Source organism: Acinetobacter sp. KB005 (genome assembly GCF_049949095.1).
GTDB lineage: Bacteria > Pseudomonadota > Gammaproteobacteria > Pseudomonadales > Moraxellaceae > Acinetobacter > Acinetobacter calcoaceticus.
Genome location: NZ_CP188191.1, coordinates 1,556,342 through 2,479,087, shown reverse-complemented (window position 1 = coordinate 2,479,087; position 922,746 = coordinate 1,556,342). Strand labels below are relative to the sequence as shown.

Below are 922,746 nucleotides of genomic sequence, written 5' to 3'. Positions count from 1 at the left end.
TGGTATCGATCAGTTCCTTGATATGGGTCGTACTGCAACAAACGTAGTAGGCAACAGTATTGCTACTGCCGTAGTTGCCAAACTTGAAGGTGATAAAGTAGCTGACACTGAAGAACTACCAGAGCCTGTATTAATTAAATCAACTCAAGAACAAACGACCGCTTAAGTTTCTCTTTTCTCCCACTCTCCCAACTTAAGAGCAATTTTATATGACCTTATAAAATTGCTCTTCTTTTTATTCTAAAATTAAATAATAAAAATTTATCTGTATTTTCATATTAAATAATGAACCAAATAACAGCTTTTAACTCCTATTAAATTTTCTTAAAGTAAACCTTAAAAAGAGAATAAAAATCACCCAAACAGAATTTATATTCTTAGAAATAAACATCAAGTGATTAAATTTTAATTCATTTTATTACAACTTAATTATATTAAACTATTGTAATAATTATTTAGCTTCTCTACTAAAAAAATTATATAATTTTATTTACAAATAATATTTTTTATAATCAACACCATATAAATACCAGATGGTAAATAAAAACCCCATCACACCCATTATTTTTTAATTTTATAAAGATAGAAAAATCATTTGTTTTCTTTATATTAAAAAGTAAACAAATCGAGATAAATTAGAAAAACTTAATAGATTTTTTATTTTATTCATGATATTTATTAACGCTGAATAAAAGCAATGACTAAGTAATTGTTGGTGAAACAAAATGCTATTCAGGGATGCTTCTTATTCAGCAAGTTACGAATATGTTTTACATGGTATGTATTTTGCTTAGGAAAAGCAGACATATTCGACAAACTTTTTTTACTTTCGTCACTTCATAAGGATATTTTCGATGTTGACTAAAACTGTTAAATCTTTAGGTTTAGCGATGGGCTTATTGGCCTGCTCTCTCCCACTTTACGCAAAAAACAATGTAGTTGTTGTTGCCACTGGCGGTACTATCGCAGGTGCTGGTGCAAGTTCAGCAAACAGTGCAACTTACACTGCTGCGAAAGTCCCAGTTGATGCCTTAATTAATGCAGTTCCACAAATCAAAGATTTGGCGAATGTAACTGGTATTCAGGCATTACAGGTCGCTTCTGAAAGTATTACTGACAAGGAATTATTACAAATTGCTCGTCAAGTAAATGAGCTGGTAAAAAAACCATCTGTTAATGGTGTTGTGATTACTCACGGTACAGATACTTTAGAAGAAACAGCATTTTTCTTAAATCTGGTTGTTCACACTGATAAGCCGATTGTTATTGTTGGTTCAATGCGCCCTTCAACTGCTCTTTCAGCAGATGGCCCACTTAACCTTTATAGTGCAGTTGCTTTAGCAGCTTCTGATGATGCAAAAAATAAAGGCGTTATGGTTCTCATGAACGACTCTATTTTTGCTGCGCGTGATGTAACTAAAGGCATTAACATTCACACAAATGCTTTTGTTAGCCAATGGGGTGCTTTAGGTACATTAGTTGAAGGCAAGCCATACTGGTTCAGACAGTCTGTAAAACGTTTTACAAATGCTTCAGAATTTAATATTGAAAATATTAAAGGTGATGCACTTCCAATGGTACAGATCGTTTATGGCTCAGACTCTATGCTTCCAGATGCTTATGAAGCATATGCAAAAGCTGGCGCTAAAGCGATTATCCATGCAGGTACTGGTAATGGTTCAGTTGCGAATTATATCGTACCAACTTTACAAAATCTTCACGACAAGAACGGTATTCAAATTATTCGCTCATCACGTGTTCAACAAGGTTTTGTAGTTCGTGATGCAGAACAACCTGACTCTAAATATGGCTGGGTAGCAGCACATGATTTAAATCCTCAGAAAGCACGTCTTCTTGCAGCATTAGCTCTTACCAAGACTACCGATGCTAAAGAAATTCAACGCATGTTCTGGCAGTACTAAGTTTTTCAACCAGCTCAAACCTAGAAGTTTGGGCTGGTCATATTTTATAAAAATAATGTCTTTTATATTAAATCTGTACAATAGATGTTCAACTCATTCTTCTTAAATAATAAAATCCTTAACAGTTTGCCAAAATATTAACCATTTCCTTTTAACTTTGCGTGTTAAACTATGCTGCGGTCGCATTAAGGATTGGTTTATGCAGTTTGTTCATCTAGGTATTTATACAGAATTTTCGATTACAGAGTCGATAGTTCGCATACCTGACTTGGTCAATGCTGCGGTTAAAGACCAAATGCCTGCATTGGCATTAACTGATCTCTCTAACCTCCATGCGGCGGTAAAGTTTTATAATTCTTGTTTGAAAAAAGGAATTAAGCCGCTTTTAGGTAGCACAATTCGCCTTGATGATGCTCAACATCGTGTCACCTTACTTGCAATGAGTGATATTGGGTGGAAAAGTCTGACCGAAATCGTTTCACGCGGTTTTATTGAAGGACAACAGCTCAGTATTCCATGTGTACAAAAAGAATGGGTACTTGAACAGCATCAAGACATTATCGTTTTACTTGGCCAGCATAGTGATGTTGGTCAGATGCTTTGCTCATCTAACCCTCAAAAAGCTGCTCCCCTTTTAGAAGCATGGCTCGAAAAGTTTGGTAACCGTGTTTATCTTGCTTTAACACGTACTGACCGTCCCGGTGAAGAAGACTTTATTCAAGAAGCAGCTAAGCTTGCTGCTCAATATAATGTTGGTGTAGTTGCACATAATGATGTGCACTTTGTAGAAAAAGAAGATTTCGAGGCACACGAAGCACGTGTTTGTATCGCTGATGGTTATGTATTAGCAGATAATCGCCGTCCACGGACGTATAGCCCAGAGCAGCACTTTAAAACCTCAGATGAAATGATCGAGTTGTTTTCCGATATTCCTAGTGCTATCGAGAACACCTATCATATTGCCAAACGCTGCAACGTTAAACTACAACTCGGTACTTACTTTTTACCTGACTATCCAATTCCAGATGGTTTTACCATCGACACTTATTTTGAACATTTATCAAAAGTAGGTTTGGAAGAGCGCTTAAATTATCTTTACCCTGTTGAAAAACGTGGTGAAGATTGGCCAGAGATTCGTAAGCCTTACGATGAACGAATTGATTATGAAGTCGGTATTATCCTGAAAATGGGTTTCCCAGGATACTTCCTCATCGTCATGGACTTCATTCAATGGGCAAAAAATAATGGTGTTCCTGTAGGGCCAGGTCGTGGTTCAGGCGCGGGTTCTTTAGTCGCATATAGCTTAAAAATTACTGACCTTGATCCACTTCGTTACGATCTACTCTTCGAACGTTTCTTAAACCCAGAACGTGTATCGATGCCTGACTTTGACGTCGATTTCTGTATTGCCGGACGTGACCGCGTCATTGACTATGTATCGCGTACTTATGGTCGCGAAGCCGTTTCACAAATTGCAACTTTCGGAACCATGGCAGCAAAAGGTGCAATCCGTGACGTTGCGCGTGTATTAGGTAAATCTTACGGTTTAGCTGACCGTATTTCAAAAATGGTGCCTACCAAACCGCTCGGTGTGGACTTAGCCACCGCTATTGATATGGAACCTCAGCTTAAAGATATTGTGACCAACCCATCTAACCCAGATAACGACGATGCAAGCGAAATCTGGGAAATGGCATTAAAGTTAGAAGGTGTAACCCGAAATACTGGTAAACATGCCGGTGGTGTAGTCATTGCACCAGGTAAAATTACCGATTTCTCGGCTGTACTTTGTGATGCAGATGGAACAAACCGTGTTGCTCAATATGATAAAGACGATGTAGAAGCAGCAGGTCTGGTCAAGTTCGACTTCTTGGGTTTACGTAACTTAACCGTTATCGAAGACGCGATCCAAAATATTAATAAAAACCGCGACAGTAATGATCAGCTGAATATCTTGCATGTTCCTCTAGACGACGCTAAAGCATATTCTGTCTTTGCCGATGCAAATACGACAGCGGTATTCCAGTTTGAATCCGTCGGCATGAAACGGATGCTTAAAGAAGCACGTCCAAGTAAATTCGAAGAAATTATTGCGTTCGTATCATTGTATCGTCCAGGTCCAATGGACCTTATTCCTGACTTTATTCACCGTATGCATGGTGGAGATTTTGAATATCTCCATCCCCTTCTTGAAGGTGTATTAGAGCCAACATACGGGATTATGGTTTATCAAGAACAGGTGATGCAGGCTGCACAGATCTGTGCAGGTTACACGTTAGGCGGCGCAGACTTATTACGCCGTGCAATGGGTAAAAAGAAACCTGAGGAAATGGTTAAGCAACGCCAAATTTTCCTAGAAGGTGCTGCTGAAAAAGGTATTGACGAAAGCACAGCCAACCATATCTTTGACTATATGGAAAAGTTTGCAGGATATGGTTTTAACAAATCTCACGCCGCTGCTTATGCACTCGTTGCCTACCATACAGCATGGTTGAAAGCTCATTACCCTGCTGAGTTTATGGCAGCCGTCATGACATCGGAAATGCAAAACACCGACAGTGTTGTATTCTTGATTGATGACTGTCGAAATAATAATCTTGATGTCTTACCACCATCGGTCAACATGTCGACTTATCACTTCCATGCGAGTAATGATAAAACGATTGTTTACGGCTTAGGTGCAATTAAAGGCGTCGGCGAACAAGCAATGCAGTCAGTTATTGACTCTCGTCGACAATATGGCCCTTATACAGATCTATTCGATTTTTGCCATCGTATTGATTTAAAGAAAATCAATAAACGTACTCTTGAAGCTTTAATTCGTGCGGGTGCACTCGATTGCTTAGGTATTGAACGTGCAAGCTTAATGGCTCAATTGCCTGAAGCTGTTCAAGCTGCTGAACAAGCTCGAAGTAACCGTGAAAGCGGTATTATGGATTTATTTGGTGAAGTTGAAGAAGTTCAGCGTAAGCCAGCTAAACCTGTAAAACCGTGGAGCGATGAAGTTCGTTTAAAAGGCGAAAAAGATACGCTTGGTTTATATCTAACAGGCCATCCAATTGACGTTTACCGACAAGAACTCAAAGCATTTATTCCTGTAAAACTAAATGAAATTACAGCTACGCGTCGTGGCGTTACTACGGTTTATGCAGGTTTGGTCATTGATGTCGCAAACTTCCCGAACCGAGTTGTTATTGTACTAGATGATGGTACGGCACGTATTGAAGTCAGCTGTAACCATGAGCGCTTCCAACGTTTTAAAGATATCGTTCAAGTGGAACGTGTTGTAGTTTTCGAAGGCGAAATCTATGAGCGAGAAGGCTTTGATCGTCCAATGGGACGTTTAACCAAAGCTTTCACCTTAAATGAAATAAGACAAAAACGTGCTAACAGTATTCAAATCAAATTAACAGAAGAGTTCATGCAACCAACATTGGCAAAAGATTTGCAAAACATGATCTTGCCATTTTGCAATGTAGATATGCATCAACATATCGCTCTACAGTTACAGATTGATCAACCCTATGCTCAAGCCGAGCTTCTGTTTGGTCCGCAATGGAAAGTCGCTCCTCTAGATGAATTACTTGCTAAGCTCAGAGATTATTTTGGTAAAGATAATATTTATATTGAATATCAAGTAAAGTCGAAAGCGGCTAAAGCAGCAGACCCTGTTCGTCCACATGCTGTTGCCTCTCCTCCTGCGGGTATGTCTATGGACGATGCATTGGATTTATACCAAAGCGAAGTTTCTCAATATTCGTAATTTCTGGAAATCTTATGAGTTCGTTTGACCACACCACCGTGTCAAAACAATTAGCACAAGTGCGTATTGTCATGGTAAATACAACTTTGCCTGCTAATATTGGCAGTGCTTTACGTGCCATGAAGACAATGGGACTAATTAAATTAGTTCTCGTAGCACCCAAAACATATCCTCATCCAGATATACAAGCACTTGCTGCTGGTGCCCAAGATTTATTTGAGCACCTTGAGATTGTAGATACCCTAGAAGATGCAATTAAAGATTGCCATTTGGTTTTTGGAACAAGTGCACGTAGTCGCACCATTCCTTGGCCTTTACTGGATGTGCGACCTGCAGCTAAAGAAGCCATTAAAGCAACCGCTCAAGGACAACAAATTGCAATTGTTTTTGGTCGTGAAGACCGTGGTTTAACTAATGAAGAATTAGCACTGGCAAATTACCATTTAACGATTCCTGTAAATCCGGACTATGGTGTACTAAATGTTGCGCAAGCGATTCAAGTCGTATGTTATGAGCTTCGCATGTCTGCTCTGGAACAAGACCAAGTCGACCAGAATGTAGATGAAATGCCATTAGTGCAAGGCCAAAGCATGCAATGGGATGAACCTTTGGTTACTCAGCAACAAATGGAAGAGTTTTATCCTCATCTAGAAAAAATGCTGACTGAAATTGAATTTTTAGATCCAGAGAATCCACGTTTATTGCCTTTGCGCTTGCGTCGTTTGTTTGGTCGTATACAATTAGATCGTATGGAATATCATTTACTTCGCGGTATTTTTAGTCGTGTACAAGCTCTAACCAGTGGTAAATGGAAAAAAGCATTATCTGACAAGGAGGATCAACCCAATGCTTAAACAGCTTAAAGAAGATATAAAGGCTGTATTTGCGCGTGATCCTGCTGCCCGCAATACACTCGAAGTTCTTACGACTTATCCTGGCATTCATGCAATTATGATGCATCGTGTTGCACATGAATTATGGCAAAAAGATTGTAAAGGTGCAGCTCGCCTACTTTCGTCATTTAGCCGTTTTGCCACAGGAATCGAAATTCATCCGGGTGCTAAAATCGGTAAGCGTTTTTTTATTGATCATGGCATGGGTGTTGTGATTGGTGAAACTGCTGAAATTGGCGACGATGTTACGCTTTATCATGGTGTTACCTTAGGTGGTACAACATGGAAGACTGGCAAGCGCCATCCAACTTTAGAAGACGGTGTGGTTGTTGGTGCTGGTGCAAAAATTTTGGGCCCATTCACGGTAGGTAAAGGCGCTAAAGTCGGTTCAAATGCTGTAGTGACTAAAGCTGTTCCTGCTGGTGTGACTGCTGTAGGAAACCCTGCTCGCTATATCTATAAAGATACCGACAAGAACCAAGATAAAGATGAAGAACGTCGCCGTGATTATGCACAAAGTATTGGTTTTGCCCCATATGCGACAACTGCTGATCAGTCAGATCCTATTTTAGAAGGTATGCGCGTTTTGCTTGATCGTATTCAGCACAATGAAACGCGTATGAATAATTTATGCCAGCGTTTATCAGAGCTAGACCCTAGCTTCAAAAAAGAAAGCCAAGATGAACAGCCTTTTAGTGATGAAGAGCTAAAAATACTTGAAGAAGTTCGTCGTGAATGTGGCGCACAAAACAAGATATCAAAAACGTAATATTCTTGATTCATAATGTAACACGCTTACCCTTGCATGTCGGTTTAGCTTTTCCTAGACTTACCAGTACCAAATCTGACTTTACTAAAATGAACGGAAGATCCTATGAATTTTAAGCCTTTGGCATATATCATCCTTGCGACCTCAAGTTTAACAGCTTGTACAATGGCACCCGTAAAAGAACAAAAAATTGAGCCTTTTGTTTTCAAGGAACCAGAGCTTACTCCTCCTTTTTATGCACTAAATCCTTTTAACTATGATCAACCGCCAGCATTTGAAGTTGCGTTAAAAGAAGCTGCTGCACAGCCGGTAACGAAAATGGTGGTTAACCGTCAAGATGATCCAACCAAACAGCTTACTCTCGACACCAATAAACTGATTGTTCCGACTGTAAATAACACACAGCGTTCAATGAAATATGCAGTTTTAGCTGGCGAGAATGAAATTGACGTTACAAGTATTGATGACTTCTTACAGTTAGTGGAAGGCAAAGCACGTCACTACCCACCTCGCTTTACTGACCGCCAAGAACGTAAAGGCTTCGAAAGTAAACTTAAAGAAGTAACACAGCAACTTGATACACTTGCTGCAAATGAAAATGCATCATTTGATATTTTACTTCGCGCGTTTAAAGCAAGTGTTCTTGCACGTAACCTTGATTTAGGTACTGTTCATACCACTAAATCTTTAGAATATGCTCAAAGACTTTTAAAAATTAATCCAGATGATGCGGAAGCAAACTTCTGGTTCGGTTTTGGCTTATCTGAAGGTGGTGGTCAACGTGAAGCCATTCCATATTTAGATAAAGCAATTAAAGGTAATGTTCAAGAAGCATATCTAGCTGCTGCAAATAACTATATTGCAATGGAGCAGAAGAAAAATGCGATCCAAACGCTTAAAAACTATAAAGTTAAATATCCAGATGAAGCGGAAATTGCTGATCGTTTAATTCAAGAAATTGAAAAACAAGGCCGTTGGAACGTATGGCAAGTTTTAACGAACCCTGCAATGTCTGCAACTACTCCTAGTACAACACCAAAAAAATAAGCTTAATTTTATAAAAAAGGGCTGTTTTGACAGCCCTTTTTTTATTTGATCATTTGAAAAATATTTTAAAATTTGTATGATCTACCTACCATTGAGCCACTAAATTTTGACCATAATGTTTTCAATAAAAAGAAGCAAAACAGTATTGACGGTCATACTACTCGGTTCAATTCTGAGTGGTTGTCAGGTCGTTAATGTTAAACAGCAAGCTTTGAATGTAACTATTGCAAATGAACGTAATAGTATTCTTACGCAAGATAAACTCAGCGAAGCAAGTCTGAATGTTTTATCAATGTCTGGTCAGGAAGCTAAGGTTTGTACTGACACACCTGATAACTGTGTAAATCAACTCAAAAAATTACCTCAAATTTTAGATGAACAGTTCTTATCAGCTGCAAGTGAAATGTATTTGGCAAAAGCAATGGCTTTGTCAGATTCATCTAATTGTAAGGTTAGTAGATTTACTAAACATAAGTCTGAAGAAGAACAAACCAATATTCAGAACAAATATGATGATTGTTTAGACCAGCAATTAAATTTACTGGATAAAAGTATTCGTTATAGTTACGCCTATTTGTTTTCAACGAAGCGTCAGCCTACTGACCGTATTTTTGATAATAGACAAGTTCAGATTCGTGACTTCTATAATCAGGCAATTGCCAAAATGGTCGGTGTTTATGATTTGAGACACCCTCAAAAAAATGGTGTTGAACCCCAAATTCATATTGGTAAAAGTGTCTATTCGATTGATTTTGAATTTCATAGACAGTTAACGGGTCAAAAATTAGAAAAATTAATTTCAAGTTATAACTTAAATTTTTCGGGCTTAAGAACCATTAACCGCCGTGATGGTTTTGGATCTGAATTTGTAGCGGTTTTTCCGAGTTCAGGAAAAGAAGATATTAATGAGTATATTTTAGACCCACTTAAATACAATTATAAAAATGGCGTTAACCCAAATATTCATCATGCACGTTATTTGGCTGCAACGATTGTAGCTGAACCAAAACATGCGACCACCGTTGAAGAAATTATTAATAATCCTGAATTCGTGATTCGGGTTTACGATCCATACCGGACCGACAATATTAGTGTAGCAGGAAAACAATATCCTCTAGCAGCCAACTTTTCCGCGCCTTACGGCTTATGGTTAGCTGAAAATAATTTAGGTGTCGCGGCTTATTTAAGCCTGATTGATCGTGATCAGCACTTGACCATGCCACACCTATATATGCTTGAACCATACAATCCAAATAAAAAAATTATTGTATTAGTCCATGGGCTCGCAAGTAGTCCTGAGGCATGGATTGCTTTGACTAATGATGTTATGGGTGATACGGTTTTAAGAGATAATTATCAAGTTTGGCAAGTTTTCTATTCGACTAATATGCCGATTCTGGAAAGCCGTTTCCAAACTTATGCCCTTCTTAAGCAAGCTTTTGGTTCTTTAAACCCTAATGATCATGCTGCACATGATGCCGTACTGGTTGGACATAGTATGGGAGGTATTATTAGCCGTTTACTGGTAAGTGATGGCGATATTACCAAGCCTGCTTTAGAGCTAATGACGACACGTCAGCAAAACCGCTTTAAGAAACATCCAATGGTTACTGAACGATTGCAAATGCATTCAATCAATAATTTTGATCGTGCAATTTTCTTGGCTTCTCCTCATCGAGGTACAGATTATGCAGATCGCTGGTTTACATTAGCAGCGCGTAAAATTATTCGTCTACCTGGTGCTTTTTTATCAGCTGTAGCAACTTCACTCACAACCGAAAATTTAGATGTTAAAGATTTCTTGAGTAATATTGATAGTGGTTTGATTCAAAATGGTCCAAGCGATTTGAGCCATCAGTCCAAATTTATGGAACTCACAGAAAATATTAATCCTCATAAGGGCTTGGTTTTCCACTCAATTATGGGCAATATCACCAAGAGCGATGATCCAAACGTAATTACAGATGGTATTGTTCCGTATAAAAGTGCTCACTTAGAAGGTGCCAAATCTGAGAAGGTTCTTCCAGGTGGACATTCAATTCAGTTAACGCCGCAAGCCGTTTTAGAACTGCGTCGTATTTTACGAGAGCATTTAGTCGAACATGGTTTATATAAACCATAAAAATAAAAAGAGCCAAAGGATAACCTTTGGCTCTTTTGTTTCTGGATCTAAATTTTATTGTCCAGAACGGATGATGTAATCAAATGCAGAGAGTGATGCTTTAGCGCCTTCACCTGTAGCAATAATAATTTGCTTGTACGGAACCGTAGTACAGTCACCCGCAGCAAACACACCTTTCACATTGGTTTCGTTGCGATCATTTACAATGATCTCGCCACGGTTGGTTAACTCAAGCTCACTGTCTTTCAAGAAGTCAGTGTTTGGCAATAAACCAATTTGTACAAAGATTCCTGCAAGCTCAACCACATGCTCTTCATCAGTCGCACGGTCTTTATATTTAAGTCCAGTCACTTGTGATCCATCGCCTAACACTTCAGTACTTAAGGCATTCATAATCACAGTGGTGTTTGGCAAGCTATGCAGTTTGTTTTGCAAGACTTGGTCAGCACGAAGTTTGGTGTCGAACTCAACTAAAGTCACATGTTCAACAATCCCTGCAAGGTCAATTGCAGCTTCTACACCCGAGTTACCACCACCAATCACGGCAACACGTTTGCCTTTGAACAATGGACCATCACAGTGTGGGCAGTACGCGACACCACGAGTACGGTATTCAGCTTCACCCGGTACATTCATTTCTCTCCAACGTGCACCTGTTGAAAGGATTACTGTTTTAGATTCAAGCTTTGCACCGTTTTCGAGTTCAACCTCAACCAGACCATTTGCTGTTTGATCTGCACCAACGATTTTGCTGACACGTTGCAGGTTCATGATATCAACATCATATTCACGAACATGTGCTTCCATTTCAGCAGCAAACTTAGGACCTTGAGTTTTTTGAACAGACGTGAAGTTTTCAATGTCCATGGTATCCATGACCTGACCACCAAAGCGTTCAGCCACGATACCTGTGTTAATGCCTTTACGTGCTGCATAGATGGCAGCTGTTGCACCCGCAGGTCCACCACCAATCACTAACACATCAAACGCATCTTTGGCATTAAGCGCTGCTGCATCTTTTTCAGCTGAGTTAGTGTCAAGTTTTGCCACAATCTCTTCAAGGGTCATACGACCTTGACCAATGTGCTCATTGTCTTGGAACACCATTGGAACAGCCATGATTTTGCGTTGTTCAACTTCGTCTTGGAAGAATGAACCATCGATCATGGTTGCAGTTGTGTTCGGGTTATAAATCGCAATCAGGTTAAGCGCCTGTACCACGTCCGGACAGTTATGACAGCTTAGTGATACAAACACATCAAAGTCAGCTTTAAGGTTTAAACCTTTTATCTGGTTGAGCACTTCATCAGACACTTTAGGAGCATAACCAGACACCTGTAACAGCGCCAAGATCAAAGATGTAAACTCATGGCCCATCGGTAAGCCAGCAAAGAACACACGAGGTTGTTCACCTGCTTTAGCGACACCAAAGCTTGGACGACGTGTATTGTTACCATCAAAACGGGCAGTGACCTTGTCAGAAAGTTCAGCAATTTCGGTAACCAGCTCTTTAATTTGAGCAGCTTTATCTGATTCATCCAAAGCAGCAACTAATTCGATTGGACTTTCTAAACGTTCTAAGTAAGCTTTTAATTGAGTTTTAATGTTTTGATCTAACATCTGTTTTTACTCCAATGCATCCAAATTCTTTCAATAGATGCATAGTACGTTAAAACACAGAATAGGTAAAACAGTATGTTTTTATAGATTTGATCGGTTTTTTAGATTTAATTATTATTCACTTCAATCAAAAAAAGCCAACCTGAACTCATCCAGCGCAGGCCGGCAAACTGGTTAAACTAGAGTAACACCACGCCAAATACAGCCCCAGCAATCAAGACATGTAAGGGATGAACCTTTTTAATTAAAGATAATAAAGTTGCAACGACGACCATAATGACAAGTAAAGTATTTATTGCAGCCGCCTCAGAAATAATCCACGCACTGGCAAGCACAGTTCCCACAGTGACGGGTTGTAAAGCAAGCTGTAAAACACGTCGCCATTTCTTATCTTTAAATTTTGACCAACCTCTCATTACAAATACAGTAATAATAGATGAAGGTAGAAATTTGGCGGTTGATGTCACAAGTAAACCCGATAGCCCTGCTACATGCCATCCCACCAACGGGACAATCATCATGTTTGGACCAGGGGCAGCTTGGGCCATGGCAAATAATGCACTAAATTCTTGTGCCGTCATCCAGTGATGAATATCGACCACTTGGCGTTGCATTTCAGGCAAAATTGTATTGCCGCCACCAAATGCAATAAGAGACAATTGAGTAAAAATGATGGCTAAAGTAAGTAGAACTGCACCCATTACACACGTCTCCAAATAATAGTTGAATAAAGTGCCAACAAAATCAGCATGGTCAAAAGCAAGGAGATTTTTAGAAAAGCAATGCTAACAATTGCTGCCACGACAACACACATCGCTATTGGGTTACGTAATAATGGTTTCAACATTTTTAAGCCGGTTGCCACCAGAAGCCCTGCTGCTGCTGCTCCCAGCCCTTCAAAAAGATGCTTAACCATTAAATTGTCTTGGAACTGCTCATAGACATAATGTAAAAGTACAACAATTATCGTAGGCGCAAGGATCAAGCCAATCAGTGAACTTACCGCTCCACGGACACCGCGAAACTCCATGCCAATCGCAACAGATAAATTAATGATATTGCCGCCCGGTAAAAATTGACACAGACCCAGTAATTCAGTGAATTTTTCAGGACTTAGCCACTGTCTCTGCTCTACAACGACTTTTCGTGCTAAAGGCAATACGCCACCAAATCCGATTAAACCTAATGTTAAAAAACCTAAAAATAGTTCTGTGCAGCTCGGTACACTCTCCTTCTGCACGGCAATTTCAACATGGTTCATTTTCGTTACTTTTCACTTTATCTGACCAAGATAGAATGATACTTTTATGACATATCTACAAATGCTTTTATTTTCTTTAACCATACCCTAAAGGTATTTCTATGCTAGATTTGCACAAGCTTCATGCCTTTGTTGTGGTTGTTGAAGAAAGAAACATTACCCACGCGGCAAACCGATTATTTATTCAACAGCCGCCATTAACACGTTTACTCAAAAAACTGGAAGAAGAGCTCGGAACACAATTGCTTGTTCGGCAACCACGTGGGATTGAACCAACTGAAGCAGGTTTAGCACTATTTAAAGAAGCACAAATTTTATTAGAGCATGCCAAACATATTCCTAAATTAGTTCAAGATGTCAGCCAAGGTAAAACAGGACAACTCAATATTGGTTTTACAAGTTCTGCAGGCTTACATCCACTGATTTCATTAGTATTGCGCTCCTATCGGGAAATATATCCAGGGGTACAAACCAAACTTGAAGAAGCAGGTAGCCAAAAGCAATTAGATCGGTTAATCTCGGAAAAACTTGATATCGCCTTTTTAAGAGCCCCGATTAGTCGTGATATTGGGTTAAAACATCTTCATATATTAGATGAGCCAATGATGGTGGCATTGCCTATAGGACATCCACTTACGCAAAAAGAAAAAATTAGTTCAAGTGACTTATCAGATGAAAATTTTGTTTTATACCGTCGTTCTTCAGGACAAGGTTTATATGACAACATTTTATATAGCTGCTACCAAGCGGGTTTTAGCCCACGTATTATTCAGGAAGCGCCTCGACCTACCGCAACATTAAATTTAGTCGCTGCTGGAATTGGTATAACTATTGTACCGGCCTCAATGCATAACTTCTGGGACCATGAAATTGTTTATCGCGAATTTGATAGTTCAATAAAACTTAATGCTCCTCTTTACTTGATTACAAGAGAAAATGAAAATTCAGCCAAAGTTTCAAACTTTATTAATTTATTACAAAAATTATTACCAACAATTACGTAACCAAAAAATTACTCAATAAAAAATGCCCCTATCGGAGCACTTTTTATTGAGTAAAACAGTCTATTTTTGATTGACTCGTTTAGATAACTCTTCTGCCGATTCTTTACGTTCCGAATAGCGATCTGTCAGATATTGTTTTTGTCCGCGTGTTAATAAAGTGAACTTATAGAGTTCCTCCATTACGTCGACAATTCGGTCATAGTAAGAGGATGGTTTCATACTTCCATCTTCTTCAAACTCTAAAAAAGCTTTAGCAACCGAAGACTGATTCGGGATCGTAATCATACGCATCCAGCGCCCTAAAATGCGCATTTGATTCACAGCATTGAAAGATTGAGAACCTCCACTAACCTGCATAACGGCTAAGGTTTTACCCTGAGTTGCACGAATTGCTCCGCCAGCTAAGGGAATCCAATCAATCTGAGCTTTTAAAATCGAACTCATTGCACCATGACGTTCTGGTGAACACCACACCATCCCTTCTGCCCAAGCCAGAAGCTCATGTAATTCTTGAACTTTTGGATGATCTGTTTCTGCATCTTCTGGTAAAGGTAAACCTTTAGGATGAAAGATTTTGACCTCGGCGCCTAAATATTCAAGAATTCGTCCAGCCGTCAACACAGCAAAACGACTATAAGAACGCTCACGATTAGAACCATATAGCAATAAAATGCGTGGTGGATGTTCAAGTTGCTGTACTTGCACTTGTTCAAAGGTAGGCTTATCTAAAAGATTTAACGCTACATTTGATAAATCATTGTTAAGACTGTTCATGGGAGAAATACTTTTTCTTGAGCCAAAGAGAAACTGAAACGAGTGAAATTAAAACCGGAACTTCAACCAATGGTCCTATCACAGTGGTAAATGCTACAGGTGATGCTAAACCAAATGTTGCAATCGCAACTGCTAAAGCAAGCTCAAAGTTGTTACCCGCAGCGGTAAATGAAATGGCAGTGGTACGTGGGTAGTTATTTCCCATACGTTTACTCATAAAGAAGCTAATGAAGAACATCACCACAAAGTAAATCATCAGTGGAATCGCAATTCGCAGCACATCTAAAGGTAAGCTCACCACATCACCACCTTTAAGACTAAACATAGCCACAATGGTAAAAAGTAATGCAAGCAAACTAATCGGACTGATTTTTGGTAAGAATTTAGTTTGATACCAATCTAATCCTTTTGCTTTCACTAAAATGAGTCGCGTGAGGAAACCCATTAAAAATGGAATACCTAAATACACCAATACAGCATGGGTAATGGTCCAGAAATTCACATCAATGACTTGACCAGCCACACCAAAATACGGCGGCAAGAAAGTTAAGAAAAGCCATGCATAAGTACTAAAGAATAAAATTTGGAAAATACTGTTAAAGGCAACTAAAGCAGCAACATATTGGTTATCCCCACAGGCCAAACCGTTCCAGACCAATACCATTGCAATGCAACGTGCCAAGCCTATCAAGATTAGACCTGTCATATATTCCGGATAGTTATGCAGAAAAATAATCGCTAAAGCAAACATCAAAACTGGAGCAATTAACCAGTTTTGTACTAAAGACAAAGCCAACGTTTTTTTATCTTTAAATACTTCCGGTAAAGTTGCGTAATCTACCTTTGCCAAAGGTGGATACATCATTAAAATTAAACCAATTGCAATCGGAATATTGACGTTATCTACACTAAGTTGATTCAAAGAAACCGAGGCTTGAGGAAAGAAAACACCTATTGCCACCCCTAAACCCATGGCAATAAAAATCCATAGCGTCAGATTCCGGTCTAAAAAAGAAAGCTTTTGCTTAGTCATGTTCTGCTCTCTTACTCAATATGAGAGATTTTATTAATCTCAGTAATCAAATGTGAACGATTTAAATGAGCAACATCGAGCGCGAACAACACATCTAAACGACGGTTGATATGATCTACTGTCTCTTGGAAAGCTTTTAATTTTTCTTCTTTTGGCAAGTCCAAATGAGATGGATCACTTAAGCCCCAGTGTGCTTTGATTGCACCGCCTAAATAAAGTGGGCATGCTTCTTGTGCAGCAGAATCACAGACTGTAATCACAACATCTGGTTGATACTGCTCGCAGTCATCAATGGTTTTGCTCCATAGCCCATCTGTTGAAAGACCTAAGTTTTCAAGTGTTTCAATGGTTAATGGATGCACCTGCCCTGATGGTTTACTTCCTGCGCTATACGCTTTCCAATTTTCTGGTGCACGACTATTAAATAAAACTTCTGACAAAATGCTACGGCAACTGTTTCCAGTACATAAAAATAAGAATTTCATGGTGTTACTCACAATAGGTAGAAATAGAAGAAAACTGTGAAGATGATTGATTCACGAAACTTTCATCTTGGTTTCCTATAATTTTCAAAACTTCAACGGCCCAACTTGGTAAATCTGGGTTAACGCTGTAATACACCCATTGCCCTTGTCTTGAGTCAAGTAAAATGCCATGAGTACGTAATAGCGCTAAATGTCGGGAAATTTTCGGTTGGCTTAAGTCAAGTTGCTCGGTCAGTTCACAAACACATATGTTTTGTTTTCTTAAAACTAATTTAAGAATGCTTAACCGAGTAAGGTCCGAAAGACATTTAAAAAAATCGACTTGAGTGATCATGTCAGTAACAATTCATATTCGTTATTGCAAATATACGTATATCCATATATAAATGCAATATCTTAATTCGGCGATAAATTTGTCATGACTGAGCTAGTGAAGATTTACCATAACCCTGCTTGTGGCACCTCACGTAATACGCTTGCACTTATTCGTCACGCTGGGATTGAACCCATTGTTATTGAATATTTACAGACACCTCCTAGTAAAGATGAGCTTACTCAACTCATTTCACAAGCTAGATTAACCGTTCGTGATGCAATTCGTAAAAATGTTGATCCATATAAAGATTTAGATTTAGAACAAGACAGCTGGACAGATGAACAGTTAATTGATTTTATGATTCAGTACCCAATTTTAATCAATCGTCCGTTTGTGGTGACTTCAAAAGGTACACGTCTGTGCCGTCCTTCTGAAATTGTTTTGGACATTTTAGATTCAGAAAACTTAGGCTATTTTGCAAAAGAAGATGGTGAAGTGATCATTAATGAACAAGGTCAACGAATAAAATAATCTAAGATTCTCATAGATAAAAAGCTAAACGGCGCAATGCCATTTAGCTTTTTTGTTAAATGAAAACGGTTAAAAATAGGACTTAATAAAAGGAAGAAGTTGTTCTCCTATCACCATGCCTAATAAACCAACTAATGCAACAAGAGGTGGAGCTGGCGACTTCACATTTAAAACATAATATAAGACACCAACGAGCAACCCTACAGCCAAAGATAATAAGTACATTTTCATGGTACATACCTTAGAGAACCAAGCCATTTAAAGCGGCAGGTTCCCATACTGTTTTATTTAAAATGCAAAACACGAACAACCCAGTGCGCCCCAGAAAGATTTTTTATCTTTATCATTTACAGGAACATCAAGCATCCATGAGTGGCTATGTCCATGCATACCGCAACTGCTAGCACATGCACACAGCGCGCTTTCTGACTGTAAAGACTGATTTGAAGGTGCATTACGGTTTTCAGATAACCGCCATTGCCCACCAAAACGTTTTACTGGTGACCATGTTGGTGATGCTGGTGGTAATGGAGGATCATCTTGCTTAAACTCTGCACCTGCATATACCACTTTTCCGCCTAAAACAGTGAGCACAGACTCAATCCACTGAATATCATCTGCTTCAACTTTGAAGTAGTCATCAGACAATACAACTAAATCAGCAAGTTCCCCTGCTGTTAATGAGCCTTTGACATCTTTTTCACCTGAAAACCAAGCCGAACCTTTGGTCCAGAGCATAAGCGCTGTTTGGCGATCTAATAGATTTTTTTCATCATACAAAGGTAAACCACCCACTGTTTTACCTGTGCTCAACCAATATAAGCAAACCCAAGGGTTATAAGACGCAACACGTGTTGCATCTGTTCCCGCACCTACAGGAACACCTAGCTCTAACATTTTCTTAACTGGTGGCGTTGCTTGAGCAGCTTCTGCACCATAGCGTTTTACGAAAATCTCACCTTGATATGCCATACGGTGTTGAATGGCAATACCGCCACCCAATGCACCAATACGCTCAATATTACGTTCAGATACGGTTTCGGCATGGTCAATAATAAATCGGGTTGCAAATGGCTGTTTTGAATTTACTTTTTCAAATACATTGAGCAAACGATTAATACTTTCATCATAGGTTGCATGAATACGGAATGGCCATTTCTTTTCAGATAAATGCTCTACAATGGCTTCGAGTTCACCTTCCATTTTTTCTGGTAAATCCGGACGTGGCTCATAGAAATCTTCAAAGTCGCCCGCCGACCAAGTCAGGTTCTCACCCGCTCCATTCATTCTAAATAGTTCATCACCATCGCCCGGAAATGTCATTTCTGTCCAGCGACGATAATCATCAAGTTCTTGACCAGCTTTTTGAGCAAATAAGTTGTATGCAATTCGCACTGTCATTTGGTTTTGGTCATGCAATTGCTTAATCACATCATAATCTTCAGGATAATTTTGCCCACCGCCACCCGCATCGATTGCAGAAGTAATACCTAATCGATTTAGTTCACGCATGAAATGACGAGTTGAATTGACTTGATCTTCAACTGGCAATTTCGGTGCTTTACCTAAGGTCGAATATAAAATCATAGCCGATGGAGTTGCGAGCAACAGACCCGTTGGCTCACCCTTTTCATCTCGTACAATCTTGCCGCCAGGCGGGTCTGGCGTGTCTTTATTAAAGCCCAATACATCAAGCGCAGCTCGGTTCAACAAGGCGCTAGCATATAAATGTAAAACAAATACTGGAGTATCAGGAGCGGCTTTATTAATTTCTTCTAAAGTCGGTAAACGCTTTTCGGCAAACTGGAATTCAGTCCAACCACCAACCACACGTACCCATTGAGGAGCTGGTGTATTATCGGCTTGTTCTTTGAGTAAGCGTAGTGCATCCGCTACAGATGGCACACCTTCCCAACGCAGTTCCATATTGTAGTTCAGGCCACCACGAATAATATGTAGATGACTGTCATTTAGACCCGGTATAACGCGACGACCATTTAAATCTACAACTTTGCTCGTCGCTGATGCCAGCTTCATGATCTCATCATTTGTGCCGGTGCGTACGACTTTACCATCTGCTATGGCAATTGCTTGTACTTCTGGATTTTTAGGATCTAGTGTGGTGATTTTACCGTTTTTAAGTATGAGGTTTATTTCGGTCATTCTGAACTCCATTCTTGTGAATTATCGTTCTAAAAAATAAAGGCATATCCGTATTAATATCACTTCAATATTGAATACTAGATATGCCTTTACCTAAATAAGTACTATTTTATTTTGCAGGAACTGGTGCAAGTACTTCGTGTTTTGATGTGGTACGTTCAGGTGCCTTATGTACCATCGTATAAGCATAATCAACGCCCATACCATAAGCACCAGAATGCTCACGTACAATTGCCATAACTGCATCATAGGTATCACGGTGTGCCCAATCACGTTGCCATTCAAGTAATACTTGTTGCCAAGTTACTGGAACAACACCTGCTTGAATCATACGTTGCATGGCATAGTCATGTGCTTCTTTCGATGTACCACCAGAAGCATCCGCAACCATATAAATTTCATAATCACCTTCAAGCATGGCACCAAAAGCAAAAGTGTTATTGCACACTTCAGTCCACAAACCCGAAACAATCACTTTCTTACGGTTATTTTTTGCAAGTGAATCACGTACTTTTTGATCATCCCATGAATTCATTGAAGTACGTTCTAATAATGGAGCATCAGGAAATACATCTAAAAGCTCAGGATATGTATGACCAGAGAAGCTTTCAGTTTCAACCGTAGTAATAGTGACAGGAATATTGAACGTTTTAGCTGCTTTTGCTAACCCTACAGTATTATTTTTTAATACTTGGCGGTCTATTGACTGCACACCAAAAGCCATTTGTGGCTGGTGATCAATAAAAATAACCTGACAATTCGTTGGTGAAAGTTGTTCTAAAAGTGACTTATTCATGGGTAAACTCCATTATTCCTTATGAGTAATGCATTAAAATTGCTTACTGGTCATTATCAAAACAGATAAAAATGTAAAAGCATAGACAGCAAATCAGCACGAATCTGTATCCTGCATGAATACAATAAAAACAATGATTGCTTTTTAATTTTTATAGTTTAATCATTGATATATATTTTTTTTAACTTTCGCTTATCCATGGATCGATTAGACTGTATTTCCACTTTTGTAAGTGTCGTAGAACATGGTAATTTTAGTAGTGCAGCCAGAGCACTCGATATCTCTCGTGACTTGGTTGCTAAACGCGTTTGCTACCTCGAAAATGACCTAAAAACTACACTATTAACCAGAACCACAAGACAGATGAACCTCACTTCTTGTGGAGAAAAGTTTTATCAACATAGCAAAGTCATTTTAAGTGAGTTTGAATGGGCTGCCTATGAAATTAACTACAATCAGCAGTACCCTGAAGGTGAACTCAAGCTCAATACCCCCATGTCTTTTAGTAATATTTTTCTTCAAAATATAATTTCAGACTTTATTGAAAAATACCCTAGTATCAAAATTGATTTGTTCATGACCGATCAGTTATTAGACATGAATAATAATAAATTTGATTTAACAATTCGTGTAGATGGCTCTCCTCCAAATTTGGCAAATAGTAAAATATTAAATACCTATCAACGATATTTATATGCAACGCCTGAGTATTTTAATCAGCATGGATTACCCGCCTCTTTAGAGGAACTCAAAGATCATAAATTTTTAATTTATTATCAAGATAGCCGTCATAAGAAGTTGATTTTCCAAAAAGATCAAAAAGAAGTGTCCTTTAATTGTTTCCCTGTGATGACCTGTAATAATGGTGAATTATTATTAGATATGTGCCTAAAAGATCACGGTATTGTCTTTCTTCCAGAGTTTATTGCAGAGCCTTACTACAAGGAAGGTAAATTACAGAAATGTTTGGAGGACTACACCAGTCAGCCACTTCATTTATATGTGACATGGCCAAACCGTAAAATTTTATCGAAGAAAGTAAAACTATTTATTGATTTTTTAACCCATCAAATCGCTCCTATAAAATAAGTGGTCTGGGCCTTTTCCATAAGAATTGGCCCACTTTTTTAGTTGGTTTGAGTAGCTTCAATCTTCTTATTTTTAAATAAATTTAATAAATTTTGCTCTGCTGTTACTACGCTGTTTTCTTCAATAAATGTCGTCGCGTAGTGTTCTAAATGCTCTTCCATCAGTTGTGTGGCTCGTTTTTCATCGCCTTGCTCAATAGCATCTAAAATTGCACGATGTTCATCTGCCGAACAATTATTATGTTTTGGAATTTCATACAAACCAATTAACAATGATGTTCTCGCAATAAGTGTCTGCAAATAGCTGGTCATAATAGTATTTTGATTAGCTTCAACAAGCTTTAGATGAAATTTACCTGATAGCTTAATCCACTCAGCCCAATTACCAGCTAATCGCTCTTGCGACTCTTGATCGACTAAGGCGCGAAGCTCACTAAAATCTAAGTGATGAGACTTTTGAGCTAACTTTTTTACAGTGACAATTTCAAGCATGCTGCGTGCTTCAAAGACCTCTTTTGTTTCATCAAGGCTATGTTCTGCTATGAGTGCCCCACGATTTGGCTGTATTTCGATGACCTTATCGTGCGCAAGTTTAACAAAAACGCGTCTTAAGACTCCCCGTGTCACACCAAATGCTTCACATAATGGCGCTTCAACCAAGCGTGCTCTAGGTGTAAGTTGCCTATTTAAAATGGCATCTACAATAGCGTTATATATATGGTCATCAATTTCATCATTGCTCATTTCTACGGCTCTTTTTGGTGCATTCGATGGCATTGATTTCTCCATTTTTATTAACGCCCTCTCTTTTTTAAAACATTATTTAATTTGAACAGTGTATGTCCAACTTAACCATTTGGAAATATTTCTCTCATAAGAACAATATCTATGCTGGAAGATCTATTCAAGATTTAACATTATAAGATTGTTCCATTCCTTTAAATTTACTCATTTTTTTATAACAGATTAAGCAAACCAACTTTCATTCATTTACCTCTAAATACACAAACTATTAGTTGAACGGAAAACTCACAAGCTTTGATTTCAGAATTTGGCATAACTTTTGCTCAATTAAGATTGTGCACAATTTAAATATAATATTGTGCACAATCTTAATTTCATTCTTTTAGACAGAAATCCAAAGCTGCTGAAAGTACCCACTATCTTAGGGAAGTGAGCGTTCAAGATGAATAATAGCGAAGCAATAATTAAACCTTCTTATGATGCAAAACTGACAAATCAAGACTTAGCCCCTTTAAAAAAGCAAACATGGGGTGCTTATAATATTTTTGCCTTCTGGATGTCTGACGTTCATAGTGTCGGTGGTTATGTTATGGCCGGAAGCCTTTTTGCACTTGGGCTGAATAGCTGGCAGGTACTTTTATCTTTACTCATCGGTATTGCAATTGTTCAGTTTTTTACAAATCTGATTGCCAAGTCTAGCCAACAAACTGGTACTCCCTATCCTGTTATATGTCGTGCAACTTTCGGTGTGCTTGGTGCAAATATTCCTGCTGTTATTCGTGGTCTGATTGCGGTCGCATGGTATGGCATTCAAACCTATTTGGCCTCAAGTGCATTCTTATTGGTCATTTTAAAGTTCTTTCCGGAATGGTCAGTCTATGCAGATGTTTCAAATTATGGATTTCTTGGACTGTCCTTTTTAGGATGGATCGGCTTCATGCTGCTTTGGCTACTACAAGCTATTGTTTTTTGGTCTGGCATGGACAGCATTCGTAAGTTCATCGACTGGGCTGGCCCCGCGGTCTACGTTGTGATGTTTGCCATGGCAGTATGGCTCATCTGGAAAGCTGGATGGCAAAATATTGATTTAAACTTGAGCGGTGTTCAATACGACGGATTTGCGGTTGTACCTGTCATGATTGGTGCTATTGCTCTTGTTGTTTCATATTTTTCAGGACCTATGCTGAACTTTGGCGACTTCGCTCGTTACGGCAAAAGTTTTAGTGCCATTAAAATGGGTAACTTTCTTGGTTTACCCATTAACTTTCTAGGCTTTTCTTTACTTACCGTGGTTTGTATTGCAGCGACACTTCCGGTGTACGGCAAACTCATTACCGACCCTGTCGAGATGGTTGGTAAATTGGATAACACTTTTGTAGTCATTTTAGGCAGCTTGACCTTAATGATTGCGACCATCGGGATTAATATTGTCGCTAACTTTGTTTCGCCTGCCTTTGATTTTTCGAATGTTTCACCGAGTAAAATTAGCTGGCGTATGGGTGGAATGATTGCAGCAGTAGGTTCAATTTTCATCACCCCATGGAATCTGTTTAATAATCCTCAAGTGATTCACTACACCATTGATATTTTAGGCGCGTTTATCGGCCCACTTTTTGGCGTATTGCTAGCTGATTTTTACCTCGTGAAAAAACAAAAAATCTTAGTAGATGACTTATATACCTTAGACGCTAAGGGTTTGTATTGGTATAAAAATGGTTATAACCGTTCTGCTTTTTATGCCTTAATTCCAGCTTCATTAATTCCTGTTTTGTGCATGCTTTTACCGCAATTATCCGCGCTTGCTAATTTCACTTGGTTTATTGGCATGGGGCTTGGTTTTGTGATTTACCGATTTCTTAACCAACCGCTTACTCATGCAAAATCTGTAATGACTAAGGTATAAGTACAATGAAAATTAAAATTATTAACCCCAATACCACTCAAAGCATGACAGACAAAATTGCTGCTTCTGCAAAGATAGTCGCAGGGACTGATACTCAAATTATTGCAGTCAGTCCTCAAATGGGCCCTGCAACGATTGAAAGTTATTATGATGAAGCATTAAGTGCAGTAGGTGTGCTGGAGGAAATCCGACAAGGTGAACAGCTAAATGTAGATGCCTATATTATTGCCTGTTTTGGTGACCCTGCGCTTTATGCTGCCCGTGAAATCACTTCGGCACCTGTGATTGGGATTGCTGAAGCAGCTATGCGTACCGCAAGTTATGTAAGTACTGGGTTTAGTGTAATCACAACATTACAGCGGACAGTGAATATGAGTTGGCATCTGGCTAATCGCTATGGGGCTCAGCCCTTTTGTAAAAATGTTCGAGCTTGTCACATCGCAGTTGAAGAGTTGGAGCTTCCTGACTCAGATGCTTATCGAACCATACGAGATGAATGCGCAAAAGCACTCGCTGAAGATAAAAGCGATGCGATTATTTTAGGCTGTGCAGGTATGAGTGATTTATGTCTAAAGCTAAAAAATGAGTTAGGTGTAATAGTTATTGACGGTGTTACAGCGGCAGTTAAACAAGCAGAAATGTTGGTTCAGTTAAATTTAAAGACCAGCAAAGTTGGTGATTGGGCCCCACCTCCTGCAAAGAACTACACAGGCATATTGTCAGGTTTTGGAATGCGCTAAAGAGTTATTGTTTCAATTCCAACTCAAAACACTGTGTTGGAATTGAAACAAAGAATAATTAAAAGAATCAAACCTCGACTAACTCTGGCTGTTGTTCTTTTTTATAAAATGGCACATCACCATTAATGGTTGCACGGTGCATAATGCGATGTGCATCGCCATAATCAAATAATGCTTTATGTTGCGTGCAACGGTTATCCCAAATCGCTACGTCACCATCTTGCCATTTCCAACGCAAATGAAACTGCTCTTGGGTCGCATGTTCAAACAAGAAATTAAGCAACTGCTCGCTTTCTTGCTCGGGTAACTCATTAATTCGAGTGGTAAAGCCTTCACTTACAAACAACAGAGGTTCACCTGTGACCGGATGGGTACGCACCACTGGGTGAACCACTGGTGGGTTACGTTTAAATGTTTGCAAAAGCTTTTCACGGTCTTCTTCGTTATGGGCAAAACGCTCAAGTGGAAAAGACTTACGAATATCGTGTGTTGCAGTTAAGCCACGTAATTTCTGCTGTAGTTCGAGCGGAAGCCCTTTAAAAGCTGCTGTATTACTTGACCATAACGTATCGCCACCTACAGGTGGAATTTTAATGGCTTGCAACACGCACCCTAATGGTGGATTTTTGCTAAAAGTCACGTCTGTATGCCAGAGTTCATTGTCACGCAAATCTTGTTTCCAACTGTCGAGCACCATCACTTCAGGTACATCTTCAATTGAAGGATAAATCGGGTGTACATGTAAGCTACCAAAACTACGTGCCAAGTCTGCTTGTGCTTGCGGTGCTAATTGTTGCTTTCGAAAAAAAATAACCTGATGATCAAGCAAAGCCTGCTGGATTTGTTGCGTTGTCTGTTCATTTAACGCATTCAAATCAATATCGTGAATAATTGCGCCAATGGTAGGCTTGATCACTTCAATATTTAAGTTTGCTACTACTGTATTCATCTTCTTTACTACAACTGCTGACCATACCAAGGAGAAAACTGTTTTTGTAACCAACGTAAAAACAGCTCAAAACTAACTGCGACAATCGCAATCACAATAATGCCCAAAATCACCGTATCGGTAATTAAGAACTGCGCGGCCGACTGCACCATAAAACCAATACCGCGGTCCGCTGCAACCAACTCTGCTGCAACTAATGTTGACCAACCTACCCCGAGACCAATACGGATACCGGTAATAATATGAGGTAAAGCTGTTGGCAAAATGACATGCCAAAAGACTTGTGACTGACTTGCTCCTAGCGACAAGGCAGCTCGTTCACGATTCAATTGATGGCTTAACACGCCATGCGCACTACTAATAATGACAGGCGCCAAAATCGAGAAGAAAATCAAAAGTACTTTTGTGGTTTCGCCAATACCAAACCAAATTACAAGTAACGGCAAATAAGCTAACGGTGGAATTGGACGTAATAATTCAACCAAAGGATCTAAAACTGCACGTACCCATTTGTTCAGACCCATCCATAAACCCAGCGGAACACCAATCACCACAGCAGCAATCAAAGCCAAAAACACACGAGAGATACTGGCTGCTAAGTGTTGCCACAAAGTAGCCTTCATAAAGCCTTCTTGGCTTACCGATATAAATTTTTGCCATACTGCCTGTGGGCTAGGTAAAAACAGTTCAGGTACGATATGCAAAGCAGTAATGAGAAACCAGAGCGCAACCACACTTCCCACACTGATTATGCTTACCGCCAGAGTTCGATGTTTCTCAAAAAATGACGATAAAAATGAAGGATTTTCTGTTTGCACATCTGGCTTAAGTTTTAGCCCTGCTTTGTCATATTCATAGACGTTATCTTTAGTGCTCATGTTGTTAACGCCTCCTTACCGCTTTGTTTTTGTGCCCTTAAACTTTCAAATAGCTGTTCTCTAAGCTGAATAAATTGAGGGTCCGATTTAATTGAGCGAATAGACTCACCCTGACGATATCGTTTAGCAAAATCAAGATGTAAAGTTTCTACAATTTTGCCTGGATGCGCTGTCATCAGAACTAACTGATTGCTCAGCAACAATGCTTCTTCAATGTCATGAGTAATTAAAAAGAAGCTTTTATTTTGCTGAATCCATAAATCAAGCACTAACTGCTGCATGTTTTCACGGGTAAAAGCATCGAGTGCTGCAAAAGGTTCATCTAATAAAATAAACGGCGCATGACTAATCAAAGCTCTGGCGATACCAACACGTTGTTTCATACCACCGGAAAGTTCCCAAATATTGGCTTTTTCAACGTGACTTAAACCTACAATTTTTAAAATTGCTTTCACTTGCACTTCGATATCCGCACGCTTTAAACCTTTTAACTGCAAAGCGAAGCCAACATTATCTGCAACATTCAACCAAGGAAGTAATGCATGATCCTGAAACACCACAGCGCGGGTTACATCTGGTCCATTTACGACTTCATGATTTACAAGCACATCACCGGAACTTGGCTTTTGAAAACCAGCCAAGATATTAAGCAAAGTTGTTTTGCCACATCCCGACTCACCTAAAATGACAGTTAAAGAACCTTCTTCAATCGTTAGGTTAATGTCTTGTAAAACTGGCTTTTGCTGTTTAGGAAAAGTCAGATGAATATGTTTGGCTTCTAATACACTCATGACAACTCCTTAAGGCTGCAAAAATGAAGAGTTCACATTGCCTTTATAATCGGCTTTAAGTTGGTCGACTTTGCCCTGACCTTTTAAGAATTTCGCTGTATCAAAAATATTTTGCGCAAATTCACCATCTAAAGTTTGTTTTTGATGAGCATGATCTAGGTAAATATTTCCACTTAATAAAAGCGGGATATCTTTTGGATCAGAACCTGTTAACTGAGCAATTTTCTCAACGTTATCGGCATTTTTAACGTAAGTAGCTGGTTCTTGGTTATATTTTTCTAATTGCTCAAGTGTGGTTTTAACAAAAGTTTTTAGGAAATCAGGATTTTTCTCTGCAAAATCTTTACGTACCACCCATAAGTCGTAGGTTGGAGCACCCCATTCACCCACTTGTTTTGAGTCGGTTAAAACCGTGCCAGATGCTTTAGCTTTACTTAATGCAGGTTCCCATACATAGGCAGCATCAATATCACCACGTTCCCAAGCAGCTGAAATTTCAGGTGGACGCAAGTTAATAATTTTTACTTTGTCTTCTGGAATGTTCCAATGTTTAAGCGCAGACAATAGGCTGTAATGTGTGGTTGACACAAACGGTACAGCAATAGTTTTGCCAATTAAATCTTGAGGGCTTTTAATGCCTGATTTATTACTTACCACCAATGCTTCAGATGCACCAAGTTTTGACGTAATTAAAAATACTTCTATCGGTAAATCACGGCTTGCCGCAGCTGCAAGTGGGCTTGATCCAATATTGCCAAGCACAACATCGCCTGAAGCCAGAGCGTTTACAACGTCTGAGCCGGCATCAAATTTTTTCCATTGAATGGTACGTTGACTATGCTTTTCATATTCCCCATTTGCTTGCGCCACTTTGCTTGGGTCAACCCCTGTTTGATAAGCAATGATTACGGGTTTGCTGTCACCAACTGAAGCACTTGTATTATTGTCTTTCTTATTTTGCCATACGATAAATGCAACAATTGCTACAACCACAATTGCCGTGATAATCAACGGTTTGGTCTTTGTGCTCATAATTTCATGATCTTTCAATAATATAAGCCCATGGTATGCAGCCGCCTTTATAATGAAAAATAAAAAAATATGAGTTGCTTATCAGGTTTTTATAAATAACTTTTCCTTATAAGTTTTTATCTTTTAGTAAAAAGCAAACATCAAACAAACTTACAACTTAGAGGTAAAATTAAAATACTTATATATCAATAATTAAAAACGATATTCAAAAAATACATGATGATGAACACCTGACATACATCCTCTAATTATTTTATCATTTTTGTTTTTGCTTATCGCAACCAGAGTTTTGTATCTAATTAATTTTCATTCTTTTATATAAAGTACAGATTTTATTATCTTTTTATCTTTAATCTTCTGCAAATATTGAGATTTGGACAAATCTTTTTCTGGTTTATACATGAGGCAAATTTAATTTTTATTTTTTAAGAGGAGAAAGAATCTTTTGTTTAAACATTCTAAAACTTTCAAAAAAATATTCATCGCAACGACTTTAATTACATTCAGCCTTTCAAGTCATGCAGCCCTTACCTTTGGTAATGCTGAAGAAGGCCAACTTAAAGTGAGTGGTACTGTTCGGGCTAAATATGTTTATGATTTTGACTCTGAACCTTCTACGAGCAAATTTTCCTTTAACGACGCAGTATTATGGTTAGACTACAACTCCCCGAAATGGATTGGTCGTTTAGATTATCGGGTCTATGAATATTACGGGCGTTTAGGCGATGCCAATTGGCTTACCGATGCGTGGTTGGGTTATAAAATTAATGACAACAGTAAAATTATTGCTGGCTTAAACCCCGTTCCTTTTGGCTTGGGTCGCTTTTGGGGAAATACTTATTATTTAGGGATTGCCAATAGTGCAGGTTGGGAAGATGTACACAACCTAGGGGTGAAATATGACTTCAATGATGGAATCAATGAAGCACAACTCGCCTTTTACCCTACCGACGGTGGTACCTATAGAGGTAAAAGCAAAGACTCAAGTCGATTTAGTATCAACCCTGTCAATGCGGATGACTCAGTACCACAAGGCACCAATACCAAAGAAAAGAACTCCATTGTTGTTCGAGGCGCTCACACCTTTAAAAATGTTCTAGGGCAAGAAAATTTCTCTACCCAACTTGGTGCCTCTGCATGGTATTCCACCATTGAAAACAAACGTTCAGGACAAGATGGCGACCGCCAAGTCTATTCAGTTTTTAGCAATACCAATTATAACCAATGGAATTTACAGCTTTTGGCTGGTTATCAAGACATTGATAATGCCGACACCCAATATAAAGATCATCTAACTTTGGGTGGTTTCGATTATTCATTTAACTCAGCAACCAAAGGTCAGATTTATTCAGCCGAACTGAGCTATTTATTTCCTCAGCAGTTTGGCCCGATTACCTCTGTTCGTCCGTACCTAAACTATAGTTCTTATCGAAAAGAACAAGATGGCTTTAAAGACTCCACCCGTTTTATTCCCGGCATTGCGTTTAACTATCAAAAATTGACGGTACAAGCCGAGTTGTTGATTGGCAAACATGATCCATATTTAGGCGATAGCGAAGGTCTTGCAGCTGGTGGAACTAACGATAAATGGAATAAAAAAGCGTTTGTGATTTTTGCTTATTATTTCTAACCCACAAAATAAAGGCCAACAGATGTTGGCCTTTATTTTATTTAGAGATTTATTTTTACTCTAGTCTATTACTGGTGAATTATTGAGAGGAAGTTCTGTTTTATCTTCATCGATAACATCGACATCTTGAGCGGTAGGCTCAAACTTAATCAGTAGTCCAATCACAATTAAAGGAATAAACGCAAAGATAGAAATAATCAGATAAACATCGGTTTTATAACCCGCCATCCAGATTGGTAAAACAAACAAAGCAATTGCTTGAGCAACACCAGTTATGGCACGGTTAAACCCGACACCAACACCACGAATCGAAGCAGGATAAGCCATAGTTGGATAAACCATCATTTGCGCACCTGGCCCAAAACCTTCAGCAAAGAGCCACAAACCTAGCATTCCAATAGCGGTGTAGAGTAAAAAGCTATTACTGGGTTCACCAATTAATGCCAATGCAATGAGGGCAATAAACTGAAGTAAAAAACCTGTGAGTAGCACATGACGAGATTTAAATCTGCTGGCGACGAACACACCTAATAGTCCACCCGTAAATGCAAACAATAAATTGAGTCCAAGTGTGGTGGTAATGGTCGTCAAAACATCTGTATGAAAGAACCGTGTCAAAATCGAAGGTAAAAAGAAGGCAATAGTGGTGTACTGAAATGCCACCGAAATGTGAATCACAATCGCTACTATGGTTCTTGGCAAATAAGTTTTATTGAATAAAACCGCAAAACCCTCACGCTTTTTCTTTTCAGCCGTTCTTTCTACTTTTTCGACTGTTGCAACGGCATTAATTGCATAAGACTCTTGTAGAACTTTAGCTGCCCCTTTTAAATCACCTTGGTTGGCAAGCCAGATTGGTGACTCGGTTAAATATTTACCACGAATAAAAATAATGAGTAGCGCAGGTACCGCTCCAAAAATTAAAGATGCTCGCCATAACCAGTTGCTATGTTCAGGCGGTAAAAGAAAATAAAGCACTAAAACCAGACCAAAGCAGACAGAAGAAGCCGCATACCACATTGGGCACCATGCCGCTAAACGGGCAGCTTTATTGCTACTGCCGTTAAACTTGGAAAATTCAGATAAGTAGGACATTGCCACAGGCAGATCAATCCCCACACTAATTCCCATAATAAATCTGGCTAAAATTAAAACCCAAACATTTGGTGCAAAGCCTGCGACAATTGCCGCAATGACAAATAGCACCATGTCAGCCATAAACACTCGATAACGGCCGATTTTATCCGTTAGCCAACCGCCAATTAAATTACCTACAATGGTTCCACAGACAATTGCTGAAGCCACCACACCAGTCATAACGGGACTTAAAGAAAACTCTGAGATGACTTGCTCAATACCGAAAGAGAGTGTTGTTAAATCATAGGCATCAATAAACACACCAATCAGTGCCAACCAAATGACTTTATTAGACTTACCCTTCCCTGCAAATTTGGAAATTAATTGTGAAACATCATCGGGAGATTTAATTTCATAACGGTGGTTATGATCGAGTTCTTGTGTGCTCACTTAATAATTCCTGAATTTTAATAACAGAAACAAAATAATGATTATTCACATAATACAAAAACAAATTAATCTGATGTTTTAATCTGAATTATAGAATTATTTTTTCATTATTAACTCAGCAATAAAACCGATATAAAAAGACAAAATAAAAGCTGGTATTTAACCAGCTATTTATTTAAAGGCTTTCAAAAAAATTAACTCGCCTCAGCAAGTTTTAATTCTTTTAGATTGCGATATTTAGCACCGCGGTGATTTTCAGGTAAATAAGGACCTGCACCAAATAATTTTTCTCTTAATGTCCCTTGTGCGTACGAAGTTTGATATACCCCTCGTTTTTGTAACTCTGGAACAATAAACTCAACTACATCGGCAAAGGTTTGATGAGCCAAAATATAGGCTAGATTAAAGCCATCAACATCGGTATCTTCAACCCACTGCTGTAGGGCATCGGAAACTGTTTCTGCCGAACCCACCAATACTGGGCCATTACCACCTAAGCTGTTCCAGTTTGCAATTTCCTCAATCGTCCATACACGCTCTGGATCTGCATTTACATAAGAGTCTAATAAAGATTGAATAGCATTGGTTTGAATATATTCAACTTTGTCAGTTGGTTGGTATTGTGAGAAGTCCACACCAGACCAGCCAGACAGCAACGTTAAAGCTCCATCATAGCTTCCATAGCTTTGATATTCTTTAAACTTAGCCTGAGCTTTTGCATCGGTTTCGTCGGTTACAATAGACAAGAGCGCATAAATTTTAACTGAGTACGGGTCGCGGCCTTCTTGAGCCAGTTTTTGGCGAATGCCTTGCACGACTTTTTTAGTAGCAATTTTAGACGGTGCTGCAATGAATACGCATTCGGCATTTTGGCTGGCAAACTTCTGCCCGCGTGAGGAAGCACCTGCTTGATAAAGTACAGGCGTCCGCTGTGGTGATGGCTCACAAATATGGATGCCCGGTACAGTAAAGTATTTACCTTCATGCTGAATTGGATGCACTTTTTTATGGTCAGCAAAGATACCGCTTTCACGGTCACGAAGTACCGAACCTTCTTCCCAAGAACCTTCCCAAAGTTTATAAAGCACTTCTAAATACTCATCAGCAATATCATAACGATTGTCATGATTGACCTGAGTTTTTAGGCCTAAGTTTTTTGAACCACTTTCTAAATAAGAAGTCACGATATTCCATCCAACCCGTCCTTTGGTTAAATGGTCTAGGGTACTAATACGTCTAGCAAAAGGATAAGGATGCTCAAAGGAAATAGAAGTCGTGACGCCAAAGCCCAAGTGCTTTGTGACTGCCGCCATGGCAGGTACTATCTGTAATGGATCATTGACCGGAACTTGTACTGCGCCTGTTAAGGCATGTTCAGCACTCTGATGGTAAACATCATAAATCCCCAACACATCTGCAATAAAAATACCGTCAAAAAAACCGCGTTCCAAAATTTGTGCTAAATCTGTCCAATATTCTAAATCTTTATATTCAACAGAGCGATCTTGGGGATGTCGCCATAATCCAGGAGATTGATGTGCAATACAATTCATTTCAAAAGCATTAAAACTAATCTTCTTAGTCATAAAATATCAACCAGCATTTTAATTACTTTTATACTAAAACAATTTTTATCTATTCTTTATAATATAAATCCCAAACAAAATATGATTTTATTCTAATAGGTTTTTATAAATTATTTTAAAAACAAAAATAATATTAAGCCGCTAAAACTAGCAGCTTAATATCTAAAATTTTAAATTATTGTTTAGCAACGTTACCAATTCGCCACTGATAAGGCGGTAATGTTCCATTCACACTAAAATCACCTACTATTCGATTTTTAAACACTCTTGGGTTGTGTGAAGATAAGGTTCGTACATTTCGCCAGTATCGATCTAGACCTAAATCTTTGTCTGTTGCTGAAGCACCTAATGCATCAAATAGAATTGTAGATGCGTTTAAGATTAAATCGGTAATAACTGTTTGAGACTGTGCACTTTCAAGCTCGGCAAGTGCATTTTGCTCTTCTTCAAGCTGCTCATTATTTTGAAATGCTGCCAAGTAAGCGCGCTGTAAGCTGCGTGCAACTTTTTCAACAATCGCTCCTGCACTATAAGCAGCGCCACGAATTTGTCCCACTACTTGTAAAATTTGCGGGTCCTGTTTTACAAATTGGGCATTCGCATGCGTGTAGTTTCGGGTACGTTTAGCAACAGCTTGTGAAACCTCATATGTCGCAGCTCGTCCTAAACCAGTAATGATTGCCAGTTGCACAAGTTGATAATAGGCAGCCGAATATTTAAAACGATCATCATCAGGTAAGATTTCGGTTTCATTAACCAATACGTCATGGAAATATGCCGTACCACTTGCAGTGAGTTGCTGACCAAAGCCATTCCAGTCATCTACAATTTCAACGCCTTCATCTTCACGGCGCACAACGACTGAGCCAGATTCCCCATTTAAATCTGTTACACCAACATCAACCCAGTCCGCATATAGGCTACCTGTGGTGTAGTATTTTTGACCTTTAACTCGAATTTTTCCGTCAGCATCTCGATACAAATGAGTTTCGAATTGATCGATTGACTCTTTCCCACCCTCGGACCATGCACTGCCAACCGTTTCCCCTTGTGCAATTCGGCTGAGCCAACGCTGTTGAAACGCTTTATTTTTGCTGACTAACACATCTTCAGTAAAACCGAAGTGCACACGCAACGCTTGCGGTAAATTTGAGTCTGCTTCTGCAAGTTCAATTAACAATGCAAATAGTTCAGGAATAGTTGCCTCAAAGCCACCATGTGCTTTAGGAAGTCGTAACCGTGTAAAACCAATATCTTTGAGCCACTGAAGTTGTTCATACGGCAAAATATGCTGTTGCTCACGGATTAAAGCCCCTTCTTTAATGCGAGCAAAAGTCGGTCTGAAATTTTTTGCCAATTCATCATAACGTTCAGAAGGCCCTTCACCCCATACCCGAGAAATGATTGAGGCCTGACTAAGTGCAGCGTGAGTTAGTGAACCGAGATGATGCTCAAAATTTAGATTTGTCATGTAAGTAAAACCAATATTGCTTTGCTTTTACCATAAAATATTTATTTCACATGAAAACGATTATTTTTTTATAACAGTATTCATTCTTCATATAACGCCAGAAAATGCCTACCAACATTAAGCGATCTCTTTCTTTTTAAGACTATGCTGACTTTGCAATAAGGTTTGCATATATTCTGAATAGACAGATAACTTCTCAAAAATATGTTCCGAATAAAACATATCATCAATTAAATGGGTCATTTGAGAGGCGGTGAAAGTATCGCATAAGCCTACAAGCTGTGCATTTAGCTGGGCAAATTGGGCACACAATTTCACATAGGTTTCATCTTTATTTTTAAATAATAATTGACGCATATCTAAATCATTTAGATCGTTTAAATCAGTATCTTGTTGAGGATTAATCCAATAAATTTTGACTTTTAAAAACAACGCAAGCTCTTCTAAATGCTCTAGGTCTATATCTAAATTCGTAATTAAAAAAATGGTGGAGATATCACTTCGGCACAGCGCTTTGATTAAGCTTAAATAAATAAACCCAACTTCACTCAACTCTGATAATTCTAAATCTAGATATATTTTTAAACTTTCAAGAACTTCATCTACTTTAAAAAAAACTTTCTTTTCGGCTTGATAATATTTATTGAGAATAGCAAGAACGGGCTTTGTCGCTGGTGTTGTATAAATAGCAGGCTTATTGAGGTTAGCAAAAACAAAAGGTGAAAATAGATAAGCCAGACTGCTTTGCTGTGGATGAATATGTGATTGAATTAAATAAACAGTTTGAGATTTAGAAAAGTCTCTTAAGACTTTTGCTCTTAATAAGGTTGCTTCAAGATTAACATAGGCCTGCTCTAATTGAGCCATTATAGGTGATGGAATAGCCTGATTTTTAATAATTTTATTTAGGATATTGAGTTGAGAAGTAATAAACATTTTTTAACATCCAAGCTATTTTAGAAGAGCTACACTTAAACCAAGGTCTTTAATAACCTACGTAACAACCAGACCTCATACAAAACAACAAGGGAATAGACAAGAAGAAATTTATCCTGTGCTCATATGTAAACCCAAAGTCGCATTCATAGTATTTTTGAAGATTGATTTTGGTCAGCCATAAATCTTGTTCATTTTTATTTTGGACTTTAGATGAATGGATATATAGCTACAGATAATTGAAAAAAAACTATAGCACCCATAATAATGACTTCGGACTGTTATAGTTTTATAAAAAATTTCTGTATCTACATATACAAAATGAGTGAGTGCATGATTAAGAAAACTTCTTAAGGTAGGTAGTTTTCATGAAACGATCTATGGTTCATCGTCAGATATTTCATCAATGTTTCAATGCAACATGCATTTTTACAAATGCAACATCAAGCATGAGCTTTGTTAACAGATTGAGAACAATCAATCGGTCTATTCTATTGAAATATCAAGCAATTATATTACTTCGCCCTTCTGGCATTTTACTTGCTAAGAACATTTATCACAGAAGTAAGTTCAATCGTCAGAATACTTTATTGCCTGAAAATAAGTATTTAACACAATCAATCATCATCAGCTAGTTCACAGGGGGAATGTATATGAGCCTCGGTCTAACCGCTTTAGAATTAGCACGAATACAATTTGCTTTCACAGTATCCTTTCATATTATTTTTCCAGCCACCTCCATTGGTCTTGCCTGCTTTTTAGCAGTTTTAGAGTGGAAGTGGTTAAGAACCCAAAACCCGATTTATAAAGATCTATTTAAATACTGGATCAAGATCTTTGCCGTTGCCTTTGGTATGGGTGTGGTCTCGGGCGTGGTCATGAGTTATCAGTTCGGTACCAACTGGAGTGAGTTTTCTCGTATTGCAGGAAGTATTACCGGTCCTTTACTTACCTATGAAGTCTTGAGTGCCTTCTTTTTAGAAGCTGGTTTCTTAGGCATTATGTTGTTTGGTTGGGGACGTGTCGGTCCCAGAGCCCATTTCTTTGCCACACTTATGGTTGCGATTGGTACCTGTATTTCCATGTTCTGGATTTTATCGTCCAATAGCTGGATGCAGACCCCTCAAGGCTTCGCTATAGAAAATGGCATTATTGTGCCAAAAGACTGGTTCGCTATTGTTTTTAACCCATCCTTCCCTTACCGCTTTGCCCATATGGGTGCAGCAGCCTTTTTAGTTTCTTCTTTATTAGTCGTAGGAACTTCTGCATGGCACTTAGTGAAAGGCCGTCGTGATGAATTGGTAAAAAAATCGTTCTCGATGGGTCTATGGATGGTGCTTGTAACTTCATGTTTGCAAGTCGTAATTGGTGATAATCATGGTTTAAATACTCGTGAGCATCAACCAGCCAAACTAGCAGCGATGGAAGGTCATTGGGAAACGAATCACAATGAACCTATGCCACTGTTACTATTTGCAATTCCAGATATGAAAGAAGAACGAAACCATTTTGAAGTGGGTGTTCCATATTTAGGTAGTTTAATTTTAACTCACAGTTTAGATGGCCAAGTTACAGGTTTAAAAGACTTCGCACCTGAAGATCGACCAAACTCAACCATCGTTTTCTGGAGCTTCCGTGTGATGGTCGGGCTTGGCGTACTCATGGTCACGCTGTCTTTAATTGCTCTTTGGTTACGTAAGCGTGGAAAACTTTATGAAACTTCATGGTTCCATAAGTTTGCTTTAGTGATGGGGCCATCTGGTTATATCGCCATGCTTGCAGGCTGGGTGACTACTGAAGTCGGCCGTCAACCATGGGTGGTATATGGCATCCTACGAACTAAAGATGGTTTATCTCATACTGTATCGGCAGAACAAGTCGGCATTAGCCTCTTTATTTTTGTAGTGGTATATACCATCGTTTTTGGTAGTGGTATCTACTACACATTAAAACTGATTAATAAGGGCCCTGTATTTATCGATACGCCAAATATGGAAGCAGGCGGTGTTGGACACTTTAAAACACCAATGCGCCCACTCAGTGCTGTCGATGAAAACATTGACAGTAAACAAAATTCTGGGGAGAACCGTCATGATTGATCTTTCTTTAATATGGGTCGGTATTATCGGTTTAGGTGTCATGATTTATGTCGTCATGGATGGCTTTGACTTAGGAATCGGGATCATGTTCCCTTTCATTAAGAACAGCCAAGAACGTGACGTGATGATGAATACCGTAGCCCCTGTCTGGGATGGCAACGAAACATGGATGGTACTCGGTGGAGCTGGTCTCTATGCTGCATTTCCACTAGTTTACTCAACGGTTTTATCGGCACTGTATTTACCTATTATTTTTATGGTAATTGCCTTAATTTTCCGTGGAGTCGCATTTGAATTCCGCTTTAAAGCTCATCGCACCAAATACCTTTGGGACTTAGCTTTTATTTGGGGTTCAGTATTAACTAGCTTCCTTCAAGGCATCATCTTGGGTGCCTATATTCAAGGCATTAAAACCACCAATGGTATTTTTTCTGGCGGATCACTTGATTGGTTGACACCATTTACCTTCTTTACTGGTATTGGTGTAGTTGCCATGTATGCCACTTTAGGATGTGGATGGCTTATTTTAAAAACCGAAAAAGGCTTGCAGCAACGTATGTATGAGCTTATGCCAAAGCTGATTATTGCACTGCTCATTATTTTTGGTGGAGTGAGTCTATATACACCATTAACTCATCCTGAAATTGCAGATCGCTGGTTCTCTTTACCGAATCTGTTCTATTTTAGTCCTGTACCTATTTTGGTCTTATTGTTTGTTGGGCTGATTTTATCAGCGTGTAAAAAGCAGCAACATGACCTCAAACCTTTTATATATACGCTAGCCCTAGTTTTCCTTGCATTTACAGGTTTTGTGATTAGTTTGTGGCCTTATATTATTCCGCCATCAGTCACCATCTGGCAAGCCGCAGCTCCACATTCAAGCCAACTGTTTGCTTTAGTCGGTGCGCTCATTCTGATTCCAATCATTATTGCTTACACTATTGTGTCTTACTGGGTATTCCGTGACAAAGTACGTGTAGGTGATGAAGGCTATCATTAAAGTTAGGAGGGTTTTATGAAAAATTTATCTTCTAAACTGTCTCAAACCCAATGGTTTATTTTGCTATGGCTAGGTGGTTTTTTAGCATTAGCTGTTATTGCTGGTTTGTTTAAAGTGATATTGATTTATGCAGCCCCTTACCTAAAGTAAACTTATTTTTATAAGCAAATGCCGTTTGTAGATTCTACAAACGGCATTTATTATTGATTAAGTGCATCTTTCATTTTGTCATTTCGTGCAGCCAATACATGTATAAATCAGAACAACTTGCCCATAGCATTCGCCAACTCATTGAGAGCGGCACTTTAAATGCACACGAGAAGTTACCTTCTTTAAGAGATCAGGTGCAACGCTCTGGTTTTAGTTTAATGACGGTAATGAATGCTTACCAAGAGCTTGAATCACAAGGTTTGATCTATTCCAAAGAAAAATCGGGATACTTCGTTGCCGAGCAAATTGCACTAAAGCCACTCGAACAATATTCAGTTGTTTCACTCAATTCTAAAATCGAAATTAACTCTTTGGTTTTTAAATATCTTAAATCGATTCAACATGAGTCTGTCATCCCTTTTGGTTCGGCCTTTCCCGATAGTCAGCTTTTATATGCACCAAAACTCATTCAAATTATGGGGCAACTTGCCCGCCAGAAACAAAGTTATGACCAGACTACGAGCCTACCTCCGGGTAATTTAGCTTTACGAAAACTCATTGCTCAACGCTACTGTATGCAAGGGATTCAAACCGACCCAGATGACATTGTCATTACATCTGGAGGATTGGATGCGCTCAATCTTTCTTTACAAGCAGTTGCCCAACCAGGCGACTATATTTTATTACAGCAAAACGTATTTTATGGAGCTTGGCAAGCAGCAGAACGTTTAGGGCTAAAAGTTATTACCATTCCTGAACATCCTCAACATGGTTTTGATCTAGAAGCTTTTGAACAGGTCATTAACAATTATCCAATTAAAGTATGTTGGCTCATGCTCAATAGCCATAATCCAATTGGGTTTACAGTCAGCGATGAGATTAAATATAAAATTGCCAAATTGCTTCATGAGCACCAGATTTATTTGATTGAAGATGATGTCTACGAAGAGCTGTTTTATGGCGGACAAAAACCTTTTTCAATGAAGTATTTTGATCAGCAAAATCTAGTGCTCCACTGCTCGTCTTTTTCTAAAACGTTAGGTGCAGGTTTTCGAGTAGGTTGGGTCTATGCGGGGAAGTTTTCAGACCATATTCAACACTTACAACTTATGAGTACCATTTCAGTGAATGCACTCATTCAAAATGCATTAGTCGAGTTTTTGTCTCATCATCACTATGAAAAGCACTTACGTGCTCTCAGGCTTTCACTTGAGCGTTATAAAAAGCAGTTTTATCATTATTTAAAGCAAAATCTACCACCATCTTGCGAAGTGTATTATTACCCAAGTGGTTATTTTCTTTGGGTTAAGCTGCCGAATAGTTTAGATAGTATGCAAATTTATGAAGAGTTAATTCAACAAAACATTGGGGTAGCTCCAAGCCCATTGTTTAGTGTTTTACCCGCGCAGCAGCATTATTTAAGAATCAACTGTTCTTTTGAATCGACACCTAAAATTCAAAGTGCATTAGAACAAATCATTAAGACAATTCAACAAAGAGTTGAAGCTGTTTCTTAAATAAAGTACTTCGACCTAAGCACAATTTTATAGTGATGGTTTTGTGGTAACTTTATAGCTTAAATCTATATTTTTAAAGGAAACAGGTTCAAGGGATTAATATGGAAATTGATGAAGAACTCACCCTTAAAAAGATACAGATTTTTTTAGCATTTATGCGCTGTGGCAATTTATCTAAAACAGCGACAGAAATGGAGCTTAGCAATGTTAGTGTTCACAAAGCATTGCACTCTTTAGAAAGTGCTTTACGTTGCCCGCTTTTTAAAAATGAAGGACGTAATCTAATCCCTTTAAAAAGTGCCTATGTATTTGAAGAACGGGCGCAAAAAATCGTACAGGACATTTTTATAACCGTAAATAAGACTAGAGAAGCTGCTGGCTTTGCGGCAAAAGTTTTACATTTAGGTTCTCTGTATTCTTTGACTGTCAAAACAATTCCAAATGTGATTAGTGGTCTTAAGCTCAGACGTAGTGAACTAGATATACAACTATTACTGAGCTCAAATCAGGACTTAGTTAAAAAGCTTAAAGCAACGGAGCTGGATGCGATTATTGTGGCACTCAATGAAACCACTCAAGATGATGACTTTGAAATTTTGCCGATGTTTTCAGATGATATTTTTCTGGCGGTAAACAAAGATTCTAAATATGCAGAGTTTAAAGACATTGATTTAAGTTTATTAAAAGAAGAGACCTTCCTCACTTTAACCAAAGGCTTCGCAACCCATAACGATAGCGATATTATTTTTAAAAAAGCAGGTTTTTCTCCTAAAGTTGCTTTGCAAGTGAACGATATTTTTACCTTAATTAGTATGGTCAGTTCTGGCGTTGGTTTTGCCCTTTTACCGGGTCGTATTTCTGCGGTTTATGAAAGCTCTGTTAAGCTTATTCCCCTAAAACAGCAATATCATATGCAACAAGAAATTGGTTTGGTCTTTCTAAAAAGTAAAGAACGAGATCCAAACTTACTCGCACTGATTGCTGAGTGTCGTATGTTTGCTTCTAATTTTAAAAGATAAAAATAAGGGCCGTTGTTTTGTATAACAACAGCCCTTTTTATTTAAGCCGTGGACGCTTAGCCACCTACCAATGCCTTAACCGCAAAGAATAAAACTGTTGGTCCCATTAAACAGCCAAGTCCCGTATGGAACGTTGCTGTCAGTGCACCATAAGGTACTAAACGGCGATCTGTCGCGGCCAAGCCTGCTGATACACCACTGACAGTTCCAGCCAAGCCACCAAAAATCATGGCAGAGCGTGGATTATCGAGTCCCATAAATTTAGCAGTGAGCGGTGTTGAGACCATCACACAAATTGCTTTAACTAAACCTGTTGCAATCGACAATGCCATTACTTCTGAACTTGCTCCAATTGCAGCGCCTGTAACTGGTCCCACAATATAAGTCACAGCACCTGCACCGATTGTGGTAATACTCACGGCATCTCGATAACCAAAAATCCAAGCAAACATACAACCAACAATAAATGGCAGAATAGTTCCAAGGAATAAAGAGAATGCGCCAATAAACCCAGCTTTTTTCGCTTCAGTGGCTTGTACCTCAAATGCCGTTGCTACAATTGTAAAGTCACGTAGCATTGCACCGCCCATGAGCCCTACACCGGTAAAGAGTGCAAGATCAGTTATGCCTTTTTCACCACCCGTCATTTTTCCGCCAAACCACGCCAAGATTAAGCCAATCACAATCGCAATTGCTGAAGCATGCACTCGTCCATTGGTTAAATATTTAGATAACTTGGTCGACAACCACATAATTAAAGCGATTAAGGCGAAAGCTGTAATTAAACCTAAATGGGTTAAGTCTTTTAATAATAGATCAACCATGAACTTTGCCTCCAATGCGGTTTAATGTGGTGTCTTCTTCCTTCGGTAAAGGGGTTGCTTTGTTATAACGACTTAAACCCGCAATCGTGAGCGTACAAACGATAACTGAAACCACAGCGGCAAAGAGTGCCATATGTCCACTAGATAAAGCTGAAACGACATTTTGTTGTGCTGCCATAGCAACAACAACAGGGATATACATGGTGCCCCAGAATGAAACGCCTTTTTCGGTTTCAACTGTCATAACACCACGTTTTTCCATCCATAACCGTATGCAAATGAGTAAAATCATGGCGATACCCACGCCACCAACGTTAGACTTTACGCCCAATAAAATGCCCAACAGATCACCGACAATCACACCCACCAAGGTGCAAAGTGCGAGTAAACCAACTCCATATATAATCATGACAATCCCTCATATCCTTGGATCATTTATGCTTTTGTAAAATCAGATTCAAAAAGAAAAACTATTGTCCTGTTCTTTTTGCATTGCCATCTGAATGCTGTCTATGCGTGTTCCTTGAAAAGACAACACGGTTCCTTCTTTAAATGTTCGACGTGCAAGTGTAGTAAGCACCGTTCCCGGCAACGCTTCGATCTGCAACCTCACACCTCGCTCCCATGCAGCTTGGATGGTACTTTCCCAATCTACAGTTCGACTCATATTAAAAGCTAAGTCATCACCAATCTGTTCTGGTCTGCTAAGCGTACGAGCCGTTGTACCACTTAAATAACGTATTTTAGGCTGCTTTAAAGTCACTCCCTCCATAGACGCTGCAAGTTGCTTTGCTTGCTGACTTAATAATTCACAGTGCGATGGCACCGATACATCTAATTTTTTTGCCACCACGCCTTGTTGCTTTGCCAAAACAGCAACTTGGTTCATGGCTTCAAAACTTCCTGAAATAACGATTTGGTTATGTGCATTAATATTGGCGACATACACCGCTGGCGTTATTTGATAAATTTGTTTGACCCATGTTTCGACAGCTGTACGGTCTGTACCAATTAGCGCAGTCATGCCATATCCAATTGGGTAGGCGGTTTGCATGAGTTCCCCTCGATAGGCAACCAAGCGAATGGCATCTTCATAGGCTAAAACCCCTGCCACAACCGCTGCCGACCATGCGCCAATCGATAGACCCGCGACATAATCAGGTTTTAAGTTTTCAGCAGCTAATAATGCTGAACTCACCACGCCTGAAATGAGCAAACAAAGTTGTACGGCTCGCGTCGATTGCAATGCAGCCGAACTGTCTAGCATCAAGACATCTTCCTTGAGTGCATCCGATGCACGCTCAAGGTATTCTTTAACCAGAGCGCTTTGAGGTAAGTCGTGCAACATATTGCTTCGTTGCACACCTTGTCCCGGATATACCCAAATCGAAGCCATGATATCTATTCCCTAATTCCATGGGTTTTCTACTAAGACCGCACCATCTGCACGTTTTAATAGAACTTTTCCGCTATTCCTAGCCCATTCTTTTAACGCCAGACCACCCTGTGGCAGTTGTAGCTGTATATCCACATTCAGCCCCGCTTGCTGAAAATTTTCGAGTAGCTCGACTGCTTGCTTTTTGGCAAAAGGCTGTTCAGCTCGAATCAACAAATCTATGTCACTTTGTTGGGTGACTGTTTCAATACCAGTTGCCAACTCAAACCCAAAACTTCCTGTATAGCCCCAACATCCTGAAAAACTTTTCATGATGTTAGAAATACTCTGCAAACGTTCTGCCAAATGCTCAAACTGCTGTGTATTAAAGTGAGTCAGTGCTTCTGGCTTAAGTTGTCTGCTAATAGCAGATCTTGGCATTTGCGTGGCATATCGTTGATGACGGAATTGTCCTCTTACACCCACAGCAACCTGATCTACGGGAGTGATTGCCCGCCGAACCACAACAGGATCGCCGCGATGTAACACCTCTTTCACCCAAAGCGGAGCACCATCAGCCAAGCAGTCGGCTGTCATGCCCCACAGCAAATCATGGGCTTCGAGATCAAGTTTCATGACCATTGCTCACGCAATAATTCACGAACCTTTTTAGACATCTGACGGTTTTCGCCGTGAAGTCTTTGTTCCAGTCCTCTAGATTGATCAGCATTAATTTCTTTAAATGCTTGAGCAATTGCTTGCTTCACTAACAACAGATCATCATTTGTTGGTTGTTCAGGATTTTCAACCGATAAAAGTTCCGACAACAAACCAAGCGTGGCATAGCTCTCGATGTCATAAGCCATTGGAGGAATGCTTGCAGCTAATTGTTCTAACTCATCAACCGACCGTTGGGTAACGCGTGCAGCAGATTCTTTACCCATCGCATGCACCATAACACCAGAATCTTTTAAGGCAATAATACGATTGGCTTGGTAACCATGCGCTAAGAAAGCACCTGACATCGACTTACCAACCAATAAACTGACAATAGGATGACCTGCTAATCTAGCTCTAGCGTAGCTGTCTACTGCACCCGCTAAAGCTTGATGAATACCCAATAATTCTTCACGGCGACCATAGGCCTGACTAGGTACATCAACCAAACATAAAATGCCGCGTTTAGTCTCGGCATGCGCATCAGCTTGAATCACCTCATCAACCGCTTTTGCCAAGCTCCAACCTTCCAAAAGGCCAACTTCACCTTGTCTCGCTCGCGGGAACAAATTATTGCTGTCTTGAACAACGGCAATCACGCGTACTGCTTGCAGATCAATCTGACCATCAGCCACCCAAACAGAAGCTGGAAAACCGTCCACTGTCTTAAAACCCTGCGTGAGTGCTTTAAACCAGTGTGCACCTCGCGTAGATGCTTTTAATGTATCAACTGCGATATTCATACTTGTTCTCCTTGATACAAAGTCTGAACCTGTGCTGGAGTAATCTGCTCGGTAGTATCAACGTGTTGTAACTGCGCTAAATAGAATGAGTAATTTGAACTACGATGCTGATTGGGTACGCCTTGGGCTAAATAGTCGATCACTTGTTGGCGAACTTTCTGGCGATCATCGTCAACATAGGCATCTGCTAAGCCACTGGCAAAACGCTGATTTCCTCCAGTTATGCTCCAAATAAATGGACGATCTTTGGCGTTATATTCTTGTACACCAGCTTCTTGTTCAATCACTTGCGGGCCATTTAAGCCTAAACGTCCTTCTTGTGTCATTACAATATAGCTACATAGTCCAGCAGCAATCGACATGCCACCAAAGCACCCTACACTGCCTGCAACCACAGCAATCACGGGTTGATACTGCCGTAAGTTCACAATTGCAGCCTGAATTTCAGCAATTGCAGCCAAACCTAAATTTGCTTCTTGTAAGCGAACGCCACCCGTTTCCAACAGTAAAATTGCAGCTGTTGGAATGCCTTTCAGATTATCTTCAACCGCAAGTTCTAAGGCACCTGCAATTTTAGCTCCACCCACCTCGCCTAAACTTCCACCTTGAAATAACCCTTCAATTGAAATTAAAACCACTGGGCGTTCTTCAATAGTTCCTTTTGCAATCACCACGCCATCATCTGCTTGCGGCACAATATTTTGCTTAAGCAACCAAGGCGACATGACGCGTGCAAATGGATCGAGTAACTCGCGAAAAGTCTCTTCATCTAATAATGCTTTGGCACGTTCTCTTGCACTCAGTTCAATAAAATCTTGTTTATTTAATAAACTTTGGATATCAGTCATGCGCAATCTCCTCCAATGCTTGTTCTAGACGTAAGCGAACAACGCCAGGAGTTGCACCAAAGTCATGAATATCAATATTGACCGCTGGCGGTATTTGAGCAGTAAAAATTCGTTCAAAAAGATTGTGCCAACGTGCTGCACTGCCATCTACCGAAGTCACTACCTGAATAGAGGTTTTTCCTTTTTCACCGGGTTCCATCAAAATTTCTAAATCGCCAGAGCCGACACATCCAACTAATGCCTTTTTTACAGGTGGCTCTGTCGCCAAAAACTCAAAATGAAGTGTTTCCATAATCAAAATCCCTCTTTGTTTTTTGAAGATGACTGCTCAACACGATCTATAAACAATGTTGCTGCCAACAAATCTGCTGCTCCGCCAGCGGATGCCTTCATCCTAAGTAGGTCAATCTCTAACAAATGCAAAGCACGTCGGCCTTCAAGGCTTGAACTACCGCCCAAATCGAGCACTTGCTGAGCACCTTGTTGCATACGCTTTAGGCCGTGAGTTCCAGAGCGATAGAGCACACAGGTATCTGTCAAATCAGTCATGATGGCAAGCAAAGCATCTAAGCGAGCAAACTCTTCTTTCATGGGTTTACTGCGACTTTGATAAAGCTGCTTTAAACCAAAATTCACAATAGTTGGGAAGCCTTGTTGTGCCTGCTCTTTTGCACCTAAGACAGCTATTTTTTTCTGTACTTGCTGACCATGACTCAAAGCCTGTTTGGGAATAAACCGATCTTCTAGCTGGGCAATCTGACCTGCCAGCTGACACAACTCAACAGCCGATAAATATTGTTGATTTGTGCGTGCCAATGCTGCTGCCGTGACCATTAAACCCAAGGCCCAAATTGCACCGCGGTGTGTATTAACCCCATCTGTTGCCAACATCATGACCTTTTCACCTTGGCGACCAATTTCACCAATGTCTTCACGCAAGGCCTGACACACTGTTCTGTGCTGGATTGCCGCTTGCGCCATCGCATCAAACATTGGGCCTAGACTTTTCGCAGAACGCTCCATTAATTCCAAAGTCAGATCATCATGTGCGCCACTGCCACGACGGTCGACCAAGGCGGGCTTTGGTGTCAGATTCACTTCATCAATTAAAGCCTCGACCGCCATGTCTGCTAAAAGCTGACTATGGCTGAGTGTTTGATATTGAATTTGAGCCATCATTACCAACTCCTGAATTTTGCAGGTGGTTGATATAAACCATCTGACCATGTCACCAAGTCGGCAATATTTTTTGCAGCTAAAAGTTCACGTGTAGCATCGGTACGGCGAATGCCTAAATCTTCAGGGAATACCACTAAACCTTCACGTCTTAGACGTGCTGTTGTTTTAGGGTCTTGGCTTAAACCAATACTGGTTACCCCTGCCACTGCGGCAATCATGGCTTGACGCTCTTCTTGGCTACTTGCTTTATATAAATAAGCAATGCCTTCTTCGGTGAGTAAATGGGTGACATCATCGCCATAAATCATGATCGGTGCTAAAGGCAGACCTGCCGTTTTTGCAACATCAATCGCATCAAGACGTTCCACAAAAGTCGGCTTACCACCTTCTTGAAAGGTTTCCACCATTTGCACAACTAGTTTTTTACCGCGGGCCAAATAGGTTTCTGTTTCATTAGCACCTTGCAAACGCATATCTAACCATGCTGGCGTATCATGGCGGCGTCCGCGTGGGTCATGCCCCATGTTTGGTGCACCACCAAAACCCGCTAAACGACCCTTGGTGACAGTCGAAGAATGCCCCATGCCATCAACTTGCAAGGTTGCACCAATAAATAGATCAACGGCGTACTGACCTGCAAGCTGACACATCATGCGGTTAGAACGTAAGGCGCCATCGCGACCTGTAAAGAAGACATCGGGACGTGCCGCAACATATTTTTCCATACCGAGTTCGGTACCAAAACAATGCACGCTTTCAACCCAACCTGTCTCAATGGCAGGAATTAAGGTTGGATGTGGGTTAAGAGTCCAGTTTCGGCAAATTTTTCCTTTTAAACCTAAAGACTCACCATAGGTCGGTAAAATCAGTTCAATTGCCGCAGTGTTAAAACCAATCCCATGATTTAACGATTGCACATTATGCTTTTCATAAATTCCGCGAATTGCCATCATGGCCATAAGCACATGAACAGGTTTGATATGTTTCGGGTCGCGAGTAAATAAAGGCTCAATATAAAAAGGCTGGTCTGCCACAACCACAAAATCAACCCAAGAAGCAGGAATATCGACACGTGGTAAATCAGTTACGTCATCGACCAATTCATTAACCTGAACAATCACAATACCATCACTAAAAGCCGCCGGTTCAATAAGTGCAGGAGAATCTTCAGTACTTGGGCCTGTATAGATATTGCCTTGGCGGTCTGCCATAAAACCGGCTGAAAGCACCACATTTGGAATAAGATCGACTACAAGGCGTGAATACAATTCAATATAGGTATGGATAGCACCAATTTCTAATAATCCATCTTCAATCAACTGGCTAATACGCAAACTTTGCGGACCAGCAAACGAGAAATCGAGCTTGCGTGCGATACCTTTTTCAAACAGATCCAGATGCTCTGAGCGTCCAACGCTTGGCATGATCATATGTAAATCATGCAAAACATCTGGATTGGTTTGTGCCAAAGATCGAGATAAGAAATCTGCTTGCTTTTGGTTGTTTCCTTCGAGTACGACTCTGTCACCCGGTGTAATCAAGGTTTCTAAGACTTTAATAATATCTTGAGTTGGAATGACAACTCCGTCGGTATATTGGCTTGCCATCTCCAGTTTTAGTTGTTTGGCATGACGCCGCTTTGTCCATAACCGTTCTTTATTTTGAACTGATCCTTCCATGTGCTTACCTATATAGATCGCAGTTTTGTTCTGAATCTATAAAAGCGCTTTATGGAATTTTGATCAATCAACCTACATCAGCAGTCATTAACCTCAGGTTAATGATTTATTGTAAGGTGGTTAAAAAGGAATTTGAGAGAATCAACGCACCAAACGTCCGCTATAAACTTGCTTATTTATAAAAACTGGTGCTTCAACTGTTTTGTATCAAACTATCAGATGATAGAATATTAAGTCTAATTATTCAGCTGCAATTACTTGATAAAAAATAGTTTATGCTAAAGAAATATACATATACCTGCTGCCAAAAACGCCTCAACATTTTCAAACTGGACTGTTGATACTTTCCTATATAAAAACCGAAAACATCCAGACTCATCGATTAATACTTATAATTAAAGGCTCTTTATGCTTCAGAATACCATGCATCGCCAAGTTCTAATTTTGGCGAGCTCCCAGTCACTTTTTCAAACCATATCAGTGATCGTCATGACCATTGGTGGTTTGGCTGGGGCTAATATTGCAAATACTCCTACGCTTGCAACTTTACCCATTGCATCTATGTTTTTGGGTACGGCTTTAATGATGTTTCCTGCCTCAATGCTCATGGCGCATGTAGGACGACGTAACGGTTTTTTATTCGGCGCTTCTTTAGGCGTGCTTGGCGGCATTATTGCCTCAATTGGCATCTTTTATAGCTCACTACTGCTTCTTGCATTAGGCACGCTATGTGTTGGAGCATATCAATCTTTTGCTCAGTTTTATCGTTTTGCTGCCAGTGAAGTTGCAAATGACGCGTTTCGTTCACGTGCTATTTCTTGGGTTATGGCAGGTGGTATTGTTGCTGCACTCATTGGTCCAACTTTGGCACGTTTTGGTGGTCCTTTATTCCAACATTTAGAATATATCGGTTCATTTTTAATTATCAGCATCATCTCGCTCGTGGCAATGGGTATTTTATCCAGCTTAAATATTGCTCCGACAGTTGAACAAAAATCTAACTTTACTGCTGGTCGACCATGGCAAGAGATTGTATTTAAACCTACCTATTTAGTTGCTTTGTTTGGGGCGGTAACAGGCTATGGCATCATGATTTTAGGTATGACTGCCACACCGATCGCCATGCGACACTCACATCATGAACTTGGATCGATTACGACAGTCATTCAACTGCATGTACTCGGTATGTTCCTGCCTTCATTCTTTACTGGAAATTTAATCGCCCGATTTGGTGTGCTTAAAATCATGTTTGCAGGTCTTGTGTTATTTGCTTGCTACATTGGTTTTGCCCTCTCTGGTATTCAGTTCGAATCTTTTGCTATATCTCTAATTTTATTAGGCGTGGGATGGAACTTTTTATTTATTGGCAGTACTTCTTTACTAACAGGAACGTATATGTCAGTTGAAAAAGCCAAGGCCCAAGCCATTAACGACATGACTGTTTTTATTGTCGGCTTAATCTGTTCTTTTAGCGCAGGTGCGTTACTCGACTTAGTTGGCTGGAAAGTAATGAATATGGCTTTAATACCGTGGTTAGTCATTGCAGCAATTTCTCTTTTCTGGCTCAGCCCTAAAAGAGAAAAGCAGCTTGTTTAAATGATTTCTAACGCGGTTTGCTTAACAACCATTCCAAGTTTTGACGAACCGCAGGCCATTCATGTTTTAAAATGCTATAAACATGGGTGTCCCGCAAAATATCATCTTTTACAATTTGAAATTAATTGCCCTTAGAACCTTACCTTTTCATTCATGATTTAGAACTAAATAATAATTTCATACCCAATCCAACAAAACCTAAAGCAAAACTGCGCCTAAGCCACTTTAATACAACAGGTTTGCCTACTACATGTTGACGCATCATTGCCGCAAAAGTGCCATAAAACATAAAAACCACTAGCGTAATGAACATAAAGATTGCACCCAATAGCAACATATCCCATGTAGGTGTTGTCGTATCAGTTCTAACAAACTGAGGTAAAAAGGCCAAGAAAAACAATGGTAATTTGGGGTTAAATAAATTTATAAATACAGCATAATTTATAATTTCGAAGGCTGAATGTTCTTTATTTTCTTGTTCAAAATGAAATGTTCCCTTCTCCTTAAGTGATGACCAAGCCATATACAATAAATAGGAAACTCCTAGAAATTTTAAAATAGTAAATAGATATGGACTAGTGACAAACACTAAAGCAAGACCGGCAATCGCCAGCACCATGTGTGGAATAATACCAAGAGTACAACCCACCGCCGCAAACAGACTGGCTTTTCCCCCTCGGGTTAAACCTGTGGCAATGGTATAAATTGCGCCTGAACCCGGCGAGATAACCACAATAAGTGATGTAACTAAAAATTCGATACTAATCTGCATAAGTCACTCCAAACATGGATTTTGGCTAAGTATTACAGAGATACAAAATAGTGGTCTTGAACAAAATTGCAGAAGTTTTTCTAAGATAAAATAGCTTTTTGATAACGACTCGGAGTAATGCCTAACTGGCGGACAAACGCTCTTGTCATATGGCTTTGATCAGCAAAACCTGCTCGCAAGGCTGCTTCAATTAGAGTATCTCCCTCTAACAGATAACGGCGTGCATGGCATACTCGTCGTTGTAGTAAATAGGCATGTGGTGTAATACCGATCTCACGAGAAAAGCTTCGCAATAACTGAAACCGGCTCAGATCACATAAACTAGCCAACTCACCGAGTGTAACCGCGTGCTCCGACATATCATCAAGATATTCTTTGGCACGTTGAGCAGAAGAACAACGGGCGTGTTGATAACGTTCAGATAGCATGTGATAACGACTTACATGCATCAAGCTAAATAAAAACATTTCTTCCAATGCTGTATTTTCAGCAACGGGCAATGACATTTCATTAAATAATCGCAATAAGCACTGACCTAAAAGCCTATCACGTACCAAAGGCTGCAATAAGGCATCAGCACTACGCCCTTCAGCAGCCAATTCTTGTTTTAATATTTCTGGCTGAATATAAACCATTTGCCACGCACGAGGACCATCAAGCGGTATACCATCATGAATTTCACCAGGGTTTACAATAATGACATCACCCTGTCCTGCCTCAACATGACCAACCAAACTCCATGAACGTTGTGCACCGCTGGTGATGATTCCAATACCGAGATGATCATGTGAGTGACGTGGAAAACTATGCTCGGTCAATAATGATAGAGCCTCAGTTCCAACAATTTGGGAACACAGTGGATCAACCTGATGGACTGGTCTAGACAATGGACTCATCCTGTAATAATAGTTATTTATTCTAATGCTTTTTCAAGAGCCGTAGAAATTGTGATCAAAGCATTAATTTTGCATGATTCATCTCATTCAGCAATCCTCTCTCAGGTAGAGAGGATACTTTTAGAAGAAATGAATTGTTAAATCATTTTACTCTTGGCTTACATAGTAACCATTCCAAGTTTTGACGAACCGCAGGCCATTCATGTTTTAAAATGCTATAAACATGGGTGTCCCGCAAAATATTATCTTTTACAATTTGATGGCTCCTGAGTACGCCATCGAGCTTTGCACCTAAACGTACAATTGCAGCTTGGCTCTGCACATTTAAAGAAGATGTCCGCAACTCAACCGCAATGCAGTCTAAAGACTCAAATGCATGAGCCAACAATAGTTTTTTACACTCAGTGTTCACAGGCGTGCGCTGTGCAGATTTACGATACCAAGTCGAACCAATCTCTGCACGGCGATGTGCAGCTTCAATATGCATTAAGGTCGTCATACCCACCGCTTGCCCTGTTTTTCGGTCTTCAATATAAAATGGCAACATGCTTCCAGATTGTTGCAAACCAAGACGTCTTTCAATTTCAGCAGTCATCTGTTCAGGTCTTGGAACACGGGTATACCAAAGATTGTAGAGCTCACCATCGCAAACTGCTTCTGCGAGAGATTCAGCTTGAGTTACATCTAGCGGCTTTAAAATAACGTGTTCGCCTACCAACTCAACAGGTGTAGTCCAAGACATGTTTTTCTCCTTAATGAATACTAAAATTTTATATTTTCAAAACTATTTGTTTAACTCAGCCACACTGTACATAGCATCCGCTATAGTTTTATGACCAGATTTCGCTAGACCATCTGCCGCACCTAAAATATCTCGACGATCTTTGTTTTGCCCAAGTTTTGATTTTCCTTGAAGCTTGGTAATTTCAATTTCTATACCGACAATAGCTTTTAGCATGGGTTCTAGATAATCTTTTGGTGCATCAGACATTTTCCATGGTTCAGGTTGAGATGCTTCATGTGTACGGGTTAAACGAGCCACAACACCTCGAACATAACGCTCATCATCTCGGATCGTCACTTTACCGTAAGCATGTACAACTCTATAGTTCCATGTTGGCACTTGTTTGTGCTGTTCATGTTTGGATGGATACCAGTTTGGAGAAATATAAGCATCACCCGCCTGAAACACGACGAGTACCTCATCTCCATTTTTAACGTCCTGCCAGACAGGATTAATTCTAGATACATGCGCATGCAACACCCCTAAGTTACCTTCATTTGTCTGTAACTCAAAAGGGAGATGATTTGCATCTAAACCATTGCTTCCATGACTAAAAAGCACACCAAACGGATGCTCCAAAATAAGAGAATGCAATACGTCCAAACGGTTTTCTGCAAAATCATCAGGGATATACATGGCTAAGAACCTCGTTGTAAATATCAGGGTTATTTATATTTTGTGTTGTAAATTTTCTGGTTTATGTGGTTTATTAAAAAGAACCACTTTGTATTTTTTTAAGTAGACCAGAATTATGGCAAGAATGGCAAAAGTTGTTGAACTTCCGTCTATTGCAAAGATTGATAAAAGCCAAGGAAAGATTAGTGCTCAACTGACCCAAGCTTTACGTGAAGCTGTACAAAGTGGCGATTTGCAGCCAGGAGACCCTTTACCATCTTCCCGTGAACTGGCTCAAACCCTTGAGGTCGCTCGCGGAACCATCATTGAAGCTTACGACCAGCTTTTAGCTGAAGGTGTTTTTGATTCTCAAGCAAGAACTGGAACTTATGTATCTCATGCGTTGGTTAAAACACCTACGCCGCAACATATTCAAAAAGAATCGATTAAACCAAGTTCAATACCTTTGACCAAATCTGCTCTTTCTTATGCCCAAGTGCTGAAGGAATTTAAACCACTTCCCCATGTTCCATTTGCTGTATCTGTACCCATTGGTCGCACTCAACCGAGTGATATTTGGCGTAAGTTTGGTAATAAATTTAGATCGCGAGGCGCAGGTGCACCTTCGGGATATGGCGAGCCTCAAGGTGTATTATCACTCAGAGTTGCTATAGCAGACTACGTGCGTCGCTCACGCTCTGTACACTGTGAGCCTAAACAAATCGTGATTACGCCCGGCATTCAACAAGCGCTTTATATTTGCAGCCAGATTTTATTTGAAGCCAAAGATGAGGTCTGGATTGAAGATCCAGCTTATCGTGGGACCACGGCCATTTTTGAGCATGCTGTACAAAACATTGGTATGGTCCGTGTTGCGGTTGATGAAGAAGGTATTCAGGTTGAAGCTGGAATTAAACTGTCTCCGAATGCCCGCGCAGCTTTTGTAACCCCTTCTCATCAATATCCACTTGGCATGCCTATGAGCTTGGCAAGACGTACTGCATTATTGGCTTGGGCAAAGCAGCAAAATGCATGGATCATTGAAGATGACTATGACAGTGAACTCCGTTATAACGGTCAACCCTTTCCATCTTTACAAGGTATGGCACCCGACCAAGTGATTTATCTCGGTACTTTCAGCAAAGTATTATTTCCGTCACTTAGACTTGGCTATGCAGTGTTACCTAAGGAACTGGTGGCACCTTTTTGTGGACTGAGGGTATTAATAGATAGACACCCGCCTACTGCCGACCAACATGTTTTGGCTGCTTTTATTCAAGAAGGCTATTTGGAGCGGCATATTCGACGTATTCGGAATGTTTACTCAGAAGTTCGAGAACACATTATTGGTTTGATTGAAAAATACATACCTCAAGAGCTGGCTTGGTTACAACCGGGCGATCAAGGCATGCATATGGTGTTATGGCTTGCTCAACATATTAATGACGTTGAAGTCGCAAGCACAGCAGTCAATGCAGGCATTGCCATTAAAGCAATTTCACCGACATTTTCAAAAGAACAGCAACGTTCGGGTTTAATTGTTGGCTTGGGTGACTTTGAGCCCGAACTTATGGAACAAGCCATAAAAAAACTATCAAAAATCATTCAACAACATGACAAGCCAACGTAGACAAAACCTACAACAGCAACCATAGATGAATGGCAAACGGGCCAATCAGCACCATTAAGATACCTGCAATGACCATAGTTAAACTTGCGATTACGCCCTCTTCACTATTGCGCTGCTGAGCTCGGACTGTACCAAAACCATGGGCTGCGTTCCCAAAGGCGGCTCCATTTGCCACATTAGAACGAATTTTAGTAATCGCTAAAATTGCATCGCCACAAATCATTCCAACCAAACCGGTAATGACGGTGAATAATGAAACCAAAGCCGCCGAACCATGAATATCTTCAGCTAAAATCATGGCAAATGGTGTTGAAATCGAACGTGCCATCAAACTACTGGTGACTTCAGGACTAAAATGGAACCACTGTGCCATTTCATAGGCAGACATCACACCCACACTCATTCCCACAATAATCGCAATCGATAAAACACTGAGATTTTTACGGATTGTTTCCCGATAACGATAAATCGGTACAGCAAAAGCGACCGTAGCTGGACCTAATAAATTAACAATCCACTGCGTATCTTCAGCATAAGTTTGATATGAAATTCCAAAAATCGTCATCAAAATGATGGTGAGTACAGGCACACTAATCGCGGGAGACAACCAAAGTTTTGGATGCTTTTGATAGATTTTCTTTGCCACGACATAAGCTACCAAAGTCCAGATGAGGCAAAGAATTGACCAAATATTCATGTCATTTTCTCTTAGATATGCCTATGTTGAAGACGTTTTCGAGCCTGTAAATAAGCCTTCAAACGATTGTAATAATGAATGGTCAAACACGTACTGAGCATGACTGAAATAGTCCCAACTGCAATGCTCAAAACAATTTGCCAACCTTCAGTCATAAACAAGGTTTTATACTGAACTACGGCAACCACAACAGGCACAAAAAACAGTAACAGCTCACCTAAAACAACGGTTGCTCCCATTGCCACCTGATCTATTTTGATAATTTTAAAGAACAGGCATAAAAGCAATAAAAACATACCTAAAATGCCTGCCGAAACAGGTACGCCAAGTTTTTGATGTAAAAGATATCCCACCCACCAAAATCCAGCCAAAATTAGAATTTGTTTAACTAAAGATAAAAGTGAAGGTCGTGAGGGTGTTCCAGAAGCAGATTCAGTACTCATTTTACGAAATTAAATGGTTAACTACACCATTATGCTATCTTGATTAAAACCGCTAAATATGAATTATTCATGTTAATATTATTCAAAAATGGAATAATCTAGTCTTCGTTATGCTCTCTTTAAAATCATTACAGTGTTTCGTTACCTTGGTAAAAACAAAAAGCTTTACCCGTACCGCTGAAGAGTTGTATTTGACTCAACCGACGATTAGTAAAATCTTACAACAGCTTGAAGAGCAGCTTCAGGTACAACTTCTAGTTAAACCTGATCACGGCCGTAAAAGACAAATTGAATTAACTGAAATTGGAGAACGTATTTATCAGCATGCGATTGAACTTCTTCAGGCAGAACAAAACATCTTTCTTGAAATTGAAAATTACCAACAATTAAAAACAGGTACTTTAAAACTTGGCGTACCGCCTTTAGGTTCGCAGCTCCTAACAACTGCTCTGTTTGATTATCACCAACAGTGGCCAGATATTGAATTGGCTTTTATGGAAGTGGGCTCACGCGGCATTGAACAAGCATTGCTCAACAACGAACTAGACGTTGGCGTTTTATTACAGCCCTTTGATGAACAAATTTTTAATAGCATTGAATTATGCAATTACCCTTTAATGGTTCTTTTACGTCGCGATGCGACTTGGGCAACACGCAAAAAAATAAATCTAGAAGAGCTACAACATCAGTCGTTTTTAATGTTTCCAGAAAACTTCTCTTTAAATAGTATTATTCTCGATGCCTGTAAACAGCATGGGTTTTATCCCTCTATCGCTTGTCGTACCAGTCAATGGCACCTCTTGGCAGATATGGTTTTACAACGTATGGGAATTGCGCTTCTCCCTCAATACTATACCGATATGCTCGACCCTACTTTATTTGCAGCAGTACCGCTTGAAAAACCAAATATTCAATGGCACTTAGTCATGGCTTGGAAAAAAAATCTTCCTGTCTCACCAGCGGTACAAGCGTGGCTGAGCATTGTTCGTCAGCATTTTCAGCACATTAAACCCTAATGAACAATGAAATTGCTTAATTCAGAAATCGATAAAGCTTTTCCACAAAAAAGCTACCCAATCTTGGAACAGCTCACTTAGACTAGATGCCATCCGTTTTATGACATGGACAATAACAATGAATAATGAACATTTTAAGCTGTACACAGATTCACAATTTCTAAGCCCCTACGCATTTACAGTTTTTGTCGGGCTACATGAAAAACAAATTCCATTTGAAATAGCGACCATCAACTTAGGCCAACAAGACCAGTTTGAGAAATCTTATCTAGAAAAGTCATTAACAGCCAAAGTCCCTGTACTTGAGCATAATGATTTTGCCTTATCAGAATCTTCTGCCATTTTAGAATATCTAGAAGAACTCTATTCAAACACACCAATTTATCCAACAGATATTCAGGCTCGGGCAAGAGCAAGACAACTTCAAGCATGGCTCAGATCAGACTTGGTGGCATTAAGAACTGAACGCCCAACTGAAGTCATTTTTATTCAACCCAACTCCACTCCGCTTTCCGACGAAGGCCAAAAAGCGGCTGAGAAACTTTTCTTTGTTGCAGAAAAACTTCTAGCGCCTGATGCCGAATTTCTGTTTGATTCATGGAGCATTGTGGATGCTGAACTCGCACTGATGTTACAACGCCTCATCCAAAATGGTGATGCTGTACCAGAACGACTAAAAAATTATGCACTGCAACAATGGCAACGCCCGAGCGTTCAAAAATGGCTTGCCTTGCGACATAACTAAATCCTATATTTCAACCAAACATGAGATAAAAAAATGAGTGATTCAAACTATATTCCTCCACAAGTTTGGCAATGGACTGGAGAAAAAACCGATTTAAACCAGCCTACTTCAGGCGCTCGATACGAACACACACTCCCTGTCGGAAAACACCCGCTCCAACTCTATTCTTTAGCAACACCTAATGGTCAGAAAGTCACTATTTTGCTTGAAGAGCTTTTAGCATTAGGTCATCAAGATGCTGAATATGATGCTTGGCTCATTAAAATTGGTGAAGGCCAGCAATTTGGCAGTGGCTTTGTAGAAGTTAACCCTAACTCTAAAATTCCAGCATTGGTTGACCATAGCCAAAATCCACCATTAAGAGTTTTCGAGTCTGGCTCAATTTTGCTTTATTTAGCTGAAAAGTTTAAAGCTTTCATTCCGACCGATATTGCTGCGCGTACTGAATGTCTCAATTGGTTATTCTGGCAAATGGGCAGCGCGCCATATTTAGGTGGTGGTTTTGGACATTTTTATGCCTATGCGCCCGTTAAAATTGAATATGCGGTTAACCGCTTTGCTATGGAAACAAAACGCTTGCTTGATGTGTTAGATCAGCATTTAGCAAAGCATGAATATTTAGCTGGTTCTGAATATACCATCGCCGACATTGCCGCATTCCCTTGGTATGGTGGACTTGTTAAAAACTGGGTCTATAACGGCGCGGAGTTTTTAAGTGTTGATGAATATAAACACGTAAAACGCTGGGCAGATGCGATTTTGGCACGCCCTGCTGTTCAACGTGGACGGATGGTTAATCGTACTTTTGGTGATTTAGAAACACAGTTACATGAACGTCATGACGCCAGTGATTTCGAGACTAAAACGCAAGATAAACTTTAATCGTTATTTTTACAATAAAACCCACTTTTGCTTAAACAGTGGGTTTTATTAGTCTTCAATATTAAAAATTATTTAATCTATTGATGTAATGAAAGTCCCTTAATTGCCTTATCAACTGCTTTTTTAGGTCCTCTTAACGCTACCCCGACCAAATTTAATTGATTTGCATCGTCGGCCAAAAAAGCCGCTCGATTATCCTCATCATTGCCTGTAGAAAACATGGCATGTACATATGGAATAATCGTTAGATCTTGCTCAATTGCTTTACGATGCGCTTTTTGTAGTCCTGATAAATCACCCTCAAATACCAACATTGGCTGCCCTAGCATGTTGCCATATTCATAACCATTTGCATCGATATAAGGTTTACCCAACATTTCAGGTACAGCCGAGGCAATTCCTGTTGCCAAAAAAGCCACAACATTTAGCCTTTGCCAAGTTGCAAGATCATTACGGACAATCAACGCAATTTTTGTGTCAAACATAAACCTCTATCCTGAATCATTTATCTCAAGTCAGTCATCATGCCTAATCCCGATTTTTCTCGTCTTGTACGTTTGTGCAAGCGCAATCACAAACGTACAAGACCCTAAATTTACGAGTCAGTATGCTGGGTTGTTTTTGATTCAGTAGATGCGTTATGGAAATCTTTCTTTATACCTTAAGTGTGATGTATAGCCCCGGCCCAGTAAATTTCATGGGTTTGAATGCGGGACTTACAGGACAGTTTAAAAAAACGATTTATTTTTTTATGGGTGTCGGCTGTGCGATGCTGATGTTATTCATGATTTTTGGATATGCAGGTGCGGCTATCATTCCACAAAATGCCCTGCACTATATTGCCTTGCTCGGCGCATGTTATACATTTTATCTTGCGTTTCAGATGTTAAAGGCGGATATCGATATTAATGATGAAGCCACTGAAATTCAGACACTTTCTTTCTGGAATGGCTTTTGGATACAAACTTTAAATCCAAAAGGGATTTTGGTTATTTTGCCTGTTACAACGATTATGTACCCAACAGCACACATTACCGGCATTCAAATCTTCTTAGTATCGTTGCTCATTTCGATTGGTGCAGCAGGCGCACCCTGTCTTTATTCGTGGGCTGGCGCAGTGTTAGGCAAAAAAATTAAAAATAAAATTTGGTTTAATCGCTTAAATAAAACCATGGCAATGATGCTAATCATTTCTGGCATATTTATGCTTTACGATTTCTTAAAAGGTATAAATCTAATTTAAGATAAAGTTTATGTCAGTCTAAACAGGCTGACTTTTAAATAACCTGTTTAGGAAGATAACTTGTTGATCATCCGCCATCTGGCTGGAGTCAATCCAAATGCTTTTAGAAAATGACGAGTCATGTGGCTCTGATCAAAAAATCCTGCAATTAAGGAAGCTTGAGTCAATGACTCTCCATACATTAGACAAGACTTCACAACCTCCAACCTACGCATGGTCATATATCGATGTGGACTTGTACCAAATAGCAATCGAAAGTCGCGTGAAAGACTCCAACGGTCACGCCCAATATTTTTTTCAATATCATCTAAAGAAATATTCTCAAATAAAGATGCATGTATAAACTCTCTGGCACGTTCCGCTGCGACATAGTCATAAGAATGAGAAGTTCGCTGTTTTTTATCAGAAATTTCGTAAAGTGTAGTGGCTAAATCATATAAAGCATCTTGCTTTTCTAAAGGGTCGATATGCTGGTCTATCCCTTGTAATAGAACATCTGTTGCCTTAAATAATCGGATATCTTGGCTTAGTCCATTCTCAAAAAATGGTAAAGGCTTACCCTTCATAATTTCCTGTAGGGTTGCAGGTTCTACGTACACCATCCGATATCTAAAACCATCTCGAGTACCTGACTCTCCATCATGTTTTTCATCAGGATGTAACACCATGGTCATTCCTGGCAAGCTATGTTTCATCTCTCCCCGATAATGAAAACTTTGAACACCAGTTAATGTCCGACCAATTGCAAATGTATCATGGCGATGCGACTCATAAGCATGATCATTAAAAAATGCTTCGATTCGTTCCAGACTATTTGGATCAGAATTTCTAACAATCCAATCATTTGCATTGGGCAGTTCAATCACATAGCCACCAAAATCTTATATTTCTAGACAACATTGAGTATACAAGTTATGGCTTAGACGCTAAGCATTTATTTTACGAAGCAACCAGTTATTCGCTTTAGCAGTGAATTCTCTGATTGTTAAATATGAGGTGACATTAAACAACGAGTTTATTTAATTTTTATACTTATCTAATTTTAATAATAGTTAATAAGATTAATTAATAATATTTCTAAAAAATCCCCACATGCTCTATTTATAAAAAAATATATATAAATAGATATTCGTTATTTCTGCTTATATTCAAATCAGCGTAAATTCAACAATAACAATCTAGATAGAAGATAAAGGATATTTTTAATGAATGCCAAATTAAATACAGAAAACCGTTCTGGTTTTATTTCATCGGGTTCAAATACATCCTTGTCAAATGAAGAGATTCTTTCTAAAGCAAAACAATATGCCCAAGACCATGAGCTTAATTTTAGTGGAAGTTTATCACCCACTGATGCATGGCATCTCGTACAACAAGGACAGGCAGTTTTAGTTGATGTACGCACTAACGAAGAGCGCAAATTTGTAGGATATGTTCCTGAAAGTATTCATGTTGCATGGGCAACAGGCACCTCTTTCAATCGTAATCCACGTTTTTTAAAAGAACTCGAAACCAAGACGGGTAAAGATAAAACCATTCTTTTGTTATGTCGTAGCGGAAACCGTTCAGCATTAGCAGCCGAAGCCGCATTTAATGCGGGTTTTGAGCACATTTATAACGTTCTTGAAGGCTTCGAAGGTGACTTAGATGATCAACAGCAGCGTAATCAAAAAAACGGCTGGCGTATTCATCAACTCCCTTGGCAACAAGACTAAAACTTCAACACATTTTCAGTGAATCAAGGAAAGCTTGTGACTCAATGGAACATTAATGCTGTTGTACAGGGTTTACAACAAGCAAGGCATGACTGGCGTCAGCAACAGCACAGAATCAAAGAATTTGGGGGCCGTGAACTTCCATCTAAAGAAGCTTTGAAAGCTATTTTAGATGATCTCTGCGGGATTCTATTTCCAATGCGCTTAGGCCCTGCCGACTTACGTCAGGAAACTGAAGATTCTTATATTGCCTATACTTTAAATCGGGTACTCACAGCCTTACATGCTCAAGTACAACTGGCTTTAAATTATGAGGCAAAGCGTCATTTGGGTCATTCAAGCACAGCCCAACAGCCGCAAGAGCTTGCCCAAAATATTGTTCAGGATTTTGCTAATACCTTGCCTTCTATACGTCGTCTTTTAGATGGCGATGTGCGTGCGGCCTACGAAGGCGATCCGGCGGCACATAGTGTGGATGAGGTACTACTCTGCTATCCGGGCATATTTGCGATTATTTATCACCGAATTGCGCATCAGTTATATGCCCAAGTTCCTCTACTGTCTCGCATTATTTCTGAGTTAGCCCACTCTGCAACGGGAATTGATATTCATCCGGGCGCACAAATCGGTAAAGGATTTTTTATCGATCATGGGACTGGCGTAGTGATTGGTGAAACCAGTGTCATTGGGGAACGTGTCCGTATTTATCAGGCAGTAACGCTTGGAGCAAAACGCTTTGAAACCAATGATGATGGTGCTTTGAAAAAAGATTATACACGCCATCCAATTGTTGAAGATGACGTTGTGATCTATGCAGGTGCCACTATTTTAGGCCGTATTACCATTGGTCGAGGGTCCATTATTGGGGGAAATGTCTGGCTGACACATAGTATTGCCGCAGGTAGCCAGATTTTACAGTCACCAAATGAGTCTTATCAAAAAAATCATATTCCCGGTTAAAAACTATAGATGTGAAATAAATAGATAAGGAGACAAATAAATAGTAAGAGCTAAATTAAATTAATTTAATGCTTATTTCTCATTTAAATATATTTTTATTTTAAAGATAGATTTTTAATTAATAAGCCACCTATTCAAAGTTTATAAAACCTTTTTATTTTTTTAAAACCAGAACTAATTCTAGTTTATAGCAATACTAGAGTTTTTAATTTTTTGATTTTACCAAGCCACTGTAATAAGGAAAAATGATTCATGGCGAAAAATACTGATAAAGCCCAACTTGCGCTTGGGGACCATGCAGCCCGCCAACTGGCCAATGCAACCAAGACAGCTCCTCAACTTTCTACGATTACTCCCCGATGGCTGACTCACTTACTTCAATGGCTTCCTGTTGAAGCAGGTATTTATCGCCTAAACCGTGTAAATAATACCGATGACATTCAGGTGGCTTGCACACAACGTGATGAAGCAACTTTACCTCAAACTTTTGTTGATTATGACCCAGAGCCACGCGAATACTTTTTAAATGGTGTATCTACTGTTCTGGATGTACATACACGTGTTGCTGACCTTTACAGCAGCCCCCACGATCAAATTAAAGAACAGCTTCGTTTAACGATTGAAACCATTAAAGAACGTCAAGAAAGTGAGCTCATCAATAACCCTGAATATGGCTTATTGGCGAGTGTGACAGATGACCAACGTATCTCAACTTTAAATGGCCCACCAACTCCAGATGATCTTGATGATTTGCTACGTAAAGTCTGGAAAGAACCGGGATTTTTCCTAGCGCACCCTGATGCGATTGCAGCATTTGGACGTGAATGTACACGCCGTGGTGTACCACCTCCAACAGTGAGTTTATTCGGTTCGCAATTTATTACATGGCGCGGGATTCCACTCATTCCATCTAATAAAATTCCAGTAGAAGATGGCAAAACTAAAATCTTGCTGCTTCGTGTCGGTGAAAAACGTCAAGGTATTGTCGGCTTATTCCAACCGGGGCTTGCCGGTGAACAGTCACCGGGGCTTTCAGTACGTTTTATGGGAATCAACCGTAACGCGATTGCATCTTACCTAATCTCTTTATATTGCTCGCTTGCAGTATTGACTGATGATGCTTTAGCAGTATTAGATGATGTGGAGGTGGACAAATATCATGACTACCCAGTTAACTACAAGTAATCTGCAAGGTAGTCCAACGGGGCCTGAAGTGACTGGTGTTAACCCACCAGCCAACTTCCCTGATGAGTCCACCATTGCTCGACTTGCTAATGAGTTTTTTTCAGCATTGCCAAGCTCAAGCAGTTCAGCTTCTCCATCAGGCCTTAACTTGGACTTACCTTTCGGAGCGCCACCGCATCCACCGCAACCGGGTGAACCATTTTCTGCACTGAGTGGTCGTGCGCCCAATATCGCCTTTCAGAAAAGTCTCAATCCAGAATATCCTGAGCATATTCCAAATTTGCCAGACTACCCTGAACGTCGAATTGTAGCGTCTGCGCCTGTGGTTGGTGGAGCTAATTTGCCACGCCCACCATTTGAACCACATTTGCCACAAGCTGCTCATAGTGAACCAAACGTGCCACGCATTGAACCAAACTTACCAACGGGTGCTGGTGAATCACCTTATTATTTTTTAAATGATTTTTCTGCTCCAAATGCAGCAGAACCGTCTGTTACTGGTGTTGAAGATAATTATTCGGTTGCGCAGTCTTTTCAGTTACCACATGGCGACCAGCTAAAGTCTTTGCTCGTTGAAGATCGTTTTGCAGCTGATACACCAGCAAAAACCTCACCAAGCTCTGGATTTTATTTCTTAGACTTACCACAAAGCGGGCAAAGTTATAGTCACTATCAACCATCTCAACCTACCTTTGTAGCAAGCAGTGCTCAGCCCTTAGATGTGCATGCCATTCGTCGTGATTTTCCAATTTTGCAGGAACGCGTCAATGGTCGCCCGCTAGTCTGGCTTGACAATGCTGCTACTACGCAAAAACCACAGCGTGTGATTGATCGAATTGCTTATTTTTATCAGCATGAAAACTCGAACATTCACCGTGCTGCACATGAGTTAGCAGCTCGTGCGACCGACGCCTATGAACATGCGCGAAATGTAGTTGCCCGTTTTATCGGTGCACCTTCTTCCAAAGAAATTATTTTTGTTCGAGGAACCACCGAAGGCATTAACCTAATTGCAAAAACGTGGGGCGAACAAAATATTGGTGAAGGTGATGAAATTATTATTTCTCACTTAGAACACCATGCCAATATTGTGCCTTGGTATCAACTCACTAAAAAAACTGGAGCAAAATTACGAGTCATTCCTGTTGATGACACGGGGCAAATTATTTTAGAAGAGTTGCCAAAACTGATTAATGAACGCACTAAACTGCTGTCTATTACTCAAGTGTCTAATGCTTTGGGAACAGTTACCCCTGTTGCTGAAGTGATTAAAATTGCTCATGCCAAAGGTGTACGTGTATTGGTTGACGGCGCTCAATCTGTTTCGCATATACCAACCGATGTTCAAGCCCTCGATGCAGACTTTTTTGTGTTTTCTGGACATAAAGTGTTTGGTCCAACAGGCATTGGTGCAGTCTATGCGAAACCAGAACTGCTAGAAACAATGCCGGTTTGGGAAGGTGGCGGCAACATGATTCAGGACGTCACCTTCGAACAGGTGGTTTACCAACCTGCACCAAACAAGTTTGAAGCTGGAACTGGGAACATTGCCGATGCAGTCGGTTTAGGTGCGGCTCTTGAATATGTCGAAAGTTTAGGTATTCATAACATCGCGCGCTATGAACATGATTTGCTTGAATATGGTCAAAATGCGCTTAGCAGTGTGTCTGGTTTACGTTTGATTGGAACTGCACATCACAAAGCCAGTGTCATGTCATTTACCCTACAAGGTTATTCAACTGAACAGGTAGGTAAGGCTTTAAACCAACATGGTATTGCCGTACGTTCTGGTCACCATTGTGCACAGCCAATTTTACGTCGTTTTGGTGTGGAACAAACCGTGCGTCCGTCTTTGGCTTTTTATAACACAACTGAAGAAATTGATTTATTGGTGTCAGTGTTACATCAACTTACGCGTAATAAGCGTACTGTTTAAATCTATTTTTTGAGAAAAGACTGCTTACGGGCGGTCTTTTTTATGGATTATTTCTTAAAACTACTTTAGCTCAACTTCATATATACGAACAAGTCAAAGTAGCTATCACAGAGGAGTCTTATTATTTTAAATTCAATTTCTGAATTAGCCTTCGGCTAGACTTACTTTGGTTTCGCCCAAAGTAAGCAAAAGCATTTTCATCTGCAAAACCTGTCCTCTTCTTATATCTAATCGATATATCGCAGAAACATAAACTGTTTAATACCACGCAGGTTGCAGATGATTTTAGCTCGAATTAAGAGTCATCAATAGTTCGGACAACGCAAAGCGGTTATCACGGCGGAGTCTTGTTATTTTAATTTTGATTCCTAGATTAACCTTCGGCTCGTGCTAAGAGTCATCTACAGCCTGCCCATAATTTATAAAAATAATGTTTTCGCAACATTTCCTGATAGATGAAAACAGTTAACAGGTTCTGTAGATGACAAAGTTTTTTGGTTAATTTTTCCAAAAAAAGTAACAGAATTAGCTACTTTCTATTGGTGTATAAACGATAAGACTCCGCCTTGAACACTATAAGCAATCTAAAATCGTACTTCTGCAACCCCACTAAATACTCTCGGCAATTAAACAAACAATCCCCAAATCAATCTCAATGCAATTCCAATTAACAACAACCCCATCACCCTCTCAAAATAAACCCCAAACTCCAAAAACCGTTTACGTACTATTGGATGAGCAAACATTACACTCACGACCATAAACCAGATCGCATTAACCATACACATCCATACTCCATAAAAGATCTGAACTTTCATGGGGGTTGTTACACTCACAATCGTAGTGAAAATTGCCAGAAAAAAGATGGTAGCTTTTGGATTCAATGCATTGGTGAGAAAACCCATCGTAAAGGCTTTAAATAAACTCGGAGTATCTGTATCTGCTTGGTCATTAATCTCAATATTAGTATTCGGCTGACTACGCAAACATTGCCATCCTAAATAAAGCAAATAAGCTGCTCCCGCTGTTCTGATGAGTGACATGAGCCATTCGCTTTGTTGAATCAAAAAGCCAATGCCAACAAGCGTATAAAACACATGGACCGAAATGCCAACACCAATACCAATCGCAGTCAGACATCCAATTAAGTAGCCATAACGTACACTTTGTCTTACCGTAACCACAAAATCTGGTCCCGGTAAAATGACTGCCAAAAAGTGAATGAGTGCCAGTGTTAAAAACTCATGCCCATACAACTGCCACATTTATTCAGCCTCCTTGGCAACGCTATAGCTGACACTGAGCTTTCCTTTCTTAATCTGATAGGACTGAATTTCTATAAAACCAATATCCCCTAATGCTGCAACATGAGTCCCGCCACAGGGAAATGCAGAAAACTCACCAAAACCGATTTCACGAAAACCATCTGCATGTTGCTGAAGATTAGCTGGTAAATTAGCCTGAATATATTGTAAACAATGCTGTTCAAGCATTTGAGCATCTAACTGCTGAGCTGTATCCAAAGCAATGAACTGAACTCGTGCATCATGTGGCCAGTGTTGTGCTTTTACAGCTTGCCAGCCAAATAGATGCATTACATGTCCAAGCAAATGCCCTGCTGAATGTAAGCGGCTATGATAATGACGTACTGCTTCATCCACTTGTGCAAAAGCCACTCCCAACTCAACAGGTTGTGTGCAGTAATGAATAATTTCCCCTTGTTCAATCGCTACATGCACTACATCAACTTCTGCGATTTTGCCCGTATCACTCGGTTGACCGCCACCTTGAGGATGAAATGGGGTTGCCGATAAATGCACGGCAAAACGCCCATCTTCACAAGAATTACACGCTAGAACTTCAACCTCAGCGGCAAGAGCACCTGTTAAATACAATGCTTGCGTCATACTTTTCTACATACACGTTAAGATGAAAAAGATTGTATTGCGATTTCTTAAACGCGATAATCCACTCTAAATCCAAATAACTTTTGCCTCATGAGCACAAATCAAAGTTTAGTTCTTTTAAATGAAATGGCGACTTTCGTTAAAGTGGTCGAGTCAGGGAGTTTTTCTGAAACGGCTCGACAACTCGGTACTACACCATCTGCGATAAGCCGTGCGATTGCTCGCTTAGAACGTGCTTTAGGAACCCGCTTACTTTATCGAACCACACGAAAGCTTCGTTTGAGTGAAAGTGGTCAACAGGTCTATCAACGTTGTTTAGATATGGTCAATGCGGCACAGGCAGTGATGGAAAGTTCGGGCCAATTTCATGTTGAACCGCAAGGAATCATTCGTCTTAGTGTTCCAAAAGCCGTTGGACATTTTATGATTCATCCACATTTACCAGAGTTTTTAGAACGTTATCCAAAAATTGATATTCAAATGCTTTTAGAAGACCGTTACGTTGACTTAATTGATGATGAAGTCGATTTAGCGCTTCGAATTACAGAGCAACCTTCTGGCGGCCTGATGGGACGAAAACTCATTGATATCGATCACTTGATTTGTGCTACTCCTGAATATTTAGAAAAACATGGCATACCAACCCATCCTCATGACTTAAAGCAGCATGACTGTATTTATTTGGGTGAACAAATCAGTGATTCAAAATGGAAATTTCAACAAGGGAATAAGTCGATTAGTGTTACTGTGCGGGGGCGTTATGCTGCAAATCATACAGGTGTTCGTTTAAGTGCAGCCCTACAGCATTTAGGAGTAGCCAGCTTACCCTACTTTGTTGCGCGCCATGCTTTACAACAACAGACTTTGGTTCAAGTTTTACCCGACTGGGATTTTAAGACCTATTACAGTGGTGGGCTGTGGCTACTCTATCCGCCAACACGCCATGTACCACCGAAATTAAGTGTGTTTATTCAATATTTGGCAGATAAATTGGCAGCCGAGCCGACTTTATTTAAGTTCAAATAATATAGAATCGAGGAATTAACACGATAGAATCCTACCTTTCTATCTCTAAAGCAATCAGCTAATTCTGTTACTTTTTTTGGAAAAAGTAACCAAAAAACTTCTTTATCTACAGAACCTGACCACTGTTTCCATCTATAAAAAATATTGCAAAACCATTATCTTTATAAATTATGGGCAGGCTGTAGATGAATACTAGCTCAAGCAAATACTATCTAGAGTCCTCTTTATTAGAATTATTCAACCAATAAATCTTTTGGATTAATCGTATCGCCATAGACTGGTTTTAAAGTTTTTTCATAAGCTTGATGAATTACACCTTCTTTTGCCAATTTTTCTAAATCTTGGTTCAACCAGTCCAATAGCTCTTTATCACCCTTTTTCACTGCTGGCGCAATTAAGTCCTGCTCACCTAAATTGGTAATACCGACGGTGTAATTTGGATTTTCTTTAGCCCAAGCTAAAACCAGCAAGTTGTCATGTGCTAAAGCAGCACCACGGCCATCTTTTAAAGCATCAAAGGTTTCTGTGTTTTGCTCATACTTTTGCAGTTTAATTTCAGGATGAGTCTTGGTGAAGAATGAATCAGCCGTAGTACCTTTATTCACCAACAAAGTTTTATCTTTGAGTTGAGCAATATCTGTAATTGGATGAGTTTTAGGAGACACAACACCCAAAGCAACTTTTAAATAAGGTTTAGCAAAATCGACTACTTCTTTACGTTCTGGTGTAACCGTAAAGTTGGCAAAAATAATATCCACTTTATTGGCTTTTAAATATTCGACACGATTTGCAGCTTCAGTTAAAACAAACTCTACCTTGTTTTCATCACCCAATAAGTCTTTAGCAACATGTTTGGCAATCTCTACATCGAAGCCCTGATTTTTACCTTGAGCATCTAAATATCCAAACGGCGGTTTATCGCTAAATACACCAATACGCACGACTCCATTCTTTTTAATCTGCTCAATACTCGACACAGTTTGAGTGCTGTCAGCTGTTTTTTCATTAGATTGCGTGCCTTTATCACATGCAACCAAACCTAAACTCAGCAAAGATGCAGCGAGGACATGCTTTATATTTTGTAAAGTTAGTGTTGTCATTATTTCACCCTATCGTTCTTGTAAAAGTCTTATTTAAAATCACAGTGCCTACTTTTAGACACTGCTCCAGCGATATCGAAAATTATTGGTCTACATCTAAAAACACATTAGGATTAACCGATTCACCATAAATTGGTTTTAAGGTTTCATCATAAATTTTCTTAATTTCACCGCTTGTTCTTAGCTGCTTAATTTCAGTATTGAGCCAATTCAATAATTGGGTATTGCCCTTTTTAACTGCTGGTGCAATAAACTCTTGATCACCAATAGACTGGATACCCGCCACATAACTTGGGTTCTTCGCGGCCCATGCCAAAGCATAAGTACTATCTTGTGAAATTGCGTCGCCACGACCGTCGGTTAAGGCTTTGAAGGCATCCGAGTTTCTTTCAAACTTCAGTAAATTCACTTTCGGATAGTGCTTAGTAAAATAGGTATCCGAACTGGTGCCTTTATTTACAATTAACGTTTTACCTTCCAATTGAGCAATATCAGTAATCGGCTTGGCTTTAGGAGAGACGATCCCGAAAGCACCTTTTAAATAAGGCTCGGCAAAATCTACAACTTCTTTACGTTCAGGCGTTACTGTAAATGTCGCAAATACAACATCAGCACGGTTTGATTTTAAAAACTCCACCCGATTTGAAGCCTCAGTCACAATAAATTCAACTTTCTTTTCATCGCCGAGCAGATCTTTAGTGACTCGTTTTGCTAAGGCCACATCAAAGCCCTGATTATTGCCAGCACTGTCTACATAACCAAAAGGCGGATCGTCAGCAAAAACGGCAACTCGCAACACCCCATTCTTTTTGACTTGCTCTAAAGACTGGTCTTCTTGAGTATTACTTGCTTGCTCAGTTGATGGCGTTTTACTACATGCCGTTAATAACACCCCAGCAACAGCAATACTGCTTAATATTTTTATTGAATTACGTTTAAACATTCACTTCCTCATGATTCAAATAATAAAAAACTTAATACGACAAGATATTTAAAAAGGTTTTAGCCCGCTCTGTTTTCGGCTGTTCAAAAAACTCTTCAGGTGGCGCCTGTTCAATAATTTTGCCTTTATCCATAAAAATAATGCGGTCGGCAACCTTACGGGCAAAGGACATTTCATGAGTCACAATCAACATGGTCATTCCCTCATTGGCTAGTTTCAAAACTACATCAAGCACTTCCCTGACCATTTCTGGGTCAAGCGCAGCTGTAATTTCATCGAGCAAAATGACTTTAGGTTGCATGACCAGTGATCTAACAATGGCGATACGCTGTTTTTGTCCACCGGAAAGTTGTCGCGGATAATCGAGTTTTCGTTCAAAGAGTCCTACTCGCTTTAACAACTCATCTGCAACTTGTTCAGCTTCATCACGTCGGCGTTTTTGCACTTTGAGTGGTCCAAGCAAAATATTGTCAATGACATTCATATGCCCAAATAGCTCATAGTTTTGAAAAACCATGCCAATTTTTTGACGAGCATTAGTCCAGTCAACATCTTTACCCAACACACCCGAACCTATTAATCGAATCTCACCACCTTGAATTGGTTCTAATCCATTAATACAGCGCAGTAAGGTACTTTTACCGCAGCCCGATGGGCCTAAAATAACAACCACCTCTCCTTGTTCTACATCTAGATCAATGCCCTGTAAAATATGACTTTGTGCAAATGATTTCTGTAATTGTTGTATCGATAACAAAGGCATAATTACTCCCAGACCTTTTCTAGATGTGCCGCCAAACGAGATAAGGGATAGCAAATCAGAAAATACAAAATAAAAATAAAGCCATAAATCCAAAGCGAGGCGCTCGGCACAGTCAGCAGCGAATTTTCAATAATTTGCTGGCCCACTTTAATGACCTCAACCACCCCAATCAGAACTGCCAAAGAGCTTGTTTTCACCATTCGGGTAAATAAATTAATCGCGCCTGGTGTTACTCGTTTTAGACTTTGCGGAAAAATAACGTAGACCAATGCTTGAACATGAGTCAGTCCAAGCGCATAGGCCGAATCTCGTTGATGCTGATCGATCGAGGTAATTGCCGCGCGAACCAAATCGCCCATTTCAGCCGTACCCCATAAAACAAACACCACAACACACACCCACATCGCAGAAAACTGCCAGTTAAACCATGTCGCAAAGCCGAAATAAAAAACAAAAAGCAAAACTAAAATTGGAATGATTCGAATCGCTTCTAAATACAAGCGGCACAACGCTTTAACCGCTATGTTTTTAGAAGTCATAATGACACCTAAAACCGTGCCTAAAATTGCAGAAAAAAATACCGAAATAAACGCAATTTTTGTGGTTGCCCAGAGTCCCCACATTAAACGTTCGAGATGACTCGCCTGAAATAAATAATCAAGTTCCATGGCTCACCTTCCGGCTTCTGTGTTCCAAATAACTGGTTAAAATAGACACGGGCAATAAAATAATCAGATAAGCCATGATTAATAAGAACAGAGCTTCTGTTGTTTTATAATCCATGCCAATTAAGTCTTTGGTGACAAAAAGCAGCTCAACGACAGCAATCGCACTCACCACAGAACTTTCTTTAATGAGAAATAGACAATTTGCTCCAATTGCTGGAATCGAAATAGCAAGCGCTTGAGGAAAAATGACATATCTAAAAATTTGAATCGGTTGCAGACCAATACTTTTTGCAGAATCAATCTGGCCTTTTGCAACAGATTGCAAACCTGCTCGAAAAGCTTCTGCCATATAGCTTCCGCCTAAAAATGTCAGTCCAATCACACCACAAGCAAAACCATCGATTTTGATACCAAGTTTTGGCAAACCGTAATACAGAAAGAATAGTTGAATTAATAAAGGGGTATTTCGAGATAACTCAATATAGAACTGGGCAATTCTATTTAGTACCCGCACGCGATATGTGATTAAAATGCTGCAAATCAGCCCTACAATAATGGCCAGAATAATGCTGATAATTGAAATTTTCAGCGTGGTCAAAGTTGCAGAGAAAAATTGCGGCAACACACTATGGATATACTGCCAGTTCAAGGAAAATTCCAAAAATAATATTAAAACGTTATAAATATTTAGCTTTAATCAGCGATCAAATATTTGTGTACCGAGTTTATTTTTTTCCTAATTGGTCTAAAACCATTTTTATTAGATAAGCTTTTCTATAAGTTTGATAAATTCGATTTGGCAATCGAAAGCATTCAAATCAGTTAAATACAACCGCTTAAAACATGTTCATTACAGTCCATATATAATAAAAACCAATAAAAAAATCGGACACCAACGCCCGATTTTCATGAAAAAAAATTCAGTGTATTGCTTATTTTCTGAGGACATCACCAATGCTTGGATCTTTATCAAATACCGATTTTGCATATGGACAAAGCGGAATCACTTTCACTTCTTTTTCGCGAACAAAAGCAACTAAAGCATCCAGTAATTGGCGACCTACGCCCTGTCCCCGATAATTTTCATTCACATCTGTGGCATCAATAATCAGCATGCCTTCGCCTGCCCATGTATAAGTCATTTCACCGGCAACGGTTTCACCATCAAGTAAACTAAAACTACCGTGTTTTGTATCATCTTTTTGTTGAATATTCACAATAAATTCCTCTTCTTACGACTCATATTTATTTAAAAATGACTTTGTATATCTTGAACTATAAGAACAAATCTAAGTGTAAAAAAATAGCCTGTTTTTAGCAGCGAGTCTGTATGCTTTTTAAAGACAATTCATGCATAAAACTCATAATTCTATTCGTAATTCTAGGCCTAATCCTTTCAAACCCTTGCTGATAAGCTCTGCAACCAGATTTGTTCGTTTCTTTTATGAACATTTAACGGTTTTAAAGTCGGAACTTTTATGTCTTCTTTTCATCAAATTGAGCAAGATACACATGAGAATAGCACACCAGCATGGGGTGCTGTATTTGTAATGTCACTATGCTGTGCAGTATTAATTGCCTCAGAATTCATGCCCGTAAGTTTACTCACACCAATCTCTTCAGATTTAAATATGAGTGAAGGCCAAGTCGGCCAAGCGATCGCAATTTCAGGCATTTTTGCTGTGGTAACCAGCTTAACTATTAGCCGTGTATTTAAGACATGGGATCGCCGTCATATCATGCTGTTACTTACCCTACTCATGATCGTTTCTGGCATGCTGATTACATTTGCTCACTCTGCTGCTTTATTCATGGTGGGCCGTGCAATTTTAGGTGTAGTGATTGGTGGTTTTTGGGCCATGTCGACTTCGATTGTGATGAGACTTGTTCCACCTCTGTCAATACCTAAAGCACTCGGTCTGTTAAATGGTGGCAATGCTCTAGCAACCACAATTGCAGCACCTTTAGGAAGTTTTCTAGGTTCAATCATTGGCTGGCGTGGCGCTTTTTTCTGTATCGTTCCTATCGCGATTATTGCGCTTGTATGGCAATTTAAAAGTATGCCCGCTCTTCCAGCAGTTATGTCTGCTGAAAAGTCAAAAAATCCCTTTGGACTACTGAAACGTCCGATTGTGTTTTATGGCATGACAGGGATTTTATTGTTATTTATGGGACAATTTGCGCTATTTACCTACTTACGCCCATTTCTAGAAACCGTCAGTCATGTCGATGCGGCCATGTTATCCATTTTATTACTCATATTAGGTATCGCGGGTTTAGCTGGCACATTCGTGATTAGTTTTATTCTTCATCAACATGTCTATCGCTACCTCATCCTTATTCCTTTAATAATGGCAAGCATTGCTTATGCCTTCGTGCTTGGTGGTCATCATTTGTGGTTGGTCGCAATATTGATGGGTTTATGGGGCTTTATTGGAACTTCGGCACCTGTCGCATGGAACACATGGCTTGCACAGACGTTGCATCAAGATACTGAGGTTGGTGGCGGTTTGATGGTTGCGATTATCCAATTTGCAATTACTTTAGGTGCAACTTTAGGCGGCTTGCTATATGACTCACAAGGCTATAGTGCTACGTTTTATATGAGCGCTATAGTGTTGTTATTCGGTGCTATTACTGCTTTTATTACTTGGCGAAGTGCTACTCGCGCAACACATCAATAACTAACCTTAATGCAGGCGAAAGTTGTCTACGATGTGGATAGTACAGGTGGTATCCGGGAAACTGAATACTGTAATCTTCCAATACTTGCACAAGTTTGCCTTGATTGAGATCTTGTTGGATCAGCTCTTGCGGAATGTAAGCCAATCCAAATCCAGCTCTAACCGCCTCGACAATATCGTAGCTTTCATTAAATATCCATTGTCCTTGAATTTTGATTTTTGTTTCTTGCCCATCCTTCAAAAACTCCCATGCATACACACTGCCTTGGGTTGTTAAACGAAAGCCAATACATTGATGATTGATTAAATCTTTGGGGGTTGCAGGAATTCCATATTTCTCAAAATATTGTGGCGTTGCAATCACCGCCATTTTGACATCTTCGCTAATACGTACCGCAATCATGCCATCTGCTACACGACTTCCAAAGCGAACTCCTGCATCAAATCGCTCTGCAACAATATCCACCATGCCGCTATTCGCCGCTAGCTCAACTTGCACATCAGGATAATCACCAGCAATCTTTTCAAGTTTTGGAATAAGCACTTCCCGTATCGCATGACTACTGGCATTAATACGAACCGTACCAGCGGGTTGATCCCGAAATGATGTTAAAAGCGATAATTCATTATCAATCTGGTCAAAGCTGGCGCTAATGGTTTGCTTTAATCTTTCACCCGCAGCTGTCGGTGAAACGCTTCGTGTGGTTCGGGTCAGTAGCAACATGCCTAAGCGCTCTTCTAAACCGCGAATGGTATGGCTTAGCGCAGACTGCGAAATTCCCATTTTTCCTGCGGCCTTCGTAAAACTCCCTTCTCGAGCCACCATTAAAAAAGCATAAAGATCATTATAGTTTTCTTTGTTTATCATCTGCTTTTGTCTCTTTTCACGGTTTAATTTAATTATAAATGATAAAACTATTTATGAATATTGCTCATAAGTCCATGTTTGTTTTTTAGGCTAATTATTATAAAGAAGATTCATTAAACTCTATATCAAGCAGTGAGTATCAAGATTTAGATGAGCTCAAGCATAAAAAGTGCCTGATTTTATTATTATCAAAAATTAATAAATTCAGCTCATACCTTTACGCTAGAAATTGAATAACTTCACTGTATTTAAGTGCATTCTCTTAAAGAAATGAGGTTCTTCGATATGGCTAATCAGAAGTTTTTTCTCGCTTTACTCAGCATCTTTTTCTCGTTTTCAGCCATATCTATCTCTTATGCAACAAGGCCTACGGGCAACAATCAACAAAGGTTATCGATGATGAAAATCCGTATTGATATTGAGGGGTCAAAGCAACCACTATTTGCAACATTACCCATAACACCGACTGTTCAAGATTTTGCCAAGCAGCTTCCGTTGACATTAAACCTTAAAGATTATGACTCTACTGAAAAAATAGCCGACCTACCCACCAAGCTAACTACACAGAATGCACCCAATGGCTATGCAGGAAAAGCTGGTGATCTTACCTATTACGCCCCTTGGGGCAATCTGGCTTTTTTCTATAAAGACTCAACTGTTGGGTACTCAAATGGTCTTATTTTGCTTGGGAAACTTTATGCTATTCCCCAAGAGTTCAAGCAAAAACAACCCATCAAAATTTCAATTTCCCAAATGAAATAAGCATGAGCAAATTCACCCATTCAAATTATTTAAATTGAGGTATCCATGACTACATCTCCCTTCTTTAAAAAGCTTAAAACCCATACGGCGGCTGCAATTTGTGCAGCAACTATTGGATTATTTTCTTCAACTTCAGCTATGGCGGCCGATATGTCTAATGGCGCAAATAACTTTTATCAAAGTCAGCAAGTGACTATTCAGAAAGTCACTTTTAAAAATCAATACAACATGAATATAGTCGGTAATCTGGTTATCCCCAAGAACTTAAATAAAAAACTAAAAGCCCCCGCTATTGTAATTGGTCACCCAATGGGAGCCGTGAAAGAACAAAGCTCTATGCTTTATGCACAGAAACTGGCTGAACAAGGTTTTGTAACCTTGGCAATTGATCAATCATTTTGGGGTGAAAGCGCGGGCCAACCCAGAAATGTAGTTGCACCTGACATTTACGCAGAAGCATTTAGTGCGGTTGTAGATTATTTAGGAACACAATCCTTTATTAACCGTGAACGTATTGGGGTACTCGGCATTTGCGGAAGTGGAAGTTTTGTCATTAGCGCAGCAAAAATTGACCCTCGTATGAAGGCCATTGCTACTGTCAGCATGTATGATATGGGCGCAGCTAACCGCAATGGCTTACGTCACTCACAAACCCTAGAGCAAAGAAAGCAAATTATTGCTGAAGCCGCTGAACAACGTTATGTTGAATTTAAAGGTGGTGAAACCAAATATACTAGCGGGACTACGCATGAGTTAACGGCAGATACACATCCGATCCAACGTGAATTTTATGACTTTTATCGTACCCCACGCGGAGAATATACGCCGAAAAGTTCATCAAAAGACCTTACAACGCATCCAACACTGACAAGTAATGTCAAATTTTTAAACTTCTATCCATTTAACGATATCGAAACCATCTCACCACGCCCAATGCTGTTTATTACAGGTGATCAGGCTCATTCAAAAGAGTTTAGTGAAGAAGCTTATAAACTCGCAGGCCAACCTAAAGAACTTTACTATGTTAAAGGTGCGGGACATGTTGATTTATACGATCGAGTCAATCTTATTCCATTTAATAAATTAACCAGTTTCTTTAAACAAAACTTGAAGTAATACAGATGGTAGAGGCTCAACACGGGCCTCTATATCTATTTAATGAAACTCTTGCACCAGACTATTAATATGCGCCACTGCCGCGGTTCGATTTTCAACACAAAGCTTTTCAAAAACATGTTCTAAATGTTTGTTTACCGTCCGCGGGCTCAACTCCAAAATTTCCGCAATATCTTTATTGGTTTTCCCTAACAATAACCAGTGCATGACTTCTGCTTCACGCTGAGTCAACTGTGGGCAATATTTTAAAATGTCAGCGACGTCTAATGCAGGCGTAGAGGTCTTGATCTGTATCAGATAATTTTTCGCCACACTTGTATCGGATTGCCACGGCGTGAGTAATAAAAGTTGTAATTGCTGAGATGGTGTTGAATAAGAACAGCTGGTTAATTTTTTTGGGTCTTTTTCATGTTCTAAGTCTGAAAACCAAGCTTTTAAACCTGCCTCAAAACCATCAATTTCAGGCAAATATTGATTTAGTAGATCACTGGCTTTTTGGGTTTTCCAAACAATTTTACCTTGAACATCTAGTGCAAGAATTGCTGTTTCTGTTGCATCAATGACCTGTTTTTGTTGCTGCAATAGTTTGGCATGTGCCAAATGTGTTTTTACTCTTGCTAATACTTCTTCAATATTCAAAGGCTTGGTTACATAGTCCACCCCACCGACCTGAAAACCACGCACAATATGCTCTGTCTCAGATAAACCTGTCATAAAAATAACGGGAATAAACTGCGTAATTGGACTCGCTTTAAGCTGTATGCAACTTTCAAAACCATCCATATGTGGCATATTGCCATCGAGTAAAATCATATCTGGTAAGCATCGGTGTGCAATCTCAATTGCACTTAATCCATCTGTCGTAACAAGTACACGATACCCTGCCTGATCCAGACTTTCATGCAACAAGCCCAAATTTTCCGGTACATCATCCACAATCAGAATAACAGCCTGCTCAGTTGTTGAAGCTTGCTGAAAAGAAACATGTTGCGTACTCATTGCTTATCCTGAATTAATCGTTGGGCGTGTTTTAAATCAAACTTTTGAATAGCCAGTTCAAGCTGTTCCCATAACTCTTCATGCTCCGGAAAATCTTGACGACAATGCGTTAAAGCATGTTGAATGCCTCGAATATAGCCTTGTCCAATCAAGTCATCTAGTTGCTGCAAGGCTTGAGTTAAATCTTGTGGTCCATTGTTTTCTGGTTGTTTTGTTGGTGTATAAACAGTGACTTTTTCTTGCTTATACGTCTTTACATGAAGTGCTTGAACCACATTATTTTCTTCGGTTAATGTTGACTTAGAATCAGCCCACACCAGCCCCAACTTATCTCCAATTTTACTCAGCAACAAATTGAGGTCGATTGGTTTTAGCATAAAGTCTTCACTTAACACCGCATCTTGTGGATTGACCTCACGTTCACCTGCATTGGCCGAAATAATTAAGATCGGCACATTGGTAATATTATTTTGACGTAATAACCGCGCAGTTTCCCACCCGCCCATCAAGGGCATATTCAAATCCATTAAAATCAGGTTAGGCTGAAAAATAGGAACACGTCTTAAACAATCAATGCCCGACTCGGCTTCTTCAATAATGAAACCCAAAGGTTTTAGAAAATTAGCAACTAAACCGCGGTCAACCGCTTCATTATCGACAACCAAAATTCGTTTTCGCTCGCCTTGATAGCCCGTAATCTGGTTAGAATAAACATTAGAAATTGGATGAACCACCTCTTTTGAAGGCAAATAAAACTTAATTTTAAACTGTGAACCCTCATTGAGCTGGCTACTCACAGATAGCTGCCCGCCAAGTAAATCGACCAATAATTTTACAATAGGCAGACCTAGCCCTGTTCCAGTAAATCCGCCTTGAACCACATTACTGCCTCGTTCAAACGGATTAAATATTCGCTCTAAATCCGCTTCTGCAATGCCACAACCTGTATCTCTAATTTCAAAATAGGCCGTTTGAAAGCGGTAATCGACTTTTAAAGTAATTGTGCCACTCGTCGTAAATTTTAAAGCATTGCCCAGTAAATTAATGAGTACCTGCTCTAAGCGCTTTTTGTCGGTACGGACATAGTGCGGCAGGTTATCTCCAATTTCATAAATAAACTGTAAATTCTTCTGTTCAAACTGTGGCTGAAACATTTGAATAATCTGTTCTATAAAATTTGGGAAGTGAACATCCACCACATTTAAAGAAATTTTGCCTGTCTCAATTCGTGCTAAATCCAGTAAACCGTCAATAAGTGAAGTTAAATGCTGCCCGCTACGGCTAATTACCCCAAGCGCCATTTTCCCCTGTTCCGAAAGCTGCTCTTGTTTTTGAAGCAATTGGCTATAGCCCAAAATACTATTTAGAGGTGTTCTTAGCTCGTGACTAATTCCAATGACATAACGACTTTTTGCGTCATTTGCACGCTCTGCTGCTATTCTGGCATCTTGCAGGTCTTTTGAAGTGACTTCATGCGCAGCAATTTCATCAATCAATAACGCTGTTTGTTGGTGTGTCTCAATTTCAGCATTACGGCGGCTTTCATCGTTTAGGACTAACCACCATGCTGCAACGCTCATTAATAAAAATAAGATGGTGTAAATTTTGACAAACAGCGTAAATAACTGAGGAACTCCTTCAGCATTAATCGTTTCCAGATATGCTTTTTCTTGGATATAAACCAGACTTAAACTCACCGCCAACACAATAGAAAGTCCTAAAGTCAGTAATAAATATAAACTGACCCGACTATTTAAACGACTAGCCCAACGTTCTGGTAAATAATGCCAGATAGCTTTTTTAAGTTGCACCGACCAACGTCCATCGGGTTTACACAAATCGTGACAGCGTGCTTCGAGTGAACAGCATAGAGAACAAATCGCACCGTTATAGGCTGGGCAACCCGCCATATCAGCGAGTTCATAGTCCCTTTCACATACAACACAGTTTGCAACCGAAGTTGCCTGAAATTTTTCAGGCTGGCGCGCAATGTAATATTTGCCTTTAGTTAGGTAAGCAATGATAGGAACACATAACATCGCACTTCCCAGCGCAATAAAACTCGCCAAGCCTTTCGCTATTAATCCGAAAAAGCCCAAATAACTAAGCATCGATAACACTGAAGCAATCAGTAAAGCACCCACACCTACGGGGTTGATGTCATATAAATAAGCACGACGAAATTCAATTCCCTTCGGGCTTAAACCTAAAGGCTTACATATAATTAAATCGGCAACAACGGCGCCAATCCATGCCAAAGCGATATTGCTATATAGTCCCAAAATGCGTTCAACTGCATGGCTAATTCCCATTTCCATCAAAACAATGGCAATAAAAACGTTAAAAAGAAGCCAGACAATTCGCCCTGGATGGCTATGAGTTAAACGGGCAAAAAAGTTTGACCATGCCAATGAGCCAGCATAAGCATTAGTCATATTAATTTTAATTTGCGCCAAACAGACCAGTGCTAGAGTCAATATTAACGCTAGCTGAGGATTTGGAATAAATTGTTGATAGGCGACCCAATACAAATAAGTCGGATTATCTAGTTCAGAGACAGGAATAAACAACTGAAAAGCCAACACCATCAGCAGCATGCCCATCAAAACTTTTAAAAATCCAAAAATAATCCAAGATGGGCCACCTAGAAAAACGGCAAAACGCCATGCGGTTCTGTTCTTTTCTTTTTGCGGTAAGAAACGTAAATAGTCAGCTTGCTCACCAATTTGGATCACAAATGAAAAAATAAGAGTGCACGCCGCACCAAAGTAATACAAATTGAAATCGGTCGAGTTTGAAACCGCACCAACAAAATGCAGGCTACTACTTAAAATTTGTGGTTGTTTCCAAAGTACAAAAAACCACGGTAACAACAGCAACAAGAGCCAGATTGGCTGAGTGATTGCCTGAACTTTATTAATAAAACCAATACCTTTGACCACTAAAGGCAAAATCACCAATGCAGAAATTAAGTAACCAATAACTTGCGGGATACCTAAGGCAAGCTCAAGTGCCATTGCCATAATGGCGGCTTCAAAGGCAAGCAGAATAAAGGTAAAGCTGGCATAAATTAGAGACGTAATGGTCGAGCCAATGTAGCCGAAACCTGCACCACGGGTAAGCAGATCAACATCTACATTATATTTTGCGGCGTAGTAACTAATCGGCCAACTAGTCAAAAATATGATGGTACATACGACAATTGCTGCCCATACTGCATTGCTAAAGCCATACTGCCAAAGCATGGTCGCCCCAATGGCTTCCATAGCCAAAAAGCTAACTGTAGAAATTGCGGTGTTGGTAACTGTCCAAGGTGACCACTTACGTACCGAGATGGGGGCATAGCGGAGCGCATAATCTTCGATACTTTCATCTGCCACCCAAATATTATATTCACGGCGTGTTTTGATCACACGTTGTGGGGCTTGTTGGGGGCGTGAAGAATCTGGCATAACACTCATGTTTGGCTTGTGGCTGCATTAAACCCAGCAATCCTTATGCCAAAAGTCAATTATCATCGCGATTTTCTCGAATACGCACATATACGCAAAATAACGTATTTTCAATTTTCATCAAAAATCACACACTCAAATTCATCAAAAAACAATGATCAATATTTGTGTTGATTGACCGAAAATGATTGGGAGATTGATGTTATGAGTGTATCTGAACATCCAAATCTGGACACTGTGCAAGGTACAGATTCACAAAAAGCAGTGAATGAAACCTTAGAAGATTATACTTTACGTTATGCTCCACATAGCTTTCGGCGCTGGAGCCCCAAAGTTGTTGCTATTACTGCACTTGGTGGTATTGCCTATCTTGCTGACTTTTCTATTGGCGCCAGTATTGGTATGTCTTATGGAACAACCAATGCGGTTTTCTCCATTTTATTTGCAGCAATTATTATCTTTTTAACTGGTATTCCTCTTGCCTACTATGCAGCACGTTATAACATCGACCTCGACTTGATTACCCGCGGCGCAGGTTTCGGTTACATCGGATCAGTCCTCACCAGTATCATTTTCGCCAGTTTCACATTTATTTTCTTTGCCCTTGAAGGTTCAATCATGGCGCAAGGATTATTACTCGGTTTAGGTATTCCGCTTTGGGCAGGCTACCTCATCTCGACCGTTATGGTGATTCCGCTGGTGATTTACGGCATGAAAGCCTTGAGTAAATTACAAGTATGGACAACTCCGCTTTGGCTCATTCTGATGATTGGTCCTGTGGCCTACCTGATTTACCAAGAACCAACCTTAGTCAGCCAGTTTGCTACTTTTACAGGTAAAGAGGGTTTTGCGACTGTAGATATGGCCGCGATCATGTTAGGTGCTGGTATATGCCTATCTTTGATTATGCAAATTGGTGAGCAAATTGACTACTTGCGCTTCATGCCCGCTAAAACAAAAGAAAATAGCAAAGCATGGTGGGCAGCCGTAATTTCAGCAGGTCCGGGTTGGGTAATTTTAGGGGCAATCAAACAAATTATTGGGGCATTTTTAGGTTTCTACTTATTAACAAAATTACCGGGTGTAAACAGTACTGAACCTGTTCAACAATTTAATGCAGCGTTTCATGACATGCTTCCGGGCTGGGCTGCTCTAACACTTGCGGTTATTTTGGTGGTCATTTCTCAAATTAAAATTAACGTGACCAATGCTTACTCTGGTTCCCTTGCTTGGACAAGCGCCTACACTCGTATTAGCAAGCATTATCCGGGTCGTATTGTCTTTGTAATGGTGAACTTGGCAATTGCCCTTGCCTTAATGGAAGGCAACATGTTTGCAGTACTCGGTAAAATCTTAGGGTTCTATTCAAACTTTGCGATTGCGTGGGTTGTGGTCGTTGCAACAGATATTTCAATTAATAAATATGTTTTAAAGCTTTCACCAAAAGAACCAGAATATCGTCGTGACATGCTATACAACGTAAATCCTGTCGGTATGGTTGCATTCCTTGTGTCAGCAGGCTTATCGATTGCCGCATTCTTCGGATTACTTGGTAGCTTCTTGGCTCCTTACTCACCGCTTATCGCGCTTGTACTTGCCTTTGTATTAACACCAATCATGGGTTTATTAACCAAAGGAAAATACTACATCAAGTCACATGATGACGGCATTAAAGAACCACGTTTTGACGCTGAAGGTACACCAGTTGCAACAGTTTACCACTGCCGTGTATGTGAAGAAGGTTACGAGCGTCCAGATATTATGTTCTCTCATAAACATAACGGCACCATCTGTTCTTTGTGTAAAACACTAGATACCTAAATATCCTTAAGACTAAAAAAGAAGCTTTTTAAAGCTTCTTTTTTTATCCCTAAAGATTTTAGCCAATCGGAAATAAACGTTCAGGCACGACATCTTTCATCACAATGGTTGAGATGAGCCGCTGTACACTCGGAATAGCCGATAACTTTTCATCGTACAAACGCTGAAAAGCTGGTAAATCTTTAGCCACCACATGCAGTAAATAATCTGGCTCACCAAATAAGCGCTGGGCCTGAATGATTTGCGGAATATCAATCACGGCATTTTCAAACTTCTCGACTGCCTGCTTATCACCTTCTTTAAGCGTAATAAAAACAATCGCTGAAAACTCAAATCCCACTAAATTCGGGTCGAGTTCTGCCCGATAGCCTTTGATGGCTCCTGACTCCTCTAAAGCCTTCACTCGTCGATGACATGGTGAAATGCTTAAGCCTACTTTTTCTGCCAATTCAGTAATAGATAATCGGCCATTTAACTGCAATTCAGCAAGAATCTTTTTATCTGTGCGATCCATTTAGAAAAATTTACCCCAAATGAGTGTGATATGAGCAAACATTTAAAAGCACATTCTAAATACATGAGCATATTATTTTCAACAAGTTCGAATGAATAGGAATTTTTTCTAAACCACGAACGAAACCTTTGAAAAATAGTTTGCCGAGATAAGCATATGGCTTTTAACATTTTTATCGCATTTTGGAGTGTCTCCATTCTTTTTATTATTACTCCAGGGGCAGACTGGGCCTATGCCATCTCAGCAGGAATTAAAGGCAAAGTCGTCGTACCTGCCGTTGCAGGTATGCTATTTGGGCACTTTATTACGATTTTATTGGTAGCGGCTGGTGTTGGTCTGCTTGTAGCAAATAACCCGAAGGCTCTGATGATTCTTACTGTTGCGGGTTCTGCTTATTTATTATGGATGGGAATAAATTTATTACTTACCCCTCCTACTCCAAATCAGTCTGAGTCTGAAAAAGCGCAATCATGGTTGAGCTGGGCAACAAAAGGCGTTTATGTGAGTGGCTTAAACCCGAAAGTTTTTCTACTCTTTTTAGCCTTGCTTCCTCAATTTATTGACACCACTGCATCATGGACGGTGACTACGCAAATTGTTGCTTTCGGTGTTGTCCACATGATTAGCTGCGCGATTATTTACTTAATGGTAGGTTACGGTTCACAAGCTATTCTAAAAAGCAGACCACAGGCAGCACGCTTAGTAGGACGGTTTTCAGGTGGTCTTATGGTAATCATCGCCACATGTTTATTGATTGGGCAAATTTAAAAAATTACTTAGCTTAGAGTTACTGGTCCCTATTTCGGATCAGTAACTAAAACCATAAAATATGAAAGCAACGCCTTATCTCATTCGTTTAAGGTTATAAGTCACGACTCCCCAAATGACCAGTTCTTGCCCCTCTTCAATATAAATATTTTGATAATCAGAGTTTTCTGCTTTTAGCCAAATTTTAGGTGGGTGGTAATTATTATCGATCATTAAGCGTTTAACGGTAAAATCATTGTCAATGAGCGCAATTACAATATCACCAGATTTAGCGGGAAGACTACGGTCCACAATAAGCGGATCGTCAATATCAATTCCAGCGTCTAACATTGATAAAGAATTTGCTTTGACAATAAACGTGGCATTTTCATTTCTAATTAAATATTCATTTAAATCGAGTGCTTGCTCAATATCATCTTGCGCTGGCGACGGAAAACCCGCAGCAACACGTTCAGTAGCTAAAGGAATATGGTAAATTTTATCGTTATTTGCATGGACCTGTTGAACCTTCAATTTTGAGCTAAAATCTGTCCGGTTGTCGGTTTTGACATTATTCAGTAACCAATTTTTGATAAAGTTCACTTGAGATTCTGGAACACGAATCACTTTTGTGGGTTCATTGAACTGTGCTTTACGACCAGCATTTTCACGGGCACCGCCATGCTCAAACTCGTTTTTCTTTGACATCTCGCCTCCATTTCACCGTTCAAATCCTACACAGACAATGTAACTTGAAAAAGTTACATTTTCAAGTTGACGAAATATTTTTTTTGCATAACAATAAATCCCATGATCAGATTTTAATCCATTTTGCTTTTAACAGGGATGTTTAAATCAAAATGGCAATTTGAAGAAAATCAAAACCTATTATGGGATAGTCCTGATTACTGACTGTTTTATGATTTTTATCAAATGAGATTCTGAACATTTAACATTCTGGTTAAATTCAGTTTTTTGGTATGGAGACATGCGAAATGAAAAATCAACGTGATGCAGTTTTAGGTTATGCAAATGAGCAACATGCTTACTATATCCGCCTCATTGAAAATGATGCGGTATTAGGCGAAAGCTATGGAATTTTCTGTGAAAATCCGGAAAGTGAAGCAGCAGAAAGTATTATGACCACCCTATTTTTAAAAAAATCTTTTTGGTTAAATGGCTCTGAATATCTTGATATTGTAAAAGGGCTACAACCACTCCCACAGTAAAGTAAATAAATTTAAAAACAAAGGAGGCAAAAGCCTCCTTTGTTTTTAAAGCACTATGCTTAAGACGTAAACCGTCCAGAGGCATCGCGTTTCTGATTTCGTGAATTTTGTCTTCGACCATCATAATCATCGTCATCACGACTGCGATCACGACCTCGGCCACTTGAACGGCCACGATCGTCATCATCATCGTCATCACGACTGCGACCTCGGCCTCGACCACTTGGACGGCCACGATCATCATCATCGTCGTCATCTCGGCTGCGGCTACGACCTCGGCCACTTGAACGGCCGCGATCGTCATCATCGTCATCTCGGCTGCGACCACGTCCTCGGCCACTTGAACGGCCGCGATCGTCATCATCATCGTCATCACGACTGCGGCCATGACCTCGACCACCTGAGCGGCCTCCGCGATCATCATCGTCGTCATCTCGGCTGCGGCCACGTCCTCGACCACCTGAACGGCCACGATCGTCATCATCGTCGTCATCACGGCTACGACCTCGGCCACCTGAGCGGCCACGATCATCATCATCGTCGTCATCTCGGCTGCGGCTACGACCTCGGCCACTTGAACGGCTGCGATCGTCACCATCATCGTCATCACGGCTGCGGCCACGACCTCGGCCACTTGAACGGCCGCGATCATCGTCATCATCATCGTCATCTCGGCTGTGGCTACGACCTCGGCCACCTGAGCGGCCACGATCATCATCGTCGTCATCATCACGACTGCGACCTCGGCCTCGACCACTTGAACGGCCGCGATCATCGTCATCATCATCGTCATCACGGCTGCGGCTACGACCTCGGCCACCTGAGCGGCCACGATCATCATCGTCGTCATCATCACGGTTGCGGCCTCGACCACTTGAACGGCCGCGATCATCATCGTCATCGTCGTCATCATCACGGCTGCGGCCACGTCCTCGACCACCTGAACGGCCACGATCGTCATCATCGTCGTCATCACGACTGCGGCCTCGACCTCGACCACTTGAACGGCCGCGATCATCGTCATCGTCGTCATCATCACGGCTGCGACCTCGACCTCGACCACTTGAACGGCCGCGATCATCGTCATCGTCGTCATCATCACGACTGCGGCTTCGACCGTTACGGTCACTATTTTTATGACTTAAAGCACCAGCTTCACGAGCCTCTTCAGAGGTAAATTCGTGAGCATTTCCACTTGCATGTGCTGCTCGGCCAGCTTCACGAGCTTCTTCAGAGGTAAATTCATGCGCATTACCGCTTGCATGCGCAGCTCGTCCACCTTTACTGGCTATTTCTCTAACTCTTTCAGGATCCATACTTGCAAATCCACGATTTGAAGTACCTGTGCTGTTATTATCTTGATCTTCATATCTTGTATTAGCCATAGTTACATCTTCCTATATTTAATTATAGTCACTACCGCTTTTATTTAACGGACTAAATAAAGATAAAAGATCTATAATATTTTCCTATCTATGCTATGTATCAATCTTTTTAAATGTATATAAAATAAAATAGTTAAAAACCTTATAAATTTATTACTTACACAAAAATTTAAAGATTTTAATTTTTATTATTTTTACTTTTTAAATAATCAGCATACTTATTATTACTCAAACAAACACTACAATATATTTTTACAAATATATATTATATATCCCTCTAGATAACAAAAACTTTCAATATAAACAAAATCGTAAAAAACCAAAACAATGGGTTAATTAAATAAACAGTTGTAAAACATTTAATTTTAATAAAAAACAATAACATATATTATTACATTTCAAAAAAATATTTACTTGTACAATAATCTTTCATGTTTAAAAATTAATTTAAGATATTTGATGATGAGAAGAAATCATGCCATTCAAAAATCAAAAGCCAACTCCCCAATACATTCATATTTCAATTCCTGAAATTCTACTAGGCCATATTAATATTGATAACACATGGCAGAGCTTTGATCAGGAATGGAGTTATAGAATAGAACCGCCTTACGCAAGCCATCCCTTTCAAAGAGATGTATATGTAATTAAATCAAAAAAGATTAAAGAAGAAGAAAAATTAATGAGTGACAACTACTTAAATAAAGAAAATAAAAATTTAGAAGCGATAGAATCAGCAAAAATAATTATAAAGAAAATATTAGATTTATCTAAAAATTTACCTATAGAGAACTGGTTAAATGATACAGGTCATAGATCTATTATTGAAAGTATGGTTGATAAAAACAAAGTTAAAATATTAGAGATTACCTAATATTTAGATAATAAATATTTTTTTACATCTCTATATATAAAATAACAAAGGCAACCTTTTAAAAAAGACAACTTACTCATATTCACGTGGGAATTAAGCATTATAGGAATAGTAAAACTAGATTTTAAACAGAGGTATTTGAAACATGGGAAATTCAACAAATCAGTATCCAACCTCCGCCCCTGCACAAGTCCAATCTCATCAACCTGGTGATCAGGAAAAAATGCATCCAGAACCAGAAGTCATAAAAGCATCACATAAAGGTAGCGATAAGTTACAAGGTAAAGTTGCCGTAATCAGCGGTGGTGATAGCGGTATTGGTCGGTCCGTGGCTGTATTATTTGCTCGAGAAGGTGCGGATATTGCCATACTTTATCTTGAAGAAGAACAAGATGCCCAAATCACTAAAGAACTTATTGAAAAAGAAGGCCAACGTTGTCTTTTACTGAAAGGCGATATTTCAGATCCAGACATTGCAAAACAAGAAATTGATGAGGTGTTAAAACATTTTGGCAAGATTAATATTTTGGTCAATAATGCAGGTGTTCAATATCAGCAAAAAGATATTGTAGACATTAGCAATGAACAATTAGAAAAAACATTTAAAACCAATATTTTCGCAATGTTTTACTTAACAAAAGAAGCTATTCCTTATATGCAAGAGGGAGATAGCATTATTAATACAACCAGTATTACTAGCTATCAAGGGCATGATGAACTCATTGATTATGCAAGTACTAAAGGCGCGATTACTTCTTTTACACGTAGCCTATCAAACAATTTAATGAAACAGAAAAAGGGTATTCGCGTAAATGGGGTTGCACCGGGTCCAATCTGGACACCTTTAATTCCAAGTAGTTTTGATGCTGAAACTGTCGAGAAGTTTGGTAAAGACACACCGATGGGAAGAATGGGTCAACCAAGTGAAGTCGCCCCTGCCTATCTTTTCCTTGCTTCAGATGATGCAAGCTACATTACAGGTCAGGTTATTCATGTAAACGGCGGTCAAATTGTGAATGGTTAAAAGATAGAAAATATTTGCATAAAAAAGCCCTGAAAGTTAACAACCTTCAGGGCTTTTACTTTAAGCCGGAACGTGCTGAGCTATTTTCTCTCGCGACCAAACGCGATGAGCTTTAAGCAAGTTTTTAAGTTTCTCTGAAATATGCTTAAATTCACCTTCTATTAGTGTTCCTTCATCTGCAACCAAATTAAGTGGTTCAAGTAGGTCAGATTTATTACCTAAAAAGACGACTGGTTTTAAATGTTTATAGGCTTCTAATACGTAATGACGAGTTACACCATCTTGTATCACCGCATTTAAATTATCGCCATCAGGAATGATGACTGCATCATAAGCAATTGATGGTTCTGCCATTTGCATGCCATCAGCTGCAATAATTTTGTCTTGATGATCTTTAACTGGTGCTAGACTCGGTGCTAATAAATGAACAACAGCCCCTTCCTTAATTGCCCAGTTTTTAATGGTTTCTAATGCATCAGACTTCACCAGATTATGGATAAGTACGGCTATTTTTCGGCCTTGAATATCGGTTGGCGGGAAAGCAAGCATGGATAACTTAGCCGATTTTTCAACGGATTGAGGTTTAAAATCGAGGCTAAGATCAGGTACTTCTATTCCTAGATTTGCTCCCACTTGACGGGCTAAATCAAGGTCGATATTCGCCAAAATTTGTTGGACCTGACGTTCACGAATATGTTTTCTTTTTACCTTACTGAGCTCAAAGGTATACGCATCGACCACATGTTTTTGCTCATGAGGTGCAAGGCTCTTGTAGTAAAGACGCGGCTGAGAAAAATGATCGGAAAAAGATTCACTTCTTTCACGAATCTTTTGACCACTCACTCTCTCATAGTAACTTTCAAATCCACCATTTTCTGCCGCTGGAGGTGTTTCAACCGGCCAGTTCCCATCAATTGAATTTGGTTGATAAGAAGCTTGCCCTTTATGAATAGTATGCTGATGAATACCATCGCGTTGATTATTATGGAATGGGCATACAGGTTTATTAATTGGTATTTGATGGAAATTCGGTCCGCCTAAACGACTTAACTGTGTATCCGTATATGAAAATAGTCGTGCCTGTAATAAGGGATCATTTGTAAAATCAATACCCGGTACAATATGCCCCGGACAGAAAGCAACCTGCTCTGTTTCAGCAAAGAAATTATCAACATTTCGATTTAAAACAAAACGACCAATAGGTGTGACAGGAACTAATTCTTCAGGAATAATTTTTGTTGGGTCAAGTAAGTCGAAATCGAACTTCATTTCATCTTCTTCTGCAACAATTTGCACCCCTAATTCCCATTCAGGATACACGCCTTTCTCAATGGCTTCGTAAAGATCTCGACGATGGAAATCAGGATCTTTACCTGCAAGTTTTTGTGCCTCATCCCAAACCAGAGCGCTTAAGCCTTGTTTAGGGGTCCAGTGAAACTTAACAAAATGAGCTTTACCTTCAGCATTAATTAAACGGAAGGTATGCACACCAAAGCCTTGAATTGAACGTAAATTACGAGGAATAGCCCGATCAGACATCGCCCAAATCACGGCATGCGCGGACTCTGGTACTAAAGACACAAAGTCCCAAAATGTATCATGCGCACTCGCTCCAGTAGGCATTTCAGTATCTGGTTCAGGTTTTACCGCATGTACAAAGTCAGGGAACTTAATACCATCTTGCACAAAGAAAACCGGAGCATTATTGCCGACCAAATCGAAGTTGCCTTCTTGTGTATAAAACTTAATAGCAAATCCACGAATATCACGGACGGTGTCAGCTGAACCACGTGGCCCTTGTACAGTCGAGAAACGTACAAAAATTGGAGTTTGAATAGATGGATCCGTCAAAAAACCCGCTTTCGTTAGACGCTCATTACCTTCATAAGCCTGAAAATAACCATGAGCTCCTACGCCACGAGCATGCACAATACGCTCTGGAATTCGTTCATGGTCAAAATGGGTAATCTTTTCTCGTAAGATAAAATCTTCTAATAATGTTGATCCGCGCGTTCCTGCTTTTAAACTATTTTGGTTATCAGCAATTTTAACCCCCTGATTGGTGGTTAAAGCCTGATTTGTAGCATCATCTCTTACTGTATCTAACTGTTCAGTTTTTTGAGTGGTATTGGCTTTGTTTGCCTCATCAGCACCAGCCATTTCACTTGTTTTATTTGTTAATTTAACGTTATCAGTCATGTTTATTACCTATGTTTTAAAATTAAACCTTGGGAATTAAAGAACTAGTTTTTGTTAAAAGAATTTAAATATGGGAAAAGGAGTTCAACATATTTACGTGTGCTCCAAAGTCCAATACTTTTATGATGTGAATCTGGCCCCAGAAACGGAGTCAGCTTGCATATTTTTATGGCAAGATCATGTGATTTCTGCACACGCTCTTGCAATGCATCAAGCTCGCCATCAGAGATATAGCTAAATAAATAATCTTGAATACGCTGGCTAGTATTTAATGCTCTGCTATATGCCAAGAAATTAGAAGAATGATCATTGCCCGCAATCCAGTCATGAATGATCTGACGCTCTACAGGGTTAAATACCCCATACATTTTTCCATTCTCATCATTAATTAATCTCCAGAAAACACTCTGTTCAGGGTCAGCATTAAATTTAATCCACTTATTTTCAATTAAATGAGATACCAGCCCCTCAACATCGTCTGGGTTAGATAACCATTGATTAATCGTTTTGCACCCGAAATCTCTAGTTTCGTTATGAATTAACTGCCCAACCAATGCCTTTCTCTTTAAAATTTTAAGAACAAAATCTTCAAGATTTAAATTTTTTATAATACTAGAAGAGCCTACGCCATGATTGTTTAGTGCAAAACCACGTTTTAATTTACTCAGAAAAAGTTCTTTATCTCTATATTTATCATAAATATTTTCTATAACTTTAATCGCTTTATTTGCATGTCCATTATCAATGTTATCAATGGTAATGTGCAGATTGAAGTACTTAGAATCGATGCCAAGCTCTGCAAGCTCATAATTGCTAATAAGTAGATGAAGTGGCAGTTGCTCATAGCCTAAATTAAAGCCCACAATCTCTGGAATAAACTCAGGTGGAGCATAACCAAGCGCCAACTGAATCACAGCATTATGGTAATATTCATCTGCTAAAAGCAGCTCAAAGCTATCGAGTCCCAAACTACGTAGCAAGTCGTCATAAATACATACATGATTTGCCTTAGGCTCACCTAACCCAAGCTCTTCCAAATAGGTAATAATAAGATCATGGAAAACTGGGTCATTCCAATAGTGAACACAACTATATAGCCATGCACCATCTACTTTTTTGGTTGGAGAAACTTTAATTAAAAATTCAAACGCCTGACCGACATTATTAAAGTACTCTCTCTCACCTCCGCTTTGTCTGCGGTTTAAATAAGACTGAAATACCTCACAATTTTCTTTATTATTGTTCTCACACCATGCTTTAACCATATTTATATGTGAAGGGAAATCAATTTCATTTTGATCTATTTTATCTATTTCTTTAGTTAGAAAATCTCTTGCTTTCTTTTCTTTTTCAAAACTAGAAATATCAGGATCAAGGAAAAAAACAAATAATTCGTAATAGTTCTGTTGATTATCTTGCAATAGGTCTAATAATCTTTCTTTCACTACAACAGGCATTTCCATTCTCCTTTTGTGAGATATAAACTACCATACTTTAATCAAATTATAATCCCAGTATCGCTTTGTTATATTGCGTTATTAAAAATAATTGTTTTTCTATAAATCTTTAAAATTCAAAAACATAACTTCTCACACAAAATTACATTCTCATCTTTAGAATAATTTAACTCCCTGTTTCTATAAAAAATATATAAATTTTAAATTTTTATTACATTAAGTTACCTTTAAAATTATAAAGATTAAAAAATTAACATAAAGTAATTAAAAATAATTTTATAACTAATTTAAAAACAATTGAAAGGAGAAAAAAATGTTTAATTCATGCTGTAAATTATTAGCACAAGAAAAAGTTAAAATTGCATTTTTTGAGAGTGCTTCTGCGGGCTATTTAGCTTACCGCTTTTCTTTAAGCCCCTATTCCGGCGACATACTTATTGGAAGCTTAGTCAGCTATGACTTACGGGTTAAAGAAAATACCCTTCATATTTCTTCGCAACTTATTGAAAAATATACACCTGAATCCATGCAAGTCACTGTAGAGATGATCAAAAAAGGTAAAGACCTTATAAAGGCAGATCTTTATGTGGCTTGCACGGGATTATTAAAAAAAGGTGGATCAGAAACAAAAGAAAAACCGGTAGGTACCTTCTTTTATTCTATTTTTATAAAAATAATTTTTATAATTTCCGTCGTATATTTAAGGGTTTTCCTTATTTTAAACTTAGACAACTTGTTTATTACATTACTCAAGATATAGAATTCACAATATTAGATAATAAAAAATAGAACCTCACTAATAAAAAATAACAAATACATATTTAGAAATGATCATTGTGTTTCTTTAACACCAATGTACTTAAATGTAATTTTATCCATCTTCATATTAATTATGTTTATCAATAAAATCCTCATTATATAAAAAACAAGGTTTTAGTTAGTTTCCAAAGTTACAGTTAAATATAGGGTAACACCCTTAGGCTACACATTTAAAATTTTCATGTTTAAATGAACCTATCTGAAGCTCTCAGATAAAACACACATTATAAATGATATGAGGTAATTAAAGATGAGCACTACTAATAATCAAAGCAATCAACCTAATAATCAGCAACAACAGCAACAGCAACAGCAACAGCAACAGCCAAATGGCAATCAACAGCAAAAAGATCAACAGCAACAACAGCAAAATGACAACCGCCGCCCACAACCAGGCTCTAATCAAAAAGATCCAAGTCAACAAAACTCAAATAACAATAATCAGCAACGTTAATTCATTGCCGATTTAATTGTCATTTGATGCGGTCATTCATTTTATTTAGGAAGGTGCCTTCACCTTCCTAAATTCAATATAAGCATAAAATTTAATAATAGATGAGGAAAAACTGATGACAGATCAAAATAGCGATCACGCACGACTGCCAGCCGGCGACCATAACTATTCTGATACCTATTGGCGCGAAAGTTACGTTACTCGTCCTTATTATCAAGAAGCTCAACTTACTACTCCAGATCTAGATTATGATCGAGATTTCTCGACAGCCTATGAATTAGGTCATCGTGCCCGTACCGAATCTAAAGAAGGTGCTCAATTTGAAGATGTCGAAGGTAGCCTTCAAAAAAAATGGGAAGAGCTGAAAGCTGAATCCCGCTTAAAATGGGAACATGCTAAACAGGCAATTAAAGACGCATGGAACGATAGATAGTATTTGTAATGTAGTATCTTCTATTTATTAATTTAAAAATATGAGCTTATTTCCTATTGGCCCTTGGAAATAAGCTCTTTTTATAGCATCTTATTTAATTATCTTTTTTCTTAAAATATTCAATAATTTCTTCCCCGTTATTTACTGGATGTTGCACTGAACGATAATTTTCTTCGTAATCATATGAAGATAAAGTAACCTTAGCTCGGATTGGCGGTAATTTTTCTTGTCCGCCAGTGGTAATCCGCTCAATAAAACTCGCAAGCCACAATACAAATTCTTGGGTATTCTTACTCTGCGGAATAATACTTAAATCCAATTTAATTTTAGATTCCTGTAGAGGTTTAATCAGTAATTCAGCAAAATCAATATAATTATATAAAAGCTTAAGCTTTGTCCCCTTCAGCTCATGTCTGAGTTCAATCATCAAATTGTTAAGATCTTCCATATGATCATCTGTAAAGCCTTTTTTTTCTTTAACATTTTGATATATTTTCTCAGCTATTCTTAAGTACTGGGGCATATCCTTACCTTTATAAAACTGTCATGACTACAATGAATTTAGGATGAATATAAGTAATTTATTGTGTTTATTTTATTAATTTTTTGAAACTATAACTCGTTATAGAAACACTTCAGTAACAACAAATTCGTAGAAAGATAATAACTTACTAATTTATTGATTAATTTTATATTTTCATATAATTATCTTTTTTATTATGTTACATATTTTATAGAAAATAACGATAAGAAAACTCACCTAAAAATGAGTTTTCTTAGAAAAAATAGTTATGAGTTTTTATCCATTTGGTGAGGGGTCGTGGGGTCATTAACGCCATGAGTTCCGTCATCTCTTGAATTTCTATCTTGGCAAGCGCTCATACCCATTGCAATTGCAACGACCATGCTAACTGCACAAAAAATTCTTAACATTGAAGTCACCCTTATTAATTTTAAGATGTCGGCTTATGAATAACATTATCTTCTGTTGGCCTGCCACTGTGGTTCTCTTAACTTTTGTAGATTATGCAAGCTTTTGTAAAAATCTAAATTAAATAAATGATTAAAAAATACCATTCTTGCAATTGATATTTTAATTAAATTTTGGCATTAGCTAATTATTTAAGATTGCCATATTCATAAAACTAAAATTGCTCATCCTTTATGAGTTTGTGTCTTATTAAGCCAATGATTGCAAACAATATATAAATAAACAATTAATAAATCTTTGATATATAAACATTAAAACTCAATTATAGAAATTAGCTTTAATAATTATTCAATTGTTTAAATTCTAAATAACTTATTATTTTATTAATGAAAATTTAAAAATATTAATATTTGTTTATATAAACCAATCTTTTATTTTTGCAATTGACCCGCTTTAATGCTCAGCTTATGATGCTCCGGCTGACCTATTTTGTCAGTCGGTTTTAGCAGATCGTCTACCTAAGTGCACTAAAAACAAGTTTTTTGGTGTGGAGCCCCTCGTGCCTTTGACGGAGGAACGGGAGTGGGACACCTTCGGGTGTGCTGGTTTCTTAGGTATCAGTCTGCTAACCCCCTTTCGTTTCACCACCATAATTAATAGCAGTGATTGGGCACAACTTCTTTTATCAAGGAGTCTCTAATGACTATTATTTTATATCATTTTATTTTTATTACTCTTCATTATCTTATTGTTCAGCTTAAAACACGTTTAAAGAATTCTTCCCATCTTTTTACCTATCCCTACTTTTATCTTTTTAGGGAAAAGATCTCACTATTTAACGCCAGTTAAAGATGAACGCATTTATAAGCATAACTTAACGATAACAACAACCAACGAAGAGCAATAATGATGTTTTTTTCATATCGTATTGTTTTAGTGTGCACTCTATTAATAATTTCTATAAGTTTATTAGGGTGCAGACCTATCAGTAAAAACGAATTCAATACACATTGTGTGTGGTCAGGCCATGCGCTCTCACAATGCAATTGTATTTATAACGCTTTAGAAGAACATTATTCGCCACAATTTGTAGAAGATCTAGAAAAAGTAAGCTTACAAAATATTGATGCGAACATGAACTTTGTGGAAACAATGAATGAAACAATTCACCAGTGTCAGTTAAGTGCAAGAAAAGACCCAATTAACTGATATTTGCATGTTCCACCAAGAAATCTAGAAAGACTCTTACACGTTTAGGAACGTATTTATCATGCCCGATCCAGACAGCATGAAATTCTTCAGAAGCATTAACATTCCAGTCTTCAAGAATTTTAACTAACTGCTTTTGTTCTAGCGCTTTTCGAACTTGAAACTCATTGAGTTGTGCAATGCCTGCATCGGCAAGTGCTAACTGCAAAATCGCTTCCCCATGATTTACTCTTAAAACCTGAGTAGGTACGAGCGTGATTTCTTGATTCTCTTTTTTAAATAACCATGTCTTATTCTGGCGTTGATAGCTGACGTCTAAAAGCTGATGTTCAGATAGTTCATCTGGATGCTGTGGACAACCACACTGTGTAATATATGCAGGTGAGCAGACATAATGTTTACGAGTGCTCCCCAATGAGCGAGCCACCAAATTTGAGCTTTTTAAAGGTCCAGTTCGAATCGCGACATCAATTCTTTGTTCAACTAAATTAATGACTTCATCACTTAAATGAGCCTCTAATTCAATTTGTGGATAGCGTTGATTAAATAAAGAAATGCACGGCAACAAAAAATGGGTCCAATATGAAAGACTGGTATGTATTCTGATTCGGCCTTTAGGTGTGTGATTTGCAGTAACAGATTGTTCCAGTTCATCTAGCTCACTGAGTATTTGAAGACCTTGCTCATAGAACTGGCAGCCTTCACTTGTGAGCTGAAACTGGCGTGTTGAACGATTCAGTAACCGGACTCCTAGTCGTTTTTCGAGCCGAGCAATTAATTTACTGACAGCAGACGGCGTCATGTCGCATGCTCTCGCTACTGCTGAAAAACTTCCTAATTCGACCACCCGAATAAAAATTGCCAGCTCGCCAGATCGATTAATATCAAAATATGACATAACTAAATCTATTTATGAATCTAATTCACAAATCTTATTCCGCTTAGACCGCTATAACAAGCCACTAATTTGTTTCAAGATGACTCTAATTCGTTTTAAGGATTCATGAGATGAAACTTTATAAATCTACCCTTTTCTCTCTAGTTTTATTGTCTACCGTAACGCAAGCAGAAGTACAAAAAAACCAATGGATTACCAGTTGGTCAGCCAGCCCACAAAAGGTTTGGAATAAGGATTTTGTTTTCCCAACCCATATTCCCGAACAAATATCCAATCAAACGATCAGACAAGTTAGTCAAATTAGTTTGGGTGGTGAAGCAGTTCGACTCGTTTTCACCAATCAATATGGCGAACAGCCGCTTTACATTGATAAAACCACCGTAGGCTTAGTTACCCCAAAAAGTCTTAAATCAAAGAGTGCTTACCCTGTTTACTTCTCGGGTAAGCTCAAAGCACAAATTTTACCGGGTAAACAATTGATTAGTGACCCAATTCATCTCTCTGTTCCTAATCATGCACAGTTAATGGTAAATAGTTTTATTCAAAAACCAACGACATTTAAAACTTTTCATTGGGATGCTAAACAAACCAGTTGGCTGATTACGGGTAACCAGACCGCAAATTTAAATGCTCCTAGCAATGCCAAAACAACCACTGCAAGATTATTACTCTCTGCGATAGAGGTAAAACCAAAGCATAAAGCCCATGTTGTTGCGGTCATTGGAGACTCAATTACCGATGGAGCAACTGCAACTCTAGATGCAAACACGAGATGGACCGACTTTTTAGCTAAGCGTTTATCGCCACATCAAGTAGCGGTGATTAATAGCGGAATCTCAGGAAATCGACTACTTACAGACGGTATGGGCGACAGTGCTTTAGAGCGCTTAAAAAAAGAAGTGTTTCAATATTCTGGGGTGAAAACGTTAATTGTTCTGGTGGGCATTAATGATATTTCATGGCCGGGTACAGCTTTTGCTCCTAAACAAGAAATACCGTCTTTTGAAGCATTAACTCAAGGTTATAAACGTGTCGTAGATGAAGCACATAAACAAGGCATTCAAGTGATTGGGGCAACCTTACCTCCATTTTCGGGTGCTTTACCCAATACCCTTTTAGATAACTACTACCAACCGAACAAAGATCAATTACGGAAAAAAATTAATGATTGGATAAGAACCAGTCAGACATTTGATGGAGTACTTGATCTTGATCAAGGTTTAAAAGATTCAAAACATCCCGAACGATTAAACTCGATTTATGACTCAGGTGATCATTTACATCCCAATGATCGCGGTAATCAACAAATGGCAAATCTGGTTCATTTAAACCAGTTACTCAAAAAATAAATGTGGGTACAGGTAGGAATTTTTCCCCTACCTGTATCAATATTGATTAGTTACCTTCTAATTCAGCGGTAAGTTTCGGTGCAATCGGCTGTTTTTCAACTGCAGGTCGTCGAAGCATCATGACTGCTAAAAAAGCAAGAATTGCAGGAATTGCGATCATTACGAAATTCATTTTATGAGGTAATTCCAAGCCTAATAACATGCCGGTTAAGATTGGCCCAACAATTGCTCCAATTCGACCAACACCGGAAGCACAGCCAATTCCAGTAGAACGCACACTTAATGGATAATATTGAGCAACGTAGCTATAAAGAAGAATTGAGGTACCAATGGTTGCTGCTCCTGCCACAGTCACCAAACCATATAAAACATAGGCTGGTGAGTTAAAGCCTAAACCGACTAATGCTAGAACACCCGCCAGCAGCATTGCCATAATTACAGGTTTTAAATGGAATTTATCAGAAAGAATCCCGCCACCGATTGAACCGATCATTGCGCCGACATTTAAGGCAAACAAGAATAAAATACTCTTTCCGAGTGAATACCCTGCTGCCAGCATGAGTTTTGGTAACCAGCTGCTTAAGGCATACACCATAAGTAAGCACATAAAGAATACTAACCAGAACATGAGTGTATTGAATGCGCGGCCTTGTTGAAATAACCCCTTTACAGAGCTACCTGTTGGAACATTATCGTCATTAAGCACTAACTGCGTATTGATCGTTAGGTTTTGTTCAGGTGAAATTTTTTGAATAATGCGCTGTGCTTGCTCAGTTTTACCAGTCTTAACTAAAAAGGTTAAAGACTCCGGTAAAAACTTCCATATAACAGGCAACAAAAATAAAGGGATACCTGCTATCAGGAACATAATTTGCCACCCCTGACTTTCAACCAAATAACTGCCAATTAATGCTGAAAGAATCCCCCCAATCGCATATCCACTAAACATGGTACCCACTAAGGTACTGCGTATACGTTTGGGTGCATATTCTGATGTGAGTGCAACTAAATTTGGCATTACCCCACCAATACCTAATCCCGCTAAGAATCGAAGCACCCCAAACTCAAGTGGACTTGATGCAAAAGCACCTAAAAAAGTAAAACCACTAAAAAGAGCGACACAAATTAAAATCACATTTTTACGGCCTATTTTGTCTGCCAAAGTTCCAAAGAACATTGCCCCAAACATCATTCCGCATAGAGCCGTACTTGCTAACATTCCCGCCTGTACAGCCGTCAATGACCACTCTTGCATTAGCAAAGGTAGTACAACGCCATAAATCACCAGATCATAACCATCAAAAACAATAATTAATAAACACCAAAGCAAAATGCTCCAGTGATAAGGTCTAAATTTGGCCTGATCAATAATTTCATTTACATTTAATTTAGATGTTGTCATTTACCCACCTCCTCTGTGAGATAAATTCATATTCAATTTTTTAAAACGACATACTGCACCCTAAAGAAAAAACAGATTATTCAAGGTTTTATTGAATTAATTAAAAATCGTAACTCGCCATCATGTTGAAGCGGTTATCGGTCCCGTTACGCCCATCAAAAGTTTCTCGTTCGCCATAAACATATTCGACACCCAAAGTAATTGGTTTGTAAGGGTTATAAAGTGCATTCACCCAGCCCTGCCAAAGTTCTTTGTTTTGAGTTGTACTAGTGCGTTGTAATTCAGCAAAACGGTTATCATCTTTGGCTTTCATATAGCCATAACCCAAGGTTGAACGAATTTGTGGCGTAAACTGATGGGTTATACCTAATGAAACTGTGTCAAATTCATTGCTATGCATATTGTTTTGATCATCTATTGCATAGCCGCTGTTACTCCATAGTAGGAAACGTCCATCTCCCTTGACATGGTAATAATCAGCTTTGAGTAATGTATCTGGCGTAATCTGATATTTCCCCCCTAGGCCTACACCCCAAGCCACTTCTTCATCATTGTTGGTTCTCTTTTCAGCCACAAAACTACGACCTGATAGCATCGAGCCATTTGTAAATTTATGGTTTAAGCGCCCTACCAAAGCTGGTAAACGCATTTTGTTATCAGGGTCTGATGTAGCGGTATATTTCGGGTCTTCAACCGATATTGCAAAGCTTGTATTTGCACTTAAGTTGTCGCTATAGCGAACCAGCGGTGATCTTAATAATGCTCCACCTACAAATGTGCCTGCATCAATCGTTTCTGGGTAATATTCTGGTGCAATAAATGTCGACCACGTTTGTCCAATGAGCCATTTATCAAAAGTTAAATAAGCATGGCGTATACGGAACTGATCACGAGTGGCTGCCCCAAAGAAGTCCATTTCTAACTTTCCACCCACATCACCCACGGCTGTTGGGGTTTTAAAATTCAACCCAAAGCGTGTCACATTAACTGTGCTGTGCAACTGATCTTTTTGTGCGCCCTCTTCAGGAGTATTTTCGAGTGGAACCCCACTAATATTGTTATACATGGTAGAAGCCCCCTTCATTTGATAAGAAGCATCTGCCCGTATATATCCATAGAGGTTAAATTCTGCACCCGACTTAGTTAACCCTTGCTGTATTGGCTGTGCAGCTTGAGGAGTTGCAGAAGTTGCTAGTTCCACTCGTCCTTGCGATAAAGATTTTTGAGCTTGTATATTTGCTTGTAGCATAGCTCGTAGTTCTTTCACTTCTTGGCGAAGTTGTTCTATTTCAGGATCTGTTTTGCCTGCAAAAGCAGAAGACACAAACAGGGCCACAGAAACCGCCAATAGGCTTTTTTGAACCGTTGTATTTAAAGCATTTATCATAAAACTTTCCTTTTTTGATCTTTAAATAGACTTAAAGATCTCGACATCCTTTTTGTTATATGCCTATCTAAAACAGGCCCTTAAAAAACTGACTTTCTTTCTCAAGAAAGACCTTCCATCATATTTTTTAGACAAAACCTCCCTAAAGCGGCATTAGGGCCACTTTTTAATTTGTTTTAAGTAAAGCTAAATCTTTTAATTTTTTTCAGTTTTCATATTCTCTTCCTCATTGAGAATATTTAGGTGTTAAGACAACATTCCTATGTCTCTACTGGCATTATTTTTTTTGCAATAAAACCCTGATAAGTCAGAACCTGTGCATAGGACTGCACGCTTTCAAAGCCAGTCTTTTGCAAAAGTTTTATATAACCTTCTGTGGTTAGGCTAAAAAAGTCTTGAGCCATACGCTCTAACATTTTCTGGCATTGCTCCTCAGTTAAGCCTTGTGCCAAACATAAATAACGTAAAGCTTGAAGCTGCTGAGGGTTTATACACGTCATTAAATCGTAGGTGAGCAAGACAGCATTTTCATTTAAGCGATCATAAATATCTTTAAAGAACGCAGGTTTTATATCATCAGCAATAAAATGCGCCACAAGAATAGACAGTGCAGCATCAAAGCAATTTTCCAGAGGCAAAGCCGAAGTTTCCCCATGTACGAAAGTCACTTGTGAAGATTTACCTAAAAGTTCAACCTGTTCTTGGGCTTTTTGAAGCATCGTTAAAGATGGATCAACTGCTGTAAATTTCCAGTTCGGATGTCTTTTAAGTAAATATTCGAGTTCATAACCCGTGCCACATCCTACAATTAATATGTGAGAGTTCGGTTTCAACACTGATTGCAAAATGGCATCCACCTGTTGATGGATCACTTCATAACCCGGAATTAATTTACGGATATGTTCGTCATATCCTTCGACTACTTTTGGGCTATTAAAGTCTTTTGCCATTTTGTTTTATCCTCTTTTCAAACTGTCTTTCAATTTATAGTTTGCTGCACTTTGACTGGGCTTTTGACTTTATTTAGTCAAAGACATTTCCTGTTAAATTAAGCTCAGCACGCATAATTTCTTGTAACTTAAACTTTTGGGCTTTGCCTGAAGCAGTCATTGGAAATTCATTAAAGAATCGGACATAGCGCGGCACTTTATTATGAGAAATGTGCTCTTTGCAGAATTGGCGAATACTATTTTCATCAATTTGATGATGTTCATGCAAAATAATACAAGCACAGAGTTCCTCACCATATCTCGCATCTGGCAAGCCTATTACCTGTACATCGCTCACATCGGGATGAGTATATAGAAAGTCTTCAATTTCTTTAGGAAAGAGATTTTCCCCACCACGAATCACGACGTCTTTAATACGACCTTTAATTTTAATAAAGCCGTCTTGGTCCATTTCTGCAATATCACCCGTATGCATCCAGCCAGCTGCATCAATCACTTCACGGGTCTTTTCTTCTTCGCCCCAATAACCAGCCATGACTGAATAACCACGAACACATAGCTCGCCTAAAGTCCCTTGCGGAACAATCTGACCTTCTAAATCGACAATTTTAATTTCAACATGCGGATGAACATGGCCAACTGTACTTACTCGTTTATCAATTGAATCGTTTACCGAACTTTGTACACTGACTGGCGAGGTTTCAGTCATACCATAACAAATCGTGATTTCAGACATATGCATTCGGTCTATGACACGCTGCATAATTTCACGTGGACATGGGCTACCAGCCATAATGCCCGTTCTTAAGCTCGACAGATCAAACTCATTAAATTGTTCATGTTCTAAAGTTGCAATAAACATGGTTGGTACGCCATATGCTGCCGTACAAAGTTCTTGATGAATGGCTTTTAACGTTTCTAAAGGATTAAATACCGCCGATGGATAGACCATCGTTGCCCCATGTGTAACACATGCTAAATTCCCCATCACCATGCCAAAACAATGAAATAACGGCACAGAAATACAGACTTTATCTTGAGGCGTTAAACGAATACCTTCACCAACAAAGTAACCATTATTTAAAATATTATGGTGGGTCAACATGGTCCCTTTTGGGTTACCCGTTGTACCAGAAGTAAATTGAATATTAATGGTTTCATCAAACTGATGTTGCTTGGTTAACTGTTTTAATTGTTCAAGCTGCTCGGAGTTTGGTGTTGTAACTAAATCACTAAAACGATGAATACCCGTATGTTGCTGGTCATCAATTTTAATCACAAATTTTAAATATGGCAGTCGTTCTGAACTGAGCACTTTATCTGAACTGTTGGTTAACTCAGGGGCAATTTTTGTGAGTAATTCTTGGTAATCAGTCGTTTTGAATTGAGAAGCAATAATCAATCCTTTGCATGAGACTTTATTCAACACATATTCAAGTTCATGGCTTTTATAAGCTGTATTTAGATTGACTAAAATAATCCCTGCTTTAAAAGCTGCAAATTGGGTTACCGTCCATTCCACACAGTTTGGTGACCAGATGGCTAACCGGTCGCCTTTTTTTAATCCCAATTTCAACAAGCTACAAGCAAAAGCATTTACTTCATCCTGTAAAGCTTTATAGGTTAATCGTCTGTTTTGATGAAAACTGACGATTGCTTCCTTTTCTGCATATTGCCGACAGGCCTGATCAAATTGTTCACCAATGGTCATACCCAATAAGGGTTGCGTGCTTGGTCCCGAGGCGTAGCTTAACCGTTCTTGTTGCATTGAATCATTCTCCTTGATTCTTTGTAATTCTCTTCGTACCTGATCTAATTGTTGTTACTGCAACTACTTTTCCAAACCGCCTACTTTGTAATGTTTATCCTTTATATGCCCTATTTCTTCTGCACAGCATCCACACAAAAGTCAGCAATCTGTTTTGAAAAATAGTCTCTGTGTGCTTGATCAAACTTTGTATTTTGAGCTGGATCTAGGGGTTCAACGACCACATAGGTCATGGCACCAACAACACAAAGTGCTGCTGTATTTAAATCATCCAAGACAAACTCACCACTTGCATTTCCATCCGCAAGTATTTTTTTCATACTTTGTTTAATCAATTGCTTCACACGAAAACGCTCATGTTCAACCGTTGAATCGACGGGTTCAAACATGAGTGAATATGCAAGCTGGGGACTATTGAGTGCCCGTTTTACAAAAGTTGCCACAGCCTTATGTAATTTCTGTTTTGCCGATAAGTCACTTTCGGTAATCGAATCAATCACCAATAGTTCTGTGTTAATGGCCTCAGACAAAACCTCAATGAGCACTTGGCTTTTATTATCGAAGTAGCGATAAACCAGACCACTTGATACACCCGCTTGCTCTGCAATTGTTTGTATTTGTGCGTCTTTAAACCCTCCCTCTGAAATTAATTTTCTGGCTGAACTCAAAATCGACTTACGATTTTGCTCCATCCGCTCTTGCATTAAAGATGATCGTTTATAGCTCATAATTTATTCTCTAACAAATAAAATGAATTGTAAATCATTTTATGAATCTGTATTCACTTTTTTAAAAAATCATTGTATGGTACATATCAAATACCCACAAAATATTTTATGGACAACAAATATAACCAATAGGATGAAAATATCATGAACCTCCGCAGCTTGAATTTCGGTCTAGATGAAACTTTAATTGCGCTTCAAGATTCAGTGGCCGCATTTTGTGCAAAGGAAATTGCACCAATTGCCCAACAAGTTGATCAAGACAACAAATTCCCTGCACATCTCTGGAAAAAATTCGGAGATATGGGCCTTTTAGGCATGACCGTCTCTGAAGAATATGGTGGTGCCAATATGGGTTATTTAGCTCATATTATTGCCATGCAAGAAATTTCTCGTGCTTCGGCAGCCATTGGCCTCTCTTACGGTGCTCATTCTAATTTATGTGTAAACCAAATTAATCGAAACGGTAACGAGCAACAAAAGCAGAAATATTTACCAAAACTGATTTCTGGCGAATATGTAGGTGCCCTTGCCATGTCTGAACCAAATGCTGGTTCTGATGTGGTTAGCATGAAATTACGTGCCGAGCAAAAAGGTGATCATTTCGTTTTAAATGGTTCAAAAATGTGGATCACCAACGGCGGTGATGCAGATGTACTTGTCGTTTATGCAAAAACTGACCCTAAAGCTGGTGCGAAAGGCATGACTGCTTTTTTAGTTGAAAAAGGCATGAAAGGCTTTAGTCATGGTAATCATTTAGACAAACTCGGTATGCGTGGCTCTAACACTTACCCACTATTTTTTGACAATGTGGAAGTGCCTGCTGAAAACGTACTGGGTGGTGTCGGTAACGGTACAAAAGTATTGATGAGTGGTTTGGACTATGAACGTGCAGTTTTAAGTGCTGGACCTTTAGGAATTATGGATGCCTGTTTAGATGTGGTGATTCCGTACTTACATCAACGCGAACAGTTTGGTCAGGCTTTAGGTGAATTCCAGCTCATGCAGGGCAAACTTGCCGATATGTATTCAACATGGTTGGCATGTAAAGCATTAGTTTATGCCGTTGGTGCTGCTTGTGACAAAGCCGACCATGACCGCAGCCTACGTAAAGATGCTGCAAGTGCCATTTTATATTCTGCTGAAAAAGCCACATGGATGGCTGGTGAAGCAATTCAAACTCTAGGCGGTAATGGTTACATCAATGAATTCCCTGCTGGGCGTTTATGGCGCGATGCAAAACTTTATGAAATTGGTGCCGGAACTTCTGAAATTCGCCGTATGTTGATTGGCCGCGAACTCTTCAATGAAACCAAATAATAATTATAAATAAGGACGCATCTTATGAACCAATTACAAAGCAAGATTAATGTTCGAAGTGAAGACTTCAAAACAAACCAGCAAGCCATGCAAACATTGGTCACAGATCTAAAACAAGTGGCCCAACGTATTGCGTTAGGCGGCGGTGAAAATGCCCGTCAAAAACATTTGGCTAGAGGGAAACTTTTACCCCGTGAACGTATTGATCAACTGATTGATGTCGGAACGGCATTTTTAGAAATTGGTCAATTGGCAGCGTACAACGTTTATGAAGATGATGTTCCTGCTGCGGGTGTGATTGCAGGTATTGGTCAAGTTAACGGCATCACTTGCATGATCGTTGCCAACGATGCAACGGTTAAAGGTGGAACGTATTACCCACTTACGGTCAAAAAGCATTTACGTGCACAAGAAATTGCCGAACAAAATCACTTGCCTTGTATTTATTTGGTGGACTCAGGTGGTGCCTATTTACCAATGCAAGATGAGGTTTTCCCTGACCGCGATCACTTCGGGCGCATTTTCTATAATCAGGCACGCATGTCGAGTCTGGGTATTGCCCAAATTGCTGTCGTAATGGGTAGCTGTACCGCAGGTGGTGCTTATGTACCAGCCATGTCTGATGAAACCATTATTGTACGTAATCAAGGTACGATTTTCTTAGGCGGTCCTCCTCTTGTAAAAGCTGCAACTGGCGAAGTAGTGAGCAGTGAAGATTTAGGTGGTGGTGATGTACACACACGTCTTTCTGGTGTGGCTGACCATTTAGCTGAAAATGATGAACATGCAATTGCGATTGCCCGTAACATTGTCGCTAACTTGAATAAGAAGCCAAATGATTTAAATAAGCAAGTTGATGAACCACTGTTTGATGCATCGGAACTCTATGGTGTGGTGCCAAGTGATGCACGTAAGCCTTTTGATATTCGTGAAGTGATTGCACGCATTGTAGATGGTTCTCGTTTTGATGAGTTTAAAACACGTTTTGGCTCAACCCTCATTACTGGTTTTGCTTCGCTTTATGGTATGCCAGTCGGCATTATTGCCAATAACGGGATTTTATTTTCAGAGTCTGCACAAAAAGGTGCCCACTTTATTGAACTGTGTACCCAGCGCAATATTCCATTGTTATTTTTGCAAAACATTACGGGCTTTATGGTCGGTCGCCAGTATGAAAACGAAGGGATTGCAAAAAATGGCGCTAAACTGGTCATGGCAGTTGCAACCGCAAATGTACCAAAACTCACCCTGATTATTGGTGGTTCGTTTGGTGCAGGTAACTACGGTATGTGTGGCCGCGCTTATTCACCACGCTTTTTATGGACATGGCCGAACTCTCGTATTTCAGTGATGGGCGGCGAACAAGCAGCCAGCGTACTTTCAACCTTAAAGCGCGATCAAATTGAGCAAAAAGGTGCCGAGTGGTCAGCACAACAAGAAGATGAGTTTAAACAACCCATTCGTGAACAATACGAACGCCAAGGCCATCCATATTATGCTTCTGCCCGCCTTTGGGATGACGGTGTAATTGACCCAGCTCAAACCCGTCAAGTACTGGGTTTAAGCCTTGCTGCTGCAATGAATGCCCCTATCCAGCCAACCAAATTTGGCGTGTTCCGCATGTAAGAGGTGTATATGAGCTATCAATTTTTACAACTCGAACAACAAGGTCAAGTTGCCTATGTTTGGCTGAATCGCCCTGAACTACACAATGCCTTCAATACAACAGTGATTGAAGAATTGCATGCTTGCTTTAAGCAAATTAATACACGTGATGATATTCGTGTTGTGGTTTTAGCTGGTCGTGGCAAAAGTTTTTCGGCAGGTGCTGACCTGAATTGGATGAAACAAGCAGGTCAAGCATCTTCAGCAGAAAATGAAGCAGATGCTCTAAAACTCGCGCAAATGTTAGATGCACTTGCAACACTGAGACAACCGACTATTGCCCGCGTTCATGGCATTGCCTTTGGTGGCGGCATGGGCTTGGCATCGGCTTGTGATATTTGCATTGCCAGCACAGATGCCAAGTTTGCAACCTCTGAAGTACGTTTAGGTCTTGCGCCATCTACCATTAGCCCATATGTGATTCGTGCAATTGGTGCAAGACAAGCCTCTCGTTACTTCTTAACTGCTGAGCGTATTTCAGCACGTGACGCCAAACAAATTGGCTTGGCACATGAAGTCGCAGATGCGGAAGACTTAGACAGAAAAGTTCAAGAAATTATTGATGCTCTATTACTTGGTGGGCCACAAGCTCAAGCTGCATCAAAACAACTCATTCAAATGGTGAGCAACCAGACCATGAGCACTGACTTGCTACAACAGACGGCGCATCATATTGCTCAAGTTCGTCAAGGTAGCGAGGCAAAAGAAGGTCTGAGTGCCTTTTTAAATAAACAACAGCCAGCGTGGACTACCACCTCAAATAACAACAATTAAGGACGATCATCATGTTTGAAAAGATTTTAATTGCGAACCGTGGTGAAATTGCCTGCCGCGTAATTCGTACTGCCAAAAAATTAGGTATCGCAACAGTTGCTGTTTACTCTGATGCAGATGCAAATGCACAACATGTCAAACTTGCAGATGAAGCCATCTATATTGGCCAGTCGCCTGCGACTCAAAGTTATTTACAAGCTGACCGCATTATTCAAGCTGCCATTGACACCGGTAGCCAAGCGATCCATCCGGGCTACGGCTTTTTATCCGAAAATGACCAGTTTGCACTTGCTTGCCAGCAACACAATATTTGCTTTATTGGCCCACCAGTCGATGCCATTTTAGCTATGGGTTTAAAAGCAACCTCTAAAGCTTTAATGGAAAAAGCAGGCGTCCCTTTAACACCGGGTTATCACGGAACCAACCAAGATGCTGACTTTTTAAAACAACAGGCAGACCGAATTGGTTATCCAGTTTTAATTAAAGCCAGTGCGGGCGGCGGTGGTAAAGGCATGAGCTTGGTTGAGCGCAGTGAAGATTTTCTGCATGCATTAGCTTCTTGTAAGCGCGAAGCTAAATCGAGCTTTGGTAATGATGATGTCTTGATTGAACGCTATGTGATTCAACCACGTCACATCGAAGTTCAAGTGTTTGGCGATACACATGGCAACTATGTACATTTGTTTGAACGTGATTGTTCCGTACAACGTCGCCATCAAAAAGTGCTAGAAGAAGCCCCTGCTCCACAAATGCCAAGCGAAAAGCTCGATGCAATGCGCCAAGCAGCAATTGATGCTGCACGTGCAGTAGATTATGTAGGTGCAGGTACGGTCGAGTTTATTGTGGAACAAGACGGTACGGCGTATTTCATGGAAATGAATACCCGCTTACAAGTCGAGCACCCAGTGACAGAAATGATTACCGGTGAAGACTTGGTTGAATGGCAACTTCGTGTAGCTTATGGCGAACCTTTACCAAAACTACAAAACGAATTACAAATTCTCGGGCATGCGCTCGAAGCACGAATCTATGCCGAAGAACCTGAAAAAGGCTTTTTACCTGCGATTGGTAAAATTGACTATTTGCACTACCCAACTCAAAACCAATATGTGCGTGTAGATAGCGGTATTGTTGAAGGCGATGAAATCACGACGTATTACGACCCAATGATTGCCAAACTGATCGTATGGGGTAAAAACCGTGAAGCTGCACTCATTCAAATGCAGCATGCTTTGAGCCAATTCCATGTGGATGGCTTAGGCAACAACATTGCTTTTCTTGAAAAAATTGTACGCAGTGAGTCTTTTAAACAAGCCAAGCTTGATACCAACCTGATTCAACGTGAACAAAACTTCTTGTTTAGCCCTGAAGATATCAAACCAGAACTTGTAGTGGCAGCAGCATTTATTGAGTTTTTAAGTAAACTCGAAAACAATCGCTCAAGCCAAAAACAGCTTTGGCAGGCTCAACCACTTTGGCGCTTAAATATTGCCTATCAGCACAGCATTAAACTGAATTATTTAAACCAAAATATTCAAATCAAATTTGCCTCACATGAGGATGGCTTCACCGCAGAATATAACGGACAAAGCTACCCGATTTCAGGTCAATTAATTGATGCGCATACTGCCTCTGTTCAAATTGCTGGTACTCAGCAAAAGCTATCTTTTAATCAAAGTCAGCAAGGCATTACCTTATTCCAAAATGGGCAAAGCTATAAGTTTGCTTATATTCGTCAAGATTTTAATCAAGCAGATAGTCAAGCCGATGAAGGTCACCTGAAAGCCCCAATGCCGGGTGTAGTCACGCAAGTGCTGGTGAGTGCAAATCATAGCGTTAAGAAAGACGATATTTTAATGACGCTTGAAGCAATGAAAATGGAATACACCATCCGTGCCCCTAAAGACGGCGTGATTGTGGACTCCTATTTCCAAGTGGGCGATCAAGTCAAAGCTGGCGATGAGCTTGTGGAATTTCAGCCCGCTCAGGAGGAAGTTGCATGAGTGAGTTTGTCAAAATTGTGGAGGTCGGTCCGAGAGACGGCCTTCAAAACGAAAAGCAGGCTTTAACCGTCGACCAACGCTTAAACTTTATTAATGACCTGATAAATGCAGGCCTAAAATCTATTGAAGTGGGTTCATGCGTTTCGGCAAAATGGGTGCCGCAAATGGCTCAAAGTGACGAGCTATTTAAGCTGTTACCACAGACCACAGATGTGCAATTTAGCCTGCTCACCCCCAATATCAAAGGTTTTGAAACTGCTCAAGCAGTAGGATGCAAAGAAGTTGCGGTTTTTACCGCAGCTTCTGAAAGCTTTACACGTAAAAATATTAACTGCTCTATTGATGAAAGCTTTGAAAAATTTAGCGATGTCATGAGCGCAGCGAAAGCACAAAACATACGTGTGCGTGGTTATGTCTCTTGTATTGTCGATTGCCCTTATGAAGGCGCGATTGCACCTGAGCAAGTGGTGAAAGTCGTTAAACGGCTCTATGACATGGGCTGCTATGAAGTGTCTTTAGGTGAAACCATTGGCACCGCAACACCAGATCGAGTTCAAAAGGTGTGGCAAGCCTGCCTCGCTGAACTAGACAGCAAGGTTTTAGCTGGGCATTTCCACAATACCTATGGCATGGCAATTGCCAATATTTATCAGTCTTTACAGCAAGGCATTCGTGTTTTTGATTCGTCTCTTGCAGGACTTGGTGGTTGCCCTTATGCCAAAGGTGCCTCTGGCAATGTATCGACCGAAGATCTGTTTTATTTGCTGTCCCATATGGGGTTTGAAACCGGGATTGATTTAGAAAAGTTAATGCAAGCCAGCCAAAATATTAGCAATGTATTAAACCGAAAAAGCTTGTCGAATTATGCAAATGCCTATTGGCAGACGAAGTGTGCTTAGCAATAAATTAAAATAACTCAACTTCTGGTATAAGGCTGAATAGATTAGGCTAAGTACCAGATCATCCTATCTCATCTTTATCTCATTTCATTCAGGAATTGGGACTAAATCCCTCATGCAATTTATTTAAAATCTATCATACATCTCTGTATTAAATGCCCCTCTCAACAGAAGCATTCTCTACCCTATTTTTATTCTAATCCGTATTATTGTTCATCCTTTTCTATCTTAATCCTTAAAAAATTTATCTCATTATTTATAAAAATAAGATGCATCCATTTCAATTCTTGGCGAAATATATTCTTCCACCCAATCCAACCATGCACGCGTTTTGGCATCAATAAAATGACGTGAAGGCAATAAGGTATAAACCCCAATATCGGGCGAACGCCACTCAGGCAAGATATGGCATAATCTTCCATTTTGAACTGCCTCTAAAGCCGAAAACATCGGCAATAACGCCACGCCCATATCCTGCTGTACAACATCTAATAATAATTCTGGGTTATCTGCAATGAGTTGCCCACCAATATCAATTTGGTAAGACTCACCATTTGCATTTAACAAGTGCCAATCTGCTGTAATCGATGGATTAACTAATCGTAAACAAGCATGGTTTTTTAAATCTTCGGGCGACTTAGGAACACCATGTTTTTCTAAATACGCAGGTGATGCACATAAAACAGAAAAAATAGTGCCAATTCTGCGGGCAACAAAGCGGGAATCTGTTAAAGATTCAGTGAGATAGAGACTCACGTCTACCCCTTTCGCCAACAGGTCCGGAACGTACTGTGATGTCGTATATTCCACCGTTAACTCGGGATAATTTTTGCAAAACTCGGCCATGACTGGAAAAACATAGTGATGCCCAAAGCTTCCCATGCTTAATACACGTAAACGCCCTTTCGGTTTAGATGCCGTTCCTGTTACTTCTGATTCTGCTTCATCCACTATTGAAATGACTTGGCGACAGCGCTCTGCATAAGTTGCACCAATATCGGTCAGAGCCTGCTGGCGCGTTGAGCGTTGTATTAATTTTGTACCTAAGCGTGTTTCTAGCTCGCTGATAAGGCGTGAAACCTGTGCTGTGGTCAGATCCATCTGCTCAGCTGCTGCTGTGAAACTCCCGCTATCAATCACTTTCAGGAATGCATGCATTGCATGCAATAGTCCACCATCGAGATTTTTGCGCATAACGTAAATATGTTTTCCTAAATTACGGATTGTTGCACCAGTTTAGATCAACCACAATGACTAAATGTACATACATTGGCACTAATTCTTTTTAAGAAGAGGAACCGATCTTTTTTTATTTCGTATGTCACTTGCTCCAAATATTCAACTGGATGTTGAAAAAAGAAAGTAGTCCGAGCTACTAAAAATTCTAAGGAGATATAAATGAACATAGCTACAAAAGTCACTCCAAATATTATTGCAACAAAGGATGTGTCACTTGAAGATAAATATATAAGTGATAACGGTACAGCATATATGACCGGCATTCAGGCACTTGTACGGTTGCCTCTTGCTCAGACTCGCCGTGACGCGATTAATGGTTATCATACTGCTGGTTTTATTTCTGGTTATCGCGGTTCTCCTGTTGGTAACTATGATAGTTTCCTTTGGCAAGTTCAAGGATTACTTAAATCCCATAATGTTGTATTTCAACCTGGTGTAAACGAAGACTTGGCTGCTACCGCAATCTGGGGCACCCAACAAGTTAATCTTTCAGGCCAAGGCAAATATGATGGAGTGTCTTCATGGTGGTATGGTAAAGGCCCGGGTGTTGACCGTTCAGGCGATGTACTCCGCCATGCTAACTTAGCTGGTACCTCTGAACGTGGTGGTGTCGTTGCTTTATTTGGTGATGACCACTCTTGTAAATCTTCTACAATCCCTCACCAGTCTGAACATGTCATGATTGGTTGTGGTATTCCAATTTTCTACCCAACATCCGTTCAACAAATTTTAGACTTTGGCGTACACGCCATTGCTGTTTCACGTTTTTCTGGCCTATGGTCTTCAATGAAGCTGGTGAGTGAAATTGTAGAAACTTCTGCTTCAGTTCATGTTGATCTAGACCGAGTTAATCCAGTTATACCAGAAGATGTCAATTTCCCTGCCGACGGCGTTAATATCCGTTGGCCAGATCATGGCATTCAGCAAGAAGAACGTCTTTATAAATATCGCTTACCTGCTGTTTTGGCTTATGCCCGTGCCAACAAAATCAACACCGTAACATGGCCTTGTGAAAATGCCCGTATTGGTATTGCCGCAAGTGGTAAAGGCTATTTAGATACGATTGAAGCCTTACGCATTTTAGGTATTGAAGATGAAACTGCCCAACAGCTTGGGCTACGTGTTTATCAGGTTGGTCTAATTTGGCCTTTAGAACCTCAAGGCGTTCGTGAATTTGCTGAAGGTTTACAAGAACTGATCGTTATTGAAGAAAAACGTCCAATTATTGAAGCACAAATTAAGGATGAGCTGTATTCACTTCCTGATGGCAAACGCCCACATGTGATTGGTAAAGCAACTGATGGTAAAGGTGAATGGAGTACCTCTATTGAGGAAGCACCACTCATTGGTCACTATGAGTACCAGCCTGAACCTATTGCAAAAATGCTGGCTGCTCGCTTCTTAAAACTAGATATTCCAGAAAGCCTAAAAGTACTAATCCAAAGCAGAATCGACTTACTGCTAAAAGCAGAGCAAGAATCAAAACGTGTTATTGATCTTGCTGAGCGTAAACCATATTTCTGTAGTGGTTGCCCACATAACTCTTCAACAGTAGTTCCTGAAGGTAGCCGTGCGCTAGGTGGTATTGGTTGCCACTATATTGCTGTTTCACTTGACCGTGGTACCGAAACGTTCTCTCAAATGGGTGGTGAAGGTGTAAGCTGGGTCGGTGCATCGCCATTTACCAATGAAAAACACATTTTTGCTAACCTTGGTGACGGAACTTACTTCCACTCAGGTTACTTAGCAATTCGTCAGTCCATCGCTGCAAAAACTAATATTACCTACAAAATCCTCTACAACGATGCGGTCGCTATGACAGGTGGTCAGCATGTAGATGGGCATTTGAGCGTTGCGCAGTTAACTCGTCAGCTTGCTGCCGAAGGTATCAAAAAACAAGTTATTGTCACTGATGAAGTTAAACTATTAAACGAAGAAGACGGTATTGCACCGGGTGTAGAAATTCGCCATCGTAATGAACTTGACGCTGTTCAACGTGAATTGCGTGAAGTTTCAGGTGTGACCGCTTTAATTTATGTACAAACCTGTGCCAGTGAAAAACGCCGTCGCCGTAAACGTGATGCATATCCTGACCCAGCTGAGCGTTTATACATTAACAGTGATATTTGCGAAGGCTGTGGCGACTGTTCGAAAAAATCAAACTGTTTATCTATTGAGCCAGTAGAGACAGCTTTAGGTACTAAGCGTCAAATTAACCAAAGTAGCTGTAATAAAGACTTCACTTGTGCTGAAGGGTTCTGCCCAAGTTTTGTGACTGTTCATACACGTGATATGAAACGTCCTGCTAAATTTGAAGGAATTGGCGCAGGCTGGCCGACATCACCAATCATTCCTCAGTTATATGATGTTCCAAGTCGTATTATGATCGGTGGTATTGGCGGTACAGGTGTTGTGACTATTGGTGCACTCCTTGGTATGGCGGCTCACCTAGAAGGCAAAGCGACACGTGTTATGGACATGGCTGGACTTGCACAAAAAGGTGGTACGGTTTATTCATACGTACAACTTGCAGCAAGTGATGAACAAATTTCTTCTACCAAAATTCCAGCAGGACAATGTGAATTACTGATTGGTGCCGATGCGGTAGTGGCTGGTGGTAGTGCTGCTCTATCTCGCTTAAGAGATGATGCTTTAGTTATTGTGAATGAAGACAGCACGCCGACTTCTGAGTTTATTAAATCTCGTGACTGGTATGCCCCTATTACCGATTTAATTGATCGTCTTCGTGGTCGTGTTCGTCAAGGTCAATTGGTTTCATTACCAGCAGCTCGCATTGCAACACAACTATTAGGCGATGCAATCTATACCAACCAGTTATTACTCGGTATGGCATGGCAATCTGGTCGTATTCCGCTATTACGTGAAAGCATTGAAAAAGCAATTCGCTTAAATGGTACTGCTGTTGAAAAGAACATCGAAGCTTTCCGCGTGGGTTGTCATCTTGCAAGTGATCCAACTTTAGCTGCACGTTTACTTGCGGCAATGCCAAAAACCAAAACGCCGCAAACGTTGGCTGAACTTGTTGAAGACCGCTCTGCTCGTCTGACAGACTATTGGAATGACGCTTATGCAACTAAATACCGTACGCTGGTAGAACTGGCTGCTAAAAAGTTACCAGAAGAATTAACTGGTACGATTGCAACCCAGCTTTATAGAGTCATGGCTTATAAAGATGAATATGAAGTTGCACGTCTGTTAACAGGTAAAAGCTTCAAAGAATCGATTGAAACACAATTCGGTAAAGGCCTACGTTTAACTTACCATCTTGCTCCACCAGCATTACTCGGCGGTCTGCAAAATGTTCGTAAACGTGCGTTTGGTTACTGGATGCGCTTCCCAATGATGATGCTTGCTCGCTTACAATGGCTTCGCGAAACTTTCCTTGACCCATTTGCACGTCAAGAAGAGCGTCAACACGAACAAGCATGGCGTGACCGTTACATTGCATTTGTTGAAGCACTTGTTGAAGCTCCAGAAAATCATAACTTGGCTGTTGCTGAACAAATTGCAAAATTACCAGCAGAAGTTCGTGGTTATGGACATATCAAAATGAAAGCAATGGATGCTGCAAAAGCGCGTTGGGATGAACTTACACCAACACTGATTAAAGTTCGTAGCTAAGAAATTGCTTAAAAATTAAATCTCGAAATAAAAAAGTCATCCTCAGGGATGACTTTTTTATTGGCTCAAAAATTTATTTAGCCATCTTACGTAAAGTTAAAATCTGCTCGCTTCTTCCAAATGGGCCATAGAGATCATGTAAAACTGCGCTTGTTAAGCCAATCCCATCCGATCCATATTGCTGAACAGTTTCCAAACCTAACCATTTACCTTGCGGATAACGGTGCATGTGGATTTGCAAATCAAGATTTGGAAACCCCCACGTAAATTCACCTTCTTGTCTTGGTACAATTCCGTTTGCGGTATCCACCATACCAATCAAATGTGCAAAATCTGTGGTCAGCTGCCCTTCAACCATTTCTTTATCATTATTTAGCCAAACGATACCTTTACCTGCGCGATGCTGATCATCAATTTTTGTCACTAATGTTTGAATAAAACCACCCGGCCATCTTTTCATACCCTTCCACTCTGTAAAAGAGTCTGGATGATGAACTGGCTGATCTTCAAGCCCAGCAATATCGGAACTGTCTTGAGTACACATTCGCCATGCTCTGGCAACAATACAGGTTTTACCTTGTGCTTGCATTTCAGCTTCTATTAGCTCAATTGTTTTTCCGGCACGAATCACTTGGGTCTTAATTGTAAATTCACCAAATGCAATAAGACCAAAAATATCAAAACTAATTCGACCAATTCGCATGCCTTGTCGTGGTGAAAACTGCTCTAACTCCGCTGCTATTAAGCCACTTGCTGGTGCCATATGCTGTTCATGAGGGTTCCAAGTGCCTTGTGCATGAACAGTTGAGCAATAATGAGCAATAACTTCACCTTGAGGACCAATTGATCTATTCAGTAATTGATAATAAGCATTCATGATTTTCTTTCCTTAGTCCTTATCGAACATCAATATTTAATGAAAGTTCACGTTTTAATGCTTATATTAATGGTCTATTCCCTTGGCTAAATTGGTTTTTCCTACCAAAAACTCATGAGTCTAAAGTTACAAATTTAATCAATGGGTAAAATTCCACATAAAAATTTCACCCATTGATTCTCAAAAAACTACTATTTACTAGAATGCAAAAGCCTCTTGATCAAGCTCCATGACAGATTCAGCTCCTGACTCAATTGCGGCAGCATGACTTTGTGTACGATGCAAAAGTTTTTGATAGAAAAACTTAGCTGTGCTTAGCTTCGCTTTATAAAAAGCTTCCTCTTGTGTACCTAATGCCAATTTTTCATGGGCAACTTGAGCCATTCGAGCCCAAAGATAGGCAAACACGACGTAACTAGAAAAATAAAGATAATCTAAAAATACAAATGCCATCTCGCCATTTTTAAGCAATAGTAATAGCGCGATCATAATGAAAAGTAGAAATGACAAAAATATAAACTTACGCCCCCACTCTTACTATAGTTAAAAGAGCAATAGATAAGAACAAAAGTGGCGGAACATAATCAAACCATGAAGCTCTCTGTATAATAGATTTTAATTTTCGAGCCATTACACCAACGGTCATATTGACACAAATACCTCCAAAATTAAAAATTAGCCCATATAAGAGAAAATACATCCAAGCAGGATGAGAATTTGAAGGTACAAATTGTGGTAACAAGCTAACAAAAAAGAGGCCAATCTTTGGGTTAGACAAATTAATCAACATTCCTTTACTAAATGTATGGCGGGCGGATTCTGTAGAATTTTGAGAAATAATATTTGGGCTTTCTATTGATTTACGTTTGGGCCAACACAGATATGCTAAATAAATTAAATACAAAGCACCAATAAATTGAATAACTTTGTATAGCATAGGAGTTTCTTGAAAGATAACCATTAACCCAAATGCCGTTAATAAAACATAGAAGAAGACACCAAACTCTACTCCTGCTGCTGCCTTTAATCCTGCTTTTATTCCATATTTTAATGATTGATTCATTACATAAACCATAGCAGGTCCAGGTGATAGATTAATAATCAACACTGTTATAATAAAAGATAAAAAACTATAATTCATTAGCTACTCTTTCCATTAAGTATTTCTAAAAAATAATACTTTAAGATTGGCCTCTTTAATTAAGTCAAAATTAGTATTTTCCAGCCCAATACTTTCCAGACACTCCCAATTGTTAATAATTACTTACATAAATTCTTATGATTAATTTTATAATCCAATTACATCATTTAGCAAAAAAATTTATTTCCAGATCTTCACCAGATGTATTAACTCATATAAAATTAAGACCTTATAAAAAATTATCTATTAACTAAAATCTACATTGCAGAATTAAAATATAATAATAAATGAAAACCTACATTCATTTCTATAATTATTAAAAATATATTTTACACTAGATCTTTTAACCCACTCCATATAATCAATAAAACCAACACAATAGAACATCTTATTAAATTTATATTAAAATTAGACCTTAACTCAATCAATATTACAGCTAATGAATTAGCTTAAAGAGGAAAATCAGAACCACCAATTAAATTACTTCTTAAAAATAAATTTCATAACGCCAACTCTTAATATTTAAAAATTATTTATTCTAGCTAACTAATAATTTATTATTCAAAAATATCATGGCTACTTCTAGTATGACCACATCTCTTAAACTAACTTATCCCATCCAATTTCTTTTATAAAAAAAGAGCATTTCCATGCCCTTTTTATTTTTTATCTAGCCTTTAGCTTGCATGCTTAAAACTATCAATTTGCTTAATCTCATAAGGCAAACCGACATAGTTTTCAGCCAATGTTGTTCTACCTGCAATCGAGCCAAGCACATAACTTAGCTCGGCTTGTTTAATCTTATGATCAAACTCACTTTCAGTTTCAAAGCGATGCAATAAATGAGTCATCCACCAAGAAAAACGCTCTGCTTTCCATACACGTTGTAGGCATTTCTCTGAGTATTCATCAATACCCTGTTCTGAACCTTCAACATAGTATTCAATAAGTGCGCTTGATAAGTAAGCAATATCAGAAGCCGCGAGATTGAGTCCTTTTGCTCCTGTCGGTGGAACAATATGCGCAGCATCGCCTGCTAAAAATAGTTTTCCAAAGCGCATTGGCTCAGTCACAAAGCTACGTAACGGCGCGATACTTTTTTCAATAGAGGTTCCAGTCACTAGCTTTTCACGGCTTTCAGGATCTAGGCGGTTTTTCAACTCATCCCAAAACTTTTCATCCGACCAGTCTTCTACATGATCTGTTAAAGGCACTTGTAAATAATAACGGCTACGCGTTTCAGAACGCATACTGCATAAAGCAAATCCACGTTCTGACTGTACGTAAATCAATTCATCGGCCACAGGTGGAACATCTGCCAACACACCTAACCAGCCAAACGGATAAACTTTTTCAAAAGTCTTAATCTTATCTTCAGGTACGCTGGCACGGCAGACACCATGGTAGCCATCACAACCTGCTATAAAGTCACACTCAATTTGAAAGGCTTTACCTTGGTATTCAAACTCAACTTTTGGTGCAGTGTAAAAATCTTTCACTTGTACATTTTGAGCTTCATAAAATGAAGTCAGCTGCTCTGCTTCACGCGCAGTCATTAAATCTTTAGTCACTTCGGTTTGACCATATACGGTCACTTGTTTACCACCTGTTAGTGCGGCCAAATCAACCCGATGTTTTACTCCATTGGTCAAGATTTCAATGCCTGAATGCGGTAATCCTTTGTCTTTTAAATTTTGGTCAACGCCTGCTTGTTTAAGTAAATCGACTGAAACTTGCTCTAAAATTCCTGCACGAATCCGTGAAGCCACATATTCAGCACTACGTTGCTCAACAATAATATGATCGATTCCAGCTTTATATAGAAGTTGCCCAAGCAATAACCCTGCTGGTCCAGAACCAATAATTGCAACCTGTGTCTTTAAAATATCCATAACTTCATCCTTGTTTCATCCTGACTTTTAAATTACTGGCTTTAAGTTTTGTGCACTATGTATCCAAGACGAAAATAACCGTTTATCATTTAGTTTGTCCGAATAGCGGACAGAAACAACCAAAATAACAGGAATGAAAGGATGCCTTCTCTCGATGCTTTTTTAGAGCACCCAAACTCGCATGAGAAAATTCGTCAAGAAGACTACATTGCAGGGTTAGCAAAAGGCTTAGCTTTACTGGAAGCTTTTGGAACAGATCGGCAACGGCTCAATGTGACTCAAGTGGCTGAACGAACAGGTATTAGTCGTACAGCGGCAAGGCGTTATCTGAAAACGTTAAAATACTTAGGCTATTTAGAAACAGATGAACATTACTTTTGGCTCACCCATCGCGTGCTGCGCTTTTCGAGTTCTTATTTAAGCTCTGCCCATCTGCCTAAAGTTGCTCAATCATTTTTAAATCTTTTGTGTGCGCAGACTTCTCTCACTTTTTCGATTGTAGTTCTGGACGATAATGAAGTCGTACCGATTGCCCGTAGTTATTTACCGCAGCAAGATAATTTACGCGTAAGCCCTTACGGCATGCATTTAGGAAACCGACTGCCTGCCCATGCAACTTCTACGGGTAAAGTATTGGTAGCCGCCCTACCTGAAGAAGCTCAGCACGCATGGGTAAAAACTTACGGTTTAAAACGCTTAACCCCATTTACCGTTGTAGATGAGTCAAAGTTTTTTGAAGTGCTTAAGGACATTTCATTATCGGATTATTGTCTTTCTAAAGAAGAACATGAGCTTGGCGTGATTGCGATTGCGGTGCCTGTATTTAATGCACAAGGTCAAGCCATAGCAGCGCTTAACTGCATGTCTCAAACTAACCGTGTACAAGAAGATTATTTGGTTCAACAAATTTTGCCATTGCTACGTAACACGGCAAATGAACTCAGAAATGTGATTTAAATAGACATAGAAACTCTTGTCATCAATTAGAGGTACAAGAGTTTCAGCTCATGATTTTAAATGGCGAATTCTTTTACTCGCTGGTTTGCGAGAACTCATGAAAGAACGAATACGAGCCAATTGAGCAGCTAAACAATATTGAAAAAATTACTTATAGCAATTTTAGGCATTGATTCAGTGATGAAGATTTTGTTCTATAGACATGGCTTTTTGCCAGCTTTCTAAGCTTTCTAGACTTTTTACATATTGTTCAATATTAAGATATTTTGATCGAATATTTAAAGAATTAATTAGACCATAGACTACGAAACCAATCATAAAATCTGCACCCGTTAAGCAATTGTCTACTAAGAATTTTTTGCCTACTAATTGTTGATCTAAATATGAAAATACTTTATCCAACTCAGCATGCGCATATTGATCCAAGAACTTTAATTGAGTGCCATTTTTTAACTCAGCCGAATTAAAAATATTTAATAAATATGGAACCATAGCCGAACTTTCTGAAAAATGAATCCATTGTAAATAATCAAGATAACTGTCTGAATCTTTCGCGGGCATAAGTTGAGAAGCAAACTTTTCAATCAAAATTTCTACAATGGCACCTGATTCAGCAATTACTTTTCCATCGAGCTCAATCACAGGTGATTTTCCTAAAGGATGAATGTTTTTTAATTCTTGAGGTGCAAGATTTGTAGTTTTATCTCGAAAATAACTTTTTAATTCATAAGGTTGATTAATTTCTTCAAGTAACCACAGAATGCGAAATGAACGTGAAGCATTTAAATGATGAAGAATAATAGACATTAATTTTCTCTTTTAAACTAGAAGGCCAACAAAGTGAGGCCTCACTATATAGACTGATAGACGACCGGTCTAATATTTTTTGTTATCAACTCAACATTTGTCTGATTAAGTAATAAAGTAAATGTGTTAAAAAATATAAAAAACCACATCCGTAGATATGGTGACAAATTGGCTTTTAAATTTATCAATTGTCTAGCGCATTCTGAGGCCTCAAATTACATTAACTACCTAAACTATGCAAAAAACAATCCAGTACCTTTTCCCGATCATCTGCCCCATCTAAGCTTAAAAGCTGAATAATTGCCCCTTCAATCATATATAAAAATAGCTTTGCATCCTGAAAAGTCGCATCGGTTTTAAGTGCTCTAAGTTGGCTATAGATTTCATTGATTAGCCAAGTTCTATATTTAATTGCGACTTGATACGCTTTTGGATAGGTCAGTTTTGTTTCAAAAATGGCTTTAAATAACAAATAATACAGCCCTTCTAAATGGGTGTGTAAAAGATAAAGTTTCTTGAGTTTTTCCTTCACGCTTAAGTCTTGATCATACTCAGCAATTAAAACCACTTTTTCTTTTAGACGCTCTTTTTGTACGATTAAACAGATTTCAACAAACCGCTCTTTCGAGTGAAAATAGTTATAAAAAGTCGCTTTTGGAATTCCGCACTCTTTCACGATTCTGTCGACCCCAACCGTATGAAACCCAAAATGGTGAAATAAATAAATCGACGTATTAATGACTTGTATGGCACGTGTAGGGAGAACTAACTTTGGCATAGTTTTACCGTTATAAATTCTTGTTGCTTCTAAATGAGATACTTTTTTGGGAGAAAAAAAGGCACAGCAAAGCCTATAAAGACTGTGCTTGGCACATCTCAAGTTTTATTGTTGATTAAGTTTTTTTGAGCCGTAATGACTTAAAGCCTGAAAACCTTGGGGCGATCAAGCTGCTTTAAATTTTTAAGCTGTGTCGTTATAGCTTTTGGCATCGAGAGCCAAGAAATAATGGATGTGCAAAGCCAACTCCTTTTTATTGGGAGTTCTGCCAGACATTAATAGGAATTATGGTGGCAGAACGAGAAAGGGTTCGCGGACTGGGTAAGACTCCAGCACACCCGAAGGTGTCCCTCTCCCGTCCTGAACTGCACCCCATAAGTTAGACTTTTTAAACTTATAAGGTGTGACCTATGCCAGTTCCAAAGCATTCAAAAGAGTTAAAACTCAAAGTAATTCAGGCTTATTTAGATGGTAGTAAAGGCTATAAAATTCTTTCCAAAGAGTTTAATGTAGATCTCCAAACCATTCGGTTATGGATTGAAAACTATAAGGCACATGGTACTGATGGGCTTAATATTAAAATTCAAAAAACTTATTATTCTTCAGAATTTAAAATCAATGCAATACAAATGCTTCTTGATAAGATACCCGTAAGAGAAGTAAGAAGACGGTTAAATCTGAGCGGGACGTCAATTTTAAGAAGATGGCTAGCTCTGTATCATAAAGAAGGGATTGCTGGGTTTAATACTAAACGGACTTATACCAATATGACTAAGCAAGATAAAACTAAAACAGTGAAACCAACAAGAGATGATAAAGACAAGTCTCAGCAAGAGCTCATTGATGAGCTTACAGCTTTACGCGCAGAGGTCGCTTTTTTAAAAAAGCTAAAAGCCTTAAAACTGAAGCAACGTACTTAAATTCAATTTGTACTGCAGACAGTGTTCAAATTATTTCAGAATTAAGGCAAATTTATCCATTAAAGCTCTTACTCAGTATTGCCAAGATAGCCCGTAGTACTTATTTCTACCACATGAAAGCTGTACGTACTAATGATAAATATACTGAGTTAAAACAGCAGATTAAGTCCATATACCATAAGCATAAGGGATGCTATGGCTATCGTAGAATTACTCTTGCTCTGAAAAGTACAGGAATAATGATTAACCATAAATGTGTATATCGACTCATGAAAACTATGGGACTTAAATCACGTATCAGAGCACTAAAATATCGCTCATATAAAAGTGGTTGTGTCGGGATAGTGGCTGATAACGTTTTAAAACGGCAATTTAAAGCAAATCGACCAAATCAGAAATGGGCAACTGATGTAACGGAATTTAATGTGAACGGTGAAAAACTTTACCTATCCCCGATTATCGATTTATTTAATGGGGAAATTATTACATTCCGAATCCAACGCAAACTCAATTATGAGTTAGTAAAAGATATGCTCATTCATGCTTTGGCTAAACTTAAACGACATGAAAAACCAATTCTCCATTCCGATCAAGGATGGCAATATCAAATGGCTCATTACCAACAGCAACTAAAACAACATGGTTTAATTCAAAGTATGTCTCGTAAGGGAAATTGTTTGGATAATGCTGTAATAGAAAGCTTCTTTGGAATATTAAAATCGGAATGCTTTCATGGTGAAAAATTTCAATCAATTGATGAATTAGAGAAAGCTATACAAGAGTACATTCATTATTATAATCATGAGAGAATCAAAGTGAAGCTACAAGGTTTATCCCCTGTACAATATAGAAATCAGTTTTTAAAAACTGCTTAATTAACTGTCCAACTTTATGGGGTCAGATCATCCTACCGCAACGGGAGGAGACGAGGAGTTTACACATAAGAGTATCCCTCAGAAAGGAATAAATCTGATGTGTTCTTACAAGCGGTCCGCGACGACCGACTGGCAATGTAGGCCAGCAGGCAAAGAATAGTGCCCAACCCTTTTGCAGTCAAGCATGCAAAATGACATTTGATTTAAATTAAATCATTAGAAAAGTAAGGCTAAATAATGAAGGAGTTATTGTTAAGTGGGAGTGATAGAGGTGGGAAAATAGATATTTTTAAAATGAAAATTCTATATAGACAATAATCAAATTTCTAGAATATAAGTAGTCAATCCTGTTGTTAACAGTAAGAAAAATAATTTATCATCTATAAAATTAATTTTTAAAAATAAATTCTTTTTTTATCTGCACTTATTAAATACAAAGGTAGTTCGAAATGTATAACTTAATTTCATCAGGTCAGGAATTATATAGTCTAGAAAAACATTTCGGAATAATTTGTAATCGGCATCCACATTTAAAATTACTAGAATCACAATGGCGCTTCGACCAAGAACTTATTAGCAAAGCTCTGCAAAATGTAAGTTCTATTTTTCCGCATTATAGTCGCCATGATGTATCCCATTCACGACAAATCATTGTAAATATTGAAAGATTACTGGGAGATAAAATTAAATTCTTGAGTGCAACTGACACATGGCTAATTTTAGAAGCAGCATATAATCATGATATCGGGATGGTCATTACTCAAAAACAAATCGAAGATATGAACACTCCTGAATTTGAAGAATTTGTACATTCTTTAAAAGCTAGTAGTGATGATAAGTTAAAAGGATTTGCTAAAAAATGGATTAAAAATAAAGCCTTGTTACCTCAAAAAGCTGCAGCTCATGACTTTTTTCATCAATACATTCAGCTTTTAGCCGAATGGTACAGACAAAAACATCCTACAAATTCTGCAAAAATAGTAAGGAATCCAGTTGAAGAAATTGGTTTGAATTCATCAAGAAATGAATTATTACCTAAACGACTATTTGATGTTCTTGCTGATATCTGTAAATCTCATGGTGATAGTTTTGAAGATCTAAAAAGATCTTTACCGAAAGCTGAAGCAGGAATGGCTGCTGAAGATTGTCATCCTCTATATGTTGCTTGTTTATTAAGAATGGGGGACTTATTAGATATAGATGATAATCGTTTTTGTCCAGTAATGATGTCAATGTGTGGGCATAACTTACCAAATTTAAGTAAAGCGCATTATGATAAGCATCATTCAATTAAGCATTTTAGACTCGATTCAGAACGAATAGAAATAAAATGTTTATGCCCTACCCCTGAATCTTATGAAGCTGCTTATGATTGGTTTAACTGGTTACAGCAAGAATATCATCAACAAACTCAACACTGGGATCAAATAGTACCTTCTAAAGAATTGGGACGCTTACCGACATTAATGACACCTGTGGTTAATATAGATGAACCGTACTTAATATTAAATCAAGGACGAAAGCCAAGCTTTAAGATTAATGAAGAAGCTATTTTAAAATTAGTAAGAGGAACGGGATTATATTCTTCAAAATTTGATTGCATCCGTGAAATTTTACAGAATGCTGTTGATTCAACATTACATAGAATATGGATTGAACATAAAGATGAAATTAAAAATTTAATTCCAACTGATTCTAAATTAAAAGAAATTTACGACAATTATAAAATGACTATAACTTTCGAACCGAAAGAAGAAAACTCAAATCAATGGATACTAAAGGTGAAGGATCAAGGAACTGGTATAAGCTTTAATGATTTACAATATATGTTAGAAATAGGCAGTTCTTCTCAAAATAAAGATAAACAAAGAAGAATTCGAGAAATGCCAAAATGGTTTAGACCCTCAGGAGCATTCGGTATTGGTTTACAAAGCGCATTTTTAATTTCCAACAAATTTACAATGACTACCTATTCTATTTTAGATAATAAAAAACTAAAAATTAGTTTTAATAGTAAAAGTAAAAGTGTAGTTGTTGAAAAAATAAATAAAAATATTGATTTTGGTACTGAGTTTATAATTGAGATTGATATTGATAGTTTACCAATCAACATATCTTATTCATCCAGTGAAAAATTTTTAATTAGCAAAAAGCTAAGAGAATTCGATTTTATGGATGAAGACTCAAATCTATCCTTTATTGAAACAATTAAAATACATAATAGTATTAATAGTTTTCTATTAAAGTCTCCTATTTCCTCTAATTTAAATGAAAACACGAGTGATGAGAAATTATACTTCGATATAGAAACGTCTATTTTGTTTAAAAACATTGAGTTTAATGATTCTAGCTCTCATAATTATTTTAAAAACTACTTCAGAGGTCAGGAGTTTAAAGACTTACACGCATACTTCGAATGTGTTGATTATATTGCGGATTTCTATCACACCAAATCAGAAAAATTCTTAACTTATAATAGAGAAAAAATTTTACCAGATGCTCACGAAAAAGCTTTAAGTTTATTAAAAAAAGGATTATGCAATTATATTGAAAAATATTTCAATGAGTTAGATGAAGAACAAAAACCTTTTGCAGCATTTAGCTATATAGTTCATCTTACAGATAAAAAATATTATGATATTGATGTTAAATATTTAGATTATTTAAATGAATTCCCCATAATTTTAGATGATAAAACGATTTTATTAAAAGATTTAATAGCTAAAATAAAAAATGAAGAAATTAAAAAAATTTCTACTTGTAATGGATTTAGCACTAATCACCTTGAAAATAAAATACCCCCAAACTTCATTTCCAATGAATCACGTGAAGGCCTATTTCAAATTATAAAATACTTAATTACCAAAGATGACTTTTATTATTATGAAGAATACAATACATATGAATTAGAAATTATATGTTTTCACAAAAGAGATATACAACCTATTTCAAATTCACTATTTAAAGATCTTATTGTCGATAAAATTAATGGGAAGAGATCTCCTATAGGATGTAGAATTATATTTCCAGCTTGGGGATGTTTTAGAAATCTATCAATTAAGAAAAAAATTAATTGGGCTGATATTTACCATTACTCTTCTTACAAAGAAGATTCATTAATCTTACCTTTAAATTTCAAATATAACCTAACAGATCAAAATTTTTATGAAGAATCAGATAACTTTGTTAATTGGATATTTAAACATAGAAAATATGAAGAAACTAAAATTGAAGACATTAAAAGATTAAATAAGGAATTAATTGAACATATTCGCAACATTCTTAAAGATAGCAACCTTAAAAAAATAGAAAATAAATTTGATATATAGAGGTTTTTAAATAAGGTTTATAAAGTATCTAGCCAATTTTACTTATTAATAAAAAGCCTCTGCTTTCACAGGGGCTTTTTTCAAAACCTACCCCATATCACGGCGCCAGTCTGTAACACGTAGATGTAAACAAAGCGACTTTGTTATTTAAACCATCTGTTATCAACACTTCATAATGCGCGAATTTTTTACTACTTCCGACCTTGGTTGCCGTTGCAAATAACACTTTATCTTTCGCACCACTCATATAGCGAATATCCGCTTGTAAGCCTGTATATGGCGCATCCCCTGCATTACAAGCCATCGCAAAAGCAATATCGGCTAAAGAAAATATAACACCACCATGTACGCCACCCAATGCATTCATGTGTTCGTCTTTCACATTAAGCTGGCAACGCGCTTCATCAAAACTGCGATGCAGCACTTGTACACCCAATAGCTCTGCGAATTGATCAACCGCAGTGGTTTCCATTTTTTGCACAAACGTCTCCCTACTCGTGCGAGTATTCCCTAACTGTTATAAACCTATATGTATTGAGATCGACTGATTAAAAGCCGTTAAACACTATCTTGTTTAATCTGATAGTTTGAAGAACGAAAGTCCTTATAGGTCAGGCGCTCATCCAACTCTGAGCTTAAAGGCTGAACTTCTTGCATTGAATTTAAGCATCGCTGTGCAAGCTCAATGTACTCTTGCGTGCCTCTAGTTTTCCACTTTTTTTCTTGTTCTGATAAATCACGTGCAACCTTGGCAGGACTGCCCATTGCCAGTACATTTGCCGGAATTATATCTTTGGTTTTGACTAAACTATTTGCACCAATAATGGTGTTTTCACCAATTTCTGCGTAGTCCAAAATTACGCTGTTCATGCCGACCAAAACATTTTTACCAATGCGGCAGCCATGCAAAATTGCCCCATGCCCAATGTGCCCCATTTCCTCAACTAAAGTCACGCTTTGTGGAAAGCCATGTACGGTGCAGTTATCTTGTATATTGGCATTTTGCTTAATATGAATACGACCAAAATCTGCACGCAACGAGGCAAATGGCCCCACATATACACCCGCTTCAATAATCACATCACCAATTAAAACAGCGGTTGGGTGTACAAAAGCCTCTGGGCTAACGACTGGAATAACACCGTCAATACTATAACAAGGCATGATTTAACCTCTCATTTGTCGCAACCAAACCTCCGAAACGGCGCCAATAGTGTGCTGTGGCATTTGGCATTGGTCCTTCTGCTGTTGCGGCAACAGACAAGAAGTATTCATCCGCAGGTTCAAATACTTTTTTATAAATATTCATTGATAAAGTTCGTGCACTAATCGCAGGCCAGTCAGTTGGCAACAATTCAAGCGGCAATGCAGGGTCTTTCAATAAAATCCGTCGATAATAATGAATCAGCAAAGTTCGAATCTGAAAGGCCTGAACAGGTTCGAGTTGTTCGTTTTCCTGCATCAGCAACACGCCAATTTCTCTAAAAATATCGAGAAACTGTAGATACCTTTGACGTAATTCATCGATTGGCCAATTAGTTCTGAGCATACGACCAATGGTATCGACCGAATTATTAAAGAGCTGCAATGTTTCGGCTTTAAACACCACCACTTGCTCACTCATATTTAAGTCAACCAACAACCGTTGCAGCTCAATACGGTTACAACCCGGATAAGCCATTAAGTTTGTCGAAATATTGGCAAACCCTAACCATTCGAGTTCTTTCTTCAGCAACGCTTTATTTTCAGTGTCGAGACTAGACATCAGAATAAGATCCCAATAATGGTCCCACTCTTTCATCTGGTCGTTATAAATACGTTGCTCGGCTTGCAAATAAGTCGAACGGCTCGAATCGGTAATGCGATAAAAACTGGTTCTGCCGATTTTGTCTGAACATAACCAATCATTTTTAACTAAACGAAAAACAGAGGTTCTTACAGCGCGGTCATTAAAACCAAATAGCTCTAATAACTGAATCAGGCTTGCAAGACTAATGTTTCCACCCCGATGAAGTACTGAATCTCCAAAAATTGTCGAAATAAGCGAAGTTCCACTTAAGGTTTCATTCTTTACAACAGAATCAATTATTTGCTGTATTTTTGCACTCATACTCATGTCTTGGCGTTTAGTTTCAGGGTATAGATTCTATACCCTGAATGATCTTGATGTTAAGCAATCTGACGCATATCGATTACCCGCTTTGCCTTACCTTCCGAACGAGGTAAGGTCGCTTCTGTAACAACTTCTACAGTAACGCTAATCCCAATCATGGTTTTAATACGTTTCATCAACTCCTGAGCAAGTTGATTGGCCTGTATAGTACAGTTATGACACATCTCTGTACGAATATGCAAAGTATCCATATGGCCTTTTTTAGTCACCAAAATTTCATAATTTGGAACTAAATGCGGAACTTGCAAAATTTGCTCTTCGATCTGGGTCGGGAAAACGTTCACGCCGCGAATAATAAGCATGTCGTCACTTCGGCCCACAATTTTATCCATCTTACGCATCGCCAGATTTTCTCCAGCGAGTAAACGGGTTAAATCACGGGTACGGTAACGAATAATCGGTAAGCCTTCTTTGGTAATGGTCGTAAAGACTAACTCGCCAAGTTCGCCATCTTTACAGACTTCACCTGTTTCAGGGTTAATAATTTCTGGGTAGAAATGATCTTCCCAAATGGTTAGCCCTTCGCCCTCACCTAGACATTGCATGGCAACACCCGGACCCATCACCTCAGACAAACCATAAATATCGAGTGCTTTAATATTGAGGCGTTCTTCAATTTCACGGCGAAGTTCATTGGTCCATGGTTCAGCACCAAAAATACCGACTTTTAAAGACGTATTACGTGCAGTACCAAATTGTTGTTCCAGCTTTTCAATAATGCTCACGCAATACGATGGCGTAACCATAATTGCAGTAGGTTTAAAGTCTTGAATGAGCTGAACTTGCTTTTCAGTTTGGCCGCCAGACATTGGAATAACCGTTGCACCTAAGCGCTCGGCGCCATAATGTGCGCCTAGACCACCTGTAAAGAGTCCATAGCCATAAGCAACCTGAATCATATCTTTGGCAGTTAAACCTGCCATGCGTAAGCAACGCGCAACGATGTCCGACCACGTATTAATATCTTTTTGGGTATAACCTACCACGGTCGGTTTACCCGTTGTGCCTGATGATGCATGTAAACGCACAATTTGCTCTTGCGGTACGGCAAACATCCCAAACGGATAGTTATCTCTTAAATCCTGTTTGGTGGTAAATGGAAACTTCGCCAGATCGTCTAAAGTTACGAAGTCATCAGGATGTACACCTGCGTCATCGAACTTTTTCTTATAGACCGGACTATTTTCATATACAAAAGTCAGGGTTTGTTTTAACCGTTTAGTTTGCAGCTCTCTAAGCTCTGCAAGTGTTAATTGTTCAACATTATCCGTTGTAAGGCTGTCCATCGCCTCTCTCCTCATTATGTAATTTTTAAAACCGTCTGAATTAATTTAAATTTTCCAAAATCAGTGCGACACCTTGTCCAACACCTACACACATTGTGCAAAGTGCATAGCGTCCACCTCGTTTTTTTAGCTCACGTGTTGCCGTAATGACTAAACGTGTACCACTCATACCGAGTGGATGCCCTAACGCAATCGCACCACCATTTGGGTTAACGCGTTCATCGTCATCTTTTAAACCAAGTTCACGCATACAAGCCAAAGATTGGGCTGCGAATGCTTCATTCAGCTCAATCACATCCATCTGATCTAGCGTCAAACCTGTCTGCTTTAAAATTTTCTGCACAGCCGGAACAGGACCTATACCCATATATTTGGGTTCAACCCCTGCACTTGCAATGCCAATTACTCGTGCTAAAGGTTTTAAACCATGTGTATCTGCAAATTCACGGTTGGTAATTAACACACACGCAGCGCCATCATTTACACCAGAGGCATTTCCGGCAGTCACCGAACCACCTTCTTTTTTAAACGGTGCTTTTAGCTTAGCAAGTGCTTCAAGTGTAGTTTCACGCGGATGTTCGTCTCGATTAACAACGTTCACGTTTTTCTTACGGTCTACAATCTCGACTGGCAAAATTTCGTCGTTGAAGAAACCGTTTTGTTGGGCAGCAGCCGTTTTTTGCTGGCTACGCAATGCAAAAGCATCTTGGTCTTCACGGCTAATTTGATATTTTTCAGCTACATTTTCAGCGGTTTCCGGCATGCTGTCGGTGCCGTATTGTGCTTTAAGTTGCTTATTTACAAAGCGCCAGCCAATGGTTGTATCATAAATTTCAGGAGTTCGGCTAAACGCTTCTGTTGGTTTAGCTTGTACAAATGGCGCACGGCTCATCGACTCAACACCACCTGCCAAAACGAACTGTGCTTCACCTGCTTTAATTGAGCGTGCTGCAAGTCCTACCGCATCTAAGCCCGATGCACATAAGCGATTGATAGTCATGGCTGGCACTGTATCAGGTAAGCCTGCCAAGAGTGTTGCCATACGTGCAACGTTACGGTTGTCTTCACCTGCTTGGTTAGCGCATCCTAAAAATACTTCGTCTACCGTATTCCACGGCAGGTTCGGGTGTTTATCTTTTAAATATTTAATGGGCAATGCAGCTAAATCATCTGCACGTACAACACTTAAGGCACCTGCATATCGTCCAATTGGGGTACGAATAAAATCGCAAATTAAAACGTCTTCCATGTTGACTCCTGATTATGCAAATTCGGTCATATCACGTGAATATTGAGTAGCAATGTTTTGAGTTTTCGCTACATATTGCTTGAGGTAGATACTCGCGCGATATTTTTCCTCTCCATATAGTGCATATAAATTATTTAAAGTTTGGAGCACATAAGTGCCGCCCATTTGTGTCAACCACTGGTAAGGACCCTTAGGATAATTCACTCCATATTTCATGGCATTATCAATATCTTCCAGACTCGCAACACCATGTAAACTTGCTTCGCATGCTTCATTAATGAGTAAAGCGATGGTGCGTAAGGTTAACAGTGCTGGATGGTCTTTAATCCACATCACGCTCATACCAAACTGCGCAAAGTAAGCTTCAACTTTTGCCAGATCACTCGTGTCACAAAGCTCGTTATGGCTGAGTACTAAAGCCTCTGCCTGCGCAAAATCATGATGCCAATCCATTAAAACCACTTTACGGCTTAAGTAATGAATATTGGCTGACTCACCTTGGCTTAAACGTAAATCGATATCATCAATTTGAAGCATATTGTCATCGCTTGCAGATCCACTTTTTAAACCTAAACGCGTTAGAAAAGCAGGTAGCTGAGACCAAGCACCTTTTAACTGAATATGAGCATCAACTGGCTTGGTAGCCAAAGCTTTAGGTTGAAATGTCTCGTACTGATTTTTTTCGTTATAGCGATAAAAGCCCTGTTTTGACTTACGGCCCCAAGCTCCTGCATCGACTAATTCTTTTTGAATTAGGCTCGGACGATAGCGTGGTTCGTAAAAAAACTCTTGGTAAACGCTTTGGGTCACCGAAAAGTTAACATCTTGCCCAATGAGGTCGGTGAGTTCACACGGCCCCATCGCAAAACCGCCACATTGCTTTAACGCATAGTCTAGCTGGTCGTAGCTAGTGACTTGTTCTTGCAGTGCTCTAAAGCCTTCTGCATAAAACGGACGTGCAATTCGGTTAACAATAAACCCAGGAGTCGACTTGGTTAATACTGGAATTTTTTTCCAGCCGAGCATTAAGTTTTTTAAAGCCAAACATAAGCTGTTTGGTGTCTTTAAGCCTTGCACAATTTCAACCAGTTTCATCACTGGCGCAGGGTTAAAAAAGTGTAAACCGACCACACGCTCAGGGTGAGCAATGCCAGCCGAAATTGCAGTCACTGAAATTGAAGATGTATTGCTTGCAAAAATGGTTTGCGCACTACAAATTTCAGCAAGTTGTTTAAATAAAGACTGTTTAACTTCTTTTTTCTCAACGACTGCTTCAATAACCAAGTCAGCATCACGTAGCGCTTCAACTTGATTCACCACAGTTAAACGCGCTAAGGCTTCATCAGCTTGCTGCTGTGTGAGCTTGCTCTTTTCAACCAGCTTTTTAAACGTCTGCCCCAAGCCCTCAACGGCTTGTTGCGCTTTTTGAGCATCTAAATCATATAAAATGGTCGAGTGCCCATTGATGATGGCTAACTGGGCAATGCCGATGCCCATGGTGCCAGAACCAATGACGGCAATTCGGGCACGAGATAAGTCTAAATCTGCCATGCTTAGCGCCCTTTAAAATTTGGTTCACGTTTATTCATAAAGGCTTGTACACCTTCACGATAATCTTCTGAACGACCCGCAATACGTTGTAAGTCACGCTCTAATAGCACTTGCTCATCAAAGGTGTTGTTGCTTGATTGATGAATTGCTTTTTTAATAAGAGATAGACCAAAAGTAGGCTGTTTCGCTAAACGTTCTGCGAGTTCCGTGACTTTTGTTTTAAGCTCAGCGTCCTCAACAACATCCCAAATCATGCCCCATTCTTTTGCGGTTTCTGCTGGGAGCTTGTCACCTAACAAGGTCAAACCCATCGCACGCGCATGACCTACAGCCCGTGGTAAAAACCATGTACCAGCCGAGTCTGGAACCAAACCTAAGCGACAAAATGCTTGTACAAAGTTTGCCGATTTGGCTGCAATCACCAAGTCACACGCCAACGCAATATTTGCCCCTGCACCTGCTGCCACACCATTTACGGCGCAAATAACAGGCTTTGGCATATTTACAATCGTTTTAATGAGCGGGTTATAGTAAGTTTCAATGGAATATCCTAAATCTGGAGCTTCAGCATTTGGGTCTACTACACGATCACCTAAATCTTGCCCGGCACAGAAGCCACGGCCTTCACCACTAATCACAACACAGCGAACATCTGGATTTTTGGTCCACTGGTTTAAAACCTCAGCCACTTCACGGTGCATATCAACGTTAAAGCTATTCAGTGCTTTTGGGCGGTTAAATGTCAGGTAGCCAACACCATTTTTTTCTTCAGCAATAATATTTTGATAGTCCATCACTCACCTCTAAACACTGGCTTTCTTTTCTCAAAGAAAGCATTAATCCCTTCGTTTCGATCTTTTGTAGCCGCCAGCCAGACAAAGTTTTGACGTTCAAACTTGAGTCCCTGACTTAAAGTCGTTTCATGAATACTTTTAATTGATTGTTTAATCACGCGAATCGCTAAGGGCGCTTGCTTCGCAATTTTGGCTGCAAGTTGAACCGCATATTCAACGGTTAATTCAGTCGGCACCACTTGACTGCAAATGCCATGTTGCTCTGCTTGTTTTGCCGAAATCATTTCACCTGTCATGGCCCAGCGCATGGTGAGTTGTTGCCCAACCAAGCGTGCTAAACGTTGTGTCCCGCCTGCACCCGGTAACATACCAAGACCAATTTCAGGTAAAGCAAAACGGGCATTTTCACCGCAAATCACCATATCTGAATGCAAAACCAGCTCAAATCCAGCGCCTAAGGCATAGCCATTGACGGCGGTAATGAGCGGCTTACTAAACGCATCAATTTTTTGCCAAAGCTTCGGGCGAATATCGAGTTGCAAAGACACGGCGTCCATAGCAGCCAACTCTGTAAGATCCGCCCCAGCCGCAAAACATTGAGCGTTACCCGTTAAAACCACTGCTTTAACTTGAGCGTTATGTTCAGCTTCTTCGAGCAACTCGCATAAACATTGCAATGTTGCATTGTTTAAAGCATTTCTTTTCTCTGGACGGTTTAGTGTTAATAACAAAACACCGTCAGCAGCTGTGCTGGCTTTGATTAACTCTTGCATGACAGCGCCTCTACTCATCAAAACTCAAACGTACATTTGGGCCTTTTGGTAAGGTTTGACAGCTAAGCACATAGCCCTTTTCAACTTCATCTTTTTCAAGGCTATAGTTAAGGAACATATCGACTTCACCAGAAACAACTTTACAACGGCAAGTCGCACACACCCCACCTTTACAGGCATACGGCAAGTCAGCACCCGCACGTAAAGCCGCATCAAGAATACTTTCATCGTCTTGAGCCACAGACACAATCAGTTCACGACCATCTAAAATAATGTTTACTTTTTCTTCTTTACGGTTCGCATCAGCTTCAGCGCTACGTTTACGAGCCTGCCCTGTATGGAAACGTTCGGTGTGAATTTTTTCTTTTGCAATACCATAGTTTGGCAACGTGCTTTCTACGGCATTCATCATTTCGTCTGGACCACAGGCAAAAACATGGTCAAAACTTGTTTCAAGTACATCAAAATCAAAAAGCTGTTTTAGCTTTTCTGCATCAATGCGACCATTCATTAGTTCACTGTCGTTGAACTCACGAGAAAAAATATTGATGAGTTGAAAACGCTCTTTAAACTGATCTTTCAAATCCATAATTTGCTCGGCAAACATGGTTTGTTTCCATGAGCGATTGCCATAGAGCAAGGTAAATTTAGCTTCAGGTTGTTCAAACAATACTTGCTTAACAATTGATAAAATTGGAGTAATACCACTGCCCGCAGCAACGCCTAAAAAGTTTTGTCCGCCAACCTTGGCTGCTTTTTGAAAAAACACGCCTTGTGGTGGCATTACTTCTAGCACATCGCCTACTTTCAAATGGTCATTTGCCCAGTTTGAAAATTGACCCTGATCAATTTTTTTAACAGCAATACTGATGTCTTCTTTTGCAGCATAGCTACAAATTGAATAACAACGGCGGATTTCACCAGCTTCGGTTAAATGGCGAATTGTTAAATGTTGACCCGGTTGAAATTGAAATTGTTCTTGTTGTTCTGGTACAACGTCAAATGCAATACAAATTGCCTGATCGGTTTGAGGCGTAATACTTTTTACTTTTAATGGTACAAATTGGCTCATGGCTGATTTCCTTATCTAAAGACTTAAATACATTTGAAGTAATCAAAAGGCTCAAGACAGTCCTGACATTTATAAAGTGCTTTACAGGCGGTAGAACTAAACTCTGTTAACAATCGGGTATGTCGGCTTTTACAACGTGGACACTCGACACCATCTTTTAAGTGAACGTGAGTACCACATTGATGCGCCAACCCTTCAGGTGGTGCAATGCCATAGACTTGCAGTTTCTTTTTACCCGCTTCAGACATCCAGTCCGTGGTCCATGCTTCTGACAAATCGACCATTACTTTGACCGGTGTCAAAGCTTCTGCGGTAAAGGCTTCAGCAATTTGTGCTTTCAACATATCTGTTGCTGGACAACCGCTATATGTTGGCGTTAGACGAACTACAATTTCTTGTTGATCGTTAATGTCTACGCCTCGAATCATGCCTAAATCCACAACTGATAAAACCGGAATTTCAGGATCACTTACCGTTTGTAGAACATCCCAACATTGGTCGATGCAATGACGAATCATATGCATGGCTCACCTCCTTGTCTTACCAGGTCATGCCCGGATAAGTTCTTTGAATACTTTGCATTTCAGCCAACAAATAACCTAAATGCTCAGTATGCAATCCTTGTTTTGCACCACGGCGATAAGCACCGTTAACAGCAACATTTAATTCAAAACGCTTAAGCTCATCTGCAATGGTTTGGTTCCATTGTTCTTTTTCATTTGAAAAATCTGGAATCACACCTTGTGCGACTAATGCTTGTTCGTCTGCATTAAGTTCAAATAACTCAGCGGTAAAGCGCCATAAATTATTTAATCCGTCTTGTACACGTTGATGCGCTTCATCTGTGCTTAAACTTAGACGCTCCATCCAGCTTGTCGAAAAACGGATGTGATACTTCACTTCTTTTAAAGATTTCACAGCAAGCGCACTTAATTCAGGAAGTGAGCTTTGGGTTAAAGCAGTAAATAAATGAAGATGGTAATGGTCCATCAACCACTGGCGTACAATCGTTTGTGCAAAATCACCGTTCGGTTGTTCGCACAACAATAGGTTTAGAAACTCGCGTTCTGTACGGAAATACGCAAGCTGATCTTCATCACGCTGAGCTTCATCATATTGACCTGCCAATGTCAGAAAGTTTCTTGCCTGACCTAACAAGTCCAAACCGATGTTTGCTAAAGCGATATCAACTTCAAGCTCAGGTGCATGTCCACACCATTCAGCCAAACGCTGAGACAAAACCAGTTGACTATCGCCAATATGCAATAAGAATTTAGATAAAACTGAATGATTCATTTTCCAACCCCTTACATATGCTCAATGCCATCTGGAATATGGTAAAAAGTCGGATGACGATAAACCTTATCTAGAGCAGGATCGAAAAACTCAGCTTTTTCATCAGGCTGTGAAGACTTAATGAGTTCAGAACGAATTACCCAAATGCTAATTCCTTCATTACGACGAGTGTAAACATCACGAGCATGTTGAAGTGCGATTTCATCATCTGGTGCTCTTAAGCTACCCACATGACGGTGGCTTAAGCCTTGTTTACTACGGACAAATACTTCGTAGAGTGACCAGTTGTTTTTATCTTCCATTTTGATTTCCTCAAATTTTTCCATAAATCTTGTTAAGCCACTTTGTTCGCTTCTAGCTGTTGTTTTTTAGCGTAGACCACGGCTGCATCACGAACCCATTTGCCGTTTTCCCATGCTTTACGGCGCGCTTCGATACGCTCGTGATTACATGGTCCACGTCCAGCAATCACTTCATTAAATTCGTGCCAGTCGATCTCGCCAAACTCATAGTGGCCTGTTTCTTCATTAAACTTTAAATCTGGATCTGGTACTTCCAAGCCAAGTTGCAACACTTGCGGTACGGTGTTATCGACAAACTTTTGACGCAATTCATCATTACCAAAGCGTTTGACTTTCCACGCCAGACTTTGTGCGCTATTTGGAGAATGCTCATCACTTGGGCCAAACATCATGAGCGCTGGCCACCAGTAGCGATTTACCGCATCTTGTGCCATTTGTTTTTGTTCTGGTGTACCGTTTGCCAAAGCCATCATCGCTTCAAAACCTTGACGTTGGTGGAAACTTTCTTCTTTACAAATACGTACCATTGCACGTGCATATGGCCCATACGAAGTACGGCAAAGTGCAACCTGATTTACAATCGCTGCCCCATCGACAAGCCAGCCAATCGCAGCGACATCTGCCCAAGTCAAAGTTGGATAGTTAAAGATTGATGAGTACTTCATTTTCCCATTAATCAATTTTTCCATCATATCATCACGGTCAGCACCCAAAGTTTCTGCCGCGCTGTACAGATATAAACCATGCCCAGCTTCATCTTGTACTTTCGCCAACAAAACCGCTTTACGTTTTAAAGTTGGCGCACGAGTAATCCAGTTCCCTTCAGGCAACATACCTACAATTTCAGAATGGCCATGTTGCCCGATTTGACGAATCAATGTTTTGCGATAGGCATCGGGCATTTCATCCTTAGCCTCGATCGTAATGTCATTGGCAATATTTTGTTCAAATTTCTGGTAGTTGTTTTCCATTCTTTCATTCCCTGTAGGTATCACCCTTAAATCTATTTTTCGATACACCAAAAACAAAGTCAACCTATTTTTTAGTATCAAATTAAATCCACCCACCAAAATCAACCTAAATGATTGAAATCAATAAATATTAATCAATTGTAAAAAACTTTTTTACTTTTAAAAATCAAAATAAAGTTGACTTTTAGACAAATTAATCTGAAATTATGAATCATATTTTTGCAATTTTTATAATTGATGTATCACATAAAAAGGAGTTTGGTCATGCTTGAACAAGCACACCTAGAAGGAACCACAACTGACACAGATTTTCAGCAGTCTGAGCATCAACTACCTCACCTTGCTTCTTATGCCTATGGAACATGGCATTCGACCAGTGAAGAACTACGCCCTGTTTATCACGCCATTACAGGTGAAGCTATTTATGCCGTAAGTAGTCATGGCATTGATATGAAACGTCTTGTTCAATATGCCAAACAAAATGGTTCAGAATTGGCAAACTGGACGTTTCACCAACGTGCTAATGCTTTAAAACAAATTGCCCAATATTTACTTGAACGCAAGGAAGAGTTCTACAAACTTGCTTATGCAACAGGTGCAACTCGTAAAGATGCATGGATTGATATTGAAGGCGGTATCCAGACATTATTTGCTTATTCAAGTCTGGTTCGTCGTGAACTCAATGACGAAAAAATTATTACTGAAGATAGCTGGATTCAATTATCTAAAAATGGAACTTTCGGCGCTAAACACATTTTAAGCCCTAAAGCAGGTGTTGCCGTTCACATCAACGCATTTAACTTCCCAATTTGGGGAATGCTTGAAAAGATTGCACCGACTTTACTTGCAGGTGTGCCATGTATTGTTAAACCTGCAACCGATGGTTCTCAATTAACTCAAGCTGTTGTAAAAGCGATTGAAGAAGCACATGTATTACCAAAAGGCTCGCTACAACTCATTTGTGGTCAGACTTATGACCTATTAGAGTATTTAGGTCCACAAGACTGTGTGACCTTTACAGGTTCTGCTTATACAGGTCAAAAACTACGTAACCACCCTCACCTTAATAAATATTCAATTCCATTTAGCATGGAAGCCGACTCGGTAAACAGTGCTATTTTAAGCCCTGAAGCAAATGAAGAAACTGTCGATTTATTTGTGCGTGAAGTCTTCCGTGAAATGACCACAAAAGCAGGTCAAAAATGTACTGCAATTCGTCGTGCTTTCGTTCCTGAAAATTTGTTAGCAACTGTGCAAGAAAAGCTAACTGCCAAACTTGCTAAAGTTGTGGTGGGTGACCCGCAAAAAGAAGAAACTACCATGGGCGCTTTAGCAAGCATTAAACAAAAACATGACGTCGCAGAAAAAGTTGCTGAACTCAGCAAAGATGCAAAAATTGTTTTTGGTGACAGCACTAGCTTTACATTTAATGCAGATCATCCTGAAAAAGGTGCTTTTTTCGCTCCAACTTTATTGTTATGCGAACAACCTTTGCAAGCGACACATGTTCATACGACAGAAGCTTTCGGTCCAGTATGTACACTCATGCCATATCAAAACATTGAAGAATTGGCCGACCTTGTTTCACGTGGCGAAGGTAGCTTAGTGGCTTCAGTCGTTAAAAATAATGATGAAAATATCGAACAGATTATTCAAAAAATTGCGCCTTGGCATGGACGTGTGCATGTACTCGATGCAGAGTCAGCAAAAGAAAGTACAGGACATGGTTCTCCACTTCCTCATCTCGTACACGGCGGGCCTGGTCGTGCAGGTGGCGGTGAAGAGTTAGGTGGTATTCGTGCCGTTAAACACTATATGCAGCGCACAGCAATTCAGGGTTCTCCAAATAGTCTGACGCAAATTACCCACTCGTGGACTGCTGGCTCAAAAGTCAACGAAGACCGTGTACATCCATTTAAAAAGTCTTTTGATGAGTTAGTGATTGGTGAACGTTTATTAACAGCGCGTCGCACTGTCAGCGAAGCAGATATTGTTAACTTTGCTGGTTTAAGTGGTGACTATTTCTATGCACATACCGACAAAATTGCAGCGGCCGAGTCTTTCTTTGGTGAACGCGTTGCGCACGGCTACTTTATTGTGTCTGCCGCAGCAGGTTTGTTTGTAGATGCAGCACAAGGTCCAGTTATTGCCAATTACGGTATGGACAACTTACGCTTTGTTGAACCAGTTAAAATTGGTGACTCGATTCAGGTTGAATTAACCTGTAAGCAAAAAACGCCTAAGCCACAAAAAGATCCATCTCAGCCTGCTCATGGGGTTGTGGTGTGGGATATTAAAGTCAAAAACCAACGCGGTGAACTTGTCGCAACCTACGACATTTTAACTTTAGTTGCTCGCCAGGCTTAATCTTTAAAATGAGATGGGGCACCACGTCCCCATCTCATTTTTTTAGCACTCAATTGCGTTAACAGCGAGGCCACCTTTTGAAGTCTCTTTATATTTCTCAGACATATCTCTGCCAGTTTCCTTCATTGTCTGAATAACTTTATCGAGCGTCACAAAATGCTCCCCTTCATCATGAAGTGCCATTTGTGCTGCATTAATGGCTTTTACAGCCGCAATTGCATTTCGCTCAATGCAAGGAACCTGAACCAAACCACCAATCGGGTCACACGTTAAACCCAAGTTATGTTCAAGCCCGATTTCAGCCGCATGTTCTACTTGTTCAGGTGATGCACCTAAAATCTCGGCTAAACCAGCCGAAGCCATCGCACAAGCTGAGCCTACTTCGCCCTGACATCCTACTTCTGCACCAGAAATAGACGCATTGAGCTTACATAAAATACCGACTGCTGCTGCACTCAAAAAGAAACGAACAACTTTGTCTTCGGAAAAATCTTTAGAAAAAGTCACGTAATAATATAAAACTGCCGGAATGATCCCTGCTGCACCATTTGTGGGAGCTGTCACTACTCGACCACCAGCAGCATTTTCTTCATTTACGGCTAACGCAAATAAATTGACCCATTCCATGGCATGAAAAGTAGTCACAATCAGGTTTGAATTTTTCTTATTTAATAACTTATCGTGAATTTTTTTAGCCCGACGTTTTACATTTAATCCACCCGGTAATATTCCTTCATTAATTAATCCGTTGTGAATGCATTGCTGCATCACTTTCCAGATGTCCATAATTTTGCTGCGAATCTCATTTTCACTACGCCAGCTTTTTTCGTTTTCAAGCATCAATTCACTGATTGATAAACGATGAGTTTTACATAAGCTTAAAAGTTCAGCTGCACTGTGAAATGGATATGGAACTTTAACGTCACTGGTTTCAGATTGGGTATGTGTTAATTGTCTTTGACTAACAATAAAACCCCCGCCAATCGAGTAATACGTTTCTTTATATAAGATTTCTTTCGCCTCGTTATAAGCAATCAGTTCCATTGCATTTGGGTGATGAGGCAAAGATTCATCTAAAAAAAGCAAATCATGCTTATAGTCAAAAGAAATACTCTTTTGCTGATCGAGCTGGATGGCTTTATTTTCAAGAACATCTTCAATCAAACTTGTACTTACTTGAGTATCGATATGTTCAGGATCAAAACCCATTAATCCTAAAAGAATAGCTTTATCTGTCGCATGACCAACACCAGTTGCTGCAAGCGAACCATATAACTTAATCTGAACTCGAAACGTCGTTTGGAGATCATTTTGCTTAACTAAATCATCCACAAAACTACAAGCTGCTCGCATTGGCCCAACCGTATGGGAGCTAGATGGGCCTACACCAATTTTAAAAAGATCAAATACACTTATAAACACGGGGGTCCTACCTTCAATTCATTATTATTCGTTTATTCGTCGTTATTGTGTCCTTTCGGATAACTCTAAAACTATCATTAAGCCGAGTACAAATCACGAATAACTATTGGCTAGCAGTGCAAAAAGACAACGGTTGAACAATCAACATCAATCGGTTTAATCAAAAATATAAATTGTGGAGCTTTTATCCCCCTAATAGATGTTCCAGAAATAGTCTTTAAATAAGTACGCCAATTTGTATAAATAAAAAACCACAAATATTAGCCATTAGTCGCACCTCTCTATTTTTATTCATTTTTGCTGGTAAAGTGTTTTACATGGTTTGATACAACCTACTTAGCTCAGATGCATAATTCACCTGTTCTTGCATCTGATGTTTTTCAGCCTCTAGTCCGCTAGAGGCTTTTTTTATTATTGATATAAAGCCTGATATATTAAATTGATAGAAATAATGAAAGAGAAGAAAAATGAATCACATATTAAAATTGAGTGTTTTAAGTTTTCCGGTTTTATTCTTAAGTGGATGTATTGGCTGTTATAACCCAACAGGTTGTAACCGTGATGATTCGCCTTATTTCTATACAACTCAAATAACTCAAGCAAAAGGCGTAACTGTTCCGGTTGGAACAAAACTGGTTTATAAATCTCAAAAGTCAAAACAGAAAAATGAACAAACTGCTCCACTTAAAGAAGAAAATATAACCTCGATAAAACTACCAAAAGATACTGCTATTCTTTGGGGAGGAATGCCCACAAATCATCTGCTTCAATTTGCCAATTCTGAAATGCAAGGATTTACCGCCTACCGAGCCCAAGAAGTTCCTGCTACATATTCCAATCAATTTTTAAAACTCTGGAAAGAATGTGATAGTGATTTAGATATCTCGATCAAAAATAAAAATGACTGGAGTTTTAACCCTGCAAATATGAAAATTATTGGATGCGGAATTAACTATCAAGAAAGAGCTTCGTACAACACCAACAATTCAAGCCAAGATAAAGTTGATATTTTTCTAATCAACATTAACAAGGCTTTACAACAACTACCTCAACAAAAAGAATATCCCGTAATTCATTCTTCTAAAAATTAAAGTCGCAAAAAAGCCCGCATTTCAGCAGGCTTTTTTATTTCAAAATTCGGTCTATTAGCTTTTAATTAAAAGTTAGCCACATGTTGCGTTCGTAATTTTTTTAGAAGCTGGATCGATAGTGACTGTAACTCGGTTTGTACGATAATCCATGGTCATTGGTTGACCCGGAGCAACTTTACGCACAATTTCTGATTGAGTCTTTTGTTTAATTTGATCATCAGTAAGGCCAGATTGTCCCACTAATTTTTGAGCTTCTTCTGCTACACAGTTGGCTTGATTGTCACGGAATAATTTCCATTCTTCAACTACTTGTCCATTTGGTAAATGACAATAGCCCACCTGACCATTTGCTTCATTTCTAATTTCTAATTTTCCACCTTGTTCAACACAATATTGACTAGCTGGATTTGGTGAACCAATTTTTGGTGGAGTCGGATCTTTATGTTGTACAGACGAGCAAGCCGTTAATGAAACAAGTGCCAAGCCAAGAAAGAGAATTTTTTTCATAATTTTTTGCTTCTTACTAAAAAAACTAAAGATATCAAAAAATTTCATATTCCATGTCACTTCTTTACAATAAAAAACTCACTTGAATGATCTAGCAAAATAAATTTAATTTATTGGAAATTAAGATATTCCCAATTAAAAGCTATTGTTGAAATATTCTATTCAGGTCTTTCTAAAATTCGTGGCCCCGATCCATCTTGTCCTAAAATATCTTCAGGATTTCTTAATGGGCATTGCTCTAATGATAAACAGCCACAGCCAATGCACCAGTCCATTTCATCTCTTAAACGAGTTAATTTTTGAATTCGATCATCCAGATTTTCTCGCCAATGACTTGATAGATCTTTCCATTGCTTGGCTGTTAATTTACTACCCACAGGATACTGACTTAAAGCCTCTTTAATTTCATTTAAAGGAATACCCACTCTTTGAGCGACTTTAATAATCGCAATATATCTTAAAATAATTAATGGATACCGACGTTGATTACCATTTGTTCTTATACTTTTTATAAGCCCTTTCGCTTCATAAAAATGTAAGGTCGAAACAGGAACTCCACTCCTTTTTGCAACTTCACCCACAGTCAAAACTCGACTAGAGTCAGCTTTTTTATTTTCACTCATCATGATTGACCTAAACTTTACTTGAGGTTTATAAGAGAGCGCTTTTATTTTGTCAAATAAATAACAGAGATTTTCTTATACGCTATGAGCCACTCTCCCCAAGGTATAGGTCTTATCTGTATAAACTGATGACAAAATGCATCTGATAATTAATTCAATCTATAAAATAACTTGTTGTCATTTAAATTTAAGAAATTAGTTTTGTAGAGTAACCGGACATCCACAAATCCAAAACATGTTGTAAACGAAAGGCATGGGTGCGCCTAATGGATAGACTTTTATCTGCTCAATCTTATAAGTTTTTTTACGTGACTCAATGTGTAATATATTATCGTAACGGGCAACCACAACTCCCTTCTTATATAATTTTTTCCTTTCATTCTTTGCGTCAAATTTATATACCAAAAAGTAAACTTTTTCTCCTACACCGATCTTTGAATGATTAACCATAATGTAACCATTACAATACTTACATTGCCAATCTTCCATATCTCAAATTATCACACGCTTAAATTAAAAAAACACACTGAATTTTATAGTATAGATTTATTAAAGATATAAATCTAAATAAATATTTTAATTGAAAAAATAAGGTTTATTTGTGACACATATCACAATAAAAAATTCAAATTATATTCAGATACATCAATCACTTATAAAAAATATTTAAGGTTTATTATTTTTGAATATATAAAACCCATCTACAATTTATTTAATCATATAGTATATTTAGCAATAACTTTAAATTTAATTATAAATCTAGCCTCAATATATAACATGACATTTATTTAATTATTTACATTTAACTTAACCTTCAATATAAAAATAGATTTCTTTAAAATATTAAATTAATTTCACAGTAAAATTGAAAATAATTCATTTCACATTATACAAATAATAAATATATAATTAATGGCATTACAATTTAATTTTTTTATTATGTCAACTCAACGTTTAAAATTAGAACTCCCTTCTGGACACGATCAATTATTACTTCACTCTTGTTGCGCTCCTTGTTCAGGAGAAGTTATGGAAGCATTAATCGACTCAGAAATTAAATTTTCAATATTTTTTTATAATCCTAATATTCATCCAGTAAAAGAATATTTAATCCGCAAAGAAGAAAATATTCGTTTTGCAGAAAAGCATAATATTCCATTTATCGATGCAGACTATGACACTGACAACTGGTTTGCCCGAGCAAAAGGGATGGAAGATGAACCTGAACGTGGCATTCGTTGTACCATGTGTTTTGATATGAGATTTGAACGAACTGCCCTTTACGCACATGAACACGGCTTTAGTCTCATCAGTAGTTCACTAGGAATTTCTCGTTGGAAAAATATGGCGCAAATCAATGACTGCGGAATTCGCGCTGCTGCTCACTATCCTGAAATTCAGTACTGGGACTATAACTGGCGTAAAAATGGTGGCTCAAGCCGTATGATTGAAATCAGTAAACGAGAAGAATTTTATCAGCAAGAATATTGTGGCTGTGTATATTCTTTACGAGATACTAACCGCTGGCGTATGGGTAATGGGCGTGATCGCATTAAACTGGGTGTTAAGTTTTATAGTAATGCCATGGAAGAAGATTAATTTTTATTTCTCTTTAAGAATTAATTAAGTTATTCCGAACTATATTTGTTTTTGATAAAAAACGGCCACATCTGGAGAATGTGGCCAAAAGGTGTACTAAATAAGCTTTGATGTAGTTAGATTAATTGTGCTAGCTTAAAATAATATTAATTAAAATTAATTTTTAAAATTTTAATAAAATTTCTAGTTTCATATAACCAATTGATCACAATAAAAATTTGCATTTAAGTATTTGAATAATGATTAAATTTATGTAAACAGCATAACTTAGGCTATTATTTAGCTTTTAAATATTGTGCAATTTTTTTAATGTTTTCAATAATTTCATTAGGTGTGTGGGCTGCATAGCCAATAAGTACAGCGGCCTTCTTGTTTGGCATCTGACAATATCTTGATAACGGCTGAACAGCTAAGTTTAGAGCTGAGCACTGATCAATAAATTCTTGCTCTGTCCACGCACCTTTTAACCAGCACACTGCATGGATACCTGAATCGGTTGGTTGAACATCGAGCACATCTGAAAGATGCTCATTAATCGCTTTAAACAATGCTTGTTGGCGCTCATAGCATACTTTTCTAACTTTACGCACGTGCCGAGCATAGTGGCCTTTTTGTATAAATAGAGACAAAGCAACCTGCTCTAAATAAGAACTTCGAACATCCGTGTAATATTTGGCCGCACTAAAGGTTTCAATCAATGCTTCAGGCACAACCATGAATCCTAACCGAAACTCAGGAAACATCATTTTGGTAAAAGTACCAGAATAAATAACTCTTTGCTGCTGATCTAAACCCTGTAAAGCTTGAATAGGATGTGTGCCATAGCGAAACTCACTATTATAATCATCTTCAAAAATCCATTTCCCTTGTTGGGATGCCCAATCGAGTAACGCAAAACGGCGAGCTAGACTTAAAGTTCCACCTACAGGAAACTGATGTGAGGGTGCGGTATAAACAAGTTTGCTTTTTGAATAATGATCTGTAATGTCAGAGATTCGCATTCCCTCCTCATCACTCTCGATCAAATTTACCTGAGCGCCAAAACTTCGAAAAATATTAAAAGCTGCGTCGTAGCCTGGTTCATCTAGGCACACCTCATCATTTGCTTGAAGTAAAGCGTAGCCAGCTAAATGAATTGCCTGCTGCGTCCCATTTACAATAATGATTTGCTGTTCATTGCAGTTCAGGCCTCGGGTGGAACGGACATACTCACAGATTGCCTGACGTAGAGGTAGATAGCCACGCGGGTCGTGAAATTGGCCCAGTTGATAATAAGATTGCCGCCAAGCTTGACTTAATAACTTTCCCCAAAGCTGATGAGGAAATAAATCAATACAGCCCACTCCCACATGAAACATTTTTTTCTTTGGAGTCGACCATGACTGTTCTCGCCATGAAGTTAATAAACCTTCAAAATTCGGATTAATATTTAAGAAATGGTGATTGGTTAGCGTAGTTTTTTTTGAATTTTCTTGGATATGTATTAACTGATCTGGCACATCCTCAGCAACATAGGTACCAGAACTTGGTTTGGTAAATAAGTATTCCTCATCGAGTAACCGCTCAAGCGCAGCTAACACAGAGTTTCGTGAAATCGACATCATCTCTGCTAGGGCACGACTTGAGGGTAATTTTGTTCCAGCACTAAGTCTTCCATCTAAAATAGCATCACGCAAAGCAGAATATAGTCCATCTTTAATCTGGCCCTTTGGCAAAATCAAATGTGGAAAAGATGCAGAAATCGAAGTTGCCATAACAAACTGGTACTGTAGAAAATATCAAAAGTGTATCTTATAAAAATACCACTATCAAAACTACACTCTTGTTTTCGATTTTCTAGAACTTTAAAACAGAGTGTAATTATTATGCAAAATCAAGATATTCAGATTGTTCCTGTTCAGCAGCAGGACTATTCACAATGGAAGAAATATTGGCTTGCTTATCAAAATTTCTATCAGGTAAATTTACCCATTCATGTTACTAAAGTGACTTGGGGGCGATTTTTCGATGAAAATGAACCCGTTTATTGTGCTGTTGCCAAACAAGGTGAGCAAGTTTTGGGAATTGTGCATTATGTTATTCATCGTTCAACGTGGGCAGAGAATAATTATTGTTATTTAGAAGACCTTTTTGTTTCACCTGAAGTCCGTGGGCAACACATTGGTAAGCAACTCATTGAATATGTACAAAAGCAGGCAATCGAGCATAACTGTGACCGTTTATATTGGCACACTCAAGAAACCAATCACACGGCTCAAAAACTCTATGACTGGATTGCACAAAAACCAGGAATAATTGAATATCGTATGCCTTTAATGTAAACCAATTGCAAACACCAAAAGCTTTAATTCTTTTGGTGTTTTATCTTAAACATACTTTATTTAAGACCAACATAGTTCCCTGCTTACACCTTAGCGAATGAGCTTTATGACTTTGTCATTAATGATGGTGCATTGATTAAACTCTGCAAAACGCTTGATCTCTTGCTCTAATTCAAAAAAGAAAAGCTCTTTATCTTTGATTGTTTTTTCGAGATGTATACTAATGACTTCTAACTCTTTTACTGTCCGATGTGCTTTGCAATCTATGCGGCCCACTAGCCCATCTTGATAAAGAATAGGTAAGCAAAAATAACCAAATACCCGTTTGGCCGCTGGCACATAGCATTCGATCCGATAATCAAATTCAAATAAAGAGGTTAAGCGGTCACGATGAATCAGCGAGTTATCAAAAGGCGAAAGTATTTTTAATCCAAAATCAGTATTCACTTTTTGTTCTATTGCAGCTACATCGACATATAGAGTTTGCCCATCGTCAAGTTTAATCGCTGACACTACACCTGCGTCAATTTGTTCCTTCAGCACAACACGCATAGTTTCTTTTAAATCTTTTCCCTTTAAGTGAACCAATTGCTTCCAAGTGAATGCGCCATGTGCTCGAAGCGTTGTATTAAATAAATACTGCGCATATTCATGAAGCGTAGGCAGACTTAAATCAATATTTTCAGGTAAGCAACGTTCGGTCAAATCATAGACTTTTTCCATTCCGTTACGCTCACAGATCATCAGGTCACCCTGCATATATAACTGCTCAAAAGCACGGCGACCTGGGCCTGTATTCCACCAACCACCCAAATTCTTTTTATTATTCTTATCAATATCTCGTAATCGAATTCTACCTTCTGCACGAACGCGGGCTAAAATTTCATTCATGAGATGTTGATCACCTCTATTGAAATAACGGCTTTCCCCTTTTCTGACCGACATCATGGTAGGCAGTGCATAACGGTAGTCTTTCATTGGCAGATAAGACGCCGCGTGATACCAATATTCAAAAATCTGACGCTCTCGAACCAAATTATTTAAATGACTTAAATCATAATCAGGCACTCGATTCCATAGTATATGGTGATGAGCGCGCTCAACGACCGATATGGTATCAATCTGCACATAACCCAAATGCTCAATAGCCTGTAAAGTTCCATCCACACCTTTTGCAAATGGACTAATCTTGCCTAAGCCTTGATTAAATAGAGTCAAACGTTTAAAAGATGAAGTCATAGAAAGCTCAATTGGCTAATCACTGAATCGATTTTAATGTCCTGTATTTTAGGTTCTGTAAACATATTTTTCTCTTTTTAACTTATATCATTCAAGCTTTCGGCAATGAGTTTTTCTGCCATTTCTTGAGTTTTTCTTAATCCCGGCATACGGAATTCAGTATGTCCATAATCTTGGATAGATTTCCAACGTCCGCCCCACGTGAGACCAACCGATTCAGCAACTTGTCCATATAAACGATAACCTTGCATAGCCCACGGGTCTCTTTCAGAAATAACCACTTTTCCATTTCGTTTAAAGGCTACATCTGCCGCCAAACCAAATTGATGGTAACTCTGATACCCTTTTGCTCTGGTCGTATTCGGATTACCTGCCAGCATATTCTGACGAGTAGGACTACGATAACCTTCTAATAAAACCAACTCATAACCATACTGTTCTTTCATGATTTTAAAGACCATGAGTAAACGCTGCTTATAACGTGGGTTCATTTTGCTCCATTTACGATCTACTAGACTGGTATCTAAAATAGCTCGCCCATCGAAACTCGCATTATCAATAGGTGAAGAATTAATAGCGCCACTACTTTGAGAGGAATATTGTTGCTCTAATTGGGTGGCCTCTACAATCGCAGCTTCAATTAGACTTTCATCCACTTCTGGCGGTGGCGATAATATTTCACCATTCAAAAGTGCATAAATTTGAGGATCTGTTTTTTTCAGATATTCAGCCTCAATTCGAGTTGAACTAATAGGTCGAGTAAAAGCAAACACTAAAATACTGGCAAACAAGAAAAAGCCTGCAATGACAATCCACCACTGCTGTAAATGCCAATGGGATTGTAGCTTTTCAGGCGCAGCTGCCTGATTCATTGTTTGAGCAAATTGTCTAACTTGATTAAGCTGCTTACGGCCTTGTGGCAGTAATGACAAAACAAAATCTTTGCTTCTACTCCTTAGCTCATAAGACATTAAAAACGCTAAACCAATTGCCAAGCATGTAAAGCAAAAGAAAATGAGAAAAATCATCATCAGTTCATTAATTCACGGCAAAAGGACTTCGTGTAATTTTAATATCTACCGATGCCTTAGGTGGTTCAACCTCAGCTTCTGGCTCGGCTGGAGCTTTATTCTCAACAATTGGTTTAGCCTGTGCCGCTTGTTGTTGCTGCGGTTTACTCACTGGCTTTTGCTGAGCTGGCTGTACCTTCGGTTGAGCCGTTTTAGCTGCACCCGTCTGTAGTTGAGGCACAACCTGAACTTTCTTTTCACCCGTGAGCTGTTCGTCAAATGGAGAAACTCGCTGTTGATTGACAGTAGCAGGCTTATGCTGAGCAGGTTTAAAGATATTACTTAATTCATTATCTTTAGGTTGTTCAAAGCCATCACGGCTCATTGAATCTGTTTCGTTGTCTTGACTGACAGCAACCTGATTTTGTTCATCAGAAGAATGAGCAGTTTCTTGATTTAAAATCTGTTCTTCTGTTGATTTACTCTCAATTGCTGCTGATTCTGAAGAATACGGTTGAGACAAGAACAGGAATAGCGAGATGCTGACAAACACCCCGGCAATAACACCAATAATAATATAAAGTATTGGTGATTTCGGCTTTTTTTTATTCGACTGTAACACTCGAATAGAAGTTGGTTTTTCCTGAGCCATTTCGTACCATCATCAAGGTAAATAAATTGTAATATGTGCTTGCTCTTGAGGAGCAGAAATCACATTTTGATAATTAGATAATGCTTTATCATTTTGATTATTCAGCATAAATCTTAGTCCTGCAAAGGTAAGTAATGCAAAAATCAATAAAAAGATCAAAATCCAGAAGAATGGTACTTCGCGATGAATAATATTTCGGATCTGATCGGGAATGGCCGAGAACGGTGAAAATGCGAGCTTTTTCCCTTTCAAATAGTCAATTTCATCACCCACTCGTGATACTAAATGGTTGAGACTTTCCGTTGACTCAATTCGGTACTTGCCCTGAAAACCTAACAAAAGGCAGTAATGAAATACTTCTAAAGCAGCTAGACGTTCTTTTCCACGGCTACGTAATTGCTCCAATATTTCAAAGAAGCGATAACCAGCTAATTGAGAACCAAACAAGCTCAATTGCAATGGACTAATTAACCAAGCATTTTGCAAATTAAAATAACTCGCGTCTTGTTGCGTTACGATCGTTTCATCAATCAAAGCACAAAATGCATATTTAGCATCATGAATATCATCAGCTGAAAATTGCAACTTTTTGGCTTGTTGCTCAAATTGATTAAGTAAATTTAAGATTTTTTCACGAAACCGCTGCGCATCTGCTGGTACATACTGATTTCGAATCAAAAAAACCAAATAAAACCCATCATGCAATAAATCAATAAGATTGATTGCCTGTAGTTTTGCTTGAGACTGGCTATTATTGCTCCCACCTGTTCCAATTTGCCCATCATCAAATAAAGAAGGAGCACCTGTGGATTGTGACATTTTTCTCTCCTTTATCGTTAAGCGTTCATGACCGCAATCAGTTCAATACTGATATCTTGGAAACCAGCCGGAACATAAATACAAATCGTCTCGGAATCTAACATGCGTTGGTATAGCTCATGATGCGGTTCAATTTCAAAATAGCTCACACCAGAACGTACCGGTATCGCAGTTGGAACTTGAATTAAGTGATGCAATGGAATTGCAGGCAATGCTGCAACCACGCGTTGCTCTACATCTAAAGTACTACCGATCTTGAATCGTAAAGGTACGATCTGGATCAACTCATGTGTCTGCATTGCGCTACTTGATACTGCAATATAAAGTCGAGTGTCTCGAGTAATCTTATCGGTCTCAAGACTTCCCACCCAATATGAAGGACGGATTTCTTTAAGTGCAATACTGATGTAACGACTCGAAATAATCGTATCGAGTAAATCACGCAAAATCGTATCTAACTGCGAAAAACTTTCTTGTAAATTATGGTGTTTATAGGCAGGTAATTGATCGACATCATATGCCGTCGAGAAAGTTAATAATGAACCTGCTAAACGCAATAATTCAAAGAACAAACGCTCTGGATGGATTTGTGGATATTGCACAAAATGATTTAGACCAGCATGAGCTGTATTTAACGCATTCACTAACCAGAACGAAACAATATCACCAGAACGGAATTCAATTAACTTCTGTTCATTTTCTCTGTTATTGGTTTGAATTGTCTTAATTTTTGCCTTAATAACGTTCAGTGTTCTTTTTAAATTTGAAATGAGTGTTTCAGATGCATCCACATGCAAAATTGGTGGAATAAATTTTCGATCAATTTCGAAAGCACCTGAGCTTTGACGCTTAATCTTTCCAATAGGTAAATATAAGAAACCATCTAAATTATGGTCAGGATTACTATGTACATCTAATAGTTTAAAAACAGCACGACGGCGTAACAAACTAATATCTGCTTCGGTAGCATTCGTAAAAAGATCATGTGTTTCAACAAGGTGAGATTGATATCTACCCTTTTGCGCTTGGTTCTGATCAATGAGATTTTGCTTATTTGCTTGTAAGAGTGGCAATGCTAAATAGATTAGCATCTCACCACGTAAATTAAGATCATCCAATAAAATTGGCTCAGGCAATAAATCATAAGCAGGTGCCTGATAAATTTCTCCGTCTTGCCAGATCATCTCTACAGACTCTAGAGCAAGAATATGTGTGCTCAATTGAGCCTCATCGAAATTTAATTTCTGAATACCATATGAAAAAGGTACAACCGCTCGAACCGTATGATTCAACCGTTGTTCATGATAGGTATCTTGAATTTGGAAATGTTGAGGTCTTAAAAATAAACCTTCGCCCCACAGGACTTTTTCAGCTTTAAACATATGTCTTTACCAATCTTTATTCGTATTCATTTTTAGGCTGCACACCTAACATTTCCTGAACCATTTGTAATGGATGCTCATCTTTAATGACTTGTGCTAACCATTCATGTAACGGCATTTGACTCCATTTAATGGTTTTTTGAAGCATATAACTCACAGGGCTATGAGGCTCATTTGCTTGAAAGTAATCCGCGATTTCTTGCAATACTTTCATTGCTTGCTCACGATTAGCCAAGTGAGTTTGTGCTTGAGGCTGAAAAACGGGCTGATCTGAAACAACTTGTACAGGCACTTGATTTTCCATAGATGAGCTTGTAATAACAGCAGCCTGTTCTTGGATTGGCGCAAGCCCAGTACCAAAAGCTTCTGCTTTATAAATCTTGCGTAATGTGCTGTGAATGGTTTCAAATGCTGAATCGATTGCACCAAAACTCGGCGAGTCTAGTCCCATTAAATGGTCAAGGGCTTGCTTTAAAACATCCCATTCAGTTAAGACTGAACTAAAATCTTGATAATTAGAATATTGAAAAGTTTTAGAAGTATTGAAAATGGCTTGATCGAATTGCTCTAACTCCGATGGTCCCGACTGACTATCGTAATCTTCAGTTTGCTTACGACGAACATTTTCGTGATATAGAAAATTATCATAATCAAGCAAATTATAATAAGGAGCTGTATTGGTTAAAGAAACCTTCTTTAACAACATCGGAAGTTGATTAATTAAACCCTGTAATAACCCAATGCGCTGATCTAAGTCATCATCTTCAATAACAGGATGAATTTCCTGCCAGTATTGATTAAGCATGGTATGGCTTAAAGTTAAACCTTTCGCCATGCCCTCAAAACCATAAAGATGACTCCAAGCTTCTATGAGCCAAGTTAATAGACGAATATCTTTAGTATTCTCTTTTAGCAAAACACTCGTTTTATTTGATACAAAGTCCCAGTCGGCCTGTTTGCGTTCAGCAACCCAATCGCCTTGATCTAGCAATAGATCATCTTGTGTTTTCGCCTTTTTGATTTCATGAAATTCATTAGAAAATGAAAAGTCATCACCACAAGGTAAGCTATCGCTAATGGGTTCAAGGAGTTCAGAAATATCAATATTCATCTAATTTTAGCTCTATTCAATTTTAAACTTCTGACTTCAACTTTTTACTCGTCCTTTTTTTAGCAGCTTTTGCAACAGGATCTAGTAAATATTGAATTTCGTCATCTTTAGCATCAATCATGATAATTTTTGGCAACTTTTGCTCTGCTAAAGCCACTAAAATTTCTGTAGCCAATGCAGGTAACACCGTAGAATTTAAAATATTATCAACATTACGTGCACCACTATCCACTTCTGTACAGCGGCTTAAAAGTAGCTCTACCAAATCTTCAGAATATTGGACTTGTGTCCCGTATTGTTTCTCAATTCTTGCTGTGATCTTGCCTAGCTTATGTTTAATAATTCGTACGAGTAAATCATCATGCAATGGGAAATATGGCACCACTCTCATTCGACCTAAAAATGCAGGCTTGAATTGCTTATATAAACTTGGTTTTAAATGGTCAATCAACTCTTCAGCTGTAGGCCATTCATCTACAGGCGTATTTAAGCAAGCCTGCATAATCGCGCTTGAGCCCGCATTTGAAGTCAACAAAATAGTGGTGTTCTTAAAGTCGATTACTCGTCCTTCACCATCTTCTAAAGTACCTTTATCAAATACTTGATAGAACAGTTCTTGAACATCACTATGTGCTTTTTCAATTTCATCAAGCAACACAACACTGTAAGGATTGCGACGAACAGCTTCTGTTAAAACCCCACCTTGACCATATCCCACATATCCAGGAGGTGCTCCTTTAAGCGAAGATACAGTATGGGCTTCCTGATATTCAGACATATTGATGGTAATTAAATGCTGCTCACCACCATATAATTCATTTGCCAAAGTTAGTGCAGTTTCAGTTTTACCTACACCACTTGGGCCCACCAAAAGAAATACACCTTGTGGCTTATTCGGATCTTCAAGTCTTGCTTTTGAAGTTTTAATACCCTGAACTAATTGTGTGAGTGCATAATCTTGCCCCATTACACGTTCGCCCAATTTATCTTCGAGTGTTAATATCTGTTTAATTTCATCATTAACCATTTTTCCAACTGGAATTCCGGTCCAATCAGAAATAATTTCATTAATGATTTGAGAGTTTACTCTTTCAAATACTAATGGTTGTTGGCCTTGAATATCAGCAAGATCCTTACGCAATAGATTGATCTGATCATAAGCCTCAGATTCATTCGTATGATTCTGTGCTTCTAATTCCTGAATTTTATGAACAAGTTCTAATTCTTTTTGCCACTGCTCTTGGGTTTCTTGAATCTCTTTTTGCAAAGACTCCAAATGGCTTTTTAAATTTTCCAATCGTTCATGATGAATTGGAATCTGACGATGTTCATTTTCTAAAATTTGCTGTTCAAGCTTTAAGTTATGCTCTTGAGCATTTAACTGATCAAGCTTTACAGGTTGGGCATTTTGGGTCAACGCAACACGTGCTGCTGCTGTATCAAGCACACTCACTGCTTTATCCGGAAGTTGACGACCACTAATATATCGATGTGAAGAGTGAACCGCTGTAACGATCGCCTCATCATCAATTTGTAATTTAAAATGCTGTTGCATGACTGGAATCATTGCCCGCAACATATCGACCGCAACGTCTTCTGTTGGCTCTTCTACTTTTACAACCTGAAAACGTCGGCTTAATGCAGCATCTTTTTCAAAATATTGTTTGTATTCTGCCCATGTTGTTGCAGCAATCGTGCGTAATTCACCACGTGCAAGAGCTGGTTTTAAGAGATTTGCAGCATCATTTTGCCCTGCTTGCCCACCTGCACCAATTAAGGTATGCGCTTCATCAATAAATAAGATAATAGGATGAGCAGAAGCTTGAACTTCCTGAATAACCTGTTTTAAACGATTTTCAAACTCGCCTTTAACACTTGCACCAGCCTGTAACAGCCCCATATCCAGCACATGTAAATGGACATTTTTTAGGGCGTTAGGCACTAAACCTTGAGCAATTTTTAAGGCTAAACCTTCGACCACCGCTGTTTTACCAACCCCCGGTTCTCCCGTTAAGATCGGGTTATTTTGGCGTCTACGCATTAAAATATCGAGCATTAACCGAATTTCATATTCACGCCCAATAACCGGATCTATACCGCCTTGTTTCGCTTTTTCAGTTAGATTAATCGTATATTGATCAAGTGCTGGTGTTTTAGCAGTTTTGGTATTCGCTACAGTCGTTTCTGTTGCTTCAGCTTCACCAGAAGGTGTTTTTGTTTCATCTTGTTGTTCAACACTCTTCTCACAAATTTCAAGAAACTTATGTTTCATTGAATCAATTGGTAAGAGATCAAATAAACTCGAAGCACGAGTCGCAATTTGATATAAATCAGATGCAGTTAATAACGCAACTAATAAATGACCACTACGCATGACTGGATTTTGCTCAGCCGAAGCCAATAACCATGCTTGTTCAAACAAACGAACAATAGATTTAGCAAAAATAGGAGTACGATTATTACCTTTCGGTAATTGAGATATTGTTTCTTTTAAATCATCAGCTAAAGCTTCAGGTGAAATTTTATATTTCTTTAATAAAATTTTTAAATCATTCTCTAAAGATTGATTAAGTAATTCTAAAAATAAATGTTCAATTTCAATTTCGTAATTTTGTTGAATAACACAAGCATTAGCCGATTTTTCTAAAGCAGTACGCGCAACTGTAGAAAGTTTTGTAATTAAAATTTTTAAATTACTCATCATTACTCTCAATATTTTTAAATAATTTAATGCTTAAAATCATAATGTCTGTATATTAACAAAATTCAGCTTTATCAGACAAACTACTCATCATTTCAAGCGTTAATATGTTTTAGTAGATATTTATATCTATATAAAAATATCTCTACCCTTATCCTTGATTAACTAAACTCTGTTTTGGTAATAATTTACAACCGCATGATAATGAATCATTTACGCGCGCTCCTGATTTTCCCATAACAAGCATATTCGGATCACCCGATACAATCGTAGAAACCGTTTTGTGTAACGGACAAGTTGCCTTGTCTCCTACACACGCAATTGCAATTCCATCAATTAAAAACGTACTATTACCAGAAATGACTTGCCCTCCACCTGTTGTTGGGCATCCAATCGTAATGTAAGGGCTAGCCATGTTCTTCTCCTTATATTTATAGAACGGTAAACTCAATTCGACGGTTTTTCTTTCTTCCTTCTGGAGAAGTATTATCTGCGACTGGTTTAGAAGAACCTAAACCTTCCGCAGATAAATGGTCTGCCGGAATACTCTTACTAATTAAATAGTTTTTTACTGCCAATGCTCGATCTTGGCTAAGTTTTAAGTTTTTAGTCGCATCGCCGGAACTATCTGTATGTCCTACGATTTTGACTTTTTTACCGCCTACTTTATTTAAAGCAACAGCCATCTCATCTAGAATTTTTTGACCGGCATCAGTTAACACTGCACTGCCAGATTCAAACTCAATAATTCGATTTTTAAGTGCATCATCAATAATTTTCTGTTCAGCCTGATTGACTGATAACTGTGAATACAGTTGGTACGGAGGCTGAACTAACCCTTGAAAAGACTGAATGGTAGGTTGAATATCTGCTGGATTCAGCATTTTTCCACTCAACTCAAATCGAGTACCGTTTACGCTTAACTTACCTTGCGAGACTTTTTTAAGATCAGGTGTAATGACTCGTGTAACAGAATCACTCCATCCATTTGGAGCAGCTACCGGTCTAACTTGTATTTTATCTACAACCTGATCTGCACCGTAAACAGACTGCATTTTTAATAAGATAGCCTGTTTACTAGCCTCGTTAGGAACTACACCTTCTACAACAATAGGCTGAGCCAAAGCATAATTAGCAACGGCATAGATAAAACAGCCTTTTATGAGCTGTGAAAGTTTAGTTTGATATCGTTGATTCATTATTATTCACCCAAAAAAGTCTGTCTAAATAGTTTTAAGCCTTGATTTAAACTTAATTGGCGTTGGCATAATGATTGTTCTAGCGTCGCTAAACCAGCATTCTGCTCCAAATAAGTATCAATCCACTGAGCTTCTATTAAAGAAACCCAGTGTTTACTATCCATATTCTGAGTAAAAATATCGCTAAGGGCTAAAATATCAGCACCCTGAAAACCGAAGAATAATACGGGCTGTTCTCGATGTAACAAGCCTATCAACACCTCAGTATTATGCTCCTTTAAAAAGCGACAAATAATACTGACCCAAAAAGCAGCTATTTCATAACTATAAGCAGGATTATTAATAGGCAAAATCAGGACTTTATTTAACCGACTAGTTCCATTTTGTAAAATTGGCTGTAGTAATAATCCCAGCCCAATCATACTTTGCGCTAGCTCATAAATACTTAACTTCATTAACTGAGCAAATGAGTGCATTGTATGATTTTCATAAAAGCCTACACATTCTCGTTCAGTTAAAACCTGAATTTGATTTTGTAAGTGACCTAATTTTCCAAGTAACAAATCTGAATCTTTAATGCCTTTTAAAGCACGATTGTTTTGAAATAAATCAACAAGTACATGTTTATAGCTATATGGTGCATATAACAAATTATCATACGGCAAATCAATTTCTAATAAATGGCTCAGCACCATTGGAAAAGATCGACCTGAACTATCTTCACTCGCGAGTAGGTTCGCCACTAAAAACATATTTTCTTTCGGATTTGCAATAAAGAAATCCAGTGAAGGCAACGTACTATAAGCTTCTTTAAAACTGCCCGATTGCATCGCATATTCCAATGCTTCAGTAATCCACTGATCAAGCAACTGTATTAAAGCATTCTGACCTTTTGTTTTTAAAAAGTCGCCTCGTGCAGGACTTTTGCCGTAATACAAAGGAGTTGTTTTTAATGTTTGCATGATTGCTCCTCCTTTCGCATAGAGGTTATTTTCCATGTCATGGTTTAACTCCTGCAGAAGGCTGGGCGAGTGCTGCAACAGGATTTTCAGTTCTTGCTGGAGCGGCAGCTTGAGCTGGCGCTTGCTGAGCAGACACCACTCGAGCGGCTTTATCGGCAGTGACTTTATCAACCAGTTGCATACCAGAATAACCACGGCTTGAACCAATGCTGCCTGAATTACTGCTGATTAGACGGAAATTCATTTTCACAACTAATGATGGGTCCGTCTTACTACGCCAAAGCATTTCAAATCCGCCATTTTGTTCTTTACGTTGAGCACTATCAATTAAACGGTTAATACCATATTCACCTGGCTCATCAAAAATCGTGTGCGTTTGACCTTGTAAATCCACAGCAGTAATACGAGCACCCGGAATGCTTCCTTGGTTTGGCCAAATGAAGTTAACCCACTGTTGAACACCGTTTTCATAAGTCATACGCTGACCATCAATATCAACGGTATATGAAAGTAACTGTGGATTTGGAATTGGGTAGAACTGGAAGTTCGATTGGTTGGTTGCTGGTGCCGCTGGAGCTTGAGCATTCAACTCACCTGTTGCCATACCATTCGCTGGAGTAACATATCTTTGGAAATTCATGACGAATTGAGGATTTAAACTAATTCCTAAATCTTTCCATGTCTTAGACGTTAACGTATAACCACGACGGATCACAAATGGATCAAGACTTTCTTTTACAAAGCGTGAAATACTACCGTTCTCGCCCAAGATTTGACCAATTTCACTGCTTGTAGCTTGCAAAGAAGCTGATGAGTTAAATGGATATTTCTTAGCAAGATTTGCTGTAAATGGTTGATAAGCTTGCATTACCCACAATTTATTAATTTCATCTTGCGTCGGTGTAATTAAACTCTCGAAAGCCTGCGTAAGTGGACTAACCACCAATTTTTGTAATAATCGCTGATCAATTTCATTGAAACCAACCGCCATTTTTTCATCTACAATTTTTTGCGTCTGGTTAAATACAGAAGTTTGCTCATTCAGGGTTTGCTTGACTAATGTCATCGCATTAGGCCCAACTTCACCGGCATTCTTAAGCTCATTAAACTTGCTACGAACTAGAGCTAAATTTGTCATATATTCATCAAGTAATGATTTACCTTGTTGATCATCGCGTTTGCGAACCAACTGATAGAACATTTGATATTCTTGAGAAATAGCGCCCTGAGCATTAGTTGCCACTTGATTGGCAACCTTATCATCATGATTTAAAACTTTACGTTTAAACCACGCAACAAATCCTTTTTGTGGAGCTGCGAGCTCTGCTTGCACAACAGGATTATCCCAGTTTGTTTCGATTGCTACTCTTTCAATTAAGGTACGAATTGGAGAGTTCTGTGGCTCACCTAAAACATCAATATTTTTTACTTGCTGAGCAAATTGGCCAGCTTTAGCATAATGAATACCACTTAAGAATTTTCTCCATTCCGCAATATATTCTTGCTTATAGAGTGCTGTCAGTTGCTTTCTAATTTGCTCAGGGCTGCCTGAGAAAGTTAAATCATCAGATTGACGGCTATTTAGCACCCAGTCTTTACTATCTGTTGGCTTATCTGCCGCTTCTTCAATCGCCTTTTCTACATAGTCATTCCATGCTTTTTGGGTAAATACACCAGGCAATGCATAACTACCCAATACAACATTTTTATTTGCCTCACCCACAATTTGACTGACAGTCAGCGCAGGGAAACGTACCGCAGCACGCATTTTTATTTCATTATAAACACGATCACGCGCAGGCATTCCTCTGACAACAGAGAGCAATACTTGACGTGTTTGATCAACAATTTGCGAATCTGCATCTAAAATTGGAAATTGTTTGTCATTTGCTAAAGTCATTGCATATGACAATATCTGTTCAGCTTCCTGAATCATATCTGCACGTGGCATTTGGCCCTTATTGGCATCTAACCAAGAACGCCAGAAACGCGTAACCTGATCACTTAAATGACTTGCATCCATATACTGTGGATTACTCATCATTAAATATGCTTTTAATGCATTGTAAGCATCTTGAGGATTTGTGTCTGAAGGTTCTAAATATTGTTGAGACTGAGCAGTTTGTTTAATCTCAACATTCGTATGATTGGCTTTTAATGTTGCTTCATTATTTTTTACGCGTTGCAAATATTGAGCAATATTTTGCTGTGTTGGTGTTAAGACAATTTGCTTAACGCCTTTTAAATATTCCGCTTTTAGTTTTTCACGAAGCTCATTGCCCTGATATAAACCAAAACTAAACTTAAGTGGTCTATTTTCATCAAACTCATCTAACTGCTGTAGACGTCTTTGAAGAATAAGTAAAGCTTCTAATTGGGTTGATAATTGCTGGCCTGAAGATTTTTCTAATTGAACAACCTTATTTAAATCTGCTTGAACTTCAGCAATTAATTGCTGGTTATTGCGATATGACCAAACCCAGACACCAAGAATAATTGAAACACCTGCTAAAGCACCAATAAATGCAATGTAACGCTGACGTTTTCTGCCAGCATTTACATGCTGTTTAACAAGATCTTTATCTTTTAAAATAACATCGGAAAATAGGCCATTTAAGAAATAACCATGGTTAGGGGTAATTTTTGAATGATCTTTTAAATCACTTTGAGCAATTTGAGTAAGCTGGAATTCTTGTGCAATTTGCTCCGTCATTGGACTTTCAATGACACCTTCCTGCAAAGCACTAGTGAAGTAGAACCCACGGAAAACAGGTTGAAATTGATATGGATTATCTTCAAAAAGTGTCGCAATAAAGCTCTTTAAAGCTGGTTTTAATGTTTTAAATTCTAATGGGAAAGTCATTACACTTGGAGAGATATTCTGCGAATGGCGGCGACTTAAATGAGTCGAACTTACCCCTTTTAAACCATCGTAAAGAATATTGTAATGTTTCTCGAATAAATCTACGGCATTGTGCGAAGAACTCTGTTCATAAGGAAGAGTCGCACCCCAAGCTTGGTTATATTCCTGAGCCTCATAAAATTCAAAAAACTCTGTAAAACCTGCAATCAAATCCATCTTTGAAAAGACTAAATAGACAGGCACCACCACTTCTAAACGCTCAGTTAAATCTTGAATACGAGCACGTAAATTTTTAGCAAGTTTTAACGAGTTTTCAGGACTTTGACTAATCAGCTCAGCAATACTGACAATTAAAATCAAACCATTGACCGGAGCTTTAGAACGGTTCTTTTTTAGAATATTTAAGAAACCTAACCACTCAGAATGATCTTCGCTATAAACAGAATAACGACCAGCTGTATCGAGTAAAATACCTTCTGTAGAGAAAAACCAGTCACAATTTCGAGTACCGCTTAACCCAGCAGATACCATTTTCTGATGCGTTTCTTCAAAAGGAAACTTTAAACCAGAGTTATAAATAGCTGAACTTTTACCTGCAGCGGGGTTACCAATAACCATATACCAAGGAAGCTCATAGAGTGCAGCATTCCCTTTTTTATCACCCAACTTAGATTTACGAATAAGTTGAATTGATTCTTTCATTTGTTGATTAACAAGCTGAAGCTCTTCTTTATCTTTATTTTTTCCGTACTCAGCTTGATTATCTTTTTCAATCGCTTCAGCTAACTCTTCACCTTGAGCAGCATGTTTTCTTCGTTGAATAAGCCAATAGATACCATAAACAATAAGACCCAAAGCATAGGCAGTCGCTAAAGCCCAGAATATATGACGGGGAATTGAAGTATATGAAGACATCAATGCCACGAACAATGACAAGGCGATAATTGCTTTAGGATTCGTGATGTACTGCCACAAGTAGCCTAAAATTGTATGCATTCTATTCTCGTTCTAAGTCCAAAGTTTAAATTAGTTATTCAACACCATCACATCATCTTCTGAATTTTCGGTGACATGCTTCACAAACGTATGTGCTGACACCGTATTTTCACCAAAGACAAAAGGAATGATATGTTCAGGGAAATGCATACTCAGCATAAAGCCATAAATATCAGCTAAATGTTGGGTATGCCCTAATGAAGATTTCACATAAATATAGTGATGCGGTTCTACAGGTGTTTTAAGAAAGTGTTGCTGCAATTTCTTCGAAACTCTTATATCCGTCTGATCTGACAATATCAGCACATAAGGTTCCTCTCCCTCATGCTGAGGTAAATCATTAAATTCAAAGTTATTAAAAAGCTTCGCTGTATCTTGTTGGCCCACAACCACTTTCAGTGCTTTAGTAGGCTCTAATTCTTGAATTTTTACTAAAGGATCTGCGAGTAAACAGCTTGCTGCAAATTCAGCAGGAATATAATCTTTAATCATCCAAGATTTCTCATCGACTAGATCTTGATCAATTTCTGAATCAGCGACGACTAAAAAGAACATCTCATGCTCTCTTTTATGAATACCTTTTAATAGGTGTATCAACTCTTGGTAAGCCAATTGCTCTCCAAAAAAATGATATTCAATATGAACCTTGTGCGGAGCAATACCAATCTCAGCAAAGAACTCTAAAATTAATTCATTACTTTGATCATCATTCCAGATATGTAGTAAATCCTCCGAAAGAAGGATGTGTAAATTTAAACGATTTAAACGGTAAACTTCGACTACAGACATTTGAGCATCGTCATATTCAGACTCGGGATCAACCCATGCCGGATGCATATGATATTCACGTGCTTGCTGCGACTCATAAAATAAAGTTGAACGCTTTAAATGCTCTGCAAGAAGATATAAGTTTTCTATATTTTGTTCTAATTGTTGTTGTATTAATGACATCATACGAACTTGTCGTGAAGATGAGTAATCACTCTCCTCATGATTGTCTTCATCCAAGTCTTTAATACGATAAGATAAAAGAGGCAATCCGTAAGAATTTAACAGTTGATCATCTAACTCTGGGCTTTTGAAGTTTTGTAGTTGCTCAATAATTGATTCATTCTCACCTAATGCATGTACGGCAAAAGCAGAGTAAATATTAAAATCTAACTGTTCGAGTGGTGCGTCAATTACAGTGGTTTGTTTTTGATTAGCATCATCTTTATTTTGATTTATAGATTGTTCTTTCTTGTCTTTATAAGCTCTATAGGTACTATAAATTAACCATGGCGATAAGATCACCAAGGTAATAATTGCTGGTAACAATAAGAAATAAAGAAAAAAATCACCTTTATCAGGGTTATATTGAACGTCACGCCAGTAGAAAATAATAAATCCACTAACCACTGTAAAAATAGCAATAAATGAGAGTAATATTTTTTTAATCACATTCTCTCTCCAATAAGGCTATAGCAAGTTTCATGACTATGTACTTTTGGTTGTCGTGATATGAGAAAAGAACCCTGCCCTAAACCGTTCTGGTTATTCTTAGTTAAGCAAATAGGTTGTATTTCTGACTCATCTAATACGAGCCGCAGATCTATCGATAAAGTTGGACTACACCACGTTTCTACAATTTTTTTTAGTTTTAAACTCAACTCTTGATTTGGGAGGAAATTTAAATATTGCTGACGCTTTAGTGGTCCAATCTGAATTTCAATTTTTCCATCAATTTGCTGAATGGTTTCCCCACAAAACGTATTAATGCCAAGTAAGCTCGGCTGACTTCCACCTAAAGTCGTTAATTGATCACTCGCTAACTTAAAAGATTCTTGTATAAACTCTTTAATCGTAATTTCATGCTTAAAAATACAGGACAGCATCGTTTTTAATGCATGAACTGTATTATTCTGGCCCTGCATTAATCCAGAAAACTCTGCAAAATAGTCATCAAGCTCTGTTTGCTGATGTTGGGAGCGCACATAGCCATTCAATGCATGCAGAATATCTAAATAATCGTTTTTATACTCAGTCTCATATCGAATCGGTAAATTATATGTAATGCTGGACTCTACATATTGAGCAGTAAGCTTATGGTTAAATAAGCTCAGAAACTCTTTAGTTTCAGCTCTTTGCTGACGTGGGGCCTGTTTAATCTTATTCGTATATGTATAAGGTAAAGCACCTTGTATGCCAGTAAGACCAACTATTAAATTCGTGATATAAATCCGCTCGTCCGTTAATTCTAAATTTTCAATTTCTGTAGCAGGAAAATTTAAATTAAAGGATGTCTCAAACTTGAAATGATCACTCCAAGATGAACCAACCGCACGACTTGAATCGTGCCTTAATAGACGTGTTGCTTGAATAAATTCAAAAGACTTTGGCTTGGTAAACAGCTCAGCTGTTATAGAAGAGTCTTGCCACCAACGTTCTGACTGCATTGGTATAACTCCTGCTGAGATGAATAATCCTTGACAACCAAATCAACAAAACTATTAATTTGGACCTTTAAATTAAAAACACGACTTAATAATTGGCTAAAAATGTATAGGCTATGCCCTCTGAATACAGACGAATCAATTTGCAATTCGGCCTTCACTCCCCTTACAAACATTGGGAATGGTTTACCATCTACCAGTTTGTGGGTAAGTGAAAATTCAAGATGTTTAATTGATTCAATAATTAGATAATTTTCTTTCGATAACGGTAAGTTATATAAAGCAAGTAACTCTTTAATATGAGATACGGCATCACCTTTCATTAAAGCTAAACTATTTAATGAAAGGTGTGAAATGACACGCCACTGCTCAGTCTGGCTTTGTCCAAATTGATAAGGTTTAGTCGGTCTTTTTAAAACAATGGCACGTCTGGCCAGACTACTATCATTTAAGTTCAATATATTATTAGACTGCCCCAATGCTTCATGTGGCAAGTCACGATTTGAACATAACAATTTTGTACTAATAAAATCTGAACGTGTTGAAGAAGGATTTAAATTTTTAGAAATAATTGAATATCCCATTTCAACAAAATTTGGTTGTAGTTTTTGATAGTTTACCGAATAGAAAAAGCGGGCCTTGTCCGCATGGTAGTGGCTCATCGCAAAAAAAGGCAGCACAGGAACATAGCTTTCTTCGTGACTAGTTTTTTCACGCACCATATTCATTTCAGTAATTGAATAGACTTGATAAAACTCAGGATGATGCGCATCTGTAATTAATGGATATTCTAATTGCTTGTGTACGATTTTTTGAGGTTCAGCATATTTTTCAAATAAATTAATGACTGGTGTGGTAAATAATTTAAAATTAGCAACATTCAACTCAGAATAATTTCGAACTACGGCTTGATCATTTAAATTTAATTTAAAATGTATAAGCAGTTCAAAATCACTCTCTTCTAGAGATAGAAGCTTTAAAAAACTTAAATCAAGTTTTAGATAATTAAATTTTTCAGGAAAACAAAAATACTCCATCAGCAACCGATAAGCATGGTGAGTATGTTGATCGAGTGGCAATAGACTTTCTTGCTCTGAAAAACCAGTTAACTCAAATGGATTTTTATCCAACGCTACAACTTTCTGCCCTATTCTGATGGCAAAAGTTGTTTCCTTCTTAAAAATACTGTCTAGTACTTGAAGCGGAAAATTAGAAATTGCATCTAAATAAATAGGAAGCTTTTCATTTATTAAACATAAATGAGCATGATTAAAAATTTCAAACTTAAAATTTAAAGTCGCATTTTGACTTAAATGCATATGTGCACTAGGTGTACTTTTGAACTCTAGCACTTGCAAACTTATCGGGAGTAATTTGATTTCTTGCGTGGTATTAAACTCACACTGAACACCTTTAAAACTGCGAGACTTTAAGACGGTGTGTGCAGGAACAATATGCGCTTCTGTGAGTTGCTTTATCTTATTTATATCTTCGAAACTTACCACCGAACAAGCAGGAAAGTGACGTAAGTATTGAGGAAACATCACCTCAAATAAAGAACGTGTAAATACGTCATAACTATCAGCAAGTTTTTTATCAATGCGAGCAGCAATTAATGAAAACGCCTGTATTAGACGCTCAATATGCGGATCATCAATCTGCTCTTGATTTAACGATAAACGCTGAGCAATTTTCGGATATTTTTGGGCAAATTCTCGAGATTGCTGACCAAATTCTTGTAGTTGTTTTTCGTAAAACGGTAAAAGCTCTTCTATCACAACACACCCACTACGCTTAGGTTCTCGCCGAAATTACATATTGTTGCGTTGTCGGTTTTAGCAATGCATCAAAAACGACAGGTTCATACAGTGGATGAATATTTAGATAAGCCTGAATGCTTAAACACAATGCCCCCATATTATGCCCATCCAACAACATCTCTACCCGTATTTGTCTTAATCTGGGCTCATGAGCTGCAATTGATTGTTCAATTGATTGGCAAATCTTGTCTCGATCTAGCGGATTAGCTGTAGAAAGCCCCACAAAATCAATAATCCCAAACTGAAGTATAGATTTTTTAACTAGCGGATAATCATCGACCACGTGGTCCAATTTAGCGACCCGACTATTTAGCAAGTCTTCTAAATCTTTCGCTACCGATTCTCTTAATTGCTGAATAGAAAGACCTTTTGCATAATCTTCACTTTCAGGAATTAAACGATCAAACAGAGTTGAACGAAATCCGTATGGATAAAGCCGATCTAAATTCATTCGAGTTCACAACAAGCATGCTTAAAGACAGCAGAGGCTAACTTTATGTCAGCCTCCACCAAATATTCACTTAAATAATTATGCTGCGTAAGAAGCAGTATTATTAGAAAGTGACCATTTCTTAGTAACAGCACCTTTAGCAGTACCGTTAATATCTTGTTGGTTATATGTCCACTCAACAGCTGCGTATTTCAAACCAAACGCTTCAGTTGGAACACCTTCTTCGTTAACTGTTGGAGTTACACTAGAAACAAGAACATGCTTCAATTTAATTTGTAAGTACTTAATGCGTTTGTCGCCATTCGCACGATAAAAATCAATTTGTACTTCATCAAATGTATAACCAGCTGAACATGCTTCCCATAATTTCGGGCTAGTTGCATCTAGGTCTTTAATAAAAAGCATATCTGAATGTTCAACACGTTCAGCAGTATGACCACCAACACTACTTGAAGTAGCAGATTTAGGTTGACGAATGTTGTGAGACCAAGAGTTAACTTCTAACCAGCCTTTGTGCTCAGAATCACGAGACTCGCCATCAACTTTATATTTACCGCGAAACTCAACGTATATATCTTTCATTTAGAACTTTCCTATTTTTAATTTAAAGTTATTCTTTCGCTGACCTTTATTAATTTGAGGACTGAGGTAACTCAGTGACAAGTCGCAAAGAAACTGACAACTCGTCCAGCTGGAAGTGTGGTCGCAAGAAAACCACAGATTTGTAGTGACCTGGTTGAGCAGGATCTTCTACAACTTTTACAGACGCTTCACGTAAAGGGTATTGAGCTTTTGCTTCTTGTGAAGCACCGTCATCTAGTAATACATACTGTGACAACCACTCATTTAAGAATGCTTCAACATTTCCAGCAGAAGCAAAGCTACCCACTTTATCTCTCATCATCGCTTTTAAATAATGAGCAATACGTGAAACGGCCATGATGTACTGAATTTGACTTGATAAAGCAGAGTTTGCATTTGCTGTATCATTGTCATATTTTTTAGGTTTTTGAGTTGATTGCGCGCCAAAGAAAGCAGCGTAATCGGTATTTTTACAATGTACTAAAGGAATAAAGCCCAAATCGCTTAGTTCTTTTTCGCGGCGGTCAGTAATAGCAATTTCAGTTGGGCACTTAAATACCACTTCGCCATCTTGTGTTTTAAAAGTATGAACTGGTAAGCCTTCTACTAAACCACCACCTTCAACACCGCGAATTGCAGCACACCAACCATGCATATCAAATGCATTTGTTAAACGAGTACCGAAAGCATAAGCAGCATTCATCCACAAATATTCGTTGTGGTTTGCACCTGAAACATCTTCAGCAAAGTTAAACCCTTCTGTAGCTGTTCCTTCTTTTGGATGGTAAGGAAGACGACCAAGCACATGCGGCAATGTTAATGCGACATAACGAGAGTCTTCACTGTCACGGAATGAACGCCATTGAACATATTCAGCCGTTTCGAAGATTTTTGAAACATCTCTAGGGCGATCAATATCGGTAAATGACTCAAGACCCAAAATGCTTGGGCTAGCCGCTGAAACAAATGGTGCGTGAGCTGCTGCTGCTACATGAGAGATTTGCTCAAGCAAATACATATCAGAAGGCGTACGGTCAAACTCAAAATCACCAATGAGTGCTGAATATGGCGCACCACCAAAAGACCCATACTCTTCTTCATAGATTTTTTTGAATAAAGTGCTTTGATCAAAGTCTGTAGCACCTTGAAAATCTTTTACCAACTCTTTTTTAGTCGTATTTAACATACGAATTTTAATGAGCGGATTAGATGGTGTTTCTTGACAGAAGTAGTAAAGACCACGCCAAGTTGACTCAATCTTTTGAAATTGCTCATTGTGCATGATCTGACTTAATTGATTTGAAATCAGTGCATCAATTTCGGCAATACGCTTATCAATTGATAAAGTCATATTTTCAGAAACTGTAATTGTTCCTGCCATTACTTCTTTAGCAAGTTCACCAATTAAGCTTTTTGCACGCGAATGTTCTTCTTCATTTCGGGCAATACGGCTTTCTTCAACAATCGAGTCTAAAAGATTAACTTGTTCATTTTCAACAAGTGACATTGCTGCAGATTGAGTATTATTCATGATCAGCCTCCGCACTTAATTTACGGATCTGATCAGTACTCTTAAGCACTTCATCAAGTAAGTCTTCTAGACGCTCACTGTTCGAAATCTTATTTCTCAAATCAGTTAAACGCTCGCGTGCTTCAACCAGTTTCTTTAATGGGTCAACCTGTTGAACAACATTTTCTGGGCGAAAATCTTCCATTGACTTAAATGTTAAATCAACTGCAATTCGCCCACCCTCTTCAGTCAGCGTATTATCTACCTGAAAAGCTGCTCTTGGAGACAATGACTCCATAACTTCATCAATATTATCTAAATCGACATTGATGAATTTTTTATCTTTTAATTTTGTACGTTCAAGCTCAGATGCTGCCGAAAAATCACCCATCACACCAACAACAAATGGTAGTTCCTTCGCTTCTTTTGCATCACCAATTTCAACATCATATGTAAGCTGAACACGTGGCGGTCGAATTCGCTGAAGCTTCTTTTGTACGCTTTCTCTCTTAGCCATAAGATTCTATTCCTGATTATTTAATTAAAGGGTCAAAAGGCGAACTTTTTGATTTATTAACATTGGCTACAGGGGCAGTTTTTTGTTTAACCGCAGTTGCTTTTGCTGGAGTTGCTACTCGTTTAGTTGCTGTTCTGGAACTAGTAACTCTGTTACGTGTTACAGTTTGTTTTTTATAACTTCTTCGTTCGTTATCAACTGAGCCACCTTCTGTAGCAGCCTTAACATTTGAAGTATCAGGCGCAGGCATTGAAGTATGAATATTTTCAATTAACTGTTTAGCGGGTGGGTACGTTACATCGTTGCTTAAATAACGCATTTCCTGACTTCGCATTTGCTGCAAAGAAGTATTGGCAATGCTTACACCAGATAAAAATAAAACATCTGTTATTAATGAACCGCGTATATTTTGACTTTGCAATTGACTTGCTAAATTCAACGCTTTAACTGGTTGATTGGTTTGATAAAACCGCATGGCTGCTTTAGCTAATAAATCATTTTTTTGAGTCGTATTATCACTATCACAAACTTGCTTAAAAATATTCAATAGCTCAGGATCATTTTGGCCTTCTGCTAACGGATTCTTTTTAATACAACTTTTTTTAAGTTTTACAGGCTCTAGTTCTGCTGCTTGAGCACCTGATAGACCGATAATGTTTCCAGTCAGAAAAAGTATCAAAATACTTCGTTTCAACACAACTTTCATTCCTCTGTTTTCTTATTTATTCAAGGCTTTACTGAAAAGTTAATATTGAGAAAACATTAAAAAATCAGACTATAAACCTTATATTCAAAAAATTTATGCGCAGTTTATCATATAAACAAACATATTTTATATAAAAATCATATCAACTTAAACTAAAAGTAAATAGTTAAGATGGTTATAAAATATAGCTTAATAAAGTTATTCTTATAAAAATATAATATTGTTATTTTTTGTAATTAAAAATAAGTAATTGATTTTAATCAAATAAATAAAAATAAAAACTGAATAAAAATTTATTTAAATATCATTCATTTAGTTTTTTTGAAACATTTGCTTAACAATATTTAAGTTTATATTAACTACAAGGTGCTTCTATTTGGTTACGAACAAACCATCAAAACTCAAAGTAAAAAAGTGCGCTACAAAAAACCATAAAACTTGTCAATACTAATCTGTCTATCTATTATACTTTTTAAATAAATTTAGTTTCCATGATAAAGGTTAAAAAGTACCACTCATACCCCTAAGCATGCTTTTTCAATATATTTTCATCAAAAATCTAGAAGCAAAAAAATTAAGTTTGTTTTTGTAAGCATAAGATAAAGAATTATAAAATATCTTAGTTCATTTTAGTTTTTCATAAATCAAAATGTTTATTTACTTAGCTGAATAACAAAACCGCTATTTATATCTTCCACCTCTCTTACTAAAATAGTTTCATCAATATTCAACCTAATGATTTACAACAAAATGATGAAACGGAATATAGCTGTTGTTTTATTTTCAAGTCTTGCTTTAAGTGCTTGTGCTAAATCTACTGAGACAAATCATAAACCATCAAAACCTTCACCAAAACTTCAGCAAAAAATTCAACAATTGGTTGAGAAAACCAAAAAGAATATGATCTTTGTTGAAGGCGGTAGCTATCTGATGGGTGATTTTGGACTAGTAACACCAGAATTAGAAAAAATGGTTCCGAATAGCATGGCGGTGAAAAACCCCAAAGGCAATACTGAAAAACCTAATAACCACCCTCTCCCTCTCTTCTCAGGAGAGATAATAAAACCCTGCATAAAGTTTCCCTTAGCAGCTTTAATATGAGTGCTTATAAGACTACTCTAGAAGACTATAATATTTTTACAGAAACCACTGGACAACCTGAAAGTTATTATAATCAACTCTATGCACCAGAAATCATTCAGGAAGTTGCTACAGGAATGGATTGGCAACAAGCCAAAGACTACTGTCAATGGCTAGGGCAACAAGTGGGTACCCCCATGGACTTACCTACTGAAGCGCAATGGGAGTATGTTGCTCGAAATAAAGGTCAATATGTTGTTTTTGCGACAGGTACAGATAAAGTAGAACCCAAAAAGAATCTATGGAAATTAAACCAGTACGATACTTACAGGCACACTAACAATCCTGACTCAGTACTTGATATTCCAGTACTTGGTAAAACCCCTCCAAATCTATTGGGTTTTTATGATCTTGTCACCAATAATTATGAATGGATGAATGACTGGTACGATAAAGATTATTATAAACATTCACCTATTGATAACCCAACAGGACCTAAGTCAGGAACTCAAAAAGTTTTGCGTAGCACAACTGCAATGAGTGCAGATGATTTAATGATGGCTGATGGACTCAATATAGCAAGAGCACAAGCCCAACCTAAATCAAATGAAGAGAATAAAATGACTTACCGTATGTATGGAGTACGTTGTGTCGCCAATATCCAACAACCTATAAAATAGCTTTAGACCATATATGGATCATCTGAGTTCTGCTCATAATTTGCTGCAATATTGAGACCCTGTTGAGAGCTAAAACTTTTTTCTTACATATCTGGCGCAATATGTTTATTTCTACCTACATTACGAGCAAGATTTAAAAGTGCGCCCAATAGTAACAAGTTATAAATTTTTAATAATTTATATAATAACTCATTAAAAAAGGCATGTTTATACTTAATACTAACATGCCTTAAAAAATTCTTATGCCAATCTCAATTACAGCTTAGACTTCCAATAATTAGCTTTCTCAGGATTATATTTAGGATTTCTATCATTTGAATAAATATCAACCAATAATTGTATAGCAGCTTTATTCTGCGCATTCGCTGCTTTTTCCGCATACTCAATTGATTTTGAAAAATTTTGCTCTACACCATTACCATCAAAATACTTAAGAGCAAGATTATATTGCCCTAATACAAAACCATTATTAGCTGCTTTTTCAAACCATTTTTTAGCAAGCACTGGGTCTTTTGCAACCCCATCTCCATTTTCATAAGCTAAACCAATATTGTTTTGCGACTCAACATCCCCCTGATTCGCGGCCTTTAATGCCCACTCAAAAGCCTTTTTGTGGTCTTTAGTTACACCTTCACCGTTGTATAAAAGACCCGCAACTATTACCTGTGATTGTAATAAGCCCAATTCTGCAGATTGACTAAAATACTTAAAAGCTTTCGCTTTATCTTCTGTTATACCTAATCCTTTATAATATGAAACGCCTAGATTATGTATGGCTGAAGGATTACCTTTCTTAGCCCCCTGTTCAAACCACTTTAAGGCTTTTAAATCATCTTTTTTTATTAAATCATTACCATTCCGATAAATTAATCCTAATTGCAACATGGCATTAGAAGAACCGAGTTTTGCAGATTTTTCAAATAATTCGAATGCCTTCTTCTGGCTAAATTCAACACCTTCACCTGTCGCATACATAGAACCTAATACAAACAATGCTTCAGGATCATTCGCCTTCGCCGCTTTCTCTAAATCTTCCTTCGACTTATAATCGGAAACTTTTCTGTAGTCTTTGGTTAGGGTCCCTTGTGTACTATTTTGACTACCTTCACTACATGCAGAGGTTAAAATAACACTTAAAATCAATAAAAAACGAAATTTCATCACATTATTCCACAAACCTAAAGTTAATCACTTGAAAGTATATGTTCTTCATACATTCCGACACCATATTGCTCCTGTAACTCTTTATGATATTGCTGCTTCTCTTCTGGTGTCATAGTTGTCATATCCATAATTAACCCTTCCGCAACATCACCACCTGTTTTGTCGCCTGCATACCATAAGACCCCAAAACAACTCAATCCTGCAACTGCTAACCCTATTGGCCTTTTCGATCCTTTAACCATTTTAGGGCAAACTTTTCCAGCTATTCCAACTGCCACACCACTACCATACATGGATCCACCTATACTTGCGACTTTAGCAGTCCCTTCTGCAGGTTTATTCTGCTCAAAATAAATTGCCGCTTCAGCAATATCCATTCCAGTACCCCAAGTGCCAACAGCCTTACCTACATGACCAATTGCTTCTCCAACATCAACAACTTTAATATTTGAAATTCCTCCTCCTTGATATTGACGAGAAGTTGTATTAGGCTCGGGTGGATGATACATTTTCGATTGATTACCTATAGCTTGTTTTAATCCCGCCCCTGTGCTACCTAATTTTTGTTTTGCTTTTTGAATTTGTATGCTTACTAAATTCTGAGGATCAATAGCAGGCTTACTACGATTAAATTTTTTATCAAATTCTGCCTGACCTTTAGCAAAATCTTTCTTTAAAATCTCATAATCAAAAACTCTTACCTTGGAGTCTTCAATTACTGCTAAAGAATTCATTAATAAATCAGCAGCTTTCTGACCACTTTGCATTTCTGTTAATAAATCACCTTTCTTTTCATAGTCTTCTTGCTTCTGTTTATCTTGTTCTTTTTTATACTCCTTAACACTTATTTGAGTTTTATTAACTGCGTTTTTATACTTATTAAGGATACTTTCTTTGATACTTTTTTGTTCCTCTTGACTCATCTTTACAGGACCAAGAATATAGAGAGGATTCTTTTTAGGATTATGAAGTGTATCTTTTAGAATATTATTTTTCGATCTTTCAAAGGTATTTTCAGGCTTTAAAAGATAAATTGGCACACCTTTCTTACTATTTTCTTGTTTACCATTAGCCATTTTTCCATTCCTCTCTATTAATATAATTTGGTAATTTAATATAAGCTCCTTCGACCAATTTAGTGTTTACATCAATATTTTCCATTCCAGTGTTTAAGGAAATTATTTCATCTGTAGTAATAGAATACTTATCAGCAATGGTTTTTAGGCTTTCACCGTCTTTCACTATATAGCCTGCTCTTAAATACTCCCCTTTCTGTCCTTCCTCCAATAAAGCTAAATTAGTCTTCACTTTAGGACTAATAAATATATATTCTCTGCAGTTATGATGATTTACATAACATATAGGCTTGATGGTATTATCATCGAATTTCATTACCCCCATAATTGGCAAGTATTCATCTGTATATACAAATTCCACCTCACCATTTCCATCTGTAACTTCTTTCTTAATTACATTTAAAGAATTATCTAAAAGATAACATTCCATTCCAACTATAGGCTTACCTATATAATCTAAAAATTTAAAATAGAATGGATCATCTTTAGTACCACCAATATTCTTAATAAAATAATTCCAAACATCACCACCGACTAATACTTCTACTTCTTTTGGCTCAGCATCTAAAATTCTCGGGCTTCTTCCATATTTATCAATTTTATGTTCTTCAACAACCCCATCACTTCCCTTTACAGACATAGTTAAATCTGTAAATTTATTTGTTGGGAAAACTTCATAAACATCTAATTTATTGCTATATTTTTTTGTTATATTTAATTCTTTTAGTTTAGGCACTTTAACATCTACTTTTCCGCCCCCCATAAACAAATGCTGACCAGCTTTCACCTCAAGCTTACCACCCGTGACAGGGAAAATACCCGAACCATTCAGCTTAACTTGAGATCCATTTGCAGTCAGATTAATTTCAGTTGGGCTAGTAATAAAAACTGTGTCTTCGGTTGAAGTAATTTGCACGCCCTTTCGAGCAATGACATCTAAGCCATCACCTTGTGCCTGAATTTCTACTTTACCTTGACCAGCAAAAAGGCGAGCGCCTTCTTGGGCTGCAAATAGACTAATTTTTTGACTTGCATGAGCCACTATATTCTTTTGTGTACTGATATTAATGCTATCACCTGCACTTTGAGTAAGCTGACCATCTGCACTAACATAAATGTCCTCATTACTACTTACAGCAATACTTTTTGGAGATGCCAACACCATCACCGCTGATTGGAACTCAGCAGCCTTTTTTGGGTCTTCTTGTTTAAGAATTTCTAAGAAAGTCTGAATATTCTCAAGCATATCTAACGGGTCAGTTTGCTGATTTTTAGCCACTTCACTGAGTGCTTTGGCATTGTTAAGGCTGCCTTCGATTTGTTGCTTAGCTTCATTTGCGTCTAGATGTACACCTTGAGCTTGATCCTGTTTGTGGGTACTAATGAGTAAGCCACTTCCCGCTCTGAGTGCACCCCACTGATCAGTTCTGAGTTCGAAGCCTTCACCACGACCATCGCTTGTCGCGCTGTCTTTTGGATGGCTTAAGTTACCCAAGTTTAGTTGGCTTATCGCATGACTACTTTGTAGCTGGGCGCTGATTTGGCCTGTGGTGTCATCAAACCGTAGCTGGTTAAAACCTTTACCATCGACTTCTTCGGAGCGGATGCCACTGAGCTTTTTAGTGTCGGGTAGCTGACCTTTCTGATCGAGCTGAGTTGGGTGGCGTTCGGCTTCGTGAATACGCCCCACCACAAACGGACGGTCAATATTGCCGTCAAAGAAGTCGATGACTACGATCTCACCAACACGTGGCAAGAAGCGTGATCCATAACCTGCGCCCGCCCATGGAGTCAGCACATCGACCCAAGCTGAGTCAGTATCATTATCGTTACTTCCTGCACCACCATCATGATTATGGTCATCAGCTCGAGTAAACAGGAAGCGCACTTTAATACGTCCCCACTGGTCTACATGGATACTTTCGCCCTCTAATCCCACCACTCTAGCACGCTGTGGATAAGCTGCTGGTCGGTGCTCGAGCGGGTTATACTCAGGAACAGTTTTAATATTTCTGCGGGACAAAATGAGTTCATTACCTTGACGCTCAGTCTGGTCGTTTAGCCCCGATTGATTGTTTTGCAATTGGCTTTGACTAAAAAGTTGATTGATTTGTTGTTGCAAATCTTTAGGCAAATTATTTTGCAAATAGAATCTTTTACCAATAATCAGAAATTCTTTGTCTGATCCGCTATGCGTATCTATTTCTGGATGTTCATTCAATTCAAACCAATAACCGACTTGCGCATCACGTACCGTGGTTTGTGCATGGAAATATTTTGATTGAAATGCATAATAATCAGATAGATTTTGATTGAGTTTTTCTAGCTGCTGGTGACCCGATGCAGTGGCTTGGTCTTCCCCATTTAAGTCTTGCATCCAAGCAGGACTGACATGCCATGCCTGCTCCAGACTTAAACTCGCATTATCCTGATTAGCACTATGACTATGCTTTGACTGAACACTCCCCATGCCTTCTTCTTGACTTAAAGCATCAGCCTGCCAGCGTTGTACATGCACGGCTGTAGATGGCAAGCTTCGAGTTGGCACAAGGCTTGTCATACTGTCTTGTTGTTCAACAGCGCTACTGCGGTGATAACGGATATTTCTTCGGTCTAATGCTAAATATGATTCATTATTATCAATTAAACTTAATTTTTGCGGTTGAATTTCATCCGAGCTATCAGTGGCAAACAACTGAGCTTCATCAATTAACCAGTTAATGCCTTCACTACGCCAAAGTCGGGTTAAAAAATCATAATCCGTTTCGTTACTTTGCATGACAAAAGGTCTAACATCGTAGTCTTGGCTTAGGTTTTTTAAATCCAAAGTTAAGCTAGATGCGAACAATGGGCTTTTGTTCTGCCATTCTATAAATAGAATTTCAGTGATATCCCGTACACTTTTATTCATAAACACACGGCTATTACGGCGTTTATGCCATAGCATGGTCGGATCTTGTAGTTTCAATTTATACAGCGTTAATGAACCATCACTCTGCCCCTGACTGGCTTCGGTAATAATTCCTGTAGTTCTGAATAATTGCCCCTGATCAGTTACCTGATCGACTGCAACCTGACAACCAATAAATTGTTTTAATGAAATATGCGCATTAGTAGAGAGACAAAATAGATCGGCAGCCAGACCTTCATTTAACTGATGTTGCCCTTCAATACTTTGCAAAAAGACTTGAGTATTCAACGATGGATTAGAAAACTGAACATGAAGTACGCGTTTTTGCGAGCTAATACCCAAATCTTCTAGAATTCTATGTATATGAGATAACATCTTTTTTATGAAAACTTTGTCAGGATTGGCATTATTTTATAAAATACAGAAACATCTGTCTATTTTGTAAAGAAAAACTTAACCATATGAATACAAGAGTGGATGAAGATGATGAAAGTAATAAAGATATAAAACGGATTAAAAACTTACACTATTAATTCACTTTTAAAAGTTGTTAAAATTTTAGTATTCTAAGAAATTCATTTTTAATTTAAATTTATTAATAGTATCTACAATTTTTTCACTTACTAGGTAGATATAAAGTTTATCCATATCTCTAGCAATAAAAAAGTCATCTATTGCAAGATCTTTTTTTATAAAGTCATCTTCATCTAATAAATTGTTTTTTCTCTTAATATACATAGCATAAATATCTACCTCTTCATTCCTCACATAGCACTTATAGAAATCACATTCATCTTCAAGGACTTCCTTCATTTCATTAAAAAATCTTTTTGAAAACAACAAAATTCCAGAAGATGAATAATAAAAATCAGTCTCTAATATGTGACTTAATTGATCAGAAAAAATATTATCATAATCTAAATTTATTCTAGGATTTTTTAAAAATTGATTACTTAAGTCAAATTTAAAATAATCAACGATAATTTCTTGCTTCCCTTTCAAATCAAAAGAAAAATCTCTATCAATATACTCAGACGGATAAATTGTATAAAAGCTCATAAAACCAAAAAATTAGTTAAAATATTTATAAATATTTTTCAATTATACATTAATTAACAGTCAAAACTTTTAGAGTATTTGACTGTTAATTTTTTAATTACTTACAATTGAATAAAGTTTTTTTCATAAAAAATATTATTAAAAAAGCTATTAACTGAATCCCCAATTTTGCAAAAATAGTCATCATAACCACCATAAAACTTAAATGATGGATCAATAAAATATGTTAAATGCTCACTATAGCCCAATCCAATTGGTAAAAGGTCACTTCCTGCCTTTAACGAATACTCCTCAAATATCCAGACAGGATCTATACCTTCTGTTGCTTTAATAGAATTGAAATACGAAAAATCTTTTTCTTTTCCTCTATATGCCTCATGAGCTATATTTAATCCATTAAAACTTTGGACAAAAACTATAGCAGAATAAAAATTTTATATTTATCCGCTTTCCATGCTTCTATGATGTGTTCACTATCTATTTTTCTTCCTGTATACCAACCACATTTGATTAAATATTCTCCAATATTGGCATTCAAATCAAAATTGGATTCTTGCATCCATTTCTTTCCTGTTAATGCTTTGTATATTAAAGAGGTGTTCACAAACCCCAAATTAGTAACGTGTTCACTACCTAAAGATTATTAGATATAATATTTGATATATTTTCCTTTAAACTTTTTATATCCCCACACTCTTTTTCAATTATAGGTGAGTCCCAATTCATATCTTTTATCAATACAATTTTAAAAAAACCATCTACCTCTAGATCTGGATACCACCCGACATCCAACATTTTATTGTTATTAAAAGAAATTTGTAATAAATCTTCAGACAAGTCAAAAACTGTATCTTCATTTATTTCAAAATTATCATCAATCCAAGAAATGGAGTCATGACTAACAACTCCATCTTTAATATCAATATTCCACCAAATATTCATTTTCCACTATTAAGCCTAATATTTATGTAATTACTTAAACTGAAGCTTTACTTTATGTCTTTTCCAAATAATTACTTAAAAATACTCTATGATATCTAATTAATAATTTAAATTAATCATTAGATATCATAATTACATTCTTTTAAATTTACTTTCCGGCCTCCCAGAAATCTATATTCTCCAATGCTCTTTCAATATCAGACATATCATCCACACCTAGATCATTATTAAATTTACGAGATAAAACTTTTCTAACATTAGCTAACCTATCACACACATTATTATTATCTATAAAATTAGTGGTTTCTTTTGCATATTCTTCATAAGAATTAGGCAGAGTTTCAGCATAATAGGACCCAATTTTATGTAATGAAATTAATATAAACTCTATCTCTTGTAAAACACTCAAGACTTCATCACCTGTATATACCAATTTTTTGTTAGCTTCTAACATTACCTTCTCCTATTAACAACTAAATTACACGGATTAATTACATCACCTTTAATGGTAAGTTCTTCTCTATGGTAACGTGGATTCTTAACCCATTCAGTTCTACTTTCTAAAACATCAAACTCAACATAATCTCTTCCTTTACCTTGTTTAATCTGATACTTGTCTTCAGCTTCAATTTGAGATAAAGGTTTTTTATTCGCTGGCTCAACATATACTCTATTATTATCTACAGCAAGTATTTTCTGTGTAAGTTCAATTGCATTCGAACCCTTTCTATTCGTGTAGTGTCTTACACGAATCATCTTACCAATTGTACAGGTAGTATTATTATTTTCTTTTTGACTATTCCCTTTTTTAGGTGATAGACCAAAAGGATCAACCCAGCCTACTGGATTCGGTACATAAGAATACACATTAAATCCACCCAATAATCCAATCGGGTCTTTACTAATAAACCGTCCTACATATGGTGAATAATAACGATAACGGTTGTAATGAAGTCCTGTTTCCCCATCATAATACTGACCTTGGAAACGAATGTTATTACTAATAATTTCTGAATTTTCAAAGAAATCTGACTTAGCCTGTTCTACCTTACACTCACCCCAAGCTTTATATTGAGCTTTCCAGACAATGGCGCCTGTTTGGTTACTCATTTCTTGCGGTGTGCCTAAATGGTCGCAGTGATAGAACCATACATCATCAAAACCTTGGCTTTGTTTTACCGTATTCCACAATGGATCTTTATAAATACTATATGTTTTTTCTGTCCAATCTTGGGTTTGATGTAGCTCAATTGAGTGATGATACGCTGCTTGCAACAAAGGCACGAAACTATCTTTTTCGTAGAAATAGTGTTTAGTGATATCAGCACTAGATTCATACGCTAAAGTATCACCATCCCAACCATAAATAATGTTCCGCTCTTGCCCTGTATGGTGATGCTTACTTCTTTTTTGAATGCGTCGACCTAAGGCATCGTAACGATACTCTGCCGTGTATTGATTGTTTCGGCTACGAATAAGACGTCCCAATACATCCCACTCAAGATTTAAATCACCTTGTGATGATTTTTGTCGAATCAACTGTCCAAAAACATCATATTGATATTGTTGGTCAAGATATTCCTGCACGATGTTATTAACTAAGCGGTTATAACCAAGACCCTTTTCAGTGGCAGTGGGTTGTGAGGATTGCTCTTTAGTACTGTTATATCGATCTAGAATATTACTTGCCGGGTCAAAATTAAATGTCTCTTTTCCAAGCTTACTGGTTGCCTCTAATAAGCGCCCGACAGGATCATATTTATAGTGAATGGTTCCACGACGTGTATCTTTAATGAGCGTTAACTCACCTGTTTTATCGTAGTGATATAAGCGCTCAATCAATTGGTTGGTATGCTGGATAGCATTATTTTGAGTTTGGACCTGATAGCCTTTGTCATGCCCATTCAACGTTAATTGCTGAGTTAAACGTCCAACTTCATCATAACGTTGTTGTTGGCTAAGACCATTTGCATAGTGTCGCAACGTCTCTCTATGTAAATCGTCACGTTCAAAACTAACAACATCTTCACCATTTAAAGCCACGCCATAGACATGCCCACTCCCGTAAGTCAGCCAATCTACTTTCTGTCCATCTGGTCGGATGGTTGTAGTTCGATTATTTAATTCATCATAGACATGTTTCCACACCGCAGTTTTCTGAGTCACAACATCTTGATGATGTTCTTTAACTAAATTGCCTGCTGCATCATAAAACCATTGCAAGTTAGTTTCGGCATTTTTAGCCTGAACTAGATTACCTAAGCCATCATAAGCAAATTCTTCTGTTTGCTTTTCTTCAAGCTCTTGTCCTTGGTAGCCATATCCTGCTGTACGTTGTTCTAAACGTCCCATGCTGTCAAAAATAAATTGCTGAATACGGTCTTTAGGCGCAGCACGATCTTTGAAATCTTGACCATAGGCAGAAGCGACCTCAATGCTACTAGTTAAACGACCATTATATTCATCATACGTATAAGCAGTTTCTTTGCCATCAAAATCAATTTCTTTTACTAATCGACCCGCAACATCATAAATAAATTCATAACTTGCGCCATTTTCATTAATTAAACGTTTTAAACGACTTAAACGGTCCCATTGATATTTTAAAGTTTGATTTAATGGGTCAATACGCTTAGTAATTAAACCAGCTGCATCATATTCATAACGTGTCTGCTGCCCTTTTGGGTCAATGTGAACTAATAAACGACCTTCTGCATCATGAATAAAATGCTCTTCAGCCCCATCAGCATGTTTGATTTTTTCAAGTTGTCCAAAAGCATTCAGTGGTAAACCTTTTGCTAGAGGCAGCCTTGGTTCAGCAGTTAATTCTGTATAGAAATATTCAACTTTTTGCTTTAAAGCATTTTCAATAAATTTGACGCGCCCGCGATCATCATAGTGCCAGTGAGTTTCTTTACCAGAACAATCCGTATACGTAACCAAGTTGCCTTTATCATCATATTTAAGTGTCTTCTTACCGCCTTTAGCATCTTTAATGGAAGTTACCAATCCCATCGCATTATAGGTATAGGCTGTTTCATGCTTCAGCGGATCAATTTCTTTAATTATATTTCCTGAAGCATCGTATTCTTTAAACCAACGCCCCTGTTCAGCGTCAACAAAACCGGTCAGATTATCTTTTTCGTCATATTCATAATAGAAGGTTGAGCCATCGGCCTGAACCAGACTTAAGACATTACCGCGTTCGTCATAGGTATATGATGTTTCAGTTCCATCTGTGGCAATATGCGATGTTATATTTTTTGCTTGGTCTCTAAAGAACCATTCTTGCAAATTATCTGGATAAATAATTCGATAGGTATAACCCGTAATACCATAATAGTATTCAGTCACATTACCATCGATATCCATGACTGAAGTTACTCGAACGTTTTCATCCCAATCTAATTTAGTAGCGGAACTATAGTCATCAGCCCATTCTTCAATCGCTTTTGAGCTAGGTAAAACGCCATCCCACTTTAAGTTCATTCCTCTTTGAGTAAGATCAGTATAACGAGTCAATAAGTGAGCTTGGTATTGATATTCATAAGAAGCAGCAAACTCATTGGTCGCCTTAATTAAATCGCCTTGCTCGTTATATTGATATGCTGATAGTTGTCTAATGAGTTGACTATCTTCAACCAACCAAGCTGCAACAACTTTCTGCACATCATTAATTTGTAATGCAACATGCGCCAGTGTTTGTTGTTGCTGTTTAAATATAATGTCGGATAAATAGCTATCACCATTTTCTAATTCATGGTCATAACGCAGCCCAATACTAAATCCATTTTGACGTTCAATGGAGACTAAACGAAACTCATTTTTATATTTTTGATAGAAGTGAGTTTCTGAAGCTCCATATGAAATAGATCTAATTTCAGATGAGACAACTGTATAAGTAAAAGTTTCAACTTCGTCATAGTAACTCTGTCCAACTTTTAGATCTGGTAAGCGAACTGGACGACCATCACCCCCAATATACTCCCAGCCCTCTTGTTCAATCGGTTCTTTGGGTTCATGAACGTTGTAACTAGAACAATGAACAATTTTGGTTGTAAAAGGTGTAATCCACCTCGCTCCGAAAATCGATTGATCATACTGATATAAGTTTGATACATACGTTCTCGAAAATTGCTCTATCAATAATGGATGAATTTGTGCATCGGTATGGTTTAAAAATTCAGTACCCATGGCAAAGGTAATCGATCGTTTAGTCGCACCCCCTTTACAGTTTTTACATGCATTCGCATTATGAGTCGCTGCATGTTCAGTATTCGCCTTTTCTAATTTATTATTTTTCTTGTCATGTCTGACTTGTGTAGTCTGAGTTGGCTTAACTTGGCCTGAGGCTTTTTTTCTAAATCTAGCATTACTTAAACGTAATATTTCAAATAGCCACCCAATTGTTTGTGGCTGTGCTGTATTTCCCAAGCCTTTAATTTTAGTATTGGCAGTAATACCAATTTTATTAATCGTTGCACCTACATTTAATATCGGCTGCTTTAGATGTGCAGGAACTAAAGAAGTAACAACTTTAGCATTGGAGTTTGCTCCTGTTTTAATCAGAGCTTTTCCCAAGTTTTCGGTCATGTAAACCAAGTTTTTTCCAGCTCGTGTTAAGTCACCACTTTTTATTCCTTTAATAACACCAGCAGCTTGCTGTTGAGCTCGGTTTGCATTTGACCCCGCATTTGTAAATACTTGGCCTTTTGTTACAACTCGAACAATACCACCATTAATTTGTGTTGTGGCATTTTGAACGGTTCCACCACAAGTGGCTAAAATTGAATTTAACTGTTGTAGGCCTGTTTTACAGAATTTATCAATTTGTCCAGCAACCTGATCATTTAAATGGTTGGAGATCACTACGATAACTGCTTCTCCTAAAGCAGCTTTACCCACACGTTTAACTTCTTGACGGACTAGAAACAGGGCTGGACGAGCAGACATACGAATTGCTGTTGTTCCTGGTACAGGTGCAATCCCAATAAGGTCAATACCCATTGTGGACCAATCCATAATATCGGCATTTTGAAAACCTTTATCGTAGATATAGCAAATGTCGGAAACCACATCGATAGCAGCCATCACATTTCCAATAATTGGAACTGTCCCCATTACACTGGCTAGCAAGTCTAATGTCACAATTTTATGCGTATGACTTTTTAACCAATCATCTATTTTTTGTTTTGAATGACTAACATCTTTAATAGCAACTTCTGTTAATGGCTTAACAACTTCTGTTTTTCCAGACATTTTCTTTCTCTATGAATTCTTTTTAAAAGGACTTTGCAAATATTGAGGAAGCGGGTTAGCCAGCAAACTACCGCTATCAACAGAACTTAATTTGCTGAAGTCATTTATTTTCTGAATTGATGCAAGATCAATATTGTTCCCTATTTTTTTACCTACTTCTGAAATAGGTAAAAAGCTTTTCACTTGATCAGTCACTAATCCCTGCGCTTCTGTTTTTAATAACGGCATTAAAGCCTTTGCTCCTTCAGATTTTATGCTTTGTGCAGTTTGAATATTTTTCATAATATTCGCAGGATTGGTTAATTGTTTAGATAATTCACCAAGTTTGGACTGGGCTGTTTTACTCATTTGTGCAATTAAGGAATCTGATTGCTCATTATCCGCATCATTCTTATTTGGCCACTCAACTGGACGTTTAAAGTCACTTGCTGCATCCCAAGGATCACGGTGATCTGGTTCAAAGAAGACTTTTACTGCACCTGTTGCTAAGCCAGAAACTCTTGCGAATCCTTTATCATCCAACTTGCCAGTGACTTCTTTTCCTAAGTTGTCGACAACTGTATAACTTCCACCTTTAACAAACTCACCATGCGCATAATCATGGATGAGCTCTAAAGTTCCTGGGCTACGTTTTGGCGGAGGCGGTAGTGAAGAACTGAAATTCGCACTTCCTCCCCCCATAAATAAATGCTGCCCAGCCTTCACCTCAAACTTACCACCAGTAACAGGGAAAATTCCCGAGCCATTAATCTTGAGTTGAGATCCGCCCGCCGTGATAACAATTTCTTTAGAAGCACTAATTTCAATTTTATCTTCTGTAGAAATAATCTGAACCGCTTTACGGGCAATTAAATCTGCTCCATCGCCCTGCGCTTGTATCTCGACCTTGCCTTTGCCTGCGTATAGTCTTGCCCCTTCTTGAGCTGCAAAAAGACTGATCTTGTTTTGGGCATGTGCAATCAGGTTCTTTTGGGTGGTTAGGTTAATGCTGTCTCCAGCAGTTTGGCTTAACTGAGCATCTGCGCTTAAGTGAATGTCTTCGTTACTGGCTATGGCAATACTGTTAGGTGCAGTTAATATCATCAAGGCTTGCTTAAAAGCAGCAGCTTTGTCTTGATCCTTTTCTTCAATTTGCTCTATGAAGGTTTTTAAGTTCTCAAGCACTTCCAATGGATCAGTTTGCTGATTTTTAGCAACTTCACTGAGGGCCTTGGCATTGTTAAGGCCACCGTCTATTTGTTTTTTAGCGTCGGTTGCGTCTAGATGTACGCCTTGGGCTTGGTCCTGTTTATGGGTACTAACTAGTAAGCCACTGCCAGCTCGCACCGCTCCCCACTGGTCTGTTCTAAGTTCGAAACCTTCACCACGACCGTCACTTTCGGCTTTGTCTTTTGGATGGCTTAAGTTACCCAAGTTGAGTTGGCTTGCCGCATGACTGCTTTGCAGCTGAGCACTGATTTGCCCTGTGGTGTCATCAAAGCGTAGCTGGTTAAAGCCCTTACCATCAACTTCTTCGGAGCGAATACCGCTGAGTTTTTTGGTATCAGGTAGCTGGCCTTTCTGGTCAAACTGAGTTGGGTGACGTTCAGCTTCGTGAATACGGCCCACCACAAATGGTCGATCAATGTTACCGTCAAAGAAATCGATGACAACGATCTCACCGACACGTGGCAAGAAACGGGCACCATAACCCGCACCTGCCCACGGGGTGAGTACATCGACCCAAGCGGAGTCGGTGTCATTATCGTTACTTCCTGCTCCACCATCATGGCTATGGTCATCAGCTCGGGTAAAAAGGAAGCGGACTTTAATGCGTCCCCACTGGTCTACATGAATGCTTTCGCCTTCCAGTCCCACCACTCTAGCTCGCTGCGGGTAAGCGGCTGGTCGGTGTTCTAGCGGGTGATATTCAGGCACAGCTTTAATATTGCGTCGAACGACATTCAGCTCAGCAAAGTGGCGCTGCTCAGGATTTTGCGTGTCGAGTTGGGCTGCCTTGAGCTTGTCTTTTGGTAATAGTCGCTCAAGTTGCTGCTGTAATTCTTTCGGTAAATTATTTTGGTTATAGTAGTGCTTGCTTAAGATTAAAAATTCTTTATCAGCACTGTCGTGTCGTTCAAGTTCAGGGTGGTCATTCAGCTCAAACCAGTAACCCACTTGTGCATCGCGGACGTTGCCTGAAACGGTAAACTGTTTAGAACTCAGGTGATGGTAAGCATTAATGTGCTGGTTCAGCTGTTCAATCTGACTATTACCAGAAGCTGTGGCTTGATCTTCACCTTTTAAGTCCTGCATCCACGCGGGGCTAACATGCCATGCATCTTCAAGGTTTAGGCTCGCATTATCATAGTGTTCACTATGTTGCTGCGTGCCCTGTACGCTGCCACTGCCTTCTTCTTGTTGTAAGGCGTCGGCTTGCCAACGTTGCACATGAACAGACGTTGGCTGTAAACGACGCTCAGCTTTGACTTGGGTAATAGTATCGAACTGTTCTGTGGCACTGCTGCGTTGGTAACGTAGGCTACGGCGCTCAAGAGCCTGATAATTTTGGTTATCGTCAATTAAACGCAGTACTTGTGGCTGAATGGACGCATTCGGGTCGGCTACTAAAAGCTGTGATTCATCAACCAACCAGTTAATGCCTTCGCTACGCCACAAACGGGTTAAAAAGTCATAGTCGCTTTCGTTTGACTGCATCACAAATGGACGCACATCGTAGTCTTTAGTTAACCCAGCCGTATCGAGCGTTAAGCTTGAGGCAAATAGCGGGCTTTTACCCTGCCATTCTTTAAACAGAATTTCGCTAATATCACGAACGCTTTTATTCATAAACACGCGGCTATTACGACGTTTATGCCAAAGTGCAGTTGGGTCTTTTAAGGTGAGGTTATAAATGGTCAGTGAGCCGTCGCTTTGACCTTGGCTCGCTTCAGTAATAATGCCTGTTGTTCTAAAGAACTGGCCCATGTCAGTGACCTGATCGACAGCAATCTGACAGCCAATAAATTGTTTTAATGCGATGTGTGCGTTCGTCGACAGACACAGTAGCTCAGCAACGCTGCCCTGATTAAGCGTATGTTCGCCTTCAATGCGTTGCAAGAAGACTTGATTGTTTAATGATGGGTTGGAAAATTGCACATGAAGTACACGATTCTGTGCAACCAAACCTAAACTATCTAAAATTTGAAATATTTTATTGGACATCGTTATTATAAAACTGAGTCATAATCAGCGCTATTTTATAAAAAACAGACAGAATTGTCTATTTATATAAAATAACTTATCGTCCATAACTTACATACTTTTTAGTTTATCTAAAAGAAAGACGGGCCACCAAAAAGTCTATAAATGCTCGAGTTTTGGCCGGTAAATTAGAAGTATTAGGATAAAGTAATTGAATATTTTGTAACGGTAATGAGAAGTCAGGAAATAACCGAATTAACCGGTTTTGTTGAATATCTTCATCAACTAACCATGCTGGGCAAATCGCAATACCTAATGATGACAGCGCCATTTGATGAATTGCGGTTACTGAATTTGATTCATACTGACTTCGAATAAAAGGTAATGAATATTGCTCCCCTAAACTATTTTGCAAAATATATTGTGAATCTTGCCAATTTAATAAGGTGTGTCCAATCCAAGGAACATCTGCCAAATCGGATATATTTTCTACAGGATGTTTTTGTATAAATTGCGGTGTAGCAACAATGTAAATTGGATATTCCCCAATTTTTCGAGTTTTTAGAGATGAGTTTTTTAAATTTCCTAGCCGTATAACAAGATCTAATTTTTCAGTGACTAAATCATCGAGAGATGAATTAAACGAATATTGTAAGCGTAAATGTGGGTAAAGCCGACAAAACTCAGGAAGTAAAGGCAAAATAAAGCGTTGACCAAATTCATTGGTTGATGAAAAACGTAAAGTGCCTGTAATGCTTGCGCCTAAATGTTGGCTTCGCTCAAATGCGTCATCAATCTGAAGTTGGATTTGTTTGAAGTCCTCATAAAAATGCTGGCCTATTTCAGTTAATGCAATATTACGAGTGTTTCGAATTAAGAGACTTGTATTTAACTGCTTTTCTAATTGTTTTATATCAATACTGACCATTGATCGGCTCAGTCCCAAAATTTCGGCAGCCTTAGTAAAAGATCCGGAATCGACAACTTGTAAAAAACTAGTAATTTGCTTGAGATTTTTTTGCACAATTCAGCCGATTGTTTGAAATTATTAAACAATGATTTTACTTCTCCTGCATCGACAATAAAAGAGCCGAATCTTACCCTGCCTGCACGGAGGTAGGTATGTCTTATCGATATAAAATAGCAACGGTGTTTTTACTTGGGTTCTTTATTGATTGCATTAACATTTTTATGTCAGCAATTGCTTTACCTAATATTGCATCATCATTTTCAGTCAGCCAATCCATGGTCGCTTGGGTAACAAATGCCTATATTCTCGGCCTCATTTTAATCATGCCGATGAGTTTATGGTTAGCCACCAAGTTAGGGAACCAAAAGTTATTGTGTTATTCGATGCTGTTATTTTCTATAAGCATTTGCTTTATTGGATTTAGCGAATCGATTTATAGCTTAATCTTTTGGCGATTTATTCAAGGTATCGCTGGAGGTTTATTAATTCCAGTCGGCCAAGCACTCGTATATGCCTTATTCCCCAATCAAGAACGCCAACGCATTTCTACAATGATTATGGCAATTGCACTGATTGCACCAGCTTTTTCACCTGCCCTTGGTGGTGTAATTATTGATTCATTGAATTGGCGATGGGTATTTTTTTCTAATCTTCCATTTTCTTTGCTTGCCTCATTTTTAGCATGGCTATGGGTTAAAAAAACAGAGAATGTGTCGAGTGAAAAACCAGACATAAAAGGCTTGGTTATTTTTAATATAAGCCTGTTATGTTTGTTACTCTCATTTTCATTCTATGGGGATTATCACAATCTCACGTTGGCTGTAAGCAGTTTGCTAATTTCGGTGGGAATGCTGATTTTTTACATTCAACATTCGAAAAAAATCGATCATCCTATTCTCAATCTACAGTTATTAAAAAATAAAAATTTACGCAATGCATTTATTATTTATTACGCTGTTCCTGGTATTTTTACAGGTGTTAATTTACTCAATATTTTTAATTTACAGGTTAACCTTGGCTTTAACGCAAAACAAACTGGCTCATTCATGTTGCTCTATGCAGCAGGTGCGCTAGTGGCAATGATCAGCGGTGGCCTACTCTATCAACGGTTAGGAAAGAAATATTTACTTATTATTGGCGTTACCCTTCATAGCCTTGGTATCTTTTTCTTATTTTTTATTTCAAACACTAGTCCAATCAGCTTGTTAGTATTCGCCTATTTAGTGATGGGTATGGGAGGCGGCTTAAGCGCCAATATTGCCCAAATTAGTTCGTTAATTGATTTTACGGGTCAAGATTTACTACAAGGCAGTGTACTCTGGAACATCAATCGACAAGTTTCATTTAGTGTCGGTACTGTTGTTCTCATTTCGATTTATAACCTTATGTCTGGCTCAACTGATCTCATTCGTTATCAACATACTTTTTTAATTGCAGCAGTCCTCTGCTTACTTTCACTCATTCCCATTTTAAAGGAGAAAGCACATGTCTAACCAAATGGATCAGGCCATTCAAAGCGTGATTGACCTACACGTTTTGATCGAAAATGTATTTACAGGAAAAAATGCACAGCAAAGTCTGAGCCCGCTTTTAGATAGCTTTGATCAAAATTTTAAGATGGTAACGGTTCAAGGTCACTCCATTGGTTTCGCCGAAGTGAATAGTTTATTTAGTCAAAATATTGGAAAAAAGCCTTCTTTAAAAATCGACATTATTAAGAGTACAGCTTTATACGAATTTGAAAATTATTGTTGGGTGCAATATCAAGAACATCAACAAACGAGTGAAACCGAAACAGTACGTACGTCCACTGCCTGCATTAAAGTAGAAGACGAAAAATGTTATTGGGTGTATTTACATGAAACTTTAGTTCCCTCGTCTTAATTCATCTAGAGCACCTTAAAGATGGCACCTATTTTGCTTAACAGTATTACGTTTTATGAAAATCGTAATACTGATCAAAATGGGGAGCTCTCGATATGGGTTATGTTGCAAAGGAATTTACGCGAAAGAACAAGCTGATTCTCAGTATTTGTTCTTTCGTTATTCCAATATGTCTTTGGTGCGCAATCAGTTACTTACCTTTTGTTTGGCATCCTCAAGTACAAATCACGAGTTCGGGAAGTGTTTCTTACTTACAAGTAGGAAGTCACATTGATAAAAATGTGTTCTATCTCGAAGCACAGAATGCAGTCAATCGAAATTCTGCACCACCACAAGGTATTTTAGTTAATCCGATTTATTTACCCGCTCCTCATGAAGTAGCTCAAGCTTTGGTGACTGCATTTACTACGCCACCCGAACAACCTGATTCGCCGTGGTTTCATCAAAGTTTATGGCACAGTATTAAACTGGTATTTTCAGCTTTTTTCATATCTTCGCTTATTGGAATTCCATTAGGTATTTTATGTGGTTTTTCTAAGCGCATATCACTGTTAACAGAGCCGTTTGTGGAGTTTTTCCGTTACTTGCCTGCTCCAGCGTTTGGTGCACTTGCAGTGGCAATTTTAGGTATTAATGATGCGCCTAAAATCGCAATTATTGTGATTGGTACACTTTTTCAGCAAATTCTCATTATTGCCAATACCACCCGAATGGTAGATCGAAGCTTAATTGAAGCTGGCTATACCCTTGGCACCAATAAGCTCAAAAGTTTATTCCATGTAGTGATTCCTGCTGCCTTACCTGATATTTATCGTGACTTACGTGTGCTATTGGGCTGGGCTTGGACCTATTTAATTGTTTCAGAGTTGATTGGTACAACCTCTGGTATTACTTGGTTTATTACCCAACAGGCACGCTATCAAAACTTTGACAATGTCTATGCAGCCATTCTGATTATTGGGGTAATTGGTCTGGTATGTGATTGGGTATTAATGAAGTTAGGTGAGCGGATGTTCACTTGGAAAGTAGGAGCAAAATAATGAATGATTCAACATTTAACACGCATGAATACTTTCAAAAAATTTATGAACGTCCTGTTATTTTAGAAGCTAAACAGCTCAGCCAAGTCTTTAAACATGGTCAAACCGAACGTACGGTTTTAAATAAACTCGATTTAAAAATTCACAAAAGAGAATTTATTTGTGTGATTGGTCCTTCTGGTTGTGGTAAATCGACGCTGAGCCGTGTCATTGCGGGTTTAGACCCATATCATAGTGGCGAAGTTTTAGTAGACGGCGAATGCATTACGGGCCCATGCCCTGAACGCGGCATGGTGTTTCAGGGTTATACCCTTTTCCCTTGGAAAACAGTAAAAGAAAACGTGATGTTTGGCCCGCAAATGCGCGGCGCCAGTCAAATGACAGCAGAAGCTCAAGCCCGTGAATGGATCAATATTATTGGTTTAGAAAAATATGAGAATCAGTATCCACATCAACTTTCTGGTGGCATGAAACAGCGCGTTGCAATTGCGAGAGCCTTGGTCAATCAACCTAAAATTTTACTTATGGATGAACCTTTTGGTGCGCTCGACCCTCACACTCGCCAAAAAATGCAAAAACACTTAATGGATTTATGGCAGAACATTGATATCACCATTATTTTTGTGACCCATGACATGGATGAAGCCATTTTACTGGCAGACCGAATTGTGGCACTCAAAGCCAACCCAGGTGAAATTAAGGAAATTATTGAAGTTAATTTACCGCGCCCACGTTCACTGGAATTAATGACTACCCCTGAGTTTAAACAGCTCCGTTCACGAGTTGATTATCTGGTACACGCCGAAGAGGACGAGCTTGACCCAGCTTTACAAGATTTACCAAAAATACCGCGTATGACTCAGGTCAGTACAGAGAAATAAGTAAGACATTAAAAAGCCCAAGCTGAACTTGGGCTTTTTAATTTATTGGGCTTATTTAAGTTGTTCTATCAGTGTTGGATAAATCAGCCCATCTACATTTTGTTCAGTTTTATAAATACCGTTTTCAACGTTAAATTTATTGACGTGATAGGTCGAGCCATAAATCGAGTCAAAGCCTTGAGATTTAGCAAATACCTTTTTATTGGCATTGATATCTAATAGATGCGTTCCGCTGACCATCGACTCATATTGTTTTGGATCAACCCCTGAACGGTTTGCCATGATTTTAACCGCATCGGCATGGGTTGCAGGGTCATTAATATATTTAACTGTTTTGTCCCACACTTGAATGATTTTTTTCCATTCTTCTTGATGGACCGTTAAATGGCTCATATTGACGGTCAAGGTGTCATAAATTAAACCTGGCTTGTCTTTAGAGGTATAGATAATTTTAGAACCTGCCACTGCTTTTAATGCCTGACCCGCAACAGGTTGCCAAACAGCAATCGCAGAAATATCTGGACTATTAAACACTTGAGGTAATTGGTTGGTTGCTGAATTTACTAGCTTCACCTCACTCGCTTTAATGTTATGGTCGGTCAAAGCAGTTGCTAGCAAAAGATGGTCAACCAAGCCTTTTTCGACACCAATTGATTTTCCTTTTAAGTCTTGAATGGTATTAATGCCCTCTTTGGCAATAATGACATCATTACCCGCAGAATAATCTGTTGCCAAAATCATCATGCCTTGCGTACCGCCCGAAGCGGTTACCAAGTTATCGCCATTGGTGACCAAAACGGCATCAAGCTGATTTGCTGAAAAGGCCGAAAGAGAAGCCGAATAATCAAACCATTTAAATTCTACATTTAACCCTGCTTCTTTTAACCAACCTTTTTCAATAGCCACTTGCCAAGCCACCCAGCCCGGCCAATCACTATAGCCAATGGTAATTGGTTTTGTATTTGTGGCTGCCTGAGCATCTTGTTTAGCCTCGGGCACTTTAGCTGTATTGTCACACCCACCCAATACAACTGCCGATAAAATAGATACGGATAAAAACGCTTTTTTAATCATATAGAAACTTCCCCAACATTTTTACTAACAACACTTTGAGCGGTTTGATTGAGTGACTGTATATAGGCTCGCCAGCCTCCAAAATGGCTAATATCGGTTGCATTTTGAATGGCATAAGCTTCGCAAATAAAGCCTTTGACCCATGTTCCATCTTTTAATTTAAGGTTCCCAATACCAAGCGGTGCAGGCACTTCAGCCACAATGGCTCCAAAATTTGCTAATGGAACATCCCAAACTTCAACTTCAATAGAAGTACCTGTCGCATCACATTGCAGCCCCGGTTTTGGTGGCGTGGTATTTTTTAGGGCAAAGAGTTTATAGGCTTCTGCTGTCTGGGTTTTCTTGAGTAAAGTGGCATTGCGGCTAGTCAGCTGAAAATTAAGCGGCATGCCTGTTAAGTGCGCTCCAACGACAGCAAGCTGCACTGAATGATTCGACTGGATGGTTATACCTTTTTGATAATGTTGAGTTGATTTACCCAAACTCAGCGGTGTTTCGGTTTGCCAGAGCTGTGCAAAATTTGCCAGTGCCTGATCGTGCCAAGCTGGTGCAATAAAGGTTACGCCACTTGGTAAACCATCCTCACGCAGTACATTTGGTAAGGCCAGTGCAGAAAGATCTGCAAAATTGACAAAGTTGGTATAGGCCCCCATGTGCGCGTTTTTAGTCAACGGGTCGGCTTCAACTTCGACAATGGTATAAATGGTTGGTGCTGTTGGGACCATCAATGCATCAAAAGGCTGTAACGCCAAATTAATTTTTCGCGCCAGTACAGCGCGGTTATATTCAGCTTGAAGTGCATCTGTTGCTTTGAATTTATCTGCCTGAGAAATAATCTGGGCAATAACCGGATGGGCTTTGTCACGTGTTGTTATGCGTTCAACGGCGACCGTTCTTTCCGCTACCCATGCATCGTTATACAATGCAGCAGCAAGCTCATTAAACGCGCTGAAATCTATACTCTCAACTTCATAACCGAGTTTTTTAATGCGCTCAATTGCAACTAAAAAGGCTTTTTCAGATTCAAAATCACCATAAAACTCAAGCTGGGCAGGAATAGCTATTTTTCGTTTAGAAAACTGAGTTGGTACATTGGCTGGATGTGCTCGTGAATATTCGTCCGTTTCATCATAGCCTTGCATTAAATTGGCAACGGCCCAAGCGTCATCAATATGCAGTGCAAAAATAGAAATGACATCAATGGTCCGACAGGCAGGAATTAAACCTGTGGTAGAGAACCAGCCTTTCGTCGGTTTAAGGCCCACAATATTGTTATGACCAGCAGGTACACGGCCTGAACCTGCGGTATCTGTTCCCAAACTAAAAGGCACAATACCGTTAGCAACTACTACCGATGAACCGGAGCTTGAACCGCCGCTAATATATTCGGGCTTAAAACTATTTTTTACTGCACCATAGGGAGAACGAACCCCGACCAGTCCAGTCGCAAACTGATCGAGGTTGGTTTTGCCCACCACAATCGCACCTGCTTTTTTCAACTTGGCAACTACAGTGGCATCTTGCTTAGCTAAATATTGAACCTCTTTACAGGCAGCAGTCGTGTGAAAGCCAGCGACATCAATATTGTCTTTAACTGCAAATGGCACACCGTACAGCGGTAAATCAGCAATATTCTGGTCTTTTAAAACATCAATTTGCGATTGAATTTGCTCGTTCGATGCAATTTCAATCCATGCATGGTCATCATTTTTAATTTCTGCAACATAAGCAATCAGACTTTCAATATGGATTTGTCCAGTTTGATATGCTGTTTTCCAGTCTTGGATGGTCCATAAATTTTTCAACACGCTACTCCTCATTTAGTCATTTTGCTGTATAGGCGGCATGACGGCATCCATCAGTTCTAAATGCCCTTTAATCACCCCTTTCAGCACAATAAATTGCTGGCTAATTTGTCTGAGTTCAGAGCTCGCACCCTGCATTAACATGACTTGCAATATCTTTTGTTGGTCAAGCTGGATATGAAGTGAGCTAATCACCTGTGCTAAAAACTGCTGTTGTAAATCAACCAATTGATTGCGTAGGGTCATTTGGCTAGCGTCATAAAGCAGCGTTAATGTGCCCACCATGACTTCATTGGCCTGTGCTTGCTCCGCAATCAGGTGTTTATTAATCATGTCGACAATGGCTTGCGAGCGACTTTCATAGCTCTGCTCGACAATTTTCTGATCGAGTGCGTTGAGTGTCGTTTCAGGCACGGTAATACTGATTCGAGCTAACTTTTGTTTTGCCACAGTCTTATCCTTTTGTTTTAGGCGGCTGATTGTTTTGTTTGATATATACGCCTGCACGTACGCTGAACAATTCGACTAAAAAGGCTTTTACAGTTTGCTTTGGTTGAACCACGGGTTTTACATCGTTCATATCGCACCTCTAGTTTGGTATTACCAAATTCAGTTTTTGTATTACTGATAAGAGATGCAGAAAATGTGCCAGTTTTTAAGCATGGTTTTGATGGATTTGAGGGGCATTTATGAGTGTTTTTTGGGCAGTTTCTTTAAAATTGTGCAAAATCAGGGCAACTATGAGTTTTGTTACACTAAACAGAAAGTTGAACCAAAAACGCTAGTCTGATTGAGTAAATAAGTTTTAAATTAAAATTATTTTGTAATATCATAACATTAATGATTAAAATTTTATTTAAATATGAATGATAAATTATATTACTGGGCTGAGAGAATCGATAGTTATACTTCTGATAATAGAGAGGACTACGATAAGATTCTTGAAGTAAAAAGATTAAATTTTTTTATTGGTAAAAATAATGCAGGCAAAAGTCGCTTCCTAAGATCTCTTTTTACATCTAGTTTGAATATCAAGGATAATAATTTTTATGATTTCACTACCGAAATAAAAAATTTAGAAAAATTATTAGAAAATTTTAATGGAGATATTCTGATGAATAACAATTTTAGTTATTCTTACAGAACTGATCTTTCTAAATTAATTTCACATCTTATTAAAACTCCTAAATTTCCGCAGAATGTATATAAAAAACAATTTTTAGAAAATTTTTCTCACATTAGAAAATATAGTTTTGGAGGCTCAAAATCTTTTACCAATTCAATTACTGAGATCGATTTAATTCTTGAAAAAAATGAAAATATCCTTACAACCAATTCAGATATTGATAAAAAATATATTCCTATTTTACGTGGAATGCGCCCTGTAACAGATATGGAAAATAAGCATCCATATATTGAGCGTGCTCAAAAAGATTATTTTTCAAATTCTCAAAAATATAATTCTTCCAACATCATTACTGGTGAATGCTTATACTCTGATTTAAAAACTCATTTATTAGGTGAACCAGAAGAACGTGATTTAATTAAAAGTTATGAAGAAAAGCTTAGCCAATACTTCTTTGATAATGAACCAGTCTCACTTATTCCAAAGCATAATCAAGATGTTGTTAATATTAAAATAGGAAAAGATAAGCAATTCCCTATTTCACAATTGGGTGATGGTTTACAACAAGCTATTATTTTGACTTATGAAGCTTTCACCAAAAAAGATGAAATCTACTCTTTTTTTATAGAAGAACCTGAGTTGCATATGCACGCCGGCATGGTTCGCCAACTCATGAATTTTTATTTAAATGAAACTAATCACTATTATTTTTTTACTACACACTCGAATCATCTTTTAGATATGGCAGATGAATCGGACCAAGTTATTATTCAAAAATTTGTTAAACAGCCTAAATCTGAAGATCCAAAAGAATTTGAATTTAAAATTTACCGTTGTGATAGAGATCGGGACTTACTCGCTTCATTAGGCGTAAAACCCTCATCAGTCTATTTAGCCAACTGTACAATTTGGGTTGAAGGCATAACTGATCGTCTTTATATTACAAAATATATGGAAAAATATTTAAGTGAATTAGAAAATTTGGATCTTGAGCAATATAAGAAATATCGACGCTTCATGCCCAATTACCACTACACATTTGTAGAATACGCAGGAAGTAACTTAACACATTGGTCTTTTAGTGATGATTATGCGGATCATTTAGAAGATAAAGGCTTAAGTGCAAAAGCTGTTGCAAGTGAAATGCTATTAATCGCAGATGGCGATATTCAAGGAAAAGCTGATCGTGTGAAAATCTTAAGATCCGAACTAAACAAAGATAATTATTATATTTTAGAATGTAAAGAAACGGAAAATACTTTGCCTAAAGCATCAATAGTTCGAGTAGCAAAAGTCCGTTTTCCTCGTATGAAACCTGAGACTAAAAAGAGCTATGATATTTCACTTATTGACGGTATTACTGAGGAAAATTACTTTGATCATGCAAATTATGGAATCGGAAAATTAATTGATTCAAAAATAAAGAAACCGTCTTCTGCTACAAAAAAAACTGCATTTGCAGATGGTACTGGTGTAGGAACTATTAAATATAAGTTAGATTTTTGCCGCGAAATAATTAAGGATTTCGATGAAAATCCTGACTGGCAGCTTACACCTAAGGCAAAGATGCTTTGTGAAAGAATTTTTAGACATATAGAAAAATGTAATCAATAAATTAATTTAATAGTTCCTAATCACGTTTTCAAAAATTAAGGTATTGTTAGGAACTATCAATTTAATAATAGCCTAACCCTATGAGGCCTGACTAATCATCGTATGTGCCCATAACGATAAAGACTCTAAAACAGGTTTAAAAGATTGGCCTAATTCAGTCATTTCATACACCACTTTAATCGGTGCTTTTTCACCATAAACGGTTCTAGAGATTAAGCCACTTTGCTCTAATTGCTTGAGTTGAAGGCTTAATGTCATTTCTGTGATGGTTGGCATTAATTGATTGATTTCATTAAAACGTTTTGGCCCATCTTTTAGATAATACAAAATAACGCCTTTCCATTTTCCACCCACCAAATCCATAGCCATACTGATATGGCATGGATAAGTTTTTCCATTCATGATGATTTCACATTTATTTTCAGTATTTGCCATTTTTAACGCCACCTATCAACTTTGATAGTTATTGTACACCCATACTATAAAAATTATAGTGACTATGATTTTTATAGTTTAAAGGCACTCTCATGGCTTTACTTATTTTGGCTCATCCCTACTACGCTCAATCAATTGCAAATAAAGCAATTGTAGAGGAGCTTGTTAAAACCTATCCGGACCTCGAAGTTCGAGATATTTTCCAGCTCTATCCAGACTATAAAATTGATGTAAGTACTGAACAAGAAGCCTTGTTACGCCACGACACGATCATTCTGCAATATCCCATGTTCTGGTTTAATATGCCGGCAATTTTGAAATTATGGTTTGATGAGGTTTTTACTTACCAGTTTGCCTATGGCTCTCAGGGCGATAAATTAAAAGATAAAAAAGTCATTATTAGTATGACGGTCGGGCAAAAAGAAGCCGATATGGTGAATGATCGAGAAAACTTAATCGATAGCTTTTTAAAAGCAGTTCAATATTCAATTCAATATACGCAAATGCAGTTAAGCGCCACCTACTTGCTTTATGACGTTTCGCCTTTATCAGGTAATCCAGAGTCGAAAATTAAATTAGAAGCGATTGAACATGGTCTTAAAGTATTAAAGCATTTGACCGAAGCATAAAATTTAAAGAGAGCATCGATATTGATGCTCTCTTTTTAGGTTTAAGCGACAGGCGCCAAGGTAAATAGCACTTGTCCTGTTTTTACGGTTTGCCCTTTTTCAATGGTAATGGTTTCTACCTTCATGCGTTCGGGTGCAATAATTGGAATTTCAATTTTCATTGCCTCAATCACCGCAAGGGTTGCACCTTCTTCAACAATATCTCCCGATGCACATTCAATTTTCCAGATTGACCCCGGCATATGCGACTCAACTGCACAGCCCCCTTCAGGAATAACTACGGTTTCACCTTCATCAACAGCATCTAGACTTTCAGAGATATATTCTTGCAAACCTGCTTCATGCCAACGGCGGCGTTCAGCTTCGAAATTGGCTTGCTGAGTGTCTTTAAAGGCTTGAATGCTGTCTTGATGTGTTTTTAAAAACTCGTTGTATTCTTTTAAGTTGAGTACGCCATCTTCAATGCGAAGTTGTAGACGGCCTGCCTTAAAGTCTTCACGCATTTGCAGAAGTTCTGTTTCAGAGACTTCATAAAACTTAACTTGGTCAAAAAAACGCAGTAGCCATGGTTTGCCATCTTCGAAGTCGGCATTTTTACGGTAACGGCTCCACATTTGGGTGGTACGGCCAACAAACTGGTAGCCACCCGGCCCTTCCATACCATATACACACATATAAGCCCCGCCAATGCCGACGGCATTTTCAGGTGTCCAAGTTCGTGCTGGATTATATTTTGTAGTGACTAAACGTTGGCGTGGGTCGAGGGGTGTCGCAACCGGTGCGCCTAAGTACACATCGCCTAAACCCATCACTAAATAATTCGCACTGTAAACCACATCTTTAACCGCTTGCTTTGAAGCTAAACCATTAATTCGGCGAATAAACTCAATGTTATCTGGGCACCACGGTGCATCTGGACGAACAATTTGCGTATAACGTTCAGTGGCAAGTTGAGTTTGCGAATCTTCCCAAGCTAAAGGCAAATAGACAGTGCGTGAAGGCACCTGCATATTTTGAATGTCGGGTAACTCGGCTTCTGCTTGTTGAAGTTTTTGTAGAAGCTCCAGTTGATCGAGGTGGATTGAATCAAAATGAATTTGTAGTGAACGGATGCCTGGTGTTAGGTCGATAATGCCCTGAATGTTTTGATCTTTGACCCATTGCATGAGCGCATGGATACGGAAGCGTAAATTTAGATCAAGTACTAACTCACCATATTCCACCAACAAATAGCTATTTCCAGCTGGTCGATAGGTCACGCTTGGTAAGTCAGCTTCACCTTCTAAAGTTGCCAAAACAGCATCTTTTAAAGTGTCGGGTTCTGCTTGAATGGTTGGGTTGAAATCAATGCGAGTTGTATCAGTCGCGCTCAAACTTTGATGATATTTTTGATCGAGTGCTTTTGCTTGCGCGTAACTCACAGGCACAAATTTGACTTTATCGCCTGCTTTTAATTGCCCGATTTTCCAAAGCTCAGAATGAATCACCACCGCTGGGCAGACAAAGCCACCTAAGCTCGGACCATCTGGACCCAAAATAATTGGCATATCACCCGTAAAATCAATTGCACCAATGGCATAAGCGTTATCGTGAATATTAGAAGGATGTAAGCCTGCCTCGCCGCCATCTTCACGTGCCCACTCAGGTTTGGGACCAATTAAACGAATGCCTGTACGGCTTGAGTTATAGTGAATTTCGAACTCGTTGGCAAAGAAGGTATCAATATCTTGTTTGGTGAAAAAATCTGGCGAGCCATGTGGCCCATACATCACTGCAATTTCCCAGTTTTGGGTAAAGCTAGGAATTTGCGCTTGAGCCAATGCAGTGGTCGATTGAGCTGAATATTCAGTAATCGGCAGCATATCGCCAATTAATAAATTACGTCCCGCGTGTCCACCAAACTGCCCCAAAGTAAAAGTCGCCTGCGACCCCAAATATTCAGGAACATCGAAACCACCTTTAACGCCAATATAGCTACGGCAACCTGAACGAATGATGCCGCACTTTAAAATCTGGCCTTTTTTCACATTGATGGTTTGCCACATCGGCACCAATTCACCATCAAGTTTTGACAGCATATCACCGCCCGTAATCACAATTTGGCTGTCACAGTGAAACTTTAAAGTTGGTCCTTGCAAGGTGCATTCAAGCCCTGCCGTATTTGGGTCATTGGCCAAAAGCTGGTTTGCCACAGTTAAACTGAGTGGGTCGATCGCACCCGATGGCGGCACACCGACATCCCAATAACCTAATCGACCTGTTACGTCTTGAATAGCGGTTTGAATACCAGACTGCAACACCTCAATTTTTTGAGTTTTCCATTCAAATGTATTTAAAAAACGGGTGGTTTGAGTACCTAAAGCAAACACATCGCAAGCAATAATGTTTTGCAAATACTCCAAATTGGTTTCAATACCAGCCACTTGTGTATTTGCAAGACTAGCACTCATTGTCTGTATGGCTTGGTCCCGTGTTGCAGCAGTCACAATGATTTTGGCAATCATTGGGTCATAAAAAGACGACACCGTTGAACCGGTTTCTACCCATGTTTCGACCCGTGCTTGTGGGTCAAATTTAACATGCGTGAGTAAGCCCGCACTCGGCTGGAACTGTTTAATCGGGTCTTCGGCATAAAGACGAACTTGAATCGAATGTCCTATTGGCTCTAACTGTTCAATCGGCGCAGACCAATCACCACTTGCTAAAGTGACCATCCACTCAACTAAATCAACACCGAACACTTGCTCGGTCACGCCGTGTTCAACTTGCAAACGCGTGTTGACCTCTAAGAAATAAAACTCTTGGGTTTCGGTGTCCATGACAAACTCAACCGTGCCTGCCGAGCGATAGTTCACCGATTGCATGAGTTGAATCGCAACTTTTTGAAGGTAGTCGCGTTGCTGTTCATTTAAGTGTGGCGCGGGTGTTTCTTCAATGACCTTCTGATTACGGCGTTGCACCGAACAATCTCGCTCACCCAACGCTAAAACTTGCCCGTTCCCATCACCAAAAATCTGAACTTCGATATGGCGTGCATGTTGTACAAATTTCTCTAAATACAAACCTGCATCTTTAAAATTGACCTGCGCTAAATAAGACACGGTTTGATAGGCATCTTTTAACTCTGTTTCATTCCAGACCAAACGCATACCAATACCACCGCCGCCCGCGGTACTTTTAAGCATGACCGGATAACCAATACGGGCTGCTTCGGTCAAAGCTTCTGCTTCGTCTGCAAGGAGTGAACTGCCCGGAAGTAAAGGCACGTTGCTTTTAATAGCGAGTTCACGTGCAGTATGTTTTAAACCAAAATCAAGCATTTGGCTTGAAGTTGGCCCAATAAACGCAATACCTTGGCTTTCACACAAATCACAAAACTCGGCATTTTCAGACAAAAAACCATAACCGGGGTGAATGGCTTCTGCCCCCGACTGTTTTGCAACCTCAAGGATTTTTTCAATATTTAAATAGCTTTGATGAGCAGGCGCAGGCCCTATCAGGAAAGCTTCATCGGCCAAAGTCACATGTAACGAATCACGATCGGCTTCGGAGTAAACAGCAACTGAAGCAATACCGAGTTTTTTTAGGGTGCGAATTACACGACAGGCAATTGCACCACGGTTGGCAATTAGAACTTTTTTAAACATGCTTACACCCCTTCCGCTTCACGGACAACCAGTTGAATTTTGGTTGGGTTATAGGCATTACATGGGTTGTTCAGCTGCGGACAATTTGAAATTAAAACAATTAAATCCATTTCTGCCCGAACTTCAACATATTTACCCGGGCCTGAAATTCCATCATCAAATTTAAGCTGCCCGTCTGGAGTTACTGGCACATTCATAAAAAAGTTAATGTTGGGTCCGATATGACGAACATTTAATCCATGCTTTTTTGCAATTGGGTGTTTTGCCAAGGCATACATAAAATTATTACGGCAACTATGCATAGGATAAGTTTCATGTGCATAGCGAACCGTATTACTTTCACATGAACAAGCACCACCAATCGTGTCATGGCGACCACAGTTATCATCATGAATAACCGCAATTGGGCGCCCCAAGTTACTGTAGAGCTTCGTACCCTTTTCTAAATAAATGTGTTGGTTGATCGCCAAAGTATCCATTGCGCTATAACGCTCAGTTGGATTTTCGGCACTCATAAACAAAGTATCGACCGCTTGGTTTCCCTCAAGATCAATAATTCGAAAATATTGGCCCTTTTTAACCTCGCACATCCACGCTTCACCCGCAGGACAAACCTCATTTAAAACTGCTTTTTCAAATGATTGTAAAACTGTCATGATGCTTCTCCTGATTTAAATATTGCTAAGTGCGTAGTAGCGGGCTGTGTTTTGAAACGCACGCTGATTTTGCGAACATGCATGACGACAAATATCGCTGTCTGTTAAAGGATTGGCTTTAAATAAACTGAGTTGAATATCGGCAGGTTGATAGCTTGAACTGGTGTCTAAACCATGCGGCGCGGCAGATAAAAATAGCAGGCAGTCCATTTCAAAACGCAGCTCAATGCTTTGATCCGTGTTGTCAGAACTGACATATGACAAAGCACCGCTTTCATCTGCCGCAACTTTAGAAAATAGATTAACGGCGGCACTGAGGTCTTGGCTTGCAAGTCCGTATTTACACATCTCAATGAGTAAACTGTCTAAGCCATTTTGGTACATATCATTGCGGGCATCTTGAAATGTACGCGTTCCAAATTGCTTTTCAATTTGTTCTGGTCGGCTTGGGCCACAGAGTGCATCGTTCCAACCATGCTCATCATGAACAATTGAAGCCATGACACGACCAAGGTCTGAATAGAGCACATTGGATGCTTTTAAATAGGCTGTGTGTTGCCCTTTTAAACTGTCAGGCATGTTAAAACGTTCAAGCACATCGGCAGCATTTACACAAAACAAAGAAACGTTTGCTTGCGCGCCAAGCGATGTAAATCTAAGAATAGTTCCCTTTTGAATACGGCCCGACCAGTGATGTCCTCCGGGTAAAAGTTCGGTCCAAATCGCCTGATTGTTATGATAATTTGCAGTGTTCATAGCTACTCCTGTCGGATAGTTTTAGACTTCCTCCCGGGCTTTTATCCCTCCGTGTAGTTCGCTAGGAACCGTGAACTCTCGGTCCAGACATACATGAAGTATCGGAACCCTAGATCACTTTTGATTGTTTATGACTATGCAAAGGACATGCCAGCTTAGTATTACGTTTTTGATTAAAAGTAATACTAAATTTGAGCAATTTGGGTGCGGTTTAAAATAAAAAGTAAAAAATCTGCACTAAAAATTGTGCATTTCATAACATCAGTACCGCATCGACACCGCAGTAATTATCTCAATAGAGATTTGAGTAACAATTAATGAATGCACAGCAATTTTAATTAGGAATGTTTTTCTTATTGATCTAACAAAAAGCCAATCATCTCTACAGTAAAATGATTGGCTCTATTATGAAGACTGGTCTTAATCTAACTTGAGCTGCTGTCTGAGCTTTAAGATATCCACCAATCCTTTATCTCTGGTTTGGTATAAATCGATATCTTCATATTGTGTTAACAGCTGGTTGGTTTGTGTTTCTAATAAGTCTGTTGTCTCGTCTGAATGTTGAAATGCTTGCATATCGTTCCACCATTCTGTCATTGGTGGGCCTAAATGATGAATCGCCTCTTTAAAGCCCTTTTGGTTTGCAAGCTGCATATTAATGTAGGGACCAAATAGCGCCCATCTTAATCCCGGCCCACTGGTAATCGCGATGTCAACATCTTCGGCAGAGCACACGCCTTGTTCAACCAGTGAAAAGGCTTCTCGCCATAGCGCAGCCTGCAAACGGTTTGCGACATGCCCTTTGACTTCTTTATTTAATACGATTGGGTTCTTACCTAATTGTTTATAGAACTCGGAAGCCTGCTTCAAAACTTGTGAAGACGTCAAATTACCACCAACAATCTCAACCAAAGGTAAAAGATGAGGCGGATTAAAAGGATGGCCTAGTAAAATACGTTCAGGATGTCGGGCCTCTTTTTGAAAATCAGACACTTTTAAGCCTGAAGAGCTTGAAGCAATAATGGTATGTTCAGGGCAATATGAAGTGATTTCTTGATATAGTTTTTGTTTTAAATCCAGACGTTCAGGTGCATTTTCTTGAATAAAATCTACATCTGAAACTGCATCTTTTAAGTGATTAGAAATTTCCAGATTAAGTAATACATCTTGTAGAGAATGGCTATGCTCAGAGTTTCCATCCAAAGCTAATAAATCGTTTAGATTTGCATATATTCTTTTTTTAAAGACCGCTTCATCTATAGGATACGGGTCATAAACCTTAACTTTAAATCCTTTATGTAAAAATAAGGCGGTCCAACTTGCTCCAATTACACCTGCACCTACCACACCAACCGTTTTAATAACTTCCATATTTTCCTCGTAATAATGTTGTTTTACTCGAAATTTCTTTACCCAATTGAATGCTTAAATAAACATAGCAGATTCAACCAATCAATAAATTTAATTGTTTATATTTTATATAATTTGTCCTATATTCCCTATCTTGAAAATTTATTCCTTTCGCCAGCACAGCTTAATCTTTTACCATTTTCTAACCGTTATTTACTGAACTTTATGTCAAAAAATCTAGCAACATTGATTGGTTTAAGCGCCATTCTCATGTGGGCATCTATGGTCGGTCTGATGAAACAAGTCAGTGCCGCCATTGGACCTGAGCTAGGTGTTACGCTTATTTATTCTTTAAGTGCGCTACTGTTGCTTGCCATTTTCAAAGTTCCAGACTTTAAGCAGATTTCTAAAAAATATTTAATATTGGGTACAGTCCTGTTCGTTGCTTACGAGCTGTGTTTTTCATTTGCGATTGCTTATTCTCAAAGCCCTCAACAAGCAATTGAAGTTAGCATTGTTAACTATCTGTGGCCGAGTTTAACGGTTTTGGCTTTTGTTATTTTTAAGGAATTAAAGTTTAATTTTCTTATTATTCTCGGCTTACTTATTTCAATTTCAGGAATTATTTTTATTCAAACTGGAAGCGGTGATTTTAGTCTAAGTAGCATTGTCGATAATTTTCATAACAACCCTCTGAGCTATATTTTGGCATTTGTAGGTGCCATTATTTGGGCTTTTTACTGTGTACTCACCAAAAAAATGAGTAATGGGCAAAACCCGATCTCTATTTTCTTTGTTTGTGTCGCACTCACACTATGGCTCAAGCTGCTTCTCTCTGGGCAATTCGCCATTCCTTCAATGAATATTCCAACTGTAATCACCCTTTTAATTGCATCCGCTGCAATTGGCTTTGGCTATGCGGCATGGAACATTGGTATCATTCATGGAAACATTACCATGCTTGTGGTTGCCTCTTATTTCACCCCTATTATTTCGTCTATTTTGGCGATGTTTGTTTTACAAACTCAATTGTCCTTAAGCTTTTGGCAAGGAACAGCCATGGTTACGGCTGGTTCATTTATTTGTTGGATTTCAACCAACTGGTCTGTGATTCAACCTTTCTTTAAAAAATTAAGAAATAAAAAACCGTAACGAGCAGAATTAAAACGAGTCACAATTACTCGTTATTTCACCGTAGTGCTGTAAAAGCTATCAATGGCATCAACCATTTGAGATAAACCCGGTTGCTCTAATGGATAATGCCCTGCATTTTCCAATATTACGCTTTTTACAGGTACCTTCTGAATACGGCTAAGAAATGGTGTACTTAAATCAAGTGGAGTCCAACGGTCTTTTTCTGGTTGAGTTAACAAGACTGGGCACACATCAAACTCTTCAGGCGTCACTTCAGGTTTGTAATGTATATATGAGTCTAAAAATGTGAGTGAAACCGAGTTACCAGCCGAGGTTTTATCTTTCATAAAAGCCTTTAAAGCCTCTTTATTGTTCACCAAAGTACTCATTTTACTTGCCCAGCTCATTGGAATCCGCATCGAGGCCAGAGGTGTTTTGGCAGTTAAATGCGCAATTGGTGTCCCTACTCGACTCATAAATAAGTTACTTGCTACAGTGTCTGTAACCTTCTGGCTACTTGTGTCAAGAAAGGTCATTCCTACAATTGCTTTCACTTTTTTATTCTTTGCCGCAACGTGATATGTCAGCATTCCACCTGCGCTTAAACCATAAAGTACAATTGGACGACTATCTTTTGCTAATTCAATATCAATTAAATCACTACCAGCTTGTACCCAATCGTTATAGCTAATAACCTTGCCTTTACTAACTTGAGTGACACCATAGCCCGGCATATCGACTGCAATTGTTTCATATCCCCGATCAGCCAATGGTTTACCTAAAATCATCGACATTTGTCGGCCATTCGTACCTACACCATGAAATAAAATCACTTTAATTTTTGCATTTGGATTTCGATAAGTATCCAAATGGATGTTATTACCATTCCAAGCCCACCATTCTTCTTTTGGTAACTGGTCTTTAGGAATATGAAATTCGTGAGGAAGAAATTGTTCAATTTGTTGCCAAGCAGCTTGATTTTGATAACCCATTGCCGAATCTCCTGATTTTATTTCTTTAGCGGCAGATGCACTTGTGACACAGACTACGAGGCCTATTACACTCAGTTTACTTATGAAATACCCGATAACACCTGCGGGCTTTGTTGGTTGAACAGCATTCATTTTTGTTGTACTCGTTCTTATCCCAAGCATAGATATTAGGCGTTTAAATTTTAATTAACCATGTTAGGTTAAAGCAGATGTTTTAGTATTTAGGTCAATTGATAAATTCAGGGTCTGAGTGCTGAAGTCTTAAAACTCCGACGGATTAGAATTCCCCCATTGCCCAAAGCGTGCTAATATCCAAATTCTGACAATCACCAATGTCAAAATTATTTTCAGAGGGAACAAGATGTTAAAAACTCAAAAAATCAACATCGTACAAGAATTTGATGCACCCGTAGACAAGGTCTTTGCAGTCTTGAGTGAACATGAAAACCTAAGCAAACTTTTCGCTCCTGCTAAAGTGACTCGCATTAGCAACGGAAAAGACGCTCGTAATGGTGTGGGTTCTGCTCGTAAAATGTCTATACCATTTACACCTTCATTTGTAGAAACAAATTTAGTCTACAAAGAAAATGAACTGATCGAATATGCAATCACAAGCGGTATTAGCCCAATTAAAGGTCACCATGGTGTAATGAAGTTTATTGATTTGGGAAACAACCGTACTCGTTTGGATTACACCATTAGCTTTAAAGGTCGAGTGCCTTTTCTTGGCCCCATCATTAAAGCAGCTTTACAAAATGGCGTAAGTCGCGGACTTAAAAAACTTAAGTTTTAATCGCTAACTTAAAAAGTAAAAGGCCCTATCTAGGGCTTTTTATTTGTCCACAAAAACAAAAGCCGACTCGTTAAAGTCAGCTTAATACCACAGTGTGAGAAAATTGCTTAAGTAGTTATTGTTCGTGGCAATCTTCTATCTATTTTCTTTTTCTAACATTAATTTACACCTTGGTTATGACTGTTTGATTAAAAAGAAATCAAAAGTACCAAATAAAATGCAAATTAATTCACTCTTAATAAAATAAATGCAATTCAATTAACACTTGTTAAAAATGATGTATATCAACTACATCTTTAGAAATTTTCTAAAGTTTAGTATGCTGAAAATAACTTACTAATTAATAGAAAATAAGCAATACAATGGAACATCAGAGTTTGTTAAAGGAATTAAATTCGCTTATTGAATATTATTCCAAAAGAACAGATTGTCCACCTACCAGAATTCGTATAGGTTACAGAGCCTATGCCAAACTCATGCAGAATCCAAAATTTGCTGATGAAGTAACAAACTCTGCTTTAGATCCAAATAAACGTAAATATAAAAAGATGAAAATCAAAGTCACGAAAGATGACGATCAACTAGAGCTCGAATAAATAAAAAGCCCAATGATGGGCGTTTTACTTTTAGAAAGTGTGTGGATTTCTCTCTAAGACAGCATTATTAAAAAATAATCTAATAACTTGTCTCGCTCATCTACACTGTTTTTACTTAAAAGTTGAACCATTGCCCCATCAATCACAAACAAGAACATGTGGGCGTCTTGCATTGAAGCCGTAGTTTTGACGGTTAAAAGCAGTTTATAAATTTCGTTGATTAGCCAAGTTCTATATTCAATCACCACGCGATAGGCTTTTGGGTAGAGCTTTTCAATTTCAAAAATTGCTTTAAAGGGTAAATGATAAAAGCCATTTAAGTCGGCATGTAAAAGGTAAATCTGCTTGAGTTTATCAAGCACCATTTGCTCTTTGTATGAATTAAGAATGGAAAATACTTTTACTTTGAGCGCATCTTTTTGAAAAGTCAGACACATCTCGATCAGTCGTTCTTTTGAATGAAAGTCATTATAGAAAGTAGCTTTGGGAATTTTGGCTTCCGCAATAATTCGGTCAACGCCGACTTTATGAAAGCCATCTTGATTAAATAAATCTTTTGCTGCGTGAAGCACGCGCAGTGCTCTAAATGAAGATTCTAAATTTTTCATGTATACCGCTTAAAATAATTTTTTGTTGTATCTAAAAGAGATAGAAGTGCCGTCACTCTTAAAATGAGTACTAAAAACAGGCATGGATAAGCAGCACAAAAATGTGCCCTAAGCTATCTCAGGTTTTATTGTTGCTATGATTTTTTAGTCGTAACGATCTAAGGTCGTAGAAAACCTAGAGTCGGTTAAACCGTTTTAAAGACTGTTCAAGCGGTATGAATAGAGAGAGTTTGGCAAAGGCCAAAAATTGAGAAGAATTAGTACGCATAGCGGACTCCTTTGGCTATAAAAGAAGTTTCACCGCATTACTGCTAAATAATGGTGGTGAAACGAAAGAGGGTTAGCAGACTGGAGCCAAAGAATCCAGCACACCCGAGGGTGTCCCCCTCCGTTCCTGAACTGCACCCCATAAGTTAGACTTTTTAAACTTATAAGGTGTGACCTATGCCAGTTCCAAAGCATTCAAAAGAGTTAAAACTCAAAGTAATTCAGGCTTATTTAGATGGTAGTAAAGGCTATAAAATTCTTTCCAAAGAGTTTAATGTAGATCTCCAAACCATTCGGTTATGGATTGAAAACTATAAGGCACATGGTACTGATGGGCTTAATATTAAAATTCAAAAAACTTATTATTCTTCAGAATTTAAAATCAATGCAATACAAATGCTTCTTGATAAGATACCCGTAAGAGAAGTAAGAAGACGGTTAAATCTGAGCGGGACGTCAATTTTAAGAAGATGGCTAGCTCTGTATCATAAAGAAGGGATTGCTGGGTTTAATACTAAACGGACTTATACCAATATGACTAAGCAAGATAAAACTAAAACAGTGAAACCAACAAGAGATGATAAAGACAAGTCTCAGCAAGAGCTCATTGATGAGCTTACAGCTTTACGCGCAGAGGTCGCTTTTTTAAAAAAGCTAAAAGCCTTAAAACTGAAGCAACGTACTTAAATTCAATTTGTACTGCAGACAGTGTTCAAATTATTTCAGAATTAAGGCAAATTTATCCATTAAAGCTCTTACTCAGTATTGCCAAGATAGCCCGTAGTACTTATTTCTACCACATGAAAGCTGTACGTACTAATGATAAATATACTGAGTTAAAACAGCAGATTAAGTCCATATACCATAAGCATAAGGGATGCTATGGCTATCGTAGAATTACTCTTGCTCTGAAAAGTACAGGAATAATGATTAACCATAAATGTGTATATCGACTCATGAAAACTATGGGACTTAAATCACGTATCAGAGCACTAAAATATCGCTCATATAAAAGTGGTTGTGTCGGGATAGTGGCTGATAACGTTTTAAAACGGCAATTTAAAGCAAATCGACCAAATCAGAAATGGGCAACTGATGTAACGGAATTTAATGTGAACGGTGAAAAACTTTACCTATCCCCGATTATCGATTTATTTAATGGGGAAATTATTACATTCCGAATCCAACGCAAACTCAATTATGAGTTAGTAAAAGATATGCTCATTCATGCTTTGGCTAAACTTAAACGACATGAAAAACCAATTCTCCATTCCGATCAAGGATGGCAATATCAAATGGCTCATTACCAACAGCAACTAAAACAACATGGTTTAATTCAAAGTATGTCTCGTAAGGGAAATTGTTTGGATAATGCTGTAATAGAAAGCTTCTTTGGAATATTAAAATCGGAATGCTTTCATGGTGAAAAATTTCAATCAATTGATGAATTAGAGAAAGCTATACAAGAGTACATTCATTATTATAATCATGAGAGAATCAAAGTGAAGCTACAAGGTTTATCCCCTGTACAATATAGAAATCAGTTTTTAAAAACTGCTTAATTAACTGTCCAACTTTATGGGGTCAGATCATTCCACCGTAAAAGGGGCACACAGGGATTTCCACAAAAAAGTTAGACTTTTTCGTGTACTTTGGCTGATGGTCTGCTAAAACCAACTGGCAATGTAGGCCAGCACGCAAAGGATAGTATTCGCACTTGTTGTCGTCAAGCGTGTGAAATGACAATCGTATTAAAGTAGAGCGGTTGGGGAAATTAAAAAGCCATTTACTAGGTTTAGGTTATGGTCTAGTTCATTATGAAATTTATAATACATTTTTGTATGATATAATTTTATGCCAAAATGATTAGAGTTAATTAATGACATTAAAATCTTTATATATAGAGTTTTATTATGGAGAATATTCGGCATATGAAAAAACAAAAAATATTAATAAATATATTGAAGAAAATGAAGATTTTCAAATAGATTATTTTACCGAATTACTACTACCATTTAATGATTATAATTCTTTATTACTTCGAACAATAAATATAACAGATCCTAGTTTCTCATATAATTGTATTGAAGCAGAAATATTAGCAGCTAAATTTTTTTTAGATATTTTAAATAATTATCAAGAAAACAATCTAAGCCCAGTTCAACTATGTACTATTTTCAATAATTTAGAAACAGGTTTTATGGGCGCTCCAAGAAATCTTCCAGATAATATAATTTATTACCCTACTTGGCTCGAATCTTTCTACGATGCTTGCGATTGGTGTGATGAAACATGGACTTTAGAGAATTCTCCTCACCTAATTGAAGCCACAAAACAGCAAATCCATGTCATAGAAAAATGGCTATTCTTCAAATAGTGATAAGGCATCTTTATTGCCATTTTCTGCTGCTTTTCTTAGCCACTTTTCGGCTAATTCATTGTTTTGTTGTACGCCTTCACCTTTAAAGTACATCATGCCCACAGTAAATTGTGCTTCATCGTTTTCCTGTTGAGCAGCTTTACTATACCATTCGAACGCTTTCTTATAATCTTGATTTACGCCTTGCCCAAGCGCATAACACGCCCCTAAGTTATTTTGTGCTATTGAGTTTCCTTGCTCAGCCGCTTTGCTATATAACTCAAAGGCTTTTTTATTATTTAGTTCTACGCCCTTACCTTGTGCATAAAGTGCTGCAAGATTATTTTGTGCATCTGCATAATTTTGTGCAGCAGCTTTGCTATACCAGTCAAATGCTTTTTTATAATCTTGGATTACCCCATAACCTTCTTCATAAAGTATGCCCAAATAGTATTTAGCTTCAGCATTATCTTGTGCAGCAGATTTGCTAAACCACTCAAAGGCTTTCTTATAGTTTTTAACTCCACCATCACCATTTGCATAATATGCACCTAAATTACTCTGTGCTTTTACTTCCCCTTGTTCAGCAGCTTTACTATACCATTCAAATGCTTTTTTATAATTTTGCTCTATCCCTTGCCCCAAAGCATACATTGCTCCCAAATTATTCTGTGCCTCTGCATTTCCTTGATTAGCAGCTTTGCTATACCATTCAAATGCCTTTTTATAATCTTGAGGAACAACTTTCCCCTCTACATATAGTTCACCAAGTTTTGCTTGAGCTCCTGCATCACCTCTTTCTGCTAACCGAGAAATATCTTTAAAATCTGGCTGATGACTACAAGCTAATAAGTTGATTGCTAAGAAAACGATACCAATTTTTTGAAGTTTTTTTCTTAAAATTAAAAACATAATTAATATTAAATTGCATTTGGTGATAAATATATTTAATGGATTTTAGCATAAAATCTCAAACACAAATAAATGGGTAGAGAATCCCAAAAAATGAGCTGATTGGGCTAAAACCCAATCAAACCCTACCTATAAAACACTCACTAATCCATCAACTTTTTACGGCGATAATATTCTATAGTTTTAAGAATCATGTACATCTTCATTTTTTGATAATTTGTCTGGCTGCCCGCAATGAGAGCATTGTTTTCTGAAGATAAAACTTAGCCCATTAACAAAAGAACCTAAATCATTCATGAAAAAACCACATTTACACCAAGGGCATATATCGTTAGCTAGCAGCTTAAACATCAAAAATAATATGATAGGAATCATGGTTATCGGAAAATAAATAGATAAGTACTTTTCATCTACTCTTGCTAGCATCAATACAACAATAACAACTGATGGAAATACTAATACTGAGAATACAAAGTTTCTACGTAAACGCATTAATCGCAAGTATTTCTGCATTTTCTCATCGACAAATTGCTTTTCCATTTATATTCCCAATTCTTTTTTACTTCTAGGGTCATTAGGAGCAAATTGGCAGGTATCTTTTTGATGATCCCATGCCCCTCCAGAGTCAGCACATGCATCCTTCTTGGCAGCATTATCAAAGAATTTATTTGCGATAAACTCGATTACACCGAGCAAGAGAACAAACATTAGAAATAGGACAATAAGCCATTTAAGTATTTTTAATATTTTTTTCATTTCAATCGCCAGATACAGGTAGAATAATCTAAATTCAACTACTTAAAACTTATTTTTTTACTACTTAACCTAAGCAGAAAAAGACCTACCAGAACTCCAATAAAATAGGAGTTATAAAAATACACCCAATTTTCGTCAGAGATAACCCAAGAAAAGACATTGCCCCATAGCGCGAATAGGAAAACAGAAACTATTGCACAAAGCATCGAAACAATTGAAAGAAAAGGATTAGTTAGAAGGCCTTTAAGGAGTATATAAACTTTATCATATAAAAATGCAAAGACTGCTCTATAATAGCGCCCAAAAATAGCACCTGAAAAAGCACCTAACAAAACGATCATGGGAAGGGACTCAATCATTTTACTACTCCAAATGAGAGAAGACTTAGCTCTTTAATACAAATATTAGATTGTCTAAGATTTTTTAATCTAAACAATTTAAATGACATCATGTCGAATAGCCCATGCAACCAAAACTAAAATAAACGTAATAACTGAACTTAAAGATGAAGATATTAATAAAGAAAGAAGTGCTAAGTGATTAGGACCATCTATAGTAAAAAATTGTGCATTGCTCCAATCTTTAGGAAACAAAATTGCTAAAACAAATAGAGTGATAATAAAAAACGATAAAAACCATATTGGCGCTAAATAGCGAAGCTTCCATCCTGCTTTAACTACAAAATAGCCTATACCATATAAGAATATAAAAAAATAGCGAAACCCAATATAGACATAGTACTTTCTTTTAAATAATAACTTACTTATCACAACGTTAATTTAGAAAACCTTATTACGAATACTCCACACTACAATAACTAGTAGCAATGTTAATAAAGTTGAAGACATACCTGCCACAAAAAATAAATCTACTGCTCGCCAATTTAATGATATCCTTCCATCCACAAAAAATTGGACATATCTTCCTTTAAAATAAAGTAGTAATAAAAATCCCAACCAAACAATTATAAATGTTGAAATAAAAGATAAGGCAGCCAAATGCCGAATCTTCCATCCAGTTTTAGCTATAAAATATCCAATGATATGTGAAATTATAAAAAAAATAGCGAAACCCAATATAGACATAGCACCCTCTTTAAGATTATTTTTTATATCAACCACTTATCTATCATTTAAAACTATTATTCTTCGGATGAAATCCAAAAAATCTTGCTCCAACCATCCATCCAGATAGATATACAAGCTTACCCAGCTCTGTTATCCCACCACTAAGAATGTGCCACAACATCAATCCTCCTGTTAAATATAGAGCGAATAAAATAAATATTAAAAAAATTGAAAGTAAAAGAACTAAATATTTATTTAAAAATTTATAAGCAATATTTACAAAAATAAGCAATGGTTTTTCAATTAAAAATATAGTGTATCGTCCAATAAGTACACCCACAAAAAACGTAAGTATTAGAATAAATATTGACACAGTTTAAGTTATTCCCTTTTTAATATTAAAATAATTTTCTATTTCTCATTATAGTTCCCAACAAGAGATAGAACTTCATTTCTTTTCATTTGCTTATCAGTTTTTATTAAGCATTTAATATGCCAATTTTTATCATTATTATTAAAAAAGAAAATTTAATAGGAGTTAAGCAACCTAAAACCACTCAACTCCTTAAAAAGGCTTCACTAATCCATCAACTTTTTACGGCGATACAACCCACAATTTCCAGAAAATAGCGCTGCCAACAAACAAGTAATAATCGCATAAGTTGCAACATTCATTCCAAATAGCTCAACCGCTAAAATAATAGAGGTTAACGGCGCCTTACTCGCTCCTGAAAACAGACTCACCAAGCCTAAGCCTGCAAGCAATGAAATTGGCAAGTTTAAAACCGCCCCTAAAGCATTACCTAATGTCGCCCCCACATAAAACAATGGCGTAATTTCACCACCTTTAAAACCAGAACCTAAGGTAATGGCAGTAAAAATGGTCTTGTTAAAAAAGTCGTAAAACTCAATCGGTACATAAAAAGATGCAATGATTTTATCTGTACCCAAACCATTGTATTGCTGATGCGCAGTGAACAAAGTAAGTAGCATAATGACAATACCGCCCACCATCGTTCTTAATGGCAAATAGCGAATGTATTTGTAAAAGATGTCACTGGCAAAATGAATTGCGGCAATAAAGAAACGTGCAATCAAACCAAAGATCAGTCCTGCCACAATTAAGTTCATGAGCGTGCTGAAATGAATAGGCGGAAACTCACTAATCACATAAAAAATGTGTGGGTGAACAATATCGAATAGTTCAGGAATGGTCGATGCAACAAGAGCAGACACAAAACATGGGAAAATGGCTGAATATCTTAAATTACCTAAAGCAGTAATTTCCAAGCCATAAATTGCGCCCGCCAAAGGCAAACCAAATACCCCAGCAAAGCCCGCTCCAATACTGGCAATTAAACAAATTTTTCGGTTATCTTCCGAGACTTTTAATATATGGCTCAAGTGATCAATTAAAGCACCTGAAAGCTGAACGGCTGGTGCTTCACGCCCTGCCGAACCACCAAACAACTGCGTTAAAATTGAGGTGATAAAAATGATGGGGCTCATTCGTTTTGGAATGAACGATTTAGGTTGGTGAATTTCATCAATGAGTAAATGCGTTCCCCGCTCAATGGGTGATCCATATTTTTTAATGAGATAACCAATACCAAAACCCACAAAAGGCAAGAAATAGATGAGCCAGTGATGCAGACTTCTGACTTTATTTGAAATATCAAAGGCCACAAAAATTAAAGTCGAAGCCAACCCCGCGACGACTCCAATCACAATTGATATGGCGAGCCAATAGACACTGTATTTTAGAATTTGATCATATTCAGATGAAGGTAGAATTTTCATTCGCGTTCTTCAATTAGCCTTTAAAATGGATGATAAATTCTCAATTTTTTTATGCAGCCAGTTCATTAAGTGAGAAATGCTTAAACTGGGCTAAAAATTAAAGCTCGCATAAGGCGAGCTTTCAATACAGTGATTAATCTTGATATCACCAAAGTGCGGGAAATATCTCATAACCCATTCTGGCTTTCAAGTTGAAAATAGTTAACGAGTACTGTGAACATAGCTAACTGAGTTAATAAATAAGCATTCGATTTGACCCGATCAAACAAGAAACACAATCAGGCCAAATCACATGTTCAAATCTTAATTAATGCGACCAATAATGGTTTCTGCATGGCAGGTCGCTCCCTTCTCTGCCTCAATCTGAATCACCCCGCTGCGATGCGCCAGTACCTGAACTTCCATTTTCATAGCTTCCATAATGGCAACGACTTGGCCTTCTGTGACTTGCTCACCATTTTCGACTTTCCAAGCGCTAATCACACCATTAATTGGGGCAAGTAAATGCTCAGCACTCACTTCCGGCTCGTTAGTTTGTGCTTGAGTTGCCGTTGCTGGACCTTGTGCAAACATGCCCGCTGGTAAACCTAAACGGTGTAACTTGCCATCAATTTCAATGTAGCTCAGCAACATCGGTTGTTGATGGTTTGGAATGCCGCGTTTGGTTGGCTTTAACTCTTGTTTAAAGTCATTTTCTATCCAACGGGTGTGTACATTAAACTCATCTGTAAAGTCAGGTTCATTGAGTACCGCACGGTGAAAGTCTAAAACCGAAGCTACACCTTCAATTTTAAATTGCTTTAAAGCACGTTTAGCGCGAGCAATTGCAACTTCACGGGTTGGACCAGTCACAATTAGTTTTGCCATGAGTGAGTCAAAGTGACTCGATACTAATGAGCCAGTTCGAACGCCTGTATCCACTCGTACACCATGACCAAACGGCGCTTCAAACAAACTCAACACACCAAACGCCGGAATAAACCCGCGAGCTGGGTCTTCGGCATTAATACGAAACTCAATCGCATGGCCTTGGGCTTTTGGTGTTTCTTTAATGGAAAGCGCGTGGCCCTGCGCAACACGAATTTGCTCTACCACCAAATCAACTTTTGATGTTTCTTCGGTAACTGGGTGCTCAACTTGCAAACGAGTGTTTACTTCTAAGAATGAAAGTTTTCCATCACGGCTAAGTAAGTATTCAACTGTACCTGCACCAACGTAATTTGCAGCCTGACAAATGTCTTTTGCCGAGGTTAAAATTTGTTGGTAAATCTCGTCGCTAATAAATGGTGCTGGCGCTTCTTCGACTAACTTTTGATTACGACGTTGCAACGAACAATCACGTGTACCAAGTACCACAATGTTGCCATGCTGATCGGCAATCACTTGAGCTTCTACATGGCGTGGTTTATCTAGATATTGCTCGACAAAACATTCACCACGGCCAAAGGCAGCTTTGGCCTCTCGTACTGCCGACTCATAAAGCTCTTTCACTTCTTCGAGTTTCCACGCGACTTTTAAGCCACGGCCACCGCCACCAAACGCAGCTTTAATGGCGATCGGCAAACCAAATTGTTTGGCAAACTCTAAAGCCTCATCTGCATTGTTAAGTGGGTCTTGCGTACCCTGAACTAACGGTGCACCGACAGAAGCAGCAATTTTACGTGCTTCGATTTTATCACCTAGTTTTTCAATCGCACTTGGAGATGGCCCAACCCATTTTAAGCCGGCATCGATCACGGCTTGAGCAAATTCAGCACGTTCAGATAAAAAGCCATAACCGGGATGAACCATGGTCGCTTTCGATTTTTTGGCAACTTCGATAATGGCAGGAATATTTAAATAGGTTTCGCTTGCGGTAGCACCAGCCAAGCCCCATGCTTCATCTGCAAGTTCGACATGCATGCTGCCAATATCGTCATCTGCATATAACGCGACCGATGCAATTCCCATGTCACAGCAAGCATGGATAATACGAACGGCAATTTCACCACGGTTAGCAATCAATAATTTTTCTGTATTCATCATTCATTCTCAAAATCTGTAAATTCGGCAATTTTTTTAAATTTGATATGGCAACCTGCTGGTATCTGCGCCACCAAATCCCAATGGTGTTTAGCAACAGCGCCAATGACCGGATATCCGCCCGTTAAAGGGTGATCATTCATAAACAAAACCGGCTGACCACTCGGTGGAATCTGCAAAGCACCAATGCATGTGCCTTCACTTTCCAGTTCATGTGTAATTTTGCGAGTTAAAGGCTCTGCACCTGAAAGTCTTAACCCAACACGGTTGCTTTCATTGGTCACAAGCCACTCTTGCTGACAGAGCAGTTCAATACTGTCTGGTTTGAACCAATCTGTGCGTGGCCCCATCACAATATCTAGCTCAACCACATCACCAGCTTTTGGCAAATCGAACTTGCCCACTTCATTTACACTAATGTTGGCTGCCTTCACCTGTCCTTGATAAATGGTATCTCCAAGCTTTAAAGGCTCTGGCCCTAACACCGCTAAGCTGTCAAATGAGGCACTATTGAGTACAGGTTCAACGTCTATGCCACCACGAATAGCCAAATAATTTCGAAGCCCTGCTGTTGGTGGCTGAATTTGAAATTCATCACCTTCATCCAGATCAATCGGCTGATAGCTTGCAAAGTCTGCGATTTGACCATCGGCAAATTTCACACGAATGGTTGAGATTGCACCTGCAACTGCAATAACACCAGCATGCTGCATTTTGGCTTTTAAGCCACCATTTAAAAGTTCAATTACGGGCGTGTCGGTTGGGTTGCCCACAATACGGTTAGCACTATGCATGGCAGATAAGTCCATTGCACCAGCCACGCCAACTCCAATATTGGTCTGGTTTAAACGCCCTTCGTCTTGAATGAGCATCTGTAAACTTGGTGCAGTGATCGTAAACAACGGTACAGATTGTTTCGGCTCAACCGTACGGATAATTTGCTGCGGTACATTTACGGTTGTTGGGCTATGCGTAACATCTTCAAAATGTACGGTCATGCCCGGTAACAGCAATGCAGGATTTTTACGCTCTAAATCCCACATTTTTTCCGATGTTGTACCAATAAGCTGCCAGCCACCCGGACTGTCTTTTGGGTAAATACCAGAGTATTTTCCAGCCAAGCCTAAAGAACCTGACGGTATTTTTTTACGCGGAACTGTTAAGCGTGGAATATCGGTAAAAGGCCGATCGGGACTGCTCATATAAGCAAAACCCGGCGCAAAACCAATAAAAGCGACATTCCACACGCTTTGGTGATGTTTTCTAATCACATCAGCCACAGACAAACCTTGTAACTCTGCAACTTGAGCAAGGTCTTCACCATCGTAACGAATCGGTACAATTACTTCTTGTCCGCTACGCTCAAATCCAGAATCAATCTTGAGGCTCTGAATTGAGGCAACCAGCATTTTAAAGTTGCTTTCGATCTCGTTGAAAAAAACTAAAATTGTTTTTGCAGCCGGGACTAAGTCTTTAATTCCATTCAATTGCGTATTTTGCAATTTATTGTACAACGCCAAAGTTTCTTCTAGGCTTGCAAGCTCTATCAGAAAACAATCGGCGTTTACCGATAAAAAACGCATTTGCTTATCCTTTTAATTCTTCTTTAGTCCAGTTAGCCAATCCAAGCACGGTCAGGAATGTCGGTAATAAACATGTGACCCGGTGCATGACTAATCGCAAAAGGAATTTTCGAGTTCATGACTGCCGCTTGAGGCGTTACACCGCAAGCCCAAAACACTGGAATTTCACCCGCTTCTATGCGAGAAGCATCACCAAAGTCAGGCTTATTTACGTCCAAAATCCCTAAGCTTTCAGGATGTCCAATATGTACAGGCGCACCATGGACACTTGGCATACGCGCGGTAATTTTTACAGCTTCACTAATTTGATGAGATGGAATTGGTCGCATTGAAACCACCATATTTCCAGAAATACACCCTGCTGGCTGGCACTGAATATTGCTCAGATACATCGGCACATTGGTGTCATCATGGATATGACGAACTTCAATACCCGCTTCTTGCAAAGCTGTTTCAAACGAAAAACTACAACCAATTAAGAAAGTCACCAAATCAGGATGGGCATTATAAATCTCGCTTGCATCGGTCACTTCATCAACCATTTCTCCATCTTTCCAAACGCGATAACGCGGAAAATCGGTACGGATGTCTGAGTCTGCGGCAAGCTTAGTTGCATAGATGCCTTCTTCGAGCACATCAAGCACTGGGCAGCTTTGCGGATTGCGATGTGCGTAAAGAAGGAAATCGTAAGCCCACTCTTTTGGCACCGAAATCATGTTCACCTGCGTCATGCCCGCAGCCATACCTGCTGTTGGTTTATCAAAACCTGCACGGATTTTTAAACGCGCATCTAAAGCGGCTTCAAGCTGAGCTGGGTCGACTTTAATATCCTTATACACTGTGCTCATCCTTATGCTTTGTTTACAAACGGGCGGATTTCAATATTGTTTTTTACAAGCTCGGCTTTAATGGCTGCTGACATTTCTAGTGCACCGTCAGTGTCGCCATGTAGGCAAATGGTGTCGGCTTGAATTGGGGTAAATACACCGTCAATTGACTCAACTCCACCATTTTTAAGCATTGAAACCACACGGCTGGCAACAAATGCCGAGTCATGTAAAACCGCACCTTCTAGGCGGCGAGATACCAATGAACCATCGCTGTTATACGCACGGTCAGCAAATGCTTCAGACACAACTTTTAAACCAGCCGCGCGTGCTTGTTCCACTAAGTTTGATCCAGCCAAAGCCACTAAAACCAATTCAGGGTTATACATTTTAATTGCATCAATCACTGCGGCTGCCTGAGCTTGGTCATGTGCAATGGTGTTGTAGAGCGCACCATGCGGTTTAACATATTGCACTTTTGAGCCTGCTACCTTTGCCAAACCATCGAGTGCAGAAATTTGGTAAAGTACATCGGCAATCAATTCGTCACGTGACAAATCCATATTACGGCGGCCAAAACCAACAAGGTCTGGGTAAGACACGTGAGCGCCAACAGTCACACCAAGCTCCACTGCTTTACGAACCGTTTTTAAAATGCCGAGCGGGTCGCCAGCATGAAAGCCACATGCAATATTGGCACTGGTCACGACAGGTAAAATCTGATCATCATTGCCCATTTTCCATGAGCCAAAGCTCTCACCCAAATCACTATTTAAATCTACAAACATGGCATTATTCCTTTATTACTTCACATCATCTGGCTTAAAGCTTGGTCAAATAGTTAAACACTGTCGTAAACGACATATAGCCCATCCACCACGTCAACAGACATGTTAATCCACCCAAAATAAGTAACCATTTTGGATAGTTATAATTACCCATTAAATCTTTACGGCACGCGGCAACATACACAAAAATTGTAAGGCCAATTGGCAACACCAAACCGTTAAAACCACCCACAAAAATGAGTAGACCTGCTGGAGTTGCGCCTAATAACACATAGAGCAATAAAGCCAATGCGATAAAAGTAATGGTCGTATAGTTGTTTTGTTTTGGTGTTAAGTTCTTTTTAAACACGTTAAAGAACGACACTGAAGTATATGCTGCACCAATAGTGCTACTAATGCCGGCTGCCCAGAAAATTAAACCAAATAATTTAAAACCAAATGTACCTGCTGCATATTGGAATGCTTGAGCTGCTGGGTTGGCATCATGGCTGGCTAAATCAATATTTGCACCACTCACCACTACACCTAAGAATGCTAAAAACAGCACATAGCGCATGATGCCGACAACAATAATGCCCTTGGTTGCAGCTTTAGCGACTTCATCAATATTTTCAGGACCAACCGCACCTTTATCGAGTAAACGGTGTGCGCCTGCATAGCAGATATAACCACCAACCGTACCGCCGACAATGGTGGTAATAATGGCAAAGTCAATCTGATCTGGAGCAAAGGTTTGATGTACAGCTTGACCCACAGGAGGCATCACAATCACGGCAACAATAATGATCAGGAGGATTTTAAGCAATCCCAACACGATCATGCTTTTATCCATGGCAAGCGTTGCTTTTCTTGAGGCAAAAATCAAAATGGCTAACGCACCACTTAAAATACCGCCCCACTTTGTGTCGAGGCCAAAAAGTGCATTTAGACCTAGGGCAGCACCTGCAATGTTACCGATACTAAAGAAAAAACCACCTAGAATGACCAGAAAAGCCAGTAAGTAACCACTGCCGGGAATTGCTTTATTGGCAATATCCGATGCACGCATTTGAGTGAGTGTGACCACTCGCCAAATATTTTGTTGAACCACATAATCAATCAGAATGGAAACTAAAATGGCAAAGCCAAATGCCGCCCCTAACTTCACTGTAAATACAGCAGTTTGGGTTAAAAAGCCGGGCCCCATTGCAGAGGTCGCCATCATAAAGATTGAGGCAACAATGGCCCATTGGCGATCTGATAAAAAAGAAGATTTCAGTAAAGACATATTAATGCGTTCCTCATCCATTTGAGCTTAACAACGCTATTTGCAAGTTGAACCAAGAACACCATTTCTTTCCCAAACGATATTCTTTAATCCTTTTAAATGACAAAGATTCCCTGTTCCCCAATCAACACAATCGGTGATCAAATCTTGTATCTAAAATAAAAACATAGCTAATACCTACGGACAATAAGACTTTTTACATAAAATAAAAAAATCAAATATTTGATTTTAAATGATTTAATGTTTATTAAAAAATCTGGATAAGTTTTACTTATCAAACTTCATAAGCTGCTTTTATGACTTTGCATGCAAGCAGCCTATTTAAAATAAGAAAAAATATTTTATAAAAATAATAACAGCGCTTATTTTTGGATTTTTTCATTGAGGCTTTTCATGGCACTTTCCGAGACTTTAACGGCAACCTCTGTCAATTTTTCTTTCAAGGCAACGTCATTTCCTTGAATGTAGATCGAGGTGAAATGAAAGGTCTTTAACTGAATGGGTGTATTTAATATTTCTAGTCGGCCATCAGTAATTTCTTTTAAAGCGGTTAAGGTCGGCACGACAGCAATACCTAAGCCTTGCTCAGCTAAACGCAATAAAGTTGCCAATGAATAACTGGTAATTGAAAGTGGTTCATCAATCCCTTGTTCTTTCATTCTGGCTTTCAATTCTTTATAGGGATAGGTAATTTTTGGATAAGTTAAAATGGTATGAGACATGAGAGTTTTAAAAGACATTTGAGCTACACAGCCCTTAAATGACGGTGAAGCCAAAAAGCTCAGCTCAAAGTCACACAATGCCTGTTCAATACATTCAAAAGCCAAAGTTGGTCCAAGTAAAAAGGCCATGTCCAAATCACCTGTACGCACACCTTCTTGTAGGTTAGGTGTTAGATCAACCACAATTTCTACTGAAATTTTTGGAAACTCTTGTTGAACCTTTTCGATATATTCGACTAGCCATGTATAGACAATCGTTTCAGAAACGCCTAAACGAATGGTGCCAGTCAAGTGCTGGTTTTCAGTCAGTTCAGCCACCAGATCTGTTTCTAGTCGCATAAATTTTTCGGCGTACTTAAATAAAGTTAAGCCTTTGTGCGTAGGTTTAAACTGCCGATAGTTTCGATCTAAGACTTTAAAGCCTAATTCATTTTCAAGAGATGTGATTTTTTGAGATACCGCAGGCTGGGTGGTTTGTAATTTAGTCGCAGCCTTATTGAAGCTATTTAAAGTCACAACCCAATAAAAAGCTTCCAGATTCTTTAAATTCACGTTTCATCCTGTCTTAAAAAACTCCTCTACTTTTATAGTATGGAATTTCTTAGCGTGATTAGGCTAGTAATAAATAAATTTTTAAATAAAGTTAGCCATCAAAACTTTTAAATGCTTTAGAAAGCTGACTAATTGTTTTGATCTGTTTTGAATAACGGCGGCATGACTGGCAGGCCAATAAATGCAGCTGTAAACCACTTTTCTCACGTAATAACAACGGCCTATCTTGCTTTTCAGACAACAGTTGAGTGGCTTGTCGACATGTCAACATGAACAATCCTCCTTCAATAACCATTTATTTTCTAAACATTCACGTAGTCGGGTACGACTTCGATACATCAACACATTAAAGTTTGAGATAGACAATTCCAACTTGCTACAAATTTCGTTGGAGCTCAGCTCTATTACTTCTCTCATCATAAAAACTTGAGCATATTTGGCTGGTAAATGATCTAAACAAGCTTCAAAAATTATCCAGAAATCTGACTGCTCTATCATTTCTTCAGGGCTTTGCCATGCTTGAGGCGCTTCATATTTATGCCAGTGCCCTGACGCATCGAACAACTCGTCGACACTGAGTTCGCTTTCCCCATCTTTAAATAATTCAGTCATTGCGACCAAACGTGACTTTTGCCGAATCACATCAATAATTTTATTTTTTAAAATGGCAAACACCCATGTTTTAAACGCAGCCCGTCCTTTAAATGAATCTAAATTTTGAAAAGCGCTCGTTAATGCCTCTTGCACTACATCCTCAGCTTGAGGAAGTGAGGAAAGCTGTAAAAAAGCAAATTTTATCATTTGCTGTCTTAAGTCTTGTAAAAAGGCTGGATTATGCAGTTGATCCCCTAGGTCGTCATGAGGTGATGCCGCGGCTGAAGTCATCCCTGTACCTCTTTAAAATCATGGGGAAGTTGAATTAATCGCAGTCGGATTAACAGTTCTTTTAATTCTTGAATTTGCAGATAAATATCATGTTCAGATAAATCAGTAAGTACAGATTGAATAAATGTATTAATATCTTGATCAGTTAGCTTTACATTTTGAGTCAACTGTTCAATCACCATAGCAAACAAAGGCGAAAGCTGTTCAATACATACATTGTCTTGTTCATCTCGCCAGACCATAATCGCTCCCGGTATAGGCTCAGCATGTTCTGGAGTCATTAAAGTTGTCCACGTATAAACGGGATATTGATAAACCAATACCCATACCTTCGTGGTTAACTGCCAATCACAGTTTTTCTGCAAGACTATTTTTTCAATTTCAACAGTATCTAAATACAACTCAAGCCATTCAAACTGCAACAACTCAGCCAACCAAGGATATTCTTGCAATATTGGGTGCTGCTGATCTGTCAAATACTCTCTAAACTCCAGAGAAATATCATTATACAAAGGTGAGCGACACTGGGCTTTTTGAAAAAATTCTGAGAGTAATTGTTGCCACTTTAATTCTGGCAACATCGCACGAGCTACGGGATAAACTAACTCAATAAATGAGCTGACATTATTAAAAAGCAAGTCTCGATAAATATGCATTCGTTCGGCAGGAAGAGCTTGAGGTAATTCCAAATCAGGATCTCTAATCCAGTCACAAAACTGTTGTTGCATGGTTTGGAAGGATATTTGATTTTCCTTCATAGCCACTCTCCTGTTGTTGAATTATTTTAATTTTGGCTAGTTCCTCTTCTAGCTCTCGCCATGATGGAATATTAAAGTCGCGCTCAAGTAAAGTTGCTTTCACACCACATACTTGATAGGTATATCTCAATAGTTCCCATACGCGATCACAAACCTCTGCACCATGCGTATCAATTAATAAATTTTTCTGAACTTGTTCATGTCCAGCAATATGTAAATAACGGATTCTCTCTTTTGGCATCTCCCGAATAAATCCAAATGCATCACTGCCATGATTAATGCTGTTGACATAGACATTATTTACATCCAGAAGCAAATCACAGTCTGCATATTGAAGAACTTCACAGATAAATTCCGCTTCACTCATTTCAGCATTGGGCATTAAATAAGTAGAAACATTCTCTATGACTAATCGTCTTCCTAAAATATCTTGAACACGTAAAATACGTTCAGCCACATATTTAACAGCCGCTTCGGTCATGGGGATTGGCAACAAATCATATAAGTAGCCCCCATCATTTGTATAACTTAAATGTTCAGAATAAATAGAGACATCATATTGTTCTAAAAAGCTTTTTATTTTGCTGATAAATTCAAGATTCAGTGGATGAGGACCGCCAATAGACAATGACAAGCCATGACAAATTAATGGGGCTTTTTCAACACACTGCGCGAGTAATTTTGCATGTCGTCCACCAAAACCTAGCCAGTTTTCAGGAGCAACTTCGATAAAATCGGGACATGTTTTTGCATCTAAAAACGAATCTATAAAATCACGCCTTAAACCCAGCCCTACGCCTGACAAATCCATCATGGTGATTTCTCCTTTTGGAAACGATGCCGACACTTACCAGAAGGCCGACATCATCCATGATCAGATTGTTTACTTAGCGCCGCACTTGCCGTCCGCTGCTTTTTTGGTTGCTCCACATTTTCCATCAGCTGCTTTTTTATCTGCACCACATTTTGCTTCGGCAGACTTTTCGTGGTTTTTCATTTTGCTAGCACCGCATTTTGCTTCACCGCATTTTCCATCTGCTGCTTTGGTTGCATGTGCTTCGGTTGTTGTATGGGTTGCTGCTACCGCCACTTGTGTAGCGCCAGCAACTGATAGTGCTAATAATGCCGCCACTGAAGTCATTGAGTTGAGTTTATTCATTTTAGTATTCCTTTAAAGATAAATTCTCGGTTTGTACATTTGTACGTATAGTTAGACGGACCAAATCCTTTTTTATTACACCGTAAATAAAAAAAAATTTTATGTAAGAAATACAGTCTTTATCCGACTAATTAATATTCAATCGCATCGGATGTGAAATTATCATGAAGAATTTTATTTATGGTTTATCTCAATATTATCAAAAACTGGGTAAAACTCTACAACATGCAGATGGCATCGCAGCTCTGGCTCTTCGATTGTATCTAGTGCCTATATTTTGGATGGCAGGCACAAATAAATTAATGCACTTCAATGATATTGTAGAATGGTTTGGCAACTCAGATGGAGGTTTAGGACTTCCCTTTCCATATCTAATGGCCCTGCTTGCAACAACAACTGAACTCGCGGGCGCAATACTATTAACATTAGGTTTATTTACCCGTTTAATCAGTATTCCACTTATTATTACGATGTTAGTTGCTATATTTACGGTACACCTCCCAAATGGTTGGCAAGCAATTGCTGACCCAAATGCACCCTTTGCAAACATGCAGGTGTTGGCTTCAGCTGAAAAGTTAGAGAAGGCTCGTGAAATACTACAAACCTACGGCAATTATGACTGGCTCACGTCTAGTGGTTCGTTTGTAATTTTAAACAATGGAATTGAGTTTGCCGCTACGTATTTAGTCATGCTTCTCGCACTGCTTGTTCTTGGAGGCGGCCGTTATTTTAGTTTAGATTATTGGATTAAAAAGAAACTGCCTAATTAATCATTACGTCAACAATCCTACATGCAGCAACATAGAGCATCTTTTTGCTTATTGTGTGCCATGTTTAGCTCATGACACACAATCAATAGTGAGGCAATTTGGTCAAACCAGAAGCTTGTATGAAATTATCTAACTCTCACAAAAATAATATCTAGGTCTTTTTTGGGTACAAACTTGGTTTTGGTCATCTGAAATTGAGTTGGACTAATCTTTTTAACTTGTCCATCCCAGCAAAAAGAAACCAGTTCATCTTTATCACGCTCAATGGTTAGCTTAAAGTTTTCAATCGGCTTTGCCCAATTTGCGCCCGTTGTCAAAATATAACCCAAAGCACTAAATGGTGAATTTTCTGCACTGGCTTTTTTTAAGCCCTGCTTAAATTGATTATCCATACAAAATTGTCGGCTATCTTCCTCGGGATATAAGGCAACAGAACCACCTACCAAAGGTTTATATTCATGGTAAATTTTAGTCAAACTATTGGCTTTAAAGGTTTGCTTCCAGCTATAGATCACTTGAGATGACCACGGGATTACATCATCTTTTTTAAAATTAGCTAAAATTTTCTGTATTTGTGGTTTATTACATTGTTTTAGCTTATCTACATAATACTCATAATCATAGTTATTACGCAGCCACGGGTTGAGCATATCTTTTTCACTAAAACCGCATTGCTTAAATTCGTCTGTTGCATCAATCAGAGGCGATTTTTCATCTTTTTGAATAAACGTTCTGACATGCATTTCCGGTTTTATATTTTTCCCATCAACCACAATCTTAAAACTTTTTAGAAGTTCTTCGGTATGGGCAAAATCAGACTCAAAGAAATTATCAATGCGTGGTAGCGGAAATAAGATTGTTTCAGTGACCTCTTTATTGCTTAGGTTTTTATAGAGGTAATCGACCTTAATCAGTTTTTTACTAATAAATAGATCTTCGCTTTGCATGGCAATCTGCGAATTTTTGAGATATTGAATTCCACCTGTACCAACATAGCCCGTAGAATCATTGGCTACGCTATAGGTCGATAGTTGAATCAATACAGTAAAAGTCATTACAAGCTTTTTCATTTTAAAGTGCTCTATGTCATTTTCTAATTATGGAATGTCAATCTGTGGTAAATCATATTATATATTTCACCCACAAAAAACCGTCTAAAGACGGTTCGTTCATACATTTAAAATCTAATTCCTTTTAATGATAATTTAGTTTTTGCCTCATCATCTTTTTTTGCACACTAATTTTTCCGATAAAATTGGTTAGCCATAAAATGCATTCATCCCGATGTTCAAAATGTGGAATCAAACTTAGATCAACTTTTATATCTCTATCTGCCAAAGGCAAACTCAAGCAATATTCAAAGTCGATAGAGTTGTACTTTAACTTTAGATCTTTTTCTTCGGCCTGCTTTTTGATTTCAGCCATAATTCGATTGAGGTTAACAATCAAGTTATTTGAAACTTGGTTATTTTCATAAATACGTTCATATACATTTTCAGCAACGTCTATGTATTTTACTAACTCGGCATTTTCGTTCATATTATTTATATTCCCCTTTTTTAAAGATTATGAACAGCTAAATGTTTAATTGCGTTACTTGACACATTGCTTATGTGAAAACCGTATATTTTTCTTTATTAACAAATATCACTAAGATATTGTTATTTATTATAATTCAATAGATATTTGCACATTTGTATACATTTAATATTTTCTAAAATCTAAATTTAGACAATATTAAATGTTATTAGGATGAGATTAAGACAAAAAAAACCGCCCCAGAAGGCGGTCGCTGAAGTTAAACCAGCAGTATATAGAAGTGTGGTGGATAGTCACTTCTACATTCTTTTTATGAGGGAGTTTTATTGGTTTTACTAAAATCTTCAGATTTAAAATAATTGATAATCATGTCTGCATGCTCTTCTTTTTGAGGAGCTACAGATACAGGAAATGCATCTTTCGACATATTAAAACCTGGTGGAAGAAATTGCGAAATTGGTGGCAATTTAGGTTTTCCACCTTCCGTAATTCGTTCAATAAAACCAGCTAACCATAGAAGATACTCTCCTTCATTTGCAAATTTTGGCATGACACTCAAGTCAATTTGAACTTTGCATTCACTTAAAGGTTTGGTTAAGTTCTCTTCAAAATCTATATAGTTGAACTTGAGCTTAAAGTCAGTTCCCTTGATCGCTTTTCGAATCTGACTAATTAAACAGTTAAGATTCTGAGTAATGTCATCAGTGAATAAGCTATCTTTTTTAATATTTTTATAAACCTTTTCGGCTACAGCTAAATACTTTGGCATTAACCTCTCTCCGTACTATTGTTATAAAGTGCTGATCTAAAAATCTTTTATGACTTTGATTATGCTCAAAGAAGTGTAAACAAAGGTAATCTTATAGGTGCGGTTTGTAAGTAATTAGCATCTTGTGTAAAGACAGCCTAAAAAACACCTAAAAAAATTATGGTTTTGATAACTCATCCACAAAATGAATGGTTGAATAGAGATAATTAGAAACATTTACTTTCATATTATTTTATACCAATTGGTAAAATTAATATATTTTCATCTGTTTATCACGTCGCATCAAACCCAAAACAGATCTACGCACTCTTATTTCTTCTTCAGAAAAGGGCAAGTGTTCTGTGAGTTCGTGAATTGATAGTGAATTATTTTCTATCAAGAAACAGTCTTGCTCTGTTGTCCAATTAGTCGTAGCCGATTCAGTTTGTTGTAAATAGCGTTTCATATTTCCTAGCAGACTAGTTTGCAATCTCAAGATGCCTGTCTTTCAGACGAGCTTATCCCTTAGATTTTGTGGTGATCTTAAGGCTCAATGTGATTATAGCAGTCTGTAGATGAGATGTTCAGCTCATAGCCTCTAATATAAAAAAGCCCACATACTGTGGGCTTCCTACTCATTATTTTGCGGCATTCACCCCAACAATAAACTGACTACAATTAGAACCTTCAGATGCGTTACCTAATTGCTTTTCAGAGAATTTGAATTTGGATGCAACTGACTCATAATCTTTTTTAAGGCTTTGCCCTGTTAGCTCACCAAGCTCTTTCACTTGTTCTGGTTTCAAGATGTCATGTTCAACAGCTTGGTTTACCATGACACATGCTGTCGTCATTGCGTCATAACGCGCAGCAGTTTTAGAGTAACCTAGAGCGCCGATTACTCCACCAACAATTAAGCCAATAATTACCGCTAAAGTTACGTGCATTTTATTCATTTTTTAAATACCTAAAAATCTAACCATAAAGAGGAGCACTTCAAAAGGTTGTGCTCAAGTCTAATTAAGATAAATGTATTTATCTGATATCAAAAGTTAGAATCTGTCAGATTTTTTGATAGATAAAGAGATTTCTAAATCATCAAGGTAAAAAAGCATTTGTTAGGAATACAAATCCGACAGAGAAAAATGCATTATCGTGATGAGAAATTTCATTGCCATAACTTGCATCTAACTGAACAAAGTCTTTATAGACCATGTATCGAAAACCTGTTTGGTAAAAGGAGTCGTTTCGGTCATTACCATATACTTCGGCAGTGAGCGTTAATGGATGAGTAAGTTGTGTTTCGGTTCCAATTCCCCACGTGGTCTGGTTTTTATGCGTGGTATTTTCGCGTAACCAGCCAAGGTTGGCATGGATTAAAAATTTATCATCAAAAGTAGAAATACTTAATGGAACATTGACCGTCCAATCTTTCTTTGAAGAGTCTTTAGTATTCATTTGAGTGCCAAAAGAAAAACCAACTCCCCAATCATTGGTTTCTAAAGGCTTTAATAAAGTTTTACCTTGTAAGGTTACATAGCTGACGTGCTCAGTATCATCGTTTAATCTTCCCAGCCCTACAGCAAATTCAAAATTGCCACCAAAATTACAGGCTGGCATTGCCCAATATTCTTTGTTGTCAGGATTATGCTGCATCCAAGATTCTAGTTGGCAGGTTTTTGGTGAAACAAGAGCAGCATCGTCAATAACCATAGGTCGTCCACTATGGCTAGTGTTAGATAAAGCCAATAAACAGAAACCTGAAATAAGTGAGCGTTTCTTTAAAGTAAATACCACTGGCATCACTCCCATAAGTTATGGAGCATATGCGAATACTGCAACCCGTCATGATTAAATCATGGGTTCATAATAGAAATGAAAAGATGAAAATAAAAAACCTCTTCTTGCATCCACAAAAAGAGGTCTGTTAGGACTTCAGTGGATACTTAGACTATTACCGATCGACTATTGTCACTCGAACAAGTACTCACAATGAAGCTCCTAAAAATTTGTTGGGCGGATTCTAAAATTACCTTTGTTAAATATCAAGTTAAAATTTAGTGACAACATGGTCTAACTCCGCAAGCAGATCGCAGGTATCTTTACTTTTTATATCAATGACTTTAATCATTATTGATTTCATCATTACTCCTTTTTTTACTTATCATTCAGATCCATCTAGTCTAGCCTGACGAGTTTCTGTTAATTCTGCATGTAGTTTATTATATTCTTCACGAGTGATATGACCTGTCACTAATAACGTGCGTAATGTGCCATAAAGAAAGCCAATATCATAACCCAAAGCATAATCACTAACTTTATCTTCTTTAGATGAATTTCTAATGCCTTCAATACCTTGATTTAACCAATCTAATGCATCTTGTGTAGAGTATTCCATAATTCATAGATCTATATTAACAGCCCAAATATTAATAATGATCTATCTAATAAAGCAAATATAAATATTAAAAAATCTCTATTTATACTATTAGATGATCGCCCCGTATGAATACGCTTTGGACCAAGTTCCCTCACCCAAACCCCAACAAAAAATATTCAAGCAACCGCTTTCTTTCATCTGGTTTATTGGGGTCTAAAAGAGTTTCTCTTAGCCAATCCTCTCTTTCTCAGCATCTTGCAAAAATGCGTGAGGAAGGACTAGTTGCGTATCGTCGTGAATCACAAACGCTGTATTACCGTATAGAAAATCCTGATATCGCAAAAATCATAGCGCTGCTTAAAAGTATTTTTCAGTCTTAAAGAAAGCCATATGGAAATATACGACTTTTGTTATGAATAAGTATGGGACTAAAACACTCTACTTATTCTTATTTAAAATTCTTTTACTTCGCTTTTGTTTTTTGCTTGGCACAGACATAGGGATAGCCACCTTACCTGTACCTAACCCGCGGAAAAAATAATTAATGATATATAGAAATAAAAGACCAAAATAAAAAATAGGAAATATACTAAATACAGTTATGATGATTTCCCATATCATCACCCCCACTCTGTAATTATACCCAAGTACTATAAGTCCACCTCTACGTCTGGGTCTCTGCTGAGTAATATCATCCTCAATAAAGTGAAAAATTCCGATAATAAAACATAGGGCAAATAAACTTGAGACTAATGTCTTTTTGATTAAAGGTTTCTCTAACCAAGGGTATTTTTTTGAAGATTCAAATTCGGCTTTAAAAAATATTTTATAAATTTCCTCTTGATAAGCTTTATTAACCCCATATTTTTTAATAAAAAAATAGCAGATAACACAACCAACAAAGAACATGACTATGGTTATGTAAATGCTATAAAGAATCGTAAAAAACGGTAATGGGCCTTTCGTACCAACAGTCACATGCATAGTTTGTGTGATGTATTGATATAGCTCATACTGCCATTCGTTTTTAGGATAGGCAGGAAATACAAATAAAGGAATAATAAAAAGAATGGAACATATAGCTATACTTCCTTTGTTCTCCTTACTTTTCAGTGCAATAGTAGACAGAAAGTTTTTAGAGGCCATAACTATATTTTACTATTATTGATGTTTCACCTTTTAATACCTCATTTGATAGTATCATTTCATCACTCACGTTCTAATCTTGAAACCAAATAAGTTGCTAATTTAACTAACATTATCTCTAATCTCAATATTAAACTCTCTTGACTATTGATATACTTTTATCTAGCTTAATATCTGTCTTAGCACCGATTTCTGATCGCAATAAATACATAACATTACTTATGCCCTTATTTAAATCTTCAGTAAACTCTTTAATAATTCCAGTTATTTTATTATTTTTTTCTTCAAATTCTTCTTCTTTATCAATAATCGGTTGCATAAGTTTTCCTGCATCCTCAATTTTAAATTCTATCAACTTAAATATATTTTCTTCTCGCTCATCTTGAAGATTATTAATACGCAACTCATCCAGTTTATGATATAAAATATTTAAATTATCCAAGCTATCACTATGTCTCTTTACTAAGTTTTCTAGTTCTTGAGATAAATCGAATTACCCCGTAAGCTCAAACATTAAAAACTCAATTCTTGGCAATATTAAATTAACAAAATCAACAACTTCCTTCTTTGTTCTTGTATCACATACAAATATAACTTTATCAAGATTTGTAGAAAAAGCCATTATTCTTTTCCACAACTCACTTTGGAAAGAATGCTTTTCAATTTGCAATACTTGCAAACCTGATAATAATAAAGAATATGATTCTGCAAACTCTAAATATACATTTTTCCTAGTTTCTGCTAATCGAGATACTTTTTGCAAATGTAATGCTGTATACCAAGAAAGTAAAATACCAACTACAATACCGATAGCTCCAATACATGAAGCAATTAATGTGTAATTAGCCTGAATTTGTGCACCTTTTAAAGTAGAAATTGCTGAAAATAACTCTTCACTCATACAAAAATTTAAACAGAAGTTAGTAGATAACTTCTAATCATTACACAGAGTTTATGATCAATAAACTTATAATAGTTCCCTCACCCAAACCCCAACAAAAAATACTCAAGCAACCGCTCTCTTTCATCTGGTTTTGTGGGGTCTAAAAGCTGAACCATTGCTCCATCAATCACAAACAAAAACATGTGTGCATCTTGTTTTGAAGCATTTTCATTCGTTGTTAAAAGCAACTTATAGATTTCATTAATGAACCAGTTCCGATATTCAACTACGGTCTGATAGGCCTTTGGATGTGTTTTCGCAATTTCAAAAATGGCTTTAAACGGCAAATGGTAAAGCCCTTCTAAGTCGGCATGTAAAAAGTAAAGCTTGTGCAATTTTTCAATTAGAGTTAATTCTTTTTGAGCGTTGATAATCGAAATCACTTCTTGTTTAAGGCCATCTGTTTGAAAGGTTAAGCTCATTTCAATGAGACGTTCTTTTGAATGAAAGTAGTTATAAAAAGTCGCTTTGGGCACTTTTGCCGACTCGATAATTCGGTCTACTCCGACGTTATGAAAGCCGTATTTATTAAAGAGAAATCTTGAAGTGTGAAGCACGCTTAAAGCACGAAATGGAAGATCTGAATGTGGCATAGTTTTACCGTTATAGAAAATTCTTGTTGTATATAAATGAGATATAAAATTAGCCATCCTTTTTTGGGAGAAAAAAAGGCATAGCAAAGCCATAAAGACTGTGCTTGGCACATCTCATGTTTTATTGTTGATTAAGTTTTTAGACGAAATAATTTAAAGCCTGAAAACCTTACGGCGATCAAACTGCTTTAAAAGTTTAAGTTGTGTCGTTATAGCTTTTGGTAAAGGCTGCCAAGAAATAATGGATGTGCAAAGCCAACTCCTTTTTATTTGGAGTTCTGCCAGACATTAAAATTATGGTGGCAGAACGGAAGTGGGTTCGCAGACTGGTCACACAACCAGCACACCCGAGGGTGTCCCACTCCCGTCCTACCGCAACGGGAGGGAACGAGATGGCCGCACAAAATTATTCCTCAGAGAAATAATCCTGATACGGGTGTGAATCGGTCTGCGACAACCGACTGGCAATGTAGGCCAGCAGGCAAAGAATAGTATTCAACCCTCTTTCAGTCAAGCACACGAAATGACAATCGTATTAAAATAGATCATTAAAAAGTAAGGATAAATAATTAAAATTTATTGTTAAATTGGGGTTTATAAAATGCCTATCAATCAAAGTTCTATCGGTATTTTAAAAGATCCAACTTGCAAAAAACCATCTACAATAATATTTTAGAGTAATTACTCTAAATTGAGATTTACTAATGAAAACTATAAGAATTGGTTCATATAACTGGATGCAAACTACAAATGGTCAGCTCAATTTCAAAGAGAAAATTAAGTTAATTCAAAAAATTATGCTGCCAACTATTATGGCCTCTATAAAAATAAATTACTTTCGATTCAGAACTTCCCATGATTTTGATATCGATCAGATCGTAATACCAGATACTCAAATGGTTAAAGTCGCGCTTGATGAACTAGAGGCTAAAGCAAATATATCTATCTACAATCATTCATGGCGGACCTATTTCTGGGGAGCTGCCTTAGGCAATATACAAAAACAGCAATTTGACCATGAATCACTTTTAATAGCCTCACTTTTTCATGATATTGGCTTAACTGAGCAACATATTCATAGTAAAGGTTGTAATTGTTTTACCTATGAGAGTGCTAAACAATTTGAGCTAAAGGCTAAAGAACATAGCTTTGATGAAAAGAAAAGTGAAGTTATTAGAGATGCTATCTGCTTACATATGAACGGCTATATTGATCATTCTGACCCAGCAGAAATTACGCTATTACAGCAAGGTGCATCCTGTGATGTGATTAGTGATGGTCTATATAGACTCCCCCTATCTTTTAGAAATGAAATTTTAGAAAAATACCCTCGAAAACAATTTAATAAAGAATTTATTGAGCTTATCGATTTAGAGAGAAAAAGTGTTCCAAATTCACGGACAGGTTTATTATCTGAACTTGGTTTACCACTCATGATTAAGTCAAATTTATATGAAGAGTAATTTTCTATTAGAACTATTAATCGTAAAAAATCTCAAAAGACTTAGCTTGAAATTTCAATTCACTAAACACTCACAACATATTGCTCTAGATTTTTTAATGCAAAATTAATCACTTGAGAAAGCTCTTCTTGCGAATATCCATCTCTTGCTTGAACAGATAATCCATGCAGAACAAGCGCGTAATATTGCCCTAAAGTTTTAGGGTCTGCATCTGCGACCAATTGACCATCTGATTTTGCTTGAACAAATCGTTCGACTAGACTTTGGCCCCGTGCAATACGCTGTGCTTTCATCCAGTCTAAAACAGCTTGATTTTCTTCGCCTAGCACACTCGCTGCCGACACAACCATGCAGCCATAGGAATGGTTGGCTTGCGTGTAAAGTGCTAGCGCATCTTGAAATAATTGGCTGATGGCATCTTTAATATTTTTTTGCTTTAAAGCATTTAAGGCGAAATTTCCTTCATTTTTTTCGTAGTGATTTACAGCCTCTCTAAACAAAGCCTCTTTTGAGCCAAATGCTTTATAAATTCGAGCTGAGGCAATCCCCAAAACTTCAACTAAATCTGACATTGATGTGCCTTCATAGCCGTGAAGCCAGAAAAAATCTCTCGCTTTTACGAGGGCTTCTTCTCGATCAAACTCTCTTGGTCTGCCAGCCATAATGACCCTTCATCAAATTCAGTACGTGTTTTCATTATTATTCGAAAAAAATATTTTCACAAATAAATCAATGAGATTTATTCAAAATAGTCCCGTTTTGTTTTGATTTTAAAATAAAAAGTTGTTTTTATCCAAAATTCAGCCTATTGTTTGTCGACCGACAACTAATTAGGTTTTATTATGAAAACCATCAAAGGCCCTAGTATTCATCTTGCTCAATTTAGTGATGATGTTTTCCCTTTTAACCGTCTAGAAGATATTGCTGCTTGGGTAGCAAACCAAGGCTTTGAAGCGGTACAACTTCCTGCTTGGGATAAGCGTTTATTTGATGTCAATTTGGCAGCAGAAAGCCAAGATTATTGCGATGAAATATTAGGTACTTTAAACAATCATGGCTTAAAAATTAGTGAGTTAACGACTCATATTTTTGGGCAGTTAATGGCTGTGCACCCTGCTTATGACTCAATGTGCGATAACTTTGCCCCCTCTCATTTGCATGGCAATTCAGCAGCTAGAACCGAGTGGGCAAAACAACAAATGCTCGCTTCAATTCAAGCTTCTGCCCGCTTAGGTCTTAAAGACATGGGGACATTTTCAGGTTCTTTGGCATGGCCTTATGTATTTCCATTTCCTCAAAGACCGTCAGGACTCATCGAAACGGCGTTTGATGAATTAGCGCGTCGCTGGCTTCCTATTTTGAATGCTTGTGATGAACAAGACGTCAACCTTTGCTATGAAATTCACCCCGGTGAAGATTTGCATGACGGTATTACATTTGAAATGTTTTTAGAGCGAACTCATAACCACCCACGTTGCCATATTCTTTTTGACCCAAGCCATTTTGTTTTGCAGCAACTGAACTATGTGGAATATATCGATATCTATAAAGATTTCATTCGCATGTTTCATGTTAAAGATGCCGAATTTAATCCAACAGGTCGTCAAGGAATGTATAGCGGCTATCAAAGCTGGGGAAATCGAGCGGGTCGATTCCGTTCTACGGGTGATGGTCAAGTTGACTTTAAAGCGATTTTTTCCAAGTTAGCGCATTACGACTACGAAGGCTGGGCAACATTAGAGTGGGAATGCTGCCTCAAAAATAAAGACGATGGCGCACGCGAAGGTGCCGAGTTTATTAAGCACAATATTATTCATGTCACCGATAAAGTGTTTGATGACTTTGCTGCTGCCCCTGTGAATCAGACTCAAATTAATCAGTTATTAGGGATTTAAGGAACCGTAAGAGATCAACATGAAAACTCAATTATTCAATGAAAACTCACATAACGAATTCCAACATCATTACATTCACATCGAAAGTAAAAAATTACACTACGTCACCTTAGGGGAAGGTCCAGTTGTATTACTGATTCCGGGTTGGCCACAAACATGGTACGCGTGGCACAAAGTCATGGTTGAACTGGCGAAACAGGGTTATCGAGCAATCGCTGTTGATTTACCCGGAACCGGAAATTCAGCTCCACTTGAGGGAAGTTACGATACGGGGCGTATCGCTAAAATTTTATCAATGCTCATGACTGAACTTGAATATCCAACTTATTCGGTTGTGGGTCATGATATTGGGATGTGGGTTGCCTATGCGCTTGCATCTGACTTTCCTGATTCTGTAACTCGTCTTGCGGTAACAGAAGCAGTGATTCCTGGTTTAGCGCCCGCACCTCCTATTTTTGTTGAGCCAAGTGAAAATATTTTTCTTTGGCATTTCATGTTTAACCAAACCCTAGATTTACCCGAAGCTTTAATCACAGGCCGTGAAGATACTTATTTAAATTATATGTTTGATAAATGGTCGTGGCACAAAGACAAAGTGGCTATTGAAACTTATATTGAAGCCTATAAAATTCCGGGTCGATTAACGGCGGGTTTTAATTATTACCGTTCTATTCCAGAGACCATACGTCAAAATAAAATCAGAGAAACTAAAAGCTTAGACATGCCAGTTTTAGCCATAGGCGCTGAACATGCCACAGACAATGCACCTTATGAAACCATGAAAAAGGTTTCACCGCATTTAACCAGTGCGATTGTAAAAGACTGCGGTCATTTCATTATGGAAGAACAGTCAGAAACATTTAGCTCTCTCATTTTAGATTTTTTACAGCAGGAAAAAAGCCATGCCTCTACTTGCTGAAATTGAAAACTGGCTTAAGTCCAAACCAACCGCACAAGCCGTAAACTCGTTGCAAGAGCTAAGGGAGCAAGTAAACAAAGACATTATTGATCAGCAAGGCATTCATAATGATGCAAGCTATCAACAAAGTTTTTATGTTGCTGTTTCAGATGATATGGAAATTGAGGTTCGTGTTTATGTTCCCCATTCCCTAGAAAACACTGAGCAACGACCCGCTTTAGTTTTTGCTCATGGTGGAGGCTGGTGTCTGGGAAGTTTAGATGCATGGGACCGCTCGTGTCGGTTATTAGCAGAATCCACTCAACTGGTTGTGTTTTCTGTGGACTATCGATTGGCTCCAGAGTTTAAGTTCCCAACACCTTTAAATGATTTTTTTACGGCCTTCCGTTATATCAGCGAAAATGCTTCACTATTTGGAATTGATCCAAACCATATTGCTGTAGGTGGAGATAGTGCCGGCGCAAACATAGCTGCGGCCACATGTCTCATGGCAAAACAACACCCAGAAATTAAGGTGAGCCATCAACTTCTTTTCTATCCTGCCTTAGATGCCACGATGAGTAGTAATTCTTATAGCCAATACGCCGAAGGTTATGGTTTGGACTCATCCACAATGGTTTATTGCTGGGATCAATATGTGCCGCATGAAAGTGAAAAACAGAATGAACTTGTAAGCCCGTTACTCGCTCAGTCTTTAGAAGGACTACCGGATGCGACCATTTTTATTTGTGAATATGATCCCGTTCGCGATGACGGTGAAAGATATGCTCAAAAACTGTGGGATGCTGGTATTCAGGTGAATTTTCATTTGTTAGACGGAATGATTCATGGCGCGATTCACATGCTGGCAATCAGTCCCGAGAATGTAAAATCTATCTATAGCAAAATTCGTATGTAGATATATTTTTCCATTATTCAAACATGTTGCTTAGTCGGGCCACTCTTCAAAATTGTTTAATTACACTTCTGGAGTGGCCCAATTAAATTTTAACTATGGATGTCGATTATCTCAGTTAAGCTTATGACACCGTGAACTTAACGCTATTATTTTGATAGATTGGCGTAATATCCTTGCCATTCAGTGTCACTTTTTTATAGGCGCCTTGAACTTTTTTAGCTGATAACACCGTATACGTTCCTGCCGCTAAATTGTCTTTTGTGACGAGCTGCAATGTTCCATTTAAGGTAAGCGTATTTGCCACCTGAACTGCTGGAAGTGCATTTGACTTGAAAGTGATGTTGAATGTGGTCCCTGCAAGCTGAGTTAAATTACCCGCAATATTAACTGTTTTTGCTGAGTTGGTTTTTAATAGGCTATTTTCATGCATATAAATATCGCCTTGACCAGCACCATGCTCAGACAATATTTCTAAACCACCCTGCTTTAAATCAATACCGCCCGTAAATGAATTATTTCCTGTCAGTGCTAAAGTTCCTGTACCTAATTTGGTGAGTTTACCTGCACCCGTAATATCATTACTCCATTGGTCATATTGGCTAAAGCCACCTAAACTTGCATCCATGGTCAGATTTACGTCGCCATCAAAACTGCCATAACCTGCGCCTGCTCTAAACAGGTTTAAGCGACCGTATCCTTCTACGTCATCCATGACAGGATAACCCGAAGCAAGCGCAGTCGATTTTAGAACTACACGGCGCTGATCGGCAGTTAAATAAGGAAGTCGAGTTTCTAATAAAACTTCAGCCCCTTTAGGCACTGTTGCTATTTTTGTTTTATCGCCAATTTGGTTAAAACCATAGGTCATCCAGTGATTCACCTGCTGTTTTAATTTTTCAATATCGGCAAAACGGTCATTCGCGTCATAAGGTGTTTTAGACAAACCATAAAATGATTCAAACGTTGAGCTTTTGGTCTCTTTCATAAGCTGTGTTTGAGCTTGTAGATAAGCTTCTTTTCGTTGCTCAACAGTCATGGCATTTAAGTTTGCAACATCTGCGGCAATCGATTGAAGACGTCCGCCAATCACGTCCATGGCTGAATGCATTCCCGCAATAATACGTGAATCACCCAAATCTAAACCACGAGCGATTAGTTCCTGATAGCGTTGAGGCACTAAATAAGCCATTGCAATTGCATTTCGGCCAGCTTCAGCCGTGTGTCCGCTTGGGAATCCACCGTCAGTTGCAGGCGTACTACTTTTTGCAGACTCTAAACTAGGCACTACAATAACTTCAGAACTCCAACGCCATGGGCGAGCATATTTATAAAAACGTTTTGCAGACTCCGTCGAAGAGTTATTTCCCATCGCTTGAACAAATTCAACGACTTTTCCAAAGTTGGCGTTTCCATCAGCCGTGGTTAGTCCACTATTATTTCCTTTGTCATCATATTTTACTTGTGCGGCATCGGCTGGTACTGAATTGATTGTGGTGGTCTGCCCAGTAAGCTTTCTCCATGGATCAGTCAATGCTCCCATCCCTGTCGTTACGCTATAACTTTTTCCACGTCTATCATCTAAATAGGCACGAATAGCTTCTTCTTCTGTACGCTTATGCGTGGTCTGAATTGAATAATTAATGTTGTAGTTCAATACATCCGCATTCTTTTTTGTACCGTCCGTACTGTCGCCTGGTAAACCTGTCCAGTTTGATTCGACTACCGCCGGAAAGCCGTCTTTTGCCTCCGCAGACTGTCCTGCATCTACAAACAAACTTGATGGTGTCCATACATCTAAAAAGCCACTCAGCACACGTACCCCAGCATTTGTTTCAACCGTTGCATACCGCGCATCGCCACGTTGATTGGTCACCCATGAATCTACAATGGTGGTGATATTTGATGGGACTGGAGCAGTATCCTCAAAACCTACACCCTTTGGCGCTGCGGGTATTTCTTGATTTGCTGTCGAATTATCATCAGAAGAATTGCTGTCATTACACCCTGTAAAAAAGACCGAACAAGAGATAAGAGAAAGTAAAAGTGTATTTATTTTAAAGCTTGACATGATGTGACCCGTTTAATAAATATCCGTATCTTTCATCATTAATGTTTAGTTGTTATTACATATCACCAGTTAATTTAAATTTATTCTAAATAATATCTTTTCAGTTTTATAGGTCGGAACTGCCCATAAGCAAATGGATAAGGAAATTCTTTAAAGACAAGAATATCTAGATTCAGAGGGTGCAATTGTGAAACATTCTTGGTGATACTATACTCATACTCAGGAACACCATGTTTGGTATGGGCTGATTCGGCTATCGATATAGAATTATAAGAGTACAACCACTCTAATTAGAACTATCAAAAATGATTAAAGGTGCTCTCTATCACACTATCAACAATATACATATAAGGTGTATTTCATATGAATAACTTACAATATTTTGAGCTAAAAAGTGCCAGATCAATTTTATTATTACTTGCACGCATACTGCTAGTTGCTCTTTTTCTCATCTCAGGTATACCAAAATTGATGGGGTTTGAGGGCACTGTGGGTTACATGCAATCATTACATACCCCTCTTCCTGTTGTTGCAGCCGCTATTGCTGTAGCAATGGAAGTAGGCGGATCTCTTCTTATTGTGCTTGGCTTCTTTACCCGTCCAGTTGCTTTAATTTTTGCTTTATACACATTAGGAACTGCAATCATCGGCCATGCTTATTGGAATATGACAGGTGATGCCGTTCATCCTAATATGATTAATTTTTACAAAAATATAAGCATTATTGGGGGATTCATTTTATTAGCGTTCACTGGTCCTGGAACTATCTCTTTGGATAAAAAGTAAGATCCTTAAATTATCAGCTAATTTAAAAAGCATTGAGCTAAACGAAATAAACTAATATAAGTCAATTAAGAAAAAAGAGAGCTTGAGCTCTCTTTTTTTATTTTAAAAACTCATAAAAAAATAAGAAGAAAATCCAATTAAATCAAAAACTAATCAGAACTATTCAGATGTGGTACTTGTTCAAGAAAATCTTTTAAAGGCATCGGGCACCCCCATAAATAACCTTGAAACTCAGTACATCCATTGTTTTTAAAAGCGCTAAACTGTTCAGCAGTTTCAATTCCCTCTACTAACACTTGCAGATTCAAATCTAGTCCAATTTTAATAATGCCAGTGACTAATTTATTACTACGTTTATCATCCAAAGCTGCTTGTACAAAGCTACGATCAATCTTGATTTGCCTAATCGGCATCTTTTGTAAATAGCTTAAAGATGAATATCCTGTACCAAAATCATCAAGAGAAAGCTGAATTCCTTGTTTAGATAAGATATGCATTTTTTCAATCATGCTGACACAATTCGTTAAAGCAATATTTTCAGTGATTTCTAATATGAGTCGAGATGGATTTATCTCATACTGCTGAATCAGCCCGATCACACTCTGCTCAAAGTTTGGTTGCATGAAGTGATCAGCACTAATATTGATTGAAAGCGTAAGATCTTTGGTCTCGTCTTTTTTACTCCAATCTTTTAAAACTTTGCAGGCCTGAGCCAATACCCACTCCCCAATCTCTGGCATTAATCCAAAAGTTTCAGCCGCGGGAATAAAATCTTTTGTAGGAACATAACCTAAAACAGGATGTTGCCATCGTAATAAAGCTTCTGCGCCAATTAGTGTTTCAGAAGCATTGATTTGCGGTTGATAAAAAAGCTCAAATTGTTCTTTAGCCAGTGCTAAGCGTAAGTCTTGCACCATGGTGTTTTCTGTCTGTATCTCTAATTGCATGGTGTAAATTGAAATACAAATCATGAGGGTAGCGACACAAGTTGCAATCCAACCACCATGGTTACGAATATCTTCGGGCAAAGGTATAGCGCTCTCAAGATTAAAAGAGCTACCACTAAAAAATATAAAGCACCCAATCGACAATAGAATTAAAACGATTTGTAAAAAGCTTGGATTTCTACGGTAATTTAAATACCCCAATATCGCCCCAGCAGGTAAAAACAATTGAGCCACCTGCGGGCGGTCACTTGTAGCTACATCAAAAAATAAGCAAAAAATGACTGGAAAAACAAGCAAAACGACTTGAGATAAAAGAATGCCCGCTGAAACACGGTTGATATAAATGAGAAAAAGGCTAAATATGGAGATCAGTGTAAAAAAGATGTCCATACCAACAATCAACCACATTTGAGCAAATGCAAAATATATGGTCCAAAATAAACAAAAAATAATGCAAATAAAGATATTCGCTTTTGCTGCGATTGTAAGCTGCTGATCCTTTACGGCGCGGTAATTTTTCTGACGTTTTTTAAAGTAAGACGAAGCTATCATAAATAAATCAACCGTAAAATATTTCTTCATAGACCCCCATCTTGATCATTGATTTTCCTTTTCAATATTCACCAATAAAACTTCATGTTTTATTCCCTTGTTCTTTATATGATTCTTCTTGAGATCGGTGTTGTTTTAATTGTGGTGGTACAGCCCGGTTGTTTAATTGAATGATATTGCTTTTTCAATCACCCTATAATTTTAAAGTATTATTCCCTAACGATACATCCCTCAGCGCCCAAGGTACAGGCTTTAAATAGTGAAAAATTAGAACATTACCATTTTTAGAATATATCGTTTCAATGATTGATATTAATAATAATTATCATTACTATTTAAGAATATCTTAAATGTTTGTTTAATTGTGCTACTCATTACCAATTTGTGGGCTCCTCTGCTATGAACCTGAATGTAGATAAACAAGTATGGTTTAGCCAAATTTACCGTTCTCAGCAAACCACGCTCTTGTCATGGTTTAAACATAAACTTCAGCATCATCATCAATCTGAAGACCTGAGTCAGGAAGTGTTTTATCGTGCTTTAAAAAGTGAATATAGTTTTAAACAAATTAAAGAGCCGCAAGCATGGCTAATGGGGATCGCCAAGCATGTCATTATTGACCATTGGCGTCGTCAACATATTGAAAATCTCTATCTCGATGCCCTACAACATCTTCCAGAAGAATATTACCCCTCTGCCGAACATGAAGTTTATATTCAAGAAACCTTGTATCAGGTTCATTTAATTTTAGAAAAACTCCCTACCCGAACAGCTCAAGTGTTTTTGATGTCTCAACTAGACGGCATGACTTACCGAGAAATTAGTGAAAAAATCAATATTTCTGAGGCCACTGTAAAAAGAGATATGAAACAAGCTTTTTTAGCATGTATAGACCTCTATAATTAAACCCGTTAAACGCGCTTAAATTGCTACTCTATGTCAGATATTACGAAAATCCCTCACCATGTTTTAGATGCAGCCGCAGATTGGTTGGTAATTTTGCATTCAGGGGAAATGACAGCGTTACAGCAGCAACAGTTTGAGCAATGGAAAGCTGAAAAAAAAGAACATCAATTAGCACTCCTGCAAATGGAAAAATTTAGCCATGGTTTAACAAACCTTGCAGGTAACTTCCCTTCCGAAGCGTTAGTCCAGGCCAATCAAAAATTTAACCTCGCTGCTAAACGCAATATGCTGTTAAGTCTTTCGGGTTTAGTCGTCGTTAGCTTATCGGTATATTTCATCCCTTGGGAAAAATGGCAGTCCGACTATCACACCAAAGTGGGTGAGATTAAAAAAGTATCGTTAAAAGATGGTTCTCAACTCATTATGGCAAGTAATTGCTATATCGATATAAATTTCACACAAGAAACACGACAAATAAAATTAATAGATGGCGAAATTTATATTGAAACAGCAAAAGATGCTCAGCATCGACCATTTATTGTCGAAACAAAGAATGGTTCGGTAGAAGCTTTAGGTACTCAATTTTCAGTGAGACAAGAAAATAGCGAACAAACAAAAGTCAAAGTTTATAAACATGCAGTAGCCATTGAGCCAGAGAACTCATCTAAACGGCAGATATTAAAACAAGGTCAGCGTGCTTTTTTTGATGAAAAATATATTTCAAAATCACTTCCACTCGATAATGATCAGCCTTACTGGACGCAACAACTTTTAGTCGTAGATCAATGGCCACTCCAAAAAGTATTGGATGAATTATTCCGCTATAAAAAGGGAACCTATAGCATTGATCCGGAATTGAAAGATATTAAGATTTCTGGCGTGTTTTCTCTAAAAAATCCAGAGCAAAGCTTAGAAACTTTGGCCTATAGCCATCAACTTGAACTGACCTATTACAGTCCTTATCTGTTAAATATTAAAAAAAGATAAAAAAATGTGACCCTTTTTTTGATCTGGTTCGACTTATAGAGAAATACACTCTCTGTCGAGAAGACCACATGAAGGATTATCAAGCAAAAAGTAAACTGGCTTTGGCTATACGTGCAGTGCTGTGGAGTACGCCATTGGTGGTCACGGCGCTTACCACAACTTCTGCTTACGCTGCGCAAACTTATCGTATTTCAATTAATCAAAGCACCCTTGATCAGGCCATTAAGCAACTTGCGATTCAAACGGGTACGACCATTAGCTACGATAATACGAGCCTTTCAAAAACAAAAAGCAAAGCGCTTAAAGGGAATTACGCTGTTGATGATGCCTTAAACCTTTTATTGCAAAGTCACCCATTTGAAGCCGTTAAAGTCAACAATGGCGGCTATAGCATCCGAGTGAAGTCTTCTCCCGCTCCGCTTGAACCCAAAGTCTTTCAGTTGGAAACGATTAAAACCAAAGCAAATAACAATAATGAATTTGATACGGCGGGTGGTGAAGCAGGTACAGCCCATTTAGCAACGATTCATGTTAATGCTGATCATGGCGAAAACCTAACAACCGAAGGTTCTGGTCTATATACTGCAAAAGCCACCACTGCTTCTACTGGCCTAGCTTTAAGTTTGAAAGAAACGCCTCAACTGGTCAGTGTAATCACCAATCAACAAATGAAAGATCAGAACCTGACACAACTAACCGATGTTGTAAGTCAGGCAGCAGGCCTCTCAATTAAACAAGGCGGAAATATTGGTAGTGATAATTCCCCTATTTACGCTCGCGGTAAAGAAGTGGATAGTTATTTACTCGATGGCGTGAAGCTCATGAGTTCATATTCAAGTATTTTCCAAAGTCAGGACATGGCTTTATTTGACCGTGTAGAGGTTGTGCGAGGTGCAAATGGGTTAATGACAGGCGCTGGAAGTGCAAGCGCAAGTATTAATCTAGTCCGCAAAAAACCATTACAGGACTTTAAAGCTTCGGTGAGTGCTGATATTGGTTCTTGGGATTCTTACCGTACCGATATTGATGTTTCCACACCACTTAATGAATCAGGAAGTATTCGTGGTCGTACTCTTTTTGCCTACCAAAAATCAGACTCCTATATCGACCGCTACAACGAAGAACGTAAAGTGGCTTATGCCGTAGTAGAAGCTGATTTAACCGACCGAACCAAAGGTAGTTTAGGTGCTAGCTATCAACAAATTGACATGACTGGCGTTGCTAGAGGTGGCTTACCTAGCTTTTATACCGATGGGACATTAATCGACTGGTCTCGCTCAGATTCAGCAGCAGCAAGTTGGACGGGTTCTGACCGTTCTACTACATCTTACTTTGCCGATATTGAACACCAGTTGAATGACCGCTGGAAATTAAAAGGTGTGGTGTCTAGAACAATTACCGATTCGGATGAAATTGTAGGCTATACCTACTCAAGTAAAGGAATCGATAAGGCCACAGGTAGCGGGGCGATGTTGTATGCAACCCGTTGGGATTATCGCCCTACTCAAGATTTATTTAATTTAACTTTAAATGGTTCATTTGATTTGTTTAATCAAACTCATGATGTAGTACTCGGCACAACCTACACAAAAAGTAAAAATAAACGTCCTACCTATTCTGGCTGGAATAACTCAGTTGGCGGCAAAATGACATGGGATGGCACTCTAAAAAATATTTTTGCGTGGGATGGCAGTACACCTAACCGCCCCGAAACAAAAATAGATGGTTGGTACAGCGGAGATGACCGTAGCCAATCTATTTTTGGTGCTGTTCGTCTTAAAGCAACCGATAATCTTGCAGTTATTTTAGGCACTCGAATTGAAGACTGGGAACGCGTAACTGGCAACCATTCAGATGCTAACAATAAGACCACCTACACAACACAAGAAGAAAGTGGCAAGGTGATTCCATATGTCGGTGTTACCTATGATTTCACTGACAACTGGACTGCGTATGCAAGCTACACCAATATTTTTTCACCACAAGATAAGAAAGCTGTTACAGGCGAATACATAGACCCATTAATAGGCAATAGTACCGAGCTGGGTATTAAGGGTGAGTTTTTTGATAATCAGTTAAATGTTGGCGCTGCTATTTATCAAACTAAAGAGGACAATACAGCGATTGCATTAACCAATGTATTTGCCCCAGATGGTTCTCAAGCCTATCGAACGGAATCTGGCACAAAAAGCCGCGGCTTTGAAATTGAAGCGACAGGTAAGTTGACTGATTTATGGCAAGTTTCCACAAGCTTTAGCCGTAACTTATCAAAAGATAGCCAAGACAACCGATTAAATACTGGTGTGCCAAATAACACAGCTAAACTGTTCACCACCTATACCCTACCTTATCTTGATGAAGCGCTTACCATTGGAGGCGGCATTCGTTGGCAAAGCGAAATTTATGATAAAAATGCAGTCTCTGCAACGGGTAGATTCACTCAAGAAAGTTACGCTTTAGTCGACTTAATGGCACGTTATAAGGTGAACAATAATCTTATGCTCAACTTTAATGTTAATAACTTATTTAATGAGAAATACCATTTAGCCACTACAAATAGCTATTACGGTGCTCCAACTAATTTCCGAGTGGGCATGAAATATGAGTGGTAAATAGATTAGTCGACTTTTAAAGACCTTACTTCAGAGGCAAATAATGTTCTTCTGAAGTAAGGTTAAATCTACTTAATAAGCTGGACTAGAATATTTTCGACTAAGCTCAGGCTATAATATTAGACATGCTCTATTATTTTATTTAATTCTCATATGAAGAATACGTTTTCTAACAGCAATCAAATTAGACAAGTGTCTAGCTTCCCTGAACTTATAAATACAAAGTTTCAAGGAGAGGCAAATGCGATGTGTTGGCACAGAAATTTGGTTGGTGATTTTAAAGAAATTGTGAATAAACTTCATTTAAAAGAAAATATTACAGAAGTTTCTATTGAAGACCTTTTAGCACTACAGCTCTCAGAACAAGGCAATCTGGCAAGAAAAACTATTTTAGAAGATATCGAGCAGTTAACTGAATTTGGTGCATCACCTGTACTTAATTTGCTTAAACATTATGAACGCGATGAAGAGCTAGATTTCATTTCAACAGACGTATATTCATTTCATGTTGATCGCTCCCCCATTGAAACCGATACTTTTTTATGTACCTATCACGGCGCCGCGAGCGATATTGTGTCCAATGATCAGGTTGAACAAAAAGTTTTGATTCCAGAAATTAGAGAAAAGCTCAAAGAATTACATGATGGCCCAGATGCTGAATTTGAAGCCTTCTTGGCAGAGTATTTTTTTGATTTGCATTATCAGCCTAAATCTAATGCCCAACCTGTAAATTTAGGCACAGGACATTTGTGGCGTCTGGCGGTAGACCATCCTACACAACAGGTTTTACCGTGTGTTCATCGAGCACCTGTTGAAAAGGATGGCGAGTATCGGTTGCTGTTGATTTGTTAAATGTTCCAGTGGTTAATTCGTTTTTTATGGATTAAATGTGCTGCCACTACATGACTGGAATGGCTTGAAGTCACTTTATATCAACAATACTGGTTTAAAGATTCATCACCTGTCACCAAAAAGAGTAATCCCTAGACCTATCAACATGACCACTGTTCCAGCCAGTTTAATCATGGAAACTGGTCGTTCAGTCGCCCCTAATAATCCGAAATGATCAATCAACAATGCCGAGATAATCTGTCCAGCAATTGCCAGCCCCAGCAAAGCAGATAACCCGATTCTAGGAGCAAGGACGACATAACTCAGCAGTGCGCACGAACCTAGTACTCCGCCCATTAGACTCCACCATGGCTGGGCAGGAATAGCGATCAGCGAAGGAGCGATTCCACCTCGCACCAGAGAGTAAATCCCAAGGCATACCGCACCAGCAGTAAACGAGAATAACGCCGCAGCAACAGAATCCCCGCCTATGCCTTTAGCCAGTTGGCCATTCAACGTGGTCTGTAGAGTAATCCCTAGCCCCGCGGCAAAGGCCATGAGGTAATAGATAACATTCATCGTGTTTGACCCACCCCTTCTATCCAATTTACTCAAGAGGCAGAAATGTCTCGGCAAAAATATCAGGAGCATAACCAGCCGCGGCAAAAAGATACTGGCGAGATTCATCAATCGCTGCACGAAGTCGCTCACTGTCCACACCCAACACTTTACCGTCACGTTTAACGATTCGTCCGCCAATCATCACTGTATCAATATTGCTGCGCTCAGTTGCATGAACTACCGTGCCAAAAGCATTGCCAGACGGATAAAGGTTAATGTCGTCTGTTCGAATCAATATCAAGTCAGCCTGTTTACCAAGTGTCAGGCTACCGATTTTTTCTTGCAGACCTGCGCAAGCAGCACCATCAGCCGTTGCAGCTTTTAGAAGGTTTTGAGTTTGAAGGGTCACTGGCGAATGTGCTGAGCCACAACATTTGTTCTGATGCATTCCCATTACACGCTGTAAGTAAAACGCTACGCGCATTTCCATAAACATATCGCCACTGTAAGAGGTTTCATTATCTACACTCAAACCGGGTCTAATGCCGTGACGTAAAGCCGATTGCATGGCAAACATACCGTCTTCGATGCCATAATGGGCATCTGATCGTGGGCATACGTTTACTCGTACTCCAGCCTCGCGCAAAATTTCCCATCCAGCGTCTGGCAGTGAGGTACAGTGGTTAAAGATATTATCTGGTCCTAGCAGACCTTGCTGATGCAGACCCTCTAGTGCAGCAGCCATTTCACCACCAAAAAATTCAGTAATGATTGGCAGCCCCAATCTGCGTGCCTCAGCCCATAGTTCAGGTTCTAGCTGAGCCATGGCAGCCAGTGATACCAAACTGTTTTCGCTGTTTTTAAAATATTTTTCTTGTAGGCGTTCGAGATTGCTAGGCCAGTTCGCTCTATCCCAGTCTCCTGATACTGGCGCACCAGAAGCATGTACAGCACGAATACCAGCATCTAGTAAAGCTTCAACAGCCGCATCAGAGTGAGCGGCACTACGACTATTGTGCGAGTTATCAATCACTGTTGTGATACCCGCATCTATACAGCCTAGCGCTGTAAGCAAATTACCGATGTACATATCTGCTGGGCGATAGTATTTGGCAAAAGAATAGTGCGTCGCGTTGCAATAGTCTTCTAACGTTTCAGCATTCGGATTAATCCGTCGCAGTTGCCCTTCCCATGAATGTCGATGAGTATCGACCATACCTGGCATCGCGATCATATTGGATGCATCAATAATAGCTGCACCTTCGGCTTCTAAATTTTCACCCACGGCAGTAATCATGCCGCTCTCGATAAGAATATCTCCGCGAACCATGTTCCCAATCACGCTATCCATGCTTAGGATCGTCGCCCCGCGAATCAGCGTTCTATTTGGTGAAGACTCAGTCAGCTGCACTATGTTTCTGTTGTAATCAGTCATCATTATTCCAACTTCTCAAATGTATGCTGAAAATCTATCTGAAGTGATAATGCTGAAAAAGCTGGTTAAACTGTTTTTATTATTCAGCGAAAGCGAATAATCTAAGAGTGTGAGTACAGTATTGGGACAAAGGTATGAGATTGGATCGTATTCAGGCAATGCAGATTTTTGTTCGGGTGGCAGAAGCTGAAAGCTTTATCCATGCAGCAGAGGCACTTTCCCTACCTGCCTCAACAGTCACTAGTACAATTAAAAATCTTGAAAAGTATTTACAAGTGCGTCTGTTAAACAGAACAACAAGACGCGTTAGCCTGACGCCAGACGGAGCAGAGTATCTGACCCAGTGCCGAGAAATACTCAACCTGATTGAACATACCGAATCTAACCTGACCAATGCCATCAAACAGCCACAGGGTCGATTACGAGTTGATATGCCTGCGGGCATCGCTCATTCAGTGATTATGCCAAACCTACAAGAGTTTCAACGGCGTTATCCAGATATCTACCTTATGATAGGCGTCAGCGATCGACAAGTAGACCTTATTAAGGAAGGTGTGGACTGTGTAATCCGCATGGGAAATTTAGAAAACTCCACGTTGGTTGCCCGCCCACTTGGTGAATTCCGCTGGGTAACATGCGCTTCGGCAGCATATTTAAAAGAAAATGGAATTCCGCAAACTCCCGATGATTTAGCACATCACCGAGCTATTCATTATTTTTCAGGGAACAACAGACATGCGGGTGAAATGCGCTTTGTACGAAATGGAGAGAAAAAAACTGTACAAATGAATGGTACTGTCGCCGTTAATGAAACTGAGCTTTACATAAAAATGTGCCTTGAAGGATACGGCCTCGCTCAACTTGCTGAAAGACTTGTGACGGAATACTTAAAAGAAAAAAGACTCATCCCCGTGTTACAAGACTGGTGCCCATCGTCTGTTCCAGTGACTTTACTGTATCCGCATCAGCGTTTTCTTTCACCAGCGGTACGCGTATTTTCAGACTGGATGGCCGAGCTAATAAGTGATCGACAATCTGATTCAAGTTAAAGGCTTATTCAATACTTTGTATTAGAAAATAAATCTCTTGTCAGATTTATATAAGTCTGGACAGCATTGCACGACGTTTCGGTGTTTCTATTATTAATATATGACATTCACACGAACCCAATCTTCATACTTGGTTGCCTGAACATTGGTACTCGATGTAATTGCCCCATGAATAGGAATAGTTTCTTTCATTCCTGTAGCGACGCCTGAACGTATTTTACTTCCCGACCCTCCCCAAATTTGGGTATGACCAGCATCTTGATACAGTACATATGCAACAGATGCTGTGCTTGAAGCAGATTTAAGTTCAAAGTTATTGTCTGAAGTTACAGCTAATTGATACGGTGTATTTTGACTACATTGGACAGATACATCCGTTCTTGCACCAGCAACTGGCTGAGAGCGAACAACTGAACCAAAATCTAAATTTCCTTGTGTAGAAACTTCACACGTTTCTACAATGGTTAAACTGACCTTCAATGCTGTAGATGTATTTCCAGCATCTGCACTATTTATTATCAGCATTCCCATAAGAGAAAATAAGGCGTACTTAATGACTTTCATTTCTTCTCCTTATATTTTCGTTCTAATATCTATTCGTCTTTATATTGTTATTTCTCTGTTCTTACTAAAGAAACAGTTTCAGGATCGTTTAGTTATAAGACTTAATATTAGGCAATGTCAATCAATACTAAACACATGATTTCCATCTTATTTTTATAAATTGTGATGAATTACACGCAATCCCACTAATTTAAAAAGTAGTTGATGTTTTTTATTTCTTTTAAGCACATATTTTGTCAATATTGATCACAATGTATACCAGTCTACGCGCCCTACTTCTAAAGATTATTAATAATCTGATCATCGGCTTTTAAGGCCATATTTAATAATTATGTCCATTATCGCAATTGCATAAAAGAAACGATCAAAATAATATTACAGGAAATAGATTATAACTTTACATATTATTTATCTTATTGATTCAATATAAAGAAGATTGTGAAGTTAAATTTAAAATGAATCATTCTGGCGATTAAAGCCACCTGTTTTTAATTAGAGAAACTATTGATATGAAAAAATATTTATTATTACTTTTACTCAGCTTTTATTCGATTCATTCATTTGCTTCAGACAAATTACATGGCAGTGTTTGGAAAACAATTGATGATGCAACCAATGAACCCAGAGCACTGGTAAGATTTAGCGAAGATAAAAATGGTAACCTCTCTGCTAACATCGAAAAAATACTCGTTCCGAGTGAAGCCAATAAATGTACGATGTGTGAAGGTACCTACAAAAACAAATCTTTAATTGGTTTAACCATCGTCAAAAATTTAAAAAGTGTAGGTCAAAATAAATATGACAAAGGATCTATCCTCGATCCACAGTCTGATAAGACATATCGTTTTAGTGCAACAATGTCACCAGATGGGAGCAAACTTATCGCACGTGGATACATTGGTATCTCTGCAATTGGTCGGAACCAAACATGGTATCGAATTAAATAAGCTTCTAGGTCTTTAAAAGACTTTATTTATAAATTGCATGGTTTTTTGACTTAATCATTTATCTCAAGAGCCATGCAATTTTCTAAAGAAATTTCTTTCTAATCTTTTGAATATACTTAGTCTAGTTAATCATTTAAAGGTGGCATAAGGCCTATCATTTAAATTCTTCCCTTACGTCCATTCAACCCCGCCAAAAAACAATCCAACACCCTTTCCCGATCAATTGCCCCATCCGAACTTAAAAGCTGAATAATTGCCCCTTCAATCATATATAAAAATAGCTTTGCATCCTGAAAAGTCGCATCGGTTTTTAGTTTTATAAGCTGACTATAGATTTCATTGATTAGCCAAGTTCTATATTTAATTGCGACTTGATAGGCTTTTGAATAGGTCAGTTTCGTTTCAAAAATTGCTTTAAATAATAGATAGTACAGCCCTTCTAAATCGGTGTGTAAGAAATAGAGCTTCTTAAGCTTATCAACCACATTGGTGTTACAGTCATACTCAGCAATTGAAACCACTTTTCCTTTCAAACGTTCTTTTTGCACAATCAAACAGATTTCAATAAAACGCTCTTTAGAGTGAAAATAATTATAAAAAGTCGCTTTGGGAATTTGAGACTCTTGCACGATTCGGTCGATTCCAACAACATGAAATCCGCGATGATGAAATAAATCAATCGACTTATTGATGACTTGTATAGCACGTGTTGGAAGAACTAACTTTGGCATAGTTTTACCGTTATAAAAATTCTTGTTGTTTCTAAATGAGATACTTTTTTGGGAGAAAAAAGACACAGCAAAGCCTATAAAGACTGTGCTTGGCACATCTCAAGTTTTATTGTTGAGGCAAGTTTTTTTGAGCCGTAATGACTTAAAGCCTGAAAACCCTAAAGGTCGTCAAGCTGCTTTATTTTTTAAGCTGTGTCGTTATAGCTTTTGGCAAAGGTTGCCAAGAAATAATGGATGTGCAAAGCCAACTCCTTTTTATTGGGAGTTCTGCCAAAACATTAAAATTATGGTGGCAGAACGAAAGAGGGTTGACGGACTGGTCATAGAGCCAGCACACCCGAAGGTGTCCCCCTCCCGTTCTGAACTGCACCCCATAAGTTAGACTTTTTAAACTTATAAGGTGTGACCTATGCCAGTTCCAAAGCATTCAAAAGAGTTAAAACTCAAAGTAATTCAGGCTTATTTAGATGGTAGTAAAGGCTATAAAATTCTTTCCAAAGAGTTTAATGTAGATCTCCAAACCATTCGGTTATGGATTGAAAACTATAAGGCACATGGTACTGATGGGCTTAATATTAAAATTCAAAAAACTTATTATTCTTCAGAATTTAAAATCAATGCAATACAAATGCTTCTTGATAAGATACCCGTAAGAGAAGTAAGAAGACGGTTAAATCTGAGCGGGACGTCAATTTTAAGAAGATGGCTAGCTCTGTATCATAAAGAAGGGATTGCTGGGTTTAATACTAAACGGACTTATACCAATATGACTAAGCAAGATAAAACTAAAACAGTGAAACCAACAAGAGATGATAAAGACAAGTCTCAGCAAGAGCTCATTGATGAGCTTACAGCTTTACGCGCAGAGGTCGCTTTTTTAAAAAAGCTAAAAGCCTTAAAACTGAAGCAACGTACTTAAATTCAATTTGTACTGCAGACAGTGTTCAAATTATTTCAGAATTAAGGCAAATTTATCCATTAAAGCTCTTACTCAGTATTGCCAAGATAGCCCGTAGTACTTATTTCTACCACATGAAAGCTGTACGTACTAATGATAAATATACTGAGTTAAAACAGCAGATTAAGTCCATATACCATAAGCATAAGGGATGCTATGGCTATCGTAGAATTACTCTTGCTCTGAAAAGTACAGGAATAATGATTAACCATAAATGTGTATATCGACTCATGAAAACTATGGGACTTAAATCACGTATCAGAGCACTAAAATATCGCTCATATAAAAGTGGTTGTGTCGGGATAGTGGCTGATAACGTTTTAAAACGGCAATTTAAAGCAAATCGACCAAATCAGAAATGGGCAACTGATGTAACGGAATTTAATGTGAACGGTGAAAAACTTTACCTATCCCCGATTATCGATTTATTTAATGGGGAAATTATTACATTCCGAATCCAACGCAAACTCAATTATGAGTTAGTAAAAGATATGCTCATTCATGCTTTGGCTAAACTTAAACGACATGAAAAACCAATTCTCCATTCCGATCAAGGATGGCAATATCAAATGGCTCATTACCAACAGCAACTAAAACAACATGGTTTAATTCAAAGTATGTCTCGTAAGGGAAATTGTTTGGATAATGCTGTAATAGAAAGCTTCTTTGGAATATTAAAATCGGAATGCTTTCATGGTGAAAAATTTCAATCAATTGATGAATTAGAGAAAGCTATACAAGAGTACATTCATTATTATAATCATGAGAGAATCAAAGTGAAGCTACAAGGTTTATCCCCTGTACAATATAGAAATCAGTTTTTAAAAACTGCTTAATTAACTGTCCAACTTTATGGGGTCAGATCATTCCACCGTAGAGGGGGCACGAGGGGCTAGGCACTAAAAGTAAAACCTTTAATGCTTCTATGATACGGTCCGTCAAAACCGACTGGCGATGTGGCCAGCAGGCAAAGGATAGTGTCCAACCCTTTTGCAGTCAAGCACACAAAATGACATTTGTTTTAAATTAGATCATTAAAAAGTAAGGATAAATAATGAGTGAGTTATTGTTAAATTAGGGTTTATAACGCAGGCATAAAATAAAACAGCCTAGAGGAGATAAGTCTTGAGCTGAATATACACAGATGTTGTGTATGTTGCCGATTTGAACCAAGAAAATAATTTACTCTTAAATTTATTTTTTCATAGGTAGTAGTAAAACTGGGTCTTCAACATCATAACCAGTTTCTTCTGGAACCCCCAGATATTTAACGACAACTAACCTCTTATTTTGTTTAGGCACTCTATAATTTTGGGAAATTTTTATTGCTTTGGTGTAATGAACCGCAATATGGGTCTTACTTTGTAAAGACGGCGATTTTACAACATATTCTGTTTTATATTGTGTCATCTTTTCTGAAGGATCAGACCAAGCTGATATTTGATTCTGATGACTTTTTAATCTTTGAATTTTTACAGTCTTACTATTACTTACGATCAAAGGGGTTAAATTCTTTTTAATTTTTTTTATAGCCTTATTAAATCCACTACTATCTTGATCATAATCAATCTTATGGGTTTTTGGATTGATATATAGAGATCGAACTTCAATAAGTTTATCGGGTGATTTACTATTTAACAGATAATAATATAATTGTGGTAGACGTCCTCGACCATCTTCATAATGTCTTAATACATAAAGTTTCTTGTCTTTTTCCTGATAACCCAATACTTCAATTTTTTGTCCACCACCCACTGTCGCATAAGTATGTGCGGATAAAGTAAAAATAGCACTAAAACTTAGAATTTTTAGAAACTTCATTAGCTGATATCCTTGTGATTTTTTAGACTGGAAAATTAATTAACGAACATAGAGTGGATCTTCTTCAACAAAAAATACTTCACCCGATGAAGGTAGAATCCATTGATAGGTTCCGTCTATTTTCTTCATTTTTTCTTTAAAAATATTATATACAGCTACAAGATCATGTTTTTCATCATATTCCCCTACATAGCCAAGCGCTTTTTCATCATGAAACTCTTTAAACATTTTATGCATTTTGACAGCTCTAAGTTCCATATCTTTTCTCCTTTTTATTATCACTACAATAATTATGATCTCTTTTTATTTTCAATACTAAAAAAAATGTACCAAAATATATCTTATAAAAGATCAATCAAATATTTATTGGATTTTAATATTTATCAAACCTAAACTTTTCCATATCGTATGGTATGTCTAACTTCACGCTCCACTGGCTTAATTCTTCACTCATTATAACGGCATCAACTTCAAAAGCATCTCGCTCACTAAAACCTTTTGTTTTTAAAAAATTAACAAAACTAGAGGAGTTTATTTTATTAAGATATCCGACTCTTAAAGTATCTATATATACTGCGATTTTATTTGTTTCTTTTTCGAGGCAGATTACAGCATTTTTAAAGACCTTCACGCTACCACCATTTTGGTTACCGACTAAAGTTATCAATTCTTCTTGATATAAAATTACAATTATTTCATGTTCAAAAAAGTTTTTGTTCTCTGTAAATATTTTCCCAGCTATTTTTAGGGTGCTTTCGGGGAGCTCTAGATTAACTGTAGAAAAAACCTTAAATAAAATATAAGCAAAAATAAATAAGATAAAAAGTATTATTATAAAATACATATTAAAATATTCCTCTTAATTTTATAAATTGGCAAAAAGAATAGTTATTCTTTCTACCAACCAATATTTTTAAGAAAAAATATAAATTTCTATATTATGATTTTTTCTCATTTTTATCATTTTGATTGACTTTTTCTACGTCATTTTGCTCAGGAGTTTTAGGTTCAAACTCTTTACCATCTTGTTGTTGCTGTTGTTGCTCTTTTGATTTGTCTTGATCGCTTTTAACTTGGTCCTGAGACATTAGAGTCTCTCCTATTTAATGGTGTGCAGATGATTATCTAGCACTTAGTTAACATAGTCTCTTTACCTTTATATAGATACAACGCAAGTGTATCTGAATGTGATACTGTTGTTTATTGTCACAATATATATTTTAATCACCACACAGAATAAATACTTTAACCCCTATATTTTTATTATTTTAAGCCTTATTAACTTTATGCTCACACCCCAAGTACGAATTTAACCCACAAAAACAATATCATAAAGTTTCTATATTTTTAGCTACAAATGCGAATATGATATTTTTTTTGCAAACCATATAAATAAAATAGATTTTAAATATCTATTAATTCGCATCCTTTATTTAGATTTTATTATTTAAATCAATATATAATATATTTTTTAAAAAATAATATCGATATTAAAGTATATAAAGGAACATATCTCTACATACCACTCCCATAACTACCGTAATGTAACTCAGTGAAAGGTATACTATCAAACTTCACTACTCTTATTAAGAAGCTTAAAATGTCTGATTTTAAAGACTTTTCAAAAAAAGCAACTCAGAACCAAAATGACTCCGATCCAAAACCAAATGAGGATAAAGTTGAAAAACCAGCCCAGCCATCTGAATCAGAAGATTCTTCACCAATTAAAAATAATGAAGAAAAAAATAAATAAAAAGATAATACTTTAATTAATATGAAAGAAGTCCATTTTGGGGCTTCTTTCATATTAATTTCTTATAAAGAACATTCCAACTAGATTCCTTGAAAACTCAAAATCCAATTAATTTTTAAATTTACTTAAATCTTTTGAATTAAAATCTGGATCGACATGTGTTTGTATTAATAAAATGAGTTCTTCATTTACTTGTCGAATTAGCTGTGCTTGTAATCGGTTATCTTCAAGCTCATCAATTAACCGAATAATGATATTCCTCAACCATTCACATTCTATTTCTTTCTCTGCATTTTTTTGGGCAAGATAATTTAAAAGTTTATCTTTTTCAATCAATTTATCTCCCATATAGACACCTACAATCCAAACTAAATTATTTTCTTTAGATTACAGGATAAAAGAATAGATTCATGAATAATTATGTATTTATAAATTTCAAAAATTAAATCTATAAAATATTTAAATTTTATTTTAATGAAGAGGATAGCTTCAGAAATCCACCCTCTTTGATAATAAATTATTTATTTTAATTTAGGTAACTAAAAGTTTCGTATTCAGTATTAATTCAGCTCTTTTTTGTGCTTCATAGAAGTCAAGTTCTTCACTTATCCAAAACGAATGAAGTTGCCCATCTAAATGAAAATACTCTTTATTATATTGAGAACCATGATCAGAATAATGGTTGTCTACTTTGAAATGAGTTTGATCATTCTTTCTTTTTTGACCATCAAGTATGCCGCCAATACAGATATCCATTTTAATGCCAATTATTAATCGAAATTGACTATAACACACATAGATCGGTTGCTCTAAAAAGAGTTGTTATCCGTAATTTTTCTACCATTTATCAATGTATTATGGCTTTAGTGTATCTGCTTAAATTTACAGGTAATAAAAAAGTAATTTGTATGTCTAGGATATTTAAATATGCAATATCAGTCTTTAATTTTCCAAATTTCATATTAGTGAAAATAACCCTTCTTTGATTAGATAAATCTCTATATGCTGCAATGAACCACTTACAGAAAACTATTCGAATGGCCGAACAGACCCTACTACAAGAGCTTAACTCGCGAATCGAATATTATTCTTCAAGAACAGACTATCCGCTACGTAGAATTTTAATAGGCTACCGTGCATACGCAAAATTAATGTTATGCGCCTCTTTCTCAGATGAGGTCATAAATTCTGCAATTGATCCCAATAAACGCAAATATAAAAAGTTAAAAATTAAAATTACGAAAGACGATAATCAACTTGATCTTGAATAAATCAATGAAATTGGCTCATTTATGAGTGTTTTATAGATAACTGATTTAATGAGATAAAAAAGTACAATCTATTTAAAAAATAAAAAACTTTTAAATCTGGAAATGCTTAGAAAAAAGAACAAATAAAAGAGGCCGAAACCTCTTTATTCTTATTACTATAAAAATCAGTCATCAATCATGGCGAACTCTTGCTCAGGAGTACCTTTAACCAAATGGTGACGGCTATATAAGAGATAATAAAGTATAAATCCGACATAAATCAGCGCGGCTAATAACCAAACTTTCGGATTCACCATTAACCCTGCAACTACTGCAACGGCGGCAAGAATCAAGGCAATACAAGACGTCCAAACTCCTCCAGGCGTTTTATAAGGACGTGGTAATTCAGGACGAGATACGCGTAATTTGATATGGGAAAGCATCATCAAAACATAAGAAATTGTTGCACCGAATACTGCCATTAAAATGAGTAAGTCACCTTCACCTGTTAAAGAGAGTAAAAACCCAATAATGCCCGGAATAATAATTGCCCAATATGGCGCTTTATTTTCATTGGTAAGTGATAAGTTCTTTGGCAAATATCCCGCCCGTGACAGTGCAAAAATCTGGCGTGAATATGCATAAATAATTGAAAAGAAACTTGCGACAAGTCCAGCAAGACCGACAAAGTTAACAAAGCTTGCCAACCATGTGTGCTGACCATACACCGCAATGAGCGCATCAACCAAAGGAGCTCCTGAATTTTTTAAAGCATTTGAACCCGCAGCGCCTGCTCCCAAAAATAAAATTAAAAGCGCAAACGATGCCAATATCAACATTGAACCAATCAAACCTCGTGGCAATGAACGTACTGGATCTTTTGCTTCTTCGGCAGCAAGTGGTACCCCTTCAACTGCAAGAAAGAACCAGATGGCATAAGGTACTGCTGCCCATATTCCCATATAGCCAAACGGTAAAAAGCTACTCGCACCTGCATGAGAACTGACTGGAATATCAAACAAACGTGCGCTGTCAAAATGTGGAAGCATCGCCACGATAAATACGACAAGTGCAATACAAGCAACCGCGGTAATTCCAAACATGATTTTAAGCGCTTCACCTGCACCTTTCAGATGAATGCCCATAAAAACTAAATAACAAATTAAATAAACAGCCCAGCCGCCAACTCCAAATAATGATTCGCAATATGAACCGATAAATACGGCAATCGCGGCAGGTGCAATTGCATATTCAATTAAAATCGCAGTCCCTGTGAGATATCCTCCAAAAGGACCAAATGCAACGCGGGCAAAACTATAGCCACCGCCAGCAGTGGGTAACATCGTTGACATCTCAGACATCACAAAGCTCATGCAGAGATACATAAACGCGACGATGACTGTTGCAATAAAGAGTCCGCCCCATCCACCTTGTGCCAGCCCAAAATTCCAACCCGCAAAGTCACCCGAAATGACGTAAGAGACACCTAGCCCCACTAAAAGTAACCAACCTACTGCCCCCTTTTTTAACTGACGTTTTGCAAAATACTCTGCGTCCTGTTGTAGAGCGCCAACATCTACGCTTAATTCAGACTCTTTCATTGTCGTATTGCCTTATCGACTAAATTTACACCATCAATAGTTGCGCAAAAGATATTCATAAAACTTGACAGCAAAACATCTCCCCGACCACTTGAAGTCAAGTTGATTCATTTTTTCTTTTATAAGATCGACGACATCTCAACACAGAACGTGTTTAAAAATTAAATTGAGGAGTTGGGTTATGTCTGTAGAACAAAATGAATTTTTAAGCCAAGTTCAATTACAAATACTGGCAGAACAAGCAATTAAGCAATATCCATCAGACTATCAAGGAAAGGTCAAACTACTGTGTCAGTCTGAAAATGCAACGTTTCAGATTTCGACCAGATCTGCCCGATATGCACTTCGAATTCACCGTCCGAACTATCACAGCAAATTAGATATACAAAGTGAGCTTGAATGGTTAGATGCCTTAAATGCGAGTGGTATTCAAGTTCCCGTTGCGATTGCAGATCAATCTGGTGAACGCGTAATCACCTTGAAATTATCGAATGATATTTATCGTTATGCAGTCCTTTTCAACTGGGTTGATGGCGATATGCCGACTGTTGAAGTTGACCCCACTGCATTTGAGCAACTAGGACAAATTACTGCAAAGTTGCACATTCATAGCAAAACATGGCAAGCGCCTGAAAACTTTCAACGTATTGTGTGGAATCATGAAACCATGATTGGTGCAGATGGACACTGGGGAAACTGGAAAAATGCACCTCACTTGAGACCACAAGACCACGGCGTTATCGAAGAAGCCATTGTACAAATCGCGAAAGATTTAAATTCTTTTGGCAAAACACAGGAGCGTTATGGCCTGATTCATGCCGATTTGCGTTTAACCAATCTATTACTACAACAAGAACGTATTGGCGTGATCGATTTTGATGACTGCGGCATGAGTTGGTTTATGCATGACCTCGCCGCTGCGATTAGCTTCAATGAACATTATGCAAATGCGCCTCAATGGGTTGATCACTGGTTAAAAGGCTACGAACGTGTAGGTCATATTCAGTCAGAAGAATATGAAATGATCCCAACTTTTATCATGCAACGCCGCATTCAAATGATGGCTTGGAATGGTTCTCACGCACAAACAGAAATGGCTCAAAGCCTTGGCGATCAATGGTCCAATGAAACTGTGCGTCTCTGTAAAAAATATTTAACCGGACAAATGCCTGTAGGAATTTGAAAAGTGATTTAGATCGCTTTTCCCTCATTTCCAATTTTTAGTTTTTAAATTTTATAGAATTTAAAGGAAGGGTTTATGCAAGCTACCCATCAACTGAGCCGAGTTGCCAAAGCACTATTACTCACCAGTAGTCTGGCAAGTATGATTGCGCTAAGCGCATGTAACTACAACCCTTTGCAAAGCGCATCTCCCCCAGTCGCTATTCAAAAAAAGGAATATATCCAAAAAGGTCAATGGGACACTTTTAACTTTGACCAGCTCAATCAATTGATTGCTACATATGGAAAAGACAGCCCTAACTATAATTCTGACAAACGTCCGTATATCGTCACTGACTTTGACAATACCTCAGTATTTTTAGACATCGAAGAAGCAACTTTAATTTATCAGCTTGAACACTTAGCGTTTAATGTCACGCCAGAGCAGCTAAATCAGATTATTCGTAAAGGAATTAGCTCGCAAAATTTTGAAGCCGCCTACAATAACCAGCAAGGCCAAGCAGTCAATATTGATAAAATCGCCCCAGATATTATTGCCAGCTACACATGGCTTTATTACCACTATAGCGGTCTAAAAGGTAAGCAAAGTCTGGATCAAATTAAACAAGATCCGCATTATCTCGATTTCATTACTAAAATGAGATATCTATATGCGGCGATTGGAGACACGTTTGATCATGAAGTTGCATATCCGTGGGTCACTTATTTGTTTACTGGGCTTACCGAACAACAAGTCCGTAATTTGGTAAAAGCAACCGTTGCTTGGCAAATGCAGCAACCGATTGGCCCTGTGACATGGACCTCTCCCGCAGCGCTTTCGGGCCAAGCAGGCGTTGTTAAAACCACTTGGGAAAATGGTTTAAGACCATACCGTGAAATGCAAAATCTATTTAAGGCCTTTCAGAACAATGGCATTGATGTCTATGTCTGCTCGGCATCTTTTATTGATGTGATTAAGGAAATTATTTCTAATCCAGACATCGGCTATAACATTAATGAAAAAAATGCCTACGCCATGGAGTTAGAACGAGATGCACAAAATCGAATTTTGCCCGAGTTTCGTCATGGCTATGCTCAAACTCAAGGTAAAGGCAAAACCGCAACCATCCAGCGCTTTTTAGTCTCTAAATATGGTTACGGGCCAATTTTTATCGCAGGTGACAGTGAAGGCGATCAAAATATGATGCAAGATTTTGCGGCGACTCAGAAGGTTCTGATTATTAACCGATTGCGCAGCCCAAGTTCTGATATCGGCAAGTTTTCTCAGCAGGCTGTGCAAGGCTATGGTCAAGCCAATACTAAGTTCTTACTACAGGGCCGCGATGCCAATACAGGTCAATTTAGACCCTCAATGGCCAGTTTAAGTTATGGTGCGCAAACGGCGAAAAATACAAAAAATTAGTATTTCACTTATTTTCTCATGCCTACAATACATGTTGTATGCATGAGAAGCCGCTTAATTTCTTGTTTTAGTTCTGCCCTTTTTGCCTATCTCTAATGCATTTTCTGCCTTCTTTTAGTTCGCTACCCAACCTAAAATACAACTCTTGATCTCTTCTTAAAGAATCAAGCCTGAAACTGAAAACAGCAACACATAAGTCATTATTTTATAAAAAACTTTTAATAACACAAAATCATGGATGTAAGTAAAAACTGGTATGGCTTTTGCTTAATATAAGAATAGTTAGGAATAAATATCATGAGACTTGACATGTTACATCTCAACCCAGCTCATCTTGTCGATTCAAATATGTGTAATCAAGGTGTATTGTCTGCAGCTGCCTCTGGATTAAGCGAGTTTATTCGTCAAAAAGGTGCAGATGTTGATCGTGTTTTAGGAATTAGTGGTATTAATCCTGAACTTTTAATTAGCCCAACATTGAGCTTACAACTCCCCAATTATTGCAAGGTGCTAGAACAGGCAGCACTGGTTTCAGGTTGTGATAATTTTGGCCTGCATTATGGTCAACAGTTTCAACCGAAATCATTAGGGCTCATTGGGTACATTGGTCTTTGTTCAAACACATTAGAGTCTGCACTCATGAACATGACCAATAACTTTTATTTGCATCAGAAAGATACACTCAATCGAATGGTCGATTTGGGAGATAGCTGGCGCATAGATTATCAAGTTCAACACGGCGCGATTTTAACTCGCCGCCAAGATGCAGAACTGACCATGGGCATGTTTATGAACGTGATTCGTGAAGTAATGGGCCCTCATTATTCACCACGCGCGATTCACTTTGAGCATACTCGACCTGAATTCTGGCAAGAACACAGCAAATTATTTAATGCGCCTGTTTATTTTGACCAACCTTTTAACTCTATCATCATTTCAAAAAAAGACGTCCAGCATACTATGCCGGGGCGTGATTCTATTTTGTTAACAGTGATTCTAGATACATTGCACCTACTCAATCGCGCTTCACCAAGTCAATGTCTTGCAGATCAAGTTCGCTCTCACATCCAGCTTGAACTGAGTGAAGGTGAACCAAACCTTGAAAAAATTGCTCATGATATTGGTTTAACGAGTTGCACCCTTACCCGCCGTTTAAAAAATGAAGGACTGACCTTTACCCATTTAGTTGATCAGGTTCGTTGTGACTTGGCCGAACATTATATTAAACAGAAAAATATTCCAATTTCAGAAATGGCATTCTTATTAGGTTATTCAGAAGTAAGTGCTCTATCACGTGCATTTAAACGCTGGTTTGGTGTTACACCACGTCAATTAAGACACTAAAACATCGCAAATACAGGCCTTGAATAAAGGCCTTTTTATTATTTAAGTAATTCGAGATATCTTCTAAAGACACATAAGATAATTACACAACAAAATACCCCTCAAATTAGATTTAACATCCAACTTGAAGGGTATTTTTTATATTTAAAGTGACTTACTTTAATTTTGTTAAGGCTTGATCCAAAGCACCGACTAACCAATCGATATCTTTTGTTTGGAAAGCCAAAGGTGGGCGCAGTTTTAATACGTTGCCATAAGGACCTGCAACTGAGGTTAAAACTCGATGAGTATTTCTGAGTTCCTCAATAAGGTTCAAAGCCAATGCTTTATTCGGCTCTTTTGTCGCTCTATCTTTAACCAGTTCAAATCCTATAAATAGACCAGCGCCACGGACATCACCCACCATCTCATGTTTGTCCATAAGTTTAGTGAGTTCTTTTAGAAGTAGCCCTCCCACATATTTACTATGGGTTTGTAATTCTTCTTCCTGAATGACTTTAAGTACAGCCTGTGCCGCTGCCATAGAAACAGGATTACCGCCAAAGGTATTAAAATATGGAATTTTATCGCTAAAAGCAGCGAGGACTTCACTCTTGGCTAAAAGCCCTGACACAGGAACTCCGTTACCCATTGGTTTACCTGTGGTAATGATATCAGGCACAACATTGTGGCGACCAAAGCCCCAGAAAGAATCGCCAGTGCGCGCGAAACCCGGTTGTACTTCATCAGCAATAAAGATACCGCCATTGGCATGCACGACATCAACCGCTTTTTGTAAGAACCCAACAGGATTAGGCATTACACCGTCAGAAGAAAATATTGAGTCCGCTAAAAAACCTGCAAACTTAATTCCTTTTGCATTCATATCATCAATTTGTTGCTGGATCTGCTGTGCGAACCATGTGCCTAAATCATCAGTTTGTATCCGATAATAATCAGGTGCTGGAACTAGGCGAGTTGTATCATCTAAAGGCTGCTCAGTTCCAAGTGCTGGAGAGCACCCTGACGTTAAGCTACTGGTGCCATGATACGACTCTTGAGACACAATAATTCCTGTACCGCCGCTATATTCACGTGCAATACGAATCGCTAAATCATTCGCTTCCGAACCTGTACACATATACATTGCACGGTCAATTTCATCAGGAGTAGTCTGTAAGAGTTCTTCGGTATAATCCAAAATATTTTCATGTAAATAACGGGTATGTGTATTGAGCATTTTCATTTGCTCATTTACTGCTTCAATCACCGCTGGATGACAATGTCCGATACTGGCAACATTGTTGTAGACATCTAGATATTGATGACCTGCTGCATCCCATAAATATTGCCCCTGACCTTTCACCAGATGCACGGGATTACGATAAAACAAGCGATAGGATTCACCTAAAATTTTATTTCTTTTATCGGTCAGTTTGCGGGTAGCATGATCCAGCTCAGCAGCATGTTCTGGACGAAAGCTATTGGTATCCATAATGGTTGAACGCGTACCCATGAATGACTCCTCTATTTATATTCAGCATACTTTTGCGCGAGACGATGACTCACATAGGCAACTCATACGCTGATTCGAAATATTTCAGTATTTGATTGAAGTTACGCAAACCATATTGCTTAAGTATCTTTAAAAAAACTTGACCTCAGACCACTTAAGCCACGATTTGAAGTCAACTCATTGGTCTTATATTCCTTGATATAATTCTTCCAATAAATAAATATTTGACCTTCAAGATTTATGTACCAGAACGTATAAAGATAATTTCACGAAAATGTAGTCTTCAAGTCAGTAATGAGCCAAAGGCCAGAATCTTTTTAGTCATCATCCTTTTAATGGATCGAAAAATAACAACTTTAGAGTTACGTTGGATCAAAACGTTTAGCCAGTTTCTTTTGCAGAATAATAACGAGAATTGGGAATCCTGCTGCGGAAATTGCACATATCATCAGTAACTTGTTTGCATTCTTTGGTGTCATATCATGATCAGGTAATAGAAAAGCAGACAGAAAAAATGCGATGGTTGTAACCAGATACATGATTGAGGTCTGTAATGAAGAAAATCCAGCTCGTTGCCTATCATCAGGAAACTGAATCGAAACCACCGAAGATGACACCAAACGACTGTAAGATGCGCCTAGAAATAAAGTAATAAATAACGTTGCATACTGATAGCCTAGAATTGGTATCAGCAAACTCAATATAAAGACGATGGTAGAACCTGTAGCCAGTATCAAAGCAGAAAAACGGGAGGTTAACGCCCCTGTGATTTTTGTAGACAGATAACCTATAACGCCCCCGCTGAAGAAGAGCCAAGGCAGTAGATCTTGCGAAGCGCCCAACTGCAGTATCATTAATGGCGCCAGAATAGGAATGACCAGCATAGGACTAAACTGTACAAGCGCATTACTCGAAGCGAACAGTAAAGTATCCATATCGAGAGGCAGCGCACGAAGCGTATCTAAAGAGACGGAGTCTTGGGGTATGATGGATACAATCAATGGCAATGCCAACACACACAATGCACTTATTAGCCACAAAGCTACATGCCAACCATAATGGGTACACAGAAATAATATCGTGGGCATTCCCACAATGCTTACTATCGAAAATGACGCAATCACCGTCGCCAACATTTTTCCCCGTAAATTAGGCGGTGCGTTGTTTATTAATATACTTATACCCACACCCATGGTCGTACCGCCAACCAGCCCTGCACAAAATCGAAGTGCAAGTAGAAGACTAAAACTGGATGTGAATGTAGTCAAAAGTGTTAGTAGGCCTAACAGCGCCATATTGATAATTAAAAAACGCTTTTTATTGAAATGATCAATCCAGTAGAAAGCAATAATTCCAGAAAGAACGGCGCCAAGTGTGTACATACCCGACACATAACCTGAGAACGATACAGGCACTGCGAAATCTGTTGCCATAAAAACAAAAACAGGATTGAACACCATATATTCCAGTGCATTCGTGAACTGAACAAAAGCAATTACAATGGCTATCCGCATGAGAGATTTATGATTAAATGTCTGCGTGACCGGAGGCATAGCAAGCAACCTATGGATGAAAGATATCCAAGTTTAACTACTATCAATGGTGTTTATTATATGGTAAAAATGACGCTTATTATTATCAAATATGGGATAATTGATGCGTCCAGCTCTGGATTTTAATACCCTGAAAGTGTTCATTGCGGTGGTTGAAAGAGAAAGTTTTGTTGGGGCATCGAAAATCCTTGAAATGCCGACATCAAATGTTAGTCGCTGTATTTCTCAGTTAGAAGAAAAACTGGATCTTCAGCTCATTGAGCGTAGCACTCGACATATGAAACTCACTCAGGCGGGGCAGCTACTCTATACCCGAGCAAAGCCATTACTGGAGGTGCTTGAGCAAACTGAGACAGAGTTAACGTTGCGGCAAATGCAACTCAAGGGTCCATTACGTATCTGTATTCCCAATGAAATAGGTCCTGCATTGCTGGGTTCTGTTATTGCCAATTTCGCCTTTCAGTACCCAGACCTAGAGATCAGCTGTATCACAAATTTGTCAGGTTTCGAATCTCTGCGTGATGATCTGGATTTAGCTATCATTATTACCCGCGGTCAGATGGATAACAGTGACTACATCGCCCGTCATTTGGTGACTATCCCTTGCACCATTGTTGCAGCCCCCTCCGTCATTCAGCGTTATGGTACCCCGACTCATATCCAGCAATTTGAAGAATTACCCTGTATTACAACGGTAAGTGCACTCAAAGGTGCTCCCTGGCAATTTGTGAATAAAAAGGGGGAATTCGAGACCATCAAGGTTAAAGGGCATTATCGAGTAAACAGCGGAGAGATGGCAGGACAAGCTGCGATATCAGGTGTCGGTTTTGCAATTCTATCCAAACAAGCCTGCCAACCCTACATTAGCGATGGACGGTTAATCGAGGTTGAGTTTGAACAATCGGCAGCGCCATTGCAATTGTTCGCACTTTATTCAAATCGCCGTTACTTACCCGCTAAAACAAGAGCACTTATTGATTTCATACAGCAGAAATTGAGTGATAGTTTGAGCTGATAAGGCCACTTTCTTTTTGCTGTTTATTTCCTCGCTCATTTTAGGAATCCTTTTTGTCAATTAGTCTCAATTTGTTAAGATAGCAACCGTGAAAAATTAAGTTAAGTTCTCACACACTGTTAACTCAATATTGACACTAAAAAAGGTACACTACAAAGGTATACTTTTTTCTTAGATTAAGTCAGATTTACACAGAAGTTGTTAGAATTGGTTCGACAACCAAACTTTCAAAGTTAACTTATTTATTATTGATTTTTTAAGGGTTTAATACGCATGAATAGCGCTGAAATCATGGCTGACTTATCTTCTCATACACCTATGATGCAGCAATATCTCAAAGTCAAAACGGACTATCAACATGCGTTGCTGTTTTATCGTATGGGTGACTTTTATGAACTCTTCTTTGAAGATGCTCATTTAGCAGCCAAACTTTTAGGCATCACCTTAACCCATCGTGGTAAAGCGAGTGGGCGACCTATTCCAATGGCGGGTGTTCCCTATCATGCGGCAGAAGGTTATCTTGCACGTCTTGTCAAAGCTGGGCGCACTGTAGCCATTTGCGAACAAGTTGGAGAAGTGACAGGTAAAGGTCCGGTTGATCGTAAAGTTGTTCGTATTCTTACTCCGGGTACGTTAACTGATGATGCATTACTCAGCAGTTATCAATCATCCAATCTAGTTTCATTATGCATCCATCAAAATCAGATTGGTTTTGCTTTACTCGACTTAAGTGCAGGCATTTTTAAAGTTCAACAACAAGATTACAAGCCAGAACAATTGCCTATCGAACTTGCGCGTTTAATGCCAAGTGAAATCTTGATTGATGAAGACTTGGTCGACACGAATATTATCGAACAAATTAAAAAGCACTTAGATTGTCCCGTTACCAAACGCCCGAATGTAGACTTCAATCAAAATAATGCACAAAAAACCTTATGTGACCAGTTTACGGTATCAACGCTTTCAGGCTTTGGTTTAGACCCATTGCCTTTAGCCAAAGCTGCCGCCGCTGCACTCATTCACTATGCAAAAGAAACACAAAAAACTGCATTACCACATATTCGTTCAATTCAACTTGAACAAAGCACAGACTTTATTGCGCTTGACCCAATCACACGTCGTAACTTAGAAATTATTGAACCATTATTTGAACATGGAACATCATTATTCCAACTGGTAAATGATTGCCAAACTGCAATGGGCGGACGCTTATTAAGCCGTACACTCATGCAACCTGTTCGTGATACCGCATTACTCGATGCTCGTTTAGATGCCATTGAGCAACTCATTCAAGGATATCATGAAAGCCCAGTTCGTTTAGTCCTTAAAGAAATTGGTGATATTGAGCGTGTGCTTAGTCGTGTTGCACTGGGCAGTGCGCGACCACGCGATTTAGTGCAACTTCGTCATGCATGTGCACAAATTCCAGCGTTAAGAACGGCATTAACTCCAGTCATTCAAGCGAAAAAATCCAAACTATTAGTTCAACTTGATCAAGAACTTGGTGATTTTAAAGCGCTTCATCAACATTTGATGGCTGCCATTGTTGAAAACCCACCTGTATTACTTCGTGATGGCAATGTAATTGCAGAAGGCTACGATGCGGATCTCGATGAATTACGCCAAATTCGCGATCATGCAGGTCAATTCCTCATTGATTTAGAAATTAAAGAGCGTGAACGTACAGGCATTAACACACTTAAAATCGGTTATAACCGTGTAAGTGGTTACTACATCGAACTGACTCGTGCCCAAGCAGAACAAGCTCCAGCCGACTATATCCGTCGCCAAACTTTAAAAAATGCTGAACGCTACATTACCCCTGAGTTAAAAAGTTTTGAAGATAAAGTTCTGTCGAGTGAGTCGCGTGCATTAGCACGTGAAAAAGCATTATTCGAAGCTTTACTTGAAAACCTTCGCGAAAATATTGCTCATCTCCAAATGATGAGTTCAGCAATTGCTCAAATTGATGTGGTTGCTAACTTTGCTCATCAAGCACGCTTAAACAATTGGGCGCGTCCTGAATTTACCCCAGAAACGGGCATTAAAATTCAGGCAGGCCGTCACCCTGTAGTTGAAGCATTAAACAAAGCACCATTTACACCAAATGATACTTTTCTTGATAGCCAACATCGCATGGCAATCATTACTGGCCCAAACATGGGCGGTAAATCAACATTCATGCGTCAAACGGCATTAATTAGTTTATTGGCTTACTGCGGCAGTTATATTCCAGCCAGAGCAGCCAAACTCGGTCCAATCGATCGTATTTTCACTCGTATTGGTTCAGCCGACGATTTATCTACAGGCAAATCGACCTTTATGGTTGAAATGACAGAAACCTCTCAAATTCTGCATCATGCAACTAATCAATCTCTTGTTTTGATGGATGAAGTTGGCCGCGGAACCAGTACCTATGATGGCTTGTCTTTAGCATGGGCATGCGTGGTTGATTTAACGAAGCGCGTAAAATGTTTATGTCTATTTGCCACGCATTATTTCGAGTTGACTGAACTTGGTGGTGAAGCAGGAATTGATAACTACCATGTCACGGCGCAAGAGCTTAACGGCAACCTGATTTTATTACATAAGGTTCAGCAAGGCCCTGCAAGTCAAAGTCATGGTTTACAGGTCGCAAAATTAGCTGGTATTCCTGCCAATGTGATTAAAGAAGCTCAAAAACGTTTACGTATTTTAGAGAAACAGCAGCAGCAACATCTACAAACAAGCTTTCAAAATGATTTGTTTGCGCCACCAGATGCGAACGCTGGTTCACAAGTCATAGAGAAAGTTGTCGAAATAGAGGTTTCATCCCCTGCTCTAGATTTACTTAAACAAATTGAAGTCGATAACTTATCACCTCGTCAGGCGCTTGAGCAGCTCTACGAGTTAAAAGCTGCACTAAAATCCTAATAAATCACGTCTGAATAAGCAGGCTTAGGTCTGCTTATTCATCTCGGAGAATAATATTTATATGATCTTAAGATCTTTGCAATATTCAGAAATCGATCTTATTTGGCAGCAAATTAGCCGCCGTGAGCTAATTACTCAAAACTACATACAAAAACAGCAACATCTAGAATTAGTTGATTGTTTTTTTGATGTACAACATTGGGACTCATATCATTTAGAAAATGACCCACCTAAACTGAAACAGCTCTTTGAACAAGGTTCAATATTTGTCGGCGCATTTGATGCTTCTGAAAAACTGGTTGGTGTGAGCGTAGTCTCAAATCAACTTATAGCGGATTACCCTCACGCGAAATTACTCCACTACTTCTATGTCGATGCAGATCATCAAGGTAAAGGCATTGGTGCCAAACTTATGCAAGCTGCAAAAGAGTCCGCCAAACAACTCGGTGCAAATCAACTGTATATTTCAGCAACCCCAAGTCGACGCACTGTAGATTTCTATATTAAGCATAGCGCACAACCATTAAGTGTCCCAGATCAACGACTTTGGCAATTAGAACCTGAAGATATCCATTTGCTCTGTACCCTTTAGTTCTACAGATTTAAGTGATTTTCAACAAAAAAAGCAGAAAATCAAAATTTGTAAAAGAAAAATGAGAAATTAAGACATTTAATAAAATTGATGGCTTGACTTAAATGACATCTGAATATTTAAAGGAAATATTTTTTAAGTAATTGTTTTATAAAATATATTATTATTTTGATTTTATAAACTAACACATCTTAAGGATGGAAGATCCGTTTGATTATCAACGTATTAACTTATCTTCATATGCATGAATAAAGAATATCAATAAAAGCAATTGTTTGTTTACCCCTTTTTTGCCTAAAATAAGCTATTCGAAATGAAACCATATTTTTTAGGTAGCTGTCGCCATGACCTTTGTTGTCACTGAAAATTGTATTAAATGTAAATACCAAGATTGCGTAGAAGTTTGTCCTGTAGACTGTTTTTACGAAGGTCCGAATTTCCTAGTGATCAATCCGGATGAATGTATTGACTGTGCATTATGTGAACCAGAGTGCCCGGCAAATGCAATTTTCTCTGAAGATGAGTTACCAGAAGGTCAAGAAGTGTTTATTGAGCTCAATGCTGACCTTTCTCAAAAATGGCCTAACATTACTCAAATTGGTGATCAACCGGCTGACCGTGAAGAATGGAACGGCAAACCTGATAAATTACAATATCTTGAAAAGTAATTTCAAAAAAGATCAGCAACCGCTGATCTTTTTTTATATCCTATTCAAACATTTCATTGCAAATTCCTCGTAATTTGTGCACTGTTTTGCATTAAAATAGCCGCAATATTTATAAGTGCTTAATTTTTCTTATGCGGAAGTTTTTGCAGAGTATGGTGCCCTTATGCATAATCCCAGCGGTTATGGTAGGTTGTGTCAGCTCTCCCCAACACACAACAACAGGCAAAACCTCTCCAAGTGGTAAACGAATCTTTATTCCACAAGAGCGCGTTATTATCGAGCGCCCGATTCCCCCTAAAGTTGAGCCTACATCTTATCGAAGCTGGTTAGGTTCGGGTGAAAATTACGAACGTGTTCGTGAATACGAAAAATTCTTAACCCGAAATAATGTCGCGGGCATTGTGCCAAGTTTTGAGTTATTACGTTCAGCACGCGATTGGCAAAAATGTGGGCGTTCAGAATATGCTGTGCCTAATCGCGAACTTTGGGGAAATTCTTTATCGACCCTACGCGTATTTAAATATTTAGTTGCGTCAAAAGTTCTAACCGATTTTGAGGTAACCTCGGTTTATCGAGATTTACCTTTAAATGAATGTGCTGGTGGCGCAAGCTCTTCTAAGCATTTATTTAACTCTGCAATTGATTTCCGTATTGGTCCTGAGTTCCCTCAAGCTCAAGATTATGCATTTATTGAAAATACCAAATTTAAACTCTGTCAATTCTGGGCTCAGCATGGTCAAAGCTTAAATATGGGTATTGGTTTATATAGCTCCGGACAAATTCATATTGATACTCAAGGCTATCGTACTTGGGGACCTGATTTAACTCGAAGCAGTTCGATGTGTAATTTTTAAATTAAAAAACTCCTTTCAATCGAAAGGAGTTTTCACTTAACCCCATTACAAACGTTTGGCTAAAGAGATGAGTTTTGAGCGGTTTTTAAAGCCGTGCTTTTTATAAAAATCTTCGGAAATAGATGCTCTTAACGTGTGCAGAACAATGGTTTCTATATTATTTTCTCTACACTTTCCTTCTATATACTTTAAAAGCTTAGAGCCAACTCCTTTTCCCTGATATTGGGGATGAATAAAAAAATCATCTAGATAATAACGAAGTCCTTGTATAGTTGGATGAATATGCCCCATTCCCACACCAATTAATTGGTTTCCCCATTTTGCACAAAAGCCAAAAGAAGATGAATATTGAAAATATCTCTCAAAATATTTTCTAATTGGTTCTAAATCATCAAACTTCTCATTCCATGGCTCATTACTAAAAGCTGAACAATAAACCTCAATCCCCTCTTCAAAATCTACACTTGTGAAAGCGCACAACGTAATTCTCATTTATACATCCCTAACTACACATTGATAAAAATAAGCAAGAAATGAACCTTTTTATACTCCTTGTTTAATTTGAGTTGGTAACTCAGAAAAAGTAATTTGCTCATTCACTAATCAACCAAAATTTCTTCAAACGAAGATTTTTGCACTCTAGGCATAAACGTTTAAAATACCCCTATCAACATATAGGTAAATTTGATTATGCAGCAGATGTGGACAGACATTGACGAATATATCGATTCACATTTAATTCCCGAAGACCCGCGACTCGAATATGCATTAAAAAATACCGACGAACACGGCTTCTCAAATCATCTTGCAGTGGCTCCTAACCAAGGAATGTTCTTGCAGATGCTTATTCAAATGAATAAATGTAAACGAGTTTTAGAAATTGGAACCTTTGCTGCATACAGTACAATTTGGTTAGGCCGTGCGTTACCTGAAGATGGTTATTTACTCACAATAGAAGGCCGTGACACTCACGCAGAAATGGCACAAAAAAACATCGACCATGCAAATCTTCCTGTAAAAGTTGAACTTAAAACTGGCCGTGCAGCAGATATTCTTTCTGAGATTGATCCTCAATCTATCGAGCCTTTTGATTTTATTTTCATTGATGCAGATAAACAGGGCTACCCAGAATATTTAGAATTGAGCCTGAAATTTTCCAGATCAGGTACAATTATTGTGCTTGATAATGTGATTCGCGCAGGTGATATTTTAAATCCAGACAATAAAAAACCAAGTATTGAAGGCATCCGTGAAATGTTTAAAGCCCTCGAAAACCATCCACAAATCTTGTCGTGTACAGCATTACAAACAGTTGGCTCAAAAGGCCATGATGGCTTCGCAATTGCAATTGTGAAATAATGGTTAAAAAATCGTCTTTTTTATTTTATTATTTATAATCAATAAATTACTTTTATTACAGTTGCTTTTCCATATAGTTATCCACAAGATTTGCGGATAACTATATGCAAATCTTATTATTTAGCTACCAACAATGGCACAGTCGCGTTTCGAAATATGGTTGTAGCAATACTACCCAAGAAGAACTGATGAATTTTGCTATGACTAAATGCACCTAGCACAATGATTTGAATACCATGTTCTTGTTGGTACTCTAAAATATTTTGTGCAACATCACCATAGCGATATACGGTCACTACATCTATACCCGCTTGTTTAAGGTAATGCTCAGGTTCATTGAGTACTTCTGGATGATCGCCAACATAAACCAAATGACATTGCAGTGTTCGTAATAAATCACTTTGAGCAATGCGGCGCATCATTTTTTGACAAGTTGGTGAATATTCATAGGCGAAAATAAATCGTGTCGGTATTTTAAAGTTTTCACCAATGGTCAAAACAGTACAGTTGGCTCCACGAATAAAGTTTTCAACATTACTACCAATTGGTTTCTGTTTTTCGGCAGCTCTTTCCCCAACTCGACCTAAAATTACGATGTCATTTTCATGCAAGAGATTAAAACTTTGCTCTAAAAAATCACCTTTTTCTTGAATTTTTGAACATGTAATATCGTGTTTTTCTTTAATAAGATCAGAAATATGACGGAGTAAATTATTGCTATAGTCTAAAGCGAGTTCACTTTGTTTTTGTTCCAACTCAGCTAACTCTTTTAGCAGCATTGCATTGCTTTCAAAGCCAATTACGCCACTAATTTCACCAAGATGATAACTTGCAGGGTAATAGTCTAGAATTTGTAATAATACAAGTTCTCGTCCGGTTGCTTTAGCAACCCATGCTGCTGCATCGGCAATAGCATTAATACACGGTGATGAGTCAATACACGCAATAACACGGTTCATGTCAGCCTCTCTTCTTCAGGTCTTTTGCCTTGGAGATTATTCTTAAAACTTAGCTTTAACTTAACATAGATAAAAATTGGTATGTTAAGGTTTATGTATAAAAATCAACTTTTTTGTTTAAAGATCAAACATCTTATTACATTCTTGAGACTGAATTATTCCCTTAAACGAAGAAATTTTGCGGGATTGCCACCTACAATATGGTACGGTTCCACATCTTTGGTCACCATGCTATTCATGCCGACCACAGCATGCTTACCTATTTTAATACCATCTTTAATACCCACATGTGCACCCAACCAAACGTCCTGCTCAATTTCAATTCCTTTAGAGGTGACAGGTTGCTGGTAAAGTGGACGATCTAACTGCATACCATGATCAAATGCATATAAGTGGCAATATGCAGCAATACGGACCTGATCATGCAACTTTATGCCGGCTCGCCCCCCATCTAAAATACAATGATGATTTATCGCGACCTCATTACCTATTTCAAGGGGTCCATGCAAACTGCAATCTGCTGCAATAAAACAATTATCACCAATAATAATTTTTCGTCCCGGTTCAGCAAAAATGTGAGCTAAGGGCGAGATAAAACAGTTTTTACCAATCTCAACTGTTTCCATCTCCATCAAATAAGCCTGATATTCTTGTTGCCACTCTTCGGCCCAAACACGATTTTTAGGTTTTAAAGTCCAATATAGCCATGGCATATAATTTAAACGGTGCTTATGTTGTTCCCGATATTTGAGTAAGGAATCAGTCATCAGTCAATTCCTCTTCAATTTTTAACTCTTCACGGCCACGCGTTACATCTCTGAGTTTTAAGGCAAGTGGCTCAATTTGATGTATTTGTAGTCTTGCTTCGATATCTACACCCGTTGCAGTATAGGTTTCCTGATATTCAATTTGTTGTTGAGTAAGCTCATATTGAAATATGGCCCATTCATTAAAGTGACAAGAAAAGTAAATCGTTTTCTTTGCAATAAGTTCAATACGCTCAGCCAATAGCAAACATTGCCCAGCACAACCACCATATGCTCTTACAAGACCGCCTGTACCTAGCTTTATTCCACCATACCAGCGGTTAACCATCACAATGATATTCGTCAGGTCATTCCCTTCAATGGTTGCCAAGATTGGACGACCTGCTGTTCCTGAGGGTTCGCCATCATCGTTAAAGCGAACATTATGCCCAATTTTCCATGCCCAGCATTGATGAGTTGTCGAGATATCTTTGTTTTGTTCTAAAAATTCTTTAACTTGCTGTTCATTTTCTACTGGTGCAGCGATAGCTTGAAATCTACTTTTTTTAATTTCTTCTTCAAACGTAATGGGTGATGCAATCGTAAAAGCCATAAATTAAATAAAGCATAATAAAAATCAAATTATAACGTGAATTTAATAGAATCAAACCCATAAAAAAAGCCCCGAATCTCGGGGCTTTTTTATTATCTTTCTCGTAACGCTTCTTTGGCTTTATTGAATGGTTTAAGTAAGTAATCCAGTACCGTCTTTTCACCCGTACGAATATCTACCGTTGCCACCATACCCGGTGTAATTCCGAAAGCTTTACCTTCTTTATTATAAAGCTTGTCTGAATCGGTTCGGATATAAACACGATAATAGAATTGATCTTGTTTAACTTCATCACGAATTGTGTCTGGGGAAATAACCGTAACCTTACCTTTTAACCCCCCATAAATTGAGTAGTCATAGGCAGTAATCTTAACCAGTGCTTCTTGTCCCGGTCGAATAAACGCAATGTCACGCGGTAAAATACGCGCTTCAATAAGTAGCTGTTCATCTATCGGCACAATGGTCATCAACTTGCCGTTTTGCGGAATAACACCGCCATGGGTGGTAACTGCAATTTCTTTCACAACACCACGTACAGGTGCTTTAAACACTGCGCGATCCAAGCTGTCACTACGACCCAGTACGACTTGTTGTTGCGTTTCAATATCAGTATTGGCTTTAGATAACTCTTCACGAGCCTTAACATAATACTGGTTCTGCGCATCATTCATTTTGTTTCTAAGGTCATTTGCTTCGCGACGTAAACGTAAAACTTCAACCTCACTGGCCGCGCCTTTAGCAACTAACGGTTCGGTCATTGCCAGTTCTTGTTGTACCAATTGCAAAGCTTGCTTTAAACCCGAGAGTGTTTGCTCAAGATCAGCCCGACGTGAGCGATATAATGCAGTTTCTTCATGTACAAGTTTTGGTTGTTTCAGCACCATTTCTGGAAAAACCAAAGGTGTGCCGTTTACCTCTGCACGTAAGCGTGCTGAAGTTGCCTGAGCGGAGATCAGTAAAGATCTTGACTCACCAACATTCGATGCAAAACGGGTTGGATCTAATTGCGCAAGAATTTCGCCTTTTTGAACAATGTCGCCTTCTTGTACATTTAGCTTGGTTAAAATACCACCTTCTAAGGACTGGATGACCTGCTCTTTAGACGATGGAACCACTTTACCTGTGCCGGTAGAGACTTCTTCAAGTTTAAATACCCATGCCCAGATAAAGAAAATAACTAAGCCAATCCCCACAATCCAGATCACTAAGCTGGCACGTGGTAATGGTGGTTCAGTATAAGAGACATTCATTGAACGGGTGAGTTCTTGTTCTTGTTTTGGCTCGCTCATGAATTACCTCCTTGCACTTGTTTTTGTTGGGCTGTTGATTGATTAAGGACCTGATCTCTTGGACCATCCATCACGATTTTGCCGTCGTTAACGACAATGATACGGTCCACCAGTTCTAAAACAGCGCGGCGGTGAGTCGCAACCACTAAGGTTCGATGGGCCAGCCATCCTTTTAAATGATCAATCAGTTGCTTCTCTGCCACATCATCAATCGCAGCTGTTGGTTCATCGAGTAATAAAATATTAGGTTGACGAATCAATAGACGAGCCAATAACAACGCTTGTTTTTGACCACCAGAGAAACCAACCCCACCTTCTAAAATTAGGTGATCGAGTCCTTCTTTTTTCTCTTGGACAAAAGGTAATGCACCCGTTACCACCAAAGCTCGAAGAATCTCTTCATCGGTTGCAAGCGGTGCACCCAAAGTGAGGTTTTCACGAATCGTACCGTAGAAAAGATACGCGTTCTGGTTGAGTAAACCCATATCACGACGTACATCAGATGGGTCAATTAAAGACAGATCTAAGCCATCTAAATGCACTGAACCTTGAGTTGGAACTTGCATGCCAGATAGAAGCTGAAGCAGGGTCGATTTACCTGCCCCATTACGCCCCAGAATTGCAATTTTTTCACCAGCGCGAATTTTTAAATGACGGATTGCCAAACTCGGTCTCGGGTCGTCTTCTCCATATTGGAACAAGGCATTTTTTAATTCGTAGTCGCCATTTAAAGCAGCTTTGTGCACTAGATGTGAACGGTCAGCCTGATCAATCGGACGTTGCATAAGCTCATCTAAGCTTTGTTTTGCAACTTTCGCCTGCTGTAAACGTCCTAGAACGCCTGTAATCTGTGCAATCGGACCTAGCATTCGTGAAGATAAAATTGAACAGGCCACTAACGCACCCGTAGTCATTTCACCATCCATCACCGCAAAACATCCCACCAAAACCACAATCGCATAGGTCAGACCCTGAAGCATTTGAGTCCATGCCATTAAGGTACCGACAATTTTACGTTGTCTCATACCGATATCGGCTGAAACTTCATTCATGTGGTTCCACTGGTTCTGGAAACGCGATTCAGCACGCAACAACTTGATATCTTCGATACCCTGCACCGCTTCAACAAGAATGGCATTACGAATTGATGATTCTCTCATACCCTCTTGTGCGAGTTGCGCTAGCTTTTTCTGTGCCAGAATACCCGGCAAAAGCATAAGTGGCACAACCAGCAACATCACCCAAAACAGTTTCCCGCCAATAATCGCAAAGATGGTCAGGAACAGGAAAAAGAATGGAAAATCGGCAATCGCACTAATGGTGGTAGAGGTTACCAGTTCACGAACACCTTCGAGCTCACGAATCTGCGAAATAAAACTACCGGTAGACTTTGAACGATCTTTATTCTTGATTCTTAAGGCATGACCAAATACGCGGTCAGAAACCCTTAAGTCGGCACGTTTACCGATAATATCGGATAAATATACCCGCGATATACGTAAGGTAAATTCGAAAAGTGCTGCGATGAGTACACCACCAGCCAGCACCCATAAGGTTGGAACAGACTGTGAAGGCACAACGCGGTCATAGACTTGCATTGAGAAAATAATAGTTGCCAGTGCCAAAATATTGGCAATGAGTGAGGCAAACATAATATCAACGTAACGTTTCCAGTCTCTTAGAACAATTGACCAGAACCAGCTTGCTTCATAGGGTTTGATATATTCATCAATACGCGCATCGGGAATAGAGCTTTCAGGACGCAGGATATAGACATTCTTAATGGTATTTTTTAAGACATCTAGGCTTAAATTTTGAGAAAGTCCATGGTCTCCACTAAACTGGATACTGACATTTCCTTGGGTATCGGCTTTATCAATAATACCAACCTGTCCGTCATAAAACTCGACCATAACAGGTAGCCGCCACGGATTCAGCAGCTCTAAAGAAAACGGTACTTTACGCAGATTTAGTCCAACCTGACGTGTAATGAGCTGTAAAACATCATCAAGGTTTTGATTCTGGTTCCAGTCAAGTTGTAAACGGATTCTTTCTTCTGAAGGCTCAATTCGGTAATGTTTAGCAATCGTTAAGACCGCCTGTAACCAGGGCTGGTAGTTTATTTTTGTCATCATGGTTGTACTTCGAACCCCTGAATTGAAATATTATTTAAGTCATAAGCTTGGCGGGAACGTCCTGTTGCCGAGATGTATTGCACAATACTGTTATAGATGTCATAACGTGCGGTTTCGAGTTCTGAATTGGCACTATGAATAGCCTGTTCTGCATTTAATAAATCGACCAATGAACGTGTACCAAGTTTGTACTGCTCTTGATAAAGTTCACGTGTACGAACAGTCGTGGCCTGACGATTGGTCAGTACCTGCATTTGGCGTTGTTTATTTTCAATTTGTTCACGGCTGGTTCTAATCTGATCGAGAACATCCATATAAACTGAATTGACTTTAGACTTTGCAGCTTCTTCTGCATAACTTGCCATTTTGACCTGAGAAGAAACGGCTCCACCTTGATAAAACTGGCTGGTTGCTTCAAGCATGACAGAACTGTACAGACCATCATCTTTATCATTGTTTGGGTTTCTGCCATTAATGGCCTGACTTAAGGAACCTTTGACGGACAAGGTTGGATAACGTGTTAAACGAGTCTGTTCCTTTTGTGCCTTGGCAACTTCAACACTCGCTTGCGCTGCAATCATTTTTGGAATGGTATTGAATTCAGGTTCGCCATATAAATCGGATACTTTCACCAGATCATCTGAAATAATCCAACCTGTTCGCGAGACATCTGCACCCAATAATGTTCTTAAATGTTGTTGGTACTGGCGTAATAATGATTGCTGTGCAATCAAACCAGACTGAGCAGCTTGTAAATAAGACTGAGCTTGAATCGGGTCAGCTTGGCTACTAATACCAGCATTTGCACGTAAATTGGCAATTTCCTGAATACGCTGGATACCCGCAATTTGCTGCTCGGCAATTTTATTTAATTGAAGATAGCGCTGAATATTGATAATCGACTGCGCCACGTCAAGTGCAATATCATCAATGCTGACCAGCACATTGGCCTGTTCAACCTGAACCTTGGCCTGCTCAACATCTACACCTGATTTAACTTTACCAAAATCATAGAGCATTTGAGTCGCATTTAGGGACAATAACTGTCGACCACGCTCACCACTACTCAAATCACCTGTGGTAATACCACCCGAAAGCTGTGGATAATAACCGGCCTTGGCATAATCAATACCCGCATTTTGGCCAGCTAAAGTGGAGATGGCTTGAGAAATATCTGGGTTCCGCTGGATTGCGACTTTCACCGCTTCCTGCAAAGTCATTTTCCTTGATGGCAAATTTGAATAAGATGCAGCTGATCTATCATTGAGTTGAACAGTCGGAAACTCCTGAACTCTAGAATGATCTAACTTAAAATTACTCAACTCTTGCATCTTGGCAACTTTAAATTCATCACTACTTTTAGGGGCAAAAAGTTGTGATAAGTTGTCTTTTAGGGTGTGATATTGCTCACTGGGTTTAGCAGCATATATCACTACAGGTACATGCAACGAAGTTAAAAGCATCAACCCTTTCAGGAAAGCCGGCTTTTTACATGTCCTTTCTACTTTTCTTTGGTTATATCCAATCATGCTTGTCTTGTTGATCTTGTTTGTTATCGTTTAAAAGCTTTTACATTCTACATAGTTTTTTGCACAAAGAAGCATAATTACTTGAATAATTTACACATTACTTTTTCATCAAATAAATATATTAAGTTATTGTTTTTAATAAACAAATATAAAAAACTAAAAAGAGGCATTGACCTCTTTTTAGACAAATAGATTAACTGTTTTATTTAAACTGTAAAATCGTCACCTAAGTAGACTTTACGGACTTGCTCGTTATCCAGAATTTCTTGTGGTGTACCTTCTGCAATGACGGCCCCTTCACTGACAATATATGCACGTTCACAAATTGCCAGAGTTTCACGTACGTTATGGTCAGTAATGAGTACACCGATACCACGATCTTTCAAAGTCTGAATGATATCTTTAATATCTCCAACCGAGATTGGGTCAACGCCGGCAAATGGCTCATCAAGTAACATAAATTTAGGATCAGCAGCCAATGCACGTGCAATTTCAGCACGGCGGCGTTCACCACCAGATACACTCATTCCCAATGAATCTTTAATATGACTGATTTTAAAGTCATTTAATAATTCGGTAAGACGTTGCTGGCGCTGTTGCTTATTTAAATCTTTGCGTGTTTCTAAAATGGACATAATATTTTCAGCAATGGTCAGCTTTCTAAAAATAGAAGCCTCTTGCGGAAGATATCCAATTCCCTTACGTGCCCGTTCATGCATTGCCAAATCGGACATATCAAGATCATCAAGGTGAATTTCACCTTTATCCATACGTACTAGCCCTACAACCATATAGAAGCTTGTTGTTTTTCCTGCACCGTTAGGGCCAAGTAAACCAACAATCTGTCCACTTTGCATACTAAAAGATACGTCTTTGACGACCCAACGCTTACTATAGTTTTTTCCTAAGTGTTTAATACACAAAGTTTGGGGTTGTTGAAGAGCTTGTTGCATTAGTCACGCGCTCCTGGAAAGCTTTTTGAACTTGATGGCGGAATAATAATTTGAACACGATTTGATGATGAGCCTTGAGCTTCAACATCACCTTTATTCATACTATATTTCAATGAGTTACCACGAATGCTTGAACCATCTTGATATAAATATGCACCACCATTCAATGTAATAATGCCCGTATCTGCATTATAAACAATGGTCTGTCCTTCACCACGTGCCACGCCTTTATCAGCACTTATTTGTTGCTGAAATTTAGACGGTCTACCTTTGGCAGTAATCGTTTGGATTTCACGTTTAGAGTTTAGCGTAGCAACAATCGAATCGGCTTGAAGCTTCATCGTACCTTGCTCAATCACGACATTGCCGGTGTAAGTCGTCAAACCAGTTTTTTCGTTATAAGTTGCACGGTCTGCCACGAGTGAAATTTGTTGATTACGGTCAGACGGCAATGCAAAAGTCGAAGCTGATGTTAAAGCAACGAATGTAATAACCGCAGCTTGTTTTAGGAAAGCTGAAGAACGTTTTAAATTAAGACTTTGGTGCATACTTTCCTCGAACATTAAAAAATTCGTACTGACCATTATTCAAATTAGCTTTTAATCCTTTGCTGACAAAGTCGGCTTGTGGAGACTGTACAATCACTTGATGATCAGTCTCAATCTCTCTGGTTTTTGGATAACCAGTTAACTCATCGGTTTTGAATTCAATTTTCCCTTGTGGAGCAAGTTTAGTTGCTACCACATCACCCGATAATATAACTTTACGGTTATCATCATAGCCATTTGCCTGTTTCGCAAAGAACGTTGCATCAACCTTGCCATCTTTATACATAGACGCATTAAGTTGATCCAACTTTGATGTTTTTTGTTGCATATCCTGTTCAAGCTGACGAACTTCAGCACGAATATACAAATTGCCTTGATCATCAGTTTGAGTCAAATGGACGCCCTGCGCCGAATATGTCATATTCTTCGCAGAACCAATGTCTAGTTTTTTTGCTTTGCCACTATAGTAGTAATAACCACCACTTATAGCAGCAATCACTACAGCAACAATAGATAAAACTCTGGTATCCATGAGCAGGAATAGCCTACCTTTTTAAGTAATCTTATTATTAATGCGGTACTGCAAGATATTTTTCAAGAAGTTCTTGGTAAATGCCTTTTGCGATCAGCAACATATCACAGACTTCTCGTACAGCACCGCGTCCACCCATCGACTGTGTCACTAAATGCGCACGACGACGCACTTCTTCATGCCCATTTGGCACAGTGACACTCATTCCTGCGATTGCGAAAGCAGATAAATCAGGCCAGTCATCGCCCATATATAAGCAATCAGAAGGCAGAATATTAAACTGTGCACAAGCTTCACGTAGCGCAGAACCTTTGTCTTCACGCCCTTGAAAAACGAGATCTACACCTAAATCAGACATACGTTTTTCAACGATATTACTTTTTCGGCCTGTAATAATGATGATTTTCATGCCCGCTTGCTGCGCAAGTTTCATACCTAAACCATCACGAATATCAAACGATTTAATCTCATCACCACTATTCGTTAAAGTTACAAAACCATCACTCAAAATACCATCAACATCCAGAACCAATGCCTGTAAATGACGTGCTTGTTCTAACAATGCATAAGATGCCATTGATTAATTTACCCCTGCCTGAATAAGGTCATGCATACTAATTACACCAATCACTTTATTTTGGTCATCAACCACAACAAATTGACTGATTTTTTTCAGGTTAAGCTGTTGTAGAGCTTCTACTGCACGTGCTTCTTGAGAAATAGTTGACGGTTTTTTTGTCATTACTTCAGAAACAGGTAAATTCACATCGAAACCTTGCTGTTTATCAATTAAACGACGCAAGTCACCATCGGTGAAAATACCAAGCAAATGTTCCTCATCATCAACAATCGTGGTCAAGCCTAAACGCTTATTAGAAATTTCGTAAAGCACTTGATTCATTGGTGTGTCTGGTGAAACTTTTGGCAATTCATCGCCTGTATGCATCAGATGCTTTACATGTAAAAGTAAACGCTTACCCAATGCTCCTGCGGGATGCGAACGCGCAAAATCATCTGCAGTAAAACCACGTGCTTCAAGTAAAGCAACAGCCAGTGCATCACCCAATACTAAAGTCGCTGTTGTGCTCGATGTCGGAGCTAATCCGAGTGGGCATGCTTCATCAGACTCGCCTAAGGTTAAAGCGATGTCGGCATTTTGAGGCATTGGCCCTTTATCAGTACGGCTAATCGTAATAAGAGGTACACCAAGATGTTTGATGAGTGGCATCAACATCATGATTTCATCACTTTTTCCAGAATTGGAAATCGCAATTAAAACGTCACCGCGAACCAGCATACCCAAATCACCATGCCCAGCTTCGCCCGGATGCATAAAGAAAGAAGGTGTACCAGTTGAAGCAAAAGTCGCAGCCATTTTACGGCCAATATGCCCTGACTTACCCATGCCAGTAATCACAACACGGCCTTTACACTGTAACAATATTTCACAAGCCTGACTAAAACTGTCATTAATTTGTGTTGCTAGCACGTCTAAGGCTTGCTGCTCAATACGCAATGTTGCTAATGCGCTGCTTTGAAAATCTGTAGGATTGGGCATACGAGTTTGACTCAAAATAATTGATCTGATCTCTTGTGAAGATCGGTGATTTTAATCAAAAGATTTGGGGGCATTCTAACATAACTCAATCATTTACACGTTTTTAAATGTATAAGATTTCACAAGCTTATAAAATTCTTGTATAAAACTTTGTGAAAAATGATGCATCAGTTATGATGTAACACTGTTTTTGTTGAGTGTTTGAAAACCCTTATGCAACCGTTTGTTTTATATAACTCTGAGCAACGAAAAAAAGTTGAATTTGTACCTCGCAAAGAAGGTCACATCGATATGTACGTCTGCGGTATGACCGTTTACGATTACTGTCATATCGGGCATGCTCGAGTTATGGTTGCATTTGACTACATTATACGTTTCTTACGTAGTCAAGGCTGGAGTGTTCGCTATATTCGCAACATTACCGACATTGACGACAAAATCATTAAACGTGCGAATGAAAATGGTGAAACCATTCAACAGCTCACCACTCGTTTCATTGATGCAATGAATGAAGATGCGGCAAATCTAGGCTGTGCCGCACCCGATGAAGCACCTAAAGCGACCGAATATATTGATCAGATGCAAAACATGATTGGCAATCTGGTCAATAAAGGTTCTGCTTACCCTGCTTCAAACGGCGATGTTTATTTTGAAGTCACTAAATTTGAAAAATATGGTCGCCTCTCTGGTCGTAAGCTTGATGATATGCAAGCTGGTGCGAGTGAGCGTGTTGACGTAGAAGTTGAAAAGAAACATCCGTTTGACTTTGTACTTTGGAAACATGCCAAAGAAAATGAACCATCGTGGGCGTCACCTTGGGGTAATGGTCGTCCGGGCTGGCACATTGAATGTTCTGCGATGTCGACTTGCTGCTTAGGTAATCACTTTGATATTCATGGTGGTGGTTCAGATTTAATGTTCCCACATCATGAAAATGAAATTGCTCAAAGTGAAGCGTCAACTGGTGAACAATATGTGAACTACTGGATGCATGTTGGCTTCATTAACGTTGATGGTGAAAAGATGTCTAAGTCTTTAGGCAACTTCTTTACTATTCGTGATGTGATGGAGAAATTCCACCCTGAAGTGATTCGCTACTTTATTGTGTCTTCGCACTATCGTAGTCCTGTGAACTTCTCTGATGTGGCATTGAAAGAAGCAAAAACTTCTTTAACTCGCTTCTATCATTCATTTAAAGCTTATCAACAAGTGTATGGTCAAACGACAACTGAAACGCTTGATCAAAGCTTTATTGAGCGTTTTAACAATGCAATGTGTGATGACTTCAACACTGCCGAAGCTATGGCTGTATTGTTTGAACTCAACAAAGAGTTAAACCGTGCTGTAAAAGAAGAGCAAGCTGACCAAGCGACTGTGCTTTATTCAACATTACGTCACCTCACCAACATTTTAGGTTTGGTACAACACAATGTAGATGCTTTCTTAAAATCAGATATTGGACAAGAAGCGCTTGCTTTGTCTGATGCTGAAATTGAAGATTTTATTCAACAACGTGTTGATGCGAAAAAAGCAAAAGACTTTGCTAAAGCAGATGGTATTCGCCAGTCTTTGCTCGACCAAGGTGTTGTATTAGAGGATACGCGTCAAGGTACAGTTTGGCGTCGTGCTGATTAAATGTTCAATTAAATCACAAGAGTGTTGACACTTCAGTGAAACACTCTATAATGTGCTCACATTGCGGGAATAGCTCAGTTGGTAGAGCATAACCTTGCCAAGGTTGGGGTCGCGAGTTCGAGTCTCGTTTCCCGCTCCAAAATTTAAAGACCACTTAATTCGAAAGAATTAGGTGGTCTTTTTATTGTCTATTAGTTCGCTAAAAAAGTTAGATTGCTCCCACCTCTTCTAATAATTATCTTTAATCAAATTTGACGGGCTGCATTCTTTCAACAAAGGACAAGACGGAAGAATTAAGACGGAGGTACACTTCCCTAACAAATTAATTGTTTGGGGATGATCCCCCTCGATTAATATCAAAGTGTATTTAACTCACATATAGGTGTGAACTTGGATATTTATAAAAAAATGATTTGTTCCGCTATTAATATACTTTTGGTCGCTTGTCAGCCACAAGAATCGAGGGTCGGAAATAGCCATGTGGAAATACCTAGTTATCAATCTAATGGCGTTTTCGCCTCTGCACGATTAAGAGGGCCGTTACAGCTAAAACAAGAATGTCTATATGTAAATGATATTCTAATTATTTTCCCTGAAGGATATGCAGAATGGGATGCTAAAAATCAAACTTTAACTTATAAAGATAAGAAAATTGCTTTAGGTGAAGAATTAGATTTAACTGGGGGTTTTGGTCGGTTTGAGCGAGATAGTCAGCGAATTAAAAATTTAAGCCCTTTATGTGATCATACGACTATTTGGATTGCTGGATAACATAGGGATTTATTAAAAGTGCATTTCATAAATTGGAATGCACTTTTTCTTTTATGTGGTAATTGTCAAACTAATTACTCTTCAAATTGCCAAATAACTCAGCTTTAATTGTAAAAGTTTATTCGACACCATTCAAACATAACCTATTGTTATTTAATATTTATTAGAACCTTACTACGGTTGGGGTCGCGAGTTCGAGTCTCGTTTCCCGCTCCAAAATTTAAAAACCACTTAATTCAAAAGAATTAGGTGGTTTTTTTATGTCTATTGGTTAGGTTTGACTAGTCGAAATTATATAAAAGAAACTCTTTCTTTATATTCTGCGGCAACACCACCCTCTTTGTTGTCTAAATCTCATATATCAATTTCAGTATGAGATTAGTTATATATAGTTCATTGGTAGAGATAATAAATTATAAAGTCACTAGTTTTGAGACAATGCCTTTTTACACCCCATATATAATATTTAGCCCCTCAGCATGCTAAAGATTTTTTGACTAAATTAACGTATCTCCAGTGAAAAAAAGAAAATTTATTTAAAAGTCCCTTTTTAATCCACATAATAGTAATATTTTTGATAGAAAAATTTTATACAAACAATTTATCTTCTATCGATATAAAAAATCATTAAATGTTTCAATATGATGCATTATAGATAATTTCTTGACTTGACCTAATCCGGGAAAATGTTGTCTATGATTTAAATCACGGAACCCAGCAATTCCATTACTCTCAATAAAACTAAATTGTTTACTATTTACTTCATTAATTAAAATATTTAATGCATGCCTGAACTTATCTGGACCTTTCTTAGATGTTTTATCGTCAAATGATAAATAATGCCTTATATATTTTTCATGATAACGTTTTTCATCAATGTACGATAAATGGATTGCAACAACATAGGCGGGTCCACCACTTTCAGTGAATTCAGAGCCTGTAATCGTATAATCTCCAAAACCAATAACATTGGGCGATTTTTTATAATATGTATGAATTCCTGTAAATTTTGACTCAGATGGATAATTAGCATTTTTATCTTGAGATTGAAAAAAATCATCAAACAAAATGACATTTTTCATTTCTTCAAGTATGACTGGTGATACATCTGCTTTAATTATAGTTTTCTCTGCAGTATGAGAAGCCTGAACTAATTCCTGAGATGCTCCATTTGATATAATAGAATATCTGGATAATCCTTTAATGATATCCGCAGCTCTAGGATCTTGATAATTAATACATGGTAAGAATGAAAGATCACCTTTTTCATTTTGAATATTTTTATAACTAAGTATGGGATTACTTTTTTTGAAGTCTCCTTTATCTGGATTGACTATAACTACAGGTTCTATGCCTTTTTTATTTAATTCTTCAATAGCTTTAATTAAAGAAGAAAAATTATTTTTAACAGGTTCAATAATCGGCGTATAGTTACCTAATACATTAGCTTCAACTAACTCCCGTAAAGCTAAAAGTTCATTTTGTTTTCCTCTGAGGATTGGATAGTACATTTTATTGACCCCATATCATTAAAATATTTAATTAAGGTTTGTAATTCTTGCTTACTAAACTTATAACTTATTGCGGCATTAGTTAAACTATTTGGTAAGTGTTCAATAAACATACCATTATTTTTTCTGCTTTTCTTTAAAATTTTAATATATTTTTTATTTAACTCCTCTTCATCTTTATATGTATGAATGATTGAAGCACACTTTTCAAACATTAACATATTCGGTAAAGAAATTTTTTCACCAATTATCTCTTCTGCTAATAATTTATACTCATTTTGTCGCATAGAGCCAATCAACAAATCTCTATTTAATGATTTTTCCCTTTGAGATGCTTTACGTAATATTTTTAGTGTATTTCTCGAAGTCAAGGTTATTACCCCAACATTTTGTGGAAACTCATTTAAAATAGTATTTTCATATTTTTTAGCGCAAACAATATAAATTTCATCAAATAACTGTTGATAAGAGTTTAGCTGATCCTCAAGCCTTACCAATGAGTCATAATCAGTTTTTATTTCATAACAAATTGATTTTCCATTTAAAATTACGCAATCGGCTTTATTCATCCCAACATGAAACTCCGATAACATCGTCGCCGTATTTAAAGAATGTTTTCCTAGAAATATTTTATTGGCAATGAAATTTTTAAATACATACTCATTTGGGTATTGTTTACTAAGAATCTGAAACGATAAATCATAGATTTCTCTTAATGATAATTCATTCTCTTGAGATGGGAAGAAATTTTCTGCTATTTCCTGAATATATGAAAAATCCCCCTTAGTAATATCATTTAAGATATTACTATTAAAGACTTTCGATAATTTTTTATATTCTAGAATCATAGCTATCGAAATACCCCCCTATTTATAATTACAAAAAAGCACCCCGACCTTCGAACTTCTGGGTGCTTTGCATAACAGCGATATAAGTATGAGTCAAAACCCTCTTCTTAGTCAAACCACAAGACACCTATACCAAATCAATTTTTAAAGAGAATTGTCCTTTTCACTTATCACTTCTTAAAGCCAAGTAGCCTAGAAGTTAGCTATTCTGCCCTAACCCTCTCAAATATTTTTAGCTAAATCTTTTGCCAAACATTGTTCATGCCACGTGGTTTGGAAGTTCTCGACAGCTTTTGATTTAATGAGAGGGTCTTCAAATAATTTTGAAGAATATGCAGATTTGATAAGCTCTTGATAAATTTGTTTGGCTTGTTCCTCTTCAAGATGATTCGCTATGTCATGCAACTCTTTAGCTGGCACCTCATGTTGTCTAGCATCCATCACGCCACTTGCTGCTTTTTTTACAGTTTCGCAGTAATGAAGCTGCATTGCTTCTGATGCTGCATAACATGGAATAGAAATTGCGCTGATAAAGAGGAATATAAATCTCATAGTCTCACCTTAATTTGACGCGCAAGGGTACCAACTAATCTGCCCAAATTTAAGTTAAAAAAGGTTATTTTTGTTTTCTCTTCTTTTATTTCACCTTTTGCACTTGAGTATTAGAAGCTCTCAGCACTGTTCCATCTGCCGCGACTGGCGCCATAAATGGAATTTTCTGGCCTGTATTTTTATCAATTAAAAGAGAATGACGCTCACCACTTTCAAATAAGTTGTGCTCACCCCATTGTCGTAGAGCCACAACCACTGGAAACAAACTCTCCCCTTTAGCGGTCAACACATACTCTTGATAAGCCGTACCATCCGAAGCATCTTGCATTTCAAGAACGTCTGCATCAACTAACTTTTTCAGTCGATCAGAAAGAATATTTCGCGCAACTCCCAGACTCCGCTGGAAGTCTCCAAAACGGCGCATTCCATCAAAAGCATCACGCACAATAAGCAGTGACCAACGGTCTCCAATCAGATTGACACAGCGTGCAACAGGACAAGGTTCTTCTTTTAAAGCTGTAGAGTTCGCCATCAGATTTCCTTAAAAATAATCAGGAATAAAATATCTAGTTGCATTTTAAAACTAGTCAATCTAACATTCAACTAGTTTCATTTTAAAACCAGATTGAATGGATTTAGGATTATGAAAGCCTCTCTTGCATCTTCAACTTCACCCACAGAAAACAATAGACCGCTTTCGAGCATGCCTCGTGGCGTCATATTGCTGTTTGCTATTACAAGTGGTGCAAGCGTAGCAAATGTCTATTATGCACAGCCCTTACTCGACATATTGGCTACGGACTTTAACATTAGCCATGCCGCCATCGGTGGTGTAGTTACAGCCACGCAAATTGGTTGTGCACTGGCCCTCGTGTTTCTGGTGCCGTTGGGCGATCTTGTAAATCGACGTCGATTAATGGCTATACAGTTACTGGCTCTAGTATCTGCATTGCTAGTTGTTGCATTTGCTCATTCTGTTGTTGTTCTTTTGGCAGGAATGCTTGTAGTGGGTTTACTGGGTACAGCCATGACACAAGGGCTTATCGCTTATGCTGCGAGTGCTGCTCTCCCACATGAGCAAGGACATGTAGTTGGCACTGCACAAAGTGGTGTGTTCATTGGTTTACTGCTTGCCCGAGTATTTTCAGGAGGAATCAGTGATGTAGCGGGTTGGCGTGGCGTGTACTTTTGTGCAGCTGTAATCATGCTCATGATTGCTTTACCCCTCTGGAGACGACTTCCTCATTTAAAAGTTCAGCCCGTTTCAATGCGCTACCCACAGCTTCTGGCTTCTATGTTAAAACTGCTGCACCAAGAAAAAGTACTTCAAGTGCGCTGTGTCTTAGCTTTACTCATGTTCGCGGCATTCAATATTTTTTGGAGCGCACTAGTATTGCCATTGAGTGAGCCACCTTATAATTTTTCACATACGATTATTGGATCTTTTGGTCTTGTCGGAGTTGTTGGTGCTCTGGCTGCTGCACGTGCTGGACAGTGGGCCGACCGCGGATATGCCCAACGTACAAGCTTGGCGGCACTCGTAATATTACTGCTTGCTTGGGGTCCACTTTCACTCATGGCGTACTCGCTCTGGGCATTGGTGATTGGCATAGTATTGCTAGACTTGGGCGGACAAGCTTTACATGTGACCAATCAGAGTATGATTTTTCGTACTCGCCCAGAAGCTCATAGCCGCCTTGTTGGTCTATACATGCTGTTTTATGCAATTGGTAGTGGACTGGGTGCGATCAGTACAACCGCTACTTACGCCTATGCTGGATGGCTTGGAGTGTGTGCACTCGGTGCAGGTGTGAGTCTGTTGGCGCTATTATTTTGGTGGATGACACGTCATATCTTGCCCAAAAACACAGACGAAAAAGATAACAATATATGAATTAGTAAAATATAATAAGATGAAATCTTCTCTAACAACCTAAATGTTGATATGCAACGTTAGTCCATTACTATCAAAAATATATGGAAGTCCCTAAAGGAATAAAATTGGGTATTAATAATAAATTGATTTGCACAGTTCTGTTGGTACTCCTTACGGGATGTCAGCGGCAAGAAGCGAACGAAAATACAAGTGCTGTAAAACTCCCTGTTTATCAGTTTAATGGCGTTTCTGCATCAGCACGCTTAAAAGGAATATTGCAGTTAAAACAAGAGTGTCTTTATGTGAACGATATACTCATTATCTTTCCAGAACATACGGCTCATTGGGATTCTGAAAAAGAATCTTTGAGTTATAAAGGCAAGCATATCGCTCTAGGCAGCAAATTAGATATTGCTGGAGGCATTGGTGACTTTGAGCAAGATAACCTACGCATTAAACATTTAAGCCCAATGTGTGATCATCAGAACATTTGGTTTGCTGGATAATCTACAGTGAAGGATTCGAGTTCAATATTGAAAGAAAGCCCCCATATGGGAGCTTTTCCAAAGTAGTTTAAGACCTGTTATCTAGAGATAAAGACTTAACTTGGATTAATCTCTGACGTTAATCTTTGTAAATCATGCCCCGAAGGCGCTTGGTAAACACGTAAACCAAATTCAGGAAGAATCGCAATTAAATGATCAAAAATGTCTGATTGAATTGCTTCATAGGAAACCCATGCAGTTGTATTGCTAAATGCATAAATTTCTAACGGCAAACCTTGGCTGGTCGGCTGTAATTGGCGAACCATAATCGTTTGATTTTGAGCAATCCCCTTATGTTGGCGCAAATAAAATTCAACATAGGCTCTAAATGTACCGATATTGGTTAAACGGCGTTTGTTATAACGAGATTGATTGCTTAAATGTTTATTGAATTCTTCAATTTCAGAATTCTTTGCATCAAGATATTGATCTAATAATAAAAATTCTTTGAGCTTTTGTTGCTCTTCATCAGTCATAAAATGAACACTACTTTGATCAAGAAAGAGTGAACGCTTCATACGACGGCAACCCGCATTGCTCATGCCACGCCAGTTTTTAAAAGTATCTGTAACGAGCTTATTGGTTGGAATGGTGGTGTAGGTTTTATCAAAATTTTGAACAGTCACTGTATGTAGTGAAATATCGATCACATCACCATCCGCATTCAATGAGGGCATCTCAATCCAATCTCCAATTCGCACCATGTCATAAGAGGCAATTTGTACACTCGCCACTAAAGACAAAATGGTGTTTTGGAAAACCAGCATTAATACTGCTGCCATCGCACCAAAACCTGCAAGTAAAGTGAACACATCCTTTTTAAGGAATGTGCCCAAAATCATAAGGCCACACACAACGAATAAAATTAATTTAACAAGTTGTAAGTAACCTTTAATCGGCTTGTTTCTAGATTTTGGATTACGTTGATAAATGAGGTTAAAGATATTTAACAGCTCGCTGACTGTAAGCGCGAGTGTAAGAAAAATAAATGCTTGCGCCCCCATTTCGACAAAAGTAATAAACTTCGGCGTTAGATGAGGAACTGTTGCAATACCGTTCATAATCACAACAGCTGGAACAATATTTGCAAATTTCTTTATGACACTATGTTGGGCAAAAATAGATTGATTGGGTGATTTGAACTTTGTGACTAAGTGACGAACGCCCCGAACAATAATGCGTTTAGCAATAAAATTTGCTATTGCTGCAAATAAAATCAAAATCGTGAGTGAAACAAACATCTCAAGCCAAGGATAGTGGCTTAGCTCAACCCGAATATCACGAAAAAAATTTAAAAAATCCAAACTCATACCCCTTAAAACTTTATTTTCTAGAATTTTAAGGGTTAAAGCATTTGATAATAAGACTTGTTTACATATGTAGTCATAAATACAACAACTAAGTTATATACCCAGCCCAAATTTAATTACGAATCTCATGATTTTTGACGCTTAACTATGATGTCTTAGCTACTTATGTTTTAGATCGTTTATATAACGTAGATCGAATGAATCGGTTCATTTAGAATAATGTGTTAAACGAATAATTTTGGTTCTAGTGAGTGAAATTTTCTGACTTTTTGACTTTTATTGGATTAATCTGGTTCACCTTATTCTTTATCTATATTGCTTGGACCTTTTTTCTTAAAAGTCTGGTTCATAAATTTTTAATTTATAAACGAGGAATCATTACCTCTGCCGAAGTTGTGTATTTTCAAGATTCTCTCGTCAAAGTTCAATATCGCCCTTTATGTCACATAAAATTAAAATTCCAAGCTGAGCAAGGTCAAATTATGACTGAAAATCTAAAGGTGCTTATTGCTAAACAAAATCACGATCAATATAAAGTCGGTAGCATAATAAAAATTAAATATGATCCACAAAATTTAAAGAATATTTCGATATTAGGAGAAGTTATGTTTTGAGTCATTTGTGGTTATTTAAAAAGTCACCTCCTATCAATCACATAAATATTCGCGACACAATAAAATACCACAATATTAACTAAAAACAAATACTTATAAAAATAAACTAACCTCACCTAAAGACTTCTGCTTAAATAAACACATTAATTGTAATAAAAAGATAATTATTATTAGTTTTATATCTAATTATTTCATTGTTACTCAAATATATTCATTAAGTGAGTTTATAAACCGATCCTGTAAGGTTTATTAAAAATTCAACATTTAGCTCATTATTTAAAGTAATTTAGTTTCTACCGTTTTTCTATTTTCAAAGAAGAGGTCTAAAATGAATACTTTAAATATTACTGACATTCAAAAACACGCAGATGTTATTGCTTCTTGTGGTACTAAAGTAGGAACAGTCGACCATCTCGATGGTGAAAATCAATTAAAGCTTACTCGAGACGAAAGTGGTCAACATCATCTCATTCCTACTGCGTGGATTGGGGAAGTAAAAGAAAACCAAGTCATACTCAATAAAAATTCAGAAGAAGTTAAAGATCAATGGCAAGCAATCTAGGCTTTTAAGCACGGCGAGTTACTTACCGTAAGCTTTATAATAAAAAGTTTTAGCTTATAAAAAATGAATAGGCTTAAAGAATTTAAAGCCTAGATTATAAAAATGAAGGCTCCTTTTAATAAAGGAGCCTTTTTTATTGACCGAACCTCTTACTTAGACCTTTTTTATCTCTATAAGCCTTTTGTAAGATGTTTTTGTCCCTTAAGCACATGGTGATCGATTTTACTTAATGCTAAAAATTGTGCATTCGCATTAAATGAATAATTATGAATAGGGTGACGTATATGATCACAGGGAATCATCAGCTTAAAGCTCGAAAAGTATATTTTGATTTCGCGGAGTCATCTGTCTGCTGGATGCCGAATGATCCGTTATGCTCACATGTAGCAAATGGTATCAATATGCTTTTACCGGCTGGCGAGTTCTGGTTCTGTCGAGTGTTTAATAAAACCCTTCCCTACATTACCGATGAAACATTGAAACAAGAAGTAGTAGGCTTTGTCCGCCAAGAAGCAGCGCATGCACGTGCCCATGAAAAAGCTCAAGACTTTTTACGTGAAAATGGCTATGACATTCAAGATCCACTCAACCGTGCGCATTTTGTTTTTAATATTTTATTGGGCGATAAACCCTTTGGTCTGCCGCTTGTAAAAGGCAAAAAACTTGAAGAATATTGGTTACTTTTCCGAGTAGGTGTTATTGCTGCAATTGAGCACTTTACCGGAACTATTGGTCAGTGGACACTTGATAGCAAGTCTTGGGATAGCGCTGACCCTGCAATGGCAGATTTATTCCGTTGGCACCTTGCCGAAGAAGTTGAACACCGCTGTGTTGCTTACGATTTATTTCAGCACCTTTTAACAAACAAGTTGGGTTTTTATGTGTCGCGCCAAGTCATTATGGCGGCTATTTTCCCACTGTTTATTTACTTCCTTGCTGATTTTGCACGTAGTCTAGGTAAGCAAGATTTAGAGCACGAAGACATTCAAAAATTGATGCGTCGTGGCTTCTTTAATTTCATTCGTGAATTTGAAAAAACGGCTACTCGCTCAGACAACCTACCGACCATTAAATATTTATGGAAAGCAACATTAAGATGGGTTTCTCCAAAATTTAACCCAATTCATGAAGGTGACACTGAACAAGCTTTGGCTTATATGGCTCGTTCACCTGCGGTTCAATATTTTGAACAAATGACCCATTCTACAAAACCTGCGACATTAAACTAAGCGCTTATTTCTTTCAAAGAAAAAGCCTCCTTGTTTGGAGGCTTTTTGTTATTTAACTTTCATTTAGTTAGGCAAAGTTTAAAAAGAAATAATCCAACAGCCGTGCGCTTTCATCTACCCCATTTTCGCCTAAAAGCTGGACCATTGCTCCATCAATCATAAATAAAAACATGTAAGCATCTTGGAGTGAAGCAGTAGATTTTAAGGTTAAAAGCAACTTATGAATTTCACCAACAAACCAGTTTCTATAATCAACTACGACTTTATAGGCAACCGGATAGAGCTTTTCAATTTCAAAAATTGCTTTAAAGGGCAAATGATAAAAGCCATTTAAGTCGGCATGTAGAAAATAAATCTCCTTAAGTTTATCGAGCACCATTTGTTCACGGTAAGAATTAGAAATTGAAAATACCTTGTCTTTTAGCGCGTCTTTTTGAAAAGTGAGACACATCTCGATGAGCCGTGCTTTTGAGTGAAAGTCGTTGTAAAAAGTAGCTTTGGCAACTTTGGCTTCTGCAATAATTTGGTCGACCCCGACCTTATGAAAGCCAAATTGATTAAATAAGTCTTTTGCGGTGTAAAGCACTCTGAGTGCTCTAAATGAAGATTCTAAATTTGGCATAGAAATACCGTTTAAATAATTTTTTGTTGTATCTAAAAGAGATAGAAATGCCGTCACTCTTAAAATGAGTGCTAAAAACAGGCATGAATAAGCAGCACAAAAATGTGCCTAAGCTATCTCAGGTTTTATTGTTGCTATGATTTTTGAGTCGTAACGATTCTTAAGGCGTAGAAAACCTAGAGTCGACTAAACCGTTTTAAAGACCATTTAGGCGGTATTGCTAGAGAGATTTTGGCAAAAGCCAATAAAGAAGAAATAGTACTCATGAGCGACTCCTTTTGATTTAGAAGAGTCTTACCAATTACTGTCAAATAATGGTGGCAAGACTAGAAGGGTTGACAGACTGGTACAAAAGGAAACCAGCGCACGCAAGCGTGCCCCTCCTAGCCTCACCATAAAGGCGTGACTTAAGAGAACGCACAAAACGAAACGTTGTTGTGCGCCTTTTGTACCAACTCTGTCAAAAGCTGACTGGCGATGTAGGCCAGCACGCAAAGCATAATCGGAGGGGTTTTAGGTGTCAATGTGATATTGGATAGAAATAAAGCTTTAAAATAATTTTAGTAAAAGGGTTTATTAATCCAATACAGAAGATTTAGTTTTTTTGAAACTTTTAAATATGAGTAAAACTTAAAAATGTACTCGACTATATTAATTCGTTAAGACTTTGAATACCGAGTTTTACACCATAACTTCCTTCACTATTGTCATCAAGCCAGCCACCATTAATTAAAGCTGGTACCGTCTGATTTATCACTTTACCAGCTAATAATTTAGCATCATCCCTACTTAAATAACCAACTGTTAAACCATTAATTTCAATTTTTACAGCGTTCTTATCATAAGCATTAAAAGGTTCAGAAACTACTCTAGCCATCACTTCTACATATTTTGATCTTTCTTGTTTAGGTCCAGCAATCTTTCTTAAATTAGCTTGATAAGACTGTTCTCCAACAATATCAAACAAATACTCTATTGGCCTTTCTGTTATAACAGTTTGTTTTTTATGTCTTTTAGCCAGTATTATCCATAAAACCAATAAACCAAATACCCCAAGTATCATTTCCATCTTTTGCCTCTTATTATTCAAAGAAGATTAGAATATTTAAAAGAGCAAACCGCAAAAACAGCTTACTCTTTTATAAATTTACTTAATGACAGTGATGGTCTCCAGTTTTACTATTCGTATGACATCCTTTAGAGTTTGTCCCCCCAGAATGAGCATTAACCTGTGTCACTGCCAAACCGATTAGACAAATGAATAAAAGTTTTTTCATGAGTTTATTTCCTTCAAGTTGGAATTATAATTGAGTATTTATTGTACAAAATAAATTATTAAGCTTTCATAAAAACAGATGAGTAACTTATGAACTTTAGTCTAGTTTCTATTTATAAAATTTCTACTCAAGCACTATTCAAAAAAGATAAACCATGAAAATTTGTATTGTAGGCCCTTCTGGTGCTGGTAAAACAACTATCGCCAAGAAATTAGCTGAAGAATTAAAGATATCTACTCATGCATTTGATGAGATCTACTGGGATTTAAGTGGAACTGAATTTGTAAAGAATTCCGAAGAAACTATCTCATTTGGTATTAAACAAATCATCTTACAAGATAGTTGGATTGTAGAGGGAGCTTACGATAAACGTTTACTTCCGCTACTTCTTGAATGCTCTTTAATTTTAAAGATGGAAGTACCTTTTTATTTAAGAACAATAAGGCTCCTGCAACGTTATCTAAAGTCTGTAGTTACAGGTAAAAGACCCAAAGAAACTCTAAAAAATACAATCGAGCTGATTCAGTTTTCACATCGTTTTGATAAACGCTTAGAAAAATTTTTGAGTAGTAATACTCAACTCTCTAGAAAGGTTATTTCTGTTCGTGACCTTTCATCAGCTATAAATGTAGTTCAAACAAATTTAAAATAATTTATCTCATCCTCTATGCCCAACGCGGTTAATTGATCCGTTTCTCGTTCGATGAGTTTGTCTTTATTATCTCAACGACAGATCCGAACTAAAGATGATCATTGATAGATCCAGAATTAGATGAGTTTTTATATTAGACTGCTTATTAGAGTGTGTTTTCTGGTTCAACTGGTAAATTTTATGTCGTGATACACCGATAAAATGAATAATTAAATCCATTTTATCGGCCTGCTAGAAGAGGTTTTTTAAAACCTTATTTTATTTTTTAATATAGTTTGGAAACTCTTTTAAAACCGTACCACATAAGTGGCCTTTCATATCTCCTCTCTTGCGTGCTTCAAATTGGTCCATACCTAATCTCATGACTTCTTTACCGTATTTATCACCTAGCTCATGCTTAGTACATTTTTCGGCTTCATGAATTAATTCTTGTGAAGAATAGTGATAATTACAATCAAGTTGAGCACGGCTTAAAAAACCATGTAGTTCAACTGTTTTCTCGCAGTGTGTTTGCCCTACAAGGCTTTGAGGTTCTTGAGCAGCATAGATTGATGTTCCTACTAATAAAGTAAAAACTGTTACTAAAAAATTACGCATTATTTCCCCGACAAAGTTATTAAAAGTATTAGTGGTAATGTTGCGGGCGTATTAAATAATAATTATTTATAAGTGTCTATTAATAAAAAGGAAATTAAATAAATCCCCTTCTCTTTTGAATACTTAATCTCCTTATAAAAATTGTGTGATTAAGTTTTATCAAATAAATGATATTAGATTTGTTTTATACCTATTTTTAATATAATCCAAGCTATTCAAGAAAAGAGTTTTAGTGATATTTCATTCATTTCTTATCGACTAAAACTCTTACTCAGTACACCACTTTAAAACCCTAATTTCTTAAAGACAAAATAACCCACATGGCTTTCAAAGCTACCGTCATTTTGAATTTTGAAATACTTCTTAACAAGGTCAGATGAACCTTCCTGCAAATAGCGTAAAGTTTTAATTTGATCTTCAGGGGTTTTCATACGCTTTACCCAACTATCAAAGTCCAATGAAAGCGTTTGTTTATCTAAGCCCACTAAATCAAAGCCCGCATCTTCGATAAAATAGACCCATTCTTTCACACTATAGTTTCGTACATGACTCGGGTCTCGAATAGTTTCGATCGTCTGTAAAAACGTGTCTAATATCGGCGAGCTAGAACTAATAATGTCTACAAAAATAACAATGCCATCGGGCTTAAGAACGCGGTTGACCTCTTTCATTGCACTAGGAACATGCTGCCAGTGATGAGCTGAATATCGGCTAATGACTACATCAAACTGATGGTCACTAAAAGGCATGTCTTCAGCAATGCCCTGCTGCACAAAGATGTTTTTTAATTTGCGTTGGCTGGCAGTCTTAGACACAGTGTCTAACATTTCATGAGATAAATCGTAAGCAAAAACAAGGTCTGCATGCGGAGCAACATTATAAGAGACATGGCCTCCACCACAGCCTAAATCAAGAACAACAGCATTTTCAATTTTATGAATTTCATTAATAAATTTATTAAATTCAATTCCTTCAGAATGAGCTTGGCTATTCAAATAGTCGAGGGACTTATTTTGATATTGTTTTTGATTTATATCGTGCTGGGTGATCATAACCTTGCTTCCTACTTTGCAATGAAATCACCATAAAGGAAAAGTTAGATAAAAAATAATGATTAGTTTTTCTTCAATTGATAAATAAAAGTTATTATTTAATTTGTTTTAATACACAGTAATCACAAAATTTTAAAATCCTTAAATTCAATAGACAGCTATACTGGCTTTATCTAAAAATTTTATAAAAGCAGAAAATGCAAAAAGCTATTTTATTTGATTTAGATCAAACTCTACTTGACAGAAATACCTCATTAATAAAATTTATCGAATGGCAAGTAAACTTTTTTCAACTAGTGCCACAACAGAATAAGCAAGATTTTATCGCCAGATTTATTGAATTAGATAACAATGGAAGTGTTTGGAAAGACTTGGTTTATTCCCAATTACTAGAAGATTTTAATATCAAATCTTTTAACGTCGAGACATTACTTGAATCCTACGTTAATGACTTTAATAAGTTTTCCTCTTCATTTGAAAGAGTTCCTGAAACAATTCAAAATCTTTACAACAAAGGATATAAATTAGGCTTAGTTTCTAATGGCAAATCCCCGTTTCAAGAAAATAACTTTTATGCACTGGGTATCAACGAGTTTTTTTCTACAATTATCGTTTCAGAGGCCATAGGCATACGGAAACCAGATAGACGAATATTTGAGTATGCGTGTAAAGAGCTTGGCTACATTCCTAATGAATGCATTTTTGTAGGTGATAACCCTAAAGCCGATATTGAAGGTGCTCACAAAGCTGGAATGAAAACTATCTTTTTCCACCCAGATCCTTCTATCTACTCTCCTTTAGCAGATAAAAAAATTAACCATTATGATCAGCTAGAAACAGCAATTAATAAATTAGAGAATTTTATTCTTTAAAAATAGATTTAAAATTTATAAGAAATCCGCAAAGAGCACTGTTTAGTCACCCTTACTGAAACAGTGCTCTTTGCTCCATCACAACCCCTATCCAGAAAGGTTCAATGCATAGAAATAGTGTATGTACCTTTAGCTCAAAATGTTTCCTGTATTTTTTGCTTTTTTTAAATGATGGCAGCATAAAAATAAAGTATATTTAATTTTATCAGAAGATTCTTCTTTGGTTTATATTTTGAACAGAACAGAATACACACTAGATCGCATAGATCGGAAAATTTTATCTGCTTTACGCGGGAATGGCCGTTTAACCGTTGCTCAATTAGCTGAAGAAGTGGGTCTTTCATCTTCTCCATGCTGGACACGACTAAAACGTCTGGAAACTTTAAAAATTATTGAAGGATATACGGTAAACGTAAACCCTAAAGCGATCGGCATTCATGAGGTATTTTTTATAGAAATTACTTTAGAGCGCCATGATGATGAAATGTTAGAGAATTTCAGCGAAGCATTAGCAGATATACCTGAAGTTGTAGAAGCTCATCTGGTTACAGGTGACTATGATTATTTGGTCAAAGTAGCCGTAAAAGATGCGGAGCATTACGAACGTTTTTTACGAAAAAAACTCTATTCAATTAAAGGCATTCGACACACACGCTCAACCTTTGCCCTACGCCCTCTTAAATCTGCCAATACAGCCGATTTAATGTTAATTGAATAAAAGATGTAGCGCCTATAGCACATCGACTTAAAATATTGATTCTAAAATTTTTATTAAGTTAAGCGGTTTAGACCATAACAGATTTAGACTCTGTTATATTTTTTTTAAAAAATTCTGTATCTATGATTACAGCCTCCTCATCTCCATAATAAAATTAATCTGAATTAGAGGCATCGCCATGAACATTTTGAAGAAAAAAAATAAGGCCAGTTTTGTATTCTTTATTATTACTCTCTACTCTTTTATTGGGTTTGGCTTAGGTTTCATTATTTGGGAATACCTTTTAAAGGCCTAGTTTGTTAAATACGAGTTAACCAACCTCAGAAATAATTTCTGAAGTAATTTCTTTGCTACGATGATATGCGGCTTTCATGGCTAAACGTATATCATCAGATACATTGCCTAAATCGAACATGCGTAAAGCAGATTCGGTAATTCCGTTGGCTAAAGTGACCTTTCCACATAAATCCGCAGGTGGGACATTAGTTTTACGGATCATTTCAACTGCACCAGCAGCGGCTTGAAGTGCTAAATCTAAGGCAAACTGTTTGTCGAGCCCTAATGAAACGCCCGTCTTAATCATGCTATCTAAAATATAAAAAAAGTAAGCCGGCCCTGAACCAGATAATGCAATAATTGCATCAGTTTGTGTTTCCGAAGCTGCCCAGAAAGTCTGCCCCGTTGCAGAGTACAGCATTTCGATGACATCTTTATCGAGCTGGTCCATTTGCTCAGAAGCAATGAGTACGTGAGTACCCGTATGCGTAAGCACAGGTGGATTTGAAATTACACGAACAATTTTTTTTGAGCCAGTAATCGTTGATAATTTTGCAATATCAACCCCTGCCATCATAGAAATAATAACTTTACGTGCTAAATACTTTTTAAATGGTTCAAGCGTTTCTTTTAAGTTTTTAGGTTCCAATAATAAAATAACAATATCTGCTTTTTTTAAACCATTTTCCTTTTCCTTTTGCTTTAACATATTTTCATCGTTATTTTTTTTCTCTTCAATAAGATGGATCTTTTCTTTTTTGAACCCTTTTAAAACTAAGCCTCCTATTAATGCTAACGCCAAATTACTACTACCAACAAAACAAATATGAGGTTGTACTTCATTTAACATTTAAAATATTTTCCTTTCTTAGGGGTATTATAGTAATTAATATTATCTATAATTTAATTATAAGTATTGAGTTAATGAAAGGCTATCTTAATAAAGAACCCACTCAAATAAACTATATTAAAGTGGGTTTCGTTTTATTTGCGCAATAAATAAAACAACTTTAGCTTAAGCCTAATGTATAACTATTTATAGCAAATTCCACACAGAAATTGTTAAAGTCTGTAATTATCATTATAAAATTGTACACTATTTTAATAGCTTATAAAGAGTATGAAATTGTTAGGTTTTCTAAACAAAAAAATGATGAATGAAAGACTCTACCCTTCCATGAAACAATTGCTAATGCTTTTATCAATCAACAATATTCACAACTCATATTTATTAATTAAAAAAGCAGCTAATTAGTTTCTTTTTTATTCTTTAAAATTCTCTCAGCTTTGCTCATGGCTTGGGTTAAATCAACATCTTCACAAACCCAAAAAGTAAAAATTTGTCCAAACAAGTGGAAGTGCTGTTTAATATATTTAGAACTATTGTCTGAATAATGCTCTTCAACCTTAAAGAAATCATTATTGTTTTCTATTTTTTGACCGTCAAAAATACCGCCGATACAAATATCCATTTTAATACCATACACCTAATTAGTTATGTTATAACATAAAATTTTTAAAACCTTTTATAAGAGTATTTTTATACTTCTTTTTTTAAATATAAGTTGAATCAAAACTTATAAAAAACCCACAAAATATAAAGTGGGCTTTTTTAACTCTAACAAAACGCTTTAAACTCAAATATATTTTATTTAAATAATATATTTAAATCAATTAAATGCTCTATTTATTTATGAGTTTTGAAGAATCACAATATTTGAAGCTTGTGGGCCTTTTTTACCCTGCACTACAGTAAACTCAACACGTTGACCTTCCAGGAGAACTTTAAAACCAGGTGTTTGAATATCGGTAAAATGAGCAAAAATATCTTTACCTTCATCAGTCACAATAAAACCAAAGCCTTTAGTTTCATTGAACCATTTTACTGTACCAGTAGTAGTAGACATATGTTATATCCTAAATCTTAAAATATTATAACTTATTATTGGGGAAACCAATTTAACTAAAAAATAGACGTCGAAACTTAAATATCTGAAAAAACCGAAGGATTATAAATAAAACTGCGCAAATAGAAATTTATGATGACAAGAATATTTTGTTAGTTATGCTCGATAATACACGCTTCAGAAGCATTTGCAATCGATATTCAAAATAATTAAAGCAAGAAAAATTCTATACCTCTTCCCTCTCATCTTTCATATTGATTTAATTAAAATTCCTTTCAATTAAAAGTCAAATTTTGTTTCATTTTAATCGAAAGGAGTACCTTTGTTATTTCCCCATAAGACCATCAATAAAATTTCTTTTCACCCGCAGGGCGTGTCTTAAAACGTCGATGGAACCACATGTATTGCGTTGGTGCGATGCGAATTTGATTCTCAATAATTTTATTTACTCTTTCAGCATCACTAACTTCACATCCACTTGGAAAATTCTCTAATTTGGGTTCAACGAGAACATGATATTGAGGATTTCTAATATTGCCACTTCTGTAAAAGTATAAAGGCACTGCTGCTGCTTTTGAGATATCCATAAGCCTGCGGTGGGCTGTGACAGTAGCTGCCTGCACCCCGAAAAATGATGCCATTACACCTTGCTTTAAGCCAAAATCCTGATCTGGGCTATACCATATCGCATGACCATGTTTAAGGTTTTGGATAAGTCCACGCATGTTATCTCGAGCAATCTGGTTTTTATACACTCTTGCGCGGCTACGATGAATCAGAAAATCTAAAAAGGGATTGTTTTGAGGTCGGTAAACCACGTCCATATTAAAAAATAAGGTACACGCGGCTCCGCCTGCATCTAAAAGGGTGCTATGAGTGCCTAGTAAAAGTACGCCATTTTCCTGATTGTTGGTTAAATTCTCTAATCCATCTATGTGAACACGGTTTTTAAACCAGTTTGGACTATACCAAGCATTTAAAGCCTCAAATACACCCGTTAAAGTATCAACAAAAACCTGTTTGGCTTTCACTTCAATTTGCATAGGTGTTTTTTCAGGAAAGCATGCTTCTAAATTACGTAGTGTTGTTTTTCTTCTTGAACCTAAAGATTTCCATGCTATTTTTGAAAGAAAATCGGCGAGACGCCATTGAATAGCCCAAGGTAACATCGCAAATAACATCAGAATAAAAGCTAAAACCCATAGACCCCAATATTTAAACGATAAAAAGGAAAATCGAAATTCGCCAGATTTAAACTGCCGTTCTTTTTTCGTCATACTGTATATTTCTTGAGGTATAGACTTAGCATACTAACACGCCTACTTGTCGGGGTTGTATGTTTATGTTGCAATAACGGCTATGCTTTTAAATACCTTATCTATTTATATAAATGCATATTTTATTTCGAAACTCTCAAATTTTAATATTTAATTTATTTATTTTAAATATACATAACCTTCTGTATACATAAATTATTTTCTCATTTAAAGTAATCGCATAATTTTGTCTCAATTGATAAATAGGATATATCAGCGTGAGCGGTCTTTTAGTTTTTATAACAATTGCATTTCTTACCCTATTAAGCCCCGGCCCCGGTGTTTTATTTACTGTCACAAATTCAATCAATTATGGTGTTAAAACCGCTTTATTCGGTATTAGCGGCTTAATTATTGGTATGTTTGTAATTGCTGTAATTTCCGCCAGTGGTGTAGGTCTTATTATTACGAGTAACCCTACTATTTTTACGGTTTTAAAATTTATTGGTGCATTTTATTTAATGTATCTCGGATATAAAAACTTTAGCAAAAAAATTCCATCGCAAGATTTAATCACAGATCAGCAAAGCGATAAAAATGTCAGTAAATCTAAACTATTTTATCAGGGTCTACTCGCATCTTTGCTTAACCCTAAAACAATCGTATTTTTTATTGCTCTTTTCCCTCAATTTATCGATATAAAGAAAGAAATTTTAAATCAGTTTTTAATTCTATCTTTAACCTTTTGTTTGATTGGTTTTTTAATTCATCTAGTCTATGCAAATTTCTCTTCAATTTTTAAAGAAAAGATGTTGGCTGGAAATAATTTTTCTATACTCAATAAAATCAGTGGGGCTATTTTCTTTCTTCTTGCAATTTTACTCATCGCACAATAAATCATTGCTTTAAGAATTATGCTTTAAAAGCCTTAACTCATGTTTAGACTTTTAAAGCATTTCGATGATTCAGCATATTTTTATCTAATTACAATTTTTACAACGATACCCTGTTTAAGATCCAACCATAAAAGAAGTCTTCATAATTTGGGTTCTGCTCTGTAATTTGGATATAGTGCTGCCCTTGCATAATATTTAAAACACGTACTAATACTGTTTCTCCTTCTTTATTACGCCTGTTCAAATAACTCCTAAGAGCTTGGAAAGTGAGAGGCCCATACTGGCCATCTAAAGCAAGATCTGACCAGCCTTCTTTTCCCTGCTTATTCAGCAAATTTAAAGCACGCTGCAACAAGGGTTTTGCAAAATTGACACCACAATTGACACCTGTATCAAATAACTCTTCTGCAATAGCTGGGTTAATCTCATTGATCTGGTCAAATTGGGGTTCAAACCAATATTGTTTCTTATAAATAGATTTGGCCACAGCTAATGGTAAATCTTGCATATTGCCTTGATAGCCTTGTGATCGAGCCACTGCTTCTGTAATACCAAATTTAGTGGCATGTCCATGATCTGATGGATGGTTAACATACCCACCTTCTCTGTTTATGATTGCTTCTAAGTATTGGTCGATATTCATTTTATTTTACCTATATCATTGAAACTGTTTTTAGCTATTTTGCAGATCATCTTTTGCTTTTTTTAAGTCTTTCATAACTTCCACAATCGTTTTACCTTCTTGTTTATTGATGAAGTTAAATATCCATCTCACAATAGCCCAACCAGGCAAACCGCAAATGAAGAAGAATCCACAAAGTGTGATCATTCCCCAAATATCCAACACCCATTCTTGTAAATTCCATTTCATGATAATAAATGAGCCACCTGTTAAGCTTGAAACTACTGTGCAGATCAGCCCAACAATCCATTCTTGCGGTGAGCGAGGGAAACGCATCATTAACACGACTGCGACAACTAAGCTGACTGCTAAAGCCACCATAATTGCAATGCTGTAAAAATTTAAAAATGTGGCTAATCCATTTATTGGAACTGTTTTCATCATCTTGTCCTGCTTTAAAGGGTAAAACTTGAAAATCCATCACCATGACCAGCTTGTTGTTTTTCAGGTTTTATAAATACCCTTAGTTTTCTTTATTACAGTCAATAAAAAACACTAACGCTTTAATGCGGCGCTAAATTGCAAGACGAACTTACCTTGACCCGCTTAATCTCAAGGCCCAAGAAAGAATGTTTGTGTGCTAAAGCTGGTTAGTGTGCACTGTTTAAGGCTTGTTCAATCAACTCAATCACGGTGATTGCACCTATCGCTTTTTGCATCGAGACTTGATCGTCGAATTCGAATGCTTCATCTTCAAGCTCACTTGCAATTTGCTTCGCCTCTTCAAGTGCCCTTTTTATTTTTTGTACCTTAAATTTGTTTACGTCTTTTGCAATTGTTGGGACATACCCTCCACGTTTTGCATTTTTAAGTTGTTTAGCTCTGTTCTGCATTGCTGTAGTCATTCACTATCTCCAACTCAACTTACTCGTTAATAAGGCATCTTTATCGTTTGTTATTCTTGAAGTTTTGACGCATTCTTTGAGCAATATAGCTAAGCTATGACTACAAATGTATGTTCGAAACGTTTCAACTGGTACAACAAACATATAGAACCAAACAATATGCGTTTAAAGCATTAATTTAAAAATAAATATTTCCTTTTCTGAAATTGTAAAAAAGTATTAAAGCTCTTAAGTTTAAGCCTTTTTCAGACTTTAATTTTTTGACCAAAAAGTTCAAATAAGGCTTTGCCGTATATCGGAAACTTTTGTTACGACTCACAATCTTTGTTAAATTCTTCATGTTCTTGATACCCTTTATCGACGAACATTAAGCCTGATCCACGGAATCGGGCTTTTTTTTATTCCAATTTTTGTTTTGATAGCCTATCTGCACATCATAATTGGGCTATCTCTCTTTTATTTTGCCTCCTATAAAAACAAAATAAATTTAGCTTTCATCTCAACACGTTGATAAACCTATAAATAGTGGTTCAAATACGATTTAAACTTTATCTATTCATCTTAAGATATAACTGATATTATAACTATAGTTATTATTAGTCAATAACTATAGTTGTTTTACTCGATATAACTTAAGTTATATATTTGTTATAAGTTTGCTGGTGTGACCGTTATGGCTCTTAAAGACCGTTTAAAAGATTCTAGGCTTAAAGCGAAAAAAACTCAGGCTGAAGTAGCAGAAGCAGTCAAGATGTCTCAGCCTGCCTATCAAGCTTTAGAGTCAGGGAAAAATTTGAAATCAGCGTTTCTTCCATTAATTGCCCAATTTTTAGGTGTAGATGGTTATTGGCTAACCACTGGAAATACTGAAGATTCTTTTAGAGAAAGTGATGTATTTAGCCCTACTGTTGTGAGTGCTGAATCCACCGATCAATATGTCTGGATTGAAGTTGTAGAAGCTAGCTTTTCTTGTGGTACGGGTGAATCTATCGAGTTTCACTTCGATGCAATTAATGGAAAAATTCCTTTTCCAGCCTCATTTTTTAAAGAAAAGCGGGTTGCTCAAGAGTGCATGCGTATTATCAAAGCTAAAGGCGATAGCATGACCGATTACATTAAAGATGGAGATTTAGTCGGTATTGATATCTCTCAAACTGAAGTGATTGATGGCGAGATTTATGCGGTTTACTTTGCTGGGGAAGGAATGATTAAGCAGATTTTTAAAGAAGCAGATGGCTCTTTAATTTTGCATAGTTTAAATGAAAAATTTAGAGACCGACGTGTAACCGAAGAAAATGGAAAAAACTTTAAAGTCATGGGCCGTCAATTCTGGCGAGCAGGTTAATTTAGTTATAAATATAATTAAAAGAATAATTCTATCGATTTTATATATTTCTGTTTTTTATAACTTTAATTATTTATAAATCGTATAGATATAAAAAAACCTATCTCCATTAAAAGAGATAGGTTTTTAGCTTGAGAGCTAAACATTTTATTAGCAATACGTACTTAAACGATAAAGCTGGTTAAATGCAGCATAAAAGCTTTTACCATCTTGGTTCAACTCGATTTCTTCACCAGTTTGAAGTTGAACTTTCTTACCAACTTCGACCCAACGATAACCATCTTGAGAGTTTTGCTTACGCACGTGAGGAACCACTCTCACATTAATTTCATTGCCATTTACGGCTGTGGCAATTTGCCACTCATTTACTATATTCACAATCATTCACTCATCACTGAGCTCATGTGATTTAACGGTATTTAATTAGAACGCTAGATTTAAGGTATGGACAGTCAGTCTAGAATTTAATATTTAGCTTGATATAGGGTTATTTATAAGCTAATGCTTTTCATAATTTTTGCATTATGAAAAGTGGTACATCACAGAGCATAATATTTTGGTTGCGGGGGTCGGATTTGAACCAACGACCTTCGGGTTATGAGCCCGACGAGCTACCAGACTGCTCCACCCCGCAATTGGAAGTAAGCTTTATACGCTTATATATTTTATAAAGCAAACTTTATTTTTTAATCTGTTGTAATTCATCAGTTTTATCTTTTTTAATTAATTTTATCTTTTGAATTAACTAGTAATGAACAACCTAAATTTAAATTTAATCTTTTGAATTGTTGTAATTATTTTAAACAGAACCCTAAATTCACAGACAGCAATTGCCTTGGTTGGATGGCTTTTATACTATCTAAGTTGGTCCTTTAATGTTTAGTTCGTATGTCTGAACCTCAGTTTTCCCTTAGTGAATATCTCGGCACAGTTCAGGAAGTCATACGTTTGGCTTTTGATGAACCAGTTTGGGTAAAAGCAGAGATTCGAAATTTAAATATTAAAGGCGGTCATTACTATTTAGAGCTTGCAGAAAAAGATGCCGAGACTGATAAAGTCATTGCAAGTTGTAAGGCCACAATCTGGAAATTTTCGGCAAGTAAAATTGTTCTAAAGTTTGAGCGTGAAACTGGTATTGAGATTTCAAGTGACTTAAATGTTCTCATAAAAATTCGCGCACGTTTTGATCCTCAATATGGATTTTCAGTCAATATTGAAGAGATTGACTCAAGTTTTACCTTAGGTGAAATTGCTAAACGTTATCAGCAAATTATTGAACGGCTCACTCAAGAAGCTTTAATTCATAAAAACAAACTACTCCCTACTCCTTTTGATATTCAAAATGTTTTAGTGATTGCGCCTCAAAATGCTGCGGGCTTAGGTGACTTTAAAAAAGATGCCGATGCGCTAGAGAGAAATAGTGTTTGCCATTTTGTGTATCACACCGCTACTTTTCAAGGGAACACTGCAGCAACTAGCTTGATTGAGTCTTTAGGTTCAGGTTTACGGCAATGGGCCAGCACATTTACATTTCCGCCAGACTTGATTGTGATTATTCGTGGCGGTGGATCGGTGAATGATTTAGCTTATTTGAATGATTATGAACTTGCCGCTCTGCTCTGCAAACGTACTGTACCCATTTGGGTCGGCATTGGTCATGAAAAAGATCGTACCATTCTTGATGAAATCGCTAATCGTTCATTCGACACGCCAAGTAAAGTGATTGCTGGTATTCGTAACCATATTGTTGAACGCGTACAAGAAGCAGTAGATAGTCTGCAAACCATTAAGCTGCTTTCACAGCATCAGATCACAACGTATCAAAGCAAGAATGACCAACTGCTTCACCACATTAAATCTTCAACACAGAGTCAACTTAACTCGGCTCATCACCTGCTTGACCAGATGAAAGAACGCATTCAGTTTAGTTCACAGCAACAAGTTAAATTTTCATTAGCCCAAATCGAATCGTTAATAAAAGAAGTCCTTCTACAAAACCCGAAACAAGTTCAAGCCAAAGGGTATGCAATTGTTAGATCAGAAGGAAAAGCAATTCGTTCTATACATCAAATTTCAAACCCTGCCATTGCCATTGAAATGCAAGATGGTGTGATCGAAGCCAACATTACACAGGTAATTCCAAATGAAGAATAAAGAGTTAACATTTAAGGATGGCCATGACATTTTGAAGAAAAATGCCGAACTACTTGAGTCTCAAGAAAGCCCAGATATTGATAATTTAATGAAGATTGTTGAAGAATCGATTACTGCTTATAAAGCGTGTAAATCACGTATAGAAGCAGTTCAACAAGCCTTAGATGAAACATTTAAAGAATAATATGCAATAAAAAAAGCCCATTCCTACTTCTCATTGAAGGAATGGGCTTAGTGAAAACCACTTAGTCCTGAAATGCAAAAGTGTGGATTAGGTCACACTTTTACAAAAAGCATGGTCCCACAACAATTCCTGATATTCAATATTTTAATTGTATTCAATGGTTAATTTTGCTCGTATTTTCATCAGATTCTAGCTAAAAACTTTCTTACTAAAATCGTGATGAAATACAAATGTGTTCTAGATGTTATTTTCAAAAGTGAGTCTAAAAATTATTCCTCGTTGAATGGCCCAATCAATTGATAAATTTTTCCGTCTTTAGGATTTTCATAGAGTAGATCCATATTGGGTAAAATAATGTCATCATCAATTTCAATATGTTCAACACTTTTATGAAGTTCAAGGGCGTGGTCGTTCATGGGTCTAACTTTCGCTAAAGCAATCGTTTCTTGGTTAAACTGGTCCTTAATAATTACTTTTACTCTTTTCATAAAAATCTCCTGAAAATTAAATTTTTTAATATAAATAATGGGTTAAGTTTAAAATGAGCTAATCGCTGAATAGCCGATTGGCATAGCAAAAAAAGTTAAAATAAATGCAGCCGTACGTTGTAAATTACATTGGTTTAACCAAGTTACTTTGTTTGAAATTAATACGGTTCCAAAAGCAATCCATAAAAATGCAATGGGTGTAATTAATGATAAAAAAATAGCAATATGCACAAAATAAACGTGAAGCACTTCCCATGCTGCATGTGGAAAAATAGCAGAAGCAAAGAGTAAAGCTTTAGGATTTAAAAGTGTTGCGACAAATAAAGCCTTAGGCGTAATAAGTGGGTTGTCTAATTTGATGTCATTTGTTGATGTTACCCAAAGTTTAAATGCAATGTAGAGAATGAAAGTGGCACTTATTAACTTTAATAAGGCAGGAAGCCAAGGGATTAAATGTGAAACTGACTCAAGCAAAACACCCCATGAAGTAATTGCAATGAGATAACCCATCACTTCAGCAGGAATAAGTTTAAGAGACTGCTTCACCCCTGCCTGTATTCCAGCCGAGGCTAACAATGTGTTTGTGGGGCCTGGAGTCAACAAAATGGTGACCACTAGTCCAATAAACAGAAATGACACCATAGGCAACGAACTCTTTAATTATGCTAGGCGAAATATGTCAAAAATGAGCATCTATTGTCGACAAAATGGTTGTAACAAGAAATATTAAAATTAAATTAATTAATGTTAAAACAAATAATTAACTCAAACCGACTGTAAATTCACTTACGATTTAAATAATTTTAAATGTGCAAAATCGATCACATAAATAGAGAATAATGAGCTATTATTACAAGCCTCTACCACATTAACTTGAGAATTTTTTACTCAAAAAATCTGCTGTTTTTTAATATTTTGAACTTTATATAACTGAGTAAATAGCAGCTTTTTGCCTCACTTGAAATTTTAAAATTGAACAATATATAAACAATTAGAAATCGTGATTTTACTGAATATGATGTCTCACTCCCCATCAATTCATTGATTGTCGCTTTCATCAAATAAATCAAATGATGGAGGATGCATGATGAATGCTTATGTTCGCCCTCATCCAGATGGTTTTAAATCTTACTTAGGAAAGAATCTAAAAACTGGCCTCTATGCCGTGCGGCTGGGTTGGACGGTTTATGAAACGAATGGCAATGGTTCTGTGCTGTACATTGTCAAGAATGAAGATAAGATTCCATTGGATGTAGACAAGTTTAAAACTGATCGTCCCAAAATCTATACTGCGCTTTTAAGTGAGGTGCAGTTTCAACGTAAAAAACAGTTAGCTATTGATCTGCAAAAATCCAATATTCCGTCTTATGACCGCCAAGCCTACAAAAAGCGTCGTGGGTTTGTAGGGTCTTCATAAACTCTTTCATTCAACCCGTTGTTAGATTCAAATATAGAAAAAGCACCCTCGGGTGCTTTTTCTTTTAACGACCAGTTGTAATTAATACGAACATACTCAGTATTAATGTGCTTAATGATCGTTTGCAATGGATGTGGACTTCATGCTCAGCTCCGTGAGCGTATTGATTAACGTTTTCCATTTCGTGTCCTTCAAAGTTCACATTCCTAATTTGCCTAATATTCACACAATAATAAATTAGCCAAAAGTATTATATGCAATTAAATTTAACACAATCCTTAAATTTTATTGACACTTTTTATCATCAAGAAATAAGCGCTTTTAAGCTAAAAACTGGATGTAACATTCTACTACGAGGTTAATTATGTATTGGGTATTTGTACCCCTTTCATCTCAAATACCCATTGTTTAAAAAATGATCTATAAAATGGAAAAACATAACAATATTCCATTTTTTAATAAAGACTTTTGGAATAGGAGAATTCATATGCAAACCAATCAAGAAGCAAATAATTCATTATTTTGCCAAGCCTCTAGCTCAATTCAAGCCTGTGTAGAATGTATGATTGCTTGTAAGACCTGTGCAGCCGCCTGTTTGCAAGAAGAACATATGATGCGTGAGTGCATTAAACACTGTCTGACTTGTGTAGAAATCTGTCAGTTATGTACTTCTTTAGAGTTAAGGCATTCTGAGTTAGCTGAACAAGCGATGCCATTATGTGCCCATGCATGTCAACTTTGTGCAGCAGAATGCGGCAAACACAAGCATGAACACTGCCAAATTTGTGCTAAAGCATGCCTAGCTTGTGCTCAAGCGTGTCAAGCCTATCGTGCCTAGTCGCGTAACGCATAAGAAAGTTTGTATAGCTGATTTATAGTCAGGCTATATATGGTAGGAAAATTTCTAAAAAACTTAATGACTTAAGATATTAAAAACTAATAATTTATCTTTTTTATTTAAGTGAGGTTAATAATAACTTTTCTTTAGGCATAAAAAAAACCCGCATCTTGGGGAAGAATGCAGGCTCTTAGATCTCCCACAACGACCATGAGTCCATTATTAAACTTGAACTTTAAACCGTTAAGTAAATGTACCTATAAATAAATTAAATTGCAATACAGAATAGTCTGTATGTTTAAAATATTTTATTATTTCTTCAGAGTTTTATTTGCTGAAGAAGAAACAGACAAAAGTAGATTCATAAAAACTTTATTTATGGCGTGATAATCCAATAAATAGCTTTTTTATAGGCATTAAAAAAGCCCGTTTCACGGGCTTTTCTGCAACGGTGAGCAATCTAAGATTTGTGTCTATCCATCTCTTACATGCTCTTTGCTAGCTATATGTAAGGCCTTATCGTATCTTTTGCCCTGTCCCAAGTTTCCCTGTGGATCGAGGAGATATTACGATTACCTTAAGTACAGTTATAGCACATTATTTATTCATGGCTAGTCTTGTTCACGTTTTTTTACAAACAAGCCCTACCCGATTAAATGACTATTTTTGGACGCCATCTGTTGCTTGTAAATATTGTTGAGCATGATCACCAATGATATGCCAAGAGGCCTTTGAAGTGACATAGGCATGAGAGCTAACTTGGGTAGATATTTCTTCATTAATGAGCCCCACCCTTAAACGCACTACATCGGGTTTATCTAAACGTTCACTCCAGACAGGTGAACCACAAGTTTTACAGAACACTCTCTTTTTATTGGGAGACGCAAAATAAGCCTGTAACAGGTTTTCTCCCTGCACAATATTCAAATCACTTTTCTGTACTTGCGTAATGGCAGCAAAAGCAGCGCCTTGTGCCTTTTGGCATTGCGTACAATGACAAACCATGATGGGTGCTAATTCGGCATTAATGCGCAGTTGAATCCCATTACAAAGACAAGAAGCTGTATAAGCCATGATTTTTCCTTTTTTTATTTTAATAAGATTTAGCTTACACCTACACCTTTTTCAATGTGATCTAAAATGGCACAAGAAGCTTGCTGGTTACCACAGCAATCATCGGCTGATGCCTGCAAAATATTAACCATTTCTTGTAAATGCGCAATTTTCTGTTTTAATTCAGCAATATGTTTTACGGTTAAGGCTTTCACCTCTGCACTATGCCGATCGGTATTTTTCCAAAGCGAAATCAGCTCTTTCATTTGTTCGGATGAAAAACCTAACTCTCTGGCATGTTTTAAGAAGTTTAAAGTCTTTAGGTCTGTTTCTGAGTAAATACGATAGCCTGAAGCAGAGCGCTGAGCGGCTTCAAGTAAACCGATTTCTTCATAGTAGCGAATCATTTTCGCCGAAATGCCCGAATGTTTGGATGCCTGACCGATATTCATCTCACACCTCAAATATTAAATTTGGTTTAAGACCTGCTGTCATGATCTTAAACCAAAAGTTGATTTTCAGCACCCTTACTGTACTTGCGCATGAAAACGTTTTAAGCGTAATGCATTGCCTAAAACAAAGACCGAAGAAAGTGCCATCGCTCCTGCTGCAAACATAGGTGAAAGTAGCACGCCAAATGCTGGATATAATGCGCCTGCCGCAATTGGAATAAGTGCAACGTTATATACAAATGCCCAGAACAAGTTTTGGCGAATGTTGCGCATAGTTGCTTTACTTAACGCAATTGCGTTCGGTACGCCTTTTAAACTACCTGACATCAACACAACATCGGCAGCTTCAATAGCGACATCTGTTCCGGTACCAATGGCTAAACCTACATCTGCTTGTGCCAAGGCTGGTGCATCATTAATACCATCCCCTACAAAGGCTAAGCGACCATATTGTTTTTGCAATTGGCGAACTGTGTCCACTTTGCCTTCGGGTAAAACCTCTGCCACAACTTCATCAATGTTCAGTTTTTTAGCAATCGCTTGCGCCGTATGACGGTTGTCTCCTGTAATCATGGCAACTTTTAGACCTAATTGATGTAAGGCCTCAATCGCAGCATAGGTTGTTTCTTTAATTGGGTCTGCCACGGCAATAATTGCAGCTAGTTGCTTGTCAATGGCGACATAAAGTGGCGTTTTTCCCTCTTCACCCAACTGTGCAGCAATCGCTTGGAATGCACCAGTGTCTAAACCAAGTTGGTGCATATAACGGTCTGCGCCAATTTGTACTTTTTGACCTGACACTTCAGCTTCAATACCTGAACCTGTAATCGAGTTAAATGCTGTTACGGGTAATAAGTTTAGGCCTTCGCTTTCTGCTGCTTGAACAATCGCGAGGGCAATTGGGTGTTCAGACTTGGCTTCGACCGAAGCAACTAAGGTCAGCACTTGCTCACGCTCAAAACCTGATTGCACATTAAAGTCTGTCAGTGTCGGTTTACCCTCGGTGAGCGTGCCCGTTTTATCAACTGCCACCACTTGTGCTTCTTGTAAAAGCTGCAAAGCTTCACCTTTACGGAACAAGACACCTAACTCAGCACCACGTCCAGTACCGACCATAATAGAAGTTGGCGTTGCAAGTCCCATCGCACAAGGGCAAGCAATAATTAGTACTGCAACGGCGTTGACCAAACCAAAAGTGAGCGCAGGCTCTGGCCCAAAAATAAACCAGACCATGAAAGTAATTGCAGCAATGAGCATTACCGCTGGCACAAACCACATGGTGACTTTATCGACTAAACCCTGAATCGGAAGTTTAGAACCTTGGGCTTGTTCAACCATGCGAATAATTTGTGAAAGTACAGACGAAGCTCCCACTGCGGTTGCTCGAATGTTTAGGGTACCATTCTGATTGACCGTACCACCAACCACTTGCTGCCCTACGATTTTTTCAACAGGAACGGGTTCACCCGTAATCATAGATTCATCAATGTAGCTGTGCCCTTCAACTACTTCACCATCGACTGGCACACGCTCACCCGGACGAATTTCTACAATAGTTCCACTAACCACTTCGGCAACTGTAACTTCAACCACTTGACCATCACGCTGAATGCGAGCAGTTTTTGGCTGCATTCCAACTAAATGTTGAATCGCTTGTGAAGTACGCCCTTTAGCTTTGGCTTCAAAATATCGCCCAAGTAAAATTAAACTAACAATTACAGCCGCTGCTTCAAAGTAAACATTGACCGTACCTTGTGGTAACACATGCGGCATAAAGGTTGCTACGACTGAGAAACTGTAGGCTGCCAAAGTTCCAACAGCCACTAGCGAGTTCATATCTGGTGCTAAACGCCATAGGGCTGGAATTCCTTTTTGGTAAAAACGGCGGCCAGGGAAAATGAGTACTAATGTCGTCAAAACAAATTGTAAAAGCCAGCTATTGTATTGACCAATCGTGTGCATGACCCACATGTGAAAAGCTGGAATGAGATGTGAACCCATTTCCAAAATAAACACAGGTAAAGCCAACACAATCGAAATGATTAAATCTTTTTTAAGCTGATCTAACTCTGACGCTTTTTTGTCGAGTTGCTCATTTTGATTTTTTTCAGATGCTTTCGCGTCATAACCTGCTTTTTTAACAGCGCGAATTAAGTCTTCAACATTGACTGATGCATCTGCCTGCACCCAAGCCTGCTCTGTTGCTAAGTTGACTGTGGCTTCTTGAACGCCGTCTACTTTTTTAAGGGCTTTTTCAACTCGTGCCACACAAGATGCACAGGTCATGCCCTCAATAGACAACTCTACTGGTGCGGCTTTTGGAACATCATAACCTGCTCGTTCAACTGCTTTAACCAGTGCTTCGCGCTGAATCGGTTGATTTGAATAAACAATAGCTTTTTCTGTTGCCAAATTAACGTTGGCAATCTCTACATTTTCAACTTTCTTAAGTGCTTTTTCGACACGACCTACACACGAGGCACAGGTCATACCTTCGATTGGAAGTGTTTCACTATATGCTGGCAATTTTGTGTTTTTTGAGTCCATCAAACACCTCTGCAAATCTGCAAAATTTAATATTCTGTATTGAGCATACAGATTCCCATCATGGGAAGGTCAAGCATATTTTTTAAAAAATTGGTCTTGACCTTACAATCATGACAAGGTTTAGACTCAGTGTTATCCAAACAAACATCTCATTCTTGATGGAGTATGAACATGAAACTACTTATTGAAAATATGACTTGCGGTGGCTGCGCTCGTGGCGTGACAGCAACGATTCAAGATGTCGACCCAAATGCAAAAGTAGATGTAGACCTAGCGACCAAAATAGTGACTGTCGAAACCAGTGAAAGTGTCGAAAAAATTACCGAAGCGCTGGATGAAGATGGTTTTCCAGCTCAAGTACAATAATGAATAAGGCCTAACATTTAAAGTTAGGCCTTTATTTTTGATCTTGTTGATATTTGCTCAAAGCTGAAATTTTTTAATTCGATAATCCAGTGCTGCCCGAGTTATTCCCAATAAACGTGCCGCTTCAGACACATTATGATTTGCCTTTTTTAGAGCCATTAAAATTAACTGTTTCTCGTGTTCTTCTAAATTAAAATCTGCCTTTAATAATTGCTCAAAGTCAGTTTCAATAGCTACAGCCTGCTCTGGGTCATGCTTGATCTGTGGGAAAATGGCATTTAACTTAATCAGCTGCTGATCATCCGTTAATAAAACGGCCCTTTCTAATAAGTTTTCCAACTCGCGAATATTGCCCGGCCATTCATATTGCTGCATAAAAACTTTGGTCTTTTCACTTACACCCTGAATAGTTTTACCGTACATTTTTTCAAAACGATGAAGAAAGTGTTCAACCAATAAAGGAATATCTTCACGGCGCTCCCGCAAAGGCGGAATCTGCACTGGGAAAATATTTAACCGATAATACAAATCTGCCCGAAATCGTCCTGTTTTCACAGCTTGCTCAAGATCTTCATTGGTTGCTGTAATTACACGGACATCTAAAATACGAGTTTGTGAATCTCCGACTCGCTCAAATTCACCTTCTTGCAAAATGCGTAATAGTGCTGCTTGTGCACGAGGTGAAAGCTCAATCACTTCATCTAAAAAAATAGTTCCGCCATTGGCTCGTTCAAACTTACCCAAGCGGGATTGATGCGCTCCTGTATAGGCACCTTTTTCTACGCCGAATAATTCAGACTCAATTAACTCTGGTGGAATCGCTGCACAGTTTACCGCAATAAAAGGTTGGTCTTTTCTTTGGCTATTTTCATGAACTCCTCGTGCAAAAGCTTCTTTACCAACCCCTGTTTCGCCTTGTAGTAAAATGGAAACTTTCGAACCCGCAGCTTTTGTTAGTAATGCACAGACCTGTTTATAAGATGCTGACTTACCCACTGAACTAAATAATTGGTAATCGGCTTCGCTGTCGCTATAAATTGATTTTTTTAATTCAAACAGTTCAGCCTGCAACGCAATGAGTTCTTTTTCCATGGGTTCGGGTGACATGAACTGAATCAGCTCATCAGCATTTTCCCACTCTTCTAAAGGCTTACCGATAATACGGCAATGCTCATCGCCACAGGCCTTACACTCTATTTCTTGATAAATAATGGTCATGCCCGTCGCAAAACTGCTGTATCCGCAAGCATAACCAAGAAGCATCCAGCACGCAGGTTCGGCACTTGGGCCAAAATGCTCTAAATGTACATCGGCTTCAAAAGAATTAAGCCAATTTAAATCGGCATAAAACTGTTTTTTATCGTGGCTTAAATTGAGCTGGTTGGCCTGTACTTGAACCATTCCACGAATCGCATGCATTTGTGGACCCGCCATAAAAGCATCGTGTTCATTTAAATCGGGGCGCATTTTTGTTGTAACTTCTGCATCCTTTAACCCAGCTTGATACCCTAAACGAATAAAGAAACGCTTAGTCCGCTCAAGCCCAATCATGTTCGCTAAATCTTTACGCAAATATCCCATAATGCTGGTGTGTAAAAGCAGCATCCGATATTCATCAAACCAGATTTGGCCGTGGGCAGTATCAAAGTGCAGTTTAGACAGCAAATCGTGAATTTCTTGCGGATGATCTGCGTATCGTCCCGTTGTATCGTATTTTACTCGAGCCATGAGTGATCTGTTTTAATCCATTAAACACATTTGGGTGTTATCTCATCTTATAGAAGAACAAGATAAATGTCCTAGTACCTTAAAGACATAACTTCATACTAAAAAAGTATTTCTAAATTTCTCCTTTTAAAGCCTCAAACATTCTAAAAATAAATTTTTACAACCCTCTTCATCAAATCATGAATATCTCTATTTCATCATTCAAAAATATTCATGAAATAGTGAATTTTTAAAACGCCTCACTTTTCATAAAAATCTTAATTAATTGTTTTTAATAAAAAAATAAAGTTGGCATAGCTTTTGTAAAGCTAATAGTGAGAGCAAGGAGCATTCATCAATTTCAAGACTATGTCTTGATGGAGTACAGCATGACGCAACCTCAAGTCGAAGCATTAACCAAATATATTCGGGTCACTGGCGACTTAAACGCAGAGTTTATCGAATTCGATTTTGCCATTCACGACCCAAGTCTATTTGTGGAACTGGTTTTGCCTAAACATGCATTTAATGATTTTTGTAAAACCAATCAAGTGGTTGAAATGACCCAAGAGCAGCAAGCTTTTAACGATGCTCAGGAAGAAAAATGGCGCTATGGCAATGAAGCAACCCTAGTCGGCACGCAACGTAATAGCAAAGATCACGATGATCAAATGTAAAAATATAAGGAGATAAAACTATGACTTTAGAAATCAAAACTTCAAATGTCGAACCCATCCGCCAGAACTACGCCTATATCGAAAGACGATTTGGCAGTAAGCCAGCAACTCGATATCAAGAAGTCAGTTTTGATGTACAGGCAGAGACTAACTTTCACTATCGTCCGTTGTGGAAGCCTGAAAAGACCTTAAATGACAAAACCCATACTGCCCTGCAAATGCAAGATTGGTATGTATTTAAAGATCCACGTCAATTCTATTATGGAACTTATGTTCAGCACCGTGCACGTTTGCAGGACACAGCCGAAAGTAATTTTGCTTTTTTTGAAAAACGTCAGCTTGCAGAACATTTGTCTGATGAAGTCAAAGCCAAGGTCATTGAATGCCTATTACCATTTCGCCACGTTGAACAAACTGCAAACTTACACATGATGTCTGGCAGTGCCTATGGTTATGGCACTGTGCTTACCCAAGCCTGTATTTATGCTGCGATGGATCATTTAGGGATAGCGCAATACATCTCACGGATTGGCTTAGCTTTAGATGGTAATAGTGGCGATTCATTACAACAGGCAAAACAGGCTTGGATGCAACATCCTGCATGGCAAGGCTTACGCCGTCTGTGTGAAGAAAGCCTCACCGAGCAAGACTACTTCAAACTCTTCTTATTACAAAATCTTGTGATTGACGGCTTTGTGACAGAGCTTGTCTATCAACAGTTCGATCAGTGGTTAGTGAATCAAAATGCTCGAGACTTAGCCATGTTGACTGAGTTTATGAAAGACACTTTAGGTGATTTACGTAAGTGGTCAGACAGTGTCATTAAAACTGCCGCAGCAGAGTCAGATCACAACAAACAGCTATTAAACAAATGGTTCACTCAGTCTTTGGCTCAAGTAAAAGCAGCTTTTACACCGTGGGCAATAGCCGCCTTAACCACAGATTCGGTCGATCAAGCAGAACAAGTTGTGATTGAACGTGCAAAAAAACTCGGCCTACAACCAGAACTTGCAAATGCTTAAGGAGAAGCAACATGTCTAAAGTCTATCTCGCGTTACAAGACAACGATACTTCACGCTACATCCTCGAAGCGATTGAAGAAGATAACCCTGAAGCTTCAATTCAGTATTTGCCCGCCATGATCCGAATTGAAAGTGAAACCGACTTAGTGATTAAAGCCGAAACCGTTTCTGAAAAACTAGGCCAAGATTGGGACATCCAGTCGTTACAACTCAACATGATTACGCTGGGCGGCAACGTCGAAGAAGATGACGATACTTTCCGTCTTCATTGGAATTAATCACAACATAGATGTTGTTTAACAAAGATTTAAGGATGATCAATCATGACAACTCAAACTAAAGAAACCAGCAAAAAATTAAATGCTAAAGATCGTTACCGTACATTAACTCGTGATCTGGACTGGGACTTTTCCTATGCTGACCGTAAAGAAGCCTTCCCTTATGAAGAGTTTGAAGGCATCAAAATTACTGACTGGTCTAAATGGGAAGATCCGTTCCGTTTGACCATGGATTCATACTGGAAATATCAGGCAGAAAAAGAGAAAAAACTTTATGCCATTTTTGATGCCTTTGCTCAAAACAATGGTCAGATGAATGTCAGCAATGAACGCTACCTCAATGCCATCAAACTCTTTTTAACGGCAGTTACCCCACTTGAATATCAGGCTTATCAAGGCTATGCCCATGTAGGTCGCCAGTTTAGTGGTATTGGAGCACGTATTGCTTCTCAGATGCAGTCGATTGATGAGCTGCGTCATGTACAGACCCAAATTCATGCCATGAGCCATTACAACAAGTTCTTTGATGGTTTTCAGGACTGGGCGCATATGCATGACCGCGTTTGGTATTTATCTGTGCCTAAATCATTTTTTGAAGATGCCCGTTCTGCTGGCCCTTTCGAATTTTTATTAGCGATTAGTTTTGCTTTTGAATATGTACTTACCAATTTGCTATTTGTTCCGTTTATGTCGGGTGCAGCTTATAACGGCGATATGGCAACCGTAACCTTTGGTTTTAGTGCGCAGTCAGATGAAGCGCGCCACATGACGCTCGGTCTTGAAATCGTGAAATTCTTGCTCGAACAACATGAAGACAACGTGCCGATTGTTCAGGAATGGATTGATAAATGGTTCTGGCGTGGGACTCGTTTGCTTTCAATTGTGGGCATGATGATGGATTACATGCTGCCAAATAAAGTGATGTCTTGGAAAGAAGCTTGGGAAGTTTACTTTGAACAGGCAGGCGGCGCGCTATTTAAAGATTTAAGCCGTTATGGCATTCGTATGCCGAAATATAGCGATGTGATTGTGAAAGAAAAAGAGCATGTCTCACATCAGGCATGGTGGATTTTCTATAACTTCGGTCATGCTGCTGGTTTCCATACATGGATTCCAACCGACGAAGAAATGGATTGGTTATCGGCTAAATATCCAGACACTTTCGATAAATACTACCGTCCAAAATGGGAACTGGCTCGCAAAATGGAAGCCGAAGGTAAACGCTTCTATAGCGCGGGCTTACCACAGCTTTGTCAGGTTTGTCAGATTCCAATGACCTTTACCGAAATGGGCGATGACCCAACTCAGTTTAGTTATCGCCATAGCATCTACCAAGGCGAACGCTACCACACCTGTTCAGATGGCTGTCATGACATTTTCGAGCGCGAGCCTGAGAAATATATACAAGCATGGCTACCTGTAAATCAAATTTTGCAAGGCAACTGTGGTGGCGGTGACCTCGAAACCATGCTCCGCGATTATTACCGCATGAATGTCGGTGCTGACAATCTGGATATTGAAGGTTCACCAGACCAACAGCGCTGGAAAAAATGGAAAGGCAACGCAGCTTAAGCACAAGGAATTGTTCAGGCAGTCATCAAACTGGCTGATAGGAAATAAGGAGATTGAACATGACTGTTCACGCGATACACAACAACTATCAATTTGAACCACTTGATCTGCAAAAAAACTATGGCGATCTATTCTTACTTTACGTGGGTTGGGATCATCACACACTTTTTTGCTCGGCACATGCCATGCTTGCCTCGCCTCAACAAACTTTTGGACAGTTGATTGAGCAACAAATTGCAGGTGGTTTTGCCCAACATCCAGATTTTGCCAAAATTGATTGGTCAAAAGTGCAATATACCTTAGATGGTCAAACAATAAATCCAGAGGGTACACAAAGCTTGGCAGAGCTTGGTTTTGGTCATAAGTCATTACTTCGTTTCGTTACGCCAGAATTAAATGGCTATAACGACAGCTATGTTTAATTCGGAGGTGTGTCATGAGTTATCAAGTCACCATTGAACCGATCGGAACAACGATTGAAGTAGAAGAAGACCAAACCATCTTAGATGCCGCTTTACGTCAAGGCGTTTGGTTGCCCTTTGCCTGTGGTCATGGCACTTGCGGGACATGTAAGGTTCAAGTCACCGATGGTTTTTATGATGTCGGTGAAGCCTCGCCATTTGCGCTCATGGATATTGAACGTGATGAAAATAAGGTGCTTGCCTGCTGCTGCAAACCACAATCCGACATGGTTATTGAAGCCGATGTCGATGAAGATCCAGATTTCTTAGGCCATTTGGTTCAAGACTATCAAGCGACCGTAATTGACATAAAAGACCTGTCGCCAACCATTAAAGGAATCCGACTACAACTAGATCGCTCAATCGAGTTCCAAGCGGGCCAATATATCAATGTCCAATTTCCAAACATTGAAGGAACTCGTGCATTTTCAATTGCCAACTCACCAAGTGAAGTCGGCATTGTTGAGCTGCATATTCGTAAAGTTGAAGGCGGTGCAGCGACGACTTATGTACATGAACAACTTGCCACGGGCGATCAGCTCGATATTTCAGGCCCTTATGGTCAATTTTTCGTACGCAAGTCAGATGATCAAAATGCCATTTTCATTGCAGGTGGTTCAGGTCTTTCAAGTCCACAATCAATGATTTTAGATTTACTTGAGTCTGGAGATAGTCGCACGATTTATCTCTTCCAAGGAGCACGAGACTTGGCAGAGCTATACAACCGAGAATTGTTTGAACAACTCGTGAAAGACTATCCGAACTTCCGTTATATCCCTGCCCTCAATGCACCAAAAGCAGAAGACCAATGGACGGGATTTACTGGATTCGTGCATGAAGCTGTTGCCGATTACTTTGAAAATCGATGTGGTGGACACAAAGCGTATTTGTGCGGCCCACCAATCATGATCGACTCGGCAATTTCAACACTCATGCAAAGTCGCTTATTCGAAAGGGACATTCACACTGAACGTTTCTTAAGTGCAGCCGATGGTGCTGCTGGACAGTCACGTTCGGCTTTATTCAAACATATTTAAAGATAAATCATTCAACAATCCACTTTTTCAAATGAGCTTTGTATTTGTAATTTAGAAAGAAAATACAAAGCTCACAGGAGTTCTGCATCCCAAATTTACAGGTTAAACAGACTTAAGTTTTTAAAGACCGTTAAGGAATAACGTTTTTTTAGTGACAAGCGAAACAACACAGAATAGGACATTCTATGAATAACAAAATTGCTGCAATCATATGTGGTGTAATCAGCGCCCTTTACCTTCCTTCTGCATTTGCAACAGAAAATGGCTCAGACTCTTTTGCATTAGGAGCCGAAGGTATGATGGCAGGTGCCCTACCACCTGCTGGTGTCTATTTACTCAGTTATTATCAAAATTATCATGCATCAGAGTTTCAAAATGGTCCCGACCAGTTCCATGTTGATGTCAACGCTGTGGTTCCTCGTTTGGTCTGGATGACTGATCAGAAAATTATGGATGGACAACTCGGGTTTTATGCAGCCCAGCCATTGGTTGATCTACGGCTTAAAGTAAATGGAATGGCTGACTCAAACCAAGGGCTTGGAGACTTGATTTTGGGTGGTATGCTCGGCTGGCATCAAGGAAATCATCACTGGATTGCAGCCCTAGAAACTGTGCTGGGAACAGGTGAATATGACACTCCAAGTACGACACATCCAGTTGAAGCCAATCTCGGGAAAAACTATCACACCATTCGACCTATTCTTGCCTATAGTTATGCCAACGCGGCAGGTTTAGATCTTTCAACTAAACTGTCTTATAGCTGGAATACGCGTAACGATGCAACCGACTACAAGTCTGGACAATACATTGCGAGTGACTATAGCTTAGGTTACCGCATTAAACCCAAACTCAAAGTTGCAGTTGAAGGCTATGCTTTTAAACAAACTACAGATGACAAAGTAAACGGAAGTGACATTGGGTTTAAAGGACAGGCTTTTGCAATTGGGCCAGGTATTCAATATGCCGATAAAAACTGGTCTATTGAAGCCAAATTTTTAAAAGAAACCGAAGTCGAATATCGTCCCGAAGGCCATACCAGCTGGCTAAAACTGATTTGGGCTTTCTAAAACACATCAACGCATAGCTTCAGCTTTTGAGGCTATGCCCTGCTTTATTTAAAAATCTATGCCGTTTGAATCATCTATCGGGTTCTGATCGAGTGTAAAAACAGTCCGTTGATAAGGTATCCCTTCTAAATCGTAGACCTGATAAATACAATCAAATAAGAGTTGTAAGTCCTCACTTCTGTCCATTGCGCGTGCAGTAATAAAAATCGGACTGACCGCACCGTTATCTAAAATTGGAATGTAATTTAAATGAGGAAAGCGAATGGTATCGGCACTGGCAGGAATAATACATAAACCTTCACCCGCTGCGACCAAACCTAAAGCCAACTGAATTTCGCGTATTTCATGCATATTTTTCGGAACCAAACTATGTTCGGCAAAAATATTCAAAAGCTGGGTCGAAAAATTGGGTTTCGGCGAAGTGGGATACATAAACATCTTTTCATCAATCAGATCAGCCAGATATACCCCTTCTGTACGCTGTGCAATCGGATGACTCGTATGTGCAGCAACCACCAAGCGTTCTTTACGTAGCAGAATACGTCTCACCGCAGGGTCACTAATTCTTAAACGTCCAAATCCGACATCAATACGGCCTTCTTTTAATGCCTGTAGTTGCTCAGTCGTACTTAACTCCATCAGTTGAATATTCAAATGAGGTTGTTGTTGCCGAAATAAATAAATGATTCGCGGCAGTAAACCATAGAGTAAAGACCCAACAAAACCAATGGTCACGCTTCTTTCAATCAGACCAATCCGCTTGGTCATACTTTTTATTTCTTCAGCATTCGACAAAAGTTTAAGAGCATGTTGATAAAAGAAATGTCCGGCTGGCGTTGTTTGTAAAGGACGGCTTCCACGCTCAAACAGTTGAATTCCAAGCTCACTTTCCAAATTTTGGATCTGTCGACTCAAAGGTGGTTGAGCAATAAATAGTTTTTCGGCTGCCTTTGTGAAGCTCTGCTCTTCAACAACAGCCACAAAATACCGTAAATGTCTTAGTTCCATAAGGCTTCCATACCTTTAAGATATAAAAAAATGCAAATTCAGTCTTAGACACAGTTTAACCATTCTTTTAAGGTATATACAAGCAACAAACCGATGGAGTGATGAATTGCTTTGTGAAAAGCCTTCTTGCCAATATTTAAGTGATTCATCTTCATCAATTCACGGTTAAACACCCAGCGCGCTCATGCGCTTCATTGACAATATTAGGATATCAAGACCTTGTAGATCGTAACTAAGGCCTTGGTGACTTCCACACTTTTGGAAAGTCGGAGAACGGACATGCCACGTATTCCTGTAATCAATACTAGCCATCTTGACCGTATTGATGAATTACTTGTCGATAACATCGATACAGGTGAATTTAAACTTCATCGCTCAGTGTTTACTGACGAAGCCCTATTTGACCTTGAAATGAAATACATCTTCGAAGGTAATTGGGTTTACTTAGCACACGAAAGCCAAATTCCAAATAATAATGACTACTACACCACTCACATTGGTCGTCAGCCCGTCATCATTGCCCGCAACCGTAACGGCGAATTGAATGCCATGATCAATGCGTGTTCACACCGCGGAGCACAACTTTGCCGTCACAAGCGTGGTAACAAAGCAACATATACCTGCCCTTTCCATGGCTGGACTTTTAACAACTCAGGCAAACTTCTAAAAGTTAAAGATCCAAGCGAAGCTGGTTACTCTGACTGTTTTAATCAAGACGGCTCACACGACCTTAAAAAAGTAGCTCGCTTTGAGAACTACAAAGGCTTCTTGTTTGGTAGCTTAAATCCAGATGTTCCTTCACTTGAAGAGTTCTTGGGTGAAACCACCAAAATCATCGACATGATTGTTGATCAATCTGAACATGGTCTGGAAGTTTTACGTGGTTCATCTACTTATACCTATGAAGGCAACTGGAAACTCACTGCTGAAAATGGTGCGGATGGTTACCACGTTTCTGCTGTTCACTGGAACTATGCAGCAACGACTCAACACCGTAAAGAAACTCAAGCTGCTGATAACATTCGCGCGATGAGCGCTGGTTCTTGGGGTAAACAAGGTGGTGGCTCGTATGGTTTTGAAAATGGCCATATGTTGCTTTGGACACAATGGGCAAACCCAGAAGACCGTCCAAACTTCCCGAACGCAGACGAATACACCGAAAAATACGGTGAAGCAATGTCGAAATGGATGATTGAGCGCTCACGTAACCTGTGCCTCTATCCAAACGTTTATTTGATGGATCAGTTCGGTTCGCAAATTCGTGTACTTCGCCCACTTTCTGTCAATAGAACCGAAGTCACCATTTACTGTATCGCACCTAAAGGCGAAGCACCTGAAGCTCGCGCGCGTCGTATCCGTCAATATGAAGATTTCTTTAATGCCTCAGGCATGGCAACACCAGACGATTTAGAAGAATTCCGTGCTTGTCAGGCAGGCTACGCAGGTATTGCACTTGAATGGAATGACATGTGCCGTGGTTCAAAACATTGGATTTATGGGCCAGACGATGCAGCAAACGAAATTGGTTTAAAACCAATGTTAAGTGGTATCAAAACTGAAGATGAAGGTCTTTATCTTGCCCAACATCAATATTGGTTACACACCATGAAACATGCGATTGCATCAGAGAAAGAAATTGCTGATCAGGGAGAAACAGCATGAGCACTCAAGACAAAGCAACTTTAGAAAATATTGCTCAGTTTCTCTATCGCGAAGCTCGCTTTTTAGATGATGAACAATGGGATGACTGGCTTGCATGCTACGCACCGGAAGCTTCTTTCTGGATGCCAGCTTGGGACGACGACGATAGATTAACTGAAGACCCTCAATCGGAAATTTCACTCATTTATTACCCAGACCGTCAAGGTTTAGAAGATCGTGTATTCCGTATTAAAACTGAGCGTTCATCTGCAACCATGCCGGACACACGCACAAGCCACAATATTGCCAACGTTGAAGTCGTAGAACGCGATGGAGATAAAGTTACTGTTCGCTTTAACTGGAATACCTTGAGTTTCCGTTACAAGACAAATTACAGCTATTTCGGTATGTCACGTTATGTGATCGATTTTTCAGGTGATCAACCAAAAATCTTGAGCAAGTATGTCGTTTTGAAAAATGACTACATCAATCAAGTGATTGATATCTACCACCTTTAAGACATACCCCCTCAGTTAAACGGACTGTTGGCTGAGGGTAAAAGTTTCAAATATTTTGTAGGATACAGCCATGTCAAACCACAATGTTGCACTTCAATTTGAAGATGGTGTTACACGTTTCATTAACGTAGCTCAAGGCGAAACCTTATCTGACGCAGCCTATCGCCAAAAAATTAATATTCCTTTGGATTGCCGTGATGGTGCATGTGGAACTTGCCGCGCATTTTGCGAGTCAGGTCATTATGACATGCCAGAAGAAACCTATATTGAAGATGCATTAACTCCAGAAGAAGCTGAGCAAGGCTATATTCTTGCTTGCCAATGTCGCCCAACCTCAGATGCTGTATTTCAAATTCAAGCATCATCAGATGTTTGCAAAACCGCAATTCATAGTTTCCAAGGTACATTAGCTAGCGTTGAAAATTTATCAGATTCAACCATCACTTTTGATATTCAACTTGATGAAGGCCAACCGGATATTCATTTCCTTGCAGGTCAGTATGTGAATGTTGCAATTCCTGAAACTGGCGAAACCCGTTCATATTCATTTAGCTCAAAACCGGGTAACCGTTTAACTGGCTTTGTGGTCCGTAACGTACCGAATGGCAAAATGAGTGAATTCTTGAGTAAGAATGCTCAAGCTGGTGACAAAATGACATTTACCGGTCCATTCGGTAGCTTCTATTTGCGTAATGTAGCGCGTCCTGTGCTTATGCTAGCAGGCGGTACTGGCATTGCCCCATTTATGTCGATGTTACAAGTGCTTGAAGAAAAAGGTTCAGAACAACCTGTTCGTTTAGTCTTTGGCGTAACCAATGACTTTGATTTGGTTGCTCTAGAAAAACTCAATGAGTTGCAGGCGAAATTCCCATGGTTTGAATATCGAACTGTGGTCGCAAGCCCTGAAAGTAACCATGAACGCAAAGGCTATGTCACTGGTCATATTGAAAGTGAATGGTTAAACGGTGGCGATGTTGATGTTTATCTATGTGGTCCAGTGCCAATGGTAGAGGCTGTACGTGGCTGGTTAGAAGCTGAAAATATCAAACCTGCTAGTTTCTTGTTTGAAAAATTCTCTGCAAACTAACTTAAGGTGGGGAAGTTATCTATGTCAAATCATCAAAGATTTACCGATAAAGTCGTGATTGTTACAGGTAGTGCTCAAGGTATTGGCCGTGGCGTGGCCCTGCAAGTTGCAGCTGAAGGCGGCCAAGTCATCATGGCTGACCGCTCTGAATATGTTGAAGAAGTTCTCAAAGAAATTCAGAGTGCAGGTGGCGATGCTGTCACGATTAATGCTGACCTTGAAACCTATGCAGGTGCGCAAGCGGTTGTTGCAAAAGCCATTGAACATTATGGTCGGGTAGATATCCTGATTAATAATGTAGGTGGCGCGATCTGGATGAAACCTTTTGAAGAGTTTTCCGAAGAAGAGATCATTAAGGAAGTGAATCGCTCATTGTTTCCAACATTATGGTGCTGCCGCGCTGTGTTGCCCGCCATGATTAAGCAACAATCGGGTGTTATTGTAAATTTATCTTCAATTGCAACCCGTGGTATTAACCGTATTCCCTACTCGGCATCTAAAGGTGGTGTAAATGCTTTAACAGCATCTCTTGCTTTTGAACATGCCAAAGACGGAATTCGAGTCAATGCCGTTGCGACGGGTGGAACCGAAGCACCGCCTCGCAAAGTACCGCGTAACGCCAACCCATTAAGTCAAAATGAAAAAGACTGGATGCAGCAAGTGGTTGATCAAACAATAGATCGAACATTTATGGGCCGTTATGGCACAATTCAAGAACAAGTGAATGCAATTTTATTTCTTGCATCAGACGAAGCATCGTATATGACTGGATCGGTTATTTCGGTCGGAGGTGGAGATCAGGGTTAACCCTGATCTTTTTATATGATTGGGTAAATAACATGATTTGCATGGAGGCAATCACACATGGCAACCCTGTTAAAGACATTAAAAAATGACTGGTCTATATCAGCAACAGTTGCTGGCTTTCTTGCGGTTTTAATTTCTTACTCAGGCCCACTGATTATTTTCTTTCAAGCTGCTCAGCGTGCTCATGTATCCACCGATATGATGGTGTCATGGATTTGGGGAATTTCAATTGGTGCTGCTGTTTCAGGTATTTATCTTTCGATTAAATATAAAACGCCTGTCATAACCGCATGGTCTGCACCGGGTACTGCCCTGTTAGTGACGCTATTTCCAAACGTCTCGTTGAATGAAGCAGTAGCCGCCTATATTACTTCTGCCATCGTTATTTTTTTAATTGGCGTTACAGGTTACTTCGACAAGTTACTGAAGTGGATTCCCCAAGATGTCGCTGCGGGCATGATGGCGGGTATTCTTTTTCAATTCGGTATTGGCCTATTTACCGCATCTGATAGCATGCCCTTTATTGTTTTTAGCATGCTCATTGTCTTTTTAATTGCCAAGCGTTTAATGCCACGCTACACCATGATTTGGGTATTAGCTGCTGGGGTTTTATTAAGCCTCATTTTAGGAAAAATGAATCCAGTTGATGTGAGTTTTAGTTTGGCTATCCCGCAGTGGATTAGCCCAGAGTGGACATGGAACTCAACTCTTAACCTTGCTCTTCCTCTCATTTTAGTCAGCTTAACTGGTCAATTTTTACCGGGTATGGCGATCATGAAACTCAGCGGTTACGACACGCCAGCCAAACCGATTATTAGCGTTACCAGTATTGCCTCTTTAGCTGTTGCCTGCGTCGGCGGTATTACCATTGTGCTTGCCTCAATTACCGCTGCTTTATGTATGGGCAAAGATGCACATGAACTTAAAGAAAAACGATATATTGCGGGTATCGCTAATGGAATTTTTTATATTTTAGGGGGCTTATTTGCTGGCAGTATTGTCATGCTATTTAGCTTACTTCCGAAAGAGCTGGTTGCAGCACTGGCAGGTTTAGCCTTGCTTGGAGCGATTGCCACAAATATTTCTGTCGCTATGAGAAATGATAGTCAACGTGATGCTGCACTTATTACCTTTTTAGCGACAGCATCAGGCATGCATTTTCTTGGATTAAGCTCAGTTTTTTGGGGTATTTGCATTGGTGTAATCGCCCATTTCATTCTCACACCACGATCAACTCCAGCCACAAATTAAGTTTTTTATCTAAACACTCCAACCAAAATAAAGCCTCAATCGCCAAATCAGGATGCAAATAATTTGCTAACCCTGATTTGGCGATTTTTTATTGAATATAGATTAAATTTCATTTTTAAGATGAATTTCTAAAATAATTAAATAATAGACTTTAATCTCCTGTCTTAATATTTTCACTCCAATTCATAATATAAATTTAGCTCTATTTTTATCAGTGATTCTTAGCAAGAAAATCAAGAATAAAACACCAATAAAAACATTAAAATTCTCACCATACAATATTTACCATCATTTAATACAGATAATAAAACCCACTTCAATACTCAAAATAAATTCATATTTTTCAAATAATTAAATTAATAAAAACACAATACCTTAAAGACATAAAGATATATCAATTAGGTTTTTGACTCTAACTCAATAACAAAATAGTTTATTAAAAAATAACACGACACTTCACAAATTGGAGGTGAAGAAAATGGATACGAGCAAGGTTAATATTAATGAGCTAATTGATAAGGCCAGTTTTACTTCTTTTCATTGGAAAGTTTTAATCTGGTGCTTACTTATTATTATTTTTGATGGATATGATTTAGTCATTTATGGAGTAGCACTCCCTTTATTAATGCAACAATGGTCATTAACTGCGGTAGAAGCAGGTTTGCTGGCAAGCGCGGCTCTATTCGGGATGATGTTTGGTGCCATGATTTTCGGCACACTTTCAGACAAACTGGGACGTAAAAAAACCATCCTGATTTGTGTCACCTTATTTAGCGGATTTACCTTTATTGGTGCTTTTGCCAAAGGGCCAACTGAGTTTGCTATTTTACGCTTTATTGCAGGCCTAGGGATTGGTGGCGTGATGCCAAACGTGGTCGCACTCATGACCGAATACGCACCAAAAAAAATCCGCAGTACATTAGTGGCAATCATGTTTAGTGGCTATGCAATTGGGGGTATGACATCTGCTCTACTCGGCGCATGGCTCGTGAAAGACATGGGCTGGCAAATCATGTTTTTAATTGCGGGTATTCCCCTGTTATTGCTCCCACTGATCTGGAAATTTCTGCCTGAGTCTCTCACCTTTTTAGTGAAATCTAATCAGAGTGAACAGGCAAAAAGTATTGTCAGCAAAATTGCGCCTCAAACTCAGGTAAATGCCAATACACAACTGGTGTTAAACGAAAGCACAACAACTGAAGCACCTGTCCGTGCGCTTTTCCAACAAGGCCGTACCTTCAGCACATTTATGTTCTGGATTGCTTTCTTTATGTGCTTACTCATGGTGTATGCCTTAGGAAGCTGGTTACCTAAACTTATGTTGCAAGCGGGCTATTCACTAGGTGCGAGCATGTTGTTCCTGTTTGCACTCAACATCGGTGGCATGGTTGGTGCAATTGGTGGCGGTGCTTTAGCAGATAGATTCCATTTAAAACCCGTCATTACCATCATGTTTATTGTTGGGTCAGCAGCTTTAATTTTACTTGGCATCAATAGTCCACAATTTATTTTATATAGCCTGATTGCTATTGCTGGTGCTGCCACAATTGGTTCGCAAATCTTACTCTACACTTTCGTTGCACAGTTCTATCCGACAGCACTTCGTTCAACTGGCATGGGCTGGGCATCTGGAATTGGCCGTATCGGTGCAATTATCGGTCCAGTTTTAACTGGAGCCCTACTCACACTTGAGCTTCCTCACCAAATGAATTTCTTAGCGATTGCAATTCCGGGTGTGATTGCTGCTCTTGCAATATTTATGGTCAATCTAAAAGCCTCTGTTGCTGCACAGACTCCATCAACATTTAACACTCAAAACACGCTTACCCAGCAGTAAAAATACATGCGCCGAGGATTGGCGCATCTTTTTGGAAATGGATTATGGAATTATTACACCGCTTTAAGCCATGTGCTTTAACTTTCGCAACCTTAGTGTTGATGTGTGGCAATTCATTCGCTGCAAATCCAAATCAGCAGCCCGAAGATGAATGGAAATTCACTTTAAAGAATGCCTACATCAACCGTAATTTTGATAATGATGCACTCAAAGATACTGGTAGCTGGTCTCAGGCAGCATCTTTATTTTATAAATCGAAAATGCATGACACCCCGCTGCAAATTGCAGACAAACCTATTACGATTGGTGCAGATGCTTCTGTTCAATACGCCGTGCGCTTAAGTTCAGACAAGCATGTTGCAGACACAGTTTTGCCTTTTAATAAAGAAACTCAGTCACAAGCATCAGACTTTTTAAAATACGGCGCGACCTTAAAACTGGGTTATGACAAAACGCTTTTGAGTGTGGGTGAGCTTTGGCTAGACTTGCCTGTAACCGCTGTCGATGCCAGCCGACAATTGCTCGCTTCTTATTGGGGAACCAATTTAAAGTCGCAACTTTCAGATCAACTCTATGCTGAAATTGGTCGGGTTGAAAAAGTATCCCCACGAAATGAAGAAGACTTTAAAAAGTTTTCATTCACGGCAAATGGAATTACCAAAGAATCTGATGGCTTAAATTATATAGATCTGCGCTATCAATTTACACCGTCACTCAAGGGCGAGTACTACTTTGGAAATTTAGAAGATCTGTATAACAAGCATTATGTGGGACTTGAGCATACATGGAAGCAGCCAACTTTTGCCCTAACTTCCAAGTTTAAATACTTCAATGCAAAAGATGATGGCAACACTTTTGATATCGATGCACAAAACATTGGAGTACTAGAAACGCTCAAAGTAAAAAACCATACCTTTGGTTTAGGATACCAACAAATCATGGGTGAGTCAGCTTATCCACTACCGGATGGTTTCTTGCCGGAAACCTATTTCATTAACTGGAATGCTACTGGTTTCTTTAAAGAAGATGAAAAGTCTTACCATGTCATGTATGGCTATGACTTTAAAAACTATGTACCTGGTTTAAACGCAATGGTGAAATATGTGTATGGCCATGACTTTAAAGCAGCCAATGGTGAGAAAAACCACGAAACTGAGTCGAACGTGATTTTAAACTATGCGTTTCAACAGCCGTACTTAAAGGGCGTTGCCCTGCAATACATTCGCATTGATTACAACGTAAAACATGGCAATGATTTTGGTGAAGACCGCCTGTTTGTCAATTACACTAAAAAGTTTTAATAACTTTTGATTTAATTTAAGCGGGCTAATTTTAGTCCGCTTTATTATTTTTGAGCCATAAAAAAACGCCCTTACGAGCGTTTTAATCAAACCAGCAACTTAAGCAACGTGCTTTTGTACAACAATCGAACCTACTGAATAACCAGCACCAAAAGATGAAATCACGCCATACTCGCCATCATTCACTTCATGGCCTGTACGGTGTAAAGCAATAATCACACCTGCTGAAGAGGTATTGGCAAATTCATCTAAAATAATTGGTGCGCGGCTTAGATCTGCCTCTTTACCAGCAACATACTTCAAGATTAGTTCATTCATGTTGGCATTGGCTTGGTGTAACCAGAAACGCTTAATATCGTTTGCAGTTAACTGCATTTTTTCCAACTGCGCATTAATGATTTTTGCCACCAATGGACAAACATCTTTAAATACTTTGCGGCCATCTTGACGGAATAATTTGTCGTCAACTACAGCATCTTCGCTACGGTTTAAGAAACCGAAGTTATTACGAATGTTGTTTGAAAATTGAGTAAATAGATGAATATCTAAGATTTCAAAACCAGTTTTAGTCGTAGTCTCTTCAATAATAGAAGCAGTTGCAACATCACCAAAAATGAAGTGACAATCACGGTTACGGTAATCTAGGTGACCAGAGGTAATCTCAACATTCACCAATAAAACACGGCGAGCGCCTGAACGAATTGCATCTGCCGCTTGTTTCAAACCAAAAGTAGCAGCTGAACATGCAACATTCATGTCATATGCATAACCTTCAATACCTAGCGCCGACTGGATTTCAATCGCTACAGCCGGATAAGCACGCTGCATATTTGAACATGCCAAAATTACGACATCAATATCTTCAGCAGTAACCCCTGCATTTTCCATTGCTTGTTTAGCTGCAATAACGCCCCATTCGGCCTGAAGAGACAGCTCATCATTTGAACGCTCAGACAAACGAGGACGTAAACGAGTCGGATCGAGAATTCCTGATTTTTCGATTACGTAACGGCTTTTAATACCAGAAGCTTTTTCAATAAATTCAGCACTTGAACCACGTAACTCTTCAAGTTCACCAGATGCAATTTTCTCTGCATTGTCTTGGTTATATTGTTCCACATAAGCATTTAAACTGACGGCCAGTTCTTCATTAGAAATGGTTTCTGTTGGATGAAATAGCCCAGTACCTGTAATACGAATGCCCATGTAAAACTCCTAAAAAAATGAAAAGGGTCTGTTAATCTTTCATTTATAAATTGCGTTGTTCGCTAAAAACAACATAAACAGACCCATATCTATTTTAACTGATTCCCAAACGATCCCATAACTTTTGCAGTCGAGTTGGTGAAATAGGCATCTTGGTTTTCATCGGTTGAGAAAATAAAGAAATGCGAAACTCTTCCAACATCAAATACAATTCTTTGATTTTAGGATCATTTTTTAATTTAAACACCTTGTCCATCCATGGATCGACATCGTCAATTGCTGCATGATCTCGCTGTAGATTATTGGGCAATCGGTCTAAACGCAATAGCAGCGCTTTCAAATAACGCGGGTATTCCTGCCAAAGATCGACAGACTGGCAATAAACAAAATTGCCAAGTGACATTAAATCTAACTGATCTTCGATATCATCAATACTTCTCCCAAATATCTCTGGATCAAGCACCAAAAGCTGACGGCGAATTTGCTGCCATTGAATATAAATCTCGCTCAATTGCTCAAGAGCCTGCTGACCATAACTCAAAAATTGCTTTTTGACCTGTTCTAGCAGTTTATTAAATTCATCTGCATTAATTGGCAGAGTCGTAATTGCCATTTGCAAGGTTGCATAGACCAACATCTGCTCAAGTTTAGCTTTATCGCCCAAAGGTGAGTAAGCTAAAGCAAGCGGTTTTGAAATCTGCTTTTTCAATTGACGAACCAAGTCACCAAGTTGCATGTGTACCAGACGGATAATGCCTTCACGATGCTGTTTAATGGCTTCAGCCTGATCATTAAAAGTCTGGATGACAATACCAGAGTCATCTTTAGCATCAGTTTCAGCAAAAGCTTTGGTCGGCACTAAAGCCTGATATTGTTTCACAACAACACCTGTGACCTTGTGTGAAGCCTCAAAAGTAAAGTTGTCAGGGAAGTTTTTAAACTCACCTTTTTGCTGTTTTACTGGACGATGCGTTTCCACACGACAACGTGCTTTTAGCTCTGGCAGATCACGACCTTTGGCAATCAACTTACCTTTTTCATCAATGACTTTAATGAACGGCACTAAATATGGATCAATGCGTTCAAACGAGAAATCTTTGTCTGTAATTTGCTCGCCACGTAAGGCAAAAGCTAAATAACTAAAAATATGTTCACGTAAATGTACTGCATCAATACCCTGCATGAGCTTACGAGCTGTATCAGGAATAGGCACCACATTACGACGCTTGTCTTTAGGTAACGCTTTGAGTAAAGCCTCAATTAAGTCTTGGCGCCAGCCCGGAATTCCCCATGACCAAATATTTTCATCAACCTGAGGTAGTGCCTGAACAGGAATCTGAACAGTTGCACCATCTTCGTCATGGCTTGGGTCAAAATGATATGTTGTGGCTAAACGTAGCTGCCCATTATGCAGATGATCTGGAAATTGCTGCGTAGTTGGTCGATCATTGAGCCAAAGCGCATCATCCTCAACGAATAAATAACGCGGATGATTTGCTTCTACCGTCGCTCGCCAGTCTTCAAAACTACGACGGCTTGCAATTTCTTCGGGAATTTTAGAGGCATAGAACTGATAAATTGTTTCTTCATCAACCACCAAATCACGGCGACGCAATTTATCTTCAACTCGCTCCACTTCTTCAAGTTTAAGTAAGTTGTGTTTTAAAAATGGTGGAACCGTACCCAAATTACCTGTGGTTAATGCATCACGTAAGAAAATCTCATGTGCAGCAGGCTGGTCAACTTTTTCAAAATTAATTAACCGTTTTGGTTCAATAATTAAACCAAACAAAGAAATTTGCGCGTAGGCATTTACGATCCCCGCTTTCTTAGACCAATGCGGTTCAAAATAGTGATATTTCAACAAGTCACGTGCAGCGAGCAAAATCCATTCAGGATCAATTTTGGCCAAAGTACGTAAATATACCTGCGACGTTTCGACCATTTCGAAAGCCATCACCCAAGAGGTATTGGTTTTGTGCAAAGTACTTGCTGGAAAAACTTTTGCCTTTTGCTGACGCACTGCCATAAAGGTGTTGCGTTCATCTGTTTTATTGGCAATGAAAGAAAGTAACCCTGTCAGCAACGCACGATGCAAGTTTTCATAATTTGCATCTTTTTCATTAAAGCTGAGTTTTAAACCTTCTGCTAATTCAACCAATTGCTGATGCGTTTGTTTCCACTCACGTAAACGCAACCAACTTAAAAAATTCTCCTTAGCAAACTGACGTCGTTTATTTTCAGACATACTTGCCTCACCTTTAGGATTTAAAGTATCCCAAAGTTTCAAATAAAACAGAAAATCTGAATCTGCTTCTTTGAACAATGCATGCTTTTGGTCAGCCTGCATCTGTTTATCGGCAGGACGCTCACGCGGATCTTGAACGGCTAAAGCACTCACCACAATCAAGATTTCTTTGAGTACACCAAAATGTGCACCACCAATAATCATACGCGCTAAACGTGGGTCAATCGGCATACGTGCCATCATTTGCCCGACTTTAGTCAGCTCATTTTTCTTCTCATTCATTGCCCCTAACTCAATCAAGAGCTTTCGACCATCGTTTACAAGACGGAAATCTGGCGGTTCAATAAAATCGAAGTTTTCTAACTCACCTAAGCCCAAACTTTGCATTTGCAAAATAACGGAAGCTAAATTGGTTCGTTTAATTTCAGGTTCGGTAAATTCTGGACGGCTTAAAAAGTCTTCTTCGCTGTATAAACGAATACAGACACCGGCAGCAATACGACCGCAACGCCCTTTACGCTGATTGGCAGCAGCTTGGGAAATGGCTTCAATCGGTAAGCGTTGTACACGTGATCGATAGTTATAACGAGAAATACGGGCAAAACCGCTATCAATCACATAGCGAATATTTGGAACAGTAAGCGCAGTTTCGGCTACGTTGGTCGCAATAATAATACGACGGCCTTTACCACCTGGACTGAAAATCTTTTGTTGTTCAGAAACAGCTAAGCGCGCATACAACGGTAAAATTTCGGTATGTCTTGGCCCATACTTTTGCAAGGTTTCCTGTAATTCACGAATTTCTTGCTCTGTGCTTGAGAAAATCAGAATATCGGCATGTTCTGGGTGACCTTTTGCTTCAGCATCGGCAAAACATTCTTCAACAGCTTGTACCACTGCACGCGGTAGATTTTCTTCAAAATCATCAAATTCATCGTCGTCACTTCCGCCAATATTCATCTCTGAAATTGGGCGATAAAGCACTTCAACTGGATAACTACGCCCTTCCACTTCAAAAATAGGCGCATCATTAAAGTAATTACTAAAACGATTTACATCTAAAGTTGCCGAAGTCACAATCACTTTTAGGTCTGGGCGTTTTGGCAGTAACTGCTTTAAATAACCCATAATAAAATCGATATTGAGTGAGCGTTCATGAGCTTCATCAATAATGATCGTGTCATATTTAGATAAGAAACGGTCATTGCCTAACTCGGCAAGTAAAATACCGTCGGTCATTAACCGGACAATCGAATCTTGCGAACCTTGTTCATTAAATCGGATTTTAAAACCAATCGATTCGCCAAGCTTTTCGCCGACTTCTTCTGCAATACGCTGTGACACACTACGTGCTGCTAAACGGCGTGGCTGTGTATGACCAATCATACCTGTTAAGCCACGACCTGCTAACATTGCAATTTGGGGAAGCTGAGTGGTTTTACCGGAACCTGTTTCACCTGCCACAATAATGACCTGATGCTTTTGAATTGCATCAATTAGACGGTCAGCATATTGAGAAACCGGTAGTTCCTGATTTAGTTTAATTTCAGGTAAACGTGCAAAGCGCTGTCTTACTTTGGCATTAGATTGTTCAAATAATTTTTCAATCTCTGCTGTATTGGCTTTTTTATCTTTACGTAAACGATTTAAACGGTGACGATCTCTTGCCATCACCCACTGATCTATATTTAAACCATTCTGCACAAACAAACTTTCCTGAAAATACAACAATCCGCTATTTTACGCTTTAATGTGCATAAGGTAAAACAATTGGTTTTTGATATATTTTTAATTTTTTTACATTTTACCCTTGAATTCTCACTAACGAGACTTCATGTTGTTAGGCAAGTTTCTTTTACTATAACTGTCATTTGATTTACATGTTTTTGCAGTCAAATCGAGTACAGTATTTGGGGACTTAAAAATCGCAAATTTATCACTTATTCAATTTTCCGATTTTAGTCATGTAAAAATACTATTTCCCCAATAAAGAATTTTTATTTATTCTACATCTCGTAAACAAGTTTAAATATAAACCTCAATCATGGAGACAATGATGAGCTTGATTAATACTGAAGTTAAACCATTCCAAGCAACTGCTTACCACAACGGCCAATTTGTTGAAGTTAACGAAACTAACCTTAAAGGTAAGTGGTCTGTTGTATTCTTCTATCCAGCTGACTTCACTTTCGTTTGTCCAACTGAACTTGGTGACTTAGCAGACAACTACGCTGAATTCCAAAAACTTGGTGTTGAAATTTATGCTGTATCTACTGATACACACTTCACGCACAAAGCTTGGCACGACACTTCTGAAGAAATCAAAAAAATCCAATATCCATTAGTTGGTGACCCAACTTGGACTCTTTCTAAAAACTTCGACGTTCTTATCGAATCTGAAGGCTTAGCTGACCGCGGTACTTTCGTTATCGATCCAGAAGGTAAAATCCAAATCGTTGAACTTAACGCTGGTGGTATCGGCCGTGATGCGTCTGAACTTCTTCGTAAAGTTAAAGCTGCTCAATACGTTCACGCTCACCCAGGTGAAGTTTGCCCAGCTAAATGGAAAGAAGGCGAAGCAACTCTTGCTCCATCTATCGACTTAGTTGGTAAAATCTAATTTTTTAGATTAGACCAATACGTCTGAAACCACCCTTTTTAGGGTGGTTTTTTTATTGATTATTTTTATAAATCTAAGCCCTACTCCACACCGAAATTTTATAGCTAATTTTTTACAATTCTTATACTTATAAATTTATAGCAACATTCATTTATGAATTGTCAGTCTGCTTAACTTAGAGTACTGTCAAATGATGAAACAAAAGAGTTTTATATATGTATTAAAAGATCAAACAAAAGTAGGAGTAGTTATATGGAAAAATCTGTTGTTGTAACCTCTTGGAAATATGATGTTTCTTCACGCTATTTAAAAATTTTCTATAGCAATGGCTCAGGTGAGCTCTATCATCCCGTTCCAGAGTTTATCTACAATAATTTGTTACGTACCAATGATAAAACTGCATTTGTTCACAAATATCTTGAGTTTGATCTGCATTTTAACAGACTCCGTATTTCTGCTTAATTATAAAAAATCAGCCCGCTGGGGCTGATCTATTTTATATCTTTTGGCTATTAAGCCGCGTTATTTTGCTCAATATATTTCTTTAGCATTTTATCCTTCACATCAACATGCATATTGATTTTACTGAGGTTGCCCTTATAGTGCTCGACAACACGATCATCCATAATTTTTGACCACCAAGATGGAATAAATGCAGGCAAAATCATTGCACCATAACCTGCTGGTAATTGCGGCGCATCTTCAAAGTGACGTAAGGTCTGAAAGCTGCGAGTTGGATTGGCATGATGATCTGAATGGCGTTGTAATTGATACAAGAACAAATTGGTCACCACATTATTATTGTTCCAGCTGTGCTCTGGCAAAGTACGTTCATATTGGCCATTTTCTTTCTTTGCACGTTTTAAACCATAATGTTCAATATAATTCACCGATTCAAACAAAGTTACTGCATAAACGGCTTGAGTGACTTGAAATGGAATCGAACGCGTACCAAATTTCGTCAACATGGCTGCATGGTACACAGCAGACATCGCCCAGCCATGAATCAGCTCATTTTCCTTACAGAAGAAAGGCAATTTCTTACGTTCTAAACGATTCTTTTCAATTTCGATCGCCGACTTAAAGCTACCGATCACGGTACGTGGTAAAAATTTCCAAAAGGTTTCACCAAATTGTGAAGATGCTGGGTCTTCAGGTGTCGCAACGCGACGGTGGTGTCCATAAGGATGTTCAATTCGGAAATGGTTATAACCCGATGGCGCTAAAGCTAAATGCGATAAATAATGTTCAAGCTGTCCATTCTTGTGGCTAAGTTCATGGGCAGTATTAATAGCAATCCCATTGACCATTCCCACCAAAGTTCCCAGTAAAACCTGATCAGCAAGAGATGTATTTTTACGACTGGCTAAATATGCCCCATAGATATTGGTCGCATATTGCAAAGGAATAAAAAGTTTAACTATACGAGCGTAATACGGATCAGCTTCTAAATCCGCGATTGCATCTAATGGCGGATTTTCTGTGTCTTCACCAATCAATTTATCCAATGCTGGAATAACACCATGAAGAAATAATGGGCCAAATGAAGCGAAAAACTTTTTAGTTTTTTTAGGACCAAATTGATAGCCCGCTAGGCCACCCATGGCAATGGTCGGTACAGCCAAACCCAATAGCCATAAATGACGTTTTTTGTCCTTAAATGTTGTTGTCGCTTGCTCGACATCCAGTTGAGTATGCATATTCATTAGAAACTCCAATCAAACACAAAATGCTTTGCTTGAATTGATTGTGTTCCTTCATAGCTTCTCTATATTATCATTTCAAGACTTGCTATTATCATTTTAAGACTTTACTGAGTTTTTCTTGTGCAGAAGCAACAGATTCCTGTTATTCCATCACGTTATTATTTACGGCTGATTGAAATTTTAATCAGCACGCATCAATACAATAATGATTTGTTGGTGACGTTGCAGCAAGAACTGGCAAAAACAGAGTTATTATCGATTCAACAAATTGAACAATTCATTAAGATTGGTTTGAGTCTGCCCAATACTCAAGACTTGGCCTTTGAATTGGGTAAAAATATAAAACTCAGCTCACATAGTCTAGTGGGCTATGCGCTAATGACTAGTCCTAATTTGGAACATGCACTTAGACTGATTGCCCAATATTTTAGACTGATTATGCCGAGCTTTAAGCTCAGTATTGGATTTCCGACCAATCAGCAAAAGGTTGAACTATTATTCGAACCAATTTTGCAGATGAATAAGCAATGTTTGGCCTTTCATATTGAAGCGATTGCCGTGGCGTTTTACTACAGCTTGTTAGAATTGGCAGGTCAGCAATTACAACGCTACCAAGTGTATTTGAGTGTTCCAGAGCCTAGCTATCAAGAACGTTACGTATCCTTAGTGAAAGCCAATTTCCACTTTAACTATACGTGGCTTTCAGGTATACGCGTAGTAATTGATCAGCAACAATTGGCACTGCCCTTGCCTTTAGCTGATGCGCATAGTTTAAAAATAGTTGAGCAACGCTGTCAGGAACAAATCCAGAAGATCTATCATCAAGGTGAAATTGTTGAATGGGTCAGCATGATGTTACGGCAAGCCAATCAAGTCCCAACCCTAATGGAATGTGCCAAAGTATTAAACATTTCTACCAAAACCCTACAACGCTATTTGCAGCAACAAGGTGTTGAGTTTCAAGCTTTAAAGCAGCGGATCAGCACTGAACGTGCCATTGATTTATTAGAGAATTCTGCCTTTACCATTACCCATATTGCCTATGAGCTGGGGTATTCCAATCCTGCCAATTTCACCCGTGCATTTAATAAAGTACAGGGCTGTAGTCCGCAAGCTTATCGGCAAGAATATCTAAAGAAAGTGAACCTACTTCAGAACCACCATACATAAACCAGCACCTACCGGCAAAATACTGCTCATAAAGTTTTGATCATTTTTGATCAACTCCAGAAATGACTTTACTTCAGCGGCATGTGAAATGACGTTATCAATAATGAGTACGCCACCTTTTGGCTTGATCAAACGTTTTAAATCTGGCCAATAATTCTCATAAGCATGACGCTCGGCATCTAACAAAATAAAATCAAACGTTTCCTGCGCTTCTTTTAAATAATCAGCTGCATCGCCTACCCAAAATTGAACGATTTCACTAAGCTCTAACTCAGCAACATGGCGTTTCGCCTCAGCACTTCGCTTTGCATCAATTTCAACTGTAGTCACCTGCCCACCAGTTGCCTGAGCGGCTTCAGCTAACCATAAAGTTGAGTAACCCGTTGAAGTACCAATTTCTAAAATTGACTTGGCTTGCTGCATGCGAATAAATTGCGACAATAGTTTTGCAGACTCAGCCTCAATATTGCGATAACGCAGCAAGCGATCTGCCTGCTGGGCATCATGCCGTTTAAAGGTGTCATATAAATCTGCAACTCTTTGTAAGAAAAAAGTATTTGGCATATATTCACCCTTTAAACTCGTTATTTTATATGACAGCCGTTTGAGTTAGGTGCTTTGAATTAACTTAAACCGCGGTACGATACTCCCATCAGCCAATTGAACCGTTTCAGTAAACATATCTAGTGGACGCACCCAAGTTGAATAGTCACCATAAAGACACTGATAAACGACTAACTCCTCTTCAGTCTCACTGTGTTTTGCCACAGAAAAAACTTGATAGAGATTACCTTTATAATGCTGATAAATGCCGCGTTGCAATGACATGAAAGTACCTTTTAATGTTATGACATAAAATCTTTACAGCCATATAACATATATAAATTTTAAAATACTTTCACTTTAAAAGATAAAAAAGAGTAATAAAGGACACTTAAAGACAAATTACCGCTTTAAATTATTGATATTGTTTATGAGTACCACACTACATTTAAAAAACCGATCAAATCTATAAAAACATACTGTTTTACCTATTTTGTGTTTTAACGTACTATGCATCTATTGAAAGAATTTGGATGTATTGGAGTAAAAACAGATGTTAGATCAAAACATTAAAACTCAATTAAAAGCTTACCTAGAACGTTTAGAAAGTCCAATCGAATTAGTTGCTGCTTTAGATGAATCAGATAAAGCTGCTCAAATTAAAGAGCTGGTTACCGAAATTGCTGAACTTTCTGACAAGGTCACTGCCCGTTTTGATGGCAACAATACACGTCGTCCAAGCTTTGGTGTGGCTAAAGCCGGTGAACAACCTCGTGTGTTCTTTGCCGGCTTACCGATGGGCCATGAGTTTACATCTTTGATCTTGGCACTGTTACAAGTGTCTGGCTATGCTCCTAAAGTGTCTGATGAAGTGCTCAACCAGATTAAAGGCTTAAACCTCAAAGCTGACTTTGATGTGTTTGTATCGCTAAGCTGTCATAACTGTCCAGACGTGGTACAGGCGCTTAACCTGATTGCGATTTATAACCCGAACACAACTGCAACCATGATTGATGGTTCATTCTTCCAAGACGAAGTAGAACAACGCAAAATCATGGCGGTTCCAATGGTGTTCCAAAATAATGAGCACATTGGTCAAGGTCGTATGACACTTGAAGAGATTGTGGCAAAACTCGACACCAACTCAGCTGAAAAAGATGCAGCGGCATTGAATGCCAAAGATGCGTTTGATGTGTTAGTGATTGGTGGTGGTCCTGCGGGTGCAACAGCTGCCATCTATGCAGCACGTAAAGGCATTAACACAGGTATCGTGGCTGAACGCTTTGGTGGTCAGGTCATGGATACCATGGACATTGAAAACTTCACTTCTGTGCAGAAAACTCAAGGTCCTAAGTTTGCTGCCGAAATGGAAGCACATGTTCGTGAATACGATGTTGATATCATGAACCTGCAACGTGTAAGCAAAATCGTTGGTGCAGATCAAACAGCAAATGGTCTGGTTGAAGTTGAACTCGAAAATGGTGCAAAGCTTGAATCGAAAACAGTGATCCTTTCAACAGGTGCACGTTGGAGAGAAATGAATGTACCGGGTGAGCAAGAATACCGTACCCGTGGTGTCGCGTACTGCCCACACTGTGATGGCCCTTTGTTCAAAGGCAAACGTGTTGCCGTGATTGGTGGTGGTAACTCGGGTGTAGAAGCTGCGATTGACCTTGCAGGGATTGTTGAGCATGTGACTTTGGTTGAGTTCGATACTAAACTCCGTGCTGATCAAGTCTTGCAAAACAAACTGCATAGCTTGCCAAACACAACTGTGATCATGAATGCCTTAAGTACAGAAGTGTTAGGTGATGGTTCACAAGTAACTGGTCTTAAATATAAAGATCGTGCCACTGATCAAGAGCATGTAGTTGAGCTTGCTGGAATCTTTGTACAGATTGGTTTATTACCAAACACTGACTTCTTAAAAGACAGTGAAGTTGAGTTAACCAACCGCGGTGAGATCATTGTGAATGACCGCAACGAAACCAATGTGAAAGGTGTGTTTGCTGCGGGTGACTGTACTACAGTTCCGTACAAACAAATCATTATTGCCACAGGTGAAGGCGCGAAAGCATCACTCTCTGCTTTTGATTACATCATTCGTTCGGGGCAATAAAATTTAGTCAAACCAGTACGATTTAACCCAAGCCTAGCATTACAAAATGCTAGGCTTTTTTAATATTAGAGTTACAACTCTTTAACAATTTTCGATCTTTATTAATCAGTTAGTTTATGTTTATATTTTAGACATCCATAATTTTGGATGCCATAAATTAGAAGGAAAAACACAATGAATAAATTACTTGTTGCTTTAGGTCTTGCTGCGACCGTTGCTCTTGTTGGATGTAATAAAGATAAAGCTCCAGAAACAGGTGCGACAACGGGTGAACACTTAGAAAATGCTGCTCAACAAGCAACTGCAGATATCAAATCTGCTGGTGACAAAGCTGCAAGCGATATTGCCACTGCAACTGATAATGCTACTGCAAAAATTGATGCTGCAACTGACCATGCTGCTGATGCTACCGCTGAAGCTGCTGCAAAAACTGAAGCGACTGCTCGTAAAGCAACTGCTGATACAGCTCAAGCTGTTGAAAATACCGCTGCTGAAGTAAAAAAAGATGCTCAACACTAATTGTCTTTAACAAAAAAAGCCCCTATTTATTAGGGGCTTTTTTTGGCTTTTAAAATCTTTTATGAAATTAGACCTTCATCACGCATGGCAATTTGTACAGATTGACGTTCTGCTACTTTATTACGTAGTGCAATAATATGTTTATATGGCGTTAAATCATGCTCAATTGAATTTGACCAGTTTGTTAAAACAAATAGATAAGCATCTGCTGGGCCAAAATTATCATTTACTAAATAATCATAATCAGATTCAGCCAAATAATTATCGATATATTTTAAAAGACGATCAATTTCTGCATAAGCTTTGGTTTTTTCATCAGTTGTTAAAGGCGCCCCAAAGAAAACTGCATAAGCATCATGTAATTCAGAGTTTAAATACCCCAACCACTCCAATACTTTCGCACGGCCCATCCCAGATGGAGGAATTAAATCCTGCTTAGGGTCATGTTGAGCAAGAAACGGTAAAATCGCAACATTTTCAGTTAGCATTAAACCCGGGTTAATTTCTAAAGCAGGTACATATCCTTTTGGATTAATCTCGTAATAATCTGCGCCTTTTTCTGTTTTATGAGTTTTTAAATTTACCCGTTCTAAGTCAAAATCAACATTAATTTCATTTAAAATAATATGTGCAGCTAAAGAACATGCGCCTGGCGAATAATATAATTTCATATCTGATCCTTGTTATCTCATATTAACGTTTTAAATTGCTTCTAGAAAACCTGCAAGGTTTGCACAATTCTTTAATTGTAAAAAAGCGTAAACTTATAAAATACTTACACCATCTAATATTCTTGAAAAAGTCATTCGTTGCAAGTTGTCTTGCGTGACGATTGTTTAAAATATGATAAAACACATTTGCGTCACGCAATTTTTCCGTTAATTACGCTTAAAAAGCTGGCTAAGCCAGTTCATTAATTCAGATAAGAAATCAAAAATACCATTTTTCTTATCATCGTTAGGATGGCTTGAGTCTTTTCCATTTAAATCGAGGTCTACAATTACTGGGTCGTGGTCCGAAGAACGATAAGCATCTTCACCATAGAATAATGCCTTTTGCTCATCGGTTTTATATTCTTCGTTGTAATCTAGAACTGTTGGCTCATCTGCATTGATATGCCATGCAAAGGTTCTCACAACTTTTGGATATAAAGCTGCATCAGCAATTGCATGGTCTAAGTTACCTGCTCCACCATTACCGTTGGCATCGCTCGCAACCCCATATACATAACTATATGCTTGAGTACCCTGACCGATTTTAGCGTCGTTAAGTAAAACTTTATAGTTCGCTTTTTCAAACGACAAAATAGGTTCTTCTTTTGCGTAGCTGTTCATATCCCCGACAAGTAAAGCATTTTGCTTAGGCACTTGAGTTGGATTTTTCGCTAACCACTGCACAATTTGATCAACTGCTTTTACACGAGTCGGGTTCCAGCAACCTTGACCATCTTTCTGGTCTACATCACTTGAGTTAGCATCAACTCCGCTACAACTTTTTGATTTCAAGTGGTTTGGAATAACAGTAAACGTTTTATTACCACGAACCGCTTGGAAACTTTGAGCCAGTGTTGTTCGGTTCTTGTCGCCCAAATCAAGCACAACAGGCTTATTTAAAGGCTTAACACGCTTACTGTTATAAATAATAGCAACCGCAATTGCATCACCACCTAAACGGTCTAAATTTTCAGGAACAACGTATTTCCAATCGCTACCTAAAGCTTTGGTCAAATTAGCAATAGCACTGTCTGGGCCATAACCATTGTTGGCAATTTCCATCAAACCGTATACATCGGCATCAATCGCTTTGAGTGCACTCACAATTTTACGATGCTGTTTGTCAAACTCAGCTTGCGTTGTCGCACCACGCTCTGTTGGAAAACCTGTTGCGCCATTGTCATAGTTCAAAACGTTAAATGAAGCTACACGAATGTGATTAGCATTTTTAGTAAGGACACTTTGACGAGGGTTTGGTTGAGTAAGAACCTCAGGTTGATTGCGCCCAAGCACAGGTTGCACACGCCAACCATTAAAACGGTACTCTAAAATACCTTCAGCATTTTTAAGTTGATAACCCGAACGTAGCGTATTGGCAGCACTAAAATTGCTTGGTAACCAGGGTGTACGGTTTTGATTGTTATAACCATCATCAAAAATAATTTTTGATAATAAGTTTTTCTGAGCTAGAGCCTTAGCTTCAGGAGATAGCGCAGGATATAAGTTGGTTGGAATATATAAGCGGCCTAAACTTAGCGAAAGTTCACCATAGCGACCATAATTGTAGTTCTCACTCACCGTTAAAGTCTGAGGTAATTTGACCAACATCCCTTGATAACGCTGCGGTGAATTAATTGAGCCACCCGTTAAACTAGCAAACGGAAGTTCAAGGCTAATCGGCTGAACCTGATTTGCCATATTGCTATTACAGGTTTGAATATCTTGTTGTAATTGATCTATCTGTAGCTGATTTTGATAGCTCGTTAAACGGCCACGTAAAATAACCTCATCGCCAACTTGCCCACCTTTTACCGCACTACTATTTGGAATATAAACAAAAATAGCATTGCTGACATTTGCACGTGCTTTTGTGTCTGGGGTCTGAACATAAAAACCAGAGAATCCATTGGCATAACGATAGTCAGCTGTAATCACACCACGCACAGTATAAGTCTGGTCTTGAGTTGCTGCCGCCAAGTCAGCAATAGATGTATCTGAGCTCGAACAACTTACTGTTTCAACAGGAGGCTGAGTAGTAGATCCTGATAAATTTGAAAAGTCATTTCGGTTTGTCCAAGCCGACCATGAATGATCCAAATCAAATGCTGCGGTTGCATCAACACTTAAAGCTGGGTTCTCTGTTTCAATACGCTTAAAACTATTTCCCAAGCTTGAAACTGCCGTCCCCCATCCCGCTGCTGGACGTTCACCAATCCGGCCAAAACGATCTACAGGTGTACCTTTGTAAACGAGTACGACTGCATCATCACCATTAAAAGACAGTGCTGCCACCTGATTAACTTTACTTCCAAGCTCTGTTTGCAACTCAGAGCGACCCACCAAAAACTTTTGCTTACTGGTTAATGATCCTTCTAAACGGAAAGTTGCCGTCTTTGCTGTACCACCATTATTAAATTGTTGAATCTCATAATCGGCTAAATTAACTGTAGCGCCATCTGGATTATAAATTTCCAAGCCTTTTTTATTGCTGCTGCCATCAACATATTGACTAAACATCAGCTGTGCTTGAGCAACTGAGCTATATGAAAATGCACCTAATGCACTTAAAAAGACCGAAAGTGTTCTTAATTGAAAAGTTTTCATGAGTAAAAGTGTTCATATGAGTTTTAATTAGTCTCTTAGAGTAAATATTGATCATGACATCTACATGAAGAAAAACACCGAAACATTTGACTTGATCCCATGAAGACTTAAAATACCGCATTTGAATTTCAATATTGCCAAGGTTATGTCGATCGATCAGTTAGAAACGCAAATTGCAGACTTAGACAATTTGCCTGAACACCGTGAAATTGTGACGTTTATGCGTCGTTCAGCACCACTTAATACGTCTCAACGCACGGCATTAGAACAACATCGCGATTTAATTTTGGAATATCCTGTTGGCGACTTACGTCAACACTTCGAACACCCAGAGCGTCCATTAACTGTTGAAATCGGTTTTGGTATGGGTCGTTCGTTAGTACTTATGGCAAAAGCAAATCCTGAACGTAACTATGTGGGTATTGAAGTGCATGTACCTGGTATTGCTCAATGCTTGTATGAAGCAGGTATAGCAGAAGTTAAAAACTTACGTGTACTTGATGCAGATGCAATTCAGGTTTTACGTGAAATGCCAGACAACAGCATTAACTGCGTACAACTTTACTTCCCAGACCCTTGGCAAAAGAAACGTCATTTCAAACGTCGTTTTGTTGCCCATGAGCGTATGCCATTGGTTGAACAAAAGCTTGAGCTTGGCGGTACATTCCATGCTGCAACAGATTGGGAACCGTATGCTGAATGGATGTTAGATGTATTAGACAACCGTCCAGACCTTGAAAACTTGGCAGGTAAAGGTAATAGCTACCCTCGTCCAGATTGGCGCCCAGTCACTAAGTTCGAACGTCGTGGTATTGAGTCAGGTCATAAGATTAATGACTTTATCTTTAAAAAGATTAAGTAAAATTTAACTATTAGAGACAAAAATGAAGGCATTAAATATTAGTATATAATGCCTTTTTAAATTAGCGTAAATCATATACCTCAATATATTTTTAAATTACATATATATTAATAATTTAAGTTAATTATCAACATATTCATTTTCTAGTATTTTTTGACTTAACTTCTAAAAGGAGCCACGTTCCAGACATCCAATAAGCGCCAAATTGCATTATCAATCTCTTGCCACTCTTCCCAATTATTTAAATTTGTTTCCCATTGAACCCATATTCCCCCATATTTATTAGGTTCATAACTATTTCCATAAATTTGAATAAAATGATTATCACTAGTATTTTCCGATGCTAATACATCTAAAAAAACCCCAGTAACATCTTTATTTTTTGAATATCCATAACAAAAAAAAGCTTTATCAGATATATTTCTTTTATAACAATCCAAACCATTTTTTTTAAACTTTGATTTAAGATTTACATATTTAGAATTAAAGTTATTTAGCATTATTTTATGAGTATCTAATTTCTGCTCTCGCATATCTATAGTTAGACCTTCAATCTTAACTCGCACTTGATCTTTATGATCCGGTATATACCCATCTGTAGCCTCAAAACTTGAGTTTCTTAAAACTAGATTAAATTGCAATTGCCGATTTGAATCAGGCATTGGTAAACTATCTATCTCTTTTTGAGTGATTGAAGCAAATTTTTCAGGTATATAACTTATTGGAAACTGGCCTAAATAATGTTCTCTTTCTGGGCGATAAAACTCTGAATCAAATTGATCAGAAATATGTATTCTACGTTCTCCTAATTTTGCTTTAACAACTAAATTATTATTTTGTTTCCATATAACAACATCCCCCTCTTGAGGTATATTGGCTTTTTCTTTATTCATACATCCTCCTAAAAATAAAAAGTACATAAACAATAAATTTTTCTTTAGATATGACATTAGTTAATCTCTAAAATTATCAAAACTTCTAAATAGTATTAAAATTATAAAATAGCAAAAATCTAATTAATATAATTTATTTCTTTTTCTTAATGAGATATCTTCACCACTTTGAGTTTCACTAGAGTTAAATACTTGCTCTTCTTCTGAAATAGTGCCACATGCAGTTACCAATATTCTCCTCACAAATGGATATATATCTTTTCTTAGAGAAGCCACACTCATACGTACCCCATATCTTTGGATTTGTTCTGGCTCATTAAGTGCTAAATTTTCATATAACTTCATAATATAAACAGCATCAATATCTTCACCGCTAATTTGATCTAAATTTAGTTGGGGTTCTTTGGTGCTATATAATTTTTCACCTTCTTTCATTCTTTTCATATTCCCTACTATTTTTAAATCTGTTGCTTTAATCGCTTTAAGAATTTCTTTATTATCACAACAAAGCTTGTTAAATGAATATGCTTCTACACTATAATTTCTATTACTTATTTTCTTCAAACTTGAAAGTGGATAAATCACTCCACCTAAAATTATTATAGAATAATTCATTGGCAAACTTTTCAAATAACCAATATCCACACTATTATCTTTTGTCCACAAACTTTTTAAATTATTCTTATTTTCGCTTAAATCTTTGCATTTTCTTTTATATTTTTTACAATTTTTATTATTATAATAATCCTGCATTGTTGCTACTGCTACAACATCCATATTCTCTTCAAATGTTTTATCTATTTTTGCAGTACTTATCACTTTAATAATTTCCTCTTTATCATTAAAATTAAATTTAGAAACATACATTACATGATCATCCACATTAAATCCTTCACGACCATCTCTAATCCAATGTTCCATTTCTATAGCCAAAAAATCTGCTTTTAAATTTATTAACTTTTCTTCATCAGTAAGATATTTATTCTCACTTGTACAAAATCCTTTTTCTTTATTTTTATTCATTACATATTCGTGATATTTATTATTAATAAAATCAAATATTACGAAAAACATCAATATAGCAAAAAAAATATTTTATATTTCTTCATTTTAATCCCCATTCAAACTCAAGTAGATAGTTTGACTTTTAAATAAGCCAAAAAGCTAATTAAAACACTATACGAAATCATATAATTCAAGCCAAAACAACCTTCACCTTTCACAATTAATCAAAACTTTAAAACTAATATAAAGACAATAATTCATATTTTTAATATAAACAATATCACATATTATTATTTAGCCTAATCCAACTTCAATTAACACTCAATCTTTCTACAGGAAGGTAAACATTAAAATAAACCCTTCCACATTCATCAATAGGATGTGCCTGAGATTCAATATAAACTTCTTTAGGTGGCATATATTTCATGTCCTTAATAAATGTATTAATTTTATATCTATAATAAGAAACAATTAAATAATAGTTAGTTATTTTTTGCTTAGAAAGATGCTTAACCTCCTTATTATTAATTAAATTATCATAATTAATAATACTACAGCAGTTATATGGATAAAAGTTTTGCAGATTGGCATCACCACCTGACGAAAGTGTTAATAAAAAACTATTTTTATTATTAAGTTGCTGATAAAGATTTTTATTATTTACATCAATATTGTCTCGTATTTTTGAAAATCCTGTTAAAACTACAACACTACCATGAGAAATACCATCTAATACCAAATCCTCATCAAGTATTTTATTTCCTCTTTTTCCTACAGTAACTTTAGAATTAATTGTATTATATGGATTTTCAATTTGACTTTTAAAAGCATTTTGCAAATCATCAAGATTACGAATATTTTTTTTAAAACAAATAGATTATAAGTAGCATTATCACTTTTTTCATTATCATCTACTTTATCTTTCGATTTTTTAAAAATGATATCATCCTTATAACTCTGAAAATAACTTGTCATCGCTCTTTCATACAATTGATTTGTATTAAAACTTTTCGCTTGCAAACAAAAATTTTTCTCTATTTTTCTTTGTTCATAATTTTTTACAATAAAATAGCCACCCCAAATTAAAAGTAAAATTAAGGATAGTCCTAGAAAAATATACTTTGTATAGATATTCTTAACCACAAGAAGAAGAAATTTAAAAATTAACCATAAGATTAAAAAAAATCCAAAAAAAATTGAAAGCCCCATTAATAATAAATTAAACATATAAAATATTTTTCTCTATCTAATACTATTTTAAATTCTCATACAAAACAGTGTAATTTAAGTTGGAGAAAATGACTCGCCGACTTGGCATGCTTGGATTACGCCATTCCCAATGATCTTCTCTTGATCAATAACCGTAAAATTAAGATACATTCAGAATTTATATTTTCATTTTCAATACATTATTTTAACACCAACTATACAAAACTGTCTGTACATTTTCCATCTTAACAGAATAGATAATATGAAAAAATTAAGCTTCTATAGCCATTATATTTCTCTGATCTTTTTTATTATTAAATCTTAAATAACTAAAGAATTTGTATTACATTCAATTTACTTAATCTCACGAAAAGTCAGAAAACAACATGTTAAAAATTTTAGGGCGTGATAACTCAATTAATGTTCGTAAAGTCTTATGGCTCTGTGAAGAATTAAATCTTGAATATGAAAGAGAAGATTGGGGAAGAGGCGTTCGTTCTGCCCAATCTCCTGAATTTTTAGAATTAAACCCAAATGGGCAAATTCCTGTTGTTTTAGATGGCGATTTAGTCCTTTGGCAATCCAATAGTATTATCCGTTATCTAGCAAATGCTTATGATAAAGAGCACCTGATTTACCCTACTCAAGCAAAAGAAAGATTTTTTGTAGACCAGTGGCTTGATTGGCAAGCGATCGAATTGAATAACAGTTGGACTTATACCATTATGTCTCTGCTGAGACATTCACCAGATCATCAAGACCCAAACTTATTACAACAAGGAATTGATAACTGGAATCGTCATATGCAGATTCTTGATCAACAACTTGCAAAAACTCAAGCCTATGTTGCAGGTTCACAATTTAGCTTAGCCGATATTCCAATTGGCCTGTCTGTACAACGCTGGAAGGCCACTCCTTTTGTCCATCCAACACTTAAGCACGTCGACCAATATTTTGAACGTTTAAATCAACGTGCGGGCTTCTTAAAATGGGGAAATAACGGTGAACCTTGATTTTTAAACAAACATTAAGCCGAGTGATGGCGTTTTAAGATGCCATCACTTAAAAGTTGATATATGTCTTTTAAATCATCTCGTTCTGCTTGAGCTAATAGGTTTTGATGCATTGCTAAGATATTTTGATCCCCTCGCATTGCAGGCCCTGTTTGCATTTGCATTGGATCATTTTCAGTGGCTTTTTTTGCTGTTTCCACAATTAATGGATAAAGCAAACTAAAGTCCACCTGCTCTGCATCCACTATCTGCTTTGCCATATCAAAACAATAATTACTAAAATTACAGGCAAATACGGCTGCTAGATGTAAAGTTAGACGCTGCTTTGAGGTATATTGATATACTCGTTTGCTTAGGCTATTTGCCAAATCTAAAAGTAGTTTCTGATCGACATCTGCTACTGCTTCAACAAACAACGGCGTTACAGTCCAGTCAACATCTCTTTCAAGGCTAAATGTTTGTAATGGATAAAACACCCCTGCTTTATCATGCACATGACTGATGACTTCAATATCTGTACTACCCGAGGTGTGAACCATAAGAGTTTCAGGAAATAATTCATGAACCTGTTTTACAAGCTCTGCAATTGCACTATCCGAAACTGCCAGAATAATTAAATCAACTGGCTGAAATTGCTGTAAAGACTGACATGCTTTAGCTTGAATTTTCTCTGCAAATTTTTGGGTTTTATCAAAATCACGTGCATAGACTTGTACGATGTTATGACCTTGAGCCAATAAAGCCTGTGCCAAATGAAAGGCAACTCGTCCACTTCCTATCAAACTGATTTTCATATTAACCCAACAATATTTATCTCTATAAAAAAAGCTTCTCAAAATGAGAAGCTTTTTTCAAATCAAAATGAATAAAATCAATAATTTTTCATAAATTATTTCATTATTGAGCTACTGAGAACTCGATGCGACGGTTTTTGAAACGTCCTTCATCAGTTGTATTTTCAGCAACTGGTTGATCAGAACCATGGCCTTGTGCAACTAATTTAGAAGCATCTACACCTTTAGATGTTAAATAGTCTACTACAGCTTGAGCACGGCGTTGAGACAAAGCTTTATTTGAAGCTGCATTACCAGTTGAGTCTGTATGGCCGCCAACATTTAATTTCACTCCAGACACTTTATTTAAAAGTGTTACAGCTTGATCAAGAATAGCTTTGTTATCCGCAGGGATTTCACTTGAACCACTCGCAAAATTAATAATTTGCAAATTGAGTGCTTTCACCAAAGCGTTGACATCGACATTGTTCGGGTCAATTGAGCCTAGAGCAGTTTGCGAAGCACTTAAGCTATTGCTCACAGATTGTTCAGCTGTTACTGGCGCTGCGGCTACAACCTCAGTATGTGGTACCAATGCTTTTACTTTTGCAGTTAAAGCTTCTAATGCTGCTGCATCAGCTGCTTTCAAAGTAATTTTATCACCCACCCACTCTAAAGATGCATTTGGTACGCCTTTTAATGCACCAAGCACACCAGCAAGTGCATCTTTGTCTGTAAATGAAGCTGCATAAGTTTGGCTTGTATCCACATTACAATCTTGAGTTGTCGAAAAAACCTTTTTAACGTTTGTTTGTAGAGTTGCCAAGAAGCCTTGGTCGCCAATCCCAGCCTGACACTGACTCACTGCTCCTTTATCATCTGTACTTAAAGTTAAACTAGCTGGTGCAGCAGCGGCTTCAACACCACTTGCAGCCGATGGTTCTGGTGCTGGTACAGCTTCTTTATGCTGACAAGAACGCCATAACCACGCAATGATAAGACCGAGAATAATTAGAGCAATAATGGGCAAAAATCCACGAGACTTACCTGTTTTTTCACTGGCTGCAGCTAATGGTGGAGCTGTTGAAGTTGAGTGTGGAACCGAAGATAAACCTGCTCCAATACCTAAAGGCGCCAATAGACCCACTGCCCATGCTGGTAAATATGAACGAATAGTATCTGCATGCTGGCGCAAGTAATTCACAATACTTTGCTGGTCATTTCCAGCAACATCTGAAATTGCAGTAAGACTCGGTTTAATTGCACTGTTAAGTGTGCTTTCAATTTCATTATTTGGTGCTGTGCCGCTTAAATGAGTAAGCACAGTATTCTTGATTTGATCATTATGAGAAAAAAGATCGGATAACGATGGAGCCAGACTATTTTTCAATTGTCCAATAAGATCAGGTTTAGCAGCTAATAATGAAAGTAAAATTGGATAAAACTTAGATAAAGCATTCGATTTTTCGCCTAGGTATCCATCCTGTTCATCTAATAATATTGAAGATACTTTTTCTTTAAGCAATTCTATAGGGTTTATCGACATTGGTTATTCTCCCGAATTTATACGTCGTAACCAGCAACTTTTGATTATTCAAATAGTTCTTCTTTGCTGATAGTTTTTTATTCTAATCTGCCTAGAATCTTTTATTGTTTTTTATATAATTTATATACAATTTTCCATCTAGTATTTACAAAACAGGTAGATCTTATTGATCTACCTGTTTATATTTTAAATTTACTTTAACTAAGTACTTTATCAGTTAGCAAAAGTTTCAAGCACTTTACCCGTTAGGTTTTGACCCAGTAATGGGGTATTTTTCCCTTGCGATAAAATTGTGTCTTTGCTTACTGTCCAACTAAAAGCAGGATCTATCAATACCCATCCTGCTTCATTTTCCCAACGCGCGGTCATATTCGCAACCTGCGCTGGCACGCTGGTTACTTTAGCAACCCATTCTAGAGGTTCGAATAAACCTTCATTAATCAGTTGAATCCCTAACGACACATAGGTATCAAAAGCTGTAATGCCCGGCTGAGTTTCAGCAAATGGCGCCATTTTTGCCGAACTGCTTAAAGGCTCATGGTGCGTACAAATTGCATCAATTACGCCCTCTTTTAAGCCTTGACGTAAAATTTCTTTATCTTGCTCAGAACGCAATGGTGGGCGAACGTGTGCAAGTGAATTGAAACCGTCTGTTAAATGTTCAGTTAAATGTAACTGGTGCATTGCAACATCGGCAGTCACAGGTAAGCCTTTTGCTTTTGCTGCACGAATTAGCTCAACCGATGCACCACAAGACAACAAACCAAAGTGAGCTTTTACGCCAGTTGCTTCAATCATAAGCAAATATTTTGCAATCGCTACAGTTTCAGCAAGTGCCGGAATCATCGGCAGACCTTGGCGAGAAGCAATAAAGCCTTCGTGTGTACATCCATCTTTAGCAATCTGTGGTTCTTCAGCATAGAACACAACCGTTAAGCCAAGACCCGCTGCATATTCCAAAGTACGAATAACCACATCATCATTTTCAAAAGCGGCGTTGGCATTTGAAACAGCAGTACAACCACCCTTTTTAAGACCGGCCATATTTGCAGGTTGTTTACCATTTAGACCTTGGGTTTGAGCACCGATAATATGCATGTGAATGCCGCCATCAAGCCATGCCTTTTCAATCAAGCCATGAATAAGCGCGCCGTTGTCTTGTACAATCGGTTTTGAATCTGGCGGAGTAATCACATGCAAAATACCATTAGCACGTGCCGCCTTCCCTTCAGATTTAAGTGTCCCATGTTGCTGTTGACCAGGCTCACGTAAACGCGCGCACAAATCAACCATGGTTGGCATTAACCATTTGCCTTGACCATCAATGGTTTGTTCAACTTGCTCTACTGGAGCAACCAGCTTGCCATTTTGAATATATACAGTTTGTACGTTGTCTGTTTTCTGGATTGGGTCTAACACACGTACATTTTCAATTTTTACAATACTCATGTGATCCATTCCTTACAACGTAATCGCTTCAATTAAGCCTTGTTCTTGGAGTTGGCCTTGCATTGACAACGCCAACACAGCCATACGAACTGCAATACCGTTGGTTACTTGTTTCAGAATAACCGACTGGTCTCCATCCGCCACACTTGAGTCAATTTCTACACCACGATTCATTGGCCCCGGATGCATCACGATGCAATCAGGTTTAGCCAAACCAAGACGCTCTTTGTTTAAGCCATACATTCTGTAAAATTCAGACTGTGAAGATAATGCTGGAGAGTCAATACGCTCATTTTGAATACGTAGAGCAATAATCACATCACAGTCTGCGATCCCAGCATCCATGTTATTAAACAAGCGGACATGCTCGCCATATTCTGAAAAGCCCACTGGTAATAATGTATTCGGTGCAATCACACGAATATCTTTACATCCTAGTGTTTGTAATGCTGCAACATCCGAACGTGCTACACGAGAGTGTTTAATGTCACCAATAATGGCAACACTCAACTCTTCAAACGGTTTCTTTGTTTCACGGCGAATGGTAAGCATATCGAGCATCGCTTGCGTTGGATGGGCATGACGTCCATCTCCTGCATTAATAATTGCGACCTTTGGACACACATCTTTAGCAATGAAATGTGCAGCGCCCGAAGATGAATGGCGTACAACAAAAATATCAGCAGCCATTGCTTCAAGGTTCCAGAGCGTATCTCGTAGCGTTTCACCTTTTGATGTACTTGAACGTGCAATATCAATATTCAGTACATTTGCAGACAAACGTTTTGCTGCTGCTTCAAAAGTAGTGCGAGTACGGGTGGAATTTTCAAAGAAAAGATTCATAACCGTCAATCCCTCTAAGAGCGGACGGTTAATTAAATTATTATTATCATCTAAAAAGCTTTGTGCGGTATCTAAAATCTTAGTGAGGTTTTCTTTTGAAAGTCCCTCAATCGTTAAAAAATGTTTTAAATTTCCGTCTTGATTGAGCTGAACCTGGCTCGGTTGATGCAACGCTGCAATATGCATAATGGATTCCTATGGGTCGAATCGCGAAAACGTGCATAGTGTAGCTGAATTCCGCTCTTTTCGCAGAAGAACTTTACAGAATAAGGCCCTAAATTGACCAGAAAATTTAGGACCGTGATCTGGACTATCTCAATGCACCTATATAATGATGTGGAACTTGTGCCCGATAAATGTCTTCGGCGGTGATTTCTGAATCTTCATCGACTTTAACATCAGCAAGTTTTTCTTTTTGAGAAGGCTCTGGCAGTGTGTCAACCAACGATCTTAATCGCTCAACGCATCGTTTTAATTCGTCATCCTCTGTTTCTAACGCTACCGTAATTACATATTTTGCATAATCTTTATTTTGAATCACGTACATTGCATCTATTACCCGCCCAGTCACCCTACGCATACGTACATATATTTGTGTAGCCACAGAGAAAGCATCTGCATTAGTGGTAAAACCATTCCCGATCATGTCTTTCATTTATAACGTCCCCATCCATTAAAATTATAAAAATGGTTAAAAACCGACTATGTCTGTTAAATAAATAACCATCGATAGTATTGATCTAGCAAAATACATACCAATTTCAAGGTATTACTCATTAAAAATCAGTTTATTGGTTGCAAAATGATAGGTTGCAATAATTTAAAAACCTTTAGACATCAAAATACGTTAAACTTTGCATCGTTAATATTTATATGTTTTGGTCAATCGAGTTTATGAATACCTCTTTACGTTTAAACCACTATTGGATTACTTGTGCTGATGGTTTAGAACCCCTCTTACAAGAAGAAATAGAACAACTTGGCACCAAAGTGACAGAACGTAAAGCAGGACGTTTAATCATTGAAGGGACGCTTGAACAAGCTTACCGCATCTGTATGTGGTCTCGTCTCGCTTCTCGTGTTTTACTTCCTATTCATACTTATGAACTTGAATTTACGCATGATGCACGTGATGTAGCAGAAGAGCTCTATGAAGGCGCGATGAGCTTTGATTGGTCACTTATTTTTGCACCACAAAGTACTTTCGCAATCCGCTTACATGCCGAACGTGAAATCATGGTCAATTCGCAATTTGCCACACTGCGTGTAAAAGATGGCGTTGTTGATTCCTTTATGGAAGCTGTAGGTCGTCGCCCTAGCATTGACACCAAACAACCAGAAATTACGATATATGCTTTGGCAGGTAAAACTGAACATACCTACTGTCTAGATTTATCAGGTGATTCGCTCCATAAACGTGGCTACCGTCGTTTTATGACGGATGCACCAATTAAAGAAAACCTTGCTGCGGCAATTTTACAAAAAGCTCAGCTCAAACAGCGTAATCCAGAGATTGTGCTTGACCCAATGTGTGGTTCAGGCACATTCATCATTGAAGCTTTAATGATTTTAACTGACCGTGCACCAGGACTTGTTCGCCGTTTTGGATTTAATGGCTGGCATGGTCATGATCGCGACCTTTGGCTTTCACTTAAAGCAGAGGCAGCAGAACGCCACGAAAAAGCACTTGAATTACCTTTACCTAAATTTTATGCCTACGATGCAGACTGGGAAGCAATTAAAGCAACCCGTGAAAATATTATTGCGGCAGGCTTTGAAAATTTATTAGGTCAGATTCAAATCGAAGAGCGTACTTTAGCTGACTGGCCAGATTTTGCTGCTGAAGGTAAAACTGCATTTATTGTGACTAACCCACCTTATGGTGAACGTTTAGGTGAAAAAGCTTCAAACCGTTCTCTATATCTAGGTTTATCAGCACTTTTACAAAAACATTTCCCAAATCAATATGCAGCAATTATTGCAGCTCAAATTGAACAATCCGATGTTTTAGCATTTGAAGCACCTGAAACTTTACGTTTAATGAATGGTAAGTTGCCAATTTATATTCGTTTCGGTGTAATCAAACCAGAAAAAGTGAGTCAGCCATTTTTAGCGACTTGGCAAGCCCAACCTATTGAAATGGAAGAAGCACAAGACTTCGCTAACCGTTTGCAAAAAAATATGACAGCCCTGAAAAAATGGGCAACTAAAGAAAATATTTATTGCTTACGTTTATATGATGCCGACTTACCTGACTTTAATGTCGCTGTTGACTTATATGGTGACCGTTTACACGTTCAGGAATACGCTCCACCAAAAACAATCGATCCAGAAAAAGCTAAAAAACGTTTTAATTTAGCGCTTGCTGCAATTCGTGCTGTTACTGGTTTAAACCGCGATGCCATCTTTATTAAGACACGTGCACGCCAAACTGGTACAACTCAATATACGAAACAAAGTACAGCTTCAAAACGTTTTATCGTGCAAGAAGGTAAAGCTAAAATTTTGGTTAACCTGACTGATTACCTTGATACAGGTTTATTCCTTGACCACCGTCAAATGCGTTTACGTATTGCTCAAGAAGCACGTGGTAAACACTTCTTGAACTTATATAGTTATACGTCTACTGCAAGCTTACATGCTGCACTTGGCGGTGCTGCAAGTACGACAAGTGTAGATTTATCTAACACTTACTTAAACTGGTCAAAAGAAAACTTCGTTTTAAATGGCTTAACTGTAGATCATGCAGATGAACAACACATGTTCTTTGCCAGCGACTGTTTTGAGTGGTTGAAAGAAGGTCATGAACAATACGATCTTATTTTTATTGACCCACCAACATTCTCAAACTCAAAAAAATTCTATGGGACATTCGATGTACAACGTGACCATATCTCACTGATCAAACGTGCAATGAACCGTTTGCACAGTGAAGGCACGCTCTATTTCTCGAATAACTATCGTGGTTTTGAAATGGACGAAGAAATTGAAGCTATTTTTCAGGTTGAAGAAATCACTTCTGAAACAATTGGCCTTGATTTTAAACGTAATCAAAAAATCCACCGTGCGTGGAAAATTCAGCACCCTGCTCTAGATCAATATTAATGAAACTAGAGGTTATTATTACTTCACGGTAATAATAACCTCGCCATGAACATTTTTTGACTCAAAATCATATTTGGTAAATCGGTCTGCTCTTTCCGGTAGCGCAATCATTTCTAACCTCTTCTTTTCTTTACTATCAACAACACGATTTTGTTTTTGTTCTTGATAAGGGGAAAGTACGCTAGTTCTAAGCGCACCCCATCGAACTTGCTGTAAATAGTTATCTCCTAACGCCTGACGTACTTGTTGTTGTTCTATCGCAGGTTTTTTTGCATCGTCCTGAGCTTTTGCAATAATGACGGGTAAAGACGTAGTTATCGCTCCTGTTTGGGTTGCAAGCGCACTTTCTGACATTGGTTGAGCTGCCCATGTATTTGATAATAATACAGATACACCGCTCAAAATTCCCAGCATATACCCTTGTTTATTGTTCATTTCATTCATCCTAAAATTGTTATTGTTTGTTATATCGAACAAAATTAACAATTTTTTAAGCATGTCGCAATGTTATAAACAAACTTCCCGACAATTAACATTGATCATTTTAAAACCTGAATTTTTTCACGAGTATTTTGTGAATATTCCAGTAGTTTTATAGATTGTTATCTCAGACTTGAACCACATCCTTAAATCACTTACTGTGATTTTATAATTTATCTGTAAATTGATTTTATTTATAAATAAACACCATTCGAGGTGAAATAATGCTTCAGCACTGCTGCCAAATATTAGAAACTCGTCAACTCAAAATTGCCTTTATTGAGAGTGCCAGTTCGGGTTATTTAACTAGCCAATTTTCCATTCATAAAAATAGCGGTGCAGACATTTTACTTGGTGGTTTAGTGAGTTATGACCCTAGCATTAAAGTTAGTATTTTAAATATCGACTCAAAGTTAATAGAAACCTACACAGCAGAGTCACCACAAGTTACTGAGGAAATGTGCAAACTGGGTCAACAGTTATTTCCACAAGCCGATCTTATTGTAAGTTGTACTGGTCTATTAAAATCTGGAGGAAGTGAAACCGCAGAAAAACCTGTAGGTACTTTTTTCATTTGCATTTCTTATCAAGAGCGTATTTATCATTACCACTATTTTTTATCTGGCCACCCTGAACAAAAATTAAAAACATTAACTCAGAAAGTTTCAGATGCCTTAGTTGCTTTACTCACATCAACAACATAAACAGCTTCACCATAAAAAAAGAGAATATGTTTCCATATTCTCTTTTCGGTTTTAGCAGAAAAAGCTTAGCTGAGTTTCATTTTATCGAAGACTAAGTGCCCATTTTCACCTTTAACTAAAATGGTATCACCTGCGACAAAATCACCCGACAAGATTTTTTGAGCTAATGTGTTTTCAATCTGTTGTTGAATCGCACGTTTTAATGGGCGCGCGCCATATACAGGGTCGAAACCAGCATCAATCAATAAATCAAAAGCAGTATCATCTACCGTTAAACTCATATCACGATCAACAAGTCGTGAACGTAATCGATCCAACTGAATATCGGCAATGCCTCGAATTTGTGCTTTCTTGAGTGAATGGAAAATCACAAGCTCATCAATCCGGTTAATAAATTCCGGACGGAAATGCTGACTTACCGCATTCATTACAATGGTACGCACTTCATCGTCAGTTGCCCCCTCACCTAGCTCACGTACATCTTGTGAACCCAAGTTCGATGTCATGACAATAACCGTGTTTTTAAAGTCGACTACTCGGCCTTGTGAGTCTGTTAAGCGTCCGTCATCCAACACTTGTAGCAGGATATTGAATACATCAGGATGGGCTTTTTCAACCTCATCAAACAACACCACACTATATGGTTTACGGCGAACAGCTTCAGTTAAAACACCGCCTTCTTCATAACCCACATAACCCGGAGGTGCACCCACCAAACGGCTAACCGAATGTTTCTCCATGAATTCACTCATGTCGATACGAATCATGGCGTCATCACTGTCAAACAAGAAGTTCGCCAGTGCTTTTGTTAACTCGGTTTTACCAACACCTGTTGGACCCAAGAATAAGAATGAACCACTTGGACGATTCGGATCAGATAACCCTGCGCGTGAACGACGAACTGCATTCGAAACGGCTACAACGGCTTCATCTTGCCCTACAACGCGGTCATGTAAAAAACCTTCCATATTGAGTAGTTTTTCACGCTCGCCTTGCAGCATTTTAGCAACTGGAATTCCTGTTGCTGCACTCACGACTTCAGCAATTTCATTTTCAGTTACTTTAGTACGAATAAGTTTTGGCTCTTCGTTCTCTTCTGCAACTTCATCTTGCTCAAGTTGTTTTTGAAGCTCTGGAATTACACCATACTGTAACCGCGCTGCTTCAGCCAAATCACCCTCACGCTGAGCCTTTTCAAAAGCAATACGCGCTTTATCAAGTTCAACCTGAGCTTGTTTAGTGCCTTCTACAAGAGTCTTCTCAGATTTCCAGATTTCTTCAAGATCGTTGTATTCTTTCTCGACTTCAGCAATCTGTTTTTCAAGGTGAGCGACTTCGGCTTTACTGCCTACATCTTCATCTTTTTTTACAGCTTCCAATTGCATTTTCAACTGGATTAAACGACGGTCGAGCTTATCAAGTGCTTCTGGTTTAGAGTCAATTTCCATCTTAATACGAGAAGCAGCTTCATCAATCAAGTCAATTGCTTTGTCTGGTAATTGACGATCTGTAATATAGCGATGAGACATTTTTGCCGCTGCAATAATCGCCGAGTCTAAAATTTGCACACCATGGTGAGTGGCATATTTCTCTTTTAGACCACGCAAAATCGCAATGGTATCTTCAACACTTGGCTCATCAACCAATACTTTTTGGAAGCGACGTTCTAAAGCTGCATCTTTTTCAATATATTGGCGATACTCATCTAAGGTTGTTGCACCCACACAGCGCAACTCACCGCGCGCCAATGCAGGTTTTAACATGTTCCCTGCATCCATTGCGCCATCACCCTTACCTGCGCCTACAAGCGTATGTAGTTCGTCAATAAACAGGATGATTTCGCCTTCGTGTTTAGCCAAATCTTTTAAAACAGCTTTTAAACGTTCTTCAAACTCGCCACGATATTTAGCACCAGCCAGTAATGAACCTAAATCTAATGATAAAACTCGTTTGCTTTTTAAACCTTCTGGTACTTCACCATTTACAATACGCTGCGCCAAACCTTCAACAATAGCGGTTTTACCAACACCCGGCTCACCAATGAGTACAGGGTTGTTTTTTGTACGACGTGATAAGACCTGAATAGTACGGCGGATTTCATCATCACGCCCAATAACCGGATCAAGTTTTCCCGCTAAAGCACGCTCAGTTAAATCAATCGTATATTTATTAAGTGAGTCACGTTGATCTTCGTGATTATTACTCATGACTTTGTCACTACCTCGAATATGTTCAATAACTTTACGTAAGCTGTCGGGAGTTACACCTACGGCACTTAAAATATTTTTAGTTTCGCCTGTCTCTGCTAGGCCTAATAGGACCCAGTCAGTTGACAAAAATTCATCGCCTGCTTTTTGCGCATATCTATCTGCCAGATTAAGCGCTTTAACGGCTTCAGGGTTTAAATTGACATCTCCAGTCGGATTAGCAATGGTCGGAGCATCTTTTATAGCTTGCTCAAGCTTTTGTTTAAGTTCAGGTAACCGTGCACCTGCTTGTTGCAACAAACTAATATTTGATGGCTCTTCTAATAGGGTAGACAAAATATGAATACCTGCGATCGCGGTATGGTCTTTACCCATCGCTAAAGATTGAGCATCCGAAAGGGCTTGCTGCAAGCGGTTTGTAAATTTTTCAAAACGCATTCTTGTTATTCCTCACAACAAATTTGTACTTGTCTAATAAATGGGAACACTTTTTCGGATTTCAAATAAATTTTTATATATTTTTCATAATGTTATTAAAACAACAATGAGTAAAACTCCATTATAATATGGGTTTATGAATGATCTATTTCAAGTATATTTTGTATAATTTTTAAGAGAGAACGAAAAAACGATATTTTCATCTGAATTTTTATAACAAGTAGCAATTTTAAAGCTGCACTATGTTTAATAGTTATCACTGTTAAATTTTAAAATATTAAAGGGAGCCCTTCGTCTGAAAGACTACCTTATTTCAAAATAACTAATTAATTATGCTATTGATGGAATGGACATTTAGCTTGCTCTGTTTTTTCTTTTGGAATATCTGGCGTAGAGATTGGACGACGCTGATGCTGTTCCTGAATGATTGGGAAAACAGATGTAAAGAAGTTTGACCAACCACCAGTACGTACTCGTAACAAATTATACTGCTCAGGTGATGTTACAGCTTCACTAAATGTTTCTGGGTTAGCCACAGTTATTGTTAAAATATTAGATGAACTACCTTGGCTGAACTGTTTTAAAATACCAATCAAATCTTTAACACCAAAGTCTTCACGAATATTAAAATCTGTAGGTGCTCCATCAGCCATTAAGTCTGTGCCAATACCATCAAAGCCTTGTAAAGCACGGCTAAACTCAACTTTTTGATGATCAATTGCCAAATCTGCAGGACTTGGTGATGGACTTAGATCAGAAGCTACTGTCGTACCTAAACGGCGACCATCAGCACTCGCACCATTCCATGCCCCCATCTCCACATGATTTTCAAAAGTTCCCACACCCGGTTGAATCTGTATACCAAACGGATGCTCTTTTGAACCATAGCGTTCAGCCAAATTTTTAAGGCTTTGTGCGAATTGTGGCCATGGATGAGTAAATGTCTTGACTGATATCTCAGCAATCATTTTAACAATCTCATCGCCTAGTTCATCAACTTCAGAGTTTCCTCGTCCATAACGTGGTTGTGCCAAAGCAATTTCACGTAAACGCTTATAACGATCAGCTTGCGCAGCAATACGAGCATGACCAGCTAAATTACTAATAAATGGCTCAGTCATTTTATATCCCCAGTCACAGCACAGACACTCTAATAGTTCAGGTAATGTAGTAACTGCGGTTAACGGGTCAAAAACCATCGCCTTAATGGCATACAACGAGTTAATTGTATTACTGAGCGAGATATAACATGGTCCATAAATATTATATTTAGCACCACCACTATAAAAATCTTGCCCTTTAGCCAAGCAGTCATCCATCAAGACATTTAGAATTGGAGATGGGCAAATATCCGTATTGGCACCGTAGCCTAGAATTTGCCCATTAAATGCCTTGCGATTAAGCAATTCAAAATGTTGCTTGTATAACTCTAATAATTCTTCAAAACTATCAATCTGATCAGCAGGTTTCGTATTTAATGAAACAGTTTGCCCAAACAGATAACTTTGTCCCGCACTTGAAATTGTTTTACCCTGATTTAGTGCACACTCCAAAGGCTGTAATGTCGAGAATCCACCTAAAGAAAACCAGTTTTCGCCAGGGAACTGAGGTTCATAACAACCATCACAAGCATAATTTTGAGCTGAACGAATATCGACTTTAGAATTCCAATTTGGCAAATTAGTGAGTGTATCTCCCCCTACACCATTTCCACTTTTATGAAGACTAGGAATGAGTTTTTCATCATTTAATAAAATTGGATGAGCACCGCCAGATAAAATTGCATGTGCAGCCACTTCTAAAATTTCTTCAGGAATATCCTTGCGAGTGCGTAGAGACAAACACGGTGCATTTAACGGTAACCGGCCTGATGCACGAATAAATAATTTTGTGACCTCATTGTAAGCTGGTTTGGTTTTAGAAAAGTCTTCTTCACCATCAGCGACTGTACCACCAACTGTAATCTGTTGAATCCATTGTCCCAAAGATGCACCTTGAGGATAAGGCCCTGAACTGCCACCCATCGCGAGATTACCAAAAGGCTGATGGTCTTCCATGAAAATACGGTTTTGTTGTACTTTTTCATCTAGCTTGATATAGAAAGCATCAATAATTTCTTGTGCTTGTTCAGGCGTAGCTGAATGGTTGTCCAAGAAAGGTTGTAACAGTTGATCCATGCGTCCAAATGCTGTTGGTTCACCATTTAAATGCAAACAGCTATGCAATGTAAAAATAAATTGAACTGCTTCAATAAATGTCTCTGGTTTATCTTTCGACAACTTTTCCATTCGATGACCAATCGCATTTAAGTTCTGTTTTTCAAATTGTTGCCCGTCTTGCATTTGCCCTGCGACTTTAAATGCGAGCTTTGAGTAATTTAAAAAATATTCAGAAATACCGGTTAGCGCCAATCTAGAAGCTTCATAAAAATCTTTTTTCTCTGGAGTCTGTGCATTGCTTGCATGTTTAGCAATTTCTAGTTGTAGACCAGCCAAACCTAAATCTAGTGCTTTTTTATAATTCGGAATAACATGTCCAACACCCGATGCTTCACTTAAGTTACGCAAAAAGCCCTGAATACGTTCTTCCTCAGATAAATACTTCATGACATAGCGACCTTCACCCAAGGTCAGGTTTGGCATGGCTCCTACAATAATTTCATCAGGCATGATGCGATAGGTATCTGATCCATAAATGACCTGACCATCACATTCACGTCTATTCGAATATGGAATCATTTCACCATTTTTTAATACAATTTTCCTTCCACGGAAACCATAATTTTCTGATGAAAATAACTGTAAGCTTAATCGAATAGCCCAACCTTTACGCAACATAATAGATAAACCCATAATATTTTCAGGCTTATCACTGATGTTAAACTCATCAATGTAATAATCTATCCCGTGCTCAATCTCTTCTTGTTTACGGTTGAAATACCAGTTGTCTTGCCACAAAGAAAATGTATTCTCAAGTAGACTTAAAATACGATTAGAAGGTGGCTGAAAAAAATCACTATGATGATTTAGCCGAGTCGCCATATTAAAGAGATAATTACTATGGTTGTAATACATCAAACCATTATCAGAACTGTTCGTATAATGTCGATCAAAACGCGTCCAGTCCATACCTGGGAATAAATTCCAGTCCATGTCTTTGTCTTTGTCTTTGTCTTTGTCTTTGTCTTTGTCTTTGTCTTTGTCTTTGTCTTTGTCTTTGTCTTTGTCTTTGTCTTTGTCTTTGTCTTTCAGATAATTGAAATTATTTAGATATTCTGGAGCATTATCTAATAGCAAGTCTTTTAAACTCGGAATATAGAAAATACCTCCTAAGTCCGAGTGAAGATTATTGAATAGACGGTCATTCATGAAGCCTTTGAGGACAGCTTGCTTGGAATCTTGCTCGGAATCTTGCTCGGAATCTTCCCTAGAATCTTTTCTTGGTCCAATCTGGCTTGCCATCACTTCTTCTAAAATGGCAGCAGTTTTTGCAAAACCAGCAAAATAAATTCCTTCTTCATCTGCTTTAGTTACCGATTTTGGCACTCTAAAACTTGAATTTGACTTAGCACGACCAAACGGCAAACCTAAACGCAGAACTGGTGTAGTATTTCCATTTTCATCTTGCACACGAGAAGCTTTAATGTGCGAACGGCTATCACGGTCTGGAATAATTGTGTCGTCAGTTTTACGTCCAATCAAATCTTCAATTTGGTCTTCTGACATCATGTTGATTTGATCCCAGTTAATCAGAAACCTTTGGGATAAAACGTATGAGCCACCAAAGTGCTCAATATCTTCTGCACCAATTAAAGTATGCTTTGCCAGTGAAATTGGATCAGACGGGTTATTTAAGTTCTCAGAAAAACGACAACCTAGAACCTTACCATTACGACCAGTTTTAGATTGTGAAGCAGTATACTGTTCATTTATTCCTTTGATATCTGAACCTAAAAATTTCTTAATATATTCCTGTAATACTGTACATGCATTAGCATCATCACTTTTCACATGCAGCCAAATATCACCATTCGAGTTTTTAAAACTTTCATTAGAATCAGTAAAAACTTTTGAGATATTTGGATTTTTTTCTTCTGGATAATGTAATTGCATTCCTTTTGGTCGTGATAAACCATCTTTTTTACAAATTGCATCCCAGTTATCAAAAGATACACCAATCGACAAAGTTGTATTTTTACTGGAAAGTGCCGGATTATTATGGACCTCTTGACGCACAGCTATCATTAATTGCTTGATTTTTTCACGTGTAATTTCTGTGTTAAGCCAAACCGTACTAAAAGTTGCATGAGGGGCAGGATAAACCAACCCACGTTGCATATATTTCCATATTTCAGTAAAACGATCTTCATAAGATATATTTAACATTATATTAAAGTCCTTTAAAATATTTATATAATAATTAAAATTTTGATTATAAATTTAACCAAAAAATCATTATTGACAATAAAAATTAAAATAACAAGATATTTAAAATCAAAGAAAAACAGTAAGAATTAATAAATAATAAAAATAAAAAGTTAAGTTTAGAAAATTTAAAATATAAGATAAATAAAATCACAAAAACAAGGATAAACAAACAATCAATTATTAAAATAAAGTAATAAATAAAATTAGAATTCAATTGTTAAAAAAATTAAAATAACTCTTAATTAAAACTTACTGATATAATCTCGAATATTCTCTTATAAAATTATTGTTGCTATGTTAATAAAAAAACTCATTTCTACTTTGCTTTTTACATCAATACCTTTTTACTGCTTTGCCGAGCTCCCTCAAGACTCTCGAAGAGCTGGCGGAATCGCAGTTATTCCCTTAACTAGTGATATTACTCGGGTCACCTTTCAACAAAAGCCAGTTTTAATCAGTCAGGAAGGTCATCAGCGTTATGCTGTACTTGGTATTCCATTATCTACTCCACTCGGCAGTGTTCAGCTCGATACCAATAAAGCCCCTATTCAAATAGAAATTAAATCCTATCCTTATGCTGAGCAACGGATTAAAGTTACTAACCAAGACTATGTGAACCCCAACCAAAGTCAGTTAGACCGTTACGCTCAAGAAGCGAAAGAACAAAATGATGTGTATAGCTCATTTACACAGAGCACATGGCAAGCCTTGCCAAAATTTATACGCCCCACTTCGGGGAAATTCAGTAACTCTTTTGGGCGAAAACGCTTCTTTAATGGCGAAGAGCGCGCGCCCCACTCAGGTTTAGATATCCCTGCACCAGTGGGACAAAAAGTAGTTGCTCCAGCAGATGGTGTTGTAATTCAAACCGGATCTTATTTTTTTAATGGTCAAACTGTATTGATTGATCACGGGCAAGGCTTAATCAGTATGTTTTGCCATTTAAGTGCAATTAAAGTAGAGAAAGGCCAACATATTCGCCAAGGAGAAACTTTAGGTTTAGTCGGTAAAACTGGACGTGTTACGGGCCCCCATTTACATTGGGGTATGAGTCTCAATAATGCACGAGTAGATCCGCAATTGTTTTTAGGTACTGCCCGCTAATTTAAAGCTTTCCGAAAATATTTTGGCGCATCGACATACCCTTCTCGTAAGTAAAATTGATGCGCCAATGTCCGTTGTTCGCCTGAATGCAGTTCCATTCGATCACAACCACGTTGTCTTGCCAATTGCTCAGCCTGCTGCAAAAGTAAATGTCCAACACCTTTACTTCGTATATTTTCATCAACACATAAATAGCACACTTTGGCAAAGTCACCTTTTAAGGCGATTTGTGGAATAAAATAAAGGGATAAAAAGCCACAAATTTTATTCTCTTCTTCAGCAATCAAAATTTGTGATTTAGGATCGCTATGTAATATTTCAAATTTTTCTTGGATAAGAGCGAGTGGTTGTGGGTACCCCATCTGTTTAAGTAAATTACAAATTGCCTGAGTATCTTCCCATTTAGCAGCACGAATATTCACTTTCATTTCTCCTCTTATTTTTTAGTTATTTTTGACAATAAAAAAGCCAACTCTAATGTCAGCTTCTTTTTTCTACCTATCAAAAAAACACCTTATTCAGCTTCAATAATTTCGAAGTCATGGGTAATTTCAACACCACCATCTGAAAGCATTTTACTCGCTGAACAATATTTTTCGGCAGATAATTCAACCGCTTTTGCAACCTGTTTTTCTTTTACAGCTTTACCTGTTACCACGAAGTGTAAGTGGATTTTAGTAAAAACAGCCGGAATTGCGTCAGCGCGCTCAGCTTTTAAATTACACACAACATTCGTCACATCTTGACGAGATTTCTTTAAAATGGTCACAATATCAAACGAAGCACACCCACCAAGTCCCATTAATAGCAACTCCATAGGACGTGGACCACGGTTTTCACCACCATACTCAGGTGAGCCGTCCATGATGACACTATGCCCACTATCTGATTTCGCTTCAAAAGCAACATTCTCTAGCCAATGTACACTTGTTTGCATTGCAACTACCTAAAAAAAATTATAAATTTAAGCAGGGTCTGTTGACATTTCATCTATGGATTGCTTTAGAGCTAAAAATTAATCCAAATAAGATGCAAAACCCAGACAATGGCTATCCTTTGTCCAGTTTTGTTATGATAGTTTGTGAAATTTCAGCCATAATCTGAGCTGCAATTTAAGCAGTGCAGGCATAGTGCAAGACCATGTTATTTTGTACGTTCCATTGTTAAGATCTATTTATTTAGAATGGCTAAATTTCATAGCTCTTGCTTGGTAACGTCTAAAAGAATTGTCTTATGTCGCAACCATCTGTGAAATGTCAACAGACCCTTGTTTTGTACACTAACATAAAATGAGTTGATAAGGAATTTCATCTCTTCTGTGTAATAGCTCATCTCGGGCTTGTGTGAATTGTTTACCCTATTCGGAACATATTAAGCATGACTTCAAATTTTTCACAACTCAGCACAGATGCTTTATCCCCGGGGCAACTACCTGAATCCGTTAAAGCATTGTTAAAACGTGCTCACATCAACAGATATCCAAAACGAACCACAATTGTTGATGCCGGAACAGAGTCGAAATCTTTATATTTAATTTTAAAAGGCTCAGTTTCAATTATTTTACGTGAAGATGATGAACGTGAAATTGTTGTTGCATATTTGAATCCGGGCGACTTCTTTGGGGAAATGGGGCTTTTCGAACCGAACCCTCAACGTACAGCTGAAGTTCGTACTCGTGATGTCTGTGAAATTGCAGAAATTTCTTATGACAACTTCCACGAACTTAGCAAACAATATCCAGACTTAAGTTATGCTGTTTTTGCACAGCTCGTTCGCCGTCTAAAAAATACGACCCGTAAAATGACAGATCTTGCATTTATCGATGTGTCTGGCCGTATTGCACGTTGTTTAATCGACTTATCTTCACAGCCAGAAGCAATGATTTTGCCAAATGGTCGTCAAATTCGTATTACTCGTCAAGAAATTGGTCGTATTGTGGGTTGTTCACGTGAAATGGTTGGTCGTGTACTTAAAACCTTAGAAGATCAAGGCATGATCCAAACAGATGGTAAAGCTATTCTTATTTTTGATGTTTCATTAGAAGATGCACCTGTTTCTGATGACGACTATGATGATGACGAATAATATTTATTAAATTTTTAATCAAAAGCAAACTTCGGTTTGCTTTTTTTATATGCAACAATGAGTTAATACACAAAACTTACAAACTATTCTAATTTTATGATTTAAGTTGAATACATATTCTCCGTTAGGCTAACTCAAAATTTCCAAGGATTCCGCTGTATGCAATTTAACCCACTTAGTCGCACAGGCCTCAAGCTTCCAGAAATTTGTTTAGGCACCATGACATTTGGTGAGCAAAACTCCCAGCAAGAAGCATTTCAACAACTCAATTATGCTTTGGCACACGGTTTATATTTTTGGGATACGGCAGAGATGTATTCGGTTCCGCCAAAACCTGAAACTTACGGTGCAACAGAAACGATCATTGGCAATTGGTTTGCCCAAAATGGTCAACGTGACAAAGTCTTTCTCGCTTCTAAAATTGCCGGACCTGGCTTTGGTGGAACACACATCCGAGAAGGCCATACGCGCTTCAACAGCGATCATATTGCGAAAGCCCTAGATGGTTCACTCAAACGTCTCCAAACCGACTATATCGACCTCTATCAACTCCATTGGCCCGAACGTCATACCAACTTTTTTGGTACGCTAGCTTATGGCAACCAACAAGCTCAAAATGATTACGACACGACACCTCTAGAAGAAACATTACTCGCCCTACAAGAAGAAATTAACCGCGGGCGCATTCGCTATATTGGTTTATCGAATGAAACGCCGTGGAGCACTATGAAATTTTTACATTTGGCTGAAAAGCTAGGTGTTAGCAAATTTGTAAGCGTTCAAAACCCATATAGTCTACTCAACCGTACTTATGAACTAGGTATGTCTGAAATTGCTAAATATGAAGATGTTGGCTTACTTGCATACTCTCCTCTTGCGTTTGGCTATCTTTCTGGCAAGTTTAGAAATGGCGCACGTCCAGCTAATGCCCGTGTCACATTATTTCCTCGTTTTAGCCGCTACAGTAACCCTCAAAGCGAATGGGCAACTGAACAATATGCACAGCTAGCAGAGAAACATGGACTCAGCTTAACCCAAATGGCATTAGCATTTATCAAACAACAATTCTTTGTGACCAGCACAATTATTGGTGCCACTAATCTAGATCAACTTAAAGAAAATATTCAAGCATTTGAAATTGAATTATCTACTGAAGTTATACAAGGCATTGAAGCCATTCACACTCAACAGCCCAACCCCGCGCCTTAAACAAAAAACGGATGCTTAAGCATCCGTTTTCTTTATCTATAAAAAATTTCTATCTTATTTACGGCTATTATAAACTGCCATTGCTGCAGGCAAGTTTTTACGCATTTCACCAATACGCTGAGAGTTAGATGGGTGAGTAGACAAGAAAGATGAACCACCACCACCTTCAAGCTTGTTCATTTTCTCCCACAGTGTAATCGCAGCATTTGGGTTATAACCTGCACGCGCCATTAGCATTAAACCACCTTGGTCAGCACGACTCTCCAAACTGCGAGAATATGGTAAGCCCACACCTACTTGTGTACCTAATTGAGCAGCAGCAGTTCCAAGCTGACCGACATTATTACCGGCATAGCTTAAACCAATACCTAATGCTAAATCAGTCAAAGCCTGAGCACCGATTTTACTTTTTGCATGCTCTTCTAAAGCGTGAGTCATTTCATGCCCCATAACTGCTGCAATTTCAGCATCAGTCAGGTTCAACTTATTTACAATACCTGTATAGAACACGACTTTACCACCTGGTGCTACGTAGGCATTAATCGTGTCAGACTTCAACACTGCCAACTGCCAGCTAAAAGGCTGACCAGTCTGGTTCATCTGATTTGCATAAGGTTTTAAACGGTTAAAAACAGCATTAATACGACTATAAGTACTGGAACTTGTATCTAATGTTCCCTTACCACGCGCTTCCTGCACCATTTTACTAAAACCTTGAGCAGATTGAGCATTTAACGTTGCCGTATCTGCACCTGCCATGTCAGCTACTGTTGTACAACCAGAAATGGTTACAACACTCGCAGCACATAAGCTTAAAAAAAGTTTTTTATTCATCAATTGGATCACCTAAATCGTTAAAAAGCTATTTATTCTTTTGCACTTATTATAAGAAATCCCGCTTATGCTTTGAATGTCTCATTTCTTCATGATCATAGTATTTATGTAACGATCAAGTAGATAAAGTCATCAAATAAATCCAGAAAATCAAACATATTACATTTAAGCCAAGATAGATATGACTTAAGGTCTTAACCTTCTCTTCCAGATTAGGACTTTCTCTTTTCCAGAGTAAATAACTATTTTGTATGAATACCACAGGAATTAACACGCATGCGAACAATACTGACAAGCTCATAAAAGCAGTCATGAAGAAATCTTCATGATATGTTTGTCCATAAATGACCAACATCGCTAATGTTGGAGAGCCACCAATAGCAAATAAAAAAGAATAAAAAATTGTTTTTGAAATAGTTGGTTGCAGCTTCATCCTGAGCCCATCATTCCTTATCGATATATAACGTTTTAATCTGAATCGAATCAAACAAAAACTGCACTTTAGTCGGGTATAAAAAAGCCCCCTTTCAGGAGGCTTTTTTAATCTTTGCTAATTAAGCAGAGAATGGATGACGTAAAACAATTGTTTCTGCGCGGTCTGGACCAGTTGAAACGATATCAATCGGACATTCGATTAACTGTTCAATACGCTTCACATAAGCCAAAGCATTTGCTGGTAATTGGTCGATACTAGTTAAACCCACAGTCGACTCGCTCCAACCAGGCATAGTTTCGTAGATTGGTTTCAAGCATTCAAAAGAAACCGCATCAGAAGAACCTACACAGCCTGAATCTGTATTTTCATAGCCCACACAGATTTTCACTTCTTCTAAACCATCTAAAACGTCAAGTTTAGTTAAGCAAATACCAGAAAGTGAGTTTACATCTACAGAACGGCGAAGGATTTCAGCATCAAACCAACCACAACGACGTTGACGACCAGTAGAAGCACCAAACTCATGACCTACTGTACCCAAGTGTTTACCAACTGGATCACCAGCATCAGCTGCTGCATCATAAACCAACTCAGTTGGGAATGGGCCAGCACCTACACGAGTTGTATAAGCCTTAGTAATACCTAATACATAATCAAGATGTAAAGGTCCCATACCTGAACCAGAGCTTACGCCACCAGCAGTTGTATTTGAACTTGTAACATATGGATAAGTACCGTGGTCAATATCTAGAAGTGAGCCTTGCGCTCCTTCAAACATTACAGCCTTACCCTCTTTGCGATAGTCATGCAACACTTTAGTCACATCAACCACTAATGGAGCAAGAACTTCACGCCATTGGTTGCAAAGAGCCAATACATCTTCAAATTTAACAGCTTCTACACCGTAGAACTGAGTCAACTGGAAGTTATGTAACTCAAGCATTTCAGACAGTTTTTCTTCTAATGCTGCACCACCACGAACAAGGTCAGCAACACGCACTGCACGGCGAGCGACTTTATCTTCGTATGCAGGACCAATACCACGACCTGTAGTACCGATTTTAGCATTACCACGTTTCTTTTCACGTGCCTGATCAAGTGCAATGTGGTTAGGCAAAATGAGTGGACAGTTTGGAGAAATACGTAGGCGTTCTTTAACAGGAACTCCTTCTGCTTCCAAAATTCCCATTTCTTCAATTAACGCGGCTGGTGAAAGTACCACACCATTACCAATTAAGCACAATACGTTTTCACGTAAAATACCTGATGGAATGAGGTGCAATACAGTTTTTTTACCACCTACGACAAGAGTATGACCTGCGTTATGTCCGCCTTGATAACGTACTACCGCAGCCGCCTGATCTGTGAGCAGGTCGACGATTTTACCTTTACCTTCGTCGCCCCATTGGGTACCAAGTACCACAACATTTTTGCCCATAATAGCCTCATTACATCATGCTGTTAAAATTGGAAACCACCAGTAAAAACTTACCGTTGGCGATTAAATCTTTTCAATATTCCATTGACCATTTTGCGACACGAGTTGATGGGTCGCATATGGAATAGAACTTAAATCATCATTACCTAACAATTGAACGACACGTAAACCTTGAGCACGTGCATTAGAAATTGCTTTGAGTAAATCCTGTTCTGTACCTTTTGGAGCAACAACAGTTTCGATCTCTGCGAACTGATTTGCGCCTAAGGCATATAAATCACAACTAAAGCCAGTAGCAGGACGTGCGCGACCAAAATGCTCACCAATACCATCGTAACGGCCACCCTGCGCTAACGGCGCAGCACGGTTCGGCGCATATACTGCGTACATTAAACCAGTGTGATAGTGATAACTACGTAGCTCTACGACATCGATACCGATATTGAGATTTGGCCAGCACCCTTTAATTTGCTCAAGCGTCGTCTTAAGCGCATCTAATGCTGACTTAAACTCTGCATCTTGCAAGATATTGGCACTTAAATTCGACTGCAATGCTTCTAGATCACTAGAATAACGGCCAAGCGCATAGAAATCAGAACCCATATTCAGGCTTTGAGTAAATTCTGCTAACTCTGGCAATGCTTTTCTTTGATAAAGATCAGACAGTTCATGTTCTTCATTTTTTGACAGTCCAGCATACTTGACTAGACTACGGAACAACCCTACATGGCCCAAATCTAAATGTGCGCCTTGCAAAGTATAGATGTTCTCAATCAACCCCAGCATAACACCGACCATTTCGACATCAGCTTCGATACTATCGTGGCCATATAATTCGGCACCTAATTGTAAAGGCGCACGAGTGGCATTGAAATTTTGTGGTTTAGTATGTAATACAGTCCCTGAATAACAGTAACGTGCAACGCCTTCAACTGGTCTTACATGTGCATCAATACGTGCAACTTGTGGCGTCATATCAGCACGAACACCGAGTAAACGGCCTGAGAGCTGATCAATAACCTTAAAAGTTACTAAATCTAAGTCTTGATTTGATTCTGATAATGAAGACAACGATTCGATGTATTCGATAAATGGTGTATATACCAATTGATAACCTCGTACCGCGAGAAAATCTAAAGCTTCACGGCGAAGTTTTTCAATGACTTGTGCCTGTTCCGGCAATACATCGGCTACCCCGTCAGGCAGCAACCATGTCTCTGAAATGGTCATATTTCAAGCCTAAAATCTGATCAACGTGGAACGACCCCACATAAAAAAATCGGGAACACACCCGATTTCTCTTAGTGTAGCATGATACTTTCTGCCATGCACCTGACAATTTGCATAAATCTTTCTGAATAAACTCTAAAGTCAAAAAGAAGTTTTTATGAATTAGCAAGTGGATTCAATATCTTACTATCACTCACTTAAATTATAATCAAAAGTTCTTCGACCAAAGAAAGGGCCAATAACTGAACTATCACCTTGTTTCCAATTCACCAAATTTAACTTTTGAATAGCTTTCTTAAATTATTTCAATTGACGTTTAGAAAGAATCACACAAATCTAATAATCGATTTGCATAGCCCCATTCATTATCGTACCAAGCAAATACTTTAGCTTGATGCCCCACCACCATGGTCTGGGTTAAATCAACAATCAGTGAATAAGGTGAATGGTTGAAATCACTTGAAACTAATGGTTCATCAGTAACAGCCATAATTTCTGCATAATCTGTTTGAGAAGCTTTAATCAATACTTCATTAATATGATGCACAGTAATTGGCGATTGAGCGATAAAAGTTAAGTCAATTGCAGCCACATTAATAGTCGGCACCCGAATTGAATAACCATCTATACGGTCTTCCATTTTTGGCATAACGCGCTTTAATGCACCTAATGCACTAGACGTTGTTGGTATAATATTTTGTCCAGAAGCTCTGGCACGACGCAAATCACGATGCGCGTGATCAAGTACAGACTGGTCTGCTGTAACAGCATGAATTTCTGTCATGAGCGCTGTTTCAATTCCAAACGCATCATCAATGATTTTAACTAAGGGTACTAATGCCTGCGTAGTACATGACACACTTGATATGATTTGATCAGTCGCTTTCACATCTGCATGGTTAACGCCATAGACAATTGCTGCATCTACATGATCAAAAGGTGCTGCACCAATAATTACCCTTTTTGCTCCAGCTTGTAGGTGGCGGGTTGCATCAGCATGGGAACGGAACAGTCCGGTACACTCAAGTACGACATCAACATCTAAACTAGACCATGGCAAAAGCTCAGGTTGTTCCTGTTTTAAAACTTCAACTTTTAGTGTTCTTTGATTTGATTGAATGTTCAAAAAAACTTTTTCATTTTCAATAAATATTTCCACATTTCCATTAAAACGGCCATGTGTGGAATCATATTTAAATAAGTGCACTAATGTTTGTACATCTGCTATATCGTTAATCGCCACGATTTCAAATTGAAATTGTTTTGAGCTCTCGAACCAAGCACGTAAAACATTACGTCCAATCCGCCCAAACCCATTAATGGCGATACGTTGCATGACCTATCCTTATCTACAAAACTAAAGGCTAAAGAAGGCATATAGTAAAGCACGTCACGCCCAATTGAATATAGATTTTTAGCCAAATCACAGTTTTGTAAGATATTCCTTTTAAAATCGTTGGTTCGGTGGGGTTTTTCCGCTACAATTTAGCGTTTTTAAAAAATAAGCCCCGTATCAAATGCTCAGGTTTGACATAAAACAAACAGGCATTGGTACATTTAGCCAAATTCGAAAATATGGAGTGACTTGGTTGTGAGTACTCGTTTAATGACATCTGCTGAAATTCGTGAAGCATTTTTGCGCTACTTTGAGACGCAAGGGCATACACGTGTCGCGTCGAGTTCTCTTGTTCCTGCCAACGACCCAACTTTATTATTTACAAATGCTGGGATGAACCAGTTTAAAGACTGCTTCTTAGGTCTTGAAAAACGTGACTATGTACGTGCAACTACATCACAAAAATGTGTACGTGCTGGTGGTAAACACAATGACTTAGACAACGTTGGTTACACTGCTCGTCACCATACATTCTTTGAAATGTTAGGCAATTTCTCATTTGGTGATTATTTCAAACGTGATGCTCTTAAATTTGCTTGGGAATTTTTGACTAGCGATGAGTGGCTAGCACTTCCTAAAGATCGTTTATATGCGACCGTTTATCACACAGATGATGAAGCTTATGACATCTGGAATAAAGAAATTGGTTTAGCGCCTGAACGTATTATCCGTATTGGTGATAATAAAGGCGAAAAATACGCATCTGATAACTTCTGGGCAATGGGTGACACAGGTCCATGTGGTCCTTGTTCTGAAATTTTCTTTGACCACGGCGATCATATTTGGGGCGGTTTACCAGGCACACCTGAAGAAGATGGTGACCGTTTCATTGAAATCTGGAACAACGTTTTCATGCAGTTCAACCGAACTGCTGATGGCGTACTTCACCCTCTCCCTGCTCCATCTGTTGATACAGGTATGGGCTTGGAGCGTATCTCTGCTGTATTGCAACATGTTAATTCAAACTATGATATTGACTTGTTCCAACACTTATTAAAAGCTGCTGCAAACATTATTGGTATTGAAGACGAAGGTCAGCCTTCTTTACGTGTAGTTGCAGACCATGCGCGCTCATGCTGTTTCTTAATTGCTGATGGTGTAAACCCAAGCAACGAAGGCCGCGGTTATGTATTACGCCGTATTATCCGCCGCGCTGTGCGTCACGGTAATAAGCTTGGTGCAACTGGTACATTCTTCTACAAAATGTTGCAACCTTTAATCGAAGTTATGGGTGAGGCTTATCCTGAGCTCGCAGCGCGCAAAGATGTGATTGAAGCAACTTTAGTTCGTGAAGAAGAACAGTTTGCTAAAACACTTGAGCAAGGTTTAAAACTACTTGAAGGTGAACTTGCTCAATTAAAAGACAAGACTATTCCTGGTGCGACAGTCTTCAAACTTTACGACACTTACGGCTTCCCAACAGACTTAACTGCTGATATTGCACGTGAACGTGACTTTATTATTGACGAAGCTGGTTTTGAAGTAGAAATGGCTGCTCAGCGTCAACGTGCTCGTGATGCTGGTAAATTCGCTATTGACTACAACAGCATTGTACAAGTTGAAGGCGAAACTCAGTTTGACGGTTACATCAACACTACTGGTCAAGGCCAAATTGTAGCGATCTACAAAGATGGCGTACAAGTTGATGAAGTTTCTGAAGGCGACGAAGCACTTATCGTTTTAAACCAGACTCCTTTCTATGCAGAAAGTGGTGGTCAGATTGGTGACACAGGTATCTTCAAAAATGAAACTGGTATTTTTGAAGTTCAAGATACGAAAAAATCAGGCGGTGCCTTTGTTCATCAAGGTATTGTGACCGTTGGTAATCTTAAAGCCAATCAAAACGTTGAAGCGATTGTTAAAGCAGACATTCGTGATGCAACAGCTCGCAACCACTCGGCAACTCACCTATTACATGCTGCCCTTCGTCAAATCTTAGGTTCACACGTACAACAAAAAGGTTCTTTAGTTGCAAGTGATATCTTACGTTTTGACTTTGCTAATGACCAACCGGTAACTTTTGAACAGTTACAACAGGTTGAGCGTTTGGTAAATGCAGAAATTATTGCAAATACCGCAGTAACCACTGAACTACTTGATATCGAAGCGGCAAAAGCCAAAGGCGCAATGATGTTGTTCGGCGAAAAATACGGTAACGAAGTTCGTGTTCTTGCTATGGGTTCAGTAATTGATGAGAAAAACTTCTCAATCGAACTTTGTGGTGGTATTCACGTTAAGCGTACAGGCGATATTGGTTTATTTAAGATCACTTCTGAAGGTGGTGTGGCTGCTGGTGTACGCCGTATTGAAGCAGTTACAGGTACTAAAGCGTTAGATGTGGTACAAAAAACCGATTCAGATATCCAGCACATTAATGGCTTATTAAAAGCACAGAAAGACCAAACTGTTGAGCGTGTACAAGCCAATGTTGAATTGGTTTCTGCATTACAAAAGCAGATTGAACAGCTCAATCAGAAATTGGCAAACTTCCAAGCGTCAGAATTGATTGATCAGGTACAAACGATTGCTGGTCGTCAAACGCTTATTACCACTGTTCAAGGTGTAGATGCGAAATCACTTCGCAACTTGCACGACAGTGTTAAATCAAAATTAGAGAACGCAGTCATTGTATTAGCTGGCGTAGAGGGTGACAAAGTTAGCCTGCTTGCTTCAGTTGCATCACAATACACTGCAAATCTAAAAGCAGGTGACATCATCAAGCATCTAGCAACCGAGTTAGGTGGTAAAGGTGGTGGTAAACCTGACTTAGCACAAGGTGGCGCGCCACTTAACGAGAAGTTTGGACAAGTTATTGCTGCATTACCTGCATGGCTTGAACAAAAATAAGACTTCACTTTTTGTGTAACTGACCCTGAAAAGCCTCTCAGGGTCATGGCTTATATGGAAAAACTATGGCATTAATCGTTCAAAAATATGGCGGTACTTCTATGGGTACCCCCGAGCGCATTTTAAATGTTGCTCGTCGTGTTAAGCGTTGGCATGATCACGGTCACAAGGTTGTTGTGGTCGTATCTGCAATGAGTGGTGAAACAAACCGCTTACTTGCTCTCGCTAAAGCCATTACCGAAACACCTGACCCACGCGAGTTAGACCAAATGGTTTCAACCGGTGAACAGGTGACGATTTCCATGTTAGCTATGGCACTTAATTCGATTGGTGTGGAAGCTAAATCCTATACCGGACGTCAAGTCGGTATTAAAACTGACAGTGCATTTACCAAGGCGCGTATTGAGTCTATTGATACAGATGTCATGACCAATGATCTTGATGCAGGACGTGTTATTGTTGTTGCTGGTTTCCAAGGCTTTGATGCTCATGGAAATATCACAACGTTAGGCCGTGGCGGTTCAGATACTTCTGGTGTTGCTCTTGCTGCTGCTCTAAAAGCAGATGAATGCCAAATTTACACTGATGTAGATGGCGTTTACACCACTGACCCTCGTGTTGCTCCTAAAGCCAAAAAAATCGACCGTATTTCTTTTGAAGAAATGCTAGAAATGGCTTCATTAGGTTCAAAAGTTTTACAAATTCGCTCAGTAGAATTTGCCGGAAAATATCAAGTTCCTTTGCGTGTATTATCAAGTTTTGATAATGATAACGACGGCGTGTTTGACGATGAATTTAAAGAAAATGTAGGTACACTCATTACGACTGAGGCGGAAGATAATATGGAACAGCCAATTATTGCAGGTATTGCTTTTAACCGTGACGAAGCAAAATTAACGATTTTAGGTGTACCTGATGAACCAGGTATTGCTTCTAAAATTTTATCACCAGTAAGTGATGCCAATATCGAAGTCGATATGATAGTGCAAAATGTTGAAGAAGACGGCACAACAGATTTCACTTTCACTGTAAACCGTGTTGATTTAGCTAAAGCTGAAAAAATCTTAAACGAAACTGCCAAAAATATTGGTGCACGTGAAGTTTCAACACGTGATGACATCGTTAAAGTGTCTATCGTAGGTGTAGGTATGCGTTCACATGCAGGCGTAGCGAGCAAGATGTTCACTGCCCTTGCTGATGAAGGCATTAATATCCTTATGATTTCAACATCTGAAATTAAAGTTTCTGTCATTATTGATGAGAAATACTTAGAACTTGCTGTTCGTTGTCTACACACCGCTTTTGGTTTAGATCGTGAACATGGTGAAAGCAGCGCCCGCGCTTAATTTTACCAAACGGTCAATTATTCATTAAAAAATGTTTACTTGTCCGACAATAATTAAAGAAAACACAGAGCCGCTATAGTTTTTTTTATAGCGGCTCTGTTATATTAAACGGAAAGTTTTTTGGCAGTGATTATCAAAATATGACTTTGTTCTCATATTTCTGTTAGAATCTGACTGAAAACTGAGGTTGAGCTTTTATTTGGGTACCAATATTGCAGTTTTAAGCGTTTAGCAAGGAGATAAACATGCTGATTCTGACCCGCCGTGTCGGGGAAACATTAATGATTGGGGATCAAGTCAGTGTTACTGTGCTTGGCGTCAAAGGAAATCAGGTTCGTATTGGTGTGAATGCACCAAAAGAGGTTTCTGTTCATCGCGAAGAAATTTATCAACGTATTCAACATGAACGTGCAATGCATGAACACCTTCAACATCTTGATCAAGATTATCAAGTTTCTTTTGAAGATGATAATTTTGCACAGAAAAACTTCAATCGTTAACATGAAGTTATTCTCTCCCTAATTAAAGCGACTTTATAGTCGCTTTAAATTTTTTAGGAAGTTGTATTTATAGGCCTAGAGCACGTTTAACAGGTGCGTAACTACGGCGGTGCTGATCAATTACACCATGCGCTGCAATCGCTTCAAAATGCGCTTTAGTTGGATATCCTTTATGTTTGGCAAAACCAAATAATGGATATTGTTGATCTAATTCCTGCATTTGTCGATCACGCGTAACTTTTGCCAGAATACTCGCTGCACTAATCTCCGCATGACTCGCATCTCCCCCAACAATCGCTTCACAAGGAATAATGATTCCTTTTGGAATTTGATTACCATCTACAATCACTTTTTGTGGCTGAGTTTTCAAACCATCAACTGCACGTTGCATAGCCAAAAAAGTCGCTTGTAAAATATTTAATTCATCAATTTCACTGTGCGTTGCTTCTGCAATTGACCAAGCTAAGGCTTTTTCTTGTATTTCAATAAACAACTTTTCACGTTTCTTTTCAGTTAATTTTTTAGAATCATTTAATCCCACAATTGGATTATTCGGATCTAAAATAACAGCCGCTGCCACAACAGAACCCACCAAAGGTCCTCGTCCCGCCTCATCTACACCAGCAATAAACATCAACTCTCTACCTTTAAACAAAAGAGGCTGATCAATAGTAATCAGCCTTCTTTAATACAAAAATCATTAATTACTTTTGTAAAGCTTCTGCCACACACTCATTTACAGTTTTTGAAACCACTTGGTTTACAATTGTAGCACGTGCATTTACATCAAATGCAGCCGCAGCCAATTCTACTGCTGTCACACTATTTGGTGCCTTTTCGCTCACACAACCACAAACATTGGTTTGAATGCTGTCACGTTGCTCAGCAGTCATAAGCTTTGTTGCTGTTTTCCAAGCTGAAACATTATTAATTTCTGTAATACATTTTGCATTTACAGCAACTTTTAATGCAGCAACACCCAACTGTTGAGTTGTAGTTTGTGCAGAAGTAGCGCCTGTACCCGTACCTGTAGTCGTTGCACACGCTGTTAAAGCTAAAACAACTGGCGCTAGAGCGAGCATCAATTTTTTCATCATTTTTTCCTTTGATTGAACCTTGGCAGCGCGTATTGTGCCTAAACTCAACTTTATAAGAAACAAATAATTTGATGCATTTATGCAAACTATTTTCCCCTGCAAAACTCAGCTCATCAAATGCATTTTTTCTTAAACGTTCTGTTTTTAGCACGCTCTGTTACATTTAAAACATTTCTCAAAATCAGCGCTTTCCCATAAAATTAAAAATCAAAACGACAAAAAAATAGGGTCTTTTATGCCTGCTGTTTCATCTCAGTATTACACCCGTACCGCACAAGTCCTGCATTGGGTGATGGCAATCATTTTCATCGCAGCATGGGCTATCGGCTTCTATAGTGGAAATTTTTTAAGTTATGACGTTGATGGCAGCTTTAAAGGTGATGTCATTACGTTGCACAAAAATATTGCGACAACCATTATCTTTTTGGTGATTATCCGGATTTTATGGCGCTATACACATCCAGCTCCAAAATTACCAGATACGATGTCACCAACCATGAAAACACTGGCACATGTTGGTCATCTATTCCTTTATGTGATTTTGGTGGCGTTACCTGTCACTGGTTGTTTATTTAGCTGGAGTGCTGGTCACCCTGCCCCTGTTTTATATTTATTTGAAATTCCGCGGTTAGTGCAAGATAACCCAGAGCTTTTAGCTGTTGTTAAACCATTACATATTTATATTTCTTGGTTTGCAGGCTTTCTTATTATTGGACATGTACTTGCCGCTTTAAAACATCACTTTGTTGATAAAGACAATATTTTAAATAGTATGACCAAACAACCAAAGTAATTGTATGTATAAAAAAACCGCCTGAGATAGGCGGTTTTTTTATTTAGATTTTTTTGATTTCTGCAATCCACTTTTGTTTCTCTTCATCTGAGATGAAAGAGGCTTCAAAAGAGTTGATTGCGAGTTTTTTCAACTCATCATTTGTTAGGTCTAAAGCTTGCTGAATTGCAAAGAAGTTATCATTCATATATCCACCGAAATATGATGGATCATCTGAGTTTACAGTCACGTGTACGTCTTTTTGTAGCAAACGACGGATATTATGATCTTTCATATCCTTTACAACACAGAGCTTTAAATTACTTAAAGGACAAACCGTCAAAGGCATTTTTTCGTTAATTAAACGTGCCATTAACTGTTCATCTTCTTCAGAACGTACACCATGGTCAATACGGTTCACTTTGAGCAAGTCTAAAGCTTCCCATACATATTCAGGTGGACCTTCTTCACCAGCGTGAGCAACGATTAAGAAGCCCTCTTCACGCGCTTTAGCGAAAACACGTTCAAATTTAGCTGGCGGATGCCCCACTTCACTTGAATCAAGCCCTACAGCAATAATATCTTGCTTAAATGGCAAAGCCTGCTCTAAGGTCTCAAAAGCTGCTTCTTCGCTTAAATGGCGTAAGAAACACATAATCAGTTGAGAACTAATACCAAACTTAGCTTTGGCATCAGCACAAGCACGTTTTAAACCGTTAATCACTGTTGAGAAAGCAACGCCACGATCAGTGTGAGTTTGCGGGTCGAAGAACATTTCTGTATGAACCACACGATCTTCTGCACATTTCTCAAAATAAGCCCATGCTAAATCATAAAAGTCTTGTTCATGTACAAGAACATTCGCACCAGCATAGTAAATATCTAAAAATGATTGAAGGTTATGAAAGTTATAAGCTTGCTTTACTTCTTCAACAGATTTGTAAGGAATCTGAATCTGATTGCGCTGGGCAATTGCAAACATTAATTCAGGTTCAAATGTCCCTTCAATATGTACATGCAATTCGGCTTTTGGTAAGGCGCGAATCAGCTCGACTTGATTCATATTAACTCCACGTCTAAAGAAAAAAGGGTGTGGTAAAAATCACACCCTTCTATAATTTTCTTCTTATTAAAAACTATGACTAAGACAGCTCAAGAAGAAAATTATAAAAAATCATATTAACCGCCAAACGCGATAAATTTAAATACCCAAAGTGCAGCAATAATCCATACCATGTACGGTACAGTTTTTGCCTTACCTGTGAATAATTTAACTAATGCATAGCTGATAAAGCCCATTGCAATACCATCAGCAATTGAATAGGTAAATGGCATAAATACAATAGTCAAAAATGCAGGAACAGCTTCTGTAATATCATCCCAGTCAATGTGAGTGATCCCTTGAATCATCAACACACCAATGAACAATAAAGCTGGCGCTGTTGCAAAACCTGGTACAGATTGAGCAAGAGGTGCTAAAAATAAACAGCAAATAAATAAGACCGCAACCACAACAGCAGTTAAACCAGTACGTCCACCTGCTGCCACACCTGAAGCTGACTCAATATATGGCGTAGTTGAAGATGTACCTAATGCGGCACCAGCCACAATTGCAGTAGAGTCAGCAAATAATGCTTTTTTCAAACGAGGTAATTTACCATCTTGCAAAAGACCAGCACGGTGTGAAACACCAACCAAAGTACCCGTACTATCAAACAAGTCGACAATAAAGAATACGAAGATTACGCCAACCATACTTGCAGTAAATAGACCTTTAAAGTCCATTTGCATAAAGGTTGGTGCAATTGAAGGAATTTGACCCACTACGCCCTTAAATTCATTTAGACCTAAGGCAGTCGCAATTGCTGTAACAACTAAAATACTAATAATGATTGCGCCACGGATTTTTAACTGGTGTAGAACCACAATCATTAAAAATCCAAATAACGCTAATAATACTGTAGGTTGTTTGATATCACCCAAGCCAACTAATGTCGCTTGATTATCAACAATGATGCCAGCATTTTTTAAAGCAATAAGTGCGAGGAATAAGCCAATACCACCACCAATCGCAAACTTCAGCGACATTGGAATGGCATTTACAATCGCTTCACGAATTTTAAAGAAGCTAATTGCAAGGAAGACAAGACCTGAAACAAAAACAGCAGCTAAAGCTGTTTGCCATGGCACGCCCATACCCATACAAACTGAATAGGTAAAATAAGCATTTAGACCCATACCAGGGGCCAGTGCGATTGGATAATTAGCAATGATCCCCATCACTAAACAGCCGATTGCTGCTGCCAAACAGGTCGCAACAAATACGGCGCCATGATCCATGCCGGTTTCAGATAAAATGAGTGGATTGACAATAATGATGTAACACATCGTTAGAAATGTAGTTACACCAGCAAGAACTTCAGTCCGGAAAGTGGTTTTATTGTCGCTTAACTTAAATAAACGCTCTAACCAGCCTGCCGAAGAATTGGGCGCCGCCATAAGTAGCCTCTATGCAAAATCTGAACTGTGGAATATTTACTTCTATGTAGGTCGCTGAACAATATTGTTTTTCTGTTCAGGCCTATAAACAAGAATCTCAAATTTAAGAAGCAACAAATATGCCACTCATTTGGTTTCTAGTTCATACATAGGAAATAACCACAGCCCCTCTTGAAACACAAAAAAGCTGCATAACCCCTATGCAGCTTTTTTACTATACGTTAAATAAGTTTAACAGATTCAACCGAAACATGATCAAAATTTATGAAAAGATATGACCAATGACGATGCAAAAAATCAGAAATTTAAAGCGCGATATTATTAGAAAATAATTTTTTTCTCGCTTATATAGCCTTGCAAATTATAAGAAGCCAAATTGCTGTGATGAGCATGATTAGGATTGCGTTCGATACTTTGTAAATTTTGTTCTGCTTCTTGAATGATTCGCATCAATTCCTGATGTCTTTTATTTTGGGTATCTAAATAAGCCCAATACCCTAATACAAAGACGATACTCACACACAACACGATTAATACTTTATTGATCATTATTATTATCTCTATGTTTTTAATGTTAATGATCTTAACAAAAAAAAATAGCTTTGTGAATGTTTTCACATTTATTTACAATAACACACATTCATCCAAATAATTGATAAAAAAGGTGATTTTAAATTTCTCACTACAATGATTGATAAATACGAAACATTTCCATTGAAAAGTAACTTTATTTTAAAACAGTTTGTGTTTAATTATTTTTAATATTAGCTTTTTATTCATTTCCATTATTAAGTTCATTTAAATATGCAGTGTAGACAAATGTGTATATCGCATGAAAAATCTCTAAATTTTCTATGTACTGAATAAGATAAAAAGATCGATTTTTCTTTCAATTGTTATATTTAAAATTGTTTGGTTAGCTAGCCATTTCCCTTTTTCATCTTTAGCTTTAAAAGTAAAATTCCAATTTTAACTAAAAGAGCCCTTTTTTTATTTGAGAAATAGCTTTTCATTTTATCGTTCTATAAATCGTACCAAGCTTTCCATTTTTAGAGCTTTATTACAATAATCGCTACGATAAACTGCACTCAGAGAAAAAATTAAATTAGGAGAGTAGATCATGTTTGATATGCGTTTATCTCATGAACGTGGTGCAGCACATCACGGCTGGTTACAATCAAAACATAGCTTTTCATTTGCTAACTATTGGGACCCAAAACAAGTCGGTTTTTCAGATCTACTTGTAATTAATGATGATAATGTTGCTCCGTCTAAAGGCTTTGGTACTCACCCCCACCGTAATATGGAAATTATTTCCTATGTACTTGAAGGTGCATTAGAGCATAAAGACTCGATGGGTACAGGTTCTGTGATTGTGCCTGGCGACATTCAGTTAATGAGTGCAGGTCGTGGAGTGGCTCATAGTGAATTTAACCATTCTGCTCAAGAAGGCGTACATTTTTTACAAATTTGGGTCGTTCCAAATGAAGTAAATACAGATCCAGGTTATCAACAAATTCATATTGATGAAGAAGACAAACGCGGTAAATTGCATTTGATTATTTCACCAAAAGGCGGTGAAAAAACTTTATCCATCAAACAAGACATTAATATTTACTCAGGTCTTTTTGATGGTGAAGAAACTGCCGAATTTACGATTCCTGATGGTCGATATGTGTACCTACATATTGCCAAAGGTCGCGTTGACGTCAATGGTAAAACCTTTAACACAGGTGATGCTGCACGTATCCGTGATGGTGGAAACTTATCGTTTACCAATGGTGATCATGCTGAAATTCTGATTTTTGATATGCGTCCGGAAGAAGTTCCAACCATGCCATAATGAAGCTAAGCCCTTACATAAAACTTTATGTGAGGGCTTTTTTAGCGTTTATACAAATTGAAAAAGTCTAACTGTGATTAATGCTCTTCTGAACGCGACATCTCTGCATTGATATAACTCATGATCATAGTGGTTAACCCCTGCACCATTTCATCAAAACTAATGTAAGGATTTGGCAAAATAAGATGTCGTGCCACATTAAAAATCCCACTATTAATGCAGATGTATGTAATCACAGCTACGTTGTTAATTTTTAAATACTTAGGATTATGCATCATATATTTCATGATGACTTCCACTAAAGCCTGCTCAATTTTTGGAATGTATTTATCGTACTGTAACTCGCCTGCATAACGTAAAACAGTTAAATAACGATCATTATTTTTCTTTAATAAATCACTAAAAGTATAAAAAATCATTTCAATGACTGGTTCTAATTCCAGCTGTAAAATAGTTGGCGTAAGCTCCGTAATCATGTCCAAAATTTCTCGAACAAAATAGTGATTCATCGCATCGTAAATTTCTTCTTTATTTTTAAAATATTCATATAAAGATCCGACACTCACCCCTGCAATTTCTGCAATATGGCGTGTGGTGGTGCCACTTGGTCCATGAAGCGCCACTGCAATAAAACCCGCTTCAATAATAGTATCGACAGTAACTTTGGCTCGAGTTTGACGAGGTTTACGCGTGGTCATACGATCTAATCAATAATCCGAACATAAAGTCAGATTAGCATGTAATCAGACTCGGTAGAAATAAAAAAACAAAATCCGAATAGTTGTCAAACTTGATCAAAAAAAGCCATAGAAATAGATGCAATTAAGGATATCGAAACACTCTTATATTTACTCTAATGACCCCAATCAAAATAAATTATTTATTATTTTTCAAAAATATATACAAATTTTTATTAAAGTTTTTCTTATGCAACAAATTGATAGATTACTTTTATATATTTAAGAATTTACCCGAATTGAATCCGAACATAAAGTCAGATTAATATGAAAAAATTAAAGAAGAGTCACTGAGAAATTCTGTGTGTCTCAACTCTTCTTTCCGTTATTCAGCCAAATAATCAAACAAATAACGGAGCAACAACACCGTAGTCAATCCAGAGAACTCTCTGCTTTGAAAATGGAATTTACAGTGCCTTGTTGAACATTAAGTTCATTGATTTTCATCAAAATGCACTACTACTGATTTGTCTCAAGGTGTCGCTATGATCTCGACCACAGTAAAAAAATCATTTAACAAACTTAAATTTCAACGTGAAATTGAGTTGCCGGATTTTGCTAGTAAAAGCACTATTCCAATCCGTCATTTAAATATTGGTTTTGATGGTAAGGAAATTGATGTCAGATTCTATATGGACAATCAATTTGCAACCTTGTTTTTTGCCACACTTTCAGTTTTTTTAACCTATGGTGAAGATCTGGTGATCGAAACTGCTCGTCATCACCGTGACTTTATTAAAGATCCAATCTTAAAACAGCGAGTGACTTCGCTCATTGGCCAAGAAGCAATTCACTCAAAATTGCACAATGAATATAACGATGCACTTCAAGATGCTGAATATCCTGTTGCACTCTATCGTTTCCTTGGCTCGAACTTCTTTAAATATGTGTTTTTAAAGTTTCCGCAGCCACTCAAATTATCAATGATGGCGGGTATTGAGCATTTTACCGCAGTACTTGCTGAATATATGATGAAGCATGAAAAGAACTTCTATTATTCAGATGATGCGAAGAGCCGTGCTTTGTGGATGTGGCATATGCTTGAAGAATCTGAGCATAAAGATATTGCCTATGATGTTTATCAACTCTTAAATGGCAGCTACCCATTACGAGCTTCTGGTTTCGCCCTTGCTCTCATTACCATTTTAGGGCTTATTCCTGCAACGACCTTATTTGTTCCTGTTTTAAGAAAACCGCAAGAGATGTTTACCTTAAAATTCTGGAAAGATGCCCGTCGTGGTGTAGGTTTAATCTTTGGCCCGAAAGATGGCGTTTTCGGAAGTACAATTGGTCAAATTCTTGACTATTTACGTCCAGATTTTCACCCAAATGACCATGATACGACTGAATATCTTGAGTACTACAAAAAGAAATTGCTGAACGAAGGCGGTGCAATTGCTCCTTACTTTGTTAAAGAATTTACCCCACCAGTACGCATGTCTTAATCGTCCTGCATTTCCAGCTATCAAACAGATAGCTGGCATCTCTTCAAGTTATTTATGGATGAATCATGATTTTATTTGGCAAAAAGAAAGTTAAACCAAGCCAAAAAGCTTATGCCGTGGTGACAGGTGCAGGCAGTGGGATTGGTCGAAGTTTTGCAATTGAACTGGCAAAACGTGGTGGCAGTGTAGTTTGTGCAGACATTAATCTCGAAGCTGCTGAAGAAACCGTAAAAATTCTTGAACAACAAGGCGCGAAAGCTTTCGCTATACGTTGCGATGTCGGTAACTCTGAACAGGTTACAGATCTAGCAGAAAGTGCTGAGATCTTACTTGGGCACCCTGTCACCCTTGTCATTAATAATGCAGGTGTAGGTTTGGGCGGAAAATTCGATGAAATGACACTCGAAGACTGGAATTGGGTCATGAATATCAACCTTTGGGGTGTTATTCACGGTTGTCATGCTTTCGTACCAAAATTTAAAAAGTTGGGTTATGGTGCGATTATTAATGTGGCTTCCGCTGCCTCTTATACAGCTGCACCAGAAATGACCGCCTATAACGTGACTAAAGCGGGTGTACGCGCGCTTTCAGAAACGCTTTCTGCCGAGCTGCATAAGTTCAATATTAAAGTGAATGTGCTCTGCCCTACTTTGGTTCCAACCAATATCATCAAAAATGGTCGGATTCCGGGACGCTATTCAAAGCTTGCAGACCATGCACTCATGAATTATGCCCTCACCACAAGTGATAGTGTAGCCAAATTAACACTGAACCGCCTTGATCAGAATGAGCTTTACACCATTCCTCAAATCGATGCGAAGTTATTCTGGCTCATGAAACGTGCATCACCAAGCTTGTATACCAAGTTCCTTGGCACGTCTTACAAATTATTTAAATAAGAAATTTATAGGTAGTACGCATATGACTGCTCAAATGAAAACAAATGCATCGGCAAAAAAAGCTGTCAATTCACCCAACCACATTTTCGACACCTTTATTGTAGGTGCCGGCATTTCAGGTATAGCTACTGCCATTCGCCTAGATCAAGTTGGCTATACCAATTATAAAATTATTGAAAAAGCTGGCCGTGTTGGTGGAACATGGCGTGAAAACACCTATCCAGGCTGTGGCTGTGATGTACCATCTGCGCTTTATTCTTACTCGTTTGCACCAAGTGCAAAGTGGAGCCATTTATTTGCTCGACAACCAGAAATTTTAAGTTATCTGGAAGATGTGAGTAATGAGTTTAATGTCGCATCTAAAATCGAATTTAACAACGAATTGCTGAACGCCGCATGGGATGAGTCACGCCATCTGTGGGTACTTGATACCACTACTGGTCAGTATTTATCTAAAACTGTTATTTTCGCTACAGGTCCAATTACCGAAGCACAAATTCCACGTCTTGAAGGTTTAGATACGTTTAAAGGTGAGATGTTCCATTCAGCTAAATGGAACCATGATTATGATTTGACAGGTAAACGCATTGCTGTAATTGGTACTGGCGCATCAGCCATTCAGTTTGTGCCCCAAATTCAACCAAAAGCGAAAGAGCTTTTTGTGTTCCAACGTACAGCACCTTGGGTACTACCAAAGCCTGATACGGACTTGGGCGAATTTAGTAAATCAGTGATTGCTAAATATCCATCTATTCAAGCAAGCTGGCGTAAAAGTGTAGCGCTAACGCTGAATGCGATTAACTTTGGTTTACGTAACCCGCTTGCACTTAAACCAGTAAATGTACTGGGTAAGCAATTACTTAAATTGCAGATTAATGACCCTGTGCTACGTAAAAATGTAACGCCAAACTTTGATATTGGTTGTAAACGTATTTTGTTTGCTAACAATTACTACCCTGCATTACAAGCACCAAATACGACCCTTATTCCTCATGGCTTGGTTAAAGTTGAAGGCAATACTGTTGTTGCTGCCAACGGTGAACGCCATGAAGTTGACGTAATTATTTGGGGCACTGGTTTTGAGGTATCTCATCCGCCAATTGGTAAACGTGTTCATAATGAAAAAGGTCAATGTTTACAAGATTTATGGAAAGATAGTTCACCTGAGGCTTATTTAGGTACCAACATTGAAAAAGTGCCGAATGCATTTTTAATTTTAGGCCCGAATGTCTTGGTTTATGACTCTTTTATTGGCTTAGCTGAGGCTCAGCTAGACTATATTGTAGATGGCTTATTGAAAATTAAGAACAAGGGTATTAGCAAGCTCAACGTTAAGCCCGAGGTTATTAAAAAGCATAATGATCTGGTGCAAAAACACTTAAAAACAACTGTATTTAATAGTGGTGGTTGTAAGAGTTACTACCTTGATGCCAACGGCCGTAACTTTGCTGCATGGCCATGGTCATTGAAAAAGCTGAAACAACGTTTGAAAAACGTCGATTTGAAAGATTATGAAGTGACATATCAAACGACAAAGACTCATTAATTTGTAATTTTGATCAAATCTGTTGTAAGAAATAGGCAGTGTATTTTAGGTTTTCATGAAATACACTGCCTTCTTCGTTGAATATCTTCAAGAAATAAAAAAACAGGATAAAGATGAAAGAAGGTCAATCAAGTCGTACCGCCGAAGCCGCCGCTGCATTACGTGCAAATCACTTTAAAAATACGGTCAGCCCTGTATTTTCAGACCCTTATGCTTTTGAGCTGACCAGTAGAAGCTGGAAAAAACTTCTATCAAGCCCACTTCTTGTTAAATTAATGAATTCTGCGGTTTTAAATCGCACTTTAGGTTTACTCACTGGGCAAGTCGTCGGACGCTCTCGTTATGCCGAAGATTTACTTGATCAGGCAGTTCAACAAAACACTCAACAATATGTTTTAGTTGGTGCCGGCCTAGATTCTTTTGCACTACGTGAGTCTCACCATTACCCAACTTTAAAAATCTTTGAAGTTGATCATCCCGATACTCAAGCTGCAAAACAAGCCAAGCTAAAAAAACTAGGCGAAATTCCTGCCACAGTTGAGTTTGTCGCAATTAATTTTGAAAAAGAGTCTATTTCGGAAGCCTTAGCCAGAAGTCTCTATGAGCGATCCGCTCCTGCATTTTTCTCATGGCTTGGAACGACACATTATTTAAACCCGCAAACGACGTTGCAGACCTTAAAAAGTATTGCTGCATTTGCAGCAAACGCTAGTGAAGTGGTACTCGACTATTCGACCGATTTTCAGGAATTAACTGGTATCGAACGCATTGGTAGCATGGGTGTTGCCCAGTTTACCCATTTGCTGAAAGAACCATTATTAGGTCAATTTAAACCGACTGATTTACATCATGCCGTGGAGCAGATGGGGTTTGAGGTCGTTGAAGATTTGTCAGGTGAAGCCATTACTGAACGTTATTTTAGTGCACGAGTAGATGAGATTCGCCATACCTCGGCGACACGCTTATTGCATTTGCGCTTGAATAAATAAACTCAGCTTGATGATTTACCACTTAACCGCACTGCATGCGGTGTCTTACCATGCCATCTTTTATATGCATGAATAAAACTGGCAGGTTCGGCATATCCCAACCATTCGGCAATTTGCTCAATAGAGGCTTTCGGTAAAGTCAGATATTGTTCTGCTAAAACTTGTCTGACTTCTTCACGAATTTGAATAAAGGTCATGCCTTCTTGAGCCAAATGACGGCGTAAGGTACGTGCATTTAAGTGCAAACGATCGGCAACCATATCCATAGATGGCATTTCCCCTCGTACCTTCATTAACTGCTGCTGCACTAAATTAATAAATTTCTTTTGTGTTTGGCGCCTATCTAAAATTTGCCGACATTGTTCTTCAGCCGTATGTAAAATCAGGTCATTGGCCATTTGTAGTTTTTGATCTACTTTGTGCGGATCGAGTAAAACAAAGTTCTTAGCCGCGCCAAACTCCGGCAGAATTCCAAACAAATCGATATAGGGTTGCACCTCAGCTTTAGGCTGGAAAGTGAAAGCCATATATTGACAAAAATTATCTTGTACCAAGTCCCGTTGCACCGTAATGAGCGCCGCGGCGTCCCGTTCAAGAATAAACTGGCGAACTGAAGGTGGTACGCCCTCATCTTCAATCTCAATCCGAATACCTTCATCTGTATCTGAAACTAGAAATCGGGTAAAAGCAAAAGTAAGTGAAAAATAGGTTAGAGCTAAATCAAGTGCTTCACGAATGCTGGCACTGCTCATGAGGGCCATCCCCAGAGGCCCAAATGTTGTAAAGTGATAGCGTGTACCTACATCTAAGCCTAATGTCGGCCTGTCTCCAAGCTGCTCAACCAAGTTATGAATAACCTGCAATTCTTGCTGACCTGTCACCACCATATTAGGGTCAAGCAATTGCTGTTGGCTAATTCCCGTCTCTTCTAAAATGGTCTGATAAGAAATGCCTGATTCCACCGCAAAATCAGCCATTAATCGAACACTATGTACACTGCGTTCAAAAGCCCATGCATACTTCACTGTATTGCTCAGAATGTCCTCGAATCACAATATTTTGTCCTCATCCATCCTCTAAATCAAGCAAATAAACGACTATTCTGCATACAGGAAATTGCGATTCTTTCGCCCACTGTTTTTAAGGATTTTAGAGCAGCCTATGTTTAATTCGTCAGCTAATTCAAATAAAAATGTACGTATCGCCATTATTGGCACTGGCTTTGGTGGTCTAGGACTTGCCATTCGCCTCAAACAAGCAGGTTTTGAACAATTTACTCTCTTTGAAAAAGCTGCCGATGTCGGTGGTGTCTGGCGCGACAACACGTATCCGGGCGCTGCATGCGATGTGCCATCACATCTTTATTCTTTTTCTTTTGAACAAGAGCTGGGTTGGAAAAATCGCTACGGAACCTCTCAAGAAATTTATCAATATTTACGCCACTGTGCCGATAAATATGACCTTCGCCCACATGTTCAATTTAATACTGAAATAGCTAGTGCAGAATTTGATGCTTTGCAAGGTGTATGGCACATTCAAAGTACTTCTGGTGAACAGTTCGAAGCTGAATTCTTAGTGGGCGCGGTAGGCCAACTCAACCGCCCTGCCTATCCAAAACTTAAAGGCATTGAAAACTTTAAAGGTAAGGCATTTCACTCAGCACGTTGGGACCATGACTATGACTTAACTGGCAAACGTGTTGCTGTAATTGGTACAGGTGCAAGTGCCATTCAGTTTGTTCCTGAAATTGCTAAACAGGTTGCTCATCTTGATGTTTATCAACGTTCGGCACCTTACGTCATTCCAAAGCCAGATCGGGTTTATCAACCTTTAGAGAAAAAAGCATTCCGCAAATTACCGATTTTGCAAAGTCTAGATCGTGCCTTGCAATATGGACATCACGAAATTCGTCTGCTGGCTTTCACCACTTCGCTGAATGAAATGCCTTTGGTGGAGTATCTATTCCAGCGCCATATTCGTAAGGTAGTTAAAGACTCCAAATTACGTCACCGTTTAATGCCGGACTACCCAATTGGCTGTAAGCGTATTTTAATTTCCAACCATTGGTATGAAACGCTCACTCAACCCCATGTAGATGTTATTCATACGGGCATTCAAGAAATTACTGAAAATGGAGTTTTAGATACGGAAGGAAATCTGCGTGAAATCGATACTATTATTTATGGTACTGGTTTTGCTGCAACGGAATTTATGGCGCCAATGCAGATCACAGGTCTTGATGGTCGTACCTTAAAAGATACATGGAAAGATGGTGCAGAAGCTTATCTCGGTTTAACTGTTAGCGGCTTTCCAAACTTCTTTATGCTTTATGGTCCAAATACCAATCTTGGGCACAACTCAATTGTCTATATGATTGAAAGTCAGGTGAATTACATTTTAGATGCCATTCAAACACTGATAAAAAATAAGTTGTTATTCACCAATGTTCGTGCAGAAGTTCAACACGAGTTCAACCAAAACATTCAAGAAAAAATGAAGAAAACCGTATGGGCACAAGGTTGTACCAGTTGGTATCAAACTGCTGATGGCAAGAATACCAATAACTGGCCAGGTTTTACCCTTGAGTATCGTCAACGCACTCGCCGCTTTGATATTGAAAACTACACTCAGGTTTCGGCTATTTCTTAAACAAGCTTCACCATAGGAAATGAGAAAAATAAACGGAGAATTTTATGAAAACATTTAAGAACAAAGTCGCTGCTGTGACAGGTGCGGGTTCTGGTATTGGACAAGCAATTGCAATTGCACTCGCGAAACAAGGCTGCCATCTGGCACTTTCCGATATCAGTGAAGCGGGCTTAGCCAAAACTGTCGAGCAGTTATCAGCCTACCCAGTTAAAGTGACCACTCAAAAGGTTGATGTGGCTAAGCGTACTGAAATTGCAGATTGGGCAAAAGCTGTTGTAAATGAGCATGGCCAAGTTAATTTGATTTTTAATAATGCTGGTGTCGCAATAGGTAGCACGGCTGAAGGTGTGAGCTATGAAGATCTTGAATGGCTTATTGGTATTAATTTTTGGGGCGTGGTTTATGGCACCAAAGAGTTTTTGCCTTACTTAAAGCAAAGTGGTGATGGGCATATTATTAATATTTCCAGCATGTTTGGCTTAACAGCTCAACCGACCCAAAGTGCTTATAACGCCAGTAAATTTGCCGTTCGTGGCTTTACAGAGTCTCTACGTCAAGAACTCGATCTACAAAATGCTGGAGTAAGTGCGACCTGTGTTCATCCGGGTGGTATTCGTACCAATATTGCCAAAGCTGCCCGTATGAATAACAGCGTCCAGTCTTTAGGAATGGACCCTGTTAAAAGCCAAGATGCTTTCGATAAATTACTACGCACCCCTGCTGACGAGGCTGCTCAACAAATTTTAGAGGCTGTTCGTAAAAACCGTCGCCGTTTACTGATTGGAGCCGATGCAAAAGTCGTTGATGTAATTCAGCGTATTCTTCCACAGGGTTACCAAAAGATTTTTGCAACAGCAACCGCGTTGCAAACTCGCCTACTCAACAAATCAGCAAAATAAAAATAGTGGTCAGCATACTCTTACTTTTAAGAGATGCTGACCGACATTAAATGCTTAGTATGAGTCCTTATTATGAAGCAGCTTCTTGCATGGACTATCCGGACTACACTACGTCCAGCTTTATCCCCAAAAACACCACTAAAACTACAACGTTTTTGTAGCGATGCAGCCAGTGCTATTGTGCTTGGGCCACGTGGTTATAAAACAAAAAAACAAATAATTGCTCAAGTGCCAACAGTTCATATTCAGCCCAAAACGACTAAGTCAGGGCTGGGTATCTTGTATTTACATGGCGGTGGCTATGTGGTTGGTAGTTCAAAAAGTCATACCAAGCTTGCCGCTCAAATCGGACATGCAGCTCAAGCTCAAGTCTGGTTACCTGAATATCGCCTCGCTCCTGAGCACTCAAGCCCCGCGGCTATTAAAGATGTAGTTGCAGTCTATCAAGCTCTACTTGCCCAAGGACAAGACCCGAAAAAACTCGTGTTTGTCGGAGATTCTGCGGGTGGCGGACTCAGTTTAAGCACCGCAATTGCTATTCGAGATGCAAAGTTACCGCTACCAGCAGCATTGGTTTTACTTTCGCCGTGGGTTGATTTAAGCCTCTCTGGAAGCACTATGAAAACCCACGCAGCTCAAGATGCAATGCTGTCTGAAGACTGGTTAGCGTGGTGTGCAAAAAACTATTGCGCGCAAAAATTAGTAATCGATCCAACCTGTTCCCCACTCTATGCTGACTTAACTGGACTACCGCCTATTTTGATTCATGTCGGTACCGAAGAAGTTTTATTAGATGATGCAAAACGCCTTGCTGAACAAGCTCAAAAATACGGCATTCCGACGAACTTTAGGATTTATGACCAAGTCGGACATGTTTTTCAGTTCCACGCAGGTATACTAAAAGAATCTAATGACTCGATTGAGCGCATTGGGCAATTCATTGATAAACATACACAGTCAATATAAAAAATAATCGCCAGAGAGGAGCCTCGGCATGACAACAAACAATTATGACTATGATTATCTCATTATTGGTTCAGGCTTTGGTGGTAGTGTTTCTGCTTGCCGTCTAACTGAAAAAGGCTATTCTGTGGCCGTAATGGAAATGGGGCGTCGTTGGAAAGCCGAGGATTTTGCGAAAAATAACTGGAATTCCCGCCGCTGGATTTGGCGTCCGGGCATGAAGCTTTTCGGCTATTTCAATATGCGCTTTTTTCGCCATGTCACCATTATTTGCGGGAATGCGGTAGGTGGAGGCTCAATTACCTATGCCAATACCCTACTCGTTCCACCTGAACATATTTGGGACGAAGGCACATGGGCAGATGCTGCGGACTGGAAAAATGAAATGCCACAGCACTATGCTGAAGCAGAACGTATGCTCGGGGTGACGGATAATAAAATTTTTGGTCCAGCTGACCATATGCTTAAACAAATGGGCGAAGCAGTCGGCGTGGGTCACACATTTAAACCGACACGTGTTGCGACGTTTTTTCCACCCGAAGGTGAACAAGGCGGCAAAACCTACCCCGACCCATATTTTAACGGTGAAGGTCCAGACCGTGCGACGTGTACGGCATGTGGCGGGTGCATGACGGGTTGTAAACACAACGCAAAAAATACTTTAGATAAAAACTATTTGTACTTTGCCGAAAAAAATGGCGCCAAGGTTTACGAAGAAACTAAAGTTGTTGATGTTAAACCACTCAATGGCAAAGCAGATGGCAGTGATGGCTATGAAGTAACCACTGAATGCTCAACCTCATGGTTTAATAAACAGCGTCGTACATGGCGAGTACGCAACGTGATTTTCTCGGCATCTTCTTTGGGCACCCAAGAGATGTTGTTCCGCTTAAAGCAGTCTGGTTCTCTGCCAAATATTTCTGATGACTTGGGCAATCGAGTTCGTACCAATGCCGAATCTATTTTAGGGGTTCGCTTCTTCGGTAAAGATGTCGACATGAGCAAAGGCGTTGCCATTGGTTCAAGTATTTACATCGACAATGACACTCATATTGAAGCAACTCGTTACCAAAGTGGTTCTGATGCAATGGGTCTTATGTGTACCTACATGGCAAAAGGTAAACCGGGTTGGACACGTATTTTTTATTGGTTATGGGTATTAATTTCCCATCCATTTATCTTTCTTCGCATGAGCAATCCAGTTGGTTTTGCACGTCAGACTTTAATTTTCTTGGTGATGCAAACTGCCGATGCTTCAATTAACATGCGCCTGAAACGCAACTGGTTTTGGCCTTTTGGCAAGGTTTTATCAAGTGAAGGTAAAAAGCTACCGGTTTACATTCCACAGGCCAATGTCTTTACCGAAAAAGTTGCCAAAATGTTTAATGGACACCCCATCACGACCATTACCGAGATTTTGTTTAATGTACCTTTTACCGCACACTGTATGGGTGGCTGTGCCATTGCTTCAAGCCCAGAACAAGGTGTAGTCGATGGAAAAAATCACGTTTTTAACTATAAAAACTTATATGTTGTAGATGGTTCAATGTTAGGTGCCAATTTGGGCGTTAACCCAAGTCTAACCATTACAGCTCTAGCAGAGCGTGCAATGTCGTATATTCCGGCTAAACACACTTTGGGCGAACATCAGGATGATATAGCAGATGCAGAAACCGTAGAGATCATCAAAGCTTCTGCTTAAACTAGAAATTTGTTTTATAAAAAAAGCCTATTTAAAAATAGGCTTTTTTTATTTAGCTTTTTAAATTACGAAGCTACTGTTTTAGCGCGAGCTGCATGCAATTTTTTATAGCTATCGATCAGACGTAAATGTCGATCAAGCCCTTCTAGTTTCATGCTTGTTGGTGTTAAACCGTAGAAACGAACGCTACCCTCTACAGAACCTAATACTGCCTCCATTCGTGTGTCACCAAACATACGGCGGAAGTTAGTCAGGTAGTCTTCAAGCTCTAGTTCTTCATCCAACATCACTTCAAGCACAACGTTCATGCACTGATAGAACAAGCCACGCTCAACAGTGTTGGTGTTATATTGCAAGTAAGTTTCGACTAACTCTTTTGCCTCTTCAAATTGCTGCAAAGCAACGTAAATCAACAATTTCAACTCTAAAATCGTAAGCTGTCCCCAAACTGTATTGTCATCAAATTCAATGCCAATGAGTGTGGTGATTTCGGTGTAATCGTCTAACTCACACTCTTCTAAGCGTTCAACCAACGCCTCAAGTTGTTCATCATCCAAACGATGCAGATTTAAAATATCTTCACGGAATGAAAGTGCCTTATTGGTATTGTCCCAAATCAAATCTTCAACGAGATAAATTTCTGAATAATCCGGTACTAAAATACGGCAAGCGGTCGCACCTAGGTGCTCATATACTGCCATATAAACTTCTTTACCCATCTCTTCGAGAATACCGAACAATGTTGCAGCTTCATCTGCATTCGACTCTTCGCCTTCTCCAGAAAAATCCCACTCAACAAAGTCATAGTCAGATTTAGAACTAAAGAAACGCCAAGATACCAAACCGCTTGAGTCAATAAAGTGCTCAACAAAGTTATTTGGCTCAGTCACCGCATTACTTTGGAAAGTCGGCTGTGGTAAATCATTTAAGCCTTCAAAACTACGACCTTGAAGTAATTCAGTCAGACTACGCTCTAAAGCAACTTCAAAACTTGGATGTGCACCAAACGATGCAAAAACACCACCCGTACGCGGGTTCATTAAAGTCACACACATCACAGGGAACTGGCCACCTAACGATGCATCTTTAACTAGAACAGGAAAACCTTGCTCTTCTAAACCTTTAATACCAGCAACGATACTTGGGTATTTTGCTAATACTTCTTCAGGAACATCTGGAAGTGCAATTTCACCTTCTAAAATTTCACGTTTTACAGCGCGTTCAAAAATTTCTGACAAGCATTGAACTTGAGCTTCCGCCAAAGTATTACCTGCACTCATACCATTACTTAAGTACAAGTTTTCAATTAAATTTGATGGGAAATAGACAACTTCATCGTCAGACTGGCGCACAAAAGGTAGCGAACAAATACCACGCTCTACGTTGCCTGAATTGGTGTCATATAAATGCGTACCGAGTAATTCATCATCTGGGTTATAAATCTCAAGACAGTATTCATCTAAGATTTCTTGAGGTAATTCACCATTTGGACCCGGTTTAAACCATTTTTCATCTGGATAATGCACAAATTCAGCATTGGCAATCTCTTCACCCCAGAACTGGTCGTTATAGAAGAAGTTACAGTTTAAACGCTCAATAAACTCGCCTAATGCAGATGCCAAAGCACTTTCTTTAGTTGCACCTTTACCATTGGTAAAACACATCGGAGACTGTGCATCGCGGATATGTAAAGACCACACATTCGGAACAATATTACGCCAAGATGCGATTTCAATCTTCATGCCCAAATTCGCCAAAATGGCAGACATATTGGCAATGGTTTCTTCTAATGGCAGGTCTTTACCCTGAATATAGGTATGGCTTTCTGAAGTTAAGCTTGGCAATAACAATGCTTGCGCATCTGCATCAATACTTTCAACTTCTTCAATAATAAACTCAGGACCAGTTTGAATGACTTTTTTAACAGTACAACGGTCGATTGAACGTAAAATCCCTTGGCGATCTTTCTCTGAAATATCAGCTGGTAATTCAATCTGAATTTTAAACGTTTGCTTGTAGCGGTTTTCAGGATCAACAATATTATTTTGTGATAAACGAATATTATCAGTTGGGATATCTCGAGCTGCACAATACACTTTTACAAAGTAGGCTGCACACAATGCGGAAGATGCTAAAAAATAGTCAAATGGGCCCGGTGCCGAACCGTCACCCTTGTAGCGAATTGGTTGATCGGCAATTACCGTAAAGTCATCGAACTTAGCTTCCTGTCGAAGATTGTCGAGATAATTAACCTTGATTTCCATGCTGGCACCTAAATATTTTTATGTGTCAGCACAGACACATAAAATTCTAAATATTGAAATATAAGCCGAATCGCAGCGAAGAAATTGACTTAAAAAAATGAGAGATTAAAGCCATGTGTTTAATGAACGACTCAATTGGCTTTAATAAGATTGACGGTATTATAGAGTGATTTTGTGAAGTTGATAACTAAAGTTAAAACATTGCTGCTCACAATGTTTTAACTTGTCTTTAATTTACTTAAATATTGAGCATTAAAATTTAAAGGTGTAATCAACATTCAACCGTGTTTCATTTGCCGAGTGAAATGTCATATTGCTTGGCATATCGTTACGATAGTGAGAAAAACGAGCTCGCATGCCTAGGCCTTTTAACTTTCCTTCAGGAATTTTATAGCCCAAATCAAACTCCATCGACTCTTCTTTAAAACGCTGATCGCCATATTGCAGCAAATCAATATCTTCACCTTTTGCATAGCGGGTCATAAAGCGCAGTCCATTTAATGGAACATCCCCTAATCGTGCATTTTTAAAATCATATTCGTAACGAATCGAATAGACTTTTTCATCTTTATTTGAGTAGTCAGAACTCATAAAATCAAGCACGACTGGACTTTCGGTTCCCGACAAAAACGGCAAACCAGTCGAGCCAAACGACTGCATATAGCCCAAAGAAACCGTATGGTTTTGATAGTTCAAACCAAATAAACCACTCATATGGCGGTTATCGACCTCTCCTATTTTTTTGCTTCCAGTTTCTTCACTATTAAAAAAACGCACGTCACTTAAAAAATTAAGCTCGTCATTTAAAGGCTGTTTTCCGTTAAAACCCAAAAATTGTTGCTGGTAAATGTCTTTGAGTTCGGCATGGTAGGCACGGAGACGATAGTCTTTTAACTGATAACTTCCTCCCAGCGTGTAAAAAGAATCAGTGGTTGCTGCCTTGTCAAAACGACGGTTGATATTGTCCGTTCCAACATCTGTAAAGCGAATTGAATCGCGCTGCCGCACTTCGTCGACATAAAACCCTTCGAGTTGAAGATTTGGAATTTCATTTGAAACAAAGCGAATACCGCGATAAGTCTGGGGGAACAAACGGGCTGGCGATGAAAATATGGTCGGTAATTGCGGAACCAGATCACCCACAAAAAGCTCATTTTTTCTAAATTTAGCCTTCCCTGTAATACCAATTTTTCCATAATAATCGTCACGCGAGTTATCGGTATTTACTGGTAATAAGCCACTACGTGCATAGTCATCAGCCCGACTTCCCATTAGGTTAAAGCCTGCCATTGCCAGCACATCAACACCGAACCCAACTGTCCCTTCGGTATAACCAGACTGCCCTTTAAAAATTAGACCCTGCGCCCAATCTCTGGCTGCGGTATAGGGATATGGGTCTTTTTTATAGTCTCGGTCAAAGTAAAAATTACGAAGTGTCAGCTCAGCTTTACTGTCTGAAATAAACTCGGCATGCACAACTTGACTAAATAACGGGCACAAGCATACCCCCACCCACAATGGTGTCTTTTTCATTTTTTATCTCAACTATTTAATTTATAATGGATTAAGGTGCTGTTTTAAGAGAGTAGTTTTGCTCTTTTTTACTTCGGTAAAAAGCGCTGCCCAGACTTAAAATCAGGAAAATAGCTAAAATAAAGACCACACCGTAATAGACATAAAGCGTTGCGGGCGCAATACCTTTATCCAGAAAAATACCTGCAATCGTTGGCGATAAAATTGCCCCAATACGGCCAAAACCAATGGCATAACCCACGCCACGACTACGGATTTCAGCGTCATAAATTGTTGGAGAAATAGAATATAGACCGGCCACACAGCCATTAATAAGTGTGCCGAGTAATAACCCCACCATGAGTGCGACACTCACTTGAGACGAGACTGCGACAAATAGAAAAACGCAAGCAGACGTTAGCCCTAAAAATAGGCTTAAGGCATAGAAAATTTTTATGCGTGATGCGAGTAAACCAATAATGGCCGCACCGAAAATACCGCCAATACTAATTAAAATACCGGTACTTACCCCTTGCTCTGGTGACATTCCCATTGAAATAAGAATTTTTGGTGTCCAGCTCATGACAAAGTAAAAGCCAAACATCACCAAAAAGAATGCAAACCACAGACAAAGTGTTTGAAATCCCAGTTGCCCTGCAAATAATTTGCTGAGTTCACTGCCATTTTGCGTGCTCATTTTTTCATAGCGCGGCATAACTGATAGTTCGTTAAGCCCCATGCGGTTTACAGTTGCATTGATTCGTTCCAATGCCTGTTTTGGTCGTTTCGCGAGTAAGTAATCTAAAGATTCAGGCAATAACCATGCGCTGATCAGCAACATTGCAATGGTGGTAACCCCACCTGCTAAAAAGATTGAACGCCAGCCTAAATGTTCAATCAATGCCAATGATAGTACTCCGCCAAGTGTCGCGCCAATTCCATAACCTGTCGACATTAAGCTCACTGCGAGACTGCGCCAGCGAGCATTGGCATATTCACTTGCTAACACATTACTACTGGCAAGAATCCCACCCACCCCAATTCCGGTAATAAACCGAAGTGCTGCTAACATGCCGTGGCTTTGTACAAAAGCACAGCCCAACATGCTAAGACCTGCGATCACAAGACAAACCAAGATGAGTAAACGGCGACCGATTTTATCAGCTAACGGTGCGAGAAAAATTGAACCAGCAGCCATTCCAAAAAGACCAGCACTTAACAACAAGCCAATTTGTGCGCCTGAAAGTGACCATTCTGCTGACACGGACGGTGCGGTAAATGCCATCACCATCACGTCAAAGCCATCAATAATATTAAGACAAATACAGATCAAAATGACGAACCATTGGTAGCGGCTCATATTATTTTGATTGATCTCACTCAGCACGTCTCTTTCCATTTGTGTATCTCCCTTGGATAAGACATACACACGACATTGCTGATATGAGCGATTGGGTGGTTATGCACATCCGTATCCATAATGACCTAGAGGAATATTTGTTTTTGAGCATCCTGCTCTTTTTCTATACTGAATATTTGGATCCAAAAAATCAACTAAAATTATAAATGGATTATTAAAAAGTATATAAACACATAAATTATATAACTATAAAATTATTAAAAACATAAAATTAGAAAGCTTAAATATTTTTATGGATCCATACAAAAAAATCTATTATGATCGATTCCAGAGCATTTTTTAGCCAAAAAAAGCTCAGTTTATTTTCAGGAAATGCAAGATGCATTTATGAGACATCAAAGGATTGTTGTTATGAAACTCAAAAGAGTAAGCCAGCTTACATTGGGACTTTTTTTTGCCAGCCAATTGTTTTACACAACGCAAGCAGCACCTCCAAAAAATCAACAACCACCCAACATCATGATTATTTTGGCCGATGATCTTGGATTTTCAGATATTGGCGCTTATGGCGGCGAAATTAAAACCCCTCATATTGATAGCCTATTAAAGCAAGGAAAAATGCTTTTTAATTTTCATGCTTCATCAATGTGTTCACCTACTCGTGCACAGCTTATGACAGGTGCAGATAACCACTTGGTAGGTTTAGGTGCCATGTATGAAACTTCAAAACGACAAGAAAAATTGGTTGGAGCAGATAGCCCGCGTGCACTCCTCAAAATTGATGGCTATTCAGGTCATTTAACGCAAAATGCTTATACACTCGCAGAGATTTTAAAGACAAAAGATTATTACACCTTCATGGTTGGTAAATGGCACTTAGGCTATGCTCCCGAACAAAACCCTAAAGCCCGTGGTTTTGATCAATCTTTTGCTCTGCTCGATGGCTTCGATTTACATTTTAAAGACCAACCCAAAAACTATCCGCGCAACACTCAATATACTGAAAATGGTCAAAAGACCACTTTGCCTGACAACTACTACTCGACCGACTTTTTTACACAAAAAGCTTTTGAATATTTAGACAAAAATAAAGCGCAAAAACCATTTTTTGCTTACCTAGCCTACACCGCTCCACATTGGCCAATACAGGCGCCTGCTCACTATAGAGACTTATACAAAGGTAAATACGATCAAGGCTACGATGCAATTCGCAAGCAACGCTTTGAGAGACAAAAGCAATTAGGATTAATTCCTGCAAATGCAGAATACCCAGTCGAGCGTGGCAATCAAGCTTTAGGCACAAAAAGCTGGAATGAACTTACCCCACAAGAGCGCAAATACGAAGCGCGTAAAATGGAAGTTTATGCGGGCATGGTTACCCAGTTAGACGACCGCGTGGGTGATGTCATTCAATATCTTAAAAAGCATCATTTATATGACAATACTTTGATTGTGTTTATGTCAGATAACGGCGCTGAAGGTGGTGATCATAATTTCCCAATGGGTGATGCCGACAATCGCTATGAAAATATAGGTAACGCCAGCTCATATGTTTACATGGGACCACGCTGGGCCGAAGTGAGCAGCACACCATTTACTTACTGGAAATCAGCCGCATCAGAAGGCGGAGTTCGAGTTCCATTTATTGTTAAATCACCAACTCAGGTTTCCAAACAACATGGAATCAACAATAACTTTGCGACAGTCAGAGATATATTTCCAACTGTTATGGAGCTAGCAGGCATTCAAAATAGTCAAGTTTATCCAGCAACTAGCACCAAAATTAAACCGTCGGGCTTTAGCCTAATTCCTGCTTTTAAAGATAATACTGCTCGTATTCGACCTGTTAATTATTATGACTTCAAAGAATTACATGGCAGCCGCTACGCTAAAACTGACCAATGGAAACTTGTTGAAAACTCACCTTCTAAATTTAAGAGTCATGGCTGGGAACTCTACAATTTAAAAACAGATTTTAATGAGCAACATAATGTTTACGCAAAACATCCTGAGATAGTAAAAGTCTTAAATGATAAATATTTAAGATATGCCAATGAAAATGGTGTTGTGGATTTTGAGCAATACAACAAAAAGTAGAGAAAACCAGATGAAACAGATCATGATGCTTTCATCTTTCCTCTTACTTTGTGCATGCCAAAAAACCACGCCTCAACTAGAACAGACCACCTTGCCCGACTTAGGCAGCAAAGCTAAATGTAATTCTTATTCGGGCCTTCCTTCGGGTTGGCCTAAAAATAAAGAAGCAGGCATGGTCAAGCTTCCGCAAGGAAAAATTGTTTTAGGCACCACACAAGGTTATGAAGATGAACGCCCATTAAACTTACAGACAACTTCAGTTCCCGCTTTTTTAATTGATGCGACTGAAGTCACCAATGCTCAATTTCAAGAGTTTGTTAAACAAACGGACTATGTCACCGATGCAGAGAAGCAAGGCGGCGCAGCTATGTTTGTACAACCAGATCATCCAGTTGAAGAATTACAATGGTGGCGATTTGAAAAAGGTGCCAATTGGAAACATCCATGGGGCTTAAATAACCCTAAACAACCCGCACCTCACGAACCTGTTCGCATGGTGACATGGAATGATGCCTACGCTTATGCAAACTGGCTGGGTCATGACTTACCGACTGAGCTTGAGTGGGAATATGCAGCCAAAGGTTTTCAACAAAATTCCGATATTGGCCCCACCCACGAAGGCCATATTGTAGCCAATTTCTGGCAAGGTGAATTTCCTTATAAAAACATTCAGGAAGATGGTTTTAAGGATGTTGCGCCTGTTGGTTGTTTTAGTAAAAACCCATTTGGTTTGTATGACTTGATTGGCAATGTATGGGAATGGACCCAAACACCCTATACAGGCCCACGAGATCACCACATGGGAGATCCATCGAAATATCGGCAAAGTCATGAACAGATTTTGCAATACACGATTAAAGGTGGGTCTTATTTATGCGCAACCAATTATTGCGCGCGTTATCGTGCTGCCGCAAGGCATCCACAGGAACTCGACCTTGCAACTAGCCATGTCGGATTTAGAACAGTAAAACGCTTTTAAACGGATTTAAAAATGAAGCATATTTTTATTTATGGGATTTTATTCTCAGAGACAACCCTTGCCTGCTGTTTAGCTCACAGTGCAGTAGATGTTAATTTTCAAAATACACTCACACTAAAAACATTCAACTTCGACAGACAATATGAAAATGGTACTAGCCCCGATACTCATAGCTTGAGTCAAGGCTTGATTTATCGTGGTGACTGGACAACCAAGCTTAATGATGTACAACTACACCTCAATCCAAGCATTCAATATGCATATCGCCTAAGTAACGACCAACACACCAATGATATGGTCATACCCTTTGAACCCAACACCAAGAAACAAGCACAAGATCAAGTTAAATATGGTTTAGGTGCTGGAGTTGAATATCAAAACTTTCGCATAAATATAGGTGACATCACTCCCGACTCACCACTTACGCCACAAGTGGATACACATCAATTACGTGTGAACTATAAAGGCTTGGAATTAAAATATAAGACACCACAACAAAATTTCGAGCTGGGTTTGATTAACCGTTATTCGCCAAAAAATGAGGAGGACTACCATAAACTCGCCATTTCAAAACATGAATCTGACGGGCTTTACTTTTTCCAGTGGGATGGGAAAACGCCTCAATATAATTGGAAATTTTATAATGGTTACTTAACAGATCTCATCAATCAAAGTTACTTTGCTTTTGATTATCAATGGACAAAGCAGCACACCACAAAATTACGTGTGTTTCGCCACGACGATGTCGGTAAATCAAATCTTGGTGAATATGACAATACATCCGTAGGGGCTATGCATTTTATCAAACATGGCAATTTTACAACTGGAATTGGCTACCAAGAAAACTTTGGCAAAGATGGTATTCCAAAACTCGACAATATGCCCATCCCGCATATGGTTAACTGGACCTTAGGCGCGTTTACCAAAGCTGATGAAAAGTCTTATCATTTCCTTGCTTCGTATGACTTTAAAGAATATATCAAAGGTCTAAAAATCACCTATAAATATATTTATGGAGATTCATTTCAGACCATGAATCAAAATGATTTTGAGCAAGAAAGTGATGTGTTGATTCAATATGACCTAAATGCTTGGATTAAAAATCTTAAATTTCTTTTCTTAAATATTAACTACGACACTAAACATGGCAAAAGTCTGGATGAACAGCGCATGATGCTTCATTACACCGTTAATTTCTAAATCTCAACACCCCCATAATGGCTTAACCACAGCCATTATGGATCCAAATTAAAACCACAAAATATTTCGCCTCTAAAATTCAAAAGAAATGCAAAATCCTTTAATAGCAATTAAAAATATACAAAATAACCAAATCAAAAGATCAATATTTTTTAAAAAATATACTGCTTATCAATTGACCAATATTTTTATTTACTATAAATTGGATCCAATAAGTGATAAGGAGTCGTCACAATGTTTATTAAAAATGCATGGTATGTAGCATGCCGCCCAGAAGAAATCCAAGACAAACCGCTAGGTCGCACCATCTGTGGTGAAAAAATCGTTTTTTACCGTGGTAAAGAAAATCAAGTTGCAGCCGTTGAAGATTTTTGTCCGCATCGTGGTGCCCCACTTTCACTGGGTTATGTCGAAGATGGAAACCTCGTATGTGGTTATCATGGTTTAGTCATGGGCTGTGATGGAAAAACCGTTTCAATGCCAGCCCAACGCGTAAATGGTTTCCCTTGCAACAAAGCATATGCAGTTGTTGAAAAGTTTGGTTTTATTTGGATATGGCCAGGCGAAAAAGCTTTAGCAGATGAAGCAAAACTCCCAACTTTAGAATGGGCAGATCATCCTGAATGGAGCTATGGCGGAGGCCTGTTTCACATTCAATGTGACTATCGCCTCATGGTCGATAATCTTATGGATTTAACCCACGAAACCTATGTTCACTCAAGCAGCATCGGACAAAAAGAAATTGATGAATCATTACCAATCACTAAAGTTGATGGTGACCATGTCATTACTGAACGTTACATGGAAAATGTGATCGCACCTCCATTTTGGCAAATGGCCCTTCGTGGCAACCACTTGGCAGATGATGTCCCTGTTGACCGTTGGCAACGTTGCCACTTCTTTGCTCCAAGTAATGTGCATATTGAAGTCGGTGTGGCACATGCTGGACATGGCGGTTATGACGCACCAAAAGACAAAAAAGTTTCGTCAATTGTCGTGGACTTTATTACTCCAGAAACTGAAACCTCACATTGGTATTTCTGGGGAATGGCACGCAACTTCCAGCCAGACAACGCAGAACTCACCGATCAAATTCGTGAAGGCCAAGGCAAAATCTTTACTGAAGATTTAGAAATGCTGGAGCAACAGCAGCAAAATATTTTAAACAATCCACATCGCAAGTTACTGATGCTCAATATTGACGCAGGCGGTGTACAGTCTCGTAAGGTGATTGAGCGACTACTTGCTGAAGAAAATAAAACGCCTTCTGAAACATCCGCACAAAAGTTTCCAAACATTCGGATTATTTAAAGGAGCATGAACATGGACGTTATTATTCAGAAAATTCACCAGCTTACCCCGACCATTCGTGCTTTTGAATTGGTTGCGGCAAATGGCACAGCGCTACCGAATTTTGAGGCAGGTGCACATATTGATGTGCATCTTAAAAACGGTCTAACCCGCCAATATTCACTTTCAAATTGTTGCAGTGAAAAGCATCGTTATGTAATTGGTGTTTTACATGATGCTAACTCACGCGGTGGTTCACGCTGTATCCATACTGAATATCGTGAAGGTGATCATTTAAAGATTGGTGAACCACGTAATTTATTTGAGATTCATTCTCAAACAAAGCAGGCGGTTTTATTTGCTGGCGGTATTGGTATTACCCCCATTTTATCGATGGCGTATCGACTTAAGTCAGTCAATATTCCTTTCGAATTGCGCTACTTTGTCCGTAGTCATGAAATGATTGCCTTCTATGGCAATTTAACTGAGCACTTCGGTGATCAAGTCTATTTTCACATTCAAGATCAGCCAGATACCGAATGTAATATGGCAGAGGTTTTAGGTCAGAGTTCACCAGATAAACACTTATATGTGTGTGGGCCTACAGGGTTTATGCAGTTTGTAATGAGCTCAGCTGAACAAGCTGGCTGGCACAGCGAGCAATTACATCAAGAGCACTTTGTCGCTCAAAAAGTAGATACGTCTAATGATGAAGCTTTTACTATTGAAGTTAAAGATACGGGCCGCCGAATTGAAGTATTACCAGAGCAAACTGCTACTGAAGCATTAATTGCAAATGGTTTTGATATTCCTGTTTCGTGTGAACAAGGCATTTGTGGAACGTGTATTACTCGCGTTGTAGAGGGTACGCCTGATCATCGGGATCTATTTATGACCGATGAGGAACATGCACTAAATGACCAGTTTACGCCCTGCTGTTCTCGTGCAAAAACTAAAAATCTTGTGATTGAGCTTTAATAGCTAAGTTCCTTTATTGAAAAATAAAGGAACTTATTTCATCTTAAGCGTTTAAAACATTTCTTAGCGTTTCACCTAAAATCACTACACTACTGTGCTCACGCATTAAAGTTTCAGCACGTCCTGCCTGACGATGTGTCAACGCATCGAAAATCGAACAATGCTGTAAATGTGCATAGTGCAAACGGCGATATTCCGACAAAGCTTGCTTCTCATCATAGGTAATGGCTTGGGCAGAAGCCATCGGCAATTGATTGTTTTTTGCTAGAGCTTGTATGAGCGCCACATTTTGCGCGCCCTCAATAATCGTGTCATGAAAAATGACATTAAAATGATGGTAACGTTCCAGTTCGGTATCGCCAAACTCGTCTTTTTCATTAAAGAGTTTTTCGGTTTCTTGAATGCAATGTTGCAGTGTCTTTTTCTGCTCTTCGCTTAAACCTTGTTCTGCCAAAGTTTTTGCAGCCAATCCTTCAAGCACACCCCGCACTTCAAGCGCATCATGAACCAGTTGTTCTGAAATTTCACGGACGGTGTAGCCACGGGTTGGGTTCTTGATGAGAAGACCTTCTTGTTCGAGCAGCCGAAATGCAATACGAACAGGTTGTCTCGAAACCCCAAGTAACTCGGCAGTGGGAATCTCAGCAATTCTGGCACCACCTTCAAGTTCCCCTGAAATAATCATTTTTCTTAATTTAAGTAAAACTTGTTGCCCTGAAGACATTTGCTGCCACACATTGTCAAAAACGTCACTTCGATGCTAACAACTTCATTTGCAAAATGAAATAAATTTTCTGTGTGAATCGGTGCTTAGGTATTTAGCTCAACCTAAACAAGCTCATTTATTTAAAGGCTTTTAAGATTATTCACCATGATATCGAGGTTATTACGAATTAAATAAGCCAGATTGATATCAATGCCTTCAAGCATCTTTTCTTCAACTTTTAATACAACTTCATTGCATTTATTGAGTTTTTCAACACCACTTTCGGTGAGTGTAATTAAAATACGGCGACCATGCGTAGGGTCAGGTTTCTTTTCAATCCAGCCATTGACCAGCAAATCTTGCAGAATTTTATTGGCAGATTGCGGCTTAATAAAAGAACGTTCAGCAAGTTTTGCATTGGATACATTACTTTTTGAAGCTAAAACAGAAAGTGCCGTAAATTGTGGCAAGGTAATTTCAAGCTCTTTTAAATGCTCTGTTAAATGTTTACTAATAATTCGGTCAACACGAGCAATCATGTAACTTAACTTAGGCTCATCTTCTACTTTTTTTTGAACTAAATTTGAACGTACCATAACCTTTCATTCATCATAAGAAAATCTGTAGTGAAAGTATGAGGTAGTCACCCCATACTTTCGTTAAAACTTAGCGAGCACCTGAGCTTTGTACTAAATGTACAGGCTGTTTAGGTTTTTTGACAAGAAGTAATGCAGAGATCGCTGCAATTAAAATCACTGGAATGCTTGAACCAATCACAATGGTCGAGCTTTGTCCAAGTGAAAGTAAAAAACCTGCCATTAAAGGTCCGGCAAAAGAACCAATACGGCCAATTGCAACCGCCGCACCAACTCCAGTTCCACGCATTTCGGTTGGATAATACATTGCTGCCAGACCGTACAATGCCGATTGTCCGCCCACAATGAATAAACCACAGCCCACTGCCGAAAGTGCCAGTAATGCAACGGTTGGAGAAATTGCCAAGCAACAAAGTGAGAATAAAATGCCTAGATAAATCAGCTTAATCACAAAACTCATGCGTAATTTATCAAGCAATACACCCATTAAGATTGAACCTAAAATTCCACCAACGTTGTACCCCATCTGTACATAGTTTGCTTGTAGCTTCGATAAGCCTTGCGCACCCATCAGTAACGGCAACCAGTTTAACAAAAAGTACAGCACCACTAAGGTACAGAAGAAACTCACCCAAAGCTGAATGGTCGACATGCGGCGTTCTTTAGCAAATAAAACTTCAAAGAATGGGGTCGTTTTTTGCGCTTGAACTTTACGTTGCAGGTAATCATTTGACTCAGGTAAAAAGCGCATGATGAGTGGAATTAACAAAATAGGCGCAATACCACCAATATAGAAAATATGACGCCACTCTGCATCACCCGCCAACGACATGGCAACCACAGAAGTCAGTAATCCACCAAAAGGAATGCCGCTATACATGATACTTACCGCTTTGCCCTTGTGCTGGTCAGGCACAGCTTCAGAGGCAAGTGTAATCATCATCGGGAGTGCGCCGCCCATTCCTAAACCGGTACAAAAGCGAATGAGCAATAACAAACTAAAGTTGGCAGCATAGGCGGTCAGCAAAGACATAATTCCAAAAAGCAGAATACTAAAAATCAGAATTTTCTTGCGCCCTACAATATCTGCAAATCTGCCACCTAATATGGCACCCGGTAGTGTTCCTAAAATTGCAGCACTAAATGCCCATGCCATCTGGCCATTATCCAACATAAACTCAGCCCGCATTCGTGGAGCGGCTACCCCCATTGATTGAAGATCAAAACCTTCAAAAATTGCGATTGCAAAGCAAAGCAGTAACGTAATCTTTGCTCTTGCAGACTGTCCTAATATCTTTTCCATTGTGTTGTCCTTTATTGACTAGTCGTTCCATTTAGCCCTTTGTGTATTGTTGTTTAAACACACCAAAAATATCAGTTAAACTTACTAAAAAATCAACATATTTTTATATAAAATTATTTATTAAATTAATTTTTATTTAAAATACATGCAATTATAAAATAATTATTAAATTTTAGAAAAAAGACTTGAATGTAAGTTTAACTGATATTAAATTAAATCTCAGAACATCACAAAATCATTCAAGGAGTATGAAGATGACTTATGAAAATCGCTGGGAAACCGTAGATGTTAAAGTTGAAGATGGAATTGCTTGGGTCACACTAAATCGCCCAGAAAAGAAAAATGCCATGAGTCCTACACTCAATCGTGAAATGATTGATGTGCTTGAAGCGATAGAACTTGATCAAAATGCACGTGTTTTAGTATTAACTGGTGCGGGTGACTCTTGGACAGCTGGCATGGACTTGAAAGAATATTTCCGCGAAGTCGACACTCAGCCTGAAATTTATCAAGAACGTATTCGTCGTGACTCATGTCGTTGGCAGTGGCAACTTCTTCGTATGTATTCAAAACCAACCATTGCAATGGTTAACGGCTGGTGTTTCGGAGGCGGTTTCTCACCATTAGTGGCGTGTGATCTTGCGATTGCAGCAGATGAAGCAACTTTCGGTTTATCTGAAATTAACTGGGGTATCCCACCGGGTAACCTTGTAAGTAAAGCAATGGCCGATACCGTAGGTCACCGTGCATCTTTGTACTACATCATGACGGGTAAAACCTTTAGTGGTAAAGAAGCCGAAACGATGGGTCTTGTGAATAAAAGCGTACCACTTGAACAGCTAAAAGCAGAAGTCACTGAACTTGCAAATTGTTTACTTGAGAAAAACCCAGTGGTTCTTCGTACAGCTAAAAATGGCTTTAAACGTTGCCGTGAACTAACATGGGACCAAAACGAAGACTACTTATATGCCAAGCTAGATCAATGTATCCATCGTGATACGGAAAATGGTCGCCAAGAAGGTTTGAAACAATTTTTAGATGAAAAATCAATTAAACCGGGTTTACAGAGCTATAAACGTACTGGTTAACTTTTGATTCTTTAATGGCAATGTAAGGACACAACCCATGCAAAATGTACAGTTACTTATTCACGGTCAATCTGTTGATGCATCAAATCAGGCAACTTTTGAGCGTATTAGCCCCATTGATGGATCAGTGGCAAGCAAAGCCGCTGCTGCAACTTTGGAAGATGTTGATCGTGCAATCGAATCGGCACAACAAGCTTTTAAAGTATGGTCGAAGCTCTCGCCTACCGAACGCCGTTTACGTTTATTAAAAGCAGCCGATTTAATGGACCAAAAGACCGAGCAATTCATTGAAACTGGAATGCAAGAGACAGGTTCAACTGCCACATGGTATGGGTTTAACGTTCACCTTGCTGCCAACATGTTACGTGAAGCAGCAGCAATGACCACGCAAATTGACGGAAGCCTGATTCCGTCAGATGTGCCGGGTAATCTTGCGATGGGCGTACGGTTTCCTTGCGGTGTGATTGTAGGGATCGCACCTTGGAATGCACCTGTCATTTTGGCAACACGTGCGCTTGCCATGCCTTTGGCTTGTGGCAACACGGTAGTGTTAAAAGCCTCGGAAGCCTGCCCAGCAACACATCGTCTCATTGGTGAAGTGTTACATGAAGCGGGTCTAGGTGAAGGTGTGGTAAATGTGATTACTCATGCCGCCGAAGATGCACCACAAATCGTGGAGCGCTTAGTGTCTCATCCAGCCGTTAAACGCATTAATTTTACGGGTTCAACCAAAGTCGGAAAAATTATTGCCGAGACTGCGGCTAAATATTTAAAACCTGTTTTACTCGAACTCGGTGGTAAAGCTCCTGTTGTGGTTTTAAACGAGGCCGACATTAATGAAGCAGTAAATGCTGTGACTTTTGGGGCGTTCTTTAATCAGGGACAAATTTGTATGTCGACCGAACGTGTTTTGGTTCAAGACAAAATTGCCGACCAGTTTATTGAAAAGCTGATTGAAAAAACCCGTTCTATTCGGGCAGGTAATCCTACTTCAAAAGAAAATGCACTCGGTGTTTTAGAAAGTCGCCGTGCCGCAAACCGTATTCAGCATTTACTTGAAGATGCCCAAAACAAAGGTGCCGACTTACCTTTAGGCATTCATATTGAAGACACCACCATGCAACCGACGCTGGTACTCAATATTAAACCTGACATGCTGCTTTACCGCGAAGAATCGTTTGGGCCTGTCTGCACAGTTCAACGTTTTGCAACCGTTGAAGAAGGTGTAGCACTGGCAAATGACAGCGAGTTCGGTCTTTCTTCGGCAGTGTTTAGCCAGAATATTTCGCAGGCATTGGAAGTGGCTAAACAGATTGATTCTGGTATTTGTCATATTAACGGCGCAACCGTGCATGACGAAGCTCAAATGCCATTTGGCGGAACAAAATCGAGTGGTTACGGACGATTTGGTAGTAAAGCCTCTATTGGTGAATTTACCGAACTACGCTGGATTACCATTCAGACCCAATCACGCCATTACCCGATTTAGTCGGATTAATGCGAACAACGACATATTAAATAAAAATTGCATGATGCAAAAAATAAAGCGCAGTGATGCGCTTTCCATGGAGTGAAAGAAATGCAAATGAATGCCACTCAATCACAAGACCGCGAACGGTTCGTAAAATTAGGGCAACATGATATTCATTATCACCATAAAGATGACACGCTCTATATCAGCCCAAAAGAGCAATTAAAACCGTATCCACAAAAACTGACAGATCGGTTAATTCATTTTGCACAAACCAAACCAGACCATATTTTTGCAGCAAAACGCAATGCTCAAGGTGAGTGGGTCAAACTAAGTTATGCAGAAGTTTTACAACGCGCATGGCATATTGCTCAGGCTTTACATGAACGTAACTTAAGCCAAGAAAGACCTTTAGTCATTTTAAGTGGTAATGATCTTGAACATTTAACACTCTCTATGGGTGCTATGCTGGCGGGTGTGCCTTTCTCTGCTATTTCCCCTGCCTACTCTCTTATTTCTCAAGACTTTGGCAAACTCAAACATGTGTTTGAAGTGCTCACACCTGGCTTGGTCTATGCCAGCGATGGACAAGCCTTTGCCAAAGCCATTCAAGCCTGTATTACACCTGACATTGAAGTAGTGACCAATAAAGGGATTGTAGGCGATCAGATCTGCACATCTTTTCAGTCGCTGTTAGATACGCCCGTTTCAAATGTTCAAGAGTTTTACCAAACCCTTGATGAAAACCAGATTGCTAAATTTCTGTTTACATCAGGTTCAACCAAGCTTCCTAAAGCTGTACCGACCACGCATTTAATGTTGTGCGTCAATCAGCAAATGCTATTGCAGACTTTCCCTGAGTTTGAAGAAACACCACCTGTCCTACTCGACTGGCTGTCTTGGCACCACACATTTGGTGGCAGTCACAATGTCGGCATCGCACTCTATAACGGCGGTACCATTTACATTGATGATGGCAAACCCGTTGTAGGAAAATTTGACGAAACCATTCGTAACCTCAAAGAAATTTCTCCAACAGTTTATTTAAATGTGCCAAAAGGTTGGGAAGAACTGACCGAAGCTTTAGAAAAAGATGAGGAATTAAGAGAGCGCTTTTTTGCTAAAGTTAAAATTTTATTCTTTGCAGGTGCTGCGCTTTCAGAAGCAGGTTGGAACAGACTCGATAAAATTGCTCAGCAACATTGTGGAGAAAAAATTCGCATTATGAGCGGATTGGGCATGACTGAAACTGCTCCCTCTTGTGCTTTTACAACTGGCCCACGTGTGATGGCTGGCTTTATTGGTTACCCTGCTCCGGGATGTGAAATCAAGTTGGTTCCATGTGGTGACAAACTTGAGTTTTGCGTTCGTGGCAAACATGTCATGAAAGGCTATTGGCGCTTAAAGGCGGACCAGCAAAGCACAGTTTTTGATGATGAAGGCTTTTTCCATACTGGCGATGCAGTTCGTTTGGTCGATGTAAATGATCCAACCAAAGGCCTCATGTACGACGGACGCATTGCCGAAGACTTTAAACTCAATACCGGCACTTTCGTCAATGTCGGCACGATTCGCAACAAAGTGCTCATTCAAGGTAATTTACTGGTTCAAGATGTCTGTATTACTGGGTCAAACCTCAATGCCGTGGGTTTTCTGATTTTTCCAAAATTAGAAACTTGTGCTCAACATGCCGGCCTTAAGCTTGGCGAGCATTCTGCAACAGAGATATTACAGCATCCTAAAGTTCAGCAATGGTTCCGCCAATTTTTAACGACATTTAATAAAGATGCGACTGGCAGTTCAAATACAGTCTCAATGCTTTATTTAATGACCGAACCACCTCAGCTCGATGCAGGCGAAGTCACCGATAAAGGCAATCTCAATCAAAGCAATATTACGAAACGTCGTGCCGCTTTAATTGATGAGCTTTATCAAAAGCAGGCCGAAAACCCACTCATTATTCGAGTACCCACCTTAAAGCAATAAGCTATTGAAATAAAAAAGGAAGCTCAAACTTCGGTTTGGGCAATAGCCCCACTTTTGCCTAAAAAAAGGTTCAACATGCTACACGATACAGAATTTGAACTATTTCGAGACAGTTACCGCAGGTTCTTAAAAGAACAGGTCGCTCCGTATTACGAACAGTGGGAACACGATGGCCTGATCCCACGTGATCTATGGCTTCGTCTTGGGGAAAATGGCTTTTTGTGCGTAGATGTGCCTGAGGAATATGGCGGTTACGGCGCTCCTGTTCATTATTCTCTCATGCTAGTTCAGGAAACTGCTCAAGCTGGCTTTGCATCTTTGGCGGTTGCAATTGGTGGGCAAAATGAGCTGGTTTCTCCTTACTTGCAAAATATTGGAACTGAAGAGCAAAAACGCTATTGGTTACCGAAAATGGTGACAGGTGAAGTTGTCACCGCAATTGCCATGACCGAAGCCAATGCAGGCTCAGACTTACAAGCTATACGCACTCAAGCCATTTTAGAAAATGACCACTACCGTATTAATGGTTCAAAAACGTTTATCTCAAATGGTTTACATGCCGACCTGATCGTTCTGGTAGCGAAAACTGACCCTCAAGCCAAAGCAAAAGGCATTTCAATTTTTCTAGTTGATGCTGCTTTAGACGGCGTTAAAAAAGGCCGCTCTTTACAAAAAATCGGACTACACGCTCAAGATACAGCCGAACTGTTTTTTGATGATGTGTATGTTCCAGCAACCCAGCGTTTAGGCGAAGAAGGACAAGGCTTTACCTATTTAATGCAAGAGTTGCCGCGTGAACGTTTAAGTATTTCCATGATGGCTTTGGGGTCAATTTTAGGAGCCATCGAACTGACCAAAGACTATGTTTTGGAGCGTAAAGCTTTCGGGCAACCCTTAAGTCAAATGCAAAACACGCGGTTTGTGCTCGCAAATGCCCAAATCAAGGCAAAAGCTGCCCAAGCTTTTGTAGACCAATGTGCAGCGTTGTACCAACAAGACCTGTTAAGCGTCACTCAAGTTGCAGCATTGAAATGCTTTATTACCGATGCTCAATGTGCAGTGATTGATCAGTTACTTCAACTTTTTGGTGGCTACGGTTACATGCAGGAATACCCGATTTCACGCTTTTTCGTGGATGCACGGGTACAAAAAATTTATGGGGGAACCAATGAAATTATGAAAGAAATCGTCGCCCGAAAACTGCTCGGCAAATAATTCGATTTAAAAACCAGACAAGGCAGACAGAACAATCATGCCTTGTTGAAAACAAAAATGATATTTCAGGAAGAAATGCTATGTCGAAATTATGGATGTACTCTACCCTTATGCTCTCTGGTTCAGTGTGGGCTGGCAATTTTATTGATAACAGTTCTGTAGAACTCACCACGCGAAATTTCTATTTTGACCGCGACTACCAAGAGCAATCTGCTTACCCTGCCGCCAAGGACTGGACACAAGGGTTTATTCTTAAAGCCAATTCAGGTTATACCGAAGGGACTGTCGGTTTTGGGCTGGATGTGCTTGCAACGGCAGGCTTTAAACTCGATGCCGATGCCGAGCATGGAGGTACAGGAAACTTACCCAGAGACACTCGCACCAATGAACCTGCTGACTCTTATGGCGAAATTGGTGTCACAGCAAAAGTAAAAAGGAGCCAGACCGAACTGCGCATAGGTACCCTAATGCCGATGAACCCTGTTTTAGTAGCTTCGCCTGCTCGCTTGTTACCTCAAACTTATCGAGGAATTTCACTGACCAGCAAAGATATTAAAGACTTTGACTTACAAGCAGCCTACCTCGATAAAGTGAATCATCGGGATTCAACAAACTATGAAAAAATTAAAATTTCAGGAGTGAATGGACGGTTTAAAAGTGCCGAAACTGATGGACTCTATTATTTAGGTGGGAACTATCAGCTTGATCCAGCAATCAAACTCACAGCGTTCTATATGGATGTTGATGATCTTTATAACCAGACCATGGTCGGCGCCTTACATCAACACAAAATTAATGACACCACTAATCTAAGCTCGCAGTTACGCTACTACCGCAGCCGTGATGACGGACAAGCAAAAGCAGGTTTAGTCGATAATGATCTGTATCATGCGCATTTCGAACTTAAACATCAAAACCATAAGTTTATTTTTGGAACCTTCCAACATCACGGCGACACCGCATTTCCGTATTTGACTGGAGGTGAAACTGGCCTACTCATTGATACATGGCCAGGCGAGTTTTTAAACCCAAAAGAAAAAGCCTATAGCTTCCGCTATGAATATGACTTTAAAGATTATGTTCCAGGTTTACGTTTCATGACCCGTTACACCACAGGTCACAATATTTATGCACCCAACTTAGGTGGCACCAATCTAAAAGAACGCGAAACCGACTTTGATTTAGGCTACACCGTTCAAAGTGGCTGGTTAAAAAATCTCGGGCTACGCGCGCGCTATGCAATGTATGACAACAACATGCTCTCCACTGCCAACATCAAGCCTGTAAATGAAACCCGTATCAACATTGATTACACATGGAAATTTAAATAATTCAAAACAAGAGGTTCAGTTACACATAGAACCTCTTTTTATTTCGAGAAATTCATCATGAAGAAAGTTGTAACGCTACTCTGTGGAATGAGTCTGATTGCCCTGACTCATGCCGAAACTCAATATAGCCCACCGCCCATTCAGCTAGAGCCTTTAGCAAAATTTAGTGTGGATTTAAATGCGCCTGTTTGGGAATTAGGCACAACCAGTGATGCTGGAAAACGCCGAATTATTCCTATTACAGGTGGAACATTTGAAGGGAAATCGCTTAAAGGCCGCATTTTAAATAATGGCGCAGATTGGCAAATAGTCGATAGTAAAGGACTGGCAATTATTGATACGCGATATTTGTTAGAAACCGATGACGGCGCACTCATTTATCTTCAAACCAAAGGTTACCGACATGGCTCGGCAGAAACACTAAAACAGCTTGCACAAGGCAAAGATGTCAACCCGAAAAATTACTATTTCAAAATTACCATGCAGTTTGAAACCAGCTCACCTAAATATTCATGGCTTAATCAGACTGTTGCAGTAGGTAGTGCAATGCGCTTGGGCAAAGCGGTTATTTATGATGCCTATACCCTGAAATAATAATTTTTATAATACTTACAAAAGGATGGACCCTTCATTATGGATCAAAAAACTTTAGAACACTTACCGCCCATCCACCACCATTTGGGTGGACATAATATCCATTGGAATGACAAAAACACTGAACTCACTATCCACTACACGGCACTAGAAAGCTTTACCAACCCACGCGGCACCGTCGAAGGCGGCATGATCTGCGCCATGCTTGATGACGTGATGGGACTTTTTACATATCTCGCCAATGACCGTAAACCAGCCACCACCATCAACTTAACGATGGATTTTTTAAGACCCTGCGCTATGGGCGAAGTCATTACAAAATGCCGTTTCATTAAACAAGGCAAAACTGTACTGAATCTCGAAAGTGAAGCTTGGCAAAACAACAAAATGATTGCACGAAGCACAGCTAATTTTCTGGTTTTAGATTAATTACAAACATTCATTCAATAAGGATATGAATAAATGAATTACACCAACAATAAACGAATTTTGACCCACTCCGCTTTAGTACTTGCCATGCTTGGTTCTTTGGCAGGCTGTGGAAGTGACAGTGATGACACAACTACGCCCTCAACAACGAAACCACCTCAGTTGTCTCCTGCTGTGGGCGTAAAAATGACAGGAAGCTGTTCAGACTTACTCGGATTTCAATACAACAATACCGTCATTAGCTCAGCCACGCTTCAAGAGGCAGGTACATTGACGGTAGCCAACAAACCAATTGGTGCTCATTGTTTGATCAAAGGTTATATGGACCAACGTATAAGCTCTGTCGATGGACAAACCTATCAAATTGGTTTTGAAATGCGCTTACCTGTTGATTGGAACGGCCGTTTTCTCTATCAAGGCAATGGTGGAACCGATGGTAATTTAATTCCTGCAACGGGTCAGGTCGGCAGCGGTGGTCCACTTACCAATGCCCTACATGATGGTTTCGCTGTTATTTCTTCCGATGCAGGACATAATGCCTCACAAAATCCAATGTTTGGTTTAGACCCTCAAGCCAGAATAAACTACGGTTATGGTGCGATTACCAAACTCACGCCTATGGCAAAAAATCTAATTAAAACAGCGTATGGTAAATTGCCAGACCGCTCCTATGCAGGCGGCACTTCAAATGGCGGACGCCACGCCATGATTGCGGCAACCCGTTTAGGCGACCAATATGATGGAATTTTAGCAAGTACACCCGGTTTTCATTTGCCTCGTGCAGCCGCAGCACAACTCTATACAGCACAACAGCTTCGTCGAGTTGCAACAGACGAAAATGACTTAAGTACAGCCCTCACTCTTTCAGAGCGTAAAGTATTAGCAAAAGCGATTTTAGATCAATGCGATGCGTTAGACGGTGTTGCAGATGGACTGGTTCAAGATGTTGAGGCTTGCCGTACTGCATTTGATATTCACAAAGATGTACCTGTTTGCTCAAGCACAAGAGATGGCACATGCCTAAGCACCGAACAAATTGATGTATTAGCCAACATTTACCGCGGTCCTGTAAATTCGGCTGGACAAGCCCTCTATGCAACCCAGCCTTTCGACCCCGGTTTAGTGGGAAGCAACTGGGCAAGCTGGAAATTCGAATCTTCGGTGGGAACAGCGCGTGACCCTGTTGCAGTCGGTATTCTTTTTCAGGTTCCACCAGACCCAACTGTAGTTCAAAATTCTAGACAATTTGCCTTTAACTATAATTTTGATACTGATTATCTAAAACTATCGGCGACCAATGATGTATACGCCGAAAGTTCTATGTCTTTCATGATGCCACCCGATGAACTCAATCTGGATAAACTCCGTAATCACGGTGGAAAAATGATTGTGGTACAAGGCACAGCAGACGGCGTTTTCTCTGTAGATGATACCCAAAATTGGTACGATCAACTGCTACAACACTATAAAAATGATGCAAAAGGTACAGCGCCTGAATTTGCACGTTTCTTTAGAGTTCCGGGCATGAACCATACCCGTGATGGCATTGCGACCGACCAATTTGACGCATTGACTGCTTTAGTCAACTGGGTGGAATATGGGCAAGCGCCTGACAAAATCATTGCGACTGCACGCGGCGCAGGTAATCCAAGTGGTCAAGTGAATACTGAACTTCCGCAAGACTGGGCACCAGACCGTACCCGTCCACTTTGCCCTTACCCACTGATTGCTCGTTACAATGGTCAGGGTGATAGCGAAAAAGCTGAAAACTTTAGCTGTAAATAACACCCTATAAGATAAAAAGAGAGCTTACATAGGCTCTCTTTTTTATTTTGCTAAGTATCACTATTCAATCATTATTAAATGATATTTCATCCAATGCCTGCATCGCTGCTAAGATAACACCGAAAACCAAAAACTCATTTCGATATGCAAAATCAGACTGCTTCAACCAAACCCTCAACTCAACTTGGAAAAGCACTGCTTTGTCTCATGACATCGGCATTATTATTTTCCATTATGGGAGTATGCATTCGTTTTGCTTCACAAACAGTGGACAATGCCACCGTCGTATTTTTTAGAAATGCAGTGGGTTTATTTATTTTTATTCCTATGCTCTTTAAGCAAGGGCTGGACTTTGTTAAGACCGATAAGCTTTGGATGCACACTTGGCGAAGTGTCGTAGGGCTCGCTGCAATGTATGGTTTTTTCTATGCAATTGCTAACTTAAAACTATCGAATGCGATGGTTTTTAGCTACTCATCTCCAATCTTTATTCCACTCATTGCATGGCTTTTCTTAAAGGAAAAAATCACAAAATCGATGATTTTTGCCGCCGTTATTGGGTTAATTGGAGTTTTATTTGTTGCTAAACCCGATCAAGGCCTACTCAATGCATTGTCCTTTATTGGTTTAGGTGCATGTTTTTTATCAGCGATGGCTTTTGTAACTGTAAGAGCTTTAACCAGTACAGAACCACCTGAGCGTATTGTTTTTTACTTCTGTATTTTCGGTAGTTTAATTTCCTCTATTCCAATGTTCTGGCATTGGCGTATTTTCACTTGGCATGAACTCGCATTGCTGATTGCCGCAGGACTTTTAGCAAACATTAGTCAGCTTTTTATGTCTTATGCTTATAGCTTAGCACCAGCAGGACAAATTGGCCCAATGAACTACATTGCCATTATTTTTGCAGGAATTTGGGGATTTGTTTTTTGGCATGAATTACCGGATCTGTTTACTCTGATCGGCATATTTATTATTTTATTTGCTATTTTGCTCTGTAATCCATTTTTGCAAAAAAAGTTATTCTCTTGCTTTAAGTAGCAGGCAAATCTTATTCTAATTTTGATACTGTAATCGATACTCATTCGGTGAAATGCCTGTCCAGTGCCGATAGGCTTTTCTAAAATTAGAAGTATCTGAAAAGCCAATTCTTTCAGCAATTTCATCTATAGATAAGGTCGTCTCTCGCAAATATTCATCCGCAAGACGGCGCCGAGTTTCATCTAACAATTCTTGATAAGTCAGACTAAAACCCGCTAATCGCCGATGTAAGGTACGCTTTGAAATATGCAACCGCTCAGCCATTTCTTGAGCCGATGGGAAAAGTCCTGTTCCATCTAACAAGATCAAACGAATCGTTTTCACCAACTCAGGCTCTTCAAGTTCAGCTGTACCTAACATCCGCTCACAAAAAGACTTACACATATCCGCGGTAATCGGGTTGGCATTTGGACAAGGTACATCAAGCCACTTTAAATCAAAGTGCCATTGCATGACGCCAGCATCAAACTGAACAGGACAATGAAACACTTTTTCGTACTCTTCTGCATAGTCAGGTGCTGGATAAGGCAATAAAAGCTTCTTTGCTTGAAATGGCCCTTCAAGCACACGTTCAATTAAGGTTTGCATTGAGCTAAACCAAAACTCGCACACCAAAGGCAGAAGCTTACCAAGTGCAATAATGTCTTGCCCTTCAAAAACAGCAGCATCCTCTCGAATATGAAAAGACTTCTTTAAAATAGGCCCAGCAAGTTTAATATGTCGAATGCCAAGTTCTACCGCTTGTCTAAAATTACGCGAAGAATAGAGTGCGTAACTATATACCCCAAAATCTGACAGCCGCTGCTTTTGTCCTGCACGCAATCCAATTAACGGATCATGAGATAAACGTTGAATATTTTGAAATAACTGGATTTTTTGAAGTTGAGAAATATATAAAGAGGGTTGATTCATCGCATCTGGTGAAATATTGGTACCAGATAAAACATCTGACATTGAATGGCCTTGCAAGCCCATTTCATCAAATAAACTGGTCAACCCCAGCAAATATGTATTCGAACCGAAAGATGTATTATCATAATTTCCTTCGATAACAAGATTTGTATTTTTATAAATATTATTAGCCATTTAACTCACACCATCCCTAGAGTGACGTGCATAATGGCACTAAACTACCTCTTGTTGTCTCAATTTAACATCGACCATACAACGCTTCAAGCATAAAGTATGATAAGTAAAAGTATGGGAAGGAATAAAAATGGAAAGCTCCACTTTAAAAGAATATAGCGGCTCTGCCACCGAACATATGGAACTTATTTTTTCCAAACAACGTGCTAATTTTGAGGCAGATCCATATCCAAGTCTTGAGGCACGTCGAACAAAACTGCATCAACTTAAAAAACAAATTATTCGTTATCAAGATGCTTTAGCTACTGCGATTAATGCTGACTTTAGTTCAAGATCACTGGATGAATCTAAACTATTAGATTTACTTGGCTCTGTGTTAGAGGCTGATCATGCAATTCATCACTTACGCCGCTGGATGCGCCCAAGTAAACGCCGTACCGAGCTTTTATTTTTATCAAATCGTTTAAGTGTGCAATACCAACCTAAAGGTGTGGTTGGTGTGATTGTGCCTTGGAACTTCCCCGTTTATTTAGCACTTGGGCCACTGATTGCCGCTTTGGCTGCGGGCAACCGAGTCATGATTAAATTGTCTGAAATTACACCAAATACTAATGCAATAGTAAGACGTATGCTCGCCGAAGTCTTTAATGAAGATGAAGTCGCAGTTTTTGGTGAAGAAATTACCGACCCCGCTAGATTTACCTCTTTGCCTTTTAACCATATTGTCTTTACTGGCTCTCCAGCCATTGGCAAAGTGGTAATGAGAGCAGCGGCTGAAAACTTAACACCAGTCACACTCGAGTTAGGTGGTAAATCACCAGCAATTGTGAGCCGTAACTACCCAATTGCCGATGCCGCAAAACGTATTACGCATGGTAAAGCAACAAACAGTGGTCAGATCTGTGTAGCACCTGACTACGCTTTGGTTCCCAAAGAAAGTATTGATGAATTTGTAGATGCTGCAAAATCAAGCTTTATAAAAATGTTTGGTCAAAACATCACAAACAATGAGAATTACACATCCATTGTCAATGACCGTCATTTAAAACGTATTCAAGATATTTTGACCGATGCACAAGAAAAAGGTGCGCGGATTATTCCTTGCGACACTTATAGCTTTGACCAACAAGGCCGCAGAATGCCTGTACAGATTGTGCTTAACTGCACTACCGACATGCGCATTATGAAAGAAGAGCTCTTTGGCCCTATTTTACCCGTGGTGGCATATGATTCTTTAGATGATGCGATTACCTATGTGAAATCGGATGAACGACCTTTAGCACTTTATTGCTTTACACATAGTTCGGTAGAACGTGATCGTATTTTACGTGAAACTCATTCGGGTGGTGTAACTATCAATGATTGGGGCTGGCATGTAGTTAACCATGATGCTCCTTTCGGAGGTATCGGAAACTCAGGCATGGGGTCATATCATGGTGAAGAAGGTTTCCGTGAACTTTCTCATGCAAAAACGGTATTTACACGCCATCGGTTTTTCCCGACTCAGCTTTTCCACCCGCCTTACGGAACATTCCTACAAAAATTAGCGATCCGCTTTTTCTTGAAAAAAGGTGATCCTAATATTAAATAAAGATTATAAAAAAGCCTCGTAACGAGGCTTTTTTATAATCTTTATTTAATATAAACAAAATTTTAAGTCTGAATATTTTTTTGCACCATTTAAATAATAAAATTGATCAGGAAGTTTTTTTCTAATAATTTGACTTTGAGAAGAACTATAAAAACCAACAATTTCTTTATTTTTATTATATATATATATAAAATCTTTATTTGTAATGGGATCTAAAAATAAATTTCTAAGATATCTGACATCTTTAGTATATCTTGGGTCTTTTAATAAAAAATTTATTTCAGCTGGATAAGTCAATACACCATCAGGTGGATTTGTATAGAACATATTGATTGCTTTACAATAAGCTATAGCTATTCGGAAAAGTTCTTGTTCTGCTTCAGTTTTTTTTATCTTTGAATAAACTAAAATATTATTAGAAATAAAAATAGAAATAAAAACAAGTAAAATTAAAAACCATATATAGCTATATCCATTTTCTCTTCTATTTTTATATAAGAATATTGACATATTTCACCAAGCTGAATAAATTTGACCATTCTGAGAAACCTCTAAACTAGAAGAACTAACATCATAAATACCTAAGTTTGGGTTATCTTCATAGTACGTTATCTTCCAATTTTTATTTTGAGTAATTGGATCTATTGGAACATTTCTAATATATTTTTCTTTAACAAGAATATCTAAGGTGACTGGATAGACACCTTGATCAGCATAATAATGATCAATAGCAACTCTTAAAGAATTTAAATTATTTTTTAATATAGTTTCTTTACCTTTATCTAAACTAGTTAAATATTGAGGTAAAACAACTGACAACATTAAAGCTAATAAAGTTATTACAACTAGCAATTCAACTAAAGTAAAACCAATATTTTTTTTTAACACAAACTCACCATTGACTATATTTTAATCCGTTTGAGCCCACTAACTTAGACATTGAATAAACATCATATACATCTTGCTTATATTCTGGAAAGTTATTATCTGTAGAATAACTCCGAAGTCCCCAGGGATTGCTATTTTCTTGTGACTTATAGAATGGATCTTCAGGAATTCTACGTAAAAATCTCATTACTTTTCCATCTCTAGTGGATTCTACTCCCAACAAAATATGAAGATTAGGCGGATAACCACTTTCAGTTTTATAAATATTAGGAATTAAATTATTATCACTAGCTGCTTTATAACGATCAATTGCGTCTCTAATTTCTATTAAAGATAATTTTAATTGCTTTTCCTTTTCATATTGTGCTAATAGCTTAGTTATCGGAAAAATAGAAGCAGCCAACATCCCTATTAAGCTCAAAGTTATTAGTATTTCTATATAAGAAAAGCCTTTTATATTATTCAAAAGTAATATCCTTTTCTAAATTTAAATTAATCTCTTCCTCATCCACAATAGCTTTTTCAATTATAAATTTTTCTTTACTACCAGGCTTAGGAACTAAAGGTTTTAATTTAACAATAGCTAAATTAGTGCCAGTCCCATTATTTGATTCAAAACTTAAGATTTTTTTACTATCTTTCATTTCTTCTCCGATAAATTTTAAGCCATCCAATTCATTTATATTAGAAATTTGCAAATTATCAGACAAGGAGGTAATTAAAGAGATTTTTTTGAAATTTAAAGGAGTATGCTGAATAGATAAAACTGCTTCATCTTTTTTAATATTTGTATTTGCACCAATTAAAAACATCTTAAATGGTAATTTGTTTTTTTCATTCACGTAAACATTAGAATTTGTTTTTTCTATATCTGAAGAAAGAATAGATTTATTAAGCAAAGAGGTCTGTTCAGATACACGAAGTGGAGTTACAGAAATATCATTATTAGTCCCAGAATAAAATGAAAGTACATCACTTTCAGGAGAATTAAATGGTTTAACAACATATGGGGTGATTAATAAAACAATTTCATTTTTAGTAGAATTATCTAAAGTATTAGAAAATAATCTACCTAAGATAGGAAAACGTCCAATCCCAGGAATATGTGAGGCTGAGGTTTTACTATCATCTCTTATTAACCCCGCAAGCATCTGGGTTTCGCCATTTAATAGTTGAAGTTTTGTAGAAGTGTTACGTGTTCCAATTTGATAAGCAAGAAGACCATTTTTAGATTTGATTTCTTTAATAATATTACTGACTTCGAGCTTTATATCCACATCTATTTGATTGTTTTTATTAATATTTGGTAAGATCTCTAATTTCAATCCCACATCTAAATAACTAACAGATTCAGATAAAAAATTAGCAGATTCACCAGTTGTTGTTGTAATAACTGGAACTTTGTCACCAATTAAGAAACTAGCAAGCTCTTTACTTTTAACACGTATACGAGGATTAGCCAATAGGTTACTTTTAGTACTTGTTTGTTTCAAATTTAATGAAGCAATTGTATCATTTGTAAGTAAGCGGATACTATTAGATGAAAAATTCTTTATATCATTAATAGAAAATATACCTGAACCTCCAATTGAATTTAATAGCTTCATATCAATCTTATCTGGTACTTCCAAACCCAATCCCAATAAAGAATCTTTTGATATTTCTAAAATTTCTATATTAAAAAGCACTTCTGGAGTATCAATATCTACACTAGAAAGTAATTTTTCAATACCATCAATCACTCCTTTTTTATCTCTTACAACTAAAAAATTTAATTTATTATCAGAGAATATAGACTTAGGATTATATAGCTTTTCAACCATATCTTTTGCTTTATCAACTGGAATTGAATTAAGATAGAATGTTTGAGTATAAAATTCATCATATATATTATTTTTATTTTCATTATTAGCATAAATTAAAAATGTTTGATTATTTAATTTTTTTAAATTCAACCCATTTGTTCTAATAATTAAATTCAAAACCTCAGATACAGTTGTATTTTTAGCAAAAATTGTTACAGACATATTTGAAATATCCGTATCTTTATCAATCACAAAATTTAAACCAGAATATTGTGATACCAAATCTAAAACACCAATTAAAGGAGCTTTTTTGAATTCCAAAGAAATCGTTTTATCCAAACCAGTTCCATTATTTATTTTATTATTTTTTAAATCAAAATAGTAAAGATCACTTTTTAAATTAAGAGCATCAATATTATTAGGATCTAAAACCAATATTTTATTAATTATTTCTTTTGCTTGTAAATTTTTTTGTTTTAAAACAAGCTCCTTAGCTTGATTGATTAATTCATTAATAATCAATTGTGATTGTATTTTTCTTCTCAAAAATAAAGCTTGTTTATTAGTGCTATCTATTTTTAATACCTCATTGATCTTTAGCTCTGCTTCATCATATTTTTTTTGATCAATAGAATTTGAAATAGAATTCAAATTTAAATTTACTTTATTCTGAAATTCAATCACATCTGCTGGTTTTATATTTTTACCCTGCTGAATCCTTTTCAATGGATTAGGTTCTTTTTGAGAAAAAAATTGGCAACCAGAAATACTAATAGTTAAACAACTAGAGATAATCAAAAATCTAATTTTCATAAACTTACTTACTTACCAAATACTCTTTATTATTTAAAATATCAATTAAAACAATATTACTATTGCCAACTGAAATTAGCTTAATATTATTATATATATCATTTATCTTAAGATATACATAATTATTATCAATTTCAAAAAAAAATGATAATTCTCCATCAGAATTAGCCAATCCCATATATGAAATATTATGATTTGTATAATTTTCATTAGATAAATTTTGATATACTGGTATAGTGCCTTTAACCTCTGGTAAAACTAAAGTTTTCTTTTTTAACTTATCTTTTTTAACCACTATATCAATATTTTTCTTCAATTCATCCTTTAATACTACAACTGGAGGTTCACCATTTGAAAAAGACCAAGTGGATGATAAACTTATTTTTTTATCTAGAATATTATTATTTTTAAAAGGTAAATCCTCTTTAGATCGCATGCTAATCGTACTAATATTTAATTCCCTAGAAAAATATCCAAATTGAATTAAAATAGTTAAAATCAAGAATAAAGAAATATAAGATATATATCTATTTATCATAAGACTGTATCTCCAAAACAAGTCCCGTTTTATTGGTCTCTTCAAAAGATAAATCTACTTTACTTATATTAAACTTATTCTCACTGCTTAAACTATTAATATCAAAAAGAAAATTTTTAATTTCATTTTCTGAACCGAGTAACGAAAAAACAAAGCTTTTTTTATTCATTACATATGATTTAATCTCAATACTATTTTTTTCAGTTGAACTCACAACTAAACTATATAAATCAATTTTTTTAGCTTTAAAAAAAGATTGATCTTTTATTTCTATTGTTTTGCTATCAATTAAATTTTCATACCCACTAATAATATCAATATACTTTTCCTTTATATAAAAATTACTAAGTATCACCCAAAAAACTACAAAAAAAAGCATCACAAAAAAATAAAATTTACTATTTATTAGAAAATCCATATACCAAAATATACGAAGCTTTAGATTATTCATATTTTCTTTCCAATTCAAAAGAATATAAACTATTTTGCTTATTAACTTTTTTTAATATATATTTATTACTTATATTATTTTTAAAGATATTAATATAGTCCATATTGGTTGACTTTCCATAAATTAGTATTATCTTATTTGTTAAAGATATTTTTTCTATAGAAATACCAACTTCTTTTTTCAGCATTATTTGATCTATTTCTTGGTAAAAATCTAAAGATTTATTATAAGAAGAAAAATCTTTATTTATTTCTTCATTATCAATTAATTGAGAATAATCTAATTTCAGTTTATTTATCTTATCTTTATATTGAAATAAAAAATAAAAATTAACCATTAAAACAACACATAAAGATAAAATTAGAAATAATGAAATATCTTTTTTTACTAATATTGGCTTTACTTTATACATAGTAAACTCATAATTTTAGGAAAAACAACTTTATCATCATTGTTTAAAAAATCAATATTAAACTCAAAACTACATATCTCAATATTTCGTAGAGCTTTATTGCTATGAAAAATATTTATATCAATTAACTTTTTTTCATAAAACTCATAATGATAATAACTCCCATTAAAGTTAAATATTTTTGAGTCAATTGATTTCATCTTATTTAATATTTCAATCACATCAAAATAAAATTCAAAACGACCCAAATTTAAATTACAGAAAAAGTTGTAAATATTTTTATCTAAAGCAATAAGAATAATTGGGTCTCCAAATGATTGCTTACTACAAAAAAATTGATATTCATTTTCATCAAAATTTAAATATTTCTTTAAAAAAATAGAGTTAGATATATTTTTTAAATTATCAATAGATAAATAATCATTAATATAAGGTAATACCGAAACTTTATAGAAATAAGTACACATATTTATTTTAAAATAAATAAAATGTAAACTTTTTACGTTTAAAACATCAATAAAGTATACTTTTAAATTTTCTAAACCATTCTTTAAATCATATATTCCTTTTTTTTCAACTCTTTTATTAACAACATAAATCCAAAATAAAGAGTCATTATCTATATAGATATGAATGGTTTTAAAAAAATTCAGCATGAGTAACTCTATTAACCTCTTCCATAGTGGTTTCTTTATTATTTACTGCTTCAATTGCCTCTTCTCTAAGAGTCCTCATCCCATTTTTTTTCAAATAACTTCTTATAGTTTTTATACTTTCATTTTCCAAGATCATTTCTCTTAGATGATCGTCAACCACCATAATTTCCATAATTGCTTTGCGACCTTTAAATCCAGTAAAATGACACTCTTCACATCCAATTTTTTCTGTTATTTGTGCCATACAATATTTACATTTTGTTCTTATTAAACGTTGCGCAATTACACCATTTAAACAACTTAAAAATCCATACATATCAATATTCATATGTTTAAAACGACCAATAACATCTAAAGCATTATTAGCATGTACAGATGTATAAACTAAATGACCTGTAAGTGAAGCTTGAATAGCTATTTCAGCTGTTTCTTTGTCTCGAATTTCACCAATTAAAATTGTATCAGGATCATGACGTAAAATAGATCGTAAACCCTTAGCAAAAGTTAAACCTTTTTTTTCATTTACTGGTATCTGTAAAGCATTTTCAATCTGATATTCAATTGGATCTTCAACTGTAATAATTTTACTATACCCATTATTATTTTCATTTAATAAAGCATATAAGGAAGTCGTCTTACCAGAACCTGTTGGACCAGTAAAAAGAATCATTCCATATGGTGATTTTGCTAGTTTTTTTACAATGTCAAGATTATTATCTTTAAAACCTAAATTTTCTAAGCTGATAGTTTCACTGATTGTATTTATTAAATTACTCTTATCTAAAATTCTAAGTACAGCATCTTCACCATGCAACCCTGGCATAATAGATATTCGTAAATCTAATTCCTTGGTATCTATGAAGGTAGATAAACGACCATCTTGAGGAATTCGCTGTTCGGCAATATCTAAATTAGCTAATACCTTTAATCTTGAAATAAGTTGTTCACCAAATTTTTTATTTTCAATTGTTTTTAGCGTAATTAATACTCCATCTAATCGTACCTTAATTATTATTGATTTTAACTTATTCTCAAAATGAATATCACTTGCTCCAAGACCAAAACTTTCTTTCAGAACATCTGAAAGAAAAGATTCTGTATTATTTACACTTTGCTTTATGTCTTGTTGACTATAATCAGCACTTTTATTTGAAAATTTATCTTTAATAGTTTCATAAAAAATATCTGGATTATGCAGTATACCTACTAAAAAATCAGTATCATCAAAATTTGATATCCAATTAATTAATTTTACTGTTGGTTTATCTTTAAATAAATAAAATTTAACTTCATTTTTATAAACACAACATACTTCTTTCTCTAAAATTAATTTTTCACTAATAATAGATGTATCTAATTCTATGTTCGATAAGTGTTCATTATCAAATATTAGATCAACAAAAATATTATCGTAATTCATTGTTGCACACTATTAGCTAAATCAAAAATTGGCATATATAATAAAACAATTATACCACCTATAAAAAAACCTATAATAATCATTAGTATTGGTTCAATAATTTGACTAGCACGTTCAATAAAATTTTCTATCTCCATATCATAAAATTCTGATGATTGTTTTAGCATATTTATAATTTCACCATTTTTATCACCAGCACTTAATAATCTTGATGAAATTGGTGTAGTGAGTTTTGAGCTTATTAATGAGGAGCTTAGGCTTTTTCCTTCAAGTATCATTGATCTAGCTTGTTGTATTTTTAGTTTATGCCTTTTAGTTAATGTTCCTTCCATTAGCGAAAATGCTTCTATAACAGATGAACCTGATTCTAATAGTAAAGCGAAACCTCTGTAAAATCTTGACAATAAAAATTTTTCGCATATTTCTGCAGTAAATTTATTTAATTGAATAATTTTTAATGCTAAAACCTGTATCCCCACTTTATAAAAATAAATTCCAATTAATATCAATAAAAATATAATACCAACCAGAAAGATCATTTTATATTCATAAACAATACTACCAAATGATAAAAGGCTTCTTGATAAAAATGGCAATTCAACACTAACATCTTGATATATAATTGAAAACTTTGGAACAAGATAAACTAGCAAAAACAATACTATCAAAAAAGACACTATAATAAGTACCATGGGATAAATAGAGGCGCTAATAACTTTACTTTTAATTTTATTTACATTTGATTCATAATTTATATAATTTTCTAAAGCATTTATTAATGTACCATTTTTCTCACTTGCAGCAATAGTTGCAATTAATAGACTAGGAAAATCATAATCACTTACATTCATTGCATTAGAAAAACTTTGGCCATCGTGCAGCCCTTCAAACAATTGCCTTACCATATCACTATAGTTTGTGTTATTTTCTTTTAAAATACTTAATGCTTCTGCTATTGAAATACCTGATTTTAGTAACGTCCTTATCTCATAAGCAAAAATGACATAGTTAATCTTAGTAGTCTTTAGTTGTTTAATTTCTTTATATTCAACTAATATTCCTTCTTTTTCTAATGAAATAATTTGCTTTAGTTCATGACTATTTCTAGAAGAAAAATTCTCACTAATCATTTTATTAGATTTAGAAATATATTTAACTGAAAACTCAGCCATTTTACCAATTACCTATATCTAAATTTTCGCCCTCACCGCCTATTTTTTTATCTTTACCAGTTGAGAAAACGTCATAATTTAAATTGAATTCACTGGGAACTCTATATTGGTAAGGCATACCCCAAGGGTCAAGTGGAATTTTCTTTATGTATGGACCCTTCCAATTTTCACTATTTTCTCCTGCCTGTACAAGTACCTTTAATCCCTCATTACTGTTAGGAAATTCACCTACGTCTAAACGATATTGATCAATGGCTTTTGTAAATGCATCAACTTGGGCCTTTACTACAGTTGTTTCCGATTTATCTAAATTCTTAAATAAATTAGGCCCAATAATTCCTGCCAATAGCCCAACGATCACTAAAACAATCATTAATTCCAGCAAAGTAAAACCATTTTTCTTATGAGCAATAAACAAACTAACCTCTAAATAAAACTTAATTATTTTAATCCACATTAAATAAAATTTATTACATATCGTCAAGTGTTTTGTTTAATTTTCATATACTTTTGTTTCCGTTCTTACGAGAATTCAAAGATACAATTTAAATTAAATTTCTTTCAACATTTGTTTTCAATTATAAGCAATTTTTTAATTAGACATTAAACTATTTTAGTTATTAATTTGGAGCCAGATCAATCTCAATATACTTTTATATGTTTTTAATTATTAAAATTTAAATGATCATTTTTTATTCTCTACATTTATATCTTGATCTTAGAAAATATTTATAAAGTTTTTCTCTAAAAATAAAAAGGCTAGGTCTCCCTAGCCTTAATAAAAATTATATATGATGAGTTGTCATCATTAATAGATCATCATATATAATTCTAGTTACTTTGTTTTTTTCTCTAGCTTTGGCTGTACTTTCTGTTGAGGCATCTTCAGATTAGTATACCCACCTAATTCTGCACTGATCGCTCCTCCAATCGATACTCCGGTCTTAAAATGCTGATCCTTTTTAAATATATCTAAATTGATAGTAGGCCCTGTAGCCTCAAACTTCCCCCCTCCTTCTTTTTGCACAAAGCCATTACCACTTATTGCATTTACCCCCACTAAACTTACCCCTACATTACCAACACCTATTGCAATATCCCCTTTAGCTGAAGTACGTCCAATAGGTCCATAACCCGTAGGCTTAGTATGAATTGATGGCCCACCAGCTGTATCAAGACTCAGTCCAGCCCCCACACCAACGCCTAGGCGAGCTATAGCTTCTAAACTTCCATTATTGAAACTAATTTCAGCTCCTCCACCCCAGCCCACATATAAACTACCACTCACAGCCCATAAACCTTTCGGATCAACTTTATTTACCGGATCATTCATTGCATAGGCATACGGATTCCAGCCTCCCTCCAATCCAATCGGATCTGCCTCCATATAACGCCCCAATAATGGGTTGTAATAGCGGTTTAAGTTGTAATGTAAGCCCGTCGCTTTATCATAAACTTGCCCTGGAAAACGAAGGTTCATCTCAACCGTTTCTACTGTCGGTTTAGCTACTCCAAATGCATCTGAATTCCTCACCCAAACCTTATTGTTCGTCGCTGAATCAATACCTCGGTACGGTGTGTTTTTCTCATCTGTTAGTAAATAGACAATCTTGTCACCATAAATCGCTGATACCGGCTTATCTCCCAACCAAATATATTCGACTAAAGCCTGCCCATTGCCATCATATTCACCTAAAAGATGATCTGCTTCATCATAGACATACTGGCGGGTCGATCCGTTGCGTGCCGTTAGTATCCTTTGGTTCTTATGATTATAGTCAATCTCATGGCTTGTATATTTCCCATCAGGAGTAGCACCCTCTGTGGCACGACGCCCCTGATAGTCATAAATTGCCGTTCCTAAAATATTCGGAAGATTCAACTCTCCTGTCGCATTATAACTAAAACTCTGGGCAGCATTATTATGGGTCATCGTCGCATATTTATTACCAGAGGTACTATACGTATAACTCGCACTTGTAATCGGATAAGGACTGCCTGTTCCACTAGAGCTAAATGTTTTTCTATTCCCATTGTCATCATAACTAAATGTATGGGTATAACCTCCCGTCAATAACTCCTGAAGCAACTGCCCTTTCTTATCATACTTATACGTTCGCGTTTGACTACCTATCTTCTTCGTTTGTAATAAACCATTCTTATAATAGCTATTTACAATCGAATCATAGTCCGCATTATTGACCTTGTTAGTAATATTGGTAATATTCTTCACTGAATCATATACATAATCCGTGGTATTTCCATTACCCCATTTCATACTTGAAACCAGGTTGATGTCGTTATAACCCAACGTTAAAATACTCTGATCACCTAAACTAACCCCTTGCAGCCTTGGATCTCCATATAATTTTCTTCCAGCAAAATCATTTTCCATTGTAAAGTAATCATATACATAGCTAACTTTTTTCCCCGATGGATAAGTGATTTCTTTTATACGATCACCTTGGGTATAACCATAACTCACCGTCAGCTTTTTATCCGCAGCCTGTAATCTTCCGGCACGCTGCTGTTTAGCAATTACACGGTCTAAACCATCATAGCTATATTCTGTATTCCCTCCCCAATATCTTTGACCATCCGTAAACCCGGTCTTATTCTGCGATTCAATCTTGTCTAAACGCCCAAAACGACTAGTATGATAGTTATATTTATAGTTGACATCCTTACTCGAAGCTGTCTGGTTTACATGCTGACAATTTGATTGTTTATAATGATCTAAAACATCATAAGACAAATAGTTACAGTAGCGGGTCGAGGCATGTTTGGATGTTAATAAATTCGATACACCATCATAGGTATATTCTTTTACCCCATAATCACTATTCGTTTCCTTCGCTAAATCTTTACCACTTGTATAGCTATTGGTAGAGTTCGAACCATTTGAAGCTTTCTTTAAAGTCGCATTATCAAAACTATCATAGTTATAACTATATATTTTACCCAATGGGTCCGTATAAGTCTTTTTTCTATTCAAGCCATCATAAGTAAAACTTTCTACACTTTCGGTACCCTCTGCATTCGGCTTTATTATTTTTAATACATTACCGTTCGCATCATATTCTTTCTTCTGCCAGTTTGCTGTACCATCTGAACCATATTTGCTTTCTGTCAGGTTCCCTAAACGGTCATAAACATAACTAGCTTTGTCTCTTTTTTCTCCCATATATAACTCCTGCATACCGGGTACAGGCATATATATATAATATAGTTCTTTCTCAGAGATCAGCTGTCCATTAGAGTTATAATTGTATACTTGTGCCAAGTACTTTTCTTGTTCATATAACGTTTCTATTAAGTCTTTATTCCCATTAAGATAGGTATATCTTTTTAAGTTAGTTTCAAGATCATCTTGTACGATTAAATTATTAAAAAAATATTCATAGAAATTAGTTTGGGTAAAATCACTTGCAGGATCAGTTCTTTTCTTAAACCTAGGCAAATTTGACCCGTCATATCCAATTGTTTCCACCACTCCACTCGGTTCTATAATCTTGCCCGGTGCTCCAGCTGAATTATAGTTACTATACTCGGTAACTGATGATAATCCATCCTTGGTGATGGTTTCCTTTTTTTTGTTTACGCCAATATCTTCATATTCAAGAGTTTTAATACTTCCGTCCGGATCCGTTTGCGTTTTCAATAAGTCATTCACATACTGATACGTAGATTTCTTACTCTTCGTCACTCCTCCATTGGTATTGGTAACCGTTGAACTGGTCACACGACCTTTACTATCTAAGGTATTTACAATAGTTTCATCTTTTCTTTCTATCTTTAATGGGGTCTGGAATCTTTTTACATCAGGGGAGTAAGTATAAGTAGTAGTTCTTTTTAAAGCTTCATCACGCTCTGCTTCAATTAAAGTGGATAAACGACCAAAATCATCATACTGAAATGATGTCGCATTACCATTTCTATCTATGACATATTTTAAATCAGAGGTGAGTACATCAAAACCGGCCCGCTGTATAGGGGTATTATTATAGGTGACACAAGGATATCCCCCGAAATCGATATACATATCCCTTTCACGGTGATCTCCATCAATATAAATTGTCATCGGATCAAAATCTTTATCTGCAGTATTATCCGTAGAGATAAAGTTCATTGTCCGTAAGCTGTAAAAAGTTTGATAAGCCTTTTCGCTCCCTCTTGTTTTAACGACACTCGCACGCTTTATGCCAGCTTTAGAGGAACTAAACGGATAAGAAAACCATAAAGGAGAATTTTCTTTTTTGTAATCAAAGTTTGCTATATCTACTGTATAAGGGCTTCCAAAATCCCGATACATGTGATGATAGGCTCTAGTTAATGCCGGTACAAAAAATTCTGAACCCGATGGAAATGGGTCACCTACGTTTCTAGTTATATTTATATTCCCTACCCTAGTATAGGTGTATCTTTCATTTGGATTATTTGTAGAGTTTACATTTGAAATTGCATAGATTTTTTCTTTATTTCCATTTAAATGATTTGTCCAGTCAAACTCCTCATAAAAATAGTCTGCTTGCTGTACCTTACCTGATTCTAATTCAGTTTCAGTAGGGGTTCTATTTAAGTATTCATCAATTGTATTGGATTTGCTCGAATACTTGCCAGCTATGACTTTAGTCGGGTAACTGATAGGTGCATAAGCCGTATCCGGATCTTTTTTATTACGCTCAATCGTCAGGAAGTTTCCATACTGGTCAACCACCTTAACTAATCCCGCATCACTCGCGTTATATTTAAACTTTAAATTCTGACCTGTTGACAATTCCGCTGCCGTAATCTTGTAAATGGCATCACTACCAAAGGTACTAATATGGCTGAGGGTATATTTATTACCATCCTTATAAAGGGTAAAGGATAAGTTCTTGACGTTATTAACACTCTTGCCATCACTAAATACACCTGAAGGCTGATTGAGTACTAAGCCCTTATCCCGGTGATTTTCACTATGATAACCGATGCGGTCTGCATCTTCTCGCTGCCCATTTCCGGTCGCTGCAAGGTATCCTTCATAATATAATGGCATGGATGAGAATATACGGGAGATTTTACCTAACTTTTTATCTGCCCCTAATCCCCCAATATAAAATGTTTCATCATGCTCATTCAGGAACCTGAGGCGCAGCAGAATCCTTAAATCACCTGAACTGGTATTTCCTTCATCGAATAGGATTAAATAATGGTTAAAGTTATCTTGCCAGCCGCCTATGGTTTTTAAGCCATCGGTTATTTCGCGGTTACGATTAAGATTTTCAGATAAGGCTGTTTGATAATTACGGGTATAAGGAATAGGACCTGAAATATCATTGACACTATAGTCGAATTCATTACCCAATAAGTCCCGGTAAGGCGTACAATTTTCTAAACCTGGTTGTTTGACTGCACTATGGATCATTTCAAATCGTCCTGCATGACTATTTGAATACATAATGGTTAATATCATTGTGACTAGATATTTTTTATGGTTCAGCATTCGTGCTCCATTCAATTATTTCGTTATTTTTTATGATTTAAAGTATAAAAATCGCCCAATAATTACATAAACAAAACTAAATATATATATTTTTTTTAATTATTAAAATTTAAATGATCATTTTTTATTCTCTACATTTATATCTTGATCTTAGAAAATATTTATAAAGTTTTTCTCTAAAAATAAAAAGGCTAGGTCTCCCTAGCCTTAATAAAAATTATATATATGATGAGTTGTCATCATTAATAGATCATCATATATAATTCTAGTTACTTTGTTTTTTTCTCTAGCTTTGGCTGTACTTTCTGTTGAGGCATCTTCAGATTAGTATACCCACCTAATTCTGCACTGATCGCTCCTCCAATCGATACTCCGGTCTTAAAATGCTGATCCTTTTTAAATATATCTAAATTGATAGTAGGCCCTGTAGCCTCAAACTTCCCCCCTCCTTCTTTTTGCACAAAGCCATTACCACTTATTGCATTTACCCCCACTAAACTTACCCCTACATTACCAACACCTATTGCAATATCCCCTTTAGCTGAAGTACGTCCAATAGGTCCATAACCCGTAGGCTTAGTATGAATTGATGGCCCACCAGCTGTATCAAGACTCAGTCCAGCCCCCACACCAACGCCTAGGCGAGCTATAGCTTCTAAACTTCCATTATTGAAACTAATTTCAGCTCCTCCACCCCAGCCCACATATAAACTACCACTCACAGCCCATAAACCTTTCGGATCAACTTTATTTACCGGATCATTCATTGCATAGGCATACGGATTCCAGCCTCCCTCCAATCCAATCGGATCTGCCTCCATATAACGCCCCAATAATGGGTTGTAATAGCGGTTTAAGTTGTAATGTAAGCCCGTCGCTTTATCATAAACTTGCCCTGGAAAACGAAGGTTCATCTCAACCGTTTCTACTGTCGGTTTAGCTACTCCAAATGCATCTGAATTCCTCACCCAAACCTTATTGTTCGTCGCTGAATCAATACCTCGGTACGGTGTGTTTTTCTCATCTGTTAGTAAATAGACAATCTTGTCACCATAAATCGCTGATACCGGCTTATCTCCCAACCAAATATATTCGACTAAAGCCTGCCCATTGCCATCATATTCACCTAAAAGATGATCTGCTTCATCATAGACATACTGGCGGGTCGATCCGTTGCGTGCCGTTAGTATCCTTTGGTTCTTATGATTATAGTCAATCTCATGGCTTGTATATTTCCCATCAGGAGTAGCACCCTCTGTGGCACGACGCCCCTGATAGTCATAAATTGCCGTTCCTAAAATATTCGGAAGATTCAACTCTCCTGTCGCATTATAACTAAAACTCTGGGCAGCATTATTATGGGTCATCGTCGCATATTTATTACCAGAGGTACTATACGTATAACTCGCACTTGTAATCGGATAAGGACTGCCTATTCCACTAGAGCTAAATGTTTTTCTATTCCCATTGTCATCATAACTAAATGTATGGGTATAACCTCCCGTCAATAACTCCTGAAGCAACTGCCCTTTCTTATCATACTTATACGTTCGCGTTTGACTACCTATCTTCTTCGTTTGTAATAAACCATTCTTATAATAGCTATTTACAATCGAATCATAGTCCGCATTATTGACCTTGTTAGTAATATTGGTAATATTCTTCACTGAATCATATACATAATCCGTGGTATTTCCATTACCCCATTTCATACTTGAAACCAGGTTGATGTCGTTATAACCCAACGTTAAAATACTCTGATCACCTAAACTAACCCCTTGAAGCCTTGGATCTCCAACAATTATATTTGAGATTTCAGTGTAAGCATAATTATAATTGACTTTTTTCCCCGATGGATAAGTGATTTCTTTTATACGATCGCCTTGGGTATAACCATAACTCACCGTCAGCTTTTTATCCGCAGCCTGTAATCTTCCGGCACGCTGCTGTTTAGCAATTACACGGTCTAAACCATCATAGCTATATTCTGTATTCCCTCCCCAATATCTTTGACCATCCGTAAACCCGGTCTTATTCTGCGATTCAATCTTGTCTAAACGCCCAAAACGACTAGTATGATAGTTATATTTATAATTGACATCCTTACTCGAAGCTGTCTGGTTTACATGCTGACAATTTGATTGTTTATAATGATCTAAAACATCATAAGACAAATAGTTACAGTAGCGGGTCGAGGCATGTTTGGATGTTAATAAATTCGATACACCATCATAGGTATATTCTTTTACCCCATAATCACTATTCGTTTCCTTCGCTAAATCTTTACCACTTGTATAGCTATTGGTAGAGTTCGAACCATTTGAAGCTTTCTTTAAAGTCGCATTATCAAAACTATCATAGTTATAACTATATATTTTACCCAATGGGTCCGTATAAGTCTTTTTTCTATTCAAGCCATCATAAGTAAAACTTTCTACACTTTCGGTACCCTCTGCATTCGGCTTTATTATTTTTAATACATTACCGTTCGCATCATATTCTTTCTTCTGCCAGTTTGCTGTACCATCTGAACCATATTTGCTTTCTGTCAGGTTCCCTAAACGATCATAAACATAACTGGCCTTATCTCTTAATTCACCAACAGTATCAGGAAGAAGAGGATGATTATAATTAATATATTGTTCAGTTTCAGAAATTAACTGCCCATTAGCATTATATGTATAATTATTTTTTAGAAACTGATCCCTCTCTACAAATGAACTTAACAAGCCATCATCCAGAGAATATCTATATTGTTTTATTAAACCATCACCTTTATTTTCTGTTATAACATCATGATTAAAATTATATTCATAATTATTAGCTTGAACTAATCCACTAGCAGGATCAGTCCGTGCTTTAACTGTAGGTAAATTCGATTGATTATAAGAAATGTCTTGTATCACCCCACTTGGCTCTATAATCTTACGCGGTGCTCCAGCTGAATTATAGTTACTATACTCGGTAACTGATGATAATCCATCCTTGGTGATGGTTTCCTTTTTTTTGTTTACGCCAATATCTTCATATTCAAGGGTTTTAATACTTCCGTCCGGATCCGTTTGGCTTTTCAACAAGTCATTTTCATACTGATACGTAGATTTCTTACTCTTCGTCACTCCTCCATTGGTATTGGTAACCGTTGAACTGGTCACACGACCTTTACTATCTAAGGTATTTACAATAGTTTCATCTTTTCTTTCTATCTTTAATGGGGTCTGGAATCTTTTTACATCAGGGGAGTAAGTATAAGTAGTAGTTCTTTTTAAAGCTTCATCACGCTCTGCTTCAATTAAAGTAGATAAACGACCAAAATCATCATATTGAAATGCTGTCGCATTACCATTTCTATCTATGACATATTTTAGGTCAGAGGTTAGCACATCAAAACCGGCCCGCTGTATAGGGGTATTATTATAGGTGACACAAGGATATCCCCCGAAATCGATATACATATCCCTTTCGCGGTGATCTCCCCGAATATCGATATACATAGGATCAAAATCTTTATCTGCGGTATTATCTTTAGAGATAAAGTTTAATCTTCTTGTTGAATTATACCCTTGATAAGCCTTTTCAGTCCCTCCGGTTTTAACGACACTCGCCCGCTTTATGCCAGCTTTAGAGGAACTAAACGGATAAGAAAACCATAAACGAGAATCTTCTTGTTTATAGTCAAAATTAGCTATATCAACTTCAAAATCCGCACCATATTCCCTAAATTCTCTATGATAAGCTCTGGTTAGTACCGGAACAAAAAATTCTGGCCCGGAAGGAGCAGGCTCATTCAGACTTTTGATTTGGTTTACATTTCCTACTTTTGTATAAGTATATCTTTCATTAGGATTATTTGTAGAGTTTACAGCTGAAATTGCATAGATTTTTTCTTTATTTCCATTTAAATGATTTGCCCAGTCAAACTCTTCATAAAAATAGTCTGCTTGCTGTACCTTACCATCAGCTAATTCAGTTTCAGTAGGGGTTCTATTTAAGTAGTCATCAATTGTATTAGACTTGGTCGCATACTTCCCAGCTATGACTTTAGTTGGGTAACTAAGAGCTGCATAAGCCGTATCCGGATCTTTTTTATTACGCTCAATCGTCAGGAAGTTTCCATACTGGTCAACCACCTTAACTAATCCCGCATCACTCGCGTTATATTTAAATTTTAAATTCTGGCCTGTTGACAATTCCGCTGCCGTAATCTTGTAAATGGCATCACTACCGAAGGTACTAATATGGCTTAAGGTATATTTATTACCATCCTTATAAAGGGTAAATGATAGGTTCTTGACGTTATTAACACTCTTGCCATCACTAAATACACCTGAAGGCTGATTGAGTACCAGACCCTTATCGCGGTGATTTTCACTATGAAAACCGATGCGGTCCGCATCTTCTCGCTGTCCATTTCCCGTCGCTGCAAGGTAAGCTTCATAATATAATGGCATGGATGAGAATATACGGGAGATTTTACCTAACTTTTTATCTGCCCCTAATCCCCCAATATAAAATGTTTCATCATGCTCATTCAGGAACCTGAGGCGCAGCAGAATCCTTAAATCACCTGAACTGGTATTTCCTTCATCGAATAGGATTAAATAATGGTTAAAGTTATCTTGCCAGCCGCCTATGGTTTTTAAGCCATCGGTTATTTCGCGGTTACGATTAAGATTTTGAGATAAAGCTGTTTGATAAGTACGGGTATAAGGAATAGGACCTGAAATATCGTTGACACTATAGTCGAATTCATTACCCAATAAGTCCCGGTAAGGCGTACAATTTTCTAAACCTGGTTGTTTGACTGCACTATGGATCATTTCAAATCGCCCTGCATGGCTATTTGAATACATAATGGTTAATATCATTGTGACTAGATATTTTTTATGGTTCAGCATTCGTGCTCCATTCAATTATTTCGTTATTTTTTATGATTTAAAGTATAAAAATCGCCCAATAATTACATAAACAAAACTAAATATATATATTTTTTTTAATTATTAAAATTTAAATGATCATTTTTTATTCTCTACATTTATATTTTAATTATGACGTTATAAAAACATCTTTTGAAAAAAAAAGCTAGACTTCTGCCTAGCTTTTTATATCTAAGAAAAAATTAAATTAAAAATAATGACCACGTATTCTAAAATCTATTTAATAAATTCTATGGTATATCCATCAATCTTTTTCTTTTCATCTTCATGTAATTTTAACTTAATCATTCCGTCAGTAATACCACCTTTAACAGAATACGTATAGTAGTAATAGCTTTGCTCATCATCACCTCCAACGCCTCCACCAAAGTACTTCCCAGACTTACGCAAATTATACTCTTCTATATCACCATATTTTTTATGTAACTCCTCATCTTGCTTAAAGACCTTATCAATATATAATTAATTCCTTTTAGAAAGTCTATTTGCTATATAATTCAATGCGAATATAAATGGTATCAAAAGAAATATTATTACTAGTACTTTTTTTCATATTTAACTTCATTTTTATCCTTCATAAATATTTTAAATTACATATATGATAACCATAATGATTTTTCATATTTAAAAAATCATTATGATAAGACTATTATTTCGCCATCTTTTTCTCTAACTTTGGCTGTACTTTCTGTTGAGGCATCTTCAGATTAGTATACCCACCTAATTCTGCACTGATCGCTCCTCCAATCGATACTCCGGTCTTAAAATGCTGATCCTTTTTAAATATATCTAAATTGATAGTAGGCCCTGTAGCCTCAAACTTCCCCCCTCCTTCTTTTTGCACAAAGCCATTACCACTTATTGCATTTACCCCCACTAAACTTACCCCTACATTACCAACACCTATTGCAATATCCCCTTTAGCTGAAGTACGTCCAATAGGTCCATAACCCGTAGGCTTAGTATGAATTGATGGCCCACCAGCTGTATCAAGACTCAGTCCAGCCCCCACACCAACGCCTAGGCGAGCTATAGCTTCTAAACTTCCATTATTGAAACTAATTTCAGCTCCTCCACCCCAGCCCACATATAAACTACCACTCACAGCCCATAAACCTTTCGGATCAACTTTATTTACCGGATCATTCATTGCATAGGCATACGGATTCCAGCCTCCCTCCAATCCAATCGGATCTGCCTCCATATAACGCCCCAATAATGGGTTGTAATAGCGGTTTAAGTTGTAATGTAAGCCCGTCGCTTTATCATAAACTTGCCCTGGAAAACGAAGGTTCATCTCAACCGTTTCTACTGTCGGTTTAGCTACTCCAAATGCATCTGAATTCCTCACCCAAACCTTATTGTTCGTCGCTGAATCAATACCTCGGTACGGTGTGTTTTTCTCATCTGTTAGTAAATAGACAATCTTGTCACCATAAATCGCTGATACCGGCTTATCTCCCAACCAAATATATTCGACTAAAGCCTGCCCATTGCCATCATATTCACCTAAAAGATGATCTGCTTCATCATAGACATACTGGCGGGTCGATCCGTTGCGTGCCGTTAGTATCCTTTGGTTCTTATGATTATAGTCAATCTCATGGCTTGTATATTTCCCATCAGGAGTAGCACCCTCTGTGGCACGACGCCCCTGATAGTCATAAATTGCCGTTCCTAAAATATTCGGAAGATTCAACTCTCCTGTCGCATTATAACTAAAACTCTGGGCAGCATTATTATGGGTCATCGTCGCATATTTATTACCAGAGGTACTATACGTATAACTCGCACTTGTAATCGGATAAGGACTGCCTGTTCCACTAGAGCTAAATGTTTTTCTATTCCCATTGTCATCATAACTAAATGTATGGGTATAACCTCCCGTCAATAACTCCTGAAGCAACTGCCCTTTCTTATCATACTTATACGTTCGCGTTTGACTACCTATCTTCTTCGTTTGTAATAAACCATTCTTATAATAGCTATTTACAATCGAATCATAGTCCGCATTATTGACCTTGTTAGTAATATTGGTAATATTCTTCACTGAATCATATACATAATCCGTGGTATTTCCATTACCCCATTTCATACTTGAAACCAGGTTGATGTCGTTATAACCCAACGTTAAAATACTCTGATCACCTAAACTAACCCCTTGCAGCCTTGTATCCCCTACAATCCCACCCAATGGATAAGGCAATTCATAGTAAGTATAATTATAATTGACTTTTTTCCCCGATGGATAAGTGATTTCTTTTATACGATCGCCTTTGGTATAACCATAACTCACCGTCAGCTTTTTATCCGCAGCCTGTAATCTTCCGGCACGCTGCTGTTTAGCAATTACACGGTCTAAACCATCATAGCTATATTCTGTATTCCCTCCCCAATATCTTTGACCATCCGTAAACCCGGTCTTATTCTGCGATTCAATCTTGTCTAAACGCCCAAAACGACTAGTATGATAGTTATATTTATAGTTGACATCCTTACTCGAAGCTGTCTGGTTTACATGCTGACAATTTGATTGTTTATAATGATCTAAAACATCATAAGACAAATAGTTACAGTAGCGGGTCGAGGCATGTTTGGATGTTAATAAATTCGATACACCATCATAGGTATATTCTTTTACCCCATAATCACTATTCGTTTCCTTCGCTAAATCTTTACCACTTGTATAGCTATTGGTAGAGTTCGAACCATTTGAAGCTTTCTTTAAAGTCGCATTATCAAAACTATCATAGTTATAACTATATATTTTACCCAATGGGTCCGTATAAGTCTTTTTTCTATTCAAGCCATCATAAGTAAAACTTTCTACACTTTCGGTACCCTCTGCATTCGGCTTTATTATTTTTAATACATTGCCGTTCGCATCATATTCTTTCTTCTGCCAGTTTGCTGTACCATCTGAACCATATTTGCTTTCTGTCAGGTTCCCTAAACGATCATAAACATAACTAGCTTTATCTCTTAATTCGCCAACATTATCAGGCATAGACTCAAGAACATATTCTCCATATTGTTCTTTTTCAGAAATAATTTGACCATTAGAATTGTAAGAATAGTTTGTTTTTAAATACTTATCTTTTTCAATTACCCCTTGTAATAAATTAGTCACACTATTATATCTATAATTTTTTATTTTTCCTTCTGGCTGAATCTCTCTTATAACATCATTCTTAAAATCATAACTATAATTATTAGCTTGAATTAATCCACTAGCAGAATCAGTCCGTGCTTTAACTGTAGGTAAATTAGATTGATTATACGAAATGTCTTGTATCACCCCATTCGGCTCTATAATCTTACCTGGTGCCCCAGCAGAATTATAATTACTAAACTCGGTAACTGACGACAACCCATCCTTGGTGATGGTTTCCTTTTTTTTGTTTACGCCAATATCTTCATATTCAAGGGTTTTAATACTTCCGTCCGGATCTGTTTGGCTTTTCAATAAGTCATTCACATACTGATACGTAGATTTCTTACTCTTCGTCACTCCTCCATTGGTATTGGTAACCGTTGAACTGGTCACACGACCTTTACTATCTAAGGTATTTACAATAGTTTCATCTTTTCTTTCTATCTTTAATGGGGTCTGGAATCTTTTTACATCAGGGGAGTAAGTATAAGTAGTAGTTCTTTTTAAAGCTTCATCACGCTCTGCTTCAATTAAAGTAGATAAACGACCAAAATCATCATATTGAAATGCTGTCGCATTACCATTTCTATCTATGACATATTTTAGGTCAGAGGTTAGCACATCAAAACCGGCCCGCTGTATAGGGGTATTATTATAGGTGACACAAGGATACCCCCCGAAATCGATATACATATTCCTTTCACGGTGATCCCCATCAATATAAATCGTCATCGGATCAAAATCTTTATCTGCAGTATTATCCGTAGAGATAAAGTTCATCGTCCGTAAGCTGTAAAAAGTTTGATAAGCATTTTCACTCCCTCTAGTTTTAACGACACTCGCCCGCTTTATGCCAGCCTTAGAGGAACTAAATGGATAAGAAAACCATAAATTATTATCTTTTTTATAATCAAAATTTGCTATATCTGCTGTTAAATCTCCACCAGAATCACGATATTTACTATGATAGGCTCTGGTTAGCGCCGGTACAAAAAATTCTGGTCCATCAGGAAATGGATCTCTAGGCCCTCTGGTTAAGTTTATGTTCCCTACCTTAGTATAGTTGTATTTTTCAGTGGGATTATTTGTAGAGTTTACAGCTGAAATTGCATAGATCTTTTCTTTATTTCCATTTAAATGATTTGTCCAGTCAAACTCTTCATAAGAATAGTCTGCTTGCTGTACCTTACCTGATTCTAATTCAGTTTCAGTAGGGGTTCTATTTAAGTATTCATCAATTGTATTGGATTTGCTCGAATACTTGCCAGCTATGACTTTAGTCGGGTAACTGATAGGTGCATAAGCCGTATCCGGATCTTTTTTATTACGCTCAATCGTCAGGAAGTTTCCATACTGGTCAACCACCTTAACTAATCCCGCATCACTCGCGTTATATTTAAACTTTAAATTCTGACCTGTTGACAATTCCGCTGCCGTAATCTTGTAAATGGCATCACTACCGAAGGTACTAATATGGCTTAAGGTATATTTATTACCATCCTTATAAAGGGTAAAGGATAAGTTCTTGACGTTATTAACACTCTTGCCATCACTAAATACACCTGAAGGCTGATTGAGTACTAAGCCCTTATCCCGGTGATTTTCACTATGATAACCGATGCGGTCTGCATCTTCTCGCTGCCCATTTCCGGTCGCTGCAAGGTATCCTTCATAATATAATGGCATGGATGAGAATATACGGGAGATTTTACCTAACTTTTTATCTGCCCCTAATCCCCCAATATAAAATGTTTCATCATGCTCATTCAGGAACCTGAGGCGCAGCAGAATCCTTAAATCACCTGAACTGGTATTTCCTTCATCGAATAGGATTAAATAATGGTTAAAGTTATCTTGCCAGCCGCCTATGGTTTTTAAGCCATCGGTTATTTCGCGGTTACGATTAAGATTTTCAGATAAGGCTGTTTGATAATTACGGGTATAAGGAATAGGACCTGAAATATCATTGACACTATAGTCGAATTCATTACCCAATAAGTCCCGGTAAGGCGTACAATTTTCTAAACCTGGTTGTTTGACTGCACTATGGATCATTTCAAATCGCCCTGCATGGCTATTTGAATACATAATGGTTAATATCATTGTGACTAGATATTTTTTATGGTTCAGCATTCGTGCTCCATTCAATTATTTCGTTATTTCTTATGATTTAAAGTATAAAAATCGCCCAATAATTACATAAACAAAACTAAATATATATATTTTTTTTAATTATTAAAATTTAAATGATCATTTTTTATTCTTTAAATTTATATTTTAATTATGACACCACAATAAATATCTTATATAAAATTTATTCAAAACAAAAAAGCTAGGCTTCTGCCTAGCTTTAAAAAAATTCATTATGTAGCTTAAATATAATCAACCTTTTGAGCTTTTAAAATATCAAGCTGCAACATCTTTTTCTTTTTATATCTATAGGCAACAAACAAACCAATAAACCAGATTGGTGAACACTCAAGTGCAATTAAAGTGTCATGATCTAAAGCTAAAATTACAATAGTGAAAACTAAAAACAGCATCGTAAACCATGCCATAAATAATCCACCCGGCATTTTATATTGAGATTGAATATGTAATTCAGGGAATTTTTTACGATAGGAAATATAAGAAAGCACAATCAACATGAATGTAAAAATACATAAAATTGAAGTGAGCGCTGAAATAATTGTAAACGCAGTCATGACATTTGGAACAATAAATAAAATAGAAGTTCCCATCGTCACACAAGCCATCGAAAATACGAGTCCTCTAATTGGAACCTTACTTTTAGATAACTTACTAAAGCTTTTAGGAGCATCATTGTCTAATGCTAAACCGTATAACATACGACTGGTCGCAAAAATTCCGCTATTGGCAGAAGATAGCGCCGAAGTCGCAACAACAAAATTGATTAAACCTGCTGCAATTGGTAACCCGACCAATGTAAACATTTCTACAAATGGGCTTTTTTCTGGTGAAACTTTTGCCCAAGATGTGACCGCAATAATACAAACCAATGCACCTACGTAGAACAATAAAATACGTAAAGGAATAGAGTTAATCGCTTTTGGAAGTGATTTATGCGGGTCTTTGGTTTCAGCAGCAGTCGTACCAACCAGCTCAATACCCACAAATGCAAAGATGGCAATTTGGAAGCCTGCCAAGAAACCTGTTACGCCATATGGAAACATCGACTCTGTTTCAAACAAATGGCTAACCGATGCCTTAACACCATTTGGAGAAGTAAATCCGGTACTAATTAAGTAAATACCCGCAAGAATGAACAGAATAATTGCTGTAATTTTGATGAGGGAAAACCAAAATTCGAGTTCACCAAATAGCCGAACGGCCACAAAATTGAGTATGGTTAAGACTGCCAATGAAGTAAATGCAGGAATCCAGACGGGTAAATCGGGATACCAAAACTGCATGTACCCTCCGATCACAATCACGTCTGCAATAGCAGTAATAATCCAGTTACACCAATAGGACCAGCCCAGAAAAAACCCTGCCCATGGACCGAGATAAGCCGTTGCAAAATCTGCGAATGTTTTAAAATTAGTATTCGCCAGCAGCAGCTCACCCATTGCTCGCATTACGAAGAAAAAGAAGAAACCAATAATTAAATAGGTTAAAACAATTGAAGTTCCTGAAATGCTTAATGTTTTACCAGAACCCATAAATAATCCAGTCCCGATTGCACCGCCAATCGCAATCATCTGAATATGACGATTGGTTAATGAGCGCTGCAATTTCTCTTCTTCTTGCTCAGTCATATGTTGACTACCAAGAAGATCTCCTTCCAGGAATTGTTTTCCGTTATTCTTACTCATGTAATATTTACTCCAATTTATAGCAATCGTTGTAAATGTTTTAATAATAAATAAATTATATGATTATCAATTTAGTCCATTAAATCATGTTAAAAATATTATTAAATCATTTAAAACCTTATAAATTCCTTTTTAAAAGCTATTACCTATAACAATAAAAATTAATCATAAATCCTTTCCTTCATTATTATATTAGCCTGACATCTATAAATATAATTTCGATAGAGAATTAAAATATATAAATTAATTAAATATTTTAATTGTCTGTCTTTTATAGAATAGCGGCAGGCTAATGAATTCCAGCTCAGCGAACAAGATTGTGTTTATCCATGTACCAATCTTGCGTTAGCGATAATATAGTATTCCTTCTTAAATTTGGTGAAATGTATAGTATTCCTGCTTAATTAACAGCCATTCGCAAATGATCAGTCTCTTTGAGTTTGTTTACCGCTTTTGGATTGGAAACGTGTTTACCTTGAACACTTAGCACACGAATTAAACAACCATTTTCGGCATTCAATTGTTTTGCTTGTTCTTGTGTTAATTGCAATATTTTCTGATGAGGTTTGCTATACACAAGAATGGCTCGATAATTTTCATAGTCATCATTGGCCACAATGTAAGGTTCATCCCCTACCGCAATATTTTCAGGTTGTTCAATTTGGACCACTACAGATTGACTTTCTTTAATCGCTCGTAAGTTTTCAATATCTGCCTGCAATGTCGCCCCACCATCAAAAATATCGACATATCCTTTATAGCGCAGCCCTTCTTCTAGCAAGAGATTATAGGCTGGTCGAGTATTTGGATGAACAATACCAATCGCTGCTTTAGCATCGTCAGGTAACATATCGACATAGAGTGGATGTCTTGGCATCAGCTCTGCAATAAATGCTTTTTGCCCTACTCCACTTAAATAATCAGCTTTGGTAAATTCAATATCAAAAAACTTATGACCTACCGCATTCCAAAATGGTGACTGCCCATTTGCATCGGAATAGCCACGCATTTCTGCCACAATGGTTTCTTCAAAATATTGGCGAAATGCCGACAGAAACAAGAAACGAACTTTAGATAAAAATTTGCCATTTTTATTTAAGCGATAGTCTGGGTCTAAAAACAAAGTGCAAAGCTCACTACAATTGGTGTGGTCATTACTCAAATATAGTGTTGGTAAAGCTTTATAAACACTTAGCGGTTCCGAGGCATGAACTTGCGTCCCTACATGAAAGTTGTACCAAGGCTCTTTTAAACCAAGTGCGACTTCAATGCCACAGACCCCTACTACTTTGTTGAGTTCAGTGTCTTCAAGAACAAATAAATAAACCTGATCTGCCTTTGGTAATTCGCCTGCGACTGTTTTACACGCCCGTTCAATACGAGCAGCAAGCTTTTCCATATTTGGCTGTAAAGATGTCAAGCCAAAACCTGCTTTTTGAGCCAACAGGTAAAGGTCATCAACGTCTTTAGGTTCAATGTAGCGAATAATCATCATGCCGCTTGTTCATCCTTTTGAATTGCTACGAAGCGAGCAAGTGCACGGTCAAATCTTTTTAAACCTTCATCAATATCAGCCAAAGGAATAATCAGAGATGGTGTAAAGCGCACAACATTTGGACCAGCAATAAGACTAAGTAATCCCTCTTCACCCGCAAGGTTATTAATATCTTTTGCTTTGCCAGCGAACTCTGATTTTAAGACACAGCCAATCAGTAAACCTTGACCCCGAATTGTTTCAAAGATTTCATATTTTTCATTTAATTTATTTAAAGCTTTTTTATAGTAATCATGGCGTGCTTTAACCCCGTTAAGCACTTCAGGCGTATTAATAAACTCAAATACTGCGCCCGCAACCGCACTTGCTAACGGGTTACCGCCATAAGTCGTACCGTGTGTACCCACTGAAAAATGCGGTGCAAACTTATCGGTTGTTAACATTGCACCGACTGGGAAACCACCACCTAGTGCTTTTGCAGTTGTAAGAACATCTGGAATAACACCAGTGTTCATGTAGGCATAAAGTGAACCTGTACGGCCTACACCTGTTTGTACTTCATCAAAAATAAGTAAGGCACCAAACTCATCACATAGTGCGCGTAAGCCTTTTAAAAATTCGATGTCAGCCGGAATAACGCCGCCTTCACCTTGTATCGGCTCAACAATAACCGCACATGTTTGCTCATTCATTACCGCTTTTGCTGCGTCTAAATCATTAAAGGCAACATGGTTGATACCATTTGGAAGCGGTGCAAAGTCTTGTGAATATTTAGGCTGACCGCCTGCTGAAACAGTAAATAAAGTACGGCCATGAAAAGCATTTTTAAATGCCACAATGCCACTTTTACCAACAACGCCGCTGTCTAAACCCACTTTACGCGCTAGTTTTAATGCCGCTTCGTTAGCTTCAGCACCTGAGTTACAAAAGAAAACCTTGTCTGCAAATGTATTTTCAGTGAGTTGTTTTGCAAGGCGTAGAACAGGTTCATTTGTATAACCATTGCCCACATGCCAAAGTTTTTTTGCTTGTTCTGTTAAAGCATTTACTGCCACTGGATGCGCATGACCTAATGCGTTTACTGCAATCCCGCCTGCAAAATCGATATATTCTTTATTTTCTTGATCCCAGATACGTGAACCTTCACCACGTACAGGAATGAAATTTGCCGGTGCAAAAACTGGAACCATCCACTCGTTAAAGTCACTACGAGAAACTGCAAAATTATTCATCTTATCTAGTCCATTAAATTGAATTATTAGGCTTAACTGATGACCCTATTATTCAAAATCAAATTGATTCACAAAATTTGTAATTCAGTCAAAAATGAATTATTTTTTACCAATCTGATAATTGACAATTACAATATGGATAACATTGATCAAATTATTTTAGGTTTGCTTAAAGATAACGCACGGATGTCTGTTACCGAGTTAGCCGAAAAAGTTCACGTTTCAAGAGCAACGGTAAAAAAGAGAATCGAGTATTTAGAGTCGTCAGGCATCATTACCGGATACACAGTACGGTTTAAACCCAATGCAGAACGAAATGTCATCCGCGCATGGATGAGCATTATGGTCGAAGGGACCAAAGCGCAGTCTGTGATTAAAGAATTACGCCTAGAAAGTGCCGTTGAATGTTTGCATAAAACTAACGGTAAATGGGACATTTTGGTTGAGCTACGCTGTGATACTTTAGAAAACTTCGATAAAGTTTTAGAAAGAATCAGGAATATTTCAGGTATTTATAACAGTGAAACCAGCATTCTGCTTGCGAGTCATAAAACCTGATGATTCACTTTAATTTCAAATAATAAGAAAGAAAAATTGATGAGCTAAGCATAAGGTTTGGCTCATCAAGCTGCTCTCGATTATAAAAATTCTTCTATTGTCTTTCGTCAAATCAACAAAACTATTACGACGTTGAACCTATTCTAAAAATCTTCAATAAATTTTTTAACTTTTTTTAAACAATAAAATCAAAAACTTAAAATCCAATTTGATTTGAATTCTAACTTTTTTCATTCACTCCCCCCGTCAAAGCATTTGACAGAAAATTTAAAACATAATACATATAGCATTATATGTTATATGTTAAAACCTAAGGACAAGGTATAAAAAATGGCTAAAACTCAACTAAAACACTTTATTAACGGCGAATATGTTGCTAGCAAAGGAAATGATTATTTCGACTTGGTAAGTCCGGTGACTGGCGAAGTTTATGGTCAATCGCCTAATGCAACCGAGGCAGAAGTTGATGCTGCTTACGCTGCTGCAAAAGAAGCTTTTAAAATTTGGGGACGCAGTACACCTTCAACTCGTCAAAAAGCATTATTGAATTTGGCAGATGCTATTGAAGCAAATGCGGAGCGTTTAATTGAAGCGCAAAGTCGTAATACGGGTCAGTTAAAACACTTAATTGCATCTGAAGAAGTGGGTGCATCAGCAGATCAGGTTCGTTTCTTTGCAGGTGCTGCTCGCCTACTGAATGGCACAGCTTCAGGTGAATATTTAGAAGGTTTAACCTCTTCTATTCGCCGCGAACCAGTCGGTGTAGTTGGCCAAGTTACACCTTGGAACTATCCACTCATGATGGCTGTTTGGAAAATTGCTCCTGCTTTAGCAGCTGGTAATACTGTGGTACTTAAACCAAGTGACACAACACCAGAAAGTACACTTTTGCTTGCAGAAATTGCTGCCCCATTTTTCCCTAAAGGCGCATTTAATGTGGTGCTAGGCCAAGCTCAGGTGGGTTCAAAAGTTGTATCACATAAAACACCTGCGCTCGTTTCTATTACAGGTTCGGTTCGTGCAGGCTTACAAGTTGCAGCTTCTGCGGCAGCAAATTTAGCGAAAGCCCACCTTGAGCTTGGTGGGAAAGCACCTGTCGTCGTTTTTGAAGATGCCGACATCGATAAAGCTGTTGAAATGATTGCTTTAACGGGTTACTTCAATGCAGGACAAGACTGTACTGCTGCAACACGCGTGATTGTTGCTGAAGCAGTTCACGATGAATTTTTAGGTAAATTAATTGAAGCGGCAAAAAATACACGCTTTGGTGAACCAGATGATCAAGACGCACTTTATGGTCCACTCAACAACGCTAATCAATTAAAGAATGTTAAAACCTTTATTGACAACTTACCTGCTCACGCCAAAGTTGAAACGGGTGGCAAGCAAGCAGATCGTCCAGGATTCTATTTTGAACCGACTGTAATTAGTGGTTTAAAACAACACGACGAAGCAATTCAAAATGAAATTTTTGGACCAGTCATTACTGTTCAAAAATTTACAGATGAAAATGATGCCATTGAAAAAGCCAACGATATTGAATATGGCTTAGCTTCAAGTGTCTGGACTAAAGATCATGCACGCGCAACTCGCCTGTCTCGTGAACTTGATTTCGGAACCGTTTGGATTAACACCCATATTCCTCTAACCGCAGAAATGCCACACGGCGGCTTCAAAAAATCGGGTTATGGTAAAGATTTATCAGGCTATGGTTTTGAAGAATATACACGCATTAAACATGTAATGAGTTCAAATGAATAATAAAAATCAGATTTGAAAGGAGATCAAAATGAATAAACAAGAAATGAAAGACTTTGTGAGTAAGGCGCACCACGAGTTATTTAATTTACATGACACCACTGCTCTAGACCGCTATTTTTCGGAAGACTTTATTGAGCACTCTCCACTGGTTGCCAACGGTATTTCAGGATTGCGTCAACTGGTAGAAGACTGCCCCGACATGCAACATGAAGCTGTGCGTGTATTGGCAGATGGAGACTTGGTTGCGATTCATGGGCGCTTTCAAGGATTAGATGAAAACCCGTTAGTTGGCTTTGATATCTACCGCGTTAAAGATGGAAAAATTGTAGAGCATTGGGATGGTCTCGTAGCAGAAGCAGCTCCGAATGTGAGTGGCAGAACACAATTAGATGGTCCAACCGAAATCGTAACTCACCATGACCCAGAGGAAAATCGTGAAATTGTGACCTCTTTCTTTAAGAAGTCATTAATTGATGGCAATTACGAAGCATTTAAAGAATACACCCACGGCGATCAGTTCATTCAACATAGCCCAGATATTGGTGATGGCGTTAAGGCAGTGATTGATTTTTTGAACAATATCCGTAATGAAGGGCAAGGTTTGGTATACTCCAAAACTCATCGCTCCATTGCTGATGGTCAATTTGTCTTGACACATTCTGAAGGAAATATTGCTGGAAATCGACATGCTTATTTTGAATTGTGGCGTGTAGATAATGGCAAAATTGTTGAACTTTGGGATGCAATACCAGCTGTGCCTGAAGATGAACAGGCAGTCCATCAATATGGCGTGTTTTAATCATTTATCCGTTTCATTAAGCTAAGTCACTGACTTAGCTTTTAGAGAATTCGCCATGTCAGCATATACGATAATTTTTGCACCTATCGCTCAGGCAACTCGCTCGGAACAAGTTGTTGAACGCTTGGAAAATGCAATTATCTCTGGATTGCTCAAAAGCAATGAACAACTTCCTAACGAGGCGGATTTAGCTCGCTTAATGGGAGTGTCACCGATTACCGTTCGTGAAGCGTTAAATACTTTACGGGTAAAAGGTCTGATTGATACACGACGCGGACGAAACGGCGGAAGTTTTGTTTGTGAGTTACCTTCCGACTTACTCTTAAACAAACATCCTTTGCGTCAAGCTTCAAATGAATATCTTGCTGATCTAGGTGAATTTCATAGTGCAATTTTAAGCCATGGTGCTTATTTAGCAGCACAAAGAACCACTGAATATGAACTGGGCAAAATCAAAGAATTGATTGAGCAATTTGAACAAGCCGTTGAAGCAGACACTCGTGCCCAGCTTGATTTACGTTGCTTGCTGACGCTCACCTCTTTTGCCCAATCAGCTCGACTGGCAAATCAAGAGTTAACTATACAAGCCGAATGGGCTCCGCTCATCGCAGTGCTTTACCAAGATGATCATTTTCATCAATTGGTCGTCGCGCAATACCACCAACTTTTATCATCTTTTGTTCAAGCCAATGAAGATGATGCTGTTATTCAAGCACGAAAAATTATTTCGATGCTAACAGACCAAATGCTTCGATATAAGTTATCTATCGAATAAAAATAATAAAACAGAGCGCTTATCAAATATCGAGTGAGAAATACGGAATTTTAGGAGTTATAGGAATGACCCAACATTTAGATATAGAAGAGCTTCAAAATTTGTTAAAGACGGTGGTTGAGGAAACGACAGCCATTACAGAAAAACTGGCGGCTAAAGCGAGCAAAATTCTCTCAAAACATGAACCTGAAAAAACAAAAGACGTTAAGCTTTCAGGTTCAGAACGTTCAGCTTTGCAAAAAGAAATTAAAAAGGCATTACAGGAAAGCCATTACAGTCAAGGTATTGGCTTTGCAAGTTATAGTCCTGCAACGCAAGAAGAACAAGATTATTGGACACTCGAATGGTGGTATAAAAAAGAAGATCAGTTACAACAAGCCAAACTTGAAAACTATCAAAATGCTCAGCGATTTTTAGATTTTCGCTCTTTTGAGTGGTTCCATAAACCTGCTCAAAATAAAAGTCCGTGCATCCATGGGCCATATGTCGATTATATTTGTAATGGTGCATACACCATCACCCTTGCCCACCCAGTCATGATTCGTGATCAATTTATCGGTGTAATTGCCACCGACATTTTAGTTTCCGCACTCGAAAAACTTCTCATGCCGAAGCTGAAAAACATCAAACAAAAAGCAATCGTGATCAACGATTCTTCTCGAGTCATTACTTCAAATGACGTCACCATCAGGACAGGCACATTATTTAGAGGACAAAGCCCCGAGCAGGTTCTCTCACGACCGTGTCAATCTTTTCAATTGGTCGTTATCTAGAGTGAAGTCAAAGATATAAATATTTGACCTTGCTTTAGGGCATCACCAAATCGAAACAGCACCTGAAGCCTCTGGCTTTTGTTCAAACTTTCTTCAATCAGACTTGCTCATTCAGGTCTTGGGGAAGTTTTGGCTCAAAAATAGCATCGCTTTTCCGGATGAAAAGCAAAACAACGAAATTTGAGGTTGAAATGACATGGAAAATAAAACGTCTTCCTTAAAAAAACTGTCTCTTTGGCAAGTCACGATTATTGGTATTGCCTACATGACGCCAATGACAGTGTTTGATACTTTCGGCATTGTCTCTGGAATTACCAATGGTCACGTGCCACTTGCATATTTACTCGCACTTGGTGCCATGTTACTCACCGCTTGGAGCTATGCAAGATTCAGTAAAACTTCAGAAAAGTCAGGCTCGGCATATAGCTATACTGCTGAAAGCCTAGGCCCTAAAAGTGGCTTTTTTGTCGGTTGGTGCTCCCTACTCGACTATCTGTTATTACCACTCATTAATGTTTTGCTTGCCGCAATTTATCTCACTGCCCTCATTCCAAGTCTGCCTTACTGGTTTTGGGTGCTTGTGTCGGCGAGCCTTGTCACCTTAGTGAACTGTTTCCGTATTCGCTTACTGGCCAATTTAAGCCTGTTGTTTGTGTTTGCACCCATCATACTCATGGTTATCTTTGTCTATTTAGTGATTCAGGGTATTGGCTCGAGTCAAGGTTATGAGCATGTGCTTACCTTGGCTCCCCTCTGGCATGAGCACCAATCTTTACTACCACTCGTTGCGGGTGCCTCAGTTTTGTGCTTTTCATTTTTAGGTTTTGATGCGGTTACTACGCTTTCAAATGAAACCAAACAACCCACCAAAAATATTCCACGAGCAGTCATGTTAACAACACTTGCTGGTGGATTCATTTTCTTTACCGCCGCCTGGTTTATTCAGCTTTATTTTCCAAATAATCTTCGCTTCCAGCACCCTACTGAAGCGCTTCCTGAAATTGTGCTTTATGTCGGCGGGGCTTTTTTCCAGTCCATATTCTTATGCGGGCAAATTATGAACACCGTTGCCTCTGGCCTAGCCTCACATGCCAGTGCTTCACGTTTACTGTATATAATGGGCACTGACAATATTTTTCCTAAAAAGTATTTTGGGACAATTCATATCTCCTTAGGTACACCATTTTTCTCGGTTTTATTTGTTGGTCTTATTTCGATGTCCGCGGTTTTTCTAGATTTAGCACAAGTCGTAAGCCTTATCAGCTTTGGTGCTCTAGTCGCTTTTACAGCCGTAAACTTCTCGGTTTTTATGAAATTTTATATTAAAGATAAACAGCGCTCAGGGTTTAAAAATAAATTTCTAAACCTATTTTTGCCGCTTATATCAGTCATCAGCATTATTTGTCTCTGGCTTAACCTTGACTCATCTTCACTGACTTTCGGATGTTTCTGGTTATCTTTAGGCATTCTTTTATTTATCTATAAAACGATTAAAAAACAAAGTATTGCTATTAGTAATGCTTATTAATTTTACAGGAACTTCATCATGAATATTATTTCTAAACCCCAGTTTTTAAAAGACGTGGAATATAAACCAAGTAAATCTCTACAAGTGGGCAAAGAATGGAGCTGGTTAAATCCGAAACATGCAAAATTTGACACAACCACTGTAGAAGGCCCATCGGTAGATAATCCAGCGAACTACTATGAAAGCTCACTTTCTGATTGGCATACATTTGACAGTTTAAAGGTCGATTTAGAATGTGATGTGGTGGTTATTGGTGGCGGTTTATTAGGTTCATCGACAGCCTTACATTTAGCTGAACAAGGCGTAGATACCGTTTTATTAGAAAAAAATCGTATTGGTAGTGCAGCCTCTGGCAGAAATGGCGGACAACTCACCCCCGGTTTGGCACGCTGGGAAGCTCAAGAAATGGCCGATCGATTAGGTTATGAAGATGCAAAAAAACTGTGGCATTTTACCTCTACGGAAGCCATGCAACTCATTGATGACATTTCGGAAAAATACCAGCTCAACTTTGACCGAAAACGTGGCCACATTACTGCCGCCGTTCATGAAGGACATTTGGTTGGTTTAACACAAGGCGCCGATGCACGAAAGTATTTAGGTGAAGACCATACCCGCATTGTGGGTAAACACGAACTCATGGACTATATTAAGTCTGACTACTATACGGGTGGTTTAATTGATGAGTTGGGTGGACAAATTCATCCTTTAGCTTTAAACCGCGGCTTAATTTATGGTTTTTGCCAAAACGGCGGTACTGTTTATGAGCAAACAGAAGTCATTTCAATAGAAGAAAAACCAGATGGTATTTATGTTCAAACAGCAAATGCCGTCGTAAAAGCTAAAAAGTCTGTAGTTTTGGCAGTTCACCATGCCTCATTTAAACTTTTATCAGAGCAAAACAATACCACTATTCCCTTTTATACCTATGTTGCGACTACTGCTCCGCTAGAGCTTGATACAAAAGAGCTTCTGCCATTTGGGCATCCGGTTTATGACACTCAGTTCCAGATTGATTACTACCGCCCCGTGTTTAACAACCGCTTACTGTTTGGTGGTCAAGGCACGGGAACGTGTTGGGGTCCAGAGAAAACTTTAAATTATCTAGAGCACCGAATTCATACGGTATTCCCTCAAATTAAAAATCTAGAGATGGATTTTGTTTGGAGTGGAACGACTGATTTAACGGTAAATGGTGCAGTTGATAGCCGTAAGTTTGGCAATAAATTCCCGATTTATGCTGTTCATGGCTGGAGCGGTCATGGTGTGGCGCAGACTGTTCGTATTGGTAAAGCCATTGCAAATGACTTTGTTGGGCAATCTAATGACTTCGAAATGTTATCTAAAATTGACCATCAAAATATTATGTTTGGTCGTACCCTTGCTCCCGTTGTCATTCCGCTCGCAAAAAGTATGTATGGCATCGGCGCAATGATTAACCCAGGCAAAATGGTGTCTTTCTAATTTAGAAAAACATCATTTTTCTAAAAAAGGATTCGTGCAGTTTTGTGTGAATCCTTTTTATTTAACTGAGTAAAATCCCTTTCAAACTAGGTTATCCCTAGCCAATCTATTACAATAGCGCCAGCTTTTTAATTCAGCGCATATATTTTGAGCAACTCATCTTCCCAATTAAAACGTGGACTTAAAAATCGTCACATCCAGTTAATCGCTATGGGTGGTGCTGTCGGGACAGGTTTATTTTTAGGCTCTGCACAAGTCATCCAGTCCGCTGGTCCTTCTATTATTTTAGGTTATGCCATCGTTGGTTTGGTTGCATTTTTAATTATGCGCCAAATGGGTGAAATGATCGTAGAAGAACCTGTGGTCGGCTCTTTTAGTTACTTTGCACAAAAATATTGGGGAAGATTCCCCGGTTTTTTATCGGGCTGGAACTATTGGGTTGTCTATATTCTAGTCGCTATGACCGAACTAACAGCGGTCGCTAAATATGTACATTACTGGTGGCCCCATATTCCTGCTTGGATATCAGCTTTATTTTTCTTTGTTCTAGTCACATGTTTGAACTTGGGCAATGTTAAATTTTATGGTGAATCTGAGTTTTGGTTAGCCATTATTAAAGTCGCTGCTGTCATTGCAATGATTGTCTTTGGTCTATATTTATTGCTTACAGCGGGTAGCGACTCATTAGCTAGCTTTTCAAACCTATGGCAGCATGGCGGATTTTTCCCACATGGGTTCTCGGGCCTGTTTTATATGCTCGCCTTCTTAATGTTTGCTTTTGGCGGTATTGAACTGATTGGGATGACTGCTGCTGAAGCTGAAAATCCAGAAAAAAGTATTCCACAAGCAATCAATCAAGTGATTTTCCGCATCTTGATTTTTTATGTGGCTTCGCTTGCCATCATTATGTCACTTATTCCGTGGAATCAGCTTGACCTTGGTCGTTTAGATAAAAGCCCATTTGTCATGATTTTTAGCCAGCTTGGCATTGGTTGGGCTGCACATTTACTCAACTTTATTATTTTGACTGCTGCACTGTCGGTTTATAACAGCGGCATGTATGCCAACAGCCGTATGTTATATGGGCTTGCAGTACAGGGCCATGCTCCAAAAGTTTTTGCACAAGTGAGCAAACAAGGTGTTCCTAAAGCTGCTGTTATCTTCTCTTCTATTCTGATTTTTGGTTGTGTATTACTTAACTATTTCGTACCAGAAGAAGCTTTAAGCTATCTCATGTACATGGCCGTAGCCGCTTTAGTTTTAAACTGGGCAATTATTAGCTTTACCCATTTGAAGTTTAAACGTGCGATGAAACTTGAAGGTAAAGCTGTCAAATTTCCTGCGCTATTTTCGCCTTTGAGTAACTATATTGTTTTAATTTTTATTGGCATGATTTTATATATTATGTGGACTCAAGGATTTGAAAAATCGGTGATTTTACTTCCGATCTGGATCACGTTCATGTTTGGGCTATATAAATTTTTAAGTTGGAAAAAAGCACTCTAATATTCAAAGAAGGCTTATTCAAACAGGATAAGCCTTTTACCATTTAACAGCTCATCACCCTAAGTAACTCCAGAAAATCTACTCAAAAAATCATTCACATTCTATCCATCATTGTTGAATGGTTCTCTGCTAGGCACATTGATATGTAACCCTTAGTCATTCTAAACATTGGTATTTAATGGGATAATTATTAAAGTACAAGTGTTTACATGATGTATAAATATTTGCGCTCATGTTCAGCTAAAATCAAAGCAGACCAGTTTATTGTTGCAATCACTCAATAGGCAAAAGACACTTCATCGAAAGACGTTCTTTACCCACTTTACTGATTTAGCGCCGTCAACTGTGTCACTCAATGATGAAAGACAGGAAATTTTATGGAAAAAGCTCTGCAATGTCCTAAGTGTGGTTCTACAGAAATTGAAGCACGTGACCATGACAAATTACTTAGAACAACTGGCGGTGTTTTACTGACAGCTGCTGGCACAACGGCAGGTACTGTAGGTGGTGCGGCAACTGGCGCTTCTGTTGGAGCAGCCATTGGTACGATTGCTGGTCCTTTAGGTGTGATTGTTGGCGGAACTGTAGGAACTTTTGTCGGTGCAATTAGTGCAGGAATCACTGGCGGTGTGGTGGGTAATATTTTTGGTAAAAAAGCGGGTGTGATGATCGATAAGAACATTTTTCAGGATTACCGCTGCCTAAAATGCAAATATCGCTTTAAGCAAAAGAAGTAAAACGAATTAAGTAGGAGAACTAGTTGCTCTAGCTCTCCTGCTATCATAAATACCACAGGATTCTACAAATATAAGTCTTAATTTTTTCAAGGATGAGAAAGTTTTTAGACTGTTATCTGACTCTTATCGACCCAACTAGCTGCTTTTAAGCCCTGCTGGACTTGTTGATATTGATCAAAAAGCTGTTCTTGCTTAACCTCTTGACTACCTACAGCTTTATCTTCAGCAACTTTATATTACCTGTACCATCAAAAAAGACAGAAATATGAACTACATCTGAACAATCTTGTTTTGCCGCAGGTGAAGTGTTTGGAACCTCACTATTAGTTCTATAGTTGGTTTGATAATTGTTTTTTAAACATTATTTAGCCCCATTCTTTCTTGCCACCTTAAACCCTTTTCGGTTGGATTTGGCCAATTAAGAGATGTAGTAATTTCTACTGTATTATTAGGGTATAAATATGCAGATAAATATTCATATCCCTGAATTCCCTCCCATCATTTAAATTTGCCCATACATCCAATTACAACCAGTTAAAATTACTGGTATACCTAGTAAAATAAATAGTATTCTATATTTCATTATTTCTCTCCATTTAGAACTCTTATTAATTTATTTCAATAAAAGTATATTAGCCCTGATTAAAAAATTAATTATCCAGCTTCAGACATTAAGCTATTCATAATCTGATCCATTGTTAGCTTTTTATCTTTAAATTTTTCAATAACCGCTGTAAATTATTATCTAAGTCAAATTGAGTGCCATACATCAATCATTTCTTTAAACTAAAGGGTTCGCCTCCCCTTAGTTTATCTATACTTCGGTTGAATATTATTTTCCTTAATAATTTTGACTATAGAATAAAGTACAGAACGCTTAACCTGTGTATTGTTATAACTACCTTGATGATCAAAACCTGTCATTTTGAATACTTGTTTAACTCCAGACTGCTTTAGTGGAGCACAACCAGACTGGTACGGCACGGTACCATCTCCAGGTGCGTTTTGATTGGAGATTGAAAAGACACCCAGATTACCACTTACTAACGAGATATAGCGGATGCCATTATTCTCAAGCGCTAAGTCACGATTGTTAGCATCTGTACCTTTGCCTTTTTTAATTTTTTCCATTTGTTCTTGAACAATTTTTTGACGATGTGCACCTATTTGCTTTGCTGTTGCTCTTGGTAACCTTTTCATTTGCTCGGCCGTTAAACCTCTCAATGGTTGATCTAATGTCCATGTCAGTGTGCCAAAACTTGAATGCTTAGGGTCATGTCCATAATTAACATAAGTACATGAGTGATATTTATTCATAATTTTTGAATGGAAATCCTTAACACCATTAATTTTTTGCTTATAGATATCTTTGACATTCTTATCCGGATTATTTTTTTCAACCATTTTAGCAGGATCAATTAGTTCTTCCTTGACCATTTCCCACCAAACGCCGTCAGCTTTATAAATTTCTTCATAAGGGTCACTTTTAGGCAGAGAAACAACATTTGTTTGTAAGTCTTTTCCACCCATTAATCCTGAACCATTCAAGAATAACCATGGTCTTCCATTGTTATAAGCTTTACTTGGTAATAGTTCTAAACCACCTGGAGCATTTGCAAGCACAGCAGTTACATGTTCAGTATTTTTACCAATAACATTAGCCGCAACCGCACTTACCAGCCCACCCTCTGATGAACCTGCAACAAGTCGCCTATAAGCAGCAGCAGCACCTTCTGCTGGCATAACACCGTGGACTACACCAGCAATATCTCCTCCACGTAATTGAACTAGTCTACGCGTTAGAAGCCCTCCCATAGAATGAGTGACAATAATAAATTTATGGAACCGTGCACCATATTCTTGTTTTATCTTATCTATTTTTTGGGCAACAATTGCTGCTCCATTTTCACTAGATTGTAGCCAGTTATAACCCATAGCATAAACAGGGAAATGAAATTTTTTTAAATGCTCTATTTCTTTTTGATTAATTGATATAAATGACTCTTGAGGAGTCCATTTATTTGATTCTCCCTGATTAAGTAAACTTTTCCACTCATAAATTGCTTCTTGCTGTTTCATTTGATGAATTGCAGCATAGCCTCCTCCAACTCCACCTCCATAAATCGGTTTTTCATTTAAATCGACGTTATTCAGTACCATTTGTAAATAAGTTAAAATTCCGCCATAACTATCCCAATGCACTGTACCCCAATAGCGTTCTCTTAAGGTCTTTTCGGTTAATTTAAGTCGACTATCAACTTTTATATCGCCACTTGTATCAACTCTAGTATTTAAAGGGTCCAACTCACTCTGTAGCACGGCAGGGCTTTTTTGCATTTGTGAATAAATAGTACCTACCATGCCGCCGCCATTACCCAATTTCCATACAGGCTTCTTCAAAGCAGTATTAAAAATATTTGACCCCATAATTCCCGGCACAAAAATAATTGGAATTGTATCTTGCAAAGGTACTTCTACATAAGTCCCAGCCTTATTTGTGGTAGGACTAGTTGCCGAACCCGATTGAGCAATAGACTTATTTACCATCTTATTGTTCCTTTTTATTATTTGGTGCAATTTGGATGCTGTTTAAAATAAAGTCATGTAATTGAAAAACTTTCTTTTGGCTAATAGTAGACTGAAGTGGCTCATCATCATGGACAAGCTCAGCACTTTCTAAACCGTAATGAATATATGGATCATTATTATTTTGCAATGAACCCAAATATTGCCACGCTGCTGATTCAAAACCACGCTCAGAGAAGCCTCGACGATGGGCATGACCAAATATCTCTTCACCAGCTAAACCGTTAATCTCTTTTTTTTGCTCTCTTAGATTTTCTGTGCTCATCATGGCCTTAAAAATAGCAGGAGCATTTTTTTCATTTTCCTTAACCATTTCAATTAATGGACGGTCAGACTCTAATCGCGCTCGATGTTCAATATCTACTCGAACTCTTGGATAACTTGGAAAAGTTAAATGTAAATGCCCACCCGTAAATGGAATATTTTTACTCATATCATCTAAAATAAAAAACTCTTTCCAACATAAACCAGCTTGACCTTCTCCCTTAGATGATCTGAGTTTGATGCTTTTTAAGTTATGCTGTATTCGTTCAATTGAGCGATCAAGATACTCATTACTTGCACCACTTTTTAAAGTGAGAAGTTTATTGGGACTAAGATATAAATACCCGTCAATATTGTAGATTTCCTTATCATACTTATTCTCCCTGTATACGATAATATGGCTAACTGAATGCCCAGCTTGGTTTACAGGACCTTGCATTTCTCGTTTTAATAAAACACCCTCTGTTTCATGAGGTTCATTCTTGAGATTCTGAATTTTGTCTTTAATTAGTTTTTGATATGCTTCGTATATTTTTACACTTTCATCAACCTCAATATCACTACCATTATAGTTGAATTTACTGTATTCAATTTCTGACTCTTTCGGTACCGTTAATTCAATTCGGCCAAAACATACTTTCTTAGGGTTACTATAATCAATCACTTTAATTCCTTCTTGTTCTTTCTCAACATTTGAACATGCACTAAAAGAAACTGCTGTTAATAAGCAAAGTGTTAAGCGCTTTAACAAATTCATTCTCAACCTTCCTAGTGCTTTATTCTGGAGAAAAAACTTCTATATTTAATGCTGTCATTGCATCTTTGGTAAAAACTGTAGTTTTTCCATCTTCGCCAGATACACCTTCAAAAACTTGACCATCTTCAGCCGTAATTCGGTATTTAAGATTTTTTGCGGGTTCACCATCTGGATAATGCAAAATAAAATGCTCGTCATATTGTGATTTCAATTCCGGCATTGCTGGTAATTGGCTTGAAAGAGAAGCACCACTTTTTGTCTGGATCTGGCCAGCTTTAAGCTCTATTAAACCGGGGCATGCAATTTCTATATTTCCATCCTGAATTTTGATATATCCACCACCCGCAGTAATCAAAATTCCTTTTCCACTTTCAATTCGGACAAAATCATTAAGTGAGTAAACATGCATTTGTTGTTTGGAAGATAAAGTCATTTTTCCTTTTTGTGCTGCTACCTCTACATCCCCTTCACCCGATTTAATTTTGATTCCTGCATGTTTGGCAAAAATACTAATTTTATCCAGTGCCTTTGCAATCCAACTTTTACCAGTGAAAAATTGCAGATTTTTCGGTGTACTGAAATCGATATTTTGTTTAGCGGCAAGTTGCAAACTCTCTTTGCTATCTAAAATCATTGCTGATTCACTATGCAAAGCCACTAAAGCATCTGAACTTTCATTCCATTTATCAAATTTTTCTTTAAGTGAATCTTGTGAACCTAAATCTGGTTCATCTACTTCATGGGCTGAAGCAAGTTCTTTAAAGTATTTATTACTTTCGGTATGAAAATTAATATTCTCTTTTATGTTCGACCTTGTCAGTTGTTCGCCTTGTGCCTGTTCTGATGATTCGGACGTTAAAAGTATTCCTTTAGCGGCACGAACAGCTCCCCACTCATCTGTTCTTAATTCAAAGCCTTGTCCACGTCCTTCACTTTCCGCTTTATCTTTCGGATGACTCAAATTCCCCAAATTAAGCTGAGAGGAACCGTGACTGCTATGTAACTGAGCACTAATCTGCCCTGTCGTATCATCAAAACGGAGTTGGTTATACCCACTGCCGTCAACCTCTTTTGAACGAATACCACTCAGTTTTTTTGTGTCAGGTAATTGCCCTTTAATATCGAACTTCGTTGGAGAACGCTGCGCCTCATGGATGCGTCCCGTTACAAATGGTCGATCAATGTTGCCATCAAAGAAATCAATCACTACGATTTCATCTTTACGAGGTAAAAAACGTGCTCCGTAACCTTCACCAGCCCAAGGAGTAAGGACATCTATCCAAGCCGAATCTGTATCACTATTATTGGCCCCCGCACCACCATCATGGGCATGGTCATCTGTACGCGTAAATAGGAATCTGACTTTTATTCGTCCCCATTCATCCACATGAATTTCTTCACCATCACTGACCACTTTGGCGCGTTGTACATGAGCTATAGGACGATGCTTCAAAGGGTCATATTCAGGTACAACATTGATATTTCTACGAACGACTACAAATTCATTAGCCTGACGCTCTTGTTCACTGTCTTTGGTGGTTTGCCAGTGACTTAAGGTCAATAACTTTTCAACTTGGTCTTGTATATCTTTTGGCAGGTTATTTTGATTATAAAAGTGCTTATTAAGGATTAAAAACTCCTTATCATGCTGACTATGATTTTTTTCTAATTCTGGGTAGTCAAGCAATTGGAACCAATAACCGACTTGGGTATCACGTACACTGCTATGCGCTGTAAAATACTTGGCTTGTAATGACTGATATTGGTTTAAATGTATATTCAGTTTTTCTAACTGAGAGTTACTTGAAGCAGTGGCTTGATCCTCCCCTTTAAGATCACTTATCCAAGCAGGAGATATATTCAATGCCTGTTCTAGACTTAAGCTTTCATTGTCTCGCTGAGAACTATGTTTATGCAAACTAATGACTGATCCACTGGCATCTTCTTGACTTAGACTATCAGCTTGCCAACGTTGTACATGAATAGCTGTTGGTTGTAACTGTCGCTGAGCAATAAAACTAGTGATGCTGTCATATTGTTCAGTTGCGTTAGAACGATGGTAACGAATGGTTCTGCGTTCAAGCGATTGAAACTGATTATTATCATCAATTAAACGTAGTTTCTGTGCCTCAATACTTTGACTATTAGTTGTTACAATATAACTAGACTCATCCACAACCCAATTAATTGATTCTTCACGCATTATTCTAGTTAAATATGCGTAATCACTTTCATTAGACTGCATAGAGAATGGGCGTACATCATACGTTTTTGTTAAACCACTCGTCTCTAACTGTAAACTTGATGCAAATAAAGGACTTTTACTTTGCCATTCCTTAAAAATGACCTCAATAATATCCACAACACTTTTATTCATAAACACACGGCTATTACGTCGTTTATGCCATAAGCTAGTAGCATCCTGCATAGTCAAGCGATATAGACTAAAAGCACCATCGCTTTGCCCTTGACTGGCACCAGTTACAATACCCGTAGTTCTAAAAAGTTGACCGGAATCTGTCACTTGATCAACCGCAACCTGACATCCAATAAACTGTTTTAATTCAATATATGGGTTTGTAGATAAACAAATAAGTTCTGCTGATAGCCCATCATTAATCCCATGATACCCATCTATACGTTGCAACATAATCTGAGAATTAAGCTCTGCATTTGAAAACTGGATACTAATCGCCCGTTTCTGAACGCCAAATCCCATTTTTTCCAAGATACCAAAGATATTATTCAACATTATGAAACACGCTTTATTATTAACCCAATAAGTTTATCAGAATGACCTGTCTGTCTCAATTTAAGGTATTTCATATTTTGTTTATATTGGTATCTTTCCTTATCCTCATCATCTTCTTCTAATTTGCTTTATATAAATCTACAAACTGAACTTAAATTTTAATAACAAAAATATTTACGACCAATTTTAGTGAAGTGAAGCAATCAAAATCAGTAACTTACTTTACGCTGCTAAGAAGATATGAAAGAATTACGATCCAATATAACTTCTGAAAGTTAAAATGAAAAAAATATTATTTTTTAGTTTATTGAGCATTCTCAGCTCATATAGTTTTGCAGCAGATAATAGTTCAGTGTATCGAGGACTTGGTACTGGTCATCATGATTTTTTAAATTTCAAAATACTTAAACAACAAGGCCTTATAGCAAAAAAAGCCAATATTTCAAGAGCAGATTATAATGATGTATACAAATTAAAAAAGTCTTACCAATTTATGGGGCAAAACGTTGTACTAATCTCAGATGAATATATGTCTGAATATGTGGGATGTTGTGTTAGCGAAGGTTGGGGAGCTGTTTTTAAACAAACAGCTAATTTGAAATTGATTCAACAATTTGCAAAAACTAATCAATGTAATATCAACCCTATCGAGTCAGATAGTAATTACTATGGATTTAAAATCAGTTCCTTACCTAAAGGTAAATACTATGAACTATCATGTCGTGAACGTGACCTAAATGAGTCTGAATAAATAGAAGTTAAACTCTGGAAATAAAAAGCCAAACGATCTGTTTGGCTCAAAAAAAGCAAAAAGCCTGATCAAAATAATCTATAAGCTCTGTCATTTAAGTTATTCATTTGCACTAAATAAACTGCATTAAAAAATAATCTAAAAGCCTTTCTCTTTCATCTGGCTTGTTTGGATCTAAAAGCTGAACCATTGCCCCATCAATCACAAACAAGAACATGTGAGCATCAGGTTTTGAAACATTTGCATCGGTTGTTAAAAGCAAATTATAGATTTCATTAATGAACCAGTTTCGATAGTCAATCACGACCTGATATGCCTTGGGATGTGTTTTTGAAATCTCAAAAATAGCTTTAAAAAGCAAATGATAAAGTCCGTCTAAATCGGCATGTAAAAAGTAAATTTTGCGAAGCTTTTCAAGCAGAGCTAAGCCTTTTTGAACATAAATGATTGAAAGTACTTCTTGTTTAAGACCATCTTTTTGAAAGGTTAAACTCATTTGAATTAGCCTTTCTTTTGAATGAAAGTAATTATAAAAAGTGGCTTTGGGAACTTTTGCTGACTCAATAATTCGGTCGACCCCGACATTATGAAAGCCATAGTTGTTAAACAGATATCGGGAAGTGTGAAGCACACTTAAAGCACGAAATGGGAGATCTGAATGTGGCATAGTTTTACCGTTATAAAAAATTCTTGTTGTATATAAATGAGATAAAATGCCTTCACTCTTTTTTAAGCAAATAAAAGGCATAGCAAAGCCGTAAAGACTGTGCTTGGCACATCTCAAGTTTTATTGTTGATTAAGTTTTAAGTGATGAAGATTTAAAGTCCGAAAAGCCTAGTGACTTTCAAACTGCTTTAAATGTTTAAGTTGTGTCGTTATAGCTTTTGGCAAAGGCTGCCAAGAAATAATGAATGTGCAAAGCCAACTCCTTTTTATTGGGAGTTCTGCCAAAACATTAAAATTATGGTGGCAGAACGAAAGGGGGTTCGCAGACTGGAAACAAAGGAACCAGCACACCCGAAGGTGTCCCCCTTCCGCCCTACCGTAGAGAAAAAGGGGGCGAACGAGTTCCCGACACACAAAACAAGAGTTTTGCATATCGACTTTGTTTTCCCGGTCTGCGACAACCGACTGGCAATGTGGCCAGCAGGCAAAGGATAGTGCTCTACCCTTTGGCAGTCAAGCACACTAAACGATATTTGCTTTAAAATAGATCATTAAAAAGTAAGGATAAATAATTAAAATTTATTGTTAAATTGGGATTTATAAAGTCACAGAAGTTAAGAACAGTTTAGTGATTTATAGGTTTTTCGATTTGGGTTTATCCGAGTATTTCGTATAGGGCTACTATGTTAATTGAAGAAAATTTATAATATTAATAATAATCTCTAAGGCTAAAAAATTTAATGCTAACGAACACTCATCAAGACTATATAAACAAGATAACTAAAATACTTGAAAATTTGGAAGAAAAAGGAGAAATAATGATTCTTTCACAATCTTCAGAAATAGTATCAAAACTCATAATCCACTCAATTGCAGAAGAAACAATAGAAAAGAGATTAGAAAGTGATTTTATTATTGAATGTGACATTCCTTATTTACTAGAAACTATATCATCTCAGTTAGGCTCAATATTTAAAGAAGATAAAGAAAACTCAGATCGAATTGTGAATCAGTTTTATCATAATTTATTAGATAGATTGAATATGCAGCAAGTTGCAGAGCTTTTACACCATGAAGGAGCTTTTGAAATAGCCTTACGATCATACTATTCCATAAAATTGGGGAATGAAGATTATTTAGATTTGAACTATCTTGATTGGCGAAAACAATATTATTCTCAACTAAAATAATAAGAGGCTTTATATAAAATAAAAGGTGTTTTCTCCCGTTCCGCCGCAGAGGGAGACGAGTGGTATTGTTGTTTGCTTTTCATTCTATTCCTTTCAATTTATAAAAAATATATAATATTCTCAATAGTTTTCTAATTATCTATTACTTTCAATCAAGATCATTTAGTTTCAATAAAGAGAATAAAATGCAAGAACAAGCTTTACCCTCATCTCCTCAAGATTTGAATGAGGATCAAAATATTACGTCACCACCAATTTCACAATCAGGAATTTATCATTTTAAGTTTCATGGTAAAGCCTCGGAATATTTTGGAATCTGGATCGTTAATATTCTTTTGACTATTATTACTTTAAGCTTATATGCACCTTGGGCTAAAGTTCGTCGCTTACGCTATTTCTATGGCAATACAGAATTTTTTGAACGTCGCTTTGATTTTACAGGCATTCCAACCAAGATTTTGATTGGACGTTTAATTGCATTAGGAATTTACGCCGTATTTGCAATTTCATCACAGTATTCAATGATTGCGACTGTGGTTGGACTAGTTGCACTATATACAGCAGTACCTTGGCTAATTCGCGCTACTTTGCGTTTTACGGCAAGAAATAGTAAGTTCGGCAACGCACGTTTTTATTTTGGTGGAACGATAAAAGAATCTTATAAAGTCTTTCTTTTGAGTATATTGGTATATATTTTCACATTAGGAATCTTTACACCTGTAGCTATTTGGCTATATAAAAAATATTATCTTAACAATTTATATGCTGGACAATTAAATTTTAAATTAAACGCGAAATGGTCTGCATATATGGCTGCAGTTTATATCCCAGTTTTTGTTGCAATTGGTATAATTGCTATTTTTTCAATCATTTACTTTGCACTTGTCGGAACAATTTCTGGGTTCTCACCGAACGCTGTAGTCTTCGGAATGTTTATGGTATATGCATTTATTGGATTATTTATTTATCCATTAATTGCTGCACGTCTTTTTATTACGACATGGAACAATACTACAGTTGGAAACAGTCAATTTAAAACAGACTGTAATCAATGGCGTTTTGCATGGATTGTAGCTTCAAACTGGATTGTAAAAATCTTAACCATAGGCTTAATGTCTGCTTGGGCTGCGGTTCGTATTCACAAATATCAGATTGAATCGATGAGTTTAATTTTATTAGATAATCCAGATCAAATGATGAATCTAGCTCAGCAAGAACAAAGTGCTTTAGCTGAAGAAATCAGTGATATTTTTGATATTGACATCTCTCTATAATAATCTGAGTTTAATAATTTATGTCCCAAGCAGTAGATATCATTTTCTATGATGGCATAGTGTCTAAACCTCACCGTGCTCAGATTTCAGCTCAATCTAAATCTGAAGTTCTCATTCGGTATGGTGATCAATTAGAACAACAGCGTCATTATCAATATACTGATATGAAATTGATTGGTGCACTGGGACAGTTACACCCAGTGATTGAATTATCTGATGATGCACGGATTGAATTTCATAGAGCATTACCTGAATGGTTTAATTACACAACTAAAAAGGTTCAACATTCGATCTGGAAATTTGAACGCTCTCCAGCTCTTATTCTTTTTAGTGTAATTTTTGTGATTACTTTTGCGATCAGTCTAGTGAAATGGGGTGTTCCAGCTACATCCCATTATCTTGCTTTTCAATTACCTGAGAATACTTTAAAGAAACTAGGCGATGAAGCCGAGAATTATGTATTAAATAATTGGACTGCACCCAGCCAATTAGCACAAACTCAAAAAGACCAAATTACTAAACAATATTTGAATACTATTGCTGAAAACAGACCAGCCAAATTAGTCTTCCGTAAAGGCGATCATTTAGGAGCAAATGCTGTAGCGCTACCCAATAATACGATTATTATCACAGATGAACTGATCAAATTGGCACATACTAATCAGGAAATCTTAGGTGTATTAGCCCATGAACAAGGCCATTTAGTTTATCGCCATAGTTTACAACAAGGGTTAACTAGTTTAGGCCTAAGTATATTATACATTGCAATGACAGGAGATAGTTCAGACTTATTTACGTCATTACCGGCTGCTATGATTGGTGCAAATTACTCACGTAAATTTGAGTCCGAAGCCGATCTATATGCTTTACAGCTAATGGATAGGAAACATATCGAAGTCTCGCACTTCGCAAATTTCTTACAGCGTTTAAGCGATACAACAGAAGAAGGTATCGATAAAAAAAATCAGTCCAACCCGCCAACTTCTCAAGAAGAATCTTCAGCTAATAAACTATCTACAGCTGTTCTTGATACTTTATCTTCTCATCCTGCAACTGAAGAGCGTATTCGAATGGTTCATGATTTTGAGAAAAAACAGATGCTAAAGATTAAATAGCAGAAAACGAAGATTCATTCCCAAGACACTATTAAATATAAAATTAAGCTGAAAACTAAATCTGCCCAACTCAATCCAAATTTCCATATGAGTTGCTAAGGACTAAAACTTTTTTAAAGGCACACAAAATAATTTATAGGCTCACAGAGTCTATCTAGAAAATTTATGGTCTTTAGGAAGTGGAGCATCACATGGTTGATCCGTCTTTACATTGACCATTTTCACAGGCCCATCATTGTAGATTGTTACCTTACAGCCTTTTACGACATATTCCTGTTGAATGCCACCATACATTTCATCCTCAGAAACAGCAGATGCAACATCACAAGCCTCGTCAGCACGGCATGCAGCCTCTTCTTCACCAACCTTTACAGCTTCTGCCCCAGCAGCTTCCATTGCGTCTACAGCACTCTCCTGTACTTCAGCATCTACAGCCTGTATCTTTGCTGCATATGTATTTGAAAGATTCATCATAAGAAAAATTGCAAGAAATAACTTACTACAGTGATTTATTAAATTCATGAACTATCCATATTTATTAATTTAAATTCAGCGTATACCGAGATCGATTTTACTTTGCAAGTTAGGGATGCAAAGAGGTTTGTATTATAAGGAGCTATTCTACCCATAATTATACATATAGCAGCAATAGTTGACCCGAAAGAATTCTTCAAACAATTACAAAATATTGACCATTATGAGGATGCAATTAACTACAAAATATAAAATTAAACTGAAATTTAACTCTGCCCAACTCAATCCAAATTTTTATATGGGTTACTAAGTACTAAAAAATATTCACATAAAAAAGCCCCTGCTTTTAACAGGGGCTTTTCGAATTTGGCGGGTGAGATCCTAATTTAAACTAAGTATTGATAACATGGCTTTGTGCAATTCATTGTCCGCCGACTCAATGTTGTTGCTTTGCCAAGCAATATAGCCATCTGGTCTGATCATTATGCAAGCATTTTCATCATTAGTCCAAGAGCGAGAAAGTTCTCCATAAGAGTCTTCAACCTCTCTTTTTGGACCTACCTGTATAACTTTAATATCTAAATTGAGCTGGCTATTAATGTTATCTACTGCAAACTTCCATTTGTCACCTTGTAACCAACAGAAAAGCGTAAACTTTCCATTTCCGATTAAGTCTAAGGTTGATATTTTTTTATGATTTTTGACTAACCATGTATGAGGGAGTTTATGACCAGGAGTAAATGAGGGATAATAATGAAGATCTTCATCTCTACTAGAATCTACTTTATTTTCAATAGCAGACTCTGCTCCAATAATTGCAGATGAATGATACCGTACGTTAGTTTCTACTCCTAAGGCAGCAAATTCATAAGCTTTATATTCAATTGCAGATCTTAAATCACGGCGTTTAACAGCACCTTTTTCATTTCCTTCGCTTAAGGCGTTTATACTTCCTTGCATCGTCTCTGTACTGTACTTTCCATCTAACTCTAAAGCAGAAAAGATTGTAGAGAACTCTCTAACACTTTGATTTGCTCGCTTAACAATTCGCTCACCAACAGGTGCTCTTTCTTCATTAAAACTGTTTAATAAACCACTACCCGCTTTACCATTTAATACAAATGCTAATTTCCAACATAGGTTATAAGCATCTTGTATAGATGAGTTTGAACCTAATCCATTCGAAGGTGGATGACGATGGACAGCATCACCAATGCAGAAAACTCGACCTTTCGAGTATTGTTCTGCATACATTTCATTTACTGTCCATAACGACTTACTACTTATGCTTATTTCAATGTCGTTATCGCCAATAAGCTGTTTGCAAATTGCAATTGCTTCATCATCGGTAAGAGATGGCTCTTCTTTTTCAATGTCATACCCCCAAACAATCTGCCATTCATTCCAAGGTCTGACCATACGTAACAATCCTAGGCCAATCCCGCCAATGTTTGCTCCAGGTTGTATAATCCACCAGAGGTAACCAGGGCGATGCGAAACGTATTTTGTTAAATCGGCTTTAAAAATAATACTGATACTGCCACTTTTTCCCATTTTACCTGCCATAGGTAAATCTAAATCTTTTACGACTTGGCTGCTTGCACCATCAGCTCCGATTAAATACTTACAACGGATTAAGTATGTTTGTTTAGTTAATCTATCTAAAACAGTGACTGTTACGCCGTTCTCATCTTGTACATGAGATAAATATTCTGTATCAAATCTTGGGTGGCTCCCTCGTGATGCTGCATTTGAAAGTAAAATAGGTTCAAATAGGTGTTGAGGAAGATCACACTGTTCACAGGGGCTCGCTTTAGCATATTCTGATGTTCTTTCTGGATGATTCATTCCATAAGGAAAGCGTCCAATTTCATCACCCGTTAAAGATGTGCAATAAACAACATCTCCCATAACTTCCTTGGGTGCTGCTTTTGCTATTACTTCATCAGATATTCCTAAATCTCGAACAATTTCCATAGTTCTTTGACTTATATAATGAGCACGAGGGCTGTTTGCCAGCCATCTATATTTAGTTATTATGATATTTCTAATTCCATAACTACTTAACATAAGTGCAGCAGAAGAACCAGCTGGACCACTCCCAACAATTAAAACATCAGTTTCTAACATTTTTATCCTATTACTTACATATTCTTGGTAGCTAAATCACTATTGCATAAAATTAATGAAATAACCATTTTAGATATAATATTGCTTCAAAAAACTCTTTTTGATCATGCAGGTAAAACTTAACAACATTAAGTATTAAATAAGTCTATAAAAGTTATAAAGCAGATTTTTAATCAAGATTTCTTATAACAACATAGTTCAGTCTTTTAATAAATATGGCAAAGTTTTATGAGTTTGACTTAATTTAGTTAACATAATGTATTTCCTTCACTTGTTCGTTTAAAATTTTTAATGTAGTTAGACAAATATCTAAATATTGATTATCTGTAATTTTTTTAGGATAGGTATTAGCATCAATATTAATAATTACCTCATTCCACGTAAAAAGCTTTCTAAATGTATTTGATTTACATGCCACATCACTACTCAAAAAATCAGCTTTACGATTATAATATTGTGGTGAATACATAAAAACTCGAAACCCACCTTCCACCACAATATCACCTTCCCACTTTTTCCCTATTAGTTTATCTATATCTATAACTCTAATAGTAAAACCATTAGCACCATAATACTCTCTTGGTATTAACCAAAAACGACCACTACGCTTTATTAAAAAATATTTACGAGAGTCAAATTTTGGTAGTCGTGCGAAGTCTTCTTGTGTATAAGAGTCAAACTCTTCAGCTAACCTAATCCTTTCCCGTTCCATATTTGAATGAATAAGAGCATCTTGATCTTTCTCTGTTAAAGGAACACATTTATATACAAGCCATGCTATAAAAATAATTAAAAGCAAAGCCCATACAAAACCTTTAGTTGGTGTGTAGTTTTTTATTTTCATTTTTCCACCTTTAATAAACTAAGAATTAATGCACCTAGATTTTGATGTGGGGTATTTTGAGGGGTAAAAGCATAGATAAAAAAAGCCCCTGCTATTAACAGGGGCTTTTCGAATTTGGCGGAAGCGGTGAGATTCGAACTCACGGAGGACTCACACCCTCGTCGGTTTTCAAGACCGGTGCATTAAACCGCTCTGCCACGCTTCCATGTGCGTAAGAATACAAAGCTTATTCATTTTATTCAAGAAAAATATCATCACTTTGTGTTCAAGTGCATATTGTTTCATCAATTTTACAATCGAGCAGCTAATTCTGCTCCTTCTTTGATCGCACGCTTCGCATCTAGCTCCGCTGCGAGCTTTGCACCACCAATAATGTAGTAGTTCGCTATAGTCGACTCACCTTCTTTTGGCATCAAGTCTTTTACCGACTCTTGACCTGCACACACCACAATCGTATCGACACGTAAAAGCTGGTCTTGACCATTGTGCTCAATCCAAAGCCCTTCATCAGTGACCGCTTTATATTGCACACCACGGAGCATACGCACGCCATGCTTTTTAAGCTGTGCGCGATGTACCCAACCTGAAGTTTTACCAAGGCCAATACCTAGAGGTGTTGTCTTACGTTGCAGTAAATAAATCTGGCGAACAGGAAGTTCAACTACTGGTGGTTGCATACCACCTTCAGAAATATAGTTAGGATCTGGGTCTACGCCCCATTCACGTTGCCACTCGGCTAAAGGTTGAGGCTGGGGTTGATGTGGCGGTTTAAGTAAAAACTCTGACACATCAAAACCAATACCGCCCGCACCAATCACTGCAACTTTTTGCCCAACTTCTGCACCTTTTAAAACTTGAGCATAAGAAAGAACTTGTGGTGCATCGCTTCCTTCAATTTTTAATGCACGAGGGATTACACCAGTTGCAACAATGACTTCATCAAAACCTTCACGTTCAAGCTGCTCACGGTTCACGCGAGTATTTAAACGTACATCCACCCCAGTTTTTTCGAGTTGGACTTTAAAGTAGCGAATCGTTTCGTGAAACTCTTCTTTACCCGGCACCACCTTAGCAAAGTTGAACTGACCACCCACATCTGAAGTCGCTTCAAATAAAGTGACCGCATGACCACGGCTTGCCGCAACGGTTGCTGCTGACATACCCGCAACCCCGCCACCGACAACAGCAATACGTTTAGGCTGCTTGGTTTTTAAATACACCAGTTCTGTTTCATGGCCTGCACGTGGGTTCACTAAACAAGACACGCGCTTATTTTTAAAAGCATGGTCTAAACACGCTTGGTTACAAGCAATACAGGTATTAATTTCATCAACGCGGTTAGTCGCTGTTTTATTTACCCAAAAAGCATCGGCCAATAAAGGACGTGCCATTTGAACCATATCTGCTTTACCTGTTGCCAAAATTTCTTCGGCAGTTTCAGGCATGTTAATACGATTCGACGCAATAATCGGAATAGAAATATGTTGTTTTACATGAGCCGTATAATCGACAAAAGCTGCGCGAGGCACAGACGTTACAATGGTCGGAACACGGGCTTCATGCCAACCAATGCCTGTATTTAATAACGTTACACCTGCCTTTTCTAAAGCTTTGGCAACAATCACGACTTCTTGCATAGTGTTACCGTCATGAACTAAATCGAGTAAAGACAAGCGGAAACAAATAATAAATTTCTCGCCGACTTTGGCACGAATCGCTTTAACAATCTCGACCGGAAAACGCATACGGTTTTCAATGTCACCGCCCCAACGGTCAGTACGCTGATTCACGTGACTACTTAGAAACTGGTTAATTAAATAACCTTCCGAGCCCATAATTTCGACACCGTCATAGCCAGCTTTTTTGGCAATGTCAGCACACTGAGCGTAATCTTCAATTGTGCTGAGAATATTTTTTTCAGAAAGCTGACGTGGTTTAAATGGCGAAATTGGAGATTTAATGGCTGTTGAAGACACAACAAACGGTTGGTAACCATATCTGCCCGCATGCAAGATTTGCATTAAGATTTTAGAGCCATGTTTATGAACAGCATGAGTTACCAGACGGTGCTGAGGAACATCAAATAGACTGTTCATGGTTCCACCAGCAGGTGCTAACCACCCTTGACGGTTCGGTGAAATACCGCCAGTAACAATCAGGCCAACCCCACCTTTGGCACGCTCTTCAAAATAAGCAGCCAGTTTTGGGTAATTATAGAAACGGTCTTCTAAGCCCGTATGCATGGATCCCATCACCACACGGTTTTTAATAGTGGTAAAGCCTAAATGTAATGGTTTTAATAGATTGGCGTAACTTGTCATGCTGCGTCCCAATAGTTTTTTGCAACTTGTTGCATAGTACTTTAATACTTTTTTAGTAATTTTGGATGACCCAGTAAAGAAATTTATCGGAGCTTATGGTCAATCCATCAAAACCACTCCTATTACTTTTATTTAATGACACTAAGGAAATCTGGCTCTTTTTCCCATTTATATAATAAGCACAGCATAATCACACCAAGAATGGTAACACTTCATATTCATCCTATTTTCTTTTTAAGTCATTAAAAGTCTTTTCTTATTTGGAATAACAATACTTCATTCCCCCTTCCCATTCTATAAATACGCTTAGATTTTTTATGAAATTAAAACTTCAAATCAGAACAAGTGAATTAATGCTTTTTTTGCCAAAAAAAGCACCATGAATAGTGCTACAATAGCCGCCATTCAGAATTCTCGAGACCACCTACACGGGGTCTTTTTTATAAATGTTAGGATTAGCAATGACTGATAATGCAACTATCTTGCAGCATGTACCAGTAGGCAAAAAAGTTGGGATTGCCTTCTCCGGAGGCCTAGACACTTCAGCTGCTCTATTGTGGATGAAACAAAAAGGCGCAGAGCCTTATGCATACACTGCAAACTTAGGCCAGCCTGATGAAGATGACTACGATGCAATTCCAAAGAAAGCAGAACAATACGGCGCTGTAAAAGCTCGCTTAATTGACTGCCGCTTACAACTTGCGCTCGAAGGTATTGCTGCAATTCAGTGTGGTGCATTCCATATCAGTACAGGTGGTGTTCCTTATTTCAATACGACTCCACTCGGTCGTGCAGTAACAGGTACAATGTTAGTTACTGCAATGAAAGAAGATGACGTAAACATCTGGGGGGACGGCTCAACTTATAAAGGTAACGATATTGAACGTTTCTATCGTTATGGTTTGTTGACCAACCCGAATCTTAAAATTTACAAGCCTTGGTTAGATCAAAACTTCATCGATGAACTCGGTGGCCGTGCAGAAATGTCACAGTTCCTGATCGACAACGGTTTTGACTATAAAATGTCAAAAGAAAAAGCGTATTCAACTGACTCAAACATGTTGGGTGCAACTCACGAAGCAAAAGATCTTGAATACTTAAATGCTGGTATCAAAATCGTTGACCCAATTATGGGCGTTGCTTTCTGGAAAGATGAAGTTGAAATCAAACCAGAAGAAGTGACTGTACGCTTTGAAGAAGGTGTACCTGTTGCATTGAACGGTCAAACTTTTGACAATCCGGTTGAGCTTATTCTTGAAGCAAACCGTATTGGTGGTCGTCATGGTCTAGGTATGTCTGACCAAATCGAAAACCGTATTATCGAAGCAAAATCTCGTGGTATCTATGAAGCACCGGGTATGGCCCTTCTTCATATTGCTTACGAGCGTTTGGTTACTGGTATTCACAACGAAGATACGATCGAACAATACCGCATTAACGGTTTACGTTTAGGTCGTTTACTTTACCAAGGTCGTTGGTTCGACTCTCAAGCGCTTATGTTGCGTGAAACTGCACAGCGTTGGGTTGCTAAAGCTGTTACCGGTGAAGTTACGCTTGAACTTCGTCGTGGTAATGACTACACCATCATGAACACTGAATCTCCAAACTTAACGTACGAAGCTGAACGTTTAACAATGGAAAAAGGCGATTCAATGTTCTCGCCTATGGACCGTATTGGTCAGTTGACTATGCGTAACCTCGACATTACCGATACACGTGCAAAACTTGGTATCTATACAGATGCTGGTTTACTTTCAATCGGTCAAGGTTCTGCTATTCCTCAATTAGACAGTAAGAAAAAATAATTTTCTTAGCTCATAAAAAGGCCACCTATTAAGGTGGCCTTTTTATTTTTTAAAATTCATTCAGGCAATTTCGGCGACTTGTAAAGGCTGATAATAAATCTGGTTACGTCCAAGTTCCTTAGCCCGATATAAAGCTTGATCGGCAGCATGAATTAAATTTTCCTGAGTTACTCTTAAGCCTTCTGTGTAAACAGTAAAACCCAAACTAATGGTGACATGCTTAGAAACTAATGATGCAGCATGAGGAATCGCTTGACGTTCTATAGCTTTATAAATATTGGCAGCCACTGCATAGGCACCTTGAGCCGGTGTTTTCGGCAAAAGAACGACAAACTCTTCTCCGCCATAACGAGCAACAAAATCAACATGACGAATAGAATTTTTAATTGCAGAGGCAATAGACGAGATGACCTTGTCTCCCATCTGGTGTCCATAACAATCGTTATAGTTTTTAAAAAAATCGATATCAATAAATAAAACTGCCAATGGGCGTTGTTCTTGCTTTGCCCGATAGTAAAAAAAGTCGAACATCTCATCGAAAGTACGTCGATTAGAAATTTTAGTGAGCGCATCCTGCTGACTTAAATGAAGCAACTCAGATGCCTCAATACGTAAAATCTGTTCGTTAAGCTCAGCAAGCTGATTATTTAAAAAAAGGCTTCTTTCTCTAGACGTGAGCATCGTACTAATTGAAAAACCTAAAATACAGCTACCAAATAGTGCTCTTCCCAAAGCAATATAGTCACAATCCGCTTGAAATAAAATCAATAGAGAAAAAACACAAATGGCTGCGATCAAACCGACATAAAGCATATGCAAAGGCTTTATACCGCTCAAAATAAAGCCGAGCATATATAAAAAAGAAAGTAGTAACATCGACTGATTTTTAAGAGCGATATTTCCGACACTAAGAAGCAACATTGCATTGACAATAATGGTAAAAAAAACAATTCCGCATGCAGCAATATAAAAATATTCAGAGAGTTTCTTAAACTTGGCAAATACCCAAAATAACAGTAGCGCACCAGCAATATTAATTGCACTTAATATGCAGAAAATAAAATCCCAAGTTATGTAAGGTACACCTATCACTAAATAGTCTGTAGGTAGCACTAGCAAAATAAAAATAAGGTAGGTTAGGACACCACTTGCTAAAAATTTTGAGATATTTTGTTTTGTTCGCTCAAGATTTAAGCACCAGAATTTTTTTTCTAATTGATGGGGCAACGGTGTATTGGCATAACGATGGGTATGTAAAGTTACCAGATATTCTATTTCTTCTTTTGCTTTGAGTAATTCATGTACATTTCCCCTATTTACCACTAGCCGTTTCCTGCCTCTTACACATTAACAAAATATAACATTATTTTTTAACGCCTCTTGCGCTTTATTTTGCCATTTGTCCGTAATTCTCGTTACCATTTTCACACTTTATCGATTATCATTTGTTTTATTTCGAAGTTTGAACTGCCTTGAACTCTATTACCCTGCTCCAGCCAGATGATTGGCATGCACATTTACGTGATGGTTTAGCATTAAAACGTACCGTACCTGATTTGGCTAAACAGTTTGCTCGTGCGATCTGTATGCCAAACCTTGTTCCGCCAGTAAAAACTGTGGAAGAAGCATTAGCTTACCGTGAACGTATTCTTGCTCATGTTCCAGAGGGTCTCAATTTTGACCCACGTATGGTGCTTTATTTTACTGACTTCACTTCACCAGACGAAGTTCGTAAAATTAAAGAATCTGGGCATGTAAATGCAATTAAACTTTACCCAGCTGGTGCGACCACCAACTCTGATAACGGTGTAAGTGACATTCGTAAGGTTTATGCAGTTATTGAGCAATTAGAAGAGCATCAAGTTCCGTTATTACTTCATGGTGAAGTAACTCATAACCACGTCGATATTTTTGACCGTGAAAAACGTTTCCTTGATGAAGTACTCAACCCGCTTTTAAAACAGTTTCCAAAACTTAAAGTGGTGCTTGAGCACATCACCACAAGCGATGCGGCTCATTTTGTTTTAGAACATGACCGTAATGTTGCTGCAACAATCACGCCTCAGCATTTATTATTTAACCGTAATGACATGCTGGTTGGTGGTATTAAACCGCATTTCTATTGTTTACCAATTTTAAAGCGCCAAACACACCAAACAACTTTGCTTGAAGTTGCAACGAGTGGTAATCCTAAATTTTTCTTAGGTACAGACAGTGCGCCGCACTCGCAAGATGCAAAAGAAAATGCGTGTGGCTGTGCGGGCTGTTATAGTGCACCTAATGCAATTGAGCTTTATGCCCAAGCATTTGACCAAGTGGGTAAATTAGAACGCCTAGAAGGCTTTGCAAGCCATTTTGGCGCAGACTTCTACGGTCTACCACGTAATACTTCTACTATTACCTTGGTAAAAGAAGATAATCTTGTACCAGAATCTTTTGATTATTTAGATGATCAAAAAATTATCCCGCTGCATGCCGGGAAAACGCTGCAATGGAGAAAAGTGTGACACAAGAAACCTCTGTCCCGGTCATTGGCCAACGTTTTCGTGGCTTCTTACCTGTTGTTGTTGACGTTGAAACGGCAGGTTTTAATGCCCAGACAGATGCATTGCTAGAAATTGCGTGCATTCCAATTGTGTATGATGCTCAGGGGCAATTTGTCCCTGGTCCAGCATTTCATGCGCATATTAACCCGTTCGAAGGGGCTAACCTCGACCGCCGTTCGCTAGACTTTATTGGTATTGATCCATTCAATCCAATGCGTATGGCAATGGCTGAAGATGAACGAACTGCATTACGCCGTATTTTTAAATCAGTAAATGAAGTTCGTAAACAACAACATTGTACCCATGCAGTATTGGTTGGTCATAACGCCCATTTTGATCTTGGTTTTGTTCAAGCAGCGATTGCACGTACAAGCACAAAAAACCAGAACCCATTTCATAGCTTTTCAGTGATGGATACGGTTACTTTAAGTGCTGTTATGTTTGGACAAACTGTCCTTGCCAAAGCCTGTATTCAAGCTGGAATTGAGTTCGATGGTAAAGAAGCACACTCTGCTTTATACGATACTCAGAAAACTGCTGAACTGTTTTGCTATATTTTGAACAAACTGTCTCCTTACCTACTTGACAGTTTGGTGGCGGCTTCTTAAGATACCGCCATCCTCAACGTCCCTATCGTCTAGAGGCCTAGGACATCGCCCTTTCACGGCGGTAACCGGGGTTCGAATCCCCGTAGGGACGCCATTATTCTATTCTTATAAAATTTCTTTTTATTTTCTTAACATTCTATTTATTTTTTAACCCCTCTTATTTTTAAATAAAATACATTTGTATTTAAATATCACTGATCCGGTATTTTCTTTACATAGTTTTACAATATAATAATTCTTATTTTTATACTGATATTTATTATCAAATAGGTTTTAAATGGATCTTAAGCTTCGCCTCCTCTCCCTGAGCATTGCTCAATTCTGCTGTTTATCAACTGCTTTTGCAGAAACAGATAGTTCTTCAACGACTCTTGCGACGATTAAAATTAAAGCCCAACAGGCATCTGACCAAACTTATAAAGTCGATAGCTCAAGTAGCGCAACACGTAGTGAAATCGCATTAAAGGACACACCGCAATCGGTCAGTGTTGTAACCCAAAAAGTAATTGAAGATATCGGTGCAACGCGTCTTATTGAAGCTCTTGATTTAGCAGGTGGCATTGGACGAGCGAATAATTTTGGCGGTCAAGGCTTAACTGGTTTTAACCTTCGTGGCTTCACCAGTGGCGAATTTTATCGTAACGGATTCCCAATTAACCGTGGTTATCCAAATGCACCAGATAGCAACACAATTGAACGTATAGACGTTTTACGTGGCCCCTCTTCCAGCTTATATGGTCGTGGTGACCCAGGTGGTACGTTTAACTTAATTTCTAAAACACCGAAGTCTGAGCAACAAACCACTCTAGGTGCTCAGCTTAACAGTGAAGGTTTATACCGTACCACTGTAGACACCACAGGCACTATTCCAAATGCAGACAATATTGGTTATCGCCTAAATGTGATTGCAGAAGGTGGTGATAGTTATCGTGACAATGTCGAATCTAAACGATACGGAATTGCACCAGTCATTCAATGGCAAGCTTCTGACGCCACGAAAGTCACTTTTGAGGCCGATATTTTACGGAATCAACATCCACTTGACCGTGGGCATACGCGTTATCCTGCACAAAAGTCTTTTAATAGTTCACCAGAAACATATTTGTGGGAAACAGGTAAATATAACAACCGAATCTACAATGATAACAATATGACCCAATTACGAGTCGAACATGACCTTGGAAATGACTGGAAGCTCAATGCGGGCGTGCAATATTTAAATGGCAAATTATATGGCTACGCAGTAGAAGCAAATGGCATTCAAGCTGATGGAGAAACGCTCGAAAGAAATTACAACTATCGCGAATTAAAATGGCAAGACACTGATGCACAAATTAACCTAACAGGTAATTTCCAACTTTTAGGTTTAGCACATACCTTGGTGACTGGACTCGAATACGAAAACTACGATTATAAATCATACATTATTCGTTCAGATCCAAAGTCAAATAACTACCCAATCAATATTAATGATCCTGTTTTAGGCCAACCTCTACCCGAGCTTAAAAACGTTACCACCCATGATCGTGAAAATTTAAAAACAACAGCCGTTTTTGTACAAGATCAAATCGATTTAAATGAACGTTTAAGTGCTTTATTGGGTTTACGCTTTGAGCACTATGAGCATGACTATAAAAACCTATTACCAAATACTGCAAACTGGAATACTAGTCACGATGCCTTTATTCCCCGTTTAGGGTTAGTTTTTAAAGCCCGTGATGATCTTTCAATCTATAGTAATGCAGCAAAATCTTTTAAACCAAACACTGGCGCTAGTCGCAATGGAGAAGGTTTTGACCCTGAAGAAGGCATCGCTTACGAGTTAGGGTTTAAATGGCAAGTGCTAGACAATATGTTGTCGGTTGACTCTGCTATTTTTTATGCTAAAAAAGAAAATGTATTAACTATCGATCCTATTGATTCAGCCTATAAGGTTTCTGCTGGTGAAGTTCGTAGTCGTGGTATTGAATTAAATATTGCAGGGCAAATTACACCTGCTTGGAAAATTATTGGTGGATACGCATATACAGATGCGGAAGTGACTAAAGACAACAATTTGCAAAAAGGAACGTCTTTAGCCAATATTCCAAAGAACAGTTTTAATCTTTTAAATATTTATGAATTTCAGGGTGGAACTTTACAAGGTTTAGGTCTAGGGGTTAATCAAAAATATATTGATAAGCGCGCAGGACAAACCGCCAATAGTCCCTACACCATGAAAGGCTATGCGGTTACAGATTTGGTTTCTTATTATCAAGCAACACCAAAACTTCGTCTTAACTTAGATTTGAAGAATATTTTTGATAAAGTTTATGATGAAAGTGCCTTTAATTTATATGCTTATCCGGGCGAACCACGTACCGTTCAGTTTGGTATGAGCTATACGTTCTAACTTGAAAATATAAAAAATCCTTTCACGGCGATAACCCAAGTTCTAATCCCATAAGGATGTCAAACTCTAAAAAACCACTGCATTTTTAATGCAGTGGTTTTTTATTGATCTTCTCTCATAAAAATATAATCTTTTGATTTATAAATACTTTATTATACTTAAGTTATCTTCTGTCCTATACTAAGAGTAGATCAAAACTATAATTTGAACATGACATGCAAATTCGATTATTTCATCTACAAAATTCACGCTCTCAACGCATTATTTGGTTTTTAGAAGAATTAGGACTCAATTATGAGCTCATTATTAAATACCATTCAGATGTAGACGAAAATAAAAACTCACCCCACCAATTATCAAAATTTCCTACTATCGAAATCATTGAACAAGGAGAGTTTTCAATCTTAGCTGAAACCTCAGCAATCTTAGATTACTTATCTCATTTACATCCCCAATTGGGACAGAACAATTTATTAAGCCAGCACCTCCAAAATTTTTATTATTGGAAAAATTATTGTGAGGCGACATTCATTCCCGATTTGGTACTCAAACAAATCTTTCACCAAATTGTACAACGTACACCTTTTCCAATCCGTTTCATTTCTAAACTTTTAAAATATGGATTTGATCAAGGCTATCTTAATCAATCATTACAACGACAAATGAGCATGATTGATAAACATTTAGAGGATCACTTATGGTTTGCTGGAGATCAGTTTACTATTGCTGATATTTTGATGTGGTTCCCATTACTGGCTTGCTCACAAAATTACAGCCAGTTTAAACATATACAGCGTTATCTTATCCAAATAGAAAACAGACCTGCCTTTAAGAATGCTTTAATTAAAGGTCAATGGTCTGCTTCTACATTTAACGCTTACTGGACTATTGCATGGTAATTAATTTACGCAGATTTACGTGAATTTACGCGACCTTTTACCACAGCTTTAATATTGCCTTTGGCATAATTAAAAAAGACGACTAGTGGTGAAAGTTTTGGATTTGGCTTTTTGCCTTTACCAATTGTCTTAAATTGAGCGGCATACCAAATAATTTCCATGATTGCCATTTTATCGACAAAAGGTAGGCCTGTTTTAATTGGTTTTACAGCGTAGCGTACGTCCTGCCCTGCAATTAAACGGTCTGTTAAATCAGTCTCAACCGCAAGCGGACGCGCAATACCAATAAAATCACAAGCCCCACTTGCGAGTGCTGCATTCATCCCTTCTACAGTACGGAATCCACCTGTCACCATGAGTTTACATTTAACATGTTGGCGGATCTTTTCAGCAAAATCTAAGAAATAAGCTTCACGCGCAATTGTACTTGTCTTGCGCTTGTCAGCTTTAGCCCCAGCCATGGCAGGTGCTTCATAGGTGCCGCCTGAAATCTCAATCAAATCAATGCCAGCTTCATCTATCGCTTTAAATACTGAAATCACATCTTCTTCAGTAATTCCACCACGTTGGAAATCAGCAGAGTTCAGTTTGACTGAAATGATAAAATTCTCGGAAGTTGCTTCACGTACAGCTTTATAAACTTCTAATAAAAAGCGTGTACGGTTTTCAACTGAACCACCCCACTGGTCTGTGCGCTTATTCGTTAAAGGCGATAAGAACTGACTAATCAAATATCCATGCGCACCGTGTAATTGCACCCCTTCAAAACCTGCTTTTTCACAAATACGTGCAGCGGTTGCAAATCGATTAATGATATCTAGAATTTCATCATGAGTCAGTTCACGTGGCGTTCCAAACATAGTCGCTAAAGCTGGGCTAAATGGTACTGCTGACGGTGCGACAGTCTCTTTATTTAATCCTTTTGGACACTGACGTCCTGGGTGGGACAATTGAATCAACTGCACCATTCCATATTTCTTACCTAATGCCGCCCACTCTTTTAAGCGCTCTAAATCCCGTTCGGTTTCAATAACAACAACACCGGGTTCATTTTTTGCGCCCACATTGACCATGACGTTTCCTGTGATTGCACAGCCAAGCCCACCTTTTGCCCATGCCCCATATAAACCTAAATGTAAGTCATTTGGTTGACCTTCATGATTTGCAAGCGCCTCACTCATTGCACCTTTAATAATTCGGTTTTTGAATGTGGTATTGCGAATTGTGATGGGTTGAGCAATCTGGTTCATGGTTAACCTCTTTTTTAGTTTTTAGAGCAATTACTCTAATTTAGACGAGTTATAGGGCATGTCAAGTCATAATCGATAACTGACAATAGCATATGTCAATTTTAAAGAATATAAAAATATGCAACTTTTTGCATAAAATTAAAAAATAAACTATTCCATTTAAAAACAATTATTTAATATTTTATTTTAAAAGTTTGCTTTAATTAATTGTCTTGTATATTCAGTTTTAGGCTTAGAAAACAACAGTTCGGTTTTCTGATATTCAACAACTTGTGCATGGCGCAATACCATGACTTTATGGCACAACGATTTGACTATATTTAGATCATGGCTAATAAAGATATAGCTCAAATGTTCAGTTTTCTGTAATTGTCGTAAAAGCTTAATGATGGCTTTTTGTGTAGTTCGGTCTAATGCAGAAGTCGGTTCATCCAAAATTAAAAGTTTAGGCTGAACCACTAAAGCTCTTGCCAAAGCAACCCGTTGACGTTGTCCACCTGAAAGTTCGTGTGGATAACGGTGCTGAAAATCTTCAGGCAGTTCAACCTTATTAAGCACAGATTTAATTTGATCTTGAATTTGAGTGTTCAATACTTCTTTTACTTTTAAACCTTCAGCGATAATCTGCCCAACCGTCATTCGAGGGTTCAAACTACCAAACGGATCTTGGAATACAAGTTGAAAATCAGATCTCGCCAAACGTAAAGCTTTGGGAGCCAACTGATTCAAATCTTGTCCTAAAAAATTAATCCGCCCTTCACTTTTAATGAGCCGTATTAAAGCCAGAGCCAAAGATGACTTTCCAGCACCACTCTCCCCAACGATCCCAAGTGATTCACCTTGAGCAAGATCAAAGCTCAAACCTTCTATTGCAGTCACATAGCCCTGAACGCGATTGAAAATACCTTTTCTAATTGGAAATTGCACGCTAAGCTGTTGAACTGACAATATATTCTTTTCAATCTCAAGAGGTTCTGCATTTCCAAAATCATGTTCTAATAATTGCTGTGTATAAGCGGTTTTAGGATTTTCAAAAATCTGGCTAAGCTCACCTTGCTCTACAACACGCCCACTTTGCAATACAACCAGTTCATCGGCATATTGACGTATCAAATTTAGGTCATGGCTAATTAAAATAAGTGCCATTCCATATTTTGATTGTAAAGATTTTAATAGTTCTAAAATCTGGATCTGTAAAATTACATCAAGTGCTGTAGTCGGCTCATCAGCAATCAAAATTTTGGGTTGCAGTGCCAATGTCATGGCAATCATGACACGTTGTCGTTGACCGCCAGAAAGCTCATGTGGATACCGTTTTAAAATCTGTTCTGGCTCACTAATTCCGACATCTGTGAGTAACTCAATGACTTGTTGTCGAATATCCTTTTTACTCAAACCTAATAAAATAAGGTTTTCACCCACAATCTTTTCAACCCGATGTAGCGGATTTAACGCAGTAGCAGGCTCTTGAAAAATCATTGCAATTTGTCGACCACGCACATTGGATTGAGCTCTGTCATCTAGCTCAAGAATATTTTGGGAACCAATCCAAACGTGACCTGTTATTTCTAATTTCTCTTGTAGTAACCCCATGATTGCTAAACAGCTAATCGATTTACCTGAACCACTCTCGCCCACAATAGCCAGTGTTTCCCCTTCATTAAGCTGCACATTAAGGTCTTCTAACAAAATCTTTTGATCTAGCGTTTGAATCGAAAGATGTTCAACCTTCAACAATGCAGGAGTAACATTTGTATTATTTTCTTGGGTCAAAAGCATCACGAGCAGCCTCCCCAATATAAATTAAAAGTGAAAGAACAATAGCCAGACTAAAAAAACCTGAAATCGCTAGCCATGGTGCATCTAAATTATTTTTACCTTGGAGCAATAACTCCCCTAACGATGCTGCATCAGGCGGCAGTCCATACCCTAAAAAATCAAGAGCAGTTAAGGCACTAATATTAGTTGTTAAAATGAATGGTAATTGGGACAAGCTCGAACTGATTGCATTCGGCAAAATATGTTTAAAAATAATAACGCGATCAGCCACTCCTAACACTTGAGCGGCACGAACATAATCAAGCTGGCGAGCTTTTAAAAATTCTGCCCTGACAATCCCCACTAAAACTGTCCAGCCAAAAAATAACATAATGAAAAATAGCCAATATACATTGGGTACAAACATGCTGACCAAAATCATGACCATAAAAAGCATGGGTAAGCCATTCCAGACCTCAACCAAACGTTGTCCTAATAAATCTACCCAACCGCCATAGTAACCTTGAATGGCACCTACCGTAATTCCAAACAAAGCAGAACAAAAGGTTAAGGCCAAACCAAAAAGTAAAGATACTCTTAAACCATAAAGAATACGGGCAAAAACATCCCTTCCCTGATCATCAGTTCCTAACCAATTCTGCTTGGAGGGTGGTGATGGTACAGGAACTGCTAAATCTAAATTGGGAGTTTGATATGAAAATTTAATAAGTGGCCAGACTGCCCATCCTTGAGCATTAATAAGTTCTTGCACAGCCGGATCTTTATAATCTGCTTCTGTTTCAAACACGCCACCAAACGTCGTTTCTGGATATGTCTTAAACACAGGCAAATAGTAAGAATCCTCATACTTCACCAGTAATGGCTTATCGTTAGCAATCAACTCCGCAGCTAATGACAAAATCAAAATTAGACTAAATAAAATAAAGCTAGCCCAACCTAATTTATGTTGTCTAAAACGTTGTAATCGTGTCCGCACAATCAAAGACATTATTTGCCTCCTTGTGCGTCAAAGTGAATCCGAGGATCAATCCATTGGTACAACACATCACAAATGAGACGTAAGATTAGACTAAATAAAGTAAAGAAAAATAAGACGCCAAAAATAACAGGATAGTCCCGCTGGACAATGGCTTCAAAGCCTAATAAACCCACACCATCTAAATGAAAAATAATTTCTACAAATAGGTTACCCACAAAGAAAATACCCGCTAACACTTCTGGCAACCCTGCGAGCACGACTAAAATAGCATTACGAAATACATGCTTATATAAGACTTGCTGGCTATTCAATCCTTTTGCATAAGCAGCTAAAACATAGGGTTTATTGAGTTCTTCTAAAAATGAGTATTTAGTTAAATACGTTAAACTGGCAAAACCACCTAATACCATCGTAATAAGTGGCAAAGTCATATGCCATAAATAGTCGGTAACTTTGCCCCAAAGACTGAGTTGATGAAAATTATCTGACACAAGATTTTGTAATGGAAACCATTGAAAATAAGAGCCACCTGCAAAAAAAACCACAAGCAAAATAGCGAATACAAAACTTGGTACAGCATACCCCACCACAAGTACTAATGAGGTGGAGCGATCAAACCATGAACCTTGCTGTCTAGCCTTCTTAATACCAAGCGGAATAGAAATTAAATAAATCAGAAAAGTACTTACCAGCCCAAGCGAAATAGAAACAGGCATTTTGTCCCACAGCAATTGCACGACTGGTTTATCTTTAAAAAAACTCTGTCCAAAATCTAAAGTTAAATAGCCTTTTAACATTAGAAAAAAGCGTTCAGGAGCAGAATGATCAAAGCCATACTGCGCCTTAATTTGTTCAACCATTTCAGGGCTTAAACCTTGAGCACCTTGATAATAAGTGTCTGCACTTAATGCATGTCCAATTCCCAAATCACCTTCAGCTTGATGTATTGCTTGCTCAACTGGCCCACCTGGTGCAATTTGCACAACCACAAAGTTAATCAATAAAATGACAAACAATGTGGGAATCATTAAAAGAAGTCGCTTGAGAATATATGAACCCATATAACAGGATTTCCTTTATGGCAGGTGCTTTTTATTGTTGATGTAAATATTTGGCAACTTTTTTAGCTTTATTTGCATCACTCCACCAATAATCTATTCCAGACGAAAGTGCTGGTTTAATTTTAGGTTGTTGATACATATTCCAATAAGCATACCAGTTTTCACCTTTACCATAGGTCGGAATTTGATAATAACCAGCCCTCAGTAATCGATCGAGAATACGAGTATAAATAATCTGTTGGTCACGGCTCTTACTCGCAACAAGTTTTGAAATCACTTGATCAATTACGGGGGTGCGAATTCCCGCATAATTATAATTTCCATCCTGAGCTGCCGCGATGCTCCCCCAAAACTGAGTCTGCTCATTGCCCGGATTGAGAGATTGGGGCAAATTCATGGTGGTCATATCAAAGTCATAACGGCGGGTGCGCTCTAAATATTGCGGAGCGTCGACTTGACGTAAATTGACCTGAACACCGAGTTTTTTAAGATTACGGACAAAAGGCATTAATGTTCGTTGTTTGCCATCTTGTTGAATTAAAAACTCAAGCTGAACTTTTTTCCCTTCAGGCGTAAATAGCTGCCCCTCTTTAACCTTATAACCAGCCTGTATAAGCAGCTGCCGCGCAGTTAATAAATTTTGACGGTTAAATCCACTCGCATCCGACACTGGGTATTTCCAATCTACTAAGACACCCTTTTGCATGAGTGGAGGTAACTTAGGCAGCAATGGTTTCAATATTGCTAATTCAGTTTTCGAAGGCTGACCCGTTGCAGCCAATTCGCTATTTTCAAAATAACTTTGAAGGCGTTGATATTGACCATAAAACAAAGCTTTATTCTGCCATTCAAAGTCATAGGCATAGGTTAAGGCTTGTCTAAAACAAATATCATTTAAGGGTTTTCGTCGTGTGTTAAAGACATAACTTTCAGTGGCGATGGGGTTATGGTGACGGAACTTATATTGAGTAACTAACCCTGCTTTTACGGCTGGAAAGCGATAATCGGTTACCCATTTTTTTGGGTTAGTTTCTTCATGCAAAGTGTATTGCCCAGATTTAAACCCTTCAAAAGCAATATCCCAATTTCGATAATAAACATATTTTAAACGATCAAAATTATAGCGCCCCTTATTAATAGGCAAGTCTTTTGCCCAGTAATTCGGATTTCTTTTATAACTAATGCTTCTACCTGCATCAACTCGTTCAACCACATAAGGTCCCGAGCCAACAATTGGTTGTAGAGTAATTCGGGAAAAATCTTTTTTTTGCCAATCTGTTTTTGAATAAATCGGCAAGGTTGCCAAAATGAAAGGCATTTTAGGATTATGTGTAGACTTAAAACTAAACTTTACTTGATGGGCATTTATTACTTCTGTTTTTGCCAAATCAGCAAGGTACATCTGCAAACCTAAATTGGACTTAGTCTGATATGCATCAAAGCTAAATTTAACATCTGCCGCAGTGACTGGCTGTCCATTACTAAAACGTGCCTTAGGATTTAAATAGAAAGTAACAGACTGCGTTTTTTCTGGATCATAAGTAACTTTCTCTGCCAAAAGAGGATATAAAACCCCGACCTCATCTAGCGATTGGGTCATTAAAGTATCAAAAAGATAATTAACGCCTTCTGTAGCATTCCCCTTACCATTCATACTATTGAGGTTATCAAAAGTTCCTTGAGCAGCCTGACTTAACAAGCCACCTTTAGGTGCATTAGGATTTGCATATGGCATAGCCATCATTCCCAAATATTTAGGCTTGGAATGAATCGCTATATATGAAGTGGTTTGCTGTGCAGAAAAAACAGCATGAGAAACGACACTGAGCCCGACTAGCAGGCTCAGTTGAAAATATGATTTATGCATAAGTTGCTAATTATTTTATAAATTAGGCACTTTAATGACATCGCCAATGCGAAGCTGAGTAGAAGGTGTCAAATCATTCAGCTCAGCCAAGAAATTGGTTTCTAAACCATACTTGCTGGCAAGGCCAATTAATGTATCGCCACGCTTCACTTTGTATTCCACAACAGTTTTTGGAATCACAATATTTTGACCACGCTGTAAATTAGCACTCGCTTTTAATGCATTCATTTCAGCCAGTTCACGCACTGAAATACCTGCACGGCTCGCAATACTATTTAAAGACTCACCAGATTTAACAGTATATCTTTCAGTGTTTTTACCAGCCGCAACTGTTTTAGTTGAAGACTTGGTATCAACTTTAGCTGTTTCTACTGTAGACACATCACCTGTTAGCTTTAAACGTTGCCCTACACGAACACTACTGTTACGTGAAAGACCATTCAATGCAGCAAGATAATCCAACTGTAAGTGGTAACGGTTAGCAATATTACCTAAGCTATCACCAGATTTAACTGTGTAGTTCTCAGGTGTTTCTTCTTTAGTATTTTTAGAAGGCTTACTTGGTGCCTCTTCAACATTACCTGTGAGTTTTAAACGTTGACCAGCACGAAGTCCTGATGTACGCGACAAACCATTTAAGTCAGCTAAATAGCTTGTTTGCAAGTTATATTTACCAGCAATAGCATTTAAGCTATCACCCGACTGTACAACATATTGTTCAGGCACACTTAGACCAGCAGGTACTTTTAAAGTTTGACCAAGCTGTACATGACTACTCGCTTTTAAGTTATTTAATTCAGCTAACTCAGCTAGGCTAATTTTTGATTTAGTTGCAATACTCGATAAAGTATCACCGCGCTGTACTTTATAGCCTTCAGTTTTATAAGAAACACTTAGCGTCGCTTTCTCAGATTTACTAGAAGTTTTAGTTTCAGCGACTTCATCTACCGAAATATCTTGTGTAGGCACATTAATTTTTTGGCCAACCATCAAGTTACTGCCCGCAGTTAAACCTGGCGTTAATTCAGCAAGTTCCTGATTAGAGAGCGCATAACGATCTGCAATCAACTTAAGGTATTCACCGCGTTTAACGGTATAGCTCTTAGTTGCAATACGTCGTGTATTTGCCTGAACTACTTTTGGTTCTGCTTTAGCAGTTGAGCGACTATTCTTCGGCTCTTTTAACTGTAGTTTTTGTCCAACAAATAAACCATCAGTTACTGATAAATCGTTATATTCGGCTAATTGCTTTACTGACAAATTAAACTGGTTAGCAACACCGCTTAAGCTATCGTTAGCCTGAACTACATACACATCTGGTTTAGCCGTACTTTTCGAAGTACTTTGAGTTTCTTGTGGTTTCGCATCATAAAGATAAAGACTAGTTCCTACAAACAAAGTCTTTTCTGGATCAATCTGGTTCCACTTAGCAACATCACGCCAGTTCACACCATTCTTCATGGCAATAACTGCTAAAGTATCACCTGGCTGAATTGTATAAGTACTACGCTTACCTTTAGGCTGTACAACTACAACATCAGTATCAGTTTTGATATAAGGCTTATCTTTATTACGTTGTCCATCTTCAGAGTTAGCTACAGTCGCGTCTTCAGCTAAAGTTTTTGGATAAGCAAAACCTCTACTTACCTCTTTACCTTGTTGCTCTGCAACTGACTGGCTCGTCTGAATTGCGGTTAACCTAATTTTGCCATCATAAGGATCGACAATTTCAGTTCCTTGCGGCGCAATTGCTTTTAATTCAGCAACGACTTGATCTTTTTCAGCTTGAGTTGCTTGCGGTTGTAAAGCTTGATCTACAGTCTCTTTTGCACCTTCAGCACGAACTGCCGCTAAAATCTTTTCACGTTCAGAAGCCGAAATTGGTGGCTCCATTTTAACAGGCTGCTTAATATTAGCTGCATTGGTCACAGCTACAGGAATACGCGGCGCACTTGGTACATCTGCCGATGCAGCAAAGGCAGCTAACGCATCAGAACCACGTGGTGTAGATTTTGAAATCGTTGAAGTATTCTTCACCGGTGAAGAAGGTTTAACCGGCTGAACTTGCGTTGTAGGAGTTGTTCTTGTTGTCACCGTAGTAGTAGGACTAACAGTTGTCGGTGTAGACGGTGAAGTTACATTTGCCCACCAACCTGAGCCACCACCCGATTTTGTTCCTCTTAATTTATTATCAATTGAAGGACTTAAATCTGCTGGAATCAAAATACGCATTGGACTTGCAGGGTCTACTGCTTCACCACGATATCCCGGGTTCAATGCATAAAGTTCTGCACGGCTTAATCCTGCTGTAGAAGCAATTTCATTTAACGTTAAAGGTGCTGATAAAGTCACTTCACGGAAATGGGGTCTATTTGCAATAGGTGGTAGTTCTACACCATAAGCCTTTGGATTTTTAATAATTTGAGCAACAGCTAAGAAACGTGGAACATAGTTCATTGTTTCTTGAGGGAGTTTTAAAGACCAATAATCAGTTGGTAAACCAGCAGCTTGGTTGCGGTTAATCGCCTGCTGAATACGTCCAGGGCCAGCATTATAGGCTGCTAATGCAAGTTCCCAAGAACCAAATTGGTTATAGAGACTTCCTAAAAACTCATAAGCTGCGCGAGTCGACTCAACCACATCTCGGCGCCCATCATACATACCTGTTTGCTTTAAACCATAAATACGACCAGTGCTTGGAATGAACTGCCATAGCCCTGCTGCTGCTGCACTACTTGTTGCAGCTGGGTCATAAGAGCTTTCAATTACCGGTAATAATGCGAGTTCTGTCGGTAATCCACGGCGTTCCGCTTCTTTCACAGTATGATACAAATAACGGCTGGCACGAGCACTTAAACGATCAAGGTAAGGCTGACGAGAAATAAACCAACTACGCTGAGCTTCAATACGTGAATCCCAGTGATTCAAGTCCATTTTGAAACCAACGGACATACGCTTCCAGACATCACCATGCTTCAAAATAAGCAGACGATCACCTTCTACAGCGCGCATATCGGTTGCTGAAAGTAAGTCTTCCAAAGAGTCAAGACTACTCGCATCTAGATAACCTGCACCACTGACCTGTTTCGATTTAGAGGTTTTTGCAGATTGCGGAGTCGATGAACAGCCTGTTGTAATACCCAACGCAGCTAAAGCAGAGCTAAGTACGGTAATTTTGAACAATGATGCCGCAGATGGCTGCCACACAAATGTGGTTGGTTTATACATAAAAACTTCCAAACAACTCGCGTAATATTTTTTGGGGTTTGGCCACAAACCCTAGGTCTTCGATGCCATTGTATTAAAGCGTGCAAGATAGACAAGGCAATAATTTGATGTCATTTGCATGGAAATGTTACAAGAAATTAAAAAAACCTTGCTTTGTTACGATGGAACCGAACTTTTTGCGTATACAATACACCATATTCAGTTCTTTTTCTTTTAGTTTAGGTTTCGATTTATGTCTCAAACAATCACACTGTATGTTGATGGTGCATGTCGTGGCAATCCGGGTTTAGGTGGTTGGGGCGCATATGTCATTACCGAGCAGGGTGAACATAAATTATTTGGCGGTGAACCGGATACAACCAATAATCGCATGGAGCTCACTGCTGCGATTGAAGGCGTTTCATTTTGCCCAACCGATGCTCATTTAATTATCTGGACAGATTCAAATTATGTGAAGCAAGGGATTACTGAATGGATTCATGGCTGGAAAAAGAAAAACTGGAAGGATGTAAAAAATCCTGACCTTTGGCAAAAATTAGATGCCGTCTGTGCTGGTCGAAATATTGAATGGCATTGGATTAAAGGCCATGCTGGACATGCAGGCAACGAAATGGCCGATGAGCTTGCAAATATCGGAGCTGATCAAACTGCCCTGCAAAAAAAAACAGTTCAAGCGACTGCCCTGCAAGATATAAAAAAGCCTGAAAAGGATTGGTTGCTTGATGACCCTTTTGGGTTTGATATGGCAGAAGTAACCGAAGAAGATAATATTGATCTTGAACAGCCCGAAGAAGTTGAGATGATTATTGTGGAAGAAGAAGTTATTGAAGTTGAAGCTGCTGAGCCAGAAAGTAAGCAACCAATTAATAACATTCACCCTCAAGTTGTTGTAACCGAAGCCAAATTACAATTACAAGGGCCTCGACAACTGATTCTTGATACAGAAACTACTGGTTTCTATTTCCAAGATGGTGATCGCATTATTGAAGTGGGCGCTATTGAAATGATTAACCGGAAACTCACCGGTAGCTCAATTCATATTTATATTAACCCACAAAAACCAGTGGGCGATTCAGAAAATATCCATGGTATCAGTGATAATTTCTTAAAAGATAAACCGCTCTATGCAGAGATTGCTGACACGCTCTTTGATTATCTAAAAGGCGCAGAGATTATTGCCCATAACGCAACCTTCGATATGAACTTCCTTGATATGGAGTTTAGACGCGCAGGCCTTCCTGCGCTTTCCGAAGTATGTGAGGTAACAGATACTTTAGCTTTAGCGAAAAGCAAACATCCCGGACAAAAAAACTCGCTTGACGCCCTTGTAAGACGTTATGAAATTCCAGCACGTGACCGTACTTTCCACGGTGCATTACTCGATGCTGAAATTCTTTCAGATGTTTACCTAGCAATGACAGGTGGGCAAGTTTCTTTTGATATAGATGCCTTATCTCAAAGTGAAAATAGCCTGAACACAGCAAATAAAACCAGAGTTCAAATTGAACTACCAGTTATTCTTCCTTCCGAAGAAGAGCTAAATAGACATGAGACTTGGGTCAAAGAATTTGAGAAAAAGCATGGAGAACCTTGCCTTTTTGCAAAATAAATTTTTGATTCTTTAGCGTTTTTAGCTTTTCCCCTTTGTAAGTTAAGTTATATTAGTCACATAGATTTTTAGCTCAAATTACTGAGCACTACGAATATAACAATTGATTTTTTTGCAAAGGGGAACGTTTATGTCTGAGCATACTTCGATTCATTTCGATCCAACAGCTTTACTCATCATTAAACATGAAATTGATCGTTCAATAAAACTGGTTGAAGGCGCAGTAAGTACTTTAATTGAAGAACAAACACTCCCTTTCGGTATTGATGATGCATTAGAACAATTTAAGCAATGCACTCAAGTCCTCCGTTTAATTGATATCCCCTATCTTGCAAAAATCACTCAATATTCAACTGAGCTGATGCAAAAAATTATTGCGAAGCCAACACAAATTAACACCAATGATGTGGTTGCACTGAGTGAAGGCACGACCATGGTAAAACGGTATATTGAGTTTATCTGTTTGCGTGAATTACAAGTACCTCAGTTTCTTCTTAATACATTAAACAATTTAGAATTAGCTTTAAATAAACCACTGACATCTTCTGGACAAGCGATTGCTCCTTTACTTGCAAATACTGCACTTGAACTCCCATTACCAGAAGTATTGATTAATGAAACAACTCAGTTTATTCATCAACTCTATAAGCTATCTCTACATCAATTTTTAAACAAGACAGAAGCTAATCATAATTTTCAAGCTTTTAAACTTATTGGTACCTATTTGGTCAGCATGGCAAACCATCAGCCAAGCCAACAATATTGGCAACTCGTAAATTATGCTTTCGGCCATATTGATAACCTGCTTTTAAATGATTCACGCCTACGTGTACTCATTAATATTGAAAGTTATATTGGTCAGTTTTTAACAAGTCCTGAAACTTTTAAGCCTGATTTGGCTGCACTTGCAGATATTTTAAGTATAGTTATCGCTCAAGAAGATGAGGTTGCTCACCATATTCGCAACCAACTCCATATCGGTGAAGAAATACCTACAGACACTCAATTGCTCGTTTTAAGCCGTCATCTTTATGGGCCTGACTTCGACACCATGCACACAGTCAGCCAATTAATATTGAGCGAAATGAACAAAGTGCGTAACGATATTGAATATAACTATCAAAATATGTCGACTGAAAAAGCACAACAATTACAAACGAGCCTTTTGCAATTAGCCTATACATTTAAACTGCTTAATCTTGATGAAGCTGCATCTGAACTATCTCAACAGGCAAATAGTTTAAGTCAGCTCAATATATTAAGTAATGAAAACTATGCTCAGCAGCTTATGGACAGCATTTTGTCTGCCATGAACTCAATTGGTATTTTGGTACGCCAATATACGTCTAGTCGTTTACAGCTTAATGTGAACAATACAAATATTTCTTTAGATCGCCTTGATGAGGCACATCAAGCCTTACTCACCGAGACAAAAAATTTAATTGATTTTATTTGTCAGAGCCTTACCTTGTATGCAAATGATCAGACACAAAATATTGAAGCAATTGCAGGTTCATTAAAAGAGCTAGCAGGTGCGGCCGAATTTCTAGGAAGCACAATTCAACAAGAGGCTTTACTCCAAACTGCTCAATTTGTTCAACAACAACTTGAACAAAACCAGCCGTTTAATACAGACCAAATTCACTGTATTTTTAACGTATTAGCAGGCCTTGACATGTTGGTTGACAATTTAAAAAATAAACAGCCTGTTCTACAATCCATGTTTAATGTAGCATTGTCGAGTAGTCAACAACTTCAAAAAAAGGCAGCTTAATGTCTGAATTATCACTTGCTTATATTTTCCATCATCAACAATTACTGGTTGATCAAAACCTTCAACTACCCAAAGTCGAAAAGTTAGCAAGTGATTTACTTTTCACTCATGATGAGCAGGTCATTGCACGTGACTTGCTTGCTGAGGAAGCTATACCAGAAGGCTTACAATTGGTTCCAATTCGCCAACTCATTACAAGTTGGTCGAAAGAACAGTTTTTGCAAGCGAGCCGTGCTGTACAGTTACTTGAATGGCGACGCAATCATAAGTTTTGTAGTCACTGCGGACACCCGACAGAAGTTCATCCAACTGAATATGCAATGGTGTGCCCATCTTGTCGCTATCATCAATATCCTCGCGTAAACCCGTGCATTATTACCGTCATTACTCGAGGTGATAATGAAATCTTACTGGCGAAGTCAGTCCACAATAAAACCAATATGTATGGTTTGATTGCAGGTTTTGTTGAAGTTGGTGAAACTCTTGAAGAAGCGGTACAACGTGAAGCTTTTGAGGAAGTAGGCCTAAGACTCAAAAATGTTCAATATATGTCAAGTCAGCCTTGGCCTTTCCCGAGTAACCTTATGGTTGCGTTTAGAGCAGAATATGAGTCTGGTGAAATTAAGCTGCAAGAAGAAGAAATTGCAGATGCACAATTCTTCAAAATTGATCAATTACCTGAAATTCCATTTAAAGGTAGTATTGCTCATTCAATGATTATGCAGATTACCCAAGCTGGGTAATCTGTTGTGTTTTAAACGATATTCTCGTTTAAAACACTTCTTCAAGAAAATGTAAGATCGTTCTTTTAGTCCTGAAATAATGACTAATAAAACTAGAAAGGCTGGCCAAAATTGTAATATGTCCAGTTTTAGGAATCACGGCGATATGGCTGTGATTACCCTTCTCTCTAAGCGCTTGATCCATATCTAAAGTATTGTGTTTTTTTACAATCTGATCATTTTCAGCCATCAAAAGGTAATGTTTAATATTATTTTGATTAACGAAATAATATGGCATGACTTCTTTATAAGAGGTGCTTTGATCAAAAGCATCTTCGGCCAGTGGATCACCTTTATAGTCAAAATGATATGGGCCAGCTAAACCGATTATTGCCTTAATTTTCCCTAAACATTCAATTTTAGTTGAATCAGGGTGATAAACAGCAGACATCACATTAAATGCCCCTGCCGAATGCCCCATAAGTACAATATTTTCTGTAGAAATTTCCAGTTTTCCCTGATTTTGATGTAAATAATTCAATGCTTGAGTTAAGTCATCAACAAAGCTTGGGAAAATATTTTTAGGCGCTAACTGGTAGTTAATAACAGCAACGTCATAACCTTCTTTGGCAAATGTCTCACCAATAAAAAGATAATCTCGTTTATTACCATGCTGCCAAGCCCCACCATGCACAAAAACAATGAGAGGCTGATGAGTTAGCTTTTTAACAGACCGGTAAACATCCAAACGGTGGCGAGGCTTTAGGCCATAACGAACATTTGGAATCTGTTCAAAACCATCTTTTGGCGTAAAACGGTTTAAAGCAAAACTCCCCAAATCATACAGGCGGAACTCTTTATAAAGAGTTCGCGCCTGTTCAATTTTGCTTTGTAGTTGTTCAATCAGATTCATATATTACTGTGCAGTCGAAGCAGGATCTGTTTGGTCAGGATCAATTGCAACAGGTGTTTGAACTGTTGGTTGAGCAATGACGTTATTAATAATCGGTGTAGTTGTTGCACTACCCGTACTTGCAGCTGGTGCAGGTGCCAAATCAACATTATCAATTAAAGTGACAATTTTGGTAACGTTACCAACATTTTGTAAGACGTTATTTAAATCATTAATTTCAGCTGTATTTAAACGTCCCATTACATAAAGTACGCCATCTTCGGTATGTACCAGAACCTTACTATCAGAAACCACAGGTGCTTTCATTAAAAGAGCACGCGTATTTGCTGTTACACCTGCATCTTGCATGATGGTGTTGTAGCTGACCTTGTTACCCACCGTAATATAGTTATGTACAGCTTTCACATCACTCATGGCTTTAAGATTGTCTTCTGCCAATTGTTTCAAGTACGGGTCAGGCACTTGGCCAGTTAATAAAACTGTACTATGGAAGCTTTCAATATTAATACGTGACTGCTTGAAACGTTGATCAAGTTTATAAATGTTGATATTAGCTGTACGTTTAATTGAAGAGTCAATGAATACTTGGCCCAGACTGCGGACACCGCTATCTGTGCCCACTGGAGCTGTGCCTGTTCCACCAGAAATAAAACTTGCGCAACCTGATAAACTTGCGACACAAAGCATTGTTACAGCAATACGTTTTAACACTCCACCAGACTCCTATCAATTTCTTGGCTTGATCATAAAGCATCAGACTTAAATTTGCTCAAAAGAGTAATGAACTCTTAATCCAAAGTAAATGCATTTTCGATCCATTGCAGATCATAATGGAATTTTGAAAAGTCATGCTGTACTGTTTTTGCAATTTTCTGTGGAAAATCAAAACAAATCACATCAAAACGACAATAAAAATCCTGATAAGATGGATAGCGCTGTAAAAAACGCATCGCAGTTTTGATAATTTTCTTCTGTTTTGTCCACGTTACCATTTCACAAGCTTGTCCATAATTTCCTATAGTGCGTGCTTTTACTTCAACAAAAACTAGCTCTTGCCCTCTTTTGACGATTAAATCAACTTCGCCACGGCGTGAATGGTAATTACTTGTGACCCACACATAGTTTTGTGCTTGCAAAAGGTTTAACGCAGTTTGCTCTGCCCATTTCCCCAACTGCTGAGCTAATAACATTTTTATTCCCCCAAATTAAAAAATAGCTCTACATGTTTTTATGCGTAAGTTATTTTCTTAAATTCATCTGCCATATCAGATCTGAATTGAACAAATGAAAATCAGATCATTTTCAAAAAGCTCAAGCTAGCAGACATTGTTCACGCCCAAATCATAATTTCGGGTAAACTACCCCATTAAAATTGTTTATCTGTACGGAGTAAAACCAAATGAGTGCTCAGTTATTTGTTGTAGCCACCCCAATCGGGCACTTAGATGATATGACTTTCCGTGCAATTGATATTTTAAAATCAGTTTCTATTGTAGCTGCCGAAGATACTCGCCAATCAGCACAATTATTTAAACACTATAATATATCGACTCAACTTACTGCATGTCATGACCACAATGAAAGCAATAAAATTGAGCAGTTGGTTCAAAAACTACTTGCTGGCGATAGCGTTGCTTTAATTAGTGATGCAGGTACACCGCTCATTAGTGATCCAGGGTTTAAATTAGTTCGTGCTGCTCAAGAGCATGGTATTAGAGTCGTTCCTGTGCCGGGTGCGTGTGCTGCGATTGCTGCTTTAAGTGCTGTAGGTTTACCGAGTGATCGTTTTAGCTTTGAAGGTTTCCTTCCATCTCGAGCTTCACAACGTATTTCTCAATTAGAAAAACTAAAAAACGAAACCCAGACCTTAATTTTTTATGAAGCACCTCATCGTATCTTAGAGTCTATTAAAGATATGGCTCAAGTATTTGGTGAAGACCGTCCTGTAGGGTTTGCACGTGAAATTACTAAAACCTTTGAAACCATCAAAAAAATGACCTTAAAAGATTTAGTCAGCTTCATTGAAAATGACCATAACCAAGAAAAAGGTGAAATTGTAGTTGTTGTAGGTGGTGCAGCTGCAAAAACAGATCTAGAGCAAGAAAAACTAGACGAGCTTTTAAAGCGCTTACTCCAAGACTTATCTGTTAAAGCAGCGTCTCAACTTGCAGCCGATTTAACAGGAATTAAGAAGAAAATCGCTTATCAACGTGCGTTAGAGTTAACACAATCGTAATTTTTTAATTAAGCATGGTGATGACAAATAGTCTGTGTCATCACCATGACTAAATTTTGCATAATAGTATTAAAGATAAAAATAACTTCAAAATCAGAACAAACTTTATGGCTTTTAAAAGTACCTAAATTCTATCTCAATATGTATTTTGCTGACTCCACAATAGTCTCCGTCAGTGCATCCAACTGTTTAGACTGCCTTTTCCAATGATGCCAATACAACGGGATGTCGAGCTCAGCTTCGGGTATAACATCCACTAAAGTTCCATTGATTAGTAAAGATTGAACCTGAAGCTCGGGTACCATGCCATATCCCAAACCTAATTGAATCGCTTTCACAAAGGCATCTGTAGCTGGAATAAAACTGTAAGGATAGCTCTGCAAAGGCAACCCATAATATTTCAGTAATACCTCTGAATGCATAAGATCTTTATGGTTAAAAATGACAGCTGGTGCATTTCTTAAAGTTTCTCGGTTTACGCCATGTTTAAACCAATCAGCAGCAAATTCAGCCGAAGCCAACATTTTATAACGCATTTTTCCGAGTGGTTGAGCTAAACAACCTGACATGACCTGCTCTTCTGCCGAGATACAGGCATTGACCTGTCCTGTTTCTAATAAAGTATGTGTATGCGATTGGTCATCAATTTTTAGTTCTAATACTATTTTTTCTTTAAAAAGGATTTGCTGAATACTCGGTAAAAGCCAAGTAGCTAACGAATCTGCATTGGAAGCTAGAGCAATTTTGTAGAACTCTGATTCAGATGATTTACCCATCAAACCTTGTAATAAGTTTTGCTCCATTAATCGTGTATGACGTAAATGTTGTAATAAAGTTTGCCCTGCTTGTGTGAGTACACATGGGCGCCCACGGATAATTAAAATTTGGCCTAAATACTTTTCTAAAGCCTGCACGCGTAAGGATACTGCCGAGGGAGTAATATATAAATGCTCACCTGCCGCATCAAAACTTCCCGCTTCTGCCACTGCAAGAAAGGCTTCACATTGTTTGCTATCTAACATATCAAACCTAAATTTTTCTTAGCCAAACCTAAATATTCTTAATTTTACTTATTTCTTAATAAAAAGTCAGATAATTCCCACATCTGATTTTTCACCTTACTGTTATGTTCTCTCTTAGTATATTTTTTAAAGGTTTCGGTATTGGTAGTGGTCTAATTGTAGCAATTGGCGCTCAAAATGCTTTTGTTTTAAAACAAGGCCTTAAACAGCAATATGTGTTTTGGCTATGTTTAATCTGTGCGCTGTCCGACTCGATTCTAATCGCTTTTGGTGTATTAGGTTTTGCCGAAATCATGACAGCATCACCGATCTTAATTACAGTTGCTAAATATTTAGGAGCAACGTTTTTATTCGTCTACGGCGCGAAAGCATTCTATGCGGCATTTAAGACCACCCAGAGTATGGAACTTGATAGCAGCCAGAAACAGACTTTAACCCAAGCCCTAGTGACCTGTCTTGCCTTTACTTGGCTCAACCCACATGTCTATTTAGATACCATCGTTCTGATTGGTTCAGTTGCAACCCAACTAGAAGACAAAGTTAGTTTTGCTTTGGGCAGCATTGTTGCCTCTTGGATTTTCTTTTTCAGTTTGGGCTATGGCGCAAGATTATTAAAACCATTATTTACCAATCCAAAAGCTTGGAAAATTTTAGACTTTATTATTGGTTGCGTTATGTGGAGTATCGCAATATCACTACTCATCTAGTTCATTTAAAACAGCAAAAAGTACCATGTTTAAATGGTACTTTTATGCGCTTAAAATTATGCTTGAGAACCCAACACCAGCTTTGACTGTTTTCTTTCTTGCTGTGATTGCTTTATAACAGCATAACCAGAAGATACACCTAAGTAAGCAATTACAAAGGCAACAAATAAATCGGGAAATACGCTGCCTGTTCCAAATACCCCAACCGCCGCTAAAATTACAGCAACATTGGCAATAGAATCATTTCTGCTGCACAACCAAACAGAACGCATATTGGCATCTCCATCACGAAACGCATAAAGCATCAGAGCGACTGAAACATTCGCAATTAAAGCCATCACGCCAATTGCGCCCATGACCATAGGTTCAGGTGGAACACCATGAAAATATGACCACACCACTTTTCCAATGACAAAAACGCCAAAAGCTGTCATCGTTATTCCTTTCATTAATGCCGCTGTTGCACGCCAATATAAGCTCATCGAAAGGACAACTAACGATAACGCATAGTTTGCTGCATCTCCGGCAAAATCTAATGCATCTGCCCATAGTGAAACTGATTGGGCTTTGTAACCACCCAAAATTTCTACCACAAACATCAATGCATTAACGATAAGTGCAATCCATAACGCTTTTCTAAACCGTGGACTCACTTTCTTTGAAGGAGAACATGTTGAAGCACAACCACATCCAGCCATTTTATTTCCTCTAAAACTCTTTTATAGTCATTAAAAACCCTTGAGTAGCTCCAGAGTCAAGCCTTATGAGTCTTTCTATTGGCCAATTATCAAAAAAAGCGGATGTTCCCATTGATACGATCCGTTATTACGAAAAAGTAGGTGTACTTGATCGTATCCAACGTTCAGAAAATAATTATCGTATTTATACTGAACAAACACTTGGCGACCTATTGTTTATTAAGCATTGCCGTGAATTAGATATTTCACTCAGTGATATTAAAACGTTAAAAGAAATGAAAACTCAGCCTAAACAGGCATGTACGAAAATTGATAATTTAGTAGATAAATACTTAAATGAAGTATCAGAAAAAATTGAACGATTATTGCTTCTAAAAGAATCTTTAATTGATTTAAAACAGCACTGCTCTACCAATCGAACAGTAGATGAATGTGGGATTTTAAAAGAACTGCAAAGCTCTCCTTAAACCTGTTTTGGTAAATTCATACAAATAAAAAAGCACCACTCATGTGATGCTTTTTTAAGATTAATGGTCGCTATGTTCATCAGGAGGAACTTCGGTAATTCTCCCACCCCGAGCTAAAAATGCAGCGATTTCATCTTCCAGCGCTTGGCGCTGTTTCTGTTTAGCAGTGACAGTCAGCGTTTCTGCCTCAGCAAGATCAGTATCACTCATACTGCCTGCTTCTTCATCAGCTGCACCGCTTTCTGCTGCCTTCGCTTCATCTTCATCTACAGCAGAATCTTCTGCATCTTCATAATCATTGATATCTGACATTTCACACTCCCCAGAATGATTTTATTGCATCATTGCTATGGTCCCAAGACCTCAGAAATTTAGCAACCTCTTTGCATTTAGCAAAGAGCTAATTTGGTCAATTCCGTATCTTTTATGACCAAATTGGTAATGATATATAAATGATTGTTCAAAAAATATCTACTGGCATTTAATTCGCTTAGTAGAGTATAGGCCCAGTAAATATTTTAATGCCTATAGCGGGTACTTTGTAAAGCCCCTAAACCATTTGCTTGTTGCATAAATTTATCTTTTAGAACCGGAATCTGCTCAACTTGCTTAAGGCCCATATTACGAGCCCAAACTATTGGGAATAATTCACTACTTTCAAGCCAACCAATTGCCGACATGCTATGCATCATTGCATCATTCTGACCTTTACGGCGATGCTCATAACGCATTAAAGTTTGTTCATGCGCCCATACACCACGGCTTAAATCGTGAAGCAACACGTCACACAGTACTGCTGCATCAAGACAGCCAATATTTACCCCTTGTCCAGCAAGCGGATGAATCACATGTGCAGCATCACCAATCAAAGCTAAGCCTGCTTTTACGTATTGTTTTGCAGCTCGAGCTTTCAGCGGGAATTGTGCTCTGGAACGAACCTCTAACACCTCACCCAACATGTGTTGGCTTTCTTGAGTTAAAAGCTGCATAAACGCAGTATCGTTTAAAGCTGAATATTCATCGGCATAATCATCTGGTAGTGTCCAGACAATTGATTGCCAATATCCATTTTCAGCTTCTTCAAGACTTGCCATTGGTAAATATGCCAAAGGTCCTGTAGGTAAGAAAATTTGACGGGCAACATAATGATGGGGTTTTGCAGTTTTAATGGCACAGCTAATGGCTGCTTGTTTGTAATCCAGTACATCGAGGTCAATAAAAGCCTGTTCACGTACAAATGAATTAGCGCCATCTGCACCAATAAGCAGTTTAGTTTTAAGCGTAGTACCATCTGCCAATTGAATATGCCAACATTCAACACCCTGCTCAATACGAGTAACACGAACTTGGGTACGGTAATCTGTTAATTGCTCCAACATTTTTTGTTGAATGGCAACATTTAATACACTCGGTTCAACCATAGAACCTAACGCTTGCTCTGGCATCGGTCTTTGTATGGACTCATGGCCAAAATTAATTTCACCATAACCATTAAGATTCCAGACCTGCATGCCCGTATAAGGCATTTGACGCGCAAGATCATCCCAAACATTTACCGTTTTAAGCAAATGAATGGTCGCTTGGCTAAGCGCTAAAACACGCGGGTTCATCACACTTAATGTTTTCTCAACATCAAGTACAGGAGCCGCATCAAGCACTGTGGGTTGTACGCCACCTTGCGCAAGTAATAAAGCAGTTAAACCACCAACCAATCCACCACCAACAATGACGACATCCAACACTTCACTCATGCTTTTAACCCCATTGCATAGTTAGCCACCAATGGTTTTACACCTGGAATGACATCAAATGCAATTAATCCCGTATTACGAATTAATTTTAATAATGGATTTTGGTTACTAAAACCACGGACTACAGTGTCACAGAACTTAATTACTCGCTGCTGATCTGATAAACGAGCTTTTTCATAGGCAAGTAAATTATCAGGATTACCCAAATCATCAGAAGTGGTTAACTGGTTCACTAAATAACGCACCAAAACATCTGCATCACGTAGGCATAAATTAAAACCTTGTCCTGCAACAGGATGAATTGTATGCGCTGCATTACCCATTAAAATAACGCGGCCAACAGCTTGTTTATGTGCAAGCACTTGTGAAAGTGGATAGCTAAAACGTTTACCCGTTTTTTCAAACTTACCCGCTCGGTCACCATAGGTTTGTTGCAAGGCACTTAAGAAGTGTTGGTCATTTTCATCACCCAGCCATTCATTTTCGGTGCCTTTTTTTACAGGCCATACAACCGAACGGCGATATTCACCCGGTAAAGGCAATAAAGCTAAAGGCCCTAATGCACTGAAACGCTCAAAACCAACATGCTCATGCGGTTTCGATGTCTGAACCGTGGTGACAATTGCAACCTGATCATAATCATGGACATCCACACCGACGCCAATTGCCTGACGACAAAAAGAATCACGTCCATCAGCCGCAATTAATAATTTTGACTCAAGCTTTAAGATTTCATCACCACGCTGAGCTTCAATATGTACTTGTTCAGCATCTTGAGTTAAAGCTGTAACTTGTACGCTATCAATTAGCTCAATCAAAGGTTGCTGACGCACTTGAGTTAACAGCACACGACCAAGCCAAGCATTCTCAATCACTTGTCCAAAACTTTCGACTTTTTCTTGTTCTGCGATTAAACGTGCTTTACCAAAACTGCCTTGCTCAGTAATGTGGACTTGTAAAATTGGAGTAGCATGTTGCTGTAATGCATCCCACAACCCTAGCTTTTGATAAATTTGCACACTACGACGTGATAAAGCCGTATTACGTGCATCAAAACTCGAATGGTAAGGGGCAACATTTTGATCATCATAGTTTGGGTATTTCACAGCTTCTAATAGCTTTACCGCAATATTGGCCTTCGCGAGCATGAGTGAAAGGCTCAAACCCACCATTCCCCCACCTACAATAATCACTTGTTGTTGCATCGAGTTTTGCTCCTTTGGCGAATACGTTTAATTATGCTTTAGCTTGCGCCATTAAATGTTCAATATCTGCAATATCTTTAACTACATTGGCAGTTAAAACTCGTGGCCCTTTCGACGTTGCCACCACATCATCTTCAATACGAATACCGATACCACGCCATTTTTCATCTACAGTTTCATCATCTGGCGCAATGTATAAACCAGGTTCAACTGTAACAACCATACCCTCTTCATATTGACGCCAGTCTTCACCTTTTTTGTAAGATCCAACATCATGTACATCCATACCTAACCAATGACCTGTGCCATGCATATAAAACTGACGGTATGCTTCGGTTTTGATGAGTTCGTTAACATCACCTTTGAGCAAACCTAAATTAACTAAGCCTTCAGTTAAAATTTTGACTGCAACTTCATGAGGTTCACGATAAGAATTGCCAATACGAACTGCGTCAATGGCTGCATATTGAGAAGCCAATACAACTTCATATAAGGCTTTTTGTTCAGCACTAAATTTGCCATTTACAGGGAAAGTACGGGTAATATCCGATGCATAAAACTCATATTCACAAGCTGCATCAATCAAGACTAAATCACCATCTTTTAATGGCTTATTATTTTCAACATAGTGCAAAATACAAGCATTAGCACCACCACCAACAATACTGTTATAAGAAGGCACACAACCGTTTTGCCCAAATATATAATTCAGCTCAGCTTCAAGAGCATATTCCATCATGCCCGGACGTACCATTTGCATCGCACGCGTATGCGCTTCAGCACTAATATTTGCAGCAATTTGCATCAGCTCAAGTTCTTGTGGTGACTTGACTAAACGCATTTCATCAACAATACGGTCGAGCTGTGCCAGTTGAGCGGGAGCGCTCTCATGTCGGTGCTCGGCATCTGCTTGTTTAATCCACTGGCTCACCCGTGCATCAAACGCAGCATTGTGCCCAATCCGATAATAAAGACGCTCTTTATTTAATAACTTTTCAATAATCTCTTCATCAAGCAAATCAATTGCGTATGCTTCATCTGCGTCATAGTCTTCAATTGCACCATCAATTCCTGCACGGTAACCATTCCAGATTTCCATCTCGCGATTACGTTCACGGCAAAAAAGACTATAGCTATAGTCATCGTCCTCGAAGGTTTCAATGACAGCAACTGCCTCAGGCTCATCAAAGCCAGTCAAATAGAAAAAACTACTATCGGCACGGAATTTATAATCCGCATCACGATTACGGTACATTTCCTCACGCGTTGCAATAATTGCAATACTGTTTGGACCCATTTTTTCTGCCAGACGGTCTCTACGATGTCGAAAATCAGCTTGAGGCAATTTCATAATGATCTACTTGATTTAGAATTTTAAAGCCAAAAAATAAAATACAACCAATAACACATCGCCTCAATTAGCTTGGGCGATGTGGAGTAAACATTTCTACAATAGTTTGCTCTGTGTCTATAGGAGCAGATTTAATTTTTGCATGAAAGTTTTTCAATAAAGAACTGTCAGCTACAGTGATTTTTTTTCTACCAATAGACAAGCTTACAGGTATTAAGCGTACAAATTCATACAATTCTTCGTAGCTACTTTCACCTTCCTCATCATTATCAGAGTCTTCAAATTCGACCGCTGCAATATCTTGAAGGTTCTCAATCAACTCACGTTCATCATCACGAATATGACCCGATGCCAACCCAAAACCTAATACAACACCCGCACACCAATCTGATAATGCTTGTACACGCTCTTGAAGCGTATGTTCATCATCAGGAAGCATTGGTAAATAATCTAATTCATCATCAGATATAGCGTGAACGACATCTTCTGCTTCATCAGTTAAAAGTGCTAAAGCATCTTCACTTAACTCTGGCACATTAAGGGTTGTTAAAATTTGTGACCATTCTTCACGCGTTGGCGCTTCTGTCACACAAACAATACCTGTTAACAGACCATGTAACTCACTAGGGCTTGAAATTTCTTCAATTCCTTCAAAATGAGCGTTCCAATCTGTCCAGCCTGAAATATCGTCTTGCATTCGTTTATCCAATCTCTATACTTTGTATATATTACCTTTGATTGCAATTCTGTGCGACCTCGTTATGTTAGAACAATTACAGCGGCTACAAGCGCATATTAGCGTATTAAAAACACGCTTACATCATTTAGAGAGTGAACATGCGGCACTCTCAGAAGCTAATGAAATGGCTGAAACAGAGCATCACGCACAAGTTGTGCAAAAAAATAGTATTATCACTAAAAAACAAGAGGAAATTGAGTCGGTAACTGAGCAATTATCTCAGTTAAAAGGTCAATTTCAACAATTGAATCAGGATGCTAACACACTTGCTGAACGTTATAGCCGATTAGAAAAAAGTACGACTGATTTAAAAAATCGTTTTCAAGAAATTCTTGCTGAACGAAATGAATTACGTGTTGCCAAAGAAAAGTTACAAGCCCACCAGCGTCAAACTCAACAAGAGCTTCATGATTTACAACAAGATCGTGATCGTTTGTTACAAAAAAATGAGCTTGCCAAATCAAAAGTTGAAGCCATTATTCAACGTTTAGGAATTTTAGGTACTGCCCAAGATCAGCATGCTCAAGAAATTCAGCAGCTTGCCCATCCTAATGCTGAAACTGGTGAGGAGACCCAATCATGAGTGAACAAGTCATGGTAGAGCTTAGGCTGATTGAGCAGACCTTTAGACTCGCGACTACTTTAGATAAAAAAGATGAACTTGAACGTGCAGCAGAACTTCTCAATGAAAAATTTAATGAGATGCGTCGTAGTGCTCCACGTGTTGAACACAATAAACTGGTCATTATGGTTGCTCTACAACTGACTCAAGAAGTACTGAGCCTTAATAAGTCTTTGCAAGAATACACTCACTGTGAACGTTTACTGCAAACGATCTTGGATGATGTTGAACAAATTGTTTAATAAACTATCCATATAAAAATGCCTTGCTCTATGAATAATAGATGCAAGGCGTTTTTTATTTAGACTATTAGGACAATTGAAAAATATTTTATGCTTGTTAGTGTACAAAGCTTCATCAAACGCAAACTAAGTTTACAGTTCCAGAGGTTTAGGTGATTGCCAACATGGTCAGATCGGTTATACTTAAACTGTCTCTGGGATGTTCGCCAGCGGGTCTATTCCCCTGCCGATACTTAAACTTATGGATGTGTTCTGTATATTTAGAGTGTATGCCTACCTTCGTGTAGGAAACCCAGCAAGTATACGTCGCCTCCACCTTGAACTCATCGGGTTCAGGGTAACGACACATGCAGCGGCATCTTCGGAGCATTTAGTTTTAACTTTAAGAAAAATTCAAAATATTTATTTTAATTTAGTCTTTCATACAGACCTGTCAGTCTAAAATTCCTTTTTAACATTAAATTATCCTCTTACGTTATTAATTTACCCTACACTTCTACCATATTATTTTTCATTTCTATTAAGACACTCTTCATACCAAGCTGTTTGAAAATCTTCTATTGCTTTTCTTTTAAAGAAACTGGTTTTGAATACTTTGGCAGAGTAAGCCGAATTAATTAAATCCTGATAAAGTTGTTTTGCTTTAGGATCTTCTAGACCATTCGCTATGTGTTGCAAGTCTTGAGATGGAACTTTTTGTTGACGTGCCTCCATGACTGTATGAGCAACTTTTTTCACTACATTACAAATCTCAGGATCACTTACGTTTTCGTCTGCATGACAACTTAAAGCCAAAAAACCAAGAAGAAATAATCTAAACTTCATGTCCCTACCCTATTTTTATAGTTTAAAACGAATGACAGAATTTAATTATTAAAAAAAAGAAATAGAAAATTTCTTACTATTTCTTTTTAAAAGATCACGCAGGATTAATCACGTAAAAATAAATAATCAGACCCACTAAAACGGTTGAAGCAATTGTTAAGTATGTACCGACCGTATTAAAACTCTGTAAGAATTTCAAGATTTCCATATCTAGAACCCCCTAGACTATCACCGATAAAAGACAAAATGAAATTTATCACAACTCAATAATGCCAATCAATTCACACTTATCGGATTTTTTGAGATTTTAAACATAAATTAATTTATTGGTTACACCTAATCGCCAAGGCATCCTTGTAGTAGTCAGTTGCACTTTTCAAATCTAACAACAATTTTTCTTCGGTATAAGGTTTTGGTGAAATTTTTATTAATGCGGGCATATATTGAGTCTTGTAAACCTCAGGATAGTCATGGCACAAGATTTTGACTTTAACCTCTTGTGGTGTATTCGGATTATCCAATTGATCTAAAAACTCTCCAATTTTACGGTCAGACTCTTCAAATTGAGCTTTATAGTCAACTTCAGCCGCTTCAGGTTCTGTTTGTTTTGTGCACCCACCAAGCATCAATGCGGCGCTTATTGTAATGGTTAAATTTTTTAACTTCATAGGCTTAACAATTTCACATTTCTCTTTTTAAATATTCTTATCTCATTAAATGTAAATAAATACTGGTAATACGTAAAGAAATAGAGTTTTTATCGCTAAAGAAGATACCTCACATCACTTTATGACAATTAACTAACCAAATAAATTTAAAGTTATTTTCTAATTACTCTTCTATTTTCATAAAGCTATAAAAAATAGGTATAATTTTTCTCGACTGATCTCAAATCTTTGTTAGATTTACACATGAATGAACTTAGTTTTATTAGAAAAAATTTAAGATCTAAAAGACGCTCTTTAACCCCATTGGAGCAAAAACAAGCTCAGCTTAATGTTCTCCATCATCTAAATACCCTTGCTATTTTTCATTCATCAAAAAAAATTGGTTTATATTTACATGCCTTTGGAGAGGTTCATACAGACCTTCTCATAAAGTTATGTTTTAAAAAGAATAAGCAAGTTTACTTACCTATGATTTGTTCTATGAATCAAAATTTAGTTTGGGTAAAAATATCTAAAAACCAATATTTAAATCGACGTTTTTCTCATCATCCATTGGGTATGAAAGAACCTATGGCAACAAGAGGAAAACATGTATCTAAACTTGATTTACTGTTAATGCCACTTTTAGCGTGTGATCAATACGGTACGCGTATTGGTATGGGAGGTGGCTATTATGACCGTACATTGGCAACTGCAAAACACAAGCCTTATCGGTTGGGTGTAGCCCATCAATTTCAATTTATTGAGCATACTTTAAAACGTCAAAGTTGGGATCAACCCTTAGATGCTTTACTTACCCCTCAACATATTTATTATTTTAAAAGATAATCTTTATATAAAAAAATTTAAATTCAACAACTTAAAATAAAACTTTACTTTTCACGCCTCTAAAATCATAAAAGTAACCACCCTAAGGATGGTTACTTTTAAGTGACAGACCGCTTTACCAATTTATATTAACACGCCTACTTAGTGTTCAATATCGAATAAGTTTTACATTATTGTTAACAATACATTGCTTATAAATGGCACAAGAAACTGATTACTTTCCACCCAAACGGATTTTTTATTATATGAATATTTCATAATTATTAAGCTAAATTACTTATCCTTGCTACAAAATTTTATTCTTCTTAAGAATTAATTCATTGATTCATAATATTTTTAAAAAAAGTTGACTAAATTAGTCATTTTTTCCACATTTTCTATTGAAAGGCCCTTGTAATTTTCAAAATACACATCACTATAAAAACATGGCAACCTCGTTGTCACTCATTAGGAGTGCCCATGTCTGAACTTATTATGAATGAAAAAACTGACTTAGAGCCTCAGGTTCCAAGTGTATTACCACTTTTAGCGTTACGTGATGTAGTGGTCTATCCACACATGCAAATTGCGTTATTCGTGGGTCGTGAAAAATCGATCAATGCAGTTGATGTGGCTCGTAACAGTGACAATTTAGTATTTGTAGTTGCGCAAAAAGATTCGCTTACAGAAGATATTGATCACGATAACCTTTATCAGTACGGAACTGTCGCTAAGATTGTTCAGGTTGTAAATCATGAGAATGATGAAAACTGCATCAAAGTACTGATTGAAGGGTTACAGCGCTCTAAGCTTGAAAAAATTATCGATGAAGATAGCCATTTGACTGCTGAGCATAGCTTAAGTCCAATGACAATTAACGTAGATAAAGCTACTCAAGAAACTCGTTTACAAGAGTTACGTACTTTATTTGCTCAATACGCTGAAGCAAAATTACGTAATGCACGTGAACTGGTTGCAGCTGCTAATAAAATTGAAGACTTGCTACAGCTTATGTTCTTCGTGGCAACACGTGTGCCTCTAAATATTGAAATTAAACAGAAGTTTTTAGAGCACGATGAGTTTGAAGCACATTTGCAAGAGCTTATGAGCTACTTGGTGAATCAATCTGCAGAACAGCAAATTGAACAAACTTTGCATGACAGCGTAAAACGCCAAATGGAAAAAAACCAACGTGAATACTTTCTAAATGAAAAAATGAAAGTCATTCAACGTGAACTTTCTGACATGAATGGCGGCGCTGAAGATGACGTTGCTGAAATAGAAAAACGTCTTGCTGAAGCTGATTTACCTGAACACGTACGTAAAAAAGCTGAAGCTGAGTTCCGTAAGCTTAAAGCAATGCAACCAGCATCTAGTGAAGCGGCTGTTGTACGTAACTATCTAGAAGTAATTTTAGATACGCCGTGGAATAAAGCGAGCAAAGTGAGTATTAACCTTGCGAAAGCTCAAGAGATTCTTGATACAGATCACTACGGCTTAGATGACGTTAAAGATCGTATTGTTGAATACTTGGCTGTTCAGTCTCGTGTTAAAAAACTCAAAGGTCCGATTCTATGTTTAGTAGGCCCTCCTGGTGTCGGTAAAACTTCACTTGGTGAGTCAGTTGCAAAAGCAACAGGTCGTGAATTTGTTCGTATGGCGCTTGGTGGCGTACGTGACGAAGCAGAGATTCGTGGTCACCGTCGTACTTATATTGGCGCGATGCCAGGTAAAATCGTGCAGTCTTTAACAAAAGTTGGCGTGAAGAACCCATTGTTCTTACTCGACGAAATTGACAAGATGGCGCAAGACTACCGTGGTGATCCAGCTTCTGCATTACTTGAAGTATTAGATCCATCACAAAACAGTAAGTTCAACGATCACTATTTAGATCTTGATCTTGACCTGTCTGAAGTGATGTTTATCTGTACTGCAAACAGTATGAATATTCCTGAAGCATTGCTTGACCGTATGGAAGTTATTCGTCTACCGGGTTATACCGAAGATGAAAAAGTGAACATTGCTGAACGTTACCTTGTTCCAAAAGCGATTAAGAACAATGGTCTGCGTGCAAAAGAGTTAACAATTCATGAAGAAGCGATTCGTGATATTGTTCAGCGCTATACACGTGAAGCTGGTGTACGTAGTTTAGAACGTGAAGTGTCTAAAATTGCGCGTAAAGTGGTAAAAGAAGCCGTAAGTAAAAAGTCTAAAAACTTACAGCTTGATATTACCTCTGCCAATCTTCCAGAATACTTAGGTCCACACAAGTTTGACTTTGGTATTGCAGAAGATGAAGCGCAAGTAGGCCGCGTAAATGGTCTAGCTTGGACATCTGTAGGTGGTGAGTTGCTTACCATTGAAGTTGCAGCTGTCAAAGGTAAAGGTAAATTCATTACCACTGGTTCTCTCGGTGATGTCATGAAAGAGTCTATTACCACAGCAATGACTTTAGTACGTACGCGTGCCGATGAGCTAGGTATTGAGGCTTCTCGTTTTGAAGAAACTGATGTACACGTTCACTTACCAGAAGGTGCGACACCAAAAGATGGTCCATCTGCTGGTTTAGCGTTAACCACTGCCCTTGTATCAGCATTTACAGGTATTGCGATTCGTCCAGATATTGCAATGACTGGTGAAACAAGTTTAGGTGGTCGTGCAATGCGTATTGGTGGCTTAAAAGAAAAACTTCTTGCAGCACACCGCGGTGGGATCAAACTTGTATTTATTCCACAAGACAATGTTCGTGATTTGGCAGAAATTCCAGCCAATGTTAAAGAAGGTTTAGAAATCAAAGCTGTAAAAAGTATTGATGACATCTTACCTTTAGCATTAGTCTCAATGCCAAAGCCTTTACCTAAAACACCGATTGTAAAACCGGTGGAAGGTTCAAAAGCAGCACGTCACTAATTGAAATGTGAAAAAAGAGAGCTTCGGCTCTCTTTTTTTTGTTACACAATTTGATTGAAAAATATCCAACCATCCTCATAATAGGTATTAAGAGTATTTAATTAAATTAAGTATTCTTCGTTATCTGTTGTTTTATAGATAGCCTTGTTTTTATTCTCTATGATCATCTGAACTCCAGACAGATGATCATTTGATCGCAGTCCAACACCGTTTTTTGGACTGCGTTTTTTATGCCTATTTTACTACCACGAACTTATCTCTTCCTCAGGTATAATGCGCAAGCTGCTTTGAATGAATAGATAACATGAAAATTCGTATTCTGACCATTGGTCAAAAAATGCCTGCTTGGGTTCTCACTGGGTTTGAAGATTATTTCAAACGCATCCAGCCTTTTGTGCAAACTCAAGTCATTGAACTTCCTATGGCCAAACGTGGTAAGAATGATTCAGAAGCAGATATTTTAAAGTATTGCCAAATTGAAGGCGAAAGTATTCTAAATGCATTAAAACCAAATGAAACTTTAATTGCCCTAGAAGTCGGTGGTCGAGAACTCAGTACAGAAAAATTAGCTGACACCATGAAACAGTGGATGCTTGAAGGTAATGATGTAGTACTTGCGATTGGTGGCCCAGATGGTTTATCGGATCAGGTACGCAAAGCTGCGGCATGGCATTGGTCACTCTCAAAACTAACAATGCCACATCCTTTGGTACGGGTTTTATTAATTGAACAACTATATCGAGCGATGACTATTAATCATAATCATCCCTATCACCGTGCATAAAAACAACAACCGTTTCATTTTAGGAACAATCCGTTGAAATCAGGATACTTTTATCATGTCCTGATTTTGGCATAATGACTATTATTCTGCTTTTCAACTCAGGTGTAATGCAATGGAACTACAAACCCTTCCCGGACTGTTTATTTCACATGGTTCACCCATGCTTGCACTTGACCCGGAACAAGTAGGACCAGCTCTACACCGCTTAGGTACAAATCTTCCTACACCAAAGGCAATCATTGTGATGTCTGCGCATTGGGAAAGTAAAGCACTTGAAGTTTGTATTGCGACACGTCCTGAAACATGGCATGACTTCCGCGGCTTTCCTAAAGAGCTATATGAAATTCGCTACAGCGCACCTGGGCAGCCAGCGCTCGCCGAAGAAATCTTAAAACTACTGGCAGATGCTCATTTTGTTGCTCATGCCAATAGCACCCGTCCTCGTGACCATGGTGTATGGATGCCTCTATTGCATATGTACCCTGACGCCGATATTCCTGTAGTCGAAATTTCTTTGCCAACCAATTTAAGTGCACAAGAAATTTATCGTATAGGACAAACTCTCGCACCTTTACGTGACAAACAAGTTTTACTCATTGGTTCAGGCAGCATTACCCATAATCTTGCAGAGTTATCTTGGCAAGGAGACAACTCTAAAGTTCCTGAATGGGCTTCAACTTTTAGAAATGCTGTCGTTAATAAACTTACCCATCAAGATTATGATGGTGTACTGGAATGGCAATCATTGCCTTATGTCAAACGTAATCATCCTACCCTTGAACATTTTGCGCCTTTGTTCTTTGCTATGGGCACAGGCAATCGCTTTACGATTGTTCACAGCAGCTTCACAATGGGCTCACTAGGCATGGATATCTATCGTTTTGATTAATTATTAGCAAATACCCCGTTTTTCGGGGTATACCATTATTTTTGTTGAAAATTAGAATAACTTACAAACTTATACATTTTAAAAACCGAAACAATCAAATGTTTACATTTTCTTTTTTTAAGAATGTTTTAAGCTTATTGCTGTTGTTTTTTTACTTGAAGTTTTTAAATGAAAATTAAATATTTAATTCTTGCGTTATTACCTTTTTCTTTGATGGCGTGTCAAACAGTTACAAATACTCCAGCTCCGATTGTATCTGAGCAACAACAAAACCTTGCAGTCACTTTAGGTGAATATGCTTGGACATATCAAAATGTAAAAGCTTCTAAACCACTTATCCTTAACTTTAATACAGATAGCAAATTAGCAATCAATACAGGTTGTAATGGCCAAGGCGGTACGTGGAAAGTTGAAGGTAACCAACTTATTACTTCTAACCTTGTTTCAACTAGAATGGCTTGCCAAGATGACTTGATGAAACAAGAACAACTTTCTAATAGCATCTTTAATGAAGCAAAATTACCAATCGAAATTAGCAACAATAATGGTCAGGTGATTTTAAGCGTGACAGATAAAACTGGTCAAAAGCACATTTTCCAAGGTCAAAAAGCAGTTAATACTCAAGCTTTAACAGATTATTCTTGGTCTTATCAGCCTGAAAATACAAAAAAACCAATCGTTCTTAACTTTAGCAATGACCGTTTATCTATCGCAACAGGTTGTAACCGCCAAGGAACAACTTGGAAAGTTGAGAACAATACGATTGTAACGGCTGACGTAATGTCAACGATGATGGCGTGTGAACCTGCTTTAATGAAACAGGAACAATTTTCTAGCAGCCTCTTCCAAAAGCGTGCAATTCCATTTGAGCTTAATACAACAAATGTTGATCAACCAACATTAACGGTAACTGATGCGCAAGGTCAAAAATATACCTTTACTGGTAAAATGACACCTGAAGCAAAATATCAATCTGAAGGGAAAACTATTTTCCTAGAAGTTGCTCCACAAACTAAATCATGTACTGGTGTAGCACCACAAACATGTATGCAAGTTCGTGAAATTAAATATGATGACAAAGGTGTTAAAACTTACGCTGACAAAAACTGGTCATTATATTATGGTCAAATTGAAGGTTTCGAACATAATCCAGACCAACGCGTAATTTTACGTGTAAAACGTTTTGAAGTGAAAAATCCAGCAGCAGACCAATCTAGCCTAGCAGATGTGTTAGATATGGTTGTAGAGCAAGAGTTAGTTAAAAAACCTAAAAAATAAGTTTTTAGATTAAAAAAATCCGATGCTCAGGCATCGGATTTTTTTATTTCTATTCTTAGAAAATACCTTGAGCAAGCATTGCATCAGCTACTTTTACAAAGCCTGCAATATTGGCGCCATCAACATAGTTAACAGTACCGTCTTCTTTTGTACCGTATCTTACACAATTGGCATGAATGTCTTTCATAATTGCATGTAGACGCTCATCGACCTCGGCATGGGTCCAGCTTAAACGAATTGCATTTTGAGACATTTCTAAACCAGACGTTGCGACACCACCTGCATTAGATGCTTTTCCTGGCGCATACAAAATTTTGGCTTTGATAAAGTGTTCAACTGCCTCAAGTGTAGATGGCATATTAGCGCCTTCAGCCACGCACATTACACCATTTGCGATCAACGTTTTAGCATCATCACCTGTTAATTCATTTTGCGTCGCACATGGCAAAGCAATGTCTACAGGAATATGCCAAGGGGTTTTCCCTTCAAAATACTCAAAACCATGTTTAGAAGCAAACTCGGAAATGCGGCCACGCTTAACGTTTTTAAGATTCATCACTTCATCAAGTAATTCATCTGTAAAACCATTTTTTACATAAACAGTTCCGTTAGAGTCAGATAAAGTAACAACTTTTGCTCCTAAGAACATGGTCTTCTCTGCCGCGTATTGCGCAACATTACCCGAACCAGAAACAGAGACTGTTTTGCCAACGAAAGACTGCCCACGCGCTTTTAGCATTTCTTCTGCAAAATAAACCGTACCATAACCAGTAGCTTCAGGACGCATTAAGCTACCACCAAATGAAATTCCCTTACCGGTAAAAACACAAGCAGTGTCGTTACTCAGCTTTTTCATCATGCCTGCCATGTAACCGACTTCACGCGCGCCCACGCCAATATCTCCCGCAGGAATATCAGTATTCGGACCCAAATGACGGTACAGCTCAATCATTAATGCCTGACAGAATCTCATAATTTCAGCATCAGATTTACCTTTAGGATCGAAATCTGAACCACCTTTGCCCCCACCCATTGGTAAGGTTGTAAGTGAATTTTTAAAAGTCTGCTCAAAACCTAAAAATTTTAAAATTGATAGATTGACCGATGGATGGAAACGCATTCCGCCTTTGAATGGACCAATTGCTGAATTGTATTGAACACGGAAAGCTCGGTTAACTTGAGTCTGACCTTGATCATTCATCCATGAAACACGAAATTGAATCACACGCTCTGGTTCAACAAGGCGTTCTAACAATCCCTGCTCTGCATACTCTGGATTTTTTTCAATAAATGGCCACAAACTCGTCATGACTTCTTCAACAGCTTGCAAAAATTCAGGTTGATGCGGATCACGCGCTTGCACGTAATTCAGGAATTCATTTAGATTGTTGTATTTCAATGCAAGGTCCTCAGCATAGTCATGAATTAAATTGGTGCAATACATTATTAAATGCATCATTTAGCAGCAAAATATTAAATCCCTTTCCATCAATTTTAACAATAGTTATTTTAAATTATTTTATTCATCTTAATTATCAAAAACTTATTTTTAGAAAAACTACTCAAAGATAAGAAATAGTAATTTAACTCTTCACTTCTATTGATCTATTATTGTGCAATATTAGCTACATTTTAGGTCAATTAAAAACCCGATAAATTCGTTAAAATCCATTGACCTTACTTAGGTTTTTCTTCATTATCGCATCGTTTTAACCAAGCTATTTGCCCACTATGAATTCATCTATTTCTCTCATACGCGAGATTGATGCGTTATTACCACAAACACAATGTGGTCTATGTGGACATCGTGATGGATGTCTACCCTACGCAAAGTCGATTGCTGAAGGTGAAGAAGCAAATAAATGTGTTCCAGGTGGACAACCTGTTGCTGATGCATTGGCAAATCTACTCAATCGCTCTCCATTAACCGCTGAAAGTAGCGTATGGCCTGTACAAACAGATGGTCGCCCACAGCGAATGAAAGCGATTATTCGTGAAGATGAATGTATTGGCTGCACCAAATGTATTAGTGCTTGTCCTGTAGATGCTATCATTGGCAGTGGTAAGCTCATGCATACCATCTTGACCGACTTATGTACGGGTTGTGAGTTATGTATTCCACCTTGTCCAGTAGATTGCATTGATCTGGTTGAGGACACACAAGCCTTACCCAATGAACAACAGCGTGCCGCAGAACAAAATGATTTAAGGCAACGCTACTACTCACATATTCAACGTGAAGAAAAGCGTCGCAGTCACCGTAAAGGTCCTGTGGTACGTGCTGAAATTGACACTCAACTGTTTGCTCAGTTCTCTCAGGTACTTGATGAACTACCGTCAATTGAGCTCACAGAGAAACCTAAAGAAGCTGTGTTAACTGATGCAAAAACTACAATTGAGTTAGCCAAAATCCGTACCCAAATTAAGAAACTGGAAAAACAGCTAGGTGTGCGTGAAGATGCTAAAAAGCGTCTTCAACTCGAAGAATTACAACAGCAACTCATGCAACTACAGGAGGTCTGAATGGCTGTCAAAAATATGACGAAAAAGCAGATTCAAATTTTCTTTGAACGCCTTCGCGAACAACGGCCGTCACCTCAAACCGAGTTAAAATATTCATCTTCTTTTGAGTTACTCATTGCTGTTATGTTGTCAGCTCAAGCCACCGACGTAAGTGTGAATAAGGCAACTGATAAACTTTACCCTGTGGCGAACACAGCCGAGAAAATCTACAAATTGGGTGTAGATGGGTTAAAGGAATATATTAAAACAATTGGTCTTTACAACGCCAAAGCCGAAAATGTCATTAAAACCTGTAAGATTTTAATGGAGCAATTTAACGGTGAAGTTCCAAGCAACAGAAAAGACTTGGAAGCTTTACCAGGCGTCGGACGTAAAACCGCAAATGTTGTTTTAAATACAGCTTTTGGACAACCGACTATGGCCGTCGATACACATATTTTCCGAGTGGGAAATCGAACTGGCTTAGCCGTAGGTAAAAATGTACTTGAAGTTGAGCACCGCTTAATTAAGGTCATTCCTAAAGAATTTATTTTAGATTCACATCACTGGCTCATATTACACGGCCGTTATTGTTGTATCGCCCGTAAACCTAAATGTGCCGAATGTGTGGTTGCAGATGTTTGCAACTGGCCCGACCGTTTCGAATTTGGTGCTACAAAAACAATTCCAACAAAAAACCTCAGTTAATCCTGAGGTTTTTTAAACTGCTGTAATTTAGGATGTAGTTGACGTTCTCGACCATTTTGTTTATTTTCCAAAGCCTGTTGTTTCTGCACATGACGCAGCATTTTTTGACTTTGATACAATAGAAATAATAGTAAAGCTAAACTTAAAATTACCACTACAATCAAAATAATTTTCAGCAAAGAAATATCCTCAATCCACTCAAACGTTTCGATTTGCATGCCATAACAAAATCTTTAACATCTATTATGTCAGATTTTGTTGACTTGCATACCATGCATGAATATCTCGCTTCTCAATTGCAGTTGCCATTAGTTCGGGAAATTGATCAGGTGTACAGGCAAACGTTGGAATCCCCATATCAGCAAAGATCTGTGCATGCTGAGTATCGTACCAAGGCGCACCATCATCAGACAATGCCAATAGCGTAATTACTTGCACCCCACTATCCAGCATTTCAGCAACTTGTTTTAGCATTTGCTTAGCATCTCCGCCTTCACACAAATCACTGATGAGGATAAAAATTGTATCTTCTGGACGGGTAATTTTACTACGACAATATTTAATCGCTTTGGCAATATCAGTTCCTCCACCCAATTGCGTCCCAAAGAGCACATCGACAGGGTCTTCAAGTAACGGCGTTAAATCCGCTAACTCGGTATCAAATACAACCATTTGCGTAGTGACCGCACGAATACTTGCCATGACTGCCGCAAAAACACTGGAATAAATCACAGAGGGAGCCATCGAACCACTTTGATCGACACATAGTACAATGTCTTTTAAAGCCGTTTGTTGGCGTGGATGTCCATGTAATTCATGTGGAATAATCGTTTTAAATTCTTCTTGCCAATGCTTCAAATTGGCTTGAATGGTGCGTTTCCAGTTAATATCTTGCATACGTTTAGGACGGCGTGTATGCGCTGAACGATTAATACTACCCCGAATCGCTTGTTGCAATGGTTGTTTTAGACGGTTTTCAAGCTGCTCTACTAACTGACGTACCACAATACGCGCGGTTTCTTTGGTTTTTTCAGGCATTAAATGATTGAGTGAAATCAAGGTGGAAACCAAATGAATATCGACTTCCACACTCGCCAACAATTCAGGTTCTAACAACATTTGTTGTAAATTCAAACGCTCTAAAGCATCTTTTTGGATGACTTTCACTACAGAAGATGGGAAATACTGTCGAATATCGCCTAACCATTGCGCTACGCGAGGACTAGAATGTCCTAAGCCACCACGGCGATTAGGCTGTTCCTCCTGATAAAGTTCATTCAAGCATTCTTGCATCTTGCTATCTTGTACCGACCAATTGGGTAAATGTGTAGTCGAATTGGGGACTTGCCCTAAAATTAAGCGCCAACGTCGTTCTTGTTCGGCAAGGGCTGGTTGTTCTAAAGTGATCAGCTCTTCATTCATATCCATCACTTAACCCTCGACGGTAACAGGTTGTAAATACGCGTAAATTTCATCTAATACCATTTGAGCACGTGCAATATCTAAAGCACCGACCTCTTGTTTAACTGTGGTCGATTTTTGCGTCACTTTCTGAATTAATTGCTGTGCTTCAGCAGGGCTAAAACTTGAAGCAGTTCTGGCCAAAATTGGTAATAATTCAATAAATTGCTGCTCTTGTAATTGATTAACCCATTGACTCACAGCATCCCAAAGACTTTGCTCATGAATCAATAATAAGGCTTGATGCGTGAGAAAACCTTCAAACCAAGCTGCACTGTAGTCTGCCGTCTGCCCGATTGATAAAGCTCGAGACAGGAACCCTTGTGTCTGCTCAACATCAATCAACTGTTGTTCTCGCGCTAAACGTACACAACAACCATGCAAATAACCTTGCATCTGTTCAAGGTACAATAGTTGTTGCAAGGTATCTTGCCAGAGTTGTTGCAATTCATCTTTTTGTAATTGTTCTAAAAGTTCATATAAAGCTTGTAGTTGTTGGGCAAACTGCTGTGCCATTTCAGCATTCAGTTGTACACAATAATTTGGCAAACTCAACATCAATCGAATCGCTAAATGTTCTACCAACTGATGCAAATGTTGCATTGAAAACTGACGCACACTACCATAACGAATTGCCGTAATTAGCGGCTTTAAGGTAGCTAAAATAATACTTGGATCTTGATGCTGAGTAGTGAGCTCATTTAACTTATCTAAAGCAAGATTTAAACTTTGATCCAATCCCGAAAGCAAAATATTTTCAATCAGTTGAGCGATTTGTGCCACATCTTCACATTGCTTGATCTGATTTTCTAGATAACTTTGTGTAGCAAGCTGAATACTATTGCCCCACAATGACATTTCATTTAGATACAAGCTACTTTCAGGCTGCCAAGACAACTGCCAAATTTCTTTAAAATTCCCTTGCTTTGCACCTGTACCTGTTAATTCTGCCCAAGCAAGACCGAGTAATTTCACACAATGTAAAAATTGGCTTTTTGCCAAGTCGAATGCTTCACGTAAATCAAGAGTAATGTCACGATGTGGTGCTTCGAGTTTTAAGCGAAAATGCTTCACTTGCTGCAAAAAGTCTTTTTGAATTGGCAACTCAATCAATTCATCAGGTACTTGCCCTAATTGTTCATCTTCAAGCAATTTATCTAAAACAGGTTGTGGAAGATCTAAGCCATGATTCAATACCGAACGGATAACCTCAAATAAATCTTCGAGATCAGGAATACGACGCCCCCGTAATTGCAATAATGCCTGAATTAGTTGTACTGCATCTATAATCTGAGCACTAGAAGCATCGTGACCAGCCTGCCGTAAAGCATGAGCAAATTGACTTAACCAATCAATTGTAATTTTCTCACCATCGACATCTGTATCTAGTGCATGCTGATAATGTTTCCATAAATGTGTATACCAACCAACAGCATTCACACCTGCACCATAACCACTGTCTCTACTCAAACGCCCGTGTGTCCATGCAATCCATGCAGCATCAACTTTCACTTTAGGCAAGCCTTTGAGCAAAGCAGTATCAGCTTTATTTTGGGCTTTTAGATCCGCCAATATAGGTGCATGCCATGCCCCACAAATCACCACAATATTTTGATAGCCTTGCTTTTCTGCTTGCTTGATCACTTTGCGCATATAAGCTTCGCGATATTGCTCAAGTAATTGATCTTCGCTGGTGTAGTTTTCAGGTTGTTGACTTAGCAAATGATCACGTAAAGCTGCCATCGCATCGCTAATAGCAGTAAACATTTGTCCAGCATGTGGTTGCTGTTCGACTAGATGCTCCCAAAAACGCTCACTATCTTGATAACCTGCCTGTTCAGCCAATAATTGAATTGGATCTCGGCGAATAGAAAGATAATGCTGTTCCAGATTGTGTTCTGGCTCAATATCATCTTGCTGATTCAGCTCAACCTCTTGCTCATCTGCTAAAACTTGCTCTTGCTGTAACCGTTGCTCTGCCCATTGTTTTTCCAGCGCAAAACGATGTTGCAAAGGTAAATCCATAAACTCTACCGCGACTTGCGTACGCAGCGCATATTGCAGAGCTTGCCACTCAGGTGAAAACTCAGCAAAAGGATAGAATACCGCCTGTGAGCGCACTTCTTTTTGTACAGGAGTATTCAACAACAATGCCACAGGTGGCTTAAAATCAGCATGTTGCAATTGGGCTATGATTATATTGGCATCAGGGGGTCCTTCAATCAAAATACAATCAGGTTGAATCGAAGCCAAAGCATTACACACACTACGTGCGGAACCAGGTCCATGATGACGAATACCGAGAATATGCAGCATTTTTTATCCTTTATTCCGATCAAATCTTCTCCTTTCCAAGAAGAAGATTAAGATCAGGTCTTCATTATTTGGTTTTATTCTAAGTCACGACAAGCACGATACAGGTCTTGCCAACCCTCACGTTGTTTAATCACGGTTTCAAGATATTCTTTCCAAGGCACAACATCTTGGACAGGATCTTTTAATACAGCACCTTGTAGACCTGCTGCTAATTCATGGTCAGTCAAATTGCCTGAACCAAAATGTCCGGCCATTACCCAACCATGACTCATCACAGAAATAGCTTCAGCTGTTGATAATGTACCCGTAGTGGTTTTTAGCTTTTGCTTTCCATCCAAAGTTTGCCCATGACGTAATTCTCTAAAAATTGTAACTAGTTTTTGAATTTGAGCGTCTAAAGGCTGAATCTCAGGAAGTTGTAAACTTTTACCTAATGACTGAACACGCTTTTGTACGATCTCGACTTCTTCTGCGATTGTGGCAGGCGGCGGTAAAATTACGGTATTAAAACGACGTTTTAATGCAGAAGAAAGTTCATTTACTCCCTTATCACGGTTATTCGCGGTAGCAATTACACTAAAACCTTGTACCGCTTGATACTCAATACCCAACTCAGGCACAGGTAAATTTTTCTCAGAAAGCAAAGTGATCAAAGTATCTTGAACATCTGCAGGAATACGAGTGAGTTCCTCCACACGGGCGATCTTACCTTCTTGCATCGCACGCAACATCGGGCTTTTGACTAAAGCATCTTCACTTGGGCCTTTAGATAAAAGCTGGGCATAGTTCCAGCTGTAACGTAAAGTATCTTCGCTAGTTCCGGCTGTACCTTGAATCAATAAAGCGCTATTCCCCGAAATAGCAGTTGCCAAATGTTCTGACACCCAAGATTTTGCGGTGCCCGGCACTCCTAATAATAATAATGCCCGGTCAGTTGCCAAAGTTGCGACTGCGATTTCCATTAAACGGCGATTACCAATATATTTAGGTGAAATCACAGTGCCATCAGCCAAAGTGGTCCCCAATAAATAGTCCACGACAGCTTTCGGTGAAAGTTGCCATTGTGGTGGTTTCACTAAATTGTCATGTGCCTTTAATGCATCCAACTCATGAGAAAACTGTTGTTCTGCACGTGCACGTAAAACTTGTTGAGACATGTGGATTATCCTGATTTATGATTTATTGATAATTAAGCAATAATTTTTTGTTTGTACTGATTAAACTGAATAAGTTGTTTCCATTCAGAAATAGAAAAAAGAGGTTGTAAGCAACTGAAATCAATTGGATAAGCTTCCAAAATCAGACATTGTGCCTGCTCTTTTAGTAATACAAATTTATTTTGATCCTGCTGCAAGTCTAAAGTCTCATATGCATGTTGTATTAATACGGCTGCCATCTCTGAGATATTTTGATCTTGATGCAAGACTTGGGCTCTTTGAAATACAAACCAAAAATGTTCTAAATCCTGTTTTTGATAATGGGACTCGAGTTGTTTTATTAATAACTCTGTTGCTAGCTCTTGATCAAGCAGACTAAATATCCACTCACGTTCAAGCCTATTCCCAGTTGATATTGTCACAGCTTCACACCATTTGGTTTGATGTTGATAAAACCATAAAGCTAAATCACGGCGCTGCTCTTGATAACAACGAATAACAAAAGCATTCCAGATATGCTCTTTTTGTTGTGGATGTAATAAAAATAAATGATCCCAAGTACCAAATAATTCTAACCAATATGCGAGTGGCAATTGGATTAAAATTCTTTTGAGGTAAAGTACTCCCTGCGAACTTTCACAAAATGCCTGATAAGCTTGTTCGACTTGAGAGCTTTGATAAGCCGTTTTTAAACTTTTACGACTTTCAAGCAAATTTGCTTCTCGATCAAAAAAACCATAATCATTCAATGCGTCATCTTGATCTAAGTTAATATGAAATTTAACTTTTTTAGCTTGAGCATCGTAGCTCAAACATGCACGCAGTAACGCCATAATCTCGTTATAAAGTGCATTATCTTGATAATATAAATAGAAACCTAATGCAGCATTATTGCGTACTGTCGCTGCATTCTGTGGTTCCAGTGTTTTCACATGCTGGTATAAAGCCTCAAATTGGTTTACTGGCATGTTATATGTCACTAGACTTTCAGCATGACTTTGCAAATGATTTTTTTGAATGGATTGCGACCAAAACTCTGCAATATGTTCATGAATAAAGTTCGGCAATTGATCGCATAATTGGCTTATCAACAATGACCATTCGCTATTTTTTGATTTCAACAACTGGCGGATCAATGGTGCTGCATCGTGTTGTTTCACATATTTCCATACCCTTTTCGTATCATCCACACGTGTTGTAACATCTCCTTGAAATACAAATTCAGGTAGAATAGCTGCCAATAACACTGGGTTTCGACATAGTGGTAGAAGTTTCAACACCAAATAACGAGGAATCACTTGTTGCTGCTGTTGAGCAAGTTTAAAAATTTGATTAACCCAATTCTGATATAAAAATGGCGACTCTTGCGCAACAACCCATTTCAAAATTTGCACGAGTTGATTATCTAGTTGCTTTTCATTTTCTATCTGATCAATCTCGGCGATATTCTTTTGGAATGTTTCTGGCACACCTTGCGCTTGATAACCTGCTTGTTGCATCAGCACCCAATATTGGTTCAAGACTAATAAATCTTGAGCTGAATCAATTTGTTTAGGTACATAGATTTGCAATTCATCAGGGACTTTTACAGTCTGTTTAAATTGTTGCCCCAGAGTCAGTTTGAGTAACAACTGCTGATTGAACTCACGGTATGATGTGGTTAAAGACATTCAAAATGCCCTCCTTGCCAAATACTTATAAGTTTAAGTCTCAACCCATCCCACTCTACGCCAGCACTGAATGACTCAGCCCCCACTAAAAACCACAACTCAACAAATTGCTTAATTTCAATTTCACACATCTTTTGATCCTGATCGACCAAATAAATTGTTTTACCAAGCTTTACTAGACGTAATTGCTCTAGCCAGAAAAAGCGTACTAATTGCAAAGGATATTGTTTTAAGCCATTTGCATATTGAGTAAATGCTTTGTCAAAATTTTTAAAGCCTTTCGGCTCAACAAGCGTTGGGCTCAGATCATTAAATGATATTAAATTATCTTCCAGACGTAAGCGTTGTTGACTTATCACAGGATAAAGTTTGACATTTATAGGCAATTGTTTTTGATAAGGTAGGGTCAATCCAAAGTTTGAATGAGGTGGTATTTCAAAATCTAGTATTAAGTAATCTCGCAGATTCTGACTATCCCATAACCATTGACGACGATAACGTCCCCGACTGTTGACCAACTCGCGTGTCACTTGTCCTAGTGCGTAAAGATCAAGTTTATGAACTGATATGTTATCCCACATATCAGCTGGTAAATTAATACCAAATAACTGTTTCACCTCTTCATAAAGCTCAGGTTTAAGATGCTGACGGTTCTGCCATAAATGAATAGCCGTTTGTAATTTAGCCAACCAGAATGAACTCTCCATTTGCCAGTTGGTTTGATACAATGCACTAGAAAATTCATCTAAATAAATCACCAAACCTGCAACTTGAGCATCTACTAACCGACTTTGAATATCTCTGAATTTCTCGTGTTGTTGTTGGCGTAAACGCCCTAATCCTATAGCCACTACATCATTTAACCATGTTTGTAATGCATCAATCCCAGCATCCATTTTTTTCTCGCGCGCCAATTGGCGTTTGAGTCGAGCTTCTTCATCAATCGGTTTATCAATCTTGTTTTCTTTTTTCTCAAGAGTTTTGTTTTTTTTATCACGCCATTTTTGTACACGATCAGGTATGTTTTGTTCATCTGATTGCACAACAAATTTATCTTGATATTCTGTATAGACAAATAATAATGCTAAAGCATGTTTACAAGGTCGTTTAAAACTTGGACAACTACATTCACACTTCAGTTCAGGTAAAAAAATTGCACTTTGATAAATTGAACTACCTTGAATTTCTCCCCAAATCCATTGGTCAACTGAACCTGAAATATTATTCCACGCTTCAAATTTTGCTAGTTTCTTAGCTGATTTTGCTGAACTTGCATCTGGAATAATCTGTTCCACCTGATCAGGCTGAATTGTCAGCAACATATTTAACCCTTTAAAATAATTTTTTAATATCAATGTTTTGGTTTATACAATTAAACATACTATAAATGTTTTAAATCTACTTTTACATACTACTTTCACATGGTGCGACACATTATGTCGCCAATTATTATTGATATAAAAAAACTGCCCAATGAAACCATCAGGCAGTTTTAATAAAAAATAAATTATTTATCTAAAATATTAAACAAGTCTGTTTGTACATCTTCAATTGTACGTAAACCATTAAGCTTGTCATAAGTCGGCGCATTCTCACCAGATGCAGCACGGCTTTGATAGAAGCCAACCAATTGCTCAGTTTCTGTATGATAAGAAGCTAAACGTTTACGGATCGTTTCTTCTTGGTCATCTGGACGTTGAACAAGATCTTCACCAGTTTCATCATCTTTACCTTCCACTTTAGGTGGGTTGTAAACTGTATGATAAACACGACCAGAAGCTGGATGCTGACGACGACCAGAAAGACGTTGTACGATTTCTTCATCAGGAACATCAATTTCAATCACGTGATCAATGCTAATCCCTTCTTTTTCCAAAGCTTCAGCTTGTGGAATAGTACGTGGGAAACCATCGAAAATGCAGCCATTTGCACAGTCAGGTTGAGCAATACGTTCTTTTACTAAACCGATAATAAGTTCATCTGAAACCAAACCACCAGATTCCATTACACTTTTAGCTTTTAGACCTAATTCAGTACCTTCACGAATTGCAGCACGGAGCATATCACCGGTTGAAATTTGTGGGACATTGTAGCGCTTACAGATCAACTGAGCCTGAGTCCCTTTGCCTGCCCCAGGTGGTCCGAGTAAGATAATGCGCATAAAAAACATCCTCATTTAAAACAATGAATGTGAAGCCTGGCAGAACAAGTCTCTTTAATCTTCAATAGATCCTGCCCGACGTCGAATTATAAGAAAGCCACAAACAAATGTATTGTACCAGCAATAAATCCGGTTACCCCACCTAATACAATAAGAATCCATTCATCCTCCTGAAATGCAGGACGCAATAAATTCTGAAACTCTTTGGGTGTCAGTTCGCGAATACGCTCTTTAAACATTTGAAAAATCTTCTGTGCCCGGCTTGCGTTCAGCGCTGGGTCACATACGGGTCCCATCGTAATTTCAATTGAACGATCAATCAAGTCCGTCTTTAACCTTGCGTACTCTCTTGGCCCTAAAGAAAGCTGTAAAGATGTACGAACTAACGGTGTTTCCATAATTTCGTTAATATGACGCTTCACAATGCGGCGGGTTTTATCTTTACGCGGCCCGTACATCATTTCAGTCATAATTGATTTTAACGTAATCAGATCTTCAGTTACTACGCTTGAAAACACATCAGAAACTTCTTCTTGACGCTTCATAAAAGCACCTTGGACATTATAAGTCCCAATTCGAAGAACTGGTACAATCCAAGGGAACTTACGATCTTTTGTTAACCTAAAAATCTGTGGGTAACGAATATAATGTGGCTCAAGAGGGTTAAACACCATCCAAATTGCAATCCAGTTCGTTAAAAAGCCCCAAATCGCAGCCCAAAACGGGACTGTCCAGTGCCAAGGTACGACAAACCAAACAATCATTTGGAAAATACCAAAGAACATTCCAATTAAAGCGCTAATATGCCAAATAAAGTTGATTTCTTTTTGACCAACTTTTAAGAACATGCGTACCATCAAACGGCGATCGCCTTCCATTTGGCTAACGACCATTTCACGCATATTAACCAGTGACTCGACGTTCATGGTCAGCTCAGTCACTAATTCTCTTAACACGCCTGGTAATTGTTTATGCGCCTGAGCATAAATACGGCGTTTAATTGAATAAGGTAAGTTTTCCCAAAGTACAGCATTACGATCGATCATGACTTCATCAATAAGATGTTCAAGCTCAAACCCAACTTGTTCACCAATAATACGTGCCATGTCTTCAGGATCCATTGCTTCTAAAAATTCACGCAATGAACCTAATTTAGATAAAGTATTATCAGTAATAATACCTGAGATACGTCCAGCCTTACGTGGCACAATACCTTGCCAACCTACTGGTAGTGGACCTAAGTGGAAACCCCAAAATTTGATTGGGTAAAACACCATTTTTAAAGCCATCCACACGTGTGCCCATGTAACAAAGGCAGTGACGGGAATAATACTTAAAACGGCCCAAAAATCAGGTCTGTGTAAAAAGGTCTGCCACAATCCGCTGACGTACTCTAACATGTAAGACTCTCGTATTTATTTGTGCTCTGCTTATGGCGAGTTAACAATAAACTGCTTTTTTATAAACCAAAACTTAGAGAATAAGAAAATTGAATTTGTGGTTTAGTATCCGCGGCAACATTTCCATTTTGGTCAGTTAATTTTTCCGCCGCACCAATACCCACACTAAAAGTACTAATTCTTTCTGAATTCAACAATACATAGGCCAAATCGACACCAGCGCCTAAACGGGATTTATAATCACCATCGACCTCTTTACTATCGAGATGCCCAGCATAAAAACCGATATAGTAACCATTTTTATCTGTGCCAGTAAGATAATAAGGATAGCGAAACCCGACTTGGCCACCAGCAGTTTTGTCACCATTCAAAAAAGCGCCAACTTTTGCATAGGCAATACCATAAGGGTTTACCCATTCGCCGTTTAGATGTAATAATTTTTGTGTAAAACCTGCACCCACATTCCACGTAGATGCCGTATGTCCTGCTAATTTTGCTTCTGGAAGAAACGAATAGTCTTGAGCATGAGCCCAACTACTTACCGTCAAAACTGCAAGTAAGGGATAAATTTTTCTCATTATTTTCTCCATTTTCCCTAATCGTATGATGAGAACAACCCTATTCTATTGAATGAGAGACTTTAACAGAATTATTTTGCTTCTTATATACAAGTATCTACAATTTTGTTGTCTGCAAAGTCAAAACGTATCGTATTAAAAGGCAATGAAACTTTGAAAATTATGCAATATTTTAAGCTCTCTTGCGTTAGAATAAGCAGCTATTTTTCTACCCTATGTCATTAAGTCGATCCTTATGAAGCAGCACTTTCCTTTAAAAGATATCCAGCAAGAAAAGCGCATTTATCGAGGACGAATCTTTTTTGCCGTAGGTCTGGTTATCATTTGCTTATTAGTATTAATTAGCCGATACGCTTATCTACAAATTTTCCACTACGACGAATTCTCTACTGCATCTGACAAAAACCGAATTCGCTTGCAGCCACTTCCACCTGCTCGTGGTTATATCTATGACCGAAATGGTGTATTGCTGGCAGACAACTATCCTGTTTTTACAGCAACTTTAAGTAAAACAGATGTAGAAGATGCCGACCATGTTGTTGAACAGCTACAGCCTATTTTAGATCTAACACAAGAAGATATTGACCGTTTCAAAAGTCGTATAAAAACTGCTCGAAAAACTGAACGTGTCGCGATTAAACTTAATCTTACCGAAGCCAATATTGCCAAGTTCAGCGAAGCTAAATATAAATTTCCCGGCGTAAGAATCGAAACACAAATGACCCGTTATTACCCACATGGTGAGTTATTTGCTCATGTGATTGGTTATGTAGGGCGTATTAACGATAAAGAATTAAAAAGTATTGATAAAGATTTATATGCTGGAACCAACCTGATTGGAAAGATTGGGGTTGAGAAAAGCTATGAAGATTTGCTACACGGCACACCAGGGTATGAATCTGTTGAAGCAGATGCTCACAGTAACATATTGCGCCATTTAGGCCGTAAAGATCCTACTCGCGGGAATGACCTCTATTTATCTTTAGATTATGGTTTACAAGTCGTTGCGTCTCAACAGCTCGCAGGCCGTCGTGGTGCCATTGTAGCGATCGACCCTCGTACTGGCGAAATTCTGGCTTTAGTATCTAGCCCAAGTTTCAACCCTAATTTATTTGTGACTGGCATTAACCATAAGGATTATAGCTCTTTACGTGATAGTTTAGATCAACCGCTTTATAACCGTGCTGTACAAGGTGCATATCCACCAGGTTCCACAATTAAACCAATGGAAGCGATGGGTGGCTTACATTACGGTATTGTAGACTGGGCAACAGCAATTTCTGACCCAGGTTATTTCCATTTACCAGGCGATTCACATAAATTCCGTGACTGGAAAAAAACTGGTCATGGCATCGTAAACATGCATAAAGCCATCATTATGTCATGTGATACCTATTTCTATACTTTGGCGAGCCAAATGGGCATTGATAATATGAATCAATGGATGCGCCAATTTGGATTTGGTCAAAAAACTGGTGTCGACTTACCAAGTGAAAGTGAAGGTCTATATCCAAATCCTGAATGGAAAATGCGTACTCGCAAAGCGAAATGGATGAAGGGTGAAACTATTTCTGTGAGTATTGGTCAAGGTGCGTTTACAGCTACCCCATTACAGCTTGCTATGGCTACTGCAATTACAGCCAATCATGGTTCTCATGTCACCCCTCACGTTTTACGTGCTACTCATGGTGCAAAACCATTTACCGTACGTAATGCACCTGATGGAAAAATCAACTTCAACGGAACAGATGAAGACTGGGTAAAAATGCGAGATGCCATGATTGATGTAATTCAATCAGGTACTGGTCGAGGTATTCGTACTCCGTTGTACCAAATTGCAGGAAAGACAGGAACTGCACAGGTTAAAAGTATTGCACAGGGTAAACGCTACAATGAGTCAGCTCTGAGCGAACGCCAACTTGACCATGGTTTATTCGTTGGGTTTGCACCAGCTGACAAACCAGAAATTGCGATTGCCGTGATTTGGGAAAATGGTCGTCATGGTGGTTCTGCTGCCCAACTTGCAAAACCTATTTTTGATTATTGGTTATTAACTCGTAAGAAAAACCCAGTCCGACCAGCAAACCATCAAGTTAATGGCGGATTGATGACAGCTGGCATTAAGCCAGGTGAACTCTCTAGCGGCGGTGAAAGCTCTAGTCCAGCACTGGCTACTCCGACTAAACCAGCAGCATCAACACCACAAGCTACACCAACTCGTCCTGCAACCAATGAGGTCGACGAATAATGAAAAATCAATTACGTATTATTGGCGGCAAATGGAAAAGACGAGTACTACCTTTTGCTAGCATTGATGGCTTACGCCCCACTCCAGACAGAGTACGTGAAACTTTGTTTAACTGGTTAATGTGGGATATTCAAAATGCACATGTCCTTGATGTGTGCACAGGCTCTGGTGCATTAGGTTTTGAAGCATTGTCACGTGGTGCTGCTTCAGTTTATATGATTGAACCAGACAAGACTCAGGCACGATTTTTAAAAGATAATGTTGAGCTATTAAAAGCTCAAAACTGTCATCTAATCAATGCAACTGCTCAACAAGCTCTACCCCGTTTGAAAGAACAGTTCGATGTGGTGTTTTTAGATCCACCTTATAGTCTAGATTTATGGCAAGAACTCTCGAACTTGGCAGAGCCGCATATTAAAAAGAATGGATATATTTACATTGAAGCTGACCGAGATTTATCTCAGCTTCACCTTCCTTCAACATGGCAACAAGTTAAAACAACGAAAGCTGGTACAGTACACGCAGGGCTTTATCAGAAAATTTAATCATGTAGCATTTTTATGATGAATTAATTTACTGGATCTATTTATTTGAATTAGATTATTCTCATTTTGTATTTCAAAATAAATAGATCGTAAAAAATCGTATGAGTTGACCTCGATCATAAGGAAAACTCGAAATATATTCATAACCAATTTTCAGTCTTGGATTAACACTATAATTAACTCCATATCCAACTGAAATGTATAAGTCTTGAATATTAATATGATTCGTTAAACCATTGATGTTTTTGTTCTGAATTTGTCCCGTATCATAGGCTGTATAATTATAAATCACCCAACGCTCATTTGAATAAAATTCATTTTTGAGCACATTATAGTTATTAACTTCATCATCATGCTCAATGGCTAACCGCCTTTGTTCCAAGTTTAAATCTGATTGATCTAACAACTGGTCTGAATCTAGTAAAGTAGAATCACTTTCTGGTTGAAAAAAATCATAGGCCTGAACATACCCACTATAAAAGATAATAATTGCTGTAAAAACAGTATAAATATTTTTATGCACACACATTTTATTTTGCAAATCAAAAAAGGTAGCTTAAAGCTACCTTTTTTTGCAAGGTTTTAATTAACTTAAACCAATCACTGCAACAACTGCCGCACAGGTACCAACAATTTTTTTGCCATAAGGCACATATCGTGTAAGTGCAGCACCTAATGCCAATCCACCACAATAAATTAAAGCCATAGCCGCAACCATACCTGTCACCAATGCAACGACATGTCCTGCATGTGCTAATTCAACCCCATGCGCTATGCCATGAAAGCTTGCAAGTAATGCCGCAGCAATTGGTAAAATCCGATTTGATTTTGTCCATAGTGCAATTGCTGTAACAACCAAAGAAGCAACAATCCCATATTCAGCAACATTTGCAGGTACTAAACCTTGAGCACCAATTAAAAAACCTACAATTAGAGTAACACTCAAAGTAATTACACCTGCAACTTTCCATTGCTTAGCTGCTGACCAGAGTAAAACACCAAAAGCTAAGGCCATCACTAAATGATCTAAACCAGTAAATGGATGAATAAAACCTGCTATAAAACCCGAATGTTCATGGTCATGTCCCGGGTGTGCCATTACCAGTGTCGGTAGCAATGCAAGGAGCCCTATGCCCCATTTTTTAATGAAGTTCATAATCCCTCCTTAAGCTTTAAACAGCCCTTGTTTCTCAATAAATTGAATGATTTCTTCAAGACCATCTTGTGTTTTCATATTTGAAAATAAGAATGGTTTTTCGCCGCGCATGCGTTTTGCATCTTGATCCATAACATCAAGATTTGCACCGACCATTGGCGCAAGGTCAGTTTTATTAATAATGAGTAAGTCTGATTTGGTAATGCCCGGCCCACCTTTACGTGGAATTTTTTCGCCACCGGCTACATCAATTACATATAACGTTAAATCAGAAAGTTCTGGGCTAAATGTTGCTGCTAAATTATCACCACCGCTTTCAATAATAATGAGTTCTAAGCCTTCAAACTTTTCACATAAATCATCAATGGCAGCCAAATTAATTGAAGCATCTTCACGGATGGCTGTGTGTGGGCAACCGCCTGTTTCTACACCCACAATCCGATCTGGCGACATCGCTTCGTTACGGGTTAAAAAGTTTGAATCTTCTTTGGTATAAATATCATTCGTTACTACAGCCATGTTGTATTTATTACGCAAGGCTAAACATAAATTAAGAGTAAGCGCAGTTTTGCCCGAACCCACCGGTCCGCCAATTCCAACTCGTAATGGACTACGTTCTGTCATGATTTTTATCCTTTTTTCCTAAACTTAAGATCTGAATAACCGTGAATATTGTGTTTCGTGTTTCATGCTCAGCATGGCATAACGAGGTAAAGCGCTGCTCAATTGCTCATCATTAAGTTTTAAGGCTTTTTCTATCGCCTGTGGTACTAAACCATGTAAATGCCATAAAATTCTTTGTCCAGCCATTTGCCCTAAAGGTACGGTTTTTACCGCAGCCAGAACCTGATTTTCTAGAACAGTAAAAGTGTAGGCTGTGAGCACATCAACATCTTTAAGCCCAAGTCGACCACAGAGCTGTGCATAGACAGGCACAAAACCAAACTGCTTTTTAACCTCAACAGTTTTTTTTAAAACATCTCTAATCCATGCATTTAAAGAAAATGCCAGCTGCTGAGATTCTGCTAAAAGCTCTTTGCTTTCTCGGCTTGCTCTATATAAATTTGCCCAAACCAGAAACTGATCTTGGTCATCATGATGTTGCATGAGGCGTTTCAGTACTGGCAGCTCAAACCGTACTAACAGCATTTCCAGCACTTCTTCGAAATAAGCAATTGCTGAGGTTTCATCGTGTATTAAGCCAATATCAATGGCTGTTTCTACACCTTGTGAATAACAATATGCTCCGACTGGCAATGCCGTAGAAGACAATGTCAGTAATTGAAGTAATTGCACCGCGTTATGAATGGACATGGTGCAAAGCTTTGATTGGGCTTAAGCGGTGGTCATGGCTATGCTGTGCATAGGCACCGCTTTCAGGTTCAAACGGATGATCAGTTTCTGAGACTGTAAGCCCCAGCCCCTCTACCATTTCTGCAAGCACATGATCAGGTTCAAAATATAAAGCTGTAGGGGTCAACATTAATGGCACATGTCTATTACCTAAGTGATAAGCTGCTTTAAGCAAATCAAAATCGCTTGCTGCGCTGACTTGCATTAAACGTTCAGGTTTAGCATCAACACGTAGCACATCACCTTGTTGAGTTGCAATATATGAACCACTGCGCAAAATTCCAGTACGAGGTAAATCAGCGCCAATATCTACACCACTCGCTAAAGTCGCCCGAAAGCGGGATTTTTGGCGGGTATCAAAAGTCAGTTCAACCGTTTCAAATGCTTGATCAGGAGAAATATGTTCAAGACGTTGGGTATAGATTTTCATTTAGCTTCTCTCTCCTTACTTATTTCTTTCATATATAAAGTAATGAGGTAAATCACCTCTATAAAACTCATCAAAACAAGAAGTAACGCTGAGCCATGGGTAACACATCAGCAGGTTCACATGTTAATAATTCACCATCAGCTCTCACCTCGTAAGTCTCGGGGTGTACATGCATGACAGGACAATATGTGTTGTGTTTCATGTCAGTTTTGCTAATTTCGCGTGTGTTTTTACATGAACTAATTAACTTTTTAAGGTTTAATTTTTCAGCAACTTTTTCATCAATCGCCGCTTGAGATAAAAATGTAATGCAAGTGTTGTGCACACCACGTGGATAGGCACCAAACATTGGACGGTAATGCACTGGTTGAGGTGTCGGAATTGAAGCATTAATGTCACCCATCGGTGCTGCTGCAATCATGCCACCTTTAATAATCATAGATGGCTTCACCCCAAAAAATGCAGGTTTCCACAACACCAAATCAGCAAGTTTTCCGACTTCAACCGAACCAACTTCATGACTTAAACCATGTGTAATTGCTGGGTTAATCGTATATTTAGCAATGTAACGTTTAACCCGATTATTATCATGAAACTCATTATCACCCTCTAAAGGACCGCGTTGAATTTTCATTTTGTGGGCAGTTTGCCAAGTACGTAAAATCACTTCCCCTACACGTCCCATTGCCTGAGAGTCCGATGACATCATGGCAATTGCGCCTAAGTCTTGCAGAATATCTTCGGCTGCAATCGTTTCACGGCGAATACGACTTTCTGCAAAAGCGATATCTTCAGCAATTGCTGGGTCTAAATGGTGGCATACCATGAGCATATCTAAATGCTCATCAATGGTATTAATCGTATAAGGTCGTGTGGGATTAGTAGAAGACGGCAAAACATTAGTTTGTCCAATCGCTTTTAAAATATCAGGCGCATGTCCACCACCTGCACCTTCGGTATGGTAGGTATGAATCGTACGATTTTTAAATGCAGCTAGAGTCTCTTCTAAAAAACCACTTTCATTCAAGGTATCTGTATGAATCGCGACCTGCACATCAAACTCATCTGCCACGCTCAAGCAGTTATCAATGGCTGCAGGTGTTGAACCCCAATCTTCATGCAGCTTTAAGCCAATCACCCCAGCTTTAATTTGCTCTCGAATGGGGTCTGGTAAACTTAAATTACCTTTGCCTAATAGGCCAATATTCATCGGCAAATCATCAATAGCCTGTAACATGGTAGCAATGTGCCAAGGTCCCGGAGTCACTGTTGTTGCAGAGGTTCCTGCTGCCGGTCCTGTACCACCTCCGACCATTGTTGTTGTACCAGACATAAGCGCAGTTTCAACTTGTTGAGGACAAATCCAGTGAATGTGAGTATCAATACCACCTGCTGTTAAAATTTGTCCCTCACCCGCAATCACTTCTGTTGCAGCCCCTAAAGGAATCGTAATGTCCGGTTGAATATCAGGGTTTCCAGCTTTTCCTATTTTCCAGATTCGGCCATTTTTCAAGCCCACGTCAGCTTTAACAATTCCCCACCAATCCACAATTAAAGCATTGGTAATGACCGTGTCAGCAACTTCATCAGCTAAAAGCTGTGACTGCCCCATCCCATCACGAATGACTTTTCCGCCACCAAATTTAACTTCTTCACCGTATGTCGTTAAATCTTGCTCAACTTCAATAAAGAGCTCTGTATCAGCCAAGCGAATACGATCACCCACTGTTGGACCAAACATCTCAGCATATGCACGACGTGACATTTTCATAACTTAATACTCATCTCTTTCATTATCATTGTTATGTCTAATCCAACTTGCCCATGACGCGGCCTGCGAAACCATAAACTTCTCGCTTACCAACCAAAGCAACAAGCTCCACTTCTCGAGTTTGTCCCGGTTCAAAGCGAATTGCTGTACCAGCTGCAATATTCAATCGAAAACCTTTGGCCATTTCACGATCGAACTGTAATGCATCATTTGCTTCATAAAAATGAAAATGAGAACCCACCTGAATAGGCCGATCGCCAATGTTAGCAACTACAACTTTTAAAGTTTGCCGTCCAACATTCAGTTCAATATCAGCATCTGGAGTAATAATTTCGCCGGGGATCATAAGCGTTCCTTTTATACGATTGGCTGATGAACTGTGACTAATTTTGAGCCATCTGGAAAAGTTGCCTCGACCTGAACCTCAGCAATCATTTCTGGCACACCATCCATTACATCTTCGCGCTTTAATAAGGTTGTACCGTAGTGCATTAAATCACTGACCGTCATACCGTCCCGTGCACCTTCAAGTAAAGCTGCTGAAATAAAAGCAATAGCTTCAGGATAATTCAGTTTCAAGCCACGCGCTTTACGGCGTTCAGCAACAAGTCCTGCTGTAAAAATCAGTAATTTATCTTTTTCTGTTGGATTGAGTTCCATATCTCTTTCCTAAATTTCATTTATATTCTTTAAGCAAAATACGTGCTCAAAAACAGCATACTTGTTTTAACTGTTTTTTAAATACGCAATTTAACGTAATTTATGTTTTCCATATTCTTGGAAATTCTTCTTCTAAATCAAACCAATATCGACGAAATTTAGCCCGTATAGCTGCAAAAGCATCATGACAATGACGGACATCATTTCCCAAAAAACGGGCCGAAACCACATCATCCAATAAGGTTAATGTGACAGGTGCTTGCATACGCATCATCAATTCACGAATGAGCTCTAACTGTTGTTCTAAGTAAAATGATGAACGATATTTCTCGGGAGCGGCTGCCCAAAAGCTTCCCATCACAGCTTGATTGTTCATACCTAAACATGAACTAAGCCAACGGTCTTCTCCTTCAAAATACAATGTATCTGCAACCAACAATTTATGTTCGCGCCACAATTTAAACTGGTTGTAATAACTCCCTTGAACAAAGCGCTCAGCACGTGCCTGTCGCCCAAGTACCAACATATCCCATCCAATAAAACTCGCAGCATTATCAAGATGAATATGAGTTTCTGAATGTGCTAAGGCTCCATCAAAAAGCATCGTTTCTTGTGGAACCCACTCTAAAATAGACTGATCTTTCACATGCAAATGAATATGCTGAAAAGCTTGTTTTCCATTGGTTTTGTACCATTTCCCCGCTCCGGGAGTAGTCACTACCGCATAGGCTTGATCTTTGGTTTCAATTTCAAACGTCAGATGATCTCCTCCTGCAATTCCTGCTGGTGGATGTACAATAATCGCATGACACACACCTGTTCTTTCAGGCCAGAGCATTTTTTGCACCCTAACAGGGCCATGATGTTTTCGATGACTCATTATGGTGCGTAAATTTTCAAAACAAAAACCGAGCTCGAGTTGTGCATACCAAAATGGTGCTGAAGAGTTTTTTGAAAACGTTTGTACCTGATTCATTCTGGTTCATATGTTCAAAATAAGTGCTTAAACTTATAAGCAAAATACGCACCAAATATAAAAAAAAGCCAACTGATAAAATTAGATACAATTTTTCGATTTTAATGAGTTAAAAAATCATCAATGTCTAACATAAAACCACAGTAACTTATGGAATTGTTTATACAATAGCGCCCACCGTTGCTTCCATACTTGCTCTCCATGAAACTTTTGTTCGTGTTAACCCCCCTTGTCTTTTTAACTGGGTGTATTTTTGGTCAATCTAGTGAGGTCAAACGTGCAGAAAAAATCCTGCACAATTTCGAATGTAAAAATGTTGAGACAAGCCAGCTTGCAACAAGCTCGATTAATTCTTACTACCAGCAATCTTTAGCGGTAAGTAAAGAAAAAGCAACTTCATACGTAGAGAGCTACAAAAATGGTGAAGAATTATTCGATATGCCGCTAGATGAGGTTTTAAAGCAACAATACCAACTCTATAAATCAGCATGCGACTCTCTAGGTGGGGTTTCAGCGCAACCGTAATTTATAAGGTATTCATTAAATCGTTTTAGTGAATACCTCCTTTTTATTTTTGTTTTAATAATTATTCAAAATTTACTCACTTTACCTTTTGTTAAAATTAAATTACATACTTAAACTTTTATTAAGCTCTCATATTTCATAGCCTGTTTATTGCTTTTTTATTTATTTTCCGAGGTTTAGATCATCATGAAAAAAACATTATTATCAGTTGCACTTGTAAGTGCCCTTCTTGTTGCTTGTAGCAAAAATGAAAATAAAGCTGACACAACAGCACAAGCCTCTGCTCCTGCACAAACTACTGAATCAAATAACAATGCAGTAGATACCGCTCATACGGCTGAAAACTCTCTAGATTGGGACGGTACATATAAAGGCACTCTTCCATGTGCAGACTGTGAAGGTATTAAAACTGAGTTAGAATTAAAAGATGATAAAACTTATGAATTGACTGAAACTTATCTTGGCAAAGGTGATAAAAATCCATTTGAAACACACGGTACGTTTACTTTTGACAAAGATAATACTTCTGTAATTACCTTAGATGACAAAGGACAAAATCGTAAATTCTTCATTGGTGAAAATACTGCAACTGCTTTAGATATGGAAGGTAAGAAAGTTGAAGGTTCTTTAGCTGAACACTATGTATTGAAAAAATAATTATTTATTAATGATAAAAAAACCCGCTCATCTGAGCGGGTTTTTTTTGAAATCAATTCTTAGTGTGCAGCGAATTGGTTCATTGTATTTTTAGCATCATCATGTGCTTTAAGCGCATTGTCACCAGAGAAGATTTCTTTGTGATCATCACCGATGTCAGAACCAGCCATTGCTTGGTGTTTCACACAAGCGATACCACCACGGATTTCTTTACGTTGTACGCCAGCAACATAAGCCAACATACCTTCAGAACCGAAGTAACCTTGTGCAAGCTCATGTGTAGAAAGAGCAGCAGTGTGGTAAGTCGGAAGTGTGATCAAGTGATGGAACACACCCGCTTCACGAGAAGCATCTGCTTGGAATGTACGGATCTTAGCATCTGCATCAGCAGCTAATTCAGTAGCATCATACTCAGCGCTCATTAATTTAGCACGGTCGTAAGCAGAAACGTCTTTACCTTCAGCAACCCAACGATCGTAAGCTTGTTGACGGAAGTTTAAAGTCCAGTTGAATGATGGGCTGTTGTTATAAACAAGCTTCGCATTTGGAACAACTTCTTTAACACGGTTAACCATGTGAGCGATTTCTTCTACGTTTGGAGTCGCAGTTTCGATCCAAAGAAGGTCAGCACCATTTTGAAGGCTAGATACACAGTCAAGTACAACACGGTCAATTTGTGTGTCAGCACGGAACTGATATAAACCAGAAGGTAAACGCTTAGGACGGTGTAATTTACCATCACGTTTGATCAAGATTTCGTCTTCTTGAGCATCAGCAATGTCAATTTCAACAGTGTCTAAGAAACCGATGTATTGAGAAGCAATGTCACCTGGCTCTTTAACCACTGGGATTTTTTGAGTCAAGTCAGCGCCTTCAGAGTCAGTACGCGCAACGATGATACCGTCATCAAGACCCATTTCTAAGAATGCATAACGTAATGCATGGATTTTAGAGATGAAATCTTCATGTGGAACAGTTACTTTACCAGCTTGGTGACCACATTGTTTAGCATCAGATACTTGGTTTTCGATTTGAAGCGCACAAGCACCAGCTTCAATCATTTTACGAGCAAGTAAGTAAGTCGCTTCTTCGTTACCAAAACCAGCATCGATGTCAGCAATAATTGGCACAATGTGAGTTTGGAAACCGTCGATTTGAGCAGTGATTTCAGCAGCTTTAGCAGTATCACCAGCTTCGTTTGCTTTTTTAAGCGCACGGAATAAATCGTTTAATTCTTTTGCGTCAGCTTGACGTAAGAAAGTGTAGATTTCTTCGATCAATGCAGGTACTGAAGTTTTTTCGTGCATAGATTGGTCAGGAAGTGGACCAAATTCTGAACGAAGAGCAGCAACCATCCAACCAGAAAGGTAGATATAGCGACGCTCAGTAGTACCGAAGTATTTTTTGTTCGCAATCATTTTTTGTTGTGCGATAAAACCGTGCCAGCAACCTAATGATTGAGTGTATTTGCTAGAGTCAGCATCATAAGCAGCCATATCACGACGCATAATCGCAGCTGTATATTTAGCAATGTCTAAACCAGTTTTGAATTGGTTTTGCATTTGCATACGTGCAGCATCTTCTGGGCTAATATCGCGCCAAGTGCTACCGAATTTTGCTTTTAGTTCGCGGATTGCATCAATCGCTGTTTGATATGTAGTCATGATATTGTCCTGTATTCATTTTAGGATTTCATCGATTGAAGCCTAGAGTCATGTACTTAAACTTCTTATGACACCAGCTGCTTCTTCATGAACACAGCTTAGACTTAGCCAATCAATTAATCCAATATCCTTTATTAATCTTCAGTATTTATTTAAAAAATGTACCGATAAACCGATATTATAGATAAAACCAAAAACACTAACACTTTGTTTATAAAAATAAAATTATTCTAAAGGAGTATAGAGTTTTATTCTAAAAACTTAGTAAGTCTTATTTTTATACAATTTTTGAAGTTTTTCCACCCATTTTTAACCTTAAAAGTCAATTGTAAATTAGGCTATTTTTGCCAATGTAAAAAGTCAATTTCCATGCTAGAAAGTAATAAGTTATATATAAATATATTCTATTTGTCACCTTCATACTTAAAAATGTAGCAAAGACAATAAAATCGAGCCTTTGAAGCACTTTTCACCCCTACTTAATTCCTACAAAAAATGTCGTTTTTCTCATCATTTTTTCACACAATAGTTATTAGATATGGCATAATTTGAAACAATTTCAGGGTTTTATTTTCGGTATTTTTTTTATGAATCTGGAGCGAGTAGATCTTAATCTATTAATATATCTTGATGTACTTCTTCGTGAAAAAAATGTTACGCGCGCGGCCGAACAGCTTGGGGTAACTCAGCCTGCAATGAGTAATATTTTACGTCGCTTACGTAATTTATTTAATGACCCTCTTCTTATCCGCTCTTCTGAAGGGATGACTCCAACAGAACGTGCTCTCGAATTACAACCTCGTATTCGCGATGCACTTGCTGATCTCTCCATGATTTTGGAACCCCGTACCGAATTCCGCCCTTATACAAGTAATCGTGTTTTCCGCATTATGACATCGGACTATGCCGAGGCAACTTTAGTTCCTCGTCTTGTTAAAGCGCTCCGCTCTGAAGCTCCAAACGTTGTTCTTGATTTTCTTACACCAAGTGATGTGTCTTATAGAGACATGGAACAAGGTAAAGTTGATCTTGCAATTAATAGATTTAATGAAATACCGCAAAGTTTCCATCAGGTTTTAGTTTGGCGTGATAGTTTCAGTTGTATTCTTAACGATAAACACCCTGCTGTAACTCATTTAAATTTAAAAAGCTATTTAGATGCACAACATATCTGGGTTTCTAAAACAGGTATGGGTGTCGGTTTTGGCGTAAACCCTGATAAACAAGGTGGTTTAGGCTGGATTGATCAGGCATTAGAACGTATTGGTCAACGTCGTAAAATTTCTGTATTTACTCGCCACTACCAAATGCCAGCTTTACTTGCTCAAAACGTAGACCTTATTGCCACATTACCAACACGGATGGCACGTCTACAAACACAGAACCCTAAACTGGTTATAAAGGATCCTCCTTTTTATATTCCAGAGTTCGAACTTAAAATGGCTTGGTGCCCGTTGTTACATCATCACCCTGCTCATCGCTGGTTGCGCCAACTTATCTTATTTGTTGCTCGTCAAATGATTGAAGAGGAAAACCGTGAATTTCTAACCAATAATTCACAATTTTCTCACTATTAAATAAATTTTAATTTAATTGTCGATTTCAGGCGCTGAGCAATCAATCTGATTACCTCAGCGCTTTTTTATGTTAAAACATAGTCATAATAATGATGAATCTCAGGTGATTTGTGAGTCTCTTTCAAAATATCATTATCATCGTACTGCTCATTATCGGAGCGGGCTTTTTATCTTTAACTGAAATTGCACTCGCTGGTGCCAGAAAAGTTAAGCTAAAAATTCTAGCCGAAGCGGGTGAAGAACGCGCCCAACAAGTACTAGATTTACAAGAACAATCTGCTGACTTTTTTGCAGCCTCTCAAATTGGCCTAAATGCAGTTGCGATTTTAGGCGGTATTTTAGGTGAAGCTGCTTTTCGTCCCTATTTCGTGACTTTAGTTGACCGTTTCTACGCAGGTCCTTGGACACAAACGATTGGTTTTGCCCTATCCTTTACTTTAGTGACATCACTCTTTATTTTATTTGCCGATCTTATGCCAAAACGTTTGGCTATGATTGCACCCGAAAAAATTGCAATTAGTGTTATTAATCCAATTCAGGTTTTTATTAAGGTTTGTAAACCTTTAGCTTGGGGAATTAATGCAATTGCCAACCTGCTATTCCGTTTATTTAAAGTGAATACAACACGAGAAGACAACATTACTTTTGATGATATTTCAGCAGTAATGGATGCAGGTGCTCAAGCAGGCGTACTGCAAAAACAAGAACATCACTTTATCGAGAATGTTTTTGAATTAGAAGAACGCAACGTACCTTCCAGCATGACAACACGTGAAAATGTTGTTTATTTCACCTTAAACGAACATGAAGATAGCATTCGTCAAAAATTAGCAGAGTATCCTTATTCAAAATTTTTGGTATGTAATGAAAATATTGATCAGGTCATTGGTTACGTCGACGCCAAAGACTTTCTTGTTCGTATTTTAAATAATCAATCTCCAACACAATTGAATGAAACAACCATTCGTACTGTCCTGATGATTCCGGACACCTTAACCCTATCAGAATTACTTGATCGCTTCCGCTCTACCAAAGAAAAGTTTGCGGTTGTTATAAATGAATATGCGCTTGTTGTAGGGGTTATTACCTTAAGCGATATTATGATTACGGTTATGGGCGACTGGGTAACTCCAATTGAAGAAGATCAACAAATCATTAAACGTGATAATAACTCGTGGTTAATTGATGGCAGCACACCAATTGATGACCTAAGACACGCACTTGAAATTGATGAAATGCCTGATGAAGAAAATTATGAAACATTAGCAGGCTTCATGATGTACCGCCTACGCAAAATTCCACGTCCAGCAGATTTTGTAGAATTCGGTGGCTACAAGTTTGAAGTAGTCGATGTTGATCATTTTAAAATTGACCAACTTCTTGTAACTCGAATTTTAGAACAAAGCGAAGTACATTCATCAATTGATGAAAACTGATTTATATTAATTAAAATACCTCACAATTTTATGTGGGGTATTTTTTTAATCTAAATAAATTTTTCAAATATATGTAATAATCATTTTAGATCCATAAATTCAATTTGCTCTTTTAATCTAAAAATAATATTATTTAAATTATCACTTACATTAAATCTTAAATACTGAAAAATAATAGAATAATCTACATATCTCAATTAACATGATGCGATTAAGCCCCCATTTACATTGCAAACAAACTTATGTAACTTAGCTCAAAGCAAGCCTTTAAATGGTTCTTCTTCTCATTTCACCCATCAAACCACATATAATTTAAAAAAATATCATATAATTTTTATTTTTATAAAACCTTTATAATCCATTATAATGAATTACATTTATTATATGCTTATTATAACCCTAATATATATGTTCAGTATTTCGCCCAAATATACCCCTCCAACTGAATATATATTAACCAAATAAACTAAATATATTATTTGTCTTTTTAATAAAAATTAATAAGAATAACCAAGGTCAGAGTTTTGAATAAACTTGTTCAGTAAAACTATAGGCAAAGGATTGATTGTATGCTGACATTACTTGGTGTTGGCATGATTTTGTGCTTCATGTACTTAATCATGTCCAAACGTTTAAGCCCTATTATTGCTTTAATTCTCATCCCATTTATTTTTTCTCTTATTGCTTGGGGCCTAGGTCACTACTTTGAAAGTTTGAGTCACATTGAACTCAAAGGTCTCAGTGAGATGATGCTAGAAGGCATCAAAAAATTAGCGCCAACTGGCGTAATGCTTTTATTCGCAATTTTATATTTTGCCTTAATGATCGATGCAGGTCTTTTCGATCCACCAGTTAAATGGATTTTAAAAAAGGTTAAAGGCGATCCTTTAAAAATCACAATGGGAACCGTGTTCTTAACCACAATGGTTTCTTTAGATGGTGATGGCTCAACAACATATATGATTTGTGTGGCTGCAATGTTGCCACTTTATCAACGCTTAGGAATGAATACGCTCATCATGACTGCACTTATGCTGTTATGTAGCGGTGTAATGAACCTAACACCATGGGGTGGCCCTACAGCTCGTGCTGCAAGCGCCCTGCAAATTGACCCAAGCCACATTTTCGTACCAATGATTATCCCTATGGTCATTAGTATTGGTTGGTTATTTTTCTTGGCGTACTTATATGGTCGTTACGAGCAAAAACGTTTAGGCGTTATTGAGCTTGAAACTCACCATGGCGACAATATTACTGTATCGAAAGATCCTGAAGCGACCCGCCCACATTTACGCAAAGTAAATATGGTGCTTACCATCCTTCTTATGATTGCTTTGATCAAAGGCATTTTGCCTATGTCTGTGTTGTTTATGATAGCGTTCTGTATCGCAATGCTCATTAACTACCCTGATGTTGATATGCAGAAAAAGCGCATTGCAATGCATGCAGATAGTGTCTTAGCTGTTGTGGGCTTAATTTTTGCAGCAGGTATTTTCACAGGAATTTTATCTGGTACAGGTATGGTTGAGGCGATGTCTAAAGAGTTCGTCGCAATGATTCCTCCAAGCATGGGTCCATATCTTGCACCGATCACAGCTTTAGTGAGTATGCCTTTGACATTCTTTATGTCAAATGATGCTTTCTTCTATGGCGTTTTACCTATTCTTGCTGAAGCCGCTTCACATTATGGTATTAGTGCAGAAGCGATTGCTCGCGCTTCGATTGTAGGTCAACCTGTACACTTACTATCACCTCTTGTTCCATCAACCTATTTGTTATGTGGTCTTGCTAAAGTCGATTTTGCCGACCATCAAAAGTTCACTTTAAAGTGGGCATTCATAACGTGTATGGTATTAATGGGTACTGCTTTAGTGATTGGTGTTTTCCCACTCTTTAGCACGCTTTAATTATTCATATGCAATAAAAAAGCCCCAATCGGGGCTTTTTTTATTTCTGTACATATTCAATTAAGTGATCTAACACAATGTTAAAATGCAATGTAATGTCTTCTTCTAAAATTTTATAAGCATTATCAAACTGAACCATTGGCCAACCTTCTTTCCAAAATGGAAAAATATTGTGTAGACCTTCAGTCACGATCGCGTCTTCACGACTAATCGCTTGAGCAACTTGAGCTAAAACCTGAGCGGTTTCTGCACCATCAATAGCTAAATAATCAATACCACGTGCTTTAAAAATACGGATACGGTCTTTTTTATAACGAATCTTTTTCGCCTGACCTGAATTCAAGCCTAATGCCAGCGTAGCAGCTTCTACAAACTTTTCTTCAAAGTTTGCATTCAATGCAACTAAAGCCTGTTTATGTGCTTCTTGACGCCCAGCTTTCCCCCCATTACGGATAATCTCATTTGCTTCCGTATCTAGCTTATCTTTTTTCATAGACTGTAAAATGTCTAAAATTTCGATATCGCTTAAAGATTCAGGAGATTGCTCAAACATAGGAGTCCTTATACATACAACTAAAGGCATATTCTCTCATAAAAGCACTACTAAAGCAGAGTAAAATTTTAAATAGCCTATTATCTTGACTATTTTTATAGTCCTAACTTCATAGACTACACTCATAAAATCAAATAATTCTTTGGTTATAATTTTAATTATTTGCCAAATTAATTTTACCCTGATAATATTATTTTACCCAGATAAAAATATGCAGCTAAAATGAATACTAAAATTACCTATACTGCTTTCACTGGAAGTACGCTTATTGCGAGTGACTCCCTAGTTGAACTTGCAAAAACACTTAAGGATCTTCCGAAACCAACGGAAAATATTCTGATTTTTAACGATCAAACAGGTCAACAAATTGATCTTGATCTTTCTGGTTCAGAACAAGAATTTCAACAACGTTATGCTGAACCGGAAGAAATTAAAAAAGTTGGACGACCTAAACTCGGAGTAATTTCTCGTGAAATCACTTTACAGAAAAAACATTGGGATTGGTTAGATCAACAAAGTGCGAGTGCATCAGCAGTAATTCGTAAGTTAATTGATAAAGAGTTAAATAACCCAAATTCTGAAGGTAATATTATGCTCGCTAAACAAGCCATCGACCGTTTTATGTCTGCCATGTTGGGTAATATGCCAAATTACGAAGAAGCAACACGCGCCTTATATCAAGGCGATCGAGATATATTTTTAAAGATGATTCAGAGCTATCCTAAAGATTTAAGAGAATATTTAACTTTAAAAACTCAAAGTATTTTCTAAACCCAATAAAAAAAACCCGCTTACGCGGGTTTTTTCAAAATCAATTCAGCCTATTAAAGACGGACTAATGCAATAATTTGTTCAACCAACTCATCTACATTTTCAGTAGTAATGCTAGTATCAGTACCTTCAGCTACAGTAGTCAAAACAGTTACGCCAGTTTGACGGAGCAAAGCAACTTGTTCTTCCGTTAAATCAACTTTAGCAATAGCAACTACGCCTTGCTGAATTAACGAACTTTCAATGACTTGAGCTTGCTCGAGTGCTTTTGCAGAAACTTGAACTGCTGCTGGCTTTTGGCCTAAACGTGCAGCACGGTCTTCAGCAGTAACAGGATTACTATGCGCAGTCCACTCTACCGCAGACTCAACCATACCAGCACCAACCGTTACATTGCTTAAACGGTCAATGAAAATAAATGAACCTGTGTATCGTGAATCTTGATACTGGTCAAATACGACTGGCGCATCAAACTCAACAACAACGTCCGCAATTGCATTTAACTCAAGCTCTTCAACCTGAGTATGCTCAAGCGTATTCACATTCACACGATAGTGAATGTTAGTCACTTTGGCAGGAACAGTCTGTGTACCAATTTTAACGTTGTACAACTTACCCTTCACGAGCGGATGTTCATTCATCCATACCACTGAAGCACGAACACTGCGTGAAATTAATGGCTGTTCGCCAGCACGTACCAAAACGTTACCACGGCTAATATCAATTTCATCATTCAACGTTAATGTAACAGCTTGACCCGCAACAGCTTGATCTAGATTTCCATCAAAAGTAACGATTTCTTTAACTGTTGAACGCTTACCTGATGGTAATGCAACAATCTCATCACCAACATTGATTTCACCCAAAGCAACAGTACCAGCAAAACCACGGAAATCGAGGTTTGGACGGTTCACATATTGAACAGGGAAACGGAATTCGTGTTTGTTTGATTCGCGACTAATTTCCACAGATTCAAGAATGCTCATCAAGGTTTGACCCTTGTACCAAGCTGTATGCTCAGAAGCATTTACTACGTTATCGCCATTTAAAGCAGAAATTGGAACAAACTGGATGTTGGCTGGACGACGATCACCCAATTGGCTTACGAAAGCATCATATTCAATCTGAATTTCAGTAAAGCGTTCAGGAGAGTACTCAACCAAGTCCATTTTATTAATAGCAACAACGATATTTTTAATACCAAGTAAACTAGCAATAAACGTATGACGACGAGTTTGAGTTTGTACACCATAACGCGCATCAATCAAGATAATTGCAAGATCAGCTGTCGATGCGCCTGTTGCCATGTTACGGGTATATTGCTCATGCCCAGGTGTGTCAGCAATAATAAACTTACGCTTTTCTGTCGAGAAATAGCGGTAAGCCACATCAATGGTAATACCCTGCTCACGCTCAGCTTGTAAGCCATCTACAAGTAATGCCAAGTCTGGTGCATCACCTGTAGTTCCTACTTTTTTACTATCACGTGTTACAGCTTGCAATTGATCTTCATAAATCAATTTTGAGTCGTAGAGTAAACGTCCAATTAAAGTACTTTTACCATCATCCACGTTACCGCAAGTCAAAAAGCGCAGAAGGTCTTTTTGTTCATGTTGCTTCAAATAGGCCAAGATATCTTGACTGATTAATTCTGATTGATGAGACATTGCTCAAACTCCACAAATTTAGAAATTGTCTTAGAAATAGCCTTCTTGCTTTTTCTTTTCCATTGAGCCCGCTTCATCATGGTCAATCATACGACCTTGACGCTCAGAACTCGTGGCTAAAAGCATCTCTTGGATAATTTCAGGTAACGTATCTGCTTCAGACTCAACTGCACCAGTTAATGGATAACAGCCAAGCGTACGGAAACGTACAGACTTCATCTGTGGAACTTCACCTTCTTTTAAGCGCATACGTTCATCATCAACCATGATTAACGTACCACTACGCTCTACTACTGGACGAACAGCAGAGAAATAAAGAGGAACGATTTGAATATTTTCTAAATAGATATATTGCCAGATATCTAACTCAGTCCAGTTAGATAAAGGGAATACACGAATACTTTCACCTTTGTTCACTTTACCATTGTAAAGATTCCAAAGTTCAGGACGCTGGTTTTTCGGATCCCAACGATGCTTACTATCACGGAATGAGTAAACACGTTCTTTCGCACGTGATTTTTCTTCATCACGGCGTGCACCACCAAAAGCAGCATCAAATTGATATTTATCCAAAGCCTGTTTCAAAGCTTGGGTTTTCATAATATCAGTGTATTTTGAACTGCCATGATCAAATGGATTGATTCCAGCTTCGCGACCTTCTTTGTTCTGATGAACGATTAAATCAAAGCCATGCGTTTTTGCCATGTTATCGCGAAATGAAATCATCTCTTTAAATTTCCACCCAGTATCTACATGCAATAATGGGAATGGAAGTTTAGCTGGATAAAACGCTTTTAACGCAAGATGAAGCATTACCGCAGAGTCTTTACCAATTGAGTAAAGCATTACCGGATTTTCAAATTCAGCAGCAACTTCACGGATAATATGAATGCTTTCAGCTTCAAGTTGCTTGAGATGTGTGAGTCTTGATTCAGTCATGAACACGTCCTTCTCTATCCATTTTGCCCATAAAATCTAGAAGTGGTATTAAACCACCACGTAGAAGACCATGTGGAGGAACGAGTGCCATAACAACTCCAATTTTTCGTGATAAATAATCCAACCACAAGCCTTTATATGGCTTATAGCATTAGTTATGCATTATAGTGATTTAAAACCGATTCCTTTTGCTTGTTTTTTCATATTGATATTCGATTTCATCATATACATATAATATGCTGATTCACTTGCACAACTTTGCAATCGTAGCTTGTGCAGCCAACTTAAGCAAATCATGTTCTACTCTTTAGATTTCTCTAAAAACCATAAAAAAAGAGAAGCTTTGATAGCTTCTCTTTTCTAAAACATCATCTAATCTTAGAAACCGAACATTTTACGTTCTAATGGAATTTCAATACCAATAGATGCGCCCGCGTCATTACCTTCTAGATCAGAATCACTTACCCAGCCATTAATTTTTAATGGAAGATCAGGTTTGATGTAATGCGTCCAAGTTAGATCAAGGGCTTTAATTTCATCATCTTTAGGGAATGCTTTATTGATGGCCAAGTTAGATTGGTTGACTTTAACCACCATAGCACGACCACTTAAACGGTTCATGACATCAAAGCGGATATCACCACCCACTGAATACATTTGTCCATCACCCCCCATCGCGTGGCCTAATGGGTAACCATGTTGGTAATAACCATCTTTATAAGTTGAATGCGCATAAGAGATACCTCTTACATCACCATTCGTACGTGTGTCTGCCCATTCTGCATAAAGTTGATAAGGCAAGTTATTGTAGCTAGATGAATAGTCCACACCTGCTAAGTACATTTTCTTAGAAGGTAAACCGCCCGCCTCATCTTCACCTACATATTGTCCATATATACTAACTGGAACTTGGAATAGCGGTTGTAATAATAAACGCCCGTCGAAGCCAGCAATTTGGTTTGATGGATCTGCTTCACCAGTTCCGCCATTGTCTTTATTGCCGACAAATGCATCCCACAAAGAACTAAAACTTTCAGGACGTCCATCACCACCCCATTGAATAGCACGCGATGCGCCTAACTCAATATATGGCAATGGTTGTGCAGTTACGCGCAAGCCAATTAACTTAGCGTCTGGAACTGATTTATAGTCATCTAATTGACCAGCAAAAGCTTGATATTGCCAAGGTCCAATCCAAGATAACCATTTTGTATCAAAAGCATTTTGTACAGCACGTTGTGCTGTTACACCATAAACTGGGCGGCTAGCATCACCACGAATTAAGCTACCATCATGCCCAGGACCCCACCATGTTGGAATTTGACCCGCAACTACCCACTGATTCCAAAGTTTACCAGCGACATATGAGCCTTCAACATTCACATCTTGCCCATTATCAATTTGTGGGTCTTTTTCTGCATTTACTCGGATTTTTGCATCCCAGTTTTCACCACCTGCATTAAACTCTAAAGAACCTTGATATTGAGCTTTTTGGTTATCACCAAATGCTTGTGGAATATTTTTGCTATCAGTTTCAGCAAAAGCGCCCACTTTAACCGTATTGTTATCTGCTTTTAATGCATCAAGAACTGAATTAATAACTTTTTGTTGAGCTGGATGCGTCACTTGTGCTTGAGAAAGTGCTCTCTGGATTTCATCACCACTTAACGGCCAAGTTGAGGTGCTAATCTTGATAACACCTTGTTGATTCAACCAATTTAAGTCTGTACGTAAGTCCTCATTATTTAGCACCAAACCTTGTGCAAAAATAGCGGATGAAGCAGTTGCCAATATTGCAATCGAAAGTGTTTTTCTTAGAAACATGCCAGCCAATTCTCAAAGTTATTTATGAGCAACACCTTAAATTTTTTATCACAACTTTGCAATTGTTAAACTGTGCAATTACATTTTTTAACGCTATCTTAAGGTTAGTGTAGATAGGTAAGTTTTTGAGATATAAAAGTAATAAAAAAGGCAGTATAAATACTGCCTTTTTTTGCCTTTAGAAGATTAACCTTCTTTACGGCGCATGTGTGGGAATAAAATTACATCACGAATACTCGGCGCATCGGCAAATAACATAACCAAACGGTCAATACCGATACCCTCACCCGCTGTAGGTGGCAAACCATACTCAAGTGCTTCAACGAACTCTGCATCGTAATGCATTGCTTCATCATCACCAGCATCTTTCTCTGCAACTTGGGCTTGGAAACGCTCAGCCTGATCAATTGGATCGTTTAACTCGCTGAAACCATTTGCCAATTCACGACCACCGATGAAAAACTCAAAACGATCAGTAACATGTGGATTGTCATCATTACGGCGAGCAAGTGGAGATGTTTCAGCTGGGTATTCAGTAATAAATGTTGGCTGACGAAGTTTAGTTTCAACTGTTTCTTCAAATACGATAGTTTGAAGCTTACCTAAACCAAAACCTGGCTTAACTTGTTCTTTTAATTCTTCACGAATAAATTGAGCAAGAAACTCACGGTCACCAACATTTTCAGGTGTAAACTGTGGGTTATTCTCTAAAATCGCATCAAACATAGAGATTTTTTTGTATGGCCCTTTGAAGCTAAACACTTCACCTTGGTAAGGCACATCAGTTGTACCTAAAATATCCAAGGCCAACTTTTCAATCATATTTTCAGTTAATGCCATCAAGTCTTTATAGTCAGCGTAAGCTTGATAAAACTCGATCATCGTAAATTCAGGGTTATGACGTGTTGAAACACCTTCGTTACGGAAGTTACGGTTAATTTCAAACACACGCTCAAAACCACCAACAACCAAACGTTTTAAGTAAAGCTCAGGTGCAATACGCAAGAATAATGGCATATCCAAAGCATTATGATGTGTTTCAAACGGACGTGCAGACGCACCGCCCGGAATCACATGCATCATTGGCGTTTCAACTTCCATGAAACGTTCATTGTTTAAAAATGCTCGAATTCCAGCAACGACTTTGGCGCGGATTTCAAAAGTTTTACGTGTTTCTTCATTCACAATTAAATCAAGATAACGTTTACGATACTTAACTTCTGTGTCATTTAAACCGTGAAATTTATCTGGTAACGGGCGAAGCGATTTCGTTAAAAGCTCAAAACCTTCAAGGTGAACATATAAGTCACCTTTTCCTGAACGTCCGATATAACCTTCAGCAGCAATAATGTCGCCAAGATCTAAACCTTTAATGGTCTCGAGGATATCTTTTGGTAAACCTTTACGGTCAACATATAACTGAATACGGCCTGTCATATCTTGAATAACCATGAAAGATCCACGGTTTAACATGACACGACCAGCAATTTTTACATAGACATGCTCAGCACTTTCAATTTGTTCTTTCGACTGATCTTTAAATTGTTCTTGTAGGTCAGCAGCGTAGTGTTCACGCTTAAAAGTATTCGGCCAAGGACTCTTTCCAGTTTCCTTCGCAACATCTTGGATTTGCTTTAATTTGGCATGACGCTGTGCAATTAAATCGTTTTCGGAAATAGTTGGTTCAGAAGTCGATTGAGCGTTTTGTTGCGTCATCTCTGCCTCGATTAAGTAAAAATTAAGTGCTATATCTTAACAGATTGCAGGAGTTTTTCGAATGATTTCAATCAAACAAAAATGAAAAAAGACAATTTTATAGAACCAAACACTACTTTTTAAAGGCAAAATGACTTAGACCAATCGCTAAGATCATTTTTTAAAGCATTTAGTAAAATATAAAAAAATCCAAATAACCTCGATATTCAAAAGGCCCTATTTGCCTTTTATTTTATCAATGAGATTGTGTAGCAAATAATGAAAATTCTATTTTTACATGGCTTGGATTCTTCTCGTGAGTCGACAAAGTTCCATGCCATTTTACATCCTGAAAAATTTTGTATTGACGTCGATTATCGTAACTTAAGTTATGCATCTGTTGAGTACTTTTACCATCAGGTTATTCAGACGATCAAACCAGATTTATTGGTGGGTCATAGCATTGGAGGCTATTGGGCGCTAAAAACTGCTGCTCAACATAAATTAGCTGTTATTGTGGCGAATCCAAGTCTTACACCTAACTTTCGGACTGACTATCCTCAACTTTCTGAAGATGAACTCACTCTCTCTAACCCTAAAATGGCTTATTTAGAGTTAGGAGATGAGCAACTTGATATGTATCAGGTTCAAGAAAAACTTGCCCCCTACATGAACATCGAAACTTTTGAAGGTGGACATCATCGCTTGGCCTATCCTTCACGACTTAATGATCTCATTATGAAAATTTATAAAAAATATTTGGCTTAGATTTATATAGTTTGATTTTTGAAAAAACGGTTTTATGCGTAAATAAACGAAGCTCTATTTTGCTTCTGCCATTTTTTTAACCACCTCAAAACCTTGAACAAAGCCACTTTTCAACATGCCCATATATTCAGGTAAGGTGGCCAATTCAACTTTTAGAGTGGTTATATTATCTTTTTGGGTTAGAAAATATTTTTCTAAGGAACCACTCCACCCTTTAACCTCTTCACTTTCTAAATCTTCCTTACCCTCCTTAATCATTCCTAAATGTTTAAAAATTAATATTTCCGGTTTTTGCATTTGTTCAATCGTAGAAACCATGCCATTTCCTTCACCGTCAAGAAAATAAGTTTTACCACCTATTTGCCAGTCGGTACGCATCGATGAATCCGGCGCAAAGAATTTCGTCCACGCATTATATGTCTCGCTATTCCAAAGTATGTCCCATACTTTTTCTATAGACGCCGCAATTTCCACTTCATATACTAAATTTTCCATATTTCACTTCCCTGATTTATACCGTCTTAATGACAGCAAATTTTAATTTGGGGTTTTAATAATGACATTCTATCGCATCATAGTTTGTTGTTATTTAGCTTTCGTATGAGATGAATCTTTTAAATTATGAGGTGCTCTTTATTTCAAGATATTTTCATCAATAAAATTAATTTTAAGAATGCATTAGTTTATGGCGAAGTTTTGCCTAAATAACCACTTATTTGTCCTAACCTGCCATTCATCTTTGCTTACGAATGATTAAACTCCGTTATTTACTTTACTTTGAATGTAGAACTGCGTAAAAATTTGATATCCGATCAAAGGCACATTGGTTATTATTGACCGGATCGTAGTTACATTATTAATAGATGGAATAGTTTTACTGAAAGGCAGCTTTGAGCAAACTTATCAGTGCGGAGAGTCTCATGAAAAAATATCAATGTATCGTTTGTGGATGGATTTATGACGAAGCGGAAGGTTGGCCACAAGACGGCATTGCAGCTGGAACAAAATGGGAAGATATTCCAGATGACTGGACTTGCCCTGATTGCGGCGTTTCAAAAGCTGACTTCGAAATGATCGAAATCTAAGAACGTAAAGTAAAAGGCCATGATCGACATGGTCTTTTTTACGAATATTACTAATCACCGTATTAAATAAATAATTCTAACTCTGGAGAAAAAAATGCATCCTATCGTCATTATCGGATCAGGCATGGCGGGTTATACCTTAGCACGTGAGTTCCGTAAGCTTAACCCAGAGCAAGAACTTGTGATGATTTGTGCGGATGATGCAGTGAACTATGCAAAGCCAACATTATCAAATGCATTTGCAGGTAAAAAAGCACCTGAACAAATTCCTTTAGGCGATGCGACAAAAATGGGTACTCAACTCAATATGCGTATTGAGCCTTTTACCTTTGTGAAAGAAATTTTAGCTGAACGCCATGAGCTTGTTCTTGAAAAAGATGGTGTAACTTCTCAGCAACCCTATTCAAAATTGATTTTAGCCGTGGGTGCTAACCCAATTCGCCTTGCAATTGCAGGTGATGGTAGCGATGACATTCATGTTGTGAACTCACTCATTGATTACCGCGCTTTTCGTGAAAATCTAGCTCAGCGTAAAGACAAACGTGTTGTTATTTTAGGTGCAGGTTTAATTGGTTGTGAATTTGCCAACGACTTACTTCATAGTGAATATGACATCACTGTCATTGATTTAGCACCGCAACCATTAGGTCGTTTACTTCCATCACATATTGCTTCTGCTTTCCAGCAAAATCTTGAGGAAGCTGGAGTAAAATTTGCACTCGGAACCACTGTTGAAAAAGTTAGTAAAATTAATAATGGCGAAGATTATGCGATAACACTCGCAAACGGACAAACATTGGTTGCGGACCTTGTTCTTTCTGCGATTGGTTTACAGCCAAATATTTCACTTGCTCAAAGTGCAGATATTCAAACGAGCCGTGGAATTATTACCAATGGTTTACTGGAAACAAATCAAGCAGACATCTATGCAATTGGGGATTGCGCAGAGGTCAATGGTACTTTACTTCCATATGTTATGCCGATTATGCAACAAGCTCGTGCCCTCGCGAAAACACTCAGTGGACAACAAACTACCGTTCATTACCCTGCAATGCCAGTTGCAGTAAAAACGCCAGCTGCACCACTTACAGTTTTGCCTGCTCCAGTTGATGTAGAAGTGAACTGGGAAACAGAAGAATTCGACGATGGTATGCTTGCCAAAGCAATTGACAATGAAGGAACATTGCGTGGTTTTGTATTGCTAGGTGCAACCGCAGGTAAACAACGCTTAGCTTTGACAAAGCTTGTTCCAGATCTTATTCCAGCCCAAGCATAAGGTTTGTATCAGGAATACTCACTTAGAGAGTATTCTTTTAAGGAATGAATAACATGAATAGCGCCTTACAGTTTAACATTTCACCGTACACATCCTTCATGCAAGAAACCAAAGTCAACTTAGGCAATGGAATTGAGTTACATGTAGAAGTAGGTGGAAAACCAGAACATCCAACCATTTTGCTGATTATGGGTCTTGGTGCCCAAATGCTTTTTTGGCCAGATTTCTTCTGTAAATCGCTTATTGATCAAGGATTTCGTGTTATTCGTTTTGATAACCGTGATATTGGCCTTTCTTCAAAAGTACGTCATGAAGGTAAACGGTTAAATACTGTTAAATTGATGGGCCGCTTTGCACTGGGGCTAACTAATCAGGGTGCGCCCTATACTCTGCATGATATGGCAGACGATGTATCTATGCTTATTGATCGTTTAGGCGTGAACAAAGCGCATGTGATTGGTGCATCAATGGGTGGGATGATTGCTCAAATTCTTGCAGCAAAATATCCAGAAAAGGTTGAGAAATTAGGGCTCATGTTTACAAGCAATAACCAGCCTTTTTTACCACCACCTTTTCCAAAACAACTTTTGAGTTTAATTGGCAAGCCCGAGTCACGTGATGAAGAAGGGATTGTGAATCATAGTTTAAAACTATTTCAATTGATTGGTTCACCTGGTTATATCAACCAGATTGAAGCAATACAAACTGCGCGTAAGCTTTATCAACGTAGCTACTATCCTGCTGGTGTACTTCAGCAGTTTTTAGCAATATTATGTACAGGCTCCTTACTACAACTGGACCGTGAAATTAAGCAACCCGCTTTAGTCTTACATGGCTCTCGCGATCGCTTACTTCCCCCTAGCCACGGTAAGGCTGTAGCAAAAGCAATTTCCGGTGCTAAGTTTGAATTAATTGATGGAATGGGGCATGATATCCCTGCACATTTTATTCCACAGCTTAGCGGTTTATTTGCGCATCATTTTAAATCATCAGACTAGGACACTATGGCTGCATTACCCTCACTAAGACAGCTATCATATTTAGTTACGTTGTCGGAAACTTTGCATTTTACTGAAGCAGCACGCCGCTCTTTTGTCACTCAATCGACGTTATCAGGCGGCATCATGGAGCTTGAACGGTTATTAGGTGGCGTTCTGGTAGAACGTGATCGTCAGAATGTGCGTTTAACACCTTTAGGTGAACAAGTCGTTGCTCGTGCCCGTGTACTACTAGCAGATGCTCAAGATTTAATGCGTTTGAGCCGTGAAATGAGTGAGCCGTTAACGGGTGATTTGCATTTGGGTGTTATTCCAACCATTGCACCTTTTATCCTGACACGCTTACTTAATGAAGTGCATCAGCAGCTACCTAAAATTCAGCTACATTTGCATGAAGCACAAAGTGAAAAAATTGTAGAGCGTCTAGAACACGGTAATCTAGATATGATCGTTCTTGCTCTACCATTTGACACTAGAGGTCTAAAAGTCGCTGAAATTTCGAAAGAAAATTTGTACCTTGTATGTAGTAAACAAGATACGAATGCTCTTCAAGCAAACTCTCTAGATGATCTTGATTTATCAAGACTAATCTTGCTTGAGGAAGGCCACTGTTTACGTGACCACGTTTTGAGTGCGTGCCCTATCGGTGAGCGTAAAAACGACAACCGTTTAAAAGCAAGCTCTTTACCAACGTTAGTGGAAATGGTTTCTTCTGATTTAGGCTTTACGCTTTTACCAGAAATTGCAATTGAAAATAGTATGATCAAGTTTAATGATCAGATTACTGCAAAACCAATTGAAGATGCACCGAGCCGCACTTTAGCGCTAGTAACTCGTAAAAGTACACCATTACAAAGTGAGTTCGATGTATTACTGCAAATTATGCAGAAAATTACAACCAACTTGCACGCATAAAACATGTATAAAAAAAGGAGTCTTCGGACTCCTTTTTATTTTACTGTGGTGTTAAAGATGCCCACTTAAACACCCAAGCAGATGGCAGATTCAAACTATTATCAGCAATAATTTTCTCTCTAATAATTTGTGCTATAGCATAGTCATTTGCAGGGTCCACCATAACTCGTATTCCTTTAGTCGTTGCACTGGTTACAACCTTGTACCCTTTCGCTTCTAACTGCGACTGAACTGCACTTGCCTTATTTTGATTAGCTGCCAATGCAACTTGTACCATCCATTTCTTTTCACCATTTTCCAAAATTTCTTTAGCGATCGCTGCATCAAGTTGCTTTTTACTGTCAAAATTTTTCTTTTCTTCTACTTTTTTTGTGTGGACATCTTCAATTTTCTTTTGGGCTAATAACTCATCTTGTTTTGGTTTTCTTTTTTGGATGACTATTGTTTTATTTTTTTCCCCACTTTTTTTCGCTTTATCATTAGAAGGATTTACAAAATAAGGATATATTGCTTGATCATCAAATCTTTGAAATACGATGATATCCCCATAACACTTCTGATCTGCATAGGCGGTCACTGGCATTATCCCCAAAAGTATTTTAATAAGTAAACTTCTAATAAAGCATTGCATCTTATTCATTTACCAAAGTTAAGTATATTTAATGCGCCGTATTAAAGTAGATTTTTTGTGATTTGTATATTTTTAAAATTCAATGTTTTATGTAAAAAATCACATATTTTAAAAACATATTGCAGTGCTTCAAATTATTGTCGTTTATCCAGCAACCATTTAGAAAAACTAACTAAATTACTTTGAATTTCAGTTAATTAAAAAAGCCGACAAAATGTCGGCTTTTATTTAATCTTGAGAGTTCATTATTTAATGATTTCCAATAATGCCCTTTGAGCATTATGCAACTTTTCACCCTCAGCTGGCTCAGCACGGATCCAAGTACCGTCACCTTGTAACAGCCATGCTTGTTGATTATCTTGTAAGTAGTTCACCAAACCTTGTTGATAAATACGTTTTTTCAACGCAGGGTCTTCAACAGGGAAACACGCTTCAACACGATTAAATAAATTACGGTCCATCCAGTCTGCACTTGAACAGTAAATACGTGCATCACCATTATTACTAAAGTAATAAACGCGCGTATGCTCAAGGAAACGTCCTACAATTGAACGCACTCGAATATTCTCTGATAAGTTAGGCAAACCCGGACGTAAACAACAAATCGAACGGATAATCAGGTCAATCTGAACACCCGCCTGAGAAGCTTCGTACAATTTATTGATTAACTGAACTTCGGTTAACGCATTTACTTTAACAATGATTTGAGCTTTACGTCCTGCTTTAGCATTTGCAATTTCTTCATCAATAAAGTTAATAAGCTGAGCATGTAAGGTAAATGGCGCATGTAATAGCTTTTTCAATTTCGCCATTTTGCCCATGCCAGTCAGTTCTTGGAATATACGGTGTACGTCTTCACACAGATCTTTATCTGTGGTCATGAGACCATAATCTGTATAAATTCGAGCATTCATCGCATGGTAGTTACCTGTTCCTAAATGAACGTAACGCACCAGTTTATTATTTTCACGGCGTACCACCATGATCATTTTGGCGTGGGTTTTATAACCGACTATGCCATAAACAACGACTGCCCCAGCCTCTTGTAAAACGTTCGCTACTTCAATGTTGGATTCTTCATCAAAGCGAGCACGCAACTCAATGACTGCAATAACCTCTTTTCCATTACGAGCGGCTTCAGCCAAAATTTGCACAATTTCAGAATTAGCACCACTACGATATAGCGTCTGTTTGATTGCTAAGACTTGCGGATCACGTGCAGATTCGCGTAGCAATTGAATAACTGGCGCAAAAGACTCAAACGGATGATGAAGTAAAATATCCTGTTTTTGCATTGCCGAGAAAATACTCTCAGTCTTTTTAAACACTTTAGGCACAACTGGCGTATGCGAGTCATAACGTAAATGAGGGCGTTTAAAATTTGAAACCAGACGAGCTAAGTTTACAGGACCATCAACTTTGTATAATTGCTCATCGGTTAAATCAAACTCTTCCAGTAAGTACTCATAAATATGCTGTGGGCAATTATGGGTTACTTCCAAGCGAACGGCACGACCAAAACGGCGTGAACTTAATTCACCTTTTAATGCTTTAGCTAAGTCTTCAACATCTTCATTCAATGCCAAGTCTGCATTACGTGTAACGCGAAATTGGTAACATCCAGTTGCTGTCATTCCCGGGAATAAATCAGACACATGCTCATGAATAATTGCCGATAACATCACATGATGTTCTTTACCACCCGTTAATTCATCTGGTAGTCGTACAACGCGAGGTAATGAACGTGGCGCAGGCACAACAGCCAAATCAATTTGACGACCAAAAGCATCTTTACCTTCAAGAGTGATAATGAAGTTCAGGCTTTTATTCACAAGTCGTGGGAATGGATGTGCTGGATCTAAGCTAATTGGTGTTAAAACAGGCGCAACTTGTTCCTGAAAATATTTTTTTACCCAAGCAGACTGGGCTGGAGTTAACTCACCACGACGTAAGAAGCAAATATCTTCTTCACGTAGCTTAGGTAAGATTTCCTCATTTAAAATACGATATTGACGCTCAATCGCAGCATGAGCAGTTTCAGAGATTTTTTGTAAGACCTGTCTTGGCGTAAGACCATCTGGGCTACGACTCTCATTGCCTAGAGAAAATTGCTCCATCACTCCGGCAACACGAATTTCAAAGAACTCATCGAGATTACGTGAAAAAATGAGTAAGAAATTCATTCGCTCAAGTAAGGGATGTAAAGGGTCTACCGCTTGTTCCAATACACGCAAATGGAAATCAAGAATAGACAATTCACGATTTATATAACGGTCATTATAACTATATTCTATTGGGGTCGTTGTTGGTGTAATCGCTGTATTCATGTCTAACTCAATTCTCTATCCAGCCAAAATCTCTATAAACCAGTATGCTGCAAAAATATGACAATTTGGTAAAAACTAAAAAATTAACACATCTTTAAAACAGCATTATTCAGGAATCTGGGTGCTATTCATATAACGTAAAATAACGCGTTTTCTATATTGTAGTTTATGATCGTTACGGTGATCTTGATAATATTTCGGATCAGGCAATAATGCGGCTAAGAAAGCAGCTTGTTCACGCGTTAGGCTTTTAGCACTTTTACCATAATAATGTTGAGCAGCTGCTTCAATACCATACAGATTTTTGCCGAATTCAACCGAGTTCATATACACCTCAAGAATTCGGCGTTTTGACCACATGCGTTCCATCATCCAAGTCGCGACTGTTTCTTGACCTTTACGAATAAACGAACGCTTATTGTATAAAAAAAGATTCTTTGCAAGTTGTTGAGATACGGTAGAACCACCCGCAACCACTTCCCCCTCTTCATTATTTCGTTCAAGGGCAAAACGAATACCCTGCCAGTCAAAACCATGATGATGGATAAATTTTGCATCTTCACCCGCTAAAATCGCATGTTTGAAATTGTCGCTAATATCATCATAATCAAGCCACTGATGGACAATTGGCTCTGATGTATCAGACCAATAATCAATTCGCATGAACATGGTGGTATCCACTTCATGTGTCCGCCACCAGACCAAACTCGAAAAAATCCAAAGTTGAATAAGGAGAATCGCCCCAATAAAAATTAACAACACGCGAACAATAAAAGCTTTCATGTTCGTCCTGATCTCCTGTATTCAACTTTTTTCATGTTAAGCTGTAAAGCATGTTCATATATAACAAAAGCATAGCATGACTCAATATCAGCCTCCGCACATTAATCGTAAACTCAATGTACAAAATTGGTGGCTGACCGCCCTACTCATCGCAATCAATGTAGGTTTGTTTGTCTGGCAAATTGTCTCTGGCGTCGATATTAGTGACCCAGCCATGAAAGATGCCATTCATTGGGGAGCTGATTTTACACCACTTACTTTTTCTGGGCAGCCCGAACGTTTATTTACCAGCATGTTTTTTCATTTTGGTTTAGTTCATCTCATGCTTAACATGTGGGCCCTCTATATTTTCGGTAATGTTGCTGAGTCACTATTTGGTCGCTTCTATTTTATCGGGATGTACTTACTCGCTGGCTTATTTGGTAGCCTTTTAAGTAGTTATATGACGATTCAAAATGGACATGAATTGCTGCAACATTTTGACCAGAGCTTGCTTCCTCATGTCAGTGCAGGTGCTTCGGGTGCTGTGATGGGATTAGGTGCTGCGTTAACAGTGCTTTCTTTATTTCCACCGCTACCTCATCAAGCCTACATACTCGATAAAAAAGCATTATTAATGATTATGGCAATCAACCTTATTTTTGGTTTTGTCGCAACGGGAATTAATAATGCCGCACATATTGGCGGCATTATTATTGGGGCATTTCTTGCGCTGATGTGGTACTTAAGTTATGTCAGCAAATTTAAAAATACGCTCAAACTTGTAGGCTTATTAGGAGCAGTTGTAATTACAGGTGGTTTTTATATGTACTGTGTACAACTCAACTCACCTTTACTTCCTTTATGGCATGAAATCATCATCCAGAACCCCGGCATTATTCCTTAAGCTACAGCTGATTTAGTTCTCTTAAGCTTTGTAAAGGTGGTAAGTTGCAAAGATAGCCTAGTCGATAACGACCTATCAGGGCACAAACCAGCATCATGCCAACTGGTAAAATCAACCATATTTCAATATGCCACTGTAGTGCCATATTCATTTTATAGCTTGCAATAGCACTAATCACTTCTGCAAAACAGCAGGCAACTATGCCTGCTAATAATCCTAAAAATCCAACTTCAAGACTGAGCATCTGTTTCATTTTATTTTTAGACAATCCAAATGAACGTAACAAAGCAACTTCACGGCGTCGCTCATCCATTAATAAGTTTAAGCATGCAATCAGTACTAAAACCCCAGAGAAACCCACTAAAGCCGCCAGCACAGTCACAATTTTCACTAAAACATTCATTAAACGCTTTACTTCATCTAAAATTCGATCGACGTCAATAAATACCGTATTCGAAAATTGCTGAATGATATTGATCATTTTGGGTTGGTCTTGCTTTGGTACATAAAAGCTACCTAAATAACTTCCAGCGTTTTCATCTAAAGTTTTTGGTGAAAAAATAAAGAAAAAGTTAGGACTAAAACTCTCCCATTCTACACTTCGAAAATTAACAACTTTGGCCTGTAAATTGCCTTCCGGTAAACTAAAGGTAAGCTTATCTCCAATTTGAATACCAAGGCTTTCAGCCGTTTTGTTTTCAACAGAAACTTGCCCTACACCACTAAACTGAGCTTGACCATTTGTAATGGCATTGTCATTCGGTAAGTGATTAGACTGAGTTAAATTTAACTCACGACGTAAAGAATTATTTTGTTTTATGGCTTCTTCAGAAAAAGGTACCTCATTTTTTGCTAGCAATCGGCCTCGGATATTTGGATATAAAGGTGTGCTCTGCCAACCATTTTGTTTCAACTGTTGTTCAAAATCTTTTAAATCAAATGGAGGCAAACCATAAACAAATTGATTAGGCGTTCCTTCTGGCAATTGTTGCTGCCAACGCTCTAATAAATCAGTTCTTAATACACTTAACACTGTAATAAGGCTTAATCCTAAAGCTAGAGCAGTAATCTGTAATGCACTTTGGGAAGGAGAACGAATATAAAAAGACAAACGATTTTTCATCCTTTTTAGGCTACCAAGCAATAACCAGACAGCGGTGTAAAGCAAAATACAAAGAACGATAATCGCAGCCAAAACCATAATGCTGAGCATCAAGTTTTCACTCAACACCAAACTAAAAACAATGAGGCTACTAATGCCTGCAAAAAACATAAAAAATAATGATTTTCGAGATTTTGCTTGTTCACGAATAACTCGAATTGGTGGGGTATTTAAAAGCTCCCAAATGCTTGGCAAGATAAACCCAAGCAAAACAATCACGCTCGTAAAAATGGCGATTGGTAAAGGCCCAAGCAAAAGTGGTATTACCGAAAAACTTAATTCCAATTGAGGAATCAATTGCAACATGAGTTGAAGCAGACCATAGCCCAATATCAGCCCCAATAGGCTTCCTATAACAATCGAAATCGCACTAACAACACAAAGTAATCCAATATATGCCAATAAAATTTGGAATTTACTTCCCCCTAAACACCGGATGAGCGCAATGTGATCTTGGTTTTGTTGAACATATCGTTGGCTCGTTAAAGCGATGGCAATACCACACAATAAAATCGTTAAAATATTAGCCAATTGCAAAAAGGTATCAAGGTTTTCAAGTGGACGTAATAATCTGCTATTCGACTCACTTGCATCGCGTAACCGTAAACCCGCTGTTTCGTCTAAATCTTTAGTGGTTTGATGTTGTTGTTTAAACTGCTTAGCAAAAGTCTGTACCTGTTCTGGTTTACCCGCCATTAATAAACGATAGTCAATTCTACTGCCTGTCTGAATTGCATGAGTTTTAGCAATATCAGATTGATGGATAATAACCGTGGGAGAAAAGCCTGAGAAACCTAACTCTTGATTTGAATCACGTACAATCACACCACTAAAACGAAATGTACCATCCGCAATAGAAACAGCATCACCCAGTTTTACTTTTAATAAATCTGCCGCCCTTTGGCTTAACCACACCTCACCAGACCTAATTCCTTGCGTAGTTGGTTCAATTTCAAGCTGTCCTCTTAACGGAAATAAAGGCTCTATCGCTTTCACGTTGACCATGACAAACTGATCTTGTGTATGGGCCATAGAACTAAACATAGTGACATTGGTTTGCTTAAAACCAAGCTGCTCTGCTCTTTTTTTCCATGACTGTTCTATCGGTTCGTTATTCAATAGAACTAAATCAGCACCCAACATTTGCGAGGCTTGTAAACTGACAGCATTTTTAACTTGGTCATTGCTAAACTTCAGAGCGGTTGTGGCACTAATCGCAAGTGAAAGAGCAATAATGAGTAGATATAGACCACCCGTGCGGAAACTTTGAAGTAAAAGTGGTTTGAGAAGATTACGCATCATTTAACCACCCTGTACTGTCTTTAATCGGCCATCATCTAACTCAACATGGCGCTGACAAAGGCTTGCTAAGTTACGGTCGTGTGTAACCAAAATAAGGGTTGTACCTAACTCTCGATTTAAATCAAAAAGCAGATTTTCAATTTCTTGAGCTGTTTGACCATCTAAATTTCCGGTCGGTTCATCTGCAAAAATAATTTGTGGTTCTGCAATGAGCGCCCTCGCAATTGCCACACGTTGCTGTTCTCCTCCAGATAGGACTTTAGGAGTTTGCTCTACCTGACGACCAAGCCCCACTCGATGCAACCAATCTAACGCTTTTTTCTCTGCGGTTTTATAATCGAAATCTTTACGTAACCGTAAAGGTAACATCACATTTTCAAGCGCACTCAACTGAGGTAAAAGCTGAAAAGACTGAAATACGAAACCAATATGCTGCATTCTAATTTGAGCGCGTTGTTCTTCTGTTAACTCATGTACTGCTTGACCACATAGCCACACTTCTCCTTCAGACGGTTGATCTAAAGTCGCTAGAATTCCGAGTAAGGTTGATTTACCTGAGCCAGAACGTCCTGTAATTGCTACCTGTTCCCCTTCAAATATCTCTAAATCGATATCTTTTAAAATCGTAAACTGATTTTGGTTGATCTGAATAGTTTGTGTAACTTGATGGGCAGCAATGATGGGTTGTGGCATGATGTGAAAAGTCCTATGTATTCAGAATCAGGGTCGAAGTACAAATGTATAAATCTTTTTTGATTGGTTCTAAAAGCATCATGCTCATCTCATTAAGTATGCTGCCCATGCTTGTATCGGCGAAAACTATTTTAATTTTAGGAGATAGTATTAGTGCCGGTTACGGAATTGATCCCAAACAAGGTTGGGTACAACTACTGCAAAAACGTTTAGACCAACAGTATCCCAAACAACACAAAGTGGTCAATGCAAGTGTTAGTGGAGAAACAACAAGCGGAGCTTTGGCACGATTACCTAAATTATTGCAGACCTATAAGCCAAATGTAGTCGTGATTGAATTAGGCGGAAATGACGGCTTGCGTGGGCAACCACCTCAAATGATTCAAAAAAATCTGGATCAGCTCATTCAATTAAGCCAAAAACAAAAAGCCAAAGTTATTCTTTTTGGTATGAAAATTCCGCCAAATTATGGGGCTGCATATAGCAAAGCTTTTGAAAATAATTATAAAGTTGTAAGCCAAAAATATCAGGTGAAATTACTTCCGTTTTTTCTAGATGGCGTTGCTGGTCAAAAACAGCTTATGCAAAATGATTTGATTCATCCAAATGCACAAGCACAATCAAAACTACTTAATTTAGCTTTTCCATACATAAAAGGTGCCCTATAGGCACCTTTTAGTTTTAAATATTTTTATTATGATCAGAAATCAAAAAAAGTAACTTCACCAGTTTCTAGTGAATACTCTGCACCAACAACGATCAACTCACCTTTTGCGATCAAGCTTTCAAGTACACTTGAACCATGACGTAATTGATTTACTGAAGCAAAAACGTTTGAACGTACTGCATGACATGATAATTTTTTCAAATCATTTTTTAAGTCAGTTTGCATTAAAATTTCAACTGATGGACGAACACGGTTCACAATCGACATTAAGTTAGATGATGGCGGTTGATCAGGGTTCATTAAGGTATCAATTGTCGCTTGAATCGCGCCACAATGGCTGTGTCCTAATACAACTACAACCGGACAGTCATAGCGTTCTGCTGCGAACTCAACACTACCGACTTGTGAAGGTGCCACAACATTACCAGCAACACGAATTACGAATAAGTCACCAAGACCTTGGTCAAATACCATTTCTGCTGGAACACGAGAATCTGAGCAACCTAATACAATCGCAAACGGATTTTGATCCTTTGCCATTTCAGCGCGTTCATGATGAGATAAGGTTTTTGCAAGGGAAGTATTTCCATTTACAAATCGTTGATTACCAGCTTTCAGACGATCTAAAACTTCTTGCGCAGTAGGCATTTTATATTTCCATTGTTTTTTCAAGGTTGGAAATCATTTTAATGTGTCAAAATTTGAATGTCACTGACAAAAAATTAAATCATTTCCCATCAAAAATTTTAAAAATACTTCTTCTATTTGAATTGAGAATTTACTGCACATTCACTGCTGTTGAGTGAAAAAATAGACATACTTTAGCAAATGGATTGACTATAATTTTCCTCCTTTTAATCATTTAGCAAATGACTCATTGGCAAAGTTTTTCAATAATTTTCAAACTCGCTTATGCATCAAGGATGAAATCTTATGACAACGCTGTCCGCATCAAAAAAAACTGTTCTAAAAAAAACCGTTGCCGCATTTACCTTAGCATGCAGCCTTACAACAATAATGAGTATTTCTCAGACACAAGCTGCCGATACGATTGATATAAGCTTTCAAAATATTTTGCAGCAAGAACGAAGCTGGGCAGGCTTACAAAGTAAAAGTTTAAAAGTTGGTGATATAACTTGGTCATATAGTGAAGGTGGATCTCCCACTAAACCTACGTTGTTACTCATCCATGGATTAGGAGGTAGCCGTGATAACTGGAACCGTGTCGCCCGTTATCTGACAGCAAATTACCATGTCATTATTCCCGATTTACCAGGAAGTGGTGAAACCGTAGTTACACAAGACTTTGATTATTCAGTGCCTAATCTTGCCGAAAAATTACGTCGCTTTGTTGAAGCTGCAAATTTAAAAGGCCCTATTCATATTGCTGGCCACTCACTTGGCGGTTCAATTGCCCTACTCTATGCTGGACAATATCCATTTGAAACCAAAAGCCTATTCTTAGTTGATAGTGGCGGTATTTTCCGTTCAGCCAATACAATTTACCTAAAAGATCCTGCTTACCTAAAACAACTTTTAGTATCTAAAAAGGGGGACTTTAACTATTTGTTAAAGCAAACCATGTTTAATCCTCCGTTTATTCCAAAAGAATTTTTAGAAGCTCAAGAAAAGCTCATGATTAATCAGGCACCTCAAACGCAGAAACTGGTTGATCAGCTTATTGCGCTAAATAAGGTTTACACTCCCGATTCATTTGCAGTTCTCACAAAAACAATAGATGCACCGACACTGATTTTATGGGGTAAGCAAGATAAGATTATTAATGTCGAAGTCGCAAGTGAACTAAAACGACTTTTAAAGAATGCCCAACCTCCGGTTATTTTAGAAAATGTTGGCCATATGCCAATTTTGGAAGCTGAGCAGCTGGTTATTCAACAATATGTACCGTTTTTACTGAAAGTAGAAACGAATCAGTCGCCAAAAGCGACTACACCTTAAATAAAACTTCGGACTTGTGAGACCTTATGTCTACCCAACCGCTTATAGAAAAACTCATTGAAGCTCATCTTGATTTTTTAGATGAGGAATTTGCTCAGCCCCATGTTATCCAACAAGAATTTGAGCAATTTTATCATTGGTTGGGTAGTCGGCAACTACAACACCTCTGGACTTTCGAACAAATTCAGCAGCTGATTCAAAAGCAGATTTTAGACACCCCTGCTTCTGATTCCCTACTTGAACAAATTGCAGAACATCTCCGTTTTGCACTGATTCATCCTGCCAATGACAGTACAACAATTGAAGATGTTATTCCTGTTTTAACAATTGATGGAATTGCGCAATACGTTGCAAGTAAAGATCAGCATCGTAAAAAGCTAATTAAAACGATTGTGAATAATCCTGCATTTTCAGCACTCCTAACACAGCTGATTCAACAAACAATGCATGACTATTTAGATGAGTCGATGTCAAAACGGGTGCCGGGTGTAGGTCGTTTTATGAAGATGGGTAAATCGGTTCTAGAAACCGTAACCGACTCAAATCTGGATGACACGATTCATCATTATTTGCAAAAGAATATTTTAAAACTCACTCAAATGAGTGAGCGTGTTTTAAACCAACATTTTGACAATGATAAGCTCTACCATTTTCAGGCAAATATTTGGCATAAAGTTAAAACCATGCCGCTTTCTGTTTTGAAAAATTACGTAGAAGTTCAGGATTTATCAAAAACTGTGGGTTTAGGACATCAGATTTGGGATCACATTCGCCAAACTTCTTATTTGAAACAACAAGTACATGATGGTATTTACACGTGGTATGTGCGCAATCAGGAACATAATTTTGACTTGTTACTTCGTGACCTCAATATTGATGAAAGCTTAATTCAACATGAACTGACTCAGTTACTTGTGCCGGTATTACAGCAATTAGTCACAACTGGTCATTTAAGACGACGTGCTCGTGTTTACCTAGAGAAATTTTATTATTCTGAAAAAACCTTAGATATTTTAAATAACAAAGGCGCTTAAAGCGCCCTTGTTATTTGTATTGATTAGAAAGAATATTTTAGAGAGGCGTAATAAGCTCGACCTGGCTCATTGTAAGTTTGGCTAATCGAATTACTATCTCTTAAAATTTGTTTATCAAACAAGTTACTTACACCAACACGCGTACTAATATTGTCTGAAATTTTATAACCAACATTAATTCCAGCCGTACTATAGCTTTTTACAGTGCTTGGCTTAATCGCAGAATTTGTTCCACCTGAACCAATGCCAGATTCGATTCTATTTTCGGCAAACTGACGCGATTTTTGACGACCATATTGAGTAAATACAAAATTCACATCTAATTGATCTGTAATGTCGTAATCAAAAATTGAGTTAATTGTATAGTTAGGAACTAAAGATAATGGGTTACCCGTTTGCTTATCTTTCGAATCCATCATATAGGTAAAGTTGTTGGTCCAACGAATATCGCCAAAGTCTAATCCCAAACTTCCTTCAAAACCTTGAATTAATGCTTTAGGCGTATTTTCCCAACGTAAGATATTCCACTTCGTGTTGGTCACAGCTCCTGTATTTGCATTGGTACTTGAGCCATCTACAGTGCCAACAACATTCGTTCCTGCCACAATCTTATCTTTATAGTCATTACGGAACCACGTTAAGCTCGCGTTGACAATGTCTTTTTGGAACTGGATGCCTAACTCTTTGTTTACCGAAGTTTCAGGTTTTAAATCACCATTACCTTGTAATAAACAACGCGATTCAATATTGGCTGGACAACCATTGCCGTTCGTACTGAGTAAGTACCCTTCGGCATTTTGATACATATTTGGTGCTTTATAAGCTTTTGCTATCCCACCTTTTAACGTGAAATAATCATTGAGTCTTTGAGTAACGTTTAAGCTTGGGCTCCAGTTAGAGCCAGATTTGCTATGGTCGTCAAAACGTAAACCTAACACGGCATCGGTGCTGTCTGTGAGTTTCAAGTTGTCTTCGATATATGCAGAAGCAATACGTGATTCCATTTTACTGCGATTGCCTTTAGCTAATTGATCGCCATAACCTGAACCGCTGCTGTCTGTCCCCTGATTTGTCGAAATATTATCTTTAAATCTGTCTTCAACCCATTCAGTACCGAGTGTTAATACATGTGGTACATAATATTCAAAAGGAATATTGGCTTCACCATTCAACCGAAGAGTCTCTAAGCGTGAAGTGGCTTTATCATCCAGATTATTAATTTTTCCTTCTGTGCTACCACCCAGACCTTCAGGCAAACGTTTATTATGAGTTTTATCGTATTGAGCAACTAACTTACTTTTACCCCAAGACCAATCACCTTCATGTGTTAAAGCATAGCTATCACGGTACATGGTATTGGTTTCTTTACCAATAAGCTCCGAAAGAATCGCATCAGCTTCAGCATTTGCATTTAACTGAGAATCACCAGAATAAATATTCCCTTGCTTGCTAGATGAGACATCGAGCAAGACTGTTTGTTGGTCTGTTGCTTGCCAAGCTAAACGTCCTGAAATATCTTTATTTTTAACGCCTTCACGCCCAGCTGCCGTACTGCCAATTGATTTATTAATATCGACATCGTCAGCTTCTGTTTTATTGTAATTACCATATAAACGGTATGACAAAACATCTTTAATCAGTGGCCCACTCAAGTTAAAACCAACTCGATTTGATGAACCTTCTTTAGAGTCTTCAGGTTGTGAAGTATAGAGCTCTACCGAACCATGGGTTTCATTCGTCACTTTTTTAGTAATGATGTTGACTACACCACCTGCTGCACCCGAACCATATCGAGCTGCCGCTGGTCCACGTAAAACTTCAATCGATTCGATTGCTTCTGCTGGAACCCAGTTTGAATCACCGCGTGTATCACGTTCCCCTTTCCAACCATAGCGAACTGAATTACGAGAGTTAACAGGTTTTCCATCCACTAAAATGAGCGTATTTTCAGGACCCATTCCACGAATGTCGATTTGTCTATTATTACCACGCTGCCCTGTTGCACTGTTTCCCGTTAAATTTACACCAGGCATACGGCGTACATAATCTGAAATATCATTACGAACTGGAAGTTTTTCTAAATCTTCTTGGGTGATCACTGATACACCGAGCGATTGCTTTACTTGCTCTTCAGCTGTTACAAAAATTGTTTCCAATTTCACAGGTTCAGCAGGCTTTTCTAATGCTGGTTCAGCTTGTTCTTGCTCATTTTTTGCAGCATAAGCCATAGACATCATACTTGCCAGTACTGAAACAGAAAGCACTGACTGGATAATACGCTTCGACATAAGTATTCCCAATATATTGATTTATTAAACATCTCTCATTTTAAGTTCCGCATTGTAACAAATCTAAATAAAATTACAAATGATATTGATAATAATTATCATTATTTATATTGAATAATAAAAAAACCTCATTTCGAGGCTTTTTTATTTCACTTTTCAAATAATTTAATTATTTGAAATAAGCACCTTCAGCTTGTGTATGGTCAGTTTGGTCAACCACACGTTGAAGCTCTGGAATATGCTCTCTTAACGTCGTTTCTACACCTTGTTTCAAGGTAACGTCAATTGCAGAACATCCTTGGCAACCACCACCAAATTTCAATACAGCAGTTAAACCATGTTCTGGATTATCTTGTACTTCTACCAAGCTACAATTCCCGCCATGGCCTGCAAGACCCGGGTTAATTTCTGCTTGAAGAATGTAAGTAATACGCTCTTCAATTGATGCATCTGGACCAACACGTGGAACTTTAGAGTTTGGCGCGCGGAAAGTTAACTGCCCACCAAAACGGTCCTTATTGTAATCAATTACGGCATCTAAAAGATAAGGAATAGATGGCGCGTCAATATATGCAGGGAAATCTGGATAGTCCTGTTTATAATCCGTTGGGATTACTTCTTCTGGTGCACTATATGCCATACAGCATTCTGCACGTGGCGTACCCGGATGTTCAACAAAAACTCGAACGCCAATTCCCGGAGTATTTTGCTTCGTCAATAAATCGTGCAAATACTCTTGTGCAGATGGTGTAATCAAAAGGTTTGGAATTTCTTCTGCAACAGCAGTGTTGGTGTTCTCAGTCGACATAACAATATTCCTCAAGCTGATGCCTTTATATTAACCGAAGATGAGGTAGATTTAAAAAAAATCAACTAAATTTGTCGGATTTATACACAACAGGGTTTCAACTGAAGTTTTTAATGGCATTATTGGGCTCAATATTGATCATTTTTTAAATATTTCTTATGTTGCATCTGCCGTTTAACCATACCATTACCCTTATTATTATTACGGTCATTGTTTCTTTACTTGCGTTTAGCAATCAAAACGTGATGAATCGTTTGATTTTTTGGCCACCTGCAATGCAACGTGGGCAATTTGATCGTTTCATTACTCATGGCTTTATCCATGCAGATGGTACACACCTACTTTTCAACATGATTACCCTGTTCTTCTTTGGCAGCATTATTGAAAGTTTTTATCGCCAATATTTTTATGACATGGGTTTTGTTTTGTTCTATTTAGGCGGTTTAATCTTTGCGATTTTACCAAGCTATTTACAACATAGAAATGATACAAACTGGGCGAGCCTCGGCGCCTCTGGTGCTGTCTCAGCTGTTTTATTTGCTTATATTCTATTTCAACCATGGAAGCTGATTTTTGTATTCTTCATTCCAGTACCAGCCATTATTTTTGCAGTTTTATATGTAGCGTACAGCATTTGGGCTGGTAAACGTGGTAATAGCCATATCAACCATAGTGCTCATTTATGGGGTGCAGCTTACGGGGTCCTTGTCACCATTTTGATCGAACCTAAAGTGATTCCACATTTCTTAGATCAACTGACTCGTATTCCGTTCTAAGTCAGGCACTCAAAAAAAGCCCGTAATGGGCTTTTCTTTTTTTCTCATTTATTTATCACCATAAATTCTCAGTCTTTTTTCTGATTTTCTTTGATCTTTTCCTTGTTTTGATTGCAAAAACCATCTGATTAAACTCATGCCAAATCTTTTAATAATTCAGATGATACAATGAAGTACAAAGCAATTTTATCTAGCCTTTCCATTGCTTTATTTAGCTTATCTTTGGCTGGATGTAATGACAACGATAGACAAGAAAATGTAGTCAGCACTCCTAAACAGCCCAATATCTTATTTATTATGGCGGATGACTTAGGCTATTCAGATTTAGGGGCTTTCGGTAGTGAAATTCGTACACCAAATATTGATAGCCTAGCTCAAGAAGGTCGCCTTTTAACTGACTATCACACCGCCCCGACCTGTTCCCCAACACGCTCTCAACTCATTTCAGGTACTGATCACCATTTAGCTGGTATTGGTGCAATGGCTGAACTCACACCAGAACATTTAAAGGGCCAGCCCGGCTATGAGGGCTATTTGAATGAGCGTTCGCTATCGATTGCACAAGTGCTGAAAGATAATGGCTATCGTACTTATATCAGCGGTAAATGGCATTTAGGGCTAACCCCTGAAACGAATGCCCACGCAAAAGGTTTTGACCATTCATTTACCTTGTTACAAGGCCTAGATCACCACTTTAAGCAAGCGCCAAGTGCATTTAAGCGAAATTCGACCTATACGGAAGATGGGCAAATTATTCCTGTTTCAGCATTGCCTGATGACTTTTTCTCAACAAATTATTTTACCGATAAATTACTTAGCTATTTAGACTCCGGCAAAAATAGCGGCAAACCATTCTTTGCTTACGCTGCCTATACAGCGCCTCATTGGCCAATTCAGGCACCTGCTGAATACCGTGAAAAATACCGTGGAGTTTACAATGTTGGTTACGATGCAATTCGTAATGCGCGTATCGCACGCCAAAAACAGCTTGGTATTATCCCGGCAAACTTTGAAGCAGCCGAACCGATTGCAACTCAAAATGCTCCACAAAAATATGGAAAATGGGATGAGTTAACAGCCGAACAAAAGGCACTAGAAGCCCGTAAAATGGAAATCTATGCAGGTATGGTAGAAAATCTCGATGCCAATGTGGGCCGAATTATTCAATACCTCAAACAAAATAATCTTTATGACAATACCTTAATTTTCTTTGTTTCCGACAATGGTGCAGAAGGTTTTGTACGTGGAGGATACGGCAGTGAATCTGGCTTTGATAACTCTGTAGCAAATGTAGGTACACCGACCTCGTATCACTATATTGGTCCACGTTGGGCTGAGGTTAGTGCTGCACCTTTCCATTTGTGGAAGGATACGGCTGGTGAAGGTGCAACTACTGCCCCTGCTATCGTGAAATTACCAAATCAGAAAAAAGCAGAAGAAACGAATCATAGCTTTGCATCAGTACTCGATGTTTTCCCAACTTTACTAGAATATGCTCATATTCCAGTACCTCAAGGCCAATACAATGGTCGTACCATTAACACGCCATCAGGGATTTCATGGAAACCTTTACTTGAAAATAAAACCACTACGATTCGCCCCGAAAATTTTAGTTTTGCTGATGAGTTACATGGCAGTAAATATGCAAAACAAGGCGAGTGGAAAATTGCACTTCAAGGGCGCCCTGAATTAGGTACAGGAACTTGGGAGCTATACAACATTAAAGCAGATCGAGGGGAAAGACAGAACGTTGCTCAGCTTTACCCTGCTAAAGTGCAAGAACTCTTATCGGTCTATCAAAAATATACTGAAAAAAATGGTGTGCAGGAATATAACGCCAAATGAGATTGAAACCATTTTTAGTTACGACCATCAGCCTGTCTTTTATGGCAGGCTGTAGTCAATCTTCACAAGTTTCTGAACCCGCACCATCGTCTCAGCAGCAAACCTCGTTAGCTGACTTGGGTTCTATTGAGAAATGTAAAAACTACACTGGACTACCTCAAGGTTGGCTAAAACAACCTACAGCTGGAATGGTTTTAATTCCTAATGGACATTTTAATTTTGGTTCTGAAAAAGCCTATCCCGATGAACTTAATTTTGGAAAAAAGCAACGGGAAGTCAAAGGATTCTGGATTGATCAAACAGAAGTTACCATTGCTCAGTTTGCAAGTTTCGTAAAAGCAACGGGTTATATCACCGATGCCGAAAAACAAAAGCAGGCTGCTGTTTTTTCACCAGACCCTCAACATCCACAGCAATGGTGGCAGCTAAAGTCAGGTTATACATGGAAAACTCCAAACGGTAATAATGGTGCCGTAGCTAATCCGAATGAACCTGTGCGATATGTGAGTAAAAACGATGCTGAACATTATGCAGTCTGGTTAGGACATGATTTACCAACAGAACTAGAATGGGAATATGCAGCTAAAGCGAATTCGCAAACTGATACACCATTACATCAGGCCCCTACCGATGAACATCAACATCCACAAGCAAATTACTGGCAAGGTAAATTCCCTTTTCAAAACCTGAATCAAGATCACTTTAAAGATGTTGCGCCCGTTGGATGCTTTGCACCAAATCATTTCAAACTATTTGATATGATCGGAAATGTATGGGAATGGACATCATCTCCATATCAAGGTGCTCATGACCAACATATGGGAAATTATTCTGATTTAAGACAACAACAAATCACCAGTACACAATATGTAATTAAAGGCGGATCTTTTCTTTGCGCACAAAATTATTGTTCACGTTATCGTAGCAGTAGCCGCTATCCGCAAGACTTTGATTTAGCAGCAACCCATGTGGGCTTCCGAACGATTTTACGATCTGATTAGTTTCTTTAAATCAGAATTATTAAATATATTCTTAACCAAAAATAGATCGAAAAATAATCAAAATATTTCTATAGTAAAATGGAGAATGATAAAAAAGTGAGAACAAGATGAAAACATTACTTCTCTGTGCAGCAGCAATTTTCACAATGTCATTATCAGCCTGTGCAGTTCATACACCTGAAGGTAGTGTTGTGATTGATCCAGATTCACCTTATCACAACCATCCAGGAGACTTTTGCCCACCAGGACAAGCGAAAAAAGGACGTTGTTAGAGATAGCTTCTTTTAAAGTAATTTTGAAGTTACTTTAAACAAATAAGGTTCAATCAAGTGATAAAGTGAGTACAAAAATGGAGGGTTCCAACCCAAAAATAGATGGGGTGAAACTAGAAAATTATGGTGTAAAAAAATCACCATATCCCCAAGATTTTTAAAAGACAATCTTATGTTGTCTTCTATCTAGTTTCACCCCAATTCTTTCTTATTCAGTCTGACTTTTCTTATCTTTTAATAAAAAAGTCTAGTTTTTAATCATTTCTGTATCTGTATTATTGATACATTTTGAACATTTTACCTTCAGGCTAAAACTGATGTATTTGCTTAATACAAAATAATCATTTATGTAACGTAAGTCTATAAAAATGTTCTAAAATTGTGAAAAAAATTAAGACCAAAATGAGATGAATTTATCATAATAATTCCCTCTTCCATGTTTCATCACATAAATAATCAATATTATTTTGTCAGTTATTGCCACTCGTTTCCTTTCATTGGCATAGATAATGTATACATCTGTATATTAACCCAGTCGTATAACGAGATATTTTATGTCCAGCACAAGTCAAGTCGAAGGTCTACAATTTCCAGTACACGCCTCAACAAAAAAACAAAGCTCATCTCTTACTGGCCAAGAAATTTTGTCAGAGGCTTTATCTGTTGTAGATAATAAAACCGCACAACAAGTGTTGAATGAAAAAAACTGGCGAAAAAATTACCCAATATATTTTAAAGCACTTGTTAAACAAGGAATTTCTAATAGTAACCACCCCATTACTATTGCGAAGCAAGGTTTGCATAAAGCTCACCATATTTTTGACTATTATCGTGATAGTAAACACTACCTTTTAAAAGATGCAGTTAATATTGCTTCATCTACGCCACTTCATACAGTAAAACTTAAAGGTGAAAGTGATGCAGCACCTGAATGGTATGTTCCTTACAAAGGGCAAAAACTAAGCGGGCAAAGCTTACTGGACCAGATTCAACGTTGGGAAGAGGCTGGTATTATTGAACCAAGCCATGCAAAAGCTCTACGTGAAGCTATTGCTCACCCAGAATGGTTTGATTTATCAGACCGTACCATGGTGCTGTTTGGTGCAGCTTCAGAAGCAGGACCTCTACCTTGGTTAGCCAAATGGAAAGCGAATATTGTTGCTGTCGACTTACCAAACCCACGTGTCTGGGGCAAAATTTTAAATACGATTCAACAAGGAAACGCAACCCTCATTGCGCCTAGTGTTGAACAAATTGATTCATCAGCAAAAGTTTCTGAATTAAAGGATAAATTGGGTGCAAATTTATTGACTCAATTACCAGAAATTGCACAGTGGTTAGTCCAGTTTCCGCAAAAGTTAGATTTGGCTGCAATAGCTTATTTAGATGGCGAAAAGCATGTTCGTGTTTCCATGGCAATGGACAGCATCATGCAATTTGTGAGCGAGCATAAGTCTGATACGAGCCTTATGTTTATGTGTACGCCAACCGATGTTTATGCGGTTCCTAAAGAAGTCGCTAAAGCTGCTCAACAAAAGTTTAAATCACGCACAAAAATACAAAAAATGGCAGTGAAAGGTGTTTCCGCTCTTTCGCTCAATCGTTTTTTTCAGGCACCATATCAAGACTTAATTGCTTGTGAAAATGGAAAAACTTATGGCATTGCCGACTGTCTAGTTGTTGAACAAGGGCCAAACTATGCTTTGGCAAAACGCATTCAACAATGGCGTGCTATTTTGGCCCGCCATCAAGGACAACACGTCAGCATTAATATTGCACCATCAACAACGACTCACTCTGTGACTAAAAATCCATTGTTAAAAGCAGCTTTTAATGGTGCAGAGCTTTTTGATGTAGAAGCATTTAGCCCTGAAACTACCAATGCAATTATGGCTGCAATCTGGATTCATGACTTAAGAAATGAATCTTCTGTAGCAAATCCTGAAACTGAGCTAGACCATCCGCTTGAACTTATGATGGAAGGTGCCAACCACGGTGGATTGTGGCGTGTTGCTTATTTAGCAAGAACTGCTCTGCCTTTTGCTGCAATCTATGGCTTTGCAACCGAAAAACTACCTTTTGGAAAATCATCTAAAAAATAATTTGATTGAAGCCCAATTCTATAATTGGGCTTTTTTCTGTGTTTCTCTATTTATTTTGAAAATGTGATAGATATTTTTGCATTTCATCAGGTGGCACCATACCGCCTCCTGTCGCCCATATCACATGAGTTGCCTGTTTTAATTGCTTAGCTGACAACTGATGTAAAGCCAAATAATCAGGGTTAGTCTGGACATAGTATGGCCCCATCATTCCTGCCACCGCAGAAGGCTCAAGCTGAATATTTTCGGTTTGATTTAAAAGCGCAATGAGCTCATATAAACGTTCATCATCAATGGTGTAATAGCCATCAATTAACTGCTGCATAGCACGCCCAACAAAACCTGAAGCACGGCCTACTGCGAGCCCATCTGCGGTAGTTACATTATCGAGGCCAATATCATTCACTGAAATCTGATCATGCAAACCTGTGTGGACACCCAGTAACATACATGGTGAATGGGTGGGTTCTGCAAAGATACAATGTACATGCTCACCAAAAGCCAGTTTCAAGCCAAAACTTACCCCACCAGGGCCACCACCAACGCCACATGGCAAATAAACAAATAATGGATGTTCAGCATCGACTTTAATTTGTTTTTGCTCAAATTGCTGTTTTAAGCGTATTCCTGCAACTGCATAACCTAAAAACAATGTTTTTGAGTTTTCATCATCAATAAAAAAGCAGCGCGGATCTTGCTCTGCTGCTTTTCTTCCCTCTTCAACCGCTACTCCATAGTCACTGGCATATTCCACAACATTAACGCCTAATGAACGCAGTTTGTCTTTTTTCCATTGTCTTGCATCAGCCGACATATGGACTGTGACTCTAAAACCCAGTTTGGCGCTCATAATGCCTATAGAAAGCCCTAGGTTGCCTGTAGAACCTACTGCAATCTGATACTTAGAAAAGAATGCCCTAAATGACTCTTGATCTAACTTACTGTAATCGTCTTCAAACTTGAGAAGTCCAGCCTCAATGGCCAACTTTTCGGCGTGAGCCAAGACTTCATAAATACCACCACGCGCTTTAATTGAACCTGAAATAGGTAAATGGCTATCTTTTTTCAGCCAGAATACTCCACTCAGTTGCACTTGTTCTGTTGAAGAAAGTGCTTGTTGCATATAGGCAATTTCAACGATCTCTGATTCAATTTTTCCATGTTGCGCTTGAGTTTCAGGAAACACTTTTGCCAAATAAGGTGCGAAACGCTCTAATCGGGCTTCTGCTTCACTTACGTCTTCGGCTGTTAATCCAACTTTTTCTAAAGCTTCTTTTAAAGGATAGCAATGAGGTGTAAACCAAAATGTTTCTTGATAAGCTTGCAGTGTCTCAATAAGTGGAAATTGTTGTTTTAGCTGATCTATTTGAACCGCATCCATAATCTATCCTGATATAAAAGTTTTAAGCCTAGCCTCTGAAGTTACTTGAGGCTTTATAAGGACTCGTTAATTTATAATTGAATGTACATGAAAATAGACTGAACGTTAAAAAGAAACAAATAAAAAAGCCACTGTGAACAGTGGCTTTAATTTTTTAAATACTTTTATACAAACTGTAAGAATAACCAATACAAACCGCCTGACAAACAGATTGTTGCAGGAAGTGTAAATACCCATGCAGATAAAATCGTTTTAACTGTATTGAAGTTTAAACCCGATCTATTCGCTACCATGGTACCTGCAACAGCACTGTTTAAAACGTGTGTTGTTGAAACAGGCATACCTAAACCGTCGGCAGCTGCAATTGTACTCATTGCGACAAGCTCAGCAGACATCCCTTGACCATAAGTCATATGATGTTTACCAATACGTTCACCTACAGTCACAACAATACGTTTCCAACCAACCATGGTGCCTAAGCCAAGTGCCAAAGCAACTGCTACTTTCACCCAAGTTGGAATGTATTGTAAGAATGAATCTAAGCTACTACGGTATTCTTTCACGAGTTTTTCTTGTGATTGATCCATTTTTGGTAAAGCATCTGCTTTATCCAAACGCTTAAACGTCGTTGTACTTAAATACATGTCATTGCGAATTTCACTGATTGCAGCTTCTGGAATGTCTTTTAAGTTGCTATAGCTAGAAACTCGCTCACCCAAATGATCAGTCATGCTTGCCAATGCAGGCACTACTTCCGGAGTTTGCTGTTTAGTCTGAATATATTTAGTCAAAATAACACGTGCTTTTTCATCGGTTAATTCTGGCTGATTTTGATTCAAAAGTACGGCAGTTTGAGAAGAAAGCTGATGGAATGATTGAACTTGTTGTGTATCAAGGTTTTTATTCAATGAATAAGCCAATGGCACCAGACCAACCAAAATCAGCATGATTAAACCCATACCTTTTTGACCGTCATTCGAACCATGTGCAAAACTTACACCTGTACAGGTAAAGATTAAAATTGCACGAATGATTGCTGGTGGTGGTTTATTACCTTCTGGTGGTTGGAATAATTCTAATTGGCGTTTAAAAATAGTTTTAACCAACAAGAATACAATCGCTGCAAAAGCAAAACCAATTAAAGGTGAAAATAATAAGGCCTTACCGACTTTAATCACCTGATCCATATCAACACCACTGGTGGTTACGCCAGTCGATGCACTCAACAGATGGTTCATAATGCCCACACCCAAGATTGAACCAATCAAAGTATGAGAGCTAGAAGCAGGAATACCCAAGAACCAAGTACCTAAGTTCCAGAGAATTGCAGCAATAAGAAGCGCAAAAACCATTGCGAAACCTGCACCGCTACCCATGTTCATAATCAATTCAACAGGCAACAATGCAATAATGCCGTAAGCGACTGCGCCGCTTGCAACCATTACCCCAAGAAAATTACAAAAACCTGCCCACATGACTGCAACTGGTGCAGGTAAAGCATTGGTGTAAATCACTGTCGCTACTGCATTTGCAGTATCATGGAAGCCATTTACAAACTCAAAGCCTAAAGCAATCAAGAGTGCAGTAGATAAGAGAATAACCGAATAAAGACTCAAAGGCGGTACATGCGCTAAATCAGCACTCACCTGAAATCCAATATAAATAAGTGTTGCAACAATAATTGTCAGAAACACCGGCATAAAGAACTTAGGTGTCGGGACATGTACATTCGTCGATTTGACTTGCAGGTTTGCCGCAAGTTTTGAATCCGAAACAGGGGGTAGATTAGAATTCATGCAGACGGTAAGAGGATAGAAAAATCCTCTGTATTCTTAAATTAAATTATGACAATTATATGACAAAGCGGCGCCTGATGAAGTCAATTTTTCATATTTTGACCTCATTTGATGCACCTTTCCTCTATAAAATTTATTTTTTTATTAAAATACAATAATTTAAATCAATTTATATCTTCCTTATTTATGACTATTTTTAAAGCAAAAATATCTAAAAAATTACCTGTATGACGATTTTTTAAACAGGTTAATTGTCATAAAACGGAATATTGGAGATGAAATATTTCAATATCATGATCATTTTATGAATATTTGATGAAAAAATGCCCTCTTTTTGTTCGAAAACACTTTTTTTTACGACTAATTTACGGTGAATGGTGGGTCGTCATAGATCATCAATTGTGCTGCTATTCTGTTACAATAGCGCCGCATTTTTAAATTCATATAAAAGATCGGGGTTTTCTATGTCTACGCTTGCCACCCTAAAAGCGCTTCTTGCTAAACGCATTCTGATTATTGATGGTGCAATGGGAACGATGATCCAGCGCCATAAATTGGAAGAAGCCGACTACCGTGGTGAGCGTTTTGCTGATTGGGCACATGACTTAAAAGGTAACAATGACCTTTTAGTTTTGACACAGCCAGAAATCATTCAAGGCATTCATGAAGCTTATCTTGATGCTGGTGCAGACATTATTGAAACTAACAGCTTTAACGGCACGCGTGTTTCAATGTCTGATTACCACATGGAAGACCTTGTTCCCGAAATTAACCGTGAAGCAGCGCGTTTAGCCAAAGCAGCCTGTGAAAAATATTCAACACCAGACAAACCTCGTTTTGTAGCGGGTGTACTCGGCCCAACATCGCGTACCTGTTCAATTTCACCCAATGTAAATGATCCTGCCTTTCGTAACATTACCTTTGATGCGCTAAAAGAAAACTATATTGAGGCCACTCATGCGCTGATTGAAGGTGGTGCAGATATCATTCTGATTGAAACCGTTTTTGATACATTAAACTGTAAAGCTGCAATTTTTGCGGTGAAAGAAGTCTTTAAGCAAATTGGTCATGAATTACCACTCATGATTTCAGGGACCATTACCGATGCATCGGGTCGTACCTTAACAGGTCAAACTGCCGAAGCGTTCTGGAACTCTGTACGCCATGGTGATTTACTTTCAATTGGTTTTAACTGTGCCCTTGGTGCAGATGCCATGCGCCCTCACGTTAAAACTGTGTCTGATGTTGCTGATACTTTCATTTCTGCCCATCCAAATGCTGGCTTACCAAACGCTTTTGGTGAATATGATGAAACACCAGAACAAACTGCTGCCTTCTTAAAAGAATTTGCAGAAAGTGGTTTGATCAATATTACCGGCGGTTGCTGTGGTACCACACCAGATCATATTCGTGCTATTGCCAATGCGGTAAAAGACATTGCACCTCGTCAAATACCAGAAACTAAGCCAGCTTGTCGTTTAAGTGGCTTAGAACCATTTAATATTTATGACAACTCATTGTTTGTAAACGTAGGCGAACGTACTAACGTTACCGGTTCAAAAAAATTCCTACGCTTAATTCGTGAAGAAAACTTTGCCGAAGCTTTAGAAGTTGCACAGCAGCAAGTGGAAGCTGGTGCACAGATTATTGACATTAACATGGATGAAGGGATGCTCGATTCGCAAAATGCGATGGTACATTTCTTAAACCTTGTGGCCTCTGAACCAGATATTTCACGTGTGCCAATCATGATTGACTCATCGAAATGGGAAATCATTGAAGCAGGCTTAAAATGCGTACAAGGCAAACCGGTTGTTAACTCGATTTCTTTAAAAGAAGGTTATGACGAGTTTGTTGAAAAAGCTCGCTTGTGTCGCCAATATGGTGCTGCGATTATTGTGATGGCCTTTGATGAAACTGGTCAGGCCGATACTGCTGCACGTAAACGCGAAATCTGTAAACGTTCTTATGACGTTTTGGTTAACGATGTAGGCTTCCCTCCTGAAGATATTATTTTTGACCCGAACGTGTTTGCAGTAGCAACAGGTATTGAAGAACACAATAACTATGGCGTTGATTTTATTGAAGCCACAGGTTGGATTAAACAGAACTTACCTCACGCCATGATTTCTGGTGGTGTATCGAACGTATCGTTCTCGTTCCGTGGAAATGAACCTGTTCGTGAGGCGATCCACTCTGTGTTCTTGTACCATGCCATTAAACAAGGCATGACTATGGGTATTGTAAATGCCGGTCAAATGGCAATTTATGACGATATTCCTAAAGAACTCAAAGATGCAGTTGAAGATGTTGTTTTAAACCAAAACCAAGGTGAATCTGGTCAACTCGCTACTGAAAAATTACTTGAAGTCGCTGAAAAGTTCCGTGGTCATAGTGGTGCACAACGTGAAGCCGAAAACCTTGAATGGCGTAACGAACCTGTAGAAAAACGTCTTGAATATGCGTTGGTTAAAGGTATTACCACATACATTGACGAAGACACAGAAGAAGCCCGCCTAAAAGCTAAACGTCCTTTAGATGTAATTGAAGGCGCTTTGATGGACGGCATGAACGTTGTTGGTGACTTGTTCGGCTCAGGCAAAATGTTCCTACCACAGGTTGTGAAATCTGCACGTGTCATGAAACAAGCTGTGGCTTGGCTCAACCCGTACATTGAAGCTGAAAAAACAGGTAGCCAGTCTAAGGGTAAAGTTCTGATGGCAACTGTTAAGGGCGACGTACACGATATTGGTAAAAATATTGTGGGTGTTGTACTCGGTTGTAATGGTTATGACATTGTTGACCTTGGTGTGATGGTACCTTGCGAGAAAATCTTGCAAACTGCGATTGATGAAAAATGTGACATCATCGGGTTGTCAGGCCTGATTACTCCATCTTTAGATGAAATGGTGTTTGTTGCGAAAGAAATGCAACGTAAAGGCTTTGAGATTCCTTTATTGATCGGTGGTGCTACGACATCGAAAGCACACACAGCAGTAAAAATTGACCCTCAGTACCATAACGATGCGGTGATTTATGTTGCCGATGCCTCACGCGCTGTGGGCGTTGCAACTACCCTGCTTTCAAAAGAAATGCGTGGAAAATTCATTGAAGAGCACCGTGCTGAATATGCCAAAATTCGTGAGCGCTTAGCCAACAAACAACCAAAAGCAGCAAAACTGACTTATGCAGAGTCTGTTAAAAATGGCTTTAAAATTGATGAAAGCTACGTTCCAGCAAAACCAAATCTTTTGGGAACTCAAGTTTTAACAAACTACCCGCTTGAAACATTGGTTGAATATTTTGACTGGACACCATTCTTCATTTCTTGGAGCTTGGCAGGTAAGTTCCCGAAAATTTTACAAGATGAAGTGGTTGGTGAAGCTGCAACAGATTTGTACAACCAAGCTCAAGCAATGTTGAAAGATATTATCGACAACAACCTTTTTGATGCACGTGCTGTATTTGGTATGTTCCCTGCGCAGCGCACTGACGCCGATACCGTCAGCGTATTTGATGAAGCGGGTCAAAATGTTACGCATACCTTTGAACATTTGCGTCAGCAATCTGACAAAGTCACAGGTAAACCAAACTTGTCTTTAGCAGATTACATTCGTACTGACCGTGAGCAACAGGACTACTTAGGTGGATTCACTGTATCGATTTTTGGTGCAGAAGAATTGGCAAATGAGTACAAAGCTAAAGGTGATGACTACTCTGCAATTTTAGTACAGTCGTTGGCAGACCGTTTTGCTGAAGCTTTTGCCGAACACTTACATGAACGCATTCGTAAAGAGTTCTGGGGTTATAAAGCTGATGAAACACTGACCAATGAAGAACTGATTAAAGAGAAATATGTCGGTATTCGCCCAGCGCCGGGTTACCCAGCGTGTCCAGAGCACTCTGAAAAAGCGGTGTTATTTGACTGGTTAGGTTCTACAGACAAAATCGGCACTAAACTGACTGAGCATTTTGCGATGATGCCACCATCTTCAGTAAGTGGTTTCTACTATTCACACCCTCAAAGTGAATACTTTAACGTGGGTAAAATCTCTCAAGACCAACTTGAAGATTATGCAAAACGTAAAGGTTGGACACTTGATGAAGCGAAGCGTTGGTTAGGGCCGAATTTAGATGATTCGATTGCTTAAGTTCGTATAAATAATCTAAAGGGTTATTCTATTTAAATAAAATAACTCTGATTAAAAATAGGGCGTGAAGGAAATTCCATCACGCCCTTTTCAATTTGGAAATTTAATATTTCTACTTCAAATGTGACTTAATCTTCTCTTTAACTGCTTCAGTTGAAATACCATATCGATCATGCAAAGTTGGTAATGCGCCTGCATCTAAAAATGCATCTGGCAAACCAATCATATCAAAACGAGGATGTTGTCCATTTCTTAAAAGTAGTGAGCCGACTGCTTCCCCTAAACCACCCATGACTGAGTGATTTTCGGCAGTTAAAACAGGACGTCCACCTTTTGCGACTTCATCCAAAATGGTTTGTTCATCTAAAGGTTTAATTGTAGGTACATGCAGCACTGAAACCTCAATGCCCTCTTTTTCAAGCTCTTCGGCTGCCTCAAGCGCACGCATGGTCAATAAACCCGTCGAAATAATGAGTAAGTCTTTACCCGGTTTAATCACCTGCGCCTTACCCAATTTAAACTGGTAATTGTATTTATCGAGCACTAATGGAACCTGTCCACGCAATAAGCGCATATATACAGGACCGTTATGTGCGGCAATTTGAGGAATCGCCTGTTCAATTTCCAAGGCATCACACGGATCAATGACCATTAGGTTCGGCATTGCACGGAAAATCGCAATATCATCAGTCGCCTGATGGCTTGGGCCGTAGCCTGTGGTTAACCCCGGAAGTGCCGCCACAATTTTGACATTCAAGTTATCTTCTGCAATTGCCATACAAATAAAGTCATAGGCACGGCGTGATGCAAACACGGCATAGGTTGTAGCAAAAGGAACAAACCCTTCACGAGCGAGTCCTGCTGCTGCGCTCATCAAAAGTTGTTCTGCCATGCCCATTTGGAAAAACTTGTCTGGGTTTTCTTTAGCAAAAATATGTAGGTCAGTATATTTTGATAAATCGGCTGACAACCCCACAATATCGTCACGCTCTTTTGCCAAGGCATTCAGTGCATGTCCAAATGGTGCAGATTTGGTCGGTTGCCCCTCGGCAGCAATAGAAGCAATCATTGCCGAAGTGGTTAGTTTTTTCTTAGGAGGATTGGCTAACTGGCTCATGGTGTATTCCTTACTGTCCGTAGTGGGTCAAAATGTTTAAAGCGTAATCCCATTCATGTTCATCAACACGAATGAAGTGTGTTTTTTCACGGCTTTCCAAGAAAGACACGCCTTTTCCCATTTTGGTGTCACAAATAATGACTCGTGGGCATGCTCCCTCATGGTTTCGTGCTTGATCGAATGCCTCAAGTAAAGCTTCCATATTGTTGCCATCTACGCGCTGGGTGTACCAACCGAATGACTGCCAACGATCTACAATGGGTTCAAACGCTAAAATTTCACTGGAATGTCCATCTGCCTGCTGATTATTCACATCAATAATGGCAATCAAGTTATCTAGTTTCCAATGAGAAGCAGACATCACCGCTTCCCATGTTGAGCCTTCATTTAGCTCTCCATCGGACAGTAAGTTATAAACAAAAGCATCCGACTTTTTCTGTTTCAGTCCTAAACATGCGCCGACTGCAATTCCAAGACCATGCCCCAATGAGCCACCTGTAATTTCCATACCTGGTGTGTAAGAAGCCATGCCTGACATCGGTAAACGGCTGTCATCTGCCCCGTAGGTTTCAAGTTCTTCAAGCGGGATAATTTTTGCTTCAATTAAGGCTGCATAAAGTGCAATTGCATAGTGCCCAATAGACAAATAAAAACGGTCACGGCCTTCCCACTCTGGGTTTTCTGGCTGATATTTCATCGCATGGAAATAAGATACTGCCAGTAGATCTGCGGCACCTAATGCTTGTCCAACATAGCCTTGACCTTGTACTTGCCCCATACGTAAAGCATGTTGGCGAATGTGGTAGGCACGTTGTTGCAACTCGGCAATTTGGCCTGATTTATCAACATTTAACATTGTCATTTACTATTCCTTATTAACGATTGACCAGTTTTGCCGGAACGCGCAGAACCAAACTGGCACCGAAAATTAATACTGCTGTGATTAAGAACATGCCGATTGCATTTGAGCCTGTGTTGGTGGTGACCCAACCGATTAAATAAGGTGAGCAGAATCCAGCAAGGTTGGCAAAGCTATTGACTGCTGCAATACCTGCTGCTGCCGAAACACCACCCAAAAAGTTGGTTGGTAACATCCAGAATAAAGAAGATGCAGTGAGCACACCTGAGGCTGCAATGCAGAGGAAAATTAAAGAAAGTGTCAGATTTGAAGCGAGCAAAGTCGCAAGTGTAAGTGCGATCGCACCCGCACACATTGGGATAATTAAGTGCCAACGGCGTTCTTGGAAATGGTCACCACTGCGCCCTGCCAAAAGCATAACTACAATGGCGCACATATAAGGAAGACTCGTAAGTAGCCCAATATGCCAGTTATCACTGATGCCTGAGTTACGAATGAGACTAGGTAGCCAAAAGGTAATGGCGTATTGACCCATCACCACACAGAAGTAAATGCCTGCAAGTAACCATAAACGTTTATCGGCGACAAACTCTTTAATGCTACCGTGACCTTCTTTGTGTTGGTTATCTTGAGCAAGCTCTTGCTTCACCAAGTTTTTCTCGTCTTGAGTTAGCCAGTTCGCGTCTTGAACGGAATCTTTTAAAACAGCGAGTACGAGCAAACCGACGACAACCGTAGGAATCGCTTCAATTAAAAACATCCACTGCCAGCCAAACCAGCCATGCACACCGCTCATTCGGTCCATGATTAGACCCGAAAGTGGCCCACCAATCATTCCCGAGATTGGAATCGCGATAAACCAAAGTACGGTCATGCGTGCTCGACGATAAGATGGGAACCAGTAAGTGAGGTAAAGCAATAAGCCTGGGGCCAAACCCGCTTCGGCAACACCCAGTAAAAAACGTAAAGTGTAAAATTGCCATTCGGTTTGAACAAAGGCAAAACAGCCTGACAAAATGCCCCATGTAATCATGATGCGGGCAATCCAGCGTCTTGCTCCTACTTTGTGGAGTACGATGTTACTTGGCACTTCACATAGGAAATAACCAATAAAGAAAATCCCTGCGCCTAGCCCATATACAGCTTCACTAAACTGTAAATCGCTCATCATCTGGAGCTTGGCAAAACCAACATTTACTCGATCTAAATAGGCACAAAAATAACAAAGCATTAAAAATGGCATAAGCCGAAATGCAATTTTTCGATACGCCGATTTACGAACTGCCGTATCTACTTCAGATGAAAATACTGTATCCATCATGCGAATCCCTTTACATTTGGCCACAGTATCCTCTTGTGACCATCATTCTATTTTTAGTTTTGAAATGGCAAGCTTTAATGAATCAGCATGCCACCATTTACATCGAGTGTTACACCCGTTAGATAAGCTGACAGATCACTTGCTAAAAATAATGCTGCATTTGCAACATCTTGTGCTTTACCTAAACGGCCGAGCGGAATACCAGCAAGAATGTCATGACGACGGTCATCATTCATTAAACCGCCAGTAATATCGGTTTGAATAAGACCCGGAGTAAGAGAATTTACACGAATCTGATCACCACCAAACTCACGAGCCATCGCTTTTGCCAAACCTAAAACCCCTGCTTTTGCAGCGCTATAATGCGGCCCGCCAAAAATACCACCACCACGTTGTGCTGAAACAGAAGATAGACACACAATGCTTCCGCCACCATTTGCTTTCATGGATGGAATAACAGCTTGTGACATAATGAGTGTTCCGCGTAGGCTGACATCTAAAACACGGTCATAATCATTGCGTTGAATATCAAGTGTTTTTACAGGTTGGGTAATGCCTGCATTATTAATTAAAATGTCGATTTTTCCATAGTGTTGCAGTGCTTGTTCAACAGCTACTTTGACCTGTTCTTCATTTGCAACGTTTGCAGCAAGACCTAAATGCCCTTCGCCAAGTGCCTTTGCAGCGTTTTGGCTTTGAGCAAGATCTAAATCAACAATAATGACTTTGGCACCTTGCTGTGCAAAGATTTCTGCGGTTGCTCGCCCAATTCCACGTTCTGATGCTGCACCGGTAATTAATGCCACTTTTCCTTGTAGTAACATGTTGAATCCTCTTTTACGCTTTATTTCCTGAGTTCAGACTTAGATTCTCTTTTTTCAGAAGTTCCAGCAATCATCTCGAATTCAACAAGGCATGAAAAAAATTCATGCCTGTGCTATTTTGAAATGAGTTTTAGGGATAAAAACGGTTTATTTTATGGATAGTAGTGAAAACAATTTCAACCAGATGCCCTCAATTAAAACATTACAGGCTTTTGAACAAACTGCCCGTTTTGGCAATGTTGCAAAAGCAGCAGAGAATTTAAATCTCACGCCTTCAGCAGTCAGTCACCAAATTGCCAAACTAGAAGAAATGATTGGGCAAAGTTTATTTATTCGTGGTGCCCGTGGTGTGACGCTGACCCCTTCAGGTGAACGCTATTTTCAGGATGTCACGACCATCTTGCATAACCTGATGTTAGCCACTGAAAAAGCTGCCGATAAAAGCCCTAAAGACAGTTTATATATTCATTCATCCCCAAGTTTTGGTTTGCTTTGGCTACTACCACGCCTCGAATCATTTAAAGAAAAGTTTCCAATGATTCAGGTCAACCTGTCGTGTTCTTATGAAAACTTGCACTTTACTCGGGACAAGATCGACATTGATATTCGCCATGGTCTACCTAACTGGACGGGTGTGGAAATCAGGACAATTCGCAATGAAAAGCTAGAAGTGCTTGCATCACCTAAGTTACTTGAGCGTAGCCCAGTGCATAAGCCCCAAGATTTATTAAAAAAAGAACTGATTTTATCGCGCTCAACCTTAGTCACTTGGCCTCAGTGGTTTGCGCATCAGGGCTTAAGCATTCCTGAGTTTCCCTATACTTTGAGTTTTGACCGCTCTTATATGTCACTTGAAGCAGCCACACACGGACTAGGTTTTGTTTTAGAAAGTAATTTACTCACTCAAAATTATTTGGAATCTGGAAAGTTAGTTAGAGTTTTTGCAGATGAGCTATCGATTCCTATTTCTGCTCATCATTTGGTTTACCCGCGAACCCATCAGTTTATTCCTAAAATTGAGCTGTTTTTAAACTGGATTCATGATGAGTTGGCGGATTGAGAAAGTGATTGTTAAATAATATGAATTTCCTCAACTCTTAGGTGATGCATCATCTCTCGAATAAACACAAAGTAGGTAAAAATATAAAGCTGATCTGGGGCTACTTGGCTTGTGTAGTAGCTCAAACGCTCAATAAAATCATTGAATCCATGCTCAAGCTCAATGCGACTGATTTGCTTTTGAGCACTAAAAAATAACTCACTGAGTTGCGTCATAGCTACATCAGATGTAACAGCTACACCACTTATATTTAGATTTCTTAGTGGCTGAGACTCTATAATTTCTTCAATAAAATAAATCATCTTTTCAATAGCAAGCTCATCAATCACACTATGGCGAATGCTTTTTGAATTAATAAAACTCAAGCCCTGTTCAAGTTGAATATGTTGGTTGTCTAAGTCAAATGACAGGCCATTAAGACCGAGTGAAAATTTTAAAACCGAGTCAGAATAAGTCATAAAAATAGCTTACTGTTGAATTTTGATAATAAAGTTAATTTGTTTATAACCTTAAATAGTGTCAGTTTGTTCAATACCTAAAATGAACTGAGTTAATAATCATTAACACCATATAATAAAAAACTCTTTAAAAAGATGAAAAATCAATCTTATATTCATCAATATCCTACCATTACAAAATAGAGTATAAACATGAAAAAATTAGTAATTTTAAGTTTTACGATCTATGGCTTTGCACAAATTGCGAATGCAGCCACATTAAATGTAAAACCATACGGCACAACTCAAGACGGTCAAAAAGTTGATCTATACACTATGAGCAATAGCAAAGGAGTCTCTGTATCTTTTATTAGTTTTGGTGGCGTAATTACACAGATTTTGACTCCCGATGCACAAGGTAAACAAAATAATATCGTTTTGGGCTTCGATGATCTAAAAGGCTATGAAGTCACTGATACCAAGGAAGGCATTCATTTTGGCGGATTAATTGGTCGTTATGCGAATCGTATTGGCAATGCTAAATTTAACTTAGAAGGGAAAACATATAACCTCGAAAAAAATAATGGCCCGAATTCATTACATAGCGGTAATCCGGGTTTTGATAAACGTATTTGGCAAGTTAAGCCCCTTGTTTCCAAAGGTGAAATCGTCAAAGCTTCTCTTAAGTTAACCAGTCCAAATGGTGATCAAGGTTTTCCCGGAAAGTTAGATGTGGAGGTGATCTACAGTCTTTCAGATCAAAATGAATTCCAGATTGAATATAAGGCCAAAACTGATCAACCGACCGTCGTCAATCTCACCAACCACAGTTATTTCAACCTGTCAGGAGCTGGCAATAACCCTTATGGTGTACTCGATCATGTTGTACAGCTCAATGCAGACCGTGTATTGGTAACCGATCAAAATTCTTTACCCACAGGTGAAATAGCTTCGGTTGCAGGTACACCTTTTGATTTTCGGACTCCTAAAGCAATTGTAAAAGATATTCGAGCGAATCATCAGCAATTGGCGTATGGATATGGCTATGACCAAACTTGGGTGATTAACCAAAAGTCTCAAGGGAAATTAAATCTTGCTGCTAGTGTTGTTGACCCAAAATCTAAACGGACTATGCAAGTCCTAACCACTGAACCAAGCGTTCAAATGTATACGGCGAATCATTTATTAGGAAATGTTGCTGGTGCAAACGGCGTACTTTATCGACAAGCAGATGCTCTAGCATTAGAGACACAGCATTTTCCAGACAGCCCCAATCAACCAACTTTCCCATCTACTCGTTTGAACCCAAATCAAGCGTATAACAGTGTCACCGTATTTAAATTTGGTATTCAAAAATAGTCTTTTGAATTGGAATTATATTCATCTTAAAAAAGACTCTCAGTTTAATATGACTGAGAGTCTTTTCATTTATTTAACCTTTGTGTTCGTAAAATGCCGAATATTAACCGTCACCTCACTCCTATCTAAATAGGCCAAGGTGAAATGAATCACTTAATGAATATTTGTTCGAATTGAACCAGTCACACTCACATCACCCAGCTTTGTACCCTTCAGTTGGATATTAGAACCATCTTTAGAGATCAATACATTTTTACAATCACTTAAAGTACAAGAATAGCCATTTATCTGAATATTCACAGGATTTTGTCCTTGAACAGTGATATAACCATGCCCAGTAGTAGATGTAATAAAGTAAGTTATTTCTTTATTAGAGAGTTCATAAGCATAAACCTCGTTTGTATCAATTTTTCCTACATTTGAGATATCAATTTTGGCATAACTATTAATTAAAGTAATATTTCCTGAGGCTATTTTAGAGTTAGATCCAGTTTTTGAATTAAAGTAAACGTTATTAAATTCTACATTTACTCGATCGTTATCTAGTTTTTTTAATGTTCCCATAGCCGCCGCACTAGAGAGAATCTCTTCTCCTGTATAATAAGTGTTAACCAGCCCTGATGATTTACCTGTAAGAAAATATAAGCTCTCACCATTCGTAAATTGAACAACAAGCTGAGTATCCCTCATATAGGCTCGAAGAATATCCATTTTCTTACCATTAACAGTAATTTCACCATTATGGGTCTTTTCAAAATCTGTAAATTCTAAAGGTTTGCTACTAATACTCCCTTTTACCGTACCATTCAATGTAACTAAATACGTTACCTTTTCATTATTCGAGTAATATGAATCTTCAAATTTTTTATTATTAAATAATAGTGTTGAATCACCAGTACGATCATCATAAATCACACTAATTCCTTCACAACCTTCAGGAGTCCATTTATCATCCCTACAAGTTAAGGAAGATTTCTCCGTATCAATTCTTGCACTTACCACCTTACCAGAAAGCTTATCATATTCAACTCTAAAAAATTGATTTCTATCTAATTTATAATAAAATGAAAGCCCTGAATTCCCATAAGTTCTTACACTATAACTAGGTTCAATCACACTTTTACTAGATCCATTACTTGGAACAAGCTGGGTTGATATGCCATTATTTTTTTCATTAATTATAGTGAGATTTTGCTCAAAAGTTGTAGTGTAATTAATCAATGGAGTGGATGATAAAGTCGGGATTTCATTAGGATTTGACTTTGAAGATGTAGAAGAACCGTCGGTAGAACTTCTTCCACCACCCCCACCACATGCAACTAAAGTTAATGTAGAAACGAGAAAAACACTTAATGATAATTGCTTAATAGCGAACACTTCATACCACCCATAATAAATTTTATTTTATATAATAAATTCAATAAATTAAGAAATTATTACTATTTCTACAATATTATCAATTTATGTCTTGATATATTTCCTTGCGATTTTAAACAATTTTTTTCATAGGACAAGATAGCCTATTGAATTAACTTTATTATTTTTAATTAAAATAAATTTATCACCCTAATATATAGTTCTCTTTTCTAATAAAAAATCCCCCAACCTTTTTAAGACTGGAGGATTTAAAACAACGGAGTGATGGTTTTATTTAACCTTTGTATTTGGTAAAAATGCGGTTGCGAAACCTAATAATGGTAACAATGAACACAATCCAAATACCCATTCAATGCCGTTAACATCGGCCAAATGCCCTAAGCCTGCTGCGGCAATACCACTTACCCCAAACATAAGACCAAACATTAAACCAGCAATCATCCCCACACGGCCCGGAACAGCTTCTTGTGCATAAACCACCATTGCAGCAAAGGCAGACGACAACACCAAACCAGTAATAATTGATAAGACTGTTGTCCAAAACAAGTTTGCATACGGCATCATTAATGCAAATGGAGCCATACCCACAAATGAAACCCAGATAACAGCTTTACGACCAATCTTGTCACCAATTGGGCCACCTGCAAATGTACCTAAAGCAACAGCTGCCAAAAACGCAAACAAATGCAACTGAGCGGTCTGGATACTGATATGGAACTTTTGAATCAAGTAAAAAGTGAAGTAGTTGCTAATGCTGGCAATGTAGGTAAATTTAGCGAACATCAACACACTAATGGTGCTCAAGGCAATAATGAGCTTACGACCATGTAATTTACTCTGTGCTTGGTTTACACGTGTAACTACCTGATTTTTTGCATGACCAATCGTCCAACGGCTTACACCAAATAAAACCCAAATAGCTAAAAGTGCAAATATAACTAAGCCCGCAACTGCATGCTGTCCAAACGGTACAATCAGCAAAGCTGCTAACAATGGGCCAATAGCAGTGCCTGTATTTCCACCCACCTGAAAAGTCGATTGAGCCGTACCAAAACGTCCACCCGATGCCATTCGCGCCACCCGCGAAGCTTCTGGATGAAAGGTTGCAGACCCAACCCCAATAAGGGCAGATGCACACAACAACACAGCAAAACTTGGTGAAAATGCCAACAAGATAATGCCGCAGAATGTAACGACCATTCCGAGTGGTAGAAGATAAGGTTTTGGATGTTTATCGGTATAAAGTCCAATCCAAGGCTGTAGCAGTGAACCTGTAATTTGATATACAAACGAAATCAGGCCAACTTGAGCAAAACTCAGCGAGAAGTTTGCTTTGAGCATTGGATAGATGGCTGGTAACACGGCTTGAATTAAATCATTCAGTAAATGTGCAACCGCCACAGCACCTACAATTTTAATAATCATTCCTTGAGGCTGATCATTTGCAACGGTATTGGCAATACCATCTTTCAATTGTATTGAAGACGTCATACCTGAAAAACTCCAATATTTTAAGTAAGGTGCTTATTGTAAATTGTCGCTTATAAAGTTATCTTCCAATAATCATCGTATAAGTGACAATTTTTAGGATAGATTATGTCCGATTCTCTTATTCAGTCTGATTTGTCTGAACTTGTGATTGGGCTATCTTCTGAGCATGCCTACCGAGAAATCACACCTACTCATACACATATCCGCGCTCAGTTTTTATATGCGTCTACAGGAAACATTCAGGTGTTTACACCAAATAATGTCTGGATTGTGCCGCCCATGTGTGCGTTATGGATTCCTGCCCATGTCGAACATAGTGTCATTTCACTGAGTCACGTTAAGTTAAATACGGCATTGGTTGAAGTAAATGCAGCCGCTTTAATGGGGCAACATTGCTTTATTATTCGGGTGAGCAACCTGTTGCATGAGCTTTTGATTCGTTTAAACGAAATTGAACAAGAGGAGACTCCAAATATTGTCACCTCTCAAGAGCTTTCTCGTTCTTTACAAATTTTGATTTTTGAAGAAATTCATCGGGCCAATTTGCTGCCTATCCAGATTCCGTGGCCAAAAGACAAACGATTATTAAAAATTTGCCAAGCGTTATTACACGCGCCTAATCACTCAAAAGATTTAACAGATTGGGCTGATGATATTGGTGCGAGTTCGAGAACATTAATGCGTATGTTCCAAAAAGAAACTGGCCTATCTTATCGGGCATGGGTACAGCAAATGCATATCGCACTTGCCTTGAGTAAAATCGCGAATGGTGAATCTATTACTGAAATTTCCGAGTCACTGGGGTATAACAACCCCAGTGCATTCAGTGCGATGTTTAAACGACATCTCGGAAAAACACCTCAGCAATTTAGAAGTGCCGCGATGTCGTTATAAGTCTTTTTTTTTGCAGGTAGGTCATGCTTTTCGAGCAAATCATCGAAATCATGATAGACATGAAGTTCTCGATCTTTACCAGTTCTCGCATGATCTAATCGCTGTTCTGGATCAACCAAAACGAGTGTATGACCATCATCAATCAGACGATCTACACCTTCTAAAAACATACGTTTACCCACATCATGGATAAGCGAAATCTGGGTCAAATCAATCACGATTGTGCTTTGATCAGTTGTCTCGTCTTGTAAAATACGCAACAACATTTCAGCTTCGGTAAATTTCAATACACCTCGAAGCACATACACACTTAATGACGCATCTTTTCCTGTACGGTAATGGCTTTGTACAATAGTTTGTGCAGAAGGTGTACCTTCCATGAGATGTAATCCCATATCACGAGATAACCGTTCTAAAATATCGATACCTCGAATACTATGACCATGCTCATCTAGTCGAGGTGAAAAAGCAGCAATACTGACTTGACCTGGCAGCACACCCAAAATACCGCCAGCTACACCACTTTTAGCAGGAATACCTACAGTTGAAAGCCAGTCACCCGCGGCATCATACATACCACAGCTCATCATGACACTGAGTACTTGTCTCACTACAGATCGGTTCAATAAGCGTTTTCCGGTTTTAGGGTCGACCCCACCATTGGCAAGTACACTGCCCATACGTACCAGATCTTTAACTGTAACCATGATTGCACATTGACGAATGTAACCATTCACAATATCGACAGGGTCAGTTTCTAAAATTCCGACAGTTCGCAACATATAACCGATCGAAAGATTACGATAGGCTGTTTTGACTTCCGAATCGTAAACAGACTCATCAAAACTTAATTCGCGACCAGCAAGCTCGCTCATAAAACGGCGTAGAATTTCTGCACTGTGTAGACCATGTTTGACCTGAATCAATGAATGTACAGTAATTGCGCCAGAGTTGATCATCGGGTTTTTCGGACGGCCATCTTTACCCAATGAAATTTCATTGAAAGCTTCCCCTGAAGGTTCCACCCCTACTTTAGCGAGTACCGCATCAATGCCAAGCTGTTGTAAAACATAAGCATATACAAACGGTTTAGAAATTGACTGTATGGTGAATTCAGTATCATCATCGCCGATCGAATAAATTTCACCATCTACCGTAGACATTGCCAAAGCCAATCGGTCTGGATTTGCATTTGCCAACTCTGGAATATAGTCAGCTAGATGCCCGCTATTATCTACCTCACAGGCTTCTATCACATTTGCCAAATAATCTGGGAGAGGGGTTTTCATGGTCCGTAACCTTAAATGAGGAGATTTGCGCTTTAGAGCAATTTTTCAGCACAACCTGCTGATAATATTAAAATTATACTTTTTGAATGAATTAAAAATCACGATATAAGTATTGTAATTCCGTTGACTTCTTTATTTCAAGCTCATTATACCTTTTTCAAAACTTTAAAACAGAAGATTAGATTATTCTTTCTACAAATAGCACTCCATTTAAATGATCGACTTCATGTTGAACAATACGAGCAGGAAAACCGTGAAAAATCGTTTCAACGAATTCACCCTGAAGTGTTGAATATTTAACCTTTACCATTTCTGCGCGTTCAACTTGTCCACGTTCATCTGGCACGCTTAAGCAACCTTCTTCACCCAAAAGCGTTTCATTTGAGAACTCTAAAATTTCAGGATTCACCATCACCACCGCATCCATTTCAGGTGCATCGGGATAGCGCGGGTTTGGTCGAGAAGCCACAATAATGACTCGTTTAGAGATATAGACTTGAGGTGCAGCAATTCCTACACCATTACGTTCAAGCATAGTGGCATGCATGGCGGCTGCAAGCCCATAAAGCCAATCACTGTTCAGCTCACTAGATGAGACAGGTGCAGCAATCAGTTTTAAAATGTCTTCACCGCGCTTAGCTACAGGTAAAACTACACTCATCCCTTGAATCTCTCATTAAACTAGCTATGACAAGTTTTATTGTGTCGCTGAACGGCTCAAAAGAAAAGTCATTCCTACATCTGTTTTTGTTTAATCTAAAGCGTTTTTAGTTTTAAACCGTTTTGTCTTTTCTTGGTTAACCCAATCTACACTCATCTATAGCACAAATTTCCTCCATTTACTTTTAATTCACTTTTCCATTAATATTCAAACTTCGATTACAACAATTAAGTAAAAAATGGATCAAGAATTAACGTTGCAGGATGCGAACTATCTGAATAAAGAAGATAAACGAACCCTCGCTCTTTCTTCACTGGGTGGTGCTTTAGAGTTTTACGATTTTGTGATTTATGTGTTCTACGCCAAAATCATTTCCGACCTCTTTTTCCCAAGCACACTTAGTCCGTTTTGGGCCATGCTCAATACTTACGGTATTTTTGCAGCAGGTTACTTTTTTAGGCCGTTAGGTGGGGTTGTAATGGCCCATTTTGGCGATCTAGTTGGGCGAAAAAAACTATTTTCGCTTTCTATTTTACTGATGGCGCTGCCTACTCTGTTTATCGGGATATTGCCCACTTTTGAAAATATTGGTTATTTGGCACCGCTACTTTTATTGCTCATGCGTGTGGTGCAAGGTATTGCAATTGGAGGTGAAATTCCTGCCGCGTGGACATTTGTGTCTGAACATGTTCCCGAAAGAAAAATTGGACTGGCCAATGGTTTATTAACTGCCGGACTGTCTTTAGGAATTTTATTGGGCGCACTGATGTCTTTATGGATTTCGCTGAATTTTAGTGAAGGACAAATCCATGACTGGGCTTGGCGTATACCGTTTATTGCAGGCGGTATTTTTGGTCTAGTCGCACTTTATTTACGGACCTATTTAAAAGAAACACCTGTGTTTAAGGCAATGCAGGCACGTAAAGAAATTTCAAAAGAAATGCCGGTTAAACAAGTGTTAAAAACACATAAAACAGCCGTTGTTATTGGGATGTTATTTACGTGGTTTTTAACAGGCTGTGTGGTGGTGGTGATTTTAGCCATGCCAAATTTATTGATTGGTTCATTTGGTTTTGAACGTACTCAGACTTTTGAAATGCAAAGCGCAGCCATTGTCATGCAAATGGTTGGCTGTATTTTGGCAGGCTATTTTGCTGACCGTTTTGGCTGTGGCAAAGTCATGATGGTAGGTGCGCTTGCCGTGGCACTCACAGCAGCAATTTTTTATAACAGTTTAGGCCACGCCGCACATTCAACCATTTTTGGCTTATATATGTTGCTAGGTCTTTGCTCAGGCACTGTTGGAATGGTGTCAAGCAGCATGGTTAAAATGTTCCCTGCACCCGTTCGCTTCTCGGGCATTTCATTTTCTTATAATTTATCTTATGCAATTGTTGGCGGTATGACGTTGCCTTTAGTCCATTGGCTTAGTCAATATAGTGATATCGGTGCGATGTATTATATTTTTGCGCTCACCATTTTGGCCTTTGTGACTGCATTTATATTTTGGAATAAGTTTGAAAAGTCCAGATATTAAAAGAGCTTATCTATTAAATAAAAAACCACGCAACGGGCGTGGTTTTTTAATGTTGTTCACTTTAGAAAGTAAAACCGATATTAAAGTTAATACGATATAGCCATTTGTCGCTGTTTGGCGAAGTAGCCGAGGTATACCCTGTTGAGTTGGTCGCCCCACCAATAATGTTGGAGTTTTTACCCCACGTGTAATCTGCCCAAACCATAAATGGTGAAGCAATAAACATCATCCCTGTGGTGTTCATTTGCGAGTCGGACCAATCATCACGTTTTTTATCGAGATAACTATAGTCATTATAAAACTTAATGGCTTTTAGCTTGCCCATATTGGTCACAGGCAACGTATAGGCAAGGTTTAAACTGGCAATCGTACCTTCCGAAGCAATGAAATAAGCAGGTGTAAGGCCATTCGCTCCCATCAAAGTCATATCACTGTTTACACCATCCGGATTTTTAGCATCGTACTGATAATGAATGACCGAACTTTGTAAGTTAAAGCGCTTATAGTTATTTTCAGTATGCAAACCGACTGCATAATATTTGCCGTCTTTATCGGTGATATCATTATGTAGCTGGGCAACTGCACCCGACACGCCAAACTCTTGTTTACCGAAATCAGTTTCTAACTTGCGAACAATGCGGGTATTAACCTGATTGCGCTTTTCATTTTGATAGGCTTTTTGAGATGGAAATGCATTTCCTGCCAAGTCATCATAAGTTGCACTTTCAGGTGAATAACGCAGATTCGTCTCTAACATTTGCGGGTAATAACCGAGTTTTACATCCCAATCTTTGTCGTGATAATTCCAGTTGATCCCCGGTGCAATATTGTTGCCATAACCTAAAAAGAACGGAATGTGATAGGTCCAGCCATTTTGCGGATAGGGATAAATCGTAAAAGGTTTATAGACCAGACCCGCTTCAATACTGTTATTGGCATCTAAGTTATAGCCTACATATGCTTTTTCAATCGAGGTTTTCTGTTGGTCTTGAACCATATAACTGGCATTGATATAGGCATCATCAAACTTACCTTTGAGATCAACCCTGAAAATATCAAAATGGAGCTTACCAAAACCGCGGTTAGGCCCTTCCCAATCTTCATAGCGTTGATTTAACCGAACCACCCCACCTAACTTTAATGAGTCGGTGCCATCATCACTTTTCCATTCAAGCAATGAATCTTTTGCAAACGCACTTGCACTCATCCCCATAGCGAGTGGTGCAATGAATGCCATGATCAATGAAGTCTTTTTCATCTCTACATCCTTGATTGAGTTCCAGCATCCTGCTGGAACTTTATTTGTTTTACCTGTAAAACTTCGTTTTTATTGTTTTTTAGATAAAAAAATATCTAAAAAAAGGATGGCTTAGCAGCTCCCATCGCATATGTACTAAACCATCCAAACTGGTTAATACAGTTTCTTTTGCGGTGGACCCGCAAAGTTTAATGGTCCAATCGAGTTCATATCGAGCTCAATTACCGTTGGTCCTTCAAATGCAACCGCCTCTTGAATGACAGTTTTAAACTCATCTGCACTACCGACTTTCCAGCTCTTCACCCCCATTGATTCACCAAGGAGTTTGTAGTCTGGTGTATGCAATTCATTGAAATACTGACGACCACCAAAGTAGTTATTTTGAATGCCACGCATTACACCATAACCACCATCATTCATAATCATTAGGACCATGTTGGTGTTTTCTTGGACCATGGTTGCAATTTCGCCAATGCCAAGCATTAAGCCGCCATCGCCGACCAAACCAATCACTTTTTTGTCAGGGTTAGCAACCGAAGCACCGATTGCAGTTGCAAGACCTAAACCAATTGCACCCGCGAGTGAGTGAATGTTTTGGTTTGGTGCTTGTACAGGGAACAAGCGACTCCCCCATGTGCTACCTGACATGGTGATGTCACGTACAAAAATGCCGTCTTGAGGTAAAGCTGCGCGCAAGTGATCACAAATTAAAGCGTATTGGTCGATTTGCTTACGCAGTGCATCAATTGCAGCTTGTTTTGCAGCAACTACAGCCGCATCGTAATCGGCATCAACTTTTGAAGTACCTTGAAGCTGTTCCAACACGCGTGTTAAGACATCTTTGGCATCGCCACAAATGAAATTGCGGATTTTATAATTACGTTGCTGAGCCACTGGGTTAGCATCTACCTGAATAATGTTTTCAGGGAACTCAACCGAATAAGTTTTGGTTTCATTACTACGTAAACGAGAACCCAATACAACCATTAAGTCAGCATCTTTTAATAACTGCTCAACCGCTGCCGAGTTGTGGAATGCACCTAAACTACGTGGATGGTCGTCTGCCAACACCCCGCGGCCGTGCGTAGATGACACAACCGGAATACCTAAATCTGCAATTGCTTTAACTTCTGCAACGCTATTTAAAGTTCCACCACCAATCCAGAAAATTGGACGTTTTGCTTTTTTGATTTCACTTACAAGAAGATCAATTTCTGCTTGCTCTGCCTGTGGTAACTCAAGTGCTTTGACTGGCCCTAAGTTAAGTGGCAAATCAATTTCTGCTGCCTGCACATCAATCGGCAGCTCAACACTTACCGGTCCCATTGGAACTGTGGTTGCTACACGGATGGCTTCACGGATTACACCCACTGCATTGTCTGGACTTGTAATACGAAATGCCGCTTTGCTTGATGCGCGTAAAAACGTAAGTTGGTCTTTGGTTTCGTGAATGAAACTTGCATCACGGTCAAGATATTCACGCTCAACCTGACCTGTTAAATGCAATACAGGGCTACCCGCATTCATCGCTTCAATCAGTGAACCCACCGCATTACCAGCCCCAGCACCCGTACTTGTCAGTGCTACACCTAAGCCTTTAAAGCGTGAATGTGCATCTGCCATGGTTACCGCACCCGCTTCACCACGAGCAGCAACAAAACGCATTTTTTCACGGCGTCCTACTGCGTCGGCAATAGGTAAATTGTGAATGGAAATAACACCATAAATACTGTCAACTTGGTGCGCTTCTAAAACTCTTGCGATTGCTTCGCCTACATTTACACGTTCAGTCATGTCTGTTCCTCAAAATTTGTTTTTCAATCCTTGAATCTATTAATCGCACCAAGGGTTAGGCTGTTCATTCAGCCCCATATAAATACTCTTTTGCTGCATGTACGATAAAATGCCCAAACGGCCTTTTTCGCGCCCGATACCACTGTCTTTAAAGCCACCAAACGGCGCACTAATCGAGAACTTTTTGTAGGTATTAATCCACACTGTTCCCACTTCTAACACACGTGCAATCCGCCAAGCTTTACGGTAGCTTTCAGTCCAGATGCCTGCTGCAAGACCAAAACAACTATCATTGGCTTGGGCGATCAAATCTTGCTCGTTGTCATATTTCATGACGACTAAAACAGGGCCAAAAATTTCTTCCTGACAGGTTTGGGCACTATTACTTAAACCCGTAATAATAGTGGGTAAGTAATAACTGCCTTTGGCATAGTCACCAGTTGTTAATGCTTCGCCACCAACCAAAACTTGACCACCTTCGCTTTTAGCAAGCTGCACATAGCGATCAACCGACTGCAAATGTTTGTCATTTACGAGTGGCCCTAAATGCACACCAGCCTGTTCAGGATGGCCCACGCGTAAGCCTTTGGTAATCTCAACCAGACGCGTTAAAAACTGATCGTAAAGACTGCTATGAATAAACAAGCGAGAGCCTGCGATACACGCTTGGCCTGCCGAACTAAAAATACCGTACGCTACGCCTTTAGCAGCAAGTTCTACATCAGCATCTGGCAGAACGATTGTTGGTGACTTACCACCTAGCTCAAGCGATGTGGTAATGAGTTTGTCCGCTGCAATATGAGCTAAATGACGGCCCGTGGTTGTTCCTCCTGTAAAAGAGATTTTACGAACCAATGGATGTTGAGCAATGGCATCACCAATCACAGAACCACGACCAACTAACACACTGAGTAAGCCTTTTGGCAAACCTGCCTCTTCAAAAATTTTGGCAAGTTCTAAAGCAATCAGCGAAGTTGCTTCTGCTGGTTTTAACACCACTGCATTTCCTGCTGCTAAAGCTGGAGCAAGCTTTTGAACTTCACTCGCAATTGGAGAATTCCAAGGTGTGATTGCTGCCACAACGCCTACAGGTTCATGCACGCTCATGGTCATAAAATCTGGAGCGCGTTGAGTGGTTAGTTCATCATTCAGCGTTTCACACGCCGCTGCAACATAACGTGCAGTCGCCGCAGCACTCATCACCAAACCACGTGTTTCGGTTAAAGGCTTACCATTATCGCGTGTTTGTAGTTTTGCCAATTCATCGACACGCGTTTCAATAATGTCTGCAACCTTGTAAAGAATACGTGCGCGCTCATGCGGCAAGCTATTTCTCCAGCTGGGTTGACGCCAAGCCTGATCAGCCTTTTCAATCGCTTCATTCACATCTTCAAGCGTTGCAGTCGAAATTTCTGCATTGACAGACTGATCTGCCGGAAACAGGCTTTGGATGACCGCACCGCGGCCCAAACGCCATTCACCTGCAATATAAATTTCCTTTGCCATGATCAAATCCTTCTTAAATCTGTATTGCTTCTACACTGTTGCGACAAGCACGAATCACGCTAAGCGCAGCCAAAGTTGATGTTTTCGGGTTACTTGCTAACGGCACACCAACCAGTTCAATGGTCATTTGCCCAAAGCCACCTTCTGCCACGATGGTGTGTTTGTTTTTGTTGATGGCTGGATCAACAGTTAACTCGACCATGGTTTCATCCATTCCAAGTCCAGCAAGTGCAATCGTTGCAGCGACGTTGGCATTGGCCGGAAATTTCATGGCAGCTTCACGAGCAGTTCCGGTAAAAAAGACTGTAGCTTCAGTCACATGGTCTAAATCGACCAATTGCTCTGCATAACTACCCTTCCAGCTTTTTGGACTTTTACAGCCTTTGTAAGTGACTTTTTGCAAGCCACCTTCTTTGGCTGCTGAAATACCGTCAATGCCAGCAATGGCACCTGCGAGTAAATGCAGATGGGCATTATTTTCTTCAGCTGTTTGTTTAAGCTGAATCAGAAAATCGCTATCAGCTAAAGTTCCAACCGAAATCAGGCCTATGGTCCAACCTTTCGCTAAAACCTTTTGAGCATGTTCTTTCACTGCTGCTTGACCTGCCACCTCAATGACATAGTCTGGCGCACCATCACATTGCTCAATATCTGAAATCACCTGAATCTCTGAAGACACTTGTGATTGAACTTTTTCAACGCTACGAGACGGCACGACAATCCATTTCAGTTGCAAATCTTGAGGCAAGTGAGCATGCACTTCTGCTGCCATTGCTCCAAAACCAATCATCATCAACTTTTTCATGACAGCACCTGATATTTATAAATGTTTATTAAAACCACCTGAGACATCGAGTGCCGCACCTGTGGTGTACGATGCCAATGGAGATGCCAAGAAAACTAAAGCACGGGCTGGTTCTTCAGGACGGCCTAAACGCTGCATTGGAATGCCTCGGTTTTTAGCAATATTGCCTGTCCATTCTTCCCATGACTGGTTTAAGTCTGAGCGAGTTTCATAACGGCGTTTCCACTGCGCGGATTCGACCATTCCGAGTAAAATCGAGTTCACACGAACACCATACTGAGTAAACTCATGAGCCAAAGAATGTGTAAGATTCAACAACGCCGCTCGTGCTGATGACGTGGCAATCATGTGTGGCTCTGGTTGTAACGCCAGTAAAGAGTTCACATTGGTAATTGAGGCATTTGCCGATTGTTTTAAATCTTCAAGAAAAGCCCGTACCGGATGTAAAACACTGAAATACTTCAGCTCAATTTCTTTCATCCAGTCTTCATCTTGCGTATTTTCAAAGTTTGAAACGCGGCCTTGTCCAGCATTATTAATGAGCATATCAACATTGCCCAAATTGAGTTTTACGTCTTTGGCAAATTGTTGAACTTCTTCTTTTTTCAACACATTACATGCTTTGGTAAAAATATTGGCATGTGGATACTTCTCTAAAATATAGAGCTTTGACGCATTCAAGCGCTCTTCATCGCGACCACACCAAGCTACTTTTGCACCCTCTGCAACCAGTATTTCAACAGCAGCCAGCCCAATCCCAGAGGAGCCACCCGTAACAACTGCAACTTTTCCTTCAACTTGGAAGCTCATAATCCTTAATCTCTCTTACGATTGTTCCTGAATCGTCAACATAATTTGGTTAAATGCTTGCGGTTGGTCGACATAACTTAGATGTCCTGCATCTTGGATGATGTAGTGCTGTTCCAACTGCAATTCCTGAGCAAGCTCTTGTATACCTAACGCAGGAGTGATTTGATCTTGCTGCCCTGCAATCACTGTGCATGGGGCTTGTAAATCTGTTAAATAATTACGTATTTCGTCATAGGCAAGTAAGTACGATGCATGTGTGAATCCCTGTAGGGTCAACTGCTGCATCACCTCTGAAACTAAAGCCAAGGCTTGTGGTTCTTGTTTATAAATCAAATGAGGCCCACGGCTTTCTGCCATACCTTTAGCGCCTAACTCTTTCAACATTTTTGGTCTTTTTTCAAAAACCTGAATTTGTGTTTGTTCGTCTTGACGTTGGTAGCCTTGAGCCAAATTGGCGATCACCAAATGCTCTACTCGCTCTGGGTAAAGTGCAGCAAATGCACTCGCCTGTAAGGCACCTAATGAGTGGCCAACAACAATTGCTTTTTCAATTTTTAAAACTTCAAACAGCGCTGCCAAACGCTTTGCATAATCGGTAGCATTCGGCTGATCAGTTAAAAGTTCATCTGACAAGCCATAGCCCGGTGCGTCCCAGGCAATGACATGAAAATGATAAGACAGCACTTCAAGTTGGTTCACCCAAGAAGCAGAACCCGAACTAATGCCATGTAACAGCACAAGGTATTCGCCCTGACCGGCTTCTCGATATGCTTGTTGCTGGCCTTGCACAGTCACCGTTTTAACCGGAAATTCTGCTAACTTTTCAATGAGTGTCATCATTTTTATTCCTTTCCCTTAACTCACATCATCAAACGCTTAACGTTTGATTTGAGACAATGGATGCTCTGGTGGATAGTTAGGAATCGTCGGTTTGCCTGTTCCCAACATCACACACATCAAGGCATCTTCTTGACCTGGGTTAAATAGACCACGGTAAATTCCCGGTGGAATTGAAATCAGGTCACGTTCTTTTAAACGGGTTTCGAATTTTTCACCGTTGTGCTCAATGAACAAATCAATTTCGCCGCGAAGCATAAAGAAAACTTCTTCAACGTCATGATGAATGTGCAAAGGTCCTTCACACTGTGGTGGCAACACCATGGTCGAAAACGTAAAGTTTTCTGCTGGTACAGTGTTACCGTCATTTGCAACACCTGTTGCGCCTGTACCCATGTAACGCATTTGCGCACGGCGATATTTCGGGTCGTAATCGGCTTGGAACTTCAAAGCCTCAAAGTCATATTTACGTGTCTCAAAGCGAGCAATACGCGTGTTTAACCAATCTTCTAAAGAAGAATTTTCTGGTTGTGCCCACGATTCGAATTGTTGTGTAGTCATTTTTTAAACTCCTATACAGTGAATTAATATCGTTTTAAAAGAGGAACCAAGAAAAATGACCCGATGACAGCGACAGCAGCCAAGAAGGTAATTCCCAAATTAAAACTATGTGTTTGCATCACGATGTAACCGATAAGTACAGGTGCAATTGCACTTGCAAAATTACCCAAACCGTTAAATATTCCGCCCGCAGTCGCCCCTACATTTGAGGTCGTTACTTTTGCAAGCAGAGCAAATACAGCAGCCACTCCAAAACCCCAAGCCATCGCACTTAAAGACATGGCAGCAATAATCAATAATGGCTGGGTCATGATGACCATCACATACATGAAAATGCCTGCGAGTAATAAGCCGCTAAATACTTGAATTGCACGGCGACCCAACTTGTCAGATAAAAACGCGCCGATGATTTCGCCAATTAACATGGCAATGAATGGAAAGCTTGAATACATCCCAAATTCTTTGAGGTTGAAGCCTTTGTCTTGCATTAAGTAAGAAGGAACCCAGCTGTTTAAGCCCCACAAATAAGTCATCAATGCAATGTTGAAGAGACAAACCAGCCAGAACGCTCTATTGCTCAAAAGTATTTTGGTATTGGCAATATGGCCTTTGAAATTTGTACGCTTGCTCTCGCCTTCAATTTCGACAGTTTTCTTAAGTTGCAAATTACGCAAACCGAAAACAATGCTGAAAATAGCGATTAGCGTTAACCCAGCCATCACAAAAAAAGTGGTATGCCAGTCATGGTGTGCCAAAACATTTGCCGTGATTGGGAACCCAAGGAATGCACCAATCGGTGTTCCAAGTAAGAACATGGTTGAAGCACGGGCTTGCTGACAGTCTGTATATGTCTGTTTAACAATGGTATAAGCCAAGGCAAATAACGGACCTTCTGCCAAACCTAACAGCACACGTAAAATCAACATGCCTGAATAACTGGTGGTGAACCCCATGCAAAACATGAGTAAACCCCATGAAGTTACACTCCAAAACAGCATTTTCTTTGGGTTAAAAATGTCGCCCAAAAAGCTTAGAAAAACTGATGAAAAACCATAAGCAAGTAAGAAACTTGTCATGAGCCATCCCAGTTTGGCCTTATCTTCAGCAATTCCCATTGCACTTTGGAAATGAGGATCTGAAAATAAAACCGCAATACTAATCTTGTCGAAAAATGCCAGTACCACACACACCATAAGGACAAAAGCAGGTACCCAATGCTTTAATCCACTTTTTTCTTCATTACTCATGTGTCATTCCTTCGATTTGGTAATGAGAACCAGATTTAATGTTTACGGTTTTAACTTCATGACATTAAATTCAGAATCTTCTAACAGTTTTGGGTCTAAAACAGTGTTGGCTTGCATCCAACGTTTTGCCAGTTTGACTAGTTTCGAATCATTAATGGCAATCATATTCAGCAAACAATTTTCATGGTCCAGATATAAATAACTCACCTGATCTTCACCGCCTTGGCGAATCACTAACTCTTTCGTTTTTTCAGGTTGATACGTACCTAATATCTGAATATTAAAGTGGTATTGATCAGACCAGAGCCAAGGAATATCGGTATATTCAGTTTCAATACCCAGCATCGACTTCGCTGCGGCAATTGCCTGATTTTGTGCATTTGCCCAAGATTGAATGCAATAGCCCAAACCCGGATGAATCGCGACATCGCCTGCGGCATAAATGTGTTGATCTGAAGTTTGTCCAAAGCAGTTCACCACAATGCCATCTTTCACATCGAGACCAGCGTGTACACCGAGCTCTTTAGCAATTTCGGCACCCGCGCCAACTACCACACAGTCAAACAATTGACTATTTTGTGGATGATTCACCACTTCAACTTTTTGATGAGGTGCTTCAACCAGATGAAGGCTCTTGCTGTCTAAATGAATTTTTGTGCCTTGGGTTTCATGCATATTTTTTAAAAATGCAGAGACTTCAGGACTCACACTTCTTGCACATAAACGATCGCCATATTCAAAAATATGAACGTCTTTACCTTGCTTACGCGCAGTTGCCGCAATTTCAAGACCAATCCAACCACCGCCAATCACAGCGACATTCTTTGCATGCTTTAAAATTTCAGCCAAACGTTCACAGTCATGCACATTACGTAAGGTCACAACATTTGGAATGAACTGCCATGTATTGACTGGTACACGTGCACGGCTTCCTGTTGCAATCAGTAATTTGTCATAGGGCAAAACCTGACCACTTTCTAAATGAACCTGTTTTTGTTCACGATCGACTTTTGTTGCAATTTCCGGTTTGTGCCATTGAACGTTGAACTCTTGAACCTGCTCATTAGAAAACAGATTCAAACTTTCATAAGTCGCCTCTTTTGAAAGTACTTGCTTAGACAGTGGCGGACGCTCATAAAACACTTGATCTTCATTTGAAACCACATGAATTTCGCCCACATAACCATTTTGACGTAAGGTACTTACTGCCCAACCCGCTGCCTGTCCGGCACCTACAATTACGATCTTTTCCATAGCCATCTTCCTTGTAAAGCAATACCTGTTAAACAGGCTTCACCTGACGGCGGGTTGTGTCATCAAGACCACCCTCAATCGCCCACTCGGTGAAAAGCTCTAGACGATGTTCTTCTACACGTGGCTGCCATTCTTCTGTCAAATAATCATCGTTGGTGTAATATTCAAATGCACCGCCTAATGGTGAGTTGACGTACCAAAAATAAGCTGAAGAAATTGGGTGACGTCCCGGTCCAATAAAGGTTGACCATTCCGAACGATTCATATTTAAACCGCCCCCAATCACCTCATGGATATCACGTACGACAAATGCAACATGATTTAAGCCAGCTGGTTTATTTGGAACACTGAGCAAGAATAAATCATGGTGATAACCTTTACCGCGGCAACGTAAGAATGCACCGCGATTTTTGTAGGCATCAGACAAATGAAAGCCTACTTTTTCAATATAGAAATTTTCAGTTGCTGCTAAATCTGGTGTGAAGAACACGACATGTCCAATCGCAACAGGTTGACCTTTTTCATAGACAGGACTTGCCGCATTCACACGTTGAATATTGCCGTATTGGTTAATGCCTTCCGTTTTAAGTTCTTGAACATCTTTCACAAAACTTTGTTCAAAACGAATGGTCATGCCATTTGGATCAAGGCACTGAACTGTATTTTCAGAACGCTTAAAACCATTTACATCAGCTAGGCGGCCTGCCAAGTCTTCAAGGTCTTGAGCATGATCAACACCCCAAGTGACTTCACGTAAAGTTGAACCTTGCTCAATCGCAGGTGGCAAACGCTCATCATCACAATTAAATAGATAAATCTTGCTACCATTTTGGGTCTGGTAAAGATCAGTACCTTCAATATCAGAAGCACTTTGGTTTAAACCAAAATCTGCTAAAAACTTGTTTGAAGCGGCTCTATCTTCAACTCCAAACTTTAAAATCTCGATCCCTGTAATCATTTGACTACCCCTTAGTTAAAGACAAAACCGCCATTGACCGGAATATTTTGACCTGTCACAAAAGAGGACAAATCCGACAGTAGATACAATGCTGTTCCATTTAAATCTTGTGGAAGTTGCTGACGCTGAATCGCTCTTCCGTTGACATATAAATCGTGACGTTCCTGCGGTACATATTCGGTTGCTTCAACCAAAGTCAAACCTGGAGACAATGTGTTGACGCAGATATTGAACGGCCCCAACTCTCTTGCCATTGAACGTGTCATGGCAAAAATTGCACCTTTACTTGCCACATAAGCCATCAGGTTCGGTGCGCCCCAAAGTGCTGTATCGGAAGCAACATTAATGATCTTGCCAGCAGCCGACTGCTTTAAGTGTGGAACGCATGCCTTACTGATCAGCCATGTGCCTTTTACATTAATATTCATGACCCGATCCCAAAGTTCAGGATCATAATCAATCATATTTTTTCCACCTACATTGGTTGCAAGCGCTGCACAGTTCACAAGGCCATCTAACCCTTTTAACAGCTCAACACTTTTTGCTACCGCATTTTCAATCGAGGTCGCATCGGCAAGGTCAACGGTGACCGCATGAACATGAAGTCCTTGTTTCTGCAACTCTTGTGCTTCTTGCTGAACGAGCTCAGACAAAATATCTGCCATTACAACCTCGGCACCAGCTTCAGCAATCGCTTGAGCGAAATCTCGCCCTAAACCACGTGCAGCACCAGTCACTAAAACTTTTTTGCCTTGCAGCAACGCTACATTAGCCATGAGCTTCTTCCTGCATCTCGATACGGTTTGATGCATTTAGTGCAGCAATTTTCTTTAATTGCTTTTCAGCTTCTTTCTTCATTAAACGGCGTAAACGTGCAAGACCCACATCGTGTTGATATAAGAATTCTCTTTCACGAGCATTTGGTGCGAGGTTTTCTAAAATAATGCGGTCTTGTTCCAATACATCCCAATGCAACTGTTCTAAGTGATTGCGATATAAGAAACGCCATACATTGCGTTGCCAGCCACTTACTTTACGGCAGCGCCAGAAAAATACACGGGTATTGTTGGCATCAATTGGCGTTGCATAACCTACAATCCAAAATTCGCCACCCGGACCAAATTGTTTACGGTACGGAATTGAAAGACGTAACCAACTTGCACCTGTAGAGCCGTATTCAACCCAGTCGAAGTTCACACCCGTTTGGCCTTCTTTTTCAAAAACAAAACCATTATCTGTAGTACGGTGCTTCATCTCTGCGGTACGTTCACCATCTGCCATCGAATGTGATGTCGCGTGTAAATATGTACCGTGCATTGGGTCCATCACGTTATCAATCGCGTATTGATGGTTTACTTTCCAGTCGGCTTGGCAAAGGAACGCACTCCACTCTTCGCTTGCAAGTTGTTCTGGGAACTCAAGCGGTTTTGGCTGTTCATTTGCGTCGATACCAAACCAAATAAAAATTGCGCCATGCTGTTCACTAACTGGATAGCTTTTTAAGCATTTGGTTCCTGTCATTGGGCATTCGTGAACGGCTGGAACATCTGCAACCACACCATCAGCACGAACTTCAACACCGTGATACCAACAAGCAACTCGATCACCTAAGTTCCAGCCTAATGAAAGACGAGCACCACGGTGCGGACAGCGGTCTTCAAGTGCGTGTACCTGACCTTCGGCATCACGCCAAACCACAATGTTTTCACCCAAACGGGTAATTCCGACCGGATTGGCAGCCACTTCCCAACTTGCTAAAACCGGATGCCATTGATCACGTAAACCGAGTTCTAAATATTCTTCAGCGCTTTGTGAAGCTGATACGATTGCGTTCATTTTATTCTTCCTTGAATTAATAACCTAAACGTTGCATTTCTTCTGTAAAGCTCGCAGAAGTCCATTCATCACCAGATTCACAGCGGAAACCCTGCTGATTAAGTGCAGAAACAACGTCATCTAATGCTGTTGCGCCCGCAGAAAATGCCTGAATCAAGTTCTTTACAAAGTCTTGTTCGTAGACAGTTGGTTCTTTATAACGTGTTTGCCAAACCAACAATTCAGATTGACCAGGAATTTGAATATTGTTGATACCTGCATCGGTTGCCGGCGTTGCATGAATCCAGCTAGCCAACTTTTCATTAAATGTCTTCATTGTTCTGCTTCCTTGTACCTGTGAGGACTAGAGTTGAATTTGAATATCTTGTCCTTCAACACGAACTGGGTACGTACATAGGTTTCTACATCCCGGTCCACTTTTTAGCTCACCTGTCTGAATGTCAAAAATTGCTTCGTGCAATGGGCATTCGACAGTTTGATCTTCGATAAATCCTTCGGTTAATAAGGCATATGCATGAGGGCAAACATTTTCAATCGCAAAGTAATTTTCATCGACGAAAAATACGCCAATTTTCTTCCCTTCAATTTCGATGGCTTTCGGCTCATCTTCGCTAACGTCACCCTGCTGACAAATTGAGATCCAACTCATACCTTGCGTCCTCATTTTGTTTTATATACAAAACATAATTTGATTTTCAAAACATGAGCTAAGCATAATACCCTTGATCATTTTTTGTCAAAGTAAAAATAAATAGATAATTCATTGGTTTAATAAATTTTAAATATTTTGTTACGTTTCAAACAAGAAACAAAGTTTTAAATATAAAAATTGTTTTATGTATTTTTAACAATTACAATAGTTCTAAAATAAAGCAGCATGCCCCAAATTGAACCTTGTTTTATTTATAGGAAAATGACACGAATGAGCCTAACAATTGAAGAAGATTCGCAAGAATCAGAAACAACAAAAAATGATGATAGATATTTAGTACCCGGCCTTGTACGGGGTTTAGCCATCTTGCAAGCATTTAACCAACAAGCACAAGAAATGACGATTACAGAAATCGCTGAAATTTTAGAAGTGAACCGTTCTAGTGCATTTCGTCTAATCTATACACTCGAATCTTGTGGCTATTTAAGAAAAGCTTCTCAAAAAACTTATGCACTTGATTCAAAAGTCATGGAATTAGGTTTTAACAGTTTATCTAAACTTTCATTGCTCGATTTATCGACGCCTTTAATGAAAGAACTACGTGATCAAACCAAACTTGCCGTGCATCTTTCTATTTTAGAAGGCACACATATTGTCTTTGTAAATAATATTCAGTCGATGGGAACCTTCACGAGTAACATTAGCTTAGGTACTCGCTGGCCTGCCCATGCAACCGTAATTGGTCAAATGTTATTGTCTGATTTACCTGAAACTGAAGTACGCCAGCGTTACCGTAACTTTGATGATTGGGATAGTTTTTCTGAACTGACTCCAACCAATTTAAAAACCTTATTGCAAAGATTAGTTTATGTAAAAACACAAAAAACGATGGTGAGCTGGGGTCATTATAATCATGATATGGCAGCCTGCGCGGCACCTATTTTTAAACAGTCAAATGGCAAAATGGTGGCGGTTATCTCTGTGAGTTGCCCAATTACCACTTACGATGAAAGAACATTTAAAGAAGATATCGCAAGTCTAGTCGTTGAAACAGCGAACAAAATTTCAAAATTTATTTATTAAAAAAAGCGACGTTAAGTCGCTTTTTTTTGCAATTTTATTTCACAAATTAAAAATTACGCTTAAATACGTTCCCATTCATATCTTGAAAAATAAGTGCCGAATGGTTTTCTTTAATATCAAACTTTAAATATTGCTGTTTAAATTGTACAACGGCATAAAACTCTTCAGCACCGTCATCTAACCCTGTAGCAGAAACCTGAGTGCCTTGTGGAAAATCCTTGAACCATTCAGCATTATAGAAATCTGACACTGAATTAAATTCACAATATTTTGCAGGCTCGGCCATTATTTTTGCGGCAATTTGATCAAACTGTTGCTGTTTATAACCATCTAAGCTCAACAACATGACCATTCTCCAAACTAAATCGGCTCAGAAGATAAATTCTGTTTCTTTTTAACCTTTTCCCATTGATACCAGCCATAAGCTGCCATTAGAACAAAGGCTGCATATAAAGCGGCTGTTAAAAATAAATCTTTATAGATAAACATACCCACGTAAATAATATCGACAAAAACCCAAAGTACCCATGTTGCAATATGCTTGCGACTAGTCCAATAGGTTGCGAGTAAACTAAACGCTGCAAGTTGCGAATCAAGCATTGGCACAGCCGCATCGGTAAAGTTTTTAAGAATCAAACCAAAGAGCAAACCACCTACCGCCGCAATAATCATTTGAAAAATTGCTTTTTGAACTGCAATCGGTTCAATACGAATGTCGTGATCTTGCTGCTTTCCCTTAAACCAGTAGTAAAAACCATAAAAATTTACGACCATAAAAAAGAACTGTAAAATCGTTTCACCATAAAGCTTAAATTCGTAGAACAAATAAGCATATAAAACAAAGGCAAAGAAATTAAACAGCCAACACCACATGTTCCTAATAACAGTTAATCCAACTCCAATTAGGCTAATCAAGACTGCAAAAATTTCTAAAGGTGACATAAGAACAGCTTCTTATAGAGATCAATTCGACGAGGTATTATGAGAAAAATATCAATTTAAGCAAACTGCTAATTTGAAATCAAAAAATCTGTGGTTCATGCTTGAATATAATTTGTACTTTTCTATTTCTGTGTTATAAAAATATCACCTGTATTTTAATATACTTATCATGTTTTTATCTAAAGCCCATCTATGTCTGGTTCACCAATTTTATGCCTTAGAGGTCAATGTCTCTATGGTCGATTGGCGACGTCTTTACTTTAGACTATCTGGCGCTTTGGATGAGAAAATCAAGATATTCCATTTGTAATATATCCCCTGATTTTCATAACAAGCCGCCATAAAACGCGGCTTTTTTTATGCCCTTTTAAAACACAAAAACAAACTTTCTGGAGCTTTATATGAAGCCATTATTTGAACAACAGAGTATACCCACCCCGCAGATTCAGCCGGCTGTAGCATTATCTTCACCTTCTACTCGCCTTGCTACAGCCGGCCAATTTATTGCTGTCGTCATTATTTGGTCACTTACCCCACTCGCGGCCGTCTGGACAGTACAAGAAATTCACTGGGCATGGGGGTTATTTATTCGATTCAGTTTGGCAATTCCAATCGCTTTGCTGTGTCTAAAATTTTTTCGTTTAAAACTCATCTTTAGTAAAAAAGCTGTTTTAAGTTATTGTGCCGGAGCCATTGGCTTATTTGGTTCTATGGCCTTTTGCTATATGGGCGCAGATAAAGTCCCCTCTGCCATTATTTCAATTATTTACGGTACTTCTCCGTTAGTGTCTGGACTCATCAGCTCTTTTTTATTAGGACGTGAACGTTTTTCAGCATGGCAGTGGCTTGGGCTGGGTATCGCTCTTGTCGGGATGAGTTTTACTTTAGGACTGTCTTCATCAGGTTTTCAGCTCAACCGCATTGGTATTATGTTAGAGCTGATTGCGATGCTGTTTTATGTATTGTCGACTTTTGCCGTAAAATCTGTTGGTGCGCATGTTCCGCCAATTACACAAATGACAGGTGCCACCCTTGTTTCATGGGTCGGTTATATATGCCTGTTACCTTTCTTTTGGTCACATCTTCCAAATGAATTTCCAAGCTTTAAAATATCGCTAGCGGTGCTCTACAGTGCAGTCTTTTCATCTGTGCTTGCCATGATTTTCTATTATCAACTCATCAAAGTCCTACAACCGACCACTGTGTTGCTCATTACTATTATTACCCCAGTTTTAGCTACATTTTGGGGAACATGGTTCAACCATGAACAGCTCAGCTCACATCTTATTTTAGGTTTAACCCTGTTATGCTTAGGGCTATTGATGTATTCACGCCGTCCAACATAATGTTTTATAACCTGATTGAGGCTACTCATCAGGTTATTCTCCCCCTCATATTTATATTAATCTTAAGAATAAAAGTTTAGTTTTATTTTAACCCTTCCTTCTATTTTTGTTTACGAAGTAGTCTATAAATTGTATTTGACACTTTTTAAACGATCGTTTAAAAACTTATTAAAGACAAATAAAGGACATCACGACATGTCAAATCAAGAAGGAAAAGTTAGCCGTGAAACTCGCAGACATATTTTTTTAATTGGACTAGATCGGGCAGCAAAACGTAATGCCTTTGATAGCCACCTGATTAAAGATTTATCACTAGCGCTCACCGAATATGAAAATAATGATGAACTGCGCTGTGCAGTAATCTTTGCCCATGGTGACCATTTTACTGCTGGTTTAGATCTCGTAGAGTTACAACCTAAGCTTGCTACAGGTGTTTTTGATTTTAGTGATGAAGAAGTAAACCCTTGGGGCACTGTGGGTCGAAAACTGAGTAAACCTTTGATTGTTGCGGTACAAGGCTATTGTTATACCGCTGGTATTGAACTCTTTCTGAACGCAGACATTGCTTTAGCAAGTGCAAACACTCAGTTTGCGCAAATGGAAGTTCAGCGCGGCATCTTACCTTTTGGTGGGGCAACAGCACGCTTTACACAAGCTGCGGGTTGGGCCAAGGCCATGCGCTATTTACTGACAGGTGACCCTTTTGATGCAAAAGCCGCCTTGGATATGAACCTGATTACAGAAATTTGCCCTGAAGGTACGGAGCTCAACCGTGCAATAGAACTCGCTGAACATATCGCTCAAGCGGCTCCCCTAGCGGTGAAAGCCACCTTAGCTTCAGCACGTGAAGCCATCAATGAAGGTTATCAAGCTGCATTTAGCCAGTTACAAAGTCATCTCCATCCCTTATTAAAAACTGAAGATGTACAAGAAGGAGTTTTTGCCATGTTGCAAAAAAGACCTCCTGTTTTTAAAGGTAAATAACTTTCATCACGCTAGAAAAATAAAGAGAAAAGCAATGCAATTAGCAACTCAAACGAACGAACAGCTTAGCCAAAATGTACAATTTTCAGCTTTAGATGGCTATCAACTGGGTGGCACTCGCTACTTTACGACGACAGCAGCTAAAGCCAATATTATCGTTGCTGGAGCAACGGGCGTCCCCCATGAATTTTACCGTCGATTTGCTGAATATATGACGCAATATGGTTATCAAGTATTCACTTTCGATTATCGAGGTGTGGGGAAATCGAGTCCCAAATCTTTAAAAGGATTTGATATGTCTTATTTAGACTGGGGACAATATGACTTAGCAGGTGCCATTGAATATTTATCGCAAGACCTCCTACCTCTTTTAATGGTGGGTCACTCTTACGGCGGTCACGCATTAGGGCTATTACCTAATCATGAAAAATTATTGGCCTGCTACACGTTTGGCACTGGGGCTGGCTGGCATGGCTATATGCCACTTAAAGAGCGCTTTAAAGTTCAAGTGGTCTGGAATATTGTGTTTCCTCCTATCGTCGCTGTGACAGGTTATTTACCTTGGAGCAAATTTAATATGGGTTCTGACTTGCCATTAAATGTGTATAAACAATGGCGCAAGTGGTGTAAAAATCCTAAGTATTTTTTTGCTGACCCAGAACAGCAACATTTAATTGAACAATATGCTTCTGTCAAAACACCAATTTATGCAGTATCGGCCCTTGATGATGATTGGGCTTTGCCGGCTTCTTGTCGTGCATTTATGCAGCATTATCGACAAGCTCCGGTCACATATATCAGCCTTCAACCTCAAGATGTTTCTATGAAAACAATTGGGCATATGGGCTACTTTAAAAAAGGTGCTGAACAGATCTGGAGTAAAATCCGTACTACTTTTGATGATTTGGTACAAGCCTGATTTATGTTTTGGATAATTTAAGATGAGACCGCAAAAACTTGCGAAAGAAGAATTGCTCAAGCACTGTGCTTTGCAGTTTAAAACCTATGGTTACGCAGGCACCAGTATGGACATGCTGGCAAAGGCTTGCGGCCTAACCAAAGCTTCTTTTTATTACTATTATCCAAACAAAGAAGCGCTATTGCTTGAAGTGCTCAATAGCACTCATCAGTATTTGATTCATTCTCTATTTGGAAATACGGTAAAGTCCGAACTCTCAGCCATTGAACGGTTTGAGCAAATGCATGAGCGTGCTATTCATTTTTTTACACAAGGTGTTAACGGCTGCTTAATAGGTATCATTTCTATGGAAGCAGCATATGGCTCACCTAAAATTTTAGCCAAAATACGCAGCATTTTTCAGGACTGGCAACTTGCAATTCAGTCTATTTTTGCGAAGAGCCTTGCTCAAGATCAAGCAGAGATTTTAGCAAAACAAAGTATTGCTGATTATGAAGGTGCGATCTTGATGTACCGTGTCACCCATGATGAGTTTTATATTAGTCAAGTCAAACAACGGATTCTTGGACTTCTCAGTTCATAAAAAATAAAGCCCACTTGAAGTGGGCTTTATTTTATTAATCAGGCTTATTCAACTCTAACAATTTTACCTAGTTCATCGTGGTGAACGACTGTAATTTTTTGGCTACGTCCCTGCTCAATTTCATGTTCAGGTAAATCAAAATAGCGTGCATAATCATCAGTCTGTTTCATTTTAAGCGCACTACCACCGACACGACGCTCAGGTAGCACATGGCTCCACAACAATAAACAAATTGCACAAGCAATTAATGCTGTAAGGCCATGTTCAATTCCTAAGCCAAAGGCACTAAATAAGCGATGTACCAAATGAGTTTTTTGTAGTTCAACCAATAACCATACAAACACGAACGGACGCCACAACAACAACCAAACCGCCCACATCATGGCTGTGCTTGTTGTAGAAGCATAGCGTTTATGCCATGGTAATTGACGGCGTAAATCAATAATCAACGAATCTGTCTTCATTTCTCTCTTTACCTAACGGAGTGCTGTGGTTTTTCCCCAGACATCAATACAGCACGATCTTTAAAATCTCATGACTCTTGCATTTCATCTAACGAATGCCCCGATCCGGGCTCACCCAACGTGCTCGTTTCTCATCTCCACGTCGTAAGACTTTTGGAAATGCCACAATGGTTGCCGAAATCGTAATTAACCAAAAGACTAGCGGGTACCAAATCATCCAGAAATAATTTTTTCCTAGGTTTGGTTCATAACGACTATCCATCCATTTGCTTAAAGCAAACTGAATTAGACAGGTTGCCCCCAATAAAATACCGCTACCATACGGTAAAAATGGAGAGCTCACAACGGCTAGTGCTGGTACGGGTAAAATAAAATGTACCAACCACAATACAGCCATCGCTAGCATTAAATATGACCAAACTAATGTTAAGCAAAGCTCAAACATTAAAGGCCATAAAAAATTCAATTTTGGCTTGGTGAACACATCAATATTTTTAATTAATACTTGTGCGCCACCCATTGCCCAGCGTAAACGTTGTTTCCACAACCCATTTAAGGTTTCAGGCATTAAAATCCAAACCAAGGCATTCGGCTCAAACTCAATATCCCAACCTGCACGCTGTAATTTCCAAGTAATATCGATATCTTCAGTCAACATATTTGGTGACCAATAGTCGACTTGGTGAACGGCGCTTTTACGAAAAGCGGTAATCACGCCTGATACGGTAAACAAGCGACCAAAGGTACGTTGTGCACGTTTAATCATGCCTACAATCGAAGAAAACTCACCGACCTGAATACGCCCTAATAAAGTTGAGCGAGTGCGGATACGGGGGTTTCCAGTAACCGCAGCAACAGTCGGATTTTTAAGAAAATGACGAATCATCCACTTTGCTGCATGTGGATCAAGTAAAGCATCACCATCAATACCAATTAAAAACTCGGCATCGGTCATTAAGCTTCCGGCTTGCAACCCCATGGCTTTACCTTGGTTTTGAGCCAAATGAACAACACGAAGTTTTTCATGTTGTTCTGCTAAGCGATCGAGTACTTCGCCAGTATTGTCTGAGCTACCATCATTAATCGCGATGACTTCAAAATGAGGATAGTCCAGTTTTAAAGCATGGCTAATGGTTTCTTCTGCATTATCCCCTTCATTAAAACAAGGAACTAATACAGCGACTTTTGGATAACTTTCTAATGGCGCTGGTTGATCGTAAGGCGGAGCCTGACGTTCTTTCCAATAGAAAATGATCGCACCCATCATCCATAAATACGACATGAATAATGGATAATAAAAAACGAATTTTAAGGCATGCGACCATATTGCAGCAAAGATTGTCATGTTTCAGCCCCGACTACGGCACAAGACGAGATGATTTTTCAGCAAATGCTTTATGCATTACGTCAACATCCGGATGATCTTTAATTGGGTCATCTGGGTAATAACCGACATGCATTACACCTTGCTGATAAAGAGAATGAATTGTTGCTGCCATTTCAGCTGAAGGTACCTTTTCGTTTTTACGCCAGTCGGTTGCCTGTAATTCAAAAACGGTTTTCTTGATGCCATTCGGGTATTGTTTTACCCGATCAACCATATCTTTATAGAATTGATCAGCATTATCGACCTGTTCCATATAAGGCATTGCCATAATAGCTGTAAAATCATAACGTTTTAATGACTCTTCAAGAGATTGAGAGTACCAATTTTCCGCATATGGTTTTAAAGCAACTTGAGCATATAAATTGCGTGCAGTCATCAAGAACGGTTCATATTGTCGCACGTCATCAACGAGTTGCATCGCAAAATCATCTAGATATTTTGTCTTATATGCAGTCCACTTTTGTAAGTCTTGATCGTTTTCACGGATTTTTGCTAAATCTGTTGGCAAACCTTGCTTTGCATAAGCTTTTAAAGCATCAGGGCTTGCATCTTCATAATCAGATAATGTCACGTCATCATGGAACAAAAGTCCATTAAATGGCGTTGATTTAGCTAAATCCTGATAAATTTCACGAATCGTTTGACGTGCATCGGCTGAGAATGGACTTAAACGGATATACCCCATATTAAGGTGTTCACCTGCTTTTTCCTGCTGAGTCACCACCAAGTCCTTAGAAACAGGATCAGTTTTTGGTAGCTCCCACGCCAATAACGGCATCCATGCATAAATACGGCTTACAGATGTACGCGTTTGAATTTGCCATGCAACACGGTTAAACAAGTCTGCACGCATTGGAATATGACGGTTTGGGAAATAAACCATATCAGCAGAACCATTCGCATCTGGATCTGAAAATGCCTGTAAATAAACTGTATTTACACCCATGCCATTAATTCGATCTAACAAGTGTCCTAAATTACGCTCTTGTTGTTTCGGGTCTGGATCATAAATATAGTCCAGATCAATATGCATGATTTTTTGCGGACGATTATTATCCGTTAAATTTAATTCACGGTTTTTAATTTCTTGAGCCAAATCACCAGTTGTCATTCCACCTTCTACCAAAATACGGCTCATATTTTGTAGAGATTGTTTTGCATGGTCTGCCCCATCATCAAGCGTAATGGTCACTGGCATGCCTAATTTTTTTGCAATTTGAACAGTCTGCATATTATAGCGACCATATGGCCACACCATAATACGTGGTGAACGTAAGCCATGCGCTTTTAATAAGTCATTATTCTTTTTCAGGTCGTTATAAATACGTGCCTGATATTGTGCATCGTTCTCATATGTTTGTGTTTTAACATCATAAAAACGTGTGGTCGCAGCAGGTTCAGAGTTGCCTTGCGGGTTTCCTGTAATACCACGATGCAAATGATAGCTATGATTCGCGATTTCGACTAAACCGCTGTCTTGCATCTCTTTAAGCTCATTCCAGCTCAAGATCTTATCACGAGAGATTTCCTCGCCAGAGAAGTCAACTTTTTGACCAGCTTTTGGTTCTAACCATGAACCGACTACAGCCAAAACAACCGGAATCTTTTTTGCTTTAATAACAGGATATGCATTTTGATAAAAAGACTGATAACCATCATCTACGGTCAATAATACTGGCTTAGTCGGCAGTTGATATTTACCTTGATGCGCACGAATTAATTGATCAACGGTAATAAAATGGAAACCATTCTTTTGCAACCATTCAACGTGCTGTGTAAATTGTTGAGTCGTGACCGCATACTCAGGAATCATTGCATTTTTTGTATCAGTAATTTCATGATAACCAATGACCGTAAGTGTTGAAGCATCAATTTTTTGTGGTTTAGCCAATGCCATACCAGACATGCCAGTAAGGGCTAATCCAAGTGTAAGATTCAACAAAGGAGATGCAAAGCGGATAGTCATGAAATAGCGTCTCAATAACAATATAGATTATTTATGTGAAATTTGATGTTAGGACGCAAATTTTCTGAAATTTGGTCTTAATATCATCCTGCCCACAAATGAACAGTTTTTCAGTCAGCATTTATAATCAAATAACCTGAAAATAAGCTTAAATATTCAAAAAGCTAAAATATAAATTAATAATGTATTTATATTTAAAGCTCATATAAACAAGAAAGCCCCCTAAAGGGCTTTAAATTTTCACTAGTCACGGGTTTTGACATCAAACAATTCAATTTCAAAAATTAAATTAGAATTGGCTGGAATAATCTTACCCATTTTACGCTCACCATATGCTAAATGAGCAGGCACGATTAATTTACGTTTACCGCCAACTTTCATTCCCATGATGCCTTGGTCCCAGCCTTTAATGACACGGCCTGTTCCAATCACGCATTCAAAATAATTACCGCGGTCAATTGAAGAGTCAAATTTTGTACCGTCTTCTAACCAACCTGTATAGTGAGTCGTAATCAAAGCGCCTTTAACCGCTTCTTTACCTTCACCTACTTTTAAATCGATAATTTCTAATTCATTTGACATGGTTTACCCCTTAAACAGAATCTTTAAATAGCAACTGGTACTTAGTGTACCAATTGAATCTGTAGAATTTGTTGCGCTTTTCTATTTTACTGTAACTGTGTCCACACAACATTTGCCTGACCCTTTTCACCTAAAAGAGTCCACTCTGTATCCATCACATTTAACTGTAGCTGCATGGTACGTTCACAGAGTTGTTCGAGCTCAGCTGTGCTTGCAGGTGCGATTTGCCAAACCTGAACGTTACTTAACGTTTTAATTTTGCTATTTCTCTTCCACCACTCTTCGACTTGTGTGCCATACACAACAATCGCAACTTTTTTACAGCGTGCACTCGCTTTTTTGACTTTATCTTCCGAAGGTAAGCCCACTTCAATCCATGTTTCCAACTGACCTGTTAAATCCTTCTGCCATAACGCTGGTTCATCAGTTTCAAAAAGATCTTTTGTAAACTCAAGCTCATCACTTGCAAAACGGGCAAAGGCCATTAAACGAACCATTAAACGTTCTAAAGTTTCCGAAGGATGTAAGGCAAGCGTCAGTTGGTAATCACCATAAATATGGTCATCCATATTCGCAATATTCAAGTCTGCCTTATAAATTGTTGCTTTAAGCGCCATGATTAATATGTTCCAAAATTTGGCGCTAAGGATACTCGATTTTAGCTAAAAATTATAAAAAAACTGAGTAATGTAAAACATCGCGATGGTGAAATTTGCATATTCTTCCAAAACGCTCCACTTATTTTAGAGTTGGCTGGCTTTTTGCTTAAAAGAGATATTCTCCTCTTCCGAAAATTGATGACTTATGTGGCAAAAGCTCAAGCGTAGTTTATTTTTACAGGTTCTTTGTGCTCTCTTTCTTGGTGTTGCAGTTGGAGCTGGTTTTCATGATTTCTCCCTATCTTTAAAGCCATTGGGTGATGGTTTTATTTCTTTAATTAAGATGCTGATCGCACCAATTGTGTTTTGTGTGGTTGTACTCGGTATTTATGGTGCAAATGACATCAAAAAAATGGGCAAAGTCGGTGCAAAAACCATTCTCTATTTTGAAGTGGTCACAAGTATTGCTTTAGTTTTAGGCATTATTGTGGCCTATGTATTTAAACCTGGCGTTGGCATGAACATCGATATCAGCCATTTAGATGCAAAAGATTTAAGTACCTATACCGAACGTGCACATGAAATGCACACAGGTTCGGAATTTCTGCTCAATATTATTCCAAAAACCTTCACGGCTGCTTTTGCAAACGGCGATATTTTACAAGTTTTATTAATCGCTATTTTATTTGGTGTAGCACTACTTTTAATTCCTAAACATTTGGCAGAGCTGGTACGTCAGGCTTTGGAAGCTTTTTCTGAAGTCTTCTTTAAAATTATGGGACTGATTATTCGTTTAGCTCCAATTGGTGTTTTTGGTTCAGTGGCCTATACCACTGCCAAATTTGGTTTAGATTCACTTCTACAATTGGGTTATTTAGTTTTACTGTTTTATGCAACCTGCATTTTATTTGTTGTTATTGTTTTAGGTTCAATTTTAAAACTTGCCGGTCTCAACATCTTCAAATTTGTGGCTTATTTTAAAGATGAATTAGCCATTGTTTTAGGTACAGCCTCTTCTGACTCTGTCTTACCCCAAATCATGAAAAAACTCAGAAATCTGGGAATTAAGGATTCAACTGTAGGACTGGTTATTCCAACTGGTTATTCCTTTAACCTAGATGGGTTTTCAATTTACTTAACTCTAGCTGTTATTTTTATTGCACAAGCCTGCAATATTGATTTATCTACGCATGACTTGCTGGCTATTTTATTAGTTTCACTCATTACTTCTAAAGGTGCACACGGTATTCCCGGTTCAGCTTTAGTTATTCTTGCAGCCACCCTTTCAGTTATTCCAAGCCTCCCTGCGATTGGTCTAGTACTTCTACTTTCAGTCGACTGGTTCATTGGCATTATTCGTGCCTGCACCAACTTGATTGGTAACTGTGTTGCGGCCGTAGTCATTGCGCATTGGGAAAAAGATATTGACCATGCTCAAGCTAAAGCCGTGCTAAATACTAAACCTTAAAATCCGTTCTAGAGAACATTGAATCATCTTTTTCTCAATGTTCTCTAATCTTCAATTCGGCAATTCAATAAATCAGTTTCAAATGCCAACCAATCGTGTTCATGTTGGCTAATCATTTCAATCCGGTTATCAATGCCCTCTTCGCCAGACTTATAATTAAATTGCTGCGGATTAAAGTTAAAGGTTTTCCAACCCTGATCTGTATTAAAAATTCCCTTAATTCGCAGCCAATCTTTTTGTGCACATAACACATCAAGCAAAGCATAAAACTCAAACTTCCAGCGTTTAGGCAATTTCCAACCCGCGACAATATAACCTTGTGCCGACTCGACATAATGATAAGGTAACTGCTGAATTTCTTTCACGATCTCAGTTTCAGTCATTTGTTTTTGAAGTTTAAGTAAAGGTTGAATAGAGCGTTCGGTTAAACGAGCAGCCACATCAATTTTATTTAACGCTAACTGACCATGTTCAGTTTTAATCCACTCTTGTTGATAAGGCTGATATTCTTCTTTTAATAACTCAAGTGCCTGATCATCTTCAAAAGTCATCACATCAGTATGTGACACCAACACAATTTGGGCAGCTTTTAACTGATCTTCATAAAGGTTTTGCTTTACCCAGTTTGTATCATGCAAACGGCTACCATCTACAACTGTGACTAATGCTCGCATGGCTAAACTACTTTGCCAATGCGGTTCAGTCAGTTGATCAAATAACTGCGAAGGATGCCCAAGACCAGTCGGTTCAATAAATAGTCGGTCTGGCTTTTGTTCACTCAATAGACGGGCTAAAGCAATATGCATAGGCAATTGACTGCTACAACATAAGCAACCACCTAATAATTCTTTGACTGCATATCCTTCATCTTGAGGTAAGAGTTGTTGGTCCACTCCAATTTGCCCAAACTCATTCATTAATACAGCCCAGACCTCATCTTTAGGCTTCTGCCTTAATAAATGCTGTAATAATGTGGTTTTACCTGCCCCTAAAAAACCGGAAATAATATGGGTTGGAACAATTCTTTGAGCAATAAGTTTCACAAGCGACTCAAATCAACAAGGTTTAAAAAACTAAGAAAGGTATATCACTGTTTAAGTACCATGAAAATGATTTTTCACTTTGAAGATATACTTTCCAATTATCAGGCCAAAACACTTAATGTGTGACACACATCTCATTCAAAATCTAAATTAACTTTAGATAACTATAATTCAAACGGAATATTCTATTTATACGCATTCACAATTCATGCCAGAGTGTTAGGTTTACGTAACACAATTGGTTTTTTTTCACTCAACAAGAAATATTTTTACACATTTTAAGGTGTATTTAAGCCGGTTAACTTTACAGATTCCGCACATAAACGGTCCGTATATTTCATATTGTTAAGATAGGCGTAATAGATTGTTAAGTTAATTGATGTAATCCCAAGCTCGGCTTAGCATGTGTCCTAGCTTAGTCATTCAGCCATATACGTTTCGTGTAGGTATGAACGATTAGGTTTGATTTACTTTTTTAATGAATTTAAGGATGCCATAAAATGAAATTAGCTAAGACTCTACTTGCAACAACTTTAGCTTTAACTGCAGTATCAACTTTCGCTGCTTCTAAACATGAACAAGCACACAGCACTGCTGGTGAAGAGAAAGTTGTTGTTTCAACTCAAGAACAAGCAAACACAGCAAACGCTGCATCTGATGCTGTAGGTTCTGCTTCTGAAGCTGCTCCTGCAGCTCGTTAATTCTCTAAGCACTCTCCTCCAAGCTCAGAGATAATTTTACTGAAATGAAAAATGGATGCTGAATTTCAGTAAAGAAGAAAAGGATCGAACCATGCTGCGGTTCGATCCTTTTTTAAGAAGATTTCTTATACATACTACAAGATGGGTTGTGATTTTCTTGTAGACGTAAAACCTTACGGTGCTCGGCTGCTTCAAAGCGGCAACGTTTCCACTCAGTATTTAGATTTAATTGAGGCACTTCACATGGCTTGCTTTGTTCATCAACAGCAACCATGGTGAAATAACAGCTATTGGTATGGCGCACTGTACGCTTCTGGATATTTTGGGCTTCAACACGTATTCCCACTTCCATTGAAGTACGGCCTACATGGTTAACACTTGCCAAGAAGGTGACCAGCTCACCCACATAAATAGGTTCTTTAAAATTCACCTTATCTACAGATAACGTCACTACATAGCCACCCGAATAACGACTCGCACAAGCGTAAGCGACTTGGTCTAGTAGTTTTAGAATCGTACCACCATGAACATTACCTGAAAAATTTGCCATATCAGGCGTCATCAAAACTGACATCGTCAATTCAGACTGATCATCAGTTGCTGTGGTTATTTCATCTAATGTAGGCATAGCTCAACTCTGTGTCTTAAAACAAGCTCAGTCAACATTATGGTTGATAATTCACAAAAAAAACATGATTAAATCCATAACATGGCATTGTATTTTTTAATATCTCTGATTGTTTTTTAAAATCTAATTTTTTAAAGCATTATTTTTTAAAGTTATTTTTATAGCTGCATCATTTATTTTAAAGTTTTATAGAACATGCTATGCCATTTTATTCCACGCTTAATGGCATAGCAGGGTCTTACAGATCACTCGCTATACTTTAGTAATAACGCCTGTCACACCATTAATAATCATATCAATGGCGATCGTTCCGATTAATAAAGCAGATAAACGTCCCACAATGTCGAAATAACGGTCGATATGCTTGGCATGTTTATAGCGTAAATGATCATGTGAAAATTTCATCAAAATCAAAATACTACAGGTTAAAAACAAGGTGAAAGCAATCACTAGGGCTGCCTCACCAATTGACATTTCAATACCTGTAACCACAGCAGCACTGATGGTTCCCGGACCAATCATAAATGGCATTGCAATGGTGCCAGCCAGATGTTCTGGCGCTCCCCGCATTTCACCAATCGTATCGGCACCCTGAAAAACATAACGATAGCCAATGACCAAAAAGATAAGGCCTCCAAAAATCTGGAAGGCTTCGAAACGTACATTCAGATATTTACTAAAAATTGTTTCGCCGCCCCATGCAAATAGCATGAACACGACAAAAGCAATCAAGCTTCCCTGAATCAGTGCTTTATTAAACACCTTTGTTTCTGAATGACGGATTAGGCCAATCATATAAATGCTCATTAAAAATGGGTTGAGCAAAGAGAAAAATAAAGCAAAAGAATGTAGATAAGGAGAAGCCATGCATTGTCCTCTTAAGCTTGTGGATCTGGGAACAAAGGTCGGTTCCCTGGGCTAATACGATTAATATGTAAGAACGTCATATGTCTTTCATATTTATCTAAAATGTCATTAATAACCTGTTCCTTACCGTAACCAACGAGGTCGTTATCTTGAGAGCCATCATAAAGATACGTTTCAAGTCGGTAATAGAACTGTTTACCCCGTTTCACACGTTGACTGAAAATCGGTGCGCTATAGCGTACAGGCCAGATCTGGTAAACGAAGTTTTGTTCTTCTTCCAAATGAATAGTGAAGTCGAGATGGTAAAGCGTGTCTTCATCTTCGAGTAGCGTTTGCTGCACATCCACATTCATTCCCTGCTTAATAAGTTCATCAGCAACGGCCTGAACAGCCGGTCGACAAACTGTATCCAACATGCGCAGAGTTTCAGTGGTTCCCGGATGATGCATCACTCGAGTTAAACGCTGTTTCCAATTCAAAATATCAACGTTACCCACCACTGGAGCTGCATTCATGCTACGGCTGGCCTGCCTGTAATCTTCAAGCCTTAAGGACTTATAAAGTCCTGCCATGACAAGGAACATCACAAAACTAAACGGCAGTCCCATAATGATGGTTGCGTTTTGCAAAGCCGTAATCCCGTTGGTCATCAGCATCGCTAGCGTAAGTAAACCAATCGCAATTGCCCAGAACACACTCAACCAACGCGGAGCATCATTATCAATATGCGTTAACTTGGTGGTGAAGTTCCCTAGAACCAGCGCTCCTGAATCGGCAGATGTCACATAGAACAAAAGCCCTGTTACGGTGGCAATTGAAGCAATAAACGTAAAGCCCGGATATTGTGCTAACAAATCATAAAAACCATGAGCCGGATTCGCCAACACAGTAGCAGCTAAGGTTTGGTTCCCTTCAAAAATAACGCTGTGCAACGCACTATTACCAAAAATAGAGAGCCACGTGATCGTAAATAAAAGTGGGATAATTAAAGTACCAGACACAAACTCACGAATGGTACGCCCTCTTGAGATGCGCGCCAGAAAAAGTCCTACAAATGGAGACCACGCAATCCACCATGCCCAGAAGAATAAAGTCCAGCTACTCATCCACTCTTTAGGCTGTTCAAACGCAAAACTTTGTAAGGCCAAAGACGGGAAACGACTTAAGTAATCACCAACATTTTGAACAAGGGCATTGAGTAAAAACTCAGTATTTCCCAAGAACAAGATAAACAGTAAAAGGCCAATCGAAACATAAATATTGATTTCAGATAAAATTCGCAGGCCTTTATTGACCCCAGATGTCACCGAAATAATACTAATACCAACCGCGACAGCAATCAGGATAAATTGCATCCAGATGTTTTCTGGTAATCCCAATAACACATGTAGTCCATAATTTAGCTGTACCACCCCAATCCCGCAGGTTGTTGCAATACCAAAAATTGTCCCGATAACGGCAGCTGTATCAACGCTATGCCCAATTACACCATTAATTCTTTGACCAAAAATTGGGTAGAGTGCAGAGCGAATGGTAAGCGGCAGATTATAACGATAGCTAAAATATCCCAATGACATGCCAATCAAGGCATACATACACCAACCAGTTAAACCATAGTGGAACAATGTCCAGACCATACTTTGGCGTGCTGCCTCATAGGTTTGACCTGCTCCGACTGGAGGTTGCATATAATGAGATAAAGGCTCAGCGACCGAGAAGAACATTAAATCGATACCAATACCAGCCGAAAACAGCATGGCAGACCAACTTAGTAAACTAAACTCAGGTTTTGAATGCTTAGGTCCTAATTTAATACTGCCATATCTTGAACAGGCAATAAAAATCACAAACGCCATGTAAAGTGTTGCGGCAAGCAAGTAATACCAACCAAAGGTTGAGGTTACCCACTGAAGTACGGTGTTCATGATTCGGTTTGCAAAATCGTTGAACAAAAACGTGACGAGAGAAAAAATTAAAATAAGTACAGCTGAAAAATAAAAAACCACACGGTTGAGCGGGTCTTTTTTAGATTTAGATAATGTTAAATCATCAACTGCTCTTGGATTATCTGTTGCCATACAATCCTCAAGGAATAAAATAAAAACAAAATATTTAATTTCGTCTTTTCACTCTTATTTAAAACAATGAAAAGACGACTTTAAACGCAAAAAAATAATATATAGATGTGATCGGTTGAGGTTATAAAACCTCAGTCACTTTATTCTGGTCACAGTTCGATGGGACTGAAATGTCTTTTGAAACAGCTAACTGCTTTTTCACTAATTGAGGGTCAAAATCATCTTGCTTTAACGCTTTGGCTAAGCCAAACATATAAAGCAAAATAATGACTGAAAATGGTAAACCACATAACACCACAGCGCTTTGCATGGAGTTAAAACTACCGGCTAGTAACAAGCCAATACTTACAATGGTAATTACCACAGACCAAAAGACGCGTAACCAGATCGGTGAATCACTATCATTGGTGCCCCCTTTTGAGGACAAATTAGCGATCATTAGTGTACCAGAGCCAACTGGTGTCAAAAATAAAACGAAACAAATTACAACAACAATGCCAGCAACATAAGGATTAAATGGCAGATATTCGAGTAGCTTAAATAAAGATAATGCCGGATCAGTTAAGACCATATCACCCAAAACTTTCTGTTTTTGGTTCAAGATAAAGTAAATTGCCGTATTTCCAAAAACTGAGATCCAAGCCAGCGTAAAGCCTAATGGAATCAGGCATACACCCAGAATAACTTCTCGAATTGTACGTCCTTTTGAAATACGGGCAATAAACATCCCTACAAAAGGTGCCCAAGCAATCCACCATGCCCAATAAAATACTGTCCACGAACCTAACCAGCCACTGGCTTTTTGGTTGTATAAATACATATCAAAGCTTTTACCAATAAAATTGCTTAGATAATCACCCGTATTTTGCACAAGACCATTTAATAAATGATTTGTAGGGCCTGTTAAAAATACAAATAAAAGTAAGGCATACAGTAGACGTAAATTAATACGAGATAACCATGCCAGACCTTTTTCGATGCCGACCACTGTCGTAATCGTGGCAACAAACATCATGACCAGAACGGCAGTAATTAAGGTCACAGAGTTATCTGGAATTTGAGGAAGTAAATAGCAAATGCCAGATACGAGTACCAAAGCACCAATTCCTAAATTGGTGACCAAGGAAATAACCGTTGCTAAAATTCCAAAACCATCAACAAAATCTCCCACCAAGCCATGAACACGCTCTCCAAAAATTGGATAAAGCGCTGAACGTAATGCTAAGGGCAGGTCTTGTCTAAAAGCGAAGTAACCTAGAGTGACTCCAAGCAATGCATAGAGTACCCAGCCATGAATTCCCCAATGCAAAAAGCTATAGGTCATCGCATTACGGGCTGCCTGAATCGTTCCTGACTCGCCTTCGGGCGGTCTCAAGAAGTGATCAACAGGTTCGGCAACACCATAATAAAGTAGCGCAATACCAATACCTGCCGAGAACAACATTGAAGTCCATGCCAAATAAGTAAACTCAGGTTTGTCGTCGTCTTTTCCTAATGGAATCTGCCCTACTTTTGAAAAAGCAAGCCAAGCGACAAAGCCCAAACACAGCACAATAACCAACATGTAATACCACCCAAAAAAGTGATTTACCTGCTCTTGTACATAGGTCAGCCAAAACTGACTTTTTTCTGGAAACAGCACAAAAAGTAGGCCAAAAATGCCAATACTGATGGCTGAACTCCAAAATACAAAACGATTTAACCGAATATGGTCTGAAGAATATTTATCACTTTTCAACACCATCTTATTGCTCCTTGCAATCGGTGTATTTTCTCAAAATAACGTGATAAGTAATGTACTTATGCGCATCATCCTATCCTTAAGAATCTTTGATTTTACCTCTTTATTCCTAGAGGCAATCTTCAAAAATTCATTGATTTTTACATATCATACTTGTTATTGATTGAACGTTCAATCAATAACAAGTATGATAAAAAAAGTGCTATGATGCTCTGCAAGTTAACATGCTGAATTTAAAGCACCACTAAAAGTGCTGATGTGGAAAAACATGACAAAACGCAGAGTAAAACCAGAGCACGTGCGACGTGAAGAAATTATGAATGCCGCACTCGACGTAATTTATGAAGTGGGGTTATCCAATACCACCATTGCTCAAATTGCAAAAAAAGCCGAGCTGTCGACCGGCATTGTCAGCCATTACTTTGGCGACAAACAAGGGTTGATCAATACCTGTATGCAAGAAATGCTGAATGTTCTGCGTCATAAAACCGAACAGTACAGAGCAGAAGCAGATTCGCATCCAGAGAGCCAGATTAAGGCGATTATCGACTCTAACTTTGACATTAGTCAGGTCAATGAAAAAGCAATGCGGGTCTGGTTAGACTTTTGGTCAGCAAGTATGCATGTACCAGACTTAAGCCGCTTGCAAAAGATTAATGATCAACGCCTGTACTCTAACTTGAAGTTTTATTTTCTCAAGTTAATGGATGAACAACAGGCCAGTGTTGCCGCTAGAGGGTTGGCAGCATTGATTGATGGATTATGGTTACGAGGCAGTTTAAGCCGTCATAACGAATTTGACAGCAACCTTGCTCGTTCCATTGCTTACGATTATGTACAAACGCAAGTGCAATTTGCGAACAAGCCTTTGCAGGAGAGACAAAATGAGTGATGTACAAGTTCAACAACTGTATATCCATGGACGCTACGTTAAAGCAACCAGTGGTAAAACATTTAATAGTATTAACCCTGCCAACGGCGAGACGATCGCAACTCTTCAGCAAGCATCTGAACAAGATATTGAAGCTGCTGTACAAAGCGCACAACAAGGACAAAAAATCTGGGCTGCCATGACAGCCATGGAGCGTTCACGTATTTTACGTCGCGCAGTCGACATTTTGCGTGACCGTAATGATGAACTTGCCCGTCTTGAAACGCTAGACACTGGTAAAGCCTACAGCGAAACATCTACCGTCGACATTGTGACTGGTGCAGATGTACTCGAATATTATGCAGGCCTTGCAACAGCTATTCAGGGTGAACAAGTTCCGCTTCGCGAATCAAGTTTCTTTTATACACGCCGTGAACCTTTAGGCGTGGTTGCAGGTATTGGTGCCTGGAACTATCCAATTCAAATCGCTTTATGGAAATCTGCCCCTGCCCTTGCTGCCGGCAATGCCATGATTTTCAAACCAAGTGAAACCACTCCACTTACTGCATTCAAACTTGCAGAAATCTATACAGAAGCTGGCTTACCAGACGGCGTATTTAACGTAGTTCAAGGACCAGGCCGTGAAATTGGTCAGTGGCTCACTGAACATCCAGTAATTGAGAAAATCTCATTTACAGGTGGTGTTGAAACTGGCAAAAAAGTCATGGCAAGCGCGGCTGGTTCTACGCTAAAAGAAGTCACCATGGAACTTGGTGGTAAGTCTCCACTGATTATTTGTGAAGATGCCGACCTTAATCGCGCAGCTGATATTGCTGTCATGGCAAACTTCTTTAGTTCAGGCCAAGTTTGTACCAATGGTACGCGTGTATTTGTTCCAAAATCTCTTTTAGCCGATTTTGAAAAAGCTGTTGTAGAGCGTGTAAAACGTATTCGCATTGGTGACCCAATGGCTGAAGAAACCAACTTCGGCCCACTCACCAGCTTCCCTCATATGGAAAAAGTTCTGTCTTTCATTGAGTCAGGTAAACAACAAGGCGCTAAAGTCTTAATTGGTGGTGGACGTGCAACAGAAGGTGACCTTGCTAAAGGCGCTTATGTACTACCGACGGTATTTAGCGACTGCAATGACCAGATGGCAATTGTTCAAGAAGAAATTTTTGGACCAGTCATGAGCATCTTAAGCTACGAGACTGAAGAAGAAGTGATTCATCGTGCTAACGACACCACCTTTGGTTTAGCTGCTGGCGTTGTCACTCAAGATATTAGCCGCGCTCATCGCATTATTCACCAAATTGAAGCTGGTATTTGCTGGATTAACACTTGGGGCGAATCGCCTGCCGAAATGCCAGTGGGTGGCTACAAACAATCTGGTGTAGGCCGAGAAAATGGTCTAACCACGCTTGGGCACTATACCCGTATCAAATCTATTCAAGTTGAACTTGGCGATTATCAAAGCATTTTTTAATGCATCAATTGCCTTAAACACGTCAACCTAAATCACATATGCAGAGCAATCTTTATAGATTGCTCAGGCAAACTGTTAGTAAAAAAAGGATAGTTATGAATATTAAAGAATATGATTACATTATCATTGGCGCAGGATCTGCCGGAAATGTACTTGCTGCACGTCTTACTGAAGACAAAGATACCACCGTTTTATTATTAGAAGCTGGTGGACCAGATTATCGTTTGGATTTTCGTACCCAAATGCCGGCAGCTTTGGCCTACCCTCTTCAAGGTCGTCGCTATAACTGGGCTTATTTAACCGACCCTGAACCGCACATGAACAACCGTCGTATGGAATGCGGTCGTGGTAAAGGTTTAGGCGGCTCATCTTTAATTAATGGTATGTGCTATATCCGCGGTAATGCAATGGATTTAGAACAATGGGCAACCCATAAAGGCCTAGAAAACTGGTCTTATGCCGATTGTTTGCCATACTACAAAAAAGCTGAAACCCGTGACATTGGTGAGAATGACTACCATGGCGGCAATGGCCCTGTGTCAGTTGCTACACCTAAAAATGGCAACAATGTCTTGTTCCATGCCATGGTTGAAGCTGGCGTACAAGCAGGTTACCCGCGTACTGATGACTTAAATGGTTACCAGCAAGAAGGTTTTGGTCCAATGGACCGCACGGTAACGCCTAAAGGTCGCCGTTCAAGTACCGCACGTGGTTATCTGGATATGGCAAAAGGCCGTCCTAACCTCACTATTTTGACTCATGCAACGACCAATAAAATCTTGTTTAATCAAAAACAAGCCGTTGGTGTTGAATATATTATCGGGGCTGACCAAAACAACTTGCAACGCGCCTTAGTTAAACGCGAAGTCTTACTGTGTGCAGGTGCAATTGCTTCTCCACAAATTTTACAGCGCTCTGGTGTGGGTGAAAGTACCTTCTTAAAATCAATGGACATTGATGTCGTTCATGATTTGCCAGGTGTAGGTGAAAACCTGCAAGACCACTTGGAAATGTACCTACAATATAAATGTAAGCAACCCGTTTCTTTATACCCTGCCTTGAAATGGTATAACCAACCTGCGATTGGTGCTGAGTGGTTATTTAATGGTACAGGTATTGGCGCAAGTAACCAGTTTGAAGCAGGCGGATTTATCCGTAGTTCAGATGAGTTCAAATGGCCAAATATTCAGTACCATTTCTTGCCAGTTGCTATTAACTACAACGGTAGTAATGCAGTGAAAGAGCATGGTTTTCAGGCACACGTTGGTTCAATGCGTTCGCCTTCACGTGGCCGTATTAGACTTAAATCAAAAGATCCGTTTGAGCATCCAAGTATCTTGTTCAACTATATGTCGAGTGAACAAGACTGGCGTGAGTTCCGTGATGCGATTCGTATCACCCGAGAAATCATGCAACAACCTGCTCTTGATCCATATCGTGGTGAAGAAATTAGTCCGGGCAAACATTTGCAAACAGATGCAGAGCTTGACGACTTTGTTCGTAACCATGCAGAAACAGCTTATCATCCATCTTGTAGCTGTAAGATGGGTGAAGATGAAATGGCTGTCGTGGATGGTCAAGGCCGAGTCCATGGTATGCAAAGCTTACGTGTGGTTGATGCCTCGATCATGCCGCTTATTATTACCGGTAACTTAAATGCAACCACCATTATGATTGCCGAGAAAATTGCAGACCAAATTCGTGGACGTGAAGCATTACCACGTTCAACTGCACCATTCTATGTAGCCTCATAAAATCTTAAAGGGTATATTTCTTATGCAGAAATATACCCTTAATTTAATATTTATAATCCAAGCATTAATAAGAACGATGTATGACAGAAAATAAGCTCTTCAAAAAAAGCTGTTTTACATCAATATGGCATGAAACAAAAAATCATCTATCTTTATATACGTATATTCTTCAAATGATTTAACTTTAATCAAATAAAATTTATTAATTATATTTCAAATAGTTAATTAAAAATAATTATTGAAAATTATCTTATTAAAGCTCAAATTGATCAAATATAAATCATATTTATGATATTGATGAAACCCATTTATTATAAAAATTGTCTTGTCAATGCAAAATTGGTCTAAAATATAGAGTGTTTGCGATAATCCCAAGTAATTTTATTTTTTTATAAGTTCTCTGATTTTGAGAATTTACTTCGCATTTATATCCATTTTGTCTGGATACGCTGTCTAGGTTTCCTCACACCTTAAGTGACTCAAATAACTTATTTTAAGGTCCCCCTTACATGAAAAAGTTTTTGAAATACCTTCTGGTATTAATCATTCTTATTTTAATTGCAGGTATTGTTTTCTTGTTTAGACCGACAACGTCAAAACAAGTAGAAACTGCAAAAGATGAGCCAGTTGTTGATGCTGTTCTTGTTGGCGGCGGCATCATGAGTGCCACTCTTGGTACTTATTTCACTGAGCTTGAACCAAACTGGCAAATTCGTATGTATGAACGTCTTGACCAAGTTGCTCAAGAAAGTTCAAACGGCTTTAACAATGCCGGAACAGGCCACTCTGGCTTTATGGAAATGAACTATACCGAAGAGAAAAACGGTAAGATGGAAATTGTCAAAGCTGAAAAAGTTGCTTCTCAATTTGAAGTTGCTAAACAGTTTTGGTCATATCAGGTAAAACAAGGCGTTTTAGCTGAACCTAAATCATTCATTAACCCAGTTCCGCACATTGCTTTCGTTTGGGGCGATAACGTTCAATTCTTAGAAAAACGTTATGCTGCAATGATTCAAAGCCCGTTGTTCAAAGGCATGAAATTTACTGAAGACCCTGCTGTTATTAAACAATGGGCGCCTTTAGTGATGAACGATCGTGACCCTAGTCAAAAAGTTGCAGCGACCCGTATGGATGTTGGCTCTGACGTAAACTATGGTTCTATCACTAAACAATTAGTGAATCGTTTAGACCAAAACCCTAATTTCAAATTACAGACTTCAACCGAAGTGACTGGCATCAGCCAAAATGATGACAAAACTTGGACTGTGTCTTTCAAAAATTTGAAAACTGGTAAAGTAGATCACGTTAAAACGCGTTTTGTATTTATTGGTGCAGGTGGTGCAGCAGTTAAATTATTGCAACTTACTGGTTTACCAGAAGCGAAACAATATGCTGGCTTCCCTGTTGGTGGTGAGTTCTTAATTACTGACAACCCAAAAATTACTGCAGAACACACAGCAAAAGTTTATGGCCGTGCTGAACTTGGTGCGCCTCCAATGTCTGTGCCACATATTGATACGCGTTATATCGACGGTAAAAAATATGTATTGTTTGGACCATTTGCTACGTATTCAAACAAGTTCCTGAAAAACGGTTCTCAGCTTGATTTACTTGCATCTACTAACAAAAACAACGTTTTACCAATGACCACTGTTGGTTTGGAAAATCTTGATCTTGTTAAATACTTGGTTAGCCAAGTGATGATGTCAGATGAAGACCGTCTAAATGAACTTCGTAAGTACTACCCAGATGCGAAAGCTGAAGACTGGCGTTTAAGCCAAGGTGGTCAACGTGTTCAGATCATTAAAAAAGAGCCGGGCAAACCAGCTACACTTCAATTCGGTACAGAAATCTTTGCGTCTAAAGATGGTGCTGTAACTGCATTGTTAGGTGCATCTCCGGGTGCTTCCACTTCTCCATACATCATGCTTAACTTGCTTGAAAAAGCTTTCCCTGAGCAAACTGAAGGTAAATGGAATCAGAAGCTTCATGAAATTGTTGTTTCTTATAAACAAGACCTAAGCAAAGATCCTGTATTACTCGACAAAGTTCGTCAGTACACAAGTTCTACACTTGGCTTGAACTATACATCTCCGTTTAAAGCGGCAAACGATGAAACTGCTGCTGCCCCTGTTGCAAAAGCAAACTAAGTTTGATGATGTATAAGTAAAATTCCAAAAGGATGAATTTCGATTCGTCCTTTTGTTTTTTAAGACTTCAGTTGAAATATTTAGATTAGCTATGACACCTTTAAACTCATCATCCCGCCTCTTTTCATTTTGTTTTAAGCTCGTGCTTATTTTGCTACTGGCTTATCTTTTGTTAAGCGGTTTTTATATGTGGATGATTGGCGGTACAGCGATTTATGTAAGTTCAGCCGTGTTACTTGCCATCAATGCTTATGCATTTAAGCTCGGCAAATATCAAAAACTGTTTTCAATTTTAAATCTACTAATCAGTGCTGTCGCCTTATATTTTAGTACAGCCCATTTATTTTTCTCTTCTGTTCAATTCTTTATATTTTTACCTGCTCTATTTTTTGTGTCATTAGCGTTCACTCACGTCAAAAAAATTCGAAGCCTATATAAGGCTTTAATATTAATCAGCTTATTGATTTGGTCAGGCATACATTTTAGTCAACTTGAGCAACTTAAAGCGTATTATAAAACTCAGCACACTGGGGAAAGTTGGCAACAATATGGCGCACTTTAAGCTTGTTTTTTAATCTATAGCTGTATATAAATAAGTCTTCTTTTTCACATGAAGTTCATCAGTAAAATTGAACATCATATACAGAATTCCTTTTAAGAAAAAATATTCATAACAATCTAATTTATTTAGAAATATATAGAGCATATTAGCGATTGAATACGCCCCCTCTACACGCTAGATTACTTAAATATTTTTTCTCCCTTTATGTTGTAATTTATGAAAATTTTAGATGGCGGTTTAGGCCGTGAATTGGCTCGTCGTGGCGCTCCATTTCGTCAACCAGAGTGGTCTGCGCTTGCACTCATTGAAGCGCCTGAAACAGTAAAAGAAGTACATCTCGATTTTATTAACGCTGGTTCAGAAGTTATTACCACCAATAACTATGCTGTTGTACCATTTCACATTGGGCAAGAACGCTTTGAAACTGACGGCATTCGTTTAATTCAAGTTGCGATCGAACAAGCAAAAAATGCAGTTAAAGAAAGCGGCAAAAATGTCAAAATTGCAGGCTGCTTACCGCCTTTATTTGGTTCTTACCGTGCAGACTTGTTTCAGGCTGAGCAGGCTAAAGACCTTGCTGAACCCATCATTAATACATTGGCACCAGAGGTGGATTTCTGGTTAGCAGAAACTCAATCGTGCTTAAAAGAAGTCGAAACAGTGCATGCCTTATTACCAAAAGATGGTAAGGACTATTGGGTATCGTTTACCCTGCAAGACGAAATTAAACAAGAACAAGCCTTACTCCGCTCAGGTGAAAACATGCAACAAGTGGCTGATTTTATAAAACAGTCAAATGCAAAAGCGGTTTTGTTTAACTGCTGCCAGCCTGAAGTAATCTTGCAAGCCATTAATGAAATTAAAGGACTTATTCCAGAGTCTGTACAAATTGGTGCCTATGCCAATGCTTTCCCGCCTCAAGATAGCAGCGCAACTGCCAACGATGGACTTGATGAAGTTCGTAAAGACCTTGATGCTCCTGCTTATCTTGGTTTCGCCAAGCAATGGCAGCAAGCAGGCGCAAGTTTAGTAGGCGGTTGCTGTGGTATTGGTCCAGAACACATTGCTGAACTCTCTCAATTTTTTAAAGAATAAATACCATGTCTGCTGCCAAAATTGGATTGTTGTCTCTTACAGCGCTGGTCTTTAGTTCTATGGTGGGGTCAGGCGTATTTAGCCTCCCCCAAAATATGGCTCAGGTTGCCAACGGCTCTGCCCTTCTTGTTGCATGGCTCATTACCGGAGTCGGCATTATTTTCTTAGCCCTCACGCTATTACATTTAACTCGCCAACGACCAGATCTAGACGGTGGTATTTATAACTATGCGCGTGAAGGTTTTGGTGACCTGATTGGGTTTTGCTCCGCTTGGGGCTATTGGTTGTGTACCACCATTGGTATTGTCGGTTATGTCGTGATTGCCTTTTCGGGCGTTGGCATGTTTACCGACAGCAAAGACCATATTATTTTTGGTGAAGGCAATACGCTCTATTCACTCATTGGCTCAAGCATTTTTGTATGGCTTGTACACTGGTTGGTGAGTCGAGGCATTAAAGAAGCGGCAATTGTGAATTTACTGGCGACTATTGCCAAAATCATTCCAATGGTGGTTTTTATCTTCTTTACCTTTATTGCCTTTAAGTTTGATTTATTCAAACTCAACTTAAATGACTTCTCTTTAAAAGTTCCACTTTGGCAGCAAGTGAAAGACCTGATGCTAATTACCCTTTGGGTATTTACTGGTATTGAAGGTGCTGTGGTTTTATCATCACGTGCAAAAAACCGTTATGACATTGGTAAAGCCACTATTTTAGGTGTGTTACTGGCGTTAAGTTTTTACGTGATGGTTACAGTTTTGGCCTATGGCGTAGTAAGTCGTGAAGCACTTGCAGGCATGCATAACCCATCAATGGCAACCATTTTACAGCAGCTCATAGGCTTGCCAGGCACTATCGTTATTACCATTGGGCTTATTATTTCAGTTTCTTCGTCTTATTTAAGCTGGACTTTATTTGCAACTGAAATTCCATATTTGGCTGCAAAAAATGGCGCATTCCCGAAATTATTTTTAAAGAATAATCAGAATAATGTGCCGATTTCATCGCTTTGGCTTACCACTCTGGTCGTGCAAGGCGCATTGATTGCCGTGTATTTTTTCAATAAAAACTATACCCAGCTTTTATTGATTTCATCGGTAATGATTTTATTGCCTTATTTTCTGGTGTCGGCTTTTTATCTTAAAGAATCGATTCGCCACAAACGTACCCCACATATTGCTATTGCAAGCGTCGCTTCAATCTATGCGCTTTGGTTACTCTATGCAGCAGGATTAGATTTATTGCTGCTGTCTGTGGTCTTGTATTTAGTCGGCTTGGTTATTTTTTCAATCAGCTACTTTGAGCATAAAAAATCGCTCAAACAAAATCAGCTAAATTAATTATTTCAACCACTGCTGACCCATTTCAGCAGTGGTTGTCTAAAAACAAAATTTCTATTTTGAAGTCTGTGACTGCTTAAGATGCAACCGTAAAATACGGCGTAATTCTAAAATCGCTTCTGGGCTAGTTTGAATTGAATGCCCGCCTTTAATAATCAGTTCCGACTGTTCACCACCTAAATGTGAACTTTGATACGGCACAATTCCATCACTGCTTTTTAACTTATCTGCCGTACCATCAATATTGCCCATAATCGAGTGATAGACCACGTTAAACGATGGTTGAATGGCTTGCGTAAGCTGCATAAAACTAGAAGAACGACTTAAATTACTCGCTCCATTTTCAATTAAACCTTTTCTGAGCTTTGTATTTTTCTCATCTCTCATTTCGACTGCAATAAAGAAATCGGCAGGCAAACGAATAACACGGCGTGCAATTTGGGTAAACCATCGGTCAGCGTAATCTGTACCATGATGCGGTGCAGAAACAAAAACAACCCGCTTAAAATAAGGCAAAGCTTTGAACTGAAAACGCTCTTGAATCACTGGATTTTCTTTTAAACGATTTAACTGTGCTTCATTCATTTTTTGCATGGCTAAATCGGAAACATCGGCATCGCTTACCAATAAACGGCTAATGACTCCGCCCATACTATGCCCAACCAACACTGCATCATGCTCAGCATAGCTGTCTTTGGCAATGTTTTGGAAAGCCTGATTCAACAATGAATAAATCTGAAAACGGCTTTCAAAAATGGGCATATTGGTAGAATAAAACACCTGCCAAACTTGATAGTTTTGCCTCAATTCGGCATCGCCCATAATGTCATTGGTTAGGCTTACCCAAGCCTCTGGGCTACTCGCCAAGCCATGAACAAACACAATGATTTTCTTATTCGGGTTAAAAGGTTCCAGCATATATAAATGCGGCATGATTAAATTGGATTCTTTATTAATTAAAGACCAATACCCTGCTGCACCTAAATTATATTTCGAGAGCCAAAGCCCATAAGGCGCCGAATAATTTGCAGTGAGTGGATAGTCCACACCTTCAACTTTTACACGGTCTTGTCGATATGGATCAAACATGGCAATTTCTAACTCTGCTCCAGCAATGATCTGATCTGCTGTGGCTGTTTGTTTAGGGTAAGCAATAGCAGTGACTGGAAAGAAGCGTGGTAAATGAATATTAGGATTGGTTTGATGAGCATAAAAAGCATCGGGATCTAAAATGAAACCATGATTTACATCATTTTCTTTACGCCCGACAATAAATTCTGCCCCTAAGCCATCCTTACGGTTGACGGTATTAAAGCCAGAAAAGTTCATGTTATAGCTGGAGCGAAAGGTATCGACTTCTATTTTTTGTACATCTACGGCATGGTCAAAATTGACATGATATTGATGCCCATCTGCCTTAAGTACAGGTGGAAAACGATGCGTATTTAAATGATTAAAATACGTGGTCATTAACTTCGACAAAGCGACGTTATAAAAAATACGCACCTGATTTTGGCGATGATCAAACACTCGATCGAACGGCGACTCTTCAGAGTCAAATAAATAAACATAGCTATAGCGCAAGCTTTTATCGAACAAAGCTAACTCTTGCTCAACACAATTTTTACTTTTATTGATAGCATTACACTGGCTGCCACGCCCAACATCTAAAGCCTTGGCTAAATAAATTTCACTCAGCGCAGCATAGCGTTCTTCTCGACTGCTATTTTCAGACAAGCTTTGAATTTTAATTAAACAATCATCAAAATTTTGCAGACAAGATTTTTCGTCTTTTTTAACTAAATACAGCAAGTTTTGAGTTTGATGGCTTAAGGTGCCGTCAGTCAGAATACTTTCATTCTTACTTTTTAAAGCATTACTTAAATTACTTTCTTTTAAATTAATGACCTGACAGCCACTGAGCAAAGCCATTATTGTTATCATTGAATAATGGTAAGACTTTGTCATTCTGCATTCCTTAATCGAATGTATTCCCCATTAGGTCATTATGCCTGTAAAGCAATGAACGAACAATTTCAGCTCAGCTTCCGTTTTCCTTTATTGCGAAAAAAAGCCTGAATTACATTTCATTCAGGCCTATTCTTGGTGAGTTCAATCAAGCTTGGTTGAACTTTTGCTGTGAAGCTAAATAAGAAAAATACAAAATTGGTAAGATAAACGGCGCTACACTCCAGAAGTCAAAATAGACATAAAGTATCGCTCCTAAAAAGGCACCAATCACAAACCCAATTACAATACTGACACTTTTAAGTAAACTTGCCCGATTGGCTGCATTATTGTTTTTAAGCAAGTTAGCAATATCAATACCGAGCTGCGTGGTATTGCCCGTCATCATAGTACTTGGGCTAATATTTTTAATCAGCGTTTTGCTTGAAGTATTACGAATAGCTAAAGCAATTAAACCCAGCCCACCTGTTAATGCCACAGTAATTGCATCGGCATTTTTAAAAGGTTCGAAATAAAGCCCTGCAATCATAAAAGCAGATAGAAAGATGGCTTCAAATAAGAATAAATAAGACAGCGTTTTGTGCTTCACCTGACTACGGTCAATTAAAAGTTTTGTAATCACAACTGTCACAATGAACAAAGGAATCGCAGCAAGCTTAATCCATAAACCAGAGCCGCCTTTAACCCATGCCGCCCCTGCCAACACTAAGTTTCCTGTAACATGAGCGGTAAAAAAGCCAAACAATGCAATAAAGCCAATAGTATCAATTGCCCCACCAACCATAGTTAGTAAAACAGGATCTCGACATATCGCCCATGTACTTTCTGTTTCTTTTTTAATTGGGGTATCTACCATATAAAATATCCTGTTAAATTAAAGTTTTAAAGCAATTAAGTTGTATGTAAATGATTTAAAAATGAATAATGCTTAAACGTTTATGAAAGCAAAAAAAGATGTAAAAAAATAGGGTGTGTAATGTCGTAACACTGTCTTTAAAATAGCAACAATCAAAATTGTCTATTTTAAGGACAATAAAACAGTGATCATCTTCAAATCAATTTGACCTCTAAAACAGTTCTAACTATGATGAAGCCGCAAGTTGATATCAACTGATTTTGAACCTGAAAAAGTTATGCCAAAATATGGATAATGAAAAAAACAATCACGAGTAGATATATGTCACTTTATAATTATTCAGTTCTTTTAGGCGGATTATTATTTGCATCTATTGCCTTTGCAGGTCAGAAAACTAATGCTCAACGTGATTTCTATTTAAAATGTATGGCAGCAGGTCATAGCCGTGCAAGTTGTACATGTATTTATCATCGTTTAGAACGTCAATATTCCCCTAAACTGATGCTTAAACTTGGCAGTTTAAGTTTACAAAGCCCTGAAGTACCGCGTGATTTTGTAAAAACAATGAAGCGTACTATGCAACAGTGCCAATCATAATTCTTTCATTTTTTAAGCCACATCCATACTAATACCCCTGCCATACATAAAATTGCCGGATAGACAAACCACGGATGTGGAATAGTCCAAAGCATAAGTCCCGCAGCCAAACTCATACTGAATGTCGAGATATATTTTGCCTTTTTAGGAATACGCCGATGTTCTTGCCACTCTCGAACGAATGGACCGATATAACGATGATTTCGAAACCATTGATGAAGTTTTTCAGAGCCGCGAGCCGCAAAGAAAACAGCTAAAATTATAAAATCAACCGTGGGTAGGCCCGGAATAAAAATACCCAATATGCCAAGCGCGATACACAACCAAGCCAAACCAATAAACACCCAACGCGCCCAAATAGAACGAGCAAGCTTACTGACTGGTTGAGCGGGTACTAACGACTGCTCATGTTTTACGATCACATTTACTTGATTGAGTTTGTCCATACTGGGTAACCTTTATCCACTTTTTATTATTTCAATGTATCGAGCTGATCAAGCGCCTGACCAAAATATCCAAATGCATCTAAAGCACCTTGTACAACACGATCTTGCTGGGTTTGGTCAAAGCCTGTTTCGTCGAGTGCTTGCACAAAACGCTTCCAGACTTTAGCGCGCCCTTCGGGATAGGCAGCTAAATTACGCGCAGCAAACGTTTCAGAAAACCCTAAATGCTTTTGGGCCTCTTTAAATAAAAATGCAGCTCCTAAGGTTGAACCTTCAGACACATAAATCCAGCCTAAAGCTTCGGGTAGCTGTACGTTTTCACTTTGTAATTGCTGCCCGTTGGGTTGAATGCCTAAATCATTTAAATCGGCAAGTGCTTGTTTTGAGCGGCCACGAATATTGAGGTCCGGAATCAGTCCTGCCACACCCTCTTTTTCAAAAAGATGTTCAATTTCGCGCTGAAAGTAATATTGAGACAACGTAAATTGTGCGTATTTTTCTTTACTTGAAAACACCTTTGCTTGTGACATTAATTGATGCATACGTTCATGTTCAGCAGCGGTTTCTTGTTTCAAACGTAAAGACAAGCTGTTGCTAATGATTTGTTCTGTAGATGTGTTCATCATTTTTCTCCTGCAAGACGGATATCATTCATCGGTTAACGGCCCCGATTGAGTTTGAGTTGGACTGGAAAATCCACAACAATGGTCACGGCGCGACCATTAATTTTGTGGGGTTTAAATCTGGATTTACGTGCAGCTTGCATGACCCGCTCATCAAGGCTGGCAATGCCCGAACTTTGACGTAATTGAATGTTGATCGGCTGCCCTTTTTCATTAATGCGAATCCGAAGCTCAACCAAACGATTTTGTTGTTTTAACTCGCGGTCATCATAGTCAAGCCCACCAAAACTCAGCACATCCACACTACTCACCTGAACAACGTCATCGTGTTCAACTTGAGTGCTAGGTGCTTTGGAATATTCTTGCTGCGTTGCAGGTGTTTTGACGCCGCCACTTTTGGTTGTGCTGCTGGTGTTTTCTAGCAAGTGCTCTCTTTGCGGTTCAAGGTCAGTTGAACTGAGTTGTGTATCTGTATGAGGAGCTGCTCGCCTTTGTGTACGCTGCGCTGGTTGGAGTGGAGCTAAAATATTTAAATTCGTTTTTGATTGTGCTTGCTGTTTGTCACTTAAATTATTTTGCACGACCTCTTTAGAGGCAGTTTTTGACGCTAATGTTCGAACATTTGTAGGCGAGTTTTTTGATTCTTCAGGTACTGAAGATACCGAACTGTTTAATGTAGATTTAGGCGTTACACTTTTTTTAGGTTGGCTTTCGATCTTTTCAGCCGATGGCTTTTTAGCAGGCGCCAATGACACAAAACTTACTTTTAATGCATCTACTTTTGGCGATGCTCGAAAAGTATAAGGTTCAATTAAATGGCTCAGCATCCAGACAACAAACACATGCAGACCAATCACCACCACTACGGTTAAGCACTTATAAAAATGCTTCGGCTCTTGTGTGAAAGGCAACATAGCCATCGGCTTATGTGTCGGGAATAAAGATTTTGATTTCATGGCTTATTCCCTAAAAACGATGCTCAAGCTTGAGGCTAATGTTGTGTTTATCGTAGGAATACAGCCAATCGACATTACTTTTATTATGGTTGTAACGGTAGGTTAAATTAGGCGTCATGCCATAAAACTCAAAGCGCGGCATTTGCACAACAACGGTATAGTTCTGCTCAAAATCATGACGGCGTGCTAAGAAAGTTTCCGCATATTTATCAAACAGGCGCCAACGGTAAGAGCTCAACAAAGTGGTGTTAAATCCTGTGCTCCAAGACTTGCTTAAGCCCAACCTCACACCTTGTTGTTGGTAGGCAGCCATATATTTTTCTTGGGTCGAATGGTCAATTACATCTAGACCACCAAAAAAAGTCCACTGGTCTGGAAAAATCTTCCAGAAAGTGGCGAAGGCCGAATTTTCTACCCCATCTAGGGTTTTATATTTCTGATAATTTAAATCTTTACTCTCAGCCTCAAGCTTGAAAGCTTTATCTGCCGAGATAAAATGCATCCATTCGGCACGCGCGCCCCACGCATTATAAAGACCATCATTGCCATAACGTTTATGTTCAAAAAGCGGACTCACCCCAATTTGATTTTTTAAGTCAAAGTAGCTGTAGCCTGCATTAATGTTAACGGTAGATTCATTAAATGCCGCGTGGTCGTTATAGGACTGTCCAAACGCCAGCGCACGTAAAGCCACGCCATGATGCCCCTCAATCGCATAGCGTTTAATCAGACTGGCTTCGTAATCTAAACCTGTTGCCGACTCAGCTTTAGGCGTCCCACGGGTAACTTGCTCAATTGGGATAATATTACCGTCACTATCTTTGCCATAAAGCGTCCATGTTTTGCTCTGTTCAGACGAACTATTTAAATTACTGACATAGGTGTAACCCGCTGAAACCGAGCCTTGCCAAGAGTCTCGTTTTTTTAATGCCTGAACAAAAGTATTCACTGTTGTTAAAACCCCAGACGGGATTACCGCAGGGTCACTTTGTTTAAGTTGGTCTTGAATGGAAATAAAAAGGCGTGCTGCTTCCTTATTCTTCTGTTGTTCAAACAGCACGCGCGCTAACTCAAGTTCACAAATTAAGTTATGTGGTTGTTGTTTTAAGCTGCTTTGAAATTTTTGTTCAGCCAATTTCAGTTGACCCTGAGAACGTGCAACTGCCCCTTCGGCAAAGTCGGTTAAAGCCCGATCGTAGCCAACATATTTCTTATAATGTTCTAAATAAACTGTGGCTTTGAGCCACTGTTTTTGCATGACTGCCAAATATAACGCTTTGGCAAGATCATTCTGGTTTTGCTCAACACTATATTCTTGTCCATTAATTTGAAGTTTAGGTAATTGCTCGGTACTACGAATGGTTCCCTGCTCGTGAAACTGTCGCTGTTCTTGTAAAAGCGTTTGATCCAAGCTTTGATTGAGACGAAGCTGTGTGTCTTCGTCGGCATATAAAAATGGACAACTCAACAATGTCAGACAGCACAAAAGCGTTCGTTTCATAAAACAATAAACCTGAAGCAACCAAGCAAAAGCCAAAAAACAAAAGGAACCTACGTGTGTAGATTCCTTTTGAATTCATTAATTTTTAGCACCGCCAAATGCAGTGTTGTAAGACACGTTATCAAACTGGGCAATACCCGCTAAAGCCGAAGCATTTGCACCAAAGAATTGACCTTGAACCACACCAGAGTTGTCGATACCAGCCGTACCGTTAGCCGTTGCCAAACCGGCAAACGCAGCAGTACCTGGATTAAATGCCACACCATCTAGGCTTAATGATGAAACAGCCGTACCTGTTCCGTTAAGCGTCCCTTCAAGTGTGCCCGCGCCATAATTTGCCGTGAACGTACCACTTAACAAATTGCTTCCAGAACCATTAATCCCTGCAACCGTATAAGTTGCAGTACCCACAGTTGGAACAGTGGTATTGGTGTTATCACCCGCATAGTAAACGGTATGGCTCGCGCTTGCTGGCGTGTCGCCCGCTTTCCACCATTCACCAAAATAGACTTCCTGTGTGCCCACCTGACCAAAGTTAAAATTACCTAATGCACTGTGTGAAGGTGGCATTGCAGACACTGGAATATGCGAAATATTAAAGGTTTTGCTGCCAACCGTTACATTGGTGTTACTCGTTCCCTGAGCAGCAAAAGCCTGAGCCAAACCTTTTAACGAACTAAAACCTGTAAAAGCGTTATATGGTGCACCCGCAGCTTGAACCGATACCGCTGCAACACCACCCGGATGGCTTGCATTGGCAGCAGCACCGATTTTGATGTTACTTTCATTACTCGAAATACCATCAATACCTGCATAAGCAAATGCAGTTGAACAAGCAACGAGACCCAAGAACAATTGAGAGATTTTCATTTGTTGTTACTCCATCTTTTTTAAAACTAAGTTATTGTTTAATTTAAAATAACGATTTCGCTATTTTTAGTTTATTGAATAGGCCCAGCTGAAAACCTACTCAGTTTTTTTGTAAATAATAATCATTCAATCTTATTATTTACCGTTACCTGACTCCCCTTTTATGTATGTGTAGAGGGAATCAAATTCTGTTTAAAATTTAGTGGTCCAGCTAATTTTCATCGTTCGGCCGGGTGCCGCCATGGCACTACGGGTTAAAGGATCGATATAAAACTGGTTAGAAAGATTACTGCCGACAAATTCAACGGTGTTGTAGTTATCGACCTGATAACGCGCATAGGCATCAAAAATCCACGTGTCATCCCACGCCAAAGGCACATTGAGGTAATAGCCTTTATTGACGCTAGCATCATTGTTTTTGCGTAGCGGGCTTTCATAAGCTTTATAGAATGTTGCACGTGCACCGAGCTCTAACTTTTCATCTAAAAAGCGTGCGCCAAGCAAACCGTGGAAACTCAGTTCAGGTGTAGCCATGGTCACCAAGTAACCATTTGGGAAACCGTCATCAACACAGCGCTGATACGGTTCACGAAACTCAAGGCCCTGCTCGGTTTGAACCGTGCCGCCTAAAATCATTTTGTTAATGGCACTATTGGTATCACACACTTCATTTTTTAAGTTATAAGCCACGCTCAAGTCTGTGAAAAAACCGCCATTATCAAAACGACTTTGTAACTCTAAACCTGACAGCTTTTGCTCATCCATATTGGTAAAAATAAGGTTTTGATCACGCTCAATCACATTTTTGGTTTTGTTGTAGTAATAGGCGAGCTTAATGTCGGCATTACGCGCTGTACTGAACCAATCACGCATGTCATAGACATAACCCACTTCGTAGTTAAAAGCGTGTTCAGGTTTGATTGTTTGATATGGCAACATGGCAGAAAAACCAACAGTGCTTTCAAACAAACTTGGTAAGCGATATTCCTCTGCATAGCGTGCATAGATTCTGCTGTTTGGCGTGAGGTGAATTGAGGCACCTAACTGCGGTGCCCAGCCGCTATCTTTAACTTTGTCGGCAGACTCAACCGGAACTTGGTCAACCACCGACATAAAATTACCGCCAGTTACGACGTACTTTTGTCCAGAGGCATTGAGCTGGTTTAAAGGATTATCAGCAAGCGACAATTGCCCATTCGCATCTGCTTTCCAGCTCAGCGTATTTTTCTGTGACCAGATCATGTTATACAACGTGCTCTCTGAGGCAGGCACGGTATCGAGCTGCCCATCCCAATCAGGATTTTTTGTGGCATAGCGCTGTTTTAAAACATTGATTAAACGCTGCTGAGTCGAGGTGTAACTCTCAGGCATAGTCTGATATTCAAAGGTATATTCTTTAAGCCTACTTTTTTTGGTAAACAGCGGATTTAAATTCGGGTCAATCTCGCTCTGCAAAGACTTATTTAAAAAGTCATCAACAGCCCAATACGAGCGATAACGCATGCCCGCATCAAAACTTAACCAAGACAGCGGTCGATAATTAAAATTAAAGTCGAACGTTTTTTCCTCACGGCGCCCTGCTCGTGGCAATGCTTGATAGAGCGAATAACTTGGGCCAAATTCACCATACACATCATCAGACGTCAGCTTTTCTTTTAAGAAACTTCCACCGAGCGTCAAATCAAGCTGGTCTAACAAACGGGCTTTATTACTGACCGTAATGCCTTTACGCGTATTATCAGAATGGCTAATCGCCGTGTTAATAATCGTGTTATCTCGAAAGTCGATTGTGGTTGGCCACCCACCACGTGTGTATGTCTGGCTTTCGGTGTCGGTTTGCCAAATGTTGGCATAGAAATCAATCCAGCGATTATTCTCAGGCTTAAATTTATATTCGAGACTATAGGCTTTAGAGTGAATATTGCTTAAAGGCCACTGCGGAACACCCAAATCAGGCGTAATGCCCCAAACAATTCGAGACGGCATAATTTCACCAAAAATATTTTTGGTATCTCGGTAAGTCAGTTTAAGGGTCTGGCTATCGGTTGGGCGATAGGTCCCTTTTAATAACCACGACTCCATATGACTTGAAGTGTTGGGAACTTCATCGCCCGGTTGATAGGCATAGGCAAAGTAAGGGATAAAATCAAGGCTACTATCTGGCGTCGCTCGTTTATAGTAGCCCGCGCCATGTGTCCCCGAAAAATAGTTACCGCGCTCACGTACCGCATAAACTGCCAGTAAATCGAATTTATCTTGCTTGGTTGCAATTGCCAGTCGGCCCGCCAAGTCATCGCCCGAAAAATTAGAGTTATCACTTCTGGTCCGGTTCTTTTTATAAATATCGGGGTCATATTTGGCCCCGTTCATGTCGATCCAAGGCGTTGTGTCATCGTAGTTTTTGCCTACTTTACTCATGTCTGGCAAAGACGGATCGATTGAGTTGGTTGAGCCTTCTACCTTTAACTCTGCACCAAAAGATTTACCCGGACGAACAATGTCATCGGCCTCTAGCGTTTTAACCACCACACCACCGCCAACAGAAGTCGTGGTATTACGCTCCAAAGACGGGCCTTTAATGACTTCAATGCCCGCAATGAGATTAGGGTCGATATAGTTTCGGTTGTTTACCCCGTTGTAGCCACGCCATACGGCAATTGACTGTTCGGTACCATCAATGGTTAAAGGCACACGGCCAACGCCCTGCACACCACGTACACTTGGATCGAGTGCGCCACTGTTACGGGCATCACCACTATAGACGCCCACCATGCCTTGTAAAACATCGGCTGGGTTGGTTCCCTTAAAGCGCTCGACATAGTCTTTGCCCGCATAGACCGAAGAGCGGTTTGCGTCATAAACTTTGTTATAGCCTTCTGTGTCACGGTCTTCTTTGCCGTACACCACTATTGGGGTAAGTCGTACCGATGCATCTTCTTCAATTACGGCACCACTTAGTGGCAGGCTAGCGGCCTGAACCTTAGATGAAGTGACGCGCGGCATAGATTTTTTGCTGAGTGTGTAGCCCTGCCCAACTTTTACGGCATTAAATTCAGTTGCTTTTAAAAGCTGCTCAAAACCTTGCTCGACGGCAAAGCTGCCTTTTAAGCCTAGGCTGTGTAACCCTTGAAGTTGCTGAGCATCCATTGCAATTGAAGTACCCGATTGTTCGGCAAACTGGTTGAGTACGTTGGCAAGACGGCCCGCAGGAATGTTATAGCTTTTAACTCCGACTGTTTGTGCATAGGCCTGCTGCATAGGCAGCACAACAAGCCCACCCATCGACACAGCATGTATGGCAAACGCCAGTGTTGAGAATCGAAAAATCGACCGATTCCGCTTTTGCCCCGTTCCCGCTTTTTTCATTTGCCCGCCCCAGTAAATCGTAATAAGAATCATTCAATACAACTAATTAAAATGATCCATATTTATTGCTTCTACTTACTATGACGAACGACTTTCAAAAAAGTGGAACCTAAAATTGAAAATAAATTTAATTTTTTATTATTTTAAAGAAACCATCACTACAAACGGCGTGATTTGCTTAATTTTCAGGTCTGGAAAAACCGTAGCCAAAAGCTTAAGCGATTCTGTGGTTTGGTCTAAAGGCAATACCGCATTGACCCGTACATGTTGCAATGCCGCATCATTAAAAATAATTTTGCCTTTGTAATTACGTTCTAGCTCTTGTAGCACTTGATTCAGCGGCAGGTTTTCTACCATAAGCTGATGCTTTTGCCATTTTTGTTGTTCGTTATAAATATTGAGTGCAGGAAGTTTTTGCACACCGTTTTGGTCCATTTTAATGGCTTGCCCCGCCTCGACAATAGCCTCACGAGTAGTAAGCAATTGGGTCTTTTTAACCTGTGTAGCTTCTACTTTTACCTTTGAGTGTAACATTTTGAGTTCAGTTGCCGAAGGGTCATAACGGACACTAAAAGCTGTGCCGAGTGCCTGAATTTGTCCATGGCTGGTTTTGACCAAAAACGGTCTGGTCTTATCTTTGGCAACATCGACATAAATTTGACCTTGCACCAACTCAACCACTCGCTGGTTGGTTTTAAAATCAAGATTGACCGCGCTTTTACCACGCAAAATTAAACGTGAGCCGTCTGGCAAAGTTTGTGTAGTCCACTGCCCCGTTTGCCCTTGAATATCAGCAGTAACATAGGCCACTGTAGTATCGGTTAAATAAAATAACGCCCCACTCATGGCAACAAAAACGATAGCAAAAGCTGTTCCTGCCCGTAAATGCTTGTAGGCTTTGCCTGAGCTTAGGCCAGCCTTAAGGGCAACTTTGGTAACTTTTTTATGTCCACTGGTTTGGGAAAGTTTTTGAATCGAACCAATGCACTGTTCAATATCGGCAGCCACTTGGTGGTGTTGCTCACTGGTTTTTTTCCACTCTTCAAATTTTTGTTTGGCGGTTTTTCGTGAGCTTTCATCATCCGAACTCAGTTGAACAATCCAATGCGCGGCTTCTTCAACCAGTTGGTGATGTTTGCTTTTATCCATGGCCATTTAAATGCAAGCGTCCATGTCTTGTCGGTTTTGGTAGCATTGAATTAAACAGCTCGCCAAATATTTTTGAATCATTTTGGTCGACACATTTAAACGCTCGGCAATTTCTTTATGGGTATAGCCTTCGAGGTAATGCAAAATAAAAGCTTGCTGTGCTTTTTCAGAAACCCCTTCGAGTGCTTTGCAAAGCTGGTTAATTGCTTGAATAATTTGTATTTGGTCTTCGGGTGAAGCCACCGCTTCAAGCATATATTCCATTTGACTCAAGCCATCTAAATAGGCCTGTTCAATGCGTTTACGGCGCACTTGGTCAATCAGCAGGTTTTTAGCAATCGAGGTTAAATAGGCACGCGGTTCCTTAATGCCGAATAGCTCGTCTCGCGTTTGTAGCAGTTTAATAAATGTGTCCTGAACCAGATCTGCGGCCTGATCAGTATTACCTAATTTTTGTCTCAACCATTGGTGAAGCCAGCTTTGGTGACTTCTATATAACTGATCTACAAGCAAAGAAGTTTTGTTCACAGCACATGGACTCAAAACAAGGAACCCACAAATGATAATAATTATCATTTAAACAAGTCAAGCAATAATTCAAGTAAAACTTAAATCACTGTTTAATAAATTGAATTAATTGCCCATATAGTCCTAAAGTAACCTCTTTTTCATATATAGCTTGTAATGATTCATTCTCTACTAAACCTTTAACAAAAGTTTGAAAAAGATTTAATAGAGATTAAGCATTAATAGTTAATTTTTTAAGGCTACAATTTTTCTTCTAAACCACATCAATAAATCATCAATGTAGGTAAAGACCACAGGTACAACCAATAGACTTAATACAGTCGATGTTAACAAGCCACCAATCACCACAATAGCCGTTGGTTGTCTAAAACTTGGTTCAGCACCTAACCCTAAAGCATTAGGCATCATTCCCATCCCCATGGCTAAAGTTGTCATAATGATTGGACGAGCACGTTTAGAACAAGCATCCATGACTGCTTCAAAACGAGAACAATTCTTTTCCCGTCGGGCAATAATGGCGTAATCCACTAACAAAATTGAGTTTTTGGTCACAATTCCCATTAGCATTAAAATACCAATGACAACAGGCATAGAATAAGGCAAACCAAAAATGTAGAGTGAAACAAATGCACCACCTAACGCTAAAGGCAACGCTGAAAGAATCGTAACGGGTTGCATGAAGTCATGAAATAACAACACCAGAACAGCATACACACAAACAATTCCGATAAAGAAAGCAAGACCAAAACCTTGCAGCATTTCACTCATACGTTGCGTTTCACCTTGCTCAACCAATTTTACCCCTTGCGGTAAAGTCTTAAGTGAAGACAGTTTCATTGCCTCATTTTGCACTTCACCTGTTGCCAGACCATTGAGCTCTACGGATAAAGTAATATTACGCAAGCGATCAATACGGTTAATCTGTGAAGGACCACTGGCAATATCAATTTTTGCAACGCTACCTAATGCCACAGTTCCATTTGTTCCTTTGACTCGTAAGTTCGCAATGCTATCCAGATCATGACGTAGCTCAGGATTCATACGTACTCGCATGGCAACCTGACGCTGGGACAAATTCAGTTTAGGTAAACCTGATGAATATCCCCCATAGGTTGCATAGCGTATGGTATCTGCCAAGGCTTCTGAGGTTACGCCAAATGAAGCGGCTAAGGCTTTATCAGGATGAATCTGAATTTCAGGCTGCTCAATTGCAGCATCCGAACTGACGTTGCCAATTCCCTTTAATGTTCTTAACTGATTTTCCACATTGTGAGCAGTCTGTGTTAATAAATCAGGGTTATCACTGGCTAATGTTAATTCGAGTTTTTCACCACTATTACCGCCCCCTACAGTCACTCGTACTCCTGAAAGTGCTTTTAACTTTTCCCGAATTTTCTGCTCTACAGCCACCTGCTTAAGCTCTCGCTCATCACGCGCGACCAAATCTACTGTTAAAGTTGCACTAGTGACATCATCACCGCCGACTGACATAAATACATCTTTGACTTCCGGCAACTTTCGAATAATCACATCGGCCTGTTGTGCAGCAGCATTGGTTTCATTCAAGGTTGAACCAGGCTGTAATTCCAATTTGACACTAGATTGCGATTTGTCTTGGGCAGGCAGAAAAGAAACAGAATTTTGTAAACCCACAACTACAGTCAATAAAAAGAAGCCTGTCGCCAGTAACATGGTTGTCTTACGGTGCCCTAAGGTCCAATGAACGAGTGATTTATAGGTGGACATAATTCGTCCATCTTTTTCTTCGTCTTGATTCTGTTCACGAGGAGGCTTTAAAAGATAAGCTGCCATCATTGGGGTAAGTAAACGAGCAACTAATAGTGAAGCTAAAATGGCGACCGATGCAGTAATACCAAATTGTTTAAAAAACAAACCTGATATCCCGCCCATAAATGCTGTAGGTAAGAAAATTGCCACTAAGGTCAAAGTTGTAGCAATAACCGCTAACCCAATTTCATCTGTGGCTTCCATTGCCGCGTCATAGGGAGTTTTACCTTGCCGCAAATGCCTTTCAACATTTTCAACCTCCACAATCGCATCATCTACTAAAATGCCGACCACAAGAGATAATGCCAATAAGGTAATCATGTTTAAGGAATAATCTAGTAAATACATGACCCCAAAGGCAGGAATAATCGATAAAGGTAAAGCAACCGCAGAAATTAACGTTGTTCGCCAGTTTTTTAAAAATAGCCAAACCACCACAATTGCAAGAAATGCGCCTTCATAAAGCATGTCCATTGAACCCTGATAATTATCTTTAATCGGGTCAACCGTATTACTTGCTGCTTTAATCTTTACTTCAGGGTGTTCTTTTTGAAATTTGCTAATGGCAGCTCTTGCCCCATCAACCACACTCACATCAGAAAAACCTTTAGATCGTTTAATCTGGAAGCCAACCGTAGCTTTACCATTTTGATAAGCTCTTGAGGTCAGATCTGAATAACTGTCTTTAATCGTCGCAATTTCATCGAGTCTGACATAACTTCCATTGGACAATGGGATGCTAATTGCCCCCACATCTGCAACATGGTTAACCGTTGCCAAAGTTCTAACCGACTGGCGCTCTCCACCAATACGTCCCTGACCACCAGATGCATCTTGTTGCATTGCTTTGAGTTGAGTCGATACATCAGAAGGCATGACTCCCATTCCTGCCATCAGGCTAGGGTCAAGCTCAATCTGTACTTCACGGTCAAGTCCTCCAACACGGCTAATGGTATTTACACCTTTAACAGCCATGAGTGCTTTGGTCACATCATTATCAACAAACCAAGATAAATCTTTGGCATCGTAACTATCAGATTCAATGGTATAGGTGAGTAAGGCTGAATTTGAGATATTTACTTTGGAAATTGTGGGATCATTCATGCTGCTAGGCAATTCTGCGCGTACACTATCTACAGCATTACGAACTTCCGAAAGCGCCTCTTCACCATCTTTTTCCAGCTCAAAACTCACCGAAATCGTTGCCTGACCATCCGAAATCATGGTCGTGATGTGATCCAGTTTGGTTAAAGATGTTAATTTATCTTCAATTTTTCTGGCCACTTCAGTTTCCAGTTGTTCTGGTGCCGCGCCCTCTAAACTGGCTGAAATCTGAATGGTCGGTAAATCCATATCTGGCGTATCTTGTACTCCCAGATGATAGAAGCCGAATAGACCCAATACCGTTAAAAAGAAAAAGAGTAAAATAGCGGGAACTGGATTTTTAATTGACCAAGCAGAAACGTTCATTATGGCGCTCCTACTTGTGGTTGGGACCCATGTTCAACAGACTTTTCAGAAGACAAAATCTTAACTTTGACTCCTTCTGATAAAAATGCGCCGCCCTTCTCTACGATGTGTGCATTGCTTGCCAGCGCTGATAGAATTTCAACATCCTGCCCCACACGTCGTCCTGTTTCTACAACTACACTTTTAACCCGTTGGTCCTGACCAACCAGATAAATATATGAGCGCCCATCTCGCATTACGAGTGCAGATTGAGGAATAGTATTTGCCTCACTTTTTCCTACACTAATTTTGCCATTAGCAAACATACCAACATGCGCATTTCCAGAATTTAGACTGACATAGAGACTAGAACGTCCAGTGCTGTTCGATAAAGCTGGACCTATGCTTCGAACCACACCACTTAATTGCTGACCATTGGATAAAGAAAGATTCACTTTCTGACCAATTTGAATTGAATCAATTTGCTTGGCATCCACTTCAGGGCGCCACTCCAGACGTCCCTGACGAATCATACGGTACAGCTCAGTTCCCGAGCTGACGACATTCCCCAATACGGCAGACTTTGAAGAAACCACACCATTATCTATGGCGTAAATCTTGGTTTGCGATCGTTTTAATTGAGTACTGTCTACGTCTGCTTGTGCAGAAGCGACACTCGCTTGAGCTGACTCTACATTAATACGATATTCTTCTAATTGTTGATCAGATAACGCGCCTCCCGCTCCAATAATTTTAGCGCGCTTCAAATTCGATACTGCTTGTTGCAGGCTGACCTGATTTTGACGAAGATTGGCTTGTTGCTTACGCAAATCGGCATTTAAACTATCATCTGCCAGTTTAAGCAAAAGCTGACCTTTCTTTACATGATCACCCACATCAACATAGAGCTGTGCAATTTTATATCCACTAATCTCGGGGCTAACGATTATTTCCTGCCAAGCCGCAATGGGGCCAGTCGCACTAATGGTGTTTTCCCAAATTTGAGTTTTTGGAGAAACCACCTGTACGGATAAAACACTTTGCTCACTCTGGACAGAATCATTATTTTTATTTTGTGTTGGTTTTTTAATGAATAGCAAAAATATTGCGACTGCAATCAACATAATCACAATGACGATTATCGTCCATTTTTTCAGTCGTATCGCTTTGTTCATGATGCTAATCCTTAAAAATTAATGTCTTTCAAACTTGTCTCGGGTTGAGTGACGACGGCATTTTTTTGCCAGCCGCCCCCCATTGCCTTGTACAAAGCAATCCATTGCTGTACGCGGCTGGTTTGCAATTCAATTTGACTCATTTGTGCTGAAAGTGAGGAACGTCTTGCCGACTCCAAATCCAGTAAATTGGTATTGCCCGCTTTCCAACTTAATTGCAGCGCATTAAAGTAATTTTCATACTCTCGAACAGAGTTTTCTGATGCCTGCTCTTGGGCAGCAATCGAATTTAGCTGTACTAAGGCTTGCTCAACCTCACTCACTGCCGATCTCACCCCAGATTGATAATCTGCAATTGCAGATACATAGGTGGCTTTGGCACTTTCTACCGCAGCTTTTTTCTGACCTGCATCAAAAATGGGTAAAGATAGAGCGGGTCCAAATGACCATGAAGCTGCCGATGTTCCGCCCGTTAAAACTGTGCTGATTACCCCTGTTAATGAAAGGCTCGGATAACGATCAGCTTGAGCAGAGCCAATCTCTGCATAAGTGGCATAAACCTCACGTTCTAATGCGGCAATATCAGGGCGATGTTGCAACATCTGTGCGGGAACATCTGAAACATTAAATAAAGCTGGCTTTGGTAAGCTTTTCGACTTTCCACTATTGAGTAACGGGCGTAATGCGGTTTCTTGCATGCCCGTGACCTGTACCAGAGTTTTTACCAATAAATCACATTGCTTCTTTTGGTTAAGAAGATTCATCTGGGTACTCGCAAGATTGGCACGCGATAAAGCGCCATCCATGGGTGCAGTAAACCCTGCTTTGACCATTTGAGAATTTGCTTGTTCAGTTTTTTGCATCGATTGCAGTTCATTCTGATAAACCGCAACCAATAATTCACAGGACCGATATTGCACGTAGTCATCTGCCACTTCTGCTGCAAGCGAAATGCGGGCATCATGCCAATCATCTTGTCGGGCTTCGATACGAGACTGAGCGGCTTCATTCTGTTTTCGAATCTTGCCAAATAAATCAATTTCCCATGAAGCATCTAAACTGCCCGTTCCCTGATTAGAGACTTGGCCATCTTTCGCTCTTTTGGCGGAGGCACTGCCAGTCAAAGAAGGAAATAAACTGGCCTTTGATGTGGTTAATGTTGCCCTTGCCTGTTCAATTTTGGCCCATGCTTTAAGCAAATTAGGACTATTGTCTTGTGCTGTTTCAATCAATTGCCCTAAAACCGGATCATTAAACTGCGACCACCACTGTGTCAGGTCATCAACTTTATGATTTGAGTTAGGGGTGTTTTGTGACCAGACACTTGTAGTCTGAGATTTGGGAGGCTGATAAGACGAATAGTGCATACAGCCAGAAAATATAAAAGGAATGGATGAATACAACAGCAATGAATAAATTTGGCGGTTCATGCAGAAAGATAACTAAACTAGACGGTTTAGTTTAGTTTGACGAAATTTGATTGTCAAACTTACAATAGCCCCCTTGGCTTTATAGGAAAAAAACTTAATGGCAAAAGTAAAGAGTGAAGCAACCCGTAACATCATCCTTGATGCCGCTAGTCAAGTTTTCCAATTAAATGGGTATGAAAGCTCCACCATGGATGCCATACGAGATGTAGCTCAGGTTTCTAAAGCAACGCTATATAGTCACTTTGCGTCAAAAGCAGAATTATTTATTGAAACACTTCTACGTGAAGCAGAAGCCAATTTTAATGATGAAATGCTAAAACTTGAGCAAAATCCCGATAATTTAAAAAATCATCTCACTATTTTGGCTTCTAACATGATTCGTTCAGCCTATTCTACGAATGGCTTAGCCATTAGAAGGTTATTGATCGCAGACGGTCGACAGAATAATTTAGGAAAAAAATTCTATGAACGAGGACCTCAAGGGGCCAAGGCTTTTATGGCCTCTATTTTGCAAAAAGCGATGGATGATGGCTATTTAAAACAAGCAAATGCAGAAATAGCAGAATGTCACTTTAGAGCTTTAGTAGAAGCTGAATTTGCCGATATTTTATATTTTGGTTTAGACATTCCTTTAACAGAAGAATGGATTAAGGCAGCAAGTGAACGGGCAATAGAAACTTTCTTCAAAATTTATAAATAACACATTACTTTAACAATGATTTAGTAGAACTTCTTACACTCCAAGAAGTTCGCTATAACACTTTTTCAATGACTTAAAAAATTGTAGATTTATCAATATACTTTAATTTTTCAAACCTAAATCATTACCCGCTTAAAGCAAATGAGCCAGATTTTTAATTTCTTCCATCACTGCCTTACAAGCAGGCGTTAAATAGCCATGCTTAGAAATAGACAAAGAAATATAGCGCTTTAGCTCGGGACTCATAATTTTTGCCGCTTGAATTGAGGTGTATTGGCTGGCCTTTTTTAAAGCCTGTGGCCCAAGCATGGTGTAAATGCCAGATTCGGAAACCAAATGGGTTTGCAAACTAATCGAGTCAGCTTCAAACACAATATTAAGCTCTACCCCATTTTCATAAGCCATGTGGTCTAAAAAATTGCGCCAGTTACTTGGCCTGCAAAACGTGACCAGCGGTAACTGATTTATTGCTTTAAATTCGACTTCATTTGCCTGAGTGAGCACATCTCCTTCACAGCTCACCAAATAGGTATCGGCTTCGGTAAGATAGACATCACCGTGTTTAGGCGTCGGATTAAACCGATAGAGTATCGCTAAATCGACGCTACCATCTTCGAGCCATTTTTCTAAATGCACCCCTTGCCCTTCACGCACCGACAGTTTAATTAAGGGATATTTTTGTTGAAGCACTTTATATAAGGTCGATAACAACGGATGTGCAGTAGACGGCAAACTGGCAATACGAACCGTCCCGATCGGTGTATCGGTCGAGTGCAAAATTTCATTATTGAGTTGGTCGGTGACGTTCAGCCATGAACGAATTTTAGGAAGTAAATGCTGGCCTAAATCGGTAAGCTCAACACCACGCCCAGTTCGGTTAAACAAACGACCACCACATTGGGCTTCAAGCTCGTTCATTTGCCGACTTATTTGCGGTTGGTTGGTGTTATGCAGCATTGCGACTTTGCTTAAGCTACCGAGTTCCACCGCGTCTAAAAATATTTTCCATAAATCATAATTCATCGATTCTTCCTAAATCGTAAACTAGCGCTTTTGAGCTATACATTTTCAGTATAACTGAAATTCAAGAATTGGTAATTCCTACATAGCTCACCTATTTCTATACTCCAATCATGTTCTCTACAACACGATTTAAGTCAGATTAAGAACCAGAGAATATTTAATTACACTGTATAGGAAGTACGATTATGAGTTTAGATTTACGTGGATTAACCCCAGCACCTGTGACTCCTTTTACCCGTGACGGACAAGTAGACCATGATGCAATTCAACGTTTAGGTTCATGGTTAGGCAGTATTGATGGTGTGAAAGGCTTGGTTGTTCTTGGGCATGCAGGTGAAGGAACATTCTTATCGCAAAAAGAACAAATGCAGGTCATCGAAAGCTTTGTTAAATCGGTAGATGACAAAATTCCGGTAATTGCAGGTATTACACTCGAAGGTACTTCGGTTGCAGCAGAAGAAGCAAAACGTGCAGTGAGCGCGGGTGCTTCGGCAGGTTTAATCTACCCTTCACATGGCTGGTTGCGTTTTGGCTATCAAAAAGGCGCACCGCAAGACCGCTATAAAGCAATTTATGAAGAAAGTGGTTTACCATCAATTTTATTCCAATATCCAGATGCAACGAAGGCCACTTACGACCTAGAAACTCTACTCGATATTTCTGCACAGCCGGGTGTGTTTGCCATGAAAAATGGCGTGCGTAACATGCGCCGTTGGGATGTCGAAATTCCAATTATTCGCCGTGAACGTCCAGACTTACAGATTTTGACGTGCCACGATGAATATTTGCTTCACACCATGTTTGATGTAGACGGCGCTTTGGTTGGCTACGGCAACATTGCCCCTGAACTTTTAATTGAAATGATTAAGGCTGGTAAAGCCAAAGATTATGCCAAAGCACGTGCACTTCACGACCAACTTTTACCAGTGACTCGCAATGTCTATCACCGCGGTTCACATATGGAAGGCACGGTAGCGCTTAAACATGCATTGGTTGCTCGCGGAATTTTGGACCATGCCACTGTGCGTTCACCACTGCTTCCACTCGCAGATGGTGCTGAGCAAGAAATTCATGATGCGATGCGTCAAGCCGGAATTGGCAAGGTCGATTTAACCCAAGCCGTTGCTTAAATTCTATTCGGGCTAGCATGTACGCTAGCCTTTTTTTCCTGTACGCTGCCTGAGGCCAAACATCGGGCATGTCACTTAAAAATAATAATAAAAAGCATGCAAACTGTGGTGAACAGGTAGTGCGAAATAGAACAAAAAAACTACGAGGAATGTAGTCATAAGGAGATAGAAGATGACAAATCTAGCGGATGTAGAACCAATTAGTCATCATCAAAAAAATGCGGAAATTATTGCAAGACTCGAACGGCTACCCGTCACCGGACGTTTGCAATTTATGCGAATTACCATTGGTATAGCGACCTTTTTTGACGCTTATACTGTTCTTGCGATTGCCTTTGCTTTACCCCAACTCATTACCGAATGGCACCTGACCCCTGCCTATGTCGGTGCGATCATTGCCGCGGGCTATGTCGGTCAACTGGTCGGTGCGATCTTTTTTGGTTCTCTTGCCGAAAAAGTTGGTCGTTTAAAAGTACTGTCTTTTACCATTTTACTGTTTGTGGCAATGGACATTTCTTGTCTGTTTGCGTGGAGCGGAATGTCTCTGTTAATTTTCCGTTTCTTACAAGGTATAGGAACAGGTGGCGAAGTACCTGTTGCCAGTGCCTATATTAACGAGTTTATTGGTGCAGAAAAGCGCGGTAAGTTTTTCTTGCTCTATGAAGTTTTATTCCCGATGGGTCTGATGTTTGCAGGCATGGCAGCGTTTTTCCTGATGCCAATTTACGGCTGGAAAGTCATGTTTATTGTGGGCCTCGTTCCATCTTTACTGGTCATTCCTTTACGGTTTTTCTTGCCTGAGTCACCACGTTGGCTTGCCTCAAAAGGCCGTTTTAAAGAAGCCGATAAAGTTGTCAAAAGTTTTGAAGACGGTGCCATTAAAAGTGGTAAAACTTTGCCTGAACCTGTGGTTAAAGACATTAACCCGCAAGCCATGGCAAAAACTGACTGGCGTGAGCTGTTCCAAGGCATTTACCGCAAACGTACCTTTACCCTGTGGGGCATGTGGTTCTGCGTCTATATGATTAATAATGCCATGGTGACTTGGCTGCCATCTCTCTACAAACAACACTTTGGTCTGTCGCTACAAACCAGTTTAGGTTATGGCTGGATTACTTCGGGCGTGGGTGTGATTGCCTCTATTATCTGTGCGTTAATGATTGATAAAGTCGGCCGCCGTCCTTGGTACAGTGCAGCATTTTTCTTGGCAATCATTCCACTCATGAGCCTATCGATTTTAGGTGCAAAATCGGCGATGGAAGTGGTGATTTTAGCAACACTGAGCTATGCCATTTTGCAGACCATTTCATTCTCTTTATACCTTTACGCTGCCGAACTTTACCCAACTCGTCTACGTGCGATGGGCATCGGTTTTAGTACCGCTTGGTTACGTGCCGGCTCTGCGATTGGGCCTGTGATGGTTGGCCTCGTAGTTGGTGGTTACGGCATTCAATATGTGTTTAGTGTGCTTGCCGTTGTGGCACTCATTGGTGGCCTAGTGACCTTCTTGTTTGCCATTGAAACCAAAGGCCAAGTGCTCGAAAAACTCTCTCCGTAATTCATCCATTTCATAAAAAGCTTGCCTAACCTCAGCGTTAGGCAAAGGGCTTATTCATGCTTAAAAAAGGAATTTAAAATGAATAAATATTTGCTATGGGGCTGTATTGGTTTAGGCAGTGTGAGCAATGCATATGCAGAGCTTCCTCAAGAATTTGGCAAGTTAGAATTAAAACTTAACACCCGTTACTGGAACGATGAAGGCACTGCCCACCCCACGCTTACCAACCCTTCACCTTCATCGAGTGAATATGAACAAAGCGCTTTAGGCCTTGAGTTAAATTATCAATCACTTTACCTTTGGGACTGGCTTGGGGTAGATGGTTCACTCTATGCAGTCACCAAGTTATTTGACTCTGGCAAACCCAGCGCACAGCTTTTAGAAGTCGAAAATAATGGCAAGCTCGATCAAAACTTTGCAACTTTAGGGCAGCTCTACATCAAAGCAAAATTAGGCGATAAAGGCGAAATTAAATTAGGCCGTCAGTTGCAAGATTATCTTTTACTTAAAAGCACTAATAACCGCGCAGTGCCAGACACTTTTTCGGGTGCGAGTGGTCAGTTTCAACTGAATGATCAGCTACAGACTTACATGGCTTACTATGACCGCTGGAAACCACGCAGCATGGATAGTTTTGAAAAACTGGTGACTGAAAATGACGAACGCATTGATTATGTCGGTTTGCTTGGTGCCAAGTACCAATACAAAAACTGGAGCTTTAATGCTGAATATTTAAATAGCAAAGATTATTTAAAAAAGTACGGGGCGATTGCTCAATATAAGTTGCCCTTGCATGGCTTGGTGTGGACATTCAACACAGGTGCTTTTTTCTCGCGTGATGATGGCAAGCTGTTTAAATGCGGTGCCGAAACCGAGCTGGACTGTGTCAAAGGCCAAGACATTAACAACCGTGGGAATGGTTATTTTGTCGATGTAAATGTAGCCAAAAATAACCTCGAAGGTGGCATTGCCGTTTCAAAGTTTGATGGTTTTTGGATTGAAGATAACTTTGCCGTGCACTCCGACCGCAACTCGGTTTTAACGCAAGACCACGGCACCAACCCGTTTCCGACCTCTGCGACCATTGGCCCTGACTTTACCAATAACGATGAAACCGCCGTTGCCCTTCGGTTGAAATATAACTGGAAAGACTATGTGAAAGGCTTAAAAACTGAAGCGAAGTATATTTATGGTTTTGGCGCGCACCAAAGTAACATCAGCAGTGATATTGAAGGTAAAGAGCGTTACTTTGACTTTACGGTAAGTTATGCCTTGCCGTGGGTAAAAAACTTAGATGTGCGTTATTCATTTTTGCATTATGAATCAAAGTTTGAAAATGCAAACCTAGGTGAAAAAATAAATGGAATGACCCGTAAAGATTGGGACCAGCACCGTGTATTTATTAATTACCGTTATACATTTTAAGTGCAGGTTAAACGTTTAGTTTAACTTTATTATATTTATTAATTTACGGCTTTAAATAGATAAACTTTTGAGTTTAATTAAAATATAAATTTATATTTTAATTTTTAATAATATTTTATTTAAATTGAATTGACCTGTTAAAAACTTATGATTATTATGGTCTCGCTGGCCTACATTGCCAGTCGGTTTTGACAGACCGAGTATACAGCGTATCAGGTATAAATACTCCCTGAGTATGAGACTTGTGCGCAACTTGCACCTCCCCCTTACCGTTGCGGTAGGACGGGAGGGGGACGCGCTTGCGCGTGCTGGTTTGTATACCCAGTCTGTCAACCCTCTTCCGTTCTACCACCATAATCAATTGACGGTGATCTTTGGTGGTAGAGCTCCATAAATTCTAGGAGTTGACCATGACATTTTTTATATTAATCCCCTATCCTCTCTCGTAATTTTATTTATTTAAAATTTAGGCTTTCTCTCACCTAAAATATTTTAAATTTATAAATAATTTTATTTTAAAATTTTAATCATTTTATTTCCCTGTATTACAGGCGGGTTAACTATTCCCTTTTTAAATGATTTTAATACTTTAAATATAAGCGGCTTATTTTTTATTAATAACTTAGTGAAAATTATCACGAGAATAATATGAAACTTTATAAACCTATTTTGGCTTTAAGCCTTTTAATAGGCGATTACGGTGTTTCTGGTTGCGACATTCACACTCAGCAGGATTTTGAAGAAATTTGCCTGTCTGGTGGGCACACCCAAGCCAGTTGCGACTGTATTTACCAACGGCTTGAACAAGTGTATTCGCATAAGCTTATGCAACGTCTAGAACATGTCAGTTTGCAAAGTCCTGCTCTCCCACAGGACTTTGCCCCTACTTTTTTTAGTGTGATGCGGCGGTGCGATAAAAACGACATGGGCTAAGCTTTTGGCTTAGCTCCCTTATCTCTGTGTCGCAATGGTAGATTACTTTAAATCAGCGCAAAAAATTAAAGTTCTGTTGTGGCATGGGGGCCTTGGGGGGAATGTGATCGTTCCAAATAAATTAAGATTAAAAAATTACAGTGAACTCATATTTCCATAAGCTATAGATTTTTAATAAATTATATTTCATTATTCATTCTACATTTAACAACTACTAATTATTCAAATGTTTAAAACTGAAAATTATTATCACGTAGAGTATTGGGGAAATCAGGGAATAACTCAAACCTGTCTAATGAGTCTTTGTAATTTAATTCAAACTCATTCAGATTTAACCTATGCTTTGCTTCTTACCAATGAGCAGACCCATGCCTTTATTATTAAAGACGAAAATGAGAGCTTTTATGTAATACGCTCAGGTTTTACCTCTGGATATATAGGTGAAGGCCCTAGAGGCTTAGCAACTGCACTAACATTATTAAAAAGACATCAAATAGAAACTGAAGAAATATTGGTAAGTTCAAAAATTTTAAGAAGGGCAAATAATTCAACTTTGAATGACTCAGAGATTGAACTTCTATTAAAAAAAGAAATTATCCGCCCAATCAGACTACACGATTATATCCATCCTTTTACAAAAGAAGTTTCTGAAACTCATAAATCTAAACGCTACTATCCTCTGGAACTACCTTATTCAATTTTAGATGATAGAATTTTTGACCTTGCTCTGCTTTTTAAGCACGATCCTGATTCAGCTCTTCTAAAAGCTTATAAACGTCTGGAAGATATAGTTCGGACACGAACAGGGCTCAATGAACATAGTAATAGTTTAATGTCTAAAGCTTTCAATATTCCGAGCTCGTTCCTTACGTGGAATGTTCCAAATAATGGCGAAAATATTGGTCGAGCAAATATATTCATTGGTACTTATCAAGCTTTTAGAAATGCACGAGCACATCGAGAATCAAACGGAAACTATATCCAAATGTTTAGAGAGTTTCTTTTAATTAACGAATTGTACTTATTAGAAGCTGAAGCAATTGAAAGATCCACTCTTGAAGAGCCCATATCTAATTAAATAAAAAAGAGCTCAGCAGAGCTCTTACTTACTTTATTGTAATGCGCAGTATATTATTAGTTTTAGTACTTACTAAATTCACCTATAAAGTTCTGCTATTAAGAAAAATACCTCAGGAATTGCCCATGAAAATTATTAACCTCACAAAACTTCTCCTTATTAGTATACTCATGTCAGTGGGCTTTAATCTCTATGCGACCCCTATTCCCAGCTATAAAGGAATACCTAAAAAAGATGTGAACTTTGCTAAATTCCTTAAGAAAAATCACAACAAAATTGTTCAACTAGATTTACTCATACAAGATCCAGATGATTTTGATTTTATTACTTATGGTTACCGCTCAGTGAGTCCAACATTTGATATAGCTCCTATTGGTAAAGTGAAATATGACGCTTACATAGAATGCGACAAGATTAACAACCCGAATGCAGAGACGACTATTGATAAATGTGCTCCATACGTACAATGGAATACAGAAACTGGTCATTTGACAGGTAAGTTTAAAGTCCTCAGTAAAGGAAAAAATGGAATGGGTAGTATGCTTTACTATCTAGTTGCTACTAAGTAAAAATATTTTTATTTATTTTATAAATTTATGTAAGTGGAATATATTGCCTAATAAATAATTTTTCATTGTCTTTTAATTATAATTTTTAAAAACTTTAAAAGGACAAAGATATACTAGCAATATATTCCTTTGGTAAATTTTTAAATCCTATAAAATTAATTAATCTTAATATACCGTTTTTATCACTTTTTCTACGCCTTCAACTAACTCTATTACTTCGTCTTTAGTTGGCTCTCTTTCTTTATTATGATCACATAAATTTCTAATATCACCTAGCCGTTGAATAAAACGCCATTTAATTGTATCAATAATATCATTTTCTTTGAGTATTTGATAATAATCTGAAATTGAAGGGTGCTTCTTACGTGCACTTAGTCCATGTAAGTCGCAAACATGACCTAAATGTTTTTCTAAAACTACTCCCGCGATTGCACCAGCTCCTCTTGTAAAACCTTTTTTAGCTAAATCTTTTGCTGCATGAAGTTCTGAATCATAAAGATCTGCTTGGATAACTTCCTGTAGATCAAATAAAGAACTGCTAAACCTCTTTTCAACAGAAGCTAAAATAGAATTTTGATTTTGCATTTTAGTAAATGCGGCATTTTGATCAACAACAACTCTACCAGCTCTAGAAGTTTGTAACCCTAGTAAATAATCTGATATTCCATAAGTTAAATAATCAACCTCTTTTCTTTTTTCATCTTTATACTGTTTTATGAAATCATTTAAACGATCAGGAATAATTTGCTTAATAACCAAAAGTGCTTCTGTGTACCAAGAATCATATTCATTTTTAAAATTAGGTAACTCTATTCCTTTTTCTTCAAACATTTTTTTTATTTCATTAGGCAATTTATTTTGATCATCTACCATGGAATAGTAAAGTAAATCTCCTTGTCTAATCAATTCTTTTAATTGCTTCTTTAACACATCAAATTTTGATTCCATATCTACCTTTCCAAAAGATAAAAAAATTATTCTAATATTTTGATATTATTGTTATATCGCTCAGAATTCAAGCTAAAAATATTACAAAGCTATATAATTTAATAAGAAAAATTTAAAACAGCACTCAACATTAGCAATACTATTTTTGACTTTCCATAATAAATCATTTTCAAATAATTTATCAGAAAAGACATAAAATAATAAACTTCGTTAATCTAAACTTTTGCCTATCTTGTACAAAAGCGACAAATAATGTCGCCTGCGTATCAATCTACAGTACCATAAATTAATAATTTTGTTATGCTAATTCTAGTAAATCACCTTCTGGAAAAACATGAAATCATTAAGCAACTATCAAAGAATTTCATTAATCAATCAATTTAAAATTTTAGATCACATTTCACCTGATTCTATCTACAAACAACATATAGAAGTATTAAGAAATGGATTTACAAATTTTTATGATGAAATTTTTGAAACCCTTTCAAAGGAAGTACCAGAAGAAATATCTACCTTTGTTCATGAAGTATTAAATATGTATCGTTCAATGCATACATTTGCTCGTAAAAATAACTACCCTGACCTATTAGAGCAAATGGTATTTGAAGGTTTTGATGGCACTACAGAATTTCAATATTGGGATTACACTGAGTTCCTTTTAATTTTTTTAAATAGATATAAAGAATTAAAAGATAATAAAGGAGATAATGATTTCAATAGTCACACAGGTAATATTTATCAATATGAACAACAATTAAAAATATGGAAAAAATATAATAATCCAAATTTTGAATCAATAAATAAAGATATAATTATTGAAATTTTAGCAGCTTAACCCATCAAAGGCGTAATCTAAATATTTCATCAAACAAATAAATGAAATATTTAGATTACAAAGAAAAATCATAATTAATATAGTATAAGCAATAGAAATCAGAGCAAAATTTAATAACAAAATAAATCTATATTCAAAAGGTAAACAGCTAAGTATTCTTAATGAAATTATCACTTTAGTTGTTATCAGTGCTGCTTCAAGCCAGTGCCCAGATTATTTAAAAATCTCGTTATTAAGAGCTATTAATCAACTTTAGGTCTTATCTACATTTGCTCTAAGTGAATTTACATTTTTAACTATTTCAGCACTTGCCTTAATTAACTCATTACCAGCAGTGAGCTGATCTTTCATCAAATTTCCTATTTTATCATTCTGAGTTTGGTCAAGCTCTTTTCCAAAATACTTTAGTGCCAACTCTTTAATTAATTCGTCTTTATCCGCTTTTTCCAAAGAACGTACATGTATTGGAAAAGCTGTAATTTCAACATGTGTTTGATAAGCCTGATCTTTTAGTTTTTTTGCATGCGAGGCTCTTCTCAAGAATATGCTACATAAAGTAATCGTTAATGAAATTGTTAAAATTTTTATTACTATAAACATATAAATAGTATTTTTAGTTGCTAAATCCAAATCCATCTTGGAACTACTATTGATTGTAAATATAATTGCTAAAGCCAAAACTGAAAAAAAATATACATTATTATAAAAATACTCTTTGCCATATTTCTCACTAAGATCCAAATATATTTTATCAGTTTCCTTAAAATTCAAAGCTTGTATTGCAGAGTCAACACCTTTGATTTTTTCATCTAAATCACCAATCATTTGAGATATAACTATCTGATTTCTTTCATCAACATTTTTGTAGATAGTTATATATTGATTAGCTTCCTGATATATTCCATTTGTTTCCTCTATAAAATCGAGAAGCGTATTAATCTTACTCTCAATTGAAATCTGATCATCATTAAGGACATCATAAAATCCATCTAAATTAATTGATCTTGTGAGTAATGGAATGTATATCCCATGATGACTAAGATACTCCTTATCTTTTTCATCTGATTTACGTATGAAATAGTCTAAGTCACTCCCAAGTTTTTGAAGTTTTTCTAATACACCTTTATGATGATTTTCTAAGTACTCTTGATGTAGTTCAATAAAACTATAGATAAATTCTGAAGCACTAATTAAATAATCAAAGATTATTTGTGATTTTTGCTCTGACATACCTTGGCCCTTTTTTTATTACTATTTATAAGATTTGAAAGTATCTAATGTATCAATTTAATCAATTTTTATACATCATCTCAACGCGATCTAATCCCTTAGCCTCTATGCAACCAAGGTACCCTATAAACTTTTATACGCTTAGTTTTAAACATCGCCCAAATGATTTAATAATTTGAATCTTAAAAAGAAAAACCCCGAAACTTTCGTTTCAGGGCTTTTCACGAATTTTGGTGGAGATGGCGGGAGTTGAACCCGCGTCCGCCAGCATTACGCTCGAGAATACTACATGCTTAGATATCGTCTATTGTTTTAACACCTTGTGACCCGACGAACAGGGTACAAGTTGCGATCCTCTAAGTTTGGTATAAAGCCCCGAGGCTTGACTCTATACGGACTTGTGTGCGTGCGCTACGGTCGGGTTCCTAAACCACAAGTATTCTAGGAAGCGGACAAACTGCCCTTAGGCAGCTAGAGCGTAAGTTTCGTCGTTTGCGACTAAAATATGCAAATTTGATTTACGAGAGAAAATGCGCTCTCGGCATGCATCTATGAGTTTCATCACCAGCGTCGAAGCCAATAACATCCCCATGAATGTATGAGCATCATAGCATAACTAAAATAAAATACTGTGCATTTTATCAACAGTCCGCTACTGATGAACATATTTACATAATGGAGAGCCTTTTGTTTTTTTCAAGGGCCACATAAAAAAGCTGCCAAACATGACAGCTTTTTTTAAAGTGTGGTCTATAAAGCACCATTGCCTAACACAATACCTTCACGGCGTGGGTCTACCCCACCTGCGTATTTACTTTGATTATTAATGTTTACTTTCATAATCGTAGAAATACCGCTGGTTTGCGCAGTGTTGGCAACGCCATGCCCTTTTGCTTTTAAGCCTTCAATCAAATCAAGCAAAGAAAGCTGTACATTCGAGCTATCTACATTGGTGTTTTTACTATTGGTCGCTCCAAAGTTTACAAGCGAGGTGGCTTGCTGCGCATTTAAGTTCCAGTCCAGCGCCCCTACCAAAGTTTTAACCACATATTGAATGATTGTGCCGCCACCTGGTGAACCTGTTGCCATATAAAACTCATCTGGCGTGGTGCCTTTAAACACTAAAGTTGGCGCCATGGTACTACGTGGGCGTTTGCCACCTTCCACACGGTTAGCAACCAGTGCCCCAGTGCTATCAAGTGGGTTCGCGCTAAAGTCAGTTAACTGATTTGACAGCAAGAAACCATCCACCATGTGGAATGAACCCATGCTCGATTCAACAGTCGATGTCATTGAAACCACATTGCCATAGGCATCTACAATCGTGAACTGAGTTGTGCCATGTTCAACAGTCGTATCGACACCCGAAGCTGGATTGAAATTACCCGCTGGCGCAACGCCCATACTTTGGTTCGGGTTAATCAGTGCTGCACGTTGTTTTAAGTAATTTTTATCAATAAAGCTTGCAACACCCTGTGCTGGTAAAGCGACAAAGTCAGTGTCTGCCACATATTTATCGCGGTCGGCATAGGCCAAACGCTCTGCCTCAGCCACTAAATGCACACCCATTACATCAGGTACACCACCTTCATTTTCAGGGTTTTTAGGTGGATAGAGCGACATATCAAAGTTTTCTAAAATACCCAGCGTTTGCGCAACCGCAATTCCTCCCGAAGATGGAGGTGGCATGGTACACACATAGTAACGGTCACGGTACGTCGTACAAATCGGGTCGCGTTTTTTAACCTGATAGTTCGATAAATCCTGCAAGGTCATCAAACTTGGGGTAATTGGAGTTCGTGCTGGGTCATCCCCTAATGTTTGGCCTGCTTTTGCCACAATGGCTTGAGCAATCGGACCCGTGTGCAATGCATTTGCCCCTTGTGAAGCAAGTGCTTCTAGGGTTTTTGCATAGGCTTTGTTGGTCATAGTTTCACCCACTTTACGAGGTGATCCATCTGGGTAGAAATAGATTGCCATTGCATTTGCATCAAGCGCTAAATTATTTGCATTGCTTGCAATCGCATCTGCCAAACGGCCCGGAATGCGGAAACCGTTGTCAGCTAAACCAATCGCTTCACCAAAAAGCTGGTTCCATTTGAGTTTGCCATGTTCCTGTTGCGCTTGTTCAAGCAAACGCATCACACCAGGCACACCAATCGAGCGACCACTACGGCGGGCACTTGGTACAGGAGCTGGTGAATTTGGGTCATATATATCTTGGCGAATTAAATAATATTCGTTGGCTGCGGCAGGTGCTGTTTCACGGCCATCATAAGCAGTGACTTTTTTGGTTTTGGCATCGTAATACATCATAAAACCACTACCAGCAATCGTGCTCGACTGCGGTTCAACCAAACCCAACACTGCTTGTACCGCAACGGCTGCATCGACTGCACTACCACCTGCTCTTAAAACATCACAACCAGCTTTTACCGCAAGTGGTGTGTTTGCCACCACCATATATTTATCTGCGTATTTAACCGTGTTACCGAGCCTATAACCCGACGCACCTTCAGGCGCTGCTGGGTCACCATTTTGGTTTGAACCGACCACCACGCTTGATCCGTCTTGTGCCAGTTTGCTACAACTGGTCGGGTCATTATCAACAATTAAATTGGGCGGGTTTGTATTTGAATCATCCTTGGGCTGATCTGACGAGGAGTCATCTCCACATCCTTGTAATAAACCGACTGCTAATAAACTACTGAACAAAAATGAATATCTTTTATTCACGTGATAACTCCAATATATACGCCTGCCTATCCATGCAATTGCCATGCAAGCTTCTTTGTTTTCAGGTATTAAATTTTTTTAATCTTTGATAAAAATAAGGTTTTATAATATTGAATGTTTAAGGGCGTTTTATCCTGTGCCCTGTCTTATGCCTCCTTGCTTGATATCACACTCTTTTATAACTGATTTGCCCGATTCTGGCATGCTTTATTTCGCTAAATACAGGCAAAATCTGCCATTTATCGACTCGCTCTATTTTTTAATAGAGCTAAAAAAAGCACCTCCGAAGAGATGCTTTTGATGTTTAGTGAGATGGCATTCCGCTGACATCTCCTTTGGGTTTTGGACACAGCCAAATGACCAGCCCCGCAAAGACAAACACCATCGCAAATAGTAAAAATACATGGTTTGCCGACATGGTAATGGCTTCTTTATCAACGAGGTTTGAAATAATTCCTAAGGTCGAGTCAGCCGTAAAACCATTTTGCAAAAGGTTATTTTGAACTTCAGCAGTATTTAGGTTTGACACCATTTCACTACGCGCAACTTTGGCGTGGTCGTCCCACACCGTGACTGCAATTGAAGCACCAATTGCCCCTGCCATGGTTCTTAAGAAGTTCATTAGACCCGCAGCAGATGCAATTTCCTGCTGCAACACCGAACCGAGTGCAATGTTTGACAGTGGAATAAAGAAGAACGGTACGGCAAAACCTTGTAGGATTTGTGGCCACGCCAGTGCCATAAAGTCGGCATCTGTGGTCCAGAACGCCCGCATTAGGGTCACAGCACCCAGCAAAATCAGGCCAAAGCTTGCAAGTGCTCTTGGGTCATGTTTGGTCGAAAGCTTCGCCACAATCGGTGACATGGTCAAACTACCAAAGCCCATGGTTGCAGTTAAATAGCCGGCCCATGTGGCGGTGTAGGAAAGGTTCATTTGCAGCCACTGTGGTATCAGTACAATACTGCCAAAGAAAGCCCCAAAGCCCAGCGACAGAGCTAACACTGAGATTGCAAAACCCCTATGCCTAAAGACTTTTACATCCACGACGGGATGCTTGTCGGTCAGCTCCCATATGAGGAACACCACAAAGCCAATGGCGGCGGTTAAAGCAAGTACCACAATGCTGGTGCTGTTAAACCAATCGCGTTCGTGCCCTAAATCGAGCATGAGCTGTAGCGCACCAATCCACAGTATTAACAGACCTAAACCGACCGTATCGATTCTTAAAGAAATCGTTTCTGTTTCGGCTGGTTTGAGCAAACGGATTGCCGCTAAAACACAAATAATGCCGACCGGAATGTTAATAAAGAAAATCCAGTGCCAAGAAAGGTTGTCACTAATCAGACCACCTAAAATTGGTCCTAAAATTGGCCCAACGACGGTAGTCATTGCCCATAGGCCCATGGCCTGTGCATGCTTTTCTTTAGGGAAAATACGCATGAGCAAGGTTTGGCTGAGTGGCATAAGTGGGCCACCGCATAGACCTTGTCCAATACGGAAAAACACCAGCATGCCTAACGAGTTTGCTAGGCCGCACAAGAATGAAAAAATGGTAAAACCAATCAGGCCAAAAATAAAGACTCGGACGGTTCCAAAGCGGCCCGCAAGCCAACCCGTTAAAGGTACACAAATCGCTTCTGCAACTGCATACGAGGTAACGACCCATGTCCCTTGTGTACTTGAAACAGCAAGGTTACCGGTAATGTGTGGTACAGATACGTTGGCAATGGTCGTATCGAGTACGACCATAAAGTTCGACAAGGCAATAACAAACGCTGCCAGTAATAAACGGCCACCGCTCAGCTCGGCAAAAGGTGTTTGCGTTTTCATAAGCGTTTACTTCGCAGATAAGTCGACTTTTGCTTCCATCGACAAGCCAACACGCAGTGGGTGTTCAGCAAGTTCTTTCGGGTCAAGTGCAATACGAACTGGTAAGCGTTGAACCACTTTAATCCAGTTACCTGTTGCGTTTTGAGCCGGAATTAAGGCAAAGGCAGAGCCTGTACCACCAGAGAAGCCCATCACTTTGCCGTGATATTCAACATCGTCACCATATAAATCTGAAGTAAGTGTGACGATTTGACCCGGACGGACTTTTTTCAACTGACTTTCTTTAAAGTTCGCATCTACATATAAATCGTTGAGCGGCACAATCATCATCATGCTGGTGCCCGGTGCAACGCGTTGACCCACTTGAATATTACGACGTGTGACCACACCATCAACTGGCGCACGAATCACGGTACGTTCTAAATCAAGCTGAGCTTGTTCAACATGTGCTTGTGCAACTTGTACATCGGGTGTTGAAGTCTCGCTTACACCCTGAATTAAAGCTTCGTTCGCTGCAAAAGTGCTTTCGGCAGCTTTACGGCTTGAAGATGCTTGCGCTAAACCTGCTTTAGCAAGCTCTAGCCCTGCTTTGGCTGTTTCAACTGCACTTTGTGATTTAGTGAGTTCTTCTTTAGACACTGCACCAGACGCGGCAAGTTGCGCACGACGATTCAGCTCTAAAGCAGCTCTGTCGTAGTCGGCCTGTGCTTGAGCAACTTGTGCTTTGGCACTGGTAATTTCATCGGCACGTACCACAACTTGAGAGTTTAAAGAGCTACTGTTTGCCGCAGTTTGTTTGTATTGGCGTTTTGCTTTGGCAAGCTCTGCCTCAGCTTGCGCCAGTGCAATTTTGGCATCACGATCATCAATACGAACCAGCACGTCACCACGATGTACTGTTTGGGTATCTTTTACCACAACCTGAGCGACCTGCCCGCTTACCATTGAAGTGATTTGAGCCGTTTCTGCACCGACATAGGCATTATCCGTACTCACGGAATGATTTAAAAATAATGCCCAGATTGCATATAAAATAGCGGCGATCAATAAAATCAGCGCAAAAAAACCAAGAAATTTTTTGCGCTTGTTTTGATTGTTGTCATCCGAGGCAGATGTTGTTGGCACTGTTTCTTGTACATTGCTTTGTGCATCAGTCATGGTATGTTCCTAAAGATGGGTTGGCTTTGCCATCAATCTCGCACTACACCTTGTTATAGAGTTTTTATTTTTCTATAAACAAGACATACCGCATTGTCAAAGGAGCTAATTTTAACGCTAAAACCTCATGATATGAGAATAAAAAATTATAACTAATGCGTTCGTTCTAATTAAATTAATGTTTATCTCAAAGTTTTTGTGAAAATTTCTGCTTTTCAAACACTAAAAAAAGCGCACTTGGCGCTTTTTAACTACTTAAATGGGCAATTTAATAGGCGTATGAAGCAATACCCGCAGCAATTGCTTTACCTTCATCATTGACCATGGTCATACGCATGGTACAACCCTTACGACCTAAACGCAGAACTTCGGCACGTGCAATAAAGTATTTACCACGCCCCGGCGCCAAATAATCTACACGCATGTCGACAGTTGCCAAACGTGACACCTGCTTAATGGTCTCGGTTAAAGTTTCCGGCGTTGAACGGCGATATAGGTGTTCCATTGCCACAATACCGCCAATGCTATCGAGCAAGGTTGCAGCAACGCCACCATGCAAAATCTGAAATGCCAGATTGCCAATCAGGTCGGGTTGCATCTCGATATAGCCTTCAATCTGCCCGTCCACCACACGCATAATCATTCCACTATGCTTAAAAAAAGGAGAGCTATTAAACGCCTTACATAATTGCTTAAGAACTACATTCAGGTCAGTTTTTGCACCTAAATGAATGCTCCCAGTCCAATTTTTCTTTTCATCACTCATACGTTGCCTAAATTTAAAAGCATGATAAACACCCATAATTTTGTACAAATCCAGCATTATGGGGCTACAATACAGCAGTCGGTTGACAGTAATGGAATATCCGCCAACCTATCCTAGTGTAATACCGAACATCGAGATTGTTATGACTTATACGTTCAATCGTCCTGCATTTCCAGCCACTCGCATGCGCCGTATTCGTAAAAATGACCAGTTGCGTGCGATGGTCAGCGAAACACAGCTCACTACCAATCACTTGATTTATCCAGTATTTGTATTACCGGGACAAAATCAGACCCAAGATATTCCAAGTATGCCAAACATTCAGCGTTTGTCGGCAGATTTATTACTGAAAAAAGCTGAAAGACTTCTGGAATTGGGCGTATCAAAACTGGCTCTTTTTCCAGTTACCCCTCAAGAAGATAAAAGCCTCACCGCAGAAGCTGCATGGCATGAAGATGGTTTAGTCCAAACCACGTGCCGTTTACTTAAAAAAGAATTACCAGAAATGGTGTTAATTACTGATGGCGCACTCGACCCATACACGACTCATGGTCAAGACGGCATTATTGATGAGACAGGCTATGTGCTGAATGATGAGACTGTAAAATGCTTGATTAAACAAGCATTGAGCCATGCAGAAGCAGGTGCTGATGTAGTTGCACCAAGTGACATGATGGATGGTCGTATTGGCGCAATTCGTCAAGCTTTAGAAGCCAACGGTCACATCTATACCAACATCATGGCCTACTCTGCGAAATATGCGTCGAGCTTCTATGGCCCGTTCCGTGATGCTGTTGGCTCTGCATCCAACCTTAAAGGTGGTAATAAATATAACTACCAGATGGACTTTGCTAACCGTGCCGAAGCTTTACATGAAATCGCGCTTGATATTCAAGAAGGCGCAGACATGGTGATTGTAAAACCGGGCATGCCATATCTGGATGTGGTACGTGAAGTGAAAGATACCTTTGGTGTTCCAACATTCATTTATCAAGTGAGTGGCGAATACGCGATGTTAGCTGGCGCAATTCAAAATGGCTGGTTATCAGACTCTGTCATTTTAGAATCACTCATGTGCTGCCGCCGCGCTGGTGCCGACGGGATCTGGACTTACTTTGCAGAAACCGCTGCCGAAAAACTCAAGGAAATGAACTAAGTTCGCAGAGAAAGGATAACACTGCATGCATATTGCAATCATTGGCGCGGGCATTAGTGGATTAATGTCTGCGCTGGAGTTGGTTGAACAAGGCTGTACCGTCAGCATTTTTGATCAACAACAAGCGGGACAAGCAGCCTCTTGGGCTGGCGGAGGTATTCTTTCTCCGATGTACCCTTGGCGCTATGTGCATGCAGTGAACCAACTTGCTCAATTTGGTAAAGCCTCTTATCAAGCATGGAACCAAAAACTCTCCCCTGTTACAGGCATTGATTTTGAAATTCATGACACAGGCATGCTGATTTTTGATGAAGAAGATTTTGACATTGGGCTTTCCTACGCCGAGCAACATCAAGAACCCATGCAACGCTGTGAATATTTACAGCGAGATGCCCTAGAGCAAGTTAATCCGCATATATCCGATCAGTTTCAAGAAGCTATTTATTTCCCTGAACTGTCTAATATTCGCAATCCACGCGTATTACAGTCCCTGATTAGTTATTTAAAACAACATCCAAATGTTGAATTTTTTGAGCACTCTGCTGTTAAAAAACTGATTCAACAGGATGATGTTATACAGGCACTACAAACCGAAGATGGTCGCAAACATACAGCAGATCATTTTGTAATAACTTCGGGTGCTTGGAGCCATTACTGGAACTCACAATTACAACTCGAAATTCCAGTCGAACCTGTTCAAGGTCAAATGTTGTTATTTAAAACCCCTGCTCACTGGTTACCGACCATGTGCATGAATCGAGTGATGTATTTGATTCCACGTATGGACGGTCATATTGTGTGTGGGTCTAGCATGGCGCATCGTGGTTTTGACACGTCTACCGACGAAACAACCCAGCACAATATTTTAGAAGCGTGCTTAGAAATGGTGCCTGAACTGACCGATTTCCCGATCGTACAGCGCTGGGCAGGCCTCAGACCAAGTTCACCAAATGGTGTTCCATACATTGGCAAAATGCCTGAAATGGACAACCTCTGGGCAAACTTTGGTCATTTTAGAAATGGTTTATGCATGGGCGCAGGCTCAGCACAATTGCTCCGTCAGCTTATGCTGGGTCAACCAACGTTAGTTGATGCAAAAGCATATTCACCAGAGCGGTTGCAAAATAAAATCTTAGCCTGACGCGAGTATATTCTCTAAAGCCATTTTTAACTGAGGATATGCAAACTCAAATCCTTCAGCTTGTAAGGCAGCAGGTTTAACGTATTGCCCATTTAAGATCAATTGCGATTGCTCCCCTAACAAACAGCGGAAAACCGTACTGGGTGCTGACAACAGCGGTTTCTTATTGAGTACCGCAGCAGCTTGTTCAACAAAAGCTTGTTGAGTCACATTTTCTGGCGCCACTACATTATGGATTTGGGCAGATTGAGGATGCTTAAATATAAACTCGATTGCGTTTAACACATCTTCAATGTGTACCCAAACTACAGGCTGTCGACCGTGACCAATCTTGCCGACTAAATTGAATCGAATAGGGAGCAACATTTTAGGCAAGATGCCACCACCCTGCCCAAACACCACACCTAAGCGAATAATTTTAGTATTTTGCTGAGTATCTGCTAAAGCTGCATGTTCCCACTCTTGGCAAAGCTCGGACATAAAAATAGGCTGTGGTGAACTTTTTTCGGTGCACACCTCTGCCCACTTTTCTTCAACATCTATACCGTAATAACCAATGGCCGAGCCAGAAACAATCACTTCTGGAAAAATTTCAGTTTGCTTTAGCCATGCATATAACTTTTGTGTCGTGTTTACTCGGCTTTTAATGAGTTGTTTTTTACGTGATTCGGTCCAGCGTTTTTCACCAATATTTGCACCCGCCAAATTCACGACATAGTCAATTTGCCGTGTCAAAATATCTTCGAACTTTTGCACCCACTGTAAAGCAGAATGGTCAGATTTCTTCCCAGCCTGCCGCGTAACAGCAATCACGTTATAATTTTTTTGTAGTAGGAACTTAATTAAATGAGTTCCTATAAAGCCACTAGCACCAGTGATTAATACATTCTTATTCATATTTCCTCCAAAACTGAGGACACAAGTTTTAGTTAATTATATAAGAATCATTTATATTTAATCGTAGCGGTTTCTGTAGTGATCTATTACACATTAAACATTTTGCTTGCCATACGCTGTGCCTGTTTCCCATAAAACCAATAGGTAATCAAATAAAGTGGGATCGCTAACATTAAAAGCATAATGAGCATAATGCTTAAAAACTGAGGCTGCTTAAGGTAAAGCATAAAGTTCTGCAAAATCTCTGGGTCTTTTCTGGCAAATAAAAATAGGCCGAATAAAACACCACACAAGTTATAGCCCCAAAAAATCAGGGTAAAACCTAAAGTAAATTTCTTTTTTTCTTGTACAGTCGGTGCACGGCGCTCTTTCTTTAAAAATTTAAACAGGACAAAAATCATTGCGCCTAAATATGGAACGGCTGTTAAAATACCACCTACACTCGCTGGTAATAGTGCTGCAACCACACCTACAATTAAGGTGAGTCCTATGCATAAAGCAAAAAACCAGAGAAAGTAAGAGCGTAATTTGGTCATCTTTTTGCCTAATTTATGGGTTCAAAAAATAATTATAAATTTTTTTCGATTTTTTTTCATTTTTCTGTCAACCAATCCGAATCTCTTGACGTTATATAGGGTAATAAGGTCGCAGCAACCGAATACTTCCTTTGCACGGCATCCGCAAAATTGTTTCGGTGACCTTTCATTACGACTCTTTTCTTCCTTCAGATTTGGTTTTGTTAGCAGCCTAAACCCTTGATGAAGTTTTTGACCGACGATTCTCTCATCACTCGAATCGTCGGTTTTTATTTTCTAGCACCTTCATTTATTTTACGCTCAACATACACAATAGTTCTTTCTTGGCTATAAACGCTATGCGTATACTTTTTACACCATAAAAATATGATTTAAATAATATGAACACGATTGCCTATTTTGAAATCCAGTCTTCCAATCCTGCCCGAGACGCGCAGTTTTATCATGCTGTGTTTGGCTGGCAATTTAAACTCGATGAAAGCTTACCAATTGAATATTACCGTATAGAAACACCATCAATCATGGGTGGTCTCTTAAAACGTCCCGCTCAAACGCCTCCAATGGAATATGGCACCAATGCATTTACCTGTTCGGTTCAAGTCGAAAACTTTGATGAAGTTGCTGCAAAAATTTTAGCGCAAGGTGGCATTGTCGCCATGGATAAATTCGCCATTCCCGGTCGTGCTTGGCATGGTTACTTTGTCGATTTAGACCATAACGTTTTTGGTATTTTCCAAGTTGATGAAAATGCAGCTTAAAGATTTTATTTAACAACTCTATTTACGTTTAATTTATAGCCACCGCCTTGTTATCGGTGGCTATTTACTATTTATTCTTCGGCAAAGCTAAAGCTGGCTTCACATGTAATTGGGAAATTAACCGAATTGGCAATCATGCATTCGTGATGCGCTTCTTCATGCAATTTTGCAGCAAGCTCTTGGTCTGCACCTTTTTCTAAAATAACCGCTGGCTTTAAAATAATTTGAGTAAAGTGACCACGTTTAACTGGATCTGCATCTTCCATAAAGCCAAGTGCATGATCGACATAACTCAACACATGAATATGATTAACCGCACATAGGTGTAAATACCACAGCTTATGACAAGCTGAGGCAGAAGCAACCAATAAATCTTCTGGATTCCATCTGGTCACATCGCCTAAATAGGCAGGGTCTGATGAACCTTGAATAGTGGCTTTTTGTGGATGTTGAATACTAAAATCGCGCTTATATGAACGATAAGATGAAGTGCCTGTACCTGTATTACCTTCCCACTGTATTTTCACTTCGTATTTATGAATGGTCATTTTATTCTCAAGATTCATTGTTTGAACTGATAGTAACAAAGCAAAGTTTAAAGTGACAAAATTAATTCAGATTTCAGCTTAGGCTTAAATAACGAGCACTTTAAAATGTCTTGATAAAATCTCCTGCCAATTTATGCTAACGTATCTGTGTTTACTTTGGCTTGATGTCTGTTTCTATGTCCGTACATTTTCTACATACTTCTGACTGGCATTTGGGGCAGTTTTTTTATAATCATTCACGACACTACGAACACCAACAATTTTTAAGTTGGTTACTCACTCAAATTCAAGAAAAACAACCGCATGCCCTGCTCATTGCCGGCGATATTTTTGATGTGATTAATCCTGGTTCACAAGCACAAAAACAACTCTATCAATTTTTAGCAGATGCACATCGCGTTGCACCGCACATGCAAACGCTCATGATTGCGGGTAACCATGACTCAGGCTACCGTATTGAACAGGTCGAACCACTTTTAGAAAAATACAATGCAAAAACCGTGGGCGTGGTTCGCTGGAATGAAGATAAAACTCTAGATCTCGATCGTCTGCTGTTGCCTATTTATAATCAAAATCAAGAAATTGTGGCATGGTGCCTTGCCCTACCTTTTTTACGTTCGGCAGAAATTACGGGCTTTAATGAACATACCACCAATAGCAAAAATGCAATTGCCTATTTGCATGAACAACTGATTGCTGAAGCTAAACGTCGTAAAACACCAGACCAAGCGCTTATTTTGATGTCGCATGCTCATATGCAAGGTGGAGAAACATCCGACTCTGAACGCCCAATTATTATTGGTAATGAAGAGGCACTTTCAACGACTTTATTTGAAGACGCAATTGATTACGTGGCTTTAGGGCATTTGCACAAACCACAAAAAGTGGGTCAGCCGCACATTCGTTATAGCGGTTCACCTATTCCACTTTCTTTTAGTGAAATTAACTATAAACACCAAGTGGTTGAAGTCAAAATTGACCCTGCTCAAGAGACAGATCACCGTTTGCAGTTTGAAGCTGTTGAAATTCCGCGTTGTATCCAATTACATCGCATTCGTGGTGAGTTAAACGAAGTGCTGCAACAACTCAAAGCCTTGCCTCACGGCATTGTTGAAAATATTGACCATCGTGAATATGTCGATATTGAATATTATAGTTTAACGCCACCACAGCCTAATTTACGCCAACAGTTTGAAGCCGCATTGCCACCTGACCGCTATCGTTTAGTGCGTATTTCACGTCAATATGTGAGCCAAGATGCTTCGGACACCGATACAACTCAGCAAATTGCACTTGAACCCCCAACACCAGAAAAACTCTTTCAAAATATCTGGGAAAAACAAGGTTACAGCGCAGATGATGCAGTCTTAAAAGATTTTCTGAGTCTGGTACAAGAAGCACAAAAAAATCTTGAAAACGATGCAACTCCTTAAGGATATGTCATGAAAATTTTATCTATTCGTATAAAAAATCTGGCATCTCTTTCTGACGAGCACTTTATTGATTTTGAAAACGCGCCTCTAGCTCACGCAGGCTTAATTGCCATTGTGGGAAAAACAGGCGCAGGTAAGTCGACCATTTTAGATGCGATGTGTCTGGCCTTGTTTAATCGGGTTCCTCGCCTTAAAGACAGCGATGGTAAATTAAAAGATGTTGATGGTTCAGAGTTACTGACCAATTCACCTTTGACTGTATTACGCCGCGGTACAGGGCATGGTTTTGCTGAACTTTGTTTTATTGCACAAGATCAAAAACGCTATTTAGCACGCTGGGAAATTAAACGTGCGCGTGAAAATCCGAATGGTAAATTACAAAGTGTGCAACGCCACTTAAAATGCCTGACCGATGGTGTGGTGCTTGCAGACAAAGCCAAAGCAGTTGATGAAAAAGTTAAACAAATCACCCAGCTTTCATTTGAACAATTTACTCGTGCTGTTTTACTTGCCCAATCAGAAGTCACGGCGTTTTTAAAAGCACGAGATAGTGAACGCGGTGAACTACTTGAGTACCTGACAAACTCCAGCATTTTTGCCAAAATTGGTGAACTAGCTTTTCGTAAAACAGCAGATATTGCCAAACAGCGTAAACAGCTTGAAGAGTTTTTAGGTCATATTGAGATTTTATCTGATGAAGAAATCTCAGCATTTACCGAACAATATCAACAAGCTCAAGAGAACTATCAAAAATTAGAACAACAAAAAAATGTGTTGGATAAACAACAACAATGGTTTGAACGCAAAGCCAAACTTGAGCTTGAGGTTCAAGCTAAACAGCAACAGTTTCAAACCCAGCAAAACCATCATCAGCAACTTACGGGTGAACGTGAGCAATTAAAACGACTCGAAGTTTTCTCTGAAATACGCCCACAGGTCTTTCAGCAGACTCAAAATTTACAAACCCTACAACAACTTGAGCCGCAAATTCAGCAAGCTCAAATTAAGTTTAATGATTTGGTGCAAATTTTTGAAACTGGACAAAAACAATATCAATCAGCAGAGCAAGAACTCAAACAAACGCTCGATTTTGAGCAACAGCATCAACCTGCTTTAAATCAGGTTCGACAGTCTATTCAAGAGCGCACATTTATTGCAGATGAATATAAAAAGTGCAAAGAAAAAAGAAATGTTCTAGAGCAGAAACTCAGCCCGTTGCAACAACAGCAAAACACGGTTCAACAACAGATTGAGCAGCTTCAACAAAATCAGGCACATCTGCAACAACAGCTTACTCAGACTGGGCAATATGCTGTATTAGATAAAGGCCTTTCAGCACATTTACATCAACTCGGGCAATTTATTCAAAACTACGAAGCGATTGAACAACAGCTTGGAAACCCTACTCTAGCTCGTCAAAAACTATCGGAAGCTAAAAGTGAACTTGAACAACTGACGACTTCGGTGGGGACAGTTGAACAGATTGAGGTAAAACTTGAGCAACAGCGTAAAGATAAAGAACAAAAACTTACTCAAATTACTCAGCTAGACCTCATTCAACAAAAAGTTAAAATTTATCATGAGCTATATGCTGAGCTTCAGCAGTTCACCGAAAAACATAGCCAAACCTCAGCTCAAGAACAGCAGCTAAAAACCGTTTGCCAGTTAGCTGAGCAAGACTACCAAACAGCAAAAATAGAGCGTGAAAAATTACAGCAAATTTTGCAACAGCAACGCTTATTACATACAGAGAATATTGAGCAGTTACGTGCCAATCTTAAAGAAGGCGAAGCTTGTTTAGTCTGTGGCAGCACGCATCACCCCTACCGTATTGATGACAGCACAGTTTCCAAGGCCTTATTCGACTTGCAGCAACAACAAGAACAACAGGCAGTAGCGCTAGAGCAAACTAAATTTAACACGTGGCAAAGCGAACAGCAGATACTTACCCAGTGTCGTGCCGAGCTCGAACAAGTTCAAAAATATTTATCTCAACTTAAAGCCAAACAAGCAAACTTGCAGCAAGATCTTGTTCAGCAGTTAAGTCTCAACCAATTGCAAATTGATCTTGCTCAACCTCCAGAACAAATCTTACAAACGCTTAATGAGCTCAGACAAACCGCTCAAACTGCAATAAGTTCATTTGACTCAGAAAACTTGCGTTTAACCCAAGCGATTAAGCAGCAGAACCAGTTGCTTCAACATATTCAGCGTAATGAAAGCTTGCTCAATACGGCACAGCAATGGCAACAGCAAGTTCAGCATATTGTTCAGTGCTTATCTGAGTCCGAGCAGCACGCATGGCAGCAGTCGAGTAGCCAAACGGCTAAACAAACTTGGTCTATGCTTGATGCACGTGCCAAGCAACTTGAACAACAAGAACAGCTTTCTCAGCGTTTTGAACAGCAACAACAAGAACTTAAAATGATGGCTGCCAACCTTGAGCAAATGACCAAACAAATTAATGAGATCGACCAAAATCTCAAAGACATTACGCTCAAGGGGCAACAAAATAATGAAAGAGCGGTATCGCTCATTCAGCAAATGACAGGCCTTTCTAACCTTAAGCCTCATGATTGGTTAATGGAGCATGATGCCAAACGTCAGCATCAACAAACGGCTTATCATGCGTCTAAACAACGTTTTGAACAGACCAGACAGCACTTCGAGCAACAAAAACAGGCGCTAGATCAGCTCAAGCATCAACATCAACACACCGAGCAACATCAACAACAGATTAATGCGCAAATTCAAAGCTGGTTAAACGAGCATTCTGATTTTCAAGCGCAGGACTTTACGGCGCTCATACAGATTAATTCAGCACAAGAGCAAGATATCCGTAACCGTCTTAATCAGGCAGAACGTCTACTCAGTGAAACTTCATCTGCCCTTAAGACTATGCAAGAGCAATTGACTGATCACTTACAAACTCAACCAGATATTGAATTTGAAAAGCTCCTGAACCTGATTCAAGACAATATTGCAGAGCTTAAAGCCCAACTGGAAGTTCGTGATCAGCTCAAACTGAAGTTAGAGCTGCACCAGCAAAACCTTGCGAAACAGCAACAATATGCTGAACAAATTCAAAACATTCAGCAAGAAGAACATCGCTGGAGCAAAATTTCAGGTCTGATTGGCGATGCCAAAGGCAAAGAGTTCCGTGACTATGCCCAGCAATATCATCTGGATATTTTAGTGGAACATGCGAATCAGCAACTGGCGATGCTTTCTCAACGCTATACGTTAAAACGTCTCGACCAATCTTTAAGTCTTGCCATTATCGACCACGATATGGACGGAGAAATGCGTTCGGTTTCGTCTTTATCTGGCGGTGAATCCTTCTTAACAGCCCTCGCCTTATCTTTAGCTATTGCCAATATGGCTTCAGGTTCAATGAAAATTGAATCTCTGTTTATTGATGAAGGTTTTGGAACCTTAGATGCATCTTCTTTGCATATGGTGATGAATGCTTTAGATCAATTACAAAATCAGGGTCGTCAGGTTGTTCTCATCTCGCACATTCAAGAAATGCATGAGCGTATTCCTGTACAAATTCAAGTGAAACCACTTGGTGCTGGCGCAAGTACCATCGAGGTCATTGGTTAAAACTAAAAAGCCCCGACATCCTGTCGGGGCTTTTTTAGAATCTGCGTTGGTATAACTCCTGTCGTACCTGTATGCATCCATTCATCACTGTTTATTGTTATTCTTAGAAACATCCTGTCTCCTGATGAATTCATAATAAGTGAAAACCACTTTCCGCCATAGCCGCAAAAGGACGCAATGAACGTACGAAATAGCGTACATCATCCTTTTTGCGAATAGTCTCTAGCACCAAATAAAGCTGTCCCTACACGTACCATGGTTGAACCTGCGGCTATTGCAGCCTCTAAATCACCTGACATTCCCATGCTTAAAGTATCCCAGTCTTCAGGGTGAGCATGTTTTTCTCTCACCTCATCAAACAAACGCTTGGCATCTGCAAAAGCGGCAGTATTATCAGGTGCAGGAATCACCATCAAACCGCGTAGTCTGATTTTGGGTAATTGGCTAATTTGAGCAACTAACTCGGCAACCTCATCTGGTGCACAACCATCTTTACTATCTTGCCCGTCAATATTCACTTGCAAACAAATATTTAAGTCAGATTGATCTTGAAGCCTTTGATTAGATAATCGTTCAGCAATAATTAAACGATCTACACCGTGTACCCAATCAAATTTTTCAGCCAAATTTTTAGTCTTGTTCCGCTGAACATGACCAATAAAGTGCCATTCAATTTCTAAATCTTGTAAAGCTTCAATTTTTTCCAAAGCTTCCTGTAAATAGTTTTCGCCAAATGCTCTTTGCCCTGCTGCATACATTTCACGCAAACTTTCACTTGCATGTGTTTTTGATACGGCTAAAAGTTGCACAGTTTCAGGCGCACGCTGAGCATGTTCACAAGCACGCTGGATTTGCTGTAATACGTGCTGTCGCGCATCTTGCAGGTAATTCATTGACAAGGTTCTCATTTTCAAAAAACTTTTTTGCTTTTCACCTAAAGCGAGGTGTTGGTAAGCCTCAGTGAAAGCCGTATATTATTCTACAAAATAATGACATATTTTGATTTACTTGGGGAAATTATGGATATTACAGAGCTACTCGCTTTCTCTGTGAAAAATGGCGCGTCCGATTTACACTTATCTGCTGGCATGCCACCAATGATTCGCGTGGATGGCGAAGTCCGTCGCATTAACTTACCAGCTTTAGACCACAAAGATGTTCACCGCCTAGTCTATGACATCATGAATGATAAACAACGTCGTGACTATGAAGAAAAGCTCGAAACAGACTTTTCTTTTGAAGTTCCAAATGTTGCGCGTTTTCGTGTCAATGCATTTAACCAGAACCGCGGTGCGGGCGCAGTATTTCGTACCATTCCATCAAAAGTACTCACGATGGAAGATTTAGGCTTAGGGCAAATCTTTAAAGATATTTGTGATTACCCACGTGGCATTGTGTTAGTTACAGGACCAACAGGTTCGGGGAAATCAACCACGCTTGCAGCGATGATGGACTATATCAACGAAAATCGTTATGACCATATTTTAACAGTTGAAGACCCAATCGAATTTGTACACCAGTCGAAGAAATGTTTGATTAACCAGCGTGAAGTACATCGTGATACGCATGGCTTTAATGAAGCACTACGTTCGGCACTGCGTGAAGACCCCGATATTATTTTAGTCGGTGAGATGCGTGACCTTGAAACCATTCGTTTAGCACTTACCGCTGCTGAAACTGGTCACTTGGTATTTGGTACGCTCCATACGACTTCTGCTGCAAAAACCATTGACCGTGTGATTGACGTATTCCCTGCCGAAGAAAAAGACATGGTTCGTGCCATGTTATCTGAATCTTTACAGGCTGTTATTTCGCAAACCCTACTTAAAAAGAATGGCGGCGGACGTGTCGCAGCACATGAAATTATGATTGGTATTCCTGCCATCCGTAACTTAATTCGTGAAAATAAAGTCGCACAAATGTATTCATCAATTCAGACTGGTGCAAATCATGGCATGACGACACTCGACCAAAGCTTAAAAGGTTTGGTATCTCGTGGTGTGATTAGCCCACAAACTGCACGTACTGCTGCAAAACAGCCTGAATCCTTCCTATAAAAATAATTAGAGAATAAATATGGATTTTAATGACCTACTCAACCTCATGGTTGAAAAAAAATCATCCGACCTTTTTATTACAGATGGTGTTGCGCCATCTATGAAAATTAACGGGCAAATTGTTCCAATTTCAAAAAATAGTCTTTCAGGGGATGTTATTGGCCAACTATTACATTCCATCATGAGCGAAAAGCAGCGCAAAGAATTTGCGGACACTCGTGAATGTAACTTTGCCATTATGAACCGTGATAAAACGGCCCGCTTTCGTGTGAGCGCTTTTCAGCAGCGTGACATGCCAGGCATGGTACTACGTCGAATTGAAACTAAAATTCCTTCCATTGATGACTTGCAGTTACCGCCCGTTCTTAAAGATTTATCAATGACCAAACGCGGCATCATTATTTTTGTTGGTGCAACAGGTACTGGTAAGTCGACTTCATTGGCTTCAATGATCAGCTATCGCAATCACAATACTAAAGGTCATATCATTACCATTGAAGACCCAATCGAGTTTATTCATGAACATGCGGGCTGCATCATTACCCAACGTGAAGTCGGGATCGATACAGACTCATTTGAAATTGCTTTAAAGAATACTTTGCGACAAGCACCGGATGTAATCTTGATTGGTGAGATTCGATCTCGTGAAGTTATGGACTACGCGATTGGCTTTGCTGAAACAGGTCACCTTGTATTGGCTACGATGCACGCTAACAACGCCAACCAAGCGCTCGATCGTATTATTCACTTCTTTGAAAGTGACCGCCACAGTCAGCTTTACATGGACTTATCGCTTAACTTAAAGGCCATGATTGCGCAGCAACTTATTCCAACACCAGATGGCAATTCACGTCGTGCAGCCATTGAGATTTTGATTAACTCGCCATTAATTTCAGACTACATTCGTAAAGGCGAAATTCATGAAATTAAAGATTTAATGAAACGTTCGCGTGAACTGGGTATGCAAACCTTTGACCAAGCATTGTTTGATCTCTATAAAGCAGGCCAAATTACCTATAAAGATGCATTAAAACATGCCGACTCACCGAACGATTTGCGTTTGACCATTAAGCTTGCCGAAGAAGGACCTGATCAAATTGCAGGCACAAATCAGCATTTAACCTTCGACCGACAGTAATTTCTTCATAAAAAAAGGAAGGTTAAACGTAACCTTCCTTTTTTATTTGTTTTCTTTATGTGAAAACGATTATTTCTTGCGCAACACTTCCTGACACTCAGGTTCGTTACAGTAACCGTAGAGGTTTAATGAGTGACCTGTTAAGGTAAACCCATGTTGTTCTGCTACAGCATGCTGTTCCTTCTCGATAACATCATTAGTAAATTCAATAACTTTGTTGCAATTATAGCAAACCAAATGATCATGATGATCTTCTTGCATAATTTCGAAAACAGAATGATTATTTTCGAAATGATGGCGCTGAATGATACCCGCAGCTTCAAATTGTGTTAACACACGGTAAACTGTCGCAAGACCGACATCTTCCCCTTGTTCTAACAAAGTCTTGTAAATATCTTCAGCACTAAGATGATGTTGCTTTGAATTTTCTAATAATTCCAAAATCTTAATTCGTGGAAGGGTAACTTTAAGTCCAGCTTTGCGCAAATCTTGATTGGAAATAGGCATGAAAAAAGGTCTCTCAACAAATCTCAAGTTGGAATAGGCAATAGAATTTAGATGAAGTATGATCTATCCTTTGATCAAATGCATCATAATTTATTGGGATAGTGTAGCAAAATGCAAAAACTCGTGCTGACGTTATTAGTCACTTCACTCCTTGCTGGTTGTTCAATCTTTGGTGTATATAAGGTTGATATTCCTCAAGGGACTCCTTTGACCAAAGCTCAGGCCTCTCAAGTACAAGTCGGCATGAATTTCCAGCAAGTGCGTTTTTTGCTTGGTAGTCCAACTGTGACTGATCCCCTCAATCCTCAACGCTGGGACTACATTTACAACTATATCCCGGGAACTTATGCTAAAAAGGCAAAAATTCCTGCAGCACATGGTCAGCATTTAAAAATTTACTTTGATGGCACTGGCACAGTAACTAAAATTGAAGGTTTAGAAACTATTCCAGAATCGCAACCAGGTTTACCTGCTTCTAAAGAAGCGATTTTAACTGCCCCACCACTATAATCGTTTTTTCTAATAAAAATAAACCCCTCAAGTGAAATACTTCGAGGGGTTTTATTTATGGGACTTATTACTTTAAGCGATTACTTTTAATATATCGTCCCACAGGATTCTTCTCAGCGCGGTTACGGCGTATATCTTTAGGGTTAATAGTTAAAGGTCTATAGACCTCTACCCGATCACCTGCTTGCAAAATCGCATGTGCCTCAACTTTTGCACCAAAGATGCCAAGTTGTAATGGCTCAGACAAACTTACCTGTGTCTGCAAACCACTTGCCTCAACCGCTTGTAATGCAGTCATACCAGCTTCAAATGGAATAGCAACTAAAAACTGTTGCTCTGGGGCTGCAAAAGCAACCCACACTTGCTGAGCTTTTTCCATCAGATCATTTGTCCAATGACTGCAATCATGGCAATGACAATTGAAAGCGGTAAAACAATACGCACTGCAATACGCCACAAGTTATAGAACAACTCATTGCTAAAATTCATAGATTTACGCAAGTGGCTAATTTTCATAATCCAACCAGCAAAAATTGCATAGATGAGGCAAATGAGTAATCCCCAAAGCATCAAAATCAGCGTAAAGATGCCATGAAGTTCAGGCACAGCCCAAACCGCAATTGCCAAAATAATGACAACCCATTGTAAAACGTACATCAGTTGACGTTGAGCAAGCTGTTCTTTGGCAAGTTGAATAAACAGAGCTGTTGTCATTACCGCAGTAAAAATCCAGGTAAAAACAGGAAGCTGTGCTTGAAGAGAAAAGAAACCAAACGCGACGACAGCAATTAACTGAGCCAACCAGATTGGAAGTGCAGTTTTTGTGGCACCTTCTTGAGAGTGAATTACAGACAAGCTATTTTGCCAGTAAAGGCCTAAGCCTAAACCACTTGCAACAAGTGCAAGTACGGTCGCATTACCCCATTCTTTAAACTCAACATTTGTCCAATGCCAAGGCTGTAAAGTCGTTCCCATTGTATTAGCTAAAACAAGAGAAGCGATTACGCCGACTGTCATTAGCACAATTAAAATCTGACGCGGAATAAAAGATAAAATTAAAGCTGCAACAGCAAGACCAGCAAAAACAATTTGTCCAGAAACACTATTATTGAGCTGTGCTGTCAGTAAGTTGCCAGCAGTACTCAGTACATTCCCGGCTAAAAATGGAATAAAAATAACCGCAAGCCAACCAGCCAAACGCCATTTTGGTGAACTATCTGCTTCACGAGTTAAACTTGATAAAGCATTTAAGGCAGTAGTCTTAGACCGTTTTGCTAAGGCAATTTCCAAATAACAAACTGGCAGAGCCAATAACAGCATTGTGCCTAACCACAATAACCAGAAATCGATTTGACGATCAATCTGGATTCCCATAGCGGGTGCCAATGTCGCCATAATGATGAAAGATAAGCAAAACGCCATCAGGGGCGATAACCATCGTGACATAGGTATGTCCTGCATTATGCATTCCTTGAAAAAGACTATAGATATTTTGCCCGTCTCATGCCTGAAAATCAAAGTTTGCTCAATAAAAAAAGCAAACTACCGAAACGATAGTTTGCTGCGCTAACTAAAATTATAAGTTTTGTTATTTAAGTTATGCGAAAAACCGAGCAAACCAGTTTTTCCCTTTCTTCTTTTCTTTTTCTCTAATAATTCCCATCATGTTTTCTTTTACTGCCCCCACATAATCAGCATCGTCATGTTGAATATGATTGATTAACCATTTTGCTAAAATTTCTTGTAGCTCTTTTTCAACAGTATGTCCCATTTCAAAACGCTCACGATATAACTCTATTTTTTTAATAAACAAATCATGAACACGTTTATGTGGTACACGATATTTATAATCAGCTTCCTCTTGCAAACTTTCTTCGAAAGTAAAATGTGATTGCGTATAATCAATAATGTTGTCTAAAACGTCTTTAATACGACGTCTATCTTCATCATCTTTTACATCATCAATTTCATTAATATAATCAAGTATTCGTTTATGTTGTTCATCAATAACCTCAATACCCGTATTATATTCTGAAGCCCATTTCATTTTCATACATCTCCCCAATGATGTTCAATGACTGTTGCATAAACCTCATGATATATTTAAAGAATATAAATAAAAACAAAGCTATTTTGTCGGCTTTATCATATAAAAATTATATTTAAGTCAAGTTATTGTTTTTATTTGTTTTTTAAAAAATTAACCAACTAAAATAATAAAGTATTTTTTAAACAAAATACCTTACTATTAAATGTGAAATATATATAAATATCTCTATTCATACATTTTAAATATACTTTATATTAATACTGATCTGCACGAGTAATACGTTTAAGCTCTGGATTTTCCTGCTCGCGTTTTAATCTTTCTACCTGAGTAATTGCTTTTTTAATCGGCTTACCATGTTGAAATAAAATCATTTCACCTGGTTGATAAGCAGTCCAGTTTTCATTATGTGTTAAAGGTTCTGTCGTTATAACTGCCACACGATCTTCAGGTGTAGTGACCTGACTAAAATCAACCTCAACATCTAAGTCAATTAAATGAGCCTGATTAAATGGATATTCTCGAACCAACCAATGTAATTTAGTTATCGCGTAACTAAATAATGCCTTCCCATTCGACAAACAATAATTAAATGTGCCGTATTCAGCAATTTGTGGAGAAATTTTTTCTAATACTTCAAATATCTCATCAAGACTCGGTTCTTCATAACCGAAAGCTTCAACCAGTTGATCAAGCAAATAACAAAATGCACGTTCACTGTCTGTATTACCCACAGGGGTAAAACGTCCACTTAGTGGTGGATTAAAATCATGTAAATCACCATTATGGGCAAAAATCCAATGACGCCCCCACAACTCTCTAATAAAGGGATGAGAGTTTTCTAATGTAATTTTACCTTGAGTTGCTTTACGGATATGCGCGATCACGTTACGCGATTTGATAGGATAATTACGGATAAGATCGGCAATTGGAGATTCAACTGCCGATTGGTTATCGACAAATAGTCGGCAAGCTTTGTCTTCGAAAAATGCGATACCAAATCCATCACTATGATCTGAGGTAATTCCTGCACGCTGTGAAAAACCACGGAAAGAAAAAGTGATATCCGTTGGTGTTGCACAATTCATTCCTAATAGCTGGCACATATCGCTTTTAAACTACTTCTAATTACCTCATATACTCTATTGTGCATGAGAGTAAAATTGCTTGCAAATCTCAATATGTGCTGGCTATTAGAAAATAAGACATATTATTAACGCTGCCCCATTTTATTCATGACAAATGAAGTCGCCACTTTATTCACTTCCAGAAATACAAAATAATCTAGACAGTTAAATTCTTCATCAAAAAATGCCTGTTTAGATAGTTTTGACTGCATGCTCAAATACATTTGGAACAATTTTGGCATACGCTCATCTTGTGGAAAACTGAACTCAGGATATTCAGGTTCATAGATTTTTTTCGAACGAATATCAATTGTTTTGCTTTCAGATAATTGCTGGATCTGGCGATGTGTGTAGTACGCTCTAGCCAAATTATCTTGCAAATGAATACTGACACAGCCCATCAAATATTTAGCGCGCATTGACCATAATACTTTCGGTGCAAGGTTTAACCACAGCATCGACAATGCTTTACCATTACGAAAGCGAGGATGGACACACGTACGCCCTATCTCTAACACATTAGGAAGGTGCGATAACTGAGGAACAATATCAAACTCATGTGCGCTGTAGCTTTGTGCTATCTCATGACCTTGAAATAATTTTAGACGGGTATACGCTACAATTTCTCCAGTCCACTTTTCACGTAAGACTGCATGCTCGCAACCAAAATCATAAATGTCTTGATCTAAGTTATCTTCAAAATGAATTCCAAATTGTTGGCTAAATTGTTGTGCACGGAATCGTTGTACATCTTGTAATTCTTTTAAATTATCAACCCATTCAAAACGAAATTGTGTCTGATTTATTGCTTTATTACGATTTAAAGGTAAAGTCCAGGTTTGGCGATATTGATTAAATTTTTCCAGCATAATGAACGCTCCTAGTGACACCCCTTACACTAGTCAAAGCTCATGACAAAAAAATGACCAAATTAAAATGGTATAAAAAAAGACCACCTAGAGTGATCTTTTTATTGAGAATAACAGTTTTATTAAGCAGTTTTTGCGCGATTAGAAATCAGTGTTCCAACCCCATGATCAGTAAAGATCTCAAGCAATGTTGCATGTGGTACGCGACCATCAACAATATGCGCACTAACAACGCCGCCTTTAACAGCATCAAGTGCACAACCTACTTTAGGAATCATACCGCCATAGATCACGCCTGTTTCAATGAGGCGGTCAACTTCTTGCGTAGTAAGGCCAGTTAACAGATTTTTGTTTTCATCCAGCACGCCACTAATGTTTGTGAGCAAGATTAATTTTTCAGCACCTAATGCTTCTGCAACCTTACCTGCCACTAAATCAGCATTAATATTATAAGTATTGCCTTCTTCATCTACACCTAATGGTGCAATAACTGGAATAAAGTCACTTTGGGTAAACATTTCCAGCACATCTGTTTTAACGCCAGTTACTTCACCAACCATACCTAAATCAATATGTTTGATAGAACCGTCTTCTTCTTGCTTTTCCATAAGTAATTTACGAGCACGAAGTAAATTACCATCTTTACCTGTTAAACCAATGGCACGGCCGCCATGTTTATTAATCAAGTTAACAATCGATTTATTTACACTACCACCTAATACCATTTCAACCACTTCCATGGTTGCAGCATCAGTTACACGCATACCGTCAATACGGTCAGACTCGCGGCCTAACTGCTTTAAAAATGAGTCAACTTGTGGCCCACCACCGTGAACAACAATCGGATTTAACCCTACCGTTTTAAGTAAAACGATGTCTCGGGCAAATGAACTTTCTAGCTCCGGATCAGTCATCGCGTTGCCACCGTATTTCACCACCAGCGTTTTACCAGTAAAGCGTTGAATATACGGCAAAGCTTCAATCAAGATTTTTGCTTTGTCGACACCGATATGCTGATGTTGGGGCATTACGCCTCTCCTTACTTAGGCCTCTGAAAGTTCTTGTGCAATTTGCGGATAGTGCTCTTGCAACATATCTACAAATTTTTGCTGGATTTCCTTTAATCGTAAAGGATTATCTGCGTCAAATCTTACTGTAAAATATTCACCAGTATTTGATGCTCGAATAATGCCAAAACCATCATCAAAATCAAGACGTACGCCATCGATTTTACTGATGCGAGCACCTAAACGATGACTTAAAATTTCAATATCTTGTAATACATACTTTGGATCGGACTGATACGTACCAATATAGGTATCTTCTGTACAACATCTTTCTGGATAAGGAGCAAACAATTCGGAAATTGTTGTAGCATCAGATTGGGTAAAATATTCCATTACACGTAATGCAGCATATAAACCGTCGTCATAGCCAAAACCACGCCCATCATTAAAAACGTAGTGGCCTGCATATTCTCCACCAAAAATGGCGCGTCCATTCGACTGAGATAAATAAGCCCGCAAGAAACTACTTCCCGTACGGATCATTTTTGCTTTTCCGCCGAGTTGTTCGACCGTTTTTTGAACCATGCGTGAACATTTCACATCGAAAACAATTTCTTGCTCAGGGTGATGCTCTAGACACATCTGCGCAAAAAGTGATAACAAACGGTCTGCTGTCAATATCTGGGCTTTTTCATCGACTAAAACAACACGGTCACCATCACCATCAAGGGCAATGCCAATATCTGCCTGCTGCTCAACAACTGCTTTACGCAAATTAGTTAAGTGAGCTGCATGCGAAGGGTCTGGTGCATGGTCTGGAAACTCTCCATTTGGATGGGTTCGTAAAGCAATCACTTCACAACCCATTTTTTCCAATATTAATTTTGAGCAGTGTCCAGCAGAGCCATGTAAACCATCTAAAACAACTTTTAAAGGACGTTTTAACTGAATATCTTTAAAAATGGCTTGCTGATATTTTTGGCAAAACTCAGCTTTAAATTGAGGTGCAGTTAACTCCAGTACAGAAATTGAATGGGCTGGTACATAAGTTTGTGCTTCTTCACCCACCTGCTGAATCATTTCTGGAGACGGCGGTTCACCTTTTAAAATCCACTTAATACCATTATCGGACTTTGGGTTATGGCTTGCAGTCACCATAATGCCATTGCCACCAAAATCTCGCGCAATGTAATACATCATTGGTGATGAACAACAACCAATGTTTGTGACCACTAAACCCTGTTCTATTAAAATTTCTTCAATTAAGTGTGCATAGGCTGGACTTGTGAGACGGGCATCATAGCCAATCACTAATTGAGTTTGTTTTGCTTGTTTGTATTGTTGTGCCAATCCGTAGGCAATCGAACGAACAACGTCCGCGGTTAAGTAAGAAAGTTTGCCTCTAATATCGTAAGCACGAAAAATACTTTTTGGAAATGAGTGTCTTACATTCATAGTGTATCTTCTATTTAAAGATCAATCCGATCTATCGCAAAAACATAGATTATTCAAAATTTTTGAAAGGTTTGTTTGCTAAAAAAGTTAAAAGAATATGAGTAAAGCGTGTTGTAATATAATCCATTGTAACATTCAAGATGTAAAAAGAAACGCCTGTTCAACAGGCGTTTGATTTTCGTTAATATTTTCAAAAAACTTATTGTTTGCCTGTGTGACCAAAGCCACCAGCGCCACGTAAAGTTTCTTCAAATTCTTCTACTTGCTCAAATTCAGCTTGAACAACTGGAACTAAAACGTACTGTGCTAGGCGCTCACCTGGTTCTAGACGGAATGTGGTTTGACCACGGTTCCAAACTGAAACCATCAATTCACCTTGATAATCCGAATCAATCAAACCAACTAAATTGCCAAGCACGATACCGTGTTTATGACCTAAACCTGAACGCGGTAAAATTAAACCAGCAAAATTTACATCATGAATATAAATTGCCATACCTGTTTTCACTAAAACAGTTTGTCCTGGTTCAATATCAATTGCTTCATCGACGCAGGCACGTAAATCTAAACCCGCTGAACCTGCTGTTGCATAAGAAGGTAAAGGCCATTCTTTACCTAAACGCGGATCGAGCAATTTCACTTGAACTTTCATGGGATTTCCTAAAAATTAAAAAATTAACGCTTTAATAAAGCTTTTAAATTTGCCAGATATTGTTGAGCCTGTTCTTTAGGGTCAACATTAGCCGCAATTTTCTTTTTGCGCCCTAACCACTCCAACTCATCTTGAGGAAGTTCATCAAGGAAACGGCTTGGGGTCATCTGTCTCATCTGCCCACCATTTTTACGCTGCTCTGCCAAAGTTAAGGTTAAACCTTGACGTGCGCGGGTAATTCCCACGTACATAAGACGGCGTTCTTCTTCAATGGTTTCTGCTGCAATTGAGTTTTTATGCGGTAAAAGTTCTTCCTCTAATCCCATAATATAAACATATGGGAACTCCAAACCTTTTGCTGCATGCAAAGTAAGAAGGTTAACTTTGTCTGTATCTTCTTCTTCCTGCTGCTGTTCTAACAGGTCAAGTAGAACCAGTTTTCGAATGACACTTTCAATGTTCTTTTCATCAACATCTTCTGCACGATTAATCAGGTTTTGAATACTGTTAAATAAATTCTCGATATTATCGAGCTTACTCTTCTCTTGTGCAGGTGTTGCAGACTGTTCACGGACGTAATCCATATAGCCAGCTTCATTCATCATTTGACGAACTTTAGGCACTGGCTCATCGTCTTCTAACAATTCACGGGTAAACGTCGCAATAAAGTCGGCAAACTCATGAAGTTGAGTTTCTGCTTTTTTAGGAAGCACCATGCTTAAACGTTGGTCAGCGGAAGCACCAAGTAAAGACAAATTATTTTCTTGTGAGAATAAACCTAACTTCTCAAGAGTAACCGGCCCAATGGCGCGTTTAGGCGTATTAATAATACGTAAGAACGCACTGTCATCTTCAGGGTTAATAATAAGACGCAAATAACTCATTACATCTTTAATTTCTGCACGAGCGAAGAATGAAGTACCGCCAGATAATTTATACGGAATTTGCATCTGACGAAGCTGTGTTTCTAATACACGCGCCTGAAAATTCCCGCGATATAACACAGCGTAATCTTTCCAGTTTTTGCCGTTCATGAGCTTATGAGTCAGTAAGTCTTTTACCACGCGCTCTGCTTCATCATCATCATTACGACACGTAATAATTCTGATGACTTCACCATGCCCTTTATCACTCCACAATTTCTTATCAAAAATATGTGGGTTATTTTGAATCACACAGTTCGCTGCTTTTAAAATACGGCTCGTTGAACGATAGTTCTGTTCAAGTTTAATAATATGTAAATTTGGGAAATCTTGTTTAAGCAAAGCCATATTTTCAGGCTTAGCCCCACGCCACGCGTAGATCGATTGGTCATCGTCACCTACTGCTGTAAACTGCCCCATCACCCCAACTAAAAGCTTGACCAAAATATACTGGGCTGTGTTGGTATCTTGATATTCATCGACCAATAAATAGCGAACACGGTTTTGCCATTTATCACGTACTTCTGCATTTTCTTGCAATAAGCGTGTTGGCATAACAATCAAGTCATCAAAATCAACTGCGTTGTAAGCACGTAAATTACGTTCATAAAGCTGATAAAGATGCGCAAACTGTACATCTTCAGGTGTTTCACAAGTCGAATGTGCTTGCTCTGGCACGATCAGATCATTTTTCCAATCTGAAATTTTCTTCATTGCCTTGGCAATTAATTCTTTACTTTCTGCACCCGACAAATTGTCGCGATGCATCAGATCCATCAAAATACGTTTACAGTCATCTGCATCTAAAATCGAAAAATTAGCTTTTAAAGGTAAATTTTTAAGTTCTAAACGTAAAAGGTTTAAACCAAAAGTATGGAAAGTGGAGACAGATAGACCTTTTGATTCTTCACGTGACAAAAGCTTGGTCACACGCTCTTTCATTTCACGTGCAGCTTTGTTTGTGAAGGTCATCGCCGTTATACGATGCGCTGGAATACGGCAATGCTGCACCAAATAGGCAATTTTACGAGTAATTACCGATGTTTTACCTGAACCAGCACCAGCAAGCACCAATAAAGGGCCCTGAGTATATTTCATGGCTTCTTCTTGCTTGTTGTTCAATTGACTGGCAGATGACATCGTGTAGTACCTCTTAATTTTTCGAGCATGATTATAGTCATCTCTGTTTTAGAATCCCAATAGTAAATCTATGGATATGTATAAATGATGTCTAATAATGCAATTTATGCGCCGCAGTTTGTCGTGGTTATTTATTGTTCAGAGCCCATAAAAAAACCACCCGAGGGTGGTTTTTAACACAATAAATTAAATCTTATTGTTTTGCATAAATGCTGATTTCTACACGGCGGTTTTGTTCACGGCCAGATGCAGTTGAGTTATCTGCGATCGGGTTAGAAGAACCATAACCTTGTGCATCGATACGGCTAGATGAAAGGCCTTTACCAGCTAAATAGTTTTTAACTGATTGTGCACGTGATTGAGATAACGGAATGTTGATAGAGTCATTACCAGTGTTGTCTGTATAACCAGTAACCAAAATCGCGCTCTTGTTATCTTCAGCCAATGTTTGAGCTACTTTGTCTAAAGTTGAATAGAAGTTTGGCTTGATGTTTGATTTGTTTGTATCAAAAGTAATGCTACCAGGCATAATCAATTGAACAGAACCATCTGGATTACGGCCAACGTCTACGCCAGTACCTGCCATTTGTTGACGTAATTTTTTCTCTTTCTGGTCAAGGTATACGCCACCAGCGGCACCAAGAACTGCACCAATTGCTGCAGCACGGTTATTTTGACGGCTTGAGTTTGCACTTGACTTAGAAATACCGTAGCCAGCTGCTGCTCCAATTAGAGTACCTAATGCGGCTTTATCGTATTCAACGCCACCAAGATTATTACCAGTTGTTTGACAACCAGATAGTACTACTGCTGCCCCTACCACTGTTGAAATAACTAATGCACGCATTGCATGCCTCCTCACTTTGTGTGTTTTGTTGTCTGGATGAATAATGAAACAAAAACGAAGTATAAAACATTGATATTTTGTTAATAATAAACACTTTAGTTACTTTTTTGTAATATTTTGATGCACTTTCAGATGCTAGCTCATCACAATTTCTTCATTGTTGGCTAAGATGTCGTTGTATTTCATATTATGACAGTTATAGTTAAACAACTTTTCTATGGATTTTAGACATTCGGGGTCATTTATATGTCAACTGCACCCAATAAGCAATCTACGCTAAAAAAAATTACACGTGGACTCACTGTAGGTACAGTCATTACAGGAAGTACGTTTTTTCATGGTCCACCTGTTTTAGCATTAGGTCTGACAAAGCTCTTAAAAAAATCAAAAATGATTGATGAAACGAATATCCAAATCGCAAATAATTGGATAGACGTTAACAACAAACTTATCAATAAAGTATTACCCCATCTTAAATGGGATATCACCATCGAAGAGGGCCTTGACCTAAATATGCAAGGTCGCTATCTCATGACTTGTAATCATCAAAGTTGGGTAGATACGACGGTAAACCAATATTTCGGTTTAACCCGCATGCCACTCACCCGCTTTTTTACTAAATGGGAACTCATCTTTATTCCTTTCGTTGGGCAAGCATTTAAAATTTTAGGCTTCCCAATGATGAAACGTCACACCAAAGAACAGGTTGCAAAAAATCCTGAACTCAAAGACCGTGACATGATGGAAGCACGTAAAGCCTGCGAGCAGCTTTTAAGTCAGCCCTTTACATTATTGAATTATTTAGAAGGTACTCGTTTTACTCAAGAAAAACATGACCAGCAAAAATCACCATATAAGCATTTGCTTAAACCCAAAGCAGGTGGTTTAGCACTTGCATTAAATATCTTGGGTGACAAAATTGATGCCTTGGTTGATATGACGATTGTCTACCCAAATGGTGTACCTGGATATAGTGATTTCTGGCTAGGTGATGTTTCAAAAATTGCGGTAAATTTGCGTAAAATTGAAATTCCAGATTGGGTTCTTGGTGGAAACTATGAAGATGACGCGGTTTACCGTGAACGTTTCCAGCAATGGGTTCATGAAATTTGGACCGAAAAAGATCAACTTATTGAGCAAATGAAGTCTCAATCTCTCACTACAAACCTTTAAAAAGCACCCGTTATTATGCAAAACAGTTCTGGGAAAAAAACGAAATATCACCATGTAGATCCAAATAGTCTTTCATTTAGACTGTTTTTAATCTATGACATCTTTATGGTGTTCATTATCATTTTTAACCTGTTCTGTTTGGCTGCAAATTTCTTTTTAATGAGCAGTATCGGGGCATGGTTCTTCGAACACATTCATTTGCCCCAAGTACTAAGCTTTTACCGCAATTCTCTACACCCATGGGTAATCACATCAGAAGCATGGTTTATTGGTTTTTTAATTGTTGAGTTACTTGTTCGCTGGAGCATTGCAATCATCAATAAACACCATAAACGTTGGTTCTTTTTCCCTTTTATTCACTGGTATGAAATTTTAGCCATTATTCCTCAGCTTCGTTTTTTACGTTTATTTCGAGCAGGGATTATTGCTTATCGTTTACATGAGCTGGGCTATCCGGTTGTTCCGCCAAGCTGGCGAAAGACAGGTTTGTTTTACTATCGCGTCGTGATGGAAGAGCTGTCCGATCGTGTTGTTATTACGGTAATTGATGGTATTAGATATGAACTTGAAACCAGTTCTAGCCATAAACAAATTATTCACGACTTGGTTAATCATCATCGTGAACAATTTACTGTCACCCTAACAGCATTATTACAAGAGTCTTTAGCCACTGCTTTAAAAGAACAAAAGCCAGCAATTACAAAAGGCGTTGGGAAAATTGTAGATCAAGCTATTATTGATACACCGGAGCTAACCCAGTTATTACGCTTAATTCCTTTAGTGGGCGGTCGCATTGAGCAACAGATTCAAAGCATTGGTCAAAGATTAGGTGAAAATATTAGTGCAGGTTTAATTGAACCTTTAATTGAGGGTTCATCGGCGCACCCAAATCCGACTTATCAATTAATTTCTCAAAAAGTGAGTGAAATAAATATTAATAATCGTCAGCTTGAGCAATTGGTTGAATCTGTCGTGTTCGAGACACTCGAGTCTGTACGAAAACAAGTCAAGGTCAAACAATGGCAACAAACGCTTGCGGAGTATGATCGAATCAAAGAATAAGCATTTACTTAATTTTTTATGAATCTCGCTAGAGAATTGGCACAAATTGTTCTAGCATTTGCCCTATTTACAATAAACTTAACGCTATTACAGCTCGTTTAACGCCTTGAAGGAAGACTTATGGCTGATATACGGATTACCGGCAGAATGGTTAACTTTAGCAGGATAACCTTCGATACCAATGATCATGATGTGATCCGCCAGCAATTATCAAATATATTAAATGAAGGTTCCTATCATGGAACTTTAGTGATTATTGACAGTACAGTTGAGCAAGAATTAATTGCATTAATTCAACTTCTGGTGAGCTTAGGTTTGCAGCCTATGGCGGTAATCGATGGTATTTTAGGAGATGAAGCTCGCGCTATTCAATTCCCTGTTTTGCCGGCAGATCAACCATTACAGCGTATTAAAGCCACAACCGAACAAGTCGCGATTGTAGAAAAACCAGCTACCGCTCCCGCCTCGTCTTCAGCAGAAACAAAAAAACCACTAAACAAGATAGCGGTTGCCCATATTACCTCTTATCATGATGAAATTTTGCGTACAGGCCAATCCCTCGTACAAGATAACGGCGATATTATTTTGAAAGCTGGCATGAATAGTGGTTCTGAAGTTATTGCATCAGGAAATATACATATTTATGGCACAGTTCGTGGTAGAGTCATTGCTGGTGCGGGCGGGCACGCAGCTGCACGCATTTTTTGCCAATCTTTAGAGGCTGAGCTCGTTTCCATTGCCGGAACGTATTGTGTCGCAGATGATATCCCTAAACATGTGGTAAAAAAGCCAGTACATATATATTTAAATGAAAAGCAAGAGCTTGAATTTGAAGCGATTGAACTTTAGTTTATTAAGTAAATCACCAAAAAACAGCCCTTTTAAGGGTGTATGACCATAATAGGAGTGGATTCGGTGGCCAAAATTGTTGTCGTAACATCAGGCAAAGGTGGTGTAGGTAAAACTACAACGAGCGCATCTTTTGCAACAGGTTTAGCCCTTCGTGGTCATAAAACTGTTGTGATTGATTTTGATGTAGGCTTACGTAACCTTGATTTGATTATGGGTTGTGAGCGTCGTGTTGTTTATGATTTTGTCAATGTTATTAACAACGAAGCACGTCTGCAGCAAGCCCTTATTCGTGATAAAGATATCGAAAACCTTTATATTTTACCGGCTTCACAAACACGTGATAAAGATGCGTTGAGCGACGAAGGTGTTGCTCGTGTTATTGATGAGCTATCTCAAGAATTTGATTACGTTATTTGTGACTCACCTGCGGGTATTGAACGTGGTGCGATTTTAGCCATGTATCATGCAGATGAAGCAATCATTGTAACGAACCCTGAAATCTCTTCAGTACGTGACTCTGACCGCATTATTGGTATGTTAGATAGCAAAACCAAAAAAGTTGAACAAAACGAAGGACGTATACGTAAACATTTATGTATTACTCGTTTTAACCCTGAACGTGCTGACCGTCAGGAAATGCTAACAATTGATGATATTTCTAAAGATATTCTACGCGTACCGACATTAGGTGTTATTCCAGAATGTCCAAGTGTATTACAAGCATCAAACGAGGGTAAGCCAGTAATTCTATATTCAGAAACTAAAGCTGGTCAGGGTTATGATGATTTGGTTGCACGCTTTCTTGGCGAAGACCGTCCTTATCGACACATCACAGCTCAACCTAAAGGCTGGTTAGCACGACTATTTGGAGCGTAGTTATGGCAGGATTCTGGAGTAAATTATTTAGCAGTGACGAAAAGCCATCAAGTGCTCAAACTGCAAAAGATCGTTTGAAAGTTATTGTTGCTTCTGAACAAGGTTTAGGCCGCCGTTTAAGCCAAGACAAGATTGATCAGATGAAGAAAGAAATCATGCAAGTGGTCAGTCGTTATGTAAGTGGTGTAGGTGAACAGCATATCCAAATGCAGGTTCGCTCTGAAGCAAATATCGAAATGTTAGAAATGAATATCAATTTACCTGAAGAACGATAATTCTATTTCTGACTATTCAATAAAACAGAATCAAGGCAAAATAACGCAAGTTATTTTGCCTTTTTTAAAACTGAGGAGATTGTCATGGCATTATCACAGCCAGCAACTTTCAATGAAGAATGGTCCGATGAGCGTGTTTTTGCCTACCTCAACCAACTTCCGCCAACGGGTGTGAACGCAGATTTTCATGTGCTCTACCATGCATTCAAACATATGCGTCCAACAGACTATGAACGTCTTTTGACTCAATTTATTGCGGACGGACGCGATATTAATGCCAAAGACCCGGAAGGCCAACGCATCCATGATGTGATCGCCAAATTTCCACGTCAATCGGTACCCTTTTTAGAAGTTCTAGCAAAGTTTGCTTAAAAATAAAAAGCCTCTTAAAGAGGCTTTTTTTTACCTAAATTTATCGATTGCCAATCAGGAAAATACCAAACACCGTAAAAATACCGCCTGAAATACCATCAATCCATTTTGAAAAATTACGATAAGCTGATCTAAAACTCGGTAATGAAAAAATAAAAGTCACAAAGCAGAACCATAAAATCGTTTCAACCGTGACAATAATAAACAGTAACCAATGAACCTGATCAAGTTGAGGATTGGCTAAAAATAAAGAGAAAACACTACCAAAATAAATAACAGCTTTAGGATTTGATAGATTCGTTATAAGACCTTTAATAAAAAATAAGTAAGGTGCTTTGGGTAGCTCGACAGCAACAACATCTTCTTGCTGATTTTTTGAAAATGCTGAACGTAACATTTGATAGCCCAGCCAACACAGATATAAGCCACCAGCAATGAGTAAACCTTGCTTTAACCAAGCCATTTTCTCAAAAATAAGATTTAATCCCATCAGTGCCAAACAAGCCCAAAACATAACACCTGCTGTTATGCCAGCAACCACTAACATAGCGTCTTTACGTGATCGACTAATCGCTGTTTGAGATACAAGGAAAAAATCAGGCCCTGGAGTAATAAGTGCACAAAAATGGATAAAAGCTAAAGTAATCAGAGCGAGTAACATGTTTTCCTCCAGATTTAATTCATTGTTATTTATTTAGGAAAAATACATTAGCATTTTTTACTATACGATAAAATCTTTAAGTCATTTTATGGAAATGTTTATTTTTATTTAAATCATAAAAAAAGCCTCCGAAGAGGCTTTTAGCTATTTCATATTAAACCAATATATCTCGCTTACCATTAGGGCCCATTGCGCTCACAATGCCATTCTCTTCCATTTGGTCAATGATACGAGCAGCACGGTTATAACCAAGGCTAAATTTACGCTGTAGCGATGAAGTAGAAGCTTTACGTGTTTCTAAAACAAATGAAACACATTGGTCATAAAGTGCATCACGGTCAGAACCACCCTCACCCTCGTCAAAACCACGTGAAGTCGGTTCTTCATCAAATGGAGTCAAGATTTCATCGACATAGTCTGGTTCGCCACGTTCACGCCAAGCATCACATATGCGGTTTACTTCATCATCACTAATGAATGCACCATGCACACGCTCAGGCTCGATTTTACCAGGCCCCAAGAACAGCATATCACCATGGCCTAACAGATCTTCTGCACCACCTGCGTCCAAGATTGTACGCGAGTCGATTTTACTGTTTACACGTAGTGCTACACGCGTTGGAATATTGGCTTTAATCAAGCCCGTGATCACATCAACAGACGGACGTTGAGTTGCAAGCAATAGGTGAATACCAGCAGCACGAGATTTTTGCGCTAAACGCGTAATCATTTCCTCTGCTTTTTTACCGACCTGCATAATCATGTCGGCGAACTCATCTGCCACAATCACAATAGATGGTAACGGTGTTAAACGAGGCGCACGTTCTTGCGTTGCAGAGTCACTTGGTTTCCAAGTTGGATCAATTAGATCTTCCCCATTCGCAATTGCTTCTTCAACTTTACGGTTGTAGTCACTTAATTTACGAATTTTAAGAAATGACATCAGCTTATAGCGACGTTCCATTTCATTCACACACCAGTTCAACGCGCTTACTGCATCTTTCATGTCAGTAACGACTGGAGTTAATAAATGTGGAATATCATTATAGTTTGCAAGTTCTAGCTGTTTTGGATCGATTAAAATCAAGCGCAACTGATCAGGTGTATATTTAAGCAACATCGATAAAATCATCGAGTTTACTGCAACCGATTTACCCGAACCTGTTGTACCAGCAACTAACATGTGCGGTGCTTTCGCTAAATCAGTTAATACTGGATTACCTGAAATATCTTTACCCATTGCCATACTGATTAATGCACTTGGGTCTCGATAGGTTGGCGTTTCCAATAGCTCAATCAAACGTACCATTTCACGGGCACTGTTTGGCACTTCAATACCAATATATGGTTTACCCGGAATAACCTCTACCACACGTACAGAAGCCATCGACATTGAACGGGCTAAGTCACGTGAGATATTCGTTACCTTAGATGCTTTAACCCCCGGTGCCAAATCTAACTCAAAACGGGTGACTACTGGCCCTGGCTGAGCTTCAACCACTTGAGCCTTAACATTAAATTCTTGTAACTTAATTTCAAGTAATTCAGATAAGCGCGAAAGCTGCTCTTCAGTAAAGTTAACTTTCTTATTCGGATCAACCTTATCAAGCAGCTCAAGACCTGGCAAAGTTGGTAAATCCAAACGCTTCTTGGCAACCTGCATTGCACGAGACATTGGTCGACCAGCTGCATCTGTTAATGGCGCATCTAAATCGAAATCATCTTCATCAATATCAGGATTTTCCTGAGGTTTCCCAGCAGTTTCTTGCCATGCCTCAATAAACTCTTCTTTTGAAAGTTTATCGGCCTGAATAGTCGTTTGAATAGGAGCTTTTACAAATGCTGAAGATTGCGCATAACTACTTGCTCTTACAGGTTCAGCGGGCGCAATATCTTCATCTATCAATAAGTCATCAAAATCTTCAAAAACTTGTTCATTTGCTAAATTTTTAGGTGACTGATTTACATTCGATAAAGGTGAAGAAGTTTCTTTCGCAATATTCACCGATTGCGAAGTAGGTTCTGCATCTACATGTTGCTCTTGAACAAATGGTGTATGCACATCTGTTGCAGTTTTGCTGTTTGGAACCGCAGCAAGTAATTCATCAAAAATCTCATCATCATTCCAATCAAGACCATGTAAATCTTGTTTAGGTGTAGGTTGAGTTTGATGAACTTGAGAAATTGTTTGCTGGAATTGCTCATGAGCAGGAGCTTGTTCTGTTGAATCATCAGCTGCTCTCAAAAGTGCATCAATTTCTTGCTTATGGCTCGCATCATCACGTTGTAAAGCACGCCATACCTCACCAGTAGCAACTAAACGTTGGCTGTCTTTTTCAAGCTTATGGGCTTGCTCAAGCGTATGCTCGAAGTTTTGAGTATTTGCAACTGGTGTATCAACTACAGGTTCAGGTCGGCTCTGCTCTTTTGCTAACACATCGGCAAATAAACGCTCAGCAACCGCATCATGTCGTGTTGCCGCAGATTGTGGTTGAGTACTTTCAGATTGGACTGATGCTACTTTCTCATTTGAAGCATTTGTCTCTGCATTTTCTGCAACTTTAACCGCGGCTGCTTTATTAGCAGGCTGTGTTGTTAAATCATAATCCGATTCGTTCGGTGATACGTTTTTATAAAATAAATCTTGTAAATAACTTGGTGTCGCTTTAAGCGTAATCCATGTTTTACTCCATTGCACCCCAAATGCAAGAGTAAACAAGACCACTCCGAAAACCAGTAAAAATAAGGTCGCACCGTAAATTGTTAGCAATTGAGATAAGCTCTGACCTAACTCGTAACCAATAATTCCCCCAGCTGCATTATCTAAAGTATCAGCAGGCACATTCCAGTGTAAATAAAGTAGGCTAGACACAACCAGAATTAAAAAGAATTGTGCAGCATAACGAAATGGGCGGTTTAAAAAACTACGCGGCCACCACACCTGAATTGCTTCAATGAAAAGGAAAATTGGAATAAGCAAACTTGCCCATCCTAAAAAACCAAACAGCAAATCTGCAATCCATGCACCAGCAATACCACTTGCATTGGATACTTGCTGAGTATCACTGGAAATATGCATCCAGCCCGGGTCAAATGGTGTATATGTTACTGTTGCCAGAAACATATAAATGCCAAAAGAAACCAAGAATAATGTCATCAATAAGCGCTGTGCATAAACACTCGACACCGCAGTCATATACTGTCCTGTAACCCATTTAATTATTGGTTTAGAGATGTGAAGAACTACACTTAGATCTTCAACGAATGAACTTTATATTATGCACCTGTTCTTACAAAAAAGGTGCATGATTCTTTACAGTTGTTGTTAACATGAGCCACTTCTATATTGTTATATAACTTAATTCGATTGACCTGATCAATATTATCCACATTGATTTCACGCTATTGATCGACAAATTCACGTATAATTTTCAAAATTCTCGAAATTAATAAGGATACCCTCAATGAGTGCTCGTCATTCTCGGTTAATTATTCTCGGTTCTGGTCCTGCTGGTTATAGTGCAGCTGTCTATGCGGCACGTGCCAACCTTAAACCTACTTTAATTGCAGGTTTACAACTAGGTGGCCAACTTACAACAACAACCGAAGTTGACAACTGGCCGGGCGATCCTGAAGGTTTAACAGGTCCTGCATTAATGGATCGTATGCAAGCACATGCTGAACGCTTTGGTACAGAACTCGTCTATGACCATATTAACGAAGTGGACTTAAACGTACGTCCTTTTGTTCTTAAAGGTGATATGGAAGAGTACACATGTGACGCTTTGATTATTGCAACTGGTGCTACAGCTCAATATCTTGGCCTAGAGTCTGAACAGAAATTTATGGGCCAAGGCGTAAGTGCCTGTGCAACATGTGATGGTTTCTTCTACAAAAATCAAAAAGTGATGGTTGTAGGTGGTGGTAACACTGCAGTTGAAGAAGCGCTTTATTTATCAAATATTGCTGCACATGTAACGCTAGTACACCGCCGTGATAGTTTACGCTCTGAAAAGATTTTGCAAGATCATTTATTTGCCAAAGAAAAAGAAGGCAAAATCAGCATCATCTGGAATCATGAAGTTGAAGAAGTATTGGGTGACAATACTGGCGTAACAAGTGTTCGCCTTAAATCAACTCAAGATGACTCTAAGCAAGACGTAGAAGTTCATGGTCTATTCGTTGCAATCGGTCATAAACCGAACACTGCAATGTTTGATGGTCAATTAAACTTACGTGATGGCTATATTCAAGTGCAAAGCGGCACTTCAGGTAATGCAACAGCAACTTCTGTAGCTGGTGTTTTTGCTGCTGGTGACGTAGCTGACAGTATTTATCGTCAAGCCATTACTTCTGCTGGTTCAGGTTGTATGGCGGCACTTGATGCTGAAAAATATCTAGATAATCTCGGTTAATTCAATTAACACAAAAGACATTCAATGCTCTATTGAATGTCTTTTTTAATAGTGTTTTATTTCATCATATTTTCAAAATGGTCCAAATGCGTAAAACGTCCCGACCTCGTCTGATATTGATCAATCTGAGGAACTAACCGTTGAAAGTGTTCAGACTGGACATGTCGATCTAATGCGGCTCGATCTACCCATTCTTCAATAAAAACAAAATGTCCTAAATTTTTTATATCATGATATAAATCGTACGCAATACATCCTTCTTCACATCTCGTTTTTTCAACGAGTTCTTGATAAAGCGGCAAAACAAAATCAATTTTTTTAGTATCAATAAAATCTTCTGCAATAAGTTTTAGCATTAAGCAAACCTTTTCTATTCGTTCATTCATGCTAAAGATGAACAATAAAAATTGTCAATGAAGCTCAGTTACGTTAATTTTGAATCATTCTATTTCATTTTATCTTCTATGCAGAAACTTCCACTTTCTCAATTCATTTTCCCTGACCCCATTGAATCTGATCCGGATGGTCATGGTTTAATTTGTATTGGTGCTGATCTCTCCCCTTCTACTCTCTATGAAGCGTACACCCATGGATTATTTCCGTGGTTTAATGAAGATGAGCCCATTTGTTGGTGGAGTCCCGAACCTCGTTGTGTCATCTACCCTCAAAATTACAAGCCGAGCAAGTCACTACTTAGAAATATGAAAAAATATGACTATGCAATTACGGTAAATCATGCCTTTGAAGAAGTTATTCGCTCATGTTCTCTACCAAGAACTTATGCAGATGAAACATGGATTAGTGAAGATATTATTCAGGGCTACTGTGAGATGTTTAATGCTGGCTATGGTTACAGTATTGAAGTCTGGGAAGAAGATAAACTTGTTGGAGGTTTGTACGGAATTACAATTGGCAAAGGATGCTTCGGCGAGTCAATGTTTAGTAATGAAACAGATGTTTCAAAAATGGCTTTTTACACATTAATGCTGATTGGACAAGAAAATCAGCTCCCTTGGGTAGACTGTCAACTTGTAAATAGTCACTTAATTAGCTTGGGCGCTTGTACACTTTCTCGTCAAGACTACTTAAAATCGTTACAAGATGTAATTATTCACCCCTCTATCAATTGGAAAAAGTATCAAGAACGTGTATTTTCAAGTAAAACAATAGCATTAGATGCAAAATTAATGGAATGATAACAGGAGGGACCAATCATGAAATCATATCACCCGAAGTCCCTTTTAAATGATCTGCAGTATTATATTACTCCACCTCATGATTGCAGCTACTTAGAAAATAAATCGGCGCGCATGGTGTTTTTAGACCCTATTCATCGGATTGATGTGGTCACTCTTTCAGAACTTTCTCGTTTAGGATTTCGTCGTAGCGGTGACTTCGTTTATCGCCCTGAATGCCATTTATGTAGACAATGTTTGTCTTGTCGTGTTCCAGTTGCCGACTTCCAAATGAATGGAATGCAAAAAAAAGCATGGAAACGAAATCAAGACCTCACCATGACTATTTTGCCTACTCAGCAAGCGGCACAAATTCATTACGATTTATATGAACGCTATATTAATGAACGCCATGCTGATGGCGATATGTTTCCACCTAGCTTAGACCAGTTTGAAAAGTTTTTAGTACATAGTTGTACAGATAGCTTTTTTCTTGAGCTTTGGAAAGATAACCGTTTAATCAGTGTGTCTACCTGCGATCTAATGGATGATGGGCTATCTGCGGTTTATACTTTCTTCGACCCAGATGAGCACCGAAGATCACTTGGTGTGTACTCTATTCTTAACCAAATCGAATATGTTAAATCGCTTGGTTTAGAATATCTTTATTTAGGTTACTGGGTGCCGCACTCAGCAAAAATGAATTATAAATCGCAATATACCCCTTTAGAACTTCTATTAGATGGGCAATGGCGTCGCTTAAACAGATCCTTATCACCAGAAGAAATACAACAGTTAGGTACCTCTCTAATGACCACATTACCTTCTGAATGGAATAACTTAATTATTAAATAATTTTAATCCTGTCTTTTTGTTAGGTCAGCAACTAGACAGAAGTTTTAAAACAACGATGCAAAATCATCGGTACAGGTTTTTACCATAATTACAGCATGTTCACGCCCACCTTCTTGGGTAGGATAATAATTACGACGTAGATCTATTTGGTGAAAACCTGTTTTCTCATACAGACCAATTGCTGCTTTATTACTTTCGCGAACCTCTAAAAATATTTGTACTGGCTGATTTTTTAACTGATCAATTGATGCATTTAATAACTCATACCCGAGACCTTGTCCTTGCATTTTAGGATCAACTGCCATGAGTAATAGATTCGCTTCATCTAGCACTGGCTGCAAAATACAAAACCCAACGACTCTATTTTGTGACTCAATGACTGTACATTGGTAGGAATTCAGAGATTCAACAAATTGCTGTCTTGACCATGGATGTGTTTGCACTGATTTTTCGATTTGTACAACAATATCAATATCAGTGTTTTGCATAGTACGAATCATGAGTTCCAACACAATCAGAGTTTTAAAGGAATGCGTATTATAAAAACTTCACAAGAAAAAACGAGCAAAAAAAAGGATAATTAAATTGTCCTTTTTTTTGCTCGTTTTTTTTAGAGGCCTAACTTTTCACGCCAAGTTGCCAGTAATGCTGTAGTGTCAGAATCATTTGGATGAAATTTTGGTCTTAAGAAATCAAGTAACTCTGGAATCTGGCGGGTCATAAAACCTTTACGACCATACATGAACTTAAGCATGTATTTAGTATCTTTCAATGTTAATTTTCCATCGGTTTTTAATAACTTGGCAGTAAAATGTGTCTGCGTTGCAAAAATTAATGCCATTGCAATGATTAAAGCCGTTGAACGCATAAAATAAGCTTTTGGTCCTTGTCCATACATACTTGTATACACGTCAAATGCGACAGCTTTATGTTCATTTTCTTCTACAGCATGCCACATCCACAAATGATACATCGTGTCATCTTGGAACATCGCTTGAATTTCAGGATTTTGTAAAAGTTCAGCTGCAATGGTAGATGTGAAATGCTCTAAAGCACACGTTCCGGTCAAATCAATCATTTCTTTGGTATAACCAAAAGGTTTCATTAATTTAGTGACAACAGCAGTACCCACCTTAATAACAGTACCTGTCTGTTTTTCCATATGACGGACATCATACCCATAAGCTTGTGCTGAAGCATTAAAAGCAAGATGCTCTTTTGAATGCATAGCTTCTTGACCAATAAAGGCGCTAATTTCTTTTTGAAGATCGGGATCGGCAAGTTTTGGGTCATTTCGCACAGCACGCGTGCTATTTACAAAGAACTGTTCACCCTCCGGAAAAAGGGCCGATAATGCTGTCATAAAATGGGTTAATCCTGCATCATAATTTGCCCAATAACGAGGGACCTGAGCAAATTCAAAGTCCATACGACGAACAGGGAAACTAGCACCAGCACGATTGGAAATATTTACTTTAGCATTCATCTCAGACTCCTTTTAAGCGAATAGCTAATCCACTTATAACTTTATTTATTTTCTTAATATTTATAATCATACGTCTTTCAATGTGCCAATTAAGTGCAGATGAGGACAGAGAAATATCAGATGAGGTCATTCATAACCCCATAAAGGTGCATAGATCTGCTAATCGTTATTGTTAGTACTTAAAAAGAAAAAGGGCTACTATGAGCCCTTTCAAATCAACATAGATTTAAATTACAAACCTAATTTTGCTTTCCATGTTTTCAATAGACCTACTGTATCCAAATCATTTGGATGAAAACCAGGCTTAAAGTAAGCCAGCATTTCTTTAGCCATGCCAGTAATGATACCTTTCGATGGGCTATATGCGTATTTATAAATCACAGATAGCTCATCCAAATTTAACTTTTTATCTTGCTTTAATAGACGAAGTACAAAAGAAGACTGAATCAAGAAAATCAAAGTCATCGCAAATACTAAAGAGCTTGTACGTAATGCATAAGCTTTTACGCCTTTACCAAATACACCTTCATACACATCAAAAGCTACGGCTTTATGCTCATTTTCTTCGATAGCATGCCAATACCACATCGTTGACATTGTTTCATCTGTCATCAACTCTTGAATATGCTTATTGACTAATAGCTGTGAAGCAATCGTAGCGGTAAAATGTTCAAGTGCTGTTGTAGCAGTCAGGTCAACCATTTCTTTTGTCAGGCCAAATGGTTTGACAATTTTTACAAAAGCTTGAATTGCTGTTTGAATCGCTGTATCAGTAAACTTCTCTAACGCTTCAACGTCGTGACCAAACTTTTGAGCAGAGGCATTAAAATTCACATGCTCTTGAGTATGCATTGCTTCTTGCCCAATGAAAGCACTAATCTCTTTCTGAAGCTCTTTATCATCTTTAATAGAGGGGTGATAACGTACAGCCCGTACACTATCAATAAAGAATTTTTCACCTGCCGGAAACAACGCCGACAATGCTGTCATAAAGTGTGTTAGTCCAGCAGAACCATTCATCCAATATTCTGGTACATCATTAAAGTCAAAGTTCATACGACGTACAGGAAAGCTTGCCCCTGCACGATTAGTAATATTCACTTTAGCATTCATACCCAAAGCTCCTTAATAAGTAACCCAAGTTACTCAAACTTTATTGTTCGTTTTCTTGATTCTTATCATACAAATTTAATAAAAAGGATTAAGTGTAAATAAGGACATTGAAATATCAGTTAAGGCCAGCTTTTATAATGATTGTTAGACAATTAAATATAAAAAAAGCGCTCTAAAAAGAGCGCTTTTTTTCACTGAAAGTGATTATGCAGTTACTTTCGCAACAACACCAGCACCTACAGTACGACCACCTTCACGGATCGCAAAACGTAGACCTGGGTCCATTGCGATTGGGTGGATTAATTCTACTGACATTTCAACGTTGTCGCCTGGCATAACCATTTCAACGCCGTCTTGTAATTGGATTGCGCCAGTTACGTCAGTTGTACGGAAGTAGAACTGTGGACGGTAGCCGTTAAGGAATGGAGTATGACGACCACCTTCTTCTTTAGAAAGTACGTATACTTCTGCATCGAATTTAGTGTGCGGCTTGATTGTACCTGGTTTAGCAAGTACTTGACCACGTTGTACGTCTTCACGCTTAGTACCACGTAGAAGAACACCACAGTTCTCGCCTGCACGACCTTCGTCAAGCAATTTACGGAACATTTCTACGCCAGTAACTGTAGTTGTTTGAGTATCACGGATACCAACGATTTCAACTGATTCGCCTACTTTCACGATACCAGCTTCTACACGACCAGTTACTACTGTACCACGGCCAGAGATAGAGAATACGTCTTCGATTGGCATTAAGAATGCTTTGTCGATAGCACGTTCTGGTTCTGGAATGTAAGAGTCAAGCGCTTCAACAAGAGCAAGAACTGAAGGCTCACCATATTGACCAGCATCGCCTTCCAACGCTTTAAGCGCAGAACCACGAATAACTGGAGTGTCATCACCTGGGAAGTCATAAGTAGAAAGAAGTTCACGAACTTCCATTTCTACTAATTCAAGTAATTCTTCATCATCAACAAGGTCACACTTGTTCAAGAATACGATGATGTAAGGTACACCAACCTGACGAGAAAGAAGGATGTGTTCACGAGTTTGTGGCATTGGACCATCAGTCGCAGCACATACAAGGATCGCGCCGTCCATCTGAGCAGCACCAGTAATCATGTTTTTAACATAATCGGCGTGGCCCGGGCAGTCTACGTGAGCGTAGTGACGGATTGGAGAATCGTATTCTACGTGTGAAGTATTAATTGTAATACCACGTGCTTTTTCTTCAGGTGCTGAGTCGATTTGTGAGTAATCTTTCGCTTCACCGCCGTAAGTTTTTGCACAAATAGTTGCAATCGCAGCAGTTAAAGTTGTTTTACCATGGTCAACGTGACCGATTGTGCCCACGTTTACGTGTGGCTTATTACGTTCAAACTTGGCTTTAGCCATGATGATCTTCCTTTATAAACTGCTCATGCAGGGTCACTGCACGAGCGCTTGGTTTTAACTAAGAATTAGTTTGGGCTTATAGTAATCGAAAGATTACTCGTCGTCACCTTTTTTACCGCCAGTCTGGAACTTAGCGATGATGCCTTCAGCCACGTTACGTGGAGTTTCAGCGTATTTAGCGAATTCCATAGAATAAGTCGCACGACCTTGAGACATAGAACGCATTTGAGTCGCGTAACCAAACATCTCAGCCAATGGAACTTCTGCTTTAATTGCTTTTGTTCCACCAGGAAGATCATCCATACCTTGAACCATACCACGACGACGGTTTAAGTCACCCATGATATCGCCCATGTAGTCTTCTGGAGTTTCTACTTCAACTTTCATGATTGGTTCAAGAAGGATAGGATCAGCTTTCATGAAACCGTCACGGAAAGCGTACGAACCAGCCATTTTGAACGACAATTCATCAGAGTCGACATCATGGTAAGAACCATCGAATAATGTCGCTTTGATACCCACAACAGGGTAACCAGCTAATACACCATTCTTCATACGTTCTTGAATACCTTTGTCAACCGCACCAAAGAATTCTTTAGGTACAGTACCGCCGACAACTTCTTCAGCGAATTGGTATTCTTTACCAGCTTCTTCAACATCCATAGGCTCTAAACGAACATATACATGACCGAATTTACCTTTACCACCTGTTTGACGAACGAACTTACCTTCTTGCTCAACAGTCTTTTTGATTGTTTCGCGGTAAGCAACCATTGGTTTACCAATGTTCGCTTCAACACCGAATTCACGTTTCATACGGTCAACGATGATGTCAAGGTGAAGCTCACCCATACCAGCAATAATTGTTTGACCAGATTCTTCGTCTGTACGAACGCGGAACGATGGATCTTCTTTCGCCAAACGACCTAAAGCAATTGACATTTTTTCTTGGTCAGCTTTAGTTTTTGGTTCAACAGCCAATGAAATTACTGGCTCTGGGAATTCCATACGCTCAAGTGTAATGATGTTTTTCTCATCACATAATGTATCACCAGTAGTAACGTCTTTAAGACCTACACACGCTGCGATATCACCTGCACGGATTTCATCAAGATCTTGACGTTCGTTCGCATGCATTTGCACGATACGACCGATACGTTCACGCTTAGATTTAACTGGGTTATAAACCGGATCACCTTGTTTAAGAACACCAGAATAAACACGTACGAATGTTAAGTTACCTACGAACTTGTCGTTCATGATTTTGAACGCTAACGCAGAGAACGGAGCTTCGTCAGATGCTTCACGAGACGCTTTAGTTTCGTCTTTGTCGTCAAGGATACCTTCGATCGCTTTAACTTCTGTAGGTGATGGTAAGAATTCAATTACAGCATCCAACATACGTTGAACACCTTTGTTTTTGAACGCAGAACCACAAAGCATTACTTGAATTTCAGAAGCTAATGTACGAGCACGTAAACCTGCAATGATCTCTTCTTTAGAAAGATCACCTTCTTCAAGGTACTTGTCCATTAATTCTTCAGAAGCTTCAGCCGCAGCTTCAACCATTTTGGTACGCCATTCGTTAGACGTATCAACTAGGTCAGCTGGAATTTCAGCATATTCAAACTTCATACCTTGAGATGCTTCATCCCAGATAATCGCTTTCATTTCGATAAGGTCAACAACACCTGCAAACGTATCTTCTGCACCAATTGGCACAACGATAGGTACAGGATTACCACCTAAACGAGTTTTAACTTGCTCAACAGCACGGAAGAAGTTTGCACCAGTACGGTCCATCTTGTTCACGAATGCTAAACGAGGCACTTTATATTTGTTTGCTTGACGCCATACAGTTTCAGACTGAGGTTGTACGCCACCAACTGCACAGTAAACCATGCACGCACCGTCAAGAACACGCATAGAACGTTCAACTTCGATTGTGAAGTCTACGTGTCCCGGGGTGTCAATTACGTTGATACGGTGTTGTTCGAATTGGTTACCCATACCAGACCAGAAACAAGTTGTAGCAGCCGAGGTAATTGTAATACCACGCTCTTGCTCTTGTTCCATCCAGTCCATTGTTGCTGCACCATCGTGTACTTCACCAATTTTGTGAGATACACCTGTGTAGAACAAAATACGTTCTGTTGTAGTTGTTTTACCTGCGTCAATGTGCGCAGAAATACCGATGTTACGGTAATTACTAATTGGGGTTTGGCGAGCCATGATGTCTACATTCCTAAATGTTATATTTAAAACAGGACGCATCAATTAAATTGATGCGTACAAATATCCAAGCAGGCAACTTAAATACCCGCAAAGCTCCCACTTTGATAAAGAGCAATGTTGAATCGAGCTGCTGTACGCATGAATATTCTCCTGATTAGGGACTGTTTTATCCGCTTAGAAACGGTAGTGAGAGAAGGCTTTGTTGGCTTCAGCCATACGATGCACGTCTTCACGTTTTTTGATTGCTGCACCTTTACCTTCAGCTGCATCAAGCAACTCACCAGCAAGACGTAAAGCCATCGTTTTTTCAGAACGCTTAGCAGCAGCATCTACTAACCAACGCATCGCTAAGGCAGTACGACGGGATGGGCGTACTTCCATAGGTACTTGATAAGTAGCACCACCAACACGGCGTGCTTTTACTTCGACCATAGGACGAACTTTTTCAAGAGTAGTCTCGAAAAATTCAACTGGGTCTACTTTGTTTTTTTCTTGAACACGTTCTAAAGCACCGTAAACGATACCTTCAGCAACAGATTTTTTACCATCTTGCATTACGTGGTTCATGAATTTAGCGATTGTTTGGCTGCTAAATTTTGGATCTGGAAGGATCTCACGAGCAGCGACTACGCGACGTCTTGGCATTTTAATACACCTAATAATATGACACTTCAGGATAATCCAGCAGTTTGTACAAGTGTCATGTACACGACGCTGGCCTTACTATACGTCGCTTGAATTACAAATCTATGAAGAATTCAAACAAGCGAAACGCTAAAGGGCTTATTGGACTAGTTTCCTAGAATTACTTCTTAGGACGCTTAGTACCGTATTTAGAACGTGATTGATTACGATCTTTAACACCAGCACAGTCTAATGAACCACGAACGGTATGGTAACGTACACCTGGTAAGTCTTTAACACGACCACCACGGATAAGAACAACACTGTGCTCTTGTAGGTTATGACCTTCACCACCGATGTAGCTAGATACTTCAAAACCTGAAGTTAAGCGAACACGGCAAACCTTACGCATAGCTGAGTTAGGTTTTTTAGGTGTAGTTGTATAAACACGTGTACAAACACCACGACGTTGTGGACAAGCCTTCAACGCAGGAACTTTGGATTTTTCAACCAAAGTCGTACGACCCTTACGGATCAACTGATTCGTTGTTGCCATATGGCAATTCTCCCGTTATTAAAAAACCTTAAAAAGAAATACCTCTTTTTAAGGGCACATAATTGTAAGCTAAGATGCAAAAATGGTCAACACGGCAATACTTACCAAATGTTGACCATATCAATCTTTGACAGGATAACTTACAAATTTAAATAGAGTTCAAATTTTATTTTTAAACCTCTTATTTGTAAGCGTATTGTTAAGAGTATTTTTTATCATCCAGCTCCTCTTCATCTTCCTCTGGAGCTAAAGCTGGTTTTTGCTCAGTATGCTCATGTTCCTCTACATGTTTATCGGCAAGTTGCTCAATACCCTGATGAACATTTTCCTGAATTTTCTCTTCACTCTTTTTACTTTCAATCGGCTTTAAGACAATAGATACTTTTGAAATTACATCATGATTTTCTACTTTATGATGATGCGCAGCGTGAATATTGCCATCTTCACCAACATTTAAAAGACGTGGACTGGCTTTCTGAATGAGTGTAACCGCAGCATAATAAGCCTGTAGCGGAGATAAATGCTCACTTGGATGTTCATTTAAATAATGTCTTGCAGCGCCAAAGATAGCTTGTGCTTTATGACCAACATCCTCTTGTAGTTTCCAGCTATATACTGCGCTTAAAACAGCACCAGCAACTGGTGTAACTTTACCAAAGGCTGAGAGTTTAGGAATACGATTTAACCACCCCCATTTAAACTCTCCGTCTTCATCGACCAACCAGTTCTTTAAAGTATCAAAATCAGTAGTTGAACCTAACACTTGCTGAAATTGATGAATATCTTGCGTTTCCAACATATTCCGTAATGTTTTTAAAGCTAACAATAAAGTTTGCTTTTCAGCAATCAGACTAATATCAACTTCTTTAAAAATAAACTCGACAACATCTTGGTCAGTAACTTCTTGAAGGTCAAAGCCATGTGATCTTCCTGTCTGATAAATCGTTCTCAAGACCAACACGAGTGAAACAGGAACATCTACAGCAGCGCCAACCACACCGGACACGCCTGTGATGGCCCCTTGTATTGTCGCAATTAATTTATTTTGTTCAATGAGCGCCTGACTTAAGCGTTGAGAACGGCCCGTATCCTTAGTTAGTTCAAATAAATCTTTAGCCCCCGCTTCTTCCAAGATTTTTTCAGTTAAGGTGCTTTTTGAACTAAAGTCATTCAACCAATCAAATAAATAGCCTGAGACTTTTTGATCCCAATCTGGGGAAAGAATTGTAGCCACACCATTTACTTTTGTAAAATGCCGTCCAAAGACCTGACGAGTTACTTTCGGTAATTGTTCTCGAAGCATTTGTTGAGGACTTTCATATTGCTCAACTTCAAATGGGCTTTTTGTTCTCGATCTACCTTCAACCGTTTTACCAGCTGGAATTGGTTCAATTACCTTACTTACATCACCAGATTGGCTCTGTTGCAAGATACTCAATCCTGTAGAACTGAGCTTTTTAGCCACTCCGAAGACCTGAGAAAACAAATTGTCAGATTGATTATTATTGAATTTTGTCATCAAGTACCTCGATTTTTTAATTTATCTAATTAGACATAAATACTAGGTGGAATGTGGATTTATCTCAACTTGTATGTGTGTATTTTAGTTAACCCTAAATGCAACATACCATGTATTTAGTTATTTTTTTTAAATGTAAAATTGTCATAAAGATTTGCCATAAGAAATAAAAATCCTTTCTGCTATCATGTTAACAACGAAAAAACATGAGTCTTGTTTTCTTATAGCTATATTCTCCTATTCATTTTCATAGCTGTTGATCACCATAGACTCTTAATATCACCATAAAGGGACCTGTAGATGAAACGTGTTGTAATCACTGGTATGGGTATTAACTCATGTATCGGTAACTCTTTAGAAGCAGTTACTCATTCACTTCAAAACGGAATCTCCGGGACACGTTTTAACCCAACTTATGCTGAACTCAATTTTAAAAGTCATGTGAGCGCTGCTGCGGAACAAGATTTTGATCATATTGACCGTAAGTTAAAACGCTTTATGGGCGTATGTGCAATGTACGCTTACAATGCTGCTGTAGCTGCTGTTGAACACGCAGGACTTACTGCTGAGCAAATCGGTGGTAATCCACGTTACGGTATCGCAGGCGGTTCAGGTGGTGGTTCAACTGCATCTGTTGTTGAAATGACAGAGCTTTTAGAGACTAAAGGCGCACGTAAAGTAGGACCTTTCTTCGTACCACGCAACATGTCAAACACGATTACTGCAAACGTAGGTGTTGCATTTAAACTACAAGGTATTGCTCATACCATTACAAGTGCTTGTGCAACTTCTGCTGACGCAATTGGTTATGCATACAACCTTATTCAACTTGGCAAACAAGATCTTATGCTTGCTGGCGGTGGTGAAGAAGATCATTGGTCTCAAAGTTTATTATTTGATGCAATGGGTGCGCTTTGCTCGAAATATAATGAAACTCCAGAAACAGCATCTCGTCCATATTCAGCAGACCGTGACGGTTTCGTTATTGCTGGCGGTGGTGGTTTTGTCGTACTTGAATCACTTGAACACGCTCAAGCACGTGGTGCCAACATTTTAGCTGAAGTTGTTGGTTATGCTGCAAACAGCGATGGTGCAGACATGGTTGCTCCAAGTGGTGAAGGCGCTACACGTTGTGTATTAATGGCACTTGAAGAAGCTAAACAACATGGCGTAGAAAAAATTGACTATGTAAATACACATGGTACATCTACTCCAGCTGGTGACATTACAGAACTTAAAGCAATGGAACGTGCATTTGGCGAAGGCAATGTACCTCCTCTTAGCTCAACCAAATCTATGACAGGTCATAGCTTAGGTGCAGCTGGCGTACAAGAAGCTATTTACTCTGTTCTAATGATGCAAAATGACTTTATTGCACCAAACATCAATGTGACTGAACTTGATGAAGGCGCAAAACCTTTTGATATCGTACTTGAAAAACGTGATGCAAAATTGAATACTGTAATGAGTAACAGTTTTGGCTTTGGCGGTGTTAACGCTTGCCTTATTTTCAAGAAGTGGGATGCATAATCCCACGTAGGATTATCGATGGATGCACCTTCTGATGCTTTTTTGTGGGTAAAAGCATTACATATTATTGCTGTGGTTTGTTGGTTCGCTGCTTTGTTCTACTTACCACGTTTATATGTTTACCATGCCATGAGTGAAGATGCTGCTAGTCATCAACGCTTTGAAGTAATGGAACGTAAGTTGTATCGCGGAATTATGTGGCCTTCTATGATTGCCACATTAATTACCGCCCATTTTCTTGTCGAATGGGGCGATGCAACTCGACATTACCATCAGGCAACATGGTTTTATCTTAAAGTTGCTTTAGTCGCGTTATTAGTCATCTACCATTTGGTATGTGGCTACTATCGTAAAAAACTTATCGGAAATGCACACTATAAATCACATAAGTTCTGGCGTTTCTTCAATGAAATGCCAACTTTAATCTTATTTGCTGTAGTGATTTTAGTTGTCGTAAAGCCTCAGTTTTAACTAGGGCTTTTGCTTTTCTGAGCAATTTCTTTAATTTAGACAATAAAAACTCGCAGAGTTATCCCTATATTTAAATTTTTTCAATCAAAAGCATAAGCTCAATGCTCTCTTAAAGTTATACCCAATGAGTAACTCTGACCCTTTATTTACTAATAAGTAATCTATACTATCCTAAAGAAATAAATGAACTCATTTAATGGCAAAGCTATGCTAACCCTTACTGCCCTTAAACACTCAACCCAACAACAATTTATACGTCTTACGCTTTTTATTTTTCGTCACTTAAAAAACTATCCCATCAGATATCTAACGGCTCAAGAAAAAGTATTAGCACAACTTATTTTCGGTGGCATGCTCAATTGTGAACAACCTAGAATTATTGCTACTCGCTACCTTCCTTGGCAGTCTTGCGGTATTTTTATGGCACCAAATGGAAATATTTACGTCAACCCTTCCGACTACAGTGAAAATTACGCTCTAGAATCTAAATTTATGCAGGGTATTTTTATTCACGAACTCACTCATGTCATGCAATATCAAAAAGGTATTCATGTACTACTTAAAGGTGCATTGTTGCAATCGGCCTATTATCTTAGCTTTAAAAATTACAATCCCTATAAATACACCTACTCTCCCCACAAGGCGTTTAGCTCTTATAACATTGAACAACAAGGTGAAATTGCCCGTGACATTTGCTCTGGGAAAATCCCAAATATTATCTGTTCACCTCAACTTCATTTGTAACTAAATAATCAGTCTTTCTTTGAACGTAACATCTTTTGCTTAATGTAAATGAGAATTCTTATAAATCAGAAATACTTATCTAAACAAGAAAATCACGCTTACTTAATTCAAATTATTGAAAAAAATATAACGCGCTTATTCCAAATTGGCTTGTGATAAGGCAGTATACAAACAATAAAAATAATGAAGCCTGTTTCTATTCTATACAGAAAATCTCGTTATTTTTACGCAGAAAATATGTGATTGGTATATATTATTGATCTTGACATTTTTGTTTACTATTTTAATTGTTTACTATCGTATCATACACATCGTTGAAAAATTATATCTATAAAAATCAACACTGTGTGTATCTATATTCGTTATGATCTAGGATTAGGTTTGAATGAAAAGTTTTAAAGTTGCCCTTGCTCAGTTTTCTCCGCATATTGGCAATATTGACTCAAACACCAAAAAGATGATTGAGCAAGTGAATCAGGCGAAAAAACAAAACGCTGACCTGATTATTTTTCCCGAGCTTTCTGTTATTGGTTATCCAGCTGAAGACTTACTGTTACGTCCAAATTTAAATAAACGTATGCAAAAGGCTTTTGCTCAACTTGCCGAAGTTAAAGATATTGTCATGGTTTTCGGATTTGTAAACCAGACAGAAGATGGTCAACGTTATAATTCTGCTGCTGTCATGAAAGACGGTCAAGTTTTGGGTGTTTTTAACAAACACAATTTACCAAACTATGGCGTCTTTGATGAAAAACGTTATTTCCAAAAAGGACATCAGCATTTGGTGTTTGAATATCTTGGACATAAGTTTGGCGTATTGATTTGTGAAGATATCTGGTCAATTAATACCGTAAAACAGTTAAGCCAATTAAATGTTGATACTGTTCTTGTACTCAATGCATCACCATATGAAGTCGGTAAACCACAACACCGTACACAAACCTTAAGTGAACTTGCAAAACAACTTCATCTGAATATTGTTTACGTTAACCAAGTAGGTGGACAAGACGATTTAATTTTTGATGGCACAAGTTTTGTCAGTAATAAAAGTGGTGAAATTGCTTTACAAGCACCGAGCTTTAAAGAAGACCTTTATATTGCTGAATTTGACCCAAAAAACAAATCATTTAAAGTCACAGAATCAGCTCCTGCTTTAGAGACTTTTGCAGAGATCTATCAAGGGTTAGTTCTGGCCACACGTGATTACGTCGAACGTTCAGGCTTCCCAGGTGTAATTTTAGGTTTATCTGGCGGTATCGACTCTGCCCTTACATTAGCTATTGCTGTTGATGCAATCGGTGCAGAAAAAGTACAAGCCGTAATGATGCCTTATACCTACACTTCTCAAATTAGTGTTGAAGATGCGGCAGAACAAGCTCGTCGTATGGGTGTGACTTTCGGTATTGCTGAAATACATTCAGTTGTAAATAGCTTTATGCAAACCTTGTATCCTTTCTTTGGCAACTCACCAGCAGATGCAACCGAAGAGAATTTACAAGCGCGCGCACGCGGCACATTACTCATGGGTTTATCAAATAAATTTGGTAATTTAGTACTCGCTACTGGCAACAAGTCTGAGCTTTCAGTTGGCTACTGTACACTTTATGGTGACATGGTTGGTGGTTTTGCTGTTCTAAAAGATGTTTATAAAACGATCGTATTTGAATTAGCAAAATACCGTAATAGCTTAAGTGAAACTCCTGTTATTCCTGAACGTGTTATTACTCGTCCACCTTCAGCAGAACTTCGCCCAGACCAAAAAGACCAAGACTCTTTACCTGCATATGATGTATTAGATGCCATTCTTTACGCATACATTGAAGAAGATTTAAGTCAGGCAGATATTATTGCCAAAGGTTTTGATAAAGAAGTAGTTGAAAAAGTTATCCGTTTAGTTGATCGTAATGAATATAAACGTCGTCAAGGCGCGATTGGGCCGAGAATTACTTCTCGTGCATTTAGTCGTGAACGACGTTATCCGATTGTCAACGGTTGGACAGCGAATGACTGAGCAGAAAAACTCATCAAAAACCACAGCACTTGCTCAAGCACTTTTGCTTGAGCAGGTGGAATTTTTCAAAAAACAATTATCTATAGAAAACTCACCTATTTATTTCCAGCAGTTCATTCAACTCTTTATGCAACATGCTGACGAAATCAAGCTTCATGAAGTGGTGGATTTAGAGCAACTACAAGCCGTTGTGAAACGCTATGCTTTTGAAATGCAGCTAGGTGCTGGTTTACTTGAGTTTATTGGGGAAATTGCGCAGCGTATTTATCTGTCTGCTATGAAGTCTCCAATTCAGCTACAAGATCTGGTGTCCGATCACCAATTTGAAATGTGGCTCTCCAAATTTTTAGAAATGGAACATATTCCTCATTATCTCAACCAGTTTTTAAGAACTAGCCCCGCCGTTCAACAACTTTGCCAATATATTGCGACCTCGACCTTAGAACAGAAAATACCAAAATTTCTAAATGCATCTAGAGTAGATGACTATCATTTTGAATGGCAACATAAACTCAAAAAATTCTCTTTTTTACAACAACAACGTCTTGAGCATAAACTTGAAACTTGGATTGCCAGCTTTATTCACGAGCAACTCACAGAATTAAGTCTTTTGTCGACTGAAGATTTAGAAAGTCTGATACGACATGTCTGGGAAGATCTTAGACATAAAAAAATGTATGAGTTTATGAAGCAACTCACTCCTCTTGATGTTGAAGAGTTCTTTGTTTTAATTTACGAATATTGGAAAGAATTACGCCAATCACAATTTATGCAAGATCTTATTTTGTATGGCGTAGAAGTTTTTTATGAATTTTACAAAGACGAGAGTTTATTTGAAGTATTAAGTGAGATTGGTTTAACTGAAACCGATTTACAAACTGAAGCTTTACGTTTTTACCCTAAGGTCATAAATGTCTTTAATGAACACGGTATTTTAGAGCCGTTACTTCAAGCGATTTTAGCTCCTTTTTATCAAAGCCCAAAAACACTCGATATGATTGAAAAACATTTTAATGAGTAAAAAAAAGACAAAAAGAAACCATGCATGAGCATGGTTTTTAAAATGGTGGCTATGACGAGACTTGAACTTGTGACCCCCGCATTATGAGTGCGGTGCTCTAACCAACTGAGCTACATAGCCGTAAACTGTGTGCGCATTATCTATAGTTCTGCAGAACAGGTCAAGAGTTCAAAATCATTAAATTCCATCAAATGAACAAATAAGATTCAGATCACCTTTGTTTGTTCATTTTTTAGCAAATTTATGTTTTAAATAATTGATCGACCACAGAAATGTATTAAAAATCTAATACCTGTTTTTTATCTTTTTCCCGCGACACTCAAGTCATCATACTCAACTGTGAAGTCTTTCCTATATCACTAAGGTATTGATCAAAATGTTCTCTGCTTTACCTTCCAAAATAACAGTTTCACATGTATCGCCCCCTTCACAACATAGGTATTCAACATCAATATTTAATGTTTCGATCGCTTATAAAATTGACTAGTCACTTTTGACTTCATTTATTGATTAGACTTGGCAAGTACAACTATAAAAGTCTCTCCATCTTCAGGAACTGTTGAAGCAAATGATTTTCCCAATGGATGTATTCATCAAGGTAACAATGCTTATTACAACAATTAATCACAGCATCAATTATTGGTTTCAGTCCACATACATAGACATGTAGTTCTTTAGATTGTAATGAAATTAATTCGCCTAAGTTAAGCACACAACCTTCTGCGTCAACATAGCTGAACACATGCTCTGTATGCTCTGTTTTAGCTCATCTAACAAAGCTGCATGTTCAAGCTCACCGTAAGCTTAATGTAACTCGTACTCTGCCCCACGTGCTACGAGCTCATCTATTTAAGATAAGAATGGTAATACACAATACCACCTGCAATTAAGATGCTTATTGCCTTAAGCTAACAGGAATAATTTTTAAATATAAATAAGCTAATAAAAAAATCAAAAACATCTCATCATTATAAAGTCGGTATTTACAAACTGTGTTTAATCAAAAAAAGCATAAAAAAAGACCACGCAGGAGCGTGGTCTATAAAATGGTGGCTATGACGAGACTTGAACTTGTGACCCCCGCATTATGAGTGCGGTGCTCTAACCAACTGAGCTACATAGCCTTAAACTGTGCGCGCATTATCTTAGTTTCTTTAATGCACGTCAAGAAAAATTTTAAATAAATTAGGTGAAGTGAGCCTATAAGCCGGGTTCTGTCGAGGATGGTCATTCCTCTAGGCGTACAATCACTCATACGCTCAAGCGACCTACCCGAATCCAGTACGGGCCGTACCTCAGGATTCCTATTTGGTCTTGCTTCTGGTGGGGTTTACCATGCCGTGAACTGTTACCAGACACGCGGTGCGCTCTTACCGCACCCTTTCACCCTTACCTCACGAATGAGGCGGTCTACTCTCTGCTGCACTTTCCGTCGGCTTTCACCGCCCAGGCGTTACCCTGGCACCCTGCCCTATGAAGCCCGGACTTTCCTCCCCTGCTTCAGTCACGAAGACCTCCACAGCAGCGACCATCCAGCTCACTTCAGGGGCGCATATTAACAAATTTATTTACTAATTGCTTGTGCTTTTTTGAGCAATTAGTTTTTTATATTTGTCGAATAGCTGTTCTTCCGTTTCCTCATGCTCTGGATCTTTAGGAATACAATCTACAGGACAAAACAATTGGCATTGCGGTTGGTCATGATGACCAACGCATTCAGTGCACAAATCTGGATGAATTTCATAAATCACTTCACCCATGAAAATTGCTTCATTCGGGCAAACTGGTTCACAAACATCACAGTTTATGCATTCATCGGTGATATATAACGACACGTTACCAACCTTGTTGATGTTTACGTTCAAAGGCCTCAACCACAGCTTGCGGAACAAACTTGGTTACATCCCCTTTTAAACGAGCAATTTCCCGAATCAATGTCGAAGAAATAAAAGAGTACTGCTCAGATGGTGTTAAAAACACCGCTTCAAAATGTGGGTCAAGTTGACGGTTCATATTGGCAAGTTGAAATTCATATTCAAAATCAGAAACCGCTCTTAAACCACGAAGTACTGCGGTTGCCTTTTGTTCTTTGAAAAAATTAACCAGTAAACCATCGAAGCCTACAAATTCAACATTTGATAGATGGCTTAAAGATGATTGTGCCAGTTCAACTCTTTCTTCTAGACTGAACAAGGGGTTCTTATGATGTCCAATTGCAATTGCTACTACAACCTCATCAAACATTCTTGATGCTCTAGTAACTAAATCAACGTGTCCATTCGTGATGGGGTCAAATGTTCCAGGATAAATTACACGCGTTTTAGACATCCGCTAGTACTCTAATTGTATTGTGAACCTATTTTAGCAAAAGTTATACATGAGGCGAAATATTCATGTGCAGGAAAAACTTCACCTTAGCATCAGTTTACGGCACAATAGGCATAATTGTGGAAGTTTGAATTATGGCGAAAGCAACAGTAGTAAAGAAACATAATGGCGGAACAATCGCACAAAATAAACGTGCCCGTCATGATTATTTTATCGAAGAAAAATTTGAAGCGGGTATGTCACTTCAAGGTTGGGAAGTAAAATCCTTACGTGCTGGGCGCATGACTTTGACGGAAAGTTATGTCATTTTCAAGAATGGCGAAGCATTTTTACTTGGCTCACAAATTCAGCCTTTATTATCGGCTTCGACCCATGTGGTACCTGAAGCAACACGTACCCGTAAGTTATTGCTCTCCAGACGTCAGCTTGAACACCTAATGGGTGCAGTTAACCAAAAAGGTTACTCATGCGTTCCTTTGGCGTGTTACTGGAAAGGTCATTTAGTCAAACTAGAAATTGCACTTGTGAAAGGTAAACAACTTCACGACAAACGTGCAACTGAAAAAGACCGTGACTGGCAACGTGATAAAGCTCGTATATTTCATAAATAATTTAATAAAAAGCCTCTTTTTAGAGGCTTTTTTGTTATGAAATTTATTAATTTAATCTATACAAAAGCCCAGCAATATATTCACCAAACCACTTAGCTGTATCTAAGTCACCTTGTGGGGGAGTAACTTCAACAGGGGCGTTATCTGACTGTGTCATTAAACCTAAACAACTCGATAGTCTATTTAAATCTTTTTCACTATGCCCTGTGGTCATTAAAGGCAAACCTGACCACAACATGCCATGTTGCATGGCAAAAATATTTAATTGTTGTAATACCGCTAGTTTATCGCCACTCAATCCGCCCGAATTTGCAAAGCCAGCCGCAAGCTTGCCTTGCCATAAGCGCTCTTTCCAACGCTTAGAAGTACTGTCCATAAACTTTTTAAAGTCGGCAGTCATACTTCCCATATAGGTAGGAGATCCGAAAATAATGCCTTGTGATGCATCAAGCGCATCCCAATCAATATGCTCAATATTCATTAGATGTACTTTTACCCCCATCACCTCTGCACCAGCAGCAATAGCGAAAGCTACCTTGGCGGTATGACCATATGGACTGTGGTAGACAATAGAGAGATGTTTTTCAGGCAAAGACATAAGATTAAAATTTTGAGCGATTTTTTCTATTTTATCATTTTATTAGCGCTTGCTAAACCTACATCTATAAATATGAAATACAAGCGTTTCAATACGGTTCACAATTGTAATATTTTCAAACTCAATAAAAACTCTCTTATTCTGTTTAATTACGACAAAATAAGAGAGTGAATTTACTTATGTTTATAAAGCTTATATAAAAACAAAGGTAGCCATACGTCCAGTCTTCGTATCACGGCGATAGGAAAAATAATCATCGCTCTGTTGATAAGAACATTGATCTCCACCTAAAACCTGTTTCACACCTAAACTCTGCAAAATAAAACGCGCAATTGCATATAAATCTGCATGAAATTTATTTGGAGCTGCCCCCTCAACAAAAGCTGTTTCTAACTCTGGATATTTATCACAAAAAGCAGCCTTTACTTCGGCCCCAATTTCAAAACAAGGTTGACTAATCGCAGCTCCTAACCATGCCCAAGCTGGAGGGTTCTGCATAGCGGCAACTGTATTTTCAATAATGCCGCCAGCTAAACCGCGCCAACCCGCATGCAAATTTGCGACTTCCGTACCTTCGGCATTTCCTAACACGACAGGTAAACAATCAGCGGTCATCATCATTAAAGCATGACCTTTGGTTTGAGTGACCAAACCATCACCAATTAAAGCATTAAAAGGAATTTGTTCATTTACTGTATGGCAAATCGTACTATGTGTTTGAGTCATCCATGTCATTTTTTTAACACCGAACTGGGCAAACTCATCTAACAATATCATGCGATGTTGCTGAACACGTTGTGCCTCATCGTTGACATGTAAAGCCAGATTAAAGCCAGACAACTCAAGTTGATCCGTTGGTAATGCCAAATGATGTTGAACACGTGTCTGCCCTACAAATACACCTTGAGGTAATCCTTGAACAAATTCCATATACGCGTCCTTAATATGCAGCGTTTTCTGAACGTAACACATTCACTAAATGTGTAAAGTCTTCAGGCCACGGCGCTTCAAATAGCATTTCTTCACCAGTACGAGGATGTTTTAAGCCCAATTTAGCTGCATGCAACGCTTGGCGTTTAAAACCACGTAAAGTGTCAATGAGTAATTCAGACGCCCCTGCAGGTACACGTACACGGTTCATATAAATCTGATCGCCGATAAGCCCATAACCGATATAACTAAAGTGCACACGAATTTGATGAGTTCGACCTGTTTCAAGACGAGCTTGTACGCGAGTAAAATCTTTAAAGCGTTCTTTTACATTGTAATGGGTCACTGCATCGCGCCCACCCGGTAAAATCGCCATTTTCACACGGTCAACTGGATGACGTTTGATAGGTTCATCAATAGTACCGCCAGCAATAATATTTCCATAAACAACTAAGTCGTATACACGGTAAACCGATTTATTTGCCAATTGTTTACTTAAAGAAAATTGTGCCTCAAGACTTTTAGCAACCACTAACAAACCGCTGGTATCTTTATCAATACGATGTACTAAACCCGCACGAGAAAGTTCAGACAATTTTGGGAAATGATAAAGCAAGGCATTCACTAAAGTTCCAGAGCTATTGCCCGCCCCTGGATGTACTACCATGCCGACAGGTTTATTGATGACTAAAATGTCGTCATCTTCATAGACAATATTAAGTGGAATATTTTCAGGTTGGCTCGTGGTCTGAGCTTCGAGCTCAACTTCAAGTGTAAGCAGTTCTGTCCCTTCACAACGGTGCTTTGGCTTGACAATGTTACCATTCACCAACAGATGGCCATCCTTCAACCATTGTTTAAGCTTTTCACGTGAAAACTCATTCCACACCAAGGCTGCTACCTGATCGATACGTTGTCCCAGATAGCTTTCATCTAGCTGAACTTGCAACGATAAACGTGTTGCAGTTGTATCAGAAGTATGGTTATCTGCATCCTCAGAATCTTCAAGTAAATTGAAGTCGGTTTCAGATAAGTTTGTGTTTGAAGATTGTGCTGAAGTCATTTGATCATTGAGATAAAAGTGGTTTAATAGCGCAATTGTAGCTCATTGCCCAACATAACAGAGGAGTTTTTATGTCGCTACCACGTTATAAAATTACGATGCTTGCCTTATCTTTAGGTTTAGCGTCTGCATTTGTGGGCTGTAGCAGCAATCCAAGTAAAAAAGAAGTGGTCGATAGTGGCCCACAATCTAGTGAACAAGCTTACTTCGAAAAGGCCCAAAAGTCGCTTGACCGTGGTCAATATCTTGATGCGACTAAGTCTTTAGAAGCAATCGATACTTATTATCCGACTGGACAATACGCACAACAAGCACAACTTGAACTTCTCTATTCGAAATTTAAGCAAAAAGATTATGAAGGCGCGATTGCCTTAGCGGAACGTTTTATCCGTTTAAATCCTCAGCATCCAAATGTGGATTATGCTTATTATGTTCGTGCTGTAGCGAATATGGAGCAAAACTACGATAGTTTGATGCGCTATACATCTTTGCAACAATCTCATCGTGATGTGAGCTATTTAAAAGTTGCTTATCAAAATTTTGTTGATTTAATTCGTCGTTTCCCAAGTAGCCAATATTCTGTTGACGCCGCTCAGCGCATGAAATTTATTGGACAAGAACTTGCTGAAAATGAAATGACTGCTGCACGTTTTAATGTTAAACGTAAAGCTTGGATCGCTGCTGCAGAGCGTTCTCAATGGGTAATTGAACATTATCCACAAACTCCTCAAGTTCCAGAAGCTTTAGCAACTTTGGCATACAGCTATGACAAATTAGGCGATAAAGCAACTTCACAACAATATATTGAAGTTTTAAAACTCAATTATCCTAGTCTTGTGAAAAAAGACGGCACAGTTAACATGCGTGCTGCTCGTAAAGAAGGCAACTGGATTAACCGTGCGACCCTAGGTATTTTTGGTCGTGAATCTACTGCAGCAACACCAGAAAGCACAAGTGAATCAGAAGCTCCAAAACGTGGCTTCCTTAATCGTGTTAGCTTCGGTTTAATTGGCAATTCAGATAAAGAAGAAACTGCTGAGCCAGAGCAAACACAAGTTGAAGCACCAAAATCAGAACGTAGTTGGACAAACCGTTTAAGCTTTGGTTTATTAGACAAACCTGAGCCACAAGCAGCAGAAAATACAACTGTTGCTCCTGCTGCTACCTCTACAGATACATCAACTGATTCTCAATCAGATGATGCGAAACAAGGTGTAGATGACGCTGCTCAATAAGTTTAAGCTTTAAAAAACATCAACAAACAGGCAAGTGATATCACTTGCCTGTTTGTTTTTATAAAATATTAAAATATTTATTGGATAGATCTTGCCTCATCATGTCAGAATATTCTGAATCACTCTCTCATCAGTTTTAATACGGTTATCTGAATTATGGCAATTCCACAACATACGATTGATCAAATTTTAGATCGCACAGATATTGTCGATCTGATTGGTCAGCGTGTGAAACTGAAAAAGACGGGACGTACATATTCCGGCTGTTGCCCTTTTCATCAAGAAAAATCTCCATCGTTCCATGTCTATCGAGACAAGCAGTATTATCACTGCTTTGGCTGTCAGGCCAACGGTAACGCGATCCGTTTTCTGATGGACATTGATAACCGAAACTTTATAGATGTAATGAAAGAGTTATCGAGTAGCGCTGGAGTCGAACTACCCAAAGATAATACTGAAAACAAAAAACTGTCTTATACCCGTCAGGTTATGAAGCCGCCAGTTGCTAAAGCAAATACGGCGGAGCCCGTGGTTCCTCAGCAACCAATAGATGAAAGCTACAACACGCTTGAACCGGTATTTTTTGACGACCCTTTTGCCCAATTTGAACAGCCTTTCAACTTTGAGGAACCAGTTCAAGAAGGTAATTTATATGACTTACTGGAAAATATTGCCCAGTTCTATGAACACCAATTACCTAACAGTCAAAAAGCAAAAAACTACTTTAAGCAACGTGGCTTAACTAATCAGACGATTCAGTTTTGGCGCTTAGGCTATGCACCAGAAGATTGGCAACACCTAGAAAAAGCTTTTCCTTATGACATTGATGGTTTAAAGCAACTAGGACTTATTCGTTCAAGCGATAATGGTCGTGATTTTGACTTATTACGTGACCGTGTGATTTTTCCGATTCGAGACCCGAAAGGCCGCGTCGTTGGTTTTGGTGGACGTGCCTTAAATGATGAAATAAAACCCAAATACATTAACTCGCCTGACTCAGAGGTCTTTCACAAGAATCAGCTACTTTACGGGCTTTATGAAGGTAGAAAACTCAAATCTAGCGACTGGTTAATGGTTGAAGGCTATATGGATGTCATTGCACTTCAGCAATATGGCATTACAGGGGCTGTAGCGACTTTAGGGACTGCAAGTAATACCGAACACCTTAATATTTTATTTAAACAAAATAGCCGTATTACCATTGCTTTTGATGGTGATGCTGCCGGGCAAAAAGCAGCACGCAGAACGTTAGAAATTGCTTTACCACTTCTCAATGATGGTCGTGAACTCAAATTTTTCGTACTACCGAATGACCATGACCCCGATTCTCTGATCCGTCGTGAAGGGCTTGAAAATTTCCAAAAACTACTACAACAGTCCCCTCTTTTGTCTGATTTTGTCTTTGCCCATTTAACAGGTCAACATGACATCAGTACCCCTGAAGGCAAAAGCTTGGTCATGGGAGAACTCCGAGAACTGACTGAACTATTACCCAAACAGGGTTCGTTCCGTTATTTACTCAATCAATCTTTCCGTGAAAAACTCGGACTGGGTAAACGTTTTACACCACAAATCAGCCATGATGCCTCGCTCTCATTTAACATTCATACTAAAGATGAAGACTTTGCAATTGCAATTTTGATGCACCACCCTTTTCTTTATATTCATTTTGAAGGGTTACGTGCCTATATTCATCAAGATGAATTATTAGCAAAAGTACTGGCAATTTTAAATCGTATTTTTGATGACTTACCGGATGACCAAGAGCTGGCAACATATTATGTATTGGGTGCTTGTAGCAGCTATTGCCATGAAATTGCCGATATTATGCAAAGAACCAATATTCAGGCATTAACGCAGGCACCAGAAGTGGCCGATAAATTAGCCCAAGAATATGCTTTAGGCCTAAAAGAAAGATATTTACGTCAGAAACTTAAATCGCCGATTTCTCTCATTGAATCACGAAATTTAAGACAACAGCTTAATGAATTAACCAAACAAATTAGTTTAAGACTCTTGTCTTAATGCTTTGACTTACGCTCATGATCAAACACATCCTGTAAATGCTGTTGTAACCATTCAAAATAATCAGGATTTTCGGCCTTGGCAGCTTCGCGTAGCAAGATAGATGTTGGATGCATAAGCTTTTGCGTCAAACGATGCGCGAATTGCTGCAATACCTGCTCAGCATTCTCACCGTGATGCAAAGCCTCTAATGCATTCGTCAGCTCTTGTTGGCTAACTTCTTCACTATGTTGGCGATAAGCATGAATTGTGCTGCCCGCCTCTTTAACTTTTTGATGAGTAATAAGCTGGGTAGCTAATTGATTCACCATCACTTCCGCTTCAACAGCTGCCTGACGACGTTGAGCGAGGTTTTCCTCAATCACACTTTGTAAATCATCAACACCATACAAATAGACGCCATCAAGCGCTTCAACTTTAGGATCTATATCACGGGGTACAGCCAAATCAACCATTAACATTTGTTGATAGCGACGTTTCTTTAATGCGGCCTTAACATCAGGATAAGCAATTACTTGATATAAACTACCAGTACAACTCGACACAACATCAGCACGATACAAATTTTCAGCCAATGCTGAAAAATCAATAATTTCAACTTCAACCTGATGTGAAATCTCTTGAGCCAGTTGATCAGCACGCTCACGGCTACGATTACAAATAATAATTTTGGCGACGCCCATTTCAGCCAAATGTTTAGCAACCAAGCTATTCATTTCACCCGCAGCAACAACCATCACAGTAAGTTTTTCGGGCTTACTAAAAACCTGTAAAGCTAATTGTGCAACCGCATACCCCATCGAAACGGCATGGCTGCCCACCGCAGTTTCGGAACGTACACGTTTAGCTGCATAAAAAGCATATTCAAAAACACTGTTTAATTCAGGAGAGACCGTTTGGGCTTCTTTAGACAATGCCAAAGCACTTTTAACTTGCCCTAAAATTTGCGGCTCACCGAGCATGAGAGAGTCTAAGCCGCTCGCTACTCGCATTAAATGTGTAATTGCCTGCGTGTTCTCGTAACGATAAACATGATGAATTAAGTGCTGTACATCAATATTATTGGCATCAGCTAACCATTTCAGAAGGCTTTCGGCATTTTCCGCCATGGCATAAACTTCTGTACGGTTACATGTCGAGACGACCACCAAATCCTTTAAGCTTTGGTGATGGTTTTGTTCGGCAAGCAAACGACTTAATCGCTCTGCATTGAAAGCAATTTGTTCGCGGAGTTCGACAGAAGCTGTTTGATGGTTGACACCCAATGCAAAGAAAGACATATCAGATCATCATTTCGCTAAATTTATGCTATTGTGCAACATCGGTGTCATAAAAAGCATTACTTTGGATCAATAAAAATTGCGTCAAATGAATAGCCGTATTAATTTTAACGGTGCTTCGATAAGACAGTATTCTACCACATTCTTATTGTTAGGTAGCATGTCCTCGCATGTCTATGCACGCCCTGTGCAAGAGACCTATGCCGTGCATTCATTTGATCAGGCATTAGAGCAAACTATGGTCGCTGAATTTGCTCTGGCTTATGATGACATTCCTAACGCTTTGCACAATTACACAGTACTCGCAATCAAAAGTAACTCTACTTCAATTAAACAGCGAGCTTTAGATGTTGCCCTTGAATATAATGATTTTCAAGCCGCTTTAAACATTGCTACACATTGGGTAGCCCAAGAACCCAAAGATGTACCTGCTTTATTCTATTTGTCACATATTGCGTTAAAAACACATGAATACCAGCTTGCCGCTGAAACATTAGATAAAATTTTAAAAATAGATCCTACTGCCGATTTAGAACAAATTTTAGCGAGTATTGCCCCAGAGAATGCTCAAGATCGAGAAGTATTATTAACAGCTTTACGTTCTAGCTCTGAAAAAAACAACCCTTCTATTTTAGCTCTTATCGCCAACCTAGAAGCCCAAAATGGCCAATTAGAATCTGCTCTAACCAACATTAACAAGGCACTACGCCGACGTCCTAAAGTGACGAGCTTTATTTTAATGAAAGCAAACCTACTCATTGCTCTTAGCGATCAAGAAGGTGCGCTTAAATGGTATGCAAAGTCCAGCCGTAAATATAAGAAAAATTTAGATATTCGTTTAGCTGAAATCCGTTATCTTATACAACTTAATCAATCTCAACTGGCTTTAGAAAAGCTTGAAAACGTTATAGAGGCTAATCCCAAAGCTGAAGAAGCATTGTTTATTGCAGGCTTAACCAGCATTGATTTAAAACAATATGACAAAGCAGAACAATATCTTGTTGACCTACGAAACTCTGCAAAATACCAAAATGAGGCTTATTACTACTTAGCAATTAATGCAGAACGCAAACAACATTATGAATCAGCAAAAGCTTACTATCGCTTAGTTGATGGCAGTTTATACGTTGTTTCAAGACGTAATTTGATTGCGATTTATGATAAGCAGGATAATTTACACGATGCTTTACGGTTCCTCACTCAAGAACGCGTAAATTACCCTCAACATGCAAGTTTCTTATATCAAGCTCAAGCTGAAATTTTAAAGAAAATGGGCAATAAAAAAGCTGCCTTAAATTTATTAGATGAAGCGATAAAGAATTTACCGGATGATCCGGAACTCATTTACGCAGAAGTTTTATTACTTGATCCATATACTGACCGCGATAAACTCGACAAAACATTAAAGCAATTATTACAACTTGAACCTAATAGCCCAACTTATCTAAATGCATATGCCTATACACTAGCCTTACAAAACCGTAGGTTGAAAGAAGCACGTCAATATGCAGAACAAGCCTTAGAATATGCGCCAGAACAGGCCTCAATTCTAGATACGCTTGGCTATATTGCATTTTTACAGAATGATTATGAAGGTGCAGCAGAAGCTTTAGGCAAAGCTTATGAACTCAGCCATAATGTAAATATTGGCGTTCGTTATGCTAAAGCCCTGTATATGCAAGGATCATTAACTCAATTTAGCGCTGTGTTACAACAACTGAAACAAAAACATGCCAATGATCCACAATTACAACAGCTTGATGCGTTAATTTTACCTACATCTGCAAAAAAGAGTTAAATATATGAGCAAATTTGCCCAACTGTGCACAGCGATCTGTGGATCAAGTGTATTATTTCTAACCGGTTGTCAGCATTTTACTCAACCTAAACCCGCGGTTACCCAGCAAGTTCAAGATGAAAAACACTTTAATTTACAAGGTAAGATCGGAGTTCGTACGCCACAGCAAACCGGTAGTGCATTTTTCACGTGGGTTCAACAACAAGATAATTTTGATATTGAATTAAGCGGCATTTTGGGTGTAGGAAAAACCCAAATTCAGGGTAAACCTGGTGAAGTGAAGTTAAATAGTGCTAAAACAGGGTTAATTACTGCAGCCTCTCCAGAAGAACTTTTAGAGCGTGCAACTGGTTGGCAAGCACCCATTACTCATTTAACGAGCTGGATTTTGGCTAAACCTGCAACTTTAAGTGCTCAAATTAGTAAAGATAATGAAAATCGTGTAAACCAACTCATTGAAGACGGCTGGACAGTTAATTTCAGTTACGATGGTGAACAAACTTTGCCAAACAAACTGGTTTTAAAGCAAGCTCTTGCTGAAGATAAAGAAAACCGTATTACAATGGTCATCCAAAACCGCTAAGTCTAATTATATAAATCTATGATTCGAGTCTCTTCTCCAGCTAAGCTCAACCTGTTTTTGCATATTACAGGACGTCGTGAAAATGGTTATCATGAATTACAAACCATTTTCCAACTCATTGATTTATATGACTGGATGACATTTACACCGACTTTGGATGAACAAATCAAAATTGATGGATTGAGTGAAGTTCGACCTGAAGAAAACCTGATTTATCGGGCTGCTCAAATACTAAGACCGCATGCAAAAAAATTCTGCGGTCTAAACATCAAAATTGAAAAAAATATTCCAATGGGTGCGGGTTTAGGCGGAGGTTCATCCAATGCTGCCACAACCCTGATTGTGTTAAATCAATTATGGAAATGTGGTCTGAATCAAGAACAACTTGCAGACTATGGCGTAAAGCTCGGTGCCGATGTTCCTATTTTTATTTATGGTAAAAATGCATGGGCTGAAGGTATTGGTGAACATTTATCATTCATAGACTTAGATCAAAAACAGTTCATTATTTTAAAACCTGATTGTTTTATCAGCACTCAATTGCTTTTTTCACAAAAAACATTGACAAGAGACTCTAAGACCACTAAATTTTGCGCCTATCAGTTAGAACCTTCTAATTTTAGAAATAACTTTGAGCCATTGGCCCGACAGTTATACCCTGAAGTAGAAGAAGCAATGCAATATTTAGATCAGTTTGGTCAAGCAAAGCTTACAGGTACAGGTGCTTGTGTTTTTATTGAAGTAACGAATGAAATGAATATTGATGAAATTCTTAAACATTCACCATGTAAATCTTACTTGGTAAATAGTTTAAAAGAATCTCCTCTTAATCATTTTAAGGTTACACGTTAGGGGCGTCGCCAAGTGGTAAGGCACCGGGTTTTGATCTCGGCATCCGTTGGTTCGAATCCAGCCGCCCCTGCCAACCTCACCTGTAATGATGATTATATTAGGGGCGTCGCCAAGTGGTAAGGCACCGGGTTTTGATCTCGGCATCCGTTGGTTCGAATCCAGCCGCCCCTGCCATCATATATATCATCGAATTTAGGGGCGTCGCCAAGTGGTAAGGCACCGGGTTTTGATCTCGGCATCCGTTGGTTCGAATCCAGCCGCCCCTGCCATTCTCTTATTTTAAAGACAGACTTAATTGCTATGCTTTTTGTTGATTCATCTTGACATTGCATTGCAAAAATATTAAAGTTCTGCCGCATTAGGGGCGTCGCCAAGTGGTAAGGCACCGGGTTTTGATCTCGGCATCCGTTGGTTCGAATCCAGCCGCCCCTGCCATCTATTTAATTACATACCAACCGCCAAGGGTGCTTCATGCCCAATCTTGTCGTTTTTAGTGGAAATGCTCATCCACAGTTCGCTCAAAAAGTCGTAAGTCACTTACATATCCCTCTAGGTGCTGCATCAGTCGGTCACTTTTCTGATGGAGAAATTTCAGTAGAAATTACTGAAAATGTTCGTGGTAAAGACGTATTTATCGTTCAGCCTACTTGTGCCCCTACCAATGATAACCTTATGGAAATCTTGGTTATGGCAGATGCTTTGCGTCGTGCAAGTGCTGGTCGTATTACAGCCGTTATCCCGTATTTTGGTTATGCTCGCCAAGACCGTCGCCCACGTTCTGCACGTGTGCCGATTACAGCTAAAGTTGTTGCAGACATGCTTACCACTGTTGGTATTGATCGTGTCGTAATGATTGACTTACATGCTGACCAAATTCAGGGTTTCTTCGATATTCCAGTCGACAACATCTATGGTACTCCTGCTTTGCTTGCTGACTTACGTCAACAATCGCATGATAACCTTATGGTAGTTTCTCCTGACGTTGGTGGCGTAGTACGTGCTCGTGCCGTTGCCAAACAGATGGGTGACATCGATTTAGCAATTATTGATAAACGTCGTCAAAAAGCCAATGAATCGCAAGTTATGCATTTAATTGGTGACGTAAAAGATCGTGATTGCGTTATCGTAGATGACATGGTTGATACTGCCGGTACATTGTGTAAAGCAGCTGATGCGCTTAAGCAATTTGGTGCACGCCGTGTAGTTGCATACGCAACTCACCCTGTACTTTCTGGCAAGGCTATTGAAAACTTACGTAATTCAGTTATTGATGAATTAGTTGTCACTGACACTATTCCTCTTTCTGAAGAAGCATTAACCTTGGGCAAAATCCGTCAGGTTTCTGTTGCTAGCATGGTTGCTGAAACGATTCGTCGTATTAATAACGAAGAATCTATCAGTGCGATGTTCGATAGTTTATAATACCGCAGCTTTTATGAACCCTGGCCTTGGCTGGGGTTTTCTATCACTAAACTGGTCGCAAGTTTAGTCTATTTAACTTTAATGAGGATTTACTCATGTCAAACTTCGTATTAAACGCTCAAGCGCGTGCTGAAGACAAACAAGGGAAAGGTGCGAGCCGCCGCCTTCGTCACGAAGCATTAATTCCAGCTATCATTTATGGTGGCAATGCTGAGCCTGTAGCTATTACTTTAGAACTTCGTCAGCTTGTAAAAGCTTTAGAAAACAATGCTTTCTTTGAAGAAGTTATAGAAATCCAAGTTGGCGACAAAGTTGAAAACGTTAAAATCCAAGCGTTACAACGTCACCCAGCTAAAAACACTCCTATGCACGCTGACTTCAAACGCGCATAAGTGTTGAAAGGCGTAGATTAGTGTCAAATATTTCGCTAATTGTTGGTTTGGGCAATCCTGGTTCAGAATATGCCCAAACCCGCCATAATGCAGGCTTTTGGTTCATTGAACAGCTTGCTAATAAATATGGCATTACATTAAAAAATGATCCGAAATTTCACGGAATCAGCGGACGTGGTAATATAGAAGGACACGATGTCCGTCTACTTCTACCCACTACATTTATGAACCGTTCTGGACAAAGTGTAGTTCCATTTGCAAAATTTTATCAAATTGCTCCTGAAGCAATTTTGATTGCTCATGATGAACTTGATATGAACCCTGGTGTAATTCGTCTAAAAACAGGCGGAGGACATGGTGGTCATAACGGTTTACGTGACATTGTCCCTCATATTGGTCCAAATTTTCATCGTTTACGTATTGGTATCGGACATCCTGGCTCAAAAGAGCGAGTTTCAGGTCATGTACTTGGGAAAGCACCAAGTAGTGAACAAAGTCTGATGGATGCAGCAATTGATCATGCCCTTTCTAAAGTAAAATTACTTGTTCAAGGACAAGTTCCACAGGCCATGAATCAAATTAATGCGTATAAACCAACTTAAATTGTTGAACAATCAAGCTTGCTATCTTGCTTTTTTAGGAGCAAAATGCGCATCAGCCACTTTGCCAACAGCAAAAGCTAAAGATTTCACCATAAGATCTTACTCTTAGGTCTACTCAGGAGACGCTAGCCATGCTATCTCGTTTATTAAAATGCAAAATTCACCGCGCAGTTGTAACCCATGCTGAACTTCACTATGAAGGTTCTTGTGCAATTGATGGCGTATTGATGGACTTAGCTGGTATTCGTGAATATGAAGAAATTCATGTTTGGAATGTAACCAATGGCAAACGCTTCACGACCTATGCTATTCGTGGTGAAGATAACTCTGGAATTATTTCAGTAAATGGTGGCGCTGCACATCAAGCAGATGTCGGTGATTTAGTGATTATTGCTACATTTGGTGATTTTACTGAAGCTGAAGCAAATATTCATAAACCACGTTTGGTCTATGCTAACCCAAATAATACAGTCAACCACACAGCGAATTGTATTCCTGTTCAAGTTGCCTAATTTATTCTAAGAATAAAAAAAGCCCGCATTGACGGGCTTTTATCATTTTATAAATCCTAAATCGTTCCTTCCCACCAGTTCTTTTGCTGTTTGCAATTTAATGGTTGAAGCCCCTCTCCTCGCAAATCAAACAGAATCGCCTCTCCTTTTGTATTTACCTTAAATTCAGCATACTTTGCTTTCTGATAGCATTGAGCTAGACCTTCGGCAAACAAGAAACTTCGTGAAGCGGGATATAAAGCCTGTAAACGATTTTCAGGATTTTTTAAAATTAAACTTTGCCCAACAAATGAATTGTTAATATCTAAAATTGTACGAACTAATCGATTTTGTGAATCCAAAATAACTTTTGCTGGAACAGAAGAATGATTAAAAATTACCTGATCTAGAGCCTCACTCTCACTTCCTGCAAGAGCTTTAAGAGATTGTAAATTTAACTCATAAGCCAGTGCCATATAGTCACCTTGTAAAATTGAACGCGGATCAACTGGCTTAAGCTCAATAAAAATACTTTTACTATGATCCAGATGCCATTCATTTTTCGCTATCAATCCCACAAAAAATAATGTGGTAGCTATAGCCAGAATAAGAGAAAAATATTTCTTCATTATTTTTCTCCTTCAATAAGATGGCGTTGATTTTCTTGGTGGAGCAACCAATATAAAGCCCATAGAACAAGACCAGAAATCAAAATCGATGCACTCTTTGCCAAAAAAGTTATTTGTAAGTTGTAATAAAGCTGCCAAAGTACTAAAACAAATACTGCTAGAGTGACACCATAAACAATATAATCTTTCTTTTTTATCGCCCATGTTAGAATGATAAATAAAATGAAAACTTCAAAATAGCCAAGTGCAATGAGCAATACACCAAAAAGTAAGAATGCGAGAAACACTACTCCATACAACTGCTTATACAAATAAAAAATACTAAAGCAAAGCAACCAAAGACTAGGTAATAAATAGAAAATCCATATCTGCCGATCTTCCGAACTATCTAAAACTAGTCCCATAAAAGTATCAAAGAAAGTAGCTACTACAACTACCGCAAGCACACATAAATAGATACTACGCTCATATTGAACTATCGATTTAGCCTTCGGCAAGAACACCAAACTAAAAACAAAATAGCTGAGCAGTGTTAAATTTAAATAAGTCTGAGTGGAGTTTACTGACCACAATGAATGGTCCATTTGTAGTAAGTAAATAAATGCTATGCCATAAGTAGCAAGCATTTGAATTAAAATAAAGAACCAATGGGGTTTAAAAAAATAACTTATACAGAGAATAAAAATCTGTGCTATTAGCACCCATAACATCTGATCTGTTTCAGACTCTAGATGAAACAAAAAAGCAGTCTGACCACTTATGAATAAACAATAGGCAAATTGCCGAAAAAAGTAGTGTTGAGATTTTTTCAATAAAATAGAAGCTATACAAACAAAAATAACTCCAATAATTAAAGAAACAGCTTCCCAAAATACTAATGTAAAAGCCGCGAGTGCTAGGCCAGCAAGCCAAGCTCCAATAGCTAAAGGAATTATATAAAAGCGGCTTTGACGAAAAATTTTTATTAAAAAATAACTAATCAGCGCAAACCAGATAAAAATAATGCCTGCAATGAATAAAAAAATGAACTCATTTGAATCTTTAAATAAGTCATTGATCCTATCTACAAGCCATATTGTTGCAGTCACGCCAAGAACAGCAGCCATTAAGCTGGCACATAATTGATCATCTTTTTTGAAGAAATAATAAAAACCGATTATTCCTGAAAAGAAAGCCGAGATCAGATAAGGAATATTTTCACCAGATAAATATTGGATCATTCCAATTATCGAAATGACTGCAAACCAAACGATAAAGACGAAACGTAAAGCACGATACTTCTTTATACATACCCAAAATTCTATAAGGCTTAATAAATTTAAAGCAAACAGATATAAATAAGGAAACTTTTCTAACCAAAAGGTCTGCTTAAAAAATAAAAAAAGTGTAAGTTGGCTAGTAATACAAATTAAAGCAAAGATTCCAATATTGGGTCGATATAGCCAAGGTAATAACAGCAATGTCCAAATCAGGAAAAGTAAATAACTGTCTGCTCCAGTTTGATAGACCTGCCCGATTACAGCCAAACTTAAGCCTACCATCAAGCCGCAAATACCATGTAAAGTCTGCCTAACTCCTTCACTTAAGGTATCTTTTATACTGATCCATGCTGTCACAAGTAATATAAGTGGTGGGATGGCTAGCTGAATGCTGTCTGGAAGCATTAACCAATTAGCAGCAATTAAATAAAGAATACTGACCGCCATAAATACATAACTAAAAATATGGAGATGCTGAATAAATAAAGTATTCCTAAGGGGATAATCATCTCTTATCTGCATGAAACACCTATTTTATTTATAATTTTCTATAAAAAAACATAGCATTCCATTTTCATATCAACAAGTAAGCTCTTGTTAAAAAGCCTATTTCCATTTGTGAAAATACTTATTCATAAAGAAACTTAGCATTCTACAAAAGCATCTAGCCAATTTTATCAAGCGCGCTATAATAAAACCCATCGCTTCAGGGCGGGGTGTAATTCCCCACCGGTGGTAAAGTTAATTTTTATTGATAAATTAACAAGCCCACGAGCTTAAATTTTATGATTTGAGCAGATTTGGTGAAACTCCAAAGCCGACGGTATAGTCCGGATGAAAGAAGACGACGAACTGGGATAAATCCGTTTTATTTCAGCGCCAGCCTGTTTTTACATCAGTCCTGAAATGTTCAACCGTATTTTTACGAGAGCGTTTCATTATGTCTAGCTTAATTCAACCAGAACTTTTTTTCTCAGCCCTCTCTCCTGCTGAACAACGTATTCAACAAGCATTAGAAGATATCCGTCAAGGCAAACCTGTCTTGGTTATGGATGACTTCGATCGTGAAAATGAAGCAGATTTAATTATCGCAGCCGAAACTCTAACTGTTGAAACCATGGCACGTATGATTCGTGATGGCTCAGGTATTGTATGTTTATGCCTTACAGAAGAGTTAGCAGATCATTTAGAACTTCCCCCAATGGTTTCTCAAAACTCAAGCCAGTTTCATACCGCTTTTACAGTGACCATTGAAGCAGCTCAAGGTGTTACGACTGGTGTTTCGGCTAAAGACCGCGTTACTACCATTCAAACTGCAATTAAAGATGGTGCTGTTCCAAGTGATCTTAACCGTCCGGGCCATGTTTTTCCTTTACGTGCACGTACTGGAGGAGTACTGACTCGCCGAGGTCATACTGAGGGAACAATTGATCTAGCAAGACTAGCAGGGCTTAAACCTGCTGGCGTGTTATGTGAACTAACCAACCCAGATGGCACGATGGCATCAGGTATTCAAGTTTTGGCATATGCCCAAACTCATCATTTAACCGTGATTACGATTGAAGAACTTGTTCAATACCGCCAACAACACGGTATTTAAATAAAAAAGGTTTGGCTTTAGATAAAAGCCAAACCTTCAAATTAAAATTTACTAATATTTAAGATACTTTTTTTTGTGTTGCCTGATCTTCGACGTATTCCAAAAGTTCAGAAAATTGCGTAATCATTGCTTTAGGTTGTGCTTGCTTAAGTTCCTCTGGTGTTCCGTAACCATAAGTCACAGCGACCGCCTCAATACCATTGTGGCGAGCACCTAAAACATCATATTGACGGTCACCTACCATTAAGCATTCTTCTGAGTTTAATTGCTCACGTTCAAGAATATAATGAATAAGTTCAGCTTTATTGGTACGTTCCCCGGTTAACTCACTACCATAAATATTTACAAAATATTGGCTTAAGTCAAAATGATCTAAGATACGTTTTGCATAAATAGTTGGTTTAGCTGTTGCAACGAATAAACGATACCCATCTTCTTTCAATGCATTAAGTGTTTGCGCAACTGATGGATATACTTCATTTTCAAATAAACCTGTAACTGAAAAACGCTCACGATAAGCAAGTAAGGCTTGTTCAGCCAAAGCATCATCTTGAGTGGCTAATAGTTTTGCTAATGAGGCTTTTAAAGGAGGCCCAATTGTCCAGTCAATATTTAAATCGGCAGCCAACGGAAAGCCCAACTTATCCATTGCATAGCGAATTGAAGTATGAATACCAACTTTTGGGTCTGTTAGTGTTCCATCCAAATCAATCAAAATATGTTTTATAGCCATTCAATCATTAACCCAGTAAAGTATTTAATTCAATTAGTCGAGAGTTTAATCAAACTCTCTTATACTAACGTAAATTTAAATTGAAAAGGAAATAACCGTGCGTCCAACCGTACTTTGTTTCTCGGGTTTAGACCCTTCAGGTGGTGCAGGTTTACAAGCTGATATTGAAGCGATTGGACAAAGTGGTGCTCATGCAGCCATTGCATGTACAGCCCTCACCATACAAAACTCACAACAAGTATTTGGCTTCGAAGCAACCTCAAAAGAACTATTATTAGCTCAAGCAAATGCCGTTGTAGGTGATTTGCCGATTAAATGCGTTAAGTCAGGCATGCTTGGCACCACAGATAACATTGCTGCTCTCGCTGAATTTCTTCGCGCCCATCCAGAATATCAATATGTACTCGATCCTGTTTTGGTGGCAAATAGCGGGGGCTCTTTAGGTGATCAAGCAACTCTTGTCAAAGCTTTCGTTGAGCTTATTCCCCTAGCCACTATTATTACTCCAAATACAGTCGAATTACGTGCTCTCACGGGCATCGATGACTTAGAACAAGCAACGCAAAAGCTATTTAAAATGGGCGCAAAAGCTGTCTTAGTCAAAGGTGGACACGAAGATACACCAGATTATATTAAAAATAGTTTATATATTAATGGTGAACTTGCAGCGAGTAGTAGTTGCCCCCGCTTAGACGGTGAGTATCACGGTTCAGGTTGTTCTTTAGCTAGTTTTATTGCTGGTCGTTTGGCTTTAGGTGATTCTTTAAAAATTGCGGTACAGCATGCCGAAACATGGTTATTTGGTGTTTTAAAGAACGCCGAGACTCCTGTAGCAAATGGGCAAAAAATACCAAAAAGATTCTAGAAAAAGAAAAAGGCGCTAAAAGCGCCTTTTTTATTACCCTCAATTATTGAGGAATACGTAAAACCTGTCCTGGGAAGATTTCATCTGGATCTTTAAGCATTGGTTTATTTGCTTCAAAGATTTTTTGGTATTGATTTGCATCACCATAAAATTCTTTCGCAATTTTTGAAAGGTTATCACCAGATTTTACTGTGTAGAATTTACTTTCTGGTTCAGGAGTTGCAACGGTCATTTGATCATCTACCTGTGCAACATGATCAATATTCCCAACAATAAGAATAATTTTCTCTTTATCCGCTTGGCTTTTTACCTGTCCTTTAATGATTGCGGTATCAGTTGCACCGTTATACGTTACAGATAAACCCTCTACCCCTAGGCCTAAACTTTTAATTAATCCTAATAATTTATTTGCGATTTCTTGTGCAGAAGGTTCTGCTGGTGTTGCCGGAGCTGGTTGTGGTTCTGCTGGTGCGGTATTTTTCTTACCAATACCTTTTACAAAATCAAAAAGACCCATCTTTTAGTCCTCATATTATTGTTTATAGTAAAGTCATTAAACTGACCTTTATTGTTATACTTCAAAAAAGACAAGCCTCTGCTATCAATTGAGGTTGATCTTGTAAAAATATGTATCTCTTTTATTTTACTCAAATAAAAAAAGCCACCTTACGGTGGCCTTCTTTTTATTCAGCAATATGCGAATTAACCAAGTTTTTTAGTTACATAGTCAATTGCAGATTGAACTGTAGTGATTTCGTTTGAATCTTCATCAGGGATAGTGATGTCGAAGTCGTTTTCGAAAGACATTACAAGTTCAACTAAATCTAAAGAGTCAGCACCTAAGTCATCCATAAAAGATGCTTCGTTTTTAATCTCTTCAGCTTTAAGACCAAGTTGTTCTGCAACTGCTTGCTTAACGCGTAGTTCGATATCGCTCACAGGAATTCTCCTCATTGCTCGTGGCGTTTGATTTGCCACTAGTTTAATTGAATATAAAAATTTTTAAAAGTTATACATTAGCCCTAGGCCATGTATAAACCACCATTTACATGTAATACCGTACCGGTAATGTAACCTGCTTTATCACTTGCAAGGAAACTCACCGCATTTGCGATATCTTGTGGCTCACCTAAGCGATTTAAAGCCACTTGATCACTCATTTTTTTGCGAATTTCTTCACTAAGTGCATCTGTCATTTCTGTTGCAATGAAGCCTGGTGCCACACTGTTCACAGTGATTTGGCGACTACCCATCTCTTTTGCAAGACTACGGCTAAACGCTTCAATACCTGCTTTTGCAGCAGAGTAGTTCGCCTGACCTGGGTTTGCAAAATGTGCAACAACAGAACTAATATTAATAATGCGGCCAAAGCGCGCTTTTGTCATACCTTTAAGCACACGTTTAGATAAACGATATACGGCTTTAAGGTGAATGTTGAGAATGTCATCCCAATCATCTTCTGACATACGTAGCAATAAATTGTCTTTCGTGATACCCGCATTATTAACCAAAATAAGCACAGGGCCATAGTTCTGTTCAATATGAGAAACGACTGCTTCAATCTCATCGAGATTACGCACATCGAGAGCTAAACCTGCACCTTGCTCACCAAAGCTTTCACTTAACTTTTGTGCACCAGATTCAGATGTCGCAGTACCTACAACAAAATAACCGTCTTGAATAAGTTGCTGGGCAATTGCAGCGCCAATGCCCCGACTCGCGCCCGTTACTAATGCAACTTTGCGTTCTTGTGTCATGCAATTTTTCCTTCTGCCACTAAAACAGCATTTAGGGCATCTTCCATTTTACTCTTGCTATCAATAGCAAAAGCTTTTTCTATATTTGGTAAACGCTTCGCGAGATTACTCAATACTGTACCAGGCCCACACTCAACAACGTAGTGAATACCTTGGTCTTGTAAAAACTGCATCGTGTCTGTCCATTGTACAGATTGGTACAATTGAGCAGTTAACGCCTGACGCAATTGAGCAACATCGGTAGCTATTCCCGCGTTGACATTTTGTATTACAGGAATGGTAGGCAGCTCAATGGCAGTTTGTTCCAAAGCTTCTGCAAATTTTTCAGCAGCAGGTTTCATCAATGAACAATGCGAAGGAACCGACACAGGTAAAGCAATTGCTTTAGCAGACTGCTCTTTTGCCAAAGCCATCACTTGTTGTACAGATGCTGTACTTCCAGCAATCACGACTTGGCCTTGTGAATTATAGTTTGCAGCTTCTACTGAACCTTGACCTTCTGCATTCACGATTTGGCAAAGTTCAACCACTTTTTCATCAGCCAAACCAAGGATTGCAGCCATAGCCCCTTCCCCTTGAGGAACAGCACTTTGCATGAGTTTGCCACGCAAATTCACTAGTTTCACTGCATCTGCCAAGCTCATAGATTCTGCAGCAACCAAAGCACTGTATTCACCTAGAGAATGTCCTGCAAGATACTTAGGTGCCAGACCGCCTAAATCAAGCCATACACGCCATAGAGCGATACTGGCAGTTAATAACACAGGTTGGGTATTTTCTGTTTGGTTGAGGCCTTCACCACTTTGCGCAATATGCCACAGATCGAATCCAAGCGCATCTGAAGCTTCAGCAAAGGTTTGCCCAACCCCACTAAACTGTTCTGCTAGTTCAGCAAGCATACCGACTTTTTGTGAACCTTGACCTGGAAACACAAACGCAGTTTTTGTGGCTAAAGCTACTTGTTCAAGACGTTTAGCAGACATAAGAAATCCTTTTTTGGGTTTTCACTCATTTCTGGAGCGGAAATTTAACATGTTATTTATATTTTTATAATTGCGAAAAACAACAAAAAAAGGGAGCTTTCGCTCCCATTTTTTCTATACTTAAGCATCACGCTTAATGCATATCATACAATTATTCAGCATCAGCTGCTTTAGCGAATAATTGACGACCACGGTAGAAACCGTCTTTAGTAACGTGGTGACGACGATGAGTCTCACCAGTTGCTTGGTCTACTGTTAATGCATTCTCGGTTAAAGCGTCATGTGAACGGCGCATGTCACGGCGAGAGCGACTTTTACGGTTTTGCTGAACGGCCATGATGGCTCCTTACAAAGATCGAAAAAATGGATCAGAACAAATTCAGTTGTCTTATCTCACAATTATATCACAAATTATGAGTTAAGTTTACCCTTCAAACCTGCCAAAACATCAAACGGATTATCCCGTTTTTCTTCAACAACATTTTGAATGGTAGGTTGATGTTTATTTTCACAAGCATCATGCTTGGGAGATAAAGGCACCAACAATAACAGTTCATCTTCTAGTAGTGCGAGCAAGTTAATCGAGGCTGGCGTATCATAATCACCTTTCGTCGTAAACTCACTTTCACCTAAAACGATGAAATCAGCATCCTCATCCAAGCGCTCTATCAGTGACTCATCATCCATTAATGCAATATGGAAGTCTAAGACAAGAGGCATTTCAACAGGTTCCAAACAACGTTGGCACTCCATTGGAACTTTCGTGTCCATATGACCATCCATCCACACAATGCGATGATATGCATCCATTGATAGCTTACAGTCTATGTTGATCAATTGGTTATCAATTGATCCAACAGCTTCACGAGCGATACGAGCAAAGCGAGACAAGGGCAGTTTACCTGACCATGTAAAGCCTTGTTCAGCCCATTTAAACGGCTCAATCTGTGCCGGAAAGGTATTTGCTGACATAATTAAGGCGGCAATTCTACAAATTCATCGGTACTCTGTCAAAGATTAAGATACAATTTTGCACTTCTTTAGACAGAACTCGGGGTAAATTAAGCAATGCACCTGTTGCAGCCGCAACCTGAAGTTAACTCTTCATTACTCGTTTGCACCCATTCAACTCATCAGAACACTCTTGTACCTGACACGGTGCAACTCTCACCATGGTCAAGCTCAAAATCAGAGTCTGAGCAAGTCGATTGGCTTATTTTACACTTTAATCACTGGTTTTCCCACCATAATGTGACATTAGTTCGTGGAGATTTTGAACCAGAATATTTCCCGGCAACAAATCAGGGTCCGGCTAAAATCCAATTCGCCCATGGTTTTTTTAACAGTGCCCTTCACGAAATCAGTCATTGGTCGATCGCTGGTGAAAAACGGCGCCTATTACCTGATTTAGGATATTGGTATGCACCTGATGGCCGCACTCAAGAGCAACAAAGTTTATTTGAACAAGTAGAAATTAAGCCTCAGGCAATTGAATGGTTGTTCTCTCAGTCTTTTGGTAGAAAGTTTAGAGTCTCGCTTGATAACCTGACAGGTGACGGCGGAGATGGCAAAATATTTAAAGATAATGTTTATGCTCAAGTACAACGTTATTTTTCAGGCGAAGCTAAGTTGCCACGTGATGCAGCAGCATTTATTGGCTTTATTTGCCAATGTACACGTTCGGGTACGCCATTACAATTAAATGAATTCAAACGTGAACTCCTTGATTAATTGACAAAAAAACTACGTTCACTACTTGTCTAGTTCATTTAAAAAGCCTAATAATTATTTTTAACACTGGCGTGATGGAGTCTCCAAAATATGATGCATTTACATGTACATCCTGAAAATCCACAGCAACGCCTCATTAGCCAAGCGGTTGAACGCATTCGTGCCGGAGATGTTGTGGTTTACCCTACCGATGCTGCCTACGCAATTGGCTGTCAGATCGGTAATAAAAATGCTATGGAACGTATTGCGCAGATTCGCGGTTTAGGGCCTAAGCATCAATATGCCATTATGTGCTGTGATTTATCTGATATTGCAACTTATGCAAAAGTTGATAATGCAACTTATCGTTTATTGAAAGCAAATACCCCAGCCATTACGACTTTCATTTTACCTGCAACCAGTGAAGTTCCTCGTAGGTTGATGCACCCTAAAAAGAAAACCATTGGCTTACGTATTCCAAGTAACCCAATTTGTCAGGCTCTATTAAAAGAACTTGGTGAACCCCTACTCACCAGTACATTAATTTTACCAGGACAAGAAGATCCTCTAGACGATCCATACGATATTGAAAATCAGCTAGATAAAAGAATTGATGTATTTATTGATGGCGGTTTCGGCACTTTAACAAGCACAAGTATTGTTGATTTATCGGGTGAACATCCTGAAATTATTCGCCGTGGTATTGGCGATGTAAGTGCTTTTGAATAAGCACTTACAATTTTTACCAATAGTTTAAAAAAAAGTATTATCACTCAAAAAAATACTCTTTATTTATTTTGGATTTTTTTTACACTTTAGTCGTTAAGTAATTTATTAAAAGGCACAATTCATTTAGAATGATTTCCACTATCTGCTGTTCTTCTATTTACAGCTCTCTTTGACTTGAATAACAAGTCTCATGCTTTTGAAAATTCGCGTGGCTTATAATCGTAATGAATCAATCACTTCATCAATCCATGGAAGACGCTCCACACATCCGTGTTTTAGATGAGTGGCATGACAAAATTCCTGAAGATCTCTATATACCTCCTGCTGCATTTGAGATTTTGCTCGAACAGTTTGAAGGTCCACTAGATTTTTTAATTTATCTGATTCAAAAAAACGGTTTTGATTTAATTCAAGTCGATATCGCTCCTATAGCAACTCAATATTTAACCTATATGGATAGTATGAAGTCGTTAAATATTGAGCTGACCGCTGATTATATGGTGATGGCAGCTTTATTGGCTGACCTGAAATCTCGTCTACTTTTGCCGAAACCCACGTTTATAAGTATTGAAAAAGATCCTAAACAGGAACTTATTGATCGACTCGAAACCTATCTACGCATTAAGCAAGCGGCTGAGCGTTTAGGTCAAATGCCAATTCTTGAGCGTGATACATTCAGTGCAAATGTAAGCTTAGGTCATATCGCTCCTGTTTATGAAGGCTATGATATTTCAGCATTACATGATGCGTTGTTCTGTGTGTTTAATCGCCCAGAACCCGTTATTCATGTCGTGGCTCAAGAGCCTGTATTACTCGAAGAACGCATTGCGTATATTGAAGAGAAATTAGAGTCTGGTGACGTGTTAAGTTTTAAAGAATTACTCAATCCTTTGCAAGGTCGCATGGGAATGGTTGTGACTTTTATGGCTGTTTTAGAGTTAACCCGACAACAGCGAGTTAAAATTATTGCCTCTGGTATTGAAGCTCCTTTAGCAATTCAAGGATCTTCAATATGAGCTTTGAACAAAATAATAGTGATTTGTCATTAGCTGACATTCATCACGAAGTCTTATTACAACTTGAAGCAATTATTTTTGCCAGTGAAGCGCCCGTTTCAATTGCCCGTTTAAAAGAAGCATTTAATAATCAGTATAATAAACAACAGCTTCGTCAACTTTTACAACAGCTCGCACTATTACAACATGGCCGATCTATTGAGTTGATTGAAACAGCGCAAGGGTTTCGCTTTCAGGTAAGATCTAAATATCGTAGTATTATTGCGCAAATATGGCCAGAGCGACCAACAAAACTGTCGCCGTCATTACTAGAAACGCTGGCCGTCATTGCTTATCATCAACCGGTTACCCGTGCTGATATTGAACAAATTCGTGGTGTGTCTAATAATAGTCAGATTCTTAGAACACTATTTGACTGGAACTGGATTAAAGAAGCCGGTTTTAGAGATTTACCCGGAAGACCTGCGTTGCTAATTACAACGCCTCAGTTTCTGAATGCTTTTGGTCTAGCTTCGCTAGGCCAATTGCCTCCCCTACAGAACGCCAAGGAAGCCTTTATGGCCCTCGATGCAAATGCACCGAAATCATAAAGAGGTGGACTGTTGATCATTATGTCTAAGGTTGTGCTGTCATGAGTGAAAAATTGCAAAAAGTATTAGCGCGGATCGGATTAGGTTCCCGCCGATATATGGAAGAGGTTATTGCCGCAGGACGCGTGAGTGTGAACGGCCGTGTTGCCCAAGTGGGTGAGCGCATTGAACCAGGCGATGAATTACGCATTGATGGCCGTAAAGTTCAGTTTCAAATTGAAGACGAAATTCGTCGTCGTGTATTGATTTACTATAAGCCAGAGGGCGAAATCTGTTCACGTAATGACCCTGAAAAACGCCCAACCGTATTTGATCATTTACCACAAATTGCGAATGACCGCTGGGTAATGGTAGGTCGTCTAGATATTAACAGTACTGGTTTATTATTGTTCACAAATGATGGTGAGCTTGCTAACCGCTTAATGCACCCATCAAATGAAATTGAACGTGAATATGCTGTTCGAGTTATGGGTGAAGTAACGCCTAAAATACGCCAAAAAATGGTAACTGGTGTAGAGCTTGAAGATGGTCCAGCTAAATTTGAGTCTTTCTCGGAAATTGGTGGTGAAGGTATTAACCGCTGGTACCAAGTAGTGGTGAAAGAAGGTCGTAACCGTGAGGTTCGTCGTATTTTTGAATCACAAGAACTTAAAGTAAGCCGCTTATTGCGTACACGCTACGGTACAGTTATTTTACCACGCGAATTACGTACTGGCCGCTGGATGGAACTCGATAAAACTGACATCGACAATCTAGCGAAATCAGTTGAATTAAAACCACGTCAAGGTACAGGTTTATTTGGTATGGCAAAACGTCGTACTGACCGTATGACCGAAAAGCCAATGGCAGCTCGTCGTGGCGGTTTCTTGCGTCAACAACGCCGCGATGATGAAAAAGAAGCTCCTGTGAATACTGGTAACCAACGCAAATCGACTGGTTTTAACCGTGGTTCTAAGAAATTCTAAAATATTAAATAATGCATAAAAAAACCGCTCTTATAAGAGCGGTTTTTTATAGCCTACTTTAAATTAATTCATTTTTGCCAACTCAATCCACTCAGCTTCAGGGAAATGAATTGCTAAATAGTCTTTCAAATAATTTGACGTATCTTGAGAAATTAATGGATCTTTTGATTCATCTTTTAAGTTATATACCAAAGCTTGCAACTTCAGTCCACGAGATTTGAGCGCTTCAAGACTAAGTAAAGTATGGTTAATGCTTCCTAAACGACCCGATGTCACTAAAATAACGGGGAACTGGTGCTGAGCAATATAATCGATGGTGAGTAAACTTGTAGTTAATGGCACCATTAATCCACCAGCACCTTCGAGTAAAACAATATCAAAGCGCTCAGCTAATGTTTGTGTTGCATTTTCAATTTTTTGAAAGTCAATTTCTCTGTTATCTAGGCGTGTTGCCAGATGAGGCGAAGCAGGATAACTAAAAATTTCCGGCATGGTGAGCTTTTCATGATCTTCTTGAAACCAACCCTGCCCCATAATTTCACGATGCTTTTCAATATCTTCAGAAATATCAGCATTACCCGTCTGAATGAGTTTTTGGGTAATCACTTTTTTACCCTGCTCAGTCCATAATTTTGCTAAAAAGCCTGTCGCGTAGGTCTTACCAATTTCGGTATCAATCCCACTCACAAAATAGATCTGACAACTCATTTACTTCATTCTCCGGGCAATACAATAGATCGGATGATATGTTAAGGAATATCCCTCAGCATGCTTAAACCGATCATAATCTTGATAAAACTGTTGTAAAGTTTGCTTAGTCCAACGATGCTGAGCAGTTGCAGTCACACCTGTTGCTTTTAAATGCTGCAATACAGCTTTAGGCGAATCGAAATAGAGCTGGGCTTCTGACTCAGACAAATGCAGAACTTCAAAACCCGCCAAAGTTAAGGCATTGTTCCAATTTTCAATAGACCAATAACTTAAACCTTGCCCTGTTAATTCTTTAATCTCGATTAAGTTTCTTGGGCCAAAAGTTGAAAAACATAACCAGCCTTTTTCATTTAAAGCAGTATGACAATGTTGAAGTACACGAGGTAAATCTTGCATCCATTGCAAAGCCGAACCAGAAACGATCATGTCGAGCTGCTGCGGAAACGCTAAAGTTTCAACATCCCCAATCAACCATTTCAAATTTTCTTGATGGTTAAAGTGCTGCTGCACATCTGCATACAAGTCATTCAAAATTAACTCTTCAATCTGAAAAGATGCAGCAATAAGACGAGTTAAATTGCCAGAACCACAACCAATTTCAAAGACACGTGACATCGTTGTAGGGCAAAGCTGCTGGAGTAAAACCGTTAAATTTTGGCAAATTTGTTTTTGAACAATTGCATGCTCTGAATAGCTTTGCCCTGCTTTGGCAAAACGCTGGGCAACCAAGTTTTTATTCAGACTCACAGAAAACTCACCAATTCTTCAAGCTCATGTTGCTGTACCATTGACGTTAAAGAAATACGCAAACGCGAACTATTTTTAGGTACGGTCGGTGGACGCACAGGCATGGCGTAAAAACCACTTTGCTGAACCTGCTTTGCCTTATCGATAGCAGCCTGACTTTCTCCCACAATGACTGGAATAATATGGCTGGTAGATGGACTTACATAACCCTTTTGCACAACAGCTTGTTGAAGATATTGGCTAATATTTTTTAAATGTTCACGCTGAGATTGGGCGTGTAATACTTTTTGAAAAACAAAGTTTGCCCATGCCATAACAATCGGCGGTTGAGCAGTACTGAAAATAAGTGGGCGCATTTTATTAATTAAATAATCTTTAATAATTGGGTGACAAATAATGTATCCCCCCACTGCTGCTAGTGCTTTACCTAATGTCCCCACTAAAAAATCAATATCTTGAATGACATTGTATTGTTCAGCACATCCTAAACCTTGTTCGCCACGCACACCAATTGAATGCGCTTCATCAACATACAGCATAGTTCTGGCAAAACGTTTTTTAAGCCTGACTAATGCGGCTAAATCAGTTTCATCACCGTCCATACTAAAAATACTTTCAGTCACCACAATGATTCGTTCAATATTGTCATCATCATGATATTTTTGCAAAAGTTGCTCTAGGTGCTGCAAATCATTATGGCGATAACGCACATATTGCGCACCCGATAAACGTATACCGTCGATCATGCTCGCATGAACCAGCTTATCAGCCAAAATTAAAGTTTTGCCATCGGCAACAGCAGGCAAAATACCGATATTCATGTGGTAACCACTATTAAATAATAGTGCTGCCCGACCACCAAATGCTTGGCTTAGGCTATTTTCTAATTTTTCATATTCTTCAAAATTACCCGTTAATAAACGGGATGACGAAGAACTAAAATAGCTACGTTCGACTGGAAAATTTTCTAAAAACTCTTCACGAAGTTTTACATCCGCGGCTAAGCCAAGATAATCGTTTGAAGCCAAGTTCAGCATCGTTTTATTTTGAATCGTAATAAAACGCTCATGCTGTACATTTTGAGTGAACTGTCTGAAATTGCCTTGTTGTTTTAGTTCATCTAATTGGATAGCAAAATGATCAAGCAACGACATTTCAATGCACTCCCTGCATGGTTTTAACAACTTCAACCAACTGCTCAAGCAAATAGCTTAATTCCTGACTGGTAATCACATAAGGTGGCATTACATACACCAATTTACCAAAAGGACGAATCCAGATTCCACGGTCTACAAATTGTTGCTGCAACGTTTTCATATCAACATTAACAGTGAGTTCAACTACCCCTATTGCCCCCAATACTCTTACATCAGCAACATAATCAAGCTGATTGAGTGGTGTTAAGTATTGAGTAAGTTGTTGTTCAATTCGCTCAATATTGGCTTGCCAATCTTGCTCAATTAATAATTGCGTACTTTTTAAGGCAACAGCACAAGCAAGTGGGTTAGCCATAAAGGTTGGACCATGCATAAATACGCCAGCCTCACCGCGACTAATGGTCTCGGCAACATGCTTCGTCGTTAAGGTAGCAGACAATGTCATATAACCACCTGTTAGCCCTTTACCTATGCACATAATATCTGGCTCGACTTGTGCATGTTCCCACGCAAAGAGCTTACCGGTACGCCCAAAGCCTGTCGCAATTTCGTCAAAAATTAATAACAGATTATATTGTTCACAAAGTACTTTGGCTTGACGCAGATATTCAGGATGATAAAAACGCATGCCGCCTGCACCCTGTACAATCGGCTCGATAATTAAGGCTGCAAGATGCTCATGATTTTGCTGAATCGCTTGTTCTAATTCTGTAATATCTTGTGGATTCCATTCTTCATGAAATTTGGTTTGTGGTGCTGCAACAAAAAGACGATTTGGTAAGCTTGTGCCAAAAATCTGATGCATGCCTGTAACTGGATCACACACCGACATCGCATTCCATGTATCCCCATGGTAGCCAGAACGCGTTGTAATAAAATTTGTTTTTTGCGGTTTATCTTGAGCGGTCCAAAACTGCACTGCCATTTTCAAAGCAACTTCAACAGCAACAGAACCTGAATCTGCATAGAAAATTTTATCGAGACTTGGCGGGGTAATTTTTAAAAGAATTTTTCCAAGTTCAATTGCAGGGTCATGCGTTAAACCGCCAAACATGATGTGAGACATGTTTTGTAATTGATCGGTCACTGCCTGATTGAGTTCAGGATGGTTATAACCGTGAATTGCACACCACCAAGATGACATACCATCAATTAAAGTCCTACCATCATCTAACTCAATCGTCGCGCTATAGGCACGTTTAACTTTAAATGTTGGTAAAGGTTGGGTCATTGAAGTATAAGGATGCCAAATATGTTCCAAATCAAAATTATCTGTCATCCTATTTACCCTTTTACAGCGTTCAAATCTTTCATTGAACACATGTTAAACCTGTTAAGAATGAAAGAAAATTGCGATATCAATCAAAGCTGATTAACTTTGCTGATGAATTGTTAAAAATTGGCAGATTTCTTCAATTGTTCGTTCTACTTGTAGATATGGAAAAGCATGAGTAGCTTCATTTAATACTTTGTATTTCATCTTTTCTGTCGCGATATGTGCAAAATTTTCCTCAATTTTGCAAGGAATGACACCATCTTGCTCTGCAAATAAATGAAGCTGTGGACCTGAGTAATTTTTTAAGTTATCTACCAAGTTTAAATACTCTAACATTTCTAACCCTTGTAATAACAACTCATAAGAGGGTGGATTTGCTATATTTTGCATGTTTAGCCAATCTTTTTTAGCTTGTGCTGATCCTTGAGTAATTAAATAATAAAAGCGCTTTAAAGTAGCTTGTTGGTTTTGCAAAAAAGAAGTTTTAAATTGACTGAACACATCAGCAGGCATTGCAGTCTGCCAATTAGTGTTGGTAACAAAACATGGATTAGAAGCAAGCGTAATTAAAGTTTTAGTTAGACCAGTGCTCTTATAAAAAGAATCAACTAAGTAAGCTGCTAACTGCCCACCTAAAGACCAGCCTATTACCACATCAACCTCAGCCACTAAATCAAGCTGTGCTTGAAAGTTACTATCTAAAACATTAAAAATATTAATAAGTTGTACATCAAAACCCTTCTGCTGCAAATGCAATTTTAATGATTCTAAAGGTTCAATTCCTACTCCCCACCCTGTAATCAATAAAATTTTATTTTGTAACGTCATATTCTTACCCAAAGCTCATTTAGTGCAAATTATATATTAATATTTTAAGAAAATATCTTTTAAAATCAGCCTTAAAATTTAAAATATTGATTTTAAATCACGCATTAAAACCCATTAATATTCTGAAATATATTGATAAACAAGACCTTCATTATTAATAGGAAACATACAAAAAATTAATTATCTAAACATTGAAGCCAATCAAAAAACAACATACTCCACACTTCGCCTATAAATCCATTATGCAATGTAATTAATGTTAATACTTATGTTTTTTTATTAAAAGAAATGACTCATCAATTCATTTTAATGTTAGAAGATTAATTATTGATCAAAAAATATTGGGAAGGCTAATATGAACAGTCAAAGTACAATATCTGATAGGAGAGAAAAAAACACATATTTTGTTACATCCAGTGATATTATAAATACTTTATCCTTAGATAAAAATTACTGCTTATTTTTAGATATTGATGGAACATTAGCATCATTTCAAATTAAACCTGAGCAGAGTTTTATTCCAAAAACTACATTAGAAATTATAAAAAAAATTATTGAATTAAATATTCCCGTTATTGCTGTAACAGGTCGTGATATAGATACAGCAGGCAAGCTGCTACACCCTATTGAAGTTCCTATCGCAGGTTTACATGGTTTAGATATTTATTTTAGTTCAGATAATTATATTCGACCAGATTTAAGTAGTATTAATTTTAAAAAATTAAAACAAGATATTATAAAATCTTGTGAGAAATATCCTGAACTATTAATTGAAGATAAAGGATATTCTATTGCTTTACATTATCGCAAAAATCCTAACTTAGAAAATCATGCATTTAATATAATGCAACAGATTAAATCCTTTTACCCCCAATTAAAAATAAATAAGGGAAAATTTGTTGTTGAATTAATCCCTCACCATGCTGATAAAGGTAAAGCAATTCAAACTATATTAAATCATCTTAATTTAACCTCAGTGCTACCTATTTTTATAGGAGATGATTTAACAGATGAATCTGGTTTTATTTGTATTAATCAGCAATCTGGCCTCACCATTAAAGTAGGTTCTGGTGAAACACATGCCAAATATAGATTAAAAGATATCGATGATGTCGCTAATTTTCTTTTTTTATTTCAAAACAGAATAAAAAACTTATATGTCAAAAATAGCCGAAATCAGAATGGAGAAAAAATATGTCTAAATTAATCGTATTATCGAACCGAATAAGTATGCCATCTGGTAAGGCTTCAGCAGGTGGCCTTGCTGTAGCTGTACAAGATGCATTGAATGATAGCAATGGTATTTGGTTAGGCTGGAATGGTCAGCAAATTACCGATAGCGAAGAGCCAGAATTTGAGCAGGCCTATTCTCAGGGAATTGACTACATTACCTGCCCTCTCACCCATCAACAATACGCGCAATATTACTGTGGTTTTGCAAATAAGGTTCTGTGGCCAGCGATGCATGACCGAGAGGATCTTATTGAATATGATTCGCAAGAATATAATACCTATCAAAAGGTTAATCGATTATTCGCTGAAAAGTTAAAACAGCTTGCTCAGCCTGAAGATATCATATGGATACATGATTATCATTTTTTTAGTGTAGCCCGTTACTGCCGTGAATTAGGCATGCAAAATAAAATTGGTTTCTTTCTACATATCCCTTTTGCTAGCCTGAACATCTGGCTCAAAATTCCTGTGGCCCGAGAGTTAATTCAAGACTTGAGCCAATATGATGTAATTGGTTTACAAACCCAGATTGATCAAAATGCATGCATGCAAACATGTTTAAGTTTACTTGAAGCTCAGAAAATTCACCGTGACAGTATCAGCTACAAAAAACGTCAAATACTAATTAAATCGTACCCGATTGGCGTTCAGCCAGAGATTATACAAAAGCAAGCGCAGCAAGATTTGCCAAGCCCTTGTGTGTTTAATTTTGAAGAAATACCTCGTCAAAAAACAATCATTGGGGTTGACCGAATTGATTATTCAAAAGGTTTACTTGAGCGTTTTAATGCATTTGCAACCTTCTTAGAAACTAATCCTGAATATCATGGGTTAGTCCGACATCTGCAAGTTGCAACACCGTCACGTACTGATATTGCAGTTTATCAGCGTTTATACGAACGTTTTAAGACCAAGTTGGAATTGATCAATGAAGAATTTGCACATGAAGACTGGAGACCTGTAGATTGTTGCTATGATCCAGTTCAACACCATAATCTCATGCATATTTACCGCCATTCAGATATTTGCTGGATTAGTTCACTACGCGATGGTATGAACCTAGTCGCTAAAGAATATATTGCAGCTCAAGATCCGGAGAATCCTGGCGTACTAATTTTATCTAAATATGCGGGTGCTGCTGAGCAGATGTCTCAAGCCTTGATTGTTGATCCGCAAGACAGAGCGGCAATGATGGATGCTTTAAAAATGGCTTTAGAAATGTCTAAAGCTGAGCGTATTAATCGTTATCAACAATTGATAGAGGGTTTATCAGCATCTGATCTTACTCATTGGAGAAACGATTTCTTAGATGATTTAGAAAAAACACCAACTTTACTGATGAAACCTCAGCGCTTATTACAAGACAATTATCAATCTATCTATCAGGTTTTATAAATCTAAATAAAAGAACATCGAGAAATTAAATTCTCGATGTTCTTTAGATTATTTCTATTATTTATAAATTAATTCGCCTTTGCGAGCGTAAAGCGGTTAAGTAAAGCAATAATAAATAGTAATACTGCTACACCTGTTAAAACTGTACTTAAACCAGTCCATTCACCAATTAAACCAATTAAAGCTGGCCCACTTAAGGTACCTGTATAGGCAATCGTTGATACTAAAGAAAGTGCTGCTGCTTTAGGCATATCGTTTTGTCGACCTACGCGAGAAAACATAACAGGCACAATATTGGAACAGCCTAATCCTAAAAGTGCATAGCCTAATACAACCACTTGCCATACGGGTGCGGTCACAATAACAGCCATACCAATTGCTGCACCAATGGCACTATAAGTTACAACATTTTTTTCACCCCATTGCTTTAGCAAAATGTGGCCCGTAAAACGTCCAGTCGTCATGCTCAGAGCAAAAAAGGTATAAGCAAGACCAGCAAAGGCTGGATTAAGCTGATACTTACTTGTTAAATAAATACCACCCCAATCCATTGCCGCACCTTCTGATAAAAAGGCAATAAAACACATCATGCCAATAAGCAGAATAATGCCGTTAGGTCGATAGAGTTTTTTAGGTGTATCGGCTTCTTGATGTGGCTTTTCATCCTGTTCAAAAGACTTTAAACAAGGAGGAATAGCAACTGCACCAATGACGAGCAAAATCATTACAACAGACAAAGTACTCATTAATGGAGAAAGACCTACTGCCAATAATGCAGTCACCAGCATAGCCCCAGTTAAGCCGCCAAGACTGCACATTCCATGGAAGCTAGACATCAGAGCTCGCAGGCTATGTTTTTCAACAACCACTGCCTGTAAATTTATAGCTACCCCAAGACAGCCTGCTGCCGACCCAAACACAAATAATGCTACAGCCATCATCACAATGCTGTTCCACATCGTTAGGCTAGGTAATAACACCATTAACAGCATCAATGCCAACGCAATTAATGGCCGACATCCCCAACGCTTGACTAAAGCGCCAGTCGCAGGCATTGCAATCATTGAGCCAATACCCATACACAAGAGCAGCAAACCAAAATCGGCATGATTGAGGTTTAAACGTTGCTGTGCAAAAGGAATCAGTGGTGCCCAAGCTGCGGTCGCAAAACCCAAACTAAAAAAGCTTAGTCGTGTTGCAAGACGCTGCGTGCTTAAGAGAGTAGCTGTATCTAAAACAGCAGGTTTGGTAAATAACATATTTCGCGAACTCACCATAAAATCATTGGCGATCCATACCAACCGATTTTCCATAGAAAAACCCTTGCCTCATGAAGTTTCTAGGCAAGGGTTTTGTTGGCGAAATTATATCCAATTCCATAAAAAAAACAGGGGGTGTGATACAATTTTTATGACTTTTTTGTAACTACCAAAGCCTTATATACTAAGGCTTTGAATATATTAAATTTGAGAAAAATACTTTTTTATTTCTATTTTATTAAAGCTAAAAATCAGGCGATAAAAAACCCAGCATCAGCTGGGTTTTTTATTAAATTTGAGATTGAATATAGTTTTGTAAGCCAATCAACTCAATTAAACGTAATTGCTTTTCTAACCAGTAGGTATGGTCTTCTTCAGTATCAGATAATTGTTGACGTAACATATCACGGCTAATGTAATCGCCTTTCTCTTCACAGAGTTTGATACCTGTCGCTAACTTTTCACGAACATGATATTCAAGCGCCAAATCAGCTTTTAAACAAGAAACAACGTCTGTACCGACATTAATGTCTTCACGGTGCATGTTTGGTTTAGCACCTAAAAACAATACACGGCGAATGATCGCATCAGCATGAGAAGCTTCTTCTTGCATCTCATGATCAATACGTTCATAAATTTTATTTAAACCCCAATCTTCGTACATACGAGAATGGATTAGATATTGATCACGGGCAGCCAATTCTCCGCCAATGAGCATATTTAAATAGTCTATGACTTCTGGATTGCCACGCATAATAAATCTCCTATCGTATGAGCACTATTATGGGCAATCTTAAAAATGATTGCAAAGTAAAAAATAGTTAAGTTTATGATTTTTATAAAATTAAAATGAGAAACATACGCATTTGCAGTTTAAGTTAATTAAATTTCCTCTGCAAAAAGAAACGCTTGTCCGATTTATACACCCAGACAAGCGTTAAAATATGACATAAACCATCAATTTATAAATTTGTAACTAAAATCAATGGTTCTTATTTCGGTAGGTTTATTCGCTTAAGGTCTGCCCATAGCTCGCCATAAGAGATAAGAAATCAGTCTCATTCATGACGACAATACCAAGCTTTGCAGCTTTTTCTAATTTTGAACCTGCTTTTTCACCAGCAACAACACATTTGGTTTTACTTGACACACTACCGCTCACGCGCGCGCCTAATGCTTGTAGCATCTGGGTCGCTTGATCACGGGTCATTTGCTCTAATGTGCCTGTTAAAACCCAACTCTCGCCATTTAATGGCTGGCGTGTTGGTGCAGTCGGCGCATCCCAATGAATTCCAGCTGCAATTAAGCGATCAAGCACTTCAAGGTTATGAGGTGCCAAGAAAAAGTCAGCAATCCATTCTGCGGTAATATCGCCGACATCCGGTGTTTTCTTTAAAGCTTCAACATCGGCAGCTTTTAGGGCTTCTAAAGTTTGGAAAGTATTGGCTAACATTCTGGCAGTAGTTTCACCTACCCCACGAATTCCTAAAGCATAAATAAAACGCGCAAGGGTTGTCTTTTTACTGGCTTCGATGGCATCAATCAGATTTTGTACTGACTTTTCTCCCATTTTTTCAATGCCAAGTAAAGTTTCTCGGTGCTCATGTAAATGATAGATATCGGCAACATCTTTAAGCAAATCGAGATGTAATAAAGACTCTACCCAACGATCGCCCAAACCTTCAATATCAAGCGCCTTACGTGACACGAAATGACGAATGGCTTCAATTCGCTGAGCAGCACAGTAAAGACCACCAGAACAACGTGCTAAGGCTTCCCCTTCTGGCATTACAACGGGTGAGGCACAAACAGGACAGCTTTCAGGTAAATGTACAATTTCAGCATCAGGTGAGCGGAACTCTGGCCAGACTTTTTCTACTTTAGGAATAACATCGCCAGTACGATAAACACTAACCGTATCGCCAACACGTACATCAAGACGATGGATTTCACCAATGTTGTGTAAAGTTACATTGGAAACCGTAACACCCCCCACAAATACAGGGTTTAAGCGTGCTACAGGAGTCAAAGTACCTGTACGCCCCACTTGCCAATCAATCTGATCCACCGTAGTTAATGCAGCTTGTGCAGGGAATTTATAGGCAGTCGCCCAACGTGGCTCACGACTTAAAAAACCAAGTTGTTGTTGTTGTTTTAAGTCATCAACCTTTACGACCATTCCATCAATTTCAACTTGTAAATCGGGACGTTCTTGCTGAATTTGCTCGTAGCGTTGTTGTACTTCCTGAATTGAATTACATAGATACTGACGTTCAGCAATTTCAAATCCAAGTTTCGTTAGCCATTGCAAGCTATCATGCATGGTGGTTAAGCCATGATTAGGTTCACACTGAGCAATACCATATGCATAAAACGCTAAGGGTCTGCCAGCAGCAATATTTGGATCGAGCTGTCTTAAACTACCAGCTGCTGCATTACGCGGATTCGCAAACGTTTTATCGCCTTTTGCTTCCTGATCGGCATTGAGTTTTTCAAAGCCAGACTTTGGCATGAGCACTTCACCGCGTACTTCAAGCAGTCGTGGAATTTCAAAATGATCCGAATGCAACACTTTAGGCAAGTTGCGAATCGTTTTAACGTTCTGGGTAATGTCTTCTCCGGTTTCTCCGTCGCCACGTGTAACACCACGTATTAACACACCGTTTTCATACCAAAGAGAAATCGCAAGACCATCGAGTTTTAGTTCTACTTCATATTGTACTTTTTGATTGGGCAAACGCTCTTCGACACGGCGTGCAAATGCAAACAAGTCTTCCTGATTAAAAACATTCCCCAAAGAAAGCATAGGAACTACATGGGTCACACTTTGAAATTTAGAGAGTGCTTGTCCGCCTACCTTTGTAGTTGGAGAATCTGATTGAACCTGTTCTGGATATTGCTCTTCTAAAGCTTTTAACTGGTGAAATAAATGATCATATTCACTGTCCGAGATTGTCGGCTGATCCATCACATAATATGCATGGTTATGCTTTGCAATCAGTTGAATAAGCTGACGCATCTGTTCGATCACGGAAGTTGTTGCCATTATGTTATTCACCATAAAAAAGGGTGGAAATTTCTCCACCCTGAACTGCGACTAGATATGTTGCAATTATCGCAACGAATGTAAAAAATTAAAACTAGGCAGTCGCCTGTGCCGGACGATAATCAATCACATGATGACGCCAGTGTTCTTTTAACTGTGGTGTAAATTCAAGATTATTCTCATCATAAACTTTGCCATCAATTTCACGAGCAATTAAACCTGCAATACTCGCCATCATGTCAAAACCAGTCACAGCTTTACTGTTTGGAAGTGCAAGGAAAAATGCCAACCCTTGGACTTGTTCAGTAGATAAGGTTTCAAGATCAAACCCAGCTGGTCCATTGTCCGTCATACGCAGTACTGAAAACATAAGTACACTCGGCTCATCAGTATTTTCATAGCGATGAAAACACGACATTTCGCCATAACGTAAACCGTATTTCAGCAGCACTTTAAGTGCTTTATCGCCAGACAACGCGCGACGAGGGTTTGGATAGACATTTAATGCAATAATCTGTTCAGCCATCGCTAAGGCACTTTCATCATCATAGCGCTGCTGTTCATGCAAATGCACATCCAGAATATTACTCTCGCCTTCAAATTCAGCAATTTCAGCAGTTTCAATATTTGGATTTAAACTCAACTCAGGCTCAGCCTTTTCGCTTTCTGGTTCCAAGCTTTCTTCTGATTTAACAGAAACCGTATCAACCAACTCAACTGAACTATCTGTGTTAATGGTAGAGCTTTTTACAGTTTCTTCAGATTTAATTTCATCTGGAGACATTTCAACAACTGGTTGAATTTGTTCGGCCGAAATTGATTTAGTAGGTTCTACAGCCAAAGTTTCTGTTTGTTTTGTTTCACTGACTTGTGACGCCGCATTTAAAGTCGGTTCTACTCGCTCTGCGCTAGTCGTCGATACTCCCTCTGCTTCAGCTTGCTCAAGCTGATCTCTCACATGCCTAGGTATAACCGGCTGATTACTATCAGGATTAATATGCAAATCACTGTCTAATGAGGGTTCAGCATGGTTTGACTTTTTTAAAATCATTTTTAAGCCAATTAGCATAATAATAATGGCGACAACGATGCCAATAATCGTATTGATTTCCATTCTATGACTCCGAAACTAACCCGTATTCTTTTGCCTGTTCTAAATCGACAGTGACTAATTTTGATGTACCCGGTTCAGGCATGGTCACACCCAACAAATCAGTTGCCATGGTCATCGCCAGCTTATTATGTGTAATGTAAATGAATTGTACATGTTCAGAAAGCTCTTTTACCAAATTACAATATCTCTGAACATTCGCATCATCAAGTGGTGCGTCCACTTCATCTAACACACAAAACGGTGCCGGATTCAATCTAAAAATCGCAAATACTAATGCTAAAGCTGTTAAAGCCTTTTCTCCACCGGAAAGTAATGCTAGAGAACTATTTTTCTTACCCGGTGGTCTAGCCATCAGTTTAACACCAGATTGCCAGTCATCTTCAAGACTTAAACTTGCTTCACCACCATTAAAGACCTTTGGAAACAGATTTTGCAACTCTTGATTAATCTGATCAAACGTTGTCATAAACAACTTACGGGTTTCCTGATCAATGCTTTTCATCGCATCTTTTAGTTGAGTTACCGTATTTTCCAGATCTTGAATCTGGTGACTCAACTCATCAAAACGCTGGGAAACTTCTTCAAACTCTTGTGAAGCGGCAAGGTTAACCGCACCGATTTTTTCAAACTGTTTCTGTACTTTTTCCAGTTTTTGCTGGTGCTCGGTTAAATCGATTTGTAAGCCCTTTTGGAGCTCGGCATTTAGCTCTTTAAGCTGTTCTTGGTAATGTTCACGATCTGACTTAGCTGCTTGCCATGCCAAACGTTTTGCTTCAAGTTGTTCTCTGAGCTGCTCATCTTTTTGTTGATATTGATGACGCTGATCTGTCAGGGTTTGTTGTTTTTCCTGCACACTATTTAATTCAAGCTGCCATTCATTCCAGTTCTTTTGCAACTTTTCAGTTTGAGCAAATTGTTGCTGAAATTCCGACTCAAGATTTGGCAACTCTAACTGAATAGGATCAACAAATTTTTTCGCCTGTTCCATTTGAGCATTAATTTGCTGATATTGGCTCTGCAAGAACGAAATATCTTTTTCAAGCAACTCTATCTGTTGAGTCGTTTGCGTGCTGTTACGACGTAAAATTTCACGTTCTTGTTGTTGCTGAAGCAGAGCTTGTTGTTGTTCCTCTAGTTGCTCTGTTAACTCTTCTACCCGAAATTGCAATGTTTTATAGTCAGGTAAAATGGTTTCAAGCTTGATTGCTAGCGCATGTAAATCAATCTCCAGATCATCTTTTTGCATTGCATCTTCTTCAAGTTGCATATCTAACTGACTGAGTTGATCTTTCAATTGCTGTTTTTGCAATAAAAATGCTTGTGCAGCGGTTTGCTGTTTAGCAATTTGCACATCAAGCTGTTGTAAGTCTTTTTGTTTTTGTTTAACAACTTGCTGTTTCTGTTGCAAATCAGACTGCAACTGCCCTAGCTCATCTTTTTGCTGAACTACAATTTGATCTAATGCTTGTAATTCGGGTTGTTGCTTTTCAAGAACTTGTTCAATTTCATCTAGGCGAATACGATGACTGAGCATCCCTTGTGCACTTTGACTCTCATCATCATACATAAGAGCAATGACCCAATCCTGCCCGACATGATAACCATCTAAAGTCAAAATAGACTGCCCATGTTGCAGTTGCTTTTGCTCATTTAAAGCATGAGTCAAATCTTGTGCAATCGCTACATTCGAAAAGATTGATAGCTGTGGAGATGCAATCCAATCATTTAAACAAGCTAAGTTTTGCTTAAATTGATTTGTTTGCTCTGAAGGTTTTAACTGGCGAGCAACCCCTTCTTGAAAAGTTTGTTCGGTATCAAGAATATGAGCTTGTAACCATTTTGCTAAAAACTTTTCAATAATCTGCGCATGTGGTTTGCCTTGCTCTGTTAATTGCAAAGCTTGCATTAAACGTAATGCATCTTGATGTTGCTTCGGGCTTTGCTTAGCAACAAGCTGGCTTAAGTTTTTCTGCTCTGATAATAAAACTTGTATTTCTGTTTTCAGCGTTTGCTGTTGATTTTTACTTGCCTGATGTTGCTGTTGAGACTGCTCTAAACGCTGTGAGAGCTGCTCAATTTCAGTCTCAAGTGTCGCAATTTCACGACGAAGTTGCTGTTGCAGTTTCTCAAGCTCACCCTGTTCATCTTCATGAACATGCGATTGAATCTGACTTGCTTGATGTTGCAACGTTTCTTTTTGTTGCTCAATTCTTAGAACATTTTTGCCTAACTGCTCAATTTGGGCAGACATTTGCATTTTTTGCTGCTGTTGTTTTTCAACCTGAGCTTTTACTTGTTCAAACTGTTGTTGTGCTTGTTTTTGCTGGGATTGTAAATCAGCAAAGTTTTGTTCAGCTTCCGTTGCAGTATGCTCAATTGCAGTTAAGGCTTCAGTTTGTTCATCTAACTGATTATTCAACGTTTCAAGTTGCAATTCAGAAAGCTGTAAACGTTCTTTAGTTTGGAATCTTTGCTGTTCTAATTGAACGAGAGTCGTACTGTTTTGCTGGTATAAACTCTGTTTTTGTTCCAGAGTCATTTTCAGTTCAGATAGTTTTTTTTCAGCTTGCTGCCATTCGTGTTGTAGTGGTGAAGATTGCTGAATGAGTCTCTGAAATAAAGCACTAGTTGCTTCCAAATCATGTTCAATCGTACTTAGCTCTGAACGTACCAACTTAAAATTTTCGCCCAGTTCATTCATTTGAACTGTATATTCTTCTTGTAAGCGTACGCTTTTATCTGCTTGAAAAGATAAAATTTCAATCTTAAGCGTACGAATCTGACCTTCTAACGTTTTATATTGAACGGCTGCTTCTGATTGGCGTTTAAGCGTCTTAAGCTGCGATTTTAACTCTAGGGCAATATCTTCTAAACGTGAAAGGTTTTGCTCAGTATGCTCAAGATGTTGCAAAGTTTCGCGTCGACGAGCTTGATAACGAGAAACACCTGCGGCCTCTTCAATAAAAATACGCATTTCTTCAGGCTTGGCATCAACTAGACGGTTAATCATGCCCTGTTCAATCACCGCATAAGAACGTGGTCCCAACCCTGTTCCCAAGAAAATATCGGTAATATCACGACGGCGACAACGTGTGCCATTTAAGAAATATTCGGACTTGCCTTCACGGGTGACCTGACGGCGAACAGCTAGCTCATTATAAGCATTATAGGATCCACCTAACTTGCCATACGTATTATCAAAACGTAGCTCAACACTCGCCACACCAACTGGCTTACGTTTGGAAGTTCCTGTAAAAATAACATCTTGCATGCTACCACCACGCAGTTGACGAGCATTTGATTCACCCATCACCCAACGAATGGCATCAATTACATTTGATTTGCCACAACCATTTGGACCAACCACTGCTGTGCGGTTAGCCTTAAAATTTAAAGTTGTACTATCTGCAAAAGATTTAAAGCCGGAAAGTTTTAAACTGCTTAAACGCATAATGCCCTAACTAGCGGCGTGAGCGTCTTGCCCAGGCCAATTCAATCTGTTTCATTCGTGTCAGCGATTCCAACACAAGGTTACGTAAGTGTCGACAAAAATCTTCCATAAATAAAGCGGCTTGTTGTGATTTTCGGATCAAAATTGCATCAATCACGAGTTTAAATAATGCAAATGCTTCTTGTAGTTCTCGCTTAGAGGTATTTAAGGTCAAAAAATAACTACGACGTAATGAAGGCAATAACTCTTTATAGAATTTCATTAGATAAGGATTTCCGACCATATCTTGCTGTTCAGCCAGATATTGGAAAACACCATCATAAAATTTCTCGATATCTCCTGCTTTTACATGCTCAAGAAGTTGTTCTAACAATAACTGTAATTGATCTGCTTCATGTGCCCGCCATGTTTCACTTATTCGTTGAACAATATGCCCCAATAACATCATATTTGTGTCAAACAGTGCTTTAACCTGCTGTGCAGACATTTCTGAAACAATTGCCCCACGGCGTGGAAATATCTCAATTAAATGAGTACGCTCTAATAATAACAATGCTTCACGAACTGACCCTCGGCTCACGTCAAGCTCTTTAGCAATACGTAGTTCTTGAATACGTTCGCCTTCAACCAGCTCGCCACTAATGATCTGTTCACTAATATATTTGACAATTTGCTCAGAAAGACTTTCTGTCTCTTCGAGATTCATAAATCACCCGCTACTTTTTATATGCATTAATCCATGCTTTTCTTTCGCATCCTTGTTTTTAACTGATCCCATCGATTAAAAACTATGTCATTGTCTGACAATTTCATTGCATTTTAAGCCAACCCATTTAAAAACAATACCAAAATCAGATGAATAAAAGCCCCGAATGTTCTTATATTATTTAATAAAAAGAGCTCGAATTTCCAAAAATTCAAGCTCTTAGGTCGTAGTCTTCTTAAGGTTAATATTTTATTCTCTAGTGCATAATGCCCTTATAAATAAAATAACTCCCTACCACAACTAACAAACAGGCAAAGCATTTTTTTAACATTTGTGGTGACAATGCATGAGCGACTTTTGCTCCAAACTTGGCTGTAATAAAACTCATGACACTAATGCCAATAAAAGCATAGATATGTACATAACCAATCGTGTTAGGTACAGAGATGTGTTCTTTAGCACCAAACCACATGAAGCCAATTGCGCCCGCAATTGCAATGGGTAAACCACAAGCAGCAGAAGTTGCGACTGCTTTTTGCATAACGACGCCATGACGGTTTAAATACGGAACAGTTAAGCTACCGCCCCCAATTCCAAAAATTGCAGAGGCAACACCAATTCCCCCACCAGCCATCACTTGCATAGATGCTGAAGGAAGCTGACGTGTTGGATCAACGACAACATGGGCGCCTTTAAACATGCGATAAGCCATGGAAACAGCAAAAATACCAATAAGAAGTTGCAAATGTTGACCAGACATCAGGTCAGCAATACCAGCACCTAAAAATGAACCAATAATGAGCCCAGGCGCTAAATTACGAAAAACTGACCAAAGTACAGCTCCTTTTTTATGGTGAGCCGACACCGAACTAAAAGACGTTACGATAATCGTTGCTAGTGATGTTCCTACTGCAATATGCATGATTACCGCAGGGTCATAGTGTAACTGGGTAAAAACGACATAGAGGATTGGTACAATAATTAATCCACCACCAACCCCAAACAATCCGGCAGTAAAACCAGCAATTGCGCCAATGAGTAAATATATGATTAACTCCATAAATGTTTTACCACTCTGCTCATATTCAACATGGATTTAGAGACTCGCCAACTACAACAACTTTTAAGCGCAAAAAACCAGCTTCCAGAAGTGGTTTTATTAAAAGCAACCACAACTTCGACCAATGATGATATTCGTGAAATTGCCCAAAAAGGCATTACAACAGGCTTGGTTTGCAGTGCTCAACAAACTCAAGGGCGAGGTCAACATCAACGGCAATGGATTTCACCTGAAGGAAACATTTATTTAAGCACATTGGTGCAAACTCGAACACCCTTAGATGGTCGCTTAGCACTTGAAGTTGCTTTAAATATTTTGCAAATCCCGCAATTACAACCCCTAAGCTTACAAGTAAAATGGCCAAATGATTTATATAGTGCGCAAGGTAAATGGGGTGGAATTTTAGTTGAACCCCTTTCGCAACATCAGGCTATAGTAGGTGTGGGCATTAATTTAAAAATGCCACCCGTAACCGACAGTGATCAGCCGATTACCTCTTTAGAAGATTTAGGTTTAGAGCAAAACAACCGTCTTGAGTTAGTTTCAGAGCTGTATATGGCTATTCAAAACGCAGCTCGCTGGTTCGATCATGGCTGCTACAACTTAGCTGGCCGTTTTAATCATCATGCCGCATGGATTAATCAATTCGTGCAGTTTGAGCATAGCCAAGGACTAGTAGAAGGTCGTTTTGTTGGAATTTCCAATGATGGAGCCGTCATACTTGAAACTCCGGAACCTAAGCAGTTTTATCAAGGTCGCTTAAGACCACAGATCAATCAATAAACAGGTGTTTCTCCATGAAAAGTTTATGGCTCGATATCGGGAACACTCGTTTAAAATACTGGATTACTGAAAATCACCAAACTATTGAGCATGCCGCAGAACTGCATTTGCAATCCCCTGCCGATTTATTACTTGGGTTAATTCAACATTTTAAGCATCAAGGTCTACATCGGATTGGGGTGTCATCCGTCTTAGATACTGAGAATAATCAACGCATTCAACAAATTCTAAAATGGCTTGAAATTCCAGTTGTTTTTGCAAAAGTTCATGCTGAATATGCTGAGTTAAAGTGTGGCTATGAGGTACCGAGTCAGCTCGGGATTGACCGCTGGTTACAAGTACTCGCTGTGGCTCAGGCTAATGAAAACTATTGTATTATTGGATGTGGAACAGCCTTAACGATTGATTTAACGCAAGGCAAACAACATTTAGGCGGGTACATTTTACCTAACCTTTATCTGCAACGCGATGCACTTATTCAAAATACAAAAGGCATTAAAATTCCTGACTCAGCTTTTGATAATCTAAACCCAGGCAACAACACCGTAGATGCAGTCCATCACGGTATTTTGTTAGGCCTTATTAGTACTATCGAAAATATTATGCAGCAATCTCCGAAAAAACTGCTCCTTACCGGTGGAGATGCACAACTATTTGCCAAGTTCTTGAAAAAATATAATCCAGTCGTAGAAACTGACCTTTTGCTCAAAGGATTACAACAATATATTGCTCATTATCCTAAAGACTAAAATGTAGGGTAAAATAAAAGGCGCTATATGCGCCTTTTATTTTACGAACTTATTTCTTTTGGTCGTTGTTGCCAAAGAGTGGCCCCATTCCGCCGCCACCGCCGCCGCCAAATTGTTTTTGCATATTGCCTAATGAACGCATCATTTTGCTCATACCAGATGGATTCGCAAACTTCTTCATCATTTTAGCCATTTGTGCTTGTTGCTTAATGAGTTTATTCACTTCAGCAACATCCATACCACAACCAGCTGCAATACGTTTTTTACGGCTTGGGTTCATCAAGTCTGGATTACGGCGTTCTTTAACGGTCATCGACTGGATAATAGCTTCCATTTTCTTAACCTGTTTTTCAGGATTCGCTTGCTCAATCGCTTGCTGAATTCCTGCACCGCTCATGCCTGGCAACTTATCTAAGAAGCCCATCATGCCGCCCATACTTTTCATTTGCTCAAATTGCATCAGCATATCTTCAAAGTTGAAGCTGCCTCCTTTTTGCAATTTTTTAGCCATTTTTTCGGCTTTTTCTTTGTCGATTTTACGTTCAACTTCCTCGACTAAAGAAAGTACGTCACCCATGCCCAAAATACGTTGAGCAACACGATCTGGATGGAATGGTTCTAAAGCATCAAGCTTCTCACCCATACCCAAGAACTTGATTGGCTTACCCGTAATTGCACGCACAGAAAGCGCTGCACCACCACGTGCATCACCATCAGTCTTAGTGAGAATCACACCTGTAAGTGCCAATGCATCATTAAAGGCTTTAGCTGTATTTGCAGCATCCTGACCTGTCATGGCATCAACCACAAACAAGGTTTCAGTTGGCTTAACAGCAGCATGCAATTCTTTAATTTCGTCCATCATGTCTTCATCGACATGTAAACGACCAGCGGTATCGACAATCAATACATCAGCAAATTGGATTTTTGCCTGTTCAATTGCACGATTAACGATATCAATTGGCTTTTCAGAAGCATCTGAAGGAATAAAACCTGCCCCAACTTCTGCTGACACAGTTTCTAACTGCTTAATCGCTGCTGGACGGTAAACGTCCGCAGAAACCGTCATTACTTTTTTCTTTTGACGCTCTTTTAAGAAACGTGCCAACTTAGCGGCAGTTGTCGTTTTACCCGCACCTTGTAAACCAGCAAGTAATACAACAACGGGAGGCTTAGCACTTAAATCAAGTGTTTCATTCGCCTCACCCATCATCTTGGTGAGTTCGTCATAGACAATTTTTACAAATGCCTGGCCTGGCGATAACTGAGTCATCACTTCCTGGCCCAATGCCTCTTCCTTAACTTTCGCGATAAATTCACGAGTTACAGGTAACGCGACATCGGCTTCAAGAAGTGCCATACGTACTTCACGTAAGGTATCTTTAATATTGTCTTCGGTCAGCTGCCCTGAGCCAGTAACATTTCTTAAACTCTGTGTGAGTCGTTCTGTTAAGGTATCAAACATTGCAAAATCCGCTTAAAATGGCTAGTTGCAAAAAAAATCTTTCTCGAAATAGAAAATTTATGCATAGAATGCTATAGGATACTTTAGTTCGCAGCGAATTTATATCTTATATAGATGAATTAATCCTGAAAAAGGTTTGACATGATTAGCCTCCCCTTGGTTTACACAATTTTGGCACTCATTGCATATACCACTTCTTTCTGGTATCTGTTTATTCGTTTAATGTCAAAACGTGAACCAAACCCATGGTTATTTGCTGTTGTTGCAACTTTGGCACTCCTGTTGCACGGCACAGTTTTATGCCATGCCATGCTGACACCAGCCGGAATTAACTACGATGTTTTTAATTTAGTATCTTTTACATCGTGGCTTATGCTGTTGTTAAGTTTAATTTTTAGTATTTTTCGCCCTATTGTACCGTTAAACTTGTTAGGCATTCCTGTAGCGGCTATTGGCCTGATTTTAGGTTTTGCATTCAGCCGACCCGATCAATTTATTGAACAACACTCTTTAGGCCTTGATGTCCATATCATTCTGTCTTTATCTGCCTATGCAGTTTTACTAATGGCAACCATTCACGCTATTTTGCTGTGGTTCCAAAATCGTGAACTCAAAAAGAAACAAAAAAAACGCTTTTGGGTCAATTTACTCCCATCAATTCAGGCAATGGAATCTTTGTTATTTGACCTCATCATTACTGGTTTTATTCTATTAACAATTGCACTCGCTTTTGGTTTCTTGACTATCGATAGCTTCTTTGCCCAACATCTCGCTCATAAAACTGTATTTAGTATTATTTCCTGGTTTATCTATGGATCATTATTGATTGGTCATTATAAACTCGGATGGCGAGGACAAAAGGCCATTCGTTTTACCTTAATCGGCTTTGTGCTTTTAGCCATTGGTTTTATTGGTAGTAAATTTGTGCTTGAAATGATTTTGGGTCTCTAAATTAATTAAAATTTCATCGATACTAGACAGCGTTATACATATCCCGTATAACGCTGTTTTCTTTTTGCTCAGGTGACACAGACTGTGAAACTCATACTCGCTCCAATGGAAGGTTTAACTGACCCGATCATGCGGGATACACTCACATCTGTTGGTCATTTCGACTGGTGTGTGACCGAGTTTATTCGAGTTACAGACAGCATTTTGCCAGACCATATCTACTATAGTTTTTGTCCAGAATTAAAAAATGACGGTAAAACGGCGGCTGGGACACCTGTCCATGTCCAGTTCTTAGGAAATAATCCAGATATGCTGGCAGCAAATGCAGTAAAAGTTGTAGAGCTTGGTGCACCAGCAATTGATCTAAATTTCGGTTGTCCCGCAAAAACTGTAAACCGACACCGAGGCGGCTCAGTTCTTCTTGATGAACCTGATGTTGTACATATGCTAATTAAAGCAGTAAGAGATGCGGTACCTCCGCATATTCCTGTTTCAGCAAAAATGCGTTTAGGTTATCTCGATGAAAATCACACCATGGAAAATGCCCATGCTGTTGAAGATGCTGGTGCAAGTTGGTTGACAGTTCACGCTCGTACTAAAGCAGATGGTTACACACCACCAGCTTATTGGGAAAAAATTCTACCCATTAAAGAAGCTTTAAAAATTAATGTAATTGCCAACGGTGAAATCTGGAGCAATGCAGATGCTAGAGCTTGTCAGCAACAATCTGGCTGCGAAGATTTAATGATTGGCCGTGGTGCTGTGACTACCCCAGATTTAACACAATGCATTCGTGAAAATATGAATGAGGCATTATTCAGTTGGGAACAACTTGTTGATTTGCAAATTCGCTTTTTAAACGGTCAAGCAAAAACAGAAATTGGTATGGTTGGTCGTTATAAACAATGGTTGGGGATGATGACTAAAGCCTACCCCCAAGCTAAAAACTTATGGGATCAAGTTAAGCGTATTAAAGCTTTGGATGAAATTGTTCAACAGTTAGAACACACCAGATCAGAAAACATTTAACTCAATATAGTCATAAAAAGAGGGCGATTGTTTTCACAACCGCCCTCTTTCGTATTTCAGGTTAAGTTATTATTTTTTCTAAAAGCCACTTACTTTCATTTTTAAGTCAGTCACTGACGCCCCTGTAATACCAAAACTCCCCATAGAACCATTAGGCAAGTTATTAAATGTCGTTGTACTTTGGGTTCCCATATTTCCTAAAGTGACATTGTTAAGTGAAGCATCGAACTTACTCGACACTCCGTTATTCCCAAAAGTTAATCCCGTTGGATCAACGCCCGCATAAAAACCATCAAGCACAAAACCTGTCGAGGTATTTGTTCCAGCAAATTTAAATCCAAATGTAGCTCCCGTATTATCCGAGACTAAAGTAATTGGACAACCCGCAGCAGCAGAACAAATAGATTGAATTGCCCCACCAAATTTAACCATCACTGATTGAGCAGCATGGCCAAGCTGGATATTTAAACGAGGTTTATTGGTTTGTACAAAGTTAATATCTAGATTTCCAGTTGAACGAATGATTTCTTTTACACCCGTATTCACTGTCGTTCCCGAACTAAAAATTGATTTTGGTGCATAACTGGTTAATGCATAATCGGATGGACTAGATAAAGATGCACTTGGAGCTAAATAAACTGAAAAAGGTAAAAGTCGAATACCGTTTACATCATTGCCCATAGACACAGCTAAATTTAAAAAAGGATTTCCACCACCTGCATCAGTATCCATTATGATATTAAAAGAAGGATTACTAGATACCGCAGCTTTAATAAACTCTATGCTAGGAACCGGATTAGTAGAATTCCCTGCGATGACAAAGCCAGCCTTACTATTATACGAAGTTGAAGCAATACCATTTGTATCAATCAGAGCAACTTGGTTGAATTGGACTTTATCTGCCTGAATACCTAAAGTTAGGCCATTTTGGCCTGTCGTTGCCGCAAGACTTTGATCATCCAAAGGCTGCATTGCAAAAACACTTGAACTACTGGCAAGTAACAACCAGCACCCTATATTTTTATTCTTCATGTCGCTCTAATCCTTAAGAGACAAACGCTTATTATTTGTTCAGACTATCAGAATAATATTCAAGTACAAAGCAATTATCCCTATAACCCGACGAATGTAAATCCAATCACACTAAAATAAAATTTATATAAAAAAGTGACGATAATCGTCACTTTAATTGATTAATTAAAAGCACCATTTCTAGGCACAATACTAAAGCTACTATTTAAACGTCCACCAGTAATGGCAAGCTCGCCTAAACGTGCACCTGCGCCAGTTGAAGGCGGATAGAAGTTAATATCTTTAACACGTAATGCACCGTCAATACTCTTATCAGGATTAAAATAAACCGCCGTATTTACGCCAACTTTACCTAAACCACTTGCGGTGTCTTTGCCCACAACTAAAGCGGAATTAAACGCTAGCTTTCCAGTAATATTATCAAAGCCAATTGCAGAACCATCGATCGGATCACTAATCTGAACTGTATTTCCAGTTGCTGTGGCAGGCATTGTGAAATCGCCGAGTACAGTTAGAGCGCTACCATCAGCAATTGAACTGTTTGGCACGATCGATAAGTTAAGATCGCCACCTAAACGTAGTTTTAAACCAAATAAGACATCATTATTTTTGGCAAAATTATCAATAGGTGAAGTACATGAACCTGTCGCTGGACAAGTTTTATATTTAGCCCCTGGTAAATAACCTGCTGCAATTTCAGTTGATAAAGCAAGGAGCATCTCTTTTAAACTAATATTGAGGCTGCCATTTTCTAAACCGATACTGCCATTACCTTTGAGGAACATATCGATATTACGTAAGCCCATGTAATAATCAGTCGGGTTACCACCATTATTAGCATTTGGAGAACCATCGATCAATAATACAGAGGTCGTTTTGGTTCCAGTCGCATCACGTCCTGTAGTTCCAGCTGCAACACCAAAACCTAAACGCGAAGTCGTTCCAGATGTCGCAACAACATTCTGAACAGGTTTACCATTGGCATCTTTTGTATAGTAATAAGCACTATTTGCTGGCGCGTCTAAACCATATACAGCAGCATTAGCATTTAAGTTATAAAAAGGTAGTGCTAAGCCCCACTGGTTGTTTGCACCATTGTCTGCAAACTGATTGGCAGGAGCGACATTCGCACTTGTTGTAAAACGACCACGTCTTGAAAATGCTTGAAACTCTGCTCCACGCATCGCAAGAATTAAGCTAAATGGATTAGTAACCGTATCACGGTGAATATTATGTTGATAATCAGCAGCCGTTGTTAAAGTACCCGATCCTAAACGAATTGCATTTAAAGTCGCGTTGTTTGGCATTAATAACGTTTTTGTATCAGCAAGATTTAAATAAATATTTCCGCTGTCAAAATAACCACGCGTAGCTGAGTTAAGACCGGTTAAATTACCAAATTCGAAACCGTAAGCATTTAAACCTGCTCCACCAATTTCTAAAGTGGTTGCTTTGCCGTCTGAACCTAGCATTGAGTCATTATCTTTAGTGAACTCACCTTTCATGCGGAAGGCTATTCCAGAATTACCTAAAATGCTATTACTTGAACCTGTACCCGAAGCTGTATTTGCAGTGCCTAAAGTGGTGGTATCCGCCGTACCGTCCATACCACGGACTTGTAAATAACTATTTACCATACGTCCGCTAGCACCTAAACGAATCAAACCTTTCGCATTTTGTGGACTATTAGTTGCATCTAAAGCATAAGGGTTAGTTTTATCTACATTCGAGCTGAGCATTACCTCAATATTCAGGCCTGAATTGGTTACTTTGCCGCTACTATCAACATACGTACCCGCAGTTAAACCAGAAGCTGAATCTGCTACACGGTTAAAATCAACATAGCCATAGGTACTATTTGGAGTTTGCCCTACACCAGCAACATTAGTTCCAGTATTTGTCTGTAAAACTAAGCCACGAGTTGGGTCAATCAACATGGCCCCTTTACCAACAAAATTAAAGTTAAAATTTCTTAAAATTAGCTGGTTTAACTGACTACGAGCATCCAATTGCCCTAGATAAATATTGGCATTATTAATACCAAGTGTCATGCTTGACTGGCTATTTGCATTAAATAGCCCATCTTGGGTTGTAAGTGCCAAATTTAAAGGAGAGGTCGTTTGAATAGCCAACTGCCCTAAAGTTGGCGAGCAGCTAGCTGAACTATTACAAACTTTAACGCTATTTACGGTAATAAGTGATGGACTACTTTGCATAGAAAAGTCTAGTCCAGTTTTACCCGTAGTTGGGTTACTCCCAACATCTAAACGGTAATTAGTGCTTAAAGATTGACTAGATGCATTACTTTTTTGGACTTTTACACCACTCGCTTGAGCTCTTAATACCTGATCAGCACTTGTTGGTGTGCCTGCATGGTCATCCCAATATGCATTATCAATATTAATTTCGTTAAATGTAGTTTGTATCGAGATTCCATCTTGTCCATTGACGGCACTCAAATCAGCATCTGTTAAGGCTTCTAAAGCATAAATTTGTCCACTCACTAACAACATGCTGGTTGTTAATGTATTTAAAATAAACTTTGAGCTGTGATTTTCTTTATTTTTTTTCATCACTTCAGTTCCTTTGAAATCTACATTAACGCTTAACAACGAGGATGGCTGCCATCACAGCTAAAGACCATGACTTTTCCTTGAATAGCCAAGTTTCCGTTCATCATTAAGCCCATAAAACCAGTTTCACGCCCATAGTCATAAGCAGACGGAGTTGCTGTAGCAACTTGCTGTGCTGCACTATTGGCAGTCGCAGCATATGTCGGTTTTTTGAAATATGCATAATCATACATATTTGCACTCGACCCTTGCGTTGTTGTTGAGCTCGTAAAGTTATCTTGTTCAATCGATAAAGCATTGAAACCAAAATTACGAATTAAAATTGGCTGCGCTGCACTAAAACTAAGCTGTATAGCTGGCTTAATAATTTCCGTATTACTTTTATCAAGATACTTTAAATCAGCGCCATCCAAACCCATTTTTTGAATATTTAAAGTTCCTTGTACACCTTTAAACACTAGCCAAAGTTTATTACCACTATCGCTATTTTCAGCCCAACCACTTGGCTTCGTCGCATCTGCCTGAACAAAACGCTTATTAATCGCTAAACCGATATGACAGAATTCGACGTTTTGACAAACACCACCACTACCATTGTCAAATACACCGTTAACTGTCTGGTTTAAATTAAGCATTAAAGATAAATCAGCACCAGCTTGACCATTAATCGCTTGCAAAGCCTCGTTATCTAAAGTTTGCAGCTCCGCATGAGTAACCGTGGCGCAAAGAGCGAGGATCAAAGTACTTAATTTTTTCATATCACTCTCCTCCTCTTATAGGCCTTTAGTTGTTAGTTTTAAATGTTGGATTAATACACCATCAATTGAAGCAGAACCCAAGTTATTTAAAGGGCTAATGTTGGACAATGCTGGAGCTTGATTGGCAGTTGGAATCACATAGCCAGTTGTGCCATTACTGCTACCAATTAAATCATTAACTACGGCATTTCTTGAAGTTAGCCATGGAATAGCAGCATTGCTCCAATCACGATTGGAGGTTGTTCCGTACATTGGAGTTGAACCTGATGTACTCGTACATCCTAGTGCACCAGAGCACTTTGGAGCATCGGCTGGTTTTGGTGTTGGATTTGTAATAACCCAAGCACCAGTTCCTTTGTTATATTCCCACTGATATAAATACCCAACAGTAGTATAATCACAGTTCGAATTAAACAAACCACAACTATAGGTTTGATTCCATGTTTGAGTATTTTGTTGTCTTTGTTTAAAACGTACTTCTGTCATGGTGGCAGATGTAGTACCAGACACTGAGTTGGTCAATGACACTAAACTACCAGCTGAAGTTCCAGAAACTTGTGTTCCAGTTGAAATTAAGCGTCCAAAGGAAACCCCAATAGCTCCTTCACCAGTATTTGCTAACAAGGTTTTTCCATTATCAGGGCTATAAACTGTGCCGATCGAGATACTACTGTGCGTTGGATTAACACAAGAATAAACGTTACAAGTAGAACCTTTGTAAGACGTGTCAGCACCAGTATAATCTGTATAAATCTGTTTATATATTTCAGGTTTATTCGCAATTCGTGCAATTTCAATACTAAAGTTTTTACCGTCTGAGCCTAAAACCAATGGTTGATATAAATTACCTAATACTAAATTAATATTTGGATTATAAAGATACAATCCTTCACTATCAGCAAACTTTGGTGCTACAGCACCTGTAGAGTCAAATGCTGGTGTATATAAATTATTTGAAGCATTCGGAGAATCTGAAGTTTCTCGAGTACTAAAACGCAATACTTTACTCGTGTCATTAAATGCAATTCGTGTTTTATTCGATGTTTTTGTATCTGTTCGGGTTCGATTTTCTACATAGTAACGGCATCCACGCGAGGTACTGAAACTTCCTGTTCCACTGTTACCACAATCTCCAGTACTACTTGTACTTAAAGTTGAGTTTGCACCTGCATGTACCGTTTGCCACCCGTTATTACTGCTTGTTGCATATGTTTGCGTTTGACTCGTAACATTTTCAGTGACAATACTTGTATTTTTACTATCACCTGTATTTAAGCGAACTAAGCCAGACATTCCTAAAGTATTGTTATAAAAAGGACTCATTCCACCAGCAGAAGTCGCCCCACCTAAGGTCTGAAACAGGCTAATCTGGCTACCGTTTAGACTGAAACCGTTTAAAATCCCTTGTAAGCGTAATCTGTTAGCACGGGTTGTATCAATACTTGTTCCAATCAATCCATTACTATTGCCATATTGAAATTGGGCTAGAGAGCCATTCGTTGTAGCGACAACATTTGGATTTCGTACAAATGCATCAGCCCATAGACCCAGTTTTAAATTATATGCATCTGCTCCCTCTGCTCCATCAATTGTTGGTTGATAAAGAGGAGCCTCTAAAGATAAATACGTGACAGGATAAAGAGAACTATCGGTAGTACTAAAATTAGGAACATTGGTAGCAGTCTTCACTTTGAATATCCATGGATTGGCACCCGTACCCCAACTCGAAATCGCTGCTGCGGCTGAGGTGTTAGCAATACGTGAATTTGCGTCACCATCCGATTTAGATAATGCTAAGCCATACAGAAAGATATCCGCTTTACCAACTGCACGGTCTTCTGATCCGACACTACCATTACCACTCGTATCAGCTGCAGCAACACTCAAAGGCCCAACAGGCACATAGTTAATGTAACCCGTATCTTTACTACGATCGGTAATAATTTGATTTACAGATTCATTTGGGCCAGCACCACGAAACACCATAAATGCATTTTGAGGTAATATCGCAATACCTTCACCCGTAGTTTCACTTAAACCAGCATCTGAAAGCTCTTCAAGAGCAAAACTAGACTGACTTAAAAAAAGTCCAATTAAACTTGCTAAAACGGTTTTTTGAAAACATACCGTATAATTAAGTGTAGTCATCTTGACCTTCCTGTTTTATACGATGCTGTGCACCATATTTCTTTTTCTTTAACAGTCCTTAAAGCAAGATAGAATTATTTCCTTTTCATCTTGCAAGGTGCAACCATTTAAAATTGCCAACCTTTCCACATTTCTATTATGCTGAATATTTACTCAAATGCAAAATTAAATGAACAAAAATGCATTTTTCCGATGAATGAAAAATTGTCCAATTACTTAAATTAATCAACAGAATTTTAAAGAACCGTAACAGTTAGCTGAAAAACTCTGTTTTTGTAATACAACATTAGTTAACCCCATTGAAGCTGGCGTTTTTCCTGTTAAATCAACAGTTCCAATTGGAAGATTACCTAAAAGTAGACAATTATATGCAAGTGCTCCACATGGAACAGGATTATTATTTAGGTATGAGCTGACTTGCCCTAAAGCATCATTAATAGTGGCTAAAGCAATATCAACATTCCCTGTAGGAGTAATTTGACCAATATCAATTGGATTTGTGAGTTCTAACCACCATCCTGTTTGAGCAGTCGATGCTGCCTCTGGCCACAAAATATTTACACCTTGTACAGATAAGTAACCAGCAGATCCATTTAATTGCGCAGCATGGAAATAACCCAGACTTTGTTTAATTGCTACATTTACATCTAAATTATTTACTGTTCCTGTTACATTGCCAGAAATCGCAACTGGAAGACCTAGTACTGATGCAGTTGCATCTAAAGTTCCTGTAACTGAAATTCCTCCGACCCTTGCAGTTGCATTTAAATTAGCCGTATTAATACGCTTACCCGTAATAATCTGCTGCCCCATTGATAATGTTCCTGTACCAGCACCTAAGTTTAGATTATAAGAATTCGATGTAAACGGAACTGTATATAGATTACCTAGAACTTGCGCTCGTCCAGTAATTGGTGTGCCTGTCTCATCTTGGGTAATACCATAGTAAGGATTCGTAGTTACGGTCCCCCCTGTTGGTTTAGTTACCATATATCCACTTAATGAATTAATACCAGTGGAAGAATCACCATTTTCTAAACCAAAAGTAAGTAAGCCCGAAAGTGACTTAGCACTTAATCGAAAACCTTGAATCTCACGAGTAGAAGCTGAATCTGGATTTTTAACAGCGAACTCTAAAAAGGGATTGGTAATAACAGCAGAAGACGAAGCACGTTCAGTACTCGTACTATCTACAGTACCACCACTTAAGCTCAGATAATCAATATCAATATCACAAGCACCCGCTCCATTTACACCACCGCAACCTAACTGTAATCTTCTAATGTTGGCATTAATTTCTAATTGAGCATCTAGCGCAAGTCGATAAAAACCCATATTTCCATTTGAACTTGAGTTGCTTGCAGAATCTGTAGGTGCAATATAAGACATACCCATTAAGGCTTGCCCACGAGTTGCGGATAGTTCCGAATCTGACATAGGCACTAATGTAGAAGCAGCATAAGCTGAAGAAAAGCATAAGCTTCCGAGTGTCAAAAGTGCTACTCGAAGAGACGTAAACTGTCGCATGGCCGACCTCCGTATCCGTGGGGGCATAATCCTGTTTAATTTCTTTTTATTTGGCCTGTCTGAATTTAGTAGATATCTAAACAATTACTGCTAAAAAGACAACCTATATCCGATATATTTGTTTTTCAATACTGTGATGCAGAACAAAAAAACAAATCAATTATTGACCATATTATATTATTTTGTACAAAAGGAAACTGTCATTTATCACTATTCCGATAAACGCATCTCATGTAAATTTTATTCATAAAATTGGGCCACCTGAGCGACCCATTATTTTAAAACTCTTCTTTATCTAAGATAAATTATGTTTTAGGAAGTGTAACACCTGTTTGACCTTGGTATTTACCACCACGATCTTTATAAGATGTTTCACAGACTTCATCACTTTCAAAGAATAGCATCTGTGCTACACCTTCCCCTGCATAAATACGGGCAGGTAAATTAGTGGTGTTTGAAAATTCTAAAGTTACGTGACCTTCCCATTCAGGTTCTAGTGGAGTCACATTCACAATGATACCGCAACGAGCATAAGTCGACTTACCTAGACATACGGTCAACACATTACGAGGAATACGGAAATATTCAATCGTACGCGCTAGAGCAAATGAGTTTGGCGGAATAATACAAACATCAGACTCAATATCGATAAAACTTTTGTCATCAAAATTCTTTGGATCGACAATTGCAGAATGTACGTTAGTAAAAACCTTGAATTCACGGGCACAGCGTACATCATAGCCATAGCTAGAGACCCCGTATGAGATCAACTTTTCACCATTTTCATCAAAACGGACTTGATTCTCTGCATAAGGTTCAATCATGCCGTGTTTTTCGCTCATTTCGCGAATCCAACGATCAGACTTAATAGCCATGTATTTTCTATCCAAAAGGTAATTTCATTGATTTCGACGTACTTTAACTTAAAAAAGCAATTATGAAAACAACGCAAAGCTACTCAAACAAATAAGAATAGCTCAGCGGTACCTTTAAAGGCTCAGTAAAGCAGAATAGCTAATAGGAATTGAAAAGCTGACTAAAACGAGTGAAGCTGTTTTTTGCAAATTAGTCTGATTTAGCCATGCAACTTTCTTAGAAGCTAAAAGTGATCCTAAGAAAATCCAGAATAAGGCAATTGGCGTAATAAGCGCTAAGTAAGCCATCATATGAATTAAATAAATGTGAAAATCACTCCATGCGGCCACAGGGAAAATTGCCGAAGCAAAGAGCAAGGCTTTAGGATTCAATAAGGTTGCACAAAATAATTCACGAGTACGGATCGTAGGCTGATTTAATTCAATTTCTTGATTTGCCGTATGCCATAACTTAATGGCTAAGAAAATAATATAGCAAGCACTCAACAGCTTAAGAATAGGCGGTAGCAATGGCAATGTGGTGGACACTTTCCCAATCAGCATTCCCCATGCAGAAATAGAGATCACGTAACCCAAAACTTCTGCCGGAATAAGTTTTACTGACTTCCGCAGTCCTACTTGCACGCCTGAAGAAGCGAGTAAAGTATTAGTTGGACCAGGTGTTAGTAAAATTGTGGCTACTAAGCCAATAAAAAGCCATGAAATCATTGAATGACCTCATAATATAGTCATCTCAGATTAATAGATATCCTGACACATGGCAAAAGGTAATTGTAAGACAAAATTTTTAAAATCATTTTAAAAGTTAAAATAAAAACATTAAAAACATATATTTATAAAATTACCATAAAAAGTGATAAAGAAAACTTTACGGTCAGTTGTTATGCTTTTCAAATAATTTCGTACTTAAATAACATAAGTATTTTTATTTTAAGTCTATTTTTCCATCAAAAGCCTTTATAATAAAAAATATATAGTGATGGTAAGTTTAAATTTTAAGCTTTTAATAAGTTTCAATTCATATATTGTTTCTGATTTTTTTATTTAGAGCACCGCGCTCTACTACCTTAATGATTATGGCAAAGCACTTTTTTCAATCTTGGCTTCCCTCACCCGAGAAAGTTTCAAATATGAAATTTCTAAGGATTTTTGGTAAAAAGACCCTGAATCCTGTGCTTTGGTATGTCAATCGAAAATCAATTACCCGAGCTGTTTTTGTTGGAACCTTTTTTGGTTTACTGCCTATCCCTTTTCACAGCGTATTTATTGTGATGGCAGTCTTACTATTTGAAGTAAATTTACCAATTAGCTTAATGCTAGCTTGGCTAAGTAATCCACTTACTTTGGTTCCTATTCTATATATTGGTTTTTGGTTTGGTGCACATATTTTTCATGTGCATATGATCAACAAAGAAATGCTGCTGGGTGTATTGCACCAGATTTCCCGCTGGATTACTCATTTCGGCCATGGGCACATTGATTTTAGTCTTGCGAAAATTTTAATGACAGGTCTTGTTGTAGAAGCTTTCGTATTTGCTGTCATTTTATATTTATCTACAGAAATTTTCTGGCGTTGGATGGTCATTAAAAACTGGAAAAGTAGACATCGCCATAAAAAGCAAGAAGAAGAAGTTTTATAAAGACTCCGATCTTCTTGCTTAGTTTTAAATTATTATTTTGGTAGTTTTGATTTCATATACTCTTCAGCCACATTGAGTACATACTCTTGGCAAGCCTCTCCTGTACCTGGGTCATAAGCTCCATTATTCGTAATATTATTAGATAAGATTCGAATTCCTAAAAAAGGAACATTAAACTGGCTGGCAATTTGTGCAACAGATGCTGCTTCCATTTCCTCGACTGAAGTGCCATAGCGTTGATGGAAGAATTGAATACGATCAAGCTCATTATTCCAGACATCTGCTGAACCAATCGTTCCCTCAACCACCTCGCCTTTGTCATAACGGACTTTATGTGCCGCCATTAATAACTCTTGGTCACCTTCAAATTTACGAATCGCAATAGGTTCTGGGTCAGACTCCTTTGTTGGCAAAACATCAAAAGCCTCAACCCATGTGAGTGAGTTTGAACCACCACCTACTGGCTGCTTTGGTGTTCTAAATGCACCAATATTGGTTGCGTATTTTCCTAAGACAATATCGTAAACGTGTAGATCTGGGTCATGCCCGCCTGATGTTCCCTGATTAATAATTGCGATTGGCTTATAACGTTCAATGGCTAAAGCAGTTGCCGCAGCCGAGTTACTCATACCCATACGGGTTTTAGAAATAATCATTGGATAACCATTATAGGTACCCTTCCAGAATGTCCACCCACCAATGGTTTCAACAGTCTTATTCTCTAATTTTGAAGCCATTCTTTCCGACTCTACAGGCAAAGCACCCTGAATAATAATCGGCTGTAATTTCTGTTTTTGCTCCTGAACTGTAGGTGTTTGTGAAACAGAAGAGTCGTCATTATTGCATCCGACTAAAAATAAGGCGCTACATAAACTGATTACGCCAAAAGCACATTTAAATTGCATTTTTTACCCTTTCTTTTTAAAAAGTGTAAAGTAGCAATCTATATGCCAATTTCAAGTTTAGCTTTGTTATTAAGATTCAGTGGTTTAATTTTTTATTTTAACCAGATAATAAAAAACCCGACTTGCAGTCGGGTTTAAATAAATCAGAAGATACGTTTGTCATCACGTGTACGTTGAGGAATTTTTTCAATCTGTTCCCACATCGCCTTAGCAATATCAATATAACTATCAGCTGCATCATCCATTGCTACAACACTAGGTTTACCCTGATCAGCATGCTCACGGATCTGAGCATTTAGAGGCAAGCGGCCTAACAGTGGAATATGGTACTGTTCAGAGAGCTTGTCACCACCGCCAATACCAAAAATTTGCTCCTCATGACCACAGTTAGAGCAAATATGGGTCGACATATTTTCAACGACGCCTAATACAGGAATTCCAACTTTATTAAATAATTCGATACCCTTAGTAGCATCTAATAAAGCAACATTTTGTGGCGTAGTCACAATGATTGAACCAGTAACGGGGATACGCTGCGCAAGCGTGAGTTGAATATCACCAGTACCAGGTGGCATATCAATCATCAATACATCTAAATCAGGCCAAAGGGTCTGATTAAATAATTGCATTAAAGCACCCGTTGCCTTCGGTCCACGCCACGCGACAGGTGTGTTGTTATCACCAGTTAAATGTCCAATCGATAACACCGCCATGCCATAAGCATCTAAAGGCACAAAATTTTCACTTTCAATAAGAGGAGTTTTGCCAGCATTTCCCAGCATAGTCGGAATACTTGGGCCATAAATGTCCGCATCCAACACTCCAACTTTAAGCCCCATTTTTTGCAAGGCAAGTGCTAAATTGACAGTAGTTGTCGATTTACCAACGCCACCCTTACCTGACGAAACTAAAATAACATGCTTAATGCGAGGATGAAGTGGAACATCTCTTTGTTGCGGAGCTGCTTTTTGGATAGGCGGATTATTCGGATCTGGTTCTGATTTAGGTGAAGCATCAAGCACAGGAGGTAAGTTCGAACTTTCTTGTGCAGGGCGCTTTTGTTGAACCACATGTAGATTTAGTTCTTCAATACCACACTTTTCTAAAGCCCCAGCCAAATCATCATGAATTTGCTGCAAGTGCTCTTTTTCATCAGGAAATGTATTAATGGTGAGTTGTAATACTCGACCTTGAACTTGAAGCTGACTAATGCGCTCTTTTAAAGCATCTTTTGAATGCGGTAGTAAATAATTTTGGAGTACCGTTTGGATTTCATCTTCTTTCACTTCTTGTGCGGGTGAAAAAACAGACTTTAATGAAGAAAGCCAAGACATATTGTTTACTCCAAAAACAGATCATTACAGCTTAATGGAGATAGTGTAACAGTATTGATCCGCACTCGCTCACCTTAGGATGAGGAATTGCTAATTTTCAAGCTTCCATCTTTAGGTAAGGAGTGCAGATTTTAGTTTAAATAAACTTATTCATCAGAATCATGGTGCTTCAATTTATTTAACTTATCTGTTGCTGTTTTCTTCAACTCATCAAATTTCGCCGTTGCTTGCGTTTTTAACTCATCAAATTTTGTTGCAGCCTCATCTTTTAACTCTACTGCTTTGGCTTTGGCGTCATCAAGTTTATGACCCGCTTCTGTACGTAAATGATCGAACTTATCTTGCAAGGTATGCTGAGCATCCTCAAGTTTGCCTTTCAAATCATTTGCTTTATCTTCAACTGCCTCTTTGCCAGCAGCTTGTTTATCTTTTACATTTTCCTTTAAATCATCCAAAGCTTTTTCACCTTGAACTTTTGCATCTGCCACTTTGGCCTTTAACTCATCTACTTTATCTTCAACAGCTTCTTTACCAGCAGCTTGTTTATCTTTTACGTTTTCCTTTAAATCTTCCAAAGCTTTTTCACCTTGTACTTTTGCATCTGCCGCTTTTGCCTTTAATTCATCTAATTTATTTTCAGTAGTCATCGTTGTTATCCTCGTAGTTAATTAAAAAAATTACCTGAATAAGTTATTAGTTATACATCGTTATGGCTTATTTTCTGACCGTAACTGCAATTTGAAACAAAGACAATACAGGAAGATTCAAATATTTTTTGATTTGTTTATCTGTTCTAAAGAGAAACGCTCTCTGACCAAAACCCATTTTTATAGAAACCTCTTGCACCAAGCCAAAGATTATTAATCTTTGCTTATCTCCCTGCATCAGTTAAAATCTTCCACCTTATAAATACGAATGAGAGAATGAAATCCGTGCGTAAAATTTTAGTCACTAATGCCCTCCCTTATGCTAATGGTCCAATTCATATGGGTCATTTACTCGGTTACATCCAGGCAGATATCTGGGTTCGTGCCATGCGAGCAATGGGTCATGATGTGACTTATGTATGTGCGGATGATGCTCACGGTACAGCAATTATGCTACGTGCCGAAGCAAATGGTATTAGCCCAGAAGAGCAAATTGCGAATGTTCAAAAAGAACACATCCGTGATTTTGACGGTTTTGGCGTACATTTCGATCATTACGATTCAACTCATAGCGATGCGAACAAAGCCCGCTCAACAGATATCTATATTAAAAACCGTGAAGCTGGAAATATTGCAGTTCGCCCTGTAACTCAATTATTTGACCCAGAAAAAGGCATGTTCTTGTCTGACCGTTTCATTAAAGGTACATGCCCAAAATGTAAATCAGAAGACCAATACGGCGACTCATGTGAAGTTTGTGGTACGACCTATAATGCAACTGAACTACTTAACCCACGTTCAACCTTAAGTGGTGCAACACCAGTTGAAAAATCTTCAGATCACTATTTCTTTAAACTACCGAACTTTGCTGAGTATTTACAGAAATGGACCCGTGATGAAGGTCGATTACCTGTTTCGATTGCAAACAAGCTAGATGAATGGTTTGAGTCGGGTTTAACCGATTGGGATATTTCCCGTGATGCACCTTATTTTGGTTTTGAAATTCCTGATGCACCAAATAAATACTTCTATGTTTGGGTAGATGCGCCAATTGGTTATATGTCGAGTTTTGAAAATTACATCAAAACTAAGCGCCCAGATTTAAGTTTTGATGATTTCTGGAAAAAAGACAGTCAAAACGATGTTTACCATTTCATTGGTAAAGACATTGTTTATTTCCATGCATTGTTCTGGCCTGCAATGTTGGATGGTGCAAACTATCGCACTCCAACGGGTCTTTTTGTAAATGGTTTCTTGACTGTGAACGGACAAAAAATGTCTAAGTCTCGTGGTACTTTCATTAAAGCAGAGACTTATTTACAGCATCTAAACCCAGAATATTTACGTTACTACTTTGCATCTAAACTTTCAGACAAAGTTGAAGACTCTGATTTAAATCTTGATGATTTTATTCAAAAAGTAAATTCTGACTTAGTCGGTAAAGTCGTCAATATTGCTAGTCGTTGCGCTAAATTTATCAACAGTAACTTTAACAATACTTTATCTGCTGAATGTGCAGAATCTGAGTTGGTGCAAAGTTTTATTGATGCAGGTGATTCAATCGCTAGCGCATATGAAGCACGTGAATTCTCAATGGCTATTCGTGAAATTATGGCGCTTGCTGATCGTGCAAACCAATATATTGACGAGAAAAAACCATGGGCACTTGCTAAACAAGAAGGTCAAGAACAACAAGTTCTTGATGTGTGCTCAGTTGGTATCAACTTGTTCCGTCAATTAGCTGTGTACTTAGCTCCAGTTCTTCCAACTTTGGCTGAGCAAGTTCAAGGTTTCTTAAAACTTGAGAGCTTCAATTTCGAATCACGTAAACAAATTCTTGTAAGCCATGAGATTGCACAGTTCCAACCGCTTATGCAACGTGTTGATCCAAAAGCTGTTGCAGCAATGGTGGATGCATCTAAAGAGTCTTTAGGTACTCCTGCTCCAGAAACAACTAAAGTAGCGGCGAAAAAGGACAAAGCTGCCGAGAAAAAAGCGGCTCCTGTTCCAGCAGTTGGTGAAGCAGAAATCATTGGTATTGAAGATTTCTTAAAGGTTGACTTACGTGTTGCTCAGGTCGTTGAAGCAGGCACTGTTGAAGGTTCAGATAAATTACTTCAACTTACTTTAGACGTTGGTGAAGCTGAAACACGTAACGTATTCAGTGGTATTCGTAGCCAATACGCACCAGAAGATTTAAAAGGTAAACTGGTCGTTATGGTTGCTAACCTTGCACCACGTAAAATGCGTTTTGGTATTTCAAACGGAATGGTACTTGCTGCTGGAAATGGTGAAGGTATTTTCATTATTTCACCAGATAGCGGTGCAAAACCAGGCGATAAAGTTTCTTAATCTGCCTTCATAAAAAAAGCTTCCTAAATTGGAAGCTTTTTTTATTTTTAAAATCCGAGTTCTATACGAACATAAATAAGTGAATTTAAATTACGACCACGGCCACCCTTCACAAGGGTTATTAAATAAAACATGTATGTTTCCTAACTCCTCATTTGTTAAATAGCCATTCTTATTTTCATCTAAATAATGAAATAACTCTGTCTGCTTGTTTTCGCCTTGAAAACGGTTATCGGTAGGCCAGTTATAAGGATAAAAATCCTCAACACGTTGAAATTCTTTTAGGCTGTACATTCCATCATGATTTAAATCATATTTTTCCTGAAAAAGCTCCCAATCTAAAGATGCAGGTTCACATGCATTGACCATATTCAAAATACAGTAAGTCGCACATCCTGCAAGTAACTTAATAGTTGGATTGCTCATGATTATTCGCTTGGATATCGGAAATTTTATAATCCTTTTCATGAACTGGAGTACCAACAATACTCATGGTCCGCTCATTTGCTGGTGATTGCTTACTCATCGTTCTCATCTCACATCCTGTAGTTAAGATGAGAAAAACTACAGAAATGCTCACCATTAGTTTTTTCATAACGTGATCCTCATTTCTTTTTGTTTTATTTATTAAGTTACCACTTTTTAAATGTTTAAGTGCTAAAAAAGATATTTCAATTTGTATATATTTTACGCAAAAATAAAGCCAGACTATAAACAGCTGGCTTTGGATTTTTTAGATATTTTAATTAAAGACTTATCATTTGAAGAAAATTAGCTTTAAACCTAATACACTCACAATACTTCCAGCTACTCGGTCAACGCCAGTTTTTGCTTTTAAGTACATTGTTCTAGGCTTCTCTGAAGATAACAGCATTGCCACACATGAATACCATCCCGCATCGATCATAAAACAAATCACTGGCAATGCGACGTAGTAATAATTTGGGATTTCTTTCGGCAGTAAAGCAGTAAATACACTTGCTAATACAACTGCGATTTTTGGATTACTTAACTGAGTAATCAAACCATAACGATATGCCTGTTTATAGGTCATTTTCGATTTGGCATCATTTTCCATTGCAATTGGTTCTTTGGCATGCTTAATAATTTTAAAAGCTAGCCAAAGTAAATAAAGCCCACCACCAATTTTTAAAATTAAATAAGCAGAAGGTACAGCCAATAAAACTGCTTGTAATCCCATAACAGCTAATAGGCCAAACAGAGCCGCACCTGTCCCCGTTCCTAAAGCCGTGAACAAACCATGTTTACGTGATTTAGAAATTGAATTTTGTGCCACATAAATAAAGCTTGGCCCAGGGCTTATTGCTCCAAGCATCAATGCCATCGCAATTGAAAAAAGAGGAATAAGGGACTCAAACATTGTATTGACCTAGCATTACGCAATTGCGCGGTATTCTACCAGCTTTTTATGACGCATATAAAAATGCAGAAAATATAAATGATGAAAATTGAATTTTCATGTTTTTACAATTTATATCTTCACAACGGACAAAAATGTCCGTTAAATATATAACCTTTAAAACTCCCCAATCGATGACATGAGTAAACGTCAAAAAATTGCTGCCCATAATCGGGATGAATTACTCAATGCAGCCGAAGAATGTTTTCGTATTCATGGCATTAATGTTCCCTTACAAGTTGTGATTGACCACGCTGGTGTAGGACGAGCAACGTTCTATCGTAACTTTTGCGATCGCAAAGCTTTAATTAGCGCACTTTTAGAACGCGCGATTACACAGCTAGAGCAAAAAGCAGCTTATTTTCAACAATTCGAAGATGGTTTATTTCGTTTAGTTGAAGGACATATTGGGCAACTTCCCAAGCTCGCAATTTTGCAAGATTTTTGGAGAGTAATTGATCGACAAGACCCAATTATGTTAAAAATCTATGAACGGCGAAATAATGCACTTAATCCACTGATTGAAAAAGCAATAGAACAAAAACTGTGCCGAGCTGATCTAACTGCCGATGACTATGCAATGGTTACTGCAATGTTAGGTTCTTCATTTCAAGGACATGAGCCAGAAGAACAGACTCGCTTAGCAAAACGAGCAATCGAATTACTATTTCATGGTATTCAAATACAAAAATTCGAGGGATAGAATGAGTAAAACGCCTCGTTATTTAGAAACACCACCCGACTGGACACCAGAAGAGCAACCGACTCTACCTGGTTCACCAGCAGCTATTGCACACTCTGTACCTAAGCGATTTATTTACTTTTTTATCGGTTTATTTATCGCTCTTTCGGCAAGCTTAAGTAATGGTTTTATTACGGCAAACTTACCGTTAATCCAAGGTGAATACGGCCTTACCCCTTCCGAAGCTGCTTGGCTGCCTGCGGCCTATGTCATGGCAAATGTCAGCTCAAATCTGATTTTGTTTAAAGCCAGACAACAATATGGCCTGAGAGTATTTTCAGAAATAGGACTCGTTATTTTTATTGCGGTTCTTGTTTTGCATATTTTTGTGCATACCTATGAAATGGCACTATTTGCTCGGGTTGTGGCTGGTTTAGCGGGTGCACCACTAAGCTCTTTAGGTATGTATTACACCATGCAAGCCTTTAAAAAAGCAGACATGGCAAAAGGAATATATATCGCATTCGGCTTTCAGCAACTTGGCGTACCCTTGGCTTGGATTATTTCTCCTTTCCTTGTAAGTACAGACAGTTGGTCTGTTCTTTACACCTTTGAGCTCGGTTTAGCACTTTGTTGTTTAGCCATGGTCGTTTCATTGAAATTACCACGTAGCTTAAGAATTTATGTTTTTGAGAAGCAAGATTTCTTCACCTTTGCGTTACTGGCTCCAGGTTTTGCATGTTTATGTATCGTGCTGACGCAAGGTCCAATTTTATGGTGGTTTAATAGCGAATGGCTTGCCTATATATTAATCGCAGGTTTTAGCTTAGTTGTGCTCGGTTTACTCTACGAACACTATCGCGCCAATCCATTAATTATGACGCGTTGGCTAGGTGCCTCTTCGACCCTACGTTTCATTTTTGGTGCTTTTGCAATACGTCTTTTAATGTCAGAGCAAAGCTATGCTGCTGTTAACTTCTTAAAAACAATGGGAATGGGACCTGATCAATTTGTTCCACTCTATGTTGTGATATTCATAGGGATTTTAAGCGGAACACTTTTTAGTGCGCTTACTTTTTCGCGCGAACGAATTATCTTCCACTTACTTTTTGCAGAGTTTTTGATTCTGGTCGCCTGTGGACTAGATTATCACTTAACCAGTGATGTCCGACCTGTAAATTTCTTCGCAAGTCAGTTTTTAGTCGGCTTCGCAGGTGGTTTATTCATTGGGCCATTACTTCTCATTGGCTTCGCACAAACCTTGGCTAAAGGCCCTTCGTATGTGGTGACTTTTATTGTGTTGTTCTCTGCAACCCAAACCTTCGGTGGTCTTGTAGGGTCTTCTTTCTTCTCGACCTATCAACAACATCGTACGCAGAACTATCAGGCAGAGATCATTAAAGATTTAGAACAAGCAGACCCTCTAGTCGCTCAAAGGCTCTCTACCTATCAACGCAGTGCATCAATCACAACTACTGACCCAGCATTACAAACAGCTCAATCCATGCGCTCACTTAATCAAGTGGTCACTCGTGAAGCCCAAGTGCGAGCCTACAATGACGTTATTGCATTAAACGGTATTTTTGCCGTCGCCCTACTCTTATGGGGTGGATTTAATATTGCACGTAGTAAATATCTACAACGCAGAGGAATTAGCCGTCCTTAACGGCTTTCGTATTTGATGAAATAGAAATTGAGATTGATATATGTCAGATGATCAAAACAAACCAGAGCAAACACCTTCTCAGGCACCTGCCAACGAGCCAACACCTGCACCTGCACCTGCACCTGCACCTGCACCTGCAAGTAAACTGATTCCGACAAAACGCTCAACACTGTTATGGATGTTAGGGGTTCTTATTGTCGGTATTTTAGTGATTTTATGGGCATGGAGAATCGGGCCGTTTGCAACCAGTGTTCAGCAAACTGACAATAGTTATGTCAAAGGTAAAACCACAATTTTATCTTCACAAATTAATGGCTACGTTAAAGACGTATTAGTGAAAGACTTTGACCATGTTAAAAAAGGTCAAGTGCTCATGCATATTGATGCAACCACTTACGATCAAAAAGTAACGCAAGCAGCTTCTGGGGTTGAACAAGCTAAAAATACTTTAGCTAATCAAACTCAATCCATTGCTCAGAAACAAGCTGATATTGTGGCGGCACAAGCCAAAGTGGATCAAGCAAAAGCTCAATATGAGCTCTCTTTAGCACAGCTCAGACGTTATCAACAGTTAGGAAATAGTGGAGCAGCTTCTAAATCCGAACAAGATAAAGCCGCGGCGGATGCAGAAAATAACCTTGCAGCACTTAAACAGGCAGAAGCCAATGTATTAGTTGCAAATGAAGCACTTAAAACAGCACAAGTCGCAGAAGCTGGCTTAGAAGCACAAGTTTCAAGCGCTAAAGCACAGTTAGATCAAGCACAAACCACCAAAGACTATAGCGTTATTGTTGCTCCGATGGATGGCCAACTTGGTGAAGTTAACCCTCGTGTTGGGCAATATGTAGCCGCAGGCTCACAGTTACTCTATTTAATTCCACAACAAACTTGGGTGATTGCCAACTTTAAAGAAACCCAAATTGCCAATATGCGAATTGGACAAAAGGCATGGTTTACAGTCGATGCGATGAAACACAAAAAATTTACAGGGCATGTTGAACAAATTTCACCAGCTGCGGGTTCTGAGTTCAGTGTGTTAAAACCTGACAATGCAACAGGAAACTTTACTAAAGTTGTTCAACGGATTGCTGTACGTATAACCATCGACCCAAATCAGGAAGGAATGGAACATTTACGCCCTGGTATGTCAGTAGTTACTTCTGTCGATACAAATTCGTAAACAGCTTTTTAAAGTTCTATTTAAAAAGTTACAATGTGATCAATCATTATTTTCTCAATTTCTAATGTTTGATCACATTACTCAATCGGTTCCTTATCAACATATTCAACTTCCCTATCCCCTGCATCTCGACATTAAGCGGTTAGATCTAATTCACCCTCAAATCTCGGGGAATAAATTTTTCAAACTAAAATACAATCTACTTGCAGCACAGCAACAAGAATTATCACGCGTTTTGACTTTTGGTGGGGCTTATTCAAATCACATTGCTGCAACTGCGTATGCAGCTCATCTTTTTGGCTTTAAAAGTATTGGAATTATTCGTGGTGAAGAGTTAGCTGGCAAACCTCTTAACCCTACTTTAGAAAAAGCTCAAAGTTTAGGAATGCATCTACATTTTGTCTCGCGCACTGAATATCGTTTGAGAGATGATGCAAACTATCTTCAACGATTACACAATCAATTTCCTGAAACTTTCATTATTCCTGAAGGCGGTTCTAATCAGCTAGCCGTACAAGGTTGTCAGGAAATTCTCAGCCAAAGTGATTTGCAAAACTATGATGTGATTTGCTGTGCAGTCGGAACTGGTGGGACTATTTCAGGGCTGATTGAACGAAGTGCACCACATCAAAAGGTTCTAGGGTTTTCAGCATTAAAAGGCGACTTTCTACTACAAGAGATTCAGCAGTGGACTAAAAAACAGAATTGGTCACTGACAGATGCCTACTGTTGTGGTGGTTATGCTAAAACTTCACCTGAGCTATTCGCATTTATCCAAAATTTTGAAGAACAATACGCTGTACCTCTTGAACCGATCTATACGGGAAAAATGATGTTCGGTCTGTTTGACCTTATCAAAAATAATTACTTCCCTGAAGGAACTCGTATTCTAACAATTCATTCTGGCGGTTTACAGGCTGATATAAGAAACAAGCTAAGCTACTGATTCATTAATTTTTAGGAGATATTGCTCCTCATACCAATAAATGTCTTTAGCATGAGTAAGTGTCGGCATGATAGTATATGCCCCTTTTTAATTTTCAAGATTAATCGAGAATCTCTTATGTCTAACAGTCATGTCGATGTCATTGTCTTAGGTGCAGGTGCTTCTGGACTCATGTTGGCTGCACATGCTGCTAAACGCGGGCGCTCGGTTTTAATTTTAGAAAAAGCCAATAAAATTGGTAAAAAGATTTTAATGTCGGGTGGTGGTAAGTGTAACTTTACTAACCTATATGTAGAACCTGATAACTATATTTCTCATAATCCGCACTTCGTTATTTCTGCCCTGTCACGTTATAGCAACTGGGATTTTATTGGTTTGGTATGTGATTATAAAATTGCCTATGAAGAACGTAAACATGGGCAATTATTTACGCTAAACGGCGCTAAAGAAATTTTAGAAATGCTTGTGAGTGAGTGTAATAAAACTAAAAATGTAGATATTCAAACCCATTGCGAAGTTGGACAAATTACACCCTTGGAAAAAGGTGGGTTTTCACTAAACACCAATCAAGGACATTACACTTGTGATTCTTTAGTGATTGCGACTGGGGGCTTATCGATTCCAACATTAGGCGGTTCTGGTTTTGGCTATGAACTGGCACAAAAATTTGGACATCAGGTTTTCCCAACTCGTGCAGGTTTAGTTCCATTTACTTTTTCAGATCATATTAAAGAAGTCACTACACGCTTAAGCGGTAATGCTTTGGATGTGACGTTAAGCAACTCAAAGAATAGCTTTACTGAAGCATTATTATTTACCCATCGTGGTTTGAGTGGACCAAGTTCTTTACAGCTTTCGAACTATTGGAATTCAGGAGAAAGTTTTAAAATTGACTTTTTCCCAAGCCAAGATTTAGCGACTTATTTAAAAGATAAAAAGAAAACACAGCCTAAAGTTTTATTACGTACTCTTCTTAATGAGTTTACTGCCAAAAGTATTATCCAAGAGTTACAACAACTCATATGGTCAGAGCAGAGCGAAACAGCGATTGGTAATATCAGTGATGTACAGCTAGATCATATTGCCGAGCAGTTACATGGCTTCACAGTTAAACCGTCTGGAACAGAAGGATATCGTACGGCTGAAGTTACTTTAGGCGGAATAGATACAACAGAAGTATCTTCCAAGACTATGGAAAGTAAAAAGCAGAAAGGATTGTTTTTTGTTGGCGAAGTACTCGATGTAACTGGCCATTTAGGAGGTTATAACTTCCAGTGGGCATGGTCTTCTGCTTATGCTGCTGCCCAATACGTATAAGCTAATTTGAGTTTTTCGAACTATTTGATGCGGTCTGTGAATCTTGTGGCTGAGCAGTAGTCTGTTTTGAGCTTTCCGACTTACTAAATACAAATTTATAAGCACTCGCTAAAAAACCTACCGTAATTCCGGCAATGACAATTGGTGCTAAAAAACGACCTGGTTTCTTCATCGTATTTTCCTCACTTATTTGTTTTTATAACGGCCAAAAAAGAACGACCACTCAATATAGAGTGGTCGAACTTATCACAAAAATCAAAGATTTTTTGTACTGTTTATCTGAAATTTAATTCAACTTTCTTAAATTTCATCATTTTCACCTGTAGAACCAAACGGTTTATTCACTGGGGGTTGTGCTGGATTCACCTGTACAGAATCTGCTGGTTTTGCATCAGATGAAACTGTAGATGGCGGAGTCGTTGGCGTAGATGTAGTTGACGCCGAAGTCGTATTATTCGTACTAGACGGTGGTTGATAAAGAGGATTTGGTTGATTCGCTTCTTTTTTAGCTTTATCTAACAAATCAGTTAAAAGTCGTTCTGCTGGTTGGCGACCACCTAAACCGAATGCAAGAGCGAAAGCAACTGCAACTGCGCCTAGAGTCAAACCGAATGCAAGATTAACAATTGAGTCTGCAATACCCATGGCTCTTAAACCAAGCGCAAGTACTAGACCAATAATTAAGACACGAACTAAACTAGCTAACCAACGCGAGCTATTATATTCACCACGTTGCACCACATTCGCCACAACATTTGCGAGCCAGAAGCCAATAACCAAAATAACAGCACCTAACAGAATGTTTGCACCGAAATGGATAAACATTGCGATTAGACCACTGATTTGATCGAAACCAAGACGATCTGCCGCTTCAGATACTGCAAAAAGCATAGTGAAGAATACGATTAGGCAACCGACAGCACTAGAAACTTTAGTTTGACCTAAAAAGCGTTGTACATCTAATTTGGCAGGAATTTCATCAACACCTGTACCCGCAATTAACTCTGCAACCAAACGCCCAACAAAACGAGAAACAATATAAGCAACCAGTAGGATTAAACCTGCCGCAATAATATTTGGAATTGCGCGTAAGATTTCATTCAGCATTGCTGTCGCTGGCTGAGAAATTGTCTCAATCCCTAAAGCTTCGAACGCTACAATCAATGTCGTAATAATAATGATGGCAAAAACAAACGAACCTAAGAATTTGCCTACATTAGAGCTTTTGAAAAGACCAATTTTTTCAGCTTGAGCCTGAACACCTAAGCTATTTACTAAACCTTCAACAATACCGCGTACAATTTTTGCCAAGATATAACCAACAAAAACGATAACGCCAGCAATAAAGATATTTGGTAAGAACGCTACGGCGTCATTTACCATATTTTGAACTGGAATCAGTAAGCCTGTTAATCCTAATATTGAAAGAACAATCGGAAGGAAAAGTAACAATACAAGCCAGTAAAGAATTTCACCGATATTTTGGCTAATTCCACCTACACCCACTTCACTGCTTAATTTATCATCGAGTTGGGTTCTGGATAAAACATTGGTCACCCCTGCTCGCACCAGTCGAGCAACGATCCAACCAATAAAACCCACCACCACAGCAGCAATAATATTTGGAATATAGACGAGTACCTGATTTACCATATTGCTGAACGGGCCACTTACTCCACTAATGTTAAGTACATTGAGAGCTGCGACAACCGCTAAGATTAAAATAAACCAGAATACGACTTTTGAAATAAGGCCTTCTATATTTGGGGCTCGACCAGTGGCTGAAGATAGTTTGGCATTAGTATTTACTTTTTGTAGAAGCTTTTTCACACCTGCCGCTACCAATAAAGCAATTATCCAACCCACTAATAAGATCACTATTGCAGCCAGAATTGGATGAAACTGATCCCAGTAATACATTGCATCAAATTGAGCGCCGCGAGGCCCATCAAAAAATTCATTCATATTGTTATGTCCTCAATTGTTATGTTCTTTTCAGTGTTATCTCTAGGAAACACCATTCGTTGTAAAAAATGACGATGAATGCGGTCTATCTCACATTATGTTTTGAATATTTTCTAATCAACACACTTCTGCATAAATACAACAAATTGATGCAAAAGGTTGCAAAAAAGCCTTCAGGTCTTCACCTAAAGGCTTGATATCAAGATATACTGGTTAAATTATTACCTCTTTTTAACCTATATAGGTCTTTAAATTAGAAGCATTTGAAATGACATGTGGCACAGGCTCATGTTGCATAGCTCCTTCTTCTTTAGGCACGTTGCTATGATCAGCTATCATATAAACTACAAGGGCAAGAAGAAAAAGCCCAACAATAATTAAAATATAAACTGGTAATCTTCTTTTTTTCGCAGTTTCTTCAGGACTCGTCACATGAGGTGGTTTTGAAAAATCATGCATCTTCTTTCCCCTCTTCTATTATCATTAACTTTATATTCATCATAGCAATTTGCTTTGTTGCATTGTGTGAAAAAGCATTATGCGAAGGTGTCTGTGATTGCAAAACTCTACTTTAAAAACAATGAAAATAGTATAAAATTTACACACATTAATTTAGACGATTAAAAATAATTTCTAATTATTTACGAACTTCGTCCGTGTCCCATTTGTAATACAATATGTTTTAGCGCTTACTTTTTAGAAAATAGGCTATAATAAGCCCCCATGTTTTAAAGCTACTCTATTTTATGATGTATCGTCAGCAAAACGTAACTCTTGATCTCGACACTGACGTCACACATCAATGTTATATCCACCAGACAAGAGACGAACATCTCATTGGTATTATTGAATTTAATAAACCAAGTTATGAACTCAAATGGGGTGATCTGGAGTATTTTCGTCGTCGCACTGAAGAATTTTCAGTTATGCCATTTCCTGACTGCATTAACGCCATGATTGTTGATATTCGTAATATCAATATTTTTCTGGACAATGAAGTTCCGATTTTACCTTGGCGTTTACTTGAAGAAGACTGTCCTGTTCGCTTAGTTGTTCCCCAAGATCGTTTGGAACATTATGCAGGCCTTTTTGAACCGACTTGGCTTTCAAGCGATGTAGACAGTGCAATTTCCGAAATTCGTGAATTTATGGATATGTTTGTCCATTAATAAACATATCCATAAAAATAATTTTAAAGTTCTTTTAATTGTCGTTTGTTACCAGTAATTTTCTACTGCAATATTTCCCTCACCTCGACGATTCATCGTCAAACCACGGCGCTTTAAAGCCTCTTTCGTGTCATCTACCATTTCTGGGTTTCCACAAAGCATGACATGGCTTGTTGCAGGGCTCAGTTCTATACCAGCAACTTTTTCTAATTCACCGTTCTCAATCAAAACTGGTAAACGATCATGTAACTGTGCTGATGGATCACGAGTGATAATTGAAATAAATTTAAAACCGACGTGCCCTTCCCCAAAAGTTTCAGCAATCTCTTGAATACGATCGACATAAGCTAATTCAGCTGTGGTACGGACACTGTAGACCAAATTAATCTTTTGATATTTCGACCATGTATCGAAGTCTTGTAGCATCGATAAAAATGGAGCCAAGCCAGTACCCGTTGCCAACAACCATAAATCATGTGGTAAAGGCTGTTGATAGCGAGCTAAAGTAAGATAACCATAAGGTATTTTTTCTAAGTAAAGCTCATCACCTACCTTCAAATGTTGAAGATTTGAGGTAAATGCACCGTCAGGCACTACAATCGAGAAAAATTCTAGCGTTTCATCAAATGGAGAAGACACCACCGAATAGGCACGAACAACAAGTTCTTCTCCAACTTTCAGTCCAATACGTGCAAATTGCCCAGCAGTAAATTTAAAATGTGCAGGGCGAGTCATGGTGAAACTAAAAAGAGTTGGAGTCCAGCGGTGTACAGATAAAACTTTTTCTACGCTAAATTTTTCAATTGACATGATTTCAACGTGGCATGAAATAGTGCGCTCATGTTAGCATGACAGTCGAAATAATGAATACTTTTAAACGTTAAGGCTTTTTAAACATGCGCATGACATTACGCCAGTTGGCTGTTTTTGTAGCCGTCGCTCAAGAAGGAACTGTCACCAAAGCCAGTGATGCGGTCAGACTGACGCAAAGTGCAGCAAGTATGGCTTTAGCCGATTTAGAGGATGGCCTTGGTGCTCCTCTATTTGATCGTTTAGGTAAACGACTACAACTCAATGATCTTGGTCGCTTTCTATTGCCACAAGCACTAGAAATATTAGGTCGCTGTGAAGCTTTTGAGCAAGCTGCAAAAGGTGAGTTACAAAGTATTGACTTACGTATTGGGGCAACTCTAACGATCAGTGATTACCTTATGCCAGATTTAATGGCTAACTTTTTACAGTATCACCCTAAAGCACACTTGCAATTACAGGTGGGCAATACTCGCCAAATGATTGAAGCTGTCAATCAGTTTCAGCTTGATTTAGCATTAATTGAAGGCTCGTGTCACCTCCCTCAACTTCAATGCATTCACTGGCGTGATGATGAGCTTGCAGTATGCTGCTCACCTACCCATCCTCTAGCACGCTTAAATCGACCTTTAACAGCACATGATTTTCATCAAGTTGAATGGATTTTACGTGAAGAAGGTTCGGGAACTCGTGAAGTGTTTGATAATGCTATTTTGCAAGATCTACCAGATGCTAATATTCGCCTCACCCTAGGCCACAATGAAGCAATCTTGAAAATCGTTGCTGGTGGTTTAGGAATGTCTTGTATCTCTAAACTCGCTATTGAACCTTTAATTGAAAAAGAACAATTAGTTATTTTAGAAACGCCATTCTGGCAACTTACTCGCCCACTTTACATGTTGGTACACCGTCAAAAATACCAAGGTCCTGGCCTCAAAGCATTCTTACAATTCTGTGAAGAGCAGGTTTAAGACCTGATCTTCTAGTACCATCTTGAGTTGTTCTCAGATAACTCACCATTCTTTTCATTTTATTATTTATTACTTAAAACAATTAAGGGAAGTTAACACCTCCCTTAATTGTTTATTGCTTACTCGTTCCACAAACGATCAAAAATCTTCTTTGCTGGTCTTAGCTAAACTCTGCAACAAGATAGCTTTGAGCATTGAGAACACTATTAGCGTCGAAAATGTGATAACAACTCTGTTGTAATCGCTTTATTATGATCAGTAATTTGAGTTTTTTTGGTTTTAGACGGATTAGGATCGATACGTTCAATCTTTATAGCCTTAAATTTCCCCTGATTATCTACAGCGAGAAATTTCACTTTTTCATTTCTTTTCGGCTCCCCTTCTGATGCAGGAAAATCCGAAATATGAAAGAAAATATCTCCTTCAGCCGTTCCAATAAAACCAAATCCTTTGTCAGGATCATATTGTTTAACTTTTCCGGTATAAAACTCTTGCTTCATGATCTTTACCTTACTTTTTCAATACTGTTCTTACAGCAGAAAATTAAAAAGAGACTTTCAATCCGCCCTCAAAACTTTACGGTTTGATTAAGTCTCTTTTTATCGTTATTTCAAAAATTAGTCTTTTTGGACACTACCAAAAATTTTATCGCCCGCATCGCCTAAACCAGGAACAATATAGCCCTGTTCATTTAAGCCATTATCAATAGATGCTGTATAAATCTGTACATCTGGATGAGCTGCTTCAACTTTAGCAACACCTTCTGGGGCAGCAACTAATACCATAACACGTATATCTTTACAGCCACTTGCCTTTAACACATCAATTGCAGCAACTAATGAGTTACCTGTTGCCAACATTGGATCGATAATCATTGCAAGACGATTAGCAACATCTGGAACTAGTTTTTTATAATAAGTACGAACTTCTAATGTTTCTTCATTACGTTCAAGACCTAAAACACTAACCTTAGCACTTGGAATCAGATTAAGTACACCATCTAGCATACCAATTCCTGCACGTAAAATCGGTACAATCGTTATTTTTTTACCAGCAATACGCTGAGTAGTAACAGTTCCGGCCCATCCATTAATTTCACAATCCACAACTGGTAAATCTTTTGTTGCTTCATACGTCAATAACATAGTCACTTCCTGAGCAAGCTCACGGAAATTCTTAGTACTGATGTCAGAACGACGTAACAAACCTAATTTATGACGAATAAGTGGGTGACGAATTTCTTGAATGGCCACAGATGTTACCTAAAAATATAAAAACGTATTTATTATAATCTTTTTTTAATGCCCAATAAAAAAAAGCCTCCAGATTTGGAGGCTTTTTTGTACACTAGGATTATTGTTGTTGTGAAAGCATGAAATGTAGTGGAGATAAAATTTCTGCTTTTAATGCCAAATTAATCATTGGATCTGGGTAAACACCCAAAATAATAACTAATGCAGCAGCAGCCAATACCATTAAACCACCTACTTTTTGACCCCAATGAGCATCTGCATCAATACGAGGAGTTTCTGGTGGTGTCATATACATTACAACCATCACACGTAAGTAATAGTACAAACCAATACCACTACCCACAATAATCATTGCAGCCAAGAACCAGTGTTGAGTTGTTACAGCAGCCATTACCACTAAGAACTTACCAATGAAGCCCGCTGTTAATGGAATACCAGCCAAAGATAACATCATGACTGTTAACGTTGCTGTAAGTACTGGACGACGCCAGAACAAACCACGGTAGTCTGCAAGACTTTGCGCTTCATCTACGTTGTTATATGGGCTAGACATTAACGCTACCGCACCAAAAGCACCGATAGTTGTTAATACATAAGACACCACATATACAGTTACGCTACCCAAGCTCGCATAAGTCATGCTAATTAAAGCAATTAACAAATAACCAAAATGAGCAATAGATGAATAACCAAGAATACGTTTTAAGTTAACTTGACGAACAGCGAGTAAGTTACCAACTAAAATCGACAATACTGCAATGATTGTCAAAATAGTGACTAACGAATCCACCATAATTGCGCCTGAAGCAAGCATATAGCGCACGAACAAACCAATGGTTGCAACTTTAGCAGCGGTCGCCAAGAAAGTTGCCATTGGCGCTGGTGCACCTGCATATACATCTGGTGTCCATTTATGGAACGGCGCAAGCGATAATTTAAACGCAACAGCAAAGATAATGAGTGCTAAACCTAATAACACCATTGGCTGTTTGATTGCACCAAATAACGCCTGTACAGAATCATAGAATGAAAGCGAACCAGTATATGCATAGATATATGCCATACCCATCAACAACATTGCAGAAGCTGTCGCTGAAAGTACAAGATATTTAATACCAGCTTCAAGTGAACTACTACGTTGATAAGTATAAGCAAGTAAGCCATATACAGGAATCGACATTAACTCAAGGCTAATGAAGAACGATGCATAGTGAGAACTTGCAACCATCAACATTGCACCTGCTACTGAAGCAAGTAACAAAAGATATAGTTCTTCGCGGTTATCTTTATAAGTTTCGATGTAAGCATGAGACAAAGTACAACAAGCCAATGCCGCAATCAAAATCATAAATTGATAGAACATGGTAAATGGATCAACCATAAACATGCCCATCACATTTGCCGGTACAAACTTACCGCCAAATACTGCAAATAAAATATAAAGTGCAGCTAGGTTTAGACCAACAACAGAAGTTGTTGCGATTAAATTATGATTACGCTTAATAGAAATTAACAGCATGACGACGATTGTTGTCAAAGCAACAATCATCACCGGAGCTAAAGGCATAAGCGTAGAGAGTGATACTGTGAAGTTCATGATTATTGGATCTCCACATGGTCAAGTTGAGTAGCTGTTTGCTGAACAGTTTCAACGACTTCTTGAACTGGCATATAACTATTGACCAACCACTGCATGCTTGAATGAGACATATCCAAGAATGTTTGTGGGTAGATACCAAGCCAAACGAGACCAATCGCACAAATCATCAAAATACCAACTTCACGAGCAGATAAGTCTTTTAGTGGACTAGTGTAGTGTTGCTTTTGTTCAGGGTTTGGTTCACCAAATAAAGCACGGTGAATCAAGATCAAGCCATATAAGCCTGCAAATACAAGGCTGATAGAAGCAAGAATCGTGAAGACAGGATATTTATTAAATGAACCCATCAAAATCAGGAATTCACCAATAAAGTTACCCAAACCTGGCACGCCTACAAGAGCAGCTACAAAGAACATCAAGAAAAATGGCAAGTACTGAAGCTGGCCACGAAGACCACCCATTAAACGTAAATCACGTGTATGTAAACGTTCGTAGATCTGACCAGACATAATGAACAATGCAGCTGATGACAAACCATGTGCCAACATCATGATCATTAGACCTTGGAAGGTCAAAATGTTACCTGCGTAAATTGCAAGTAAAATAAAGCCCATGTGTGAAATCGACGTATACGCAAGTAAACGTTTCATGTCAGTTTGCTGGTAAGCACACCATGCGCCGTAGAAAATACCAATTAAACCGAAAATAATCGCAATATCTGCAAACTGAGCAGAAGCTGTCGGGAAGAATGGAATTACAAAACGAAGCAAGCCATAGGCAGCTGTCTTAATCAAGATACCCGCCAAGTCTACAGAACCTGCTGTAGGAGCTTGAGCATGCGCATCCGGCAACCAACCATGTAATGGAAACACTGGTAACTTCACGGCAAAACCGATGAAGAAACAGATCATGAAACCATAAGCTAGGTTCGCAGGTAAGTGGTTGGCTACAGCTAATAAATAGTTGTAATCGAAACCGATCATGCCTGTCATCATGTAGCCATAAACTACAAGACCAAGGATACCGATTAACATCACTAAACCAGCGATCTGCGTGTAAAGGAAGAACTTGGTAGCTGCGTAAACACGTGAACGACCGTTTGAACCTTTATGACCCCATAACGCAATCAAGAAGTAGATTGGTACAAGCATCATCTCCCAGAAGAAGAAGAACAAGAACAGGTCAATCGCTAAGAATACACCGATAACGCCACCTAAACTCCATAAGAGGTTTAAGTGGAAGAAACCAACGTTCTTTTGAATTTCGCCCCATGAACAACCAACAGCAAGTACACCAAGTAACGCTGTTAATAACACCATGAGTAAAGATAAGCCATCCACAGCAAGGTGAATGCCAATACCGAGTGATTGAATCCACGGTAAATAGAACTCAGCAGACCAAGTTGGGATTTTTGAACCCAACTCATAGCTATAAGTTCCACTTTGCCAAAGTGCAAGACCTAAGCCCAAAGTAATGAGCATACCAATTAAGGCAATCCAGCGTGGCAAAGTTTTGTCGAGCTTATCGACTAACCAACAAATAAAACCAGCAATGAACGGAACAAGAATCAGCGCGGGTAAAATTAAATTGTTTTCCATTTTATTTCCCCACTACCTGAATAACGATCAAGATCATCAATAACACCACTACACCGAGTGACATACTTGATGCGTATTCACGCAATGAACCAGTTTGACGTGAGCTTGTAAAACTATTTCCGCCTTTCACAAGTGCAGGAAGAACTAGCCACAAACTGTCAATCGGATCACGGCCAAAGATTTTGGCGAAGAATAAATAAGGTTTAACAAAAACGATGTCATACAATGCATCAAAACCAAAAGCAGTACGGCAAATATGTGCCAGACCTGCACCCAAACTTGTTTGAGCGAATGATTTCACTGCACCATAAGCAAATGTAAATAATGCTATACCAACAACTAGACCAACTAGCGCAATGCCTACTGCTAAATGCTCTGCCCCATGCATGCCTTCTACAAATTGTTCAGCCACATGGAATTCAGGAATTTTTGCAGTATTAAGAATACCAGCTACAGGTGCTTTTAATACGGCACCAACAAAAGTAGACAGTACAGCTAAAATGCCCAATGGAGCCCAGTACGTTGCACCTTTAATTTCATGGTAAGGCGTGTTTTCTTGACCAAAGAATACAACCCAGATTAAACGGAATGTATAAATTGAAGTCAGGAATGCACCTGCTACACCCACCCAATATAAGGTGTGGTATAAAGCAACTGATTGGCCTTGTACCCAAACTTCACCAAGAATCGCATCTTTAGAGAAGAAGCCAATCGTCAAGAATGGAATCGCTGCTAATGCGCCGCCACCGATCGCGAAACAAGCAAATAGGAATTTGTTACGTTTGAACAAGCCACCCATTTTGAAAATGTTTTGCTCGTGGTGGTAAGCTAGAATCACCGCACCAGAAGACAAGAATAATAATGCCTTAAAGAATGCGTGGGCCAACATGTGGAACAAACCAGCTTGATAAGCTTCCGCACCTACAGCCATAAACATATAGCCAAGCTGACTCATTGTTGAGTAAGCCAAGATACGTTTGATGTCTGTTTGAACCAGTGCAGCAAAACCTGCAACTAGCAAAGTTACGGCACCTGTTACCGAAATGAATTGCATCACTTCAGGCGCAAGTTCAAATACGCTGAATAGACGGCAGCATAAATACACACCAGCCGTTACCATTGTTGCAGCGTGGATTAATGCAGAAACAGGTGTTGGACCTGCCATTGCATCTGCCAACCATGTTTGTAATGGAATTTGAGCAGATTTACCAGCCGCACCCAAGAACAACATTAATGCAGTCCAGATCGTAAGTGACGAACTCTTCGTCATTACTTCTGCTGCGTGTTCAACGATGTACTGAGTATTCAACGTACCAAATTGTTGGTAAAGCAAGAATAAAGCAATAAGTAAGAATACGTCACCTACACGGGTAACTGTAAATGCTTTGATCGCAGCCCAACCATTTGCAGGGTTTGCATAATAGAAACCGATAAGCAAATAAGAACAAAGACCTACGCCTTCCCAACCTAAGAATAACAACGCTAAGTTGTCACCCAATACAAGCACAAGCATGCTGGCAACAAATAGGTTGAAATAAGAGAAGAAGCGCGCATAACCTTCTTCACCGCGCATGTACCATGATGCAAAGATGTGGATTAAGAAACCAACACCCGTAACCATGCCCATCATGAGTAAAGATAAGCCATCTAAATGTAAGCTAATGCCCGGCGCAAAACCGCCAACATTGAACCATGTCCACAGATTTTGAACAAAAACTTGCTGACCACTTGTGGTAAATGCCATTCCAGCAATCAATGCAAATAATGCAGATAAACCTACAGAACCCACACCAATAATTGCTGCAACATTCTCAGAGAGTTTGTCTCGTCCTGCCGCCAATAAAATAAAACCGATTAGCGGAAATAATACTGTTAGATATAAATAACTCATCCGCGCATCTCACTAGCAGCATCCACATCCAAGTGATGGAAGCGATGATAGAACTGAAGGACAATCGCAAGACCGATACATGCCTCTGCTGCTGCAAGGGTCAAAATCAGAATGAACATAACTTGTCCATCTGGTTGTGCCCATACGCTACCCGCAAGAACAAATGCCAATGCAGCAGCATTCATCATGACCTCAAGGCTCATTAACATAAATAATAGGTTGCGTCGCACCATTACACCGTAAAAACCGAGTGCAAAAAGGATGGTTGCAACAATCAAACCATGTTCTAAAGGAATCTGGCCCATTATTCTTTTTCCTCTTCTGCACCTGGTTCACGTTTACCTAAGTGGTATGCTGCAACAAGGGCTGCTAGCAATAACATCGCGGCAACTTCAACCAATAGTAAATAGTGAGTAAAGAGTGCTTGACCAACTACTTTTGGTCCAATCACTTGTGCCCCAAGTGGTGCTGAAATTGTGGTGTATTCACCACCAAGCATCCAAACCAAAAGCAAGCCGAGTAAGAAACTCATGAGTGCTGGATATGCCCAAGCATCTGAAGAAAGCCATTTACGTTCTTGTTCTACAGTGTGTTGACCTAAATTCAACATCATCACCACGAAGACAAACAGAACCATAATTGCTCCGGCATAAACAATGATTTCAAGAGCACCTGCAAAAGGCGCCCCCACGATCATGAAAATACCAGCAACAGCAAGCAATGAAACAATTAGACTAAGTAAAGCATGTACAGGGTTCGTGTTAGTCACTACACGAACCGTAGAAACGATGGCCACGAGTGCCATCAAATAAAACGGCCACATCATGGTAATAGACTCCGTACATCGATTGGTGCACTTTCTTTCTGCGCCTGACCTTTCTCTTTACCGTTAATCGCCATACCAGCTACACGGTAGAAGTTGTAGTCTGGGTATTTACCCGGACCTGAAATGAGTAAGTTTTCTTTCTCATAAACCAAGTCTTGACGTACATATTCACCAAGTTCGAAATCTGGTGTCATCTGAATCGCAGTTGTTGGACAAGCTTCTTCACACATACCGCAGAAAATACAGCGTGAAAAGTTGATACGGAAAAATTCCGGATACCAACGTCCATCTTCTGTTTCTGCTTTTTGTAATGAGATACAGCCAACCGGACACGCAACCGCACATAGGTTACATGCCACACAACGCTCTTCCCCATCTGGGTCACGCGTCAACACAATACGACCACGAAAGCGTGGCGGCACAATCTGTTCAGCCGGTACTTCTGGATATAAAATCGTGTCACGTTTACGCGTTACATGGCTAAATACCATAAATAACGAACGTACAATCGATCCGAATCCAGCTAGAAATTTATACATTTTGTACTCCCTGCTGTCCTAGGCCTGATTCATCAGAATCACAGCACCAGTCACTAACAAGTTGACCAACGCCAATGGCAAACAAATTTTCCAACCAAAGTTCATGACTTGGTCATAACGTGGACGCATTAAAGAACCACGAGCCAAAACAAACATCATTACAAAGAATGCTGTTTTAATCACAAACCAGAATACTGGCGGAACAAATGGAATTTCTAAATTGAATGGCGCTAACCAGCCACCGAAGAATAAAGTTACGATCAATGCAGAAATAAGTACCACGTTGACATATTCAGCAACGAAGAACATACCCCATTTCATACCACCATATTCAACATGGTAACCTTCAGCCAATTCTTGTTCTGCTTCCGGTTGGTCAAATGGATGACGGTGAGTTACCGCAACACCAGCAACCACAAAAATCAAGAAACCTAAGAATTGTGGAATGACGAACCAAACATCGCGTTGTGCTTCAACAATTTCACGAAGGTTAAATGAGCCTGCAATTGCAACCACACCCATCAATGAGATACCCAAGAACACTTCATAAGAAATGGTTTGAGCAGCTGAACGTAAACCACCAAGCAATGAGTATTTGTTATTTGAAGCCCAGCCACCAAACAATACTGCATAGACTGCAATACCAGCCATTGCCATGAAGAACAACAAACCGATACTCATGTCGGCAACACCCAGTGAAGGACTCACTGGGATAACCATAAATGAAAGAACCGCTGTTGCCATTGCAACAGCTGGTGCTAAACGGAATGTAAGCTTGTCAGCAAATTTTGGTGTCCAGTCTTCTTTGAACATGATCTTGAGCATGTCGGCAACGATCTGGAACATACCACCAGGACCAACACGGTTTGGACCATAACGGTCTTGCCATAAAGCAAGCAAACGACGTTCAATAAAAGACATCAACGCTGCAACTAAAACAACCACAAGCAAAATCACAACTGCTTGAACTACAGCATAGGCAATTGGCCAGTTCTCAGCCCAAAGTGGCGTTTGACGTATAATTTCTTGATTCATGAATTACACTCCTAAAGCCACTGAAACAGGCTCAGCTAGTGACACCATTGGTGCTAAACCAACTGGGTAACCAATATAACCTGTAGGTAAATATTCAATTACTTGTACAGGCAAGCTCACACTGGTTTCGCCTGCTTTTACTGTAATGCGTTGACCTTCTTGAAGGTTCAAACGAGTTGCATCTTGTTCGCCCACTGCAAACATAGCTTCTGGAATACGAGTTTCCATTGCAGGTGTTTTAATAGTGAATTCACCAGAACCAAAAATATGATGCATTGGTACTAAGCGGAAACTTTCAGGGTTTGCAACTACCGCTACTGGAGCTACATAGCTACGTGCAGGACGTTTTGCCAAGCGATCGAATAAACGAATACCTGAATCACCACCTTTTAAGTGACCACCCACTTCATCTTGGTATTTGTTCCAAGATTGTGGAGAGTTCCAGCCCGGAGCCCATGCAAATGGTACTAATGATGATGCTTTTTGAGGACCAACATAACCTTCCATTGAGAATGTTAATGCTGAATCTAGATCTGTAGGCTGTTTAGGCTCATGAACCGATAACGGCGCACGCATTGCTGTACGACCTGAGTAACGACGTGGTTCACGTGCAATTTTCAAACCATGTACACGGTAACCTGCATCAGGCGCCACATCTTGAATAGCTTCAAGTACTGGTACATTTTTTACGATGCTTTCAATCACATCATCAAGCAATGTCCAGTCTACGGCTTTACCTTTAATGCCAGTTTCAATGGCATGTAACCAACGCCATGATTCTTTAATTGCATATTCAGGTTTGTAGTAACTTGGATCGTAAACTTGATAGAAACGCTGTGCACGACCTTCTTGGCTTACAACAGTACCGTCACCTTCGGCAAAGCTTGCTGCTGAAAGTACAATATCAGCCTGTTTCACAGTTTCAGTTTCACTGTGATCAAGCACAATTACTGTTTCAGCTTTATCAAGTGCAGCCTGCACTTGTACAGCAGGTAAGCGACGGAACAAGTCATTTTCAACAATAACAAGTGTGTCGTAGTCTTGAGCAAATGCTTGTTCAAGGCTTAAGCCACCAAACAATGCTAAGCCCATCGAGTTCACTTCAGGAACCACAAGACTTAAACCAGCTTTAGAACCTAAGTTCTGAGTCAACTCAGCCGCAGCTTCCATAATAGAAGCATCTTGCAAGCTAGTACCCGCAATGATTAATGGCTTGTTTGCTGCTTTTAACGTATCAGCAATGGTTTGAGCAAATGCTTTTGCATCGTCATCTAAACCATTCACTGTTTCGCCTTTCACTGCCGCAGCTACTGCAAAACCTAAACGAGCAATGTCATTTGGAGAAGCAACAACTTCACCAGTTGCAACATCGGCAAGACGAGTTTGAGTTGCAGCCAAGATATAGATCGGAGATTTTGCTTCTTGACCAATACGTTGTACAGGCTCAGCCAACCAGTCTGGGGTACGTGTTTTTGCAGCCATTTCACGAGCTTTGTTTTTCGCAGCTTGACGAACTGACAAGGCCATACGTGGTGCAGTTTGAGTCAGGTCTTCACCTAAAATCAAGACTGCATCATAGCTTTCGATTTCACGCATGTTCGGGTTGTAAATGCCCTCTGTTTGCATGATAGATGCAGCAAGTTCAACAAGTTTTTGCTCTTTTTGTGCAACACCAGTTGAGTAATTTGCCTGACCTACAAGCTCACGTAATGCATAGTTCGATTCCAAGCTTGCGCGCGGAGAACCGATACCCAAAACTTTTTTGCCTTGAAGCTTCGCAATCGTTTGATCTAAAGCTTGATCAACAGAAACAGTTGCAACAGTTTCACCGTTACGGAACTGAGGCTGACGTGGACGGTCTGCACGGTTTACATAACCTGTGCCAAAACGACCTTTATCACAAAGGAAGTACTGGTTAACCGAACCATTAAAACGGTTTTCTACGCGACGGATTTCACCATAACGTTCACCCGGAGAAATGTTACAACCAGAAGAACAGCCTTGACACACGCTTGGTGCATACTGCATGTCCCATTTACGGTTATAACGCTCTGAATGAGTCTTATCAGTGAATACACCTGTTGGACATACTTCAGTCAAGTTACCCGAGAATTCAGATTCTAAAGTACCTGATTCTGGACGACCAAAGTAAACACGAGATGCATTGGCATACACACCAAAGTCCGTACCGCCCGCATAGTCGTTGTAGTAACGAACACAACGGTAACAAGCAATACAGCGGTTCATTTCATGTGCAATGAATGAGCCGAGTTCTTGGTTGTAATGCGTACGTTTTGTAAAACGGTAGCGACGACGGTCATGACCAGTCATCACAGTCATATCTTGTAAATGACAGTGACCACCCTCTTCACAGACTGGACAGTCGTGTGGGTGATTCGTCATCAAAAATTCAACAATAGATGCACGGAAATCTGTTGCTTCTTTGTCTTCAATAGAGATATAGGTATTGTCAGATGCTGGTGTCATGCATGACATGACCAAACGACCACGCGTATCTTCTGGATTCGCATATTGCGTAACAGCACATTGACGGCAAGAACCAACCGAACCTAAGGATGGATGCCAACAAAAATATGGGATGTCGATGCCCAGACTCAAACATGCTTGTAGCAAGTTTTCCGAGCCGTTGACTTCATACGATTTTCCATCGACATGAATTGTAGCCATAAGTCGAATTCCTTAAGCTTGTTCTACGTTGCTGGTTTGCACGACAGGACGAGTCGTCACTTTCGCTTCAAACTCACCACGGAAATGTTTGAGTGCGCCCATAAGCGGCTCCATCGCACCTGGTGCGTGGGCACAGAAAGTTTTACCAATCCATAATTTACGAGTCAATTCTTGTAAATGATCGATATCTTCTTTCTTACCTTCGCCTACTTCAAGTGCTTTAAGCGCTTTAACAGCCCATGGTAAACCATCACGACATGGTGTACAGAAACCACATGATTCGCGCGCAAAGAACTCTTCTAAGTTACGAGTGAGCGATACCATACATTGAGTTTCGTCAACCACCATCAATAAACATGTTCCCAAACGAGAACCTGCTTTCATAATCGTGTCAGCATCCATTGGTAAATCAATGGTATCAGCCGGTAAAAAGTCAGTTGAAGCACCACCTGGTAACCATGCTTTAAGCTTTAAGCCCTCACGCATACCACCAGCATGATCTTCAATCACTTCACGTGCAGTTGTACCAAATGGCAACTCCCAAAGACCTGGGAATTTTACTTTACCTGATGCACCATAAATTTTAGTACCTGGGTCTTTTGATTTACCTGCTGATAAACCGATATACCACTCTGGACCACGAAGCATAATTGCTGGCAAGTTGTTATAAGTTTCAACGTTGTTCACAATTGTTGGACGGCCCCATGCACCTGCAACTTGCGGGAACGGCGGCTTGGTACGTGGGTTTGCACGACGGCCTTCGAGTGAGTTAATCAATGCAGTTTCTTCACCACAGATATAACGCCCTGCACCCGTATGCACATGCAAGTCAAAATTCCAGCCAGAACCTAAAATGTTTTCGCCTAAATAACCTTTAGCACGAATCTGTTCTAATGCTTCATTTAAGTATTGAGCTGCCTCAATATATTCACCACGGATAAAGATATAACCTTGAGTTGCCTCTAAGGTATAACCCGCAATCAACATACCTTCGATCAATTGATGTGGAAGTTTTTCCATCAACAAACGGTCTTTAAAAGTACCCGGCTCCATTTCGTCGGCATTACAGATCAAATAACGTGGACCACCATCATTTGGTGCCATTAATGACCATTTAATACCCGCTGGGAAACCCGCACCACCACGACCTTTTACAGTTGCAGCTTTAATGACATCTAACACTTCAGCAGGTTTCATGCCTAATGCTTTTTTAAAGCCAGCATAACCTTCAAGTGCTTCGTAATCATCAGCACCACGAACTTCTTCACGTTTACTTAAACGCCAAGTGAGCGGATGAGTTTCTGGATTACCGTCGCCATAAATTGGTTTTGGTTCAGTATTCATACATACTTCTCCAATAACTGTTTAATTGATGTCACTTCGACTAAACCGTGAGTATCTTCATCAATCATTAAAGTTGGGCCTTTGTCGCAGTTGCCTAGGCAGCAAATTGGAAGCAGTGTAAAACGACCATCTGGTGTCGTTTGACCATACTGAATTCCTAATTCGCGCTGGAATGCTTCAGCAAGTGTTTCTGCACCCATTAAGAAGCAAGCAATTGAGTCACAAAGCAAAATCACGTGACGACCTACCGGGTGGCGATAGATACGGTTGTAAAATGTTGCAACACCTTCCAAATCAGCAACACTCATCGACAATAACTGTGCGATGGCATTCATTTGAGCGTCATCTACCCAACCATTACGGCGTTGTACACACTTCAATGCATCCAAAGAGGCTGCACGAGGGTATGGATAGTGACCAATGTGATGTTCGATGTCGTGAATTTCTTCCGCAGTCAAAATCCCTTCAACATTCACACGTGGCTTTTTATCAGTCAAAATCATCATTATGTGTTACCTCTTAGCGATCCACGTCAGCCATAACCACGTCAATGGTCGCCAGATAAATGATTAAGTCAGATACCAAACTGCCGTTAATTACTGCAGGCATTTGCTGTAAGTGAGTAAACGTCGGTGTACGAATACGAGTACGATAACTCATCGTCGATTTATCTGAAGTCAAGTAATACGTACTTGCACCTTTAACCACTTCAGTCATAAATGATGACTCGCCCGCTGGCATGACAGGACCCCATGAAACGCTCAAGAAGTGCGTAATCAAGGTTTCAATATCTTGTAATGTCTTATCTTTCGGTGGTGGAACAGCCAATGGATGATCCGCTTTATATGGACCAGAAGGCATGTTATCCAAACACTGTTGAATAATTTTTAACGACTCAGTAATTTCACGGAAGTGAACGAGTACACGTGCATATGCATCGCCTTCATACTCAACTGGCACATCAAAATCGAAGTTTTCATAGCCACTGTATGGACGATATTTACGAACGTCAAAATCGATACCTGTCGCACGTAAACCAGTACCTGTCACACCCCATGCGAGTGCAGACTTGGCATCGTATTGTGCAACGTTACGCGTACGACCAATAAACACAGAGTTTTTCAATGCTGCTGTGTAGTATTCGTTTAAGCGCTTAGGCATCCACTCTAGCAATTCTTTAACAAGTTTTTGCCAGTTGTTTGGAAGATCGTGTGCTGTACCACCAATACGGAACCATGCTGGATGCATACGGTAACCCGTAATTGCTTCAACAATGTCGTAAACTTTTTGACGGTCTGCGAACATATAGAATACTGGTGTCATACCACCGGCATCCTGAATTGCCGTACCACAGAACAACAAGTGGTTATTAATACGGAACAATTCGTTCAACATGACACGAATGACTTGAGCACGTTCAGGAACTTTGATTCCTGCCATTTGCTCTACAGCCATCACATACGGCATGTTCTGAGCACAACCACCTAAGTAGTCGACACGGTCTGTATAAGGAATGAAAGAATGCCATGTTTGACGTTCAGCCATCTTTTCCACACCACGGTGGTGATAACCGATATCAGGAACACAGTCCTTAACTTCTTCACCATCTAACTGCAATACAACACGGAACGCACCATGTGCAGATGGATGGTTAGGACCCAAGTTCAGGAACATAAAGTCTTCGTCAGCATTACCGCGTTTAAGACCCCAGTCTTCTGGCACAAAACGTAAGTGCTCTTGTTCAAAGTCTTGTTTCGCTTTGTCTTGCATGTACGGCGTATATTCTGTCGCACGTGCTGAATATTCTTTACGTAACGGATGACCTTCCCAATACGTTGGCAACAAGATACGACGGAGCATTGGATGCCCTTCGAAATTGATACCGAACATATCGTAAGCTTCACGTTCATACCAGTTGGCATTTGGCCAGATATTGGTCGCTGTCGGAAGGTTAAGATCATTTTCGTTCAAGGCAACCTTGATACGAATGTCACTATTACGCTCAAGCGATAATAAATGATAGAACACAGTGAAGTCAGATGCTGGTAAACCATCACGATGAACACGTAAACGCTCATCCATCGCAGATAAGTCAAACAGCATTACATATGGACGTTCCACTTTACGTAGGAACATAAGGACTTCTTGCACGCGTGCGCGCTCAACCCAGACTGTTGGAAACTCTTCAAAAGTCGCCTGCACGTAAAAGTTCTCACCAAATTTGGTTTTGAGTTCTTCTACGATTGCAAATGCTGGGCGTGAATCAACTGGTGTTGACTCTGGCATAGCAATGTCAGTTTCAGCCATTGGCTTGGCTTCCTATTTAATACAAATTCTGTCAATTTTCTCGATGAACATATCGGTTAGATATGTCAAAGCACCGTCAAAAAATTATTTAATCTCATCCATAGAGCGTAAGTTTTTAACGGCAATACGCTGCGCATTCTTACGGTCACGTTCTGGCATCATCTTTGGCTTATACACTGGCTGAAGATCATCACCGATCACGGCAGAAAGCGGGCGTCGCTCTAATTGAATCTGGTCTTGTAAAAGCATTAAAGCTTGAATTAACGCTTCAGGACGAGGTGGACAACCTGGGACGTACACGTCAACAGGAATAATTTTGTCTACACCTTGTACTACTGAATAGATGTCGTACATACCTCCAGAGTTTGCACAAGCACCCATCGAGATGACCCATTTAGGCTCTAACATCTGTTCATATAGACGCTGAATAACTGGTGCCATTTTTACGAAACAGGTTCCGGCAACAATCATCAAGTCAGCTTGACGAGGTGAAGCACGGATAACCTCGGCGCCGAAACGTGACAAGTCATGCACACCTGTTAAGGTCGTTGCATATTCAACGTAGCAACATGAGGTACCAAAGTTAAATGGCCACAAGGAGTTTTTACGCCCCCAGTTTACTGCTGTATGCAAGACATCCTCTAAACGAGTCATGAATACGTTTTTATTCACTTCCTCTTCTAGTGGATCTGTCACGATTTGACGTTCTTGCAATGGGTATTGATCAGCATCCGGATTCGCGCGGGTCAGAGTATATTTCATCCCGACTTACTCCTTTTCAGATGACAATGCAGGTGTAGTTTTTGACTTAACACGACCTGATGATTGAGCTGGAATCTGGCCTGTAGGGTCAGTTACGAGCTCTTCAATAGAGTTAAAGCGTGTAATTTCAGCAATGTTCATTGTTGGCGAACCGATTTTAATCACCTCACCTGCTGATTTACGGCGATCTGCTGGTGACCAACTTAAAGCACCTACAGAGAAGGCATAAACAAGCGCAATCAATAAATCAACGACAAAGATTACTACAGTGGTATATCCCAACCACCCTACTTCACGCACAGAAGTAGACCATGCATAGAGGTAAAGTGCCTCTAAGTCGAAGACAACAAAGAAAATTGCAACTAAATAGAACTTTGCAGACAGGCGAATGCGAGCGCCACCAGCACTCACGACACCCGATTCAAACTGCTCTTGCTTAGCACGCCCCCACGATTTCCCCCCGAGGAGTAAGGGAACTGTGAGCATAAAGACGCAAAGAAATGTAACGCCGATCACGAAGGCGATAATCGCCCAGTCGTATGGAGTAATGGCACTCATGCGGGGATAACTCCTGGCAGGCCTATTATTTAACAAAGAATGTATGTATTGGCCTTCAAATACACCAAACACAAAATTAATCCCGCCAATTGTACCTGATTTCTAATTTCGCATGCTAGTTGAAGCGTCTTAGTCTTTCGGATGATTTTCTAAACAAAACTATTCTTCTATGGGTTGTAAGGGGGGTTTCACCACGCATAATCGGTTTATTTAATAGTTTTTTTGTTTATGATGATTTTTTTCATTTTTTAATTTTAGAATAATTACACAGTTCATCGACTATTAAGTTTTTATAACTTACTTTTTTATAATATTAGTTTGTTTTTTATTGTATTCAACTTACCCTCTGAATTATGATGAATGTTTAGTCATACATAATATTTTATTACTCTTGGATAAGAGTGTTTATCATTAAGGGCAGCTGATGCCAGACTCACTTCGTGAATTTTCATTTCCCTCTTCTTTAAAATTTTTTCTCCTGTTTGGCTTCATTATTACGGTATGTTGTTTTATTGGCATCGCATCTCGTCCTTTAAGTTTTCTGGCGTTCTTTTGGCCAGCCAATTCTGTTTTGCTCGGTCTACTCATTCGCTTTCCGAGCACACGTCGACCCAGCACGTTTTTAGGTGCCTACATAGGTTATGTTATTGCTGACCTATTTCAAGGTACTCCATTTGATCTCACACTCGTTTTAACAACGTCAAATTTTATTTATGTTGTTAGTACCCTCGCCCTCTATATGTTTTTTAATCAGCATATTAAAGCGGCCTATCGAGGCTATTCCTACCTCTTTTTATTTGGTCTATGTGGGATAGGTAGCATAGCAGGTGCATTGTTTGCAGCAACTTTTGTGCCTATGTTTAATACTAAATTTATGCTTGGTAATTTGTGGGATGAATTCGGTTACTGGTTCACTTCAGAACTACAAAATGCCCTACTTCTTTTACCGATCATCTTGAACCTGCCTCAATATAGCCAGATAAAGCATTATTTTTCGAGAAATCGTGGTTTAGAAGCAATTGACCTTTTACCTTTTTTGGCTGTCATTATTTCTATTGCCGCCAGCTATTATGATTCCGGCCCTGGTTCGCTCCTCTACCCGATTGCAGCACTCATCTGGTGCGCTATTCGCTACAAACCTATTATTGTTGCACTCATTACGACCTTTACCAGTGCCTATATTATCTATCATGTCTCTGGACATTATCTTTTACTCTATCCGAACGAATATTTAAGCAATACCATCTCAATTCGTATTGGTTTAATCATGATGACGATTGCACCTCTTACCGTCTCTAGCATTAGTGTTTTACATTCAGAATTAATTCAAAAGCTTCAACATGCGATTGCACATGACGAGCTAACCTCTAGTCTTACCCGACGCCAGTTTTTGCAATCGGTCAGATTACTTCAAGAAAAGGTATACAAGGAAAATAAAACCTCAGCATTTTTCATGCTTGATGTAGACCATTTCAAACAAGTTAATGACAACTACGGTCATCAAATAGGCGACCGCGCCCTACAGACTTGTGTCACTACTATTCAAAATATTTTGCATCCTCATGATTTATTGGGCCGCTTTGGCGGTGAAGAATTTGCAATTTTTATTGCAGATACAACCAAGGAGAGTGCTTTTGACCTTGCAGAGCAAATACGAATTAAAATTAGTCAGCAACCGATTTATATTTATGGGAAATTACCAATTTTCATTCAAGTGAGTATTGGCATAAGTTTATATTCCCCATCTTCTCATAGAGCAATTGAAAATTTATTTAAAGAAGCAGATGACGCTTTATATCAAGCAAAACGCCAAGGGCGTAATCGGGTCTTTATATCTCTATAGGTTTTCATTTAATCATCTAGTGTAATGAATTTTATACAATATCCTATATTTTGCCATGTATGCTAATAACAGATAATAAGGAGAAAAATGCATGACTCTAGAATATACGCATAAACCAAACTACTACCTGTTTGCGCAGTTACTTGTGCGACATATAGAAAGCTATATTCACAAACATCCAGATGCTAACAATGCAATTTTTGACTTGCGAGATGTCTATGAAATATTTAGGCAGGATTTTGCGTCAACAACAACAAACCTAGAAGGTATTTTGCATATTGCGGATGAATATAAAATAGAAACGCTTAATGGAGATCAACCTCTTATTCAAAAATACCAGATCGATGCAAAAAATAATTCATTACTGATCGACTTTAATTCCGATGCCTTGAGCAGCTTAAGAAGTGGAAAACCTATTTTGGAACCGGATGCAACTCGATTATAAGCAATGCAATAAAAAAGCACCTTTATGAAGGTGCTTTTTTATTGGCTTTCAAAGGAGGTTGTTTAAAGCGTTTTGCAGGCCATGTCATGATAAAGCGAGCTCCACCTAAGGTAGGGCTTTCATCTACTTTAATTTCACCACCGAACCAGTAAGCAATACGGCTGACAATTGACAACCCTAGACCATAGCCACCCGACGCACGAGTACGGCTATCGTCTAAACGAGCAAAGGCTTCAAATACTCTTTGACGATCTTGTTCCGGAATTCCGGCACCATCATCTTCAACACAAACAAAGGCCATGCCGTCGCTGTGAACACCACCCGTAATTCGAACTTTGTTATCACAATAACGAACAGCGTTACCTACTAAGTTTTGAACAACCCGATGTAAATAACGACGCTCTGCATCTACTTTCAAATAAACAGGGGGAGCAACAAGTTCAATTTCTTTTTGCGTTTTTAAAGCTTCGGTTTCTACCGCAACCTGATCTAATACATCGAATAGAGCAATTTCAGCAAAATCTAATGAAGGTGTACCCTGCTCTAGTTTTGCATAAGTCATGATTTCATCAATTAAGGTATTGAGCGCTTCAATATCTTTATCAATCATATCAACCTGATGCATACGATGGTTGTAATCGTCTTCTTCTGCCAACATTTCTGTACCAAAGCGTATACGAGCAACCGGCGTTCTAAGCTCATGAGATACCGCTCTCATCAACTCGCGCTGAGCCTCGATTAAACGCTGAATATGATCAGACATGTTGTTATAACTTGATGCCAAGTTCGCCATTTCGTCACTTCCTTCAATAGGAACACGCAATGACAAATCACCAGACTTCATACGGTTTAACGCATAACGGACTTGGCGAATTTTACGTTCTAATGGCAAGATAAGACCGTAAACACCTAAACTTAGTAGGAATAGGCTAAATAAGGTAATTCCTGCTGAAAGCTGTAAAGGCATCCAGTTAAACATCGGAACCGGTCCAAGAACCAGAACTTGTGCAGGATGATTTGGTATTGGAGATACGATCGAAATGGTCGTACCACGCATTGTTGCACTATCTTTGTACAACATGACACTTTGGTCTTGGCGTAAACGGCCAATTTGCTCGGAATCCAGATTAACATCTTGAATATTGTAGATATTAATTGGATATGAGAAATGTTTTTGAATCTTGGCAAGGTATTCTTGTTCTTGCCCCGGATAAAACATTAGATAATCAAGTACAAAAATAGGGAGAGCCTTCATTTGGCGCTCACTAATTTTGTCAACTTTTATGGATAAATAGTGCTGAGGATCATCACGTAAGCCAATAATAATATACGCAATACTATTACTGGCATCGTAACGGACAACAGATTTTTGAGCTTCGATCCGTTTTTTCTCGGTACGAGATAACTCAACCTTGCTCGCATCAGTGTAATAAATTGGAAGTTCCAATAAATCCGATGCATCTGAAACCCAGTCTATTTTCTGTTGCTTCCCAGGTTGTCGAGCGACTCCCTCACTAATGACATAAGAAATACCATCAGTTAAAGACTCTCGGTATTCTTGTGCCCGTTGATAATTGATGATTTGTACAAGCAAATAACCAAAAACGGCAACCAAAACAACAAGAATTACCAGTCCCGCATATATTCGCAGGAATATGCTGTGTTTAAACACTCGACCAACCTTATAGGAAGTTTATGCAGATCTTATAACCCATTGGTTTCTTTAACAAACAAGTAACCTTTACTACGTACTGTTTTAATACGCTTTGGATTTTCAGGATCATCGCCAATTTTTGGACGAATACGTGAGATACGGACATCGATTGAACGGTCCTGACCATCGTATTCAATACCGCGTAAACGTTCGAAGATATCTTCACGCGATAAGATACGGCCAGCATTTGATGCAAGCAACCATAATAGGTCATATTCTGCGCTAGTGAAATCAACAAGCTCACCATGCAACGTTACTGAACGGCCGCCATTATCAATCACAAGGTCATCAAACTCGATACGTTGTGCAACTTCGTCTTCTACAGTTTTATCTGTACGACGTAATAACGCACGGATACGGGCTAAAAGTACACGTGGCTGAACTGGTTTAGCGACATAGTCATCCGCTCCCATTTCAAGGCCAAGTACCTGATCCATATCTTCTGTACGTGCAGTCAACATAAGAATCGGTTGATGATAATGTGGACGAACTTCACGGCAAACGGTTAAGCCATCGGCACCCGGCAACATGACATCCAAGACCACTAGATCTGGTTGTTCACTAATAATACGACGAATTGCACGGTTACCATCAGTTTCTACACCAACTTCCAAGCCGTTGCGGATTAAATACTCTTGAGTTAATCGTGCTAAACGCTCGTCGTCTTCAACGATCAGAATCTTTGGTAACTTTTCTTCTTGGCTCATATCATTGCCCCTATAAATCTCATTACATGCATCTTAAAAATCTTGCAGATACATTCGTTTATCATTTGCAATATACACACGTTTACATTGTAAACAAGTAGGCGTTCACCAAACTGATACATGACAACCATGTTTTGTTGCATTTTATTAACCTTTGAATTTTCTCGTGTTTTTAACATTTAGTTATTGTTATTAAATTTCATATTCTATTCATATTTCCAATGTATGAATATTAAACAAATTATTTCTTTAACTACTTTAATTGTATTTAAGTGCTTGTTTTTTGAGTTATCCACAAAGTTATCTATAAGTGTTTTTTGATAGCTTTGCTATGCTATCTCCCATCAAATCATACAGATAAAAAATTACTAAAAAGTCAAGATTGATCTGCTATGAAAAATCCCGTATCTTGTGTTCAAAATAAACTTTAACTACTAAGTCTTGTGTTTATCCCTCAAACATCGTGGCATACTTTTTGCTCGGTTCAAACGGTCTATAAACATAACAAAAGTGACAATGGAGCTATGCTGGCATGAGCGTAATTACTTCGACTCCCGGTCAAATTCAGGTGATCAAACGCACTGGAGATGTTGCTGCATTTGATGCAGAGAAAATTTCTGTTGCGATTGGTAAAGCTTTTCTTGCTGTGGAAGGTCAACAGAGTTCGGATTCAAGCCGTATTCACGACCGTATTACCCAACTGACGGAAATGGTATTAAATACTTTCACTCGCCGTTTACCATCGGGCGGTACGATCCATATTGAAGAAATTCAAGATCAGGTTGAGCTTGCTTTAATGCGTACCGGAGAACAGAAAGTTGCCCGCGCTTACGTAATTTACCGCGAACAACGTACGACTGCTCGTCAGCAAACGAACTCAAACCACCATCCTACGTTACAAGTGACCGATGCAAATGGTCAGCTTCAGCCACTTGATTTAAGTGCATTGCAAGCAACTGTAGCTAAAGCAGCCGAAGGTTTGGAAGGTATTGACGTTCAGGCTATTGTCGATGAAACCGTTAAAAACCTATATAACGGCGTAAAAGAGACTGATATTGCCACTACGATGATGATGGCAACACGTACTCGTATTGAACAAGAACCAAACTATACTTACGTGACTGCACGTTTGCTCTCTAGTGAATTAGTGAGCACAGGTTTAGCGTTCTTAGGCTTGCCTACAGATACTCCTGAAAACACTGCACTCGAAGCCTTTTTGAAAAAAGGTGTAGAGCTTGATTTGCTTTCACCAGACTTGCTTGATTTCGATTTAGAGAAACTTGCAGCAGCAATTCAGCCAGAACGCTCTAATCAGTTTACCTATTTAGGTTTACAGACTTTATTTGACCGTTACTTCATTCACTCAAACGGCGTTCGCTTCGAATTACCGCAATTATTCTTTATGCGTGTGTCGATGGGTCTTACGTTAAATGAGCAAAATAAAGAAGAACGTGCAATCGAGTTCTATAACTTATTGTCTAGCTTCGACTATATGGCTTCTACGCCTACCCTGTTTAACTCAGGTACGTTACGTCCACAGCTTTCTAGTTGTTACTTAACAACGATTGGCGATGACCTTTATGACATTTATGGCGCAATGCGTGACAACGCGATGCTTTCTAAATGGGCTGGCGGTTTAGGTAATGACTGGACACCTGTACGCGCATTGAACTCTTACATTAAGGGTACAAACGGTAAGTCTCAGGGTGTAGTTCCGTTCTTGAAAGTTGCGAACGATACAGCTGTTGCAGTAAACCAAGGCGGTAAGCGTAAAGGTGCAGTGTGTGCATACTTAGAAACTTGGCACTTAGACATCGAAGAGTTTTTAGAACTTCGTAAAAACACTGGTGATGACCGTCGCCGTACACATGACATGAACACTGCGAACTGGGTTCCAGATTTGTTTATGCAACGTGTATTTGAAGATGGTGAATGGACATTATTTACGCCTTCTGAAACTCCAGACTTGCACGACTTAACTGGTGCTGAATTTGCTGAGCGTTATGCTTACTATGAGTCTGTAGCGAAAGAAACAAACATGCTACACAAGAAAGTACGTGCTAAAGACTTATGGCGCAAAATGCTTTCTATGTTGTTTGAAACTGGTCACCCGTGGATTACATTCAAAGATGTATGTAACTTACGTTCACCACAACAACATGTTGGTGTAGTTCACTCATCTAACTTATGTACTGAAATTACCTTGAACACAAATCAAGACGAAATTGCAGTATGTAACTTGGGCTCGATCAACCTTGTACAACACGTTCAAGGTGGTGTGTTAGACCGTGAGAAGTTAGCTCGCACAATTAAAACAGCAGTACGCATGCTCGATAACGTTATCGACATTAACTACTACGCTGTACCACAAGCGAAAAACTCGAACTTGAAACACCGCCCTGTAGGTATGGGTATCATGGGCTTCCAAGATGCTCTATATGAAATGAACATCGCTTACGGTTCAGACGCTGCTATTGATTTTGCTGATGAATCAATGGAAGTGATTAGCTACTACGCGATTGAAACTTCAAGCAACTTGGCTGTTGAACGTGGTGCTTACTCAACATTCAAAGGTTCATTGTGGGATCAAGGTATCCTCCCAATCGACTCTTTAGAAATTGTTGCGAAATCTCGTCCAGAGCGTATGTTCGAAGTTGACCGTACTCAACGTTTAGACTGGGACACTTTACGTGCCAAAGTTCAAAAAGACGGTATGCGTAACTCAAATGTGATGGCGATTGCTCCTACTGCAACCATCTCTAACATCTGTGGTGTTTCTCAGTCTATTGAGCCAACATTCCAGAACTTATATGTGAAATCTAACTTGTCTGGTGAATTCACTGTCATTAACCCATACCTCGTTCGCGCATTAAAAGAACGTGGTCTTTGGGACACGGTGATGGTTAATGACTTGAAACACTTCGAAGGTTCAGTTCAAAAAATTGCTCGTATCCCTGAAGAATTAAAAGCAATCTTTGCTACTGCGTTTGAAGTAGATACACGCTGGATCGTTGATGCTGCATCACGCCGTCAAAAATGGATCGATCAAGCTCAGTCGCTTAACCTTTACATTGCTGGTGCAAACGGTAAGAAACTTGACATCACTTATAAGATGGCATGGTTACGTGGTCTTAAGACGACTTACTACCTCCGAGCTTTAGGTGCAACTTCTGCTGAAAAATCTACAATTAACACAGGTGCTTTAAACGCAGTTAAACCTGCGACTGTTGAAGCGGCTCCGGTTGCTGCCCCTGTTGTAGAAGCGAAAAAGCCTGAAGCAGTTGAAGAAGACGGTTTTACCCAAGCAGCTCCAGTTCCAATGGCTTGTTCAATCGACAATCCTGATTGCGAAGCTTGCCAATAATATTCAATAAAATTGCTCTTTTTCACTAAGGAGCAATTTTACAAGAGGTAAAGATTATGCTTTCTCATCTCAGCCATAACTATATGCTTGGTGTTGGAGTTTTAATCTTTGCCTTTCTTTTCTTTTATATACCGCTGATTTACGCATTTTTCACAATACGTAAGCAACAGCGTAAGCAAAATAAGTAGTAGAGACCAAAGGCCCAAAATTTGGTCATACCTCAATAAAACTTAATTTTGTTTACACATTAAAAGCGTATAGTAGGGACATCTTCGTTTAAGAGATGTCAAATATAGATATACACAACGAAGAGAGAACAAAAATGTCTATCCTTAGTTGGGACGATTTTGAAGATGATTCGCAAAAACCGGCTGCACCTGAACTCAAGTCTGCGCCCGTCAAATCGGAAAAAACGACTAATTCGCAGAATGTATCTTCTGCGGAGTCATCATCGCAGAGCTTGGCAACTTCACAATCCGCTGGAACCCATTCCGTGCGACCAACAGTTGCCTCCGATACGGTGGCTAGAGCCTCTGCAGCCTTAGAACACTTAGATGTTGCTCCTGGCCTTGAAGAGCTAGAAATGGGCGCGCAACGTGTTCAAGTTGATGACAAAGCCATGATTAACTGTCGTGCGGACTTGAACCAGCTTGTTCCATTTAAATATGAATGGGCTTGGCAGAAGTATCTTGACGGGTGTGCAAACCACTGGATGCCGCAAGAAGTAAACATGAACCTAGACATCGCGCTTTGGAAGTCTGAAAACGGCTTAACTGAAGATGAGCGTACGATTGTTATGCGTTCTTTAGGTTTCTTCTCGACTGCTGACTCTTTGGTTGCAAACAACTTGGTATTGGCAATTTACCGCCACATTACCAACCCTGAATGCCGTCAGTACATTTTGCGTCAAGCATTTGAAGAAGCAATTCACACTCATGCTTATCAATACTGTATCGAATCTTTAGGTATGGACGAAGGCGAAGTCTTCAACATGTACCGTGAAGTTCCATCTGTTGCGCGTAAAGCAGCGTGGGGATTGAAATATACTCAATCTTTAACAGATCCTAATTTCCACACAGGCACACCTGAAAACGACCAACGTTTACTTCGTAACTTGATCGCGTTCTACTGTGTTCTTGAAGGGATCTTCTTCTACTGTGGCTTTACTCAAATTTTGAGTATGGGTCGTCGTAACAAGATGAACGGTGTTGCTGAGCAATTCCAATACATCTTACGTGATGAATCTATGCACTTGAACTTTGGTATCGATATGATTAACCAAATCAAGATTGAGAACCCTCACCTTTGGAGCGCAGAGTTCCAACAAGAAGTGGTTCAAATGATTGTTGAAGGCACAATGCTTGAAATCGAATATGCGCGTGACACGATGCCACGCGGTGTATTGGGTATGAACGCAAGCATGATGGAAGAATATTTGAAATTCATCTGTAACCGCCGTTTATCTCAGTTAGGTTTACCAGAGCAATTTGCTGGTGTAACCAACCCATTTGCGTGGATGTCTGAGATGATGGACTTACGTAAAGAGAAGAACTTCTTTGAAACTCGTGTGACTGACTACCAAACTGGTGGTGCGTTAAGCTGGTAAGTTTAAGCATCTGTCAAACAATAAAAACCGCTATTGATAGCGGTTTTTTTATTGGCTTATATTTATTAGACTCTTTTTAAACTGTGCTGATGTGTTTAAGAGTTGGCTATCAACTGTTGTATTTCCTGCACAGTTTACTGCTTATAAAGATAGTTTTTCAGAATCCACTATCACTTCATTAAAATCAAAAATTATAACTGGTTATTTATTAATTGGTTTAATTTTACTATAGCTATCAATGTATTGATTAATATTTTTTATAAAGCAGTATATGTTTCTAATCCTTCGCTATTAAAACAAATAGAATAAACTTAAGATTAAAATTACTAATATCTAAATCAATTAGTTTAGGCAGTTATAATAATAAATCTATATTGTTAAAGCATATTTAACAATAATCGAGATTCCAGATAGCAGTACAATGACATTAATAATTTTCAAGAATTGTTGTTTAGACAATTTGAGTGTAATTCGCTTGCCAATGAATGCGCCTATCAACATTGATGGGATAAACAGAAGTGCAAGGGAAAATAAGTTATCCGAAAAGTACACGCCAGCTGTTGTAAATAGAATGACTCGAAAAACCGTACTGCACCCAATTAATGTAGTTTGAGTAACACGGATTTTTTCTGGGGTTTCGATTCGTCCATTGAGGTAAATCGCATATAAAAATCCACCGCTACCAAACATGGCTCCTAACAAACCACCAGATAATCCAAAAGGAAAAACAAATTTTTTCTCTAGTTTTTTCTGTGGCTTAAAGCCACTTAGTGAGTAAATAGCATATAAAAGAGTAAATATACCAAATGCTAGAAGTGCGTAACTTGCATTAACCCTCATCAGCAGTATAAAGCCAAGAAAACTACCTACAAACATAAGTGGTATTAGGAATTTTAATTCAGAAAAGTCTGCCTTCTTACCATCTTTAATGACATTTGAAATGGCAGCGAACATATCTAGTAAGGCTAAAAGAGGAATAATTTGTGAAAGAGGTAAAAAGTTAAGTAATACAGGACTCGCAATTAATGCAGTTCCAAAACCAACCATTCCAAAAATAATATAAGAAAAAACAATTGTTATTAACATTATTGAAAGTTGCAGCGCTGAAAAATATTCTAAAAGATACATTTAAAATTCCATTTTTGATTTTTAACCAAGTTAAACTACACTAAAATATGAATTATCACATAAATATTAGATAATTTTATCAAACATTAAAATATTTAATACTCATTTTTTTTGATTATTTCTTTGTTATAAAAATTTCGCTGTAAAAATAAATTTCATTATAAAAGGAAATTCAAGAATGAATTCTAAAGTAATCATCAATGGAAATGTTGATTGTAAAGGAACTATTAGTGCTGAGTTAGATGAGTTCATTACTAAAATGGATGATCATGAAATTTTCCAAAACAATTATTTCAAGCATTTGACTTCTACGTCTTGGACGCCAGAATCATATATCTTATTTCGTGACAATTTCTTCTATCGTACCGAGCTGACAGTAAAAGGGATTGCTCATGTATGTTCACGATCTGCTTTTGAAAATGATATGGACACTCTAGTCCTTTTCACCCACATCTTAAGTGAAGAAACGGGTATGGGTGAAAAGGCCAAATGCCATGAAATCTTTATGGAGAATGCGCTCAATGTATTTGGCGCTGCAGAATACAATCTTCCAGAAATGAAGGTTCAGCAAGCTAAGGATAGTGATCGAATCATCGCAGAGACATTACAGTATCGAGATACTATCCAAGGTTTGATTACAGGTAGTTATCCTCGCATGTTGGGAGCAGTCATGGCCCTCGAGAACCATGCTGATAAGATGCTTACAGTATTCCGTGAAGCATTCCGATTCAATAACAAAAACCTTGATTCAAATGAATTCGTTAAGAAAGTCGAGGTCTACTTTAACGCCCATATCGAAAATGGTGTCGAAGATCGTCACGCTCAAGATGCTAAACAGTGTGTCTATAACAACTGTAATGATCAAGAAGACCTTGATGAGATTAAGTTCGGTGCGAATGAAACATTGAAAGCCCAGCTTAAGATGTGGAATGCAATGTTTAATCAAGCTGTATCACTTTAATCACTTTAATCACTTTAATCACTTTAATCACTTTAATCACTTTAATTAAAAACGGATTTTGAGATCTAATAATGCAAAACTTAGGTATTTCACAAGCAGCCTTGAATTTACGTGAATCAATTACACACGGAACCAAGGCGAAAATTTTAGAACTAAATAAAAAGTCTAGTGCAGATGATCAGGTCATTGATTTAAGTATTGGTACTTTGGATGAAAAAACCAATAGCGGGATTGATGATGCAGTTAAGAGTTATATTTCAAATAATGCTGCAATTATCCATGAGTTTGCCCCAGTTAAAGGCTTCCCTTTCTTACGGAAGTCTATTGCTGAGCGTGTGAAACGTTTACGAGACATCAGTTTCAATCCAGATACTGAAATCATGGTAACTCCTGGCGGTATTAAAGGTGCTATCACCGTGGTATTCCATACACTTCTAAATCCAGACGATGAAGTGATTTACCCAGTACCAAACTGGCCTCATTACGCAGACATGATTGAATTGCACTTAGGTAAAGCTAAACCAATCTATGTCAAAGACTTTTATAACCAAGCGATTGATGTAGTTACGTTAGAAAAAACCATTACTGATAAGACCAAAATTATCATTCTTGGTGACTGTCTAAACCCTTCTGGTAAAATTTATACTCGTGATGAATTAGAGTCGATTTCGAAAGTGATTTTGACTGCCAATGCCGAACGTTTATCAAAAGGTCTAAGCCCAATCTATGTGCTTTTTGATTGCCCTTATGAATCACATATTCTGAATACTAAACCTGCAAACATTTCAAATATTACGCAGCAGTTTAAAGCTCAAACACACTCTATGTGGGACTACACCATTTATATTACTGGTCCCGGTAAAACCTATGGAATGCACGGCGATCGATCTGGATATATTTGTGCTTCGGACAAACTAATTAAAGTTATGGAGAAGGTACAGGTTAACTTAAACTCATTTGCCTCGACCTATGCCCAAATTGCGACGCATGAAGCAATGCAAGAATACATGGATGACGTTGCAAAGAAACGTGCAGTAGTTGCTAGACAGAACATGCAGTCATTCATTGAAGACTTGAAAAGCTGCACTGGTTTAGAAGTGACTGAACCTGAAGGTGGATTTTTCTTATTCTTGGACTTGTCAAAGTATGGCGACAAAATCCAAAAACTAGGATTTGATTCAGCCGATCAATATCTTTTGGAAACAGCAAAAGTTGCTTCTATTGGAGGCATGCATTTTGGTGAAAACGTCGATAGCCTCCGACATTACATTCGCATGAATTGTGGACGTGACCCAGTGACTCTAAAGGCAGCTGCAGCACGTATTAAAGAAGCCCTTCAGAAATTGAACTAACTCATGTTATTCAGGAAGTTAATTTTTAACTTCCTGAATTTACATTTTTATGGACGATATTACTTTGAAAAAGTTCTGTATCATTGGAATGGGATTCTCAGGTACGTGTACCTTTATTAGCTTTGTAAAAAAATTACTGAATCAAGATATTGATCATAAGTCATGCTCTATTACTCTTGTTGAAATGCGTGAATCTATTGGTCATGGGAATCCATACGACAAAGACGAATTATTGGCTGGCCATCTGTGTAATAACCCTGCCCATTCAATGTCGCTTTGGGATAACGACTTTGTGGATTGGATGGAAGAAAATAAAGATCACCTGATTATTCATTATCCACATCTAATTTATAAGAAATCTTTGACTGGTGAATCGCAAGTCTTCCCCAATGCTAATGCCTTTTATCCTAGAGCTTTGTTTGGTATCTATCTCAATGATAGATTCAAAAAATACTTAGAGTTAGCCAAATCAAATCGTATAAAAGTTGAAGTTTACAATGGCTATGAAGCTATCGATGGCTACGAGGCTAAAGGCGGTTATAATTTAGTTATCAAGAATCAAAACTCAAATCGAACAATTGAATTAAAAGGGTTTTCTAAGCTGTTGCTGACTATCGGACACTGGACTGCAAGTAGTTTAGACTCCGAACATAGTTTATTCGTGAAACCATACCCTTTTCAAAAAGTCTTAATGAGACTTAATGACATTATAAGACAAGATCATAAGCCAAATGTTCTTGTTCGTGGTATGGGCCCTAGTGGTGTTGATACAGTCATCACTCTATTTAGTGAAGGATGGTTTGTAACTGAAAATGGAGACTTCTCGTGCTATCAGAAGGCAGTGACCGATAAATACTTCAAAGCCTATGTTGTCAGTCGCTCAGGGTACTTCCCAGCGGTACGAGGCAATAAACCTAACTATGACTTTAAGTATTTCACTCATGAATCTTTCCCGGAGTTGCAGCAGCACTTAAATCAGGTTTTATCACTGGATGATATTCTTCATCTGCTTGACCTTGAGCTTAAAAATGCAACTAATGGTGAAGTTTCATTCAATGATCTGTGCAACTTGAAATTTGAAAATGCTTATGAAAAGTTGAAATATGATCTGGAGCACCAAGAGCTTAATGACTTAATTAATATGATCATTCTTAAAGTACGAAGAATGAAGTTTTACCGCTATTTAAGCAGTCATGATAAAAAACGCTACGACCAAGAATTTGATCACTTATTCATTCGTCTTGCCGTACCAATTCCACTGGAAAATGCACAAAAACTAAAATGTCTATTCGAAGCTGGTCTACTCCAATCAATTAAACTTGGCTATAACAGCAAACCTCTAAAGATAATGGATAGCCATGTACAGCTCACTGATCATCTGGGGTATTCATTTGATTTTGATCTTGTGGTGAATACGATCAGTCAAGACTTTGATATCTATAAGCATCCCTCAGCATTGGTTAAATCATTATTACAGCAAAAGAATATTGTCCCGAATATGGAAGATGAATATAACACTGGGGGGTTAATGCTGGATGGTTTCGAGACCTACAAACTTATGGAAAACCGTAGAGGATCCATAGAGCCCTCGGAGTATTTTTACTCTTTTGGTGTGCTTACCCGATACTGGCAGAATGAACGTAATTTCTCCAAAGCGATTGTTGATGCAGCTGATTTTGTCTCGACTGATTGGGTTGAATTGTTTCAAAAGCATCTAAATGAACCAATATTTACTCCAGAACAACTTTATAAAATTAGTTAATCGGATTAGGAAAACGATCAATGGAAATGCATCAGTTTTGTTATGACCGTGATATTAGGATAGTGCTCTGCAATTTAAAAGATAGCCTATTTCCGTTTCATAAGCATACTAATATCCCCGATCTTGTGTACTGCTCAAAAGGTGCTATTCAGGTTGAGTTACCAGATTTGAAGCAGAAATATATTGTTAATCAGGGTGACTTTTTTCAAATCCCCCCAAATGTTAGACACAGATTCGCAAATAAAGATATTGAGGTTGAAAGCCGTTATATCATTCTTCAAATTGGAGAATTTAGTATTGAATTTTTTAAAAATATTGAAGAAATAGAACTACTACTTGCCAATATTGAACCTAAAACTCGACTGAGTTCAGATATTTTTATTAAGGACTATAACGCTGACATTCAATATATTATTGAAGACTTTAAAAACAATAGAAAAAAGGAAATTAGTATCGAGGAGCAAGCAGACATTATTCAAGCATTAGAAGTATTCTTGCAGAATGGATATAAGTCAAAATTTCCAGATAAATCGTACTTTTTTGCTTAATCCAACTGCGTGTTACTCATGCAAAGCATAGTTATATATTCAAGCAGACTCCTGAAGTGTCTTGTTATAACTTATGCTTTGCATTTCCTGTAATCGTGAATAAGTTCTTTGAAATTCAAATTTAAGCCTCTCACCTTTATATAATTGATTTAATGGTTGTGAAGCAGCAAAGTATAGTTTGATTTTTTGATCATAAAGCTCATCAATCAAATAAATAAAACGTCTCACAGTATCATAAATTCTATCTGTTAGATCACCAATTCCACTGATTAGAACATAGTCATATTGCGTAGCGATCTCAATGTAATCAGCTGGGCTTCTGGCTTCCCGGCAAATGGCTTCAAAGTCGAACCAAATCACGTTCTTATGGCAAGATTTAACATCTACTGATCTATGATTAATCATGATGCGAGTCTTGAGTTCTTTCTGGTTATTTGTAAGTTGCTGGTAAACCGAATGAAGCCATTGTTCTGATTCTTCATTTAATGGAAATCTATAGAACTCGTCCTTGGAGTTGCTTTCTTTTATGGTCCTATAATCTAGTTGATTACCGATCTTCAAGACTGTGCAATTCTTATTGATATGATCTATGGTCTCTAAAAATCTATCGCGATTTAAGCCATCTTTATAAAGATCCTTCGGATCAATATTCGAGGTAGCAACCAGTATGACTTTCTTTGAAAATAGCAGATTAAATAGATTTGAAAGTATCATTGCATCAGCAACATTTGATACAAAAAATTCATCGAAGCAAATCAGTTTATACTTGCTTGCTATGTCATTAGCGATCAGTTTTAAAGGATCTTTATTTCCACGATAGCCAATAAGTTGTTTGTGAACATCTTTTAGGAAATGATGAAAATGCACTCTCATTTTCTTGCTGAAATTAAGAGAGTTATAGAATAAGTCCATAATCCATGTCTTGCCTGTTCCTACACTCCCCCACATATACAGACCTTTAATTTGGGGACTAAAGAAATGATTAGACTGGGTTTCAAGTTTATTCCAAATCTCATTTAATGTTTCAATAGCTTGTCGCTGAGATGGATCTGCAAGAACAACGCCAGTATCAATCATGGAGTTGTATATCTCGATTGGACTTTGACCCTCATGCTTAAGCATCTTCATTCCCTACGGTAGCCAAGATTGTTGTTGAGTGCTTAATAATAATATCATTCATTATTAAAACTGCTGGAGAAAGATAAGAGAGCTGATGCCAGTATAATGGAATCTTAATTCTATATTCTTTTGAAATTTCTTTTATGCCCTGATTCGATAAATCCTGATTCATCTTGCATATAGGCATTATTCCGTAGCCCATATCACAAGCAAGTCCAGAAATATAAGAGTCAGTCGAAGGAATAATATGAAAAGGAATCATTGATTTTTTTAGTCCGAAGTTAGATTCTAAAAAATCGAAATATATTCTTTCATTCTCATTAAACAAAACTGAAGGAGCTAAACGCAGACTCTCTCTATTAATTCCATTTTTAAACCATTTATTAATAAAATTCTCTGAGGCAACCAGACAATAAACCATATTACCTAAATGTACACTTGTACAACCTCTTATCATCTCAGACTCTGAAGTAATGCAGGCCTGCACCTCTCCTTTTTTTAAGAGTTCGATGGTATTGCAAAGCGTATCAATCTTTATGTCTATTGTAATAGACTCAGAAAGACAGTACTTAGCTAATATAGGGAAAAGCAAGGACTCAAAGGTATCTATACTCGCAGCAATGGGTAATGGTTTAAATTTATTATTATTATTATTGATGACTGACTTTAAAAAAACATTCTCTAATAAAGATGCTCGCTGAAGATAAGCAAATAACTCAGCACCAAATGGTGTTGGTTTACATGGTCTTTCTCTAATTAATAATACATTGCCTAATCTTTCCTCTAATAATCGAATTCTTTGAGAAATTGCTGACTGAGATACACATAATTTTTTACCAGCTTTTTCGAAACTTCCTGTTTCAACAACAGCAGAAAAGGCATCACACTTAATTTTGTCTAACATTTTAAAATTTTATCTATATTAATTAAAGTTATATTTATTAATCATAGTAATGGGTATGGCAATACGAAATACTACAATTGTATAACTTATGCTAAATAATCATTATTTATTTTAATTAAATGAGTACCATACATGTAATTAATTAGTAAAACTAATTAAACCCCTATTAAATTCAATATTAATTAAAATGCGTTTAACAAACTACCAAACTGGTGGTGCATTAAGCTGGTAGGTTTAAGTATTATTGAAGAAAAAAGACAATTGAAATTATTTCAAAAAAAGCCATCTCAGTGGATGGCTTTTTTTTTTATAAACTTAAATCATTTCACCCCAAGGTATACAAAGAGTCATTAACGCTCTTTTGAAGGCTTAGAGCTTTACAACAACTCTGCCTCTTATTTTTCCATCTAAAATTTCATTTGAAAAACTTAAAGCATCACTTAGCTGAATTTCAGTAGTTAAAGTTTCCAATTTTGTTTTATCTAATTCTGTAGCTAAACGATCCCAAGCTTCTTTTCTTAACTCGATTGGTGCCATAACACTATCAATTCCATATAAGGTAATCCCTCTCAGGATAAATGGAGCAACTGTTGCAGGAAAATCCATTCCGCCCGCCAGACCACAAGCAGCAACTGCACCACGATATTTTGTACTAGCACATGCATTGGCTAAAGTATGACTACCCACAGTATCAATCACACCTGCCCAAATTTCCTTGTTTAGCGGCTTTCCTTGTGAAGATAATTCAGCGCGATCAATAATTTCATTTGCCCCTAAACCTGTTAAATATTCCGATTCTTGGGGTCTACCGGTTGATGCTGTAATCTCATAGCCAAGATGGCTCAAAATAATAATGGCAATACTACCCACTCCGCCATTTGCACCTGTCACTAAAATTTTTCCATCACTTGGCTTGATGCCATGCTTTTGCAAGGCCATAACACACAGCATAGCGGTATAACCTGCTGTACCAATAATCATCGTATCCTTAAAAGAAAAAGCCGAAGGTTTCTGTATGAGCCAATCACCTGAAACAGTCACTTGTTAAGCTAATCCGCCTGAATATTTTTCACCAACACCCCAGCCATTTAATAGAACTTCATCTCCTTTTTTCCATGCTGGATGTTTTGATTCAATTACAACACCTGAAAAATCTATACCCGGTGTTAATGGAAAACTACGTACTACTGGAGAGCGCCCAGTAATGGCTAAAGCATCTTTATAATTTAATGTTGAATATTTTACTTCAACTGTAACCTCTCCTTCTTGTAAAGGCTTTGGAGTAATCTCAGCAACCTTTGCCACATAACCAGCATCATCTTTAGTGATTACGATACCTTTATACATAAAGCTTCCTCCTTATTTAATTAGACTAACTGTCTAAAATTAATTAAAAAATAAATGCAGACCTCCGCATTTATTTTTTTAATTAGTTTTTTACGTAATTTAGTTGTTCTACAGCTAAAGAAAACAAGCGAAAGAATGCTTCTAACGGACTCGTAGATTTGGTTAAGCGTGCTCTAAGAACCGCACCTTCCCACCCAATCCAAAATTGGTAAGCCACTTCATTACAATCTACTAAACTGTATTGATAATAAAATTCACGCAAACAATCAGAAACTATTGTCTGCCAAACCTGAAAAATACTTTCTATTCGAGCAATAATTTCAGGAGCCAAATAAGAAACTTCTTGCCCTAAGTTCCCCAGAATACAGCCCCTCTTAAAATCATATTTCTGTAGTTTTTCTCCAGCGTCTTTTACAAAGTTTTGTAGTTTTTCTAGAGGTGTAAGATCTGGTTGACTTAAAAACTTATTTAATCGTTTCACAAAATAAGTTTCATAAGCATCTAGGACTTCTAAAATAAATGCCTCTTTGTTTTCAAAATAATGATAGAACGAGCCTTTAGGAATTTGAATAGGCTTCATGAGATCATCTAAGCTCATGGCATTCATTCCACGTTCTGTAAGCAATTCAATACCACGACGTATTAATACGTCTTTCGTATCGGCATAGTTAATGCCATGTTTAGTTGGCCGACCACGTGGTCTTTTGGGTAAGTTTGAATAATTCATATCAATAAAATAGACCATCCATCTAGAAATAGCAATCTTGTTAGATTAAAATTGATTTCAACAACTTATATAATTTTTTCTGACAATGAATTTCGAAATTTTTAGATACTATATGATCTTCAACTTTCTTAAAAAAGTATAATGTAGACTTATTTAAAATTAATTAGTTGTTTTAAATCAAAATGATAAAATATGAAAATCATTTTAAACTTAAGCTTTGTGTTCTTTCATAGAAGTTTAGATTTTCATTTTTAACTTCAATATTTAGGATAATTTTTAAGTATTTTCTAACTCTATACAGTGAGTTCCGACTGTAGGGACTTACCCAGCTTTTTATTCGTTACATCATTTTAAAGTGCAAAAAACTAGAAACTTTAAGTAGAAATATCAAGCTTTTCCACTTAACGATAACAACAGAGATAAAATCATGAATAAACGAATTTTAGGTGTAGTTTTTGGAACTACGCTTGCATGCTTTCAAGTACAAGCGGCCCACTTCAAATGCCAAGACGATGTGAAGCACACACCCGTTACCGCCGAGGAACAAAAGCTGGTTGATCAGTTCTGGGCCGAGTCACTGGTCTATTTAGACCAATATCTAAAGGCACTTGAGACACCTACTGGTCAATGCAAAGACTCAGCACAAGCAACGACCCAAACATATTCTTCCGAAACGGGAAAAGCACAAACACGTTGCATCATGAAGTACCGAGATGTAGAACTGGTCGCGAAACACCTCAGGGCTGTATTAGCCGAGCCAGACAAAGCAAAGGCATGTTTCGACCCACAAAAGAACTATAAAGAATTCACACTCTATACCCCTAGCCTACAAGTGCAAAATTTGTCAGCAACCTCCAAATTGATTAGCCGTCCATTACTGACTGATTACTACAAAAAAATGGGTGGCACAATTGGTACAGCAGGCTTGGAGTTGAACGAAAATTTCCTAGCAATCACATCACGCACCGACACTACTTCACACTGGACGAAGGATGTGAGCATCAAAGGATTACCAACACTTTGGTCTTCCGTAGGTTGGATCCCGCTATACGCAGAAAACTCAAATGCGGGAAGTGACCGTTTCCGTGGTGGATATCTTTATGCAGAGGTCATGGGTCCATGGGGTAACTTGCGGATTAAGGAAATTGATGGTGAAAAAGTAGGTGCAGAAATTGGCATGACCGTACAATTATTCAATACTTCTTATCCATACCATTATCACCACCCTCAAGAGATCTATATGACACTGACCAAACCGCAGTGTATTGATCAAAATAAGTTTATGGTGATGCATTGGGACAGCGACCAGTTCAAACAGAAACGCAGTGATAAAGGCTGGAACGTTCAGATCGATGGGTCAAAAGGTAAATGGAAAAAGTGGTTTTCCAATCAAGATCCAGACCAGAAGTGGCTAACCTACTTTGAACGTAATTCCATCCATGCATTCCATGCGCTTGAGGGCTGTAATCAAACGATTCAAAACTCTGGTTTAGTCACAGTTTGGGCTCGTACAACAGGACAGGATAATGAACAGTCCACACGCTTATGCCAACCTATCTCTGGTGATCCAAAAGATATAAAGAAAATGAAAACCGAAGAAAAAGCAATTTGTGAATTACACGACTGGAAACCCTAAGAGCCTATTCACACTCTTAACAGAATGAGTAGTTGAAGAAGGCTTTCTTGCAAAAATATTTACAAGATAAACTTACTGCAAGCTTAACAAATGAGTTTGCAGTAAATCTAAAAACTAAAATAGCACCTGTTGTACCCTTCACAACAAAAAAGACAGCTATCGTGTTACTGCAAGGTTTTATCATTTATTTAACAGAATCAATCTTTTCCCGAGTACAAAACTGAACCAACTAAAACCGCTTGTCCTGCAATGCTGACATGTAATATTGAATCTGTTTTCTCAACTGTTACTAGAACTCGCCCAGGTTTTTCTATTGCGAGACCTTGATATCCCCAATAAGTTACTTTCTGGTCACATTCGATTAAATCGTGATGAACAAGGTACGCTCCCGCTGGGCCATTTGCATTACCAGTTACAGGATCTTCATTAATACCGATTGCAGGTGCGAACATTCGACCATAGGTAATAGGTTCTTGCTTACTACCTTCCAAAACAAATGGGAAAAAACCATTGCAACCTATTTCAGTGCTAATAGCTTTCAGTTTTTCATTGTTAGGAATTAATCCATCAAGCTTACTTCTGCTTAGCATTGGTACCATCACCTTGGAATGCCCCGTCGTGACAACTTGTATTGGCAAGTCAGCAAAATCACTTTCACTCACACCCAGCGCGCTTGCAAGTTCACTCCGTTGACTCTCATTAAAAGGTGGTAAAAACTCTACGCGACCTTGGGTCATTTTCACCAATAACGCTTCTGAACTTCCAAATATTGAAACGGGTAAATGACCAGCCCCCGTTTTTGCGATTAATGGATAGTCTGATTGGTGGCCTGTAGTTGCACGTAAAAAATGAGTGGCGATCGTCGCATGTCCACAAATCGGTACTTCATGTGTAGGGGTAAAATATCGAACATGTATGTCATAGCTTTGATCTTTTGGTGACAAAACAAAAGCAGTTTCTGAATACCCTGCAAACGCAGCAATATCTTGCATCTCTTGAGTTGTAAAATGGTCAGCATCTAGAACAACTCCCGCTCGATTTCCTGTATTTGGTTTGGTAGTAAATGCATCAACTACATAAATGGTCGTCATGGCAGAACTCCTCTGTTGTTAATATTTTGATCTCAGAAATAGCTCCCGCCATAACCAGAAAATCTTATTTAATTGCAACGACACATGTCGTAGCTCTAAAAGGTTTATAGTCGCCTCATATAATGAGTTTTGAGTCTTTGTGGTGGTTGTTTGAATTGTATAAATCTAAACATCGGAGATACTATAGTTTTTATTGCAAACGCATTTTTTAAATATGGAAAGGTATGAACTGGGACGATACTAAAATTTTGTTAGCTATTGGCCGGACTGGCGGGTTGAGCCGCAGTGCAAAATTACTTGGTATCAGTGTTTCTACAGTACATCGCAGAGCCGTTGAACTGGAGAAAAGTCTCAATGCGATTCTTTTTTCTCGAGACAGTGATGGCTATACACTTACCCACGTTGGAAAACATTTTTTTTCTTTGGCTGAAAAAGCAGAAGAGCATTTAATAGCGATGGAACGTTACAACGATCAAGGACAACAATCATTGTTCCGTATTGCTTTACCTGAGTTAATTGGGCAGCAATTGCTCCAATCAAAGCTAACAGCATTGCAACTGAAGCACCCAGATTTACAATTAGAAATCTCAACGAGTGTCGTTCCTGTTGATTTTTCCCGACGGGAAGCTGACATTATTCTTCGACTTGTTCGACCAGAAAGCGGGCGTTACATTATTCGGCGACTTGGCAAACTGGAGTATGGTCTTTATTGTAGTCAAGATTATCTCGCCAGTTTCACAGAGCATGCTGAAACGGATGATTTATTGAATCATCGTATAATCGGTTGGGACAGAAGCCTTCAATATACATTCTTAGCACAATGGATGCGTGAACTCACCCAAGATGCAGCCTCTGCCTTGTCTTTTGATAACATGCACTCACAACTACGAGCAGTCATTGAAGGACAAGGAGTTACAGCCCTGCCTTGTTTTGTTGCACAGGCCTCTGGCTTAGTGCCAATACTACCTGAGCAAACTTTAAAACAAGATGTGTGGTTAATGCGTCATTTAGATACTAAGGATAGTGACTATTCAACGTTGATTAGTGAAACAATTGAAAAAGAACTACAAGAATATCTGTTGTGATAAAAATTATTTTTTATTCTAATTTTGAATTCGAAAAAGAGATTTTAAGTTAAACCGAGTTATGTCTCACTCAAGTTGTACAGAGTGATTTTTAGTCAAAATGATTGGCGAGAACTATTAAATATGCTCATAAAAAAGCCGATTTGTGTCAAAATCGGAATTTTGCTTTTTTGTAGTAGATGAAAAGTCTTAATACTCTGATTTTAAAAATCTTTTTAAATATGGTTTCAAATAACGACCATTACGCTAAATGGATAGATATTTTGATATCTTTAAATCATAGGATAATCTATTGATACCCTAATAAAAAAGCTTAATAAATGACCGCATATAACGACTTTAGTGTTGATTATTTCAGTGATACTAGATATGAAAAGATTACGATAGAGATCTCATATAAAAACCAAATACTTTGTCAATTGAATAAAGATAAGGGGAATGACAATATCGAAATTCAGTTTTTTCATGAGTGGAGAATATTACCAGATCAGGTAATATTCAAATTTCCATTAGAAGAGTTCATCAGTCTACTAAATGAATTGAAGCAAGACCTAATTTCTGCTTAATTTACACATACTTTTAAAAATTAAATATATTTTTGAAACACACTTCAGATTGAATGGTAGTTAAGTTTTCCTAAAATTAACATAATACGCTTTATATGAAATGCTATTTTTATCTGATATAAATCATAGTCTTATTTTTTAACAAAAGCCCGACTCATAGTACTTGGGCTTTTTTAATGATTTGTCACCTTTCAGGATTACTTATTGATCAACTCTCCACAATTTCATGTAATCTCTATTAATTGTAAAGCAGATAAATATCCACTCTAATCTAAATCCTTCTTACAATGACTCACTGCCCTATCCTGCATACATACACTTAAGTAATTCGAGTATCTAAAAGCATCTTCCAATGAATTTATCAAATCTATATGCTCTTTCTTCATAATGACATGGGTTGTGCCGCTGTAACCATAGCTTATGTCCGTTAGCTCAAATCCAAATAACCAAATACAGCCTTTTCAACTCGCTGCTGTAAATGATTTAAATCACTTTCCCCTGCGATGCCTGCTGCGTTAATCATTCCTTTACTTAAAGCAATCACATCTTGTGCGGCTGTCTGGGCATGTGAAATGCCATAACGTATAAACAGATCGGAAATTATGGTTTCAAGCTCGTGTTGAAGCTCACTTTCCTCAGTGTCGTTACCAATCAGTTCAGAAGCAAATTCTAGGGTTCGTGATAACTGCCGACGGCTCAATTGATGTTGCACAGCAGCCTGTATGATGAGTTTTAATTTTTCTTTTAAATCTGTGGCGTCACTTTGCTGTATGGCTTCAACAATACGATTTGAAAGCTTGGCACGCTCGCGTCGCATTAATTCAACGATTAAAGCATCTTTAGATGGAAAGTATTGATATAGGCTACCAATGCTTACGCCAGCAAGTTCTGCCACGGCATTTGTGTTAAATCCAGCAAAGCCTAAAGACTCTAAAATGCGAGCAGCCGCCTCTAAAACAGCTTCAAAGGTAGCCACTGAGCGTGCTTGACGCGGGCGTTTGCGTGGATCTGGAAGTGTTTCTGACATGGGCCGAAATGCGAGTATGTAATGTGAGTAATCACTCATATACTGACTGAGTCATGTTGATATGACAAGCAAATGCTGCCTTTTCAGTTGAACTACAACTCGGCCCAGTTATGGAGTGGTTATGTCTAGAACCTATACTTTTTTTATTCATTTAAGAGCTTTGCCTGCTTGGTTGGCTTTAGCTCGTGAAAAGCGGGCTGAGTTTAGTGCACAGAAGCTTGAACCTATTTTTGAGAAGTACCCGACTGTAAAAGTTCGGTGGTATGACGTTGAAGCGTTTAGCGCTAAAGCGAGTGATATTGCTGTGTTTGAGACCACATCTCTACAAGATTATTACTTTGTGATTGATGCGATTCGAGACTCTGAGTTTTGTACAGTGCCCTACTTTGAGTTTGTAGAGATTATTCCTGCAATTGAAGATGGGTATGTGGAGTATGAAAGTTCTTTGTAGAGGTTGAGAAGAATATGTCTCGTTTTGCACGGCCAGCAGATGAGCTAGCCGTGACAGTTGCTTTTAAGGCCCACTTAAAACACATATTTTCATGAAGTAAGAATTATTATTTTTACTCCTAATATTCTCCTTTTCCTTTAAAAATTATATTAAGGAAAATCTATTTATTAAGCCTGTTTCTTTCCGTTCAGAAATTTGAGATCGATCAACATCTCCAATAAGAGTTTCGAATAGATCTTTAGCAAATACTTTATTTCCAATATGCCAAGAGTGTGATTCATAACCGATTAAAACATCTTGATCATTTTGATAAACCTCTTGGTTACTAGATAAAATTTTGTAATATTCAGAACAATCAACGTTAACTGCTTTATTTGGTGTATTTTCAGGTAGTCCAACTCTTCCTACACGAGGTGAAACTCCTACTCTTTTTACATTAGATAGCTTCAGTACAGAGTCATTTAAATTAGAATAGTTAGTTAATCTAATACAATGCCTATATAATGATTCAGAAACTGGATTAAAATCGGTCATTGAACTTACAGATATATCTCCCGCCATTAATATTATTTGACTTACCATCCATGAATTATTTACTAATTTAGTATCATCTGCATCATCGAAAGCCTCTCTAATAACTAAAGCACCTGTTGAATGTCCAATCAAATGAATATTAATACTACATTCTGGGGTTTGTCTTTCTGCTAAAATACGTATCACATCAGTAACCAATCGCATAGCTGTTATTTTAGCATCATGCCGATCTTCAAGATAAGCAACAGCTTTATTATCACTAGGCCAATCAAAAGAAACTACTATACCTTTAAACCCCTGTAACCCAAGGTCTTTATTAAGTTGATCATGTCTAGCCATAACTTCTTCAGCTTGATCATTATTATAACCATGAATAAAAACTAATATATCTCCTCTTTTGTTTGCTGGATCTTTTAAATCCTTCCCCCATATTGAGGCCTTCTGAACGGAATCAAACCATTTTTTTGGTTCTATAGCATGTTTAGGAGTTGGCTTTTCTCCTACTGGTATTTTTAAATATGTTGTTAAACCTGGTTCAGCGATAAACTCATTTTCTTCAATTGCACGAGTACAAATCACATAACGATCATTCATTTTTATTATCCTTTTATATTATTTATTTAAATATAATCTTTAAAAAAAAAAAAGAAGCTTTAACTAACAATTATTTTCATTGTTCCCTTATTTAATTCTTTATATAAATACTTATTCTCAATAAAATAAAAAGCCCCCTCAGATGGCTTTCCCCCTCCCCCAAAACCTCTCCAACACCACATCCCGTTCATCCAAACTGTTTGAGCTTAAAACCTGTAGCATCAAGCCATCAATTAAGTTTAAGACCATGTTGGCATCGGGATGAAATGCATTGGTTTCCAGACTAAAGACCAGATCAAAAAGCTCTCGAAGTAGCCATTTTCGATATTCAACCGCCATGCGGTAAGCGCTTGGATAAAGCAGTTTTATTTCAAAAATGGCTTTAAACAAAAGGTGGTAAAGGCTATTTACATCGACATGTAAGCGGACAATTTCTTTAATTTTATCGCTTGATTTTGAATAGCGGTGTGAGTAGACAATTGCCAGAACTTCTTCTTTCAGTCGGCTTTTTTGAAAGCTTATGCAGGTTTCAACGAGCCTTTCTTTTGAGTGGAAGTAGTTATAAAGCGTGGCTTTCGGAATTTTAGTTTCTTTGGCAATTAGGTCTACGCCCGTGTTGTGAAATCCATAGAGATTAAATAGATCTATTGCGGTATGTATTGCTTTTAATTTTTTCGAAGTCGTTTCTAAAGTTGGCATAGTTTTACCGTTATAAATTCTTGTTGTTTCTAAATGAGATAAAAAGCCTGTGCCCCTTCTGGGAGAAAAAAAGGCACAGCAAAGCCGTAAGACGGTGCTTGGCACATCTCAAGTTTTATTGTTGATATAAGTTTTTAGTCGTGACGAGCTAAAGCTTTAAAACGTATTTTCAATTAAACAGTTTTAAAGATGAGCTAAACGATATTGGAATAAAAGGCTTGGCAATGGTTGCCAATAAAATAGAAATGTTGGGCATGAGCGACTCCTTAGGTAAAAGAAGTCCTACCGCATTACTGTCAAATAATGGTGGTAGAACGAAAGAGGGTTGACAGACTGAACCTAAGAATCAGCACACCCGAGGGTGTCCCCCTTCCGTCCTACCGCAACAAAAGGGGGACGAACGAGTCTACATTAAAAAAACAAGTTTTTTCAATGTACTTAGGTTCTGGCCTGTCAAAGCCAGCTGGCAATGTAGGCCAGCACGCAAAGCATAATCTTAGAGTTTAGGGGTGTCAATGTAGCTTTTATGACAAGTATTTAAATTTATTATTATTTTTCATTAGATTAACTTAATTATTATTTTAGATATTATATTTAATTATATTTTTAAATTAAAATGAAGCGATCCATGCTTATTCATTTCTATCTTTTAACTTTTAATATGAGACAACAAAACGGAAAGTGGGATTAGACAATCTCGGTCTGCCCCACTTGGTGATAAGCACGATTAAAATAAACCAAACTTTGGTCATGCTCGCTTTGTTTAATCGCCACAATCGGACAAATAAGAATAGTGTGTGTGCCGACTTGTTGAACTTGCTCAATCTCGCAATCGAAACTCACCAAAGCATCATCTAACACAGGTGAACCTGTTTCTAACTCAATCCATGCGCCATGTTTAAAGCGCTCTTCTGGTGTGAGCTTAGATGAAAATGCTTTTGAAATATGTTCGTGATGTGCGCCTAAAACATTCACAGTTAAGATTTTGTTATCTAGGAAATGTGCATGTGAACTCGCAGATTGGTTCATACAGACCAATAATGTCGGTGGTGTGTCAGTCACACTACAAACAGCAGAGGCAGTAAATCCAAAACGGCCAGACATGCCTGCCGTAGTCACAACACTAACCGCACTTGTGAGTAAAGACATTGCATTTCTAAAGTCTGTTGCTTGAACCATGACATTATTCCTAAATTGAATCGTACCTTGTCCTGAGTGTTTGCTATACCGCCCAACTCCATCAGGAAGGTACTTTATCGACATGCATTCTGCGTAGAACGACATGTAGTAAGTAAAATGAGGGTTACTTGTTTGATTATCAACTGCCATCAAAAAAGTAACCCTTTATACCACTTATTGGTAAATATTAAGCAGAGAGTTCAAAACCAGTAAGTTCTCTGCGAACGATTTCTGCACCAGCACTTAAAGCATTTAACTTGCCACGTGCCACTTCACGTGAAAGAGGTGCCATGCCACAGTTTGTGCAAGGGTAAAGCTTGTCAGCATCTACAAACTGAAGCGCTTTACGAAGAGTGTTGGCAACTTCTTCTGGTGTTTCAATCTGGTTAGATGCGACATCAATTGCGCCAACCATTACTTTTTTACCACGAATGAGTTCGAGTAAATCGATAGGCACATGTGAGTTGTGACATTCTAACGAGATGATATCGATGTTAGATTTTTGCAGTTTCGGGAAAGCTTCTTCGTATTGGCGCCATTCCGAACCTAATGTCTTTTTCCAGTCAGTGTTGGCTTTAATGCCGTAACCGTAGCAAATGTGGACCGCAGTTTCACACTTAAGACCTTCAATTGCACGCTCTAAAGTCGCAACGCCCCAGTCATTTACTTCGTCAAAGAATACGTTAAATGCAGGTTCGTCAAACTGAATGATGTCTACACCAGCAGCTTCTAACTCACGCGCTTCTTGGTTCAAAATTTTAGCAAATTCCCAAGCCAGTTTTTCACGGCTCTTGTAGTGACCATCGTAAAGCGTATCAATCATGGTCATTGGGCCAGGTAATGCCCACTTAATTGGTTGATTAGTTTGCTGACGAAGGAACTTAGCATCTTCAACAAACACAGGTTTTTGACGAGACACAGCACCCACTACAGACGGTACGCTTGCATCGTAACGGTCACGAATTCGAACGGTTTCGCGTTTCTCAAAATCTACGCCATTTAAGTGTTCAATAAACGTGGTCACAAAGTGTTGGCGGGTTTGTTCGCCATCGCTCACAATGTCGATGCCAGCAAGTTGCTGCTCGTGCAACGCCAAACGTAACGCGTCTTTTTTACCTTCAATCAGGCCTTCGTTTTCGAGTTTCCAAGGCGACCAAAGCTTTTCAGGTTCTGCAAGCCAAGACGGTTTTGGTAAGCTGCCAGCAGTTGAAGTCGGTAGTAATTTTTTCATGATCAATGACCCGTATGTTGATTAATTAGGAGCGTAATTAGCAGACCACTGCTCAAGAATCGCTTGGTATGGTTTGATAAATTGCTCTTCAACAAACTTCCCCTGCTCAATAGCCAAACGGCTACGTTCTTCTCGGTCATACACAATTCGAGTAAGTGAGTAATCTTCATTCTTCAAACTTGGCTGATAAGATTTTCCAGCAACTGAATTTGCGTTGTAAATTTCAGGGCGGTAGATCTTTTGGAACGATTCCATGGTGCTGATGGTGCTGATCAACTCAAGGTTGGTGTAATCACTCAGCAAATCACCAGTAAAATAGAACGCCAAAGGTGCAGCGCTGTTTTTCGGCATGAAATAGCGAACTTTTAAGCCCATTTTCTGGAAATATTCATCAGTTAATGAATAGTCTTCTTGCTTGTATTCCACACCCAAAACTGGATGCTCGTTTTCAGTGCGGTGATACACTTTAGTTGTTGAAACACTTAAGCAAATCACTGGCGCTTTTTTAAAGTTGGCTCTGTAAGTCTCAGAGTTAATAAAGCTCTTAAACAAGTTACCGTGCAATTCGCCAAATTTCTCTGGCGTGCTAAAAGTAGACTGATTTTTATTGTGGTCTAACAAAAGCACACTAAAGTCATAGTCACGTACATAAGACGAGAAGTTATTGCCTACAATGCCTTCAATGCGTTCATTGGTCTTTTTATCAACAATATTGGTTTTCAATATTTCGATTAAAGGAAGCGCACTGTTATGGCTTGCAGCATCAACATTCATTTCAACTGAAATGATTTCAAGTTCAACCGCATAGCGATCGCCTTTAGGGTTGTCCCAATGAGCTAAAGTATTAAAACGATTGTCGATCATCTGTAATGTGTTGCGCAGATTCTCTTGACGGCTCATCCCTCTCGCCAAGTTAGCAAAGTTGGTTGTAATACGCGTATTGTCTGCTGGACGATAGTTTTCATCGAAACAAATACTCTTAATCGTAAATGTAAATTCTTTACTCATTTTGATCAATACCCTAATTTCTGAGATAAACCTAAAAATATTTCGAGCTCTTTTTAAACTTTCCAGCCTTGTCAGATTTGTGCCTTTTGGTCTTATCAAAACTGAATTACTAGAACGCTTCAGAGCGTGAATAGATTTATACCGCAATCAGAACATGAATAAAAATGATTTAGTCTCATTCAAAACTGAGTGAAATTCATGTTTAGGGTTTAATAAAGAAGTATGAAGTTAAATATTTTTCATCTTAGGAAATTTTAAACAGTAGAAATTCAACATACGACGGACGTGTAAAGCCCTTACCAATTTTAAAATTTATTATTATTTTCAAATGCTTAATAATAAAATCCAAGTTAAAACGAATGATCTTAAAGTAATTTATGCTGACTCTCGCTCATCTCTGTTTTTAGCCATTCTAGAAATATAGTTTTGCGTGAATCTTCCTCGAAAGTGCTATGAGAAAGTAAAAAATAGGCTGAACTGTCTTGTACAACAGGTGATTTTTTTTGCAGTAAGTTCCACTCAAGCTCTTTTTCAATCATATAAATTGAAATGATCGTCGCGCCAAGTCCAGCCAAACAACCTTCTAAACATAGATAGAAATGTTCGAGTTCAACTTTGGTGTAGCCTTTTAAACTCTGCTTTAACTCAGCAATACGACTCATGCTTTTGAAAAAATTTGGCCTAGAGGTCGAGATAAGTACGTCTTTTGTGTCCGATGGCTTTGTTGCTTGAACTAGAGCGATGTATTCATCGGCAATTTTTTCGCTATAAATATGCTCTCCCCAATCAAAGTCATTTCTGCGAATCGCGATATCAATATTATCTTTTTCAAAGTCGACCACGCCGCCTGCTGTGAGTAGCACAACCTCAAAATCATGACCAAGCTTTTTAAATTTTGATAACCGTGGAATGAGCCATTTCATTGAAAGAGTCGGTTCACACGACAAAACCAGTTGTTTATTGTGAGTTTTAGGCTGGCTTAGTTCTATTAAACATTCATCGAGTTGACCAAACACCTGACGGCAACAACTCAATAAAGTTTCACCCTGCTCCGTCATCACAAGTGTTTTATTTTTTCGGTCGAACAAAGTGGTATTTAAAGCTTCTTCTAAATTATAAATCTGTTTACTGACCGCACTTTGCGTCACAAATAATTTCTTTGCAGCTAAAGTGACGCTGCCATACTTAGCCACAAAATAGAAAAATTTCAATGAATTCAGCGATATTCTTTCAATCATTCCAAAAACTCATAGATATATAGTCGTTTTTATCGATTTTTATTTTTAGGTTTCTGTTCAAAATAAAAATCATCTTTATTAAAACCTATTTTAGATGATGAAAAACATATTGAATATCTATATCTATATCTATATCTATCTTCACAGCCATATAGATATAACTTCTTATTTGCAAAAAATAGCTGCTTTGAGCAATACATTGACCTTTCCAAATACATTCCAAAAAGTACAGATGAATTCCCTTGTTTTCAGCGAGGGCACACGATAATGGCAGAGTTTATTGCGGTTATTCTCATTACGATTTTGGCCGTGGTTAGTCCTGGCGCTGACTTCGCGATCGTTACGAAAAATAGTTACTTGTACGGCAGAAAAATAGGTGTGTTCACTTCACTGGGAATATCGCTTGGGGTATTGGTGCATGTGACCTATACATTAATTGCTGTTGCGTTTGTGATGACTTATACGCCGCAAATTTTGAATATTGTTAAGTATATTGGTGCGATTTACCTGATCTATATTGGCTATAAAACTTTTACTCAAAAACCTGTTTTAGACACTGCTGCCTTAACTTCTATAGGTACTTTCCAAGCCATAAAATATGGTTTCTTTACCAATGCATTAAACCCGAAAACCACGCTATTTGTGATTAGCACCTATACGCAAATTGTGAGTTTGACTACGCCTAAAACTATTCTTTTGGTCTATGGCTTTTTTATGTCATTTGCACATTTTGTATGGTTTTCACTTGTCGCAGTGCTTTTTTCATCCATGCTGTTAAGACAAAAAATGTTAGCTAAACAACTGCAAATTAATAAGGTGATTGGTTCAATTTTATGTGCTTTAGGTGTAATTCTTCTTTTTACTCAGTTTCAATAAAGCCAATGAATTTTAAGAGACTGTAGAGTGTGGAGACTGAGTCCTGTGTGTAGAACTCAGTCCATTCAAGCGAGTTAAGAATCTATTTGTTAAGTATTCGATTCAGATAAATCATTTACATTCCAACGATTTGCTCTTTTAAATGTTCCGACATCGTTAAATCGAACACCCATATCACGCATAACTTTATGGGCAACGGGCGCAGTCATTTGTCGAATGTAGAATGGTTCTTTCACCACAAAATGATGGATGGCATGCGTCGAACCAAAGTTAAAGCAAAAGAGTTGGAACGGCATCATCCACCACGGTGTTAACACCTGAGTTTGTTGAATGACATTGCCCAATTCAACATCACCGTAGTAATGCATATTGCTTGTCACAAAGTGCAAGCAGAAAGTACGCAGCACATTTGGAGCAATCCACACCACAGTCAGAACATTAATCATATGCATAACATTTAGGGTTGTAGCTGACCATGTGATCGGTGCATTTGCCAAGCTTGAAATCATATCAACTGCATGGAAGCCTAAGAAGATATACCAAAGAGACCAATGAATAATTCCAAGAGGAAAATAAGCTAAGAACGCACGTTTAAAAATAACTTTTCTAACAGTCCAATTGCTTGCAGCAATAACGCGTAGCAAAACTGCAAAACCATTGTCACCGATGGCGACGAGTCGGCGAATGCTCCACTGCTCTCCATTGGTGAGTGCTCTTTCTTCTAAATCAACTTCAGTGCCTGAATTTTTATGGTGATTAAAGTGAAGCTCACGGCGTTTCCATGGGTTAATGGTACTTGGGCGAGCTAACCACACTAAACCCATCATAAGGTGATGTGCCCATGGTTTCTTTCTAAAATACATCCAGTGAATGAGGTCGTGTTCTAACTCATGGGTAAGAGATGCAAAAAACGCAATAATGGGAATTGCGAACCAAGCTGAAAGCTGATGATTGATATAGAGTACGGCCGTAGCAATCATTCCAACGAGAGAAATAAATAGAATCATCGCCCCTATTGCGTTTTGATGGTTCAAAATGGGATGGCGCTTGCGTAAAGCCACCCCTTCCGCTGTAACTACTTTTTTAATGTGTTCCGTTTTTTCGCTATCACTCATTCCAGCAGGATTTTTATATATGTAGGTCATCCATTATTCCTCAGTTTTCTCATATCCCTACTTTATTTATATCTATCTTTGTACGCTTAGCTCGAAACGCCAATCTATTGGCTATGGATGCCAAAATGTCAGAAGTAGAGGCAAACAAAACATCTTTTATTTTTGAAATCTTTTATACTGCTCACAGGAATATGAGTCACAAGTTATAGGACATAACATGCCACAGACAGCAACGGCACTGGCTAGCTGGGTTAAAGCGATTCAAAAAGCGCTTGAGAAAGCAGGTGTGGATAGCCAACCTTTATTAAAACAAGCAGGTTTAGATGTTCAGGCCCTAAACGATCCAGATGCACGCTATTCATTAAAACAAACTGCAACTTTATGGAAATTAGCCGTTCAAGCGACTCAGGACTCGTGCTTTGGCCTTAAAGTTGCCAGCCAAGTCAACCAAAATACATTTCATGTGTTGGGCCATTCACTCATTACCAGCACCACACTAAAAGAAATGTTTTTAAGAATTATTCGTTACTTCCGCATAGTGACCGACATTCCTGAACTCGAATTTTATGGCGAGGGAAAAAATCATTATTTCGTTATTCATGTTCCCGACGAAGTTCAACCCGAATCTATCGATGCTTTTATCTCTGTTTTTATTCGTTCAAGTCGTGCGTTACAAGGTTCTGTTTTTTCGCCCTTACGCATTGAACTAAGACGCTCAGAGCCACAAGATTTAGAAACTTTTCAGAGTATTTTAAAAGCTCCGATTGCATTTAATGCACCCAAAGACATGATTGTGTTTGACACAGCCACCATAGAGCAGCCTTTAGACGGTGGGAATCCGTCCCTCACCCAAGAATATGATGAGATTATTAATCGTTATCTCGCACGGTTTGATAAAGAAAATATATTGGCTCGTGTGAAAGTAAAACTCATTGAAAAATTATCTACAGGTGACTTTCAACAGCAAGACGTTGCAAAAAGTTTAGGCTTAAGTATCCGCAGTCTGCAACGTAAGCTATCGGCAGAAAATACCTCTTATAGCGAGCTACTTGACAATACACGGCACGAACTCGCTTTGTCGTATATCAAAAATTCAAGCCACAATATTACCGAAATTGCCTATATTCTTGGCTTTACCGATGTGAGTAGTTTTACCCGTGCTTTTCGACGCTGGACAGATTTATCACCGCTACACTATCGGGAAAAACATCTCTCTTGTTCTTAAATTTTTAGAAATTTTAGATAAAAAAAGATGCCTCGATGTGCATCTTTTTTTATGAATATCTTATTTTTTATTTAACAGTTCAAGCATGGACACTGTGGTGACTTTAGCTCCGACTGGCAAGGCTTTTAAATCTACAACATAGTTCGGACTGTGCGGAATATAAGGCACAGGTTTGCCTTGCTTGACTGCATTAGCAAACACAACCGGATCTGCCACGCCAATGAACATAAAGTTAAACGGAATGTCTTTTTGATCACCTAATAAATGGTGAACATCTTCAGAACCCATAACGGCGGGATATTCAGTTAGAACATGTTTGTCGCCTAGCAAAGCTTTTAGTGGTCCATTTAAACGCGCAGAGAATTCTTTATTATTGACTACAGGCGTACTTGAACCCTTAAAGGTAAAAGTAGGCAATTGATCTTTACCCATGCCCTGCATTTCGGCAGCACCTTCACTCATGAACTTAATGTTATTTAACATGGTTTCGCGTATTTTTGGATCAAACCAACGCAAGTTCATTTTGACCAGTGCAGTAGAAGGAATCACATTATTCGAATTTCCAGCTTGGATTGAGCCAATCGATAAAACTGCTGCTTGTTGAGGGTCGACTGCGTTACCCATAATAGTTTGATATTGAGTTACTGCATTTACCGCCATGCTAATTGGATTTTTGGTTAGCATTGGTAATGACCCATGCCCACCCACGCCTTTAAATAAAACATCGAGCTGATCGGTTCCCGCCATGCGTGGCCCCGGCGCATTAATGACCACTCCAACAGGTGCAGGTGTGGTATGTACTGCAAAGAAATAATCGGGTTTTGGCAAATTGTATTTTGTCCACAAACCGTCAGTCACCATGGCTTTAGCACCCGTTATAGGCTCTTCAGCAGGTTGTGCAACTAAAATAATAGTTCCGCTCCATTCCTTTTTTAAAGCGACTAAGGTTTTTGCCATGCTGAGCATCCATGTTACATGCGCATCATGACCACACATATGTGCAACAGGTGTTTCGGTTCCATCGTCAAGTTTTACCCGCACTTTACTTGCATAAGGTAAGCCAGTCGCTTCTTGAACAGTATTGGCATCCATGTCGGCACGGTACATGACCGTTGGCCCATCACCATTTTTTAAAATGCCAACCACACCTGTTTTGGCTATTCCAGTTTTAACATCAAACCCTAATGACTTAAGCTCTTTAGCGACAATGGCAGAAGTGCGGGTTTCCATAAACCCAAGTTCAGGGTGTTCATGAATGTCTTTATAAACCTTATTTAACCACTGTGTTTGCCCATCAATAATCGTTAACGCTTTTTGTGAAACCGCTGGCAAAGTTGTTGGACTTGCTTCTGCATGAAGGACCGTTCCATAACCTGAAATCAAAGTCGATAACCCTAAAAATAGGCTGTTTTTAAAAAATTTGTTCATTATGAATAAAGCTCCGTTTTAATAATCTTTGCAGTTAGTTAATAATTATTTTGTTTTTAGCTAAATCTTTCTTTTCTAATCGATTCAATAATGTGCCAAATAGTGTTGCCATTACATACATTAAGATTGAATACACGGCTGCCGGCATAGCTGCGTCTGAACTCGCCATAACAGTTAAAGCAATTGTTAACGCTAAGGTACTGTTATGAATTCCTATTTCAAAAGCACAGGCTTTGGCTTGAAAGCTATTAATACCAAATAAACGAGGCACCAAATAACCAATCAAAAGACTACAAATACAGAAAAGTAAGGTTGCCCCACCCACTAGCCCAATGTAATTGAGAAGTTTTTGATAGTCTTTGGCAATCGCGAGCGCAATAATAAAAAGTAAAAATACAATTGCGAAAACACGAACAGGGTTATTTAACCTTTCTGCAAATTTTGGTGAGAAATGTCTGATCAACATCCCAATGATGACGGGAACCAAAATAATAACAAACACTTGAATTATTTTAGAAAATTGCAATCCAACGTGTTGTTCACTTGCAACGAAATGTAGTAATGCAAAGTTCACAATCAATGGCAATGTAAAAGCAGCAAGCACTGAATTTATCGCAGTTAAAGTAATATTAAGTGCAATATCACCCTTATATAAATAGCTAAATAAATTTGCAGTGGCACCCCCCGGTGAAGCCGCAAGTAACATCAGCCCGACAGCAATCATTGGTGGTAAAGCAAAAACCTTACAAATAATAAATGCAATAGCCACTAAAATAATGAGCTGACAAAACAATGCAATAAATACGGCTTTGGGGTGCTGGCGAACACGTTTAAAATCTTTGAGAGTTAATTCTAGCCCCATACCAGCCATAATAATAGCCAAGGCTATGGGTAAGAATACCGTAATTATCAATGAATCCATTCTCTATTTCCTCTTTTAATTTTTTGTATTATTTAGAATTTATATCCTATTTTTAATCCATAGCTTAAAGAGTGATTATCCTTAAACTCCCCTACATAATAATCACTACCGGCCTGCGCGCCAAGCTGACCTTTTGCATCGCCTAACCAGTAATATTTCACACCACCAGAAATAAAGTATTGTGATGTTGGGCTATATTGAGCACCGATTCCTAAGTTGTAATATCCCTTGGTTGGGCCACCCGTTGAAACTTTATCACCCGCACCAGAGTCCCAACCCATTGACACAGAGCCTAACCATTTAGGTGAAAAACGTTGCCCTACTCCCAAATTTAAAGTCCATTGGTCATCATCATAACGAACCAAATTAAACCCTTCTGGACGGCTTGGCGTCGATAAGCCCCCGACAACTTTTGAAATTTCACCAAACCGATAAGGTTGTAGTGCCAAATCACTCCAATTTACCCAACGCAAGCTACCGAACAGTAAAGTTCCCTGACGTAAACCCGTTTGAAACTCTAAATTCACTGAGTTTGGAGATTTAAATTTGGTTGTACCAGAGCCTTCGCCATTAGGTAACGCTGAAATAATGTGATTTAAATAGTTTTTCTTTTGCTCAGTCATCTGCCCGATAGAAATCATATAGTCGAGATGTTGGCTAACTAAATCGCGTCCTTGCTGAGTCGTTAACATATCAATTAACGGCGCATTTTCAGTTGCGTTTACTTTGTGGGTAATGGCAGAGCGATAGGTAAGCGAAACTTTAACGGCCTTTTCAGGAATTTGATAAGCTAGTCCAGCCAACCACCCCCAATCGCCCACAGTTTTAGTTTGAAAGTCATAGCCATTATAAAGACTAAATACATTGCCTCTTAAATTGACCTGACTTTTGAAGGTTTGATAAACCGGCCCTGCAAAAATATTCCAGTTTTTAGTAGGCTGATATCCAGCAATGAAGCTGAAACTTTGAATATCGAATTCCGATTTAGCATTTCCTGTGGGAACTTGACCAGAAGTAGCATTTGCAAGGCTTGTAGTCGTAATACCAGGAAGCATAACTGTATCTTTCGGCGTTGCGACAAAGCCATTTACACCAGAATATTCTGTGTCAGCCCCAAAAGGCTGATCGTAAAGCAACCCAAATGAATACTGCGGTGCAAGCTGAAATTTTAAAGCTGCAGTCGGCCGATAATCTGTATTAGCAATGTCGGAAATTGACTGATGTGAAGGGTTAGTACCAGATTCAACTCCTTTTAAATCAGTATCTGTCACACCTAAACTTGCTTCAAAGTAATTTCCCGGTTGTAAAAATGCTGATATGGATTGGCCTGTTTTATCAAATGCAGCAGCCTGTAATGCACTTGTACAAATTGAAGCTATTCCCAATACTAATGTTCTATTTCTTACGACAAAAATCATGGATCCATCCTGGATTTTTTTATTTTGATTGTTCACTTTATTTAGATTTTGAGTGGTGCGCTTAGCCCCAAACGCCAATTCGTTGACTATGGATGCCATATTTAAAAATTATACGATTGCCTCTCTGAAATGAGATAAGTTCCTTTAAACTCAAGATTAAAGACGACAAAGATTTAAAACTTTCAGATAATTTTTTAAGAAACTTTTGTATTTATTGCTGTTAATATTAAAGCGCATGATAGATTTCCCAATCCTTCATATCTCTATAAATCAAGGATGATGAGCGAATACATTTATTATGGAAATCAAGCAAATAAAATATTTTTTGACGGTGGTTGAAGCAGGCAGTATTGGTAAAGCTGCTCAAAAACTCGATGTCGGTGCGTCAGCAATCAGTCAACAAATTAGTAAGCTAGAGCAAGAGCTAAGCATTCGCCTATTACAGCGTAATGCTTTTGGTGTGACCCCTACTCCCGCAGGCCTCGCCTTTTTAAAACATTCTCAACTCATTTTACGTCAGATTAACTTTGCGGTAGATGCTGCTCATTCGGCACGGCTTTCAGGCCATGTGAGTCTTGGCTTTCCACCCACCATTACCGCTTTAATTGGCATCCCTTTAATGAAATTAATGTCTGAACGCTATCCAGACATTCGCCTAGAAATTGTGGAAACGCTGTCGGGCAACCTGATTCAGTCGATTAATTCACGTCAACTTGATATTGCCATTATTTTTACCAATGAAATTGATAAACAGTGGTCAATACAACCGCTGGTACGCGAGCAAATGTATTTAATGGCGCGAAAAGAAGTGCTCGAAAAATACGGTCTTGCGGAGTGCATCAAAAGCGGCATTATTCGGTCTCAACAAATTGGTGATATTCCGTTAGTGTTGCCACGGCAGCGTCATAGCTTAAGAAAACTACTTGAGCACAAGATTGGACAACTCAATGTCGTCTATGAAATTGATGGCCTGCACTTGTTGATGGATAGCCTGATTCACCTCGACCTTGCCAGCGTCCGCCCCGGAAGTGCTTGTCTGCAAGAGTACAAACATAAGCTTCAACTACTTAAGTTGATTGATCCTGAAGTTGAGCGAATCAATTACTTAGTCAGCCTTGCCGAAGAAGAATTATCACCTGCTGCACTCGCTGCAAAATCGGCAATTAAAGCCTGTGTGAAAGAGTTGATTCAAAACCAAATTTGGCCATGTTCTGAAATTATTTTATAAAGGGTCATTAATTTTATTAAATACCTAATTAATTTTGCCCTCTCACTCCCTCCTGCTGTTTGAGATTACATTTTCATCTGAATGATAAGTGAATTTCTGTTTATCGAATTATAGATGTGTAGTTTGAACTGGAAACAAGGCATCACATTTTCTACGAAGGACACCTTTAAATCTCATCTCTAACCCATTTGCTATTTAGGTTTATTGAATGAGTCAGTTTAAGGCCCTCCATTGAAGATCGTGAATGTTTCCATTTTGTCAGGCCAAGGAGGTCTCCAATGGATGTCGTGAATAACCGTAGGGCTACTTTTAAAAAAATATTAAATGTAACGAGTGGCAACTTTTTAGAACAGTACGATTTTTTTCTTTTTGGTTTCTATGCCACTTATATCGCAGCAAAATTTTTCCACTCTGAAAATGAATATGTCTCTTTAATGATGACATTTACCGTGTTTGCTGCGGGCTTTCTTATGCGTCCTCTCGGCGCTATTTTCTTGGGCGCTTATGTCGACAGAGTTGGTCGACGTAAAGGTCTTATTGTTACATTGAGCCTTATGGCAATCGGAACCATCTTAATTACCTTTGTACCGGGTTATGAAACCATTGGTATTATTGCGCCAATTTTGGTGGTGATTGGACGTCTATTACAAGGCTTCTCGGCAGGTGTTGAATCTGGCGGTGTATCGATTTATCTAGCTGAAATTGCAACAGATAAAAACCGTGGATTTATCACAAGCTGGCAGTCTGGCAGCCAACAAATTGCGGTTGTGTTTGCAGCATTACTTGGCTACTGGCTCAACACCATTTTAACTCATGCTCAAGTGGGTGAGTGGGGCTGGCGTATTCCGTTCTTAATTGGTTGTTTGATTATTCCTTTAATCTTCTTGTTCCGCCGTACTTTAGAGGAAACTGAAGACTTTAAAGCTCAAAAAACTCATCCATCGACCAAAGAAATTTTCAGCACACTTGCAAACAACTGGCGCATCGTACTTGCGGGCATGATGATGAGTGCCATGACCACAACAACGTTCTACTTCATTACGGTTTACACCACGGTGTATGCAAAACGTACTTTAGAAATGTCGGTAACAGATAGCCTTTTAGCGACTGTGTTTGTAGGTTTATCGAATTTCTTCTGGTTGCCAATGGGTGGCTTACTATCAGACAAAATTGGTCGCCGTCCTGTTTTAGTCGGTATTACGACACTTGCCATCTTTACAACTTATCCAGTTTTAAGCTGGCTGGTGAGTGATATTAGTTTCACCAATCTGATTATTACGCTTGCTTACTTCTCATTCTTCTTTGGTCTGTACAACGGCACCATGGTAGCAACCCTCGCCGAAGTGATGCCAAAGCGTGTACGTACAGTCGGCTTCTCTTTAGCTTTTAGTCTTGCAGCAGCTATTTTTGGTGGCATGACTCCAATTGCATGTACATATCTAGTTGAACACACAGGTAACGCAAGTACACCAGCATTCTGGCTGATGTTAGCTGCGGTATGTAGCCTCATCTCAAGCTTATATCTATGCCGTGGTTCTAAACAGAAAAATACTGACGCAATTGCTGAACCTGTGAAGGTTAGCGCTTAAAACAACAACTTAACCTGAAATTTTAATGAACAGTACGGCGCATTTGCAGCCGTACTGTGCTCTCCTATCATTAAAGCGAGATACTATGAAAAAGTCCCCTATCTTCATGACCATTTGCTTAGCTGGTGCAGGCTTAGGCTCGACCCTTGCTAACGCAGATACACTCGAAGTGATTAGCTCAGGCGGTTTTTATTCATCTATGGAAAAACTCATTCCAATATTTGAAAAGCAAACTGGTCATAACGTTCATCTCTCGTCTGGTTCATCCATGGGTGCATCACCAACGGCAATTCCAAACCGACTCGATCGCGGTGAACATTTTGATGTCGTAGTGTTAGCGGCTCCTGAACTGAACAAGCTCGCAGAAAAGGGTTATGTAGATCCAAATTCGCAAAGTGCTTTGGTTAATTCAAGCATTGGTATGGCTGTTCCAAAAGGTGCGCCAAAACCAGACATTAGTTCTGCTGCAAAATTCGAAAAGGTTTTATTAAATGCCAAGCACATCGGCTATTCAGCAAGTGCAAGCGGCACGCATCTTGAAAAAGATGTTTTCCCAAGCTTCCCACCTGTCGAATACAAAGTGATTTCTGGTAAAGCTGAAAAAGTAGTAGGTGATCGTGTTGCAAAGCGTATTGCTGAAGGCCAGTTTGATATTGGTTTCCAACAAATTAGCGAAATCAAACCTTTTACTGGTCAATATGGTCAGGTTGATTTAGTCGGTCCAATTCCTGCGCCTTATCAGAAAGTCACCGTGTTTGCGGCTGGCATTGGTAAAAACTCTGAACATGAAAAAGTTGCAAAAGAACTCATCAAATTTGTGAAGTCACCACAAGCAACACAAATTATTGAAGAACAGGGTCTTGAGCAGGTTAAACAATAAAAGCTCTAAAAGGCAACATCTTGAGGTGATGTTGCCTTTACTCTTTTGGTGGTTTACTCAGCGTAATAGAACAAAATGTATAGCGATAAACCAGTGTAGAATAATCAATAAAGGTCAATGTAGTATTTGCCGTGGAACTCAAACAATTAAAGTATTTTATTGCAGTGATCGAGTCAGGAAGCTTGGGTAAAGCTGCAAAAAATCTCGATATTGGAACGTCTGCATTAAGTCAGCAAATCTCAAAATTAGAAAGCGAACTTTCTATTCGCCTTTTACAACGTACCGCTTTGGGTACAGTTCCCACCCCTGCTGGTTTAGCTTTTTTTCAACAGGTTCAACTTGCACTTAGACACCTAGACCATGCCGTAGATTCTGCTCATTCTTCACGTTTAAGTGGACATGTTACCGTCGGTTTTTCGCCGAGTGTTGCAGCGGTTATTGGCACGCACTTTTTAAAACTCATGAGAAATCGTTACCCCGACATTAAAGTCCGTTTAATTGAAGGCTTATCTGGTGATCTCAAAGCCTTGGTTAATGCAAGACAGCTCGATGTTGCAATCATCTTTAGTGACGATGTAGACCCTCAGTGGGCGATACAGCCTTTAGTCAAAGAACAGATGTTTTTAATCTCGCCAAAAGAAGTGCTGAGCCAGTACCACCTTGAAAACTGTATCGACACTCAAACCATTACCCATCCACAACTAAAAGAACTTCCACTGATTTTACCGAGCCAACGGCATGGGCTGCGTTTGTTGCTCGAACAAAAAATTCATCAGCTTAAAGTGGCCTATGAAATTGATGGGCTACATTTGCTAATGGAAAGCATTAGCCAACTTGAAATGGCAACCATCCAACCTGCTGGTGCAGCATTAAACTCTCGGCAAGACTTATGTTTACTGCGCGTTGTAGAACCTGCAATTGAACGTATTAACTATTTAATTAGTTTATCTGAAGAAGAAATCTCACCTGCCACCTTAGCCACTAAAGTGGTGATTCGTGCCTGTGTGACCAACCTGATTAATGAAAAACGCTGGCCTAGTGCGAAACTCATAAACACTTAAGCCATTAGTGTTTATTTTTACTAAACACCCATTCAAGCCCAGCCTCTCACTCCACCTTCTCTTTTAAAGCTACATTAGCCCTAGCTGAGAAAGGGAGAAATCCATGCATGATGTGATTGTAATTGGTGGTGGGAATGCCGCACTGTGTGCCGCGCTCACGGCAAAAGAAAGTGGCGCGTCTGTGCTAGTAATAGAAGCAGCACCTAAAGAATGGCGTGGTGGTAACTCACAACACACTCGTAACCTTCGCTGCATGCATGACGCTCCTCAAGATGTATTGGTTGATGCCTACCCCGAAGAAGAATATTGGCAAGACCTACTTAAAGTGACTGCAGGCAAAACCAATGAGCACTTAGCCCGTCTGGTCATTCGTAGCACGGCGACCTGCCGCGACTGGATGCGTAAACATGGTGTGAATTTTCAGCCGCCACTATCGGGTGCTTTGCATGTTGCACGTACTAATGCTTTTTTTATGGGTGGTGGTAAAGCCCTCATTAATGCGTATTACCGTAGTGCTCAAGAACTTGGTATCGAAATTTTATACAGCACAAAAATTAAAGATCTAAAGTTAAATCAAGGACATTTTGAAGCTGCAATTGCTGAAGATGGACGTGTGTTTAAAGCAAAAAGCTGTGTATTGGCCGCAGGTGGTTTTGAGTCAAATCTGGAATGGTTAAGAGAAGCATGGGGACAAAATGAAAACGGCGAATGGCCTGCCGATAATTTCATTATTCGTGGTACCCGCTTTAATCAAGGCAACTTGCTTAAATTTATGATAGATCAAGGCGCCGATATTATTGGTGACCCATCACAATCTCATTGCGTCGCTGTAGATGCACGAGCACCGTTATATGATGGTGGTATTTGTACTCGTATTGACTGCGTTTCATTGGGTATTGTGGTCAATAATAAAGCCGAGCGTTTTTACGATGAAGGCGAAGACTTCTGGCCAAAACGTTATGCGATTTGGGGCCGTCTTGTTGCCAAACAGCCACAGCAAATTGCCTATTCCATTATTGACTCAAAAGCCATTGGGCGCTTTATGCCACCTGTTTTTGCGGGTGTAAAAGCAAATAGCATTCAAGAGTTAGCCGAAAAAATCGGGCTAGACGCAAAAACCTTATGCCACACCGTAGAAGAGTTTAACCAATCTTGTGTGCAAGGCACCTTTAACCATACTGTTTTAGATGACTGCACCAGCGAAAATATTGTGCCCAACAAAACCCACTGGGCTGTTCCTCTCGACCAGCCACCCTTCTATGCCTATGCCCTTAAACCCGGCATTACCTTTACCTATTTAGGTTTAAAAGTCGAAGACGATGCTGCGGTACGTTTTAACAATAAAGCCAGCCGCAACCTATTTGTCGCAGGTGAAATGATGGCAGGTAATGTACTTGGTCAGGGCTATACCGCAGGCGTTGGCATGTCGATTGGAACGACGTTTGGACGCATTGCCGGAAAAAATGCAGCCCACTATGCACTTTCACAAGGAGTTGAACATGAATGCTAATAGCAAAGCCCTAATTCCAGTTGTTCAGCTCTCTGATCACGAACAAGAAGTCCAAAGAGCCCTACAGATTTGTAATGCTTGTCGCTACTGTGAGTCATTTTGCGCTGTTTTTGCGGCGATGACTAAGCGTCTTGAGTTTAACCAAGCCGATATTCATTACCTCGCAAACCTGTGCCATAACTGTGGTGCATGTTTACACGCTTGCCAATATGCCCCGCCACATGAATTTGGTGTAAATATTCCACAAGCGATGGCACAAGTACGTTTAGAAACTTATCAAGAGTTTGCGACCCCTCAGCCTTTAGGCCGACTTTATAAGTCTGTCGGGATTCCTTTTGTCTCGGCATTAACACTTATTTTCTTTTTATGTATGTTAGCTGTGGTGTGGTACAAAGGCACAGACCTGTTTGCAGGCTATCAAGGTAATTTCTATGCGATTTTCCCGCATAACTTTTTAGCTCTACTTTTTGGAGCGACCTTTACAGTTGCCATTGTGCTGCTCGGCATTGGAATTAGTAAGTTCTGGCGACAAACATCTAAAGTTATTCATGGTAAAGTTGAAAAACCTGACCTTATTCAAGCCTCTCAAAATGTTTTAACGCTTAAATATTTAGATGGTGGACATGGCAAAGGCTGTAATGAACAAGATGACCGTTACACACAAATCCGCCGCGTGTTCCATCACCTGACATTTTATGGTTTTATGCTTTGCTTTGCAGCCACAGGTGTAGCGACTTTATATCACTATTTTCTTGACCTACATGCACCTTATCCTTACCTAAGCTTGCCTGTGATTTTAGGAACTTTGGGTGGAATTGGCTTAGTCATCGGACCATCTGGCTTACTCTATTTAAATCTTAAACGTCATCCATTACATGGTGACCGTGAGCAAAAACCTGTAGATCGAGGCTTTATTTTCCTTCTGCTTATCGTTAGCGCTTCAGGGTTAGCACTCATGGCATTTCGCAATACCCCTTACATGGCACTTTTACTGATTTTCCATTTAGCCACGGTCATGACGTTCTTTATTACCATGCCATTTGGAAAGTTCGCACACGGTTTTTACCGCAGTGCTTCTTTACTCAAATTTGCCATCGAAGAACGTATTTCCAAGAAGTCATAATTTCATTCAAAAGTATTCACTATCTTGGCGTAGTGAATACTTTTATTATTTTTAAGCTTAAAACACTTCATACCTTGCCTATTTTTTACTATTTAAAATTCCCAAGCCATACATTGGCCACTTCGTACTCGCTTTAATATTATTAATCAGCATCGCTACCAAAACCAAAGACACTGCGCCGACCAAAACAGGGAAAATTAAGAAACTCCACTGGTAATGTATGCTGCTCGCGGTCAACAAAATAACCAAAGGATTGGCCCCAGCAGGTGGATGAACGCACTTAAATACTTGCATGAGTGCAATGGCACAGCCCACTGAAAAAGCAATTGTAAAAATGGAAACACCGACAAATTTTAGAAAAAACAAACCCACAAAAGCCGAGATAAGATGCCCAAATATGATATTTCTCGGCTGTGCTAAAGGAGACTGTGACACGGTATAGAGTAATACACAGGTCGCACCAAACGGCGCCATGATAAAGATATTGTGTGTGAGCTTACTCAACCACAACAGTATAAAAATACTGAGCGTACCTCCAACAAGGCTTCTTAAGACATCAACTTTAGTGGGCGATGGAGCCAGTTTTTCTTTGCCATAAAAGATCGAGAACATGGTTTTTTCCTCAAACAAAAAGTTGCTTTTTAAAAAGCATATAGATAAAATTCCAAATAGTACAGATCTGTACTATTTTATTTTTTGGAAAAGTTTTATGTCAAAATCTGCCTTAAAAATATTAGATACAGCCGAGAAGTTATTTAATGAAAATAGTTTTGTCGGGGTTGGCGTTGACTTGATTCGCGATGAATCCGGTTGTTCCAAAACCACCATGTACACGTACTATAAAAATAAAAATCAACTGGTTCAGTCTGTGCTCGTTGCACGTGATGAAAGGTTTAAGCAAAGTCTTTTAGGCTATGTGGGAGATGCAACGGGGTTAGAGGCCATCAATAAAATTCTTGATTGGCATACCAATTGGTTTAGGCAAGATTTTTTTAAAGGCTGTTTATTTGTAAGAGCGGTCGCTGAATCTAACCAAAATGATCAAGACATTATTTCTATTTCTAAAGCCCATAAACAATGGATTAAAGTATTGATTGCACAAAACTGCAATATACCCAATGGTGAAGCTTTATCTGAGCTGATCTATACGGTGATTGAAGGGCTAATTAGCCGCTTTTTAGTCGATGGTTTCGATGAAACACTTGCGACAAACATGAAAAACTCTATTAATCAATTATTTAATATTCATAAACATTAGCATGAGAACTTAAAATGGAAGTGGACCATATTTTTATTTGTGTACAATCAGGCGCTCCCGAAGCTGAAACTTTAAAAAAATTCGGTCTAACAGAAGGTTCATCCAATAAGCACCCGGGTCAAGGTACAGAAAATAGACGCTTTTTCTTTAAAAATAGCTTTATCGAATTAATCTTTTTAAATAATCCAGAAGAAGCCTCAAGTGATCTCACAAAACCCACCCTGCTTTTTGAACGACTAAGTACTCAAAATAATATCGCGTCCCCTTTTGGTATTTGTTTTCGCCCTAAAAATAAAGATGATAACGGCGCAAAATTTCCTAATTGGGTGTACAAGCCAAGCTATTTACCAGCCAGCTTAGAAATAAATGTTGCCAAAGATTCTATGGTATCTGAACCGATGTGGTTCTTCCTTTCATTTGCTTCACGACCAGACCTTGCTGCAAAAGAAAAACAACAACCACTTGTGCATAGCAAAGATTTATCAGAAATCACCGCAATTAAGGTTTCTATTCCAAACCTTGAACAGCACCCTACTTCGTTACTGTTCAATACGCTTGATAGTTTTGAAGTGACTGATGGATCAGAGCATTTAATGGAAATTAGTTTTGATCATAAACCTCAAGGAATGATTCATGATTTTAGACCAGAGCTACCGCTTATTTTTAAATATTAAGACTCTTATTTTCTAATAAAAAAAACTGTGATTTATTTCAAATCACAGTTTTCATTAAAATTGAATAACATTAAAAGCGGCAATAGCTTAAGCAATTTTCCCATCAATAATGCCTTTTTCTTTTAACGTAGCCAGCTCTTCTGCTGTTTTAAATCTCGATAAGATTTGAGCAGTATGTTCACCTAACTCTGGCGGTGCATGATGGTATTCAACCGGAGTATCAGATAACTTGATTGGTGAACCAATGGTTTGGAAGTTTTCATTTAAACGATGAGGAATATTGACCACCAAATTACGATGCACAATTTGTGGTTCAGCCAAGGCATCTTCAATAGAGTTGATAACACCTACTGGCACTTTAAGCGCATGAATCATCTCAACCCATTCTTTGGCATTTTTTTGCAAAAAGTGTTCGGACAATAAAGGAATCAGTTCATCTCGATATTTTACGCGATCTTGGTTACGCACAAACTTTTCATTTTCGAGTAACTCTGGATAACCAATCGCAACACACAAATCTTTAAACTGTTTGTCGTTACCACAAGCAATAATAAATTCTTTATCTTTGGCCTTAAAAGTTTGATACGGCACAATACTTGGATGTTGATTGCCCATACGCTGCGGTGCTTTACCCGAAGCTAAATAATTCATTCCCTGATTTGCCAATGCTGCGACCTGCACATCAAGTAGTGACATATCAATATATTGACCGCGCCCCGTGTGCGAGCGTGCAATCAAAGCAGCTTGAATGGCAATGGTGGAATACAAACCAGTTTGAATATCTACCACAGCCACGCCAACCTTTTGTGCCCCACCACCTGCCACATCATCAGGCTCGCCAGTAATGCTCATTAAGCCAGACATACCCTGAATAATAAAATCATAACCGGGTTCTTCTGCACGTGGGCCATCTTGCCCAAACCCAGTAATCGAGCAATAAACAATATTTGGGTTCAGCTCACTTAATGAGGCATAGTCCAAACCATATTTAGCTAAAGACCCCGTCTTATAATTTTCAATCACCACATCGGCAGTTTTGGCAATTTCATAAATTAAGGCCTGACCTTCTGGTGTTGTAATGTCCACGGCAACAGAATATTTATTGCGGTTGGTACACTGAAAATAGCCAGATTCACGGGTCATGTTTCCATCTTGATCGGGCATCCATGGTGGCCCCCACATACGGGTGTCATCACCTACTCGAGGACGTTCAATTTTAATCACTTCCGCCCCAAGGTCTGCCAAGATTTGCCCACACCACGGACCAGCAAGCACACGACTTAAATCTAAAACCCGAATTCCTTGTAATGCACCCATAACGATACCCTTATCTTTTTAGAAGGTACTCAACGCACCTTCTTGTCATTGTTTATGATTGTTTTTGCGGATCGTACTGACGATCTTTAATAAATAGGCCTGGCAATACACCCGCAACAAAATACGCAGCGCCCATCACAATAAAGGCCATGGTAAACGTACCGCCCGATGCCAGAAAACCAATCGTGGCTGGTGCAATAGCAGCCCCGACACGACCAATGTTATAAGCACCGCCAATGGCTGTTCCGCGCACATCGGTTGAAAAACTTTCAGCCATATACGTCGCGTTCACACCATATGGAATGCCATATAGGAAGCCAAAGGTGATCAATAAATACAAAATGTTGTCAGGCGTATTAAAGAAAATAATGATTGGTAAGAACACGGCACTGGCAATTGTTCCAAACACAAAAACAGCACGGCGGTTAAATTTGTCAGCAAGATAACCCGCTAAAATTTTGCCTAGAATCATTGCGGTATATGAACCCACCATATAACTGGTTAAGTTTTTAAAATTCATATGCACTTCTGTTTCTAAATAACTTGGCATCCAGTTGTTAATGCCGTAATAACCAAACTGTAAGAAGAATGCTGTAGTCATCCACAATAAAAACATTTTACGGTGCTTAAAGTTATTAAAAATTTGCTTATAGATGCTGCTACTTTTTGGTTTTTCATCCGCCACAATTTCTTTAGGCTGTCTGTTGTCTTGTAAACTTTCAATTTTGGTGAGCTGCCAAGATTTTGGCTCTGGCACAAATCGTTGTAGGAAAATATTAACGAAAGCAGGCACGACGGTCAGGAAGAACAAAACACGCCAGCCATGATCTGGAATAATCGCGCCTGCTAATAATGTCGCAGCAATATAACCCACTGTTTGGCCAGTCTGTAGTGTGCCTAATACCGTTGTGCGATAAGTTGTCGGCACATATTCAGCCATTAAGGTATTACAAGCCATATAGAGTGCTCCGATTCCTAAAGCACCAATAAAACGTAAAGCCATAAATTGCTCGAAGCTTTGCGTAAAACCCAATAAACAGGTTGCTACTGAAAAGAAGGTCACTGAGTTGGCAATGGTCCGTACACGACCAAACTTGTCACATGCCCAGCCACCCAAAATACCGCCAACGCCCATACCTGCCAAGGAAGCACTACCCAATGCACCTGCTTGAAAGGTACTTAAACCAAACTCTGCCTTTAAACTAGTGAGGCTATACGACAGCAGCATAATATCAATGCCATCGACCACCATTGCAAAATAGGCAAATAACAACGCCCATTTCCATGTATGTGGTCCAATCTTTTCATATGTTCCAAGATTACTTGGAAATGTATTTCTTAACTCTTTCGATATTACTTGAACGTCATTGTTCATCTTTAGTTCCTCATTTTCCCAAATGAGTCATCGATGGCCTACTTATGTTTTCTGTATGACTTAATTTTCTATACTTTTCATCATCTTATATTCAATTTTAAGTACACAGAGGTACATCTTCACATGAGTATCCTTACGATGAATCTTGTCATTATCCATAAATTTTTGCGTAAAAATCCCTAAAGGTGCTCTCGAAAGAACACCTCTATCGTTTAAAAATGAATGAGTTAGTTACTAAATGCTGCGATGCCTGTTTGCGCACGACCTAAAATCAGGGCATGAACGTCATGTGTGCCTTCATAGGTATTCACAACTTCAAGATTAACCAAATGACGGGCCACACCGAACTCATCACTAATACCGTTTCCACCCATCATGTCACGTGCCATGCGAGCAATATCAAGCGCCTTTCCACAGTTGTTACGCTTAATTAAAGATGTGCCTTCAACTGACGCAATACCTTCATCTTTCATACGGCCAAAACGTAAAGCTATTTGCAAACCTAATGCAATTTCAGTTTGCATATCTGCCAGTTTCTTTTGAATCAACTGATTTGCAGCCAACGGACGGCCAAACTGTTTTCGGTCCATTGTGTATCGATGTGCGGTATGCCAACAGAACTCGGCAGCACCCATTGCGCCCCATGCAATGCCATAGCGGGCACTATTTAGGCAAGTGAACGGACCACGTAATCCTCGAACTTCAGGGAATGCATTTTCTTCAGGTACAAAAACGTTATCCATTACAATTTCACCTGTAATCGAGGCACGTAAACCGACCTTGCCATGAATGGCAGGCGCAGATAGCCCTTCCCAGCCCTTTTCTAAAATGAAGCCTCGAATATCACCCACATTACCTTCAGCAGAAACTTCTTTGGCCCACACTACAAACACATCGGCAATTGGGCTATTGGTAATCCACATTTTTGCGCCAGTTAAACGGTAACCACCGTCAACTTTTTTAGCACGTGTAATCATACTGCCCGGGTCTGAGCCATGGTCAGGTTCGGTCAAACCAAAACAGCCAATGTATTCACCAGTGGCAAGTTTAGGTAAGTACTTCTGCTTTTGCTCTTCGGTACCAAATTCATGAATTGGAACCATCACCAATGAGCTTTGTACACTCGCCATAGAGCGATAGCCCGAATCGACATATTCAATTTCACGTGCGACCAAACCATAACTCACATAGTTCAAACCCGCACCGCCATATTGCTCAGGAATGGTTGGCCCCAGTAAGCCAAGCTCTCCCATTTCACGAAAAATAGACGGATCTGTTGTTTCATGGCGGAATTGTTCAAGTACACGTGGTTGCAAGCGTTCTTGGCAATAAGCATGAGCCGCATCACGAATCATGCGCTCATCTTCGGTAAGCTGTTGCTCAATTAAAAATGGGTCTTGCCAGTTAAATTGAACTTTTGCTTTTTTTGTTGTCACCATGTGATTCATCGCATCCTCTGCTTGATTTGATCTTCTTTATTTAACTCGATGTTATGCGTGAAAAATGCAGTAATCAAACGATAAATCATCATGCAGATATGCGACTTACGCATATTTAAAATCAGTCGCATTAAATTTAGATATTTAATTCATTGTATTTCATTAAAAATGGCTTATTTTTAGACTAAACTCTGATATCTGCATTTAGGTCATATGCTGTTTTGAAATATGACGACAAATAAAAGGATTTTATTTATGCGAAGAAGTATCCCCTCAATTCAGGGCCTGATTTGCTTTGAAAGTGCAGCAAAACATTTAAGTTATACCTATGCTGCGCAAGAGTTATGTATTACTCAAAGTGCGGTCTCTCGCCAAATTCAGCAGCTAGAAGATTTCTTGGGAGTTGAATTATTCATACGTACTCGGCACGGAGTCGAGCTAACTATTGCGGGCCAACAATATTTTAAAAGCATCAAACCGTATTTATTAGGGCTAGAAAAATGTACAGCCGATGTGATTTCTCATAAGGGTTTAGGCGGTACGCTAAAATTGGGTGTTGTTCCCACGTTTGCAACGCGCTGGCTGTTACCCAAGCTCCATCTTTTAAATCAAAAACACCCAGAAATTACGGTTCACTTAGAAACCAGTACCAAGCCATTTTTATTTAATGACAATATTTTTGACGCCGCTATTTTTGCAGGTACGCAGCAGCAAATTGACCACTGGCCCGGCATACAAGCCCATTATTTAATGGATGAAGAAATTGTACCTGTATGCTCACCAAAACTCATCGAAAAGTATTTTCCAGATGCAGTGATGATCAATGAAAATACCTATGATTTAAGCTCCGAAGATTTACTAAAAATTCCCCTGCTGCAACAAACCACTCGGCCTAGCATTTGGCAAGAATGGTTTCTGACTCACCAGATGCAGCACCCGAAGCCTTTTGATGGACAACGCCATGAGTTATTTTCAATGCTTGCCGTTGCTGCCAGTCATGACATGGGAATGGCCTTAATTCCTCAAATGTTAATTGAGTCTGAACTACAAAAAAAAGAACTGGTGATTGTTTCCAATAAAAAATTAAAAGGCAGCCGAAAGTACTACCTGATTCACTCGAGCCAAGACATCACACCGACCATTCAGAAATTTGTCGACTGGATTTACCAAGAACTAGAACAACTAAAGAGCAATACAAATTAGCTCAGCAGTTTTTATTTATGCCCAATATTGCAATCAATACTCATAAAAAAAGATTGTGATTGATGAGATCACAACCTTTTAGTTAAACGCAAATGACTTTGAATTAATGACTCATCAATTGAATATCTGAACCACTACGTTTCGGGTCAATCAAGATTTTGGCATGCGGTTCGGGATCGCGTAACGCTTCAAATGCACTCGTAACACCCTCTAAACCTACAACACCGGTAATCAGTGGTGAGCAGTTCACTTTACCTTCTGCAATCATGTGTAGCGCATCTCGAAACTCAAGGGGTGTATAGCCCAACACGAACTGAATTTCTAATTCTTTATTAATTGCAAGTGCGGGTTCGATTTTGTCACTTTGCATACATACCCCCACCCCAACAATTCGGGAAAACAAAGGTGCACCTTCAATAATCTGCTGTAAAACACCGGGTACGCCCACACACTCAAAAATAACAGGACGTTTTGGCAAAGCGCCTAACTTATCAATCATGCGCCATCCATGCCACCAAGGTAAGCGTGTCGCTTGCAACTTATCAAACAGCCCCATACCCATATTAATTGCATCAGAAACATTGCCAAGCAAACCAAACTCTTTCCAGTTAGCAAATGGCGATGTCTCTTTAGGATCTACCACAATATCAGCACCACATTGCTCAGCAAGCTTACGGCGGTTTGGTGAAAAGTCGCTGGCAACCACGGTTTTAACCCCAGCCGCTTTAAGCATTAAAATAACACCTAACCCGACAGGACCACAGCCAATCACAATAGCAGGCTCACTGGTTTTCACACGACTACGGCGAACGGCATGCAATGCAACTGCCATAGGTTCAGTCATGGCCGCACTATCTGCATTTAAGCCATTCGGCACTTCAAACATCAAGCTTGATTGAGCAAGCACTTGCTCGGCATAACCACCTGAAGCATTTGGAGAAAGCCCTGTAGACAAGTAACCATGCTGGTCTACATTCAAAAGAGGCATCGCACAAACGAGTGTATCGGTTTTAAATTTATGACGAGTTTTTGGGCCATAATCCAAAACTTTGCCACAAAACTCATGTCCAAGTACGAATGGATCGGTAGATTTTGCTAAACCATTAAACCCGACACGTGCGGCTAAATCATGCATGTGGTCGCAGTGATGTTGCATATGTAAATCAGAGCCACAAATCCCGCATCGAACCACTTCTAATAACACCTGTCCTTTTGTAGGAGTTAATTTAGGCTGATCCACCACTTCTAATTTTGCTTGATGACAAAGTACCGACTTCATTTGAACGCTTCCTATTTCTTCTTTTCATTTACTTGCCAGAAATAGATTTCTACAGATAAATTAATCGCCTTATCAGTTTGGTCTTTAGCAAGCCTTCACTCATATTTACAAGTAACAGATGAAATACCAATGACCATTCTTTAGCCAATCCATTGTTAAAGAGTCAACAGTAGACAGGCTCAGCGAGATTAAAAACAATAAAAATCTTAGTGCTTGTATCTTACACAGACTGCGTTATCTTCTTAGGCCAGAACAATGTCATCAAAATTAAAACTTAAACGAATATCTTAAGTTCAAAAAACTCAACTAAACCCCTTTTCACAAAAACATAGCAAATCCAAACTTTTATCAGTGACCCTAAACAGGCATGATGAATTGATACGAACAGATAAGAAGAAACCTATGATTACAAAAACACTTCCCCTTACAGATATACACCGCCACATCGATGGCAACATCCGCATTCAAACTATTTTAGAATTAGGCCAACAATACAATTTAGATTTACCCGCTTACGACATTGAATCTTTACGACCACACGTACAAGTGATGGATAACCAACCTGACTTATTAAGTTTTTTATCGAAGTTGGATTGGGGCGTAAAAGTATTAGCCAGTTTAGATGCCTGCAAACGCATTGCATTTGAAAACATGCAAGATGCTGCACAACAAGGCCTAGACTATGTAGAGCTTCGTTTTTCGCCGGGTTACATGGGCATGACGCATCAACTACTGCTTGAGGGAGTCGTTGAAGCGGTTATTGCTGGTGTGAAAGAAGGCAGTCAGATTTACGGGGTAAAAGCGAATTTAATTGGCATTATGAGCCGTACGTTTGGTCAAGAAGCCTGCGCAAAAGAATTAAATGCTCTACTTGCCCATAAAAATGATATTAAAGCGTTGGATCTTGCTGGAGATGAGCTTGGTTTTCCGGGCAACTTATTCATTGATCACTTTAAAAAAGCGCGTGATGCAGGTTGGCACATTACGGTACATGCAGGAGAAGCTGCTGGTCCAGAAAGTATTTGGCAAGCGATTGAAGAATTAGGTGCCGAACGAATTGGACATGGCGTTAAAGCAGTTCAAGATTTAAAACTTTTAGATTATTTGGCTAAACATGAGATAGGTATTGAATCTTGTCTTACGTCAAATATTCAAACCAACACAGTGCCTTCTTTGGCAGAGCACCCATTAAAGACATTTTTAGAACATGGTGTACTTGCCACTATTAATACAGATGACCCAGCGGTAGAAGGCATTGAGATACAACATGAATATTTAAGTGCTGCCCCATTGGCAGGATTAACCCCTGAACAAATTTATACAGCTCAAGACAATGGACTTAAAATCGCATTTTTATCAGATAAAGAAAAAAATGAGTTAAGACAGAAATATCAGTAACAGAGAACAGAGAACAGAGAACAGAGAACAGAGAACAGAGAACAGAGAACAGAGAACAGAGAACAGAGAACAGAGAACAGAGAACAGAGAACAGAGAACAGAGAACAGAGAACAGAGAACAGAGAACAGAGAACAGAGAACAGAGAACAGAGAACAGAGAACAGAGAACAGAGAACAGAGAACAGAGAACAGAGAACATATGTATATAAGGAATACGAGTTCAAATATTGGAGTGCGATTGAATTAAAATTTCGAAGTAGAAAACAAAAAAATTCCTTCTATCTATAAGATAAGAAGAAATTCTTTTTAATATTTGGGATATTTTATAAAGCTTGAACGCTTTTAAATATGGTCGGAGCAGTAGGATTCGAACCTACGACCCCCTGGTCCCAAACCAGGTGCACTACCAGGCTGTGCTATGCTCCGAAATTGGGGTGAATGACGGGATTCGAACCCGCGACAACTGGAATCACAATCCAGGGCTCTACCAACTGAGCTACATCCACCATCAAATAGTTCTATGTACCAAGCTACCGAATGGCGCGCCTGACAGGATTCGAACCTGTGACCATCCGCTTAGAAGGCGGATGCTCTATCCAACTGAGCTACAGGCGCTTAACCGATGATGCTTATCATGCGATACTTCGCCGATCTTAAAATATTATTTTAAGTGGTCGGAGCAGTAGGATTCGAACCTACGACCCCCTGGTCCCAAACCAGGTGCACTACCAGGCTGTGCTATGCTCCGATCTATCTCAGCTTTTGCTGTATCGCACATCGTGCGGTACGGTGTGCATTCTAGGCGCGACGCCCTCAGACGTCAACACCTATTGTCAAAAAAAGTTAAAAATCCTTATCAAATGTATATTTAACAAGCATTTTGAGGTTTTTTAACGCTTTAACGATGCACTAAAGGCTAACATTCGATCTAAAGGCATTTTGGCACGTTCAGCAAGCGCTGGTTCGACGTGTATTTCCTGATCGCCCTTTTGTAAAACTTCTAAAATTCCATCGAGTTCATTCATTGCCATCCACGGACAGTGTGCACATGAACGACAAGTTGCGCCCTCACCTGCTGTTGGCGCCTCAACTAAAATCTTATTTGGTACAGCTTGCTGCATTTTGTAGAAAATACCACGGTCAGTTGCCACAATAAGTCTTTCATTTGGCAAAGTCTGCGCAGCTTTAATCAATTGAGAAGTACTACCTACCGCATCTGCAATGTCTACAACCGACTCTGGCGATTCTGGATGCACCAATACAGCAGCATCTGGATACAGTGCTTTCATGTTGGCAATGCCACGTGCACGGAATTCTTCATGCACAATACATGCGCCGTCCCAAAGCAACATATCAGCACCGGTTTTCTTTTGGATATAGCGACCTAAGTGCTGATCTGGTGCCCAAATAATTTTCTCACCTAAGCTATCTAGGTGCTCAACAATTTCGACTGCACAGCTTGAAGTCACCACCCAATCTGCTCGTGCTTTAACAGCAGCCGAGGTATTGGCATAGACAACTACGGTGTAGTCAGGGTGCTGATCACAAAAGGCAGTGAACTCATCAACCGGACAACCTAAATCAAGTGAACACGTCGCTTCGAGTGTCGGCATTAAAATTGTTTTTTCAGGAGACAGAATTTTTGCTGTTTCTCCCATAAATTTAACACCTGCCACAACCAGTGTAGAGGCAGCATGATCTCGTCCGAAACGGGCCATTTCTAAAGAGTCAGAAACGCACCCACCTGTTTTTTCGGCAAGTTCCTGTACTTCAGGGTCGCAATAGTAATGAGCAACAAGGACAGCATCACGTTTTTTGAGCTCTGCTTCGATCTGAGCAAACTTTTGTTGTTTTGCTTCTTCACTTAAACGGTTGTCTTTTGGCTCACCTAAACGGTCTAAATGCGCTTGTACAATGTTTTTTGCATCGTTGGCAATTAAAGTCGCATCACTCATAAAACGTCTTCTCTATCCTTCATGCTGGCATACCTGCTCGCATATAACGTTACTGCTTAAATGATTTACTAACTTGAATCATTTAATATCAAAAGATGGGGCTAATAAAAAAGCCTCTTTGTCGAGGCTTGATTATAACTGATATTTAAGAACGGTAATCAGCATTAATTTTGACATAGTCGTAAGATAAGTCACAGGTATATACCGTGTCTTTGGCCTGACCGCGTCCTAAATCAACTCGAATGGTAATTTCTGTTTGTGCCATAACACGCGCACCCGCCTCTTCGGTATAGTCCTCGGCAGCTCCACCATCTTTACAGATTTGTACATCGTCTAGCCACACCTGAATTTTAGACACGTCTAAGTCTTTCACTCCTGCATAGCCAATCGCAGCTAAAATACGGCCCCAGTTCGGGTCAGATGCAAAAAGTGCGGTTTTTACTAACGGCGAATGAGCAATACTATAAGCAATATCACAACATTCTTGAGTGTTAGCACCGCCTTCTACAGCAACAGTAATAAACTTCGTTGCACCTTCGCCATCACGTACAATTAACTGTGCTAAACGATTCATAACACGAGCCAGTACTTCTAACACTTGAGCATATCGTGCATCGTTAATTGAAGTAATTTCAGCTCCACCTGCCTGACCTGTTGCCACAAAAATACAAGAGTCATTGGTTGAGGTATCGCCATCAATCGTAATACGGTTAAATGAATGCTCAACCGTTGTCTTTAATAAGCTTTGTACTAAATCACGGCTAATAGGTGCGTCTGTAGCTACAAAGCTCAACATGGTTGCCATGTTTGGACGAATCATGCCAGCGCCTTTACTAATACCTGTCATAGTATAAGTAATACCATCTAGCTCAAATTGTTCAGATGCGCCTTTTGGTACTGTATCTGTGGTCATAATGCCAGATGCTGCATCATACCAAGCAGCCTCTTGCAAAGTGTTTAATGCAGGTCGAAGTCCAGCGAGTAAACGCTCCATTGGAAGCTGCTCACCAATTACACCTGTAGAAAACGGTAAAATTTCTGAGCTGTTTACCCCAGCAATCTCAGCTAATTTTGCGCAAGTATCTTGAGCATTTTTCAAGCCTGTAGGTCCAGTACCTGCATTGGCATTACCCGTATTAATCACTAAATAGCGAGGATTACCTTGGGTAAGATGGGCTTTAGAGACATGAACAGGTGCAGCACAAAATGCATTTTGGGTAAATACACCTGCAACATTTGAACCTTCTGCAAACTCAAAAATGACTAAATCTCGTCGGTTTGGGTAACGTACATATGCTTCTGTTGAGCCAATTTTTACACCTTTTACCACATGCATTTGTGGCATTGTTACGTCACCGACAGCCATTTTTAGAACATCCAGAGTTTGTTATGAATAAGATTAATATTTCAAAAAAGCGATGCCATGAAGCACCTTCTTCATGAAATATCATTGTTGACAGCTTAGTAGAAAAGTCTAAAAAAATCGAGCGCAAAACGGCTCATTGTTGCTCTAGCTTTAATAAAATATCTTTCTTATCAAGACCACCAGCAAAACCAACTAATGCCCCACCCGCACCAATTACCCGGTGACAAGGCGCAATAATCGAAATCGGGTTTTTCCCATTTGCAGCGCCCACTGCTCGTACAGCTTTTTCATTACCAATTTGAATTGCGATTTCTTTATAACTTCTTGTTTCCCCATAAGGGATGGTGAGTAACGCAGCCCATACCTGTTTTTGAAACAGGGTTCCTTCAAAATCTAACGGCAAATTAAAGTGGTGGCGTTTACCTTCAAAATATTCTTCTAATTGTTGCTCAGTTTTTAATAAAACTGGATGTTCAACGTGTTCGACCAGCTCAGCCAGCCGAACACGTTTTGGATTTTCATTGTCCCAGAGTACTGCCACCAAAGCATTTTCATTCGCAACCAGCTTTAATTGCCCAACAGGCGAATTGATATACTTATAAGACAGCAACATAGTTTATTCTCTTAGGACGGCGACGAAATTTTCATTAGAACCAAACCTGACACAATCAATACAGCAGCAATCATTCGCATAGCTCCAATGGGTTCATTGAGAAAAAATATACCAACTAAAAATGATCCAATTGCACCAATTCCTGTCCAAACCGTATAGGCAGTGCCAAGAGGTAAAGTTTTCATTGAAATTGAAAGTAGAACTACACTCAAAATCATAAAAACTACGGTAATAATACTAGGGGTTAAGCGTGTAAAACCTTCGGACATTTTCATAGAATATGCCCAAATGATTTCAAATACACCTGCTAAAATTAAAATAGCCCAAGCCATAACATTCACTAATTTTTATATTGTCAGGTCGTCCTGACATGATGACCCATTATGGGGGAGGTCGTTCCTCCTTTATGTGAAGGCTCAGTTTACTTTAAAATAAAAAATGAAGGCAAACCCTATCTAAAGCTAGCCTGTCTTAGAAAATCTTATTGGTTTTTTAACTGTAAAATTTTTCGGGCACTATTTAAAACAAATAAAACAATAATCAGTCCAATAATTAAATCGGGATAAGGAGAACCTGTCATTGCGACCAATATTCCCGCAACAATAACACCTAAATTTACAATGACGTCATTTGCAGAAAAGATATAACTTGCCTTCATGTGTGCTCCACTCTCTTTATGGTCACTCATTAAATAAAGGCAACTAATATTCGCCGCAAGAGCTAATCCACCAATTAAAATCATTAAAATTGAAACAGGTTCACTGCCATATATAAAGCGGCGCAGGACATCAATTAACACAATTATGGCTAAGCCGAACTGCAACCAACCAGACAAATGTGCAGCCTTTAATTGAGCATTAAGATTTTTACCAACCACAAATAAGGCAATACCATAGATTGCAGCATCTGCGAACATATCGAGTGAATCGGCGATTAGCCCTGTCGATGATGCAATGATGCCTGCCATAAACTCAATGACAAACATAACCCCATTAATGAGTAACAACCATTGTAAAACTTGCTTTTGTGCCGCATTCATTGAAGAACTTGTTCGGACCTTTTTTGGTTTTTCAACAGGTTCATAATGTGGCTGTGTTTGTTGTAACTCGGCTCCTAATCCTAAACGTTGTAGGCTTTGGGTAATCATTTCAGCTTGAGCACTGTGATAAATCGCCAAATGGCGTGCTGGTAAGTCAAAATTAAGTTCCTGAATATCGTCAGCGTAAGAGGCTAAAGCCATCCGTACCATTTGCTCTTCGGCTGCACAATCCATGTGAGGAATATGATAATAACTCACCCATTGGCTCTTCTTAGCCCCGAGTTCACTAGGCGTAGAATGCTCCTGAGAAGACATGCTTGAGCACCCGCAGCTAGAACTACTTTTACTTAAATGTATTTGATTCTCTTGTTTTTCTAAAGCCATCTGTGCACCATAACTGACACAAAAAACAATGCCATTAGTATAAACCAATGGCATGTCGTTAAGCTTACTTTTTGTTCTGCAATTAGAATTTAAGTGTTAACCCTGCTCCATAATACCAACCATGTTCAGAATCAGTTCCAGTTTGCCAAGCAGTTTGTTTTAAGCCTTTTTCATAGCCATAACCGACATCAACAAAAGGCATTACCTTTTTGTTGATTTCATAACGGGTTTGAAAGCCTGCTTGTAAACTTGATAAACCTGTTTTACTGGCATAGCGAGATTCATCTTGCAAAACAACATCTGCTTTTAAATAAGGTTTACCAATTAACTTTTGGGTAAAGAGTAAGTCTCTTTCCGTCTCTAAGCTTAACTTCCATAGCTGGTCTTCACCTGCATAAAGATATGCATCGGTTTCAAAAAAGTAAGGTGCCATGCCATGTAAACCCACTACACCTGCCCAGCGATCTTGCTTTTGGTCTTCCCGCTGTAAACGTTCATAGTTCACCCCAGCCTGTACATCCCAATAATCAGCTACATTTCGGCTGTAAAGTAATGAGCCACCGTAATTAGCATCTTCGGACTCGGCCTTTTCAACATGAGCTTTGATAAATAGTTTGTTTTCATCAGTTCCCACCCAACTTTCTAATTCAGAAGAAAAACTACCTTCCCCTTCTTCATTTTGAGTCCAGCCCGTATCAATTGTAGTCGCCTGATAAACCTGACCACCATGTTCGCGTAAATGATCATGTGTTAAAGGTTCTTGAGCAAAAGTAAATACAGATATGCTCGAGAAAGCACCGCAACATATCATTTGAGAAAATAACTTAGTGATACGCATGACTAGCTCCTTTCTCATTTTCAGATTGAACAGGTGCTTGAGATGCATCTACTGCCCCATCATTCACTTGAGCCACAATCAATTTATTCATCATCCCTGCACTCATGTGATAGAGCAGATGACAATGAATCGCCCATTCTCCTAATGCATCGGCTGTCAATAACGCAGTAACTGTCTTTTCTGGTGGAACAATAACAGTATGTTTATTTGGCAAGTTTTCAGCTTGTTGACCATTTTCCAATTGCATGAACATGCCATGTAAATGCATTGGGTGAGCCATCATGCTGTCATTCACGAACTTCAAGCGAATACGTTCGCCATATTTAACTTGTAATGGCTCAGCTTCGCTAAATTTCTTGCCATTAATGGTCCAGATATAACGCTCCATGTTGCCGCCTAAACGAATAACTAATTCACGTTCTGGTGCACGGGTGTCTGGTTGAGGTGTTAAAGATTGCAAATCACTATACTGCAATGCTTTCATACCGACTGGTGTTGAAGCATTTGCCCAGCCATACACCGGCTCATCTTTTTTAACTGTAGTTTTAGGTTGAGCAGGCATCTCATGATTCATATTCATCATAGCGTGATCATGCTCACTAGATGGCTTTGCCTGCATATCGTGTTTCATTTCAGGCATAGCTGACATGTCGTGCTTCATTTGCATCATGGAATGATCATTTTTGTCAGATGACATGTCTTTCATGCCATGTTCCATATTCATCATTGCATGATCATGATTGGCATGGCTTGTCTCTTTTTTCATTTCAGGCATCGCAGACATGTCATGTTGCATGTTCATTTGATGGCTAGCATGTTCATCACCCGCTCCATCACCATGACTCATGCCCATATCATCCATGGTCAATAAAGATCGCGGACGTGGCTGTGGCATTTGAATTGGACCAACCGCCTGAGTATTTTCATCATGCAAAGTACCGATAGCAAAGCCGCTACGGTCAATTGACTCAGCCTCAATCTGATAATTTGCCTGTTTAGGTTCTACAATTACATCGTAGGTTTCGGCTGTGCCAATACGAAACTCATCAATCGCAACAGGTTTTACTGGCTGCCCATCTGCACTCACGACTGTCATTTTCAAATTTGGAATTCTGACATCAAAAAATGACATTGCAGAGGCGTTAATGAAACGTAGTCGGACTTTATCTCCCGCCTTAAAATCACCTGTCCAGTTTTGCTGCGGTGTCTTACCGTTGATTAAGAAGGTATAACCCGTCACATCAGACATATCGGTTTTTAACATCCGCATTTGGTTCCACATCGAACGATCTTGCCAAGTTGCTTTTAAGCCTTGTGCTTTAACCTGCTTCCAGACATCAGATACAGTTTCACGGCGATTTTGATAATACTCAGCAGATTTTTTCAAATTCTTCATAATGCTATCGCTAGAAGAGTTATGAAAATCTGAGAGCATCACCACATAATCACGGTCAGTTTTTTCATGTGCTGCAAGTGGTGTTCTCCCTTTCGGATAAATCACGAGTGGGCCATATAAACCGTCTTGCTCTTGGCCTTTACTGTGGGCGTGATACCAATAGGTGCCGTTTTGTTTCACCTTAAAGCGGTAAACAAAATCTCCGTTTGGAGCAATTCCTTTAAAACCATTGAAACCCGGTACACCATCCATTAAGCCTGGCAATAACAAACCATGCCAGTGCAAAGACGTATCCTGATTTTTTAATTGGTTATGAACATGAATAACAGCGTCATCCCCTTCTTCGAACTCAAGGAGTGGTGCTGTAAATTTTCCATTTACGGTAATTCGTTTTAGCGGTTGACCAGTAACATTGACCTGTTGTTCATTAATATTAAGGTGATATTCCTTAATTGCCGCGAGGGACCATGGTGAAACCAATAGCCCAAATACAGCGACTAAGCTGCTAATTGTTTTATGAGACATTGCTGTAATCCTTTTTAATTAAAAAATAAGTAAGAAAGGATTAAGCTTTAGGAGGACGTAAAATTTCTTGCCAGTATCCGGCTAAATGCTGAGCCTGATAAATACTGCTAAATTGAGACGATATTGGAATAAATGATGATTCAAGGTCTGGTACAGCTTGCTGCAATGCCAGATTCACGATTTGGCAATGTACGGGGTTACAGTCCTTACAATGCTCACCGTGCGAATGAAGAGACTGGGTCATGGTTTGATGACATACAGTCTGATCATCTGCTTGGACATGTACAGAGTGATGAGTCATTTTTTCACTATGACACGGCATCGTGTGAAGATCATGCTGCATAGGCGTCTGAGCAATAGACACACCACTCCACCCAATGACCAAAGTCATTAGGAACACAAACCAAGCATACTTGCGTAAGTGTTGTAGGGCCATTGTCGTTTATTGCCTTATGCAATTTATATATCTTAGGTGCATTAGCATAACTAAGTTTTAAAAGAGATACAATTTTTCCATCTTAACTGTTTGTTTTAAATTAATTAAACAAATGGTGATTGATGTTGAAGCACCAAATCAATCACTTGCAATGCACCCTCTTGCTCATTACTCGCAGCCGCATAAGGCGCTACTGCTTTTAAAGCTTCTACTGCATTTTCAACCGCAAACCCATAACCCACTGCTTTAATCATTTGTATGTCATTATTATTGTCGCCAATCGCAACGACTTGATCAGGTTCAACCTTCCATTTTTCTAATAGAAGCTTCAAACCATGTGCTTTATGCTGGTCAGGAAGAATAAGATCGATAAAGTCAAAACCACTTGAAACGGGAACTAATAATTGATCTGCAACAAAACTTTGCTGCTGAAGATCTTGAAAAATAGCAAAACTTTCGTTTTTCTGAGCAATAAAAGTAATTTTGCACACTAAATCTTTTAATGCATAAAAATCCTCTACAACTATTAGCTTTTCAAAGTATCGAGCGACCTTAGCATAATCATCGGCTTGCATAGACTTGTGTACATAAGCGCTCTGCTTTCCGCAGATCACCATTTTAGATGTATAGGTTGAATCAATTGCTTTTAATGTCTCAATAAATTGTTGCTGACTTAAATGAGCAAAAGCTATTTCTTGCCCTGCATCTACAACATGTGCGCCATTTTCTGCAATAAAAGCAATTTCATGACTAATTTCTGGAAAGTAGGTAACAAGCTTTGCAAGTTGGTTACCACTGGCAACCACAAAATGAATATTATTTTGTTTGAGTTGTTCGTACTGTTTTAAAAAACGTGCTTTGTTGTACTGCTTCTTAGAATTAAGAAAAGTCCCATCCATATCTACCGCTAAAATTTTTATCGTCATTAATTATCTAGATCTCTTACTAAAAACTTATTAAACCAAATTTAGCTTTATTTTTCATGACACTTTTACAGTTTTACATCCATATATTTCTTAAAAGGCGTCCACACAATATTATCGTTTTTTGCACTGGTTATTTTTTAGTAAAGCTTAATAAAAAATCAGGTAATAAAATATCCAACTCGCATAAAAAAAGAACGCCAAAACGTTCTTTTTTCATACATTCAGCCTAGAGAATAAGCAGTTGATCTAATTTTGTTTATTTTACCAACATCTTATCCATATGGTTATCAACACAGTTATCCATACAGTTATAAACAAAGTTATCCACAAGCCTACCCTTGATTAAGCATACTTTTTTAAGCGTCAACACTACCTACTTTCGCAAGCTCTGCACGCATTTGATCAATTACAACTTTATAATCTGGTTGACCAAAAATGGCTGAACCAGCAACAAACATATCTGCACCAGCTTCTGCAATTTCACGAATATTTGCAGGGCCAACACCACCGTCTACCTCTAAACGAATATCACGACCACTCGCATCAATAATTTTACGAGCTTCACGCAATTTTTCTAAGGTCATTGGAATGAACTTTTGCCCACCAAAGCCAGGGTTCACACTCATGATTAAAATTTGGTCAACTTTATCAAGCACATAATCTAAATAGTGTAATGGCGTTGCAGGGTTAAATACTAAACCGGCTTTTGCACCACCTGATTTAATCAGCTGTAATGAACGGTCAATGTGATGAGAGGCTTCTGGGTGAAACGTAATAATATCAGCACCAGCTTCCAGAAAATCTCCAATAATGCGGTCAACCGGAGACACCATTAAATGCACATCAACAGGTGCTTTAATTCCATAATTTTTTAAAGCCTTACAAATGCCAGCACCAAAAGTTAAATTTGGAACATAGTGGTTATCCATTACATCAAAATGCACTACATCTGCACCTGCGGCTAACACTTTGTCTACATCTTCGCCTAAACGAGCAAAATCGGCAGATAAAATAGAAGGAGCAATCAAATAAGGCTTGGACATAAGTGGATGACCTGGCTAAGAGTTTAAGGAGAGGCTTAAAATTATAACAAAAAACCGCCTACTTGGCCTGCTCTTCCTTGCTCAAATCGCAACATTTCAAACTTGCAACGTAACGTTGCAACATTAGAATGCTAAGCGCTAAATGAATTTGTTAAGGTACATTAAAGTAATGTGAGGATTGATAATGAAAAGCACAACTCATCTATTAACAAACGATGGCAAACGTATTGCAAAACGTCTAGTTAATCATTGGAAACACAAATTTGAAGTACAAGAGACTGAACAAGATTTCAAAATTTTAATGCCTACAGCAACCATTACGCTTGCACCTGAAACAGAGCAGTTAAACGTTGCTATTGATAGTCAGCTAGATGACCATGACCACTTAGAAAAAGTCGTGCTTGATCATCTAAACCGCATGGCTCAACAAGAATTTCAGGTGGAATGGCAACATTAATTAGCCATTTACCTTTTCTAACTGGATTGCATGAAACTGTAAATGCTCATCCATAAAGGTTTGAATAAAGTAATAGCCATGATCATAGCCCGCATGTTGTCTTAAAGTTAAAGGTTGTCCTGCTTTTAAACATGCTTGCTTAAATTTTTCAGGGTGAAGCTGTTCATAAAATTGGTCATCCAATCCCTGATCAACCAAAATTTCATCAAATACTGCACCACTTTTTGAGACTAAAGCAGTGGCATCATGAGCAAGCCAGCTTTCGCGATCTGCACCTAAATAATGACTAAAGGCTTTGTCTCCCCATGCACATTCAGTTGGTGCACAGATCGGAGCAAAAGCAGATACCGACTTAAACTTTTCAGGATATTTAAAAGCCAAAGTTAAGGCGCCGTGGCCACCCATTGAGTGCCCAAAGATACCGACTTGTTGAGCGTTTACTGGAAAGTTTTTCAAAATGAGTGGATATAACTCATCAATCAAATAGCTTTCCATTTGATAATGCTCAGACCAAGGTGTTTGTGTTGCATTAATATAGAAACCTGCACCTTGACCTAAATCCCAATTATCCCCTGTAGCAACCTGCTCTCCACGAGGAGAAGTGTCTGGTGTAATCAGTATTAAACTTAACTGTGCCGCCATATGTTGTGCGTGCGCTTTTATGGCAAAGGTTTCTTCAGTACACGTTAACCCAGCGAGATAAAACAAAGTTGAACAAGGCTTACCTTCTAAAGCGGCTGGTGGCAAATACACACCAAACTTAGCTGGGCCTTTTAATAACTGAGATTCAAATTGGTAAACACGTTGCTCACCTTCAAAGCAGCGGTTTTTTTGCAGGAGTTGCATCGTTTTTGGCCTCTGTTTTTGTTTGAGCAATATCTACACTACCAGTATTTTGCTGAGGAAATAGATACTTTTCCAATTGAGGTAGCATAAGTTCCATATTTTTACCAATCATCCACTGAGGCTCTGAAGGTTCTACACCTTGGGCCACTTCCCATTTGGTTACCGTTTGCTTAGCTGTATTAAACGAATCTTTCATCGAAGATTGCTCTCGCATAGCCAAATCAAACAAAGCTCGACCAAAATAAGTGTAGTCAGCTTCGTTATTACATCCAAAAGAAGTTTTATCAGCAGCAGATGCAGTAATAATTAAAGTATCAGGAGACTGTAAAGCAGGAATAAAGCTTCCTGAATAACAGGCTGAGATAACAATCACACGCCAGCGAATACCGGATTTATCAAGTGTTTCACGCAACCATTTAGGGTCTACTTGCCCTAGATCTAATGGCGCATTTTCAATTTCGAAGTGATTCTGTTCACCGTGTGAAGTCATATATAGAAATAGTACATCACTATCACGGTTCATTTGCTGCCCCATACGGCGTAGGGCTAACTCGATACTGGTTTTAGAGGCAATCGGGATTTCTGTACGGGTATCTGGATTATTGACCAGCATCATTGACCGACCCACAGTACCAAAGCGTGTATCAAACTGTTCTTTAATACGGACTACTTCCGATTTAAAAACATCTTGGTAGCTATCACCTGCCACACCTAAAAAATACCAATGACTTTTTGCCTGCTCACCATATTGGACTTGCTCTAAAGAGTCATTCAGTAGCTTACTTTGTGCATAAAAAGCATCTTCCGCAAATGTTGGAGCTGAATCTTCGACCTTCCAAATCGGTTGATCTTTTACAGAAAGTTGCCAGACCACCATGGTCGCAATAGTCGCAACCATGACGAGTGCGCGTTCCCACCAAGGCCACTTGAGCTCGCGTGAGAAAACCCAAATCACCGCTAAACTTTGCCATACGAACAAAGCTACAAATAAGCTCGGTAAAATTCCGTTATAAATAGCATCTGGAATAAAGTTGAGATAACCGTTAGAACCTAAATACTGAATTAAACATTGAATTAATAAGATATTTGTATCTAGAACCAACCAAAGTAAAGCAGGTACTAGCATTAAGCGAGGTTGGTTGGTGCGCTGTGATAAAAATATACCGACAATTAAAGCAATAAACGGCCAAAGTGCGTAACCAATTAAACCTTGTGAATTGAAATCACCGATTTGACCAGCCACAAGCCAGCTATAAAGAGAGTTAGTACATCCCCCTAAAATCCCCCAGACAATGAGCTGAAGAATTGATGGATGTACAATTTGTAAAGAACGTCTTGATCCCAAAAACAGCCACATTCCGGCAATTTGGTTGCTTTTAAAATCATGCCAAAAGTTAATGGAGGGTTTAAGATCAATCATAAAAGGTTTTCAAAAATTTCGTTTTTGTCAGGCATCTTAAGTGTATGCCTGCTAAGAATTTTAGCAATCATGCTTTTGAACTATATCACATATATTTGTGCATTATTCAAGCAATAAAACCTAACCTTACATAAGCCTACTGAAAATACGCATCAAAACGACAAGCATCTCCTTGCCATTGATGAGCTGGCTCCTGATTTGCCAAGAAAATAGCATGACGTGGGCGTTTAACCACTACACGTTTAGCAACTTTCTGTGCCAAAACCAGCAAATTATCCCCTAAATCCATTTCCCCATCTTCGGGTAAAAGTAGGTGTAAAAGCTGCATCTGTTTTTTAACTTGAGCTTGTTTTTTGATGGCTTGGTGATTCTGATCACGCTGAGGAAACATAGGGTCTAGATAAACCACATCAACCAGTTGAGCTGTTTGCTGTAACTGTTGTAAATAACTTGCAGAGTCAGCAAAGATCAGTTGAATCCGATTCATAAACTGGCTTAAAAAGCTGTCTTGTTCAGCTTGTACTTTTGCATCTTCAAGTAAGGTAAATAAAATTGGATGGCGCTCAACCAATTGTATTTGTGCACCTAAATAAGCCATGAGTAAACTATCGTGACCCAAGCCTGCTGTAGCATCAACAAGTATGGGTTTTTCACCTAACTGACAAGCACGGGCAATCATTTCTGATTTAAGACTTGCACGTTTTAAACGAGAAATTTCAGCTTTCCAGTCTGGCTGCATTTTCATGCCATTTGCAGATAACCATAGCCCGTTTTCATCTACACAAAGTGCCAACTCAGGATTTAAACGCAAAAAACGTGAATTGAGCTTTTCAACTGGTTGCAAATCGACAGTCACACCTCTAGAACAAAGCACAGCTTGGTAGTGCTGTGCTTGCTCTTGAAAATCTACTTCAAAATATATGTGCATGAGTAGTGCCTTTATTTTGCTTTACCCTGATCTGCTATTTTTTTCCATGCATCATCACGTAAATAAACTGGTAAAGCATGTTCAGCATCAACCCACTGCTTTTGTGTTGCATAAACACGTGCAATAGAAGCGATGTCTTGTGCTGTTGCAGTGATTGTTTGATGCTCTGCATCAGCTTGAAGGAGCTTCGCACCCGAACCAATTAAGCAATGCTTTGCATAAGCAGCCGCTTGCTCATAGCCCATTAATTTTTCTTCATCAATACATTGCATAATTCTATGCTCATCTAGAACAAAACTTGCAATATAAACTTCATTCATACGAGCATCGAGAACCGCAGTCACCTGTTCCAAACCTTCAAGTCGGTATGCTGCTTGTGCTAAAGCTTGCAAGCTCGAAACGGGAATAACGGGTAAATCTTGTGACCATGCCAAAGCCTGAGTCACAGCTGCATTAATTCGGACGCCACTAAAAGAACCCGGACCACGGCTAAAGGCAATCGCATCCAGACCAGCAACCTCAAGACCTGTTTGTTGTAGCCCCTGCTCAATCATCGGCAAAATGGTCTGGGTTTGTGCTTTCGCCCGCGTATCGAGTTGAAAAAACAGTTCTTGGGTTTCATCGACTAATGAGATAGAACACTGCTCATTTGCAGTTTCCAACGCCAGCAATTTCATGCACAACCTTAGTATTAAATCAGATTAAAAACGGGAGTTATGATAACCCACTCGGCTCTGATAGGCGAGTTGTTCTCTGTCTAAATAAAAATGCCAAGCTTGTGCTTGGCATAAAAATATTTTTCTAAAAAAAAGTTAAAAGTGGAATTCTTTTAAATCTGCATAATTCTTAAAGTGCTCAGCATAATGCAATGCACTCAACCGTATTTTTGCCGCACCGTCCTCATCTAAAGTTTTAACAATTTTGCCGGGCGACCCCATCACCACTGAATTATTTGGAATGATTTTCCCTTCAGGAATTAAGGCGTTAGCACCAATAATACAGTTTTTGCCAATCACTGCCCGATTTAAAATTACGGCGTTCATACCAATCAAACTATTATCACCAATCGTGCAGCCATGCAGCATGACTTTATGCCCAACGGTGACATATTCACCAATATTTAATTCAAGTCCAGCATCGGTATGTAATACAGAATTTTCTTGAATATTAGAAAAATCACCAATTCGCACTACACAGTTATCAGCACGAACTACTGCACCAAACCAAATACTGACCTGACGGCCTAGTTCCACCTGCCCAATAAGTGTTGCAGTTGGAGCAACCCAGCCATCCCATGGTTCATGTAAGGCTTTTGGGTGCTGTCCTTGATAGCTATACATCATAATTTATCAATCCTGATCATTTATTCTTATGAGAAAATTTTGGCATACCAAATGTTGGTGAGTTGAGTAAAAATGGCCACTCTTTCTGATAACCCAATCCATATTTAAACAGAGCAACTAACATACGAGCAGTTAAACCCCAAATAATTTCATTATCAATCTGTAAACTTGGAAAGTATAAAGATTGATGGGCATAACGTACTTCGTAAGGCATGGGTCTTGTATCAATTAATTCTTGCAAAGGCACAAAAAAAATTCGATCAATTTCAGTAGGCTGAGGTATTAAAGTAACCTCTGGGGGAATAAGCCCAACAATGGGTTTTACAGATAGTCCGCTTCTTGCACGTTGCATTGGCAAATCGCCGAGCAACTGCACATCAAAAGGATTTAAAGCGGTCTCTTCCTGAGCTTCTCTTAAGGCCACCACAATATTACTGGTATCACTGGGGTCACGCTTTCCACCCGGAAAAGAAACTTCCCCCGCATGGTTGTTCATATGTATTGAACGGCGTGTAAGCAGTACCTTAGGATCATTTTCATTTGTAATAGCAATCAGTACTGCTGCTTGTGCTTCTTGTATGCGGGTGGAAAAGCGCAATCTTTGCTGTAACTTTTGTGTTAGCAAGTGCTCTTCCATACCATTCACCTATTATTCTGTCTCTCTTTGCATCATATCTGAAAAATAAACTTAGGGAATAGAGTTGATGCGTAAGTCTAAAAATTCAGTTATGCTGAGGCATCTCTATACTCGATGATAATTATGAGTTTCTGTGTAGCGTGTGGGCATAAAACCGAACAAAAAATTCCTTTAGGTGATCATAAAGTACGCCGTGTTTGTACTCATTGTGGCAATATTCATTATGAAAACCCCAAAGTAATCTGCGGTGCCTTAGCGTTATGGGAAGACAAAGTATTACTCTGTCGTCGTGCAATTGAACCTCGTTATGGTTTATGGACTTTGCCTGCTGGTTATATGGAATTGTTCGAGACCATGGAACAAGGTGCAGCGCGCGAAACTCGTGAAGAAGCAGAAGCCGAGATAGAAATAGAACAACTGTACTGTATGTACAATATTCCTCGTATTGGTCAAATTTATGTACTTTTCAAAGCACAGCTGAAAGATGGCATTTTTGGTGCCGGTGAAGAAAGCATTGAGAGTCGTCTGTTTGAAGAGCATGAAATTCCATGGGGTGAACTAGCCTTCCCTAGCGTTGAACACACTTTAAGACATTATTTTGAAGATCGTAAAAAACAAGTGTTCCCAACACATCTTGAAACTTTGGGTACTCGTTTAGACAAAACGGGTTAATCAATTAGATAATAAAAAAGACCGCTAGGCGGTCTTTTTTATTTGTCTCTTATTTTAAGACTTAGTTTTAATCTGATAGCAATCAGCTGTTCGAAGTGTCACAGTTCCTGCCTGACGCTGACCTAGAGCTTTTTCAGCTTCAGTCGGAGCAGGCGAAATATTTTTAATATTATTATATACCTGTTGATATAACGCATAGAGATTAACCCATGGAACTGTTTCATTAGCATAGGTTGTAAGGTTTGCACCACTACTTTGCCCTTGCAATAGGTTAGCAACATTAATTTTTGCGCCGCTTACAACTAATGTTTTCATGTCATCTTCAGAAGTACTTTGAACTACATTTGAATTTAAACCAAAGACAATACCATTTAAATTTCCTAATTCAGGTGCACCCAAAATCATTCTTACTGTAATTGACTTATCAGTGGCTGCTGATTCCGTTCCTCCAGTTGTACCAATTCGGTATTGTTGAACGCCATTGTTATCAATTAAATTGGTATTTGAAACCACTCCACACTGACCAGACATATCTGTTGAAGTGGCATTAGGTTTAATGTCGGTACGAATATCTCCATGCTCATCAACTACAATACCCAAATCAATAGGTGCAATTCCTGCGGTATCAAATTTAAAGTTTAGAGTTGCATATAATGGAAAAATATAAGTTTGGCCAGATTTGACGTTATTAGCAGTTTTAAAGATCTGACTGGATAAATAACTTGCTGGTGCAACTTTAGTAATATCCATAGAACCAATATAATTTTGGTTATCAGCGCTCTGTTTCCATAATGCATATTGCTGAGGATTAGGAGTTTTCGTATTCGTCAAAGCTAAATATGAACTATCACGTCCTGCGATAAATGAATCATTTAATAATTTACCCTGATAAATCACTAAGTCTTCATTAATATTACTAGAGATTTTTAAGCGAAATGGTTTTGTTGATTTAATCTCTGTTTGAACTGGATCAAGCCAACTAGTTTGCGCACTTGCAATCATTTGAGTTGGTTTTGATTTGGTCAAAATATTAAATACTTTACTAATAGCTGTTCCAGTCGCAATCGTACTAGTTCCTTTCCACTGTAAACCATAACCAAATGTATATCCCTGACGATCAGATAATAAGAACAAATTACCTAACACATGT

The 922,746-nt window shown here is 38.7% G+C and carries 839 protein-coding genes, 14 tRNA genes, 3 other RNA genes, 11 pseudogenes and 2 riboswitches (2 of these 869 only partly in view); of the genes and pseudogenes, 340 read left to right on the top strand and 527 right to left on the bottom strand.

The features are described from left to right. From ACPF64_RS11905 to ACPF64_RS11875, 7 genes are all read left to right on the top strand, one after another. Window positions 1–166: the 3' portion of a dicarboxylate/amino acid:cation symporter gene (locus ACPF64_RS11905; RefSeq protein ID WP_017390497.1), read on the top strand. Its footprint begins 1,142 nt before the window's first position; the window shows 166 of its 1,308 coding nt (coding positions 1,143–1,308); its start codon lies off the left edge, out of view; it ends in the stop codon at window positions 164–166. Between the two features lie 688 nt (window positions 167–854). Continuing rightward, window positions 855–1,922 (top strand): type II asparaginase, encoded by a 1,068-nt coding sequence (locus tag ACPF64_RS11900; protein WP_005041275.1) that lies wholly within the window; start codon window positions 855–857, stop codon window positions 1,920–1,922. A 199-nt stretch (window positions 1,923–2,121) separates the two neighbouring features. Next, complete coding sequence (gene dnaE / locus ACPF64_RS11895) at window positions 2,122–5,685, top strand: DNA polymerase III subunit alpha (RefSeq protein WP_005041278.1); 3,564 nt, start codon at window positions 2,122–2,124, stop codon at window positions 5,683–5,685. Window positions 5,686–5,699: 14 nt separating this feature from the next. Next, window positions 5,700–6,539, top strand: coding sequence for an RNA methyltransferase (locus ACPF64_RS11890; protein ID WP_231763576.1), 840 nt, complete (start codon window positions 5,700–5,702; stop codon window positions 6,537–6,539). Beyond that, entirely contained in the window at window positions 6,532–7,347 is an 816-nt protein-coding gene (gene cysE / locus ACPF64_RS11885; RefSeq protein ID WP_017390494.1) for a serine O-acetyltransferase, read from the top strand. Before ACPF64_RS11890 ends, cysE begins: the two co-directional genes overlap by 8 nt. A gap of 105 nt (window positions 7,348–7,452) precedes the next feature. Then, a complete protein-coding gene (locus ACPF64_RS11880; protein WP_005041285.1) occupies window positions 7,453–8,394 on the top strand; it encodes an ABUW_2363 family tetratricopeptide repeat lipoprotein in 942 nt (313 codons plus the stop codon). A 115-nt stretch (window positions 8,395–8,509) separates the two neighbouring features. Then, on the top strand, window positions 8,510–10,516 hold the full coding sequence (locus ACPF64_RS11875) for an esterase/lipase family protein (protein WP_426453458.1): 2,007 nt from the start codon (window positions 8,510–8,512) through the stop codon (window positions 10,514–10,516). Window positions 10,517–10,570: 54 nt separating this feature from the next. Here ACPF64_RS11875 and ahpF (ACPF64_RS11870) read toward each other — a convergent pair whose 3' ends face one another. The 3 genes from ahpF (ACPF64_RS11870) to ACPF64_RS11860 form a co-directional block, all read right to left on the bottom strand. Continuing rightward, complete coding sequence (gene ahpF, locus ACPF64_RS11870) at window positions 10,571–12,136, bottom strand: alkyl hydroperoxide reductase subunit F (RefSeq protein WP_151744621.1); 1,566 nt, start codon at window positions 12,134–12,136, stop codon at window positions 10,571–10,573. A gap of 179 nt (window positions 12,137–12,315) precedes the next feature. Then, window positions 12,316–12,837 (bottom strand): chromate transporter, encoded by a 522-nt coding sequence (locus tag ACPF64_RS11865; protein ID WP_133974002.1) that lies wholly within the window; start codon window positions 12,835–12,837, stop codon window positions 12,316–12,318. Next, a complete protein-coding gene (locus tag ACPF64_RS11860) occupies window positions 12,837–13,397 on the bottom strand; it encodes a chromate transporter (protein WP_426453454.1) in 561 nt (186 codons plus the stop codon). Before ACPF64_RS11860 ends, ACPF64_RS11865 begins: the two co-directional genes overlap by 1 nt. 101 nt (window positions 13,398–13,498) lie before the next feature. On the opposite strand from ACPF64_RS11860, the gene ACPF64_RS11855 reads away from it, so the two are divergent. After that, window positions 13,499–14,401: a LysR family transcriptional regulator gene (locus ACPF64_RS11855; RefSeq protein ID WP_005041297.1), complete on the top strand. Its 903-nt coding sequence runs from the start codon at window positions 13,499–13,501 to the stop codon at window positions 14,399–14,401. Between the two features lie 60 nt (window positions 14,402–14,461). Here the strand turns inward: ACPF64_RS11855 and arsH are convergent, their stop codons facing one another. Genes arsH through ACPF64_RS11835 form a run of 4 tightly spaced genes read right to left on the bottom strand, consistent with a single transcriptional unit; the run spans window position 14,462 to window position 17,027 of the window. Continuing rightward, on the bottom strand, window positions 14,462–15,175 hold the full coding sequence (arsH, locus tag ACPF64_RS11850; RefSeq protein ID WP_426453451.1) for an arsenical resistance protein ArsH: 714 nt from the start codon (window positions 15,173–15,175) through the stop codon (window positions 14,462–14,464). After that, the gene (gene arsB / locus ACPF64_RS11845) at window positions 15,162–16,208 is read right to left on the bottom strand and encodes an ACR3 family arsenite efflux transporter (protein WP_426453449.1); all 1,047 of its coding nucleotides are present in this window, start codon (window positions 16,206–16,208) and stop codon (window positions 15,162–15,164) included. The genes arsH and arsB overlap by 14 nt, the downstream gene beginning before the upstream one ends. An 11-nt stretch (window positions 16,209–16,219) precedes the next feature. After that, the gene (locus tag ACPF64_RS11840; protein WP_426453447.1) at window positions 16,220–16,693 is read right to left on the bottom strand and encodes an arsenate reductase ArsC; all 474 of its coding nucleotides are present in this window, start codon (window positions 16,691–16,693) and stop codon (window positions 16,220–16,222) included. Window positions 16,694–16,697: 4 nt separating this feature from the next. Next, entirely contained in the window at window positions 16,698–17,027 is a 330-nt protein-coding gene (locus ACPF64_RS11835; RefSeq protein WP_270902310.1) for a metalloregulator ArsR/SmtB family transcription factor, read from the bottom strand. An 84-nt stretch (window positions 17,028–17,111) separates the two neighbouring features. Here ACPF64_RS11835 and arsC point away from each other — a divergent pair, with 84 nt between their 5' ends. Then, the gene (arsC, locus tag ACPF64_RS11830; protein WP_426453445.1) at window positions 17,112–17,540 is read left to right on the top strand and encodes an arsenate reductase (glutaredoxin); all 429 of its coding nucleotides are present in this window, start codon (window positions 17,112–17,114) and stop codon (window positions 17,538–17,540) included. Window positions 17,541–17,609: 69 nt separating this feature from the next. On the opposite strand, the gene ACPF64_RS11825 is transcribed toward arsC, so the two are convergent. The 3 genes from ACPF64_RS11825 to ACPF64_RS11815 all read right to left on the bottom strand — a co-directional run bounded on the left by ACPF64_RS11825 (window position 17,610) and on the right by ACPF64_RS11815 (window position 20,499). Then, window positions 17,610–17,771: a DUF1427 family protein gene (locus tag ACPF64_RS11825; RefSeq protein WP_000784879.1), complete on the bottom strand. Its 162-nt coding sequence runs from the start codon at window positions 17,769–17,771 to the stop codon at window positions 17,610–17,612. 57 nt (window positions 17,772–17,828) lie between these two features. Beyond that, a complete protein-coding gene (locus ACPF64_RS11820) occupies window positions 17,829–19,703 on the bottom strand; it encodes an amidohydrolase (RefSeq protein ID WP_017389433.1) in 1,875 nt (624 codons plus the stop codon). A gap of 109 nt (window positions 19,704–19,812) precedes the next feature. After that, window positions 19,813–20,499, bottom strand: coding sequence for a hydrolase (locus ACPF64_RS11815; protein ID WP_001043290.1), 687 nt, complete (start codon window positions 20,497–20,499; stop codon window positions 19,813–19,815). A gap of 198 nt (window positions 20,500–20,697) precedes the next feature. Here ACPF64_RS11815 and ACPF64_RS11810 point away from each other — a divergent pair, with 198 nt between their 5' ends. Then, window positions 20,698–21,588, top strand: a complete 891-nt coding sequence (locus tag ACPF64_RS11810; protein WP_311087809.1) for a LysR family transcriptional regulator — start codon at window positions 20,698–20,700, stop codon at window positions 21,586–21,588. 38 nt (window positions 21,589–21,626) lie between these two features. On the opposite strand, the gene ACPF64_RS11805 is transcribed toward ACPF64_RS11810, so the two are convergent. Continuing rightward, window positions 21,627–22,376, bottom strand: coding sequence for a GntR family transcriptional regulator (locus tag ACPF64_RS11805; RefSeq protein ID WP_426453442.1), 750 nt, complete (start codon window positions 22,374–22,376; stop codon window positions 21,627–21,629). 397 nt (window positions 22,377–22,773) lie between these two features. On the opposite strand from ACPF64_RS11805, the gene ACPF64_RS11800 reads away from it, so the two are divergent. Further along, entirely contained in the window at window positions 22,774–24,234 is a 1,461-nt protein-coding gene (locus ACPF64_RS11800; RefSeq protein ID WP_426453440.1) for an NCS1 family nucleobase:cation symporter-1, read from the top strand. 5 nt (window positions 24,235–24,239) lie between these two features. Continuing rightward, window positions 24,240–24,974 (top strand): aspartate/glutamate racemase family protein, encoded by a 735-nt coding sequence (locus ACPF64_RS11795; RefSeq protein WP_426453438.1) that lies wholly within the window; start codon window positions 24,240–24,242, stop codon window positions 24,972–24,974. A 67-nt stretch (window positions 24,975–25,041) separates the two neighbouring features. Here the strand turns inward: ACPF64_RS11795 and tauD are convergent, their stop codons facing one another. From tauD to tauA, 4 genes are read right to left on the bottom strand one after another with little or no spacing between them, the layout of a single operon-like run. After that, complete coding sequence (gene tauD / locus ACPF64_RS11790; protein WP_426453436.1) at window positions 25,042–25,923, bottom strand: taurine dioxygenase; 882 nt, start codon at window positions 25,921–25,923, stop codon at window positions 25,042–25,044. A gap of 8 nt (window positions 25,924–25,931) precedes the next feature. Further along, window positions 25,932–26,801: a taurine ABC transporter permease TauC gene (gene tauC / locus ACPF64_RS11785; RefSeq protein WP_231763585.1), complete on the bottom strand. Its 870-nt coding sequence runs from the start codon at window positions 26,799–26,801 to the stop codon at window positions 25,932–25,934. Beyond that, entirely contained in the window at window positions 26,798–27,592 is a 795-nt protein-coding gene (locus ACPF64_RS11780) for a taurine ABC transporter ATP-binding protein (protein ID WP_426453433.1), read from the bottom strand. The genes tauC and ACPF64_RS11780 overlap by 4 nt, the downstream gene beginning before the upstream one ends. 9 nt (window positions 27,593–27,601) lie before the next feature. Continuing rightward, a complete protein-coding gene (gene tauA, locus ACPF64_RS11775) occupies window positions 27,602–28,642 on the bottom strand; it encodes a taurine ABC transporter substrate-binding protein (RefSeq protein WP_426453431.1) in 1,041 nt (346 codons plus the stop codon). Window positions 28,643–29,069: 427 nt separating this feature from the next. On the opposite strand from tauA, the gene ACPF64_RS11770 reads away from it, so the two are divergent. Next, window positions 29,070–30,254 carry a hypothetical protein gene (locus tag ACPF64_RS11770; protein WP_426453429.1) on the top strand — a complete coding sequence of 395 codons (1,185 nt, stop codon included), beginning with the start codon at window positions 29,070–29,072 and terminating at the stop codon, window positions 30,252–30,254. A gap of 60 nt (window positions 30,255–30,314) precedes the next feature. Here ACPF64_RS11770 and ACPF64_RS11765 read toward each other — a convergent pair whose 3' ends face one another. The 4 genes from ACPF64_RS11765 to ACPF64_RS11750 all read right to left on the bottom strand — a co-directional run bounded on the left by ACPF64_RS11765 (window position 30,315) and on the right by ACPF64_RS11750 (window position 35,774). After that, window positions 30,315–31,781 (bottom strand): MFS transporter, encoded by a 1,467-nt coding sequence (locus ACPF64_RS11765; protein ID WP_426453427.1) that lies wholly within the window; start codon window positions 31,779–31,781, stop codon window positions 30,315–30,317. A 194-nt stretch (window positions 31,782–31,975) separates the two neighbouring features. Further along, window positions 31,976–33,367, bottom strand: coding sequence for an LLM class flavin-dependent oxidoreductase (locus tag ACPF64_RS11760; RefSeq protein ID WP_000162425.1), 1,392 nt, complete (start codon window positions 33,365–33,367; stop codon window positions 31,976–31,978). Between the two features lie 175 nt (window positions 33,368–33,542). Further along, window positions 33,543–34,838, bottom strand: a complete 1,296-nt coding sequence (locus ACPF64_RS11755) for an acyl-CoA dehydrogenase family protein (RefSeq protein ID WP_426453425.1) — start codon at window positions 34,836–34,838, stop codon at window positions 33,543–33,545. Window positions 34,839–34,955: 117 nt separating this feature from the next. Then, window positions 34,956–35,774 (bottom strand): hypothetical protein, encoded by an 819-nt coding sequence (locus ACPF64_RS11750; protein ID WP_426453423.1) that lies wholly within the window; start codon window positions 35,772–35,774, stop codon window positions 34,956–34,958. 653 nt (window positions 35,775–36,427) lie between these two features. On the opposite strand from ACPF64_RS11750, the gene ACPF64_RS11745 reads away from it, so the two are divergent. The 5 genes from ACPF64_RS11745 (at window position 36,428) to ACPF64_RS11725 (ending at window position 41,559) form a co-directional block, all read left to right on the top strand. Next, on the top strand, window positions 36,428–37,873 hold the full coding sequence (locus tag ACPF64_RS11745) for a cytochrome ubiquinol oxidase subunit I (RefSeq protein ID WP_198078701.1): 1,446 nt from the start codon (window positions 36,428–36,430) through the stop codon (window positions 37,871–37,873). Next, window positions 37,866–38,873, top strand: a complete 1,008-nt coding sequence (gene cydB, locus ACPF64_RS11740; RefSeq protein WP_003651254.1) for a cytochrome d ubiquinol oxidase subunit II — start codon at window positions 37,866–37,868, stop codon at window positions 38,871–38,873. Before ACPF64_RS11745 ends, cydB begins: the two co-directional genes overlap by 8 nt. Before the next feature lie 15 nt (window positions 38,874–38,888). Beyond that, window positions 38,889–39,023: a hypothetical protein gene (locus tag ACPF64_RS11735; protein WP_003651253.1), complete on the top strand. Its 135-nt coding sequence runs from the start codon at window positions 38,889–38,891 to the stop codon at window positions 39,021–39,023. A 98-nt stretch (window positions 39,024–39,121) separates the two neighbouring features. Beyond that, the gene (locus ACPF64_RS11730) at window positions 39,122–40,540 is read left to right on the top strand and encodes a PLP-dependent aminotransferase family protein (RefSeq protein WP_426453420.1); all 1,419 of its coding nucleotides are present in this window, start codon (window positions 39,122–39,124) and stop codon (window positions 40,538–40,540) included. Between the two features lie 101 nt (window positions 40,541–40,641). Further along, complete coding sequence (locus ACPF64_RS11725; RefSeq protein ID WP_003651250.1) at window positions 40,642–41,559, top strand: LysR family transcriptional regulator; 918 nt, start codon at window positions 40,642–40,644, stop codon at window positions 41,557–41,559. A gap of 56 nt (window positions 41,560–41,615) precedes the next feature. Here ACPF64_RS11725 and madM read toward each other — a convergent pair whose 3' ends face one another. From madM to mdcA, 9 genes are read right to left on the bottom strand one after another with little or no spacing between them, the layout of a single operon-like run. Then, window positions 41,616–42,383 carry a malonate transporter subunit MadM gene (gene madM, locus ACPF64_RS11720; RefSeq protein ID WP_004642493.1) on the bottom strand — a complete coding sequence of 256 codons (768 nt, stop codon included), beginning with the start codon at window positions 42,381–42,383 and terminating at the stop codon, window positions 41,616–41,618. Beyond that, entirely contained in the window at window positions 42,376–42,792 is a 417-nt protein-coding gene (madL, locus tag ACPF64_RS11715) for a malonate transporter subunit MadL (protein ID WP_017390471.1), read from the bottom strand. Before madL ends, madM begins: the two co-directional genes overlap by 8 nt. A gap of 48 nt (window positions 42,793–42,840) precedes the next feature. Further along, window positions 42,841–43,779, bottom strand: a complete 939-nt coding sequence (mdcH, locus tag ACPF64_RS11710) for a malonate decarboxylase subunit epsilon (RefSeq protein WP_426453416.1) — start codon at window positions 43,777–43,779, stop codon at window positions 42,841–42,843. A gap of 12 nt (window positions 43,780–43,791) precedes the next feature. Continuing rightward, window positions 43,792–44,400: a malonate decarboxylase holo-ACP synthase gene (locus ACPF64_RS11705; protein WP_426453414.1), complete on the bottom strand. Its 609-nt coding sequence runs from the start codon at window positions 44,398–44,400 to the stop codon at window positions 43,792–43,794. Beyond that, window positions 44,391–45,218: a biotin-independent malonate decarboxylase subunit gamma gene (mdcE, locus tag ACPF64_RS11700; RefSeq protein ID WP_426453412.1), complete on the bottom strand. Its 828-nt coding sequence runs from the start codon at window positions 45,216–45,218 to the stop codon at window positions 44,391–44,393. The genes ACPF64_RS11705 and mdcE overlap by 10 nt, the downstream gene beginning before the upstream one ends. Then, window positions 45,215–46,066, bottom strand: a complete 852-nt coding sequence (locus tag ACPF64_RS11695; RefSeq protein ID WP_426453410.1) for a biotin-independent malonate decarboxylase subunit beta — start codon at window positions 46,064–46,066, stop codon at window positions 45,215–45,217. Before ACPF64_RS11695 ends, mdcE begins: the two co-directional genes overlap by 4 nt. Continuing rightward, window positions 46,059–46,358, bottom strand: a complete 300-nt coding sequence (locus tag ACPF64_RS11690; protein WP_272353902.1) for a malonate decarboxylase subunit delta — start codon at window positions 46,356–46,358, stop codon at window positions 46,059–46,061. The genes ACPF64_RS11695 and ACPF64_RS11690 overlap by 8 nt, the downstream gene beginning before the upstream one ends. A 2-nt stretch (window positions 46,359–46,360) precedes the next feature. Beyond that, window positions 46,361–47,245: a triphosphoribosyl-dephospho-CoA synthase gene (locus ACPF64_RS11685; protein ID WP_426453408.1), complete on the bottom strand. Its 885-nt coding sequence runs from the start codon at window positions 47,243–47,245 to the stop codon at window positions 46,361–46,363. Beyond that, window positions 47,245–48,924 (bottom strand): malonate decarboxylase subunit alpha, encoded by a 1,680-nt coding sequence (mdcA, locus tag ACPF64_RS11680; protein ID WP_151798950.1) that lies wholly within the window; start codon window positions 48,922–48,924, stop codon window positions 47,245–47,247. Before mdcA ends, ACPF64_RS11685 begins: the two co-directional genes overlap by 1 nt. A gap of 408 nt (window positions 48,925–49,332) precedes the next feature. Here mdcA and ACPF64_RS11675 point away from each other — a divergent pair, with 408 nt between their 5' ends. Next, window positions 49,333–50,520 carry an MFS transporter gene (locus tag ACPF64_RS11675; protein WP_426453405.1) on the top strand — a complete coding sequence of 396 codons (1,188 nt, stop codon included), beginning with the start codon at window positions 49,333–49,335 and terminating at the stop codon, window positions 50,518–50,520. A gap of 7 nt (window positions 50,521–50,527) precedes the next feature. Here the strand turns inward: ACPF64_RS11675 and ACPF64_RS11670 are convergent. From ACPF64_RS11670 to ACPF64_RS11650, 5 genes and pseudogenes are all read right to left on the bottom strand, one after another. After that, window positions 50,528–50,638: pseudogene (locus ACPF64_RS11670) on the bottom strand (GNAT family N-acetyltransferase); the annotation flags it as partial. 33 nt (window positions 50,639–50,671) lie between these two features. Beyond that, on the bottom strand, window positions 50,672–51,292 hold the full coding sequence (locus ACPF64_RS11665; protein WP_426453403.1) for a LysE family translocator: 621 nt from the start codon (window positions 51,290–51,292) through the stop codon (window positions 50,672–50,674). An 80-nt stretch (window positions 51,293–51,372) separates the two neighbouring features. Then, the gene (locus ACPF64_RS11660) at window positions 51,373–52,188 is read right to left on the bottom strand and encodes an AraC family transcriptional regulator (RefSeq protein WP_426453401.1); all 816 of its coding nucleotides are present in this window, start codon (window positions 52,186–52,188) and stop codon (window positions 51,373–51,375) included. A 142-nt stretch (window positions 52,189–52,330) separates the two neighbouring features. After that, on the bottom strand, window positions 52,331–52,930 hold the full coding sequence (locus tag ACPF64_RS11655; RefSeq protein ID WP_426453399.1) for a GNAT family N-acetyltransferase: 600 nt from the start codon (window positions 52,928–52,930) through the stop codon (window positions 52,331–52,333). A gap of 42 nt (window positions 52,931–52,972) precedes the next feature. Next, a complete protein-coding gene (locus tag ACPF64_RS11650; protein ID WP_198078714.1) occupies window positions 52,973–53,608 on the bottom strand; it encodes an FMN-binding negative transcriptional regulator in 636 nt (211 codons plus the stop codon). Window positions 53,609–53,723: 115 nt separating this feature from the next. On the opposite strand from ACPF64_RS11650, the gene ACPF64_RS11645 reads away from it, so the two are divergent. After that, window positions 53,724–55,217: a PLP-dependent aminotransferase family protein gene (locus ACPF64_RS11645; protein WP_426453397.1), complete on the top strand. Its 1,494-nt coding sequence runs from the start codon at window positions 53,724–53,726 to the stop codon at window positions 55,215–55,217. Between the two features lie 7 nt (window positions 55,218–55,224). On the opposite strand, the gene ACPF64_RS11640 is transcribed toward ACPF64_RS11645, so the two are convergent. Both ACPF64_RS11640 and ACPF64_RS11635 read right to left on the bottom strand, forming a co-directional pair. Then, complete coding sequence (locus ACPF64_RS11640; protein WP_426453395.1) at window positions 55,225–55,914, bottom strand: LrgB family protein; 690 nt, start codon at window positions 55,912–55,914, stop codon at window positions 55,225–55,227. Window positions 55,915–55,925: 11 nt separating this feature from the next. Then, a complete protein-coding gene (locus tag ACPF64_RS11635; RefSeq protein WP_426453393.1) occupies window positions 55,926–56,357 on the bottom strand; it encodes a CidA/LrgA family protein in 432 nt (143 codons plus the stop codon). A 110-nt stretch (window positions 56,358–56,467) separates the two neighbouring features. Between ACPF64_RS11635 and ACPF64_RS11630 the strand changes: the two genes are divergently transcribed. The 3 genes from ACPF64_RS11630 to yghU all read left to right on the top strand — a co-directional run bounded on the left by ACPF64_RS11630 (window position 56,468) and on the right by yghU (window position 59,000). Continuing rightward, complete coding sequence (locus ACPF64_RS11630; protein ID WP_426453391.1) at window positions 56,468–57,373, top strand: LysR family transcriptional regulator; 906 nt, start codon at window positions 56,468–56,470, stop codon at window positions 57,371–57,373. 118 nt (window positions 57,374–57,491) lie between these two features. Continuing rightward, the gene (gene yfcF, locus ACPF64_RS11625; protein ID WP_426453389.1) at window positions 57,492–58,118 is read left to right on the top strand and encodes a glutathione transferase; all 627 of its coding nucleotides are present in this window, start codon (window positions 57,492–57,494) and stop codon (window positions 58,116–58,118) included. Window positions 58,119–58,151: 33 nt separating this feature from the next. After that, the gene (gene yghU, locus ACPF64_RS11620; RefSeq protein ID WP_426453387.1) at window positions 58,152–59,000 is read left to right on the top strand and encodes a glutathione-dependent disulfide-bond oxidoreductase; all 849 of its coding nucleotides are present in this window, start codon (window positions 58,152–58,154) and stop codon (window positions 58,998–59,000) included. Window positions 59,001–59,077: 77 nt separating this feature from the next. Here yghU and ACPF64_RS11615 read toward each other — a convergent pair whose 3' ends face one another. Beyond that, entirely contained in the window at window positions 59,078–59,485 is a 408-nt protein-coding gene (locus ACPF64_RS11615; protein WP_005047604.1) for a DUF2000 domain-containing protein, read from the bottom strand. Between the two features lie 155 nt (window positions 59,486–59,640). Here ACPF64_RS11615 and ACPF64_RS11610 point away from each other — a divergent pair, with 155 nt between their 5' ends. Beyond that, window positions 59,641–60,243 (top strand): LysE family translocator, encoded by a 603-nt coding sequence (locus ACPF64_RS11610; RefSeq protein WP_426453385.1) that lies wholly within the window; start codon window positions 59,641–59,643, stop codon window positions 60,241–60,243. A 47-nt stretch (window positions 60,244–60,290) separates the two neighbouring features. Here the strand turns inward: ACPF64_RS11610 and ACPF64_RS11605 are convergent, their stop codons facing one another. After that, on the bottom strand, window positions 60,291–61,109 hold the full coding sequence (locus ACPF64_RS11605) for an AraC family transcriptional regulator (protein WP_182917359.1): 819 nt from the start codon (window positions 61,107–61,109) through the stop codon (window positions 60,291–60,293). Window positions 61,110–61,448: 339 nt separating this feature from the next. On the opposite strand from ACPF64_RS11605, the gene ACPF64_RS11600 reads away from it, so the two are divergent. From ACPF64_RS11600 to ACPF64_RS11585, 4 genes are all read left to right on the top strand, one after another. Further along, complete coding sequence (locus ACPF64_RS11600) at window positions 61,449–61,958, top strand: rhodanese-like domain-containing protein (protein ID WP_005041394.1); 510 nt, start codon at window positions 61,449–61,451, stop codon at window positions 61,956–61,958. An 18-nt stretch (window positions 61,959–61,976) separates the two neighbouring features. Next, complete coding sequence (gene epsC, locus ACPF64_RS11595) at window positions 61,977–62,918, top strand: serine O-acetyltransferase EpsC (protein WP_127491438.1); 942 nt, start codon at window positions 61,977–61,979, stop codon at window positions 62,916–62,918. Window positions 62,919–63,170: 252 nt separating this feature from the next. Then, a complete protein-coding gene (locus ACPF64_RS11590) occupies window positions 63,171–64,103 on the top strand; it encodes a family 2A encapsulin nanocompartment shell protein (protein ID WP_001107602.1) in 933 nt (310 codons plus the stop codon). Further along, entirely contained in the window at window positions 64,078–66,039 is a 1,962-nt protein-coding gene (locus tag ACPF64_RS11585) for a family 2A encapsulin nanocompartment cargo protein cysteine desulfurase (RefSeq protein ID WP_426453380.1), read from the top strand. The genes ACPF64_RS11590 and ACPF64_RS11585 overlap by 26 nt, the downstream gene beginning before the upstream one ends. A 390-nt stretch (window positions 66,040–66,429) precedes the next feature. Here the strand turns inward: ACPF64_RS11585 and ACPF64_RS11580 are convergent. The 3 genes and pseudogenes from ACPF64_RS11580 to ACPF64_RS11570 form a co-directional block, all read right to left on the bottom strand. Then, window positions 66,430–66,550 (bottom strand): annotated as a pseudogene (locus tag ACPF64_RS11580) (hypothetical protein). Between the two features lie 115 nt (window positions 66,551–66,665). Further along, window positions 66,666–67,304 (bottom strand): LysE family translocator, encoded by a 639-nt coding sequence (locus ACPF64_RS11575; RefSeq protein ID WP_199999683.1) that lies wholly within the window; start codon window positions 67,302–67,304, stop codon window positions 66,666–66,668. Then, window positions 67,305–67,946, bottom strand: coding sequence for an alanyl-tRNA editing protein (locus tag ACPF64_RS11570; RefSeq protein WP_426453378.1), 642 nt, complete (start codon window positions 67,944–67,946; stop codon window positions 67,305–67,307). It abuts the gene before it with no gap. 90 nt (window positions 67,947–68,036) lie between these two features. On the opposite strand from ACPF64_RS11570, the gene ACPF64_RS11565 reads away from it, so the two are divergent. Both ACPF64_RS11565 and ACPF64_RS11560 read left to right on the top strand, forming a co-directional pair. Then, on the top strand, window positions 68,037–68,972 hold the full coding sequence (locus ACPF64_RS11565; protein WP_209830568.1) for a LysR substrate-binding domain-containing protein: 936 nt from the start codon (window positions 68,037–68,039) through the stop codon (window positions 68,970–68,972). 76 nt (window positions 68,973–69,048) lie between these two features. Then, entirely contained in the window at window positions 69,049–69,168 is a 120-nt protein-coding gene (locus ACPF64_RS11560; protein WP_426453375.1) for a hypothetical protein, read from the top strand. A gap of 37 nt (window positions 69,169–69,205) precedes the next feature. On the opposite strand, the gene ACPF64_RS11555 is transcribed toward ACPF64_RS11560, so the two are convergent. The 5 genes from ACPF64_RS11555 to ACPF64_RS11535 all read right to left on the bottom strand — a co-directional run bounded on the left by ACPF64_RS11555 (window position 69,206) and on the right by ACPF64_RS11535 (window position 73,095). Then, window positions 69,206–70,072, bottom strand: a complete 867-nt coding sequence (locus tag ACPF64_RS11555; RefSeq protein ID WP_080026787.1) for a cysteine ABC transporter substrate-binding protein — start codon at window positions 70,070–70,072, stop codon at window positions 69,206–69,208. Between the two features lie 82 nt (window positions 70,073–70,154). Further along, window positions 70,155–71,015, bottom strand: coding sequence for a transporter substrate-binding domain-containing protein (locus ACPF64_RS11550; RefSeq protein ID WP_133746269.1), 861 nt, complete (start codon window positions 71,013–71,015; stop codon window positions 70,155–70,157). 31 nt (window positions 71,016–71,046) lie between these two features. Next, window positions 71,047–71,778 (bottom strand): amino acid ABC transporter ATP-binding protein, encoded by a 732-nt coding sequence (locus tag ACPF64_RS11545; RefSeq protein ID WP_045436291.1) that lies wholly within the window; start codon window positions 71,776–71,778, stop codon window positions 71,047–71,049. A gap of 2 nt (window positions 71,779–71,780) precedes the next feature. Beyond that, window positions 71,781–72,446, bottom strand: coding sequence for an amino acid ABC transporter permease (locus ACPF64_RS11540; protein WP_426453372.1), 666 nt, complete (start codon window positions 72,444–72,446; stop codon window positions 71,781–71,783). After that, window positions 72,436–73,095 (bottom strand): amino acid ABC transporter permease, encoded by a 660-nt coding sequence (locus ACPF64_RS11535; protein WP_002114214.1) that lies wholly within the window; start codon window positions 73,093–73,095, stop codon window positions 72,436–72,438. The genes ACPF64_RS11540 and ACPF64_RS11535 overlap by 11 nt, the downstream gene beginning before the upstream one ends. Window positions 73,096–73,158: 63 nt before the next feature. Between ACPF64_RS11535 and ACPF64_RS11530 the strand changes: the two genes are divergently transcribed. Beyond that, window positions 73,159–73,272, top strand: coding sequence for a hypothetical protein (locus tag ACPF64_RS11530; RefSeq protein ID WP_426453370.1), 114 nt, complete (start codon window positions 73,159–73,161; stop codon window positions 73,270–73,272). A gap of 106 nt (window positions 73,273–73,378) precedes the next feature. On the opposite strand, the gene ACPF64_RS11525 is transcribed toward ACPF64_RS11530, so the two are convergent. Continuing rightward, on the bottom strand, window positions 73,379–73,663 hold the full coding sequence (locus ACPF64_RS11525; protein WP_017390443.1) for a GNAT family N-acetyltransferase: 285 nt from the start codon (window positions 73,661–73,663) through the stop codon (window positions 73,379–73,381). Between the two features lie 261 nt (window positions 73,664–73,924). Between ACPF64_RS11525 and ACPF64_RS11520 the strand changes: the two genes are divergently transcribed. Continuing rightward, a complete protein-coding gene (locus ACPF64_RS11520; protein ID WP_426453367.1) occupies window positions 73,925–75,130 on the top strand; it encodes an MFS transporter in 1,206 nt (401 codons plus the stop codon). Here ACPF64_RS11520 and ACPF64_RS11515 read toward each other — a convergent pair. Continuing rightward, a complete protein-coding gene (locus ACPF64_RS11515; protein ID WP_426453365.1) occupies window positions 75,108–75,998 on the bottom strand; it encodes a LysR family transcriptional regulator in 891 nt (296 codons plus the stop codon). The two genes, ACPF64_RS11520 and ACPF64_RS11515, sit on opposite strands and share 23 nt — an antisense overlap. Window positions 75,999–76,283: 285 nt before the next feature. On the opposite strand from ACPF64_RS11515, the gene ACPF64_RS11510 reads away from it, so the two are divergent. Both ACPF64_RS11510 and ACPF64_RS11505 read left to right on the top strand, forming a co-directional pair. Then, window positions 76,284–76,760 carry a cyclophilin-like fold protein gene (locus tag ACPF64_RS11510; protein ID WP_426453363.1) on the top strand — a complete coding sequence of 159 codons (477 nt, stop codon included), beginning with the start codon at window positions 76,284–76,286 and terminating at the stop codon, window positions 76,758–76,760. Window positions 76,761–76,805: 45 nt separating this feature from the next. Further along, window positions 76,806–77,876 carry an alpha/beta hydrolase gene (locus ACPF64_RS11505; protein WP_426453361.1) on the top strand — a complete coding sequence of 357 codons (1,071 nt, stop codon included), beginning with the start codon at window positions 76,806–76,808 and terminating at the stop codon, window positions 77,874–77,876. Window positions 77,877–77,915: 39 nt separating this feature from the next. On the opposite strand, the gene ACPF64_RS11500 is transcribed toward ACPF64_RS11505, so the two are convergent. Both ACPF64_RS11500 and ACPF64_RS11495 read right to left on the bottom strand, forming a co-directional pair. Beyond that, on the bottom strand, window positions 77,916–78,875 hold the full coding sequence (locus ACPF64_RS11500) for a response regulator transcription factor (RefSeq protein WP_270902274.1): 960 nt from the start codon (window positions 78,873–78,875) through the stop codon (window positions 77,916–77,918). Continuing rightward, window positions 78,872–82,336, bottom strand: coding sequence for a hybrid sensor histidine kinase/response regulator (locus ACPF64_RS11495; RefSeq protein WP_426453359.1), 3,465 nt, complete (start codon window positions 82,334–82,336; stop codon window positions 78,872–78,874). The genes ACPF64_RS11500 and ACPF64_RS11495 overlap by 4 nt, the downstream gene beginning before the upstream one ends. A gap of 195 nt (window positions 82,337–82,531) precedes the next feature. Here ACPF64_RS11495 and ACPF64_RS11490 point away from each other — a divergent pair, with 195 nt between their 5' ends. Next, complete coding sequence (locus ACPF64_RS11490) at window positions 82,532–84,148, top strand: purine-cytosine permease family protein (RefSeq protein WP_004642440.1); 1,617 nt, start codon at window positions 82,532–82,534, stop codon at window positions 84,146–84,148. A gap of 58 nt (window positions 84,149–84,206) precedes the next feature. Here the strand turns inward: ACPF64_RS11490 and ACPF64_RS11485 are convergent, their stop codons facing one another. Continuing rightward, a complete protein-coding gene (locus tag ACPF64_RS11485) occupies window positions 84,207–84,662 on the bottom strand; it encodes an Lrp/AsnC family transcriptional regulator (RefSeq protein ID WP_000376211.1) in 456 nt (151 codons plus the stop codon). A 156-nt stretch (window positions 84,663–84,818) separates the two neighbouring features. On the opposite strand from ACPF64_RS11485, the gene ACPF64_RS11480 reads away from it, so the two are divergent. Beyond that, window positions 84,819–85,430, top strand: a complete 612-nt coding sequence (locus ACPF64_RS11480) for a LysE family translocator (RefSeq protein ID WP_426453356.1) — start codon at window positions 84,819–84,821, stop codon at window positions 85,428–85,430. Window positions 85,431–85,505: 75 nt separating this feature from the next. On the opposite strand, the gene ACPF64_RS11475 is transcribed toward ACPF64_RS11480, so the two are convergent. After that, window positions 85,506–86,117 carry a LexA family protein gene (locus tag ACPF64_RS11475; RefSeq protein WP_005041445.1) on the bottom strand — a complete coding sequence of 204 codons (612 nt, stop codon included), beginning with the start codon at window positions 86,115–86,117 and terminating at the stop codon, window positions 85,506–85,508. A 287-nt stretch (window positions 86,118–86,404) separates the two neighbouring features. Between ACPF64_RS11475 and ACPF64_RS11470 the strand changes: the two genes are divergently transcribed. Continuing rightward, window positions 86,405–86,638: a hypothetical protein gene (locus ACPF64_RS11470; RefSeq protein ID WP_003651181.1), complete on the top strand. Its 234-nt coding sequence runs from the start codon at window positions 86,405–86,407 to the stop codon at window positions 86,636–86,638. A gap of 59 nt (window positions 86,639–86,697) precedes the next feature. Here ACPF64_RS11470 and ACPF64_RS11465 read toward each other — a convergent pair whose 3' ends face one another. Next, window positions 86,698–88,023: a KGG domain-containing protein gene (locus ACPF64_RS11465; protein WP_426453353.1), complete on the bottom strand. Its 1,326-nt coding sequence runs from the start codon at window positions 88,021–88,023 to the stop codon at window positions 86,698–86,700. A gap of 475 nt (window positions 88,024–88,498) precedes the next feature. Between ACPF64_RS11465 and ACPF64_RS11460 the strand changes: the two genes are divergently transcribed. Both ACPF64_RS11460 and ACPF64_RS11455 read left to right on the top strand, forming a co-directional pair. Continuing rightward, entirely contained in the window at window positions 88,499–88,897 is a 399-nt protein-coding gene (locus tag ACPF64_RS11460) for a DUF6367 family protein (RefSeq protein WP_231763624.1), read from the top strand. A 145-nt stretch (window positions 88,898–89,042) separates the two neighbouring features. Continuing rightward, entirely contained in the window at window positions 89,043–89,921 is an 879-nt protein-coding gene (locus ACPF64_RS11455) for an SDR family oxidoreductase (RefSeq protein WP_426453350.1), read from the top strand. 60 nt (window positions 89,922–89,981) lie between these two features. Here the strand turns inward: ACPF64_RS11455 and katE are convergent, their stop codons facing one another. After that, on the bottom strand, window positions 89,982–92,126 hold the full coding sequence (gene katE / locus ACPF64_RS11450; RefSeq protein WP_426456139.1) for a catalase HPII: 2,145 nt from the start codon (window positions 92,124–92,126) through the stop codon (window positions 89,982–89,984). Window positions 92,127–92,164: 38 nt separating this feature from the next. Beyond that, window positions 92,165–93,577, bottom strand: coding sequence for an iron-containing redox enzyme family protein (locus ACPF64_RS11445; protein WP_426453348.1), 1,413 nt, complete (start codon window positions 93,575–93,577; stop codon window positions 92,165–92,167). 313 nt (window positions 93,578–93,890) lie between these two features. On the opposite strand from ACPF64_RS11445, the pseudogene ACPF64_RS11440 reads away from it, so the two are divergent. The 3 genes and pseudogenes from ACPF64_RS11440 to ACPF64_RS11430 all read left to right on the top strand — a co-directional run bounded on the left by ACPF64_RS11440 (window position 93,891) and on the right by ACPF64_RS11430 (window position 95,283). Beyond that, window positions 93,891–94,366, top strand: a pseudogene (locus ACPF64_RS11440) (CinA family protein). 280 nt (window positions 94,367–94,646) lie between these two features. Next, window positions 94,647–94,850, top strand: coding sequence for a hypothetical protein (locus tag ACPF64_RS11435; protein ID WP_426453346.1), 204 nt, complete (start codon window positions 94,647–94,649; stop codon window positions 94,848–94,850). A 115-nt stretch (window positions 94,851–94,965) separates the two neighbouring features. After that, entirely contained in the window at window positions 94,966–95,283 is a 318-nt protein-coding gene (locus tag ACPF64_RS11430; RefSeq protein ID WP_426453344.1) for a hypothetical protein, read from the top strand. 94 nt (window positions 95,284–95,377) lie between these two features. On the opposite strand, the gene ACPF64_RS11425 is transcribed toward ACPF64_RS11430, so the two are convergent. Then, complete coding sequence (locus tag ACPF64_RS11425) at window positions 95,378–95,806, bottom strand: hypothetical protein (protein WP_045436251.1); 429 nt, start codon at window positions 95,804–95,806, stop codon at window positions 95,378–95,380. Between the two features lie 266 nt (window positions 95,807–96,072). Then, window positions 96,073–96,216: a hypothetical protein gene (locus tag ACPF64_RS11420; RefSeq protein ID WP_171493667.1), complete on the bottom strand. Its 144-nt coding sequence runs from the start codon at window positions 96,214–96,216 to the stop codon at window positions 96,073–96,075. A 904-nt stretch (window positions 96,217–97,120) separates the two neighbouring features. Between ACPF64_RS11420 and ACPF64_RS11415 the strand changes: the two genes are divergently transcribed. Then, the gene (locus ACPF64_RS11415) at window positions 97,121–97,423 is read left to right on the top strand and encodes a hypothetical protein (protein ID WP_005041466.1); all 303 of its coding nucleotides are present in this window, start codon (window positions 97,121–97,123) and stop codon (window positions 97,421–97,423) included. On the opposite strand, the gene ACPF64_RS11410 is transcribed toward ACPF64_RS11415, so the two are convergent. Next, the gene (locus ACPF64_RS11410) at window positions 97,416–98,321 is read right to left on the bottom strand and encodes a LysR family transcriptional regulator (protein ID WP_426453341.1); all 906 of its coding nucleotides are present in this window, start codon (window positions 98,319–98,321) and stop codon (window positions 97,416–97,418) included. The two genes, ACPF64_RS11415 and ACPF64_RS11410, sit on opposite strands and share 8 nt — an antisense overlap. Before the next feature lie 110 nt (window positions 98,322–98,431). Here ACPF64_RS11410 and ACPF64_RS11405 point away from each other — a divergent pair, with 110 nt between their 5' ends. Next, entirely contained in the window at window positions 98,432–99,670 is a 1,239-nt protein-coding gene (locus ACPF64_RS11405) for an SGNH/GDSL hydrolase family protein (RefSeq protein ID WP_426453339.1), read from the top strand. Between the two features lie 46 nt (window positions 99,671–99,716). On the opposite strand, the gene ACPF64_RS11400 is transcribed toward ACPF64_RS11405, so the two are convergent. From ACPF64_RS11400 to ACPF64_RS11380, 5 genes are all read right to left on the bottom strand, one after another. After that, on the bottom strand, window positions 99,717–101,072 hold the full coding sequence (locus tag ACPF64_RS11400) for an MFS transporter (protein ID WP_426453337.1): 1,356 nt from the start codon (window positions 101,070–101,072) through the stop codon (window positions 99,717–99,719). A gap of 100 nt (window positions 101,073–101,172) precedes the next feature. Beyond that, entirely contained in the window at window positions 101,173–102,456 is a 1,284-nt protein-coding gene (locus ACPF64_RS11395; RefSeq protein WP_426456138.1) for a DcaP family trimeric outer membrane transporter, read from the bottom strand. A 263-nt stretch (window positions 102,457–102,719) separates the two neighbouring features. Next, complete coding sequence (locus tag ACPF64_RS11390; protein ID WP_426453335.1) at window positions 102,720–103,409, bottom strand: SAM-dependent methyltransferase; 690 nt, start codon at window positions 103,407–103,409, stop codon at window positions 102,720–102,722. A 73-nt stretch (window positions 103,410–103,482) separates the two neighbouring features. After that, window positions 103,483–105,177: an AMP-binding protein gene (locus ACPF64_RS11385; protein WP_426453333.1), complete on the bottom strand. Its 1,695-nt coding sequence runs from the start codon at window positions 105,175–105,177 to the stop codon at window positions 103,483–103,485. A 110-nt stretch (window positions 105,178–105,287) separates the two neighbouring features. Then, window positions 105,288–105,905: a TetR/AcrR family transcriptional regulator gene (locus ACPF64_RS11380; RefSeq protein ID WP_003651165.1), complete on the bottom strand. Its 618-nt coding sequence runs from the start codon at window positions 105,903–105,905 to the stop codon at window positions 105,288–105,290. Window positions 105,906–106,049: 144 nt separating this feature from the next. Between ACPF64_RS11380 and ACPF64_RS11375 the strand changes: the two genes are divergently transcribed. The 5 genes from ACPF64_RS11375 to ACPF64_RS11355 are packed head-to-tail and all read left to right on the top strand — an operon-like array spanning window position 106,050 to window position 112,563. Continuing rightward, entirely contained in the window at window positions 106,050–107,222 is a 1,173-nt protein-coding gene (locus tag ACPF64_RS11375; RefSeq protein WP_003651160.1) for an isovaleryl-CoA dehydrogenase, read from the top strand. Window positions 107,223–107,246: 24 nt separating this feature from the next. Further along, window positions 107,247–108,848 (top strand): carboxyl transferase domain-containing protein, encoded by a 1,602-nt coding sequence (locus tag ACPF64_RS11370; protein ID WP_426453331.1) that lies wholly within the window; start codon window positions 107,247–107,249, stop codon window positions 108,846–108,848. 9 nt (window positions 108,849–108,857) lie between these two features. Further along, entirely contained in the window at window positions 108,858–109,661 is an 804-nt protein-coding gene (locus tag ACPF64_RS11365; RefSeq protein ID WP_426453329.1) for an enoyl-CoA hydratase/isomerase family protein, read from the top strand. 11 nt (window positions 109,662–109,672) lie between these two features. Beyond that, the gene (locus tag ACPF64_RS11360; protein ID WP_426453327.1) at window positions 109,673–111,664 is read left to right on the top strand and encodes an acetyl/propionyl/methylcrotonyl-CoA carboxylase subunit alpha; all 1,992 of its coding nucleotides are present in this window, start codon (window positions 109,673–109,675) and stop codon (window positions 111,662–111,664) included. Then, a complete protein-coding gene (locus tag ACPF64_RS11355; protein ID WP_080026766.1) occupies window positions 111,661–112,563 on the top strand; it encodes a hydroxymethylglutaryl-CoA lyase in 903 nt (300 codons plus the stop codon). The genes ACPF64_RS11360 and ACPF64_RS11355 overlap by 4 nt, the downstream gene beginning before the upstream one ends. A gap of 252 nt (window positions 112,564–112,815) precedes the next feature. On the opposite strand, the gene ACPF64_RS11350 is transcribed toward ACPF64_RS11355, so the two are convergent. Continuing rightward, a complete protein-coding gene (locus ACPF64_RS11350) occupies window positions 112,816–113,757 on the bottom strand; it encodes a LysR family transcriptional regulator (RefSeq protein ID WP_045436204.1) in 942 nt (313 codons plus the stop codon). Between the two features lie 204 nt (window positions 113,758–113,961). Between ACPF64_RS11350 and ACPF64_RS11345 the strand changes: the two genes are divergently transcribed. Further along, entirely contained in the window at window positions 113,962–117,444 is a 3,483-nt protein-coding gene (locus ACPF64_RS11345; RefSeq protein ID WP_426453324.1) for an indolepyruvate ferredoxin oxidoreductase family protein, read from the top strand. Between the two features lie 73 nt (window positions 117,445–117,517). On the opposite strand, the gene ACPF64_RS11340 is transcribed toward ACPF64_RS11345, so the two are convergent. The 4 genes and pseudogenes from ACPF64_RS11340 to pobA form a co-directional block, all read right to left on the bottom strand. Then, a complete protein-coding gene (locus ACPF64_RS11340; RefSeq protein ID WP_209830545.1) occupies window positions 117,518–118,321 on the bottom strand; it encodes a thioesterase family protein in 804 nt (267 codons plus the stop codon). A gap of 198 nt (window positions 118,322–118,519) precedes the next feature. Then, window positions 118,520–118,759: pseudogene (locus tag ACPF64_RS11335) on the bottom strand (acyl-CoA dehydrogenase C-terminal domain-containing protein); the annotation flags it as partial. 82 nt (window positions 118,760–118,841) lie between these two features. Then, window positions 118,842–119,462 carry a LysE family translocator gene (locus tag ACPF64_RS11330; RefSeq protein WP_426453321.1) on the bottom strand — a complete coding sequence of 207 codons (621 nt, stop codon included), beginning with the start codon at window positions 119,460–119,462 and terminating at the stop codon, window positions 118,842–118,844. Between the two features lie 677 nt (window positions 119,463–120,139). Beyond that, on the bottom strand, window positions 120,140–121,354 hold the full coding sequence (gene pobA, locus ACPF64_RS11325) for a 4-hydroxybenzoate 3-monooxygenase (protein WP_426453319.1): 1,215 nt from the start codon (window positions 121,352–121,354) through the stop codon (window positions 120,140–120,142). A 141-nt stretch (window positions 121,355–121,495) separates the two neighbouring features. Here pobA and pobR point away from each other — a divergent pair, with 141 nt between their 5' ends. After that, entirely contained in the window at window positions 121,496–122,311 is an 816-nt protein-coding gene (gene pobR / locus ACPF64_RS11320; RefSeq protein ID WP_426453317.1) for an IclR family transcriptional regulator PobR, read from the top strand. 174 nt (window positions 122,312–122,485) lie between these two features. On the opposite strand, the gene ACPF64_RS11315 is transcribed toward pobR, so the two are convergent. Beyond that, complete coding sequence (locus ACPF64_RS11315) at window positions 122,486–123,118, bottom strand: glutathione S-transferase family protein (RefSeq protein WP_426453315.1); 633 nt, start codon at window positions 123,116–123,118, stop codon at window positions 122,486–122,488. A gap of 220 nt (window positions 123,119–123,338) precedes the next feature. Further along, window positions 123,339–123,896 carry a TetR/AcrR family transcriptional regulator gene (locus tag ACPF64_RS11310; protein WP_426453313.1) on the bottom strand — a complete coding sequence of 186 codons (558 nt, stop codon included), beginning with the start codon at window positions 123,894–123,896 and terminating at the stop codon, window positions 123,339–123,341. A 410-nt stretch (window positions 123,897–124,306) separates the two neighbouring features. Here ACPF64_RS11310 and ACPF64_RS11305 point away from each other — a divergent pair, with 410 nt between their 5' ends. The 3 genes from ACPF64_RS11305 to ACPF64_RS11295 all read left to right on the top strand — a co-directional run bounded on the left by ACPF64_RS11305 (window position 124,307) and on the right by ACPF64_RS11295 (window position 129,020). Then, window positions 124,307–124,816, top strand: a complete 510-nt coding sequence (locus ACPF64_RS11305) for a helix-turn-helix domain-containing protein (protein ID WP_270902241.1) — start codon at window positions 124,307–124,309, stop codon at window positions 124,814–124,816. 5 nt (window positions 124,817–124,821) lie between these two features. Continuing rightward, entirely contained in the window at window positions 124,822–125,691 is an 870-nt protein-coding gene (locus ACPF64_RS11300; protein WP_426456114.1) for an IS3 family transposase, read from the top strand. Window positions 125,692–126,140: 449 nt separating this feature from the next. Then, window positions 126,141–129,020, top strand: a complete 2,880-nt coding sequence (locus ACPF64_RS11295) for an HD domain-containing protein (protein WP_426453311.1) — start codon at window positions 126,141–126,143, stop codon at window positions 129,018–129,020. A gap of 97 nt (window positions 129,021–129,117) precedes the next feature. Here the strand turns inward: ACPF64_RS11295 and ACPF64_RS11290 are convergent, their stop codons facing one another. The 14 genes from ACPF64_RS11290 to paaA all read right to left on the bottom strand — a co-directional run bounded on the left by ACPF64_RS11290 (window position 129,118) and on the right by paaA (window position 140,487). Next, window positions 129,118–129,501 carry a PaaI family thioesterase gene (locus ACPF64_RS11290; RefSeq protein ID WP_426453309.1) on the bottom strand — a complete coding sequence of 128 codons (384 nt, stop codon included), beginning with the start codon at window positions 129,499–129,501 and terminating at the stop codon, window positions 129,118–129,120. A gap of 77 nt (window positions 129,502–129,578) precedes the next feature. Further along, complete coding sequence (locus ACPF64_RS11285; RefSeq protein WP_426453307.1) at window positions 129,579–130,184, bottom strand: DapH/DapD/GlmU-related protein; 606 nt, start codon at window positions 130,182–130,184, stop codon at window positions 129,579–129,581. Continuing rightward, on the bottom strand, window positions 130,171–131,136 hold the full coding sequence (gene paaX, locus ACPF64_RS11280) for a phenylacetic acid degradation operon negative regulatory protein PaaX (RefSeq protein WP_000062822.1): 966 nt from the start codon (window positions 131,134–131,136) through the stop codon (window positions 130,171–130,173). Before paaX ends, ACPF64_RS11285 begins: the two co-directional genes overlap by 14 nt. Window positions 131,137–131,189: 53 nt before the next feature. After that, a complete protein-coding gene (gene paaK / locus ACPF64_RS11275) occupies window positions 131,190–132,479 on the bottom strand; it encodes a phenylacetate--CoA ligase PaaK (protein ID WP_209830417.1) in 1,290 nt (429 codons plus the stop codon). A gap of 40 nt (window positions 132,480–132,519) precedes the next feature. Beyond that, on the bottom strand, window positions 132,520–133,728 hold the full coding sequence (pcaF, locus tag ACPF64_RS11270) for a 3-oxoadipyl-CoA thiolase (RefSeq protein WP_426453305.1): 1,209 nt from the start codon (window positions 133,726–133,728) through the stop codon (window positions 132,520–132,522). A 12-nt stretch (window positions 133,729–133,740) separates the two neighbouring features. After that, complete coding sequence (locus ACPF64_RS11265; RefSeq protein ID WP_426456137.1) at window positions 133,741–135,225, bottom strand: 3-hydroxyacyl-CoA dehydrogenase; 1,485 nt, start codon at window positions 135,223–135,225, stop codon at window positions 133,741–133,743. Next, the gene (locus ACPF64_RS11260) at window positions 135,167–135,307 is read right to left on the bottom strand and encodes a zinc ribbon domain-containing protein (RefSeq protein WP_426453303.1); all 141 of its coding nucleotides are present in this window, start codon (window positions 135,305–135,307) and stop codon (window positions 135,167–135,169) included. Before ACPF64_RS11260 ends, ACPF64_RS11265 begins: the two co-directional genes overlap by 59 nt. Next, complete coding sequence (paaG, locus tag ACPF64_RS11255; protein WP_000386298.1) at window positions 135,282–136,073, bottom strand: 2-(1,2-epoxy-1,2-dihydrophenyl)acetyl-CoA isomerase PaaG; 792 nt, start codon at window positions 136,071–136,073, stop codon at window positions 135,282–135,284. The genes ACPF64_RS11260 and paaG overlap by 26 nt, the downstream gene beginning before the upstream one ends. Further along, a complete protein-coding gene (locus tag ACPF64_RS11250; protein WP_426453300.1) occupies window positions 136,073–136,846 on the bottom strand; it encodes an enoyl-CoA hydratase-related protein in 774 nt (257 codons plus the stop codon). The genes paaG and ACPF64_RS11250 overlap by 1 nt, the downstream gene beginning before the upstream one ends. A gap of 10 nt (window positions 136,847–136,856) precedes the next feature. Next, entirely contained in the window at window positions 136,857–137,918 is a 1,062-nt protein-coding gene (gene paaE / locus ACPF64_RS11245) for a 1,2-phenylacetyl-CoA epoxidase subunit PaaE (protein WP_426453298.1), read from the bottom strand. A 23-nt stretch (window positions 137,919–137,941) separates the two neighbouring features. After that, window positions 137,942–138,442 carry a 1,2-phenylacetyl-CoA epoxidase subunit PaaD gene (gene paaD, locus ACPF64_RS11240; protein ID WP_426453296.1) on the bottom strand — a complete coding sequence of 167 codons (501 nt, stop codon included), beginning with the start codon at window positions 138,440–138,442 and terminating at the stop codon, window positions 137,942–137,944. A 16-nt stretch (window positions 138,443–138,458) separates the two neighbouring features. Then, window positions 138,459–139,214, bottom strand: coding sequence for a 1,2-phenylacetyl-CoA epoxidase subunit PaaC (gene paaC / locus ACPF64_RS11235; RefSeq protein WP_199987885.1), 756 nt, complete (start codon window positions 139,212–139,214; stop codon window positions 138,459–138,461). Between the two features lie 11 nt (window positions 139,215–139,225). Then, the gene (gene paaB / locus ACPF64_RS11230; protein WP_004642197.1) at window positions 139,226–139,516 is read right to left on the bottom strand and encodes a 1,2-phenylacetyl-CoA epoxidase subunit PaaB; all 291 of its coding nucleotides are present in this window, start codon (window positions 139,514–139,516) and stop codon (window positions 139,226–139,228) included. Window positions 139,517–139,548: 32 nt separating this feature from the next. Then, window positions 139,549–140,487 carry a 1,2-phenylacetyl-CoA epoxidase subunit PaaA gene (gene paaA / locus ACPF64_RS11225; RefSeq protein ID WP_045125216.1) on the bottom strand — a complete coding sequence of 313 codons (939 nt, stop codon included), beginning with the start codon at window positions 140,485–140,487 and terminating at the stop codon, window positions 139,549–139,551. A gap of 264 nt (window positions 140,488–140,751) precedes the next feature. On the opposite strand from paaA, the gene paaZ reads away from it, so the two are divergent. Then, window positions 140,752–142,854 (top strand): phenylacetic acid degradation bifunctional protein PaaZ, encoded by a 2,103-nt coding sequence (gene paaZ, locus ACPF64_RS11220; protein ID WP_426453293.1) that lies wholly within the window; start codon window positions 140,752–140,754, stop codon window positions 142,852–142,854. Window positions 142,855–142,896: 42 nt separating this feature from the next. Here paaZ and ACPF64_RS11215 read toward each other — a convergent pair whose 3' ends face one another. Next, window positions 142,897–144,276, bottom strand: a complete 1,380-nt coding sequence (locus ACPF64_RS11215; RefSeq protein WP_426453291.1) for an L-serine ammonia-lyase — start codon at window positions 144,274–144,276, stop codon at window positions 142,897–142,899. A gap of 467 nt (window positions 144,277–144,743) precedes the next feature. On the opposite strand from ACPF64_RS11215, the gene ACPF64_RS11210 reads away from it, so the two are divergent. After that, a complete protein-coding gene (locus tag ACPF64_RS11210; protein ID WP_151744396.1) occupies window positions 144,744–145,367 on the top strand; it encodes a hypothetical protein in 624 nt (207 codons plus the stop codon). A gap of 72 nt (window positions 145,368–145,439) precedes the next feature. Here the strand turns inward: ACPF64_RS11210 and ACPF64_RS11205 are convergent, their stop codons facing one another. The 3 genes from ACPF64_RS11205 to ACPF64_RS11195 form a co-directional block, all read right to left on the bottom strand. Beyond that, complete coding sequence (locus tag ACPF64_RS11205) at window positions 145,440–145,874, bottom strand: I78 family peptidase inhibitor (protein ID WP_003651098.1); 435 nt, start codon at window positions 145,872–145,874, stop codon at window positions 145,440–145,442. A gap of 158 nt (window positions 145,875–146,032) precedes the next feature. Then, window positions 146,033–146,500 (bottom strand): redox-sensitive transcriptional activator SoxR, encoded by a 468-nt coding sequence (soxR, locus tag ACPF64_RS11200; protein ID WP_005041620.1) that lies wholly within the window; start codon window positions 146,498–146,500, stop codon window positions 146,033–146,035. A 192-nt stretch (window positions 146,501–146,692) separates the two neighbouring features. Further along, window positions 146,693–146,986: a hypothetical protein gene (locus ACPF64_RS11195; protein WP_151744398.1), complete on the bottom strand. Its 294-nt coding sequence runs from the start codon at window positions 146,984–146,986 to the stop codon at window positions 146,693–146,695. Between the two features lie 450 nt (window positions 146,987–147,436). Here ACPF64_RS11195 and ACPF64_RS11190 point away from each other — a divergent pair, with 450 nt between their 5' ends. Further along, on the top strand, window positions 147,437–148,096 hold the full coding sequence (locus ACPF64_RS11190) for an epoxyqueuosine reductase QueH (protein WP_003651086.1): 660 nt from the start codon (window positions 147,437–147,439) through the stop codon (window positions 148,094–148,096). A gap of 275 nt (window positions 148,097–148,371) precedes the next feature. Here the strand turns inward: ACPF64_RS11190 and ACPF64_RS11185 are convergent, their stop codons facing one another. After that, window positions 148,372–149,850, bottom strand: coding sequence for a PLP-dependent aminotransferase family protein (locus ACPF64_RS11185; RefSeq protein WP_426453287.1), 1,479 nt, complete (start codon window positions 149,848–149,850; stop codon window positions 148,372–148,374). A gap of 111 nt (window positions 149,851–149,961) precedes the next feature. On the opposite strand from ACPF64_RS11185, the gene ACPF64_RS11180 reads away from it, so the two are divergent. After that, window positions 149,962–150,417, top strand: a complete 456-nt coding sequence (locus tag ACPF64_RS11180; protein ID WP_426453285.1) for a GNAT family N-acetyltransferase — start codon at window positions 149,962–149,964, stop codon at window positions 150,415–150,417. Between the two features lie 90 nt (window positions 150,418–150,507). Here ACPF64_RS11180 and ACPF64_RS11175 read toward each other — a convergent pair whose 3' ends face one another. The 19 genes from ACPF64_RS11175 to ACPF64_RS11085 form a co-directional block, all read right to left on the bottom strand. Continuing rightward, a complete protein-coding gene (locus tag ACPF64_RS11175) occupies window positions 150,508–151,656 on the bottom strand; it encodes a winged helix-turn-helix domain-containing protein (protein ID WP_426453283.1) in 1,149 nt (382 codons plus the stop codon). 77 nt (window positions 151,657–151,733) lie between these two features. Next, window positions 151,734–152,687 (bottom strand): M15 family metallopeptidase, encoded by a 954-nt coding sequence (locus ACPF64_RS11170; RefSeq protein ID WP_056479146.1) that lies wholly within the window; start codon window positions 152,685–152,687, stop codon window positions 151,734–151,736. A gap of 7 nt (window positions 152,688–152,694) precedes the next feature. Next, window positions 152,695–153,318, bottom strand: a complete 624-nt coding sequence (locus ACPF64_RS11165; protein WP_426453281.1) for a hypothetical protein — start codon at window positions 153,316–153,318, stop codon at window positions 152,695–152,697. Between the two features lie 12 nt (window positions 153,319–153,330). Further along, complete coding sequence (gene icmH, locus ACPF64_RS11160) at window positions 153,331–154,137, bottom strand: type IVB secretion system protein IcmH/DotU (RefSeq protein WP_017390380.1); 807 nt, start codon at window positions 154,135–154,137, stop codon at window positions 153,331–153,333. 17 nt (window positions 154,138–154,154) lie between these two features. Further along, window positions 154,155–155,519 carry a type VI secretion system baseplate subunit TssK gene (tssK, locus tag ACPF64_RS11155; RefSeq protein ID WP_005041639.1) on the bottom strand — a complete coding sequence of 455 codons (1,365 nt, stop codon included), beginning with the start codon at window positions 155,517–155,519 and terminating at the stop codon, window positions 154,155–154,157. Between the two features lie 16 nt (window positions 155,520–155,535). Further along, the gene (gene tssA / locus ACPF64_RS11150; protein WP_426453278.1) at window positions 155,536–156,630 is read right to left on the bottom strand and encodes a type VI secretion system protein TssA; all 1,095 of its coding nucleotides are present in this window, start codon (window positions 156,628–156,630) and stop codon (window positions 155,536–155,538) included. Between the two features lie 22 nt (window positions 156,631–156,652). Beyond that, window positions 156,653–159,334: a type VI secretion system ATPase TssH gene (tssH, locus tag ACPF64_RS11145; RefSeq protein WP_426453276.1), complete on the bottom strand. Its 2,682-nt coding sequence runs from the start codon at window positions 159,332–159,334 to the stop codon at window positions 156,653–156,655. A gap of 148 nt (window positions 159,335–159,482) precedes the next feature. Continuing rightward, complete coding sequence (locus tag ACPF64_RS11140; RefSeq protein ID WP_003651066.1) at window positions 159,483–159,746, bottom strand: PAAR domain-containing protein; 264 nt, start codon at window positions 159,744–159,746, stop codon at window positions 159,483–159,485. Window positions 159,747–159,762: 16 nt separating this feature from the next. Then, window positions 159,763–160,530 (bottom strand): OmpA family protein, encoded by a 768-nt coding sequence (locus ACPF64_RS11135; protein WP_005041646.1) that lies wholly within the window; start codon window positions 160,528–160,530, stop codon window positions 159,763–159,765. Window positions 160,531–160,532: 2 nt separating this feature from the next. Continuing rightward, window positions 160,533–161,492 (bottom strand): type VI secretion system-associated protein TagF, encoded by a 960-nt coding sequence (tagF, locus tag ACPF64_RS11130; RefSeq protein WP_005047747.1) that lies wholly within the window; start codon window positions 161,490–161,492, stop codon window positions 160,533–160,535. Window positions 161,493–161,529: 37 nt separating this feature from the next. Then, window positions 161,530–165,351, bottom strand: coding sequence for a type VI secretion system membrane subunit TssM (gene tssM, locus ACPF64_RS11125; protein WP_231761415.1), 3,822 nt, complete (start codon window positions 165,349–165,351; stop codon window positions 161,530–161,532). Between the two features lie 30 nt (window positions 165,352–165,381). Beyond that, a complete protein-coding gene (locus ACPF64_RS11120; RefSeq protein ID WP_426453272.1) occupies window positions 165,382–166,791 on the bottom strand; it encodes a hypothetical protein in 1,410 nt (469 codons plus the stop codon). Then, complete coding sequence (gene tssG, locus ACPF64_RS11115) at window positions 166,788–167,786, bottom strand: type VI secretion system baseplate subunit TssG (RefSeq protein ID WP_426453270.1); 999 nt, start codon at window positions 167,784–167,786, stop codon at window positions 166,788–166,790. Before tssG ends, ACPF64_RS11120 begins: the two co-directional genes overlap by 4 nt. Further along, window positions 167,750–169,561, bottom strand: coding sequence for a type VI secretion system baseplate subunit TssF (gene tssF, locus ACPF64_RS11110; protein ID WP_426453268.1), 1,812 nt, complete (start codon window positions 169,559–169,561; stop codon window positions 167,750–167,752). Before tssF ends, tssG begins: the two co-directional genes overlap by 37 nt. Window positions 169,562–169,577: 16 nt before the next feature. Continuing rightward, window positions 169,578–170,054, bottom strand: a complete 477-nt coding sequence (gene tssE / locus ACPF64_RS11105; RefSeq protein WP_002048404.1) for a type VI secretion system baseplate subunit TssE — start codon at window positions 170,052–170,054, stop codon at window positions 169,578–169,580. Window positions 170,055–170,132: 78 nt separating this feature from the next. Then, entirely contained in the window at window positions 170,133–170,636 is a 504-nt protein-coding gene (locus ACPF64_RS11100; RefSeq protein ID WP_003651052.1) for an Hcp family type VI secretion system effector, read from the bottom strand. Window positions 170,637–170,685: 49 nt separating this feature from the next. After that, the gene (gene tssC / locus ACPF64_RS11095) at window positions 170,686–172,167 is read right to left on the bottom strand and encodes a type VI secretion system contractile sheath large subunit (RefSeq protein ID WP_017389328.1); all 1,482 of its coding nucleotides are present in this window, start codon (window positions 172,165–172,167) and stop codon (window positions 170,686–170,688) included. Beyond that, window positions 172,160–172,663, bottom strand: coding sequence for a type VI secretion system contractile sheath small subunit (gene tssB, locus ACPF64_RS11090; RefSeq protein ID WP_003651049.1), 504 nt, complete (start codon window positions 172,661–172,663; stop codon window positions 172,160–172,162). The genes tssC and tssB overlap by 8 nt, the downstream gene beginning before the upstream one ends. A 16-nt stretch (window positions 172,664–172,679) precedes the next feature. Further along, window positions 172,680–173,369: a hypothetical protein gene (locus ACPF64_RS11085; RefSeq protein ID WP_426453264.1), complete on the bottom strand. Its 690-nt coding sequence runs from the start codon at window positions 173,367–173,369 to the stop codon at window positions 172,680–172,682. A gap of 750 nt (window positions 173,370–174,119) precedes the next feature. On the opposite strand from ACPF64_RS11085, the pseudogene ACPF64_RS11080 reads away from it, so the two are divergent. Then, window positions 174,120–175,129 (top strand): annotated as a pseudogene (locus ACPF64_RS11080) (formylglycine-generating enzyme family protein). Between the two features lie 255 nt (window positions 175,130–175,384). Here ACPF64_RS11080 and ACPF64_RS11075 read toward each other — a convergent pair. The 11 genes and pseudogenes from ACPF64_RS11075 to ACPF64_RS11025 all read right to left on the bottom strand — a co-directional run bounded on the left by ACPF64_RS11075 (window position 175,385) and on the right by ACPF64_RS11025 (window position 191,747). Then, window positions 175,385–176,290 carry a tetratricopeptide repeat protein gene (locus tag ACPF64_RS11075; RefSeq protein ID WP_426453262.1) on the bottom strand — a complete coding sequence of 302 codons (906 nt, stop codon included), beginning with the start codon at window positions 176,288–176,290 and terminating at the stop codon, window positions 175,385–175,387. Between the two features lie 23 nt (window positions 176,291–176,313). Further along, complete coding sequence (locus ACPF64_RS11070) at window positions 176,314–177,369, bottom strand: hypothetical protein (RefSeq protein ID WP_426453260.1); 1,056 nt, start codon at window positions 177,367–177,369, stop codon at window positions 176,314–176,316. Beyond that, on the bottom strand, window positions 177,362–180,655 hold the full coding sequence (tssI, locus tag ACPF64_RS11065) for a type VI secretion system tip protein TssI/VgrG (RefSeq protein ID WP_426453258.1): 3,294 nt from the start codon (window positions 180,653–180,655) through the stop codon (window positions 177,362–177,364). Before tssI ends, ACPF64_RS11070 begins: the two co-directional genes overlap by 8 nt. Before the next feature lie 345 nt (window positions 180,656–181,000). Continuing rightward, window positions 181,001–181,339: pseudogene (locus ACPF64_RS11060) on the bottom strand (hypothetical protein); the annotation flags it as partial. A 101-nt stretch (window positions 181,340–181,440) separates the two neighbouring features. Then, the gene (locus tag ACPF64_RS11055) at window positions 181,441–181,725 is read right to left on the bottom strand and encodes a hypothetical protein (RefSeq protein WP_426456136.1); all 285 of its coding nucleotides are present in this window, start codon (window positions 181,723–181,725) and stop codon (window positions 181,441–181,443) included. Between the two features lie 29 nt (window positions 181,726–181,754). Further along, complete coding sequence (locus ACPF64_RS11050) at window positions 181,755–181,943, bottom strand: hypothetical protein (protein ID WP_426453256.1); 189 nt, start codon at window positions 181,941–181,943, stop codon at window positions 181,755–181,757. Window positions 181,944–181,972: 29 nt separating this feature from the next. Next, the gene (locus ACPF64_RS11045) at window positions 181,973–182,281 is read right to left on the bottom strand and encodes a hypothetical protein (protein WP_426453254.1); all 309 of its coding nucleotides are present in this window, start codon (window positions 182,279–182,281) and stop codon (window positions 181,973–181,975) included. A gap of 148 nt (window positions 182,282–182,429) precedes the next feature. Continuing rightward, window positions 182,430–182,735 carry a hypothetical protein gene (locus ACPF64_RS11040; protein ID WP_199992831.1) on the bottom strand — a complete coding sequence of 102 codons (306 nt, stop codon included), beginning with the start codon at window positions 182,733–182,735 and terminating at the stop codon, window positions 182,430–182,432. After that, a complete protein-coding gene (locus ACPF64_RS11035) occupies window positions 182,735–187,540 on the bottom strand; it encodes an RHS repeat-associated core domain-containing protein (RefSeq protein ID WP_426453251.1) in 4,806 nt (1,601 codons plus the stop codon). Before ACPF64_RS11035 ends, ACPF64_RS11040 begins: the two co-directional genes overlap by 1 nt. Window positions 187,541–187,549: 9 nt before the next feature. Beyond that, window positions 187,550–190,744, bottom strand: a complete 3,195-nt coding sequence (locus ACPF64_RS11030; RefSeq protein ID WP_426453249.1) for a type VI secretion system Vgr family protein — start codon at window positions 190,742–190,744, stop codon at window positions 187,550–187,552. Window positions 190,745–190,850: 106 nt separating this feature from the next. Then, window positions 190,851–191,747: a LysR family transcriptional regulator gene (locus ACPF64_RS11025; RefSeq protein WP_016801988.1), complete on the bottom strand. Its 897-nt coding sequence runs from the start codon at window positions 191,745–191,747 to the stop codon at window positions 190,851–190,853. Window positions 191,748–191,845: 98 nt separating this feature from the next. Between ACPF64_RS11025 and ACPF64_RS11020 the strand changes: the two genes are divergently transcribed. From ACPF64_RS11020 to ACPF64_RS11005, 4 genes are all read left to right on the top strand, one after another. Further along, window positions 191,846–193,186, top strand: coding sequence for an MFS transporter (locus ACPF64_RS11020; RefSeq protein ID WP_005047784.1), 1,341 nt, complete (start codon window positions 191,846–191,848; stop codon window positions 193,184–193,186). Beyond that, a complete protein-coding gene (locus tag ACPF64_RS11015; protein WP_003651037.1) occupies window positions 193,179–193,577 on the top strand; it encodes a hypothetical protein in 399 nt (132 codons plus the stop codon). Before ACPF64_RS11020 ends, ACPF64_RS11015 begins: the two co-directional genes overlap by 8 nt. Before the next feature lie 95 nt (window positions 193,578–193,672). Then, the gene (locus ACPF64_RS11010; protein ID WP_003651036.1) at window positions 193,673–194,617 is read left to right on the top strand and encodes an ABC transporter permease; all 945 of its coding nucleotides are present in this window, start codon (window positions 193,673–193,675) and stop codon (window positions 194,615–194,617) included. After that, window positions 194,617–195,498: an ABC transporter ATP-binding protein gene (locus ACPF64_RS11005; RefSeq protein ID WP_426453246.1), complete on the top strand. Its 882-nt coding sequence runs from the start codon at window positions 194,617–194,619 to the stop codon at window positions 195,496–195,498. The genes ACPF64_RS11010 and ACPF64_RS11005 overlap by 1 nt, the downstream gene beginning before the upstream one ends. Before the next feature lie 51 nt (window positions 195,499–195,549). Here ACPF64_RS11005 and ACPF64_RS11000 read toward each other — a convergent pair whose 3' ends face one another. The 4 genes from ACPF64_RS11000 to ACPF64_RS10985 are packed head-to-tail and all read right to left on the bottom strand — an operon-like array spanning window position 195,550 to window position 198,957. After that, window positions 195,550–196,572, bottom strand: coding sequence for an ABC transporter substrate-binding protein (locus tag ACPF64_RS11000; RefSeq protein WP_426453244.1), 1,023 nt, complete (start codon window positions 196,570–196,572; stop codon window positions 195,550–195,552). Further along, window positions 196,569–198,380, bottom strand: a complete 1,812-nt coding sequence (atzF, locus tag ACPF64_RS10995; protein ID WP_426453242.1) for an allophanate hydrolase — start codon at window positions 198,378–198,380, stop codon at window positions 196,569–196,571. The genes ACPF64_RS11000 and atzF overlap by 4 nt, the downstream gene beginning before the upstream one ends. A gap of 12 nt (window positions 198,381–198,392) precedes the next feature. Next, complete coding sequence (locus tag ACPF64_RS10990; RefSeq protein WP_132071238.1) at window positions 198,393–198,827, bottom strand: CopG family ribbon-helix-helix protein; 435 nt, start codon at window positions 198,825–198,827, stop codon at window positions 198,393–198,395. 4 nt (window positions 198,828–198,831) lie between these two features. Then, window positions 198,832–198,957 (bottom strand): hypothetical protein, encoded by a 126-nt coding sequence (locus tag ACPF64_RS10985; RefSeq protein ID WP_426453240.1) that lies wholly within the window; start codon window positions 198,955–198,957, stop codon window positions 198,832–198,834. 282 nt (window positions 198,958–199,239) lie between these two features. On the opposite strand from ACPF64_RS10985, the gene ACPF64_RS10980 reads away from it, so the two are divergent. Continuing rightward, window positions 199,240–201,117 carry an AAA family ATPase gene (locus ACPF64_RS10980; RefSeq protein WP_426453238.1) on the top strand — a complete coding sequence of 626 codons (1,878 nt, stop codon included), beginning with the start codon at window positions 199,240–199,242 and terminating at the stop codon, window positions 201,115–201,117. A 78-nt stretch (window positions 201,118–201,195) separates the two neighbouring features. Here ACPF64_RS10980 and ACPF64_RS10975 read toward each other — a convergent pair whose 3' ends face one another. After that, complete coding sequence (locus ACPF64_RS10975) at window positions 201,196–201,552, bottom strand: winged helix-turn-helix transcriptional regulator (protein WP_426453236.1); 357 nt, start codon at window positions 201,550–201,552, stop codon at window positions 201,196–201,198. A gap of 92 nt (window positions 201,553–201,644) precedes the next feature. Between ACPF64_RS10975 and ACPF64_RS10970 the strand changes: the two genes are divergently transcribed. Next, window positions 201,645–202,181 carry an NAD(P)H-dependent oxidoreductase gene (locus ACPF64_RS10970; RefSeq protein ID WP_426453234.1) on the top strand — a complete coding sequence of 179 codons (537 nt, stop codon included), beginning with the start codon at window positions 201,645–201,647 and terminating at the stop codon, window positions 202,179–202,181. A 41-nt stretch (window positions 202,182–202,222) separates the two neighbouring features. Here the strand turns inward: ACPF64_RS10970 and uca are convergent, their stop codons facing one another. From uca to ACPF64_RS10950, 4 genes are all read right to left on the bottom strand, one after another. Beyond that, complete coding sequence (gene uca, locus ACPF64_RS10965; protein WP_426453232.1) at window positions 202,223–205,828, bottom strand: urea carboxylase; 3,606 nt, start codon at window positions 205,826–205,828, stop codon at window positions 202,223–202,225. A gap of 2 nt (window positions 205,829–205,830) precedes the next feature. Continuing rightward, window positions 205,831–206,484, bottom strand: a complete 654-nt coding sequence (locus ACPF64_RS10960) for an urea amidolyase associated protein UAAP2 (RefSeq protein ID WP_017389307.1) — start codon at window positions 206,482–206,484, stop codon at window positions 205,831–205,833. A gap of 15 nt (window positions 206,485–206,499) precedes the next feature. After that, window positions 206,500–207,240, bottom strand: coding sequence for an urea amidolyase associated protein UAAP1 (locus ACPF64_RS10955; RefSeq protein ID WP_426453229.1), 741 nt, complete (start codon window positions 207,238–207,240; stop codon window positions 206,500–206,502). 28 nt (window positions 207,241–207,268) lie between these two features. After that, window positions 207,269–207,364, bottom strand: a riboswitch (guanidine-I (ykkC/yxkD leader). A gap of 296 nt (window positions 207,365–207,660) precedes the next feature. Continuing rightward, window positions 207,661–208,611, bottom strand: a complete 951-nt coding sequence (locus ACPF64_RS10950; RefSeq protein WP_426453227.1) for a 3-hydroxyacyl-CoA dehydrogenase NAD-binding domain-containing protein — start codon at window positions 208,609–208,611, stop codon at window positions 207,661–207,663. Window positions 208,612–208,815: 204 nt separating this feature from the next. Here ACPF64_RS10950 and yddG point away from each other — a divergent pair, with 204 nt between their 5' ends. Beyond that, on the top strand, window positions 208,816–209,742 hold the full coding sequence (gene yddG, locus ACPF64_RS10945) for an aromatic amino acid DMT transporter YddG (protein WP_426453225.1): 927 nt from the start codon (window positions 208,816–208,818) through the stop codon (window positions 209,740–209,742). Window positions 209,743–209,774: 32 nt separating this feature from the next. On the opposite strand, the gene ACPF64_RS10940 is transcribed toward yddG, so the two are convergent. Next, window positions 209,775–210,848 carry an alpha/beta hydrolase gene (locus ACPF64_RS10940; RefSeq protein ID WP_426453223.1) on the bottom strand — a complete coding sequence of 358 codons (1,074 nt, stop codon included), beginning with the start codon at window positions 210,846–210,848 and terminating at the stop codon, window positions 209,775–209,777. 229 nt (window positions 210,849–211,077) lie between these two features. Here ACPF64_RS10940 and ACPF64_RS10935 point away from each other — a divergent pair, with 229 nt between their 5' ends. Both ACPF64_RS10935 and ACPF64_RS10930 read left to right on the top strand, forming a co-directional pair. After that, a complete protein-coding gene (locus tag ACPF64_RS10935; protein ID WP_426453221.1) occupies window positions 211,078–211,509 on the top strand; it encodes an SRPBCC family protein in 432 nt (143 codons plus the stop codon). Between the two features lie 362 nt (window positions 211,510–211,871). Beyond that, complete coding sequence (locus tag ACPF64_RS10930; protein WP_003651015.1) at window positions 211,872–212,105, top strand: hypothetical protein; 234 nt, start codon at window positions 211,872–211,874, stop codon at window positions 212,103–212,105. 53 nt (window positions 212,106–212,158) lie between these two features. Here the strand turns inward: ACPF64_RS10930 and ACPF64_RS10925 are convergent, their stop codons facing one another. Further along, a complete protein-coding gene (locus tag ACPF64_RS10925; RefSeq protein ID WP_426453219.1) occupies window positions 212,159–212,713 on the bottom strand; it encodes a TetR/AcrR family transcriptional regulator in 555 nt (184 codons plus the stop codon). A gap of 444 nt (window positions 212,714–213,157) precedes the next feature. Between ACPF64_RS10925 and ACPF64_RS10920 the strand changes: the two genes are divergently transcribed. From ACPF64_RS10920 to ACPF64_RS10910, 3 genes are all read left to right on the top strand, one after another. Beyond that, window positions 213,158–213,667, top strand: a complete 510-nt coding sequence (locus tag ACPF64_RS10920) for a helix-turn-helix domain-containing protein (protein WP_270902241.1) — start codon at window positions 213,158–213,160, stop codon at window positions 213,665–213,667. A gap of 5 nt (window positions 213,668–213,672) precedes the next feature. Continuing rightward, window positions 213,673–214,542, top strand: coding sequence for an IS3 family transposase (locus ACPF64_RS10915; protein ID WP_426456114.1), 870 nt, complete (start codon window positions 213,673–213,675; stop codon window positions 214,540–214,542). 317 nt (window positions 214,543–214,859) lie between these two features. Further along, on the top strand, window positions 214,860–215,357 hold the full coding sequence (locus ACPF64_RS10910; RefSeq protein ID WP_426453217.1) for a hypothetical protein: 498 nt from the start codon (window positions 214,860–214,862) through the stop codon (window positions 215,355–215,357). Here the strand turns inward: ACPF64_RS10910 and ACPF64_RS10905 are convergent. The 16 genes from ACPF64_RS10905 to ACPF64_RS10830 form a co-directional block, all read right to left on the bottom strand. Continuing rightward, a complete protein-coding gene (locus ACPF64_RS10905; RefSeq protein WP_311084911.1) occupies window positions 215,343–216,251 on the bottom strand; it encodes an SEL1-like repeat protein in 909 nt (302 codons plus the stop codon). The genes ACPF64_RS10910 and ACPF64_RS10905 overlap by 15 nt on opposite strands. A gap of 183 nt (window positions 216,252–216,434) precedes the next feature. Then, entirely contained in the window at window positions 216,435–216,791 is a 357-nt protein-coding gene (locus ACPF64_RS10900) for a hypothetical protein (RefSeq protein WP_017390341.1), read from the bottom strand. Then, window positions 216,792–217,007, bottom strand: a complete 216-nt coding sequence (locus ACPF64_RS10895) for a hypothetical protein (RefSeq protein ID WP_311084910.1) — start codon at window positions 217,005–217,007, stop codon at window positions 216,792–216,794. 779 nt (window positions 217,008–217,786) lie between these two features. Continuing rightward, a complete protein-coding gene (locus ACPF64_RS10890) occupies window positions 217,787–218,128 on the bottom strand; it encodes a hypothetical protein (RefSeq protein ID WP_416657502.1) in 342 nt (113 codons plus the stop codon). Window positions 218,129–218,653: 525 nt separating this feature from the next. Then, window positions 218,654–219,874 carry a chloride channel protein gene (locus tag ACPF64_RS10885; protein ID WP_426453213.1) on the bottom strand — a complete coding sequence of 407 codons (1,221 nt, stop codon included), beginning with the start codon at window positions 219,872–219,874 and terminating at the stop codon, window positions 218,654–218,656. Between the two features lie 303 nt (window positions 219,875–220,177). After that, entirely contained in the window at window positions 220,178–221,896 is a 1,719-nt protein-coding gene (locus ACPF64_RS10880) for an acetyl/propionyl/methylcrotonyl-CoA carboxylase subunit alpha (RefSeq protein WP_426456135.1), read from the bottom strand. Further along, window positions 221,896–223,479: a 5-oxoprolinase/urea amidolyase family protein gene (locus ACPF64_RS10875; RefSeq protein WP_426453211.1), complete on the bottom strand. Its 1,584-nt coding sequence runs from the start codon at window positions 223,477–223,479 to the stop codon at window positions 221,896–221,898. The genes ACPF64_RS10880 and ACPF64_RS10875 overlap by 1 nt, the downstream gene beginning before the upstream one ends. Before the next feature lie 32 nt (window positions 223,480–223,511). Then, complete coding sequence (locus tag ACPF64_RS10870; protein WP_426453209.1) at window positions 223,512–224,327, bottom strand: putative hydro-lyase; 816 nt, start codon at window positions 224,325–224,327, stop codon at window positions 223,512–223,514. 2 nt (window positions 224,328–224,329) lie between these two features. Further along, entirely contained in the window at window positions 224,330–225,094 is a 765-nt protein-coding gene (locus ACPF64_RS10865) for a LamB/YcsF family protein (RefSeq protein WP_004793259.1), read from the bottom strand. Window positions 225,095–225,128: 34 nt separating this feature from the next. Continuing rightward, window positions 225,129–226,382, bottom strand: coding sequence for an NRAMP family divalent metal transporter (locus ACPF64_RS10860; protein ID WP_003650999.1), 1,254 nt, complete (start codon window positions 226,380–226,382; stop codon window positions 225,129–225,131). A gap of 341 nt (window positions 226,383–226,723) precedes the next feature. After that, the gene (gene mumR / locus ACPF64_RS10855; protein WP_017390332.1) at window positions 226,724–227,635 is read right to left on the bottom strand and encodes a LysR family transcriptional regulator MumR; all 912 of its coding nucleotides are present in this window, start codon (window positions 227,633–227,635) and stop codon (window positions 226,724–226,726) included. A gap of 91 nt (window positions 227,636–227,726) precedes the next feature. Further along, complete coding sequence (locus ACPF64_RS10850) at window positions 227,727–227,906, bottom strand: zf-HC2 domain-containing protein (RefSeq protein ID WP_426453206.1); 180 nt, start codon at window positions 227,904–227,906, stop codon at window positions 227,727–227,729. Next, window positions 227,900–228,520, bottom strand: a complete 621-nt coding sequence (locus tag ACPF64_RS10845; protein ID WP_426453204.1) for an RNA polymerase factor sigma-70 — start codon at window positions 228,518–228,520, stop codon at window positions 227,900–227,902. Before ACPF64_RS10845 ends, ACPF64_RS10850 begins: the two co-directional genes overlap by 7 nt. Further along, window positions 228,517–229,278 (bottom strand): DNA-binding domain-containing protein, encoded by a 762-nt coding sequence (locus ACPF64_RS10840; RefSeq protein ID WP_426453202.1) that lies wholly within the window; start codon window positions 229,276–229,278, stop codon window positions 228,517–228,519. The genes ACPF64_RS10845 and ACPF64_RS10840 overlap by 4 nt, the downstream gene beginning before the upstream one ends. Next, window positions 229,229–230,092 (bottom strand): DUF692 domain-containing protein, encoded by an 864-nt coding sequence (locus tag ACPF64_RS10835; protein ID WP_426453200.1) that lies wholly within the window; start codon window positions 230,090–230,092, stop codon window positions 229,229–229,231. Before ACPF64_RS10835 ends, ACPF64_RS10840 begins: the two co-directional genes overlap by 50 nt. A 69-nt stretch (window positions 230,093–230,161) precedes the next feature. Beyond that, entirely contained in the window at window positions 230,162–230,437 is a 276-nt protein-coding gene (locus tag ACPF64_RS10830) for a hypothetical protein (protein ID WP_426453198.1), read from the bottom strand. A gap of 164 nt (window positions 230,438–230,601) precedes the next feature. Between ACPF64_RS10830 and ACPF64_RS10825 the strand changes: the two genes are divergently transcribed. After that, the gene (locus ACPF64_RS10825) at window positions 230,602–231,207 is read left to right on the top strand and encodes a DoxX family protein (protein WP_426453196.1); all 606 of its coding nucleotides are present in this window, start codon (window positions 230,602–230,604) and stop codon (window positions 231,205–231,207) included. A 125-nt stretch (window positions 231,208–231,332) separates the two neighbouring features. Here ACPF64_RS10825 and ACPF64_RS10820 read toward each other — a convergent pair whose 3' ends face one another. From ACPF64_RS10820 to ACPF64_RS10790, 7 genes are all read right to left on the bottom strand, one after another. Beyond that, window positions 231,333–232,277, bottom strand: coding sequence for a DUF4424 family protein (locus ACPF64_RS10820; protein WP_426453194.1), 945 nt, complete (start codon window positions 232,275–232,277; stop codon window positions 231,333–231,335). Window positions 232,278–232,401: 124 nt separating this feature from the next. Beyond that, entirely contained in the window at window positions 232,402–232,746 is a 345-nt protein-coding gene (locus tag ACPF64_RS10815) for a hypothetical protein (protein WP_426453192.1), read from the bottom strand. A 310-nt stretch (window positions 232,747–233,056) separates the two neighbouring features. Then, window positions 233,057–233,515 carry a hypothetical protein gene (locus ACPF64_RS10810; protein WP_198078078.1) on the bottom strand — a complete coding sequence of 153 codons (459 nt, stop codon included), beginning with the start codon at window positions 233,513–233,515 and terminating at the stop codon, window positions 233,057–233,059. A gap of 250 nt (window positions 233,516–233,765) precedes the next feature. Continuing rightward, a complete protein-coding gene (locus ACPF64_RS10805; protein WP_426453190.1) occupies window positions 233,766–233,960 on the bottom strand; it encodes a hypothetical protein in 195 nt (64 codons plus the stop codon). A gap of 172 nt (window positions 233,961–234,132) precedes the next feature. After that, window positions 234,133–234,450 carry a hypothetical protein gene (locus ACPF64_RS10800; protein WP_003650981.1) on the bottom strand — a complete coding sequence of 106 codons (318 nt, stop codon included), beginning with the start codon at window positions 234,448–234,450 and terminating at the stop codon, window positions 234,133–234,135. 142 nt (window positions 234,451–234,592) lie between these two features. Further along, window positions 234,593–235,297: a hypothetical protein gene (locus ACPF64_RS10795; protein WP_426453188.1), complete on the bottom strand. Its 705-nt coding sequence runs from the start codon at window positions 235,295–235,297 to the stop codon at window positions 234,593–234,595. Between the two features lie 361 nt (window positions 235,298–235,658). Next, window positions 235,659–235,892 (bottom strand): hypothetical protein, encoded by a 234-nt coding sequence (locus ACPF64_RS10790; protein WP_060465911.1) that lies wholly within the window; start codon window positions 235,890–235,892, stop codon window positions 235,659–235,661. A 107-nt stretch (window positions 235,893–235,999) separates the two neighbouring features. Here ACPF64_RS10790 and ACPF64_RS10785 point away from each other — a divergent pair, with 107 nt between their 5' ends. Further along, window positions 236,000–236,254, top strand: coding sequence for an ArsR/SmtB family transcription factor (locus tag ACPF64_RS10785; protein WP_426453185.1), 255 nt, complete (start codon window positions 236,000–236,002; stop codon window positions 236,252–236,254). Window positions 236,255–236,312: 58 nt separating this feature from the next. On the opposite strand, the gene ACPF64_RS10780 is transcribed toward ACPF64_RS10785, so the two are convergent. The 4 genes from ACPF64_RS10780 to ACPF64_RS10765 all read right to left on the bottom strand — a co-directional run bounded on the left by ACPF64_RS10780 (window position 236,313) and on the right by ACPF64_RS10765 (window position 238,556). After that, window positions 236,313–237,020 carry a hypothetical protein gene (locus tag ACPF64_RS10780; protein ID WP_426453183.1) on the bottom strand — a complete coding sequence of 236 codons (708 nt, stop codon included), beginning with the start codon at window positions 237,018–237,020 and terminating at the stop codon, window positions 236,313–236,315. 130 nt (window positions 237,021–237,150) lie between these two features. Further along, a complete protein-coding gene (locus ACPF64_RS10775) occupies window positions 237,151–237,462 on the bottom strand; it encodes a hypothetical protein (RefSeq protein ID WP_426453181.1) in 312 nt (103 codons plus the stop codon). A 51-nt stretch (window positions 237,463–237,513) separates the two neighbouring features. Next, the gene (locus tag ACPF64_RS10770) at window positions 237,514–237,921 is read right to left on the bottom strand and encodes a hypothetical protein (protein ID WP_426453179.1); all 408 of its coding nucleotides are present in this window, start codon (window positions 237,919–237,921) and stop codon (window positions 237,514–237,516) included. Between the two features lie 80 nt (window positions 237,922–238,001). Continuing rightward, window positions 238,002–238,556, bottom strand: a complete 555-nt coding sequence (locus ACPF64_RS10765) for a TetR/AcrR family transcriptional regulator (protein ID WP_426453178.1) — start codon at window positions 238,554–238,556, stop codon at window positions 238,002–238,004. A gap of 704 nt (window positions 238,557–239,260) precedes the next feature. On the opposite strand from ACPF64_RS10765, the gene ACPF64_RS10760 reads away from it, so the two are divergent. Beyond that, on the top strand, window positions 239,261–240,019 hold the full coding sequence (locus tag ACPF64_RS10760; RefSeq protein ID WP_426453176.1) for an HD domain-containing protein: 759 nt from the start codon (window positions 239,261–239,263) through the stop codon (window positions 240,017–240,019). A 62-nt stretch (window positions 240,020–240,081) separates the two neighbouring features. Here ACPF64_RS10760 and ACPF64_RS10755 read toward each other — a convergent pair whose 3' ends face one another. Then, on the bottom strand, window positions 240,082–240,681 hold the full coding sequence (locus ACPF64_RS10755) for a TetR/AcrR family transcriptional regulator (protein WP_426453174.1): 600 nt from the start codon (window positions 240,679–240,681) through the stop codon (window positions 240,082–240,084). A 180-nt stretch (window positions 240,682–240,861) separates the two neighbouring features. Here ACPF64_RS10755 and ACPF64_RS10750 point away from each other — a divergent pair, with 180 nt between their 5' ends. Genes ACPF64_RS10750 through ACPF64_RS10740 form a run of 3 tightly spaced genes read left to right on the top strand, consistent with a single transcriptional unit; the run spans window position 240,862 to window position 243,731 of the window. Then, the gene (locus ACPF64_RS10750) at window positions 240,862–241,914 is read left to right on the top strand and encodes a sugar phosphate isomerase/epimerase family protein (protein ID WP_426453172.1); all 1,053 of its coding nucleotides are present in this window, start codon (window positions 240,862–240,864) and stop codon (window positions 241,912–241,914) included. 19 nt (window positions 241,915–241,933) lie between these two features. After that, window positions 241,934–242,833: an alpha/beta fold hydrolase gene (locus ACPF64_RS10745; protein ID WP_426453170.1), complete on the top strand. Its 900-nt coding sequence runs from the start codon at window positions 241,934–241,936 to the stop codon at window positions 242,831–242,833. After that, window positions 242,817–243,731 carry an alpha/beta hydrolase gene (locus ACPF64_RS10740; RefSeq protein ID WP_426453168.1) on the top strand — a complete coding sequence of 305 codons (915 nt, stop codon included), beginning with the start codon at window positions 242,817–242,819 and terminating at the stop codon, window positions 243,729–243,731. Before ACPF64_RS10745 ends, ACPF64_RS10740 begins: the two co-directional genes overlap by 17 nt. A gap of 121 nt (window positions 243,732–243,852) precedes the next feature. On the opposite strand, the gene ACPF64_RS10735 is transcribed toward ACPF64_RS10740, so the two are convergent. Beyond that, window positions 243,853–245,799: a phosphatase PAP2 family protein gene (locus ACPF64_RS10735; protein ID WP_426453166.1), complete on the bottom strand. Its 1,947-nt coding sequence runs from the start codon at window positions 245,797–245,799 to the stop codon at window positions 243,853–243,855. 363 nt (window positions 245,800–246,162) lie between these two features. Here ACPF64_RS10735 and ACPF64_RS10730 point away from each other — a divergent pair, with 363 nt between their 5' ends. Continuing rightward, entirely contained in the window at window positions 246,163–246,585 is a 423-nt protein-coding gene (locus ACPF64_RS10730) for a DoxX family protein (protein WP_426453164.1), read from the top strand. A gap of 149 nt (window positions 246,586–246,734) precedes the next feature. Here the strand turns inward: ACPF64_RS10730 and ACPF64_RS10725 are convergent, their stop codons facing one another. Further along, a complete protein-coding gene (locus tag ACPF64_RS10725; RefSeq protein ID WP_426453162.1) occupies window positions 246,735–248,114 on the bottom strand; it encodes an EAL domain-containing protein in 1,380 nt (459 codons plus the stop codon). A 369-nt stretch (window positions 248,115–248,483) separates the two neighbouring features. Here ACPF64_RS10725 and ACPF64_RS10720 point away from each other — a divergent pair, with 369 nt between their 5' ends. From ACPF64_RS10720 to ACPF64_RS10705, 4 genes and pseudogenes are all read left to right on the top strand, one after another. After that, the gene (locus tag ACPF64_RS10720; RefSeq protein ID WP_004642252.1) at window positions 248,484–248,990 is read left to right on the top strand and encodes a sigma-70 family RNA polymerase sigma factor; all 507 of its coding nucleotides are present in this window, start codon (window positions 248,484–248,486) and stop codon (window positions 248,988–248,990) included. A gap of 30 nt (window positions 248,991–249,020) precedes the next feature. Continuing rightward, a pseudogene (locus tag ACPF64_RS10715) lies at window positions 249,021–249,987 on the top strand (FecR domain-containing protein). Between the two features lie 58 nt (window positions 249,988–250,045). Next, complete coding sequence (locus ACPF64_RS10710; RefSeq protein ID WP_426453159.1) at window positions 250,046–252,589, top strand: TonB-dependent siderophore receptor; 2,544 nt, start codon at window positions 250,046–250,048, stop codon at window positions 252,587–252,589. Window positions 252,590–252,742: 153 nt separating this feature from the next. Beyond that, window positions 252,743–253,441, top strand: coding sequence for a DUF1826 domain-containing protein (locus ACPF64_RS10705; protein ID WP_426453157.1), 699 nt, complete (start codon window positions 252,743–252,745; stop codon window positions 253,439–253,441). Between the two features lie 105 nt (window positions 253,442–253,546). Here the strand turns inward: ACPF64_RS10705 and ACPF64_RS10700 are convergent, their stop codons facing one another. Beyond that, window positions 253,547–253,999: a DMT family transporter gene (locus tag ACPF64_RS10700; RefSeq protein ID WP_005041737.1), complete on the bottom strand. Its 453-nt coding sequence runs from the start codon at window positions 253,997–253,999 to the stop codon at window positions 253,547–253,549. 28 nt (window positions 254,000–254,027) lie between these two features. Beyond that, on the bottom strand, window positions 254,028–255,416 hold the full coding sequence (locus ACPF64_RS10695; protein ID WP_426456134.1) for an amidohydrolase family protein: 1,389 nt from the start codon (window positions 255,414–255,416) through the stop codon (window positions 254,028–254,030). 134 nt (window positions 255,417–255,550) lie between these two features. Between ACPF64_RS10695 and ACPF64_RS10690 the strand changes: the two genes are divergently transcribed. Beyond that, window positions 255,551–256,465 carry a LysR family transcriptional regulator gene (locus tag ACPF64_RS10690; protein WP_426453155.1) on the top strand — a complete coding sequence of 305 codons (915 nt, stop codon included), beginning with the start codon at window positions 255,551–255,553 and terminating at the stop codon, window positions 256,463–256,465. Between the two features lie 93 nt (window positions 256,466–256,558). Here ACPF64_RS10690 and ACPF64_RS10685 read toward each other — a convergent pair whose 3' ends face one another. Next, window positions 256,559–257,029 (bottom strand): Csu type fimbrial protein, encoded by a 471-nt coding sequence (locus ACPF64_RS10685; RefSeq protein WP_426453153.1) that lies wholly within the window; start codon window positions 257,027–257,029, stop codon window positions 256,559–256,561. A 509-nt stretch (window positions 257,030–257,538) separates the two neighbouring features. On the opposite strand from ACPF64_RS10685, the gene ACPF64_RS10680 reads away from it, so the two are divergent. After that, window positions 257,539–257,976, top strand: a complete 438-nt coding sequence (locus ACPF64_RS10680) for a DUF2147 domain-containing protein (RefSeq protein WP_005041742.1) — start codon at window positions 257,539–257,541, stop codon at window positions 257,974–257,976. Between the two features lie 158 nt (window positions 257,977–258,134). On the opposite strand, the gene ACPF64_RS10675 is transcribed toward ACPF64_RS10680, so the two are convergent. After that, window positions 258,135–258,707, bottom strand: coding sequence for a TetR/AcrR family transcriptional regulator (locus ACPF64_RS10675; protein ID WP_426453151.1), 573 nt, complete (start codon window positions 258,705–258,707; stop codon window positions 258,135–258,137). A 409-nt stretch (window positions 258,708–259,116) separates the two neighbouring features. On the opposite strand from ACPF64_RS10675, the gene ACPF64_RS10670 reads away from it, so the two are divergent. Together ACPF64_RS10670 and ACPF64_RS10665 are read left to right on the top strand one after the other, a co-directional pair. Next, the gene (locus tag ACPF64_RS10670) at window positions 259,117–259,626 is read left to right on the top strand and encodes a helix-turn-helix domain-containing protein (protein WP_270902241.1); all 510 of its coding nucleotides are present in this window, start codon (window positions 259,117–259,119) and stop codon (window positions 259,624–259,626) included. Between the two features lie 5 nt (window positions 259,627–259,631). Continuing rightward, window positions 259,632–260,501 (top strand): IS3 family transposase, encoded by an 870-nt coding sequence (locus ACPF64_RS10665; protein ID WP_426456114.1) that lies wholly within the window; start codon window positions 259,632–259,634, stop codon window positions 260,499–260,501. A 358-nt stretch (window positions 260,502–260,859) separates the two neighbouring features. Here the strand turns inward: ACPF64_RS10665 and ACPF64_RS10660 are convergent, their stop codons facing one another. The 4 genes from ACPF64_RS10660 to ACPF64_RS10645 form a co-directional block, all read right to left on the bottom strand. Beyond that, window positions 260,860–261,486, bottom strand: coding sequence for a hypothetical protein (locus tag ACPF64_RS10660; protein ID WP_005047927.1), 627 nt, complete (start codon window positions 261,484–261,486; stop codon window positions 260,860–260,862). Window positions 261,487–261,525: 39 nt separating this feature from the next. After that, complete coding sequence (locus ACPF64_RS10655; protein ID WP_311084336.1) at window positions 261,526–261,714, bottom strand: hypothetical protein; 189 nt, start codon at window positions 261,712–261,714, stop codon at window positions 261,526–261,528. Between the two features lie 145 nt (window positions 261,715–261,859). Continuing rightward, a complete protein-coding gene (locus tag ACPF64_RS10650) occupies window positions 261,860–262,330 on the bottom strand; it encodes a hypothetical protein (RefSeq protein ID WP_416657466.1) in 471 nt (156 codons plus the stop codon). 94 nt (window positions 262,331–262,424) lie between these two features. Next, the gene (locus tag ACPF64_RS10645; RefSeq protein ID WP_005041751.1) at window positions 262,425–262,574 is read right to left on the bottom strand and encodes a hypothetical protein; all 150 of its coding nucleotides are present in this window, start codon (window positions 262,572–262,574) and stop codon (window positions 262,425–262,427) included. Between the two features lie 512 nt (window positions 262,575–263,086). Here ACPF64_RS10645 and ACPF64_RS10640 point away from each other — a divergent pair. Further along, a complete protein-coding gene (locus tag ACPF64_RS10640) occupies window positions 263,087–263,239 on the top strand; it encodes a hypothetical protein (protein WP_003650910.1) in 153 nt (50 codons plus the stop codon). A 108-nt stretch (window positions 263,240–263,347) separates the two neighbouring features. On the opposite strand, the gene ACPF64_RS10635 is transcribed toward ACPF64_RS10640, so the two are convergent. Together ACPF64_RS10635 and ACPF64_RS10630 are read right to left on the bottom strand one after the other, a co-directional pair. After that, window positions 263,348–263,587: a hypothetical protein gene (locus ACPF64_RS10635; RefSeq protein ID WP_003650908.1), complete on the bottom strand. Its 240-nt coding sequence runs from the start codon at window positions 263,585–263,587 to the stop codon at window positions 263,348–263,350. A gap of 183 nt (window positions 263,588–263,770) precedes the next feature. Then, a complete protein-coding gene (locus ACPF64_RS10630; protein WP_056478911.1) occupies window positions 263,771–263,995 on the bottom strand; it encodes a hypothetical protein in 225 nt (74 codons plus the stop codon). A 281-nt stretch (window positions 263,996–264,276) separates the two neighbouring features. Here ACPF64_RS10630 and ACPF64_RS10625 point away from each other — a divergent pair, with 281 nt between their 5' ends. Continuing rightward, complete coding sequence (locus ACPF64_RS10625) at window positions 264,277–264,510, top strand: hypothetical protein (protein ID WP_003650898.1); 234 nt, start codon at window positions 264,277–264,279, stop codon at window positions 264,508–264,510. Window positions 264,511–264,674: 164 nt separating this feature from the next. Here ACPF64_RS10625 and eat read toward each other — a convergent pair whose 3' ends face one another. Next, window positions 264,675–266,090, bottom strand: a complete 1,416-nt coding sequence (gene eat, locus ACPF64_RS10620) for an ethanolamine permease (protein ID WP_426453146.1) — start codon at window positions 266,088–266,090, stop codon at window positions 264,675–264,677. Window positions 266,091–266,271: 181 nt separating this feature from the next. Here eat and ACPF64_RS10615 point away from each other — a divergent pair, with 181 nt between their 5' ends. From ACPF64_RS10615 to qhpR, 3 genes are all read left to right on the top strand, one after another. Continuing rightward, complete coding sequence (locus tag ACPF64_RS10615; RefSeq protein ID WP_426453144.1) at window positions 266,272–267,273, top strand: phosphotransferase enzyme family protein; 1,002 nt, start codon at window positions 266,272–266,274, stop codon at window positions 267,271–267,273. Window positions 267,274–267,348: 75 nt separating this feature from the next. Further along, on the top strand, window positions 267,349–268,674 hold the full coding sequence (locus ACPF64_RS10610) for a haloacid dehalogenase-like hydrolase (RefSeq protein ID WP_426453142.1): 1,326 nt from the start codon (window positions 267,349–267,351) through the stop codon (window positions 268,672–268,674). Between the two features lie 309 nt (window positions 268,675–268,983). After that, a complete protein-coding gene (gene qhpR, locus ACPF64_RS10605) occupies window positions 268,984–270,018 on the top strand; it encodes an AraC-like transcriptional regulator QhpR (RefSeq protein WP_426456133.1) in 1,035 nt (344 codons plus the stop codon). A gap of 154 nt (window positions 270,019–270,172) precedes the next feature. On the opposite strand, the gene ACPF64_RS10600 is transcribed toward qhpR, so the two are convergent. Together ACPF64_RS10600 and ACPF64_RS10595 are read right to left on the bottom strand one after the other, a co-directional pair. Beyond that, window positions 270,173–271,513, bottom strand: a complete 1,341-nt coding sequence (locus ACPF64_RS10600; RefSeq protein ID WP_426453140.1) for an aspartate aminotransferase family protein — start codon at window positions 271,511–271,513, stop codon at window positions 270,173–270,175. A 362-nt stretch (window positions 271,514–271,875) separates the two neighbouring features. After that, the gene (locus ACPF64_RS10595; RefSeq protein WP_426453138.1) at window positions 271,876–273,066 is read right to left on the bottom strand and encodes an MFS transporter; all 1,191 of its coding nucleotides are present in this window, start codon (window positions 273,064–273,066) and stop codon (window positions 271,876–271,878) included. A gap of 103 nt (window positions 273,067–273,169) precedes the next feature. Here ACPF64_RS10595 and ACPF64_RS10590 point away from each other — a divergent pair, with 103 nt between their 5' ends. The 5 genes from ACPF64_RS10590 (at window position 273,170) to ACPF64_RS10570 (ending at window position 279,108) form a co-directional block, all read left to right on the top strand. Further along, on the top strand, window positions 273,170–274,081 hold the full coding sequence (locus ACPF64_RS10590) for a LysR family transcriptional regulator (protein WP_426453136.1): 912 nt from the start codon (window positions 273,170–273,172) through the stop codon (window positions 274,079–274,081). 273 nt (window positions 274,082–274,354) lie between these two features. Continuing rightward, a complete protein-coding gene (gene mutS / locus ACPF64_RS10585; protein ID WP_426453134.1) occupies window positions 274,355–276,994 on the top strand; it encodes a DNA mismatch repair protein MutS in 2,640 nt (879 codons plus the stop codon). Between the two features lie 61 nt (window positions 276,995–277,055). Next, the gene (locus ACPF64_RS10580) at window positions 277,056–277,586 is read left to right on the top strand and encodes a GNAT family N-acetyltransferase (protein ID WP_426453132.1); all 531 of its coding nucleotides are present in this window, start codon (window positions 277,056–277,058) and stop codon (window positions 277,584–277,586) included. Window positions 277,587–277,930: 344 nt separating this feature from the next. Beyond that, on the top strand, window positions 277,931–278,254 hold the full coding sequence (gene fdxA / locus ACPF64_RS10575) for a ferredoxin FdxA (protein ID WP_003650851.1): 324 nt from the start codon (window positions 277,931–277,933) through the stop codon (window positions 278,252–278,254). Window positions 278,255–278,385: 131 nt separating this feature from the next. Then, window positions 278,386–279,108 carry a D-Ala-D-Ala carboxypeptidase family metallohydrolase gene (locus tag ACPF64_RS10570; protein ID WP_205469555.1) on the top strand — a complete coding sequence of 241 codons (723 nt, stop codon included), beginning with the start codon at window positions 278,386–278,388 and terminating at the stop codon, window positions 279,106–279,108. 45 nt (window positions 279,109–279,153) lie between these two features. Here the strand turns inward: ACPF64_RS10570 and ACPF64_RS10565 are convergent, their stop codons facing one another. Further along, complete coding sequence (locus tag ACPF64_RS10565; protein ID WP_426453129.1) at window positions 279,154–279,600, bottom strand: GNAT family N-acetyltransferase; 447 nt, start codon at window positions 279,598–279,600, stop codon at window positions 279,154–279,156. A 198-nt stretch (window positions 279,601–279,798) separates the two neighbouring features. On the opposite strand from ACPF64_RS10565, the gene ACPF64_RS10560 reads away from it, so the two are divergent. Continuing rightward, on the top strand, window positions 279,799–280,467 hold the full coding sequence (locus ACPF64_RS10560; protein ID WP_056478888.1) for an O-methyltransferase: 669 nt from the start codon (window positions 279,799–279,801) through the stop codon (window positions 280,465–280,467). Between the two features lie 116 nt (window positions 280,468–280,583). Here the strand turns inward: ACPF64_RS10560 and ACPF64_RS10555 are convergent, their stop codons facing one another. The 11 genes from ACPF64_RS10555 to ACPF64_RS10505 form a co-directional block, all read right to left on the bottom strand. Continuing rightward, the gene (locus tag ACPF64_RS10555; protein ID WP_045435836.1) at window positions 280,584–281,426 is read right to left on the bottom strand and encodes a universal stress protein; all 843 of its coding nucleotides are present in this window, start codon (window positions 281,424–281,426) and stop codon (window positions 280,584–280,586) included. 155 nt (window positions 281,427–281,581) lie between these two features. Beyond that, a complete protein-coding gene (locus ACPF64_RS10550) occupies window positions 281,582–282,193 on the bottom strand; it encodes a chloramphenicol acetyltransferase CAT (protein WP_045435838.1) in 612 nt (203 codons plus the stop codon). Beyond that, on the bottom strand, window positions 282,186–282,785 hold the full coding sequence (locus ACPF64_RS10545; protein ID WP_009388838.1) for an IMPACT family protein: 600 nt from the start codon (window positions 282,783–282,785) through the stop codon (window positions 282,186–282,188). Before ACPF64_RS10545 ends, ACPF64_RS10550 begins: the two co-directional genes overlap by 8 nt. Window positions 282,786–282,877: 92 nt before the next feature. Further along, complete coding sequence (locus tag ACPF64_RS10540; protein WP_426453126.1) at window positions 282,878–284,074, bottom strand: HlyD family type I secretion periplasmic adaptor subunit; 1,197 nt, start codon at window positions 284,072–284,074, stop codon at window positions 282,878–282,880. After that, a complete protein-coding gene (locus ACPF64_RS10535; RefSeq protein ID WP_198496163.1) occupies window positions 284,071–286,209 on the bottom strand; it encodes a type I secretion system permease/ATPase in 2,139 nt (712 codons plus the stop codon). The genes ACPF64_RS10540 and ACPF64_RS10535 overlap by 4 nt, the downstream gene beginning before the upstream one ends. Next, window positions 286,206–287,672 (bottom strand): TolC family protein, encoded by a 1,467-nt coding sequence (locus ACPF64_RS10530; protein ID WP_045435869.1) that lies wholly within the window; start codon window positions 287,670–287,672, stop codon window positions 286,206–286,208. Before ACPF64_RS10530 ends, ACPF64_RS10535 begins: the two co-directional genes overlap by 4 nt. 272 nt (window positions 287,673–287,944) lie before the next feature. Beyond that, on the bottom strand, window positions 287,945–288,691 hold the full coding sequence (gene lptB, locus ACPF64_RS10525) for an LPS export ABC transporter ATP-binding protein (RefSeq protein ID WP_003650837.1): 747 nt from the start codon (window positions 288,689–288,691) through the stop codon (window positions 287,945–287,947). After that, window positions 288,691–289,239 carry a lipopolysaccharide transport periplasmic protein LptA gene (gene lptA / locus ACPF64_RS10520; RefSeq protein WP_419295951.1) on the bottom strand — a complete coding sequence of 183 codons (549 nt, stop codon included), beginning with the start codon at window positions 289,237–289,239 and terminating at the stop codon, window positions 288,691–288,693. Before lptA ends, lptB begins: the two co-directional genes overlap by 1 nt. Further along, window positions 289,223–289,771, bottom strand: a complete 549-nt coding sequence (lptC, locus tag ACPF64_RS10515; RefSeq protein WP_198078823.1) for an LPS export ABC transporter periplasmic protein LptC — start codon at window positions 289,769–289,771, stop codon at window positions 289,223–289,225. The genes lptA and lptC overlap by 17 nt, the downstream gene beginning before the upstream one ends. 37 nt (window positions 289,772–289,808) lie before the next feature. Beyond that, window positions 289,809–290,348 (bottom strand): KdsC family phosphatase, encoded by a 540-nt coding sequence (locus tag ACPF64_RS10510; RefSeq protein WP_003650830.1) that lies wholly within the window; start codon window positions 290,346–290,348, stop codon window positions 289,809–289,811. A gap of 3 nt (window positions 290,349–290,351) precedes the next feature. Then, window positions 290,352–291,329 (bottom strand): KpsF/GutQ family sugar-phosphate isomerase, encoded by a 978-nt coding sequence (locus ACPF64_RS10505; protein ID WP_209830400.1) that lies wholly within the window; start codon window positions 291,327–291,329, stop codon window positions 290,352–290,354. 213 nt (window positions 291,330–291,542) lie between these two features. Here ACPF64_RS10505 and cysS point away from each other — a divergent pair, with 213 nt between their 5' ends. The 3 genes from cysS (at window position 291,543) to ACPF64_RS10490 (ending at window position 293,735) form a co-directional block, all read left to right on the top strand. Then, window positions 291,543–292,964 carry a cysteine--tRNA ligase gene (gene cysS, locus ACPF64_RS10500; protein WP_426453121.1) on the top strand — a complete coding sequence of 474 codons (1,422 nt, stop codon included), beginning with the start codon at window positions 291,543–291,545 and terminating at the stop codon, window positions 292,962–292,964. A gap of 63 nt (window positions 292,965–293,027) precedes the next feature. After that, window positions 293,028–293,103 (top strand) — tRNA-Gly (locus ACPF64_RS10495). 269 nt (window positions 293,104–293,372) lie between these two features. Continuing rightward, window positions 293,373–293,735, top strand: coding sequence for a hypothetical protein (locus tag ACPF64_RS10490; RefSeq protein ID WP_426456132.1), 363 nt, complete (start codon window positions 293,373–293,375; stop codon window positions 293,733–293,735). 608 nt (window positions 293,736–294,343) lie between these two features. Here the strand turns inward: ACPF64_RS10490 and ACPF64_RS10485 are convergent. From ACPF64_RS10485 to ACPF64_RS10470, 4 genes are all read right to left on the bottom strand, one after another. After that, on the bottom strand, window positions 294,344–295,246 hold the full coding sequence (locus ACPF64_RS10485; protein WP_426453119.1) for a sce7725 family protein: 903 nt from the start codon (window positions 295,244–295,246) through the stop codon (window positions 294,344–294,346). Next, window positions 295,204–296,094 carry a sce7726 family protein gene (locus ACPF64_RS10480; protein WP_426453117.1) on the bottom strand — a complete coding sequence of 297 codons (891 nt, stop codon included), beginning with the start codon at window positions 296,092–296,094 and terminating at the stop codon, window positions 295,204–295,206. The genes ACPF64_RS10485 and ACPF64_RS10480 overlap by 43 nt, the downstream gene beginning before the upstream one ends. Window positions 296,095–296,316: 222 nt before the next feature. Then, on the bottom strand, window positions 296,317–296,646 hold the full coding sequence (locus ACPF64_RS10475) for a hypothetical protein (protein ID WP_003650820.1): 330 nt from the start codon (window positions 296,644–296,646) through the stop codon (window positions 296,317–296,319). Between the two features lie 85 nt (window positions 296,647–296,731). Next, window positions 296,732–297,178, bottom strand: coding sequence for a winged helix-turn-helix transcriptional regulator (locus tag ACPF64_RS10470; protein WP_426453114.1), 447 nt, complete (start codon window positions 297,176–297,178; stop codon window positions 296,732–296,734). A 111-nt stretch (window positions 297,179–297,289) separates the two neighbouring features. Here ACPF64_RS10470 and ACPF64_RS10465 point away from each other — a divergent pair, with 111 nt between their 5' ends. Further along, on the top strand, window positions 297,290–298,540 hold the full coding sequence (locus ACPF64_RS10465) for an MFS transporter (RefSeq protein WP_426453112.1): 1,251 nt from the start codon (window positions 297,290–297,292) through the stop codon (window positions 298,538–298,540). Between the two features lie 83 nt (window positions 298,541–298,623). Further along, window positions 298,624–299,028 carry a hypothetical protein gene (locus ACPF64_RS10460; protein WP_426453110.1) on the top strand — a complete coding sequence of 135 codons (405 nt, stop codon included), beginning with the start codon at window positions 298,624–298,626 and terminating at the stop codon, window positions 299,026–299,028. Between the two features lie 95 nt (window positions 299,029–299,123). Here the strand turns inward: ACPF64_RS10460 and ACPF64_RS10455 are convergent, their stop codons facing one another. After that, window positions 299,124–300,371, bottom strand: a complete 1,248-nt coding sequence (locus ACPF64_RS10455; RefSeq protein ID WP_426453108.1) for a mechanosensitive ion channel family protein — start codon at window positions 300,369–300,371, stop codon at window positions 299,124–299,126. Between the two features lie 257 nt (window positions 300,372–300,628). Between ACPF64_RS10455 and ACPF64_RS10450 the strand changes: the two genes are divergently transcribed. The 3 genes from ACPF64_RS10450 to ACPF64_RS10440 all read left to right on the top strand — a co-directional run bounded on the left by ACPF64_RS10450 (window position 300,629) and on the right by ACPF64_RS10440 (window position 302,782). Continuing rightward, window positions 300,629–300,991, top strand: coding sequence for a DUF3592 domain-containing protein (locus ACPF64_RS10450; protein WP_426453106.1), 363 nt, complete (start codon window positions 300,629–300,631; stop codon window positions 300,989–300,991). Window positions 300,992–301,319: 328 nt separating this feature from the next. Then, the gene (locus ACPF64_RS10445; RefSeq protein WP_005041820.1) at window positions 301,320–301,553 is read left to right on the top strand and encodes a DUF2171 domain-containing protein; all 234 of its coding nucleotides are present in this window, start codon (window positions 301,320–301,322) and stop codon (window positions 301,551–301,553) included. Window positions 301,554–301,837: 284 nt separating this feature from the next. Further along, a complete protein-coding gene (locus ACPF64_RS10440) occupies window positions 301,838–302,782 on the top strand; it encodes a metal-dependent hydrolase (protein ID WP_426453104.1) in 945 nt (314 codons plus the stop codon). A 67-nt stretch (window positions 302,783–302,849) separates the two neighbouring features. Here ACPF64_RS10440 and ACPF64_RS10435 read toward each other — a convergent pair whose 3' ends face one another. From ACPF64_RS10435 to ACPF64_RS10425, 3 genes are all read right to left on the bottom strand, one after another. Then, on the bottom strand, window positions 302,850–303,404 hold the full coding sequence (locus ACPF64_RS10435; RefSeq protein WP_426453102.1) for a TetR/AcrR family transcriptional regulator: 555 nt from the start codon (window positions 303,402–303,404) through the stop codon (window positions 302,850–302,852). Between the two features lie 646 nt (window positions 303,405–304,050). Beyond that, complete coding sequence (locus ACPF64_RS10430; RefSeq protein ID WP_426453100.1) at window positions 304,051–304,473, bottom strand: hypothetical protein; 423 nt, start codon at window positions 304,471–304,473, stop codon at window positions 304,051–304,053. Window positions 304,474–304,555: 82 nt separating this feature from the next. Next, entirely contained in the window at window positions 304,556–304,681 is a 126-nt protein-coding gene (locus tag ACPF64_RS10425; protein ID WP_005076872.1) for a YHYH domain-containing protein, read from the bottom strand. Between the two features lie 154 nt (window positions 304,682–304,835). Between ACPF64_RS10425 and ACPF64_RS10420 the strand changes: the two genes are divergently transcribed. After that, a complete protein-coding gene (locus tag ACPF64_RS10420; RefSeq protein WP_426453097.1) occupies window positions 304,836–305,333 on the top strand; it encodes an AAA family ATPase in 498 nt (165 codons plus the stop codon). A gap of 258 nt (window positions 305,334–305,591) precedes the next feature. On the opposite strand, the gene ACPF64_RS10415 is transcribed toward ACPF64_RS10420, so the two are convergent. Together ACPF64_RS10415 and ACPF64_RS10410 are read right to left on the bottom strand one after the other, a co-directional pair. Then, window positions 305,592–305,930 carry a hypothetical protein gene (locus tag ACPF64_RS10415; RefSeq protein WP_426453095.1) on the bottom strand — a complete coding sequence of 113 codons (339 nt, stop codon included), beginning with the start codon at window positions 305,928–305,930 and terminating at the stop codon, window positions 305,592–305,594. Between the two features lie 284 nt (window positions 305,931–306,214). Beyond that, entirely contained in the window at window positions 306,215–306,982 is a 768-nt protein-coding gene (locus ACPF64_RS10410) for a class I SAM-dependent methyltransferase (protein ID WP_426453093.1), read from the bottom strand. Window positions 306,983–307,179: 197 nt separating this feature from the next. On the opposite strand from ACPF64_RS10410, the gene ACPF64_RS10405 reads away from it, so the two are divergent. The 3 genes from ACPF64_RS10405 (at window position 307,180) to ACPF64_RS10395 (ending at window position 308,867) form a co-directional block, all read left to right on the top strand. Next, window positions 307,180–307,854, top strand: coding sequence for an HAD family hydrolase (locus tag ACPF64_RS10405; protein ID WP_426453091.1), 675 nt, complete (start codon window positions 307,180–307,182; stop codon window positions 307,852–307,854). Between the two features lie 232 nt (window positions 307,855–308,086). Then, window positions 308,087–308,572, top strand: coding sequence for an Lrp/AsnC family transcriptional regulator (locus tag ACPF64_RS10400; protein ID WP_034677787.1), 486 nt, complete (start codon window positions 308,087–308,089; stop codon window positions 308,570–308,572). Window positions 308,573–308,750: 178 nt separating this feature from the next. Beyond that, window positions 308,751–308,867: a hypothetical protein gene (locus ACPF64_RS10395; RefSeq protein WP_426453088.1), complete on the top strand. Its 117-nt coding sequence runs from the start codon at window positions 308,751–308,753 to the stop codon at window positions 308,865–308,867. Between the two features lie 15 nt (window positions 308,868–308,882). Here ACPF64_RS10395 and ACPF64_RS10390 read toward each other — a convergent pair whose 3' ends face one another. From ACPF64_RS10390 to ACPF64_RS10375, 4 genes are all read right to left on the bottom strand, one after another. Beyond that, on the bottom strand, window positions 308,883–309,698 hold the full coding sequence (locus ACPF64_RS10390; protein ID WP_426453086.1) for a pyrroline-5-carboxylate reductase family protein: 816 nt from the start codon (window positions 309,696–309,698) through the stop codon (window positions 308,883–308,885). A gap of 397 nt (window positions 309,699–310,095) precedes the next feature. Further along, window positions 310,096–310,320: a hypothetical protein gene (locus ACPF64_RS10385; protein ID WP_198078848.1), complete on the bottom strand. Its 225-nt coding sequence runs from the start codon at window positions 310,318–310,320 to the stop codon at window positions 310,096–310,098. A gap of 219 nt (window positions 310,321–310,539) precedes the next feature. Continuing rightward, on the bottom strand, window positions 310,540–310,755 hold the full coding sequence (locus ACPF64_RS10380) for a cold-shock protein (RefSeq protein WP_045435935.1): 216 nt from the start codon (window positions 310,753–310,755) through the stop codon (window positions 310,540–310,542). A 344-nt stretch (window positions 310,756–311,099) separates the two neighbouring features. Beyond that, complete coding sequence (locus tag ACPF64_RS10375; protein WP_005041842.1) at window positions 311,100–312,032, bottom strand: hypothetical protein; 933 nt, start codon at window positions 312,030–312,032, stop codon at window positions 311,100–311,102. A 257-nt stretch (window positions 312,033–312,289) separates the two neighbouring features. On the opposite strand from ACPF64_RS10375, the gene ACPF64_RS10370 reads away from it, so the two are divergent. Next, entirely contained in the window at window positions 312,290–312,907 is a 618-nt protein-coding gene (locus ACPF64_RS10370; RefSeq protein WP_004642061.1) for a LysE family translocator, read from the top strand. 97 nt (window positions 312,908–313,004) lie between these two features. Here ACPF64_RS10370 and ACPF64_RS10365 read toward each other — a convergent pair whose 3' ends face one another. The 3 genes from ACPF64_RS10365 to ACPF64_RS10355 all read right to left on the bottom strand — a co-directional run bounded on the left by ACPF64_RS10365 (window position 313,005) and on the right by ACPF64_RS10355 (window position 314,434). Further along, window positions 313,005–313,550 carry a glycoside hydrolase family 108 protein gene (locus ACPF64_RS10365; protein ID WP_426453082.1) on the bottom strand — a complete coding sequence of 182 codons (546 nt, stop codon included), beginning with the start codon at window positions 313,548–313,550 and terminating at the stop codon, window positions 313,005–313,007. 30 nt (window positions 313,551–313,580) lie between these two features. After that, window positions 313,581–313,970, bottom strand: coding sequence for a hypothetical protein (locus ACPF64_RS10360; protein ID WP_151744630.1), 390 nt, complete (start codon window positions 313,968–313,970; stop codon window positions 313,581–313,583). Window positions 313,971–314,179: 209 nt separating this feature from the next. Continuing rightward, window positions 314,180–314,434, bottom strand: a complete 255-nt coding sequence (locus ACPF64_RS10355; protein WP_005048040.1) for a hypothetical protein — start codon at window positions 314,432–314,434, stop codon at window positions 314,180–314,182. A gap of 673 nt (window positions 314,435–315,107) precedes the next feature. Between ACPF64_RS10355 and ACPF64_RS10350 the strand changes: the two genes are divergently transcribed. After that, window positions 315,108–315,779 carry an XRE family transcriptional regulator gene (locus tag ACPF64_RS10350; protein ID WP_003652611.1) on the top strand — a complete coding sequence of 224 codons (672 nt, stop codon included), beginning with the start codon at window positions 315,108–315,110 and terminating at the stop codon, window positions 315,777–315,779. Window positions 315,780–315,929: 150 nt separating this feature from the next. On the opposite strand, the gene ACPF64_RS10345 is transcribed toward ACPF64_RS10350, so the two are convergent. Both ACPF64_RS10345 and ACPF64_RS10340 read right to left on the bottom strand, forming a co-directional pair. Then, a complete protein-coding gene (locus tag ACPF64_RS10345) occupies window positions 315,930–316,163 on the bottom strand; it encodes a hypothetical protein (RefSeq protein WP_005041855.1) in 234 nt (77 codons plus the stop codon). A gap of 173 nt (window positions 316,164–316,336) precedes the next feature. Beyond that, window positions 316,337–316,413: transfer RNA gene (locus ACPF64_RS10340), tRNA-Met, on the bottom strand. Between the two features lie 254 nt (window positions 316,414–316,667). Between ACPF64_RS10340 and xseA the strand changes: the two genes are divergently transcribed. Further along, window positions 316,668–317,933 (top strand): exodeoxyribonuclease VII large subunit, encoded by a 1,266-nt coding sequence (gene xseA / locus ACPF64_RS10335; protein ID WP_426453079.1) that lies wholly within the window; start codon window positions 316,668–316,670, stop codon window positions 317,931–317,933. Beyond that, the gene (xseB, locus tag ACPF64_RS10330; RefSeq protein WP_003652614.1) at window positions 317,923–318,117 is read left to right on the top strand and encodes an exodeoxyribonuclease VII small subunit; all 195 of its coding nucleotides are present in this window, start codon (window positions 317,923–317,925) and stop codon (window positions 318,115–318,117) included. Before xseA ends, xseB begins: the two co-directional genes overlap by 11 nt. Before the next feature lie 269 nt (window positions 318,118–318,386). On the opposite strand, the gene ACPF64_RS10325 is transcribed toward xseB, so the two are convergent. Together ACPF64_RS10325 and ACPF64_RS10320 are read right to left on the bottom strand one after the other, a co-directional pair. Continuing rightward, window positions 318,387–318,605, bottom strand: coding sequence for a hypothetical protein (locus ACPF64_RS10325; protein ID WP_004642055.1), 219 nt, complete (start codon window positions 318,603–318,605; stop codon window positions 318,387–318,389). Window positions 318,606–318,653: 48 nt separating this feature from the next. Continuing rightward, on the bottom strand, window positions 318,654–319,247 hold the full coding sequence (locus tag ACPF64_RS10320) for a LysE family translocator (RefSeq protein ID WP_426453076.1): 594 nt from the start codon (window positions 319,245–319,247) through the stop codon (window positions 318,654–318,656). Between the two features lie 442 nt (window positions 319,248–319,689). On the opposite strand from ACPF64_RS10320, the gene ACPF64_RS10315 reads away from it, so the two are divergent. Both ACPF64_RS10315 and ACPF64_RS10310 read left to right on the top strand, forming a co-directional pair. After that, the gene (locus ACPF64_RS10315) at window positions 319,690–320,022 is read left to right on the top strand and encodes a hypothetical protein (RefSeq protein ID WP_132071106.1); all 333 of its coding nucleotides are present in this window, start codon (window positions 319,690–319,692) and stop codon (window positions 320,020–320,022) included. Between the two features lie 487 nt (window positions 320,023–320,509). Next, complete coding sequence (locus ACPF64_RS10310) at window positions 320,510–320,860, top strand: four-helix bundle copper-binding protein (RefSeq protein ID WP_419295885.1); 351 nt, start codon at window positions 320,510–320,512, stop codon at window positions 320,858–320,860. 660 nt (window positions 320,861–321,520) lie between these two features. Here the strand turns inward: ACPF64_RS10310 and ACPF64_RS10305 are convergent. The 3 genes from ACPF64_RS10305 to ACPF64_RS10295 all read right to left on the bottom strand — a co-directional run bounded on the left by ACPF64_RS10305 (window position 321,521) and on the right by ACPF64_RS10295 (window position 324,912). Beyond that, window positions 321,521–321,934 (bottom strand): GFA family protein, encoded by a 414-nt coding sequence (locus ACPF64_RS10305; RefSeq protein WP_426453073.1) that lies wholly within the window; start codon window positions 321,932–321,934, stop codon window positions 321,521–321,523. Window positions 321,935–321,963: 29 nt separating this feature from the next. Beyond that, window positions 321,964–322,365 carry a Cu(I)-responsive transcriptional regulator gene (cueR, locus tag ACPF64_RS10300; protein WP_005070253.1) on the bottom strand — a complete coding sequence of 134 codons (402 nt, stop codon included), beginning with the start codon at window positions 322,363–322,365 and terminating at the stop codon, window positions 321,964–321,966. Window positions 322,366–322,440: 75 nt separating this feature from the next. Further along, entirely contained in the window at window positions 322,441–324,912 is a 2,472-nt protein-coding gene (locus ACPF64_RS10295) for a heavy metal translocating P-type ATPase (protein ID WP_426453071.1), read from the bottom strand. Between the two features lie 165 nt (window positions 324,913–325,077). On the opposite strand from ACPF64_RS10295, the gene ACPF64_RS10290 reads away from it, so the two are divergent. Next, a complete protein-coding gene (locus tag ACPF64_RS10290) occupies window positions 325,078–325,278 on the top strand; it encodes a heavy-metal-associated domain-containing protein (protein WP_080592898.1) in 201 nt (66 codons plus the stop codon). 57 nt (window positions 325,279–325,335) lie between these two features. On the opposite strand, the gene mobR is transcribed toward ACPF64_RS10290, so the two are convergent. Then, window positions 325,336–327,006 carry a phenol degradation transcriptional regulator MobR gene (gene mobR, locus ACPF64_RS10285; RefSeq protein WP_426453068.1) on the bottom strand — a complete coding sequence of 557 codons (1,671 nt, stop codon included), beginning with the start codon at window positions 327,004–327,006 and terminating at the stop codon, window positions 325,336–325,338. A 368-nt stretch (window positions 327,007–327,374) separates the two neighbouring features. Here mobR and ACPF64_RS10280 point away from each other — a divergent pair, with 368 nt between their 5' ends. From ACPF64_RS10280 to ACPF64_RS10250, 7 genes are all read left to right on the top strand, one after another. After that, on the top strand, window positions 327,375–327,662 hold the full coding sequence (locus tag ACPF64_RS10280; RefSeq protein ID WP_199942425.1) for a phenol hydroxylase subunit: 288 nt from the start codon (window positions 327,375–327,377) through the stop codon (window positions 327,660–327,662). Window positions 327,663–327,682: 20 nt separating this feature from the next. Continuing rightward, entirely contained in the window at window positions 327,683–328,684 is a 1,002-nt protein-coding gene (locus tag ACPF64_RS10275) for an aromatic/alkene monooxygenase hydroxylase subunit beta (RefSeq protein ID WP_426453066.1), read from the top strand. 11 nt (window positions 328,685–328,695) lie between these two features. Continuing rightward, window positions 328,696–328,962, top strand: coding sequence for an MmoB/DmpM family protein (locus ACPF64_RS10270; protein WP_000049450.1), 267 nt, complete (start codon window positions 328,696–328,698; stop codon window positions 328,960–328,962). Between the two features lie 45 nt (window positions 328,963–329,007). After that, the gene (locus ACPF64_RS10265; RefSeq protein WP_045435983.1) at window positions 329,008–330,534 is read left to right on the top strand and encodes an aromatic/alkene/methane monooxygenase hydroxylase/oxygenase subunit alpha; all 1,527 of its coding nucleotides are present in this window, start codon (window positions 329,008–329,010) and stop codon (window positions 330,532–330,534) included. A 59-nt stretch (window positions 330,535–330,593) separates the two neighbouring features. Then, window positions 330,594–330,956 carry a phenol hydroxylase subunit P4 gene (locus ACPF64_RS10260; RefSeq protein ID WP_426453063.1) on the top strand — a complete coding sequence of 121 codons (363 nt, stop codon included), beginning with the start codon at window positions 330,594–330,596 and terminating at the stop codon, window positions 330,954–330,956. A 14-nt stretch (window positions 330,957–330,970) separates the two neighbouring features. Continuing rightward, a complete protein-coding gene (locus ACPF64_RS10255; RefSeq protein WP_426453061.1) occupies window positions 330,971–332,032 on the top strand; it encodes an NADH:ubiquinone reductase (Na(+)-transporting) subunit F in 1,062 nt (353 codons plus the stop codon). Window positions 332,033–332,217: 185 nt separating this feature from the next. Further along, window positions 332,218–333,099 (top strand): SphA family protein, encoded by an 882-nt coding sequence (locus ACPF64_RS10250; RefSeq protein WP_426453059.1) that lies wholly within the window; start codon window positions 332,218–332,220, stop codon window positions 333,097–333,099. 48 nt (window positions 333,100–333,147) lie between these two features. Here ACPF64_RS10250 and ACPF64_RS10245 read toward each other — a convergent pair whose 3' ends face one another. Then, on the bottom strand, window positions 333,148–334,107 hold the full coding sequence (locus ACPF64_RS10245; RefSeq protein ID WP_003652630.1) for a LysR family transcriptional regulator: 960 nt from the start codon (window positions 334,105–334,107) through the stop codon (window positions 333,148–333,150). A 44-nt stretch (window positions 334,108–334,151) separates the two neighbouring features. Beyond that, the gene (locus tag ACPF64_RS10240) at window positions 334,152–334,280 is read right to left on the bottom strand and encodes a hypothetical protein (RefSeq protein ID WP_426453056.1); all 129 of its coding nucleotides are present in this window, start codon (window positions 334,278–334,280) and stop codon (window positions 334,152–334,154) included. A 106-nt stretch (window positions 334,281–334,386) separates the two neighbouring features. Between ACPF64_RS10240 and benA the strand changes: the two genes are divergently transcribed. The 7 genes and pseudogenes from benA to ACPF64_RS10205 all read left to right on the top strand — a co-directional run bounded on the left by benA (window position 334,387) and on the right by ACPF64_RS10205 (window position 342,549). Next, complete coding sequence (gene benA / locus ACPF64_RS10235; protein WP_281831630.1) at window positions 334,387–335,769, top strand: benzoate 1,2-dioxygenase large subunit; 1,383 nt, start codon at window positions 334,387–334,389, stop codon at window positions 335,767–335,769. Then, window positions 335,766–336,285: pseudogene (gene benB, locus ACPF64_RS10230) on the top strand (benzoate 1,2-dioxygenase small subunit). The gene benA and the pseudogene benB overlap by 4 nt, the downstream one beginning before the upstream one ends. 51 nt (window positions 336,286–336,336) lie before the next feature. After that, complete coding sequence (gene benC, locus ACPF64_RS10225) at window positions 336,337–337,353, top strand: benzoate 1,2-dioxygenase electron transfer component BenC (protein WP_426453054.1); 1,017 nt, start codon at window positions 336,337–336,339, stop codon at window positions 337,351–337,353. Window positions 337,354–337,374: 21 nt separating this feature from the next. Beyond that, window positions 337,375–338,160, top strand: a complete 786-nt coding sequence (locus tag ACPF64_RS10220) for a 1,6-dihydroxycyclohexa-2,4-diene-1-carboxylate dehydrogenase (RefSeq protein WP_426453052.1) — start codon at window positions 337,375–337,377, stop codon at window positions 338,158–338,160. Window positions 338,161–338,217: 57 nt separating this feature from the next. After that, window positions 338,218–339,411, top strand: a complete 1,194-nt coding sequence (benE, locus tag ACPF64_RS10215) for a benzoate/H(+) symporter BenE (protein ID WP_311075242.1) — start codon at window positions 338,218–338,220, stop codon at window positions 339,409–339,411. A 478-nt stretch (window positions 339,412–339,889) separates the two neighbouring features. Continuing rightward, window positions 339,890–341,248, top strand: coding sequence for an aromatic acid/H+ symport family MFS transporter (locus ACPF64_RS10210; protein WP_426453049.1), 1,359 nt, complete (start codon window positions 339,890–339,892; stop codon window positions 341,246–341,248). Between the two features lie 44 nt (window positions 341,249–341,292). Then, window positions 341,293–342,549, top strand: coding sequence for an OprD family outer membrane porin (locus ACPF64_RS10205; protein WP_426453047.1), 1,257 nt, complete (start codon window positions 341,293–341,295; stop codon window positions 342,547–342,549). Between the two features lie 99 nt (window positions 342,550–342,648). Here ACPF64_RS10205 and ACPF64_RS10200 read toward each other — a convergent pair whose 3' ends face one another. After that, window positions 342,649–343,755, bottom strand: a complete 1,107-nt coding sequence (locus ACPF64_RS10200; protein ID WP_426453045.1) for a beta-ketoacyl-ACP synthase III — start codon at window positions 343,753–343,755, stop codon at window positions 342,649–342,651. A 94-nt stretch (window positions 343,756–343,849) separates the two neighbouring features. Further along, the gene (gene hrpA, locus ACPF64_RS10195) at window positions 343,850–347,707 is read right to left on the bottom strand and encodes an ATP-dependent RNA helicase HrpA (RefSeq protein ID WP_426453043.1); all 3,858 of its coding nucleotides are present in this window, start codon (window positions 347,705–347,707) and stop codon (window positions 343,850–343,852) included. Window positions 347,708–348,059: 352 nt separating this feature from the next. Here hrpA and ahpC point away from each other — a divergent pair, with 352 nt between their 5' ends. Both ahpC and ACPF64_RS10185 read left to right on the top strand, forming a co-directional pair. After that, window positions 348,060–348,623 carry an alkyl hydroperoxide reductase subunit C gene (ahpC, locus tag ACPF64_RS10190; RefSeq protein ID WP_003652649.1) on the top strand — a complete coding sequence of 188 codons (564 nt, stop codon included), beginning with the start codon at window positions 348,060–348,062 and terminating at the stop codon, window positions 348,621–348,623. A 252-nt stretch (window positions 348,624–348,875) separates the two neighbouring features. Continuing rightward, window positions 348,876–349,085, top strand: a complete 210-nt coding sequence (locus ACPF64_RS10185; RefSeq protein ID WP_004793625.1) for a KTSC domain-containing protein — start codon at window positions 348,876–348,878, stop codon at window positions 349,083–349,085. Between the two features lie 50 nt (window positions 349,086–349,135). On the opposite strand, the gene ACPF64_RS10180 is transcribed toward ACPF64_RS10185, so the two are convergent. Continuing rightward, the gene (locus ACPF64_RS10180) at window positions 349,136–350,329 is read right to left on the bottom strand and encodes an alkane 1-monooxygenase (protein WP_426453041.1); all 1,194 of its coding nucleotides are present in this window, start codon (window positions 350,327–350,329) and stop codon (window positions 349,136–349,138) included. A 120-nt stretch (window positions 350,330–350,449) separates the two neighbouring features. On the opposite strand from ACPF64_RS10180, the gene ACPF64_RS10175 reads away from it, so the two are divergent. Then, entirely contained in the window at window positions 350,450–351,499 is a 1,050-nt protein-coding gene (locus ACPF64_RS10175; RefSeq protein ID WP_426453039.1) for a helix-turn-helix domain-containing protein, read from the top strand. Here the strand turns inward: ACPF64_RS10175 and ACPF64_RS10170 are convergent. Further along, a complete protein-coding gene (locus tag ACPF64_RS10170) occupies window positions 351,476–352,063 on the bottom strand; it encodes an O-methyltransferase (protein ID WP_426453037.1) in 588 nt (195 codons plus the stop codon). The genes ACPF64_RS10175 and ACPF64_RS10170 overlap by 24 nt on opposite strands. 45 nt (window positions 352,064–352,108) lie before the next feature. Beyond that, entirely contained in the window at window positions 352,109–352,327 is a 219-nt protein-coding gene (locus ACPF64_RS10165) for a DUF1653 domain-containing protein (protein WP_057106805.1), read from the bottom strand. 268 nt (window positions 352,328–352,595) lie between these two features. Here ACPF64_RS10165 and ahpF (ACPF64_RS10160) point away from each other — a divergent pair, with 268 nt between their 5' ends. Further along, complete coding sequence (gene ahpF, locus ACPF64_RS10160; RefSeq protein WP_426453034.1) at window positions 352,596–354,161, top strand: alkyl hydroperoxide reductase subunit F; 1,566 nt, start codon at window positions 352,596–352,598, stop codon at window positions 354,159–354,161. A 174-nt stretch (window positions 354,162–354,335) separates the two neighbouring features. Continuing rightward, on the top strand, window positions 354,336–354,680 hold the full coding sequence (locus tag ACPF64_RS10155) for a hypothetical protein (RefSeq protein ID WP_005041903.1): 345 nt from the start codon (window positions 354,336–354,338) through the stop codon (window positions 354,678–354,680). A 59-nt stretch (window positions 354,681–354,739) separates the two neighbouring features. Here the strand turns inward: ACPF64_RS10155 and ACPF64_RS10150 are convergent, their stop codons facing one another. Together ACPF64_RS10150 and ACPF64_RS10145 are read right to left on the bottom strand one after the other, a co-directional pair. After that, a complete protein-coding gene (locus ACPF64_RS10150; RefSeq protein WP_003652661.1) occupies window positions 354,740–355,351 on the bottom strand; it encodes a glutathione binding-like protein in 612 nt (203 codons plus the stop codon). Between the two features lie 207 nt (window positions 355,352–355,558). Next, entirely contained in the window at window positions 355,559–357,997 is a 2,439-nt protein-coding gene (locus ACPF64_RS10145) for an ExeM/NucH family extracellular endonuclease (RefSeq protein WP_426453031.1), read from the bottom strand. A gap of 145 nt (window positions 357,998–358,142) precedes the next feature. Here ACPF64_RS10145 and trmB point away from each other — a divergent pair, with 145 nt between their 5' ends. After that, entirely contained in the window at window positions 358,143–358,859 is a 717-nt protein-coding gene (gene trmB, locus ACPF64_RS10140; protein WP_004642023.1) for a tRNA (guanosine(46)-N7)-methyltransferase TrmB, read from the top strand. 158 nt (window positions 358,860–359,017) lie between these two features. On the opposite strand, the gene ACPF64_RS10135 is transcribed toward trmB, so the two are convergent. The 3 genes from ACPF64_RS10135 to ACPF64_RS10125 all read right to left on the bottom strand — a co-directional run bounded on the left by ACPF64_RS10135 (window position 359,018) and on the right by ACPF64_RS10125 (window position 361,595). Then, window positions 359,018–359,752 carry a hypothetical protein gene (locus ACPF64_RS10135; RefSeq protein WP_426453029.1) on the bottom strand — a complete coding sequence of 245 codons (735 nt, stop codon included), beginning with the start codon at window positions 359,750–359,752 and terminating at the stop codon, window positions 359,018–359,020. A 123-nt stretch (window positions 359,753–359,875) separates the two neighbouring features. Next, window positions 359,876–360,775 (bottom strand): hypothetical protein, encoded by a 900-nt coding sequence (locus ACPF64_RS10130; protein ID WP_426453027.1) that lies wholly within the window; start codon window positions 360,773–360,775, stop codon window positions 359,876–359,878. Window positions 360,776–361,067: 292 nt separating this feature from the next. Continuing rightward, window positions 361,068–361,595, bottom strand: coding sequence for a hypothetical protein (locus ACPF64_RS10125; RefSeq protein ID WP_426453025.1), 528 nt, complete (start codon window positions 361,593–361,595; stop codon window positions 361,068–361,070). A 757-nt stretch (window positions 361,596–362,352) separates the two neighbouring features. Here ACPF64_RS10125 and ACPF64_RS10120 point away from each other — a divergent pair. Continuing rightward, window positions 362,353–362,979 (top strand): glutathione S-transferase family protein, encoded by a 627-nt coding sequence (locus tag ACPF64_RS10120; protein WP_426453023.1) that lies wholly within the window; start codon window positions 362,353–362,355, stop codon window positions 362,977–362,979. A gap of 14 nt (window positions 362,980–362,993) precedes the next feature. On the opposite strand, the gene ACPF64_RS10115 is transcribed toward ACPF64_RS10120, so the two are convergent. The 5 genes from ACPF64_RS10115 to ACPF64_RS10095 all read right to left on the bottom strand — a co-directional run bounded on the left by ACPF64_RS10115 (window position 362,994) and on the right by ACPF64_RS10095 (window position 368,245). Beyond that, window positions 362,994–363,773, bottom strand: coding sequence for a Rossmann-like and DUF2520 domain-containing protein (locus tag ACPF64_RS10115; protein ID WP_426453021.1), 780 nt, complete (start codon window positions 363,771–363,773; stop codon window positions 362,994–362,996). 103 nt (window positions 363,774–363,876) lie between these two features. Further along, window positions 363,877–365,298: an OmpA family protein gene (locus ACPF64_RS10110; RefSeq protein ID WP_426453019.1), complete on the bottom strand. Its 1,422-nt coding sequence runs from the start codon at window positions 365,296–365,298 to the stop codon at window positions 363,877–363,879. A 213-nt stretch (window positions 365,299–365,511) separates the two neighbouring features. Beyond that, window positions 365,512–366,747 (bottom strand): dihydroorotase, encoded by a 1,236-nt coding sequence (locus ACPF64_RS10105; protein ID WP_426453017.1) that lies wholly within the window; start codon window positions 366,745–366,747, stop codon window positions 365,512–365,514. 12 nt (window positions 366,748–366,759) lie between these two features. Next, window positions 366,760–367,776 (bottom strand): aspartate carbamoyltransferase catalytic subunit, encoded by a 1,017-nt coding sequence (locus ACPF64_RS10100; RefSeq protein WP_003652674.1) that lies wholly within the window; start codon window positions 367,774–367,776, stop codon window positions 366,760–366,762. Between the two features lie 124 nt (window positions 367,777–367,900). Then, window positions 367,901–368,245: a hypothetical protein gene (locus ACPF64_RS10095; RefSeq protein ID WP_426453014.1), complete on the bottom strand. Its 345-nt coding sequence runs from the start codon at window positions 368,243–368,245 to the stop codon at window positions 367,901–367,903. A 239-nt stretch (window positions 368,246–368,484) separates the two neighbouring features. On the opposite strand from ACPF64_RS10095, the gene rlmKL reads away from it, so the two are divergent. Further along, complete coding sequence (rlmKL, locus tag ACPF64_RS10090; RefSeq protein WP_426453012.1) at window positions 368,485–370,695, top strand: bifunctional 23S rRNA (guanine(2069)-N(7))-methyltransferase RlmK/23S rRNA (guanine(2445)-N(2))-methyltransferase RlmL; 2,211 nt, start codon at window positions 368,485–368,487, stop codon at window positions 370,693–370,695. An 18-nt stretch (window positions 370,696–370,713) separates the two neighbouring features. Here rlmKL and ACPF64_RS10085 read toward each other — a convergent pair whose 3' ends face one another. After that, on the bottom strand, window positions 370,714–371,130 hold the full coding sequence (locus ACPF64_RS10085; RefSeq protein WP_426453010.1) for a hypothetical protein: 417 nt from the start codon (window positions 371,128–371,130) through the stop codon (window positions 370,714–370,716). 269 nt (window positions 371,131–371,399) lie between these two features. Here ACPF64_RS10085 and ACPF64_RS10080 point away from each other — a divergent pair, with 269 nt between their 5' ends. Next, on the top strand, window positions 371,400–371,879 hold the full coding sequence (locus ACPF64_RS10080) for a CinA family protein (RefSeq protein WP_426453008.1): 480 nt from the start codon (window positions 371,400–371,402) through the stop codon (window positions 371,877–371,879). Window positions 371,880–371,944: 65 nt separating this feature from the next. On the opposite strand, the gene clpB is transcribed toward ACPF64_RS10080, so the two are convergent. Both clpB and ACPF64_RS10070 read right to left on the bottom strand, forming a co-directional pair. Beyond that, window positions 371,945–374,524 (bottom strand): ATP-dependent chaperone ClpB, encoded by a 2,580-nt coding sequence (gene clpB, locus ACPF64_RS10075; RefSeq protein WP_017389110.1) that lies wholly within the window; start codon window positions 374,522–374,524, stop codon window positions 371,945–371,947. A 335-nt stretch (window positions 374,525–374,859) separates the two neighbouring features. Then, window positions 374,860–378,909, bottom strand: a complete 4,050-nt coding sequence (locus ACPF64_RS10070; protein WP_426453006.1) for a Dyp-type peroxidase — start codon at window positions 378,907–378,909, stop codon at window positions 374,860–374,862. Window positions 378,910–379,245: 336 nt separating this feature from the next. On the opposite strand from ACPF64_RS10070, the gene ACPF64_RS10065 reads away from it, so the two are divergent. Beyond that, window positions 379,246–380,055 (top strand): peptidoglycan DD-metalloendopeptidase family protein, encoded by an 810-nt coding sequence (locus tag ACPF64_RS10065; protein ID WP_151744471.1) that lies wholly within the window; start codon window positions 379,246–379,248, stop codon window positions 380,053–380,055. On the opposite strand, the gene ACPF64_RS10060 is transcribed toward ACPF64_RS10065, so the two are convergent. The 3 genes and pseudogenes from ACPF64_RS10060 to ACPF64_RS10050 form a co-directional block, all read right to left on the bottom strand. After that, on the bottom strand, window positions 380,052–380,477 hold the full coding sequence (locus ACPF64_RS10060) for a GNAT family N-acetyltransferase (RefSeq protein ID WP_426453003.1): 426 nt from the start codon (window positions 380,475–380,477) through the stop codon (window positions 380,052–380,054). The genes ACPF64_RS10065 and ACPF64_RS10060 overlap by 4 nt on opposite strands. A 92-nt stretch (window positions 380,478–380,569) precedes the next feature. Then, the gene (locus ACPF64_RS10055) at window positions 380,570–380,992 is read right to left on the bottom strand and encodes an OsmC family protein (protein WP_004642007.1); all 423 of its coding nucleotides are present in this window, start codon (window positions 380,990–380,992) and stop codon (window positions 380,570–380,572) included. A gap of 78 nt (window positions 380,993–381,070) precedes the next feature. Then, window positions 381,071–381,167, bottom strand: a pseudogene (locus tag ACPF64_RS10050) (hypothetical protein). Window positions 381,168–381,432: 265 nt separating this feature from the next. Between ACPF64_RS10050 and crp the strand changes: the two are divergent. Both crp and ACPF64_RS10040 read left to right on the top strand, forming a co-directional pair. Then, window positions 381,433–382,140 (top strand): cAMP-activated global transcriptional regulator CRP, encoded by a 708-nt coding sequence (crp, locus tag ACPF64_RS10045; protein WP_005041938.1) that lies wholly within the window; start codon window positions 381,433–381,435, stop codon window positions 382,138–382,140. 159 nt (window positions 382,141–382,299) lie between these two features. Beyond that, on the top strand, window positions 382,300–383,349 hold the full coding sequence (locus tag ACPF64_RS10040; RefSeq protein ID WP_426453000.1) for an NADP(H)-dependent aldo-keto reductase: 1,050 nt from the start codon (window positions 382,300–382,302) through the stop codon (window positions 383,347–383,349). A gap of 54 nt (window positions 383,350–383,403) precedes the next feature. On the opposite strand, the gene ACPF64_RS10035 is transcribed toward ACPF64_RS10040, so the two are convergent. From ACPF64_RS10035 to gap, 5 genes are all read right to left on the bottom strand, one after another. Beyond that, window positions 383,404–384,183: a M48 family metallopeptidase gene (locus tag ACPF64_RS10035; protein WP_426452998.1), complete on the bottom strand. Its 780-nt coding sequence runs from the start codon at window positions 384,181–384,183 to the stop codon at window positions 383,404–383,406. A 115-nt stretch (window positions 384,184–384,298) separates the two neighbouring features. Then, the gene (locus tag ACPF64_RS10030; protein ID WP_005041944.1) at window positions 384,299–384,616 is read right to left on the bottom strand and encodes a hypothetical protein; all 318 of its coding nucleotides are present in this window, start codon (window positions 384,614–384,616) and stop codon (window positions 384,299–384,301) included. 121 nt (window positions 384,617–384,737) lie between these two features. Further along, the gene (locus ACPF64_RS10025) at window positions 384,738–386,057 is read right to left on the bottom strand and encodes an adenylosuccinate synthase (RefSeq protein WP_003652692.1); all 1,320 of its coding nucleotides are present in this window, start codon (window positions 386,055–386,057) and stop codon (window positions 384,738–384,740) included. A 63-nt stretch (window positions 386,058–386,120) separates the two neighbouring features. Next, window positions 386,121–387,287 (bottom strand): ATP phosphoribosyltransferase regulatory subunit, encoded by a 1,167-nt coding sequence (locus tag ACPF64_RS10020; protein ID WP_426452995.1) that lies wholly within the window; start codon window positions 387,285–387,287, stop codon window positions 386,121–386,123. Window positions 387,288–387,603: 316 nt separating this feature from the next. Beyond that, window positions 387,604–388,623, bottom strand: a complete 1,020-nt coding sequence (gene gap, locus ACPF64_RS10015) for a type I glyceraldehyde-3-phosphate dehydrogenase (protein ID WP_017389960.1) — start codon at window positions 388,621–388,623, stop codon at window positions 387,604–387,606. 270 nt (window positions 388,624–388,893) lie between these two features. On the opposite strand from gap, the gene alaS reads away from it, so the two are divergent. The 3 genes from alaS to csrA all read left to right on the top strand — a co-directional run bounded on the left by alaS (window position 388,894) and on the right by csrA (window position 393,376). After that, on the top strand, window positions 388,894–391,530 hold the full coding sequence (gene alaS / locus ACPF64_RS10010) for an alanine--tRNA ligase (RefSeq protein ID WP_426456131.1): 2,637 nt from the start codon (window positions 388,894–388,896) through the stop codon (window positions 391,528–391,530). 65 nt (window positions 391,531–391,595) lie between these two features. Beyond that, the gene (locus ACPF64_RS10005; protein WP_151744542.1) at window positions 391,596–392,876 is read left to right on the top strand and encodes an aspartate kinase; all 1,281 of its coding nucleotides are present in this window, start codon (window positions 391,596–391,598) and stop codon (window positions 392,874–392,876) included. Window positions 392,877–393,121: 245 nt separating this feature from the next. Continuing rightward, the gene (csrA, locus tag ACPF64_RS10000) at window positions 393,122–393,376 is read left to right on the top strand and encodes a carbon storage regulator CsrA (RefSeq protein ID WP_003652701.1); all 255 of its coding nucleotides are present in this window, start codon (window positions 393,122–393,124) and stop codon (window positions 393,374–393,376) included. Window positions 393,377–393,443: 67 nt separating this feature from the next. On the opposite strand, the gene rnhB is transcribed toward csrA, so the two are convergent. Beyond that, a complete protein-coding gene (rnhB, locus tag ACPF64_RS09995; RefSeq protein ID WP_056478699.1) occupies window positions 393,444–394,010 on the bottom strand; it encodes a ribonuclease HII in 567 nt (188 codons plus the stop codon). Window positions 394,011–394,080: 70 nt separating this feature from the next. Then, on the bottom strand, window positions 394,081–394,470 hold the full coding sequence (locus ACPF64_RS09990; RefSeq protein ID WP_004641995.1) for a hypothetical protein: 390 nt from the start codon (window positions 394,468–394,470) through the stop codon (window positions 394,081–394,083). A 238-nt stretch (window positions 394,471–394,708) separates the two neighbouring features. Here ACPF64_RS09990 and ACPF64_RS09985 point away from each other — a divergent pair, with 238 nt between their 5' ends. Beyond that, window positions 394,709–395,266, top strand: a complete 558-nt coding sequence (locus tag ACPF64_RS09985; protein ID WP_416659637.1) for a cytochrome b — start codon at window positions 394,709–394,711, stop codon at window positions 395,264–395,266. A 43-nt stretch (window positions 395,267–395,309) separates the two neighbouring features. Here ACPF64_RS09985 and ACPF64_RS09980 read toward each other — a convergent pair whose 3' ends face one another. From ACPF64_RS09980 to ACPF64_RS09970, 3 genes are all read right to left on the bottom strand, one after another. Next, the gene (locus ACPF64_RS09980) at window positions 395,310–396,308 is read right to left on the bottom strand and encodes an adenosine deaminase (RefSeq protein WP_005041965.1); all 999 of its coding nucleotides are present in this window, start codon (window positions 396,306–396,308) and stop codon (window positions 395,310–395,312) included. 116 nt (window positions 396,309–396,424) lie between these two features. Beyond that, a complete protein-coding gene (locus ACPF64_RS09975; RefSeq protein WP_003652707.1) occupies window positions 396,425–397,744 on the bottom strand; it encodes an NCS2 family permease in 1,320 nt (439 codons plus the stop codon). A gap of 321 nt (window positions 397,745–398,065) precedes the next feature. Next, entirely contained in the window at window positions 398,066–398,293 is a 228-nt protein-coding gene (locus tag ACPF64_RS09970) for a hypothetical protein (RefSeq protein ID WP_004641992.1), read from the bottom strand. Between the two features lie 571 nt (window positions 398,294–398,864). On the opposite strand from ACPF64_RS09970, the gene ACPF64_RS09965 reads away from it, so the two are divergent. Further along, window positions 398,865–399,587: a pirin family protein gene (locus ACPF64_RS09965; protein ID WP_426452990.1), complete on the top strand. Its 723-nt coding sequence runs from the start codon at window positions 398,865–398,867 to the stop codon at window positions 399,585–399,587. A 77-nt stretch (window positions 399,588–399,664) separates the two neighbouring features. Here the strand turns inward: ACPF64_RS09965 and ACPF64_RS09960 are convergent, their stop codons facing one another. After that, on the bottom strand, window positions 399,665–400,285 hold the full coding sequence (locus ACPF64_RS09960; RefSeq protein WP_003652710.1) for a TetR/AcrR family transcriptional regulator: 621 nt from the start codon (window positions 400,283–400,285) through the stop codon (window positions 399,665–399,667). Window positions 400,286–400,809: 524 nt separating this feature from the next. Here ACPF64_RS09960 and ACPF64_RS09955 point away from each other — a divergent pair. The 4 genes from ACPF64_RS09955 (at window position 400,810) to ACPF64_RS09940 (ending at window position 405,203) form a co-directional block, all read left to right on the top strand. Next, a complete protein-coding gene (locus tag ACPF64_RS09955) occupies window positions 400,810–401,769 on the top strand; it encodes a metal-dependent hydrolase (protein WP_045434316.1) in 960 nt (319 codons plus the stop codon). Between the two features lie 65 nt (window positions 401,770–401,834). Continuing rightward, on the top strand, window positions 401,835–402,668 hold the full coding sequence (locus ACPF64_RS09950; RefSeq protein ID WP_426452987.1) for an SDR family NAD(P)-dependent oxidoreductase: 834 nt from the start codon (window positions 401,835–401,837) through the stop codon (window positions 402,666–402,668). A gap of 22 nt (window positions 402,669–402,690) precedes the next feature. Beyond that, entirely contained in the window at window positions 402,691–404,214 is a 1,524-nt protein-coding gene (locus tag ACPF64_RS09945; RefSeq protein ID WP_426452985.1) for a flavin-containing monooxygenase, read from the top strand. Window positions 404,215–404,327: 113 nt separating this feature from the next. Next, a complete protein-coding gene (locus ACPF64_RS09940) occupies window positions 404,328–405,203 on the top strand; it encodes a class I SAM-dependent methyltransferase (protein ID WP_426452983.1) in 876 nt (291 codons plus the stop codon). A 2-nt stretch (window positions 405,204–405,205) separates the two neighbouring features. Here the strand turns inward: ACPF64_RS09940 and ACPF64_RS09935 are convergent, their stop codons facing one another. Beyond that, window positions 405,206–406,228 carry an AraC family transcriptional regulator gene (locus tag ACPF64_RS09935; protein ID WP_311075311.1) on the bottom strand — a complete coding sequence of 341 codons (1,023 nt, stop codon included), beginning with the start codon at window positions 406,226–406,228 and terminating at the stop codon, window positions 405,206–405,208. Between the two features lie 136 nt (window positions 406,229–406,364). Here ACPF64_RS09935 and ACPF64_RS09930 point away from each other — a divergent pair, with 136 nt between their 5' ends. From ACPF64_RS09930 to ACPF64_RS09915, 4 genes are all read left to right on the top strand, one after another. Continuing rightward, window positions 406,365–407,852 carry a flavin-containing monooxygenase gene (locus ACPF64_RS09930; protein WP_426452980.1) on the top strand — a complete coding sequence of 496 codons (1,488 nt, stop codon included), beginning with the start codon at window positions 406,365–406,367 and terminating at the stop codon, window positions 407,850–407,852. Between the two features lie 44 nt (window positions 407,853–407,896). After that, complete coding sequence (locus ACPF64_RS09925) at window positions 407,897–408,751, top strand: SDR family NAD(P)-dependent oxidoreductase (protein WP_426452978.1); 855 nt, start codon at window positions 407,897–407,899, stop codon at window positions 408,749–408,751. A 72-nt stretch (window positions 408,752–408,823) separates the two neighbouring features. Beyond that, window positions 408,824–409,717 (top strand): alpha/beta hydrolase, encoded by an 894-nt coding sequence (locus tag ACPF64_RS09920; protein ID WP_426452976.1) that lies wholly within the window; start codon window positions 408,824–408,826, stop codon window positions 409,715–409,717. A 28-nt stretch (window positions 409,718–409,745) separates the two neighbouring features. Next, entirely contained in the window at window positions 409,746–411,416 is a 1,671-nt protein-coding gene (locus ACPF64_RS09915; protein WP_426452974.1) for a GMC oxidoreductase, read from the top strand. Window positions 411,417–411,481: 65 nt separating this feature from the next. On the opposite strand, the gene ACPF64_RS09910 is transcribed toward ACPF64_RS09915, so the two are convergent. The 3 genes from ACPF64_RS09910 to ACPF64_RS09900 form a co-directional block, all read right to left on the bottom strand. Further along, complete coding sequence (locus ACPF64_RS09910; RefSeq protein ID WP_426452972.1) at window positions 411,482–413,680, bottom strand: OsmC domain/YcaO domain-containing protein; 2,199 nt, start codon at window positions 413,678–413,680, stop codon at window positions 411,482–411,484. Window positions 413,681–413,932: 252 nt separating this feature from the next. After that, window positions 413,933–415,213, bottom strand: a complete 1,281-nt coding sequence (locus ACPF64_RS09905; protein ID WP_426452970.1) for an OprD family outer membrane porin — start codon at window positions 415,211–415,213, stop codon at window positions 413,933–413,935. A gap of 31 nt (window positions 415,214–415,244) precedes the next feature. Then, a complete protein-coding gene (locus ACPF64_RS09900) occupies window positions 415,245–416,591 on the bottom strand; it encodes an MFS transporter (protein ID WP_426452968.1) in 1,347 nt (448 codons plus the stop codon). Window positions 416,592–416,963: 372 nt separating this feature from the next. Here ACPF64_RS09900 and ACPF64_RS09895 point away from each other — a divergent pair, with 372 nt between their 5' ends. From ACPF64_RS09895 to ACPF64_RS09875, 5 genes are all read left to right on the top strand, one after another. Continuing rightward, window positions 416,964–418,649 carry an arylsulfatase gene (locus ACPF64_RS09895; protein ID WP_426452966.1) on the top strand — a complete coding sequence of 562 codons (1,686 nt, stop codon included), beginning with the start codon at window positions 416,964–416,966 and terminating at the stop codon, window positions 418,647–418,649. A gap of 25 nt (window positions 418,650–418,674) precedes the next feature. After that, a complete protein-coding gene (locus tag ACPF64_RS09890; RefSeq protein WP_426456130.1) occupies window positions 418,675–419,628 on the top strand; it encodes a formylglycine-generating enzyme family protein in 954 nt (317 codons plus the stop codon). Window positions 419,629–419,640: 12 nt separating this feature from the next. Further along, on the top strand, window positions 419,641–420,828 hold the full coding sequence (locus ACPF64_RS09885) for an OprD family outer membrane porin (RefSeq protein ID WP_426452964.1): 1,188 nt from the start codon (window positions 419,641–419,643) through the stop codon (window positions 420,826–420,828). 234 nt (window positions 420,829–421,062) lie between these two features. Further along, on the top strand, window positions 421,063–422,139 hold the full coding sequence (locus ACPF64_RS09880) for a Rieske 2Fe-2S domain-containing protein (protein WP_426452962.1): 1,077 nt from the start codon (window positions 421,063–421,065) through the stop codon (window positions 422,137–422,139). Between the two features lie 12 nt (window positions 422,140–422,151). Further along, on the top strand, window positions 422,152–423,096 hold the full coding sequence (locus ACPF64_RS09875; RefSeq protein WP_426452960.1) for a PDR/VanB family oxidoreductase: 945 nt from the start codon (window positions 422,152–422,154) through the stop codon (window positions 423,094–423,096). 43 nt (window positions 423,097–423,139) lie between these two features. Here the strand turns inward: ACPF64_RS09875 and ACPF64_RS09870 are convergent, their stop codons facing one another. From ACPF64_RS09870 to mhpT, 3 genes are all read right to left on the bottom strand, one after another. Next, window positions 423,140–423,832 (bottom strand): GntR family transcriptional regulator, encoded by a 693-nt coding sequence (locus ACPF64_RS09870; RefSeq protein ID WP_426452958.1) that lies wholly within the window; start codon window positions 423,830–423,832, stop codon window positions 423,140–423,142. A 110-nt stretch (window positions 423,833–423,942) separates the two neighbouring features. After that, on the bottom strand, window positions 423,943–424,398 hold the full coding sequence (locus tag ACPF64_RS09865) for a MarR family winged helix-turn-helix transcriptional regulator (protein WP_017391609.1): 456 nt from the start codon (window positions 424,396–424,398) through the stop codon (window positions 423,943–423,945). Between the two features lie 70 nt (window positions 424,399–424,468). Then, complete coding sequence (mhpT, locus tag ACPF64_RS09860; RefSeq protein WP_056478659.1) at window positions 424,469–425,701, bottom strand: 3-(3-hydroxy-phenyl)propionate transporter MhpT; 1,233 nt, start codon at window positions 425,699–425,701, stop codon at window positions 424,469–424,471. Window positions 425,702–425,949: 248 nt separating this feature from the next. On the opposite strand from mhpT, the gene ACPF64_RS09855 reads away from it, so the two are divergent. The 9 genes from ACPF64_RS09855 to ACPF64_RS09815 all read left to right on the top strand — a co-directional run bounded on the left by ACPF64_RS09855 (window position 425,950) and on the right by ACPF64_RS09815 (window position 436,641). After that, complete coding sequence (locus ACPF64_RS09855; protein WP_171058526.1) at window positions 425,950–426,789, top strand: p-hydroxycinnamoyl CoA hydratase/lyase; 840 nt, start codon at window positions 425,950–425,952, stop codon at window positions 426,787–426,789. A gap of 37 nt (window positions 426,790–426,826) precedes the next feature. Beyond that, entirely contained in the window at window positions 426,827–428,278 is a 1,452-nt protein-coding gene (locus tag ACPF64_RS09850) for an aldehyde dehydrogenase (protein ID WP_426452955.1), read from the top strand. An 81-nt stretch (window positions 428,279–428,359) separates the two neighbouring features. Then, on the top strand, window positions 428,360–430,246 hold the full coding sequence (locus ACPF64_RS09845; protein WP_426452953.1) for a feruloyl-CoA synthase: 1,887 nt from the start codon (window positions 428,360–428,362) through the stop codon (window positions 430,244–430,246). 75 nt (window positions 430,247–430,321) lie between these two features. Then, complete coding sequence (locus ACPF64_RS09840; protein WP_426452951.1) at window positions 430,322–431,461, top strand: acyl-CoA dehydrogenase family protein; 1,140 nt, start codon at window positions 430,322–430,324, stop codon at window positions 431,459–431,461. Window positions 431,462–431,541: 80 nt separating this feature from the next. Next, window positions 431,542–432,792 (top strand): OprD family porin, encoded by a 1,251-nt coding sequence (locus tag ACPF64_RS09835; RefSeq protein WP_426452948.1) that lies wholly within the window; start codon window positions 431,542–431,544, stop codon window positions 432,790–432,792. Between the two features lie 57 nt (window positions 432,793–432,849). Further along, window positions 432,850–433,386 carry a DUF3237 domain-containing protein gene (locus ACPF64_RS09830; protein WP_426452946.1) on the top strand — a complete coding sequence of 179 codons (537 nt, stop codon included), beginning with the start codon at window positions 432,850–432,852 and terminating at the stop codon, window positions 433,384–433,386. Window positions 433,387–433,425: 39 nt separating this feature from the next. Continuing rightward, complete coding sequence (locus ACPF64_RS09825; protein WP_426452944.1) at window positions 433,426–433,815, top strand: PaaI family thioesterase; 390 nt, start codon at window positions 433,426–433,428, stop codon at window positions 433,813–433,815. 33 nt (window positions 433,816–433,848) lie between these two features. Beyond that, window positions 433,849–435,600, top strand: a complete 1,752-nt coding sequence (locus ACPF64_RS09820) for a tannase/feruloyl esterase family alpha/beta hydrolase (RefSeq protein WP_426452942.1) — start codon at window positions 433,849–433,851, stop codon at window positions 435,598–435,600. A gap of 144 nt (window positions 435,601–435,744) precedes the next feature. Then, a complete protein-coding gene (locus ACPF64_RS09815; protein ID WP_426452940.1) occupies window positions 435,745–436,641 on the top strand; it encodes a DMT family transporter in 897 nt (298 codons plus the stop codon). A gap of 15 nt (window positions 436,642–436,656) precedes the next feature. Here ACPF64_RS09815 and ACPF64_RS09810 read toward each other — a convergent pair whose 3' ends face one another. Further along, window positions 436,657–437,727: an AraC family transcriptional regulator gene (locus tag ACPF64_RS09810; protein ID WP_426452938.1), complete on the bottom strand. Its 1,071-nt coding sequence runs from the start codon at window positions 437,725–437,727 to the stop codon at window positions 436,657–436,659. A 130-nt stretch (window positions 437,728–437,857) separates the two neighbouring features. On the opposite strand from ACPF64_RS09810, the gene ACPF64_RS09805 reads away from it, so the two are divergent. Next, window positions 437,858–439,318: a coniferyl aldehyde dehydrogenase gene (locus tag ACPF64_RS09805; RefSeq protein ID WP_426452936.1), complete on the top strand. Its 1,461-nt coding sequence runs from the start codon at window positions 437,858–437,860 to the stop codon at window positions 439,316–439,318. A gap of 45 nt (window positions 439,319–439,363) precedes the next feature. Here the strand turns inward: ACPF64_RS09805 and ACPF64_RS09800 are convergent, their stop codons facing one another. The 18 genes from ACPF64_RS09800 to ACPF64_RS09715 all read right to left on the bottom strand — a co-directional run bounded on the left by ACPF64_RS09800 (window position 439,364) and on the right by ACPF64_RS09715 (window position 467,612). Continuing rightward, complete coding sequence (locus tag ACPF64_RS09800) at window positions 439,364–439,828, bottom strand: type II secretion system protein (protein ID WP_426452934.1); 465 nt, start codon at window positions 439,826–439,828, stop codon at window positions 439,364–439,366. Window positions 439,829–439,831: 3 nt separating this feature from the next. Then, window positions 439,832–440,206 carry a type II secretion system protein gene (locus ACPF64_RS09795; RefSeq protein WP_426452932.1) on the bottom strand — a complete coding sequence of 125 codons (375 nt, stop codon included), beginning with the start codon at window positions 440,204–440,206 and terminating at the stop codon, window positions 439,832–439,834. Window positions 440,207–440,210: 4 nt separating this feature from the next. After that, window positions 440,211–440,672, bottom strand: a complete 462-nt coding sequence (locus ACPF64_RS09790; RefSeq protein WP_426452930.1) for a type II secretion system protein — start codon at window positions 440,670–440,672, stop codon at window positions 440,211–440,213. Beyond that, a complete protein-coding gene (locus ACPF64_RS09785; RefSeq protein ID WP_426452928.1) occupies window positions 440,665–442,824 on the bottom strand; it encodes a hypothetical protein in 2,160 nt (719 codons plus the stop codon). Before ACPF64_RS09785 ends, ACPF64_RS09790 begins: the two co-directional genes overlap by 8 nt. Window positions 442,825–442,828: 4 nt before the next feature. Beyond that, window positions 442,829–443,362 carry a hypothetical protein gene (locus ACPF64_RS09780; RefSeq protein WP_426452926.1) on the bottom strand — a complete coding sequence of 178 codons (534 nt, stop codon included), beginning with the start codon at window positions 443,360–443,362 and terminating at the stop codon, window positions 442,829–442,831. Further along, window positions 443,352–443,813, bottom strand: a complete 462-nt coding sequence (locus tag ACPF64_RS09775; protein WP_426452924.1) for a hypothetical protein — start codon at window positions 443,811–443,813, stop codon at window positions 443,352–443,354. The genes ACPF64_RS09780 and ACPF64_RS09775 overlap by 11 nt, the downstream gene beginning before the upstream one ends. After that, window positions 443,806–444,225 carry a hypothetical protein gene (locus ACPF64_RS09770; RefSeq protein WP_426452922.1) on the bottom strand — a complete coding sequence of 140 codons (420 nt, stop codon included), beginning with the start codon at window positions 444,223–444,225 and terminating at the stop codon, window positions 443,806–443,808. The genes ACPF64_RS09775 and ACPF64_RS09770 overlap by 8 nt, the downstream gene beginning before the upstream one ends. Next, window positions 444,213–444,881 carry a hypothetical protein gene (locus ACPF64_RS09765; RefSeq protein WP_426452920.1) on the bottom strand — a complete coding sequence of 223 codons (669 nt, stop codon included), beginning with the start codon at window positions 444,879–444,881 and terminating at the stop codon, window positions 444,213–444,215. Before ACPF64_RS09765 ends, ACPF64_RS09770 begins: the two co-directional genes overlap by 13 nt. Next, window positions 444,865–446,301, bottom strand: coding sequence for a GspE/PulE family protein (locus ACPF64_RS09760; protein WP_426452918.1), 1,437 nt, complete (start codon window positions 446,299–446,301; stop codon window positions 444,865–444,867). The genes ACPF64_RS09765 and ACPF64_RS09760 overlap by 17 nt, the downstream gene beginning before the upstream one ends. Beyond that, complete coding sequence (locus ACPF64_RS09755) at window positions 446,298–447,473, bottom strand: type II secretion system F family protein (RefSeq protein ID WP_426452916.1); 1,176 nt, start codon at window positions 447,471–447,473, stop codon at window positions 446,298–446,300. Before ACPF64_RS09755 ends, ACPF64_RS09760 begins: the two co-directional genes overlap by 4 nt. Window position 447,474: 1 nt before the next feature. Then, on the bottom strand, window positions 447,475–447,891 hold the full coding sequence (gene gspG, locus ACPF64_RS09750) for a type II secretion system major pseudopilin GspG (protein ID WP_426452914.1): 417 nt from the start codon (window positions 447,889–447,891) through the stop codon (window positions 447,475–447,477). Window positions 447,892–448,308: 417 nt separating this feature from the next. Continuing rightward, on the bottom strand, window positions 448,309–452,958 hold the full coding sequence (locus ACPF64_RS09745) for an RHS repeat domain-containing protein (RefSeq protein ID WP_426452912.1): 4,650 nt from the start codon (window positions 452,956–452,958) through the stop codon (window positions 448,309–448,311). A 269-nt stretch (window positions 452,959–453,227) separates the two neighbouring features. Next, window positions 453,228–457,856 carry an RHS repeat domain-containing protein gene (locus ACPF64_RS09740; protein ID WP_426452910.1) on the bottom strand — a complete coding sequence of 1,543 codons (4,629 nt, stop codon included), beginning with the start codon at window positions 457,854–457,856 and terminating at the stop codon, window positions 453,228–453,230. Window positions 457,857–458,111: 255 nt separating this feature from the next. Continuing rightward, window positions 458,112–458,285, bottom strand: coding sequence for a hypothetical protein (locus ACPF64_RS09735; RefSeq protein WP_426452908.1), 174 nt, complete (start codon window positions 458,283–458,285; stop codon window positions 458,112–458,114). Between the two features lie 259 nt (window positions 458,286–458,544). Then, on the bottom strand, window positions 458,545–463,182 hold the full coding sequence (locus ACPF64_RS09730) for an RHS repeat domain-containing protein (RefSeq protein WP_426452906.1): 4,638 nt from the start codon (window positions 463,180–463,182) through the stop codon (window positions 458,545–458,547). Window positions 463,183–463,421: 239 nt separating this feature from the next. Further along, complete coding sequence (locus ACPF64_RS09725) at window positions 463,422–464,885, bottom strand: amino acid permease (RefSeq protein WP_426452904.1); 1,464 nt, start codon at window positions 464,883–464,885, stop codon at window positions 463,422–463,424. A gap of 400 nt (window positions 464,886–465,285) precedes the next feature. After that, the gene (astA, locus tag ACPF64_RS09720; RefSeq protein ID WP_426452902.1) at window positions 465,286–466,380 is read right to left on the bottom strand and encodes an arginine N-succinyltransferase; all 1,095 of its coding nucleotides are present in this window, start codon (window positions 466,378–466,380) and stop codon (window positions 465,286–465,288) included. Continuing rightward, window positions 466,377–467,612 carry an aspartate aminotransferase family protein gene (locus tag ACPF64_RS09715; protein WP_426452900.1) on the bottom strand — a complete coding sequence of 412 codons (1,236 nt, stop codon included), beginning with the start codon at window positions 467,610–467,612 and terminating at the stop codon, window positions 466,377–466,379. Before ACPF64_RS09715 ends, astA begins: the two co-directional genes overlap by 4 nt. Before the next feature lie 135 nt (window positions 467,613–467,747). Between ACPF64_RS09715 and ACPF64_RS09710 the strand changes: the two genes are divergently transcribed. The 9 genes from ACPF64_RS09710 (at window position 467,748) to ACPF64_RS09670 (ending at window position 477,513) form a co-directional block, all read left to right on the top strand. Next, window positions 467,748–468,170, top strand: coding sequence for an Lrp/AsnC family transcriptional regulator (locus ACPF64_RS09710; protein ID WP_151745182.1), 423 nt, complete (start codon window positions 467,748–467,750; stop codon window positions 468,168–468,170). A 330-nt stretch (window positions 468,171–468,500) separates the two neighbouring features. Beyond that, window positions 468,501–469,931 carry a gamma-aminobutyraldehyde dehydrogenase gene (locus tag ACPF64_RS09705; RefSeq protein ID WP_426452897.1) on the top strand — a complete coding sequence of 477 codons (1,431 nt, stop codon included), beginning with the start codon at window positions 468,501–468,503 and terminating at the stop codon, window positions 469,929–469,931. Between the two features lie 28 nt (window positions 469,932–469,959). After that, complete coding sequence (locus ACPF64_RS09700) at window positions 469,960–470,730, top strand: nuclear transport factor 2 family protein (RefSeq protein ID WP_003652774.1); 771 nt, start codon at window positions 469,960–469,962, stop codon at window positions 470,728–470,730. 55 nt (window positions 470,731–470,785) lie between these two features. Further along, the gene (locus ACPF64_RS09695; protein ID WP_003652776.1) at window positions 470,786–471,505 is read left to right on the top strand and encodes a FadR/GntR family transcriptional regulator; all 720 of its coding nucleotides are present in this window, start codon (window positions 470,786–470,788) and stop codon (window positions 471,503–471,505) included. A gap of 65 nt (window positions 471,506–471,570) precedes the next feature. Beyond that, window positions 471,571–472,278 (top strand): cache domain-containing protein, encoded by a 708-nt coding sequence (locus tag ACPF64_RS09690; protein WP_017391632.1) that lies wholly within the window; start codon window positions 471,571–471,573, stop codon window positions 472,276–472,278. A gap of 196 nt (window positions 472,279–472,474) precedes the next feature. Beyond that, window positions 472,475–473,806 (top strand): APC family permease, encoded by a 1,332-nt coding sequence (locus ACPF64_RS09685; protein WP_424609906.1) that lies wholly within the window; start codon window positions 472,475–472,477, stop codon window positions 473,804–473,806. An 18-nt stretch (window positions 473,807–473,824) separates the two neighbouring features. After that, complete coding sequence (locus ACPF64_RS09680; RefSeq protein WP_426452893.1) at window positions 473,825–475,270, top strand: NAD(P)/FAD-dependent oxidoreductase; 1,446 nt, start codon at window positions 473,825–473,827, stop codon at window positions 475,268–475,270. Window positions 475,271–475,417: 147 nt separating this feature from the next. Then, window positions 475,418–476,776: an amino acid permease gene (locus tag ACPF64_RS09675; protein WP_426452891.1), complete on the top strand. Its 1,359-nt coding sequence runs from the start codon at window positions 475,418–475,420 to the stop codon at window positions 476,774–476,776. Window positions 476,777–477,153: 377 nt separating this feature from the next. Continuing rightward, entirely contained in the window at window positions 477,154–477,513 is a 360-nt protein-coding gene (locus ACPF64_RS09670) for a hypothetical protein (RefSeq protein WP_005303542.1), read from the top strand. Window positions 477,514–478,323: 810 nt separating this feature from the next. On the opposite strand, the gene ACPF64_RS09665 is transcribed toward ACPF64_RS09670, so the two are convergent. From ACPF64_RS09665 to ACPF64_RS09655, 3 genes are read right to left on the bottom strand one after another with little or no spacing between them, the layout of a single operon-like run. After that, window positions 478,324–480,060, bottom strand: coding sequence for an esterase/lipase family protein (locus ACPF64_RS09665; protein WP_426452889.1), 1,737 nt, complete (start codon window positions 480,058–480,060; stop codon window positions 478,324–478,326). A gap of 1 nt (window position 480,061) precedes the next feature. Further along, window positions 480,062–481,120: a T6SS immunity protein Tli4 family protein gene (locus tag ACPF64_RS09660; RefSeq protein ID WP_005042085.1), complete on the bottom strand. Its 1,059-nt coding sequence runs from the start codon at window positions 481,118–481,120 to the stop codon at window positions 480,062–480,064. 19 nt (window positions 481,121–481,139) lie between these two features. Then, the gene (locus ACPF64_RS09655; RefSeq protein WP_426452886.1) at window positions 481,140–483,872 is read right to left on the bottom strand and encodes a type VI secretion system Vgr family protein; all 2,733 of its coding nucleotides are present in this window, start codon (window positions 483,870–483,872) and stop codon (window positions 481,140–481,142) included. 280 nt (window positions 483,873–484,152) lie between these two features. Between ACPF64_RS09655 and ACPF64_RS09650 the strand changes: the two genes are divergently transcribed. Beyond that, window positions 484,153–484,623, top strand: a complete 471-nt coding sequence (locus tag ACPF64_RS09650) for a hypothetical protein (RefSeq protein ID WP_426452884.1) — start codon at window positions 484,153–484,155, stop codon at window positions 484,621–484,623. 112 nt (window positions 484,624–484,735) lie between these two features. Here the strand turns inward: ACPF64_RS09650 and ACPF64_RS09645 are convergent, their stop codons facing one another. Then, entirely contained in the window at window positions 484,736–485,290 is a 555-nt protein-coding gene (locus ACPF64_RS09645) for a TetR/AcrR family transcriptional regulator (protein WP_426452882.1), read from the bottom strand. Window positions 485,291–486,108: 818 nt separating this feature from the next. Here ACPF64_RS09645 and ACPF64_RS09640 point away from each other — a divergent pair. The 3 genes from ACPF64_RS09640 to ACPF64_RS09630 all read left to right on the top strand — a co-directional run bounded on the left by ACPF64_RS09640 (window position 486,109) and on the right by ACPF64_RS09630 (window position 488,869). After that, entirely contained in the window at window positions 486,109–486,480 is a 372-nt protein-coding gene (locus tag ACPF64_RS09640; RefSeq protein WP_426452880.1) for a hypothetical protein, read from the top strand. A 185-nt stretch (window positions 486,481–486,665) separates the two neighbouring features. After that, a complete protein-coding gene (locus ACPF64_RS09635) occupies window positions 486,666–487,754 on the top strand; it encodes a YjgN family protein (RefSeq protein WP_426452878.1) in 1,089 nt (362 codons plus the stop codon). A gap of 20 nt (window positions 487,755–487,774) precedes the next feature. Continuing rightward, window positions 487,775–488,869: a M48 family metallopeptidase gene (locus ACPF64_RS09630; protein WP_426452876.1), complete on the top strand. Its 1,095-nt coding sequence runs from the start codon at window positions 487,775–487,777 to the stop codon at window positions 488,867–488,869. Window positions 488,870–489,019: 150 nt separating this feature from the next. Here the strand turns inward: ACPF64_RS09630 and ACPF64_RS09625 are convergent, their stop codons facing one another. From ACPF64_RS09625 to ACPF64_RS09605, 5 genes are all read right to left on the bottom strand, one after another. Then, the gene (locus ACPF64_RS09625; RefSeq protein ID WP_426456129.1) at window positions 489,020–489,343 is read right to left on the bottom strand and encodes a hypothetical protein; all 324 of its coding nucleotides are present in this window, start codon (window positions 489,341–489,343) and stop codon (window positions 489,020–489,022) included. A gap of 381 nt (window positions 489,344–489,724) precedes the next feature. Then, complete coding sequence (locus ACPF64_RS09620) at window positions 489,725–491,473, bottom strand: FAD-dependent oxidoreductase (protein ID WP_426452874.1); 1,749 nt, start codon at window positions 491,471–491,473, stop codon at window positions 489,725–489,727. Window positions 491,474–491,717: 244 nt separating this feature from the next. Beyond that, the gene (locus ACPF64_RS09615) at window positions 491,718–492,317 is read right to left on the bottom strand and encodes a hypothetical protein (RefSeq protein WP_426452872.1); all 600 of its coding nucleotides are present in this window, start codon (window positions 492,315–492,317) and stop codon (window positions 491,718–491,720) included. A 115-nt stretch (window positions 492,318–492,432) separates the two neighbouring features. Continuing rightward, window positions 492,433–492,522 (bottom strand) — tRNA-Ser (locus tag ACPF64_RS09610). Between the two features lie 85 nt (window positions 492,523–492,607). Continuing rightward, window positions 492,608–494,638 (bottom strand): FAD-dependent oxidoreductase, encoded by a 2,031-nt coding sequence (locus ACPF64_RS09605; RefSeq protein ID WP_426452870.1) that lies wholly within the window; start codon window positions 494,636–494,638, stop codon window positions 492,608–492,610. 446 nt (window positions 494,639–495,084) lie between these two features. Between ACPF64_RS09605 and argG the strand changes: the two genes are divergently transcribed. After that, window positions 495,085–496,443 (top strand): argininosuccinate synthase, encoded by a 1,359-nt coding sequence (argG, locus tag ACPF64_RS09600; RefSeq protein WP_080547616.1) that lies wholly within the window; start codon window positions 495,085–495,087, stop codon window positions 496,441–496,443. A gap of 60 nt (window positions 496,444–496,503) precedes the next feature. On the opposite strand, the gene ACPF64_RS09595 is transcribed toward argG, so the two are convergent. Continuing rightward, window positions 496,504–497,766: a GGDEF domain-containing protein gene (locus ACPF64_RS09595; RefSeq protein ID WP_426452868.1), complete on the bottom strand. Its 1,263-nt coding sequence runs from the start codon at window positions 497,764–497,766 to the stop codon at window positions 496,504–496,506. A 149-nt stretch (window positions 497,767–497,915) separates the two neighbouring features. Between ACPF64_RS09595 and pyrC the strand changes: the two genes are divergently transcribed. The 5 genes from pyrC to ACPF64_RS09570 all read left to right on the top strand — a co-directional run bounded on the left by pyrC (window position 497,916) and on the right by ACPF64_RS09570 (window position 502,888). Then, a complete protein-coding gene (gene pyrC / locus ACPF64_RS09590; RefSeq protein ID WP_004641891.1) occupies window positions 497,916–498,950 on the top strand; it encodes a dihydroorotase in 1,035 nt (344 codons plus the stop codon). Beyond that, window positions 498,935–499,597, top strand: coding sequence for a ribonuclease T (gene rnt, locus ACPF64_RS09585; RefSeq protein WP_003652803.1), 663 nt, complete (start codon window positions 498,935–498,937; stop codon window positions 499,595–499,597). Before pyrC ends, rnt begins: the two co-directional genes overlap by 16 nt. 18 nt (window positions 499,598–499,615) lie before the next feature. After that, window positions 499,616–499,691 (top strand) — tRNA-Glu (locus tag ACPF64_RS09580). A 183-nt stretch (window positions 499,692–499,874) separates the two neighbouring features. Continuing rightward, on the top strand, window positions 499,875–501,989 hold the full coding sequence (locus tag ACPF64_RS09575) for a TonB-dependent siderophore receptor (RefSeq protein ID WP_426452865.1): 2,115 nt from the start codon (window positions 499,875–499,877) through the stop codon (window positions 501,987–501,989). Window positions 501,990–502,204: 215 nt separating this feature from the next. Then, window positions 502,205–502,888, top strand: coding sequence for a glutathione binding-like protein (locus ACPF64_RS09570; protein ID WP_426452863.1), 684 nt, complete (start codon window positions 502,205–502,207; stop codon window positions 502,886–502,888). Between the two features lie 5 nt (window positions 502,889–502,893). On the opposite strand, the gene ACPF64_RS09565 is transcribed toward ACPF64_RS09570, so the two are convergent. The 6 genes from ACPF64_RS09565 to ACPF64_RS09540 all read right to left on the bottom strand — a co-directional run bounded on the left by ACPF64_RS09565 (window position 502,894) and on the right by ACPF64_RS09540 (window position 513,052). Further along, the gene (locus ACPF64_RS09565) at window positions 502,894–504,138 is read right to left on the bottom strand and encodes an NADH:flavin oxidoreductase/NADH oxidase family protein (RefSeq protein ID WP_017391649.1); all 1,245 of its coding nucleotides are present in this window, start codon (window positions 504,136–504,138) and stop codon (window positions 502,894–502,896) included. Between the two features lie 186 nt (window positions 504,139–504,324). Beyond that, window positions 504,325–505,920, bottom strand: a complete 1,596-nt coding sequence (locus tag ACPF64_RS09560) for an ABC transporter ATP-binding protein (RefSeq protein WP_426452860.1) — start codon at window positions 505,918–505,920, stop codon at window positions 504,325–504,327. Then, window positions 505,895–506,905 (bottom strand): ABC transporter permease, encoded by a 1,011-nt coding sequence (locus tag ACPF64_RS09555; RefSeq protein WP_426452858.1) that lies wholly within the window; start codon window positions 506,903–506,905, stop codon window positions 505,895–505,897. The genes ACPF64_RS09560 and ACPF64_RS09555 overlap by 26 nt, the downstream gene beginning before the upstream one ends. Beyond that, on the bottom strand, window positions 506,905–507,957 hold the full coding sequence (locus ACPF64_RS09550) for a microcin C ABC transporter permease YejB (RefSeq protein ID WP_426452856.1): 1,053 nt from the start codon (window positions 507,955–507,957) through the stop codon (window positions 506,905–506,907). The genes ACPF64_RS09555 and ACPF64_RS09550 overlap by 1 nt, the downstream gene beginning before the upstream one ends. A gap of 31 nt (window positions 507,958–507,988) precedes the next feature. Further along, on the bottom strand, window positions 507,989–509,824 hold the full coding sequence (locus ACPF64_RS09545; protein WP_426452854.1) for an extracellular solute-binding protein: 1,836 nt from the start codon (window positions 509,822–509,824) through the stop codon (window positions 507,989–507,991). A gap of 15 nt (window positions 509,825–509,839) precedes the next feature. Then, the gene (locus ACPF64_RS09540; protein ID WP_426456095.1) at window positions 509,840–513,052 is read right to left on the bottom strand and encodes a LysM peptidoglycan-binding domain-containing protein; all 3,213 of its coding nucleotides are present in this window, start codon (window positions 513,050–513,052) and stop codon (window positions 509,840–509,842) included. A 232-nt stretch (window positions 513,053–513,284) separates the two neighbouring features. On the opposite strand from ACPF64_RS09540, the gene dnaQ reads away from it, so the two are divergent. The 3 genes from dnaQ (at window position 513,285) to nudC (ending at window position 517,178) form a co-directional block, all read left to right on the top strand. Then, complete coding sequence (dnaQ, locus tag ACPF64_RS09535; RefSeq protein WP_426456093.1) at window positions 513,285–514,661, top strand: DNA polymerase III subunit epsilon; 1,377 nt, start codon at window positions 513,285–513,287, stop codon at window positions 514,659–514,661. A 130-nt stretch (window positions 514,662–514,791) separates the two neighbouring features. Beyond that, entirely contained in the window at window positions 514,792–516,435 is a 1,644-nt protein-coding gene (locus ACPF64_RS09530) for a chemotaxis protein (RefSeq protein WP_426456092.1), read from the top strand. Then, the gene (gene nudC / locus ACPF64_RS09525) at window positions 516,435–517,178 is read left to right on the top strand and encodes an NAD(+) diphosphatase (RefSeq protein WP_426456091.1); all 744 of its coding nucleotides are present in this window, start codon (window positions 516,435–516,437) and stop codon (window positions 517,176–517,178) included. The genes ACPF64_RS09530 and nudC overlap by 1 nt, the downstream gene beginning before the upstream one ends. Window positions 517,179–517,206: 28 nt before the next feature. Here nudC and ACPF64_RS09520 read toward each other — a convergent pair whose 3' ends face one another. From ACPF64_RS09520 to ACPF64_RS09510, 3 genes are all read right to left on the bottom strand, one after another. After that, window positions 517,207–518,070, bottom strand: a complete 864-nt coding sequence (locus ACPF64_RS09520) for an alpha/beta hydrolase (protein WP_311077456.1) — start codon at window positions 518,068–518,070, stop codon at window positions 517,207–517,209. A 3-nt stretch (window positions 518,071–518,073) separates the two neighbouring features. Further along, entirely contained in the window at window positions 518,074–518,781 is a 708-nt protein-coding gene (locus ACPF64_RS09515) for a BON domain-containing protein (RefSeq protein ID WP_017391659.1), read from the bottom strand. 77 nt (window positions 518,782–518,858) lie between these two features. After that, window positions 518,859–519,260, bottom strand: a complete 402-nt coding sequence (locus tag ACPF64_RS09510) for a YraN family protein (RefSeq protein WP_003652834.1) — start codon at window positions 519,258–519,260, stop codon at window positions 518,859–518,861. 209 nt (window positions 519,261–519,469) lie between these two features. Between ACPF64_RS09510 and rsmI the strand changes: the two genes are divergently transcribed. After that, a complete protein-coding gene (gene rsmI, locus ACPF64_RS09505) occupies window positions 519,470–520,306 on the top strand; it encodes a 16S rRNA (cytidine(1402)-2'-O)-methyltransferase (protein ID WP_003652836.1) in 837 nt (278 codons plus the stop codon). A 131-nt stretch (window positions 520,307–520,437) separates the two neighbouring features. Here rsmI and ACPF64_RS09500 read toward each other — a convergent pair whose 3' ends face one another. Next, window positions 520,438–521,328 (bottom strand): LysR family transcriptional regulator ArgP, encoded by an 891-nt coding sequence (locus ACPF64_RS09500; RefSeq protein WP_426456090.1) that lies wholly within the window; start codon window positions 521,326–521,328, stop codon window positions 520,438–520,440. 104 nt (window positions 521,329–521,432) lie between these two features. Between ACPF64_RS09500 and ACPF64_RS09495 the strand changes: the two genes are divergently transcribed. Beyond that, window positions 521,433–522,035, top strand: coding sequence for a LysE/ArgO family amino acid transporter (locus ACPF64_RS09495; protein ID WP_426456089.1), 603 nt, complete (start codon window positions 521,433–521,435; stop codon window positions 522,033–522,035). Between the two features lie 56 nt (window positions 522,036–522,091). Here ACPF64_RS09495 and ACPF64_RS09490 read toward each other — a convergent pair whose 3' ends face one another. Then, window positions 522,092–522,733, bottom strand: a complete 642-nt coding sequence (locus tag ACPF64_RS09490) for a cation transporter (protein WP_080026515.1) — start codon at window positions 522,731–522,733, stop codon at window positions 522,092–522,094. A 65-nt stretch (window positions 522,734–522,798) separates the two neighbouring features. Here ACPF64_RS09490 and ACPF64_RS09485 point away from each other — a divergent pair, with 65 nt between their 5' ends. Continuing rightward, complete coding sequence (locus ACPF64_RS09485) at window positions 522,799–523,200, top strand: MerR family transcriptional regulator (RefSeq protein WP_005048318.1); 402 nt, start codon at window positions 522,799–522,801, stop codon at window positions 523,198–523,200. 60 nt (window positions 523,201–523,260) lie between these two features. Here the strand turns inward: ACPF64_RS09485 and ACPF64_RS09480 are convergent, their stop codons facing one another. The 5 genes from ACPF64_RS09480 to ACPF64_RS09460 form a co-directional block, all read right to left on the bottom strand. Beyond that, window positions 523,261–523,512 carry a hypothetical protein gene (locus ACPF64_RS09480; RefSeq protein WP_003652849.1) on the bottom strand — a complete coding sequence of 84 codons (252 nt, stop codon included), beginning with the start codon at window positions 523,510–523,512 and terminating at the stop codon, window positions 523,261–523,263. 206 nt (window positions 523,513–523,718) lie between these two features. Beyond that, window positions 523,719–524,951, bottom strand: coding sequence for an FAD-dependent monooxygenase (locus tag ACPF64_RS09475; protein WP_426456088.1), 1,233 nt, complete (start codon window positions 524,949–524,951; stop codon window positions 523,719–523,721). Next, entirely contained in the window at window positions 524,948–526,156 is a 1,209-nt protein-coding gene (gene ubiH, locus ACPF64_RS09470; protein WP_426456087.1) for a 2-octaprenyl-6-methoxyphenyl hydroxylase, read from the bottom strand. Before ubiH ends, ACPF64_RS09475 begins: the two co-directional genes overlap by 4 nt. A 31-nt stretch (window positions 526,157–526,187) precedes the next feature. Beyond that, window positions 526,188–527,507 carry a Xaa-Pro aminopeptidase gene (pepP, locus tag ACPF64_RS09465; protein WP_426456086.1) on the bottom strand — a complete coding sequence of 440 codons (1,320 nt, stop codon included), beginning with the start codon at window positions 527,505–527,507 and terminating at the stop codon, window positions 526,188–526,190. A gap of 67 nt (window positions 527,508–527,574) precedes the next feature. Further along, window positions 527,575–528,204 (bottom strand): UPF0149 family protein, encoded by a 630-nt coding sequence (locus ACPF64_RS09460; RefSeq protein WP_270902922.1) that lies wholly within the window; start codon window positions 528,202–528,204, stop codon window positions 527,575–527,577. 64 nt (window positions 528,205–528,268) lie between these two features. Here ACPF64_RS09460 and ACPF64_RS09455 point away from each other — a divergent pair, with 64 nt between their 5' ends. The 3 genes from ACPF64_RS09455 (at window position 528,269) to ssrS (ending at window position 529,482) form a co-directional block, all read left to right on the top strand. Continuing rightward, window positions 528,269–528,829 (top strand): hypothetical protein, encoded by a 561-nt coding sequence (locus ACPF64_RS09455; RefSeq protein ID WP_151745092.1) that lies wholly within the window; start codon window positions 528,269–528,271, stop codon window positions 528,827–528,829. Further along, window positions 528,826–529,110 (top strand): cell division protein ZapA, encoded by a 285-nt coding sequence (locus ACPF64_RS09450; protein WP_003652859.1) that lies wholly within the window; start codon window positions 528,826–528,828, stop codon window positions 529,108–529,110. Before ACPF64_RS09455 ends, ACPF64_RS09450 begins: the two co-directional genes overlap by 4 nt. A gap of 188 nt (window positions 529,111–529,298) precedes the next feature. Further along, window positions 529,299–529,482, top strand: a non-coding RNA gene (gene ssrS / locus ACPF64_RS09445) — 6S RNA. Between the two features lie 132 nt (window positions 529,483–529,614). On the opposite strand, the gene ACPF64_RS09440 is transcribed toward ssrS, so the two are convergent. From ACPF64_RS09440 to ACPF64_RS09430, 3 genes are all read right to left on the bottom strand, one after another. Further along, window positions 529,615–529,935 (bottom strand): hypothetical protein, encoded by a 321-nt coding sequence (locus ACPF64_RS09440; protein WP_056478557.1) that lies wholly within the window; start codon window positions 529,933–529,935, stop codon window positions 529,615–529,617. 94 nt (window positions 529,936–530,029) lie between these two features. Next, complete coding sequence (locus ACPF64_RS09435) at window positions 530,030–530,143, bottom strand: hypothetical protein (protein WP_002117788.1); 114 nt, start codon at window positions 530,141–530,143, stop codon at window positions 530,030–530,032. 115 nt (window positions 530,144–530,258) lie between these two features. After that, a complete protein-coding gene (locus tag ACPF64_RS09430; protein ID WP_426456085.1) occupies window positions 530,259–530,603 on the bottom strand; it encodes a hypothetical protein in 345 nt (114 codons plus the stop codon). Window positions 530,604–530,846: 243 nt separating this feature from the next. On the opposite strand from ACPF64_RS09430, the gene ACPF64_RS09425 reads away from it, so the two are divergent. From ACPF64_RS09425 to ACPF64_RS09405, 5 genes are all read left to right on the top strand, one after another. Continuing rightward, window positions 530,847–531,431: a 5-formyltetrahydrofolate cyclo-ligase gene (locus tag ACPF64_RS09425; RefSeq protein WP_426456083.1), complete on the top strand. Its 585-nt coding sequence runs from the start codon at window positions 530,847–530,849 to the stop codon at window positions 531,429–531,431. A 459-nt stretch (window positions 531,432–531,890) separates the two neighbouring features. Continuing rightward, window positions 531,891–534,320 (top strand): endopeptidase La, encoded by a 2,430-nt coding sequence (lon, locus tag ACPF64_RS09420; protein ID WP_045434518.1) that lies wholly within the window; start codon window positions 531,891–531,893, stop codon window positions 534,318–534,320. Between the two features lie 304 nt (window positions 534,321–534,624). Then, the gene (gene rlmH, locus ACPF64_RS09415) at window positions 534,625–535,104 is read left to right on the top strand and encodes a 23S rRNA (pseudouridine(1915)-N(3))-methyltransferase RlmH (RefSeq protein WP_003652981.1); all 480 of its coding nucleotides are present in this window, start codon (window positions 534,625–534,627) and stop codon (window positions 535,102–535,104) included. A 112-nt stretch (window positions 535,105–535,216) separates the two neighbouring features. After that, window positions 535,217–535,993 carry a DODA-type extradiol aromatic ring-opening family dioxygenase gene (locus ACPF64_RS09410; RefSeq protein ID WP_231761673.1) on the top strand — a complete coding sequence of 259 codons (777 nt, stop codon included), beginning with the start codon at window positions 535,217–535,219 and terminating at the stop codon, window positions 535,991–535,993. A 168-nt stretch (window positions 535,994–536,161) separates the two neighbouring features. Further along, window positions 536,162–537,271: an META domain-containing protein gene (locus ACPF64_RS09405; RefSeq protein ID WP_426456082.1), complete on the top strand. Its 1,110-nt coding sequence runs from the start codon at window positions 536,162–536,164 to the stop codon at window positions 537,269–537,271. A gap of 55 nt (window positions 537,272–537,326) precedes the next feature. On the opposite strand, the gene gdhA is transcribed toward ACPF64_RS09405, so the two are convergent. Beyond that, window positions 537,327–538,730, bottom strand: a complete 1,404-nt coding sequence (gene gdhA, locus ACPF64_RS09400) for an NADP-specific glutamate dehydrogenase (protein WP_426456081.1) — start codon at window positions 538,728–538,730, stop codon at window positions 537,327–537,329. 272 nt (window positions 538,731–539,002) lie between these two features. On the opposite strand from gdhA, the gene ACPF64_RS09395 reads away from it, so the two are divergent. Next, window positions 539,003–539,794 (top strand): RnfABCDGE type electron transport complex subunit B, encoded by a 792-nt coding sequence (locus ACPF64_RS09395; protein ID WP_270902929.1) that lies wholly within the window; start codon window positions 539,003–539,005, stop codon window positions 539,792–539,794. Next, complete coding sequence (gene nth, locus ACPF64_RS09390) at window positions 539,795–540,481, top strand: endonuclease III (protein ID WP_426456080.1); 687 nt, start codon at window positions 539,795–539,797, stop codon at window positions 540,479–540,481. It abuts the gene before it with no gap. Here the strand turns inward: nth and ACPF64_RS09385 are convergent. The 9 genes from ACPF64_RS09385 to ACPF64_RS09345 all read right to left on the bottom strand — a co-directional run bounded on the left by ACPF64_RS09385 (window position 540,478) and on the right by ACPF64_RS09345 (window position 551,224). Continuing rightward, complete coding sequence (locus tag ACPF64_RS09385) at window positions 540,478–540,660, bottom strand: hypothetical protein (protein WP_198078904.1); 183 nt, start codon at window positions 540,658–540,660, stop codon at window positions 540,478–540,480. The genes nth and ACPF64_RS09385 overlap by 4 nt on opposite strands. 64 nt (window positions 540,661–540,724) lie before the next feature. After that, on the bottom strand, window positions 540,725–541,909 hold the full coding sequence (locus ACPF64_RS09380) for a VWA domain-containing protein (protein ID WP_198078891.1): 1,185 nt from the start codon (window positions 541,907–541,909) through the stop codon (window positions 540,725–540,727). 3 nt (window positions 541,910–541,912) lie between these two features. Beyond that, on the bottom strand, window positions 541,913–544,258 hold the full coding sequence (locus ACPF64_RS09375; protein WP_426456079.1) for a DUF5682 family protein: 2,346 nt from the start codon (window positions 544,256–544,258) through the stop codon (window positions 541,913–541,915). Between the two features lie 74 nt (window positions 544,259–544,332). Beyond that, window positions 544,333–545,415: an ATP-binding protein gene (locus ACPF64_RS09370; protein WP_198078893.1), complete on the bottom strand. Its 1,083-nt coding sequence runs from the start codon at window positions 545,413–545,415 to the stop codon at window positions 544,333–544,335. 32 nt (window positions 545,416–545,447) lie between these two features. Then, window positions 545,448–547,085 (bottom strand): hypothetical protein, encoded by a 1,638-nt coding sequence (locus tag ACPF64_RS09365; protein WP_426456078.1) that lies wholly within the window; start codon window positions 547,083–547,085, stop codon window positions 545,448–545,450. Next, window positions 547,076–548,407 (bottom strand): SWIM zinc finger family protein, encoded by a 1,332-nt coding sequence (locus ACPF64_RS09360; RefSeq protein ID WP_426456077.1) that lies wholly within the window; start codon window positions 548,405–548,407, stop codon window positions 547,076–547,078. Before ACPF64_RS09360 ends, ACPF64_RS09365 begins: the two co-directional genes overlap by 10 nt. Before the next feature lie 185 nt (window positions 548,408–548,592). Beyond that, a complete protein-coding gene (adk, locus tag ACPF64_RS09355) occupies window positions 548,593–549,246 on the bottom strand; it encodes an adenylate kinase (protein WP_003652994.1) in 654 nt (217 codons plus the stop codon). 86 nt (window positions 549,247–549,332) lie between these two features. Continuing rightward, window positions 549,333–550,646, bottom strand: coding sequence for a membrane protein (locus ACPF64_RS09350; protein WP_003652996.1), 1,314 nt, complete (start codon window positions 550,644–550,646; stop codon window positions 549,333–549,335). Between the two features lie 59 nt (window positions 550,647–550,705). After that, on the bottom strand, window positions 550,706–551,224 hold the full coding sequence (locus ACPF64_RS09345; protein WP_005042185.1) for a hypothetical protein: 519 nt from the start codon (window positions 551,222–551,224) through the stop codon (window positions 550,706–550,708). 235 nt (window positions 551,225–551,459) lie between these two features. On the opposite strand from ACPF64_RS09345, the gene mrdA reads away from it, so the two are divergent. Then, on the top strand, window positions 551,460–553,472 hold the full coding sequence (mrdA, locus tag ACPF64_RS09340) for a penicillin-binding protein 2 (protein ID WP_151743937.1): 2,013 nt from the start codon (window positions 551,460–551,462) through the stop codon (window positions 553,470–553,472). Next, the gene (gene rsmD, locus ACPF64_RS09335) at window positions 553,472–554,017 is read left to right on the top strand and encodes a 16S rRNA (guanine(966)-N(2))-methyltransferase RsmD (RefSeq protein ID WP_426456075.1); all 546 of its coding nucleotides are present in this window, start codon (window positions 553,472–553,474) and stop codon (window positions 554,015–554,017) included. Before mrdA ends, rsmD begins: the two co-directional genes overlap by 1 nt. A 73-nt stretch (window positions 554,018–554,090) precedes the next feature. Here the strand turns inward: rsmD and ACPF64_RS09330 are convergent, their stop codons facing one another. The 9 genes from ACPF64_RS09330 to ACPF64_RS09290 form a co-directional block, all read right to left on the bottom strand. Further along, complete coding sequence (locus tag ACPF64_RS09330) at window positions 554,091–554,546, bottom strand: hypothetical protein (RefSeq protein WP_426456074.1); 456 nt, start codon at window positions 554,544–554,546, stop codon at window positions 554,091–554,093. 57 nt (window positions 554,547–554,603) lie between these two features. Then, window positions 554,604–555,173, bottom strand: a complete 570-nt coding sequence (locus tag ACPF64_RS09325) for a HupE/UreJ family protein (protein WP_426456073.1) — start codon at window positions 555,171–555,173, stop codon at window positions 554,604–554,606. Window positions 555,174–555,182: 9 nt separating this feature from the next. Continuing rightward, the gene (ureG, locus tag ACPF64_RS09320) at window positions 555,183–555,797 is read right to left on the bottom strand and encodes an urease accessory protein UreG (protein ID WP_002117800.1); all 615 of its coding nucleotides are present in this window, start codon (window positions 555,795–555,797) and stop codon (window positions 555,183–555,185) included. 24 nt (window positions 555,798–555,821) lie between these two features. Next, complete coding sequence (locus ACPF64_RS09315; protein WP_426456072.1) at window positions 555,822–556,487, bottom strand: urease accessory protein UreF; 666 nt, start codon at window positions 556,485–556,487, stop codon at window positions 555,822–555,824. After that, a complete protein-coding gene (gene ureE / locus ACPF64_RS09310) occupies window positions 556,474–556,956 on the bottom strand; it encodes an urease accessory protein UreE (RefSeq protein WP_009386594.1) in 483 nt (160 codons plus the stop codon). The genes ACPF64_RS09315 and ureE overlap by 14 nt, the downstream gene beginning before the upstream one ends. A 70-nt stretch (window positions 556,957–557,026) precedes the next feature. Then, a complete protein-coding gene (gene ureC, locus ACPF64_RS09305; protein WP_426456071.1) occupies window positions 557,027–558,727 on the bottom strand; it encodes an urease subunit alpha in 1,701 nt (566 codons plus the stop codon). Between the two features lie 37 nt (window positions 558,728–558,764). Next, window positions 558,765–559,073, bottom strand: coding sequence for an urease subunit beta (locus ACPF64_RS09300; RefSeq protein WP_013198608.1), 309 nt, complete (start codon window positions 559,071–559,073; stop codon window positions 558,765–558,767). 11 nt (window positions 559,074–559,084) lie between these two features. After that, window positions 559,085–559,387, bottom strand: coding sequence for an urease subunit gamma (gene ureA / locus ACPF64_RS09295; protein WP_002117495.1), 303 nt, complete (start codon window positions 559,385–559,387; stop codon window positions 559,085–559,087). Window positions 559,388–559,487: 100 nt separating this feature from the next. Next, window positions 559,488–560,363 carry an urease accessory protein UreD gene (locus ACPF64_RS09290; RefSeq protein ID WP_426456070.1) on the bottom strand — a complete coding sequence of 292 codons (876 nt, stop codon included), beginning with the start codon at window positions 560,361–560,363 and terminating at the stop codon, window positions 559,488–559,490. Window positions 560,364–560,564: 201 nt separating this feature from the next. On the opposite strand from ACPF64_RS09290, the gene ACPF64_RS09285 reads away from it, so the two are divergent. Together ACPF64_RS09285 and ACPF64_RS09280 are read left to right on the top strand one after the other, a co-directional pair. Next, a complete protein-coding gene (locus ACPF64_RS09285; protein WP_004641812.1) occupies window positions 560,565–560,888 on the top strand; it encodes a hypothetical protein in 324 nt (107 codons plus the stop codon). 186 nt (window positions 560,889–561,074) lie between these two features. Continuing rightward, complete coding sequence (locus tag ACPF64_RS09280; protein ID WP_045434558.1) at window positions 561,075–561,545, top strand: copper resistance protein NlpE; 471 nt, start codon at window positions 561,075–561,077, stop codon at window positions 561,543–561,545. Window positions 561,546–561,604: 59 nt separating this feature from the next. Here ACPF64_RS09280 and ACPF64_RS09275 read toward each other — a convergent pair whose 3' ends face one another. Continuing rightward, window positions 561,605–563,209 (bottom strand): isocitrate lyase, encoded by a 1,605-nt coding sequence (locus ACPF64_RS09275; protein ID WP_003653024.1) that lies wholly within the window; start codon window positions 563,207–563,209, stop codon window positions 561,605–561,607. A 587-nt stretch (window positions 563,210–563,796) separates the two neighbouring features. Between ACPF64_RS09275 and ACPF64_RS09270 the strand changes: the two genes are divergently transcribed. The 3 genes from ACPF64_RS09270 (at window position 563,797) to ACPF64_RS09260 (ending at window position 568,129) form a co-directional block, all read left to right on the top strand. Continuing rightward, window positions 563,797–564,786 carry a LysR family transcriptional regulator gene (locus ACPF64_RS09270; protein WP_003653025.1) on the top strand — a complete coding sequence of 330 codons (990 nt, stop codon included), beginning with the start codon at window positions 563,797–563,799 and terminating at the stop codon, window positions 564,784–564,786. 110 nt (window positions 564,787–564,896) lie between these two features. Continuing rightward, entirely contained in the window at window positions 564,897–566,222 is a 1,326-nt protein-coding gene (locus tag ACPF64_RS09265) for a hemolysin family protein (RefSeq protein ID WP_017391686.1), read from the top strand. A 569-nt stretch (window positions 566,223–566,791) separates the two neighbouring features. Next, window positions 566,792–568,129: a CitMHS family transporter gene (locus ACPF64_RS09260; RefSeq protein ID WP_017391687.1), complete on the top strand. Its 1,338-nt coding sequence runs from the start codon at window positions 566,792–566,794 to the stop codon at window positions 568,127–568,129. 40 nt (window positions 568,130–568,169) lie between these two features. Here the strand turns inward: ACPF64_RS09260 and ACPF64_RS09255 are convergent, their stop codons facing one another. After that, complete coding sequence (locus ACPF64_RS09255; protein ID WP_005042220.1) at window positions 568,170–568,682, bottom strand: hypothetical protein; 513 nt, start codon at window positions 568,680–568,682, stop codon at window positions 568,170–568,172. Window positions 568,683–568,904: 222 nt separating this feature from the next. Here ACPF64_RS09255 and ACPF64_RS09250 point away from each other — a divergent pair, with 222 nt between their 5' ends. Then, window positions 568,905–569,453 carry a DUF2239 family protein gene (locus ACPF64_RS09250; RefSeq protein ID WP_426456069.1) on the top strand — a complete coding sequence of 183 codons (549 nt, stop codon included), beginning with the start codon at window positions 568,905–568,907 and terminating at the stop codon, window positions 569,451–569,453. Between the two features lie 53 nt (window positions 569,454–569,506). On the opposite strand, the gene cysN is transcribed toward ACPF64_RS09250, so the two are convergent. The 5 genes from cysN to lysS form a co-directional block, all read right to left on the bottom strand. Further along, window positions 569,507–571,120 (bottom strand): sulfate adenylyltransferase subunit CysN, encoded by a 1,614-nt coding sequence (gene cysN, locus ACPF64_RS09245; protein WP_198078907.1) that lies wholly within the window; start codon window positions 571,118–571,120, stop codon window positions 569,507–569,509. Window positions 571,121–571,150: 30 nt separating this feature from the next. After that, on the bottom strand, window positions 571,151–572,059 hold the full coding sequence (gene cysD, locus ACPF64_RS09240) for a sulfate adenylyltransferase subunit CysD (RefSeq protein ID WP_004641806.1): 909 nt from the start codon (window positions 572,057–572,059) through the stop codon (window positions 571,151–571,153). Continuing rightward, window positions 572,052–572,183, bottom strand: a complete 132-nt coding sequence (locus ACPF64_RS09235; RefSeq protein WP_080026499.1) for a hypothetical protein — start codon at window positions 572,181–572,183, stop codon at window positions 572,052–572,054. The genes cysD and ACPF64_RS09235 overlap by 8 nt, the downstream gene beginning before the upstream one ends. A gap of 254 nt (window positions 572,184–572,437) precedes the next feature. After that, window positions 572,438–573,883 (bottom strand): capsule assembly Wzi family protein, encoded by a 1,446-nt coding sequence (locus tag ACPF64_RS09230; RefSeq protein ID WP_426456068.1) that lies wholly within the window; start codon window positions 573,881–573,883, stop codon window positions 572,438–572,440. A 186-nt stretch (window positions 573,884–574,069) separates the two neighbouring features. After that, window positions 574,070–575,599, bottom strand: a complete 1,530-nt coding sequence (lysS, locus tag ACPF64_RS09225) for a lysine--tRNA ligase (RefSeq protein ID WP_004641802.1) — start codon at window positions 575,597–575,599, stop codon at window positions 574,070–574,072. A gap of 258 nt (window positions 575,600–575,857) precedes the next feature. On the opposite strand from lysS, the gene ACPF64_RS09220 reads away from it, so the two are divergent. Beyond that, on the top strand, window positions 575,858–576,346 hold the full coding sequence (locus tag ACPF64_RS09220) for a YqiA/YcfP family alpha/beta fold hydrolase (RefSeq protein ID WP_005042228.1): 489 nt from the start codon (window positions 575,858–575,860) through the stop codon (window positions 576,344–576,346). 54 nt (window positions 576,347–576,400) lie between these two features. Here the strand turns inward: ACPF64_RS09220 and ACPF64_RS09215 are convergent, their stop codons facing one another. Further along, window positions 576,401–576,841, bottom strand: coding sequence for an SRPBCC family protein (locus ACPF64_RS09215; protein ID WP_426456067.1), 441 nt, complete (start codon window positions 576,839–576,841; stop codon window positions 576,401–576,403). A gap of 425 nt (window positions 576,842–577,266) precedes the next feature. Between ACPF64_RS09215 and rubA the strand changes: the two genes are divergently transcribed. From rubA to oxyR, 4 genes are all read left to right on the top strand, one after another. Further along, window positions 577,267–577,431 (top strand): rubredoxin RubA, encoded by a 165-nt coding sequence (gene rubA, locus ACPF64_RS09210; protein ID WP_000760495.1) that lies wholly within the window; start codon window positions 577,267–577,269, stop codon window positions 577,429–577,431. A gap of 94 nt (window positions 577,432–577,525) precedes the next feature. Beyond that, on the top strand, window positions 577,526–578,707 hold the full coding sequence (rubB, locus tag ACPF64_RS09205) for a rubredoxin reductase RubB (protein WP_426456066.1): 1,182 nt from the start codon (window positions 577,526–577,528) through the stop codon (window positions 578,705–578,707). A gap of 53 nt (window positions 578,708–578,760) precedes the next feature. Then, entirely contained in the window at window positions 578,761–579,705 is a 945-nt protein-coding gene (estB, locus tag ACPF64_RS09200) for an esterase EstB (protein WP_005042235.1), read from the top strand. A gap of 6 nt (window positions 579,706–579,711) precedes the next feature. Further along, complete coding sequence (oxyR, locus tag ACPF64_RS09195; RefSeq protein ID WP_005042237.1) at window positions 579,712–580,620, top strand: LysR family transcriptional regulator OxyR; 909 nt, start codon at window positions 579,712–579,714, stop codon at window positions 580,618–580,620. 40 nt (window positions 580,621–580,660) lie between these two features. Here the strand turns inward: oxyR and ACPF64_RS09190 are convergent, their stop codons facing one another. After that, window positions 580,661–581,251 (bottom strand): SPOR domain-containing protein, encoded by a 591-nt coding sequence (locus ACPF64_RS09190; protein ID WP_426456128.1) that lies wholly within the window; start codon window positions 581,249–581,251, stop codon window positions 580,661–580,663. A gap of 57 nt (window positions 581,252–581,308) precedes the next feature. On the opposite strand from ACPF64_RS09190, the gene ACPF64_RS09185 reads away from it, so the two are divergent. Then, window positions 581,309–581,437, top strand: coding sequence for a hypothetical protein (locus ACPF64_RS09185; RefSeq protein ID WP_080026496.1), 129 nt, complete (start codon window positions 581,309–581,311; stop codon window positions 581,435–581,437). A gap of 59 nt (window positions 581,438–581,496) precedes the next feature. Here ACPF64_RS09185 and ppk1 read toward each other — a convergent pair whose 3' ends face one another. Both ppk1 and mtgA read right to left on the bottom strand, forming a co-directional pair. Beyond that, entirely contained in the window at window positions 581,497–583,578 is a 2,082-nt protein-coding gene (ppk1, locus tag ACPF64_RS09180) for a polyphosphate kinase 1 (RefSeq protein ID WP_003653056.1), read from the bottom strand. Between the two features lie 105 nt (window positions 583,579–583,683). Next, window positions 583,684–584,361 (bottom strand): monofunctional biosynthetic peptidoglycan transglycosylase, encoded by a 678-nt coding sequence (mtgA, locus tag ACPF64_RS09175; protein ID WP_426456065.1) that lies wholly within the window; start codon window positions 584,359–584,361, stop codon window positions 583,684–583,686. A gap of 76 nt (window positions 584,362–584,437) precedes the next feature. Here mtgA and ACPF64_RS09170 point away from each other — a divergent pair, with 76 nt between their 5' ends. Next, complete coding sequence (locus ACPF64_RS09170) at window positions 584,438–585,247, top strand: rhomboid family intramembrane serine protease (RefSeq protein ID WP_426456064.1); 810 nt, start codon at window positions 584,438–584,440, stop codon at window positions 585,245–585,247. Window position 585,248: 1 nt separating this feature from the next. Here ACPF64_RS09170 and ACPF64_RS09165 read toward each other — a convergent pair whose 3' ends face one another. After that, window positions 585,249–587,708, bottom strand: a complete 2,460-nt coding sequence (locus ACPF64_RS09165; protein ID WP_426456127.1) for an ABC transporter permease — start codon at window positions 587,706–587,708, stop codon at window positions 585,249–585,251. Between the two features lie 3 nt (window positions 587,709–587,711). Next, window positions 587,712–588,404 carry an ABC transporter ATP-binding protein gene (locus ACPF64_RS09160; RefSeq protein ID WP_045434585.1) on the bottom strand — a complete coding sequence of 231 codons (693 nt, stop codon included), beginning with the start codon at window positions 588,402–588,404 and terminating at the stop codon, window positions 587,712–587,714. Between the two features lie 44 nt (window positions 588,405–588,448). Between ACPF64_RS09160 and ACPF64_RS09155 the strand changes: the two genes are divergently transcribed. After that, the gene (locus ACPF64_RS09155; RefSeq protein ID WP_080026495.1) at window positions 588,449–589,072 is read left to right on the top strand and encodes an arylesterase; all 624 of its coding nucleotides are present in this window, start codon (window positions 588,449–588,451) and stop codon (window positions 589,070–589,072) included. A 32-nt stretch (window positions 589,073–589,104) separates the two neighbouring features. Here the strand turns inward: ACPF64_RS09155 and ACPF64_RS09150 are convergent, their stop codons facing one another. Then, complete coding sequence (locus ACPF64_RS09150) at window positions 589,105–589,719, bottom strand: carbonic anhydrase (RefSeq protein ID WP_003653067.1); 615 nt, start codon at window positions 589,717–589,719, stop codon at window positions 589,105–589,107. Between the two features lie 285 nt (window positions 589,720–590,004). On the opposite strand from ACPF64_RS09150, the gene ACPF64_RS09145 reads away from it, so the two are divergent. Further along, on the top strand, window positions 590,005–591,030 hold the full coding sequence (locus tag ACPF64_RS09145; protein ID WP_426456063.1) for an alpha/beta fold hydrolase: 1,026 nt from the start codon (window positions 590,005–590,007) through the stop codon (window positions 591,028–591,030). 26 nt (window positions 591,031–591,056) lie between these two features. Then, window positions 591,057–592,064 carry a hypothetical protein gene (locus ACPF64_RS09140; protein WP_426456062.1) on the top strand — a complete coding sequence of 336 codons (1,008 nt, stop codon included), beginning with the start codon at window positions 591,057–591,059 and terminating at the stop codon, window positions 592,062–592,064. A gap of 23 nt (window positions 592,065–592,087) precedes the next feature. Here ACPF64_RS09140 and ACPF64_RS09135 read toward each other — a convergent pair whose 3' ends face one another. After that, a complete protein-coding gene (locus ACPF64_RS09135) occupies window positions 592,088–594,352 on the bottom strand; it encodes a TonB-dependent siderophore receptor (RefSeq protein WP_080026492.1) in 2,265 nt (754 codons plus the stop codon). Window positions 594,353–594,521: 169 nt separating this feature from the next. Further along, window positions 594,522–595,160, bottom strand: a complete 639-nt coding sequence (gene nfuA / locus ACPF64_RS09130; protein ID WP_003653074.1) for a Fe-S biogenesis protein NfuA — start codon at window positions 595,158–595,160, stop codon at window positions 594,522–594,524. A gap of 158 nt (window positions 595,161–595,318) precedes the next feature. On the opposite strand from nfuA, the gene ACPF64_RS09125 reads away from it, so the two are divergent. The 5 genes from ACPF64_RS09125 to ACPF64_RS09105 all read left to right on the top strand — a co-directional run bounded on the left by ACPF64_RS09125 (window position 595,319) and on the right by ACPF64_RS09105 (window position 601,156). Next, window positions 595,319–595,936 (top strand): rhomboid family intramembrane serine protease, encoded by a 618-nt coding sequence (locus tag ACPF64_RS09125; protein ID WP_003653076.1) that lies wholly within the window; start codon window positions 595,319–595,321, stop codon window positions 595,934–595,936. 168 nt (window positions 595,937–596,104) lie between these two features. Then, window positions 596,105–597,781, top strand: coding sequence for an arylsulfatase (locus ACPF64_RS09120; protein ID WP_426456061.1), 1,677 nt, complete (start codon window positions 596,105–596,107; stop codon window positions 597,779–597,781). Further along, window positions 597,778–598,782: an SUMF1/EgtB/PvdO family nonheme iron enzyme gene (locus tag ACPF64_RS09115; RefSeq protein ID WP_426456060.1), complete on the top strand. Its 1,005-nt coding sequence runs from the start codon at window positions 597,778–597,780 to the stop codon at window positions 598,780–598,782. Before ACPF64_RS09120 ends, ACPF64_RS09115 begins: the two co-directional genes overlap by 4 nt. Before the next feature lie 107 nt (window positions 598,783–598,889). Further along, on the top strand, window positions 598,890–599,054 hold the full coding sequence (locus ACPF64_RS09110) for a hypothetical protein (RefSeq protein WP_426456059.1): 165 nt from the start codon (window positions 598,890–598,892) through the stop codon (window positions 599,052–599,054). 554 nt (window positions 599,055–599,608) lie between these two features. Continuing rightward, window positions 599,609–601,156, top strand: coding sequence for a hypothetical protein (locus ACPF64_RS09105; protein WP_151743957.1), 1,548 nt, complete (start codon window positions 599,609–599,611; stop codon window positions 601,154–601,156). A gap of 46 nt (window positions 601,157–601,202) precedes the next feature. Here ACPF64_RS09105 and ACPF64_RS09100 read toward each other — a convergent pair whose 3' ends face one another. Both ACPF64_RS09100 and ACPF64_RS09095 read right to left on the bottom strand, forming a co-directional pair. Next, entirely contained in the window at window positions 601,203–602,537 is a 1,335-nt protein-coding gene (locus tag ACPF64_RS09100; RefSeq protein ID WP_426456058.1) for a D-serine ammonia-lyase, read from the bottom strand. A 164-nt stretch (window positions 602,538–602,701) separates the two neighbouring features. Next, window positions 602,702–604,333, bottom strand: a complete 1,632-nt coding sequence (locus tag ACPF64_RS09095; RefSeq protein WP_017391706.1) for an inorganic phosphate transporter — start codon at window positions 604,331–604,333, stop codon at window positions 602,702–602,704. 464 nt (window positions 604,334–604,797) lie between these two features. Between ACPF64_RS09095 and metH the strand changes: the two genes are divergently transcribed. Next, entirely contained in the window at window positions 604,798–608,484 is a 3,687-nt protein-coding gene (gene metH, locus ACPF64_RS09090) for a methionine synthase (protein ID WP_426456057.1), read from the top strand. A 112-nt stretch (window positions 608,485–608,596) separates the two neighbouring features. Here the strand turns inward: metH and ACPF64_RS09085 are convergent, their stop codons facing one another. From ACPF64_RS09085 to ACPF64_RS09070, 4 genes are all read right to left on the bottom strand, one after another. Continuing rightward, the gene (locus ACPF64_RS09085) at window positions 608,597–609,601 is read right to left on the bottom strand and encodes a transketolase family protein (RefSeq protein WP_426456056.1); all 1,005 of its coding nucleotides are present in this window, start codon (window positions 609,599–609,601) and stop codon (window positions 608,597–608,599) included. A gap of 10 nt (window positions 609,602–609,611) precedes the next feature. After that, a complete protein-coding gene (locus tag ACPF64_RS09080) occupies window positions 609,612–610,457 on the bottom strand; it encodes a transketolase (protein WP_426456126.1) in 846 nt (281 codons plus the stop codon). Between the two features lie 19 nt (window positions 610,458–610,476). Continuing rightward, the gene (locus ACPF64_RS09075) at window positions 610,477–611,778 is read right to left on the bottom strand and encodes an MFS transporter (RefSeq protein ID WP_426456125.1); all 1,302 of its coding nucleotides are present in this window, start codon (window positions 611,776–611,778) and stop codon (window positions 610,477–610,479) included. Between the two features lie 77 nt (window positions 611,779–611,855). Continuing rightward, a complete protein-coding gene (locus ACPF64_RS09070; protein ID WP_426456055.1) occupies window positions 611,856–612,605 on the bottom strand; it encodes an SDR family NAD(P)-dependent oxidoreductase in 750 nt (249 codons plus the stop codon). 184 nt (window positions 612,606–612,789) lie between these two features. On the opposite strand from ACPF64_RS09070, the gene ACPF64_RS09065 reads away from it, so the two are divergent. Next, window positions 612,790–613,665, top strand: coding sequence for a LysR substrate-binding domain-containing protein (locus tag ACPF64_RS09065; protein WP_080593047.1), 876 nt, complete (start codon window positions 612,790–612,792; stop codon window positions 613,663–613,665). Between the two features lie 11 nt (window positions 613,666–613,676). On the opposite strand, the gene ACPF64_RS09060 is transcribed toward ACPF64_RS09065, so the two are convergent. Further along, a complete protein-coding gene (locus ACPF64_RS09060; protein WP_426456054.1) occupies window positions 613,677–614,123 on the bottom strand; it encodes a hypothetical protein in 447 nt (148 codons plus the stop codon). 192 nt (window positions 614,124–614,315) lie between these two features. Here ACPF64_RS09060 and ACPF64_RS09055 point away from each other — a divergent pair, with 192 nt between their 5' ends. Then, window positions 614,316–615,461: an aldose epimerase family protein gene (locus tag ACPF64_RS09055; RefSeq protein WP_426456053.1), complete on the top strand. Its 1,146-nt coding sequence runs from the start codon at window positions 614,316–614,318 to the stop codon at window positions 615,459–615,461. Between the two features lie 153 nt (window positions 615,462–615,614). On the opposite strand, the gene ACPF64_RS09050 is transcribed toward ACPF64_RS09055, so the two are convergent. Beyond that, window positions 615,615–616,838: a hypothetical protein gene (locus ACPF64_RS09050; protein WP_426456052.1), complete on the bottom strand. Its 1,224-nt coding sequence runs from the start codon at window positions 616,836–616,838 to the stop codon at window positions 615,615–615,617. A 270-nt stretch (window positions 616,839–617,108) separates the two neighbouring features. Next, on the bottom strand, window positions 617,109–618,329 hold the full coding sequence (locus ACPF64_RS09045; RefSeq protein ID WP_426456051.1) for an MFS transporter: 1,221 nt from the start codon (window positions 618,327–618,329) through the stop codon (window positions 617,109–617,111). 105 nt (window positions 618,330–618,434) lie between these two features. On the opposite strand from ACPF64_RS09045, the gene ACPF64_RS09040 reads away from it, so the two are divergent. Beyond that, entirely contained in the window at window positions 618,435–619,223 is a 789-nt protein-coding gene (locus tag ACPF64_RS09040) for an AraC family transcriptional regulator (protein ID WP_426456050.1), read from the top strand. On the opposite strand, the gene ACPF64_RS09035 is transcribed toward ACPF64_RS09040, so the two are convergent. Further along, window positions 619,190–620,512, bottom strand: a complete 1,323-nt coding sequence (locus ACPF64_RS09035; protein WP_004641747.1) for a glutaminase — start codon at window positions 620,510–620,512, stop codon at window positions 619,190–619,192. The two genes, ACPF64_RS09040 and ACPF64_RS09035, sit on opposite strands and share 34 nt — an antisense overlap. A gap of 178 nt (window positions 620,513–620,690) precedes the next feature. After that, the gene (gene def / locus ACPF64_RS09030) at window positions 620,691–621,173 is read right to left on the bottom strand and encodes a peptide deformylase (protein ID WP_005048425.1); all 483 of its coding nucleotides are present in this window, start codon (window positions 621,171–621,173) and stop codon (window positions 620,691–620,693) included. 238 nt (window positions 621,174–621,411) lie between these two features. Here def and ACPF64_RS09025 point away from each other — a divergent pair, with 238 nt between their 5' ends. After that, a complete protein-coding gene (locus ACPF64_RS09025) occupies window positions 621,412–622,710 on the top strand; it encodes an MFS transporter (protein WP_426456049.1) in 1,299 nt (432 codons plus the stop codon). Window positions 622,711–622,771: 61 nt separating this feature from the next. Here ACPF64_RS09025 and ACPF64_RS09020 read toward each other — a convergent pair whose 3' ends face one another. The 14 genes from ACPF64_RS09020 to ACPF64_RS08955 form a co-directional block, all read right to left on the bottom strand. Then, window positions 622,772–623,968: a hypothetical protein gene (locus tag ACPF64_RS09020; RefSeq protein WP_205469709.1), complete on the bottom strand. Its 1,197-nt coding sequence runs from the start codon at window positions 623,966–623,968 to the stop codon at window positions 622,772–622,774. A gap of 153 nt (window positions 623,969–624,121) precedes the next feature. Continuing rightward, window positions 624,122–625,762: a thiamine pyrophosphate-binding protein gene (locus ACPF64_RS09015; protein WP_426456048.1), complete on the bottom strand. Its 1,641-nt coding sequence runs from the start codon at window positions 625,760–625,762 to the stop codon at window positions 624,122–624,124. 39 nt (window positions 625,763–625,801) lie between these two features. After that, on the bottom strand, window positions 625,802–627,268 hold the full coding sequence (locus ACPF64_RS09010) for an aldehyde dehydrogenase (protein ID WP_426456047.1): 1,467 nt from the start codon (window positions 627,266–627,268) through the stop codon (window positions 625,802–625,804). Between the two features lie 13 nt (window positions 627,269–627,281). Further along, window positions 627,282–628,073 carry an aspartate dehydrogenase gene (locus ACPF64_RS09005; protein WP_426456046.1) on the bottom strand — a complete coding sequence of 264 codons (792 nt, stop codon included), beginning with the start codon at window positions 628,071–628,073 and terminating at the stop codon, window positions 627,282–627,284. A gap of 15 nt (window positions 628,074–628,088) precedes the next feature. Next, window positions 628,089–628,883 (bottom strand): SDR family oxidoreductase, encoded by a 795-nt coding sequence (locus tag ACPF64_RS09000; RefSeq protein WP_426456045.1) that lies wholly within the window; start codon window positions 628,881–628,883, stop codon window positions 628,089–628,091. 15 nt (window positions 628,884–628,898) lie between these two features. Then, the gene (locus ACPF64_RS08995) at window positions 628,899–629,723 is read right to left on the bottom strand and encodes an alpha/beta fold hydrolase (RefSeq protein ID WP_426456044.1); all 825 of its coding nucleotides are present in this window, start codon (window positions 629,721–629,723) and stop codon (window positions 628,899–628,901) included. 36 nt (window positions 629,724–629,759) lie between these two features. Continuing rightward, window positions 629,760–630,281, bottom strand: coding sequence for a cupin domain-containing protein (locus tag ACPF64_RS08990; protein ID WP_003653112.1), 522 nt, complete (start codon window positions 630,279–630,281; stop codon window positions 629,760–629,762). A 23-nt stretch (window positions 630,282–630,304) separates the two neighbouring features. Then, window positions 630,305–631,528: an MFS transporter gene (locus tag ACPF64_RS08985; RefSeq protein ID WP_426456043.1), complete on the bottom strand. Its 1,224-nt coding sequence runs from the start codon at window positions 631,526–631,528 to the stop codon at window positions 630,305–630,307. A gap of 42 nt (window positions 631,529–631,570) precedes the next feature. After that, the gene (locus ACPF64_RS08980; RefSeq protein ID WP_426456042.1) at window positions 631,571–632,782 is read right to left on the bottom strand and encodes an NAD(P)/FAD-dependent oxidoreductase; all 1,212 of its coding nucleotides are present in this window, start codon (window positions 632,780–632,782) and stop codon (window positions 631,571–631,573) included. Between the two features lie 28 nt (window positions 632,783–632,810). Further along, a complete protein-coding gene (locus ACPF64_RS08975) occupies window positions 632,811–633,740 on the bottom strand; it encodes a VOC family protein (protein WP_426456041.1) in 930 nt (309 codons plus the stop codon). Between the two features lie 11 nt (window positions 633,741–633,751). Further along, window positions 633,752–634,516: an SDR family oxidoreductase gene (locus ACPF64_RS08970; protein WP_426456040.1), complete on the bottom strand. Its 765-nt coding sequence runs from the start codon at window positions 634,514–634,516 to the stop codon at window positions 633,752–633,754. Continuing rightward, complete coding sequence (locus ACPF64_RS08965) at window positions 634,509–635,576, bottom strand: aromatic ring-hydroxylating oxygenase subunit alpha (RefSeq protein ID WP_017388716.1); 1,068 nt, start codon at window positions 635,574–635,576, stop codon at window positions 634,509–634,511. The genes ACPF64_RS08970 and ACPF64_RS08965 overlap by 8 nt, the downstream gene beginning before the upstream one ends. Before the next feature lie 16 nt (window positions 635,577–635,592). Then, a complete protein-coding gene (locus ACPF64_RS08960; protein WP_003653124.1) occupies window positions 635,593–635,892 on the bottom strand; it encodes a recombinase-like helix-turn-helix domain-containing protein in 300 nt (99 codons plus the stop codon). Between the two features lie 27 nt (window positions 635,893–635,919). Continuing rightward, on the bottom strand, window positions 635,920–636,225 hold the full coding sequence (locus ACPF64_RS08955; RefSeq protein WP_003653126.1) for a non-heme iron oxygenase ferredoxin subunit: 306 nt from the start codon (window positions 636,223–636,225) through the stop codon (window positions 635,920–635,922). Between the two features lie 273 nt (window positions 636,226–636,498). Between ACPF64_RS08955 and ACPF64_RS08950 the strand changes: the two genes are divergently transcribed. Next, window positions 636,499–637,311, top strand: coding sequence for an IclR family transcriptional regulator (locus ACPF64_RS08950; RefSeq protein ID WP_003653128.1), 813 nt, complete (start codon window positions 636,499–636,501; stop codon window positions 637,309–637,311). Window positions 637,312–637,357: 46 nt separating this feature from the next. On the opposite strand, the gene ACPF64_RS08945 is transcribed toward ACPF64_RS08950, so the two are convergent. Both ACPF64_RS08945 and pnuC read right to left on the bottom strand, forming a co-directional pair. Next, window positions 637,358–637,657 (bottom strand): hypothetical protein, encoded by a 300-nt coding sequence (locus tag ACPF64_RS08945; protein WP_151827071.1) that lies wholly within the window; start codon window positions 637,655–637,657, stop codon window positions 637,358–637,360. A gap of 14 nt (window positions 637,658–637,671) precedes the next feature. Further along, window positions 637,672–638,253 carry a nicotinamide riboside transporter PnuC gene (gene pnuC / locus ACPF64_RS08940; RefSeq protein WP_003653131.1) on the bottom strand — a complete coding sequence of 194 codons (582 nt, stop codon included), beginning with the start codon at window positions 638,251–638,253 and terminating at the stop codon, window positions 637,672–637,674. Window positions 638,254–638,654: 401 nt separating this feature from the next. Between pnuC and ACPF64_RS08935 the strand changes: the two genes are divergently transcribed. The 4 genes from ACPF64_RS08935 (at window position 638,655) to ACPF64_RS08920 (ending at window position 642,085) form a co-directional block, all read left to right on the top strand. Continuing rightward, window positions 638,655–639,599 (top strand): DMT family transporter, encoded by a 945-nt coding sequence (locus ACPF64_RS08935; RefSeq protein ID WP_281831378.1) that lies wholly within the window; start codon window positions 638,655–638,657, stop codon window positions 639,597–639,599. Window positions 639,600–639,794: 195 nt separating this feature from the next. Next, window positions 639,795–640,583 carry a crotonase/enoyl-CoA hydratase family protein gene (locus ACPF64_RS08930; protein ID WP_426456039.1) on the top strand — a complete coding sequence of 263 codons (789 nt, stop codon included), beginning with the start codon at window positions 639,795–639,797 and terminating at the stop codon, window positions 640,581–640,583. A 34-nt stretch (window positions 640,584–640,617) separates the two neighbouring features. Beyond that, window positions 640,618–641,502 (top strand): alpha/beta fold hydrolase, encoded by an 885-nt coding sequence (locus ACPF64_RS08925; protein ID WP_426456038.1) that lies wholly within the window; start codon window positions 640,618–640,620, stop codon window positions 641,500–641,502. A gap of 22 nt (window positions 641,503–641,524) precedes the next feature. Next, window positions 641,525–642,085 (top strand): TetR/AcrR family transcriptional regulator, encoded by a 561-nt coding sequence (locus ACPF64_RS08920; protein ID WP_426456037.1) that lies wholly within the window; start codon window positions 641,525–641,527, stop codon window positions 642,083–642,085. Between the two features lie 44 nt (window positions 642,086–642,129). On the opposite strand, the gene pgaD is transcribed toward ACPF64_RS08920, so the two are convergent. The 5 genes from pgaD to ACPF64_RS08895 all read right to left on the bottom strand — a co-directional run bounded on the left by pgaD (window position 642,130) and on the right by ACPF64_RS08895 (window position 647,101). Beyond that, window positions 642,130–642,549: a poly-beta-1,6-N-acetyl-D-glucosamine biosynthesis protein PgaD gene (gene pgaD / locus ACPF64_RS08915; protein WP_005042345.1), complete on the bottom strand. Its 420-nt coding sequence runs from the start codon at window positions 642,547–642,549 to the stop codon at window positions 642,130–642,132. An 88-nt stretch (window positions 642,550–642,637) separates the two neighbouring features. After that, window positions 642,638–643,894, bottom strand: coding sequence for a poly-beta-1,6-N-acetyl-D-glucosamine synthase (gene pgaC, locus ACPF64_RS08910; RefSeq protein ID WP_231763929.1), 1,257 nt, complete (start codon window positions 643,892–643,894; stop codon window positions 642,638–642,640). A 13-nt stretch (window positions 643,895–643,907) separates the two neighbouring features. Then, window positions 643,908–645,902, bottom strand: a complete 1,995-nt coding sequence (pgaB, locus tag ACPF64_RS08905) for a poly-beta-1,6-N-acetyl-D-glucosamine N-deacetylase PgaB (RefSeq protein ID WP_426456036.1) — start codon at window positions 645,900–645,902, stop codon at window positions 643,908–643,910. Window positions 645,903–646,145: 243 nt separating this feature from the next. Continuing rightward, on the bottom strand, window positions 646,146–646,484 hold the full coding sequence (locus ACPF64_RS08900; protein WP_002117532.1) for an FKBP-type peptidyl-prolyl cis-trans isomerase: 339 nt from the start codon (window positions 646,482–646,484) through the stop codon (window positions 646,146–646,148). An 86-nt stretch (window positions 646,485–646,570) separates the two neighbouring features. Beyond that, the gene (locus ACPF64_RS08895) at window positions 646,571–647,101 is read right to left on the bottom strand and encodes a YaeQ family protein (RefSeq protein WP_127494073.1); all 531 of its coding nucleotides are present in this window, start codon (window positions 647,099–647,101) and stop codon (window positions 646,571–646,573) included. A gap of 187 nt (window positions 647,102–647,288) precedes the next feature. Here ACPF64_RS08895 and dctA point away from each other — a divergent pair, with 187 nt between their 5' ends. Beyond that, entirely contained in the window at window positions 647,289–648,551 is a 1,263-nt protein-coding gene (gene dctA, locus ACPF64_RS08890; protein WP_003653149.1) for a C4-dicarboxylate transporter DctA, read from the top strand. 44 nt (window positions 648,552–648,595) lie between these two features. Here the strand turns inward: dctA and ACPF64_RS08885 are convergent, their stop codons facing one another. Further along, window positions 648,596–649,594 (bottom strand): CobW family GTP-binding protein, encoded by a 999-nt coding sequence (locus ACPF64_RS08885; RefSeq protein WP_426456035.1) that lies wholly within the window; start codon window positions 649,592–649,594, stop codon window positions 648,596–648,598. A gap of 500 nt (window positions 649,595–650,094) precedes the next feature. On the opposite strand from ACPF64_RS08885, the gene ACPF64_RS08880 reads away from it, so the two are divergent. Next, window positions 650,095–650,295 carry a hypothetical protein gene (locus ACPF64_RS08880; RefSeq protein WP_005042359.1) on the top strand — a complete coding sequence of 67 codons (201 nt, stop codon included), beginning with the start codon at window positions 650,095–650,097 and terminating at the stop codon, window positions 650,293–650,295. A 112-nt stretch (window positions 650,296–650,407) separates the two neighbouring features. On the opposite strand, the gene ACPF64_RS08875 is transcribed toward ACPF64_RS08880, so the two are convergent. From ACPF64_RS08875 to ACPF64_RS08860, 4 genes are all read right to left on the bottom strand, one after another. After that, entirely contained in the window at window positions 650,408–650,923 is a 516-nt protein-coding gene (locus ACPF64_RS08875) for an acyl-CoA thioesterase (protein WP_003653152.1), read from the bottom strand. A 252-nt stretch (window positions 650,924–651,175) separates the two neighbouring features. Next, entirely contained in the window at window positions 651,176–651,790 is a 615-nt protein-coding gene (locus ACPF64_RS08870) for a MarC family protein (protein ID WP_003653161.1), read from the bottom strand. An 11-nt stretch (window positions 651,791–651,801) separates the two neighbouring features. Next, complete coding sequence (locus tag ACPF64_RS08865; protein WP_426456034.1) at window positions 651,802–653,868, bottom strand: choline transporter; 2,067 nt, start codon at window positions 653,866–653,868, stop codon at window positions 651,802–651,804. Window positions 653,869–653,989: 121 nt separating this feature from the next. Next, complete coding sequence (locus ACPF64_RS08860) at window positions 653,990–655,612, bottom strand: BCCT family transporter (RefSeq protein WP_132071940.1); 1,623 nt, start codon at window positions 655,610–655,612, stop codon at window positions 653,990–653,992. 265 nt (window positions 655,613–655,877) lie between these two features. Between ACPF64_RS08860 and betI the strand changes: the two genes are divergently transcribed. The 7 genes from betI (at window position 655,878) to ACPF64_RS08825 (ending at window position 664,867) form a co-directional block, all read left to right on the top strand. Beyond that, window positions 655,878–656,501 (top strand): transcriptional regulator BetI, encoded by a 624-nt coding sequence (gene betI, locus ACPF64_RS08855; RefSeq protein ID WP_017388703.1) that lies wholly within the window; start codon window positions 655,878–655,880, stop codon window positions 656,499–656,501. Then, on the top strand, window positions 656,494–657,966 hold the full coding sequence (gene betB, locus ACPF64_RS08850) for a betaine-aldehyde dehydrogenase (RefSeq protein WP_426456033.1): 1,473 nt from the start codon (window positions 656,494–656,496) through the stop codon (window positions 657,964–657,966). The genes betI and betB overlap by 8 nt, the downstream gene beginning before the upstream one ends. A gap of 95 nt (window positions 657,967–658,061) precedes the next feature. Further along, window positions 658,062–659,720, top strand: coding sequence for a choline dehydrogenase (betA, locus tag ACPF64_RS08845; RefSeq protein ID WP_004641705.1), 1,659 nt, complete (start codon window positions 658,062–658,064; stop codon window positions 659,718–659,720). Between the two features lie 509 nt (window positions 659,721–660,229). Then, window positions 660,230–661,870 (top strand): malate dehydrogenase (quinone), encoded by a 1,641-nt coding sequence (gene mqo / locus ACPF64_RS08840; protein ID WP_209830177.1) that lies wholly within the window; start codon window positions 660,230–660,232, stop codon window positions 661,868–661,870. Between the two features lie 91 nt (window positions 661,871–661,961). Then, window positions 661,962–662,432 carry a hypothetical protein gene (locus ACPF64_RS08835; protein ID WP_426456032.1) on the top strand — a complete coding sequence of 157 codons (471 nt, stop codon included), beginning with the start codon at window positions 661,962–661,964 and terminating at the stop codon, window positions 662,430–662,432. Window positions 662,433–662,648: 216 nt separating this feature from the next. Then, window positions 662,649–663,527 carry a homocysteine S-methyltransferase family protein gene (locus tag ACPF64_RS08830; RefSeq protein ID WP_205469729.1) on the top strand — a complete coding sequence of 293 codons (879 nt, stop codon included), beginning with the start codon at window positions 662,649–662,651 and terminating at the stop codon, window positions 663,525–663,527. A gap of 5 nt (window positions 663,528–663,532) precedes the next feature. Then, window positions 663,533–664,867: a basic amino acid/polyamine antiporter gene (locus ACPF64_RS08825; protein WP_004641701.1), complete on the top strand. Its 1,335-nt coding sequence runs from the start codon at window positions 663,533–663,535 to the stop codon at window positions 664,865–664,867. Between the two features lie 54 nt (window positions 664,868–664,921). Here ACPF64_RS08825 and ACPF64_RS08820 read toward each other — a convergent pair whose 3' ends face one another. Continuing rightward, a complete protein-coding gene (locus tag ACPF64_RS08820; protein ID WP_426456031.1) occupies window positions 664,922–666,835 on the bottom strand; it encodes an esterase/lipase family protein in 1,914 nt (637 codons plus the stop codon). A gap of 148 nt (window positions 666,836–666,983) precedes the next feature. Continuing rightward, window positions 666,984–667,691 (bottom strand): YoaK family protein, encoded by a 708-nt coding sequence (locus ACPF64_RS08815; RefSeq protein ID WP_426456030.1) that lies wholly within the window; start codon window positions 667,689–667,691, stop codon window positions 666,984–666,986. 321 nt (window positions 667,692–668,012) lie between these two features. Between ACPF64_RS08815 and ACPF64_RS08810 the strand changes: the two genes are divergently transcribed. Continuing rightward, complete coding sequence (locus tag ACPF64_RS08810; protein ID WP_005042387.1) at window positions 668,013–668,288, top strand: hypothetical protein; 276 nt, start codon at window positions 668,013–668,015, stop codon at window positions 668,286–668,288. A gap of 5 nt (window positions 668,289–668,293) precedes the next feature. On the opposite strand, the gene ACPF64_RS08805 is transcribed toward ACPF64_RS08810, so the two are convergent. The 11 genes from ACPF64_RS08805 to ACPF64_RS08755 form a co-directional block, all read right to left on the bottom strand. Further along, window positions 668,294–668,734, bottom strand: a complete 441-nt coding sequence (locus ACPF64_RS08805; protein WP_426456029.1) for a YbaN family protein — start codon at window positions 668,732–668,734, stop codon at window positions 668,294–668,296. Between the two features lie 26 nt (window positions 668,735–668,760). Then, a complete protein-coding gene (locus ACPF64_RS08800; RefSeq protein ID WP_426456028.1) occupies window positions 668,761–669,360 on the bottom strand; it encodes a biliverdin-producing heme oxygenase in 600 nt (199 codons plus the stop codon). Window positions 669,361–669,392: 32 nt separating this feature from the next. Continuing rightward, window positions 669,393–670,313 (bottom strand): energy transducer TonB, encoded by a 921-nt coding sequence (locus ACPF64_RS08795; protein ID WP_426456027.1) that lies wholly within the window; start codon window positions 670,311–670,313, stop codon window positions 669,393–669,395. Between the two features lie 10 nt (window positions 670,314–670,323). Then, window positions 670,324–671,814 (bottom strand): surface lipoprotein assembly modifier, encoded by a 1,491-nt coding sequence (locus ACPF64_RS08790; RefSeq protein ID WP_426456026.1) that lies wholly within the window; start codon window positions 671,812–671,814, stop codon window positions 670,324–670,326. Between the two features lie 78 nt (window positions 671,815–671,892). Further along, a complete protein-coding gene (locus tag ACPF64_RS08785) occupies window positions 671,893–672,684 on the bottom strand; it encodes a Slam-dependent surface lipoprotein (RefSeq protein ID WP_426456025.1) in 792 nt (263 codons plus the stop codon). A 192-nt stretch (window positions 672,685–672,876) separates the two neighbouring features. Next, window positions 672,877–676,050: a TonB-dependent receptor domain-containing protein gene (locus tag ACPF64_RS08780; protein WP_426456024.1), complete on the bottom strand. Its 3,174-nt coding sequence runs from the start codon at window positions 676,048–676,050 to the stop codon at window positions 672,877–672,879. Window positions 676,051–676,188: 138 nt separating this feature from the next. Next, window positions 676,189–677,205, bottom strand: a complete 1,017-nt coding sequence (locus tag ACPF64_RS08775) for a FecR family protein (protein WP_426456023.1) — start codon at window positions 677,203–677,205, stop codon at window positions 676,189–676,191. Beyond that, window positions 677,206–677,727, bottom strand: a complete 522-nt coding sequence (locus ACPF64_RS08770) for a sigma-70 family RNA polymerase sigma factor (RefSeq protein ID WP_426456022.1) — start codon at window positions 677,725–677,727, stop codon at window positions 677,206–677,208. A 225-nt stretch (window positions 677,728–677,952) separates the two neighbouring features. After that, window positions 677,953–680,985, bottom strand: coding sequence for an efflux RND transporter permease subunit (locus ACPF64_RS08765; protein ID WP_426456021.1), 3,033 nt, complete (start codon window positions 680,983–680,985; stop codon window positions 677,953–677,955). Then, entirely contained in the window at window positions 680,985–682,139 is a 1,155-nt protein-coding gene (locus tag ACPF64_RS08760) for an efflux RND transporter periplasmic adaptor subunit (protein ID WP_426456020.1), read from the bottom strand. The genes ACPF64_RS08765 and ACPF64_RS08760 overlap by 1 nt, the downstream gene beginning before the upstream one ends. A gap of 11 nt (window positions 682,140–682,150) precedes the next feature. Further along, a complete protein-coding gene (locus tag ACPF64_RS08755; protein ID WP_426456019.1) occupies window positions 682,151–683,569 on the bottom strand; it encodes an efflux transporter outer membrane subunit in 1,419 nt (472 codons plus the stop codon). Between the two features lie 97 nt (window positions 683,570–683,666). Here ACPF64_RS08755 and ACPF64_RS08750 point away from each other — a divergent pair, with 97 nt between their 5' ends. Continuing rightward, window positions 683,667–684,269 (top strand): TetR/AcrR family transcriptional regulator, encoded by a 603-nt coding sequence (locus ACPF64_RS08750; RefSeq protein ID WP_426456018.1) that lies wholly within the window; start codon window positions 683,667–683,669, stop codon window positions 684,267–684,269. Window positions 684,270–684,401: 132 nt separating this feature from the next. Here ACPF64_RS08750 and ACPF64_RS08745 read toward each other — a convergent pair whose 3' ends face one another. After that, window positions 684,402–685,292: a LysR family transcriptional regulator gene (locus ACPF64_RS08745; protein WP_017391757.1), complete on the bottom strand. Its 891-nt coding sequence runs from the start codon at window positions 685,290–685,292 to the stop codon at window positions 684,402–684,404. 185 nt (window positions 685,293–685,477) lie between these two features. Between ACPF64_RS08745 and ACPF64_RS08740 the strand changes: the two genes are divergently transcribed. From ACPF64_RS08740 to ACPF64_RS08715, 6 genes are all read left to right on the top strand, one after another. Beyond that, a complete protein-coding gene (locus ACPF64_RS08740; RefSeq protein ID WP_003653186.1) occupies window positions 685,478–686,422 on the top strand; it encodes a dihydrodipicolinate synthase family protein in 945 nt (314 codons plus the stop codon). A gap of 172 nt (window positions 686,423–686,594) precedes the next feature. Continuing rightward, complete coding sequence (locus ACPF64_RS08735; RefSeq protein ID WP_045434717.1) at window positions 686,595–687,980, top strand: MFS transporter; 1,386 nt, start codon at window positions 686,595–686,597, stop codon at window positions 687,978–687,980. A gap of 78 nt (window positions 687,981–688,058) precedes the next feature. Beyond that, window positions 688,059–689,405: an OprD family outer membrane porin gene (locus ACPF64_RS08730; RefSeq protein WP_426456017.1), complete on the top strand. Its 1,347-nt coding sequence runs from the start codon at window positions 688,059–688,061 to the stop codon at window positions 689,403–689,405. Between the two features lie 648 nt (window positions 689,406–690,053). Then, on the top strand, window positions 690,054–690,338 hold the full coding sequence (locus ACPF64_RS08725; protein ID WP_013198682.1) for a hypothetical protein: 285 nt from the start codon (window positions 690,054–690,056) through the stop codon (window positions 690,336–690,338). 226 nt (window positions 690,339–690,564) lie between these two features. Then, window positions 690,565–691,416 (top strand): TIGR02391 family protein, encoded by an 852-nt coding sequence (locus tag ACPF64_RS08720; protein ID WP_426456016.1) that lies wholly within the window; start codon window positions 690,565–690,567, stop codon window positions 691,414–691,416. A gap of 41 nt (window positions 691,417–691,457) precedes the next feature. Further along, a complete protein-coding gene (locus ACPF64_RS08715; RefSeq protein WP_426456015.1) occupies window positions 691,458–691,985 on the top strand; it encodes a hypothetical protein in 528 nt (175 codons plus the stop codon). Between the two features lie 165 nt (window positions 691,986–692,150). On the opposite strand, the gene ACPF64_RS08710 is transcribed toward ACPF64_RS08715, so the two are convergent. Then, complete coding sequence (locus tag ACPF64_RS08710; RefSeq protein ID WP_426456014.1) at window positions 692,151–692,933, bottom strand: hypothetical protein; 783 nt, start codon at window positions 692,931–692,933, stop codon at window positions 692,151–692,153. A gap of 334 nt (window positions 692,934–693,267) precedes the next feature. On the opposite strand from ACPF64_RS08710, the gene ACPF64_RS08705 reads away from it, so the two are divergent. Continuing rightward, a complete protein-coding gene (locus ACPF64_RS08705) occupies window positions 693,268–693,768 on the top strand; it encodes a YfbU family protein (RefSeq protein ID WP_426456013.1) in 501 nt (166 codons plus the stop codon). A 252-nt stretch (window positions 693,769–694,020) separates the two neighbouring features. Here the strand turns inward: ACPF64_RS08705 and ACPF64_RS08700 are convergent, their stop codons facing one another. The 6 genes from ACPF64_RS08700 to ACPF64_RS08675 all read right to left on the bottom strand — a co-directional run bounded on the left by ACPF64_RS08700 (window position 694,021) and on the right by ACPF64_RS08675 (window position 701,489). Beyond that, window positions 694,021–694,998, bottom strand: coding sequence for a hypothetical protein (locus ACPF64_RS08700; RefSeq protein ID WP_426456012.1), 978 nt, complete (start codon window positions 694,996–694,998; stop codon window positions 694,021–694,023). Window positions 694,999–695,229: 231 nt separating this feature from the next. Further along, window positions 695,230–695,588, bottom strand: a transfer-messenger RNA (tmRNA) gene (gene ssrA, locus ACPF64_RS08695). A gap of 160 nt (window positions 695,589–695,748) precedes the next feature. Further along, window positions 695,749–697,734, bottom strand: a complete 1,986-nt coding sequence (ggt, locus tag ACPF64_RS08690; protein ID WP_426456011.1) for a gamma-glutamyltransferase — start codon at window positions 697,732–697,734, stop codon at window positions 695,749–695,751. A gap of 304 nt (window positions 697,735–698,038) precedes the next feature. Then, window positions 698,039–699,565: a DHA2 family efflux MFS transporter permease subunit gene (locus ACPF64_RS08685; protein ID WP_017388673.1), complete on the bottom strand. Its 1,527-nt coding sequence runs from the start codon at window positions 699,563–699,565 to the stop codon at window positions 698,039–698,041. A gap of 6 nt (window positions 699,566–699,571) precedes the next feature. After that, window positions 699,572–700,723: an EmrA/EmrK family multidrug efflux transporter periplasmic adaptor subunit gene (locus tag ACPF64_RS08680; RefSeq protein WP_005042593.1), complete on the bottom strand. Its 1,152-nt coding sequence runs from the start codon at window positions 700,721–700,723 to the stop codon at window positions 699,572–699,574. Window positions 700,724–700,991: 268 nt separating this feature from the next. Beyond that, window positions 700,992–701,489 carry a thioesterase family protein gene (locus tag ACPF64_RS08675; protein ID WP_004641674.1) on the bottom strand — a complete coding sequence of 166 codons (498 nt, stop codon included), beginning with the start codon at window positions 701,487–701,489 and terminating at the stop codon, window positions 700,992–700,994. A gap of 142 nt (window positions 701,490–701,631) precedes the next feature. Here ACPF64_RS08675 and hemB point away from each other — a divergent pair, with 142 nt between their 5' ends. Together hemB and ACPF64_RS08665 are read left to right on the top strand one after the other, a co-directional pair. Next, window positions 701,632–702,645: a porphobilinogen synthase gene (gene hemB / locus ACPF64_RS08670; protein ID WP_426456124.1), complete on the top strand. Its 1,014-nt coding sequence runs from the start codon at window positions 701,632–701,634 to the stop codon at window positions 702,643–702,645. A gap of 25 nt (window positions 702,646–702,670) precedes the next feature. After that, the gene (locus ACPF64_RS08665) at window positions 702,671–703,786 is read left to right on the top strand and encodes an NAD(P)/FAD-dependent oxidoreductase (RefSeq protein ID WP_426456010.1); all 1,116 of its coding nucleotides are present in this window, start codon (window positions 702,671–702,673) and stop codon (window positions 703,784–703,786) included. Here the strand turns inward: ACPF64_RS08665 and ACPF64_RS08660 are convergent. Beyond that, entirely contained in the window at window positions 703,778–704,683 is a 906-nt protein-coding gene (locus ACPF64_RS08660; RefSeq protein ID WP_426456009.1) for a TIGR01777 family oxidoreductase, read from the bottom strand. The genes ACPF64_RS08665 and ACPF64_RS08660 overlap by 9 nt on opposite strands. 86 nt (window positions 704,684–704,769) lie before the next feature. Further along, window positions 704,770–705,219 (bottom strand): ABZJ_00895 family protein, encoded by a 450-nt coding sequence (locus ACPF64_RS08655; RefSeq protein ID WP_004641670.1) that lies wholly within the window; start codon window positions 705,217–705,219, stop codon window positions 704,770–704,772. Window positions 705,220–705,599: 380 nt separating this feature from the next. Between ACPF64_RS08655 and ACPF64_RS08650 the strand changes: the two genes are divergently transcribed. Continuing rightward, window positions 705,600–705,977: a VOC family protein gene (locus ACPF64_RS08650; protein WP_426456008.1), complete on the top strand. Its 378-nt coding sequence runs from the start codon at window positions 705,600–705,602 to the stop codon at window positions 705,975–705,977. A 71-nt stretch (window positions 705,978–706,048) separates the two neighbouring features. Here the strand turns inward: ACPF64_RS08650 and ACPF64_RS08645 are convergent, their stop codons facing one another. After that, complete coding sequence (locus ACPF64_RS08645; protein ID WP_017388669.1) at window positions 706,049–706,525, bottom strand: OsmC family protein; 477 nt, start codon at window positions 706,523–706,525, stop codon at window positions 706,049–706,051. Between the two features lie 164 nt (window positions 706,526–706,689). Between ACPF64_RS08645 and ACPF64_RS08640 the strand changes: the two genes are divergently transcribed. Next, window positions 706,690–707,958: an exonuclease SbcCD subunit D gene (locus ACPF64_RS08640; RefSeq protein ID WP_426456007.1), complete on the top strand. Its 1,269-nt coding sequence runs from the start codon at window positions 706,690–706,692 to the stop codon at window positions 707,956–707,958. A 9-nt stretch (window positions 707,959–707,967) separates the two neighbouring features. Next, the gene (locus tag ACPF64_RS08635) at window positions 707,968–711,564 is read left to right on the top strand and encodes an AAA family ATPase (protein ID WP_426456006.1); all 3,597 of its coding nucleotides are present in this window, start codon (window positions 707,968–707,970) and stop codon (window positions 711,562–711,564) included. A gap of 200 nt (window positions 711,565–711,764) precedes the next feature. On the opposite strand, the gene ACPF64_RS08630 is transcribed toward ACPF64_RS08635, so the two are convergent. Further along, on the bottom strand, window positions 711,765–712,457 hold the full coding sequence (locus tag ACPF64_RS08630) for a YggS family pyridoxal phosphate-dependent enzyme (RefSeq protein WP_426456005.1): 693 nt from the start codon (window positions 712,455–712,457) through the stop codon (window positions 711,765–711,767). Window positions 712,458–712,583: 126 nt separating this feature from the next. On the opposite strand from ACPF64_RS08630, the gene ACPF64_RS08625 reads away from it, so the two are divergent. Together ACPF64_RS08625 and ACPF64_RS08620 are read left to right on the top strand one after the other, a co-directional pair. Beyond that, window positions 712,584–713,621 carry a type IV pilus twitching motility protein PilT gene (locus ACPF64_RS08625; RefSeq protein ID WP_003653239.1) on the top strand — a complete coding sequence of 346 codons (1,038 nt, stop codon included), beginning with the start codon at window positions 712,584–712,586 and terminating at the stop codon, window positions 713,619–713,621. Between the two features lie 19 nt (window positions 713,622–713,640). Continuing rightward, window positions 713,641–714,759 (top strand): PilT/PilU family type 4a pilus ATPase, encoded by a 1,119-nt coding sequence (locus ACPF64_RS08620; RefSeq protein ID WP_004641663.1) that lies wholly within the window; start codon window positions 713,641–713,643, stop codon window positions 714,757–714,759. Window positions 714,760–714,828: 69 nt separating this feature from the next. Here ACPF64_RS08620 and fur read toward each other — a convergent pair whose 3' ends face one another. After that, window positions 714,829–715,266 carry a ferric iron uptake transcriptional regulator gene (fur, locus tag ACPF64_RS08615; protein WP_003653242.1) on the bottom strand — a complete coding sequence of 146 codons (438 nt, stop codon included), beginning with the start codon at window positions 715,264–715,266 and terminating at the stop codon, window positions 714,829–714,831. 111 nt (window positions 715,267–715,377) lie between these two features. Here fur and ACPF64_RS08610 point away from each other — a divergent pair, with 111 nt between their 5' ends. Beyond that, entirely contained in the window at window positions 715,378–715,776 is a 399-nt protein-coding gene (locus ACPF64_RS08610; RefSeq protein ID WP_003653245.1) for an outer membrane protein assembly factor BamE, read from the top strand. Window positions 715,777–715,843: 67 nt separating this feature from the next. On the opposite strand, the gene ACPF64_RS08605 is transcribed toward ACPF64_RS08610, so the two are convergent. The 10 genes from ACPF64_RS08605 to ACPF64_RS08560 all read right to left on the bottom strand — a co-directional run bounded on the left by ACPF64_RS08605 (window position 715,844) and on the right by ACPF64_RS08560 (window position 725,843). Next, the gene (locus tag ACPF64_RS08605; protein WP_426456004.1) at window positions 715,844–716,155 is read right to left on the bottom strand and encodes an RnfH family protein; all 312 of its coding nucleotides are present in this window, start codon (window positions 716,153–716,155) and stop codon (window positions 715,844–715,846) included. Then, window positions 716,155–717,222 carry a hypothetical protein gene (locus ACPF64_RS08600; RefSeq protein ID WP_198077856.1) on the bottom strand — a complete coding sequence of 356 codons (1,068 nt, stop codon included), beginning with the start codon at window positions 717,220–717,222 and terminating at the stop codon, window positions 716,155–716,157. Before ACPF64_RS08600 ends, ACPF64_RS08605 begins: the two co-directional genes overlap by 1 nt. 151 nt (window positions 717,223–717,373) lie before the next feature. Beyond that, window positions 717,374–717,829, bottom strand: a complete 456-nt coding sequence (locus tag ACPF64_RS08595; RefSeq protein WP_017388663.1) for a bacteriohemerythrin — start codon at window positions 717,827–717,829, stop codon at window positions 717,374–717,376. A gap of 251 nt (window positions 717,830–718,080) precedes the next feature. Further along, complete coding sequence (locus ACPF64_RS08590; RefSeq protein ID WP_311077318.1) at window positions 718,081–718,929, bottom strand: class II glutamine amidotransferase; 849 nt, start codon at window positions 718,927–718,929, stop codon at window positions 718,081–718,083. Between the two features lie 107 nt (window positions 718,930–719,036). After that, window positions 719,037–719,819, bottom strand: a complete 783-nt coding sequence (locus ACPF64_RS08585) for a GNAT family N-acetyltransferase (protein ID WP_004641657.1) — start codon at window positions 719,817–719,819, stop codon at window positions 719,037–719,039. Window positions 719,820–719,941: 122 nt separating this feature from the next. After that, a complete protein-coding gene (gene argB / locus ACPF64_RS08580) occupies window positions 719,942–720,847 on the bottom strand; it encodes an acetylglutamate kinase (protein ID WP_003653251.1) in 906 nt (301 codons plus the stop codon). A gap of 15 nt (window positions 720,848–720,862) precedes the next feature. After that, a complete protein-coding gene (locus ACPF64_RS08575) occupies window positions 720,863–722,281 on the bottom strand; it encodes a phosphomannomutase/phosphoglucomutase (RefSeq protein WP_426456002.1) in 1,419 nt (472 codons plus the stop codon). Between the two features lie 199 nt (window positions 722,282–722,480). After that, entirely contained in the window at window positions 722,481–722,933 is a 453-nt protein-coding gene (gene dut, locus ACPF64_RS08570; protein ID WP_003653255.1) for a dUTP diphosphatase, read from the bottom strand. A gap of 23 nt (window positions 722,934–722,956) precedes the next feature. Next, complete coding sequence (locus ACPF64_RS08565) at window positions 722,957–724,996, bottom strand: UvrD-helicase domain-containing protein (protein ID WP_005042641.1); 2,040 nt, start codon at window positions 724,994–724,996, stop codon at window positions 722,957–722,959. Between the two features lie 193 nt (window positions 724,997–725,189). Then, a complete protein-coding gene (locus ACPF64_RS08560; RefSeq protein ID WP_198496362.1) occupies window positions 725,190–725,843 on the bottom strand; it encodes an OmpA family protein in 654 nt (217 codons plus the stop codon). Between the two features lie 246 nt (window positions 725,844–726,089). On the opposite strand from ACPF64_RS08560, the gene ACPF64_RS08555 reads away from it, so the two are divergent. The 6 genes from ACPF64_RS08555 to ACPF64_RS08530 all read left to right on the top strand — a co-directional run bounded on the left by ACPF64_RS08555 (window position 726,090) and on the right by ACPF64_RS08530 (window position 730,453). Next, window positions 726,090–727,016 (top strand): acyltransferase, encoded by a 927-nt coding sequence (locus ACPF64_RS08555; protein WP_426456001.1) that lies wholly within the window; start codon window positions 726,090–726,092, stop codon window positions 727,014–727,016. Window positions 727,017–727,031: 15 nt separating this feature from the next. Continuing rightward, on the top strand, window positions 727,032–728,078 hold the full coding sequence (locus ACPF64_RS08550; protein ID WP_426456000.1) for a preprotein translocase subunit SecA: 1,047 nt from the start codon (window positions 727,032–727,034) through the stop codon (window positions 728,076–728,078). A gap of 120 nt (window positions 728,079–728,198) precedes the next feature. Beyond that, window positions 728,199–728,927 carry a septum site-determining protein MinC gene (minC, locus tag ACPF64_RS08545; protein WP_003653266.1) on the top strand — a complete coding sequence of 243 codons (729 nt, stop codon included), beginning with the start codon at window positions 728,199–728,201 and terminating at the stop codon, window positions 728,925–728,927. 66 nt (window positions 728,928–728,993) lie between these two features. Then, the gene (gene minD, locus ACPF64_RS08540) at window positions 728,994–729,806 is read left to right on the top strand and encodes a septum site-determining protein MinD (protein WP_004641647.1); all 813 of its coding nucleotides are present in this window, start codon (window positions 728,994–728,996) and stop codon (window positions 729,804–729,806) included. A 2-nt stretch (window positions 729,807–729,808) separates the two neighbouring features. Continuing rightward, complete coding sequence (minE, locus tag ACPF64_RS08535) at window positions 729,809–730,081, top strand: cell division topological specificity factor MinE (RefSeq protein WP_003653273.1); 273 nt, start codon at window positions 729,809–729,811, stop codon at window positions 730,079–730,081. 84 nt (window positions 730,082–730,165) lie between these two features. Beyond that, complete coding sequence (locus tag ACPF64_RS08530) at window positions 730,166–730,453, top strand: PA4642 family protein (RefSeq protein WP_127493983.1); 288 nt, start codon at window positions 730,166–730,168, stop codon at window positions 730,451–730,453. 40 nt (window positions 730,454–730,493) lie between these two features. On the opposite strand, the gene rhtC is transcribed toward ACPF64_RS08530, so the two are convergent. Both rhtC and ACPF64_RS08520 read right to left on the bottom strand, forming a co-directional pair. Further along, window positions 730,494–731,114, bottom strand: a complete 621-nt coding sequence (gene rhtC, locus ACPF64_RS08525; RefSeq protein ID WP_004641642.1) for a threonine export protein RhtC — start codon at window positions 731,112–731,114, stop codon at window positions 730,494–730,496. Between the two features lie 154 nt (window positions 731,115–731,268). After that, window positions 731,269–734,310 carry a DNA translocase FtsK gene (locus tag ACPF64_RS08520; RefSeq protein WP_017391409.1) on the bottom strand — a complete coding sequence of 1,014 codons (3,042 nt, stop codon included), beginning with the start codon at window positions 734,308–734,310 and terminating at the stop codon, window positions 731,269–731,271. A 268-nt stretch (window positions 734,311–734,578) separates the two neighbouring features. Between ACPF64_RS08520 and trxB the strand changes: the two genes are divergently transcribed. Next, window positions 734,579–735,529: a thioredoxin-disulfide reductase gene (gene trxB / locus ACPF64_RS08515; RefSeq protein ID WP_056478355.1), complete on the top strand. Its 951-nt coding sequence runs from the start codon at window positions 734,579–734,581 to the stop codon at window positions 735,527–735,529. A 56-nt stretch (window positions 735,530–735,585) separates the two neighbouring features. Here trxB and ACPF64_RS08510 read toward each other — a convergent pair whose 3' ends face one another. Then, a complete protein-coding gene (locus tag ACPF64_RS08510) occupies window positions 735,586–735,885 on the bottom strand; it encodes a putative quinol monooxygenase (protein ID WP_426455999.1) in 300 nt (99 codons plus the stop codon). A gap of 108 nt (window positions 735,886–735,993) precedes the next feature. On the opposite strand from ACPF64_RS08510, the gene aat reads away from it, so the two are divergent. Both aat and ACPF64_RS08500 read left to right on the top strand, forming a co-directional pair. Beyond that, complete coding sequence (gene aat / locus ACPF64_RS08505) at window positions 735,994–736,725, top strand: leucyl/phenylalanyl-tRNA--protein transferase (RefSeq protein ID WP_045434800.1); 732 nt, start codon at window positions 735,994–735,996, stop codon at window positions 736,723–736,725. Window positions 736,726–736,743: 18 nt separating this feature from the next. Further along, window positions 736,744–737,559: an arginyltransferase gene (locus ACPF64_RS08500; protein ID WP_004641630.1), complete on the top strand. Its 816-nt coding sequence runs from the start codon at window positions 736,744–736,746 to the stop codon at window positions 737,557–737,559. 44 nt (window positions 737,560–737,603) lie between these two features. Here the strand turns inward: ACPF64_RS08500 and rimI are convergent, their stop codons facing one another. From rimI to ACPF64_RS08460, 8 genes are all read right to left on the bottom strand, one after another. Next, a complete protein-coding gene (gene rimI / locus ACPF64_RS08495) occupies window positions 737,604–738,059 on the bottom strand; it encodes a ribosomal protein S18-alanine N-acetyltransferase (protein WP_004641628.1) in 456 nt (151 codons plus the stop codon). A gap of 110 nt (window positions 738,060–738,169) precedes the next feature. Continuing rightward, window positions 738,170–739,045 carry a metal-dependent hydrolase gene (locus tag ACPF64_RS08490; protein ID WP_281831501.1) on the bottom strand — a complete coding sequence of 292 codons (876 nt, stop codon included), beginning with the start codon at window positions 739,043–739,045 and terminating at the stop codon, window positions 738,170–738,172. 231 nt (window positions 739,046–739,276) lie between these two features. Continuing rightward, window positions 739,277–740,158, bottom strand: coding sequence for a metal-dependent hydrolase (locus tag ACPF64_RS08485; RefSeq protein WP_056478349.1), 882 nt, complete (start codon window positions 740,156–740,158; stop codon window positions 739,277–739,279). Between the two features lie 204 nt (window positions 740,159–740,362). Beyond that, complete coding sequence (gene tuf, locus ACPF64_RS08480) at window positions 740,363–741,553, bottom strand: elongation factor Tu (RefSeq protein WP_004640736.1); 1,191 nt, start codon at window positions 741,551–741,553, stop codon at window positions 740,363–740,365. A gap of 93 nt (window positions 741,554–741,646) precedes the next feature. Then, complete coding sequence (gene fusA, locus ACPF64_RS08475) at window positions 741,647–743,785, bottom strand: elongation factor G (protein WP_004641624.1); 2,139 nt, start codon at window positions 743,783–743,785, stop codon at window positions 741,647–741,649. A gap of 177 nt (window positions 743,786–743,962) precedes the next feature. Continuing rightward, complete coding sequence (gene rpsG, locus ACPF64_RS08470) at window positions 743,963–744,433, bottom strand: 30S ribosomal protein S7 (RefSeq protein ID WP_004638185.1); 471 nt, start codon at window positions 744,431–744,433, stop codon at window positions 743,963–743,965. A gap of 160 nt (window positions 744,434–744,593) precedes the next feature. Then, the gene (gene rpsL, locus ACPF64_RS08465) at window positions 744,594–744,968 is read right to left on the bottom strand and encodes a 30S ribosomal protein S12 (RefSeq protein WP_002050319.1); all 375 of its coding nucleotides are present in this window, start codon (window positions 744,966–744,968) and stop codon (window positions 744,594–744,596) included. Window positions 744,969–745,167: 199 nt separating this feature from the next. Beyond that, window positions 745,168–746,487 carry an EcsC family protein gene (locus tag ACPF64_RS08460; RefSeq protein ID WP_426455998.1) on the bottom strand — a complete coding sequence of 440 codons (1,320 nt, stop codon included), beginning with the start codon at window positions 746,485–746,487 and terminating at the stop codon, window positions 745,168–745,170. 300 nt (window positions 746,488–746,787) lie between these two features. Here ACPF64_RS08460 and ACPF64_RS08455 point away from each other — a divergent pair, with 300 nt between their 5' ends. From ACPF64_RS08455 to ACPF64_RS08435, 5 genes are all read left to right on the top strand, one after another. Beyond that, window positions 746,788–748,017, top strand: a complete 1,230-nt coding sequence (locus ACPF64_RS08455; RefSeq protein WP_003653298.1) for a beta-ketoacyl synthase N-terminal-like domain-containing protein — start codon at window positions 746,788–746,790, stop codon at window positions 748,015–748,017. Between the two features lie 18 nt (window positions 748,018–748,035). Further along, the gene (hemJ, locus tag ACPF64_RS08450; RefSeq protein ID WP_199968258.1) at window positions 748,036–748,488 is read left to right on the top strand and encodes a protoporphyrinogen oxidase HemJ; all 453 of its coding nucleotides are present in this window, start codon (window positions 748,036–748,038) and stop codon (window positions 748,486–748,488) included. Between the two features lie 183 nt (window positions 748,489–748,671). After that, on the top strand, window positions 748,672–749,232 hold the full coding sequence (locus ACPF64_RS08445; RefSeq protein ID WP_426455997.1) for a hypothetical protein: 561 nt from the start codon (window positions 748,672–748,674) through the stop codon (window positions 749,230–749,232). Between the two features lie 385 nt (window positions 749,233–749,617). Beyond that, window positions 749,618–751,243, top strand: a complete 1,626-nt coding sequence (locus ACPF64_RS08440) for an NAD+ synthase (RefSeq protein ID WP_005042685.1) — start codon at window positions 749,618–749,620, stop codon at window positions 751,241–751,243. After that, window positions 751,236–752,264, top strand: a complete 1,029-nt coding sequence (locus ACPF64_RS08435) for a hypothetical protein (RefSeq protein ID WP_209830131.1) — start codon at window positions 751,236–751,238, stop codon at window positions 752,262–752,264. Before ACPF64_RS08440 ends, ACPF64_RS08435 begins: the two co-directional genes overlap by 8 nt. A 43-nt stretch (window positions 752,265–752,307) precedes the next feature. On the opposite strand, the gene ACPF64_RS08430 is transcribed toward ACPF64_RS08435, so the two are convergent. The 6 genes and pseudogenes from ACPF64_RS08430 to coaD form a co-directional block, all read right to left on the bottom strand. Further along, window positions 752,308–752,384, bottom strand: a tRNA-Met gene (locus ACPF64_RS08430). A 199-nt stretch (window positions 752,385–752,583) separates the two neighbouring features. Next, window positions 752,584–753,157, bottom strand: a pseudogene (locus ACPF64_RS08425) (oxidoreductase); the annotation flags it as partial. Between the two features lie 154 nt (window positions 753,158–753,311). After that, window positions 753,312–753,388, bottom strand: a tRNA-Met gene (locus tag ACPF64_RS08420). Between the two features lie 63 nt (window positions 753,389–753,451). Further along, window positions 753,452–753,808: RNase P RNA component class A (gene rnpB, locus ACPF64_RS08415), an RNA gene on the bottom strand. Window positions 753,809–753,835: 27 nt separating this feature from the next. Continuing rightward, window positions 753,836–754,099 (bottom strand): YfhL family 4Fe-4S dicluster ferredoxin, encoded by a 264-nt coding sequence (locus ACPF64_RS08410; RefSeq protein WP_003653306.1) that lies wholly within the window; start codon window positions 754,097–754,099, stop codon window positions 753,836–753,838. Between the two features lies 1 nt (window position 754,100). After that, window positions 754,101–754,592, bottom strand: coding sequence for a pantetheine-phosphate adenylyltransferase (gene coaD, locus ACPF64_RS08405; RefSeq protein WP_004641605.1), 492 nt, complete (start codon window positions 754,590–754,592; stop codon window positions 754,101–754,103). A gap of 134 nt (window positions 754,593–754,726) precedes the next feature. Between coaD and smpB the strand changes: the two genes are divergently transcribed. Continuing rightward, window positions 754,727–755,203, top strand: coding sequence for an SsrA-binding protein SmpB (gene smpB / locus ACPF64_RS08400; protein WP_004641603.1), 477 nt, complete (start codon window positions 754,727–754,729; stop codon window positions 755,201–755,203). A 46-nt stretch (window positions 755,204–755,249) separates the two neighbouring features. Here smpB and ACPF64_RS08395 read toward each other — a convergent pair whose 3' ends face one another. The 3 genes from ACPF64_RS08395 to rluD all read right to left on the bottom strand — a co-directional run bounded on the left by ACPF64_RS08395 (window position 755,250) and on the right by rluD (window position 757,794). Continuing rightward, window positions 755,250–755,801, bottom strand: a complete 552-nt coding sequence (locus ACPF64_RS08395; RefSeq protein WP_042898559.1) for a flavodoxin family protein — start codon at window positions 755,799–755,801, stop codon at window positions 755,250–755,252. Window positions 755,802–755,993: 192 nt separating this feature from the next. Further along, complete coding sequence (pgeF, locus tag ACPF64_RS08390; RefSeq protein WP_426455996.1) at window positions 755,994–756,731, bottom strand: peptidoglycan editing factor PgeF; 738 nt, start codon at window positions 756,729–756,731, stop codon at window positions 755,994–755,996. Between the two features lie 10 nt (window positions 756,732–756,741). Further along, on the bottom strand, window positions 756,742–757,794 hold the full coding sequence (gene rluD / locus ACPF64_RS08385; protein WP_045436676.1) for a 23S rRNA pseudouridine(1911/1915/1917) synthase RluD: 1,053 nt from the start codon (window positions 757,792–757,794) through the stop codon (window positions 756,742–756,744). 71 nt (window positions 757,795–757,865) lie between these two features. On the opposite strand from rluD, the gene ACPF64_RS08380 reads away from it, so the two are divergent. After that, entirely contained in the window at window positions 757,866–759,029 is a 1,164-nt protein-coding gene (locus tag ACPF64_RS08380) for an outer membrane protein assembly factor BamD (RefSeq protein WP_426455995.1), read from the top strand. 156 nt (window positions 759,030–759,185) lie between these two features. Next, window positions 759,186–761,054, top strand: coding sequence for a DNA primase (locus ACPF64_RS08375; protein WP_426455994.1), 1,869 nt, complete (start codon window positions 759,186–759,188; stop codon window positions 761,052–761,054). On the opposite strand, the gene hemA is transcribed toward ACPF64_RS08375, so the two are convergent. Further along, entirely contained in the window at window positions 761,051–762,334 is a 1,284-nt protein-coding gene (gene hemA / locus ACPF64_RS08370; protein ID WP_426455993.1) for a glutamyl-tRNA reductase, read from the bottom strand. The genes ACPF64_RS08375 and hemA overlap by 4 nt on opposite strands. Window positions 762,335–762,422: 88 nt before the next feature. On the opposite strand from hemA, the gene ACPF64_RS08365 reads away from it, so the two are divergent. The 11 genes from ACPF64_RS08365 (at window position 762,423) to panD (ending at window position 768,495) form a co-directional block, all read left to right on the top strand. Then, the gene (locus ACPF64_RS08365) at window positions 762,423–764,132 is read left to right on the top strand and encodes a tetratricopeptide repeat protein (RefSeq protein WP_004641588.1); all 1,710 of its coding nucleotides are present in this window, start codon (window positions 762,423–762,425) and stop codon (window positions 764,130–764,132) included. A 4-nt stretch (window positions 764,133–764,136) separates the two neighbouring features. After that, window positions 764,137–764,715: a lipoprotein insertase outer membrane protein LolB gene (lolB, locus tag ACPF64_RS08360; RefSeq protein WP_003653326.1), complete on the top strand. Its 579-nt coding sequence runs from the start codon at window positions 764,137–764,139 to the stop codon at window positions 764,713–764,715. An 18-nt stretch (window positions 764,716–764,733) separates the two neighbouring features. After that, entirely contained in the window at window positions 764,734–765,567 is an 834-nt protein-coding gene (gene ispE, locus ACPF64_RS08355) for a 4-(cytidine 5'-diphospho)-2-C-methyl-D-erythritol kinase (protein ID WP_426455992.1), read from the top strand. Further along, window positions 765,566–765,640: transfer RNA gene (locus ACPF64_RS08350), tRNA-Gln, on the top strand. The genes ispE and ACPF64_RS08350 overlap by 2 nt, the downstream gene beginning before the upstream one ends. Before the next feature lie 26 nt (window positions 765,641–765,666). After that, window positions 765,667–765,741: transfer RNA gene (locus ACPF64_RS08345), tRNA-Gln, on the top strand. Window positions 765,742–765,761: 20 nt separating this feature from the next. Beyond that, a tRNA-Gln gene (locus tag ACPF64_RS08340) sits at window positions 765,762–765,836 on the top strand. A 91-nt stretch (window positions 765,837–765,927) separates the two neighbouring features. Next, window positions 765,928–766,002 (top strand) — tRNA-Gln (locus ACPF64_RS08335). Window positions 766,003–766,038: 36 nt separating this feature from the next. Beyond that, window positions 766,039–766,989, top strand: coding sequence for a ribose-phosphate pyrophosphokinase (locus ACPF64_RS08330; protein ID WP_003653329.1), 951 nt, complete (start codon window positions 766,039–766,041; stop codon window positions 766,987–766,989). A gap of 95 nt (window positions 766,990–767,084) precedes the next feature. After that, complete coding sequence (gene rplY / locus ACPF64_RS08325; RefSeq protein WP_004641581.1) at window positions 767,085–767,381, top strand: 50S ribosomal protein L25; 297 nt, start codon at window positions 767,085–767,087, stop codon at window positions 767,379–767,381. Window positions 767,382–767,401: 20 nt separating this feature from the next. Next, a complete protein-coding gene (pth, locus tag ACPF64_RS08320) occupies window positions 767,402–767,983 on the top strand; it encodes an aminoacyl-tRNA hydrolase (RefSeq protein ID WP_003653332.1) in 582 nt (193 codons plus the stop codon). A gap of 131 nt (window positions 767,984–768,114) precedes the next feature. Next, complete coding sequence (panD, locus tag ACPF64_RS08315; RefSeq protein ID WP_002120296.1) at window positions 768,115–768,495, top strand: aspartate 1-decarboxylase; 381 nt, start codon at window positions 768,115–768,117, stop codon at window positions 768,493–768,495. Window positions 768,496–768,551: 56 nt separating this feature from the next. Here the strand turns inward: panD and ACPF64_RS08310 are convergent, their stop codons facing one another. Both ACPF64_RS08310 and ACPF64_RS08305 read right to left on the bottom strand, forming a co-directional pair. Further along, window positions 768,552–769,103, bottom strand: a complete 552-nt coding sequence (locus ACPF64_RS08310) for a GDYXXLXY domain-containing protein (RefSeq protein WP_426455990.1) — start codon at window positions 769,101–769,103, stop codon at window positions 768,552–768,554. Continuing rightward, window positions 769,103–770,884, bottom strand: coding sequence for a DUF2157 domain-containing protein (locus tag ACPF64_RS08305; protein WP_005042706.1), 1,782 nt, complete (start codon window positions 770,882–770,884; stop codon window positions 769,103–769,105). Before ACPF64_RS08305 ends, ACPF64_RS08310 begins: the two co-directional genes overlap by 1 nt. A gap of 177 nt (window positions 770,885–771,061) precedes the next feature. Next, window positions 771,062–771,212, top strand: a riboswitch (FMN riboswitch). 90 nt (window positions 771,213–771,302) lie between these two features. Here ACPF64_RS08305 and ribB point away from each other — a divergent pair. After that, window positions 771,303–771,962, top strand: a complete 660-nt coding sequence (gene ribB, locus ACPF64_RS08300; protein WP_005042709.1) for a 3,4-dihydroxy-2-butanone-4-phosphate synthase — start codon at window positions 771,303–771,305, stop codon at window positions 771,960–771,962. A 58-nt stretch (window positions 771,963–772,020) separates the two neighbouring features. On the opposite strand, the gene ACPF64_RS08295 is transcribed toward ribB, so the two are convergent. Next, on the bottom strand, window positions 772,021–772,695 hold the full coding sequence (locus tag ACPF64_RS08295; protein WP_005042712.1) for an HAD-IA family hydrolase: 675 nt from the start codon (window positions 772,693–772,695) through the stop codon (window positions 772,021–772,023). A gap of 97 nt (window positions 772,696–772,792) precedes the next feature. On the opposite strand from ACPF64_RS08295, the gene ACPF64_RS08290 reads away from it, so the two are divergent. Continuing rightward, window positions 772,793–773,560 carry a hydroxymethylpyrimidine/phosphomethylpyrimidine kinase gene (locus ACPF64_RS08290; protein ID WP_005042713.1) on the top strand — a complete coding sequence of 256 codons (768 nt, stop codon included), beginning with the start codon at window positions 772,793–772,795 and terminating at the stop codon, window positions 773,558–773,560. 43 nt (window positions 773,561–773,603) lie between these two features. On the opposite strand, the gene lysM is transcribed toward ACPF64_RS08290, so the two are convergent. The 6 genes from lysM to ACPF64_RS08260 all read right to left on the bottom strand — a co-directional run bounded on the left by lysM (window position 773,604) and on the right by ACPF64_RS08260 (window position 777,272). Then, a complete protein-coding gene (gene lysM / locus ACPF64_RS08285) occupies window positions 773,604–774,077 on the bottom strand; it encodes a peptidoglycan-binding protein LysM (protein ID WP_004641572.1) in 474 nt (157 codons plus the stop codon). 185 nt (window positions 774,078–774,262) lie between these two features. Then, window positions 774,263–774,499: an acyl carrier protein gene (acpP, locus tag ACPF64_RS08280; protein WP_004641570.1), complete on the bottom strand. Its 237-nt coding sequence runs from the start codon at window positions 774,497–774,499 to the stop codon at window positions 774,263–774,265. An 83-nt stretch (window positions 774,500–774,582) separates the two neighbouring features. Beyond that, on the bottom strand, window positions 774,583–775,317 hold the full coding sequence (fabG, locus tag ACPF64_RS08275; protein ID WP_003653349.1) for a 3-oxoacyl-ACP reductase FabG: 735 nt from the start codon (window positions 775,315–775,317) through the stop codon (window positions 774,583–774,585). After that, the gene (fabD, locus tag ACPF64_RS08270; RefSeq protein WP_005042715.1) at window positions 775,314–776,300 is read right to left on the bottom strand and encodes an ACP S-malonyltransferase; all 987 of its coding nucleotides are present in this window, start codon (window positions 776,298–776,300) and stop codon (window positions 775,314–775,316) included. The genes fabG and fabD overlap by 4 nt, the downstream gene beginning before the upstream one ends. 151 nt (window positions 776,301–776,451) lie before the next feature. Then, entirely contained in the window at window positions 776,452–776,637 is a 186-nt protein-coding gene (rpmF, locus tag ACPF64_RS08265) for a 50S ribosomal protein L32 (RefSeq protein WP_000290730.1), read from the bottom strand. Window positions 776,638–776,711: 74 nt separating this feature from the next. Then, entirely contained in the window at window positions 776,712–777,272 is a 561-nt protein-coding gene (locus ACPF64_RS08260; RefSeq protein ID WP_003653352.1) for a YceD family protein, read from the bottom strand. A 96-nt stretch (window positions 777,273–777,368) separates the two neighbouring features. Here ACPF64_RS08260 and ACPF64_RS08255 point away from each other — a divergent pair, with 96 nt between their 5' ends. The 5 genes from ACPF64_RS08255 (at window position 777,369) to rluB (ending at window position 781,310) form a co-directional block, all read left to right on the top strand. Further along, window positions 777,369–778,031, top strand: coding sequence for an elongation factor P hydroxylase (locus ACPF64_RS08255; RefSeq protein ID WP_005042718.1), 663 nt, complete (start codon window positions 777,369–777,371; stop codon window positions 778,029–778,031). Between the two features lie 90 nt (window positions 778,032–778,121). Beyond that, on the top strand, window positions 778,122–778,739 hold the full coding sequence (locus tag ACPF64_RS08250; RefSeq protein ID WP_003653356.1) for an L-threonylcarbamoyladenylate synthase: 618 nt from the start codon (window positions 778,122–778,124) through the stop codon (window positions 778,737–778,739). Between the two features lie 224 nt (window positions 778,740–778,963). Further along, window positions 778,964–779,755 carry a segregation and condensation protein A gene (locus ACPF64_RS08245; protein WP_426455989.1) on the top strand — a complete coding sequence of 264 codons (792 nt, stop codon included), beginning with the start codon at window positions 778,964–778,966 and terminating at the stop codon, window positions 779,753–779,755. Then, the gene (gene scpB, locus ACPF64_RS08240; protein WP_004641560.1) at window positions 779,752–780,345 is read left to right on the top strand and encodes an SMC-Scp complex subunit ScpB; all 594 of its coding nucleotides are present in this window, start codon (window positions 779,752–779,754) and stop codon (window positions 780,343–780,345) included. The genes ACPF64_RS08245 and scpB overlap by 4 nt, the downstream gene beginning before the upstream one ends. Before the next feature lie 41 nt (window positions 780,346–780,386). After that, the gene (gene rluB, locus ACPF64_RS08235; RefSeq protein WP_003653361.1) at window positions 780,387–781,310 is read left to right on the top strand and encodes a 23S rRNA pseudouridine(2605) synthase RluB; all 924 of its coding nucleotides are present in this window, start codon (window positions 780,387–780,389) and stop codon (window positions 781,308–781,310) included. 63 nt (window positions 781,311–781,373) lie between these two features. Here the strand turns inward: rluB and bioD are convergent, their stop codons facing one another. The 5 genes from bioD to ACPF64_RS08210 form a co-directional block, all read right to left on the bottom strand. Next, entirely contained in the window at window positions 781,374–782,018 is a 645-nt protein-coding gene (gene bioD, locus ACPF64_RS08230; protein WP_426455988.1) for a dethiobiotin synthase, read from the bottom strand. Beyond that, a complete protein-coding gene (gene bioC, locus ACPF64_RS08225; RefSeq protein WP_426455987.1) occupies window positions 782,019–782,768 on the bottom strand; it encodes a malonyl-ACP O-methyltransferase BioC in 750 nt (249 codons plus the stop codon). Beyond that, a complete protein-coding gene (locus ACPF64_RS08220) occupies window positions 782,765–783,922 on the bottom strand; it encodes an 8-amino-7-oxononanoate synthase (protein ID WP_426455986.1) in 1,158 nt (385 codons plus the stop codon). Before ACPF64_RS08220 ends, bioC begins: the two co-directional genes overlap by 4 nt. A gap of 1 nt (window position 783,923) precedes the next feature. Continuing rightward, complete coding sequence (gene bioA / locus ACPF64_RS08215) at window positions 783,924–785,204, bottom strand: adenosylmethionine--8-amino-7-oxononanoate transaminase (RefSeq protein ID WP_426455985.1); 1,281 nt, start codon at window positions 785,202–785,204, stop codon at window positions 783,924–783,926. 93 nt (window positions 785,205–785,297) lie between these two features. Continuing rightward, window positions 785,298–786,029 (bottom strand): hydrolase, encoded by a 732-nt coding sequence (locus ACPF64_RS08210; protein ID WP_426455984.1) that lies wholly within the window; start codon window positions 786,027–786,029, stop codon window positions 785,298–785,300. A gap of 355 nt (window positions 786,030–786,384) precedes the next feature. Between ACPF64_RS08210 and otsB the strand changes: the two genes are divergently transcribed. Next, entirely contained in the window at window positions 786,385–787,236 is an 852-nt protein-coding gene (otsB, locus tag ACPF64_RS08205; protein ID WP_426455983.1) for a trehalose-phosphatase, read from the top strand. Beyond that, on the top strand, window positions 787,224–788,657 hold the full coding sequence (locus ACPF64_RS08200) for an alpha,alpha-trehalose-phosphate synthase (UDP-forming) (RefSeq protein WP_426455982.1): 1,434 nt from the start codon (window positions 787,224–787,226) through the stop codon (window positions 788,655–788,657). Before otsB ends, ACPF64_RS08200 begins: the two co-directional genes overlap by 13 nt. A 68-nt stretch (window positions 788,658–788,725) precedes the next feature. Here ACPF64_RS08200 and ACPF64_RS08195 read toward each other — a convergent pair whose 3' ends face one another. The 7 genes from ACPF64_RS08195 to ACPF64_RS08165 all read right to left on the bottom strand — a co-directional run bounded on the left by ACPF64_RS08195 (window position 788,726) and on the right by ACPF64_RS08165 (window position 799,293). Next, window positions 788,726–789,916, bottom strand: coding sequence for an MFS transporter (locus ACPF64_RS08195; protein ID WP_426456123.1), 1,191 nt, complete (start codon window positions 789,914–789,916; stop codon window positions 788,726–788,728). A 289-nt stretch (window positions 789,917–790,205) separates the two neighbouring features. Further along, complete coding sequence (gene ftn / locus ACPF64_RS08190) at window positions 790,206–790,670, bottom strand: heteropolymeric bacterioferritin subunit Ftn (protein ID WP_001214863.1); 465 nt, start codon at window positions 790,668–790,670, stop codon at window positions 790,206–790,208. 252 nt (window positions 790,671–790,922) lie between these two features. Next, window positions 790,923–792,962: an NAD-dependent DNA ligase LigA gene (gene ligA / locus ACPF64_RS08185; RefSeq protein WP_426455981.1), complete on the bottom strand. Its 2,040-nt coding sequence runs from the start codon at window positions 792,960–792,962 to the stop codon at window positions 790,923–790,925. Window positions 792,963–793,056: 94 nt separating this feature from the next. Continuing rightward, a complete protein-coding gene (locus ACPF64_RS08180; protein ID WP_426455980.1) occupies window positions 793,057–794,076 on the bottom strand; it encodes a cell division protein ZipA C-terminal FtsZ-binding domain-containing protein in 1,020 nt (339 codons plus the stop codon). A 1-nt stretch (window position 794,077) separates the two neighbouring features. Then, on the bottom strand, window positions 794,078–797,527 hold the full coding sequence (gene smc / locus ACPF64_RS08175; protein ID WP_426455979.1) for a chromosome segregation protein SMC: 3,450 nt from the start codon (window positions 797,525–797,527) through the stop codon (window positions 794,078–794,080). Between the two features lie 10 nt (window positions 797,528–797,537). Continuing rightward, window positions 797,538–798,233, bottom strand: coding sequence for a GntR family transcriptional regulator (locus tag ACPF64_RS08170; protein WP_003653383.1), 696 nt, complete (start codon window positions 798,231–798,233; stop codon window positions 797,538–797,540). Window positions 798,234–798,489: 256 nt separating this feature from the next. After that, a complete protein-coding gene (locus ACPF64_RS08165; RefSeq protein WP_426455978.1) occupies window positions 798,490–799,293 on the bottom strand; it encodes a sulfite exporter TauE/SafE family protein in 804 nt (267 codons plus the stop codon). 30 nt (window positions 799,294–799,323) lie between these two features. On the opposite strand from ACPF64_RS08165, the gene ACPF64_RS08160 reads away from it, so the two are divergent. Then, window positions 799,324–800,076 carry a biotin--[acetyl-CoA-carboxylase] ligase gene (locus ACPF64_RS08160; protein WP_003653388.1) on the top strand — a complete coding sequence of 251 codons (753 nt, stop codon included), beginning with the start codon at window positions 799,324–799,326 and terminating at the stop codon, window positions 800,074–800,076. A 14-nt stretch (window positions 800,077–800,090) separates the two neighbouring features. Beyond that, the gene (locus tag ACPF64_RS08155; protein WP_426455977.1) at window positions 800,091–800,825 is read left to right on the top strand and encodes a pantothenate kinase; all 735 of its coding nucleotides are present in this window, start codon (window positions 800,091–800,093) and stop codon (window positions 800,823–800,825) included. A gap of 49 nt (window positions 800,826–800,874) precedes the next feature. Here the strand turns inward: ACPF64_RS08155 and ffh are convergent, their stop codons facing one another. Then, complete coding sequence (gene ffh, locus ACPF64_RS08150; RefSeq protein WP_005048705.1) at window positions 800,875–802,290, bottom strand: signal recognition particle protein; 1,416 nt, start codon at window positions 802,288–802,290, stop codon at window positions 800,875–800,877. A gap of 141 nt (window positions 802,291–802,431) precedes the next feature. Here ffh and ACPF64_RS08145 point away from each other — a divergent pair, with 141 nt between their 5' ends. After that, window positions 802,432–803,241: a cytochrome C assembly family protein gene (locus ACPF64_RS08145; protein WP_004641527.1), complete on the top strand. Its 810-nt coding sequence runs from the start codon at window positions 802,432–802,434 to the stop codon at window positions 803,239–803,241. Between the two features lie 84 nt (window positions 803,242–803,325). Beyond that, window positions 803,326–804,270, top strand: a complete 945-nt coding sequence (locus tag ACPF64_RS08140) for a tRNA dihydrouridine synthase (protein WP_426455976.1) — start codon at window positions 803,326–803,328, stop codon at window positions 804,268–804,270. Between the two features lie 78 nt (window positions 804,271–804,348). Here ACPF64_RS08140 and ACPF64_RS08135 read toward each other — a convergent pair whose 3' ends face one another. The 7 genes from ACPF64_RS08135 to ACPF64_RS08105 form a co-directional block, all read right to left on the bottom strand. Then, entirely contained in the window at window positions 804,349–805,302 is a 954-nt protein-coding gene (locus tag ACPF64_RS08135; RefSeq protein ID WP_426455975.1) for a DUF6160 family protein, read from the bottom strand. Window positions 805,303–805,463: 161 nt separating this feature from the next. Then, window positions 805,464–807,875 (bottom strand): DUF6160 family protein, encoded by a 2,412-nt coding sequence (locus ACPF64_RS08130; protein ID WP_426455974.1) that lies wholly within the window; start codon window positions 807,873–807,875, stop codon window positions 805,464–805,466. Between the two features lie 32 nt (window positions 807,876–807,907). Next, window positions 807,908–808,633 carry a DUF6160 family protein gene (locus ACPF64_RS08125; protein WP_426455973.1) on the bottom strand — a complete coding sequence of 242 codons (726 nt, stop codon included), beginning with the start codon at window positions 808,631–808,633 and terminating at the stop codon, window positions 807,908–807,910. A 15-nt stretch (window positions 808,634–808,648) separates the two neighbouring features. Next, window positions 808,649–810,781: a hypothetical protein gene (locus ACPF64_RS08120; RefSeq protein ID WP_426455972.1), complete on the bottom strand. Its 2,133-nt coding sequence runs from the start codon at window positions 810,779–810,781 to the stop codon at window positions 808,649–808,651. A gap of 225 nt (window positions 810,782–811,006) precedes the next feature. Further along, window positions 811,007–812,308, bottom strand: a complete 1,302-nt coding sequence (locus tag ACPF64_RS08115; RefSeq protein WP_198077904.1) for a hypothetical protein — start codon at window positions 812,306–812,308, stop codon at window positions 811,007–811,009. A gap of 305 nt (window positions 812,309–812,613) precedes the next feature. Continuing rightward, window positions 812,614–813,183, bottom strand: a complete 570-nt coding sequence (gene dcd / locus ACPF64_RS08110) for a dCTP deaminase (protein ID WP_003653416.1) — start codon at window positions 813,181–813,183, stop codon at window positions 812,614–812,616. A gap of 114 nt (window positions 813,184–813,297) precedes the next feature. Continuing rightward, on the bottom strand, window positions 813,298–813,891 hold the full coding sequence (locus ACPF64_RS08105) for a LysE family translocator (RefSeq protein WP_004641512.1): 594 nt from the start codon (window positions 813,889–813,891) through the stop codon (window positions 813,298–813,300). Between the two features lie 362 nt (window positions 813,892–814,253). Between ACPF64_RS08105 and ACPF64_RS08100 the strand changes: the two genes are divergently transcribed. Next, entirely contained in the window at window positions 814,254–814,823 is a 570-nt protein-coding gene (locus ACPF64_RS08100) for a DUF2062 domain-containing protein (protein ID WP_003653419.1), read from the top strand. 32 nt (window positions 814,824–814,855) lie between these two features. Here the strand turns inward: ACPF64_RS08100 and ACPF64_RS08095 are convergent, their stop codons facing one another. From ACPF64_RS08095 to ACPF64_RS08085, 3 genes are all read right to left on the bottom strand, one after another. After that, window positions 814,856–815,728, bottom strand: coding sequence for a 5'-methylthioadenosine/S-adenosylhomocysteine nucleosidase (locus tag ACPF64_RS08095; protein ID WP_424609722.1), 873 nt, complete (start codon window positions 815,726–815,728; stop codon window positions 814,856–814,858). Between the two features lie 143 nt (window positions 815,729–815,871). Further along, entirely contained in the window at window positions 815,872–817,062 is a 1,191-nt protein-coding gene (gene apbC / locus ACPF64_RS08090) for an iron-sulfur cluster carrier protein ApbC (RefSeq protein ID WP_003653423.1), read from the bottom strand. 146 nt (window positions 817,063–817,208) lie between these two features. Further along, window positions 817,209–817,709 (bottom strand): hypothetical protein, encoded by a 501-nt coding sequence (locus ACPF64_RS08085; RefSeq protein ID WP_080026400.1) that lies wholly within the window; start codon window positions 817,707–817,709, stop codon window positions 817,209–817,211. Between the two features lie 285 nt (window positions 817,710–817,994). Here ACPF64_RS08085 and metG point away from each other — a divergent pair, with 285 nt between their 5' ends. After that, complete coding sequence (gene metG / locus ACPF64_RS08080) at window positions 817,995–820,061, top strand: methionine--tRNA ligase (protein WP_426455970.1); 2,067 nt, start codon at window positions 817,995–817,997, stop codon at window positions 820,059–820,061. A 90-nt stretch (window positions 820,062–820,151) separates the two neighbouring features. Here the strand turns inward: metG and ACPF64_RS08075 are convergent, their stop codons facing one another. From ACPF64_RS08075 to ACPF64_RS08065, 3 genes are all read right to left on the bottom strand, one after another. Beyond that, window positions 820,152–820,487, bottom strand: a complete 336-nt coding sequence (locus tag ACPF64_RS08075) for a calcium-binding protein (RefSeq protein ID WP_426455969.1) — start codon at window positions 820,485–820,487, stop codon at window positions 820,152–820,154. Further along, the gene (locus ACPF64_RS08070; RefSeq protein ID WP_045125047.1) at window positions 820,468–820,656 is read right to left on the bottom strand and encodes an NF038215 family lipoprotein; all 189 of its coding nucleotides are present in this window, start codon (window positions 820,654–820,656) and stop codon (window positions 820,468–820,470) included. The genes ACPF64_RS08075 and ACPF64_RS08070 overlap by 20 nt, the downstream gene beginning before the upstream one ends. A 162-nt stretch (window positions 820,657–820,818) precedes the next feature. Continuing rightward, window positions 820,819–821,442, bottom strand: a complete 624-nt coding sequence (locus ACPF64_RS08065; RefSeq protein ID WP_003653433.1) for a LysE family translocator — start codon at window positions 821,440–821,442, stop codon at window positions 820,819–820,821. Window positions 821,443–821,620: 178 nt separating this feature from the next. On the opposite strand from ACPF64_RS08065, the gene ACPF64_RS08060 reads away from it, so the two are divergent. From ACPF64_RS08060 to ACPF64_RS08040, 5 genes are all read left to right on the top strand, one after another. Then, window positions 821,621–822,184 (top strand): TetR/AcrR family transcriptional regulator, encoded by a 564-nt coding sequence (locus tag ACPF64_RS08060; RefSeq protein WP_426455968.1) that lies wholly within the window; start codon window positions 821,621–821,623, stop codon window positions 822,182–822,184. Window position 822,185: 1 nt separating this feature from the next. Further along, window positions 822,186–823,829 (top strand): MFS transporter, encoded by a 1,644-nt coding sequence (locus ACPF64_RS08055; protein ID WP_005048729.1) that lies wholly within the window; start codon window positions 822,186–822,188, stop codon window positions 823,827–823,829. Between the two features lie 40 nt (window positions 823,830–823,869). Then, a complete protein-coding gene (locus tag ACPF64_RS08050; protein WP_426455967.1) occupies window positions 823,870–825,009 on the top strand; it encodes an HlyD family secretion protein in 1,140 nt (379 codons plus the stop codon). Between the two features lie 64 nt (window positions 825,010–825,073). After that, window positions 825,074–825,955 (top strand): 1-aminocyclopropane-1-carboxylate deaminase/D-cysteine desulfhydrase, encoded by an 882-nt coding sequence (locus tag ACPF64_RS08045; protein ID WP_426455966.1) that lies wholly within the window; start codon window positions 825,074–825,076, stop codon window positions 825,953–825,955. Between the two features lie 117 nt (window positions 825,956–826,072). After that, window positions 826,073–827,272, top strand: coding sequence for an NAD(P)/FAD-dependent oxidoreductase (locus ACPF64_RS08040; RefSeq protein WP_426455965.1), 1,200 nt, complete (start codon window positions 826,073–826,075; stop codon window positions 827,270–827,272). A gap of 1 nt (window position 827,273) precedes the next feature. Here the strand turns inward: ACPF64_RS08040 and ACPF64_RS08035 are convergent, their stop codons facing one another. The 3 genes from ACPF64_RS08035 to ACPF64_RS08025 form a co-directional block, all read right to left on the bottom strand. After that, entirely contained in the window at window positions 827,274–827,444 is a 171-nt protein-coding gene (locus ACPF64_RS08035; protein WP_017392316.1) for a hypothetical protein, read from the bottom strand. Window positions 827,445–827,572: 128 nt separating this feature from the next. Beyond that, window positions 827,573–829,237, bottom strand: coding sequence for a mechanosensitive ion channel (locus ACPF64_RS08030; RefSeq protein ID WP_426455964.1), 1,665 nt, complete (start codon window positions 829,235–829,237; stop codon window positions 827,573–827,575). 231 nt (window positions 829,238–829,468) lie between these two features. Beyond that, window positions 829,469–829,696, bottom strand: coding sequence for a hypothetical protein (locus ACPF64_RS08025; protein WP_003653450.1), 228 nt, complete (start codon window positions 829,694–829,696; stop codon window positions 829,469–829,471). A 290-nt stretch (window positions 829,697–829,986) separates the two neighbouring features. Between ACPF64_RS08025 and ACPF64_RS08020 the strand changes: the two genes are divergently transcribed. Then, entirely contained in the window at window positions 829,987–830,406 is a 420-nt protein-coding gene (locus ACPF64_RS08020; protein ID WP_171056780.1) for a hypothetical protein, read from the top strand. Between the two features lie 48 nt (window positions 830,407–830,454). Here ACPF64_RS08020 and ACPF64_RS08015 read toward each other — a convergent pair whose 3' ends face one another. After that, the gene (locus ACPF64_RS08015) at window positions 830,455–831,216 is read right to left on the bottom strand and encodes a ferredoxin--NADP reductase (RefSeq protein ID WP_426455963.1); all 762 of its coding nucleotides are present in this window, start codon (window positions 831,214–831,216) and stop codon (window positions 830,455–830,457) included. 86 nt (window positions 831,217–831,302) lie between these two features. Between ACPF64_RS08015 and gigC the strand changes: the two genes are divergently transcribed. Further along, the gene (gene gigC, locus ACPF64_RS08010) at window positions 831,303–832,187 is read left to right on the top strand and encodes a LysR family transcriptional regulator GigC (RefSeq protein ID WP_198497073.1); all 885 of its coding nucleotides are present in this window, start codon (window positions 831,303–831,305) and stop codon (window positions 832,185–832,187) included. A gap of 206 nt (window positions 832,188–832,393) precedes the next feature. Here gigC and ACPF64_RS08005 read toward each other — a convergent pair whose 3' ends face one another. The 15 genes from ACPF64_RS08005 to ndhC all read right to left on the bottom strand — a co-directional run bounded on the left by ACPF64_RS08005 (window position 832,394) and on the right by ndhC (window position 848,588). Then, window positions 832,394–832,687 carry a cold shock domain-containing protein gene (locus ACPF64_RS08005; protein ID WP_005042841.1) on the bottom strand — a complete coding sequence of 98 codons (294 nt, stop codon included), beginning with the start codon at window positions 832,685–832,687 and terminating at the stop codon, window positions 832,394–832,396. A gap of 117 nt (window positions 832,688–832,804) precedes the next feature. Beyond that, window positions 832,805–833,440 (bottom strand): uracil phosphoribosyltransferase, encoded by a 636-nt coding sequence (gene upp / locus ACPF64_RS08000; RefSeq protein ID WP_003653460.1) that lies wholly within the window; start codon window positions 833,438–833,440, stop codon window positions 832,805–832,807. 100 nt (window positions 833,441–833,540) lie between these two features. Further along, window positions 833,541–835,037, bottom strand: coding sequence for an NADH-quinone oxidoreductase subunit NuoN (nuoN, locus tag ACPF64_RS07995; RefSeq protein ID WP_003653461.1), 1,497 nt, complete (start codon window positions 835,035–835,037; stop codon window positions 833,541–833,543). A gap of 2 nt (window positions 835,038–835,039) precedes the next feature. Beyond that, window positions 835,040–836,638, bottom strand: a complete 1,599-nt coding sequence (gene nuoM, locus ACPF64_RS07990; RefSeq protein WP_151744713.1) for an NADH-quinone oxidoreductase subunit M — start codon at window positions 836,636–836,638, stop codon at window positions 835,040–835,042. 1 nt (window position 836,639) lies between these two features. Continuing rightward, the gene (nuoL, locus tag ACPF64_RS07985; RefSeq protein WP_003653465.1) at window positions 836,640–838,529 is read right to left on the bottom strand and encodes an NADH-quinone oxidoreductase subunit L; all 1,890 of its coding nucleotides are present in this window, start codon (window positions 838,527–838,529) and stop codon (window positions 836,640–836,642) included. Continuing rightward, window positions 838,526–838,834, bottom strand: a complete 309-nt coding sequence (gene nuoK, locus ACPF64_RS07980; protein WP_003653467.1) for an NADH-quinone oxidoreductase subunit NuoK — start codon at window positions 838,832–838,834, stop codon at window positions 838,526–838,528. Before nuoK ends, nuoL begins: the two co-directional genes overlap by 4 nt. Further along, window positions 838,834–839,352, bottom strand: coding sequence for an NADH-quinone oxidoreductase subunit J (gene nuoJ / locus ACPF64_RS07975; protein ID WP_014205902.1), 519 nt, complete (start codon window positions 839,350–839,352; stop codon window positions 838,834–838,836). The genes nuoK and nuoJ overlap by 1 nt, the downstream gene beginning before the upstream one ends. After that, window positions 839,352–839,894: an NADH-quinone oxidoreductase subunit NuoI gene (nuoI, locus tag ACPF64_RS07970; RefSeq protein ID WP_003653469.1), complete on the bottom strand. Its 543-nt coding sequence runs from the start codon at window positions 839,892–839,894 to the stop codon at window positions 839,352–839,354. The genes nuoJ and nuoI overlap by 1 nt, the downstream gene beginning before the upstream one ends. Before the next feature lie 18 nt (window positions 839,895–839,912). Beyond that, window positions 839,913–840,929, bottom strand: a complete 1,017-nt coding sequence (nuoH, locus tag ACPF64_RS07965; RefSeq protein ID WP_003653472.1) for an NADH-quinone oxidoreductase subunit NuoH — start codon at window positions 840,927–840,929, stop codon at window positions 839,913–839,915. A gap of 3 nt (window positions 840,930–840,932) precedes the next feature. Beyond that, window positions 840,933–843,617 (bottom strand): NADH-quinone oxidoreductase subunit NuoG, encoded by a 2,685-nt coding sequence (nuoG, locus tag ACPF64_RS07960; RefSeq protein ID WP_080026389.1) that lies wholly within the window; start codon window positions 843,615–843,617, stop codon window positions 840,933–840,935. A 12-nt stretch (window positions 843,618–843,629) separates the two neighbouring features. Then, window positions 843,630–844,961: an NADH-quinone oxidoreductase subunit NuoF gene (gene nuoF / locus ACPF64_RS07955; RefSeq protein ID WP_003653475.1), complete on the bottom strand. Its 1,332-nt coding sequence runs from the start codon at window positions 844,959–844,961 to the stop codon at window positions 843,630–843,632. Continuing rightward, window positions 844,958–845,467 carry an NADH-quinone oxidoreductase subunit NuoE gene (nuoE, locus tag ACPF64_RS07950; RefSeq protein WP_003653477.1) on the bottom strand — a complete coding sequence of 170 codons (510 nt, stop codon included), beginning with the start codon at window positions 845,465–845,467 and terminating at the stop codon, window positions 844,958–844,960. The genes nuoF and nuoE overlap by 4 nt, the downstream gene beginning before the upstream one ends. Before the next feature lie 13 nt (window positions 845,468–845,480). Beyond that, window positions 845,481–847,268 (bottom strand): NADH-quinone oxidoreductase subunit C/D, encoded by a 1,788-nt coding sequence (gene nuoC, locus ACPF64_RS07945; protein WP_016139137.1) that lies wholly within the window; start codon window positions 847,266–847,268, stop codon window positions 845,481–845,483. An 84-nt stretch (window positions 847,269–847,352) separates the two neighbouring features. After that, window positions 847,353–848,030, bottom strand: coding sequence for a NuoB/complex I 20 kDa subunit family protein (locus ACPF64_RS07940; RefSeq protein WP_002050353.1), 678 nt, complete (start codon window positions 848,028–848,030; stop codon window positions 847,353–847,355). A 6-nt stretch (window positions 848,031–848,036) separates the two neighbouring features. Then, complete coding sequence (ndhC, locus tag ACPF64_RS07935) at window positions 848,037–848,588, bottom strand: NADH-quinone oxidoreductase subunit A (RefSeq protein ID WP_311076644.1); 552 nt, start codon at window positions 848,586–848,588, stop codon at window positions 848,037–848,039. Between the two features lie 424 nt (window positions 848,589–849,012). Here ndhC and ACPF64_RS07930 point away from each other — a divergent pair, with 424 nt between their 5' ends. Next, the gene (locus tag ACPF64_RS07930) at window positions 849,013–850,431 is read left to right on the top strand and encodes a GGDEF domain-containing protein (RefSeq protein ID WP_426455962.1); all 1,419 of its coding nucleotides are present in this window, start codon (window positions 849,013–849,015) and stop codon (window positions 850,429–850,431) included. A 91-nt stretch (window positions 850,432–850,522) separates the two neighbouring features. Next, window positions 850,523–850,876 (top strand): hypothetical protein, encoded by a 354-nt coding sequence (locus ACPF64_RS07925; protein ID WP_003653485.1) that lies wholly within the window; start codon window positions 850,523–850,525, stop codon window positions 850,874–850,876. Window positions 850,877–850,898: 22 nt separating this feature from the next. Here the strand turns inward: ACPF64_RS07925 and bfmS are convergent, their stop codons facing one another. The 3 genes from bfmS to ACPF64_RS07910 are packed head-to-tail and all read right to left on the bottom strand — an operon-like array spanning window position 850,899 to window position 853,476. Continuing rightward, window positions 850,899–852,548 (bottom strand): sensor histidine kinase BfmS, encoded by a 1,650-nt coding sequence (bfmS, locus tag ACPF64_RS07920; protein ID WP_017392321.1) that lies wholly within the window; start codon window positions 852,546–852,548, stop codon window positions 850,899–850,901. Between the two features lie 32 nt (window positions 852,549–852,580). Then, entirely contained in the window at window positions 852,581–853,297 is a 717-nt protein-coding gene (bfmR, locus tag ACPF64_RS07915) for a response regulator transcription factor BfmR (RefSeq protein WP_003653488.1), read from the bottom strand. Further along, a complete protein-coding gene (locus tag ACPF64_RS07910) occupies window positions 853,294–853,476 on the bottom strand; it encodes a hypothetical protein (RefSeq protein ID WP_016801725.1) in 183 nt (60 codons plus the stop codon). Before ACPF64_RS07910 ends, bfmR begins: the two co-directional genes overlap by 4 nt. A 353-nt stretch (window positions 853,477–853,829) precedes the next feature. On the opposite strand from ACPF64_RS07910, the gene ACPF64_RS07905 reads away from it, so the two are divergent. The 3 genes from ACPF64_RS07905 to ACPF64_RS07895 all read left to right on the top strand — a co-directional run bounded on the left by ACPF64_RS07905 (window position 853,830) and on the right by ACPF64_RS07895 (window position 858,267). Further along, a complete protein-coding gene (locus ACPF64_RS07905; protein WP_005042869.1) occupies window positions 853,830–856,661 on the top strand; it encodes a ribonucleoside-diphosphate reductase subunit alpha in 2,832 nt (943 codons plus the stop codon). Window positions 856,662–856,717: 56 nt separating this feature from the next. Next, complete coding sequence (locus ACPF64_RS07900; protein ID WP_080593108.1) at window positions 856,718–856,849, top strand: preprotein translocase subunit YajC; 132 nt, start codon at window positions 856,718–856,720, stop codon at window positions 856,847–856,849. 134 nt (window positions 856,850–856,983) lie between these two features. Next, a complete protein-coding gene (locus ACPF64_RS07895; protein ID WP_005042873.1) occupies window positions 856,984–858,267 on the top strand; it encodes a ribonucleotide-diphosphate reductase subunit beta in 1,284 nt (427 codons plus the stop codon). Between the two features lie 369 nt (window positions 858,268–858,636). Here the strand turns inward: ACPF64_RS07895 and ACPF64_RS07890 are convergent, their stop codons facing one another. Next, window positions 858,637–859,395 carry a sulfite exporter TauE/SafE family protein gene (locus ACPF64_RS07890; RefSeq protein ID WP_426455961.1) on the bottom strand — a complete coding sequence of 253 codons (759 nt, stop codon included), beginning with the start codon at window positions 859,393–859,395 and terminating at the stop codon, window positions 858,637–858,639. A gap of 178 nt (window positions 859,396–859,573) precedes the next feature. Here ACPF64_RS07890 and ACPF64_RS07885 point away from each other — a divergent pair, with 178 nt between their 5' ends. From ACPF64_RS07885 to ACPF64_RS07870, 4 genes are all read left to right on the top strand, one after another. Then, a complete protein-coding gene (locus tag ACPF64_RS07885) occupies window positions 859,574–860,356 on the top strand; it encodes an iron-containing redox enzyme family protein (protein WP_426455960.1) in 783 nt (260 codons plus the stop codon). A gap of 71 nt (window positions 860,357–860,427) precedes the next feature. Next, window positions 860,428–861,708: a pyridoxal phosphate-dependent aminotransferase gene (locus ACPF64_RS07880; RefSeq protein WP_426455959.1), complete on the top strand. Its 1,281-nt coding sequence runs from the start codon at window positions 860,428–860,430 to the stop codon at window positions 861,706–861,708. A gap of 49 nt (window positions 861,709–861,757) precedes the next feature. Then, window positions 861,758–863,470, top strand: coding sequence for an FAD/NAD(P)-binding protein (locus ACPF64_RS07875; protein ID WP_426455958.1), 1,713 nt, complete (start codon window positions 861,758–861,760; stop codon window positions 863,468–863,470). A gap of 20 nt (window positions 863,471–863,490) precedes the next feature. Then, window positions 863,491–864,018, top strand: a complete 528-nt coding sequence (locus ACPF64_RS07870) for a cupin domain-containing protein (RefSeq protein WP_426455957.1) — start codon at window positions 863,491–863,493, stop codon at window positions 864,016–864,018. A gap of 39 nt (window positions 864,019–864,057) precedes the next feature. On the opposite strand, the gene zapE is transcribed toward ACPF64_RS07870, so the two are convergent. The 4 genes and pseudogenes from zapE to ACPF64_RS07850 all read right to left on the bottom strand — a co-directional run bounded on the left by zapE (window position 864,058) and on the right by ACPF64_RS07850 (window position 868,115). Further along, complete coding sequence (zapE, locus tag ACPF64_RS07865; protein WP_426455956.1) at window positions 864,058–865,140, bottom strand: cell division protein ZapE; 1,083 nt, start codon at window positions 865,138–865,140, stop codon at window positions 864,058–864,060. Then, window positions 865,133–866,041 (bottom strand): ArgP/LysG family DNA-binding transcriptional regulator, encoded by a 909-nt coding sequence (locus tag ACPF64_RS07860; RefSeq protein WP_426455955.1) that lies wholly within the window; start codon window positions 866,039–866,041, stop codon window positions 865,133–865,135. The genes zapE and ACPF64_RS07860 overlap by 8 nt, the downstream gene beginning before the upstream one ends. A 369-nt stretch (window positions 866,042–866,410) precedes the next feature. Then, window positions 866,411–867,388, bottom strand: a pseudogene (locus tag ACPF64_RS07855) (MDR family oxidoreductase). Between the two features lie 82 nt (window positions 867,389–867,470). Beyond that, window positions 867,471–868,115: a TetR family transcriptional regulator C-terminal domain-containing protein gene (locus ACPF64_RS07850; protein WP_426455954.1), complete on the bottom strand. Its 645-nt coding sequence runs from the start codon at window positions 868,113–868,115 to the stop codon at window positions 867,471–867,473. A 427-nt stretch (window positions 868,116–868,542) separates the two neighbouring features. Here ACPF64_RS07850 and dddY point away from each other — a divergent pair, with 427 nt between their 5' ends. After that, window positions 868,543–869,751 (top strand): dimethylsulfonioproprionate lyase DddY, encoded by a 1,209-nt coding sequence (dddY, locus tag ACPF64_RS07845; RefSeq protein ID WP_426455953.1) that lies wholly within the window; start codon window positions 868,543–868,545, stop codon window positions 869,749–869,751. Between the two features lie 197 nt (window positions 869,752–869,948). On the opposite strand, the gene ACPF64_RS07840 is transcribed toward dddY, so the two are convergent. Continuing rightward, window positions 869,949–870,842, bottom strand: a complete 894-nt coding sequence (locus tag ACPF64_RS07840) for a PhzF family isomerase (RefSeq protein WP_426455952.1) — start codon at window positions 870,840–870,842, stop codon at window positions 869,949–869,951. Window positions 870,843–871,066: 224 nt separating this feature from the next. Here ACPF64_RS07840 and ACPF64_RS07835 point away from each other — a divergent pair, with 224 nt between their 5' ends. Continuing rightward, window positions 871,067–871,927 (top strand): LysR family transcriptional regulator, encoded by an 861-nt coding sequence (locus ACPF64_RS07835; RefSeq protein WP_426455951.1) that lies wholly within the window; start codon window positions 871,067–871,069, stop codon window positions 871,925–871,927. 993 nt (window positions 871,928–872,920) lie between these two features. Here ACPF64_RS07835 and ACPF64_RS07830 read toward each other — a convergent pair. Continuing rightward, the gene (locus ACPF64_RS07830) at window positions 872,921–873,520 is read right to left on the bottom strand and encodes a TetR/AcrR family transcriptional regulator (protein ID WP_426455950.1); all 600 of its coding nucleotides are present in this window, start codon (window positions 873,518–873,520) and stop codon (window positions 872,921–872,923) included. Window positions 873,521–873,641: 121 nt separating this feature from the next. On the opposite strand from ACPF64_RS07830, the gene ACPF64_RS07825 reads away from it, so the two are divergent. Next, a complete protein-coding gene (locus ACPF64_RS07825) occupies window positions 873,642–873,971 on the top strand; it encodes a darcynin family protein (protein WP_426455949.1) in 330 nt (109 codons plus the stop codon). Between the two features lie 144 nt (window positions 873,972–874,115). Here ACPF64_RS07825 and ACPF64_RS07820 read toward each other — a convergent pair whose 3' ends face one another. From ACPF64_RS07820 to ACPF64_RS07795, 6 genes are all read right to left on the bottom strand, one after another. Beyond that, a complete protein-coding gene (locus ACPF64_RS07820; protein WP_426455948.1) occupies window positions 874,116–875,099 on the bottom strand; it encodes an alpha/beta hydrolase in 984 nt (327 codons plus the stop codon). Window positions 875,100–875,237: 138 nt separating this feature from the next. Continuing rightward, entirely contained in the window at window positions 875,238–875,798 is a 561-nt protein-coding gene (locus ACPF64_RS07815; RefSeq protein WP_426455947.1) for a TetR/AcrR family transcriptional regulator, read from the bottom strand. Window positions 875,799–876,485: 687 nt separating this feature from the next. After that, window positions 876,486–876,977, bottom strand: a complete 492-nt coding sequence (locus ACPF64_RS07810; RefSeq protein WP_056483724.1) for a flavin reductase — start codon at window positions 876,975–876,977, stop codon at window positions 876,486–876,488. 187 nt (window positions 876,978–877,164) lie between these two features. Next, the gene (locus tag ACPF64_RS07805) at window positions 877,165–878,208 is read right to left on the bottom strand and encodes a methionine synthase (RefSeq protein WP_005048816.1); all 1,044 of its coding nucleotides are present in this window, start codon (window positions 878,206–878,208) and stop codon (window positions 877,165–877,167) included. Window positions 878,209–878,229: 21 nt separating this feature from the next. Then, a complete protein-coding gene (locus ACPF64_RS07800) occupies window positions 878,230–879,216 on the bottom strand; it encodes a DUF1852 domain-containing protein (RefSeq protein ID WP_005042907.1) in 987 nt (328 codons plus the stop codon). Between the two features lie 365 nt (window positions 879,217–879,581). Beyond that, a complete protein-coding gene (locus ACPF64_RS07795; RefSeq protein WP_426455946.1) occupies window positions 879,582–880,454 on the bottom strand; it encodes a LysR family transcriptional regulator in 873 nt (290 codons plus the stop codon). A gap of 267 nt (window positions 880,455–880,721) precedes the next feature. On the opposite strand from ACPF64_RS07795, the gene ACPF64_RS07790 reads away from it, so the two are divergent. Then, window positions 880,722–881,330, top strand: coding sequence for a LysE family translocator (locus ACPF64_RS07790; RefSeq protein WP_426455945.1), 609 nt, complete (start codon window positions 880,722–880,724; stop codon window positions 881,328–881,330). Between the two features lie 89 nt (window positions 881,331–881,419). Here the strand turns inward: ACPF64_RS07790 and ACPF64_RS07785 are convergent, their stop codons facing one another. Beyond that, a complete protein-coding gene (locus ACPF64_RS07785) occupies window positions 881,420–882,445 on the bottom strand; it encodes a fatty acid desaturase (RefSeq protein WP_426456122.1) in 1,026 nt (341 codons plus the stop codon). Window positions 882,446–882,662: 217 nt separating this feature from the next. Here ACPF64_RS07785 and ACPF64_RS07780 point away from each other — a divergent pair, with 217 nt between their 5' ends. Further along, a complete protein-coding gene (locus tag ACPF64_RS07780; protein ID WP_426455944.1) occupies window positions 882,663–883,670 on the top strand; it encodes an AraC family transcriptional regulator in 1,008 nt (335 codons plus the stop codon). Between the two features lie 60 nt (window positions 883,671–883,730). On the opposite strand, the gene ACPF64_RS07775 is transcribed toward ACPF64_RS07780, so the two are convergent. The 3 genes from ACPF64_RS07775 to ACPF64_RS07765 are packed head-to-tail and all read right to left on the bottom strand — an operon-like array spanning window position 883,731 to window position 887,438. Next, window positions 883,731–885,098, bottom strand: coding sequence for an amidohydrolase (locus ACPF64_RS07775; protein WP_426455943.1), 1,368 nt, complete (start codon window positions 885,096–885,098; stop codon window positions 883,731–883,733). A gap of 34 nt (window positions 885,099–885,132) precedes the next feature. Then, a complete protein-coding gene (locus tag ACPF64_RS07770; protein ID WP_416660618.1) occupies window positions 885,133–886,020 on the bottom strand; it encodes a bile acid:sodium symporter family protein in 888 nt (295 codons plus the stop codon). Between the two features lie 32 nt (window positions 886,021–886,052). Then, window positions 886,053–887,438: a long-chain fatty acid transporter gene (locus ACPF64_RS07765; RefSeq protein ID WP_426455942.1), complete on the bottom strand. Its 1,386-nt coding sequence runs from the start codon at window positions 887,436–887,438 to the stop codon at window positions 886,053–886,055. 298 nt (window positions 887,439–887,736) lie between these two features. Between ACPF64_RS07765 and ACPF64_RS07760 the strand changes: the two genes are divergently transcribed. The 6 genes from ACPF64_RS07760 to tcuB all read left to right on the top strand — a co-directional run bounded on the left by ACPF64_RS07760 (window position 887,737) and on the right by tcuB (window position 894,829). Next, on the top strand, window positions 887,737–888,666 hold the full coding sequence (locus ACPF64_RS07760) for a LysR family transcriptional regulator (protein WP_004641378.1): 930 nt from the start codon (window positions 887,737–887,739) through the stop codon (window positions 888,664–888,666). Window positions 888,667–888,944: 278 nt separating this feature from the next. After that, the gene (locus ACPF64_RS07755) at window positions 888,945–890,255 is read left to right on the top strand and encodes an MFS transporter (protein WP_133748076.1); all 1,311 of its coding nucleotides are present in this window, start codon (window positions 888,945–888,947) and stop codon (window positions 890,253–890,255) included. Window positions 890,256–890,340: 85 nt separating this feature from the next. Then, the gene (locus ACPF64_RS07750; protein WP_017392363.1) at window positions 890,341–891,135 is read left to right on the top strand and encodes a substrate-binding domain-containing protein; all 795 of its coding nucleotides are present in this window, start codon (window positions 890,341–890,343) and stop codon (window positions 891,133–891,135) included. Between the two features lie 131 nt (window positions 891,136–891,266). Then, entirely contained in the window at window positions 891,267–892,196 is a 930-nt protein-coding gene (locus tag ACPF64_RS07745) for a LysR family transcriptional regulator (protein WP_426455941.1), read from the top strand. 103 nt (window positions 892,197–892,299) lie between these two features. Beyond that, on the top strand, window positions 892,300–893,706 hold the full coding sequence (gene tcuA / locus ACPF64_RS07740; RefSeq protein WP_426455940.1) for an FAD-dependent tricarballylate dehydrogenase TcuA: 1,407 nt from the start codon (window positions 892,300–892,302) through the stop codon (window positions 893,704–893,706). Further along, window positions 893,696–894,829 carry a tricarballylate utilization 4Fe-4S protein TcuB gene (gene tcuB / locus ACPF64_RS07735; RefSeq protein WP_426455939.1) on the top strand — a complete coding sequence of 378 codons (1,134 nt, stop codon included), beginning with the start codon at window positions 893,696–893,698 and terminating at the stop codon, window positions 894,827–894,829. Before tcuA ends, tcuB begins: the two co-directional genes overlap by 11 nt. A 78-nt stretch (window positions 894,830–894,907) precedes the next feature. Here tcuB and ACPF64_RS07730 read toward each other — a convergent pair whose 3' ends face one another. After that, window positions 894,908–895,441 carry an HPP family protein gene (locus tag ACPF64_RS07730; protein WP_005042963.1) on the bottom strand — a complete coding sequence of 178 codons (534 nt, stop codon included), beginning with the start codon at window positions 895,439–895,441 and terminating at the stop codon, window positions 894,908–894,910. Window positions 895,442–895,538: 97 nt separating this feature from the next. On the opposite strand from ACPF64_RS07730, the gene ACPF64_RS07725 reads away from it, so the two are divergent. Continuing rightward, window positions 895,539–896,087 (top strand): TetR/AcrR family transcriptional regulator, encoded by a 549-nt coding sequence (locus ACPF64_RS07725; protein ID WP_426455938.1) that lies wholly within the window; start codon window positions 895,539–895,541, stop codon window positions 896,085–896,087. Window positions 896,088–896,101: 14 nt separating this feature from the next. Next, on the top strand, window positions 896,102–896,761 hold the full coding sequence (locus tag ACPF64_RS07720) for a VOC family protein (RefSeq protein WP_426455937.1): 660 nt from the start codon (window positions 896,102–896,104) through the stop codon (window positions 896,759–896,761). 87 nt (window positions 896,762–896,848) lie between these two features. Here the strand turns inward: ACPF64_RS07720 and ACPF64_RS07715 are convergent, their stop codons facing one another. From ACPF64_RS07715 to ACPF64_RS07705, 3 genes are all read right to left on the bottom strand, one after another. Next, window positions 896,849–898,078 carry a CaiB/BaiF CoA transferase family protein gene (locus ACPF64_RS07715; RefSeq protein WP_426455935.1) on the bottom strand — a complete coding sequence of 410 codons (1,230 nt, stop codon included), beginning with the start codon at window positions 898,076–898,078 and terminating at the stop codon, window positions 896,849–896,851. A 52-nt stretch (window positions 898,079–898,130) separates the two neighbouring features. Then, window positions 898,131–899,453, bottom strand: coding sequence for an MFS transporter (locus ACPF64_RS07710; RefSeq protein ID WP_426455934.1), 1,323 nt, complete (start codon window positions 899,451–899,453; stop codon window positions 898,131–898,133). 227 nt (window positions 899,454–899,680) lie between these two features. Further along, window positions 899,681–900,901 carry an acyl-CoA dehydrogenase gene (locus ACPF64_RS07705; RefSeq protein ID WP_004641353.1) on the bottom strand — a complete coding sequence of 407 codons (1,221 nt, stop codon included), beginning with the start codon at window positions 900,899–900,901 and terminating at the stop codon, window positions 899,681–899,683. Between the two features lie 246 nt (window positions 900,902–901,147). On the opposite strand from ACPF64_RS07705, the gene ACPF64_RS07700 reads away from it, so the two are divergent. Then, window positions 901,148–902,095, top strand: a complete 948-nt coding sequence (locus tag ACPF64_RS07700; protein ID WP_426455933.1) for a LysR substrate-binding domain-containing protein — start codon at window positions 901,148–901,150, stop codon at window positions 902,093–902,095. A 103-nt stretch (window positions 902,096–902,198) separates the two neighbouring features. On the opposite strand, the gene ACPF64_RS07695 is transcribed toward ACPF64_RS07700, so the two are convergent. After that, window positions 902,199–903,374 (bottom strand): zinc-binding dehydrogenase, encoded by a 1,176-nt coding sequence (locus ACPF64_RS07695; protein ID WP_426455932.1) that lies wholly within the window; start codon window positions 903,372–903,374, stop codon window positions 902,199–902,201. 402 nt (window positions 903,375–903,776) lie between these two features. Between ACPF64_RS07695 and add the strand changes: the two genes are divergently transcribed. Beyond that, the gene (gene add / locus ACPF64_RS07690; RefSeq protein WP_426455931.1) at window positions 903,777–904,772 is read left to right on the top strand and encodes an adenosine deaminase; all 996 of its coding nucleotides are present in this window, start codon (window positions 903,777–903,779) and stop codon (window positions 904,770–904,772) included. A gap of 349 nt (window positions 904,773–905,121) precedes the next feature. Here the strand turns inward: add and ACPF64_RS07685 are convergent. The 14 genes from ACPF64_RS07685 to rpe form a co-directional block, all read right to left on the bottom strand. Continuing rightward, window positions 905,122–905,198 (bottom strand) — tRNA-Pro (locus tag ACPF64_RS07685). A gap of 4 nt (window positions 905,199–905,202) precedes the next feature. Continuing rightward, window positions 905,203–905,278 (bottom strand) — tRNA-His (locus tag ACPF64_RS07680). Between the two features lie 32 nt (window positions 905,279–905,310). Then, window positions 905,311–905,387, bottom strand: a tRNA-Arg gene (locus tag ACPF64_RS07675). A gap of 56 nt (window positions 905,388–905,443) precedes the next feature. Next, window positions 905,444–905,520: transfer RNA gene (locus ACPF64_RS07670), tRNA-Pro, on the bottom strand. A gap of 142 nt (window positions 905,521–905,662) precedes the next feature. Continuing rightward, the gene (gene nadA / locus ACPF64_RS07665; RefSeq protein WP_005042977.1) at window positions 905,663–906,727 is read right to left on the bottom strand and encodes a quinolinate synthase NadA; all 1,065 of its coding nucleotides are present in this window, start codon (window positions 906,725–906,727) and stop codon (window positions 905,663–905,665) included. A 145-nt stretch (window positions 906,728–906,872) separates the two neighbouring features. Further along, on the bottom strand, window positions 906,873–908,093 hold the full coding sequence (gene argJ / locus ACPF64_RS07660; RefSeq protein ID WP_017387676.1) for a bifunctional glutamate N-acetyltransferase/amino-acid acetyltransferase ArgJ: 1,221 nt from the start codon (window positions 908,091–908,093) through the stop codon (window positions 906,873–906,875). Window positions 908,094–908,226: 133 nt separating this feature from the next. Further along, entirely contained in the window at window positions 908,227–908,706 is a 480-nt protein-coding gene (locus ACPF64_RS07655) for a methylated-DNA--[protein]-cysteine S-methyltransferase (RefSeq protein WP_426455930.1), read from the bottom strand. A gap of 11 nt (window positions 908,707–908,717) precedes the next feature. Further along, window positions 908,718–909,038 carry a DMT family transporter gene (locus ACPF64_RS07650; protein ID WP_003655889.1) on the bottom strand — a complete coding sequence of 107 codons (321 nt, stop codon included), beginning with the start codon at window positions 909,036–909,038 and terminating at the stop codon, window positions 908,718–908,720. A 149-nt stretch (window positions 909,039–909,187) separates the two neighbouring features. Continuing rightward, entirely contained in the window at window positions 909,188–910,183 is a 996-nt protein-coding gene (locus tag ACPF64_RS07645) for a cation transporter (protein WP_426455929.1), read from the bottom strand. Between the two features lie 28 nt (window positions 910,184–910,211). Then, complete coding sequence (locus tag ACPF64_RS07640) at window positions 910,212–910,967, bottom strand: copper resistance protein B (RefSeq protein WP_209832222.1); 756 nt, start codon at window positions 910,965–910,967, stop codon at window positions 910,212–910,214. Then, window positions 910,954–912,888 (bottom strand): copper resistance system multicopper oxidase, encoded by a 1,935-nt coding sequence (locus tag ACPF64_RS07635; protein WP_426455928.1) that lies wholly within the window; start codon window positions 912,886–912,888, stop codon window positions 910,954–910,956. Before ACPF64_RS07635 ends, ACPF64_RS07640 begins: the two co-directional genes overlap by 14 nt. Before the next feature lie 40 nt (window positions 912,889–912,928). Further along, the gene (locus tag ACPF64_RS07630; protein WP_198078289.1) at window positions 912,929–913,324 is read right to left on the bottom strand and encodes a hypothetical protein; all 396 of its coding nucleotides are present in this window, start codon (window positions 913,322–913,324) and stop codon (window positions 912,929–912,931) included. A 104-nt stretch (window positions 913,325–913,428) separates the two neighbouring features. Continuing rightward, the gene (locus ACPF64_RS07625) at window positions 913,429–914,250 is read right to left on the bottom strand and encodes a Cof-type HAD-IIB family hydrolase (protein WP_426455927.1); all 822 of its coding nucleotides are present in this window, start codon (window positions 914,248–914,250) and stop codon (window positions 913,429–913,431) included. A 356-nt stretch (window positions 914,251–914,606) separates the two neighbouring features. After that, window positions 914,607–915,293 (bottom strand): ribulose-phosphate 3-epimerase, encoded by a 687-nt coding sequence (rpe, locus tag ACPF64_RS07620; protein WP_003655878.1) that lies wholly within the window; start codon window positions 915,291–915,293, stop codon window positions 914,607–914,609. Between the two features lie 184 nt (window positions 915,294–915,477). Between rpe and ACPF64_RS07615 the strand changes: the two genes are divergently transcribed. Further along, entirely contained in the window at window positions 915,478–915,750 is a 273-nt protein-coding gene (locus tag ACPF64_RS07615) for a DUF2218 domain-containing protein (protein ID WP_000843452.1), read from the top strand. On the opposite strand, the gene fghA is transcribed toward ACPF64_RS07615, so the two are convergent. The 6 genes from fghA to ACPF64_RS07585 all read right to left on the bottom strand — a co-directional run bounded on the left by fghA (window position 915,751) and on the right by ACPF64_RS07585 (window position 920,933). Next, window positions 915,751–916,596, bottom strand: a complete 846-nt coding sequence (fghA, locus tag ACPF64_RS07610) for an S-formylglutathione hydrolase (RefSeq protein ID WP_426455926.1) — start codon at window positions 916,594–916,596, stop codon at window positions 915,751–915,753. Further along, window positions 916,565–918,016, bottom strand: a complete 1,452-nt coding sequence (locus ACPF64_RS07605) for a C13 family peptidase (RefSeq protein ID WP_045437535.1) — start codon at window positions 918,014–918,016, stop codon at window positions 916,565–916,567. The genes fghA and ACPF64_RS07605 overlap by 32 nt, the downstream gene beginning before the upstream one ends. Before the next feature lie 136 nt (window positions 918,017–918,152). Continuing rightward, on the bottom strand, window positions 918,153–918,944 hold the full coding sequence (locus ACPF64_RS07600) for a class I SAM-dependent methyltransferase (RefSeq protein WP_426455925.1): 792 nt from the start codon (window positions 918,942–918,944) through the stop codon (window positions 918,153–918,155). An 11-nt stretch (window positions 918,945–918,955) separates the two neighbouring features. Further along, a complete protein-coding gene (tsaB, locus tag ACPF64_RS07595) occupies window positions 918,956–919,621 on the bottom strand; it encodes a tRNA (adenosine(37)-N6)-threonylcarbamoyltransferase complex dimerization subunit type 1 TsaB (RefSeq protein ID WP_426455924.1) in 666 nt (221 codons plus the stop codon). Between the two features lie 135 nt (window positions 919,622–919,756). Beyond that, window positions 919,757–920,284: a gamma carbonic anhydrase family protein gene (locus ACPF64_RS07590; RefSeq protein WP_426456121.1), complete on the bottom strand. Its 528-nt coding sequence runs from the start codon at window positions 920,282–920,284 to the stop codon at window positions 919,757–919,759. A gap of 19 nt (window positions 920,285–920,303) precedes the next feature. After that, complete coding sequence (locus ACPF64_RS07585) at window positions 920,304–920,933, bottom strand: CoA pyrophosphatase (protein WP_198078295.1); 630 nt, start codon at window positions 920,931–920,933, stop codon at window positions 920,304–920,306. A 114-nt stretch (window positions 920,934–921,047) separates the two neighbouring features. Here ACPF64_RS07585 and ACPF64_RS07580 point away from each other — a divergent pair, with 114 nt between their 5' ends. Next, the gene (locus tag ACPF64_RS07580) at window positions 921,048–921,596 is read left to right on the top strand and encodes an NUDIX hydrolase (RefSeq protein WP_198078296.1); all 549 of its coding nucleotides are present in this window, start codon (window positions 921,048–921,050) and stop codon (window positions 921,594–921,596) included. A 54-nt stretch (window positions 921,597–921,650) separates the two neighbouring features. Here the strand turns inward: ACPF64_RS07580 and filF are convergent, their stop codons facing one another. Next, window positions 921,651–922,746, bottom strand: partial view of a putative pilus system protein FilF gene (gene filF, locus ACPF64_RS07575; RefSeq protein WP_426455923.1) — the 3' portion only. It continues 854 nt past the right edge of the window; the window shows 1,096 of its 1,950 coding nt (coding positions 855–1,950); the start codon falls outside the window, past its right edge — the gene reads right to left on this strand; the stop codon is at window positions 921,651–921,653.

Coding starts and splice junctions, on each gene's coding strand:
- ACPF64_RS11900 (WP_005041275.1), top strand. CDS start 855: ATGTTGACTAAAACTGTTAAATCTTTAGGTTTAGCGATGGGCTTATTG.
- dnaE (WP_005041278.1), top strand. CDS start 2,122: ATGCAGTTTGTTCATCTAGGTATTTATACAGAATTTTCGATTACAGAG.
- ACPF64_RS11890 (WP_231763576.1), top strand. CDS start 5,700: ATGAGTTCGTTTGACCACACCACCGTGTCAAAACAATTAGCACAAGTG.
- cysE (WP_017390494.1), top strand. CDS start 6,532: ATGCTTAAACAGCTTAAAGAAGATATAAAGGCTGTATTTGCGCGTGAT.
- ACPF64_RS11880 (WP_005041285.1), top strand. CDS start 7,453: ATGAATTTTAAGCCTTTGGCATATATCATCCTTGCGACCTCAAGTTTA.
- ACPF64_RS11875 (WP_426453458.1), top strand. CDS start 8,510: ATGTTTTCAATAAAAAGAAGCAAAACAGTATTGACGGTCATACTACTC.
- ahpF (WP_151744621.1), bottom strand. CDS start 12,136: ATGTTAGATCAAAACATTAAAACTCAATTAAAAGCTTACTTAGAACGT.
- ACPF64_RS11865 (WP_133974002.1), bottom strand. CDS start 12,837: ATGGGTGCAGTTCTACTTACTTTAGCCATCATTTTTACTCAATTGTCT.
- ACPF64_RS11860 (WP_426453454.1), bottom strand. CDS start 13,397: ATGAACCATGTTGAAATTGCCGTGCAGAAGGAGAGTGTACCGAGCTGC.
- ACPF64_RS11855 (WP_005041297.1), top strand. CDS start 13,499: ATGCTAGATTTGCACAAGCTTCATGCCTTTGTTGTGGTTGTTGAAGAA.
- arsH (WP_426453451.1), bottom strand. CDS start 15,175: ATGAACAGTCTTAACAATGATTTATCAAATGTAGCGTTAAATCTTTTA.
- arsB (WP_426453449.1), bottom strand. CDS start 16,208: ATGACTAAGCAAAAGCTTTCTTTTTTAGACCGGAATCTGACGCTATGG.
- ACPF64_RS11840 (WP_426453447.1), bottom strand. CDS start 16,693: ATGAAATTCTTATTTTTATGTACTGGAAACAGTTGCCGTAGCATTTTG.
- ACPF64_RS11835 (WP_270902310.1), bottom strand. CDS start 17,027: ATGATCACTCAAGTCGATTTTTTTAAATGTCTTTCGGACCTTACTCGG.
- arsC (WP_426453445.1), top strand. CDS start 17,112: ATGACTGAGCTAGTGAAGATTTACCATAACCCTGCTTGTGGCACCTCA.
- ACPF64_RS11825 (WP_000784879.1), bottom strand. CDS start 17,771: ATGAAAATGTACTTATTATCTTTGGCTGTAGGGTTGCTCGTTGGTGTC.
- ACPF64_RS11820 (WP_017389433.1), bottom strand. CDS start 19,703: ATGACCGAAATAAACCTCATACTTAAAAACGGTAAAATCACCACACTA.
- ACPF64_RS11815 (WP_001043290.1), bottom strand. CDS start 20,499: ATGAATAAGTCACTTTTAGAACAACTTTCACCAACGAATTGTCAGGTT.
- ACPF64_RS11810 (WP_311087809.1), top strand. CDS start 20,698: ATGGATCGATTAGACTGTATTTCCACTTTTGTAAGTGTCGTAGAACAT.
- ACPF64_RS11805 (WP_426453442.1), bottom strand. CDS start 22,376: ATGGAGAAATCAATGCCATCGAATGCACCAAAAAGAGCCGTAGAAATG.
- ACPF64_RS11800 (WP_426453440.1), top strand. CDS start 22,774: ATGAATAATAGCGAAGCAATAATTAAACCTTCTTATGATGCAAAACTG.
- ACPF64_RS11795 (WP_426453438.1), top strand. CDS start 24,240: ATGAAAATTAAAATTATTAACCCCAATACCACTCAAAGCATGACAGAC.
- tauD (WP_426453436.1), bottom strand. CDS start 25,923: ATGAATACAGTAGTAGCAAACTTAAATATTGAAGTGATCAAGCCTACC.
- tauC (WP_231763585.1), bottom strand. CDS start 26,801: ATGAGCACTAAAGATAACGTCTATGAATATGACAAAGCAGGGCTAAAA.
- ACPF64_RS11780 (WP_426453433.1), bottom strand. CDS start 27,592: ATGAGTGTATTAGAAGCCAAACATATTCATCTGACTTTTCCTAAACAG.
- ACPF64_RS11760 (WP_000162425.1), bottom strand. CDS start 33,367: ATGACTAAGAAGATTAGTTTTAATGCTTTTGAAATGAATTGTATTGCA.
- ACPF64_RS11755 (WP_426453425.1), bottom strand. CDS start 34,838: ATGACAAATCTAAATTTTGAGCATCATCTCGGTTCACTAACTCACGCT.
- ACPF64_RS11750 (WP_426453423.1), bottom strand. CDS start 35,774: ATGTTTATTACTTCTCAACTCAATATCCTAAATAAAATTATTAAAAAT.
- ACPF64_RS11745 (WP_198078701.1), top strand. CDS start 36,428: ATGAGCCTCGGTCTAACCGCTTTAGAATTAGCACGAATACAATTTGCT.
- cydB (WP_003651254.1), top strand. CDS start 37,866: ATGATTGATCTTTCTTTAATATGGGTCGGTATTATCGGTTTAGGTGTC.
- ACPF64_RS11735 (WP_003651253.1), top strand. CDS start 38,889: ATGAAAAATTTATCTTCTAAACTGTCTCAAACCCAATGGTTTATTTTG.
- ACPF64_RS11730 (WP_426453420.1), top strand. CDS start 39,122: ATGTATAAATCAGAACAACTTGCCCATAGCATTCGCCAACTCATTGAG.
- ACPF64_RS11725 (WP_003651250.1), top strand. CDS start 40,642: ATGGAAATTGATGAAGAACTCACCCTTAAAAAGATACAGATTTTTTTA.
- madM (WP_004642493.1), bottom strand. CDS start 42,383: ATGGTTGATCTATTATTAAAAGACTTAACCCATTTAGGTTTAATTACA.
- madL (WP_017390471.1), bottom strand. CDS start 42,792: ATGATTATATATGGAGTTGGTTTACTCGCACTTTGCACCTTGGTGGGT.
- mdcH (WP_426453416.1), bottom strand. CDS start 43,779: ATGGCTTCGATTTGGGTATATCCGGGACAAGGTGTGCAACGAAGCAAT.
- ACPF64_RS11705 (WP_426453414.1), bottom strand. CDS start 44,400: ATGGTCATGAAACTTGATCTCGAAGCCCATGATTTGCTGTGGGGCATG.
- mdcE (WP_426453412.1), bottom strand. CDS start 45,218: ATGAATATCGCAGTTGATACATTAAAAGCATCTACGCGAGGTGCACAC.
- ACPF64_RS11695 (WP_426453410.1), bottom strand. CDS start 46,066: ATGACTGATATCCAAAGTTTATTAAATAAACAAGATTTTATTGAACTG.
- ACPF64_RS11690 (WP_272353902.1), bottom strand. CDS start 46,358: ATGGAAACACTTCATTTTGAGTTTTTGGCGACAGAGCCACCTGTAAAA.
- ACPF64_RS11685 (WP_426453408.1), bottom strand. CDS start 47,245: ATGATGGCTCAAATTCAATATCAAACACTCAGCCATAGTCAGCTTTTA.
- mdcA (WP_151798950.1), bottom strand. CDS start 48,924: ATGGAAGGATCAGTTCAAAATAAAGAACGGTTATGGACAAAGCGGCGT.
- ACPF64_RS11675 (WP_426453405.1), top strand. CDS start 49,333: ATGCTTCAGAATACCATGCATCGCCAAGTTCTAATTTTGGCGAGCTCC.
- ACPF64_RS11665 (WP_426453403.1), bottom strand. CDS start 51,292: ATGCAGATTAGTATCGAATTTTTAGTTACATCACTTATTGTGGTTATC.
- ACPF64_RS11660 (WP_426453401.1), bottom strand. CDS start 52,188: ATGAGTCCATTGTCTAGACCAGTCCATCAGGTTGATCCACTGTGTTCC.
- ACPF64_RS11655 (WP_426453399.1), bottom strand. CDS start 52,930: ATGTCTTGGACTACACCTGTTGAGTTGGTAGGCGAACACGTTATTTTA.
- ACPF64_RS11650 (WP_198078714.1), bottom strand. CDS start 53,608: ATGTATATCCCTGATGATTTTGCAGAAAACCGTTTGGACGTATTGCAT.
- ACPF64_RS11645 (WP_426453397.1), top strand. CDS start 53,724: ATGGCAAGAATGGCAAAAGTTGTTGAACTTCCGTCTATTGCAAAGATT.
- ACPF64_RS11640 (WP_426453395.1), bottom strand. CDS start 55,914: ATGAATATTTGGTCAATTCTTTGCCTCATCTGGACTTTGGTAGCTTAT.
- ACPF64_RS11635 (WP_426453393.1), bottom strand. CDS start 56,357: ATGAGTACTGAATCTGCTTCTGGAACACCCTCACGACCTTCACTTTTA.
- ACPF64_RS11630 (WP_426453391.1), top strand. CDS start 56,468: ATGCTCTCTTTAAAATCATTACAGTGTTTCGTTACCTTGGTAAAAACA.
- yfcF (WP_426453389.1), top strand. CDS start 57,492: ATGAATAATGAACATTTTAAGCTGTACACAGATTCACAATTTCTAAGC.
- yghU (WP_426453387.1), top strand. CDS start 58,152: ATGAGTGATTCAAACTATATTCCTCCACAAGTTTGGCAATGGACTGGA.
- ACPF64_RS11615 (WP_005047604.1), bottom strand. CDS start 59,485: ATGTTTGACACAAAAATTGCGTTGATTGTCCGTAATGATCTTGCAACT.
- ACPF64_RS11610 (WP_426453385.1), top strand. CDS start 59,641: ATGGAAATCTTTCTTTATACCTTAAGTGTGATGTATAGCCCCGGCCCA.
- ACPF64_RS11600 (WP_005041394.1), top strand. CDS start 61,449: ATGAATGCCAAATTAAATACAGAAAACCGTTCTGGTTTTATTTCATCG.
- ACPF64_RS11590 (WP_001107602.1), top strand. CDS start 63,171: ATGGCGAAAAATACTGATAAAGCCCAACTTGCGCTTGGGGACCATGCA.
- ACPF64_RS11585 (WP_426453380.1), top strand. CDS start 64,078: ATGACTACCCAGTTAACTACAAGTAATCTGCAAGGTAGTCCAACGGGG.
- ACPF64_RS11575 (WP_199999683.1), bottom strand. CDS start 67,304: ATGTGGCAGTTGTATGGGCATGAGTTTTTAACACTGGCACTCATTCAC.
- ACPF64_RS11570 (WP_426453378.1), bottom strand. CDS start 67,946: ATGACGCAAGCATTGTATTTAACAGGTGCTCTTGCCGCTGAGGTTGAA.
- ACPF64_RS11565 (WP_209830568.1), top strand. CDS start 68,037: ATGAGCACAAATCAAAGTTTAGTTCTTTTAAATGAAATGGCGACTTTC.
- ACPF64_RS11555 (WP_080026787.1), bottom strand. CDS start 70,072: ATGACAACACTAACTTTACAAAATATAAAGCATGTCCTCGCTGCATCT.
- ACPF64_RS11550 (WP_133746269.1), bottom strand. CDS start 71,015: ATGTTTAAACGTAATTCAATAAAAATATTAAGCAGTATTGCTGTTGCT.
- ACPF64_RS11545 (WP_045436291.1), bottom strand. CDS start 71,778: ATGCCTTTGTTATCGATACAACAATTACAGAAATCATTTGCACAAAGT.
- ACPF64_RS11540 (WP_426453372.1), bottom strand. CDS start 72,446: ATGGAACTTGATTATTTATTTCAGGCGAGTCATCTCGAACGTTTAATG.
- ACPF64_RS11520 (WP_426453367.1), top strand. CDS start 73,925: ATGTCTTCTTTTCATCAAATTGAGCAAGATACACATGAGAATAGCACA.
- ACPF64_RS11515 (WP_426453365.1), bottom strand. CDS start 75,998: ATGATAAACAAAGAAAACTATAATGATCTTTATGCTTTTTTAATGGTG.
- ACPF64_RS11510 (WP_426453363.1), top strand. CDS start 76,284: ATGGCTAATCAGAAGTTTTTTCTCGCTTTACTCAGCATCTTTTTCTCG.
- ACPF64_RS11505 (WP_426453361.1), top strand. CDS start 76,806: ATGACTACATCTCCCTTCTTTAAAAAGCTTAAAACCCATACGGCGGCT.
- ACPF64_RS11500 (WP_270902274.1), bottom strand. CDS start 78,875: ATGAGTACGCAACATGTTTCTTTTCAGCAAGCTTCAACAACTGAGCAG.
- ACPF64_RS11495 (WP_426453359.1), bottom strand. CDS start 82,336: ATGAGTGTTATGCCAGATTCTTCACGCCCCCAACAAGCCCCACAACGT.
- ACPF64_RS11490 (WP_004642440.1), top strand. CDS start 82,532: ATGAGTGTATCTGAACATCCAAATCTGGACACTGTGCAAGGTACAGAT.
- ACPF64_RS11485 (WP_000376211.1), bottom strand. CDS start 84,662: ATGGATCGCACAGATAAAAAGATTCTTGCTGAATTGCAGTTAAATGGC.
- ACPF64_RS11480 (WP_426453356.1), top strand. CDS start 84,819: ATGGCTTTTAACATTTTTATCGCATTTTGGAGTGTCTCCATTCTTTTT.
- ACPF64_RS11475 (WP_005041445.1), bottom strand. CDS start 86,117: ATGTCAAAGAAAAACGAGTTTGAGCATGGCGGTGCCCGTGAAAATGCT.
- ACPF64_RS11470 (WP_003651181.1), top strand. CDS start 86,405: ATGAAAAATCAACGTGATGCAGTTTTAGGTTATGCAAATGAGCAACAT.
- ACPF64_RS11465 (WP_426453353.1), bottom strand. CDS start 88,023: ATGGCTAATACAAGATATGAAGATCAAGATAATAACAGCACAGGTACT.
- ACPF64_RS11460 (WP_231763624.1), top strand. CDS start 88,499: ATGCCATTCAAAAATCAAAAGCCAACTCCCCAATACATTCATATTTCA.
- ACPF64_RS11455 (WP_426453350.1), top strand. CDS start 89,043: ATGGGAAATTCAACAAATCAGTATCCAACCTCCGCCCCTGCACAAGTC.
- ACPF64_RS11445 (WP_426453348.1), bottom strand. CDS start 93,577: ATGCCTGTTGTAGTGAAAGAAAGATTATTAGACCTATTGCAAGATAAT.
- ACPF64_RS11435 (WP_426453346.1), top strand. CDS start 94,647: ATGAGCACTACTAATAATCAAAGCAATCAACCTAATAATCAGCAACAA.
- ACPF64_RS11430 (WP_426453344.1), top strand. CDS start 94,966: ATGACAGATCAAAATAGCGATCACGCACGACTGCCAGCCGGCGACCAT.
- ACPF64_RS11425 (WP_045436251.1), bottom strand. CDS start 95,806: ATGCCCCAGTACTTAAGAATAGCTGAGAAAATATATCAAAATGTTAAA.
- ACPF64_RS11420 (WP_171493667.1), bottom strand. CDS start 96,216: ATGTTAAGAATTTTTTGTGCAGTTAGCATGGTCGTTGCAATTGCAATG.
- ACPF64_RS11415 (WP_005041466.1), top strand. CDS start 97,121: ATGATGTTTTTTTCATATCGTATTGTTTTAGTGTGCACTCTATTAATA.
- ACPF64_RS11410 (WP_426453341.1), bottom strand. CDS start 98,321: ATGTCATATTTTGATATTAATCGATCTGGCGAGCTGGCAATTTTTATT.
- ACPF64_RS11405 (WP_426453339.1), top strand. CDS start 98,432: ATGAAACTTTATAAATCTACCCTTTTCTCTCTAGTTTTATTGTCTACC.
- ACPF64_RS11400 (WP_426453337.1), bottom strand. CDS start 101,072: ATGACAACATCTAAATTAAATGTAAATGAAATTATTGATCAGGCCAAA.
- ACPF64_RS11390 (WP_426453335.1), bottom strand. CDS start 103,409: ATGGCAAAAGACTTTAATAGCCCAAAAGTAGTCGAAGGATATGACGAA.
- ACPF64_RS11385 (WP_426453333.1), bottom strand. CDS start 105,177: ATGCAACAAGAACGGTTAAGCTACGCCTCGGGACCAAGCACGCAACCC.
- ACPF64_RS11380 (WP_003651165.1), bottom strand. CDS start 105,905: ATGAGCTATAAACGATCATCTTTAATGCAAGAGCGGATGGAGCAAAAT.
- ACPF64_RS11375 (WP_003651160.1), top strand. CDS start 106,050: ATGAACCTCCGCAGCTTGAATTTCGGTCTAGATGAAACTTTAATTGCG.
- ACPF64_RS11370 (WP_426453331.1), top strand. CDS start 107,247: ATGAACCAATTACAAAGCAAGATTAATGTTCGAAGTGAAGACTTCAAA.
- ACPF64_RS11365 (WP_426453329.1), top strand. CDS start 108,858: ATGAGCTATCAATTTTTACAACTCGAACAACAAGGTCAAGTTGCCTAT.
- ACPF64_RS11360 (WP_426453327.1), top strand. CDS start 109,673: ATGTTTGAAAAGATTTTAATTGCGAACCGTGGTGAAATTGCCTGCCGC.
- ACPF64_RS11355 (WP_080026766.1), top strand. CDS start 111,661: ATGAGTGAGTTTGTCAAAATTGTGGAGGTCGGTCCGAGAGACGGCCTT.
- ACPF64_RS11350 (WP_045436204.1), bottom strand. CDS start 113,757: ATGCGCAAAAATCTCGATGGTGGACTATTGCATGCAATGCATGCATTC.
- ACPF64_RS11345 (WP_426453324.1), top strand. CDS start 113,962: ATGAACATAGCTACAAAAGTCACTCCAAATATTATTGCAACAAAGGAT.
- ACPF64_RS11340 (WP_209830545.1), bottom strand. CDS start 118,321: ATGAATGCTTATTATCAATTACTGAATAGATCAATTGGTCCTCAAGGT.
- ACPF64_RS11330 (WP_426453321.1), bottom strand. CDS start 119,462: ATGAATTATAGTTTTTTATCTTTTATTATAACAGTGTTGATTATTAAT.
- pobA (WP_426453319.1), bottom strand. CDS start 121,354: ATGGATATTTTAAAGACACAGGTTGCAATTATTGGTTCTGGACCAGCA.
- pobR (WP_426453317.1), top strand. CDS start 121,496: ATGCCTTCTCTCGATGCTTTTTTAGAGCACCCAAACTCGCATGAGAAA.
- ACPF64_RS11315 (WP_426453315.1), bottom strand. CDS start 123,118: ATGTCTATTATTCTTCATCATTTAAATGCTTCACGTTCATTTCGCATT.
- ACPF64_RS11310 (WP_426453313.1), bottom strand. CDS start 123,896: ATGCCAAAGTTAGTTCTCCCTACACGTGCCATACAAGTCATTAATACG.
- ACPF64_RS11305 (WP_270902241.1), top strand. CDS start 124,307: ATGCCAGTTCCAAAGCATTCAAAAGAGTTAAAACTCAAAGTAATTCAG.
- ACPF64_RS11295 (WP_426453311.1), top strand. CDS start 126,141: ATGTATAACTTAATTTCATCAGGTCAGGAATTATATAGTCTAGAAAAA.
- ACPF64_RS11285 (WP_426453307.1), bottom strand. CDS start 130,184: ATGCCTTGTTATAGTATTGACGGTGTTATTCCAGTCGTTAGCCCAGAG.
- paaX (WP_000062822.1), bottom strand. CDS start 131,136: ATGAGTATGAGTGCAAAAATACAGCAAATAATTGATTCTGTTGTAAAG.
- paaK (WP_209830417.1), bottom strand. CDS start 132,479: ATGGACAGCCTTACAACGGATAATGTTGAACAATTAACACTTGCAGAG.
- pcaF (WP_426453305.1), bottom strand. CDS start 133,728: ATGGAAGACGTTTTAATTTGCGATTTTATTCGTACCCCAATTGGACGA.
- ACPF64_RS11265 (WP_426456137.1), bottom strand. CDS start 135,225: ATGGGCATCGGCATTGCCCAGTTAGCCATCATCAATGGGCACTCGACC.
- paaG (WP_000386298.1), bottom strand. CDS start 136,073: ATGGACTATCAAAATATTATTGCTGAAGAAAAAAATGGTGTTGGCTAC.
- ACPF64_RS11250 (WP_426453300.1), bottom strand. CDS start 136,846: ATGCAAGAGTTAATCAAAGCCAGCACAGCTGCTGACGGTGTTTTGTTA.
- paaE (WP_426453298.1), bottom strand. CDS start 137,918: ATGAGCCAATTTGTACCATTAAAAGTAAAAAGTATTACGCCTCAAACC.
- paaD (WP_426453296.1), bottom strand. CDS start 138,442: ATGCATATGATTCGTCATTGCATCGACCAATGTTGGGATGTTCTACAA.
- paaC (WP_199987885.1), bottom strand. CDS start 139,214: ATGAATCATTCAGTTTTATCTAAATTCTTATTGCATATTGGCGATAGT.
- paaB (WP_004642197.1), bottom strand. CDS start 139,516: ATGGAAGATAAAAACAACTGGTCACTCTACGAAGTATTTGTCCGTAGT.
- paaA (WP_045125216.1), bottom strand. CDS start 140,487: ATGGAAAACAACTACCAGAAATTTGAACAAAATATTGCCAATGACATT.
- paaZ (WP_426453293.1), top strand. CDS start 140,752: ATGCTTGAACAAGCACACCTAGAAGGAACCACAACTGACACAGATTTT.
- ACPF64_RS11210 (WP_151744396.1), top strand. CDS start 144,744: ATGAATCACATATTAAAATTGAGTGTTTTAAGTTTTCCGGTTTTATTC.
- ACPF64_RS11205 (WP_003651098.1), bottom strand. CDS start 145,874: ATGAAAAAAATTCTCTTTCTTGGCTTGGCACTTGTTTCATTAACGGCT.
- soxR (WP_005041620.1), bottom strand. CDS start 146,500: ATGATGAGTGAAAATAAAAAAGCTGACTCTAGTCGAGTTTTGACTGTG.
- ACPF64_RS11195 (WP_151744398.1), bottom strand. CDS start 146,986: ATGGAAGATTGGCAATGTAAGTATTGTAATGGTTACATTATGGTTAAT.
- ACPF64_RS11190 (WP_003651086.1), top strand. CDS start 147,437: ATGTCAACTCAACGTTTAAAATTAGAACTCCCTTCTGGACACGATCAA.
- ACPF64_RS11185 (WP_426453287.1), bottom strand. CDS start 149,850: ATGGCAACTTCGATTTCTGCATCTTTTCCACATTTGATTTTGCCAAAG.
- ACPF64_RS11180 (WP_426453285.1), top strand. CDS start 149,962: ATGCAAAATCAAGATATTCAGATTGTTCCTGTTCAGCAGCAGGACTAT.
- ACPF64_RS11175 (WP_426453283.1), bottom strand. CDS start 151,656: ATGACTTCATCTTTTAAACGTTTGACTCTATTTAATCAAGGCTTAGGC.
- ACPF64_RS11170 (WP_056479146.1), bottom strand. CDS start 152,687: ATGATGATTTTTCTCATTTTCTTTTGCTTTACATGCTTGGCAATTGGT.
- ACPF64_RS11165 (WP_426453281.1), bottom strand. CDS start 153,318: ATGGCTCAGGAAAAACCAACTTCTATTCGAGTGTTACAGTCGAATAAA.
- icmH (WP_017390380.1), bottom strand. CDS start 154,137: ATGTCACAATCCACAGGTGCTCCTTCTTTATTTGATGATGGGCAAATT.
- tssK (WP_005041639.1), bottom strand. CDS start 155,519: ATGTTTAAAGCTGAAAAAGTCCTGTGGGGCGAAGGTTTATTTTTAAGA.
- tssA (WP_426453278.1), bottom strand. CDS start 156,630: ATGAATATTGATATTTCTGAACTCCTTGAACCCATTAGCGATAGCTTA.
- tssH (WP_426453276.1), bottom strand. CDS start 159,334: ATGATGAGTAATTTAAAAATTTTAATTACAAAACTTTCTACAGTTGCG.
- ACPF64_RS11140 (WP_003651066.1), bottom strand. CDS start 159,746: ATGGCTAGCCCTTACATTACGATTGGATGCCCAACAACAGGTGGAGGG.
- ACPF64_RS11135 (WP_005041646.1), bottom strand. CDS start 160,530: ATGAATCAACGATATCAAACTAAACTTTCACAGCTCATAAAAGGCTGT.
- tagF (WP_005047747.1), bottom strand. CDS start 161,492: ATGCAAACATTAAAAACAACTCCTTTGTATTACGGCAAAAGTCCTGCA.
- tssM (WP_231761415.1), bottom strand. CDS start 165,351: ATGCATACAATTTTAGGCTACTTGTGGCAGTACATCACGAATCCTAAA.
- tssG (WP_426453270.1), bottom strand. CDS start 167,786: ATGCAGTCAGAACGTTGGTGGCAAGACTCTTCTATAACAGCTGAGCTG.
- tssE (WP_002048404.1), bottom strand. CDS start 170,054: ATGAATTTAGATCGGCTTTATCCATACGGATTTCGTTCAACTCTGTTT.
- ACPF64_RS11100 (WP_003651052.1), bottom strand. CDS start 170,636: ATGAAAGATATATACGTTGAGTTTCGCGGTAAATATAAAGTTGATGGC.
- tssC (WP_017389328.1), bottom strand. CDS start 172,167: ATGAATAATACTCAATCTGCAGCAATGTCACTTGTTGAAAATGAACAA.
- tssB (WP_003651049.1), bottom strand. CDS start 172,663: ATGGCTAAGAGAGAAAGCGTACAAAAGAAGCTTCAGCGAATTCGACCG.
- ACPF64_RS11085 (WP_426453264.1), bottom strand. CDS start 173,369: ATGAAAGTTGTGTTGAAACGAAGTATTTTGATACTTTTTCTGACTGGA.
- ACPF64_RS11075 (WP_426453262.1), bottom strand. CDS start 176,290: ATGAAATTTCGTTTTTTATTGATTTTAAGTGTTATTTTAACCTCTGCA.
- ACPF64_RS11070 (WP_426453260.1), bottom strand. CDS start 177,369: ATGGCTAATGGTAAACAAGAAAATAGTAAGAAAGGTGTGCCAATTTAT.
- tssI (WP_426453258.1), bottom strand. CDS start 180,655: ATGTTATCTCATATACATAGAATTCTAGAAGATTTGGGTATTAGCTCG.
- ACPF64_RS11045 (WP_426453254.1), bottom strand. CDS start 182,281: ATGAATATTTGGTGGAATATTGATATTAAAGATGGAGTTGTTAGTCAT.
- ACPF64_RS11040 (WP_199992831.1), bottom strand. CDS start 182,735: ATGTTAGAAGCTAACAAAAAATTGGTATATACAGGTGATGAAGTCTTG.
- ACPF64_RS11035 (WP_426453251.1), bottom strand. CDS start 187,540: ATGTCTGGAAAAACAGAAGTTGTTAAGCCATTAACAGAAGTTGCTATT.
- ACPF64_RS11030 (WP_426453249.1), bottom strand. CDS start 190,744: ATGTCCAATAAAATATTTCAAATTTTAGATAGTTTAGGTTTGGTTGCA.
- ACPF64_RS11020 (WP_005047784.1), top strand. CDS start 191,846: ATGTCTTATCGATATAAAATAGCAACGGTGTTTTTACTTGGGTTCTTT.
- ACPF64_RS11015 (WP_003651037.1), top strand. CDS start 193,179: ATGTCTAACCAAATGGATCAGGCCATTCAAAGCGTGATTGACCTACAC.
- ACPF64_RS11010 (WP_003651036.1), top strand. CDS start 193,673: ATGGGTTATGTTGCAAAGGAATTTACGCGAAAGAACAAGCTGATTCTC.
- ACPF64_RS11005 (WP_426453246.1), top strand. CDS start 194,617: ATGAATGATTCAACATTTAACACGCATGAATACTTTCAAAAAATTTAT.
- ACPF64_RS11000 (WP_426453244.1), bottom strand. CDS start 196,572: ATGATTAAAAAAGCGTTTTTATCCGTATCTATTTTATCGGCAGTTGTA.
- ACPF64_RS10985 (WP_426453240.1), bottom strand. CDS start 198,957: ATGAACGATGTAAAACCCGTGGTTCAACCAAAGCAAACTGTAAAAGCC.
- ACPF64_RS10980 (WP_426453238.1), top strand. CDS start 199,240: ATGAATGATAAATTATATTACTGGGCTGAGAGAATCGATAGTTATACT.
- ACPF64_RS10975 (WP_426453236.1), bottom strand. CDS start 201,552: ATGGCAAATACTGAAAATAAATGTGAAATCATCATGAATGGAAAAACT.
- ACPF64_RS10970 (WP_426453234.1), top strand. CDS start 201,645: ATGGCTTTACTTATTTTGGCTCATCCCTACTACGCTCAATCAATTGCA.
- uca (WP_426453232.1), bottom strand. CDS start 205,828: ATGTTTAAAAAAGTTCTAATTGCCAACCGTGGTGCAATTGCCTGTCGT.
- ACPF64_RS10960 (WP_017389307.1), bottom strand. CDS start 206,484: ATGACAGTTTTACAATCATTTGAAAAAGCAGTTTTAAATGAGGTTTGT.
- ACPF64_RS10955 (WP_426453229.1), bottom strand. CDS start 207,240: ATGAACACTGCAAATTATCATAACAATCAGGCGATTTGGACCGAACTT.
- ACPF64_RS10950 (WP_426453227.1), bottom strand. CDS start 208,611: ATGGAAGTTATTAAAACGGTTGGTGTGGTAGGTGCAGGTGTAATTGGA.
- yddG (WP_426453225.1), top strand. CDS start 208,816: ATGTCAAAAAATCTAGCAACATTGATTGGTTTAAGCGCCATTCTCATG.
- ACPF64_RS10940 (WP_426453223.1), bottom strand. CDS start 210,848: ATGAATGCTGTTCAACCAACAAAGCCCGCAGGTGTTATCGGGTATTTC.
- ACPF64_RS10935 (WP_426453221.1), top strand. CDS start 211,078: ATGTTAAAAACTCAAAAAATCAACATCGTACAAGAATTTGATGCACCC.
- ACPF64_RS10930 (WP_003651015.1), top strand. CDS start 211,872: ATGGAACATCAGAGTTTGTTAAAGGAATTAAATTCGCTTATTGAATAT.
- ACPF64_RS10925 (WP_426453219.1), bottom strand. CDS start 212,713: ATGAAAAATTTAGAATCTTCATTTAGAGCACTGCGCGTGCTTCACGCA.
- ACPF64_RS10920 (WP_270902241.1), top strand. CDS start 213,158: ATGCCAGTTCCAAAGCATTCAAAAGAGTTAAAACTCAAAGTAATTCAG.
- ACPF64_RS10910 (WP_426453217.1), top strand. CDS start 214,860: ATGACATTAAAATCTTTATATATAGAGTTTTATTATGGAGAATATTCG.
- ACPF64_RS10905 (WP_311084911.1), bottom strand. CDS start 216,251: ATGTTTTTAATTTTAAGAAAAAAACTTCAAAAAATTGGTATCGTTTTC.
- ACPF64_RS10900 (WP_017390341.1), bottom strand. CDS start 216,791: ATGGAAAAGCAATTTGTCGATGAGAAAATGCAGAAATACTTGCGATTA.
- ACPF64_RS10895 (WP_311084910.1), bottom strand. CDS start 217,007: ATGAAAAAAATATTAAAAATACTTAAATGGCTTATTGTCCTATTTCTA.
- ACPF64_RS10885 (WP_426453213.1), bottom strand. CDS start 219,874: ATGAAAATTCTACCTTCATCTGAATATGATCAAATTCTAAAATACAGT.
- ACPF64_RS10880 (WP_426456135.1), bottom strand. CDS start 221,896: ATGAATACAGAAAAATTATTGATTGCTAACCGTGGTGAAATTGCCGTT.
- ACPF64_RS10875 (WP_426453211.1), bottom strand. CDS start 223,479: ATGCGTTTTTTATCGGTAAACGCCGATTGTTTTCTGATAGAGCTTGCA.
- ACPF64_RS10870 (WP_426453209.1), bottom strand. CDS start 224,327: ATGAGCACAGTGTATAAGGATATTAAAGTCGACCCAGCTCAGCTTGAA.
- ACPF64_RS10865 (WP_004793259.1), bottom strand. CDS start 225,094: ATGTTTGTAGATTTAAATAGTGATTTGGGTGAGAGCTTTGGCTCATGG.
- ACPF64_RS10860 (WP_003650999.1), bottom strand. CDS start 226,382: ATGGATGAGGAACGCATTAATATGTCTTTACTGAAATCTTCTTTTTTA.
- ACPF64_RS10850 (WP_426453206.1), bottom strand. CDS start 227,906: ATGTTGACATGTCGACAAGCCACTCAACTGTTGTCTGAAAAGCAAGAT.
- ACPF64_RS10845 (WP_426453204.1), bottom strand. CDS start 228,520: ATGACTTCAGCCGCGGCATCACCTCATGACGACCTAGGGGATCAACTG.
- ACPF64_RS10840 (WP_426453202.1), bottom strand. CDS start 229,278: ATGAAGGAAAATCAAATATCCTTCCAAACCATGCAACAACAGTTTTGT.
- ACPF64_RS10835 (WP_426453200.1), bottom strand. CDS start 230,092: ATGATGGATTTGTCAGGCGTAGGGCTGGGTTTAAGGCGTGATTTTATA.
- ACPF64_RS10830 (WP_426453198.1), bottom strand. CDS start 230,437: ATGAATAAACTCAACTCAATGACTTCAGTGGCGGCATTATTAGCACTA.
- ACPF64_RS10825 (WP_426453196.1), top strand. CDS start 230,602: ATGAAGAATTTTATTTATGGTTTATCTCAATATTATCAAAAACTGGGT.
- ACPF64_RS10820 (WP_426453194.1), bottom strand. CDS start 232,277: ATGAAAAAGCTTGTAATGACTTTTACTGTATTGATTCAACTATCGACC.
- ACPF64_RS10815 (WP_426453192.1), bottom strand. CDS start 232,746: ATGAACGAAAATGCCGAGTTAGTAAAATACATAGACGTTGCTGAAAAT.
- ACPF64_RS10810 (WP_198078078.1), bottom strand. CDS start 233,515: ATGCCAAAGTATTTAGCTGTAGCCGAAAAGGTTTATAAAAATATTAAA.
- ACPF64_RS10805 (WP_426453190.1), bottom strand. CDS start 233,960: ATGAAACGCTATTTACAACAAACTGAATCGGCTACGACTAATTGGACA.
- ACPF64_RS10800 (WP_003650981.1), bottom strand. CDS start 234,450: ATGAATAAAATGCACGTAACTTTAGCGGTAATTATTGGCTTAATTGTT.
- ACPF64_RS10795 (WP_426453188.1), bottom strand. CDS start 235,297: ATGCCAGTGGTATTTACTTTAAAGAAACGCTCACTTATTTCAGGTTTC.
- ACPF64_RS10790 (WP_060465911.1), bottom strand. CDS start 235,892: ATGGAATACTCTACACAAGATGCATTAGATTGGTTAAATCAAGGTATT.
- ACPF64_RS10785 (WP_426453185.1), top strand. CDS start 236,000: ATGAATACGCTTTGGACCAAGTTCCCTCACCCAAACCCCAACAAAAAA.
- ACPF64_RS10780 (WP_426453183.1), bottom strand. CDS start 237,020: ATGGCCTCTAAAAACTTTCTGTCTACTATTGCACTGAAAAGTAAGGAG.
- ACPF64_RS10770 (WP_426453179.1), bottom strand. CDS start 237,921: ATGAGTGAAGAGTTATTTTCAGCAATTTCTACTTTAAAAGGTGCACAA.
- ACPF64_RS10765 (WP_426453178.1), bottom strand. CDS start 238,556: ATGCCACATTCAGATCTTCCATTTCGTGCTTTAAGCGTGCTTCACACT.
- ACPF64_RS10760 (WP_426453176.1), top strand. CDS start 239,261: ATGAAAACTATAAGAATTGGTTCATATAACTGGATGCAAACTACAAAT.
- ACPF64_RS10755 (WP_426453174.1), bottom strand. CDS start 240,681: ATGGCTGGCAGACCAAGAGAGTTTGATCGAGAAGAAGCCCTCGTAAAA.
- ACPF64_RS10750 (WP_426453172.1), top strand. CDS start 240,862: ATGAAAACCATCAAAGGCCCTAGTATTCATCTTGCTCAATTTAGTGAT.
- ACPF64_RS10745 (WP_426453170.1), top strand. CDS start 241,934: ATGAAAACTCAATTATTCAATGAAAACTCACATAACGAATTCCAACAT.
- ACPF64_RS10740 (WP_426453168.1), top strand. CDS start 242,817: ATGCCTCTACTTGCTGAAATTGAAAACTGGCTTAAGTCCAAACCAACC.
- ACPF64_RS10735 (WP_426453166.1), bottom strand. CDS start 245,799: ATGTCAAGCTTTAAAATAAATACACTTTTACTTTCTCTTATCTCTTGT.
- ACPF64_RS10730 (WP_426453164.1), top strand. CDS start 246,163: ATGAATAACTTACAATATTTTGAGCTAAAAAGTGCCAGATCAATTTTA.
- ACPF64_RS10725 (WP_426453162.1), bottom strand. CDS start 248,114: ATGAAGAAATATTTTACGGTTGATTTATTTATGATAGCTTCGTCTTAC.
- ACPF64_RS10720 (WP_004642252.1), top strand. CDS start 248,484: ATGAACCTGAATGTAGATAAACAAGTATGGTTTAGCCAAATTTACCGT.
- ACPF64_RS10710 (WP_426453159.1), top strand. CDS start 250,046: ATGAAGGATTATCAAGCAAAAAGTAAACTGGCTTTGGCTATACGTGCA.
- ACPF64_RS10705 (WP_426453157.1), top strand. CDS start 252,743: ATGAAGAATACGTTTTCTAACAGCAATCAAATTAGACAAGTGTCTAGC.
- ACPF64_RS10700 (WP_005041737.1), bottom strand. CDS start 253,999: ATGAATGTTATCTATTACCTCATGGCCTTTGCCGCGGGGCTAGGGATT.
- ACPF64_RS10695 (WP_426456134.1), bottom strand. CDS start 255,416: ATGACTGATTACAACAGAAACATAGTGCAGCTGACTGAGTCTTCACCA.
- ACPF64_RS10690 (WP_426453155.1), top strand. CDS start 255,551: ATGAGATTGGATCGTATTCAGGCAATGCAGATTTTTGTTCGGGTGGCA.
- ACPF64_RS10685 (WP_426453153.1), bottom strand. CDS start 257,029: ATGAAAGTCATTAAGTACGCCTTATTTTCTCTTATGGGAATGCTGATA.
- ACPF64_RS10680 (WP_005041742.1), top strand. CDS start 257,539: ATGAAAAAATATTTATTATTACTTTTACTCAGCTTTTATTCGATTCAT.
- ACPF64_RS10675 (WP_426453151.1), bottom strand. CDS start 258,707: ATGCCAAAGTTAGTTCTTCCAACACGTGCTATACAAGTCATCAATAAG.
- ACPF64_RS10670 (WP_270902241.1), top strand. CDS start 259,117: ATGCCAGTTCCAAAGCATTCAAAAGAGTTAAAACTCAAAGTAATTCAG.
- ACPF64_RS10660 (WP_005047927.1), bottom strand. CDS start 261,486: ATGAAGTTTCTAAAAATTCTAAGTTTTAGTGCTATTTTTACTTTATCC.
- ACPF64_RS10655 (WP_311084336.1), bottom strand. CDS start 261,714: ATGTTTAAAGAGTTTCATGATGAAAAAGCGCTTGGCTATGTAGGGGAA.
- ACPF64_RS10650 (WP_416657466.1), bottom strand. CDS start 262,330: ATGTATTTTATAATAATACTTTTTATCTTATTTATTTTTGCTTATATT.
- ACPF64_RS10645 (WP_005041751.1), bottom strand. CDS start 262,574: ATGTCTCAGGACCAAGTTAAAAGCGATCAAGACAAATCAAAAGAGCAA.
- ACPF64_RS10640 (WP_003650910.1), top strand. CDS start 263,087: ATGTCTGATTTTAAAGACTTTTCAAAAAAAGCAACTCAGAACCAAAAT.
- ACPF64_RS10635 (WP_003650908.1), bottom strand. CDS start 263,587: ATGGGAGATAAATTGATTGAAAAAGATAAACTTTTAAATTATCTTGCC.
- ACPF64_RS10630 (WP_056478911.1), bottom strand. CDS start 263,995: ATGGATATCTGTATTGGCGGCATACTTGATGGTCAAAAAAGAAAGAAT.
- ACPF64_RS10625 (WP_003650898.1), top strand. CDS start 264,277: ATGGCCGAACAGACCCTACTACAAGAGCTTAACTCGCGAATCGAATAT.
- eat (WP_426453146.1), bottom strand. CDS start 266,090: ATGAAAGAGTCTGAATTAAGCGTAGATGTTGGCGCTCTACAACAGGAC.
- ACPF64_RS10615 (WP_426453144.1), top strand. CDS start 266,272: ATGTCTGTAGAACAAAATGAATTTTTAAGCCAAGTTCAATTACAAATA.
- ACPF64_RS10610 (WP_426453142.1), top strand. CDS start 267,349: ATGCAAGCTACCCATCAACTGAGCCGAGTTGCCAAAGCACTATTACTC.
- qhpR (WP_426456133.1), top strand. CDS start 268,984: ATGTTACATCTCAACCCAGCTCATCTTGTCGATTCAAATATGTGTAAT.
- ACPF64_RS10600 (WP_426453140.1), bottom strand. CDS start 271,513: ATGGGTACGCGTTCAACCATTATGGATACCAATAGCTTTCGTCCAGAA.
- ACPF64_RS10595 (WP_426453138.1), bottom strand. CDS start 273,066: ATGCCTCCGGTCACGCAGACATTTAATCATAAATCTCTCATGCGGATA.
- ACPF64_RS10590 (WP_426453136.1), top strand. CDS start 273,170: ATGCGTCCAGCTCTGGATTTTAATACCCTGAAAGTGTTCATTGCGGTG.
- mutS (WP_426453134.1), top strand. CDS start 274,355: ATGAATAGCGCTGAAATCATGGCTGACTTATCTTCTCATACACCTATG.
- ACPF64_RS10580 (WP_426453132.1), top strand. CDS start 277,056: ATGATCTTAAGATCTTTGCAATATTCAGAAATCGATCTTATTTGGCAG.
- fdxA (WP_003650851.1), top strand. CDS start 277,931: ATGACCTTTGTTGTCACTGAAAATTGTATTAAATGTAAATACCAAGAT.
- ACPF64_RS10570 (WP_205469555.1), top strand. CDS start 278,386: ATGCGGAAGTTTTTGCAGAGTATGGTGCCCTTATGCATAATCCCAGCG.
- ACPF64_RS10565 (WP_426453129.1), bottom strand. CDS start 279,600: ATGAGAATTACGTTGTGCGCTTTCACAAGTGTAGATTTTGAAGAGGGG.
- ACPF64_RS10560 (WP_056478888.1), top strand. CDS start 279,799: ATGCAGCAGATGTGGACAGACATTGACGAATATATCGATTCACATTTA.
- ACPF64_RS10555 (WP_045435836.1), bottom strand. CDS start 281,426: ATGAACCGTGTTATTGCGTGTATTGACTCATCACCGTGTATTAATGCT.
- ACPF64_RS10550 (WP_045435838.1), bottom strand. CDS start 282,193: ATGACTGATTCCTTACTCAAATATCGGGAACAACATAAGCACCGTTTA.
- ACPF64_RS10545 (WP_009388838.1), bottom strand. CDS start 282,785: ATGGCTTTTACGATTGCATCACCCATTACGTTTGAAGAAGAAATTAAA.
- ACPF64_RS10540 (WP_426453126.1), bottom strand. CDS start 284,074: ATGAGCGAGCCAAAACAAGAACAAGAACTCACCCGTTCAATGAATGTC.
- ACPF64_RS10535 (WP_198496163.1), bottom strand. CDS start 286,209: ATGATGACAAAAATAAACTACCAGCCCTGGTTACAGGCGGTCTTAACG.
- ACPF64_RS10530 (WP_045435869.1), bottom strand. CDS start 287,672: ATGCTTTTAACTTCGTTGCATGTACCTGTAGTGATATATGCTGCTAAA.
- lptB (WP_003650837.1), bottom strand. CDS start 288,691: ATGCAACAAGCTCTTCAACAACCCCAAACTTTGTGTATTAAACACTTA.
- lptA (WP_419295951.1), bottom strand. CDS start 289,239: ATGCACCAAAGTCTTAATTTAAAACGTTCTTCAGCTTTCCTAAAACAA.
- lptC (WP_198078823.1), bottom strand. CDS start 289,771: ATGGATACCAGAGTTTTATCTATTGTTGCTGTAGTGATTGCTGCTATA.
- ACPF64_RS10510 (WP_003650830.1), bottom strand. CDS start 290,348: ATGGCATCTTATGCATTGTTAGAACAAGCACGTCATTTACAGGCATTG.
- ACPF64_RS10505 (WP_209830400.1), bottom strand. CDS start 291,329: ATGCCCAATCCTACAGATTTTCAAAGCAGCGCATTAGCAACATTGCGT.
- cysS (WP_426453121.1), top strand. CDS start 291,543: ATGCAACCGTTTGTTTTATATAACTCTGAGCAACGAAAAAAAGTTGAA.
- ACPF64_RS10490 (WP_426456132.1), top strand. CDS start 293,373: ATGATTTGTTCCGCTATTAATATACTTTTGGTCGCTTGTCAGCCACAA.
- ACPF64_RS10485 (WP_426453119.1), bottom strand. CDS start 295,246: ATGTACTATCCAATCCTCAGAGGAAAACAAAATGAACTTTTAGCTTTA.
- ACPF64_RS10480 (WP_426453117.1), bottom strand. CDS start 296,094: ATGATTCTAGAATATAAAAAATTATCGAAAGTCTTTAATAGTAATATC.
- ACPF64_RS10475 (WP_003650820.1), bottom strand. CDS start 296,646: ATGAGATTTATATTCCTCTTTATCAGCGCAATTTCTATTCCATGTTAT.
- ACPF64_RS10470 (WP_426453114.1), bottom strand. CDS start 297,178: ATGGCGAACTCTACAGCTTTAAAAGAAGAACCTTGTCCTGTTGCACGC.
- ACPF64_RS10465 (WP_426453112.1), top strand. CDS start 297,290: ATGAAAGCCTCTCTTGCATCTTCAACTTCACCCACAGAAAACAATAGA.
- ACPF64_RS10460 (WP_426453110.1), top strand. CDS start 298,624: ATGGAAGTCCCTAAAGGAATAAAATTGGGTATTAATAATAAATTGATT.
- ACPF64_RS10445 (WP_005041820.1), top strand. CDS start 301,320: ATGAATACTTTAAATATTACTGACATTCAAAAACACGCAGATGTTATT.
- ACPF64_RS10440 (WP_426453104.1), top strand. CDS start 301,838: ATGATCACAGGGAATCATCAGCTTAAAGCTCGAAAAGTATATTTTGAT.
- ACPF64_RS10435 (WP_426453102.1), bottom strand. CDS start 303,404: ATGCCAAATTTAGAATCTTCATTTAGAGCACTCAGAGTGCTTTACACC.
- ACPF64_RS10430 (WP_426453100.1), bottom strand. CDS start 304,473: ATGGAAATGATACTTGGGGTATTTGGTTTATTGGTTTTATGGATAATA.
- ACPF64_RS10425 (WP_005076872.1), bottom strand. CDS start 304,681: ATGAAAAAACTTTTATTCATTTGTCTAATCGGTTTGGCAGTGACACAG.
- ACPF64_RS10420 (WP_426453097.1), top strand. CDS start 304,836: ATGAAAATTTGTATTGTAGGCCCTTCTGGTGCTGGTAAAACAACTATC.
- ACPF64_RS10415 (WP_426453095.1), bottom strand. CDS start 305,930: ATGCGTAATTTTTTAGTAACAGTTTTTACTTTATTAGTAGGAACATCA.
- ACPF64_RS10410 (WP_426453093.1), bottom strand. CDS start 306,982: ATGATCACCCAGCACGATATAAATCAAAAACAATATCAAAATAAGTCC.
- ACPF64_RS10405 (WP_426453091.1), top strand. CDS start 307,180: ATGCAAAAAGCTATTTTATTTGATTTAGATCAAACTCTACTTGACAGA.
- ACPF64_RS10395 (WP_426453088.1), top strand. CDS start 308,751: ATGAACATTTTGAAGAAAAAAAATAAGGCCAGTTTTGTATTCTTTATT.
- ACPF64_RS10390 (WP_426453086.1), bottom strand. CDS start 309,698: ATGTTAAATGAAGTACAACCTCATATTTGTTTTGTTGGTAGTAGTAAT.
- ACPF64_RS10385 (WP_198078848.1), bottom strand. CDS start 310,320: ATGGATATTTGTATCGGCGGTATTTTTGACGGTCAAAAAATAGAAAAC.
- ACPF64_RS10380 (WP_045435935.1), bottom strand. CDS start 310,755: ATGTCTACTACTACTGGTACAGTAAAATGGTTCAATGAAACTAAAGGC.
- ACPF64_RS10375 (WP_005041842.1), bottom strand. CDS start 312,032: ATGACGAAAAAAGAACGGCAGTTTAAATCTGGCGAATTTCGATTTTCC.
- ACPF64_RS10365 (WP_426453082.1), bottom strand. CDS start 313,550: ATGAATATCGACCAATACTTAGAAGCAATCATAAACAGAGAAGGTGGG.
- ACPF64_RS10360 (WP_151744630.1), bottom strand. CDS start 313,970: ATGAAAACAGTTCCAATAAATGGATTAGCCACATTTTTAAATTTTTAC.
- ACPF64_RS10355 (WP_005048040.1), bottom strand. CDS start 314,434: ATGACTACAGCAATGCAGAACAGAGCTAAACAACTTAAAAATGCAAAA.
- ACPF64_RS10350 (WP_003652611.1), top strand. CDS start 315,108: ATGGCTCTTAAAGACCGTTTAAAAGATTCTAGGCTTAAAGCGAAAAAA.
- ACPF64_RS10345 (WP_005041855.1), bottom strand. CDS start 316,163: ATGATTGTGAATATAGTAAATGAGTGGCAAATTGCCACAGCCGTAAAT.
- xseA (WP_426453079.1), top strand. CDS start 316,668: ATGTCTGAACCTCAGTTTTCCCTTAGTGAATATCTCGGCACAGTTCAG.
- xseB (WP_003652614.1), top strand. CDS start 317,923: ATGAAGAATAAAGAGTTAACATTTAAGGATGGCCATGACATTTTGAAG.
- ACPF64_RS10325 (WP_004642055.1), bottom strand. CDS start 318,605: ATGAAAAGAGTAAAAGTAATTATTAAGGACCAGTTTAACCAAGAAACG.
- ACPF64_RS10320 (WP_426453076.1), bottom strand. CDS start 319,247: ATGGTGTCATTTCTGTTTATTGGACTAGTGGTCACCATTTTGTTGACT.
- ACPF64_RS10315 (WP_132071106.1), top strand. CDS start 319,690: ATGATGAATGCTTATGTTCGCCCTCATCCAGATGGTTTTAAATCTTAC.
- ACPF64_RS10310 (WP_419295885.1), top strand. CDS start 320,510: ATGCAAACCAATCAAGAAGCAAATAATTCATTATTTTGCCAAGCCTCT.
- ACPF64_RS10305 (WP_426453073.1), bottom strand. CDS start 321,934: ATGGCTTATACAGCTTCTTGTCTTTGTAATGGGATTCAACTGCGCATT.
- cueR (WP_005070253.1), bottom strand. CDS start 322,365: ATGAATATCGGTCAGGCATCCAAACATTCGGGCATTTCGGCGAAAATG.
- ACPF64_RS10295 (WP_426453071.1), bottom strand. CDS start 324,912: ATGGACTCAAAAAACACAAAATTGCCAGCATATAGTGAAACACTTCCA.
- ACPF64_RS10290 (WP_080592898.1), top strand. CDS start 325,078: ATGAACATGAAACTACTTATTGAAAATATGACTTGCGGTGGCTGCGCT.
- mobR (WP_426453068.1), bottom strand. CDS start 327,006: ATGGCTCGAGTAAAATACGATACAACGGGACGATACGCAGATCATCCG.
- ACPF64_RS10280 (WP_199942425.1), top strand. CDS start 327,375: ATGACGCAACCTCAAGTCGAAGCATTAACCAAATATATTCGGGTCACT.
- ACPF64_RS10275 (WP_426453066.1), top strand. CDS start 327,683: ATGACTTTAGAAATCAAAACTTCAAATGTCGAACCCATCCGCCAGAAC.
- ACPF64_RS10270 (WP_000049450.1), top strand. CDS start 328,696: ATGTCTAAAGTCTATCTCGCGTTACAAGACAACGATACTTCACGCTAC.
- ACPF64_RS10265 (WP_045435983.1), top strand. CDS start 329,008: ATGACAACTCAAACTAAAGAAACCAGCAAAAAATTAAATGCTAAAGAT.
- ACPF64_RS10260 (WP_426453063.1), top strand. CDS start 330,594: ATGACTGTTCACGCGATACACAACAACTATCAATTTGAACCACTTGAT.
- ACPF64_RS10255 (WP_426453061.1), top strand. CDS start 330,971: ATGAGTTATCAAGTCACCATTGAACCGATCGGAACAACGATTGAAGTA.
- ACPF64_RS10250 (WP_426453059.1), top strand. CDS start 332,218: ATGAATAACAAAATTGCTGCAATCATATGTGGTGTAATCAGCGCCCTT.
- ACPF64_RS10245 (WP_003652630.1), bottom strand. CDS start 334,107: ATGGAACTAAGACATTTACGGTATTTTGTGGCTGTTGTTGAAGAGCAG.
- benA (WP_281831630.1), top strand. CDS start 334,387: ATGCCACGTATTCCTGTAATCAATACTAGCCATCTTGACCGTATTGAT.
- benC (WP_426453054.1), top strand. CDS start 336,337: ATGTCAAACCACAATGTTGCACTTCAATTTGAAGATGGTGTTACACGT.
- ACPF64_RS10220 (WP_426453052.1), top strand. CDS start 337,375: ATGTCAAATCATCAAAGATTTACCGATAAAGTCGTGATTGTTACAGGT.
- benE (WP_311075242.1), top strand. CDS start 338,218: ATGGCAACCCTGTTAAAGACATTAAAAAATGACTGGTCTATATCAGCA.
- ACPF64_RS10210 (WP_426453049.1), top strand. CDS start 339,890: ATGGATACGAGCAAGGTTAATATTAATGAGCTAATTGATAAGGCCAGT.
- ACPF64_RS10205 (WP_426453047.1), top strand. CDS start 341,293: ATGGAATTATTACACCGCTTTAAGCCATGTGCTTTAACTTTCGCAACC.
- ACPF64_RS10200 (WP_426453045.1), bottom strand. CDS start 343,755: ATGGGCATTCGTATTACAGGTACTGGGCTATTTCATCCAACAGAAACC.
- ahpC (WP_003652649.1), top strand. CDS start 348,060: ATGAGCTTGATTAATACTGAAGTTAAACCATTCCAAGCAACTGCTTAC.
- ACPF64_RS10185 (WP_004793625.1), top strand. CDS start 348,876: ATGGAAAAATCTGTTGTTGTAACCTCTTGGAAATATGATGTTTCTTCA.
- ACPF64_RS10180 (WP_426453041.1), bottom strand. CDS start 350,329: ATGAATATGCATACTCAACTGGATGTCGAGCAAGCGACAACAACATTT.
- ACPF64_RS10170 (WP_426453037.1), bottom strand. CDS start 352,063: ATGCCAAATACTTTTTTCTTACAAAGAGTTGCAGATTTATATGACACC.
- ACPF64_RS10165 (WP_057106805.1), bottom strand. CDS start 352,327: ATGTCATTGCAACGCGGCATTTATCAGCATTATAAAGGTAATCTCTAT.
- ahpF (WP_426453034.1), top strand. CDS start 352,596: ATGTTAGATCAAAACATTAAAACTCAATTAAAAGCTTACCTAGAACGT.
- ACPF64_RS10155 (WP_005041903.1), top strand. CDS start 354,336: ATGAATAAATTACTTGTTGCTTTAGGTCTTGCTGCGACCGTTGCTCTT.
- ACPF64_RS10150 (WP_003652661.1), bottom strand. CDS start 355,351: ATGAAATTATATTATTCGCCAGGCGCATGTTCTTTAGCTGCACATATT.
- ACPF64_RS10145 (WP_426453031.1), bottom strand. CDS start 357,997: ATGAAAACTTTTCAATTAAGAACACTTTCGGTCTTTTTAAGTGCATTA.
- trmB (WP_004642023.1), top strand. CDS start 358,143: ATGTCGATCGATCAGTTAGAAACGCAAATTGCAGACTTAGACAATTTG.
- ACPF64_RS10135 (WP_426453029.1), bottom strand. CDS start 359,752: ATGAATAAAGAAAAAGCCAATATACCTCAAGAGGGGGATGTTGTTATA.
- ACPF64_RS10130 (WP_426453027.1), bottom strand. CDS start 360,775: ATGAATAAAAATAAAGAAAAAGGATTTTGTACAAGTGAGAATAAATAT.
- ACPF64_RS10120 (WP_426453023.1), top strand. CDS start 362,353: ATGTTAAAAATTTTAGGGCGTGATAACTCAATTAATGTTCGTAAAGTC.
- ACPF64_RS10115 (WP_426453021.1), bottom strand. CDS start 363,773: ATGAAAATCAGTTTGATAGGAAGTGGACGAGTTGCCTTTCATTTGGCA.
- ACPF64_RS10110 (WP_426453019.1), bottom strand. CDS start 365,298: ATGTCGATAAACCCTATAGAATTGCTTAAAGAAAAAGTATCTTCAATA.
- ACPF64_RS10105 (WP_426453017.1), bottom strand. CDS start 366,747: ATGAGTATTGTAAAAATTGAAAATGTACGTGTGTTAGACCCAATCCAG.
- ACPF64_RS10100 (WP_003652674.1), bottom strand. CDS start 367,776: ATGCATATTGCAGCGTTGCATCAACCGAGCCAGGTTCAGCTCAATCAA.
- ACPF64_RS10095 (WP_426453014.1), bottom strand. CDS start 368,245: ATGAAAGACATGATCGGGAATGGTTTTACCACTAATGCAGATGCTTTC.
- rlmKL (WP_426453012.1), top strand. CDS start 368,485: ATGAATACCTCTTTACGTTTAAACCACTATTGGATTACTTGTGCTGAT.
- ACPF64_RS10085 (WP_426453010.1), bottom strand. CDS start 371,130: ATGAACAATAAACAAGGGTATATGCTGGGAATTTTGAGCGGTGTATCT.
- ACPF64_RS10080 (WP_426453008.1), top strand. CDS start 371,400: ATGCTTCAGCACTGCTGCCAAATATTAGAAACTCGTCAACTCAAAATT.
- clpB (WP_017389110.1), bottom strand. CDS start 374,524: ATGCGTTTTGAAAAATTTACAAACCGCTTGCAGCAAGCCCTTTCGGAT.
- ACPF64_RS10070 (WP_426453006.1), bottom strand. CDS start 378,909: ATGTTAAATATATCTTATGAAGATCGTTTTACTGAAATATGGAAATAT.
- ACPF64_RS10065 (WP_151744471.1), top strand. CDS start 379,246: ATGTTAATAAAAAAACTCATTTCTACTTTGCTTTTTACATCAATACCT.
- ACPF64_RS10055 (WP_004642007.1), bottom strand. CDS start 380,992: ATGCAAACAAGTGTACATTGGCTAGAGAATGTTGCTTTTGAAGCGAAA.
- crp (WP_005041938.1), top strand. CDS start 381,433: ATGACTTCAAATTTTTCACAACTCAGCACAGATGCTTTATCCCCGGGG.
- ACPF64_RS10040 (WP_426453000.1), top strand. CDS start 382,300: ATGCAATTTAACCCACTTAGTCGCACAGGCCTCAAGCTTCCAGAAATT.
- ACPF64_RS10035 (WP_426452998.1), bottom strand. CDS start 384,183: ATGAATAAAAAACTTTTTTTAAGCTTATGTGCTGCGAGTGTTGTAACC.
- ACPF64_RS10030 (WP_005041944.1), bottom strand. CDS start 384,616: ATGAAGCTGCAACCAACTATTTCAAAAACAATTTTTTATTCTTTTTTA.
- ACPF64_RS10025 (WP_003652692.1), bottom strand. CDS start 386,057: ATGGGCAAAAATGTTGTGGTACTTGGTACCCAATGGGGCGACGAAGGT.
- ACPF64_RS10020 (WP_426452995.1), bottom strand. CDS start 387,287: ATGACCATTTCAGAGACATGGTTGCTGCCTGACGGGGTAGCCGATGTA.
- gap (WP_017389960.1), bottom strand. CDS start 388,623: ATGCAACGTATCGCCATTAATGGGTTTGGGCGGATTGGACGTAATGTT.
- alaS (WP_426456131.1), top strand. CDS start 388,894: ATGACATCTGCTGAAATTCGTGAAGCATTTTTGCGCTACTTTGAGACG.
- ACPF64_RS10005 (WP_151744542.1), top strand. CDS start 391,596: ATGGCATTAATCGTTCAAAAATATGGCGGTACTTCTATGGGTACCCCC.
- csrA (WP_003652701.1), top strand. CDS start 393,122: ATGCTGATTCTGACCCGCCGTGTCGGGGAAACATTAATGATTGGGGAT.
- rnhB (WP_056478699.1), bottom strand. CDS start 394,010: ATGTTTATTGCTGGTGTAGATGAGGCGGGACGAGGACCTTTGGTGGGT.
- ACPF64_RS09990 (WP_004641995.1), bottom strand. CDS start 394,470: ATGAAAAAATTGATGCTCGCTCTAGCGCCAGTTGTTTTAGCTTTAACA.
- ACPF64_RS09985 (WP_416659637.1), top strand. CDS start 394,709: ATGCCTGCTGTTTCATCTCAGTATTACACCCGTACCGCACAAGTCCTG.
- ACPF64_RS09980 (WP_005041965.1), bottom strand. CDS start 396,308: ATGAATCAAGTCGAGCTGATTCGCGCCTTACCAAAAGCCGAATTGCAT.
- ACPF64_RS09975 (WP_003652707.1), bottom strand. CDS start 397,744: ATGGCGGCGCCCAATTCTTCGGCAGGCTGGTTAGAGCGTTTATTTAAG.
- ACPF64_RS09970 (WP_004641992.1), bottom strand. CDS start 398,293: ATGATCAATAAAGTATTAATCGTGTTGTGTGTGAGTATCGTCTTTGTA.
- ACPF64_RS09965 (WP_426452990.1), top strand. CDS start 398,865: ATGTTTGATATGCGTTTATCTCATGAACGTGGTGCAGCACATCACGGC.
- ACPF64_RS09960 (WP_003652710.1), bottom strand. CDS start 400,285: ATGACCACGCGTAAACCTCGTCAAACTCGAGCCAAAGTTACTGTCGAT.
- ACPF64_RS09955 (WP_045434316.1), top strand. CDS start 400,810: ATGATCTCGACCACAGTAAAAAAATCATTTAACAAACTTAAATTTCAA.
- ACPF64_RS09950 (WP_426452987.1), top strand. CDS start 401,835: ATGATTTTATTTGGCAAAAAGAAAGTTAAACCAAGCCAAAAAGCTTAT.
- ACPF64_RS09945 (WP_426452985.1), top strand. CDS start 402,691: ATGACTGCTCAAATGAAAACAAATGCATCGGCAAAAAAAGCTGTCAAT.
- ACPF64_RS09940 (WP_426452983.1), top strand. CDS start 404,328: ATGAAAGAAGGTCAATCAAGTCGTACCGCCGAAGCCGCCGCTGCATTA.
- ACPF64_RS09930 (WP_426452980.1), top strand. CDS start 406,365: ATGTTTAATTCGTCAGCTAATTCAAATAAAAATGTACGTATCGCCATT.
- ACPF64_RS09925 (WP_426452978.1), top strand. CDS start 407,897: ATGAAAACATTTAAGAACAAAGTCGCTGCTGTGACAGGTGCGGGTTCT.
- ACPF64_RS09920 (WP_426452976.1), top strand. CDS start 408,824: ATGAAGCAGCTTCTTGCATGGACTATCCGGACTACACTACGTCCAGCT.
- ACPF64_RS09915 (WP_426452974.1), top strand. CDS start 409,746: ATGACAACAAACAATTATGACTATGATTATCTCATTATTGGTTCAGGC.
- ACPF64_RS09910 (WP_426452972.1), bottom strand. CDS start 413,680: ATGGAAATCAAGGTTAATTATCTCGACAATCTTCGACAGGAAGCTAAG.
- ACPF64_RS09905 (WP_426452970.1), bottom strand. CDS start 415,213: ATGAAAAAGACACCATTGTGGGTGGGGGTATGCTTGTGCCCGTTATTT.
- ACPF64_RS09900 (WP_426452968.1), bottom strand. CDS start 416,591: ATGGAAAGAGACGTGCTGAGTGAGATCAATCAAAATAATATGAGCCGC.
- ACPF64_RS09895 (WP_426452966.1), top strand. CDS start 416,964: ATGAAACTCAAAAGAGTAAGCCAGCTTACATTGGGACTTTTTTTTGCC.
- ACPF64_RS09890 (WP_426456130.1), top strand. CDS start 418,675: ATGCTTTCATCTTTCCTCTTACTTTGTGCATGCCAAAAAACCACGCCT.
- ACPF64_RS09885 (WP_426452964.1), top strand. CDS start 419,641: ATGAAGCATATTTTTATTTATGGGATTTTATTCTCAGAGACAACCCTT.
- ACPF64_RS09880 (WP_426452962.1), top strand. CDS start 421,063: ATGTTTATTAAAAATGCATGGTATGTAGCATGCCGCCCAGAAGAAATC.
- ACPF64_RS09875 (WP_426452960.1), top strand. CDS start 422,152: ATGGACGTTATTATTCAGAAAATTCACCAGCTTACCCCGACCATTCGT.
- ACPF64_RS09865 (WP_017391609.1), bottom strand. CDS start 424,398: ATGGTACGTTCAAATTTAGTTCAAAAAAAAGTAGAAGATGAGCCTAAG.
- mhpT (WP_056478659.1), bottom strand. CDS start 425,701: ATGGAAAAGATATTAGGACAGTCTGCAAGAGCAAAGATTACGTTACTG.
- ACPF64_RS09855 (WP_171058526.1), top strand. CDS start 425,950: ATGAAGATGACTTATGAAAATCGCTGGGAAACCGTAGATGTTAAAGTT.
- ACPF64_RS09850 (WP_426452955.1), top strand. CDS start 426,827: ATGCAAAATGTACAGTTACTTATTCACGGTCAATCTGTTGATGCATCA.
- ACPF64_RS09840 (WP_426452951.1), top strand. CDS start 430,322: ATGCTACACGATACAGAATTTGAACTATTTCGAGACAGTTACCGCAGG.
- ACPF64_RS09835 (WP_426452948.1), top strand. CDS start 431,542: ATGTCGAAATTATGGATGTACTCTACCCTTATGCTCTCTGGTTCAGTG.
- ACPF64_RS09830 (WP_426452946.1), top strand. CDS start 432,850: ATGAAGAAAGTTGTAACGCTACTCTGTGGAATGAGTCTGATTGCCCTG.
- ACPF64_RS09825 (WP_426452944.1), top strand. CDS start 433,426: ATGGATCAAAAAACTTTAGAACACTTACCGCCCATCCACCACCATTTG.
- ACPF64_RS09820 (WP_426452942.1), top strand. CDS start 433,849: ATGAATTACACCAACAATAAACGAATTTTGACCCACTCCGCTTTAGTA.
- ACPF64_RS09815 (WP_426452940.1), top strand. CDS start 435,745: ATGCAAAATCAGACTGCTTCAACCAAACCCTCAACTCAACTTGGAAAA.
- ACPF64_RS09810 (WP_426452938.1), bottom strand. CDS start 437,727: ATGGCTAATAATATTTATAAAAATACAAATCTTGTTATCGAAGGAAAT.
- ACPF64_RS09805 (WP_426452936.1), top strand. CDS start 437,858: ATGGAAAGCTCCACTTTAAAAGAATATAGCGGCTCTGCCACCGAACAT.
- ACPF64_RS09800 (WP_426452934.1), bottom strand. CDS start 439,828: ATGTCAATATTCTTATATAAAAATAGAAGAGAAAATGGATATAGCTAT.
- ACPF64_RS09785 (WP_426452928.1), bottom strand. CDS start 442,824: ATGAAAATTAGATTTTTGATTATCTCTAGTTGTTTAACTATTAGTATT.
- ACPF64_RS09780 (WP_426452926.1), bottom strand. CDS start 443,362: ATGATAAATAGATATATATCTTATATTTCTTTATTCTTGATTTTAACT.
- ACPF64_RS09775 (WP_426452924.1), bottom strand. CDS start 443,813: ATGAATAATCTAAAGCTTCGTATATTTTGGTATATGGATTTTCTAATA.
- ACPF64_RS09770 (WP_426452922.1), bottom strand. CDS start 444,225: ATGTATAAAGTAAAGCCAATATTAGTAAAAAAAGATATTTCATTATTT.
- ACPF64_RS09765 (WP_426452920.1), bottom strand. CDS start 444,881: ATGCTGAATTTTTTTAAAACCATTCATATCTATATAGATAATGACTCT.
- ACPF64_RS09760 (WP_426452918.1), bottom strand. CDS start 446,301: ATGAATTACGATAATATTTTTGTTGATCTAATATTTGATAATGAACAC.
- ACPF64_RS09755 (WP_426452916.1), bottom strand. CDS start 447,473: ATGGCTGAGTTTTCAGTTAAATATATTTCTAAATCTAATAAAATGATT.
- ACPF64_RS09745 (WP_426452912.1), bottom strand. CDS start 452,958: ATGCTGAACCATAAAAAATATCTAGTCACAATGATATTAACCATTATG.
- ACPF64_RS09740 (WP_426452910.1), bottom strand. CDS start 457,856: ATGCTGAACCATAAAAAATATCTAGTCACAATGATATTAACCATTATG.
- ACPF64_RS09730 (WP_426452906.1), bottom strand. CDS start 463,182: ATGCTGAACCATAAAAAATATCTAGTCACAATGATATTAACCATTATG.
- ACPF64_RS09725 (WP_426452904.1), bottom strand. CDS start 464,885: ATGAGTAAGAATAACGGAAAACAATTCCTGGAAGGAGATCTTCTTGGT.
- astA (WP_426452902.1), bottom strand. CDS start 466,380: ATGATGATTATTCGCTACATTGAACCTAAAGACGTTGATGACCTTTAC.
- ACPF64_RS09715 (WP_426452900.1), bottom strand. CDS start 467,612: ATGAATAATTTTGCAGTTTCTCGTAGTGACTTTAACGAGTGGATGGTT.
- ACPF64_RS09710 (WP_151745182.1), top strand. CDS start 467,748: ATGGATAACATTGATCAAATTATTTTAGGTTTGCTTAAAGATAACGCA.
- ACPF64_RS09705 (WP_426452897.1), top strand. CDS start 468,501: ATGGCTAAAACTCAACTAAAACACTTTATTAACGGCGAATATGTTGCT.
- ACPF64_RS09700 (WP_003652774.1), top strand. CDS start 469,960: ATGAATAAACAAGAAATGAAAGACTTTGTGAGTAAGGCGCACCACGAG.
- ACPF64_RS09695 (WP_003652776.1), top strand. CDS start 470,786: ATGTCAGCATATACGATAATTTTTGCACCTATCGCTCAGGCAACTCGC.
- ACPF64_RS09690 (WP_017391632.1), top strand. CDS start 471,571: ATGACCCAACATTTAGATATAGAAGAGCTTCAAAATTTGTTAAAGACG.
- ACPF64_RS09685 (WP_424609906.1), top strand. CDS start 472,475: ATGGAAAATAAAACGTCTTCCTTAAAAAAACTGTCTCTTTGGCAAGTC.
- ACPF64_RS09680 (WP_426452893.1), top strand. CDS start 473,825: ATGAATATTATTTCTAAACCCCAGTTTTTAAAAGACGTGGAATATAAA.
- ACPF64_RS09670 (WP_005303542.1), top strand. CDS start 477,154: ATGGAAAAAGCTCTGCAATGTCCTAAGTGTGGTTCTACAGAAATTGAA.
- ACPF64_RS09665 (WP_426452889.1), bottom strand. CDS start 480,060: ATGGTAAATAAGTCTATTGCTCAATCGGGTTCGGCAACTAGTCCTACC.
- ACPF64_RS09660 (WP_005042085.1), bottom strand. CDS start 481,120: ATGAATTTGTTAAAGCGCTTAACACTTTGCTTATTAACAGCAGTTTCT.
- ACPF64_RS09655 (WP_426452886.1), bottom strand. CDS start 483,872: ATGTTGAATAATATCTTTGGTATCTTGGAAAAAATGGGATTTGGCGTT.
- ACPF64_RS09650 (WP_426452884.1), top strand. CDS start 484,153: ATGAAAAAAATATTATTTTTTAGTTTATTGAGCATTCTCAGCTCATAT.
- ACPF64_RS09645 (WP_426452882.1), bottom strand. CDS start 485,290: ATGCCACATTCAGATCTCCCATTTCGTGCTTTAAGTGTGCTTCACACT.
- ACPF64_RS09640 (WP_426452880.1), top strand. CDS start 486,109: ATGATTCTTTCACAATCTTCAGAAATAGTATCAAAACTCATAATCCAC.
- ACPF64_RS09635 (WP_426452878.1), top strand. CDS start 486,666: ATGCAAGAACAAGCTTTACCCTCATCTCCTCAAGATTTGAATGAGGAT.
- ACPF64_RS09630 (WP_426452876.1), top strand. CDS start 487,775: ATGTCCCAAGCAGTAGATATCATTTTCTATGATGGCATAGTGTCTAAA.
- ACPF64_RS09625 (WP_426456129.1), bottom strand. CDS start 489,343: ATGATGAATCTTTCAAATACATATGCAGCAAAGATACAGGCTGTAGAT.
- ACPF64_RS09620 (WP_426452874.1), bottom strand. CDS start 491,473: ATGTTAGAAACTGATGTTTTAATTGTTGGGAGTGGTCCAGCTGGTTCT.
- ACPF64_RS09615 (WP_426452872.1), bottom strand. CDS start 492,317: ATGAAAATAAAAAACTACACACCAACTAAAGGTTTTGTATGGGCTTTG.
- ACPF64_RS09605 (WP_426452870.1), bottom strand. CDS start 494,638: ATGACAAGTTACGCCAATCTATTAAAACCATTACATTTAGGCTTTACC.
- argG (WP_080547616.1), top strand. CDS start 495,085: ATGTTAGGATTAGCAATGACTGATAATGCAACTATCTTGCAGCATGTA.
- rnt (WP_003652803.1), top strand. CDS start 498,935: ATGGAGAAAAGTGTGACACAAGAAACCTCTGTCCCGGTCATTGGCCAA.
- ACPF64_RS09575 (WP_426452865.1), top strand. CDS start 499,875: ATGGATCTTAAGCTTCGCCTCCTCTCCCTGAGCATTGCTCAATTCTGC.
- ACPF64_RS09570 (WP_426452863.1), top strand. CDS start 502,205: ATGCAAATTCGATTATTTCATCTACAAAATTCACGCTCTCAACGCATT.
- ACPF64_RS09565 (WP_017391649.1), bottom strand. CDS start 504,138: ATGAACCAGATTGCTCAACCCATCACAATTCGCAATACCACATTCAAA.
- ACPF64_RS09555 (WP_426452858.1), bottom strand. CDS start 506,905: ATGTCTTTGATTGTGCGGACACGATTACAACGTTTTAGACAACATAAA.
- ACPF64_RS09550 (WP_426452856.1), bottom strand. CDS start 507,957: ATGGGTTCATATATTCTCAAGCGACTTCTTTTAATGATTCCCACATTG.
- ACPF64_RS09545 (WP_426452854.1), bottom strand. CDS start 509,824: ATGCATAAATCATATTTTCAACTGAGCCTGCTAGTCGGGCTCAGTGTC.
- ACPF64_RS09540 (WP_426456095.1), bottom strand. CDS start 513,052: ATGTATAAACCAACCACATTTGTGTGGCAGCCATCTGCGGCATCATTG.
- dnaQ (WP_426456093.1), top strand. CDS start 513,285: ATGTCTCAAACAATCACACTGTATGTTGATGGTGCATGTCGTGGCAAT.
- ACPF64_RS09530 (WP_426456092.1), top strand. CDS start 514,792: ATGTCTGAGCATACTTCGATTCATTTCGATCCAACAGCTTTACTCATC.
- nudC (WP_426456091.1), top strand. CDS start 516,435: ATGTCTGAATTATCACTTGCTTATATTTTCCATCATCAACAATTACTG.
- ACPF64_RS09520 (WP_311077456.1), bottom strand. CDS start 518,070: ATGAATCTGATTGAACAACTACAAAGCAAAATTGAACAGGCGCGAACT.
- ACPF64_RS09510 (WP_003652834.1), bottom strand. CDS start 519,260: ATGTTATTAGCTCAGCAGTTGGGGAAATGGGCAGAGCAAACTGCGTTA.
- rsmI (WP_003652836.1), top strand. CDS start 519,470: ATGAGTGCTCAGTTATTTGTTGTAGCCACCCCAATCGGGCACTTAGAT.
- ACPF64_RS09500 (WP_426456090.1), bottom strand. CDS start 521,328: ATGTTAGATAGCAAACAATGTGAAGCCTTTCTTGCAGTGGCAGAAGCG.
- ACPF64_RS09495 (WP_426456089.1), top strand. CDS start 521,433: ATGTTCTCTCTTAGTATATTTTTTAAAGGTTTCGGTATTGGTAGTGGT.
- ACPF64_RS09490 (WP_080026515.1), bottom strand. CDS start 522,733: ATGGCTGGATGTGGTTGTGCTTCAACATGTTCTCCTTCAAAGAAAGTG.
- ACPF64_RS09485 (WP_005048318.1), top strand. CDS start 522,799: ATGAGTCTTTCTATTGGCCAATTATCAAAAAAAGCGGATGTTCCCATT.
- ACPF64_RS09480 (WP_003652849.1), bottom strand. CDS start 523,512: ATGTCAGATATCAATGATTATGAAGATGCAGAAGATTCTGCTGTAGAT.
- ACPF64_RS09475 (WP_426456088.1), bottom strand. CDS start 524,951: ATGAGTGAAGTGTTGGATGTCGTCATTGTTGGTGGTGGATTGGTTGGT.
- ubiH (WP_426456087.1), bottom strand. CDS start 526,156: ATGCAACAACAAGTGATTATTGTAGGTGGGGGAATGGTGGGTTTGAGC.
- pepP (WP_426456086.1), bottom strand. CDS start 527,507: ATGAAATTGCCTCAAGCTGATTTTCGACATCGTAGAGACCGTCTGGCA.
- ACPF64_RS09460 (WP_270902922.1), bottom strand. CDS start 528,204: ATGCAAGACGATATTTCAGGCTGGACAGATTGGAACGCTCATTTTGAA.
- ACPF64_RS09455 (WP_151745092.1), top strand. CDS start 528,269: ATGTTAGAACAATTACAGCGGCTACAAGCGCATATTAGCGTATTAAAA.
- ACPF64_RS09450 (WP_003652859.1), top strand. CDS start 528,826: ATGAGTGAACAAGTCATGGTAGAGCTTAGGCTGATTGAGCAGACCTTT.
- ACPF64_RS09440 (WP_056478557.1), bottom strand. CDS start 529,935: ATGAAGTTTAGATTATTTCTTCTTGGTTTTTTGGCTTTAAGTTGTCAT.
- ACPF64_RS09435 (WP_002117788.1), bottom strand. CDS start 530,143: ATGGAAATCTTGAAATTCTTACAGAGTTTTAATACGGTCGGTACATAC.
- ACPF64_RS09430 (WP_426456085.1), bottom strand. CDS start 530,603: ATGAAGTTAAAAAATTTAACCATTACAATAAGCGCCGCATTGATGCTT.
- ACPF64_RS09425 (WP_426456083.1), top strand. CDS start 530,847: ATGAATGAACTTAGTTTTATTAGAAAAAATTTAAGATCTAAAAGACGC.
- lon (WP_045434518.1), top strand. CDS start 531,891: ATGTCTGAACTTATTATGAATGAAAAAACTGACTTAGAGCCTCAGGTT.
- rlmH (WP_003652981.1), top strand. CDS start 534,625: ATGAAAATTCGTATTCTGACCATTGGTCAAAAAATGCCTGCTTGGGTT.
- ACPF64_RS09410 (WP_231761673.1), top strand. CDS start 535,217: ATGGAACTACAAACCCTTCCCGGACTGTTTATTTCACATGGTTCACCC.
- ACPF64_RS09405 (WP_426456082.1), top strand. CDS start 536,162: ATGAAAATTAAATATTTAATTCTTGCGTTATTACCTTTTTCTTTGATG.
- gdhA (WP_426456081.1), bottom strand. CDS start 538,730: ATGATGCATTTAATAATGTATTGCACCAATTTAATTCATGACTATGCT.
- ACPF64_RS09395 (WP_270902929.1), top strand. CDS start 539,003: ATGAATTCATCTATTTCTCTCATACGCGAGATTGATGCGTTATTACCA.
- nth (WP_426456080.1), top strand. CDS start 539,795: ATGGCTGTCAAAAATATGACGAAAAAGCAGATTCAAATTTTCTTTGAA.
- ACPF64_RS09380 (WP_198078891.1), bottom strand. CDS start 541,909: ATGGATATGAATGAAGAGCTGATCACTTTAGAACAACCAGCCCTTGCC.
- ACPF64_RS09375 (WP_426456079.1), bottom strand. CDS start 544,258: ATGCTGCATATTCTCGGTATTCGTCATCATGGACCTGGTTCCGCACGT.
- ACPF64_RS09370 (WP_198078893.1), bottom strand. CDS start 545,415: ATGTCTCAACAAGTTTTACGTGCACGTGCAGAACAACAGTTTTCTCAT.
- ACPF64_RS09365 (WP_426456078.1), bottom strand. CDS start 547,085: ATGTCTTTAACCACATCATACCGTGAGTTCAATCAGCAGTTGTTACTC.
- ACPF64_RS09360 (WP_426456077.1), bottom strand. CDS start 548,407: ATGTTGCTGACAATTCAGCCTGATCAGGTGGAACAGATTATTCCAGAT.
- adk (WP_003652994.1), bottom strand. CDS start 549,246: ATGCGCATTATCTTACTCGGACCACCTGGGGCAGGCAAAGGGACTCAG.
- ACPF64_RS09350 (WP_003652996.1), bottom strand. CDS start 550,646: ATGTTAGAGTACGTCAGCGGATTGTGGCAGACCTTTTTACACAGACCT.
- ACPF64_RS09345 (WP_005042185.1), bottom strand. CDS start 551,224: ATGAGAAAAATTTATCCCTTACTTGCAGTTTTGACGGTAAGTAGTTGG.
- mrdA (WP_151743937.1), top strand. CDS start 551,460: ATGAAGCAGCACTTTCCTTTAAAAGATATCCAGCAAGAAAAGCGCATT.
- rsmD (WP_426456075.1), top strand. CDS start 553,472: ATGAAAAATCAATTACGTATTATTGGCGGCAAATGGAAAAGACGAGTA.
- ACPF64_RS09330 (WP_426456074.1), bottom strand. CDS start 554,546: ATGTGTGTGCATAAAAATATTTATACTGTTTTTACAGCAATTATTATC.
- ACPF64_RS09325 (WP_426456073.1), bottom strand. CDS start 555,173: ATGAACTTCATTAAAAAATGGGGCATAGGGCTCCTTGCATTGCTACCG.
- ureG (WP_002117800.1), bottom strand. CDS start 555,797: ATGACAGAACGTAGTCCATTACGAGTTGGAATTGGCGGACCGGTGGGT.
- ACPF64_RS09315 (WP_426456072.1), bottom strand. CDS start 556,487: ATGTCCATTCATAACGCGGTGCAATTACTTCAATTACTGACATTGTCT.
- ureE (WP_009386594.1), bottom strand. CDS start 556,956: ATGAAAATCTATACCCAACGTCTTGAACATATTTCTCCTGATCAAGCA.
- ureC (WP_426456071.1), bottom strand. CDS start 558,727: ATGAAAATGTCACGTCGTGCATATGCTGAGATGTTTGGTCCAACAGTG.
- ACPF64_RS09300 (WP_013198608.1), bottom strand. CDS start 559,073: ATGATCCCCGGCGAAATTATTACTCCAGATGCTGATATTGAACTGAAT.
- ureA (WP_002117495.1), bottom strand. CDS start 559,387: ATGGAACTCAATCCAACAGAAAAAGATAAATTACTGATTTTTACAGCA.
- ACPF64_RS09290 (WP_426456070.1), bottom strand. CDS start 560,363: ATGAATCAGGTACAAACGTTTTCAAAAAACTCTTCAGCACCATTTTGG.
- ACPF64_RS09285 (WP_004641812.1), top strand. CDS start 560,565: ATGAAACTTTTGTTCGTGTTAACCCCCCTTGTCTTTTTAACTGGGTGT.
- ACPF64_RS09280 (WP_045434558.1), top strand. CDS start 561,075: ATGAAAAAAACATTATTATCAGTTGCACTTGTAAGTGCCCTTCTTGTT.
- ACPF64_RS09275 (WP_003653024.1), bottom strand. CDS start 563,209: ATGACTACATATCAAACAGCGATTGATGCAATCCGCGAACTAAAAGCA.
- ACPF64_RS09270 (WP_003653025.1), top strand. CDS start 563,797: ATGAATCTGGAGCGAGTAGATCTTAATCTATTAATATATCTTGATGTA.
- ACPF64_RS09260 (WP_017391687.1), top strand. CDS start 566,792: ATGCTGACATTACTTGGTGTTGGCATGATTTTGTGCTTCATGTACTTA.
- ACPF64_RS09255 (WP_005042220.1), bottom strand. CDS start 568,682: ATGTTTGAGCAATCTCCTGAATCTTTAAGCGATATCGAAATTTTAGAC.
- ACPF64_RS09250 (WP_426456069.1), top strand. CDS start 568,905: ATGAATACTAAAATTACCTATACTGCTTTCACTGGAAGTACGCTTATT.
- cysN (WP_198078907.1), bottom strand. CDS start 571,120: ATGTCTCATCAATCAGAATTAATCAGTCAAGATATCTTGGCCTATTTG.
- cysD (WP_004641806.1), bottom strand. CDS start 572,059: ATGACTGAATCAAGACTCACACATCTCAAGCAACTTGAAGCTGAAAGC.
- ACPF64_RS09230 (WP_426456068.1), bottom strand. CDS start 573,883: ATGTTTCTAAGAAAAACACTTTCGATTGCAATATTGGCAACTGCTTCA.
- lysS (WP_004641802.1), bottom strand. CDS start 575,599: ATGACGCAACAAAACGCTCAATCGACTTCTGAACCAACTATTTCCGAA.
- ACPF64_RS09220 (WP_005042228.1), top strand. CDS start 575,858: ATGAAAATTCTATTTTTACATGGCTTGGATTCTTCTCGTGAGTCGACA.
- ACPF64_RS09215 (WP_426456067.1), bottom strand. CDS start 576,841: ATGGAAAATTTAGTATATGAAGTGGAAATTGCGGCGTCTATAGAAAAA.
- rubA (WP_000760495.1), top strand. CDS start 577,267: ATGAAAAAATATCAATGTATCGTTTGTGGATGGATTTATGACGAAGCG.
- rubB (WP_426456066.1), top strand. CDS start 577,526: ATGCATCCTATCGTCATTATCGGATCAGGCATGGCGGGTTATACCTTA.
- estB (WP_005042235.1), top strand. CDS start 578,761: ATGAATAGCGCCTTACAGTTTAACATTTCACCGTACACATCCTTCATG.
- oxyR (WP_005042237.1), top strand. CDS start 579,712: ATGGCTGCATTACCCTCACTAAGACAGCTATCATATTTAGTTACGTTG.
- ACPF64_RS09190 (WP_426456128.1), bottom strand. CDS start 581,251: ATGCAATGCTTTATTAGAAGTTTACTTATTAAAATACTTTTGGGGATA.
- ppk1 (WP_003653056.1), bottom strand. CDS start 583,578: ATGAATACAGCGATTACACCAACAACGACCCCAATAGAATATAGTTAT.
- mtgA (WP_426456065.1), bottom strand. CDS start 584,361: ATGAAAGCTTTTATTGTTCGCGTGTTGTTAATTTTTATTGGGGCGATT.
- ACPF64_RS09170 (WP_426456064.1), top strand. CDS start 584,438: ATGACTCAATATCAGCCTCCGCACATTAATCGTAAACTCAATGTACAA.
- ACPF64_RS09165 (WP_426456127.1), bottom strand. CDS start 587,708: ATGCGTAATCTTCTCAAACCACTTTTACTTCAAAGTTTCCGCACGGGT.
- ACPF64_RS09160 (WP_045434585.1), bottom strand. CDS start 588,404: ATGCCACAACCCATCATTGCTGCCCATCAAGTTACACAAACTATTCAG.
- ACPF64_RS09155 (WP_080026495.1), top strand. CDS start 588,449: ATGTATAAATCTTTTTTGATTGGTTCTAAAAGCATCATGCTCATCTCA.
- ACPF64_RS09150 (WP_003653067.1), bottom strand. CDS start 589,719: ATGCCTACTGCGCAAGAAGTTTTAGATCGTCTGAAAGCTGGTAATCAA.
- ACPF64_RS09145 (WP_426456063.1), top strand. CDS start 590,005: ATGACAACGCTGTCCGCATCAAAAAAAACTGTTCTAAAAAAAACCGTT.
- ACPF64_RS09140 (WP_426456062.1), top strand. CDS start 591,057: ATGTCTACCCAACCGCTTATAGAAAAACTCATTGAAGCTCATCTTGAT.
- ACPF64_RS09135 (WP_080026492.1), bottom strand. CDS start 594,352: ATGTCGAAGCGTATTATCCAGTCAGTGCTTTCTGTTTCAGTACTGGCA.
- nfuA (WP_003653074.1), bottom strand. CDS start 595,160: ATGTCGACTGAGAACACCAACACTGCTGTTGCAGAAGAAATTCCAAAC.
- ACPF64_RS09125 (WP_003653076.1), top strand. CDS start 595,319: ATGTTGCATCTGCCGTTTAACCATACCATTACCCTTATTATTATTACG.
- ACPF64_RS09120 (WP_426456061.1), top strand. CDS start 596,105: ATGAAGTACAAAGCAATTTTATCTAGCCTTTCCATTGCTTTATTTAGC.
- ACPF64_RS09115 (WP_426456060.1), top strand. CDS start 597,778: ATGAGATTGAAACCATTTTTAGTTACGACCATCAGCCTGTCTTTTATG.
- ACPF64_RS09110 (WP_426456059.1), top strand. CDS start 598,890: ATGAAAACATTACTTCTCTGTGCAGCAGCAATTTTCACAATGTCATTA.
- ACPF64_RS09105 (WP_151743957.1), top strand. CDS start 599,609: ATGTCCAGCACAAGTCAAGTCGAAGGTCTACAATTTCCAGTACACGCC.
- ACPF64_RS09100 (WP_426456058.1), bottom strand. CDS start 602,537: ATGGATGCGGTTCAAATAGATCAGCTAAAACAACAATTTCCACTTATT.
- ACPF64_RS09095 (WP_017391706.1), bottom strand. CDS start 604,333: ATGAATTCTAATCTACCCCCTGTTTCGGATTCAAAACTTGCGGCAAAC.
- metH (WP_426456057.1), top strand. CDS start 604,798: ATGTCTACGCTTGCCACCCTAAAAGCGCTTCTTGCTAAACGCATTCTG.
- ACPF64_RS09085 (WP_426456056.1), bottom strand. CDS start 609,601: ATGAGCCAGTTAGCCAATCCTCCTAAGAAAAAACTAACCACTTCGGCA.
- ACPF64_RS09080 (WP_426456126.1), bottom strand. CDS start 610,457: ATGTTAAATGTTGATAAATCAGGCCAAATTGCCGAGTTGCAACAACGT.
- ACPF64_RS09075 (WP_426456125.1), bottom strand. CDS start 611,778: ATGGATACAGTATTTTCATCTGAAGTAGATACGGCAGTTCGTAAATCG.
- ACPF64_RS09070 (WP_426456055.1), bottom strand. CDS start 612,605: ATGTTACTACAAGGAAAAGTGGCATTAATTACCGGTGCAGCATCAGAA.
- ACPF64_RS09065 (WP_080593047.1), top strand. CDS start 612,790: ATGCCCTCAATTAAAACATTACAGGCTTTTGAACAAACTGCCCGTTTT.
- ACPF64_RS09060 (WP_426456054.1), bottom strand. CDS start 614,123: ATGACTTATTCTGACTCGGTTTTAAAATTTTCACTCGGTCTTAATGGC.
- ACPF64_RS09055 (WP_426456053.1), top strand. CDS start 614,316: ATGAAAAAATTAGTAATTTTAAGTTTTACGATCTATGGCTTTGCACAA.
- ACPF64_RS09045 (WP_426456051.1), bottom strand. CDS start 618,329: ATGACGTCTTCAATACAATTGAAAGATGGTATTGCCAATACCGTTGCA.
- ACPF64_RS09040 (WP_426456050.1), top strand. CDS start 618,435: ATGTCCGATTCTCTTATTCAGTCTGATTTGTCTGAACTTGTGATTGGG.
- ACPF64_RS09035 (WP_004641747.1), bottom strand. CDS start 620,512: ATGAAAACCCCTCTCCCAGATTATTTGGCAAATGTGATAGAAGCCTGT.
- def (WP_005048425.1), bottom strand. CDS start 621,173: ATGAGTGTAGTTTTACCTGTAGCTAAGCGCGGTGAAGACATTTTAAAA.
- ACPF64_RS09025 (WP_426456049.1), top strand. CDS start 621,412: ATGGATCAAGAATTAACGTTGCAGGATGCGAACTATCTGAATAAAGAA.
- ACPF64_RS09020 (WP_205469709.1), bottom strand. CDS start 623,968: ATGAAAAAGACTTCATTGATCATGGCATTCATTGCACCACTCGCTATG.
- ACPF64_RS09015 (WP_426456048.1), bottom strand. CDS start 625,762: ATGACTGAACGTGTAAATGTAGGCGAAGCAATCGCAAGAGTTTTAGAA.
- ACPF64_RS09010 (WP_426456047.1), bottom strand. CDS start 627,268: ATGGCAAAGGAAATTTATATTGCAGGTGAATGGCGTTTGGGCCGCGGT.
- ACPF64_RS09005 (WP_426456046.1), bottom strand. CDS start 628,073: ATGAAAAAGTTGATGATGATTGGTTTTGGAGCAATGGCAGCAGAAGTG.
- ACPF64_RS09000 (WP_426456045.1), bottom strand. CDS start 628,883: ATGAGCTTCCAAGTTGAAGGAAAAGTTGCAGTTGTTACGGGTGGCTCC.
- ACPF64_RS08995 (WP_426456044.1), bottom strand. CDS start 629,723: ATGATGACACTCATTGAAAAGTTAGCAGAATTTCCGGTTAAAACGGTG.
- ACPF64_RS08990 (WP_003653112.1), bottom strand. CDS start 630,281: ATGACTACACAACAATTCGAATCGTGGGCACAACCAGAAAATTCTTCT.
- ACPF64_RS08985 (WP_426456043.1), bottom strand. CDS start 631,528: ATGAGTAATGAAGAAAAAAGTGGATTAAAGCATTGGGTACCTGCTTTT.
- ACPF64_RS08980 (WP_426456042.1), bottom strand. CDS start 632,782: ATGGAAAAGATCGTAATTGTAGGTGCCGGACAGGCAGCGGGTTGGGCA.
- ACPF64_RS08975 (WP_426456041.1), bottom strand. CDS start 633,740: ATGATTACAGGGATCGAGATTTTAAAGTTTGGAGTTGAAGATAGAGCC.
- ACPF64_RS08970 (WP_426456040.1), bottom strand. CDS start 634,516: ATGGCTAATGTAGCGTTGCTGCAAGGCAAAAAAGTTTTAGTGACTGGT.
- ACPF64_RS08965 (WP_017388716.1), bottom strand. CDS start 635,576: ATGAACGCAATCGTATCAGCTTCACAAAGCGCTGAAGAATATTTAGAA.
- ACPF64_RS08960 (WP_003653124.1), bottom strand. CDS start 635,892: ATGAAGACATTTAATGAAAAGTTGGCTAGCTGGATTCATGCAACGCCG.
- ACPF64_RS08955 (WP_003653126.1), bottom strand. CDS start 636,225: ATGAGTTGGATCTCAATTTGTCAGCAGGGTGACGTTAGCGAAGATGAG.
- ACPF64_RS08950 (WP_003653128.1), top strand. CDS start 636,499: ATGAGCCTAACAATTGAAGAAGATTCGCAAGAATCAGAAACAACAAAA.
- ACPF64_RS08945 (WP_151827071.1), bottom strand. CDS start 637,657: ATGTTGTTGAGCTTAGATGGTTATAAACAGCAACAGTTTGATCAAATT.
- pnuC (WP_003653131.1), bottom strand. CDS start 638,253: ATGTCACCTTTAGAAATTTTTGCAGTCTTGATTAGCCTAATTGGAGTT.
- ACPF64_RS08935 (WP_281831378.1), top strand. CDS start 638,655: ATGAAGCCATTATTTGAACAACAGAGTATACCCACCCCGCAGATTCAG.
- ACPF64_RS08930 (WP_426456039.1), top strand. CDS start 639,795: ATGTCAAATCAAGAAGGAAAAGTTAGCCGTGAAACTCGCAGACATATT.
- ACPF64_RS08925 (WP_426456038.1), top strand. CDS start 640,618: ATGCAATTAGCAACTCAAACGAACGAACAGCTTAGCCAAAATGTACAA.
- ACPF64_RS08920 (WP_426456037.1), top strand. CDS start 641,525: ATGAGACCGCAAAAACTTGCGAAAGAAGAATTGCTCAAGCACTGTGCT.
- pgaD (WP_005042345.1), bottom strand. CDS start 642,549: ATGAAGACAGATTCGTTGATTATTGATTTACGCCGTCAATTACCATGG.
- pgaC (WP_231763929.1), bottom strand. CDS start 643,894: ATGACAATCTTTGCTGCAATATGGTCGCATGCCTTAAAATTCGTTTTT.
- pgaB (WP_426456036.1), bottom strand. CDS start 645,902: ATGACTATCCGCTTTGCATCTCCTTTGTTGAATCTTACACTTGGATTA.
- ACPF64_RS08900 (WP_002117532.1), bottom strand. CDS start 646,484: ATGTCAAATGAATTAGAAATTATCGATTTAAAAGTAGGTGAAGGTAAA.
- ACPF64_RS08895 (WP_127494073.1), bottom strand. CDS start 647,101: ATGGCGCTTAAAGCAACAATTTATAAGGCAGACTTGAATATTGCGAAT.
- dctA (WP_003653149.1), top strand. CDS start 647,289: ATGTGGCAAAAGCTCAAGCGTAGTTTATTTTTACAGGTTCTTTGTGCT.
- ACPF64_RS08880 (WP_005042359.1), top strand. CDS start 650,095: ATGAAATTAGCTAAGACTCTACTTGCAACAACTTTAGCTTTAACTGCA.
- ACPF64_RS08875 (WP_003653152.1), bottom strand. CDS start 650,923: ATGCCTACATTAGATGAAATAACCACAGCAACTGATGATCAGTCTGAA.
- ACPF64_RS08870 (WP_003653161.1), bottom strand. CDS start 651,790: ATGGCTTCTCCTTATCTACATTCTTTTGCTTTATTTTTCTCTTTGCTC.
- ACPF64_RS08865 (WP_426456034.1), bottom strand. CDS start 653,868: ATGGCAACAGATAATCCAAGAGCAGTTGATGATTTAACATTATCTAAA.
- ACPF64_RS08860 (WP_132071940.1), bottom strand. CDS start 655,612: ATGGTGTTGAAAAGTGATAAATATTCTTCAGACCATATTCGGTTAAAT.
- betI (WP_017388703.1), top strand. CDS start 655,878: ATGACAAAACGCAGAGTAAAACCAGAGCACGTGCGACGTGAAGAAATT.
- betB (WP_426456033.1), top strand. CDS start 656,494: ATGAGTGATGTACAAGTTCAACAACTGTATATCCATGGACGCTACGTT.
- betA (WP_004641705.1), top strand. CDS start 658,062: ATGAATATTAAAGAATATGATTACATTATCATTGGCGCAGGATCTGCC.
- mqo (WP_209830177.1), top strand. CDS start 660,230: ATGAAAAAGTTTTTGAAATACCTTCTGGTATTAATCATTCTTATTTTA.
- ACPF64_RS08835 (WP_426456032.1), top strand. CDS start 661,962: ATGACACCTTTAAACTCATCATCCCGCCTCTTTTCATTTTGTTTTAAG.
- ACPF64_RS08830 (WP_205469729.1), top strand. CDS start 662,649: ATGAAAATTTTAGATGGCGGTTTAGGCCGTGAATTGGCTCGTCGTGGC.
- ACPF64_RS08825 (WP_004641701.1), top strand. CDS start 663,533: ATGTCTGCTGCCAAAATTGGATTGTTGTCTCTTACAGCGCTGGTCTTT.
- ACPF64_RS08820 (WP_426456031.1), bottom strand. CDS start 666,835: ATGACAAAGTCTTACCATTATTCAATGATAACAATAATGGCTTTGCTC.
- ACPF64_RS08815 (WP_426456030.1), bottom strand. CDS start 667,691: ATGGTAGATACCCCAATTAAAAAAGAAACAGAAAGTACATGGGCGATA.
- ACPF64_RS08810 (WP_005042387.1), top strand. CDS start 668,013: ATGTCACTTTATAATTATTCAGTTCTTTTAGGCGGATTATTATTTGCA.
- ACPF64_RS08805 (WP_426456029.1), bottom strand. CDS start 668,734: ATGGACAAACTCAATCAAGTAAATGTGATCGTAAAACATGAGCAGTCG.
- ACPF64_RS08800 (WP_426456028.1), bottom strand. CDS start 669,360: ATGATGAACACATCTACAGAACAAATCATTAGCAACAGCTTGTCTTTA.
- ACPF64_RS08795 (WP_426456027.1), bottom strand. CDS start 670,313: ATGAAATCAAAATCTTTATTCCCGACACATAAGCCGATGGCTATGTTG.
- ACPF64_RS08790 (WP_426456026.1), bottom strand. CDS start 671,814: ATGAAACGAACGCTTTTGTGCTGTCTGACATTGTTGAGTTGTCCATTT.
- ACPF64_RS08785 (WP_426456025.1), bottom strand. CDS start 672,684: ATGAAAATCTCTCAATTGTTCTTGGGTCTCGTTGCTTGTTCAACTGCA.
- ACPF64_RS08780 (WP_426456024.1), bottom strand. CDS start 676,050: ATGAAAAAAGCGGGAACGGGGCAAAAGCGGAATCGGTCGATTTTTCGA.
- ACPF64_RS08775 (WP_426456023.1), bottom strand. CDS start 677,205: ATGGCCATGGATAAAAGCAAACATCACCAACTGGTTGAAGAAGCCGCG.
- ACPF64_RS08765 (WP_426456021.1), bottom strand. CDS start 680,985: ATGAACGTTTCTGCTTGGTCAATTAAAAATCCAGTTCCCGCTATTTTA.
- ACPF64_RS08760 (WP_426456020.1), bottom strand. CDS start 682,139: ATGAACAAAGCGATACGACTGAAAAAATGGACGATAATCGTCATTGTG.
- ACPF64_RS08755 (WP_426456019.1), bottom strand. CDS start 683,569: ATGAACCGCCAAATTTATTCATTGCTGTTGTATTCATCCATTCCTTTT.
- ACPF64_RS08750 (WP_426456018.1), top strand. CDS start 683,667: ATGGCAAAAGTAAAGAGTGAAGCAACCCGTAACATCATCCTTGATGCC.
- ACPF64_RS08745 (WP_017391757.1), bottom strand. CDS start 685,292: ATGAATTATGATTTATGGAAAATATTTTTAGACGCGGTGGAACTCGGT.
- ACPF64_RS08740 (WP_003653186.1), top strand. CDS start 685,478: ATGAGTTTAGATTTACGTGGATTAACCCCAGCACCTGTGACTCCTTTT.
- ACPF64_RS08735 (WP_045434717.1), top strand. CDS start 686,595: ATGACAAATCTAGCGGATGTAGAACCAATTAGTCATCATCAAAAAAAT.
- ACPF64_RS08730 (WP_426456017.1), top strand. CDS start 688,059: ATGAATAAATATTTGCTATGGGGCTGTATTGGTTTAGGCAGTGTGAGC.
- ACPF64_RS08725 (WP_013198682.1), top strand. CDS start 690,054: ATGAAACTTTATAAACCTATTTTGGCTTTAAGCCTTTTAATAGGCGAT.
- ACPF64_RS08720 (WP_426456016.1), top strand. CDS start 690,565: ATGTTTAAAACTGAAAATTATTATCACGTAGAGTATTGGGGAAATCAG.
- ACPF64_RS08715 (WP_426456015.1), top strand. CDS start 691,458: ATGCGCAGTATATTATTAGTTTTAGTACTTACTAAATTCACCTATAAA.
- ACPF64_RS08710 (WP_426456014.1), bottom strand. CDS start 692,933: ATGGAATCAAAATTTGATGTGTTAAAGAAGCAATTAAAAGAATTGATT.
- ACPF64_RS08705 (WP_426456013.1), top strand. CDS start 693,268: ATGAAATCATTAAGCAACTATCAAAGAATTTCATTAATCAATCAATTT.
- ACPF64_RS08700 (WP_426456012.1), bottom strand. CDS start 694,998: ATGTCAGAGCAAAAATCACAAATAATCTTTGATTATTTAATTAGTGCT.
- ACPF64_RS08685 (WP_017388673.1), bottom strand. CDS start 699,565: ATGAAAACGCAAACACCTTTTGCCGAGCTGAGCGGTGGCCGTTTATTA.
- ACPF64_RS08680 (WP_005042593.1), bottom strand. CDS start 700,723: ATGACTGATGCACAAAGCAATGTACAAGAAACAGTGCCAACAACATCT.
- ACPF64_RS08675 (WP_004641674.1), bottom strand. CDS start 701,489: ATGAGTGATGAAAAGAAAAATTGGACTGGGAGCATTCATTTAGGTGCA.
- hemB (WP_426456124.1), top strand. CDS start 701,632: ATGACTTATACGTTCAATCGTCCTGCATTTCCAGCCACTCGCATGCGC.
- ACPF64_RS08665 (WP_426456010.1), top strand. CDS start 702,671: ATGCATATTGCAATCATTGGCGCGGGCATTAGTGGATTAATGTCTGCG.
- ACPF64_RS08660 (WP_426456009.1), bottom strand. CDS start 704,683: ATGAATAAGAATGTATTAATCACTGGTGCTAGTGGCTTTATAGGAACT.
- ACPF64_RS08655 (WP_004641670.1), bottom strand. CDS start 705,219: ATGACCAAATTACGCTCTTACTTTCTCTGGTTTTTTGCTTTATGCATA.
- ACPF64_RS08650 (WP_426456008.1), top strand. CDS start 705,600: ATGAACACGATTGCCTATTTTGAAATCCAGTCTTCCAATCCTGCCCGA.
- ACPF64_RS08645 (WP_017388669.1), bottom strand. CDS start 706,525: ATGACCATTCATAAATACGAAGTGAAAATACAGTGGGAAGGTAATACA.
- ACPF64_RS08640 (WP_426456007.1), top strand. CDS start 706,690: ATGTCTGTTTCTATGTCCGTACATTTTCTACATACTTCTGACTGGCAT.
- ACPF64_RS08635 (WP_426456006.1), top strand. CDS start 707,968: ATGAAAATTTTATCTATTCGTATAAAAAATCTGGCATCTCTTTCTGAC.
- ACPF64_RS08630 (WP_426456005.1), bottom strand. CDS start 712,457: ATGAATTACCTGCAAGATGCGCGACAGCACGTATTACAGCAAATCCAG.
- ACPF64_RS08625 (WP_003653239.1), top strand. CDS start 712,584: ATGGATATTACAGAGCTACTCGCTTTCTCTGTGAAAAATGGCGCGTCC.
- ACPF64_RS08620 (WP_004641663.1), top strand. CDS start 713,641: ATGGATTTTAATGACCTACTCAACCTCATGGTTGAAAAAAAATCATCC.
- fur (WP_003653242.1), bottom strand. CDS start 715,266: ATGCCTATTTCCAATCAAGATTTGCGCAAAGCTGGACTTAAAGTTACC.
- ACPF64_RS08610 (WP_003653245.1), top strand. CDS start 715,378: ATGCAAAAACTCGTGCTGACGTTATTAGTCACTTCACTCCTTGCTGGT.
- ACPF64_RS08605 (WP_426456004.1), bottom strand. CDS start 716,155: ATGGAAAAAGCTCAGCAAGTGTGGGTTGCTTTTGCAGCCCCAGAGCAA.
- ACPF64_RS08600 (WP_198077856.1), bottom strand. CDS start 717,222: ATGTCACGATGGTTATCGCCCCTGATGGCGTTTTGCTTATCTTTCATC.
- ACPF64_RS08595 (WP_017388663.1), bottom strand. CDS start 717,829: ATGAAAATGAAATGGGCTTCAGAATATAATACGGGTATTGAGGTTATT.
- ACPF64_RS08590 (WP_311077318.1), bottom strand. CDS start 718,929: ATGTGCCAGCTATTAGGAATGAATTGTGCAACACCAACGGATATCACT.
- ACPF64_RS08585 (WP_004641657.1), bottom strand. CDS start 719,819: ATGCTGGAAAAATTTAATCAATATCGCCAAACCTGGACTTTACCTTTA.
- argB (WP_003653251.1), bottom strand. CDS start 720,847: ATGCCCCAACATCAGCATATCGGTGTCGACAAAGCAAAAATCTTGATT.
- ACPF64_RS08575 (WP_426456002.1), bottom strand. CDS start 722,281: ATGAATGTAAGACACTCATTTCCAAAAAGTATTTTTCGTGCTTACGAT.
- dut (WP_003653255.1), bottom strand. CDS start 722,933: ATGAAAGTTCAAGTGAAATTGCTCGATCCGCGTTTAGGTAAAGAATGG.
- ACPF64_RS08565 (WP_005042641.1), bottom strand. CDS start 724,996: ATGTCATCTGCCAGTCAATTGAACAACAAGCAAGAAGAAGCCATGAAA.
- ACPF64_RS08560 (WP_198496362.1), bottom strand. CDS start 725,843: ATGCGTGCATTAGTTATTTCAACAGTGGTAGGGGCAGCAGTAGTACTA.
- ACPF64_RS08555 (WP_426456001.1), top strand. CDS start 726,090: ATGTCAACTGCACCCAATAAGCAATCTACGCTAAAAAAAATTACACGT.
- ACPF64_RS08550 (WP_426456000.1), top strand. CDS start 727,032: ATGCAAAACAGTTCTGGGAAAAAAACGAAATATCACCATGTAGATCCA.
- minC (WP_003653266.1), top strand. CDS start 728,199: ATGGCTGATATACGGATTACCGGCAGAATGGTTAACTTTAGCAGGATA.
- minE (WP_003653273.1), top strand. CDS start 729,809: ATGGCAGGATTCTGGAGTAAATTATTTAGCAGTGACGAAAAGCCATCA.
- ACPF64_RS08530 (WP_127493983.1), top strand. CDS start 730,166: ATGGCATTATCACAGCCAGCAACTTTCAATGAAGAATGGTCCGATGAG.
- rhtC (WP_004641642.1), bottom strand. CDS start 731,114: ATGTTACTCGCTCTGATTACTTTAGCTTTTATCCATTTTTGTGCACTT.
- ACPF64_RS08520 (WP_017391409.1), bottom strand. CDS start 734,310: ATGACTGCGGTGTCGAGTGTTTATGCACAGCGCTTATTGATGACATTA.
- trxB (WP_056478355.1), top strand. CDS start 734,579: ATGAGTGCTCGTCATTCTCGGTTAATTATTCTCGGTTCTGGTCCTGCT.
- ACPF64_RS08510 (WP_426455999.1), bottom strand. CDS start 735,885: ATGCTAAAACTTATTGCAGAAGATTTTATTGATACTAAAAAAATTGAT.
- aat (WP_045434800.1), top strand. CDS start 735,994: ATGCAGAAACTTCCACTTTCTCAATTCATTTTCCCTGACCCCATTGAA.
- ACPF64_RS08500 (WP_004641630.1), top strand. CDS start 736,744: ATGAAATCATATCACCCGAAGTCCCTTTTAAATGATCTGCAGTATTAT.
- rimI (WP_004641628.1), bottom strand. CDS start 738,059: ATGATTCGTACTATGCAAAACACTGATATTGATATTGTTGTACAAATC.
- ACPF64_RS08490 (WP_281831501.1), bottom strand. CDS start 739,045: ATGAATGCTAAAGTAAATATTTCCAATCGTGCTGGTGCTAGTTTCCCT.
- ACPF64_RS08485 (WP_056478349.1), bottom strand. CDS start 740,158: ATGAATGCTAAAGTGAATATTACTAATCGTGCAGGGGCAAGCTTTCCT.
- tuf (WP_004640736.1), bottom strand. CDS start 741,553: ATGGCTAAAGCCAAGTTTGAACGTAATAAGCCACACGTAAACGTGGGC.
- fusA (WP_004641624.1), bottom strand. CDS start 743,785: ATGGCTCGCCAAACCCCAATTAGTAATTACCGTAACATCGGTATTTCT.
- rpsG (WP_004638185.1), bottom strand. CDS start 744,433: ATGCCAAGACGTCGCGTAGTCGCTGCTCGTGAGATCCTTCCAGATCCA.
- rpsL (WP_002050319.1), bottom strand. CDS start 744,968: ATGGCAACAACGAATCAGTTGATCCGTAAGGGTCGTACGACTTTGGTT.
- ACPF64_RS08460 (WP_426455998.1), bottom strand. CDS start 746,487: ATGACAAAATTCAATAATAATCAATCTGACAATTTGTTTTCTCAGGTC.
- ACPF64_RS08455 (WP_003653298.1), top strand. CDS start 746,788: ATGAAACGTGTTGTAATCACTGGTATGGGTATTAACTCATGTATCGGT.
- hemJ (WP_199968258.1), top strand. CDS start 748,036: ATGGATGCACCTTCTGATGCTTTTTTGTGGGTAAAAGCATTACATATT.
- ACPF64_RS08445 (WP_426455997.1), top strand. CDS start 748,672: ATGAACTCATTTAATGGCAAAGCTATGCTAACCCTTACTGCCCTTAAA.
- ACPF64_RS08440 (WP_005042685.1), top strand. CDS start 749,618: ATGAAAAGTTTTAAAGTTGCCCTTGCTCAGTTTTCTCCGCATATTGGC.
- ACPF64_RS08435 (WP_209830131.1), top strand. CDS start 751,236: ATGACTGAGCAGAAAAACTCATCAAAAACCACAGCACTTGCTCAAGCA.
- coaD (WP_004641605.1), bottom strand. CDS start 754,592: ATGTCTAAAACGCGTGTAATTTATCCTGGAACATTTGACCCCATCACG.
- smpB (WP_004641603.1), top strand. CDS start 754,727: ATGGCGAAAGCAACAGTAGTAAAGAAACATAATGGCGGAACAATCGCA.
- ACPF64_RS08395 (WP_042898559.1), bottom strand. CDS start 755,801: ATGTCTTTGCCTGAAAAACATCTCTCTATTGTCTACCACAGTCCATAT.
- pgeF (WP_426455996.1), bottom strand. CDS start 756,731: ATGGAATTTGTTCAAGGATTACCTCAAGGTGTATTTGTAGGGCAGACA.
- rluD (WP_045436676.1), bottom strand. CDS start 757,794: ATGACTTCAGCACAATCTTCAAACACAAACTTATCTGAAACCGACTTC.
- ACPF64_RS08380 (WP_426455995.1), top strand. CDS start 757,866: ATGTCGCTACCACGTTATAAAATTACGATGCTTGCCTTATCTTTAGGT.
- ACPF64_RS08375 (WP_426455994.1), top strand. CDS start 759,186: ATGGCAATTCCACAACATACGATTGATCAAATTTTAGATCGCACAGAT.
- hemA (WP_426455993.1), bottom strand. CDS start 762,334: ATGTCTTTCTTTGCATTGGGTGTCAACCATCAAACAGCTTCTGTCGAA.
- ACPF64_RS08365 (WP_004641588.1), top strand. CDS start 762,423: ATGAATAGCCGTATTAATTTTAACGGTGCTTCGATAAGACAGTATTCT.
- lolB (WP_003653326.1), top strand. CDS start 764,137: ATGAGCAAATTTGCCCAACTGTGCACAGCGATCTGTGGATCAAGTGTA.
- ispE (WP_426455992.1), top strand. CDS start 764,734: ATGATTCGAGTCTCTTCTCCAGCTAAGCTCAACCTGTTTTTGCATATT.
- ACPF64_RS08330 (WP_003653329.1), top strand. CDS start 766,039: ATGCCCAATCTTGTCGTTTTTAGTGGAAATGCTCATCCACAGTTCGCT.
- rplY (WP_004641581.1), top strand. CDS start 767,085: ATGTCAAACTTCGTATTAAACGCTCAAGCGCGTGCTGAAGACAAACAA.
- panD (WP_002120296.1), top strand. CDS start 768,115: ATGCTATCTCGTTTATTAAAATGCAAAATTCACCGCGCAGTTGTAACC.
- ACPF64_RS08310 (WP_426455990.1), bottom strand. CDS start 769,103: ATGAAGAAATATTTTTCTCTTATTCTGGCTATAGCTACCACATTATTT.
- ACPF64_RS08305 (WP_005042706.1), bottom strand. CDS start 770,884: ATGCAGATAAGAGATGATTATCCCCTTAGGAATACTTTATTTATTCAG.
- ribB (WP_005042709.1), top strand. CDS start 771,303: ATGTCTAGCTTAATTCAACCAGAACTTTTTTTCTCAGCCCTCTCTCCT.
- ACPF64_RS08295 (WP_005042712.1), bottom strand. CDS start 772,695: ATGGCTATAAAACATATTTTGATTGATTTGGATGGAACACTAACAGAC.
- lysM (WP_004641572.1), bottom strand. CDS start 774,077: ATGGGTCTTTTTGATTTTGTAAAAGGTATTGGTAAGAAAAATACCGCA.
- fabG (WP_003653349.1), bottom strand. CDS start 775,317: ATGACACAAGAACGCAAAGTTGCATTAGTAACGGGCGCGAGTCGGGGC.
- fabD (WP_005042715.1), bottom strand. CDS start 776,300: ATGTCTGCTAAACGTCTTGAACAAGTAGCTTTAGCCACAAAAACTGCG.
- rpmF (WP_000290730.1), bottom strand. CDS start 776,637: ATGGCCGTTCAGCAAAACCGTAAAAGTCGCTCTCGCCGTGACATGCGC.
- ACPF64_RS08260 (WP_003653352.1), bottom strand. CDS start 777,272: ATGTCAGCAAATACCTTTCCGGCACAGATTGAGCCGTTTAAATGGGCT.
- ACPF64_RS08255 (WP_005042718.1), top strand. CDS start 777,369: ATGCACCTGTTGCAGCCGCAACCTGAAGTTAACTCTTCATTACTCGTT.
- ACPF64_RS08250 (WP_003653356.1), top strand. CDS start 778,122: ATGATGCATTTACATGTACATCCTGAAAATCCACAGCAACGCCTCATT.
- ACPF64_RS08245 (WP_426455989.1), top strand. CDS start 778,964: ATGAATCAATCACTTCATCAATCCATGGAAGACGCTCCACACATCCGT.
- scpB (WP_004641560.1), top strand. CDS start 779,752: ATGAGCTTTGAACAAAATAATAGTGATTTGTCATTAGCTGACATTCAT.
- rluB (WP_003653361.1), top strand. CDS start 780,387: ATGAGTGAAAAATTGCAAAAAGTATTAGCGCGGATCGGATTAGGTTCC.
- bioD (WP_426455988.1), bottom strand. CDS start 782,018: ATGAGTTGTCAGATCTATTTTGTGAGTGGGATTGATACCGAAATTGGT.
- ACPF64_RS08220 (WP_426455986.1), bottom strand. CDS start 783,922: ATGTCGTTGCTTGATCATTTTGCTATCCAATTAGATGAACTAAAACAA.
- bioA (WP_426455985.1), bottom strand. CDS start 785,204: ATGACAGATAATTTTGATTTGGAACATATTTGGCATCCTTATACTTCA.
- ACPF64_RS08210 (WP_426455984.1), bottom strand. CDS start 786,029: ATGACGTTACAAAATAAAATTTTATTGATTACAGGGTGGGGAGTAGGA.
- otsB (WP_426455983.1), top strand. CDS start 786,385: ATGAACAGTCAAAGTACAATATCTGATAGGAGAGAAAAAAACACATAT.
- ACPF64_RS08200 (WP_426455982.1), top strand. CDS start 787,224: ATGTCTAAATTAATCGTATTATCGAACCGAATAAGTATGCCATCTGGT.
- ACPF64_RS08195 (WP_426456123.1), bottom strand. CDS start 789,916: ATGTTATTTACCAAACCTGCTGTTTTAGATACAGCTACTCTCTTAAGC.
- ftn (WP_001214863.1), bottom strand. CDS start 790,670: ATGCGTGGCAATCCAGAAGTCATAGACTATTTAAATATGCTCATTGGC.
- ligA (WP_426455981.1), bottom strand. CDS start 792,962: ATGGCAACAACTTCCGTGATCGAACAGATGCGTCAGCTTATTCAACTG.
- ACPF64_RS08180 (WP_426455980.1), bottom strand. CDS start 794,076: ATGGAAATCAATACGATTATTGGCATCGTTGTCGCCATTATTATTATG.
- smc (WP_426455979.1), bottom strand. CDS start 797,527: ATGCGTTTAAGCAGTTTAAAACTTTCCGGCTTTAAATCTTTTGCAGAT.
- ACPF64_RS08170 (WP_003653383.1), bottom strand. CDS start 798,233: ATGAATCTCGAAGAGACAGAAAGTCTTTCTGAGCAAATTGTCAAATAT.
- ACPF64_RS08165 (WP_426455978.1), bottom strand. CDS start 799,293: ATGGAGTTAATCATATATTTACTCATTGGCGCAATTGCTGGTTTTACT.
- ACPF64_RS08160 (WP_003653388.1), top strand. CDS start 799,324: ATGGATTTAGAGACTCGCCAACTACAACAACTTTTAAGCGCAAAAAAC.
- ACPF64_RS08155 (WP_426455977.1), top strand. CDS start 800,091: ATGAAAAGTTTATGGCTCGATATCGGGAACACTCGTTTAAAATACTGG.
- ffh (WP_005048705.1), bottom strand. CDS start 802,290: ATGTTTGATACCTTAACAGAACGACTCACACAGAGTTTAAGAAATGTT.
- ACPF64_RS08145 (WP_004641527.1), top strand. CDS start 802,432: ATGATTAGCCTCCCCTTGGTTTACACAATTTTGGCACTCATTGCATAT.
- ACPF64_RS08135 (WP_426455975.1), bottom strand. CDS start 805,302: ATGAAGAATAAAAATATAGGGTGCTGGTTGTTACTTGCCAGTAGTTCA.
- ACPF64_RS08130 (WP_426455974.1), bottom strand. CDS start 807,875: ATGAAAAAAAATAAAGAAAATCACAGCTCAAAGTTTATTTTAAATACA.
- ACPF64_RS08125 (WP_426455973.1), bottom strand. CDS start 808,633: ATGAAAAAATTAAGTACTTTGATCCTCGCTCTTTGCGCCACGGTTACT.
- ACPF64_RS08120 (WP_426455972.1), bottom strand. CDS start 810,781: ATGACTACACTTAATTATACGGTATGTTTTCAAAAAACCGTTTTAGCA.
- ACPF64_RS08115 (WP_198077904.1), bottom strand. CDS start 812,308: ATGCGACAGTTTACGTCTCTTCGAGTAGCACTTTTGACACTCGGAAGC.
- dcd (WP_003653416.1), bottom strand. CDS start 813,183: ATGGCTATTAAGTCTGATCGTTGGATTCGCGAAATGAGCGAAAAACAC.
- ACPF64_RS08105 (WP_004641512.1), bottom strand. CDS start 813,891: ATGATTTCATGGCTTTTTATTGGCTTAGTAGCCACAATTTTACTAACA.
- ACPF64_RS08100 (WP_003653419.1), top strand. CDS start 814,254: ATGATTATGGCAAAGCACTTTTTTCAATCTTGGCTTCCCTCACCCGAG.
- ACPF64_RS08095 (WP_424609722.1), bottom strand. CDS start 815,728: ATGCAATTTAAATGTGCTTTTGGCGTAATCAGTTTATGTAGCGCCTTA.
- apbC (WP_003653423.1), bottom strand. CDS start 817,062: ATGTCTTGGCTTTCTTCATTAAAGTCTGTTTTTTCACCCGCACAAGAA.
- ACPF64_RS08085 (WP_080026400.1), bottom strand. CDS start 817,709: ATGACTACTGAAAATAAATTAGATGAATTAAAGGCAAAAGCGGCAGAT.
- ACPF64_RS08075 (WP_426455969.1), bottom strand. CDS start 820,487: ATGAGCAATCCAACTATTAAGTTACTTGCAGGATGTGCGACTTACTGT.
- ACPF64_RS08070 (WP_045125047.1), bottom strand. CDS start 820,656: ATGAAAAAACTAATGGTGAGCATTTCTGTAGTTTTTCTCATCTTAACT.
- ACPF64_RS08065 (WP_003653433.1), bottom strand. CDS start 821,442: ATGTTTGAGTCCCTTATTCCTCTTTTTTCAATTGCGATGGCATTGATG.
- ACPF64_RS08060 (WP_426455968.1), top strand. CDS start 821,621: ATGAGTAAACGTCAAAAAATTGCTGCCCATAATCGGGATGAATTACTC.
- ACPF64_RS08055 (WP_005048729.1), top strand. CDS start 822,186: ATGAGTAAAACGCCTCGTTATTTAGAAACACCACCCGACTGGACACCA.
- ACPF64_RS08050 (WP_426455967.1), top strand. CDS start 823,870: ATGTCAGATGATCAAAACAAACCAGAGCAAACACCTTCTCAGGCACCT.
- ACPF64_RS08045 (WP_426455966.1), top strand. CDS start 825,074: ATGTTTGATCACATTACTCAATCGGTTCCTTATCAACATATTCAACTT.
- ACPF64_RS08040 (WP_426455965.1), top strand. CDS start 826,073: ATGTCTAACAGTCATGTCGATGTCATTGTCTTAGGTGCAGGTGCTTCT.
- ACPF64_RS08035 (WP_017392316.1), bottom strand. CDS start 827,444: ATGAAGAAACCAGGTCGTTTTTTAGCACCAATTGTCATTGCCGGAATT.
- ACPF64_RS08030 (WP_426455964.1), bottom strand. CDS start 829,237: ATGAATGAATTTTTTGATGGGCCTCGCGGCGCTCAATTTGATGCAATG.
- ACPF64_RS08025 (WP_003653450.1), bottom strand. CDS start 829,696: ATGCATGATTTTTCAAAACCACCTCATGTGACGAGTCCTGAAGAAACT.
- ACPF64_RS08020 (WP_171056780.1), top strand. CDS start 829,987: ATGTATCGTCAGCAAAACGTAACTCTTGATCTCGACACTGACGTCACA.
- ACPF64_RS08015 (WP_426455963.1), bottom strand. CDS start 831,216: ATGTCAATTGAAAAATTTAGCGTAGAAAAAGTTTTATCTGTACACCGC.
- gigC (WP_198497073.1), top strand. CDS start 831,303: ATGCGCATGACATTACGCCAGTTGGCTGTTTTTGTAGCCGTCGCTCAA.
- ACPF64_RS08005 (WP_005042841.1), bottom strand. CDS start 832,687: ATGAAGCAAGAGTTTTATACCGGAAAAGTTAAACAATATGATCCTGAC.
- nuoN (WP_003653461.1), bottom strand. CDS start 835,037: ATGAACTTCACAGTATCACTCTCTACGCTTATGCCTTTAGCTCCGGTG.
- nuoM (WP_151744713.1), bottom strand. CDS start 836,638: ATGGAAAACAATTTAATTTTACCCGCGCTGATTCTTGTTCCGTTCATT.
- nuoL (WP_003653465.1), bottom strand. CDS start 838,529: ATGAGTTATTTATATCTAACAGTATTATTTCCGCTAATCGGTTTTATT.
- nuoK (WP_003653467.1), bottom strand. CDS start 838,834: ATGGGCCAGATTCCTTTAGAACATGGTTTGATTGTTGCAACCATCCTT.
- nuoJ (WP_014205902.1), bottom strand. CDS start 839,352: ATGTGGCCGTTTTATTTGATGGCACTCGTGGCCATCGTTTCTACGGTT.
- nuoI (WP_003653469.1), bottom strand. CDS start 839,894: ATGTATAAATTTCTAGCTGGATTCGGATCGATTGTACGTTCGTTATTT.
- nuoH (WP_003653472.1), bottom strand. CDS start 840,929: ATGAATCAAGAAATTATACGTCAAACGCCACTTTGGGCTGAGAACTGG.
- nuoG (WP_080026389.1), bottom strand. CDS start 843,617: ATGGCTACAATTCATGTCGATGGAAAATCGTATGAAGTCAACGGCTCG.
- nuoF (WP_003653475.1), bottom strand. CDS start 844,961: ATGAATACTGAACCAAAACCAATTTATGGCGACGGTAATCCAGAAACT.
- nuoE (WP_003653477.1), bottom strand. CDS start 845,467: ATGATGATTTTGACTGATAAAAAGCCACGTGTGAATGTTGAAGGGATT.
- nuoC (WP_016139137.1), bottom strand. CDS start 847,268: ATGGCTGAAACTGACATTGCTATGCCAGAGTCAACACCAGTTGATTCA.
- ACPF64_RS07940 (WP_002050353.1), bottom strand. CDS start 848,030: ATGAAATATACTCTGACCCGCGCGAATCCGGATGCTGATCAATACCCA.
- ndhC (WP_311076644.1), bottom strand. CDS start 848,588: ATGAGTGCCATTACTCCATACGACTGGGCGATTATCGCCTTCGTGATC.
- ACPF64_RS07930 (WP_426455962.1), top strand. CDS start 849,013: ATGCCAGACTCACTTCGTGAATTTTCATTTCCCTCTTCTTTAAAATTT.
- ACPF64_RS07925 (WP_003653485.1), top strand. CDS start 850,523: ATGACTCTAGAATATACGCATAAACCAAACTACTACCTGTTTGCGCAG.
- bfmR (WP_003653488.1), bottom strand. CDS start 853,297: ATGAGCCAAGAAGAAAAGTTACCAAAGATTCTGATCGTTGAAGACGAC.
- ACPF64_RS07910 (WP_016801725.1), bottom strand. CDS start 853,476: ATGTTAAAAACACGAGAAAATTCAAAGGTTAATAAAATGCAACAAAAC.
- ACPF64_RS07905 (WP_005042869.1), top strand. CDS start 853,830: ATGAGCGTAATTACTTCGACTCCCGGTCAAATTCAGGTGATCAAACGC.
- ACPF64_RS07900 (WP_080593108.1), top strand. CDS start 856,718: ATGCTTTCTCATCTCAGCCATAACTATATGCTTGGTGTTGGAGTTTTA.
- ACPF64_RS07895 (WP_005042873.1), top strand. CDS start 856,984: ATGTCTATCCTTAGTTGGGACGATTTTGAAGATGATTCGCAAAAACCG.
- ACPF64_RS07890 (WP_426455961.1), bottom strand. CDS start 859,395: ATGTATCTTTTAGAATATTTTTCAGCGCTGCAACTTTCAATAATGTTA.
- ACPF64_RS07885 (WP_426455960.1), top strand. CDS start 859,574: ATGAATTCTAAAGTAATCATCAATGGAAATGTTGATTGTAAAGGAACT.
- ACPF64_RS07880 (WP_426455959.1), top strand. CDS start 860,428: ATGCAAAACTTAGGTATTTCACAAGCAGCCTTGAATTTACGTGAATCA.
- ACPF64_RS07875 (WP_426455958.1), top strand. CDS start 861,758: ATGGACGATATTACTTTGAAAAAGTTCTGTATCATTGGAATGGGATTC.
- ACPF64_RS07870 (WP_426455957.1), top strand. CDS start 863,491: ATGGAAATGCATCAGTTTTGTTATGACCGTGATATTAGGATAGTGCTC.
- zapE (WP_426455956.1), bottom strand. CDS start 865,140: ATGCTTAAGCATGAGGGTCAAAGTCCAATCGAGATATACAACTCCATG.
- ACPF64_RS07860 (WP_426455955.1), bottom strand. CDS start 866,041: ATGTTAGACAAAATTAAGTGTGATGCCTTTTCTGCTGTTGTTGAAACA.
- ACPF64_RS07850 (WP_426455954.1), bottom strand. CDS start 868,115: ATGAATTATTCAAACTTACCCAAAAGACCACGTGGTCGGCCAACTAAA.
- dddY (WP_426455953.1), top strand. CDS start 868,543: ATGAATAAACGAATTTTAGGTGTAGTTTTTGGAACTACGCTTGCATGC.
- ACPF64_RS07840 (WP_426455952.1), bottom strand. CDS start 870,842: ATGACGACCATTTATGTAGTTGATGCATTTACTACCAAACCAAATACA.
- ACPF64_RS07835 (WP_426455951.1), top strand. CDS start 871,067: ATGAACTGGGACGATACTAAAATTTTGTTAGCTATTGGCCGGACTGGC.
- ACPF64_RS07830 (WP_426455950.1), bottom strand. CDS start 873,520: ATGTCAGAAACACTTCCAGATCCACGCAAACGCCCGCGTCAAGCACGC.
- ACPF64_RS07825 (WP_426455949.1), top strand. CDS start 873,642: ATGTCTAGAACCTATACTTTTTTTATTCATTTAAGAGCTTTGCCTGCT.
- ACPF64_RS07820 (WP_426455948.1), bottom strand. CDS start 875,099: ATGAATGATCGTTATGTGATTTGTACTCGTGCAATTGAAGAAAATGAG.
- ACPF64_RS07815 (WP_426455947.1), bottom strand. CDS start 875,798: ATGCCAACTTTAGAAACGACTTCGAAAAAATTAAAAGCAATACATACC.
- ACPF64_RS07810 (WP_056483724.1), bottom strand. CDS start 876,977: ATGGTTCAAGCAACAGACTTTAGAAATGCAATGTCTTTACTCACAAGT.
- ACPF64_RS07805 (WP_005048816.1), bottom strand. CDS start 878,208: ATGAAAAAATTACTACCGACTTCAACTGCTGGCAGCTTACCAAAACCG.
- ACPF64_RS07800 (WP_005042907.1), bottom strand. CDS start 879,216: ATGAGTAAAGAATTTACATTTACGATTAAGAGTATTTGTTTCGATGAA.
- ACPF64_RS07795 (WP_426455946.1), bottom strand. CDS start 880,454: ATGATTGAAAGAATATCGCTGAATTCATTGAAATTTTTCTATTTTGTG.
- ACPF64_RS07790 (WP_426455945.1), top strand. CDS start 880,722: ATGGCAGAGTTTATTGCGGTTATTCTCATTACGATTTTGGCCGTGGTT.
- ACPF64_RS07785 (WP_426456122.1), bottom strand. CDS start 882,445: ATGAGTGATAGCGAAAAAACGGAACACATTAAAAAAGTAGTTACAGCG.
- ACPF64_RS07780 (WP_426455944.1), top strand. CDS start 882,663: ATGCCACAGACAGCAACGGCACTGGCTAGCTGGGTTAAAGCGATTCAA.
- ACPF64_RS07775 (WP_426455943.1), bottom strand. CDS start 885,098: ATGAACAAATTTTTTAAAAACAGCCTATTTTTAGGGTTATCGACTTTG.
- ACPF64_RS07770 (WP_416660618.1), bottom strand. CDS start 886,020: ATGGATTCATTGATAATTACGGTATTCTTACCCATAGCCTTGGCTATT.
- ACPF64_RS07765 (WP_426455942.1), bottom strand. CDS start 887,438: ATGATTTTTGTCGTAAGAAATAGAACATTAGTATTGGGAATAGCTTCA.
- ACPF64_RS07760 (WP_004641378.1), top strand. CDS start 887,737: ATGGAAATCAAGCAAATAAAATATTTTTTGACGGTGGTTGAAGCAGGC.
- ACPF64_RS07755 (WP_133748076.1), top strand. CDS start 888,945: ATGGATGTCGTGAATAACCGTAGGGCTACTTTTAAAAAAATATTAAAT.
- ACPF64_RS07750 (WP_017392363.1), top strand. CDS start 890,341: ATGAAAAAGTCCCCTATCTTCATGACCATTTGCTTAGCTGGTGCAGGC.
- tcuA (WP_426455940.1), top strand. CDS start 892,300: ATGCATGATGTGATTGTAATTGGTGGTGGGAATGCCGCACTGTGTGCC.
- tcuB (WP_426455939.1), top strand. CDS start 893,696: ATGAATGCTAATAGCAAAGCCCTAATTCCAGTTGTTCAGCTCTCTGAT.
- ACPF64_RS07730 (WP_005042963.1), bottom strand. CDS start 895,441: ATGTTCTCGATCTTTTATGGCAAAGAAAAACTGGCTCCATCGCCCACT.
- ACPF64_RS07725 (WP_426455938.1), top strand. CDS start 895,539: ATGTCAAAATCTGCCTTAAAAATATTAGATACAGCCGAGAAGTTATTT.
- ACPF64_RS07720 (WP_426455937.1), top strand. CDS start 896,102: ATGGAAGTGGACCATATTTTTATTTGTGTACAATCAGGCGCTCCCGAA.
- ACPF64_RS07715 (WP_426455935.1), bottom strand. CDS start 898,078: ATGGGTGCATTACAAGGAATTCGGGTTTTAGATTTAAGTCGTGTGCTT.
- ACPF64_RS07710 (WP_426455934.1), bottom strand. CDS start 899,453: ATGAACAATGACGTTCAAGTAATATCGAAAGAGTTAAGAAATACATTT.
- ACPF64_RS07705 (WP_004641353.1), bottom strand. CDS start 900,901: ATGAATCACATGGTGACAACAAAAAAAGCAAAAGTTCAATTTAACTGG.
- ACPF64_RS07700 (WP_426455933.1), top strand. CDS start 901,148: ATGCGAAGAAGTATCCCCTCAATTCAGGGCCTGATTTGCTTTGAAAGT.
- ACPF64_RS07695 (WP_426455932.1), bottom strand. CDS start 903,374: ATGAAGTCGGTACTTTGTCATCAAGCAAAATTAGAAGTGGTGGATCAG.
- add (WP_426455931.1), top strand. CDS start 903,777: ATGATTACAAAAACACTTCCCCTTACAGATATACACCGCCACATCGAT.
- nadA (WP_005042977.1), bottom strand. CDS start 906,727: ATGAGTGATGCGACTTTAATTGCCAACGATGCAAAAAACATTGTACAA.
- argJ (WP_017387676.1), bottom strand. CDS start 908,093: ATGGCTGTCGGTGACGTAACAATGCCACAAATGCATGTGGTAAAAGGT.
- ACPF64_RS07655 (WP_426455930.1), bottom strand. CDS start 908,706: ATGTTGCTGTCTTATAAGTATATCAATTCGCCTGTTGGGCAATTAAAG.
- ACPF64_RS07650 (WP_003655889.1), bottom strand. CDS start 909,038: ATGGCTTGGGCTATTTTAATTTTAGCAGGTGTATTTGAAATCATTTGG.
- ACPF64_RS07645 (WP_426455929.1), bottom strand. CDS start 910,183: ATGCCATTGGTTTATACTAATGGCATTGTTTTTTGTGTCAGTTATGGT.
- ACPF64_RS07640 (WP_209832222.1), bottom strand. CDS start 910,967: ATGCGTATCACTAAGTTATTTTCTCAAATGATATGTTGCGGTGCTTTC.
- ACPF64_RS07635 (WP_426455928.1), bottom strand. CDS start 912,888: ATGTCTCATAAAACAATTAGCAGCTTAGTCGCTGTATTTGGGCTATTG.
- ACPF64_RS07630 (WP_198078289.1), bottom strand. CDS start 913,324: ATGGCCCTACAACACTTACGCAAGTATGCTTGGTTTGTGTTCCTAATG.
- ACPF64_RS07625 (WP_426455927.1), bottom strand. CDS start 914,250: ATGACGATAAAAATTTTAGCGGTAGATATGGATGGGACTTTTCTTAAT.
- rpe (WP_003655878.1), bottom strand. CDS start 915,293: ATGTCCAAGCCTTATTTGATTGCTCCTTCTATTTTATCTGCCGATTTT.
- ACPF64_RS07615 (WP_000843452.1), top strand. CDS start 915,478: ATGAAAAGCACAACTCATCTATTAACAAACGATGGCAAACGTATTGCA.
- fghA (WP_426455926.1), bottom strand. CDS start 916,596: ATGCAACTCCTGCAAAAAAACCGCTGCTTTGAAGGTGAGCAACGTGTT.
- ACPF64_RS07605 (WP_045437535.1), bottom strand. CDS start 918,016: ATGATTGATCTTAAACCCTCCATTAACTTTTGGCATGATTTTAAAAGC.
- ACPF64_RS07600 (WP_426455925.1), bottom strand. CDS start 918,944: ATGCACATATATTTTGAAGTAGATTTTCAAGAGCAAGCACAGCACTAC.
- tsaB (WP_426455924.1), bottom strand. CDS start 919,621: ATGAAATTGCTGGCGTTGGAAACTGCAAATGAGCAGTGTTCTATCTCA.
- ACPF64_RS07590 (WP_426456121.1), bottom strand. CDS start 920,284: ATGTATAGCTATCAAGGACAGCACCCAAAAGCCTTACATGAACCATGG.
- ACPF64_RS07580 (WP_198078296.1), top strand. CDS start 921,048: ATGAGTTTCTGTGTAGCGTGTGGGCATAAAACCGAACAAAAAATTCCT.